The 922746-nt window shown below is 70.5% G+C and carries 773 protein-coding genes, 17 tRNA genes, 3 rRNA genes, 1 other RNA gene, 13 pseudogenes and 2 riboswitches (2 of these 809 running past the window's edge); of the genes and pseudogenes, 348 read left to right on the top strand and 459 right to left on the bottom strand.

The genetic code is table 11. The annotated features are described in order from the left end of the window. From OHS70_RS25705 to OHS70_RS25695, 3 genes are all read right to left on the bottom strand, one after another. A protein-coding gene (locus OHS70_RS25705) for a response regulator transcription factor (RefSeq protein ID WP_328400958.1) crosses the window boundary here: on the bottom strand, positions 1-99 show its start. It extends 585 nt beyond the left edge of the window; 99 of the gene's 684 nt are visible here — the first part of the coding sequence; it begins with the start codon at positions 97-99; its stop codon lies off the left edge, out of view. Positions 100-123: 24 nt separating this feature from the next. After that, the gene (gene murJ, locus OHS70_RS25700) at positions 124-1704 is read right to left on the bottom strand and encodes a murein biosynthesis integral membrane protein MurJ (protein ID WP_443062761.1); all 1581 of its coding nucleotides are present in this window, start codon (positions 1702-1704) and stop codon (positions 124-126) included. Positions 1705-2303: 599 nt separating this feature from the next. Then, positions 2304-3500 carry a lipid II:glycine glycyltransferase FemX gene (locus tag OHS70_RS25695; RefSeq protein WP_389257495.1) on the bottom strand — a complete coding sequence of 399 codons (1197 nt, stop codon included), beginning with the start codon at positions 3498-3500 and terminating at the stop codon, positions 2304-2306. Positions 3501-3688: 188 nt separating this feature from the next. On the opposite strand from OHS70_RS25695, the gene OHS70_RS25690 reads away from it, so the two are divergent. Further along, complete coding sequence (locus OHS70_RS25690) at positions 3689-4873, top strand: L,D-transpeptidase (RefSeq protein WP_328400956.1); 1185 nt, start codon at positions 3689-3691, stop codon at positions 4871-4873. Positions 4874-4900: 27 nt separating this feature from the next. On the opposite strand, the gene OHS70_RS25685 is transcribed toward OHS70_RS25690, so the two are convergent. After that, positions 4901-5554, bottom strand: coding sequence for a pirin family protein (locus OHS70_RS25685; RefSeq protein ID WP_328405901.1), 654 nt, complete (start codon positions 5552-5554; stop codon positions 4901-4903). A 97-nt stretch (positions 5555-5651) separates the two neighbouring features. Here OHS70_RS25685 and OHS70_RS25680 point away from each other — a divergent pair, with 97 nt between their 5' ends. From OHS70_RS25680 to OHS70_RS25660, 5 genes are all read left to right on the top strand, one after another. After that, positions 5652-6836 (top strand): PucR family transcriptional regulator, encoded by a 1185-nt coding sequence (locus OHS70_RS25680; RefSeq protein WP_328400954.1) that lies wholly within the window; start codon positions 5652-5654, stop codon positions 6834-6836. An 89-nt stretch (positions 6837-6925) separates the two neighbouring features. Next, on the top strand, positions 6926-7861 hold the full coding sequence (locus OHS70_RS25675; RefSeq protein ID WP_328400952.1) for an ACP S-malonyltransferase: 936 nt from the start codon (positions 6926-6928) through the stop codon (positions 7859-7861). Positions 7862-7877: 16 nt separating this feature from the next. Further along, entirely contained in the window at positions 7878-8879 is a 1002-nt protein-coding gene (locus tag OHS70_RS25670; protein ID WP_328400950.1) for a ketoacyl-ACP synthase III, read from the top strand. A 65-nt stretch (positions 8880-8944) separates the two neighbouring features. After that, positions 8945-9199: an acyl carrier protein gene (locus OHS70_RS25665; protein ID WP_328400948.1), complete on the top strand. Its 255-nt coding sequence runs from the start codon at positions 8945-8947 to the stop codon at positions 9197-9199. An 85-nt stretch (positions 9200-9284) separates the two neighbouring features. Further along, positions 9285-10547, top strand: coding sequence for a beta-ketoacyl-[acyl-carrier-protein] synthase family protein (locus OHS70_RS25660; RefSeq protein ID WP_328400946.1), 1263 nt, complete (start codon positions 9285-9287; stop codon positions 10545-10547). Positions 10548-10633: 86 nt separating this feature from the next. Here the strand turns inward: OHS70_RS25660 and OHS70_RS25655 are convergent, their stop codons facing one another. After that, positions 10634-11326 (bottom strand): hemerythrin domain-containing protein, encoded by a 693-nt coding sequence (locus OHS70_RS25655; protein WP_328400944.1) that lies wholly within the window; start codon positions 11324-11326, stop codon positions 10634-10636. Positions 11327-11406: 80 nt separating this feature from the next. Here OHS70_RS25655 and OHS70_RS25650 point away from each other — a divergent pair, with 80 nt between their 5' ends. Next, complete coding sequence (locus OHS70_RS25650) at positions 11407-11880, top strand: MarR family winged helix-turn-helix transcriptional regulator (protein ID WP_328400942.1); 474 nt, start codon at positions 11407-11409, stop codon at positions 11878-11880. On the opposite strand, the gene OHS70_RS25645 is transcribed toward OHS70_RS25650, so the two are convergent. After that, a complete protein-coding gene (locus OHS70_RS25645) occupies positions 11877-12371 on the bottom strand; it encodes a DUF3145 domain-containing protein (protein ID WP_328400940.1) in 495 nt (164 codons plus the stop codon). The genes OHS70_RS25650 and OHS70_RS25645 overlap by 4 nt on opposite strands. Positions 12372-12644: 273 nt before the next feature. On the opposite strand from OHS70_RS25645, the gene OHS70_RS25640 reads away from it, so the two are divergent. From OHS70_RS25640 to OHS70_RS25625, 4 genes are all read left to right on the top strand, one after another. Then, positions 12645-13562, top strand: coding sequence for an SGNH/GDSL hydrolase family protein (locus OHS70_RS25640; RefSeq protein ID WP_443062654.1), 918 nt, complete (start codon positions 12645-12647; stop codon positions 13560-13562). Positions 13563-13697: 135 nt separating this feature from the next. Further along, positions 13698-15110 carry a DUF1996 domain-containing protein gene (locus OHS70_RS25635; protein WP_328400936.1) on the top strand — a complete coding sequence of 471 codons (1413 nt, stop codon included), beginning with the start codon at positions 13698-13700 and terminating at the stop codon, positions 15108-15110. Between the two features lie 163 nt (positions 15111-15273). After that, positions 15274-16524, top strand: a complete 1251-nt coding sequence (locus OHS70_RS25630; protein ID WP_443062653.1) for a pyroglutamyl peptidase — start codon at positions 15274-15276, stop codon at positions 16522-16524. Between the two features lie 69 nt (positions 16525-16593). Continuing rightward, positions 16594-17313, top strand: coding sequence for a carbon-nitrogen hydrolase family protein (locus tag OHS70_RS25625; RefSeq protein ID WP_328400934.1), 720 nt, complete (start codon positions 16594-16596; stop codon positions 17311-17313). A gap of 5 nt (positions 17314-17318) precedes the next feature. On the opposite strand, the gene OHS70_RS25620 is transcribed toward OHS70_RS25625, so the two are convergent. Beyond that, positions 17319-18107, bottom strand: coding sequence for an EI24 domain-containing protein (locus tag OHS70_RS25620; RefSeq protein WP_328400932.1), 789 nt, complete (start codon positions 18105-18107; stop codon positions 17319-17321). Between the two features lie 189 nt (positions 18108-18296). Here OHS70_RS25620 and OHS70_RS25615 point away from each other — a divergent pair, with 189 nt between their 5' ends. Beyond that, a complete protein-coding gene (locus tag OHS70_RS25615) occupies positions 18297-20849 on the top strand; it encodes a M14 family zinc carboxypeptidase (RefSeq protein WP_328400930.1) in 2553 nt (850 codons plus the stop codon). Positions 20850-20920: 71 nt separating this feature from the next. Here OHS70_RS25615 and OHS70_RS25610 read toward each other — a convergent pair whose 3' ends face one another. Together OHS70_RS25610 and OHS70_RS25605 are read right to left on the bottom strand one after the other, a co-directional pair. Next, a complete protein-coding gene (locus tag OHS70_RS25610; RefSeq protein ID WP_328400928.1) occupies positions 20921-21349 on the bottom strand; it encodes an organic hydroperoxide resistance protein in 429 nt (142 codons plus the stop codon). Between the two features lie 66 nt (positions 21350-21415). Continuing rightward, positions 21416-22435: an NADP-dependent oxidoreductase gene (locus tag OHS70_RS25605; protein WP_328400926.1), complete on the bottom strand. Its 1020-nt coding sequence runs from the start codon at positions 22433-22435 to the stop codon at positions 21416-21418. Between the two features lie 91 nt (positions 22436-22526). On the opposite strand from OHS70_RS25605, the gene OHS70_RS25600 reads away from it, so the two are divergent. Continuing rightward, positions 22527-22967 carry a MarR family winged helix-turn-helix transcriptional regulator gene (locus tag OHS70_RS25600; protein WP_328400925.1) on the top strand — a complete coding sequence of 147 codons (441 nt, stop codon included), beginning with the start codon at positions 22527-22529 and terminating at the stop codon, positions 22965-22967. A 91-nt stretch (positions 22968-23058) separates the two neighbouring features. Here the strand turns inward: OHS70_RS25600 and OHS70_RS25595 are convergent, their stop codons facing one another. Continuing rightward, on the bottom strand, positions 23059-23805 hold the full coding sequence (locus tag OHS70_RS25595) for an SCO2400 family protein (RefSeq protein WP_328400923.1): 747 nt from the start codon (positions 23803-23805) through the stop codon (positions 23059-23061). Positions 23806-23936: 131 nt separating this feature from the next. Between OHS70_RS25595 and OHS70_RS25590 the strand changes: the two genes are divergently transcribed. Beyond that, entirely contained in the window at positions 23937-24506 is a 570-nt protein-coding gene (locus tag OHS70_RS25590) for a hypothetical protein (RefSeq protein ID WP_328400921.1), read from the top strand. Between the two features lie 123 nt (positions 24507-24629). After that, positions 24630-25700: a rod shape-determining protein gene (locus OHS70_RS25585; protein WP_328400919.1), complete on the top strand. Its 1071-nt coding sequence runs from the start codon at positions 24630-24632 to the stop codon at positions 25698-25700. Positions 25701-25785: 85 nt separating this feature from the next. Here the strand turns inward: OHS70_RS25585 and OHS70_RS25580 are convergent, their stop codons facing one another. Next, a complete protein-coding gene (locus OHS70_RS25580) occupies positions 25786-26226 on the bottom strand; it encodes an Lrp/AsnC family transcriptional regulator (protein ID WP_328400917.1) in 441 nt (146 codons plus the stop codon). 69 nt (positions 26227-26295) lie between these two features. Here OHS70_RS25580 and OHS70_RS25575 point away from each other — a divergent pair, with 69 nt between their 5' ends. The 4 genes from OHS70_RS25575 to OHS70_RS25560 all read left to right on the top strand — a co-directional run bounded on the left by OHS70_RS25575 (position 26296) and on the right by OHS70_RS25560 (position 32025). Continuing rightward, positions 26296-27177 carry a hypothetical protein gene (locus OHS70_RS25575; RefSeq protein WP_328400916.1) on the top strand — a complete coding sequence of 294 codons (882 nt, stop codon included), beginning with the start codon at positions 26296-26298 and terminating at the stop codon, positions 27175-27177. A gap of 63 nt (positions 27178-27240) precedes the next feature. Beyond that, positions 27241-28428, top strand: coding sequence for an MFS transporter (locus OHS70_RS25570; protein WP_328400914.1), 1188 nt, complete (start codon positions 27241-27243; stop codon positions 28426-28428). A 260-nt stretch (positions 28429-28688) separates the two neighbouring features. Beyond that, a complete protein-coding gene (locus OHS70_RS25565) occupies positions 28689-30212 on the top strand; it encodes an acyl-CoA synthetase (RefSeq protein WP_328400912.1) in 1524 nt (507 codons plus the stop codon). Beyond that, positions 30205-32025: a carboxyl transferase domain-containing protein gene (locus OHS70_RS25560; protein WP_328400910.1), complete on the top strand. Its 1821-nt coding sequence runs from the start codon at positions 30205-30207 to the stop codon at positions 32023-32025. Before OHS70_RS25565 ends, OHS70_RS25560 begins: the two co-directional genes overlap by 8 nt. Positions 32026-32081: 56 nt before the next feature. Here the strand turns inward: OHS70_RS25560 and OHS70_RS25555 are convergent, their stop codons facing one another. Continuing rightward, the gene (locus OHS70_RS25555; protein WP_328400908.1) at positions 32082-35789 is read right to left on the bottom strand and encodes a S8 family serine peptidase; all 3708 of its coding nucleotides are present in this window, start codon (positions 35787-35789) and stop codon (positions 32082-32084) included. Positions 35790-36044: 255 nt separating this feature from the next. Between OHS70_RS25555 and OHS70_RS25550 the strand changes: the two are divergent. Beyond that, positions 36045-36694 (top strand): annotated as a pseudogene (locus OHS70_RS25550) (HAD family hydrolase). Positions 36695-36838: 144 nt separating this feature from the next. Further along, on the top strand, positions 36839-37627 hold the full coding sequence (locus tag OHS70_RS25545) for a VOC family protein (protein ID WP_328400906.1): 789 nt from the start codon (positions 36839-36841) through the stop codon (positions 37625-37627). A gap of 74 nt (positions 37628-37701) precedes the next feature. Here the strand turns inward: OHS70_RS25545 and OHS70_RS25540 are convergent, their stop codons facing one another. Then, a complete protein-coding gene (locus OHS70_RS25540; protein WP_328400904.1) occupies positions 37702-39462 on the bottom strand; it encodes a ricin-type beta-trefoil lectin domain protein in 1761 nt (586 codons plus the stop codon). 697 nt (positions 39463-40159) lie between these two features. Here OHS70_RS25540 and OHS70_RS25535 point away from each other — a divergent pair. Continuing rightward, complete coding sequence (locus OHS70_RS25535; protein WP_328400902.1) at positions 40160-40579, top strand: VOC family protein; 420 nt, start codon at positions 40160-40162, stop codon at positions 40577-40579. On the opposite strand, the gene OHS70_RS39125 is transcribed toward OHS70_RS25535, so the two are convergent. After that, positions 40560-40778 (bottom strand): DUF7507 domain-containing protein, encoded by a 219-nt coding sequence (locus OHS70_RS39125; protein WP_443062760.1) that lies wholly within the window; start codon positions 40776-40778, stop codon positions 40560-40562. The genes OHS70_RS25535 and OHS70_RS39125 overlap by 20 nt on opposite strands. 175 nt (positions 40779-40953) lie before the next feature. Next, the gene (locus tag OHS70_RS25530) at positions 40954-41442 is read right to left on the bottom strand and encodes an ATP-binding protein (protein WP_328400900.1); all 489 of its coding nucleotides are present in this window, start codon (positions 41440-41442) and stop codon (positions 40954-40956) included. A 111-nt stretch (positions 41443-41553) separates the two neighbouring features. Here OHS70_RS25530 and OHS70_RS25525 point away from each other — a divergent pair, with 111 nt between their 5' ends. Further along, positions 41554-42234, top strand: a complete 681-nt coding sequence (locus tag OHS70_RS25525) for a TetR/AcrR family transcriptional regulator (RefSeq protein WP_328400898.1) — start codon at positions 41554-41556, stop codon at positions 42232-42234. A gap of 1081 nt (positions 42235-43315) precedes the next feature. Here OHS70_RS25525 and OHS70_RS25520 read toward each other — a convergent pair. The 3 genes from OHS70_RS25520 to OHS70_RS25510 form a co-directional block, all read right to left on the bottom strand. Continuing rightward, a tRNA-Ile gene (locus tag OHS70_RS25520) sits at positions 43316-43389 on the bottom strand. A gap of 174 nt (positions 43390-43563) precedes the next feature. Further along, positions 43564-43636 (bottom strand) — tRNA-Asn (locus OHS70_RS25515). A 5-nt stretch (positions 43637-43641) separates the two neighbouring features. Further along, positions 43642-43714, bottom strand: a tRNA-Asn gene (locus OHS70_RS25510). A gap of 173 nt (positions 43715-43887) precedes the next feature. Between OHS70_RS25510 and OHS70_RS25505 the strand changes: the two genes are divergently transcribed. From OHS70_RS25505 to OHS70_RS25475, 7 genes are all read left to right on the top strand, one after another. Continuing rightward, positions 43888-44187: a YtxH domain-containing protein gene (locus OHS70_RS25505; RefSeq protein ID WP_328400896.1), complete on the top strand. Its 300-nt coding sequence runs from the start codon at positions 43888-43890 to the stop codon at positions 44185-44187. 35 nt (positions 44188-44222) lie between these two features. Further along, positions 44223-45668 carry an FGGY family carbohydrate kinase gene (locus tag OHS70_RS25500; protein WP_328400895.1) on the top strand — a complete coding sequence of 482 codons (1446 nt, stop codon included), beginning with the start codon at positions 44223-44225 and terminating at the stop codon, positions 45666-45668. Positions 45669-45793: 125 nt separating this feature from the next. After that, positions 45794-47527 carry an ABC transporter ATP-binding protein gene (locus OHS70_RS25495; RefSeq protein WP_328400893.1) on the top strand — a complete coding sequence of 578 codons (1734 nt, stop codon included), beginning with the start codon at positions 45794-45796 and terminating at the stop codon, positions 47525-47527. A 20-nt stretch (positions 47528-47547) separates the two neighbouring features. After that, complete coding sequence (locus OHS70_RS25490; protein WP_328405897.1) at positions 47548-49455, top strand: ABC transporter ATP-binding protein; 1908 nt, start codon at positions 47548-47550, stop codon at positions 49453-49455. Between the two features lie 77 nt (positions 49456-49532). After that, the gene (locus tag OHS70_RS25485; protein WP_328400891.1) at positions 49533-49805 is read left to right on the top strand and encodes an ArsR/SmtB family transcription factor; all 273 of its coding nucleotides are present in this window, start codon (positions 49533-49535) and stop codon (positions 49803-49805) included. Between the two features lie 13 nt (positions 49806-49818). Then, complete coding sequence (locus OHS70_RS25480) at positions 49819-50208, top strand: VOC family protein (protein WP_328400889.1); 390 nt, start codon at positions 49819-49821, stop codon at positions 50206-50208. 111 nt (positions 50209-50319) lie between these two features. Further along, positions 50320-50514: a hypothetical protein gene (locus tag OHS70_RS25475; RefSeq protein WP_328400887.1), complete on the top strand. Its 195-nt coding sequence runs from the start codon at positions 50320-50322 to the stop codon at positions 50512-50514. A 10-nt stretch (positions 50515-50524) separates the two neighbouring features. Here the strand turns inward: OHS70_RS25475 and OHS70_RS25470 are convergent, their stop codons facing one another. Next, complete coding sequence (locus OHS70_RS25470; RefSeq protein ID WP_328400885.1) at positions 50525-51805, bottom strand: RNA polymerase sigma factor; 1281 nt, start codon at positions 51803-51805, stop codon at positions 50525-50527. A 124-nt stretch (positions 51806-51929) separates the two neighbouring features. Between OHS70_RS25470 and OHS70_RS25465 the strand changes: the two genes are divergently transcribed. Both OHS70_RS25465 and OHS70_RS25460 read left to right on the top strand, forming a co-directional pair. Next, complete coding sequence (locus tag OHS70_RS25465; protein WP_328400883.1) at positions 51930-52538, top strand: hypothetical protein; 609 nt, start codon at positions 51930-51932, stop codon at positions 52536-52538. After that, the gene (locus OHS70_RS25460; RefSeq protein WP_328400881.1) at positions 52535-53521 is read left to right on the top strand and encodes a nucleotidyl transferase AbiEii/AbiGii toxin family protein; all 987 of its coding nucleotides are present in this window, start codon (positions 52535-52537) and stop codon (positions 53519-53521) included. Before OHS70_RS25465 ends, OHS70_RS25460 begins: the two co-directional genes overlap by 4 nt. 313 nt (positions 53522-53834) lie before the next feature. On the opposite strand, the gene dnaG is transcribed toward OHS70_RS25460, so the two are convergent. The 4 genes from dnaG to OHS70_RS25440 all read right to left on the bottom strand — a co-directional run bounded on the left by dnaG (position 53835) and on the right by OHS70_RS25440 (position 59345). Beyond that, positions 53835-55733, bottom strand: coding sequence for a DNA primase (gene dnaG, locus OHS70_RS25455; RefSeq protein ID WP_328400879.1), 1899 nt, complete (start codon positions 55731-55733; stop codon positions 53835-53837). Between the two features lie 34 nt (positions 55734-55767). Further along, entirely contained in the window at positions 55768-57030 is a 1263-nt protein-coding gene (locus OHS70_RS25450; RefSeq protein ID WP_328400877.1) for an NAD(P)/FAD-dependent oxidoreductase, read from the bottom strand. 127 nt (positions 57031-57157) lie between these two features. Next, a complete protein-coding gene (locus tag OHS70_RS25445; protein WP_328400875.1) occupies positions 57158-58561 on the bottom strand; it encodes a deoxyguanosinetriphosphate triphosphohydrolase in 1404 nt (467 codons plus the stop codon). 34 nt (positions 58562-58595) lie between these two features. Continuing rightward, positions 58596-59345: a sirohydrochlorin chelatase gene (locus OHS70_RS25440; RefSeq protein ID WP_328400873.1), complete on the bottom strand. Its 750-nt coding sequence runs from the start codon at positions 59343-59345 to the stop codon at positions 58596-58598. A 308-nt stretch (positions 59346-59653) separates the two neighbouring features. On the opposite strand from OHS70_RS25440, the gene OHS70_RS25435 reads away from it, so the two are divergent. The 5 genes from OHS70_RS25435 (at position 59654) to OHS70_RS25415 (ending at position 72815) form a co-directional block, all read left to right on the top strand. Beyond that, positions 59654-60529: a DUF4132 domain-containing protein gene (locus OHS70_RS25435; RefSeq protein ID WP_328400871.1), complete on the top strand. Its 876-nt coding sequence runs from the start codon at positions 59654-59656 to the stop codon at positions 60527-60529. Further along, positions 60526-65592 carry a hypothetical protein gene (locus tag OHS70_RS25430; RefSeq protein WP_328400869.1) on the top strand — a complete coding sequence of 1689 codons (5067 nt, stop codon included), beginning with the start codon at positions 60526-60528 and terminating at the stop codon, positions 65590-65592. The genes OHS70_RS25435 and OHS70_RS25430 overlap by 4 nt, the downstream gene beginning before the upstream one ends. Then, complete coding sequence (locus OHS70_RS25425) at positions 65589-66755, top strand: AAA family ATPase (protein ID WP_328400867.1); 1167 nt, start codon at positions 65589-65591, stop codon at positions 66753-66755. Before OHS70_RS25430 ends, OHS70_RS25425 begins: the two co-directional genes overlap by 4 nt. 286 nt (positions 66756-67041) lie before the next feature. Then, the gene (locus tag OHS70_RS25420; RefSeq protein WP_328400865.1) at positions 67042-70944 is read left to right on the top strand and encodes a DUF5682 family protein; all 3903 of its coding nucleotides are present in this window, start codon (positions 67042-67044) and stop codon (positions 70942-70944) included. After that, complete coding sequence (locus tag OHS70_RS25415; RefSeq protein WP_328400863.1) at positions 70941-72815, top strand: hypothetical protein; 1875 nt, start codon at positions 70941-70943, stop codon at positions 72813-72815. Before OHS70_RS25420 ends, OHS70_RS25415 begins: the two co-directional genes overlap by 4 nt. Here the strand turns inward: OHS70_RS25415 and OHS70_RS25410 are convergent. Beyond that, positions 72713-73483, bottom strand: a complete 771-nt coding sequence (locus OHS70_RS25410; protein WP_328405895.1) for a hypothetical protein — start codon at positions 73481-73483, stop codon at positions 72713-72715. The genes OHS70_RS25415 and OHS70_RS25410 overlap by 103 nt on opposite strands. 72 nt (positions 73484-73555) lie before the next feature. Here OHS70_RS25410 and OHS70_RS25405 point away from each other — a divergent pair, with 72 nt between their 5' ends. The 3 genes from OHS70_RS25405 (at position 73556) to OHS70_RS25395 (ending at position 77179) form a co-directional block, all read left to right on the top strand. Beyond that, positions 73556-74272, top strand: a complete 717-nt coding sequence (locus tag OHS70_RS25405; RefSeq protein ID WP_328400861.1) for a SanA/YdcF family protein — start codon at positions 73556-73558, stop codon at positions 74270-74272. A gap of 62 nt (positions 74273-74334) precedes the next feature. After that, positions 74335-74916, top strand: coding sequence for a TIGR03086 family metal-binding protein (locus tag OHS70_RS25400; protein ID WP_328400859.1), 582 nt, complete (start codon positions 74335-74337; stop codon positions 74914-74916). A 121-nt stretch (positions 74917-75037) separates the two neighbouring features. Beyond that, a complete protein-coding gene (locus tag OHS70_RS25395) occupies positions 75038-77179 on the top strand; it encodes a molybdopterin oxidoreductase family protein (RefSeq protein ID WP_328400857.1) in 2142 nt (713 codons plus the stop codon). Between the two features lie 376 nt (positions 77180-77555). Here the strand turns inward: OHS70_RS25395 and OHS70_RS25390 are convergent, their stop codons facing one another. Both OHS70_RS25390 and cutA read right to left on the bottom strand, forming a co-directional pair. Continuing rightward, complete coding sequence (locus tag OHS70_RS25390) at positions 77556-77987, bottom strand: gamma-glutamylcyclotransferase family protein (protein ID WP_328400855.1); 432 nt, start codon at positions 77985-77987, stop codon at positions 77556-77558. Then, complete coding sequence (cutA, locus tag OHS70_RS25385; RefSeq protein WP_328400853.1) at positions 77984-78325, bottom strand: divalent-cation tolerance protein CutA; 342 nt, start codon at positions 78323-78325, stop codon at positions 77984-77986. Before cutA ends, OHS70_RS25390 begins: the two co-directional genes overlap by 4 nt. Before the next feature lie 672 nt (positions 78326-78997). Between cutA and OHS70_RS39120 the strand changes: the two are divergent. The 4 genes and pseudogenes from OHS70_RS39120 to OHS70_RS25365 all read left to right on the top strand — a co-directional run. Then, positions 78998-79345, top strand: a pseudogene (locus OHS70_RS39120) (hypothetical protein); the annotation flags it as partial. A gap of 176 nt (positions 79346-79521) precedes the next feature. After that, positions 79522-80163 (top strand): class F sortase, encoded by a 642-nt coding sequence (locus OHS70_RS25375; protein WP_328400849.1) that lies wholly within the window; start codon positions 79522-79524, stop codon positions 80161-80163. 33 nt (positions 80164-80196) lie between these two features. Beyond that, complete coding sequence (locus OHS70_RS25370; protein WP_328400847.1) at positions 80197-80697, top strand: MarR family winged helix-turn-helix transcriptional regulator; 501 nt, start codon at positions 80197-80199, stop codon at positions 80695-80697. Between the two features lie 2 nt (positions 80698-80699). Continuing rightward, complete coding sequence (locus OHS70_RS25365) at positions 80700-81161, top strand: hypothetical protein (protein ID WP_328400845.1); 462 nt, start codon at positions 80700-80702, stop codon at positions 81159-81161. A 24-nt stretch (positions 81162-81185) separates the two neighbouring features. Here OHS70_RS25365 and OHS70_RS25360 read toward each other — a convergent pair whose 3' ends face one another. Further along, positions 81186-81839, bottom strand: coding sequence for an HAD family hydrolase (locus OHS70_RS25360; RefSeq protein ID WP_328400843.1), 654 nt, complete (start codon positions 81837-81839; stop codon positions 81186-81188). Positions 81840-81978: 139 nt separating this feature from the next. Further along, a complete protein-coding gene (locus tag OHS70_RS25355) occupies positions 81979-82764 on the bottom strand; it encodes a sulfite exporter TauE/SafE family protein (protein ID WP_328400841.1) in 786 nt (261 codons plus the stop codon). Between the two features lie 202 nt (positions 82765-82966). On the opposite strand from OHS70_RS25355, the gene OHS70_RS25350 reads away from it, so the two are divergent. The 4 genes from OHS70_RS25350 to OHS70_RS25335 all read left to right on the top strand — a co-directional run bounded on the left by OHS70_RS25350 (position 82967) and on the right by OHS70_RS25335 (position 88263). Further along, a complete protein-coding gene (locus OHS70_RS25350; protein WP_328400839.1) occupies positions 82967-84217 on the top strand; it encodes an NAD(P)/FAD-dependent oxidoreductase in 1251 nt (416 codons plus the stop codon). Position 84218: 1 nt separating this feature from the next. After that, on the top strand, positions 84219-86810 hold the full coding sequence (nirB, locus tag OHS70_RS25345; protein ID WP_328400837.1) for a nitrite reductase large subunit NirB: 2592 nt from the start codon (positions 84219-84221) through the stop codon (positions 86808-86810). Further along, on the top strand, positions 86807-87157 hold the full coding sequence (nirD, locus tag OHS70_RS25340; RefSeq protein WP_328400835.1) for a nitrite reductase small subunit NirD: 351 nt from the start codon (positions 86807-86809) through the stop codon (positions 87155-87157). The genes nirB and nirD overlap by 4 nt, the downstream gene beginning before the upstream one ends. Positions 87158-87306: 149 nt before the next feature. Then, the gene (locus OHS70_RS25335) at positions 87307-88263 is read left to right on the top strand and encodes an oxidoreductase (RefSeq protein ID WP_328400833.1); all 957 of its coding nucleotides are present in this window, start codon (positions 87307-87309) and stop codon (positions 88261-88263) included. A 9-nt stretch (positions 88264-88272) separates the two neighbouring features. Here the strand turns inward: OHS70_RS25335 and OHS70_RS25330 are convergent, their stop codons facing one another. Next, positions 88273-88695, bottom strand: a complete 423-nt coding sequence (locus OHS70_RS25330; RefSeq protein ID WP_328400831.1) for a VOC family protein — start codon at positions 88693-88695, stop codon at positions 88273-88275. A gap of 168 nt (positions 88696-88863) precedes the next feature. Here OHS70_RS25330 and OHS70_RS25325 point away from each other — a divergent pair, with 168 nt between their 5' ends. Together OHS70_RS25325 and OHS70_RS25320 are read left to right on the top strand one after the other, a co-directional pair. Beyond that, positions 88864-89664: a CoA transferase subunit A gene (locus OHS70_RS25325; RefSeq protein ID WP_328400829.1), complete on the top strand. Its 801-nt coding sequence runs from the start codon at positions 88864-88866 to the stop codon at positions 89662-89664. Between the two features lie 350 nt (positions 89665-90014). After that, positions 90015-91172 carry an alkaline phosphatase PhoX gene (locus OHS70_RS25320; protein ID WP_328400827.1) on the top strand — a complete coding sequence of 386 codons (1158 nt, stop codon included), beginning with the start codon at positions 90015-90017 and terminating at the stop codon, positions 91170-91172. On the opposite strand, the gene OHS70_RS25315 is transcribed toward OHS70_RS25320, so the two are convergent. From OHS70_RS25315 to dusB, 3 genes are all read right to left on the bottom strand, one after another. Beyond that, positions 91142-92161 (bottom strand): ArsR/SmtB family transcription factor, encoded by a 1020-nt coding sequence (locus OHS70_RS25315; protein ID WP_328400825.1) that lies wholly within the window; start codon positions 92159-92161, stop codon positions 91142-91144. The genes OHS70_RS25320 and OHS70_RS25315 overlap by 31 nt on opposite strands. 619 nt (positions 92162-92780) lie before the next feature. Continuing rightward, on the bottom strand, positions 92781-95489 hold the full coding sequence (gene ppdK, locus OHS70_RS25310) for a pyruvate, phosphate dikinase (protein WP_328400822.1): 2709 nt from the start codon (positions 95487-95489) through the stop codon (positions 92781-92783). A gap of 391 nt (positions 95490-95880) precedes the next feature. Continuing rightward, positions 95881-97104, bottom strand: coding sequence for a tRNA dihydrouridine synthase DusB (dusB, locus tag OHS70_RS25305; protein ID WP_328400820.1), 1224 nt, complete (start codon positions 97102-97104; stop codon positions 95881-95883). A gap of 77 nt (positions 97105-97181) precedes the next feature. Here dusB and OHS70_RS25300 point away from each other — a divergent pair, with 77 nt between their 5' ends. The 4 genes from OHS70_RS25300 (at position 97182) to OHS70_RS25285 (ending at position 103254) form a co-directional block, all read left to right on the top strand. Beyond that, positions 97182-98603, top strand: coding sequence for an MFS transporter (locus OHS70_RS25300; protein WP_328400818.1), 1422 nt, complete (start codon positions 97182-97184; stop codon positions 98601-98603). Between the two features lie 83 nt (positions 98604-98686). Next, a complete protein-coding gene (locus tag OHS70_RS25295; protein WP_328400816.1) occupies positions 98687-101188 on the top strand; it encodes an ATP-binding protein in 2502 nt (833 codons plus the stop codon). Positions 101189-101339: 151 nt separating this feature from the next. Next, entirely contained in the window at positions 101340-102062 is a 723-nt protein-coding gene (locus OHS70_RS25290) for a dioxygenase family protein (protein WP_328400814.1), read from the top strand. 28 nt (positions 102063-102090) lie between these two features. Beyond that, positions 102091-103254 carry a hypothetical protein gene (locus OHS70_RS25285; protein ID WP_328400812.1) on the top strand — a complete coding sequence of 388 codons (1164 nt, stop codon included), beginning with the start codon at positions 102091-102093 and terminating at the stop codon, positions 103252-103254. Positions 103255-103372: 118 nt separating this feature from the next. On the opposite strand, the gene OHS70_RS25280 is transcribed toward OHS70_RS25285, so the two are convergent. Further along, the gene (locus tag OHS70_RS25280) at positions 103373-103573 is read right to left on the bottom strand and encodes a DUF6243 family protein (RefSeq protein WP_328400810.1); all 201 of its coding nucleotides are present in this window, start codon (positions 103571-103573) and stop codon (positions 103373-103375) included. Between the two features lie 96 nt (positions 103574-103669). On the opposite strand from OHS70_RS25280, the gene OHS70_RS25275 reads away from it, so the two are divergent. Then, positions 103670-103909: a hypothetical protein gene (locus tag OHS70_RS25275; protein WP_328400808.1), complete on the top strand. Its 240-nt coding sequence runs from the start codon at positions 103670-103672 to the stop codon at positions 103907-103909. A gap of 99 nt (positions 103910-104008) precedes the next feature. Here OHS70_RS25275 and OHS70_RS25270 read toward each other — a convergent pair whose 3' ends face one another. Continuing rightward, complete coding sequence (locus tag OHS70_RS25270) at positions 104009-104215, bottom strand: hypothetical protein (RefSeq protein ID WP_328400806.1); 207 nt, start codon at positions 104213-104215, stop codon at positions 104009-104011. Between the two features lie 103 nt (positions 104216-104318). Next, the gene (locus OHS70_RS25265; RefSeq protein ID WP_328400804.1) at positions 104319-105701 is read right to left on the bottom strand and encodes a glycine--tRNA ligase; all 1383 of its coding nucleotides are present in this window, start codon (positions 105699-105701) and stop codon (positions 104319-104321) included. 199 nt (positions 105702-105900) lie between these two features. On the opposite strand from OHS70_RS25265, the gene OHS70_RS25260 reads away from it, so the two are divergent. The 4 genes from OHS70_RS25260 to OHS70_RS25245 all read left to right on the top strand — a co-directional run bounded on the left by OHS70_RS25260 (position 105901) and on the right by OHS70_RS25245 (position 109167). Then, entirely contained in the window at positions 105901-106890 is a 990-nt protein-coding gene (locus OHS70_RS25260) for a metal ABC transporter substrate-binding protein (RefSeq protein ID WP_328400802.1), read from the top strand. Between the two features lie 47 nt (positions 106891-106937). Continuing rightward, complete coding sequence (locus OHS70_RS25255; protein WP_328400800.1) at positions 106938-107729, top strand: metal ABC transporter ATP-binding protein; 792 nt, start codon at positions 106938-106940, stop codon at positions 107727-107729. A 2-nt stretch (positions 107730-107731) separates the two neighbouring features. Next, entirely contained in the window at positions 107732-108625 is an 894-nt protein-coding gene (locus OHS70_RS25250; RefSeq protein WP_328400798.1) for a metal ABC transporter permease, read from the top strand. Positions 108626-108732: 107 nt separating this feature from the next. After that, on the top strand, positions 108733-109167 hold the full coding sequence (locus tag OHS70_RS25245; RefSeq protein ID WP_328400796.1) for a Fur family transcriptional regulator: 435 nt from the start codon (positions 108733-108735) through the stop codon (positions 109165-109167). A gap of 69 nt (positions 109168-109236) precedes the next feature. Here the strand turns inward: OHS70_RS25245 and OHS70_RS25240 are convergent, their stop codons facing one another. The 5 genes from OHS70_RS25240 to OHS70_RS25220 all read right to left on the bottom strand — a co-directional run bounded on the left by OHS70_RS25240 (position 109237) and on the right by OHS70_RS25220 (position 111799). Beyond that, positions 109237-109572, bottom strand: a complete 336-nt coding sequence (locus OHS70_RS25240; protein ID WP_328400794.1) for a hypothetical protein — start codon at positions 109570-109572, stop codon at positions 109237-109239. Next, positions 109569-109769, bottom strand: coding sequence for a hypothetical protein (locus tag OHS70_RS25235; protein ID WP_328400792.1), 201 nt, complete (start codon positions 109767-109769; stop codon positions 109569-109571). Before OHS70_RS25235 ends, OHS70_RS25240 begins: the two co-directional genes overlap by 4 nt. A 60-nt stretch (positions 109770-109829) precedes the next feature. Then, a complete protein-coding gene (locus OHS70_RS25230; protein WP_328400791.1) occupies positions 109830-110675 on the bottom strand; it encodes an isoprenyl transferase in 846 nt (281 codons plus the stop codon). Positions 110676-110690: 15 nt separating this feature from the next. Beyond that, on the bottom strand, positions 110691-111437 hold the full coding sequence (recO, locus tag OHS70_RS25225) for a DNA repair protein RecO (protein WP_328400789.1): 747 nt from the start codon (positions 111435-111437) through the stop codon (positions 110691-110693). Positions 111438-111529: 92 nt separating this feature from the next. Beyond that, positions 111530-111799, bottom strand: coding sequence for a DUF1905 domain-containing protein (locus OHS70_RS25220; RefSeq protein ID WP_328405893.1), 270 nt, complete (start codon positions 111797-111799; stop codon positions 111530-111532). A gap of 104 nt (positions 111800-111903) precedes the next feature. Between OHS70_RS25220 and OHS70_RS25215 the strand changes: the two genes are divergently transcribed. Beyond that, positions 111904-112416, top strand: coding sequence for a DinB family protein (locus tag OHS70_RS25215; protein WP_328400787.1), 513 nt, complete (start codon positions 111904-111906; stop codon positions 112414-112416). Positions 112417-112439: 23 nt separating this feature from the next. On the opposite strand, the gene OHS70_RS25210 is transcribed toward OHS70_RS25215, so the two are convergent. Then, the gene (locus OHS70_RS25210; RefSeq protein ID WP_328400785.1) at positions 112440-112661 is read right to left on the bottom strand and encodes a hypothetical protein; all 222 of its coding nucleotides are present in this window, start codon (positions 112659-112661) and stop codon (positions 112440-112442) included. Between the two features lie 350 nt (positions 112662-113011). Here OHS70_RS25210 and OHS70_RS25205 point away from each other — a divergent pair. From OHS70_RS25205 to OHS70_RS25195, 3 genes and pseudogenes are all read left to right on the top strand, one after another. Then, a pseudogene (locus OHS70_RS25205) lies at positions 113012-113248 on the top strand (helix-turn-helix domain-containing protein); the annotation flags it as partial. Continuing rightward, positions 113228-113512 (top strand): DUF397 domain-containing protein, encoded by a 285-nt coding sequence (locus OHS70_RS25200; RefSeq protein ID WP_328405891.1) that lies wholly within the window; start codon positions 113228-113230, stop codon positions 113510-113512. The pseudogene OHS70_RS25205 and the gene OHS70_RS25200, both read left to right, overlap by 21 nt. Before the next feature lie 104 nt (positions 113513-113616). Next, complete coding sequence (locus OHS70_RS25195; protein WP_328400783.1) at positions 113617-114978, top strand: FAD-dependent oxidoreductase; 1362 nt, start codon at positions 113617-113619, stop codon at positions 114976-114978. A gap of 67 nt (positions 114979-115045) precedes the next feature. Here OHS70_RS25195 and OHS70_RS25190 read toward each other — a convergent pair whose 3' ends face one another. Both OHS70_RS25190 and OHS70_RS25185 read right to left on the bottom strand, forming a co-directional pair. After that, positions 115046-115384, bottom strand: a complete 339-nt coding sequence (locus tag OHS70_RS25190; protein WP_328400781.1) for an ArsR/SmtB family transcription factor — start codon at positions 115382-115384, stop codon at positions 115046-115048. A gap of 207 nt (positions 115385-115591) precedes the next feature. Then, complete coding sequence (locus OHS70_RS25185; RefSeq protein ID WP_328400779.1) at positions 115592-115966, bottom strand: hypothetical protein; 375 nt, start codon at positions 115964-115966, stop codon at positions 115592-115594. Positions 115967-116165: 199 nt separating this feature from the next. Between OHS70_RS25185 and OHS70_RS25180 the strand changes: the two genes are divergently transcribed. Further along, positions 116166-116669 (top strand): DUF4265 domain-containing protein, encoded by a 504-nt coding sequence (locus OHS70_RS25180; protein ID WP_328400777.1) that lies wholly within the window; start codon positions 116166-116168, stop codon positions 116667-116669. Between the two features lie 41 nt (positions 116670-116710). Here the strand turns inward: OHS70_RS25180 and OHS70_RS25175 are convergent, their stop codons facing one another. From OHS70_RS25175 to leuA, 6 genes are all read right to left on the bottom strand, one after another. Continuing rightward, on the bottom strand, positions 116711-117307 hold the full coding sequence (locus tag OHS70_RS25175; protein ID WP_328400775.1) for a gamma carbonic anhydrase family protein: 597 nt from the start codon (positions 117305-117307) through the stop codon (positions 116711-116713). A 9-nt stretch (positions 117308-117316) separates the two neighbouring features. Next, a complete protein-coding gene (locus OHS70_RS25170) occupies positions 117317-117997 on the bottom strand; it encodes a response regulator transcription factor (protein WP_328400773.1) in 681 nt (226 codons plus the stop codon). After that, entirely contained in the window at positions 117994-119247 is a 1254-nt protein-coding gene (locus OHS70_RS25165; protein ID WP_328400771.1) for a sensor histidine kinase, read from the bottom strand. The genes OHS70_RS25170 and OHS70_RS25165 overlap by 4 nt, the downstream gene beginning before the upstream one ends. Before the next feature lie 155 nt (positions 119248-119402). Further along, the gene (locus OHS70_RS25160; RefSeq protein ID WP_328400769.1) at positions 119403-121529 is read right to left on the bottom strand and encodes an MMPL family transporter; all 2127 of its coding nucleotides are present in this window, start codon (positions 121527-121529) and stop codon (positions 119403-119405) included. Positions 121530-121736: 207 nt separating this feature from the next. Then, the gene (locus OHS70_RS25155) at positions 121737-122429 is read right to left on the bottom strand and encodes a tellurite resistance TerB family protein (RefSeq protein ID WP_328400767.1); all 693 of its coding nucleotides are present in this window, start codon (positions 122427-122429) and stop codon (positions 121737-121739) included. A gap of 240 nt (positions 122430-122669) precedes the next feature. Continuing rightward, the gene (leuA, locus tag OHS70_RS25150) at positions 122670-124433 is read right to left on the bottom strand and encodes a 2-isopropylmalate synthase (RefSeq protein WP_328400765.1); all 1764 of its coding nucleotides are present in this window, start codon (positions 124431-124433) and stop codon (positions 122670-122672) included. 296 nt (positions 124434-124729) lie between these two features. Between leuA and OHS70_RS25145 the strand changes: the two genes are divergently transcribed. Continuing rightward, the gene (locus OHS70_RS25145) at positions 124730-125782 is read left to right on the top strand and encodes a M4 family metallopeptidase (RefSeq protein ID WP_328400763.1); all 1053 of its coding nucleotides are present in this window, start codon (positions 124730-124732) and stop codon (positions 125780-125782) included. A gap of 96 nt (positions 125783-125878) precedes the next feature. Beyond that, positions 125879-126145 (top strand): protealysin inhibitor emfourin, encoded by a 267-nt coding sequence (locus OHS70_RS25140; RefSeq protein WP_328400761.1) that lies wholly within the window; start codon positions 125879-125881, stop codon positions 126143-126145. Here the strand turns inward: OHS70_RS25140 and OHS70_RS25135 are convergent. The 8 genes from OHS70_RS25135 to OHS70_RS25100 form a co-directional block, all read right to left on the bottom strand. Then, on the bottom strand, positions 126129-126779 hold the full coding sequence (locus OHS70_RS25135; RefSeq protein WP_328400759.1) for a TetR/AcrR family transcriptional regulator: 651 nt from the start codon (positions 126777-126779) through the stop codon (positions 126129-126131). The genes OHS70_RS25140 and OHS70_RS25135 overlap by 17 nt on opposite strands. Positions 126780-126862: 83 nt before the next feature. Further along, entirely contained in the window at positions 126863-127804 is a 942-nt protein-coding gene (gene era, locus OHS70_RS25130) for a GTPase Era (protein WP_328400757.1), read from the bottom strand. Between the two features lie 5 nt (positions 127805-127809). Further along, complete coding sequence (locus tag OHS70_RS25125; protein WP_328400755.1) at positions 127810-128772, bottom strand: WxL protein peptidoglycan domain-containing protein; 963 nt, start codon at positions 128770-128772, stop codon at positions 127810-127812. A 182-nt stretch (positions 128773-128954) separates the two neighbouring features. Next, positions 128955-130307, bottom strand: coding sequence for a beta-xylosidase (locus tag OHS70_RS25120; protein WP_328400753.1), 1353 nt, complete (start codon positions 130305-130307; stop codon positions 128955-128957). Between the two features lie 285 nt (positions 130308-130592). Then, a complete protein-coding gene (locus OHS70_RS25115; RefSeq protein WP_328400751.1) occupies positions 130593-130979 on the bottom strand; it encodes a hypothetical protein in 387 nt (128 codons plus the stop codon). Positions 130980-130981: 2 nt separating this feature from the next. Continuing rightward, on the bottom strand, positions 130982-131335 hold the full coding sequence (locus OHS70_RS25110; protein ID WP_328400749.1) for a cytidine deaminase: 354 nt from the start codon (positions 131333-131335) through the stop codon (positions 130982-130984). Positions 131336-131402: 67 nt separating this feature from the next. After that, complete coding sequence (locus tag OHS70_RS25105) at positions 131403-132137, bottom strand: hypothetical protein (RefSeq protein WP_328400747.1); 735 nt, start codon at positions 132135-132137, stop codon at positions 131403-131405. A gap of 84 nt (positions 132138-132221) precedes the next feature. Beyond that, on the bottom strand, positions 132222-133094 hold the full coding sequence (locus tag OHS70_RS25100; RefSeq protein WP_328405889.1) for a helix-turn-helix transcriptional regulator: 873 nt from the start codon (positions 133092-133094) through the stop codon (positions 132222-132224). A 117-nt stretch (positions 133095-133211) separates the two neighbouring features. On the opposite strand from OHS70_RS25100, the gene OHS70_RS25095 reads away from it, so the two are divergent. Continuing rightward, entirely contained in the window at positions 133212-134642 is a 1431-nt protein-coding gene (locus OHS70_RS25095) for an MFS transporter (RefSeq protein ID WP_328400745.1), read from the top strand. Positions 134643-134757: 115 nt separating this feature from the next. Here the strand turns inward: OHS70_RS25095 and OHS70_RS25090 are convergent, their stop codons facing one another. The 7 genes and pseudogenes from OHS70_RS25090 to OHS70_RS25060 form a co-directional block, all read right to left on the bottom strand. Beyond that, on the bottom strand, positions 134758-135111 hold the full coding sequence (locus tag OHS70_RS25090) for an MmcQ/YjbR family DNA-binding protein (protein WP_328405887.1): 354 nt from the start codon (positions 135109-135111) through the stop codon (positions 134758-134760). 14 nt (positions 135112-135125) lie between these two features. Continuing rightward, positions 135126-136424, bottom strand: a complete 1299-nt coding sequence (locus OHS70_RS25085) for a hemolysin family protein (protein ID WP_328400743.1) — start codon at positions 136422-136424, stop codon at positions 135126-135128. Beyond that, positions 136421-136918 carry an rRNA maturation RNase YbeY gene (ybeY, locus tag OHS70_RS25080; protein WP_328400741.1) on the bottom strand — a complete coding sequence of 166 codons (498 nt, stop codon included), beginning with the start codon at positions 136916-136918 and terminating at the stop codon, positions 136421-136423. Before ybeY ends, OHS70_RS25085 begins: the two co-directional genes overlap by 4 nt. A gap of 12 nt (positions 136919-136930) precedes the next feature. Continuing rightward, complete coding sequence (locus OHS70_RS25075) at positions 136931-137953, bottom strand: PhoH family protein (protein WP_328400739.1); 1023 nt, start codon at positions 137951-137953, stop codon at positions 136931-136933. A gap of 149 nt (positions 137954-138102) precedes the next feature. Next, positions 138103-139212 (bottom strand): carbohydrate kinase family protein, encoded by a 1110-nt coding sequence (locus tag OHS70_RS25070; protein WP_328405885.1) that lies wholly within the window; start codon positions 139210-139212, stop codon positions 138103-138105. A gap of 140 nt (positions 139213-139352) precedes the next feature. After that, positions 139353-140075 (bottom strand): annotated as a pseudogene (locus tag OHS70_RS25065) (enolase C-terminal domain-like protein); the annotation flags it as partial. Positions 140076-140139: 64 nt separating this feature from the next. Further along, the gene (locus OHS70_RS25060) at positions 140140-140814 is read right to left on the bottom strand and encodes a TetR/AcrR family transcriptional regulator (protein ID WP_328400737.1); all 675 of its coding nucleotides are present in this window, start codon (positions 140812-140814) and stop codon (positions 140140-140142) included. Positions 140815-140967: 153 nt separating this feature from the next. Between OHS70_RS25060 and OHS70_RS25055 the strand changes: the two genes are divergently transcribed. Next, on the top strand, positions 140968-142230 hold the full coding sequence (locus OHS70_RS25055; protein ID WP_328400735.1) for a YncE family protein: 1263 nt from the start codon (positions 140968-140970) through the stop codon (positions 142228-142230). 53 nt (positions 142231-142283) lie between these two features. Here OHS70_RS25055 and OHS70_RS25050 read toward each other — a convergent pair whose 3' ends face one another. From OHS70_RS25050 to hrcA, 8 genes are all read right to left on the bottom strand, one after another. Then, the gene (locus OHS70_RS25050; RefSeq protein WP_328400733.1) at positions 142284-143213 is read right to left on the bottom strand and encodes a ribonuclease Z; all 930 of its coding nucleotides are present in this window, start codon (positions 143211-143213) and stop codon (positions 142284-142286) included. A gap of 6 nt (positions 143214-143219) precedes the next feature. Next, positions 143220-143579, bottom strand: coding sequence for a histidine triad nucleotide-binding protein (locus tag OHS70_RS25045; RefSeq protein ID WP_328400731.1), 360 nt, complete (start codon positions 143577-143579; stop codon positions 143220-143222). A 108-nt stretch (positions 143580-143687) separates the two neighbouring features. Beyond that, positions 143688-146888: a S41 family peptidase gene (locus OHS70_RS25040; RefSeq protein WP_328400729.1), complete on the bottom strand. Its 3201-nt coding sequence runs from the start codon at positions 146886-146888 to the stop codon at positions 143688-143690. Between the two features lie 45 nt (positions 146889-146933). Beyond that, complete coding sequence (locus OHS70_RS25035) at positions 146934-147530, bottom strand: hypothetical protein (RefSeq protein WP_328400727.1); 597 nt, start codon at positions 147528-147530, stop codon at positions 146934-146936. 245 nt (positions 147531-147775) lie between these two features. Beyond that, the gene (locus OHS70_RS25030) at positions 147776-148516 is read right to left on the bottom strand and encodes a 16S rRNA (uracil(1498)-N(3))-methyltransferase (RefSeq protein WP_328400725.1); all 741 of its coding nucleotides are present in this window, start codon (positions 148514-148516) and stop codon (positions 147776-147778) included. Next, positions 148513-149586, bottom strand: coding sequence for a nitronate monooxygenase (locus OHS70_RS25025; protein WP_328400723.1), 1074 nt, complete (start codon positions 149584-149586; stop codon positions 148513-148515). The genes OHS70_RS25030 and OHS70_RS25025 overlap by 4 nt, the downstream gene beginning before the upstream one ends. A 237-nt stretch (positions 149587-149823) precedes the next feature. Next, entirely contained in the window at positions 149824-150960 is a 1137-nt protein-coding gene (dnaJ, locus tag OHS70_RS25020) for a molecular chaperone DnaJ (RefSeq protein ID WP_328400721.1), read from the bottom strand. Next, positions 150961-151986, bottom strand: coding sequence for a heat-inducible transcriptional repressor HrcA (gene hrcA / locus OHS70_RS25015; RefSeq protein WP_328400719.1), 1026 nt, complete (start codon positions 151984-151986; stop codon positions 150961-150963). It lies immediately after the preceding gene. A gap of 164 nt (positions 151987-152150) precedes the next feature. On the opposite strand from hrcA, the gene OHS70_RS25010 reads away from it, so the two are divergent. Together OHS70_RS25010 and OHS70_RS25005 are read left to right on the top strand one after the other, a co-directional pair. After that, positions 152151-152873, top strand: a complete 723-nt coding sequence (locus OHS70_RS25010; protein ID WP_328400717.1) for an MBL fold metallo-hydrolase — start codon at positions 152151-152153, stop codon at positions 152871-152873. Positions 152874-152947: 74 nt separating this feature from the next. Beyond that, positions 152948-153766, top strand: coding sequence for a DUF3097 domain-containing protein (locus OHS70_RS25005; RefSeq protein WP_328400715.1), 819 nt, complete (start codon positions 152948-152950; stop codon positions 153764-153766). Here OHS70_RS25005 and OHS70_RS25000 read toward each other — a convergent pair. The 5 genes from OHS70_RS25000 to lepA all read right to left on the bottom strand — a co-directional run bounded on the left by OHS70_RS25000 (position 153763) and on the right by lepA (position 161943). Further along, positions 153763-154332 (bottom strand): Uma2 family endonuclease, encoded by a 570-nt coding sequence (locus tag OHS70_RS25000; RefSeq protein ID WP_328400713.1) that lies wholly within the window; start codon positions 154330-154332, stop codon positions 153763-153765. The genes OHS70_RS25005 and OHS70_RS25000 overlap by 4 nt on opposite strands. 100 nt (positions 154333-154432) lie before the next feature. Continuing rightward, the gene (gene hemW / locus OHS70_RS24995) at positions 154433-155674 is read right to left on the bottom strand and encodes a radical SAM family heme chaperone HemW (RefSeq protein WP_328400710.1); all 1242 of its coding nucleotides are present in this window, start codon (positions 155672-155674) and stop codon (positions 154433-154435) included. A gap of 80 nt (positions 155675-155754) precedes the next feature. Further along, positions 155755-157716 carry a SpoIIE family protein phosphatase gene (locus OHS70_RS24990; RefSeq protein WP_443062652.1) on the bottom strand — a complete coding sequence of 654 codons (1962 nt, stop codon included), beginning with the start codon at positions 157714-157716 and terminating at the stop codon, positions 155755-155757. 135 nt (positions 157717-157851) lie between these two features. Next, positions 157852-159741 (bottom strand): AMP-dependent synthetase/ligase, encoded by a 1890-nt coding sequence (locus tag OHS70_RS24985; RefSeq protein ID WP_328400708.1) that lies wholly within the window; start codon positions 159739-159741, stop codon positions 157852-157854. A gap of 336 nt (positions 159742-160077) precedes the next feature. Next, positions 160078-161943 (bottom strand): translation elongation factor 4, encoded by a 1866-nt coding sequence (gene lepA, locus OHS70_RS24980; RefSeq protein ID WP_328400706.1) that lies wholly within the window; start codon positions 161941-161943, stop codon positions 160078-160080. A 241-nt stretch (positions 161944-162184) separates the two neighbouring features. Between lepA and rpsT the strand changes: the two genes are divergently transcribed. Further along, positions 162185-162451: a 30S ribosomal protein S20 gene (gene rpsT / locus OHS70_RS24975; protein ID WP_328400704.1), complete on the top strand. Its 267-nt coding sequence runs from the start codon at positions 162185-162187 to the stop codon at positions 162449-162451. A gap of 345 nt (positions 162452-162796) precedes the next feature. Here the strand turns inward: rpsT and holA are convergent, their stop codons facing one another. The 3 genes from holA to OHS70_RS24960 are packed head-to-tail and all read right to left on the bottom strand — an operon-like array spanning position 162797 to position 164968. After that, positions 162797-163786, bottom strand: coding sequence for a DNA polymerase III subunit delta (gene holA / locus OHS70_RS24970; RefSeq protein WP_328400702.1), 990 nt, complete (start codon positions 163784-163786; stop codon positions 162797-162799). Positions 163787-163831: 45 nt separating this feature from the next. Further along, complete coding sequence (locus OHS70_RS24965) at positions 163832-164077, bottom strand: hypothetical protein (protein ID WP_328400700.1); 246 nt, start codon at positions 164075-164077, stop codon at positions 163832-163834. Between the two features lie 51 nt (positions 164078-164128). After that, a complete protein-coding gene (locus OHS70_RS24960) occupies positions 164129-164968 on the bottom strand; it encodes an arylamine N-acetyltransferase family protein (protein ID WP_328400698.1) in 840 nt (279 codons plus the stop codon). Positions 164969-165113: 145 nt separating this feature from the next. Between OHS70_RS24960 and OHS70_RS24955 the strand changes: the two genes are divergently transcribed. Continuing rightward, positions 165114-165569, top strand: a complete 456-nt coding sequence (locus tag OHS70_RS24955; RefSeq protein WP_328400696.1) for a pyridoxamine 5'-phosphate oxidase family protein — start codon at positions 165114-165116, stop codon at positions 165567-165569. Here the strand turns inward: OHS70_RS24955 and OHS70_RS24950 are convergent. The 7 genes from OHS70_RS24950 to leuS form a co-directional block, all read right to left on the bottom strand. Then, the gene (locus tag OHS70_RS24950) at positions 165541-166869 is read right to left on the bottom strand and encodes an MFS transporter (protein WP_328400694.1); all 1329 of its coding nucleotides are present in this window, start codon (positions 166867-166869) and stop codon (positions 165541-165543) included. The genes OHS70_RS24955 and OHS70_RS24950 overlap by 29 nt on opposite strands. Then, on the bottom strand, positions 166866-167453 hold the full coding sequence (locus tag OHS70_RS24945) for a helix-turn-helix domain-containing protein (protein WP_328400692.1): 588 nt from the start codon (positions 167451-167453) through the stop codon (positions 166866-166868). Before OHS70_RS24945 ends, OHS70_RS24950 begins: the two co-directional genes overlap by 4 nt. A gap of 96 nt (positions 167454-167549) precedes the next feature. After that, complete coding sequence (locus OHS70_RS24940) at positions 167550-170270, bottom strand: ComEC/Rec2 family competence protein (RefSeq protein ID WP_328400690.1); 2721 nt, start codon at positions 170268-170270, stop codon at positions 167550-167552. Beyond that, positions 170267-171046, bottom strand: a complete 780-nt coding sequence (locus OHS70_RS24935; RefSeq protein ID WP_443062651.1) for a helix-hairpin-helix domain-containing protein — start codon at positions 171044-171046, stop codon at positions 170267-170269. The genes OHS70_RS24940 and OHS70_RS24935 overlap by 4 nt, the downstream gene beginning before the upstream one ends. A gap of 506 nt (positions 171047-171552) precedes the next feature. Beyond that, positions 171553-172398 carry a DegV family protein gene (locus OHS70_RS24930; protein ID WP_328400686.1) on the bottom strand — a complete coding sequence of 282 codons (846 nt, stop codon included), beginning with the start codon at positions 172396-172398 and terminating at the stop codon, positions 171553-171555. A gap of 69 nt (positions 172399-172467) precedes the next feature. Continuing rightward, a complete protein-coding gene (locus OHS70_RS24925) occupies positions 172468-173286 on the bottom strand; it encodes a hypothetical protein (protein ID WP_328400684.1) in 819 nt (272 codons plus the stop codon). A 144-nt stretch (positions 173287-173430) separates the two neighbouring features. Continuing rightward, positions 173431-176283 carry a leucine--tRNA ligase gene (gene leuS / locus OHS70_RS24920; protein WP_328400682.1) on the bottom strand — a complete coding sequence of 951 codons (2853 nt, stop codon included), beginning with the start codon at positions 176281-176283 and terminating at the stop codon, positions 173431-173433. Between the two features lie 559 nt (positions 176284-176842). On the opposite strand from leuS, the gene OHS70_RS24915 reads away from it, so the two are divergent. After that, positions 176843-178510 (top strand): hypothetical protein, encoded by a 1668-nt coding sequence (locus OHS70_RS24915; protein ID WP_328400680.1) that lies wholly within the window; start codon positions 176843-176845, stop codon positions 178508-178510. After that, a complete protein-coding gene (locus OHS70_RS24910) occupies positions 178507-180102 on the top strand; it encodes an NADH-ubiquinone oxidoreductase-F iron-sulfur binding region domain-containing protein (protein WP_328400678.1) in 1596 nt (531 codons plus the stop codon). Before OHS70_RS24915 ends, OHS70_RS24910 begins: the two co-directional genes overlap by 4 nt. Positions 180103-180170: 68 nt before the next feature. Here OHS70_RS24910 and OHS70_RS24905 read toward each other — a convergent pair. The 9 genes from OHS70_RS24905 to OHS70_RS24865 all read right to left on the bottom strand — a co-directional run bounded on the left by OHS70_RS24905 (position 180171) and on the right by OHS70_RS24865 (position 184919). Then, positions 180171-180243: transfer RNA gene (locus OHS70_RS24905), tRNA-Ala, on the bottom strand. A 132-nt stretch (positions 180244-180375) separates the two neighbouring features. Beyond that, positions 180376-180609, bottom strand: coding sequence for a hypothetical protein (locus OHS70_RS24900; RefSeq protein ID WP_328400676.1), 234 nt, complete (start codon positions 180607-180609; stop codon positions 180376-180378). A gap of 2 nt (positions 180610-180611) precedes the next feature. After that, complete coding sequence (locus tag OHS70_RS24895; RefSeq protein ID WP_328400674.1) at positions 180612-180833, bottom strand: hypothetical protein; 222 nt, start codon at positions 180831-180833, stop codon at positions 180612-180614. Positions 180834-180928: 95 nt separating this feature from the next. Next, a tRNA-Ala gene (locus OHS70_RS24890) sits at positions 180929-181001 on the bottom strand. 128 nt (positions 181002-181129) lie between these two features. Next, entirely contained in the window at positions 181130-181744 is a 615-nt protein-coding gene (locus tag OHS70_RS24885; protein ID WP_328405881.1) for a histidine phosphatase family protein, read from the bottom strand. 113 nt (positions 181745-181857) lie between these two features. Further along, positions 181858-182289, bottom strand: a complete 432-nt coding sequence (gene rsfS / locus OHS70_RS24880) for a ribosome silencing factor (RefSeq protein WP_328400672.1) — start codon at positions 182287-182289, stop codon at positions 181858-181860. Positions 182290-182381: 92 nt separating this feature from the next. Next, positions 182382-184076 (bottom strand): LCP family protein, encoded by a 1695-nt coding sequence (locus OHS70_RS24875; protein ID WP_328400670.1) that lies wholly within the window; start codon positions 184074-184076, stop codon positions 182382-182384. Positions 184077-184095: 19 nt separating this feature from the next. Then, on the bottom strand, positions 184096-184719 hold the full coding sequence (nadD, locus tag OHS70_RS24870; RefSeq protein WP_328400668.1) for a nicotinate-nucleotide adenylyltransferase: 624 nt from the start codon (positions 184717-184719) through the stop codon (positions 184096-184098). A gap of 38 nt (positions 184720-184757) precedes the next feature. Then, positions 184758-184919, bottom strand: coding sequence for a hypothetical protein (locus OHS70_RS24865; protein ID WP_328400666.1), 162 nt, complete (start codon positions 184917-184919; stop codon positions 184758-184760). 269 nt (positions 184920-185188) lie between these two features. Here OHS70_RS24865 and OHS70_RS24860 point away from each other — a divergent pair, with 269 nt between their 5' ends. Next, positions 185189-186262: a M48 family metallopeptidase gene (locus OHS70_RS24860; protein ID WP_328400664.1), complete on the top strand. Its 1074-nt coding sequence runs from the start codon at positions 185189-185191 to the stop codon at positions 186260-186262. On the opposite strand, the gene OHS70_RS24855 is transcribed toward OHS70_RS24860, so the two are convergent. From OHS70_RS24855 to proB, 5 genes are all read right to left on the bottom strand, one after another. Then, the gene (locus tag OHS70_RS24855) at positions 186247-187392 is read right to left on the bottom strand and encodes an SCO2583 family membrane protein (RefSeq protein ID WP_328400662.1); all 1146 of its coding nucleotides are present in this window, start codon (positions 187390-187392) and stop codon (positions 186247-186249) included. The genes OHS70_RS24860 and OHS70_RS24855 overlap by 16 nt on opposite strands. Before the next feature lie 87 nt (positions 187393-187479). Further along, positions 187480-188094, bottom strand: a complete 615-nt coding sequence (locus OHS70_RS24850; RefSeq protein WP_328400660.1) for an SCO2584 family spore wall biosynthesis protein — start codon at positions 188092-188094, stop codon at positions 187480-187482. A 90-nt stretch (positions 188095-188184) separates the two neighbouring features. Beyond that, entirely contained in the window at positions 188185-189477 is a 1293-nt protein-coding gene (locus OHS70_RS24845) for a glutamate-5-semialdehyde dehydrogenase (protein WP_328400658.1), read from the bottom strand. Positions 189478-189541: 64 nt separating this feature from the next. After that, entirely contained in the window at positions 189542-190102 is a 561-nt protein-coding gene (locus OHS70_RS24840) for a hypothetical protein (RefSeq protein ID WP_328400656.1), read from the bottom strand. A 140-nt stretch (positions 190103-190242) separates the two neighbouring features. Then, positions 190243-191349, bottom strand: coding sequence for a glutamate 5-kinase (gene proB / locus OHS70_RS24835; RefSeq protein WP_328405879.1), 1107 nt, complete (start codon positions 191347-191349; stop codon positions 190243-190245). 239 nt (positions 191350-191588) lie between these two features. Between proB and OHS70_RS24830 the strand changes: the two genes are divergently transcribed. Further along, a complete protein-coding gene (locus tag OHS70_RS24830; protein WP_328400652.1) occupies positions 191589-193700 on the top strand; it encodes a glycosyltransferase family A protein in 2112 nt (703 codons plus the stop codon). A 78-nt stretch (positions 193701-193778) separates the two neighbouring features. Continuing rightward, positions 193779-194378: a dTDP-4-dehydrorhamnose 3,5-epimerase gene (gene rfbC, locus OHS70_RS24825; protein ID WP_328400650.1), complete on the top strand. Its 600-nt coding sequence runs from the start codon at positions 193779-193781 to the stop codon at positions 194376-194378. A gap of 75 nt (positions 194379-194453) precedes the next feature. On the opposite strand, the gene OHS70_RS24820 is transcribed toward rfbC, so the two are convergent. The 25 genes and pseudogenes from OHS70_RS24820 to OHS70_RS24700 all read right to left on the bottom strand — a co-directional run bounded on the left by OHS70_RS24820 (position 194454) and on the right by OHS70_RS24700 (position 230526). Then, positions 194454-195248 carry a class I SAM-dependent methyltransferase gene (locus tag OHS70_RS24820; protein WP_328400648.1) on the bottom strand — a complete coding sequence of 265 codons (795 nt, stop codon included), beginning with the start codon at positions 195246-195248 and terminating at the stop codon, positions 194454-194456. A gap of 77 nt (positions 195249-195325) precedes the next feature. Next, positions 195326-196204: a dTDP-4-dehydrorhamnose reductase gene (gene rfbD / locus OHS70_RS24815; protein WP_443062759.1), complete on the bottom strand. Its 879-nt coding sequence runs from the start codon at positions 196202-196204 to the stop codon at positions 195326-195328. Positions 196205-196233: 29 nt separating this feature from the next. Then, positions 196234-197220, bottom strand: a complete 987-nt coding sequence (gene rfbB, locus OHS70_RS24810) for a dTDP-glucose 4,6-dehydratase (protein ID WP_328400645.1) — start codon at positions 197218-197220, stop codon at positions 196234-196236. Further along, a complete protein-coding gene (locus OHS70_RS24805) occupies positions 197217-198284 on the bottom strand; it encodes a glucose-1-phosphate thymidylyltransferase (RefSeq protein WP_328400643.1) in 1068 nt (355 codons plus the stop codon). The genes rfbB and OHS70_RS24805 overlap by 4 nt, the downstream gene beginning before the upstream one ends. A 108-nt stretch (positions 198285-198392) precedes the next feature. After that, positions 198393-199595, bottom strand: a complete 1203-nt coding sequence (locus OHS70_RS24800; protein WP_328400641.1) for a glycosyltransferase family 2 protein — start codon at positions 199593-199595, stop codon at positions 198393-198395. Positions 199596-199759: 164 nt separating this feature from the next. Beyond that, positions 199760-201817, bottom strand: a complete 2058-nt coding sequence (locus tag OHS70_RS24795) for a hypothetical protein (protein ID WP_328400639.1) — start codon at positions 201815-201817, stop codon at positions 199760-199762. 157 nt (positions 201818-201974) lie between these two features. Continuing rightward, positions 201975-203474 (bottom strand): bifunctional cytidylyltransferase/SDR family oxidoreductase, encoded by a 1500-nt coding sequence (locus OHS70_RS24790; RefSeq protein ID WP_328400637.1) that lies wholly within the window; start codon positions 203472-203474, stop codon positions 201975-201977. A 213-nt stretch (positions 203475-203687) separates the two neighbouring features. After that, positions 203688-205715: a glycosyltransferase family 4 protein gene (locus OHS70_RS24785; RefSeq protein WP_328400635.1), complete on the bottom strand. Its 2028-nt coding sequence runs from the start codon at positions 205713-205715 to the stop codon at positions 203688-203690. A gap of 492 nt (positions 205716-206207) precedes the next feature. Next, positions 206208-207644, bottom strand: a complete 1437-nt coding sequence (gene obgE, locus OHS70_RS24780; RefSeq protein ID WP_328400633.1) for a GTPase ObgE — start codon at positions 207642-207644, stop codon at positions 206208-206210. A gap of 111 nt (positions 207645-207755) precedes the next feature. Beyond that, entirely contained in the window at positions 207756-208010 is a 255-nt protein-coding gene (gene rpmA / locus OHS70_RS24775; protein ID WP_328400631.1) for a 50S ribosomal protein L27, read from the bottom strand. A gap of 14 nt (positions 208011-208024) precedes the next feature. After that, entirely contained in the window at positions 208025-208345 is a 321-nt protein-coding gene (rplU, locus tag OHS70_RS24770) for a 50S ribosomal protein L21 (RefSeq protein WP_256523109.1), read from the bottom strand. 314 nt (positions 208346-208659) lie between these two features. Further along, positions 208660-212568 carry an Rne/Rng family ribonuclease gene (locus tag OHS70_RS24765; RefSeq protein WP_328400622.1) on the bottom strand — a complete coding sequence of 1303 codons (3909 nt, stop codon included), beginning with the start codon at positions 212566-212568 and terminating at the stop codon, positions 208660-208662. 233 nt (positions 212569-212801) lie between these two features. Further along, complete coding sequence (locus OHS70_RS24760) at positions 212802-213581, bottom strand: TIGR03936 family radical SAM-associated protein (protein ID WP_328400620.1); 780 nt, start codon at positions 213579-213581, stop codon at positions 212802-212804. Positions 213582-213703: 122 nt separating this feature from the next. After that, positions 213704-214855 carry a hypothetical protein gene (locus OHS70_RS24755; protein ID WP_328400618.1) on the bottom strand — a complete coding sequence of 384 codons (1152 nt, stop codon included), beginning with the start codon at positions 214853-214855 and terminating at the stop codon, positions 213704-213706. A gap of 197 nt (positions 214856-215052) precedes the next feature. Beyond that, on the bottom strand, positions 215053-216972 hold the full coding sequence (locus OHS70_RS24750) for a TIGR03960 family B12-binding radical SAM protein (RefSeq protein WP_328400616.1): 1920 nt from the start codon (positions 216970-216972) through the stop codon (positions 215053-215055). A gap of 193 nt (positions 216973-217165) precedes the next feature. Further along, positions 217166-218773 (bottom strand): CYTH and CHAD domain-containing protein, encoded by a 1608-nt coding sequence (locus OHS70_RS24745; RefSeq protein ID WP_328400614.1) that lies wholly within the window; start codon positions 218771-218773, stop codon positions 217166-217168. Between the two features lie 93 nt (positions 218774-218866). Beyond that, positions 218867-220069, bottom strand: a complete 1203-nt coding sequence (gene rodA, locus OHS70_RS24740; protein WP_328400612.1) for a rod shape-determining protein RodA — start codon at positions 220067-220069, stop codon at positions 218867-218869. Positions 220070-220072: 3 nt separating this feature from the next. Further along, a complete protein-coding gene (gene mrdA / locus OHS70_RS24735; protein ID WP_328400610.1) occupies positions 220073-222238 on the bottom strand; it encodes a penicillin-binding protein 2 in 2166 nt (721 codons plus the stop codon). Between the two features lie 16 nt (positions 222239-222254). Further along, positions 222255-222923 carry a rod shape-determining protein MreD gene (gene mreD, locus OHS70_RS24730; protein WP_328400608.1) on the bottom strand — a complete coding sequence of 223 codons (669 nt, stop codon included), beginning with the start codon at positions 222921-222923 and terminating at the stop codon, positions 222255-222257. 13 nt (positions 222924-222936) lie between these two features. Next, positions 222937-223962, bottom strand: a complete 1026-nt coding sequence (gene mreC / locus OHS70_RS24725; RefSeq protein WP_328400606.1) for a rod shape-determining protein MreC — start codon at positions 223960-223962, stop codon at positions 222937-222939. 169 nt (positions 223963-224131) lie between these two features. Continuing rightward, positions 224132-225150 (bottom strand): annotated as a pseudogene (locus OHS70_RS24720) (rod shape-determining protein). A gap of 254 nt (positions 225151-225404) precedes the next feature. Beyond that, on the bottom strand, positions 225405-225818 hold the full coding sequence (ndk, locus tag OHS70_RS24715; protein WP_328400604.1) for a nucleoside-diphosphate kinase: 414 nt from the start codon (positions 225816-225818) through the stop codon (positions 225405-225407). A gap of 149 nt (positions 225819-225967) precedes the next feature. Next, a complete protein-coding gene (locus OHS70_RS24710) occupies positions 225968-226315 on the bottom strand; it encodes a DUF4233 domain-containing protein (protein ID WP_328400602.1) in 348 nt (115 codons plus the stop codon). Between the two features lie 6 nt (positions 226316-226321). Next, positions 226322-227815: a bifunctional tetrahydrofolate synthase/dihydrofolate synthase gene (gene folC, locus OHS70_RS24705; protein WP_328400600.1), complete on the bottom strand. Its 1494-nt coding sequence runs from the start codon at positions 227813-227815 to the stop codon at positions 226322-226324. Between the two features lie 89 nt (positions 227816-227904). Continuing rightward, positions 227905-230526: a valine--tRNA ligase gene (locus OHS70_RS24700; RefSeq protein ID WP_328400598.1), complete on the bottom strand. Its 2622-nt coding sequence runs from the start codon at positions 230524-230526 to the stop codon at positions 227905-227907. Between the two features lie 524 nt (positions 230527-231050). Here OHS70_RS24700 and OHS70_RS24695 point away from each other — a divergent pair. Further along, on the top strand, positions 231051-231986 hold the full coding sequence (locus OHS70_RS24695; RefSeq protein WP_328400596.1) for a hypothetical protein: 936 nt from the start codon (positions 231051-231053) through the stop codon (positions 231984-231986). Positions 231987-232057: 71 nt separating this feature from the next. Here the strand turns inward: OHS70_RS24695 and clpX are convergent, their stop codons facing one another. The 5 genes from clpX to OHS70_RS24670 form a co-directional block, all read right to left on the bottom strand. Beyond that, on the bottom strand, positions 232058-233341 hold the full coding sequence (clpX, locus tag OHS70_RS24690; RefSeq protein ID WP_328400594.1) for an ATP-dependent Clp protease ATP-binding subunit ClpX: 1284 nt from the start codon (positions 233339-233341) through the stop codon (positions 232058-232060). Positions 233342-233485: 144 nt separating this feature from the next. Continuing rightward, positions 233486-234175: an ATP-dependent Clp protease proteolytic subunit gene (locus OHS70_RS24685; protein ID WP_328400592.1), complete on the bottom strand. Its 690-nt coding sequence runs from the start codon at positions 234173-234175 to the stop codon at positions 233486-233488. Positions 234176-234233: 58 nt separating this feature from the next. Beyond that, a complete protein-coding gene (locus tag OHS70_RS24680) occupies positions 234234-234839 on the bottom strand; it encodes an ATP-dependent Clp protease proteolytic subunit (RefSeq protein ID WP_328405877.1) in 606 nt (201 codons plus the stop codon). A 307-nt stretch (positions 234840-235146) separates the two neighbouring features. After that, positions 235147-236541: a trigger factor gene (tig, locus tag OHS70_RS24675; RefSeq protein WP_328400590.1), complete on the bottom strand. Its 1395-nt coding sequence runs from the start codon at positions 236539-236541 to the stop codon at positions 235147-235149. A gap of 147 nt (positions 236542-236688) precedes the next feature. Then, positions 236689-236765, bottom strand: a tRNA-Pro gene (locus tag OHS70_RS24670). 141 nt (positions 236766-236906) lie between these two features. On the opposite strand from OHS70_RS24670, the gene OHS70_RS24665 reads away from it, so the two are divergent. Further along, positions 236907-236977: transfer RNA gene (locus OHS70_RS24665), tRNA-Gly, on the top strand. Positions 236978-237078: 101 nt separating this feature from the next. On the opposite strand, the gene OHS70_RS24660 is transcribed toward OHS70_RS24665, so the two are convergent. Further along, positions 237079-237273 (bottom strand): hypothetical protein, encoded by a 195-nt coding sequence (locus OHS70_RS24660; RefSeq protein WP_328400588.1) that lies wholly within the window; start codon positions 237271-237273, stop codon positions 237079-237081. A 446-nt stretch (positions 237274-237719) separates the two neighbouring features. On the opposite strand from OHS70_RS24660, the gene OHS70_RS24655 reads away from it, so the two are divergent. Beyond that, positions 237720-238886, top strand: a complete 1167-nt coding sequence (locus tag OHS70_RS24655; protein ID WP_328400586.1) for an acyltransferase family protein — start codon at positions 237720-237722, stop codon at positions 238884-238886. Positions 238887-238892: 6 nt separating this feature from the next. Here OHS70_RS24655 and OHS70_RS24650 read toward each other — a convergent pair whose 3' ends face one another. Next, the gene (locus OHS70_RS24650) at positions 238893-239354 is read right to left on the bottom strand and encodes an HD domain-containing protein (RefSeq protein ID WP_328400584.1); all 462 of its coding nucleotides are present in this window, start codon (positions 239352-239354) and stop codon (positions 238893-238895) included. A 48-nt stretch (positions 239355-239402) separates the two neighbouring features. Next, entirely contained in the window at positions 239403-240548 is a 1146-nt protein-coding gene (locus OHS70_RS24645) for a PP2C family protein-serine/threonine phosphatase (protein WP_328400582.1), read from the bottom strand. Between the two features lie 106 nt (positions 240549-240654). Between OHS70_RS24645 and OHS70_RS24640 the strand changes: the two genes are divergently transcribed. Further along, positions 240655-241884: a GNAT family N-acetyltransferase gene (locus tag OHS70_RS24640; RefSeq protein WP_328400580.1), complete on the top strand. Its 1230-nt coding sequence runs from the start codon at positions 240655-240657 to the stop codon at positions 241882-241884. A 51-nt stretch (positions 241885-241935) separates the two neighbouring features. Here OHS70_RS24640 and OHS70_RS24635 read toward each other — a convergent pair whose 3' ends face one another. Then, positions 241936-242745 (bottom strand): Fpg/Nei family DNA glycosylase, encoded by an 810-nt coding sequence (locus tag OHS70_RS24635; protein WP_328400578.1) that lies wholly within the window; start codon positions 242743-242745, stop codon positions 241936-241938. 220 nt (positions 242746-242965) lie between these two features. Beyond that, positions 242966-243454, bottom strand: a complete 489-nt coding sequence (locus OHS70_RS24630) for a ribose-5-phosphate isomerase (protein WP_328400576.1) — start codon at positions 243452-243454, stop codon at positions 242966-242968. Positions 243455-243651: 197 nt separating this feature from the next. On the opposite strand from OHS70_RS24630, the gene OHS70_RS24625 reads away from it, so the two are divergent. After that, positions 243652-245094, top strand: a complete 1443-nt coding sequence (locus tag OHS70_RS24625; protein ID WP_328400574.1) for an amino acid permease — start codon at positions 243652-243654, stop codon at positions 245092-245094. Between the two features lie 92 nt (positions 245095-245186). Here OHS70_RS24625 and OHS70_RS24620 read toward each other — a convergent pair whose 3' ends face one another. After that, positions 245187-245807 carry a biotin transporter BioY gene (locus OHS70_RS24620; RefSeq protein ID WP_328400572.1) on the bottom strand — a complete coding sequence of 207 codons (621 nt, stop codon included), beginning with the start codon at positions 245805-245807 and terminating at the stop codon, positions 245187-245189. A gap of 262 nt (positions 245808-246069) precedes the next feature. On the opposite strand from OHS70_RS24620, the gene OHS70_RS24615 reads away from it, so the two are divergent. The 3 genes from OHS70_RS24615 (at position 246070) to OHS70_RS24605 (ending at position 249857) form a co-directional block, all read left to right on the top strand. After that, entirely contained in the window at positions 246070-247455 is a 1386-nt protein-coding gene (locus OHS70_RS24615; protein WP_328400570.1) for an amino acid permease, read from the top strand. Between the two features lie 139 nt (positions 247456-247594). Next, a complete protein-coding gene (locus tag OHS70_RS24610; RefSeq protein ID WP_328400568.1) occupies positions 247595-249031 on the top strand; it encodes an amino acid permease in 1437 nt (478 codons plus the stop codon). 190 nt (positions 249032-249221) lie between these two features. Then, on the top strand, positions 249222-249857 hold the full coding sequence (locus tag OHS70_RS24605) for a superoxide dismutase (RefSeq protein WP_328400566.1): 636 nt from the start codon (positions 249222-249224) through the stop codon (positions 249855-249857). Between the two features lie 144 nt (positions 249858-250001). On the opposite strand, the gene OHS70_RS24600 is transcribed toward OHS70_RS24605, so the two are convergent. Beyond that, on the bottom strand, positions 250002-250640 hold the full coding sequence (locus OHS70_RS24600) for a mycothiol-dependent nitroreductase Rv2466c family protein (RefSeq protein WP_328400564.1): 639 nt from the start codon (positions 250638-250640) through the stop codon (positions 250002-250004). Between the two features lie 117 nt (positions 250641-250757). Here OHS70_RS24600 and pepN (OHS70_RS24595) point away from each other — a divergent pair, with 117 nt between their 5' ends. Continuing rightward, complete coding sequence (gene pepN, locus OHS70_RS24595; RefSeq protein ID WP_328400562.1) at positions 250758-253331, top strand: aminopeptidase N; 2574 nt, start codon at positions 250758-250760, stop codon at positions 253329-253331. A gap of 729 nt (positions 253332-254060) precedes the next feature. Continuing rightward, a complete protein-coding gene (locus OHS70_RS24590; RefSeq protein ID WP_328400560.1) occupies positions 254061-255050 on the top strand; it encodes a hypothetical protein in 990 nt (329 codons plus the stop codon). On the opposite strand, the gene OHS70_RS24585 is transcribed toward OHS70_RS24590, so the two are convergent. Beyond that, positions 255026-255493, bottom strand: coding sequence for an NUDIX hydrolase (locus OHS70_RS24585; protein WP_328400558.1), 468 nt, complete (start codon positions 255491-255493; stop codon positions 255026-255028). The genes OHS70_RS24590 and OHS70_RS24585 overlap by 25 nt on opposite strands. Positions 255494-256183: 690 nt before the next feature. On the opposite strand from OHS70_RS24585, the gene OHS70_RS24580 reads away from it, so the two are divergent. Beyond that, complete coding sequence (locus OHS70_RS24580) at positions 256184-259519, top strand: S8 family serine peptidase (protein ID WP_328400556.1); 3336 nt, start codon at positions 256184-256186, stop codon at positions 259517-259519. An 80-nt stretch (positions 259520-259599) separates the two neighbouring features. Here OHS70_RS24580 and OHS70_RS24575 read toward each other — a convergent pair whose 3' ends face one another. Together OHS70_RS24575 and OHS70_RS24570 are read right to left on the bottom strand one after the other, a co-directional pair. Then, positions 259600-260319, bottom strand: coding sequence for a hypothetical protein (locus tag OHS70_RS24575; protein ID WP_328400554.1), 720 nt, complete (start codon positions 260317-260319; stop codon positions 259600-259602). Beyond that, complete coding sequence (locus OHS70_RS24570) at positions 260316-260840, bottom strand: sigma-70 family RNA polymerase sigma factor (RefSeq protein ID WP_443062650.1); 525 nt, start codon at positions 260838-260840, stop codon at positions 260316-260318. Before OHS70_RS24570 ends, OHS70_RS24575 begins: the two co-directional genes overlap by 4 nt. Before the next feature lie 167 nt (positions 260841-261007). On the opposite strand from OHS70_RS24570, the gene OHS70_RS24565 reads away from it, so the two are divergent. Next, a complete protein-coding gene (locus tag OHS70_RS24565) occupies positions 261008-262024 on the top strand; it encodes an aspartate-semialdehyde dehydrogenase (protein ID WP_328400552.1) in 1017 nt (338 codons plus the stop codon). A 313-nt stretch (positions 262025-262337) separates the two neighbouring features. On the opposite strand, the gene OHS70_RS24560 is transcribed toward OHS70_RS24565, so the two are convergent. Further along, entirely contained in the window at positions 262338-263597 is a 1260-nt protein-coding gene (locus OHS70_RS24560; RefSeq protein ID WP_328400550.1) for a flavin-dependent oxidoreductase, read from the bottom strand. A gap of 119 nt (positions 263598-263716) precedes the next feature. Here OHS70_RS24560 and pepN (OHS70_RS24555) point away from each other — a divergent pair, with 119 nt between their 5' ends. The 6 genes from pepN (OHS70_RS24555) to OHS70_RS24530 all read left to right on the top strand — a co-directional run bounded on the left by pepN (OHS70_RS24555) (position 263717) and on the right by OHS70_RS24530 (position 270968). Next, positions 263717-266287, top strand: coding sequence for an aminopeptidase N (pepN, locus tag OHS70_RS24555; RefSeq protein ID WP_328400548.1), 2571 nt, complete (start codon positions 263717-263719; stop codon positions 266285-266287). 410 nt (positions 266288-266697) lie between these two features. Then, entirely contained in the window at positions 266698-268149 is a 1452-nt protein-coding gene (locus OHS70_RS24550; RefSeq protein WP_328405874.1) for a sensor histidine kinase, read from the top strand. Then, positions 268146-268562, top strand: coding sequence for a roadblock/LC7 domain-containing protein (locus OHS70_RS24545; RefSeq protein ID WP_328400546.1), 417 nt, complete (start codon positions 268146-268148; stop codon positions 268560-268562). Before OHS70_RS24550 ends, OHS70_RS24545 begins: the two co-directional genes overlap by 4 nt. Continuing rightward, on the top strand, positions 268559-268918 hold the full coding sequence (locus OHS70_RS24540; RefSeq protein ID WP_328400544.1) for a DUF742 domain-containing protein: 360 nt from the start codon (positions 268559-268561) through the stop codon (positions 268916-268918). The genes OHS70_RS24545 and OHS70_RS24540 overlap by 4 nt, the downstream gene beginning before the upstream one ends. Then, the gene (locus OHS70_RS24535) at positions 268899-269519 is read left to right on the top strand and encodes a GTP-binding protein (protein ID WP_328400543.1); all 621 of its coding nucleotides are present in this window, start codon (positions 268899-268901) and stop codon (positions 269517-269519) included. Before OHS70_RS24540 ends, OHS70_RS24535 begins: the two co-directional genes overlap by 20 nt. A 351-nt stretch (positions 269520-269870) precedes the next feature. Further along, positions 269871-270968, top strand: coding sequence for a selina-4(15),7(11)-diene synthase (locus tag OHS70_RS24530; protein WP_328400541.1), 1098 nt, complete (start codon positions 269871-269873; stop codon positions 270966-270968). A 104-nt stretch (positions 270969-271072) separates the two neighbouring features. Here OHS70_RS24530 and OHS70_RS24525 read toward each other — a convergent pair. From OHS70_RS24525 to OHS70_RS24510, 4 genes and pseudogenes are all read right to left on the bottom strand, one after another. Next, positions 271073-271318 (bottom strand): annotated as a pseudogene (locus tag OHS70_RS24525) (DMT family transporter); the annotation flags it as partial. 226 nt (positions 271319-271544) lie between these two features. After that, positions 271545-271775 (bottom strand): hypothetical protein, encoded by a 231-nt coding sequence (locus OHS70_RS24520; RefSeq protein WP_328400539.1) that lies wholly within the window; start codon positions 271773-271775, stop codon positions 271545-271547. Continuing rightward, a complete protein-coding gene (gene malQ / locus OHS70_RS24515) occupies positions 271721-273901 on the bottom strand; it encodes a 4-alpha-glucanotransferase (RefSeq protein ID WP_328400537.1) in 2181 nt (726 codons plus the stop codon). The genes OHS70_RS24520 and malQ overlap by 55 nt, the downstream gene beginning before the upstream one ends. A 10-nt stretch (positions 273902-273911) precedes the next feature. After that, positions 273912-274196 (bottom strand): hypothetical protein, encoded by a 285-nt coding sequence (locus OHS70_RS24510; protein WP_328400535.1) that lies wholly within the window; start codon positions 274194-274196, stop codon positions 273912-273914. 242 nt (positions 274197-274438) lie between these two features. Between OHS70_RS24510 and OHS70_RS24505 the strand changes: the two genes are divergently transcribed. After that, positions 274439-277360 carry a beta-N-acetylglucosaminidase domain-containing protein gene (locus OHS70_RS24505; protein WP_328400533.1) on the top strand — a complete coding sequence of 974 codons (2922 nt, stop codon included), beginning with the start codon at positions 274439-274441 and terminating at the stop codon, positions 277358-277360. Between the two features lie 75 nt (positions 277361-277435). On the opposite strand, the gene OHS70_RS24500 is transcribed toward OHS70_RS24505, so the two are convergent. Next, a complete protein-coding gene (locus OHS70_RS24500; protein ID WP_328400531.1) occupies positions 277436-277972 on the bottom strand; it encodes an HNH endonuclease in 537 nt (178 codons plus the stop codon). A 247-nt stretch (positions 277973-278219) separates the two neighbouring features. Here OHS70_RS24500 and OHS70_RS24495 point away from each other — a divergent pair, with 247 nt between their 5' ends. From OHS70_RS24495 to OHS70_RS24430, 14 genes are all read left to right on the top strand, one after another. Further along, on the top strand, positions 278220-279293 hold the full coding sequence (locus OHS70_RS24495) for a mechanosensitive ion channel family protein (protein ID WP_328400529.1): 1074 nt from the start codon (positions 278220-278222) through the stop codon (positions 279291-279293). 195 nt (positions 279294-279488) lie between these two features. Next, complete coding sequence (locus OHS70_RS24490) at positions 279489-280691, top strand: ROK family transcriptional regulator (protein WP_328400527.1); 1203 nt, start codon at positions 279489-279491, stop codon at positions 280689-280691. Positions 280692-280773: 82 nt separating this feature from the next. Continuing rightward, positions 280774-282111 (top strand): ABC transporter substrate-binding protein, encoded by a 1338-nt coding sequence (locus OHS70_RS24485; protein WP_328400525.1) that lies wholly within the window; start codon positions 280774-280776, stop codon positions 282109-282111. Then, a complete protein-coding gene (locus OHS70_RS24480) occupies positions 282111-283067 on the top strand; it encodes a carbohydrate ABC transporter permease (RefSeq protein ID WP_328400523.1) in 957 nt (318 codons plus the stop codon). The genes OHS70_RS24485 and OHS70_RS24480 overlap by 1 nt, the downstream gene beginning before the upstream one ends. A gap of 6 nt (positions 283068-283073) precedes the next feature. After that, positions 283074-283979 carry a carbohydrate ABC transporter permease gene (locus OHS70_RS24475; RefSeq protein ID WP_328400521.1) on the top strand — a complete coding sequence of 302 codons (906 nt, stop codon included), beginning with the start codon at positions 283074-283076 and terminating at the stop codon, positions 283977-283979. A gap of 7 nt (positions 283980-283986) precedes the next feature. Continuing rightward, positions 283987-285252 (top strand): 6-phospho-beta-glucosidase, encoded by a 1266-nt coding sequence (locus tag OHS70_RS24470; RefSeq protein WP_328400519.1) that lies wholly within the window; start codon positions 283987-283989, stop codon positions 285250-285252. Continuing rightward, positions 285243-286226, top strand: a complete 984-nt coding sequence (locus tag OHS70_RS24465; protein WP_328400517.1) for an N-acetylglucosamine kinase — start codon at positions 285243-285245, stop codon at positions 286224-286226. The genes OHS70_RS24470 and OHS70_RS24465 overlap by 10 nt, the downstream gene beginning before the upstream one ends. Before the next feature lie 351 nt (positions 286227-286577). Further along, complete coding sequence (locus tag OHS70_RS24460; protein ID WP_443062649.1) at positions 286578-287972, top strand: hypothetical protein; 1395 nt, start codon at positions 286578-286580, stop codon at positions 287970-287972. An 11-nt stretch (positions 287973-287983) separates the two neighbouring features. Then, on the top strand, positions 287984-288991 hold the full coding sequence (locus OHS70_RS24455; RefSeq protein WP_328400515.1) for a glutamate ABC transporter substrate-binding protein: 1008 nt from the start codon (positions 287984-287986) through the stop codon (positions 288989-288991). Positions 288992-289048: 57 nt separating this feature from the next. Continuing rightward, the gene (locus tag OHS70_RS24450; protein ID WP_328400513.1) at positions 289049-290392 is read left to right on the top strand and encodes a hypothetical protein; all 1344 of its coding nucleotides are present in this window, start codon (positions 289049-289051) and stop codon (positions 290390-290392) included. Beyond that, positions 290389-292914 (top strand): serine/threonine-protein kinase, encoded by a 2526-nt coding sequence (locus tag OHS70_RS24445; RefSeq protein ID WP_328400511.1) that lies wholly within the window; start codon positions 290389-290391, stop codon positions 292912-292914. Before OHS70_RS24450 ends, OHS70_RS24445 begins: the two co-directional genes overlap by 4 nt. 3 nt (positions 292915-292917) lie before the next feature. Beyond that, positions 292918-294306, top strand: a complete 1389-nt coding sequence (locus tag OHS70_RS24440; RefSeq protein ID WP_328400509.1) for a protein phosphatase 2C domain-containing protein — start codon at positions 292918-292920, stop codon at positions 294304-294306. Positions 294307-294436: 130 nt separating this feature from the next. After that, complete coding sequence (locus OHS70_RS24435) at positions 294437-295795, top strand: vWA domain-containing protein (RefSeq protein WP_328400507.1); 1359 nt, start codon at positions 294437-294439, stop codon at positions 295793-295795. 74 nt (positions 295796-295869) lie between these two features. Continuing rightward, positions 295870-297027 carry an FHA domain-containing protein gene (locus OHS70_RS24430; protein WP_328400505.1) on the top strand — a complete coding sequence of 386 codons (1158 nt, stop codon included), beginning with the start codon at positions 295870-295872 and terminating at the stop codon, positions 297025-297027. Between the two features lie 195 nt (positions 297028-297222). Here OHS70_RS24430 and OHS70_RS24425 read toward each other — a convergent pair whose 3' ends face one another. Continuing rightward, entirely contained in the window at positions 297223-298224 is a 1002-nt protein-coding gene (locus OHS70_RS24425; protein WP_328400503.1) for a methyltransferase domain-containing protein, read from the bottom strand. Between the two features lie 140 nt (positions 298225-298364). Here OHS70_RS24425 and OHS70_RS24420 point away from each other — a divergent pair, with 140 nt between their 5' ends. Together OHS70_RS24420 and OHS70_RS24415 are read left to right on the top strand one after the other, a co-directional pair. Then, the gene (locus OHS70_RS24420) at positions 298365-298763 is read left to right on the top strand and encodes a globin (RefSeq protein ID WP_328400501.1); all 399 of its coding nucleotides are present in this window, start codon (positions 298365-298367) and stop codon (positions 298761-298763) included. 46 nt (positions 298764-298809) lie between these two features. Then, a complete protein-coding gene (locus OHS70_RS24415) occupies positions 298810-299712 on the top strand; it encodes an ABC transporter ATP-binding protein (protein ID WP_443062758.1) in 903 nt (300 codons plus the stop codon). A gap of 73 nt (positions 299713-299785) precedes the next feature. On the opposite strand, the gene solA is transcribed toward OHS70_RS24415, so the two are convergent. The 8 genes from solA to OHS70_RS24375 form a co-directional block, all read right to left on the bottom strand. Then, entirely contained in the window at positions 299786-300931 is a 1146-nt protein-coding gene (gene solA / locus OHS70_RS24410; RefSeq protein WP_328400499.1) for an N-methyl-L-tryptophan oxidase, read from the bottom strand. 301 nt (positions 300932-301232) lie between these two features. Beyond that, the gene (locus tag OHS70_RS24405) at positions 301233-301910 is read right to left on the bottom strand and encodes a hypothetical protein (RefSeq protein ID WP_328400497.1); all 678 of its coding nucleotides are present in this window, start codon (positions 301908-301910) and stop codon (positions 301233-301235) included. Then, positions 301907-302350, bottom strand: coding sequence for an acyl-CoA thioesterase (locus tag OHS70_RS24400; protein WP_328400495.1), 444 nt, complete (start codon positions 302348-302350; stop codon positions 301907-301909). The genes OHS70_RS24405 and OHS70_RS24400 overlap by 4 nt, the downstream gene beginning before the upstream one ends. Before the next feature lie 14 nt (positions 302351-302364). Continuing rightward, the gene (gene ettA, locus OHS70_RS24395; RefSeq protein ID WP_328400493.1) at positions 302365-304029 is read right to left on the bottom strand and encodes an energy-dependent translational throttle protein EttA; all 1665 of its coding nucleotides are present in this window, start codon (positions 304027-304029) and stop codon (positions 302365-302367) included. A 273-nt stretch (positions 304030-304302) separates the two neighbouring features. Continuing rightward, positions 304303-305712 (bottom strand): LAETG motif-containing sortase-dependent surface protein, encoded by a 1410-nt coding sequence (locus OHS70_RS24390; protein ID WP_328400491.1) that lies wholly within the window; start codon positions 305710-305712, stop codon positions 304303-304305. A 258-nt stretch (positions 305713-305970) separates the two neighbouring features. Beyond that, positions 305971-306411: a single-stranded DNA-binding protein gene (locus OHS70_RS24385; RefSeq protein ID WP_328400489.1), complete on the bottom strand. Its 441-nt coding sequence runs from the start codon at positions 306409-306411 to the stop codon at positions 305971-305973. 184 nt (positions 306412-306595) lie between these two features. Beyond that, positions 306596-308527 (bottom strand): YfjP family GTPase, encoded by a 1932-nt coding sequence (locus tag OHS70_RS24380; protein ID WP_328400488.1) that lies wholly within the window; start codon positions 308525-308527, stop codon positions 306596-306598. 6 nt (positions 308528-308533) lie between these two features. Next, a complete protein-coding gene (locus OHS70_RS24375) occupies positions 308534-310186 on the bottom strand; it encodes a dynamin family protein (RefSeq protein ID WP_328405870.1) in 1653 nt (550 codons plus the stop codon). Between the two features lie 315 nt (positions 310187-310501). On the opposite strand from OHS70_RS24375, the gene OHS70_RS24370 reads away from it, so the two are divergent. Further along, a tRNA-Arg gene (locus OHS70_RS24370) sits at positions 310502-310574 on the top strand. A 686-nt stretch (positions 310575-311260) separates the two neighbouring features. On the opposite strand, the gene OHS70_RS24365 is transcribed toward OHS70_RS24370, so the two are convergent. Beyond that, the gene (locus OHS70_RS24365; RefSeq protein WP_328400487.1) at positions 311261-311413 is read right to left on the bottom strand and encodes a hypothetical protein; all 153 of its coding nucleotides are present in this window, start codon (positions 311411-311413) and stop codon (positions 311261-311263) included. 184 nt (positions 311414-311597) lie between these two features. Beyond that, a complete protein-coding gene (locus OHS70_RS24360) occupies positions 311598-311771 on the bottom strand; it encodes a CsbD family protein (RefSeq protein WP_328405869.1) in 174 nt (57 codons plus the stop codon). Positions 311772-312003: 232 nt separating this feature from the next. Here OHS70_RS24360 and OHS70_RS24355 point away from each other — a divergent pair, with 232 nt between their 5' ends. After that, positions 312004-312159: a DUF6131 family protein gene (locus OHS70_RS24355; RefSeq protein WP_328400485.1), complete on the top strand. Its 156-nt coding sequence runs from the start codon at positions 312004-312006 to the stop codon at positions 312157-312159. Positions 312160-312444: 285 nt separating this feature from the next. On the opposite strand, the gene OHS70_RS24350 is transcribed toward OHS70_RS24355, so the two are convergent. Both OHS70_RS24350 and OHS70_RS24345 read right to left on the bottom strand, forming a co-directional pair. Next, entirely contained in the window at positions 312445-314394 is a 1950-nt protein-coding gene (locus tag OHS70_RS24350) for a hypothetical protein (protein WP_443062648.1), read from the bottom strand. Between the two features lie 609 nt (positions 314395-315003). Then, the gene (locus OHS70_RS24345) at positions 315004-315735 is read right to left on the bottom strand and encodes an SDR family oxidoreductase (protein WP_328400483.1); all 732 of its coding nucleotides are present in this window, start codon (positions 315733-315735) and stop codon (positions 315004-315006) included. Between the two features lie 1117 nt (positions 315736-316852). Here OHS70_RS24345 and OHS70_RS24340 point away from each other — a divergent pair. Then, positions 316853-317494, top strand: coding sequence for an IPT/TIG domain-containing protein (locus tag OHS70_RS24340; RefSeq protein WP_328400481.1), 642 nt, complete (start codon positions 316853-316855; stop codon positions 317492-317494). A gap of 67 nt (positions 317495-317561) precedes the next feature. Here OHS70_RS24340 and OHS70_RS24335 read toward each other — a convergent pair whose 3' ends face one another. The 4 genes from OHS70_RS24335 to OHS70_RS24320 form a co-directional block, all read right to left on the bottom strand. Continuing rightward, positions 317562-318383, bottom strand: coding sequence for an alpha/beta fold hydrolase (locus OHS70_RS24335; RefSeq protein ID WP_328400479.1), 822 nt, complete (start codon positions 318381-318383; stop codon positions 317562-317564). A gap of 414 nt (positions 318384-318797) precedes the next feature. Further along, a complete protein-coding gene (locus OHS70_RS24330; RefSeq protein WP_328400477.1) occupies positions 318798-319343 on the bottom strand; it encodes a DoxX family protein in 546 nt (181 codons plus the stop codon). Positions 319344-319738: 395 nt separating this feature from the next. Continuing rightward, entirely contained in the window at positions 319739-320398 is a 660-nt protein-coding gene (locus tag OHS70_RS24325) for an HdeD family acid-resistance protein (protein WP_328400475.1), read from the bottom strand. A 108-nt stretch (positions 320399-320506) separates the two neighbouring features. Next, positions 320507-321076, bottom strand: a complete 570-nt coding sequence (locus OHS70_RS24320; protein ID WP_328400473.1) for a DM13 domain-containing protein — start codon at positions 321074-321076, stop codon at positions 320507-320509. Positions 321077-321215: 139 nt separating this feature from the next. On the opposite strand from OHS70_RS24320, the gene OHS70_RS24315 reads away from it, so the two are divergent. Beyond that, positions 321216-321926 carry a flavodoxin family protein gene (locus OHS70_RS24315; RefSeq protein WP_328400471.1) on the top strand — a complete coding sequence of 237 codons (711 nt, stop codon included), beginning with the start codon at positions 321216-321218 and terminating at the stop codon, positions 321924-321926. A gap of 69 nt (positions 321927-321995) precedes the next feature. Here OHS70_RS24315 and OHS70_RS24310 read toward each other — a convergent pair whose 3' ends face one another. From OHS70_RS24310 to OHS70_RS24295, 4 genes are all read right to left on the bottom strand, one after another. Further along, positions 321996-322475, bottom strand: a complete 480-nt coding sequence (locus OHS70_RS24310) for an anthrone oxygenase family protein (RefSeq protein WP_328400469.1) — start codon at positions 322473-322475, stop codon at positions 321996-321998. 115 nt (positions 322476-322590) lie between these two features. Beyond that, entirely contained in the window at positions 322591-324165 is a 1575-nt protein-coding gene (locus OHS70_RS24305) for a vWA domain-containing protein (protein ID WP_328400467.1), read from the bottom strand. A gap of 134 nt (positions 324166-324299) precedes the next feature. Then, positions 324300-325157, bottom strand: a complete 858-nt coding sequence (locus OHS70_RS24300; protein WP_328400465.1) for an ABC transporter permease — start codon at positions 325155-325157, stop codon at positions 324300-324302. Next, positions 325154-327937 carry an alpha/beta fold hydrolase gene (locus OHS70_RS24295; protein WP_328400463.1) on the bottom strand — a complete coding sequence of 928 codons (2784 nt, stop codon included), beginning with the start codon at positions 327935-327937 and terminating at the stop codon, positions 325154-325156. Before OHS70_RS24295 ends, OHS70_RS24300 begins: the two co-directional genes overlap by 4 nt. A gap of 134 nt (positions 327938-328071) precedes the next feature. Here OHS70_RS24295 and OHS70_RS24290 point away from each other — a divergent pair, with 134 nt between their 5' ends. After that, positions 328072-328488 carry a GNAT family N-acetyltransferase gene (locus OHS70_RS24290; RefSeq protein ID WP_328400461.1) on the top strand — a complete coding sequence of 139 codons (417 nt, stop codon included), beginning with the start codon at positions 328072-328074 and terminating at the stop codon, positions 328486-328488. Positions 328489-328681: 193 nt separating this feature from the next. After that, the gene (locus OHS70_RS24285) at positions 328682-329860 is read left to right on the top strand and encodes a S8 family serine peptidase (RefSeq protein WP_443062647.1); all 1179 of its coding nucleotides are present in this window, start codon (positions 328682-328684) and stop codon (positions 329858-329860) included. Between the two features lie 57 nt (positions 329861-329917). On the opposite strand, the gene OHS70_RS24280 is transcribed toward OHS70_RS24285, so the two are convergent. The 4 genes from OHS70_RS24280 to OHS70_RS24265 form a co-directional block, all read right to left on the bottom strand. After that, positions 329918-330637, bottom strand: a complete 720-nt coding sequence (locus tag OHS70_RS24280) for a hypothetical protein (RefSeq protein WP_328400457.1) — start codon at positions 330635-330637, stop codon at positions 329918-329920. Positions 330638-330650: 13 nt separating this feature from the next. Continuing rightward, positions 330651-332945 carry a DUF6571 family protein gene (locus tag OHS70_RS24275; RefSeq protein ID WP_328400455.1) on the bottom strand — a complete coding sequence of 765 codons (2295 nt, stop codon included), beginning with the start codon at positions 332943-332945 and terminating at the stop codon, positions 330651-330653. After that, positions 332942-333391, bottom strand: a complete 450-nt coding sequence (locus OHS70_RS24270) for a hypothetical protein (RefSeq protein WP_328400453.1) — start codon at positions 333389-333391, stop codon at positions 332942-332944. The genes OHS70_RS24275 and OHS70_RS24270 overlap by 4 nt, the downstream gene beginning before the upstream one ends. Positions 333392-333681: 290 nt before the next feature. Next, positions 333682-334278: a DUF4291 domain-containing protein gene (locus tag OHS70_RS24265; protein ID WP_328400451.1), complete on the bottom strand. Its 597-nt coding sequence runs from the start codon at positions 334276-334278 to the stop codon at positions 333682-333684. A 432-nt stretch (positions 334279-334710) separates the two neighbouring features. Between OHS70_RS24265 and OHS70_RS24260 the strand changes: the two genes are divergently transcribed. The 4 genes from OHS70_RS24260 (at position 334711) to OHS70_RS24245 (ending at position 340342) form a co-directional block, all read left to right on the top strand. Next, positions 334711-335859, top strand: a complete 1149-nt coding sequence (locus OHS70_RS24260; protein ID WP_328400449.1) for a YncE family protein — start codon at positions 334711-334713, stop codon at positions 335857-335859. Positions 335860-336147: 288 nt separating this feature from the next. Continuing rightward, positions 336148-337311, top strand: coding sequence for a beta-propeller fold lactonase family protein (locus tag OHS70_RS24255; protein ID WP_328400447.1), 1164 nt, complete (start codon positions 336148-336150; stop codon positions 337309-337311). A gap of 347 nt (positions 337312-337658) precedes the next feature. Further along, positions 337659-338828: a YVTN family beta-propeller repeat protein gene (locus OHS70_RS24250; protein WP_328400445.1), complete on the top strand. Its 1170-nt coding sequence runs from the start codon at positions 337659-337661 to the stop codon at positions 338826-338828. Between the two features lie 347 nt (positions 338829-339175). Further along, positions 339176-340342, top strand: coding sequence for a beta-propeller fold lactonase family protein (locus OHS70_RS24245; protein WP_328400444.1), 1167 nt, complete (start codon positions 339176-339178; stop codon positions 340340-340342). A 1096-nt stretch (positions 340343-341438) separates the two neighbouring features. On the opposite strand, the gene mmsA is transcribed toward OHS70_RS24245, so the two are convergent. Genes mmsA through iolC form a run of 5 tightly spaced genes read right to left on the bottom strand, consistent with a single transcriptional unit; the run spans position 341439 to position 347776 of the window. Continuing rightward, a complete protein-coding gene (gene mmsA, locus OHS70_RS24240) occupies positions 341439-342938 on the bottom strand; it encodes a CoA-acylating methylmalonate-semialdehyde dehydrogenase (protein WP_328400442.1) in 1500 nt (499 codons plus the stop codon). 11 nt (positions 342939-342949) lie between these two features. Continuing rightward, positions 342950-344827 carry a 3D-(3,5/4)-trihydroxycyclohexane-1,2-dione acylhydrolase (decyclizing) gene (iolD, locus tag OHS70_RS24235; protein ID WP_328400440.1) on the bottom strand — a complete coding sequence of 626 codons (1878 nt, stop codon included), beginning with the start codon at positions 344825-344827 and terminating at the stop codon, positions 342950-342952. Further along, complete coding sequence (gene iolB / locus OHS70_RS24230; protein WP_328400438.1) at positions 344824-345648, bottom strand: 5-deoxy-glucuronate isomerase; 825 nt, start codon at positions 345646-345648, stop codon at positions 344824-344826. The genes iolD and iolB overlap by 4 nt, the downstream gene beginning before the upstream one ends. A gap of 17 nt (positions 345649-345665) precedes the next feature. Beyond that, on the bottom strand, positions 345666-346550 hold the full coding sequence (locus tag OHS70_RS24225; protein WP_328400435.1) for a Cgl0159 family (beta/alpha)8-fold protein: 885 nt from the start codon (positions 346548-346550) through the stop codon (positions 345666-345668). After that, positions 346547-347776 carry a 5-dehydro-2-deoxygluconokinase gene (gene iolC, locus OHS70_RS24220; protein WP_328400433.1) on the bottom strand — a complete coding sequence of 410 codons (1230 nt, stop codon included), beginning with the start codon at positions 347774-347776 and terminating at the stop codon, positions 346547-346549. The genes OHS70_RS24225 and iolC overlap by 4 nt, the downstream gene beginning before the upstream one ends. A 134-nt stretch (positions 347777-347910) precedes the next feature. Here iolC and OHS70_RS24215 point away from each other — a divergent pair, with 134 nt between their 5' ends. Next, entirely contained in the window at positions 347911-348822 is a 912-nt protein-coding gene (locus OHS70_RS24215) for a sugar phosphate isomerase/epimerase family protein (protein ID WP_328405865.1), read from the top strand. A gap of 277 nt (positions 348823-349099) precedes the next feature. Further along, complete coding sequence (locus tag OHS70_RS24210; protein WP_328400431.1) at positions 349100-349294, top strand: helix-turn-helix transcriptional regulator; 195 nt, start codon at positions 349100-349102, stop codon at positions 349292-349294. Positions 349295-349354: 60 nt separating this feature from the next. On the opposite strand, the gene OHS70_RS24205 is transcribed toward OHS70_RS24210, so the two are convergent. After that, positions 349355-351658, bottom strand: a complete 2304-nt coding sequence (locus OHS70_RS24205; RefSeq protein ID WP_328400429.1) for an MMPL family transporter — start codon at positions 351656-351658, stop codon at positions 349355-349357. Between the two features lie 162 nt (positions 351659-351820). On the opposite strand from OHS70_RS24205, the gene OHS70_RS24200 reads away from it, so the two are divergent. Both OHS70_RS24200 and OHS70_RS24195 read left to right on the top strand, forming a co-directional pair. Continuing rightward, the gene (locus OHS70_RS24200; RefSeq protein WP_328400427.1) at positions 351821-352498 is read left to right on the top strand and encodes a TetR/AcrR family transcriptional regulator; all 678 of its coding nucleotides are present in this window, start codon (positions 351821-351823) and stop codon (positions 352496-352498) included. Positions 352499-352618: 120 nt separating this feature from the next. Further along, complete coding sequence (locus OHS70_RS24195; protein ID WP_328400425.1) at positions 352619-352936, top strand: heavy-metal-associated domain-containing protein; 318 nt, start codon at positions 352619-352621, stop codon at positions 352934-352936. A 772-nt stretch (positions 352937-353708) separates the two neighbouring features. Here the strand turns inward: OHS70_RS24195 and OHS70_RS24190 are convergent. Together OHS70_RS24190 and recD2 are read right to left on the bottom strand one after the other, a co-directional pair. Next, the gene (locus OHS70_RS24190; protein ID WP_328400423.1) at positions 353709-354998 is read right to left on the bottom strand and encodes a citrate synthase; all 1290 of its coding nucleotides are present in this window, start codon (positions 354996-354998) and stop codon (positions 353709-353711) included. Between the two features lie 293 nt (positions 354999-355291). Continuing rightward, on the bottom strand, positions 355292-357493 hold the full coding sequence (gene recD2 / locus OHS70_RS24185) for an SF1B family DNA helicase RecD2 (RefSeq protein ID WP_328400421.1): 2202 nt from the start codon (positions 357491-357493) through the stop codon (positions 355292-355294). Between the two features lie 557 nt (positions 357494-358050). On the opposite strand from recD2, the pseudogene OHS70_RS39115 reads away from it, so the two are divergent. The 4 genes and pseudogenes from OHS70_RS39115 to OHS70_RS24165 all read left to right on the top strand — a co-directional run. Beyond that, positions 358051-358275 (top strand): annotated as a pseudogene (locus tag OHS70_RS39115) (SseB family protein); the annotation flags it as partial. 203 nt (positions 358276-358478) lie between these two features. Next, the gene (locus tag OHS70_RS24175; RefSeq protein ID WP_328400419.1) at positions 358479-358736 is read left to right on the top strand and encodes an HNH/endonuclease VII fold putative polymorphic toxin; all 258 of its coding nucleotides are present in this window, start codon (positions 358479-358481) and stop codon (positions 358734-358736) included. Then, positions 358717-359220, top strand: coding sequence for an Imm50 family immunity protein (locus OHS70_RS24170; RefSeq protein ID WP_328405863.1), 504 nt, complete (start codon positions 358717-358719; stop codon positions 359218-359220). Before OHS70_RS24175 ends, OHS70_RS24170 begins: the two co-directional genes overlap by 20 nt. Beyond that, positions 359207-359614, top strand: coding sequence for an Imm50 family immunity protein (locus OHS70_RS24165; protein WP_328400417.1), 408 nt, complete (start codon positions 359207-359209; stop codon positions 359612-359614). Before OHS70_RS24170 ends, OHS70_RS24165 begins: the two co-directional genes overlap by 14 nt. A 32-nt stretch (positions 359615-359646) precedes the next feature. Here OHS70_RS24165 and OHS70_RS24160 read toward each other — a convergent pair whose 3' ends face one another. The 3 genes from OHS70_RS24160 to OHS70_RS24150 are packed head-to-tail and all read right to left on the bottom strand — an operon-like array spanning position 359647 to position 362776. Next, a complete protein-coding gene (locus OHS70_RS24160; protein WP_328405861.1) occupies positions 359647-360444 on the bottom strand; it encodes a sugar phosphate isomerase/epimerase family protein in 798 nt (265 codons plus the stop codon). 26 nt (positions 360445-360470) lie between these two features. Then, a complete protein-coding gene (locus OHS70_RS24155) occupies positions 360471-361628 on the bottom strand; it encodes a dihydrodipicolinate synthase family protein (RefSeq protein WP_328400415.1) in 1158 nt (385 codons plus the stop codon). After that, positions 361625-362776, bottom strand: coding sequence for a Gfo/Idh/MocA family protein (locus tag OHS70_RS24150; protein WP_328400413.1), 1152 nt, complete (start codon positions 362774-362776; stop codon positions 361625-361627). The genes OHS70_RS24155 and OHS70_RS24150 overlap by 4 nt, the downstream gene beginning before the upstream one ends. 136 nt (positions 362777-362912) lie before the next feature. Here OHS70_RS24150 and OHS70_RS24145 point away from each other — a divergent pair, with 136 nt between their 5' ends. The 3 genes from OHS70_RS24145 to OHS70_RS24135 all read left to right on the top strand — a co-directional run bounded on the left by OHS70_RS24145 (position 362913) and on the right by OHS70_RS24135 (position 365906). Next, positions 362913-363983, top strand: a complete 1071-nt coding sequence (locus tag OHS70_RS24145; protein ID WP_328400411.1) for a LacI family DNA-binding transcriptional regulator — start codon at positions 362913-362915, stop codon at positions 363981-363983. 202 nt (positions 363984-364185) lie between these two features. Continuing rightward, entirely contained in the window at positions 364186-365124 is a 939-nt protein-coding gene (locus OHS70_RS24140) for a bifunctional helix-turn-helix transcriptional regulator/GNAT family N-acetyltransferase (protein ID WP_328400409.1), read from the top strand. After that, entirely contained in the window at positions 365121-365906 is a 786-nt protein-coding gene (locus OHS70_RS24135; protein WP_328400406.1) for a sugar phosphate isomerase/epimerase family protein, read from the top strand. The genes OHS70_RS24140 and OHS70_RS24135 overlap by 4 nt, the downstream gene beginning before the upstream one ends. A 3-nt stretch (positions 365907-365909) precedes the next feature. Here OHS70_RS24135 and OHS70_RS24130 read toward each other — a convergent pair whose 3' ends face one another. Then, positions 365910-366839: an EamA family transporter gene (locus OHS70_RS24130; RefSeq protein ID WP_328400404.1), complete on the bottom strand. Its 930-nt coding sequence runs from the start codon at positions 366837-366839 to the stop codon at positions 365910-365912. Positions 366840-366967: 128 nt separating this feature from the next. Between OHS70_RS24130 and OHS70_RS24125 the strand changes: the two genes are divergently transcribed. Together OHS70_RS24125 and OHS70_RS24120 are read left to right on the top strand one after the other, a co-directional pair. After that, positions 366968-367879 carry a LysR family transcriptional regulator gene (locus OHS70_RS24125; protein ID WP_328400402.1) on the top strand — a complete coding sequence of 304 codons (912 nt, stop codon included), beginning with the start codon at positions 366968-366970 and terminating at the stop codon, positions 367877-367879. 341 nt (positions 367880-368220) lie between these two features. Then, on the top strand, positions 368221-370026 hold the full coding sequence (locus tag OHS70_RS24120; RefSeq protein ID WP_328400400.1) for a glycoside hydrolase family 3 protein: 1806 nt from the start codon (positions 368221-368223) through the stop codon (positions 370024-370026). Between the two features lie 81 nt (positions 370027-370107). On the opposite strand, the gene OHS70_RS24115 is transcribed toward OHS70_RS24120, so the two are convergent. From OHS70_RS24115 to OHS70_RS24100, 4 genes are all read right to left on the bottom strand, one after another. Then, complete coding sequence (locus OHS70_RS24115) at positions 370108-371541, bottom strand: S28 family serine protease (protein WP_328400398.1); 1434 nt, start codon at positions 371539-371541, stop codon at positions 370108-370110. Between the two features lie 100 nt (positions 371542-371641). Beyond that, on the bottom strand, positions 371642-372055 hold the full coding sequence (locus OHS70_RS24110; RefSeq protein WP_328400396.1) for a hypothetical protein: 414 nt from the start codon (positions 372053-372055) through the stop codon (positions 371642-371644). Positions 372056-372153: 98 nt separating this feature from the next. Further along, positions 372154-373413, bottom strand: a complete 1260-nt coding sequence (locus OHS70_RS24105) for an LAETG motif-containing sortase-dependent surface protein (protein ID WP_328400395.1) — start codon at positions 373411-373413, stop codon at positions 372154-372156. 420 nt (positions 373414-373833) lie between these two features. Then, on the bottom strand, positions 373834-377565 hold the full coding sequence (locus OHS70_RS24100; protein ID WP_328400393.1) for an ABC transporter ATP-binding protein: 3732 nt from the start codon (positions 377563-377565) through the stop codon (positions 373834-373836). A gap of 200 nt (positions 377566-377765) precedes the next feature. Between OHS70_RS24100 and OHS70_RS24095 the strand changes: the two genes are divergently transcribed. Then, positions 377766-378191, top strand: coding sequence for a DUF4259 domain-containing protein (locus tag OHS70_RS24095; RefSeq protein ID WP_328400391.1), 426 nt, complete (start codon positions 377766-377768; stop codon positions 378189-378191). A 91-nt stretch (positions 378192-378282) separates the two neighbouring features. On the opposite strand, the gene OHS70_RS24090 is transcribed toward OHS70_RS24095, so the two are convergent. Next, complete coding sequence (locus OHS70_RS24090) at positions 378283-378504, bottom strand: hypothetical protein (protein WP_328400389.1); 222 nt, start codon at positions 378502-378504, stop codon at positions 378283-378285. A 68-nt stretch (positions 378505-378572) separates the two neighbouring features. Between OHS70_RS24090 and OHS70_RS24085 the strand changes: the two genes are divergently transcribed. The 3 genes from OHS70_RS24085 (at position 378573) to OHS70_RS24075 (ending at position 379831) form a co-directional block, all read left to right on the top strand. Continuing rightward, entirely contained in the window at positions 378573-378944 is a 372-nt protein-coding gene (locus OHS70_RS24085) for a hypothetical protein (protein WP_328400387.1), read from the top strand. A gap of 47 nt (positions 378945-378991) precedes the next feature. Further along, complete coding sequence (locus OHS70_RS24080) at positions 378992-379348, top strand: hypothetical protein (RefSeq protein WP_328400385.1); 357 nt, start codon at positions 378992-378994, stop codon at positions 379346-379348. 69 nt (positions 379349-379417) lie between these two features. Then, positions 379418-379831 carry a YybH family protein gene (locus OHS70_RS24075; protein ID WP_328400383.1) on the top strand — a complete coding sequence of 138 codons (414 nt, stop codon included), beginning with the start codon at positions 379418-379420 and terminating at the stop codon, positions 379829-379831. Positions 379832-379925: 94 nt separating this feature from the next. On the opposite strand, the gene OHS70_RS24070 is transcribed toward OHS70_RS24075, so the two are convergent. Genes OHS70_RS24070 through OHS70_RS24060 form a run of 3 tightly spaced genes read right to left on the bottom strand, consistent with a single transcriptional unit; the run spans position 379926 to position 384138 of the window. Beyond that, positions 379926-381608: a thiamine pyrophosphate-binding protein gene (locus tag OHS70_RS24070; RefSeq protein ID WP_328400381.1), complete on the bottom strand. Its 1683-nt coding sequence runs from the start codon at positions 381606-381608 to the stop codon at positions 379926-379928. Continuing rightward, positions 381605-382585, bottom strand: coding sequence for an agmatinase (gene speB, locus OHS70_RS24065; RefSeq protein ID WP_328400379.1), 981 nt, complete (start codon positions 382583-382585; stop codon positions 381605-381607). Before speB ends, OHS70_RS24070 begins: the two co-directional genes overlap by 4 nt. A gap of 53 nt (positions 382586-382638) precedes the next feature. Then, positions 382639-384138, bottom strand: coding sequence for a sodium:solute symporter (locus tag OHS70_RS24060; RefSeq protein WP_328400377.1), 1500 nt, complete (start codon positions 384136-384138; stop codon positions 382639-382641). A 141-nt stretch (positions 384139-384279) separates the two neighbouring features. On the opposite strand from OHS70_RS24060, the gene OHS70_RS24055 reads away from it, so the two are divergent. The 5 genes from OHS70_RS24055 (at position 384280) to OHS70_RS24035 (ending at position 389533) form a co-directional block, all read left to right on the top strand. Further along, the gene (locus OHS70_RS24055; RefSeq protein WP_328400375.1) at positions 384280-386079 is read left to right on the top strand and encodes a PucR family transcriptional regulator; all 1800 of its coding nucleotides are present in this window, start codon (positions 384280-384282) and stop codon (positions 386077-386079) included. 115 nt (positions 386080-386194) lie between these two features. Continuing rightward, a complete protein-coding gene (locus OHS70_RS24050; RefSeq protein WP_328400373.1) occupies positions 386195-386677 on the top strand; it encodes a hypothetical protein in 483 nt (160 codons plus the stop codon). 455 nt (positions 386678-387132) lie between these two features. Further along, complete coding sequence (locus OHS70_RS24045) at positions 387133-388290, top strand: acyl-CoA dehydrogenase family protein (protein WP_328400371.1); 1158 nt, start codon at positions 387133-387135, stop codon at positions 388288-388290. A 22-nt stretch (positions 388291-388312) separates the two neighbouring features. After that, positions 388313-389194, top strand: a complete 882-nt coding sequence (gene tesB, locus OHS70_RS24040; protein WP_328400369.1) for an acyl-CoA thioesterase II — start codon at positions 388313-388315, stop codon at positions 389192-389194. Between the two features lie 54 nt (positions 389195-389248). After that, on the top strand, positions 389249-389533 hold the full coding sequence (locus OHS70_RS24035) for a hypothetical protein (protein WP_328400367.1): 285 nt from the start codon (positions 389249-389251) through the stop codon (positions 389531-389533). A 41-nt stretch (positions 389534-389574) separates the two neighbouring features. Here the strand turns inward: OHS70_RS24035 and OHS70_RS24030 are convergent, their stop codons facing one another. From OHS70_RS24030 to OHS70_RS24015, 4 genes and pseudogenes are all read right to left on the bottom strand, one after another. Beyond that, positions 389575-390621, bottom strand: a complete 1047-nt coding sequence (locus OHS70_RS24030; RefSeq protein ID WP_328400365.1) for a sensor histidine kinase — start codon at positions 390619-390621, stop codon at positions 389575-389577. 35 nt (positions 390622-390656) lie between these two features. After that, on the bottom strand, positions 390657-391322 hold the full coding sequence (locus tag OHS70_RS24025; RefSeq protein WP_328400363.1) for a response regulator transcription factor: 666 nt from the start codon (positions 391320-391322) through the stop codon (positions 390657-390659). Positions 391323-391794: 472 nt separating this feature from the next. Further along, positions 391795-392583, bottom strand: a complete 789-nt coding sequence (locus OHS70_RS24020) for a phosphatase (RefSeq protein ID WP_328400361.1) — start codon at positions 392581-392583, stop codon at positions 391795-391797. Positions 392584-392711: 128 nt separating this feature from the next. After that, positions 392712-392925: pseudogene (locus OHS70_RS24015) on the bottom strand (phosphodiesterase); the annotation flags it as partial. Here OHS70_RS24015 and OHS70_RS24010 point away from each other — a divergent pair. After that, positions 392899-393426: a CGNR zinc finger domain-containing protein gene (locus tag OHS70_RS24010; RefSeq protein WP_328400359.1), complete on the top strand. Its 528-nt coding sequence runs from the start codon at positions 392899-392901 to the stop codon at positions 393424-393426. The pseudogene OHS70_RS24015 and the gene OHS70_RS24010 overlap by 27 nt on opposite strands. A 102-nt stretch (positions 393427-393528) precedes the next feature. Here the strand turns inward: OHS70_RS24010 and OHS70_RS24005 are convergent, their stop codons facing one another. After that, positions 393529-394122, bottom strand: coding sequence for an SACE_7040 family transcriptional regulator (locus OHS70_RS24005; RefSeq protein WP_328400357.1), 594 nt, complete (start codon positions 394120-394122; stop codon positions 393529-393531). Between the two features lie 88 nt (positions 394123-394210). On the opposite strand from OHS70_RS24005, the gene OHS70_RS24000 reads away from it, so the two are divergent. The 4 genes from OHS70_RS24000 to OHS70_RS23985 are packed head-to-tail and all read left to right on the top strand — an operon-like array spanning position 394211 to position 399929. Further along, complete coding sequence (locus OHS70_RS24000; RefSeq protein WP_328400355.1) at positions 394211-395827, top strand: carboxyl transferase domain-containing protein; 1617 nt, start codon at positions 394211-394213, stop codon at positions 395825-395827. Positions 395828-395857: 30 nt separating this feature from the next. Then, the gene (locus OHS70_RS23995; RefSeq protein ID WP_328400353.1) at positions 395858-397825 is read left to right on the top strand and encodes an ATP-binding protein; all 1968 of its coding nucleotides are present in this window, start codon (positions 395858-395860) and stop codon (positions 397823-397825) included. After that, positions 397822-398763, top strand: a complete 942-nt coding sequence (locus OHS70_RS23990; RefSeq protein WP_328400351.1) for a hydroxymethylglutaryl-CoA lyase — start codon at positions 397822-397824, stop codon at positions 398761-398763. Before OHS70_RS23995 ends, OHS70_RS23990 begins: the two co-directional genes overlap by 4 nt. 5 nt (positions 398764-398768) lie before the next feature. Further along, the gene (locus OHS70_RS23985; protein WP_328400349.1) at positions 398769-399929 is read left to right on the top strand and encodes an acyl-CoA dehydrogenase family protein; all 1161 of its coding nucleotides are present in this window, start codon (positions 398769-398771) and stop codon (positions 399927-399929) included. Positions 399930-400223: 294 nt separating this feature from the next. On the opposite strand, the gene OHS70_RS23980 is transcribed toward OHS70_RS23985, so the two are convergent. Then, positions 400224-401846, bottom strand: a complete 1623-nt coding sequence (locus OHS70_RS23980) for a beta-N-acetylhexosaminidase (protein ID WP_328400347.1) — start codon at positions 401844-401846, stop codon at positions 400224-400226. A gap of 210 nt (positions 401847-402056) precedes the next feature. Between OHS70_RS23980 and OHS70_RS23975 the strand changes: the two genes are divergently transcribed. From OHS70_RS23975 to glmS, 3 genes are all read left to right on the top strand, one after another. Next, positions 402057-402953, top strand: coding sequence for a DUF4429 domain-containing protein (locus OHS70_RS23975; RefSeq protein ID WP_328400345.1), 897 nt, complete (start codon positions 402057-402059; stop codon positions 402951-402953). 67 nt (positions 402954-403020) lie between these two features. Then, the gene (locus OHS70_RS23970) at positions 403021-403299 is read left to right on the top strand and encodes a hypothetical protein (RefSeq protein WP_328400343.1); all 279 of its coding nucleotides are present in this window, start codon (positions 403021-403023) and stop codon (positions 403297-403299) included. Positions 403300-403364: 65 nt separating this feature from the next. Beyond that, complete coding sequence (gene glmS / locus OHS70_RS23965) at positions 403365-405182, top strand: glutamine--fructose-6-phosphate transaminase (isomerizing) (RefSeq protein ID WP_328400342.1); 1818 nt, start codon at positions 403365-403367, stop codon at positions 405180-405182. 269 nt (positions 405183-405451) lie between these two features. Here the strand turns inward: glmS and OHS70_RS23960 are convergent, their stop codons facing one another. Together OHS70_RS23960 and OHS70_RS23955 are read right to left on the bottom strand one after the other, a co-directional pair. Then, a complete protein-coding gene (locus tag OHS70_RS23960) occupies positions 405452-406021 on the bottom strand; it encodes a GPR1/FUN34/YaaH family transporter (protein ID WP_328400340.1) in 570 nt (189 codons plus the stop codon). A gap of 246 nt (positions 406022-406267) precedes the next feature. Further along, positions 406268-406789, bottom strand: a complete 522-nt coding sequence (locus tag OHS70_RS23955) for a universal stress protein (protein WP_328400339.1) — start codon at positions 406787-406789, stop codon at positions 406268-406270. A gap of 254 nt (positions 406790-407043) precedes the next feature. Between OHS70_RS23955 and OHS70_RS23950 the strand changes: the two genes are divergently transcribed. The 8 genes and pseudogenes from OHS70_RS23950 (at position 407044) to OHS70_RS23915 (ending at position 415370) form a co-directional block, all read left to right on the top strand. Next, positions 407044-407514 carry a hypothetical protein gene (locus tag OHS70_RS23950; RefSeq protein WP_328400337.1) on the top strand — a complete coding sequence of 157 codons (471 nt, stop codon included), beginning with the start codon at positions 407044-407046 and terminating at the stop codon, positions 407512-407514. 386 nt (positions 407515-407900) lie between these two features. Further along, positions 407901-409116, top strand: a pseudogene (locus tag OHS70_RS23945) (helix-turn-helix domain-containing protein). A gap of 10 nt (positions 409117-409126) precedes the next feature. After that, complete coding sequence (gene orn / locus OHS70_RS23940) at positions 409127-409729, top strand: oligoribonuclease (RefSeq protein ID WP_328400335.1); 603 nt, start codon at positions 409127-409129, stop codon at positions 409727-409729. 80 nt (positions 409730-409809) lie between these two features. Next, a tRNA-His gene (locus tag OHS70_RS23935) sits at positions 409810-409882 on the top strand. A 725-nt stretch (positions 409883-410607) separates the two neighbouring features. Then, positions 410608-411921, top strand: coding sequence for an ABC transporter substrate-binding protein (locus OHS70_RS23930; protein WP_328400333.1), 1314 nt, complete (start codon positions 410608-410610; stop codon positions 411919-411921). 11 nt (positions 411922-411932) lie between these two features. Continuing rightward, the gene (locus OHS70_RS23925) at positions 411933-412931 is read left to right on the top strand and encodes a carbohydrate ABC transporter permease (RefSeq protein ID WP_328400331.1); all 999 of its coding nucleotides are present in this window, start codon (positions 411933-411935) and stop codon (positions 412929-412931) included. Between the two features lie 9 nt (positions 412932-412940). Beyond that, positions 412941-413885 carry a carbohydrate ABC transporter permease gene (locus OHS70_RS23920; protein ID WP_328400329.1) on the top strand — a complete coding sequence of 315 codons (945 nt, stop codon included), beginning with the start codon at positions 412941-412943 and terminating at the stop codon, positions 413883-413885. A 72-nt stretch (positions 413886-413957) separates the two neighbouring features. Beyond that, on the top strand, positions 413958-415370 hold the full coding sequence (locus OHS70_RS23915) for a GH1 family beta-glucosidase (RefSeq protein ID WP_328400327.1): 1413 nt from the start codon (positions 413958-413960) through the stop codon (positions 415368-415370). Positions 415371-415500: 130 nt separating this feature from the next. Here the strand turns inward: OHS70_RS23915 and OHS70_RS23910 are convergent, their stop codons facing one another. From OHS70_RS23910 to OHS70_RS23900, 3 genes are all read right to left on the bottom strand, one after another. After that, positions 415501-416976, bottom strand: coding sequence for a glycoside hydrolase family 18 protein (locus OHS70_RS23910; RefSeq protein WP_328400325.1), 1476 nt, complete (start codon positions 416974-416976; stop codon positions 415501-415503). 191 nt (positions 416977-417167) lie between these two features. After that, a complete protein-coding gene (locus tag OHS70_RS23905) occupies positions 417168-418562 on the bottom strand; it encodes a HAMP domain-containing sensor histidine kinase (protein WP_328400323.1) in 1395 nt (464 codons plus the stop codon). A gap of 54 nt (positions 418563-418616) precedes the next feature. Then, entirely contained in the window at positions 418617-419339 is a 723-nt protein-coding gene (locus OHS70_RS23900; protein ID WP_328400321.1) for a response regulator transcription factor, read from the bottom strand. A gap of 88 nt (positions 419340-419427) precedes the next feature. On the opposite strand from OHS70_RS23900, the gene OHS70_RS23895 reads away from it, so the two are divergent. Further along, the gene (locus OHS70_RS23895; RefSeq protein ID WP_328400319.1) at positions 419428-419976 is read left to right on the top strand and encodes a hypothetical protein; all 549 of its coding nucleotides are present in this window, start codon (positions 419428-419430) and stop codon (positions 419974-419976) included. 160 nt (positions 419977-420136) lie between these two features. Here OHS70_RS23895 and OHS70_RS23890 read toward each other — a convergent pair whose 3' ends face one another. Both OHS70_RS23890 and OHS70_RS23885 read right to left on the bottom strand, forming a co-directional pair. After that, positions 420137-421021 (bottom strand): spermidine synthase, encoded by an 885-nt coding sequence (locus OHS70_RS23890; RefSeq protein ID WP_328400317.1) that lies wholly within the window; start codon positions 421019-421021, stop codon positions 420137-420139. Positions 421022-421083: 62 nt separating this feature from the next. Beyond that, complete coding sequence (locus OHS70_RS23885) at positions 421084-421527, bottom strand: hypothetical protein (protein ID WP_328405860.1); 444 nt, start codon at positions 421525-421527, stop codon at positions 421084-421086. A gap of 239 nt (positions 421528-421766) precedes the next feature. Between OHS70_RS23885 and OHS70_RS23880 the strand changes: the two genes are divergently transcribed. Beyond that, the gene (locus OHS70_RS23880) at positions 421767-423185 is read left to right on the top strand and encodes a tetratricopeptide repeat protein (RefSeq protein ID WP_328400315.1); all 1419 of its coding nucleotides are present in this window, start codon (positions 421767-421769) and stop codon (positions 423183-423185) included. 67 nt (positions 423186-423252) lie between these two features. On the opposite strand, the gene OHS70_RS23875 is transcribed toward OHS70_RS23880, so the two are convergent. Beyond that, positions 423253-423849, bottom strand: coding sequence for a histidine phosphatase family protein (locus OHS70_RS23875; RefSeq protein WP_328400313.1), 597 nt, complete (start codon positions 423847-423849; stop codon positions 423253-423255). A gap of 138 nt (positions 423850-423987) precedes the next feature. Between OHS70_RS23875 and OHS70_RS23870 the strand changes: the two genes are divergently transcribed. From OHS70_RS23870 to OHS70_RS23850, 5 genes are all read left to right on the top strand, one after another. Then, positions 423988-424866 (top strand): phosphatase PAP2 family protein, encoded by an 879-nt coding sequence (locus OHS70_RS23870; RefSeq protein ID WP_328400312.1) that lies wholly within the window; start codon positions 423988-423990, stop codon positions 424864-424866. Next, positions 424796-425920: a hypothetical protein gene (locus tag OHS70_RS23865; protein WP_328400310.1), complete on the top strand. Its 1125-nt coding sequence runs from the start codon at positions 424796-424798 to the stop codon at positions 425918-425920. Before OHS70_RS23870 ends, OHS70_RS23865 begins: the two co-directional genes overlap by 71 nt. Beyond that, positions 425911-427497, top strand: a complete 1587-nt coding sequence (locus tag OHS70_RS23860; RefSeq protein WP_328400308.1) for a hypothetical protein — start codon at positions 425911-425913, stop codon at positions 427495-427497. The genes OHS70_RS23865 and OHS70_RS23860 overlap by 10 nt, the downstream gene beginning before the upstream one ends. Next, positions 427494-428834 (top strand): AAA domain-containing protein, encoded by a 1341-nt coding sequence (locus tag OHS70_RS23855; protein ID WP_328400306.1) that lies wholly within the window; start codon positions 427494-427496, stop codon positions 428832-428834. The genes OHS70_RS23860 and OHS70_RS23855 overlap by 4 nt, the downstream gene beginning before the upstream one ends. Positions 428835-428985: 151 nt before the next feature. Continuing rightward, positions 428986-429522 carry a putative immunity protein gene (locus tag OHS70_RS23850; RefSeq protein WP_328400304.1) on the top strand — a complete coding sequence of 179 codons (537 nt, stop codon included), beginning with the start codon at positions 428986-428988 and terminating at the stop codon, positions 429520-429522. Positions 429523-429708: 186 nt separating this feature from the next. Here the strand turns inward: OHS70_RS23850 and OHS70_RS23845 are convergent, their stop codons facing one another. From OHS70_RS23845 to OHS70_RS23835, 3 genes are all read right to left on the bottom strand, one after another. Next, complete coding sequence (locus OHS70_RS23845; RefSeq protein ID WP_328400302.1) at positions 429709-430161, bottom strand: SUKH-3 domain-containing protein; 453 nt, start codon at positions 430159-430161, stop codon at positions 429709-429711. A 521-nt stretch (positions 430162-430682) separates the two neighbouring features. Further along, the gene (locus OHS70_RS23840) at positions 430683-431075 is read right to left on the bottom strand and encodes a hypothetical protein (RefSeq protein ID WP_328400300.1); all 393 of its coding nucleotides are present in this window, start codon (positions 431073-431075) and stop codon (positions 430683-430685) included. 27 nt (positions 431076-431102) lie between these two features. Beyond that, positions 431103-438140: an RHS repeat-associated core domain-containing protein gene (locus OHS70_RS23835; protein ID WP_328400298.1), complete on the bottom strand. Its 7038-nt coding sequence runs from the start codon at positions 438138-438140 to the stop codon at positions 431103-431105. Positions 438141-438740: 600 nt separating this feature from the next. On the opposite strand from OHS70_RS23835, the gene OHS70_RS23830 reads away from it, so the two are divergent. The 4 genes from OHS70_RS23830 to OHS70_RS23815 all read left to right on the top strand — a co-directional run bounded on the left by OHS70_RS23830 (position 438741) and on the right by OHS70_RS23815 (position 444872). Next, positions 438741-443402: an FG-GAP-like repeat-containing protein gene (locus OHS70_RS23830; protein WP_328400296.1), complete on the top strand. Its 4662-nt coding sequence runs from the start codon at positions 438741-438743 to the stop codon at positions 443400-443402. Between the two features lie 175 nt (positions 443403-443577). Continuing rightward, entirely contained in the window at positions 443578-443919 is a 342-nt protein-coding gene (locus OHS70_RS23825; protein ID WP_328400294.1) for a hypothetical protein, read from the top strand. Positions 443920-444139: 220 nt separating this feature from the next. Beyond that, positions 444140-444808, top strand: coding sequence for a hypothetical protein (locus OHS70_RS23820; RefSeq protein ID WP_328400292.1), 669 nt, complete (start codon positions 444140-444142; stop codon positions 444806-444808). Beyond that, a tRNA-Lys gene (locus OHS70_RS23815) sits at positions 444799-444872 on the top strand. Before OHS70_RS23820 ends, OHS70_RS23815 begins: the two co-directional genes overlap by 10 nt. A gap of 110 nt (positions 444873-444982) precedes the next feature. On the opposite strand, the gene OHS70_RS23810 is transcribed toward OHS70_RS23815, so the two are convergent. Beyond that, the gene (locus OHS70_RS23810) at positions 444983-446212 is read right to left on the bottom strand and encodes a M6 family metalloprotease domain-containing protein (RefSeq protein WP_328405858.1); all 1230 of its coding nucleotides are present in this window, start codon (positions 446210-446212) and stop codon (positions 444983-444985) included. A gap of 439 nt (positions 446213-446651) precedes the next feature. On the opposite strand from OHS70_RS23810, the gene OHS70_RS23805 reads away from it, so the two are divergent. After that, on the top strand, positions 446652-448484 hold the full coding sequence (locus tag OHS70_RS23805; RefSeq protein ID WP_328400290.1) for a putative bifunctional diguanylate cyclase/phosphodiesterase: 1833 nt from the start codon (positions 446652-446654) through the stop codon (positions 448482-448484). A 121-nt stretch (positions 448485-448605) separates the two neighbouring features. Here OHS70_RS23805 and OHS70_RS23800 read toward each other — a convergent pair whose 3' ends face one another. From OHS70_RS23800 to OHS70_RS23785, 4 genes are all read right to left on the bottom strand, one after another. Continuing rightward, a complete protein-coding gene (locus OHS70_RS23800; RefSeq protein ID WP_328405856.1) occupies positions 448606-450294 on the bottom strand; it encodes a glycosyl hydrolase family 18 protein in 1689 nt (562 codons plus the stop codon). A gap of 229 nt (positions 450295-450523) precedes the next feature. Then, positions 450524-451597, bottom strand: coding sequence for an LLM class flavin-dependent oxidoreductase (locus OHS70_RS23795; protein WP_328400288.1), 1074 nt, complete (start codon positions 451595-451597; stop codon positions 450524-450526). A gap of 76 nt (positions 451598-451673) precedes the next feature. Next, positions 451674-452414 (bottom strand): maleate cis-trans isomerase family protein, encoded by a 741-nt coding sequence (locus OHS70_RS23790; protein WP_328400286.1) that lies wholly within the window; start codon positions 452412-452414, stop codon positions 451674-451676. Beyond that, positions 452411-453232, bottom strand: coding sequence for a maleate cis-trans isomerase family protein (locus OHS70_RS23785; RefSeq protein ID WP_328400285.1), 822 nt, complete (start codon positions 453230-453232; stop codon positions 452411-452413). The genes OHS70_RS23790 and OHS70_RS23785 overlap by 4 nt, the downstream gene beginning before the upstream one ends. A 131-nt stretch (positions 453233-453363) precedes the next feature. Between OHS70_RS23785 and OHS70_RS23780 the strand changes: the two genes are divergently transcribed. Together OHS70_RS23780 and OHS70_RS23775 are read left to right on the top strand one after the other, a co-directional pair. Then, positions 453364-454326 (top strand): D-2-hydroxyacid dehydrogenase, encoded by a 963-nt coding sequence (locus OHS70_RS23780; protein WP_328400283.1) that lies wholly within the window; start codon positions 453364-453366, stop codon positions 454324-454326. Continuing rightward, complete coding sequence (locus OHS70_RS23775; protein ID WP_328400281.1) at positions 454307-455722, top strand: amidase; 1416 nt, start codon at positions 454307-454309, stop codon at positions 455720-455722. The genes OHS70_RS23780 and OHS70_RS23775 overlap by 20 nt, the downstream gene beginning before the upstream one ends. A 302-nt stretch (positions 455723-456024) precedes the next feature. Here OHS70_RS23775 and OHS70_RS23770 read toward each other — a convergent pair whose 3' ends face one another. Continuing rightward, positions 456025-456525: a DUF3830 family protein gene (locus OHS70_RS23770; RefSeq protein ID WP_328400279.1), complete on the bottom strand. Its 501-nt coding sequence runs from the start codon at positions 456523-456525 to the stop codon at positions 456025-456027. Positions 456526-456594: 69 nt separating this feature from the next. Here OHS70_RS23770 and ehuB point away from each other — a divergent pair, with 69 nt between their 5' ends. The 6 genes from ehuB to OHS70_RS23740 all read left to right on the top strand — a co-directional run bounded on the left by ehuB (position 456595) and on the right by OHS70_RS23740 (position 460687). Beyond that, positions 456595-457449: an ectoine/hydroxyectoine ABC transporter substrate-binding protein EhuB gene (ehuB, locus tag OHS70_RS23765; RefSeq protein ID WP_328400277.1), complete on the top strand. Its 855-nt coding sequence runs from the start codon at positions 456595-456597 to the stop codon at positions 457447-457449. Further along, positions 457446-458105: an ectoine/hydroxyectoine ABC transporter permease subunit EhuC gene (gene ehuC, locus OHS70_RS23760; RefSeq protein ID WP_328400275.1), complete on the top strand. Its 660-nt coding sequence runs from the start codon at positions 457446-457448 to the stop codon at positions 458103-458105. Before ehuB ends, ehuC begins: the two co-directional genes overlap by 4 nt. Next, positions 458102-458752 (top strand): ectoine/hydroxyectoine ABC transporter permease subunit EhuD, encoded by a 651-nt coding sequence (ehuD, locus tag OHS70_RS23755; RefSeq protein ID WP_328400273.1) that lies wholly within the window; start codon positions 458102-458104, stop codon positions 458750-458752. The genes ehuC and ehuD overlap by 4 nt, the downstream gene beginning before the upstream one ends. Beyond that, positions 458742-459494 (top strand): ectoine/hydroxyectoine ABC transporter ATP-binding protein EhuA, encoded by a 753-nt coding sequence (ehuA, locus tag OHS70_RS23750; protein WP_328400271.1) that lies wholly within the window; start codon positions 458742-458744, stop codon positions 459492-459494. The genes ehuD and ehuA overlap by 11 nt, the downstream gene beginning before the upstream one ends. Positions 459495-459661: 167 nt before the next feature. After that, the gene (locus tag OHS70_RS23745; protein ID WP_328400269.1) at positions 459662-460420 is read left to right on the top strand and encodes an IclR family transcriptional regulator; all 759 of its coding nucleotides are present in this window, start codon (positions 459662-459664) and stop codon (positions 460418-460420) included. A gap of 190 nt (positions 460421-460610) precedes the next feature. After that, positions 460611-460687: transfer RNA gene (locus OHS70_RS23740), tRNA-Lys, on the top strand. Between the two features lie 47 nt (positions 460688-460734). Here OHS70_RS23740 and OHS70_RS23735 read toward each other — a convergent pair. The 6 genes from OHS70_RS23735 to OHS70_RS23710 form a co-directional block, all read right to left on the bottom strand. Beyond that, positions 460735-461217 (bottom strand): phospholipase, encoded by a 483-nt coding sequence (locus tag OHS70_RS23735; RefSeq protein ID WP_328400267.1) that lies wholly within the window; start codon positions 461215-461217, stop codon positions 460735-460737. A gap of 150 nt (positions 461218-461367) precedes the next feature. After that, the gene (locus OHS70_RS23730; RefSeq protein WP_328400265.1) at positions 461368-462018 is read right to left on the bottom strand and encodes a response regulator transcription factor; all 651 of its coding nucleotides are present in this window, start codon (positions 462016-462018) and stop codon (positions 461368-461370) included. Beyond that, positions 461997-463256: a sensor histidine kinase gene (locus tag OHS70_RS23725; protein ID WP_328400263.1), complete on the bottom strand. Its 1260-nt coding sequence runs from the start codon at positions 463254-463256 to the stop codon at positions 461997-461999. Before OHS70_RS23725 ends, OHS70_RS23730 begins: the two co-directional genes overlap by 22 nt. 174 nt (positions 463257-463430) lie before the next feature. Beyond that, a complete protein-coding gene (locus OHS70_RS23720) occupies positions 463431-464018 on the bottom strand; it encodes a lytic polysaccharide monooxygenase auxiliary activity family 9 protein (RefSeq protein ID WP_328400261.1) in 588 nt (195 codons plus the stop codon). 156 nt (positions 464019-464174) lie between these two features. Then, positions 464175-465323 carry an SPFH domain-containing protein gene (locus OHS70_RS23715; protein WP_328400259.1) on the bottom strand — a complete coding sequence of 383 codons (1149 nt, stop codon included), beginning with the start codon at positions 465321-465323 and terminating at the stop codon, positions 464175-464177. A gap of 60 nt (positions 465324-465383) precedes the next feature. Continuing rightward, positions 465384-466976, bottom strand: coding sequence for a peptidoglycan-binding protein (locus tag OHS70_RS23710; protein ID WP_328400257.1), 1593 nt, complete (start codon positions 466974-466976; stop codon positions 465384-465386). A gap of 197 nt (positions 466977-467173) precedes the next feature. Between OHS70_RS23710 and OHS70_RS23705 the strand changes: the two genes are divergently transcribed. The 3 genes from OHS70_RS23705 to OHS70_RS23695 all read left to right on the top strand — a co-directional run bounded on the left by OHS70_RS23705 (position 467174) and on the right by OHS70_RS23695 (position 471596). Then, positions 467174-467247 (top strand) — tRNA-Lys (locus OHS70_RS23705). Between the two features lie 450 nt (positions 467248-467697). Beyond that, the gene (locus OHS70_RS23700; RefSeq protein WP_328400255.1) at positions 467698-469647 is read left to right on the top strand and encodes a glycosyltransferase family 2 protein; all 1950 of its coding nucleotides are present in this window, start codon (positions 467698-467700) and stop codon (positions 469645-469647) included. Further along, complete coding sequence (locus OHS70_RS23695; RefSeq protein WP_443062646.1) at positions 469644-471596, top strand: galactose oxidase-like domain-containing protein; 1953 nt, start codon at positions 469644-469646, stop codon at positions 471594-471596. Before OHS70_RS23700 ends, OHS70_RS23695 begins: the two co-directional genes overlap by 4 nt. Before the next feature lie 57 nt (positions 471597-471653). Here OHS70_RS23695 and OHS70_RS23690 read toward each other — a convergent pair whose 3' ends face one another. The 5 genes from OHS70_RS23690 to OHS70_RS23670 form a co-directional block, all read right to left on the bottom strand. Continuing rightward, positions 471654-472667, bottom strand: coding sequence for a glycoside hydrolase family 6 protein (locus OHS70_RS23690; RefSeq protein WP_328400253.1), 1014 nt, complete (start codon positions 472665-472667; stop codon positions 471654-471656). A 150-nt stretch (positions 472668-472817) separates the two neighbouring features. Further along, the gene (locus OHS70_RS23685; protein ID WP_328400251.1) at positions 472818-473489 is read right to left on the bottom strand and encodes a class F sortase; all 672 of its coding nucleotides are present in this window, start codon (positions 473487-473489) and stop codon (positions 472818-472820) included. Position 473490: 1 nt separating this feature from the next. Further along, positions 473491-474069, bottom strand: a complete 579-nt coding sequence (locus tag OHS70_RS23680; RefSeq protein WP_328400249.1) for a hypothetical protein — start codon at positions 474067-474069, stop codon at positions 473491-473493. Positions 474070-474299: 230 nt separating this feature from the next. Continuing rightward, positions 474300-475967 (bottom strand): amidohydrolase, encoded by a 1668-nt coding sequence (locus OHS70_RS23675; RefSeq protein WP_328400247.1) that lies wholly within the window; start codon positions 475965-475967, stop codon positions 474300-474302. Beyond that, positions 475964-477448, bottom strand: a complete 1485-nt coding sequence (locus OHS70_RS23670; RefSeq protein ID WP_328400245.1) for an APC family permease — start codon at positions 477446-477448, stop codon at positions 475964-475966. Before OHS70_RS23670 ends, OHS70_RS23675 begins: the two co-directional genes overlap by 4 nt. Positions 477449-477583: 135 nt before the next feature. Here OHS70_RS23670 and OHS70_RS23665 point away from each other — a divergent pair, with 135 nt between their 5' ends. Continuing rightward, positions 477584-478288 (top strand): TetR/AcrR family transcriptional regulator C-terminal domain-containing protein, encoded by a 705-nt coding sequence (locus OHS70_RS23665; RefSeq protein ID WP_328400243.1) that lies wholly within the window; start codon positions 477584-477586, stop codon positions 478286-478288. Positions 478289-478468: 180 nt separating this feature from the next. Continuing rightward, a complete protein-coding gene (locus OHS70_RS23660; protein WP_328400241.1) occupies positions 478469-479248 on the top strand; it encodes an HAD-IIA family hydrolase in 780 nt (259 codons plus the stop codon). An 89-nt stretch (positions 479249-479337) separates the two neighbouring features. On the opposite strand, the gene OHS70_RS23655 is transcribed toward OHS70_RS23660, so the two are convergent. The 3 genes from OHS70_RS23655 to OHS70_RS23645 form a co-directional block, all read right to left on the bottom strand. Further along, the gene (locus OHS70_RS23655) at positions 479338-480015 is read right to left on the bottom strand and encodes a GntR family transcriptional regulator (protein ID WP_328400239.1); all 678 of its coding nucleotides are present in this window, start codon (positions 480013-480015) and stop codon (positions 479338-479340) included. Between the two features lie 41 nt (positions 480016-480056). Further along, a complete protein-coding gene (locus OHS70_RS23650; RefSeq protein WP_328400237.1) occupies positions 480057-481037 on the bottom strand; it encodes a hypothetical protein in 981 nt (326 codons plus the stop codon). Between the two features lie 143 nt (positions 481038-481180). Then, on the bottom strand, positions 481181-482458 hold the full coding sequence (locus OHS70_RS23645; RefSeq protein WP_443062757.1) for an ROK family transcriptional regulator: 1278 nt from the start codon (positions 482456-482458) through the stop codon (positions 481181-481183). Between the two features lie 62 nt (positions 482459-482520). On the opposite strand from OHS70_RS23645, the gene OHS70_RS23640 reads away from it, so the two are divergent. Continuing rightward, positions 482521-483606, top strand: a complete 1086-nt coding sequence (locus OHS70_RS23640) for a Gfo/Idh/MocA family oxidoreductase (RefSeq protein ID WP_328400235.1) — start codon at positions 482521-482523, stop codon at positions 483604-483606. Continuing rightward, on the top strand, positions 483603-484079 hold the full coding sequence (locus OHS70_RS23635; RefSeq protein WP_328400233.1) for a heme-degrading domain-containing protein: 477 nt from the start codon (positions 483603-483605) through the stop codon (positions 484077-484079). Before OHS70_RS23640 ends, OHS70_RS23635 begins: the two co-directional genes overlap by 4 nt. A gap of 135 nt (positions 484080-484214) precedes the next feature. Here the strand turns inward: OHS70_RS23635 and OHS70_RS23630 are convergent, their stop codons facing one another. From OHS70_RS23630 to OHS70_RS23620, 3 genes are all read right to left on the bottom strand, one after another. Further along, positions 484215-485075, bottom strand: a complete 861-nt coding sequence (locus OHS70_RS23630) for a fumarylacetoacetate hydrolase family protein (RefSeq protein ID WP_328400231.1) — start codon at positions 485073-485075, stop codon at positions 484215-484217. Between the two features lie 126 nt (positions 485076-485201). After that, on the bottom strand, positions 485202-485927 hold the full coding sequence (locus OHS70_RS23625) for a YidC/Oxa1 family membrane protein insertase (protein ID WP_328400229.1): 726 nt from the start codon (positions 485925-485927) through the stop codon (positions 485202-485204). A gap of 92 nt (positions 485928-486019) precedes the next feature. Beyond that, positions 486020-486346 (bottom strand): DUF6412 domain-containing protein, encoded by a 327-nt coding sequence (locus OHS70_RS23620; RefSeq protein WP_328400227.1) that lies wholly within the window; start codon positions 486344-486346, stop codon positions 486020-486022. Between the two features lie 240 nt (positions 486347-486586). On the opposite strand from OHS70_RS23620, the gene OHS70_RS23615 reads away from it, so the two are divergent. Next, positions 486587-487678 (top strand): sugar ABC transporter substrate-binding protein, encoded by a 1092-nt coding sequence (locus OHS70_RS23615; RefSeq protein WP_328400225.1) that lies wholly within the window; start codon positions 486587-486589, stop codon positions 487676-487678. Between the two features lie 75 nt (positions 487679-487753). On the opposite strand, the gene OHS70_RS23610 is transcribed toward OHS70_RS23615, so the two are convergent. Next, positions 487754-488545, bottom strand: a complete 792-nt coding sequence (locus OHS70_RS23610; protein WP_328400223.1) for a class E sortase — start codon at positions 488543-488545, stop codon at positions 487754-487756. A gap of 91 nt (positions 488546-488636) precedes the next feature. Here OHS70_RS23610 and OHS70_RS23605 point away from each other — a divergent pair, with 91 nt between their 5' ends. From OHS70_RS23605 to OHS70_RS23585, 5 genes are all read left to right on the top strand, one after another. Continuing rightward, complete coding sequence (locus OHS70_RS23605; protein ID WP_328400221.1) at positions 488637-489653, top strand: SEC-C domain-containing protein; 1017 nt, start codon at positions 488637-488639, stop codon at positions 489651-489653. Between the two features lie 133 nt (positions 489654-489786). After that, complete coding sequence (locus OHS70_RS23600; protein WP_328400219.1) at positions 489787-490254, top strand: NUDIX hydrolase; 468 nt, start codon at positions 489787-489789, stop codon at positions 490252-490254. Positions 490255-490428: 174 nt separating this feature from the next. Next, complete coding sequence (locus tag OHS70_RS23595) at positions 490429-490746, top strand: hypothetical protein (RefSeq protein ID WP_328400217.1); 318 nt, start codon at positions 490429-490431, stop codon at positions 490744-490746. 260 nt (positions 490747-491006) lie between these two features. After that, complete coding sequence (locus OHS70_RS23590; RefSeq protein ID WP_328400215.1) at positions 491007-492560, top strand: ATP-binding protein; 1554 nt, start codon at positions 491007-491009, stop codon at positions 492558-492560. 57 nt (positions 492561-492617) lie between these two features. Then, positions 492618-495581, top strand: a complete 2964-nt coding sequence (locus OHS70_RS23585) for a Z1 domain-containing protein (RefSeq protein WP_328400213.1) — start codon at positions 492618-492620, stop codon at positions 495579-495581. 290 nt (positions 495582-495871) lie between these two features. Here OHS70_RS23585 and OHS70_RS39110 read toward each other — a convergent pair whose 3' ends face one another. Beyond that, the gene (locus OHS70_RS39110; RefSeq protein WP_443062756.1) at positions 495872-496081 is read right to left on the bottom strand and encodes a DUF7848 domain-containing protein; all 210 of its coding nucleotides are present in this window, start codon (positions 496079-496081) and stop codon (positions 495872-495874) included. A 351-nt stretch (positions 496082-496432) separates the two neighbouring features. Between OHS70_RS39110 and OHS70_RS23580 the strand changes: the two genes are divergently transcribed. The 4 genes and pseudogenes from OHS70_RS23580 to OHS70_RS23565 all read left to right on the top strand — a co-directional run bounded on the left by OHS70_RS23580 (position 496433) and on the right by OHS70_RS23565 (position 501896). Further along, entirely contained in the window at positions 496433-497185 is a 753-nt protein-coding gene (locus OHS70_RS23580; protein WP_328400211.1) for a DUF6879 family protein, read from the top strand. Between the two features lie 14 nt (positions 497186-497199). Further along, on the top strand, positions 497200-498045 hold the full coding sequence (locus OHS70_RS23575; RefSeq protein WP_328400209.1) for a helix-turn-helix domain-containing protein: 846 nt from the start codon (positions 497200-497202) through the stop codon (positions 498043-498045). Positions 498046-498185: 140 nt separating this feature from the next. Beyond that, complete coding sequence (locus tag OHS70_RS23570; protein WP_328400207.1) at positions 498186-501326, top strand: DUF3427 domain-containing protein; 3141 nt, start codon at positions 498186-498188, stop codon at positions 501324-501326. Between the two features lie 118 nt (positions 501327-501444). Then, positions 501445-501896: pseudogene (locus OHS70_RS23565) on the top strand (NUDIX hydrolase). A 258-nt stretch (positions 501897-502154) separates the two neighbouring features. On the opposite strand, the pseudogene OHS70_RS23560 reads toward OHS70_RS23565, so the two are convergent. Then, positions 502155-503012 (bottom strand): annotated as a pseudogene (locus tag OHS70_RS23560) (hypothetical protein). 219 nt (positions 503013-503231) lie between these two features. Continuing rightward, complete coding sequence (locus OHS70_RS23555; protein WP_328400205.1) at positions 503232-503765, bottom strand: GNAT family N-acetyltransferase; 534 nt, start codon at positions 503763-503765, stop codon at positions 503232-503234. Here OHS70_RS23555 and OHS70_RS23550 point away from each other — a divergent pair. The 3 genes from OHS70_RS23550 (at position 503764) to OHS70_RS23540 (ending at position 504915) form a co-directional block, all read left to right on the top strand. Beyond that, entirely contained in the window at positions 503764-504216 is a 453-nt protein-coding gene (locus OHS70_RS23550; RefSeq protein WP_328400203.1) for a hypothetical protein, read from the top strand. The genes OHS70_RS23555 and OHS70_RS23550 overlap by 2 nt on opposite strands. 355 nt (positions 504217-504571) lie before the next feature. Next, entirely contained in the window at positions 504572-504772 is a 201-nt protein-coding gene (locus OHS70_RS23545) for a hypothetical protein (RefSeq protein ID WP_328400201.1), read from the top strand. Further along, on the top strand, positions 504772-504915 hold the full coding sequence (locus tag OHS70_RS23540) for a hypothetical protein (RefSeq protein ID WP_328400199.1): 144 nt from the start codon (positions 504772-504774) through the stop codon (positions 504913-504915). Before OHS70_RS23545 ends, OHS70_RS23540 begins: the two co-directional genes overlap by 1 nt. Here the strand turns inward: OHS70_RS23540 and OHS70_RS23535 are convergent. Then, a complete protein-coding gene (locus OHS70_RS23535) occupies positions 504897-505349 on the bottom strand; it encodes a TetR-like C-terminal domain-containing protein (protein ID WP_328400197.1) in 453 nt (150 codons plus the stop codon). The two genes, OHS70_RS23540 and OHS70_RS23535, sit on opposite strands and share 19 nt — an antisense overlap. Before the next feature lie 11 nt (positions 505350-505360). Continuing rightward, on the bottom strand, positions 505361-508285 hold the full coding sequence (locus tag OHS70_RS23530) for an ATP-binding protein (RefSeq protein ID WP_328400195.1): 2925 nt from the start codon (positions 508283-508285) through the stop codon (positions 505361-505363). Positions 508286-508616: 331 nt separating this feature from the next. Between OHS70_RS23530 and OHS70_RS23525 the strand changes: the two genes are divergently transcribed. Together OHS70_RS23525 and OHS70_RS39105 are read left to right on the top strand one after the other, a co-directional pair. Next, positions 508617-509762 (top strand): isoafricanol synthase, encoded by a 1146-nt coding sequence (locus OHS70_RS23525; protein ID WP_328400193.1) that lies wholly within the window; start codon positions 508617-508619, stop codon positions 509760-509762. Beyond that, positions 509717-509926, top strand: a complete 210-nt coding sequence (locus OHS70_RS39105; RefSeq protein WP_443062645.1) for an excalibur calcium-binding domain-containing protein — start codon at positions 509717-509719, stop codon at positions 509924-509926. The genes OHS70_RS23525 and OHS70_RS39105 overlap by 46 nt, the downstream gene beginning before the upstream one ends. A gap of 33 nt (positions 509927-509959) precedes the next feature. Here the strand turns inward: OHS70_RS39105 and OHS70_RS23520 are convergent, their stop codons facing one another. Further along, on the bottom strand, positions 509960-510382 hold the full coding sequence (locus tag OHS70_RS23520; protein ID WP_328400191.1) for a hypothetical protein: 423 nt from the start codon (positions 510380-510382) through the stop codon (positions 509960-509962). A gap of 243 nt (positions 510383-510625) precedes the next feature. Beyond that, positions 510626-512017, bottom strand: a complete 1392-nt coding sequence (locus OHS70_RS23515) for a DUF445 domain-containing protein (protein WP_328400189.1) — start codon at positions 512015-512017, stop codon at positions 510626-510628. 101 nt (positions 512018-512118) lie between these two features. Here OHS70_RS23515 and OHS70_RS23510 point away from each other — a divergent pair, with 101 nt between their 5' ends. Further along, complete coding sequence (locus OHS70_RS23510) at positions 512119-513366, top strand: SGNH/GDSL hydrolase family protein (RefSeq protein ID WP_328400187.1); 1248 nt, start codon at positions 512119-512121, stop codon at positions 513364-513366. 282 nt (positions 513367-513648) lie between these two features. Here OHS70_RS23510 and OHS70_RS23505 read toward each other — a convergent pair whose 3' ends face one another. The 4 genes from OHS70_RS23505 to OHS70_RS23490 all read right to left on the bottom strand — a co-directional run bounded on the left by OHS70_RS23505 (position 513649) and on the right by OHS70_RS23490 (position 517054). Further along, positions 513649-514356, bottom strand: a complete 708-nt coding sequence (locus OHS70_RS23505; protein WP_328400185.1) for a DUF1707 SHOCT-like domain-containing protein — start codon at positions 514354-514356, stop codon at positions 513649-513651. A gap of 111 nt (positions 514357-514467) precedes the next feature. After that, complete coding sequence (locus OHS70_RS23500) at positions 514468-515433, bottom strand: ABC transporter ATP-binding protein (RefSeq protein ID WP_328400183.1); 966 nt, start codon at positions 515431-515433, stop codon at positions 514468-514470. Positions 515434-515457: 24 nt separating this feature from the next. Then, the gene (locus OHS70_RS23495) at positions 515458-516261 is read right to left on the bottom strand and encodes an ABC transporter permease (protein WP_328400181.1); all 804 of its coding nucleotides are present in this window, start codon (positions 516259-516261) and stop codon (positions 515458-515460) included. Further along, on the bottom strand, positions 516254-517054 hold the full coding sequence (locus OHS70_RS23490; protein WP_328400179.1) for an ABC transporter permease: 801 nt from the start codon (positions 517052-517054) through the stop codon (positions 516254-516256). Before OHS70_RS23490 ends, OHS70_RS23495 begins: the two co-directional genes overlap by 8 nt. A 637-nt stretch (positions 517055-517691) precedes the next feature. Here OHS70_RS23490 and OHS70_RS23485 point away from each other — a divergent pair. Then, the gene (locus OHS70_RS23485) at positions 517692-519980 is read left to right on the top strand and encodes a transglycosylase domain-containing protein (RefSeq protein WP_443062644.1); all 2289 of its coding nucleotides are present in this window, start codon (positions 517692-517694) and stop codon (positions 519978-519980) included. On the opposite strand, the gene OHS70_RS23480 is transcribed toward OHS70_RS23485, so the two are convergent. From OHS70_RS23480 to OHS70_RS23470, 3 genes are all read right to left on the bottom strand, one after another. Beyond that, positions 519974-520294, bottom strand: coding sequence for a DMT family transporter (locus OHS70_RS23480; protein WP_328400175.1), 321 nt, complete (start codon positions 520292-520294; stop codon positions 519974-519976). The two genes, OHS70_RS23485 and OHS70_RS23480, sit on opposite strands and share 7 nt — an antisense overlap. 31 nt (positions 520295-520325) lie before the next feature. Beyond that, positions 520326-520394: riboswitch (guanidine-III (ykkC-III) riboswitch) on the bottom strand. Between the two features lie 74 nt (positions 520395-520468). Then, complete coding sequence (locus OHS70_RS23475; protein WP_328400173.1) at positions 520469-520825, bottom strand: GroES family chaperonin; 357 nt, start codon at positions 520823-520825, stop codon at positions 520469-520471. 46 nt (positions 520826-520871) lie between these two features. Continuing rightward, the gene (locus tag OHS70_RS23470) at positions 520872-521189 is read right to left on the bottom strand and encodes a DUF3618 domain-containing protein (RefSeq protein ID WP_328400171.1); all 318 of its coding nucleotides are present in this window, start codon (positions 521187-521189) and stop codon (positions 520872-520874) included. Positions 521190-521323: 134 nt separating this feature from the next. On the opposite strand from OHS70_RS23470, the gene bcp reads away from it, so the two are divergent. The 4 genes from bcp (at position 521324) to OHS70_RS23450 (ending at position 523482) form a co-directional block, all read left to right on the top strand. Next, on the top strand, positions 521324-521791 hold the full coding sequence (bcp, locus tag OHS70_RS23465) for a thioredoxin-dependent thiol peroxidase (RefSeq protein WP_328400169.1): 468 nt from the start codon (positions 521324-521326) through the stop codon (positions 521789-521791). Between the two features lie 129 nt (positions 521792-521920). Continuing rightward, complete coding sequence (locus OHS70_RS23460; RefSeq protein WP_328400168.1) at positions 521921-522547, top strand: HNH endonuclease signature motif containing protein; 627 nt, start codon at positions 521921-521923, stop codon at positions 522545-522547. Then, positions 522544-523380, top strand: a complete 837-nt coding sequence (locus tag OHS70_RS23455) for an HNH endonuclease (RefSeq protein ID WP_328400167.1) — start codon at positions 522544-522546, stop codon at positions 523378-523380. Before OHS70_RS23460 ends, OHS70_RS23455 begins: the two co-directional genes overlap by 4 nt. Before the next feature lie 26 nt (positions 523381-523406). Then, a tRNA-Leu gene (locus OHS70_RS23450) sits at positions 523407-523482 on the top strand. A gap of 52 nt (positions 523483-523534) precedes the next feature. On the opposite strand, the gene rdgB is transcribed toward OHS70_RS23450, so the two are convergent. The 4 genes from rdgB to OHS70_RS23430 form a co-directional block, all read right to left on the bottom strand. Beyond that, complete coding sequence (gene rdgB, locus OHS70_RS23445) at positions 523535-524137, bottom strand: RdgB/HAM1 family non-canonical purine NTP pyrophosphatase (RefSeq protein ID WP_328400165.1); 603 nt, start codon at positions 524135-524137, stop codon at positions 523535-523537. 20 nt (positions 524138-524157) lie between these two features. Then, positions 524158-524541 carry a hypothetical protein gene (locus OHS70_RS23440; protein WP_328400163.1) on the bottom strand — a complete coding sequence of 128 codons (384 nt, stop codon included), beginning with the start codon at positions 524539-524541 and terminating at the stop codon, positions 524158-524160. 103 nt (positions 524542-524644) lie between these two features. After that, positions 524645-525385, bottom strand: a complete 741-nt coding sequence (gene rph / locus OHS70_RS23435; protein WP_328400161.1) for a ribonuclease PH — start codon at positions 525383-525385, stop codon at positions 524645-524647. Positions 525386-525484: 99 nt separating this feature from the next. Next, positions 525485-525718 carry a PTS glucose/sucrose transporter subunit IIB gene (locus OHS70_RS23430; RefSeq protein ID WP_328400159.1) on the bottom strand — a complete coding sequence of 78 codons (234 nt, stop codon included), beginning with the start codon at positions 525716-525718 and terminating at the stop codon, positions 525485-525487. A gap of 228 nt (positions 525719-525946) precedes the next feature. Here OHS70_RS23430 and OHS70_RS23425 point away from each other — a divergent pair, with 228 nt between their 5' ends. Together OHS70_RS23425 and OHS70_RS23420 are read left to right on the top strand one after the other, a co-directional pair. Next, a complete protein-coding gene (locus OHS70_RS23425; protein ID WP_328400157.1) occupies positions 525947-527209 on the top strand; it encodes a PTS transporter subunit EIIC in 1263 nt (420 codons plus the stop codon). A 297-nt stretch (positions 527210-527506) separates the two neighbouring features. Then, positions 527507-528766 (top strand): PTS transporter subunit EIIC, encoded by a 1260-nt coding sequence (locus OHS70_RS23420; protein WP_328400156.1) that lies wholly within the window; start codon positions 527507-527509, stop codon positions 528764-528766. A gap of 81 nt (positions 528767-528847) precedes the next feature. Here OHS70_RS23420 and OHS70_RS23415 read toward each other — a convergent pair whose 3' ends face one another. Then, positions 528848-529600, bottom strand: coding sequence for an MBL fold metallo-hydrolase (locus OHS70_RS23415; protein WP_328400155.1), 753 nt, complete (start codon positions 529598-529600; stop codon positions 528848-528850). A gap of 231 nt (positions 529601-529831) precedes the next feature. Between OHS70_RS23415 and OHS70_RS23410 the strand changes: the two genes are divergently transcribed. Continuing rightward, on the top strand, positions 529832-530293 hold the full coding sequence (locus tag OHS70_RS23410) for a type II toxin-antitoxin system PemK/MazF family toxin (protein WP_328400154.1): 462 nt from the start codon (positions 529832-529834) through the stop codon (positions 530291-530293). Positions 530294-530998: 705 nt separating this feature from the next. On the opposite strand, the gene OHS70_RS23405 is transcribed toward OHS70_RS23410, so the two are convergent. From OHS70_RS23405 to OHS70_RS23385, 5 genes are all read right to left on the bottom strand, one after another. Then, positions 530999-531949: a PLP-dependent cysteine synthase family protein gene (locus tag OHS70_RS23405; RefSeq protein WP_328400152.1), complete on the bottom strand. Its 951-nt coding sequence runs from the start codon at positions 531947-531949 to the stop codon at positions 530999-531001. Beyond that, complete coding sequence (locus tag OHS70_RS23400; RefSeq protein ID WP_328400150.1) at positions 531949-532227, bottom strand: MoaD/ThiS family protein; 279 nt, start codon at positions 532225-532227, stop codon at positions 531949-531951. The genes OHS70_RS23405 and OHS70_RS23400 overlap by 1 nt, the downstream gene beginning before the upstream one ends. Positions 532228-532322: 95 nt before the next feature. Further along, complete coding sequence (locus OHS70_RS23395; protein ID WP_328400148.1) at positions 532323-532439, bottom strand: putative leader peptide; 117 nt, start codon at positions 532437-532439, stop codon at positions 532323-532325. Positions 532440-532719: 280 nt separating this feature from the next. After that, positions 532720-533142 (bottom strand): M67 family metallopeptidase, encoded by a 423-nt coding sequence (locus tag OHS70_RS23390; RefSeq protein ID WP_328400146.1) that lies wholly within the window; start codon positions 533140-533142, stop codon positions 532720-532722. Between the two features lie 62 nt (positions 533143-533204). After that, positions 533205-533864, bottom strand: coding sequence for a TetR/AcrR family transcriptional regulator (locus OHS70_RS23385; RefSeq protein ID WP_328400144.1), 660 nt, complete (start codon positions 533862-533864; stop codon positions 533205-533207). Between the two features lie 105 nt (positions 533865-533969). Between OHS70_RS23385 and OHS70_RS23380 the strand changes: the two genes are divergently transcribed. Both OHS70_RS23380 and OHS70_RS23375 read left to right on the top strand, forming a co-directional pair. Next, on the top strand, positions 533970-536204 hold the full coding sequence (locus OHS70_RS23380) for an MMPL family transporter (RefSeq protein WP_328400142.1): 2235 nt from the start codon (positions 533970-533972) through the stop codon (positions 536202-536204). Next, positions 536201-536926: an LmeA family phospholipid-binding protein gene (locus OHS70_RS23375; RefSeq protein WP_328400140.1), complete on the top strand. Its 726-nt coding sequence runs from the start codon at positions 536201-536203 to the stop codon at positions 536924-536926. Before OHS70_RS23380 ends, OHS70_RS23375 begins: the two co-directional genes overlap by 4 nt. Before the next feature lie 58 nt (positions 536927-536984). Here the strand turns inward: OHS70_RS23375 and OHS70_RS23370 are convergent, their stop codons facing one another. The 3 genes from OHS70_RS23370 to clpS all read right to left on the bottom strand — a co-directional run bounded on the left by OHS70_RS23370 (position 536985) and on the right by clpS (position 539659). Beyond that, the gene (locus OHS70_RS23370; RefSeq protein ID WP_328400138.1) at positions 536985-538427 is read right to left on the bottom strand and encodes an amino acid permease; all 1443 of its coding nucleotides are present in this window, start codon (positions 538425-538427) and stop codon (positions 536985-536987) included. 327 nt (positions 538428-538754) lie between these two features. Next, the gene (locus OHS70_RS23365) at positions 538755-539348 is read right to left on the bottom strand and encodes a DUF2017 domain-containing protein (protein WP_328400136.1); all 594 of its coding nucleotides are present in this window, start codon (positions 539346-539348) and stop codon (positions 538755-538757) included. Next, on the bottom strand, positions 539348-539659 hold the full coding sequence (gene clpS / locus OHS70_RS23360; RefSeq protein ID WP_328400134.1) for an ATP-dependent Clp protease adapter ClpS: 312 nt from the start codon (positions 539657-539659) through the stop codon (positions 539348-539350). Before clpS ends, OHS70_RS23365 begins: the two co-directional genes overlap by 1 nt. Before the next feature lie 92 nt (positions 539660-539751). Between clpS and OHS70_RS23355 the strand changes: the two genes are divergently transcribed. After that, positions 539752-541080, top strand: a complete 1329-nt coding sequence (locus tag OHS70_RS23355; protein ID WP_328400132.1) for a nicotinate phosphoribosyltransferase — start codon at positions 539752-539754, stop codon at positions 541078-541080. 173 nt (positions 541081-541253) lie between these two features. Then, the gene (locus tag OHS70_RS23350) at positions 541254-541838 is read left to right on the top strand and encodes a nicotinamidase (protein WP_328400130.1); all 585 of its coding nucleotides are present in this window, start codon (positions 541254-541256) and stop codon (positions 541836-541838) included. A 13-nt stretch (positions 541839-541851) separates the two neighbouring features. Here the strand turns inward: OHS70_RS23350 and OHS70_RS23345 are convergent, their stop codons facing one another. The 7 genes from OHS70_RS23345 to OHS70_RS23315 form a co-directional block, all read right to left on the bottom strand. After that, positions 541852-542229, bottom strand: a complete 378-nt coding sequence (locus tag OHS70_RS23345) for a hypothetical protein (RefSeq protein WP_328400128.1) — start codon at positions 542227-542229, stop codon at positions 541852-541854. Beyond that, positions 542229-542750, bottom strand: a complete 522-nt coding sequence (locus OHS70_RS23340; RefSeq protein ID WP_328400126.1) for a hypothetical protein — start codon at positions 542748-542750, stop codon at positions 542229-542231. The genes OHS70_RS23345 and OHS70_RS23340 overlap by 1 nt, the downstream gene beginning before the upstream one ends. A gap of 45 nt (positions 542751-542795) precedes the next feature. Continuing rightward, positions 542796-543392: a hypothetical protein gene (locus tag OHS70_RS23335; protein WP_328400124.1), complete on the bottom strand. Its 597-nt coding sequence runs from the start codon at positions 543390-543392 to the stop codon at positions 542796-542798. Between the two features lie 272 nt (positions 543393-543664). Then, positions 543665-544234, bottom strand: coding sequence for a hypothetical protein (locus OHS70_RS23330; protein ID WP_328400122.1), 570 nt, complete (start codon positions 544232-544234; stop codon positions 543665-543667). Further along, entirely contained in the window at positions 544231-544755 is a 525-nt protein-coding gene (locus tag OHS70_RS23325; RefSeq protein ID WP_443062643.1) for an RNA polymerase sigma factor, read from the bottom strand. The genes OHS70_RS23330 and OHS70_RS23325 overlap by 4 nt, the downstream gene beginning before the upstream one ends. A gap of 77 nt (positions 544756-544832) precedes the next feature. Further along, entirely contained in the window at positions 544833-545150 is a 318-nt protein-coding gene (locus tag OHS70_RS23320; protein WP_328400118.1) for a hypothetical protein, read from the bottom strand. A gap of 123 nt (positions 545151-545273) precedes the next feature. After that, positions 545274-547688, bottom strand: coding sequence for an immune inhibitor A domain-containing protein (locus OHS70_RS23315; RefSeq protein WP_328400116.1), 2415 nt, complete (start codon positions 547686-547688; stop codon positions 545274-545276). Positions 547689-548059: 371 nt separating this feature from the next. Here OHS70_RS23315 and OHS70_RS23310 point away from each other — a divergent pair, with 371 nt between their 5' ends. Next, positions 548060-548410, top strand: coding sequence for a hypothetical protein (locus OHS70_RS23310; protein ID WP_328400114.1), 351 nt, complete (start codon positions 548060-548062; stop codon positions 548408-548410). Position 548411: 1 nt separating this feature from the next. Here the strand turns inward: OHS70_RS23310 and OHS70_RS23305 are convergent, their stop codons facing one another. Both OHS70_RS23305 and OHS70_RS23300 read right to left on the bottom strand, forming a co-directional pair. After that, a complete protein-coding gene (locus OHS70_RS23305; protein WP_328400112.1) occupies positions 548412-549143 on the bottom strand; it encodes an RDD family protein in 732 nt (243 codons plus the stop codon). 85 nt (positions 549144-549228) lie between these two features. Beyond that, positions 549229-550689, bottom strand: coding sequence for an RDD family protein (locus OHS70_RS23300; protein WP_328400110.1), 1461 nt, complete (start codon positions 550687-550689; stop codon positions 549229-549231). A gap of 253 nt (positions 550690-550942) precedes the next feature. On the opposite strand from OHS70_RS23300, the gene OHS70_RS23295 reads away from it, so the two are divergent. Beyond that, positions 550943-551395: an SsgA family sporulation/cell division regulator gene (locus tag OHS70_RS23295; RefSeq protein ID WP_328400108.1), complete on the top strand. Its 453-nt coding sequence runs from the start codon at positions 550943-550945 to the stop codon at positions 551393-551395. 68 nt (positions 551396-551463) lie between these two features. On the opposite strand, the gene OHS70_RS23290 is transcribed toward OHS70_RS23295, so the two are convergent. Further along, entirely contained in the window at positions 551464-552831 is a 1368-nt protein-coding gene (locus OHS70_RS23290) for an FAD-binding oxidoreductase (RefSeq protein WP_328400106.1), read from the bottom strand. Positions 552832-552940: 109 nt separating this feature from the next. Between OHS70_RS23290 and OHS70_RS23285 the strand changes: the two genes are divergently transcribed. Beyond that, complete coding sequence (locus OHS70_RS23285; RefSeq protein WP_328400104.1) at positions 552941-554731, top strand: tetratricopeptide repeat protein; 1791 nt, start codon at positions 552941-552943, stop codon at positions 554729-554731. Between the two features lie 103 nt (positions 554732-554834). Here OHS70_RS23285 and hppD read toward each other — a convergent pair whose 3' ends face one another. After that, on the bottom strand, positions 554835-555980 hold the full coding sequence (gene hppD / locus OHS70_RS23280; RefSeq protein WP_328400102.1) for a 4-hydroxyphenylpyruvate dioxygenase: 1146 nt from the start codon (positions 555978-555980) through the stop codon (positions 554835-554837). A 121-nt stretch (positions 555981-556101) separates the two neighbouring features. Here hppD and OHS70_RS23275 point away from each other — a divergent pair, with 121 nt between their 5' ends. The 3 genes from OHS70_RS23275 (at position 556102) to OHS70_RS23265 (ending at position 557531) form a co-directional block, all read left to right on the top strand. Beyond that, on the top strand, positions 556102-556578 hold the full coding sequence (locus OHS70_RS23275) for an Lrp/AsnC family transcriptional regulator (RefSeq protein ID WP_328400100.1): 477 nt from the start codon (positions 556102-556104) through the stop codon (positions 556576-556578). Positions 556579-556657: 79 nt separating this feature from the next. Continuing rightward, a complete protein-coding gene (locus OHS70_RS23270; RefSeq protein WP_328400098.1) occupies positions 556658-557281 on the top strand; it encodes an ArsR/SmtB family transcription factor in 624 nt (207 codons plus the stop codon). 76 nt (positions 557282-557357) lie between these two features. Next, positions 557358-557531 (top strand): hypothetical protein, encoded by a 174-nt coding sequence (locus tag OHS70_RS23265; protein ID WP_328400096.1) that lies wholly within the window; start codon positions 557358-557360, stop codon positions 557529-557531. A 327-nt stretch (positions 557532-557858) separates the two neighbouring features. On the opposite strand, the gene OHS70_RS23260 is transcribed toward OHS70_RS23265, so the two are convergent. The 6 genes from OHS70_RS23260 to OHS70_RS23235 all read right to left on the bottom strand — a co-directional run bounded on the left by OHS70_RS23260 (position 557859) and on the right by OHS70_RS23235 (position 563965). Then, entirely contained in the window at positions 557859-558647 is a 789-nt protein-coding gene (locus OHS70_RS23260; protein WP_328400094.1) for a YlbL family protein, read from the bottom strand. A 225-nt stretch (positions 558648-558872) separates the two neighbouring features. After that, on the bottom strand, positions 558873-559514 hold the full coding sequence (locus OHS70_RS23255; RefSeq protein ID WP_328400092.1) for an IclR family transcriptional regulator: 642 nt from the start codon (positions 559512-559514) through the stop codon (positions 558873-558875). A 329-nt stretch (positions 559515-559843) separates the two neighbouring features. Then, positions 559844-561628 carry a DEAD/DEAH box helicase gene (locus tag OHS70_RS23250; protein ID WP_328400090.1) on the bottom strand — a complete coding sequence of 595 codons (1785 nt, stop codon included), beginning with the start codon at positions 561626-561628 and terminating at the stop codon, positions 559844-559846. 156 nt (positions 561629-561784) lie between these two features. Next, a complete protein-coding gene (locus OHS70_RS23245; RefSeq protein WP_328400088.1) occupies positions 561785-562162 on the bottom strand; it encodes a type II toxin-antitoxin system death-on-curing family toxin in 378 nt (125 codons plus the stop codon). A gap of 5 nt (positions 562163-562167) precedes the next feature. Next, the gene (locus OHS70_RS23240) at positions 562168-562368 is read right to left on the bottom strand and encodes a hypothetical protein (protein ID WP_328400086.1); all 201 of its coding nucleotides are present in this window, start codon (positions 562366-562368) and stop codon (positions 562168-562170) included. 127 nt (positions 562369-562495) lie between these two features. Further along, on the bottom strand, positions 562496-563965 hold the full coding sequence (locus OHS70_RS23235; protein ID WP_328400084.1) for an MFS transporter: 1470 nt from the start codon (positions 563963-563965) through the stop codon (positions 562496-562498). A 201-nt stretch (positions 563966-564166) separates the two neighbouring features. On the opposite strand from OHS70_RS23235, the gene OHS70_RS23230 reads away from it, so the two are divergent. After that, a tRNA-Cys gene (locus OHS70_RS23230) sits at positions 564167-564238 on the top strand. A 136-nt stretch (positions 564239-564374) separates the two neighbouring features. Here OHS70_RS23230 and OHS70_RS23225 read toward each other — a convergent pair. The 11 genes from OHS70_RS23225 to OHS70_RS23175 form a co-directional block, all read right to left on the bottom strand. Further along, positions 564375-564707 carry a carboxymuconolactone decarboxylase family protein gene (locus OHS70_RS23225; protein WP_328400082.1) on the bottom strand — a complete coding sequence of 111 codons (333 nt, stop codon included), beginning with the start codon at positions 564705-564707 and terminating at the stop codon, positions 564375-564377. Between the two features lie 302 nt (positions 564708-565009). Beyond that, on the bottom strand, positions 565010-566320 hold the full coding sequence (locus OHS70_RS23220) for a cation:proton antiporter (RefSeq protein WP_328400080.1): 1311 nt from the start codon (positions 566318-566320) through the stop codon (positions 565010-565012). A gap of 454 nt (positions 566321-566774) precedes the next feature. Then, complete coding sequence (locus OHS70_RS23215; protein WP_328400078.1) at positions 566775-569090, bottom strand: xanthine dehydrogenase family protein molybdopterin-binding subunit; 2316 nt, start codon at positions 569088-569090, stop codon at positions 566775-566777. Further along, positions 569087-570403: a 2Fe-2S iron-sulfur cluster-binding protein gene (locus OHS70_RS23210; RefSeq protein ID WP_328400076.1), complete on the bottom strand. Its 1317-nt coding sequence runs from the start codon at positions 570401-570403 to the stop codon at positions 569087-569089. The genes OHS70_RS23215 and OHS70_RS23210 overlap by 4 nt, the downstream gene beginning before the upstream one ends. Continuing rightward, positions 570400-571296 (bottom strand): FAD binding domain-containing protein, encoded by an 897-nt coding sequence (locus OHS70_RS23205; RefSeq protein WP_328400074.1) that lies wholly within the window; start codon positions 571294-571296, stop codon positions 570400-570402. The genes OHS70_RS23210 and OHS70_RS23205 overlap by 4 nt, the downstream gene beginning before the upstream one ends. Before the next feature lie 286 nt (positions 571297-571582). Continuing rightward, positions 571583-573271 (bottom strand): beta-N-acetylhexosaminidase, encoded by a 1689-nt coding sequence (locus OHS70_RS23200; RefSeq protein ID WP_328400072.1) that lies wholly within the window; start codon positions 573269-573271, stop codon positions 571583-571585. 4 nt (positions 573272-573275) lie between these two features. Beyond that, positions 573276-574127: a carbohydrate ABC transporter permease gene (locus OHS70_RS23195; RefSeq protein WP_328400070.1), complete on the bottom strand. Its 852-nt coding sequence runs from the start codon at positions 574125-574127 to the stop codon at positions 573276-573278. Continuing rightward, positions 574124-575086, bottom strand: coding sequence for a carbohydrate ABC transporter permease (locus OHS70_RS23190; RefSeq protein ID WP_328400068.1), 963 nt, complete (start codon positions 575084-575086; stop codon positions 574124-574126). Before OHS70_RS23190 ends, OHS70_RS23195 begins: the two co-directional genes overlap by 4 nt. Before the next feature lie 23 nt (positions 575087-575109). After that, positions 575110-576414 carry an extracellular solute-binding protein gene (locus tag OHS70_RS23185; RefSeq protein ID WP_328400065.1) on the bottom strand — a complete coding sequence of 435 codons (1305 nt, stop codon included), beginning with the start codon at positions 576412-576414 and terminating at the stop codon, positions 575110-575112. A 248-nt stretch (positions 576415-576662) separates the two neighbouring features. Beyond that, complete coding sequence (locus tag OHS70_RS23180) at positions 576663-576953, bottom strand: DUF3039 domain-containing protein (protein ID WP_328400063.1); 291 nt, start codon at positions 576951-576953, stop codon at positions 576663-576665. Positions 576954-577030: 77 nt separating this feature from the next. Further along, positions 577031-577591 (bottom strand): YqgE/AlgH family protein, encoded by a 561-nt coding sequence (locus tag OHS70_RS23175; protein WP_328400061.1) that lies wholly within the window; start codon positions 577589-577591, stop codon positions 577031-577033. Between the two features lie 252 nt (positions 577592-577843). On the opposite strand from OHS70_RS23175, the gene murA reads away from it, so the two are divergent. After that, positions 577844-579184 carry a UDP-N-acetylglucosamine 1-carboxyvinyltransferase gene (murA, locus tag OHS70_RS23170; RefSeq protein WP_328400059.1) on the top strand — a complete coding sequence of 447 codons (1341 nt, stop codon included), beginning with the start codon at positions 577844-577846 and terminating at the stop codon, positions 579182-579184. A gap of 91 nt (positions 579185-579275) precedes the next feature. Here murA and OHS70_RS23165 read toward each other — a convergent pair whose 3' ends face one another. The 13 genes from OHS70_RS23165 to OHS70_RS23105 all read right to left on the bottom strand — a co-directional run bounded on the left by OHS70_RS23165 (position 579276) and on the right by OHS70_RS23105 (position 594860). After that, positions 579276-579446: a hypothetical protein gene (locus OHS70_RS23165; RefSeq protein ID WP_328406205.1), complete on the bottom strand. Its 171-nt coding sequence runs from the start codon at positions 579444-579446 to the stop codon at positions 579276-579278. Positions 579447-579664: 218 nt separating this feature from the next. Then, positions 579665-579946, bottom strand: coding sequence for an HU family DNA-binding protein (locus tag OHS70_RS23160; protein ID WP_328400057.1), 282 nt, complete (start codon positions 579944-579946; stop codon positions 579665-579667). Between the two features lie 321 nt (positions 579947-580267). Beyond that, complete coding sequence (locus tag OHS70_RS23155; protein WP_328400055.1) at positions 580268-581701, bottom strand: NAD-dependent malic enzyme; 1434 nt, start codon at positions 581699-581701, stop codon at positions 580268-580270. 396 nt (positions 581702-582097) lie between these two features. After that, positions 582098-584536: a HelD family protein gene (locus OHS70_RS23150; RefSeq protein WP_328400053.1), complete on the bottom strand. Its 2439-nt coding sequence runs from the start codon at positions 584534-584536 to the stop codon at positions 582098-582100. A 61-nt stretch (positions 584537-584597) separates the two neighbouring features. Beyond that, entirely contained in the window at positions 584598-585422 is an 825-nt protein-coding gene (locus OHS70_RS23145; protein WP_328400051.1) for a zf-HC2 domain-containing protein, read from the bottom strand. Then, the gene (locus OHS70_RS23140) at positions 585419-586003 is read right to left on the bottom strand and encodes a sigma-70 family RNA polymerase sigma factor (RefSeq protein WP_328405850.1); all 585 of its coding nucleotides are present in this window, start codon (positions 586001-586003) and stop codon (positions 585419-585421) included. The genes OHS70_RS23145 and OHS70_RS23140 overlap by 4 nt, the downstream gene beginning before the upstream one ends. A gap of 118 nt (positions 586004-586121) precedes the next feature. Continuing rightward, the gene (locus OHS70_RS23135; RefSeq protein WP_328400049.1) at positions 586122-586757 is read right to left on the bottom strand and encodes a CGNR zinc finger domain-containing protein; all 636 of its coding nucleotides are present in this window, start codon (positions 586755-586757) and stop codon (positions 586122-586124) included. A 211-nt stretch (positions 586758-586968) separates the two neighbouring features. Then, positions 586969-588114: a uroporphyrinogen-III synthase gene (locus tag OHS70_RS23130; protein WP_328400047.1), complete on the bottom strand. Its 1146-nt coding sequence runs from the start codon at positions 588112-588114 to the stop codon at positions 586969-586971. A 102-nt stretch (positions 588115-588216) separates the two neighbouring features. Continuing rightward, the gene (locus tag OHS70_RS23125; RefSeq protein WP_328400045.1) at positions 588217-589569 is read right to left on the bottom strand and encodes a nitrate/nitrite transporter; all 1353 of its coding nucleotides are present in this window, start codon (positions 589567-589569) and stop codon (positions 588217-588219) included. 105 nt (positions 589570-589674) lie between these two features. Further along, complete coding sequence (locus OHS70_RS23120; RefSeq protein WP_328400043.1) at positions 589675-590889, bottom strand: acyltransferase family protein; 1215 nt, start codon at positions 590887-590889, stop codon at positions 589675-589677. Then, positions 590886-593078 carry a glycosyltransferase gene (locus tag OHS70_RS23115; protein WP_443062642.1) on the bottom strand — a complete coding sequence of 731 codons (2193 nt, stop codon included), beginning with the start codon at positions 593076-593078 and terminating at the stop codon, positions 590886-590888. Before OHS70_RS23115 ends, OHS70_RS23120 begins: the two co-directional genes overlap by 4 nt. Beyond that, entirely contained in the window at positions 593079-593750 is a 672-nt protein-coding gene (locus tag OHS70_RS23110; RefSeq protein WP_328400041.1) for a hypothetical protein, read from the bottom strand. It abuts the gene before it with no gap. Between the two features lie 144 nt (positions 593751-593894). Then, entirely contained in the window at positions 593895-594860 is a 966-nt protein-coding gene (locus OHS70_RS23105) for a LysR family transcriptional regulator (RefSeq protein WP_328400039.1), read from the bottom strand. 277 nt (positions 594861-595137) lie between these two features. On the opposite strand from OHS70_RS23105, the gene OHS70_RS23100 reads away from it, so the two are divergent. Further along, positions 595138-596349, top strand: a complete 1212-nt coding sequence (locus OHS70_RS23100) for an MFS transporter (protein WP_328400037.1) — start codon at positions 595138-595140, stop codon at positions 596347-596349. Positions 596350-596375: 26 nt separating this feature from the next. On the opposite strand, the gene ssrA is transcribed toward OHS70_RS23100, so the two are convergent. The 5 genes from ssrA to ftsE form a co-directional block, all read right to left on the bottom strand. Beyond that, positions 596376-596770: a transfer-messenger RNA gene (gene ssrA, locus OHS70_RS23095) on the bottom strand. A gap of 88 nt (positions 596771-596858) precedes the next feature. After that, positions 596859-597338, bottom strand: coding sequence for an SsrA-binding protein SmpB (smpB, locus tag OHS70_RS23090; protein ID WP_328400035.1), 480 nt, complete (start codon positions 597336-597338; stop codon positions 596859-596861). A 34-nt stretch (positions 597339-597372) separates the two neighbouring features. After that, a complete protein-coding gene (locus OHS70_RS23085) occupies positions 597373-598530 on the bottom strand; it encodes a S41 family peptidase (RefSeq protein ID WP_328400033.1) in 1158 nt (385 codons plus the stop codon). A 67-nt stretch (positions 598531-598597) separates the two neighbouring features. Then, entirely contained in the window at positions 598598-599515 is a 918-nt protein-coding gene (gene ftsX / locus OHS70_RS23080; RefSeq protein WP_328400031.1) for a permease-like cell division protein FtsX, read from the bottom strand. A 32-nt stretch (positions 599516-599547) separates the two neighbouring features. Continuing rightward, positions 599548-600237, bottom strand: a complete 690-nt coding sequence (ftsE, locus tag OHS70_RS23075) for a cell division ATP-binding protein FtsE (protein WP_328400029.1) — start codon at positions 600235-600237, stop codon at positions 599548-599550. Positions 600238-600485: 248 nt separating this feature from the next. On the opposite strand from ftsE, the gene OHS70_RS23070 reads away from it, so the two are divergent. Continuing rightward, a complete protein-coding gene (locus OHS70_RS23070) occupies positions 600486-600680 on the top strand; it encodes a hypothetical protein (protein WP_328400027.1) in 195 nt (64 codons plus the stop codon). A gap of 76 nt (positions 600681-600756) precedes the next feature. Here the strand turns inward: OHS70_RS23070 and OHS70_RS23065 are convergent, their stop codons facing one another. The 4 genes from OHS70_RS23065 to OHS70_RS23050 form a co-directional block, all read right to left on the bottom strand. Further along, positions 600757-601425 (bottom strand): hypothetical protein, encoded by a 669-nt coding sequence (locus tag OHS70_RS23065; protein WP_328400025.1) that lies wholly within the window; start codon positions 601423-601425, stop codon positions 600757-600759. A 270-nt stretch (positions 601426-601695) separates the two neighbouring features. Next, a complete protein-coding gene (gene prfB / locus OHS70_RS23060) occupies positions 601696-602802 on the bottom strand; it encodes a peptide chain release factor 2 (RefSeq protein WP_328400023.1) in 1107 nt (368 codons plus the stop codon). Between the two features lie 61 nt (positions 602803-602863). Continuing rightward, complete coding sequence (locus tag OHS70_RS23055) at positions 602864-604138, bottom strand: serine/threonine-protein kinase (RefSeq protein ID WP_328400021.1); 1275 nt, start codon at positions 604136-604138, stop codon at positions 602864-602866. A 139-nt stretch (positions 604139-604277) separates the two neighbouring features. Continuing rightward, entirely contained in the window at positions 604278-605918 is a 1641-nt protein-coding gene (locus tag OHS70_RS23050) for a serine/threonine-protein kinase (RefSeq protein WP_328400019.1), read from the bottom strand. Positions 605919-606422: 504 nt separating this feature from the next. Here OHS70_RS23050 and OHS70_RS23045 point away from each other — a divergent pair. From OHS70_RS23045 to OHS70_RS23020, 6 genes are all read left to right on the top strand, one after another. Further along, the gene (locus OHS70_RS23045) at positions 606423-609974 is read left to right on the top strand and encodes an FtsK/SpoIIIE domain-containing protein (protein WP_328400017.1); all 3552 of its coding nucleotides are present in this window, start codon (positions 606423-606425) and stop codon (positions 609972-609974) included. A gap of 170 nt (positions 609975-610144) precedes the next feature. Then, positions 610145-611506, top strand: a complete 1362-nt coding sequence (locus tag OHS70_RS23040) for an ABC transporter substrate-binding protein (RefSeq protein WP_328400015.1) — start codon at positions 610145-610147, stop codon at positions 611504-611506. Positions 611507-611510: 4 nt separating this feature from the next. After that, complete coding sequence (locus tag OHS70_RS23035) at positions 611511-612857, top strand: carbohydrate ABC transporter permease (RefSeq protein WP_328400013.1); 1347 nt, start codon at positions 611511-611513, stop codon at positions 612855-612857. After that, complete coding sequence (locus OHS70_RS23030; protein ID WP_328400011.1) at positions 612854-613765, top strand: carbohydrate ABC transporter permease; 912 nt, start codon at positions 612854-612856, stop codon at positions 613763-613765. Before OHS70_RS23035 ends, OHS70_RS23030 begins: the two co-directional genes overlap by 4 nt. A gap of 156 nt (positions 613766-613921) precedes the next feature. Continuing rightward, on the top strand, positions 613922-616180 hold the full coding sequence (locus tag OHS70_RS23025; protein WP_328400009.1) for a bifunctional glycosyltransferase/CDP-glycerol:glycerophosphate glycerophosphotransferase: 2259 nt from the start codon (positions 613922-613924) through the stop codon (positions 616178-616180). A 38-nt stretch (positions 616181-616218) separates the two neighbouring features. Beyond that, positions 616219-618507: a bifunctional glycosyltransferase/CDP-glycerol:glycerophosphate glycerophosphotransferase gene (locus OHS70_RS23020; protein WP_328400007.1), complete on the top strand. Its 2289-nt coding sequence runs from the start codon at positions 616219-616221 to the stop codon at positions 618505-618507. A 54-nt stretch (positions 618508-618561) separates the two neighbouring features. Here OHS70_RS23020 and OHS70_RS23015 read toward each other — a convergent pair whose 3' ends face one another. The 5 genes from OHS70_RS23015 to OHS70_RS22995 all read right to left on the bottom strand — a co-directional run bounded on the left by OHS70_RS23015 (position 618562) and on the right by OHS70_RS22995 (position 626218). After that, entirely contained in the window at positions 618562-618936 is a 375-nt protein-coding gene (locus tag OHS70_RS23015) for a hypothetical protein (RefSeq protein WP_328400005.1), read from the bottom strand. Positions 618937-618970: 34 nt separating this feature from the next. Continuing rightward, a complete protein-coding gene (locus OHS70_RS23010) occupies positions 618971-620506 on the bottom strand; it encodes a bifunctional glycosyltransferase/class I SAM-dependent methyltransferase (protein ID WP_328405846.1) in 1536 nt (511 codons plus the stop codon). Positions 620507-620550: 44 nt separating this feature from the next. Beyond that, positions 620551-621783, bottom strand: a complete 1233-nt coding sequence (locus OHS70_RS23005; protein WP_328400003.1) for a glycosyltransferase 87 family protein — start codon at positions 621781-621783, stop codon at positions 620551-620553. A 201-nt stretch (positions 621784-621984) separates the two neighbouring features. Further along, on the bottom strand, positions 621985-625452 hold the full coding sequence (locus OHS70_RS23000) for a bifunctional glycosyltransferase/CDP-glycerol:glycerophosphate glycerophosphotransferase (RefSeq protein WP_328400001.1): 3468 nt from the start codon (positions 625450-625452) through the stop codon (positions 621985-621987). 148 nt (positions 625453-625600) lie between these two features. Next, positions 625601-626218, bottom strand: a complete 618-nt coding sequence (locus OHS70_RS22995) for a TetR/AcrR family transcriptional regulator (protein WP_328399999.1) — start codon at positions 626216-626218, stop codon at positions 625601-625603. Between the two features lie 117 nt (positions 626219-626335). Between OHS70_RS22995 and OHS70_RS22990 the strand changes: the two genes are divergently transcribed. Genes OHS70_RS22990 through OHS70_RS22980 form a run of 3 tightly spaced genes read left to right on the top strand, consistent with a single transcriptional unit; the run spans position 626336 to position 629036 of the window. Then, positions 626336-627226 carry an ABC transporter permease gene (locus OHS70_RS22990; protein WP_328399997.1) on the top strand — a complete coding sequence of 297 codons (891 nt, stop codon included), beginning with the start codon at positions 626336-626338 and terminating at the stop codon, positions 627224-627226. After that, a complete protein-coding gene (locus OHS70_RS22985) occupies positions 627219-627995 on the top strand; it encodes an ABC transporter ATP-binding protein (protein ID WP_328399995.1) in 777 nt (258 codons plus the stop codon). Before OHS70_RS22990 ends, OHS70_RS22985 begins: the two co-directional genes overlap by 8 nt. A 54-nt stretch (positions 627996-628049) precedes the next feature. Continuing rightward, positions 628050-629036: a serine/threonine-protein kinase gene (locus OHS70_RS22980; RefSeq protein WP_328399993.1), complete on the top strand. Its 987-nt coding sequence runs from the start codon at positions 628050-628052 to the stop codon at positions 629034-629036. Positions 629037-629749: 713 nt separating this feature from the next. Here the strand turns inward: OHS70_RS22980 and OHS70_RS22970 are convergent. Continuing rightward, entirely contained in the window at positions 629750-634714 is a 4965-nt protein-coding gene (locus OHS70_RS22970; protein WP_328399991.1) for an NAD-glutamate dehydrogenase, read from the bottom strand. A 445-nt stretch (positions 634715-635159) separates the two neighbouring features. On the opposite strand from OHS70_RS22970, the gene OHS70_RS22965 reads away from it, so the two are divergent. After that, complete coding sequence (locus OHS70_RS22965) at positions 635160-635726, top strand: DJ-1/PfpI family protein (RefSeq protein ID WP_328399988.1); 567 nt, start codon at positions 635160-635162, stop codon at positions 635724-635726. Positions 635727-635785: 59 nt separating this feature from the next. On the opposite strand, the gene OHS70_RS22960 is transcribed toward OHS70_RS22965, so the two are convergent. After that, entirely contained in the window at positions 635786-636451 is a 666-nt protein-coding gene (locus OHS70_RS22960) for an HAD family hydrolase (protein WP_328399986.1), read from the bottom strand. A 56-nt stretch (positions 636452-636507) separates the two neighbouring features. After that, the gene (locus tag OHS70_RS22955; protein WP_328399984.1) at positions 636508-637014 is read right to left on the bottom strand and encodes a DUF6912 family protein; all 507 of its coding nucleotides are present in this window, start codon (positions 637012-637014) and stop codon (positions 636508-636510) included. A 280-nt stretch (positions 637015-637294) separates the two neighbouring features. On the opposite strand from OHS70_RS22955, the gene OHS70_RS22950 reads away from it, so the two are divergent. Then, positions 637295-637717, top strand: a complete 423-nt coding sequence (locus OHS70_RS22950; RefSeq protein WP_328399981.1) for an Rv3235 family protein — start codon at positions 637295-637297, stop codon at positions 637715-637717. A gap of 777 nt (positions 637718-638494) precedes the next feature. Here the strand turns inward: OHS70_RS22950 and secA are convergent. Further along, positions 638495-641314 carry a preprotein translocase subunit SecA gene (gene secA / locus OHS70_RS22945; RefSeq protein ID WP_328399979.1) on the bottom strand — a complete coding sequence of 940 codons (2820 nt, stop codon included), beginning with the start codon at positions 641312-641314 and terminating at the stop codon, positions 638495-638497. 241 nt (positions 641315-641555) lie between these two features. Here secA and OHS70_RS22940 point away from each other — a divergent pair, with 241 nt between their 5' ends. Further along, entirely contained in the window at positions 641556-642131 is a 576-nt protein-coding gene (locus OHS70_RS22940; RefSeq protein ID WP_328399977.1) for a GNAT family N-acetyltransferase, read from the top strand. A gap of 94 nt (positions 642132-642225) precedes the next feature. Continuing rightward, positions 642226-643389 (top strand): winged helix-turn-helix domain-containing protein, encoded by a 1164-nt coding sequence (locus OHS70_RS22935; RefSeq protein WP_328399975.1) that lies wholly within the window; start codon positions 642226-642228, stop codon positions 643387-643389. Positions 643390-643447: 58 nt separating this feature from the next. Here the strand turns inward: OHS70_RS22935 and OHS70_RS22930 are convergent, their stop codons facing one another. The 7 genes from OHS70_RS22930 to mtnA form a co-directional block, all read right to left on the bottom strand. After that, a complete protein-coding gene (locus OHS70_RS22930) occupies positions 643448-644203 on the bottom strand; it encodes a response regulator transcription factor (RefSeq protein ID WP_328399973.1) in 756 nt (251 codons plus the stop codon). A gap of 189 nt (positions 644204-644392) precedes the next feature. Further along, the gene (hpf, locus tag OHS70_RS22925; RefSeq protein ID WP_328399971.1) at positions 644393-645085 is read right to left on the bottom strand and encodes a ribosome hibernation-promoting factor, HPF/YfiA family; all 693 of its coding nucleotides are present in this window, start codon (positions 645083-645085) and stop codon (positions 644393-644395) included. Positions 645086-645417: 332 nt separating this feature from the next. After that, on the bottom strand, positions 645418-646143 hold the full coding sequence (locus tag OHS70_RS22920; protein WP_328399969.1) for a ComF family protein: 726 nt from the start codon (positions 646141-646143) through the stop codon (positions 645418-645420). An 81-nt stretch (positions 646144-646224) separates the two neighbouring features. Then, a complete protein-coding gene (locus OHS70_RS22915) occupies positions 646225-648084 on the bottom strand; it encodes an LpqB family beta-propeller domain-containing protein (protein WP_443062641.1) in 1860 nt (619 codons plus the stop codon). Then, positions 648074-650068 (bottom strand): MtrAB system histidine kinase MtrB, encoded by a 1995-nt coding sequence (mtrB, locus tag OHS70_RS22910; RefSeq protein ID WP_328399967.1) that lies wholly within the window; start codon positions 650066-650068, stop codon positions 648074-648076. The genes OHS70_RS22915 and mtrB overlap by 11 nt, the downstream gene beginning before the upstream one ends. A gap of 1 nt (position 650069) precedes the next feature. Next, positions 650070-650759, bottom strand: a complete 690-nt coding sequence (gene mtrA, locus OHS70_RS22905) for a two-component system response regulator MtrA (protein WP_199922743.1) — start codon at positions 650757-650759, stop codon at positions 650070-650072. A 4-nt stretch (positions 650760-650763) separates the two neighbouring features. Next, positions 650764-651912 carry an S-methyl-5-thioribose-1-phosphate isomerase gene (gene mtnA / locus OHS70_RS22900; RefSeq protein ID WP_328399961.1) on the bottom strand — a complete coding sequence of 383 codons (1149 nt, stop codon included), beginning with the start codon at positions 651910-651912 and terminating at the stop codon, positions 650764-650766. A gap of 176 nt (positions 651913-652088) precedes the next feature. Here mtnA and OHS70_RS22895 point away from each other — a divergent pair, with 176 nt between their 5' ends. Genes OHS70_RS22895 through OHS70_RS22875 form a run of 5 tightly spaced genes read left to right on the top strand, consistent with a single transcriptional unit; the run spans position 652089 to position 657530 of the window. After that, entirely contained in the window at positions 652089-653309 is a 1221-nt protein-coding gene (locus OHS70_RS22895) for a DUF7544 domain-containing protein (RefSeq protein WP_328399959.1), read from the top strand. Positions 653310-653313: 4 nt separating this feature from the next. Continuing rightward, complete coding sequence (locus tag OHS70_RS22890) at positions 653314-654003, top strand: DUF4129 domain-containing protein (RefSeq protein WP_328399957.1); 690 nt, start codon at positions 653314-653316, stop codon at positions 654001-654003. Then, positions 654000-655232, top strand: coding sequence for a DUF4350 domain-containing protein (locus tag OHS70_RS22885; RefSeq protein WP_328399955.1), 1233 nt, complete (start codon positions 654000-654002; stop codon positions 655230-655232). The genes OHS70_RS22890 and OHS70_RS22885 overlap by 4 nt, the downstream gene beginning before the upstream one ends. Beyond that, positions 655229-656212: an AAA family ATPase gene (locus OHS70_RS22880; RefSeq protein WP_328399953.1), complete on the top strand. Its 984-nt coding sequence runs from the start codon at positions 655229-655231 to the stop codon at positions 656210-656212. Before OHS70_RS22885 ends, OHS70_RS22880 begins: the two co-directional genes overlap by 4 nt. A gap of 7 nt (positions 656213-656219) precedes the next feature. Continuing rightward, a complete protein-coding gene (locus OHS70_RS22875) occupies positions 656220-657530 on the top strand; it encodes a DUF58 domain-containing protein (RefSeq protein WP_328399951.1) in 1311 nt (436 codons plus the stop codon). 111 nt (positions 657531-657641) lie between these two features. On the opposite strand, the gene rrf is transcribed toward OHS70_RS22875, so the two are convergent. The 4 genes from rrf to OHS70_RS22855 all read right to left on the bottom strand — a co-directional run bounded on the left by rrf (position 657642) and on the right by OHS70_RS22855 (position 664383). Then, positions 657642-657758 (bottom strand): 5S ribosomal RNA (gene rrf / locus OHS70_RS22870). Positions 657759-657856: 98 nt separating this feature from the next. After that, positions 657857-660980, bottom strand: a 23S ribosomal RNA gene (locus OHS70_RS22865). A gap of 310 nt (positions 660981-661290) precedes the next feature. Further along, a 16S ribosomal RNA gene (locus tag OHS70_RS22860) occupies positions 661291-662816 on the bottom strand. The 16S, 23S and 5S rRNA genes sit together here, the layout of an rRNA operon. Positions 662817-663375: 559 nt before the next feature. Continuing rightward, positions 663376-664383 carry a stage II sporulation protein M gene (locus tag OHS70_RS22855; RefSeq protein ID WP_328399949.1) on the bottom strand — a complete coding sequence of 336 codons (1008 nt, stop codon included), beginning with the start codon at positions 664381-664383 and terminating at the stop codon, positions 663376-663378. 124 nt (positions 664384-664507) lie between these two features. On the opposite strand from OHS70_RS22855, the gene OHS70_RS22850 reads away from it, so the two are divergent. After that, positions 664508-665530: an RDD family protein gene (locus OHS70_RS22850; RefSeq protein WP_328399947.1), complete on the top strand. Its 1023-nt coding sequence runs from the start codon at positions 664508-664510 to the stop codon at positions 665528-665530. Between the two features lie 23 nt (positions 665531-665553). On the opposite strand, the gene OHS70_RS22845 is transcribed toward OHS70_RS22850, so the two are convergent. The 8 genes from OHS70_RS22845 to OHS70_RS22810 all read right to left on the bottom strand — a co-directional run bounded on the left by OHS70_RS22845 (position 665554) and on the right by OHS70_RS22810 (position 674429). Continuing rightward, positions 665554-666168: a hypothetical protein gene (locus OHS70_RS22845; RefSeq protein ID WP_328399944.1), complete on the bottom strand. Its 615-nt coding sequence runs from the start codon at positions 666166-666168 to the stop codon at positions 665554-665556. Between the two features lie 221 nt (positions 666169-666389). After that, positions 666390-667847 carry an adenosylhomocysteinase gene (gene ahcY, locus OHS70_RS22840; protein WP_328399942.1) on the bottom strand — a complete coding sequence of 486 codons (1458 nt, stop codon included), beginning with the start codon at positions 667845-667847 and terminating at the stop codon, positions 666390-666392. Between the two features lie 561 nt (positions 667848-668408). Next, entirely contained in the window at positions 668409-669392 is a 984-nt protein-coding gene (locus OHS70_RS22835) for a cation diffusion facilitator family transporter (RefSeq protein WP_328399940.1), read from the bottom strand. A gap of 99 nt (positions 669393-669491) precedes the next feature. Beyond that, the gene (gene manA / locus OHS70_RS22830) at positions 669492-670655 is read right to left on the bottom strand and encodes a mannose-6-phosphate isomerase, class I (RefSeq protein ID WP_328399938.1); all 1164 of its coding nucleotides are present in this window, start codon (positions 670653-670655) and stop codon (positions 669492-669494) included. Positions 670656-670748: 93 nt separating this feature from the next. Beyond that, the gene (locus OHS70_RS22825) at positions 670749-671888 is read right to left on the bottom strand and encodes an SIS domain-containing protein (protein WP_328399936.1); all 1140 of its coding nucleotides are present in this window, start codon (positions 671886-671888) and stop codon (positions 670749-670751) included. 256 nt (positions 671889-672144) lie between these two features. After that, positions 672145-672327 carry a Trm112 family protein gene (locus OHS70_RS22820; RefSeq protein ID WP_328399934.1) on the bottom strand — a complete coding sequence of 61 codons (183 nt, stop codon included), beginning with the start codon at positions 672325-672327 and terminating at the stop codon, positions 672145-672147. 142 nt (positions 672328-672469) lie between these two features. Further along, positions 672470-673834, bottom strand: a complete 1365-nt coding sequence (locus OHS70_RS22815) for a phosphomannomutase/phosphoglucomutase (protein ID WP_328399932.1) — start codon at positions 673832-673834, stop codon at positions 672470-672472. A gap of 166 nt (positions 673835-674000) precedes the next feature. Beyond that, positions 674001-674429, bottom strand: coding sequence for a DUF3499 domain-containing protein (locus tag OHS70_RS22810; RefSeq protein WP_328405842.1), 429 nt, complete (start codon positions 674427-674429; stop codon positions 674001-674003). A gap of 274 nt (positions 674430-674703) precedes the next feature. Here OHS70_RS22810 and OHS70_RS22805 point away from each other — a divergent pair, with 274 nt between their 5' ends. Beyond that, positions 674704-675132 carry a metallopeptidase family protein gene (locus OHS70_RS22805; protein ID WP_328405840.1) on the top strand — a complete coding sequence of 143 codons (429 nt, stop codon included), beginning with the start codon at positions 674704-674706 and terminating at the stop codon, positions 675130-675132. A 103-nt stretch (positions 675133-675235) separates the two neighbouring features. On the opposite strand, the gene OHS70_RS22800 is transcribed toward OHS70_RS22805, so the two are convergent. The 3 genes from OHS70_RS22800 to OHS70_RS22790 all read right to left on the bottom strand — a co-directional run bounded on the left by OHS70_RS22800 (position 675236) and on the right by OHS70_RS22790 (position 680958). After that, positions 675236-676807 (bottom strand): DUF5719 family protein, encoded by a 1572-nt coding sequence (locus OHS70_RS22800; protein ID WP_328399930.1) that lies wholly within the window; start codon positions 676805-676807, stop codon positions 675236-675238. Beyond that, a complete protein-coding gene (locus tag OHS70_RS22795) occupies positions 676804-680487 on the bottom strand; it encodes a glycosyltransferase family 2 protein (protein WP_328399928.1) in 3684 nt (1227 codons plus the stop codon). The genes OHS70_RS22800 and OHS70_RS22795 overlap by 4 nt, the downstream gene beginning before the upstream one ends. Positions 680488-680694: 207 nt before the next feature. After that, positions 680695-680958: a WhiB family transcriptional regulator gene (locus OHS70_RS22790; protein WP_256525783.1), complete on the bottom strand. Its 264-nt coding sequence runs from the start codon at positions 680956-680958 to the stop codon at positions 680695-680697. A gap of 660 nt (positions 680959-681618) precedes the next feature. On the opposite strand from OHS70_RS22790, the gene OHS70_RS22785 reads away from it, so the two are divergent. From OHS70_RS22785 to OHS70_RS22775, 3 genes are all read left to right on the top strand, one after another. Then, entirely contained in the window at positions 681619-682146 is a 528-nt protein-coding gene (locus OHS70_RS22785; RefSeq protein WP_328399923.1) for a cysteine dioxygenase, read from the top strand. Between the two features lie 100 nt (positions 682147-682246). Further along, positions 682247-683203 (top strand): 2-phospho-L-lactate transferase, encoded by a 957-nt coding sequence (gene cofD / locus OHS70_RS22780; RefSeq protein WP_328399921.1) that lies wholly within the window; start codon positions 682247-682249, stop codon positions 683201-683203. Further along, positions 683200-684498, top strand: a complete 1299-nt coding sequence (locus OHS70_RS22775) for a coenzyme F420-0:L-glutamate ligase (RefSeq protein WP_328399919.1) — start codon at positions 683200-683202, stop codon at positions 684496-684498. The genes cofD and OHS70_RS22775 overlap by 4 nt, the downstream gene beginning before the upstream one ends. Before the next feature lie 60 nt (positions 684499-684558). Here the strand turns inward: OHS70_RS22775 and OHS70_RS22770 are convergent, their stop codons facing one another. From OHS70_RS22770 to OHS70_RS22760, 3 genes are all read right to left on the bottom strand, one after another. Beyond that, the gene (locus tag OHS70_RS22770) at positions 684559-685554 is read right to left on the bottom strand and encodes a DNA-3-methyladenine glycosylase family protein (protein WP_328399917.1); all 996 of its coding nucleotides are present in this window, start codon (positions 685552-685554) and stop codon (positions 684559-684561) included. Positions 685555-685563: 9 nt separating this feature from the next. Then, the gene (locus tag OHS70_RS22765; protein ID WP_328399915.1) at positions 685564-686655 is read right to left on the bottom strand and encodes an NDP-sugar synthase; all 1092 of its coding nucleotides are present in this window, start codon (positions 686653-686655) and stop codon (positions 685564-685566) included. 117 nt (positions 686656-686772) lie between these two features. Further along, complete coding sequence (locus tag OHS70_RS22760) at positions 686773-688092, bottom strand: peptidoglycan recognition protein family protein (RefSeq protein WP_328399913.1); 1320 nt, start codon at positions 688090-688092, stop codon at positions 686773-686775. A 128-nt stretch (positions 688093-688220) separates the two neighbouring features. On the opposite strand from OHS70_RS22760, the gene OHS70_RS22755 reads away from it, so the two are divergent. From OHS70_RS22755 to OHS70_RS22740, 4 genes are all read left to right on the top strand, one after another. After that, entirely contained in the window at positions 688221-688973 is a 753-nt protein-coding gene (locus OHS70_RS22755; protein ID WP_328399911.1) for a TIGR03089 family protein, read from the top strand. Positions 688974-689145: 172 nt separating this feature from the next. Then, positions 689146-690531, top strand: a complete 1386-nt coding sequence (locus tag OHS70_RS22750) for an LCP family protein (protein WP_328399909.1) — start codon at positions 689146-689148, stop codon at positions 690529-690531. A 221-nt stretch (positions 690532-690752) separates the two neighbouring features. Further along, on the top strand, positions 690753-692498 hold the full coding sequence (locus tag OHS70_RS22745) for an LCP family protein (protein ID WP_328399907.1): 1746 nt from the start codon (positions 690753-690755) through the stop codon (positions 692496-692498). Between the two features lie 50 nt (positions 692499-692548). Beyond that, positions 692549-694255: an LCP family protein gene (locus tag OHS70_RS22740; RefSeq protein ID WP_328399905.1), complete on the top strand. Its 1707-nt coding sequence runs from the start codon at positions 692549-692551 to the stop codon at positions 694253-694255. A gap of 69 nt (positions 694256-694324) precedes the next feature. Here OHS70_RS22740 and OHS70_RS22735 read toward each other — a convergent pair whose 3' ends face one another. Beyond that, complete coding sequence (locus OHS70_RS22735; protein ID WP_328399903.1) at positions 694325-695356, bottom strand: glycosyltransferase family 2 protein; 1032 nt, start codon at positions 695354-695356, stop codon at positions 694325-694327. A 109-nt stretch (positions 695357-695465) separates the two neighbouring features. On the opposite strand from OHS70_RS22735, the gene OHS70_RS22730 reads away from it, so the two are divergent. Then, positions 695466-696995 (top strand): LCP family protein, encoded by a 1530-nt coding sequence (locus OHS70_RS22730; RefSeq protein WP_443062640.1) that lies wholly within the window; start codon positions 695466-695468, stop codon positions 696993-696995. A gap of 52 nt (positions 696996-697047) precedes the next feature. Here OHS70_RS22730 and OHS70_RS22725 read toward each other — a convergent pair whose 3' ends face one another. Continuing rightward, on the bottom strand, positions 697048-697596 hold the full coding sequence (locus OHS70_RS22725; RefSeq protein WP_328399899.1) for an acyl-CoA thioesterase: 549 nt from the start codon (positions 697594-697596) through the stop codon (positions 697048-697050). A 138-nt stretch (positions 697597-697734) separates the two neighbouring features. Between OHS70_RS22725 and OHS70_RS22720 the strand changes: the two genes are divergently transcribed. Beyond that, positions 697735-699021: an LCP family protein gene (locus OHS70_RS22720; protein WP_328399897.1), complete on the top strand. Its 1287-nt coding sequence runs from the start codon at positions 697735-697737 to the stop codon at positions 699019-699021. A gap of 62 nt (positions 699022-699083) precedes the next feature. Here the strand turns inward: OHS70_RS22720 and OHS70_RS22715 are convergent, their stop codons facing one another. Beyond that, on the bottom strand, positions 699084-699728 hold the full coding sequence (locus OHS70_RS22715) for a hypothetical protein (protein ID WP_328399895.1): 645 nt from the start codon (positions 699726-699728) through the stop codon (positions 699084-699086). Between the two features lie 26 nt (positions 699729-699754). On the opposite strand from OHS70_RS22715, the pseudogene OHS70_RS39100 reads away from it, so the two are divergent. Then, positions 699755-700132: pseudogene (locus OHS70_RS39100) on the top strand (GNAT family N-acetyltransferase); the annotation flags it as partial. Between the two features lie 132 nt (positions 700133-700264). Here the strand turns inward: OHS70_RS39100 and OHS70_RS22710 are convergent. Further along, on the bottom strand, positions 700265-701422 hold the full coding sequence (locus OHS70_RS22710) for an acyl-CoA dehydrogenase (RefSeq protein ID WP_328399893.1): 1158 nt from the start codon (positions 701420-701422) through the stop codon (positions 700265-700267). A gap of 169 nt (positions 701423-701591) precedes the next feature. Here OHS70_RS22710 and OHS70_RS22705 point away from each other — a divergent pair, with 169 nt between their 5' ends. Together OHS70_RS22705 and OHS70_RS22700 are read left to right on the top strand one after the other, a co-directional pair. Further along, the gene (locus tag OHS70_RS22705; protein WP_328399891.1) at positions 701592-702929 is read left to right on the top strand and encodes a UDP-glucose dehydrogenase family protein; all 1338 of its coding nucleotides are present in this window, start codon (positions 701592-701594) and stop codon (positions 702927-702929) included. Positions 702930-703078: 149 nt separating this feature from the next. After that, positions 703079-703621, top strand: coding sequence for a hypothetical protein (locus tag OHS70_RS22700; RefSeq protein WP_328399889.1), 543 nt, complete (start codon positions 703079-703081; stop codon positions 703619-703621). Between the two features lie 69 nt (positions 703622-703690). On the opposite strand, the gene OHS70_RS22695 is transcribed toward OHS70_RS22700, so the two are convergent. Beyond that, the gene (locus OHS70_RS22695; protein WP_328399887.1) at positions 703691-704194 is read right to left on the bottom strand and encodes a CGNR zinc finger domain-containing protein; all 504 of its coding nucleotides are present in this window, start codon (positions 704192-704194) and stop codon (positions 703691-703693) included. Positions 704195-704283: 89 nt separating this feature from the next. Here OHS70_RS22695 and OHS70_RS22690 point away from each other — a divergent pair, with 89 nt between their 5' ends. Further along, positions 704284-704646, top strand: coding sequence for a VOC family protein (locus OHS70_RS22690; RefSeq protein ID WP_328399885.1), 363 nt, complete (start codon positions 704284-704286; stop codon positions 704644-704646). Between the two features lie 152 nt (positions 704647-704798). Here OHS70_RS22690 and OHS70_RS22685 read toward each other — a convergent pair whose 3' ends face one another. Genes OHS70_RS22685 through OHS70_RS22675 form a run of 3 tightly spaced genes read right to left on the bottom strand, consistent with a single transcriptional unit; the run spans position 704799 to position 707673 of the window. Continuing rightward, on the bottom strand, positions 704799-706004 hold the full coding sequence (locus tag OHS70_RS22685) for a dipeptidase (protein WP_328399883.1): 1206 nt from the start codon (positions 706002-706004) through the stop codon (positions 704799-704801). Between the two features lie 32 nt (positions 706005-706036). Further along, positions 706037-706558, bottom strand: a complete 522-nt coding sequence (gene purE / locus OHS70_RS22680; protein ID WP_328399881.1) for a 5-(carboxyamino)imidazole ribonucleotide mutase — start codon at positions 706556-706558, stop codon at positions 706037-706039. After that, positions 706555-707673, bottom strand: a complete 1119-nt coding sequence (locus tag OHS70_RS22675) for a 5-(carboxyamino)imidazole ribonucleotide synthase (protein WP_328405838.1) — start codon at positions 707671-707673, stop codon at positions 706555-706557. The genes purE and OHS70_RS22675 overlap by 4 nt, the downstream gene beginning before the upstream one ends. Positions 707674-707942: 269 nt before the next feature. Here OHS70_RS22675 and OHS70_RS22670 point away from each other — a divergent pair, with 269 nt between their 5' ends. Next, positions 707943-708479, top strand: a complete 537-nt coding sequence (locus OHS70_RS22670) for a GtrA family protein (RefSeq protein ID WP_328399879.1) — start codon at positions 707943-707945, stop codon at positions 708477-708479. A 22-nt stretch (positions 708480-708501) separates the two neighbouring features. Here the strand turns inward: OHS70_RS22670 and OHS70_RS22665 are convergent, their stop codons facing one another. Together OHS70_RS22665 and OHS70_RS22660 are read right to left on the bottom strand one after the other, a co-directional pair. After that, positions 708502-709770, bottom strand: a complete 1269-nt coding sequence (locus tag OHS70_RS22665) for an ATP-binding protein (RefSeq protein ID WP_328399877.1) — start codon at positions 709768-709770, stop codon at positions 708502-708504. A gap of 49 nt (positions 709771-709819) precedes the next feature. After that, positions 709820-710497 (bottom strand): response regulator transcription factor, encoded by a 678-nt coding sequence (locus OHS70_RS22660; protein WP_328399875.1) that lies wholly within the window; start codon positions 710495-710497, stop codon positions 709820-709822. 475 nt (positions 710498-710972) lie between these two features. Here OHS70_RS22660 and OHS70_RS22655 point away from each other — a divergent pair, with 475 nt between their 5' ends. Beyond that, the gene (locus tag OHS70_RS22655) at positions 710973-712472 is read left to right on the top strand and encodes a peptide MFS transporter (protein ID WP_328399873.1); all 1500 of its coding nucleotides are present in this window, start codon (positions 710973-710975) and stop codon (positions 712470-712472) included. Positions 712473-712547: 75 nt separating this feature from the next. Here the strand turns inward: OHS70_RS22655 and OHS70_RS22650 are convergent, their stop codons facing one another. The 6 genes from OHS70_RS22650 to OHS70_RS22625 form a co-directional block, all read right to left on the bottom strand. Further along, on the bottom strand, positions 712548-713885 hold the full coding sequence (locus OHS70_RS22650) for a hypothetical protein (RefSeq protein ID WP_328399871.1): 1338 nt from the start codon (positions 713883-713885) through the stop codon (positions 712548-712550). Between the two features lie 14 nt (positions 713886-713899). Continuing rightward, positions 713900-714907 (bottom strand): hypothetical protein, encoded by a 1008-nt coding sequence (locus OHS70_RS22645; protein ID WP_328405836.1) that lies wholly within the window; start codon positions 714905-714907, stop codon positions 713900-713902. Positions 714908-715119: 212 nt separating this feature from the next. Then, entirely contained in the window at positions 715120-715929 is an 810-nt protein-coding gene (locus OHS70_RS22640; protein WP_328399869.1) for a COG1470 family protein, read from the bottom strand. A 3-nt stretch (positions 715930-715932) separates the two neighbouring features. After that, positions 715933-716598, bottom strand: coding sequence for an LPXTG cell wall anchor domain-containing protein (locus OHS70_RS22635; RefSeq protein ID WP_328399867.1), 666 nt, complete (start codon positions 716596-716598; stop codon positions 715933-715935). Positions 716599-716732: 134 nt separating this feature from the next. Continuing rightward, positions 716733-717284, bottom strand: a complete 552-nt coding sequence (locus OHS70_RS22630; RefSeq protein WP_328399865.1) for an ATP-binding protein — start codon at positions 717282-717284, stop codon at positions 716733-716735. Between the two features lie 168 nt (positions 717285-717452). Beyond that, a complete protein-coding gene (locus OHS70_RS22625) occupies positions 717453-717821 on the bottom strand; it encodes an STAS domain-containing protein (protein ID WP_328399863.1) in 369 nt (122 codons plus the stop codon). 311 nt (positions 717822-718132) lie between these two features. On the opposite strand from OHS70_RS22625, the gene OHS70_RS22620 reads away from it, so the two are divergent. The 6 genes from OHS70_RS22620 (at position 718133) to OHS70_RS22595 (ending at position 726171) form a co-directional block, all read left to right on the top strand. Beyond that, on the top strand, positions 718133-719062 hold the full coding sequence (locus OHS70_RS22620; protein ID WP_328399861.1) for an RNA polymerase sigma factor SigF: 930 nt from the start codon (positions 718133-718135) through the stop codon (positions 719060-719062). Positions 719063-719234: 172 nt separating this feature from the next. After that, a complete protein-coding gene (locus OHS70_RS22615; RefSeq protein WP_328405834.1) occupies positions 719235-720452 on the top strand; it encodes a DegT/DnrJ/EryC1/StrS family aminotransferase in 1218 nt (405 codons plus the stop codon). A 238-nt stretch (positions 720453-720690) separates the two neighbouring features. After that, complete coding sequence (locus OHS70_RS22610) at positions 720691-722754, top strand: lipopolysaccharide biosynthesis protein (RefSeq protein WP_328399859.1); 2064 nt, start codon at positions 720691-720693, stop codon at positions 722752-722754. A 14-nt stretch (positions 722755-722768) separates the two neighbouring features. Continuing rightward, entirely contained in the window at positions 722769-724610 is a 1842-nt protein-coding gene (locus tag OHS70_RS22605; protein ID WP_328399857.1) for a glycosyltransferase, read from the top strand. 14 nt (positions 724611-724624) lie between these two features. Continuing rightward, complete coding sequence (locus OHS70_RS22600) at positions 724625-725077, top strand: hypothetical protein (protein WP_328399855.1); 453 nt, start codon at positions 724625-724627, stop codon at positions 725075-725077. 77 nt (positions 725078-725154) lie between these two features. After that, positions 725155-726171 carry a glycoside hydrolase family 26 protein gene (locus OHS70_RS22595; RefSeq protein WP_328399853.1) on the top strand — a complete coding sequence of 339 codons (1017 nt, stop codon included), beginning with the start codon at positions 725155-725157 and terminating at the stop codon, positions 726169-726171. A gap of 46 nt (positions 726172-726217) precedes the next feature. On the opposite strand, the gene OHS70_RS22590 is transcribed toward OHS70_RS22595, so the two are convergent. From OHS70_RS22590 to OHS70_RS22580, 3 genes are read right to left on the bottom strand one after another with little or no spacing between them, the layout of a single operon-like run. Beyond that, entirely contained in the window at positions 726218-727027 is an 810-nt protein-coding gene (locus OHS70_RS22590; protein ID WP_328399851.1) for a polysaccharide deacetylase family protein, read from the bottom strand. Position 727028: 1 nt separating this feature from the next. Beyond that, positions 727029-728375: a glycosyltransferase family 2 protein gene (locus OHS70_RS22585; RefSeq protein WP_328399849.1), complete on the bottom strand. Its 1347-nt coding sequence runs from the start codon at positions 728373-728375 to the stop codon at positions 727029-727031. Between the two features lie 15 nt (positions 728376-728390). Next, a complete protein-coding gene (locus OHS70_RS22580; protein ID WP_328399847.1) occupies positions 728391-729485 on the bottom strand; it encodes a GNAT family N-acetyltransferase in 1095 nt (364 codons plus the stop codon). 207 nt (positions 729486-729692) lie between these two features. Here OHS70_RS22580 and OHS70_RS22575 point away from each other — a divergent pair, with 207 nt between their 5' ends. Continuing rightward, on the top strand, positions 729693-730898 hold the full coding sequence (locus OHS70_RS22575) for a cytochrome P450 family protein (RefSeq protein WP_328405832.1): 1206 nt from the start codon (positions 729693-729695) through the stop codon (positions 730896-730898). A 300-nt stretch (positions 730899-731198) separates the two neighbouring features. On the opposite strand, the gene OHS70_RS22570 is transcribed toward OHS70_RS22575, so the two are convergent. Further along, on the bottom strand, positions 731199-731906 hold the full coding sequence (locus OHS70_RS22570) for an aspartate/glutamate racemase family protein (protein ID WP_328399845.1): 708 nt from the start codon (positions 731904-731906) through the stop codon (positions 731199-731201). Positions 731907-732001: 95 nt separating this feature from the next. Here OHS70_RS22570 and OHS70_RS22565 point away from each other — a divergent pair, with 95 nt between their 5' ends. Then, entirely contained in the window at positions 732002-732889 is an 888-nt protein-coding gene (locus OHS70_RS22565) for an NmrA family NAD(P)-binding protein (protein ID WP_328399843.1), read from the top strand. Here OHS70_RS22565 and hutI read toward each other — a convergent pair. After that, positions 732886-734052 (bottom strand): imidazolonepropionase, encoded by a 1167-nt coding sequence (hutI, locus tag OHS70_RS22560; RefSeq protein ID WP_328399841.1) that lies wholly within the window; start codon positions 734050-734052, stop codon positions 732886-732888. The two genes, OHS70_RS22565 and hutI, sit on opposite strands and share 4 nt — an antisense overlap. 125 nt (positions 734053-734177) lie before the next feature. Between hutI and OHS70_RS22555 the strand changes: the two genes are divergently transcribed. Beyond that, positions 734178-735503: a hypothetical protein gene (locus OHS70_RS22555; protein ID WP_328399839.1), complete on the top strand. Its 1326-nt coding sequence runs from the start codon at positions 734178-734180 to the stop codon at positions 735501-735503. A 99-nt stretch (positions 735504-735602) separates the two neighbouring features. Here the strand turns inward: OHS70_RS22555 and OHS70_RS22550 are convergent, their stop codons facing one another. From OHS70_RS22550 to hutU, 3 genes are all read right to left on the bottom strand, one after another. Beyond that, on the bottom strand, positions 735603-736967 hold the full coding sequence (locus OHS70_RS22550) for a formimidoylglutamate deiminase (RefSeq protein ID WP_328399837.1): 1365 nt from the start codon (positions 736965-736967) through the stop codon (positions 735603-735605). Beyond that, positions 736958-738148 (bottom strand): allantoate amidohydrolase, encoded by a 1191-nt coding sequence (locus OHS70_RS22545; RefSeq protein WP_328399835.1) that lies wholly within the window; start codon positions 738146-738148, stop codon positions 736958-736960. Before OHS70_RS22545 ends, OHS70_RS22550 begins: the two co-directional genes overlap by 10 nt. A 167-nt stretch (positions 738149-738315) precedes the next feature. Further along, positions 738316-739977, bottom strand: coding sequence for a urocanate hydratase (gene hutU, locus OHS70_RS22540; RefSeq protein WP_328399833.1), 1662 nt, complete (start codon positions 739975-739977; stop codon positions 738316-738318). 147 nt (positions 739978-740124) lie between these two features. Between hutU and OHS70_RS22535 the strand changes: the two genes are divergently transcribed. The 7 genes from OHS70_RS22535 to OHS70_RS22505 all read left to right on the top strand — a co-directional run bounded on the left by OHS70_RS22535 (position 740125) and on the right by OHS70_RS22505 (position 745678). Next, positions 740125-741519, top strand: coding sequence for a diaminopimelate decarboxylase (locus tag OHS70_RS22535; RefSeq protein ID WP_328399831.1), 1395 nt, complete (start codon positions 740125-740127; stop codon positions 741517-741519). Continuing rightward, positions 741516-741977 carry an SRPBCC family protein gene (locus tag OHS70_RS22530; protein ID WP_328399829.1) on the top strand — a complete coding sequence of 154 codons (462 nt, stop codon included), beginning with the start codon at positions 741516-741518 and terminating at the stop codon, positions 741975-741977. The genes OHS70_RS22535 and OHS70_RS22530 overlap by 4 nt, the downstream gene beginning before the upstream one ends. 88 nt (positions 741978-742065) lie before the next feature. Then, entirely contained in the window at positions 742066-743442 is a 1377-nt protein-coding gene (locus OHS70_RS22525) for an APC family permease (protein WP_328399827.1), read from the top strand. Positions 743443-743644: 202 nt separating this feature from the next. Then, positions 743645-744031, top strand: a complete 387-nt coding sequence (locus OHS70_RS22520; protein WP_328399825.1) for a hypothetical protein — start codon at positions 743645-743647, stop codon at positions 744029-744031. An 11-nt stretch (positions 744032-744042) separates the two neighbouring features. After that, the gene (locus OHS70_RS22515; protein ID WP_328405830.1) at positions 744043-744783 is read left to right on the top strand and encodes a transcriptional regulator; all 741 of its coding nucleotides are present in this window, start codon (positions 744043-744045) and stop codon (positions 744781-744783) included. 38 nt (positions 744784-744821) lie between these two features. Then, positions 744822-745214, top strand: coding sequence for a roadblock/LC7 domain-containing protein (locus tag OHS70_RS22510; RefSeq protein ID WP_328399824.1), 393 nt, complete (start codon positions 744822-744824; stop codon positions 745212-745214). Positions 745215-745303: 89 nt separating this feature from the next. After that, positions 745304-745678: a hypothetical protein gene (locus OHS70_RS22505; protein ID WP_328399822.1), complete on the top strand. Its 375-nt coding sequence runs from the start codon at positions 745304-745306 to the stop codon at positions 745676-745678. A gap of 7 nt (positions 745679-745685) precedes the next feature. Here OHS70_RS22505 and OHS70_RS22500 read toward each other — a convergent pair whose 3' ends face one another. From OHS70_RS22500 to OHS70_RS22490, 3 genes are all read right to left on the bottom strand, one after another. Further along, positions 745686-746228, bottom strand: a complete 543-nt coding sequence (locus tag OHS70_RS22500) for a hypothetical protein (protein WP_328405828.1) — start codon at positions 746226-746228, stop codon at positions 745686-745688. A gap of 306 nt (positions 746229-746534) precedes the next feature. After that, positions 746535-747371 (bottom strand): MurR/RpiR family transcriptional regulator, encoded by an 837-nt coding sequence (locus tag OHS70_RS22495; protein WP_328399820.1) that lies wholly within the window; start codon positions 747369-747371, stop codon positions 746535-746537. A gap of 108 nt (positions 747372-747479) precedes the next feature. After that, complete coding sequence (locus tag OHS70_RS22490) at positions 747480-747893, bottom strand: glyoxalase (protein WP_328399819.1); 414 nt, start codon at positions 747891-747893, stop codon at positions 747480-747482. Between the two features lie 102 nt (positions 747894-747995). Between OHS70_RS22490 and OHS70_RS22485 the strand changes: the two genes are divergently transcribed. Beyond that, positions 747996-748415 carry a hypothetical protein gene (locus tag OHS70_RS22485; protein ID WP_328399817.1) on the top strand — a complete coding sequence of 140 codons (420 nt, stop codon included), beginning with the start codon at positions 747996-747998 and terminating at the stop codon, positions 748413-748415. A 50-nt stretch (positions 748416-748465) separates the two neighbouring features. On the opposite strand, the gene OHS70_RS22480 is transcribed toward OHS70_RS22485, so the two are convergent. Further along, positions 748466-749227 carry an SDR family oxidoreductase gene (locus OHS70_RS22480; protein WP_328399815.1) on the bottom strand — a complete coding sequence of 254 codons (762 nt, stop codon included), beginning with the start codon at positions 749225-749227 and terminating at the stop codon, positions 748466-748468. Positions 749228-749377: 150 nt separating this feature from the next. Between OHS70_RS22480 and OHS70_RS22475 the strand changes: the two genes are divergently transcribed. Beyond that, positions 749378-750211: a helix-turn-helix transcriptional regulator gene (locus OHS70_RS22475; RefSeq protein ID WP_328399813.1), complete on the top strand. Its 834-nt coding sequence runs from the start codon at positions 749378-749380 to the stop codon at positions 750209-750211. 750 nt (positions 750212-750961) lie between these two features. On the opposite strand, the gene OHS70_RS22470 is transcribed toward OHS70_RS22475, so the two are convergent. Further along, on the bottom strand, positions 750962-752350 hold the full coding sequence (locus tag OHS70_RS22470; protein ID WP_328399811.1) for a cystathionine beta-synthase: 1389 nt from the start codon (positions 752348-752350) through the stop codon (positions 750962-750964). Between the two features lie 155 nt (positions 752351-752505). On the opposite strand from OHS70_RS22470, the gene OHS70_RS22465 reads away from it, so the two are divergent. The 3 genes from OHS70_RS22465 to OHS70_RS22455 all read left to right on the top strand — a co-directional run bounded on the left by OHS70_RS22465 (position 752506) and on the right by OHS70_RS22455 (position 756019). After that, the gene (locus tag OHS70_RS22465) at positions 752506-753573 is read left to right on the top strand and encodes an SGNH/GDSL hydrolase family protein (RefSeq protein ID WP_443062639.1); all 1068 of its coding nucleotides are present in this window, start codon (positions 752506-752508) and stop codon (positions 753571-753573) included. A gap of 112 nt (positions 753574-753685) precedes the next feature. Continuing rightward, complete coding sequence (locus tag OHS70_RS22460) at positions 753686-754906, top strand: acetyl-CoA C-acetyltransferase (RefSeq protein ID WP_328399807.1); 1221 nt, start codon at positions 753686-753688, stop codon at positions 754904-754906. A gap of 267 nt (positions 754907-755173) precedes the next feature. Next, positions 755174-756019: a hypothetical protein gene (locus OHS70_RS22455; protein WP_328405826.1), complete on the top strand. Its 846-nt coding sequence runs from the start codon at positions 755174-755176 to the stop codon at positions 756017-756019. Between the two features lie 186 nt (positions 756020-756205). Here OHS70_RS22455 and OHS70_RS22450 read toward each other — a convergent pair whose 3' ends face one another. After that, positions 756206-756532 carry a hypothetical protein gene (locus OHS70_RS22450; protein WP_328399805.1) on the bottom strand — a complete coding sequence of 109 codons (327 nt, stop codon included), beginning with the start codon at positions 756530-756532 and terminating at the stop codon, positions 756206-756208. Positions 756533-756631: 99 nt separating this feature from the next. Between OHS70_RS22450 and OHS70_RS22445 the strand changes: the two genes are divergently transcribed. Continuing rightward, positions 756632-756862 (top strand): DUF4287 domain-containing protein, encoded by a 231-nt coding sequence (locus tag OHS70_RS22445; RefSeq protein WP_328399803.1) that lies wholly within the window; start codon positions 756632-756634, stop codon positions 756860-756862. Positions 756863-756953: 91 nt separating this feature from the next. Here the strand turns inward: OHS70_RS22445 and OHS70_RS22440 are convergent, their stop codons facing one another. Further along, the gene (locus OHS70_RS22440) at positions 756954-757826 is read right to left on the bottom strand and encodes a Bax inhibitor-1/YccA family protein (RefSeq protein WP_328399801.1); all 873 of its coding nucleotides are present in this window, start codon (positions 757824-757826) and stop codon (positions 756954-756956) included. A 227-nt stretch (positions 757827-758053) separates the two neighbouring features. Further along, a tRNA-Leu gene (locus tag OHS70_RS22435) sits at positions 758054-758136 on the bottom strand. Between the two features lie 370 nt (positions 758137-758506). On the opposite strand from OHS70_RS22435, the gene OHS70_RS22430 reads away from it, so the two are divergent. Then, positions 758507-759274 carry an ABC transporter ATP-binding protein gene (locus OHS70_RS22430; protein ID WP_328399799.1) on the top strand — a complete coding sequence of 256 codons (768 nt, stop codon included), beginning with the start codon at positions 758507-758509 and terminating at the stop codon, positions 759272-759274. Positions 759275-759488: 214 nt separating this feature from the next. Further along, entirely contained in the window at positions 759489-762029 is a 2541-nt protein-coding gene (locus OHS70_RS22425; RefSeq protein WP_328399797.1) for an ABC transporter permease, read from the top strand. A gap of 270 nt (positions 762030-762299) precedes the next feature. Here the strand turns inward: OHS70_RS22425 and OHS70_RS22420 are convergent, their stop codons facing one another. Then, positions 762300-763592 carry a cyclopropane-fatty-acyl-phospholipid synthase family protein gene (locus OHS70_RS22420; RefSeq protein WP_328399795.1) on the bottom strand — a complete coding sequence of 431 codons (1293 nt, stop codon included), beginning with the start codon at positions 763590-763592 and terminating at the stop codon, positions 762300-762302. Between the two features lie 232 nt (positions 763593-763824). Then, positions 763825-765213 carry an NAD(P)/FAD-dependent oxidoreductase gene (locus OHS70_RS22415; protein WP_328399793.1) on the bottom strand — a complete coding sequence of 463 codons (1389 nt, stop codon included), beginning with the start codon at positions 765211-765213 and terminating at the stop codon, positions 763825-763827. A gap of 489 nt (positions 765214-765702) precedes the next feature. On the opposite strand from OHS70_RS22415, the gene OHS70_RS22410 reads away from it, so the two are divergent. Continuing rightward, positions 765703-766497: a VOC family protein gene (locus OHS70_RS22410; RefSeq protein WP_328399791.1), complete on the top strand. Its 795-nt coding sequence runs from the start codon at positions 765703-765705 to the stop codon at positions 766495-766497. Positions 766498-766518: 21 nt separating this feature from the next. Here the strand turns inward: OHS70_RS22410 and OHS70_RS22405 are convergent, their stop codons facing one another. The 10 genes from OHS70_RS22405 to OHS70_RS22360 form a co-directional block, all read right to left on the bottom strand. Continuing rightward, entirely contained in the window at positions 766519-767472 is a 954-nt protein-coding gene (locus tag OHS70_RS22405; protein ID WP_328399789.1) for a Ppx/GppA phosphatase family protein, read from the bottom strand. A gap of 55 nt (positions 767473-767527) precedes the next feature. Then, positions 767528-768055: a DUF501 domain-containing protein gene (locus OHS70_RS22400; protein WP_328399787.1), complete on the bottom strand. Its 528-nt coding sequence runs from the start codon at positions 768053-768055 to the stop codon at positions 767528-767530. Positions 768056-768087: 32 nt separating this feature from the next. After that, positions 768088-768567 (bottom strand): FtsB family cell division protein, encoded by a 480-nt coding sequence (locus OHS70_RS22395; protein WP_328399785.1) that lies wholly within the window; start codon positions 768565-768567, stop codon positions 768088-768090. Between the two features lie 125 nt (positions 768568-768692). Continuing rightward, the gene (eno, locus tag OHS70_RS22390) at positions 768693-769973 is read right to left on the bottom strand and encodes a phosphopyruvate hydratase (protein ID WP_328399783.1); all 1281 of its coding nucleotides are present in this window, start codon (positions 769971-769973) and stop codon (positions 768693-768695) included. A gap of 334 nt (positions 769974-770307) precedes the next feature. Then, a complete protein-coding gene (locus tag OHS70_RS22385) occupies positions 770308-770940 on the bottom strand; it encodes a transglycosylase family protein (protein ID WP_328399781.1) in 633 nt (210 codons plus the stop codon). 3 nt (positions 770941-770943) lie between these two features. Next, a riboswitch (cyclic di-AMP (ydaO/yuaA leader) is annotated at positions 770944-771148 on the bottom strand. A 264-nt stretch (positions 771149-771412) separates the two neighbouring features. Beyond that, positions 771413-772315 (bottom strand): transglycosylase family protein, encoded by a 903-nt coding sequence (locus OHS70_RS22380; protein ID WP_328399779.1) that lies wholly within the window; start codon positions 772313-772315, stop codon positions 771413-771415. Between the two features lie 138 nt (positions 772316-772453). Beyond that, positions 772454-773716 carry a cytochrome P450 family protein gene (locus tag OHS70_RS22375; protein WP_328399777.1) on the bottom strand — a complete coding sequence of 421 codons (1263 nt, stop codon included), beginning with the start codon at positions 773714-773716 and terminating at the stop codon, positions 772454-772456. 40 nt (positions 773717-773756) lie between these two features. Further along, a complete protein-coding gene (locus OHS70_RS22370; RefSeq protein WP_328399775.1) occupies positions 773757-774731 on the bottom strand; it encodes a nucleoside triphosphate pyrophosphohydrolase in 975 nt (324 codons plus the stop codon). 19 nt (positions 774732-774750) lie between these two features. Further along, positions 774751-775401, bottom strand: coding sequence for a SurA N-terminal domain-containing protein (locus OHS70_RS22365; RefSeq protein WP_328399773.1), 651 nt, complete (start codon positions 775399-775401; stop codon positions 774751-774753). A gap of 156 nt (positions 775402-775557) precedes the next feature. After that, on the bottom strand, positions 775558-776004 hold the full coding sequence (locus tag OHS70_RS22360) for a GtrA family protein (RefSeq protein WP_328399771.1): 447 nt from the start codon (positions 776002-776004) through the stop codon (positions 775558-775560). A gap of 257 nt (positions 776005-776261) precedes the next feature. On the opposite strand from OHS70_RS22360, the gene OHS70_RS22355 reads away from it, so the two are divergent. The 3 genes from OHS70_RS22355 to OHS70_RS22345 all read left to right on the top strand — a co-directional run bounded on the left by OHS70_RS22355 (position 776262) and on the right by OHS70_RS22345 (position 780888). After that, a complete protein-coding gene (locus OHS70_RS22355; protein WP_328399770.1) occupies positions 776262-778685 on the top strand; it encodes a YfhO family protein in 2424 nt (807 codons plus the stop codon). A 436-nt stretch (positions 778686-779121) separates the two neighbouring features. Next, positions 779122-779766, top strand: coding sequence for a DUF4328 domain-containing protein (locus OHS70_RS22350; RefSeq protein ID WP_328399768.1), 645 nt, complete (start codon positions 779122-779124; stop codon positions 779764-779766). A gap of 228 nt (positions 779767-779994) precedes the next feature. Then, a complete protein-coding gene (locus OHS70_RS22345; protein ID WP_328399766.1) occupies positions 779995-780888 on the top strand; it encodes a DUF4394 domain-containing protein in 894 nt (297 codons plus the stop codon). Positions 780889-780978: 90 nt separating this feature from the next. On the opposite strand, the gene OHS70_RS22340 is transcribed toward OHS70_RS22345, so the two are convergent. Further along, entirely contained in the window at positions 780979-781419 is a 441-nt protein-coding gene (locus OHS70_RS22340) for an Lrp/AsnC family transcriptional regulator (RefSeq protein ID WP_328399764.1), read from the bottom strand. 124 nt (positions 781420-781543) lie between these two features. Between OHS70_RS22340 and OHS70_RS22335 the strand changes: the two genes are divergently transcribed. Further along, positions 781544-782467: an SMP-30/gluconolactonase/LRE family protein gene (locus OHS70_RS22335; RefSeq protein ID WP_328399762.1), complete on the top strand. Its 924-nt coding sequence runs from the start codon at positions 781544-781546 to the stop codon at positions 782465-782467. A 34-nt stretch (positions 782468-782501) separates the two neighbouring features. Here the strand turns inward: OHS70_RS22335 and OHS70_RS22330 are convergent, their stop codons facing one another. From OHS70_RS22330 to OHS70_RS22320, 3 genes are all read right to left on the bottom strand, one after another. Then, on the bottom strand, positions 782502-784028 hold the full coding sequence (locus OHS70_RS22330; protein WP_328399760.1) for a serine/threonine-protein kinase: 1527 nt from the start codon (positions 784026-784028) through the stop codon (positions 782502-782504). Beyond that, positions 784025-784663 (bottom strand): hypothetical protein, encoded by a 639-nt coding sequence (locus OHS70_RS22325; RefSeq protein ID WP_328399758.1) that lies wholly within the window; start codon positions 784661-784663, stop codon positions 784025-784027. The genes OHS70_RS22330 and OHS70_RS22325 overlap by 4 nt, the downstream gene beginning before the upstream one ends. A gap of 123 nt (positions 784664-784786) precedes the next feature. After that, the gene (locus OHS70_RS22320) at positions 784787-786922 is read right to left on the bottom strand and encodes an N-6 DNA methylase (protein ID WP_328399756.1); all 2136 of its coding nucleotides are present in this window, start codon (positions 786920-786922) and stop codon (positions 784787-784789) included. Between the two features lie 214 nt (positions 786923-787136). Here OHS70_RS22320 and OHS70_RS22315 point away from each other — a divergent pair, with 214 nt between their 5' ends. Together OHS70_RS22315 and OHS70_RS22310 are read left to right on the top strand one after the other, a co-directional pair. Next, a complete protein-coding gene (locus OHS70_RS22315) occupies positions 787137-787940 on the top strand; it encodes a DUF4352 domain-containing protein (RefSeq protein ID WP_328399754.1) in 804 nt (267 codons plus the stop codon). An 84-nt stretch (positions 787941-788024) separates the two neighbouring features. Then, positions 788025-788810: a hypothetical protein gene (locus tag OHS70_RS22310; RefSeq protein WP_328399752.1), complete on the top strand. Its 786-nt coding sequence runs from the start codon at positions 788025-788027 to the stop codon at positions 788808-788810. A gap of 65 nt (positions 788811-788875) precedes the next feature. Here the strand turns inward: OHS70_RS22310 and OHS70_RS22305 are convergent, their stop codons facing one another. Beyond that, a complete protein-coding gene (locus OHS70_RS22305; RefSeq protein WP_328399750.1) occupies positions 788876-789622 on the bottom strand; it encodes an N-acetyltransferase in 747 nt (248 codons plus the stop codon). Between the two features lie 125 nt (positions 789623-789747). On the opposite strand from OHS70_RS22305, the gene OHS70_RS22300 reads away from it, so the two are divergent. Then, positions 789748-792423 carry a hypothetical protein gene (locus OHS70_RS22300; protein ID WP_328399748.1) on the top strand — a complete coding sequence of 892 codons (2676 nt, stop codon included), beginning with the start codon at positions 789748-789750 and terminating at the stop codon, positions 792421-792423. On the opposite strand, the gene OHS70_RS22295 is transcribed toward OHS70_RS22300, so the two are convergent. The 3 genes and pseudogenes from OHS70_RS22295 to OHS70_RS22285 form a co-directional block, all read right to left on the bottom strand. Next, entirely contained in the window at positions 792359-793129 is a 771-nt protein-coding gene (locus OHS70_RS22295) for an HNH endonuclease family protein (protein WP_443062638.1), read from the bottom strand. The two genes, OHS70_RS22300 and OHS70_RS22295, sit on opposite strands and share 65 nt — an antisense overlap. A gap of 57 nt (positions 793130-793186) precedes the next feature. Then, complete coding sequence (locus tag OHS70_RS22290; protein ID WP_328399746.1) at positions 793187-794389, bottom strand: acyltransferase family protein; 1203 nt, start codon at positions 794387-794389, stop codon at positions 793187-793189. 382 nt (positions 794390-794771) lie between these two features. Further along, positions 794772-795591 (bottom strand): annotated as a pseudogene (locus OHS70_RS22285) (SCO6745 family protein). 96 nt (positions 795592-795687) lie between these two features. On the opposite strand from OHS70_RS22285, the gene OHS70_RS22280 reads away from it, so the two are divergent. Next, positions 795688-796245: a TetR/AcrR family transcriptional regulator gene (locus tag OHS70_RS22280; protein WP_328399744.1), complete on the top strand. Its 558-nt coding sequence runs from the start codon at positions 795688-795690 to the stop codon at positions 796243-796245. Positions 796246-796341: 96 nt separating this feature from the next. Here the strand turns inward: OHS70_RS22280 and OHS70_RS22275 are convergent, their stop codons facing one another. The 6 genes from OHS70_RS22275 to OHS70_RS22250 all read right to left on the bottom strand — a co-directional run bounded on the left by OHS70_RS22275 (position 796342) and on the right by OHS70_RS22250 (position 805290). Continuing rightward, positions 796342-796773 (bottom strand): hypothetical protein, encoded by a 432-nt coding sequence (locus OHS70_RS22275; RefSeq protein WP_328399742.1) that lies wholly within the window; start codon positions 796771-796773, stop codon positions 796342-796344. A gap of 100 nt (positions 796774-796873) precedes the next feature. After that, positions 796874-797311, bottom strand: a complete 438-nt coding sequence (gene yidD, locus OHS70_RS22270) for a membrane protein insertion efficiency factor YidD (RefSeq protein ID WP_328399740.1) — start codon at positions 797309-797311, stop codon at positions 796874-796876. A gap of 68 nt (positions 797312-797379) precedes the next feature. Continuing rightward, a complete protein-coding gene (locus OHS70_RS22265) occupies positions 797380-798045 on the bottom strand; it encodes a C39 family peptidase (RefSeq protein WP_328399738.1) in 666 nt (221 codons plus the stop codon). Between the two features lie 3 nt (positions 798046-798048). Next, positions 798049-801579 carry a transcription-repair coupling factor gene (gene mfd, locus OHS70_RS22260; protein WP_328399737.1) on the bottom strand — a complete coding sequence of 1177 codons (3531 nt, stop codon included), beginning with the start codon at positions 801577-801579 and terminating at the stop codon, positions 798049-798051. A gap of 349 nt (positions 801580-801928) precedes the next feature. Next, positions 801929-804505, bottom strand: a complete 2577-nt coding sequence (locus OHS70_RS22255) for an ABC transporter permease (RefSeq protein WP_328399735.1) — start codon at positions 804503-804505, stop codon at positions 801929-801931. Beyond that, positions 804502-805290 (bottom strand): ABC transporter ATP-binding protein, encoded by a 789-nt coding sequence (locus OHS70_RS22250; protein WP_328399733.1) that lies wholly within the window; start codon positions 805288-805290, stop codon positions 804502-804504. The genes OHS70_RS22255 and OHS70_RS22250 overlap by 4 nt, the downstream gene beginning before the upstream one ends. A 351-nt stretch (positions 805291-805641) precedes the next feature. Between OHS70_RS22250 and OHS70_RS22245 the strand changes: the two genes are divergently transcribed. The 3 genes from OHS70_RS22245 to OHS70_RS22235 all read left to right on the top strand — a co-directional run bounded on the left by OHS70_RS22245 (position 805642) and on the right by OHS70_RS22235 (position 809523). Then, positions 805642-807204, top strand: coding sequence for an MFS transporter (locus OHS70_RS22245; protein ID WP_328399731.1), 1563 nt, complete (start codon positions 805642-805644; stop codon positions 807202-807204). 163 nt (positions 807205-807367) lie between these two features. Then, complete coding sequence (locus OHS70_RS22240) at positions 807368-807922, top strand: DUF485 domain-containing protein (protein WP_328399729.1); 555 nt, start codon at positions 807368-807370, stop codon at positions 807920-807922. Then, positions 807919-809523: a sodium/solute symporter gene (locus OHS70_RS22235; protein WP_328399727.1), complete on the top strand. Its 1605-nt coding sequence runs from the start codon at positions 807919-807921 to the stop codon at positions 809521-809523. The genes OHS70_RS22240 and OHS70_RS22235 overlap by 4 nt, the downstream gene beginning before the upstream one ends. A gap of 70 nt (positions 809524-809593) precedes the next feature. Here the strand turns inward: OHS70_RS22235 and OHS70_RS22230 are convergent, their stop codons facing one another. Together OHS70_RS22230 and OHS70_RS22225 are read right to left on the bottom strand one after the other, a co-directional pair. Beyond that, a complete protein-coding gene (locus OHS70_RS22230) occupies positions 809594-812308 on the bottom strand; it encodes an SUKH-4 family immunity protein (protein ID WP_328399725.1) in 2715 nt (904 codons plus the stop codon). Positions 812309-812315: 7 nt separating this feature from the next. Then, on the bottom strand, positions 812316-813296 hold the full coding sequence (locus OHS70_RS22225) for an SMI1/KNR4 family protein (RefSeq protein WP_328399723.1): 981 nt from the start codon (positions 813294-813296) through the stop codon (positions 812316-812318). Positions 813297-813521: 225 nt separating this feature from the next. On the opposite strand from OHS70_RS22225, the gene OHS70_RS22220 reads away from it, so the two are divergent. Together OHS70_RS22220 and OHS70_RS22215 are read left to right on the top strand one after the other, a co-directional pair. Continuing rightward, positions 813522-814028: a YwqJ-related putative deaminase gene (locus OHS70_RS22220; protein ID WP_328399721.1), complete on the top strand. Its 507-nt coding sequence runs from the start codon at positions 813522-813524 to the stop codon at positions 814026-814028. 10 nt (positions 814029-814038) lie between these two features. After that, positions 814039-814530: an SUKH-3 domain-containing protein gene (locus OHS70_RS22215; protein WP_328399719.1), complete on the top strand. Its 492-nt coding sequence runs from the start codon at positions 814039-814041 to the stop codon at positions 814528-814530. Positions 814531-814582: 52 nt separating this feature from the next. Here the strand turns inward: OHS70_RS22215 and OHS70_RS22210 are convergent, their stop codons facing one another. Further along, positions 814583-815917 carry a sensor histidine kinase gene (locus tag OHS70_RS22210; RefSeq protein WP_328399717.1) on the bottom strand — a complete coding sequence of 445 codons (1335 nt, stop codon included), beginning with the start codon at positions 815915-815917 and terminating at the stop codon, positions 814583-814585. Between the two features lie 198 nt (positions 815918-816115). On the opposite strand from OHS70_RS22210, the gene OHS70_RS22205 reads away from it, so the two are divergent. From OHS70_RS22205 to OHS70_RS22175, 7 genes are all read left to right on the top strand, one after another. Next, positions 816116-816187 (top strand) — tRNA-Gln (locus OHS70_RS22205). A 142-nt stretch (positions 816188-816329) separates the two neighbouring features. Next, positions 816330-817778: a bifunctional UDP-N-acetylglucosamine diphosphorylase/glucosamine-1-phosphate N-acetyltransferase GlmU gene (gene glmU / locus OHS70_RS22200; RefSeq protein ID WP_328399715.1), complete on the top strand. Its 1449-nt coding sequence runs from the start codon at positions 816330-816332 to the stop codon at positions 817776-817778. Positions 817779-817887: 109 nt separating this feature from the next. Further along, positions 817888-818865, top strand: a complete 978-nt coding sequence (locus OHS70_RS22195; protein ID WP_328399713.1) for a ribose-phosphate diphosphokinase — start codon at positions 817888-817890, stop codon at positions 818863-818865. Positions 818866-819086: 221 nt separating this feature from the next. Continuing rightward, a complete protein-coding gene (locus OHS70_RS22190; RefSeq protein ID WP_328399711.1) occupies positions 819087-819689 on the top strand; it encodes a 50S ribosomal protein L25/general stress protein Ctc in 603 nt (200 codons plus the stop codon). 115 nt (positions 819690-819804) lie between these two features. Further along, positions 819805-820398 carry an aminoacyl-tRNA hydrolase gene (pth, locus tag OHS70_RS22185; protein ID WP_328399709.1) on the top strand — a complete coding sequence of 198 codons (594 nt, stop codon included), beginning with the start codon at positions 819805-819807 and terminating at the stop codon, positions 820396-820398. An 88-nt stretch (positions 820399-820486) separates the two neighbouring features. Then, positions 820487-820957 carry a hypothetical protein gene (locus OHS70_RS22180; protein ID WP_328399707.1) on the top strand — a complete coding sequence of 157 codons (471 nt, stop codon included), beginning with the start codon at positions 820487-820489 and terminating at the stop codon, positions 820955-820957. A gap of 187 nt (positions 820958-821144) precedes the next feature. Continuing rightward, positions 821145-821825 (top strand): LPXTG cell wall anchor domain-containing protein, encoded by a 681-nt coding sequence (locus tag OHS70_RS22175; protein ID WP_328399705.1) that lies wholly within the window; start codon positions 821145-821147, stop codon positions 821823-821825. A 75-nt stretch (positions 821826-821900) separates the two neighbouring features. Here the strand turns inward: OHS70_RS22175 and ppc are convergent, their stop codons facing one another. After that, positions 821901-824630 (bottom strand): phosphoenolpyruvate carboxylase, encoded by a 2730-nt coding sequence (ppc, locus tag OHS70_RS22170; protein ID WP_328399703.1) that lies wholly within the window; start codon positions 824628-824630, stop codon positions 821901-821903. Between the two features lie 213 nt (positions 824631-824843). On the opposite strand from ppc, the gene OHS70_RS22165 reads away from it, so the two are divergent. Both OHS70_RS22165 and OHS70_RS22160 read left to right on the top strand, forming a co-directional pair. After that, complete coding sequence (locus OHS70_RS22165) at positions 824844-825824, top strand: acyl-CoA desaturase (protein ID WP_328399701.1); 981 nt, start codon at positions 824844-824846, stop codon at positions 825822-825824. Next, complete coding sequence (locus OHS70_RS22160; RefSeq protein ID WP_328399699.1) at positions 825821-826522, top strand: TetR/AcrR family transcriptional regulator; 702 nt, start codon at positions 825821-825823, stop codon at positions 826520-826522. The genes OHS70_RS22165 and OHS70_RS22160 overlap by 4 nt, the downstream gene beginning before the upstream one ends. 162 nt (positions 826523-826684) lie before the next feature. Here the strand turns inward: OHS70_RS22160 and OHS70_RS22155 are convergent, their stop codons facing one another. Then, positions 826685-827506, bottom strand: coding sequence for a trans-aconitate 2-methyltransferase (locus tag OHS70_RS22155; protein WP_328399697.1), 822 nt, complete (start codon positions 827504-827506; stop codon positions 826685-826687). Positions 827507-827636: 130 nt separating this feature from the next. Here OHS70_RS22155 and OHS70_RS22150 point away from each other — a divergent pair, with 130 nt between their 5' ends. After that, a complete protein-coding gene (locus OHS70_RS22150; RefSeq protein WP_328399695.1) occupies positions 827637-828134 on the top strand; it encodes a MarR family winged helix-turn-helix transcriptional regulator in 498 nt (165 codons plus the stop codon). Here the strand turns inward: OHS70_RS22150 and OHS70_RS22145 are convergent. The 16 genes from OHS70_RS22145 to rsmI form a co-directional block, all read right to left on the bottom strand. Then, positions 828093-828902 (bottom strand): response regulator transcription factor, encoded by an 810-nt coding sequence (locus OHS70_RS22145; RefSeq protein WP_328405822.1) that lies wholly within the window; start codon positions 828900-828902, stop codon positions 828093-828095. The genes OHS70_RS22150 and OHS70_RS22145 overlap by 42 nt on opposite strands. A gap of 279 nt (positions 828903-829181) precedes the next feature. Continuing rightward, on the bottom strand, positions 829182-830285 hold the full coding sequence (gene galK / locus OHS70_RS22140; protein WP_328399693.1) for a galactokinase: 1104 nt from the start codon (positions 830283-830285) through the stop codon (positions 829182-829184). Beyond that, the gene (gene galE, locus OHS70_RS22135) at positions 830282-831250 is read right to left on the bottom strand and encodes a UDP-glucose 4-epimerase GalE (RefSeq protein WP_328399691.1); all 969 of its coding nucleotides are present in this window, start codon (positions 831248-831250) and stop codon (positions 830282-830284) included. Before galE ends, galK begins: the two co-directional genes overlap by 4 nt. Continuing rightward, a complete protein-coding gene (gene galT, locus OHS70_RS22130) occupies positions 831247-832299 on the bottom strand; it encodes a galactose-1-phosphate uridylyltransferase (protein ID WP_328399689.1) in 1053 nt (350 codons plus the stop codon). Before galT ends, galE begins: the two co-directional genes overlap by 4 nt. A gap of 178 nt (positions 832300-832477) precedes the next feature. Continuing rightward, positions 832478-833170, bottom strand: coding sequence for a helix-turn-helix transcriptional regulator (locus OHS70_RS22125; protein WP_328399687.1), 693 nt, complete (start codon positions 833168-833170; stop codon positions 832478-832480). Positions 833171-833415: 245 nt separating this feature from the next. Beyond that, positions 833416-835125 (bottom strand): outer membrane protein assembly factor BamB family protein, encoded by a 1710-nt coding sequence (locus OHS70_RS22120; protein ID WP_328399685.1) that lies wholly within the window; start codon positions 835123-835125, stop codon positions 833416-833418. A 57-nt stretch (positions 835126-835182) separates the two neighbouring features. Next, complete coding sequence (locus OHS70_RS22115; RefSeq protein ID WP_328399683.1) at positions 835183-836985, bottom strand: outer membrane protein assembly factor BamB family protein; 1803 nt, start codon at positions 836983-836985, stop codon at positions 835183-835185. 58 nt (positions 836986-837043) lie between these two features. Then, a complete protein-coding gene (locus OHS70_RS22110; RefSeq protein ID WP_328399681.1) occupies positions 837044-838879 on the bottom strand; it encodes an outer membrane protein assembly factor BamB family protein in 1836 nt (611 codons plus the stop codon). Between the two features lie 257 nt (positions 838880-839136). Then, positions 839137-840942, bottom strand: coding sequence for an ABC-F family ATP-binding cassette domain-containing protein (locus tag OHS70_RS22105; RefSeq protein WP_328399679.1), 1806 nt, complete (start codon positions 840940-840942; stop codon positions 839137-839139). Positions 840943-840985: 43 nt separating this feature from the next. Further along, entirely contained in the window at positions 840986-842296 is a 1311-nt protein-coding gene (locus OHS70_RS22100; RefSeq protein ID WP_328399677.1) for an acyltransferase family protein, read from the bottom strand. A 231-nt stretch (positions 842297-842527) separates the two neighbouring features. Next, the gene (locus OHS70_RS22095) at positions 842528-843427 is read right to left on the bottom strand and encodes a 4-(cytidine 5'-diphospho)-2-C-methyl-D-erythritol kinase (protein ID WP_328399675.1); all 900 of its coding nucleotides are present in this window, start codon (positions 843425-843427) and stop codon (positions 842528-842530) included. Next, positions 843424-844314 carry a 16S rRNA (adenine(1518)-N(6)/adenine(1519)-N(6))-dimethyltransferase RsmA gene (rsmA, locus tag OHS70_RS22090; RefSeq protein WP_328399673.1) on the bottom strand — a complete coding sequence of 297 codons (891 nt, stop codon included), beginning with the start codon at positions 844312-844314 and terminating at the stop codon, positions 843424-843426. The genes OHS70_RS22095 and rsmA overlap by 4 nt, the downstream gene beginning before the upstream one ends. Then, positions 844311-845561 (bottom strand): ubiquitin-like domain-containing protein, encoded by a 1251-nt coding sequence (locus OHS70_RS22085; protein ID WP_443062755.1) that lies wholly within the window; start codon positions 845559-845561, stop codon positions 844311-844313. Before OHS70_RS22085 ends, rsmA begins: the two co-directional genes overlap by 4 nt. 291 nt (positions 845562-845852) lie before the next feature. Continuing rightward, positions 845853-846752, bottom strand: coding sequence for a TatD family hydrolase (locus OHS70_RS22080; protein ID WP_328399671.1), 900 nt, complete (start codon positions 846750-846752; stop codon positions 845853-845855). 33 nt (positions 846753-846785) lie between these two features. Further along, positions 846786-847193: a hypothetical protein gene (locus OHS70_RS22075; protein WP_328399669.1), complete on the bottom strand. Its 408-nt coding sequence runs from the start codon at positions 847191-847193 to the stop codon at positions 846786-846788. Between the two features lie 126 nt (positions 847194-847319). Further along, entirely contained in the window at positions 847320-848207 is an 888-nt protein-coding gene (gene rsmI, locus OHS70_RS22070; protein ID WP_328399667.1) for a 16S rRNA (cytidine(1402)-2'-O)-methyltransferase, read from the bottom strand. Between the two features lie 53 nt (positions 848208-848260). On the opposite strand from rsmI, the gene OHS70_RS22065 reads away from it, so the two are divergent. Beyond that, positions 848261-849991: a dolichyl-phosphate-mannose--protein mannosyltransferase gene (locus tag OHS70_RS22065; protein ID WP_328399665.1), complete on the top strand. Its 1731-nt coding sequence runs from the start codon at positions 848261-848263 to the stop codon at positions 849989-849991. Positions 849992-850257: 266 nt separating this feature from the next. Here the strand turns inward: OHS70_RS22065 and OHS70_RS22060 are convergent, their stop codons facing one another. Together OHS70_RS22060 and OHS70_RS22055 are read right to left on the bottom strand one after the other, a co-directional pair. Beyond that, the gene (locus OHS70_RS22060; protein WP_328399663.1) at positions 850258-850596 is read right to left on the bottom strand and encodes a hypothetical protein; all 339 of its coding nucleotides are present in this window, start codon (positions 850594-850596) and stop codon (positions 850258-850260) included. A gap of 386 nt (positions 850597-850982) precedes the next feature. Next, positions 850983-851753 carry a ParB/RepB/Spo0J family partition protein gene (locus OHS70_RS22055; RefSeq protein ID WP_328399661.1) on the bottom strand — a complete coding sequence of 257 codons (771 nt, stop codon included), beginning with the start codon at positions 851751-851753 and terminating at the stop codon, positions 850983-850985. Between the two features lie 397 nt (positions 851754-852150). Here OHS70_RS22055 and OHS70_RS22050 point away from each other — a divergent pair, with 397 nt between their 5' ends. The 3 genes from OHS70_RS22050 (at position 852151) to OHS70_RS22040 (ending at position 856586) form a co-directional block, all read left to right on the top strand. Continuing rightward, the gene (locus OHS70_RS22050; RefSeq protein WP_328399659.1) at positions 852151-853821 is read left to right on the top strand and encodes an HNH endonuclease signature motif containing protein; all 1671 of its coding nucleotides are present in this window, start codon (positions 852151-852153) and stop codon (positions 853819-853821) included. 348 nt (positions 853822-854169) lie between these two features. Beyond that, complete coding sequence (locus OHS70_RS22045) at positions 854170-855111, top strand: restriction endonuclease (RefSeq protein ID WP_328399657.1); 942 nt, start codon at positions 854170-854172, stop codon at positions 855109-855111. Positions 855112-855236: 125 nt separating this feature from the next. After that, positions 855237-856586: a hypothetical protein gene (locus OHS70_RS22040; RefSeq protein ID WP_328399655.1), complete on the top strand. Its 1350-nt coding sequence runs from the start codon at positions 855237-855239 to the stop codon at positions 856584-856586. A 66-nt stretch (positions 856587-856652) separates the two neighbouring features. Here OHS70_RS22040 and OHS70_RS22035 read toward each other — a convergent pair whose 3' ends face one another. Continuing rightward, a complete protein-coding gene (locus tag OHS70_RS22035) occupies positions 856653-857297 on the bottom strand; it encodes a YdcF family protein (protein ID WP_328399653.1) in 645 nt (214 codons plus the stop codon). 11 nt (positions 857298-857308) lie between these two features. Further along, positions 857309-858088, bottom strand: coding sequence for a GntR family transcriptional regulator (locus OHS70_RS22030; protein ID WP_328399651.1), 780 nt, complete (start codon positions 858086-858088; stop codon positions 857309-857311). A 566-nt stretch (positions 858089-858654) separates the two neighbouring features. Here OHS70_RS22030 and OHS70_RS22025 point away from each other — a divergent pair. The 15 genes from OHS70_RS22025 to OHS70_RS21955 all read left to right on the top strand — a co-directional run bounded on the left by OHS70_RS22025 (position 858655) and on the right by OHS70_RS21955 (position 868255). Further along, positions 858655-858927 carry a DUF6284 family protein gene (locus OHS70_RS22025; RefSeq protein ID WP_328399649.1) on the top strand — a complete coding sequence of 91 codons (273 nt, stop codon included), beginning with the start codon at positions 858655-858657 and terminating at the stop codon, positions 858925-858927. After that, positions 858924-859787 (top strand): protein spdB, encoded by an 864-nt coding sequence (locus OHS70_RS22020; RefSeq protein ID WP_328399647.1) that lies wholly within the window; start codon positions 858924-858926, stop codon positions 859785-859787. The genes OHS70_RS22025 and OHS70_RS22020 overlap by 4 nt, the downstream gene beginning before the upstream one ends. Continuing rightward, on the top strand, positions 859787-860134 hold the full coding sequence (locus OHS70_RS22015) for an RRQRL motif-containing zinc-binding protein (protein WP_328399645.1): 348 nt from the start codon (positions 859787-859789) through the stop codon (positions 860132-860134). Before OHS70_RS22020 ends, OHS70_RS22015 begins: the two co-directional genes overlap by 1 nt. Beyond that, a complete protein-coding gene (locus OHS70_RS22010) occupies positions 860118-860501 on the top strand; it encodes a DUF6251 family protein (protein ID WP_328399643.1) in 384 nt (127 codons plus the stop codon). Before OHS70_RS22015 ends, OHS70_RS22010 begins: the two co-directional genes overlap by 17 nt. 75 nt (positions 860502-860576) lie before the next feature. Further along, entirely contained in the window at positions 860577-860735 is a 159-nt protein-coding gene (locus OHS70_RS22005) for a hypothetical protein (protein ID WP_328399641.1), read from the top strand. Further along, positions 860735-860935, top strand: coding sequence for a DUF6257 family protein (locus OHS70_RS22000; RefSeq protein ID WP_328399639.1), 201 nt, complete (start codon positions 860735-860737; stop codon positions 860933-860935). The genes OHS70_RS22005 and OHS70_RS22000 overlap by 1 nt, the downstream gene beginning before the upstream one ends. 88 nt (positions 860936-861023) lie before the next feature. Then, positions 861024-863102, top strand: coding sequence for a cell division protein FtsK (locus tag OHS70_RS21995; protein WP_328399637.1), 2079 nt, complete (start codon positions 861024-861026; stop codon positions 863100-863102). Positions 863103-863253: 151 nt separating this feature from the next. Further along, entirely contained in the window at positions 863254-863502 is a 249-nt protein-coding gene (locus tag OHS70_RS21990; protein ID WP_328399635.1) for a hypothetical protein, read from the top strand. A 19-nt stretch (positions 863503-863521) separates the two neighbouring features. Beyond that, on the top strand, positions 863522-863710 hold the full coding sequence (locus tag OHS70_RS21985) for a hypothetical protein (RefSeq protein WP_328399633.1): 189 nt from the start codon (positions 863522-863524) through the stop codon (positions 863708-863710). A 10-nt stretch (positions 863711-863720) separates the two neighbouring features. Beyond that, positions 863721-864005 (top strand): hypothetical protein, encoded by a 285-nt coding sequence (locus OHS70_RS21980; RefSeq protein WP_328399631.1) that lies wholly within the window; start codon positions 863721-863723, stop codon positions 864003-864005. 83 nt (positions 864006-864088) lie between these two features. Then, the gene (locus tag OHS70_RS21975; protein WP_328399629.1) at positions 864089-864991 is read left to right on the top strand and encodes a bifunctional DNA primase/polymerase; all 903 of its coding nucleotides are present in this window, start codon (positions 864089-864091) and stop codon (positions 864989-864991) included. Next, on the top strand, positions 864988-865356 hold the full coding sequence (locus tag OHS70_RS21970) for a hypothetical protein (RefSeq protein ID WP_328399627.1): 369 nt from the start codon (positions 864988-864990) through the stop codon (positions 865354-865356). The genes OHS70_RS21975 and OHS70_RS21970 overlap by 4 nt, the downstream gene beginning before the upstream one ends. Next, complete coding sequence (locus OHS70_RS21965) at positions 865353-866525, top strand: DUF3631 domain-containing protein (protein ID WP_328399625.1); 1173 nt, start codon at positions 865353-865355, stop codon at positions 866523-866525. The genes OHS70_RS21970 and OHS70_RS21965 overlap by 4 nt, the downstream gene beginning before the upstream one ends. 172 nt (positions 866526-866697) lie before the next feature. Beyond that, positions 866698-866919, top strand: a complete 222-nt coding sequence (locus OHS70_RS21960; protein ID WP_328399623.1) for a helix-turn-helix domain-containing protein — start codon at positions 866698-866700, stop codon at positions 866917-866919. 79 nt (positions 866920-866998) lie between these two features. Further along, positions 866999-868255: a tyrosine-type recombinase/integrase gene (locus OHS70_RS21955; RefSeq protein WP_328399621.1), complete on the top strand. Its 1257-nt coding sequence runs from the start codon at positions 866999-867001 to the stop codon at positions 868253-868255. Positions 868256-868258: 3 nt separating this feature from the next. On the opposite strand, the gene OHS70_RS21950 is transcribed toward OHS70_RS21955, so the two are convergent. Beyond that, entirely contained in the window at positions 868259-868486 is a 228-nt protein-coding gene (locus tag OHS70_RS21950; RefSeq protein ID WP_328399619.1) for a hypothetical protein, read from the bottom strand. A gap of 329 nt (positions 868487-868815) precedes the next feature. Here OHS70_RS21950 and OHS70_RS21945 point away from each other — a divergent pair, with 329 nt between their 5' ends. Next, positions 868816-869163: a hypothetical protein gene (locus tag OHS70_RS21945; protein ID WP_328399617.1), complete on the top strand. Its 348-nt coding sequence runs from the start codon at positions 868816-868818 to the stop codon at positions 869161-869163. Between the two features lie 584 nt (positions 869164-869747). On the opposite strand, the gene OHS70_RS21935 is transcribed toward OHS70_RS21945, so the two are convergent. Further along, positions 869748-870137 (bottom strand): hypothetical protein, encoded by a 390-nt coding sequence (locus OHS70_RS21935; protein ID WP_328399615.1) that lies wholly within the window; start codon positions 870135-870137, stop codon positions 869748-869750. Between the two features lie 475 nt (positions 870138-870612). Between OHS70_RS21935 and OHS70_RS21930 the strand changes: the two genes are divergently transcribed. The 4 genes from OHS70_RS21930 (at position 870613) to OHS70_RS21915 (ending at position 874685) form a co-directional block, all read left to right on the top strand. Continuing rightward, positions 870613-872247 carry a penicillin-binding transpeptidase domain-containing protein gene (locus OHS70_RS21930; RefSeq protein WP_328399613.1) on the top strand — a complete coding sequence of 545 codons (1635 nt, stop codon included), beginning with the start codon at positions 870613-870615 and terminating at the stop codon, positions 872245-872247. A gap of 58 nt (positions 872248-872305) precedes the next feature. Then, positions 872306-872797 (top strand): YbaK/EbsC family protein, encoded by a 492-nt coding sequence (locus tag OHS70_RS21925; RefSeq protein WP_328399611.1) that lies wholly within the window; start codon positions 872306-872308, stop codon positions 872795-872797. Continuing rightward, the gene (locus OHS70_RS21920) at positions 872794-873771 is read left to right on the top strand and encodes an EamA family transporter (RefSeq protein ID WP_328399609.1); all 978 of its coding nucleotides are present in this window, start codon (positions 872794-872796) and stop codon (positions 873769-873771) included. The genes OHS70_RS21925 and OHS70_RS21920 overlap by 4 nt, the downstream gene beginning before the upstream one ends. A 134-nt stretch (positions 873772-873905) precedes the next feature. Further along, entirely contained in the window at positions 873906-874685 is a 780-nt protein-coding gene (locus OHS70_RS21915) for a DUF817 domain-containing protein (protein WP_328399607.1), read from the top strand. A gap of 163 nt (positions 874686-874848) precedes the next feature. Here the strand turns inward: OHS70_RS21915 and OHS70_RS21910 are convergent, their stop codons facing one another. The 7 genes from OHS70_RS21910 to OHS70_RS21880 all read right to left on the bottom strand — a co-directional run bounded on the left by OHS70_RS21910 (position 874849) and on the right by OHS70_RS21880 (position 880650). Then, complete coding sequence (locus OHS70_RS21910; protein WP_328399605.1) at positions 874849-875640, bottom strand: SDR family NAD(P)-dependent oxidoreductase; 792 nt, start codon at positions 875638-875640, stop codon at positions 874849-874851. Further along, on the bottom strand, positions 875637-876800 hold the full coding sequence (locus OHS70_RS21905) for a serine hydrolase domain-containing protein (protein WP_328405818.1): 1164 nt from the start codon (positions 876798-876800) through the stop codon (positions 875637-875639). Before OHS70_RS21905 ends, OHS70_RS21910 begins: the two co-directional genes overlap by 4 nt. A gap of 214 nt (positions 876801-877014) precedes the next feature. Continuing rightward, positions 877015-877419, bottom strand: a complete 405-nt coding sequence (locus OHS70_RS21900) for an organic hydroperoxide resistance protein (protein ID WP_328405816.1) — start codon at positions 877417-877419, stop codon at positions 877015-877017. A 142-nt stretch (positions 877420-877561) separates the two neighbouring features. Next, positions 877562-878053, bottom strand: a complete 492-nt coding sequence (locus OHS70_RS21895) for a MarR family winged helix-turn-helix transcriptional regulator (RefSeq protein WP_328399603.1) — start codon at positions 878051-878053, stop codon at positions 877562-877564. Then, on the bottom strand, positions 878050-878820 hold the full coding sequence (locus tag OHS70_RS21890; RefSeq protein WP_443062637.1) for an energy-coupling factor ABC transporter ATP-binding protein: 771 nt from the start codon (positions 878818-878820) through the stop codon (positions 878050-878052). The genes OHS70_RS21895 and OHS70_RS21890 overlap by 4 nt, the downstream gene beginning before the upstream one ends. Then, positions 878808-879569, bottom strand: a complete 762-nt coding sequence (gene cbiQ, locus OHS70_RS21885) for a cobalt ECF transporter T component CbiQ (protein WP_328399599.1) — start codon at positions 879567-879569, stop codon at positions 878808-878810. The genes OHS70_RS21890 and cbiQ overlap by 13 nt, the downstream gene beginning before the upstream one ends. A 1-nt stretch (position 879570) precedes the next feature. Then, a complete protein-coding gene (locus tag OHS70_RS21880; protein ID WP_328399597.1) occupies positions 879571-880650 on the bottom strand; it encodes an energy-coupling factor ABC transporter permease in 1080 nt (359 codons plus the stop codon). A gap of 171 nt (positions 880651-880821) precedes the next feature. Between OHS70_RS21880 and OHS70_RS21875 the strand changes: the two genes are divergently transcribed. Further along, positions 880822-881166: an SsgA family sporulation/cell division regulator gene (locus OHS70_RS21875; RefSeq protein ID WP_328399595.1), complete on the top strand. Its 345-nt coding sequence runs from the start codon at positions 880822-880824 to the stop codon at positions 881164-881166. Positions 881167-881313: 147 nt separating this feature from the next. Here OHS70_RS21875 and OHS70_RS21870 read toward each other — a convergent pair whose 3' ends face one another. Next, positions 881314-883479 (bottom strand): MMPL family transporter, encoded by a 2166-nt coding sequence (locus OHS70_RS21870; protein WP_328399593.1) that lies wholly within the window; start codon positions 883477-883479, stop codon positions 881314-881316. A gap of 114 nt (positions 883480-883593) precedes the next feature. After that, entirely contained in the window at positions 883594-884181 is a 588-nt protein-coding gene (locus OHS70_RS21865; RefSeq protein WP_328399591.1) for a TetR/AcrR family transcriptional regulator, read from the bottom strand. Positions 884182-884342: 161 nt separating this feature from the next. Between OHS70_RS21865 and OHS70_RS21860 the strand changes: the two genes are divergently transcribed. Continuing rightward, a complete protein-coding gene (locus OHS70_RS21860; protein WP_328399589.1) occupies positions 884343-887633 on the top strand; it encodes a S41 family peptidase in 3291 nt (1096 codons plus the stop codon). Between the two features lie 114 nt (positions 887634-887747). Here OHS70_RS21860 and OHS70_RS21855 read toward each other — a convergent pair whose 3' ends face one another. The 4 genes from OHS70_RS21855 to OHS70_RS21840 all read right to left on the bottom strand — a co-directional run bounded on the left by OHS70_RS21855 (position 887748) and on the right by OHS70_RS21840 (position 891400). Next, a complete protein-coding gene (locus OHS70_RS21855) occupies positions 887748-887981 on the bottom strand; it encodes a hypothetical protein (RefSeq protein WP_328399587.1) in 234 nt (77 codons plus the stop codon). Positions 887982-888078: 97 nt separating this feature from the next. Further along, positions 888079-888969, bottom strand: coding sequence for an SDR family oxidoreductase (locus OHS70_RS21850; RefSeq protein WP_328399585.1), 891 nt, complete (start codon positions 888967-888969; stop codon positions 888079-888081). Next, positions 888966-889880, bottom strand: coding sequence for an alpha/beta fold hydrolase (locus OHS70_RS21845; protein WP_328399583.1), 915 nt, complete (start codon positions 889878-889880; stop codon positions 888966-888968). Before OHS70_RS21845 ends, OHS70_RS21850 begins: the two co-directional genes overlap by 4 nt. Beyond that, the gene (locus OHS70_RS21840) at positions 889877-891400 is read right to left on the bottom strand and encodes a flavin-containing monooxygenase (protein WP_328399581.1); all 1524 of its coding nucleotides are present in this window, start codon (positions 891398-891400) and stop codon (positions 889877-889879) included. Before OHS70_RS21840 ends, OHS70_RS21845 begins: the two co-directional genes overlap by 4 nt. Before the next feature lie 179 nt (positions 891401-891579). Here OHS70_RS21840 and OHS70_RS21835 point away from each other — a divergent pair, with 179 nt between their 5' ends. Continuing rightward, positions 891580-892239 (top strand): MerR family transcriptional regulator, encoded by a 660-nt coding sequence (locus tag OHS70_RS21835; protein WP_328405814.1) that lies wholly within the window; start codon positions 891580-891582, stop codon positions 892237-892239. On the opposite strand, the gene OHS70_RS21830 is transcribed toward OHS70_RS21835, so the two are convergent. Beyond that, entirely contained in the window at positions 892227-893024 is a 798-nt protein-coding gene (locus tag OHS70_RS21830; RefSeq protein WP_328399579.1) for an exodeoxyribonuclease III, read from the bottom strand. The two genes, OHS70_RS21835 and OHS70_RS21830, sit on opposite strands and share 13 nt — an antisense overlap. A 50-nt stretch (positions 893025-893074) precedes the next feature. Between OHS70_RS21830 and OHS70_RS21825 the strand changes: the two genes are divergently transcribed. Together OHS70_RS21825 and OHS70_RS21820 are read left to right on the top strand one after the other, a co-directional pair. Beyond that, positions 893075-893563 carry a GNAT family N-acetyltransferase gene (locus OHS70_RS21825; RefSeq protein WP_328399577.1) on the top strand — a complete coding sequence of 163 codons (489 nt, stop codon included), beginning with the start codon at positions 893075-893077 and terminating at the stop codon, positions 893561-893563. Between the two features lie 110 nt (positions 893564-893673). Then, positions 893674-894615, top strand: a complete 942-nt coding sequence (locus OHS70_RS21820) for a trypsin-like serine peptidase (protein WP_328399576.1) — start codon at positions 893674-893676, stop codon at positions 894613-894615. Positions 894616-894756: 141 nt separating this feature from the next. Here the strand turns inward: OHS70_RS21820 and OHS70_RS21815 are convergent, their stop codons facing one another. After that, a complete protein-coding gene (locus tag OHS70_RS21815; RefSeq protein ID WP_328399575.1) occupies positions 894757-896172 on the bottom strand; it encodes a hypothetical protein in 1416 nt (471 codons plus the stop codon). Positions 896173-896773: 601 nt separating this feature from the next. Here OHS70_RS21815 and OHS70_RS21810 point away from each other — a divergent pair. After that, positions 896774-898228, top strand: a complete 1455-nt coding sequence (locus OHS70_RS21810; protein ID WP_328399574.1) for an MFS transporter — start codon at positions 896774-896776, stop codon at positions 898226-898228. A gap of 120 nt (positions 898229-898348) precedes the next feature. Here the strand turns inward: OHS70_RS21810 and OHS70_RS21805 are convergent. From OHS70_RS21805 to galU, 7 genes are all read right to left on the bottom strand, one after another. After that, positions 898349-898422 (bottom strand) — tRNA-Ala (locus OHS70_RS21805). Positions 898423-898507: 85 nt separating this feature from the next. Next, positions 898508-899644, bottom strand: coding sequence for a divisome protein SepX/GlpR (gene sepX / locus OHS70_RS21800; RefSeq protein WP_328399572.1), 1137 nt, complete (start codon positions 899642-899644; stop codon positions 898508-898510). 136 nt (positions 899645-899780) lie between these two features. Beyond that, a complete protein-coding gene (locus tag OHS70_RS21795; protein ID WP_328399570.1) occupies positions 899781-900410 on the bottom strand; it encodes a GNAT family N-acetyltransferase in 630 nt (209 codons plus the stop codon). Continuing rightward, the gene (locus OHS70_RS21790; RefSeq protein ID WP_328399568.1) at positions 900407-901003 is read right to left on the bottom strand and encodes a MogA/MoaB family molybdenum cofactor biosynthesis protein; all 597 of its coding nucleotides are present in this window, start codon (positions 901001-901003) and stop codon (positions 900407-900409) included. Before OHS70_RS21790 ends, OHS70_RS21795 begins: the two co-directional genes overlap by 4 nt. Continuing rightward, positions 901000-901554, bottom strand: coding sequence for a cyclic pyranopterin monophosphate synthase MoaC (moaC, locus tag OHS70_RS21785; RefSeq protein WP_328399566.1), 555 nt, complete (start codon positions 901552-901554; stop codon positions 901000-901002). Before moaC ends, OHS70_RS21790 begins: the two co-directional genes overlap by 4 nt. 95 nt (positions 901555-901649) lie before the next feature. Then, positions 901650-902951 carry a molybdotransferase-like divisome protein Glp gene (gene glp, locus OHS70_RS21780; RefSeq protein WP_328399564.1) on the bottom strand — a complete coding sequence of 434 codons (1302 nt, stop codon included), beginning with the start codon at positions 902949-902951 and terminating at the stop codon, positions 901650-901652. Between the two features lie 4 nt (positions 902952-902955). Further along, complete coding sequence (galU, locus tag OHS70_RS21775) at positions 902956-903858, bottom strand: UTP--glucose-1-phosphate uridylyltransferase GalU (protein WP_328399562.1); 903 nt, start codon at positions 903856-903858, stop codon at positions 902956-902958. 94 nt (positions 903859-903952) lie between these two features. Here galU and OHS70_RS21770 point away from each other — a divergent pair, with 94 nt between their 5' ends. Continuing rightward, entirely contained in the window at positions 903953-904570 is a 618-nt protein-coding gene (locus OHS70_RS21770) for a 5-formyltetrahydrofolate cyclo-ligase (RefSeq protein ID WP_328399560.1), read from the top strand. Here OHS70_RS21770 and OHS70_RS21765 read toward each other — a convergent pair. Next, positions 904536-907322, bottom strand: a complete 2787-nt coding sequence (locus OHS70_RS21765) for a penicillin acylase family protein (RefSeq protein WP_328399558.1) — start codon at positions 907320-907322, stop codon at positions 904536-904538. The genes OHS70_RS21770 and OHS70_RS21765 overlap by 35 nt on opposite strands. A gap of 230 nt (positions 907323-907552) precedes the next feature. On the opposite strand from OHS70_RS21765, the gene OHS70_RS21760 reads away from it, so the two are divergent. The 6 genes from OHS70_RS21760 (at position 907553) to mscL (ending at position 913298) form a co-directional block, all read left to right on the top strand. Further along, positions 907553-909064: a potassium/proton antiporter gene (locus tag OHS70_RS21760; protein WP_328405812.1), complete on the top strand. Its 1512-nt coding sequence runs from the start codon at positions 907553-907555 to the stop codon at positions 909062-909064. Between the two features lie 240 nt (positions 909065-909304). Continuing rightward, positions 909305-910576 carry an MFS transporter gene (locus OHS70_RS21755; protein WP_328399556.1) on the top strand — a complete coding sequence of 424 codons (1272 nt, stop codon included), beginning with the start codon at positions 909305-909307 and terminating at the stop codon, positions 910574-910576. 68 nt (positions 910577-910644) lie between these two features. Further along, complete coding sequence (locus OHS70_RS21750) at positions 910645-910959, top strand: FmdB family zinc ribbon protein (protein WP_328399554.1); 315 nt, start codon at positions 910645-910647, stop codon at positions 910957-910959. Between the two features lie 80 nt (positions 910960-911039). Next, positions 911040-911903, top strand: a complete 864-nt coding sequence (locus tag OHS70_RS21745) for an S-methyl-5'-thioadenosine phosphorylase (RefSeq protein ID WP_328399553.1) — start codon at positions 911040-911042, stop codon at positions 911901-911903. A gap of 240 nt (positions 911904-912143) precedes the next feature. Then, the gene (locus OHS70_RS21740) at positions 912144-912662 is read left to right on the top strand and encodes an RcpC/CpaB family pilus assembly protein (protein ID WP_328399551.1); all 519 of its coding nucleotides are present in this window, start codon (positions 912144-912146) and stop codon (positions 912660-912662) included. A gap of 123 nt (positions 912663-912785) precedes the next feature. Further along, a complete protein-coding gene (gene mscL / locus OHS70_RS21735; RefSeq protein WP_328399549.1) occupies positions 912786-913298 on the top strand; it encodes a large conductance mechanosensitive channel protein MscL in 513 nt (170 codons plus the stop codon). Positions 913299-913321: 23 nt separating this feature from the next. On the opposite strand, the gene OHS70_RS21730 is transcribed toward mscL, so the two are convergent. The 6 genes from OHS70_RS21730 to OHS70_RS21705 are packed head-to-tail and all read right to left on the bottom strand — an operon-like array spanning position 913322 to position 918708. After that, complete coding sequence (locus tag OHS70_RS21730; protein WP_328399547.1) at positions 913322-913528, bottom strand: hypothetical protein; 207 nt, start codon at positions 913526-913528, stop codon at positions 913322-913324. A gap of 33 nt (positions 913529-913561) precedes the next feature. Beyond that, positions 913562-913933 (bottom strand): hypothetical protein, encoded by a 372-nt coding sequence (locus OHS70_RS21725; RefSeq protein WP_328399545.1) that lies wholly within the window; start codon positions 913931-913933, stop codon positions 913562-913564. After that, the gene (locus OHS70_RS21720; protein WP_328399543.1) at positions 913930-914670 is read right to left on the bottom strand and encodes a QcrA and Rieske domain-containing protein; all 741 of its coding nucleotides are present in this window, start codon (positions 914668-914670) and stop codon (positions 913930-913932) included. Before OHS70_RS21720 ends, OHS70_RS21725 begins: the two co-directional genes overlap by 4 nt. Then, positions 914667-915266, bottom strand: a complete 600-nt coding sequence (locus OHS70_RS21715; RefSeq protein ID WP_328399541.1) for a 4Fe-4S dicluster domain-containing protein — start codon at positions 915264-915266, stop codon at positions 914667-914669. The genes OHS70_RS21720 and OHS70_RS21715 overlap by 4 nt, the downstream gene beginning before the upstream one ends. Before the next feature lie 8 nt (positions 915267-915274). Continuing rightward, positions 915275-917584 (bottom strand): molybdopterin oxidoreductase family protein, encoded by a 2310-nt coding sequence (locus OHS70_RS21710; RefSeq protein WP_328399539.1) that lies wholly within the window; start codon positions 917582-917584, stop codon positions 915275-915277. Continuing rightward, on the bottom strand, positions 917584-918708 hold the full coding sequence (locus tag OHS70_RS21705) for an MFS transporter (protein WP_443062636.1): 1125 nt from the start codon (positions 918706-918708) through the stop codon (positions 917584-917586). Before OHS70_RS21705 ends, OHS70_RS21710 begins: the two co-directional genes overlap by 1 nt. 266 nt (positions 918709-918974) lie before the next feature. Between OHS70_RS21705 and OHS70_RS21700 the strand changes: the two genes are divergently transcribed. The 3 genes from OHS70_RS21700 (at position 918975) to OHS70_RS21690 (ending at position 922185) form a co-directional block, all read left to right on the top strand. Next, positions 918975-920198 carry a low temperature requirement protein A gene (locus tag OHS70_RS21700; RefSeq protein ID WP_328399537.1) on the top strand — a complete coding sequence of 408 codons (1224 nt, stop codon included), beginning with the start codon at positions 918975-918977 and terminating at the stop codon, positions 920196-920198. A gap of 14 nt (positions 920199-920212) precedes the next feature. Continuing rightward, positions 920213-921265 carry a P1 family peptidase gene (locus tag OHS70_RS21695; protein ID WP_328405808.1) on the top strand — a complete coding sequence of 351 codons (1053 nt, stop codon included), beginning with the start codon at positions 920213-920215 and terminating at the stop codon, positions 921263-921265. A 104-nt stretch (positions 921266-921369) separates the two neighbouring features. After that, positions 921370-922185: a DUF6227 family protein gene (locus tag OHS70_RS21690; RefSeq protein WP_328399535.1), complete on the top strand. Its 816-nt coding sequence runs from the start codon at positions 921370-921372 to the stop codon at positions 922183-922185. 85 nt (positions 922186-922270) lie between these two features. On the opposite strand, the gene OHS70_RS21685 is transcribed toward OHS70_RS21690, so the two are convergent. Continuing rightward, a protein-coding gene (locus OHS70_RS21685; protein ID WP_328399533.1) for an MFS transporter crosses the window boundary here: on the bottom strand, positions 922271-922746 show its 3' end. It continues 1042 nt past the right edge of the window; the window shows 476 of its 1518 coding nt (coding positions 1043-1518); its start codon lies beyond the right edge, outside the window; it ends in the stop codon at positions 922271-922273.

Below are 922746 nucleotides of genomic sequence, written 5' to 3'. Positions count from 1 at the left end.
CGTGGCGGCCGTCCGTATGTCGTGACCGCGGCGGCGCAGGCCGAGTTCGACCCCCTCCCGTACGGAGGGGTCGTCTTCTATGAGCAGGACGCGAGGCATGTATGGAGTATCCCCAGGTGAGGTTCAGCGGCGGGCGAGACGTCCGCGGACGCCGGTGAGCAGGGCGTCGATTTCGGTGAGCCGCAGCGGGCGGGCGAGGAGTACGAAGGTCAGCGCGAGGGCTGCCGCGCCGCCCGCGGTGGCCGCGACCGGTCCGGCCCCGGCCGCCCAGCGGGCCGCGGCGTACCCGAGCACGGCGGCCGGGGCGGCGGCGAGCAGCAGCCGGGCCTGGGCTGCCACGGTCGCCGAACGCCACAGCCGGGGAGCGCGTCCTGACGGCGGTGCGAGCCGCCTGTTGAGGACGTACGCCGTGACCGCCCAGCCCGCCCACAGCGCCAGCGAGTACGCCCCGGCCATGCCCGTCACGGCCCAGCGTGCGGGCAGGAGGGCGTACGCCGTCACGGACAGCGCCGAGTTGAGGCCCGCGATCACCAGGTTGAGCAGGAACGGCGTGCGGGTGTCGGACAGGGCGTAGAACGAGCGGGAGAGGACGTACTGGCCGGAGAAGGCGACGAGTCCGGGTGCGAACGCCACCAGGATGCCCGCCATCACCGCGATGTCGTCGGCGCCGGTCCTGCCGTACTGGAAGACGAGCGCCATCACGGGCTGCGCGAGGGCCGCCAGCGCGCACGCGGCGGGCACCACGATCGCGGCGCTCTTGCGCAGGGCGTACGACACGTCGCGCCGCACGCCCGCCGTGTCGCCGTCCGCCGCGGCGCCGCTCATCCGCGGCAGCAGCGCGGTGACCAGCGACACGGTGACGATGCCGTGCGGTACGGCCCACAGCAGATAGGCGTTGTTGTACGCGCTGAACCCGGCGCCGCCGTCGATGCCCTGGTCCACCGCGTGCCTGCCCGCATCCGTCGCCAGCCTGGTCGTCACCCAGTAAGCGAGCTGGTTGGTGAGCACCAGCAGCACCAGCCAGCCGGCCGAACGCAGCGGCCGGGTCAGCCCGCTGCCGCGCCAGTCGAAGCGGGGCCGGAAGCGGAAGCGGGCCGCGCGCAGGGCGGGGGCGAGCGCAAGGGCCTGGACGGCGATCCCGGCCGTGGTGCCCCAGCCCAGGAGCGCGGTCTCGCCCGCGGTGAGCGTGCCGCCGTCGCCGGTCACCAGATACAGCCCGAACACGCCGATGACGACGACGTTGTTGAGGACCGGTGTCCACATCATCGCGCCGAACCGGCCGCGGGCGTTCAGTACTTGCCCGAGGAGGGTGAACAGCCCGAGGAAGAAGATCTGCGGCAGGCAGTAGCGGGCGAAGGCCACCGTCATGGTGGCCTGGGGGCCGGGGTAGTCGGTGTACATGTCGATGACGAGCGGCGCGGCCCAGACGGCTGCGGCGGTGATCGCCAGCAGGGCGAGGACGCAGACGGTGAGCAGCCGGTCGGTGTAGGCCGTGCCGCCGTCGTCGTGCTCCTTGGCGGCCTTGACCAGCTCGGGCACGAAGACCGCGTTCAGCGCGCCGCCGAGGAGGAGCATGTAGACCACGGTGGGCACGGTGTTGCCGACCGCGTAGCCGTCGGCGGTGAGCCCGACGCCGAGGGCCGCGGCGACGACCGCGGACCGTACGAACCCGGTGGCACGCGAGACGACGGACCCGGCGGCCATCAGGACACCGCTGCGCAGCACGGACTGCGGGCGGCCCTCGACCGCGGGACCGGCGGCGCCCCGGGGCCCGTCGGCGACGGACCCGCCGTCGCCGCCGCGCGGCGCGCCCCCTTCGGCCTCGGCTGCCGCGACCGCTTCTGCCCGGGCCGGCACCCGGCCCGCACCAGGTGCGGCGGTGCCGGACCTCACAGTGCCCTGGCCCCCGTCGTCGCCACCGCCGGACCGTGCGCCGTCGCGGTCACGGGGAGGTGCCCCCGCCGGGGCCATGGTGGTCACGGCCCCGGCGGCCGCGAAGTGGCTTCCGGTACCCGCCGGTCCGGTGGGTACGGTTCCGCCGGCGCCGTCCGTACGGCCGGAACGCGCGCCCCCTTCGGCCTCGGCTGCCGCGACCGCTTCTGCCCGGGCCGGCACCCGGCCCGCACCAGGTGCGGCGGTGCCGGACCCCGCGGGGTCCTCCGTTCCGGCCGCCCCCGTGACGGCCGGTACGCCCGCACCCGCGGGTGCCGCGGCGGGCTGTGCCTCACCGGACGCCGCACCACGCTCGCCATCGGCCGCCCCCGTGGCGGCCGATGCGTCCGCGCGTGCGGCCCCGCTCGCGCTCATCGGCGCGCCATGTACGCCTGGAAGGCCCGGTACAGCGTGTGGTTGGCCGTCCCGCCCAATGGTCTCTCCCATTCCCCCAGCGTCTCGACGACCTGTCCTCCGGTGCCGAGCTTCCAGCGCAGCAGTCCGAACGGGCGGTCGTCGGGGTCGAGGGTGGAGGGTACCCCGCGCATGTCGTAGACGTCGGCGCCGAGTGCGTGGGCGTCGAGCAGCATCCGCCACTGCAGGGCGTTGGAGGGGCGGACCTCTCGGCGGTGGTCGGCGGACGCACCGGTCTGGTACCAGACCCGCCGGCCGACCGTGATCATGGTGTGGGCGGCCAGCGTCTCGCCGTCGTGGCGCGCGAGATACAGCTTCATCCGGCCCGGTTCCTCGGCGTTGAGGACCGCGTACTGGCGCTCGTAGTACGCGAGCGAGCGGCCGAGCCGGAAACCGTCGCGCTCCTCGGTGATACGCAGCAGCCGGTAGAACTCGGGAAGGTCCGCGGCGCTGCCCACCACCACCTCCACGCCCGCCTTCTGCGCGCGGCGGACGTTGCGCCGCCACTCCTGGTTGAGGCCGGACCACAGGTCGCCGGTGGTGCGTCCGGCGAGCGGCACCTGGAAGACATGGCGAGGCTGCGCGTCACCGTCGCCCCCGCCGCCGTCCTCTCCGCAGCGTTTCCAGCCGCGCGTCCGCAGCCGTTCGGCGACCGTCGTGCCGAGCGGGTCGACCTCGCAGGCAAGGACGTCGGCGAGGCGCCGGCCGGGCCCGGTGAGGGACTTGAGCCGGGCGGCGTCCCAGCGGCGGTACGCGGGCGAGGGGCCGATACGCACGGCGAACGCGCCCGCCGCCCGCAGATGACTCAGCAGCGGGTCGAGCCAGCCGTCGATGTCCGGGTCGGCCCAGTCGGCGACCGGCCCTTCGGGAAGGTAGGCGAAAAAGCGGCGGGTGCCCGGGAGTTGCCGCAGCAGCACGAGCGCCACGCCCGTCAGCTTCCCGGCGGCCGGGTCCGCGCCCCAGCCGAGCAGCTGGGCGCGCCAGCCCTCCTTGACCTGGGCCCAGGACGGGCATTGGAGAAAGCCTGCGCCCAGCGCGCTGCCCGCCCGGGAGGCGAGGAACGCGCGGTAGGTCTCGGCGGTGACGGGCTCCAGCAGGGTTTCCCGGCGTCGGTCGTCCTGACCACGGCCGGGTCTCACGAGCAGCGCAGACACGGTGTCAGCCTCTCTGTGGGGAACGCAGAGGATGCTCACAGCCGCGCATGACCGTCCCGCGCGGCGATTGTGACCGGACCATGACCGTTCCTCACCAGTCGCCGTCACATTGCTCTCGCGCCGCTCACCTGCGCTTACTCCGACCTAGAGTCGCGATATCCCACCAAACTCCCGACGGAGGTATTCCGTTGCGTCACATATCTGTGCGCCGTGCGGCCGCGGCGTTCGTGCTCGTCCCGCTCGCCGCCTGCTCATCTGTCAGCCCCCCTGCGCCGGACGACAAGCCCGGTGGCAGGCCGGCCGGTGACCGGCCCGCGACCGTCACCGTGAGACCCGAGGGGCGGCAGGCGAAGCCGGGCGAACCGGTGGTGGTCACCGCGACCGGCGGCAGGCTCACCGAGGTCACGGTCACCGATGCCAAGGGCCGCGCGCTCACCGGGAAGGTCTCGACCGACGGTGCGCGGTGGACCTCGGACCGCAGGACGGTGCCGGGTGGCGCGTACTCGGTCACGGCGGCGACCCGTACCAAGGACGGCGCCACCGGTACGAGCAAGCACTCCTTCGCCACCGCCGCGGCCGGCAAGGTCAACAAGGTCGACTGGCGCCCGGGTACCGGCACCACCGTGGGCGTCGCCCAGCCGATCTCCCTGGTCTTCGACAACCCGGTGAAGAACAAGGCGGAGGTGGAGAAGCAGCTGAAGATCACCACCTCGGAGAACACCGAGGGGTCATGGGGCTGGATGCGGGACTGGTCCGGCCGGGACCGGGTGGACTGGCGGCCCAAGGAGTACTGGAAGCCCGGCACCGAGGTCACCCTCGACGCGCAGCTGAACGGCACCGACTCGGGCGCGGCCGGCGGCTGGTTCGTACGCGACTACTCGGCCACCTTCACCATCGGTGCGCGTCAGATCGTCAAGGTCGACCTCGACCGCCATCAGCTGACCCTGGAGCGCGACGGCAAGGCCGTACGGAAGATCCCGGTCTCGGGCGGCACCCCCGGCGGCGACAAGCGCTCCTGGCGCGGGACCGCGGTGCTGATGGCGAAGGAGGGCACGATCAACATGAACTCCGAGACGGTGGGCCTCGGTGACGCCTACGACAAGATGGTCGAGCATTCGATGCGCCTGACCTGGTCCGGGATGTACGCGCACGCGGCGCCGTGGAACGCCAAGTGGTTCGGCAAGGCCAACATGAGCTCGGGCTGCATCGGCATGAGCGACGCCGACGCCGCGTGGTTCTACGGCCAGGTGCGGGTCGGCGACCCGTTCGAGATCAAGGGCGCGGACACCAAGGGCACGGTCGCCCCGGGGAACGGCTTCGGCGACTGGAACCTGTCGTGGGCCGACTGGCAGGCGACGAGTGCCCTGCGCTGAGAGGGCCTCAGGAGACGGCGGGCGAGGTCAGCCCGTGAGCTCCCACAGCAGCACCTCCGCGGCCTCGGTGCCGGTGAGTTCCAGGCTCTCGGCACCGGTGATCCGCGCGGCGTCACCGGCACCCAACCCGTCCTCGGACAGCCGCACTCGGCCGCGTACGACATGCAGGTACACCAGCGGCGAGTCCGGCACGGCGGTGCGTTCGCCGGCGGCGAGGCGGCGGACGTGGAGCATGGCGCCGGCCTGCGGGAGGGCGTACGGGGTGGAGTCGGCGATGCCGCGCACGATCTCGTACGCCGGCTCGCCGCCGGGCTCCAGCGGGGCGAGCCACATCTGCACGAACACCAGCGGCAGCTCGCCGTCGTTGCGCTCGACGTGCCGCACCCCGCCCGCCGAGCTGAGCCGCTGGACGTCCCCGGGCCGTACGACGGTGGCATGGCCGGCCGAGTCGCGGTGGGTGAGCTCGCCCTCGACGACCCAGGTGACGATCTCGGTGTGGCTGTGCGGATGCTCGTCGAACCCTGCGCCGGGCGCGAGCCGCTCCTCGTTGCAGGCGAGGATCGCGCCGAAGCGGAGGTTGTCCGGGTCGTAGTGCCGCCCGAAGGAGAAGGCGTGCAGGGACTCTATGCCCGAGGCCGAGTCCCCGCCGCGGTAGCGCTCGTCGGCGCGCCGAACGGAAATCACGCCTCCACCGTAGCCGGGCCGCCGCAGCACCCGACTCGATGGAAGAGAACCCCTGCACTCCGCCCGGGCGTCCTGATAAGGCACTCTTGTCCCCGTGCCCGTACCTGCAGCGAATCCTCCCCATCCGCACAATGCGACCCTGCGCCGGCTGGAGCAGTCGTCCGGCCGGCTGGCCGCGAACGCCATCGCCCGCATGGACGAGACGCTGCCCTGGTACCGGGCCATGCCCCCGGAGAACCGGTCGTGGATCGGCCTGGTCGCCCAGGCCGGTATCGCCGCGTTCACCGAGTGGTTCCGGCACCCTGAGACCCCGCAGGCGATCTCCACCGATGTCTTCGGCACCGCTCCGCGGGAGCTGACCCGGGCGATCACCCTGCGCCAGACCGTGGAGATGGTGCGCACCACCATCGAGGTCATGGAGGCCGCGATCGACGAGGTCGCCGCACCCGGCGACGAGTCGGTGCTGCGTGAGGCGCTGCTGGTGTACGCACGGGAGATCGCGTTCGCCACCGCGCAGGTGTACGCGCAGGCCGCCGAGGCACGCGGCGCGTGGGACGCCCGTCTCGAGTCGCTCGTGGTGAACGCGGTGCTGTCCGGCGAGGCGGACGAGGGCGCCGTCTCGCGCGCCGCCGCGCTCGGGTGGAACTCCCCGGAGCATGTGTGTGTGATCCTCGGCACCGCTCCGGACGGGGACAGCGAGCTGACGGTGGAGGCGATCCGCCGGGCCTCGAGGCACGCCAAGCTCCAGGTGCTCACCGGCGTGCTCGGCGACCGGCTGGTGGTCATCGCGGGCGGCAGCGACAACCCGCTCCATGTGGCGAAGGCGCTGATCGGACCGTATGCGGCGGGCCCGGTCGTCGCAGGTCCCATCGTTCCCGACCTGCTCGCCGCGACCCGGTCCGCACAGGCCGCGGCAGCCGGACTCAAGGCCTGCTCGGCGTGGCAGGACGCGCCGCGGCCGGTTCTCGCGGATGATCTGCTTCCGGAGCGTGCTATCGCGGCGGACCCCGCTGCGCGCGAGCAGCTGGTGGAGGAGATCTACAGACCGCTGGAGGAGGCGGGCTCGGCGCTGCTGGAGACCCTCAGTGTCTATCTGGAGCAGGCGAGCAGTCTCGAAGGCGCGGCGCGGATGCTCTTCGTGCATCCCAACACCGTGCGCTACCGGCTGCGACGTGTGACCGACGTCACCGGATGGTCGCCCTCGGACGTTCGCTCTGCGTTCACGCTGCGGATCGCACTCATCCTCGGGCGTCTGGCCGACGGGGATGCCCAGTCCTAAACTTTTGTCGGACACCAACAATTCCCCTGACGGTTCTTCGTCCCTGTCCCCACGGGCGTTTGGAGCCGTCCACAAGAGAGAGTGTGAGGGTGCTCGTACTCGTCGCTCCCGGCCAAGGCGCTCAGACGCCCGGCTTCCTGACTCCCTGGCTCGACCTCCCCGGCGCCGCCGACCGCATTGCGGCCTGGTCCGACGCGATCGGGCTCGACCTCGCCCACTACGGGACCAAGGCCGACGCGGACGAGATCCGCGACACGGCCGTCGCGCAGCCGCTGCTGGTGGCCGCCGGTCTGCTGTCGGCCGCCGCCCTCGGCGAGGTGGCCCCCGGTGCGGTCGCCGGTCACAGCGTCGGTGAGATCACCGCCGCCGCACTCGCGGGTGTCCTCGACGACACCGCCGCGCTGCGTTTCGTCCGCACCCGGGGACTTGCGATGGCCGAGGCCGCCGCGGTCACCGAGACGGGTATGTCCGCGGTGCTCGGCGGCGACCCGGACCAGGTGGTCGCCCACCTCGAGAAGCTCGGCCTGACTGCGGCGAACGTCAACGGCGCGGGTCAGATCGTCGCCGCCGGAACCGCCGAGCAGCTCGCCGCACTCGCCGACGACAAGCCGGAGAAGGCGCGGGTGATCGCCCTGAAGGTGGCCGGCGCGTTCCACACGCACCACATGGCGCCCGCGGTCGCGACCCTGGAGGGCGCCGCGACGACCCTCACTGTGTCCGACCCGGCCGTCCCCTACGTCTCGAACAGGGACGGGCAGATCGTCGCCGACGGCGCCGACGTCATCTCCCGTCTGGTCGGCCAGGTCGCCAACCCGGTCCGCTGGGACCTGTGCATGGAGACCTTCAAGGAGCGGGGCGTCACCGCCCTGATCGAGGTCTGCCCCGGCGCCACCCTCACCGGTCTCGCCAAGCGTGCGCTGCCGGGTGTGCGGACGCTGGCGCTGAAGACCCCGGACGACCTCGACGCGGCCCGCACGCTGCTCGCCGAGACCGGTGCATCTGCCGCTGACGCGGCGGGTGCCTGACAAGGAGCCGTAGAGCATGGCCAAGATCAAGCCCAGTCAGGGCGCGCCGTACGCACGCATTCTGGGAGTCGGCGGCTACCGCCCGACCCGGGTGGTGCCCAACGAGGTGATCCTCGAGACGATCGACTCGTCCGACGAGTGGATCCGCTCGCGTTCGGGCATCGCGACGCGCCACTGGGCCTCCGACGAGGAGACCGTGTGCGCGATGTCGGTGGAGGCGTCCGGCAAGGCGATCGCCGACGCCGGGATCACCCCGGAGCAGATCGGCGGCGTGATCGTCTCCACCGTGTCGCACTTCAAGCAGACCCCGGCCGTCGCCACGGAGATCGCGGACAAGATCGGCGCGGTGAAGCCGGCGGCGTTCGACATCTCGGCGGGCTGCGCGGGCTTCGGCTACGGCCTGACCCTGGCCAAGGGCATGGTGGTCGAAGGCTCGGCGGAGTACGTGCTCGTCATCGGCGTGGAGCGGCTCAGCGACCTGACCGACCTGGAGGACCGTGCGACGGCCTTCCTGTTCGGTGACGGCGCGGGCGCTGTCGTCGTCGGCCCGGCGAAGGAGCCGATGATCGGCCCGACCGTCTGGGGCTCGGAGGGCGACAAGTCCGAGACGATCAAGCAGACCGTTCCGTGGTCGGACTACCGCACCGGTGATGTCGCGAAGTTCCCTGCCATCACGCAGGAGGGCCAGGCGGTGTTCCGCTGGGCCGTGTTCGAGATGGCGAAGGTCGCCCAGCAGGCGCTGGACGCGGCCGGGATCACCTCGGACGACCTGGACGTCTTCATCCCGCACCAGGCAAACATGCGGATCATCGACTCGATGGTGAAGACTCTGAAGCTGCCGGAGCATGTCACGGTCGCCCGCGATGTGGAAACCACCGGCAACACGTCGGCCGCCTCGATCCCGCTCGCGATGGAGCGGCTTCTGGCGACCGGTCAGGCGAAGAGCGGTGACACCGCGCTCGTCATCGGCTTCGGGGCGGGTCTCGTCTACGCCGCGACGGTCGTTACCCTCCCCTAGGCACCGTACGGATCTTCCGGACGGCTGCTGCCACACCCTCTGATACACACCGAAGGAGCGCCAACATGGCCGCCACGCAGGAAGAGATCGTCGCCGGTCTCGCCGACATCGTCAACGAGATCGCCGGTATCCCGGTCGAGGACGTCCAGCTGGACAAGTCCTTCACCGACGACCTGGACGTCGACTCGCTGTCCATGGTCGAGGTCGTCGTCGCCGCCGAAGAGCGCTTCGACGTCAAGATCCCGGACGAGGACGTCAAGAACCTGAAGACCGTCGGCGACGCCGCGGACTACATCGCGAAGCACCAGGTCGGCAAGTAACACCTCCGGCCCGAGTCGCGCTCGTCGCCACCCTCGGTGGCGCCGTGCACATTCCGCACCCCCTATACGTGGAGAAAGAATTCCTGTGAACTCGACCAATCGCACCGTGGTCGTCACCGGTATCGGCGCAACCACACCGCTGGGTGGCGACAGCGCATCGACTTGGGAAGGTCTGCTCGCCGGACGTTCCGGAGTGAAGCCCCTGGAGGGCGAGCGCTTCGCCGAACTGCCGGTCCGTATCGCCGCACCCGCGGCGGTCGACCCGGGCGAGGTCCTGCCGCGCCCGCTCGCCCGCAAGCTGGACCGCTCGGCCCAGTTCGCGGTCATCGCGGCGCGCGAGGCGTGGGCCGACGCCGGTTTCACCGCTGCGGCGGGCGAGGACGACCAGGTCGCGCCCGCGCGGCTGGGTGCGGTGATCGCGTCCGGCATCGGCGGTGTGACGACGCTGCTCGACCAGTACGACGTGCTGAAGGACAAGGGCGTACGCCGTGTCTCCCCGCACACCGTCCCCATGCTCATGCCGAACGGTCCGTCCGCCAACGTCGGCCTCGAGGTGAACGCCCAGGCGGGCGTGCACACCCCGGTCTCGGCCTGCGCGTCGGGCGCGGAGGCGATCGGCTACGCGGTGGAGATGATCCGCACCGGCCGCGCCGATGTGGTCGTCGCCGGCGGCACCGAGGCGGCCATCCACCCGCTGCCCATCGCGGCGTTCGCCAACATGATGGCGATGTCCAAGAACAACGACGAGCCCGAGAAGGCCTCGCGTCCGTACGACACCGCCCGGGACGGCTTCGTCCTCGGCGAGGGCGCGGGCGTGGTGATCCTGGAGTCGGCGGAGCACGCGGCGGCGCGTGGCGCGAAGGTCTACTGCGAGGTGCTGGGTCAGGGCCTGTCCGCGGACAGCCACCACATCGCGCAGCCGGAGCCGACGGGCCGCGGTATCGCCGCGGCGCTGCGCAACCTGCTGGACACCACGGACCTCAAGCCCGCCGAGGTGGTGCACCTCAACGCGCACGCCACGTCGACGCCGCAGGGTGACGTCGCCGAGATCAAGGCGCTGCGCAGCGTCCTGGGTGACGACCTCGACCATGTGGCGGTCTCCGCCACGAAGTCGATGACGGGTCATCTGCTGGGCGGCGCGGGCGGCATCGAGACGGTGGCGACGGTGCTGGCGCTGCACCACCGCACGGCTCCGCCCACGATCAACGTCGACGACCTGGACGAGACGGTCGACGCGGACATCGTCCGCGCCGAGCCCCGCCCTCTCCCGGAGGGCACGATCGCGGCGATCAACAACTCGTTCGGCTTCGGCGGCCACAACGTGGTGCTGGCGTTCCGTACGGTCTGACGCCTGTCCGACGCACGAAAGCGGGTCCGGTTCCCCTGCGGGAGCCGGACCCGCTTCGTACGGGCGGGGTGCGAAACACGCTCGCGTCAGGCGACCTGGGCGGCCGCCCAGGCCTCCGGAGCACCCAAGTCCGCGTAGAGACGTGCGCGTTGAGCGGGAGCGAGGGTGGTGGAGAGCGCGGCGAGCGTACGGCCCGCCTCGGTGCCGGGGCCCCCGGCGAGCGTGGCACGCACTATGGCGGCCCGGTCCGCGGGAGGGAGCGACGGGAGCATACGGCGCAGATCGGCGAGGGCCTCCTCGGACGTACGGGAGGCGCGGAAGGCACCGAACACGGCGCCCAGTTCGTCGTCGCCGCAGTGCTCCCACAGGGCGGGCATCGCGACGGTCTCCTCGGTGTGCAGGTGCGCGAGATAGGCGCTGATCAGTTCGTTCAGCGCCAGGTAGAGCGCGTGACCTGCCGCGGGGCGTGACGCCGGCGGTTCCTTCGGCAGGGCCCGTGCCCGCTCGTCGAGTGCGGCGAGCGCCGCGTCGAGCCGTACATGTTCGCCGTCCAGCGCGTCGGCCGCCCGCGGCGCCCGGTCCCGCAGCAGCGGGTGGACAAAGGTGTCCTCGTGGTCGGCGTGTTCACGGAGCTCCTGTGTCATGGCCAGGCAGCGCTCCGTGAGCTCCTCCATGACGCTCCGCTCGGCGTGGTCCGCAGCACCGAGCTCGACCGCGAGAGCGAAGAGCCGGGCGCGCTGCCCCATGTGAACGTTCCGGTACAGATCGACCCTGGTCATGGTGTTTCTCCTGACGGTTCACCCCCGGCTAGAATGACAACACCTTCACATACAGACAACATATTGTCAAAGGAGTCCCCATGCCCGGAGGCCTTTCCGACGCAGCGCCGGACGAGATGGCACTGCTGGTGGCCGATGTGTTCGAGGCCGCGGGAGCGCTGCGGCGACTGGGCGAGCGGACCGCGCAGACCGAAGGGCTGACCCAGGCCAGGTGGCAGGTCCTGAGCGTCATCTCGGAGGAGGCACTCACCGTGCCGCAGGCCGCCCGCCGTCTCGGCGTGTCCCGGCAGAACGTGCAGCGCGTGGCCAACGACCTCGTGGAGCTCGGGCACGCCTCGTACACCGACAACCCCGACCACAAGGGTTCACCCCTGCTGGCACTCACACCGGGTGGACGCAACGTCCTCGCGAAGGTCACCGAGCGGGCCGCCGAGCGGCACCGCACGCTCGTCCGGGCGCTGCCGGAGCGGGAGATCGCGGCCGCGCGCGGCTTTCTGCGCCGGCTGCTCACGGAGCTGGACCGGCAGGAACAGGGTGAAGAGGGAAAGCGCTAGACGACCTGGTGGAGCCAGCGGACCGGGGCACCCTCGCCCGCGTACCGGAAGGGCTCGAGTTCGTCGTCCCACGGCTTGCCGAGCAGCCTGGCGATCTCGGCCTCCAGGTCCGTACCGCCCTGGGAGGCCCGGCCCAGCGCCGCGCGCAGGCGGTCCTCGGGGATCAGGATGTCGCCGTGGATACCGGTGACCGCATGGAAGATGCCCAGATCGGGCGTCGCACTGTAGCGCTCACCCTCCGCCGTGGCACACGGCTCGGCCGTGACCTCGAAGCGCAGCAGGTGCCAGCCGCGCAGTGCCGAGGCGAGCTTGGCGGCCGTGCCGACCGCGCCCTGCCAGGAGAACTCGGCTCTCCAGGTGCCGGGTGATGCGGGCTGACGGATCCAGTCGAGCTGGACCCGCACGCCGAGCACTCCCGCGACCGCCCATTCGACGTGCGGGCACAGCGCGCGAGGTGCGGAGTGAACGTACAGAACGCCACGTGTCGTCACCGGGACCTCCAGTGTGGGACGAGGATCGCCTTCCCAGCGGTCTCAGTAAACAGCATCATGCGCTAATCCCTACAAAAGGGACAGGATGTGACGCGATGTAATTTACTGGGGCCGATGGGCGAAGTGCAGCCTCTGGGTCGACAGGGGAAAAGCTACCGTGCGAGAACCCCCGAGGGTTGACGTACTGTCGGTCCTGAGCCCGTACGCACGAAGCTTTCACTCGCCAGGACGTCACAGGGCGTCAGATGCCGTTGATACGGAGGGGATCGGGGCATGCGGCAGAGCAGTCGGACGCACCGCTCACGCACAGTAACCGCAGTCATGACGGCCGCCGCGCTTCTCGCGGCCGCCGGCGCGCTGGCCGGGTGCGACGCCGCACCGTCCACCGACGGGCGGCGCTCGGGGGCGCCCACACGGCCCGCACCGAGACCCACACCGGTTTGGGACCGCAGCCCGAACTCACTCGCCGCGGTCGGCGACTCGATCACCCGCGGCTTCGACGCCTGCATGGTGTTCGCGGACTGCCCCGAGGTCTCCTGGGCCACGGGCACCGACAACACCGTACGGAGCCTGGCGCTGCGCCTGCTCGGTGAGCGGGCGGTGACCACGCACAGCTGGAACTTCGCACGCTCCGGGGCCCACGTGGCCGAGCTTCCCGAGCAGATGACCCGGGCCGCCGCCAAGAAGCCGGAGCTGGTCACGGTGATGGTGGGCGCCAACGACGCCTGCGCCGACACGGTCGACCGGATGACGCCCGTAAACGATTTCCGGGCGTCCTTCGTCACGTCGCTCGCCCGTCTGCGCCGAGGCGCCCCCAAGGCCCATGTCTACGTCTCGAGCGTGCCGGACCTCAAGCGCCTGTGGTCGACCGGCCGGAGTGATCCGCTGGGCAGCCGGATCTGGCGGCTGGGCATCTGCGCCACCATGCTGGGCAACGCCAACGACCTGAGCACCACGGCGCAGGAGCGGCGCGAGAGCGTCCACCAGCGTGTCATGGCGTACAACAAGGTGCTCAAGGACGTGTGCGGAAAGGATCTGCGCTGCCGTTACGACGGCGGGGCGGTCTTCAACTACCGCTTCGAGGGGGAACAGTTGAGCCGCTGGGACTGGTTCCACCCGAGCCGGGACGGACAGCAGCGGCTGGCCGAGATCGCCTACCGCAACGTCACGGCCACCCGGCCGCCCGGGTAGGTCTTACGAGTCTGTGACGCCCCTGCGACTCGTGGGGTGGATGGGGCCGACGTGTTGCCAGAGTGAGCCGCCAACGGGGGCCCTCGTCCGGCATACGGGCCTCGGGCCGGACCCATCAGAGAGCGAGCACACTTCATGAACCAGCGGCACAAGGTGAACCGCACTCGGCGAAAGGCACTCATCGCAGTGGCCGGCCTGGTGCTGGGAGGCGGCGGTCTGGTGGCCGTCAACGCGGCGGCCAACGCAGGGAGCGCCGACGCCCGGCGCGCCGGAGGCATCGTCTGTCCGTCGGTGCAGGACCGGCTGACCGGGGTACCCGAGGGGGCACGCAACGAGGTGCACCGGAACCTGGACGCGCTGCGGCAGGACGTCAAGGCGGCCGACGCCCGCTGGGCATCGGGGAAGGCGGGGTCCTCCCGTACGGTCCTCGATTCCCTGTGGTCCAAACGCTCGGCCGCGCTGGAGCGGATCGAGGTGGCCGTCGAGCGGGCGGGGGCCGAGCGGCCACGGAACCTGCAGAGCCTCGCGCAGTGCACGCTCGCCGCAGGAGATACGCAGGTGAAGGCGGAGGGCGATCAGCAGCAGGGGGCCGGGCAGCCGTCCCCGGGCGCACCAGGTCCCGGGCAGCCCCCCGCAGGCGAGCAGGGGCAGGCCGCCGACAACGGCCCCGTGCCCGAGGACTTCGTGGACATCACCACCGTCCGGCCCAACGTCCGGCCCGTACGCAACGGCCGTTCGGCCTCGCGGGGCACCTTCCGGTCGCGGTGCGGTGTCAACGCCCAGGGACAGTTCAACTCCGACAACGTCATCGTCGCCCCCGGGGTGACCAACGGCGCCCACCACACCCACGACTACGTGGGCGCGACCGGCGTCGACGGCTTCACCACCAACGAGTCGCTGGCGGCCGCCCGGACCACCTGCACCAACGATGACCGGTCCACCTACTACTGGCCCGTGCTGCGCGACCGCGGCGGCGTCCAGGAGTCCGACGCCGACAAGCAGGGCGGCGGTGCGGAGGGCAACATCGGCAGGATCCTCACGCCCGCGTCCGTGTCACTGGAGTTCACCGGCAATCCGCGGTCCAGGGTGATCGCGATGCCCCGGTTCCTGCGCATCATCACCGGTGACGCCAAGGCCAACGCGAACGGCGGCGCGAACGCCAACGCCCGGTTCACCTGCACCGGCTTCGAGAACCGGGTGGAGCTGAAGGACAAGTACCCGATCTGCCCCCAGGGCAGCCGGCTGATGCGCGTGTCCAAGTTCCAGAGCTGCTGGGACGGCAAGAACACCGACAGCGCCGACCACCGGTCCCATGTCGCCTTCGCCGATGCCACGGGCAGGTGCCCCGCCGGGTTCCGGCCGATCCCGCAGCTCGTCCAGCGTGTCACCTACAACGGCCTCGCGGGCAGTACCGGCTTCGCCGTCGACAGCTTCCCCGAGTCGTTCCACAAACCGGTCACCGACCACGGCGACTTCATCAACGCCATGCCGAACTCGCTGATGAAGCAGGCGGTGAACTGCATCAACACCGGCCGCCGCTGCGGCTGACCGCTCCCGCACAAAGGCCCGGCAGCGCACCGCGCGCCGCCGGGCCGCCCCATGCCGGAACCACGTCGCAGACCGTCCGCTCCCAGGCCATTCGCCCGGCCCGGACCTGGTCGCGCGCACCGGCCCGACGACATACTTCCGGCACTCCGACGGAAGGACTCCTGTGCTCCGAATACGCACGCCCCGCACCCCTCTCCGCACCCTCGGCGTCACTCTGCTCGCCGCCACGGCGCTCTGTCCGACCGCACCGTCCGCCGCCGCTCAGCCGGCGGCGGCCCAGCCGCTCACCGCCGAGGAGCAGCGGCTGGAGCGTGCCGTCCCCAAGGAAATACTGCGCCGCAGCGGATTCGGCACCGTGGCGCCGGAATTCACCCGGGCACTGGCCGCCGTGCGCTCGTACCGGCAGGCCGAGCTGACTGTCCGGCACCATTCAGGTGCGCTGTGGGAGCGGGCCGTGGACCGGGCACAGGGCCGAGGACCCGCGGCGGGTGATCTGAGCCGGGAGGACGACCGACCGCTGTACTGGGCGCGGCTCGGAATGACGGCCGCACTGCGGCAGTGGCAGCCGGAGTTCGCGTTGACGGACGCGCAGCGGGCCCGCCTGCTGGACCGGCTCGAACGCTCCTCGCGGGGCCAGGACTCGATGCACCTTCCGGCGGGCAAGGGGATCGAGCGCATCGTGATGACCGGGTTCGACCCGTTCACGCTGGACCGCGACATCCGGATCAGCAATCCGTCGGGGGCGGCCGCGCTGGCACTGGACGGCACCTGGATCCGTACCGCCGACGGCACGACGGCCCGTATCGAGACCGCCGTCTTCCCCGTCCGCTGGCAGGACTTCGCCGACGGCACGGTCGAACGGACGCTGCGCCCGCAACTGCCGAAGGCCGATCTGTTCACGACGGTCAGCCAGGGGCGGGTGGGCAGATTCGACATCGAACGCACGAACGGCGCATGGCGGGGCGGATTCCCGGACAACGACAACGCCTCACGCACGGAGACGGTGCCGGTGAGCGATCCCGCGTCGCAGCCGCAGTGGACCACGACGACACTGCCGTACGCGGCGATCGTCGCGACCCCGACGGGGCGCTTCCCGGTGTTCGACAACACCCAGGTGACGGAGGTCCCGGCGGGCGGGACGGATCCGGTGGTCCGCGCGAACGGTCCGACTCCCGGCTCCACGGCCCGCTCGGGCGGCGGCGGCGACTACCTCTCGAACGAGGTCGCGTACCGCGCCACCCTGCTGCGGGACAGGCTGGGCGCGACCGCCCCCGGGGGCCACGTGCACACCCCGGTCCTGCAGTTCGGGACGGGGAACGCGACGGAGGTCACGGATCCGGAGTTCGTACGGAACCGGCTGGACATCATCGCCCAGGTGCGGGAGATCATCCGGGTGGCCGCGTCCTTCGGCTGACCGGATGCCCGTGACGCTGATCCCGCCGTGGGCGACCCGGCGGGATCACCGCCGGGCGATGATGGACGCATGAAGATGGCCGCAGCGCAGTTCACGTCCGCACCCGGCGCCGTCGGGGCCAATGTCCGCGCCATGGCGGACCTGATCCGGTCGGCGGCCGGACAGGGGGCCCGGCTCGTCGTGTTCGCCGAACTGGCGGTCACGGGGTACGAGGTGGAGCTGATCGCCAAGGATGCGGGGCTCACGCTCACCGAGGACGATCCGCGTCTCGAACCGCTACGTCAGGCCTGCCGTGCCGGAGGCATCGCTGCCGTGCTCGGCTGTCCGGTGAGCACGGAGTCGGGGCGGCCCGCCATCACCGCGCTGGTGATCGGCCCGGACGGCGCCCTGCTCACCCGCTACGACAAGGTGCATCTGCACGGCGTGGAGAACGACGTCTTCGCGGCGGGCGACAAGGACGGCCGCTTCACGCTCGACGGCACCGGCTTCGCGCTGGCCGTCTGCTACGACAACCGCTTCCCGGAACTCGCCGAGCGGGCCGCGGCGGACGGCTGCCGGGTGTACGTGGCGAGTTCCGTGCTCACAGCGGGGAACGACTCGTTCGAGACGGTCTACCCGGTGCGGGCCCGCGAGAACGGCCTGTATGTGGTGCTCGCCAATGCCGTGGGCGTCAGCACGGAAGGGGACTGTCCGGGCAACAGCGGTGTCTGGGGCCCGGACGGCGGCCTGCTCGTCACCGCCGGCCCGGCCGCGCCCGGCCTCGCGATCACGGAGATCCGGACGCCGTAGGACCGTCAGCCCTTGTCGAAGGTGTACGGAGCCGGGGCCCGGTCGTCGGGCGCCGGCTCCGGCGCGACCAGGTCCCGCGCCATCAGCGTCGCCCCCGCAACCGCCCCCGGCATCAGGAACACGGCGACGACGGGCACCAGGAAGGCGACGACGAGCGGCACCCCGAAGCCGAGGGTCATCAGCCGCCTGCCGCGCAGCAGCGCGAGGCGGTCCTTCAGTTCGATGCCGCGGCGCTGGAGGGCGACGGCCGTGAGCTCCTCGGCGAGGAAGAACCCGGAGACGCAGAAGCCGATGACCGGTATCACGGTCTGGCCGACGACCGGGATGAAACCGAGCGCGAAGAGCACTACGCCGTACATCGCGACGCGCAGCACCACCCGCAGGGAGTCCCGCGCGGAGATCCACAGCTCACGCCAGAGCGGCAGTCCGGACTCGGGGACGTCACCGCCCTCGGTACGGTCGACGTGCTCGGAGAGCGACTCGTAGAAGGGCTGGCCGATCAGGAGCGTCACCGCGGTGAAGGTGATCACGGCGAGGAACAGCCCGAAGCCGAAGACGAAGGCGGTCAGCGTGCCGCGCACGAGGCCCTGCCACGGGGAGGACCAGTCGTCGGCGAACGGCGTGGCCCAGGCGGTGAAGTCGTCGGCGCCGTGGGCGAGCCCGACGAGCGCCGCGGCATACAGCACCAGGGTCACCAGTCCGGGCAGCAGCCCGAAGCCGAACCACCGGCCGTGCCGGCCGACCCAGCGCTGGCCCTTCATCAGATAGCCGAAACCCACCCCGAGATCACGCATGTCACCCACCCTATCCGGGCGTCCGCGCACCGGCGCGCCGCCCGTTCGGCCCAGGCCGGAGGGCGGCAGCGGTGCGCGGCCGAAGGACCTCTTGTTGCCGGGGAGTTGACGCGATAGACCGTGCAGGGCTGATCGTTTGCCCGAGCCGTCCGCCGCCGCACCGCCTCACCGTCCACGGAGGTCGTCCACATGGGGATTCCCCGTCCCGCATCCGCTGCCGTCGCCGCGCTCGCCGGTGCGCTGCTGCTCGTAGCCGCGCCGGCGAACGCGCTCACCGGCGCGTCCGGCCGCGACAGCCCGCATCCCGTACGCGACGGGAGCGGGCGCGACACCGAGGCCGCCGGAGCACCCCTGGCAGCCACCACCCACGCGCTCACCGCGCGGGCCCCCGAGCTGGGCAAGGACCGCGGATACCCGCGCCGGACCACGCTCACGGTTCCGCCGGTGAACCCCGCAGACAAGTCGATCAAGCTCGGACTGGCGCCGTACCACTCGCTCGCGCCGCGGCTCAACGCCCTGCAGCGTCTCGGCGACCGGGTCAGCGTGGAGGTCGCCGGGCACTCGGCCGGCGGGCACGAGCTGTATCTGGTCACCGTCACCGCGCCGGAGAGCGCCGCGCAGGCACGTGAGCAGGAGCGGATGCGGGAACGGATCGAGAACGAGCCCGCCGCCGCTGCCGGGGACCGTCGGATCAAGGCCGCGTACAAGACGCCCGTCTTCATCAACAACAACATCCACGGCAACGAGTGGGAGGGCACGGATGCTGCCCTGAAGCTCATCGAGGACCTGGCGAAGGCGAAGGACGCGAGGACCGCCGCGCTGCTCGGCACGAGCCGTGTCCATCTCAATGTGACGGCCAATCCGGACGGCCGGATCGCGGGCACCCGCGCCAACGCGAACGGCTTCGACCTCAACCGCGACTTCATCACCGCGACCCAGCCCGAGGCGCGCGCCATCCGGCGGATCGCCATCGACAAGCAGCCGGCCGTGATGCTGGACCTGCACGGATACGTCAACGGCACGCTGATCGAGCCGACGACCCCGCCGCACGGCGAGAACTACGAGTACGACCTCTTCCTGAAGAACGCGTACGCCAACGCGCTGGGTATGGAGAAGGCCGTCAACGGACTCGGCTACACCCCGGACAAGGACGGCGTGCGGCCCGCCGTGATCCCCTTCCGGGACGAGCAGGAGGGCTGGGACGACTGGCCGCCCGTCTTCACTCCGCAGTACATGCCGTTCCAGGGCGCGGTGGCCTCGCACACGATCGAGTTCCCGATGGCCGTCAACAACAGCGCGTACACCACGCTGCCCGTGGACGAGCTGCGCCGCCGGGCAGCCGTCAACACCGCTGTCGCGGGCGCGGCGATGCGGGCGACGCTCGACTACACGTACACCCACCGCACTTCTGTGATCGCCGACCAGATAGAGACCTTCCGGCGCGGAGCGGCGGGTGAGGCACAGCGGCCGGTGTCGAAGGAGACGGTGCCCGGGGTGCCGGGCATCGGCCCGGAGGATGTGTACACGACCACCTTCCCGCGGGCGTATGTGATCCCGGCGGGCAGGGGTCAGCGCAGCGCGACGGCGGCGGCCCGGCTGGTGGACCACCTGGTCGCCAACGACGTACGCGTGGAGCGGGCGCGCACGGGCTTCTCGCTCGCGGGCCGCCGCTATGCGGCCGGTTCGTACATCGTCGACATGCGCCAGCCCAAGCGGGGGCTCGCGAATGTGATCCTCGACGCCGGCCGTGACATCAGCGCGGACGTCTCCACGATGTACGACATCTCGGGCTGGAGCCTCGGGCTGCTGTGGGGTGCGCGCGTGGACCGGGCGGACTCGGGCACGCCCCGGGTACCGACGCGCACGGTCCACGCGGCATCGGCGACCGGGTACGTCGCCCCCTTCGGTGACCTGCGGCTGCGCCTGGACGATCCCAAGGAGCTCGCCGCACTCAACTCCCTGCTCGCGCAAGGAGTCCGGGTGCGGGGCGCGGCGGACGGCTCGGCGGTGGTGCCCGGTTCTGCCCGGGGTGCGGCGCGGGTGCTCGCGGACCGGCTCGGGGTCGCGTTCCCTGCCACGAGGGCCGAGGGGACGACCACACTGCGGCGGACGAAGGTGGCTGCCGCGGTGACCTCCGGTGAGCTGTTCGCGCTGCGCGAGATGGGCTTCGACGTGACACCGGTGACGACGGCCACGCTCAACGCGGGCTTCGACTGGTCGGGCTTCGGGGCCCTGTACGTGTCCAGCGGGCTGGATCACGCCGGACTCGGTGATCAGGCGCGCAGCGCGCTCGACGCGTTCCTGACGGGCGGCAAGGGTCGCGTGGTGGCGCTCGGGGAGCAGGGAGCGGCGTTCAACACGGCGGCGGGGCTGCTGAAGGTGACGCCGGTGGCGGGCAACGGGGACGCCAACGGCGTGGTCCGGGTGGTCAATCCGCCGGGTGCGCGGATCACGGCCGGGTCCCTGCCGCACACCTTTGTGTACGCGCCGCGCTGGTTCACCGGCCTCGGCGCCGGTGTACGCGTCGAGCAGTCGTACGCCACGGGGAACCCGCTGGTCGCGGGCCACTGGCGGGCGGACGAGGACGGCACGGGCGGTCCGTCGGCCGCGGCCGGCAAGGCGTCGGTCGTCAGCGGTGTCTCCCGGGCGGGCGCTTCTGTGGTGCTGTTCGGCACGGAGCCGCTCTTCCGCGCCCACCCCAAGGGGGTGTTCGCGCAGATCGGCCGGGCGCTGGTCGGATAGCGGCAAGCCCAAAGGACCGAGGGCCGCATCCCCCTGCGGGGATGCGGCCCTCGGCCGAAGCGTGCCGCTGGTCAGACGACGGAAAGCTCGACCTTGATGTTGCCGCGCGTGGCGTTGGAGTACGGGCAGACCTGGTGGGCCTTGTCCACGAGCGCCTGAGCCGTGGCCGCGTCGACGTTCGGAACGGAGACGCTGATCGCGACCTCCAGGCCGAAGCCGCCGTTGCCGTTCTTGCCGATGCCGACCGACGCGGTCACCGTCGAACCGGAGATGTCGGCCTTCTCCTGGCGGGCGACGACACCGAGCGCGCCCTGGAAGCAGGCGCTGTAGCCGGCGGCGAACAGCTGCTCCGGGTTGGTGCCGGTGCCGTTGCCGCCGAGCTCCTTGGGCGCCGCGACGACGACGTCGAGCATGCCGTCGTCGGTGGCGACGCGCCCGTCACGGCCGTTCTCCGCGGTGGCGACAGCGGTGTAGAGGACGTCTATGGCTTGGATGGACATACTGCGTGTTCCTCCTGGGGTGACGCCGCGACTCGCGCCCACGATCGCGACGGCCTGCCTGCGAGCCTAGCGGGTGAGCGAAACGATCATCTTTCCGGTGTTCTCACCGCGCAGCAGACCGAGGAACGCGTCGAAGCCGTGCTCCATGCCCTCGACGACGGTCTCGTCGTACTTGAGCTCGCCTGAGCGGATCCAGCCGGCCACGTCCTGGACGAACTGCGCCTGGAGCGCCGCGTGGTCGCCGACGAGCATGCCCTGCAGACGCAGCCGCTTGCCGATGACAAGGGCGAGGTTGCGCGGGGCGGGGCTCGGCTCCGTGGCGTTGTACTGGGCGATCATGCCGCAGATGGTGGCCCGGCCGTGGACGTTGAGCGAGGAGATGGCCGCCTCGAGGTGGTCGCCGCCCACGTTGTCGAAGTAGACGTCGATGCCGTCGGGGGCGGCGTCCTTCAGCTGCTGGGCCACGGGGCCGCTCTTGTAGTTGAACGCTGCGTCGAAGCCGTACTCCTCGACGAGGAGCTTGACCTTCTCGTCGGAGCCGGCGGAACCGATGACGCGCGAGGCGCCGCGGAGCTTGGCCATCTGGCCGACCTGGCTGCCCACCGCGCCTGCCGCGCCGGAGACGAAGACGGCGTCGCCCTCCTTGAAGGAGGCCACGTCGAACAGGCCCGCGTAGGCGGTGAGGCCGGTCATGCCGAGCACGCCGAGGTACGCGGAGAGCGGGGCGAGCGAGGGGGCGACCTTGGTGGCGTGCTTGGCGGGCACGTTCGCGTACTCGCGCCAGCCGAGACCGTGCAGGACATGGTCGCCGACCTCGAAGCCCTCGGCCTCGGAGGCGATGACCTCGCCGACGGCGCCGCCGTCCATGGGCTGGTCGAGCTGGAACGGCGGGACGTACGACTTGACGTCGTTCATCCGGCCGCGCATGTACGGGTCGACCGAGAAGTAGTGGTTGCGCACCAGGATGCGCCCCTCGCCCGGCGCGGCGACCGGAACCTCACGCAGTGCGACGTCCTCGGCCTTGGGCCAGCCGTGCGGGCGGGCGACAAGGTGCCATTCACGGCCAGTTGCGGGAAGTGCGGACATGGTGCGGTTCCTCCTCGTAAAGCTTCATTACCTGAAACAACCATGCTCCTGAATATTTCATGTTGTCAAGTAACTGGGTACTCTGTTGTCCATGGCCAGCCAGCGAACAGATCCCCTGACCCTCGAGGTCGTCGAGCTCATCGGTGCCGTGGTGGCCCGCTACTACGACGAGTACGAGCGGGCCGCGGCCGCGCACTCCCTCACCGGGGCCCAGGCGCGCGTGCTGGGACTGCTGTCCCTGGAGCCCACACCCATGCGCCGGATAGCCCAGAAGCTGAAGTGCGAACCGTCGAACATCACCGGCATCGTGGACCGGCTGGAGATCCGCGGCCTGGTCGAACGCCGCCCCGACCCGGCCGACCGCCGGGTGAAGATCGCCGCGGCCACCGAAGAGGGCCGTGACACGGCGCATCGGCTGCGGGATTCACTGGGCTTCGCGCGCGAACCGCTGGCCGAGCTGTCCACCGACGAGCGCACGGCGCTGCGGGACCTGCTCAAGCGGATGCTGGGCGAGGATCCGGGCACCGGGTAGCGCGGCCCTGCCCGCCCCGGAGTCCGTCGTACGGCGTCGGACCGCCGCCCCGCACACCCCTGCCGTCCCGCACACTTCTGCGGGACAGCTCTCAGATGCACCACCACAGGAACGGCTCGCACGTCTCCGTGGGAGTCGGTTCCGGCGGGGGCGGGGGCTCCTGGCCCGGAGGCGCGGGATCACCCGGACCCTGCGAGGGGTCGGCAGTGGAACCGGGGGACCCTTCGCCGGGCGAGGGGTCCGCGGAGGAGGACGGCGACGGGCCGCCGCCTGCCGACTCGGACGCGGAGGGCAGCGTGCCCGCCCCCTTGCCCGGGCCGCCCGAACGCTTGCCGCTCCTGCCCGTGCCCGTGGCGGACGTGGCGGGGCGCGGGGAGCCGGAGGAGGTGACCGCGGGCTCTTCCACCCCGGCCGGCAGTTCCGGCGCGTCGTCGCTCTCGGTGGGCTCCGGCACCTCCGACTCGACCACCGGCTTGTCCCGCACGGAGGTCGCCGCTCCGTCGGAGCCGCCCTTCTCGGTGGCCAGTTCGGCCAGGCTCAGCGCCCCGGCCGCCAGCGCCAGCCCGAACGTACCGAGCACCACGTTGCGCCCGCGCCGCTTGCGCGCACGGCGCGCCCTGGTGGCCTTGCGGCCCGAGGGCGCCTCTCGGCGCTGCGCCGGCTGCTGCCGCCGCGCACGCCGGGGCACCGCGGGCTCGGACACCACGTCCAGTTCGTAGACGTGGTCCCCTTCGGCCGCGGTGGGGCTGAAGTGGCGCAGCTCCTCGACAGGTGTACCGCACCCGGCACAGGCCAGGGCGCCGTTGAGGTGCCGTCCGCAGGGGTGGCAGTAATCCATGGCGCCCGCAGGCTATGCGCCCGCGGGGTACGAGATGTTGGGCACCTTGTGTGGATCCTGTGAGGAATCTTCACTTCCGCGGCGAGTCCCGTCGCCCTGGTTGACGTTGCGCGAGGGGCAGGATGTCTGCCATGACCCCTGCCGCACCCTTCGGTCCGCTCGACTTCCAGCTGGTGCTGCTGCGCCGGATGGCCGACTTCCAGCCCGGTCTCGCCGAGGACGCCCGGCGGGAGCTCGGCGCCTCGCTCGCCGACCAGCGCGAGGCCAACCGCCGCTGGCAGGCGATGCGACACTCGCCGCGCAGCCGCGGCGCGCTGACCCGCTACCGATCGGTCCTGGGCGACCCCGAGCAGGTCGCCCGCAGGCGGATCGGCGATCTGGAGTGCGATGCGCTGCTGTGGCGGCTGCCGCTCTGGCCCGATCTGCGCTTCGAGGTGCTGACGGCACCGGACTCCGGAGCGGTGTGGAACGAATGGCTGGTGAGGGCGCCGGGGGCGCCCGGGCCCGAACTGCGTACGGCCGGCGATCTGACGCCCTGGTCGTGCACCGTGGACGAGGTGGCCCGGGCCTTCCCGCCGGCCCGTCCGCTGGAGGGCTCGGCACCGACCAGATGGCGGCTGGCCTTCACCCTCCCCGACGGCGGGGAGCGGGTCGCGGAATTCACCTGGGGGCTGCTCCAACGACTCCTCCAGGACGGCTGACCGGGCAGCACAGCGGATCTGGCGGAGCGTCAGGTCCCGCCCCCCGGGCGGCGCAACTCGACGCGCACAACTCCTGCGGTAATCGGACAATGCGTACAAGTACCGCTCTCGGGAGGACCTGCCGTGACCGTCAGCCTTGATCAGTTGCGCCGTTGCCATGTCGCCGTCGATATGGGGGCCGCCCGCACCCGGGTCTTCGTCAAGGGTCTCGGCCTTGTCGTGGACGAGCCCAGCGTCGCCGCCGTGAACACCCGCACCGGTGCGCTGATCGCGGTCGGCGCGCTCGCCGAGAAGATGACGGGCCGCACGCCGCACTACATCCGGGTGGCCCGGCCGGTCGCCGGCGGTACCGTCGTCGACATCGAGATGGCCCAGCGGATGCTGCGCCATCTGCTCGGCGAGAAGCTCCGTAGGCAGCTGCGCCGCAGGCCACGGCTGCGCGCCGCCGCGAGCACCCCGCACGACAGCGACCCGCTCGCCCAGCGCGCCACCGTGGAGACCCTGGTGGGCCTCGGTGCACGCCGGGTGGAGCTGGTCGACACGCTGATCGCCGCGGCCGTAGGCTGCGGGCTGCCGGTTGAACAGCCCACCGCGACCATGATCATGATGTGCGGGGCGGCGACCACCCAGGTCGCGGTGCTCTCCCTCGGGTCGATCGTCACGGCCACGCGGATCCCCATCGGCGGCAACGCCATCGACCACGCGGTGATCCAGCATCTGCGCCACCAGCACGAGCTGATGCTGCCCAGCCAGTCCGTACGCCCGCTCCAGCTGGCCCTGAGCGGGAACGGCCTGACCCCCCACGGTCCCGCCTCGACCGAGATCCATGGCCGGGACGTGGCCACCGGCCTCGCCCGTTCGGTCACGGTGGACACCGCCGCGGTACGGGATGCCATCCACACCCCGCTGACCTCCGTGCTCGACGGCATCGGCAAGGTGCTGCGGGACTGCCCGCCCGACCTGGTCGCCGATCTGGTCGACCGCGGCATCGTGATGGTCGGCGGAAGCGCGCTGCTGCCGGGCCTGGACCAGATGCTGCGCGAAGCGACGGGCATGCCGGTGAATATCGCCGACCGACCGGACACCTGCGCCGTGCTGGGCCTCGGCGCGATGCTGGACGGTCAGATCCGTCCGCTCGTCTTCGATCCTCTCGCCGAGGCCGACACCGCCGATCCGCTCGCCGACGCCGAGTGAGGCGATGACCGGCTCGGGCGGGACGCGGTGCGGCTGACGGTCACGGACGACGGCGTCGGGGAGGGCTGGGAGCAGGACACGACGGTCATCCGGCAGGCCCCCCGGTGGCGGCCCGCAGCGCGATCCGGGTGCTGGACTGGGCGACGCCGGCCTCGCGCTTGAGGGTGCGCAGCAGCGTGTCCAGCTCGGTGGGATCGGCTGCCCGGGCCCGGACGAGATAGTCGTGCGCTCCGGTGACGTGGACGACTTCGGTGATGCCCGGCAGTTTGAGCACGACCCGTTCGAACTCCTCGTTGGTGGTGTCGAGGCGCAGGGTGATGTCGATGAAGACGACAAGACCGGCGCGGGATTCCGCCGTGGGGTCGACCAGGGTGGTGAAGCCGCGGATCACGCCGTCGCGGCGCATCCGGCGCACGCGGTCGGCGGCGGCGTTGGCACTGAGGCCGACACGGACGCCGAGGTCACGGTAGGAGATCCGCGCATCCTCACGCAGCACGCCGAGGATTTCACTGTCGAGGCTGTCCATGCCGCGATTGTCGCAGTCCCGGCCGTAATCCGGCCGCGTGAGCGGCGGCCGCGGTCCGACAGTGTGCCCATGACGGATATCTGGACGACAGCAACGGCGGGGGCCATCGCCGGCCTGGGTGTGGCGATGCCGATGGGGGCGATAGGCGTTCTGCTCGTCCAGGAGGCGATGCGCGACCGCCGCGGCGCGATGGCCGGGGCGGCGGCGGTGGCATGTGTCGACATGGCGTACGCGGCGCTGGCCACGGCCCTCGGCCCGCTGGTCGCCGCCGCCCTGTCGGGGGTCGAAGCATGGGTCCGCCTGGTGTCGGCGCTGATCCTGGCGGTGATCGCCGTCCACGGCCTGCTGGCCTCCCGAGGCGTGCGCAGGCCGGGCGCCGACCGGGACCGCGCCGCGCACCCCGCCGTGCGTACGGTCGCCGACCCGGGGCCACGCGGATCCGCGGCCCCGAGCGAGGCCACGGATCCGCACCCGCCACAGCCACGCCTTGCCGGCGGCACGCCGCCGCCGGCCACCGGCGCCGCCCCCCTCCCGGTGTCACACCCGGCCCCCGCGGCCGGGGCGAAGACCCGTCCGTCGGCCCGCGACGCCGTCGGGGCAGCACGTCGGCGCGGTGCGCGGGCGGACGGCGTGCAGGGCCACCCCGGCCGGGTCGGCACCCCCGGGCGCACGTTCGTGCGGTTCGCCGCGCTCACGCTCGTCAACCCCACCACCGCCCTCTACTTCGCCGCCCTCACCACCGCCCAGGGCGCGACGCTGCGCGGGGGCGCCGCCGGTGCCGTGTTCGTCGCCGGGGTGCTCATCGCCTCGATGGCGTGGCAGCAGCTGCTCGTGGGGGCGAGCGGGCTCGCGGGGGCCCGGATCCCGGACCGGGCCCGCGCCTGGACCTTCCGCCTCGGGTACGGACTGGTCGCCGTGTACGCCGTGAACCTCGCGCTGCCGCTGCCCTGACCGGTCCGCTCGTACGGAGCAGTCCGGCGCGCTCCGCGACCCCTCGACACCTTGACTGGCCGTGTGAGCACCGTCGCGAAGCCCTCCGCCGCCGCGTACCGCAATCTGATCACGGCCACCGTCGGGTTCACGCTCACCTTCTGGGCCTGGAACCTGATCGCACCGCTGAGCGGCGACTACAAGGAACGGCTCGAACTGACCTCGTTCCAGCAGTCGTTGCTCGTCGCGGTGCCGGTGCTCGTCGGGTCGCTGGGCCGGATCCCGGCGGGCGCGCTGACCGACAGGTACGGCGCGAAGCTGATGTTCCCGCTGGTGTCCGCGCTCACGATCGTGCCCGTGCTGCTGCTGATCCCGGCGAGGGACTCCTACGCCGCCATGCTCGTCGTGGGGTTTCTGCTCGGTCTCGGCGGCACGACGTTCGCCATCGGGGTTCCGCTGGTCAACTCGTGGTTTCCGCCCGTCAGACGCGGCTTCGCGATCGGCGTCTTCGGCATGGGCATGGGCGGTGTGGCCCTGTCGGGCTTCTTCACGCCCCGGATCGCCGAGCGCGGCGACAACCTGCCGTCCGTCATCGTGGCGATCGCGCTCGCCGTGTTCGCCGCGCTCGCCGCCGTAACGATCACCGACCGGCCCGACCGGCCGGTGCCCACGGCGTCACTCGGGCACCGGCTGGGGCAGGCGGCACGGCTGCGCGTGACATGGGAGCTGTCCTCCCTCTACGCGATCGGGTTCGGCGGCATCGTCGCGTTCGGCGTCTACCTGCCGACGTATCTGAAGACCTGGTACGAGCTGGGTGCGACCGACGCCGGTACCAAGGCCGCCGGGTTCGCCCTGATGACCGTCGTGTTCCGGCCGATCGGCGGCTGGGCGTCCGACCGGATCCACCCGGCCCTGGTGACCACCGCCGCGCTGGGCTTCGCGGCGCTGTGGGCGATCGTGCAGGCCTTCGACCCCCCGCTGTACCCGGGTGGCACCATCGCGCTGCTGTGCATGGCCGCCGGGCTCGGTACGGCGAGCGGCAGCGTCTTCGCCCTCGTCGCCCAGGTGACGCCGCAACCGCAGGTCGGCAGCGTGACCGGCATCGTCGGAGCGATGGGCGGACTCGGCGGGTTCGTGCCACCGCTGGTGATGGGCGCCATCTACAGCACGCAGGGCTCGTACTCCATCGGCTTCATGCTGCTGTCGGACCTGGCACTGGCGGGATGTGTCTACGCGTACGGGCGGATGCGGAACATCAGACCGACGGCCTGAGCCGGCCGCGCCCACGCACGGGCCCCCGCCGCCCGGACGCGTCGGCCGTGCCTTACGTCCGGACGGCGGGGCACGCCGCCGCTCCCCCGTTCTCTCCCCCGTTGCCCCCGTGTCTCCCCCGCAGGACACGATGGTGCCGGACCGGTGGCCTCGGCACATCGGCCCGCAGACGGACCGGAGGCTTCCGGCTTCTCCCCCTTGCGAGGGAGCCAGAATGACCGGAGACGGTCCACGAGCACGCGACTCAAGGAGGACGACGAGTGGGTTCCCTCTTTCCGGCACTGGACAGCGCCGCCCCTGGCTCCGGGCGCAGGGAGACGGGCCTCGCCCCGGCGAAGGACCCGGGGAAGGTCGCCCTGCGCTTCGGGGAACGCGCCCTCACCTACCGGGAACTGGCCGAGGCGGCGGGCGCGCTCGCGGGCCGGATCGCGGCGGCCGGGCCAGGGACGGGGCTCCGCCCGGACGCGGCCCCGGGGAGGGTCGCTCTGTGGGCCGCGCCGACGCTGGAGACCGCGGTCGGTGCCGTGGCGGCGCTGCTGGCCGGCGTGCCGGTCGTGCCGCTGAATCCGCGGACCGGTGAGCGGGAGCTGGCGCACATCGTCGCCGACAGCGCCCCGTTCGCGGTGCTGGCCGGGCCCGACGACGAGCTGCCCGCGGCGCTGGAAGCCCTGGAGCGTGTCGACATCCCGGTGTCCGGGGTTACCGCGACGCCGCTGCCGCCGGAGGCCGGCCCGGACTCCCCCGCGCTGATCGTCTACACGTCGGGGACCACGGGCCCGCCCAAGGGTGCCGTGCTGCCGCGCCGGGCGATCGCGACGACACTGGACGCACTGCAGGACGCGTGGCAGTGGAGTGCCGACGACGTACTCGTGCACGGCCTGCCGCTGTTCCATGTGCACGGCCTGATCCTGGGCATCCTCGGTCCCCTGCGCCGCGGCGGTCAGGTGCGGCATCTGGGCCGGTTCACACCCGAGGGGGTGAGGCGGGAGCTCACCGGCGGCGGGACGATGCTCTTCGGCGTACCGACGATGTACCACCGGCTGGCCGAAGCGCTGGACGACGACCCGGAGCTCGCCAAGGCCCTGGCGGGCGCGCGCCTGCTGGTGTCGGGCTCGGCCGCCCTGCCGCTGCCCGACCACGAGCGGATCGCCGCGGCGACCGGCCGCCGGGTCATCGAGCGGTACGGCATGACCGAGACGCTGATGAACACCAGCGTCCGCGTGGACGGCGAGGCCCGGCCGGGCACGGTCGGGGTGCCGCTGCGCGGGGTGTCGCTGCGGCTGGTGGAGGAGGACGGCACGGAGATCACCGCGCTGGACGGGGAGACGATCGGCGAGATCCAGGTGCGCGGCGAGAACGTGTTCACGGAGTATCTGAACCGTCCCGACGCGACGGCCGCAGCCTTCGACGGGGACTGGTTCCGCACCGGGGACATGGCCGTGCGCGACGCGGACGGCCAGGTGCGGATCGTCGGCCGCAAGGCCACGGATCTGATCAAGAGCGGCGGCTACAAGATCGGCGCCGGGGAGATCGAGAACGTGCTCCTGGACCACCCGGGCGTGCGCGAGGCGGCGGTGACGGGCGAGCCGGACCCGGATCTGGGCGAACGGGTGGTGGCCTGGATCGTGGCGGCCGATCCCCAGGCGCCGCCGTCGGCCGGGGATCTGACGGCTCATGTGGCGTCCCAGCTCGCCCCGCACAAGCGGCCGCGCGAGGTGCGCTTCCTCGATGTGCTGCCGCGCAACGACATGGGCAAGATCATGAAACGGGCACTTCATGGCTGAACGGGCGAGTGCGCGCGAGGCGATAGCGCTGATCTGCGACGACTTCACGGAGCACCACACGGCTCAGCTGCCGGAGGTGGGCGAGGGACCGATCGGCTGGGACGGGTACGGAGCCTCCCGCGACCGCGCGGCACGGCGCACGGGCTCGCCGGAGTCCGTCGTCCACGGTGAGGCGACACTCGGCGACGGCCGCCGCTGTGTGGTGATCGCCTTCGAGTTCGGCTTCCTGGGCGGCTCGTTGAGCCGGCGGGCCGGGGACCGTCTGGAGGCGGCGTACGCCCTTGCGCGCGAACGGCGGCTGCCGCTGGTCTCGTTGATCGCCACAGGCGGCAGCCGGATGCAGGAGGGCATGGTGGCCCTGACCCAGCTGCAGCGGGTGGCCCGCGCGTCCGTGCTGCTGCGCGAGGCGGGCGTGGCACACATCGCGGTGCTGCGCGATCCGACGACGGGCGGCGGCTGGGCGACGCTGGGCGCGGGAGCGGACGTCGTCCTGGCGCTTCCCGGCGCCCAGGTCGGCTTCGCCGGCTCCCGTGTCCGCCCCGCTGACGCGGACCCGGCGGCGTACACGGCGGAGGGCCAGCTGGCGGCGGGCCAGATCGACGCGATCGTGCGGCCGCAGGAGCTGCGGGCGACGGTGGAGTTCTGGGTGACGGCACTGGGCCCTGCGGCCGGCCAGGACCGCACTGCGGCGGACGCGTCCCGTGCCGAGCCCGTGCCCGGTGGCAGGCACGGACCGCCGGGCGGGCCGGAGGCCGACGCGGGCGACAGCGACACCGGTACGACTGGCCCCATCGGCCGGCCGGCCGATGGTTCTGCGCCCGGAGACGCTCCCGCCCCCGGCGGCGCACGGCCGGCATCCCGACCCGACCGCCCGGGCCGGGCGAGCCTTCTGCCCGCCGGCGGCGGCGAGACGGGCGAGGTCGGTTCGCCACCAGGCGGGACGGAGGCCGAGGCCGCTGCCCCGGCCGGCGGCCGGCCGGGCGCACCCCGCGTCGGGCATGGTCCCGCCGATGGCTCCTCGCCCGAGGAGGCTCCCGCGCCCGGTGACGCATCGGCACATGGGCCGAACCGCCCGGGTGAGGCGGAGGCTGGTTCGGCACCGGGCGCCGACTGCCCGCAGGCCCCGGACGCCGGGCGGGGCGCGCCTCGTGTCCAACCCGTGCCCCCTCCGCACGCGCTCGGGGCTGCGGCGCTGCCGGCGACCGGCTGGGACGCCGTGCGGCAGGCGCGCGAGCCGGGGCGGGCGCGGGCCGGGGCGTATCTGGAGGCGTACTTCACACGTCGGGAGCCGCTGCGCGGGGACCGGTCAGGGGGCGTCGACCCCGGCGTGCTGTGCGGTGTCGGAGTGCGGGACGGACGCCCGGTCGCGTTCGTCGCGCAGTGCGGCACCCCGACCCTGCCCGCCGGATACCGCACGGCCGCGCGCGTGGTGCGGCTCGCCGACCGTCTGGGGATCCCTGTGCTCACGCTCATCGACACCCCGGGAGCGGCCAATGACGCCGCGGCCGAGCACGCGGGCGCGGGTGCCGCGATCGCCGAGCTGTTCGCGGCGATGGCAGCGGCCCGTACTCCGCTGACCAGCCTGCTCATCGGCGAGGGCGGCTCAGGCGGCGCGCTCGCGCTCGCCGCGCCGGGCAACACCTGGGCCACGCCCGACAGTTACTTCTCCGTCATCGCTCCGGAGCTCGCCGCCGCGATCCTCAAGCGCGACCCCGCCGAGGTGCCCCGCACGGCGGACCAGCTGCGGCTGCGACCGCAGGACCTGGTCGAACTCGGCGTCGTACGCGGGGTGGTGGGACCGGCCGCCGTCTGAGAGGCATGACGAAGGGCCCGGTACGGCGGTACCGGGCCCTTCGTCTTCGCCCGTTCCTACTTCTTCACACCGACCGCGCGGATCAGCTCCTGCTTCACCGAGCCGCCCTTGTCATCGGCGGCCGATGCCCGCAGGGAGATGTACTGCGCGCCCGCCGGGACGCGGACCGAGCCCTCCCAGGCGGCGGACCTGCCGCGGGCGCCGTCGAGTTCGACCTTCGCCCACGTCGCGCCGTCGTCGAAGGACACCTCCAGCGCCCCACCGGTGATCTTCCCGGTGGAGGCCGCGCCCTTGACGTACTCGGAGAAGATCCCGAGCTCCAGACGGCTTCCGGCTCGCACATCACCGTGCAGATCCGTGTCCACGTCGAAGCCGAGGTTCAGCATCGGCAGGAACGTCATCCGGTCGGCCGGGGTCTCGGCGGACCGTACCGTCCACTCCGCGTGGCCCTTCGTGGAGAGCTCCCAGCGCTCGGGGTCGAGCGTGGTGTCCGTGACGACCTTGTACGTCTTCTCGGCCGGGTCGGCGTCCCAGACGTAGGCAGCCGAGCTCATCTTGCGGTCGACTCGCTCGCCGTCCACGTACACCTCGGTGAACTGGGTCATCGAGCTGTCGTTCCACACATCGCCGAAGCCGGTGTGGTCCGGTCCCGAGTCGCCCCAGCCAGGGGTGTTGAACCGCAGGTTGTTGCCGCTGCGCTGCTGGCCCCAGCCGAGGCCGGTGCCGAGCCACGGGTGCAGCACGGGCTTGAACCAGTTGAGCTCGAGGCGGCTTCCGCCCCGGTGGTCCACGAGGCCGCTGCGCTGCTCGACGGCGCCCGGACCGTTGCTCATCGACTCGTGCCAGCGCTGCCCGGGGGCCGTGCTGACGTGGTCGGTCCGCTCCACCGGGAACGCGATCTTCTCCTGGAAGCCGAAGCCGATCGGGAAGGTGTCGGTGATCGAGTAGCGGAACTCGCCCCCGTCGGCCGGCTTCGCCGCATGGAACCTGGCGTCGATCACCGCCAGTTCGCGCTTGCCCGGCCGGTAGGTGAGGTCGCGGTCCGGTACGGCGCCGGGGTGGCCCTCGGACAGGTCGTAGACGTAGGGCGTGTACCGGGTGCCGGTCAGCTTCAGGCTGCCGTGCCGACTTGCCGTCCCGATCAGCCGGGCGCCGTCCGCCGCATTGACGGTGGCGACATGGAGCGGGCGCTCCTCCCAGGTCTCGGTGCCGAACCAGGCCATCAGCCGGCCCGGCGCGTCATCGGTGACGAACAGCGCCTTCGCGCCCGCGTCCTGCGCGTTCTGCGCGAGCTTCGCGGCGCTGATCGCGTCCGTGCGCCGTACGACGACGGCCTTGCCGCGCACGTCCTTGCCCGTGTAGTCGGCCGGCGCGCCCTCGCCCGCGTCCACGACGCCGAGGCGCTCGCTCCCGTCGAGGACGGCCGTTCCCGACTGGACGACGGCCTCGCCGAGGCGCCGGCCGTCGGCGGTGACGTCGAGCACGGGCTTGCCGAGCCTCCAGACGGTCCGGTACTCGAAGGTGCCCGTGGCGGGCTTGCGGGTGGGCGCCGCGAAGACGCTGTCGTACTTCGGCGGCACCTGCACGACGCCGCCGTACGCGGCGCCGCCCGCGGTGCGGCTGAACTCCATCAGCAGCTGGCGGGTCTCGGTGCGGCGGTCGACGTCCGCGCGGATCTCGCGCAGCTCACGCCCGTCGAGGGTGATCTCACGGTCCCGGTCGAGGACGATCTCGGGGTCGGTCAGGAAACCGAGGCCCAGCGAGTCCTTCCCGTTGCTGCCGTGCACGTCGAGGAAGGTGTCGACCGTGTACGTGCCCGGGGGCAGCCGCAGTTCGAGGGTGCCCGAGTCGCCGACGGCGGCCGGGAAGGGGTCGTGTCCCTCGGCGAGCCGCTGCACGCCGAGGAAGGCGGCGGTGGGTGCTCCGTCGCGGTCCAGGACGCGGACGGTGAGGTTGTACCGCTCCTCCTCCTTGACCAGACCGACCGCCGTGTGGGCGACGGCCTTGCCGCCCGCGGTGGCGGTGATCCGGCCGGAGGTGGTGCCGACCGGGGCCTTCGAGCCGTCGCCGGTGACCTTCGTCCGCGCAGTGCCGTGGGCGGGCACGGTGAGCGAGCTGTCGGCGAGCGTCACGGCACCGGCGGGCACGCCCTCGACGGCGAGGTCCAGCGTCACGGCGGCGTCGGAGTGGTTGGAGTACGTCACCGTGCGGGTGACGGGCTGGTTCTCCTCGTACGGCCAGGCGTAGAAGCCGAGGTCGGCGCTGCCGGTCGCGGTGAGCGTCGCGTCGACGGCGGCCGGGACGTCGACGCGGCCCGCGCCGATCGTGTACGCGTCCGCGCCGAGCTGCTCGGACGTGGACATCAGCGCGTCCTTGAGCTGCTGTCCGCTCCAGTCCGGGTGCTTCTCGGCGAGCAGCGCGGCGACGCCCGCGACATGCGGGGTGGCCATCGAGGTGCCGCTCATCGTCGTGTACGTGCCTTCGCCCGGCGCCAGTGTGGAGCGGGCGGCGAGGATGCCGACACCGGGCGCGGACAGATCCGGCTTGAGGGCGTTGTCGCCGAGGCGCGGGCCCTGGCTGGTGAAGTAGGCGGGCTCGTCGGCCGCGTCGACGGCGCCGATGGTCAGCGCGGAGTCGGCGGCGCCGGGCGAGCCGATGGAGCCGGGGTAGCCGCTGTTCCCCGCGGCGACGACGAAGAGCGCACCGGTCTCGGCGGACAGGGTGTTGACGGCCTGCGCCATCGGGTCGGTGCCGTCGCTGCCCTGCTGCGAACCGAGGCTCATCGACACGATCTTGGCGTCGATGTCCTTGGCGGCCCACTCCATGCCGGCGATGATCTGCGACTCGCTGCCGGAGCCCTCGTCGCTGAGCACCTTGCCGACAGCGAGGTCGGCACCCGGGGCGACGCCCTTCTCCTTGCCGTCCGAGGCTGCCCCGCTGCCGCCGACGGTGGAGGTGACATGGGTGCCGTGCCCGTCGCGGTCGGCGACCTCCTGTCCCTCGATGAAGCTCTTCGACGCGGATATCCGGCCCGCGAGGTCGGGGTGTCCGGCGTCGACCCCGGTGTCGAGGACGGCGACCGTGACGCCCTTGCCGGTCAGGCCGGCCTCCCACGCCTTCGGGGTGCCGATCTGGGCGTTGGAGGCGGCCATGGCCGCCTCGACCCGGCCGTCCAGCCAGACCTTGCCGACCCCGGCGGAGAACGCGGACCGGGACTTCGCCGCGCCGGAGGTGACCGTGCGCCAGAACTCGCCGGACGCCGCCGCCTCGACCGCCATGGCGTTGATGCTGGGCAGCGAGCGGGTGGGCTGGGCGCCGCGGGTGCGCGGGGCCGCGCCCTGCGTGCCCTTGGCGTACGACACGATGAGCGGGAGCCCGTCCTTGCCGTCGAGCCCCTGCTCGATCAGCCCGGTGACGTCGAAGAGCCGCTCGTCGAGGATGCCGGAGCGCAGATACGGCCGGGCCTCGTCCGGCACGACGGTGACGCGACCGCCGGAGATCTCGCTCCGGACGGCGCCACTCGCGCCCTTGGGCCGCTCCACGGCCACCGTCTTCCGGCCCGCGCCGAGGTCGGTGACGGTCACCTTGTCCCCGGTCACCAGCGTGACGGTGTGCGCTGCCCGGGCGGCGGCGGTCGCGGGGGCGGTGTTCCCGGCCGCCGCGCGATCCGCGCCGGCGGCGACGGCCTGCCCGGCCGGGAGCAGTACGAGCGAGAGCCCGGCTGCCATCAGCCGGGCCCTGCGCCTCGTGGTTGCTCTGGTCATGGATGTCTCTCCCTGTGACGCCCGGTGAAGGGGGTGGCTCCGGGCGCTGCGAAGAGTCTGGGTGCTCACAAGTTGCTTGAGGCATGGGAGTTGTTGGCGGATAGCTGCCATGGCGGCCTCCCGCCATGGGCGCGGAGACGGATCGGTGACGCACTGGGCGGCGGGCGGGCGACGACACCCTGCGGCGGCGTCCGGGCTCACGTGCCGCCGCATTCCGCTTCGTGCGCTTCGCGCCCAAGTCCCTGTCCTGCAGGGATGATCAGACCGGTTGAACTAGTCATCTTCGACTGCGACGGCGTGCTGGTGGACAGCGAACGCATAGCCTCGCGCGTACAGATCGCGCTGGGGGCGGAGCTCGGCTGGCCGCTCACCGAGGAGGAGGTCGTCGAGCGTTTCATCGGGCGCTCCCACGCGGCGATCCTCGAGCAGGTAGCCGCCCGGCTCGGCCATGAGACGGCAGCCGTCTGAGGAGAGCGGTTCGAGGAGCTCCACGCAGAGGGGGTCGAGGAGGGGCTGACTCCCGTCGACGGACTGCCCGGGGCACTCGATGCGATCGCTGTGCCCACATGCGTCGCCTCAGCGGCTCCCACGAGAAGATGCGCCATACTCTGGGCCGTACCGGTCTGTACGAGCGCTTCAGGGGCCGCATCCACAGTGCGGCCGACGTCGCGCGCGGCAAGCCGGCTCCGGATCTCTTCCTCCATGCCGCGCGGCAGATGAACACCGACCCGGCTGCTTGCGTGGTGGTGGAGGACAGCCGCCCCGGTGTCCAGGCCGCGCGGGCCGCGGGTATGCGGGCACTCGGGTATGCCGGCGGACCGACCCGGCCCGAGCTGCTCGAAGGAGACCGCACGGTCGTCTTCCACGACATGAGCGCACTGCCCGGCCTCATCGCGCGGTCGTGAACCGTCCCGGCACCTGTGCGGGCCGGCTGCCGACCGGCCGGGCGGACGTTGCGGCGTGTTCGCGGGCCGTTCGACGGGCGATCGGCCGGTGCGCCGCCTAGCTTGGCAGCAGCAGGCAATCCACGAGCAGGAGGCTTGGACACCATGGCAGCGCTACCCGAAGGCACGCCCTGCTGGGCCGACGCGATGTTCCCCGACGTGGAGGCCGCCAAGAGCTTCTACGGCGAGCTGCTCGGCTGGACCTTCGACGAGGGCTCGGCGGAGTTCGGGGGGTACACGCAGGCGCGGTCGGACGGCAAGGCCGTGGCCGCGGTCGTCCCGCGGATGCCGGGCATGGACACACCGCCCGCCTGGAACCTCTACTTCGCCACGTCGGACATCGCAGCCACCGCACGCAGGATCAGCGACAACGGCGGGGCGCTGCTGATGGACCCGATGCCGGTCGCCGGCTTCGGCACGATGGTCACGGCGGAGGACCCCAGCGGTGTGTACTTCAGCGTCTGGCAGGCCGGCACCCACGAGGGCTTCGAGAAGATCGGCGAACCCGGGGCGTACTGCTGGACGGAGGTCACCACGCGGGACGTGGAGAAGGCCGACCACTTCTTCCCGGCCGTCTTCTCCTTCGAGGTGAAGCGGATGAAGGACGAGTCGGTCGGCTATCACCTGTGGCACATCGAAGGCGCGCCGGTCGCGGGCCGCCTCAAGATGACGGCCGAGTTCCCGCACGACATGCGGCCGTTCGTCAATGTGTACTTCGCCGTCGAGGACTGCGACGCGGCGGTCGCCACGGTCACGCGGCTGGGCGGCCGGCTGCACCACGGGCCGACGGACAGCCCCTTCGGGCGTTTCGCGTCGGTGTCCGACCAGCAGGGCGCGGGGTTCGCGGTCATCGATCCGAAGACGGCCAAGGGCGACAACCCGGAGTTCGAGTGATCGCCACGACCGGCTGATCCGGGGCCCGGTGGCGGCCGGGCCCCGTTCGCCGTGCGCGCCGCGGCGCCCACGCGCTAAGGGGCGGACGCCTCGTCCGCCGCCGCCTGCGCCCGGGACGGTGTCACGGCGGGGACGGCCGAGGGCGGTCGGAAGGACCGGGGCCCCTGCGAGCTTTGCCCGCTGTCGCCGACCCGGCGCAGACCGTCGTCCTCGGCCGCTTCCTCTGCTTCCTCGTCCGGCCCTCCGTCCGATTCCTCGTCTGCCTCCTCGACCGCCTCCTGGCCCGACTCCTTCTCCGCCTTCTTGTCCCTCGCCTCTTTGCGTGCGCCGTCGTCCTGTGACGGCGCCGCGTCGTCTTCCGCCGGCGTGGGCTGCCGCGGGCAAGTCCCGCCGGCGCAGTGCTCACCCTTCGCCGGACCGCCGACCTCGGCGGCGTACGGGGAGGCGGTGGCGGTGCCCGACTGCCGCGCGGTCCCCGCGCCCATGGTGTCGGTGGCCCAGATCTGGCTGATGGAGTCGTCCCGCACCTTGACGACCACCGGGCTGTCCGGCTCGGGGGCGGCGGGCATCACGGCCAGTCTGTCGTTCCACCGCGGGATCATCTGGCCCTGGATCGTCAGGTCGTAGCGGACGTCCACGGCATCGGGCGCGGCCGTCGTCGTACAGGTGTCGAGGACAACGATGCCATCGAGCCCATGGGAGTCCAGGCACAACTCGGGGGCCAGGGCACTGCGCAGGCGGCCGTCGCTCTCGTACACCCACTGCTGGGCGGGGGCCGACGAGCAGACCGCCATCGCGACGTCCGTGCCGGGTTCCGGTGTGACGGTGGGGATGTCGAGGCAGAGGTTGGACTCGGCATTGCGCAGCCGTGTGGTGAGCGGGCCGCCCGGGTGGGCGGCGGAGGTCGTCGAAGGCTGGGGCGCGGTGCCGGACGGCTGGGCCGTGCCGGTTCCGGTGCCGGGTGCGGGGGCGGTGGGGGAAGGGCCGGTGACCGCTCCGCTGGGCACGACCGGGCCGGCCTGATCGTCGTCGTCGGACCATGCACTGGCCACCAGGCTGAGCACGAGCAGCCCGACCACGGCGAGAGCTGTTCCGGCCACCAGCATCCGGGGCGAGAAGGGCAGCGGAACGTGCTTGCCCAGGACGGCGAGACGGGGCATCGCGCGGGCCCGTCCGCCACGGGAGTGCCGGCCCGGCCGCCGAGCCTCTGCTCTGGCCCGGGCCTGTGTGCCGCGCCGGCCGGGGCGCGATTCCAGGTACGGCTGGGCGGCCCGGCCGAGGAGCGCCTCGGCGAGCAGCTGACCGAGCCGGCCTCCGGACTGCCTGAGCTGATCGGCCGCGTACCGGCAGTGCCGGCAGTTCGCCAGATGCTGCTGAATATCGGGAATCAGCGCGCCGCCGCGGCGCAGGGACACGTCGAGCAGCCGGTTGAAGTGGCGGCACCGCTGGTCGGTGGCGAGCTCCCGGTGGGCGCGCAGACAACCCTGCCGGAACTGTTCGCGCGCATGCTCGAGCTGGTCGCTCGCCAGACGCGGGTCGATGCCGAGCAAACCGGCAGGTATGGATATGCCCTCGGCCTCGACCTCGGCATGCCACAGCAGCACCTGGGCGGTCAGCGGCATTGCGTGGAAAGCGCGGGAGACGAGCTGCCTATTCTCGGAAGGCAGCTCGGGAATGAGAAGTCCGGGCAGCATGGCGGCCACACGCTCGTCACTGGCCCACGCCTTGGCGATATGACGGGTGGCCACCAGGAGATGCGGCCGCAGCGCACCGGCCGGTGCGCCGGTGTGCGCGAGATTCTCCATCAGCTGGGCGAAAGCCACCGTGGTGAACATCGAAGCAATATTCGAAGAAGGGGCACAGATCGATGCGTAATCGAACACCGGTTGCCAGTGCCGCGCCAGCAAAGTGGCCGCAGGATAGGCCTCCTTGGCGCCTTCGCCGGCCCCCAGCGCGACGGAGAGCTCTTCGTCTGAGATCCCGGGAGCAGGGCTTGACTGCGCCAAAGGTGCGATTCCGGGCGTACGGGCGTGCTGCATAGACGTCGTTCCATCCATGGCATTGCGGTGGGGGGTTGCAAGGGTGGCAGCCTCGGCCGAGGGGCCGCGGACGCCGGTCGAAAGGCGCGCACCTGTTGGTACATACCTACGCGGGCGATGCCCCCTCTTTTGGAGTCGGGTCGCCTTCGGAGAAAATTCGAACGGTTGATCAAAATAGTCTTGTTCGGACGTGAGGAAGCTCACCCTTACACAACTCGCCTCCCGACAACAAGAGTTCCGGGCGCCCGCCATTCACATTCCGGCGCGTCAAGTCCACTTCCGGGCACAGCGGCCGACTTCTGGAACTTGAGTAAGTACAACAATGACGAAGCATTGCCGCGGGGGCCCTTGACCTCGATCGTGGAAATCACCCGCGGAGCCCGGCCCGCCGTCGGCGGCGGACGGCGCCTTGAGCGCCGGGGAGTCACCCGCCGCACAGGTACCGCACCGCCTAACCTGCCAAGAGGGACCTGCCTCGCGAAAGGATCATCTCGTGTCTTCTCGGCTCAACCCGTACATCAGCTTCGACGGCAACGCACGCGAAGCCATGGAGCTCTACAAGGAAGTCTTCGGCGGCACCCTGACGGTGAGCACCTTCGGCGAATTCCAGGCGGAGGAGGCCGGTGACGCCGCCGACAAGGTCATGCACAGCATGCTCGAGACGGACAAGGGCTTCACCCTCATGGGCGCCGACACACCACCCGGCATGGAGCACAAGCCCGGCAACAACATCGCCGTGAGCCTGAGCGGGGACGACGCAGCCGAACTGCGCGGCTACTGGGAGAAGCTGTCCGGCTCGGGCGGCACGGTCACGGTGCCGATGGAGAAGCAGATGTGGGGAGACGTGTTCGGGATGTGCACCGACCGGTTCGGCATCACATGGCTGGTCAACATCAGCGAACAGCAGGGCTGACCCTCTCCACAGACCTCGACGACGGCGCGGGGGCCGCATCCAAGGATGCGGCCCCCGCGCCGTGCGATGTGTTCACCTTCGTGCTCGAGGGCGCCGAGGTCACCGCGGGTCCGGTGGGCGGAGTGCCCGTCGCGCGGGCCGTGTTCGTCACCGTGCCGGTGCTCAGGTCGGCCTGGGTGACGGTGTACGTCGCGGTCAGGAACGACGCGGCGGCACGGCACGAGCAACGGCCTTGCTCATCACGGTACTCGCCGAAGCGACCGAGAGGACGGTCGTGTTCTTGGGGACCTCCTGGTCGGAATCGAGCGGTGACGTTCCCCTACGGGAAATCGGTGATGTGACCAAGCGACTCGGTCCGCGCGAGGGCTCCTCGCTCAGTGCCGCCCTCCACCGGAGGAATCCGGCGCCACCGGAAGTTCGAACCAGACCTCCTTGCCCCAGGGTGTGGGGTCGGCGCCCCATTTGCTCGCCATCAGATCGACCAAATGCAGGCCGCGGCCGAATTCGTCGGTGGTCCGCGCCGAACGGAGCTGCGGCAGCTCCCGGCTGCCGTCGCGGACTTGGCAACAGATGACCTCGCGGCGTACCACGGTGAGGCGGACGGAACCGTACGCGTGAAGCAGCGCATTGCCGACCAGTTCGCTGACCAGGAGTTCGGCCGTGTCCGCAAGATGGTCCAGGCCCCAGTCGGCCAGGGTGCTGCACACCGCTCTGCGGGCCTGACCACAGGCGTCCGGAGCCCGCGGAAGTCGCCAGGGGCCGGCGACGGTCAGCTCCCGGTGGGGGGCGAAGCCCAGGGGCGAGACAGGGACGGGGCGCGTTGCGGCGGTCGCGGCGGGCCGTATGAGGTGAGTGTGGTGCATGAAAGCCTCCACAAGGCCCTGGCCGGTTTCTCCAGTCAGGGAGTCGATACAACCGCATTTACTACGGAGTAAAATCGTAATCCTGGTTTACCCGGAAGTAAAGTGATGGACATGGCTGATCACCCGCCCAAGGCCGGCCCCGCGCCACAGCGTCCAGCGGGCCGTCGCCGCCCGTCTGCGGCACGCCCGACCGACGAAGAGATGCTGGACGCGGCCTCCGCGGTCTTCGGTGAGTCCGGATTCCACGCGGCGACCATGGACGTCGTCGCCGCACGTGCGAGATCGACCAAACCCACGCTGTACGCGCACTTCGGCAGCAAGGAGGACCTGTTCGGCAAATGCGCCGACCTCGCAGCCGACACGTTGGCGAGCGCGCTCTTCGAGGCCTACGCGGCAGCGGCCGATCTCCCGCTCGAACAGCAGGTGCGCGCGGGCGTGGCCTCGTTCTTCGATTACGCGGACGTCCATCCGGCGAGATTCCGCCTGCTCTTCGGCGCGCACGCGACAGGGTCGGCGGCCGAGGCCAGGCAACGGCTCATGTCGGCCGCCGACCGGGAGATCACGCGCCGGATCCGGTACTTCACCGAGCGCCACGGCCGTGGTACCTGGGGGACGAGTGCGGAGCTCTGCGCCTCCTTCGTCGTCGGCCTGGTCGTCGAGGGCGCGCGGTACACGCTGGTCGCCGACTCACTGGGTCCGGCATCGGCCGCCGAGTTCACGACCCAGTTCGCCGTGGCGGCGCTCAGAAACATCGACCCGCACCTCGCCGATGCTCTCGACGCACGCGAGTGAGCAAAGGGCGTCGGGAGACAGCCCGGGACGGCGCTGCCACCCCGTGCTGTCGCGTCGGCCGAACCATTTGGTCCGTACAGCCTGGTGCCGGTCGGCGCAGGTCCGCGCCCGCCACTCGGTCGTGGCAAGGTTGAGCCGACTCCGGGCGCCGACCGAGACGTCGAGTACGGAGCCGTCCGCAACGGCGCCGGCATCTCGGTGATTTGGGACCGCAGCGACCCGATGTCGCAGCCGTCACCCGGACTGTGCCTGCCGGACGGGCTCACCCCGGCCGCGCGGAGGACGAACCGCTGACGCCGTCCTGGGCTCGATGGGTCCGACAACCTGCGGCGCCCGACAGCGGTCTCCCATGGCGCTTCCGTTCCGGCGTCGCCGCCGGGCGGTCCAGCCGCGCCCCGGCGATGTCCGGGCGACACCCCGCCTGTGGCGCGAGGCCTGCTGCCACTCTGATCATCAGTGTCCAGGCACAAGCCTTGGAAGCCTGCACCACTGTGACCAAGCGTCAGCCGAACCGGCGGACACCGTCGGAGCCTCCGCGGTGCGGTCGTAGAACCGGCGTTCGCAGGGACCCCGCAGCAGCGCGGCGTAGACAACAGCGAACGCCGTCCACGCCGGACAGAGGCCCGGAGGTTCGAGCCCGGCGCGGACGCCGAGGAGCCGGCAGAGCGGGATGAGGAGGACATGGCCGCCGGCCACGGAGGGCGATCACGACGGTCCTGGTGTCACCGGCGGCACGCAGCAGAGCGGCACGGGACATGGCGAGCGCCGGAGGGGCCATGCCGAGCAAGGCCAAGGGTGTTGCGGTCCGGTCGCGCTCGAGCCGAGGCCGCCCCGGGGCGAGATCGCTGCGGCACAAGCAACCGTCCGCGGCCCCCGAACGGAGGGGCTCGTTGCATACGGGTTGACTCGTTGCGGGCCCGGCCGTGAGACAGCGTGACGAGCGCGTGTCGCTACGCCTCTGTCCTCACATTGTCCTCACACTAGGAGGACGGCCGTAGGAATGGGCCGTCACGATCAACTTCACGACTCGCCCGACCGGCAAAGGTGCCGGTCGGATCGATCCGTAACCACAGGCCTGCGGTGGGGCGGGTGGGACTCGAACCCACGGCCGACGGATTATGAGTCCGCTGCTCTAACCGGCTGAGCTACCGCCCCTAACGGCGCGTCGCGCACATTTGTGCGCGCCGTCTGCCGCAGCATAGCCGGTCATACGATCTCTCGCTTCGGATGGTCGGCAACCCGTGACCATGAAGACTGCGCTGGTCGCCGCCCCGGATGCCGTGCGGAAGACGCGAAAAAGGACCCTCGAGGGGTCCTCTTTCTCAGCTGCTCCCCCGGCTGGACTCGAACCAGCAACCCTCCGGTTAACAGCCGAATGCTCTGCCAATTGAGCTACAGGGGATCGCGCTCCCCCGACTGGACTCGAACCAGTAACCTGCCGGTTAACAGCCGGCTGCTCTGCCAATTGAGCTACAGGGGATTGCTGCGTTTGCACCGAACGTACCTACCCGGGGCGTCCCAGGGGGCGTGCGCTCGCTGCGACACATACATTAGCGCAAGCAGGGGGGTGCTCCGCCAATCGGTATGTCCCGGGGTGATCACGGGCCCAGCCGGGTAGGCGAGCAGCACCGACGCAACGGAAGGGTCGCAGCCATGCGGTACAAGCTCACGTTCGTCGCCGGACTGGCCCTCGGCTTCGTGCTCGGCGCGCGGGCCGGGCGCGAGAAGTACGAACAGCTCAAGAAGTCCGCGCGGCAGTTCGCCCAGAACCCCGCGGTGCGCAACGCCGCCGAGTCCGCGGCGCACAACAGCCGCCATGCGGCCGGCAAGGCGTTCCACAAGGTCAGCGACAAGGTCGGTGACCATGTGCCCGTCTCGGTGGCCGAGCGGGTGAGGGCACTGCGCGACAAGAACGGCAGTCTCGACGACGACTGGGGTACCACCAACACATGACGTGACCGTCGGCGAAGTGCGGCAGAATTCTGGACATGGGGATAGTCGCAGGGCTGGACAGCTCGTCCGAGTTCACACGCATCGTCGTCTGTGACGCAGACACGGGCGCCGTGCTGCGCCAGGGGTACGCTCCGCACCCCGTCGAGGCCAAGGCCACCGAGGTCGATCCGCAGGTGTGGCTCCTCTCCCTCGGCGAGGCCGCGGGAGGCGGGCTGCTCGAGGGCGTGCAGGCCATCGGCGTCTCCGCGCAGCAGAACGGTCTGGTTCCCCTGGATGCACAGGGCGGGCCGGTCCGTCCCGCCCTGCTGGGCAACGACAAGCGCGCCCAGGTCGCGGCAGCCGATCTCATCGACGGCCTCGGCGGGCGGCAGGCCTGGGCCGAGGCTGTCGGCTGCGTGCCGCAGGCCGCCCAGCCGGTGGCGAAACTGCGCTGGCTGGCACGCTCCGAGCCCGAGGCCGCGCAGCGGATCGCTGCGCTGATGCAGCCGCACGACTGGCTGGTGTGGCAGCTGCTGGGCCGGCCCGCCCGGCGGACCACCGACCGCGGCGCCGCCTCGGGGACCGGCTACTGGTCCGCGGGCACCGGGTCCTACCGTCCCGATCTGGTGGAGCTCGCGCTCGGGCACCCGTGTGCGCTGCCGGACGTGCTCGGTCCGGCCGAGGCCGCGGGCACCACGCCCGAGGGGCTGCTGATCTCCGCGGGGACCGGCGAGACGATGGCGGCGGCGTTCGGGCTCGGGCTCGGCGTCGGCGACGCGGTGGTGTCCCTGGGCGCGTCGGGTTCGGTGATGGCCGTGCACCACGAGGCGCTGGCCGACCCCAGCGGGATGATCACCTCGTTCGCCGACGCGACCGGGATGCATCTTCCCGTGGTGCACACGCTCAATGCCGTACGGGCTCTGCGCGGCACCGCCGAGCTGCTCGGCCTGGGGGACCTCGCGGAGCTCTCGGATCTCGCCATGAAGTCGACGCCGGGCTCGTCCGGCCTGGTGCTGCTGCCGTATCTGGAGGGCGAGCGCACTCCGCAGCTGCCCCACACGGCGGGCACGCTGAGCGGGCTGCGGCGCGAGTCGATGAAGGCGGAGCATCTGGCGCGGGCATCGTTCGAGGGCATGCTGTGCTCGCTCGCGGACGCGATGGACGTGCTGCGCAGCCGGGGCGTCGAGGTGCGCCGGGTGTTCCTGCTGGGTGCGGCCGCCGAGCTGCCCGCCGTGCAGGCCGCCGCGCCGGCGATCTTCGCGGCGCAGGTCGTCGTGCCGCAGCCCGCCGACTATGCGGCCCTCGGTGCGGCGCGCCAGGCCGCGTGGGCGCTGGGGGTCGCGCAGGGGACGCTGTCGCCGCAGTCACCGCCGGCCTGGCAGGGGGCCGCGGTGCAGGTCTTCGAGCCGGGCGACGAGCTCGCGGTGGGCCGGGCCGTGCGCCAGCAGTACGGGGCGACCCGGGACCAGATCCACCCGGGGGCGTTCAGCTTCGGTGGCTAGGCCGCCGACGGCGGTTCCTTCAGCTGTTCTTGACCGGGCTTTGGAGGAATTCCCTTGAGGTTTCCCCTGCCCGGTGCCGGAAGATGGGGTGACCCCCCGATCTTGCCGAGCCCGAGAGACAGCGCGTGCTGATACAACTGCTGCGGACCTTCCTCGGTCCGTACAAGAAACCCATCGCCTTCCTTGTGGCGCTGCAGCTGCTGCAGACCAGTGCCACCCTCTATCTGCCGACCCTCAACGCCGACATCATCGACAACGGTGTCGTGAAGGGGGACACGGGCTACATCCTGGCCCTGGGCGCCGTCATGATCGGCGTCAGCGTGGTCCAGGTGGTCTGCAACATCGGGGCCGTCTTCTACAGCGCCCGCACCGCGTCCGCGCTCGGGCGGGACGTCCGGGCCGCCGTCTTCGACCGGGTGCAGAGCTTCTCCGCGCGCGAGGTGGGGCACTTCGGTGCCCCTTCACTGATCACCCGGACGACCAATGACGTCCAACAGGTCCAGATGCTGGTGCTGCTGGCGTTCACCCTGATGGTCTCGGCGCCCATCATGTGCGTCGGCGGCATCGTCATGGCGCTCGGCCAGGACGTGCCGCTGTCCGCGGTGCTGCTGGCGGTCGTGCCGGTGCTCGGTATCGCGGTGGCGCTGATCGTGAAGCGGATGCGGCCGTTGTTCCGGGCCATGCAGGAGCGCCTGGACACGGTGAACCGGGTGCTGCGTGAGCAGATCACCGGCAATCGGGTGATCCGCGCCTTCGTACGCGACACGTACGAGAAGGAGCGCTTCCGCGGGGCCAACGGCGAGCTGACCGAAGTGTCGCTGTCGACCGGCCGGCTGATGGCGCTGATGTTCCCGACCGTGATGACGGTGGTGAACGTGTCGTCGATCGCCGTCGTCTGGTTCGGTGCGCACCGGGTCGACAGCGGTGCGATCCAGATCGGCGCGCTGACCGCTTTCCTTGCGTATCTGATGCAGATCGTGATGGCCGTGATGATGGCCACGTTCATGTTCATGATGGTGCCGCGCGCCGAGGTGTGTGCCGAGCGGATCCAGGAGGTGCTGGGCACCGATTCGAGCGTGGTGCCGCCGAGCGCGCCCGTGCGGGAGCTGCGCCGCAGCGGTCATCTCGAGGTGCGCGGCGTCGACTTCCGCTATCCGGGTGCCGAGGAGTCGGTACTGCGGGGTGTCGATCTGGTGGCGCGGCCGGGTGAGACGACCGCGATCATCGGGTCGACCGGAAGCGGCAAGTCGACCCTGCTGGGCCTGGTGCCGCGGCTGTTCGATGTGACGGGCGGCGAAGTGCTCGTCGACGGCGTGGACGTACGGGAGCTGGATCCGGCGCTGATGGCGCGGACGGTGGGGCTCGTGCCGCAGAAGCCGTATCTGTTCTCGGGGACCGTGGCCACGAATCTGCGGTACGGGAACCCCGGAGCGAGCGACGACGAGCTGTGGCAGGCGCTCGAGGTCGCGCAGGCCGCCGACTTCGTACGGGAACTCGAGGGCGGGCTGAACGCGCCGATCGCGCAGGGCGGCACCAATGTCTCCGGCGGGCAGCGTCAGCGGCTCGCCATCGCGCGCACGCTGGTGCAGCAGCCGGAGATCTATCTCTTCGACGACTCCTTCTCGGCGCTGGACTACGCGACCGACGCGGCGCTGCGCGGTGCGCTGTCCCGCGAGACGTCCCGGGCAACGGTGGTGATCGTCGCCCAGCGGGTGTCGACGATCCGTGACGCGGACCGGATCGTGGTCCTGGACGAGGGGCAGGTCGTGGGCACCGGAAACCATCACGAGCTGATGCAGGGCAATGAGACGTACCGGGAGATCGTCCTCTCGCAGTTGACGGAGGCTGAGGCCGCATGAGCGGGGGACCTGCTGCACGGATGATGGCCGGCGGCTCGCCCGCCGAGCGGTCGATGGACTTCAGGGGCTCGGTCAAGCGGCTGCTGCGGCAACTCGCTCCGGAGCGGGCGACGCTGTGGGTGATGCTCGCGGCCGGCGTGCTGAGTGTCGCGTTCTCGGTGGTCGGTCCGATGATCCTGGGACAGGCGACCGACCTGGTCTTCGCCGGGGTCGTCGGCCGGGAGATGAAGGAGGGGACCAGCAAGGAGCAGGCGATCGAGGGCCTGCGCGAACGGGGCGAGGGCGGCCTCGCCGACATGCTCACCGGGGTGGACTTCACGCCCGGCGACGGCATCGACTTCGGGGCCGTGGGTGATGTGCTGCTGGTGGCACTCGTGATCTACGTGGCGGCCGGGCTGCTGATGCTGGTGTCGACCCGGCTGTCGATCCGGGTGATCAACCGGACCGTGTACCGGATGCGCGAGGACGTGCAGGCGAAGCTGTCGCGGCTGCCGCTGTCGTACTTCGACCGGGCCAAGCGCGGCGAGGTGCTGAGCCGGGCCACCAACGACATCGACAACATCTCGCAAACGCTCCAGCAGACGATGGGGCAGCTGATCAACTCGCTGCTCACCATCGTGGGCGTGCTGGCGATGATGTTCTGGATCTCGCCGCTGCTGGCGCTGGTCGCCCTGGTGACCGTGCCGGTGTCGGTGCTTGTGGCGACCAAGGTCGGCAAGCGCTCTCAGCCGCACTTCGTGCAGCAGTGGAAGTCCACCGGCAGACTCAACGCCCATATCGAGGAGATGTACACCGGTCATGCGCTGGTGAAGGTCTTCGGACGGCAGGAGGAGTCCGCGAAGGACTTCGCCGAGCAGAACGACGCGCTGTACCAGGCCGGTTTCAAGGCCCAGTTCAACAGCGGGGTCATGCAGCCGCTGATGTTCTTCGTCTCCAACCTCAACTATGTGCTGGTGGCCGTCGTGGGCGGACTGCGGGTGGCCTCGGGCGCGCTGTCGATCGGTGATGTGCAGGCGTTCATCCAGTACTCGCGGCAGTTCTCGATGCCGCTGACCCAGGTGGCGTCGATGGCGAACCTGGTGCAGTCGGGCGTCGCGTCCGCCGAGCGGATATTCGAGCTGCTGGACGCGGAGGAGCAGGCTCCCGATCCGGTAGTGGGCGCGCGGCCCGAGGAGCTGCGCGGTGCGGTGTCGCTGGAGAAGGTGTCGTTCCGCTACACGCCCGACAGGCCCCTCATCGAGGATCTGTCCCTGTCCGTCGATCCCGGTCACACGGTGGCGATCGTCGGGCCGACCGGCGCGGGCAAGACCACTCTGGTCAACCTGCTGATGCGGTTCTACGAGGTGACCGGCGGCCGGATCACCCTCGACGGTGTGGATGTCGCCACGATGTCGCGGGACGAGCTGCGTTCCGGCATCGGGATGGTGCTGCAGGACACCTGGCTGTTCGGCGGGACCATCGCCGACAACATCGCCTACGGCACGTCCCGGACGGTGACACGCGAGGAGATCGAGGAGGCGGCGCGCGCCGCGCACGCCGACCGCTTCATCCGGACCCTTCCGGACGGGTACGACACGGTGATCGACGACGAGGGCTCGGGCGTGAGCGCGGGCGAGAAGCAGCTGATCACCATTGCGCGCGCGTTCCTGTCCGATCCGGTGATCCTGGTGCTGGACGAGGCCACGAGCTCGGTGGACACCCGTACCGAGGTGCTGATCCAGAAGGCGATGGCGCGCCTGGCGCACGGCCGGACCAGCTTCGTGATCGCGCACCGGCTCTCCACCGTCCGGGACGCGGACGTGATCCTGGTGATGGAGAACGGGTCGATCGTCGAGCAGGGCACGCACGAGGAGCTGCTGACGGCCGAGGGTGCGTACGCGCGGCTGTACGCGGCGCAGTTCGCGCAGGCCGTGGTGGAGGTGGACTGACCGCCGGGCGGCGGAGCGGCCGCGACAGGCAAGTGGCCACTTGACAAGCAAGTGGCCACTTGCCTATAACGGGAGGCGTGGGTGACATCTTCCACGCCCTCGCCGCGCCTGCGAGGAGAGCGATCCTCGACGAGCTGCACGACCGCGACGGCCAGACGCTGTTCGAGCTGTGCACCCGGCTGACGATGAAGCACGGGCTCGGCCTGTCCCGTCAGGCCGTGTCCCAGCACCTCGATGTGCTGGAGGCGGCCGGACTCGTGACCAGCAGACGCGACGGCAAGTTCAAGTTCCACCACCTCGACACCGCCCCGCTGCAGAGCATCGCGGAGCGGTGGCCTCCCAGGACATGAGAGGAAGGGCGCAATGAGGATCAACATCACGAGCGTCTTCGTCGACGACCAGGACAAGGCCCTGGCCTTCTACACGGATGTGCTCGGCTTCGTGAAGAAGCACGATGTCCCGCTCGGCGGCGAGCATCGCTGGCTGACCGTCGTCTCGCCGGAGGACACCGACGGCACCGAGCTGCTGCTGGAGCCGGACGGCCACCCGGCCGTCGGCCCCTACAAGAAGGCCCTGGTCGAGGACGGCATCCCGGCCACGTCGTTCGCGGTCGACGACGCCCGGGCGGAGTACGAGCGTCTGAGCGCGCTCGGGGTGCGCTTCACCCAGGAGCCGCTGGAGATGGGCGGGGTGACGCTGGCGGTCCTCGACGACACATGCGGCAACCTGATCCAGATCGCCGCCCGGCACTGACCGCTCGCGCCCGGCCCCCCTCGTACGGCCGTGATCTCGGTGAGGAGAATGGTGCCTTCACGGACCATGACCACATCCGTGCGTATGGCCACACCGCACAAGGGGGAACACATGACGGACAGGAGCAGGCCCGGCTACGGCATCGCGCTGTGGCTGCCGCTGGGCGTGGCGCTGGGGATCTCGCTCGGGCAGCTCACCGACAACCTGGGCCTGGGCATCGCGCTCGGGCTCGCTCTCGGCGTCGGTGTCGGTGCCGGAATCGACGCGCGCGCCAAGCGGCAGGGGTCGCCCGAGGACGAGGGCTGAGCGCCGGCGCTCAGTCGAGGTAGCCGCGCAGCTGGTCGGCGAAGGCGTGGTCGCGCAGCTTGTTGAGGGTCTTGGACTCGATCTGGCGGATCCGTTCGCGGGTCACGCCGAAGAGCCTGCCGATCTCCTCGAGCGTGCGCGGCCGGCCGTCGACCAGCCCGTAGCGGAGCTGCACGACCTTGCGTTCCCGCTCGCCGAGCGTGGACAGCACCGCCTCCAGGTGTTCGCGCAGCAGGAGGAAGGCGGCCGACTCGACGGGGGACGCGGCGTCTCCGTCCTCGATGAGGTCGCCGAGGGCGACGTCGTCCTCCTCCCCCACGGGCGCGTGCAGCGACACAGGCTCCTGGGCGAGCCGCAGCACCTCGCTGACCCTCTCGGGCTGCAGTTCGAGGTGGGCGGCGACCTCCTCGGGGGTGGGTTCGTAGCCGCGCTCCTGGAGCATGCGGCGCTGCACCCGCACCACCCTGTTGATCAGCTCGACCACATGGACCGGGACGCGGATGGTGCGCGCCTGGTCGGCGAGCGCACGCGACATGGCCTGGCGGATCCACCAGGTCGCGTACGTCGAGAACTTGTAGCCGCGGGCGTAGTCGAATTTCTCGACCGCCCTGATCAGACCGAGGTTTCCCTCCTGGACCAGGTCGAGCATCGTCAGCCCGCGGCCCACGTAGCGTTTGGCCACCGAGACGACGAGCCGGAGGTTGGCCTCGATCAGCCGGCGCTTGGCCATCCGGCCCATGACCACCAACTTATCGAGGTCGACGGCGAGTTGGGAGTCCGGGTCGGGGGTGTTGCCGAGCCGCTCCTCGGCGAAGAGACCCGCCTCGACCCGGCGCGCCAGCTCCACCTCCTCGACCGCGGTGAGCAGCGGAATGCGGCCGATCTCCCGCAGGTACTGGCGGAAGAGGTCGGAGGAGGGACCGCCGCCGTCCAACCGGGCGACGGCCCGCGGCTCGGGCGTCTCCTGCAGCTCGGGCTCATCCCCCGGCTCCGCCTCCGCAGCCGGTGCCGCGGCGTCGGGCACCGCTTCGGGGTGCGCTGCGGCCCGGCTCTGCGCAGGGACCTGCTCGGCCGTGCCGGAGGCCGAAGCGGTGGCGGTCGTGGCGGGTACGGTCTCGGTCAGGGTCTGCACGGGGGCGACCTCCAGAATGATCGCTGCCGGTTCGGGGGCGTGCGGCAGCGGGACGGCAGCGGCCGCCTGGCCGTTTTCCGTCCCGTTCAGGATGAGCGGATCCGCGGGGATGTCAGGCCCACTTCGGGTGGACCGGCCGCGCTCCGAGGACTCGGACACCGCCCCCAGTGTGGAGTACGACACATCTCTGCCACGAGGGGCGTGCGGTGACTTTTTGAGACCCGTGCGTGACCGGCCGGTTACTCGGATGCCCGCTCGCACATACGTCTGGAAGGATCGGCCGGTGCGCGAGAACTACGAGTACGAGACCCATGTGACGGTGCGCTGCGACGACGACGGTGCGCAGCGGCTGGACACGTGGGCCCGTGCCGCGGGACTGAAAGTGACCCATATCGTGCTGGCGCGCGGCCGGATGCCGGTGCAGCCGATGCTGACCCTGAAGGGCACAAACGGCCTTGCCGGGCAGCGTGCGGCCGCGGACGTGCTGGTGGGGCGGCTGCGGGCGGACGGCTTCGATCCGGTGCGGGTGAAGATCGAGACGACGCCGTGGTCGCCCGAAGCCGGCTCGTCCGACGGGTACTTCGAGCATCACGTGAAGCTGGAACTGGACGAGGACTTCGACCGGGAGACGCTGACCGCGCTCGCGGTACGGCACGGGGCGCACCTGTCGTGGAACGCCCGGCGGGTGACTGCGGTCGGGCGCCACGAGCGCTTTGTGACGCAGCGCTGCCACGGGGGTTCGGCCGAGGAGGCCGGCCGGGCGTGCGATGCGATGGTGGCGGAGCTCGCGGCGGCGGGGTACGAAATCCGTTCCCAGGAACGGGAGTTCGTGCTGTACGACAGTGATCTGTCGGTGGACGACGGGTGGATCGACAAGGGGGCGGGAGCATGAGCGGGCCGTGGGAGACATTCGGCTGGACCAGCGAGAGGGTGCCTCAGGCTCCGCTGGACGAGGCGACGCGCGCCAGGCGCCACCTGCCGCGCACGCTAAGGCCCGTGACCGGGGACGACCTGGTGCAGCGCCCTGTCTTCGAGCCGGCGCTCAAGCAGTACGCCAATGCCTACCGGGCCGCGGACCCCCGGTTCGACGATCCGGCCAAGGGAGTGGCCTGGCGGGCGGCCCGGCGCGAGGCGCTGGACGTCGTGCTCGCCGGGATCGCCGGATCCGAGTGGGCCGAGTCGCTGGTGCTGCGCGGCAGCGTGCTTCTCTCGGCGTGGTTCGGCGGGGCGGCCCGGGAGCCGGGCGACCTGGACTTCGTCGTCGTCCCGTCGGCCTGGCACATCGACGATGCGCGCACCGGCGAACTGCTGGACGGCATCGCCGCTGCTGCGGAGCGCATGGCGCGTGGATCCGGCACTCAGGTGCGGATCTCCGCGCAGGGCGCCGTGGTCGAGGACATCTGGACGTACGAACGCGTACCGGGCCGCCGGATGGTGCTGCCGTGGTCCGCCCCGGGCCTTCCCGGCGGGCATGTGCAGCTCGACTTCGTCTTCAACGAGAAGCTGCCCGCTCAGCCCGAACCGGTGGAGCTGTCCGCCGTCACGACCGTGTGGGCGGCCACCCCCGAACTGTCGCTGGCCTGGAAGCTGATGTGGCTGATCAACGACTGCTACGCGCAGGGCAAGGACCTGTACGACGCCGTACTGCTGGCCGAGCGCCATCCGCTGCCGTACCCACTGTTGCGCGACGTCTTCCGGCTGTCCGGCGAGTGGCCGCACCCCGACCGGGAGGAGATCCTCTTCGAGGACGTCGAAGAGGCTCTCGGCTATGTGGAGTGGAACCACTTCGTCGCGGAGTACCCGCAGTTCGCGGACGACGAGCAGGCGTTCGTGCAGCGGCTGCTGACCGCGCTCGCGCCCACGTTCACCGGCTGACGCGCCGGTGATCCGGCGGCGCCCTGCCCGAGGACGGCGCTTCGCCGTCCGGCGGGCGATCCGCTGAAGAGGCCCGGACGTCCCGGACATCGGCGCGGCCGGCGGGCGCCGGGCTCGCGACGCGTGTCGGCGGGCGCCGGGCTCGCCACGCGTGTCGGCGGGCGCCGGGCTCGCGACGCGTGTCGGCGGGCGCCGGGCTCGCCACGCGTGTCGGCGGGCGCCGGGCTCGCGACGCGTGTCGGCGGGCCGCCCGGCCGGTGCCCCCTCCCGCGTCGGCATCGAGCGCGGGAGCCGGGTGCGGGCGCGCCCCGCGTCAGAGCGCGTCCGCGCCCTGGTTCCGCAGGGACTGGGCGTACTGCTGGAGCACCCACAACTCGTTCTGCACGGCGGACACATGCTCCGGGTCGGCGTGCTGCCCGAGGCGGGCCAGCGTGCCCTGGACGTCGCGGATACGGCGGTCGACGGCGCGCAGCCGGACCTGGACCAGCTGCATGCCCGCATAGGTCTCGTCGACCGTACGGGAGTGGACGGCCTCCACGGCGAGCTCGGTGACCAGGGCGCGCACCGTGTCGTTCGGTGCCGTGTCGCGGACCCGGGCCAGATAGCCGGGGGTGTCCTGGGTGCCCTGCTCGGCGCCGCCCGCCTCCATGATGGTCTGGCGGACCGCCGCGTACGGCGGGGCGGTGAACTCGTCGGCGCCGTATGCATCGAAGGCCGGGGACACCAGCTCAGGATGCTGGAGCGCGAGCTTGAGCAGCTCGCGCTCGGTGCGGTGGGCGGGGCTGCGCAGATTGAGCGCGGGGCCGGCCGGGGCCTGGGGGGCGTGCTGGGCGTCGTACGCACGCGGCTGCTGGGGGGCCGCGGGGCCGCGGCCGCCGCGCTCTCGGGCCCAACGGGCGAGCTGGGAGACCCGCTTGACCACGAACTGGGTGTCGAGGATGCCGAGAATGCCGGCGAGCTGGACGGCCGACTCGTGCTGGATCGCGACGTTCTTGATCCCGGCGACGATGGGTGCGGCCTCGTCGAGGGCGGCGGCGCGGCCCGCGGGGGTCTCCAGGTTGTGCCGGACCACCATCTGGCGGATCGCGAACTCGAAGAGCGGGGTGCGCGATTCGACGAGCTTCTGCACGGCGGGGTCGCCCTCGGCCAGACGCAGCTCGCAGGGGTCCATGCCGCCGGGGGTGATCGCGATCGAGGTCTCGGCGGCGAACTTCTGGTCGTCCTCGAAGGCACGCAGGGCGGCCTTCTGGCCGGCCGCGTCACCGTCGAAGGTGAAGATCACCTCGGCCGTGGCGTTGTCCATCAGCAGACGGCGCAGGATCTTGATGTGGTCGCCGCCGAAGGCCGTGCCGCAGGTGGCGATCGCGGTGGTGACACCCGCGAGATGGCAGGCCATGACGTCGGTGTACCCCTCGACGACCACGGCCGTGCTCGTTCTCGCGATCTCCTTCTTGGCGAGGTCGATGCCGTACAGCACCTGCGACTTCTTGTAGATCGCGGTCTCGGGGGTGTTCAGGTACTTCGGGCCGTTGTCGTCGTCGCGCAGCTTGCGCGCGCCGAAGCCGACGACCTCCCCGGTGATGTCGCGGATCGGCCACATCAGCCGGCCGCGGAACCGGTCGATGGGTCCGCGGCGGCCCTCCTGGGAGAGGCCGGACAGGAGCAGCTCCTTGTCGCTGAAGCCCTTTCCGCGCAGGAACCGGGTCAGATGGTCCCAGCCTGCCGGGCTGTAGCCGACGCCGAAGTGCTGGGCGGCGCCCTGGTCGAAGCCGCGCTCGGCAAGGAACTTCCGGCCGATCTCCGCCTCGGCGCCGTCGAGCTGCTCGACATAGAACTGTGCGGCGGCCTTGTGGGCCTCGACCAGCCGGATCCGCTCGCCGCGCTGGTGGGTGGGGTTGTACCCGCCCTCCTCGTAGCGCAGGGTGATGCCCGCCGTCGCGGCGAGGCGCTCGACCGTCTCGGAGAAGGAGAGATGGTCGATCTTCATCACGAAGGCGATGGTGTCGCCGCCCTCCTGGCAGCCGAAGCAGTGGAAGAGCCCCTTGCTGGGGCTGACCTGGAAGGAGGGGGACTTCTCGTCGTGGAAAGGGCACAGGCCCTTGAGGTTTCCACCGCCGGCGTTGCGCAGCTGGAGGTACTCGGACACGACGGCGTCGATCGGGACGGCGTCCCGCACCGCCTTCACGTCGTCATCGTTGATCCTGCCTGCCACGCGTGAAGTCTACGGCGGTGCGGTGACACTCCCGTCAGCCGTTGAGGGAAGCCAGTGGCACCGACGGGTCGCCGAGGGCGTCGGGGTCCATCTGCGCACCGGAACGGACGAGCTGCTGGATGGAGTCGGTGACGTCCCACACATTCACGTTCATCCCGGCGAGCACCCGGCGGTCCTTCAGCCAGAAGGCGATGAACTCCCGCTTGCCCACGTCACCGCGCAGCACCACCTGGTCGTAGGAGCCGGCAGGAGCCCAGCCCGAGTACTCCAGCCCCACGTCGTACTGGTCGGAGAAGAAGTAGGGGACACGGTCGTAGGAGACGTCCTGGCCGAGCATGGCGCGCGCGGCTGCCGGGCCGGAGTTCAGCGCGTTCGCCCAGTGCTCGACCCGCAGCCGGATGCCCAGCAGCGGATGGTGGACGGCGGCCACGTCGCCGGCCGCGTAGATGTCGGGGTCGGAGGTGCGCAGACCCGCGTCGACGGCGATACCGCCGCCGTGCGCCCGGTCGGCCAGCGCCAGACCCGCGGTTTCGGCGAGCGCCGCGCGCGGAGCGGCGCCGATCGCGGCCAGCACGTCATGGGCCGGCTGCTCCTCGCCGTCGTCGGTACGGGCGGCAAGCACCATGCCGTCCTGGCCGGTGATCTCGGTGAGGCGGGTCCCGAAGCGGAAGCGGACGCCGTGCTCGGTGTGCAGCTCGGTGAAGACCTGGCCCAGCTCGGGGCCGATGACCTGGTGCAACGGCGTGGGCAGCGGTTCGACGACAGTGACCTCGGCGCCGTAGCCGCGGGCTGCGGCCGCGACCTCCAGGCCGATCCAGCCCGCCCCGGCGATGAGCAGATGGCCGTTGTCCCGGCCGAGTGCGGTGAGCCGGTGGCGCAGCCGGTCGGCGTGGGCGAGGCGGCGCAGATGGTGGACGCCCGCGAGGTCGGTGCCGGGGATGTCCAGACGGCGCGGTTCGGCGCCGGTGACCAGCAGCAGCTTGTCGTAGCGCACGACGGCACCGTCACCGAGGCGGACCGACTTCGCGTCGCGGTCGATGGCGACGACGGACTGGCCGAGATGGAGTTCGACGTCGGCCTGCGCGTACCAGGCGGTCTCGTGGACGAAGACGGAGTCGCGTTCCTCCTTGCCGGACAGATAGCCCTTGGACAGGGGCGGACGCTCGTAAGGATGGTCGCGTTCGTCACCGATGAGGATCACTCGGCCGGTGAACCCTTCGGAACGAAGCGTCTCGGCAGCCTTGGCCCCGGCCAGTCCACCGCCGACGATGACGAAGGTCCGATGTGCGTCGACCACGTGATACCTCCTCGTTGCTTCTGCGCTGCGCAGCCTTCAGCGAGCGTCCCGCACGGAGCGTGATGACGAAAGAGGGGCTACCTTCCGGGCGGGTCATATCAGGATGAACCGGTGGACCCTCCCGTGCTCAGCCAGGCGGCCGCCGGTCGGTGAGGCGGGCGTGGAGGGTGCGGGCGGAGGCGTCGGTGAGGCTGGCGATCTGGTCGACGATCACCCGCTTGCGGGCCCGGTCGTCAGGCGCCGCCTCGTACCAGGCGCGGAACTGCGGCTCGAGACCCTCCGGGGCGCGGGTGGTGAGCGCGTGCGCCAGCTCCGCGAGCACCACGCGCTGGTCCGCGCGCAGGGTCTCCTGCTCGGCACGCTGCATGACATAGCGGTCGGCAACGGCCTTGAGCACCGCGCACTCGTTGCGGGTCTCGCGGGGGACCACCAGCTCCGCCGCGTACCGCGTGAGACGGCCGGAGCCGTACGCCTCGCGGGTCGCGCCCTCGGCGGCCAGGCAGAACCGGCCGATCATCTGGCTGGTGGCGTCCTTGAGGCGGGCCTGGGCAACGGCCGACCCGTCGTAGTGGTGCGGCCACCACACCTGGTCGACCAGACGGTCCAGGGCGTCGGACAGCTCGTGCGGGTCGGTGTCCTCGGGTACGTACCGCCCGATCGCCACGGCCCAGACGGCCTCGCGCTCGGTCCGGGACATCAGGCAGTTCGGGTCGATGTGGCCCGCGTGCAGTCCGTCCTCGAAGTCGTGGACCGAATACGCGACGTCGTCGGACCAGTCCATGACCTGGGCCTCGAAGCACTTGCGGTACGCCGGGGCCCCCGTGCGCGCCCATTCGAAGACCGGCAGGTCGTCCTCGTACACCCCGAACTTCACCGAACCAGGCTCGGTGGGGTGTCCGCCACGCGGCCAGGGGTATTTGGTCGCGGCGTCGAGGACGGCACGGGTGAGGTTGAGGCCGACGCTGACCGGTTCGCCGGTGCTCTCGCTGTGGATGAACCGCTTGGGCTCGATGCGGGTCAGCAGCCGCAGCGACTGGGCGTTGCCCTCGAAGCCGCCGCAGTCCTTCGCGAAGTCGTTGAGCGCCTGCTCGCCGTTGTGCCCGAAGGGCGGGTGGCCCATGTCGTGGGCGAGGCAGGCCGCCTCGACGAGGTCGGGGTCGCAGCCCAGCGCCGCGCCCAGCTCCCTCCCGACCTGGGCGCACTCCAGGGAGTGGGTCAGCCGGGTGCGCGGGCTGGCGTCCCAGGCGTGGCTGCGGGTGCCGGGCGTGACCACCTGGGTCTTGCCGGCCAGGCGGCGCAGCGCCGATGAGTGCAGGACGCGGGCACGGTCGCGCTGGAAGGCGGTGCGGCCGGGACGCTTGTCCGGCTCGGCCGCCCAGCGTTCGGTGGCGGCCTCGTCGTAGATGTCGGGGTCGTACGCGTCGGGGCCGAAGGGTGAGAGGTGGTACGGAGCGGTGCCGTACGCGCCGGAGCCGTGCACGCCGGGCGTGGACGAGGCGCTGCTGCCGGTGGGGCCGGTGGTGCCATCCATGCACCGAAGGTATCCGGAGCAGCCGACACTCGGGCTATGCGGCGGCCAGTTCGAGCCCCTGGGGCGCCTGCGAGCGGCTGAGTGCCTCGTCGTAGCGGTGCAGCAGCAGCCGGGCGAGGGCCGGGTGGGCACCGAGCGGCTCGGCGGCCACCCAGGGTGCGGCGGCGGCGCTGCGGGCGGCGAAGAGACCGGGGGCGGCGAAGTACGAGGCGACGGCTATGCGGTGCCGGCCGCGGGCGGTGAGCGCGCGCACGGCCGTGGGAACGGTGGGCGTGAGGGCGGATGCATAGGCGGGGACGACGGGCACGCCGCCGAGCCGTTCGCTGAGCAGGTCCGCCGTGCGGCGGGTGTCGACGGCCGAGTCCGGGTCGCGGGAACCCGCGGAGGCGAGGACCACTCCCGCACTGCGGCTGGTGCCGTCCTCGGGCCGGAAGCCCGCCTCGGCGAGCCGGGAGCACAGCGCTTCCACCAGCAGCGGGTGCGGGCCGAGCGGCTCGGCGACACGCAGCTGAGCGCCGGGGTGCGCCGCCGCGGCCAGCGGCAGGTCGTGCTTGACGTGGTAGCCACGGCTGAGCAGCAGCGGGACGAGCACGCCGCGGGCGGGCAGGGCGGCGAGGGTGTCGCCGAGCAGCGGCTCGTTCAGCTCGATGTGGCCGAGCCGGACATCGAGCCCGGGGCGGAGCTCGCGGACGCGGTCGAGGAGAGCGGAGACGGTGCGCACGGCGCGCGGGTCGCGGCTGCCGTGGGCGACGGCGACGAGGGTGGGCCGGTCGGTCTGGGGCATACGCGGCGGGTTCCGTTCAGTCTGACGTGACTCAGCTGGGTGCCGAGCTGAGCGGTGATGCGCGTGAGCAGCTGCGCGGTCGAGTCGAGGGGCAGGGAGTCACGAAGGTGTTCCGGCTCCGTCATGCACCGATGGTGACCCGCGCAGGTTGCCGGGTTGTTGCGTGAGGGTGACGGGTCTTTTCCACAGGCTCACTGCCTCCCGGCGGCGTTGTCAGTCCCCTCACCTACTGTGATCGCCAACGGAACCGATCGGGGTTCCGAGCAGGGTCGTGGGCGGTCGGGGACCGTCGGGGAGGCGCTCTCGCCATGGGCTGGATCGAGACGGAGCACGGCGGCTACGCCGTGACGCTGGACGGCACGCATGTGCTGTGCCGCAACGCCGCGGGGCGCACGCTGAAGCAGGTGCCGCCCAAGCTGAAGGACGACGCGGCGGTGGTGCGGCTGCGGCAGCTCGCCGAGTGGCTGGAGCGGCACGCGCGCGAGTGCCGGGAGCAGGTGGACACATGGCTGGTGCGCTCGCTGCCGGTGCCTGTGGCGCTGCTGGCCAGGGTGTGGCCGGACCCGGCGTGGCAGGCGGCGCTGCGCGATCTGGTGGTGGCTCCGCCGGCGGCCGACGGGTCGGCGGACATGGCGCGGGCGGGATTCCTGCGGGACGCCGACCCGCAGAAGGGCGCCGGGATCGTCGACCTGGACGGCGACTCGAAGCGGCTCGCGTGCGAGACGGTGCTGATACCGCATCCGGTGCTGCTGGAAGACCTGGACGACCTGCGGGAGTTCGCGCTGGAGCTCGAGGTCGAGCAAGGCGTGGAGCAGTTGTTCCGGGAAGTGTGGCGGCGCCCGGACGACGCCGGCGGCCTGCACTGGCGCGCTTACGAGAACGGGAAGTTCGCCCAGCTGCGGCATGCGACCGCACGGGCGGTGGCGCTCGGCTACCGGGTGCGCGGCGGTGAGGCGGTGTGCCCGCTGGTGGAGTTCGGCCGTCCGCTGGAGGCGGCGTACTGGCTGGGCGACGAGTATCCGGACGCCGAGTCGCTGACGGGGTCACTGGAGTGGCGGGACCGGCACGGGCTTCAGGTGCCGCTCGGCGAGGTCGGGCCGGTGGCCTGGTCGGAGGGCGAACGGATGGCGGCGCTGGTGTACGCCGGGCGCGTGACCGGTGACGAGGAGGGGGAGCTGCGGTGACGACGACGGGAGCGGCTGGATCGGCGACGGCGGAATCGGGGGAACCGGTGGGCGGACAGCAGGACGCGGGGCTGGGCGCGGCGCAGCTCCTCGAGGCCGGTGCGGTACTGCCGCTCGGCGCAGACGGCGGCGATTCCGGGGACGGCGGCGGTGACAGCGGGGACGGCGCCGGTGACGGATTGACGGCGCGGGCGTACGAGCACCCGGTGCTCCAGGGGCGCACGGTGGTGCGGCTGGTGCCCGGGGCCATCGGGCCGGCCGAGGATCTCGCCCTGGAGTACCTGGGCTTCACGGGAGCAGGGTCCGAGCCAGTGGGGCGCGTGAAGCGCCGGTCGCTCGGGTTCCCCGCCTGGGCGCTGGTCCACGACCCTGACCGCGGCCATCACGCGCTGGCCGTGGTCAAGGAGATGGAGCGCCTCACACGGCTCGTCGCGACCAAACCGGGCCTGGCCAAGGAGGGGTTCGACGACATCGGGGCGCGGCTGGACCGTTCGGTGCCGCATTTCCTTCCGACGTTCTACGAGCAGGCCGGACGGCTGCTCCTGGCCGTGGACGCGAAGCAGCAGGCTTCGGTGTTCTTCGGCAAGGCGCGGGCGGCCGAGCAGCGGCACGCGCTGGCGGTCGACGAGGACCGGCTGCGCGAGGTGTTCCTGGAGTTCGCCGGGGCGGGCGCGCTCAGCGCCAAGTCCCTGCGGGACCACGCGAAGGGGCTGGCCGTCCGGCTGGCGTCCGAGGAGGCGTACGCGCAGTTCCGTACGGTGTGCCTGGAGCGGTGCGCGGCCGGCCTGGCACCGTACACGGGCATGGTCGAGGACCTGCGGCGGCTCGCGAAGAGCGCGGGGCTCGACGCGGCGGGCGAGGAGCGTGCGCTGATCGCACGGATCGTCCACACCGGCGCGGTGAACCGCGCGCCCGCGGCCTTCTGGAAGGCGGCGCTGCCGGCACTGACCGCGGCGGCCGCCGAGGACCGGGCGGTACGGGAGCGGCTGCTGGAGCTGTTCCCTGATGCGGGCGGCGACCATCCGGAGCAGTTCGACGCGGCGTGGCTCGATGTGCTGGACAGATGCGGCGCGATCGAGCTGCTGCTGGACGGGACCGTGGCTGCGGCCGAGTGGCTGTCGTCGTGGGCACGGCACCGGCAGCGCAGCTGGCGCGGTATGAAAAGGCTCGCGGCCGAACTGACCCTGCTGGAGCGACTGGCGGCGCGCCTGGTCGCCGAGGGCACGCCGGTGCGCCTGATGAAGGGCGGCGGCTGGCGCACCACGGTCGACCTGGATCTGCTCGACGCGTGTCTGGCATCGGGCGTGCCCGTCGAGCCGCCCTCGGCCGGCGCGGAGAACCTGGAGCTCGGCCCCTGGCTGACGGACGAGGGTGACGGGCGCAGGGACTTGGCGGCGCTGAGCACCGATCCCCGGTTCGGCCCCCTGCTGCGCGGCGGGGTGGAGCGGGTGGCGGGTACCAATGAAGGGTCGGCGCGGCTCCAGCAGATCGCGGAGCACCCGGCGCTGCGCACGGTGCTGGCGTCCTGGCTCGCCGAACGAGCCGGCGAGCTGGACCGGCCGCTGGGCCTGCCTGGGCTCGGGAAGCTGCTGAGCCGGGTGGCGAAGTTCTCCTCGCACGCGGTGCTGTCGGCGGCGCCTCAGGCCGTGGAGCGTATCGCCGCGTTCTCCCCCGCCGGGGCCCTGGCACGCACCCTGCGCGCGGGGATCTTCGACGAGCTGGGCTGGCCGGCGCTGGAGGAGGCGCTGGAAGGGCTCGGCAAGGTCAATCCGATGGCGGCGGGGCAACGGCACGGCTATCTGTCCGACGCGTTCTACCGGATGGCGGACGCCTGGCCCGCGCTGATCGTCCGGGTCGGCGCCCGGGTGGCGCTGGTGGGACCGGACGCCGTACTGGAACGCCGCGACCTCACGCTGCCGGCGGCGTCCACGTCCTCGTACGACGTCCCGACCGTGCGCCATGTGGGCGGCCAGTGGCTGGTCGCCAACGGGCACGGCGCGGACCGACGCGCAGTGTGGACGGGGCGGCCGGCCGATGTGTTCAGGCCCGGCGGCGAATTGCACGACCACTGGACCTCCGCCCAGCACGCGACTCTGCAACTGCCCGACGGCAGCCGTACGTTCGGCGGCAGGCCGGTCCAGCCGGGCGACACCTCGTTCGCGCCCGAGCGGCGGCCGGTCGCGTCGGACGGCCTCTCCTTGTGGGTGCTGCACGACAGGGAATGGTGGGACTACGACCCTGGGTCCGCGCGCAGGGGCAGGGTCTCGGTGCCCGCCTTCTTCGACTCGGCACTGGCCGAGGGTGAGGGAGCGGCCCCAGGAGGCGGGAGCGTCCTTCTGGCCCACGCCTGCCGGCTGCTGCCGGTGCAGCCGGGCCTGGAGTCCTCGCCGTTCGGCAGCAAGGACGGCCTGGTCGGCTGGTGGGTGCGGCACGACCCGCAGGCCGGGACGCTCACCGCGTGCAGCGTGGACGGCACCCGCAGCCCGGCCGTCCCGGTGCCCCCGGACAGCCGGACCGATCGTCTGACGCACGGCATTCCGCTGCCGCCGCTACGGCTGCCGGGCGGGGCCGTCCTGCATCCGCGCGAGACGCGCGGCTTCGACGCCGTGATCCATCTGTACGACACCGAGGGTGTGGCGCTGGCCGCCCTGCAGGAAGGCGACCGGGGCAGGGCCGTCGCCGAGGGCACGTCCCTGGTGCCACCGGTGAGCCACTGGCATGCACTGCGGCCGCGTGACGAGCAGGGCTCGGCGGCGCTGCGGTCGGTCACGGACAAGGACGCGGAAGTTCTGCTGGCGGCCGTGGCGGCCGGGGCTGAACCACAAGCGGCCGTCAGGGAGTTGCTGCCGGCGGTCATCCACCCGTCCCTTGTCGCGGGTGTGGCCGGTCACGTGGCGGAAGCCGCGCGGCACGCCAGGCGTATCGGCGTCATCGCGGAGCGCTCGGCGAAGGCACCGAAGGTGGCCGAAGAGACCGGGCCGAAGCAGGCGGTGCGGCATGCGAACGACGGCCGGCTGCGTGACGCACTCAGCGGATTCACCGGATCCGCGCACTTCTACGGAGTCCGTTCCTGGGAGCGCAGCCCCACCACGGTCATGGACCAGCTGCGGGCGCTGCGCACGGTGCTGGCGCCTGACGGCGAGGCCGGCAGAGTGCCGCTGGCCGGGACCGGCGTGGGCTGGCTGACGCTGCCCGGCGCAGGCCTTGCGGCCACCGCGGTGCGCGCGGCGTCGCCGACGACGGACGAGGCGGAGCGGGCCGCGCTGCTGGAGTTCCTCGACGCCGCCCTCGACGTGCGTGCGGGTGCGCCGGAGGACGGTGACGCGGTGCTCGCCGATCCGCGGGGCAGGCTGCGGATCGTCCAGCTGCGGGCGGAACGGGTCCCCAACGGCACCCAGCGGCTGGGTGAGGTTCGGCACGCCGGCGAGCGCCGTCTGCTGATCGTGGCGTGCCAACGCACGGACGAGCGGCACGACTTCTTCAACGCCATCGAGTACGACCCTGCGGGCGCCTTCGGCGCCTGGGACGGCTTCACACTCATCGAGTCGGAGGTGCTGGGAGCGGCCGGCGACCCGGTGCGCGCGGAGGCCGTGCGCCGGCTGGTCGACGAGGTGCGGGCCCGCGGACCGGTGCCCTACCGGCCGGAGCAGGCACAGGAGTTCGCCGCCCTGGTCGGGGTCGGGGCCGTGACCGGCGCGCTGCTGCTGCTCGGGCTGCCCGGTCTGAACGGCTACGGCAGGGACGGGCTGCTCCCTGCGGAGTATCTCGCCCCGCTCGGCGCCAAGAGCGCGCACGCACAGGCCGGACGCGGGGTGCTGGCCTCCATGAAGCCTGCGGAACGGACCGCCTTCGCCGCACAGTTGCTGCCCGCCGAGCCGCAGCGCGTGAGCGAGCTGTGGACGGACGGCTTCGATCTGGCGCCGCTGACCGTAGCCTGGGTCGCCGCGCGCGGGAAGCGGCGCGTTGCTCCCGACGCGCTGATCGCCCGGATGGTGAGCGAGGTCGGCTCGGGTACGGTCCTCGACTCCGTGCTGAACCCGCACTCGCAGCCGGTGATCACCGGCCGGACCGAGCAGCCGTGCGGCGACGACGGACCCATGCCCGTGGATCCACAGCTGCTGCTCACCACATCCGAGTTGACCTCGTACGTGTCCATGCTGCGCTGGCTCGCCTACCGGCTCCCGTACGGCGACCCGCTGCGCGAGGTGCTGCCCGTCACGCTGCGGATGCTGCGCGAGCGGCTGGCCGACCCGGGGCTGCTGCTCCACGTGGGAGTGGACTGGGACAAGGACGGCGCGTCGATGTCGATGCGGCTGCGCGAGGCGCACGGGCTGCCGTCGACCGCGGGCTCCGGGCCGCGTCCCAGTGGTCTGGTGGAGCTGTCGGACGCGATCGTGCTCGCGCCGATGCGGTACCGGTCGGAGTGGGAGTCGGTGTGGGTGCGTCCCGCAGCGGTCCTGTCGGGAGCGGTCTCCGGAGAAGGGGGCACCGACCATCCGGCGCTGCGACTGCTGTCCGGGCTCGCGGGCGAGTCGGTGGCGCTCAGGGCGCTGCGCACGGTCCTGGGCGAGGAGCTCACGACGCTGGTCACCGCCGACGGGCCGGCCGGTGCGCCGCAGCATCCGCAGGTGAGTGCGCCGAAGCTGGTGACGGAGGCGGCCGGGCGGTTCGGGCTCTCGGAGGACGCGGCCACGCTCTATCTGATGCTGCTGGCGCTGCCCGACCCGACCGACCGCAATCAGGCGGAGTGGACGGGCTGGAAGCCGGCCCGGCTGAAGAAGGCCCGTGCCGAACTGGCCGCCACCGACCTGGTGGTGGAGGCCAAGCGGGCGCGGGCGGGACGTTCGCTGTTCCTGCCCGGCGGCTGGCTGGAGCAGAAGACCCCGCGGCTGCCTGCCGAGAGCTGGAAGGCACCGCTGCTGCCCGCGATCGGGAACCGCTTCGTGGTGCCCGACCGGCCTGTGGAGCAGCTGTACGCGGCGGCGTGGCAGCGGGTGGTGAGCGGTGACGCACCGGGGTTCGAGGAGTTCAAGGGCCGTGGCGGCCGGGGAGGTTCACGATGAGCACGCGGAACGGGCCGGGCGGTGGCGTCGCGGTGAGCGGGAGGCGGCAGGTCGAGCTGCCGGAGGACCGGTACGCGCACGAGCTGGAGTTCCTCGCCGGGTACGACGAGGGGCCGAGGCCGCCGGGCTGGCGGATGACGCCGCGTGCCGTCGTGCTGTTCGTGTGCGGCTCGGGCGGCGAGCCGCTGCGCGCGCCGGACGGCCAAGAGCTGGTGGTGTCGCGCAAGTTCGTCGGCGACCGTGCACTGGTCGAGCGGTGCGTGGTGACGCTGGCGGGCGAGCGTGGACTGCTGCTGGTCGGCGAGCCGGGCACGGCCAAGTCGATGCTGTCGGAGCTGCTGTCCGCCGCGGTCTGCGGCACGAGCACGCTGACCGTGCAGGGCACGGCGGGTACGACGGAGGACCAGCTGCGGTACGGCTGGAACTACGCGATGCTGCTCGCCAGGGGCCCGAGCCGGGAGGCACTTGTGCCCTCTCCCGTGCTCACCGCGATGTCGCGGGGGGCGGTGGCCCGGGTCGAGGAGGTCACCCGCTGTCTGCCCGAGGTGCAGGACGCGCTGGTCTCGCTGCTCTCGGAGCGCCGGATGTCCGTACCGGAACTGGCCGGTGGTGACGCCGCGGACGGCACCGTGCACGCGGTGCCCGGCTTCACGCTGATCGCCACGGCCAACTTGCGGGACAAGGGCGTGTCGGAGATGTCCGCGGCGCTGAAGCGCCGGTTCAACTTCGAGGAAGTCGGCCCGATCGGCGACATCGAGGCCGAGACCGAACTGGTGCGCGGTCAGGCCACGGCGGCGCTGGCACGCTCCGGGGCCGCGTTCTCGGTGGACGACGCCGTGCTGGAGGCGCTGGTGACGGCGTTCCGGGATCTGCGCAGCGGGCGCAGCGCCGAGGGCTGGGAGGTGGAGCGGCCCTCGACGGTGATGTCGACGGCGGAGGCGGTGCATGTCGCCACGGCGATGGGGCTCGGGGCGGCGTATCTGGGTGCCGGGCGGGACGTGGCGCGCACCCTGCCCGGCCATCTGCTCGGCACCGTGCGCAAGGACGATCCGGCCGATCATGCACGGCTGCTCGGGTACTGGGACGGGCCGGTACGGCGCCGGGCGGAGGGCGGGGCACCGCTGTGGCGGACGCTGTGGGAGCTGCGCGATGAGCTCAGGTGAGCAGCCTCGCGGGTCGCTCGGAGCGCGGGGGCGGTCCGGTGCCTCCGGCCCCTCCGAGGCACCGGGACCCCCTTGGCCACCCGGACCACCCGGATCCACCGGCGCCTCCGGAGCCGACAGGTCACCCGGAGCCGCCGCGTCGGTCGGATCGGGCGAACAGGCCGGATCGGCCGGACACGCCGAAGCAGCCGCATCGCGCCGGCCATCGGAAGCCGATGGATCACCCGGGCCCACCGGAGCCGGCACCCCCGGGTCCGACGGAGGATCGGCGTCGCCCGCGCGGGCGGTGGCGGAGCTCGCCGGGTGCCGTGACCCGTATCTGATCGGGGTACGGCACCACTCCCCCGCGCTCGCGGCGGCGGTGCCCGCGCTGCTGGCCGAGGCGGCGCCGGAGGTGCTGTTCATCGAGCTGCCCGAGGAGTTCGCGCCGTGGCTGGAGCATCTGGCCGACCCGGCGACGGTGCCACCGGTCGCGCTCGCGGGCAGTGGGGGAGACGGCGGACGCGGACTGGTGTTCCTGCCGTTCGCAGAGTTCTCACCGGAAATGGCGGCGATCCGCTGGGCACGGGAGGCGGGCGTGCAGGTGGTGCCGTTCGATCTGCCGCTCGCGGCCCGGTGGGATGCCGGTTCGGATGCCGGGACGGATCCGGTCGCCCGTCCTGCCGAGGATCCTCCTGCCGGTCCGGGCCCGGACGCCGGACCGGACGCCGGACCGGGTCAGGGGCCGGTTGCCGGCGCGCAGCCGCGGTCGGGTACGGGCGCACGATCCGGTGCGCAGACCGGTCCGCGGACCGCGAGGCCGACCCGCGCCGGAGCGCTCGCGGCCGCGCTGCGGGCCAGGGCCGGCGGACGGCCCGGGGACGATCTGTGGGACCGGCTGGTGGAGGCGACCGCACCCGGCTCCGAACCCGAGGCGCTGCGGCGCGCCGCACTGGCCGTCGGCTGGGCACTGCGCTCGGACACGGGTGCCGTCGACACCCACGACCTGCGGCGCGAGGCGAACATGCGGCGTCATCTGCGGGCCTGGACAGGCCGGCGGGCGGCTGCCGTGATCGGTGCGTTCCACGCACCCGCACTGCTGCCGGGGTCCGTCACCGCCCCGGCGGAGACGGAACCGTCGGCGGAGGGACCTGCGGTCGTCACCTCGCTGGTGCCGTACTCGTACGCCCTGCTCGACGAGCGCTCCGGCTACCCCGCCGGGATCCGGGATCCGGAGTGGCAGCACGGTGTGTTCCACGCGGCCGGCGATCACAGGCGGCTGGACGAGCTGCTGACCGGCACGGCCGTGCGGATCTGTGCCGCCGTGCGGGACGCCGGGCATCCCAGCGGGCCCGCCGATGCCCGCGAAGTGGTGCGCATGGCACGCGACCTGGCGACCCTGCGCGGGCTGCCCGCCGCCGGGCGGGGGGAACTGGCGGAGGCGGCCCGGACCGTGCTCACCCAGGGCCAGTTGCTGGGGCGTGGCCGGGTGGTGGCCGCCGCGATGGAGCGGGTCCTGGTCGGCACACGGCTCGGGCGGCTCGCACCGGGCACGCCGCGTTCCGGACTCGGTCCCGCGGTCGAGGCGCTGCTCGGCGAGCTGCGCCTGCCCGGACCCGGCGAACCCGGGCGACGCGAGCTGCGGCTCGACATCCTGCGCAGTGACCTGGACCGGCGCCGCGAGATCTGTCTGAGACGGCTGACGCTCTGCCATGTCCCTTACGGGGAGGAGTCCCACGTCGCCGGTGTCGGCGACGCCGCCGCGCTGACGACCCGCTGGGCGGCGGCCTGGTCACCGTCCACGACGGCGATGCTCGACATGGCGGGCGCGCACGGCGTGACCCTCGAACAGGCCGCCGCAGGGATGCTGCGACGGCGGCGCCACGAGCAGCAGCGGCAGGGTGGCCCGACCGCCGCCGACGTCATCGAGGGGCTGACCGAGGCAGCGCGCTGCGCGCTTCCCGAGCTAGCCCTCTCGCTGCTGGCCGAGGCGGCCGTGCTGCTCCCGGCCACCGGCACGCTGCCCGAACTGCTGGCCGGGATGACCCTGTTGGACCGCGTCCGCTCCGGGCATCTGGCGGGTCTCGGCGAGGCCTGGGAGCGGGCCGCGGTCGACGCGGCGTACGAGGAGCTGTCGGCGGCCGGTGTACGCGCGCTCGACGGGCTCGCGGGCTCCACCGAGCCGGACGACGCCCGTGCACTGGTGGCGCTCGCCGGCCGGGCCGATGCCCTCGGCGGCGGTCTGCGCCTCGCCGACGCGCTGGCCCGTCTGGACGCGTCGGCGACGCCGCTGATCCGGGGTGCGGCCGGCGCGGCGCGGGTGCTGCTGGGGCAGCGGGACGCGGGCGAGTTCGGCACCCGGCTGGCGTCCCGAACGGACAGCGCCACATCACCGGAACTGCGGACCGCACTCACCGGGTTCCTGCGCGGCACGCTGCTCGCGGCGGGCCCGCTGCTGGAGGCGGGCCGGGCGCTGGATCCGCTGCTGGAGCGGGTGGAGTCCCTCCCCGACCGTGCCTTCCTGAACCGGCTCCCGGCACTGCGCGCTGGATTCGAAGCACTCGCCCCGGCGGCGCGCGGCCGCCTGCTCGCAGTGGTGGAGGATCGCACAGGCACGGCGGCCGGCACTCTCACGGGCCCCGTCACCGACCCGGTGATCCTGGCCCTCCTGGCCGATGCGGACCTGACTGGCCGCGAGACGCTCACGGCAAGGCAGTTGTCGCCGGTCGCGGCGGCGACCGGGCCGGAGACCGCCCCGCCGGGCGATCCCGGAACCGCCCCTGCGGGCAACCCCGGTGCGGCAGCCGTCGGCGTGCGTGACCGAGCGCACCGCCACAGTGCCGAGTCCGGCCACGGCCTCGACGGCCTCGTCGGACCGCTCGGTCCCGGTGCCGTCCCCGCCGCGAACGCGCCCGGGGCGGCCCCCGCCCCACCCGGACCCACGACCGGCCGAACCACCGCGTCGGGTGCCGCGACAGCGGCGGACGCCCCCGCAGGCGCGGCGACCACCGGGCCGGAGACAGCCCCGTCCGGTGTCCCGGGCGACCCCGGAACCCCCGAGAGCGGGGCACCTGCCGCCCCGGCCGGACTCGGGGCCGGCGAGCGGTGGCGGCTTCTGCTCGGGCAGGGCCGGGAGTTGACCGGCAGTGCCGGGCGGGTGGCCACCGCACTCGACGAGTTGTACGGGCGCGGGCACGGTGAGGGCTCGCGCGGTGAGGACGGGTACGGCGGCAGCGGTCAGGGCGGCGGCACCGAGGCGCCGTACCCCGATGTCCGGGCCTGGGCCGAGGAGCTCACCGCCCTCTTCGGGCCCGGTGTGCGTGAGGAGGTGCTCGCAGCCGCCGCCGACGCCGGACGGCTCGACGCCGCCCTCGAGGTGGACCCCGCCGCCGCGCGGCCCTCCGTGGAGCTGCTGCGCACGGTCCTGTCCTACGCCGGCGGCATGCCCGAGCAGCAGCTCGCCCGGCTCCGGCCGCTGGTGGCCCGGCTGGTAAGGGAGTTGACCACAGCGCTCGCGAACCGGCTGCGCCCCGCGCTCACCGGGCTCGCCCGCCCGCGTCCCACCCGCCGCCCCGGCGGCCCGCTGGATCTCCCGCGCACGCTGCGGGCCAACCTGGCGACCGCGAGCCGGGACCCCGCCACCGGGGCCGTCACGGTCCTGCCGGAGCGGCCGGTCTTCCGCACGCGCTCGCGGCGCGCCGCCGACTGGCGGCTGGTGCTCGTCGTCGACGTGTCCGGTTCCATGGAGGCCTCCACCATCTGGTCGGCGCTGACTGCCTCCGTCCTGGCCGGGGTCCCTGTCCTGAGCACGCACTTCGTCGCGTTCTCCACCGAGGTCCTCGACCTGACCGACCATGTCGACGACCCGCTGAGCCTGCTCCTCGAGGTCCGCGTCGGCGGCGGTACGAACATCGCCCGCGGCCTGCGCCACGCGCGCGAGCTGGTGACCGTGCCGTCGCGCACGCTGGTCGTCCTGGTCAGCGACTTCGAGGAGGGCGGCCCGGTCGGCCCGCTGCTGTCCGAGGTGCGGGCGCTGGTCGACGCGGGCTGCCATGTGCTGGGCTGCGCCTCCCTGGACGACCAGGGCCGCCCGCGCTACTCGGCGGGCGTGGCGGGCAGGCTCGTCGCCGCGGGCATGCCGGTGGCCGCCCTCAGCCCTCTGGAGCTGGCCCGCTGGGTCGGCGAACGCGTAGGAGGTTCGCACCGGTGACCAGCCCCTCATCTCCCGCGCTGCCCCCGGTCGCCGCCGACGTCGCGGCCGGTGCGCTGGAACTGCTCCCGCAGCGCCTGCGCAAGCGCATCGACCCGGCCGTCGCCAAGGCCTCCGGCTGGCCGGTGGAGGCGACGCACGACGGGGTGCGTGTCCGGGTGGACGCGGACACGTCCGTGACACTGAAGGTCACGGACGGGATCGTGGCCCGCCCGGAGGACGCCGTCTGCGACTGCCTGCTGTCCCCTGCCTGCCTGCACCGCGCCGCGCTGCTGTCGAGTGCGCCGCTGGCCGAAACCGGGGCCGCCGGACCGGCCGCCGTGGAGCAGGCCGCCGGGACAGGCCCTCAGCCGGACACCGCGCCGGACGAGCCGCACACCACGTCGGACGAGCCGGACGCGGCCGCCGTACCGGAGAAGCCGGACGCGGCCGCCGCACCAAAGGAGCCGGACGCGCCGGACGGCGGCGTCCAACCCCTCACCGCCGCGCAGCAGTCCGCTCTCGTCGGGCTGCGACGCGCCGCCACCGGCGTGCTCGTGGCGGGGGTCGCCGGGGGCGGGGCCGTACAGCGGGTGGAACTGCTGCACGCCGCGCACTCGGCGCGCATCGCCGGGCTGCCGCTGCCCGCCGCTGCCGCGGTGCGGATCGCCCGGCGGCTGGACGAGGCGCGGTCCGGCGACCCCGGCTTCCGGCTGTCCGAGCTCTCGGCCGAGCTCGCGGGTCTGCTCGGTCTTCTGCGGCGCCCGGCCGACGCCGTCACGCCCGCCCGCCGTGCCTACCGGCCCGCCAAACCGCTGCGTCTGCACGGCCTGTTCACCGAACCGGTGGTCACCGCCTCCGGGTATGTGGGCGCGACCGGCTACGCACTCGCTCCCGACGGCGGGCTGCGCACGCTCTCGGACATCGCCCCCGGAGGTCCCGAGCGGGCCGCCGCGGCAGCCCTGTCACCGGTGCCCGGTGGCTGTGCGCTGTCGCTGCGCGAGTGGGGCGACGGCGGCGCGGTGATCCTCACCGACCCGACCGTGTCACCGGAGGGCAGGATCGGCGGGGGTGCCCGTCTGCGTTCCGTACGGGCGCCCGGTGCGGCCTGGCACGAACCGCCGCTCGATGCGCTGTGGCAGAAACCACCCGCGGACCAGCTCGCATCCGCGCTGGACTGGCTGCATCTGCCGGCCGACGACCGTCCGGCGGGCGGCGATCTGCTGTTCCTCTCCGGAGTCATGACCGGTCAGGGCGGCTTCGCCGTCACGGGTGGCCCCACGCTGCGGCTGCTCGCCCCGGACGAGCGGCCCGAGTTGCCGTACGCGGAGAATCTCCGGCTGCTCGGTTCGTACCCGGGGCTCGCGCTGCGGCTGGCCGGCCGGGTCGTGCCGGACCGCCCGGACGGCATACGGGCGCTCGCCGCCGCCTGGAGGGGGCACGACGGCGGGACCGTACGCGTGGACCTGGGTCTGCGCCGGGTTCACCGCACCGATGTGCCCGCTCCGTCGGCCGTCTTCGCCCCGTGCCCCCCGCCTCCCGCGTTCCCGGTCGAGCTGGATCTGCTGCGGCGTGCCGTCCACCGTGCGGTCGCGGGCGGCCGGGCCGTCACGGCAGCGGCCGCCGACGGTGAACTGCCGCGCCGGCTGCGGGCGGTGGGCCTCACCACGGGTGCGGACTGTGCACGGGCGCTGGCCGCAGCAGCGGCCGAGCGACGGCACGACGCCCTCGGGCGGCTGCTGCCCGGCGACCCGGACGCGTTCGCGACGGCATGGCTGGCGGCCGCGGTCTATGTGTCGGCGGCGGCCGGTTCGCTGCTTGCGGCGGCATGGTCTGCAGCCGGCCCGGACGCGAGCCAGACCCGCAGCGGCCCGGCCGGGGCGCAGCCCTGACGGATCGCGGCGTCCAGGTCGTCCCCGTGCTCGTACCCGACGACGGGCGTGCCCGGCCACCGCCGGGCGACGGCGCCCAGGCAGCCGGCCCAGGCGCCGTCCAGGTCGTCGTCCACGGCGAACAGGTTCGAGACTCCCGCGGCCCCGGCGCCGAGGTTCACCACGGCTCCGGCGACGATGCGCCCCTGTCGCGTGCCGGACCGGGAGTGCGCGGCCAGGAAGGTGACCGCCGGGTCGGACAGGAGCTCCGGGCGGAACAGGCCGGCCAGGCCCTGTCCGCCGTCCCAGGCGGCCGCCCACTCGGTGAGTCCGGCGGGGCTCGTCACCTGCTTCCACTCGGTCTCCGGCGGCGCCGCGGGGGCGGGCAGATCGCCCGGGCGGTGCAGCCACTGCGCCTCGAAGAGCACATCGAACCCCGCCGCCGTCAGATCGAGGGCCGCGAAGCTGTCCTTGACCGAGCAGCCGGCGCTCGCCGTGTCGACCGTGCCGAGGACGTCGTCGGCCCTCGCGTCCCGGGTCAGCGTCACCGCGTCGGGGTACAGCAGCGGTGTCCGGCGCGCGCTGGTCCAGGCGCGGGCGCCGAAGCCGCCCGGCACTGCGTGGGCGCGGCACATCGCGTCGCACCACTCTGCGTTGTTGCGGGCCCCCACGAGCGCCCTCTCGGCCATCATGGCGGTGATCATGTCAGGAAGCCGTGCGGCCGACCGAACCTTTTACCGCGGGACGACGTCTGACCTGGCATGAGGGGACCTCTGAAGAAGCTGCGCCTGCCCAGGAGCCTGCCGAGACCCCGGCTGCCGCGTACTCGGCGCGCCCGGCGCCGGACCGTGCAGGCGGTCATGCTCGGGTGCGTGTTCGCGCTCGCGCCCGCGACCTGGATGCACGCGGTCGCCGACAGCCGGGTCCGTACCGCCGCCGAGGTCCCCGCACAGGAGGTCGCCGTCGTTTTCGGGGCCGGGCTGTGGAACGGCCGGCCCACGCCGTATCTCGCCCACCGCCTGGATACCGCAGCCGAGCTGTACCGGACGGGCAAGGTCAAGGTCGTGCTGGTCACCGGCGACAACAGCCGGGCGGAGTACGACGAGCCCGACGCGATGCGCACCTATCTCGCCGAGCGCGGTGTGCCGGACAGGCTGATCGTCAGCGACTACGCCGGGTTCGACACCTGGGACTCGTGCGTACGGGCCAAGAAGATCTTCGGGGTCGATCACGCGGTCCTGGTGACACAGGGCTTCCACATCCGGCGCGCCGTCGCGCTGTGCAACGCGGCCGGGGTCGATGCGTACGGCGTCGGGGTCGTCGAGCCGCACGACGCGACCTGGTACTACGGCGGCGTACGGGAGATGTTCGCGGCCGGCAAGGCGTCGCTGGACGCGGCGCTGCGGCCCGACCCGCACTTCCTCGGCGCGAAGGAGCCGGGGGTGCACGACGCCCTGGCCGACGCCACCGGCCGCTGACAGGCACCGGCGGTCCCCCGCCGGACTCGCGTCCCGGTCCGCGGCGCGCAACAGTGATCCGTATGGAAAACGACGTGGCAACGCTCCTGGCCCGGCACTCCGAGGCGCTCACCCTGTTCACCGAGCGTGTGCACGCCGTGCACACCGACCAGTGGGACGATCCGACGCCGTGCACGGAGTGGTCCGTACGCGATCTGGTCAATCACCTCACCGCCGAGCAGCTGTGGGTGCCCGATCTGGTGAGCGACGGGGCGTCGATCGCGGAGGTGGGCGACGCCTATGACGGAGACGTTCTCGGCAGCCGCCCCAAGACCGCCTGGGACGAGGCCGCGCGGGCGGCACGCAAGGCCTTCGCCGCCGAGGGGGCGCTGGAGCGGACCGTGCGGCTGTCGTACGGGGAGACTCCGGCGGTCGCGTACTGCGCGCAGATGATCACGGACGCGGTGGTGCACTCCTGGGACCTGTCACGGGCGATCGGCGCGTCGGAGCGGCTGCCGGACGAGCTGGTGGCCTTCGCCCTGGAGGAGGTCACTCCGTATGCGGCCGAACTGTCGAAGTCCGGGCTGTTCGCGCCGCCGATCGAGCCGCCACCGGGTGACAGCCACCAGTCCCGGCTCCTGGCAATGCTGGGCCGGCGCGGCTGACCCGGGGCCACGGCCCACGAGGTGTCCTCACCGGGCGGCGGGGTGCGCACGGAGGCAGGCGTACCCCGCTCGTAATGCGAAGCGTCCGCCCGCGTAACACGGACGTTCCACGCTGGGCACCATGCGCGACGAGACCACCCCGACCCACTGCCCGTACTGCGCCCTGCAGTGCGGCATGAATCTGCGCGCCACGCCTGCCCCCGGTGCCGGTGGCGGCGCGGTCGTCGAGGTGGTGGAACGGGCCGATTTTCCCGTCAACCGGGGTGCGCTGTGTGGCAAGGGCCGCACCTCCCCCTCCCTGCTCTCCTCCCGGGTGCGCCTGACCGAACCGCTCGTCCGATCCCACGCCACAGACCGGCTCGAGCCGGCCACCTGGGAGGAGGCCCTGGCCGCGATCGCGGACGGGCTGCGCCGTACGAGGGCGCAGCACGGTCCGGACGCGGTGGGAGTCTTCGGCGGCGGCGGTCTGACGAACGAGAAGGCGTACACGCTCGGCAAGTTCGCCCGGGTCGTGCTCGGCACCTCGCAGATCGACTACAACGGGCGTTTTTGCATGTCGTCGGCGGCGGCCGCGCACAACAAGGCCTTCGGGCTCGACCGGGGGCTGCCGTTCCCGCTGGAGGACATCGCCCGCACCGGGTGCGTGATCCTCGTCGGCTCCAATCTCGCCGAGACGATGCCGCCCGCGCTGCGCTATCTGACCGAGCTGAAGGAGAACGGCGGCAAGCTGATCGTCATCGACCCGCGCCGCACGAAGACCGCCGAGCAGGCCGATCTGCATCTGGCGCCCCGGCCCGGCACGGATCTCGCGCTGGCGCTCGGGCTGCTGCACGTGGTGGTGGCCCAGGGGCGCACGGACGAGGAGTTCATCCGGTCCCGTACGAGCGGCTGGCCGGAGGCGCGGGCCGCGGCGATGGCGCACTGGCCCGAACTGGTCGAGCGGATCACCGGCGTCGGCGTGCCCCAGCTGCGCGAGGCGACGGCGATGTTCTGCGACGCGCCGACCGGGATGGTGCTCACCGCGCGCGGGCCCGAGCAGCACTCCAAGGGCACGGACACGGTCAGCGCCTGGATCAATCTGTGCCTGGCCACCGGCCGGGCGGGCCGCCCGCTGTCCGGCTACGGGTGTCTGACCGGGCAGGGCAACGGGCAGGGCGGCCGGGAGCACGGCCAGAAGGCCGACCAGCTGCCGGGCTACCGCAAGCTGGACGACCCGGCGGCGCGCGCCCATGTCGCCGCGGTGTGGGGTGTGGAGCCACAGACGCTGCCCGGGCCGGGACGCAGTGCGTACGAGCTGCTGGACGCGCTGGGCCAGGACGTGAAGTCGCTGCTGCTGATGGGGTCGAACCCGGTCGTGTCCGCGCCGCGTGCGGCGCACATCGAGGAGCGGCTGCGCTCCCTGGACTTCCTCGCCGTCGCGGACGTGGTGCTGTCGGAGACGGCCGCGCTGGCGGACGTGGTGCTTCCGGTCACCCAGTGGGCGGAGGAGACGGGTACGACGACGAACCTGGAGGGCCGGGTACTGCTGCGCCGCAAGGCCGTCGACGCGCCCCCCGGAGTACGCAGCGATCTCGAGGTGCTGGGCGCGCTCGCCGGACTGCTCGGCCACGAGAAGGGGTTCTCCTGCGACCCGGAGGAGGTCTTCGACGAACTGCGCCGTGCGTCGGCGGGCGGTCCGGCGGACTACTCGGGCATCACGTACCCCAGGATCACACAGGAGAACGGCGTGTTCTGGCCGTGCCCGGACAGCCCCTCCGACGAGGGGGGCGCGCCCGCCCATCCGGGGACGCCGCGACTGTTCCTGGACCGGTTCGCGACGCCGGACGGGCTGGCCCGGTTCGTCCCGGTCGGCCACCGGCCCGCCGCCGAGGAGCCGGACGCGGAGTACCCGGTGCTGCTGACGACCGGGCGGGTCGTGGCCCAGTACCAGTCCGGCGCGCAGACCCGGCGGGTCGACGAGCTCAACGCGGCCGCGCCCGGGCCGTTCGTGGAGCTGCATCCGCAGCTCGCCGAACGCCTCGGGGTCCGTGAGGGGGACTCCGTCGCGGTGGTGTCGCGGCGCGGCCGGGCGGTGGGCCCGGCACGCATCACGGGCGGCATACGGCCGGACACCGTGTTCATGCCCTTCCACTGGCCGGGCGAGGGCCGGGTCAACAGCGTGACGAATCCGGCACTCGACCCGACCTCACGGATGCCCGAGTTCAAGGTGTGCGCGGTCCGCGTGGAACTCGCGCAGCAGACCGCGCCGGTGGCCGCGGCCTGAGGTACGGGGGACCTCAGGCCGGGCCCGGCGCGGTCCGTCCCGGTCCGCCGGTCCGGCCTCGCGAGCGGCCGGACCGCCGCGGCCGGGCGCACCGGATCCCGGCGCGCCGCGCGCGCCGGGATCCCAAGGGTCGGCCGTGCCGGGCGACCGGACCTCCCAGGTTCGCCGGGCCCGGCGGACAGGACCTCACAGGGCCGCGACGCGCCGGCCGGACCGCACCGCACACGGTCCGGCCGGCGCGCCGGTACACGGCCGCCGTCCGGGACGTGGCCGTGACCCCGGTCGGCCGGGCCGGGTCCCGCACCGCCCGGCCCGGCCTCTCGTCCCACCGCCCGGCCGGGTCTCCCACGTCCCGGCCGGCGGCCGGGCCCCAGTCCTACCGCCTGGCCCTCTCCACCCAGTCGCCGCCCTCGATCGTCCGGCCCCGGTCCCGCAGTTCGCGCGCGACACCCTCCGCGGCGACATACACCCAGGCCCGTACCGCCGTGCCGTCCTCGCCGATGACCTCGCGCGCCACCCGCTCGTACAGATTGCGCGGGTGGCCCGGTTCGATGAACTCCTCCAAGTGGTCGAGCACAACGAGCAGCTCCCGGTACTCCCCCGGCGCCGCCGTCACCACCTCGCCGGCGACCGTGCCACCGCCGGGGTCCTCGACGGCGTACGGATAACCCGGCCCGTCGTACAGCAGCGCGCCCGGCAGGGTCGCGGGCTTCTCGGCGGCCGTGCGGCCGTGCAGGACGGCGTCGTGGTTGTGCTGACCGGGGCGCAGCGTGCCGTAGACGAAGAACGGGAGCTCCACGGCGGTCATCGCGCGGCGGTCTCCGCCCGGACCCAGGCCGTGTACGCCGCGGAGCCGCGTACCACCGGCGTGGCGATGATCTCGGGCGTGTCGTAGTCGTGGGCCGCGATCAGATGGGCTTCGAGCGCGTCGTAGCCCTCCGGGGTGGTCTTGAAGAGGATCTGCCACTCCTCGGCGGTCTCGATCGCGTTCTGCCAGTGGTAGACCGACGTGACGGGCGCGGAGATCTGCGCGCAGGCCGCCAGCCGCGCCTCCACCGCGCCCTGGGCCAGTTCATGCGCCTTCTGCGCGCTGTCGGTGGTGGTCAGGACGGCCAGCAGCGCCGGCGGGGCGGGCGGTCGGTCCACGGCTGGGACTCCTTCGTGGTGATCGGCGGATGCCGGGCCGGGCAGGGCCCACGACGCCACCGTACGCAGGCCCCGGCCGGACGCCGCCCCCGGTGCGGCGAGCGTGCCCGGCCGGCGCCGACGGCACGGGCGAGGCGCCCGCGTCACCCATTCGGTTCGGCCGGTGTCCCATGCCACCCGATCAGCCGCGCACCAGGCATTGACCTGCAAAAACGCCTTCTGTCCAGTGCGACACGCCATATCCACCAGGTGAATCTGATGGCTCATCAGCAGGCGCGACGGGCAGGTCGGCCCTTACCTCGGAAGAGGACGGCCCACCGCCCCACCCGCTTTCCGGAGGACTCCATGCGCAGCACGTCCCGCCTGCTCCCCGTCATAGCCCTGGCTCTCGGCTGGACAGGCATCGGCGCCTTGGCTGCACACGCAGGGGACCGGGACGCGCTGGAGGTGTTCCCGTCACCGGCGAAGCCCGGAACGACGATCACCGTGAACACCACGGCGTGCGGCAAGGACGACCACGGGAAGAAGGACGACCGCGGGAACGACGACCGCGAGAAGGACGACCGCGAGAAGGACGACCGCGAGAAGGACGACCGCGGGAACGACGACCAAGCGAAGGACGACCGCGAGAAGAGCGACCGCGAGAAGGACGACAAGGCGAAGAACGACCGCGGGAAGGGTGACCGAGGCACAGGCGACGCGCGGTCGCTCGACGCGGGCGTGTTCCCGCTGCGGGCCGCCACCCACAAGGAGGTCTCGGTGGGCCAGTTCACGGTCCCCGACCACACCGACCCGGGCACCTACGAGATCAAGGTGCGCTGCAAGAACGGCAACAAGGCCAGTGGCGACCTGGAGGTGCGTGAGCACAGCAGGCCGAGCGGCCATGTCAGTACGGGCGTCGGTGGCAGCGTCGGCCCGGACACCACCCAGATCGCGGCGGGCGTGGCAGTGCTGGCCGCGTCCGCCGCCGGCGGGACACTGCTCCTGCGCCGTCGGGCGAGCGGCGCGCAGGACAGCTGACGGGCCGGTTCCACCGCCCGCACCGCCGAATCCCCCGCTCCCGTCCGGCCGATGACCGACGGGGGCGGGGCCTTTCCCCGGCGCCCGGATGCGCCCGGGCGCCCGATCCGCCCCGGCGCCCGGGCCCGGCCCTGGAGGCCGGGGATTCCCGGAGCCCGGAGGAAGGCGGAGAGGTGATGACGCGCAAGGGCAAGGGGTGGTGCATAGCGGTCGGCGTCTGCGTCGGCCTGTGGCTCGTGCACAGCGGCATGCAGGGCATCACTCCGCCGATGCCGTCGGCGGCCGAGGCGTTCGCGGCCGGGCCGCGGATCCACACGGACGCCGCCGCCGACCCGCTGCCGCCGTCCGCACCGCTGCGCCTGCGCATCCCGGAGATCGACGTCGACGCCCCGGTCATGCGGCTCGGGCTGAACCGGAACGGCAGCCTGGCGGTGCCGCCCGCCGAGAACCGCAATCTGGCCGGCTGGTACGAGGACGGCACGGCGCCGGGCGCCAAGGGCACGGCGATCATGGCCGGCCATGTCGACAACGCGAAGGGGCCGGCCGTCCTCTACAACCTCGGCGCGCTGAAGAAGGGCCACCGGATCGAGGTGGCCCGCAGGGACGGGCGGACCGCGGTGTTCACGATCGACGCCATCGAGGTGTACGAGGCCGACGCCTTTCCGGACGAGAGGGTCTACGGGCCGAGCGCACGCGCCGAGCTGCGGCTGATCACCTGCGGCGGCGGATTCACGAAGGGGACCGGCTACCGGGGCAACGTGGTGGCGTACGGGCACCTGATCGGAGTGCGCGGGAACGGCACCGCCCAGAAACAGTAGCCATGGATATAGTATCCATGTACCGTATTTGCCATGAGCATGGAACCGAAGGGCCCTACGCCCGGCTATCTGGTCTGGCGGCTGTCGACGAAGTGGCGCGTCGCCGTCGACCGGGCCCTCGCACCTCTGGGGCTGACCCACGCGCAGTACACCCTGCTCGCCTCTCTGTACGGCATGCAGCGCTCCGGGCACAGCCCCAGCCAGCGCCGGCTGGCCGACCACACCGGTCTCGAGCCGCTGTACGTCTCCAAGCTGGCCCGCACCCTGGAATCCGCGGGACTTCTGCGGCGCACGCCCGACCCGGCCGACACCCGGGCGGTACAGCTCTCGCTCACCCCTGAGGGCAGGGAGACCGCCGGGCGGGCCATCACGGTCACCCACGAACTGCTCGACCGCCTGCTCGCCCCGCTCGGCGGACTGCACACCGAGCGCACCGAAGCGCTCACCCGCGAGCTGAGGCTGCTGCTCGACGCACCCCTCGACGCACCACCCGGCTCGCCCACGACACCGACTTCCACTTCGTCCGAGGAGTAACCATGTCCACCACCCCGACACTCAACAGCCAGATCGTCGGCCGGGCACACTACGCGACGCGGGCCCTGCTCGACCGCGAACTGGCCCGTACCGGCAATACGTTCTTCCAGTCCATGGCCCTGAACGCGACCGTGAGCGAGGGCGGCACCGCCGACGTGGACGCGATCGTGCACCGTCTGACGTCGACCCTGAAGTTCGACGAGGCGACGGCGCTCGCCACCGTGGCCGAGCTGACCGGTGCCGGGCTGCTCGAGCCGGCCGAGGGCGAGGCGAGCCGCGTCACCCTCACCGAGCCGGGCCGCGCCTTCCAGGCCCGGATCGCGGCGCTCGGCGCCGAGCTGGGCGCACGGGTCTACGGCGACATCCCGGAACACGAACAGGCGATCGCCGCGCGGGTCCTGACCGAGATCACCGCACGGGCCGAGACGGTCTTCGCCGAGACGGCGAACGGCTATGCCTCCTGACCGGGACCGGCCGGCGCCCCCGGGTCAGTGGGTGCGCAGCAGCCCGGGCAGTGCCCGCATGTCGTCGAAGACCACCGTGCCCTGACCCTCGAGCCGGTGCGCCGGGGTGAGTCCTCCGCAGTAGCCGAAGGCACGCATCCCGGCGGCCCGGGCGGCCTGCACTCCGTACGCACTGTCCTCGACCACCGCGCACCGCTGCGGCTCCACCCCCATGGAGCGGGCGGCAAACAGGAAGAGATCGGGCGCGGGCTTGCCCCTCGCCACATCGGCCGCACTGAAGATGCGTCCCTCGAAGTGGGCGCTCAGTCCGGTGATCTTCAGGCTGCTCCGGATGCCGTCATGGTGGCCGTTCGACGCCACGCAGACGGCGGCGGTCAGGCCGGCCAAGGCTTCCACGATGCCGTCGACGGCGGTCAGTTCGGCGGCGAAGGCGGCGTCGTAGAGGTGCTCGTACCGCAGCTGCCAGCCCTTCTCCAGGCGGCGTCCGAGCCGCTCCTCCACAGCGGCCGTGTAGACCTCCGTGGAGGAGCCCACGAAATTCTCGATGATTTCGGCCTCGGTGAACGAGATCCCCAGATCCGCCATGATCAACGCGTCCACCCTGACGCAGATCCGTTCGCTGTCCACGAGCACGCCGTCACAGTCGAAGATCACCAGTTCAACGCTTTCCCGGGTCATCGCGGCAGCCTATGCGCCGCCCGGACAAGGGAGTTGGGTGGCCCCACCGCGCTGGGCGCTCGCGGTGGGGCGTCCCCTCCGGCACCGGCGGGCAGCAAGCTGCAGCGGTGTGACCGACGCCCGTGCCCGCGCGCGGCCCCTAAGCCGTCCACTGGTCGAAGCCCAGCTTCGCGACCAGCGAGAACACGACGACCAGCAGAACCCCGCGGACGAACTCGCTGCCCTTGCTCAGGGCCATCCGGGCGCCGATCATCCCGCCCGCCAGATTGAATACGGCCATCAGCGCGGCCGGCTGCCACAGCACCGTTCCCTGGTACGCGAACATCGCCAGCGCGCCGGCGTTCGTGCACACGTTGACGATCTTGGCGGTGGCGGACGCGGTCACCAGATCGAGGTGGAGCACCGCGGTGAGCGCCAGGACCAGGAAGGTGCCGGTGCCCGGCCCGAACAGACCGTCGTAGAAGCCGATCCCACCACCGACCAGGACCACCGCCATGGCGGCACGGGTCCGGCCCACTCGCCGCCGGCCGGCGTCCGTCGCGGTGCCGAACGAAGGGCGCAGCATCACGAACGCGGCGACAGCGAGCAGCACCACCATGATCACGGGCCGCAGCACGTCGCTGCTGATCCCCGCCGCGAAGAACGCACCGCCCATCGAGCCGGCGAGAGCGGCCAGGCCGATCCGTACGGCGGTCCTCACCTGGACCGGGGTCTTGCGCACGTAGGTGACGGCGGCGCCCGTGGTACCGACGATGGCGACCGCCTTGTTGGTGCCGAGGATGTGGGCGGCGGAGGCGTGCGGCATTCCGAGCAGCAGGGCGGGCAGGAGCAGCAGTCCACCGCCGCCGACCACCGCGTCGATCCAGCCGGCCACCAGGGCGGCGAGGCACAGGAAGACGAGTGTGGTCAGTGATATGTCGGGCACGACCGCGACCCTACGGACGGGATACATGCCCAGTCCAACGACCTGCCGAGTCTTGAGCGTCCCCTGAGGTTCGTGGGGCCTGTCGCCGCACGGCCGGCGGGCGCCGGCCTCACAGGCCGGGCAGGGATGCGCTGAGGGCAAGGTTCCCCGTGGGAAACAGAAGGGAACCTGACGGGTAACACCGACGCCGCACGCTGCATGCATGACTTCGGAGATCGTGGTGATCGGCGGCGGGACGGCAGGTGCGCGACTCGCGCGCCAGCTGGGCGCGGGCGTTCGCGTCACCGTCCTCGGGGAGGAGCCGCACGCCCCGTACAACCGGGTGCTTCTCGCGGAGGTCCTCGCGGGGCGCTACGGCCCCGAGGTGATCGCACTGCCCGAGGTACCGGTGCGGCGCGGCGTGCGCGCAGCGTCCATCGACCGTGAGCGGCGCCTGGTGCACTGCGCGGACGGCACCCCGGTGCCGTACGACCGGCTGGTCCTGGCGACCGGATCGAACCCGGTGCTGCCGCCGCTGCGCGGCATCGGACCGGGGCTTCCGGAGGGCGTTCACCCCTTCCGCACCCTCGACGACTGCGCCGCGCTCTCCGCGGCCGTGGTCCCCGGAGTCCGGGCGGTCGTGGTCGGCGGCGGGCTGCTCGGTGTGTCCGCCGCCCGCGCGCTCGCATCCCGTGGCGCGAAGGTCGTGCTGGCCCAGCAGGGCGAGCACCTCATGGAGCGCCAGCTGGACGTCTCCGCGTCCGCTCTGCTGCGCACGCATGTGGAGGCACTCGGCGTCGAGGTGCACACCGAGTGCCGGGTGCGCGGGCTGCGCACCACCCCCGAGGGGGCGGTCAGCGCCGTGGTGCTCGCCGACGGCTACCCGCTGGACGCCGAGATCGTGGTCCTGGCCTGCGGGGTGCGCCCCCGGGTCGGCCTCGCGGTGGACGCGGGTCTCACGGTGCGGCGCGGCATCGTCGTCGACGACGAGCTGCGCACCTCGGACCCGTACATCCACGCCATCGGCGACTGCGCCGAACACGACGGGGTCGTCCACGGTCTCGCCGGCCCCGCCCTGGAACAGGCGGACGTTCTCGCGTCCCTCCTGAACGCCGAGGCCACGGACGGCGCCGCACCCCGCTATACCGGGACCCGGGCACTGACCCGGCTCACGCTGACCGCACCCGCACCGGCCGCCGAGAGCGCCCGGCATCCGCACACCGAGGCCGGACCGCTCGATCTGGCCGCTTTCGGCGACCCGACCCCCCGGCCGGGGGACGACGTCGTCCAGCTCACCGACGCCACCCGTGGCGCGTACCGCAAGGTCGTCGTCCGCGGGGACCGGCTCGTCGGCGGGGTACTGCTCGGGGATCTCGCCTCAGTCGGCGCGCTCGCCCGGGCCTGGGAGGGCGACGAGGCCCTGCCCGACTCCGTGCCCCTGCTGCACCTGCTCACGAATGATGGAGGCCTCTGACATGCCTGCGAAGTCCACCCCCACGATCGTGGTCGTCGGCCACGGCATGGTCGGCCAGCGATTCCTGGAGGCCCTCGCGGAGCGGGGGGTCACCGAGCGGGCGCGCGTCGTCGTGCTGTGCGAGGAGCCCCGGCCGGCCTACGACCGGGTCAAGCTCACCTCGTACTTCTCCGGGAACACTCCCGACGACCTGTCCATGGTCGAGGACGGCTTCATGGAGCGGCACGGCATCGAGCTGCACCTGGACGACCCGGCCGAGGCCGTCGACACCGCGGCCCGAACGGTCACCTCGCGGGCCGGCCTGACGATCGCGTACGACACTCTGGTGCTGGCCACCGGCTCGTACCCGTTCGTGCCGCCGGTGCCGGGCAAGGACTCCGAGGGCTGTTTCGTCTACCGCACGATCGAGGACCTGCTCGCGATCGAGGAGTACGCGAAGACGGCGCGCGTCGGCGCGGTCGTCGGCGGCGGACTGCTCGGCCTGGAGGCGGCGGGCGCGCTCAAGGGCCTGGGGCTCGAGACCCACATCGTGGAGTTCGCTCCGCGGCTGATGCCCGTGCAGGTGGACGAGGGCGGCGGCGCGGCGCTGTTGCGCACCATCGAGAACATGGGGCTGAGCGTCCACACCGGCGTCGGCACCCAGGAGGTCACCGCCGACGAGAGCGGCACCGTGAACGGCATGGCCCTGTCGGACGGTTCGGTGCTCCCCACCGACCTGGTCGTCTTCTCCGCGGGTGTACGGCCCCGGGACCAGCTGGCCCGCGACGCGGGCCTGGCCGTGGGCGAGCGCGGCGGCATCGTCGTCGACGAGCAGTGCCGCACCTCGGACCCGGCCGTGTTCGCGATCGGCGAGTGCGCGCTGGCTTCGGACGGCCGCGTGTACGGACTGGTCGCGCCCGGCTACGAGATGGCCGAGACGGCGGCCGCGGCGCTGGAGGGCGACGTGTCGTCCTTCACCGGCGCCGACACCTCCACCAAGCTGAAGCTGCTCGGCGTCGACGTGGCCTCCTTCGGTGACGCCCACGGTGCGGCCGAGGGCTGCCTCGACGTGGTCTACTCCGACTCCCGCGCGGGCGTCTACAAGAAGCTGGTCGTCGGCCCCGGCGGCGAGCTGCTCGGCGGCATCCTGGTCGGCGACGCCGAGGCGTACGGCACGCTGCGCGCCTTCACCGGTGCGGTGCCGCCCGTCTCCCCCGAACAGCTGGTACTGCCCGCCGGCGCCGGTGCTCCCGTCGCGCTCGGTCCCGCCGCGCTGCCCGACGAGGCGGTCATCTGCTCCTGCCACAACGTCACCAAGGGCGCGATCCGCGGCGCGGTCACAGGGCACTCCTGCACGACCGTGCCCGAGGTGAAGAAGTGCACCAAGGCCGGTACGGGCTGCGGCAGTTGCGTCAAGGTGCTGGGCCAGCTGGTCAACGCCGAGCTGGAGGCGTCGGGCGTCGAGGTCGACAAGGGCCTGTGCGGCTGCTTCGGCCAGACCCGCCAGGAGCTGTACGAGATCGTCCGAGCGCTGCGCATCACCTCCTACCAGGAGCTGCTGGACAGGCACGGGCGCGAGGCGGCCCGCGGCGGCAACGGCTGCGAGATCTGCAAGCCGACCGTCGGCTCGATCATCGCCTCGCTCGCGCCCACGATCGGCGCCTCCGGATATGTGCTGGAGGGCGAGCAGGCCGCGCTGCAGGACACCAACGACCACTTCCTCGCCAACATGCAGAAGAACGGCTCGTACTCGATCGTGCCGCGCATCCCGGGTGGCGAGATCACCCCCGAAAAGCTCATCGTGATCGGTGAGGTGGCCCGCGACTACGGCCTCTACACCAAGATCACCGGCGGCCAGCGGATCGACCTGTTCGGTGCGCGCGTCGACCAGTTGCCGCAGATCTGGGCCCGTCTGGTGGACGCCGGCTTCGAGTCCGGGCACGCGTACGGCAAGGCGCTGCGGACCGTGAAGTCCTGTGTGGGGCAGACCTGGTGCCGCTACGGCGTGCAGGACTCGGTCCGCATGGCGATCGACCTCGAGCTGCGCTACCGGGGTCTGCGCTCGCCGCACAAGCTGAAGTCGGCGGTCTCCGGCTGCCAGCGCGAGTGCGCGGAGGCGCAGTCCAAGGACTTCGGCGTGATCGCGACCGTGGGCGGCTGGAACCTGTACGTCGGCGGCAACGGCGGCGCGACCCCGCGCCACGCCGATCTGCTCGCGCAGGACCTGTCCGACGCCGAACTGATCCGCCTGATCGACCGGTTCCTGATGTTCTACATCCGTACCGCCGACCGGCTGGAGCGCACCTCGACCTGGCTGGAGCGGATCGAGGGCGGCCTCGACCACATCCGCGACGTGGTGGTGAACGACTCTCTGGGCATCTGCGCCGAACTGGAGGCGCTGATGGCCGACCACGTCGCCAACTACCGCGACGAGTGGTCCGAGACCATCAACGACCCCGAGCGGCTGCGCCGGTTCGTCTCCTTCGTCAACGCGCCCGACGTGCCGGACCCCACGGTCAAGTTCGTGCCCGAGCGCGACCAGGTCAAGCCCGACCTGCCGCTGCTGTCCATCCGTCCGCTGGAAGAAGCCCTGGAAGGTACTGCCGTCCGATGACGATCGCCCCTGAGAAGACGGATACGCACATCCAGCTCCGCCTGGACGAGGACTGGCTGGCGGTGTGCTCGCTGTCCCAGCTCACCCGGGGCCGCGGGGTCGCGGTCCTGCTGCCCGGCGGCCGGCAGGCCGCGGTGTTCCTGGACCGTGACGGCACGCCGTACGCCATCGACAACCGCGACCCGTTCGGCGGGGCCCAGGTCCTGTCGCGGGGACTGCTCGGCTCGGCCGCCGGCCGCCCGTTCGTCGCCTCGCCGCTGCTCAAGCAGCGCTTCGACCTGGAGACCGGGCGCTGCCTGGACGACGAGTCGGTGACGGTGGCGGTGTACGACGTGCGGCTGCACTGAGCCTGCACACCCATCCGACTCCGCTCACGCGCCGTCTGTCTCTGCCCTGACTCTTCGCGGCGCGTGAGCGGCACCATCTGTGGCCCGGCCGGGCGGGCGTTCGTAGGCTGGACGGGGACACGCCCCGTCCAGGAAGCGGAGGCCCTGCCATGACGGCCTGGCATGCCGGAGACATCCCCGACCAGCGCGGCCGCGTCGCGGTGGTCACGGGAGCCAACAGCGGGATCGGCCTGGTCACGGCCCGGGAACTGGCCCGGCGCGGGGCCAGGGTGATCCTCGCGTGCCGCAGCGAGGAGCGCGGCACGCACGCGCTGGACCGTATCGCCGCCGACGCACCGGACGCCCTGGTGGAGGTCGGCGCGCTGGATCTGGCCGATCTGGCTTCGGTACGGCGCTTCGCGGACCGGTATCCGTACGACAGGCTCGATCTGCTGATCAACAACGCCGGGGTGATGGCCCTGCCGTACGGCAGGACGGCCGACGGCTTCGAGCGGCAGTTCGGCGTCAACCACCTGGGGCACTTCGCGCTCACCGGACTGCTGCTGCCGAAGCTGCTGGACACCCCGGGAGCACGGGTGATCAGCGTCTCCAGCGTGGCGCACACGCTCGCCAACCTCGACATCGGCGACCTCAACAGCGAGCGCGGATACCGCCGCTGGATCGCCTACGCCCGCTCCAAGACGGCGAATCTGCTGTTCGTGCACGAGCTGGCGCGCAGGCTCGCGGCGGCGGGCTCGGACGTGGTGGCCGCCGCGGCCCACCCCGGCTATGCGGCGACCAACCTCCAGACCGCCGGCCCGAAGATGGAGGGCCGCAGGGCGGCCGTCCGGATCATGGAGTTCGGCAACCGGCTCCTCGCTCAGCCCGCCGAGTCCGGCGCGCTGCCGACGCTGTACGCGGCGACGGCTGCCGGCGTGGAGCCCGACTCGTTCACCGGACCGCGCCTGCTCGGCTGGCGCGGCGGGCCGGCCCCGTCCATCCGGGCCGGCTGGACCAGGAACGACGTGGCGGGCGAACGGCTGTGGGCGGCCTCGGAGCAGCTCACCGGAGTGACGTACGGGGGTCTGGCGAGCCCGGAGCCCGGCACCGGGGCCCTGCCGGGCTGAGGGCCTGCGTCACCGCCCCTCGGCCATCGCCTTCCTCGCCGCGTCCTCGTCCATCCACATGACCTCCCAGTTGTGGTGGTCGGGGTCCTGGAAGGACCGCTCGTACATGAACCCGTAGTCGTGGGGGTCGTTGGCGGCCGTGCCGCCGGCGGCCAGGGCGGCGTCCACGAGCTCGTCGACCTTCTCGCGGCTCTCCGCGCTCAGACAGAGGATGACCTCGGTCGAGGTGGCGGCGTTCGTGATCTCCTTCCCGGTGAACTCCTTGAACTTCGGCTCGGTGAGCAGCATCGCGAAGATGGTGTCGCTGATGATCAGGCTGGCGGCGTTCTCGTCGGAGAAGTCCGGGTCGAAGGAGTAGCCCAGCTCGGTCCAGAAGGCCTTGCTGGTCTCCAGGTCGCGCACGGGCAGGTTCACGAAGATCATCTGGGGCATGGCTGCCTCTCTCATCCGTAAGGGGTGCTGTGCAGTGCGTTCCATGTGATGGACGGGGAGCGCGGACCATACTCATCGCTGTCCCGGGAAATATTTCTCCGCAGCGGCGCAGCAGCTGCCCAGGCGCGCCGGGCACGAGCCGGGCACCGAGCATCACGGAGAACGACGATGGCCGACATCCGCAGCCTCAAGGACGCCGTGGCGGACCTCGTCCACGACGGCGACACCCTTGCCCTGGAGGGCTTCACCCATCTGGTCCCGTTCGCCGCCGCGCACGAGGTCATCCGCCAGGGCATCACCGATCTCACTCTCGCCAGGATGACCCCGGACGTCGTCCACGACCAGCTGATCGGCGCGGGACTGGTGAGGAAGCTGATCTTCTCCTGGGGCGGCAGCCCTGGCGCCGGCTCGCTGCACCGGTTCCGGGACGCGGTCGAGAACGGCTGGCCGCGCCCGCTGGAGCTGGACGAGCACAGCCACGCGGGCATGGCGAACCGCTATGTGGCGGGAGCGTCCGGACTGCCCTTCGCGGTGCTGCGCGGCTACCGGGGCTCGGGGACCGCCGCCGGATCGGACACGATCGCCGGCATCACATGCCCTTTCACCGGCGGGGAGTTGACGGCTGTGGCGGCGCTCAACCCGGATGTCACGATCATCCACGCCCAGCAGGCCGACCGGTCGGGTGCGGTGCAGCTGTGGGGTCCGACCGGGGTGCAGAAGGAGGCCGTGCTGGCGGCGAGCCGCGTACTGGTGACGGTGGAGGAGACCGTCGGTGAACTGACGCCGCGGCCGGGCGCGGTGGTGCTGCCCTCCTGGGTGGTCCATGCGGTGTGCGTGGTGCCGGGCGGCGCCCGTCCGTCGTACGCCGCCGGGTACGGGCAGCGCGACAACGCCTTCCACCGGGCCTGGGACCCGATCTCCCGGGACCGGGCGGCGTTCACCGCATGGCTCGCGGACCTCAACGGCTGAGCGAGCGCGCGAGGCTCCGGATCCGGCCACAATGGAACTGGTGTTGAGCGGGATTCATCTGGACGTCACTGTGACGCCGGTGGTTCAAGCGACCGGCCTGGACGTGCGGGTGCGCCACATCGATGCAGGTGACAGAGGCGCGTACGGAGCGGGATCCGGCTGCCGTGGGCGGACCCGAGGCCGCCGGACCCCACGGTCGTCACCGCACGCACATGGCTGAATGCAGTCGACGTCTCTGCTTCATCGGTTGTTGACGTGCCGTCAACTCGTGCCTCCTAGGTTCCGGAAGCGCGCGACCCCATGGCGCCGGCCGGTGCCACGGGGCGGTCACCACCCTCCTGGAGTGACAAGTGGAACGACGCAGTTTCCTGCGCGGAGCGGTCATCGGCACATCGGCCGCCGCCTTCGGCGGCACCCTGTGGCAGGGCGCCGCGACGGCGGCCCCGGCACAGCCCGGCCCCGGCCCGTACGGTGCGCTCGGCGCGGCCGACGCCAACGGCATCCAGCTGCCCAGCGGCTTCACCAGCCGGGTGATCGCCCGGTCCGGCCAGGTGGTCTCCGGCACCTCCTACACGTGGCACAACGCCCCCGACGGCGGCGCCTGTTTCGTCGACGGCTCCGGCTGGATCTACGTGTCCAACTCGGAGATCAACCCCGGTGGCGGCGCAAGCGCCGTCAGGTTCAACTCCTCCGGCACCGTCACCGGCGCCTACCGCATCCTGTCCAACACCCGGCAGAACTGCGCCGGTGGCGCCACTCCGTGGAACACCTGGCTGTCGTGCGAGGAGGTCAGCCTCGGCTACGTCTACGAGACCAACCCGTTCGGAGGCGCCGCCACGCGCCGCGACGCCATGGGCAGGTTCAAGCACGAGGCGGCGGCCGCCGACCCGGTGCGCCAGGTGATCTATCTGACCGAGGACGAGACCAGCGGCTGCTTCTACCGCTTCATCCCCAGCACCTGGGGGAACCTCTCCTCGGGGACCCTCCAGGTCCTCAAGGCCGGCACCGCCACCTCCGGCTCCTTCACCTGGCAGACCGTCCCCGACCCGGACGGCTCCCCGACCGCGACCCGCAACCAGGTGTCCGGTTCGAAGAAGTTCAACGGCGGCGAGGGCTGCCACTACGCCAACGACACGGTCTGGTTCACCACCAAGGGCGACAACCGGCTGTGGCAGCTCAATCTGGCGAGCAGCACCTATGAGCTGGCCTACGACGACTCGCTCGTCGTGGGCGGCGGCGCGCCGCTGACCGGTCTCGACAATGTCACCGGCTCCTCGTCCGGCGATCTGTTCGTCGCGGAGGACGGCGGCAACATGGAGATCTGCATCATCACGCCGGACGACGTGGTCGCGCCGTTCCTGCGGATCAGCGGCCAGTCGGCATCGGAGATCACCGGTCCGGCCTTCTCGCCGAACGGGCAGCGGCTGTACTTCTCCAGCCAGCGCGGCACGAGCGGCAGCTCGTCCGGCGGCATCACCTACGAAGTGACCGGTCCGTTCCGGGCGTAGGCCATGGCCTGAGGGGTGGCGCCGCCGCGCAGCAGGGCGGCGCCCAGCGGAGTGAGCGTGTGCAGTACCGCGTTGCCGTGGCGCAGGGTCACCACGAGCCCGGCCTCGCGAAGGACGGCGGCGTGCTGGCTCGCGGAGGCCAGGGACACCCCTGCCCTGCGGGCCAGCTCGCTGGTCGTACAGCCGTCGCGGATGGACTGGAGCACCGCGGAGCGGGTGTGGCCGACCAGGCGGCCGAGCGAGGGGGCCACGGCGTCGCCGAAGGCGGGCTCGCAGCCGTGGGACACCGGATAGACCAGTACAGGCGGCAGCGCGCTGTCGCGGTAGACCACCGGGGTACCGCGGCAGAAGAACGAGGGCTGGAGCAGCAGCCCCCGTCCGTCCAGGCGCAGTTCGCGGTCGACCGGGTAGTCGGCCTCCAGCACCGGGGCACGCCAGCGCAGCACCGGCGGCAGTGAGGCGAGCAGCTCCTCCGCACCGCCGTCGAGCAGCGCCCGTCCCCGCACCGCCCGGTCCGCCTCCACCCTGGCCTGGACATGCGGCCAGTACGGCTCGACCGCGGCCTTCCAGTAGGCGCGCAGCGCCCCGACGAGCCGGGCGAGCGGCTCGCTGCGGCCCTCGGCGAGCGCGACGAGCCGGCTGGGCAGCACGCGCAGCGCGGAGCGGTGGGCGGCCGCGAGGGCCAGCTCGGTGTGCAGCCGCGCGGGTGGTGTGGCACGCAGGGCCTCCAGACCCGCGTCGAGCCCGTCGCGGGTCTCGGGCGGAGTCAGAAAGTCCGGGAAATATCCGTGCTGCGGAACCAGCGCGGCCAGCAGCCGTGTTTCACCTTTCAACCGGGTGCGGGCTTCGGAGCGCCATTCCCCGAACACCAGGGCACCCCGCCGGTCACGCAATCGGTGAAAACTGAGAATCGATTCCCACAACGCGTCCGGCCTGGCCGCCATCCTGACTCTGGCCAAGTCGTCCGCATTGAAATGAATACGAAGCACCGAACCCCCACTGTTGCATCCGCAATCGCCCCCGCCACTGAGTATGCATGCAGTCACGGGACGTTACCACGGTGTTTCAGCCACAGTTGAAAGCCCTCGCGGGCCTCGGGGGGCAACCGAAAAGCTGTACGACGTCGAGCACGAAACCTTCTGTCACCGAAGTGACGCAGCGAGGACCGTGGGGGGCTTTGCGCGTCCGGCGGCGGTGGCGGAGGTTGCGGCTCCGTGTTCGGCACGGGTAATGGGGCGTGGCTCGCGGGTGGGGATCCGCGGGCCGCGTCCCGCCCCATTCTTTGCGCAGTGAATGGCAGAAATTCGATTGCTGTTAAAGGTACGTGTCGGATCCATTGCTGGTCCGCGATTCAACGGCGGACCGACCACCCGGTAAATCCCGGCCCCGAGGCCGGGAACAGCCGCCGCGGCCGGCCGTAGGCGACCGAAGTCGGCCGAAGCCGGCCGTACGAGAGCATGCGGAAGGGGCGGGCGCCCCGCACAAGGCGCCCGCCCCTTCCTGTTTCGTGCTCCGGAGCCGTCACCGGGTCACCGGGTCACCGGTGAGGGTCAGGTGGTACCGGGTCCCGGAGGACAGGCCCCGGAGCCCTGCGACGGCTCCGGCGTCCTACCGGGAGTCGCTGCCGCTCGACTGGGCCGCGGCGCGGCCCGCCTCCAGGCGCGCCACCGGGATGCGGAACGGCGAGCAGGAGACGTAGTCCAAGCCCACCTCGTGGAAGAAGTGCACCGACTCCGGGTCACCGCCGTGCTCACCGCACACGCCGAGCTTGAGGTCGGGCCGGGTCGCCCGGCCGGCCGCCACCGCGTTGCGGACCAGCGAGCCGACGCCGTCCTTGTCGATGGTCTCGAACGGGCTGACGCCGAAGATGCCCTTCTCCAGGTACGCCGTGAAGAAGCTCGCCTCCACGTCGTCGCGGGAGAAGCCCCACACGGTCTGGGTCAGGTCGTTCGTGCCGAAGGAGAAGAACTCCGCGGCCTCCGCGATCTGTCCGGCGGTCAGTGCGGCGCGCGGCAGCTCGATCATCGTGCCGAGCGCGAGCTTCAGCTCCACACCCGTCGCCGCCTGGACCTCGGCGATGACCTGCTCGGCCTCGTCGCGGACGATCTCCAGCTCCTGCACGGTGCCGACCAGCGGGATCATGATCTCGGCCCGCGGGTCGCCCTTGGCCTCGATGCGCTGCGCCACGGCCTCCGCGATCGCCCGCACCTGCATGGTGAACAGGCCCGGGATGACCAGTCCGAGGCGCACGCCGCGCAGACCCAGCATCGGGTTCTGCTCGTGGAGCCGGTGGACGGCCTGCAGCAGGCGCAGGTCGTTCTCGTGCGGGTCCTTGCGGGCCTCGGCGAGCGCGACGCGCACCGACAGCTCGGTGATGTCGGGCAGGAACTCGTGCAGCGGCGGGTCGAGCAGACGGACCGTCACCGGGAGGCCGTCCATCGCCTCGAACAGCTCGACGAAGTCCTTCTTCTGCAGCGGCAGCAGGTTCTTCAGCGCGTCCTCGCGCTCGTCGTCCGTGTCGGCGAGGATCAGCTTCTCGACCATCTCGCGGCGCTCACCGAGGAACATGTGCTCGGTGCGGCACAGGCCGATGCCCTGCGCGCCGAACCGCCGTGCGCGCAGCGCGTCCTCGGCGTTGTCGGCGTTCGCCCGTACGCGCAGCCGGCGTACCCGGTCCGCGTAGGCCATGATCCGGTGCACCGCGGCGACGAGCTCGTCGGCGTCGTCGGCGCCCGCGTGCATCCGGCCCTCGAAGTACTCGACGACCGGGGAGGGCACGACCGGCACCTCTCCGAGGTAGACCTTGCCGGTGGAGCCGTCGATGGAGACGACGTCGCCCTCCTCGACGACGGTGCCGTTGACCGTCATCCGGCGGCGCTTGGTGTCGACCTCGAGGTCCTCGGCGCCGCAGACACAGGTCTTGCCCATGCCCCGGGCGACGACCGCGGCGTGTGAGGTCTTGCCGCCGCGCGAGGTCAGGATGCCCTCGGCCGCGATCATGCCGTCCAGGTCGTCCGGGTTGGTCTCACGGCGGATCAGGATGACCTTCTCGCCGGAGCGCGACCACTTGACGGCCGTGTACGAGTCGAAGACCGCCTTGCCGACCGCGGCGCCCGGGGACGCGGCGATACCGCGGCCCAGCAGCTCCGTCCTGGCCTTGTCGTCGAAGCGCGGGAACATCAGCTGCGCCAGCTGCGCGCCGTTGACGCGCTGCAGCGCCTCGGCCTCGTCGATCAGGCCCTGGTCCACGAGCTGGGTGGCGATGCGGAAGGCGGCACCGGCGGTGCGCTTGCCGACGCGGGTCTGCAGCATCCACAGCTGGCCGCGCTCGATGGTGAACTCGATGTCGCACAGGTCCTTGTAGTGCGTCTCGAGGGTCTCCATGATCTGCATCAGCTGGTCGTACGACTTCTTGTCGATCTTCTCGAGATCGGCGAGCGGCACGGTGTTGCGGATACCGGCGACGACGTCCTCGCCCTGGGCGTTCTGCAGGTAGTCGCCGTAGACGCCCTGGTGACCGGAGGCGGGGTCGCGGGTGAAGGCGACACCGGTGCCGGAGTCCGGGCCGAGGTTGCCGAAGACCATGGAGCACACGTTGACGGCCGTGCCCAGGTCGCCGGGGATGCGCTCCTGGCGGCGGTAGAGCTTGGCGCGGTCGGTGTTCCAGGAGTCGAAGACCGCGTGGATGGCAAGATCCATCTGCTCGCGCGGGTCCTGCGGGAAGTCGCGTCCGGCCTCGGTCTTGACGATCTTCTTGAACTGCTTGACCAGCTTCTTGAGATCGGCCGCGTCGAGGTCGGTGTCGACGGTGACCTTCTTGGTCTCCTTGGCCGCTTCGAGGGCCTCCTCGAAGAGCTCGCCGTCGACGCCCAGCACGGTCTTGCCGAACATCTGGATCAGACGGCGGTAGGAGTCCCACGCGAAGCGCTCGTCGCCGGCCTGCGTGGCGAGCCCGTTCACGGACTCGTCGGAGAGGCCGATGTTGAGGACGGTGTCCATCATGCCGGGCATCGAGAACTTCGCGCCCGACCGTACGGATACCAGCAGCGGGTCGTCGGCCTGGCCGAGCTTCTTGCCCATCGCCTGCTCGAGGGCGTCGAGGTGAGCGGTGACCTCGTCGCGCAGCGCGGTGGGCTCCTGGCCGCTTTCGAGGTAGACCTTGCACGCCTCGGTGGTGATCGTGAAGCCGGGAGGGACGGGAAGGCCGAGGTTGGTCATCTCGGCGAGGTTCGCACCCTTACCGCCGAGCAGGTCCTTGAGGTCCTTGTTGCCCTCGGTGAAGTCGTAGACGAACTTCTGATCTTTGTTTTCCGACACGGGTCTCGACTCCTCGAGGACTCGGTGGCTGCCCTGACGGCGAGGAACATACCCAGATCGAAGGCACCTGGGTACGTCCACTTGCGCGTCATACGGCCTTAACCACTCGTCCGCCACCAGATCACAGGTGACCGCAGTCCGCACCTGGAACGGGTTTTCCGTTCACCCTCCGAAGGCCACTTGACCGAACAGTGGCCATACGCGCTCATGTGAGCGACTTTGGCGGCAAGTGAGTTCAGGAGTTGAACACTCAACGGGTGGCACTGAGTGCCACCCTTTGAGAGGTGCACTGACCCTCGATCCGCTCATCTGAGCACCTCCCCTATCAAGGGTGGCGAGAATCACGCCGCAGGCGCGGGCCGAATTCCAGCATCCGGTACATGATCCTGACTCATCCGCCCGACGTGTCCAGTTCCGCGTCCACGCTGACAGCCGCGCAGTCGTACGGGTCCTTCAGCCAGCCGTCCGGCAGCACGACACGGTTGTTCCCCGACGTACGCCCCCGCGGCCCGTCCGCGCCCACCGGCCACGGCTGGCCCAGATCGAGCTCGCTCAGCTGAGCGGCCAGCTCGTCCAGCGACGAGGTGACCGCCAGCTTCTTGCGCATCTCCGAACCGACCGAGAAGCCCTTGAGATACCAGGCCACATGCTTACGGAAGTCGATCACTCCCCGCGTCTCGTCGCCGATCCATTCCCCCAGCAGCCGGGCATGACGCACCATGGCGTCGGCGACCTGGCGCAGCGAGGGACTCGCGCCGTGTCCGTCAGCGGCACCGCCGGGGGCGCCCTGGCCCTCGAAGGCGGCGACCAGATCCTGGAACAGCCATGGCCGCCCCAGACAGCCGCGCCCCACGACCACACCGTCGCAGCCCGTCTCGCGCACCATCCGCAGCGCGTCACCGGCCGACCAGATGTCGCCGTTCCCGAGCACCGGAATCTCCGGGACGTGTTCCTTCAGGCGCGCGATGGCGTCCCAGTCCGCACTGCCGCCGTAGTGCTGCGCCGCCGTGCGCCCATGGAGCGCGATCGCCGTGACACCCTCCTCGACCGCGATCCGGCCCGCGTCGAGATAGGTGATGTGATCGTCGTCGATGCCCTTGCGCATCTTCATCGTGACCGGCAGACCGCCCGCGTTCGAGACCGCTTCGTTCAGGATCGCGCGCAGCAGCGGCCGCTTGTAAGGGAGCGCGGAACCGCCCCCCTTGCGGGTCACCTTGGGCACCGGGCAGCCGAAGTTCAGGTCGATGTGGTCGGCCAGGTCCTCGTCCGCGATCATGCGCACGGCCTTGCCGACGGTGGCCGGGTCCACTCCGTACAGCTGGATCGAGCGCGAAGTCTCGGTCGCGTCGAAGTGGATGAGGTGCATCGTCTTCTCGTTGCGCTCGACCAGCGCCCGCGTGGTGATCATCTCGCTGACGAACAGCCCCTTGCCCCCGCTGTACTCGCGGCACAAGGTACGGAACGGCGCATTGGTGATGCCGGCCATGGGCGCGAGCACCACCGGCGGCTGCACCGTGTGGGGGCCGATCTTCAGCGTCGGGGACGCCGGGGCCGTGGCAGGTGCAGCCGGCACAGCGGGCTGGGCGAGCGTGGTCGACGGGGCAGACGTGGTCATCCGCCCATTGTCGCGCACTCGCCGCGCCAGGAGTCGGCCCTACCGGCCCGGCGATCAGTCGGCCGTACTATGCGTGCATGCCGGAGCTCAGTCCCCGCAGGCGCATGCTGGTGCTGGCGATCTGCTGTATGAGCCTGCTCATCGTCAGCCTGGACAACACCATCCTGAACGTCGCCCTGCCCTCCATGCGCGACGAACTGGACGCTTCGGTCGCCGGAATGCAGTGGACCGTCGACGCCTACACCCTGGTCCTCGCCTGCCTGCTGATGCTCGCCGGATCCACCGCCGACCGCATCGGCCGCCGCAAGGTCTTCCAGGCCGGGCTCGTCGTCTTCACCGCCGGATCGGTCCTGTGCTCACTCGCCCCGAACCTCGAGTCGCTCGTCGTCTTCCGCATGGTGCAGGCCGTCGGGGGCTCCATGCTCAATCCCGTCGCGATGTCGATCATCACCAACACCTTCACCGAGCCGCGCGCCCGGGCCCGCGCCATCGGCGTGTGGGGTGGAGTGGTCGGTATCTCGATGGCGGCCGGGCCTCTCATCGGCGGTCTCCTCGTCGACGGGGTCGGCTGGCGCTCGATCTTCTGGATCAACGTTCCGGTGGGCCTCGCGGCCCTGCTCCTCACCTGGCGTTACGTACCGGAGTCCCGCGCCCCGCGGCCCCGCCGCGCCGACCCGGTGGGCCAGCTCCTCGTCATGGCGCTCCTCGGCTCACTGACGTACGCGATCATCGAATCGGACCCCCTCTACGCAGCCGTCTCCGTCCTCGCCCTGGCCGGTCTGCTGCTGTACGAGCCCAGACGCCGCGAACCCCTGATCGATCTGCGCTTCTTCCGCTCCGCGCCGTTCAGCGGAGCCAACCTGATCGCGGTGTTCGCCTTCGCCGCGCTCGGCGGCTTCCTGTTCGTCACCACCCTCTATCTGCAGGATGTGCGCGGCCTGTCGGCGCTGGACGCCGGTCTGTACATGCTGCCCATGGCCGCAATGACCTTCGTCTGCGCCCCCCTGTCGGGCCGGCTGGTCGGCACCCACGGACCACGGCTGCCCCTGCTCGTCGCCGGCACGGCCATGACCGCGAGCGGCCTGATGTTCGCCGCGTTCGAGGCGGAGGCCACCGCGACCGGGCTGTTCACCGGCTTTGTGCTCTTCGGTCTCGGCTTCGGCCTGGTCAACGCCCCCATCACCAACACCGCCGTGTCCGGGATGCCCCGCACCCAGGCGGGTGTCGCCGCCGCGATCGCCTCGACCAGCCGCCAGACCGGCCAGACCCTCGGCGTCGCCGTCGTCGGAGCCGTACTGGCCGCCGGAGTCTCCCCCTCCTCGCCCACCGACGGGTTCGTCGACGCGAGCCGTCCCGCGTGGTGGGTCATCACCGCATGCGGGCTGGGCATCCTGGTGGCCGGGGCCCTGACCAGTGGCCGGTGGGCCCAGCAGACCGCGCAGCGGGCCGCCGAACGGCTGGAGCCGGCCGCGGAGCACCCGATGCCCGCCTCGCGGTGACAGCGCGTGCCGGACCGGCTCCGGATGCGGCGTGGATCACCCTTCTCCGGACCCGGTGGTGAGGGCGCGCCCGCTCGGCGAGGATGCCGCGGGTGAGCGGCAGTCGAGCGTGCGCGGTGTGCGGGAACGAGCTGGGCCGGCGAAGCGGGACGGGAAGAGGCGGACGGCCCGCACGCTACTGCTCCGACGCCTGCCGGCAGCGTGCCTTCCGGCGCCGCTCGGTGCGCCACGACGACGATCCCGCCGGCCCGTTGCCACCGGCCGCAGGGCTCCCCCGGGCGCTGGACTCCTTCGTCGGGCGCCATGACGAACTGACCCGGCTGCGCGCCCTGCTGAAGTCGTCGCGGCTGGTGACCCTCACCGGACCCGGCGGAGTGGGCAAGACACGGCTGGCCCTCCACACCGTCGCCCACCTGCGCGGCGCAGCCTCCGGCAGGCGGGCGCGGCTGGTCGAACTGGACACGCTGCACGACGGCGACCGGCTGCCGCAGGCCGTCGCCGCCGCACTCGGGGTCGGCGAGCGGCGCGGGCGGACCGGCGTCGACGTACTCGTCCATGCGCTCGGCGGCGGTTCGGTCCTGCTGATCCTGGACAACTGCGAACATCTGGCCGAGCCGTGCGCCGAGCTGGCCGCCCAGTTGCTTGCCCGGTGCCCTCGGCTGCGGATCCTCGCCACCAGCCGGGAAGCGCTGCGCGTACCCGGCGAGGTGGTGTTCCGTGTGGCCGAACTGTCGCTGGCGCCCGCCCACGGCCCGGACGACCCCGCGACCGTTCCGCACTGCGACGCCGTCCGGCTGTTCGCCGAACGGGCCGCCACCGCTGCACCCGGATTCACCCTGAACACGTCGAACGCCCACACGGTGGCCGAGATCTGCCGCCGCCTCGACGGACTGCCGCTCGCCATCGAGCTGGCGGCCCGCCGCGCCGGAACCCTCCCTCTCGGCGACATCCTCACCGGTCTCGACGACCAGCTCTCCCTCCTCACCGACGGCAGCAGGACCGGTCCGGGGCGGCACCGCGAACTGGCGGCCGCGATCGACTGGAGCCATCGATTGCTCGACCCGCGGGAACAGGCCTTCCTGCGTCGGCTGGCCGTCCTCGTCGGCGGATTCGACGCGACGGGGGCGGCCGCGGTGTGCACAGCCGGCGGAGCCGACGGCGAGCTGAGACCCCAGCAGGTGCTGCGCGTGCTGTGCGCGCTGGAGGCCAAATCACTGCTGGTACGGCTGCCGGGCGATGCGGCGGGAGCAGCTCGCTTCCGGCAGCTCAGCTCCGTACGCGCATACGCCCTGGACCGTCTGACCGAGTCCGGCGAGCTGCACGACACATGGCAGCGTGCCGTCGACTGGCTCACCCGGCTGCTGGCGCCGACGGCGGACCAGGTCTTCGTCGACCAGGCGGGCGGGGCGCCGACCGAGGAGCGGGAGAACCTCGCGGCGGCCGTCGCCCACGCCGGGCGGGAACGCGACATCTCATATCTGCGGCCGGCCCTCGCGCTGGCCCGGGTCCGCTACCAGCAGGAGCAGCTCACCGCCTCCCGCGCCCTGCTGACCCGGATCCTCCAGGACGACACCGAAGGCGTCCTCGGCGGCGCTGCCCTGGCCCTCGCCACCCGCGCCGCCTGCCGGCAGGCCGACCGAACCGCGGCCCTGCGCTTCGCCGAACAGGCCGTCGCCGTCGAACGCCGCGGCCACAGCCCCGCAGCCCTCGCCAACGCCCTTGACGCGCGGGCCGCCGCACACCTGTGCCGCGGCGACTTCGCCGGCGCGGTCGCCGACTTCGCCGAGTGCCTCGGCCTCGTCGTCCCGCTCGGCCGCCCCCGCGACACTGCCTGGTGCCGCCACCATCTGGCCTGGGCACTGCTGCACACCGGAAAGGCGGCCGAGGGCGACGCGCTGATGTCCCTGTGCCTGCCGCTGCTGCGGACCTGGCCCGACGGGGGTGCATCGTCGGCCGCACTGCACACCGCCGGCGCGATACGCCTCGCGCTCGGCGACCTGGACACGGCGGAAGAACTGTTCGCCGAGGCCCTGCGCACGGTCCCGGGTCAGAGCCTCCATGCGCTCTATCCGCTCGAAGGGCTGGCGCTGGTGGCCGGCGAACAGGGCGACGCACGACGCTCGCTGCGGCTGCTCACCGCCGCGGCTCAGGCACGCCGACGCCTCGACACCGAGCCCGAGGCCGCATGGCAGCGGCAGGTCGAGGCGGCGGCCGTACGCGCACAAGCCGCCCTGCCCCCGCCGGCGCGTGACGCCGCCGTGGCCGAAGGCGGCCGACTGCGCTGGCGGCAGTTGATCGGCCACGCCCTGCACCTTGACGACAGGCCTGAGACCGCGGACCCCGCGGCCGGGCGGGGCGACATGTCTCCGCTGACCGGACGGGAGTCGGTGGTGGCCGCGCTCGTCGCCGAGGGGCTCACCAACCGCGAGATCGCGTCCCGGCTCGGGCTCGCGGCGAGCACGGTCTCCACCCACCTCGACCACGTGCGGGACAAGCTGGGCATGCGGTCACGGACCCAGATCGCCCTGTGGGTGGCCGAAAGAGCACGGGTCGCCGCGGGCCGGCGGCCGCCCCGGGTTTCGTAACGCGCCGAACCCGCCGGTCATCCGGCCGATCCGCTCGCACCCGGCAGCGGCCACGCTGCTCGGAACAGGGCATTCCGAGGACTCGTGCGCCTGGTGCCGGTCCTGACCCCACCCAATGCCCTGCCGCACAGACGATCGGCAAGGAGACGCGATGCGCCAGGACCACGATGCCGGCGGCGGGCACACCAGCTCACGCAGGACGTTCATCAGGGCCAGTTCGATGGGCATGACAGCCGCGGCGCTCGCGGCGACCGGCGCCGCGTCGGCGGCGGCACACCCGATGACCGCGGCACACCCGATGACCGCAGTGCAGCAGGCCCGGGCGCAAGGCCGTCCCCTGGCCGTCACACCCGCCTGCGACGGTCACGAGACCCCGGCGGCGACCGAAGGCCCGCTCTTCAAGCCCGAGTCCCCCGAGCGCGGCAATTTGGTCACCCCCGGCATCAACGGGGTACGCCTCGACCTCAGCGGCGTCGTCTACGACACCGCATGCGCCCCCGTGACGGGCGCGCTCATCGAGTTCTGGCAGTGCGACCAGAACGGCGACTACGACACGTCCGGCTTCGCGCTGCGGGGCCACCAGTACACCGACAACCGGGGCGCGTTCCGGCTGCAGACGATCATCCCCCGTGACTACTGGGGCCGTTGGGGCAACCGCGCGCCTCACATCCACACCCAGGTGCAGGCTCCCGGCGGACCGGTCCTGATCACCCAGCTCTACTTCCCCGACGGCACCCAGGCCTACGGCCGCAACTTCGCCGCGCTCAACGCCCAGGACCGGCTCCGCAACAGCGCCTGCACGATCACGCTGTCGGCCCCGCAGGACGGCCGCTACACCGGCGCCTTCGACTTCGTCATCAAGACCACGGTCTAGTACCGACCGCCGAACACCAAGGACTCCCGTGACGAACACGAACACCTCATCCCGGCACCGGCGCGTACGGCGGCGGCCTCTGCTGGCGTCACTGGCCGCGGGTGCCATCGCGACCGGCAGCCTGGTCGTCGCCAGCGCCTGGGCCGGACCCGCTTCCGGCACGGGCGAGGCCCCGGCCGCGGCCGCGCGGGCCGGGCAGTGGACAACCACCCCCACCCCGGTGGAGAAAGGCGACCTCACCGCCGTCGCCGCGCTCGACGGCGAACAGGCGTGGGCCGTCGGCTACCGGCTGAAGGACAGCACCAACATCAAGAACGAGGCGGTCGCACTCCGCTGGGACGGGACCTCCTGGAAACAGGAGTCGACCCTGCCCGCCGACAGCTTCCCGCAGGCCCTCGCCGTGAAGTCGGCCGACGACATCTGGACGGTCGGCGCCTCCTCCGCGCACTGGGACGGAACCTCCTGGACCGCACGCGCCTTCGACCGCGACCCGGGCGGCCGCCTCACACCCGACGCGGTGGCCATCGCCTCCGACGGCAAGGCCTGGGCAGTCGGCCGTGCGGTGCCGCAGGGCATCAAGAACGGTGTGCCCGCCGTGCAGGCGTGGGACGGTTCGGCCTGGCGCAGGCAGGCCCTCCCCGATGTCGGCAAGGGCGAACTGACCAGCCTCGCCGTCGTCGCACCCGACGACATCTGGGCGGCAGGCTCGTCGTTCGCCGGCGCCGGCACCGAACAGACCGCGCTGCTGCTGCACTTCGACGGCACCTCCTGGACGCGAGTGGAGGCGCCGGGGGGCAAGGAGGGCGAGCATCGTTGGTTCGCGGGGATCACGGCGGTGTCCGCCGACGAGGTGTGGGCGGTGGGCGGCTCCGTCACCGGCGGCTCGGAACGTCCCTTCGCCGCGCGCTGGGACGGCAGGAAGTGGACCGCCGTCAGCACCCCGGACATCCCCGACGGCCGGCTGCGCGCCGCAGGCCGCTCCGGCGACAACACCCTGTGGGCGGTGGGCGGGAAGGGCTCGGTCTCCGTCGCCCTGCGCTGGGACGCCACGCAGCGCCGCTTCGAACAGGCTCCGGACCCGTCGCTGGTGATACGCGGACTGGCGACGGTGCCGCGCACCGCGGACCTGTGGACCGTCGGCATCGCCAAGAAGGGCGATCTGATCCCCGCGGCCGCCCGCTTCAAGGGCTGACCGGGGCGGGGTGGAAGCGGCCGGGGCAGCTCACACCCGGCGAGCGCGAGCGCCTGGAGCTGGACCAGGCGCTCGCGCGACGCGTCGTCGTGGGCCCGGTCCGGGCCCACAGGTGCGCTCAGGCCTCGGGCTGAGGCGTCTGCTCGTCGTCCGCCTTGCCCTGGGCCCGCTCGCGCATCTTGCGGAGCAGGTCCTGCTTCTGGCCGGCGGCCGCCTTGCGGTCGTTGTTACGGGCGGGGCCGTTGCCCTGCTGGTCGGCGCGGGACAGCTTCCGGCGCTGCCCGCCGACGCCGAGGAGGTTGTTACGGCTCTTGGCCACGGGGTTCTCCCATCGGGGTGAGAAGTGACTCGGGAATGGTCAGGCGAGGACGGATGACCGCCGCGCTCTCACTCGTACATCTGGAAGAACGAAGACATGAACAGGACGCTAGCGCGCCCGGGGGGCGAGAGCACCTGGTTTTCGGGCGTGCCGCGAGAGCGGAGCCGCACGGGTGACGCCGAGGGGCACACCCACGAACTAGTCGAGCAGCTGCGAAAGATCGTCGAAGAGGGCATGCCGGCGTGGAAGTTCACGCTGGTCGAACGCAGTGGCACGGCGCGTGCTGTCCACGGCGCCACGGCCCGTTTCCACGGTCCGGCCCTTGCGCCCCAGTGACAGAAGCCGGATGGCGACGGCGAGTTCGCGGCGGTCGCGTCCTGCTGCTGCGCGGGCTTGCGGCCGGGCCGGGCGGCACCGGTCCGGCGTAGCGTCGGCTCAGCCGCCTGCCGGGTCCACGGTCGCCTGGTGCGCCTCGGTGAGGTGTTCCTCGGCCTTGAGCCACGGCAGGAACTGCGCGTTCTTGCGCCAGCCGCAGGTGCCGCAGGTCAACTGCCGCTGCATTCCTGCCTTCTGTACCTGCACCACGTGTTCTCGTCCGTGCTGGTCCCATCTGCTCACCTTGCTGCTGGTCATGGACGGCATGCTTGCCTCCTGGCGCCTGCGGGTACGCGTGCGCCCAGTGTGCAACGAAGCCCCCGGTTCCGGGTACGGAACCGGGGGCTTCTTGCCGAACGGCCGGCGGCGGTCAGCAGCCGAGGAGGCGGCTGCCCAGGTAGCCCTGGATCTGGTCCAGGGAGACGCGCTCCTGCTTCATGCTGTCGCGCTCGCGCACGGTCACCGCGTTGTCGTCGAGGGTGTCGAAGTCGACGGTGACGCAGTACGGCGTGCCGATCTCGTCCTGGCGGCGGTAGCGGCGGCCGATGGCGCCCGCGTCGTCGAACTCGATGTTCCAGTTCTGGCGCAGGTCGGCGGCGAGGCCCTTGGCCTTCGGCGAGAGCTGCGGGTTGCGGGACAGCGGCAGCACGGCGACCTTGACGGGCGCGAGGCGCGGGTCGAGGCGCATGACGGTGCGCTTCTCCATGACGCCCTTGGCGTTGGGGGCCTCGTCCTCGTTGTAAGCGTCGAGGAGGAAGGCGAGCATGGTGCGGCCGACGCCGGCGGCGGGCTCGATCACGTAGGGGGTCCAGCGCTCGCCGGCTTCCTGGTCGAAGAACGACAGGTCGGTGCCGGACGCCTTGGAGTGCGCGTTGAGGTCGTAGTCGGTGCGGTTGGCGACGCCCTCGAGCTCGCCCCACTCGCTGCCGCCGAACTGGAAGCGGTACTCGATGTCGGCGGTGCGCTTGGAGTAGTGGGAGAGCTTCTCCTGCGGGTGCTCGAACCAGCGCATGTTCTCCTCACGGAGACCCAGGCCGGTGTACCAGTTCCAGCGCTGCTCCATCCAGTACTCGTGCCACTGCTCGTCCTCGCCGGGCTTGACGAAGAATTCCATCTCCATCTGCTCGAACTCGCGGGTGCGGAAGATGAAGTTGCCCGGGGTGATCTCGTTCCGGAAGGACTTGCCCATCTGCGCGATGCCGAAGGGCGGCTTCTTGCGGGAGGTCTGCTGGACCTGGCCGAAGTTGGTGAAGATGCCCTGGGCGGTCTCGGGGCGCAGGTAGGCGATCGAGCCGGAGTCCTGGGTGGGGCCGAGGTGGGTGGAGAGCAGGCCGGAGAACTGCTTGGGCTCGGTGAAGGTGCCCTTGTTGCCGCAGTTGGGGCAGTTGAGGTCGGCGAGGCCGTGCTCGGGGAGCTTGCCGTGCTTCTCCTCGTACGCCTCCTCGAGGTGGTCGGCCCGGTAGCGCTTGTGACAGGAGGTGCACTCGGTGAGCGGGTCGGTGAAGGTGGCGACGTGGCCGGAGGCCTCCCAGACCTCGGTGGCCAGGATCACCGACGAGTCGATACCCACGACGTCCTCGCGCGAGGTGACCATGTACCGCCACCACAGGCGCTTGATGTTCTCCTTGAGCTCGACACCCAGCGGCCCGTAGTCCCAGGCGGCCTTTTGACCGCCGTAGATCTCGCTGCACGGGTAGACAAAGCCACGACGCTTGCTCAGGTTGACGATGGTGTCGATCTTGTCGGCGGCCACGGTGCTCTCTTCATTACGACGACGAATTTGGACTTGGGGGGCGCGAAAGCGCCTCGATGAGGGGTGGTGGTCGGGGTGGCGGGCGGGCGAATGCTTCAGGTTACCGGCGGCCGCACCCCCCGGATCAAATCGGTCTGGGGTAGCGGGCAGCCACCACCCTTGTTGACAATCGTTTCCAATTTTGTTGAAAATGACTGTCATGAACGTACGACGCCTCATACCCACCACCGCCGTCGCCGGAGCGGTCGCGCTCGGCCTCATGGCCGTCTCCGCGTGCTCCACCTCCGCTGCTTCGGACGGCCGCAGCGGCGGCAAGCTGAGGGTCGTGGCGTCCTTCTACCCCATGCAGTATCTCGCCGAGGAGATAGGGGGCGCTCATGTGTCCGTCTCCACTCTCACTCAGCCCGGCATCGAGCCGCACGATCTGGAGCTGAAGCCGCGGCAGACCGCCGAGCTGAACGAAGCGGGCTTCATCCTCTATCTCAAGGGTGTGCAGCCCGCGGTCGACGACGCAATAGCCGAGGCCGATGTCGAGCACAAGGTCGACGCCGCCGGCCTCACCACGCTGGAGCACGACGGCGCGACAGGCGGGCACGACCACGGCCACGGAGCCGGGGACGAGGGACACGCCGAGGAAGGCCACGAGCACGGGGGCCATGAGTCCGAGGGCGGCGACCCGCACATCTGGCTCGACCCCGTGAAGTACGCCGAGGTCGCCGAGAAGGTCGGTGCGAAGCTCGCCAAGGCGGACCCCGACCACGCCGCGGACTACGAGAAGAACACCGACGCGCTGGTCGCCAAGCTCACCGCGCTGGACACCGACTTCCGGCAGGGCCTGAAGAACACCGCCACCAAGACGTTCATCACCACCCACTCCGCGTTCGGCCACCTTGCCGAGCGTTACGGCCTGGACCAGGAGGGCATCGCCGGCCTCGACCCGGAGGGCGAGCCGAGCCCCGCGCGCATCAGGGAACTCCAGACCATCGCGAAGAAGGAAAAGGTCACCACCGTCTTCTTCGAGGCGCTCGCCAGCGACAGGACCGCCAAGACCCTCGCGGCCGACACCGGTCTGAAGACCGACGTCCTCGATCCGCTCGAGGGAATCACACCCAAGTCCCACGGCGACGACTACCTCGAGGTCATGCGGTCCAACCTCGCCGCGCTGGAGAAGGCCCTCGGCGCACGGTGACACCCGACCACACGAACCCCACCCCACTCCCCATGGAGGGGCCTGCCATGGATCACAGCACGGATCACACCGCGAACGCCTTGGAGCCGGTCATATCCGTCCGCGGAGGCCGGGCCACGCTCGGCTCGCGGCCGGTGCTGCGCGGTATCGACCTGACCGTGCGCCGCGGTGAGGTCGTCGCCCTGCTCGGGGCGAACGGCTCCGGAAAGTCCACCGCGGTGCGCTCGGTCATCGGCCAGGTGCCGCTCACCGGCGGCGAGATCGAACTGTTCGGCACGCCGCTGCGCCGCTTCCGCCAGTGGGCCCGGGTGGGTTACGTGCCCCAGCGCACGACCGCGGCGAGCGGTGTGCCCGCGACCGTACGGGAGGTCGTCGCCGCGGGCAGGCTCTCCCGCAGCCGCTTCGGACTGCCGTCGCGTGCCGACAGGGCGGCCGTGCAGCGCGCCATCGAACTCGTCGGCCTCGCCGACCGCGCCAAGGACTCGGTGAACGCCCTGTCCGGCGGCCAGCACCAGCGGGTGCTGATCGCCAGGGCCCTCGCCTGCGAACCCGAACTGCTGATCATGGACGAGCCGATGGCGGGCGTCGACCTGGCGAGCCAGGAGGTGCTGGCCGGGACGGTGCGCGAACAGGTCGCCGCCGGTACGACGGTGCTGCTGGTGCTGCACGAACTGGGCGCACTGGAGCCGCTGATCGACCGGGCCGTGGTGCTGCGCGACGGCTGTGTGGTCCATGACGGACCGCCGCCCGAGGCCGTGGGCCAGCATGCGCTGCCCGGCCACGACCACGTACATCCGCACGCGGCCGACGAGCCGCTCCGCACGGGACTGCTGACCTGATCATGGACATCCTGGACACCGCTTTCATGCAGCGGGCACTGCTCGCGGCCGTGCTGGTCGGTATCACCGCCCCCGCGATCGGCATCCACCTCGTACAGCGCCGCCAGGCCCTGATGGGCGACGGAATCGGCCATGTCGCGATGACCGGCGTCGGCCTCGGCTTTCTGCTGTCCACCAACCCGATCTGGACGGCGACGATCGTCTCGGTGATCGGCGCGGTCGTGATGGAACTGATCCGTGCGTACGGCCGCACCCGCGGCGACATCGCGCTCGCGCTGCTCTTCTACGGCGGCATGGCGGGCGGTGTGCTGCTGATCAACATGTCGGAGACCGGGTCGACGGCGAAGCTCAGCTCGTTCCTGTTCGGTTCGCTGTCGACGGTCTCCGAGGAGGACCTCACGGCGATCGTGCTGCTCGCGGCGTTCGTGGTGGCGGTGTCGCTGGGGCTGCGCAGGCAGCTGTTCGCGATCAGCCAGGACGAGGAGTTCGCGCGGGTGACCGGGCTTCCGGTGCGGACGCTGAATCTGCTGATCTCGGTGACCGCCGCGGTCACGGTGAGCGTGGCGATGCGCGTCGTGGGGCTGCTGCTGGTCAGCGCCCTGATGGTGGTGCCGGTGGCCGCGGCCCAGCAGGTCTCGCGGTCCTTCCGGGCCACGTTCGCACTGGCCGTGGCGATCGGCGTGGGGGTCTCGCTGGCCGGAACCGCGACCTCCTACTACCGGGATGTGCCGCCGGGAGCGACGATTGTTCTGCTGGCCATCGCCGTCTTCGTTCTGCTGACCGCGCTCGCCATGCCGTTCGCGCGGCGCCGGGCCAGGGCGGTGGAGGCGCCCGGGGCGCAGTGCTCGGTGGACATGCCGGGTGCGCGCGGTACGAGCGACGACGTCAAGGTCTGAGCAGGTCCGCGCCATATGCGGGCCCCGGCGCGCAAGACTGCGTCAAGGCTCGTACGCGGGCCTGGCACAATAGCCCGACGTATGCGCGGGCAAGCGAGGAGGCACCTGTGACCACGGCGCCAACCGGCGGAAACACAGCCCCGGTGCGAGGCCGGTCCACCCGGCAGCGTGCCGCGGTGGCGGCGGCGCTCGACGAGGTGGACGAGTTCCGCAGTGCGCAGGACCTGCACGACATGCTCAAGCACCGCGGTGATTCGGTCGGCCTGACGACGGTCTACCGCACGCTGCAGTCACTCGCCGACGCGGGCGAGGTGGATGTCCTGCGCACCAGCGACGGCGAGTCGGTGTACCGGCGCTGCTCGACGGACGACCACCACCATCATCTGGTGTGCCGCCTGTGCGGCAAGGCCGTCGAGGTGGAGGGCCCGGCGGTGGAGCAGTGGGCGGAGTCGATCGCGGCCCAGCACGGCTACGTGAATGTGGCGCACACCGTGGAGATCTTCGGTACGTGCGCGGAGTGCGCGGCGGCGGCCGAGCAGTAGCAGCCGGACCATCGAGGTGGCCCGCACCCCTGCCGGGGCGCGGGCCGCTGCCATGCGTCCCGCCGGCGGCTACAGGTCGAAGCAGTCGTAGCTGCCGTCGTCGTTGCGTCCGACGGTGTTGTGCTCCCAGCAGTGCAGGGCCGGTGCCAGCGTGTACATGCGCCAGGTCAGTGCCGCGGCCACGCAGACGGTCGCCGCGAGCGCAAGGCGTGAGCGGCGTCCGGCGACGGCCAGGCCGCCCCATGCGGACAGAACGGCCAGGACGACGGAGAAGACGGCGAACCCGGCATGGTTGGGCCGGAACCCCGGGAACGTCTCCATCTCGACGGTGGCGCCGAAGCTGACGTACGCGAGGAGCGCGGCAAGGGCGAACAGTGCGGCGGCGCCGCAGCCGCGGGCGGTCATGCCCGCCGGGCGTGCCGGCCGGGCAGGGCGCGCAGCCGGCCGGCGTCACCGCCCTCGCGCACACCAAGCCCGGGAAGGATCATGAGCCCGACGCCGTGTCTGTCGCCGGGGGCCCGCAGCGCGGCTGCCATGCCGGCGGCGGTGGGCCCGTAAGTGAGCGCCACCGCCTGCCCGTTGTCGTACCGAACCTCGGTCACGGCCCTCCCCGACTCCCCGATCATGGTGGCGAGCCGTGATCGTACCGGGAGTCCGGCAGGTCAGACCGTCGGCTTTTCGAGCCGTCCCTGCATCTCCTCGAGCTCCTCGTTCGGGACCGCGCCGCCGAAGCGGCGGTCGCGCTGCGCGTACTCGAGGCAGGCGCGCCACAGGTCACGCCGGTCGAAGTCGGGCCACAGCACGTCCTGGAACACCATTTCGGCGTAACTGCTCTGCCAGATCAGGTAGTTGGAGGTGCGCTGCTCGCCACTGGGGCGCAGGAACAGGTCGACGTCCGGCATGTCCGGGTAGTACAGGTACTTCTGGAAGGTCTTCTCGTTGACCTTCGACGGGTCGAGCTTGCCGGCCGCGACGTCCCGCGCGATCGCCTGCGCCGCGTCCGCGACCTCGGCGCGCCCGCCGTAGTTGACGCAGAAGTACAGCGTCATGGCGTCGTTGTCCTTGGTCTGCTCCTGGGCGACCTGAAGCTCCTGGACGACGGACTTCCACATTTTGGGCATCCGGCCGACCCAGCGGATACGGATGCCGAGCTCGTCCATCTCGTCGCGGCGGCGGCGGATGACGTCGCGGTTGAAGTTCATCAGGAAGCGGACCTCGTCGGGCGAGCGCTTCCAGTTCTCCGTGGAGAAGGCGTACAGGGAGAGGTTCTTGACGCCCATCTCCAGGCAGCCCTTGAGTACGTCGAGGACGACACCCTCGCCGACCTTGTGCCCCTCGGTGCGCGGCAGCCCGCGCTCCTTGGCCCAGCGGCCGTTGCCGTCCATGACGCACGCGACATGCTTGGGAACGAGTTCGCCGGGGATCTTCGGCGGGCGTGCCCCGGACGGGTGCGGCTCGGGGACCTTGTACTCGCGGCGGGACCGGCCCAGGATTCCGCGTCGTGCCATGCGGGTCACATCTCCCTATTTCTCTACGTATCTCAGCGAGCGCAGGCCGCGCTCCAGGTGCCAGTGCAGATAGGCGGACACCAGGCCGCTGCCCTCCCTGACGTACCGCGCCTCGCACGCGTCCGCCGCGGCCCAGTCGCCGGTCAGCAGAGCGCTGAGCAGTGCGATGGCCTCCGCAGAGGGTACGACGCTGCCGGGCACCCGGCAGTCGCCGCATATGACGCCGCCGGCGGCGACGGAGAAGAAGCGGTTGGGTCCGAGCAGTCCGCATTTCGCGCAGTCGTCGAAGCTGGGGGCGTAGCCGTTGACGGCGAGGGAGCGCAGCAGGAACGCGTCGAGGACGAGGTGCGGAGCGTGTTCCCCGCGCGCGAGGGTGCGCAGGGCGCCGACGAGCAGCAGGTACTGCTGTACGGCGGGCTCGCCCTCGTGGTCCGTGAAGCGTTCGGCGGTCTCGAGCATGGCGGTGCCGGCGGTGTAGCGGGCGTAGTCGCTGACGATGCCGCCACCGTAGGGAGCGATGGTCTCGCTCTGGGTGCACAGGGGCAGCCCGCGCCCGACGAGTTCGCTGCCGCGCGCGAAGAACTGCACGTCGACGTGGCTGAAGGGTTCGAGCCTCGCCCCGAACTTCGACTTGGTGCGCCGCACCCCGCGGGCCACGGCGCGTACGCGGCCGTGACCGCGTGTGAGCAGCGTGATGATGCGGTCCGCTTCACCCAGTTTCTGGGTGCGCAGGACGACGCCGTCGTCACGGAACAGGCTCATGGGCCCATTCTCTCGTACGGTCCGGGCCCGGTGGCCAGGGGATGGGAGGTGGTCCTCGCGGGGCCTGTGCGCAACGAGCCCGGGGGATCCGCTCAGTCCTGTATCCGCTCCACGAGCCGTACGGTCACGGTGTCACCGGCCTCCTTGCCGATCGCCTTGCGCACGGCGGCCTTGACAGGCAGCTGGTGGGTGCCGTCCCCGAGCGCCATGAAGGAGCGGCGGAAGGGATGCCCGTCGATGATGCCGCGGACCTTGACGAGTCCCCGGGTCCCGAAGAAGTCGGCGGACCCGGGCCACACGAGGTAGGTCCAGCCGCCTTTGGCGGGGCTCTTCTGCAGGGTCGCACTGAATTCCTTGTCCATCTTGTCCATGGAGAGTGGACCGGGGCCGGCGCCGGAACTCATCAGGCCGGACCCGCCGAAAATCCCGTGCCGATGCGCCCGCCGCTCCGCTAGCGTCGCCGCCCATGACTCCTTCCCGCATCCGGCCCCCCTTCACTGCGGACGAACGGACGCAGCTCGTCGGCTGGCTCGACATGCAGCGCGCGATCATCCACTACAAGTGCGAGGGCCTGTCCGACGAGGACGCCCACCGTGCCCTCCTGCCGACGTCGCCCCTGATGACCATGGCGGGTCTCGTCTCCCACATGCGCTGGGTCGAGAACTCCTGGTTCGAGGTCCTCTTCCTCGGTGGGCCGGCCGAAGGGCCCCAGTTCGTGGAGGAGCCCGAGGACGCCGACATGAGGGTCGAGGGCGTTCCGCTCGCGCAGCTCCTCGACGATTACGAGAAGCAGTGCGCGGTGTCGAACGAGATCATCGCCGCCCATTCGCTGGACGAGGTGGGCAGGCACCCGGACTACCGCTCGGCGGCGGCGTCCCTTCGCTGGATGCTGATCCACATGATCGAGGAGACCGCCCGGCACGCGGGCCACATGGACACGATCCGGGAGCTGCTCGACGGCGAGAAGGGTTACTACTGAGCCGCACCGGACCCGACCGGCCGTCACGGCAGTTCGCCGCGGCTGCGGGCGTTCACGTACGCCGTCGTCGCGCTGATCCGCTCGACGTCCGTGGCGGGACGCACCGTGTCCGGCGCGCACTCCCACTCCAGGCCGCCGCCGACAGGTCTCAGGCTCAGCCGGGGGCCCGCCTCCCCCATGAGCCGGCCCACCCGCCCCGTTCGGGTGTCGACGACGTACGAGCCGACGGGCGGAACGTGGGTCATGGGGTCCCTTCCCCTTCCCTTGGCAGCACGGCCGCGATCATCCGCACGGTGTCGACGTCGCAGCGCCCCAATTCGACGAGCGGGCACGGCACATCGCGTGCGTGGGAAGCGGGGTCCAGACGCAGCGAGGGAAGCGTGACACCTGACCGTTTCAGAGCCGCACGCAATGTGTTCACAGCATCCTCCGCCTCTTCGACACACGCGATCGAGTGCCGCGCCCTTTCGTTGCCCGCCATTGTTTCCCTTCCTCGTCCGAGTTCACGTTTCGCATTACAAGGGTGGCGCTCCGCGGCTACCCTCGACAGGGGTGCGCCCACTACAACCGGGCAGCTGGGCAAGGAGATTGATCCATGGCCAAGGCTCCGCGGCAGGCGGCATGGGAATTCTTCGGCGCGGAACTCAAGCGCCGCAGGGAGGTCGCCGAACTCACGCAGGAGGAGCTGGGCAGGCAGGTGTTCGTATCCGGCGGATACATCAGCCAATTCGAACAGGCAATCAGGAAACCGCAGTTGGATGTGGCGCAGCGGATTGACGATTCACTGCAAACCGATGGCTTTTTCGAGCACATGTGCAGAAAGCTGTACGACCTGAGCAACGCCCGCTGGCGCAAGAGCAGTTACAGCAACGGCGAGGGCGGCGACTGCGTCAAGGTGGCGTACGACTTCACCGGCGGCGCCCCATGGCGGAGGAGCACGTACAGCAACGGCGACGGCGGCAGCTGCGTCGAGGTGCTCGACGACATCCCCGGCGCCGTACCGGTCCGTGACAGCAAGAACCCCTCCGGTCCCGTCCTGGCCGTCACGGCTCCGAGCCGGGCCACCTTCATCAAGGGATTCTTGGGGACCTCATAAGCCCCGCTTATGAGCCCATAGAGGCGGGGCGGGTACCTGGTAAGGCAAGCCTTTGTTTAGGGTGGGTCGGACGAGACAGCTGATGCCACTCGAAGGGACCCTTCATGCCTCGCCCCCTGCGGGTAGCCATCGTGGGAGCCGGCCCCGCCGGGATCTACGCCGCCGACGCCCTGCTCAAGTCCGAGACCGCGGCCGAGCCCGGTGTGTCCATCGACCTCTTCGAGCGGCTGCCCGCCCCGTTCGGACTGATCCGGTACGGCGTCGCGCCGGACCATCCGCGGATCAAGGGCATCATCACCGCACTGCACCAGGTGCTCGACAAGCCGCAGATACGTCTCTTCGGAAACGTCGACTACCCGAACGACATCAACCTCGACGATCTGCGCGAGTTCTACGACGCGGTGATCTTCTCCACGGGCGCGAACGCCGACCGGGCGCTCGACATCCCCGGCATCGACCTCGACGGCTCGTACGGTGCGGCCGACTTCGTGTCCTGGTTCGACGGGCACCCGGACGTGCCCCGTACCTGGCCGCTGGAGGCCGAGAAGGTCGCCGTCCTCGGCGTCGGCAACGTCGCGCTCGACATCGCCCGCATCCTCGCGAAGACCGCGGACGAGCTGCTGCCGACGGAGATCCCGCCGAACGTCTACGACGGGCTCAAGGCCAACAAGGCGCTCGAGGTGCACGTCTTCGGTCGGCGCGGGCCGGCGCAGGCCAAGTTCAGCCCGATGGAACTGCGGGAGCTCGACCACTCCCCCAACATCGAGGTCGTCGTCGATCCCGAGGACATCGACTACGACGAGGGCTCGATCGCGACCCGCCGCTCCAACAAGCAGGCGGACATGGTCGCGAAGACCCTGGAGAACTGGGCGATCCGTGACATCGGCGACCGCCCGCACAAGCTGTTCCTGCACTTCTTCGAGTCGCCGACCGAGGTGCTCGGCGAGGACGGCAGGGTCGTGGGCCTGCGTACGGAGCGGACCGCTCTGGACGGCACGGGCAACGTAAAGGGGACGGGCGAGTTCCACGACTGGGACGTCCAGTCCGTGTACCGCGCGGTCGGCTACCTCTCCGAGGAACTTCCCAAGCTGCCCTGGGACATGGACAGCGGCACGGTCCCGCACGAGGCCGGCCGGGTGATCGAAGGCGGCGAGCACCTGCGGTCCACGTACGTCACGGGCTGGATCAAGCGCGGTCCGGTCGGCCTGATCGGCCACACCAAGGGTGACGCGAACGAGACGGTGGCCAACCTGCTGGAGGATTACGCGGGCGGCCGCCTGCAGACGCCCACGGCGCCGGAGGCCGAGGCGGTCGTCGCCTTCCTCGCAGGCAGGGACGTCCGCTACACGACGTGGGACGGCTGGTACCGCCTGGACGAGGCGGAGAAGGCGCTGGGCGAGCCGCAGGGCCGCGAGCGCGTGAAGATCGTGGACCGCGAGGGCATGCTGCGGGCCAGCGGCGCGTAGCTGCCGGAGCGATCTGCCAAGGGCCCGGCGGCTTCGGCCGCCGGGCCCTTGACGGTTCCGCCGCCGGTCACCGGCTCACGTCCGCCTGGCGGAGCTCGGCGAGCAATTCACTCTGGCCGACGATGAGTTCGGTGAGGATCCGACGCGCAGCGCGCAGCAGTTCGGCGACATCGCCGCCGGCAAGGGCGTAACTGACGGTGGAGCCGTCGCGGATGGACACCACGATGCCGGAGCGGCGCAGCACGGCAAGCTGCTGGGACAGGCTCGACGGTTCGATCTCGATCTCGGCAAGCAGGTCTCGCACGGGTAGGGGGCCGTTCTGCAGCAGCTCCAGCACACGTATACGGACAGGGTGTCCGAGCATGCGGAAGAACTCCGCCTTGGCCTGGTACAGCGGTACCTGCATATGAATGCTCCTGCTGGGTTCGACGGCCTGCCGTGTGCCGAGGCCTCTGCTGCCGCCGTCACGGCGGCGGTGCAGTGCAGGGTCGATCCTCCCGCCTTCGAGTGCCGCACTCCCAGGGGGTTCAGCGCATCGGGATGTGGCGATGTGGGTACTTGAAGAAATCTTCAAGTACTGGGCACACGAAGGCGGGAGAGACCGGCTGAGTGCCTAGACCTCCAGCTCCGCCTCGATGCGCTTGAGCTGATGGCGGGCCATGGCCAGGTTCGACTTGGCCTTGTCGAGCACGAGGTAGAGGAACAGACCGTTGCCGCCGCGGCTCTTGAGCAGGCGGATGAGGTGGTACTGGCCGCCGAGGGTGATCAGCACGTCCTCTATGTCCTCCTTGAGGCCGAGGTGTTCCATGGTGCGGGTCTTGGCCCGGATCACATCGGTGTTGCCGGCGGCGGCGACGGCCAGGTCGAGGTCCTTTCCGCCCCCGAGAGTACCCAGCGCCATCCCGCTGGTGTAGTCCACAAGGGCGGCACCGACACTGCCCTCGATCGATGTCATGGCTTCCTTGAGAGAGGTCTCCACACTCGCCACGTCAGGCACACTCCTCGTCAGACTGCATGGGTGGACGGCGCTCGCGATGCGAGTGCCGACGGACTGCGACGGAGACGCTACTGATCGTGTGCAAGGTCCGGGTGGATATGCCTGAACCGGGGCGAAGGTCGGTGATTACCCCGTAGGATGCGCGTCACCGCGGACCGAAGGGGCCGTCAGGTGCGCGACCATCGTGTGTATGACCCTCACGCCCGTACCCGAGCGCACGACCGACGCACATGACCGGATCAAGATCTGGTACCGCTTCGAGCCACGCGACGGGTGGCCGCCCTATGACACCGAGGGCCTGTGGGCCACACGCCTGAGCGAGGACACCGCCCGCGTCGCGAACGTGCCCTTCCTGCAGGACGGGGTGGCCGAGGGGGAGATCGTCCGGTTCGTCACCGGCGCCGACGGCCTCTACTGGGCCGTGGAGCGGGTGGAGGCATCGGGAAACTGCACCATCCGGGTTCTTCCCGTGCCCAGCGGCCCCCTGGGCAGGAGCGCCGAGGCGGTCCACGAGAAGCTGGCGCCTTTCGGCCTGGGCGGGGAGAGCTTCAGCAAGGACTTCCCGCTGGTCGCCCTGACCGTGCCGGCCGACGCGGACCTCGGCGGGATCAAGGCGCTGCTGATCCGCGGTCAGGAGGAGGGCTGGTGGCGCTTCGAGACTGCCTGTGTCACCGACGCCTGGCGCGCTGCGTAGCTGAACGGGCTTGACGGGGCAAGGCGTTGGCGGTGGCGGCGTCAGTCGTCGAGGAGCCGGTCGTCCAGGTGCGCCCCGTAGAAGTCCGCCTGGCGGGCCATGATCGTACGCATCGGCGTGCCGCGCGGGACTCCGTGGACCGTGCCCGGGAAGTCCAGGCCGCGCTGCTTCTCCCACAGCTCGTCGTGCCTGTCCGGAGAGAACAGCTCCGCCGGGTCGCCCGCCGCGATCCAGCCGATGGGGAGCACCGTCCCCGGCTCCAGGCGCGAATTGACGTGCAGCACGCTGTTGATCCGCAGTTCGCAGCCCGCTCCCGCCACGGCGCCGGGGAATGCTGACGCACCCGTCGCCACGAAGACCTCGTCCCCGATCCTCGCCCCGTTGATGTGCGCATGCGGGCCGATCAGTACGGCGTCCCCGAGCACCGCCGGATGGTTCGCCCGGCCGCGGACCAGCGCGTTCTCCATCACCACGACGTCCGCGCCGGTGCGCACTTCGCCGTCCTCGGCCGTGAGAACCGCGCCGTGCAGGACGCGTGCCCGCTCGCCCAGCACCACCGCGCCGCACAGGACGGCCGAGGGGGCGACATACGCGGACTCGGGGACCACGGGCCTGGTGCCGCGATGTGCGATCAGCATGGACGGAGCCTATGGCGCGGGCGCGTCGCCTGGTGTCACCAGGCCGGACTCGTAGGCCACGATCACCAGTTGGGCCCTGTCGCGGGCGCCCAGCTTGCCCATGATGCGGCTGACATGGGTCTTGGCCGTCAGCGGGCTCAGGCCCAGCGTCTCGGCGATCTCCGTGTTGTTCAGGCCGCGGGCCACCAGCGTCAGCACCTGGCGTTCGCGGGCGCTCAGGCCGCCCGGGCCCGCCGTCACCGGCGGCGGGGCGGACGGGGCGCTCAGGACGCGGGCGATCAGGCGGGACGTGGGACCGGGCGAGAGCAGGGACTCCCCCGCCGCGACCGTCCTGATGGCGGCGAGCAGGTCCGCCGGCCTGGTGTCCTTGACCAGGAAACCGGAGGCACCCGCGCGCAGCGCCTCGAGGACGTGCTCGTCCGTGTCGTAGGTGGTCAGGACGAGGACCTTGACGCCGGCCAGATCATCGTCTGCCGCGATCAGGCGGGTGGCTTCGATGCCGTCGAGTTCGGGCATGCGGATGTCCATGACGACCAGGTCCGCCCGTTCGGAGCGGGCGAGTTCGACGGCTTCGGCTCCCGTGCCCGCCTGGCCGACGACCTCCATGTCGCGGGCCGATTCGACGAGCATCGCGAACGCGGCGCGGACGAGCGTCTGGTCGTCCGCGAGCAGGACGCGGATCGGGTTCATACCAGGACCTCCGACGGCTGGAGCGGTTGCAGCGGCAGGGCGGCCGCGACTTCGAAACCGGCACCCTGGGGGCGCGGGCCCGCGGACAGGGTGCCGCCGACGCTGCGGGCGCGCTCCCGCATGCCGATGATGCCGAAACCTGATCCGTTGGTGCTCTTGTCCGCCGTTCCGTCGTCGGTGACCGTGACATACAAGGACATCTCGCGGCGTTCGACGGCCACTTCGATGCGTACGCCCCGGCCGCCGTGCCGTACGGCATTGGTCAGCGACTCCTGCACGATCCGGTACGCCGCGGCCTCGACGGCGGGCGTGAGCTGCTCCCCGCCGGTGTGGAGGCGGAGCTCCGCACCGGCCGCCCGTACGAGATCGGGCAGCGCGGCCAGGTCCGGCAGCGGGCCGTCGCAGTCGGGGCCGTCCGCCCTGAGCACCTCCAGGGTGGTGCGCAGCTCACCGCGGGCGGTGCGGCAGGTGTCCGCGATGTCGTCGAGCGCCGTGGCGATCGCGGCCCGGTCGAGCCGGTCCGGGTCGACGGTCAGGACATGGGAGGCGACCGAGGTCTGCACACCGATGAGGGTGATGGAGTGCGCGAGCAGATCGTGCAGATCGCGGGCGATGCGCAGCCGCTCCTCGGCGACGCGGCGGGCCGCCTCTTCCTCGCGGGTGCGTTCGGCCCGCTCGGCACGGCTGACCACGGAGGCGATGTAGAGGCGGTAGACGCGGACGTCGACGCCGAAGACGAGTGCGGCGAAGATCCAGCCGGAGGTGCGCAGTGCCTCCAGGCCCTCGTGGGTGCCGACGTTGAACATCACCGTCAGGGAAAGGCTGATGACACCGCAGCCGACGAGGAGCGTGTGCAGCGGCCGGGCGGTGGCGGCCACGGTGTAGAGGGCGAGCAGCGACCCGGGCACCGGCGCGGCATGGGTGTTGTCGAGGGCGTGGTACGGCCCGACGCACAGCAGTACGGCCACGAGCACCCAGGCCGGCCGGGACCGGCGCCAGGCCAGCGGCACGGTGGTGCCGGCGAGCAGGGCCCAGCCGAGGGCGTCCGGTCGCCGGCCGTCGTCGACGAACAGGGCCAGCAGGAGGGCGAGTACGCCGACGGCGGCGGCGAGGATCGCGTCGTTGCGGCGGCGGTCGGGCACGGCGAGCGGATCGCGGCTGACCGCGGTGAGTATGCGCTCGCCGAGGCGCGGGCGTGCTGAGGCCGTGACGGGGGCAGAGGGCGGGGGGCTGGTCTGTGGCTGCTGCACGGTTCCATCCTGAGTCAGGTGCCGGCTGTTCCCCACCTCGCCCCCTTCCCGTTCCCGGGGGCTCCGCCCCCGGACCCCGCGCCTCGATCTCCCCGGGTCTCCGCCACCCCCACCGGGCGGCATGTGCCTGACCCTTCCGTCGCACCGCCCCCACCTCACACGCCGGCGAGGCTCGACCGCTGTGCCGGGTCCGTGGGCGTCGTGTCCGGCACGCGCCTGCTCAGGCCACCCGGCCACCACACGCGCCGCCCCAGCAGCAGGCTCGCCGACGTCACCAGATACGTACGGACCAGGAAGGTGTCGAGCAGCACGCCGACCGCCACCACGAAGCCCATCTCGACGAGCGCCACCAGCGGCAGGTTCATCAGCACCGCGAACGTCGCGGCCAGCACGATGCCGGCCGATGCGATCACCCCGCCCGTGGTGCGCAGCGCGGTGAGCGCCGCGGCGGCCGGTTCGGCGCCCGCGAGGGCCTCTTCGCGCATGCGGTGCATCAGGAAGATGCCGTAGTCGACGCCGAGGGCGACCAGGAACACGAAGGAGAGCAGCGGCAGTCCGGGATCGATGCCCCCGAAGTCGAACACGGGCCCGAAGACGAGGCCGCCGAGTCCCATGGCCGCGCCCCACACCGCGACGACTGCGACGATGAGGATCAGCGGGGCGACGAGACTGCGCAGCAGGGCGATCAGGATGAGCACCACCGCGCCGAGCACGAGCGGGATGACGACCGTGCTGTCTCGGGTGTTGGTGTCCTCCAGGTCGATCTGCTGGGCGCTCGGCCCGCCGACGTAGCTGTCCTCGAGACCGGCGCGCAGCGCCTTGATGGTGGCCGTCTCGCCGGGAGTCTCGGGTGCGTCCTTCGCGAACACGGCGATGGCGGTCCAGCCGTCGCCGCTGCGTCCGCGTTCGGCGGCGACGACGCCTTCGGTGGCGCGGGCCTCGGCGAGCGCCTCGTCCGCTCCGGCGGTCGGCGCGATCACGCTGATGGGCTGGCTGCTGCGCTCGGGATAGGCATCGGCGAGCGTCCGCATCGCGGAGACGGACTCGGGCCGCTCGGTGAAGCTGTCCTCCTGGGCGACACTGCCGGGAAGGTTGAACACCCCGAGAGCGAGCGTGCCCAGCAGGAGTGTCCCGAGGACCAGGACGGCCGCCGGCCGGCGGCTCGCGGAGCTGCCCATCGCCGCGAACAGCGAGCGCCGCTGCGCGGGTTGGCTGCCGTGGACGGGTACGAGCGGCCAGAACACCCGGCGGCCCAGCAGGACGAGTACGGCGGGCAGCAGGGTGAGCATCGCGGCCAGTGCACACACCACGCCGACCGCGCCGACGGGGCCGAGGCCGCGGGCGCTGTTGAGGTCGGCGGCGAGCAGGCACAGCAGTCCGGCGGCGACGGTGCCGGAGGAGGCGAGGACGGCGGGGCCGCAGCCACGCAGGGCGGCGGCCATGGCGTCGTGCGGCCGTGGGATGCGCCGCAGCTCCTCGCGGTAGCGGGCGACGAGCAGGAGGGCGTAGTCGGTGCCGGCGCCGAAGACGAGGACGGTCATGATGCCCGCGCTCTGACTGGTGACGGTGAGGTCGAAGCCCTGGACGAGGCCGTGGATGACGGCACGGGAGGCGAGGGCCGCGACGCCGACGACGACGAGCGGCACGAGCCACAGGAACGGGCTGCGGTAGGTGAGGATCAGCAGGACGGCGACGACGATCACGGTCGCGATCATCAGGGTGCCGTCGATGGTCTCGAAGACCGCCTCCATGTCGCTCTGCATGGCGCCCGGCCCGCCGACTTCCACGGTGAGTCCGGCGTCCGACCCCTCGGTGCCGAGCCGTTCGCGGACGTCCTCGACGAGAGCGGCCCGCGCGTCGTTGTCCACACCGGGTTCGGTGGACGACAGCGGATACATCAGCGTGGCGCCGTCCTTGGCGGGGATCCCGGCCGGCGGCCGCTCGCCGGTGAGGCGGTGAGCGGCGGCGATGTCCGCGATCTGTCGGCCGGCCGTGGCGCGGTCGGCCGCGGTCAGCCCGCCGTCGCGGTGGTAGACGACGACCAGATCGGTCGACTCGCCGCCGGGCAGTGCCTGCTGGATCCTGGCGACCTGGGTGGAGTCGGCGCCCGCCGGCAGATAGTCGACGATGTTGTCGCGCTGCACGTCGCCGAGTTTGCCCGCGTAGGGGCCGGCGAGAGCGACGACCGCGAGCCAGAACAGCACGATCGCCCAGGGCACGGCGCGGCGCCGCGCGGTCGGCTGCGCCGACGGTGGCGCCTTCTCGGTAGGTACGGCCCCCATGGGTGTCTCCCCTTCGTCCCGGGTCCGGTGACTGCGTGCGTCACCAGGCTCCCGCCGGTCGGAAGCGGTTTCGTCGCGCTCGGGGGTGAGATGGGGCGTACTGCCCGGGGTGTCACCTGCGGGCTGTTACTCCCCGGGAAGTACCGGTCCGCGCGCAGGAGCGCGTGCCGGACGCACCGCAGCCGGGCGTACGCGGCGCGCCCGGGCCTAGAACGGGGTGCGGGCCGTCGCCAGGAGGCGGGCCGTGTCGTCCTCGCACAGCTGCAGCGCCGCGCCCACGGTGGTGAGGACCTCGCGTTCGGCGGGGCTGTAGGGGCCGTCGGCGAGGGCGATACGCGCGCCCTGCAGCAGGATCGACTCGCGTCCCGCGGGGGCCAGATGAGGGGCGAGCGGCTCCAGCGCCTCGTGCAGTTCGATGGCGAGCGCCGCTCCGTAGGGTGCGGCGTCGGTGATGAAGCGGCCGGTGTCGGCGGCGAGCGCCTCGATCAGCGAGGTGAGCTGGTCCTCCGTGCAGTCGTCGAGGCCGGCGGCGCGGACGGTGGCGACGGCGGTCTCACGGACCGTACGGGAGGAGGTGCCGCCGGCGGCGAGGACGGCGAGGGCGACGGTGTGCACGGCGTCGCGGAGCATCGCGGAGAAGCGGCCGGTGGTGGGGTGGTCGAGGGCATCGGTGCCGAAGTGGGTGTGGCATGCGGCGCACTCGACGACCGGCCCGGCAAGTCCCCGCGGCAGCAGCGGCACCCCCACGACGGTGAAGCGGCGGCGGCCCGTGCGGCGGCGGTAGTTGCGGTCGCCTCCGCAGCCTGGGCAGAAGAACTCGCCGTCACCGATGGTGCTCCACGACGTATGAATGCCGCATACCCGCAGCTTTCGGCCGAATACTCTCCGGGCTTGCAGCACGTCGCACCTCCGTAATGCTGCGGCAACATTGCCGCGTTGACGTGATGTTAGCCACAGCGACGAGGCCGCGTCAGCACCCCGACGGGAGTACACGAGGACATGGCCGATTCCATGCCCCGCCGCGCACCGCCGACTCGGGCGTGGCGGCCGGGTGGCCTGCGTCGCGGTATGCAACGCCGCCGGCCGCGGGCTCGGGAGCGAGCCTGCGGCCGGCGACCGGGAAGAGCGGTGGCAACTGCCTCAGCGGGCGGCGCGGTTGACGGCCGAGACGACCGCCTTCAGCGAGGCGCGCGTGGTGTTGGCGTCGATGCCGATGCCCCACAGCACCTTGCCGTCGATCGCGCACTCGATGTACGAGGCGGCCTGCGCGGACGCACCCTCGCTCATGGTGTGCTCCTGGTAGTCCAGCAGCCTGACGTCCACGCCCACCGCGTTCAGGGCGTCGAAGAACGCGGAGATCGGACCGTTGCCGGTACCGGTCAGCACGGTGTCGGTGCCGTCCACGACCGCTTCGACGGCCAGGGTGTCGATGCCGTCCTTGTCCGTGGTGCTCTGGCCGGACCGCAGCTTGACGCGGCCCCACGGATTGTCCGGGTTGGGCAGGTACTCGTCCTGGAAGACGGACCAGATGTCCTGCGGCGTGACCTCGCCGCCCTCGGCGTCGGTCTTGGCCTGGATGATCCTGGAGAACTCGATCTGCATCCGGCGCGGCAGGTCCAGCTTGTGGTCGTTCTTCAGGACATAGGCGATACCGCCCTTGCCGGACTGCGAGTTGACGCGGATGACCGCCTCGTAGGAGCGGCCGACGTCCTTGGGGTCGATGGGCAGGTACGGCACCGCCCACTCGATGTCGTCGACACTCTTGCCCTGGGCGGCCGCGTCGGCCTCCATGGCGTCGAAGCCCTTCTTGATGGCGTCCTGGTGGGAGCCGGAGAAGGCCGTGTAGACCAGATCGCCCGCGTAGGGGTGGCGCGGGTGGATCTCCATCTGGTTGCAGTACTCGCTGGTGCGACGGATCTCGTCGATCTGCGAGAAGTCGATCTGCGGGTCGACGCCCTGCGAGAACAGGTTCATCCCCAGCGTGACCAGGTCGACGTTGCCGGTGCGCTCGCCCTGGCCGAACAGGCAGCCCTCGATGCGGTCCGCGCCCGCCATGATCGCCAGCTCGGCGGCGGCGACTGCGGTGCCCCGGTCGTTGTGCGGGTGGACGGACAGGCAGACGAACTCGCGGCGGGACAGGTTGCGGGCCATCCACTCGAACCGGTCGGCGTGCGTGGACGGCGTCGAGCGCTCCACGGTCGCGGGCAGGTTGAGGATGATCTCGCGGCCCTCCTCCGGCTGCCAGACGTCGCAGACCGCCTCACAGACCTCCAGGGCGAAGTCCAGCTCGGTGTCGGTGAAGATCTCCGGGCTGTACTGGTAGCCGAAGGTGGTCTCGGGACCCAGCAGCTTGTCGGCGTACTCCATCACCAGCCGGGTGCCGTCGACGGCGATCTGCTTGATGTCGTCCTTCGAGCCGCGGAAGACGACGCGGCGGAAGGTCGGCGCGGTGGCGTTGTACAGGTGCACGGTGGCGCGCTTGGCGCCGATCACCGACTCGACGGTGCGCTCGATCAGGTCCTCGCGGGCCTGGGTCAGCACGGAGATGGTGACGTCGTCGGGGATCGCGCCCTCTTCGATGATGGAGCGCACGAAGGCGAAGTCGGTCTCTCCGGAGGACGGGAAGCCGACCTCGATCTCCTTGTAGCCCATGCGCACCAGCAGGTCGAACATCTCGCGCTTGCGGGCGGGGGACATCGGGTCGATCAGCGCCTGGTTGCCGTCACGCAGATCGGTGGACAGCCAGCGGGGTGCCTTGGTGATGCGCTTGTCGGGCCAGGTGCGGTCGGGGATGTCGACGGCCTCGTACCGGCCGTACTTGTGGATCGGCATCCCGGACGGCTGCTGCGCGTGCGTCGTGTTCGTGATCGGGGTGGGTCGGCCGATCCACTGGGACTGGGACATTGCGTAGGGCTCCTCGGGTGTCCTTGAAAGGGACGGCCGACTGTGTCGAAGCAGCACCAGACTCCGCGGGGAGGGGGTCGGCCTACGACTACAGGCCCTCGCCGCGGCAGCTAAGAAGAAGCAGCCCGAAACGCATGATGCGCAGAAGCCTAACCGAGCTTCGACGGGAATGTCGGACGCGTTTCACTATGCGGGACGACCGATGAGTAACGGGCAAAGAGTGATCTATCACTCCATTTCATTAATCATGGTCGCACCTCGTGACACCGTCATGACCGAGTGCCACATTGCGGGACATGGACATCACTGCACCCGTCTTCTGCGGCATCGTGCCGCCGCACGTCCTCGACAAGCTCGCCCGCTCGGGCGATCCGGTGATTGCCGGGCCCGCCCGCCGCACCCTGCAGGCGGACGCCGCACAGCGCACCGGCCGCCGGCTGACCACGGTCCTCGGCGGCGCCGCGCCGCCGGCCGGGCCCACCGGAGGGCTGAGGCGGACCCTGTACGACGCCGGGAACGGCACGGCGCTGCCGGGCACCAAGGTGCGCGGCGAGGGCGACGAGCCGGTCCAGGACGCCACCGTCAACCGCGCGTACGCGGGCCTCGGAGCCACCTGCGAGCTGCTGCGGTCGGCCTACGGCCACCACTCGGTCGACGGCGCCGGCCTCCCGCTGAACGCGACCGTCCACTACGACGAGAAGTACGGCAACGCGTTCTGGAACGGCGAGCAGATGGTGTTCGGCGACGGTGACGGCGAGATCTTCCTCGACTTCACGGTCGCGGTCGACGTCATCGCCCACGAGCTGGCGCACGGAGTGACCCAGTACACCGCCAACCTCAGCTACTTCGGCCAGCCGGGCGCGCTGAACGAGTCGATGTCGGACGTGATCGGCTCGCTGGTCAAGCAGCACACCCTGAACCAGAGCGCCGAAGCGGCCGACTGGCTGATCGGCGCGGGACTGCTCGCGCCGCGGGTCAGCGGGGCCGCCCTGCGTTCCCTGAAGGCGCCGGGTACGGCGTACGACGACGATGTGCTCGGCAAGGACCCGCAGCCCGCGACGATGGACGACTACGTCCGCACGGGCCGTGACAACGGCGGTGTCCACATCAACTCGGGCATCCCCAACCACGCCTTTTATCTGCTCGCCACGCAGCTGGGCGGACCGGCCTGGGAGCGGGCCGGGCGGATCTGGTTCGACGTGCTGACCGGCGGCGAGCTGCCCGTGGACGCCGACTTCGCGTCCTTCGCCCGGCTGACGGTGGCGGCGGCCGAGGCCCGGTTCGGGGACGGGGCGGAGCACGAGGCGGTGCTGAAGGCCTGGTCACAGGTGGGTGTGCCGACCGCCTGAGGCACCCGGCAGGAGGGTCCGGGCGGGTGGGTCCGGGCGGGTGGTCGTGGGCCACTCCGCTGTCGCCCGGACCCGATCCGTATTAGAACGGGTCCCATGCGTATCGAGATAAGGCGTACCGGCGGATTCGCCGGGATCGAGCACCACGCCGAGGTCGACACCTCCCAGCGGGCCGATGCCGAGGAGGTACAGGCACTGGCCGAGCGGGCGGCCGCCGAGGGCCGTCGGACCCCGCCCGTGGGGGTTCCTGACGGCTTCAGCTACCAGATCACGATCGACGGGCGTACGGTCTACTGCTCCGATCCCCGACTGACCGAGGCGCAGCGGGAGTTGATCTCGCTGGTGCTCAAGGAAGGTTCGTGACGGGGTCCTGCCCGAGACCGGCGGCCACCGACTCCGCGGCGCGGCCCGGCTCGTCGCCCGCCGCCACGGCGAAGTCGCGCAGCGCCCCCGCGAGCACCTGACCGGGCGGGTAGCCGCCCATGAGGTAGCCGGCCCTGGCCAGTTGGGCGATGCCGTGCATCTGGGCGAAGAGCTGGCGTACGAGCAGGTCGGGATCGATGTGGTCGCCGAACCTGCCCGCCTCCACGCTGCGGCGGATCGCGTCGCGCGGGAAGCGCAGTACGCTCGCGCCCATCGTCCGGTCGTCGTCGTCGAGCTCGAAACCCGCGAGCGCGGTACCGCCGAAGAGCACGGCGTAGACATGGGGTTCGTCGCGTGCGAAGTCCTGGTAGCAGCGGCAGAGCGCGGCGATGTGGGCGACCGGGTCGTCACCCCGGCGTACGGCGAGGGCGCGGACCCGGAACCGTTCGAACCCTTCGCGCATCACCTCGCGCACCAGGTTCGGCATCGAGCCGAAGTGGGTGTAGACGGCCATGGTGGAGGCGCCCACCTCCTTGACCAGGCGCCGGGCGCTCAGGGCGGCGGGGCCGTGCTCGGCGAGGACACGGGCGGCCTCGTCGAGGAGCCGTCTGCGCACGGAATCAGCGGTCGACACGGCAGCACTGTAACGCCGTTATGGGGCATACCGGCGCCACGAGCACCTGTGGCCCGTGGCCCGGCCGCCCGGAACCGCCGGGCTCAGAAACCCAGCTTGCGCAGCTGCTTCGGGTCGCGCTGCCAGTCCTTGGCGACCTTCACATGAAGGTCCAGGAAGACGGGCGTGCCCAGCAGCGCCTCGATGTGCTTGCGGGACTTCATGCCGACCTCCTTCAGGCGCTTGCCCTTCGGGCCGATGATGATGCCCTTCTGGCTGGGGCGCTCGATGTAGACATTGGCGTGGATGTCCAGCAGCGGGCGGTCGGCCGGGCGGTCCTCACGCGGCAGCATCTCCTCGACGACCACCGCGATCGAGTGCGGCAGCTCGTCCCGTACGCCCTCCAGCGCGGCCTCACGGATCAGTTCCGCGACCATGACCTGCTCGGGCTCGTCGGTGAGGTCGCCCTCGGGGTAGAGAGCGGGGCCCTCCGGCAGCAGCGGGATCAGCAGGTCGGCGACCAGCTGCACCTGCTTGCCGCCCACCGCCGAGACCGGGACGATCTCCGCCCACTCGAAGCCGAGTTCCTTGCCGAGCCGGTCGATCGCGATCAGCTGCTCGGCAAGGGTCTTGGAGTCGACCAGGTCGGTCTTGGTGACGACCGCGACCTTCGGGGTCTTCCTGATGCCCGCGAGCTCCTTGGCGATGAACCGGTCGCCGGGGCCGAGCTTCTGGTCGGCGGGCAGGCAGAAGCCGATCACGTCGACCTCCGCCCATGTGGTGCGCACCACGTCGTTGAGCCGCTCGCCGAGCAGGGTGCGCGGCTTGTGCAGCCCAGGGGTGTCCACGAGGATCAGCTGGGCCTCCGGGCGGTGCACGATGCCGCGCACGGTGTGCCGGGTGGTCTGCGGCCGGTTGGAGGTGATCGCCACCTTCTGGCCGACCAGAGCGTTCGTGAGGGTGGACTTGCCCGCGTTGGGGCGGCCGACGAAGCAGGCGAAGCCGGCCCGGTGGGGGGCTTCGGAAGACTGGGTAGGAACGCTCATGGCGCCTATTGTCCCTGATGCCGGACGGCCTCCGGTACGCGCTCCCGGCCTCGGCGCACTCTGGCCCGTACCCCCGCCGCCGCCAGGCCCGCGGTGAGCACGGCCAGGACGAGCCAGGGCAGCGCGAGGAACGACACGCCCGCCGACTCGCGTACGTCGCGTGCGCTCGCGGTGAGCGTGATCTCCCCCCATTCGAGCTGGGGCGCGCCGGCCCACCGCTCCGTGAGCCGGATCTTCTGGCGGGGCAGCAGCTCGGAAGGGATCTTCCCCAGGTCGCGCCGGAGCAGATCCCGGCCGAACAGGCCCTCGGCCTCGAGCACCACCTTGGGGTCGAGGGTGACGTTGCCCCGGTTGTGGAGCGTGTACGAGATGAGCACGCTGCTCCTTCCGGTGCCGGGCACCAGGGGCCGCTGATGGCTCATCGTGACGTCCTCGACGGACAGCGCGGGCACGGCGGGGCCGTTCACCCGCAGATAGACGCGAGCGCCCACCGCCTGCCGTACAGCGACCGCGACGGATCCGCCCGGTGCCGAGAGGCGTTCGTCGAGGGCGACCAGCGCGCCCGCATGGTCACCGGGCTCGGCCGTGGCGGGGACGGTGAGGGTGTACGGCACGGTGACCGAGCCGCGGGCGGGCACTGTGACCTTGTCGCGTTCGGGTCTGGCCCACGCGCCGACGCCGCGCTGCTTCTCCTTCTCGGTCCGCACGGCGAAGCCGCCGTCCCGCTCGGTGTTGTACGCGTCGGCGGCGTAGAGCCGGAAGGTGAGCGGGGCGGCGGTCTTGTTGGTGACGGTGACCTGGTCGGTGAGCGTGGTGCCGGGGTCGGCGGAGAGATAGAAGTACGGGCGGCTGCCCAGCTGGGACGCGGTGGGGAACACGGACCAGCTGCCGTTGTCGGCGGCGTGCGCGGCCGGGGCTGCGTACAGCAGCGCGGCGAGTACCGCCCCGAGGACATGGAGCTTGCGCATGGTGCGGACCCCCCAGGTTCTGGGCGGGCCGGACAGGAGCCCGGCCCGCCGCTTCTCGTGGCTCGGTTCTCCCCCTGGCTGCGCCGGGGGACCCCCATCGGGGCGCCCCGGCGTCGGGCCGGCGGCTCCGGCCGCGGGCCGCGCCCCTTGGGTTCACTCGCCCCGGCCGGCGACCGGGACGGTCAGGTGAGGGTGAGGGTCAGCACGCCGGAGTACGCGCCGGGTGCGGAGAACGCGGGCACGTCCAGCGTGACCTCGGCGTTCACGGTGAACTCACCGCCGGTGACCGCTCCGTCGGGAGTGGAGGCGAGGGTCGCGCCCGCGCTTCCCACCGGTCCCGCGGAGCCGGCCGCGCAGGTGCTGGGGCTGCCCGGCTTGGTGGTGCAGGCCGGGGTCCAGCCGAGCTTTCCGGCGTCGATCTTCGCCCCGCCGGGCCCGGTGAAGTCGGTGACTTTGCCGGTCAGGGACCAGCCCGCGGGGCCGCCGCGGAAGTCCTTGACCGTCAGCGTCTGCAGATCGCCGGTGGACGGGCCGCCCGCGCCGAAGTCGACCGCCGACATCTCGACGGCGTCCCCGGCCTGGGACATGGACAGGGTGCCCGCCTTGACGGAGGCGTTGAGCTTCTGGCTGCCCGGGGGCAGCGGGGTGTCGTCGATGACGGTGTACGCGGCCGGGCCCGCGCCCTTCTCCGCGTCCCAGGCGGTGCCCTCGTACGCGACGATGCCCGTGGTCGCCTTGTCGTTGACGGTGAGGCTCGTGGTGAAGCCGCCGGAGGCGTCGGCCTTGACGATCGCCTTGTCGGCGGTCTCGGCGGCGCCGGCCCGGCCGGCGACGGTGATGTCCGCGTTCGGGGCGAACTTGGCGCCGGTCACGGTGACCTGGTCACCGGGGTTGCCGGTTGCGGTGCCGAGCGTGATGGTGCGCTCGTTGGCGCCCGGCTGGTCCGTCGCGGTGATGGTCTCGGAGACGGGCGCGGGCGGGTTGGTGACCGTGCAGGGGGTGTCCAGCTCCATGATGTAGCTGGTGTGGATGTTGTAGTCGCCGGGCGAGAGCGTGATCGAGCCGGGCGCGGTGACCGTGAAGGTGCCGGTCATCGAGAACGGCGGGAACGGCGCCTTGCCGGGCACGGGCGGGTTCTTCTTCGGGCCGGTGACCGTGACGCTGCCGGGCTGGGCTCCCCCGAGGGTGACCTTGCCGGTGGGCGTCATGATGTCGGCCGGCAGCGCGAGGTCGACCGGGTTGCCGGCGGCCGGCTTGGTGACGGTGTACGTGACGGTGACGGTGTCGCCCACCTTGGGTGCGGCGTTGTCGACGGTGATCTGCGCCGTCGTGGTTCCGTCGATCGGCGGGATGCCCGCGATGGGCGGCGGTACACAGTGGGTCGCGAAGTCCACCGGAGCGGCGGCCGCGACGAGCGCCTGGGCGGGTGCGGCGAGCGAGCTGGCGCCCGCGGCCAGGGCGAGGACCCCCAGTACGGCGGTCCACCGGCGGCTTCGGCCGGCGGACCTCGGGGATCTTGGGGCGGCTGAAGGCATGACTGCCCCCTTCTGACACAACCGATGGGTGCGGACGCGGCGGCTCTTCCGCGGCGGCAGTGGCCATTGACGGCCGGTGGCCGGAAGAAGTCAATGGAATCGAAATGCACCAACTGATGTCCCATCAGATTCTATCAAGATCCCTGCTTCCACAGGCCGGAGGAGCGGACCGGCACCACTGTGGAAGCGATGCCGGACCTGTCACTTCCGTTTCCCGGGCGGGACCGGTCGAACACGCACGGGCACACGGCAACCGTGGGGGTCGGGCACAAGGCGACCGTGGGGTCAGGCCCGGGCCGCCCGGCGTTCGCGCAGCTGCACCACCAGCCCCGCGCAGCACACCGCGAGGAAGGCCACGACGAGGCCTCCCAGCACCAGACCGGTCCAGTCGGCGGACCCGCCCCGCACCAGACCCGCCACGGCCGGGATCCCGGCGGCGAGCCCGGCGACCACCAGCACCACCGCGGCGCCGGCCCGGAGCATCCGCCGCCGCGTTCCCGTCACCAGCTCGGCGCCCGCACCGAAGGCGAGCAGCAGGGGCGCCGCATCGGACGGCGCGAGCCTTCCGCGGACGCCCCAGTCGACCAGGTTCAGGACGACACCGACCACACCGACGGCCAGGACGCCCCACATCCAGGCGCGACGGCCGCGGCGCTCCCCGCGTACGGGCATCGTCAGCCGGCCTGGACCGTCGCGCGCAGTGCCCCGTCGGGCCCGGCCAGCAGGACCGGGGTTCCGGCGCCGCCCAGGTCCCGGACCGCCGCGCGGTCCGCGTCCGGGACCGCGTCGATGTCGGCGACGACCGCTGCGGCCTCCAGGGACCGGGCGCCGCTCGCGACGGCCATGGCAACGGCGGTCTGCAGCGCGCTGAGCTTGAGCGAGTCGAGGGCCACGGTCCCGGCGACATAGGTGCGGCCGGTCTCGTCGCGCACCGCGGCGCCCTCGGGCACGCCGTTGCGGGCCCGGGCACTGCGCGCCAGCGTGATGATCTTGCGGTCCTCGGGGCCGAGGTCGGTGCTCTGCGTCATGCCCCGAGCATAGATCGGCCGCCCGGAGCGAATCCGGGCGGCCGGTCCTCTGTCAGATGCGCGGACGTCAGCCCTGGGCGCCCTTGACGAGCTTGGCCCCCATGCGCGTGACCAGGTCACCGAACGCCGCCTCGGACTTCGGGTTGTCGATCGCGATGTACGCGGCGCGGGCGACACCGGTGCCCTGGCGCGCGACGAGCATGTTGATCTTCACGTCGGCACCCAGCCCCTCCATGGACATCCCCATGGTGAAGGCGTGCGACTCCTCGCCGGCCTTCGGAGCCGACAGCTTCGCGAACGTGACCTTGGTCTTCTCGCCGTCCTGCGTGAAGACAGCCGCCTTGCAGGTCTCCAGCGCCGTGCCGATGGCCTTGGTGAACTCCGCGGCACCGGTGCCCTCGAAGGTGAAGACCTGCTCGGAGAGGTTGTCGTTCTCGCCCTTGGTCGAGAACTCCATGTTCGGTCCGCCGGTACCGCCCGGGAGCGTCCCCGCCATCATGTTGGCGATCGGCTGGCACTCGGGCTTGTCGGCCGTCGGAGGCTTCGTCGTGTCGGCCTCGGCGGTCTTGCCCGTCCAACCGGCCGGCAGGTCCTTGGCCTCGAGGGTCGCGGCCTTCAGCTGCTCGGCGGTGAGCGGCGTGGTGGACGCCTCGGCCGGCTTCTCCTCGCCACCCTTGTCCTTGGACTTCTCACCGGACGCGGCGGGCTTCTTCTCGTCCTCGCCACCGCAGGCGGCAGCCGTGAAACACAGCGCGGAAACAGTCACAGCGGCGGCGACGCCGCGGAACATACGCGTACGCATGATGCAGAACTCCCCAAAAAGAGTGCTCAGTGGGGAGCTTCCCCCCTCCCCGGTAACTGGAGTGACGATACACAGACTCCGAGGTCAGCCCGCCACCGGACAGATCGACCCCCGCCTGCCCTCCGGGCTTGCCAGCCAGCGGAGTTTCGCCGCGGTGTCGACGTCCGCTTCCGTGTCGGACAGCGGCGTGTGCATCACGATCGCCAGGTCCGGACGGGCCGGGACACGCAGCTGGGTCGACTCCATCAACAGCCGTCCCACCACCGGATGATGCATCTCCTTGCGGATCTGGCCGCCGGGCGCGATATCACGCCGCTCCCACAGCGCGGTGAACTCCGCGCTCGCCGCCTTCGCCTCCTCGACCACCGCCCGGAAGCCCTCGTCGTCGGGGCACTCCGAACACGCGGCCCGGAACTGCGCCACGACCTGCGGTGCGACCTCCTCCCAAGCGGACGTCCAGGAGCGGTACATGGGGTCGGTGAAGAACGCGACGAGACAGTTCTGGGGGAGACCGGGGCGCATGCCGAGCACCGCGGCCGCCGTGTCGTTGTACATGATCAGATTCCAGTAGGCGTCCATGATGTGGGCGGGGTACGGCATCCAGGCGTCGATCAGCCGCCTCAGCCCCGCGCACATGTCCCGGTCCCCCGGGTCCACCTCGGGCGCGGGCGGGTTGAGCCCGGCGAGCACATACAGATGGCGGCGCTCGGCGCTGCTGAGCCGCAGCACCCGGCCGACCGAGTCCAGGACCTGCGGCGAGACGGTGATGTCGCGGCCCTGCTCCAGCCACTGGTACCAGGAGACGCCCACGCCCGCGAGGACCGCTACCTCCTCCCGGCGCAGCCCGGGTGTGCGGCGGCGGGCGCCGCCGTCGGGCAGCCCCGCCTCGGCCGGGCTGATCCGGGCGCGCCTGCTCATCAGGAACTCGCGCAGTTCGCCGAGGCGATGGGCCTTCATCGCATCCTGCGCGGCCGACGTGGTCACGTACTCCCCCTGTCCGTAAGCCTGGTGCTGCGACCAACAGGATAAGTGCCGTCTCCCCAGGCGGCCTTGGGCCGCCGCAGGGTGTGGACCATGCCACTTGACACCTTCCCCACGACCACGGCGGCCGGCGCCACGGCCGTGCCGCCGCGACTCGACCGCCGGTCGCGGCTGATCCTTTTCGTGCTGTGCGCCGCGCAGTTCATGGTCGCTCTCGACTTCTCCGTACTGAACGTGGCCCTGCCCGACCTCGGCAGGGACCTCGGCCTGGACCGCTCGGCGCTGCAGTGGGCGGTGACCGCCTTCGCCCTGCCGTCCGGCGGCTTCCTGCTGCTGTTCGGCCGGATCGCCGATCTGTACGGGCGGCGGCGGCTGTTCCTCGCCGGGCTCGCCGTCTTCGGCGCGGCCTCGCTGCTGGCGACGCTGGCCTGGAATCCCGCCTCGTTCCTCGCCGGGCGCGCCCTGCAGGGTTTCGGCGCCGCCGTCATCGTGCCCACCGGGATGTCCCTGCTGACCACGACGTTCCCCGAAGGCCCGCAGCGCGACCGGGCACTGGGCATCAGCGGCACCCTGCTCTCGCTCGGATTCACGATCGGCATGGTGCTCGGCGGTGTGATGACCGACACCCTGGGCTGGCGCTCCACGATGGGGCTGCTGACCCTTTTCACGCTGATCGTGCTGCCGATGGCCCCGAAGCTGCTGCCCGGATCCCACGCCACGGGGGGCGAAGGTGCCTCCACGGTACGGTCGCGGCTCGATGTGCCCGGCGCGGTCACCGTGACCGGTGGTCTGCTGGCGGTCATCTACGCACTGTCCACGGCGGCGCAGCGCGGCTTCGGCGGGACGGACGTACCTCTCACGCTGGCGGCCGGAGTGGTGCTGCTGACCGCCTTCGCGATCGTGGAGTCCCGCTCCGACGCACCTCTGGTCTCGCTGCCGATGCTGCGCCGGCGGACGGTGGCGTGGGGCAACCTGGGCGGTCTGGTGACCTTCTCGATGATGAGCACGGTCGTGTTCGTCCTGACGCTCTATCTCCAGGAGACGCTGGGGCTTTCGGCCTTCCGGACCGGTCTGGTGTTCGGCGTCCAGGGTGTGCTCTCCATCGCCGCGGGCGCCTTGACACCGAAGGTGCTCGCCCGGTTCGGCGCCCGCCGCACGCTGGTGTTCTCTCTGCTCGGGCAGGGCGTGTTCGTCGCGGCGCTGCTGGGCGTGGGTGCGCAGTCGGGCGCGCTGCTGGCGACGGTGGGTGTCTCACTGGCAAGCATGTGCCACCTGGGCGCGATCATCTCGTACGGCCTGACGGTGACGTCCGGCGTCCCGGACGGGGAACAGGGCCTGGCCACCGGCCTGGTCACGACGACGCAGCAGGTGGGGATCACGGTCGGGATCCCTCTGCTGGGGGTGCTGGCGACCACCGGGGAGACGCTGCTGGCCGGTGTCCGTACGGTGCTGGCGGTGGACGCGGCGGTGGTGCTGCTGGCGGGGATCGTGATCGCCGCGGGCCTGCGCCGGGCGCGACCCTGATCGCCCGGGGCGCCTCCTCGGCGTCCGTGTCGAGCCGGTGCCCGTCCGGGACCGGATCGGGCACCGCCCGTGGGGTGTTTCCGCACCCCACGGGCGGTGCCCCAGGGTGCGCGGCCTACGCCCGGTCGAGCCGCAGCCGCTCCGCTTTCGGCAGCCCGGCCACGACCAGGTCGTACGAGTCCTCGATGAGCTCCCGGACCATCTTCTCCGGGAGCTCGCCGACGGTGACCGTGTTCCAGTGACGCTTGTTCATGTGCCAGCCGGGGACGATCGCCGGATGGTCGGCGCGCAGCTGCACCGCGATCTCCGGCTCGCACTTGAGATTGACGGTCAGCGGTCTCGCGTTCAGCGCGCTGAGGGCGAACATCTTTCCGAGGACCTTGAAGACGGAGGTCTCCGGCCCGAACGGGAACTCCTCGGCCGCAGCGTTGAATTCGAGGCAGAAGGCCCTCAGCCGGGCCGCGTTCATCGCCCTCGTCGCACTCATCCCGCCGTCTCCTCCTCGGCTTCCTTCTCCACCGGTTCCGCGAGCACCGTGACGATCTTGTTGCGGCGCCCGGCCGGGGACTCGGCGGTCAGCCGCAGCGCCCGGCCGTCCGGGAGGTCCACCACGGCGCCGGCGCCCGCGATGGGGACCCGGCCGAGCGCCTTGGCTAGCAGTCCGCCGACCGTCTCCACGTCCTCGTCGTCGAGCTCGTCGATGCCGTACAGCTCACCCAGGTCACCGATGTCGAGCCGGGCGGTGACCCGGAAGCGTCCGTCGCCGAGCTCCTCGACCGGCGGCAGCTCGCGGTCGTACTCGTCGGTGATCTCGCCGACGATCTCCTCGAGGATGTCCTCGATCGTGACGATGCCGGCGGTGCCGCCGTACTCGTCGATGACGACGGCGACGTGGTTGCGCTTCTGCTGCATCTCGCGCAGCAGATCGCCGGCGTTCTTGGTGTCGGGCACGAACACGGCGGGGCGCATGGCCGTGGAGACGAGGTCGGCCTCCGCGTCCCGGTTGATGTGCGTCTTGCGGACCAGGTCCTTGAGGTAGACGACACCGACGATGTCGTCCTCGTTCTCCCCGGTGACGGGGATGCGGGAGAACCCGGAGCGCAGCGCCAGGGTCAGCGCCTGGCGGACGGTCTTGAACCGCTCGATGCACACCAGGTCGGTGCGCGGGACCATCACCTCGCGCACCAGGGTGTCGCCGAGCTCGAAGACCGAGTGCACCATCCGGCGCTCGTCGGCCTCGATCAGTGACTCCCGCTCGGCGAGATCGACCATGGCGCGCAGCTCCGCCTCGCTCGCGAACGGGCCCTTGCGGAAACCCTTTCCGGGCGTGAGCGCATTGCCGATGAGGATCAGCAGCTGCGGGATCGGGCCCATCACCCTGGCCAGCGGCAGCAGGACGTACGCGGAGGCCGTGGCCGTGTTCAGCGGGTGCTGGCGGCCGATGGTGCGCGGGGAGACGCCGACGGCGACATAGCTGACCAGCACCATCACGGCGATGGCGACGAGCAGCGCCGCCCAGGTCTCCGCGAACTCCTCCAGGCAGGCGTAGGTGACCAGCACTCCGGCGGCCATCTCGCAGGTCACCCGCACCAGCAGGGCGACATTGAGGTACCGCGTGGGGTCGGCGGCGACCTGCTCCAGCTTGTCGGCGCCGCGCCGGCCGGACCGTACGGCCTCGGCGGCGCGGAAGCTCGAGACTCGGGCGATGCCGGCCTCCGCGCAGGCGGCGAGCCATGCGACGACGACCAGCGCGACCGCGCCGATGATCAGTTGACCGCTCATGAGACGGTCGGCGCCGGGGAGGGGCCGGTCAGGCCCTTCTCCGCCCGCCAGCCGTCGACGATGGCCGCCTGGAGACCGAACATCTCGGCCTTCTCGTCGGGCTCCTCATGGTCGTACCCGAGCAGATGCAGCACTCCATGGACGGTCAGGAGCTGGAGCTCCTCGTCCATGGAGTGCTGCGTCGGGGCCTCTTCGCCCTGCTTCTTGGCCACTTCGGGGCAGAGCACGATGTCACCGAGGAGCCCCTGCGGGGGCTCCTCGTCGTCCTTGACCGGCGGACGGAGCTCGTCCATCGGGAAGGACATGACATCGGTCGGACCGGGCAGCTCCATCCACTGCATGTGCAGCTGCTCCATGGCGTCGGCGTCCACCACGATCACCGAGAGCTCGGAGAGCGGGTGGATACGCATCCGCGCGAGTGCATAGCGGGCGACGTCGAGGATCGCCTGCTCGTCGACCTCGGCTCCGGACTCGTTGTTGACGTCGATCGACATGGTGCTGTTCGGCTACTTCCCGTTTTGGATGTCGTACTTCTCGTACGCGTCGACGATACGGCCGACGAGCTTGTGCCGTACGACATCCTGGGAGGTGAGCAGGGAGAAGTGCACGTCGTCGACCCCGTCCAGGATCTCCCGGACCTGACGCAGACCGCTCTTCGTACCGCCCGGAAGGTCCACCTGCGTGACGTCGCCCGTGATGACGATCTTCGAGTCGAAGCCGAGCCTCGTCAGGAACATCTTCATCTGCTCGGGGTTCGTGTTCTGCGCCTCGTCGAGAATGATGAACGCGTCATTCAGGGTCCGGCCCCGCATGTAGGCGAGCGGCGCGACCTCGATCGTCCCCGCGGCCATCAGCCTCGGGATCGAGTCGGGGTCGAGCATGTCGTGCAGCGCGTCGTACAGCGGTCGCAGATACGGGTCGATCTTCTCGTAGAGCGTGCCGGGCAGGAAGCCGAGCCGCTCGCCCGCCTCGACGGCGGGCCTGGTCAGGATGATGCGGTTGACCTGCTTGGACTGCAGCGCCTGCACGGCCTTGGCCATGGCGAGATACGTCTTGCCCGTACCGGCGGGGCCGATGCCGAACACGACCGTGTGCTTGTCGATCGCGTCGACGTAGCGCTTCTGGTTGAGCGTCTTGGGACGGATGGTCCGGCCGCGGCTCGAGAGGATGTTCTGGGTGAGCACCTCGGCCGGGGTCTCGGCGCCGGGCTCGCCCGTGCCGTCCTCGGCCGCCTTGAGCATGGCGATCGAGCGTTCCACTGCGTCCTCCGTCATCGGCTGCCCGGTGCGGAGCACGAGCATCATCTCGTCGAACAGGCGCTGGATCAGAGCGACTTCCCCGGCGTCGCCCGCCGCGCTGACCTCATTGCCCCGGACATGGATGTCGGCCTCCGGGAAGGCCTTCTCGATCACGCGCAGCAGGGAGTCACCCGAGCCGAGAACCGTCACCATCGGATGCTTGGCGGGGACGGTGAAGTGGGCTCGCGCCTGCTCCGGCGCGGGTGTCTGGTCTATGGGTGTCTGAGTCATGGGCCGGCTCTGTGGCCTGCACATACCTCCTGTTGCGGGGTTCTCGCTGCTCGACAACCTCTGGACCCAAGAGTACGACCTGACACCGACAAGAACCGAGGGCTTTTCCGGGGCCGGACGGGCCGGCGGGGCGGGACGGAGCCGTGGACTCAGGCCGAGCGGCCGAAGCCGATCGTCGGAACGGCCCGGCGCAGCGGCCAGGGCCTGGCCGGTGCGGGCAGCAGGGCCTCCAGGAAGGCGTACCGGCGCAGCGCCGCCGGGTCCTGGTCGGCGATCTCCTGGACCTGCTGCCACCAGGCCGCGATCTCCGACCAGCCCGGCGCGGACAGCGATCCGCCGAACTCCTGCACCGACAGGGCAGCGGTCAGCCCGGCCAGCGCCAGCCTGTCGGCGAGCGGCCAGCCCGCGAGCGTGCCGGTCACGAAACCGGCCACGAACACGTCGCCCGCGCCCGTCGGGTCCAGCGCCTCGACCTCGATGGCCGGTACCTGGGCGCTCTCCCCGGTCGCGCCGTCCACCGCGTACGCGCCCTCGGCACCGAGTGTGACGACGGCGAGCGGGACGTACTCGGTGAGGGCGCGGGCGGCGGCGCGCGGGCAGTCGGTGCGGGTGTAGCGCATCGCCTCCTCGGCGTTGGGCAGGAAGGCCTCGCAGTGGGCCAGGTCGGCGAGGTCGGCAGGGTCCCAGCGGCCCGTCTCGTCCCAGCCGACGTCCGCGAAGACGCGGGTGCCCGTGCGGGCGGCCTGGGCGATCCACTCGGCGCGGGTGCCGGGGGTGAGCGAGGCGACCGCGGCCCGGGCGGGCGGCGGGCAGTCGGGGGCCGACTCGGAGGGCGGGGCCTCGTGGCCGTGGGACACCATCGTCCGCTCGCCCTCGTACGCCATGGAGACGGTGACGGGCGAATGCCAGCCGGGCACGGTGCGGGAGAGCGAGAGGTCGATGCCCTCGCCCTGTTCGAGGGCGTCCCAGCAGTACTCGCCGTAGTGGTCGTCGCCGAAGGCCGCGGCGAGCGAGGTGCGCAGGCCGAGCCGTGCCAGGGCGGTCGCCATGTTGGCCACGCCGCCGGGGCTCGATCCCATGCCGCGGGCCCAGGACTCGGTTCCGCGCACGGGAGCGGAGTCGAGGCCCGTGAAGATGATGTCCAGGAAGACGCTACCGGTGAGATAGACGTCGCAGGGCGGGTCGGCGGGGGTCCGCAGGCCCGCCAGGGGGTCGAGGCAGGCGGCCTGCCGGGTCGGCTCTCCGTCGCGAGTGATCACCGTGCGCTCCCGTACGTGGTGCAGCTTCACGCCAGTCTGCACGATGGGGATGCACGCAGCCCGTGCGCCGCCGGAGCCGGTGGGCGTGGCGGGCCCCTGCGCCGAAGGGGCGGCCGTCCGCCCGCCTCCCGGGCGGCGCGTCACCAGCGCGGTACCTGCGGTGCGGTCCAGCCCGGCTCGGCGGCCCGCATGGCCGCCGCGTCGTCGCGCTGGCGCAGGACTCCGTCGTCGTCGAGCCAGCGCTGGTGCAGCCGGGCGAGCTCGGCCCGGTCGAGCTGGACGCCGAGCCCTGGCAGGTCGCTCACGGCGAGCCGGCCGTCCTTGAAGCGAAGACGCTCGGTGATGACGTCCTCGGTCTGCCAGGGGTAGTGGCTGTCGCAGGCAGGCTCGAGGTTGGGCACGACGGCGGCGACCTGGGTCATGGCTGCAAGACTGATGCCGAGGTGGGTGTTGGAGTGCATCGACAGCCCGATCCCGAACGTACGGCAGACCGCGGCCAGTTCACGGGTGGCCAGCAGTCCGCCCCAGTAGTGGTGGTCGCAGAGCACGACCTGCACGGCGCCGCGGCCGACGGCTTCGGGGATCTCGGCGAAGGTGGTGACGCACATGTTGGTCGCCAGCGGCACATCGGTGCCCGCCGCCACCTCGGCCATCCGGGCCGTCGTACTGGCGGGGTCCTCCAGATACTGCAGTACGTCCCCGAGCTCCTCGGCGACCCGGAGCGAAGTCTCCACGGACCAGGCCCCGTTGGGGTCGAGCCGCAGGGGCCGCCCGGGGAACGCCTCGGCGAGGGCCCGGATCGCGGCGATCTCCTGCTCGGGCTCGAACACCCCGCCCTTGAGCTTGAAGGAGGTGAAGCCCCACCCTCCACCCCCAGCAACCACCGACGCCCCCTGGCCGGGCCGAGCCCGGCAGCGCCGCACGCGCTCACGCCCCGGCCGGGCCACCGTCCGGACCGAGAGGGACCGACTGGAGAATGCCCAGCAGCATCCGCACCAGTTCGTCGACGACTTGGTCGAGCGTCGCCTCCACCCAGCCGGCACTCCAGTCGTGGAGCAGGCCGTTGACGCTCCCGATGAACGCCGCGGCGGCGATCCGGCGGTCGCGCATCTGAGCCTCACCCCGTTCGGCAGCCGCTGCCGCCTCCGCGCAGATGAGGTCCACCCAGCGGGAGCGCCTGGCCAGGCGCTGCCGATCCAACTGCGGGCTGACGCCGATGATTTCGATGAAGGCGATCCGGATGCGCCGCGGATCGCCGGTCACGTTCGCCGCGTACGCGCGGAAGACCGCCGCGGCCCGCTCGGCCACCGGCAGGTGGGCCGACTCGGCGAGCGCGGCCAGCGCCGCCTCCTCGGCCCAGTCGTTGACCCGCAGATGCAGTGCGGCGAGCACGTCCTCGAGCGTGCGGAACTCCTCGTAGAACTGACGGGTCGACAGTCCGGCACTCTCGCTCAGCGCCGCGACCGTCGTCGCCCGGTATCCGGGGCTGTCGCCGAACAGCTGGAGTCCGGCGTCCAGGAACCGCCGGCGCCGCTCGGCCTGCCGCTCCTGCGCCGATCTGCCCGCATAGCGGCCGGTCGGCCGTCTGAGCCTGCCCGTCACTGGCGCCCCCCTCCCGGTCGGGCCCGATTTTCCCGTGCGCGAAGCCTTGTGGAACGTGTTACCCGCGGTTACCTTCCAGTAGCTCAATCTGAACGCGGACGTATTCAGACTGTGCCCGGCGACTGACGGGCCGCCCCCGTGGAAGGAACCACGATGTCTGTCTCCAGCACCCGGCGGATCCTCGGCTGCATCGCCGCCGCCCTGACGGTGGCCGTGTCAGGATCCGTCACCGCGACCGCCGCACCCACGACGGACGCGGACTCCCCGGAACTGCGCGAGGTGATGTTCGTCGGCAACAACTGGGACGGCACCGCCGATGTCATCGCCTCCTCCGGCGATCTCGCGAAGATCGCGCGGATCAACGTCATCCCGGACAAGGACCAGCGGCTCACGGAGATATACCTCAACCCGGTCAAGCTCGCCTTCTTCCTCGGCATCCGGCAGGGCCCGGGCGAGGGCCACGACCAGTTCGTCGACGACATGTACTCGACCCCGGACGGGTCGGCGATGGTCGTCTCCCGCCCGAGCTTCGCCGATGTCGTGTCGATCGATCTCGCCACCGGACGGATCAACTGGCGTTTCCCGGTGTCGGGTTACCGCTCCGACCACATGGCCGTCTCCCCCGACGGCACCCGGGTCGCCGTGTCCGCATCGACCTCCAACACGGTCCATGTACTCGACATCGCCACCGGGAAGCAGGCCGGGTCGTTCAGGACCGGGGACAAGCCGCACGAGAACGTCTACACCGACGACGGCCGGTACCTGTGGAACATGTCCATCGGTGAGGTCAACACCGCCCTCGACGACCCCTTCTGGGACTGGACGAAGGGCGACCGCCGGATCACCGTCGTGGACACCAGGACCTTCCGCCAGGTCAGGGTCATCGACTTGCGTGAGCGGCTCGACGCCTTCGGCCGGCGGGACCTGTCCGACTCGGTCCGGCCCGTCGCGTTCGCACCCGACGAGTCGAAGCTGTACTTCCAGGTGTCGTTCTTCAACGGCTTCCTGGAGTACGACACCGCCTCCGACCGGATCACCCGTGTGAAGACCCTCCCCAAGAACCCGGCGACCAGCGAGGACCGCACCACCTGGGTCAACGACTCCCGCCACCACGGCATGTCCATGAGCCCCGAGGGCGACAAACTGTGCATCGCCGGGACGATGGACGACTACGCGACGGTCGTCGACCGGGCAACTCTCCAGGAGGGCCCGCTGGTGACCGCGTCGAAGCCGTACTGGGCGACGGTGAGCGGTGACGGGAAGTCCTGCGTCATCTCCGAGAGCGGAGCCGACAGCGTCACCGCGATCGACTTCGCGACCGGCAGGAAGGTGGCGACCGTCCGGGTCGGCGACCATCCGCAGCGGGTCCGGATCGCCCACGTGCCGGCCGGATGGACGGGGCCTTCGGCGCACTGACCGCTCGCGGCCACCAGCTCCCGGACCGGCCGGTCAGGCGGCCGGTCCGGGGCTCACGACCGTTTGGGAACGGGCACCCGCCACAGGTCCTGGGCGACGGTGAGCTCCCCCTCGAACCCGGCCGCGCGCGCCTGCCGTTCGAACTCCGCGCCGGGTGCCTCGCCGGGCACCGCGGGCACGCTGTAGCGCTGCGAGAAGTGCGTGAGCACCAGGTGCCGCACGTCCGCGTCCCGCGCCACCCGCGCCGCCTGGCCTGCCGTCAGATGGCCGTGCTCGGTGGCGAGTTGCTCGTCCGCGTCGAGGAAGGTGGACTCGATGACGAGCATGTCGCAGCCCTCGGCCAGCACATGGACGCCCTCGCACAGCCGGGTGTCCATCACGAAGGCGAACCGCTGCCCCCTGCGGATCTCGCTCACGTCGTCCAGCGTGACGCCTCCTACGGCCCCCTCACGCTGCAGCCGGCCCACGTCCGGGCCCTTGATGCCGTGCGCGGCGAGCTTCTCGGGCAGCATCCGGCGGCCGTCCGGCTCGACGAGGCGGTAGCCGTACGACTCGACCGGGTGCGAGAGCTTGTGTGCCTCGAGGGTGTACGAGGCGGTGCGCGCGATCACGCCGTCGGCGGCGACCGGGAGCTGCTTCAGCTTCACGGTCTCGCGGTAGGCCGTGGCGTACCGCAGCCGGTCGAAGAAGTGCTCGCCGCTCGCCGGGTAGTGCGCCGACACCTCGTGCGGGACCCGGTCGAGGTTGATCCGCTGAATCACCCCGGCGACACCGAGCGAGTGGTCGCCGTGGAAGTGCGTGATGCAGATCCGGTTGATGTCGTGCGCGGAGACCGAGGCACGCAGCATCTGGCGCTGGGTGCCCTCGCCCGGGTCGAACAGGAAGCCCTCGCCGTCCCAGCGGAGCAGATAGCCGTTGTGGTTGCGGTGCCGGGTCGGGACCTGGCTGGCGGTGCCGAGCACCACCAATTCACGTACGGACAAGGCCGGTTACCCCGGAGGCCACTGGAGACCGCGGCCGCCCAGCACATGGGCGTGGGCGTGGAAGACGGTCTGCCCCGCGCCGCTTCCGGTGTTGAACACGATGCGGTAGCCGGTCGCGTCGACCTTGTCCTCGGCGGCGACCTCGGCCGCCTCGCGCAGCACATCGGCGAGCAGCTCGGGTGAGGCGGCGGCAAGCGTGGCGGCGTCCTTGTAGTGGGCCTTGGGGATGACCAGGACGTGCGTCGGGGCCTGGGGGTTGATGTCGCGGAAGGCGACGGTGGTCTCGGTCTCCCGCACGACCGTGGCCGGCACCTCGCCGGAGACGATCTTGCAGAACAGGCAGTCCGCCTGCGGTTCTCCGGCCATGACGCCGATCCTCCTCGGGGTGTGATCGCTTCCGACGGCATCGTATCGGGCATGGCCTTCCCCGGGGGCGTGGCGCTTCCGGCCGGTGCCGCGCCCCCGGGGCAAGGGCTACGGCAGGGCCGGCGGGGTCTTCGCCGGGTTCTCGGCGAGGACCGCGAGGGCCATGCGGACCGCCTCGTCCAGTTGCGGGTCGCGCCCGGCCGCGTGGTCCTGCGGGGCGATCACCACTTCGACGTCCGGGTCGACGCCCCGGTTCTCCACGTCCCAGCCGTAACCCTCCAGCCAGATCGCGTACTTGGGCTGGGTCACCAGCGTGCCGTCGACGAGCCGGTAGCGGCTGTCGATGCCGATCACGCCGCCCCAGGTACGCGTACCCACCACCGGGCCGATGCCCAGCGCCTTGATCGCCGCGTTGACGATGTCGCCGTCCGAGCCGGAGAACTCGTTGGCCACCGCGACCACCGGCCCGCGCGGCGCGTCCAGCGGATAGCTGTGCGGCTGCCGTCCGCGCGGGAGGTCCCAGCCGACGATCCGGCGTGCCAGTTTCTCGACGACCAGCTGCGAGGTGTGGCCGCCGCGGTTCTCCCGTACGTCCACCACCAGTCCCTCCCGCGCGACCTCGACCCGCAGATCGCGGTGGATCTGCGCCCAGCCGGGCGCCTGCATGTCGGGGACGTGCAGATAGCCGAGACGGCCGCCGGACTTCTCGTGGACGTACGCCCGCCGGTCGGCGACCCATGCGTGGTAGCGCAGCGGTTCCTCGTCGGCGAGCGGGACCACGACGGCATGCCGCGGATCGCCGCCGCCCGCCGGGGAGACGGTCAGTTCGACCGGCCGGCCCGCCGCACCGACGAGCAGCGGTCCCGGCCCGGTGACGGGGTCGAGGGGGCGGCCGTCGACGGCGAGCAGCGCGTCGCCCGCGCGCAGGGCCACGCCCGGCGCGGCGAGCGGGGAGTGCGCGCTCGGGTCGGAGGTCTCGGAGGGCAGGATCCGGTCGATGCGCCACAGGCCGTCCTCGCCGCGTGAGAGATCGGCGCCGAGCAGACCCTGCCGGGTGGACCGGTCGCCGTGTCCGCCGCGCGGGGTGACATACGCGTGCGAGGTGCCGAGCTCGCCCTGCACCTCCCAGAGCAGGTCCACCAGATCGTCGTGGGTGGCGACCCGGTCGAGGACCGGGCGGTAGCGCTCCAGCACACCGTCCCAGTCGACACCGCTCAGATCCGCGCGCCAGAAGTTGTCGCGCATCAGCCGCCCGGCCTCGGCGTACATCTGCCGCCACTCGGCGCCCGGGTCGACCGTGGCGCGCACCCGTCCCAGGTCGACGGTGATGTTGGTGTCGCTGCCTTCGTCGCTCGACGCCCGGCGGTCGCTCGGCACGACCTTCAGCTTGCCGTCGGTGCGCAGCAGCACCCGCTTGCCGTCGCCGCTGACCCGGAAGTGATCGGCGTCCGACGAGAGCTCCTCCACGTGCCGTTCGACGAGGTCGTACCGCTCGAGGGCGGTCTTGGGCCACGGGTCGTCGGGGGTGGCCCTGGCCGTACCGAGGACGCCGCTCACTGGGTGGCGCAGCCACAGCAGTCCGTCCCGGGCGGCCCGCAGCGTCGAGTAGTGGGCGGCCTCGACGGGGAATGCCACGATCCGGTCGGCAAGGCCGTCGAGGTCGATCCGGGTCACGGGGACGCCGCCGTTCTCGCCGCCCTGCTGCTGGTCCTTCTCGTCGTCCGCGTCGAAGGCCCGGCCATGGCGCTGCGGACCGAACGGCGACGGTGTGACGGCGGCCAGCGTGATCAGATGCGGCCGGCAGCCGCCGACGAAGGCCAGGTCGAAGACGTGGGTGTCGTAGACCGGGTCGAAGGCCCGCTCGGACAGGAAGGCCAGATGCTTGCCGTCGAGCGTGAACGCGGGCTGGAAGTCGGCGAACCGCAGCGGCGTCGCCTCGGAGACGGTGAGATCGCCGGCGTGGGCGAGTTTGATCTGGCGCAGCGGGTCCGGGCCCGGGTGCGACCAGGCGAGCCAGGCGGAGTCGGGCGAGAAGACGAGCCCGGAGGCGTCGCCGTGGTCGCTGCGGTCGACCTCGCGCACCTCGCCCGACTCCCGCTCGACCAGCAGCACCCGCCCGTCGTGCGAGGCGACGGCGGCACGGCTGCCGTCGGGCGCGACGGCGAGGCCCAGTACGCGGCCGAGACGGCCCGCGGCGAGCCTGCGCGGCGGAGCGCCGGCTGCGGCCCCGGTCGCCGGGGCGAATTCGAGGGCGTCCTCGCCCTCGGCGTCGGTCACCCAGACGACATGCTCCTCGCCGTCCACACGGAAGGTGCGCGGCAGCCGGCCGCGTACGCCGGGCTCGGCGGCGAGCGCGCGTGCGGGCCCCTCGCGGTGGGTGACCCAGTGGATGCCGCCGCGGATCTCCACGGCGCTGCCGCGGCCGGTGTGGTCGGGAGCAGCCGTACCCAGATAGTGCTCGGCCGGCAGGGGCCGGGGGCGCATGTCGATGCGCTGGCCGCCGAGCCGGATGTCCAGGCGGCGCGGCTCGGAGCCGAACAAGTCGTCCAGGAGCCACAGTTCGCCGGCCGAGGCGTAGACGACCCGGGTTCCGTCGGTGGCCGCATGGCGGGCGTAGAAGCCCTCGATGCCGGTGTGGCGGCGCAGATCCGAGCCGTCGGGCCGGGAGGAGTACAGCGCTCCGACGCCTTCGTGGTCGGACAGGAACGCGATCCGGTCCCCGACCCACAGCGGATACTCGATGTTCCCCTCCATGTCCTCATGGAGGCGTACGAATTCGCCGTCGCCGGCCGGGTCGATCCACAACTTGCCTGCTGTGCCGCCTCGGTAGCGCTTCCAGGCGGCGGCCTCGCGGCCCATCGTGGCGGACAGCAGGAGCGTCTGCGGGCCGAACGCCACGGCGCCCACGGGCCCGTACGGCAGGACGGCACCGGGGCCGCCGTCGAGCGGCACGGCACGCGCCCAGGTGCGGCGCAGCGAGGCCTGGCCGTGGGTGGTGAGGGCCAGGACGTGTCCGTCGGGGGTCCAGCCGCGTACGGACGTCTTGTGGCTGCCCCAGTGTGTGAGGCGGTCGGAGGGGCCTCCGTCGAGCGGCGCGGTGTGCACCTCGGGGGCGCCGTCGCGGTACGACGTCCAGGCGATGTGCTCGCCGTCGGCGGAGATTCTCGGATGGTCGACGGGCATGTTGTCGGCGCTGACACGCCACGCCCGGCCGCCGTCGAGCGGTGCGGCCCAGACGTCGTCCTCGGCGGTGAAGGCGATCAACTCACCGTGCAGATGCGGAAACCGGAGGTAGGCAGGGTGCGTCACACGATCACCCTAGGGAGCGCGGCGCCGCCGGGTGACCCGTTCGGATCACTTGGCCGACGATGAGGGGTCCGCCGTGACGGTCACAGTGACGGTCGCGGGCGGGGTGGCGGGCGGCTTCGGGGCCGCGGTCGTGGTGACGGTCGGGCGCGGCACGGTGGTCGGGCGGGGCGTCGTGGTCGGGCGGTGCGTCGTCGTCGGCGTGCGGGTCGCCGCTGCGTCGCAGGCACCGAGCATGGTGGCCTGGAAGGCGATCCTTCCGTCGATCTTCGCGGTCAGATCGCCGCGTACGCACTTTCCCGCGCGTTCGTCGGTCACCTCGCCGGTGATGCGGATGTCGCCGTCGGCGGCCGTCTCACCCCGGCAGTCGACGGCGGCGGACGGGGCGGGTGCGCGGGACGGGGTTCCGGTGGCGCCCGCGGTGGCTCGTGCGCGGCCGCGGATCGTGGCAGTACAGCTGAGCCAGCGCACGTCGATGTCGAGCCGCTCGAAGGTGCTGGTGGCGGTCTTGTCGGTGGTGACGGCCACACCGACCGCCGTGAGTCCGCCGGCCGAGGCGGGCTCACAGGCCGCTCCACCGACAACTGCCAGTCCCGCAAAGGCGATCGCGGCGAGCGGGCGCCGCGCGCATCTCAAGGCCCCCATGGACATCAGAGTGCCATCGCGGCCCCGGCCGGAAAAGAGTGGTTGCGGCCAAGGTTGCCGTCCGCGGTCGGCACGAGCAGGAAGCTGACCGGTACACGCTGGCTCGTCGACGCCGGCACCGCCACCACCCCCGAAGGCTGCCGGACCGTCCTCGCGCTGCGCCGCGAGGGCACGGACGAGCACCTCGAGATCGCGTTCCGCGACCGCCCCGGACGGATCATCTCCGGCGGGCAGGACCCGGTCCGTCAGGACCAGCGGCCCGTGCGCCCCATCAGCAGCGCCGTCGCGGCCGTGCCCGCCGTGGAGGTGCGCAGCACACTGGGCCCCAGCCGGCAGTGCTTGGCGCCCGCCTCCGCGAACGCGGCCAGCTCCTCGGGGGACACGCCGCCCTCCGGGCCGACGACCAGCACGATCGACCCGTCGGCCGGAAGGTCGGCGGTGGCCAGGGGCTCCGCCCCCTCCTCGTGGAGCACCGCCGCAAAGTCCGCCGCCGCCAGAAGCGCCGCCACCTGCTTGGTCGTTGCCGCGTCCGCCACCTCGGGGAAACGGACCCGGCGGGACTGCTTGCCCGCCTCCCGTGCCGTCGAGCGCCACTTGGCAAGGGCCTTCGCGCCCCGGTCGCCACGCCACTGGGTGATACAACGCGACGCCGCCCAGGGCACGATCGCGTCGACGCCCGTCTCCGTCATGGTCTCCACGGCCAGTTCGCCGCGGTCGCCCTTGGGCAGGGCCTGCACGACCGTGATGCGGGGCACGGACTCCGGCTCCTCCTGGACCGAGTCCAGTTGGACGACCAGACGGTCCTTGCCTTCCGTGTCGACCACCACGCATTCGGCCCACCGGCCGTGTCCGTCGGTGAGAACGACGTCCTCGCCTGGGCGCAGCCGCTTCACGGACACGGCATGGCGTCCCTCGGGCCCGTCCAGCACGAAGCGGCCACCGTCGCCCGCAGTGAAATCGTCGACGACGAACACCGGCGCGGTCATCGGGCACCATCCAGCGCCAACGCGGCCCGTGCGGCGTCGACTTCGGCGGCAAGGACCTCCACCAGCCGGCCGGCGGGCAGCTCGCGCGCCAGCCGGTGGCCCTGGCCCGCCCACAGCGCCATGCCCTGCGGATCGCCCGCCTTGGCAGCCTCCTTGCGCAGCCCGCCGGTCAGATGGTGCACCTCGGGATAGGCGGCGGGTGCGTAGGGCCCGTGCTCGCGCATGAAACGGTTCACCAGGCCCCGCGCGGGCCGTCCGGAGAAGGCGCGGGTCAGTTCGGTGCGTACGAACAAGGGGTTGGTCATGGCCTGCTTGTGCAGGGCGTTCGCACCGGACTCGGGGCACACCAGGAACGCGGTCCCCAGCTGACCCGCGCTCGCGCCGCACGCCAGCGCGGCGGCGATCTGGGAGCCGCGCATCAGCCCGCCCGCGGCGATCACCGGCAGCGGCACGGTCTCGCGGACCAGCTCGATCAGGGTGAGCAGCCCGATCCCGGACCCGTCGGCGGCGGGGTCGTCACGGTGTGTTCCCTGGTGACCACCCGCCTCCACCCCCTGGACGCACACCGCCTGGGCGCCTGCCTGGTGCGCGGCCAGCGCCTCGTCGGGCGTGGTGACGGTGACGATCGTGAAGGTGCCCGCCTTGGCGAAGGACTTGAACACATAGGCCGGGGGGCAGCCGAAGGTGAAGGAGACGACCGGGACCGGATCGTCGAGCAGGATGGCCAGCTTGGCCTCGTAGCCGTCGTCGCGTCCGCTGTCGGGATCGCCGAGCGGAGTCTCGTACCAGGTGGCCTCACCGGCGAGCTGCTGCATGTAGACCCCGACGGCGGCGGGGTCGGCGGTGCCGGGCTGCGGCATGAACAGATTGACGCCGAAGGGCCGGCCGGTCAGCCCGCGGAGCTGTGTGACCTCCTGGTACATGCCGTCCGCCGTCTTGTACCCGGCCGCGAGGAAACCGAGGCCTCCGGCCTCGGAGACAGCGGCGGCGAGCTGGGGGCAGGAGGCACCGCCCGCCATCGGGGCCTGCACGATCGGATACCGGCAAAGATCGCTCAGTGCGGAGGACATGAACGCATCGTGCCATGTCCCTGGCGCCCCGCCGAATCCGCTGTTCCGCCGAGCCGGGGACCCTGGAGCGGCGTGGGGCGCCAGGCGCCGAAGCGCCCGGCGCCCCACGTCGCGGGCGGCTCGAGCCGCCCAGGGCCTAACGCCCGTCGAACGCATCCTTCGGACGCGGAAACAGCTTGCCCCGCAGGCTGACCGTGCCGGTCCGGGGACTACCCCCGGACCCCGGCACAACCCCGCCTAACGCCCGTTGAACGCATCCTTCAGACGCGAGAACAGTCCTTGCTGCCCGGGCTGGAACTGCCCCAACGGCCGCTCCTCGCCCCGCAGCTTCGCCAGGTCGCGCAGCAGCCGCTCCTGGTCCGGGTCCAGCTTGGTCGGGGTGGTCACCTCGACGTGCACGATCAGATCACCGCGCCCGCCCCCGCGCAGATGCGTGATGCCGCGGCCGTGCAGCGGGATCGACTGGCCGGACTGCGTACCCGGCCGGATGTCGACCTCCTCCACGCCGTCGAGCGTCTCCAGCGGGCACTTCGTGCCCAGGGCCGCCGCCGTCATCGGGATCGTCACCGTGCAGTGGAGATCGTCGCCGCGCCGCTGGAAGACCGGGTGCGGCAGTTCGTGGATCTCGACGTACAGATCACCAGCGGGGCCGCCGCCGGGGCCGACCTCGCCCTCGCCCGCGAGCTGGATGCGAGTGCCGTTGTCCACACCGGCCGGGATCTTCACGGTCAGGGTGCGCCGCGAGCGGACCCGGCCGTCGCCTGCGCACTCGGGGCACGGGGTCGGCACGACGGTGCCGAAGCCCTGGCACTGCGGGCACGGCCGCGAGGTCATGACCTGGCCCAGGAAGGACCGGGTCACCTGCGAGACCTCACCGCGGCCGCGGCACATGTCACACGTCTGCGCCGAGGTTCCGGGCGCCGCGCCCTCACCGGAGCACGTCGTACAGACGACGGCCGTGTCGACCTGGATGTCCTTGGTGGTGCCGAAGGCCGCTTCGTTGAGCTCGATCTCGAGGCGGATCATGGCGTCCTGGCCGCGACGCGTGCGCGACCGGGGGCCGCGCTGCGACGCCGTACCGAAGAACGCGTCCATGATGTCGGAGAAGTTGCCGAAGCCACCCGCTCCGAAGCCGCCCGCGCCACCGCCGCCGGCCTGCGACAGCGGGTCCCCGCCGAGGTCGTAGACCTGCTTCTTCTGCGGGTCCGACAGCACCTCGTAGGCCGCGTTGATCTCCTTGAAGCGCTCCTGCGTCTTCGGGTCCGGATTCACGTCCGGGTGGAGTTCGCGCGCGAGACGGCGGAAGGCCTTCTTGATCTCGTCCTGAGATGCGTCGCGGCGCACGCCGAGTACGGCGTAGTAGTCCGTGGCCACTTACGACTCCGCCAGGATCTGTCCGACGTAACGTGCCACTGCGCGTACCGCTCCCATCGTTCCGGGGTAGTCCATGCGGGTCGGTCCGACCACGCCGAGTTTGGCAACTGCCTCGTCGCCCGAACCGTAGCCGACAGCGACCACGGACGTGGAGTTGAGACCTTCGTGGGCGTTCTCATGACCGATCCGTACGGTCATGCCCATACCGCCCGACTCCTTGGCCTCGCCGAGCAGCTTGAGCAGCACCACATGCTCCTCGAGCGCCTCGAGCACCGGCCTGATGGTCAGCGGGAAATCGTGTGCGAAGCGGGTCAGATTGGCGGTTCCGCCGATCATGAGCCGCTCCTCGGTCTCCTCGACCAGGGTTTCGAGCAGCGTGGACAGCACCGCGGAGACGGTACCGCGATCCTCGCGCTCGAAGGACTCGGGCAGGTCCTGCACCAGCTGCGGCACATCCGTGAAGCGGCGTCCCACGACCCGGCTGTTGAGCCGGGCGCGCAGATCCGCGAGCGAGATGTCACCGAAGGGCGCAGGGCAGTCGATCATGCGCTGTTCGACCCGTCCGGTGTCCGTGATCAGCACGAGCATCAGACGGGCGGGCGCCAGGGAGAGGAGTTCCACATGCCGGACGGTCGACCGGGTCAGGGAGGGATACTGGACGACGGCGACCTGCCGGGTCAGCTGCGCCAGCAGCCGTACCGTACGGCCCACGACGTCGTCGAGGTCGACCGCTCCGTCCAGGAAGTTCTGGATGGCGCGGCGCTCGGGCGACGACAGCGGCTTGACGCCGGCCAGCCTGTCGACGAAGAGCCGGTACCCCTTGTCGGTGGGGATCCGTCCCGCACTGGTGTGCGGCTGGGCGATGAAGCCCTCTTCCTCCAGCACCGCCATGTCGTTGCGGACGGTGGCCGGGGAGACGCCGAGCTTGTGCCTCTCGGTCAGAGCCTTGGAGCCGACGGGTTCCTCGGTGCCGACATAGTCCTGGACGATGGCGCGCAGGACCTCGAGTCTGCGTTCGCTGAGCATCGCGCGCACCTCCAGCTGTGGTTCCTCGGTGTTTCGCCTGGCACTCGATGAGGGTGAGTGCCAGCATTCCCCCGGCCAGTGTACGGCTGCCGGGTAGCCCCCTAGCAAGGGCGGCCGACCCGCTGTCACAAGACTGCGCTGGTGGATGCGGATAGCGTCGCCGCATGGACGTCACTTGGGAAGACTCCGGCTGGGAACGACTCGGCGACGGAATCGGCCGCCGAAGGATGCCGATCTGGGATGCCACCATCGGTCTGGTCGCCGGTGAGGACGCGATTCTCCTGTACGACACAGGCTCGACGATCCGCGAAGGGGCCGAGCTCCGCATCCAGGCGCAGGCCCTCCTGGGCGGCCGCCGGGTGACGCATATCGCACTGAGCCATCCCCACTTCGACCATGTGCTGGGGACGGCCGCGTTCGCGGGGGCGGAGATCTACGGTGCGGTCGGCGTCGACGCGGTGCTGCGGCGGGACCGCGGCGAACTGCGCAGCAGCGCCGTACGGCACGGGGTGGACCCGGACGCGGCCACGGAGGCCACCGACCTGCTGGTGGCGCCGCAGCATCTGGTGAGCGGGGAGTGGACGCTGGAGCTCGGCGGCCGCCAGGTCCTGCTGGCCAATGTGGGCCCCGGCCACACCGGTCACGATCTTGCACTGCTGGTGCCGGGCAGCCCCGAGGTCGTCTTCTGCGGCGACCTGGTCGAGGAGTCGGGCGAACCGCAGGCGGGCCCGGACGCGATCCCGTCGCGCTGGCCGGCCGCGCTGGACCGGCTGCTGGCGCTCGGCGGCGAGGACGCGGTGTACGTCCCGGGGCACGGTGCGGTGGTGGACGCGGCGTTCGTGCGCCGCCAGCGTGACGCGCTGGCGGAGCGCTTCGGTGTGCAGTAGCGGCGGCCGCACGCGGGGGCCCGCTGCCCGGGCCTGACGCTCCGTCGACCGTCGGCCACCGGCAGAATGCCCCCATGCGCGCGAGGCAGTACGACCCCGACCTGACACCGCCCTGGAAGCGGTCCGGACCCGTTCCCGAGGTTCCCGCCGAACCCGATCTGGTCGTGGAGGAGGTCACCACCGGGTTCTGCGGTGCGGTGATCCGCTGCGAGGCGGGCACGGTCACGCTGGAGGACCGCTTCGGCAAGCACCGGGTCTTCCCGCTGGAACCCCGCGGCTTCCTGCTGGAGGGCACGGTCGTCACCCTGGTCCGCCCTTCCGCGGCGGCCCCGTCGCGGCCCGCCCGTACGGCCTCCGGCTCGATCGCGGTCCCGCAGGCCCGCGCCCGCGTCGCCCGGGCCGGCCGCATCTATGTGGAGGGCCGCCACGACGCGGAACTGGTCGAGCGGGTCTGGGGCGACGACCTGCGGATCGAAGGCGTGGTCGTCGAATACCTGGAGGGCATCGACGACCTCCCGTCGATCGTCGCGGAGTTCGCCCCCGCCGCGGACGCACGCCTGGGCGTTCTGGTCGACCACCTGGTCCCCGGCTCGAAGGAGTCGCGCATCGCGGCCTCGGTGACGGATCCGCACGTGCTGGTCGTGGGTTACCCGTACATCGACGTCTGGGAGGCGGTGAAACCCTCGTCGGTGGGCATCCGCTCCTGGCCGACGGTCCCGCGCGGCCAGGACTGGAAGACGGGCGTGTGCCGCGCCCTGGGCTGGCCGCAGAACACGGGCGCGGCGTGGCAGCACATCCTGTCGCGTGTGCACTCGTACAAGGACCTGGAGCCGGAGCTGCTGGGCCGGGTGGAGGAACTGATCGACTTCGTGACGGCGCCCGAAGGCTCCTAGTCGCGCGGCAGGGTCCGGAACTGGGACGTGTCCAACGTGAGATCCAGCGCGTCGACGGGCAGAGGGTCGCCGAATTTGGCGGTCCGCTCAACCTGGTACCGGGCCGCCTCGCCCGAGCCTGTCGGTTCGGTGAGGAGGACGCAGCGGGCGGCGAAGGGGTCGACGATCAGATAGGCGTCCACCTGTCCGGCCGCATACATCGACGGCTTGAGACGGTAGTCACGGTCAGCGCTGGTCTTGGAGATCACTTCCAGCACCAGCGTGACGGCCGGGGCGGGGACAAGTCGGCCGGGTCCCTCGAAGGCACCGTGCTCGTGGACGACGAGGTCGGGCTGCGGTTCGCTCGACTCGCCCGGGATGGCGATGTCCTGTGTCTGGAGCGGATACCAGCGGTCCAGCGGGATCTGCCGCTCGACGAGCAGAACAACCATGTTGTGGACCCAGTCGGGCCCGGCCATCATCACGATTTCCCCCCGCAGGAGCTCAGCCTTGAACCCCTCGGGAACGCGCAGGTTCTCGTAGAGGTCAGCAATCGATGCAACAGGCCGGTCATCCACAGCGGTCATCTCCGTGGCCCTCCTCGTCCGCCGCATCCATCGCGCAGCAGCCTAGGGACAGCGTAGGCAGGTGAACTGCCTCTCCGCACCGATTCACCCCGTCGAGTGATCAGTCCACCAGGTCCCGCACCACCGCGTCCGCCAGCAGCCGCCCCCGCAGCGTCAGCACAGCCTGCCCCTCCCCGTACGGCGCCGTCTCCAGCAGTCCGTCCCCCAGGGCGCGGTCAGCGGCCTTCCGCCCCGCCGGCCGCAGCAGCGACAGCGGCACACCCTCCCGCAGCCGCAGCTCCAGCAGGATCCGCTCCACCCTGCGGTCCTCCTCCGACAGGACCTCACGTCCTGCCCCCGGCGAGCGCCCTTCCGCCAGCGCCGCCGCATAGGCGCCGGGGTGCTTCACGTTCCACCAGCGCACGCCGCCCACATGGCTGTGCGCGCCGGGCCCCGCGCCCCACCAGTCCGCACCGCGCCAGTACAGCTCGTTGTGCAGACAGCGGCCCGCGTCGGACGTGGCCCAGTTGGAGACCTCGTACCAGTCGTAGCCCGCCTGTCCCAGCACCGAGTCCGCGATGAGGTAGCGGTCCGCGTGGACGTCGTCGTCGGTCATCGGGACCTCGCCGCGCCGGATGCGGCGCGCCAGCTGTGTGCCCTCCTCGACGATCAGCGCGTACGCCGAGACATGGTCCGGCCCGGCGCCGACCGCCGCCTCCAGCGAGGCCCGCCAGTCGTCGTCGCTCTCCCCCGGGGTGCCGTAGATCAGGTCGAGGTTGACGTGGTCGAAGCCGGCCGCACGCGCCTCCGCGACACACGCCTCGGGGCGCCCGGGCGTGTGCGTACGGTCGAGCACCTTCAGCACGTGCTGCCGCGCGCTCTGCATCCCGAACGAGATCCGGTTGAAGCCCCCGGCCCGCAGCTGCGCCAGATACTCCGGAGAGACCGACTCCGGGTTCGCCTCTGTCGTGATCTCCGCGTCGTCCGCGAGCCCGAACTCCTCCCGTACGGCGTCCAGCATCCGTACGAGATCGCCGGCATCCAGCAGCGTCGGCGTACCACCGCCGACGAACACGGTCCGTACCTGCCGGGGGTCGTCGCCCAGCACCTTGCGGGCCAGCCGGATCTCGTCGGACAGGGTGTCGGCGTAGTTGTCCCGGGAGGCGAGCACGCCGCCGGAGCCGCGCAGCTCGGTGGCGGTGTAGGTGTTGAAGTCGCAGTAGCCGCAGCGCGTGGCGCAGTAGGGCACATGCAGGTAGAAGGCGAGCGGCCGGTCCCCGGCGCGATCGAGGGCGGACGCGGGCAGCGCGCCGTCGACGGGCATGGGCTCGCCGTCAGGCAGTACGGAGGGCATGCCCCCCATTGTCCGTCACCGGCCCGGTAGTCCGGTCCGGGCCGGTGACGGACACCACGGACCGGCCCCACCGGGCATGGATCAACGGGTCACCGGGCCTGGAGCACCAGCAGCGCCAGATCGTCCCTGGGCGGTGCCTCCGCGAAGGCGTACACCGCCTCCCTGATCCGTTGCGCCACACCCTGCGCGGGCAGCCCGGTGCACCCGGCGAGCACGGTGGCCAGCCCGTCCTCGTCGTCGAACATCCGCGCCCCCGAGCGCCGCTCCGTCACCCCGTCGGTCACACAGAGGAGGGTGTCGCCGGGTTCCAGGTCGAAGGTCTGGCTCTCGTACGTGACGTCGTCGACGACCCCGAGCAGCATCTGCGGCTCGGCAGCGGCCCGCACGGTCCCGTCGGGGCGCAGCAGCAGCGGGAGCGGATGACCGGCGCTCGCCAGCGTGCAGCGCACGCCACCCGCGGGCGAGGCGACCACCTCGCCGTACAGCAGGGACAGGAAACGGGCCTGCGGCCCCTCCGGCACGCCCTGACCGCCCGCCGAGGCGGCCGCCACCAGTGCGGCGGCGGACTCCGCCGCCTCCGTGGCGTCGTCGAGCAGCAGTCCGTTCAGCCGGTCGAGGACCTGGGCCACCTGGTACCCCTCGCGGGCGAGCAGCCGGAGCCAGGGCCTGGCGAGCCCGGTGACGACGGCGGCCTCGGGGCCGCTGCCCTGGACGTCGCCGAGCACGAAGCACCAGCGCGCGCCGCTCCCGGCGGGAAAGATGTCGTAGAAGTCGCCGCCCACGACCCCGTCGTCGCTCGGCTCGTACACCAGGAACGAGTCGACGCCGGGGATCTGCCCCACCTTGCTGGGCAGCAGCCCGCGCTGGAGGACCTGGCTGATGGTGGCCTGCCGGGTGTACTGGCGGGCGGCGCTGATGGCCAGGGCGACCCGGCGGGCGAAGTCCTCGACGAGCGCGGCCACATCGTCGGGCACGGGGGCGAGCCCCTGGCGCGCGACGAGCAGGCGGCCCAGCGGGCGTCCGCCCGCGACGAGCGGGCACGCCAGCGCGGTGCCGTCGCCTCCGGAGCCGTCCCCGGAGGCGAGCTCCCCGTCGGCGGGCCAGGCGATCGGCACGGGCCCTCCGCGCGCATCACCGGGCAGGGGCGATGGCTGCCGGCCCAGCATCTCCCGCAGCTCCTCGCTGCGGGACTCGTCGCTGTGCCAGACCCGGACCGCCCGCGGTGCTGTGCCCGTACCGCCCTTGCCCGCCGTGTGCTGCCCGCTCTCGCCGTCCAGCCAGACCGCGCACCAGTCGGCGAGGCGCGGCACCAGAAGCTGGCCGGCCAGGGCCACGACCATGTCCTCGTCCAGTTGTCCGGCGAGCAGATCGGAGGCTTCGGCGAGGAACGACAGGGCCCCACGGCCGTCCCAGTCGCGTTCGTCACCCGCGGCGGGCCCGGGATGCGGGCTCCCGGTACGCCGGTGGCTGACCGGCTCGGCGACGGCGAGCGACCGGGTGTCCCAGCCGTCGACGGGCACCCGGGCCCAGACGGTCTTCTGCGCGGCGTGGTACGTGATGCCCCAGCGCTCGGCGAGTGCCCCGACGAGGTGCAGGCCACGCCCGTAGTCGGGGGTGCCCGACTGATCGGCGCTGTGCGGTTCGCTGTGCACCGCCCGGGCCGGGTGATGGTCGCAGACCTCGACCACGACAGCCGCGGGCGCCTGCACCGTCGACTCCTCGAACCGGCAGAGCAGCTCGGCGCCGGTGCCCGCGTGGACCACGGCGTTGGTGACGAGCTCGTCGACGACCAGCACCACGTCGTCGACGAACCGGTCGGTGCTGTGCCCGCCGGGAGGGCAGCCGTCACCGCCCTGACACAGCGCGCACACCCCGAGCAGGCCGAGCCCGGCCCAGTCGCCGAGCACGCCGCGCGCGAACCGGCGCGCGGCGGACGGCGTGACAAGCGTGCCCGGCAGAGTGATCCGGGCGACCGGACACACGCCGACTCCCGCCGTGTACACGAGCGTGGAGCGTGTGCCGGTGTCTCGCTGCATCGGAAGGGACCCCATGTGCGGCTCCTGGTCGGTGCTGGCAATGCGCCGCTTGATGACACCGACAGAGTGACAGAATGCGCCCGCACATAAGCGCCAAGTCACCGAACTGGGTGGGGTCCCGTCCCCTTCAAGGCTGATTTGCGCAGGGCGTCACGCCTCGCGGGAGCCCTCGTACATCTCCTCGATCAGGTTCTTGTACTCGCGCTCGACGACGGGGCGCTTCAGCTTGAGGCTGGGCGTCAGCTCGCCGTGCTCGATGTCCAGATCGCGCGGCAGCAGCCGGAACTTCTTGATGGTCTGCCAGCGCTGCAGGTTCTCGTTGAGGCGCTTCACATAGCCCTCGATGAGCTGCTCGGTCTGCGGCGCGGCCACCACCTCGGCGTAGGACTTGCCGTCCAGGCCGTTGTCCTTGGCCCAGCCGAGGATGGCCGCCTCGTCGAGGGCGATCAGCGCGGTGCAGAAGTTCCGGTCCGCTCCGTGCACCAGGATGTTGGAGACGAACGGACACACGGCCTTGAACTGGCCCTCGACCTCGGCGGGCGCGATGTACTTGCCGCCGGAGGTCTTGATCAGGTCCTTCTTGCGGTCGGTGATCCGCAGATAGCCGTCCGCGGAGAGCTCGCCGATGTCGCCGGTGTGGAACCAGCCGTCCGGCTCCAGGACCTCGGCGGTCTTCTCGGGCTGGTTGTGGTAGCCGTCCATGATGCCGGGGCCGCGCAGCAGGATCTCGCCGTCGTCCGCGATCCGCACCTCGCAGCCGGGCACCGGCTTGCCGACCGTACCGGTGCGGTAGGCCTCGCCCGGGTTGACGAAGGAGGCGGCGCTGGACTCGGTGAGGCCGTAGCCCTCCAGGATGTGGATCCCGGCACCGGCGAAGAAGAAGCCGATCTCGGGGGCGAGCGCCGCCGAGCCGGAGACCGCGGCGCGCAGCCGGCCGCCGAACGCCTCGCGCAGCTTGGAGTAGACGAGCGCATCGGCGATCTTGTGCTTGGTGCTCAGACCGAACGGCGCGGTGGCCGTGCCGGTGCGGCGGTAGTTGTCCTGCGTGACTTTGGCGTACTCACGGGCGACCCCGGCCGCCCACTGGAAGATCTTGTACTTGGCGCCGCCGCCGGCCCGCGCCTTGGCCGCGACTCCGTTGTAGACCTTCTCGAAGATCCGCGGGACGGCCGCCATGTAGGTCGGCTGCACGACCGGGAGGTTCTCGATGATCTTGTCGACCCGGCCGTCGACGGCGGTGACGTGGCCGACCTCGATCTGGCCGGACGTCAGCACCTTGCCGAAGACGTGCGCCAGCGGCAGCCACAGGTACTGGACGTCGTCCTTGCCGATCAGACCGGTCGCGGTCATGGCCTTGGCCATGTACGACCAGTTGTCGTGCGGCAGGCGCACGCCCTTGGGCCGGCCGGTGGTGCCGGAGGTGTAGATGAGGGTCGCCAGCTGGTCGGAGGTGATGGCGCCGACCCGCTCCTTGACGGCCTGCGGGTGCTTCTCGAGGTACTGCGCGCCGCGCGCCTCGAGCTCGGCGAGCGTGAGAACCCATCCCTCCGGGTCGGCGGCGTCCGCCTCCACCCCGGCCGGGTCGATGACCACGACGTGGTGGAGCGCGGGCAGCTCGGACCGGCGCTCACGCGCCTTGGCCAGCTGGGCGGCGTCCTCGGCGATGAGCACGCGGCTGTCGGAGTCGGAGAGGATGAACGCCGACTCCTCGGCATTGGTCGAGGGGTAGATCGTGGTGGTGGCGCCGCCCGCGCACATCACACCGAGGTCGGCGAGGAGCCACTCGACCCGGGTGGAGCAGGCGAGCGCGACCCGCTCCTCGGGCCGCACCCCGAGGTCGATCAGCCCGGCGGCAATGGCGTAGACCCGCTCGGCGGCCTCGCCCCAGCTCAGGGACTTCCAGTCATCGGGACCTGACCCCGAGGCGGGCGGCACGGGGTAGCGGTAGGCCTCGCCGTCCGGCGTGGCCGCCACGCGCTCGGCGAACAGGACCGCGACGGACGGCGGTCGGTTCTCGATCAGGGTCTGGGTATCGCTCACGACGTCCTCCGGGCCTGCGGCAGCACTGCACGACTGGCTGGTTCTTTAACTGGCGAGTAACCATCGAGCCGTGCTCAGGGTAGAGCGCGCGCGACCAGCGCGTAAGAGCCTGCGGGCTGCCGCTTCATAACGAACGGAGTGCAGGTCGGCTCTCCTGAGCAGTCATTCGGTGTATGCCACATGTAACGAATGGCATATCCACAGATGGCCGAGAAGCGCCCATCCGGGGACCGGACGGGCGCTTCTCGGCACGAGTGCGGCCGGCGAAGGCGGCGGACGGCGCACTCCGCGCAGGCCGGACGGCAACCGCCCCACGGACCGCTCGCCGCCGCCGCACTACTTCTTGCTCTTGCCGCCCTCGTCGCTGGACAGCACCGCGATGAAGGCCTCCTGAGGCACCTCCACGCTGCCGACCATCTTCATCCGCTTCTTGCCTTCCTTCTGCTTCTCCAGCAGCTTCCGCTTACGGGAGATGTCACCGCCGTAGCACTTGGCAAGCACGTCCTTGCGGATGGCGCGGATCGTCTCCCGGGCGATGACCCTGGAGCCGATGGCGGCCTGGATCGGCACCTCGAACGCCTGCCGCGGGATCAGCTCGCGCAGCTTGGCGACGAGCCGCACTCCGTATGCGTACGCAGCGTCCTTGTGGGTGATGGCGGAGAAGGCGTCGACCTTGTCGCCGTGCAGCAGGATGTCGACCTTGACCAGACTGGACGCCTGCTCGCCGGTGGGCTCGTAGTCGAGCGAGGCGTAACCGCGCGTCTTGGACTTCAGCTGGTCGAAGAAGTCGAAGACGATCTCCGCGAGCGGCAGGGTGTAGCGGATCTCCACCCGGTCCTCGGAGAGGTAGTCCATGCCGAGCAGCGTGCCGCGGCGGGTCTGGCAGAGCTCCATGATCGAGCCGATGAACTCGCTCGGCGCCAGGATGGTGGCCCGTACGACCGGCTCGTACACCTCGGAGATCTTGCCCTCGGGGAATTCACTCGGGTTGGTGACCGTGTGCTCGGTGCCGTCCTCCATGAGGACGCGGTAGACCACGTTCGGCGCGGTGGCGATCAGGTCGAGGCCGAACTCGCGCTCCAGCCGCTCCCGGATCACGTCAAGGTGCAGCAGACCGAGGAAGCCGACGCGGAAGCCGAAGCCGAGGGCCGCGGAGGTCTCCGGCTCGTAGACCAGGGCGGCGTCGTTGAGCTGCAGCTTGTCGAGCGCGTCACGCAGCTCGGGGTAGTCCGAGCCGTCCAGCGGATACAGGCCGGAGAACACCATCGGCTTGGGGTCCTTGTAGCCGCCGAGTGCCTCCGTGGCGCCCTTGTGCAAGGTGGTGATGGTGTCACCGACCTTGGACTGGCGGACGTCCTTCACACCGGTGATCAGGTAGCCGACCTCACCGACGCCGAGGCCGTCGGCCGGCAGCATCTCCGGGGAGTTGGTGCCGATCTCCAGCAGCTCGTGGGTGGCGCCCGTGGACATCATCCGAATGCGCTCGCGCTTGTTGAGCTGGCCGTCGATGACGCGTACATAGGTGACGACACCGCGGTACGAGTCGTAGACCGAGTCGAAGATCATCGCGCGGGCGGGGGCGTCGGCCACACCGACCGGGGCCGGGACGTCCTTGACCACGCGGTCGAGCAGGGCCTCGACGCCGACGCCGGTCTTGGCGGAGACGCGCAGCACGTCGTCCGGGTCGCAGCCGACCAGGTTCGCCAGCTCCTCGGCGAACTTCTCCGGCTGGGCGGCAGGCAGGTCGATCTTGTTGAGGACCGGGACGATGGTGAGGTCGTTCTCCATCGCCAGGTAGAGGTTGGCGAGGGTCTGCGCCTCGATGCCCTGGGCGGCGTCGACGAGCAGGACGGTTCCCTCGCACGCGGCCAGGGAGCGGGAGACCTCGTAGGTGAAGTCGACGTGCCCGGGGGTGTCGATCATGTTGAGGATATGGGTCTTCCCATGGCCCTCACCCTGGGTGGGCGCCCACGGCAGTCGGACCGCCTGGGACTTGATCGTGATGCCGCGCTCGCGCTCGATGTCCATCCGGTCGAGGTACTGAGCACGCATCTGCCGCTGCTCGACCACACCGGTCAGCTGCAGCATCCGGTCGGCAAGGGTCGACTTGCCGTGGTCGATATGCGCGATGATGCAGAAATTGCGGATCAGAGCCGGGTCGGTACGGCTCGGCTCGGGCACATGAGGAGGAGTCGCGGGCACGCAGGGTCCTGATTCTTCGGCAGATGCCGGGTCGGGTGAGGCTCGGCTGGGGTCGATGTCGCTATCGATACGTGGTCCATCGTCCCACGCGTACGGGACTGTGCCCGGTTTGGGCCGTCCGACCAGCGGCTGGTAGCCTGGGCAGCTGTGTCTCGTGCCCTCCCTGAGGGCGTCTCGTACCCGGAGGGTTGCGGGGGAGGGACACGACATCAAAGTTCATCGAACCTGAGAAGGCTCTTTCGTGGCGAACATCAAGTCCCAGATCAAGCGGAACAAGACGAACGAGAAGGCGCGCCTGCGCAACAAGGCCGTCAAGTCCTCGCTCAAGACCGCGATCCGCAAGGCCCGCGAGGCCGTCGTCGCCGGCGACGTCGAGAAGGCCACCGTGGCCGTCCGTGAGGCGTCCCGCAAGCTCGACAAGGCTGTCTCGAAGGGTGTCATCCACAAGAACGCCGCCGCCAACAAGAAGTCGGCGCTGGCTGCCAAGGTTGGCTCCCTGCAGGGCTGAGCTCGTGACTGACCGCCGTTAGGGATCAAGCGGGCCCTCTCATCCGCTCCCGACCGGCACCCCTCGCGCCGCACGCGGCCTGCGTTCGCCACGCGGGTGCGGCGCACCAATTGTGAACAAAGGCCCCGGCCGCCGTCCTTCCCCAGGACCGCGGGCCGGGGCCTTTGTCGTGCGTGACTCCGGGGCCCGGTGCCACGGGGCGATGCCGTACGTGCGGCACCGGGACCAGGCGGGACCGTACGCCTCCGTTCCGTACAGGCATGCCTGTACGGAACCCGACGGGACCGGACACGCTCACACGGAAGCCCCACGGGGCCGGGCACGCCCGTACGGAATCGCGCCGCGTCAGCGGCGGCCGGAACGGGCCGCGCGGGCGATCGCCACAACCGCCCGCTCCAGCGCGTACTCCGGGTCGTCGCCGCCGCCCTTGACGCCGGCGTCCGCCTCGGCCACCGCTCGGAGCGCCGCCGCGACTCCGTCGGGCGTCCAGCCCCGCATCTGCTGGCGCACCCGGTCGATCTTCCAGGGCGGCATGCCCAGTTCACGGGCGAGATCGGCGGGCCGGCCGCCGCGGGCCGAGGACAGCTTGCCGATCGCCCTCACGCCCTGGGCCAGCGCGCTGGTGATCAGCACCGGGGCGACCCCGGTCGACAGCGACCAGCGCAGCGCCTCCAGAGCCTCGGCCGCACGGCCCTCCACCGCCCGGTCGGCCACATTGAAGCTGGAGGCCTCGGCCCGGCCGGTGTAGTACCGCCCGACGATCGCCTCGTCGATGGTGCCCTCGACATCGGCGGTCAGCTGGGAGACCGCGCTCGCGAGCTCCCGCAGATCGCTGCCGATCGAGTCGACCAGCGCCTGGCACGCTTCGGGGGTCGCGGACCTGCCGAGCGCACGGAACTCCGAGCGGACGAACGTGAGCCGCTCCGCGGGCTTGGTGGTCTTGGGGCAGGCGACCTCGCGCGCCCCGGCCTTGCGGGCCGCGTCCAGCAGGCCTTTGCCCTTCGCGCCGCCGGGGTGCAGCAGCACCAGGGTGATCTCCTCGACCGGAGCGCCGAGATACGCCTTGACGTCCTTGATCGTGTCGGCGGAGAGATCCTGCGCATTGCGCACGATCACGACCTTGCGCTCGGCGAACAGCGAAGGGCTGGTCAGCTCTGCCAGGGTGCCGGGCTGGAGCTGGTCGGCGGTGAGGTCGCGTACGTCCGTGTCGGCGTCAGCGGCCCGGGCGGCCGCCACCACCTGCTGCACGGCACGGTCGAGGAGCAGGTCCTCCTGGCCCACGGCGAGTGTGACGGGGGCGAGCGGTTCGTCGGTCGAATTCTTCCTGGTGGCCATCGCCGACAAGCATCCCATGCGCCGCCGACAGCGCCGGGGGACCCGTCAGTGGGCTTCGCGCCAGCCGTCCCAGTCGGCGACGAACTCGTCCAGCGCCGCCGCGTCCAGCGTGCCGTCCGGGTCCTCGACGACCACCAGCCACTGGACGTCCTCGGCGTCGTCCTCACCGGCCAGGGCGTCCCGTACCAACTGGGGCTCGTCGTTCACGCCGAACCGGTCGCCGATGGCCTCGACGACCTCCTCAGCGGCGTCGCGGTCGGGCAGCACCAGCACATGTCTCACATCGTCCACCGCAGTATTGTGCCGCCTCCGGCGGGCTCCGGTTTCCCCTTGCGCCGCTGCTCAGTCGTGGGACGGCCGGACCTCGGGGACGCGGTCCAGGCTCAGCCCGAAGTGGTGCCGGTACGCGGCCAGCACCTCGGCGTCGTCCGCGAACGTACGCTCCTCCCGCTCACCGTCCACAGTGGTGACCAGCTTGCGGCCGGAGAGCGTGACACGGCCTTCCTCGGTGAGCCTGGAGCACACGAGGGACTGCGTGAAGTGGGAGGCGGGCGAGGTGCGGTGGTACCAGGCACCGGCCTCGAAGTCGGCCAGCTCGCGCGGGCGCCGATCGAGCCGGAACTGCGGTTTGCCGTCCCTCAGTACGTCGAGATCCCCGTCGGGCGCCTGTGCGATCCGGAACGTCCCCGCCGGATCGCGCTGTTCGCCCCGCTCCTCGAGTGCGAGCGGGTGGTGGCTGTGGTCGCCGAATCCGACATCGGCCAGCCAGGGACCGGTGCCGTCGGCGGTCTCGACGCGGAGGGTCATGTGGTCGTACGGGATCCCCAGCCGCCCGCCCGGTCCGAAGACCCGGGCCTGCAGCAGCGTCACCCGGAAGCCGAGGTCGCGCAGCAACGCGGCGAACGCGCCGTTGAGTTCGTAGCAGAACCCTCCGCGTCGGGCCCGGACGACCTTGTCGAGCAGCGGCTTCTCCTCGATGACGAGGTTCTCACCGAGGTGGATCGAGAGGTTCTCGAACGGCACGGTGAGCAGATGCCGCAGTTGCAGCTCGCGCAGGGCCGCAGCATCCGTCCGCTCGGGCCGGGCGGCTCCGATACGGCGAAGATAGGCGTCGACGGTCTCCGCCGACGGCACGGACGGCCGTTGCTCCCGCTCATCTGCCTGTGGGGACGGTGTTTCCATGGGGTCCATCCTCGTCGGCGGCCCGCTGCCGCGCCATGCGCTCATGGGCCGAGACACCGCGCACCCTGGTCCTAGGCCGATCGACGGAGGCCTGCCCGCCCGTGGTCGGACGCGCCGGACGGGGCCTGCTGCCTAGCGTGTGGGTATGACGACTCGGGAGCCGGCACGCAGCCGGGAGCAGCGCAAGCAGGACACCCTCGCCCGGCTGACGGAGGACCACGACGCCTGGGTGGCCACGGCGTCGCCTGACGGCGAACCGACTCTCATGCCTCTGTCGTTCCTGTGGGACCGCGGCACCCTGGTGATGTGCACCCGCCGCACCAACCCGACCGCGCGGAACATCACGCCCCGGGGCCAAGTCGCACTCACCGTGGGCCCCACCCGCGATGTGGTGCACATCGAAGGACACGCCGAGATCGTCGAGACCTCCGAACTGGAGCAGGAGTCCGCCGACGCCTTCGCGGCGAAGCTGAACTGGGACCCGAGGGACGGGCAGGCGTGGGTCTTCTTCCGGATCACCCCTCATGTGGTGAAGGCCTGGCGCGAGGTGAACGAACAGGAGAACCGGCTTCTCATGCGCGACGGTCGCTGGCTGGACTGACCTCCGTCCCGGGGTCCGGCGCGGCCGGCGGAGAGTCGGCCGCGGGGCTGTGTGCCGGCGCGCCCGGGAGCGTGCGGATGCGCGGCACGGGCGAGGGCAGCAGCCAGACGACCGAGAGCACGGCCCCGGCCGTGGCTATCCACAGGGTCGGACGCAGTCCGATCGCGGTGCCGAGGGCACCCGCGGTCATTGCTCCGAGCGGGCGGAAGCCGTGGTTCAGCGTGCGGCAGGCGCCCAGGACCCGTGAGCGTATGGCCTCCGGGATCATTGCCAGTTGGAGTGAGGAGGCCGCGATGTCGGTCAGCATCACGCCTGCGCAGGAGAGGAACTCGCCCGCGACAAGCATGCCGACGACCAGCGGCCGCGGCCCCTGGGCCAGGGGTATCAGCAGCAGCGGCAGGGTGAATCCGGCGAAGCCGGCCACGATGGACGGGCCGATCCCGAACCGGCCGACAACCCTGGTGGTGCAGACGGCGCCGAGCAGTCCGCCGACGGCTCCGGCTCCGAGTACGGCCCCCAGAACGCCCGGGCTCAGGCCCAGTTCGGTTGTGGCGTACAGGACGAAGAGCGTGTGGAACATGAAGTTGAAGAACTGGACGGTGCCGGAAGCCGCGGTCACGGCACGCATTGATCGGTCCTTGAGCATCCAGCGCATGCCTTCGGTGAACTGGCCCTTGCCGGGTGGGGCGGGCACCGGTTCCTCGGTCCGGATGCGTGCGAGGCAGCCCGCCGAGGCCAGGTAGGTGAGCCCGTCGACGAGCAGCGCGACCGGCGCCGTGAGCGTCTGCACCAGCAGCCCCCCGATACTCGGTCCGGTCAGCCAGGACAGTGAACGGCTGCCGTTGAGCAGGGAGTTGCCCTGCACGAAGCGCTCGGCGGGGAGCAGGGCCACGAACAGGGTGGCGTGGCAGACTTCGAAAAGGACCGTCAGCGCGCCGACGCCGAAGGCGACGACATAGAGCTGGACGAGGCTGAGCGCGTCCAGGGCGTAGGCGACGGGGAGCGAGACCAGGAGCGCGGCCCGGGCCAGATCGGTGGCGATCATGATGCGCCGGCGGTCCGGCCGGCGATCGGCCCAGCTGCCCGCGGGGATGTTCAGCAGCAGGGCGGGCAGCAGTTCGGCGGTCTTGAGCCAGCCCATCTCGGCGGCACCGGCACCGAGGACCAGCACGGCGGTGAGCGGAACGGCGATCAGCGAGATCTGGTCGCCGATCAGCGAAGCGGTCTGGCCGGCCCAGAAGCGGCGGAAGGCGGTCTCGCGCAGCAGGAGCGGGACACGTGCCGACAGCCCGCCCTTCATGAGCGCTGCGTGGATTCGCGCCGGACGAAGGCGATCCTCAGGAACTCGACGGGCCGGGACTCCTCAGGACGGAGCGAGGCATCGTTGTTCCGGTCCTCGTAGGGGGCGAGCACGGCGTTCATCTCATGGCGCACGCGCACCAGTTCCTCGGGGGTGAGGTAGAGCATGGTGTCGCCGAAGGACTCGGCCTCCTGCCATTGCGCGGAAAGGAGATGGCGGCTCTCCATGGCTTTGGTCATGCGTTCGAAGTACAGCTCCGCGACCGCTGTGCCGAGCGCGGTGGCCGCCTCCGTGACGGCCGGGTCGTCGGAGTGGTCGGGCCACTCGGTGTAGGTGGCCGTCGCCCGCCACGGCTTCTCCCTGCCCTGGCCGCCCCCGGCCTCCTCGACGAGTCCGTACTTGGCCAGCATGCGCAGGTGGTACGAGCAGCTGGCCACGGACTCGCCGGTCAGCTCCGCCGCCGTGGTGGCGGTGAACGGCCCCTGGTGGCGCAGCAGTCCGACCAGCCGCATCCGGGTCGGATGGGCGTAGGCGCGCAGGGCGCGGGGGTCGGTGAGGGTGATGGTGCGGCGAGATGGCTCCATGGGCACTCCAGCGTCCGGCATGCTTGTAAAGCTATCTTTAGAAAGCTTCCCTTACAAGGATTTCCCTTGCAAGGCCTGGTCCCTCCTGGGCCGTGCTCACCCGGCCCCGCCGCCCCGCGTCACAGCACGCAGCTCCCCTCCCGCGCCCGTCACGGCGATCGCCCCGTCCCGGTCGGTCCGCAGCAGCCGCGCCCCTTGGTCCCGCAGCGCGCCGAGGGTGCGCGGCGCGGGGTGACCGTACGGGTTGTCCCGGCCGCAGGAGATCAGCGCAAGGCGCGGCGCGGCCCCGGCCAGCAGCCGCGGATGCTGGTACGCCGAGCCGTGGTGGGCGACCTTGAGCACGTCCACTGACGGGAGCTCCGGGTGCGCCCGTATCAGTGCCCGCTGGGCGGGCGGTTCCAGATCCCCGAGGAGCAGCAGTGTCAGGCCGCCGGCGGCACGGACGTGCAACGCCACGCTTGCGTCGTTCGGCCCTTCGAATGCCGTGCCCCTTCGCGCGCCCGGGACCCGGTCCGGCCACAGCACCTGCCAGGACAGCGGCCCGGCCAGCCGGCGCTCTCCCGGCCACGCGGGAATCACGGGCACCCCCGCAGTCCGCGCCGCACGCCGCACGAACGCCGCCTGCTCGCGCGGCTCTTCGAGCGTCGTCGTCTGGATCGCGCCGACGGCCCGGCCCCGCAGCACGCCCGCCAGTCCCGCGACATGGTCGGCGTGGAAATGCGTCACCAGGAGCAACGGGACCGATCTGACGCCCAGTTCGCGCAGGCACCGGTCGGCGAGCGCGGGGTCGGGCCCCGCGTCCACGACCACCGCCGTGCCCTCACCGGCCGCGAGCACCAGGGCGTCGCCCTGCCCGACGTCGCACATCACGAACGCCCAGCCGGGCGGCGGCCAGCCGCTGATGACCCGGGTGAACGGGGCCGGTCGCAGCACGGTGAGCACCAGCAGGAGCACGCACACCACGGCAGCCCAGGGGTGCCGCCACAGCCGGCGCACCACGAGCACGGCCAACGCGGTGGCGGCCGCGAGCAGCAGCCCTCCGAGCCAGCCCCCGGGCCAGTGCGCCTGCGCCCCGGGAAGCTCCGCTCCCGCACGTGCGACGGTGGCGATCCACCCCACGGGCCAGGCGGCAAGGCGTGCCGACAGCTCGGCCGCCGGTATCGCCACGGGCGCCGCGGCGAGGGCGGCGAAGCCGAGGACCGTGGCAGGAGCCACCGCGAGTTCGGCGGCCAGATTGCACGGGATCGCCACAAGGCTGACCCGAGAGGCGAACACCGCCACCACCGGGGCGCACACCGCCTGGGCCGCCGCGGCAGCCGCCAGCGCCTCGGCAAGCCGGGCCGGCACCCGCCGCCTTTGCAGCGCGGCGCTCCAGACCGGGCCGATCGTGAGCAGGGCGCCGGTGGCCAGCACGGAGAGCAGAAAGCCGTAACTGCGCGCCAGCCAAGGGTCGTACAGAACCAGCAGCAGCACGGCGGCCGCCAGCGCCGGAATGAGCGACCTGCGCCGCCCGGTGCAGATGGCGAGCAGGGTGATCAGCCCGCACGCGGCCGCGCGCAGCACGCTCGGCTCCGGACGGCACACGATGACGAACCCGAGTGTGAGAAATCCGCCGAACAGCGCGGTCCCGCGCAGCGTGATGCCCGCCCGAGGCGCGAGTCCGCCCCGTTCGGCCAGCAGCGCCGTACCGGGAGAACCGATCAGCAGGACGAGGACAATGGTGAGGTTGCTCCCCGAGACGGCGAGCAGATGGGTCAGGTCGGTCGCCTCGAACGCTTCGTGCAGGTCGGGAGGCACACGTGAGGTGTCCCCCACGACCAGTCCCGGCAGCAGGGCCCGTGCGTCCGGGGCCAGCTCGTCCGTCGCCTCGCGCAGCCCGGCGCGCAGGCTGCCCGCCATGCGCTGAAGGCCGGTCGGCGGCCCGGTGATCCGCGGTGGGCTGTCCCCCGTGGTCCTGATGACGGCGGCAAATCTGTCGTCCGGCCGTAGCGGCGGCGCAAGGCGGCCTGCCACCCGCACCCGGGTGGACGGCAGCAGCCGCTGCCACCGCCCGACCGCGGCGCCGGGCCGCACCGTCACCAGGACGGGCGTGCGCGTCGTGGTCACCACATCGCCGGACCTGGACACCCGGGTCGCCTCGGCGTCCAGCACGATGACCCCCGCCGCCATCCGGTCCCCGACGACCTTGGGACGGATCGGCCTCGGGTCCGTCGAGACGGTCAGCTCCAGGGTCACGTACGCATGGCGGCCGGCCAGTTCGGGGAGCGGTCCACGCCGCAGGTCCGCGCTGTGCAGCCCTGCTGAGGCACCCCCGGCGGCGGCGCACAGCAATACTGCGGCGGCGGAGGCCGCATTGAGCCCCCGACGCCCTCGGCGGATCCGCCCGGACACATCGGCAACCCCTGCGCCGGCCGGACCGGCGCCGTCGGCCCGCCCGGCCCGGCGGGCCCTGCCGGGTGCGGCGAAGGGCCGTAACTCCACGCTCCGCGTGCTGCCGTTGCCGAGTGGCGTGACCCACCCCGTGATCGTGCCTCCCCGGCCTTCGCCATGGGCCCCACGCGGCTCGTCCGGGACAGTACCTGTCCGCATCACCCACACGCGGCGTGCAGCCAGTGCCGACGGCAGAAGGCCCGCCAGCACGAGGCACCCCGTCACCCCCGCCACCGTCCACCACCCGGGCACCCCCACAGCGAGCGCTGCGGCGGCCCAGGCTGCCAACGCCGGTGGGACGAGACGCAGATCGGTGGGGCCGTCCTGGCGGGGGTCGGACGCGCCCAGCCGGTGCCCTGACCGCTCGTGAACCGCCGCGCGCGTCATGGCCGCACCAGACTCTCGAGGTCCGCGAAGCGCCGGTCGCCGATCCCGTTCACATCACGCAGCTCGTCGACCGACCGGAAGCCCCCGTGCTGCGTGCGGTGGTCGACGATGTGCTGGGCCAGCACGGGCCCGACCCCGGGAAGCGTCTCCAGTTGCTCAACCGTGGCCGAGTTGAGGCTCACCGGCCCCGCCGCGGGCCCGCCCGCTCCGCCCGGGCCCGTCGCAACCGGCCCGGGCGGAGCGGGAACGCCCACCACGACCTGCTCCCCGTCCATCAGCACACGCGCCCGGTTGAGCCCCGTGAGGTCCGTCCCGGCCCTGACGCCTCCCGCGGCAGCCAGGGCGTCGGCCACCCTCGAACCGGCCGGCAGCCGGAGCACCCCCGGCCGGAGCACCTTGCCGCTCACATCGACGACGATCCGGGCCGCCCGCTCCCCCTCGGCCGCCGGCAGGCGTGCCGGAACGCCCGCAGGCGGTCCGGGCCGCGCAGCGGCACCCTGGTGGACCAGTTCCGGAGGCCGTACGGTCTGCGGACGGCCCGCCCAGAAATGCAGCGCCGCGAACACCGCGGCGGCGACGAGGACCACGGCGAGTGCGGCGAGCGTCCTCGGCTCCAGTCCGCACCTGAGCTGCACCCACACAGGAAGCCGCTCCCGCAGGGCGACCCACATCGGATACCGGTCCCCGCCCCGGACCTCGTCGCCGGGCACGGCCCGGTCGCTCACCGCGCCCGCCGCACCGGCGGCGCCTCCCCCGTCGCGCGGCCGGTCCGGCACAGCAGTCGCCTCCGGCCTGTCGAGCAGCGCAGCCCTCACACGGTGCGACGAGCCGGCCCGGCCGGGCCCCGTCCCGGCTCCCCCTCGCCGTCCCGAGGAGCCGTCCGCGACAGCTCCGGGCGCCCCGGAGCCCGCGTACCCCACGAGCCCCCCGCGCCCGCGTGCCGCTCCCATGAACAGCGCATCCGCACGTCGGCGCAGGGCGGTGGCCGACGCGGCCGAGGCGTGTCTGCCACGACGGCGGCCAAGGCGTCGGCCGTGACGTACGCGGCTGTCCGAGGGCCGGGCACGGCCCGGTCCACTGGTTGCGGAAGGTGATCGAAGAGCCATGCCACAGGACGGTAGGCACACTCGTCCGAACCCGCTGAGCACGCCTGATTCCCGTGGAAAACTGACCCGTTGTGGACAACCCGGCCACTCGTGCGGGTGAGCTGGACGACAACGCTCAGCCCGCCGCGCCCACCGCCGCACCCGTCAACTCGCCGCACCCGTCAACTCACCGGCCCTCAGCGCGGCGAAATGACGACCGCCAGCAGCCCCGGCCCCGTATGCGCCCCGATCACGGCACCGACCTCGCTCAGATGCAGTTCGGCGAGGCCCGGCACCCGCGCGCGCAGCCGGTCCGCCAGCGCCGCGGCCCGCTCGGGCGCGGCCAAGTGGTGCACCGCGATGTCCACCGGGCTCGCGCCAGCGCGCTCTGCAGCGATCTCCTCCAGCCGTGCGATGGCCTTCGACGCCGTCCGCACCTTCTCCAGCATCTCGATCCGGCCGCCGTCCAGCTGCAGCAGGGGCTTCACGGCGAGTGCCGAACCGAGCAGCGCCTGCGCCGCACCGATCCGGCCGCCTCGGCGCAGATAGTCGAGCGTGTCGACGTAAAAGAACGCGGAAGTGCCCGCGGCGCGCTTCTCCGCGGCTGCCACCGCCTCGTCGAGCGAGCCACCGGCATCCGCCGACTCCGCGGCGGCGAGCGCGCAGAATCCCAGGGCCATGGCGACCATCCCGGTGTCCACCACCCGCACCGGTACCGGAGCCTCCTTGGCGGCCAGCACGGCCGCGTCGTACGTTCCGGAGAACTCCGAGGACAGGTGCAGTGAGACGATCCCGGTCGCGCCGGCCTCCGCCTTCCGCCGGTATGCCGCGGCGAACATCTCGGGGCTGGGGCGTGAGGTGGTCACCGGACGTCGCTTCTGCAGTGCGACTGCCAGCGAGCGGGCGGAGATCTCCGTGCCCTCTTCCAGCGCCCGGTCGCCGAGCACCACGGTCAGCGGCACCGCTGTGATGCCGTGCCGCTCCATCGTCGGGGGTGGCAGGTAGGCCGTGGAATCGGTGACGATCGCGACATGGCGGGACATGAGCGGGAGGTTACCCGCAGGCGCCCCCGGGCGGCAGCCCGGGCCCGCCCCACCGGTCGTCGTCAGCCGTCAGTTCGATGTCTCCGGGCGCGGTGCCTTCTCCCACGGGTACGCGAACTGCTGCCGCGGGTCACGCGCGGTGATCTCCCGCGGCTGCCCGGTCACCGGTGTCTCCGCTTCCTCTTCGGGCCACGTCTGGCCGGCCACGGTCCCGTCGGCAGGCCGCCCCGCCTCGGGCCAGGACGAGGCACCCGTACCCGTGCTCGCACCGGGCCCTGGGCCGGGCCCGGCCGGACGTGCCGCGTCCACCCCGTCCTCCGCGAGTGGCGTTTCGGCCGAGTCCGGTGCCGACCAGTGCCGCAGCGCACCCGCCTCCAGATCGATCTGCGCGCTCAGCACGTCCAGATCCTCGTCGGCGAACTTCTGAGCCCGGTCCCGAGCCGCCCACCGCAACGACTCGGCCGACTGCGTGATCCGCTCCGTACGCTCCCGCAGCCCGGGAAGCAGTGAAGCCACCTTCGCCCGGTCCGGCTCGCGCTCCAGCCGCTTGAGCTCGTCGTCCAGTTCATGGCCGTGGGCGCTGAGCCGGCCGAAGAGCGCCAGCGACTCGGACAGCGAGGCGTCCTCGGCCGCGCCCGCCCGCAGGGCTTCCTGGGTCGCCCGCATCGACGTACGCAGCGAGAGCCGCAGCTTCGCGAGCTCGCCGGCCACGCCGACCTGGCCATAGCTCTTCGCGCGCAGCGCCGTCTCCTCGACGGTCCGGCGTGCCTGGCTGACGGTGCGCTCCACGCCCCGCTTGGCGGCTCCGACGGCCTTGACGGTGACGAAGACACCCAGTGCCACGAAAGCGAAGAAGAGCAGCGCCAGGATGAGAATCACGGCTTCCATGTGCGCCCTCCGGCATCGAATGCAGTCGTCGGGTCCGTCCGGCCCGTCCGGTCCGGCTGCGTTCCCTCCACCGTAAACGGAGCAGGCAGGCCGAGGGTTCCAAAGGAACCCCCAACCTGCCCGTAGGGGAATGCCCCGAGCCCGCTACGCAGGGACGATGTTGACCAGCTTCGGCGCCCGGACGATCACCTTGCGGATGCCGGCACCGCCCAGCGCGGCGACGACACTCTCGTCACCCAGGGCCAGCGCCTCCAGCTCCTCGTCCGAGATCGACGGGGAGACCTCCAGCCGCGCCTTGACCTTGCCCTTGATCTGCACCACGCAGGTCACGGACTCGTCCACGACGTACGCCGGGTCGGCGACCGGGAAGTCCTGGTGCACGACCGAGTCGGCGTGCCCCAGCTTGTGCCACAGCTCCTCGGCGATGTGCGGGGCCAGCGGGGCGACCAGCAGCACCAGCTTCTCGGCCACCGACCGCGACACCGCCCCACCCGACTTCGTCAGGTGGTTGTTCAGCTCTGTCACCTTGGCGATGGCGGTGTTGAAGCGCATCCCCGCCATGTCCTGGCCCACGCCGTCGATCGCCTTGTGCAGGGCGCGCAGGGTGTCCTCGTCCGGCTCGGCGTCGACGACCGTGACCTCGCCCGTCGACTCGTCGACGATGTTGCGCCACAGGCGCTGCAGCAGGCGGTACTGGCCCACCACCGCGCGCGTGTCCCAGGGCCGCGAGACGTCCAGGGGGCCCATCGCCATCTCGTACAGACGCAGCGTGTCGGCCCCGTACTCGGCGGACATCTCGTCCGGAGTGACGGCGTTCTTCAGGGACTTGCCCATCTTGCCGTACTCACGCTTGACGGGCCGCCCGTTGTGGAAGAACTTCCCGTCCTGCTCCTCGACCTCGGCCGCCGGCACGTACACACCACGGGAGTCGGTGAACGCGTAGGCCTGGATCATGCCCTGGTTGAACAGCTTGTGGAACGGCTCGGCCGAGGAGACGTGCCCCAGGTCGAACAGCACCTTGGACCAGAATCGCGCGTACAGCAGGTGCAGTACGGCGTGCTCGGCACCGCCGACGTACAGATCGACGCCCCCGTGCGGCTGTCCTTCGCGCGGCCCCATCCAGTACTGCTCGATCGCCGGGTCGACCAGCTTCTCGGTGTTGTGCGGGTCCAGATAGCGCAGTTCGTACCAGCACGAACCCGCCCAGTTGGGCATGGTGTTGGTCTCGCGGCGGTAGCGCTTGACTCCGTCGCCCAGGTCCAGCTCGACATTGACCCAGTCCTCGTTGCGCGACAGCGGGGTCTCGGGCTGGGTGTCGGCGTCGTCCGGGTCGAAGGTGCGCGGCGAGTAGTCGTCGACCTCCGGCAGCTCCAGGGGCAGCATCGACTCGGGCAGCGCGTGGGCGACGCCGTCCTCGTCGTACACGATCGGGAAGGGCTCGCCCCAGTAGCGCTGCCGGCTGAACAGCCAGTCGCGCAGCCGGAAGTTGATGGTTGCCTCGCCGATGCCCTTGGCGACCAGCCACTCGGTGATCTTGGCCTTGGCCTCGGCGACGCCCAGGCCGTCCAGCGAGATCTCGTCGTTGGAGGAGTTGATCGCCGGCCCCTGCCCGGTGAAGGCCTCGCCCTCCCAGCCCTCCGGCGGCTGCACGGTCCGGATGATGGGCAGCTCGAACGCCTCCGCGAACTCCCAGTCGCGCTCGTCCTGGCCGGGGACGGCCATGATCGCGCCGGTGCCGTAGCCCATCAGCACGTAGTCGGCGACGAAGACGGGGATGCGCTTGCCGGTGACCGGGTTCAGGGCGTACGCGCCGGTGAAGACACCGGTCTTGTCCTTGTGCTCGGTCTGCCGCTCGACATCGCTCTTGGTCTGAGCCTGCTTGCGGTAGGCAGCGACGGCCTCGGCCGGAGTGGCCGCACCGCCGGTCCACGCCTTCTTGACGCCCTCGGGCCATTCGGCCGGGACGATGGAGTCGATCAGGCCGTGCTCCGGGGCCAGCACCATGTAGGTGGCACCGAACAGCGTGTCCGGGCGGGTGGTGAAGACCGTGATCCGCGCGGAGTCGTCGCCGTCGACGGCGAAGTCCAGGCGTGCGCCTTCGGAGCGGCCGATCCAGTTGCGCTGCTGCAGCTTGATGGCCTCGGGCCAGTCCAGCGCGTCCAGGTCGTCCAGCAGCCGGTCGGCGTAGGCGGTGATGCGCATGTTCCACTGGCGCAGCTTCGCCTTGAAGACCGGGAAGTTGCCCCGCTCGGAGCGGCCGTCGGCCGTCACCTCTTCATTGGCCAGTACGGTGCCCAGCCCGGGGCACCAGTTGACCGGCGCGTCGGAGGCGTACGCCAGACGGTACTGGCCCAGGACCTCGGCACGCTCGACGGCGCTCAGCGCGCTCCACGCACCCCCACCGGGAACCTCACGCTCACCGCTCTCGAACTGGGCCACCAGCTCCTCGATCGGGCGGGCCTGCTGCGCGTTGTCGTCGTACCAGGAGTTGAAGATCTGCAGGAAGATCCACTGGGTCCACTTGTAGTAGTCCGGGTCGATCGTCGCGAAGGAGCGGCGCGTGTCGTGGCCCAGGCCCAGCCGTCGCAGCTGGCGCTGCATGTTCTTGATGTTCGCCTCGGTCGACACCCGCGGGTGCGTACCGGTCTGCACGGCGTACTGTTCTGCGGGCAGGCCGAAGGCGTCGAAGCCCAGGGTGTGCAGGACGTTGTGTCCGGTCATGCGCTGGTGGCGGGCGAAGACGTCGGTGGCGATGTACCCCAGGGGGTGACCGACGTGCAGACCAGCACCCGAGGGGTACGGGAACATGTCCATGACGAACTTCTTCGGCCTGGCCGCCACAGCCGCGTCCCCGGCCAGATCGCCGCTCGGGTTGGGCGCCTCGTACGTCCCCTCGGCTTCCCAGGTGTCCTGCCAGCGCGCCTCGATGTCGGCCGCCATCGCAGCCGTGTAACGATGCGGGGCTGCCGCCTCGGCAGCCGAATTCATCTCGCTCATGATCCTTCAAGCTCCATCGATCGTCTCTGCTTGCGCTCTGTCATCCACCGGCGAAATGAAAAAACCCCTCGCACAGGAGGGGACGCCGCGCCGATTCCGACCGGATCTTTCATCCGTCGGGACTGATCAGCGCGGCTCGCTAAGCAGAAGGCGTACGGCACGCATGGCGTCAGGGTACCGCAGCGGGCGAACCGGGCGCATGGAGGAAACCCCGAGGCACCGCGACCGCCCACGGTGAGGCCACGCACCGCTAGATTCGCCATCACATGAGCGCCACATCTGGATCACATCAGAACCACATCAACATCACACAGGCACCACTTGAACGCCACGCCCACGCCGTCCGTAGATCACTGGAAGGCCGGAAACACCAGCCGGCGCCCCGACAACAACGGTCAACCCGTCCGGGTTACTCCGCGTATCGACCTTATCCAGGGCAACCCCAACGTCAGTTGCCTGTACTTCACCTCTATAAACGCCGAAACCTCGTACTGACTGGTATGCCTCGACCTAGAGTGCGTCAACGGGACCGCTATCCCGCACCATTCGGAGTCGCCCCATGAACCCTCGTCTCAAGATGCGTATGTCGCCCGATCAGAGCCCCGGACTCAGCCGCCCGGTGCAAGGCGGCCTCTACGTAGCCGCGTTGATCCTCATACCCCTGCTCGCCATCGGAGGCAGCGACAGTTTCCGCGCAGCGCTGGACTTCACCACCGGGGTCCTCTCTCTGGTGTCACTGACCGCCTCGGTCGCATGGGGACTCATCGCCACCGACCGGCTGTTGCTCTCCCCCCGCCACCGCCTGCTCGCGCAGGGCATTCACCGCACCACCGCGATCGCCTCGCTCGGCTTCCTGCTGCTGCACGGCACCGTGAAGGTCTCCCTGGGACATGTGGAGTTGATCGGCGCCCTCATCCCGTTCGGCCTCGGTGTCACCGGCACCTCCGCGCTCATCGGCTTCGGCTCGCTGGCCGGATTCCTGATGGTGGTCGCCGCCACGACCGGAGTGCTGCGCAGCGCTCTGGCCGGCAATGTCCGCGTCGCAGGCCGCTGGCGGCCGCTGCACATGCTTGCCTACCCGGCCTGGTGCTCCGCCCTGGTCCACGGCCTCTACACCGGCCGGCCGGCCGCGACCTGGGTCGTGACCATGTACTGCCTGGCCCTGGCAGGTGTGGCAGTCGCCGTCTCCGTACGGCTGCTGCCGCGGTCGGTGCAGCGGCGCATCGCCGCCAGGATCGAGGCGCTGACCGGTGCCGCGGGGGACGGACCGGCCGCAGCCGACGAGCAGGCGAGGCGCGACTTGCTGACGGCCCCGCTCCCGGGCGTCAGCGGCGTCGGCGGCGCGGGCGCGATGAGCGGAAGGAACCGCTCGACGGTATCCGCCGGCATGGACCGTATGGACCGCGTGAACGGTGTTCCCTCACAGCGCACGTTCGAGCGGGACCTCCAGGCGCCTCTCGGCCAGTCACGGCCCCAGCCCCCACGGATCGCTGCCCCCTCCCCCCAGTTGTACGAGGCCCCGCGTCCCTCCGGGCCGGAGCCGGAGCACACCGCGGCACCGGGCGGCGGCCGCGGCCCGGGGATGTCCGCCGCCTACCGTGCGGTCTCCCTCGGGGCCGAGCCGGCGCCTCCGCTCGCCGAGCGGGTGCCGATGACCGAGGAGATACCTGTGGTGTCCGAGACGGGTCCCCTCCCCGGCTCCTGGCCCACCCCCTCACCGCCTCCCCCGGCCCAGGCCGTGCGCCCCGCGCCGGCCACCCCGCCCACGTACGACACCCCGCCCCCGCCACTGTTCGACACGGCGCCCGCCTACGGCTCCCCGCCCTCGTACGACACGGGCAGCGCCTCCTTCGGTGGCGGATTCGACACAGGATCCGCCGGGTTCGACGCCGGATCCTCCGGCTACAGCGCCACGGCCGGGGGCTACGACCCCGTGTCCGGCGGCCTCGGCGCCCAGTCCACGTACGACGCGACCGCCATGTACACCCCCCCGGCCCCGTCGTACGACGCCGGTGTCTCTTACGATCCCCTCGCCACGAACGAGGCCGCGTCTCCGTACACCCCGTCCTCGTACGACACCGGCGGCATCCCCGCATACGACACCGGAAGCATCCCCACGTACGACACCGGCGGCATCCCCCCGTACGAGGAGACCGCCGCCATGCCCGGACTCTTCCAGCCCCCGGCCGGCGAGCCCTGGAACGCACCCGCAGGAGAACGACCGTGAACGCCCCGCTCCCCGACGTCCCCGAAGTCCGTGTGGTCGGCCTTCCCCAGCTGACCCAGGGCTTCGACCTGGTCGAACGGCTCGATCTGCCCATGCACCTCAAGGTGCACGGGCCGCTCGAGCCGGTCAGCGGTGAGCGGCTCGCACAGCTCGCCGAGGAGATATCCCTCACCGGCCGGGGGGGCGCGGGCTTCCCGTTCGCCAAGAAACTGCGGGCCGTCGCCAAGTCCGCGATCCGGCGCGGAGTGCGCCCCGTCGTCGTCGTCAACGGCAGTGAGGGCGAGCCCCCCTGCCGCAAGGACACGGTGCTGCTGAACCGTGCGCCCCATCTCATCCTGGACGGCGCGCTGCTGGCCGCCGAGGCGCTCGGTGCGCGCACCCTGGTCGTCGCGGTGACCCGCAACTCCACCGAGATCTCCATCCGCGCCGCACTGGCCGAGCGCGGCCTGTCCGACCGGCGCGGGCAGGCCCTGCGCGCCCGCGTGGTGCGCACCCCCGAGCGCATGGTCTCCGGTGAGGCGTCCTCGGTCATCCGCGCCGTCAACGGCGGCCCCGCACTGCCGCCCGGGCGCCGCGAGCGGGCCGCCGAATCCGGTGTGGGTGGCGCCCCGACGCTGCTGTCCAACGCCGAGACCTTCGCCCAGCTGGCCGTGGCCGCCCGTATCGGCTCACGCCGCTACTGCAACACCGGACTGGACTCCGAGCCCGGCACGGTCATGCTGACCATCTCCGGCGCCGTCGCCCGCCCCATGGTGGTCGAGGTACCCACCGGCGTCCCGCTGCGGTACGTGCTCCAGCTGGCCGGCGCCCCGCCGCTCCCCCAAGGCGTGCTCACCGGCGGCTACCACGGCAACTGGATCGACGCGGTCGCCGTCCACGAGTCCGTCGTCTCCAAGCAGTCCCTCGCGGCCGTGGGCGGCGCTCTCGGCGCCGGAGCGATCCTTCCGATCGGCCCCGAGACCTGTCCGCTGGGCGAGGCACTGCGGGTGGCCAACTGGCTCGCCGCCGAGACCGCGGGCCAGTGCGGCCCCTGCCGGCTCGGTCTGCCCGCCGCGGCCGGCGGCCTGTCCGATGTCATCAACGGCGGCGGCCCGGCCGCTCTGGAGGCCCTGCGCGAGGTCACACAGGCTGTGAAGGGCCGCGGCGCGTGCAAGCACCCGGACGGCTCCGCGCGGTTCTTCGCGTCGACCCTGTCGGCATTCACGGACGATCTCGCCGCGCACGTCCTGGACGGCGGCTGCGGCCGTGAGACGACCGGTGTGCTGCCGCTGCCCAACGAGGGCTACCAGGACGAGGTGGAGTCGATCCCGAGCGGCGAGAAGGTCTTCATCGACTGGACGCTGTGCCAGGGCCACGGCCTGTGCGCGGACATCATCCCCGAGCTGATCCGCATCAACCCGGACGGCTTCCCCTCTGTCGCCGACGCCGTGGTGCCGATGCACATGCGGGGGCGTGCGGAGCGGGCTGTACGGCGTTGTCCCGCGCTGGCGATGCGTCTCGAGCAGACGGCGCCCGCCGCGCCGCCGAAGCCCTCCTCGCGCCCGGAACTGCCCAGCGCCGGCCGCAAGGCCCTGGGTCCCGGCCGCGGTTAGCCGCCGGAACACGGACAAAGAAGCGGGCCACCCGACTCGGGTGGCCCGCTTCTTTTGCACTTCTTCTGTGGAGCTAAGGAGAATTGAACTCCTGACCTCCTGCATGCCATGCAGGCGCTCTACCAACTGAGCTATAGCCCCTTGCTGTGCCGCTTCGTTCGCGGGTTTCCCCCTGGCGACGTCGACAACATTAACGCCCCTGCTCGCGCATCACCAAATCGTTTCCGGAGCAGCCCGACAAAGTCCGTAATGTCCGGTTTTCGTGATGATCCGTCAAGCCGTGGCGAACGAGTAGAAGCGCTTGAGGGTGCAGTGCTCGTCGAGCAGGCGCCCGTAGATCGGTTCACCCTCGAGCTCCCTGTAGGTCTCGATGGGGTCCCCTTTTATGATCAGCGCCCGCGCGCACTCCTCGCACCAGTACTGGTAGTCGGGGTTGATCGGGTCCATGTCGCGGACGATGGGCGTGCCGCTGCCGCACCAGTCACATTTACGCCTGTGTGCACCCATAGTCAGCTCCAGCTGTGGCCGCAGGCCGTGCACACGTAGGACACGCCTCCATTGTCACCGAGGACCTGGGCGACATGGGCCGAACCGCAGGACGGACAGTTGAGGCGAGCACAGGCCTCCGTCGTGGCAAGCAGGTCGTCGGCCTCATGGGCCTCCTTGCCGCCGGACATCGCGCGCTCCCTCCCGTACGGCCGGTGTCCCCTCCGGCCGTCCGATTCTGCCATGGCCACGCGAGAGGGTCAGCGGCGTTTGCGAAGGAGATCGGTCACCACGGCCAACGCAAAGGATCCCGCCCCTGACGGGGACGGGATCCGGGTTGTGGAGCTAAGGAGAATTGAACTCCTGACCTCCTGCATGCCATGCAGGCGCTCTACCAACTGAGCTATAGCCCCGCGTGTTCTTCGCGCTCCGCGCTGCGAACAAGAAGAACTTTAGCCTGCGACCTGCCGGAAAGTGAAATCCGGGTCCCGGAGCAGGCTCCGGCGCTGGGCGCCCAGCCTGCCCGAAGGCTCAGGCGTGCTCAGGTGTCGTCGCCGAGCACCGGCTCGGGGAGCGTGCCGGCGTTGTGCTCGAGCAGCCGCCAGCCGCGCGCGCCCTCGCCCAGCACCGACCAGCAGCAGTTGGACAGGCCGCCCAGGCTCTCCCAGTGGTGGGCCTCCAGACCGAGGAGCCGGCCGATGGTGGTGCGGATGGTGCCGCCGTGGCTGACCACGACGAGGGTGCCGTCGTCGGGCAGCTTGTCGGCCTGGTGCAGCACGACCGGCGCGGCCCGGTCGGCGACCTCGGTCTCCAGCTCGCCGCCGCCGCGCCGCACAGGTTCGCCGCGCTTCCAGGCGGCGTACTGCTCGCCGTAACGCCCCACGATCTCGTCGTGCGTCAGGCCCTGCCAGACGCCCGCATAGGTCTCCCGCAGGGCCGAGTCGTACGAGACGTCCAGGCCGGTGATTCCGGCCAGCTCACCGGCCGTCGCCGCGGCCCGCTTGAGGTCGGAGGCGACGATCGCGTCCGGCTTCAGCGAGGCGAGCAGCCGTGCGGCGCGGCGCGCCTGCGCGTGCCCGGCCTCGGTCAGCTCGATGTCCGTGGAGCCCTGGAAGCGGCGCTCCAGGTTCCAGGCCGTCTGGCCGTGGCGCCACAGGACGACGCGGCGGCCGCGAGCGGGCTTGGCGGAGCCAGGCCCGGAACCGTCGGTGCCCGGGCCGCTCGCACCGCCGGCGTCCGCCGTGAGGCCGCTCCCGTTGTCGCTGCCGTTCAGCTCAGCTCACCGTCCGTGCCGGCCGAGAGCTGTGCGTGCTCCCGGGCCTTGCCGCGGGTCTTCAGGGCATCCTCGGGCAACGGCATCTCGGGGCAGTCCTTCCACAGCCGCTCGAGGGCGTAGAAGACGCGCTCCTCGCTGTGCTGGACGTGCACGACGATGTCCACGTAGTCCAGCAGGATCCAGCGGGCGTCGCGGTCGCCCTCGCGGCGCACCGGCTTGGCGCCGAGCTCCTTGTTCAGCCGCTCCTCGATCTCGTCGACGATCGACTTGACCTGGCGGTCGTTGGGAGCGGAGGCGAGCAGGAAGGCGTCGGTGATCGACAGCACGTCGCTGACGTCGTAGGCGATGATGTCGTGCGCGAGCCGGTCGGCTGCCGCCTGGGCGGCGGCGTTGACGAGCTCGATGGAACGGTCCGTAGCGGTCACTAGCAGGCTTTCGTCGGCGGTCGGGAACCCTTCAAGGGTCTCACGGACCGCCGACAGCCCACGAAGGGATTGTTCGGCCTGCCCGGCCCCGGCTACTCGATCTCGTAGTCGGAGCCGAGGACCACCGAGACATCCGCGTTGGCGGCGGCCTTGCCCTTCTTGACCGCACTCGCCGGCAGATTCAGCGTCTTGGCGACCTCCGACGCCTTGGCCTTGGACGCCTCGTCGGCATAGGTGACCTGCGAGGAGGTGGCCGTGGCCGCCTTGCCGCCGTCGACGACCGCGTAGCCGCCGTTGACCAGGGCGATCCTGGCCGTCTCGGTCGCCTTGGAGTTCCCGCTGGCGTTCTTGATGCCCACGCGGACCGCGCCGCCCGCGTCCGGCGCGCTGACCGAGCCGCCCAGGATGTCCTTGACCACACTGCTCGCGGCCTGGTCGGTGAGCGTGCCGTCCTCCTGCACGGGCAGCAGGGCGGTCCTGTAGTCCCCGCCCTTGGCGTGCTCGGCGAGCCCCGCCAGGGACGCGCCCAGGTCGTTCTCGTCCAGCGAGGGGTCGAGGATCTGGGCCAGGGTCTCCACGATCACGGTCGCCGACCTCGGGTCGTCCGGGAACTTCTTCAGCACGCCCTGCATGACCTGGCCGAAGCGCTGCAACTGCTTCGCCTCGGCCTCACCCGGGCCGAGGTAGGTGGCGTAGGCGACGGCAGACCGCCCGTTGAGCGTCTGGTTCTCACCCTTCTTCACCAGCGGAGCGGTGCCCTTCTTCGCACCCGGCACCTCGGTGTCCGTGGTCAGGTCGATCGTGCCGACCAGCTCGACGAGATTCTCCAGGAACGGGGTGTCCAGCCGCCAGGTTCCACTGATCTTGGCGCCGAGGAGGGTGCCGATCGCCTCGCGGGTACCGGTGGAGCCGTCGTCCTCGACCGACTTGGCGAGCGTGGTCGCCGTGCCGTCGTCGTTGGCGACCGAGAGGGCATTGGGAAGCAGGACGGTGGTGCCCTGCTTGGTGGTGACGTTGTCGACCAGCAGCAGGGTGGAGGTGCCGGCCTTCTTGGTGTTGTGCAGATGCACGACGATCACATCGCGCTTCTGCGGGCCGCTTGCGGCGGTGCCGCTGCCCTTGGAGTCCGAGAGGCCGGGCAGCTTGCCCGCGTACCAGAGGTAGCCGACACCGCCGACGAGGGCGAGGGCCATGGCGACGACCAGAGCGACGACCCGGTTGCGGCCGCGCCGCTTGGCCTCCTCACGCCGCTCGGAGCGGCTCTCGGTGAATTTCAGCCAGTCGATGACGTCTTCGGAGTCCTCGTCCGGCTCCTCGATGAACGAGAACTGCTCGGTCCGGTAGTCCCGTTCGGCTTCCGGGCGACGCTGCTGCGGAACAGAAGCCTGCTCCGGCTGCCGGCGCTCCTGCGGCCCGGGCGGAGTGGGCTGCTGCTGCTGGGGGATGCTCCACTGCTGGGTTGTGTCGACGATCGAGGGCTGGGTGCCGGTGTCGTAGCCGTAGCCCTCGTAGCCGCCGTAGCCGTAGCCCTGGGCCGGAGGCTGGGGCTCGGGCTGGGTGGGCTGCTGGGGGTAGGGCCGGCCGTACGGGTCGTACCCGTAGCTCTGCCCCTGCCCCTGGCTCTGCCCCTGCCCCTGGCTCTGTCCCTGCCCCTGGGCCTGCTGGTCCTGCTGCGCGTAGGGGTCGTACTGCTGGGGCTGCTGATACACCGGTTGCCCGTACTCGTCGTAGCCGATGATCTGCGGCTGCGGATAGTACGGGTCGTACGGGTTGTGCTGGTCGTTCACCGGTGCCCCTCTCCGTGGCTCACTCGCCCCGGTACAACTGGCGCTTGTCGATGTAGCGCACCACACCGTCCGGAACCAGGTACCAGACCGGATCTCCCTTGGCGACCCTTGCGCGGCAGTCGGTGGAGGAGATCGCCAGTGCCGGGATTTCCACCAGCGAGACCCCGCCCTCCGGCAGACCGTCGTCCGTCAGATCATGGCCCGGCCGGGTCACTCCGATGAAATGAGCGAGCGAGAACAGCTCTGCGGCATCGCGCCATCCGAGGATCTGCGAGAGCGCATCGGCGCCCGTGATGAAGAACAGGTCCGCGTTCTCGTTGAGTGCGTGCAGATCCCGCAAGGTGTCGATCGTGTACGTCGGCCCGGGTCGGTCGATGTCGATACGGCTGACCGAGAACTGCGGGTTGGACGCCGTGGCGATGACCGTCATCAGATAGCGGTCCTCGGCCGGTGACACGTTCTTGTGGGTCTTCTGCCACGGCTGTCCGGTGGGTACGAACACGACCTCGTCGAGGTGGAACAAGGCGGCCACCTCGCTGGCGGCCACCAGGTGCCCGTGATGGATCGGGTCGAACGTCCCGCCCATCACACCGAGCCGGCGCCTGCCGGAACCGGAACCGGTGACCACTATCTGCTCTCCCATGCGTGCAGAGCCTACTGGCACGGCCGGCCGGCGCGGTCTCAGCGGTCGCGGTTGAAACGGGTGGTGATCCACAGCAGCAGGAGCAGCACGAACAGAGCGCCGCCGCCGGTGAGGTAGGGGTTGAGGCTGTCGTGGTTGCCACCGTGCTCGGCGCCCTCGGCGAGAGTGACCAGGTTGGCGGCGGTGCTGGCGAGGCTCATCTTCAGCAGGACCTATCGTCGGGAGTCGGAGCGGAGAGACTTCGGGCACATCGTATGCGGGCGCCCCGGGCACGCTCACGCCGACTCAGTCGTTGAGGTTCCCGTCGGCGCCGTTGTCGCAGCGCCCGCGGTTTTCCGGGGTGGGATCCACCGTCGTTCCGCGGTCGTTCGACGGTTATCCACAGCCCCCGCCGCGCCGCAGCCCCAGCACCTACGCTGGGGTCCGTCAGGGGGACGAGCAACGACTCGCAGGACAAACAGGGGGCACCATGAGCGACACCCACGAGCACGTTCCGAGCAGGCAGCGCAAGCGCTTCCCCGGTATCTCCTCGCGGGCCTACGAGCATCCCGCGGACCGCTCGGCGCTGGTCGCGCTGCGCAAGCTCAGCGGGTTCGACACCGTCTTCAAGGCACTGAGCGCACTGCTGCCCGAGCGCAGCCTGCGGCTGCTGTTCCTCTCCGACTCGGTGCGGGTGAGCGACGCCCAGTTCGCGCACCTGCACAGCATGCTCCGCGATGCCTGCTACATCCTGGACCTGGAGAAGATCCCGGCGATGTATGTGGCGCAGGACCCGCGTCCCAACGCGATGTGCATCGGCCTGGACGAGCCGATCATCGTCGTCACCACCGGGCTGGTGGAGCTGCTGGACGAGGAGGAGATGCGAGCGGTGGTCGGGCACGAGGTGGGCCATGCCCTCTCGGGCCACGCCGTCTACCGCACGATCCTGCTCTTCCTCACCAACCTGGCGCTGAAGGTGGCCTGGATCCCGCTCGGCAATGTGGCGATCATGGCGATCGTCACGGCGCTGCGCGAGTGGTTCCGCAAGTCCGAGCTCTCGGCGGACCGCGCGGGGCTGCTGGTCGGCCAGGATCTGCAGGCGTCGATGCGCGGTCTGATGAAGATCGCGGGTGGCAATCATCTGCACGAGATGAACGTGGACGCGTTCCTCGAGCAGGCCGAGGAGTACGAGGCCGGCGGCGACCTCCGGGACTCGGTACTGAAGATTCTGAACATGCTGCCGCGCTCGCACCCGTTCACCACGGTGCGTGCGGCCGAACTGAAGAAGTGGGCCGAGAGCCGCGACTACCAGCGGGTCATGGACGGTCACTACCCCCGCCGCTCGGAGGACAAGGACACCTCCGTCAGCGACTCCTTCCGTGAGTCGGCCTCGCACTATGCCGATTCGGTGCGCACCAGCAAGGATCCACTGATGAAGCTGGTCGGCGACATAGCCGGCGGCGCGGGCGACCTCGGCGGGAAGCTTCGCGACAAGTTCACCGGCACTTCGGGCGGCGGGAAGGCTTCCGCGGGCGGCGACGGAGGTGGTCAGGGCGAGGGCTGAGCATCGGGCGACAGCGCCCCGCACAGGGCCGGGGTGGCCGGGCCGATCGCGTACGGGTCGGTGCCGGCCGGCCCGTCCGGGCCCGCCCGTTCACCGGCGAGCAGGGGCTGCAGGGCGTCCGACGCGTCGGAGGAGCAGGACTGCGGTCCGGCCTGGAGATAGCTGACCAGCAGTTCGAGGCGGTGCAGCCGGAGATCTTCGCGGTCGAAGCGGAAGTGCAGTTCGCGCCGGACGGTGAACAGCGAGGCGTCGGCCGCGCGAGGCCCGCTCGCCTCCTGGGACCGTGGTCCGCTCACTTCGACGGGTTGACCGCCGGCACCGTCCGCCCGGGAATCTCCGGTGTCGGCCGGGCTCAACGCGTAGACGAAGGTGTGGTCCGACGTCACTTCCAGCACGTCGTTCCCGGTCTCGGTGGCCTGCAGTGTGCCGCGTACGCGCACCTCGGGGTCGGCCAGCGCCACCTTCGCGGCGTCGAAGCGCACCAGCCAGCCGGTGGCCGCGTGACGGCCGTCGGCAGTGGGCGTGGCGACGCTCCGGTCGAACTGCGGCAGCTGGTCGGGGTCGAGGAGCACCCGGACGGGACGGACCGCGCCGCCGGTGAGCACATCGGGGTCGAGCGAGGATTCCACGAGGTAGTCCTTGACCGTGGTCAGCGCGGTCATCACCTGTCCCTCGGAGAAGTGGGCGGTACGGCGCACGGCGGGCAGGGCGATCCCGGCGGCGCCGGTACGGAACTGGGCGGCCGGACTGCGCGAGAAGAGGGCTTCGGGGGTGCCGCCGGGGACGGGACCGCGCGGTGCGAGCGGGATCAGGGTGATCCTCATCGGGTCCGCCGCCGTGCTCCGGCCCGGCTGGTACGGATGGCGGAAACCCAGATAGATCGCCGTACCGAAGGCGATCACGATCAGCAGGACGAGCAGCAGGATCGGCTTGGAGGCGCGCCGCCCGCTCCAGACGGGGAGGCTGCGCACGGCGGGCGCGTGCTCGCCCATCCGCTCCATCGCGGAGTATTCCTGCATCCGGGCAGCCCGCACGAACGATTCGTCGAAGACAACGGATCGATACTCGTCCTCGCCGCCGCCGGGGAGTCCCTCGGGTGTCCCCTCGGGCGGCTCGCCACGCCCAGCCATACCTTCAGGGTAGGTCTGACAGGGGCACGGTAAACGCCACGGTGTGCGACAAGTTCCGACGAGTTGCGACCCATTCTTACTCCGCGGTCAGGGGGTGTGCTGCTCGGCGGGGACCGGTGGTGCGGAGCGGGCGTCGGTGACCTCCGGGCCATGGCCGCTGCCGGTGACGGTCGCGCCCGTGGGGGTGGCATCGGCGCCGGTCGTCGTGGGCGCCGGAACCGTCGGGTCCTGGCGGTTGCCCGAGGCGCCCCGGTAGACGGCCGTGAAGGCGAGGGCGACCATGCCGATGCCCATCACCAGGGCCAGTACCCAGGCCACCGGACGGTGCCAGCGTGCGGTGCCGCGGTAGGGACGCAGGGCGCCGCCGTGCCTGCCGTACGGACCGGTGAAGTCGTCGTCGGGGTCGGCGTCGTCATCGTCGTCGCGGGTACCGCCCCTGGCATACGCGCGGGAACCGTACTCATCGTCGTAGAGCTCGTCCTCGGCTCCCACTGTGCGGGATCCGGAGCGGGCGGCCTCGGCCTCGGCGCGCGCCTCGGCCGCGGCGAGCAGTCGCTCCACCGCTGTCGGCTCATGGAACGCGGCGGCCCGGACGAAGTCCTCGTCGAACACCACGGAGGCGAAGTCCTCGTCCGCGCCCCCGCGGTCGTCGTCGGGCTCCCAACCGTCCGGGAACGGCCTGCCCCCCACGTCGTCCGGCACGCCTTCAGAGTAGACCTGGCCGGTGGGTTTGGGCAGGGAGAGTGCGAACTCTCCCCGCCCGGGTGACGCGCTTCGCGCCGGCGCTGACGGTCACCTGGTGTGACCGTCTCCCGTCACGATGTACTTCGTCGAGGTCAGCTCAGGAAGCCCCATGGGGCCGCGCGCGTGCAGCTTCTGCGTGGAGATACCGATCTCCGCGCCGAAGCCGAACTGGCCGCCGTCCGTGAAGCGCGTGGAGGCGTTCACAGCGACCGTCGTGGAATCGACCAACTGGGTGAACCGGCGCGCCGCCGCCTGCGAGGTGGTGACGATCGCCTCGGTGTGGCCCGAGGACCACAGCCGGATGTGGGCGACTGCCGCGTCGAGCGACTCGACGACCGCGGCGGCGATGTCGTAGGAGAGGTACTCCGTCTCCCAGTCCTCGGCGGTGGCGGCCACGACGGTGGCCTTGGTGGCGTCCGCGTACTCGATCACCCGCTCGTCGCCGTGCACGGTCACCCCGGCGTCGGCAAGGGCGTCCAGGGCGCGCGGCAGGAAGGCCGCGGCGATGTCCCGGTGGACCAGCAGCGTCTCGGCGGCGTTGCACACGCTCGGGCGCTGCGCCTTGGAGTTGATCAGGATCTCGACGGCCATGTCGATGTCGGTCTCGGCGTCCACATAGACGTGGCAGTTGCCGGTGCCGGTCTCGATGACCGGGACGGTGGACTCCTCCACGACCGTGCGGATCAGCGAGGCGCCGCCGCGCGGGATGAGCACGTCGACCATGCCGCGGGCCCGCATCAGCTCCCGTACGGAGTCCCGGCTCTCGCCCGGCACGAGCTGCACCGCGTCGGCCGGCAGACCGGAGCCTCCGACCGCGTCCCGCAGCACGCGCACCAGTGCCGTGTTGGAGGAGTACGCCGAGGACGAGCCGCGCAGCAGCACCGCGTTGCCCGACTTGAGACAGAGCGCGGCGGCGTCCACGGTCACGTTCGGGCGGGCCTCGTAGATGATGCCGACGACGCCGAGCGGGACGCGCACCTGCCGCAGGTCGATGCCGTTGGGCAGCGTCGAGCCGCGCACCACCTCGCCGACCGGGTCGGGCAGCGCCGCCACGTGCCGTACATCGGCGGCGATCGCCCGCACCCGCTCCGGGGTCAGCGTGAGCCGGTCGATGACCGACTCGCTGGTCCCGGCTTCGCGGGCGCGCGCGATGTCCTCGGCATTGGCGGCGACGATCTCGCTGGTACGGACCTCGAGCGCGTCCGCGATCGCCAGCAGCGCGTCGTCCTTGGCCGAGCGCGGCAGTGGCGCGAGGTCGGCGGCGGCGGCGCGGGCCCGATAGGCCGCCTGGGCGACCGGGGACATGTTGTCGTACGGCGTGACCGAAGAGAGCGACGTCATACCCGCAGGGTAATGCGCCCGGCGGGGGCACCCGGAACGTATCCCGTACCGCGAGACACAAGCCTCAGAAGGGGTGTACGCCCACCGGGGCCGCCGGCGGCGGACCGTAGCCCTCCGCGATGCGCTGGTGGTAGGTCTCGCGGTCGATGACCTCGAGCCCGACGATCTTCCACGGCGGCAGTTTGGCGGTGGACCGGTGCTCGCCCCACAGCCGCAGTGCCACGGCGGCCGCGTCGTGCAGGTCGCGCGCTTCCTCCCAGTAGCGGATCTCCGCATGGTCGTTGGCGTACCGGCTGGTGAGCAGGAAGGGATGGTCGTGGGCAAGCTGTTCCAGACCGCGGCGAACCTCCTTCAGCGGGGTCTCGGGGCCCGAGACGCTGAGCGTGATGTGCCACAGCTTGGACAGCGGGCGCTCGTGGGGACGCTCCGGCGTGAGGACGCCTTCCGCCCGGGCTTCGGTACCCGTCTCCGTACCCGGTTCCTCGGGCGCGTCCGTACGGGTGTCGGTCTCCGCCGCGGCGCCGGCGGCGACGCTCGTCAGGGCTCGTTCCTCGCCCACGGCCCGGCGGGCGCGGGGCAGTCCCCCGTTCCCTCGGGTCACGTCCCCAGGGCGCGCTCGTCTCACCGGCGGCCTCCTGTTGCTGCGTTGTTGCCCTACCCCGCAATTCCCCCGCAACAAAGTTGACCAGCCCGCGGCGGCGCATGGGGCGGTTTTGGTAAAGGTCTCTGCCGCAAGGCGGGACTTTCCGCCGTTTCGGTGGGCCCTCAGGGTTTGATGACGACCAGATCGTCCCTGTGTACGACCTCTCGTTCGTACGCCGGTCCCAGCTCCTTCGCCAGCTCGCGGGTCGAGCGGCCGAGCAGTTGCGGGATCTCCTTGGCGTCGAAGTTGACGAGCCCGCGTGCCACAGGACGGCCGGCCGAGTCGCGCAGCTCGACCGGGTCCCCGGCGCTGAACTCGCCCTCGACCGCGGCGATTCCGGCCGGCAGCAGCGACTTCTTGCCCTGCACCACGGCCCGTACCGCGCCGTCGTCGAGCGTGAGCGAGCCCTGCGGGGTGGAGGCATGGGCGAGCCACAGCAGCCGGTCGGCGGAGCGGCGCCCGGTGCGGTGGAAGTACGTCCCGGTGGCGCGGCCGGCGAGCGCGTCGGCCGCGCGGCTGGCGGAGGTGAGGACCACGGGGACACCGGCTGCGGCCGCGATCCGGGCCGCCTCGACCTTGGTGACCATGCCTCCGGTGCCGACACCGGCCTTGCCGGCGCTGCCGATCTGTACATGGGCGATGTCGTCCGGGCCGCGCACCTCGTCGATGAGGGAGGTGCCGGGTCTGGCCGGGTCGCCGTCGTAGAGGCCGTCGACGTCGGAGAGCAGGACCAGCAGATCGGCGCGGACGAGATGGGCGACGAGCGCGGCAAGGCGGTCGTTGTCGCCGAAGCGGATCTCGTCCGTGGCCACGGTGTCGTTCTCATTGACGACCGGGACGGCGCCCATGGTCAGGAGCTGGTCCAGGGTCCGGTAGGCATTGCGGTAGTGGGCGCGGCGGCTGGTGTCGTCGCTGGTGAGCAGCACCTGGCCGACGCGTACGCCGTAGCGGGCGAAGGAGGCGGTGTAGCGGGCGACGAGCAGGCCCTGGCCGACGCTGGCGGCGGCCTGCTGCCGGGCCAGGTCCTTGGGGCGGCGGGCCAGTCCGAGCGGCGCGAGTCCGGCGGCGATGGCGCCGGACGAGACGAGGACCATCTCCTTCTCACCGCCGCTGCGGACTTTTGCGAGCACGTCGACGAGTGCGTCCACGCGATCGGCGTCGAGCCCGCCGGAGGCGGTGGTCAAGGAGGACGAACCGACCTTGACGACGATCCTGCGAGCCTGGGTCACCTGCTGTCTTGCCACTGTCACAAGGCCGAATCTATGTCAGGCGGCGCCGCCCGCGCGCACCTATTCCGCCCGCTGGACAGCCGGCCGCACGCAGGGGGGCGGCCGGTACCGATTTCCGAATGCGCGGGGGGAGTTCCGGACAAACGATAGAGTGCCAGTGGGCGGTGGCCCGCGTGTGTGCGGCCTGCCTCCGGCCCCCACCTGCGACTCAGGGATTCCACAAGAGACGGGGCACTGTCGTGTCGGTAAAAGTGAGTGTCGTCATTCCGGTTTACAACCCGGGCAAGTACATCGATCCCTGCATTGACTCGCTGGTCAGTCAGACGCTTCCACCGGAAGAATTCGAAGTGCTTTTCGTCAATGACGGATCCACCGACGACACCCCGGAACGACTCGACAAGCTCGCCGCCCGGCATCCGCACTTCCGCGTGATTCACATCCCGAATTCCGGCTGGCCCGGCAAACCGCGGAACGTCGGCGTGGCAGAGGCCAAGGGCGAATACGTCCAGTTCCTCGACCAGGACGACCACCTGAGCACCGACGCGCTGCGCCGGCTGTACGAGATGGGCCACCGCAATCGCTCCGACATCGTCATGGGCAAAGTGGCCAGCAACTTCCGCGGCGTTCCCCACGGCGTTTTCCGCCAGGACCGCGAGAAGTGCACCCTGCTCACCGCACCGCTGTACGACAGCCTGACACCGCACAAGATGTTCCGGACGGCTTTTCTGCGGGAGCACGGCATCGCCTACCCCGAGGGAAAGCGCCGCCTCGAGGACCAGCTGTACATGATGAAGGCGTACTTCCCCGCCGAGGTGGTCTCGATCCTGGGGTCGTACACCTGCTACCACTACTCGAAGCGCGACGACGGAAACAACGCCGGATCCGCCAAGCTCGTCCCGGACGGCTACTACGGGAATCTCCGCGAGGTCCTCGACGTCGTCGTCGCCAACACCGAGCCGGGCGCGCTCAGGGACCGGATCCTGCGCCGCTTCTACCGCGTGGAGATGCTCACGCGGCTCAGCGAACCGGCTGTACTGAAGTACGAAGCCGACTACCTCCGGGAGATGACGGACGCCGTACGGCCGCTCGCCCTGGACTTCATGGACAGCTCCGTGCACGACGGGCTGGGCCCGATGCTGCGGCTGCGTTCCACCGTGCTGCGCGACGACAACCCCGAGGGGCTGCTCGAACTCGCCCGCTTCGCATCCTCGGTCAAGGCCGCCGTACGGCTGGAGAACCTCGCCTGGGAGCCCGACGGCCGGATCGCGGTCACGATCGCGGCACGCCTGGTGCACGGCGACGACCGCCGGCCGCTGACGCTGCTGCGCCGCGACGGGCGGATCCATCTGCACCCGGACGTCACCGGAGACCTGCTGCCCGACGGCGAGCTCCTCGACGTCACCGACGACATCAAAGCCTTCAAAGCGGAGCTCGCGCTGCGCAACCGCGAGACGGCCGTCGAGTGGCACTGCCCGGCCACGCTCGAGGCACAGGTCGAGGACCTGGACGGCGACGGCTGCGAGGTCGTGCTGCGCGGCGTCGGCCGGCTCTCCTCCGAGGCAGGCCGGGGAGGCCGGGCCGCCCTCGATCGCGGCTTCTGGGACGCATGGGTGTCCGTATGGGGCCTCGGACTCCTGCGGAAGGTCCGGCTCGGCGCCGACCGCGCACCGCATGTCGACGAGCAGTGCCTCCCCGCGCTGCTCTCCACGCCGGCCCGCCCGGTGATCCCGTACTTCACGGATCCGCACAGCAATCTCACCCTTGATGTCGCAGGGCGCGCCAAGAAGATGGCCACCTATCTCGCGCGCCGACCCGTGCTGCGCATGCCCGGCCGTCCGGTGCATCTGCGGCTGGAGGTCTTCACCACCCGGGCCACCGGGCACGCCGAGGCGGAGCTGGTGCTGAGCGAGCTGCCACCCCCCTCGGGTCCGACCGCGTCGGTCGACCTCTCCGGCCCTCCGTCTGCCGCAGAGGTGCCGCAAGCAGCCGGCCCGTCCGCCGTGCACACCTTCCCGGCCTCGGTGCGCCCCGTCCATGGCCGGGTCCATCTCACCGTGCCGGCCCGGGTGCCGGGGGCTCCGGCGGGCAGCCGGCAGCTCTCCGTGCGGCTGGACGGCCCGAAGGGACCCGACCTGCCGTTGTCCCGGGTGAGCGTGGACCGTGCCGGGCGGCTGCGGCTGGACGACCCCCTGCCGCTGCCCGACGCCCACTTGCAGCGGCAGCTGACGATGCAGCAACGCCAGGCCGCACTGCGCGGTGCCGCACGGGCCGTGGCGGGTCCGCTGGTACGCCGGCTGCCGCCCGCCGCACGCCGCAAGGCCCGCCGCCTCGCGGCGCGGGTGCTCGGCTGACCTGCTGATGTGATGCGGGTGCGTGATCATGCGGCTGCGTGATCACGGGACATGAGTCGACAGCAAGGAAGGGATCAGATGCGGCAGCTCTCCATCGCCGGGGCCTGGGTGCACGAACCGAAGATCTTCCCGGACAGCCGGGGCAGTTTCCACGAGTGGTTCAAGGCACCCGACTTCGCCGAGGCGGCCGGACACCGGCTGCGGCTCGAGCAGGCCAACTGCTCGGTCTCCAGCCGGGGCACGCTGCGCGGTATCCACTTCGCCGATGTACCGCCGAGCCAGGCCAAATACGTCAAGTGCGTGCGCGGTGCGGTCCTCGACGTCATCGCCGACATCCGCGTCGGCTCCCCGACATTCGGCCAGTGGGAGGCCGTCCGCCTCGACGACGTGGACCACCACGCCGTCTATCTGTCGGAGGGCCTCGGCCACGCCTTCATGGCCCTGACGGACGACGCGACCGTGGTCTATCTGTGCTCCGAGGGTTACTCCCCCGAGCGGGAGCACGGCATCAACCCTCTCGACGCCGGGCTGGGTATCGAGTGGCCCGAGGGCATCACACCGCTGCTCTCGGACAAGGACGCCGCGGCACCCACGCTTGCCGAGGCCGCCGAACAGGGGCTGCTGCCGCGGTACGAGGAGTGCGAGGCGTACTACGCGCAGCTGCGCGCCCGCGGCTGACGGCCGCCGCGGCACGGGCAACGCAGAGCCCCCGAGGTCCATGACCTCGGGGGCTCTCTCCGATCAGCAGGAAGCTCAGCCCATGAGCTTTTCGAGGCTCCGGCGCACGGGCACGAAGGCGGAGCGCGGGCGGCGCAGTGTGCGGGCGCGGACCAGCCCCGGCCAGAAGTCAGCGCCGAGCAGTGCCTCGGGCTGGACCGCGTGCTTGCGCACCAGTACCTCGTCCGGGACGTCCTGCGGGTCGGGGACGACGTACTCCTCGATGATCTTGTCGTACGCGTTCTTGAGCACGGTGTTCCCGGGGTCGGCGCCGAAGACGGCCACCACTCCGGTCGGCGCGGTGTCGATCTCGACGACGACCAGGTCCGGCCGGTACTTGCGGAGCACCTGGACGACCTTGTACACGTCACCCGCCCAGAACTTGGTGTGCCGGTCGCGGGCGGCCTCATCGACACTCCGCGGCAGCATGTCGTCCAGCACGATCACGCTCGACCAGCGCGAATGCCGCTCGACGTTCATGAAGTCGCGCAGCGCATATTCGAACAGGTGCATACCGTCGATGAACGACAGCTCCAGCTGCGGCTCGCCGCCCAGAAGGTTCATCGGGTCCTTGCGGGCGAGCGCGCGAAACGGATTGCGGCCGTTGCGCAGATGCACCAGCGGGTCCTTGCGGGCGAAGAAGTCGTCGCTGGTCGCCCTTACGAGGTGCACATCGCAGCTGATGCTCGTCACGACCCGGAACGCCGGATCGATCGCGACGGAGGGAACCCGGGAAAGCGCGAGGCTGCGCCCGTCGTTGACCCCGATCTCGAGATAGTTGCGGGGTTTGTAGATGCGGTGCAGTTGACGCAGGAAGCCGTGGCGGTCCACCGATGGAGCCCTTCGCTGGGAATCAAATTCATTGATTCCCAGCGAAGTTAGCGTGTACGGCACCCGAACGTAAACATCTACTGGCCAGTAGCACCCATTCTGTCGGCCTTTCCGCGCTCCGCTTCGACCAGTTCCGGGAACGCTTCTGCGAGCGCGGCACGCCAGTCGCGGATCGGTTCGATGCCCGTGCCCTGCCACCCCTCGTGACCGAGCACGCTGTACGCCGGCCGGGGCGCGGGCCTGACGAAGGCCTCGCTGGTCGTCGGACGCACCCGCTCCGGGTCGGCGCCCAGCAGCCGGAAGATCTCCCGCGTGAATCCGAACCAGGTGGTGTCGCCGCTGCTCGTGCCGTGGCGGACGCCGCCGGCCACCGTGCCCGCGAGCGTCCCCTGCCCCAGCCGCACCAGCCGGTCGGCCAGGTCCACGGTCCAGGTCGGCTGCCCACGCTGGTCGTCCACCACGTCCAGGGTGTCCTTGACTGCCTCGAGCCTGATCATCGTGCGCACGAAGTTCGGCCCGCCCGCGCCGTACAGCCAGGCCGTACGGACCACCTGGCCGGTCTCGGGAAGGATGTCGCGCACCGCCTGCTCCCCCGCCAGCTTGGTGCGTCCGTAGGCGCCGCGCGGTCCGGTCGGCGCATCCTCCGCGTACGGCGCGGCTGCGTCGCCGGCGAAGACGTAGTCGGTGGAGACATGGAGCAGGACGGTTCCGGTCTCCTTGGACGCCTCGGCGAGCACCCGTGGACCGGTGCCGTTGACGGCGAGCGCGGCATCCTCCCGTTCCTCCGCACCGTCGACGTCCGTCCAGCCGGCGCAGTTGACGATCACCGTCGGCCGGTGCTCGGCGAGGGCGGCGCGGACCGCTTCCGGGTCGGTGATGTCGAGGTCCGCGTGGGCGAGGGGGACGGCCGCGGTGCCGTCCGCCGCCAGCCTGGCGAGAACGTCCTGGGCCAGCATGCCGCGGCCCCCCGTGACGAGCCAGCCGCTCACAGCGCCGCACGCTCCTTGAGCGGCTCCCACCAGGCACGGTTGTCGCGGTACCACTGCACGGTCTCCGCGAGACCGGTCGCGAAGTCCTTGCGCGGCGCGTAGCCGAGCTCCTCGCGGATCTTGGTGCAGTCGACCGAGTAACGGCGGTCGTGACCCTTGCGGTCGGTCACGTACTCGACGCTGGTGTCCCAGTCGGCCCCGCACGCCTCGAGCAGCAGCGCGGTGAGCTCCTTGTTGGACAGCTCGGTGCCGCCGCCGATGTTGTAGACCTCGCCCGCCCGGCCCCGGGCGCGCACCAGCTCGATGCCCTGGACGTGGTCGTCGATGTGCAGCCAGTCACGCACATTCCCGCCGTCGCCGTAGAGCGGGACCTTGTGGCCGTCCAGCAGGTTGGTGATGAACAGCGGGATGACCTTCTCCGGGAAGTGGTGATGCCCGTAGTTGTTGGAGCAGCGGGTCACGCGCACGTCCAGGCCGTGGGTGCGGTGGTAGGACAGCGCGATCAGGTCGCTGGAGGCCTTGGCCGCGGAGTACGGGGAGTTGGGCTGCAGCGGGTGCGTCTCGGGCCAGGAGCCCTCGTCGATGGAGCCGTAGACCTCGTCGGTGGAGATGTGGACGAACGTCGCGATGCCGGCCCGGTGGGCCGCGTCGATCAGGGTGTGGGTGCCCACCACGTTCGTCCGCACGAATTCGGCGCCGCCGTCGATGGACCGGTCCACATGCGACTCGGCGGCGAAGTGCACCACCTGGTCGTGCTCGCCCATGAGCCGGCCGACGAGCTCCGGGTCGCAGATGTCGCCCTTGACGAAGGCGAATCCGGGGTGGTCGCGGACCTCGTCGAGGTTGGCCTCGTTGCCCGCGTAGGTGAGCTTGTCCAGCACGGTGACGGCGACGTCGCCCGGGCCGCCGGGGCCGAGCACCGTGCGGACGTAGTGGGAGCCGATGAAGCCGGCGCCGCCGGTCACCAGGATCTTGGTGGTCATGAAGAGATCTGCACCTTGCTGTGATCGCCGAGCACGAGTCGGTGGGCGGACGGGTTGCGTGGGGCGGGGGTGACCTCGACGTCGCGGCCGATGAGCGAGGCCTCCACCCGGCGTACACCGGTGATGGACGAACCGCGCAGCACGATCGAGTACTCGATCTCGCTGTCCTCGATCCGGCACCCCTCGGAGACGGAGGTGAACGGGCCGACGTAGGCGTCGCTGATGACGGTGCCGGCGCCGATGACGGCCGGACCGATGATGCGGCTCCTGCTGATCTCGGCTCCCGCCTCGATACGTACGCGGCCGATGATCTCGCTGCTCTCGTCGACCGTGCCCTCGTTCACGGCCTCGACGCTCTCCAGCACCGATCGGTTGACCTCCAGCATGTCGGTGACGTTGCCGGTGTCCTTCCAGTAGCCGGAGATGGTCGTGGAACGCACGTCGCGCTGCTGGTCGATCAGCCACTGGATGGCGTGGGTGATCTCCAACTCCCCGCGCCCGGACGGCTGGATGGCCCGCACGGCCTCATGCACGGCAGGCGTGAAGAGATAGACGCCGACGAGTGCGAGATCGCTCTTGGGGTTCTCGGGCTTCTCCTCGAGGCCCACGACACGGCCCTCGCCGTCGAGTTCCGCAACGCCGAAGGAGGTCGGGTTGGGGACCTTGGTGAGAAGGATCTGCGCGTCGGGGCGCTCGGTGCGGAACGCGTCGACGAGGCCCGTGATCCCGCCGACGATGAAGTTGTCGCCGAGATACATCACGAAGTCGTCCTCACCGAGGAACTCTCTTGCGATGATCACGGCATGGGCGAGCCCGAGTGGCTTCTCCTGTGGAATGTAGGTGACCTTCACCCCGAATCGGGATCCGTCGCCGACCGCCTCCTGGATCTCCTCCGCCGTGTCGCCGACGATCACGCCGACTTCGGTGATCCCGGCGTCCGCGATCGCTTCCAGGCCGTAGAACAGCACTGGCTTGTTCGCCACAGGAACCAGTTGCTTGGCCGAAGTATGCGTGATGGGACGCAGGCGAGTGCCCGCCCCTCCGGAGAGTACGAGTGCCTTCACGATGCCCGTCCTCGAATCGATTGTGTTCCCCCGGCTGATATCGATCAGCCGATTCGACTTTACCCACCGTTCGCGCATCCTTACGCAATCGGTGTATTCCGCCCCTGCCTACCGCCCGGTTCTCAACCTCCGTGTGCGGCGCCGGATCCCCCGCACCGCCCGTGCGAGTGACAGGTGCCCCTCCGGCAGCACGCGCCGGCTGCCGGACCAGTCCGGCACCGTCACGGCGTAGACCGAGTCGGGGATGCCCGCCCCTGCGTCCCGGAAGTGCGGATAGGACAGGTACGGGCGGCCCGAGCGGCCACGGTGGATCACCTCCGGGATCCGCTCGGCCCGGGTGAAATCCAGATGGTCCTTGAGCAGATCGAGCCGGCCCATGGCGACGCAGGTGAGGACGAGCCGCTCGCCGACCTTGATCCGGTCGGCCACACCCTTGGTCCAGTACGCCCGGGTCATCGGCGCGGCCAGCTCCATCCGGTGCAGTTGTTCGCGCTCGGGACGCCGCAGCAGGGCGGGACCGAACTGCTGGAGCAGACCGACCGTGAAAGGCCTGACCATGAGCAGATCCCGCTTGGGCCCCGGCGGCTCGAGGCGGGCGATCAGCCGCATCAGGGCGTGCAGCGCCTCGAAGCGCTCGGGGTAACTGCCCCTGCTGGTCGCGTGTTTGCCGTCCTCACGGCCGACGAGGTAGTAGCAGTCGTAGTCGGCCACTACGGACACGCCGCCGCCCGCGAGATACGCCTCCATGGTGAACAGCGCGTCCTCACCGGTCGCGAGTGTCTCGTCGAATCGCAGGCCGAGCCGCGTCAGCGTCGCGCGACGGAACAGCTTCTGGGCGCTGAGCGCGTAGATGACCCGGGAGGTGTGCACATCGGCGTGTTCGAGGGTGCGGGTGAACATGGATGCGGGCACACCGCGGCCGACGCCGGCCATCCTGCCGAGCACCACGTCCGTACCGGCTCGGTCGGCCATGGCGACCATCCGCTCCAGCGCTTCGTCGCCGAAGTAGTCGTCCGCGTCCAGGAAGAAGACATAGCGGCCGCGGGCACGGCCCAGGCCGAGGTTGCGCGGCCCGCTGGGGCCGCCGGAGTTGGGCTGGTGGACGACCGTGGTCGGGACCTTGGACCTGGCGGCGAACTCCTCCAGGTACTCACCCGTGCCGTCGGTCGACCCGTCGTCGACCGCGACGATCTCGATGCGGTCGGCCCCGAGGGTCTGCGACTCCACCGATTCCAGGCAACGGACCAGGTAGGGCATGGCCTCATAGGCCCCGACCACTACCGTGACGTCAGGCGCAGGATTGTCATTCATCGACATACAAGACAACCTGACATGAACAAAGGTTGCCTTGTTCGGCTCTCCGAGCATTCGGAGCAATCAGCGCACATGCCCCAACGGGACATGAAACGGCCTGGCGGCGCCCTTCAGGGACGCCGCCAGGCCGCTGCTGCGATGTGCGATGTGATGCGGGTCTCTCAGCCGCCCACGGGCGTGTCGTCGAACCCGGGCGTCGGCTCCGCCTCCGCGAGACGCTGTGCCACCCCCGCGTTGCGCGCCTCGGCCTTGGCCGCCAGCGTCTGCACAGCCGCGCTGAACTGCTCCATGGAGGTCGGCTCGTCCGGGCCGAGCAGGTACTCCTTGAGCTCGTGCCGCGCCTCTGCCCGCGTGTCGGCGGCCCGGTCGGCGACGGCTTCCAGCAGCTCGTCGAGCTCGGCAGCGCTGTTGGAGAGGATCACCGCGGCGCGAACGGCGGTGTTCTGGCGCTTGAACTCCGCCTCGCCCAGACCCGCGGAGTCGGTGACCGCGTACGGCTTGCCGCTCGCGATGAAGTCCGACACCACGCTGGAGATGTCCGAGACCATGCCGTCCGACTCGTTGAAGCAGTCGTACAGACGCGGCTCGGGACCGGTGATGACCTTGTGCTCCCACCAGCCGAAGGAGCGCCAGTACGCGGCGTTCCAGTCGTCCTTGAGCTGCGCGGTCTCCGCTTCGCGCGCCGGGTCGGCCACCGACTCGCGCGACAGCTCGGCCTCGTCCCCGCCGACGCGCGAGGTACCCGCGAGCTCGGCGAGGCGTGCCTCGATGCGCTGCAGTTCGGCGCGGGCCTCGGCCTGCCCGGCCGCGTGGGACGCGGCCTCCTCGGCCCAGCGGGGGTCGGCGGCGCGGGCCGCGGCGGCCTGCTCGACGAGCGCGGTGACGCGCTGGTGCACGGCCTTGGCCTTGGGGCTGCGGGTGCCGGTGAACGGGTGCGGCTTGTAGATCAGCCGGACCGGCTTCTGCGCGTTCAGGAGCCGCTTGACGATGTTCTCACCGGCCAGCAGCAGGGAGGTGTTGCCGGGGTTGTCGTCCCAGCCCTCCCATGTGGGGGCGTAGAGCACGGTCGGGACCGGGTTCGCGGGTGCGCCGGTCCAGGTCTTGATCGGGGCCAGCTGGGGACGGCCCACCTCGACGATGTCCTCGCTGCGCACACCGACGTCGGCGAGGGCGTACCGGTCACGTCCGGCGCGGCCGGCGGTCCACACCTCGTCGTACGCCTTGCTGAACGGGTTGACGCTGGCGAGCTTGTCGCTGTCGCCGTGGCCGATGAAGACATGCTTCATGGTCGGTACCCGCAGCAGGTGGATGTTCTTGCCGACGTTGGCCGCGTACAGCGCGACCCGCACGGACGACAGGTCCAGATTCATCAGGTGCACCCCGCCGGGCACGCACAGCACGGGCACGGAGGTGGAGGCGAGCTGCGGCACGATGTTGCGCTCACGCAGCAGGATCACCGGACGGCCCTCGACCTTGGCCATCGTCTCGAGCCACATGTTGACCTGGTACGCCGAGTCCCTGGAGCCGGAGAAGTACAGCATCACCGTCGGCTTGTACTCGCCGAGCCAGGTGTCGATGCCCTTCAGCACCTTCTCCGCGGGCGGTACGAGGCGGCTCGGTCGCAGATAGGGCAGCAGCGCCGCCACGTAGCCGAGGGCGAGCACCGAGGTCAGCGCGAGACCGGCGTAGGCGAAGATGTTCTGCTTCAGCCCGATGGCGAGGATCACGCCCACGACTGCGAAGACGTCCAGGTGCAGCATCTTCTCCGCGGAGCGGTCGAGCAGGCCCTTGGGCGGCGCGTCGGGGATGCGCACGTACTTCTTCAGGTCGATGTTGCGGGTGACGACCGGCAGCCTGCGGCGCAGGCGCAGCAGGGTGACCATCGCACCGTGCGGCGCCTGGAGCCCGTAGAAGCCGAGCAGGCAGGCGACCGTCACGTAGAAGACCGCGTCGTCGGCGAGACCCATGCGTGCCATCAGCAGAACCAGCAGCAGCTGGCGCACCAGAAAACGGATCGACAGGCCGGCCCGCACCTTGGCGAGACGGTTGATCAGATAGCTGGAGCGCTGGTGCAGAAAGCGGTCCGACAGATAGGTCACCGCAACCGCCGCCCCGAAGAACCAGAGGTTGGGGATTATCGCGGCGAGCATGACGCACGGGAATCCGAGCATCAAGAGCAGCGCCGCGGCCAGCTCGGATCCGCTGCCCACGCGTGCCATGCGAATGGCCTTGGAAATCACGAAGAACCTGCTCCAGAGGTACCGAATATGTGCCTTGCGAAGGACGTGTGAAGGGGGACCTCCACGGATTCGGGCCCCCGCAGTGCGCGCTGTGTAACGGCGACTACAGAGGCCCGAATATGAATGTCAATAAGTATTACACATCTTCTTGACGGTCCAGCACAGCGGCGAGGGCCTGCTCGAAGCCCGATGCCTCGGAAGCGCCCCGGGTCGGGTCCTGCTGCCGTACGTCGATGACATGGCCGGTCAGCTCGGACAACAGCACGTCCAGCGAAGTACGGGCCACGGCCTCGGACGAGAGCAGCGTACCGGCGGGCTCGGTGCCGAACGCCTTGGTGCGCATCGGCGTGGCGGTGCGCTCGGGGTTCACACAGTTCACCCGGATGCCGTCGCCCGCCCACTCGTCCGACAGAGCCTGGGTGAGGTTCACCATGGCGGCCTTGGTGGAGGAGTAGAGGCTGTACTCGGCGCGGCCACGGGTGTAGCTGCTGGAGGTGTAGAGCAGCAGCTGGCCCTTGGTCTCCGCCAGGTACTTGTGCGAGGCCCGCGCGATCTGCACCGGAGCCAGGTAGTTGACGTTCAGCGCTTCCTGGATGGTCGTGTTGTCCGTCTCGGCCAGCTTGCCGATCCGCAGCACGCCCGCGGTGTTGATCACGTAGTCGATACGGCCGGTCTCGGCGTACGCCTTGGACAGCGCGTCGTCGACGTGCTCCGGGTTCTCGACATGGGTGCCGGTGGTCGAGCGGCCCAGCGCGTAGACCTTGGCGCCGTAGGACTCGGCGAGCGAGGCGATGTCCGCGCCGATGCCGTACGAGCCGCCGAAGACGACCAGGGTCTTGCCGGCCAGCAGCTCGCGGTAGGCGGCTTCGTCGGCCTGGGCCGGGGCGGCGGTCGAGGCGAGCTGGAAGAGCTTGTCCGCGATGAAGACGTCGACCGGCTGGGTGACCTTCATGTTGTACTCGTCGCCCGCGACGACATAGATCGGGACGTCCGGCAGGTACTTCAGCACGACCGAGCAGTCGTCGGTGGCCTGGAAGTTCGGGTCGCCGGCCGCGACCTCGTACGCCCTGCGGATGGTGGAGAGCTTGAAGGCCTGCGGGGTCTGGCCACGGCGCAGCCGGGAGCGGTCCGGGACGTCGGTGATGAACTCGCCGTCCTCGCCGTGGGTGCGGGTCACGATGATCGTGTCCGCGGACGGGATGGCGACGTCGACGGCCTGGTAGCGCTCCAGCGCGTCCACGCAGTCCTGGATCACACGCGCGGAGAGCAGCGGGCGCACGGCGTCGTGGAACAGGACGTTGCGGTCCTCACCCTCGGCCAGGCCCTCGCCGAGGGCCGCGATGGCGCGCTCGGTGGTCTCGTTACGGGTCGTGCCGCCCTCGATGACCTTGATCACCTTGGTCAGACCCGCCTTGGCGACGATCTTCTCGACGTCGGCCACATAGCCGGGCGCCATCAGCACGATGATGTCGTCGATGGAGTCCGCCTGCTGGAAGATCGACAGTGTGTGCTCGATGACGGCCTTGCCTGCGATCTTCAGCAGCTGCTTGGGGATGGACAGTCCCACGCGCTGGCCGGTGCCACCGGCGAGCACGACTGCTGTGGTTCGGGGTTTGGCTATGTGCTGCACAGACACAGACGACCTACCTTGCGAGGGCTGGGGAACAAAACTGATGGTTGCACCCTGCGTTACCGTCCCGCAAGGCGGGTGTCGCCCACCCCACGGACCGGAGATACCTTCTGTTCACCCGGTGATCTGGGCTCTTGGTCACGCAGCACCGCCCTGAAGGAGTGACGGACGCCACACACATGAGTGGTATGAACCACCCATGAGCGGGACAGCGGCGGGTTACAGGTCCACCACATTGAGAGCGAGATCATTGGACACCGTGTAGTAGACCCTGACCCTGACCTGGGGCTGCCGCTTGTGCAGCGCCCGCTTGACCATGGCGCGCACCAGGCTGCCGGTGCGCCTCTTGGGCCGGACGATGCGAGGGTAGGAGTAGATGTCCTTCTTCATCACGACGTCGTCCAGCACCTTGCCGATCTTGACCGGCTTGCTGTTCGGTGCGTAGCGGACGAGCAGGTCCCACACGTCGTGCGCGGTCAACTGCGCGGCGACGGCTTCGACCGGGGTGAAGGTGAACCGGAAGCCGTGCTCGCCCTCCTTCTCCCCGGCGAAGGACAGTTCGCCCGCAGGCTTCCCGCGACGGCGCAGCAGCAGCGCCGGGGCGTCGGACACGGTCGCCGCGCCGTACAGGCTGCCCGTCAGAGTGATCCGCATACCGTCGAGCCGGACGTCGTCGGCCTCCGCGTGCACGGGCCGGGACCAGGCTCGCAGCATCAGGGCGCTGCCCTTCGCCTTGTCCTCGTACGGCACGAGGTTGTGGACGGGCCCGCCCCCCGCGGGTCTCTGCGCGGCGTGCATGGCTCCCCGCTGGTCGATGACGCGGGCGGTGACGCGGCCCCGGACCTTGGTCGTGGCCATCTCGACGAAGAGGTTCCACTGCCCCTCGGGGAAGACCTCACCGGCCGGGATCCGTGCCGCGCCGCCCCCGTCGAACTCGAAGGTGCGGACGTCCGACTGGACACCGGTACGGGTGCACACGAGCGTTGCGCCCTGTTCCAGGCCCTCGGGGAGCGGGGTCGCCAGCGTGACGGTCACCTCGCCGTCGCCCGCGACCACGACATCGGCGACCGGAGCGATCCCCGGGCCCGTCTCGCGCCGGGACGCGTCCTCGACCAGCTCCGCGAACAGCGCCTCGTACTGCTTGGTGACCACACCCGGATCGAAGCGGCGGGCGTTGTCGGCAGCGGCCTTCGCCATCCCGCGGCGCAGCCCCTCGTCGTCGATCAGCCGCAGCAGGCCCTGGGCGATCGCGGTGACGTCACCCACCGGGACGAGCAGCCCGTCGACACCGTCCTGGATGATCTCGCGCGGGCCGTAGTCGCAGTCGGTGCTGACCATCGGTACGCCGCAGCGCATGGCCTCCACCAGCGTCATGCCGAAGGACTCGTGGCGCGAGGTGGAAACCGCGATGGCCCCCTTGGCCCATTCGGGTTCGATCGGCGAGTGGGCGCCCATGAGGTGGACCTGGTTGTAGAGCGCCAGCTCGTCGATGCGGGCGCGGAGCCGTTCCCGCTGGTCACCGGAGCCGTAGATCCGCAGCACCCAGTCGGGGCGGACGGCTGCGACCTTGGCGAAGGCGTCGAGCAGCACGTGGTACTGCTTCTCGGCCGAGAGCCGGCCGGCCGCGACGATGGTCCGGCCGGTGCCGTCCGAAGGCGCGACGGCCGGCTCGGGAACGCTGTTGGGTATGGACAGCACCCGGGTGGTGGGCAGCGGCAGCTTGTCCCGCCAGACCGCCGCATCGCCCTCGGAGACCGTCACAAAGGCGTCGATGGCGTCGAGGTGCTCGTACATCTCCTCGCGCAGCGCCCCCTTGTGGTGGTTGTGCGTCATGTGCTCCTGCCCGACCCTTACTGCGCCGGGCGGGGCGAACTGGGCGACATAGGCGACGAGTCCGGGGCGGGTTCCGATGACGATGTCCGCGTCGGAGTCGGCGTAGTGGGCACGTACCCGCTCGTCGACGAGCTGGTTGTACTCCTTGTAGCGGGCCTCGGCTTGCGGGAAGGCCTTGGACGGCTGGGAGAAGAGAGGATTCTCCAGGTCGTTGCCGGGGCTGTCGGGGCGGGTGTCGACGAGCGGCACGAGAGTGATGCGGGGATCGATCGCGAAGGCGGCGGTGTCACGGTGCTGGAAGACGGAGACGATCTCGACCTCGTGGCGGTTGGCCAGCTCCCCAGCCAGATTCAGCGTCGTGCGGATGGTTCCGCCTATGCCGTAAACGGTGTGAATGAGGAAGGAGATCTTCATCGGTGCTCCGCTCAATTCTGCTCAGGAACCAACGGGCGGTCACGTTTCGGCTCGCAGGCTCGGTGACGCTTGTCCTGGCGAGGGCACCCCAGCCGGAATATTACGACATGTACCAACTTGTCCGCCTTGTCGCGGATTGCCGGACTGGTTGGGCAGTTTTCCCGCCTTCACCCGGATGAGACGGCCAGAAGGTGTGAACGGTTGGCTCCTCCACACGACGGGACGCGTGTGACCCGGGCACACGCAGGCGCATGTGCGGCGCCGCCGCCTTGGGAGCGGGCCTCCGGCGTTCGCACCGGCCCCGCCCGGCACGGGGCGCCTCACGGCCTTGCGCCGGCTCCCCTGCAAGCCGCCGCCGACCTGCGAAAACGGCGCAGCCACCCTCGCACCGCTCGGCCCAGGGTGGGCTCACGTGCTCAGGGTGGCTGCGCCGGACTCCGCTCAGCGTCACCGGAGGTTCAGAGAGGGAACAGTCGCCGGAGGTTCAGGGGACTAGAAGGGCTCGAAGCCCTTGAACTCCTTCATCGCCTCGTCCCGCTCCGCGTCACGGTCCCGGCGACGCTGCGCCGCCGGACGCGGGGCCTCGAAGCGGTGGTCCTCGCCGCGGCGGCCGAGCATCTCCGCGCCCGCCGTCACCGTCGGCTCCCAGTCGAAGACGACCGCGTTGTCCTCGGGGCCGATGGCCACGCCGTCGCCCGACCGGGCGCCGGCCTTCATCAGCTCGTCCTCGACACCGAGACGGTTGAGGCGGTCCGCCAGATAGCCGACGGCCTCGTCGTTGTTGAAGTCCGTCTGGCGCACCCAGCGCTCCGGCTTCTCGCCGCGCACCCGGAAGAGGCCGTCCTCCTCCAGCGTGACCGTGAAGCCCGCGTCGTCGACCGCCTTGGGGCGGATGACGATACGGGTCGCCTCCTCCACCGGCTTGGCGGCCCGCGCCTCGGCGACGATCTCGGCCAGCGCGTAGGACAGCTCCTTGAGGCCCTTGTGAGCCACCGCGGAGACCTCGAAGACGCGGTAGCCGCGCTGCTCCAGCTCCGGGCGGATCATGTCGGCGAGGTCCTGGCCGTCGGGAATGTCGACCTTGTTGAGGACCACGATGCGCGGGCGGTCGTCGAGGCCGCCGTACTGCCGCAGCTCCTCCTCGATGACATCGAGGTCGGAGGCCGGGTCACGGTCGGACTCGAGCGTCGCGGTGTCCAGGACGTGCACCAGGACCGAGCAGCGCTCGACATGGCGCAGGAACTCCAGGCCCAGGCCGCGGCCCTGGCTGGCGCCCGGGATCAGACCCGGCACGTCCGCGATGGTGTAGACGGTGGACCCGGCCGTCACGACGCCCAGATTCGGGACCAGCGTGGTGAACGGGTAGTCCGCGATCTTGGGCTTGGCCGCCGACAGGACGGAGATCAGCGAGGACTTGCCCGCGCTCGGGTAGCCCACCAGCGCGACGTCGGCGACGGTCTTGAGCTCCAGGACCACATCACCCGACCGGCCGGGCTCGCCCAGCAGGGCGAAGCCGGGGGCCTTGCGGCGGGCGGAGGCCAGCGCGGCGTTGCCGAGGCCTCCGCGACCGCCCTCGGCGGCGATGTACGTGGTGCCCTGGCCGACCAGGTCGGCGAGCACATTGCCCTGCTTGTCGAGGACGACGGTGCCGTCGGGGACCGGCAGGACCAGGTCCTGGCCGTCCTTGCCGGAGCGGTTGCCGCCCTCACCGGGCTTGCCGTTGGTGGCCTTGCGGTGCGGGCTGTGGTGGTAGTCGAGCAGCGTCGTCACCGACTGGTCGACGACCAGGATCACGTCGCCGCCGCGCCCGCCGTTGCCCCCGTCGGGCCCGCCGAGCGGCTTGAACTTCTCCCGGTGAACGGAGGCGCAGCCGTGGCCTCCGTTACCCGCGGCGGCATGCAGCTCGACGCGGTCCACGAAGGTGGTCATGGAAATGCCTCCAGTTGGTGACGTACGTAGGGAAATGTCTAACTGTCAACACACGAAAGGCGGACCTGCTTCCCTCTCGGGAAGTGAGGTCCGCCCCTCGAAGTGAACCGGTCAGGCGACCGGAACGATGTTCACGACCTTGCGGCCACGGTGGGTGCCGAACTCGACCGCACCGGGCTGCAGGGCGAACAGCGTGTCGTCGCTGCCGCGACCGACGCCCGCGCCCGGGTGGAAGTGGGTGCCACGCTGGCGGACCAGGATCTCACCGGCGTTCACGACCTGACCGCCGAAGCGCTTCACGCCGAGCCGCTGAGCGTTGGAGTCGCGACCGTTCCGGGTGGACGATGCGCCCTTCTTGTGTGCCATCTCTCCTCAGTCCCTTACTTCGCAGCCGTGGGGATGCCGGTGACCTTGATCGCCGTGTACTGCTGGCGGTGACCCTGGCGACGGCGGTAGCCGGTCTTGTTCTTGTAGCGAAGGATGTCGATCTTCGCGCCCTTGTGGTGGTCCACGACCTCGGCGGTGACCTTGATACCGGCCAGCACCCACGGGTCGCTGGTCACGGCGTCGCCGTCGACAACGAGCAGGGTCGAGAGCTCGACCGTGTCGCCAACCTGGGCAGTGGAAATCTTGTCAACCTCAACGATGTCGCCGACAGCAACCTTGTGCTGGCGACCACCGCTGCGCACGATGGCGTACACGCGGATCTCTCTCTCGCTCGGAACGAATCCCCTGATGCCAGCCGCTCACACGGGCCGGGCCCGGATGATCCGAATGGACGAGCGGCCTCTCCCGGCGGACCGAGAGGGAGTTGCTCAGGGGTGGGCGCATAAGGAAACACGCCGAGGGACTAGGTTACGGACCGCCGTCCCGGGGGTCAAACCGGGTCCTCCCGGGGCCGTCGCCTCCATGGTGCACCGGACCTCCCCGGCACGTCCGCGGGCACTGAGGGGCCGGAGAACGGCCGTGGGCCCCTCCCTGACGGGAAGGGCCCACAAGCCGTTGTGCGTCGTGCCTACGAGGCGTCCGCGGAGACTTCCGGAAGCGACGTCTGCTCGGCGGCCACGGTCTTCTTCGCGACCTTCTTCGCGGCCGTCTTCTTCGCCGTCGTCGTCTTCTTCGCAGCCGTCTTCTTGACCGCCGCCTTCTTCGCGGTGGCCTTCTTGGCGGTCTTGCGGGCCGCCTTCTTGGCCGGAGCGCCGGCCTCGGCCTCGTCGCCCGTGACCTGCTCGGCCGCGGGCTCCTCCGCCTTGGTCCCGGCCGGGGCGACCACGACGACAGCGGCCTCCTCGGCACCGGAGGGCGAGCCCGCGGGCGCGGTGACCTTACGGGTCACCCGGCGGCGCGCACGCGGCGGGGCCACGACCGGAGCCTCCTGCGCGGCGGGGACGGCAGCCGCCTCCACCACCTCGGGCTCGGGAGCCTTGATCGTCGTCTCCGCCGGCACCGGCTCGGACGACGCCGGGGAGCCGGCCGGAGCCGACGCCCTGCGGGTGGCCCGCCGGCGGGTACGGCCCGTGGGGGCCGCCTCCTGGGCGGGCTCGGCCTCAGCCGGGGCCTCGGACACGACCGCGCGCTCGGGCTCCGGCTCGGCAGGTGCCTCGGCGACCGGCTCGACGACCTCGGTCGCCTGCGGCGCACCGGCAGGGGCCGACACCTTGCGGGTGGCACGGCGACGGCCGCGGCCCCGGGTCGCAGCGGCCTCGGCCTCGGCGGCGCTGCTGTACAGCTCCTCGTCCGGGGCGAACGCGGGCTCGGGGAGCGCGACGGGCGCGGCGGCCTCCGCCACGACCTCGGCCTCGGTCTCCTCGGCCGCGACCTCGTACTCGTGGACGTGCTCAGCACCGGCCGCGCCGCCGCGTCCGCGCTTCTTGGAGCGCTTGCCACCGCCACCGACGGCGCTCGGCTGCTCCATGTGCACGATCACACCGCGGCCGTTGCAGTGGACACAGGTCTCGGAGAACGACTCCAGCAGGCCCTGACCGACCCGCTTACGGGTCATCTGGATCAGACCCAGCGAGGTCACCTCGGCCACCTGGTGCTTCGTACGGTCCCGGCCCAGGCACTCCAGCAGCCGGCGCATGACCAGGTCCCGGTTGGACTCCAGCACCATGTCGATGAAGTCGACGACGACGATGCCGCCCAGGTCGCGCAGCCGCAGCTGGCGCACGATCTCCTCGGCCGCCTCCAGGTTGTTCCTGGTGACGGTCTCCTCGAGGTTGCCGCCCTGGCCGGTGAACTTGCCGGTGTTGACGTCGATCACGACCATGGCCTCGGTCTTGTCGATCACCAGCGAACCGCCGCTCGGCAGCCAGACCTTGCGGTCCAGGGCCTTCATCAGCTGCTCGTCGATCCGGTTGACCGCGAAGACGTCGACCTCGCTGGTCCACCGCTCCAGGCGGTCGGCCAGGTCGGGCGCGACGTGCGAGACATAGCCGTGGATGGTCTCCCACGCCTCGTCACCGCTGACGACGACCTTGGTGAAGTCCTCGTTGAAGATGTCCCGGACGACTCGGACGGTCATGTCCGGCTCGCCGTAGAGCAGGCTCGGCGAGCTCGTCGACTGCATCTTCGACTTCTTCTGGATCTCTTCCCACTGCGCCTGCAGCCGCTCCACGTCACGGCGCAGCTCGTCCTCGCTCGCACCCTCGGCCGCGGTGCGCACGATGACGCCCGCGTCCTCGGGGACGATCTTCTTGAGGATGGTCTTCAGCCGCGCGCGCTCCGTGTCGGGCAGCTTGCGGCTGATACCGGTCATCGAGCCCTCGGGCACGTAGACCAGGTAGCGGCCGGGCAGGGACACCTGGCTGGTCAGCCGGGCGCCCTTGTGGCCGATCGGGTCCTTGGTCACCTGGACGAGGACCGACTGGCCGGACTTGAGGGCGGACTCGATACGGCGCGGGCCGTTGGCCATGCCCAGCGCCTCGAAGTTGACCTCACCGGCGTACAGCACCGCGTTGCGGCCCTTGCCGATGTCGACGAAGGCGGCCTCCATGGACGGCAGGACGTTCTGCACCTTGCCCAGGTAGACGTTGCCGACGTACGAGGTGGCCTGCTCCTTGTTGACATAGTGCTCGACGAGCACGTCGTCCTCGAGGACACCGATCTGGGTGCGCTCGCCGTGCTGGCGGACGACCATCACCCGCTCGACGGCCTCGCGGCGCGCCAGGAACTCGGCCTCGGTGATGATCGGCACCCGGCGGCGGCCCTGCTCGCGGCCCTCGCGGCGGCGCTGCTTCTTCGCCTCCAGACGGGTCGAGCCCTTGATGGACTGCACCTCGTCGGACGGCTCGTCGCTCTTGCGCGGCGCGCGCGGCTCACGGACCTTGACGACCGTGCGCTCCGGCTCGTCCTCGCCCACGAGATCGGTGGTGTCACCGCTGCGACGGCGACGGCGACGGCGACGGCGGCTGCTGCTCGTACCGGCAGCCGCGGGGGTGTCGGTTCCGGCCTCGTCCTCGCCTTCCTCCTCGCCCTCGTCCTCGCCCTCGTCCTCGGCTTCCTCGGCGGACTCGTCGGTGTCGGCGGCCTCTCCGCGGCGACGGCGACGGCCACCCCGGCGGCGACGGCGCGACGGCCGGTCCTCGTACTCCTCCGCCTCACCCTCGGCCTGCTCGGGCTCGGGCTCGGCCTCTTCCGCGGCCTCCTCCTCGGCGGCCACGGGCTGCGCCTCGACGGCCTCGGCCGGCTCGCCACGGCGGCGCCTGCGACGGCGGCCGGCCGGCTCGGCGGGTGCCTCGGCGACGGCCTCGTGCTCGTCCTCGTCGATCTCCGGCTCAGGGCGCTGCGCGGCAGCAGCCGCGGCCGCGGCCGTCTCCGGGGTCTGGAACATGGGCTCGGTGAAGACGGGGGCCTGGAAGGTGGGCACGGCCGGCCGTGCGGCGCGGCGGCCACGCGCGGGCGGCTCGGCCTGCTCGGCACGGGCCTGCGTCTCCGGCCGGCCGGCGGTGAACTCGGCGGACGCGGCACGGCGGCGGGTACGGCCACGGCCGGCGGCCTTCTCGGCGGCGGCGGCCTCGGGCTCCTCGGCGGCGATCTGGGCCACCGCGCTCTCGGGCAGCGACTCGCCCGCCTGGGTGGCGCTCTCGTCCTCGTCGGACGGGGCGGCCTGGGGCGCACCGGCGGGTGCAGTGGCCTTACGCGTGGCACGACGACGCGCACGCGGCGCAGGCGCCTCCTCCTCAGCGGCAGCCTCCACAACCGGCTGAGCGGCCTCGGTCACGCCGGCCTCGACCTCCGCGGCCTGGGGCGCACCGGCAGGCGCGGACGCCCGGCGGCGGGTGCGGCCGCGCGGTGCGGGGGCTTCGGCTTCAGCCTCGGCTTCGGCGACGACCGGCTCGGCCTCGACCTCGGCGTCGTGGGGCGCACCGGCGGGTGCAGTGGCCTTACGCGTGGCACGACGACGCGCACGCGGCGCAGGCGCCTCCTCCTCAGCGGCAGCCTCCACAACCGGCTGAGCGGCCTCGGTCACGCCGGCCTCGACCTCCGCGGCCTGGGGCGCACCGGCAGGCGCCGTCGCCTTACGCGTGGCACGACGACGCGCACGCGGCGCAAGCGCCTCCTCCTCAGCGGCAGCCTCCACAACCGGCTGAGCGGCCTCGGTCACGCCGGCCTCGACCTCCGCGGCCTGGGGCGCACCGGCAGGCGCCGTCGCCTTACGCGTGGCACGACGACGCGCACGCGGCGCAAGCGCCTCCTCCTCAGCGGCAGCCTCCACAACCGGCTGAGCGGCCTCGGTCACGCCGGCCTCGACCTCCGCGGCCGCGACATCGGCGTCCGCTGCCTCCACGGCACCGGTCGGCGGTCCCGCGGGGCGCGACGCGGCGCGGCGCCTGCGGCGCGGCGGCAGCGTGTCACTGGGGCTGTTGTTGTTGTGTTCTTCGTTGGTGTCCCCGGCGGTGCCGGGTCCGTTCAGCTCGAGCATGCGGGCGGTTCTCCCGTCGCGCTCCCGGGCGCCGCGCCTGAATCCGGTCCGGCTGCGGCCCGCGTGATATCCGCGGTGCCGCCGTCCGGGGCGCGGGCGCCGCACGGGAGCTGATGTCTGGCTCGCCGGTTCCGTACGCGATGTACGCACGGCCTGGCGAAAGTCTTCTGTGTCTCAGCGCGGCCCGCCCCAGGTGGCTCCCGAGTGCACGGGCTGCGCTCCGACGACCGTCCTTACGCGGCGGGACCTTCCGGCGCCGTCGCAGGGGCCGTCCCGGCGGCCATGGATGGAGCGGCCAGGACTGCCTCGCGGTCGGGCGCGAGCGGGTCGGTCACCGTGCCGGACTCCTCGTCGAAGAGCCCCTGCGCCAGCCTGGTCACCGCTGCGGGGACCGGCGGCGCCAGGTCGGCCACAGCTCGGAGACCGGACAGGACGTCGTCGGGTCGCACGGCAGGTGTCACGTGCCGCACAACCAGGCGCAGTATCGCACAGGGCCCCTGTTCCGGCCTATCGGACTGTGGATGACCCGCCTGCAGGCCCGCCACGGCGCCTCGGGCGTCGAAGGTCCGGATGCCGTTCTTCGTCTTGCGCTTGACCTCGACGGTCTCGGCGGCGAGGAAGGCGGAGACGGCCGCTTCGGCGTCCCCCGCCTCCACCCCGTCGAGCCGAAGCTCCCACACGGAGGCGGTGAGCCGGTCGGCGAGACCCGAGGTACGGGCCTCGACGGCGTCGGTGATGTCGAGGCCGTCCGGAAGCGACTCGTCGAGCAGCTCGCGCAGCTTGTCGGGGTCGCGGTGCTCGGTGAGGGCGATCTCCAGATATTCGGCCTCGCTGCCCGTGCCGGTGGGTGCGGCATTGGCGTACGACACCTTCGGGTGCGGAGTGAAGCCCGCCGAGTACGCCATGGGCACCTCGGCACGCCTCAGCGCACGCTCGAAGGCGCGCTGGAAGTCACGATGACTGGTGAACCGGAGGCGGCCGCGCTTGGTGTAGCGCAGTCGGATGCGCTGCACCGCAGGTGCGGGCGGCGGGCCTTCGGGCTGTCGCTTGCCCAGTGGTTCTTCTCCTCGGTGCGGAGCGGACGCGGGCGACGCGCCCGCCCTCAACGTGCGGGGTTCCCTCGGGGCCGTCCGGCTCACCCCTGCTTGTGCAGGGAGATCTCGGGGCCGGCCGCCGCGCCGGGAACGGTCTGTGGGTGTTGCGTACCACCCAGGTTACGCGCCTGCCGCGGGGCGGCGGTCACGGACTCGGGCTGCCGGGGACCGCCGACCAGCGCGCGCCAGGCGTCGCGGCGTGCCTGCCGTACGGTGTCGCGGGCCGAGGCCAGCGCGGCACTTGCCTGGCGGCCCGCCTCGACGGCGACCCTTTTCGCCGGCCGCCACACGGCGTCGCGCACGAAGTGTCCGACCGGGGTGCACACACTGCGGTAGAACCACCTCGCCGGGCGGCCCGCCAGATTCCAGGCGATCCACTTCAGCGCACGGCCGACGGCACGCGAGATGTATCCGGCGACGCGCCAGGCGACCTCGGCCGCCGCCACGATCTCGCGGCCCACGGGGGCGAGGACGCGCCGGTACACCCAGACGACCGGGGCCACGAGCAGGGTCTTGACCAGCCACACCGTGGCCGCCCACAGCCCGCGGCAGACGAAGGCGACGCCGTGACCCAGCGGCGTCAGCAGCTGCCGGTGGATCCACATCGCCGGCATCACCAGTCCGTAGATCACCACGGGCACGACGACGTACCGCCACAGCGCCACCCACGGCCAGTAGAACAGCGCCTTGGCCACCCAGGCCAGAGCGGCGAGGATGCCGTGACCGGCCGGGGTCAGGAGGGTGCGGTGGATCCAGGCGATGCCGTGACCCAGCGGGGTCAGCAGCTGCCGGTGGATCCACATCGCCGGCACGATCAGTCCGTAGGTCCCCACGGGCGCGAGGACATACCGCCACAGTGCGACCCACGGCCAGTAGAACAGCGCCTTGGCGACGAACTCGGCCAGCCGGAAGACGCCCAGGGCCATGGGGGTCAGCACCTTCTCGAACAACCAGGTCACCGGGATGACCACGAAGGTCCGCCCGAGCCACGCCAGGGCCCGGCCGAGCGGTCGCAGCAGCGTCCGGTCGATCGCCCGGGCGCAGACGACCAGCAGATCCCACAGCATGCGGACGGGAAGCACCACCAGCAGCACCACGATCCGCACCGGAATTCTGACGGCCGTGGTCAGACAGCCCTCCCCGCCTTCGTAGTGCGTAGGCGGGGGTGTCTGTGGCGACTTCTCGAGCTCCATGCCAGACAGGACGCGTGAAAGCCCCGTCTGGATGCGCCACCTGCGCTTTCTGTCCCGCTCGGCGTCCGGAACACCCCCGGCGGCCTCGGTCGCATGCGCGAACCCGGGCGCGGTGGGCGCGAAAAAGCCCGGCCACGGGCTTTCACCTGTGGCCGGGCTCTCCCCGATCTCTCTGCCTGTCCGACGGCAGCGGCGCGCTACTTGACGGTCAGCGGCAGCAGCTTCTTGCCGGTCGGGCCAATCTGAATGTCGAGGCCGAGCTGCGGACAGACACCGCAGTCGAAGCACGGGGTCCAGCGGCAGTCCTCGACCTCGGTCTCGTCCAGCGCGTCCTGCCAGTCCTCCCAGAGCCAGTCCTTGTCCAGACCGGAGTCCAGGTGGTCCCAGGGCAGGACCTCCTCGTACGTACGCTCACGCGTCGTGTACCAGTCGACGTCGACGCCGAATTCGGGCAGCGTCTTGGCCGCGCACTCCATCCAGCGGTCGTACGAGAAGTGCTCGCGCCAGCCGTCGAAGCGCCCGCCGGCCTCGTAGACGGCGCGGATGACGGCGCCGATGCGGCGGTCGCCGCGGGAGAGCAGGCCCTCGACGATGCCGGGCTTGCCGTCGTGGTAGCGGAAGCCGATCGAGCGGCCGTACTTCTTGTCACCGCGGATCTTGTCACGCAGCTTCTCCAGCCGCGCGTCGGTCTCCTCGGCGCTCAGCTGCGGGGCCCACTGGAACGGGGTGTGCGGCTTGGGCACGAAGCCGCCGATCGAGACGGTGCAGCGGATGTCGTTCGAGCCGGAGACCTCGCGGCCCTTCTGGATCACGTGCGTCGCCATGTCGGCGATCTGCAGCACGTCGTCGTCGGTCTCCGTCGGCAGACCGCACATGAAGTACAGCTTCACCTGGCGCCAGCCGTTGCCGTAGGCGGTCGCGACGGTCCGGATCAGGTCCTCCTCCGAGACCATCTTGTTGATGACCTTGCGCAGGCGCTCGGAGCCGCCCTCGGGGGCGAAGGTGAGACCCGAGCGGCGGCCGTTGCGGGTCAGCTCGTTGGCCAGGTCGACGTTGAAGGCGTCGACGCGGGTGGACGGGAGGGACAGACCGATCTTGTCCTCCTCGTACCGGTCCGCCAGGCCCTTGGCGATGTCGCCGATCTCGCTGTGGTCGGCGGAGGACAGCGAGAGCAGGCCGACCTCCTCGAAGCCGGTCGCCTTGAGGCCCTTGTCGACCATCTCGCCGATGCCGGTGATGCTTCGCTCCCGCACGGGGCGCGTGATCATGCCGGCCTGGCAGAAGCGGCAACCACGGGTGCAGCCGCGGAAGATCTCCACGGACATCCGCTCGTGCACGGTCTCGGCGAGCGGGACGAGCGGCTGCTTGGGGTAGGGCCACTCGTCGAGGTCCATGACGGTGTGCTTGGACACCCGCCACGGCACGCCGGACTTGTTCGGTACGACGCGGCCGATACGGCCGTCGGGCAGGTACTCGACGTCGTAGAAGCCGGGGACGTAGACGTTGCCGGTCCTGGCGAGACGGAAGAGGACCTCCTCGCGCCCGCCGGGGCGGCCCTCGGCCTTCCAGGCCCGGATGATCCCGGTCATGTCGAGCACGGCCTGCTCGCCATCACCGATGACCGCGCAGTCGATGAACTCCGCGATCGGCTCGGGGTTGAAGGCCGCGTGGCCGCCGGCGAGGACGATCGGGTCGTCGACGGTGCGGTCGGCGGCGCTCAGCGGGATGCCCGCGAGGTCGAGAGCCGTGAGCATGTTGGTGTAGCCGAGCTCGGTGGAGAAGCTCAGGCCGAAGACGTCGAACGCCTTCACCGGACGGTGCGAGTCCACGGTGAACTGCGGCACGTTGTGCTCGCGCATGAGCTCTTCGAGGTCGGGCCACACGCTGTACGTACGCTCGGCGAGCACGCCCTCGCGCTCGTTCAGCACCTCGTAGAGGATCATGACGCCCTGGTTGGGCAGCCCGACCTCGTACGCGTCCGGGTACATGAGCGCCCAGCGGACGTCACAGGAGTCCCATGGCTTGACCGTGGAGTTGAGCTCACCACCGACGTACTGGATGGGCTTCTGCACATGCGGGAGCAGAGCTTCGAGCTGTGGGAAGACCGACTCGGACATCTCGAACCTTCGTGAGCTGGCGGGGGCGACTCTCAAGCGTAACCCGATCGAGAGTGGCCCCGGCGCGGTGATCGCAACACCCTCGCGGCGACGAGGAGCAGTCGACCGTGGGAGCACACCGGCCGGTCAGGACGGGATCTTCCCCGCGTACGCGGGGACCGTGCACCGACAAAACGATCGTCCGCCCGCTCGGTCACGCCGCGAGCCTCGCGCGGAGCCCGGGCCGCGACGCTTTCTCCCACACCGCGGGCAGCTCCCGCTCCCGCTGCGCGGCCAGGGCCTGTTCATGGCCGAAGGCGAGTCCCCAGGTGAACGCGGACTCCCCGGCCGCGTGGGCCTGGACGGCGAGGTCCCGCAGGGTGTCGCGGGCGACGACGCTGTCCTGGTGGTCGCCGAGCAGGGTCTGCACCGCCTTCATCCGTTTGGCGAACTTCCTGGCGGGCTTGCCGAGGGCCGGAGTGGTGGCCTCTCCGGCGTACCGGGCGCGTTTGGCGGCCTTGCGGGCGTCGTGCAGGGCGAGATCGCGGTCATGACCGGCAGGGAGGTCGAGGGCGTGCTCCACCCGGCCGGCCAGCCGCTCGTAGTCCCTGATGACGGCCTCGGGCAGCGCGTCGTGGGGCGCGCTGCGGGCGGCCTTGAGGAGCGGCGGGTCGTCGAGCAGGGTGTCGAGCGCGTCCAGCAGTGCGAGGTAGCGCTTGCTGTCGAGTACGGCGATCGAGCGGCGGCGGGCGCCCGCCCGGTGGGCGTTCGCCCAGATCCGCAGCCTTCCCCTGACCGGGCCGAGCCGCAGCTCCTTCGGTACCGCGTCGATCCGGGCCCGCAGCCGCTCGGCCAGCACCTCCTGGTCGCGCGCGACGCCGAGCTCTCCGGCGAGCCATTTGAGCTCGTCCCCGAACGGGTCGGTGACGTCCCGGTCGATGATCTTCCTGAATGTTTTGAAGGCGCTGCGCATCCGGCGGGTGGCGACGCGCATCTGGTGGACCGCGTCGGGGAGATCACGCCGTACGGCGGGGTCGAGCGCCACGATCGCGTCCCGCTGTTCGCGCAGATAGGCGAGGACGTACTCCCCTGCGTGCTTCTCCTTCAGCCGCGCGCCGCGGTCCCTGACGGCCTTGGCCGCCTCGGCCGCTTTCGGGGCCTTTCCCGCCGTGTCGTCCGGCGCCGCGGCCGCACCGGCTGCGGCAGCGGGTTCCGGGGCGCCAGGTTCCGTTTCCGCCAGGGCCCGGGCCAGCTTGGACGCCGATGCCGACGGTTCCACGCCCGCTTTACGCAGGCGCTTGTCGACCGCGTCGAGCAGTGCCGGGTCGCCGTCGTCGGCGAGCTCGACCTCGATCTCGGTCCAGGTCGCTGTGCCACCGCCGTCCGTGAGGCGTTCGGCGCTGACTGTGTCGACGCTGACCTCGGCGAGTGGCCCGCCGGGCTCGTCGACCAGATGGCTGACGTCCCGTGAGGACCTCAGCCGTACAACGGGGGTGACGGCGGCGTCGCGGGTACGGGAGCGGATCAGCCCGGCCAGAGATCCAGGGAGCGTGTCCTCGAGCGGAGCACGGATCTCGTCGCGGATGCCGGTGGCAACGGGGAACTTCAGGTGCCATCCCTCGTCGGCGCCGCCGACGCGGCGCCGCAGGGTGATCCCGTCGGCGGCCAGGCGCAGGTCCGCGGTGTCGTAGTACACGGCATCGAGCTCCACCACCCCTCTGCCGACGACGTCCGACACGCCGGGCACCTTGGCCAGGTCCGGCAGCCGGGTACCGGGAGTGGCTTCGTACTTCCGCTCGATCTCGCGCTTCGTGTCCGCCATGAATTGAATCTAGTCGGACCGGCAGCTCCATGGCAGCCCCACGCCCGGGTCCGCCACCACAACAGCCCGTCGGGCGGCGGACCCGGCACGGGACTATGCGCTTATGGGCCGCTGCACCTTGATCGACTGAAGCAGCCCGATCGCGATCCACACCGCGAACATGGAGGTGCCGCCGTACGACACGAAGGGCAGCGGCAGTCCGGCCACCGGCATGATGCCGAGCGTCATGCCGATGTTCTCGAAGGACTGGAACGCGAACCAGGCGATGATCCCGGCGGCCACGATCGTGCCGTACAGCTCGGTCGTCTCGCGTGCGATGCGGCAGGCACGCCACAGGACCACGCCCAGCAGCGCCAGGATCAGTCCGGCGCCCAGGAAGCCGAGCTCCTCGCCGGCGACGGTGAAGATGAAGTCGGTCTGCTGCTCGGGCACGAACTGCCCGGAGGTCTGGTGGCCGTTGAACAGCCCGGCGCCGTACAGCCCGCCCGAGCCGATCGCGATCCGTGCCTGGTTGGTGTTGTAGCCGACGCCGGCCGGGTCGAGCTCGGGGTTGGCGAAGGCCGCGAAACGGTTGATCTGGTACTCGTCGAGCAGCCCGAGCATGGTGACCAGGACCGCTCCGGTGGCTCCGGCGGTCAGCAGACCGAGGATCCAGCGGTTGGAGGCGCCGGAGGCGAGCAGTACGCCGAGCACGATCACCGCCATGACCATCACCGAACCGAGGTCGGGCATCAGCATCACGATGGCCATCGGCACGACGGCGAGGCCTAGCGACTTGGCGACCGTGCGGTGGTCCGGGTGGGCCAGGTCGCCGGCGTCGACACGGGCGGCCAGCATCATCGCCATGCCCAGGATGATCGTGATCTTCACGAACTCCGAGGGCTGGAGGGAGAAGCCGCCGCCGACCTGGATCCAGGCGTGCGCGCCGTTGATGGTGGCACCCAGCGGGGTGAGCACCAGCAGGACGAGCACGACGGACAGCCCGTACAGCACCGGGACGGCGCCGCGCAGGGTGCGGTGTCCGAGCCAGATCGTTCCGACCATCAGGGCGAGGCCGATGCCGGTGTTCAGGACGTGCCGGAACAGGAAGTAGTACGGGTCTCCCTGGTTGAGCTCGGTGCGGCCACGGGTCGCGGACCACACCAGCAGCGTGCCGATGAAGGACAGCGCGAGCGCGGAGAACAGCATCGGCCAGTCCAGCTTGCGCACCACCGAGTCGCGGGCCGTGAGCTGGGCCCACAGTCCCCCTCGCTCGGGGCCGTACCCGGAGACGGAAAATCCATTGGCGCCGGCCATGCCTCAGTCCCTTCGCGCGGGCGCGACCGCGAGCACTTGTTCGTCGGCCGGTTTCGGCTTCCTGGGCTGGTACGGCCTGATGCTCGGGGAGTCGATCGTGCCGTCCGTGCCGATCTTCGGCAGGCCCTGCTGGGGCTTCGGCAGCAGGGCCTTCTTCAGGTCCTGGTTGCCTTCCTCGTCGAGGCCGTACATCGCTTCGTAGATCTTGCGGACCGCGGGGCCCGAGGCGCCGGATCCCGTACCACCCTGGGCGATCGTCATGATGATCGTGTAGTCGCGGGTGTACGAGACGAACCAGGAGGTCGTCTGCTTGCCGTAGACCTCGGCCGTGCCGGTCTTGGCGTGCATCGGGATCTTGTCCTGCGGCCACCCGCCGAAGCGCCAGGCGGCCGATCCGACGGTGGTGACTCCCGCGAGGGCCTTGTCGATCTGGTTGCGGGTCTTGCGGTCCATCGGCAGCTTGCCGTGCGCCTTGGGCTTGATCGGCTCGACCGTCTTCCCGTCGGCGCTGATGATCGCCTTGCCGATGGTGGGGTCGTACAGCGTGCCGCCGTTGGCGATGGCCGCGTAGATGGTCGCCATCTGGATGGGGGTGACGAGCGTGTCGCCCTGTCCGATGGAGTAGTTGACCGAGTCACCGGCGCGCATGAGGTTGCCCTCGAGGCAGCCCTCGTAGGCGATCCGCTCGACGTACGTGCCGTTCTTCTTGCCCTGCTTGCACCAGCCGACCTTGTTGGCCTCCCAGAAGCGCTGCTTCCACTGGCGGTCGGGGACCCGGCCGGTGACCTCGTTGGGGAGGTCGATGCCGGTCTCCTTGCCGAGGCCGAACTGGTGGGCGGTCTTGTAGAACCAGTCGTCCGTCTTCTTCTTGGGCTTCATGCCCCCGTCCTTCAGCCACTCGCGGTGGGCGAGCCCGTAGTAGACGGTGTCGCAGGAGACCTCCAGGGCGCGGCCGAGGCTGATGCTGCCGTAGCCCTTGGACTCGAAGTTCTTGAAGACCTGGCCGCCGACCGAGTAGGAGCTGGGGCAGGGGTAGTTGCCGTCGAACTCGTACCCGGCGTTGACCGCGGCGGTGGACGAGATCACCTTGAAGATGGAGCCGGGGGCGGCCTGGCCCTGGATGGCGCGGTTGAGCAGCGGGAAGTTGGACTTCTTGCCGGTAAGCCTGGCGTAGTCCTTGGCGGAGATGCCGCCGACCCAGGCGTTGGGGTCGTACGTGGGCTGGGAGGCCATCGAGATGATGCGGCCGGTCTTGTTCTCCATCACCACGACGGCACCGGCGTCGGCCTTGTAGTTCTCGTCGGTGTTCCTGTCGAAGCCCTTGCGGGCTTCCTTCATCGCGTGATGGAGCTCGTACTCGGCCACGGCCTGGACGCGGGCGTCGATGGAGGTGACGAGGTTGGCGCCGGCCCGGGCCTCGTCGCGCTCGGCCTCGCCGATGACCCGGCCGAGGTTGTCGACCTCGTAGCGGGTGACGCCGGCCTTGCCGCGCAGCGCCTTGTCGTACGTGCGCTCGATTCCGGAACGGCCGACCTGGTCGGAGCGCAGGAACGGCGAGTCGGTGTCCTTGGCCTTCTCGATCTCCTCGTCGGTGACGGGCGAGAGATAGCCGAGCACCTGGGCGGTGTTGGCCTTGCCGGGCGCGGCGTAACGGCGTACCGCGGTGGGCTCCGCAGTGATCCCGGGGAAGTCCTCGGCGCGTTCGCGGATCTGCAGGGCCTGCTGGGTGGTGGCCTCGTCGGTGACGGGGATCGGCTGGTACGGGGAGCCGTTCCAGCAGGGCTGCGGGGTCTGCGAGTCGCACAGCCGGACCTTGTCCATGACGTCCTTGGGCTTCATGCCCAGAACACCGGCGAGCCGGGTGAGAACGCCCTTGCCGTCGTCCTTCATCTTCAGCAGTTCGGTACGGGACGCGGAGACGACCAGCCGGGTCTCGTTGTCGGCCAGCGGTACGCCGCGGGCGTCGAGGATCGAGCCGCGTACGGCGGGCTGGACGACCTGCTGGACGTGGTTGTTCTTCGCCTCGTTGGTGTACTCGTCGCCGTTGCGGATCTGGAGGTACCAGAGGCGGCCGCCGAGTGTGAGCAGCAGGGAGACGACGAGGACCTGGATGATGACGAGCCGGATCTGGACCCGGGGGGTCCGCCCGGTCTCCGGAATGTTGCTCACGCTGCTGCCCCCTCGGTCACAGTCGCTTGACTCCCTTGATGCGTCCGGCGCGTGCCGCACGTGTCCTGGCCGCCTTGACCCGCAGTCCGCTGCGCTGGCTGCCGATGCGCAGCCCGGTGCCTGAGGAGAGCCAGCCGGAGGACACATCGGTGCCCGACGAGCTCTGACTGTCGGCGAGCGGGTCGTTCTCGCCGCGTCTGGCGAGGGCCATGATCAGCGGGACGGTGAAGGGTGCGAGGAGCAGGTCGTAGACGGCGGCGGTGAACAGCAGGCTGCCCAGCCCCACATGACGGGCGGCGGTGTCGCCGACGAGGGCGCCGACGCCCGCGTACAGCAGGGTGGAGCCGATGGCGGCCGCGACGACCACGGCCATCGGGCCTGCGGCGGACTTGAACTGGCCGCTGTCGGGCCGCGCGAGACCGGCGAGATAGCCGATGACGCACAGCACGAGGGCATAGCGGCCGGCGGCGTGGTCCGCGGGCGGGGCGAGGTCGGCGAGCAGGCCCGCGCCGAAGCCGATGAACGCGCCCGCCACGTGGCCGTACACCATGGCGAGTGCGAGCACGACGAGGAGCATCAGGTCGGGCACGGCGCCGGGGAGCTGAAGGCGGGCGAGGACGCAGACCTGGACGACGAGGGCGACCACGACGAGGGTCGTGGAGAGCAGCATCCGGTTGAAGCGCATGACGGATCGGCTCCTACTCGTCGTTCTGGACGGCCGGGTCGGTGTCCCCGTTTCCGGGGGACTGGCTGCTGCCCGGGGAGGGACCGTCGCCCTGGGCCCGCTCCTGTTCCCCGTTCTCGGGCGGCGTCTGGCCCGGTGTGACCGTCACGGTGACCGTGGGTGTGGGCTTCGGCTTGGCGGGCTTGGGAGGCAGAACCGTGTCGCGCGGGTCGCTGCGGGGCGCCTTGACGACCACGCCGACGATGTCGAGCTTGCTGAAGCCGACGTACGGGCGGACGTAGACGTTGCGGGTGAGGTCGCCGCCCAGAGGTTCGACGCGGACGATCTCACCGACGGGGACACCGGGCACGAAGGGACGGTCGGCCTGCGAGCCGAAGGTGACCAGCCGGTCGCCCTTCTTCACCTTGGCCTTGCCGTTGAGCAGCTGGACGGAGAGCGGCCGGTCGCCCTGACCGGTGGCGAAGCCCAGTTCGTTGGTCTTCTCCATCCGGGTACCGACGGTGAAGTCCGGGTCGATGGCGAGCAGGACGGTCGCCGTGCCGGGGCCGACGGTGGTGACCCGTCCGACGAGTCCGTCGCCGTTGAGGACGGTCATGTCCCGGGCGATGCCGTCGTCGGAGCCGATGTCGATGGTCACCGTCCAGGAGAAGCCCTGGGCGGCTCCTATGGCGATGACTTCGGCGCCCTTGATGCCGTACTGGCCCGCTGCCGCCGTCTTGAGTATCCCGTCGAGCTCGCGGGCCCGGCTGCGGTTGCGGTCGTCGCTGCCGAGCCGTGCCTTGAGTTCGGCGTTCTCCCGCTCCAGGACGCTGATGCGATCGTGGCGCTCGCCCGAGTCGCGTACGGCTCCGATGGCGTTGCCGATCGGGTCGACGGCCGCTGCGACTCCGTTCTCGACCGGGCCGAAGACCGTGGCGGCGGCCTGCCGGGCGCCGTCGACCGGTGACTCCTCGCCGCCTCGGATGTCCACCGTGATCAGTGCGAACGCGATGGCGATCAGCAGCACCAGGAGCAGCCGGCTCTCTCGTGTGTCCCTCACGTGCGGCGGCCGTGCCTTCCTCGTCGGAATATGGGTGTCTCTGTGTCAACGAACCGCCGTACGGGTTGGCAGCGCGCCCGTATGGGGGTCCCCCCACGCCCGCCGGGGCGTGGGGGGAGGTTTCGCGGCGTCATCAGGTTCCGCACCTGGGCTTCGTGAACGGTGTCCACTAGCGGCGGGGCTGGGCGTCCAGCACCTGCTGCAGCGCCTCGAACTCCTCGACGCATTTGCCCGATCCGAGCGCCACCGAGTCCAGCGGGTCCTCGGCGATGTGGATCGGCATACCGGTCTCGTACCGCAGCCGCTCGTCCAGGCCGCGCAGCAGCGCGCCACCGCCGGTCAGGACGATGCCACGGTCCATGACGTCGCCGGACAGCTCAGGCGGGCACTTGTCGAGGGTGGTCTTGACGGCGTCGACGATCGCGTTGACCGGTTCCTCGATGGCCTTGCGGACCTCGGAGGCGGAGATGACCACGGTCTTGGGCAGACCTGAGACGAGGTCACGGCCGCGGATCTCGGTGTGCTCTTCCTTGTCCATCTCGAAGGCCGAGCCGATGGTGATCTTGATGCTCTCGGCGGTCCGCTCACCGAGCAGGAGCGAGTACTCCTTCTTGATGTGCTGGATGATCGCATTGTCCAGCTCGTCGCCGGCGACCCGGATCGACTGCGCCGTGACGATTCCGCCGAGGGAGATCACGGCGACCTCGGTCGTGCCGCCACCGATGTCGACGACCATGTTGCCGGTCGCCTCGTGGACGGGAAGCCCGGAGCCGATGGCCGCGGCCATGGGCTCCTCGATGATGTGCACCTGCCGGGCACCCGCCTGCGTCGACGCCTCGATGACCGCGCGACGCTCAACGCCCGTGATACCGGAGGGCACACAGACGACGACACGCGGACGGCGAGATAGCGACGCTTGTGGATCTTCAGGATGAAATAGCGGAGCATCCGCTCGGTGATCTCGAAGTCGGCGATGACGCCGTCCTTCAGCGGCCGGACGGCAACGATGTTGCCCGGCGTCCGGCCGATCATCTTCTTCGCCTCTGCGCCGACCGCGAGAATGCCGCCCGTGTTGGTGTTGATCGCGACGACGGACGGCTCGTTGAGAACGATCCCCCGGCCTCTGACGTACACCAGCGTGTTGGCGGTCCCGAGGTCGACAGCCATGTCACGGCCGATGAACGACATGTTGTTCCCCATGAGGATGCGTCTGGCCTTCCCAAATCGAGCATTGATGGCTTTTTAGGACGGCGAGGTGGGTGCTGCTGCGTGGAGGGTTCCATCGTAGTGCTGCCTGCACGAACGCGCAGCGGTGGTCCACCTCAGTAATGGTGACGAGGTGTCGGAGCGATGCGTTCCCGCATTGACGACTCCTATACCGAAGGGCGACCGAAATTCCTTCGGTCGCCCCAGGTCATCATCCCTGAACGACTGACGAACTATCAGGAAAGGCCGGGAAAGAAAATCTTGAGTTCCCGAATGGCGGACTCCTCGGAGTCCGAGGCGTGGATCAGGTTCTCCCGGACGATGGTGCCGAAGTCCCCACGAATGGACCCGGGGGCTGCGGCGATCGGGTCGGTCGGCCCCGCCAGCTGGCGGACTCCCTCGATGACCCGCTCACCGTCGACGACGAGCACGACGACCGGGCCGGAGAGCATGAACTCGACGAGCGGCTCGTAGAACGGCCGGCCGACGTGCTCGGCGTAGTGCTGCTCCAGGGTGGCGCGGTCGAGCTGTCGCAGCTCCAGCGCGGTGATCTGCCAGCCGGCCTTCCGCTCGATGCGGCCGATGACCTCGCCCACGAGTCCGCGTCGGACGGCGTCCGGCTTGAGAAGGACGAGGGTGCGCTGAGTCATGGTGTGCGGCTCCTTGCAGGCCAGGATGTGTGCGGTTGGCCCGAGGCTACCCGGTGCGTGGTGACGGGCGGCACCCGGACCGTCGATCCCCGCGCGCGCAGGGGCACGCCCGGGTGCGACGAACAAAGCAGCCGGCACAGGCACCTCTGCTACTGCGCCTGCGCCTCGCTCTGCGCGGCCCACCTGGCCTTGGCCTCGTCGATCCTGCGGCCGTAGTGCACCGAAGCCCACCAGAGCGCCGCGAACAGCACGCCGAGGAAGAACATCGCCGGCACCACGAAGCCGCTGGCGACCAGCGCGATCTGCAGCGCCCAGCCGAGCGGTATCCCGCCACGACGGGTGATCATCCCGCACAGCAGCAGCGAGAACAGCATCGCGATGCCGCAGACCGTCCAGACCGCCGTCATCGAGACGTCGTCCGACTTCATCGCGACCAGACCCGCGAAGGCCACCACGAAGAATTCACCGATCAAGGTGGATGCACAGAGCGTACGCATAAGGCCTCAGCCCCTCCCGAGCAGCAGCCGGGCCTCGCCGACCGTGATCACCGAACCGGTCACCAGGACTCCGGCGCCCGCGAACTCCGACTCCTCCTCGGCGAGCGTGATCGCCGCCTCCAGGGCGTCGTCGAGCCGCGGCTCCACGACCACCCGCTCATCGCCGAAGACCTCCACGGCGAGCGCTGCCAGCTCGTCCGCGTCCATCGCGCGCGGGGTGGAGTTCTGCGTGACGACGACCTCCGCGAAGATCGGCTCGAATGCCTCGAGCAGCCCGCGGACGTCCTTGTCGGCGCTGGTTCCGACCACGCCGATCAGGCGCGAGAAGCCGAACGACTCCGTGATGCCGTCCGCCGACGCCCTTGCGCCGGCGGGGTTGTGCGCGGCGTCCAGGACGACCGTGGGGCTGCGCCGCACGACCTCCAGGCGGCCGGGCGAGGCCACCGAGGCGAACGCCTTGCGGATGGTGTCCACGTCCAGCAGACGGGCCTGCTCGGCACCGACGCCGAAGAACGCCTCGACCGCCGCCAGCGCCACGGCCGCGTTGTGCGCCTGGTGGGCGCCGTACAGCGGGAGGAAGATCTGGTCGTACTCGCCGCCGAGTCCGCGCAGCGTCAGCAGCTGGCCGCCTACCGCCACTTCGCGGGAGACCACGCCGAATTCCATGCCCTCGCGCGCGACCGTGGCGTCGACCTCGACGGCCTTCTTCAGCATCACCTGCGCGGCGTCCACCGGCTGCTGCGCCAGGATGACCGTCGCGCCCTCCTTGATGATCCCCGCCTTCTCGGCGGCGATCTCGGCGGGCGTGGAGCCGAGGCGGTCGGTGTGGTCCAGGTCGATGGGGGTGACGACGGCGACCGTCGCGTCGATCACGTTCGTCGCGTCCCAGCTTCCGCCCATGCCGACCTCGACCACGGCGGCGTCCACCGGGGCGTCGGCGAAGGCGGCGTACGCCATACCGGTGAGCACCTCGAAGAACGACAGCCGGAACTCCTGCGAGGCGTCGACCATCTCCACGTACGGCTTGATGTCGTTGTACGTCTCGACGAAGCGCTCCGCCTCGATCGGGGCACCGTCGAGGCTGATCCGCTCGGTGATCGACTGGACGTGCGGCGAGGTGTACCGGCCGGTGCGCAGCTCGAAAGCGCCGAGCAGGGCCTCGATCATGCGGGCCGTGGACGTCTTGCCGTTCGTCCCCGTGATGTGGATCGAGGGGTACGCGCGCTGGGGCTCGCCCAGCACGTCCATCAGGGCCGTGATCCGGCTGACCGAGGGCTCCAGCTTGGTCTCGCCCCAGCGCGTCGCCAGGTCCGTCTCCACCTCGCGCAGCGCCTTGTCCACCTCCGGGTCGGCGGGCCGAGCGGGCACGGCGTCGCTCTGCGGCACCCCGGCCTGCGTACGCAGGGTGCGGCTGCCGGCCTCGATCACCGCCAGGTCTGGGTCGCGGTCTGTCTGGGCGTCGACGATCTCGTCGAAGGCGTCGGGCTGCTGCTCACTCACGGGGTCCAGTCTACGGACGAGCACCGACAGGGACGGGCGAGGCCCCGGGGGGCGTCCCCGGAGCCTCACTCGTACGGCGTGTGCTGCCGTCAGCCCTTGGGCAGGGCCTCGAGCTGCTGGGTGATCCGCGCGATGTCCTCGTCGGCCTTGGCGAGCCGGGTCCGGATCTTGTCGACCACGTTGTCCGGGGCCTTGGCGAGGAACGCCTCGTTGCCGAGCTTGCCGGTCGCCTGCGCCCGCTCCTTCTCGGCGTTGGCCAGATCCTTCGTGAGGCGCTTGCGCTCGGCCTCGACGTCGATCGTGCCGGACAGGTCCAGAGCGACGGTGGCACCGGCGACCGGAAGAGTCGCCGTCGCGCTGAAGTCCTCACCCTCCGGCTGCAGCCGGAGCAGCTGCCGGATCGCGGCCTCGTGCGGCGCGAGCGCGGTGCCGTCCAGGGTGAGGCGGGCCGGGACCTTCTGGCCCGGCTGCAGCCCCTGGTCGGAACGGAACCGGCGGACCTCGGTGACCACCCGCTGGACGAGGGCGATCTCCTGCTCGGCGGCCTCGTCGCGGAACCCGCTGTCGTTCGGCCAGTCGGCAATGACGAGGGACTCGCCGCCGGTCAGGGTCGTCCACAGAGTGTCGGTGACGAACGGGACGACGGGGTGGAGCAGCCGGAGCATCACGTCCAGGACCTCACCGAGGACCCGGCCGGAGACCCGTGCCTGCTCGCCGCCCTCGAAGAACGTGGTCTTCGACAGTTCGACGTACCAGTCGAAGACCTCGTCCCACGCGAAGTGGAAGAGAGCCTCGGACAGCTTCGCGAACTGATAGTCCTCGTAGTTCGCGTCGACCTCGGCGACCGTCTTGTTCAGCCGGGACAGGATCCAGCGATCCGTCGCCGACAGCTGCTCGACGGGCGGCAGTTCACCGTCGACCGTCGCGCCGTTCATCAGGGCGAAGCGGGTGGCGTTCCAGATCTTGTTGGCGAAGTTGCGGGAACCCTGGACCCAGTCCTCGCCGATCGGGACATCAACCCCCGGGTTGGCACCGCGGGCCAGCGTGAAGCGCAGGGCGTCGGAGCCGTACTTGTCCATCCAGTCCAGCGGGTTGACCGCATTGCCGAAGGACTTCGACATCTTCTTGCCGAACTGGTCGCGGACCATGCCGTGCAGGGCGATGGTGTGGAACGGCGGGGTGCCGTCCATCGCGTACAGGCCGAACATCATCATCCGGGCGACCCAGAAGAAGAGGATGTCGTAGCCCGTGACCAGGACCGAGTTCGGGTAGAACTTCGCGAGACTCTCGGTCCGCTCGGGCCAGCCCAGCGTCGAGAAAGGCCACAGACCGGAGGAGAACCAGGTGTCCAGGACATCGGTCTCCTGGGTCCAGCCCTCGCCGGTGGGTGCCTCGTCGTCCGGTCCGACGCAGACGATCTCGCCGTTGGGGCCGTACCAAACAGGGATGCGGTGGCCCCACCACAGCTGGCGCGAGATGCACCAGTCATGGAGGTTGTCGACCCAGTCGAAGTACCGCTTCTCCATCTCCTGCGGGTGGATCTTGACCCGTCCGTCGCGGACGGCGTCACCGGCGGCCTTCGCGAGCGGGCCGACCTTGACCCACCACTGCATCGACAGACGCGGCTCGATGGTGGTCTTGCAGCGGGAGCAGTGCCCGACGGAGTGGAGGTACGGACGCTTCTCCGCGACGATCCGGCCCTCGGCACGCAGCGCGCCGACGATGGCGCTGCGCGCCTCCAGTCGGTCCAGGCCCTGGAACGGTCCGTGCGCTGTGATGATCGCGTGCTCGTCCATGATGGCGATGGCCGGCAGGTTGTGACGCTGGCCGATCTCGAAGTCATTCGGGTCGTGCGCGGGCGTTACCTTGACGGCACCCGTGCCGAACTCCGGGTCGACGTGCGTGTCGGCGACGACCGGAATCGTGCGGTCGGTGAGCGGCAGCTTGATCTGCTTGCCGACCAGGTGGGCGTAGCGCTCGTCGTCCGGGTGGACGGCGACCGCGGTGTCACCGAGCATGGTCTCGGCGCGCGTTGTGGCGACGACGATGGTGTCGTCGCCGTCGCCGTACTTCATGGAGACGAGCTCGCCGTCGTCGTCCTGGTACTCGACCTCGATGTCCGAGATGGCCGTCAGACACCGGGGGCACCAGTTGATGATGCGCTCGGCGCGGTAGATCAGCTCGTCGTCGTACAGCTTCTTGAAGATCGTCTGGACAGCCTTGGACAGCCCTTCGTCCATGGTGAAGCGCTCACGCGACCAGGCGACACCGTCACCGAGGCGGCGCATCTGACCGGAGATCTGCCCGCCGGACTCGGCCTTCCACTGCCAGACACGGTCGACGAAAGCCTCACGCCCCAGATCGTGGCGGGACTTGCCCTCCTTACCGAGCTCGCGCTCGACGACGTTCTGAGTCGCGATACCCGCATGGTCCATGCCCGGCTGCCACAGCGTCTCGTAGCCCTGCATGCGCTTGCGGCGGGTGAGGGCATCGATCAGTGTGTGCTCGAAGGCGTGGCCCAGGTGCAGGCTGCCCGTGACGTTCGGCGGCGGGATGACGACGGTGTACGGCGGCTTCTCGCTCTTCGAGTCCGCCTCGAAGTACCCGCGCTCTACCCAGCGCTCGTACAGCTTCCCCTCTACCTCGGCCGGCGCGTACTGGGTCGGCAGTTCGGGGTTACTGGCGGTCTGCTGCTGAGTGTTCTCGGTCACGGGGTCAGTTTAGAGGTGTCCCAGGGCCGTACTGAAACGGGAATCCCGCGCACCGGTGTGACCCCGCCCCGCCCTGCAGGCTCTGGGCTGGGTCACGATGTCGGGGACACGTAAACATCACTGAGCCACAACCACCCAGGCCCGTACGCCGGGCAGCAACCGCAGCAGTCCGGACCGCACGGGCAGCCTGGCCCGTACGGCCAACCGCCGCAGGCCCCGCATCCCGGTTACGGCCAGCCGTCACAGGAGGCGGTGCTGCCTGTCAGCGCGGCCGCGGTGCTCGGGGGCACGGCCGGCTCGCCGGAGGACGCCGCGAGCGTCGCCGCCAAGCTCCGCAACGACGTCCGCGTCAAGCTCTGACTCCGGCACGCGGCCGGTCCGTTCGCCGGCGCGGGCCCTGACGGTGTCACAGGGCCGTACTGAACGGGGCAACTGCGTAACGGTGTGACCCCCGGCGCCCCATGCTCATGCCAGTTGCGCCAGGATGTTCGGAACACATAGACATCACGAGGGGAACACCCGTAATGAGTTACAACCAGCCGGGCCCGTACGGCGGTCAGCCTCAGCAGCCCGGCCCGTACGGCCAGCCGGGTCCCTACGGCCAGCAGCCGCAGGCCCCGCAGCCCGGCTACGGGTACCCGCAGCAGGCTCCGCAGGGCGTTCCGCCGCAGCAGCAGCCGCAGGGGTACGGCTACCCCCAGCAGCCCGGCCCGTACGGCCAGCAGCCCCAGTACGGCCAGCAGGCCCCCTACGGCCAGGTCCCGCCCCCGCCGGCGCCCCCGAAGAAGAAGACGGGCCTGATCGTGGCCTCCGCGGTGGTGGCGCTCGCGGTGATCGCGGGTGGCGTGTACTTCCTCACGGCCGGCGGCGGTGGCAGTGACGTCGCCGACGACGGCCCGCACAAGCTCATCACGCCGGAGACCGTGCTCACCGAGTACAAGAAGGACTCGAGCAGCAGCGGTGGCAGCTCGTCCGACGACGACTTCCTCAAGGACGCCGCGAAGATGGGCATCAAGAACCCCAAGGAGGTCGAGGCCGCTTACAAGTCGGGGAGCGAGGAGAACCCGCTGGCCGCGAAGATGATCACCTTCGGCGGCATCTACGGCGACATCGAGGACCCCGAGGCAGCCATCGACGCCGCGTTCGCCGACATGAAGGAGTCGTCCGAGAAGGAGAAGGACGACGACGCCGAACTGGTGGGCAGCCCGCAGGCGTACGAGCCCAAGGAGCTCGAGGGCGCCGTGCTGAAGTGCCAGCAGATCAAGACCAAGCCCGGCAGCTCCAACTCCGGCGCTCCCAAGGAGCTCACCATGTCGGTGTGCATGTGGGCGGACCACAGCACCCTCGGCTTCGTGATGCCGGTCGACCTGGCCTCCATGATGACCGGTAAGGGAACGTCGCCCGACGACGCCGCGAGCATCACCGCCAAGCTCCGCAAGGAAGTCCGCGTCAAGCTGTAGTGAGCACGAAAGGGGCGCCCGGCCGGTTGTTCAACCGGCCGGGCGCCCCTTTCGCGTTCGAGCCCTGTGCGCTACGCGCTCTTCTCGTGGCGGCCGTCGTCCTTCACGATCCGCGGCACCAGCGTCGGGTTCACGTTGTTGTGGACCACGTCCTCCGTGATGACCACGCGCGCCACGTCCTTACGGGACGGGACCTCGTACATCACCGACATCAGGACCTCTTCCATGATCGCCCGCAGGCCCCGCGCGCCTGTGCCGCGCAGGATCGCCTGGTCGGCGATGGCCTCCAGGGCCGGGAGGTCGAAGTCCAGCTCCACGCCGTCGAGTTCGAACAGGCGCTGGTACTGCTTCACCAGTGCGTTGCGCGGCTCGACCAGGATCTTCAGGAGGGCCTCGCGGTCCAGGTTGTGGACCGAGGTGATGACCGGGAGACGGCCGATGAACTCCGGGATCATCCCGAACTTCACCAGGTCCTCCGGCATGACCTCCTGGAACTGGTCGCTTGCCTCGATCTCGCGCTTGGAGCGGATCGTGGCGCCGAAGCCGATGCCCTTGGCGCCCGCACGCGACTCGATGATCTTCTCCAGGCCGGCGAACGCGCCGCCCACGATGAAGAGCACGTTCGTCGTGTCGATCTGGATGAACTCCTGGTGCGGGTGCTTGCGACCGCCCTGCGGGGGCACCGACGCCGTGGTGCCTTCCAGGATCTTCAGCAGTGCCTGCTGGACGCCCTCGCCCGACACGTCCCGGGTGATCGACGGGTTCTCGCTCTTACGGGCGACCTTGTCGATCTCGTCGATGTAGATGATCCCGGTCTCGGCCTTCTTGACGTCGTAGTCGGCCGCCTGGATCAGCTTGAGCAGGATGTTCTCGACGTCCTCGCCGACATAGCCCGCCTCCGTCAGCGCCGTCGCGTCCGCGATCGCGAACGGGACGTTCAGCATGCGGGCGAGCGTCTGGGCCAGCAGCGTCTTGCCGGAGCCCGTGGGGCCCAGCAGCAGGATGTTGGACTTCGCGAGCTCGATCGCGTCGTCCCGGCCCTGCGCGCCGCCGTTCTCACCGGCCTGGACGCGCTTGTAGTGGTTGTAGACCGCTACCGAGAGGGCCTTCTTCGCGGGCTCCTGCCCGACGACATAGCCTTCGAGGAACTCGTAGATCTCGCGCGGCTTGGGGAGTTCCTCCCACCGCACCTCGGAGGTCTCGGCGAGTTCCTCCTCGATGATCTCGTTGCAGAGATCGATGCACTCGTCGCAGATGTACACACCGGGCCCTGCGATGAGCTTCTTCACCTGCTTCTGGCTCTTGCCGCAGAACGAGCACTTGAGCAGATCGCCGCCATCACCGATGCGTGCCACGAGGTGCTTCCCCTTCGCCTGGGAGCGGCTTGGTTCAGCCGCTCCTGGTGCCTCATATCCGACGGTACCTTGCCGAGCCCCCCGTTCGGGCCCCCCTTGGCGCGGTTCACATTGTCGTGTACCGCGCCAAGGGCGCCGGACCGCTCAGGCGGCCGCTGCGGCCGTGCTCTTGCGGGTGGAGACGATCTGGTCGACGAGGCCGTACGCGAGCGCGTCCTCGGCGGTCAGGATCTTGTCGCGCTCGATGTCGTCGCGGACCTTCTCGATCGGGGTGGTGGAGTGCTTGGCCAGCATCTCCTCCAGCTGCACGCGCATGCGCAGGATCTCGTTGGCCGCGATCTCCAGGTCGGAGAGCTGCTCCCGGCCCGTCTGCGAGGACGGCTGGTGGATCAGCACGCGGGCGTGCGGCAGGGCCATCCGCTTGCCGGGGGTGCCGGCTGCGAGCAGCACGGCCGCGGCGGAGGCCGCCTGGCCCATGCAGACCGTCTGGATGTCCGGCTTCACGAACTGCATCGTGTCGTAGATGGCCGTCAGCGCGGTGAAGGAACCACCAGGGCTGTTGATGTAGATCGAGATGTCGCGGTCCGGGTCCATCGACTCCAGGCACAGCAGCTGCGCCATGACGTCGTTGGCGGACGCGTCGTCGATCTGCACGCCGAGGAAGATCACGCGCTCCTCGAAGAGCTTCGCGTACGGGTCGTACTCACGCACGCCCTGCGAGGTGCGCTCGACGAAGCGCGGGACGACGTAGCGGTTGTCCACCGCAGGGCCGGTGTAGAGGCCGCTGGCGGCGCCGGAGAGGCCGGAGAAGTTGCTCATGTCGGTGTTCACCATCCTGGTGGCGTTCTGTGGGCGTAGGTCAGGCAGGTGCGCCGGCTGCGGCCGCGAGGGCTCAGGCGCCGGTGCCGCCGCCGCCGGGGACGCCCGATGCGGCGGAGATGATCTCGTCGATGAGGCCGTAGTTCCGGGCCTCCTCCGCGGTGAACCAGCGGTCGCGGTCGCCGTCGCGGATGATCGTCTCGACAGTCTGACCCGAGTGGTGGGCGGTGATCTCCGCCATGCGCTGCTTCGTGCGCAGCAGGTACTCGGCCTGGATCTTGATGTCGGAGGCGGTGCCGCCCAGTCCGGCCGAACCCTGGTGCATGAGGATGTCGGTGTTGGGGAGCGCGAAGCGCTTGCCCACGGCGCCGCCCGTCAGCAGGAACTGGCCCATCGAGGCGGCCATGCCCATGCCGATGGTCACCACGTCGTTCGGGATGTACTGCATGGTGTCGTAGACCGCCATGCCGGCCGTCACCGAACCGCCGGGGCTGTTGATGTAGAGGTAGATGTCCTTGTCCGGGTCAGCGGCAAGGAGCAGCATCTGCGCCGTGATCTTGTTGGCGATGTCGTCGTCGACCTGCTGGCCGAGGAAGATGATGCGCTCGCCGAGCAGCCGGTTGTAGACATGGTCGCCGAGGCCACCACCGATGGACGGTTCACCGGCGGCGTAAGGCATCAGATTCGTCACGTATCCACCTGCTCGTCTCTGACGGCTGCCTGCCGTCTCAGCGTCTTCGTACCCGGGGCGGTCAGTGACCTGCCCTCGTATTCATGGACCCTAACGCGCAGGTGGGCGGCCGCCATCCCGGTTCCCGAACTGTTCGCTCGGAGCGCAAGGTGAGCGGTTCCCGTTCGAAGGCGCGCAGACGCACCGGCATGCGTCCCCGACCTGCGGCCTTGTGGCCGTGGTGGGGCACCGGTATGCGGACGGGCCCCGGCGCGCGTGATGGCGTCCGGAGCCCGTCGCGGGATCAGCGCGAGGCTCAGGCCTCGGTCTTCTCCTCGGCCTCGCCGGACTCGGCCTCGACGACGCCCTCGACCGTCTCGGCGGCGGTCTCGGTCTCGTCCTCGTCCTCGAGGTCGACGACCTCACCGTTGGTGTCGACGACCTTGGCGGCCTCGACGACCACGGCCAGCGCCTTGCCGCGGGCGACCTCGCCGACGAGCATCGGCACCTGGCCGCCCTCGACGACGGCCTTGGCGAACTGGTCGGGGCTCATGCCGGAGGAGGCGGCACGCCGCATGAGGTGCTCGGTGAGCTCCTCCTGGTTGACGTTCAGCTTCTCCTTGTTGACGAGCTCGTCGAGGAGGAACTGGGTCTTGATGCCCTTGACCGCCTGCTCCTTGGTCTCGGCGTCGAACTCTTCCTCGGACTTGCCCTGGATCTCCAGGTACTTGGCGAGGTCGATGCCCATCTGGCCGAGCTGGTGGTGCTCGAGGTTGTGCTTACGGGTGTTGATCTCGTCCTCGAGGAGCTTCTCGGGGATCGGGACCTCCGCCAGCTTCAGCAGCTCCTCGAGGACACGCTCCTGGGCCTGGGTGGCCTGGTCGTACTGCTTCATGTTCTCGAGGCGCTGGCGGCTGTCCGCCTTGAGCTCTTCGAGGGTGTCGAACTCGCTCGCCATCTGGGCGAAGTCGTCGTCGAGCTCGGGGAGCTCGCGGGCCGCGACGGCGGTCACCTTGACAGAGACCTCGGCCTCCTTGCCCTCGGCGCTGCCGCCCTTGAGCTCGGAGGTGAAGGTGGCCTCGCCGCCGGCCTCCAGGCCGGTGACGGCCTCGTCGATGCCGTCGAGCAGCTCGCCGGAGCCGATGGTGTAGGTGATGCCGTTGGCGACGCCGTCGGCCAGCACCTCGCCGTCGACCTTGGCCTCGAGGTCGATCGTCACGACGTCGCCCTCGGCGGCGGCGCGCTCCACGGGGTTGGTGGAGGCGAAGCGCTCACGCAGCTGCTCGACCGACTTCTCGACGTCCTCGTCGGTGACCTCGACGGCGTCGACGGTGACCTCGATGCCGGAGTAGTCCGGGATCTCGATCGTCGGGCGGATGTCGACCTCGGCGGTGAAGTTCAGCGTGTCGCCGTCCTTCAGCTCGGTGATGTCGACCTCGGGCTGCCCGAGCGGATTGATCTCCGCCTCGTTGACCGCCTCGGTGTAGAACTTCGGGAGCGCGTCGTTGACGGCCTCCTCCAGCACCGCACCACGGCCGAACCGCTGGTCGATCACTCGGGCGGGGATCTTGCCCTTGCGGAAGCCCTTCACCGTGACCTGCTGGTTGATCTTCCTGTACGCCGCGTCGAGGCTGTCCTTGAGCTCCTCGAAGGGCACCTCGACAGTGAGCCGAACCCGGGTCGGGTTCAGGGTCTCCACGGCGCTCTTCACGGTTCGGTCTCCTTGGTGGCTGACTTCTTGGGGTTCGCTGACGCTGCGATTCAGCGGTTCAGCGGATCGGGCCCGGCACATCAGACACACGGGCACGCAGCTTGCATAGTAACGGCAAGCAGGAGGAGCCTCACAACGCGATCTTCCTGGTCGGGGTGGCCGGATTCGAACCGACGACCTTCCGCTCCCAAAGCGGACGCGCTACCAAGCTGCGCCACACCCCGTCGGTGCGAACCGTAGGGTACATGCCCACAGGCCGTGTGCCGTGCCGTTTTCCCGGCGTCCGGAATGGGGTGTGCGGTGAGCGGCAGGAAACCGCTACGATGCTCTTCGTGCCGCACGGTCGTGACCTGCGGTGCGAGCTTGCGGGCGTAGCTCAATGGTAGAGCACTAGTCTTCCAAACTAGCTACGCGGGTTCGATTCCCGTCGCCCGCTCTGTGTACGGCTTCGGGCCCGGCAGGTGATGGATCACCTGCCGGGCCCGAAGCCGTTCCCGGCCCGGCCGGGAGCGGGCGTGCGGTCGGAACCCGTCCGCGTCAGAAGCTGATCTGGTTGATCGTCTCGGCTATCGAGTCCAGGAATCTGTTGATCGACGGGGCCATGCCCGTCGAGGCGAGGAAGAAGCCGAAGAGCGCAGCGACGATCGCCGGCCCCGCCTTGATGGATCCGCTGCGGATCAGCACCACGAGGACGATCGCCAACAGCAGCACCACAGACAGTGAAATGGCCACAACTGATCACACACCCTCGGTCGGTCCGCCTTACCGGCCCGGGAGCGCGCGGCCAGCGCACCCCCGCCCCGCACATCGTGCCACCAACCCCCTTGCCCTTGCTGCCTGCTGGTGAATCGTCCCAGCCAAGATCACGCCATGTGCGGGGCGTTGTGCACCGGGCCGCCCGGCGGCCGACGCCCGCCGGCGACTGCGACGCAGATCCGGCCGGGTGAATGCCGTCTTGAATTGATCGCGATCGTTTCCATGTCCCCACACGTTGGTCACGAGAAATTCGAAGACGGCCAGTGAGGCAATTCACTCAAGCACCCACCCCTGACCGATACGTCCCCTTGAAGGGGGATTAATTGGGGCATAGCGGGCGGTTACCGGTAGTTTCAGATGTGAATGGACGACACGCGGAGCACGATTTACCAAATCGAATGGACGCGGCTAAGGTGCCTCAGATGTTCCACGCTCCGCATGGTTATCAGAGGGCCCCGCTCCCCCGGACCCGGGAGACGGAGCCCGTCGCAATGACCCCGCAGACGACGATGTCCGCCCCGGTCACGGCCGACCGGAAGGCGGCCGTGCCGTCTTCCGACCGGTCCACCCGACGAGACGCCTACTTCGACAACGCGAAGTTCCTGGCGATGGTGCTGGTGGCGGTGGCGCACGCCTGGGAGCCGCTGATGGACGGCAGCCGGGCCACACGTGCGTTGTACATGGTCGTCTACACGTTCCACATGCCGGCTTTCATCCTCATCTCCGGCTACATGTCCAGGAGTTACTCCGGCAAGCCGCATCAGCTGAAGCGGCTGCTGACGGCCATCGCGGTGCCGTATCTCGTCTTCGAGGTCGCCTACTCGCTCTTCGACCGCTACGGGAACGACGATCCGGACCAGCCGATCACCCTGCTCGACCCGTACTACCTGACGTGGTTCCTGGCCGCGCTGTTCATCTGGCGCCTCACCACACCCCTGTGGAAGCTCATCCGGTGGCCGGTGCCCGTCGCTCTGGCCATCGCCGCGTTCGCGTCGGTCACGCCGGGTGTCGGGGCCGATCTCAATCTCCAGCGGGTGCTGCAGTTCCTGCCGTTCTTCGTGCTGGGCCTGTGCCTGAAGCCCGAGCACTTCCAGCTGGTGCGGCGCCGCGAGGTGCGGCTGCTGGCGGTGCCGATGTTCGCGGTCGCTGTGCTGGTCGCGTACTGGGCCGCTCCCCGGATGAACGTGAAGTGGTTCTACCACACCGACTCCGTGCAGGAGCTCGGGGTTCCGTGGTGGACGGGCGGCGTGATGACCTTCGCGCTCTTCGGATGCGCGGTGGTGGCAACGATCGGCTTCCTTGCCTGGGTGCCGGGCCGCAGGACATGGTTCACGGTGCTGGGCGCCGGCACCATCTGCGGCTATCTGCTGCACGGGTTCCTGCTCAGGGGCGCCCAGTACGCCGGCCTCTACGAGGAGAACCCGTGGCTGAGCACCCCGGGCGGCGAGATCCTGGTGACCCTGGTCGCGGCGGTCGCGGTGACCCTGCTGTGCACGCCCCCCGTGCGGAAGCTGCTCAAGGGCGTGACCGAGCCGGAGATGAAGTGGGCGTTCAAGCGGGACGCGTCGGAGCTGGGGCCCCGGCGCTGAGCCCGCTCATTCCTGGCCCTCGGTGAGTCCGAGCAAGGCCCGGGTCTTCGCGTACTTCTCGGTGAGCCGGGCCCGGGTCGCCTCGTCCAGGGCCGCGAGCCGGGCCGGGTTCGCGTTGTGGGCGAGGTCGGCCTCCTTGACGAGGAGTGCCCCCGGGGTCTCGAGGATGCGCCGCGTGTAGGACGCCAGGTCCTCGCCCTCGCGCTTGCTGAGCGCGAGGATCATGTCCTTGACGGACTGCGGCAGCGCGGCCCGTTCCAGCCACTCCTGGCTCAGGGCGTCGTCCTCGATGGCGTCGTGCAGCCAGCCGGCGGCGATCTGCTCCTCGCTGCCGCCCCGTGCGCGCACCCCGTTCGCCACGGCCGCCAGATGCTCGGTGTAGGGACGCCCCGACTTGTCCTTCTGGCCCGTGTGGGCCTCGCGGGCGATCGCCTCGATCTCGGCCAGGGTCAGGTTCTGCTGCGCCATGGCACGACTGTACGGGCCGCTTCACCCGATCCGTGACAAACCCTGCTGTCAGCTCTGGCGGCGCAGCAGCAGCAGGGCCCGGTCGTCGTTGACGTCCTTGGCGACCGCCTCGATCAGATGCCAGGCGGCGCCCTCGAAGCCCGACGCCACATAGCGGTCCGCCTCGCCGGTGAGGCGGTCGATGCCCTCGCCGATGTCCCGGCCCGAGGCCTCCACCAAGCCGTCCGTGAACAGCATCAGCACGTCCCCGGCGCGCAGCGTGCCCTTGATCGGGTCGAACTGTGCTCCGTCGTAGATGCCGAGCAGGGGGCCGTCGGCGCCCTGCTCCTCCCAGCGCCCGCTGCCCGCGTGGAGCTGGAGGGCGGGCAGATGGCCCGCGGAGAACAGTTCGTAGTCGCCGGAGTCCAGGTCGAGGACCAGATGGATGGAGGTGGCGAAGCCCTCGTCCCAGTCCTGGCGCAGCAGATAGCCGTTGGCCGCGGGCAGGAAGCCGTGCGGCGGCAGGGAGCCGAGCAGCCCGCCGAAGGCTCCGGACAGCAGCAGGGCGCGGGAGGCGGCGTCCATGCCCTTGCCGGAGACGTCCGTGAGGACGACCTCGAGGGTGCGGCCGCCGTTGGTGCGGGCCGCGACCACGAAGTCGCCGGAGAAGGACTGGCCGCCGGCCGGGCGCAACGCCATCTCACGGTGCCAGCCCAGCGGCAGCCGGGGCAGAGCGCTCTGCACCCGGATGCGTTCGCGCAGGTCGAAGAGCATGGTGCCGCCGCGCCGCCAGGGCACCCCGACCCGGGCGCGGAACTGCGCGATGAGCAGTCCGAAGAAGCCGCAGGCCGCGACCACCAGGACGGTTCCCGGGGTGACCCGGGCCGGTCCTTCGGTGTACGGGCCGAGCGCTATGGACTCCACGATCAGGGCGGCCGCTGCGGCCGCGTACAGGCCCAGCAGGCTCGCGGGCCGCAGCAGCAGGGCGCCGGCCACGATCGGCAGCACCAGGGCGGCGGGGGCGCACCACACCGGCGCCGCGACCGTGCCCCACGAGATCGCCGGGATGGTCAGCAGCAGCCCGGCCAGTGCGATCCAGTCGGAGCCGTCGCCCCGGAAGTAGTCGACCCCGGACTTGCGCAGGGCTATGCGGGCCCGGTGCGTCTTCTTGCGCATCCGGGCCGTGAACGTGTCTGCTGCAGAGCGGCGGGCCATTGCCGTGGACCCTATCCACCCGCCCGCCCCGCGTGCAGGGGGACCCCGCGACATTGCGTTCCAAATCGGGTCGCGACGGGTCGCGTACGCCTGGTAGGGATGGCTCATGACGACTGAACTGCGGGTATTGCGGCGGTCCGAGTGGGACCTCTGGTACGGGAAGCTGGAGCTCGCGTTCGGTGGTGTCGGCGAGACCCGGCAGGAGCGCCAGCTGTGGGACGCGTTGACGGAGGTCGACCGTTCGATCGGCGCGTGGGACGGCGAGGAGTGCGTGGGGACCGCGGGGGCGTTCACCTTCGCGGTGTCGGTCCCGGGCGGCGCGTTCGTGCCCGCTGCCGGGGTGACCATGGTGAGCGTGGCGGCCACGCACCGGCGGCGCGGGGTGCTCACCTCGATGATGCGCCGTCAGCTGGACGATGTACGCGGCTGGGGCGAGCCGCTCGCCGTGCTGACGGCGTCCGAGCCGGAGATCTACGGCCGGTTCGGCTACGGCATCGCGACCCACCAGCTGTCGCTCGAGATCGACTCCTCGCGGGTGCGGATCGCCGCGCCGCCGGGCGCGGACGACGTGCGGCTGCGGTTCGCACCGGTGGCCGAGAGCGCCGAGGCGTGCGAGGCGGTGTATCTGCGCACGGTCGGCAGCCGGCCCGGCATGCTCGCCCGCCGTCCCGGCTGGGAGCGCCTGCCGCTGCTCGACCCGCCTGGCGACCGGGAGGGCGCCTCCCCGATGCAGTGCGTGCTGGCCGAGCGGGACGGCGAGGTCGTGGGCTATGTGCGCTTCCACAACAAGCCGCACTGGGACCGGTCGGGACCGGCCGGCTCGATCATGGTGCGGCACATCGACGCGCTGGACCCGGCGGCGTACGCGGCGCTGTGGCGGTTCGTGTGCGAGATCGACCTGACCTCGACGGTGCGGTCCCGCAACCGGCCCGTGGACGACCCGCTGCTGCACCTCGTCACGGACATCCGGCGTTGCGGGCCGACGGTGCGGGACGCGCTGCACGTACGGCTGGTGGAACTGGGGGCCGCGCTGGAGGCGCGCACGTACCGGACGCCGGTCGATGTGGTGTTCGACGTCCGGGACGACTTCTGCCCGTGGAACGAGGGGCGTTGGCGGCTGAGCGGTGACAGCAAGGGCGCGTCCTGCAAGCGCACGGACGGGAACGCGGATCTGGCCCTGTCCGTACGGGAGTTGGGCGCGGCGTACCTGGGCGGTGTGTCGCTGACGTCGCTCGCCGGCGCGGGGCGGGTGCGGGAACTGCGGGACGGGGCGCTGGCGGAGGCGACCATGGCGTTCGGCTCCGATGTCGCGCCCTGGCTGCCGCACGGATTCTAGGAAACGGATTCCAGGGGAACGTGTCCCGGTTGCCGTGCGGCGACCGGGACTTCAGGCAGCCTGGCAGGCCGGGCACCAGAAGAGATTGCGGGCGGCGAGATCGGCGGTGCGGATCTCGCCGCCACAGATGTGGCACGGCAGATGGGCCCGTCGGTAGACGTAGACCTCTCCGCCGTGGTCGTCGGCGCGGGGCGGCCGCCCCGTCGCTTCGGGGGTGTGTTCCGGCCGGACCGTGTCGATGCGATTGTTGCGTACACCCTCGCGCATCAGTTCGGCCAGGTCCGTCCAGATCGCGTCCCACTGACGCCGTGTGAGGTCCTGGCCGGCCCGGTAAGGGTCGATGCCGTGCCGGAAGAGGACTTCGGCGCGGTAGACGTTCCCGACACCCGCGATGATCTTCTGGTCCATGAGCAGCGCCGCAATGGTCGTGCGGGAGCGGGAGATCCGGGCCCAGGCACGGTCGGGGATGTCGTGCGGCCGCAGCGGGTCGGGGCCGAGCCGGTCGTGTATCGCCTGCTTCTCCCCGTCGGTGACGAGGGCACAGGTGGTGGGGCCGCGCAGGTCCGCGTAGTGGCTCTCGTCGAGGAGACGGAGCCGGACGGTGTCGGTGGGCGGCGGGGCGGGCGTCGTGCCGAAGCCGAGCTTGCCGAACAGGCCGAGGTGGATGTGCACCCAGCCCGTGTCCTGGAAACCGAGGAAGAGGTGCTTGCCGTGCGCGTCGGCACCGTCGAGCACACGCCCGTCGAGGAGGGCGGCACTGTCCGAGAACTTGCCCTGGGGGCTGCTGACCCGGACGCTCCGTCCCGCGAAGCGGTGGAGATGGTCCTCCGCGAGGCGGTGGATCGTATGCCCTTCGGGCACGGCGGTCTCCTGTGGTCGTTCGGCGGCTCTCGCCCCCGACCTCAGGCGCAGGGCGGGCCACGGGGCTTCGCCCACGGCGGGGACGTCCGGATCCCGCGCGCGGCGACGGCTGTCCTGGGCCTCGGCCTGACACCGCCACGCGGCGCGGCGTCATGGCACGGGGGCGGGCACCCCGCCGCGCGGGGCGGGCCGGCGAACCGGCCCGCCTGCGGCGTTCGGGTCAGCCCTGCTGCGGGTGGTGGGCCGGGATCGGCGGGAGCTCGCCGGTGGCCTCGTACGCGGAGAGCATCTCGATGCGGCGGGTGTGACGCTCCTCACCCGAGTAGGGCGTGTTCAGGAAGATCTCGACGAACTTGGTCGACTCGTCCACCGAGTGCATCCGGCCGCCGATGGCAACGACGTTCGCGTTGTTGTGCTCGCGGCCGAGGGCCGCGGTCTGCTCGCTCCAGGCGAGCGCGGCGCGCACGCCCTTGACCTTGTTCGCCGCGATCTGCTCGCCGTTGCCGGAGCCGCCGATCACGATGCCGAGGCTGCCTTCGTCGGCGGCCGTCCGCTCCGCGGCACGCAGGCAGAACGGCGGGTAGTCGTCCTGGGCGTCGTAGATGTGGGGGCCGCAGTCGACCGGCTCGTGGCCGTGGGCCGTGAGCCACTCGACGAGGTGGTTCTTGAGTTCGAAACCGGCATGGTCGGAGCCGAGGTACACGCGCATGGTCCGAGTGTGGCATGCGGAAGCGGGGGTAGCGGTCAGCGGGGTCGGGACCTTGGTCCTCCCGGGGGGGGGTGGCCGGGCGAGGTCGTGACTGTGGGGAGAGTCACGATCCGGAGTTGGACCTTCCGTACCGATGAGTACCGGGTTTCAATGCCTGGGCTCGTAACCCGAGTGTTCTCGAACCTAAGGAATCGTCCATGAGCTCGCAGACGACCCTCACAAAGGAAGGCGGGCAGACCGGAAACGCCGGTAATCCGCAGTCCTCCGATGGTCTCCAGGCCGGTCTCAAGAACCGCCACCTGTCCATGATCGCCATCGGCGGTGTGATCGGCGCCGGCCTGTTCGTCGGCTCCTCCGGCGGCATCGCCAAGGCCGGCCCCGCCATCCTGGTGTCCTACGCGCTCGTCGGCGTGCTCGTCGTGTTCGTGATGCGGATGCTGGGCGAGATGGCCGCCGCCAGCCCCAACTCCGGCTCCTTCTCGGCGTACGCCGACCGCGCGCTCGGCCGCTGGGCGGGCTTCTCCATCGGCTGGCTGTACTGGTTCTTCTGGGTCGTCGTGCTGGCCGTGGAGGCCACGGCCGGTGCGGTGATCCTTGAGGGCTGGATGCCGGCGGTGCCGCAGTGGGCCTGGGCCCTGATCGTCATGGTCGTGCTGACCGTCACCAACCTGGCGTCGGTCTCGTCGTACGGCGAGTTCGAGTTCTGGTTCGCGGGCATCAAGGTCGTCGCGATCGGCGCCTTCGTGATCATCGGCCTGCTGGCCGTCTTCGGTGTCCTGCCGGGCTCCGACAACCCGGGCGCGGGCTTCGCCCATCTCACCGACGCCGGCGGATTCCTGCCGAACGGCGCGGGCGCCATCCTCACCGGCGTGCTGATGGTGGTCTTCTCCTTCATGGGCAGCGAGATCGTCACGCTGGCCGCCGGTGAGTCCGAGGACCCGCGGCGCGCGGTCACCAAGGCCACCAACAGCGTGATCTGGCGGATCGCCGTCTTCTACCTGGGCTCGATCTTCGTCGTCCTGACCCTGCTGCCGTGGAACGACGCGTCGATCGTGGAGAAGGGCTCCTACGTCGCGGCCCTGGACTCCATCGGTATCCCGCACGCCGGCCAGATCATGAACGTCATCGTGCTGACGGCCGTTCTGTCCTGCCTCAACTCGGGCCTGTACACGGCCTCCCGCATGGCCTTCTCGCTGGGCGAGCGCGGCGACGCGCCGAAGGCGTTCGCCAAGGTCAACGCCAAGGGCGTGCCGACGTGGGCGATCCTGGGCTCCGTGGTCTTCGGCTTCGCCGCCGTCTGGGCCAACTACGCGTACAAGGACACGGTCTTCCTGTTCCTGCTGAACTCGTCGGGTGCGGTCGCGCTGTTCGTCTGGCTGGTGATCTGCTTCACCCAGCTGCGGATGCGCGGGATCCTGCTGCGCGAGGCGCCGGAGAAGGTGACCGTGAAGATGTGGCTCTTCCCGTACCTGACCTGGGCGACCGCCGCGATGATCACCTTCGTGCTGGGCTACATGCTCTTCGACGACGCCAACCGCGAGGTCGTGCTGCTGTCGATGCTGGTCGCCGCGATCGTGGTGACCATCGGCGTGGTGCTCGACCGCGTGCGGAAGTCGAAGTCGTCGGTCACCGCCGGCTGACCCGCAGCCCGTACATCAACGCCGCAGCCCCGGTCCGCTTCGTGCGGGCCGGGGCTGCGGCGTATGTACACGCGGCGCAGGTGCGAGGCGCCTCAGCCGCGGCGGCCGACCAGCTTCCAGGCGGTCGGCAGCGCGCCCATCGCCAGCGCGGCCTTGAGCGCGTCACCGATGAGGAACGGCACCAGGCCCGCGGAGATCGCGGCGGACAGCGACATCCCGGTGGCGAGGGCCAGGTACGGGACACCGACCGCGTAGATGATCACGGAGCCGACGGCCATCGCGCCCGCGGTGCGCAGGACCGAGCGGTCGGCGCCGCGGCGGGCCAGGGCGCCGACGACGGTGGCGGCGAGCAGCATGCCGAGGATGTAGCCGAAGGACGGCATCCCGTAGCCCGACGTGCCCTGCGCGAACCACGGCATGCCCGCCGCGCCGGCGACCGCGTACAGGCCGAGCGAGAGGAAGCCCCGGCGGGCGCCGAGTGCGGTCCCCACCAGCAGGGCGGCGAACGTCTGGCCGGAGACCGGGACCGGCGAGCCGGGGACCGGAACGGCAATCTGGGCGGCGATGCCGGTGAGCGCCGCGCCGCCGGCCACCAGTGCGGCGTCCACGGCGTACCGGGCGCGGGCGGCGGGCAGCAGGTCCGCCAGGACCGGCACCTTGCCTGCGGCAAGGTGAACCCCACCGGATCGGAGGGGGGCGGCAGCAGTACTCATCAGGACTCCGCAGGGTGAGGGCAGTTCGGAACACGGTGACCGTAGCCCACGCTCCGTCACGTGATCACCATCAGCCGTCCACAAAGCACAGCCTCGGGCGTTGGTGGAGTTCGGACAAAGGAAAGTCTCCACACCTGCGATCACGTGAGACTCATCACTCAGGTCGGGAGCATGATGCCCGGTTTTGCCTCACAGGGCAGAGCCGGGCGAGACTGTAGGGACCCCATAACTCCCCCCGAGTGATCCGAGAGTTCCGAACGTCATGCACGATGCGCCGCCCACGCCCCTGGCCGCCGAGGCCGAACCCCTCGAACACGGGCTCAAGCAGCGTCATCTGACGATGCTGGGGCTCGGCGGCGTGATCGGGGCCGGGCTGTTCGTCGGCTCGGGCGCGGGAGTTGCCGTTGCCGGGCCCGGCATCGTGCTCTCGTATCTGATCGCGGGCACGATCGCGATGCTCGTGATGCGGATGCTGGGCGAGATGTCCGCGGCCATGCCGGCCTCCGGCTCCTTCTCGGTGCATGCGGAGCGCGCACTCGGCCGCTGGGCGGGCTTCTCGATCGGCTGGCTCTACTGGTTCCTCACCGTGGTGGTGCTGGCCGTGGAGGCGACCGCGGCAGCGCAGATCGCGCACGGCTGGGCGCCGGCACTCCCCCAGTGGGGCTGGGTGCTGGTCTTCATGCTGGTCTTCACCCTCGTCAACCTGACGGCAGTGAAGAACTTCGGCGAGTTCGAATTCTGGTTCGCCGCCCTCAAGGTCGTCGCGATCGTGCTGTTCCTGGGCCTCGGCACACTCGCCGTCCTCGGGCTGCTGCCGGACACCGACCCGGTCGGATTCACCCATCTCACCGGGGACGGCGGCTTTCTGCCGAACGGCTGGGACGGCGTCGTCTCCGGCGTGCTCACGGTCATCTTCGCCTTCGGCGGCCTGGAGGTCGTCACGATCGCCGCCGCGGAGACCGACGACCCGGGCCGCGCGGTCGCCCGGGCCGTACGCAGTGCGGTCGTCCGCATCCTCTTCTTCTATGTCGGCTCGATGCTGCTCATCGTGACGCTGCTGCCGTGGACCGCACAGCGGGCCGGGCTGAGCCCCTTCGTCGCCGTACTGGACGAGATCGGGGTGCCGCACGCCGGGCAGATCATGGAGATCGTCGTCTTCGTGGCTCTGCTGTCCGCGCTGAACGCCACGCTGTACGGCTCCTCCCGCATGGTGTTCTCGCTCGCCGAGCGCGGCGAGGCGCCGCGGGGACTGCTCAAGGTGAGCGCGGGCGGCGTGCCACGCCGGGCGGTCCTCGCCTCGGTCGCCTTCGGCTTCGTCTCCGTACTGCTGAATCTGAAGTGGCCGGATTCCGTCTTTCTCTACATGCTCAACTCGGTCGGCGCGGTCCTGCTGTTCGTGTGGGCGCTGGTCGCCGTCTCGCAACTGCGGCTGCGCCGCCGTATCGAGCGCGAGGCCCCCGGAATGCTCACTCTGCGAATGTGGGGGTACCCGTGGCTGACCTGGGTGACGCTGGCCGCCATGGCCGGGGTGCTGGTGCTGATGCTGACCGATGAAGCGGCCCGTCCGCAGGTGCTGTGGTCGGCCGGTGCGACGGCCGTGGTGCTGCTGGTCTCGGCCGTGCGCGAGACGCGGGAGCGGCACGGCTGACCGACGGGCGTGCCGTACCTGCGTGTTGACCTTGTGTGAGCATCGTGCCCGTATAGCGGACGCGCATTCCGCGTGAACGGAACTCGTGCCCACACTGGCGTCCGCTCCCCCCGTCTCAGCCAATGAACAGGGCACGTCCATGTCACAAACCTCCGCGCCCGCGCCCGTCGACCGCAAGGCCGGCACGCCGCTCACGCACGGACTCAAGCAACGCCATCTGTCGATGATCGCCCTCGGCGGTGTGATCGGGGCCGGCCTGTTCGTCGGCTCCGGTGCGGGTATCGCCGCCGCCGGACCCGGCATCGTCCTCGCCTACACCGTGTCCGGTCTGCTCGTCATGCTCGTGATGCGCATGCTGGGCGAGATGTCGGCGGCGAACCCGGCGTCCGGCTCCTTCTCGGTGCATGCCGAGCGGGCCATCGGGCCGTGGGCGGGCTTCACGGCCGGCTGGTCTTTCTGGGTGCTGCTGTCCGTCGCCGTGGGCCTCGAGGGCATCGGCGCTGCGAAGATCGTCAGCGGCTGGCTGCCGGGGACGCCCGAGTGGGCCTGGGTCGCACTGTTCATGCTGGTGTTCTGCGGTACGAACCTGGCCGCGGTGAAGAACTTCGGCGAGTTCGAGTTCTGGTTCGCGGCCCTCAAGGTGGGCGCCATCACGCTGTTCCTGATCCTCGGCGGCCTCGCGATCGCCGGCCTGCTGCCCGGCACCGAGGCCCCCGGCACCACCAACCTCACCGGCGACGGCGGCTTCCTGCCGAACGGCTCCGAGGGGCTGGTCATCGGTCTGCTCGCGTCCGTGTTCGCCTATGGCGGCCTGGAAACGGTCACCATCGCGGCCGCCGAGTCCGAGCACCCCGTCCAGGGTGTCGCCAAGGCCGTGCGGACGGCGATGTGGCGCATCGCGCTCTTCTACATCGGCTCGATGGCGGTCATCGTCACGCTGGTGCCGTGGAACGACCCGGATGTCGCCGACCCCGACAAGGGTCCGTACGTCACCGCGCTGAACCATCTCGACATTCCGGGCGCGGGCATCGTGATGCAGGTCGTGGTGCTGGTCGCACTGCTCTCGGCGATGAACGCCAACATCTACGGCGCCTCCCGTATGGCGTACTCCCTGGTCGCCCGCGGGCAGGGACCGAGGGCGATCGGGAAGATCTCGGGCGGTGTGCCGCGGATCGCCGTCCTCGTCTCCTCGGTCTTCGGCTTCCTGTGCGTGCTGCTCAGCTACTGGCGTCCGGACGACGTCTTCCCCTGGCTGCTGAACATGATCGGCGCGGTGATCCTGGTCGTCTGGCTGTTCGTGGCCGTCTCCCAGCTGCTGCTGCGTCGCCGCCTGGAGCGCGAGGGCCCGGAGAAGCTTGTCGTCCGTATGTGGCTGTACCCGGTGCTGACCTGGGTCGCCATCGCGGGCATGGCCGGAATCTTCGTCCTCATGCTCCGTGAGCCCGACACCCGCGACCAGCTGCTCGCGACCGGTGTGATGACCGTGGTGCTGGCCGTCGCGGGCTTCGTCGTGCAGAAGGTCCGGGGGTCGGCCGCGCCCTCCGCCGAGGCGGCTGAGGAGCGTGCCGCCGAGTGAGCCACGGCAGCTGACCGCTGCCCCGCGCAGGACCCCTGGGCCGCCCCGGCCCGGGGGTCCTGCGCGTTCAGGGCCCCAGGAGGCGGCGCGCCGTGGACCGGGGCCGGCACCTGATCATCGCGGGCCTTTGCCGCTGCTAGTGTGCAGTTGCATAAGATGTGCAATAAGCAGCACCCGGAGGGACCGGATCATGGCCACTTACACGCTTCCTGAACTCCCGTACGACTACGCGGCGCTCGAGCCGGTCATCAGTCCGCAGATCGTCGAGCTCCATCACGACAAGCACCACGCGGCGTACGTGAAGGGCGCGAACGACACCCTTGAACAGCTCGCGGAGGCACGCGACAAGGAGGCGTGGGCTGCGATCAACGGTCTGGAGAAGAACCTCGCGTTCCATCTCTCCGGCCACATCCTGCACTCGATCTACTGGCACAACATGACGGGCGACGGCGGCGGCGAGCCGCTGGAGAAGGACGGCGTCGGCGAGCTCGCGGACGCGATCGCCGAGTCCTTCGGCTCCTTCGCCAAGTTCAAGTCCCAGATGACCAAGGCCTCGGCCACCACACAGGGTTCGGGCTGGGGCGTGCTCGCGTACGAGCCGGTGAGCGGCCGGCTCATCGTCGAGCAGGTCTACGACCACCAGGGCAATGTCGGCCAGGGCACCGTCCCGGTCCTGGTCTTCGACGCCTGGGAGCACGCCTTCTATCTGCAGTACAAGAACCAGAAGGTCGACTTCATCGACGCGATGTGGCAGGTCGTGAACTGGCAGGACGTGGCGAAGCGGTACGAGCAGGCCAAGGAGCGCACGCCGCTGATCGCCCCCTGACCGGGGCACAGTCGTCCTGCTCGTGATCGTCTTCTCAGCCTTCACCGGGCAGGCGGAAAGAGGAAGGACCCCCGCGTGGGGGCACCCCCAGGCGCAGCTCTGGGGGAACGACTCGCGGGGGGTCCTTCTGTGCCTCCGGGCCGATCAGTCGAAGATGGGCCCCTGTGTGCGGGTGCGCTTGATCTCGTAGAAGCCCGGGATCGACGCCACCAACAGCGTGCCGTCCCAGAGCTTGGCCGCATCCTCGCCCTTGGGGGCGGGGGTGACGACCGGCCCGAAGAAGGCGATCTGCTCGCCGTCCGCACCGGGCACCGCTATGACCGGGGTGCCGACCTCCTGGCCGACCTTCTCGATGCCCTCCTTGTGAGAGGCGCGCAGTTGGGCGTCGTAAGTGTCCTTGTCCGCGTAGTCCGCCAGGGAGACGGGCAGACCGATGTCCTCCAGGGCCGCGACCACCGCGTCCCGGACAGGGCCCTGGCCCTCGTTGTGGAAGCGGGTGCCGAGCGCGGTGTAGAGCTTGCCGAGCACCTCGTCGCCGTGCTCCTGCTGGGCGGCGGTGACGACCCGGACCGGGCCCCATGCCTTCGTGGCGAGCATCTCGCGGTAGGTCTCCGGCAGCTCGTCCAGCTTGTCCTCGTTCAGCACGGCAAGGCTCATCACATGCCAGCGGACCTCGACATCACGTACCTTCTCGACCTCGAGCATCCAGCGCGAGGTCATCCACGCCCACGGGCACAGCGGGTCGAACCAGAAGTCGACCGGGGTCCTGCCGTTCTGCGACATCTCTCTCCTCACATGGGCGCCAGGTTGTGCCTGCGTCGCTCGGGCAACGCCACCGGCCGGCCGATCAATTCCCATGGGAGGATCAATTCTGTTCGAACGAGACACGAAGGAGTGCTTGTGCCCGGTGAGAATCTGTCCCGCGACGAGGCCCGTACCCGGGCCGGGCTGCTGTCCGTCGACGGGTACGAGGTTGCCCTCGACGTGCGTTCCGCGGTCGGGGAGGCCGAAGAGGGCTCGGGGCCGCGCACCTTCCGGTCGGTGACGACGATCCGGTTCCGGGCCGCCGAACCGGGCGCGTCGACGTTCGTGGATCTGATCGCCTCCGCCGTGACCGGCATCACACTCAACGGGGAGGAACTGGACCCCGCCACGGCCTTCGACGGCTCGAGGATCACACTGGACTCCCTCGCCGCCGAGAACGTCCTGGTGGTGGACGCGCAGTGCGCGTACAGCCGTACCGGCGAGGGACTGCACCGCTTCGTCGACCCGGAGGACGGAGAGGTCTATCTGTACACGCAGTACGAGCCGGCCGACGCCCGCCGGGTCTTCGCCACCTTCGAACAGCCGGACCTCAAGGCGCCGTTCCACTTCGAGGTGACAGCGCCCGATGCCTGGACGGTGTGGAGCAACGGCGAGGGCACGCGCGGTGAGGACGGCGTGTGGCGTTTCGCCCCGACCCGGCCGATCTCCACCTACATCACCTGCGTCGTGGCAGGTCCGTACCACTATGTGACCGACCTGTACGAGCGGGAGCTGGCGGACGGGACGACGCTGCGGATTCCGCTCGGCGCGATGTGCCGCAAGGGGCTGGCGAAGCACTTCGACGCGGACGACGTCTTCCTCGTCACCAAGCAGGGCTTCGACTTCTTCCACGACCACTTCGACTACCCGTACCCCTTCGGGAAGTACGACCAGGCCTTCGTGCCCGAGTACAACCTCGGAGCGATGGAGAACCCGGGCATGGTCACCTTCCGCGAGGAGTACATCTTCCGCGGGAAGGTCACGACGGCCTCCTACGAGCGCCGGGCGAATGTGATCCTGCACGAGATGGCGCACATGTGGTTCGGCGACCTGGTCACCATGCAGTGGTGGGACGACCTGTGGCTGAAGGAGTCCTTCGCGGACTTCATGGGGTCGTTCTCGATGGTGGAGGCGACGCGTTTCACCAACGGGTGGGTGACCTTCGCCAACAACCGCAAGGCGTGGGCCTACCGCGCCGACCAGCTGCCGTCCACACACCCGGTCACGGCCGACATCCGTGACCTGGAGGACGCCAAGCTCAACTTCGACGGGATCACCTACGCCAAGGGTGCTTCGGTGCTCAAGCAGCTGGTGGCGTACGCGGGGCGGGACGCGTTCCTGGAAGGAGCGCGGCGCTACTTCAAGCGGCACGCCTACGGGAACACGCAGCTCGGCGATCTGCTGTCGGTGCTGGAGGAGACCTCAGGGCGCGACATGAAGGCCTGGTCGCGGTCATGGCTCCAGACGTCCGGGGTCAACTCGCTGACGCCTCAGGTCACGTACGACGCGGGTGGCCGGATCACCGAGCTCGCCGTGGTCCAGGACGGGGCGGAGCTTCGTCCGCACAGGGTGGCGGTCGGCCTGTACCGGGTCGAGGGCACGGAGCTCGTGCGGTACGCGCGTGCCGAGGCCGATGTCGCAGGGGTGCGGACGGTGGTGGCCGAACTGGCCGGTGCGGAGCGGCCGGAGCTGGTTCTCGTCAACGACGATGACCTGACGTACTGCAAGATCCGCTTCGACGAGGGGTCGCTGGAGGCGCTGCGGGCACACCTGGGCGACATCACGGACCCGCTGGCGCGGGCACTGTGCTGGTCGGCGCTGTGGAACCTGACGCGGGACGCGCTGATGCCGGCGCGGGACTTCATCGACCTGGTGCTGACGTTCGCCGGCCGCGAGTCGGACATCGGTGTCCTGCAGATGCTGCACGCGTGGGCGCGGGCGGCGCTCGACCACTACGCGGCTCCGGCGTGGCGTGAGGAGGGCGGGCGGCTGCTCGCCGAGGGAGCGCTGCGGGAGCTGCGGCTGGCCGATGCCGGGAGCCAGCACCAGCTGACATGGGCGCGGTTCTTCGCGGCGGTCGCCCGGAGCGAGGCGGACTTCCAGCTGCTGACCGGGCTGCTGGAGGGCACGGCGAAGGTCGACGGCCTCGACGTCGACCAGGAGCTGCGGTGGGCGTTCCTGGAACCGCTGGCCGCGCACGGGGTGCCGGACGAGTCCGTCATCTCGGCGGAACTGGCCCGTGACGACACGGCATCGGGCAAGCGCCACCAGGTCCGCTGCCTGGCGGCGCGGCCGTCGGCGGCGGTCAAGGAACAGGCGTGGGCGGCGGTCGTGGAGTCGGACACCCTGTCCAACGCGCTGGTGGAGGCGACGATCGCGGGCTTCGTCCAGCCGGGGCAGCGGGAGCTGCTGGCGCCGTTCACACCGAAGTACTTCGAGGCGATCGAGCGGGTGTGGTCGAAGCGGTCGATCCAGATCGCGATGGATGTGGTGCGGGGCCTGTACCCGTCGCTCCAGGACGACGAGTCGACGCTGACGGCGACGGACGAGTGGCTGAGCACCCACGAGTCCTCGGCTCCGGCACTGCGCCGACTGGTCCTGGAATCCCGCGACGACCTGGCGAGGGCGCTGCGGGCGCAGGCGTGTGACGCGGGGGCGTCGGAGGGCTGAGCGGTGGGGAAGGGCAGGGATGTCCCCGCCCTTCCCGCTGCCGCCTTGCGGTGTCGGGGGCCCCGCTTCGCGTCACCGTGCCGGCCCCTGCCTCCGCGGGCGGCTGCTGCGCGCCGCGCGGGCGGAATCCGGCAGCGGAACGCGGAAGCGGTGCCCACTGCGGCGAGGCCCTGGGCGGCGCCCAGGGCCATCGCCCGACGGACCGGGAGCGGACCCCGGCGGGGCTGGGGCTCTGCTTTCTTTCGGATAGGACGGACCGTTGGCCGCGTCCGCAGCTGGGACGCCTCCCCCGCCCGAACGGATACGGGATGCGGACGCCTCCCACGCGGGCTACGGAGCGGGATACCTCCCCACGCCGAAAGGCCGTGGGGGTTGGGGTACTTCCCACGCCGAAGTCCGTGGGGCATGCCAGGGCCCGCGGGACCGGCAAGAACCGGGAGAAAGGCCCTGAGCCAGGGAATCCCGGGCAGGACGATGCCGCTGAACTTGCCCGGCAGCCATGGGATCCGGGGGCGTCAGCGGGCACGGCGCGCGCCCCCGCCGCAGAAGCCGGCCGGGGCCGACGAGGCGTGGCCGGCGCTGTCCGCCCCGTTCCCGCATGTCAGCCATACGGCCCAGCGATCCTGATCGGCAGTCGAACGCTTGCACTTTAGGGCAGGCTTGTACCGGAATGTCGACGGGCTTGTAACAGCGGTTAGCGGTCTGCGGAGGTGTGGGCATCTCCCCGGCATGACGCAGTCCAACACTCCCCTCTCCCCCCTCCCCCTCAGCCACCTCTCCGAGGTGCAGCAGCGGGTGATGTCCACATCGCAGTTGCGGGCGCTCGGGGTGACCCCCGCGCGGATTGCCGAGCAGTGCCGGGCCGGCGGGACCTGGCAGTTGATGTTGCCCGGGGTGTATCTGCTGCGGCCCGGGACGCCGACCAGCCAGGAGCGGCTGCACGGGGCGCTGCTGTACGCCGGGCGGCGGGATGCCGATGAGGCCATGATCACCGGGATGGCCTCGCTCGCCCTGTACGGCTTCTCCACCGCGACGCCGCTGATGTCGCTCGAGTTCATCGACGTGCTCGTGGCGCGTACCCGGCGGCTGCGGTCGGCCGGGTGTGTCCGGCTGGTGCGGGCTCATGCGCTGCCGGCGTCGCTGCAGATCACCGGGCTGCCGGTGGCACCTGTGGCGCGGGCCGTAGCGGATGCCGTCGCTCAGCTCACCGACGCCAAGGCCGTGCGCGCGATGCTGACCGAGGCCGTGCGCGGCGGCCACTGCGAACCCGCGATACTCGTAAGGGAGTTGAACGACACGCGGCTCCTCGATCTCCCCCATGTCGTCGGTGCGGTCGACTCGCTGCTCGCCGAGGGCCGGGCGCTGTCCGAGGGGCGGCTGTACGAGGTGGTGCGCGGGAACCGGCTCCCCGAGCCTTTGTGGAACGTGGATCTGCGGCTGCCCGGCGGCCCTCATCTCGGCGGGGTGGACGCGTACTGGCCCGAGCAGGCCGTCGCCGTGGAACTGGACACCCGTGCGCCCCGGCAGGACGACGACGCCAGGTGGTCGGCGTCCGTCCGCAAGCGGGAACATCTGGAACGGCTCGGCATCACCGTCGTCCACATCACGCCGCGCAAGCTCCGGGAGTCGCCGGATCAGCAGGCGGTCGTGGTCCGTACGGCCCTGATGGCCGCCGTGGACCGCGAGCCGGCAGCCTATGTGGTGGTGCTGCCGCGCTGAGCGGAGCGGCCGACCGGGGGCCTGGAGCGCCACAGCTCCAGCCCGACGTCGACCAGCTCGACCCGGTCGAGAGAGGGCAACGCCTCCAGCGGGAACCAGGCGGCGAGGTCCGTCGAGCCGTTCGTCTCACTGCGCAGCGAACCGCCGGCGATCCGCCCCTCGTACACGATCCGCAGCCCCTGGAAGTCCGCGACGGCCCCGAGCCGGCGCGCATAGTGGCGGCGGATCGAGTCCAGACCGAGCAGCGCGGTCATCTCCGCCGTGTACCCGGTCTCCTCCTCGACCTCGCGGACGACGGTGTCCAGCGGGTCCTCCCCGTGGTCCATGCCCCCGCCGGGCAGTGTCCACTTCCTGGTCCCGTCGCGGGCCACGAAGCGTGCCAGCAGTATCTGCTCCTTCTGTACGCACACCGCGTAGGCCGCGACCCTCAACTCCTTGTTCATCCCGTGAGGTTAGTCAAACAGGCGGGTTCGCGGGCGAGTACTCGGGCTGCGACCGGCGCGGCGGCGAAGCGCCTTCGGCCTGCCGCACCTGAGCCTTCGTGAAGCGGACGGTGCGGTCTCCGTCGGGCGCCGTGCTCGGTACGGGCCGAACCCGTGAGCGGGAGCGTGGTCCCGTGCTCCGGTCGAGCAGCAGCATTCCGGCGCGCGGGTCCTGCCCCGGGTTCCCCAGGGTCAGGACCATCGCGTGGCCCGGTAGTCGGCCGGCTGAACAAGGCGGGCGAGTGCACCCGGACGAAGCCGGGGTTCCCGCCTTGATGGCCGCCTCGACGCCGTACTCGGTGCCGGTGGGTACCCGGGGCTGTCGGCGAAGACCCGTTCGGTCTCGTGGGCCGGAGTCCGAGGATCGCCGGCGACGGGCTTGATGCCACCGCCCATGGCGTCCCGGCACTACGTCAGACTCACGAAAGCTGACCGTCCGGTTCCGCCCCCGGTACGGACCAGCCCCCGTCCGGCCCCCTCCAGCGCGGCGTTTCATCCCGGTTTGATCCTCATGGCGCATACTCCGCAGTGGCGGATGTGCGCCATGGCTGCTTCCCGCCTTCAGCAACTCTCCACAAACCCCTGTCATTTACGAAAGGGTGAGCGGTCATCCGGCACCGAATTCCGGACCCTCTTCTTTCACAAACAGGGATGCTGATGACCCCCGAGTCCCAGAGCTCCATAAAAGGGCGGAGACGCGCGGCACGCGTGGCAGCCGCAGCCGGTCTCGTGGCCGCGCTGGTCGCCACCGGCGCCGCACCGGCGTTCTCGGCGGGTGCCGCCGACGACCCGGCAGGCTCCGCCCCCGTCAAGGCTTCCACCGACAAGCTCGGTACGGCCGACGCCGATCTGCTCGCCCAGGCCGAGGCCAAGGGCCAGAAGAGCGTCACCGTGATGGTCGCCACCGCGCCCGGCGCGACCGAGCAGGTCTCGGACCAGCTCGACGCGGTGCCCGGCGCCACGGTCGGCAAGACGGACGACAAGCTCGGTTACGTACGGGCCACCCTGCCGACCGCCAAGGCGGACGCCGCACTCAAGGCAGCCCAGAAGCTGTCCTCCGTGCACGGGATCGACCTCAAGCACGAGATCAAGCTGGACGACCCGACCCCGGACGGCCTGGGCACCTCGCCCGGCACGGCCGGGATCGCCACCTCGCCCAATGGCTCCCGCACCTCGGGCGCCACGGCCGGAAGCTACCCGGCGCCGGGCAAGCGCACGCCCGCGAAGAACCCGTACAACCCGTCCTTCGAGACGGGCGCGGTGGAGTTCGTCGAGGACCACCCCAAGGCCGACGGCCGCGGCGTGACCATCGGCATCCTCGACTCCGGTGTCGACCTGGGTCACCCCGCACTGCAGAAGACCACCACCGGCGAGCGCAAGATCGTCGACTGGGTCACCGCGACCGACCCGGTCGCCGACGGCGACGGCACCTGGCGCCAGATGAACGTCGAGGTCACCGGCCCGACGTTCACCGCGGACGGCCGCACCTGGACCGCCCCGGCCGGCTCGTTCAAGTACCGCAAGTTCGAGGAAGCCGCCACCAAGGGCGGCGACATGGCGGGCGACCTCAACCGCGACGGTGACACCACCGACGTGTGGGGCGTCCTCTACGACGCGGCCGCCGGCACCGCCCGGGTCGACCTGAACAACAACGGCGACTTCGGCGACGACGTGGCGATGAAGCCGTACAAGGACGGCTTCCAGATCGGCTACTTCGGTACCGACAACCCGGCCACCGAGGTCGTCGAGCGCATCCCGTTCGTCATCGAGATCCGCAAGGACGTGGTGGTCGACGCGGCCGGCACGAAGTCCGACTTCGTCAACATCGGCGTCATCGAGGGCTCTCACGGCACGCACGTCGCCGGTATCACCGCCGCCAACAGCCTCTTCGGCGGCCGGATGAACGGTGCCGCGCCTGGCGCCAAGCTGGTCTCGTCCCGCGCCTGCACCTGGAGCGGCGGCTGCACCAACATCGCGCTCACCGAGGGCATGATCGACCTCGTCACCAACCGCGGTGTCGACATCGTCAACATGTCGATCGGCGGACTGCCGCCCCTCAACGACGGCAACAACGCCCGCGCCGAGCTCTACACCCGGCTGATCGACACCCACGGCGTCCAGCTGGTCATCTCGGCGGGCAACGAGGGCCCGGGCACCAACACCATCGGTGACCCCGGGCTGGCGGACAAGGTCATCTCCGTCGGCGCCTCGATCTCCCGGCAGACCTGGGCCTCCAACTACGGCTCCACGGTGGCCAAGCCGTACGCGATGCTGCCCTTCTCCTCCCGCGGCCCGCGCGAGGACGGCGGCTTCACGCCGACCATCACCGGTCCCGGCGCGGCCGTCAACACCACCCAGACCTGGTCGCCCGGCGGCCCGGTCAAGGAGGCGGGCTACGCGCTCCCGGCCGGCTACTCCATGCTGCAGGGCACGTCGATGTCCTCGCCGCAGGTCGCCGGTGCGAGCGCGCTGCTGCTCTCCGCGGCCAAGCAGCGGAAGATCGAGCTGAACCCGGCCGATCTGCGCACCGCGCTGACCAGCACCGCGCGGAAGATCAGCGGTGTCCAGGCGCACGAGCAGGGCGCCGGCCTGATCGACATCGTGGAGGCCTGGGAGGCCGTCAAGGACGGTGCGACCGCCCACGAGTACAAGGTCAAGGCCCCCGTCGACACCTCGATCGACTTCGCGCTCAAGGAGCCGGGCTTCGGCACCGGTCTCTACGACCGCGAGGGCGGCCTGAAGGCGGGTCAGAAGAAGACGTACGACGTCACGATCACACGCACCACCGGTCCGGACCGTCCCATCGAGCACGAGCTCGACTGGAAGAACAACGACGGCACCTTCCGGCTGCTCGGTGACGACGAGGTCGACCTGCCGCTGAACCAGCCGGTCACCGTCAAGGTCCAGGCACGCCCCGGCTCCGCCGGTGTGCACAGTGCGATCCTCGAGGCCGACGACGAGGACACCGAGGGCGTCGACAAGCAGATCCTCGCCACGGTCGTGGTCGCGGGCGAGCTGGCGAAGCCCGGCTACTCCCTCTCGGCGAGCGGCTCGGTCCAGCGCAACAGCTCGAAGTCGTACTTCGTCAACGTGCCGGCGGGCGCCAAGAACCTCGAGGTCGCCCTCGGCGGACTGAGCGCGGGCAGCCAGACCCGGTTCATCTCGATCCACCCGTACGGTCTGCCGGTCGACGAGAACTCGACGACCTTCTGCTACCCGAACTACGACAACCCGGCCAACACCTGCCGCCCGGACGTGCGTTCGTACGCCGAACCGCTGCCCGGTGTCTGGGAGATCGAGGTCGAGTCGCGGCGTACGTCGCCGCTGCTGGACAACCCGTACAAGCTCGATGTGACGGTGCTCGGCGCGGACTTCGACCCGGCCGTGAAGACGCTGCCCGAGGCGAAGATCGGCACCCCGGCGCCGGTGAAGTGGAACGTCTCCAACGGCTTCGCCGCCATCGACGGCAAGCTGGTGGGCGGTTCACTCGGCTCCGCGAAGGTGGAGCGTCCGACCATCGGTGAGGGCGACCAGCAGGTGCGGACCGTCACCATCGGCGAGGGCGTCGAGCGGCTCGACGTGGCCATCGGCTCCCCGGCCGACAACGGCGCGGACCTCGACCTCTACGTCATCAAGGGCGGGGCCGTGGTCGGCCAGGCCGCCGACGGTGACTCCGAGGAGGCCGTCAGCCTGGTGAAGCCGGCCGCGGGCACGTACACCGTCGTCGTCGAGGGCTACTCGGTCCCGGCCGGGACCACGGCATTCGACTACCGCGACGTGTACTTCTCGGCAGCGCTCGGCTCGGTCAAGGTCGACGCCACCCCGGTGAAGCTCCCGGGCGGCGCGACGGCGGAGGTCGCCGCCGAGGTCATGGTGGCGAGCGAGGCACCGGCCGGCCGGCAGTTCTTCGGCGAGGTGCAGCTGCAGAACGCGCGCGGCACCGCCGCGGGCACCGGCAGCGTGGTGATCGAGAAGGTCACGCCGTAACGGTGTGAACGGCACGAGGGGGCGGGCGCCCGAAGTGGGCGCCCGCCCTTCGCCGTTGCCTGCTCAGCTTTTCTGCCTGCCTAGCCACGGTCCCGGCACTCGACACCGCGCGCGCCGGGCAGCGCCTTCTGTACCCACTTGCGGCCGTAGTCGAGGCGGTCGCGCACGGGGCCCACGTCGTCCCCCACGGGCGGCAGCGGGGCGGCGTCACCCTCCCGGAAGGTGATCGGGTCCTCGCCCGGGAACCGGGAGACCATGACGAGCATGCGCACGCCGCTCCGGAAGTACCCGTCCTCGCCGTCACCGGACGCGGTGAAGGTGATGTCCCGCCGCGCGCGGTACTGCGGTGTGTACGAGCGCTCCACGACCAGGTCGACCCGCAGTCCCCTCCCGCCGCCCAGCGCCTTGACCTGCGCCACCGTGCCCTCCACGATGTACGCGGCACAGGCGACCTGGCCCTCCGGTGTGAGCTTCGCCGAGTCCTCGGCGAAGGCGCCGGCTCCACCGGCTCCCGTGCCGTTGTGCGCGCCGAGGTACGCCCCTGCGAGGCCGACCGCTGCCGTGGCCACCGACGCCGCGAGGGCCATGACGAGCCTGCGCCGCCCGCGCGCCGGCCTCTGCGCCGCGCGTGCGGCGGGCTCCCGCGCGAGGTGGTCCCCGATGAACCTGAGCTGCTCACGCAGCAGCGCCGCGTCGGCCGCCGCCGCCGCGACCTGCGGATCGCGCTCCGCATCCGCCGGCACCGGCTCACCGATCATCGCGAGTGCCACCGGATCCATGCCGTGCCTGTCCACCGTCACACCACCTCCTCGGCCCGCAGCCGCTTCCGCATCACGCGCATGGCGGTGTGCAGCCGGCTCTTGACCGTTCCCTCGGGGATCTCCAGGGCTTCGGCGATCCGGGCCAGGGGCAGGTCCGCGTAGAAGCGCAGGACCACCACCTGGCGCTGCTCCAGCGGCAGCGCCTCGAGCCCCTCGGCCACCGTCAGCGCCAGCGCGCTGGCCTCCTCGCCGCCCCGCTGCACCGTCTCCCACGGCCTCAGCGCGATCAGCCGCTCGTCGAGCCGCTCCCTCCTGCGCCGCGCCCGGTGCCAGTCGGCGGCGACGTTCGAGGCGACGACGGCGCACCAGGCGGCGGTGTCCCGCGGGGCGCCGCCTTCCTTCGCCCGGGCCTCCATCACCTTGAGCCGTACCTGCTGCACCCCGTCCGGCAGGTCCGCGTGCGCCATACCGCCCAGCGCGAGGATCGCGCGCACCCGGTCCACGAGCGCTGCGTCCAACGGGTCCTCCCCCGTTCCCCGGGGTCTCCTCCACAGCGCCACCCGCGCCTCCCTCCCGCTTGCTGCCACCTGTGACGCGGGAGGGAGGCGAAACGTTCGGCTCGTCTCGCACTTCGGGCAATGGATTGGACAAGACCGCCGGGGACATACGCATCATGGAGCAGCACCCAGGCCAGCAGAACTGTACGAATCAGCACGAAGGAGTCGTCGTGAGGGTCGGAATCGTCGGAGCCACCGGTCAGGTCGGCACGGTCATGCGCAGGATCCTCACCGAGCGGAAGTTCCCGGTCGACGAGCTGAGGCTGTTCGCCTCGGCCCGGTCCGCCGGTACCGTCCTCGACGGTGTGACGGTCGAGGACGCGTCCACCGCCGACTACTCCGGCCTCGACATCGCCATCTTCTCCGCCGGTGGCGCGACCTCCAGGGCGCTCGCCGAGAAGGTCGCCGCACAGGGTGCCGTCGTGATCGACAACTCCTCCGCCTGGCGCCGCGACCCCGAGGTCCCGCTCGTCGTCTCCGAGGTGAACCCGCACGCGATCAAGGACCGCCCCAAGGGCATCATCGCCAACCCGAACTGCACGACGATGGCCGCGATGCCGGTGCTCAAGCCGCTGCACCAGGAGGCGGGGCTGACCGCCATGGTCGCCACCACGTACCAGGCCGTGTCGGGCTCGGGCCTCGCGGGCGTCGCCGAGCTCGACGACCAGGTCAAGGCCGTCGCCCCGCGCGCCACCGAGCTCACCCACGACGGCGAGGCCATCGCCTACCCCGAGCCCGGCGTGTACCGGCGCCCCATCGCCTTCAACGTCCTGCCGCTGGCCGGCTCGATCGTCGACGACGGCTCCCACGAGACCGACGAGGAGCAGAAGCTCCGCAACGAGTCCCGCAAGATCCTGGAGATCCCGGACCTCAAGGTGTCCGGCACCTGCGTCCGCGTCCCGGTCTTCTCCGGCCACTCGCTCCAGGTCAACGCCCGCTTCTCGCGTCCGATCTCCGTGGAGCGCGCCTACGAGCTGCTGAAGGACGCGCAGGGCGTCGAGCTCTCCGAGATCCCGACCCCGCTCCAGGCGGCGGGCAAGGACGCGTCGTACGTGGGCCGTATCCGCGTGGACGAGACCGTCGAGAACGGCCTCGCGCTCTTCCTGTCCAACGACAACCTGCGCAAGGGCGCGGCGCTGAACGCGGTGCAGATCGCGGAGCTGGTGGCGGCGGAGCTGCGCGGCTGAGACAGCAGTCCGAGGGGGCGGGCGCCATGGGGGCGCCCGCCCCCATGGCGTTCCGAGAGCCGGCTGACGCCGCAGCGGCGCGTCGACGCCGGCCATGCGCTGCCGCGGCACCGAGCCGGTGCGTCGAGCGAAGGCGCTCCCACGCCGTCGCGCGGACCTGCTCGCACTGCGCCGTGGATCCGTGGCCGGACCGCACTCGGCTGCCGGGAGCACCACCTGGAGCGGGTGGGCACGAGAAGTGTTCGAGGTGGGCGGCACAGCGGTGATCACGCCGCGGCCGGCCGCGGCCACCACCGCGTTGGCACCGCGGCGCTCACCGCGGCGCCGACGTCCTGCGGTAGGCCGCGTCGATCGAGGCCAGTTCCTCCGCGGTCAGCACGTCCTCCACCCGCTCGAAGCCGTCCGGGGCGCGCTCGGCCACGGCCCGCAGCAGGCGATCGGCAGGCATCTCACGCATTGCCGTGACCAGGGCGTTCACCGGGGCGGTGCGCTGCTGCTCGTACGCGCGCAGGCCCGCCGGGACCGAATGGGCCGCGGAGAGGCAGCGCGCCAGCGCCCGGGCGTCGAGGATTGCCTGCGAGCCGCCGTTGGAGCCGATCGGGTACATGGGATGGGCTGCGTCACCGAGCAGGGTGACGCGTCCGGCGCCCCACTGCTCCAGCGGGTCCCGGTCGGCCATGGGGTACTCGAGGATCTCGCCGGTGGCGGCCAGCAGGGCGGGTACGTCCAGGCCGAGACGCTCGAGCCGCCAGTCGGCGAAGTGCGCAAGGACGTCGTCGAGACGCCCGGTGCGGTTCCAGGCGGCGCCCTCCACCGGGCCCGGGGTGCCGACGCGGACCTCGGCGACCCAGTTCAGCAGCGCCTCGCCGCGGCGCTCGGCGCGGCGCGAGATGGGGTAGACAACCAGCTTGGCAGTGGCGTTGCTGCCGGCGATGACCATCGTGCGGCCGTCGAGGAACGGCTCGCCGAGGGCGGTGCCACGCCACATCCGGATGCCGTTCCACAGAGGGAGCCGCTGCTCGCCGGGGTGGAGCCGCCTGCGGACCGTGGAGTGCAGTCCGTCCGCGCCGATCAGGGCGTCGGCGCGGACGGTGGTGCGGGCGCCGCTCTCCACGTCACGCAGGGTGACCTGCAGCGCGTCCCCGTCTCCCTGCCCGTCTTCGTGCCCGTTCTGCTCGAAGCCGTCCAGCGCGGTGCCGGTACGTACGGTGTCCGGACCCAGCCGGTCGCGTGCGGCGTCGTACAGAAGCTGCTGGAGCTCGCCGCGGTGCAGCGAGTACTGGGGCCACGCGTGCCCCGCCGCGCGGCCCCTCGGCTCGGCCCAGATGCGGTTGCCGTGCCGGTCGAAGTGGACCATCTCGGCGGTGGGGACGGCGATTTCGGCGAGCGCGTCGCCCAGGCCCAGCGCGGTCAGCTCGGCGACGGCGTGCGGCAGCAGATTGATGCCCACGCCGACGGGCCGCAGTTGCCGGGCGGACTCGGCCACCCGGGGGCGCAGCCCCGTCTCGTGCAGGGTCAGGGCGCAGGTCAGCCCGCCGATACCGGCCCCTGCGATCACGATGTCGGCACTCATGTGCGCTCCCCCTCGTCCATGCCGGCGTGCGGCGACCGTCGCCGACGATTCTCCCGGGCGGACGACGGCCGGCGCGTGGAAGGATGACTCGAAACATCACATACCGAGGAGATGACCGGGTGCCTGGCACAAACCTGACCCGTGAAGAGGCGCAGCAGCGGGCGCGCCTGCTCACCGTTGACTCGTACGAGATCGACCTCGATCTCTCCGGGGCCCAGGAGGGCGGGACCTACCGGTCCGTGACCACTGTGCGCTTCGCGTCGGCCGAGGCCGGCGCAGAGAGCTTCATCGACCTCGTCGCGCCCGCCGTGCACGAGGTCGTGCTCAACGGGAAGTCGCTCGACGTCGCCGCGGTCTTCCGCGACTCGCGGATCGCGCTGGCCCATCTGCACGAGGGCGACAACGAGCTGAGGGTGGTCGCGGACTGCGCGTACACCAACACCGGTGAGGGTCTGCACCGCTTCGTCGACCCGGTGGACCAGCAGGCGTATCTCTATACGCAGTTCGAGGTGCCCGACGCACGCCGGGTCTTCGCCTCGTTCGAGCAGCCTGATCTGAAGGCCACGTTCCAGTTCACCGTGAAGGCGCCCCAGGACTGGACGGTGATCTCGAACTCGCCGACGCCGGAGCCGAAGGACAACGTCTGGCACTTCGAGCCGACGCCGCGGATCTCGACGTACATCACGGCGCTGATCGTCGGGCCCTACCACTCGGTGCACAGCAGCTACGAGAAGGACGGCCGGTCCGTCCCCATGGGCGTGTACTGCCGTCCTTCGCTGGCCGAGTTCCTGGACGCGGACGAGATCTTCGAGGTCACCCGGCAGGGCTTCGACTGGTTCCAGGAGAAGTTCGACTACCCGTACCCCTTCGCCAAGTACGACCAGCTGTTCGTGCCGGAGTTCAATGCGGGCGCGATGGAGAACGCGGGCGCCGTGACCTTCCGCGACCAGTACGTCTTCCGTTCGAAGGTGACGGACGCGGCGTACGAGCGGCGGGCCGAGACGATCCTGCACGAGCTGGCCCACATGTGGTTCGGCGACCTGGTCACCATGGAATGGTGGAACGACCTGTGGCTGAACGAGTCGTTCGCCACCTTCACCTCGGTCGCCTGTCAGGCGTACGCGCCGGGCTCCAAGTGGCCGAACGCGTGGACCACGTTCGCGAACTCGGAGAAGACCTGGGCGTACCGGCAGGACCAGCTGCCGTCGACCCATCCGATCATGGCCGAAATTCGCGATCTCGATGACGTTCTCGTGAACTTCGACGGCATCACCTACGCCAAGGGTGCGTCCGTTCTCAAGCAGCTCGTCGCCTATGTCGGCATGGACGAGTTCTTCACCGGCGTGCAGGCGTACTTCAAGGCGCACGCGTTCGGGAACACGCGCCTGCCCGATCTGCTGGGCGCGCTGGAGCAGACGAGCGGCCGGGATCTGAAGACCTGGTCGAAGGCGTGGCTGGAGACCGCCGGTATCAACATCCTGCGGCCACAGGTCGAGACGGACGCGGACGGTGTCATCACCGCGTTCGCGGTCAAGCAGGAGGCCCCGGCACTCCCGGCGGGCGCCAAGGGCGAGCCCGTGCTGCGCCCGCACCGGATCGCCATCGGCCTGTACGACCTGGACGAGGCCGGGAAGCTGGTGCGCACCGAGCGCAAGGAGCTGGACGTGGACGGGGAGCTCACCGCCGTGCCCGCCCTCGTCGGCAAGGCCCGTCCCGCGGTGATCCTGCTCAACGACGACGACCTGTCGTACGCCAAGGTCCGGCTCGACGAGACCTCGCTGAAGAACGTGACCGAGCACCTGGGTGACTTCACCGAGTCGCTGCCGCGGGCACTGTGCTGGGCCTCGGCCTGGGACATGACCCGTGACGGCGAGCTGGCCACCCGTGACTACCTGGCCCTCGTCCTGTCCGGGATCGGCAAGGAGTCCGACATCGGCGTGGTGCAGTCGCTGCACCGCCAGGTGAAGACGGCGATCGACCTGTACGCGGCGCCGAACTGGCGCGAGGCCGGTCTGACCCAGTGGACGGACGCCACCCTGGCTCATCTGCGGGCGGCCGAGCCGGGCAGCGACCACCAGCTGGCGTGGGCGCGGGCGTTCGCCGCGACCGCGCGTACACCGCAGCAGCTGGACCTGCTCGAGGCGCTGCTGGACGGCTCGGAGACGATCGAGGGCCTGGTCGTCGACACCGAGCTGCGCTGGGCGTTCGTGGAGCGCCTCGCCGCGGTCGGCGTCTTCGACGAGGAGGAGATCGCCGCGGAGTACGAGCGGGACAAGACCGCCGCCGGCGAGCGCCACGCGGCCACCGCGCGGGCGGCGCGGCCCACCGACACGGCCAAGGCCGAGGCATGGGCCGCGGTCGTGGAGGGCGACAAGCTCCCGAACGCCGTGCAGGAGGCGGTGATCGTGGGCTTCGTGCAGACCGACCAGCGTGAGCTGCTGGCCCCGTACACGGAGAAGTTCTTCGCGGCGGTCAAGGATGTGTGGGAGTCGCGCAGCCACGAGATGGCCCAGCAGATCGCGGTGGGCCTCTACCCGTCGCTGCAGGTCTCGCAGGCCACGCTGGACACGACCGATGCCTGGCTGGAGTCGGCGCAGCCGAGCGCGGCCCTGCGCAGGCTGATTTCGGAGTCACGCGCGGGCGTCGAGCGGGCGCTGAAGGCTCAGGCGGCGGACGCGGCCGCGGGCTAGGTCGTGTCTGACAAATAGCGCCGTCCGCCCGCAGGGCGGGGTGCGCGGCGTCCGGTGCGTGCAATCGCAAGGCGGTGGGGCTACCGCCCGGCCGGAGGCTGGGGGAGATCATCCTCGTACTGGACGTACTTGGATGACTCCGACAACGCAGCTGGGGATACCTCCAGGCGAAGCTCTGGGGGAGTGCGTGCCGGGCGTCGCGCACCAGGCGGGATTCGTCAGACACGGCCTTGGCCCGGAAATTTCACTCAGGGGCGTCCCGGACCGTACGGTCCGGGACGCTTTTTCATGGTCTGGACCACACACAATGCGCCACCTTGATGACCCCTCGTCAAACTCCTTCTGGGAACCCGGATATGCTCCCGCCCGTTCGTTCATATGATCTTTCTCGTTAGATTCTGAGGATGCTGATGGTTCGACAGGGAACGTCGACCGGAAGTCCGAGGCCCCCGGCCGGTCTGATCTGGCAGCTGCCTGTCGTCGCCACGCTCGCGGCGGCGGTCCTGGCCGTCACCCAGGTCCCCGGCTCGGCTCGGACCCCCGTGGTCATTGTCTCGGTCGCATCGGTCGTCGCAGTCGCGCTCGCCTGCGCGGAACTCATGCGCCGGGGCAGGCTGATGGCCGAACTGCGGGACCGGCTCGCGAAACAGGAGACCGAGCTCGACCGCCTGACGGCCGAAACGGCACGCCTCGCCGGTGAGTTGCTGCCCGAGGCGGTGGAGCAGCTGCGCAAGGGCGAGTTCCCGGAGGACGTACTGGCCTCGCTGGACGTGCCCCCGGCCCACCAGGCGGTGCTCAGCTCGGTCGTCAACGCGGTCGTCGCCGAGGACGACCTGCGCGAGTCCGCCCAGCGCGCGTTCGTCAACATCGCCCGCCGGGTCCAGGCCATCGTGCACCAACAGGCCCAGGAACTGCGGGAGATGGAGGACCGGCACGGCCAGTCGCCCCAGGTCTTCGGCGACCTGCTGCGCATCGACCACGGCACCGCGCTGATCGGCCGCCTCGCCGACTCGATCGCCGTGCTCGGCGGTGCGCGGCCGGGCCGTCAGTGGAGCAAGGCCGTGCCGCTCTACAGCGTGATGCGTGGAGCGATGAGCCGCATCATCGACTACCAGCGCGTCGAGCTGCACTCGGTCTCCGAGGTCGCGGTCGTCGGCACCGCCGTCGAGCCGCTGATCCACGCTCTCGCCGAGCTGCTCGACAACGCGACCCGCTACTCGCCGCCGCAGACCAGGGTCCATCTGACCGCCGTCGACGTGCAGTCCGGCATCGCGATCGAGATCGAGGACGGCGGCGTCAGCATGAGCGAGGAGGCCCGCAAGCGGGCCGAGCGCATGCTGCGCCAGGCCCAGCAGGGCATCGACGTCAACGACCTCGGTGAGACGCCCCGGCTCGGTCTCGCGGTGGTCGGCCGGCTGTCGCAGGCGTACGGCTTCCAGGTCTCGCTGCGCTCGTCGGCCTACGGCGGTGTGCGTGCCGTCCTCATCGTCCCGCAGGACCTGATCACGGCGGCCACCTCGGCGACCGGCCTCGCCCACGGCATCGGCACCGCGTCTGGTCCGCGGCCCGCCGGCTCGGACACCTTCGAGCGCATGCCCCGGCCCGTCACCGGGCCCACCGCGGCCCAGCCGCCTGCCGAGGACGAGGTTGTGATGGTCACCGAGCGGACCCCCACCGGTCTGCCGCAGCGACGCCGCAAGAACCGGGTGACCGCGCCGGCCCCCGCACCCGCCGCGGCCGCATCCGCCGAACCCGAACCGGACTCCGCACCTGCCGTACAGCCCGGCATGTGGCTGGCAGCGTTCCAGAGCGGCCTGTCCGGTGACACCCCCCAGACGAGTAAGGAAAACAACCAGCCATGATTCAGCGGCAGTCCAACCAGACCAACATGGACTGGATGCTCAAGGACCTGGCGGAAGGAGTGCCGCAGACGAGGAACGTCGTCGTCCTGTCCGCCGACGGTCTGCGCATGGCCCAGTACGGCGCGGAGAACGACACTGCCGACCGACTGGCCGCCGCCTGCGCCGGACTGCAGTCCCTGGCAGCCGCCGTGGGCGCCGAACTCCCGCACGGTGACGGGAAGATGCGACTCGTCGTCATCGAGATGGACGGCGGCTTCTTCTATCTGATGGCGGCGGGCTCGGGCGCGTATCTCGCCGTGCTGGCCGACGAAGGCGTCGACGCGGGGCTGATGGGGCAGCGGATGCGGGACCTCGTGCTGCGGATCGGAGAGCACCTGAGTACGCCACCGCGGCATGAGGGACAGACCGCGTGAGTGACGCGGGCGGGGGCTGGGAGGAGAGCAGTCCCGAGCGGCTCTACGTCATCACCGGCGGTCGCAGTGGTTCCTCCACGCCCAGCGCGCTGGACCTGGTCACACTGATCGTGGCGAGATCGGGGCCCAAGCCCGGTATGCAGCCGGAGCACGCCGCGATCATCCGGATCTGCCAGGCACCGCTGTCGGTGGCCGAGATCTCCGCATATCTGAGCCTTCCGGTGAGTGTTGTCACCGTGCTGCTCAGCGACCTGCTGGCCGAGGACCGGGTGCTGGCCCGCGCACCGGTCCAGCCCGCCCTTCTCCCCGACCGCGCATTGATTGAGGCAGTGATCGATGGACTTCAAAAGCTCTGAGCAGGCCGTGGGGCCGCGGAGCGAGGACGTGCTGCCGGAGACGGCCACCGCCGCAGTCAAGGTGGTCATCGTGGGCGGCTTCGGCGTCGGCAAGACGACGCTGGTCGGCTCGGTGAGCGAGATCAGGCCGCTCACCACCGAGGAGACGATGACCCAGGCCGGGGTCGGCGTCGACGACACCCAGGGTGTGGAGCGCAAGACCTCGACGACCGTGGCGATGGACTTCGGGCGCATCAGCATCAACGAGGAGCTGGTGCTCTATCTGTTCGGCACACCGGGCCAGGAGCGCTTCTGGTTCCTGTGGCGCGGTCTCTTCGAGGGCGCGCTGGGCGCGGTGGTGCTCGTCGACACACGCAGGCTCGAGGTCAGCTTCGACGTCATCGGCCGGCTCGAGGAGCGCGGCGTGCCGTTCGTGGTGGCCGTCAACACGTTCCCGGACGCTCCGAACTATCCGATCGAGGATCTGCGCGGCGCGCTCGATCTTCCGGCGAACGTGCCGATCGTCCCGTGCGACGCGCGGCTGCGCGGCTCCAGCCGGGATGTGCTGATGACGCTCATGCGCTACCTCCAGACCCTCGCCGCGGCACAGGAGGCGTCCTGACGGCGCCCCGTGGCGGCCGTGTGGCCTGATCTGGCCTGCGGGCCCGGCATGGACGATGCCGGGCCCGCAGGCGCGTTCGGTTCCGGTTGTACCGGCGCCCGCCCCCCGGGCGCCCGGCATCCGGGCGTCGTGCGCCGGCGGCCCTGGCGTCGGCAGCTGTTCCGCTCCCGTCGGCTGACCGCGGGTAACAGTCCCAAGTGTTGCCGTTTTACTGCCGAGTTGTCCTATTGGATCGGCCATCGTGGCTGAGTACGATGCGCAATTGTTGATCACTGTGTGGTGCACGTGGTGGGTGTTGCGTCAGCGTGGCCGTGACACCACCCGCACCTGGGCATCGAGAGGCAGGCCGTAGTGGAGCCCGATCCGACAGTTCCGCCGATCTTCTCTCCCATCCCTCCGGCGATCCACCCACGCCACGCGGACATCGATGTCCAGACAGCGGCCTGGGCCGAGACGTTTCGTATCGGATCCGAGGAACTGCGCGGCAAACTGGTCCGTCAGGACATCGGCACCTTCTCCGCGCGGATCCTGCCGGAGGGCCGGGAGGAGGTCGTCTCCCTGCTCGCGGACTTCGTCCTGTGGTTGTTCGGCGTCGACGACGGCCACTGCGAGGAGGGCGAACCGGGCCACCGGCCCGGTGACCTGGCGGGCCTGCTGCACCGGCTGCTGCGTATCGCGCAGAACCCCGAAGCCCCCATGCTGCTGGACGAACCGCTGGCGGCCGGCGTACGGGACCTGCGGCTGCGCGTGGACCGCTACGGCACCGCCGGGCAGACCGCCCGCTGGGTGGACGCGCTGCGGGAGTACTTCTTCTCCGTGGTCTGGGAGTCCGCCCACCGCCGTGCGGACACGGTGCCGGACCTCAACGACTACACCCTGATGCGGCTGTACGACGGCGCCACCTCGGTGGTGCTGCCGATGCTGGAGATGGGATACGGCTACGAACTCCAGCCGCACGAGCGCGACCGTACGGCGGTGCGGGCCGTGGCCGAGATGGCGTCCTTCATCATCACCTGGGACAACGACATCTTCTCCCACCACAGGGAGCGCAGCGGTCTCGGCTACTACCTCAACGTCCTGCGGGTGCTGGAGGAGCACCACCGGCTCACCCCCGGACAGGCCCTGGACACCGCGATATCCCAGCGGGACCGGGTGATGTGCCTGTACATGAAGGTGAGCGAGCACCTGGCCAGGACGGGCAGCCCGCAGCTGCGCCAGTATCTGCACAGCCTCTCCTGCTTCATACGCGGCGCCCAGGACTGGGGCATCAGCTCGGTGCGCTACACCACGCCGGACGACCCCGCGAACCTTCCCCCGGTGTTCCGGGACACGCCGACCGACGACAGTGACCAGCCCCTGGACATCCCGGCGGTCGCCTGGTGGTGGGACCTGCTGCCGAAGGAGGCGACGCCGCCCGCGCGGCGCATCCCCGTGCAGCAGGGCGTGTGAACGGACGGCCGGGCGGCTGTTGCTCCGCCCCAGGCCGGATGTCCGCCGTGCCGTGAACCCGCTGTGCCGCCGGGCGTGCTCTCGGGCTCAGCGCGCCCGCTGTGCCGCCGGGGCCGCCGCAGCGCGACGGGGGCGACGGCGACGATCGCGATGATCCAGCGCCAGAACGCCGCCTGCACGGGCGGTACGGAGTCGTGCAGCGCGCGGGAGGTGACGAAGCTGCCGGACCAGACGACCGTCGCGGTCGCGGCGAGCAGCAGCCCGGCGCCCGGGGCACACCGCCGCACACGCCGGTGCGCGCGCCCCGGTTCGCCCGTGCGGACCCCCTCCAGATCTGTCGTCACGGCCATCCCTCGCCTCCGTCGCCCCGCAGGGCGTGGCAACCATCGGGATCACCGTCACATCGCGCGACTTCTCAGGTCCGTCGAATCTTTTCGATCATTCCGTGAAGCCGAACTGAACGGTCCGGAGGATGGGGACATGACGAAGGCGCCCCGGGCGTCTGCACACCCTGGGCGCCTCATCGGCAGGACCGGCCCTGCCGCACACATGTGTCAGATCTGCGCCGGACCTGCGTCAGACCTGCTTCTTGGACTTGTCGAGCACCATCACAAGACCCGCGATCACCACGAACAGGGCGATCGGCGCGATCACGAAGAGGCTGACCGTTTCCATCACGCTCAGACCCGGGCCCGGGTCGTCGCCGTCGTCCGGCGTGAGCGCAAGCGCGGGAGACGACATGAGCAGCATCATCAGCGTCGTACCGGCCGCGACGGCGCCGGCGCGCAAGGCGTTCTTCTTGTCCACGGTGCCAACGTAGCGAACGGCTGACCGGGCCGCGCGTCCGGGGGTGCCGTACGGGCCGGGAAGACCTCCAGCAGCGCGTGCAGCCGGGGCGAGGCGGCCAGCTCCTCCAGGCCGACGGGGCGCCCGGAGGCGTCCGCGACGGGCAGTCGCCAGTTCGGGTACTCGTCCCAGGTGCCGGGCAGATTCTGCGGCCGCCGGTCCCCCACCGCGTCCGGCAGCCAGATGCCGACCATGGACGCGGGCGTACGCAGCAGAAAGCGGTAGACCGCCCGGATCCCGCCCTCTTCGTCGTCCGCGCCCTCGGGCAGCAGACCGAGGCCGGTGAGCAGGTCCAGCCATGCGCAGACGTCCGCGCTGTCCTCGGTCCGCTCCTGCTCCAGGGTGCGGGCGAGCAGACCGAGCCGGTGCCGCAGCTCCACATGGCCTCCGCTCAGCCGGGCCGCGGTGGACGGCAGGTCATGGGTCGTGGCGGTGGCGACACAGCCCTCGCGCCACTCCTCCGGCGCCAGCGGGCTGCCCGAGCCGGCCCAGTCGCGCTCGAACCAGAGCACGGAGGTGCCGAGCACCCCGCGCCGCGCCAGGGTCTCGCGCACGCCGGGCTCGACCGTCCCGAGGTCCTCCCCGATGACCACCGCGCCCGCGCGGTACGCCTCCAGTGCCAGGACCGCGAGCATCGCATCGGCGTCGTAGCGGACATAGGTGCCCTCGGTGGGCGGACAGCCCTGGGGCACCCACCAGAGCCGGAACAGGCCCATCACATGGTCGATGCGCAGCGCGCCCGCGTGCCGCAGGATGCCGTGCAGCAGTCCGCGGTACGCGGCATAGCCGGACGCGGCCAGCACATCGGGACGCCACGGCGGCAGACCCCAGTCCTGACCGCGGGCGTTGAACGCGTCAGGAGGTGCGCCGACCGACATCCCGGCGGCGAAGACCTCGCCCTGCGCCCAGGCGTCGGCACCACCCGGGTGCACTCCGACGGCGAGGTCATGGACGACCCCGACGCCCATGCCCGCCTCGCGCGCCGCCCGCCCGGCGGCGGCCAGCTGCTCGTCGGTCAGCCAGGCGAGCCGGCTGTGGAAGTCGACCCGGTCCCTCAGCTCGTTCCTGGCCCGCGCCGTCCGCGGCGAGCGGGGGTCACGCAGCTCGGCCGGCCAGCTGTGCCAGTCGGAGCCGTACACCTCGGCCAGGGCGTACCAGGTGGCGTGGTCCTCCAGTGCCTGGCCCTGCCCGGCCAGGAAGTCGCCGTACGCGGCGCGGCGGCCCGGACCGAGGGGCACGCGGTGCAGCAGCTCCAGCGCCTCCCGCTTGAGGGCCCATACGGCGTCCCGGTCGATCAACGCGCCCTTTTCCAGGACGGATTCACGCAGCTCGGTCCCCTTGTCACGCAGCCCGTACAGGCGTTCGCGGGCGGGGCCGTCCGCGTACGCGTACTCGGGGATGTCCTCGATGCGCAGATGGACCGGATCGGGGAAGCGGCGCGAGGAGGGGCGGTACGGCGAGGGGTCACCGGGGGCGCCCGGTACAGCGGCGTGCAACGGATTCACCTGCACGAAGGATGCTCCGAGGCTCCGGCCCGACCAGGAGGCGAGCTCGGCGAGGTCACCGAGGTCGCCCATGCCCCAGGAGCGGGCGGACAGCAGGGAGTAGAGCTGCACCAGGAAGCCGTGCGAGCGCCCCTGGGGCCGCGGCACCCGGTCCGGGGCGACGACCAGGGTCGCCTCAGCGGCCCGTCCGTCCGGCGCCGTGGCGTGCAACCGGTGGACACCGAGAGGCAGTCGGGCCCGTCCGGCCGTCTGCCCGGGTGCGCTCCAGGCGGTCTCGGCGCCCTGCTCGGTGGTGATCCGTACGGCCGTGTCACCGGGCAGTTCCGCCAGGGCCTGCGGCAACTCGGCCACACAGCCGTCGGCGCCGCTCCAGGCGACCACCGTCGGCGGCAGCAGCCGCCCGGCGGCGGCCGCATCGGCACGGCCCACGGCGGCCCGGACCGCCTGCGGTGTGGATGCGTCCACGCCGAGGGCGGCGAGCACGCGGACGACGGTGGCGTCGGCCACCGGGACGGTGACCCCCTCGGACGGTGCGTATGCGGTGGCGACTCCGTGCAGCGCGGCGAGCCGGGCAAGGCCCATGCGGACTCCTTCAGACCCCGGGCAGCTCCGAGCCGCCGGCCGTGCCGTGGGCGGTCGGCTCGCTGGTGAGGGGCGCGATGTCGGCGAGCGGCGGCTCGCTGGTGAGCGGGGCGGCGTGGGCGAGCGGGGGCTCGCTGGTGAGCGGCGTGTCGTAGCTGAGCTGTGGCTCGCCGGTCAGCGGAGCCTCGGGGGCGAGCGGGCCGGCGAGCTGTCGCGACGGGGCCGGAACCCGGTCGGACGGCTCCGGGGTCTGTTTGGACAGAGCGGAGAGCAGCAGGTGTGCGGATACGGTCACAGTGGTCACTCCAAGCGGATGGAAGGGTCACCACAGCCCTACCCACCGGGCACGGCGGCAGACCTGCGCGAACGGTCGGCGTGATGTCCGTCACGTTCCGTTCCCCGTCCGGCAGTTGGCTACGATCATCCACCACACCAGGCAAAAAGCCGCACAACGGCCACGCGCATTGACACCCTCACGGTGGGGGTGGTGGGCTCGAAACCCACCGGAACGTCAGGGGAGACCGAGGGGAGAGCTGCGTGCGGCTCGGGGGCAGAAGGCAAGCAGCGGCGGCCGTCGCGGTGGCCGTCATCGGCAGCCTGCTCGGCGGCGCGCACGGCGCGGTCGCCGCTCCCCAGGAGCCCGGCTCCCCGGCGGGCACCGCGCAGGACCCCGAGGGCACGGCTGACCTGCCGGCAGTCTGGCCGCGCCCGCAGTCGGTGAAGCCCGCAGGCAAGGACGTGCCGCTGGGCGACGAGGTGACCCTGGTCGCCGCGTTCAATGCCGACCCGTACGCGGTCGAGCTGGCCGGAGAACTCCTGCGCGAGGCGGGGGTCAAGACCGTCCACCCGGGGCTGCCCGGCCGTGGCCCCGTCGTGCACATCGGCGGCGCCGGCGCGGAGAAGGCACTGCGCGCCCTGCGTGCACCCGAGCGCGCCGATCTGCCCGCCGGGGGCTACCGGCTCGCCGTGGGCAAGGTCGCGGGGCGTGACACGGTCGCGCTCGACGGCGTGGGCGAGGACGGCCTCTTCCACGGGGTGCAGACCCTGCGGCAGCTGATCGACAGCGGGTCGGTCGCCGGAGTCCGGATACGCGACTGGCCGGGTACGGCCGTACGCGGCACGACGGAGGGTTTCTACGGACGGCCGTGGGACCACGAGCAGCGGCTGGCGCAGCTCGACTTCATGGGCCGCACCAAGCAGAACCGCTACCTGTACGCGCCGGGCGACGACCTGTTCCGCCAGGCGCGGTGGCGCGAACCGTACCCGGCGGCACAGCGCGCGGAGTTCCGCGAGCTCGCCGAGCGCGCGCGCCGCAACCATGTCGGCCTCGCCTGGGCCGTCGCACCCGCGCAGTCGATGTGCCTGGCCGACGACGGTGACCTCAAGGCGCTGACGCGCAAGATCGACGCGATGTGGGCGCTGGGGGTGCGCGCCTTCCAGCTGCAGTTCCAGGACGTCAGCTACAGCGAGTGGCACTGCGGCAAGGACGCCGACACCTTCGGCTCGGGCCCGGAGGCCGCGGCCAGGGCCCAGGCCCGGGTGGCCGACGCGGTGGCCCGGCATCTGGCGGAGCGGCACCCGGAGGCGGAGCCGCTGACCCTGATGCCGACGGAGTACTACCAGGAAGGCGCCACCGACTACCGCCGGGCACTGGCGAAGGAGCTGGACGGCCGGGTCCGGGTGGCGTGGACCGGCGTGGGCGTGGTGCCGCGCACCATCACCGGACGGGAACTGGCAGGCGCACGCGACGCGTTCGCGCACCCGCTGGTCACCATGGACAACTACCCGGTCAACGACTATGCGCAGGACCGGATTTTCCTCGGCCCCTACACAGGCCGGGAGCCCGCGGTGGCGAACGGCTCGGCGGCCCTGCTCGCCAACGCCATGGAGCAGGCCTCCGCATCCCGTATCCCCCTGTTCACCGCCGCCGACTACGCCTGGAACCCGAAGGGTTACCGCCCCCAGGAGTCCTGGCAGGCCGCCCTGGACGATCTGTCGGACGGCGATCCCAAGGCCCGTGAGGCGCTGGGCGCCCTGGCCGGCAACGACGCCTCGTCGATACTCGACCCCAAGCACGAGTCGGCGTATCTGCGGCCGCTGCTGGCGGAGTTCTGGCGCACACGCACCACGACGGACACCAGGGCCAGGGACCGGGCCGCGGCCGGACTGCGGGCCGCCTTCACGGTGATGCGCCGGGCACCGCAGGATCTGAAGGGGACGGCAGGCGGCCGGCTCGTCGGCGAAGTGGGCCCGTGGCTGGAGCAGTTGGCGCGTTACGGCGCCGCCGGTGAGCTCGCGGTCGACATGCTGCAGGCGCAGGCGCGCGGCGACGGCGAGAGCGCCTGGCGCGCGTCACTCGCGCTGGAACCGCTGCGCACCGCGCTGCGGCGCAGCCGGGCCACCGTGGGCAAGGGAGTGCTGGCGCCGTTCCTGGACCGGGTGGTGAAGGAGTCGGAGGCCTGGACGGGCGCGAACCGGGCCACGGCGGGCAAGGACACGCTGTGGCTGGACCGGCCCCGGCCGGTCACCGCGGTCACGGCGATGACCGAGCCCGTGAACGGCTCGGCCGGGCGGCTCGAGGCGCACGTACCCGGCGAGGGCTGGCGGGAGCTCGCTGCGCTGTCGCCGAGCGGCTGGACCCAGACGGACGCCAAGGGGCTGCGGGTGGACGGACTGCGGATCGCCTCGTCCGGGAGCGTCCCGCAGGCTCCGGTGCCGGTGCGCTCCGTCGTGCCGTGGTTCGCGGACGAGCCGGCCGCCGGGCTCGACCTCGTACGCCCCGAGACCAGCGCGGAGATCGGCGGCGCCCCGCAGAAGGCGGGTGTGCGGCTGACCGCGCAGCGCCCCGGCGACGTGCGCGGCGCGCTCACGGCGAAGGCGCCGGCCGGTATCGACGTGGCGGTGCCGAAGGAGGCGCGGGTGCCGCGGGGGCTGGAGACGACCGTGCCCGTGCAGGTCACCGTTCCGGCCGACACCCCGCCCGGTGAGTACGAGGTGCCGTTCTCCTTCGCCGGCCAGGAGCGCACCCTCACGGTGCGTGCCTACCCCCGCACCGCCGGCCCGGACCTGGCCTCGACGGCGGGGGCCAGGGCGTCCTCGTCGGGTGACGAGACACCTGAGTTCCCGGCCGCCGCGGCCCTCGACCGCGACCCCGCGACCCGCTGGTCCTCGCCGGTGGGCCCCGGCGCCTGGTGGCAGCTGGAGCTGGCACGCCCGGAGCGGGTGGGTCAGGTGGTGCTGCACTGGCAGGACGCGTACGCGACTCGGTACCGCATCCAGGTCTCGTCCGACGGGCTCACCTGGCGCACGGCGGCGACGGCCGCGCACGGCGCCGGGGGCCGCGAAATCGTCCGCATGGACGCGCGCGACACCCGCTTCATCCGCGTCCAGTGCGACGAGCGGGCCACGCCGTACGGCTACTCCCTCTTCTCGGTGGAGGCGTACGCGGTCGCGGAATGAACGGGTGCCGGGCCGAGCAAGCCGCTCGGCCCGGCACCCGGCCCGGCACCCCAAATGCAAAATGGCCTGCGATCTTCAGGCAGAGATGCCGTCGATCCGGGCCATTGCGTCGTCCGCGCCGTACGGCTGCAGGTATGGCAGCCAGCGCGGGTCCCTATGTCCGGTCCCGATGATGCGCCACGCGAGTCCGCTCGGCGGGGCGGGCTGGTGGCGCAGACGCCAGCCCACCTCGTGCAGGTGCCGGTCGGCCTTGACGTGATTGCAGCGGCGGCAGGCCGCCACCACGTTGTCCCAGGCGTGCTGTCCCCCGCGACTGCGCGGAATGACATGGTCGACGCTGGTTGCGACGCCACCGCAGTACATACAGCGCCCGCCGTCGCGGGCGAAGAGCGCTTTGCGGGTGAGAGGAACGGGCCCCCGGTAGGGGACCCGCACGAACCGTTTGAGCCGGACCACGCTGGGCGCGGCGACGGCACGGGTCGCACTGTGCATGAAGGCGCCGGATTCCTCGAGGCAGAGAGCCTTGTTCTCCAGGACGAGGACGAGCGCGCGGCGGAGCGGTACGACGCCGAGCGGCTCGTACGACGCGTTGAGGACCAGGACGTGCGGCACGGTGGATGCCTCCTTGTACGCCGGCGGCGCGTGGCTCGCGCCGGGACGATCTGTCTTCAGTTTCTCCTCATGGCAGGTCCGAGCGCCACCACGTGCAGGTAACGGGCTCGAGGTGTTTTCCACCACAGCAGCTCACCCGTCCATTCCCGGGTGAGCCTTGTCTCTCCCTCCCGCAAGCGCGCCGAACCACGGCCTCCGCCCCGTTAGGGTTATTGATCTGCCCGACGCAAACCTGGAGGTTTCCCCCGTGAGTGCGTTCTGGTCGTCCGCCCTTCTCGGCGCCGATCCGTCGTCCGAGCCCGTCTCCCTCGACGAGGCGGCCGAGCAGGCGGCGGGCGCCGCGGGCTGGGTGGAGGAGAACTGGTCCACCTGGCTGAACACCGGTCTGCGGATCGCGCTGATCCTGGTCATCGCGCTGGTGCTGCGCATGCTGGTGCGCCGCGCGCTGACGAAGCTGATCGCGCGGATGAACCGGTCCGCACAGGCGGTGGAGGGCACGGCGCTCGGCGGTCTGCTCGTCAACGCCGAGCGGCGCCGGCAGCGCTCGGAGGCCATCGGCTCCGTGCTTCGCTCGATCGCGTCCTTCCTGATTCTGGGCACGGCCGGTCTGATGATCCTCGGCGCGTTCAAGATCGATCTGGCCCCACTGCTCGCCTCCGCGGGTGTGGCGGGTGTCGCGATCGGCTTCGGTGCGCGCAATCTCGTCACCGACTTCCTCTCCGGCGTCTTCATGATCATGGAGGACCAGTACGGCGTCGGGGACTCGATCGACGCGGGGGTGGCCTCGGGCGAGGTGATCGAGGTCGGCCTGCGGGTGACGAAGCTGCGCGGCGACAACGGCGAGATCTGGTACGTGCGCAACGGCGAGATCAAGCGGATCGGCAACCTCAGCCAGGGCTGGGCGACCTCGGCGGTCGATGTCACCGTCCGCTCCTCGGAGGACCTGGACCAGGTCAGCGCGGTGATCAGCGAGGTGGCGGAAGGCATCGCCAAGGCCGATCCGTGGAACGAGCAGCTGTGGGGCCCGGTGGAGGTGCTGGGTCTGACCGAGGTGCTGCTGGACTCGATGACCTTGCGGGTCGCCGCGAAGACGATGCCGGGCAAGTCCCTCGGCGTGGAGCGGGAACTGCGCTGGCGGCTCAAGCGCGCGTTCGACGCGGCGGGTATCCGTATCGTCGGCGGGCTGCCTCAGCAGCAGACGGAGGAGGCCGCTGCCGACCCGACCGCCGCGATGGCCGCTCCGTCCGCCTACGCCTCGACGACGTCACCGCAGTCCGTGGCGGCGTCCCCGATCGCTCCTCCGGCGAATCTGGCGAAGTGATCCAGGGCCCGACGGCTCAGGCCGCAGGGCTTTGGACCGGACCCGGCGCCGCCCCACCGCAACGCCCCCTCAGGTAACGCTTTGGTTGCCCAGGGGGCGTTTGCCATTGACGGGCCCCCGACATGCGCCCTACGTTCCTCGTACGGATTAGGAAACTTTCCTAACAGTGCAGGTCGAGAGGCAGGTGCAGCCGTCATGGCCGGAACCACCCCCGGTACGCCGCGTGTACTGCGCGCCATGAACGACCGCGCCGCCCTCGATCTGCTGCTCGAGCACGGCCCCCTGTCCCGGACCCGGATCGGGAAGCTCACCGGGCTCTCCAAGCCCACCGCCTCCCAGCTGCTGGCCCGGCTGGAGGCCGCGGGCCTTGTCGTCGCCACCGGCACCACCGAGGGCCGGCCGGGCCCGAGCGCCCAGCTGTACACGGTCAACGCACACGCCGCCTACGCCGCCGGCCTCGACGTCACCCCGCTGCGCATCCGCGCCGCCGTCGCCGACATCACCGGCGCGACCGTGGGCGAGTTCGAGCTCGCCACCCCGGGGCGGCGGGCCGAGAGCGTCGTACGGCAGGTCACCGACTCCCTGGACGGCGCGGTGAAGGCCGCCGGGGTGACCCGCGCGGAGGTGCACCGGCTCGTGATCGGCACCCCCGGCGCCTTCGACCCGTCCACCGGGCGGCTGCGGTACGCCTCGCACCTCCCCGGCTGGCACTCCCCCTCGCTGCTCGACGAGCTGGCCGCCGCCCTGCCGATGCCGGTCGAGTACGAGAACGACGTCAACCTCGTCGCCGTCGCCGAGCAGCGCCTCGGCGCCGCCCACGGCCACGAGAACTTCGTGCTGCTGTGGAACGAGGAGGGCCTCGGCGCCGCCCTTGTCATCGGCGGCCGGCTGCACCGCGGTTTCACCGGAGGCGCCGGCGAGGTCGGCTTCCTGCCCGTGCCCGGCGCCCCGCTGGTGCGCCAGGTGACCAGGGCGAACAGCGGAGGCTTCCAGGAACTGGCCGGCGCCCAGGCACTGCCCCGGCTGGCCCGGGAACTCGGTGTCGAGGGCGTCGGCCACGGACCGCACACCGAGGTGGCGACCGGTCTGGTGGCCCGGGCCGCCGAGGCCGGCACGGGGCCTTACCGGCAGCTGCTGGACGCCTACGCGACCGCCCTCGCGACCGGTCTGGCGTCCATGGTCGCCGTACTCGACCCGGAGCTGGTCGTCCTGTCCGGCGATGTGATCGCCGCCGGGGGTGAGGTGCTGCGCGACCGCGTGCAGGCGGAGCTCACCGAACTGGCCGCGTCCCGGCCCCGGCTGGTGCTCGGCGCCGTACGCAGGCATCCGGTGCTGTGCGGCGCGCTGGAGAGCGCGCTGGCCACCACGCGCGACGAAGTCTTCGACACCTCCCGCTGAACCCCCGACGGCACCGCCGGACGCACCACCTGAGCACCTCTCCCCTTCCCCCGACCACGCCATGTCACAGGGAGACACCGCCATGCCCACATACCGCCGGACAACGGCCGTCGCACTGGCCGCGGCCGCCTCGAGCGCCCTGCTCCTCTCCGCCTGCACGGGATCGAACGACGCAGGCGCGGGCGACGATCCGAACGCGAGGACGACGCTGACCTTCTGGCACGGGTGGAGCGCCCCGAGCGAGGTCGCCGCGATCGAGGCGAACATCAAGACGTTCGAGGACAAGCACCCCGACATCAAGGTGAAGGTCGTCAAGGGCATCACCGACGAGAAGCTCAACCAGGGCCTGCGCACGGGCGGTTCGAGCGCTCCGGACGTGGTCTCGTCCTTCACCACCGACAGCGTGGGCCGGTTCTGCTCCTCCAGGGCGCTGACCGATCTGGGGCCGTTCCTGGACACGTCCGGGATCGACCCGGCGACGACGTTCCTGCCGCAGATGGCCAGGTACACCGAGCACGACGGCACGCGCTGCACCGTGCCGCTGCTGGGTGACGCGTACGGCCTCTACTACAACAAGACGGCCTTCAAGGAGGCCGGCATCACCGCCCCGCCGAAGACGCTGTCCGAGTTCGACGCGGCCGTGAAGAAGCTCACCAAGGCGAAGGGTGACGGCTTCGAGCGGCTCGGCTTCATGCCGCTCTACCTGGGCTACGAGACGACGGTCGAGCACTACGGCGGCCAGTTCGGCGTCACGTACGTCGATGCGGGCGGCAAGTCGAACACCGCCGGGGACCCGGCCGTGAAGGCCATGTTCACCTGGCAGAAGAAGCTGGTCGACGACCTCGGCGGCTACCAGAAGCTCAACAGGTTCCGTACGTCCCTCGGCGACGAGTGGGGTGCGAAGCACCCCTTCCACACCGGCCAGGTCGCCATGCAGCTCGACGGCGAATGGCGCGGCAAGATGGCCACCGACGCCGAGCTGGACTTCGAGATCGGCGCGGCGCCCTTCCCCGTCCCGGACGACCGGGCCGCCGACTACGGCAAGGGCTATCTGTCGGGCACCGTCCTCGGCATCGCGAGCAACAGCCCCAGGAAGAACGCCGCCTGGGAGCTGGTGAAGTACCTCTCCACCGACACCGACGCGGTCGTCTCCTTCGCCAACGCCATCCACAACGTGCCCTCGACCATGGCGGCGCTGAAGTCACCGAAGCTGAACAACGACCCGCTGTACCGCACCTTCGTCGACATCGCACAGCACCCCGAGAGCTCGCACGCCCCCTCGTCCGTCAACGGCGGCGCCTTCCTGCTCACGCTCCAGGACCACGCCATCGCCTACGAGAAGGGCGCCGAGAAGGACCTGGACGCGCTGCTGAAGAAGAACGACGCCCAGGTCGACAAGGACAACGAGCAGGCCGGCTGATGACCACCGTTCCTGTCCCGTCGGCGGCGCTGCGGGCCAGGCGCCGCCGGTCGGCGCTGCGCACCCTCGGCTTCCTCTCCCCCTGGCTGGTCGGCTTCAGCGTGTTCTTCGCGTACCCGCTGATCGCGACCGTCTACTTCTCTTTCATGAAGTACGACGGGTTCACCGCGCCGAGCTGGGTGGGCCTCAAGAACTGGGCGTACGTCTTCCAGGACAACCCGTTCTTCTGGCCTGCCCTGCGCAACACGCTGTGGCTGGTGCTGGTGATGGTCACCTGCCGCGTCGTCTTCGGGCTCGGCATCGGTGTCCTGATCACCCGGATCAGGACGGGCGCGGGGTTCTTCCGCACCCTGTTCTATCTTCCATATCTGGCCCCGCCGGTCGCGGCGACGGTGTCGTTCGTCTTCCTGCTCAACCCGGGTACGGGGCCGGTCAACACGATCCTCGCCGCGATCGGCCTCGGCGAGCCCGACTGGTTCAACGACCCCGGCTGGTCGAAGCCCTCGCTCACCCTGCTCGCGCTGTGGTGCATCGGCGACCTCATGGTCATTTTCATGGCGTCCCTGCTCGATGTGCCCAAGGAGCAGTACGAGGCCGCCGAACTGGACGGCGCGAGCGCCTGGCAGCGGTTCCGCTTCGTCACGCTGCCCAACATCTCGCCGATCGTGCTGTTCGCCGTGATCACCGGAGTGATCGCGACGATGCAGTACTACACCGAGCCCCTGGTGGCCGCGAAGGTCGCCAGCGGTGTGATCGGCGGCTCCGGGCAGCACTTCGAGCCCGGCTACCCCGACAAGTCCACGCTCACCGTCCCGCAGGTCGTGTACAACCTGGGCTTCCAGCGCTTCGACACCGGGGCCGCGTGCGTGGTCGCACTGGTGCTGTTCGTGCTGGCCATGGTGTTCACGGTGTTCCTGATGCGTCGGCGCAGCGGCTTCATGTCGCCGGAGGACTGACCGCCCATGACAACAGAACTCTCCCTGCCGCGTACGGCGCCGACGCCGGCGCCCGGCAAGAACAGCTCTGCGGCCCGGACGGCGCGCCGCCGGGCGGCCCTGGAGTGGATCGCGCTCCACTCGCTCGCCCTCGCCGCCGCCCTGTTCTTCCTGCTGCCGTTCGTCTTCGTCTTCCTGACCGCGGTGATGAGCGGTGATCAGGCGTTGACCCGGGACCTGTGGCCGCACACCTGGGAGTGGGGCAACTTCGCCGATGTGTGGAACACGCCGGGCTTCCTGACCTGGTGGCGCAACACGCTGCTGTACGCGGGCGGGGGCACCGTCCTCGCGGTGGGCAGCAGCCTGCCGGTCGCCTACGCACTCGCGAGGTTCCGCTTCCGCGGGCGCAACGTGATGATGATGCTCGTCATTGCGGCGATGATGCTGCCGCCACAGGTGATCATCGTTCCCATGTACCTGTTCTGGGCCAAACAGCTGGATCTGGCGGGCACGCTCTGGCCGTTGATCATCCCGTTCGCGTTCGGCAACGCGTTCACGATCTTCCTGCTGCGCCAGTTCCTGCTGACGATCCCGCGCGAGTACACCGAGGCGGCCCGGATCGACGGCTGCGGCGAGTTCCGCACGCTGGTCAAGGTCGTGGTGCCGATGGCCCGGCCGGCGATCGCCGCTTGTGCGCTGTTCCACTTCTTCTACTGCTGGAACGACTACTTCGGCCCGCAGATCTACGCTTCGGAGAACCCGGCCGCCTGGACGCTGAGTTACGGCCTGGAGTCCTTCAAGGGAGCGCACCAGACGGACTGGAATCTCACGATGGCAGCGACCGTGCTGGTCATGGCCCCGGTGATCATCGTCTTCTTCTTCGCCCAGAAGGCATTCGTCGAGGGCGTCACACTGACCGGAGTGAAGGGCTGATGGACACATGAAGCTCGCAGTCGTGGGTGGCGGATCCACCTACACACCGGAGTTGATCGACGGCTTCGCCCGGCTGAGGGACACCCTGCCGATCAGCGAGCTGGTGCTGATCGACCCGGCGGCCGGCCGGCTGGAACTGGTCGGCGGCCTGGCCCGGCGCATCTTCGCAAGGCAGGGCCACTCCGGGAAGATCGTCACGACCTCGGACCTGGACGCGGGTGTCGAGGGTGCCGACGCCGTACTGCTCCAGCTGCGCGTGGGCGGCCAGGCCGCCCGCCACCAGGACGAGACCTGGCCGCTGGAGTGCGGCTGCGTCGGGCAGGAGACGACGGGCGCCGGCGGGCTCGCCAAGGCGCTGCGCACCGTGCCCGTGGTGCTCGACATCGCCGAGCGGGTGCAGCATGCGAGCCCCGGTGCGTGGATCATCGACTTCACCAACCCGGTCGGCATCGTCACCCGGGCACTGCTCCAGGCCGGGCACAAGGCCGTCGGGCTGTGCAACGTCGCCATCGGTCTCCAGCGCAGGTTCGCAGCCCTCCTCGACGTCGCCCCGGCCGATGTGCATCTGAACCATGTGGGCCTCAACCACCTCACCTGGGAGACAGGTGTGCGACTCGGAGGTCCCGAGGGGGCCGATCTGCTGCCGAAGCTGCTGGCCGATCACGGTGACCGGATCGCCGACGACCTGCGTCTGCCGCGCGCGGTGCTCGACCGGCTCGGCGTCGTCCCCTCGTACTACCTGCGCTACTTCTACGCGCACGACGAGGTGGTGCGGGAGCTGCGGGCCAAGCCGTCGCGGGCCGCCGAGGTCGCCGAGATGGAGCGGCAGCTGCTCGAGATGTACGGCGACCCGGCGCTCGACACGAAGCCGGAGCTGCTGGCCAGGCGCGGCGGCGCCTTCTACTCGGAGGCGGCGGTCGATCTGGCGGCGTCACTGCTCGGCGGGGGCGGGAGCCCGTACCAGGTCGTGAACACGTACAACAACGGCACGCTGCCGTACCTCCCGGCCGACGCCGTGATCGAGGTGCAGGCCACCGTCGGCCCCCAGGGCGCCACGCCACTGCCCGTACCCGGGCCGGACCCGCTGTACAGCGGGCTGATCGCGAACGTGACCGCGTACGAGGAGCTGGCGCTGGAGGCGGCCCTGCGCGGTGGCCGCGACCGAGTGTTCAAGGCGCTGCTGGCCCACCCGCTCATCGGCCAGTTCGAGTACGCGGACAAGCTCACCGATCAGCTGATCGCGCACAACCGGGAGCACCTCGCGTGGGCGTGAGAGCCGCGGTCCTCGCCATCGACGCAGGCAACAGCAAGACCGATGTGGCCTTTGTCGGGGCCGACGGGTCGGTGCTCGCCACCGCCCGCGGGGGCGGCTTCCAGCCGCCGGTCGTCGGTGTCGAGGCGGCGTTCGACGCGCTCGGCTCGACCGTCGACGAGGCGCTGGCGCGCGCCCGTGACCGGGGCGAGCCGGTCGACGAGGTCGGCCATGTGTCGGCCTGCCTCGCCAACGCCGACCTGCCGGTGGAGGAGGAGGAGCTCACGGCCGCGCTGCGGGGGCGTGGCTGGGGCGGGACGGCGGAGGTCCGCAACGACACGTTCGCGATTCTGCGCGCAGGCGTGGACGAGCCCCGGGGCGTGGCCGTGGTGTGCGGTGCGGGCATCAACTGCGTGGGCATGCTGCCGGACGGCCGCACGGCCCGCTTCCCCGCGATCGGGACGATCTCCGGGGACTGGGGCGGCGGCGGGGGGCTGGCCGAGGAGGCGTTGTGGTTCGCTGCGCGGGCCGAGGACGGGCGGGGCGAACCCACGGCGCTGCGTACGGCGCTGCCCGCGCACTTCGGCCTGGACTCGATGTACGCGCTGATCGAGGCACTGCATCGCGGCCGCATCCCGCTCACGCGCAAGCACGAGCTCACGCCGGTGCTGTTCGCGACGAGCGCGGCGGGCGATCCGGTCGCCCGTTCGCTGGTGAAGAGGATGGCGGACGAGGTCGTGGCGATGTCCACGGTCGCGCTCGCGCGGCTCCAGCTCCTCGACGAGGAGGTCCCGGTGCTGCTCGGCGGCAGTGTGCTGGCGGCCCGGCATCCCGAACTCGAGGACCGCATCCGCGCGTTGCTGGCGGTCAGGGCGCCGAAGGCGGTGGTGGACGTGGTGACCGCCGCGCCGGTGCTGGGCGCTGGCCTGCTGGGGCTGGACCGTGTCGGGGCGACGGCTGGGGCGAGGGCGAGGCTGCGGACGTACTACGCGTAGCTCCGCGGCGGGGGCTGATTCCCTCAGCGGATGCGTGCGGCGGGGCGCGGTGGGGGACACATGCGGCGTGGCGGGGCGCGTGAGGCCGCATCTGAGCGATTCCGGCCATGACTTGACCACCCGTCCGGGTGGCATCGGCCGCGGAGTGGAACCGATCAAGGACCGCAGGCGTATTCATGGTGGGGACAGAGTGGGGGGATCGACCGGGCAGGACCTGCGTTGTCAGGACTTGAACAAGATCCAGTCAATTCTGGTGTGAGACAGTTCCCTCCGGCCATACTGCTGGCCGGGAGTCGTCCTAAGGACCCGCCGGGGGGTGGGACCGACGTCAGCGACCGAGGGGGAGGTCACGTGACACACCTGCCGAATGTGCGTACCGCGCCTCAGTCGGCTCCGCCGCCCGCGCCCGCGCAGCCACCGGCCGGGCCGCCTGCGGGCCGTGGCGCATGGGCAGAGGTGCGGCGGCGGCTGCGGGCCGCGGCCACGACCGAGCCCGGGCGGCTGCAGATCATCGGGGCCGTGCTCGCCGCGTTCGTGCTGACCTTCGGCGTGGTGACCGCCTTCGAGACCGCCGACCGGGCCGCCGCGGCGGACGACGTGGTGAGCCGCAGTCAGCCGCTGAGTGCCGACGCCGCCTCGATCTACCGCACGCTGGCCGACGCGGACACCGCGGCCTCCAGCGGCTTCCTGGCCGGCGCCGAGGAGCCCCGGGCGGTCCACGAGCGGTACGAGAAGGACATCGCGCTCGCCTCCCGGCTGCTGGTCAAGGCCGCCGCGAACACGGACAGTTCGAGTGAGTCGGGCCACCAGATAGCCACGTTGAACGAGGGCCTGCCGCGCTACACCGGCCTGATCGAGACCGCCCGGGCCAACAACCGGCTGGGCCGGCCGCTGGGCGGCGCCTATCTGCGGTTCGCCAACGAGCAGATGAGCAAGCAGCTGCTGCCCGCGGCCGAGAAGCTGTACGCCGCGGAGACGGCCCGCCTGGAGCAGGACGACGACGACGCCCGCTTCTGGCCCATCGCCTCGCTCGTGGCCGGTGTGATCGCCATCGGTCTTCTGGTGGGGGCGCAGCGGCGCAACTACCGGCGGACGAACAGGGTGTTCAACCATGGACTGGTCGCCGCCACGGCGGCCACGACCGTGGTGCTGCTGTGGCTGGCCGTGGGACACACGGTGGCCCGCGCCCAGCTGAACGACGCCCAGGTGCACGGACAGCAGTCGCTGAAGGTCCTCAACGACGCGCGGATCGCCTCGCTGAAGGCACGGGCGAACGAGAACCTCACCCTGGTCGCCCGGGGCGCGGTGCTCACCGACGACGGCAAGAACGACAAGTACGCCGCCGAGTTCGCCGCCGGGATGGACCGGCTCGGCAAGGAGCTGAACCGGGCGCAGCAGCTGGCCGGCGACGACGAACAGGGAGCGGGCCCCGTCGAGAGCGCGGCGAAGGGCATGTCGGCGTGGCAGGACAGGCACGCCGACGTGGCCCGGACCGACCGCGCCGGTGACTACGAGGGCGCGCTGAAGAAGGTCATCGGCGCCAAGGGGTCCACCGGCGAGTGCTTCGACAAGGTCGACCAGGCGCTGGAGCTGGCAGTGGCACACGAGCAGCGTCAGTTCACCGAGGCGGCCAAGGACGGACGCGGGGCGTTCGGCGGGCTGCCGGTCGGGGCGGCGGCCCTGGCCGTGCTCGGCGCCGTCGGAGCGATCCTCGGCATCAACCGCAGGCTGTCGGAGTACCGGTGAGAGGGGGAGCGATGGCGGGTACGAGGTCCAGGCTCCGCGGCTGGGGCGGCGTGGCTGGGATGGCCGCGGCGTGTGCGCTGACCGCGGCCGTCACCCTGCTGCCGCTGTCCCGGGGCGGCGCGGACGCGCTGAGTTCCAAGCCGGCAGGTCACGGCCTGGCGGCGGCTCCCGGGAAGGCGGACGACTGCAAGGACCCGGAGGCCTCGCTCCAGCCGTCCGGAGCGGACGGGCCGGCCATCGACGCCATCAAGGAGCGAGGCCGGCTGATCGTCGGCGTCGATCAGAACAGCTACCGCTGGGGCTACCGCAATCCGGCCGGCGGCGGGCTCGAAGGGTTCGACATCGACCTTGCCCGGGCCATCGCGGAGGACATCCTCGGCGACCGGGATGCCGTCATATTCCGCGCGATACCGACCAACCAGCGCATCGCCGCCCTGAACAGCGGCACGGTGGACATCGTCGTGCGGACCATGACGATCAACTGCAGCCGGATCGAGCAGGTCGCCTTCTCCACCGCCTACTTCCAGGCGGGCCAGCAGGTACTCGCTCCCAAGAGCTCGAAGATCACCGGGTACGACAAGTCCCTGACCGGCAAGCGGATCTGCTCGGCCGAGGGCTCCACGGCGTACGAGGCACTGGAGAAGAAGAGTTTCGGGGCGACGTTCAGGGACGAGCACGACGGGCAGCCGCAGGACGAGGACGTGTACACCGTGCCCAACCAGCTGGACTGTCTGGTCAGACTCCAGCAGGGTCTGGTGGACGCGGTGGTGACGGACAACGCACTTGCTGCGGGCCAGGCCGCCCAGGACCCCGCGGTGGAACTCAAGGGCGACAAGCCGTTCACCACCGAGTACTACGGCGTGGCCACCAAGCTCGGCAACGACGACCTGGTGAAGCGGGTGAACCAGGTACTGGTCGACTACCGCAAGGCCGACTGGAAGCGGGCGTACGAAAAGTGGCTCGCAGCGGACCTGCCCGGGATCACGGGGCCGCCGCAGCCGAAGTACAGGACCGGCTGAGCATCGCGGATACCGGGCGGCCATGGAAGCAGTGACAATGGATCGGAGAGGTGATCGATGGGCGTCGCGGGACCCTTCCCCGGCTCCGCGGGGAGACCGCAGGGGCCGGTGATGGACCGGGACGAGGTGGACCGCGCCCTCGCGCGGCTCGACGCGGAGCACGAGGCGGTCGAGACCTCGCTCCTCGCGCTGCAGGACCATGCGGGCCGCAGGCTCCTCGAAGGGGCCGAGCTGACGGGCGTCACCAAGGACCGCTGGGCCGGCGCCGAGCAGGCCATCACCCTGCTCTGGGGGTACTTCGACGCGTACACCGCCGCCCTGCACGAACTCCGTGAGATCCGCGCACGCCGGAACCGGCCCAGCCGTGAGGACCTGGTGGAGCTCACCGAGCGGCTGCGCGGGCGCAGTGTGACCGCGGCGAGCCCGGCCGCCGCCCCCGCACCGTCGATCACCGGACCTGCCAGACTCTCCGAGGAGTTCACGCTCGAGGAGCTCGTCATGCGGATGAACGAGCTGTACGCGAGCTCCCTGGACATGGTGGTGACCGCGGACGCGGTGTGGTCGGCGCTGCCCGCACGGATAGATCTGCTCTCCGCGGAGCTGCAGCGCACCCGTTCACTCGCGCACTCGGTGGGCGTACGGCCCGGTGAACATCCCTCCGGCGACGATCTGGAGTCCATCACCCACGAGCTGTCCGCGCTGCGCACCCAGGTGGTGTCCGATCCGCTGGCCTTCTGGCGTTCCGCGCCGGGGAGTTCGGCGCCCGGCGGCGGCCGGCCGGACACCGAGCGCTACGACCGGGCGGCGCGCGCCCTGGAGGATGTGCGCCGGGAGATCGAGGCGGTACTGCAGGTCCGCCAGGACTCCGAGGAGCGGCTGCTGCGGCTGCGGGACCTGCTCTCACGGGCCGACCGGACGCTGACCGAGGCCCGCGCCGCGCGCGGCGAGGTCCTGGCGAAGATCGCCGCCTCCGAGGTCCCCGCCGTGAGCGGGCCTCCGACCGTGTTGCAGGAGCGGCTCGCCACGGCCTCGGAGTACCGCAGGCACGCGCAGTGGCACCGGCTCTCGCCCCTGCTGGAGTCCCTGGAGCGCGAGGCCGAGGACGAACTGCTGCGGGCCAGGGAGTCGTTGACGGCGGTCACCGCTCCGCTCGCGGTCCGCGCCGAGCTGCGCGGCCGCCTCGACGCGTACAAGGCGAAGGTCGCCCGGCACGGGCTGGCGGAGGACCCGCTGCTGATCGAGCGGTACGACGCGGCGCGCAGGATGCTGTGGAGCGCGCCGTGCGATCTGCGGGCCGCCGAGCAGGCGGTGCTGCGCTACCAGCACGCGGCCGTGGAAGTGATGGTGCCCAGAGCGCCCGGAAGTGACTCCGGGCCGGTCGACCGCAGGGGGGATCGATGAGTGAGACGAAGAACTGCCAGCGTCCCGGCTGCGAAGGCACGTACGAGGACATGGGCGGCGGCGAGCTGTACTGCGACACCTGCGGGCTGGCACCCGTCGTGTCGGGAAACGGCATGGTGTCGTCGCCGCCGACGGGTATCACCGGCGGCGGGCGTGACTCCGGTTCGACGGGCGGCAGTTCGCGTTCGTCACGGGCCTCGTCACGTTCGTCGACCTCGCGCCGCTCGGTCTCGGGCCGGCTGTCGCGCTCGCTGACCGGGAGCAGCACCTCCACCCGGTCGGTCTCGGTGCGCAGCTCCGGCTCCTCGACCAGCGCCTCCGGCCGCAACCGGCTGGGCGCCGGCCTGGTGTCCGTGCCGGAGGTGCCGCGCCCCGACCCGCGTTCGGCGGTGATGGCCGACCCCGAGGTCCCCGAGCGCAAGCGGTTCTGCTCGCGCTCCGACTGCGGCGCTCCGGTGGGACGCGCGCGGGGGGACCGGCCGGGACGTACGGAGGGCTTCTGCACCAAGTGCGGCCACCCGTACTCCTTCGTGCCGAAGCTGGCCGCCGGCGACATCGTGCACGGACAGTATGAAGTGATGGGCTGTCTCGCGCACGGCGGTCTCGGCTGGGTCTACCTGGCCGTCGACCGGGCGGTGTCCGACCGGTGGGTGGTGCTCAAGGGCCTGCTGGACACCGGCGACCAGGACGCGATGGCAGCGGCGATCTCGGAGCGCCGCTTCCTGGCCGAGATCGAGCACTCCAACATCGTCCGGATCTACAACTTCGTCGAGCACCTCGACCAGCGCACCGGTTCCCTCGACGGCTACATCGTCATGGAGTACGTGGGCGGCAAGTCGCTGAAGGAGATAGCGAACGGGCGGCGCGGCGTGGACGGGCGGCGTGACCCGCTGCCCGTGGAGCAGGCGTGCGCCTATGGCATCGAGGCGCTGGAGGCGCTCGGCCACCTGCACAGCAGAAACCTTCTGTACTGCGACTTCAAGGTCGACAACGCCATCCAGCAGCAGGACCAGCTCAAGCTCATCGACATGGGCGCGGTCCGCAGGATGGACGACGACGAGTCCGCGATCTACGGGACCGTCGGCTACCAGGCGCCGGAGGTCGCCGAGGTCGGCCCCTCCGTCGCCTCCGACCTGTACACGGTGGCACGCACCCTGGCGGTGCTCACGTTCGACTTCCAGGGCTACACGAACGTGTTCGTGGACTCGCTGCCGGACCCCGACAACATCGAGGTCTTCCGCACGTACGAGTCGTTCTACCGGCTGCTGGTGCGGGCGACGGACCCCGATCCGGCACGCCGGTTCGCCTCGGCACAGGAGATGGCGGAGCAGCTGACCGGTGTGCTGCGGGAGGTCGTGGCGATCCAGACGGGACGCCCGCGCCCGTCGCTCTCGACGCTGTTCGGACCGGAACTGCGGGTTACGGACACCCAGTTGTTCACCGAGCTGAGCGGGGACGTCTCCCAGCTCGGCGGGCGGGCGGTGATTCCCGCGCCGCGTACACCGGCCGCCCCGCTCGCCACGGCCCCGCCGAGTCTCGCGCTGGCGCCGCAGCTCGCGGTGCTCGACGCCCGTGCGACCTCGCTCGCGCTCCCGGTCCCCCGGGTCGACGCGAGCGATCCGAACGCGGGCTTCCTGGCCGGTCTGATGGCCTCCGCGCCCGCCGAGCTGATCACGGCGCTGCTCTCCGCGCCCACGCCTTCGCCCGAGACCAGACTGCGTGAACTGCGCGCCCGCCTGGAGATGGGCGAACTGGCCGCGGCGGACGGGGCACTGGGTGCGCTGGAGCAGCAGCAGCCGGACGACTGGCGGGTCGTCTGGTACCGGGGCATCGCCTCGCTGGTGACCGGGGACAACGAGGCGGCCGCGCTCTCCTTCGACGCGATCTACGACGCGTTCCCGGGCGAGCCCGCTCCCAAGCTGGCCCTGGGCGTCTGTGCCGAGGTGCTGGGCCAGCTGGACAACGCGGCGGAGTACTACCGCCTCGTGTGGACGACCGACCCGAGCTATGTCAGCGCGGCGTTCGGTCTGGCCCGGGTGCAGCTCGCGGCGGGCGACCGGGCCGGGGCCGTACGGACTCTGGAGTCGGTTCCCGAGGCGTCGATCCACTACACGGCCGCGCGCGTCGCGGCCGTACGGGCCAGGCTGCGGCGACGCGCCGTGCACGAACCGCTCATCGACGATCTGACGGCGGCTGCCACGCAGGTGGAGGCCCTGGCAGATTTCGGTCTGGACCCGGTGCGCCGCGAGCGGTTGTCCACAGAGGTGCTCGGCACGGCGCTGGACTGGGTACTCTCCGGAAGTCCCGGGGCCCGGCTGCCCGTTCCGACCGCACCGGGCACGCCGCCTGCGCCGCACGCGGGCGCACCGACCGTGCTGCTCGGCAGTGAACTGGACGAGCGCGGCCTGCGCTTCGGACTGGAACGCTCCTACCGGGTGCTCGCCCGGCTCGCCCAGCGCGGCGAGGAGCGGATAGAGCTGGTGGAGCGGGCGAACCGCTACCGCCCCAGGACGTGGGTGTGATTGATGTCGCGGATTCACGAGCCTGCGGCCGGAGCGTCCTGCCCCAGCTGCGAGGAGCCACTGGAGCCTGCCGACCGCTTCTGCGGCGCATGCGGGTACGACCTGTCGGCCGTGCCCGCCCCGTCGGGGCAGGACCGTCCGACTCTCGCCATCGGCCCGGCCGTTGCCTGGCCGGCGGCGGACGGGAGCGCGGGTACGGGCACACCTGACCAGGCCCATGTGCCGAGTGATCTGCCGGGCACGGACTCGGACGGCGGCGCGCTGCCGGGTCCCGGCGTGCGCCACGACCACCGGGCGGCCGCGTCGCCGGGCGCTGCGGCCGGGCAGCCGCCGGGGCACCCGGCGGCTGCTGATGTCACCGGGGACTTCGAGCTGCCCGCACCGCAGCCGGGCACAGCCGTGGCCGCGGACCCGCGTGCCGCCGACCGGCCCCTCCCCGTGCCCGAGGCGGCCGCCACGCTCTGTGTGGCGTGCCGGGCGGGCCGGGTGGACAACGACGGCTACTGCGAGAACTGCGGCCATGCCCAGCCACGCGAACGCGACCACATGGAGCAGGAGCTCGGCTCGGTCGCCGCGGTGAGCGACCGCGGTCTGCGCCACCACCGCAACGAGGACTCGTTCGCGGTCTCGTCCACGGCCCTGCCGGACGGCTCACCGGCCGTCGTCGCGGTCGTCTGTGACGGAGTGTCCTCGGCGACCCGCCCGGACGAGGCGTCGGCCGCCGCCGCCCGGGCCGCCAACGAGGAACTGCTGGCGGCCCTGCCCCGGGGCACCCACCCGCAGCAGGCCATGCACGAGGCGATCGTCGCGGCCGCCACCGCCGTCAACTCCCTCGCCACCGAGGCAGGTGGCGGCGAGGCCATGGAGCACGACCCCAACCGCCATCAGAACGCACCGGCGTGCACGATCGTCGGCGCCGTCGCGGCCGGCGGTCTGCTGGTGGTCGGCTGGGTCGGCGACAGCCGCGCCTACTGGGTGCCGGACGACCGCACAGGTCCGCCGGCCCGGCTGACAGAGGACGACTCCTGGGCCGCGCAGATGGTGGCGGCCGGCCTGATGAACGAGGCGGAGGCGTACGCGGACGAGCGTGCCCACGCCATCACGGGCTGGCTGGGTGCCGACGCGTACGAACTGGAGCCGCACACCGCGTCGTTCAAGCCGGACCGCTCCGGAGTGGTCGTGGTCTGCACGGACGGCCTGTGGAACTACGCCGAAGGCGCTGACGACATGGCCCGTGCGGTCCCGCCGGACGCTGCCGACCGGCCGCTGCACAGTGCGCAGGTGCTGGTCGGTCATGCGCTCGACGGCGGCGGCCACGACAACGTAACAGTGGCGGTGCTGCCGTTCGCCGTGCCGCAGCCGGGGGCAGGATCGGCATACGACAAGGCATGAGTCCCGCTTTGTCGGTCACCGGCCCTGTCCGTCGCCCGGAGCCCGCGGGGCGGCCCCGACCCCGCTCCGAACAGACCTGACGTGATGTTTCTCTCCGCCCAGGCGGGAGTCCCGAGGAGTCCGAAGACAGATGGCCGTTTTCTCCAAGTCCCCGGTGCCGCAGTTCGCCGTCGACGTGTACCAGAACGAGTACCTGCCGGAAGGCGGCCGCGAGGTCAACGCGATCGTCACCGTCACCTCCACCGGAGGCGGCACGAGCGGCGGCGCGCCGCTCACCGCGGCGTCCGTGTCCCCTGGGCAGATACCCGGGCAGCCGGCCGGCGCCGCGGTGGTGATCATGGTCGACTGCTCCGGCTCGATGGACTACCCGCCGACCAAGATGCGCAACGCGCGGGACGCCACGGCCGCGGCGATCGACACCCTCCGCGACGGCGTCGCCTTCGCGGTGGTTGCCGGGACGCATCAGGCGACCGAGGTCTACCCGGGCGGCGGGCGGCTTGCTGTCGCCGATGACGGGACCCGCGCCCAGGCCAAGGAGGCGCTGCGCAGGCTGAGCGCCGGAGGCGGCACCGCGATCGGCACCTGGCTGGCGCTGGCGGACCGGCTGCTGGCCTCCTCCGACAAGCCGATCCGGCACGGGATCCTGCTCACCGACGGGCGCAACGAGCACGAGTCGCCCGAGGACCTGCGGGCCGCCCTGGACGCCTGCGCGGGACGCTTCACGTGCGACGCCCGCGGCGTCGGCACCGACTGGGAGGTCAAGGAGGTCACCGGCATCGCCTCCGCTCTGCTGGGCACGGCGGACATCGTCGCCGACCCGAGCGGTCTGGCCGCGGACTTCACACAGATGATGGCGAACGCGATGGGCAAGGAGGTCGCGGATGTGGCGCTGCGGCTGTGGACGCCTGTCGGGGTGGAGATCAAGTACGTCAAGCAGGTCGCGCCGACGGTCGAGGACCTGACGGGGCGGCGCAGCGAGGCGGGACCCCGGGCCGGGGACTACCCGACCGGCTCGTGGGGCGACGAGTCGCGCGACTACCACGTGTGCGTCCATGTGCCCGATGCCGGGGTCGGCCGGGAGATGCTGGCGGCCCGGGTGTCACTGATCGTTCCGGCGGCGGACGGAGGCGCTCCCCAGGTGCTGTCGCAGGGCCTTGTACGGGCGGTGTGGACGGACGATCTGACGGCGTCGACCTCGATCAATCCGCAGGTCGCGCACTACACGGGACAGGCCGAACTGGCGCAGGTCATCCAACAGGGGCTACAGGCCCGCAAGTCGGGTGATTTCGACGGCGCGACGGCCAAGCTGGGTCGCGCCGTGCAGCTCGCGGCGAAGTCCGGGAACGAGGACACTGCGAAACTGCTTTCGAAGGTGGTGGATGTCGTCGATGCGGCGACAGGTACTGTGCGACTGAAGGCAAAGGTCGCGGAGGCGGACGAGATGACCCTCGAAACGCGCTCCACGAAGACGGTTCGCGTCAAGAAGTAGCCCGCACGAGCACGACGTATCACACGACGTATTGACGGCCCACGGGCCGGACGAGGAGAGGGGGAAGCGCCGACATGCCGACCTGCCCGAACGGACACCAGTCGGGTTCCGATGACTGGTGCGAGGTCTGCGGCCATCGCATGGCGCCCTCCGGCGCTCCCGGCGGCTTCCCGCCGCCTCCCCCGCCACCGCCCGGGTACGGCTACCCGGGCCCCGGTGATCCGAACGCCACCGCCCAGGCGGAGCTGTGCCCGCAGTGCCGTACGCCGCGCGAGGCCATGGCCCCGTTCTGCGAGGAGTGCCGGTACAACTTCCTCACCAATACGGCCACGTCCTACACGCCTCTCGCCCCGGCCCCGCAGCAGTCGCCCGGGCTGAACCTCCCGCCCGGCTTCCAGTCCCAGCCGGGCCCGCCCGGGCCGCCGCAGCAGCAGGGGCCTCCGCCGCCTCCGCAGCAGCGTGATCCGTACGAGTACCAGCAGTCGCGGCCGTCGCAGATGAACCGGCCGGCCGAGCCGCTGGGCCAGCCGCCGCACGCGTTCCAGCAGGGCGGTCCGCCGCCCGCGCCGCCGCAGCAGCCGGGCCCCCCTGCACCGCCCGTCTTCCAGCAGCCGGCTCCGCCCGCGCCGCCGCAGCCGCAGCAGACGGGCGGCGGTGACGACTGGATGCTGCCGCCGCCCTCGCACAGCCAGGCCCCGCAGGGTCCCCAGGGCTTCCAGGGGGCTCCGCAGCAGTTCCAGCAGCAGCCGATGCCTCCGCAGCACGGTCAGCACCCGGGTCAGCAGCAGGGTCAGCACCCGGGCCAGCAGCAGTACCCGTCCGCCCCGGCGGGCTGGACGGCCGTGATCGGGCCGGACCGTGATTACTTCCTCGCGATGATGCAGCGCAGCGGCCCGGAGGCAACGGGGCTGAATCTGCCCGCGTACTCCCCCGAGCAGCATCTGCCGCTCACCGGGAACCAGATCACGATCGGCCGCCGCCGGCACTCCACGGGCGAGTCCCCGGACATCGACCTGTCCGTGCCGCCGGAGGACCCGGGCGTCTCCCACCAGCACGCGGTGCTGGTGCAGCAGCCCGACGGTTCCTGGGCGGTCGTCGACCAGAACTCCACCAACGGCACGACGCTGAACGGCGCCGAGGACCCGATCCAGCCCTACGTCCCGGTCCCGCTGAACGACGGCGACCGGGTGCATGTGGGCGCCTGGACGACGATCACGGTCCGCCGCGGCTGATCCCGCGGGGCGCGGCGAGCTGCGCAGCGCACCCCTCCCCACCCGGGGCGGGTGCGCCGCCACGCCTGTGACCCCCACCGCCCCTCGCCGCTCGGCGAGAACCCCGGCGCGCGGCAGCAGACGGTCGCCGACCGGCGGCACGGGCGCGCTGCGGACCCGCTCGGCAGGGACGGATCCCGTGGGGCGGCGGGCGGCCTACTCGGGCTGCTCGACCCCGAGCGGCCAGGCGTACGGACCCTCGGGGTCGTCCAGCCAGGCCCACTGGTGGTCGCCGCTGACCGTGACACCGAAGCGGTTGCGCTGCGGATGTCGCTCGCGTTCCCACAGGGAGAGCGCCTCGTGCGGGTCGAGGCTGCCCGCGGTCAGGGTCACCAGGAAACGGAACAGGTCGTTGTCGATCACTCGCCGGGGCATCCGGCCGGGCCTTCCCGGCGCGGGCACCGCGCCACCGCGCAGGGGTACGAAGTACGCCGACGTCCGCAGGAAATGACCCTCGGCCCTGCGGGCGCTCCCGTCGCCCGAGACCCGCAGCGCGATCAGACCGGTGGACAGGGGAGCCACGATCCGGGCGCCCGTACTGCACTGCGGCAGCCATGCCGCGGGCACGGACGGCAGGGTGCAGGTCGCGATGATGCAGTCGAAGGGCGCGTGCTCGGGGCAGCCGCGCGCCCCGTCGCCGGTGACCACCGCGGGCCGGAAGCCGGCTGCCGCCAGATGACGGCGAGCGGACTCGGTGATCTCGGGGTCCAGGTCGACGGTGGTCACCGACGCGTCCCCGAGCCGGTGCGCGAGCAGCGCGGCGTTGTAGCCGCTGCCCGCACCGATCTCCAGGGCGGTGTCCCCGTCGGTGACCTCCAGGGCGTCCAGCATCAGCGCCATCAGTGAGGGCTGGCTGCTGGAGGACAGCAGCTCGCCGTCGCGCACCCGGGTGGCGAGCGGGGTGTCCGCGTACGCCCCCCGCAACCAGCGGTCCCGGCGCCCCGGATCGGCGTCCTCGCACCACAGACGCTCGTACGCGCCCGATGTCGTGCCCCATGCCGTGCCGAAGTAGTACGGCACGAACAGGTGCCTGGGCACGTGCTCGAACGCCGCCCGCCAAGCCGGGTCGGTCAGTCCGCCGCCGGCCACGATCTGGCGCACCAGGGACATCCGCTGCGCGGCGGCGGCTTCGGCGAACGGGTCCGGGGGTGCGCCCATGCCTCCACTTTCCTGCGCTGCCGCCGCCGAGGCGAGCCACCGGCCCCCTGCTGGACCGCGAAAAGCAGCGGACGATCACGGCAGATCCCGGCGGTCCTAGGCCTGGAGTCCTCGGCCGGTGCGTCTGAGACCATGGGCATGTGACTGAGATTCCGCGCGGGACACTTGAGGAGCAGACCTTCTACGAGCAGGTCGGCGGCGAGGAGACCTTCCGGCGTCTCGTCCACCGCTTCTACCAGGGCGTCGCGGACGACCCGCTGCTGCGGCCGATGTACCCCGAGGAGGACCTGGGCCCGGCCGAGGAGCGGCTGGCGCTGTTCCTGATCCAGTACTGGGGCGGGCCCCGCACCTACAGCGACAACCGCGGCCACCCCCGGCTGCGGATGCGGCACGCGCCCTTCACCGTCGACAAGGCGGCTCACGACGCCTGGCTCAAGCACATGCGGGAGGCGGTCGAGGAGCTCGGCCTCTCCGAGGAGCACGAGCGGCAGCTGTGGGGCTATCTCACCTATGCCGCGGCGTCCATGGTGAACCGCTGATCATTCCTGTGCGCGTCCCGGGCCGTATGCGGCACGGAATGCGGTCATCCGGTCTCGGATAACGGTCACGATCCGATCAAGGTGGCCCCGCAAGCGGGGCGACCGGCTGGTGCGGATCTTCTCCACCGACGGGGTGGAGGTACAGGCGCTCCAGGGGCTCGATCTCCTCGTCAAGGAGGGCGAGTTGATGGCCCTGGTCGGCGCGTCCGGCAGCGGCAAGTCGACCCTGATGAACATCCTGGCCGGGCTGGACGTGCCGTCCGCCGGTGCCGCGAAGGTCGCGGGCTGCGATCTGCTCGCGATGGACGCGAAGGCACGGCTGCGCTACCGCCGGGAAGTCGTCGGATTCGTCTGGCAGCAGACCGCCCGCAATCTGCTCCCGTATCTGACCGCAGCTCAGAATGTCGCCCTGCCGATGCAGTTGAAGGGGCGTTCGAGGAAGAAGGCCGAGCGGGCCCAGGAGCTGCTGGCGATGCTCGGCGTCGCCGACTGCCGGGACCGGCGGCCGCATCAGATGTCCGGCGGCCAGCAGCAGCGCACGGCGATCGCCGTCGCCCTCGCCAACTCCCCTGCCGTACTGCTCGCGGACGAGCCGACCGGCGAGCTGGACTCGGCGACCGGCGAGCAGGTCTTCACCGCGTTCCGCCGCGCGAACGAGGAGCTGGGCACCACCGTCGTGATCGTCACCCATGACCAGGCGGTGGCGAGCGAGGTGCGGCGTACGGTCGCGATCCGCGACGGCCGCACGTCCTCCGAGGTGCTGCGCCGCACGGAGATCGACGCCGAAGGCCGGGAATCGGTGGTGGCGCGCGAGTACGCGATGCTGGACCGGGCCGGCCGGCTCCAGCTCCCGGCCGAGTACACGGCGGCGCTGGGGATGGAGCACCGGGTGATGCTGGAGCTGGAGCAGGACCACATCGGGGTGTGGCCGGACGACGCCGATCACTAGTCCTGGTGGCCCTGGTCCGGCCGTTCGGCCGGCCAGGTGTGGAAAGCGCCTGTGTGGTGCCCACCGCTGGACGTCACAGCGGCCTCCCTGGGGCGAACAGGTCGATGGGATGGCTGGTGGCACCGGTCAGGGCGAGGTCGGCGAGGATCTCACCGACGACGGTGACGAACTTGAAGCCGTGCCCGGAGAAGCCGCAGGCGACGCTGACCGTGTCCGGGTGGGCGGGGTGGCGTGCGATGACGAAGTGCTCGTCGGGGGTGCTGGAGTACATGCAGGTGGCGGCGGACAGGAAGGTGGCCGGCAGGCCGGGGAGGAACTTGCTCGTCTGCCGCGCCATGGCCGCCACTTCGTGGTCGTGGACCGTGCGGTCGATGGTGTCCGGGGTGCAGGGCGTGCCGCCCTGCCGGAAGAACGCGACCTTCACGCCGCCGTCCGGCCCGTCGATGGCCGGGAAACCGTAGATCTGGACGCCGGCCGCGTCCTCCCAGATGTAGACGGGATGCCGTTCGGGGAGGTATGGACCGGTGCCGCCGTCCGGCTGGAACCAGTACATGACCTGGCGCTCCACCCGCACCGGCACGCCGAGGTCGGCGAGCAGCTGCGGGGCCCAGGCGCCCGGGCAGATCACCAGATGGCCCGCGCTGTAGCTGCCCTGCGCGGTGTGCACCCGGACGCCGCCGCCGAAGGACTCCCAGCGCGTGGCCGGTTCCTCGAACCGCAGGTCGGCACCGTGCCGGTCGGCGAGCTGGAGGTGGGCGGCGACAGTGCTCTCGGGGCGCAACAGGCCTGCCCGTGCCTCGTAGAGGGCCACATCGCCGGCGCCGGGTGTCAGGGTCGGGAAGCGGCGGCGGATCTCCTTGGCGTCGAGCATCTCGTGGGGCAGATCCCACTGCTGCGCCGAGCGCAGGGAGCCGGCGACGGTGCGGGAGTCGGGCCGGCCCACCATCACGCCGCCGCACAGCACGGCGATGTCCCGGCCGGTGTCGCGCGCGACCTGCTCGTACAGCTCGTAGGCGCGCAGCAGCAGGGGCACATACGCGGGGTCCTCGAGATACGACTGGCGGGTGATCCGGGACCCGCCGTGGCTCGAGCCGCGGTCGTGCGCCGGGCCGAACCGCTCCAGGCCGAGCACGCGGGTGCCCCTGGCGGCGAGGTGCGCCGCGGCGGCGCTGCCCATACCGCCGAGTCCGAGAACGATCACGTCGTACGCCGGTGCCATACGTCTCTCCCGTGTCCTTGCCGCTACGCCCCGATCCGGGACATCTTCGGGTCGACCAGGGCTCCTCGGCGAGGTCGCCGCGATCTTCCCGCCGAAGTACGCCGCATGGACCGATGTGCCGGGCCGCAGCGGCGGCAACCAGGCGTACGCGGCACAAACGCCGTCGGTGTACACGGATTCCTCGCCGAACACCGTCTGCGGGCGGGGCGTCGAGCGTGAGACAGGTCAGCGGCGTGCCGCATCGCGCCCGCCGGTGCACCATGCGGTGCTGCCGCTGCGCGCCTGCCCATTCGGGCCGGGGTCAGCCGGGTCGGCGGGGGGTGACGCTCAGCGTGCCGAGCCCGGTGGTGCGTACCGCGACCGAACCGAAGGGCGTACGCAGTCTCAGCCAGGCCCCGGCGGACAGCAGCGCGACCGGAACTCCCGGGCGCAGAAAGCCCAGTGACTGCGCGGCGTGCACGGCGCGCAGCGGCAGCCCGGTCCCGCCGACGGTACGCGACCAGATCTCGCGGCCGATCCGGTCCCGCTCGGCACGGGTGCGGAGGGCGGCGGGCAGGGCCTCGTCGCGGGTACGGAACTCGGCGACGGCGGCCGCCACGGCGCCGCGCATCGCATCCACGTCGGGCAGTGCGGCCAGCTCGCGCCAGCCACTGCGCGGAGGCAGCAGGCCCGCCCACGGCGGACCGGTGACTGCGGCGGGCACGCCGCAGTCCGTCCCGCCGAGGGACTCCAGCAGCTCACCCGCGGAGACGGTGACGTCCAGCTCCACGTCCTCGCCGAGGCGTGCCGTACGGATCGCCAGCACCTCGAAGGACGGCGGACGGCCGAACACGGCGAGCGCGCCACCGCTCGCCTGGAGCCGGACCGCTGCCGCGCGGTCGTAGTGGATCAGCCGGGCGAGGAAGGCGGCGAGATCCTCCGCCTCCCTCGCGTCGGCGAGATGCAGGCTCTGCACGGGCAGTGGCGCGGACGGGGTCATGCGACGAGAGCACCCTCGGCGGCAGTGTCGTCCAGGTACTCCTGGAGGAAGGACTTCTCCTCCGCGGTGATCCGGCGCGGACGGCCCGCTTCCAGGTTGTAGGGGACGACGACCGTGGAGGCACGCACGTACACCTGCCGGGGGTCGTCGGCCTCCTTGACCTCGTAGGCGATCGTCAGTGAGGCCGCACTGATCTTGGTCACCCACGACTCGATGATCACCGGCTCGTGCCGGTGGACCAGCGGCCGTACGTAGTCGATCTCATGACGGGCCACGACGGACCCGCCCGAGAACGACGGCGAACCGTCCCCGGGCGCCAGCCGGAACATGAAGTCGATCCGCGCCTCTTCCAGATAGCGCAGGAAGACGACGTTGTTGACGTGCCCGAAGGCATCCATGTCCGACCAGCGAAGGGGGCAACTGTAGATATGGCGGGTCATGACGATCTGGTTCCTCAGCCCCGGGTGAGCTTCTTGTAGGTGGCACGGTGCGGACGGGCCGCGTCCGGGCCGAGACGCTCGACCTTGTTCTTCTCGTACGACTCGAAGTTGCCCTCGAACCAGAACCACTTGGAGTCGCCCTCGTACGCCAGGATGTGCGTGGCGACCCGGTCGAGGAACCAGCGGTCGTGGGAGACGACCACGGCCGCACCGGGGAACTCGAGCAGCGCGTTCTCCAGCGAGGAGAGCGTCTCCACGTCGAGGTCGTTGGTCGGCTCGTCGAGGAGCAGCAGGTTGCCGCCCTGCTTGAGGGTGAGCGCCAGGTTGAGGCGGTTGCGCTCACCGCCGGACAGGACGCCGGCCGGCTTCTGCTGGTCCGGGCCCTTGAAGCCGAAGGCGGAGACATAGGCGCGGGACGGCATCTCGACGTGGCCGACGTTGATGTAGTCCAGCTCGTCGGAGACGACGGCCCACAGCGTCTTCTTCGGGTCGATGTTGGCGCGGCTCTGGTCGACGTAGGAGATCTTGACGGTGTCGCCGACCTTGATCGCGCCCGCGTCCGGCGTCTCCAAGCCCTGGATCATCTTGAACAGCGTGGTCTTGCCGGCGCCGTTCGGGCCGATGATGCCGACGATGCCGTTGCGCGGAAGGGTGAAGGACAGGTCGTCGATCAGCACCTTCTCGCCGAAGGCCTTGGAGAGGTTGTTGACCTCGACGACGACGGAGCCCAGGCGCGGACCCGGCGGGATCTGGATCTCCTCGAAGTCCAGCTTCCGCATCTTGTCGGCCTCGGCGGCCATCTCCTCGTAACGGGCCAGACGGGCCTTGGACTTGGCCTGCCGTCCCTTCGCGTTGGAGCGGACCCACTCGAGCTCTTCCTTGAGCCGCTTCTGGCGCTTCGCGTCCTTCTGGCCCTCGACCTTGAGACGGGAGGCCTTGTTCTCCAGGTAGGTGGAGTAGTTGCCCTCGTACGGGTGGGCGCGGCCGCGGTCGAGCTCGAGGATCCACTCGGCGACGTTGTCCAGGAAGTACCGGTCGTGGGTGATGGCGACGACGGTGCCGGCGTACTTGGCGAGGTGCGCCTCCAGCCACTGGACCGACTCGGCGTCCAGGTGGTTGGTGGGCTCGTCGAGGAGCAGCAGGTCGGGGGCCTCGAGCAGCAGCTTGCACAGCGCGACGCGACGCTTCTCGCCACCGGAGAGGTTGGTGACGGGCCAGTCGGCGGGCGGACAGCCGAGTGCGTCCATGGCCTGCTCGAGCTGGGCGTCGAGGTCCCAGGCGTTGGCGTGGTCCAAGTCCTCCTGGAGCTTGCCCATCTCCGTCATCAGCTCGTCCGTGTACTCGGTCGCCATCTGCTCGGCGATCGCGTTGAAACGGTCGAGCTTGCCCTTGACCTCGGCCACACCGAGCTGGACGTTCTCCAGGACGGTCTTGTCCTCGTCCAGCGGCGGCTCCTGGAGCAGGATGCCGACGGAGTAGCCGGGCGAGAGGAAGGCGTCGCCGTTGGACGGCTGCTCAAGACCGGCCATGATCTTCAGCACGGTGGACTTACCGGCGCCGTTGGGGCCGACCACACCGATCTTCGCACCGGGCAGGAAGCTCAGCGTCACGTCATCGAGGATGACCTTGTCGCCGTGCGCCTTGCGCGTCTTGCGCATCGTGTAGATGTACTCAGCCAAGAGAAACCGTCCGGCAAGCAGTGGGTGGGCAGATACACCCATCTTGCCGTACGTCCGTCCCTCGGCGAAAACCGCCTGTACCCGCCACGCCCCACGACCCTGCACGCGAGGCCACCGGGCACGCACGGCGCGGCCGGCCCGGTGCGGTGCGGGCCGGCCCCCACCGCATGGCGGTTCCCGGTGGTCAGCCCCGCAATGAGGGGTGCCCGGTGCGCGTCACCCTGCGCACCGGGCCTGTCACCCGGCGCGGTGACTCACCGCGCCGGTACCCGCTCACTCGTCGGGGGTCGTCGTCTTCTTGTTACGGAGGAGAAGGACCGCGGCCCCGCCGATCACGACCATCACGATCGCGATGCCGGCGATCCAGGGGGTGGCGCTGGAGCTGCCGGTCTCGGCGAGGTCGCCCTCGAGCCCCGCGGACAGGCCCCCGGCGGAGGCCGGGCTGGGCTGAGAGGTCAGCGTCTGCGTCTCGTCCCCCGGTTCGCCGGTGGTCCTGCAGTCCAGCACACCCTTGAAGTTCTTCTGGAACCCGTCCGGCCCGGTGATCGTGAAGTCGTACGCCTGGTCCTCGGCGACCGGGACGGTCACCGTCCGGGACTCCCCTGCCGCGATGGTGTACTCGAAGCCCACCAGCTCGAAGGTGAACGGGGCGTCACCCTTGTTCGAGGCCGTGATGTCCACGCCGCCCTCGGCGCAGTTCTTCCGGGCGGACAGCGCCGGGATCGGGCCCGCCTTCGCCCAGGTCGCCGTCGCGTTCGCGGAGACCGTGGACTCGCTGGAGCCGGCCAGGATCTGCGTCTGGCTCTTGGTGACCCCGGCGAACGCCCGGCCCACCGGCACCGACGTGGTCGCCGTCACGCTCAGCGTCGCCGACCCGTCCTCCGCGCCCTCGGGCACGTCGAAGAACAGCCTGCTGCCGTTCGCGGCGGAGGTGACCGGCTTGCCCGCCGCGTCGGTGACCTTGATACCGCTGGCGGCCGCGTCCGCCGGCGGCGAGACCGCGATCTGACCGGCGCCGGTGCGCACCGTCACCGGCCCGAGCCGCTCGCCCGCCTTGCCGGAGACCGCGTTCGGCTGCAGGCTCAGCGAGGCCTTGGGCTCGGCGATGTCCTTGGCCTGCCGCTGCAGCCAGTCCGCGAGCTGCTCCGCCGCGGGGTCGGCGGCGTCGACGTCCGCGGCGTCCGAGTAGCGCCAGATGGCGACCTGGGTACCCGCCGCTGCGGTCTGCCCGGACAGCGGCCCGGTCCCGGCCCGCTCGGCCAGCGCGGCCAGGTCGTCGACCTGCGGATAGGAGTGCTCCAGGATCCACCGGATCTTGCCGGCGTTCTTGTTGCCGCCCAGCGAGGTCTGGCTCCAGGGGGTCTCCAGATACTTGGCCTGGTCCTGGGTCGGGTTGTGGATGTCGATGCAGTACGTCTTCAGCCGGCCGCCGCCGTCGACGGTCATCTCGAAGAGCCCGGCGGGGATCTCATGGCTCGTGCCGTTGGTGCGCAGCACTGCCTGGTCGTAGGTCTTGAGCCCGTCGAGGGTGGCAACCGCGCCACCCTGGTGCTGAGCGCCGTCATCGGCGGCGGCCGCACCCGCGGAGGCTATCGAGCCCGTCGCGATCAGGCCCGACAGCACGGCCGCGGCGGCGAGCCGGCGAGCGGCGCCCCGCCTGCGAACCGCAGGCGCAGAGAACACAGCAAACACAGAATTCCCCTCCGGGCGAGACGTTTCGCGTGCGGCGCGTGAACGCCTGCGACGCGTGGGGGGAGTGTCTCGCCTGCAGACTCAAGTGCCCCGTGAGTACTCGGGAATCCTATGGAGGGCGCACATCCCACTGTCCCGTCATACCGTCAGATAACCATTCCGAATCGGAATCGTTATCCCCGGCGGGGTGTCCCTGTCCGGCACCTCCCTTTCCTTGCAACTGCACCGGACCATCTCCACAACTTCCGCTCAGGGAACGGGAACCCGCGCCACTGCCTCCGCCGCGGCCGCCACCGCGACCCTGCGGGGAGGTCCCGTCACATTCGGTTCCGCCTTGACCACGCGCCGGAATGCCGAGGTACCGCGGGTCAGGTCGTGCCCCACCGCCAGAGCGTCGATGTCGACGTACGTCCTGCGCCTGCCGTCCCCTTCCTCCTCACGTACTTTCAACCGCCCGTGCACCAGCAGGGGTTCCCCCACCGACACCGAACCGGCGAGATTCATCGCGAGCGAACGCCACGCGAAAACCGTGTAGAAGCTGGTGTGTCCATCCGTCCAGTTACCGCTGCCGCGATCCCATCGTCGCGACGGCACGGCGAAACGGAATCTCGCCATCCCGCCGGTCGCGGTTTCCCGGTACTCCACATTCGTGGCGACATTGCCCACCACCGTCACCATGGTGTCGTTCACGTCGGTCCTCCCCGTCCGGTTGCATTCGCCCGGCCGCAGCGGACCTGCCCCGGCGGCCGGTCCCTGTTCGACCCGCCGCCGGCGACCGGTTCTCCGCGACCGGGCTCCGTCGGTCTCCATGCTGGGCCGGACAGGAAATGCCCGCTGAACCCTGTGGATCAGCGGGCCGTTGTGGACAACCGGGTCACCCGAACGAGACCCCTCTGCGGGCCGCGGAGCCGCCCGCCCGGCCGGCCCGCCCGGCTCCGACCCCCGGTCTCGTCGGCCCCGACACCGTCGCGTACTGCTCCTGCACCTCCCTGTACCGCATGAGCTCCGCCGCGACGGGATCGAGCACCCTGGCCCGCCCGCAGGAGGCGGCCGCCTCCTGCAGCCGCCGCTGCGCGTCCTGCCCGTACCGCCGCGCCGGCCCTCTGGAGGCTGCTGCGCACGCCCACTCCACCAGCGGCCCGCCCACGATTCCGGCGAGCATCACCAGCACCGGCGGCAGCAGTCCCGGTTCCAGAACGCCGACGATCTGACCCACCAGCCACAGCGCGCCATAGATCTGAAGCAGCGTCATCGCCGCCTGCGTCAGCACCGCGGCCGGCCACCAGGCGGGCCGCTGCGGCTTCCCATTGGTCGCCGCCGCCTCACGCACCGCCAGTTCGTCCAGCGCCTCCGGAAGCCCTTCAGCCCCGCGCACCGCGGCCTCCCGGACAGCCTGGGCCCAGGGCGCAGGCAGCCCGTTCGCCGCCTCGTCCGCGACCGTACGCACGGCCTGTTCGACCCGCTGGCGGGCCGTCAGTTCCTCCTCCGCCGGTGCCGGCGGCTGCAGCAGCGCGGCGCTGGGCATCCGGGTGCGCTCGTACCAGCGCCACAGCCTCAGCCACGGCGTACCGCATGCCCTCCCCGCGTTCCTGAACCACTCGCGTTCCGCCGCCTCACCGGCGGCCGTGGCACCGACCGCCTCCGCCAACCGCGCCGAGAAGTCGTCGCGCGCCCGTTCCCCGAGGCCGGTGTTGCCTCCTGCGACGTACACCGAGCGCAGTTTGGCCGCCGCGGCGTCGACGTCCGCGCACAGCCGGAGCGCGGGCGCACTGCGGTCCTGTACGAACGCACCGATCATCTCCCGCAGTTCGCCTACGCCCTCCCCGGTGAGCGCCGACAGCGGCAGCACGGTGGCGCCCGGCTCGCCGTGTTCGCCGAGCGCCATGCCGTCCTCGTCGAGCAGCCGCCGCAGATCGTCGAGTACCTGGTCGGCCGCCTCGCCCGGCAGCCTGTCCACCTGGTTGAGCACCACGAAGGTCACCTCGGCATGCCCGGCAAGCGGCCGCAGATAGCGCTCGTGCAGGGCGGCGTCGGCGTACTTCTCCGGGTCCACGACCCAGATCACCGCGTCCACCAGTGCCAGTACCCGGTCCACCTGCTCCCGGTGCCGTACCAGCGCCGAGTCGTGGTCGGGCAGATCGACCAGGACGAGCCCGTGCAGCTGCTCGTCGCCGTCGCCGCCCGCCAGCGGCTTGCGCCGCAGCCGCCCGGGAATCGACAGCCGGTCCAGCAGGCCCGCCGCCCCGTCGGACCAGACGCAGGCGATGGGTGCCGCCGTTGTCGGCCTGCGCAGCCCGGTCTCGGAGATGCGAACCCCGGCGAGCGCGTTGAAGAGCGTCGACTTGCCGCTGCCGGTCGCGCCCGCGATGGCGACGACGGTGTGCCGCGAGGACAGCCGCTGACGGGCGGCCGCCTCGTCGAGCACCCGCCCGGCCTCGGTGAGGGTGTGTCCGTCCAGCCGGGTCCGGGAGAGGCCGAGCAGTTCACGCAAGGCGTCGAGCCGTACGCGCAGCGGTCCGACATAAGGACCCCCGACCGGAAGCTCCTCCTCCACCACGAGGTCCTCGTGCTCCTCCGCGCGGTCCTCCTCCGTGCCGCCGTCGTCACGCGGGTCCGCGCGCCGCGCGATGAAACCGTCTGCCCAGCGGTCGCCGCCCGCTTCCCCTGCGCCGCCGTCGGCCTCACCCGCGGACCCGACGCCCGCGACGGTGTTCGTCCCATCGGCCGCAGGCGCTCGGTCCCCCGCCTCGGCCCCACCGGCCGCGCCGCTCCCGGCCGGGTTCTCGTCATCCGTGATGGCGGTCATGCGCGGTCACTTCTCCTTCTGCAGTAGGGACAGCGCGGCGATCAGTTCGGCCTGCGGCTCGGGGGCCACCTCGAGCGCGTCGAGGGGCGCCAGCCGCCGGTCACGCTCGCTGTGCAGTACGCCGTCGATGTACGTCGTCACCAGCTCGCCGCCCTTGTCGCGCAGCCGCAGCGCACCCTGAGCCCCGATCCGCTCGGCCAGCCGCTCCCCCGCGCCCCGTGCCCGCCGACCGCCTAGCAGAGCGGTCGCCACCAGGGCGGCCAGCGTCTCGGGGTCGGGCGCCGCATTGCGCTCGATGCCCCGGGCCTCCTCCTCGGCAAGCTCCTCGAGCTCGCGCCGCCAGCGGCGTACGGCCATCCCGATGCGCTCCCCGGCCTCCAGATCGAGCCGGCCCTGCGCGGTGACGCCTGCCGATGCGGGCTCGTGCCGCCAGGCCTCCTGGATGTGTTCGTCGGCGGCGGCCACGGCACACTGCAACAGCGCTGCCAGACCGGCGACGAGGGAGTCCAGCAGCTCGGCCGCGGAGCTGTCGCGCGGATAGCCACGCCAGCGGGTCCGCGCGTCCCCGGAGAGCACCGCACCGGCCTTCAGCTGCCGGCGCACCCGCTCGGCCTCGCGCTCGCAGGCGTCCTCGACCGCGCTCCGCAGCCGTACGGCCGCCGCGTACTGCGCCGCCACCGCGCTTGCGAGCCCCGGCATCCGCGCGTTCAGGGAATCGATCACTCCGCCCGCCGTGCGCACCACGGCCTGCTGCCGGGCCGCCGGGTCCTGCACCCGGTGCGCCAGCCAGGAGTACAGCGGCGCGATGGCGTTGACCGGCAGAAGCCCCTTGCCGCCACCCGCCGACTCGGGCAGCTCCGGAATCGTGAACCGCGGTACGTCTCCCAGCCCGGCCTTGGTCAACAGCGCCGCGTACTGCCGCGACACCTCCCCGATCACCTGGTGCGGCACCCGGTCCAGCACGGTCACGAGCATCGCGTCGTACTCCTTGGCCGTACGCAGCAGATGCCACGGCACGGCGTCGGCGTAACGGGACGCGGTGGTGACCATCACCCACACGTCGGCGGCGCACATCAACTCGGCGGCCAGGAGGCGGTTCTCGACGACGAGCGAATCGATGTCGGGGGCGTCGAGGAGGGCGAGCCCGCGGGGCAGGGAGGAGGCGGTCTCCACGCGCAGGGTGTCCTGCTCGGCCTCTGCCTTCCCCTTCGCGCCGCGCATACCGGCCGGCTCCCGCTCGCCTCGCCGTGCCCGCAGCCGCTCCGCGGCGCTCTCGGTCTCGTCCTGCACGGGCAGCCATACGCGCGTCAGATACGGCAGCACACGCTTCCCGGCGAACCAGTGGTGATCGTCGGGATGGCACACGAGGACGGGCGTACGCGTGGTGGGCCGCAGAACGCCCGCCTCACTGACCCGGCGTCCCACAAGGGAGTTGACGAGGGTGGACTTCCCGGCACCGGTCGATCCGCCGATGACGACGAGCAGCGGGGCTTCAGGCTCTTTGAGACGGGGCACCAGATAGTCGTCGAGCTGAGCGAGCAGCTCGTCCCGCGTCTGTCTGGCCCGTGGCGCACCGGGAATCGGAAGGGGAAGACGCACGGCGGCGACACGGTCGCGCAGGGCGGAAAGTGCGTCGATGAGCTGAGGCCGTGCATCCAAGGTCACCACATGCGAAGAATGCCCAATTTTGGCGGCTTTTTGAAGCGTATTGCCATCTCTGCGCGCCGATCGGACAGACGGGACACACGGGATGAGTGGGACGCAGGCATAACGAGTGCACAACACCCGGGGCGCGAGGCGTCAAAAGCGGTGCATGAATCGCACCTGCCTGCGATTATCGGTTCGCTTCACGTAACCTCCACATCGTGCCACGCAGGTGAAGCAACCAGGCCAAGGCGATCGGAGCCCTATCCTTGTCCCGGCAAGGTCACGGACAACCCGACTGGGGCTCCAGGCCACCGAGGCCACGATCCGGCCCCCGTAGCTCAGTGGATAGAGCAGGCGCCTTCTAAGCGCTTGGCCGCAGGTTCGAGTCCTGCCGGGGGCGCACAGCCCGCATCAAGATCGGCCCTCCTCCTGGGAGGGCCTTTTTGCTGGTCAGGGGCACTCTAGCGGGGCGGGGGTAGCGCGGACGTAAGCGCCGGAACGGCCTCAGTGATCACGAGGACGGTCCGGCGATGTCCGGCTGATACCGGGTTTCTGCGGGTGGCCCTGTCGAATACGTGTCGAAGTTTTCGGGGGGTGGCTCAGCGATCTTCCGTCAGGTCGGGGAGGTCTCCCCCGGCCTCGATCCGCTTCTGGTGATCCCTGAGCTGACCGGAGATGCACCGGGCGTACGTGGCGAGCAGGACGGGCACGCTGTTGCCTGCCCACTCGGCGACCCGCGCCGGCGGGACCCCATTGTTGAGCCACGTCGTCAGGCATGTGTGGCGGAGGTCGTAAACGCGCTTACCGAGGGGCGAGGCGAATTCCTCGGGCAGTAGGACTTCCTTTCGAGCGGTCCGCCAGGCGCGGCGGAAGACCGAGCCGGACAGGATGTCCCCGTTCTCCCCTGGGAAAAGCAGGTCTCCAGGCTTCAGTGCCTCTGCCTCAATGTGGTCGCGAAGGATGCGAGTGAGCGCCGGTCGACAGGGCACCACGCGGGTGTCGTCCTTGGCCTGCCCTTCAGTCCGCGCTCTTCGTGGACTCCGGTGTCGGTCCACCGCTTCCCCACCTCAGGCTGCGCGGTGTGGATCAGCAGCTCGCCCACTGGTCTTCCTCGCCCTCGCCAGGTAGCCGTGCGTCCAGGACCCGCATGGCGACGGCCTCCTCCGGCCGCGGTCCCGTGTAGGACAGCGTGGCGAGGAAGGCGTGTGCAGCCGCCGGCCACCACCCTGGCCGACGCATCACGGGCCCCTTCGGGCCACGGCCCAAGGTGGGTGTCTCTCACCAGTAGTTGACCGTCCACGGCGCGGCAGAGCGCGGCCCGTCCGACGGGCCGCCGCTCCTGTCATCGCAGCCACGCGCCCTATGAGTGGGCGAAGTCCTGGGTGAGTTGCGACCCTTCCGGGACAACACACCAAGGCCCCGATCAGCGCTTGAAGGCGTCCTTCGTCTTCTCCTTGGCCTGACGAACGTCACCCTTCGCCTGCTCGGCGCGGCCCTTGGCCGTCATTCCCTCGTTGCCTACCGCGCGGCCCGCGGTCTCCTTGACCTTGCCCTTGACGTGTTCGACCTTGGCCTTGGCCTTCTCGTCCTTGGCCACAGCACTCACATCCCCGCTCGCTCGAAACTCAATGGGTAAGTTGCACCTCACCCATAAATGGTTTCTTAAACGCATATCGCCTGCGGAGTTCCAGCCGACCTCCAAGCCCGCTGCTCTGACCCGGCCGCTGCCGGGAGGCGTAGGTGCGGGTCAAGCCGAGACCCGGGTTTACCCCGCGTCAAGGCGGGGAGCCGTGAGAAGAGAGGGGGGTCACCCGTCACCGGAGGACGTCATGATCATCCTCGGAGTCATTCTGCTCATCATCGGCCTCTTGGCCGGCATCGGCATTCTCTGGACCATCGGGATAATCCTGGTCGCGATCGGAGTTCTGCTGTGGATTCTGGGAGCGGTAGGCCACGCGGTCGGCGGACGACGGCACTACTGGTAACCGCGGCGCCTCCCTCAGGGCATTCGGCGAAGCATGCCGGCGACGCCCTCCCCACCTCCCCACACCGCATCGGTCGCCGGCAGGGATCGCCTTTGCACCGCGTTTCTGACCGTTGCTTCGGCTCTTCCCAAGCGATCGCGCAGGGCAGGCGCCGTCGCAGACGTGATGTGGACCGCCTGATTCCGACGGCGTCGCTTACCGGGTGTCTCCTTCCGGTCTTCGACAGCGGGCTCGGTTCCCGTGAACGACGCGACCGACCAGGCACGGCATGCGCGCCCTCGGGGCTCAGCCCCTGACTCGCTCGTTGTCCAGCGTCGATCCGGCGTCGCGCTGTGTCGGGACTGCTGAGAGCGCTCGCACCGCCATACCCGCCCGGTGTCCGTCGGCCGCCGTGCACAGCGCACGGGCAGCCTCGTTGAAGCGGACGACGGACGGCGGGTCGGAGGGGCCCAGAAGGTGCAGCTTGAGCTCGCTGCGGGCCTCCGCGTAGGCGTCCTTCTCGGGGTGACGCACGGACTCCAGCAGGGCCGGTATGCCGGAGGCGTCCGAAGCGAGGACGGCACCTGCCCGGACTGTGGGGAAGGTGTCGCGGAAGTCCTGCTCAAGAAGGCCGCTGGTGTTGGCGACGGCGTAGGGCTTCTCGCTCGCCAGATAGTCGGAGATGACGCTGGAGACATCGCTGACCAGCAGGTCGGCCACATTGAAGCAGGCGTAGACGGTCGGCCCCGCCCCGACGACGATCCGGTGCTCCCACCCTGGGAACGAGGCCCAGTACGCGGCCTCCCAGGCGGCGGTCGCGGCGGCCACAGCCTCGGCCCGACCGGGTTCGGGGACCGTCTGGAGCAGCATCCGCTCCGCGTCGTCCGCGCTCGCCCGGAACGAGGATGTGGTCAGTCGGTCGAGTTCGGCGGTCCGGTGGGCCAGTTCCACCGCTGCGAAGGGTGCGGGTCCCTCATCGGGGTGTTCCGCGGCACGGAGGGAGTTCGCGGCGCGGATCATCTCCTGGATCCGGGCGTCCGCGGCTCCCGCCCGGGGATCGACCGAGCCGGTCAACGGGTGCGGCTTGTACAGGAGCCGGACTCCCGCATCGGCCAGGAGGGAGCGGACGATGTTCTCGCCGGCCTCGATGATCGAGGTGTTGCCCGGGTTGCCGTCCCACCCCTCCCATGTGGGGGCGTAGAGAACCGTGGTGTACGGGCCCGCGGGCGGACCGGCATACGGCTCGATCGCGTCCAGCTGCGGGCGTCCGATCTCGACGACGTCCCTGTCGTCGATACCCACGTCCGCCAGGGCGTACCGCTGGCGCCCCGCGGGACCGGCCACCCACACCTCGTCGTACGCCTTCGCGTACGGATTGCAGCTGGACAGTTTGTCGCTCTCGCCGTGGTTGACGAACGCGTGCTTGATGGTGGGGATCCGCAGCACCTGCGAGGTCTTCCCCGAGTTCGACGGATGGATCAGCATCTTCAGCGTCGAGTGCTCGAGCCTCATCAGGTCGGCGACCTTCGGCAGACACACGATCGGGATGTCGGTGGACGCGATCTTCCTCACCATGAAGCGCTCACGCAGCACGATCAGCGGACGGCCCTCCAGCCGGGCCAGCGGCTCCAGCCACATGTTCGCCTGATAGGCCGAGCTCGCGCCGCCGGAGAAGTACATGCCCACCGTCGGCTGGTACTCCGCGAGCCAGGCCTCGAACCACTCCAGCGCCTCCTCGCTCGTCACCGGCCTGCGCCCCGGCAGCAGCCGCAGCAGCAGCATGCCGACGGCCACCACCGCGAAGGCGGCGGACAGGGCGATTCCCGCGGCGGCCCACCAGGCCGAGCCGGTCGCCATGGTGGCCAGCAGGCCGGCTGTCGAGGGCAGACCGAACGTGAGGAGCCGCTGCCCGGAGCGATGCATCAGCAGCGCCGAGGGAGCGGGGCTCAGCCGCAGTGGCGTGGCGTCGATGTTCCGGGACACCACGGGCAGGGTGCGGGTGCGGCGTACGAGGATCGCAAGGGCCTGGCATGCGGAATGCAGGGCGTAGAAGAGCAGCAGACCGCAGAGGAGACCCAGGTATTTCGTCTCGTAGTCCTGTTCCTCGATGCGGATCAGGCCGGTCACCAGCAGAAGGTCCCGGACGACTTGGCGCACGAACACGGTCGCGTGCAGCTTCCCGAGGGCAGTGGCCGTGTTGCGCTGCCACCGGTGCAGGGCGATGTCCGTCGCCAGCCCGGCAACGGTGGAGGCCATGAGCAGGAGAACGCTGGGGAGAAGGGCGCCTACCGCCTGACCGGCGAACGACAGGGCGAGCACCGTGGGCAGGAGAAGGCGTGCCGCTGCGGTTCGCAACCGAGCGGGCAAGGGCGATGCTGACACTTCACGGGCTCCAGGCAACTCAACATCCTCGCGCACGGACCAGCTGACAGGCGCGATCAGACGGCCGCGGGCCGGGAGCCGATGCATACGGATGTTCTCTCTTGAAGAAGGCGCTCGGACTTTACCTGCAAGTTGGCCGAAATTTACCTGCTAGGTGGCCGAATTCACCTTCGTTGCCACATCCTCGGCCCTGAGGGCGGGCTGGAACGGAGGGGCGGGGCGGTTCCCAGCCGCTTCGAAGCCGGCCGTGCCGGCCTCAGCGACACGTCGGTACGAGCGAACACGATCCCCCCGTCGAACGTGATGGGTGTTCCTCGCTGCCGATCCCTCGGCGGGGCGAGGTAGCGGTTGCGCAAGCGCCGGAACGCTCTCGGTGATCACGAGGGTGGTCCGGCGCCGTCCGGCTGATGTCAGGTTTCTGCGGGTGGCCGCCCGACTCCCGTGCCCGGCCTTGATCCACTCTGCTGAAGAGGGAGGCCGGTTTCAGGAGAGCCAGTCGGTGTAGTGGGTGGGGGCGATGCGGGCATCGCTTCGGGCCGTGAGGACGTCGCCATGGACGGCGGCGAACATGCCGGCGGAGTCGTCGCTGACGACAGAGCGCCCGTCACGCTTGGCGCTAACGGTCAGCCGTCCGAGTTCGTCGAGGGGATAGACGTCAGGGCCTGCGATGTTGAGCACGCCGTTCAGCGGGGAGCCCGCGGCGACTTCGGCGACGATGCCGGCGACGTCCGCGGCGGCGATCGGCTGGAGTGGCGTGCGCGGCAGCCGGACGGTGTCCCCTTCGGCGGTCCAGGACAGGACCGCGTCCATGAACTCCATGAACTGCGTGGCGCGGACGATGGAGTACGGAATCGGCCCGGCCTTGAGGATGTCTTCCTGGAGCGCCTTCGCCCGGTAGTAGTCCAGGTCGGGCACCTGGTCCACGCCGACGATCGACAGGATGACGAAATGCCCGACCCCGGCCTTCGCGCCGGCCGCAAGAAGGTTGTCCATCGAAGTCCGGAAGAAGGCGGGCGAGGCGTCGTCGAAGGTGGGGGAGTTCGTCAGGTTGACGACGACGTCGGCACCCTCAACGGCTGCCTCCAGGCCCTGACCGGTGATGACGTCCACGCCCGTGGACAGGGCGTGCGGTACGGCTTGATGCCCGGCCGCACTCAGGTTCTCCACGACCTGCGCCCCGATCAGCCCGGTTCCGCCGAGGACTGCGAACTTCATGGCATGCCCCTTCTCTCGATGCTTGATGCCCGATATGGACCTTATGCGGAATATGCCCACCTACCCCTGTGTTCGTCCGCGCACGACCGGACTGCACCGGTCCACTCACCGCCTCGCCGTGGCACGTCGCGCCGGCCGCGGTCGTGGGCGCAGTAGGGAACTTTCCGGCGGCCGCCTGCTGCGCGGCTGAAATACACGCACGAAACTTCGCATGAGGATGCCGTTGGGCCGCCGCAGACCAGCAGGGCCGATTTTCGAGTTCATAAAGCCCGGCGAAATCGGCGCGATACGGGACATGAATGAGTCGAGTCTGCCTCGAAAGTCTCCTGATCCGCCGCCACCGTCCGCGTCGACCCGAGCGGTGGCGTCAAGTGACGGAAAAGTCTGGCGATTCGCTCGCAAGGAGATCAACCTGCGCAAGAATTGAACAGCAGCGCACCCCGGCGTACAAATAGAGCAGTATGAAGCTAATGTGACAACCCTATAAGCCATCATTACCTTAAATGCGCTCTGTTGGTGTCGGCATCCATCGGATTGAATCGAATCAGGCGAGACGGACCGCACGGATCGTTCGATCCGCCGGCGCTTCGCAACGGATGACCGGCCTTGGGTCAGGACCGGCTGACCATCCGCGTGAGCGCGGCCCGTTCCCGCCGTGCGATGCCGCACGGGTTCGTGAGACCTCACTCGCCTGTCACAGCCGGTCCCGCTGTGCGCGCTCGATGCGCTGTGGCGGCGCACCGGTTCCATTCCCGGCTTCACATCCCGACGGAGACGCCCGGGACATGCCGTGCAGCCGCGGACTCGTAACCAGTCACGGTCAGCCGCACGACTCCTGCCACGGGAGCACAACGAGCGCAAGGAGACCCGCCATGGCAACTCTCACCTCGCTGACACCCACCCAGAGCCACAACGGAATCACCCTCACCCTCACCGGCACAGGCCTGTCGGGCACGACCAAGGTGAACTTCGGAACGAAGAAGATCAACCCGCCACCGTCGGCGCCACCACCGTCACCGTCGTCATCCCGGTGCTGTGCAGCGGTCAGGTCAACGTCAGCGTCACCGCGGGAACTTCAACCAGCAATTCGCTCTCGTTCTTCTACATCGACCCCCCGGTGCCTACTGCTCTCAGCGCCAACACCGGCCCGGCGGCCGCCACTTCCGTGAGCATCCTCGGAACCGGCCTGCTGACCGCGACCGGGGTGACGTTCGGTGCCGTGGGCGCCGGCACCGGGCTGGCGGTCGTGTCGGACAGCCAGCTGACCGTCACCTGCCCCGCGCACGGCGCCTTCGGCGGTGCCAGCTTCGACACGGTGGACTGCACCGTGACCACCGCCGGTGGTACCAGCATCTCGCTCGGCGCCCCCACCCAGTACACCTACTACGACGTCCCGACCGTCACCAGCCTGGCTCCTACATCAGGGGCGGTCGGTACGGACACCACCGTCACCACGCCGGGCGGCACCAGCACGCCCGGGCGGGGAACCGCGTACTACACGTACCTCGCGGCTCCGGCCGTCGGCAGTCTCAACCCCTCATCAGGCCCTGCCCTCGGCGGGACCACCGTCACCATCACCGGCAGCGGCCTGACCTACGCCGAGGAAGTGGGCTTCGGGAGCGTTCCGGTACCGTTCACCGCGGTCTCCGACACGCAGATCATCGCCGTCGCCCCCGGAGGGGTGCCGGGCCCGGTGACAGTTGTCGTGAGCACCCCGGCCGGCACCACCTCGGGCATCCCCTACCAGTACGTCACCTGAACCACGGCCCCGTGGCGCCGCGGTCACCCCCGGCTGCACGAAGGCACCCCGTGCGCCGCATACGGCCCTAGCTGCGGAGGAAATTCAGCAGGTCCGCGTTGAACTCCTTCTCGTAGTCGCCGACCAGGCCGTGCGGCGCTCCCGAGTAGACCTTGAGCGTCGCGTCCTTGACGAGTTGGGCCGATTTCTGTGCCGAGGCCACGATGGGGACGATCTGGTCGTCGTCGCCGTGCGCGATGAAGGTGGGTACGTCGATGCGCTTCAGGTCCTCGGTGAAGTCCTGCTCCGAGAATTGCTCGATGCATTCGTAAGCACCCTTGAGCCCGACCTGCATGCTCCACATCCAAAAAGCGCGGCGTGCCCCGTCGCTGCCTTTGGCGCCAGGGCGGTTGAAGCCGTAGAACGGTTCCGCCAGATCCCAGTAGAACTGGGAGCGGTCGCCGGTGACGCCGTCGCGGATGGCATCGAAGGCGTCGATGGGCAGGCCCTCCGGATTGGCATCCGTCTTGAGCATCAGCGGAGGTACGGCGCCCAGCAGGACCGCCTTCGCGACGCGGCCTGTGCCGTGCCGGCCGATGTAGCGGGCCACTTCGCCGCCGCCGGTGGAGTGGCCGACCAGAACCGCGTCCCGCAGATCCAGGCTTTCGATCAGCTGGGAAAGGTCGTCGGCATAGGTGTCCATGTGGTTGCCGTTCCATGGCTGGCTCGAGCGGCCGTGTCCACGGCGATCGTGAGCGATTGCGCGGTAGCCACTCTCCGCGACCAGACGCAACTGGTTGTCCCAGGCATCGCCGTTGAGCGGCCAGCCATGGCTGAACACGACCGGTTGCCCGTTGCCCCAGTCCTTGTAGAAGATCTCGGTGCCGTCATCGGTGGTGATGGTGCCCATGCTGCTGGTCCTCCGTCCAACTGCGTGGATGCCGGTCGCTCGACAGCCCGTCGCCGGCGTGGTCGCCTGTGCGCTCCGCAGATTCCGCCGACCGCGATGAGCCGCGACGGAGACGTCCCCTTCTCCCGACCGTAGAGCGGAAGACTCCGGGTCGCCACATGTACCAGGCCCATGAAGATCCTTGAGCCGGCCGGAGACGCAGCGGGCGTAGCGGCCGGAACGGATCAGCCGGCCGAGCAGCGCGTGTCAACGAGTGCTCCAGGCCGGGCGAAAGGCCCGCAGGACGGCTCGGCCCCGCCTCGTGCTGACGTCCAACTCCCGCACCACCGTGTGAAACTGCCTCGCGGACCGCCCAAAGACCCCCGCATGAGCGGCTCTGGCGCGCGTACGGCCTACTGCCGGCTGCGAGCCTCCTCACAACGCCAGGACGATGGCGGCCCCGATGCCCCCCGCGCCCAGGGCGAAGGCGGCCGGACGCCACCCGCCGTCCCGCCAGGGGAAGCGCACGTCGAGCGAGAGGCGGCCCGGGCCCACGGCAGCGACCGTGAGCGCGACGACTGCAATGGTCATCGGGTATTCGAAGGCGCCGCCCACAGCCAACAGTCCCTCGTCGGAGGCCAGCGCCATGGCATTGATCATCACCCCGATCAGGGCTGCCGAGGCGAGCGGGGTGAGCAGTCCAAGAGCCAGTCCCAGGCCGCCGAGGAGTTCGGAGATCCCTGCCAGACCGGCGAAGAAGACTCCGGGTTCGTAGCCCAGGCCGGCGAAGCCCTGCCCTGCGGCGTCCAAGCCCGGCCCGCCGAACCACCCGAACAGCTTCTGGGCACCATGGCCGGCCATGATCACGCCAAAGGTCACTCGCAGGAGGAGCAGACCGGCGTCGGCAGCGCTCACCGGGGGCGGCCTGGATCCCGTGGCAGGGGCGGCCGAGTGACGAGGACCTTCGAGCGGCAGTTTCATCGTGGAATCACCTCTTGCGAGCCGCCGGCCCAGGACGCCGGTGCAGGCTGCCCGGGCCACCGGTGCGATCAGGTGGAGCGGTTGTCGAGGCTTGCGCGCCGCGCGTGCACGGGGACACGTGCACAAGGAGACGAGCGCCCCGGTCATGGACCGGTACGGCCGGTGGCCTCCCGGCGAGCCGGATGTGCCCGCGGGGGAACGCGCTGTGACCGCTCGCGCGTACGGGGAGAAACGGCCCGCTCACGGCCCCTTCACCACCGATACTCCCTCCCCGGCAGGGGGACCGTCCACCAGGGATCACCGGCCTGCCGGGACCGTGGGCGCAGAGCGCTCACCGGACGTCGGGGCTCGAGGGCGTGCCCCGGGTGCCCGACGTTCCTTCGCTCCACTCGGCGCTACTGCGCTCCGGCCTTCTTCGGACCGGTCCGTCCACGGGTTGCGGCGCGCAGAGCCACGGCTCCCGCCAGTTCGACGACGCCGATCAGGACGAGCCAGAGTCCGAGCAGCCGTGCCAGCGCGACCGCGGACTGCGCGGGGAAGGCGAGGACCACGATCCCCGCGATGACCCCGACGGCCCCGAGAGCGAAGGCCACCCCCCGGTGCGCCAGGCCGCGGTCCTCGATGGCGATGAACGCGGTGAGGAGACCCGAGACCAGCCAGAACGCTCCGACGATCAGTGACAGTGCGGCAATCGTCTGCATGGGATGCCGCAGACACAGCACGCCTGCCAGCACGGCCACGATCGCGATGAGCACCCCGGGCATCCTGCTTCCGTTGCGCCCCCGGCCTCTGGAGAAGGCGGTCACGAACCGGAAGACGCCGGTGACCAGCAGTTGCAGTCCGACCACGACGGCCAGCACGTGCAGTGTCTCGTCCGGCCAGACCAGCACCAGGATGCCCGGCAGGAGTGTCGCCAGGGCGAGGCCGAGTGCCCAGCCCCACGAAGCCCCCAGGTCACCGAGGATTTCCTGAGGGTCCCTGCCGAAGACGTCGCCGGGGTCGGGCGGCTCGTATCCCGCCGTCGGACCGGGCGATGGACCAGGCGTTGTTCCCATGGCTCCTCCCACGTCGCTCCCAAGGCAGTGTCCGGTGGGACACAGGGCCGGGGGATCACCCGGACAGGGTGATGTCACGCGGGGCACCGGTCGCGAGGGGCGCAGGGATCAGGCCTGCCGCAGCTCCGCCGCACCGAACGAGACGTCGAAGCGGTCGCACCAGATGCTGACGCTGGTGAAGTCGGCCGGTTTGATGTCCGACGGAAGGGCGTAGTTCTGGTCGCCCTTGTTGCCCTTGAGCTTGCCGAGGCTGACGTACTTCCCGTCATCGAACACGTGCCAGCCGTCCCGGCCCTCCTTCACCGGCGCGTCGGTCAGCAGAACGCGCAGGTCAGGGCCATTGCTGGTGTCGAGGTTCTCCAGGCGCAGGGTGTAGGAGCCGTCGGCCAGGCGCAGGAGCTTCACCGTGCCGGACGTCGAGTGCTCGTGGCTGATCAGCTCGCCGCTCGCCAGCGTCTGCGGCGTCGCGGGCGACGGGGAAGCCTCCCCGGACGGGGACGCGGACGGGTCGGAAGGCGAGGACGGCGCCGCCGCCGTCGGCAGCGCCTCACGGACCGTCTCGTCCTGCCACAGCTTCCACGGCTGGAACCAGTACAGACCCGCACCCGCCGCCACCAGGAGCACCGCCAGCGTCCCGAGGACCAAGGGCCTGGTCAGTACCGTACGCACGCGTCCCATCACTGCCTCCTGAGTCTCTGTCTCCCTGTGCACATTCAACGGCTTCGAAGGGTCCCGAACGTCCCGCAGGAGATGACGAAAGCCTTACGGCGGCGCCGCGTCCCCCGGCCGCCCGCACCGTCGCACTACGCTCCCCGGCATGACTTCGCCCTCTGTGCCCTCTTTGAGTGCAATGTTCATCAACTGCACCCTCAAGCGCTCACCGGAGATCAGCAACACCGATGGCCTCATCGACAGGAGCCGGGCCCTGCTGGAGGCGGGCGGCGTCTCCACCGAGCTCGTCCGGGCCGTCGACCATGACATCGCCACCGGGGTGTGGCCTGACATGACCGAGCACGGCTGGAGCGTCGACGCATGGCCCGCGCTCTACGAGCGGGTCATGGCGGCCGACATCCTGGTGCTCGCGGGCCCCATCTGGCTGGGTGACAACAGCTCGGTGATGAAGCAGGTCATCGAGCGGCTGTACGCGTGCTCGTCGCTCCTCAACGACCGTGGCCAGTACGCCTATTACGGACGGGTGGGCGGCTGTCTGATCACCGGCAACGAGGACGGCGTCAAGCACTGCGCCTCGAACGTCCTCTACAGCCTCCAGCACCTCGGCTACACCATCCCCCCGCAGGCCGACGCGGGGTGGATCGGTGAGGCAGGCCCCGGCCCTTCGTATCTGGACCCGGGGTCCGGCGGGCCGGAGAACGACTTCACCAACCGCAACACCACGTTCATGTCGTGGAACCTGATCCATCTGGCCACCATGCTCAAGCGCGCCGGCGGCATCCCGGCCCATGGCAACCAGCGCTCGGAGTGGGACGCCGGCTGCCGCTTCGACTTCCCCAACCCCGAGCACCGTTGAGGCTTCTCATCGGTCGTGGTGGCGGGCGGACGAGTTCTCCGCCGGCGGGTCCGTACGGCCGCTGTCCGGTCACCGTCCCGGCAGCGCGGCACAGACGAGGAGGACGAAGGCGGCGGCCGCGAGCAGGGTGCGGTACAGGTGAAGCCGGTTCCACGGGGCTTCGAACGCCGTGCGCACCTCGCTGTCGGGCGCGGGCGGCGTGGCCTTCTCGGACGCGGCGAGTGCGTTGTTCAGCGGAATGTTGCCGGTGATGGTGACGAGGTGGTTGAGAGCCGCGCACACCAGGCCCGCGAGGACCAGCCATGTCCCGGTGCCGGTGCGGCCGTCGACCGGGACGGCGAGCGCCGCGGCCGGGAACGCCACCTCGGCGAGGAAGACGACGAGGAAGATGCCGCGCGGCACGGTCTCGTTGAGCCGGCGCATCGCCGGCACGAACTGTTCGTCCGTCAGCCGGGCGAGCCCGGGCATGATGCCGGTCAGGAAGATCAGCATGAAGCCCGCGTACAGGCCGGTGGACACCACTGCGAGGGCGAGCAGAAGGGTGGGCATGGGCCACATCATGACGCCCCCGGCCGGACGGCGCAGCGTGATTCTGTCCCGGTGGCGTGGCCGCGGGCGCCTCGGCCGACACGGGGGGTGGGAACCGCGCCCACCCCCCGCTCGCTCAGTCCTTCAGGCGCTGCGCCTGCCCGATCGCCTCGGCCAGTTCGGCCACCGCGCTGTCCTCGGTCGACTTCGCCAGGGCCCGTGCCCGGTCCTCCAGCTGACCGAGGCTCGGGGCGCCCGGCAGGTCGCCGCCACGCAGGGCCTCGGCGAAGTAGGCGGCGACGGCGGTGATCTGGAAACGCTTGGAGGAGCCGCTCCACAGGGCGCCGTCGATCGCATCCGTCTCCACGGTGCCCGTCCGCTCGTGCGGCGCCCGGGTCCTCGGGTCGAGCCAGCGCACGGTCGCCGTGGCGACATGACCGCTCGCACCGTCCCGGAGCCGTACCGCGTACAGCGCGGTCACGGTGTGGCCGGGGCCGATCTCGCCGCCGTCCACGCGGTCGTTGCGGAAGTCGTCGTCCGCGACCGCGCGGTTCTCGTAGCCGATGAGCCGGAACTGCTTGACCGTCTGCGGGTCGAAGGCGACCTGCGCCTTGGCGTCACGGGCGCGCAGTTCGACATGGCTGGGCAGCTGCTGGACGAAGACCTTCCGGGCCTCCTCGCTGGTGGAGACATATGTGGTGTGGCCGTCGCCCTTGTCGGCGAGGGTCTCCATCAGCTCGTCGCCGTAGTCGCTGCCGACGCCGACCCCGAAGAGCGTGATGCCGTGCTCGCGACGGGCGTCGTCGATGCGGTCGAGGATCGCGTCGGCCTCGGTCTCGCCGGTGTTGGCGAGCGCGTCGGACAGCAGCACGACACGGTTGGTGGCGCCGCGCCGCTTGCCCTCGACGGCCTCGTCGTACCCGGTGGTGACACCGGCCTCGACATTGGTCGAGTCGGTCGGCTCCAGCTCGTCGATGACGGAGTGGATACGGTCGCGGTTGCCGTCGAGCCGGGTCATCGGCAGCCGGGTCTCGGCCTCGTCGCTGAAGGTGACCACGGCGATCGAGTCGTCGTCGCGCAGCTCGTCGGTGAGGACGCCGAGCGACTCCTTGACCAGGTCGAGCCGGCCGGGCTCGGCCATCGAGCCGGAGACGTCGATCACGAAGGTGAGTGCGGCGGGCGGGCGTTCGCCCCTGCGTTCGGCGGTACGGGTGGCCAGGCCCACACGCACCAGCGACCACTCCTCGCCGCCCGAGTCGTCGATCTCGCCCTCCGTGCTGCGCGGGCGCGCCCCGTCGACGCTCACCGAGAAGCCGTCGCCCTCGGGGCGCGCGTAGTCCTGGCGGAAGCTGTTGATGAACTCCTCCGGCCGGACCTCGTCCCGGGCAGGAAGGGAGCCGTCCTTGAGGGTGCGCCGGGCGTAGTTGTACGAGGCGGTGTCCACGTCGAGTGCGAACGTGGAGAGATAGTCGGCGGGCGGCGCGATCTCGCGGGACTCCTCGTCCGCGGCGCCGTCCCTCGATTCCTGCGGCGCGCCGTTGCCGCCGTCGGGTACGACCGGGGCGGGTGCGCCGTCCTTTGCCTTCCGGCCGCCGCCGTCGTAGGAGGCCGACCGGTCGCTCTGGCTCCCGCCGCACGCCGCCGTCAGCATGATGCCGCCGGCGAGCAGCGCCGCCAGCGCTCCCCTGCCCACTCGTGTATGGAATTCCATCTCGACTCCCCCTGCATCGTCGGCACTTGTGAATGTGACGTGCGAGACGGCCGGAAGGAGCAGACGAAGGGGTTGCGGAAGCGTCTCGATGCGGCAACGGCAGGAGGGTTTCGACCGGATTACCGCTGATTGTCCTACGACACGATGTCCTTGCGGCTGAAATTCCGGAAGGCGAGCGCGAACAGCACCAGTGCGTAGGTCACCGACACCGCCGCTCCCTTCACCATCCCGGTCCACTCCAGCTGCGGTTGCAGTGCATCGATCCAGGCGAACTGCCAGTGCGCGGGAAGCACTTCGCGCCAGCCGCCCAGCGCCGTGACCGCGTCCAGCACATTGCCGATGATCGTCAGTCCGACCGCCCCGCCGACCGCGCCCAGCGGGGCATCGGTCTTGGTGGAGAGCCAGAACGCGAGCCCCGCCGTGACCAGTTGGGACACGAAGACGAAGCCCACGACCAGTGCGAGCCGCGGCAGGGTGCCACCGGTGTCCAGTGAGCCGCCGGTGGGCAGCTGCAGCGGCCCCCAGCCGTACGCGACCGTGCCCGCGGCCAGCGCCACCAGCGGCAGCAGCAGCATCGCCGCGGCGCTGAACCCGAGCGCCACGGCGAGCTTGGACCACAGCAGCCGGGTGCGCGGCACGGGCGCGGCCAGCAGATAGCGCAGCGACGACCAGCTGGCCTCCGAGGCGACCGTGTCGCCGTGGAACAGCGCCACCGGCACCACCAGCAGGAAGCCCGCCGAGACGAACAGGCAGGTGGCGGCGAAGTTGGCGCCGGACGCGGTGGCCGTGTCCATCAGGCTCACCCGCCCGTTGTCCCGCCCGTCCGGTGTGCCGCCGATCGCGAACGCGGCGATCAGCACGAGGGGCAGTGCGGCCAGGACGGCACCCATCACCAGCGTCCGGCGGCGCTTCAGCTGCCGTACCGCCTCCACCCGCAGGGGCAGGGTGTGCCGGGCCCGGTAGCCGGGGGCGGAATCGACGAGCGCGCTCATGCGGAGCCTCCGATCAGGGTGAGGAACGCGTCCTCCAGGCGGCGGTGCGGCCCGACGCCCGTCAGCGGTACCTCCAGGCGCACCAGTTCGGCGATCAGCGCGGTGGCGCTGCTGCCGTCGAGCCGTACGAGCAGTCCCCCGTCCGTACGGGCCGCCGAGCCGACACCGGGCAGCGCGGCGACCTTCTCGACGAGGGGCTCGGACACCTCGCCCTCGGTGGTGACGAGCAGGGTGTCGCTCTCGCCGGTGATCTCGGCGACCGGTCCCGCCTGCACCAGACGGCCGCGGTCCATGACGACCAGGTGTGTGCAGGACTGTTCGACCTCCGACAGGAGGTGGCTGGAGACGATGACGGTCCGGCCGCCGGCCGCGTACCGGATCATCACGTCCCGCATCTCGCGGATCTGTGGCGGGTCGAGACCGTTGGTCGGCTCGTCGAGGATCAGCAGGTCCGGCAGGCCGAGCATGGCCTGGGCGATGGCCAGGCGCTGCCGCATGCCCTGCGAGTAGGTGCGCACGGCCCGGGCGAGCGCGTCGCCGAGACCGGCGATCTCCAGGGCCTCCTCGAAGTGCGCGTCGCCCGCGGGGCGGCCTGTGGCCTGCCAGTACAGCTCCAGGTTGTCGCGCCCGGACAGATGCGGCAGGAAGCCCGCGCCCTCGACGAACGCGCCGACCCGCGACAGCACGGGTGCACCGGGCCGGATGGCGTGGCCGAAGACGCGGATCTCGCCGTCGTCGGGCCGGATGAGGCCCATCAGCATGCGCAGGGTGGTGGTCTTGCCGGCGCCGTTGGGGCCGAGCAGGCCGAGCACCTGGCCCTTCTCGACCCGGAAGGACAGGTCCCGTACGGCGTACCGCTCGGCGGACCTGGCGTAGCGCTTGCTCAGTCCGGTGATCTCCAGCGGCACGTCGGCGCGCTCGGGGTCGGGGGCCGGGGCGATCGCGCGGCGGCGGGAGGTGAACAGCAGCCCCGCCGCCACGAGCGCGCCCGCGGCCGGCAGGCCCCACACCCACCAGGGCAGCACGGCGGCCTGAGTGCGTACGGCCGGTGCGGTGGGCACGGTCAGCGCACCGCCTCCGGCGAGGGCGGCGGTGTACGTGGCGGGCTCGGCCGGAGAGGCGTAGCCCAGGTCGGTGGCGGACAGGACCAGACGCAGCCGGTGGCCGGCGTCGACCTCGTGGTCCACGGCCGGCAGGGTCAGTTCGACCTTCTTGGCCTTGCGGGCGCCCTCGATCCGCACCGGGGCGACGAGCTGGGCGGGCAGTACCTGGCTGCGGCCGTCGGGCCCGACGTCGTACACCTTGCCGAACAGCACCGCCTCCCCCGTGGACGAGCTCACCTCGACCGTGACGGTCGGCGATCCGGTGATGCGGGTGGAGCGGGTCAGCGGCGCGGAGTCGAAGCGCGCGAACTGGCCGGGGAAGTCGAGGGAGATCCCCAACCCGAGCGAGGACAGCCGGCCGGCGCCGCCGCTCAGGCCGGGGACGGCGGAGATGGCAGGCGGGGTGGCGCCGGCCGGGTTGGCGAAGGTCTGGGAGGTTCCGGTGAGCGCGATCTGCTCGGTGCCGTCGGACAGGCCCGGGTAACGGTCGGCACTCGCGCCGCGCAACAGCGCCTGGCCGTCGGTGGAGTCGACGCCTCCGGTCCGGCTGACGCGGAAGGCGGGCCCGGTGCCGGTTCCCTTGTCCTGCTTCAGGTAGCGGTCGAACCAGGTGCCGATCCGGGCCTCGACGCGCCCGCGCTCGCGGTCCCCGCCGTCGTGGCCGCCGGCGATCCAGTCGACGGCGACGGGTGCGCCGTTGGCACTGATGGCCTTGGCCATGGCGTCGGCGTGCGGGAGCGGGAAGAGCGAGTCGGACTGGCCCTGCACGATGAGCGCGGGCACCTTGATGCGGTCGCCGACGGCGGAGGGGCTGCGGCTCTCGAGCAGCGCGCGGGCTTCGGCGTCGGGCTTCCCGGCGACGGCGACGCGCTCGTACATGGCGCACAGGGCGGGCTGGAAGCGGCCGCAGCCGGTGGGGTCGGCGGGCTGCCCGGTGGCGGGCCGCGACGCGCGGGAACCGGACCCGTCGCCCGCGGCCTCACCGGCAGCGGGCGCGTCGCCCGCCGGAGCCTTCGCCGGCGGGTCCGACGCGCCCCGTCCGCCCGCCGGGTCGGTCGAGGCGGTCGTGCCGGTCGAGAAGAAGATCCCGGCCCACAGCTTCTTGAACACGTCGTCGGGGAACAGCGCGTCCGCGAGGTTCCAGTACGTGATCTGCGGCGCGACCGCGTCGACGCGCTTGTCGTACGCCGCGCCGAGCAGCGAGATCGCCCCGCCGTACGACACTCCTGTCATCCCGACCCGTGGATCGCCGTTCCCGTCCAGCTGCACCTCGGGCCGCTTCGCCAGCCAGTCGATCAGCCGGGAGACGTCCTTGACCTCGTGGTCGGGATCGTTCAGCCCGATCTGTCCTGTGGACCGGCCGAAGCCGCGCGCGGACCAGGTCAGCACCGCGTACCCGTCGCGGGCGAGCTGTTCGGCCTGCGCGCGTACGTCCTCCTTGCTGCCGCCGAAGCCGTGCCCGAGCAGCACGGCGGGGCGGCGGCCCTGCGCATCGCCCGCGGTGAAGTACGAGGTGTCGATCTTCGCCCCGGGCATGTCCTGCACCCGGTCCTCGCGGTGCACGGCGGGTGCGCCGTCGTCGGCGACCGCGGTCCAGGTGCCTGCGCCGGCGAGGACCGCGACGGCGGCGACGCCCGCGAGCCATCGGCCGCGCGGCCGGGGAAGTCGGATCTGCATGACTGAACCCTAAGCGGCGCCGCCGCACGGTCTCGGCTGCCGCCGGGCGGAACTGCGGAGCCTCCTCGGGTAGTACGCACTGGCGTCGCCGTACACCAGACGCGGTACACGGGAGATGAGGAAGCGGGGCCTGCATGGACATCCGGCGTGCGACGACGGTGGACGAGCTGATCGCGGCGGAGCATCTTTACGACGGGCCGGCCAGGCCGGAGTGGGTCGAGCGTTTTCTCGCCGCCGACGGGCATCTGATGCTGATCGCGTACGTGGACGGCGCACCGGCCGGGATGGTCTCGGGCATCGAGATGCTCCATCCCGACAAGGGCACGGAGATGTGTCTGTACGAGCTGTCGGTGGACGGGCCGTTCCGCGGGCGGGGCATCGGCCGGGCGCGGACGCAGGCGCTGGTGGAGGTCGCGCGGGAGCGCGGTTGTTACGACGTCCGGGTCGGCGTCGACACGGACAACGAGGCGGCGCTCGCGACGTACCGGTCGGCGGGGGCGAGGGACGACGGAATCTTCACCATGCACACATGGGATCTGACGGCGGACTGACGGGTCCAGCCCCCGAGGCCAACTCTCCCTGGATCATGGGGAGTTCATCATCTCCGCAATCACCGATTCCTTTGTCATGCACTCGTCTTGTGTCCTAGGTCACAGCACGAGACCCTGTTCGGCGCAACGGCACCACCTGGCACGATGCACGCTCCTTGTCCGTGATCGGTCAACGAAAGGTCAGGTGCACGAGATGAGAGTCTCTGCCCGCCGCATCGGGACGCTGATACCCGCAGTCGTCCTTGCGGCAGGTCTCCAGTTCGCCGTTTCCCCCACCGCGCAGAGCGCGACGATCGGCGATCTTCGTCTCGCCCCCACTGCAACCGCCATCCAGAACAGCTGGATCGTCGTCCTGAAGGACGGCAGCACGCGCGCCGCCGATCTGGGCGTCACGCCGAAGCACACCTACCGCAATGCCCTGAAGGGCTTCTCCACATCGATGTCGGCGGCCAAGGCGCGGGCCCTAGCGGCAGATCCGCGTGTGGCATACGTCGAGCAGAACGCCACGGTCCGGATCAGCGAGACCCAGACCAACGCCACCTGGGGCATCGACCGCATCGACCAGCGCAACCTGCCGCTGTCGAAGACGTACACGTACAACACACCCGCGTCGAACGTGAACGCCTACATCATCGACACCGGAATCCGTACCTCTCACAGCGAGTTCGGCGGGCGCGCGAGCGTCGGCACGGACACGGTGGGCGGCGGCCACAACGGCCAGGACTGCCAGGGCCACGGCACACATGTCGCGGGCACGGTCGGCGGCAGGACGTACGGCGTCGCCAAGGGCGTCAACCTGATCGCCGTACGCGTCCTGGACTGCAACGGCTCCGGCACGAACGCCGGCGTCATCGCGGGCGTCGACTGGGTGACCGCCAACGCCAAGAAGCCGGCCGTCGCCAACATGAGCCTGGGCGGCAGCGCCAACACGGCCCTGGACAACGCGGTGAAGAAGTCCATCGCGTCGGGCGTCAGTTACGCCATCGCGGCGGGCAACGGCAACATCCTGGGCTGGCCCGTCAACGCGTGCAACTACTCGCCCGCCCGCGTCCCCGAGGCGATCACGGTCGGCGCGACTGACAACACGGACCGGCGCGCGTCGTTCTCCAACTACGGCACCTGTCTCGACCTGTTCGCACCGGGCGTGAGCATCACCTCGGCGTGGAAGGACAACGACACCGCGACGAACACCATCTCCGGCACCTCGATGGCCACGCCGCACACGGCCGGTGTCGCCGCGCTGTATCTGGCGGCCCACCCGGCCGCGACCCCGGCCCAGGTCAGGGACGCGCTGGTGAACAACGCAACCAGCGGCAAGGTCGTGGACCCGCGTACGGGCTCCCCGAACAAGCTGCTGCACTCGCTGTTCTAGCCCTCCGTTCCGGCCAGGCCCTGTTCGGGCCTGGCCGGAACGTTTCGGCTTCCCCCGTCACCCGTCCCCGGCGAACTCCCTCTCGAGCGTCTCCAGCGAGGGCGGCTTCCGGTACGCGCGGTGAGGCGAGGGCTCAGGTGCCTTCGCCGGGAGTCCCGCCTCCGCCAGGCAGCCCAGCTTCCCGGCCATCGCCCGCGCCGCGGAGTGGAGCATGACCATGTGGGCATGTCTCCGCTCGGCGTCCGACAGTTTCACCGACGGGTCCCTGCTGTCGGGCTCGAGTACGCCCGCCACCACCGGAGGACCGTTCTTCCGAAGGCCCCTGGAGCACCGGAAGGCGATGAACGCCTGCTCGTCGCTGCTGTCGGCGTAGAGCCCCAAGGGGTAGTACGAATCGTCCGGATCCAGCGCCGGCGGCCATACGACTCCCGTGTCGACATGCACGAACTCGATCCGGAAGAGCGGGTCCTGTGCACTCTGCTCCGCGGTGTGCACGGTGCAGATCGTGCTGCGGGACGTGCTGGTGTCGGCGTGGCCGCGCAGTCGGGTGACCGCCTTGTCCAAGGGGAGGACCGACTCCTGGTACCGGTCGGCCGTGCTGATCCTGCCCAGAGCGTCCCGGGCGTCGGCGGAGAACGACGCGTCGCACACCTTCGCAGCCGGTACCCCGTCGTCCCGCTCCTCCTTCCCGGCCGTGCACGACGCGACGGCCATCGCCACGCACAGCGCGAGGGCGAGCGAGGGCCGGCGCCGGGTGAGCACGCGCGCCCGTCGCATGGTGACTCCGTCCTCAGCCTGTGTAGGGCTTACGGCCTCGCTGAGCACCCTCCTGCGCCCCGGTGCCGTAGTTGTTCTTGAGGTCGTCGGAGAGGTTTCCGGTCGCGTCTGCTTCACTGCTGTGCCCCTCGAGGTACTTTGCGGCCGTCGCGCCCAGACCTTCCTCACCGCGTATGAAGAACTGCCGTGAATCCACCGGCTGAGGCAGATCCGGGCCGCCGAACACGGCGTCGTTGTGGAACACCTTCGCGAATTCGGTGCCCGCGCCCATGGCGATGGGGACGATCATTCCCCAGGGCCCAGCCTTGCCGACGACGCTGACGATTCCCGCGCTCAGGGCCGGGGCCGCACCGCTGTAGCCCACGCGCGTCCAGTTGGAGGACTCCTGGAAGGCCTGCTGCGCCTTCGCGGTGTCGTGGGCGTACGTCGCCTCGATCTGCGCCGCACGGGAGTGGTCGAGAATGCCCCGCACCTCGGCCTCGGTCAGCAGCGCCCTGCGTCCCATGGCGTAGTTGTCCGCCCCGTCGGCAGGCGGGTGCTGCGCGAGCCGGTCGATGGTATAGAGGTGCTCGGCCTGATTCATGATGCCGTGCGAGACCTCGTTCTGCCCCAGCACGCTGAGGAAGTCGATGGCACCGGTGCGGCCGAAATCGGCGCGCCCCTTGTACGCGGCCGGGAACGCCCCGTCGTTCTCCAGGTCCGCGCCCGTGCCGGACACCGCGAAGTTGAGGTCGTCCACATAGGCACCGCCCATGGCACCCAGCGCACCGGCCATCCCAGGCTGGTCATGGAGCAGTTTCGGGCCGCCCTCGCCCCCGTACACGGCGACGACCTGTTCCATGACGTCCGCGGTGGCCGCGGTCCTGCGGTCGCCTCCATGGCTGAAGATCTCGGGGTCCTTGCCGCTGAGTTCTTCGGCATCCCAGGCGTAGCCGGTCGTCGCGGCCGTCAGGGCGTGCCCGAGCGCCTCATGGCCGGGCAGGTCGCGCGGAGCGCCCGCGGTGTTGCCGTCGAAGATCCAGTTGCGTTCCTCGGCGAGGTACTTCAGATGGGAGTTGACCTCGGACGTCGAACCCGCGCCGGCAGGCGGCTCGAAGAACTCGGTGGCGGCCTTCGGGTTGTGGCCCAGTCCTTCGAGGAAGCCGGTCATCGGGTCGTGGCCGGTGTCGTCCCGCCGTCCGATCAGATTGAGCGAGTCGACGTCGGCGGTGTTCGACCAGTAGGCGTAGCCGTCCTTGGTGTTGTTCTTCTCGTCCCAGGCGACGAGCTTGTCGCCGTAACTGTTGAGGAAGCGCGTGTCATAGGTCCCCGAGCGCATGAGATTGCTCATGACCTGGAAACCGTAGGGGTGGGTGGTTCCCCCGGTGTTCAGCCGCTCCGAACCGGTGCGGATGATCTCGTCCTTCCAGGCCCGCATCTCGGGACTGTCGGAATGCGATGCGGTGGCCAGGGTGGTCCCGAGGCTCTCCTGAAGGCTCTTGGCCGACTTCCACCACGACTTCTCGTCGATGTCCGTGTCCGGGTGGAGGGCATTGCGCGGGTGCGTCGCGTTGTACCAGAGCTTGAGGGTCTTCTCCGGTCCCAGCCGGGTGGCGAACTCCTCGGCGAACGCCGGGTCATGGCTGTGCCGGGCCATCACCAGGGACAGCCGGCTCAGCTGGTCGGAGCTCATCGTGCCGTTCTCGAGCCCGGCGAGATCAAGAGCCGCTTTGAGATCCTTGGCCGATTCGGCCCGCGCCTGGGCCAGGGAGTCGTACGCCTTGTCGTTGAATCCGCGATCCGTGCCGTTGACGTCCGCGGTCAGGGCGTGGGCCAGGGCGCTGTCCGCCTCCTCGGCCTTGGCGATGGCACTGCTGGTGCGCTCACGGTAGTACGCGAAGGTGTCCTGGTAGGTCTTGGTGAGTGCGGCGGTGTTGTCGTTCTCCGCGGTCGTCAGGTCGACGTAGACGGAGCCGTCGTGCTTGTTGAGCCTGAGGTGCGGGTGGCCCTCGAGTTCCGTCTCGATGTCCTCGAGTGCCTTCTTCGCGGCTCTGAAGTCCTCCAGGCCCTGCCGCAGGACGTTGTGCACTCGGCGGGACTCGTCGACGGCCGCCTGGATCTGCTCCTGGACCTTGCGGAACTTCCCCTCCGCGGCGTCGGCCGCTTCGCCCTCCCAGTCGGAGGCCGCCAGCCCCTTGGTGACCTGCGTGCCGAAGTTCACGCCGATCTGCTGGAACTTCCCCGGGGCCACGCTCCACTTCGTGACGGCTTCGCTGAGCGGGGTGAGGTTGGCGTTCCTGACGTCGGTGTAGGTCAGCTGCCCGCTCATGGGTTCTGTCCCTTGCCCTGGGAACCGGTGTTCACGCTCCCGGCAGCCTGCGCCCGCTTCTTGTCCTCCGCGGTGAAGGTCGTCGCGGCAGCGCGCAGCGCCTGGGCCGTGCTCGTGAACTGCTCCTTCACATACGACATCTGGTCCCGCCAGCGCTCCAGGAACGTGGAGACGGCGGCGTCCGTCGCAAAGCCCTTGAGGGAGCCGGTCACCTGCCCGGTCTCCAGCATCACCTCGTCGTCCGCCTTGAGGAACTGGGTGCGCACCCCTTCGGCCTTGCCCGCCCGTTCGTTGAGGACGGACGCCGTCACCTTGAGTCTCGGCTGCGGCCCGGGGCCCGTTGGTCCTGGGCCCGACATCGGACCGTCGACGTGGTCGAGCGACATGCTCAGGAACGCGGACGGCCGCCGGGCAGCGCCGAGCCCCTCTTCCCCCGTTAACGTCACGTGGATCCCTCCGTCCGACGGCGACGAGTTCGCCGATTGCCGAGAAGCTAATTCCCGAAGGGCAACGGAACGTGTCGTACCGGGGGCTCCCGGATGGACGCACAGCGCCCTGGATTCGCCGGTGGACCTGACGGAAAGTGAGGAATCGCTGATGGGAGGAGAGTTGAGCGCCGCCGACCGTCTCACCCGCCCCCATCGGGGGCCGATCACCGATTAAGCCGCGCAAACAACGCTGCGGTCGGGGACGGGCTAGGGGGCCGTGCCTGGGCCGATACGCCCTTCGGACACACCTACGCCATGAGATGGCCGAGGAGCTCCTCCCCCGCGGGATACGCCCGCTCCTCGGGCAACAGCCGTGCGGCCGCCTCCAGTTCTCCGCGGCGCACGAGCCCGTGGATCTCGCGTGCGAGGGGGGTCACGTCGCTGATGGCCACGGTCCACTCGTCGGCGTACCGCGCCGCCGCCTCGCCCGCCAGCCCGAGCTGCAAGGAGCGGTACGGCAGGGCCGCGAGATACAGATCCCGCTCGGGATCCCACTGCACACGTGCGGGCGCCTGCCGGAGCTGCCGCTTCCACGTGGCCTGATCGGGATGCAGGCCCCGCTGGTAGTGCGACAAGCAGGCGTTCCGCAGGGCCCATTCGAAACCGTCGCGTCTGATCTCGACGGCCAGCACGGTCTCCTGCCCCTCCTTGGCACCCCACCCGCAGCGGTACATCATCCACAGGAACGACGGCTTGATCCATGTCATGCGGTCCCGCTTCCAGGCCCCGGGAAACCGCCCGGTGCGCGCGGCCGGCTCGCCGATCTCGGGGCGGTAGGCCTGGTAGACGGTGACGGTGTCCTCGGTGTGAAGGGCGCGGATCCGGTACGTGGGTTCATCAAGCATGCGGAACAGCATGCGCACAGACTCCGTGCTGGGGCCACTGGATTCGCCCCTGGCATCGCGCCCATGACAACGCGGGAGCGGCCGCGCGGCGCTGCTGCCCGAAGGGTTCGGGTAACGGCCGGGAGGAGGACGGGTCCGTAAGGGGGGATTCGAGTCGTCCGTACGGCCCCATCCGGGATCTCCGGCCGTCGCGGGCTGATCACGGCGCTTAGCGTCGGGCGCGGCGTTGATCAGCGCCACGGCGGCCACCTCGCGCATGCATGGCGGGGCATCATATCGCCGACTTCACTCGGAGCACGCGGACGCGCCCGGTGTGGTGCGCTGCAGGAGGTCTTCATGTCGGGTATCGCAGTCGGGGGAACACCACGGCGGGAAAGTTCGGGGCGAGGGCGCGGTGGCGGGGCTTCGTGGTGGGCGGTGGTGCGGGCCTGGGTGGTGGGACTGGCAGTCCTGGCCGGTCTGGCCCTCCCGGTCGCCCTCGCCACACCCGCCGCGGCCGCCCAGGGCGGAACCTTCGCCTACGTCGCCAACTTCGACTCGGACGACGTGTCGGTGATCGACACCGCCACCAACACCGTCACCACCACCATCCCCGTCGGTGACGGCCCCATCGATGCGGCCGTCACGCCCGACGGCAAACGCGTCTACATCACCAACTTCAACGCAGCCAGTGCGTCGGTGATCGACACCGCCACCAACACCGTCACCGACACCATCCCCGTCGGCAGCGCACCCCTCGCGGTGGCGATCACCCCCAACGGCACCCTCGCCTACGTCACCAACGTCGGATCGGACAGCGTGTCGGTGATCGACACCGCCACCAACACCGTCACCGACACCATCCCCGTCGGCAGCGCACCCCGCGGGGTGGCGATCACCCCCGACGGGGCCTTCGCCTACGTCACCAACGCCGGGTCGGACAGCGTGTCGGTGATCGACACCACCACCAACACCGTCACCGACACCATCCCCGTCGGTGACGCGCCCCAAGGTGTGGCAGTCACCCCCGACGGGGCCTTCGCCTACGTCACCAACAGCGGCTCGAATGACGTCTCGGTGATCGACACCACCACCAACACCGTCACCGACACCATCCCCGTCGGCTCGTCCCCCCAGGACGTGGCGATCACCCCCAACGGCACCTTCGCCTACGTCACCAACCAGAGCTCCAACAACGTCTCGGTGATCGACACCACCACCAACACCGTCACCGACACCATCCCCGTCGGCAGCGCACCCCTTGGCGTGGCGGTGACCCCCGACGGCACCCTCGCCTACGCCGCCAACCAGAACTCCAACAACGTCTCGGTGATCGACACCACCACCAACACCGTCATCGACACCATCCCCGTCGGCACCACCCCCCAACGTGTGGCGACCGGGAGCGTGCCGGCGACATCCGTAGCCGCATGCCCCCCAGGGAGCCTCCTCACAGGCGGCGGATTCCAGCTCACCGGCCCACCGCCGAACAACCTGACCAGCCGGCCGGTCGACGACTCGTGGGAAGTGTCCCTGCTCAACCAGACCGGCGAGGACATCACCTTCACGCCCTACGCCGTCTGCGCCGACATCACGCCGTAGGTCCGGAAGAGGGGATTCGATTCGTCCGTACGGCCCCATCCGCTTTCTCCAGCGGTGGCTGGGTGATCACCACACTTAGCGTCGGGCGCGGCGTTGATCAGCGCCGCGGCGGCAAACCTCGCTTTCATGACGGAGCATCAGTCGCCGGGATCGTTTTCGAGCACTCGGACGCACCTCGGTGCGAGTGCGGCGCGGGAGGTCTTCATGTCGGGAATCGCAGTGTGGGGTGCACCAGGGCCGGGGAGGGCAAGGCGACGCCACTGGGGCAGGGGGGCGTGGTGGACGTTGGTGCGGGCCTGGGTGGCGGGTCTCGCGATGCTGGCGGGCCTGGCTCTCCCGGTCACCCTCGCCACACCCGCCGCCGCAGCCCAGGGCGGAACTTTCGCCTACGTCGCCAACCAGAGCGACGACACGGTGTCGGTGATCGACACCGCCACCAACACCGTCACCACCACCATCCCCGTTGGCGACAACCCCCAGAATGTGGCGGTCACCCCCGACGGCACCCGCGCCTACGTGACCATCCGAAACTCGAACAACGTGTCAGTGATCGACACCACCACCAACACCCTCATCGGGGCCCCCATCCCCGTCGGCGACTCACCTCGCGGGGTGGCGATCACCCCCGACGGCACCCGCGCCTACGTCACCAACGTCCTTGACGACAATGTGTCGGTGATCGACACCGCCACCAACACCGTCACCACCACCATCCCCGTCGGCACCAACCCCGCGGAAGTGGCAGTCACCCCCAACGGGGCCTTCGCCTACGTCACCAACTTCGGCTCGAACAACGTGTCGGTGATCGACACCGCCACCAACACCGTCACCACCACCATCCCCGTCGGCACCGGCCCCCAGCGTTCGGCGATCACCCCCGACGGCACGCGCGCCTACGTGGCCAACTCCCTCTCGAACAACGTGTCGGTGATCGACACCACCACCAACACCGTCACCACCACCGTGCCCGTCGGCAGCCAACCCCAGGCCGTCGCTATCACCCCCGACGGCGCCTTCGCCTACGTGTCCAACTCGTCCTCCAACAGTGTGTCGGTGATCGACACCGCCACCAACACCGTCACCACCACCATCCCTGTCGGCCTCATCCCCACAGGTGTGGCGATCACCCCCGACGGCACGCGCGCCTACGTCGCCAACCAAACTTCGAACACCGCGTCGGTAATCGACACCGCCAGCAACACCGTCACCACCACTGTGCCCGTCGGCACCGACCCCTTCGGTGTAGAGATCGGGACCGTGCCTGCGTCCTCGGTAGCAACGTGCCCTCCGGGCAGTCCTCTCACAGGCGGCGGATTCCAGCTCACCGGCCCACCGCCGAACAACCCGACCAGCCGGCCGGTCGACGACTCGTGGGAAGTGTCCCTGCTCAACCAGACCGGCGAGGACATCACCTTCACGCCCTACGCGGTCTGCGCCGACATCACGCCGTAGGAGCGGCATTCGTCCTCGGTCGGACCTCACCACTCCGACCGTGCCACGCGGCCGAGGGGAACGGGTCCGGAAGAGGGGATTCGCGTCGTCCGTACAGCCCTATCCGTGATCCACAGCGGCTGGTCGCTGATCACGGCACTTAGCGTCTGGCGCGGCGCTCATCAGCGCTGCGGTGGCGCCCCCACGCGTTTATGACGGGGCATCAGTCGCCGGGATCGTTTTCGAGCACTCGGACGCACCTCCGTGTGAGTGCGGTACGGGAGGTCTTCATGTCGGTTATCGCAGTACTGCAGGGGTCAGGGCGCGGAAGTACAGGGCGAAGTCGCGGGGGCAGGGGCTCTTGGTGGGTGCTGGTCCGGGCCTGGATGGCGGGACTGGCCGTGCTGGCGGGCCTGACCCTCCCCCTCACCATGGCCACACCCGCCGCGGCCGCCCAGGGCGGCACCTTCGCCTACGTCGCCAACTTCTCCTCGAACGACGTCTCGGTGATCGACACCGCCACCAACACCGTCATCGACACCGTCCCCGTCGGCACTCTCCCCCGAGCCCTGGCCATCACCCCCGACAGCAAACGCGTCTACGTCGGCAACTTCATCTCGAACGACGTCTCGGTGATCGACACCGCCACCAACACCGTCATCGACACCGTCCCCGTCGGCTCCAATCCCCAAGGCCTGGCCATCACCCCCGACGGCACCCGCGCCTACGTCACCAACAGCGGCTCGGACAACGTCTCGGTGATCGACACCGCCACCAACACCGTCACCACCACCATCCCCGTCGGCGACAGTCCCCTAGGCCTGGCGTTCACGCCCGACGGCACCCGCGCCTACATCACCAGCAGCAACGACGACAACGTGGCGGTGATCGACACCACCACCAACACCGTCACCACCACCATCCCCGTCGGCGACCTCCCGATCGGTGTGGCTATCACCCCCGACGGGGCCTTCGCCTACGTCACCAACCTCATCTCGGGCAACGTCTCGGTGATCGACACCACCACCAACACCGTCACCACCACCATCCCCGTCGGCATCAATCCCCAAGGCGTGGCGATCACGCCCGACGGGGCCTTCGCCTACGTCGCCAACAGCGGCGTCTCGGACAGCGTCTCGGTGATCGACACCGCCACCAACACCGTCACCGCCACCGTCCCCGTCGGTGACGCCCCCACGGGTGTGGCGATCACCCCCGACGGCGCCTTCGCCTACGTCACCAACCAGTTCGCCGACACCGTCTCGGTGATCGACACAGCCACCAACACCGTCACCACCACCGTCCCCGTCGGCGACCAACCCGTCGGCGTGGCGATCGGGACCGTCCCCGCGTCGTCGACGGCGACCTGCCCTCCGGGGAGTCTCCTCACCGGCGGGGGTGCCCAGCTCACCGGCCCGCCGCCGAACGACCTCGCCAGCCGACCGGTCGACGACTCCTGGGAAGTGTCCCTGACCAACCAGACCGGCGAGGACATCACCTTCACTCCCTACGCGGTCTGCGCCGACACCACACCGTAGGAGCGGCATTCGTCCTCGGTCCGACCTCACCACTCCGACCGTGCCACGCGGCCGAGGAGAACGGGGCCGGAAGAGGGGATTCGAGTCGTCCGTACGGCCCCATCCGTGATCTCCAGCGCCCGCGCGGTGATCACCGCACTTAGCGTCGGGCGTGGCGCTCATCAGCGCCACGGGCGGCGATCCGCACATCCGTGACAGGTCATCAGTCGCCGGGATCGTTTTCGAGCAATCAGACGCACCGCGGTCTGACTGCGGTACGGGAGGTCTTCATGTCGGGGATCGCAGTAATGCAGGGGTCAGGGCGCGGAAGTACAGGGCGACGTCGCGGGGGCAGGGGCTCTTGGTGGGTGCTGGTCCGGGCCTGGATGGCGGGACTGGCCGTGCTGGCGGGCCTGGCCCTCCCTCTCGCCACGGCCACACCCGCCGCGGCCGCCCAGGGCGGAACTTTCGCCTACATCGCCAACTTCGGTTCGGACAGCGTCTCGGTGATCGACACCACCACCAACACCGTCACCACCACCATCCCCGTCGGCACCGACCCTCTGAATACGGCACTCACGCCCGATGGCAAACGCCTCTACGTCACCAACAACGGCTCGGGCAACGTGTCGGTGATCGACACCACCACCAACACCGTCACCACCACCATCCCCGTCGGGGCTGCCCCCCGGGGTGTGGCGGTCACCCCCGACGGCAGCCGCGCCTACGTCGCCAACAACGGCTCGAACGACGTCTCGGTGATCGACACCGCCACCAACACCGTCACCACCACCATCCCCGGCGGCGGCGGTCCCGAGGAGGTAGCGATCACCCCAAACGGGGCCTTCGCCTACGTCACCAACTTCACCTCGAACGACGTCTCGGTGATCGACACCGCCACCAACACCGTCACCACCACCATCCCCGTCGGCACCAACCCCGCGGGAGTGGCGATCACCCCCAACGGGGCCTTCGCCTACGCCACCAACTTCGGCTCGGACAACGTCTCGGTGATCGACACCACCACCAACACCGTGACCACCACCGTCCCCGTCGGCACCGATCCGTTCGGTGTGGCGATCACCCCCGACGGGGCCTTCGCCTACGTCCCCAACTCCAGCTCGAACAACGTCTCGGTGATCGACACAGCCACCAACACCGTCACCACCACCATCCCCGTCGGCGCCAACCCCGCGCTGGTGGCGATCACCCCCGACGGGGCCTTCGCCTACGTCCCCAACTTCAGCTCGAACAACGTCTCGGTGATCGACACAGCCACCAACACCGTCACCACCACCATCCCCGTCGGCAGCGTTCCGTTCGGTGTGGCGATCGGGACGGTGCCGGCGTCATCGACGGCGACCTGCCCCCCGGGAAGTCTCCTCACCGGCGGGGGTGCCCAGCTCACCGGCCCGCCGCCGAACGACCTCGCCAGCCGGCCGGTCGACAACTCCTGGGAAGTGTCCCTGACCAACCAGACCGCCGAGGACATCACCTTCACTCCCTACGCCGTCTGCGCCGACACCACACCGTAGGTTCCGCGCCCCCAGAGCCCGCCGATGGTCGCCATCGACCGAACCTCCCCGGACGTGCTCGACCCGCCCACCCCGGCGCACCTTGGCAAGGCAGCCGGGAGGTGACGTTCTCAGCGGTCGCCGCACCTCACCGGTGACCGGTCCGTTCCGAAGAATCAGGAGCAGAGCATGAACTCTGATCGCACATCACGGTCCGCCCTGGGGCCACTTCCTCGACGGAGAGCCTGGCTGAGCGGGGGCGCGATCGCGTCGCTCGCTCTTGTGCTCATGGGAATCACGAATCCGGCAGCCGCGACCTTGCGGCCCGCGGAAACGGCCCCCCGCGAGAGCGTGGCAACGCCACGTGCAGACAAGGACAAGTGCCCGAAGCCCAAGAAATCCGGCCCGGCCGCCGACCGTGGAAGCGACAAGTGCAAACCGGGTCGCACCGGAGCCACAGGTCCCACCGGACCCACAGGCCCGACCGGGCCCACAGGCCCGACCGGGCCCACCGGCCCGACCGGAACCGGCACAACCGGACCGACCGGCCCCACGGGACCCGCCGGAGTGACCGGCCCGACCGGAACCGGCACAACCGGACCGACCGGCCCCACGGGACCCGCCGGAGTGACCGGCCCGACCGGGCCCGGGAACGGTGCGACCGGGCCCACGGGACCCACCGGACCCGCCGGTCCCACCGGCCCGACAGGCGCAACAGGCGCAACAGGCGCAACAGGCGCAACAGGCCCTGCCGGAACCGGCACAACCGGACCCACTGGCCCCGCCGGACCGACGGGCTCCACCGGACCGACCGGACCGGCCGGAACCGGCACAACCGGACCCACCGGACCCACGGGACCCACCGGCCCCGCCGGCGACACAGGCTCCACCGGACCGACCGGACCGACCGGAACCGGCACAACCGGACCCACGGGAGACACCGGCCCCACAGGCCCGACCGGCCCGACGGGCGCAACAGGCCCTGCCGGCCCCATCGACACCTTCATCGTCCAGGGACCCACGGTGACGGTCCCAGGCAATCCGTAGACATGGCACTGAAACCCATGCGGCCCGCACGGACAGGTGTCCGTGCGGGCCGCCCGGCCCTGGGCCCGGGTCAGTGGTTGCGCGGGAAGCCCAGGTCCACGCCGAGGTGCCCCTCGGACGGGTCCGGCCAGCGGGTCGTGACGACCTTGCCGCGGGTGTAGAAGTGCACGCCGTCGTTGCCGTAGATGTGGTGGTCGCCGAAGAGCGAGTCCTTCCAGCCACCGAAGGAGTGGTAGCCGACCGGCACCGGGATCGGCACGTTCACGCCGACCATGCCGGCCTGGACCTCCAGCTGGAAGCGGCGGGCCGCGCCGCCGTCGCGGGTGAAGACGGCCGTGCCGTTGCCGAACGGGGAGGCGTTGATCAGCGCCACACCCTCCTCGTACGTCTCCGTGCGCAGCACGCACAGCACCGGGCCGAAGATCTCGTCACGGTAGGCATCGGAGTCGGTGGAGACCTTGTCGAGCAGCGACAGGCCGATCCAGTGGCCGTCCTCGAAGCCGTCGACCGTGTGACCCGTGCCGTCCAGGACCACCTCGGCGCCCTGGGCCGCCGCGCCCGTCACGTACGAGGCGACCTTGTCGCGGTGGGCCTTGGTGATCAGGGGGCCCATCTCGGACGCCGGGTCGTCGCCCGGGCCGATCTTGATCTTCTCGGCGCGCTCGCGGATCTTCTCGACCAGCTCGTCTGCGATGTGCCCGACCGCGACGACCGCGGAGATCGCCATGCAGCGCTCGCCCGCCGAGCCGTACGCCGCCGAGACCGCGGCGTCCGCGGCCGCGTCCAGGTCCGCGTCGGGCAGGACCAGCATGTGGTTCTTCGCGCCTCCGAGCGCCTGGACGCGCTTGCCCTTCGCGGAGGCGGTGGTGTGGATGTAGCGCGCGATCGGGGTGGACCCGACGAAGGAGACCGCGGCGACGTCCGGGTGCGCGAGGAGCGCGTCGACCGCGACCTTGTCGCCGTGGACGACATTGAGCACACCGTCGGGCAGTCCGGCCTCGGCGGCCAGCTCGGCGAGCAGGTTCGCGGCCGAGGGGTCCTTCTCGCTCGGCTTGAGGACGAAGGTGTTTCCGCAGGCGATCGCCAGCGGGAACATCCACATCGGCACCATCGCCGGGAAGTTGAACGGGGTGATGCCGGCGACGACGCCGAGCGGCTGGCGGATGGACGCGACATCGACCCGGTTGGACACCTGCGTGGACAGCTCACCCTTGAGCTGGGTGGTGATACCGCAGGCGAGTTCGACGATCTCCAGACCGCGGGCGACCTCGCCGAGCGCGTCGGAGTGCACCTTGCCGTGCTCGGCGGTGATCAGTGCCGCGATGTCGTCGCGGCGTGCGTCCAGCAGGGCGCGGTAGCGGAACAGGACCGCCGTGCGCTGCGCGAGCGAGGACGTGCCCCAGGCCTCGTACGCCTCCTTGGCCGCCGCCACGGCCGCGTCGACCTCTTCCACCGAGGCGAGGGCGACCTCCGTGGTGACCTCGCCGGTCGCCGGGTCGGTGACCGGGCCCCAGTTGCCCGACGCACCCTCGACGGTCTTGCCACCGATCCAGTGGTTGACGGTCTTCATTACGTGCTCCTTCACAGATGGCGGCGTCGGGCTACGGCCTGTCGGTCGTACTCCTCGCGGGCCTTGACCGCCGACGGGCGGGCCGCGGTCTCGGCCACTGGAACATCCCACCACGCCTGTGCCCCGGGCGGGCCCGACACAGTGTCTGCCGTTTCGGTCTCGACGTAGACACATGTGGCCGCGTCCGCCGAACGGGCCTCGGCGAGGGCTTCGCGCAGGTCACGCAGGGTCCGGGCACGGATCACCCGCATCCCGAGGGAGGCGGCGTTGGCCGCCAGGTCGACCGGCAGCGGGGCTCCGGTGTAGGTCAGGTCGGGGGCCCTGTGGCGGTACGCGGTGCCGAAGCGCTCCGCACCGACAGCCTCTGAGAGGCCCCCGATGGAGGCGTACCCATGGTTCTGCAGGATCACCATCTTGAGGGGGATGTTCTCCTGGACGGCGGTGACGATCTCGGTGGGGTTCATCAGATACGTGCCGTCGCCGACCAGGGCCCAGACGGGGCGGCCTGGCGCGGCCATGGCGACGCCGATGGCGGCCGGGATCTCGTAGCCCATGCAGGAGTAGCCGTACTCGACGTGGTACTGGTCCGCCGAGCGGGTGCGCCACAGTTTGTGCAGGTCACCGGGGAGGGAGCCGGCCGCGTTGATGAGGATGTCGTCGCCGGTGACGAGGGTGTCCAGCGCGCCGAGGACCTGGGTCTGGGTGGGGCGGGCGTCCGGGTCGCCGCTCTCGTACGCGGCGTCGACAAGTTGCTCCCAGTGCTCCTTGCCGTCGCTGTACTCCTGCGCGTACGCGGGGTCGACGCGGTGGGCGCCGCCCAGCGCGGCGGTGAGCTCCTCCAGCGCGCCGCGTGCGTCCGCGACCACGGAGAGCCCGGACATCTTGCGGGCGTCGAAGCCGGTGATGTTGATGTTGGCGAAACGGACCGCCGGATCGGCGAACAGCGTCGAGGAGGCGGTGGTGAAGTCGGACCAGCGCGTGCCGACGCCGATCACGAGGTCCGCGGTGCGGGCCAGCTCGTCGGCGGTGGCGGTGCCGGTGTGGCCGATGCCGCCGACGTCGCAGGGATGGTCGTGGGGCAGCGAGCCCTTGCCGGCCTGGGTGGAGGCGACGGGGATGCCGGTGGCGCCGGCGAAGTCGCGCAGCGCCTGTTCGGCCTCGCTGTGGTGGACGCCGCCGCCCGCGACGATCAGGGGGCGGCGGGCGGACCGCACCGCCTGTGCCAGTTCGGTGAGCGCATCGGCGTCGGCCCGCGGCCGGCGCACCGGCCACACCCGGTCGGTGAAGAACTCCTCCGGCCAGTCGTACGCCTCGGCCTGCACGTCCTGCGGGAGCGCGAGCGTGACCGCGCCAGTCTCGGCGGGGTCGGTGAGCACCCGCATCGCCTGGAGCGCGGCCGGGATCAGTGCCTCGGGGCGGGTGATGCGGTCGAAGTACCGGGACACCGGGCGCAGCGCGTCATTGACCGACACATCTCCCGCGTACGGCACCTCCAGCTGCTGGAGGACCGGATCGGCGGGGCGGGTCGCGAAAACATCACCCGGCAGCAGCAGGACCGGCAGCCGGTTGACGGTGGCGAGGGCGGCGCCGGTGACCATGTTGGTGGCACCGGGGCCGATGGAGGTGGTCACGGCGTGGGTGGAGAGCCGGCGGGACTGGCGGGCGTAGCCGACTGCGGCGTGGACCATGGCCTGTTCGTTGCGGCCCTGGACGAAGGGCATGTCCGCCTCCGACTCCAGCAGCGCCTGGCCGATGCCGGCCACATTGCCGTGGCCGAAGATGCCCCAGGTGGCGCCGATCAGCCGCCGGCGCCGGCCGTCGCGCTCGGTGTACTGGCGGGCGAGGAAGGCGACGAGCGCCTGGGCCGTGGTGAGGCGTCGTGTGTTCATCGGTAGCCCTCCGCGGTGTGGTCGGGGTGGAAGCGGATGAGCCATTCACGCTCGGCGCCCGGGCCCGCCATCACATTGAGGTAGTACATGGGGCGGCCGGGTTCGGCGATCGACGGGCCGTGCCAGCCGTCGGGGACAAGGACCGCGTCACCGGTGCGGACCTCTGCGAGCAGATCGGCGCCGCCGGGCCGGGAGGGGGAGATGCGCTGGTAGCCCACGCCTCCGCGGTCGATCTCGAAGTAGTAGATCTCCTCCAGCTCGCTCTCCTCGCCGGGGCGGTGCTCGTCGTGCTTGTGCGGCGGATAGGAGGACCAGTGGCCGCCGGGCGTGATGACCTCGACGGCGATCAGGCGGTCGCAGGCGAAGGCGCCGGCCGCGGCGAAGTTGTGCACCTCGCGCGCCTGGATGCCGCTGCCGCGGGCCTCGACGGGAACCTCCGGCGCGGGGCCGTAGCGAGCGGGGAGTCGGCGCTCGCACTTCGCTCCTGCCAGGGCGAAGCGGCCTCCCACGCCGGAGGCGATCTGGGCACGGGCATCACGCGGTACATAGGCGAAGTCGCTCACTCCGCCGAACACGCTTTCTCTGCCGTGCAGTTCAAAGATTCCGTCCTGGGTGTGCACGGTGCAACCTCCGCTGAGCGGGAGCACGATCCACTCGCTGTCACCGGCCTTCAGCAGGTGCGACCCGCCCGGCTCAAGCTCCAGCACACGCAGGCCGGCATAGTCCCAGCCGGCCTGTGCGGGGGCGATGCGCAGCGCATACGGGCCGTCCGCCGTGCTCCCCGCGCGAAGGTGGAGACCGTGCAGCTTCTTCTCGCTCATGCCCTCTCCCTACACCCTCACAGCAGTCCGACGGCCGTGTCGACCGCACCGGCGACATCCCCGTCGGCCGGATAGAGCAGCGAACGGCCCACCACCAGTCCCTGGACGGTGGGCAGTTGCAGCGCGCCCCGCCACTTCTCGTAGGCGGAGTCCTGGTCGTCCCCTATATCGCCCCCGAGGAGCACCGCCGGGAGGGTGGAGGTCTCCATCACTGCCTGCATATCGTCCGGATCGTCGGTGACGGGCACTTTCAGCCAGCTGTACGCGGAGGTGCCGGCCAGTCCGGACGCTATGGCGATGGACCGGGTGACGGCTTCGGCGCCGAGATCATTGCGGAGTCGTCCGTCGATCCGGTGACAGATGAACGGCTCGATGAAGACGGGAAGCTGACGCTCGGCCATCTCGTCGACGGCCCGGGCCGCTGCGTCCAAGGTGTCGAGGGACGCCGGGTCGTCGTAGTCGATACGCAGCAGGAGCTTGCCGGCGTCGAAGCCGAGCCGTTCCAGGTCGCGGGCGCGGTGCCCGGTGAACCGGTCGTCCAGCTCGAAGGCGGCTCCGGCGAGGCCGCCGCGGTTCATCGAGCCCATGACGACCTTGTTCTCGAGGGCACCGAGGAGGAGCAGGTCGTCGAGTATGTCGGCGGTGGCGAGGACGCCGTCCACACCGGGGCGCGAGAGCGCGAGGCAGAGCCGCTCCAGCAGGTCGAGGCGGTTGGCCATGGCGAGCGGGCGGTCACCGACGGCGAGTGCGCCGCGGGCCGGGTGGTCGGCCGCGATGATCATCAGCCGGCCGTTGTCGCCGACGAGTCCGGGCCGCCGGCGCCGGCGTCCGGCGGCCTCCGCCACGGCTTCGGGATGCCGGGTCCGGATCCCGACGAGCTCGCCGATGTCGACACGGCTCACGACCCCGCCCCTCCTGCCCCGCCGCTGTCACCGGCCTGCGGACCGGGCCGCGCCCCGCCGCCCCGGCCTCCCGCGGAGGCGGCCCCGGCGTCCCGCACCCGGTCGGTGTCCGGTGCGGGGTCGGTGTCCGGTGCGGGGGAGGCGGGCGCGGCCTGCCCCGCTCCGGCCGGGTCGGCGAGCGGGGTCCGCCCCGTACCGGCGGAGTCCGTGGCGCGGGGAGCTGCGGTGCTCCGCACCGGGTGGTCCGTGCGGCCGGGGCGGCTCGGGTCCGGTGGGGGCGGGCCGCCCGCGAGGACGTCCTCGACCTCCTGGGCGTACGGCATCGCGCTCGAGCACGCCAGCCGCGCCGCCACGATCGCCCCCGCCGCGTTCGCGTACCGCATCACGCGCTCCAACCCCCAGCCCGCGAGCAGCCCATGGCACAGTGCCCCGCCGAACGCGTCTCCCGCGCCGAGCCCGTTCACGACATCCACCGGGACCGGCGGGACCTCGGCCCGGTTTCCGTCGCGGTGGACGGCCAGGACGCCCTTGGGGCCCTGCTTGACGACGGCGAGCTCGGCCCCCGCCGCCAGCAGCGCCTGCGCCGCGGCGTACGGCTCGCGCTCCCCGGTGGCGATCTCGCACTCCTCGAGATTGCCGACGGCGACCGTCGCATGCGTCAGCGCCTCGGTGTAGTACGGCCGTGCCGCCGCGGGGTCCGCCCAGAACATCGGGCGCCAGTCGAGGTCGAAGACGGTGGTCCCGGCCCGCGCCCGGTGGGCCAGCGCGGCCAGCGTCGCCGACCGGCTCGGCTGCGCACACAGCCCGGTACCGGTCACCCAGAAGACGCGCGCGGCACGCACCTGAGCCAGGTCCAGCTCGTCCTCACGGATCTCGAGATCGGGTGCCTTGGGCTGCCGGTAGAAGTAGAGCGGAAAGTCGTCGGGCGGGAAGATCTCACAGAAGGTGACCGGCGTCGGATACGCGTCGACGGGCGTGACCCACCGGTCGTCGACCCCGAACTCCTTGAGGGCCTGGTGGAGATAATCCCCGAATGCGTCCTGCCCGGTGCGGGTGATCACCGCCGTCCGCCGGCCCAGCCTGGCCGCCGCGACCGCGACGTTCGTGGCGGAGCCGCCGAGGAATCTGCCGAAGGTGTCGGCCTGCGCCAACGGGACCCCGGTGCGCAGCGGGTAGAGGTCCACCCCGATCCGGCCCATCGTGATCACGTCGTAGGGCTGAGGCATGCGCGTCCCTTCGGTTCGACGCCGGCTGCACCGCACCCAGGTCTAGCCCTCCCCGCCGAACCCTGTCAACATTTTGTCCTTACATTCGGACCAAGCCTTGACACCTTTCTTCGATGGCCGGAAAGCTGACCGGCATGACCTCCTCCGTCCCCGCCCTGAACCGCATCCGGGTCGGCTCGGCCCCCGACTCCTGGGGGGTGTGGTTTCCCGATGATTCGCGGCAAGTCCCTTGGCAGCGCTTCCTCGACGAGGTCGCGCGGGCCGGCTACGAGTGGATCGAACTCGGCCCCTACGGCTACCTCCCCAGCGATCCGGTGCGCCTCGCCGAGGAGACCTCCCGGCGCGGGCTGAAGGTCTCGGCCGGGACGGTCTTCACCGGGCTGCATCACGGGGCTGCCGTGTGGGACGAGACCTGGGCGCATGTCTCGGACATCGCGGCGCTCACCCGGGCGATGGGTGCGGAGCATCTCGTGGTGATCCCTTCCTTCTGGCGCGACGACAAGACCGGCGAGGTGCTGGAGGACCGCACCCTCAGCGCCGCGCAGTGGCGTGATCTCACCTCCCAGACCGAACGGCTGGGCCGGGAGGTGCGCGAGCGGTACGGGCTGAAGATCGTCGTCCATCCGCACGCGGACACCCATATCGACAGCGAGGAGAACGTCAGCCGGTTCCTGGACGCCACCGACTCCGACCTGGTCTCGCTCTGTCTGGACACCGGGCACTACGCCTACTGCGGCGGCGACAGCGTCAAGCTGATCGAGACGTACGGGGAGCGCATCGGCTATCTCCATCTCAAGCAGGTCGATCCGCGGATCCTCGCCGAAGTCGTCGCGGACGAGGTGCCGTTCGGGCCTGCGGTCGGGCGGGGCGTGATGTGCGAGCCACCGGCCGGGGTGCCCGCACTGGAGCCCGTACTGGCCGCGGCGCAGGCACTGGGTGTCGAACTCTTCGCCATCGTGGAGCAGGACATGTACCCGTGTCCGCCGGACAGGCCCTTCCCGATCGCCGAACGCACCCGCGGCTTCCTGCGCTCCTGCGGCCTCTGAGCGGCGCGGGACACCGGAGCGACCCGGCAGAGCCGGGCCCTCCGAGGCCGCCGAGGACTCTGGGGCACATGCGTCACATCTGTCACCGTTGTCGTCGGCTGATCACGCTTGTCCCGATTACGCGGCCCTTCTGTCACAGCCGTTCAACAGCCGGGCCCCTGCGGCGACTCGGCATCGTTCTACTGGCATTGGCTCAGTGATCGCCAGCGTGCGGGCGGCCGATCCCCCGACGGCATCCCGCCCGCCGCTGCCGCGCCCGCAGGAAGGTGCCACACAGATGACGGACAGAAGGCTCTGGTCCTACAAGGACATCGCCGCGCACATCAAGGTCCAGACGGAAACAGTCCGTTCCTACCGCAAACACGGCCTTCTTCCGCCACCCGACCATGTGGAGGCAGGCAAGCCCTACTGGTACGCGGACACGATCCGCCTCTGGGTCGCCAACCGTCCCGGAAACCGGGGCCGTCGGTAACGAGCGGGCGGGCCCCACACCCGGCGGTGCGGGGCCCGGCGCATCACCGCCCTCGCGGGATCACACCCCGGCCGGGTCCCGGTCCGCCGTCTCTGTCGCGGTCGCTTCCGCTGTCGGCCCCTGGGCCGCGTGCGGCTCCGCTCCACTCTTCCCTGCCTCCCCGGAATGAGCTGCCGCCTCCCCCTCGCTGAGCCCGAACCGCTCATGGAAGCGGCGCAACGGCCGCGGCGCCCACCAGGTCGACCTGCCCATCAGCTTCATCACCGAGGGGACCAGCAGGCTGCGCACCACCATGGCGTCCATCAGCACGGCGAGCGCGATGCCGAGGCCGAGCATCTTGGTGTTGGTCACCCGCGAGGTGCCTATGCCCACCATCACCACCGCGAGGATCACGGCCGCCGCGGTGATCAGCCCGCCGGTGCGCTGCAGCCCGAACCGTACGGCCTGCTCGTGGTCGCCGGAGCGGTCGTACTCCTCCTTGATCCTGGAGAGCAGGAAGACGCCGTAGTCCATCGAGAGCCCGAAGGCGATGCAGAACATGAGCACGGGCAGGGTGGTCTCGATGTCCCCGGTGGAGGTGAAGGCGAGCAGTCCGGAGAGATGGCCGTCCTGGAAGACCCAGACGACGGCCCCGAACATCGCCGTCAGACTGAGCGCGTTGAGCACGACCGCCTGGAGCGGGATCAGCACGCTGCCACTGAGCAGGAAGACCAGCAGGAGTGTCGCCACAACGATGATCCCGAGCGCCAGAGGCAGCCGATCCGCGATGGCGTTCTTGGAGTCCTCCAGCACCGCGGCTCTTCCGGTCACCGATGTCTCGAACGGGGCCGGCACATCGCGCAGCTCGTGCACGAGCCGCTGCGCCTGCTCGCCCACGGCCTCGCCCTCGGGCAGCACGGTGAAGTAGGCGAAGGCGCCGGAGACGACGGGTCCGTCGACGCGCACCACCTCCGGCAGGGCCGAGATGCGCTCGCGGTACTGCGCGTACTGGGCGGGTGTCGGCGCGGCCCCCGAGGCTCCGGCGCGCTCGGTGATCACTTCGAGTCCGCCGGTGGGGCTGCCGGGGAAGCCGTCCCGTATCTGCTGCTGGACGACGTGGGACTCGGCGGTGGGCGGCAACTGACGGTCGTCGGGGGTGCCGAACTTCACGCCCAGGAAGGGCAGTCCGAGCAGCACCAGGGCGCCGACCGTACCGATGGCGAACAGCGGGGCCCGGCGCATCACCACAGCGGCGACCCGGGCCCAGCCCGCGCCGGACTTCGCAGCCGCCGGGTCATCTGCGGCGCCCTCACGTCCGCGACCGCGCCCGAACAGACGGCGCAGGTCCAGCGCGTTGACCCGATGGCCGAGGAGCATCAGCGCCGCGGGCAGCAAGATCAGTGCGGCGAGGGCCGCGAGCAGTACGACGGCGATGCCCGCATAGGCGAACGACCTCAGGAAGTACTGCGGGAAGACCAGCATCGCGGCCAGGGACACCGCCACGGTCAGGGCGGAGAAGAGGACGGTACGGCCCGCGGTGCGCAGAGTCGCTCCGACCGCTTCGCGCACCTCCCTTCCCGCGGACAGTTCCTCGCGGAATCTGCGCACGATGAACAGGGCGTAGTCGATGGCGAGTCCGAGCCCCAGCGCCGTGGTGAGGTTCTGCGCGAAGACCGAGACGTCGGCGAACTCGGTGATGCCCCGCAGCACGGCGTTCGTCCCCAGGATGGCGATGATGCCGACACCCAGCGGCAGCAGCGCCGCGACCGCGCTGCCGAAGACCATGACCAGCAGCACCAGCGTGATCGGCAGGGCGATCAGCTCCGCCCGGAGCAGGTCCTCCTGGATCGTCTCCGTCATCTCCTGCTGGACGGCGACCGGGCCGCCGATCGAGACCTTCAGCGGGCCGTGCGCGCCCCGGTAGTCCGGGGCCATCCGCTTCAGCGTTTCGGACGTGGTCTTCTCGTCGCCCTCGACGCGGGCCGCGATCAGCGCCTGGCGTCCGTCCTCGGCGCGCAGGGCGGGCGCCTTGGTCTGCCAGTACGACCCGACACCCGTGACGCCCTCCTCGGCGGAGAGTCTGCTCACCAGGCGGCCGGCCTCGGCGACGACCGACGGGTCGTCCACACCCGCCCGGCCGGCGTCGACGAGGAGCAGGAGATTCGGCTGGGAGGCAGGGAACTCCCGCTCCAGGGCCTCGGTGGCATAGCTCGACTCGGCTGCCGGATCCTGCCAGCCTCCGGCGCCCATCCGGTCGGCGACCCCGCTGCCGGCGAACACGGCGAGCGCGGTCAGGACCAGGGCGGTCAGCAGCGCCAGACGCGGCCTCGCCGTGACGAAGCGGGTCCATCCCCCCAGCCGCGGCGAGCTGTTGACTTCGGACATGATGCGGTGTCCCCTTCACCGTGCCCATGCGCAGGCTTCACGGCAGGCAGCATGGGCCGACCATTGCCATAGACTGGCAAACACGAGTCATCACTCGCATAACCAAAGAATGCGAGCGGTTACTCGTGTTTGTCAACTGCGCAAGGAAGCTGGGGATTTCACGTGCCGGAGCCGACGAAGCCGGAGCACACGCCGAGCAGCCAGGACACCGGGCCGGCCGCGGGCCGGCCGCGCCGGCGCCAGGCCCGCGGCGAGCGCCGCATCGCCCAGCTCCTCGACGCCGCGGCCAGCGTCTTCTGCACGACGGGATACACGGCAGCCAGCACCAACGCCATCGCCCGCGAGGCCGGCGTCTCCCCCGGCACCCTGTACCAGTTCTTCCCGAACAAGGAGGCCATCGCCGTCGAGCTCGGCGGCCGCCTGCTGCACCAGTGGCGCGAGTCCCACGGCGAGGCCCTGAACGCGGCCGCCCTCGACCTCCCGCTCGAAGAGCTGCTGGATGCCGTACTGGACCCGCTCATCGACTTCAACCAGCAGAACCCCGCCTTCGCGGTCCTGATGCACGGCCCCGACACCCCGGGACAGATCACCGACGAGTTCACCACCGTCCACCTGGGCCTGCTCGAACGGATCGAGACACTGATGTCGGGCTACCTGCCCGACACACCCGCCGACGAGATCGCCCGGGTCTCGACGATGATCTTCGTGATCTTCAAGGGGGGACTGGAGCTGGTCATGGCCCACGAGGGCGCGCAGCGTGCGGCGTACACCGATGAACTGAAGAAGGTCCTGCTCCGCTATCTCGACCCGATCCTCGGCGACGCCCTGAGGCCTGCCTGACCTACCCGCGTTCGACCAATACCCCCTAGGGGTATAAAATCAGGATGCCGGGAAGCCACGGAGCCCCCGGCCCACTGGTGCACCATGGCCTCGCCAGGTCCACAGGAAGAGGAGAGCGCGATGACCGCCGAGACGAAGACCGGGATCGAGACTGCGGGGACGACCGGCTCGTGCTGCTCCTCGAACGGCACCGGACACCACGGGCCGTCCGGCGGGCAGGCCGGCGGCGTCACCGTCGTCTACCGGGTGACCGGCATGACCTGCGGGCACTGCGAGGGCGCCGTCAGCAGCGAGATCTCCGCGATCGCCGGGGTCACGTCCGTGACGGCCACGGCCGCGACCGGCCTGGTCACCGTGGTCTCCGACGCCCCGGTCGACGAGGCGGACGTGCGCGCCGCCGTGGACGAGGCCGGCTACGAGCTGGCCGGCACAGCCTGAGCCTGCCCTCCGCCTCCCGCCCTGCCCTGCCCGAGCCCCGCGCCCAGCGCCCAGCGCCCACGATCGAAGCCGGACCCGAGCCCGCCCGCCACGCCTGAGCGCCACCGAACCCGCGGATGCACGGGCGGGCGCGAACACGGTCGGGTGGAGGCAGGGGATCTGCCGCCGGTACGCGGCGTTCTGCGCGTGAACGGCGACGCGATCCGTCTCGTCCGTCGGACTACGGCCATGACCAAAGAGAATCTTTACCGGCCTTCGACCGCGACGACACCACACCGCCTCTGGCCGCATCATGCCTGCTCAACCCCATGATCACCGGATCCACCGTGGCCCTTTCGTCCATGTTTGCGGCATCGGACGACCTGCCACTGCGCTCCTTCCCGTGACTACAAATGGGTCACAAGACCTTCACAAGGAGACCTAGATCACAGATATTTAGGGGTAACCATTACGGCTCCTCGCGAGTCTAAGTGGGCGATGCCAGAACGTCTTGGGGGACGTTCATGGGATGTCTTGGGGGACGTCCCAGGCAAGCGTTGGCCGGGGCACGTGCCCGGGGAGCTTTGAGCGGCCCTCCCGTACGTACCCCGGCAGACCGCGCGTGGAGCTTCTGCAGCCCAGCAGACGCCCGGCCGGATCCCGTGGGGGGAATCCGCTCCGGGGTATGGGAAGCGCCCCGCCCGCCGACCCGTGGGGGGATCGGCAGCGGGGCGCTTTCCGCTGTCAGGGCCCGGCCGGCGGCGGTGCGCTCAGCCGGCCCGCACCGCAGACGTCAGCGGGCCTCGACCGGGACGAAGTCGCGCAGGACCTCGCCGGTGTAGATCTGGCGCGGGCGGCCGATACGGGAACCCGGCTCCTTGATCATCTCGTGCCACTGGGCGATCCAGCCGGGCAGCCGGCCGAGCGCGAACAGCACGGTGAACATCTCGGTCGGGAAGCCCATGGCCCGGTAGATCAGACCCGTGTAGAAGTCCACGTTCGGGTAGAGGTTGCGCGAGACGAAGTAGTCGTCGGAGAGCGCGTGCTCCTCGAGCTTCAGCGCGATGTCGAGCAGCTCGTCGGACTTGCCGAGCGCCGAGAGGACATCGTGCGCCGCCGCCTTGATGATCTTCGCCCGCGGGTCGAAGCTCTTGTAGACGCGGTGGCCGAAGCCCATCAGACGGACGCCGTCCTCCTTGTTCTTCACCTTGCGGATGAAGGAGTCGACGTCGCCGCCGTCCGCCTGGATGCCCTCGAGCATCTCCAGGACCGACTGGTTGGCGCCACCGTGCAGCGGGCCCCACAGGGCGCTGATGCCCGCCGAGATCGAGGCGAACATGTTCGCCTGCGAGGAGCCGACCAGACGCACGGTGGAGGTCGAGCAGTTCTGCTCGTGGTCCGCGTGCAGGATCAGCAGCTTGTCGAGCGCCGAGACCACGACCGGGTCCGGCTCGTACTCCTGCGCCGGGACCGAGAAGGTCATCCGCAGGAAGTTCTCGACGTACCCGAGGTCGTTGCGCGGGTAGACGAAGGGGTGGCCGATCGACTTCTTGTAGGCGTACGCCGCGATCGTCGGCAGCTTGGCGAGCAGCCGGACCGTGGAGAGATGACGCTGCTTCTCGTCGAACGGGTTGTGGCTGTCCTGGTAGAACGTCGACAGCGCACTGACCACCGAGGACAGCATGGCCATCGGGTGCGCGTCGCGCGGGAAGCCGCCGTAGAACCGCTTGACGTCCTCGTGCAGCAGCGTGTGCTGGGTGATCTCACCCCTGAAGGCCGAAAGCTCGTCGACCGTGGGAAGCTCGCCGTTGATCAGCAGGTACGCCACCTCGAGGAAGGTGGAACGCTCGGCCAGCTGCTCGATCGGGTAGCCGCGGTACCGCAGGATGCCCTGCTCGCCGTCGAGGTAGGTGACCGCGGATTTATACGCGGCGGTGTTGCCGTAACCGCTGTCCAGGGTCACCAGACCGGTCTGGGCTCGGAGCTTCCCGATGTCGAAGCCCTTGTCACCGACGGTGCTCTCGACCACCGGGTAGGTGTATTCACCGTCCGCGTACCGCAGTACTACAGAGTTGTCGCTCACGTCATCCCTCACCGACGTAGTGCCTCTTCTTCGAGGTGCCCTGACTGTCTCTACCATCCCCCATTTGGCTCAGGAGAGTGCACTCGGGGTCGACCATTGGGCCTATCGGCGGCACTCAGTGCCGCCAACCTGCTCATCTTGCCCCCTTCGCCCAGCTTGTGGAAGCCGGGGTCCCGTTTCGGAGCAACCGCGGGGCCCTCCTGCCGCGAGCAACCACGACCGGGTAAGGGCAGCCTGATTCCATCGTGCCCCGCGCGGCCGGATCCGGCCGCCGCAAGGCCGTGGCGACGAAGTCAGCCCGCCAGCCGGTGGTCGAGGGCCGTGAAGCGTCTGCCTGCGGAAACGGTGCGCACGGCCTGCCCTATCGCCTTGCGCGAGCCCACCAGCACGACCAGCTTCTTCGCCCGCGTGACGGCCGTGTAGAGGAGGTTGCGCTGGAGCATCATCCAGGCGCCCGTGGTGACAGGGATCACCACGGCCGGATATTCACTCCCCTGGGAGCGGTGGATCGTCACCGCGTAGGCATGCGCCAGCTCGTCCAGCTCGTCGAAGTCGTACGGCACCTCCTCGTCCTCGTCGGTGAGCACCGTCAGGCGCTGGTCGTCGAGGTGGAGCGAGGTGACGACGCCGACCGTGCCGTTGAACACCCCGTTCCGCCCTTTCTCGTAGTTGTTGCGGATCTGGGTGACCTTGTCCCCGACACGGAAGACACGGCCGCCGAAGCGCTTCTCGGGAAGATCGGGACGGGCAGGGGTGATCGCCTGCTGGAGCAGCCCGTTGAGCGTGCCCGCCCCGGCCGGGCCGCGGTGCATGGGGGCGAGCACCTGCACATCCCGCCGCGGATCCAGCCCGAATTTCGCCGGAATGCGACGGGCCGCGACATCCACCGTGAGCCGTCCCGCGTCCTCCGTCTCCTCCTCCACGAAGAGGAAGAAGTCGGCGAGACCCGAAGTGACGGGCTGCAGCCCCGAATTGATCCGGTGTGCGTTGGTGACCACGCCGGACTGCTGGGCCTGGCGGAAGATACGGGTCAGCCGCACGCTGGGCACCGGCCCGCCGTCCGCGAGTAGATCCCGCAGCACCTCACCGGCGCCCACGCTCGGCAGCTGGTCCACGTCACCGACCAGCAGCAGATGCGCGCCGGGCGCCACCGCCTTCACCAGCTTGTTCGCCAGCAGGAGATCCAGCATGGACGCCTCGTCCACCACGACCAGATCGGCGTCGAGCGGCCGGTCCCGGTCGAAGGCCGCGTCGCCGCCGGGCTTGAGCTCCAGCAGCCGGTGCACGGTCGACGCCTCCGCACCGGTCAGCTCGGCCAGCCGCTTGGCAGCCCGGCCGGTCGGCGCCGCCAGCACCACCTTGGCCTTCTTGGCGCGCGCCAGCTCCACGATCGAGCGGACCGTGAACGACTTGCCGCAGCCAGGTCCACCGGTCAGCACGGCGACCTTGGCAGTCAGCGCGAGGCGCACCGCCGCCTCCTGCTCCGGTGCCAGCTTCGCGCCCGTGCGCTGCGCGAGCCAGGCCAGCGCCTTGTCCCAGTCGACGTCCTGGAAGGCGGGCATCCGGTCGTCGTCGGCCCGCAGCAGCCGGCGCAGCTGGCCGGCCAGCGAGAGCTCGGCGCGGTGGAAGGGGACGAGGTACACGGCCGTGACGGGCTCACCGCCGTCCGGGCCGGGCACCTGCTCCCGTACGACGCCCTCCGCGTCGGCCGCGAGCTCGCCGAGGCAGTCGATGACGAGACCGGTGTCCACCTGGAGCAGCTTCACCGCATGGGCGATCAGCTGTTCCTCGGGCAGAAAGCAGTGCCCCTGGTCGCTGGACTGCGACAGGGCGTACTGCAGGCCCGCCTTGACCCGTTCGGGGCTGTCGTGCGGTATGCCGACCGCCTGGGCGATCTTGTCGGCGGTCAGGAAACCGATGCCCCACACATCGGCCGCCAGCCGGTACGGATGGTTCTTGACGACCGAGATGGAGGCGTCCTCGTACTTCTTGTAGATGCGCACCGCGATGGAGGTGGAGACGCCGACGCCCTGGAGGAAGATCATGACCTCCTTGATGGCCTTCTGCTCCTCCCAGGCGGCGCCGATCAGCTTGGTCCGCTTGGGGCCGAGGCCGGGCACCTCGATCAGCTTCTTCGGCTGCTGCTCGATGATGTCGAGGGTGTCGACACCGAAGTGGTCCACGATCCGCTCGGCGATCCTCGGGCCGATGCCCTTGATCAGGCCGGAGCCGAGATAGCGGCGGATGCCCTGGACGGTGGCCGGGAGCACCGTCGTGTAGTTCTCCACCGTGAACTGCTTGCCGTACTGCGGGTGGGAGCCCCAACGGCCCTCCATGCGCAGTGACTCTCCCGGCTGCGCACCGAGCAGCGAGCCGACCACGGTCAGCAGATCGCTGCCGCGGCCGGTGTCGACGCGCGCGACCGTGTACCCGTTCTCCTCGTTGGCGTACGTGATGCGTTCGAGCACGCCTTCGAGGACCGCCAGATTGGACATGGCCCGACGCTACCGCCGAGGTCCGACAGCTCGGAGCGCCTGTGGACGAACCGGCCCCGCGCCCGGGAGCACCTCGGACGCAAAGGGGGCCCGGCCTACCGGCCGGGCCCCTCAGCATCCCCCACCTCAAGGCCCCTTCAGATCCCCCCGGATCCCCACCCCAGGAGCCTTGACGACACATACGACTGCCGTCACTCGGAAAGGGTTGTACGACTTCGCGCAGTAATTTTCTCGACGGCGGTCGGGGCTCATCCACCAAGGTCGTCTCCACCGGTCGGCGTACCTGTGCAGGGAGGCAGGGTCGTGAACGGCACGGCGGTTCGCGCCCCTGGCGGACGCCCGGCGGCGTGCGTGCCCGCGATCCGAACGGCGGACTGCCCGTCCGAGTGATCAACCACGAGGGTCTGCGCTCCGTCGCGCCCGGCGCTCCACGTTGCTCGCGGGAATGCCACCATGGCACCATTCGGCGCGTTGCCGAAAACGGGGATGACATACCGGAGCCTCAACAAACTTCCCGGCTGTCCGAGTTGGGCCAGGAATCAGTGCTGGGAGGACTACTGTCACCGCCGACAGGAGAACCTGCGGCACCTGATGCCTCATCAGCCGGCGAACTGAAACTCGCACGACGGCAGTTTGCACAATTGCTGGGTGAATTCCGGCGTACTGCTGTGCTGGTGCCGTTCGATGCGTACGGGAGCCTGTGGACCGCGGATCAGGGCGGGGTGCGGTGGATCTGTGCGTTCTCGGACGAGGAGGCTTTGGCCGACTTCGCGCAGGCGCGCCCGCTACACAGCACCGGACCCGCTGGGACTGAGCCCGGCCCCCAACCCGTCCACGTATGTCCACAACCCGCACCTCTGGGCGGACCCCCTCGGTCTGAACCCGTGCCCGCCGGTGAGCCTGGCGGAGGCCAAGGCCAAGGCGCTGCGCGACGCCGGGGTACCAGAAGGAGCGGAGCCATTCGATTCAACGGACTACGCACGCAATGGCCACCAAGCCCGACTACCAGGGCGGTGGCGCGCAGCTGGGCCCTGACGGCAAGCCGATCTTCTATCGTGAAGAGTGGTACGAGACGGCCGACGGAGACATCATCCTCTTCCAGGATCATCATTTTGGTCACCAGAAGCCCGGTGAACCTGGGTATCAGGGGCCGCATGTCCATGTACGGCCCTACGAGGACACGCGCAATGGGCAGATCCCCGGCTGTGAGGAGCATTACTACTATGACCCTGAACTGGGCTGACCTCGTGCAGAATCCACATGAATTGCTGGCTCTCTACTCGGAGCTGCCCGGCCTGGATTCCGTGACCGTGCGATCCGTGCATCTGAACAGCTACGGACCTGCGCTGACGCTCCGTGTCGATCTCCCCGCATTCCCGTCGAACCCTCCCGAGGAGTGGCTCGCGGCGGGGCGCAACCGCCTCCAGCTCCACATTCAGTTCATCGCGGTCGCACACCTGGAGATGACGGGGTGGGGACCGCATGCCTCGGCTGACATCGCCATCGCCGACGCCGGAGCCTGCCGTATCGCCGTCAGGATCGATTCGAGTTCGTTCGTCCTGACATTCGAGGCGTCCGATGCCATCGTGGTCGGCCATCCGAGTGTGTTTTCCGCAGGCGAGGACGGATCCGACTCAGGGCCGCACCAGTTCCTCAAACGGCTCGACGCCCGAAAGTTCGAAAAGATTCCGGCTGCCGACGAGAAGACATTCTATGAACACATCTGACTGGGCAGCCCTGCTCGCCGAACCAGAGCGCGTGCGGGACGTTTTCGTCACTGTTCCGGACCTGGACGAGTGCAGGCTCTTCTATTTTCACATCGACGAGCGGGACACCAGTGTGACCCTGGGCCTCGACCTGCGGGTCGATCCGCGCATGCTTCTTCCTGAGCGGGGACGGCGGGACACCAACGCATTCGAGTTCTTCATCGTCTTCAATTCGGTGAAAGACCTGCGCATCAGCGGCTGGGGAGGAGTGATCGACCGGTCAGTGACCCTGTTGCCGTGCGACGACGGAGGCCTCGCCGTGTCCATCGAAGGCGCCGAGGAGGCCATTGCCTTTCGTGCCGAGGGCGCGTCGTTCTCCCGTTCCAGGTTCTACCTCGCATCGGACAGCGCGTAGCGCATTCACGCGGACAGCGTTCCGCCCTCCCGTCAGAACGCCTCCGACACGAACCTCACCGTCGTCTCCTCCAGTACCTCCACCCCGTCCCTCGCCCACAGGCCGTCGTTGAACAGCTCCACCTCGATCAGCCCTGTCCACCCTGCCGACTCCACGCGCTCCCGCCAGGCACGCAGGTCCACCGCGCCGTCGCCCAGTTGGCCGCGGCCGTACAGCACCCCGGCCGGCAACGGGGTGATCCAGTCCGCCAGTTGGAAGGAGTGGATACGGCCCGCGGCCCCCGCGCGGGCCACCGCTGACGGGGCCTGGTCGTCCCACCAGATGTGATACGTGTCCACCACCACGCCCACCTGGTCCGCCGGGAATCGTTCGGCCAGGTCCAGGGCCTGAGTCAGGGTGGAGACCACACAGCGGTCCGAGGCGAACATCGGGTGCAGCGGCTCGATCGCCAGGCGGACGCCGCGCTCCCCCGCGTAGGGGGCCAGCTCGGACAGCGCGTCGGCGATCCGCTCGCGGGCGGCGGCCAGGTCGCGCTCGCCGTCCGGGAGGCCGCCGGAGACGAGGACCAGGGTGTCCGTGCCCAGCGCCGCCGCTTCGTCGATCGCCGCGCGGTTGTCGGCCAGGGCGCGGTCCCGCTCGTCCGCGTCGACCGCCGTCAGGAAGCCGCCGCGGCACAGGGAAGTGACCGTCAGGCCGGCGTCGCGTACGAGTTCCGCCGCCGGCTGAAGGCCGTACGCGGCGACCGGTTCGCGCCACAGGCCCACGCCCGGGATGCCGAGGCGGACGCACGCGTCCGTGAGCTCGGGCAGGGGCAGTTGCTTCACCGTCATCTGGTTGATGCTCAGGCGCGCACGGTTCACCGGTGCACCCCGTAGACGGCCAGCAGAGACTTCATACGGGACTCCGCCTGTACCGGATCGGGGAACAGGCCGAGCCTGTCGGCCAGTTCGTAGGCCCGGCACAAATGCGGCAGGGAGCGCGCGGACTGCAGGCCGCCCACCATCGAGAAGTGCGACTGGTGCCCGGCGAGCCAGGCCAGCAGCACAACGCCCGTCTTGTAGAAGCGCGTCGGCTCCTCGAACAGATGGCGGGCCAGCTCGACCGTCGGGTCGAGCAGCGTGCGGAAGCCCGCCGTGTCCCCCGCGTCCAGAGCGCGTACCGCCTCGGCCGCCCGCGGGCCCAGCGGGTCGAAGATGCCGAGCATGGCATGGCTGAAGCCGACTTCGTCGCCCGCGATCAGTTCGGGATAGTGGAAGTCGTCGCCGGTGTAACAGCGCACGCCCTCCGGCAGCCGCCTGCGCAGGCCGATCTCGCGCTCCGCGTCGAGCAGCGAGATCTTGATGCCGTCGACCTTGTCCGGGTGCTCGGCGATGATTTCGAGGAAGGCCGAGGTCGCGGCATCCAGGTCGGAGCTGCCCCAGTAGCCCTCGAGCGCCGGATCGAACATCGGCCCGAGCCAGTGCACGATCACCGGCTGCGAGGCCTGGCGCAGCAGGGGCGAGTAGACGGCGTGATAGTCGTCGGGCGTGCGGGCGGTGGCCGCGAGGGCACGGGACGCCATGAGGATCGCGCGGGCGCCGCACTCCTCGACGAGGGCCAGCTGCTCCTCGTACGCGCCGCGGACGCCCGCGAGGCCGACAGGACCCGCCTGCCCGTCGGTGCCGGCCCCGCAGGCGATCGTGCCGCCGACCGCCTTGGCCTCGGCCGCCGAGCGCCGGATCAGCTCGGCCGCGCCCGCCCGGTCCAGGCCCATGCCGCGCTGCGCGGTGTCCATCGCCTCGGCGACGCCGAGACCGTGCGACCACAGATGGCGGCGGAAGGCGAGCGTCGCGTCCCAGTCGACGGCCGCGGGCGCATCGGGGTGGGTGTCGGCGTACGGGTCGGCCACGACATGCGCCGCGGCGAAGACCGTACGGGAGGTGAGCGGGGCGCCGCCCGCCGCGACGGGGGCGGGCTCGGCGCGCGGCTCGTACGTGTACAACCCGCCGTCCGGGTGCGGTAGTTCGATGGTCACAGGGCCAGCTCCGGCACGCTGATGCGCCGCCCCTCGGCGGACGAACGCAAGCCGAGCTCGGCGAGCTGTACGCCGCGCGCACCCGCCAGCAGGTCCCAGCGGTACGGCTCACCGAGGACGACATGGCGCAGGAACAGCTCCCACTGGGCCTTGAAGCCGTTGTCGAACACGGCGTTGTCCGGGACCTCCTGCCACTGGTCGCGGAAGGACCTTGTGCCGGGCCCGTCCGGGTTCCACACGGGCTTGGGGGTGGCGCTGCGGTGCTGGACGCGGCAGTGGCGCAGGCCGGCGACCGCCGAGCCGTGGGTGCCGTCGACCTGGAACTCGACGAGTTCGTCGCGGTTGACCCGGACCGTCCAGGAGGAGTTGATCTGGGCGACGGCGCCGCCGTCCAGCTGGAAGATGCCGTACGCGGCGTCGTCGGCGGTCGCCGCGTACGGCTTGCCCTGCTCGTCCCAGCGCTGCGGGATGTGGGTGGTGAGGTGCGCGGTGACCGAGACGACCCTGCTGAACAGCTCGTGCAGTACGTACTCCCAGTGCGGGAACATGTCGACGGCGATGCCGCCTCCGTCCTCGCTGCGGTAGTTCCAGCTGGGGCGCTGCGCCTCCTGCCAGTCGCCCTCGAAGACCCAGTAGCCGAACTCGCCGCGCACGGAGAGGATCCGGCCGAAGAAGCCGCCGTCGACGAGGCGCTTCAGCTTCACCAGTCCCGGCAGGAAGATCTTGTCCTGGACGACGCCGTGCCTGATACCGGCCGCCTCGGCGAGCCGGGCCAGCTCCAGGGCGCCGGCGAGGTCGGTGGCGGTCGGCTTCTCGGTGTAGATGTGCTTGCCCGCCGCGATCGCCTTCTTCAGTGCTCCGACGCGGGCGGAGGTGGCCTGCGCGTCGAAGTAGATGTCGATGCTGTCGTCGGCGAGTACGGAGTCGAGATCGGTCGAAACCTCCGTGAGGCCGTGCCGCTCCGCGATCTCGCGCAGGGCGTGCTCGCGACGCCCGACGAGAACGGGCTCGGGCCACAGGACGTCGCCGTCACCGAGGCGGAGGCCGCCCTGATCGCGTACCGCGAGGATGGAGCGGACCAGGTGCTGGCGGTGGCCCATCCGTCCGGTGACGCCGTTCATGGCGATCCGCACTGTCCTGCGTGTCACGAAGCTTCCTCCGTTCCGCTCGGATTTCCCGAGTTCTTTGGATTTGAGAGTAGCAAGCGCTTTCTACACGATATGAAGCTAGCCTGCCGACAGCGCCCCGGACAAGGGGTCGCTCCATCTCCCGCGGAGGCAAGCGATGACAGTCACCCTGGCGGACGTGGCCGCCCGCGCCCGGGTGTCCCCGGCCACGGTCTCCCGCGTACTGAACGGCAACTACCCGGTCGCCGCATCGACCCGCGAGCGGGTCCTGCGGGCGGTGGACGAGCTGGACTACGTACTCAACGGCCCGGCCAGCTCGCTGGCCGCGGCCACCTCCGACCTTGTCGGCGTCCTCGTCAACGACATCGCCGACCCGTTCTTCGGGATCATGGCCGGGGCCGCGCAGACCGAGATCGGGGGCCGGCAGGGGACCGGGCGGGCCGGCGGCGAGAAGCTGGCCGTCGTGTGCAACACCGGGGGCTCCCCGGAGCGCGAACTGACCTACCTCACGCTGCTGCAGCGCCAGCGCGCGGCGGCCGTGGTACTGACCGGCGGCGCGGTCGAGGACCCGGCCCACATCGCGGCGATGAGCGCGAAGCTGTCGAAGCTGGCGGACGCGGGGACGAGGGTGGTGCTGTGCGGGCGGCCTCCGCTGCCGGGCAGCAACGCGATCGTCGCCGCGCTCGCCTTCGACAACCGCGGCGGTGGGCGGCGGCTGACCGAGCACCTGATCACCCTGGGCCACCGGAGGATCGGCTACATCGCCGGGCCGGTGGAGCGCACCACGACCCGGCACCGGCTGGAGGGCCACCGGGCGGCGATGGCGGCCGAGGGGCTCGGCGAGGAGGCCGGTCTGGACCGGCTGACGGTGTACGGCCCGTACGACCGCCGCTCCGGCTACGACGCCGCCCAGGAACTGCTGCGCAGGGACCCCGGCCTGACGGCGATCGTCGCGGCGAACGACACGGTGGCACTGGGCGCCTGCGCGGCGCTGCGCGACCAGGGCCTGCGCATCCCGCACGACGTCTCGGTGGCCGGCTTCGACGATCTGCCCTTCGCGGTCGACGTGGTCCCGTCACTGACGACGGTCCGCCTCCCGCTGTTCGAGGCGGGCGCCCGCGCCGGGCGTCTGGCGATGGGCGCCGAGGCGCCTCCGCCGGGGGGTATAGCGACGATCTCCGCGGAGCTCATGTCGAGGGACTCGACGGCTCCGCCGCGGGCTCGCTGACGCCCGACGGCCCCGCGACCCGGACGGGCCGGGGCCGGGCCGGCCCTCCGCCGCGATGCCGGTCCCCCGCGCCTGCCCCGATGCCCTGGCCCTGTTCACTGCCCCTCCGGCTCCTGGTGCAGGACGACGCGGGCGCGGGCCTTGCCGGGTCGCACCCACGGGCCTACCGTTGACTCAGTCAAAGGAAAGCTCGGAGTCCCCCATGCCCATCCATGAGATCCGCGCCTTCAACCGCTTCTACACCAACCTCATCGGCGCGCTCGACTACGGCAAACACCTCTACACCCCGTACACCCTCACCGAGTCCCGGGTGCTCTACGAGCTCGCCCACAGTCCGCGTACGGACGCCGCCGATCTGCGGGCCGAACTGTCGCTGGATGCCGGGTATCTGAGCCGGCTGCTCGCCGGGTTCGAGCGCGACGGGCTGGTGGCCCGGGGGCCGTCCGAGGTGGATCCGCGGCGGCAGCGGATCACGCTCACCGCGAAGGGGCGCGAGGCCGCCGCACTCCTCGACGAACGGTCGCGGCAGGCGGTCGGCGCCCTGCTCGACGGGGTGCCGGCGCACGAGCAGGAGCGGCTCACCGAGGCGCTGCGTACGGTACGGGGGGTCCTGTCCGGCGCCCGGCCCGCGGCGCGTCACGAGGGGCCTGTGCTGCGCGAGCCCGTCGCCGGCGACCTGGGATGGGTCGTGCAGCGGCACGGCGCCCTGTATGCCGCCGAGTTCGGGTGGAACGCCGATTTCGAGGGCCTGGTCGCCCGGATCGTCGCGGACTTCGCGCAGGATCACGACCCGCACCTGGAACGGGTGTGGATCGCCGAGCTGGACGGGCGGCCGGTGGGATCGGTGATGTGCGTGCGGGACGAAGCGCCTGCCACGGCACGGCTGCGGCTGCTGCTCGTCGAACCAGAGGTGCGCGGGCAGGGTCTCGGCGACCGGCTGGTGCGCACCGCCGTGGATTTCGCGCGCGAAGCGGGGTACCGGGACATGGTGCTGTGGACCAACGACGTACTGGCCGGGGCCCGCCGGATCTACCAGCGGGCCGGGTTCACGCTCGTCTCCGAGAAGCCGCACCGCTCCTACGGAGTGGATCTGGTGGGCCAGGACTGGCGGCTGCCCCTGAAGGAAGGAACGGCCGGATGAAGTTCGCGTTCTCGACACTGGGCGTGCCCGGCATGCCCGTCGCCCAGGTGGCCGCCCTCGCCGCGGACACCGGATACCAGGGTGTGGAGCTGCGAGCGCACCCGGAGGAACCGGTGCACCAGGGCATCGGCGCACGCGAACGGGCCGAGGTGGTGAGGGAGTTCGAGCAGGCAGGCGTCGAGGTCCTCACGGTGGCGGGGTACGCGCGGGTCGCGGCGGCGGGCGACGACGGCCCGGTGCACGAGGAGCTCGACGAACTGCTGCGGCTCGCCCGCGACGTGGGGGCGTCCTACGTCCGCGTCTTTCCGGGCGGCGGCGATCAGGACGCCGGCGACGCCGATGCGCTCGCCGCCCGCCGGCTCGGGGCGGCCGCGGAGACCGCGGCGGAGTCCGGCGTACGGATCCTGCTGGAGACGCACGACTCGCACCGCACCGGAGCCGACGTGTCCCGCATCCTCGGCACGGTCGGTCACCGGAACGCGGGCGCGCTGTGGGACGTGCTGCACCCCTGGCTGGGCGGCGAGGAGCCCGAGCAGACGCGTGCGGCGCTCGGCCCGTACCTCGGATACGTACAGGTCAAGGACGTCGTGTCCGGCGAGAACCTCGCCCCCGTGCCTCTCGGGGAGGGGGCGCTGCCGCTCGGCCGGTGCCTGGGGCTTCTGGACGAGGACGGCTGGGTGTGCTGGGAGTACGAGAAGCGCTGGTACCCGCAGGCGGCGGAGCTGCCGGGGCTGCTGACGGCGGGCCGGGAGCATCTGCTCGGGCTGGTTCCGGGGGCGTGAGCGTCAGGTCCGGGCAACTGTCGGTGTCTCCCGCTGCGGCTGCGTCCCGGCCTGATCCGCCGACGGGGTCGCGGGCCTTCGCCGGCCCGGCAGGGACGTGAGCGCCACCCCGCCCATGAGCAGCGCCGCCGCGCACCAGCGCAGCGGGCTGATCGCCTCGCCGAGGAAGAGCGCGGCCGACGACATGCCGAAGACCGGGACCAGCAGCGAGAACGGCGCCACCGACGAGGCGGGGTGACGGCGCAGGAGCCAACCCCATACTCCGAAGCCGAAGATGGTGGTGACCCACGCGACGTAGAGGACGACTCCCACGCCGGTCCAGTCCAGTGCCCGCAGCGCCGCCAGATCGCGGCGCGGGCCTTCGGTCAGCAACGAGAGGACGATCAGCGGGAGTACGGGGACCGTGCTCACCCACACCATGAAGTTGAGCGCGTCCGGCGGGGCGGCCTTGCGGGTCAGGACGTTGGACACACCCCAGCAGGCCGCGGCCGCGATGACCAGGACGAAGCCGGACAGCGGACCCGAGGCGCCCTCGTCGACGGCTGCGACGGCGATGCCCGCGAGGGCGACGGCCATGCCCAGCGTCCGTACCCGGCCCGGCCGTTCGCCGAGGGCGGCGAAGGCGAACAGAGCCGTGAAGACCGCCTGGCTCTGCAGGACCAGGGAGGACAGACCGGCCGGAGCGCCTTGGTCCATGCCCGTGAAGAGCAGACCGAACTTGGCGACGCCCAGGACCAGGCCGACGCCGACGATCCACTTCCAGGCGACCTTCGGCCGTCCGACGAGGAAGAGCGCGGGCAGTGCGGCGGCCAGGAAACGCAGGGCGGAGAAGAGCAGCGGCGGGAAGCGGCCGAGGCCGATCTCGATGACGACGAAGTTGACCCCCCAGACGGCGGCGACCAGGGCGGCGAGGGCGATATGAGCGGGACGCATGCCACCGAGCATCACCGCACGGGACCATGTAGCACCAGCGCGAGTTCCTTCATGATTGGATGAAGCGCTGCTTACGAAAGACACGGGGAAGCGGCAGACACCGGGAAACGGCAGGAAGCGAGAAGATCGTGCTCGACCTCGGCCGGCTGCGCGCCCTGCACGCGGTCTCCGTCCACGGCACGGTCGGCGCCGCGGCCGCCGCGCTCGGCTACACACCGTCCGCCGTCTCCCAGCAGATCGCGAAGCTGGAGAGGGAGACCCGCACCACGCTCCTCGAACGCCAGGGGCGTGGTGTGCGCCTGACCGACGAGGCCCACCAACTGGCCGCCACCGCACAGCAGTTGCTGTCGCTGGTCGAGAAGGCCGAGGTGCGGCTCGAGGAGCGGCGCGGTGAGCCGTCGGGGCGGCTCGCGATCGCCTGCTTCGCCAGCGCCGCCCGCGGCCTGATGCCCCTGGCCCTGGCCGATCTCGCCCGTCGGCACCCCTGCCTGGACGCCCGGTTGCAGGAGGTCGACCCGCATCTGTCGATCGAGCTCGTCGCCCGCGGCGCGATCGACCTGGCGGTGGCCCACGACTGGGACATCGCGCCGATGCCGACGCCGCCCGGCGTGGAGCAGGCGGTCATCGGCGACGATCTGTGCGACGTCCTGGTACCGGCGGGCCATCCGCTGGCCGCCGCGCGGTCCGTGCGGCGCGAAGAGCTCGGTCGGGAGCGGTGGATCTCCCAGCCTCCCGGTACGGTGTGCCACGACTGGCTGATGCGCACGCTGCGGGCATCGGGTCATGAGCCGCTGGTGGTCCACCGGGCCGAGGAGAACCACACCCAGGTCGCCCTGGTCGCCGCGGGGCTCGGTATCGCGCTGGTTCCCCGGCTGGGCCGCGGCCCGCTTCCGCCCGAGGTCACCGCCGTACAGCTGGATCCGGTGCCGATGCGCAGGCTGCGTGCCCTGTGGCGTACAGGCGCGGCCAGGCGGCCCGCGATCACCGAGACGGTACGCACCCTCCAGGAGTGGTGGCCGCGGGTCGCCCACCATTCCTGAGCGACCGGTCACGCGTCACGGCCTGCGCCCCGGCCCCTCCCGCACCCGTCCCACAGCCCGGCGTCTCCAGCACCGCCGCCGGCAACCGGTAGAAGCTGCGCTCGCACAGGTGCTCAGCTCCCGGCGGGTCATCTCCGGTCCAGCCGTGTCAGGCCTGAGCGCGCGCAGCCCCCGTCCCGAGCCGGTTCGTGGCTCCGGACGCTTGCCCATGAGCGCGAGGGCGAGCCGGATCGGTGATGGTTCTGCGCGGAGCCTTGACCTGGCAGTTAGTTTCCAGATATCCGTGACTCCTTGGAAGTTTCCTTCAACTTCCTTGTCGGGCAAGGCCGGAAGGAGCACCAGTGCACGACCGGAACCTCTCCAGACGCACCCTCCTCAGCGCGACCGCCGCCGCTGCGGGCGTGGTCGTCGCGGCGTCCCCCGCAGCGGCCCGTTCCAGCCGGCGCGACCGGCTCCTGCGGCTCATCTCCCGGATGAGCCTGGAGGAGAAGGTCGGCCAGCTCTTCGTCATGCGGGTGTACGGGCACTCCGCCACCGCCCCCGATCAGGCGGACATCGATCTGAATCTCCAGGAGATGGGCGTCCGCACCGCGGCCGAGCTCATCTCCACGTACCACGTCGGCGGCATCATCTACTTCGCCTGGGCACACAACACCCGTGACCCTCACCAGATCGCCGATCTGTCCAACGGCATCCAGCGGGCCGGGCTCGCTCAGCCCACCCCTGTACCGCTGCTGATCTCCACCGACCAGGAGCACGGCATCGTCGCCCGGGTCGGCAGGCCGGCGACCCTGATGCCGGGCGCGATGGCGCTGGGCGCGGGCGCGTCCCGCGTGTCGGCCCAGATGGCGGGGCAGCTCGCCGGGGCCGAGCTGGCCGCGATGGGCATCACGCAGAACTACGCGCCCGTCGCCGACGTCAACGTCAACCCGGCCAACCCGGTCATCGGCGTGCGGTCCTTCGGCGCGGACCCGGCCGCCGTCGCCAGGATGGTCGCGGCCCAGGTCAAGGGCTACCAGGGCGCTGGGATCGCTGCGACCGCCAAGCATTTCCCCGGGCACGGCGACACCACCGTGGACAGTCACACCGGCATCCCTGTGATCACCCACACCCGGGCGCAGTGGGACGAGATCGACGCGCCGCCGTTCCGGGCCGCGATCGCCGCCGGGATCGACTCGATCATGACGGCGCACATCCAGTTCCCTGCGCTGGACCCGAGCAACGACCCCGCCACGCTCTCCCGCCCGATCCTCACCGGCATTCTGCGCGAGGAACTGGGCTACGACGGCGTCGTCGTCACCGATGCGCTCAACATGCAGGGCGTACGGGACAAGTACGGCGACCACCGGGTGCCGGTGCTGGCACTGCTCGCGGGCGTGGACCAGCTGCTCAATCCGCCGGACCTCGCGGTCGCCTGGAACGCCGTGCTCGACGCGGTGAAGAGCGGTGAGCTCAGCGCGGCCCGTATCGACGAATCGATCCTGCGCATCCTGACCCTCAAGGAGAAGCTCGGGCTGTTCCGCGATCCGTACGTCTCCCACCGGGGCGTGGACCGCACGGTCGGCGTCCCCGCCCATCTCGCCGCCGCCGACCTGATCGCCGGGGGCACGACGACGCTGCTGGCCAACCCGGAGGGGCTGCTGCCGCTCAGCCGGCTCAGCCGGCCGAACCTCCTGGTCGTCGGCGCCGATCCGGCGTCCCCGAGCGGGACGACCGGACCGCCGACCACGGTGCTCGCCAACGCCTTCACCGAGCTGGGCTTCTCGGCGACAGCGCTGTCCACCGGCATCACGCCGAGCAGCGCGAAGATCGAGGAGGCGGTGGCCGCGGCGAGCGACAAGGACGTGGTGGTCGTCGGCACGTACAACGTCTCGGCGACCAGCCCCCAGCGCACGCTGGTGGACCGGCTGGTCGCGACAGGAGTGCCGGTGGTGGCGCTCGCCATCCGCAATCCGTACGACATCGCCCGGCTGAGCGGCGTCGGCGCGGCACTCGCGGCCTACTCGTGGACCGATGTCGAACTGCGCGCGGCGGCCCGGGTGATCGCGGGCCGGACCCGTCCGCGGGGCCGGCTGCCCGTGCCGGTGCAGCGTGCCGACGACCCGTCGCAGGTGCTCTATCCGATCGGGCACGGGCTGAGGTACTGACGCGGAGCACAGCGAAGGGGCTGGGCCAGCCGGTGACGACCGGCGGGCCCAGCCCCTGTCCCAGCTGATGCTGACAGTGCGTTACGGGCGCAGCAACGGCTCGCGCTCAAGGTCACGCCGGTCGAGCTTCGCGTCGGACTTCGCCAGCGGCTTCGCCTTCGCCGGGTCGTCCTGCACGGCGGCCGGCGCGACGCCCGCCCACCGCAGGATTGCGGCGGTGGCCTTCGCCTTCTCGTCCGCCACCAGGGCGTTCACGGCGGCGCCGTGGTTGGCGCCGGGCGCGGTGTAGACGTAGCTGTCGCGGGCGCCCTTGCCGATACGGAAGGGCTCGGCTCCCCACGGGTCGTTCTGGCCGTAGACGAACAGCATCCGGTCGGCGTTGTGGCGAACCCAGGTGTCGACGTCCCTCATCACCCACGGCTTGAAGCGCATCGGGATGTCACGCGGCACGAAGTTCCGCGGCGGCTGGTAGCCGTAGCGGCTCAGGCCCTTGAGGTGCGGCTGCGTGATGTCCGGCGAACCGAGCTCGGTGCCCGCCTGGTAGTAGTACGGCGTGTAGGCGCCGACGCCCTGGTCGGTGTAGAAGGAGAAGCCGGAGATCGCGTCGATGCTGTCCCAGATCTCCTGGTCCGTCGCGGTCTTCGCGACAGGGATCGACTCGCAGTCGGCGAGCAGGCTGTACTGCCAGAAGCCCCAGACATAGTCGAGGACGACAGCCTCGTACGCCCGGTCGAGGGAGCCGACCGTCGTGAAGGTGTAGGCGTTGTCGGCCGCGTACTTCTCGTACATGGCCTCCAGCGGCTCGCGGCGCACCAAGGCCTCACGCTGCACGGCGTTCAGCTTGTCGCGGCACTCCTTGGTACCCACCTTCTCGAAGAACCGGTCGTACGCCGAGTCCTCCTTGTTCACCACGTCGTTCGGCGCGACGTACGCGACCACACCGTCCATGTCGTGCGGGTAGAAGCGCTCGAAGTAGGTGGCGGTCATGCCGCCCTTGGAAGCTCCGGTGGAGATCCAGTTCTTGGTGTAGATCTTCTTCAGCGCCTTGAAGACCCGGTGCTGGTCGCTGGCGGCCTGCCAGATGTCCAGCTTGGACCAGTCCGCAGGGGCCGGCCGGGAGGGGGTGAAGAATCGGTACTCCAGGGAGACCTGGTTGCCGTCGATGATGGCCGTCGGCTCGCTGCGACGCGGCGTGGTGCTCACGTTGTAGCCCGAGGTGTGGAAGACGGTGGGGCGGGCGGTGTCCTTGTGCAGCAGGGTGATCCGCTGCTGGAAGGTGCCCTTGCCCGGGTTCCGGTGGTCCACCGGCTGTGTGTAGTTGAGGACGAAGAAACGGTAACCCGGGTACGGCTTCTCCTCGATGAGGCTCATACCCGGGGTAGCCAGGATCCGGTCCTTGATGTCCGTGCCGGTCGTCGGCTCGGCGGCGGTAGCCGCACCGGCCGTGGCTCCGGCGACGCTGACGGTGCCTATGAGCACCACGAGCGCCAGCAGCCATCTGAGCGCCTTGCGCATTCACCCTCCCCTTGATCTCAAGCGGTCGCGGGTGAACCTAGCCGGGTCGACACACCGGCCGCCAGCCCCAGTTGGCCTCAGAGCCGCTCCGAGGAACGGCTCAACACAGGATCCAGCCGGTCGAGCGCGAGGTTCCGGCGACGGAACCGGTGGCACGTACACAGCGGTTGAGTGCGTGCACGGTGACGGGACCGGCCTGGCGGACGAACCTCCCGCGGTCCTTGTCCGGCCGGCCACCGCGGGCCTGGAGCGAGACGGCCATGGGGCGCCTGATGCCGGGGCGCTTGGCGAGGGTGACGGCGCAGACGTACTGCCGGTGCTCGTAGACACGCAGCTCGCCGGTGGTGAACGGGACGCTCTTCACCAGCCGCCCGGGACAGCGCGCGACGGCCTCGGCCTGCTGGAGACCGGGACCGGTCAGGGTGAGGGCGGCCACCGCGGTCAGCAGTGCCGTCAGGCGCGCGCAGGCCCGGCGCCGTCGCCCGTTCCTCTTGCCGACCGCCCCATCGAACACGCCTGCTCCTTCTGCCGCTGCCCCCGCACATGCGTACGACGCGCGAGGGGCGGGATTGGTTGCGGCGGCTCGAAAACGCCGCCGCAACCACGCGTCTGCTAGGCCTGGGCCCGGCGGCGGCGCACGACGAGGACGGCGCCTGCACCCACGACCACCGCGGCGGCCGCCGCACCGACGAGCGGCAGGGCCGAGTCGGAGCCGGTGGAGGCCAGGTTGCCACCGGTCGTCGCTGCACCCGTGCCGCCGGTCGACGACGAGGAGCCCGAGCCGCCGGTGGACGAGGAGCCCGAGCCGTCGCCGGCACCGGAACCACCGGTGGAACCTGAACCACCCGAACCACCCGAACCGCCCGCGGAGCCGCCGGAGCCACCGGTCGACGACCCGCCGCCCGTCACGTCGAGCGTGATGTCGGCCCTGTCGTTGGTCTTGTTCTTGTCGAAGGGCCGCGCCTCGTCGGAGAGGACGACCGAGCCCTTGGCACCCGGCACCTTCTTGTCGATCTTCAGCTTGAACGTGTAGGACGCACCCTCGCGCTCGTTCACCCAGCGCTGGCCGACACCGCAGCTGTACGTTCCGGGCTTGTCCTTGTCGTCGCAGAACCCGTGGGGCTTCACGACCGACGTTCCGGCGGGCGGCGTGATCAGGACATGGAAGCGCGGGTCGTCCCATGAGCGCAGCACCCAGGCGGGCCCGGCGTTGGTGAACGTCACCTGCATCGTGACCGTGTCGCCGACGCGGCCCTTCAGCTGGGCTCCCGTCACCTGGTAGTCGGCCGTGTTGGCAGAGGTCACCCGCACGTCGACAGCGTTCTTGGAGCCCTGTTCCGCGCCGGGCCGCTCGACCAGCTTCACCGCCGGCCCGGTTCCCCGCACGGGCGTCGTGGCGGCGTCGTCCAGGCCGGGCTCGTAGTCCCAGACGGTCACGCGCAGATCGTCGTAGAGCGCACGGTCCAGGGCCTTGACCGACAGCAGCTTCTCGGGCGCGTAGACGACGCCGGGCTCCACCGCCTGATCGAACGCGCAGACCGCGTTCCACTTCGCCGTCATCTCGTCGTACGAAGTGACCTGGTGAGCCTCGCAGTTGGACGGCAGTTCGGCATAATCGAGCCCCCGGGTGACGGAGTAGAAGACCCAGACCTTCTCCGCAGCCTTCGTGCCCTTGTTGGTGACCGTGACCGGCACCTCGAAGCTGCTGCCCGGCTTCACGCCGTCGATCGGGGCGATCTTTCCGAGGAGCAGATCCGGCACGGCCTCGTCCGCGACGGCCGCTGGCGTGGTTCCCAGGGCCATGAGCGCCACGGTGCTCAGGGCTCCGACAACGGTGCGGGAGGTGCGACGGCCGGGCAGGACGTGGGGCATGTAAACGAATCCTCTGTGAGAACGGGGAAATGGACAGCGACATCTCCGAAAACGCTTGCTGAACGGAGACATCCGCCAACGGCAAAAGGTTGCACGGCAACTCACGTTCGTCCGCAGGCACGTTCCACATCTCCGGGCGAACGCGGCGCCGACTACTCCTGGGCCCGCCGGCGGCGCATCACGAGGACGAAAGGACACCGACGGCGCCGACGGTTCTGCGCAGCGTGCGACGGCCGGAAGTGGTGTGGGACATGCGGGTCCTTCGAGGTAAGGCACGGACGAACGGACGGCGAACTCCGGCTGAACCGGGTTCCGCACGTGAGACACGCGCCCGGCTCGAAGGGTTGCACGACAGCCGCCGCTCACGTCCCAGGTTTCACACCGTCACACCGCCGTGCCGTCACACACCCCGCCCGCCCGTCACACCGCCGCGGGCTCGTCCTCCCCTATCCCTATGAACGTCCGCCACAACGCGGCGTAATGCCCGTCGCGCGCCAGCAGCTCGTCATGCGTGCCGTCCTCCACCACCCGGCCGTGGTCCATCACCACGACCCGGTCGGCGCGGGCGGCCGTGGTGAGCCGGTGGGCGACGACCAGTGTGGTGCGCCGGCCCGACAGGCGGTCGGTGGCCTGGTTGACCTGGGCCTCGGTGGCCAGGTCCAGCGCCGCGGTCGCCTCGTCGAGCAGCAGGATGTCCGGGTCGACGAGCTCGGCGCGGGCCAGGGCGATCAGCTGGCGCTGCCCGGCGGAGAGGTTGCGGCCGCGTTCGGCGACCTCGTGCAGATATCCGCCGTCGAGCGTGGCGATCATGTCGTGCGCGCCGACCGCGCGGGCCGCGGCCTCCACCTCCGCGTCGCTCGCGCCGGGGCGGCCGTAGGCGATGGCGTCGCGGACCGTGCCGGGGAAGAGGTACGCCTCCTGGGGGACGACGCCCAGCCGGTGCCGGTACGCCGTCAGGTCCAGCTCGCGCAGGTCGGTGCCGTCCACGGTGACCCGCCCGCTCGTCGGGTCGTAGAACCGGGCGACCAGTTTGACCAGGGTCGATTTGCCCGCGCCGGTCTCGCCCACGAAGGCGACCGTCTGGCCGGCCGGGACGCGCAGCTCGATGCCGGTGAGCGCCTCCTCCTCGTCGCCGTAGGAGAAGGACACGGCGTCGAACGCGATCTCTCCCCGCAGCTCCCGTACCTCGCGCGGCTGCCGGGCCGCGGCGGTCGAGGTGGGCTCCTGGAGAAGCTCCTGGACACGTCCGAGCGAGACGGCCGCCTGCTGGTAGCCGTCGAAGACCTGGGAGAGCTGCTGCACGGGGGCGAAGAACAGGTCGATGTAGAGGAGATAGGCGACCAGCGCGCCGGTGGTGAGTGTGCCCGCCTCGATCCGGCCCGCGCCGACGATCAGTACGGCCGCGGCGGCGACGGACGCCAGCAGCTGGACGAAGGGGAAGTAGACCGAGATCAGCCACTGGCCGCGTACCCGGGCCTGACGGTAGCTGTCGCTGCCGGCTGCGTAGTGGCCGACGCCGTCGTGCTCGCGGCGGAACGCCTGCACGATCCGCAGCCCGGAGACCGACTCCTGGAGGTCGGCGTTGACGGCGCTGATGCGCTCGCGGGCCAGCTCGTACGCCTTCACGCTCTGCTTGCGGAAGAAGTAGGTGCCGACGATCAGGACGGGCAGCGTGGCGAAGACCACCAGGGCCAGCTGCACATCGATGACGACGAGGGCGGCCATGATGCCGAAGAAGGTGACGACCGAGACGAAGGCCGTGACCAGGCCCGTCTGCAGGAAGGTGGACAGGGCGTCCACGTCCGTCGTCATCCGGGTCATGATCCGGCCGCTGAGCTCACGCTCGTAGTAGTCGAGTCCGAGCCGCTGGAGCTGCGCGAAGATCTTCAGGCGCAGGGAGTACAGGACACGTTCGCCGGTGCGGCCCGCCATCCGCATCGCGCCGATCTGCCCGGCCCACTGGATCACGACCGTGACCAGCGCGAGGACGGATGCCGCCCAGACCGCGCCGAGTGCGGCCTGCTCGACGCCGTCGTCGATGCCGTGCCGGATCAGGATCGGCAGCAGCAGGCCCATGCCCGCGTCGACGGCGACCAGCAGCAGGCTGAGCAGCAGCGGCATCCCGAAGCCGCGCAGCAGGCGCCGCAGCCGTCCTCCTTCGCCGTGCGCCCCGTCGTGCTCGGGCCGCGTCGCGCGGGCCTCGTCGATGTCGGGGGTGTCGGTGGCCGGGGGCAACGCCGCGACCTGGGCGAGCAGTTCGGGGGTGGCGCCGGGCTCCTCGGACTCCTGCGCGTTCTCGTCGCGTACCCACAGGCGCGGGGTGATGCCGCGCTCGACGTCGAACTCGGCCTCGAGCTCGTCTCGTACGGTGCGCTCCTCGTCCGGCTCCGGGGCCGGGCGTACCGGCAGGTGACCGGGCGACACCCCGCCCAGCTCGTCCGGGTCGGTCAGCAGCCGCCGGTACAGGGCCGAGCGCCGCTCCAGCTCCTCGTGCGTGCCGATGTCGGCGAGCCGGCCGCCGTCCAGGACGGCGATACGGTCGGCGAGCCCGAGGGTGGAGCGCCGGTGCGCGATGAGCAGCGTCGTACGCCCTGCCATCACCTGCTTGAGCGCTTCGTGGATCTCGTGCTCGACGCGGGCGTCCACGGCGGAGGTGGCGTCGTCGAGGAGCAGCAGCCGGGGGTCGGTGAGGATCGCGCGGGCCAGGGCGATGCGCTGGCGCTGGCCGCCGGAGAGGGTGAGGCCGTGCTCGCCGACCTTGGTGTCGTAGCCGCCCGGCAGCTCGGTGATGAAACGGTCCGCCTGGGCGGCGCGGGCGGCGGTCTCGATCTCCTCCTGCGTCGCGCCGGGCTTTCCGTACGCGATGTTGGCGCGCACGGTGTCGGAGAACAGGAAGCTGTCCTCGGGCACCAGCCCGATGGCGGCCCGCAGCGAGTCGAAGGTCAGCTCGCGCACATCGTGGCCGCCGACGAGGACCGCGCCGTGGGTGACGTCGTAGAAGCGCGGCAGCAGCAGCGAGACGGTGGACTTGCCGCTGCCGGAGGAACCGACGACGGCGACGGTCTCGCCGGGCCGGATCTCGAGCGAGAACCCGTCGAGGACGGGACGGCCGTCCTCGTACGCGAAGCTCACGTCGTCGAACTCGACGGTGGCCTCGGCGTCCGGGGGCAGCTCCTTGGTCCCCTCGCGCAGGGTCGGCTCGGTGTCGATGAGCTCCAGGACGCGCTCGACGCCGGCCCGCGCCTGCTGGCCGACGGTGAGCACCACGGCGAGCATGCGTACCGGCCCGACGAGCTGCGCGAGATAGGTGGAGAAGGCCACGAACGTACCGAGGGTGATCTCGCCGCGGGTGGCCAGCCAGCCGCCGAGCGCGAGCATGGCGACCTGCCCGAGAGCGGGTACGGCCTGCAGGGCCGGGGTGTACCGGGCGTTCAGCCGGATCGTCCGGAGCCGTCCCGCGAACAGCTTGCGCCCGACCTCCCTGAGCTTCCCGGTCTCCTGGTCCTCCTGCCCGAACCCCTTGACCACCCGCACGCCGGCTACGGCTCCGTCGACGACACCGGCGACGGCGGCGGCCTGGCTCTGCGCGTACCAGGTGGCGGGATGCAGGCGGGTGCGGCTGCGCTTGGCGATGTACCAGAGGGCGGGGGCGACGGCGATCGCGATCAGGGTCAGCGGCAGGGACAGCCACGCCATGACGATGAGGGAGATGAGGAAGAGCAGGACGTTCCCGATGGTCATCGGGAGCATGAACAGCAGCCCCTGGATGAGCTGGAGATCGCTGGTGGCCCGCCCGACGACCTGCCCGGTCGACAGCTCGTCCTGCCGCCGCCCGTCGAGCCGGGTGATGGTCCGGTACATCTCGGTGCGCAGGTCGTGCTGGACGTCGAGCGCGAGACGTCCGCCGTAGTAGCGGCGGACGTAGGTGAGCACGTATATGACCGCGGCGGCGGCGACGAGCAGCCCGGTCCACACGGCGAGCGACCGGGTGCCGCCCCCGATGACGTCGTCGATGACGACCTTGGTGATCAGCGGCACAAGGGCCATGACGGCCATGCCGACGAGAGACGACCCGAGCGCGAGCAGCACGTTTCGCCGGTACCGCCACGCATAACCGGCCAGCCGCCGCCCCCACCCTTGCTCTGCCGCCACGTGGGCCTCCCCGTCGGATTTCGGACCTGATCTTCCGGAAGGCACCAACGCCGGAGGATGCGGATTTCATCCCTCCGCCACAAACACCGGTCTCAGGTCCGAGGTGGGTCCGACCGAGGTCCTGGTCCCCCGGCGGTGTCAGTGCCCCCTGTCACGATGCGGGTACCGGCAAACGATCACGCACTCGACGAAGGGAAGCCATGGGCACCTGGGACACCGGCCACTTCGACAACGACACCGCTGCGGATTTCTCGGGCATGCTGGACGACGCCGCCGAGAGCGAGCGGCCGGGCGTCCTGCGCGAGACCCTGCTTCGGACGACAGGGACCGAGGACTACCTGGACAGCGACGAGGCGGTCGAGGCCGTCGCCGCCGCAGCGTTGATCGCCGCCCAGTGCCCCGGGGGCGATGCGGTGACCACGCCGTACGGCCCCGACGAACCGATCCCCGCTCTGCCGCCGGACCTGCGCCGCCTCGCGGTCCAGGCGCTCGACCGGACGCTCACCGAGCCGTCCGAGCTGATGGATCTCTGGGACGAGACCCCTCACGGCGAATCATGGCGTGCGGGCATCGCCCGCCTGCGAAGAGTCCTCGCGTCGGCGGACGAGCGCGAAGCCCGGCCGTAGGCGGACCCGGGTCCGGTCTTCGTCCGGCCGCGCCGCGCGCGGTGGTTCGGCACGCACCTGAACTGCAATCCTGCATCCCCAGGGGGAACGCCTACGCCATCCAGCAGTAGAGCGTGAGCCCTGCCTCGACCGCACCACGGGCCAGCGCCGCCAGGCCGGTCAGGATCGCCTCGGCCACGTCGATCTCGATCGGCTCCCGCTCCTCGGCCCGTGCCCGGACCCAACGCGCGGCTGCCTCCGCCATGTGATCGTCCACCGCGCCACTCAGAACGACCGTCAGGGCGGGGTGGGCGGATCGCGCGGGGGGCACCATGCGCCGCAGCCTAGAGCGGGCGCTCGCTGGGTAGGCACCTACGGCTGTCGTCGGACCGGAGGAGGAGCATGCCCGACGCCCGGCCGAGCCCCGGCCATCTGTGCGGTCAGCTGTACGCCACGCTGCGGGCGCTGCGGGCCGTGGGCGCCGCACGCTGGAAGCTGGAAGCACTGCGCCCCTACGACAAGGTCCGGACCAGCCCGTCGAAATTCCTGCCGGATCTGCTGGACGAAGCGGGTCGGCTTCTGCTCAAAGCGCACGGCCGCGGGAACAAGTACGGTGCAGCCGCCGAGGAGTTGTTCCGGTCGATACCGGACCTCCTGCCCCCCAGGGGCCGGCTGCCAGGATCTCTCGACGGCCGGCAGCGAACCGCGTTCGACGAGGGCTACGCCCAGCAGATGACCAAGTGCACGGACGCGCACGGTGAGTTGCTGAGTTGACATCGAGGTGACGTCGGGTTGTCGGTGCCCGGCGGTACGGTCGCGGTATGACGGACAGACCATCGACAGCATGGCGTGCCGAGGCCTCCGGGGACGCGAGCGCCGCCGAGCTCTACACACCTGCCCTGCTGGACGCCACCGATACCGCCCTTGAGGCGTACGAGGCCGAGATACGCGCCCTGAGGCCGGCGTCCGACGCGCAGCTGCTCGCAGCCGTCGAGCGGGTCGTGCTCGCCCTCAACGGCATCGACGAGGAGCACGGCGCGTACTGCACCATCGAGCGCGAGGAGCTGTGCGAGTACATCGACGGCGTCCTCACCGGCCACGGCGTGGACGTCGCCGCCCTCGCCGCGCGCAACGGGAAGGATGCCGACGACATCGCGGGCGAATGGCGGGACCGGTGACCGGCCGGCGATGACTTCCGGTGCGCAGGGGAGTCATCCCTGTACCCGATCTGGATGAGGAGCCGAGCCATGACCAGCGACGAAGAGCAGATCCGGACCTTGATCGAGCAGTGGGCGGCAGCGGTCCACAAGGGCGACCTGGACGGGGTCCTGGCGGACCACACCGAGGACATCGTGATGTTCGACGTACCACCGCCCCACGACGGAGTCCGCGGCCGCGACGCCTACCGCCGGACGTGGCCGCCCTTCTTCGAGTGGCAGGCGAAGGGCGCGGCGTTCGACATCCTGTCCCTCGACATCACCGCCGGCGACGACACCGCCTTCGCGTACGCCCTGCTGCGCTGCGGGACCCCTCAGGAGCTCGCGGAGCACCCCGAGTACCGCCTCCGCCTCACCGTCGGGCTCCGCAAGGAGCAGGGCCGCTGGGTCGTCTCGCACGAGCACCACTCGTTCGCCGACACCACCGTCACGGCGGAAGGCTGAGGCGGACGGCGCAGGAGAGGCAAAAGGGCCCGGCCCCGCCGCCCCGGGGGAGGGGAACGGCGGGGCCGGGTGGTCACCGAGGTCTGGGCCGGGACTACGCGTGCGTCGGGGCGAACATCCGCAGGACTGCGGGGAGTACGACCACCGACGGGCCCGGCTCCGCGAAGGCTTTCTCCAGGTCCTCCGTCAGCGATTCGACGCTCGTGCGCGTCGCCGGGACGCCGAAGGACTCCGCCAGCGCCACGAAGTCCGGGCGGGACAGCTCCGTCGCCGTCGCCTCACCGAAGGCGTCGGTCATGTACTCGCGCAGGATGCCGTAGCCGCCGTCGTCCACGATCAGCCAGGTGACCGGGAAGTCGTACTGCCGGGCCGTCGCCAGCTCCGCGATCGAGTACATCGCGCCGCCGTCGCCGGACACGGCGAGGACCGGACGGGTGGGGTCGGCCGCCGCCGCGCCGAGGGCGGCCGGGAAGCCGTAGCCGAGGCCGCCCGCACCCTGGGCCGAATGCATCGTGTTCGGGTGGCGGGCGTCGAACGCCGACCAGGCCCAGTACGCCAGGATCGTCATGTCCCAGAAGCTGGGGGACGTGTCCGGCAGCGCCTCGCGGACCGACGCCAGCACCCGCTGCTCCAGCGTGAGCTCCTGGGACGCGATCCGCTCGCGCACTCGGGAGAGCACGTCGCGCACGGCATCGGCCGCCGACGGGTCGTCGCGCTCGGTCACGGTCTCCAGCAGCGCGGAGAGCGCGAGTCGCGCGTCCGCGTGGATACCGAGGCCCGCGTGGTTGGACTCCAGCTTGCCGAGGTCCGCCTCGATCTGGACGACCCGGCCGCGGGGGGCGAACGTGTGGTAGTTCGAGGACAGTTCGCCGAGGCCCGAGCCCACCACGAGCAGCACGTCCGCGGCCTCGAGGAAGTCCGTCGTGTGCCGGTCCTCGAGCCAGGACTGCAGCGACAGCGGGTGCTCCCAGGGGAACGCGCCCTTGCCGCCGAAGGTCGTCACGACCGGGGCGTCCAGCTTCTCCGCCAGCGCCAGCAGCTTGCCGGACGCGTCGGAGCGTACGACGCCACCGCCCGCGATGATCACGGGGCGGACGGCGCGCGACAGCAGGTCGGCCGCCACGGCGGTCAGTTCGGGGCGCGGGAGGACATCGTCCGGGGTCGCGTCGAGCGCCGTGACCACCGGAAGCATCGTCTCGGCCAGCAGCACGTCCTGCGGGATCTCCACCCACACCGGGCCGTGCGGGGCCGTCAGCGCCGACTCCCAGGCCGCGGCGATCGCGGAGGGTATCTGCGACGCGGTGCGCACGGTGTGCACGGACTTCACGATGTCGCGGAACGAGGCCTGCTGATCGCGCAGTTCGTGCAGATAGCCGTGCCGGCCGCCGCCGAGCCCGGCGGTGGGGACCTGGCTGCCGATGGCGAGCACGGGCGCGGAGGCGGCGGCCGACTCCTGCAGTGCGGCCAGCGACATGAGCGCGCCCGGTCCGGTGGACAGCAGCAGAGGGGCGGCCTGGCCGGTGACGCGGCCGTACGCGTCGGCGGCGAAGCCCGCGTTGTTCTCCACCCGCAGGCCGACGTAGTCGAGCTTCGAGCGGCGCAGGGCGTCGAACATGCCGAGCGCGTGCTGGCCGGGCAGACCGAAGACGGTGGTCGCGCCGAGGCCCTCGAGGGTCTCGACGACCAGATCACCGCCGTTGCGGCCGGCCGGCGGGTTCAGCGCGGCCACCGTCTGCGCCTTTGTGGGGCGCAGATCGATGTCGTGGTCGTGCGTCACTTCGCCCCGCCCGTCTCACGCGCCTTCGCGATCTGGCGGGACATGATCGTGGTCAGCTCGTACGCGGTGTGGGACGCGGCGACCGAGGTGATCTCGGCGTGGTCGTACGCCGGGGCGACCTCGACGACGTCCGCGGAGACGAGGTTGCAGGAGGCGAGCCCGCGCAGGATCTCCAGCAGCTCGCGGGAGGTCATGCCGCCCGCTTCCGGGGTGCCGGTACCCGGGGCGTGGGCCGGGTCGAGGCAGTCGATGTCGATGGAGATGTAGAGCGGCCGGTCGCCGATGCGCTGGCGCAGCTGATCGGCGACCTCGTCGGCGCCACGGCGGTAGACGTCGGAGGAGGTGACGATGCCGAAGCCCATCTTCTCGTCGTCGGTCAGGTCCTGCTTGCCGTACAGCGGCCCGCGGATACCGACGTGGGAGAGCGCCTCGGTGTCGAGGATGCCCTCCTCGACGGCCCGGCGGAACGGCGTGCCGTGGGTGTACTCGGCTCCGAAGTAGGTGTCCCAGGTGTCCAGGTGCGCGTCGAAGTGGAGCAGCGCGACCGGGCCGTGCTTCTTGGCGACCGAGCGCAGCAGCGGCAGGGCGATGGTGTGGTCGCCGCCGAGCGTCATCATGCGGGCCCCGGTGCCGAGCAGATCGTCCGCCGCGGCCTCGATCGTCTCCACGGCCTCGTTGATGTTGAACGGGTTGGCCGCGATGTCGCCCGCGTCCGCGACCTGGGCGAGTGCGAAGGGCGAGGCGTCCTGCGCCGGGTTGTAGGGGCGCAGGAGCCTCGACGCCTCACGGATTGCGTTGCCGCCGAAGCGCGCGCCGGGGCGGTAGGAGACCCCGGCGTCGAAGGGAACGCCGACCACGGCGACATCGGTGGTGCCGACCTCGTCGAGCCGGGGCAGCCGGGCGAACGTCGCGGGTCCGGCGTACCGCGGGACACGGGACGAGTCGATCGGGCCGCGCGGCGTGTCGTTGCTGCTCATGAGAATTGCCTTCTTTCCTGCACTTCAATGCGCTTCGATGCGGTTTTAAGACTTTAACTCTGTACGGCTGCGGGACTGCCCGCCTCCTCCAGCGGAGCCTTGGCCTCGGCGTCCGCCTCGGACCCGCCGCGTCCTGCCAGGCGCTCGCGCCAGTTGGCCAGGACCGCCTGGTCCGTCGGAGGCGTGGCCAGGCTGACGATCAGGTAGGCGGCGAGGGAGGCCAGCAGGCCGTAGTAGACGGGCTCGTTGGCGAGGATGCCGTACTTCCACATCAGGGTGATGACCGCGAGGCCACCGACGACGACGGAGGACAGTGCGCCGTACACGGTGCCGCGCTTCCAGAGCAGCCCGCCGAGGATCGGGACCAGCAGTCCGCCGACGAGCAGGTTGTAGGCGACGGTCAGCGCCTCGATCACGTTGTTGAGGGCGATCGCGATGCAGATGACGGCGATGCCCATCACCAGGATGAAGATCCGGTTGCCCTTGACCTCGTCGTGCGCCTCGCCGTCGGCGCGGGAGGTGACGGCGCCACGCAGCCGCGACCAGATGTCGTTGTTGGCGACGGTGGCACAGGCGATCAGGGCACCCGAGGAGGTGGACATCACCGCGGCGAGCGCGGCGGCGAGGACCAGGCCCCGCACACCGAGGGGCAGTTCGTCCTTGACGATGGTGGCGAAGGCGTCGTCCGCGTTGGGCAGCTTCGGGTAGAGGACCTTGGCCGCGGTGCCGATCACGGCGCCGGCGAGCGCGTACACCAGGCAGTACGTACCGGCGACGGTGCCGCCCCACTTGGCCGTGCGGTCGCTGCGGGCGGTGAAGACGCGCTGCCAGATGTCCTGTCCGATCAGCATGCCGAAGGTGTAGATGAGGACGTAGGTGAAGATCGTCTCACCGCCGATACCGAGCGGCGCGAAGTACTCGGTGGGCAGCTGCGCCTTCATCTCGGCGAAGCCGCCGGCCTTGATCACGGCGATGGGCAGCAGCAGGAGCAGGACACCGATCGTCTTGACGACGAACTGCACCATGTCGGTCAGGGTGATCGACCACATGCCGCCGAGCGTGGAGTAGGCGACGACGATCGAGCCGCCGAGGATGATCGCGACGGTCCGGTTCATGTCGAAGAGGACGTCGAAGATCGTGGCGTACGCGATGGTCGAGGTGACCGCGAGCATCAGCGTGTAGGCCCACATCACGACACCGGTGATCAGACCGGCCTTGCCGCCGTAGCGGAGGTCGAGCATCTCGGAGACGGTGTAGACCTTCAGCCGCGCGATGCGCGCGGAGAAGAAGATGGAGAGGGCGAGAAGGCCGAGGCCGATGGTGAAGACCATCCAGGCGCCCGAGAGCCCGTACTTGTAGCCGAGGCCGACGCCGCCGATGGTGGACGCGCCGCCGAGCACGATGGCGGCCATGGTGCCGGAGTACATCGAGGGGCCGAGCCTGCGGCCCGCCACCAGAAACTCGCTCTTGGACTTGGCGCGGCGCATGCCCCACCAGCCCATGCCGAGCATGCCGGCCAGATAGACGACGATCACTGCATAGTCGACAGCCATCGGCATTCCTTTCGTCTCGTCCCCCGCGGTCCTCGGGTCAGTGCGCGGCACTGCTGTTGGGAGTCGACGGTAGGTGGCTGGAAAGGGACGCAGAAGTGTACGTTTTATCTGTTCTTCATCCCGCCGATGGATGGACTGTCCATGCCGGAGCCCGCAGCAGCCCCGCCCAACCCGCCCATCTCGCTGGCCTCACTGCTGGCCGACCCGGAGCTGGGGCTCCGCCGGATCGCCGGGCCGGACGACGAGGACGCCATCGCCATTCACATGGTGCACACGTCCGAGATGGCGGACCCCTATCCCTATCTCCTCGGCGGCGAGCTGCTGATGAGCGCGGGTGTCCTGCTGAAGGACCCCGACCGCTATGTGTCCCGGATCGTCGAGGCGGGCGCGGCGGCGCTCGGCTTCGGGGTCGCCCCGGTGTACGACACGGTGCCGCCCGAACTGATCGAGGCGTGCGAACGGCACGGTCTGCCGCTGGTCGAGGTGCCGCCGCGGACGACGTTCACGGCGGTCGCGCGAGCGGTGTGGCGGCTGATGGCGGAGGCCCGCCACCGTGAGCTGCGCCGGGTGACCCAGGCCCAGCAGGGCCTGGCCGCGGCAGCGGCCCGCCCCGACCCGGTCCCGGCGGTGCTGCACCAGCTGGCGGCGCGGCTGGGGGGCTGGGCGGTCCTGCTCGGCCCGGACGGCACCCAGCTTCACGCCGTCGGCCGCACGCCTGCCCCGGAGGCGGTGGCGGGCATCACGCGCCTGGCGCGCGTGGTCAATCCCCCGCAGCCGGCCGATACGACGGCCCCGGCGGGCACGTCCCGCACGGCCCCGTCGTCGGCGACGGACATGGTGATCTCACCGCCGCCGGGGATGTCCGGCGCGGAGGGCGCCGCGGCCGCGACCGAGCCCGCCGCCGGCGAGACCCGCCCCCGACGGGGCGGCGCCTCCACGGCAGGGGCTGCTTCCGTCGCAGGAGCTGCTTCCGAAGCCGCGGCTGCTGCGCCCGGCGCCGGTGCCGCTGCCGCGCGCGACACGGCCGGTCCCCGTGCCGGAAGGACCGGCGCCGCCTCAGGCGCAGAGGCCACCACAGGGAACCGCCCCCGCGCAGCGGGGGGCGCGGCAGGCGCTCCCTCAGCCACCCGGGCCTCCTCGGGAGTCCCCGTAGGCGCTGCCGGACCCGGAGCCCCCTCCGTCACGCATCTCTCCGCCTACGCCCTCGGCGGCAGCCAAGGCCTCGTTCTGGGACTTGCCGCGCCCGCCCGGGAGGCCGGCGATCACACCGTCGCCGGTGTGGCCGTGGTGCTGCTCTCGCTGCTCACCGCCCCGCACCAGGGCGCCGCCGCCACCCACCGGAGCACCGCGCTCGTACGGCTGCTGCTCGGCGCGAACCCCGCCGAAGCCGCCGGGCCACTCGGCCCCGGACCGTGGACGGTGGTCCGTGCGCGGGGCGGCCGGGGCACGCCCTTCGCCGCGGCCGCGCTCGGTGCCGCACTCGGCACTTCCCTCGTCGACCCGGACGCGGACGGTGACGTACGGATCCTGCTCCCGGCCGGCCGCGAGGTGACACCGCAGCCAGGCTGGACGCTCGGGGTGAGCTCGCCCGCGGGACCCGACGAGCTGGCGGCCGCCGACACCCAGGCCGCACGGGCGGTGCGCCGGGCGGTCGCCACGCGGGCCGCGCTGGTCAGGCACCGGGAGACCACTCTGTCCGGGCTGCCGTCGCCGGACGAGGCCCGGCAGCGTCTCGCTCCCCTCGGCGACTCCCCCGCGCTCGTCGAGACCCTGCGCACCTGGCTGTCCCTGCACGGCAGCTGGGACCGTACGGCCGCCGCGCTGGAGGTCCACCGCAACACGGTGCGACAGCGCATCGCGCGCTGCGCGGCGCTGCTGGACGACGACCTGGACGACCCGGATGTACGGATGGAGCTCTGGTTCGCGCTTCGGCACAGCTGACGCCGTCGGCGTCGGCCGGACGTCCGGCCATCTGGCGGGAGCCCATCAATGAGGCGTGACAAGGCTGTCGGGAAAAGCCAAGTCCCTTGACCAACAGCTGTGTTGGAATCCTGGTATGACGACCACCACTGTCGGACCGGCGCAACTCCCCCCGGACGAACCGGCCCAGCGCCTGCGGGCCGAGCTCGAGCGGCTACGCGACGAGGCGACCCGGCAGAAGGACCTCGCCCACCGGCGGGCCGAGTTCTGGGCCAAGGCCGACGTCGTCCTCGGCTTCCCCGCGGCCCTGCTGGCCGGCACGGCAGGTGCGACAGGACTGGCCACGGCAGACGCGCGCATTCCGGCGGCCCTGCTCGCCCTGGCGTCCGCCGGGTTCACCGCCGGGGCGGGATTCCTCCGGAGTGCGACCAGGTGCAGGGCCAACAAACGCGCCCGGCATGCGTGGGCCGCGCTGGAGGGGAGGGCCACGGTGAAGCTGGCACAGGAGCAGGTGGCCCCCGAGGATCTGGGTGAGCTGCTGGAATGCCGCCAGGCAGCACTTGCGGCCTACGACGGCGAGGACCCTCAGCAGGGGCAGCCGCCGCTCGCCCCGGGCTGAGCCGCGAGACGGCGCGACCCCGGCTCTGCGCGATCCGACATACGTCACGCAGCGTCCGGCCATGCGGGCCACGACGCGGCGTAGCCGGGCGTGGGCGACCGTGCGGGCGGCGAGCATGCCGGAGTCACGGCCGATCAGGCCGGCGGTCGCACCGGGCCGGACGGCTTCGACGTCGCCGGCGACGCGGGACACGGATGCTGCCCCGCCGCCGATGAGACAGCGGAGCCTGCCCTCCCGTCCGGCCCAGGTGAGCAGTCGCACCATGCCTGCCGCCCGGCCGGTCACTCGGCCACCCCGATCCCGCGGATCGGACGCATCGAGACACCGCGCTGTACTGCCGGCGCCGGGGGACGTGCTCATCCTCACTCTGGACAGGCCTGCGAACCGCCGGGTAACTTAAGACTGAGCAAGCGCTTAGACATCCAGGGTAACCACACAGTCACGAGGAGGCGTCCGTGCGCCGTACCGTTTTCAACGAGGACCACGAGGCGTTCCGGGAGACCATCCGGGCCTTCATCGAGGCTGAGGTCGTGCCCGTCTACGACGAGTGGTTCGCGGCCGGCCAGGCGCCTCGCGACTTCTACTACAAGCTCGGTGAGCTGGGTGTCTTCGGCATCAACGTCCCCGAGGAGTTCGGCGGCGCCGGCCTGGACACGCACAAGTTCGAGGCCGTGCTCTACGAGGAGACCTCGCGCGCGGGCGTGAACTTCGGCGGCTCCGGCGTGCATGTGCTGCTCGCCCTGCCCTACATCAAGATGCTCGCCGACGACGAGCAGAAGAAGCGCTACCTGACGAAGTTCGTCACCGGCGAGGAGATGTGGGCGCTGGCGATGACCGAGCCGGGCACCGGCTCCGACGTCGCGGGCATGAAGACCACCGCGAAGCTCTCCGAGGACGGCACGCACTACGTCCTCAACGGCGCCAAGACCTTCATCACCGGCGGCGTGCACGCCGACCGCGTGATCGTTTGTGCGCGCACCTCCGCCCCGCGCGAGGACGACCGCCGCTTCGGTATCTCCCTGTTCGCGGTGGACACCAAGTCCGAGGGCTACTCCGTCGGCCGCAAGCTGGACAAGCTCGGCCTGCGCACCTCCGACACCGCCGAGCTGGCCTTCGTCGACGTCAAGGTCCCGGTCGAGGACCTGCTCGGCGAGGAGAACAAGGGCTTCTACTACCTCGGCGCGAACCTGCCCTCCGAGCGCTGGGGCATCGCCTTCGGCGCGTACGCGCAGGCCAAGGCCGCCGTCCGGTTCGCCCAGCAGTACGTGCAGGAGCGCACCGTCTTCGGCAAGACCGTCGCGTCCTTCCAGAACACCAAGTTCGAGCTGGCCGCCTGCCAGGCCGAGGTCGACGCCGCCGAGGCGGTCGCCGACCGTTCCCTGGAGGCCCTGGACGCCGGTGAGCTCACGCCCGCCGAGGCCGCCTCCGCGAAGCTGTTCTGCACCGAGGTCGCCCACCGCGTCATCGACCGCTGCCTCCAGCTGCACGGCGGCTACGGCTACATGAACGAGTACCCGATCGCCCGCCTCTACGCCGACAACCGCGTCAACCGCATCTACGGCGGCACCAGCGAGGTCATGAAGTCGATCATCGCCAAGGACATGGGCCTGTAGGCAAGCTCTGTACGTTCCTTCCATGAGCTCAGCACTTGACGGTCTGCTCGATCTGCTCGACCTGGAGCAGATCGAGCAGAACATCTTCCGGGGCCGGTCGCGCTCGGCGATCGTGCCCCGTGTCTTCGGCGGACAGGTCGCGGCCCAGGCGCTCGTCGCCGCGGGCCGCACCGTGCCCGACGACCGCACGGCCCACTCGCTGCACGCGTACTTCCTGCGCATGGGCGACCCGGGCGCGCCGATCGTCTACACGGTCGACCGCATCCGGGACGGCCGTTCCTTCACCACGCGCCGGGTCGTCGCCGTGCAGCATGGTGCGCCGATCTTCCATCTCTCGGCGTCGTTCCAGACGTACGAGGAAGGACTCGAGCACCAGGCCGCGATGCCGCCCGCCCCGGCCCCGGAGACGCTGCCGACGGCGGCGGAGATCCTGCCGCGGTACAGGGACAGGTTCGTCCACCCCGACACGGTGGAGCGGATGATCGAGGCACGCGCCGCGGTCGACCTGCGGTACGTGGACGAGCCGCCGTACGGCGAGTTCGGGCAGCCCCGCGAGCCCCGCTCCCAGGTGTGGTTCCGCGCGAACGGCAAGCTCGCCGACGATCCGCTGCTGCACGTCTGCCTCGCGACGTACGTCTCCGACATGACCCTGCTGGACTCGGTGCTGCTCGCGCACGGCCGGGGCGGCTGGGCGGTCGGTGATGTGGTGGGCGCGTCCCTGGACCACGCGATGTGGTTCCACCGGCCGTTCCGCGCGGACGAATGGCTGCTGTACGACCAGGAGTCCCCGTCGTCGTCGGGCGGCCGGGGCCTCGGCCAGGCGCGGATCTGGACCCAGGACGGACGGCTCGCGATCTCGGTGATCCAGGAAGGCGTGGTCCGCGTTCCGCACACCTCGTCCTGACGCCCGGACGACTGACGGCGCGTACACGTCCGTCCAGGCAACCGCACCGGAGAGATGGCCGAGCACGTGCTTGACGAGTACGCCCCGGACGACATCGCGGCGGACGACGGCTCCGAGCGGATGAAGGCACCCGCGACCCGTACGGCCCGCGTCCTGTGGGTCACGGGCGGCATCGCGCTGATCGTGCCGGCCTTCGCCGTGCTCGTCGCCGAGCAGACGGAGGTCGCGGGCCTCGGGGGCGATACGCCGCTGTACCCCACGATCGCGCTGCGGTGCGCGGAGTTCGGCCTGCTGTCGGTCTGCGCGTACTGCGCCGTACGCGGCCGGTGGCGCGGCTGAGGGACCGGGCGGGGATCAGGCGGCAGGCGGGTGCGCGGTGATCACCACGAGGCCGGCACCGGCAACGGCAGCACCGCGTCGAGGGCGAAGCCGCCGTCCGGCGCGGGGGCTGTGGTGAGAGTGCCGCCGAGGGCCGCCGTTCGTGCCCTCAGGCCCGGCAGGCCCTGACCGCCGCCCGGCTCGGAGCGCGGGCCGGGCACGGACGGCGGACCGTTGCGGACGGTGATGTGCAAGGAGTCGGGTGCGCGGCGCACCGCGACGTCGGTCCGGGCACCCGGCGCGTGGCGGCGCACGTTCGTCAGTGCCTCCTGGACGATGCGGTACGCGGTGTGCTGGATCTCCGGCGGGCAGCCCGCGAGGTCCGCTCGGGCCAGGTCCGCGCGTACGCCCTCGCCCGCGGCCGCGACAAGTTCGGGGAGCTGTGCCAGGCCCGGGTTCTCGTGGCGGATCGCCTGGCGCAGGTCGGCCGCCGCGTGTCTGCTCAGCTCGCCCAGTGCCTCGGCCTCCACGCGGAAGCCGGGGGAGTCCGCCGCCGCTGCGAGTACGGTGCAGCGAAGGCTGATCAGGCTCAGGTGGTGGGCGGCTGTGTCGTGGACGTCCCGGGCCAGCCGCTCCCGTTCCCGTAGCGCCGCCTGCTCGGCGGCGTACCGGTGCTCGCGCTCCCGGGACAGGGCCAGTTCGGCGAGACGGGCGGCGAGTTCGCGGCGGGCGCGGCCGAGCAGGCCCAGCGCGGCGGGCGCAACCGCCAGCAGCCCGGAGAGCAGCAGGCCCAGGGTGATGTCCGGCATCGACCACGGGTAGCTGTCGAGGTACCGCCACGGCACGAACGACACCACGGCGACCGCCGCCGCGGCGGCGGCCACCTCGCGGCGGCGCCGTTCGGACATGGCGAGGGCGTGCAGTGCGGCCAGCGCCGGGATCCACAGCACACCGGTGGCCAGGGTCGGCAGGGCGAGGAGCATGATCGTGCGGGGGAAGCGGCGCCGCATGGGCAGTACGCCCGCCACGGTCAGCGCGGCGGGGAAGATCCAGCCCGGGAGCGCGGACCGTGTCGCCAGCGCCTCGGCCACGGCGGCGGCAACGACCACGCCCTCGACGGCCCACGTCCGGCAGGAGCCCGGCCTCATGGCGCGGCCGACCGGTGGACCACGGAGGCGAGTCCGACGCGGCTGTCGACGGCGAGCTTCCGTTTCAGCGCGCCGATGTGCGTCTTGACCGTCGTCACGCCCATGCCGAGATGCGCCGCGATGTCGGCGTTCGACAGCCCTGCCGCGATCAGCGCCAGCACTTCCCGCTCCCGCTCGGTGAGCGTGTCCAGGTGGCCGGGGATGACGGGCGGGTCCGGCAGCAAGGCCTTCGCCGCGTATCCGGCGAGCACGGCCGCGCTGCCGGGCGGCGTGCACATCACGCCGCCCGCGACGAGCAGCCGCACGGCGACGGCGAACAGACGGGGCTCCATCGTCTTGAGCAGAAAGCCGGACGCACCGCCCCGCAGGGCCCGGTCGAGGTGGTCCGCGGTGTCGAGGGCGGTGAGCATCGCGACGGCGGGCGGGGTGGGCAGGGCCTTGAGCGTGCGCAGCACGTCGAGACCGTGGGCGGACGGCATGTCGATGTCCAGCAGGACCAGGTCGGGTGCCAGGGCGCGGACCGTGTCGAGGGCGTCGGGCCCGTCGCAAGTGCCCACGACGGTGACCTGGTCGTCGAGGTCCAGGACCTGCTGCAGTGCGGTGCGTACGAGTTCCTCGTCGTCGACGACCAGGACGCGATCGGGCCTCAAGTCGTAGTGCAAAGGTCGTCCTGTGGTCTGAGCGATGTGGCGTCGACGGCTGCGAGCCTGGTTGCAGATCCTAGAACGCCACAAGCGCCACGGGGATCCCCCGGGGGCTTCGACCAACCCCCCGGGACCACGCACACCCGGAAACGCCGTCCGGCCGCCGAGCCGGCCGCCGAAGGGGAACGGTCCGGTGAGCGCAGAGCGGACGGCCGAGGAGGAACCGTTGTACGGCGGGTTGTCGTACGACGCGGCCGGGACCGCCGCCCGGGGCGAAGGCCCCGGAAGGTGAGCGCGCACTGTGGATCGCCGGCGGCGCTGTTCGCGGTGCTGCTGGGGGGCACGTACCGCGTGGTGCGCGGCAGCCGGCGCGAGTGGCGGCCCGGGCCGCATCACCGCGCGCGGTGATGCCGCGCGGCGGGGTCGCCGTCGAACGCCCCCGCCGGTCACCCGGCGGGGCTGAGCCCTTCCGAGTGACGTCCCCCATGGGTCACTCGGAGGAGCTGAGTCCCGCCGCGTCCAGCAGGTAGGCGGTCATGGGGTCGTAGAAGCGCGGGTCCGTGACGTGGTCGTCGAGCGGGACCGTCACCTGGAGGGTGCCCTCCGCCTCGCCGATGAACAGGGCGGGGTCGTTGCTGTCCGCGTACCCGACGGCGTCCAGACCGCGCTGGCCGGCGCAGCCCGCCCAGCCGTGGTCGGCGACGACAAGATCGGGCTGCGGTCTGCCCTCACGCTCCAGTCCGTCCAGGATCGCGGCCATCGGTGCGGGCGAGTGGGTGTGCCACAGGGTCGCGCCGCGCTCCAGCACGGCGACGTCCGCGAACTGGAACACCATGCCTTCGTCCGCCATCAGACCGCTCGGGATCCGTACGATCTCGCACCCGGCGGCCCGCAGCGCGGCGGCGGTCTCGCGGTGCACGTCCAGCAGCCCGCCGGGGTGCCCGGTCGCGAACAGCACGCGCTCCTGCCCGGCGGCGGCCTTGCGCAGCCGGGCCGCCATCCGCTCCAGGGCGTCGACGGTCAGCTCGGGGTCGATGGTGTCCTGACCATGCCGGTGCCCGGGGTCGTCGCTGACCCCGCACCGCTCGGCCATCACGGCCAGCACGTCCTGTTCGTCGCTCCACCGGTCGCCGAGCTCCAGCCCGAGCCAGTAGTGACGGTCGCCGTTGGCGAGCTTGCGGTAGTGGGAGAGGTTGTTGTCGCGGGGTGTGGCGACATCACCGGCAATACGGGTGCGGACGAGATGTTCGACGAGGGCGGCACGGCTGGGTATCGGCATGAGCCCATTGTGCCGTCAGGTGCGCGCACAGTACGCATCATCCCGAACGGTGGGACGTGTCGCGCCCGCCAGGCTACCGGTCGCCGCACCTTCGGCGGCCATGTCGCGGCCCGGGGCGGGGTGGCCGGTCAGAGCACGACGCGGTAGTGGGTGGTCAGGCGCCGGTCGTCGCCGGAGGACGTGGAAGGCGAGTCCGGGCGGCTGGTCGAGGTCGGCGGGGGCGTCGCCCTCCCAGGGCATGCGCAGGGTCCAGGTGACGGCCGGTCCGACGATCAGCGGGCGTCCGGCGAAGGTGGAGGCCGCCGCCGTGTGGGCGTGGCCGGTGAGAACCGCGACGACTCGACGCACACCCCCTTCGACGGCGTCGTCCCGGCCGGCTTCGAGGCCGACGAGGAACTCCGGCGGCGGGTCACCGGTGTGCGGCGGGCGGTCCGGGCATTGTTCGCACGCGCGGTGAGCCCTGCCCCGGCCAGTCCTGCGGATGCACGCGCCCTGATGCCGATGGAGGAGGCTCTGGCCCACCTCAATGCGGCTCCCGCACCGGAGTCCGTCGCGCCGCAGCTGGACCGGCCGCCCGGAGAGGCGCCCACGGTCCGGCTGCGGCCGGGCGAGGGCGATCCGGCCGTGCGGCTCGCGGCCGCGCTGGCCCGTGCCGCCATCGAGTTCCTGACCGGACCCGACCGGGAGCAGCTGCGGGCCTGTACGGCACCGCGGTGCGTGCGCTATTTCGTCAAGGGCCACGGACGGCAGGAGTGGTGCAATCCGTCCTGCGGAAACCGCGCCCGGGCGGCGCGCCACTACCGGAGCCGGCACACCGTGACCGACGGCGGTCCCGGGTCCTGACCGCCGGGGTGAGCGCGGCGGGCGCCGGCAGGAGCGAGCCGGCGGCGGCCACCCGCCCCGTACGGGGCGGTCGACGCAGCCGGCCCGTCGAACCGTGAGGCGTCAGCGCGCCAGGGCCGCGAACGCCCCGTGCGCCAGGCGGCGCAGCAGCGCCTCCGCCGCCGCCCGACCGGAGAGGCCGTCCCCCGTCGAGCCCAGGTGCGGTGTCGAGTTCAGCAGGCCGAACACCGCGTGGACCGCCGCACGGGCCTCCGATTCGGGGACCTGCGGGTGCAGGTCGCGCACCACCGTGACCCACAGCTCCACGTACTGCCGCTGCAGCTGACGCACCAGCTTGCGGTCGCTGTCCCGCAGGCGGTCCAGCTCGCGGTCGTGCAGAGTGATCAGCGGGCGGTCGTCGAGCGCGAAGTCGATGTGGCCGTCGATGAGGGACGCCAGCACCGCTTCCGGGCCCGTCGCCGCCTCCGCCACCCGCAGCCGGCCGCCGCTCAGGAGCCGCTCACTGATGCCGACCAGCAGCTCCGCCAGCATCGCGTCCTTGCCCGCGAAATGGCGGTACAGCCCCGGGCCGCTGATCCCGACGGCCGCCCCTATCTCGTCGACGCCCACCCCATGGAATCCGCGCTCGGCGAAGAGGCGCGCGGCCTCCTTGAGGATCTGCTCGCGGCGCGTCGGGGCCGAGGTCCTGGTGCTCATGAGGATTCATTCTAGACAGGGCGGTTAGCGGTCGTTAACCTAGGGGAAACACGTTAACGCTCATTAACCGAGCAAGGGAGCTCGAGCGATGCAGCAGGCACCAGTGCTGGCGAGCGCCGCAGACCCGGCGTCCCAGGCCTGGCAGGCCAACGAGGCGGCTCATCAGGAGCTGGCCGACGGCCTGCGATCCCGTCTTGCGGCGGCGCGCCTCGGCGGTGGCGAGAAGGCTCGCGCCCGGCACACCGCACGCGGGAAGCTTCTGCCGCGCGACCGGGTGGACACCCTCCTCGACCCTGGCTCGCCGTTCCTGGAGCTCGCCCCCCTCGCCGCCGAGGGGATGTACGAGGGGCAGGCCCCGGCCGCCGGTGTGATCGCCGGTATCGGCCGGGTCAGCGGCCGCGAGGTCGTCGTCGTCGCGAACGACGCCACCGTCAAGGGCGGCACGTACTACCCGATGACGGTCAAGAAGCATCTGCGGGCCCAGGAGGTGGCGCTGGAGAACCGCCTGCCGTGCGTCTACCTCGTCGACTCCGGCGGCGCCTTTCTGCCCATGCAGGACGAGGTCTTCCCGGACCGCGAGCACTTCGGCCGGATCTTCTACAACCAGGCCCGGATGTCCGGCGCCGGTATCCCTCAGATCGCCGCGGTCCTCGGCTCCTGCACCGCCGGCGGCGCGTATGTCCCGGCGATGAGCGACGAGGCGGTGATCGTTCGCAACCAGGGCACGATCTTCCTCGGCGGCCCGCCCCTGGTGAAGGCAGCGACCGGCGAGGTCGTCACCGCCGAGGAGCTCGGCGGCGGCGAGGTCCACTCCCGGGTCTCCGGTGTCACGGACCACCTCGCCGAGGACGACGCCCATGCGCTGAGGATCGTCAGGAACATCGTCGCCACCCTGCCCGAGCGCGGGCCCCTCCCCTGGTCCGTCGAGCCCGCCGAGGAACCCAAGGTCGACCCGGCCGGGCTGTACGGAGCGGTGCCGGTGGACTCCCGCACGCCCTATGACGTGCGCGAGGTGATCGCCCGGATCACCGACGGCTCCCGGTTCGCCGAGTTCAAGGCGGAGTTCGGGCAGACCCTGATCACCGGCTTCGCCCGGATCCACGGCCACCCCGTCGGCATCGTCGCCAACAACGGCATCCTGTTCTCCGAATCCGCCCAGAAGGGCGCGCACTTCATCGAGCTGTGCGACCAGCGCGGCATCCCCCTCCTCTTCCTGCAGAACATCTCCGGCTTCATGGTCGGCAAGGACTACGAGGCGGGCGGCATCGCCAAGCACGGCGCCAAGATGGTCACCGCGGTCGCCTGCACCCGCGTGCCGAAACTCACCGTCGTCGTCGGCGGTTCGTACGGCGCGGGGAACTACTCGATGTGCGGCCGCGCCTACAGCCCCCGGTTCCTGTGGATGTGGCCGAACGCCAAGATCTCGGTGATGGGCGGCGAGCAGGCCGCATCCGTGCTGGCCACCGTCAAGCGCGACCAGCTGGAGGGCCGCGGTGAGCAGTGGCCCGCCGAGGCGGAAGAAGCCTTCAAGGACCCCATCCGCGCCCAGTACGACACCCAGGGCAACGCCTACTACGCGACCGCGCGGCTGTGGGACGACGGCGTCATCGACCCGCTGGAGACCCGGCAGGTGCTGGGCCTGGCTCTGACCGCTTGTGCCAACGCCCCGCTGAACGACCGCGGCTTCGGCGTCTTCCGGATGTAAGGGACTGCTGTGACATTCAAAGGACAGCCGATGTTCGACACCGTTCTGGTCGCCAACCGTGGCGAGATCGCCGTACGGGTCATCCGCACCCTGCGGACGCTGGGCGTCCGCTCCGTCGCCGTGTTCAGCGACGCGGACGCCGGTGCGCGCCATGTCCGCGAGGCGGACACCGCCGTCCGCATCGGCCCCGCCCCGGCCGCCGAGAGCTATCTGTCCGTCGAGCGGCTGCTGGACGCGGCGGTGCGCACCGGCGCGCAGGCCGTCCACCCCGGTTACGGCTTCCTCGCCGAGAACGCGGGCTTCGCCCAGGCGTGTGCCGAGGCCGGGCTGGTCTTCATCGGCCCGCCCGCCTCCGCCATCTCGCTGATGGGCGACAAGATCCGCGCCAAGGAGACGGTGAAGGCGGCCGGCGTCCCGGTCGTCCCCGGCTCCTCCGGCAGCGGACTGACCGACGACGAACTGGCCGCGGCGGCCCGGGAGATCGGTATGCCGGTGCTGCTCAAGCCCTCCGCGGGCGGCGGCGGCAAGGGCATGCGGCTCACGCGCGTGGAGTCGGCACTCCTGGACGAGATCGCGGCCGCCCGGCGCGAGGCACGGGCGTCCTTCGGCGACGACACGCTCCTCGTGGAGCGCTGGATCGACCGCCCCCGCCACATCGAGATCCAGGTGCTGGCCGACGGCCACGGCAATGTGGTCCACCTCGGCGAACGCGAGTGCTCCCTCCAGCGCCGCCACCAGAAGATCATCGAGGAGGCGCCGAGCGTCCTGCTGGACGACGCGACGCGCGCCGCGATGGGTGAGGCGGCCGTCCAGGCGGCCCGCTCCTGCGGCTACCGCGGCGCGGGCACGGTGGAGTTCATCGTCCCCGGCAAGGACCCGTCCCAGTACTACTTCATGGAGATGAACACCCGCCTGCAGGTGGAGCACCCGGTCACCGAGCTCGCCGTGTCGATCGCGGGGGCCGGCCTGGACCTGGTGGAGTGGCAGCTGCGCGTCGCGGCCGGTGAGCAACTGGCCTTCACCCAGGACGACATCGCGATCACGGGTCACGCGATCGAGGCCCGTATCTGCGCGGAAGACCCTTCCCGCGGTTTCCTGCCCTCCGGCGGCACCGTCGTGCGGCTCCACGAGCCGCAGGGCGATGGCGTGCGCTCCGACTCGGGCCTGACCGAGGGCTCGGAGGTCGGCAGTCTGTACGACCCGATGCTGTCGAAGGTCATCGCGTACGGCCCCGATCGCGCGACCGCCCTGCGCCGGCTGCGCGCGGCCCTGTCGGACACCGTCACGCTCGGCGTCCCGACGAACGCGGGCTTCCTGCGCCGGCTGCTGGACCATCCGGCGGTCATGGCGGGCGAGCTGGACACCGGCCTGGTCGAGCGCGAGGCGGACGCCCTGGTCCCGGCCGGGGTCCCGGACGAGGTGTACGAAGCGGCGGCGGCGGTCCGGCAGGCGGACCTCGAGCCGGTAACGGCCGGCGGCTGGACGGACCCCTTCTCGGTGCCGAACGGCTGGCGGATGGGCGGCGAGGCTGCCCCGCTCGCCTTCCCGCTGCGCGTTCCGGGACTCGAACCCGTGACGCACACGGCCCGGCCGGGCGCCGCCCTCGTCACGGACGACCGTGTCTCCGTCGAACTGCACGGGGTCACCCACACGTTCCACCGGGCCGGTCACTGGCTCGGCCGGGACGGCGACAGCTGGCACGTCATGGACTTCGACCCGGTCGAGGCCGCCCTCAGCGGCGCCGCGCGCTCAGGCGTCGACACGCTGGCGGCACCCATGCCGGGGACGGTCACCGTCGTCAAGGTGGCAGTCGGGGACGTGGTGGCCGCCGGCCAGAGTCTGCTGGTCGTGGAGGCGATGAAGATGGAGCACGTCATCTCCGCCCCGCACGCAGGGACCGTGACCGAGCTCGATGTGACCGCCGGGACCACGGTCGCCATGGACCAGGTGCTCGCCGTGGTCACCCCGGACGAGCCGGAGCAGGAGGGGCAGGAATGACCGGCATCGAAGGACTGCCGATGGCCGTGCGGGAGCCCGGCCTGCCGCAGCGCGTCCGTATCCACGAGGTGGGCGCCCGCGACGGCCTGCAGAACGAGAAGTCGGTCGTGCCGGTCGAGGTGAAGGCCGAGTTCGTCCGCCGCCTCGCCGACGCCGGACTGACCACCATCGAGGCGACCAGCTTCGTGCACCCCAAGTGGGTGCCCCAACTGGCCGACGCCGAGCAGCTGTTCCCGCTCGTGCGTGGCCTCGGGGTCCGCCTTCCCGTGCTGGTGCCGAACGAACGCGGCCTGGACCGCGCCCTGGCGCTGGGCGCGCGCGAGGTCGCCGTGTTCGCCAGCGCCACCGAGTCGTTCGCCAAGGCCAATCTCAACCGCACGGTCGACGAGGCGCTCGCCATGTTCGAGCCGGTCGTCATAAGAGCGGTCGAGCAGGGCCTGAAGGTGCGCGGCTATCTGAGCATGTGCTTCGGCGACCCCTGGGAGGGCGCCGTCCCGATCGAGCAGGTCGTCCGGGTCTCCAGACGGCTGGTGGACATGGGCTGCGACGAGCTGAGCCTCGGCGACACGATCGGTGTCGCCACCCCCGGCCATGTCTCGGCCCTGCTCACCGCGCTGAACGAGGCGGGCGTGCCGACGGGCACGATCGCCGTGCACTTCCACGACACCTACGGTCAGGCGCTCTCGAACACACTCGCCGCGCTGCGGCACGGCGTGAGCGTCGTCGACGCATCCGCGGGCGGCCTCGGCGGCTGCCCGTACGCGAAGAGCGCGACCGGAAACCTCGCCACCGAAGACCTCGTGTGGATGCTTCACGGCCTCGGCATCGAAACCGGGGTCGACCTCGGCCGGCTCACCGCCACGAGCGCGTGGATGGCCGACCGGCTGGGCCGTCCCAGCCCCTCCCGTACCGTCCGTGCCCTCTCCCACAAGGAGTGACCCCCATGTCCCTTGACCACCGGCTCTCCGCCGAACACGAGGAACTCCGCCGTACGGTCGAGGAGTTCGCACAGGAAGTGGTCGCCCCGAAGATCGGCGACTTCTACGAGCGCCACGAGTTCCCGTACGAGATCGTCCGCGAGATGGGCCGGATGGGCCTGTTCGGGCTGCCCTTCCCCGAGGAGTACGGCGGCATGGGCGGCGACTACCTCGCCCTCGGCATCGCCCTCGAGGAGCTGGCCCGCGTCGACTCGTCCGTCGCCATCACGCTGGAGGCGGGTGTCTCCCTCGGCGCGATGCCGATCCACCTCTTCGGCACCGAGGAGCAGAAGCAGGAGTGGCTGCCGCGGCTGTGCTCGGGCGAGATGCTGGGCGCGTTCGGGCTGACCGAGCCGGACTGCGGCTCGGACGCCGGCGGCACCCGCACCACGGCCGTCCGCGACGGCGACGAGTGGGTCATCAACGGCTCGAAGTCCTTCATCACCAACTCCGGTACGGACATCACCGGCCTGGTCACGGTCACCGCCGTCACCGGCCGCACCCCCGAGGGCAAGCCGCTGATCTCCTCGATCATCGTCCCGTCCGGCACGCCGGGCTTCACCGTGGCCGCCCCCTACTCCAAGGTGGGGTGGAACGCCTCGGACACCCGTGAGCTGTCCTTCTCCGACGTCCGGGTGCCGGTGAGCAACCTGGTGGGCGAAGAGGGCCGCGGATACGCGCAGTTCCTGCGGATCCTGGACGAGGGCAGGATCGCGATCGCCGCGCTCGCCACGGGCCTCGCGCAGGGCTGCGTGGACGAGTCGGTCAAGTACGCGAAGGAACGTCACGCCTTCGGCCGCCCGATCGGTGACAACCAGGCCATCCAGTTCAAGATCGCCGACATGGAGATGAACGCGTACACCGCCCGACTCGCCTGGCGGGACGCGGCCTCCCGGCTGGTGGCCGGCGAGCCGTTCAAGAAGGAGGCGGCGCTCGCCAAGCTGCACTCGTCCACGGTCGCGGTGGACAACGCCCGTGAGGCGACCCAGATCCACGGCGGCTACGGCTTCATGAACGAGTACCCGGTGGCCCGGATGTGGCGGGACTCCAAGATCCTGGAGATCGGCGAGGGTACGAGCGAGGTCCAGAGGATGCTGATCGCACGGGAGTTGGGGCTCACCGGCTGAGCCGTACCCCTACTGCACCCCACTACTGCGCGCGGCTTCCTGACGGGGCCGCGCGCAGTCGCGTGTCCCGAAGTGCGCAGCGCCGCAGTGCCCTGACGCAGCCCCCTGCGAACCGATCGCGCGGTTCGCCGGCCCCTGCCTGCCCGGGGCAACGCCCGGCGGTAGCAGCGGACGGGGATCGATGCCCGGGGCGGGATCCCTGGGTTCCTTTTCGGCACGGGCCGCCCGCCCGGACCGGCGGGCGGCCCTCCCGGGGTCCCGCGGCCGAAAGGCCGCAGAACCCCGGACCCCGGGCTACCCGGCGGGCCAGGACACCTGCGGCGAGCGGTAGTAGTCGATCCCCAGCGCCTCCATCCGCGGCCCCTGCGCCGCGAGACGCACCTTGTACTTCTCCCAGTCGTGCGTCGACGCGGGTGACCAACCGAGCTCCGCGACCCCGGGCAGCCTCGGGAAGGCCATGTACTCGATGTGGTCGCTGGACGAGATGGTCTCCGACCACAGCGGCGCCTCCACGCCCGCGATCGCCGACGCGGGCGCGCCCGGCAGATAGGCCGCCGGGTCCCAGTCGTAGGACCGCTGCACCTCGACATAGCCGGCCCAGGCCAGGCCCAGCGGGGTGTCCTTGGTGTACTTCATGTCGAGATAGACCCGGTCGGCGGGCGACAGGATCAGCCGGGTGCCGTTCTGCGCGGCCCTCGCGACCTGTGCCTTCTCCGCCGGGCTGGTGCCGTCGAGCCCCCAGTACTGGGCAAGTGCGCCCTCGGCCGGGGTCGCGCCGGTCAGCTGGTGCCAGCCGATCACCGTCTTGCCGTACCTGGCGACGGTGGCCTGTGCCCTGTCCATGAAGGCGACGTAGTCCTCATGACTGGTGGAGTGCGCCTCGTCGCCGCCGATGTGGAGGTACTTCCCGGGGGTGAGCGCTGCCACCTCCCGGATCACGTCGTCGATGAAGTCGTACGTGATCGCCTTGGGCACGCACAGCGAGCTGAAGCCGACGGAGGTGCCCGTGTACAGGGGCGGCGCGATGCCTGAGCAGTTCAGCTCGGCGTACGAGGCCAGCGCGGCATTGGTGTGTCCCGGCATGTCGATCTCGGGCACGACCTCCATGTGGCGGGCGGCGGCGTACCGCAGGATCTCCTTGTACTGGGCCTTGGTGTAGTAGCCGCCCGGACCACCGCCGACCTGGGTCGAGCCGCCGTAGGTGGCCAGGAGCGGCCAGGAGTCGACGGCGATCCGCCACCCCTGGTCGTCGGAGAGATGGAGATGCAGCTTGTTGATCTTGTACAGGGCAAGCTGGTCGACGTAGCGCTTGACCTGGTCGACGGTGAAGAAGTGCCGGGAGACGTCCAGCATCGCGCCGCGGTGGCCGTAGCGCGGGGTGTCCGTGATCGTGCCCCCCGCGACCTGCCACGGCCCGGGCTGCCGGGTGTCCATCTCGACGGCCGCGGGCAGCTGCTGGCGCAGTGTCTGTATGGCGCGGAAGAGCCCGGCGGGCCCTCGCGCGGTCAGGGTGAGGGCGTCCCGCGAGGACTGCAGCCGGTAGCCCTCGTCGCCGAGCTCCCGCTCGGCGGAGCGCAGCCGCAGCCGGATGCCGCCCGGGCCCCGGGCCTCGGTGACGGGCAGGGCGTAGCCGGTGGAGGGCCGCAGCACGCCGGCCAGGTACTCCCCGACGGCGCGCACCCCCGGTGAGGCGTCGACCTGGATGGTGGTCTGCGGGGTGAGGGTGTAGGGCGGGCCGCCGGGGAGTACGGAGGCGGGCGCCGGGACGATCTGGCCGAGCGGCCGGACCGGGTGGGCCCGGGCGGCCGCGGGTTCGGCGGCGTCGTCGGCATCGGCGGCCACCGCGCACGAGAGCGTGGCGGCCGCGGCGAGCAGCAGCGATCCGAGCAGTCGGGAAAACGGTCTGGGCTGACTCACGGCTGGGGTCCCTTCGACGGGGGCACAACTGTGGTGCAGAGCAACCGATCGGTCACCATGCGTACCGTGCACCTCAACTGCGGTCAAGGTGTAGACCACTTACTCGTTCATGCGATGACGTGTGCCCACCCGGGGGGCACCTCCCCGGACCACCGGACGGAACTGCCCCCGCTTGGCCCTACCCCCGCCGGCCGCTGCGAGAATCCCTCCATGGCGGAAATCATCCAGAAGGACGGGACCTGGACGTTCGACGGTGACACGGTGCGCATCGTGCCCGGCAGCGACAGGAGCGTGGGCCTGCTGCGCCAGTCCCTCGGCGAAGTCGCCGTGCCACTGCGGGCGTTGGGCGGCATATCGTTCGAACCCGGCAAGAAGGCGGGGCGGCTGCGGCTGCGGCTGCGCGACGGCGCGGACCCTCTGCTGCAGATCACCGGGGGCCGACTGGACGACGGCTCCGACCCGTACCGGCTGAGCGTGGAGAGCGACCGCTCCGGGGTCGCCGAGTACTTCGTGGACGAGGTGCGCCACGCGCTGCTGCTGGAGCAGGTGGAGACAGGTCCGCTGGACGCGTATCTGCTGCCGGGCCCCGCTCTGCCGATCACCGTGGGCGCCGGCGACGGCACGGCCACCTTCGACGGGGACCGCATCCGCCTGGAGTGGAACTGGAAGACGGACGAGTCCAAGGCGTCGGGCGGCTCGCGCACGCTGGCGCCGGCGGATGTGCAGGCGGTGGAGTGGCTGCCCGCGGCGGGGCTGGAGAACGGCTATGTCCGCTTCGTGCTGTCCAAGGGCGCGGGACGCATTCCGCCGAAGTACGATCCGCACGCGGTGGAGCTGTGGGGCTTCCGCAAGGACCCGCTGATGGCGCTGGTGGCGGCGGCGGTGGTGGCCCGCTTGCCGCATCCGTACGCCGCCGGTGACAGCGCCGCCGTGACCGGCGCCGCATCCGCGCCCGTGCCCGCACCCGCGGCTGCCCTTCCTCCGGGCGGTGACGATCATGACGCGCTGCTGCGCCGGCTGCGCGAGCTGGGCGAGCTGCATCAGGCCGGAATACTGACGGACGACGAGTTCAGCACCGCCAAAGCAGCCGTCCTGAAACGAATGTGACCAGTCTCCTGCCCGGATTCGGGCAGGATTCTTGCAAAGCCAAGGACTCGCCCCGCAATATCTACGAGTGCTCGAACACCGTCCGTCGTCACACGACGACCTCGTCGACCATCTGGTGCGCAGCACCGCGCTGCGGCGCGGTGAGGCGGCCCGGGTGGTGCTCGACGTGCTGGCGTACTTCGACGAGACGACCGAGGAATTCGTCCGGCGGCGCCATCGCGAGCTGCAGTCCGGCGGCCATCCGAACACCGTGATCTTCGAGCGCATCGCGGCAGAGCTGCCGCACCGCGCCGTGGCGCCGCCGGAGCTCTCGCTCCGCCAGCTGCGCCGCATGATCTACGGCTGACCGGATTGCGGCCGAGCTGTCACGGACAGCGAGTACACACCTGATCTACGGAGGGGCAAGACTTTATGTGCGGAATTGTCGGATACATCGGCAAGCGTGATGTGGCTCCGCTGCTGCTGGAAGGCCTGCAGCGGCTGGAGTACCGGGGATACGACTCGGCGGGCGTGGTGATCAACAGCCCCAAGTCCGCCGCGCTGAAGATGGTCAAGGCCAAGGGCCGCGTCCGCGACCTCGAGGCCCGCGTCCCCAAGCGCTTCGCCGGGACCACCGGCATCGCCCACACCCGCTGGGCGACCCACGGCGCCCCGAGCGACGAGAACGCCCACCCCCACCTGTCTCCCGACAACCTGGTCGCCGTCGTCCACAACGGCATCATCGACAACGCTTCCGAGCTGCGCGCCAAGCTGGTGGCCGACGGGATCGTCTTCGCCTCCGAGACCGACACCGAGGTGATCACCCACCTCGTGGCCCGCTCCCAGGCCGAGAGCCTGGAGGAGAAGGTCCGCGAGGCCCTCCGTGCGATCGAGGGCACGTACGGCATCGCCGTCATGCACGCCGACTTCCCCGACCGCATCGTCGTCGCCCGCAACGGCTCGCCGGTCGTCCTCGGCATCGGCGAGAAGGAGATGTTCGTCGCCTCGGACGTCGCCGCCCTCGTCGCCCACACCCGCCAGGTCGTCACCCTCGACGACGGCGAGATGGCCACCCTCAAGGCCGACGACTTCCGCACGTACACCACCGAGGGCTCCCGTACGACGGCGACGCCGACCACCGTGGAGTGGGAGGCCGAGTCGTACGACATGGCCGGCCACGACACGTACATGCACAAGGAGATCTGCGAGCAGCCCGACGCGGTCGACCGGGTGCTGCGCGGCCGTATCGACGACCGGTTCAACACGGTGCACCTGGGCGGACTGAACCTGGACGCCCGGGAGGCCCGTGGCATCCGCCGGGTCAAGATCCTTGGTTGCGGCACCTCGTACCACGCGGGTCTCATCGGCGCGGGTCTGATCGAGTCGCTGGCCCGGATCCCCGCGGACGCCGAACCGGCCTCCGAGTTCCGCTACCGCAACCCGGTCGTGGACCCGGACACCCTCTACGTGGCCGTCTCCCAGTCCGGTGAGACGTACGACGTGCTGGCCGCCGTCCAGGAGCTCAAGCGCAAGGGCGCCCGCGTCCTCGGCGTCGTGAACGTCGTCGGCTCGGCGATCGCCCGCGAGGCCGACGGCGGCACCTATGTGCACGCCGGCCCCGAGGTCTGCGTCGTGTCCACCAAGTGCTTCACCAACACGGTCGTCGCCTTCGCGCTGCTCGCCCTGCACCTGGGCCGCATCCGCGACCTGTCGGTGTCGGACGGCAGGCGGATCATCGAGGGTCTGCGCAAGCTGCCCGCACAGATCAGCGAGATCCTGGAGACCGAGGACGAGATCAAGAAGCTGGCCGAGCAGTACGCGGACGCCAAGTCGATGATGTTCATCGGCCGGGTGCGCGGCTACCCGGTGGCTCTGGAGGCCTCCCTGAAGCTCAAGGAGATCTCCTACATCCACGCCGAGGCCTACCCCGCCTCCGAGCTCAAGCACGGCCCGCTCGCGCTCATCGAGCCCGCGCTGCCGACGGTCGCGATCGTCCCCGACGACGACCTGCTGGAGAAGAACCGCGCCGCCCTGGAGGAGATCAAGGCCCGCAGCGGCCGGATCCTCGCGGTCGCGCACCGCGAGCAGGAGAAGGCCGACCACACCATCGTGGTGCCGAAGAACGAGGACGAGCTGGACCCGATCCTGATGGGCATCCCGCTGCAACTCCTCGCCTACCACACGGCGTTGGCGCTGGGCCGGGACATCGACAAGCCCAGGAACCTCGCGAAGTCGGTCACGGTGGAGTAGTTCCACCGGTGTTCCACCGATGATCACGGCAGAGATCACCGAGCAGCCCCCACGGCGGACGGCGACCTCCACGAGAGCGTGGGGGTACCTCATGGGGGTCCCCGGCCCGGGGCCGGCGGAGTGGCTCCGCGAAGGCTCAGCCGCAAAGAACAGCCCCCTGTGCATGCCACCGAGCACACAGGGGGCGTTCCTTGTTCCGGCCGGCGACACCCGATTCGCCGGCCTCAGAGGCTGCCTCGAGACCTCACCCGAGCCCGGGTGGCGCGGCCTCAGCCGGTGGCCGTCACTCCCCGGCCGGCAGCACGACCGGTGAAGGTCGGCCACTTGGCGAGCGCCGCCGTCGCGCCGTACCAGGCCACGAGGCCTGCCACCGCGCCGACCCAGCCGCCCGCCTTGGCGAGCCCGTCGTTCTCCGCGAAGGCCGCTATACCGCCGAGCAGCAACGACAGGGTCAGGAGCCCGTACACGCCCTGCCCCAGCACACCGCTCCCCGCGGACGCGGCCGTCAGGGTCAGCGCGAGCAAGGCCCACAGCAGCATGAACAGCCCTGCCGCCTCGGCCGAGACCTCGCTGCCGGCGCTCGTGCCCCAGGTGAACCAGAAGGCGCCGAGTCCGGCGAAGGCCGTGCCGCTGCCGCTGTCGCCCGCCCGGAACTCGAGCAGACCGACGATGAAGAGGGCGACCCCGCCGACCCACGTCGCGAGGGCGGCTGCGTCGCCCGCCGTGACGTTGTCGATCACTCCGGTGCTGCCGACGCCGAAGGCCAGCAGCGTCAGTCCGAGTGCGAGGTTGCCGAGAGTCGAAGTACCAGCGCTTCCCGCAGAGACATCCTTGTCCACGGCGGGCTCCCTTCCCTGTCCTGTGCAGTTGTGCTGCGTCCCAGCCACCCTTATCTACCCTTCACAAGCGCACAATCCACTTCGTACCGATGGGTAGATTTCCGTACGTACAGGGAGAGTTGACGCCGCCTCATCCTCACGAACCAATGAGGCGGAAGGGGTTGGCGGGGCAGGGGAGGCGGCCAGGGGGCATGGCCGTGACCTGAAGGAAAGCCAGAGGATACGGCTGGGCAGCCTGCCGGACGACTACGGGATCACTACGACCGGGCGCTGCGCGCGCCGTGCGAGCCTTCCGGCGACCGAGCCGAAGATCCGCCCGACGATGCCGTGCGTGGAACCGACCACGATCGCGTCGGCGGAGTACTCGCGGCCGACCTCTTCGAGCTCATGGCAGATGTCGCCGCCGCGCTCCACCAGAATCCACGGCACCTCGGTGAGATAGTCCGCGCAGGCCAGCTCCAGCCCGAGCACCTCGGTACGGTGATCGGGGACGTCCACGAAGACCGGCGGCTCACAGCCCGCCCAGACCGTGGTCGGCAGCCGATTGGCGACATGGACGATGATCAGCCCCGAACCGGAGCGCCTCGCCATGCCGATCGCATAGGCGAGCGCCCGCTCACTGGAGGTCGATCCGTCGAAGCCGACGACGACTCCGTGCCGGAACGCGGGATCGCAGGAGTGGCATGACTCTTCGGCCGCTTGCAGGTCCGACAGAGGGTCGGCGACCTGCTTGCGGTCGGCGGGTTCGGGGATTTCGTGACCGGCCATCGGTGTCTCGGCGAAGAAGGTCCTCTTGGAGGTCGTCTGAGGAAGGTGCGTCGGGTTGGCGTGGCGGTGGAGCTGTGTCCGGGAATCATCTTCCCAAGCCCATACCTCAAGGGTACGGCGACACTCCTCTCCTGCCCAGGGCCCGCCGCGCCATGCGCGGCGTTCCAGGGAGCATGCCCGAGCCCGTCCCGGATCGCAATGCCGCTTGGCCCCTACAGCAGTCTTCCGGCCGCCTGCCGCGGCACAGTGACCGGATGACCGCGCCCCTCGTTGGCCCCGGCATGCCCGCACGACCCGCCACCCCTGCCGCCGCCCCACGCCGCGCCTCCGCGTCCGCCTCCCCCGCCAGGCGCGGGCGCAGGCGCCGCCGGCCCCCGCGCCCGCGGCGGGGCGCGTACGCCGCCACCGCGCACGCCCCCGCACCCGGCCCCCGCCACGCATGCGCGCCGGTGCCTTCCCGCGCACCGGCGCCCACTGCCACACGCTCCCCCGATTCGGCGGGCGCGGTGGTGCGCTGGGGAGCGTTCAGCTGCCTGCTCGTTCCCTTGGTGCTGGTCGTGTACGGGAACTCCCCCGGGGAAGCCGCCTCGGTGGCGCTCGGCCTCGGCGCGGTCACCGCGGCCTGCCGGGTCCTGCTGCGCCGGTCGGAGCGGACGGCAGCCCTCTCGCGCACGGACGGGCACCGCGGCGCCCGTCCGGGGGCCCGGCGTGCACCAGGTGACTGACGGGTTCGTACACTCACACCCATATGTTTTCAGCCAACTTCGCGCCAGGAGCCGTTCCTTGGGGAAATGGCCTGCCAACCCCCTTGCCACCAGGGAAGAAAGGGCCAATCGCGGCGTTCGGACCCTACGGGGACGGGCCATGCACGGGAGACCCACTTCCCTGCGGGGCTCGCGAGTGGAACGCTTCGTGATCGAATGCTTCGCGCCAAGTTGCCATGTCGACATACCAGTGCATGCCGAACTTGTCACGACGGCACCACGGGACGCAGTAGATTCGATCATGAGTATCGAAGGCTGGGGACTCGTGCAAAACCGAGGGGAAACGTGCAGGAGCGAAAGGCCCGAAACGAACGGGGAGACGCGAACACCGAGGGGGGCTTAGCGTCATGAGTCAGGACTCCGCCGCACCGGAGGCAGGACGGAAACTCTCCGGCCGCCGGCGCCGGGAAGTCGTCGCAGTGCTGCTGTTCAGCGGTGGCCCTATCTTTGAGAGTTCCATCCCACTTTCGGTGTTCGGGATTGACCGCCAGGACGCCGGAGTTCCCCGCTACCGCCTGCTTGTCTGCGGTGGCGAGGACGGACCGCTGAGGACCACGGGCGGTCTGGAACTGACCGCACCGTACGGCCTCGAGGCGATCAGCAGGGCGGGCACGGTCGTCGTGCCGGCCTGGCGCTCGATCACCTCGCCGCCACCGCCCGAGGCGCTCGACGCGCTGCGCCGGGCACATGAAGAGGGCGCCCGGATCGTCGGACTGTGCACCGGGGCGTTCGTCCTCGCCGCGGCCGGTCTGCTGGACGGCCGCCCGGCCACCACCCACTGGATGTACGCGCCGACGCTCGCCAAGCGTTATCCGTCCGTCCATGTCGATCCGCGTGAGCTCTTCGTCGACGACGGCGATGTGCTCACCTCCGCCGGTACGGCGGCCGGGATCGACCTCTGCCTCCACATAGTGCGCACCGACCACGGCACGGAGGCGGCGGGGGCGCTCGCGCGCAGGCTGGTCGTACCTCCGCGGCGCAGTGGCGGTCAGGAGCGCTATCTCGACAGGTCTTTACCAGAGGAAATCGGCTCGGATCCGCTGGCCGAGGTCGTCTCCTGGGCCCTGGAGCATCTCCACGAGCAAGTTCGACGTGGAGACGCTGGCGGCCCGGGCGTACATGAGCCGGCGCACCTTCGACCGCCGCTTCCGGTCACTGACGGGCTCGGCCCCGCTCCAGTGGCTGATCACCCAGCGGGTGCTGCAGGCGCAGCGGCTGCTCGAGACCTCCGACTACTCGGTCGACGAGGTCGCGGGCCGGTGCGGCTTCCGCTCCCCGGTGGCACTGCGCGGCCATTTCCGGCGGCAGCTGGGCTCGTCCCCGGCCGCGTACCGGGCCGCGTACCGGGCTCGCAGGCCCCAGAGCGATCCGGGGCCGTCCTCGGTGGTGGACGCCGTCGTACCGGCCCAGGCGACCCCTGGGGCGAGACGGGCAGCGGCGGCCGCGACGGGGCTGACGGGCCACTCGGCCGCGACGGCGACGGAGCTGGGCAAACCCCATTCCGACGTGTACGCGGCAGGTCATGGCCGTCCGAGTCTGCCCGGCCAGCGGAGTGCGCCATAAAGTAGGACGCATGAACGATCGCATGGTGTGGATCGACTGCGAGATGACCGGGCTCTCGTTGACGGATGACGCACTCATCGAGGTGGCCGCGCTGGTCACCGACTCGGAACTGAACGTGCTCGGTGAAGGGGTGGACATCGTGATCCGCCCGCCGGACGCGGCGCTCGAGACAATGCCCGAGGTGGTGCGCCAGATGCACACCGCCTCGGGCCTCCTCGACGAGCTGGCGGGCGGCACCACGCTCGCCGCCGCCGAGGAGCAGGTCCTGGCGTACGTACGCGAGCACGTCAAGGAGCCCGGCAAGGCCCCGCTGTGCGGAAACTCGGTCGGCACCGACCGCGGCTTCCTGCTGCGCGACATGCCGACGCTGGAGGACTATCTCCACTATCGGATCGTCGATGTCTCCTCGGTGAAGGAGCTGGCCAGGCGCTGGTATCCGAGGGCGTACTTCAACAGTCCGGAGAAGAGCGGCAACCACCGGGCACTGGCGGACATCCGCGAATCCATCGCGGAGCTGCGCTACTACCGCGAGGCCGTCTTCGTGGCCCAGCCCGGCCCCGACACGGAAACCGCCAGAACCATCGCCGCCAAGCACGTACTGCCCGCGCAGTAGGCCGCAGAAAACCGTGGCGCGAGCACCCTCCGGGACCATGTACACTTTTTCTCGGCCGGTCGGGAAAACGACCGGTCATGGTGGGTGTAGCTCAGCTGGTAGAGCACCTGGTTGTGGTCCAGGATGCCGCGGGTTCGAGTCCCGTCACTCACCCTGATCGTCAAGGGCCCCGGTCTTCGGACCGGGGCCCTTGACGTTGCCGGGGAGCCCGGCGCCCGCGGCCGCCGCCGACGACCCGCGGATCACCCGTTCCGTCGGGAGCGCCCTCCGCAGCCGGCCCGCCGGGACTGCCGCCGGTCTGCCGGGCCTCTTGGGGCAGGCCGCCGGAGCGAGGTCTCCCGCAGGACCGGGCCGATGCCCCGCCGATCCACGACCGGGACCGCGAAGACCGCGTCCAGGTTCTCGCAGCGTCCGGCGAGACAGGCATCGCGCGGCGGCGGCCCTCGGCCGTGAAGCCGTCGCAACGGTCGGCCGGGCGTCCGGGGGCCGCTCCGGTGGCCGCCGCGCGGCAGCCGTCCGAGCGGCGCTCCGCGAGCGCGCGGCCGGGTACGCGGCCCGTTCGGCGACGCCCGCCCGGCCCACGGCGGGGGCTCGTCGTCGACCCGCGACGCCGTTGATCCCGCGCGAAGCGATCCGGGACACGGCGTCCCCGCACCTCCTGCCAGCCGGCCCGGGAACATGACATGCCGGGTGCCTTGACACCCTCTCTGGGAGCGGCCAACCTTCAACCACATCCCAAATGGGAGCGCTCCCACCGCACTTGACCCGCACTCACCACACCACCCGCACGTTCCCCGCCCGCGCCGCGGTGCAGCAATGCCCGTGTGCCACAAGCCAGTTGGCAGCGGGGTGGCACGTCAGGGCACTAGGAGGACGCAATGCGCAGGACCGTAATCCTCGCGGTCGTCGCCGCGCTCGGCGCCGGGCTGCTGGCCGGCTGTGCCGAGGACGGCGAGGAACCCGTCGGCCGTGCCTCGAACGGCGGGGGTGACGCCAAGGGCAGGACCACGATCACCGTGGGCGTCTTCGGGGCCTTCGGTCTCCAAGAGGCCGGGCTCTACGACGAGTACATGAAGCTCCACAAGAACATCGTCATCAAGCAGACCTCGATCGAGCGGAACGAGAACTACTACCCGCAGCTGCTCACCCACCTCGGCAGCGGCAGCGGCCTCGCCGACATCCAGGCCGTCGAGGTCAACAACATCGCCGAGATCACCGCCACCCAGGCCGGCAAGCTCGTCGACCTCGGCAGGACCGAGGGTGTGGACAAGGACGCGTTCCTGGACTGGAAATGGGCGCAGGCCACCACCAAGGACGGCAGAACCGTCGGACTCGGCACCGACATCGGCCCGCAGGGCATCTGCTACCGCAAGGACCTGTTCGCCGAGGCAGGGCTGCCCACCGACCGCAAGGAGGTCGGCAAGCTGTGGGCGGGCGACTGGAGCAAGTACCTGGACGCGGGCAAGAAGTTCAAGGCCAAGGCCCCCGAGGGCACCGCGTTCGTCGACTCCGCGTCCGGCGTGCTCAACGCCATCAACGGCAGCAGCAGCAAGCGCTTCTACGACGAGAACGGCAAGGTCGTCTACAAGACCAACCCGGCCGTCAGGAAAGCCTGGGACATCGCCGCCGCGTTCGCCACCGAGGGCCTCACGGGCAAACTCCAGCAGTTCACGCCCGCCTGGGACCAGGGCTATGCGAACGGCACCTTCGCCACGGTTTCCTGCCCGGCCTGGATGCTCGGCTACATCCAGGACAAGGCCGGTGAGGCGGGCAAGGACAAGTGGGACGTGGCGCCGGCTCCGAAGCCCAGCAACTGGGGCGGCTCGTTCCTGATCGTCCCCGAGGCGGGGAAGAACAAGACCGAGGCGGCCGAGCTCGCGGCCTGGCTCACCGCCCCCGAGCAGCAGGCGAAGCTGTTCACCGAGCGCGGCAGCTTCCCGAGCGCCAAGGCCGCGTACGCGCTGCCCGCCGTCTCCGGCGCCAAGCACGCCTACTTCGCGGGCGCACCCATAGGCCAGATATTCTCGCAGGCCGCCGAGGGAGTGCCGGTCCAGATCGTCGGCCCGAAGGACCTGGTCATCGCGCAGAACCTGTCCGACATCGGCATGCTCCAGGTCGACCAGAAGGGCCGCTCCTCCAAGGAGGGATGGGACGCCGCGGTCAAGGCGATCGACAACGCCCTGGACCAGTGACCGTGACGGACATGGCATCCGACGCTCCGGCCGCGCCCTCGAAGGAAGGGGGCGCGGCCCCGGCCACCGGCGTCGCCGACGCGGCCGAGGAGCGCCGCCGCGCGCGGCGCAGCCGCCGCTACCGGCTCGACATGAAGTGGAGCCCGTACGCCTTCGTCGCACCGTTCTTCCTCTTCTTCCTCGCCTTCGGGCTCTTCCCGCTGCTCTGGACGGGCTGGGCGTCCCTGCACCGCGTGGAGCTGACCGCGCCCACCGACATGGAGTGGGTGGGGCTGCGCAACTTCACCCGGCTCCTCGAGGACGAGTTCTTCTGGAACGCGCTGCGGAACACGGTCACCATCGGGCTGATGTCCACCGTGCCGCAGTTGCTCGTCGCGCTGGGCATCGCCCATCTGCTCAACTACCGGCTGCGCGGCTCGATGTTCTTCCGGGTGGCCGTCCTGACTCCGTACGCCACCTCCGTCGCCGCGGCCACCCTGGTCTTCGTGCTGCTCTTCGGGCGGGACTACGGAATGATCAACTGGGTGCTCGGCCTGGCCGGCCTCGACCACGTCGACTGGCAGAACGGCGGGTGGACCTCGCAGCTGGCGGTCTCCACGATCGTGATCTGGCGCTGGACGGGCTACAACGCGCTGATCTATCTGGCGGCCATGCAGGCCGTTCCGAGCGAACTGTACGAGTCGGCCGCGCTCGACGGCGCCTCGCGCTGGCAGCAGTTCCGCCATGTCACGGTGCCGTCCCTACGGCCCACGATCCTTTTCACCTGTGTCGTCTCTACGATCGGCGCGACCCAGCTGTTCGGTGAGCCGCTGCTGTTCAACGGAGGCGCGGGGGCGACCGGTGGGCCCGACCACCAGTACCAGACGCTCGGGCTGTACCTGTACGAGCAGGGCTGGGTGAATCTGCATCTGGGCCGGGCCTCGGCGATCGCCTGGGCGATGTTCCTGATCCTGTTGATCGTCGGCGCGGTGAACTGGCTGCTCGCCCGCCGGCTGAGCAAGAGCGCGTAGGGGGACGACATGCCCAATGCCAGATCTGCCGAGCACTCCGAGCACGCGGGTCACGGCCAGCAGGCTCGTCACGCCGGTCACGCGGCTCGTCCCGGACTCACCGGTCGCACTCGTCGCACCGGTCACGCCGGACGGCATCTGTACGGCGGGAAACTCACCTACGCGGTGCTGATCCTGTTCACGGCCGGTTCGCTGTTCCCGCTGGTGTGGACGGCGGTCGCGGCCTCCCGCAACAACACCCGGCTCGCCCAGACCCCGCCGCCCTTCTGGTTCGGCGGCAATCTCCTCAAGAACCTCGAGATCGCCTGGACCGACGCCAACATGGGCACCGCGCTCCTCAACACCACCATCGTGGCCGGCTCGGTCGCGGCAGGCACGGTGGTCTTCTCCACCCTCGCCGGCTTCGCCTTCGCCAAGCTGCGCTTCAGGCTCAAGAACCTGCTGCTCCTGCTGGTCATCGGCACGATGATGGTGCCGCCGCAACTCAGCGTCGTACCCCTGTACATGATGATCGCCAAGCTGTCGTGGACCGACCAGTTGCAGTCCGTCGTCCTGCCCACCCTGGTCAGCGCCTTCGGGGTGTTCTTCATGCGGCAGTACCTCACCGAGGCACTGCCGTCCGAGCTGATCGAGGCGGCCCGGGTGGACGGCGCGAACAGCTGGCGGGTGGTGTGGCATGTCGTCTTCCCGGCGGCGCGGCCCGCGATGGCCGTCCTCGGCATGCTCACCTTCGTCATGGCCTGGAACGACTTCTTCTGGCCGATCATCGCGCTGACCCAGACCGGCAGTCCGACCGTGCAGGTGGCGCTCACCGGGCTCGGCCGCGGCTACATCCCGGACCAGTCCGTGATCATGGCGGGCGCGCTGCTGGGCACGCTGCCCCTGCTGCTCGCCTTCGTCTTCTTCGGCAGGCAGATCGTCGGCGGCATCATGCAGGGCGCGATCAAGGGCTGAGCCGCCCGGGCACTCGGAGCTGACGCATCGTCATCCATCCAGTCGTTGTCACGTACATGTGGGGAGTTCACCATGCCCGTCAGCTTTCCGCCCGGCTTCCTGTGGGGCACCGCCACCGCCGCGTACCAGATCGAGGGCGCCGCGGCCGAGGGCGGCCGCACCCCGTCGATCTGGGACACCTTCAGCCGTACGCCGGGCAAGGTGGAGAACGGGGACACCGGCGACATCGCCGTCGACCACTTCCACCGCCGCGCCGAGGACGTGCGGCTCATGGGGGACCTCGGGGTGGGCGCCTACCGCTTCTCGGTCTCATGGCCCCGCGTACAGCCCACCGGTCGCGGGCCCGCCCTCCAGTGCGGCCTCGACTTCTACCGGGCCCTTGTCGACGATCTGCTGGCCCACGGCATCCGCCCCGTCCTGACCCTCTACCACTGGGATCTCCCCCAGGAGCTGGAGTCGGCGGGCGGCTGGCCGGCCCGGGAGACCGCGCAGCGCTTCGCCGAGTACGCGGGGATCGTCGCGGACGCGCTCGGCGACCGCGTCGAGCTGTGGACGACGCTCAACGAGCCCTGGTGCAGCGCGTTCCTGGGATACGGCTCCGGTGTGCACGCCCCTGGTCGCACCGACCCGGTGGCCGCCCTGCGAGCCGCCCACCATCTCAATCTCGGACACGGACTGGCCGTACAGGCGCTGCGCAGTGCGCTGCCCGCCCGCGCGCAGATCTCGGTCAGCCTCAACCCGAGCGTGGTGAGGGCGGCGAGCGACGCACCCGGCGACCATGACGCCCGGCGCCGTATCGACGCGCTGGCGAACCGGATCTTCGCGGGGCCGCTGCTGAAGGGCGCCTACCCTCAGGACCTGATCGCCGACACCGCGTCGCTGACCGACTGGTCCTTCGTCCAGGGCTCCGATCCGTCCGTGATCCGGCAGCGCCTGGACTGGCTCGGACTGAACTACTACGCACCGGCGGTGGTCTCGGCCCCGGACCCGGACCGCCGGGCGGGCCCGCGCCGGGACGGACATGCCCCCAGCGACCACTCGCCCTGGCCCGCCTCCGAGCAAGTCGTCTTCCACCAACCGCCCGGCGAGCGCACCGCGATGGGCTGGTCCGTCGATCCGAGCGGCCTGTACGACCTGCTGCTGCACTACACGCGCGAGGCGCCCGGGCTGCCGCTGATGATCACCGAGAACGGCGCGGCGTACGACGACAAGCCGGCCGTCGACGGCACGGTCCACGACCCCGACCGCATCCGCTATCTGCACAGCCATCTCGCGGCGGTGCAGCGGGCGATCGCCGACGGGGCGGACGTGCGCGGCTACTTCCTCTGGTCGCTGATGGACAACTTCGAGTGGTCCTACGGCTACGGCAAGCGCTTCGGCGCGGTGTACGTCGACTACGAGACCCAGGCGCGTGTCCCGAAGTCCAGCGCCCACTGGTACGGGCGGCTGGCGCGTACGGGCGAGCTGCCGCCACCGGTGGCCTGACCGGTTCGGCGGAGCCCCGACAAGGGACGCGCCCCGGCCGGGGGTGGGGGAAGCCCGGCCGGGGCGCGCGCGGTGGGGGTGCGGGGAAGGAGTGTTTGCGGGGCCTTGTTCAGAGAGCCGCTTGCAGGCGCTACTTGTAGGCGGAGAACGCCTTCGTGAAGGCCAGCGGCTCCTGGAGGATCGAGCTGCAGGTGGCGTCGGCATGGCCGACCGCGCCCGACGCGCACTGCTTGTCACGGGTGGAGGACCACATCGACAGCCAGCCGATGCCCTTGGACCTCGCGAAGTCCACCAGCTGCGTGGCGTCGTCGACCTTGAAGATCTCGGAGGTCACGTCGTTGACGCCGATCATCGGGGTGACCGCGACGGTCTTCCACGCGGCCGCGTCCGTCAGGCCGAGCACGCCCTTGATCTGCGCCTGGGTGGCGGTGGCTGCCTGGACCGCGTAGGTGCCCATGTCCCCGCTGTACGCCGGGCCGTAGTCCATCGCCATGATGTTGACCGCGCCGATCTTCACGCCGCTCTTCTTGGCGTCGGCGATCAGGTCCACGCCGGGCTGGGTGAGGCCCTCGGGCATCACGGGCAGGGTGAAGGACACGTCGAGGCCCGGGTGCTCCTTCTGGAGCTGGGCGATGGCCTGTGAGCGGCGTGTGTTGGCGGCGGTGTCCGGCAGGGCGGCGCCCTCGACGTCGAAGTCGACCTTGGTGAGCTTGTAGGTGTCGATGACCTTGCCGTACGCCTTGGCCAGCTCGCCCGCGGAGGAGCAGTTCAGGGCCAGCTCGTGGCCGGCCGCACCGCCGAAGGAGACCCGGACGTCGCCGCCCTTGGCGCGCAGGGCGCCGATCTGGGAGGCGACCTTGTCGTCGGCAAGGCCGGTGACGCCGCCCCACAGCGGGGCGCAGCTGCCGCCGGAGGTGATGAAGGCGAGGTTGAACTCCTTGACGCCCGTCTTGGCGGCGGTGTCCAGCAGGTCGTACGCCGGGTACAGCGAGGTGTCGACGTACGGCGCGTAACGGGCACCCGTGCCGGGCTCGGGGGTCGCCGTGGCCGTGGCCGTCGGAGTCGGGGTCGGGGTCGAGGCGGTGGGTGTGGGCTTCGGGGTGGCGGTCGCCGACGGCGTGGGCGTGGGCTGTTCGGTAGGCCGGCCGGTCGGCTGCGGCGTGGCCCCGTCGTCGACCGAGCACTTGATCCGGTTGATGAGACAGGACGTCGGGTCGGCGGCGGTGCCGCTCGCGGAGGTGACGAAGCCGACGGTCACCGACGCACCGGGGGCGAGGCTCTTGTTCCAGCTCGCGGGCTTCACGGTGACGTGCCCGCCCTTGACCGTGTGCTCCCCGTTCCACAGCGAACTGATCGTGGTCCCGGCGGGCAGGTCGAACTCGAGCGTCCAGTCCGACTGCGCCGTGCCGGTCGCGTTGGTGATGACGTACTGCCCGGTGTAGCCGCCGCTCCAGGCGCTGGTCTTGGTGTACGCGGCGCCGACGGCCGCCGCCTGGGCGGTGCCGGTGAGCACGAGCGCCGCGCCGGTGATCACCGTGCTCACCACGGCCGCGCCGATCGCCTTGGTCTTGCCGCTCGCCCTGCGCCGGTGCGTACTGCTGCCCATCGGGTGCCTGCCTCTGCATTGCGGGGGTGAAGTGCCGAGGCAGCACGCTAGCGACAGCGAATCGGACAAACAGCCGGTTCTGGACGGGGGTTCCGCTTCTTAGGGCGGCCTTAAGGAAGGCATCGGAGCGGATTAATGGTAGAGACCTCTGCCCGGCCCGCGCAGGGCTGCACACCCGCGCCGGGCCGTGTTCAGACCGAGGCCCTGCGGCGGCCCGCGACCCTCCCCCGGTGTCCGCGGCGGCGCTCGACGCGCCCGGCCTCACGCGGGTCGAGGCCGATCCACACCCGCACCTCCGTGCCGCCGAGCACCGAGCGGCCGATGCGTACGTCCCCGCCCGTCGACTCCGCGACCCGGCGCACGATGTCCAGGCCGAGTCCGGTCGAGCCGTCCCTGGCACCGCTGTTGCCACGGGCCATCGCCGCGTCCGGATCGGCGATGCCGGGGCCGGCGTCCGAGACGAGCACGATGACGGCGTCGTCGCTGTTGTGCACGTCCACCGAGAAGGCGGTGCCCTCCGATGTGTGGCGGAAGACATTGCCGAGCAACGCGTCCAGCGCGGCGGTCAGTTCGGGGCGGGCGACCGGGATGCGTACCGGACGCTCGACCCCCGCGACCCGCACCTTGCGGTCCTCGTCCTCGGCGAGCGCCGACCAGAACTCCATCCGTTCCCTGACCACTTCGGCCGCGTCGCAGCCCGCGCCCGGCCCGGTCGCCGCGGTCTGCGGCTTCGACTCCCGCGCGGTGCGGATGATCGTGTCGACCTCGCGCTCCAGCTGGGCGACGGCGGCCCTGGTCTGCTCGGCGACCGAACCCTCCCCGAGCGAGGCGGCGTTGAGCCGCAGCACGGTCAGCGGAGTGCGCAGCCGGTGCGAGAGGTCCGCGGCCAGTTCGCGCTCGTTGGCCAGGAGCTGGACCACCTGGTCGGCCATGGAGTTGAACGCGACGGCGGCGGAGCGCAGTTCGGCAGGCCCCTCCTCGGGAACGCGCGCCCCCAGCTTGCCCTCCCCCAGCTCGTGCGCCGCGCCCGCGAGCCGCTGTGCGGGCTGCACCATCCGCGCGCCGAGCCGGTCCGCGACCGCAACCGAGCCGAGGATCAGGGCGATACCGACGCCGGCGAGGACCAGCCAGGCAGTACTGACGCCGTTGGTGACCTCGCCTTCGGGCACGAAGATCTCGATGACCGCGATCTGTCCGGTGCCGATCGCGGTGGGCTGGAGCAGCGCGGAGCCGCCGGTCACCTCGGTGATGGAGGCCTTTCCGATCCGTTGCGTGGTCGCCAGGTCCTCGGCCGCCGCGCGCCGCATGCCGATCTCCAGGGGCAGGCTGTCCGGTTCACCGGTCGACGGGATGTGCACGGCCATCCGCCCGGCCGAGCCGGCCGGCGTGGACTTCACGGCACGCTCCAGCAGCCGGCGCTCGGTGGTGACGGTGAGGGTGGGGCCGATGGTCGCGGCCTGCCGCTCGGCGTTGGAGAACGCGCGGTCACTGGCCATCTCCTTGATGACCATGCCGAGGGGAATGGCGAAGGCCAGCACCACCATCACGGTGACCGCCAGCGAAACCTTGACGAGCGCCCATCTCATGACCGTTGTCCGTTTCTCAAGGCCGGTGTCCGATTCTCAGCCGGAGTCCGCTGTTCATGGCCGGTGGCCGTTTCCGGGCGTCGGGTGGCTGCCCGGAGGCTCGAGTTTCACCCCGACCCCCCGCAGCGTGTGCAGATAGCGGGGCCGAGCCGCCGTCTCGCCGAGCTTGCGTCGCAGCCAGCTCAAGTGCACGTCGATGGTCTGGTCGTCGCCGTAGCTCTGCTGCCAGACCTCGGCGAGCAGTTCCCTGCGCGGGACGACCACTCCGGGCCGCCCGGCAAGGAACGCCAGCAGGTCGAACTCCCGGCGGGTGAGGTCGAGTTGAGTCCCGTCCAGCTCGGCCTGGCGGCGCAGCGGGTCGATGGACAGCCCGCCGACCTGGATCACCCGCGAGGGCTGCGCCTCCCCGGCGCTCACGCGCGCCCGGCGCAGCACCGCCGACATGCGCGCCGACAGATGTTCCACCGAGAAGGGTTTGGTGAGGTAGTCGTCCGCGCCGTCGTTGAGCAGGCGGACGATTTCCGTCTCGTCGTCCCGCGCGGTCGCGATGATCACCGGTACGTCGGTGATGCCGCGGAGCATCTTCAGCGCCTCGGCCCCGTCCAGATCGGGCAGGCCGAGGTCGAGAATGACCACGTCGAAACGGAAATGAGCCACTTCGCGCAACGCCTCGAGGGCCGTACCGACACTTCGTACGGTGTGCGAGGCGTCGGTCAGGTGCCGGATGAGGGCGGAGCGCACGAACTGGTCGTCCTCGACCACGAGCACACTTGCCATGGGCGGCACCGTACGCCATCCGGGGGACCGCGGTCCCGTACGGGAGGAACCCTGGGACGCGCGACACGCACGGGGTGCGTGGTGCACTATGGCCCGCGTGAGCAGAGGACTCGTACATGCCGTGGCGTGGTCGCTGTCCACCGGCGCGGCGGTGACGCTGTCCTGGTGGGGCGTTCACACGGTCATGGCCGGAACCGCGTACGACCGGCCGCGCGCACTCCCGATCACCGCGCAGAGCTCGACGACCCAGGCGGTCGGGCCGCAGGAGTCCTCCACCCGTCGCCCGCCGAGCCCGTCGCCCTCGAAGTCGCCCGAGCCCACCAAACGGCCGGCCGGCAAGCCGAGCGGCGGCACATCGCCCACCACGTCCCCCTCCCCGTCGGATACGGGAGGTTCGGACGGCTACGGCGATCCGGGCACGGTGAAGAGCCACACCGTCACCGGCGGCATGGCCGTGTTCGACGTCGGCAAGACCTCGGCGGAACTGGTGTCGGCGACCCCGGCCGCGGGCTGGCAGATGCAGGTGTGGACCCAGCCGACCTGGATCCGGGTGACGTTCACCAAGGACGGCCGCGAGAGTTCGGTGTTCTACACCTGGAACGGCCATCCGCCGATGGCCCAGTTCGACGAGCGATGAGCGCGCCGACGGTCGCAGGGGCACACCTCCGGGCCGAAGCCGAAGCGCCTGACGACCACCGGCGTCGGCTCCTACGAGCGAGGCTCGGTCGCCGGGAACGCCGAGGCGGCTGCGGTGCGCCGGGCGGCGTCCGGCTCGTCGCGTCGCGCACCCCACGCCGCTAACGGAAGACCGCGGGCGGTGGCACCGGCGACGGCTTGGCGCTCGCATCGGTGACCGGGGCCGCGCCGCCGGTGAAGTCGACCAGCTCTCGGCCGTGTTCGACCCGGCCGGCGTGCGGGTCGCCCGCGACACGGCGGGTCAGCTCGGCCACCGGCAGCGCACGGTCGGACGCGAGCAGCACCGCGTTGCCGAAGCGCCGGCCGCGCAGCACGGTCGGATCCGCGGCGAGGGCGAGCTCGGGGAACATCGCGGCGGCGGTCGCCACCTGTGCGCGCAGATGGGCCAGGGGCGGTCCGTCAGCGAGGTTCGCCGCATAGAGACCGCCCGGCCGCAGTGCCCTGCGCACCTCGCCGAGGAACTCGGTGCTGGTCAGATGCGCGGGGGTACGGGCTCCACTGAAGACATCGGCGATCACCAGGTCCGCCCAGCCGTCGGGCACCTTGGCGAGTCCGGCGCGGGCATCGGCCGACCGCACCCGTATACGCGCCCCCGGATCCAACGGCAGCTCCGCGCGTACCAGTTGCACGAGTGCCGCATCCAACTCGACCACCTGCTGGGTGGAACGGGGACGGGTGGCGGCGACATAGCGGGCGAGCGTGAAGGCACCGCCGCCGAGGTGCACGACCTGGAGCGGCCGCCCCGGCTCGGCGGCGAGATCGGCGACATGGCCCAGCCGGCGCTGGTACTCGAAGGAGAGATACGTCGGATCGTCGAGGTCCACATGGGACTGCGGCGCACCGTCGACGAGCAGGGTCCAGGCGCGCGGCCGCTCCCGGTCGGGTATCAGCTCCGCCAGCCCGCCGTCCACCGACGCGACGACCGGTTCGGGACTTCCGCCCCCGCCCGTACGTCCTCGCCTCTTGCTCTTCGCCACCCTGCCCATTATCCGCGCCCGGCGGACGGGGTGCCCCCGCGCGCACTCGCGGCGGCCGGTGCCCGCGCGAATCAGCGGCAGTTGTCGGCGGCCTCGATGAGCCGGGCCGCCTCGTCCAGCGCCTCGCGCAGCACTTCCGGGTCGGTGACGGCGTCCGTGTCGTCGGGCGGCAGCAGCCAGCCCGAGCCGGTGCCCGGCGGCTCGGCCGGGATGCGCAGCCCGCGGCCGGACGTCTGCGTACAGGCACTGCCCGGCATGTCCCAGCCGTCTGCGGTGCCGGGCGGGACGAGAAAGCCGAGGGTGTCGCATGCTCCGTCGTGCATGACCGGTCCGACGGCGGGCTCGGCGGCGCGGCGCAGGATGTCCACCGCTTCGAGGCCTTGCCGGGCGGGGACGGTGACCAGGTCCAGGGGCTCGGCCACATCACTGTTCGGTGGTGCGCTGCTGTCCTGCGTGGGCCGGTGCCGGGCCGTCGTCGCGATGGTGTGCGCGTCGTCCGGGGCGCTGGTCTCCATGCCGACCTCCAACAAGGGGATCGCCTCCTCGCTCGAGTGGAGACACATGACGGTCTCCGTACGGTTCAACGCCCGTGGGCGTCAACGGCTACGGCGGCACGCCGCCGCAAAGGATGGCAGTTCATGGCAGATCGCCGACGAGATGTCCCTTTTGTAGTCAAACCCTGGGTGAGCGGTCCGTCACAGCAGGTACGTTCTTGCTCCGCCGGAACACGGCAGCACCGAGAGAGGGCTCGGCCATGGCGTCATCGTCACAGGCATCACGGGCGGTTCCCAACCTGGCGTTCCGCCGGCTGCGCGGACAGCGCTCGCCGGGCGAGTTCGCCACGGCGGTGCGCAGGGCGGCGCGGGAGATCGGGGAGCAGGTCTCGTGCGATCCGCGGTACATCGGGCGCGTCGAGTCCGGCGAGATCCGATGTCCCAACTACGCGTACGAGCGGGTGTTCCTGCACATGTTCCCCGGCCTGACGCTGGCCGACCTCGGCTTCCTGCCGAGGGAACGTGTGCGCGGACGGGGCTCGGGCACGCGGACGGAAGACGGCCCACAGGCCGGCCCGGTCCCGCCGTGCAGCCCCCTCGGCCTCCGCGACAGCGACCGGCACGGCAGTCACAGCGACAGCGACGAGGAGAGCGACGTGCTGCGTCGCGCATTCATCACGAGCGGCCCCACCACGGTGGCTGCCGCGTCCCTCGGGTTCGGGCCCGGTCCCGCACCCGACCGTGCGGGTCCCCCCGGCCTAGCGCGGGCAAGAGTCGGCGAGAGCGAGGTCAGGGCCGTCGAGGAGGCGGTACGCCGGATCCGGCTGCTCGACGACCGGCACGGCGCGGACGGGCTCTACCGGCGCGCCGCCCAGCCGTTGCGGGCCGCCTACGCGCTGCTCGACGCGAGCAGCAGCGCCCGCAGATCGACGGCGGAGCGGCTCCACGCGGGTGCCGGCGAACTGGCCATCTCGGTGGGCTGGCTGGCCCACGACTCCGGCAGGTTCGACGAAGCCCGCTCGCACTACGCGGAGGCACTGGCGACGGCCCGGGTGGCGGACGACCCGGCGCTGGAGGCGCACGCCTTCTGCAATACGTCGTTCCTGGCCAGGGACGCGGGGCGGCACCGGGAGGCGGTGCGCACCGCACAGGCGGGCCAGCAGGCCGCCCGGCAGATCGCGTCGCCACGACTGCTGTCCCTGCTGGCCCTGCGCGAGGCGGGCGGCTGGGCCGGGCTCGGGGACCGTACGACCTGCGAGCAGTCGCTGGCACGGGCGCACGCCCACTTCGACCGGGGCTCGTCGGACTCGGACCCCGAGTGGATGTCCTTCTTCGGGGAGCCGGAGCTCGAGGCGCTGCAGGCTCAGTGCTGGTCGGCCCTGGGCGACTGGCCCCGCGCGGCCCGTCACGCCCGCCGCGCCGCGGCCCTCCAGGACCGCCGCTTCACCCGCAACCTGGCGCTGTACCGCGCGGAACTGGCCGCGGACCTGGCCCGGGCGGGATCCCCCGACGAGGCGGCGGCCGCGGGCAGCCAGGTGCTGGACCTAATGGACGAAGTCCGCTCGTCACGCATCCAGACGATGCTGGCGGACACGGCCCGCGTCCTGCTCCCGCACCGCCGCACGGCGGGTGTCGGCGCCTTCCTGGACCGTCACGCGGCGTCGACCCGCCGGGTGTGACACCGCGCCCCGTGCGGCCGGGGGTCCGGGGCGGCGCTCCCGGACCTGACCCGCTCCGCCCCGGGTCTCAGCCCTCCAGGTGCCCCATGTCGTTCCAGCGCTCGATCGCCGGGGCACCGTACTGCCAGGACAGGATCGACAGGCTCGTCGGGTCGAGCCTGACCCGGGCGCCGAAGGAGTTGTCCTCGCCCAGCCAGCGGGCCACGATCGAGCGCAGGATGTGGCCGTGGGCGAAGACCAGCACATCGCGGTCGGCCGAGCGCGCCCAGGCCACGACCTCGTCCGCACGGGCCGAGACATCGGCGAGGCTCTCGCCCTCGGGGGCGCCGTCGTTCCACAGGAGCCAGCCCGGCTCGACCGCGTGGATCTCCGCCGGGGTCAGGCCCTCGTACGCGCCGTAGTCCCATTCCATCAGCGCGTCCCAGGGCTGCGCCCGCTCCCCGAAGCCGGCGAGCGCGCAGGTCTCACTCGCCCGGACCAGCGGGCTGGTGCGCACCTCGACGCCCTCGAGACCCGACCACGGTGGGCGATGGAGCCGCTCGCCGAGCAGCTTGGCGCCGCGCCTGCCCTCCTCGAGCAGCGGGATGTCCGTCCTGCCGGTGTGTTTTCCGGACAGCGACCACTCCGTCTGGCCGTGCCGGGCGAGGAGGATCCGCGGTGCCATGAGGCAGCTCCCTGAGTTCACGATCCGATGGACTTTCATCATCGCGCACCTGAACGCCAGGCAACCTCCGGAGAGATCTCGACGTCCCCTTCGAGGACGGGTACCAACCGCCTGAACTGAAGACGGAGAGACGTTCGGATGCCGCATACCGCGCCGCGCCATCGACCACGCTGGTGGACCGAACTGCTGCTGCTCGCTGTCGTGTACGCCGCGTACTCGGCGGGACGGCTGCTGGCCCGCGGCGATGTGACGACCGCGGTCGACAACGGCCTCGCGATACTCCGGGCCGAGAAGGCACTCCGGCTCAACGCGGAACACCCGCTGAACCGTCTCTTCACCGACGCTCCGGCCCTCGGCATCCCCGCCGACTTCGCCTACGCCACCCTGCACTACCTCGTCACCCCCGCGATCCTCGTCTGGCTCTTCCGCCGCCGTCCCGCCCGCTACCGGGCCGCCCGCACCTGGCTGATGTGCTCCACACTCCTCGGCCTCGCCGGCTTCACACTGATGCCGACCTGCCCTCCCCGACTCCTCGCGGCCGGGCACGGCTTCGTCGACACGATGGCCCAGTACAGCTCGTACGGCTGGTGGGGCGGTGAGGCGAGCGCACCGCGCGGACTGGGCAGCATGACCAACCAGTACGCGGCGATGCCGAGCCTGCACGTCGGCTGGGCGCTGTGGTGCGGAGTGATGCTGTGGCGGCACGGCCGTACGCCGCTGATGAAGACGCTCGCCGTCGCCTACCCACTGCTCACCACGATCGTGGTGATGGGAACCGCCAACCACTACTTCCTGGACGCGGCCGCCGGTGTCGCCGTGATGGGCGGCGGCGCACTGCTGACCAGGCCCGCCATGCGCCTCGCCGACCGGGTGCGGGAGCGCCTGGGAGGCTCCCCCGCACCCTCGAAGTCCCCCGTTGTCGGTGGCGGATGCGACACTTCCGCGGGTGAGCGAATCCCTGGACAGCGGACCTCCTCCGCAGGCGCCGACGACAGCACTCCGGCAGCGGCTCGCTGAGCTGCGCGGCCCCGCCGCGCAGCCCCATCCGCTCGACGCCCGCGCACTGGCCGCGCTCGCCGCCAACCCCGGGTGCAAGCGCCGTGCGCTGCTGGACGGCGCCGGGGTGGACAAGGGAGCGCTCGCCTCCGCACTCGGATCGCCGGCCACATTCGGGCAGTCCCAGTTCGCGTTCATGCGGGGCAATGCCTTCGAGGCCAGGGTCAAGGCCGACGGCGGCCGGGAACTCCTGAAGCTGCTCGGCCTGGAGCGTCCCGCCGAGGTCGCGGTGCCCGAGCTGGCGGCGGCCGGGCCCGAGGGCCGTACGGCCCGTACGGCCCTCGCCCTGCGCGAGGCCACCGCCGCGGGCGGGTGGACACTGCTCGACCATCCGCTGCTCGTCCTGGAGGTGGCGGGCTCGGCTGCCTATCTGGAGCCGGACGCGGTGGTCGTGCACCCCGACGGCCGGTGGACGGTCGTCGAGATCAAGTCCTTCCCGATGATCGACGGCTCGGCGGACGCGGCGAAGGTGGGCGCGGCCGCCCGCCAGGCCGCCGTCTACGTGCTCGCCCTGGAACGGGTCGCGGCGCTGACGGACGGGGCGTCGGTCGCCCACTCCGTGCTGCTGGTGTGCCCCAAGGACTTCTCCAACCTCCCCACCGCCTCCGTGGTGGACGTACGCAAGCAGCTCTCGGTCACCCGGCGCCAGCTGACCCGGCTCACCCGGATCGAGGACATCGCGGCGGCACTGCCCGAGGACCTCAGCTTCGACCTCGAGACCTGCTCGGCCGAGGAGCTGACGACCGCCGTCGAATCCGTCCCGCACGCCTACGCGCCCGAGTGCCTGGCCGCCTGCGAGCTGGCCTTCCACTGCCGTGACCGGGCGCGGGAGGCGGGCGCCGTGGAGACCCTGGGCCGCCCGGTGCGCGGCGAGCTGGGCGGGCTGACCACGGTCGGCGACGTCCTGGCCGCGGCACGCGGCGAGGCGGGCGACCCGGACGATCCGACGGTGGCGGCACTGCGCCGGGCCGCGGCGCTGCGTGCCGAGTCCCTGGAGGCGGCCGCATGTCGCTGATCGCCACACTCGCGCGCCTGGAGGCCGTCGAGTCGGGCCGGGCCCAGCCGCTGGCCACCGTGCGTCACCGCAGGGTGGCCCAGCGGCCGCTGGTCTTCGTACCGCTGACCACGGCGGGCGAGGCGGGCGCACCGCTGGGCGCGCTGGTCGGCACGGACCCCAAGGAGCCGCGGCTGCTGGTCGTGGCCCAGCCGCGCGACCGCGATCTGCGCTCGGCGTTCCTGACGGAGCTCGCCGATGCGGTGCTGCCGTATCTCGACGCGTACGGGGACGACGTCGAACCGGCCGAGCGCTCCGAGACCGACCCGGAGACCGGCAAGAAGGTCAAGGTCGAGGTCGAACTGTGCGCGGACGCACCCCAGTTGATCGTGCCGAGCCGGGCCGGTGTGGAGTTCGTACGGCTGCTCGGCCGCTCGATGCGGTTCCGGCGTACGACCGAGCAGGACCCGGACACGCCCTACCCCGCGCCGCCGCGGGTGCCGCTGCTCGGCCGGTGGCTGACGCACTACGGCGAGCGCGCCCGGGTGCCGGGGTCATCGCTGCTGCTCGCCGCGACCGATCTGCTGGGCCGGCACTGGGCGAGCGGCCAGTCCTCGCTGGAGGACCAGCATCTCGGCGCGCTGCTCGCGTGGGTCGACCCCCCGGAAGGTGAGTCGGGTGCCGAGGCGGCGCTGCGGGCCGAGCTGGGGCGGAACCGGGACGGGCAGCTGCTGTGCCCGCCGGCCGGTCCCGCGACCGACCCGGCGTTCGACAACAGGCTGCTCGCGCCGGCGATGGAGCGCTACGACCTGGCGCGCACGGCACTGGCCGCGGCCCAGGACGGCGAGAGCGCCGACCGGCTCCTCGGCGAGCTCCACCGGGCCGAGGGGGAGGTCCGGCGGCTGATCGCGGGTCAGTTGGAACCCACCTGGCGTGCCGTGTGGCGCGCCGTGGACCTGCTGCGGGAACTGCCCGAGGGTGCCCGCGTCGAGGACCGCTGGACCCGCGACCGGTGGTCGTTCACCGCCCATCGCGACCGGGTACGGGCCGGGGAGCCGCCACAGCCCAGGCGGGACGACGCGGTGACCGCCGCACAGAAGCTCGCCGCCCGGGAGACCGCGCAGGCCCAACTGGAGGCGCAGGAAGCGCTGGACGATCCGCTGGTGCTGGCTGGCCGCCGTCTCGCGGGCGAGGCGTTCGCCTCGGAGGTGACGGAGGTGGTGATGGCCTGGTCGGAGTCGAAGCGGCCGAGCCCCCGACCGCTGGTCACCGTGCGCACGGACGACCACCCTCATCTGGGCGAGCGGGTCAAGGTCTACCGCTCGCTGGACGGCAAGCCGCAGACGGCGCAGTGCGTACGGGCCGACGGCGACGGCACGTTCGTCCTGCAGATCACCGACCGGATGGGGCGCGCCAAGAACCCGGCGGACGGCTCGGTGCCGGACAAGGGCGACCGGATCGTGTGGACCCTGTTCGAGCACGACCAGCGGGGCGGGCCGAAGCTGCCCGACCCGGAGGAGACCCCGTGGACGCACGGCGGCCCGCCGGGCGCGGGCGCCGAGCACCCCGACCTCGCCACCCCGGAGGACCTGCTGTGACCCTCGAAGCGCCGGCCCTCGACCCGGCCTCCGCGGCCGCCCGGGCCACCTCCGGCATCCTGGCGGACACGCTCCACGGCGACGCCCGCGGCGTCGTCGTGGACTCGCCGCCCGGTGCGGGCAAGTCGACACTCGTGGTGCGCACTGCGCTCGAACTGGCCGCTGCGGGGCGGCCCTTGATGGTGGTCGCCCAGACCAACGCCCAGGTCGACGACCTGGTGCTGCGGCTCGCCGAGAAGGAACCGGAGCTGCCGGTCGGGCGGCTGCACTCCAACGACTCCGATCCGTACGACAAGGCACTCGACGGCCTCGACAACGTCCGCAAGTCGTCGAAGGCGGCGGACCTGGCGGGCCTGGACATCGTCATCTCCACGGCCGCGAAATGGGCGCACGTCCAGGGGGTGGAGCCCTGGGGGCACGCGATCGTCGACGAGGCGTACCAGATGCGCTCGGACGCGCTGCTCGCGGTGGCAGGACTCTTCGAACGAGCCCTGTTCGTGGGCGACCCGGGCCAGCTGGACCCGTTCTCGATCGTGGGTTCCGAGCAGTGGGCGGGGCTGTCGTACGACCCGTCGGCGAGTGCGGTCTCCACACTGCTCGCCCACAATCCCGAACTGCCGCAGCACCGGCTGCCGGTCTCCTGGCGGCTCCCGGCGTCGGCGGCACCGCTGGTGTCCGACGCGTTCTACCCGTACACCCCCTTCCGCAGCGGTACGGGTCCGGGCGAGCGGCGGCTGAGCTTCGGCGTCGCCTCGGACGGCTCGGCCCACGACCGGGTGCTCGACGAGGCCGCGGAGTCCGGCTGGGGCCTGCTGGAACTGCCGGCCCGCCACACGCCCCGTACGGACCCGGAGGCGGTGCGGGCGGTGGCGCTGGTGGTGCGCCGCCTGCTGGACCGCGGTGGTGCGGCCTCCACCGGCGACGCGGACCCGACCCCGCTGACCGCGGACCGGATCGCGGTCGGCACGGCCCACCGCGACCAGGCGGCGGCGGTGCGCGCGGCACTGGCGGAACTGGGCGTGTCCGACGTGACGGTGGACACCGCCAACCGCCTCCAGGGCCGGGAGTACGACGTCACGGTGGTGCTGCACCCGCTCTCGGGCCGCCCGGACGCGACGGCGTTCCACCTGGAGACGGGCCGCCTGTGCGTACTCGCGTCACGCCACCGCCATGCGTGCATCGTGGTGTGCCGGGCGGGCGTGAGCGACCTGCTGGACGAACACCCGTCGACGGAGCCGGTCCAGTTGGGCGTCACGGTCAAGTTCCCCGACGGCTGGGAGGCGAACCACGCCGTGCTGGCGCACTTGGAAGAGCACCGGGTGACCTGGCGTCCGTAGGGCCCGCCGCAAGTGACAGGGGAGGCCCCTCACACCTGCTTCACGTCACTTTCGACCCAACACATCTGCCGGCTGGGAGACTTGGCGCGTTTGCCCCGCAGTCAGATGCCGCTCATTCGCGCCGATCGGCGACCCGGGGCAAGATTGAGCGGTGCCAAATGAGTCGGACAAGATTGAGCTGAGCGAACACGAACTTCGTGAGATCGCGGGCTACGCGGCTGATTGTGCGCGCAGGACGCTGTCGATCTTCGAACAGAGTCTTCCTGCTGACACGCGCCCTCGCGATGCCATCGATGCAGCACAGGCTTTCGCTGGGGGCGGCCGGCGCACGGGGGCTCTGCGGCAGAACGCGTGGGCGGCGTACAGAGCGGCGCAAGAAGCCGCTTCACCCGCTGCGGCCGACGCGGCACGAGCGGCAAGCCATGCGGCCGCCGCTGCGTACCTGCATCCCAAGGCAAGCGCTCATCAGGTGAAACACATTCTCGGTGCGGCAGCACATGCGGCAGGAGCCGAAGAGTTGGCATCCGGAGAAGACCAGAGTGTCGCTTCTGCGGGGACCCTTGAATGGGCGCGCCTTCACGCACCGGCAGCGGTCACCGCGGTACTCGGCCGTCTGCCCGCCGCACCTCCCGGCGGCGGGCGCGTGGGAGAGTTCATTCGCGATCTCGACGCCGCACTCCGCGCCTGAGGGCGCTCAGTCGGAAGGGAGGATGCCGCACACCACCTCCAGGTCCGGCAGCGGCTTGCGACCCGGATTCCGGAATCGACGTTCCCACCGCGGCCGTCGCGCCGGCCGCGTCATCGGTTCGACGAGCACCTGTCCTGTCACAGGGCACGCGTGTCGGCACAGCACCCAGCGGCAGACAGAGATGGACTACCGGGTGTCCCGCTCGGGTGGATCAAGCCATTCCGGCACGACCCCTGAGACAAGGTGCTCCACAGCCGGATCACCGGGTCCCAGCCTCAACGCCCAAGCTGCCAGCAGATACAGGATCCCCTCCTGGTCGATCGCCAGGAAGAACTCTCCCCTGCCCGTTTCTCCCACGGGGGAGAACTGACAGCCGAACAGCTCGGAGAGCTCCTCGAACCGTCCTTCCTCCCCCACAGCCAGCTCTGGGTCGACCTCGAACGGCTCGCGCGCACACGTGATTCCAGGACCACTGATGTCCACGCGTAGACCCCCGAACTCCCGAAGAAATTCGTCGGCCGCTGCGTGCCAGGGAAAGTTCCGTAGAGACCGTCTCCAGGGACCGGTCTCCACCTGACGGCCCGGGAACCAGCCGGCCGGGCGGAGAACACGTTCCGCCTCTGGTGAGAATCTGGGCATCTCCCGCCCTAGGTCGTGAAGTTGATGTCGAAGCGCTCCACCAGCACCTTGCAACTGTCGCACTGTCCGACTGCAGGCTCTCGGCACGGTCCGCAGTGGTGTCCGGGCCTTCCGCCGCGACCGTCCGGAACCACAGTCCGAAAGCGCTGACGAGTCCGGCGATCAGTGCGGCGACAGCGACGGCCATTCCTGGCCGGATTTGATGTCTCCCGCCCCCGCGCGCCCCGCAGAACCTGGGGCGGGTGCCGGTGAAGGGCCGCGCCGACACCTGTGCTCAGGGCCGACCCGCCCCCGGATCCGGGTGCTCCGCCCTGCCGGGCCCTCAGTGGGTCACCCGTGGCCGTCTCACAAACTCACGCTCCGTAGCCAGCGCTCGCCAGACAGGCCCGGGTGCCATGCGGACGTGTCCTTCCTCAAACGCCAGGGGGCTCCGCCCGGGTGGATCGAACCAGAATGGCATGAGCCCCGTCAGGATCACCCAACGGGGCTCATGAACCAGATTCGTCAATGCGTGGGACGCATCACACGACTTCCATTTCGAAGCCGTATTGTTCACTTACGGTCCGCGCCAATTCCTCACCACCAATCCGAGGAATTCTGCGCTCCCACCAGCCGCGCCCTCCAGTGACGTTGAATCCGTCGGCCAGAACCGTCTTGAACTGCTCATCGATTCGATACACCTCGGCAAGGAACCATACCGATTCCGAGGTCTCCCGAACCACGACGTCATCGACAATTGACTGCAGGAAGCTGCGGATCGAGATGTCATCCCAGTATTCGAAGATGGTCGACCCGTATCCTTCCCGGCAGTATTCGACGAAATCCGACCATTCTTCGAGCGCCTGATGGGGGGTGGCTGGATGTCGCCGTCCCGCACTCCGAAGAATTTCCACGTAGCGGTCAAGGAACAGCACGTTTCACCTCCAGTCACATTTCGAGGACTACTTCCTGTACTTCATTGTCGAGCGACGGAAGTAGTCGAGCCCATCATCCGGCCGGAAGAAGGTAGATATCGTCCCACTACTGTTGGCGTATCCATAGTATCCGGTGGCCGGGTCGAATCTATGTATTCCACCGCTAGCCGTTTGAACACTGATGGAGCCATCCGGACCCTCACCGTTCATGAAGTCCCTTGCCGCTTCACGATAGGCCTTACGACCACCAAGCATGTTGAATTCGGGCATGTTGATCTTTACGGCCTGCGGCTCGCGCTGACGCCCCCTCTTGAGCCGCACATCGACGCCCTTGACATGCTTGGCGTAGTGAACCCCTGCCGACAAGTCGGAATTGAAGTCCGGCCTGTTGTCCGGGCCACAGTTGTGAACGAGGACCGGAGCCGACCCCACCACCACGTGGTACGTGTGGATGTCCGTGACCGTCAGGTTGCGGACCGTCGCCTGCTGGGTCCAGCGCTTGACCGCGGTGATCTGGACCTTCGTGCCGGCACCGGTGCGCAGCCAGGCCCCGGACTTCAGGTCCGTCGCCTTGATCCACTCACGCAGTTCCGGGACCCAGAACGGGTGTCCGTCGGTCGCCGTGACCTTCGCCGTGGCCTCGCCCTTGTCGCCATCGGTGTCGATGGTGACCTCGACGAGCTTCTTGGAACCCTTGCCGATGATGGTGGCAGCGACGTCCTTGACCGCCGTCTCACCGGTCTTCGGATCCGTCGCGACGACCTTGTCGCCCGGCTTGATGTCCTTGATGGCCTTGGACTTGCCGTCGGCCATCAGGACCTTGGTCTCGGGTGTGAAGCTGTTGACCCGGCAGGATTCGCCTGCGCCGCTGTCGCCGCCTCCACCGCCGTCGCTATCGCTGTCGGCCTTCTTGGCCGCCGCCGCTTCGGCTTCGTCGGCCTTGGCTTTCTTCGCCGCCTTGGCCGCGTCCGCCTGTTTCTTCCAATTGGCCATGTCCTCCGTGTACTTGGCCATGGCCGCCGCGTCGTCGTCCATCCGGCGGATGATGCCGGTGGCCCACTTGACCTCGTCCTCCCACTTCCGGTATGCGCTCCAGGCCTTCTCCAGTGCCTTCAGCAGACGCTTCGCCTTGCCCGCGAACGGGACCGCGGCTTCGAGGGCGAGCATCGCGCAGGTGCCGACGGCTCCGCCCAGACAGTCGACGATGTCGTTGTAGCCGCTGGCCTCCTTCACCGCCTCCTTGGCCACGTGCGCGACCATGTCCATCTTGCTCTGCTGCTTCAGCCACTTGGCGCGCTCCACGTCCTTCTTGCTGACGCTGGGCGTCGGCCTGGACGGGGCCGGCGGGGTGCCGCCGGAGAGCGATGCCATCGCCTTCTTGTACTGGTTCATCGCCCACGTGAAGACGCGGAAGATGCCCCAGAACTGGCCCGACGGGTCGCTGAAGGTGACGGGGCTGTTGTTGGCGTACGCGTACGGGTTCATCGTCTGCGACTCGGCCATGTCCATCATCGGGTCGACCGAGATGAACCGTCCGAGCGCCGGGTCGTACTCACGCGCCCCGAGATGGGTGAGCCCGGTGGACTCGTCCATCGTGCCGCCGACGAACCCCTTCTCACCAGGCCACATCGACGGCTTCTCGCCGCGCGCCTCGCCGAACGGGGTGAACGTGCGCCGGGTGACCGCCTGGGTGGCGGCGTCGACGGACGTGGTCGCCGTTCCGTTGTGGTCGGCGAGCAGGTAGGACGTGCTGATCTTGCCTGCCTGCGCGGTGCGGACCATGGACGGGCCCGCGGGGTGCTGGTAGTAGCGCGTCCCCTTGGAGACGTTGCCGGCCTTGTCGAGCTGCACCTCCGTACCTGGCAGGTACAGCGTGGTGCCGGACGGGTCGCGGCGGATGAGCCGGTTGCCGCCCGCGTCGTAGATGTACTCCGTGGTCTTGGCCTTGTCCCCGGTCCCTTCCGTCACCTTCTCCAGGTGTCCCTCGATGTCCCACTCGAGGTCCTGGGTGTTGCCCTGGACGGTGCGCTTGGTGGTGTTGCCGACCTTGTCGTACTCGAAGCGGTCCTCGCGCTCGCCCTCGGGCCCCTTGGTGTGGACCTTGTCCAGCTTGCTGGTGGTCGAGGGGTCGTCGGCGTACGCGTACGTGCGAGTGACGTCCTTCGACGCGTCACCGGCGACGTCGTGCTCGACCTCGGTCTTGCGGTTTCCGACGGCGTCGAAGGTGTACGACGACCAGTACGCCTCCGGGCCGCCGACCTTCGGCGCGGATCCGGGTCCCGAGCCGCCCGGCTTGGCCGCGCAGTCGTCGGTGGCCGTCCACGCGTCCGTCATACGGCGCAGATAGTCGTAGGCGAAGCACTGCGTGTCGGTCGTGGCCGCGGTCGGGTTGGGTCCCTTGGCGTCCGTGATCTTCAGGATGTTGCCGACCTGGTCATAGGTCGTGCGGAGATCGCTGATCCTGCTCGTTCCGGTCTCGCCGACCTCCTGGTCGTGGACGGTCCGCAACGGGCGGCGGGTCTGCTCGTCGAACTCGCGGCTCGTGATGAGCTGCTTGCCGGCAGGCCCGACACGGGTGCGCAGGAAGTCGCCGAGCGGCGAGTACTCGGTCTTGGCCACGAACGCCTTGCCCGCGACCGCCATCGTGTTGATCTGGTCGAGGCCGTTGTAGCCGACGGTGACCCGCTCGCGGGCCAGGCCGCCCACCTCGGGATGCGTCACCGTCTGCGGCAGACCGACCGTTTTGGTGTACGTGTTGGTGTACTCGTACTCGCCGGCGAGCTTGCCCTCGGAGGCCGGGATGGTGATCTTGGTGCCGAGGGGGCGGTATTCGGTGTCGTACCCGGTGACCGCCTGGGTGTAGGCGTTGCCGTCCTCGTATCGGGTCGCCGAGACCGGCATGCCGAGCGCCCCGGGCAGCTTGTCGAAGACCTGCTCGGTGAGCTTCCTGCCCGTGAGCGCACCCTCGTACGTGGCGATGCCGCGCCCGAGCTTGTCGTACTCGTAGGCGATCGTCTTCGCCGGGTCACGGCCGTCCGTGGTCGTGAGGACGCGGTCGCCCTTGTCGTACGTGGTCTTCGACGTGCCCTTGTCCGGGTCCGTGACCTCGTACGGACGCCCCCGCAGGTCGTACTTGTACGACCACCTGTTGCCGGACTGGTCGGTGACCGACTCCAGCATGCCGCGGCGCTCGTAGGTGTAGTCGATCTTGTCGAAGGCGCCGGTCGGGCCGTCGCCCTTGAACTGCTGGAGCTGGGTCTTGCGGCCCTGCGCGTCGACCAGCGACTTGGTCGGGGTGTCACCCTTCGGCGGGTCGACCGCCACCCAGTCGCCGCCGTACGTGGTCGTCGTCCGCCAGGTCTCCTCGCCGAACTTGCGCGCGATCGAGGCGACCGGACGGCCCTGACCGTCGTACATCATGCGCGTGGAGGCCGGAACCTTGTTGTCGTCCGACGTCCACAGCCCCGGGGACGGGTCCTTGTCGTTGAAGTGGGCCCCGTTCTCCTTCCAGATCAGCCCACGGCTGTCGTAGAACGTGTCGGTGATGACACGGCCGCCGTCGAGGGCCGGCTGCTGGGTCTGCCGCAGGCGCAGGGCACCGTCGTAGATGTCGTAGCCGGTGCGGTAACCCCCGTTCTCCAGCAGCTTTTTGGTGGTGATGACGACCGGGCCGTCGGGACTGACGGTGTAACTGAACTCCGCATCCGGAATCATGGTCGCGGGATTACGGTCCGGCGACCACGACTTCACGAGCCGGCCCAGTGCGTCGTACTGCAGAACGCTGCGCCGCTTGTTCGCGTCCTCCTTGGCGAGGGCGAGGCCGCGGGCCGGGTCCAGTTCGGTCGTGTCCGTGTGGCCCAGGGCGTTCGTGGTGACCGTCTTGGTGACGAGCGCTCCGGACGCCGGGATGTACTCGGTGCCGGTGGTGTTGCCGTAGACATCCGTCGACGACGTGGGGCGGCCGTACGCGTCGAACTTCTGGGACGCGTCCAGCCTGTAGACGGGCTTGCCGTCCTTGTAGTCCGACAGCGACTCGACCTTCACCACGTTGCCGACGGCGTCGTAGTGCATCACCTTGTCGCTGCCGACGTCCGCCGGACGCGCGATGTCCTTCGCGTCACAGGCCTTCGTCAGGCTCTCGACCCGCTTCTGGGCGGAGAACTCCTCGGTGTACTCGTAGCGCAGGCAGGACTCGTCACCCTGCTTGGCCAGGTCGCCGCGGTCCGTGGTGTGCGAGAGCCTTCCCTGGCTGTCGTACTCGTGCTCCACGGCCGTACGGCGCATGCCCCGGTTGTCCGAGAGGACCGTGCGGGAGGCGACCTTGGCGGTGCCGCCCCGCCAGGCCTGCAGGGGCTCGGCCCCGTCGGCCCGCTTACGGGTGGCGGTGGGACCGTCGACCCGCGGCGTGTACAGGGTGGCCGACTGGAGCGGGCCTCCCTCGCCGTCGAAGTACAGCGATTCGCGGACCTGACCGGCGAACAGGCGGTGGTCGGCGACCTTGCCGCCCTCGCTGTCCTCGATCTGCACCGAGCGCTTGTCACCGGCCTTGGCGGACTGCTTGTCGCCGTCCATGCCGCGGAAGTACAGGTTCTCGACCTGCGAGCGCTTGTCCGGTGCGACACCGACGAGGGTGCGGACCTTCGCGTAGCCACGCCACTGCGACCAGGTGCGGGCCTTCTCGCTCAGCAGTTCGCTGTCGTCGTCGTAGGCCCAGGCCGGAGCGCCGAGGTACTGGAAGTTGGTCTCCTTGGTCGGCGAGGTGCCGTTCTTGTCCTCCTCACGGACCTGGTCGACGCGGTGCTTGTGGAACCAGTCGGTCGAGTACTTCTTCTTGATGCCCGTCGGGTCCGTCGGGTCGGGGACCTCGATGATGACCGGGTAGCACCGCAGGGTGTTCGTCTCCGGAGAGGCCGGCAGCTTCTTGGGCGTCTCGGTGGAGCACTCGGTCGGGGCGTACTTGACCGCGATCCGGGCGCCGGTCTCGGTCTGAATGGTCTCCACGCGCCAGCGCAGGAACGGCGGGTTGCCGTCCTCGTCGTTGTCGACGCGGTTCGGGAGCTGCTTGCCCTCGAAGACGACCGGCGGCAGCGAGACCGGGGTGCCGTTCTTTCCGGTGTGCTGGACCGAGTTGAGCCAGAGCGGGTACTCGCCGGCCACGCCGCCGTCACCGGTGGACTTGAAGTCCTGGTTCAGCGTCCAGGTGTCGACGGGCTCGTGCTTGCCCGCCTTGAGGATCTGCGTGGTGACGGCGGTGAGGCGCTTGCGGGTGAAGAACGTCGGCGCATAGCGGTCCTTGCACTCCTTGCCCGCGGCGCACAGCTGGTCGGCCGGGACATCGGGCCAGTTGCGGGTGACCTCCCACTTGGCCTCGGAGGTCAGCTTGGACTCGGCGCAGTCGAACGAGGACGTCTTCAGGCAGCGCTCGGCGACGTCGAAGACGATCTGGGCCGGGGCCGCGGCGAAGAGGTTGTCGTCCCGCAGACCGTACGAGATGCGCTTGAGCCAGCCGCCGCGGTCGTAGCCGCGAGCGGTGGACTTGCCCATCTCGGTGACGTTGGAGCCGTAGTGGTTGCGCTCCTTCTCGTACCAGTACGTCATCGCGTTGCCGCGCGGGTCCACGGCGTAGTCGAGGTTCCAGCGCCAGGCCTGGTCGCAGACCGAGTCGGCGTACGCGGCCTTGTGGCACGGCTCGCCGGAGTGGTTGCCGTACACCGGCACGGTCCAGGTGGAGTTGGTCTCCGCCTTTCCGTCCGCCCAGCCGGTCAGCCGCTCCTTGCCGAAGTAGTACTGCACGCCCTGCATGGTGGTGACGCGCCAGTACTCCTTCTCCGTGTCACCGTTGGCGGCGCCCTTGAGGAGCTCGACACGGGAGCCGTCGTCGTTGGACGGGCGCCACTTCTTGTCCTTGTCGTCCAGGACGAGCTGGGTGGACGAGCCGTTCAGTGACAGCGTCACCATCGGCGGGCCCTGGCACAGGTCACCGGTCGGGTTCTTCGGGTTGTTGTAACCCGAGCCCTCCTTCCGGTCGTTGGAGCAGGGAACGTAGGTGCGCTCGATGTAGTTCGCCCCCGTGTCCCAGCCGTCGCCGACCCAGGAGGCCTGCTGCGAGGAGGCCGAGGACCGGCCGTCGACGCTGGACGAGGAGTAGCTCAGGCCCAGGTTGGGGCCGGGTCCGCCAAGCGACGAGGGGATCTCCATCGGGTACTGCCAGGAGAAGTCGCCCGAGGAGCCACCGCCCTGCCAGGAGCCGGACGGGCTCAGCGAGGTGGCGCGGTAGTCACCGGTGGGACCGGACGGCGCGGCGGTGGCGGCCAGCGCCATCGCGCGAGGGGCGGCCGCTGCCGCACGTGCCGCCGGGGCGGCCGCCTTGGCCTTCGCGGTGGCAGCCGCCGGCGGCGCCTGCACGGTCGCCGTCACGGTGCCCTTGGCCGGGTCATTGGCCGTGGTCACCGGCGTACGCTTCTGGCACTCGGCCTTCTGTGGCGTGGTCAGCGCACAGGCGGGCAGGGCGACGAACGTCAGGCGCGAACCCCAGTTGCCGCCATAGGCGTTGCGGAAGCCCTTGTAGTCCAGCTCCACCGAGACCGGGGCCGGCCCGGACGCCTTGTCGGTGCGCTGCACCTTCAGCAGGACGCCGTCCAGGCCCGCCTTCTGCGCTGCCGTACGGTCCGCCAGCTCGACCTCGGCGGTGACCTGCTGAGGCTTCTCGACCGGGGCGTTCCGGCTCTGCGCCTTCCGGCCCTTCGGTCCGCGCTCCGGGGCGGACAGGCGCACCGGCAGCGAGCCGGCCTTCACCCGCGCGGCATCCTCGACCGGAACGGTGACTTCCGCGGCGCCGGCCTTCGGCCAGACCACCGCGGGATTGCCGTTCCAAGTGCGCTTCGGAATCCGGTTCTTCGCGCCGGTCCCGGCCTTGCCGCCCTTTGCCGGTTTGCCCGGCACATTCACGAGTTTCTGCAGCTCGGGCAGGGAGCCGCCGGCCGCCTGCGCGTCCGGCGTCATCGCCGGAAGTCCGGTCAGCAGCAGAGACGTGGCGAGCGCGGGCAGTGACCAGCGCATTGCCATACGTATTCGTCTGTGGACATAGGTGTGCCCACCCCGTTTTGGCATAGAGATTTCCCCACTCCATCCCCCGTAAATCAAAAACAGTCGTTACAAAGTTACCACCGGGTTCTCACACTTTCCGACGAGGCCACCTGTTATGGGGCGGGGTCGCGTACGTCCGGTCGGGCCTGCTAGAAAGCACGGAGGGGGTGCGCGCTCGCCATTCGTCACACTGAGCGACGGGACGCGATCCGGGGGAAAAGCGGAATGCTCCGCTCCGACATGTTCGTGCGCCGCCCTGCGCCTATTGACCACTGCACGTAAAGAAACGGGCGGGAAAGAATCCATATGAGCAGTACACCGAGAGGGGTCGTCAACGACCCCGGGGGGACCGGGAGAAGAGCGATATCGGCTGCCCTGCTGATCGCCCTTTCCGCAGGAATGGTGACCCTTCCATCTTTTGACGCGACCGCTGCGGAACGAACCGGATCAGCGAACCGGTCAGATTCCTCACAGAGCCTTGCGGAAAAGCAGCGCGCGGAAGGCGATCAGGCCACAAAGAAGGCCGCCGAGACCGGAAAGCGTGTCGAAATTGTTTCCCGGCGGACCGAGACCGACGAGGTGTTCGCGAACCCGGACGGAACATTCACCGTGGACCGGGCGCTCATTCCGGTCCGGGTACGGCAGAACGGAAATCTGGTACCCGTCGATCCGCACCTTTCCGTCAGGGAGGACGGCCGGGTCGCGCCCAAGGCAACCGGAATGTCCGTCTCGCTCTCCGGCGGAGGCGACGGGGCCTTCGCCACGATGGTCAGGGACGGCCGTGAGCTGTCCCTGACCTGGCCGGGCAAGCTCCCCGAGCCGAAGGTCTCCGGCGACACGGCGACGTACACGAACGTGCTGCCCGGCGTCGACCTGACCGCCAAGGCCGACGTGGACTCCTTCTCCCACGCCTTGGTGGTGAAGAACGCGGAGGCCGCGAAGAACCCCGAGCTCGAGAACATCACCTTCGGCATCGAGCACAAGGGACTCGACGTCAAGACGGGTGAGAACGGCGAGCTCCAGGCCCTCGACCCCACCGGCACGGCCGTCTTCTCGGCTCCGCAGCCGCGGATGTGGGACTCGGCAGGATCCGAGGACGTGCGTCCCGTCGCCGGCGCCTCGAAGACCGCGAAGGCTGCGGCGTCCCCGAAGGCCCGGTCGGCGCGGTCCGCCGCCGCAGGGGACACCGACCCCCGTCCACTGCCCGAAACGCTCGATGGCGCGACCGAGGGCTCCCGTCAGGCCGCCATCGGCGTCGGTCTGACGGACCGGACGCTCACCCTGCGACCGGACAAAGAGCTGCTGCGAGGCCAGGACACCGTCTACCCCGTCGTCATCGACCCGATGTGGGCCAAGGACGCGTGGAAGAACGCCTGGTCGATCGCGTACAAGCACAGCGCGTACCCCAGCTCCGACGACACGGTCTACTGGAACGGCGGAACGATCTCCGATTTCGCCCGGGTCGGTGTGGCCGAGGACACCCAGCGCGGCGGAACCGTACGCGCCAACACCTATTTCCGGGTCGCCACCGGCAATGTGTGGGGCAAGCAGATCATCAAATCGACGCTGCGGATCAAGCAGACCCACGCCGGTTCGTGGTCGTGCAAGTCGGGCGAGCTCCTCGTCCGTGACATCGGCAAATCCCTTCCCACGAACATCACGTGGAACAGGCAGCCCGATTGGGGAAGCGTCGTCGACTCCTCGGGCGAGTCCTTCGGCGGCCGTAACTGCCCTGCCGACAGCGCCGGTCTCGTCGAGTTCGACGTGACGTCCGCGATCAGCAGGGCCGCCAAGGGCAAATGGGGTTCCTGGGCCTTCGTGCTGACTTCCAAGAGCAGCGCGGTCGACACTTCCTGGCGGAAGTTCGACCCCAACTCGGTGCGGGTCTCGACGTATCTGAACACCCTCCCGGACAGGCCGAAGGACCAGTCCACCGACCCGTCCGTCCCCTGCACGGGCGGCACCTTCGGCACCACGGACTATGTCACGCTGCGTGCAAAGGTCAACGATGCCGAGGACAAGAACCTCTCGGTGGAGTTCAACTACGCCCCGGCCGGGGACGACACACCGGTCAAGGCGAGGCGTGACTTCAGCCGCGGCACGGTCGCCAGCCTCCGTATCGACGCCAAGACGCTGAACTCCGGCACCTACTGGTGGAACGTCAGGGTCCACGACGGGGCGGGCAGCGGCTCGTGGGGCAGCAAGTGCTCCTTCACGCTCGACAAGACGCGGCCGTCGAAGCTGCCGGGTGTCACCTCGGACGAGTTCCCGGCCGAGAAGGACGGCAACCCGGCCCGTACGGACGGCAAGTTCATGTTCACGGCGGGCGGCGTCACCGACGTCACGCGCTATGTGTGGTGGACCGACTCGGACACCAAGGAACACTTCGTGGACGCCACCAAGCCCGGTGGTCCCGCGAAGGAGCCGGTGACCTTCAAGCCGCTGAACGCAGGCCCCCAGTTCATGTACGTCCGCAGCCTCGACGCCGCCGGCAACCGCTCGGACCTCAGGACCTACCTCTTCTACCCGACCCGGGCACCGGAACGGGACAAGCCCGGTGACCTCAACGGCGACACCACCGTCGACCTGTGGACCGTCGACCCGGGCAGCAACGCGCTGTGGATCCACCCGGGCCAGGCCAACGGCAAGTTCGGCGTGGGACGGCAGGCCGACGAGGCCTCCTTCGGGAACAGCTCCATCACCCACCGCGGCAGCTGGAACGAGGACTACTACGAGGACCTCGTCGCCCTGCGCCCCGGCCAGGAGGACCCGATGTTCAAGGAGCTCTGGGTCTACGCCAACCGCGGTGACGGCGAGCTCGGCGGTGAGGACACCGAGCGCTGGGAGCTGAACGTCACTACCGAGGAGGACAACCACTGGCGCAACGCCGACCAGGTGCTCTCCATCGGCAGCCTCAGCGACGACAACGGCGACGGCAAGGTCGACGACAACGACACCCCCGACCTGTTGGTCAAGTCGGGCGGGGAGCTGTGGCTGTACCTGGGCCCCCAGGTCAGCACGCTGCTCGACGAGGTCGCGCCCGTCTCCCTGGGCAACGCCGACTGGCAGGACATGACCCTGCTCGCGCCCGGCGACCTCAACAAGGACGGCCTGCCCGAGCTGTGGGCCCGTGACGCCAAGAGCGGCAGGATCCACCAGTACACCAGCCGGAAGAACCCGGTCGACGGCGATGTCACCTTCGCCGACCTGACCGTGTACGCGGATACTTCGGTGCGATCGGCGTCCATCGGCTCCGGCTTCACGGCTGCTGCCTACCCTCACCTGTCCACCAACGGCGACTTCGAGAACGACGGCTTCGCGGATCTCTGGGCCCGTAACGCCGAAGGAAGCGCCGTCGAGTTCCCCGGCCAGGCGCTCAAGGACGGTTCCGCCTTCGGCGCCGCCCGCCCGCTCGTCACCGGCGGCACGCCGTGGGGCACCTGCGAGACCTTCGAGTCGAAGGACACCGGCAAGCGCAGCCTGTGCGGGCCGATCCTGGCCAAGTACAAGGCCCTCGGCGGGCCGGCCGGCTTCGGCTACCCCACCACCGACATCGTGACCGCGCCCGACAAGACCGGCCGCTACACGCACTTCGCGGCTCCCAAGACGACCACCGCCAACCGGTCGATCTACTGGAGCCCGGACACCGGTGCGTGGGAGGTCCACGGCTCCATCTGGGTCAAGTGGACCGAGCTGGGCCGGGAGGGCGGCCTCCTCGGCTACCCGACCGCGGACGAGCGCCCCACCAGTGACGGGGTCGGCCGCTTCAACACCTTCAGCAAGGCGGGCAGGCCCAGCGCGATCTACTACACGCAGCCGATCGGCGCACACGAGGTCCACGGCGCCATCTACGCCAAGTACCGGCAGCTAGGCGGCCCCAGGTTCATGGGCTACCCCACCGGTGACGAGAAGGCGACCACGCCCAAGGCCGGCGCGTACCAGCGTTTCCAGTTCCGTGACGAGGACACGTACAGCTCGTCGATCTACTGGAGCAAGCAGACCGGCGCCTGGCCGGTGCACAACGCCATCCAGTCCAAGTGGATCTCCCTCAAGTCGGAGAACAGCTGGCTCGGCTTCCCCACCTCGGGCGAGTACGAGGTGACCGGCGGCGTCCGGGCCGACTTCGAGAACGGCTACATCCGCTGGAACCGCACCAGTGGCGTCACCACCGAGCACAAGCCGGACGACCGTACGGCTCACCTGCGCACCGACCTGTCGGGCGACGTCAACGGCGACGGCCGCAGCGACATGATCACGGTCTACAACTACGGGAACTCCTCCACCGCCATCCATGTCCTCGACGCGGAGAGCGACGGCGGGTTCCGGCCGCCGAAGGAGGTGTGGACGAGCGCGAGGGCCAGCTTCGACGCCGCACGGGCCAAGTGGGCCTCGGGCGACTTCAACGGAGACGGGCTCACGGACATCGCCGCGTTCTACGGCTACGGGGACGGGACCGTGGCGATGTGGTCCTTCATCACCCAGAAGGGCGGCGGCATGAAGCCTCTCAAGAGCGCCGCGCTGCCCAAGGGCAGCTGGTCCATGGACCGGGTCGTCTCGATCCAGGCCGGTGATCTCAACGGCGACAAGAAGGACGACCTGACGGCCGTCTACGACTACTCCGACGGCCAGACAGGCGCCCACAAGTTCCTCGCCAGGGCCGACGGCGGTTTCGACAACCCCGTCCGCGGCTGGATGTCCGGCGAGGGCAACTGGTGGGCGACGAACGCCCGGTACACGATGGGTGACTCCAACGGCGACGGCCGTGCCGATCTGATCGCCTTCTACGGCTACGCCAACGGCGAAGCGGCCCTGTGGACGTTCCTCGCCAAGGCCGACGGCACCCTCGACAAGCCTGTCAAGTCGTGGAGCGCGGCCGCCGGCGCCTGGGAGCGGGACCGGATCGAGCTCACGAGCGGCGACTACAACGGCGACAAGCGCGCCGACGCTGCGGTGATGTACCGGTACGACGACGGCGTGACCTCGATGAACACCTTCCTCGCGAAGGCGGACGGCGGCTTCGGCGCTCCGCTGACGAGCTGGAAGTCCCAGCCGGGCGGCTGGTACGCGAGCAGCTCCGGCACTCCGGTCACCGGGGACGCGGACGGCGACGGCCGGGCGGATGTCCTGGTCATGTACAACTACGCCACCGGCGCCACCCGGGCCTTCACCTTCCCGGGCCGGGCAGACGGCGGATTCGAGAACCCGCAGCGGTCCTGGCACGCCGAACCCGGCACCTGGTGACCGGTTCGGCGTAACGCATCCCACACATCCGTGCTGACAGCCGCCCGGGCACCGTAAGGTGCCCGGGCGGCTGGTTCATGCCCCGGACGGCCCCGGCCGCGAGGCCCTCTTGCGAGGCGCGGGACAATGGATGGCGGCCCCCGGAGCGCGGGCCACGGTGCGAGGAGGAACGGACATGGCGGAACCCGAGCGGACCGAGCGCAGGCTGCGGCCGTCCCCGCTGCTGTTCGAGCCGTCGGAGGCTGCCGCCGACCCTGAGCACTTCTTCGACCTGGAGTCGATCGAGGACCCCCGGGAGCTCCTGTCCAGGGCCACGGAACTGACGCTGGCGTTCCGCGCGGCGACGGACCGGGCGGTGGAGTACCAGGCGATCGCGGCCGCCCAGCTCGCGGACCCGCGCCGCTTCGACCGGCTGACGCCACAGGACATCGGCGAGCGGGCGGGCTGGTCAGAGGACTACGCCAAGAAGATGATCGAGTTCGGCCGCGATCTGCTGCGCGGCACCGCACCCTCGTAGCTCGACCGCTCCCTTGCAGCCGGTCCGGCTGTGGTTCCGGATCAGGTCCGAGCTGATCCGGGTATGGCTGTGGACCGGGGGGCCGACCGGCCACTGTCAATGGTCAGGACCACTCCCCCATGGCATATGACCGGACAAGATACTCCCCCGAAGCCCGACCTGTCCTCGTTTCGTCCAACCCGGGGAAACCAAATGGTTACTCCGGGTAGATGTTGTCGACATGAGCGCATGGCTGCGAGACGAAACCCTGCTGGCCACCTCCGAGCCGGAGCGTCGGACTCGGACGGACATCTTCGCCCTGCTGCGCGAGGAGAGCCGTCATCACGCGGCCGAGGTCACCGCACCCGGAGCCGGCTGGCTCGTCTCCTCGGAGGCGTATCCCCGCTCCGCCCTGGCCCTGTGGGAGACCACCCCCACCTCCCCCGCGGTGCTCCCCTGCGGCACCGCCTTCGACGTCGTGAACGTGCCCGACATCTTCGGCCGCCGGATGCTGGACCAGCTGTGGTCCGAGGGCCCCGGATCCGGGCCGGTGGCGATGCACCGCGGCCGCATGATGCTGTTCGCCTCGCCCGGCACCGCCCAGCGGCTGCCGTCCCTGCTCGACTGGGAGGAGTGGGGGGACGCCGTGCCACCGCTGCTGTGCCACGGCACCGGGGACGCCGTCACGATCCCGCCGCTGACCAGCCCTGCCACCGGTGAGGGCGCGGGTTCCGGGCCGCGCTGGGTGGTGGCCCCGGACACCCGGCACCCCTGGCTGCCGGGCCCCGATGTGCTGCTGTGGGCGTGCGTGCGGGCCGCCCGCACAGGCTCCTCCAGCAGTGTCCGCATATCGATTTTTCCTCCCGCCGATCAGGGTGCTAAGGTCTACGACGTCAGCAGGCGCCGCTAGCTCAGTTGGTTAGAGCAGCTGACTCTTAATCAGCGGGTCCGGGGTTCGAGTCCCTGGCGGCGCACAGACGGAAAAGGCCTCTCGCGCGAGCGGGGGGTCTTTTCGCATGTCTGCGCACTCGTATGTCCACGCCACCGTGTGTCCGGGCCACCGCATGTCCGCGCGATCGCGTCTCTACGCCGTCGCGATCCTGATCGTCCACGCGCCGGTACGCGCCCGGTCCACTACCTCCACCTGGATCCGCCCGCCCGGCTCTCCCGGCATCGTGTACGTCTCCCCCACCCGCAGCGGCGCGTCCGCGAGCGCCGGGTAGACCGACTCGTCCCAGCACGCGTCGGACTCCGGATGGGTGTCGATCACCTCGATCGGACCGCCGCCCGAGCCTGCCTCGGCCTGGACGCGGTAGAGCAGAATGCCCTCGGTGCAGGTGTCCTGGTCGTTGCCGGTGGCGCCGCGCGCCTCGATGGCGAGGGCGGTGCTCTCACCGGTCCGGACGACCACGAGCCGCGTACCGAGACTGGTGCCGCGCACGGGCGCCGCCGCCAGCGGCTCCAGGGTGACCAGCTTCCCGCCGTGCCCCCCGCCGGTGATGCAGCGCACCTCGTCACCGCCGAGCCAGCCGAGCTTCCACTTGTGCCAGCCGAACAGGTCCGGTGCCAGGCCGAACTGGCTGCCCATCACATCCCAGTCGCCGACGTAGGTGTCCCAGTCGCCCTTGCCGTCCATGGGCCGGTGGTAGAGGTCCGGCAGGTCGAAGACGTGCCCGGTCTCGTGGGCGAGCACGTTCCGGTCCGGCGGGTGGCGTTCGAAGACCGTGACGACCCGCTTGATGTCGGTGCCGTCGGCCTTCATCGGCCGGTCGAAGTTGACGACCTTGGTGGCGTCGGAGTCGACACCGGGGGCGTCCGGGTCGGCGACCAGATAGACGATGTCGTACACCGAGAAGTCGACCGTCGGGTCGGCGGCGGTGACGGCGTCGTGCAGATAGGTGCCGCGCCGCCCGGGGTCCCAGTCACGCTGTATCCCGTACGCGGTCGACGACTCCGGCATCTGCAGCCACGCGCCGAGCGGGTGCACGCGCAGCTGGGACCGGCCGTACGAAGCGCGCCGGAAGAAGTCGCCGGTGGCCGGGAAGTGGTCGCCGACGAGCTCGTCGGGCGTGCTCAGCGGCGCGGAGTCCGGGAACGACAGGAAGATCATGACCGCGTCGAGGGTGGCGTCCGGCCGCGTGTAGGAGCCGTTCCAGGTGTCCAGGCCGAGGGAGTGGTGGGCGGAGGTGCGGGGCAGCGCGCAGGGCCCGGCCGTCGCGTCGGCCACCGCGGGGCCCGCGACGAGGGAGGTCGCGGTGAACGCCATCAGAGAGGTGAGTGCGGCTGCGGCGCTGCGAAGACGCACTCGTTCCACTCTCCCGGGTGTTCCCTCGGACGGCTGCTGACCCTCCACATGGACCTCCGGCTCGGGAATGCGGGACACCACAACCACCCTGTGCCGGTTTATGGCGGTACGCCCTGCTGCGCTGCACCACCTGGGTGACCGGCCCGACACCGCCCCGAGATCGAGCCGGTATGCGCCGACACTCCGATGGCTCACTGAACGTCACATTCGGTCAGAACGGTGTCGACCCCGGTTCACACCCGTGCAGAAACGATCGTCCGTTGGTCATGAGCGCCCACGAGTGGCCTGCCCCACGACGGCGAAGCTGGAAGGGCTCCGGCGGCAGCCTCTATGATCGGCACACTTTCCCCGAGTTCTTCCCGGATTTCTTCGCCGATGTGTGGGTCGGCCATCCGCCGACCACATCTGTACGACCCTGTTCGACACAACTGCACTGCGGGAGTGAGCGGTGAGCGGAACCTCCGAAGGACCAGGGCCCGCGGGCGTCGCAGTCTCCCGCCGGGCCCGACCGTCGGTCACGGAGCGTCACGGCACTGGCCTGACCTCCGCCGAACTCTGCGACTACCGGGCCGCGTTCAACACGGCCCAGCTGGCGATGGCCGTCATCGACCACGAAGGCGTCGTCGTGAGCGCCAACGACGCGCTCGCCGTGCTGCTGGGCACGGAACGGGCCGAGCTGCACCGGCAGCACGCGGCCGATCTCATCGACCTCGCGTCCGACGCCCGCACCTGGCACGCGTACCGCGAAGTGCTGCACGGAAGCCGCTCCCGCTTCCGCTGCACTCGTCGTCTCAAACACCCCGACGGACGGGCCCTGTGGGCCGAGGTCAGCGTCACCCCCGTCGCCGAGGGCGGCAGTGTGCTGCTGGCCGTCACGGACATCAGCGACCGCAGACAGCTGCAGGCCAGACTGCGTCACCTGCAGATGCACGACCCGGTGACCCGGCTGCCCAATCGCACGCTGTTCTTCGAACGGCTGTCGTCCGCGCTGGAGTCCTCGGCGTACGCGCAGGGCTCCACCGGCCGGATCGGGCTGTGCTACCTGGACCTGGACGGTTTCAAGGCGGTCAACGACACCCTGGGCCACCGGGTCGGCGACCGGCTGCTGGCCGAGGTGGCGGCACGGCTGGCAGCCTGCGCCGAGGGCAGCCGCTGCGGGCGCAGCGGCGGTCATCTGGTGGCCAGGCTCGGCGGGGACGAGTTCGCGATCCTGGTCGAGGACTCCACCGGCACCGAGCAGCTCGCCGATCTCGCCGGGTCCGTACTGGCCGCGCTCCAGGAGCCGTTCGACCTGTCCGGGCAGCGGCTCTCGGTCTCGGCGTCGATCGGGGTGGTGGAACGTGCGGTGGCGGGGACCAGCGCGACGGGGCTGATGCAGGCCGCGGACACGACGCTGTACTGGGCGAAGGAGGACGGCAAGGCCCGCTGGACCCTCTTCGACCCCGAGCGCAACGCGCACCGCATGACCCGTCAGGCGCTCTCGTCCACGCTCCGGCCGGCCGTCGAGCGCGGGGAGTTCGAGCTGCAGTACCAGCCTCTGGTGGGGCTCGCGGACGGCGTCACGCGCGGTGTGGAGGCGCTGGTGCGCTGGAATCACCCGCAGTTCGGCACGCTCACGCCGAATCGGTTCGTCGCGATCGCCGAGGAGGACGGCTCGATCGTCCAGCTCGGACAGTGGGTGCTGCGGACCGCGTGCCGCCAGGCGCGTCAGTGGCAGCTGGACCACCCGGACGTGCCCCCGCTGTTCGTCAGTGTCAATGTCGCCGTACGGCAGGTCTGGGACTCCGACCTGGTCGCGGATGTCGCGGAGATCCTGGCCGAGACGGGGCTGCCGCCGTATCTGCTGCAGTTGGAGCTCACCGAGTCCGCGGTGATGGGGTCGGCCGGCCGGCCGTTGCAGGCCCTGCAGGCGCTCAGCGACATGGGCGTGCACATCGCGATCGACGACTTCGGGACCGGGTACTCGAACCTCGCCTATCTGAGCCGGCTTCCGGTATCCGTACTGAAGCTCGACGGAACGTTTGTCCGCGGATTCCAGGACGAGGCGCACGCCAACCCCGCCGACGAGACCATCGTCGAGGCGCTGGTGGACCTGGCGCACCGGCTGGGCCTCACGGTCACCGCGGAGTGCGTGGAGACCTCGGGCCAGGCCTCGAGGCTGCGCAGCATCGGCTGTGACACGGGCCAGGGCTGGCTGTACTCACGAGCGGTGCCCCCCGAGCGCATCGCGGAGATGCTGGGCGCGGGCCCGCAGGCGATCCACGCGGCGACCTCGCACTGAGCACCGGCCGCCGGCGGCCGCCACCGGGCCGCCACCCCGGCCGCCCCCGCCGGCAGGGACTTCCGGCGGGGGCGGCGGACCGTGGGGGGCCTGGAGGTCGGCGGGACGGAGGCTCAGCGGGTCAGCAGGCGCCGAGGTCCTGCCAGACGCCCCACTCGCCAGTGGTGCCCGGCTCCTCGCCCTGGGTCCACCACTTGGCCTTCCACAGGTGGCCCTTGTGCGAGACCTGGTTGCCGCCTGTGTAGGTGGCGGAGGCGGACCAGGCCGCCGACGAGCAGCCGGCCGGGGTGGACGGCGAGGGGGTCGGCGCCGGGCCGGAGCTCGAGGGCGACGGGGTCGCTGTCGGGGCGGACGGCGACGGGGTCGGACTGGGGTCCGCCGGGGAGGAGCCGACCGCGGCCACGATGTCGTTCAGCAGCGTGGTGTTGGTATCGAGCCCGAGCAGCGAGTACATCATCGCGCCGGCCAGGCCGCGCTGGTGGGCGTAGTCCGCGCGGGCCTGGATCGACCGCTTGTCGAGTCCGGTGAAGAACTCGCCGTCCTTGTAGAAGTACGCGGCCTTGGCCTGGTCGTCCCAGAACGTGGTCGCCGGGTTGTCGACGATGCCGCCGAGCTCCTTGTAGTTGGCTATGCCCGCCTGCTGGCTGACCGGCCGCGCGGTGGACGCGCCGGTGGCGCTGCCGCCGAGGCCGTTCTGCGTGCCCGCCGGGACGCCCTTCCAGCCGCGGTAGTAGAACTCGTATCCGAGCGTCAGCTTGTTCGCGGGGAAGCCGCCGGCGATGCCGTAGGCCGGCTTGCCGTCGATCCAGGAGTCGATGGCGTTGTCGATGCTGTACTTCTCGGTGCCCGGAGCGATGGGGTCGGTCGGATCCGAGGCCGGGGAGTACAGGGGGGACTGGTGGTACGCGGGCCCGTCGCCGTCCCAGGCGCCGTGCATGTCGTACGTCATGATGTTCGCGTAGTCGAGGTACGCGCCGATCTTGTCGGTCTCGATGTACTTGATCTTGTCCTGGCCGGCCGGGAGAGCCGCCGTCAGCAGGTACTTCTTGCCGCCGTGGGCGGCCCCGTACTCGTCGAGCTGCTTGCGGAACTCGGCCAGCAGCAGCGTGAAGTTCTGCTTGTCCTCGGGTCCGTAGTGGTTGCCGAGGTGGCCGCCGGACGAGCCCGGGTACTCCCAGTCGATGTCGATGCCGTCGAAGATGCCGGCCGCGGTGCCCGGACCGCCGAAGCCGCCCTCGACGGGCAGGTCGCCCTGGATGTACTGCTTGACGCAGGAGGCCACGAACTTCTTGCGGCTCGCGTCGGTCTTGGCCGCGTCGTGGAAGTACTTGGAGTAGGTCCAGCCGCCGAGCGAGATGTTGATCTTCAGCTTCGGGTACTTGGCCTTCAGCTCCTTGAACTGGTTCATGACGCCGACGATCGGCTGGTTCCAGGTGTCGGCGACGCCGTCCACACTGTCCGCCGCGGTGAAGGACTTCTGGTAGTCGGCGTACGAATCGCCCGCACCGTCACCGGCGTTGGGGTTGTTGTCGTCGCCCGCTGCCTTGTTCGCCTCGAAGCAGGTCAGCTCGGTCGGATGGATGTTGCCGAACGAGTAGTTGAGGATGTCGAGCTTGCCCGCGATGCCCCGGGTGTCGAGGTGCTTGGGGTAGAAGGCGTTGCCGTACACGCTCCACTGGTCGTAGTAGGCGATCTTCACACCGCCCGTGGACGCGGCGGCGGGTGCGGCGTCGGCCGCCTGGGCCGAGCCGAGGCCGGCGACGGCCGCCAGCGCTCCGGCGGCGAGAGCGGCGCTGGTGAGCGCGGCCATCAGGGGTCTGCGGACGTGCACGTGCTGCCTCCGGGGGGTGCGCAGTAAGGGAGTTGAAGAAGAGATAGCCGTCGCGCAAAGTCCGCGTCAATGGTCTGCACCAAATGAGGACTAGACCAATTTGAGCCAAAAACCGCCTGTCAGAGGCGTGCACCCATGACGAAAAGCCGCTCGCCACCATCGGTGACGAGCGGCTTAAGCCGGCTTTAAGGAGCCGTGGCGGAGCGGTTCAGGAACGAACCACTCCACCGGGCAATTCATAGGCGTCGGCGATCAGTTCGTAGCTGCGCAGCCGTGCGTCCCCGCTGTGCGCGTTGGCCGTGAGCATCAGTTCGTCGGCTCCGGTTCGCTTCTGGAGGTCGTCCAGGCCGGTACGTACCTCGTCCGCGGTGCCGTGCACGATGTTCGACAGCCAGCTGTCGACGAACTGCCTCTCCGGCACGCTGAACGGATACGCCTCCGCCTCCTGCGGCGTCGGGATCAGCCCGGGCCGGCCGCTGCGCAGCCGGAGCATGGACAGCGCGCCGGTCAGCACCTGACGGCGTGCCTCCTTCTCGTCGTCCGCGGCGAGCGCGGACACTCCGATCAGCGCGTACGGGGCGTCCAGCAGCGCCGAGGGACGGAAGCTCTCGCGGTAGAGGTCGAGCGCCGGCACCGTGTTCTGCGCGGAGAAGTGATGGGCGAAGGCGAAGGGCAGGCCGAGTACGCCCGCCAGCCGGGCACTGAAGCCGGAGGAGCCGAGCAGCCAGATCGGCGGGCGGTGGGTGGGGCCCTGCACGGGCCCCGGGACCGCATGGATCCGTGCGTACCGGTGGCCGTCCGGGAAGTCGTCGTCCAGGAAGCGGGTCAGTTCGGCGAGCTGCTGCGGGAAGTCGTCGGCACCTTCGGCAAGCCGCTCGGAGCGGCGCAGTGCCGCGGCCGTGCCGCCGTCCGTGCCGGGGGCGCGGCCGAGGCCCAGGTCGATGCGGCCCGGTGCGAGCGCCTCCAGCGTGCCGAACTGTTCGGCGATCACGAGGGGCGCGTGGTTCGGGAGCATCACACCGCCCGACCCGAGCCGGATCCGCTCGGTGTGGGCGGCGAGATGGGCGAGGATCACCGCCGGCGACGAGGAGGCGACACCCGGCATCGAGTGATGCTCGGCGACCCAGTGCCGGTGGAAACCGCGGGCCTCGGCGAGCCTGACGATGTCCACACTGGTCCGCAGGGCCTCGGCCGCCGTGCGGCCGCTGCCGACGGTGACCAGGTCGAGCACGGACAGCGGTACGGGGGCGGTGCCGGCCGCCGCGCCTCGGATCTCGTCCACGGGTGGGTCCTCCTGCGGGATGTCGTACGTACGTCCGCACCCAACAGGAGGGCCTCTCCGTTTTATTCCCGGGACCTCATGCCGGGACCCACTCCCGGTCCTCCGGGCGGGCGAACAGCGTGCCCATGCCTTCGGCCCACACACGGCGGTCCGCCAGCCGCAGCCCCTCCCACACCGTCACCTGATTCGCCGTCAGCACCGGTTTGCCCAGCGTCTCCTCCAGCTCCTCCAGATGGGCCACGGTGTGCAGGGCCGTGTCCGGCAGCAGCACCGCCTCGGCGTCCGGGCGGTCGCCCGCGCGCGCCAGCTCCAGCACCTGCTCGCGCCCCCATGTGCCGACCTCGGCCGCCGTGACGATCCCGCTCGCCCGCATCGCGCTCACCTCGATGCCGGCCGCGCGCAGGAAGCCGGCGAACGACGCGGTGATGTCCTGCGGGTACGTCGCCGCGACGGCGACCCGCCCGACACCCAGGTCCTGTGCGGCGTGCGCGAAGGCGAAGGAGGTGCTGGACGCCGGCAGCCCCGCCGCTTTCGCCAGCTCGCGCGTCTGCTCGTGCGCGCCGTCCCAGCCGCGCACGAAGCTGCCGCTGGTGCAGGCCCACATGAGGGTCTCGGCTCCCGCCAGCCGCAGCTCCTCGACCCCGGCCGCGAGCCGCGCCGGGGAACCCATCTCCATGAGTGCGTCCACCCGGTGCGCGTCCTCGCCGATGTCGGTGTGGAAGATCGGCAACCGGATGTCGCTGTCGAGCAGAACCGCGATCCGTGGATAGTCGTCCTCTGCCGAGTGTCCCGGGTAGAGGAGTCCGACCGACGTCATGTCCATCCTTCCTGTTCTTCGGGCTGTGCGGGCAGAGCGCCGGGGGCCGGGGGCGGCACCTCGTCCGGCACCTCGGGCCCGGTACCGGGCTGGAGCAGCAGCGCCTGGTACGGGCCGACCGCATGCACCCCGATGGTCCGCAGCGCGGCCCACATGGTCACCTGGTTGGCCGACAGCACGGGCATTCTCAGCTCGGCCTCCAGTTGCGGAATCGCGTCGTACGTCGGCAGATTGGTGCAGCTGATGAACAGGGCGTCCGCCGCTCCGACGACCGCCTGGCGCGCCATGTCCACCACCGACCGGTACGGCACCTTCCAGATGTGCCGGGTCAGCCCCAGGAAGGCGCGGCCCGTGACCGTGACCCCAGCTTCTCCCAGATAGTCCTCCAGTGACCGGGTGACCGACTCCGTATAGGGCGTGACCAGGGCGATACGGCCGGCGCCGAGCTCGTCGAGTGCGTCGAGCAGAGCGCCGGAGGTGGTCAGCGAGGGCACCTCCCCTTCCGAGCTCATCACCTCGCACATCGCGCGTTCCCCGGCGAGGCCGCCCACAAAACTGCCCGAGGTACACGCATACGCGACGACCTCGGGCTCGGACGCACTGAGCGCCCGCACCGCCTCACGCAGCGTCTCGTGCTCGCTGACCATCCGGGCCAGATCGAGCGAGACCCCGACCGGGACGTACGGGGTACGGGTCAGGCGCAGGGACACCGCGTCGGGCACCCACCGCCACAGCTCCCGGTCCAGCGCGAAATCGAACGGGGCGACCACGCCGACACCGTGCTGCGGCTGTGGTCCGCCGAGAAAGGAGACATCCATCGCAGGCCCCCTTGGCGTCTTGTTGACGACGGTAGGTGCGGGTGCGAGCGTGGGTCAATCCGTACATGTCAGACTCCCCCCGTAGCCCTGCCGGCCTCGGGAGGTGCCCCCTACGAAACGGGTCCCGCCTGATGTCCGAACCCACCCTTCTCGTCCTGGCCGCGGATCCCCCGCCCCGACTGGGCCGGCTGACCGGACGGGCGCGTGTCGAGTACACCGACGAGGACTCGCTCGCGGCCCGACTGCCGTACGCGGACGCCCTGTTGATGTGGGACTTCACCTCCGACGCGCTCCGGCGCGCCTGGCCCGGTGAGGGTCCCCGGCCGCGCTGGGTGCACACCCCGAGTGCGGGAGTGGACCGGCTGCTCTGCCCCGAGCTGGTGGAGTCCGACACCCTGGTGACCAACGCCCGCGGCATCTTCGACCAGCCGATCGCCGAGTACGTGGCCGCGCTGGTGCTCGCCATGGCCAAGGATCTGCCCGGCACGCTGGAGCTGCAACGGCAGCGGCGCTGGCGCCACCGCGAGGGTCTGCCGGTGGCCGGGACCCGGGCGACGGTCGTCGGCGCGGGCCCCATCGGGCGTGCCGTGGCCCGCACGCTCGATGCACTGGGCGTACGGACCGCGGTCGTGGGCCGCACCCCCCGTCCCGGCGTCCACGGCGTGGCCGATCTCGACCGGCTGCTGATCCGCGCCGACTGGGTGGTGTGCGCGGCGCCGCTCACCGACGACACCCGCGCCATGTTCGACGCGCGGCGCTTCGGTCTTCTGCAGCCCTCGGCCCGGTTCATCAACGTGGGGCGCGGCCCGTTGGTCGTCGAGGAGGCGCTGGTCGCGGCGCTCAGGAACCGGTGGCTGGCGGGAGCGGCGCTCGACGTCTTCGACCAAGAGCCGCTCACGCCCGACAGCCCGCTGTGGGACGTACCGGGACTGATCGTCTCGCCGCACATGAGCGGCGACACGGTCGGCTGGCGCGACCGGCTCGGCGAGCAGTTCGTCGAGCTGTTCGAGCTGTGGCTGGCCGGAAAGCAGCTCCCGAACGTGGTCGACAAGAAACGTGGGTACGTCCCCATGCATGACAAGTCCGCTGACTGATCTCACCGCACGCCAACTGCTGGCCGGCTACGCCCAGGGCGACTTCTCCCCCGTCGACGCGACGCGAGCGGCGCTGGAGCGGGCGGAGGTGGTGCAGCCCCTGGTGAACGCCTTCGTCCGGATCGACCCCGAGGGGGCGCTGGCAGAGGCGGAGGCGTCGGCGCGCCGGTGGCACCGCAGGGAGACGCTGGGGCTGCTGGACGGGGTGCCGCTGACCGTGAAGGACATCCTGCTGCAGCGCGGCACCCCGACCCTGCGCGGCTCCCGGACCGTCAGCGCTGACGGCGCCTGGGACGAGGACGCTCCGTCGGTGGCCCGGCTGAGGGCGCACGGCGCGGTGTTCGTGGGCCGCACGACGACACCCGAGTTCGGATGGAAGGGGGTCACCGACTCACCGCTGCACGGGGTGACCCGCAACCCCTACGACCTGTCCCGCACGGCGGGCGGATCGAGCGGCGGCAGCGCGGCGGCCGTGGCGCTGGGGGCCGGGGCCGTGTCGATCGGCACGGACGGCGGCGGCTCGGTGCGCATTCCGGCCTCGTTCTGCGGGATCTTCGGGATGAAGCCGACGTACGGGCGGGTGCCGATGTACCCCTCCAGCCCGTTCGGGACGCTCTCCCATGTGGGGCCGATGACCCGGGACGCGGCGGACGCGGCACTGATGCTGGACGTGATGAGCGGTGAGGACTGGCGGGACTGGTCGCATCTGGGAGCGGCGCGCAGCGTGCTCGAGGGCCTCGACGAGGGCGTGAAGGGGCTGCGGATCGGCTACTCGGCGTCCTTCGGCGGCCAGGTCGCGGTGCGCCCGTCGGTCGCGGCCGCGGTCCGGGGGGCGGTGACGGCGCTGGCCGGGCTCGGCGCGCACATCGAGGAGTCCGACCCCGATCTCGCCGACCCGGTGGAGGCGTTCCACACACTGTGGTTCAGCGGCGCGGCGCGGCTGGTGCAGCATCTGCGCGCGGAGCAGCGCGAGCTGCTGGACCCGGGGCTGCGCGAGATCTGCGAGGAGGGGGCGCGGCACAGTGCGCTGGAGTATCTGGCGGCGGTGGACGCGCGGATGGACCTGGGGCGGCGGCTGGGCCGCTTCCACACGTCGTACGACCTGCTGGTCACCCCTACGCTGCCGATCACGGCGTTCTCGGCCGGGGTGGAGGTGCCCGAGGGCTCGGGCCTGGGTCGCTGGACGGGGTGGACCCCGTTCACGTACCCGTTCAACCTGACGCAGCAGCCGGCGGCGACGGTGCCGTGCGGTGTGGACGAGGAGGGGCTGCCGGTCGGGGTGCAGCTGATCGGGCCGCGGCATGCGGACGGACTGGTGCTGAGGGCGGCGCACGCCCTGTACGAGTCGGGTGCTGCGGAGGTGCCGGTGCCCCGGTTGCCGGGGGCGGCGGGGTAGACGCCCGGTGTGGGCCGTTCCCCGCGGCGGGCGCCGCGGCTGCGAGGGCGGCGGGCGGGGTGCCCTGCGAGCCCGTGCCCCTGTCGGGCGCCTGCGGCGGGCGTGTTCCCCACCCCGCCCTCCCCCTACGGCCTGGCCGCTGTGGGAGGGACCCCATCCCGAACTGGGGCTCCGCGCCCCGGACCCCGCGCCTCGAACGCCGGCGGGGCTGCATTCTGCCGGCGCATCCGGCAGAAGCAGCCCGTCCGGCGACTGAGGACGGGGCGTGCCCCCAGTCATGGGAAGGGGCAGGTAGGGGACCCTCAGGCCCGGCGGAAGCTCAGCGTCTCCCCCGCCGCCCCGTTGCGCCACAGGCCCTGGCAGGCCTCGGCCATCACGTCCAGGCCCTCCACCACCGTCCCCCACACGATCCCCGGCACCCACCCCACATCCCCGTTCAGCAGCAGGTTGTTGCGTTCGTAGAACAGAGCCAGGTCGACCACGGTCGAACGCCCCTGGTGCGGGGCCCCCTCGCCGTAGCCGTACGACGCCGTGCCCAACTGGACGTCCGAGAAGGTGAAGTAGCACAAGTCGCCCGGAATCGGTGTCACGGTCGGGTTCTCCAGTGGCGGCTCCTCGGCGGCGAACGCGGGGAACAGGGCGTAGATCTCGTTCCTCGCGTACTTCGCGTGATAGACGTCCCCGGCGAGCGGCAGCGCCTGCCACACCGCCTCGCACGTGCGCGGAGCCTTGTCGGTGAGCAGCCGGGCGGTGCACTGGACGCCGCGCGACTCGAGGGCAACGGTCAGATATCGGTCGGCCATTGTCCACGCATACCCCGAGCCGGGCCGGGTAGCCGCGCGCCCATGGTTCGAACAAGACAACGAGGATCGATGAGCAGACGCACCATGCTGCTCGGCACCGCGGCCGTCGGCGCTCTGGGCGTGACCGGCGCGGCGGGCTGCAGCAAGGTGCCCTCCGGTGATGCGCTGGCCCGGCTGAAGTCGCAGGGCACGGTGAGGCTCGGCATCGCGGGTGAGGTGCCGTACGGCTATGTCGACAAGCAGGGCGAGTTCACGGGCGAGGCCCCCGAGCTCGCCCGGGTGATCTTCAAGCGGCTCGGTATCGACGAGGTCCAGCCGGTCGCGACCGACTTCGCCTCGCTCATCCCCGGGCTGAACTCGCAGCAGTTCGATGTCGTCTCGGCCGGGATGTACATCAACAAGGAGCGCTGCGCGCAGGTCATATTCGCCGACCCCGAGTACCAGATGCTCGACTCCTTCATCGTGCGCAAGGGCAATCCCAAGAATCTGCGCACCTACGAGGACGTCGTGAAATCCAAGGCGAGGTTCGCCACCGGCACCGGCTACGCGGAGATCGACTATGCGGTCGCCGCCGGGTACCCCGAGAAGGACATCGTCATCCTCCAGGACCAGGTCGCAGGGCTGAACGCGGTCGAGTCCGGCCGCGTCGACGTGTTCGCCGGCACCGCGCTGACCACCCGCGAGGTGGTCCGCAAGAGCGCGAAGGCCGAGGCGACCGAGGCGTTCGCCGCCGTCGTCGACGGCGAGAAGAAGATCGACGGCGGCGGCTTCGCCTTCCGCCCCACCGACACCGAACTGCGCGACGCGTTCAATGCCGAGATCCACAAGATGAAGAAGAGCGGCGAACTCTTCCGCATCCTGAAGCCGTTCGGCTTCACGGAGAAGGAGATGACCACGCTCACTGCCGAGGAGCTGTGCCGATGACAGCCGGACTCTGGCAGAACTGGGTGCTTCCGGGCATCTGGATCACCGTCCAACTGCTGGTGTACAGCGCGGTGCTGGCCGCCACCGTCGCCTTCGCGGTGGGTACGGCCCGCACCCACCGCTCCCGTGCGGTCCGCTTCCTCGCGGGCTTCTACACGGAGGTCTTCCGCGGCACCTCGGCCCTGGTGCTGATGTTCTGGCTGTTCTTCGTGGTGCCGCCGCTGCTCGGATGGCAGCTGGTCCCGATGTGGGCCGCGGTCCTCGCGCTCGGCCTGTCCTACGGGGCGTACGGCGCCGAGATCGTCCGCGGCGCGCTGAACTCGGTGGCCGCGCCCCAGCGCGAGGCGGGCATCGCACTGAGCTTCACGCCCTGGCAGCGGCTGCGGCTGATCCTGCTGCCGCAGGCGGTGCCGGAGATGATCCCCTCGTTCTGCAATCTGCTGGTCGAGCTGCTCAAGGGCACGGCGCTGGTGTCGCTGCTGGGAGTCGGTGACGTGTCGTTCGCCGCCTATCTGGTGCGCCTGGCCACGCAGGAGAGCGCCCAGATCTACACGGTCGTGCTGGTGATCTACTTCGTGATCGCGTTCGCCATCACCCGTTCCATGAAGGCGCTGGAGCGCCGGACCAAGGCCAACATCGGGGTGGTGGTCAAGTGACCTGGGACTGGTCCGCGGTCGCGGACTTCATGCCGCGTTTCTGGGAAGGCGTGCTGCTCACGCTCCAGATACTGGTGCTGGGCTCGCTGATCTCGTTCACGCTCGGCCTGGTGTGGGCGATCGGCTTCCGCGCGCCGACCCGCTTCGTGCGGTGGCCGGTGCACGTGTTCACCGAGTTCATCCGCACCACCCCGCTGCTGGTGCAGCTGTTCTTCTTCTACTTCGTGCTGCCGGAGTGGGGCATCCAGTTCTCCGCCCTGACCACGGGCACGATCGCGATCGGGCTGCACTACTCGACGTACACCGCACAGGTCTACCGGGCCGGTATCGAAGCCGTGCCGGCCGGTCAGTGGGAGGCGGCGACCGCGCTGAGCCTGCCCGCCCACCGCACCTGGCTGGCGGTGATCCTGCCGCAGGCGATCCGCCGGATCACCCCCGCGCTGGGCAACTACGTCATCGCGATGCTGAAGGACACTCCGCTGCTCGCCGCGATCGGTGTGCTGGAGATGCTGCAGCTGTCCCGGCTGGAGAGCGCCTCGACCTTCCAGTACACCGAGCCGCTGACGGTGGTCGGCATCGCCTTCGTCCTCATCGCCTGTCCGGCTTCCCTGCTCGTACGAACCCTGGAGCGCCGCCTTGTCCGCTGACACGAAGACCCCGCTGATCCGCTTCGAGAACGTCACCAAGCGGTTCGGCGACACCACCGTCCTGGACGACCTGTGCTTCTCGGTCCGGCCCGGCAAGCACGTCACGCTGATCGGCCCGTCCGGATCCGGCAAGACCACCATCCTGCGGCTGCTGATGACCCTGACGTCCCCCGACGAGGGCACGATCCAGGTCAACGGGCACCGGCTCCACCCGGCGCCCGAGAAGGAGCGGCGCGAGGCGCGCAAGAAGATCGGAATGGTCTTCCAGCAGTTCAACCTGTTCCCCAACATGAGCGTGCTGCGCAACATCACCGAGGCCCCGGTACGGGTCCTCGGCCTGTCCCGTGACGAGGCCGAGGAGCGTGCCAGGGAGCTGCTGGAGATGGTGGGCCTCGGCGACCGCTGCGACGCCCGGCCGACCCAGCTGTCGGGCGGGCAGCAGCAGCGGGTGGCGATCGCCCGCGCGCTGGCGATGCGGCCGCAGGTGCTGCTGCTGGACGAGGTGACCTCGGCGCTCGACCCCGAGCTGGTGGCCGGTGTGCTGGACGTCCTGCGGGACATCGCGCGTTCGACGGACATCACCATGCTGTGTGTCACGCACGAGATGAACTTCGCCCGGGACATCTCCGACGAGGTGCTGATGTTCGACTCCGGCAAGGTGATCGAATCGGGTCCGCCGGAGAAAATCTTCTCCGAGCCGGAGCAGACGCGTACCCGCGAGTTTCTCGGTGCGGTGCTCTGACCTCTCACTCTTTCGGGTAGGAATGTCCGTGGCATATGCCAGCGTGATGCGCCCCAGCGTATGCGGCTGGGGCACCGCATCATTTACGCCAACAGCCGCCCCCCAAACGGCTCTTGACCGCTATCGTGGTACGGAAGCTTGCGGTCCTAACCTGGTAGGGGGAAACCGTGGCGCTGAAGCCCGAGCCGACCGCGCCGTTCCACTCGGTGCAATACGTCTTGCGCGTCCTGGAGACGGTCTCCAAGCACGGTGGCGGTGTCACCGATGTCCAGATCGCACGCGAGACCGGTCTGCCGACCGGTCATCTGGCTCCCATGCTGTCCATGCTGCGCCGCGAGGGGTACGTGGAGCAGGTCGCCGACGGCGCCTATGTGATCGGTGACTCACTGGTCCTGCTCGGCTCGGGGGCCTCCCGCCAGCAGGCCCTGGAGGCCAAGCTCCAGGACACCCTCACCGAGCTGCGCGACTCGGTGGGCGCGGCCGTCTACATCAGCCGGTACATCGACGGCGAGGTCAAGATCACGCAGTTCGCCGACGGCCCGCGCACACCGAAGGTCAACGAGTGGGTGGACTTCCGCTCCGCGGCGCACGCCAGCGCGGTCGGCAAGTGCCTGCTGACCCAGCTCGACGTGAACGGGCGGCGGGACCATCTGTCCCGGCACAGGATCGCCCGGCTCACCTCCCGGACGATCACCAGCGAGAAGCTCCTGTTCTCCAAGCTGGACGCACAGCCGCCGACCGTCCCCGTCCTGGACCTGCAGGAGTACGCGGTGGGCACGGTCTGCGCGGCGGTGCCGCTGACGGCGGGCTCGGCGGTGGGCTGCCTGGCACTGTCGCTGCCGATCGAGCATGCGCACCGGCTGCGCGCGGCGGCGGACACGCTGAACCGCAGAGCGGCTCCGGTGGTCCTTTCCCTGGCGATCTAGGGCGTTTCTTCCGGGCCGGGCCGGATCAGTGGGCGGGTCCGATGCCGGGGCACGTGAGCCCGGCAGGATCCGGAAGAAGGGCTCTGGGGGCGGGTCGGCAGGTGGCGGGGCGGGGGGTCCGGAGCACTCCTCGGGACCGGGTAGTATTACTTTCGTCGTCAGCCGCCGAAGGCGGCGTGAACGGCAGCCCGCGCCGCTAGCTCAGTTGGTTAGAGCAGCTGACTCTTAATCAGCGGGTCCGGGGTTCGAGTCCCTGGCGGCGCACCACCTCATGAGAGGCCCCTCGTTTCGGCGAGGGGCCTCTCATGCGCGCGTCAGGCGGCCGGCGTTTCCACCGGGGCCTTGTACCCGAAGATCGACACGGCCTGGTAGTACGTCCATGCCGTGCCGTTGCAGGAGGTACGCGCGGCTCCCGAGTAGCGGGCGCACACGCGCTTCAGATCCTCGTAGAACGCCGAGTCGAGTCTCGCCTTGTTGGCGCTGAACGTGCCGGCTGCCTTGTAGTTCCGGTATCCGAAGTCATGGCGTGCGCATGACATCTGAAAAGGAAAGCCGAAGGGGTTGTCCGGCGAGGAGGAGCAGTAGTCCGTGGACCAGTCGAAGCCGTAGGCGCTCCAGGCGCCCTGGTTGGCCCGGGCGGCGGCCCAGGCGTTGTAGCTGGATGCGCTGGTCTGCGTCCAGGAGCTGAGGACCTGGGGTTTGTCGGCGGGAGCGGCCGAGGCGGCCCCCGCGGGGATCAGGGCGGCGGGCAGAGCCAGCGCGAGGGCGGCGAGCGGAAGGGCAGAACGGCGACGCATACAGAACCTCCGTACGTAGGACGGGAGTTGGTGCGCGCCACGTGGCCGGTCCACGGGCGGATCCAGAGTCCCGCTATACGCGCGTCCTGCACAGTCTTCGCGTCACGAGCAGCGGGTGAATTTTCTCCGACCGGCGCACGCGGGAGACGCTCAGCGGAGATAGGCGAGAACGGCCAGGACCCGGCGGTGGGTGTCCTCGGCCGGGGGGAGGTCGAGCTTCCCCAGGATGTTGCCGATGTGCTTGCCCACGGCCGCCTCGCTGATCACGAGGTGCCGGGCGATCGCCGCGTTCGACCGGCCCTCGGCGACCAGGGCGAGCACCTCGCGCTCGCGCGGGGTCAGCGCCTGCAGCGGATCGCGGCGGCGGCGCAGCAACTGACGTACGACTTCGGGGTCGACGACCGTACCGCCCGCCGCGACCCGGGCCAGGGCGTCGATGAACTCCTCGATCTGGCCGACACGGTCCTTGAGCAGATAGCCGACCCCGGTGCCGTCGCCGGTGTCCAGAAGTTCGCCGGCGTAGGTCCGCTGCACGTACTGGCTGAGCACCAGGACCGGCAGCGCGGGACGCTCGGTGCGCAGGGCGACGGCGGCACGCAGCCCTTCGTCCTGGAAGCCGGGCGGCATGCGTACGTCGGTGACGACGATGTCCGGGTCGTGGGCGGTGACCGCGTCCTTCAGCGCGTCCGCGTCGCCGACCGCGGCGACCGTCTCATGGCCGAAGCGGGTCAGCAGGCCGATGAGCCCTTCCCGCAGCAGCACGCTGTCCTCGGCCAGGACTATCCGCAGAGAGCTCGGCAAGGGATCTCCACTCGCAGCGACGTCGGCCCGCCGGTCGGGCTGGTGATCGTCAGTGTCCCATCGAGTACGGCGAGCCGGTCGGCCAGTCCGGTCAGTCCGGTGCCCTTGGCCGCGGCGGCGCCGCCCCGGCCGTCGTCCCGGACCTCGATGAACAGCAGCCCGTCCTCGTACCGGCCATCGAGCCGGATCCGGTCCGCCCCGCTGTGCTTGGCGGCGTTCGCGAGCGCCTCGTTCACCGCGAAGTACGCGGCGGTCTCGACGGACCGGTCGAGACGGGGGAGCCGGAGGTCGGCTTCCACGGGCACGGGCGACCGGTCGGCGGCGTCGGCGAGCGCGGCGCCGAGCCCGTAGTCGGAGAGCACCTGGGGATGGATTCCGTGGATGAGCTCGCGCAGTTCGGTCAGCACGCGCCCGGCCTCGCCGTGTGCGGCCTCGAGCCGGTCGGCCTGCGGTCCCGCCGGGGCGTCCAGGCGCGCGAGGCCGAGCGTCATGGTGAGGGCGACCAGCCGCTGCTGTGCTCCGTCGTGCAAGTCCCTTTCGATGCGCCGCCGTTCCGCCTCGAACGCGGCGACGAGCCGGGCCCGCGAGCGGGTCACCTCCGTCAGCCGGTCCCGCAGTTCCCCCTCGCGCGGCGCGAGCAGCAGCCTGGTCAGCTGGGCACGAGCGCCGGCCAGGGCGGCCAGCGGATACAGCAGTACGGCGAGGAGCACGGCCCCGGCGGCCGCGGCGGCGAACGCCTGCGGGTAGCCGGTGACCAAAACCGTCTTGACGACCCGCGCCTCATGGCCGTCGAGGGCGAGCTGGAGAGGGGCGGCGGCCATCCCGAGCGGCAGCCCGATCGCGACGCCCACGGCCAGCAGGTCGAGCGGCCACAGCACAAGGGCGTGCAGCAGCCCGTACGCGAACTCCCGCCAGGTCGCCTGCTCCGCGAGCCGAAGCCGCAGCCAGGCGGCGAGGCCTGGTTCGGCGGGGGTGCGGTGGGGGCTCGGCGCGGGCTCGGCGTCGGCCATCCCCAGCCGCCGTCGCTCGACCACGGCAAGAGACACACCACCGAGCACCAGGAGCGGCAGGCCGACGAGCACGAGGGAGAACCCGGCGAGCACGACGAGAGCGACCAGGGCGGGAAGCCCGGTGAGCACGCTGCTCGCGAGGTAGCCGGCCGAGCGCCAGGGCCAGACGCCGCGCAGAAAACCGCTTCGGGCCAGGGCCTGCCAGGGATTGCGTACGACGACGGTCATGCGGCACACCGTAGGCGGCGGCCCGGCGCGTGGACCATGGGCCCAGCGGGCCGGGAGAGGGTAGGGCTGGGCCTACCTCGTGACCGGCCGGCCGCTCCCCCAGGCGGCCGTGCCCGCACCCCCCGTACCGCGGGCCGGCTCAGGCCCGCGGCGGGTGGGGGGTTGGCGGGCCTGTCAGAACTGGACGTCCGAACAGGCGTAGAAGGCGTTGCCGGTGTCGTGCACGGTCCAGACCGCCAGGATCAGATGGCGGCCGGACTTCGACGGCAGCGTCCCGGAGTGGCTGAGCGTGGACGGCGGGCGCTGGCCTCCGTACGGAATCGTCAGGAACGGCTGCGATTCGAGGGCGGCGCGGGTGAGCTTCTGGCTCGGGTTCCAGCCGTTCCTGGTGATGTAGTACTTGAAGTCGGTCGTCGAGTGCATGGCGGTGAACTGCCACCGGAAGGTGTAGTTCTGCCCCGACGAGACCTTGGTGGTGGGCCAGGTGCCGCCGCGCGGGTCGTCGAGCTGCGCGAAGCGGCTGTTGCCACCGGCGCAGATCGTTCCGTCGGCCGGGCCCGCCGCCGGGAAGCCCTTGAGGCCTTCGACGCTCTGGGGTTCCCAGATGATCTCGCCGCAGTCGGCGACGGTGCGGTTGGCACAGAGTTTCTGGCGGCTGATGGGCGAGTCGGTGTAGCCGTGGCTGCTGGCGCTGCCGGTGGCGAGCAGGGTGGCGCCCGTCACGGCGAGGCCGACCACGGCCGCACCTATCTTCTTTCGCATGCTTCGCTCCAGGAGAACGTGGGGGAGTTCCTTTCCGTGCTGCACGCGTGCGGTGGTGCGGTGCCACCCGTTGCCGATCGGGGATTGGAGGCGGCACTCATTCAGGTCTAGACCAAGTTCCAATGTATTGACGCGAGTTCATCATGTCCAGACCAATCACGGTGCCTCCACGGCACCCGCCCGGCCCGTGTAGAAGGCGACGGTCAGATCCTTGACCAGTGCCTTGCGCTCGTAGTCGTCCAGCTCCACGAGCCCCCGCTGGGTCAGCCGGCCGACCGTGTCGTCCACCGCGTCCACGACCGAGGTCAGCACGGTGTCCCGGTGGCGGGCGTCGATGGCCGCGATCCGCTCCCGCTGCAGCGCCGCGGCCACCTCGGGCTCGTACTCGATGGACGTCGGCTGGGCCGAGAACACCTCGAGCCCCACCGGCGCGCACTCGGCCGCGAGCATCCGGGTCAGCGCGTCACCGAAGGCGTCGGCATTGCGCAGCGTCGAGACGGTCCCCTCCGGCGGCAGGTGCGAGAGCACCCGCGTCAGCGACGCCTCCACCTGCTCGCCCAGATACTGCTCGTGGTTCTCCATCCCGAGCGCCGCGCGCGCGGTGTCCGTGACCCGCCACACCACGAGCACCGCCACCCGCAGCGCCGTGCCGTGCGCGTCGACGGCCGCGATCGGCTCGCTGCGCCAGTGCCGCAGCCGTACGTCGATCCGGCGGCGCAGCACGAGCGGACTCACCCACACCAGTCCCGTACGCCGCACACTCCCCTGGTAGTCGCCGCACAGCATCAGCACCCAGGCATGGCCGACCCGGCCGCGCGCCAGGCCGCCGAACGCGAACAGCGCGAGCAGCACCCCGAGCGCGAGCAGCGCACACAGCCCGAAGCCGATGCCGTGGAAGGGGTGCGGTGGGGTCAGCCCGAAGAGCGCCGCGACCGGGACCGGCACGGCGCCGGTGCCCCAGAGCACCGCTACGATCCCCGCGACCGAGCAACTGCCCGCGACCAGGGCGGTCCAGCCGGACAGCGCGGGACCGGGGCGTTCGACCAGGTCCGGGTCACAGGGCGGCGTGGACCTGACCGGGGCGGCCGGCAGGCGCGGGGGCAGCGTGCGGCCGGTGACCTTGGGCTGCTCGCCGGTGCCCTGACGGCGCGCCACGACGGACGGCCGAAGGAGCGGGCCGTTGTCGTCCCGGAACAGCAGATGCACCGGGATTTCCGTCGTCGTCTCGGCTGCGATGATCGGTTGGCGCCGCGTGGTCTCGGACGGCATGCCGCCCTCCGGCTGCTCCGACATCGTGGTGTTCATGCCTGCCGCCTTAGCTGATCGCACTGCTGGGTCATTGCTGTTCTGTCGGGAGAAGAAGCATCAGGAGAAGAGCCGCCGCCAGGTCACCGGACCCGGATAGCCGTCGGCCTCGCCGCCGCGCCAGCCCTGCGCGAGCTGGAACGCCTGCACATTGCGCCGGTCCGCCTCGTCCCACTGTGGTGAGGGGAGGGAGGTGTCGTACGTGCCGTGGCCGCGCTCGGCCAGCCGCTGTCGGAGCTGGGTGAGGTGTGCGCCGGACCTGCCGGGCCGAAAGTGGTCGCGCCCCGGGAAGGCGGGCACCTCGGCACCGGGTGGAGTACTCGCGCGAGTGCCGGGCCGAGTACCGGACGGAGCAACGGGCGCAGCACCGGGCGCGGTGGCGGGCGCGGAGGCCGACACAGCACCGGACGCGGTGGCCGGCGCGGTGACAGGCGTCGGGACGGGCGCGGTGACAGGCGCAGCACCGGGCGTGGTGACGGGCGTTGCGGCCGCCGGGATGTTCCTGCCCGTGCCGCTCACCAGCAGCTGCCAGGTGCCGGGCCCGGGCAGCCCGTCGGCCTCGGAGCCGCGCCAGCCCTGGGCGAGCTGGAAGGCCGCGATCGCCTGGCGGTCCGCCTCACCCCACAGCGGCCCGGGACCTTCCGTGTAGAACCGCTTGCCGCCACGGCCGATGAGCAGCTCGCCCAGCCGGGTGATGTGTGCGTTGTTCGCCCCGGGCCCGAACGCCGGGAGACCCGGGAAGGGGGCGAGGGTCACACCCGGAACAGGGACAGGCGCCACACCCGGAACGGGGGCGGGAGCCACACCCGGAACAGGGACAGGCGCCACACCCGGAACGGGGGCGGGAGCGGGAGGCGGTGCGGTGACCTTCTCCGGTGGCGCCTCGCTGCCGGAGGTCCCGGTCGCCAGGCCCTTGTAGCGATAGGCCACATAACCGGCCGAGTTGGTCCAGTAGGCCATCGGCGTCGCCCTCACCCGGGTGCGCGGCTTCGTCTGCTCGTAGGCCATGTAGTGGGTGTGCGTGTAGTCGGTCCAGCCGCCGAAGATCGTCACGTGCGAGCCGGTGGTCGGATCGTCCGGGTTGTGGAACAGCAGGATGTCGCCGGGTTCGAGTTCCTCGCGCAGGATCCGGTGGCCGAACTGCGCGAGGCTGCCCGTCCACTCGTTGCCCACGAGATTCCAGGCCATCGACACATAGCCGGAGCAGTCCTGGCGATAGCCGTCGCTCCAGTACTTCGACATGCTGTACGGCACCTTCGCGTTCACCCACCGCTTGGCCCGGTCGATGATGTCTGCCCGGCTGAGCCGGCGCAGCGGGGTCCCGGCGGCGGCCGGCAGACCCGCCGGACCGTGCAGCGGTCCGGCGGTGCCCTGTTCGGTCGCGGGCTCCGGGCCGTCGGCGGTGCGCGCACCTGCCGTACGGGCCGCCGCGCCACCGGCGGCCGGACCGGTGCCCGGGGGGTTCTCGACGGCCCCGGCCGCCCCACCGCTGCCGCCCAGCACCACTCCCGCGGCGGTCAGCAGCACGAGTGCACGTCGGCAGCCGTGCGCCGCCGGATGCCCTCCGGCGGCGAGAATGCGACGCTGCTGGGCGCATCCGGCGCAGTCACAGTCACCCGTCGGCTGGTACTCCTCGAACGCCGGCACAGCCATGTCGTCGTCCCTCCGCACTCGGCAAGATCTTCTGACGATGTTTCATGGACGTCAGTGTCCCAACCTGATGAATAAAATGCATTTTGACCGATCAATGACACTAAAAGATGATTCGACAGGCCGAAGACCGACACCGCCCGGGAGGGAAATGGTCGGGAGCACTCCCGGCCGTCGGGTAGAGTTCTCCAGGTCAGCAGGCGCCGCTAGCTCAGTTGGTTAGAGCAGCTGACTCTTAATCAGCGGGTCCGGGGTTCGAGTCCCTGGCGGCGCACGCAAGATCGAAGCCCCCTCACGGCGAGTGAGGGGGCTTCGATCGCTTCACAGCACTTTTCGGCCAGATGAACACGCTCGCTCGCAGCCCTCGCACACACGGCCTCAATTCGTGCATATGACCGGCTACCCTCCCGTTTCACCCTTGCGATCAAGGCGGGGGTCGGACAACCTATCCTGAAGCCGGTCACGCCAACCAGGCGTCCGGTTTGCCCAGTTGGAGGGCGATGGAGCGGTCGATTCCGTTGCGGTGACCGAGGGCCGGACCCCCCGTTCACAGATCGAACACACAACGGGCATCATGCAACCGAAAGGTGACTGTTTCCTGTCTTCACTGACTGTGGACAGCCTCCACTGACACGTTCGGGACGGCCGGTATAGGGGACCCCGGCCCGGACGCGGACACGACCGACCACAACACGCAGACAGCATGCGTGCGGGGGGATGAATCATGACGTCGACGCCAGACGGCGCCGGGCAGCCGAACGACCCTTCGCGGACCACGCAGCTCCGGATCCCCGCGCATCTGCGCGCGGCCGGCGCCCGACTGCGCCCCAAGAAGGCGCTTCCGCGGTACGACTACGAGCACTACAGCCGGCTTGCCGGTCCCCTTACCCAGCCGGACCCGACCCGGCCCTACAAGGTGCAGTACCGCTCCCTGCTCTCGCAGGAGCCCCACCGCATCCGGGCCGCCCTCCTGCTGGGCGCCGCCCCGCTGGTGTCGCTGGGCCTGTTCGCCTGGCTGATGCAGCCTCAGCACTGGACCGAGCGCGACCCCAACCTGAAGAACGACACGCTGCTCATCCTCGACATTGTCATGCTCGTCTCCATCGGGCTGATCGAGCTCTTCCGGACGATGAACGTGCTGTCGAACGCGCACGCGACGCTGGTGGCGCGTGACCCGGTCCCCGTGGTGCCCGAGTCCGGCACCAGGGTCGCCTTCCTCACCTCCTTCGTCCCGGGCAAGGAGCCCCTGGAGATGGTGACGAAGACCCTGGAGGCGGCCGTGAAGATACGCCACCGCGGGCTGATGCACGTCTGGCTGCTCGACGAGGGCGACGACCCTGCCGTCAAGGAGGTCTGCGCCCGGCTCGGCGTCCACCACTTCTCCCGCAAGGGCATAGCGAAGTGGAACCAGGCCAAGGGCGCCCACCGCGCCAAGACCAAGCACGGCAACTACAACGCCTGGCTCGAGGCGCACGGCGGCGACTACGACTTCTTCGCCTCCGTCGACACCGACCACGTCCCGCTGCCCAACTATCTGGAGCGGATGCTCGGCTACTTCCGCGACCCGGACGTCGGCTTCGTCATCGGCCCGCAGGTCTACGGCAACTACGACACCTTCGTCACCAAGGCCGCCGAGTCCCAGCAGTTCCTCTTCCACGCCCTGATCCAGCGCGCGGGCAACCGCTACGGCGCCCCGATGTTCGTCGGCACCTCCAACGCCGTACGCATCAAGGCCATCAAGCAGATCGGCGGTCTGTACGACTCGATCACCGAGGACATGGCCACGGGCTTCGAGATGCACCGGACCAAGAACCCGGCCACCGGCAACAAGTGGCGCTCGGTCTACACCCCGGACGTGCTGGCCGTCGGTGAGGGCCCGTCCGCGTGGACCGACTTCTTCACCCAGCAGCTGCGCTGGTCCCGCGGCACCTACGAGACGATCCTCACGCAGTACTGGAAGGGCTTCGGCACGCTGCCGCCCGGCAAGCTCTTCAACTACACGATGATGATCATCTTCTACCCGATGTCCGCGCTCAACTGGATTCTGGCCGCGCTGAGCTGTGCGCTGTTCCTGGGCATGGGCGCCTCGGGTGTGCAGATCGACCCGGCGATCTGGATGATGCTGTACGGCAACGCCTCGGCGCTGCAGATCGGCCTCTACATCTGGAACCGCCGCCACAATGTCTCGCCGCACGAGCCGGAGGGCTCCGGCGGCCTCGCCGGCATGGTGATGTCGGCGCTCTCCGCGCCGATCTACGCCCGCTCGCTGATGGATGCAGCACTGCGCCGCAAGAGCAAGTTCGTGGTGACCCCCAAGGGCGACTCGTCCAGCCCGGACACCCTCTTCGGCACCTTCAGGATCCACCTCTTCTTCATCCTGGTCTTCGGCGGCTCTCTCGTCTCGTCCTTCTTCCTCGGACACGACCATCCCGCGATGATCACCTGGGCCACGCTGGCCCTGCTGATCACGGCGGCGCCCATCTTCGCCTGGCGCCACGGCATCGCCGCGGAGAAGAAAAAGAAGAAGCGCGGCCGGCGGCGCGCGGGCGGACAGCCGCCGACGGGACCGGGTACGGACTCGGGGCCGGAGCAGGCCCATGTACCGCAGCCGAGGCCCCACTTCGCAGCCACCGACCAGACCATGCAGATCGCCCTTGGGGGACGTAAGAAATGAGCACGATGCCCGCGCGGCCGAACCACCGCAGGAACCGCGCGCGCCGAATAGCCATAGGCGCGGCGGTCGTCGTGGCGGTGGCGGGATTCAACGGGCCCGCCATGTGGCGGTTCGGCTCGGAGCAGTACCACGAGTACAAGATCAACAAGCCGGAGTACAAGGCGGCGAACGGCCACTGGGACTACCTCGACGTCCCGGCCGATTTCAAGATCAACTCCATCCATGCCGCCCTGCTGCACACCGGCAAGGTGCTGCTGATCGCCGGCTCCGGGAACAACCAGAAGAACTTCGACGCGAAGAAGTTCGAGTCGGTGCTGTGGGACCCGAAGACCGACACCTTCAAGAAGATCCCCACGCCCAAGGACATGTTCTGTGCCGGGCACACCCAGCTGCCCGACGGCAAGCTGCTGGTCGCGGGCGGCACCAAGCGGTACGAGAAGCTCAAGGGCGACGCCACCAAGGCCGGCGGCCTGATGGTCGTCCACAACGAGGACCCGGACGCGCCGAAGACGCTGCCAGCGGGCACCAAGTTCACCGGCAAGGGCAACGGCAAGACCTTCGTCTCCAAGGACCCGGTCCTGGTCGAGAAGGCGAAGAAGGTCTTCGACCCGGCGACGGGCAAGTTCCTGCGCAACGACCCGGGTCTCGGCCGCATCTATGTGGAGGCCGAGAAGTCCGGCAAGAAGTACGAGACGGGCACCGAGGACAACTACCGGGTGCAGGGCCTCAAGGGCACCGACGCCCGCAACGTCTACGGCATCGCGCAGAAGCTCGCCCTCGACAAGAAGGACTTCCAGGGCATCAAGGAGGCCTACGAGTTCGACCCGGTCGCGGAGAAGTACATCACCGTCGACCCGATGAACGAGGCCCGCTGGTACCCGACGCTCACCACCCTCGAGGACGGCCGGGTCCTGTCCCTGTCCGGCCTCGACGAGATCGGGCAGATCGTCCCGGGCAAGGACGAGATCTACGACCCGGAGACCAAGAAGTGGGAGTACACCGGGATCATCAGGAAGTTCCCCACCTACCCGGCGATCTTCCTGATGGACAACGGCAAGCTCTTCTACTCCGGCTCCAACGCCGGGTACGGGCCCGCCGACGTCGGCCGTGACCCGGGCGTCTGGGACCTGGACACCAACAAGTTCCGCAAGATCCCCGGCCTCAGCGACCCCGACCAGATGGAGACCTCCGCGACGGTGATGCTGCCGCCCGCGCAGGACCAGAGGTTCATGGTCATCGGCGGTGGCGGGGTCGGCGAGTCGGAGAAGTCCAGCAAGAAGTCCCGCCTGGTCGACCTCAAGGACCCCAGCCCCCGCTTCAAGGACGGCGCAACCCTGGACAAGGGCACCCGCTACCCGAGCGCCTCGCTGCTGCCCGACGACTCGGTCCTGGTCACCGGCGGCTCCGAGGACTACCGCGGGCGCGGCGGCTCCAACGTGCTCGAGGCACGTACGTACGACCCGAAGACCGGCACGTACAAGCGGGTCGCCGACCCGCAGGTCGGGCGCAACTACCACTCGGGTTCGGTGCTGCTGCCCGACGGCCGTGTCATGATCTTCGGCTCGGACTCGCTGTTCCAGGACGCCGCCAACACCAAGCCGGGCGTCTTCGAGCAGCGCATCGAGATCTACACCCCGCCCTATCTCTACCGGGACACCAAGCCGGAGGTGACCGGCGGCCCCAAGCGCATCGAGCGGGGCGGGTCGGGCACCTTCAAGGTCCAGAGCGCGAACGCGGTGAAGACCGCGAAGCTGATGCGGCCCAGCGCGGTCACCCATGTCACCGACGTCGACCAGCGCTCCGTCGCGCTGGAGGTGAAGAAGACCGCGGGCGGCATCGAGGTCACCGTGCCCGCCAACCGGGCCCTGGTGCCCTCCGGTTGGTACATGCTCTTCGTGACGGACGACAAGGGCACCCCGTCCCAGGGTGTCTGGGTCGAGGTTCCGTAAGGCCTCGGACCTGCGGAAGGGGTGCCCCCGGACGGGGCACCCCTTCTGCCATGAGAACTACTTGGTGTTGCGGGCCAGTTCGAGCGCGTACTCGGGAAACCAGTCGCCCGCCTTCGGGCCGCCCTTGCAGTCCCCGTCCGACTCCCCGGGCCGCTTGATCCACAGATAGCCGTCGACCAGCGGATCGCCGGTCTTGGTCGTGGGACGCTCACCGAGCGCGCGGCCCGGCGGGTTGCACCAGTTCTCCTTCGGATCGCCCTGCGTGTACGGGCCGTTGCCGTTGCGGCTGGTGTCGATCACGAAGTGCTTGTTGCCGACCTTCGCCGAGAGCTTGCGGCCGAAGTCCTTGCTGGCGGCGGTGGTCTGGAAGTTGGAGACGTTCACCGCGAAGCCGTCGGCCTTGTCGATGCCGGCCCACTGGAGCGGCTCGAAGAGCGAATCGGGCTGTGACCAGCCGGCGTTGCCCGCATCGAGGTACACCTTGGTCGCGGGCTGCTGCTTGAGCCGCTGGATGGCGCCCTTGAGCAGGTCGTAGCGCTCCTCGTGGAACTCGTCCGGGGTGCAGCCGTCGACCAGGTGAAGGACGGCATCCGGCTCCAGGACGACGGTGGCCCGCCGGTCGCCTATGCCTTTGGCGACCTTGTCGACCCACTCCCGGTAGGCGTTGCCGTCGGCCGCGCCGCCCTTGGAGAACTGTCCGCAGTCACGGTGCGGAATGTTGTACAGCACCAGCAGCGCGTCGCGGTCGGCCTTCGCCGCGGCCTCGGTGAAGCCCTTGGCCTCGGCCTCCGGGTTGTCCGGGCCGATCCACTCGCCGACCGGCTGCTCGGCGATCTTCATGATCAGGTCGGCGTTCTTCTCGGCGCCGTCCTCGCGATAGGCGGCGACCTGCTGGGCAGCCTTCCCGTCGGGGTTCACCCAGTACGGATCCTGCGCCTTGGGCTGCTGGCTCATCGTCGGCTGCTTGTCCCCGTCATCGCCGGAGGAACAGCCCGCCAGCAGCAGCACCGCCCCCGTGGCCGCCAGACCGAAGCCCGCCCGGGCATGCCGGACGAACAAACTGCGGTACATCCACTCCCCCTTGGTGCACTGTGCTGGAGTCCGCCCCCCAGGCTTTCCCGACAAGGCGGGTCAATCCATCCTGGCACACGCCCTCGACATGCCACGAGGCGTGCCCGTCGTTCGTGGACATCCTGTGACGGGCAGCCCGACACCCGAGGCTCACGCCTTGGAGGCCCCGCTGAGATAGGCCGAGACGACCACATGCGCGGTGAAACCGTCCCGCGGGCGGTCGGACGATCCGTCACAGGTGATCAGCCGCAGCTCCGCACGCCCGCCGGTCGGCCCTCCGTAGAGCTTCCGCGCGTCGAACCGGTCCCGGTCGAAGACGTGGACGTCCTCGATGGTGAACTCGGCGACCGACCCGTCGGTCCTCGCCACCCGGATCTTCTGGCCCGGGCGCGCGGCGCTGAGCCCGTGGAAGGCCGCAGGCTCGGTCCGGGTGTCCACACGCCCCACGAGCAGGGCGGCACCGCGCGCACCCGGCCGGGTGCCGTGCTCGAACCAGCCCACGCTGCGGGCCATACCGTAGGGCGGCGGGTCGACCGCGCCCCTCGCGTCGAGGCCGCGCGGGACCACCCGGGCCGTGATACCGAGGGCGGGGACCTCCACCCGGCTCGGCATCACGGGCTTCAGCGGCGTGTGCGCACGGGGCATGGCGACCCCCGGCGGGCGGCCGACCGCGGCCACGTCACCGGTGGTGGGCGCGGAGTTCCCGGCGGGGCCGGCGGTGATGTCCCTTCCCCAGATGCACAGGCCGATCAGCAGGAGCGCCCAGGCCACTCCGGTGAGCAGTCGGCCGGCGCCCGCCGGGCGCTGTTCGGCGCCGGGCATGTCACTCGGCTCCCGTACGACGGCGGCGGGTGCTGCGCACCGCGACTGCGACGGCCGCGGCGCCGGCGAGCACCAGGCCGACCACGGTGTGCGTCCTGCCGGGGCCGGTGTCCTTGTGGTGGGCGGGACCGTCGGCCGCGGCCGGTGCGGCGGTGCCGCCGCCCCCGCGGACGGGGGGCACGGGTGCCTCGTGCGCCCCGCCGGCCCGTGCCTCGGGGGACGCTGCCCGCCGGTGACGTACGGCGTCGAGCCGTCCTGCCGCCCGGTCACCGCAGTCCGGGCTCACACCGAAGGTCTCCGGCGTCGTATCGGACCTGGCCTGTGTCTGTCCGTACTCCGAAGTGCCCGGACCGGTCCCGCCGGAGGCTTCGGCGTCCGCGAGGAAGGCCTCGGACGTGACGGTCGCCGTTCCGTCGTGGCAGCCCGGCACGGGGATCTTGACCCCGCCGCCGGGCGCAGGCCGCGGCGGGGCGATGCCGACCTGCGCGGAGTCGTCCGCGAGGGCCGCCGTGCACGGCGCCGCCAGGGCGAGCACGGCGGCGACCCCTGCGGAACGGAGAGTTGTCGAACCGGAACGCATCGTGAACCTCCTGACATCGCCAGATTCACGCGTGCGGCCCGTTTCCGCATCCGCAGGAGCGGCCAAGTGGTCCACCCAGGCCTGTGACCTGCTCAGATGCGATCGACGAGATCCGCGATCGAGGCCCTGGCCCCGGCCCGCGCCGGGGGCACGGGCCCGGAGCCGACCCCGGACCCCGGCCCGCGACCTGGATCACGAACCGGCTGTGGGCCACCGCACGGCACCCCGTCTCAGTCCGCGACATGCACCTGGGCGCCGCCCACGTACGTCCGCACACAGCGGATTCCGTGCAGCTCCCGCGGGTCGACGGCGAACGGGTCCCGGTCCAGGACCGCGATGTCCGCGAGCCGCCCGGTGGCGAGGACGCCGGCCTCGTCCTGGTGGTTCACCCAGGCCGAACCTGCCGTGTACGCGGCAAGCGCGTCGGTGAGGGTGAGGCGCTGGTGCGGCAGGAACGGGGGACGTGGTTCGGGCTCGCCCAGCTCCTCCGGCCAGACCTGGCGGTTCACGGCGACGTGGATACCGTGCATCGGGTCGGGGCTGGAGACGAACCAGTCGCTGCCGGCCGCGAGCACCGCGCCCGCCGCGTGAAGTGCGCCGAAGGGGTACTGGAGGGCGCCGCGCTCCGCGCCCAGGAAGGGCAGCGTGAGGTCGTCCATGGCAGGTTCGTGGGCGGCCCACAGCGGCTGGATGTTGGCGGTGGCGCGCAGGGTGCGAAAGCGCGGGATGTCATCGGGGTGGACGACTTGGAGGTGGGCCAGGTGGTGCCGGTTGCCGGTGTGGCCGTTGGCGGCGACGGCGGCTTCCAGTGAGTCCAGGGCCTCGCGGACGGCACGGTCGCCGAGAGCGTGGAAGTGGATCTGGAACCCTTCGGCGTCCAGACTGACCGCGGCCTCACGGAGCAGTGCCGGATCGACCATGGACAGTCCGCAGTTGTCGCCGGGGCAGCCGCAGGAGTCCAGGTAGGGCTCCAGCATGGCGGCGGAGAAGTTCTCCACCACCCCGTCCTGCATGATCTTCACGCTGCCCGCGGTGAACCGCCGCCCGCCCTGCGCGGCCGCCTTCGCCCGCCGTGCGAGCAGCGACTCGATCTGCTCCAGGCCGGCCTCTCGGTCCCACCAGAGGGCGCCGCGGACGCGTGCGGTGAGCGAGCCGTCGGCGTCGGCGGCGAGGTAGGCATCGAGCGGGTCGGGGAAGCCGCCGTACGCGCCGACCAGAGCGTCCTGCCAGCCGGTGATGCCGAGGGAGTGGAGGTGCGCCTGAGCGGCGAGGAGTCCGGCGCGGGCCCGGGCGGCGGAGACCGGCGGGGTTCTGTCGCCGACCAGTCCCATGGCGCCCTCGTGCAGCACACCGGTCGGCTCGCCGTCCGGATCGCGTTCGATACGGCCGTCGGCCGGGTCCGGGGTGTTGCGGGCGACGCCGGCCAGGGCGAGCGCGCGGGCGTTGGCCCACGCGGAGTGCCCGTCCCGCACCGGGAAGTACGCGGGCCGGTCCGGCACCACCTCGTCCAGCAGCCCGCGCGGCGGCAGCCCGCCCGGGAACGCGTCGAACGACCAGCCGCTGCCGACGATCCACTCCTCCTCCGGATGTGCGTCCGCGTACGAGCGGATGATCCTGCGGTACGCGTCCGCGTCCCGCGCATCGGACAGGTCGCAGCCGAGCATCCCGATGCCCGCGATCACCGGGTGCACATGCGCATCGGTGAACCCGGGGAGCGCGAACCGCCCCTCCAGATCGACCACTTCGCTGTGGGGCCCGGCCAGCTCGCGTATCTCGCGGTCGCTGCCGACCGCGCTGATCCGGTCGCCGGTGACCGCGAGGGCCGAGGCGCGGGTGCGGGCCGGTCCGGCGGTCCAGACGCTGCCGTTGAGGAGGACGAGATCGGGGGCGGTGCTCACGCTGAGACTCCAGTGGGGGTGGATACGGACATGGGTGCGGGTGCGAGCGGGGGTACGGGCTGGGTGAAGTAGGCGGCCTTGCGGCGGTAGCGGGTCCAGAGGGCGGCAGGGACGCCGAGGAGGACGGCGCCGAGCGGAAGGGCGGTGAGGAAGCGCCCGTTCTCCGGGTCGAAGGCCATGTGGCCGACGGAGGTCCACTGCAGGTACGCGACCAGGCCGCCGAGGAAGAGCAGCGACGTCCCGCCGAGCGCGGGCAGTACGCCCACGGTGAGGATGTCGCGGAGGCGTCCGCCGCGCAGCTCGTGACGGAAAGTGATCACGCACGCCCAGCCCCCGATGCCGTACATCAACGACACCAGGATGCCGACCGAGTTGACGACCGCGAGGACGACCTCGGAGAGTTCGCCGACGGCGAGCCCGGCCACGGAGAGCGCGACGGCGAGCCCTGCGGTGCGCAGGGTGGAGGTGACCGGTGTGCGGCGGGACGGGTGCAGCCGGGCCCAGCTGGGGCCGAGCACCCCGTCGCGGCCCATCGCCAGGGTGAGCCGGGACCCGGCGATCGCCGAGGACTGCATGCAGGCGACGGTGGCGGCGAGCATCGCGGCGATCGCGGCGATCGCGCCGCCGGTTCCGTAGAAGGTGCGGGAGAGTTCGGTGATCCCGGCGAGCGGGTCGGCGAGCTGCCCGGGGGTGAGCGCGTGCAGGAAGCCGGCCGCGCCGATCAGGAACAGTGCCAGTGTGACCACGATCGCTATCAGGCCGGCCCGGCCCGAGGACCGCGCCTCGGCGTTCTCCTCGACCACGCTGAAGGCGCTCTCCCAGCCCCAGAACATGTACGCGGCGAGCACCGTCGCGCTGAGCAGGGTGAGCGTGTCGGGGAAGCCGAACGGCGAGAACCAGGACGCCTGCACCGGCGCGGCGTTCCCGCGCACGAAGGCGGTGACGACGACCGCCAGGACGACCACCGCGGACAGGCCGAGCAGCACCGACTGCACGGCGGTCGCGTCCTTCACCCCGCGCATCGCGCCGATCACGATCAGACCGGTCCACAGCAGGCCGGTGAGCGTGACCGCAAGCGTCGACTCCGTACTGAACAGTCCTATTTCATGGGCGAGTTGGAGGGTGAACTGACCGGTCAGCTGACCTGCGTAGGAGAGGAACATGATGTTGGTCGCGACCGAGGTCCAGCCGGTGAGATATCCGGTCCACGGGCCGAGTGCGCGGCGGACCCAGATGTACGCGGTGCCGCAGTTGGGGTCACGTGCGGCGAGGCGGGCATAGCCGCCGGACACGGCGAGGATCGGGAGCGCGGCCAGCAGGAACGCGGCGGGCAGCGACGTTCCGGCAACGGCGGCGAGGAAGCCGAGTCCGATGCCGATGGAGACGGTGGGGCTGATGTTGGCGAGCGCGATGATCACGCCGTGGCGGGTGCGGAGGGTCTTGCGGAACTCGTCGTGACGGGAGTTCTGGCCGTCGTCCATGCGCGGTCCTCCTCGGTCCGGGGTGAAGGAAGGAAAGCGCCCGCCGACCGATTAAGTCAACAGTGTGGGAAAAATATTTCCCGGGTGGAGGCACGGGCTTGCCCGGGGGTGCCGCCGACTGATCTCATCGGGTGCATGGCATCGGAAGGCACGGCGACACGGGGCAGGGGGCGGCCGCCCAAGGTGGTCCTGGACGCGCCGATCATCGTGGACGCGGCACTGGCGCTCTGCGACGAACACGGCGCGGAGTCGCTGACCGTGAGGAAGCTGGCGGCCCGGCTCGGCGTGGACCCGTCGGCGCTGTACCGGCATGTCGCGGACAAGGACGAGTTGCATCTGCTTCTCGCGGACCGGCTCTTCGAGGAGATTCTGGAGACCTTCGCGCCGACCCCCGGCGACTGGCGGACGACCCTGCGCGACCTGGCGGTCAGCAGCCGCGAGACGGCCCTGCGGCATCCGGCGGCCGCAGTCGTCGCCACGTACCGGACAACGCGGCGACCGGCGGAGATGCGGATCGTCGAGCACATCCTGACCGCCTTCACCGAAGCCGGCTGCGGCCCCGGGCTGTCCGCCCTCCTGCACCGTGTCTACGGCGACTTCACCCTCGCCTGGTCCGGCATGGACGCCGCCTTCGCCACCCTCGACCCGGCGGCACAGGCGGGCGACGAGGCGGCCTGGACCCGGGAATACGTGGCAGCCGACCCGTCCCGCTACCCGTCGATCGCGCGCAGCTCGGCACATATGGCGACGATGACGGGTGAGCGGGTGTTCCGGGCGGCACTGGAGGTACTGCTGGACGGACTGGGGGCACGGATCGGGCGGGGCGGGCCGGTCGGTTAGCCGTTTGCGAAGATCCTTCCGCCCCCGCCCCGTCTCTTCGGGGGGCGCGTAGGCAGTTCACTGAATGAAAAGGAACCTGCCGGCCCCTGTTCTGCGTCCGGGCTCCGATACGCAAGGGCCCCGACAGCGATGACTGAATAGCATGGTCATCCCATGTCCGCGTACGACAGGAGCCCACCCATGACTGATCGCAAGCCCATCGAATCGTGGCTCACCGATATGGATGGGGTACTGATGCACGAGGGTGTGCCCATCCCCGGTGCGGATGCCTTCATCAAGAAGCTCCGTGAATCGGGTAAGCCGTTCCTGGTCCTCACGAACAACTCGATCTACACGGCGCGTGATCTTCACGCCCGGCTGATCCGGATCGGTCTCGAAGTGCCGGTGGAGAACATCTGGACCTCGGCTCTGGCGACGGCCAAGTTCCTGGACGGTCAGCACCCTGGCGGCACGGCCTACGTCATCGGCGAGGCCGGCCTGACGACGGCTCTGCACGATGTGGGCTATGTGATGACTGACCATGATCCCGAATTCGTGATCCTGGGTGAGACCCGGACCTACTCGTTCGAGGCGCTGACGAAGGCGATCCGACTGATCGACAACGGCGCCCGGTTCATCGCCACCAACCCGGACAACACCGGCCCGTCCCCCCAGGGCGCCCTTCCGGCAACCGGTTCCGTCGCTGCGCTGATCACGAAGGCGACGGGCAAGGAGCCGTACTTCGTGGGCAAGCCGAACCCGCTGATGATGCGAACGGGCCTGAACGTCATCGGGGCACACTCCGAGGCTTCCGCCATGATCGGTGACCGCATGGACACCGACGTGCTCGCGGGCCTGGAGGCCGGCATGCAGACGTTCCTGGTGCTCACCGGGCTGACGACGGCGGGTGACATCGAGCGCTATCCGTACCGGCCGACAGAGGTCGCCGATTCGATCGCGGACCTCGTCCACCTCGTCTGAGACGGGGGCCGTGGGGCGGACTCCTGCCGGTACAGATATGTGCGTCCTGGGGGCGCCGCGACAGCATTGTGGCGACGCCCCCACCCTCATCACGAAGCGGTGATCTTCACCCCGTCGACCATCCAGTACCAGTTGTTCGCGCCGGTGTAGCGGAAGCGGAAGCTCACGCTGGAGGCCCCGGCCGGGACGGCGACGCTCAGCGACTGCGGCTGGGAGACCACGTCCGCCGTGTAGCTCTTGACGACGGTGGGCGTGCCGCCGTTGAAGGAGGCCGGCACGCGGGCGACGGAGATGTACGTGCTCTCCAGGCCGACGCGCTCGTCGTCCGCGAGCAGCACGCGCTCCATGTGCCAGACGGGTTCGCCGCGCCCTGCCCCGATCTCGGCGGCGAGCGCGTCGGAGCAGGGGAAGCGGTCGAGCGTGACCAGGTTACGGCCGGGCATCCGGCCCTGGCGCCGTACACCCTCGGTGTAGCCGGCGAGTGACAGCGGCTGCTCCAGCTTGGGGCCGGCGACGACGGTCCCGCGGCCCTGGCGGCGCAGCCGCCCCTCCAGCAGGAGTTCGCGCAGCGTCTGGCGCACGGTCTCGCGGGAGACCTCGTAGCGGACGGCGAGGTCCCGCTCGGTGGGCAGCAGTCCGCCTTCGCCCAGTTCCTCTATGAGGCCGGAGATACGGGCCTTGACGGCGTAGTACTTGGGGATGCGTCCGTGCTCGGGGATGCCGGAGCGGACGGGGGCGCCGGGCGCCTGGTCGTTCGGGTGGTCCACCGGCCAGATGCTCGCAGATCCATATGAACGTTCGGCGACGGTCAGCGTCTGCGAGACCCGGGGCGCCGCCGCACGAGGAGCAGCAGGGCGCCGGCCGCGGACAGGACGACCGCACCCACGGCGGCGGCGATCACGAGCCGGGGACGCGACCCGGTGGTGGCGAGCTCATCCGTGAGGGCGGTGGGCGGGGCGGTGGCCGTCGCCGAGCCGGTGTCCGACGGCGAGCTGGTGGCCGTCGGCGAGTCGCCGGGGGCCGGGGTGCGCCGGTCCGCCTCGACGACCTCGAAGCGGTAGTCGCCGGACTCGCCGACCCAGTCGCCGTCGGCCCCCTGGCGCTGCACGATCGCGGCGTTCACGGTCACCGCGTTCGGCGGGGTGCCGGCGTCGAGGGCGATGCGCACCTTGACGGAGACGGTCCTCTCCGCAGGGACGACGAAGCCGGGGAAGCCGTCGTCGAAGGCCCCGACGAGCTCGTCCTGAGTGGTCCGTTCCAGCATGACCGGACGCCAGCGGGCCTCGGACTCGTCGTAGAACTCCATGGCGACCCGGTCCGCGGTCAGTCCGGGGCCGCCGGTGAGGATGATCACCGGGTGGATGTGATGGCACATCTCCCGGGTGGTGTTGCGCAGATCGACCGACCAGGTCTGCGGACCCGCACCGGGCTGCTGGGTCTCCGGTCCGCCGTGGATGCGGGTGGCGATGGGGAACAGGGGGTCGGACGCCTTGCCGCAGACGGGCTGCTGGTCGGCGAACCGGTCCGCGGACCGCGCCGCGCCCGCCTCCGCGACGGGCGCATCGGCCTGTCCTGCGGGCCGGTCCGCGCGCGGTGCCCGCTCGTTCGGTGCCGGGGCGCCGGGCGCGGCCTCGGGCCGCGCTGCTCCGACCGGCGCACGCGCCGCGGCAACCGACGAACGCGCCTGCGCGCCCGACGAACCGGACGCCACGGCCGACGTACCGGTCAACGCCACCGGCACGATCGTGGCCGCGGCGACCGAGAGGGCGAGGGCGTTGCGCTTACGCATGAGAGGCCTTTGCTGCTCGCGGACCGCCGGGGGATCACCCGGCCGTGGCCGAAGACCCTGCCCCCATCAAAGCCGTCGGGCCGTGGCCGGGACGCTCCCGTAGGGCCGAACAGCCGCAACCCTCCCCACCTGTCGGCGTATTTTCACTCGATCGTGATTGGGCGGGAACCGGGGCTCGGCCTCAGCCCGTGGTGGGACGCGTACGCCACCTCGGCGCGTCCGAACACCGGCGCGAGCACCAGCTGCGCGGCGCCCTCCGCGACCCGGTGGGCGCCGCCGCCCGCGGGCGCGACCCGGACCCGGGTACGCGAGGCGAGTACGGCCCGCACTCCGCGTACGAACTCCGCCTCGGCCATGGCGACCACCCGACCGCCGAGCAGCACACGGTCGATGTCGAGCAGTTCGACGAGGTTCCCGACTCCGACCCCGAGCACCCGCGCGGCCTCGGAGAGGTCGCCCCGGGCGACGGCGGCCAGACACAGCGCTTCGAGGCACCCCCGTTTTCCGCAGTCGCACGGAGGTCCGTCGAGCTGGATGACCTGGTGCCCGAACTCCCCGGCCCCCGTCCGTGCTCCCCGGTACAGCGCCCCCTCGAGCACGAGCCCCGCCCCTATCCCGGTGCCGAGGTGCAGATACGCGAAGGATTCGCCCGCCCCGCGCAGGGCGAGCCCGAGGGCGGCGGCGTTGGTGTCCTTGTCGAGCACGACCGGGAGCCCGAGCCGGCGGGACAGCTCGTCCCGCAGCGGGTAGCCGTCCCACTCGGGGTATCCGGTGACACGGTGCGGCACTCCGGCGAAGTGATCGAGCGGCCCGGGCATGGCGACCCCGACGCCGAGCACCCGCGCCCCGGTCCCCTCTCCCTCGCTCTCCTCGTTCCCCTCGCTCGTGGGCGCGCCGTCGGTGTCATCGGCCCTGTCGGTGAGGGAGTCGTCCAGCAGGGACTGCACCTCCTCCGTCACCCGCCCGGTCACGGCGTCCGGGCCCGCGCCGAGGTCCAGGGAGACCACCCGGGTGGCGACGCGCGTGCCGGCCAGATCCAGCAGGACCGAGGTCAGCTCGTCGCGGTCCAGCTGCACCCCCACCGCGTATGCCGCCGACGGCACCAGGCGCAGCACGGTGCGGGGCTTGCCGCCGGTCGAGGCCAGCCGGCCGGCCTCCGTGAGCAGTTCGTCGTCCCGCAGCCGGGCCGTGATCTTGCTGACTGCCTGGGGGGTCAGGCCCGTACGGTCGGCGAGCTCGAGCCGGCTGATGCCGTCCGCCCCGGCGCTGCGCAGGAGATCGAGCACGAGCGCCGCGTTGTGGTTGCGCAGCAGCGGCAGATTGACGCCGAGGCCTCCTCCGCCGCCGCCCACGGACATGGCGGCTCCCGCACCGGCGTCCTCACCCGGTGTGCTGATCGCTCTGGCCCGGTTCACCCTCATCCTCACGTTCCCATTGTGCGCCCCGCTTGCAGTTCGGCAACAGCGTTGCTTAAGTGGAGGACATGACTGGTACGGCCTCCCCTCTCCGCGTCGCGCTCGTCGGCTACGGCCTCGCGGGCTCCGTCTTCCACGCCCCGCTGATCGCCTCCACCGACGGCCTCGTCCTCGACACGATCGTCACATCGAACCCGGAGCGGCAGGAGCAGGCGCGCGCCGAGTACCCCGGCGTACGCTTCGCCGCCGCGCCGGACGAGTTGTGGGACCGGGCGGACGAGCTCGACCTGATCGTGATCGCCTCGCCGAACAAGACCCACGTCCCGATCGCCACCGCCGCCCTGCAGGCCGGGCTCGCGGTCGTCGTGGACAAGCCGCTCGCCGGCACCGCCGCCGAGGCGCATCAGCTCGCCGACCTCGCCGAGGAGCGCGGGCTGCTGCTCTCCGTCTTCCAGAACCGCCGCTGGGACAACGACTTCCTGACCCTGCGGCAGCTGATCGCGAACGGCGAGCTCGGTGACGTACAGCGCTTCGAGTCCCGTTTCGAGCGGTGGCGTCCGGAGCTCAAGGGCGGCTGGCGCGAGTCCGGCGACCCCGAGGAGATCGGCGGCCTGCTGTTCGACCTGGGCAGCCATGTCGTCGACCAGGCCCTGACACTGTTCGGTCCCGCCGTGCGTGTGTACGCCGAGGCCGATGTGCGCCGCCCCGGCGCCCAGACCGATGACGACACCTTCATCGCCGTGACCCACGCGAGCGGCGTCCGTTCACATCTGTACGTCAGCGCCATCACCGCCCAGCTCGGCCCGCGCTTCCGGGTGCTCGGCTCGCGCGCCGGATATGTGAAGTACGGCCTGGACCCGCAGGAGACGGACCTGCGCACCGGCAGGCGCCCCGTCCCGGGCGGGGCCTGGGGCGTCGAGCCCGAGCCGATGTGGGGCCGCATCGGGGCGGGCGAGTCCCCGCTGACCGGTGGAGGCGTTCCCGTCGAAACCCTGCCGGGCGACTACCCTGCCTACTACGCGGCGATCGCCGCTGCCCTGCGCGAGAAGAGCGCCCCGCCGGTCACCGCCCGTGAAGCGGCCGCCGCGCTGGAGGTCCTGGAGGCCGCGGGTCTCTCCGCCCGCGCGGGCGTCACCGTGGAGATCCCCTCATGAGCAACACGGCCAAGCCCCATCTGTCCGTCGACGAGATCATCGCCCAGGAGACCCGGCTGACCCTGCGCCGGTTCACGCACGACGACGCATGGAAGCTGGGCAGCCTGCTGGTCGAGATGGCGCACCTGCGCGAGGCGCCGGTCGCGATCGACATCCGGCGCAACGGGCAGCAGCTGTTCCACGCCGCGCTGGCCGGCTCCAGCGCCGACAACGACGCCTGGATCGACCGCAAGCGCCGGGTCGTCGAGCGGTACGGCGAGAGCTCGTACCTGGTCGGCGCGCGGCACCGGGCCAAGGACACGTCGTTCGAGGATTCCTCGCGCCTCGACCCGGACCGGTACGCGGCCCACGGCGGCTCGTTCCCGATCAGGGTCGAGGGTGCGGGAGTCATCGGCTCGGTCACGGTCTCGGGCCTGCCGCAGGCCGAGGACCACGCGATGGTGGTCGAGGCGCTGGAGCGCTTCACCACGTAGTCCGTGCGACCACGTGGTTCACGCGGCGCCGGGTCCGTGCCGCACCGGTCCGTCCGGCGCCGGGTTCGTGCGGTACGGCGGCGAGAGATGCCCGCCGTACCGCACGCCCCCCGTTTCCTCCCCGTGCGCGGGTCGTCAGGCGTCCTTGAGTTCCTGGCGCTGCCGCCCGAGGCCCTCGATCTCCAGCTCCACCACATCACCGGCCTTCAGATAGGGCTTCGGCTCCGGCTGCCCGAGCGCCACGCCCGCCGGGGTGCCGGTGTTGATGACGTCCCCCGGGTACAGGGTCATGAACCGGCTGACGTACCGGACGACTTCGGCCACCGGGAAGATCTGGTCGGCGGTCGTGCCGTGCTGCTTGAGCTCTCCGTTGACCCACAGTTTCAGCGACAGGGCCTGCGGGTCCTGAACCTCGTCGGCGGTCACCAGCCACGGCCCGAGCGGGTTGAACGTCTCGCAGTTCTTGCCCTTGTCCCAGGTGCCGCCGCGCTCGATCTGGAACTCGCGCTCCGACACGTCGTGGGCGACCGCGTAGCCGGCGACGTACGCCATCGGGTCCTCGTCGTCGCCGATGTAGCGCGCCGTGCGTCCGACGACCACCGCGAGCTCGACCTCCCAGTCGGTCTTGCGGCTGCCGCGCGGCACGAGGACGGTGTCGTACGCCCCGACGACCGTGTCCGCCGCCTTGAAGAAGACGACGGGCTCGGCCGGGGTCGCGGCGCCGGTCTCGGTGGCGTGGTCGTGGTAGTTCAGCCCGATGCAGACGACCTTGCCGACCCGGGCGAGCGGTGGCCCGATCCGCAGCCCGGCCGCGTCCAGTACGGGCAGCTCCCCCGCGCCGGCCGCCGCCCTGATCCGGTCCAGCGCCGCGGCGTCGGCGAGCAGCGGCCCGTCGACGTCGGCGACCAGGCCGGACAGGTCGCGCAGGGTGGTCCCGTCCGGGTCGAGCAGCGCGGGGCGCTCGGCGCCCGCCGTACCGACACGCAGCAGCTTCATGGTCCATCTCCCCTGATCGAGTGCGAACCCGGGCGACGGGTAGCGGCCGCCGCCCGAGTTCTGAGGATTGGCTGATCCTCCAAGACACCTGACCACCCCGCAAGACCCTGTTCACAACCTGGACCTTTACGCGGCAGTAGCCTGCGTCCCGGCCGTCGGCATGTCCCGGTACAGGAACGCTCGCTCCACCGCGCTCCAGGCGGTGCTGGTGACGACGTAGAGCGCGGCCGCCAACGGCACGACGGCCACGGTGATGAGCGTGGCGAACGACAGCAGGGGCATGATCTTCACGATCGCCCCCGTGCCGGGCAGCTCCTCCTGGCCGGTGGCCATGGCCTTGGTGAGCCGGTAGTTGAACGTGGCCACGGCGGCGACGATCACGAAGAGGGCGACGTAGACGAGACCTGCCCCGCCGAACACCCCGCCGTGTGCGAGGGCGTCGGCCCAGCGGTCGCCGAGGGGCGCGTCGAACAGGGTGTGGGTGAGGAGGGCGTTCGGCTCGTCACCGATCCGCCCGCTGGAGAACAGGTGGTACATGAGGAGGAACGCGGGCGCCTGGAGCAGGCTGGGCAGACAGCCGGCGAGCGGGGAGACCTTCTCCTTCGTGTGCAGTTCGTGCATCGCCTTCCGCAACCGCTCCGGATTCCTGGCGTGCTTCTTGCGCAGCTCGGCCATCTGCGGCGCGAGGCGGACACGGGCTTTCTGGCCGCGGGCGGCGGCCCGGGACAAGGGGTGGACGGCGAGCCGTACGAGTGCGGTGAACAGGACGATCGCGGCGGCGGCGGCCGAGGCGTGGAACAGCGGCTGGAGCAGATCGGCGAGCTGCTCGACCAGGCTGGCGAATACGGACATGGGTGGGTGGAGCCCTTCGGGTCTCGTCGTGCCGGGGATGCTGACATGGCGGCGTGACGACCCATGGGGAGTGTGTGCGGTGCCCGCTCCCCTCAGGGGGCCGTCAGGACGGGACGGCCCGGGGCCCGGGGCCGCGTACGGCCACGCGCATCGGGATCGCGCTGGGGCAGGAACGCGGTGCGCCGCCGGCGATCGCGCAGCGCGGTGCGGATGCGTGTGCGCGGCACGACGGGCGCGCACCGGGCACTGACGACGGCACAGGCGACGATCGCGGATGCGACGGCAGCGGTGGCGGTGGCCGTGGCGGCCAGCGCGGCAACGGCGGACATGCCTCCGCCGTCGATGAGGAAGAGCCCGGTGAGAAGCAGGACGAGCAGCCCTGTGGAACGCAGCAGTGGCCGGACCCGCTGTCCGCTCATACCGCCGCCCTCCTCCCGTGCGCTCGACGCCTCTGCCCTTACCGACGACCGCAGGCGACGGACAGTTCCCGACGGGTACGAGTGGTTCCGCCGCGCCGCGTCAACACCACGGTGTTAACGAACCGCCACCGCTGCTATCACAATTGTGTTCATCTCTTGACGCTTATGTGTGCACGCGGTTGGCTTCAGCCTCCTAGGCCGCAGATGATGCGGCCTGTCAGGGAGGGTTGATTTTCACTGATGAACGCACATCTGCGTCGCGCTGCCGGTGCTGCCGCCACCGTCGCGCTGGCTGTATCGCTCACCGCATGCGGTGAGACCGAGGACTCGGACATGCGGATGATGCGCGACGATATCGTTGTCGGACTGCTCCTTCCCGACGATGTGGCCGCCCGCTACGAGAAGTTCGACAAGCCGGTCATCGAGGAGCGGGTCGCACGGCTGACGAACAGCAAGGGCACCGTCCTCTACGCCAACGCCAGACAGAAGGCCGATGTCCAGGCGCAGCAGGTCGAGAGCATGATCGACAAGAAGGTCGACGTGCTGATCGTGGACGCCGTGGACTCCAAGGCGATCGCCGGTGCCGTCAAGAAGGCGAAGGACGCCAAGATCCCCGTCGTCGCCTTCGACCGCCTCGCCGAGGGCCCGATCGACGCCTACACCTCCTTCGACAACGAGCAGGTCGGTCACGTCCAGGGCAAGGCCCTGCTCAAAGCCCTGGGCGACAAGGCCAAGAGCGGCCAGATCGTGATGATGAACGGCGCGGTCACCGACCCGAACGCCGCGATGTTCAAAAAGGGCGCGCACGCCGAGCTCGACGGCAAGGTGGAGATCGGCGCGGAGTTCGACACCAAGGACTGGAAGCCGGAGAACGCCGACGCCAACATGCGGACCGCGATCCTGTCCCTCGGCCAGAACATCGCCGGCGTCTACTCCGCCAACGACGGCATGGCGGGCGGCGTCATCACCGCCCTGAAGGCCGCCGGCTACACCGACCTCCCGCCCGTCACCGGCCAGGACGCCGAGCTCTCCGCCGTGCAGCGCATCGTCGCCGGTGAGCAGCACATGAGCATCTACAAGCCGTACGCGTACGAGGCCGCCGCCGCGGCCGAGATGGCCATCCTGCTCGCCAGGGACATGTCGCTCGACCTCGCGGCCCACACCGACGTCGACAGCCCGACCAAGAAGGCCATCCCTTCCGTGCTGGTCCCGGTCATCGCGCTGACCAAGAACAACATCAAGGACACCGTCATCAAGGACGGCGTCTACACCGCTCAGGAGATCTGCACCCCTGAGTACAAGGCCGCCTGCGACGAGCTCGACCTGCGCTGACGCCGCCGCGAGAACTTCCCGCCCTTGTCGGGAAGTTCTCGGAAGAGCGGGGCGGCGGAACACCGGACGGAGCGGCTACCGGGGGAGCATCGAGGTGAGCTTGCCCCAGACCACGAGCCGGTAGGCAGAGCTGTACTCGGGCGTGCATGTGGTCAGGGTCAGGTAGTAGCCGCGCTCGCCGTACCCGGCGGAGGGCTTCACCAGGCTGCGCGGGACCGGCGCGATCACCCCGGTGTCGCGGGGCGTCGTCCGTGGCAGCTGCCTGTCCACCGCGTACACGAACACCCCCTGGCGGGTCTCGACCTCGATCCGGTCGCCGGTGCGCAGCCGGTTGATGTACCGGAAGGGCTCCCCATGCGCGTTGCGATGCCCGGCGAGGGCGAAGTTCCCGGCCTCGCCGGGCTGCGCGGTCTGCGGATAGTGCCCGACGTACCCCTTGTCGAGGACGCCTCGCTTGGCGATGCCCTGCGCGACGGGCGCGGTGACGCCGAGCCGGGGGATGCGCAGGACGGCGTAGGCCTGATCCCAGCGGGGCGGGCGGGCCGGGCTCGTCGCCCGCGGCGTCTCCACGCCCGCTCGGTCCTCCTCATCTCCGCCTCCGCCTCCGCTTTCGCCTTCCACGGGCGTGGGCTGCTCCTCTGCCCTCTCCTGCCCCTCGTGCTCCTCCCCCCACTCCCGCTCCAGTGCCCGGACCTTGCGCTCGGCCCCTTCCCTGGCCTGGCGGTTGGTCCACCACAGCTGATGGACGACGAGGAGGAGGACGACGACGCCGAGGGTGACGGCGACCTCGGCGGCGGCCCACAGCCCCCGGGCGACGGCCGCCCGCCGTCGCCGCCCCTGCACCACAACTCGTATCGGCACCCGCACGGGCGCAGAGTAGGGGCAGCTCCGTCAACTCACCAGCGCTCAGCGAGACTCGGCATCCCTGGCCGCCCCGTACAGCAGTACGGTGTGCAGCATGCGCCCCGACATGCCTGCTGACCACATCGCCGAAGCCGAGCGCCTGCTGCGTACGGCCACGCAGTACCCCGAGGACGACGAGCCCCTGCTGCTCCAGGCCGCGGCCCACCTCGAGCTGTCCGGCGACCGCGAACGCGCCTCCGCCCTCTACGACCGGCTGCTGGCGTCCGATCCCGAGCACCCCGCTCTGATCAAGGCGTTCCAGGCGGCGAACCTGTGGGAGTACGGTCACGAGGCGGAGGCCCGCGCCCTGATCACCGGCATCCGCGCCTCGGCCCCGGCCGAAGCGGCCCCCTGGGAGGTCATCGCCGAGACCCTCGAGGCCCACGACGAGCTCGAAGCGTCCCACGAGTGCTTCACGACGGGCCTGACCCTGCTGCTCCCCGAGGCCGAGGACGAGATCCCGTACGCCACCCAGCCGCTGCTCACGGGCCGCCACCGCGTCCGCCGACTGCTGGCCCTCCCCCACGACGAGTGGGACACCCTGGCCGACGCGGTCCACACCGGCCACACCCCGGACGTCACGCTGGACGAACTCCACGACCCCAAGCGCCTGTGGGCGCTGGGCTCGGACAACCCGGCCGAGCTCCAGGCGGAGATCACCCGCCTCCGCTCGGAACTGGGCTCCTACCGCTCGGCCCTGTCCCGCCCCTTCCCGGTGGCGGTACTCCACTGGCCGGAGGCGGAACTCGATGAGCTGGTCGAGGCCTACCCCGAGCTGGAGTCGGAGTACCCGACCCACAACGCTCACCTCACGGACCTCGAAGCCTCACTGCGCGACCTGGCCGCGACGGGCACGGGGAACCTGGGCATCGTGACGGGCACGATCCCGTCCTACGAGGCCTTCGCGGCCTCGGAACAGTCCTCCCCGTCGAACGCGGACCTGCTCCCCCAGTACGCCACCACCCTGGCGGCCCGCGGCCGCGCGGTGGTGTGGCCCCCGGCCAAGGGGGCACCGTGCTGGTGCGGGTCGGGCAGCACGTACCGGGACTGCCACGGGGCTGCGCAGCTCTGAGCCCGGCGCCCGCCGAGGGACCGGCCGTCCTACAGCGGGTGTCAGGCTGAAGACCGTCCAGGGACGGCCGATCACCGCCGCTGTCCGGACCAGCGCACAGCCATGGATACACAGCGAGGAGAGAGCGCCGCTCATGGGCAGGACCGAGTACTACAACGACCCCGACGCCCCCAAGGCCAACACCCTCATCCCCGCAAGCAACCTGCTCGTCGTCCACGACAACGGCGCCATCCTGCTCCAGCGCCGCCGCGACACCGGGCAGTGGGCGCTGCCCGGAGGCGCCCAGGACATCGGCGAAACGGCGGCGCAGTGCGCGGTGCGCGAATGCCTGGAGGAGACCGGCATCATCGCCGAGATCACCGGCTTTCTGGGGGTCTACACCAACCCCCACCACATCGTTGCCTACACCGACGGCGAGATCCGCCAGCAGTACGAGAACACCTACATCGGCCGCCCGGTCGGCGGCGAGCCCACCGTCAACGACGAAGCCGACGGCGTCCGCTTCATCCAGCCTGCCGACCTGCACCAGTACGACATCCACCCCAGCATGCGCCAGCAGATCGGGGACTACCTCGCCGGCACCTACCCGTACCTCGGCTGAGCCACTGGCTGGGGGATGGGCAGCAGAAAAGGAGTGCCCGCGGTGGGGACGATACTCAAGGGCATGAGCCGTGTTCGGTGGCATGAGTTGAGGCACGCGTACGGATCAGCAGGAGACGTTCCGGGCCGGCTGTCGCGCGTAGCGTGGGGTGACGCCAGGACGAGTGCTTCAGCGTTGAGCGACCTTGGTCTGTGGCTCGGTGAGCTGGCTGTCTTCGACGCGACTGTCGAGGCGGTTCCGTTTCTGTGGGATCTCGCGGTGACCGATACCGTCACCAGTCGGTACGGCGTGGTCGAGTTGCTGCAGACGATCCTCGAGCACGCCAACCCTCCACAGATCGAGGTGCAACACGCGGCTCACCGAGCCGTGCTCGACGGCAGGAGCATGGCGGACGTGCTGACCCGTGACAAGGATCCCGCCGTGCAGGCAGCGGCTCACGAACTGGCGGCCGCGATCGACAACCACGTCTGCGAGTCCTGCCGTCCGGCCTAACGGCAGGCCGCCACGGCCCTTCATATCCCGGGACCGTCCGCCGGGCGCAGAGCCGGTCAGCGCGACAGTGACCGGCCCTGCGGAGAGGTCCAGACTTCCGTTCAAGGGTCCCAGGCCGCATATTCAAAATCTTCCGTCCCACTTTTTGGGGCCAGAGTCCCGTAAAACCGGCGCTTGAGCTACGGTCGCACTGTTAATCGGAAGACGGGCCGACCTCCCCCACACAGGTCCCGTCCTGTGTGCGAGGAAGAACCACCTCCATGAGCTTCAACTCCGCTGCTTCGTGGCAGTACGAGGTACCAACCACCGGCAGCAGGCACCTGCCTCCGGACGCGGGATACGCCAAGGCCCTTACCAACCAGGGCTACGGTTTCGAGGTTGCCGTCGCCGACCTGATCGACAACTCGATCGACGCCGGTGCTGACAAAGTAGTCGTGCACTTCCTGCGCGACGCGGAACGCATCCTCAGCCTTCTCGTTGTCGACAACGGCCGCGGCATGGACGATCCGGGCCTTGACGCTGCGATGACAGTCGGGTACCGCCGCGACTACGACGAGCACGCTCTCGGCATGTACGGCACGGGCCTTAAGGCCGCCTCCTTGTCCCATGCTGGCTCGCTGACGGTCGTTAGCCGTACAAAGCGCAGCCGGGCAGCCGGGCGGCGCCTCACTGCTGAGGGCATCGAGGACGACTTCCGCTGCGACACAGTCGACCCCGGCTACGCCCAGGATCTCGTCGACTGTTACGACGGAATCATCGAGTGGCACGGGACGGTTGTCCGCTGGGACCTGGTGCGCGCGTTCCGCACCGTTACCCCAGGGCAGAGTGACCAGTATCTGTCCCGCGCCATCTCCCGGCTCGAGACCCACCTCGGCCTTTATCTGCACCGCTTCCTCTCCCGCGGCCTGGCTTTGGACATCGCGGTATGGGACGTCAGCTCCGGCGACGGCATGCTGGGCGAGGAACTGGACCACATCGGAGTGGAGGCTCTGGACCCGTTCGGCTACAAGGTGCCGGGGCGGGCCGGATACCCGAAGAAGTACACAGCCCCGGTGGAGGGTGTCGGCGATGTCCAGCTGACCGCCCACATCTGGCCGGCCAAGTCCCGGCAGGCGGGCTTCCGTCAGATCGGTTCGCTGAACGAACGGCAGGGCTTCTACTTCTACCGGAACGACCGCCTTGTCCAGGCGGGCGGCTGGAACAATCTGCGAACCCCAGAAGGGCACCTCGCCCTGGCCCGCATAGAGGTCGACTTGCCGTCGCGCCCGAACCCTGTGTTCAGCCTCGACGTGAAGAAGGAGGGCGTCACCGTGACCCCCGCCTTCACCGCCGGAGTGGAAAAGGCCGTCGATTCCGCCGGGCACGCCTTCCCCTCATACCTCGCCGACGCTGAAGCCGCCTACCGGGACGGTGCAAAGCGCACGGAGATCGTGCGGAAGCCGGTGACCGCCCCCGGCAAGGGCCTGGACCCGAAAATCAAGCGCGTCATCGTGGAGGAACTGCCGCAGAAGCCCGGTGAGGAACCGATCGCGTTCACGTGGGCCGTTCTCCCCGCAGACCGCTTCTTCGACCTGGATCGCGACACGAACACCGTGCTCCTCAACAGGGCGTTCCGGGAGGACTTCAACGACGGAAGGCGTGGCGGCGCCAATGACGCGCCCGTCACCAAGACGCTGCTGTACCTCCTTCTGGAGGATTGCTTCGGTCTGGGCCGCTGGGAGCGTGGCCGTCAGGACCGGATCGACTACTGGAACACGATCCTGCTGGCCTCGGTGGGCGCCCAGAAGGAGCGCCGCGAGCGCGGTACGGACTGATTCCCGCGCCCTCTCGTCGCAGTCTCTCCCCAACTCGCTGACTTCCCTAGGACTCCCGTGACTGACACGCTCCTGAAGATTCACACGGCCGCGATGGCGGCGATGCAGGACGGCCCTCGTCCGTTCGGGAAATGGGCAGCGTTGATCGCTGACGAGGACGCCCCGGACGCCGACCTGACCGAGGAGACGTTCCGGGTGCGGCTGCTGGGATCGAACCCGGAGGACGAAGCACTCAAGTCCCTCTGGAGCCGCACCCTCACAGCCTGGGACTTCCCTGAGGCTCCGAGCTGGGCTCCGGACGTGCCGCCGCGAACTGAGAAACGCCGGACAGCCGTGTATGACCTGCTCCGGCTCGGCGCGGATCTGCGCAAGGCACTGGATGATGTGGTTCCGGTGCCGGTGATCCCGCCAGCCACCGTGATCACACGGGAGTTCACCCCCTGGCACACGCCAGAGAAGGCCGCCGCTCGTAGCTTCTACTGGTCCTCGTACGAACGAAAACTGCGTGACAAGGGCTGGTCAGACGCCGCGATCGCCAGCCTGGACGAAGCCAGCCGGGCTGTTGTTGAGCGTCTGACCGATCCGGAGCAGTCCGAGGCCCGCCAGACAAAGGGGCTGGTCGTCGGATACGTACAGTCCGGCAAGACGGCCAACTTCACCGGCGTGACGGCCAAGGCCATCGACGCGGGCTACCGCCTGGTGATCGTCCTCGCAGGAACCCTCAACCTGCTGCGTGCCCAGACACAGCGGCGCCTCGACATGGAGCTGATAGGCCAGGAAAACATCCTCCGGGGCGCTGATCCCGATGATGTGGACACCCTCGTCGGCATCGACTACGTAGGCGACGATGACAATGACTGGCCAGACTTCGTGCGTCACGGGGGGCGCCCTTCCACTCTGGGAGCCTTCGACATCGAACGGCTCACCACCCGCGACAACGACTACAAGAGCCTTGCTCAGGGCATTCGCGCGCTGGAGTACGACAAGCGCGAACCCACCCGGCCTCTTCACGATCCTGTGAACCTCCACCGCACAGCAGCGCGCGTTGTCGTGGTGAAGAAGAACAAGTCAGTCCTCACCAAACTGGTCAAGGATCTCAAGCAGATCCACGGCCTCCTCGGCGAGCTGCCGGTCCTGATCATCGACGATGAGTCCGACCAGGCCTCCGTCAATACGTCGAACCCGAAGAAGTGGGAGCAGGGCCGCACCGAGCGCACTGCTATCAACTCCCTGATCTCACAGCTTCTGACGCTTCTTCCCCGCGCCCAGTACGTCGGCTACACGGCAACCCCGTTCGCCAATGTCTTCGTAGACCCCAGCGACGCGGACGACATCTTCCCCACTGATTTCCTCATCTCTCTCCCTCGCCCTGCTGGGTACATGGGCGTCCAGGACTTCCACGATCTGGATTCCGCGGTCCCGTATGAGCAGCGCACGTACGCCAACTCCCAGGAAAAGGCGCACGTCCGCGGCATTGGGCCAGACATGGACGACCGCCTTCTGGAGGCGATGGACTCTTTCGTACTGTCCGGCGCGCTGAAGCTCTTCCGCGCCGCCCACGGCGTCCCCGAAGAACCGTTCCGACACCACACGATGCTTGTGCACGAGTCGGTGAAGGTCGACGATCACGCGGATCTCGCCCTGCGTATCAACACGATGTGGCACCAGGCGGGATACGCCTCGGCTGCCGGCCACCACCGCCTCGAAGGCTTGTGGAACGCGGACTTCGCGCCGGTATGCGAAGCCCGCGCCGATGGCCTGCCCACCCCTGCCTCGTACGACGAGCTGCGGCCCTATGTCAGCAACTCCCGCCAGCTCATCGGCTCAGGTGGCAACCCCGTGATCATCGTCAACGGGGACTCCGACAGGTACTTCGAGCAGCTCGGCTTGGATTTCGACCGGACTCCACATGTCTGGAAGATCCTCGTCGGCGGCACCAAGTTGTCCCGCGGCTTCACCATCGAAGGCCTGACGACAACGTATTACCGTCGCACAACGCAGCAGGCTGACACTCTCATGCAGATGGGACGCTGGTTCGGCTTCCGCCCGGGCTATCGCGACCTGGTGCGGCTGTACATCGGACGGGAAGAACCGTACGGCAGGACGAGAACCGTCGACCTCTACGAGACCTTCGAAGCCATCTGCCGCGACGAGGAGTCCTTCCGCTCCCAACTTGCCCAATACGCGAAGCTGGTCGACGGAAAGCCGCAGGTCACCCCGTGGCAGATTCCGCCTCTGGTCGCTCAGCATCTGCCATGGATCAAGCCATCGGCACGGAACAAGATGTTCAACGCCGAACTGGTCGAGGTCCGCACCCCAGGGGAGATCGTCGAGCCAACCGCACACCCGGTTGATGCCGCCGACCTCCAGCACAACACTGAACTCTGGCTTCCTCTGCTCGACCAACTAAACACCGAAAGCGATGAATTCACCTACCATCACGAGGGGCAGGGCCGTACATACCGCCTGTCCGCGCTCACCGCCTCGGTCAGCCACACCGACCTCATGGGCGTACTGAACAACCTCAAGTGGTGGAACCCAGCTTCTTTCCAGCCCAACCTTGAGTACCTGCAGGATCTGAGCCGCCATCCGCACCTAGTGGACGACTGGCTTCTCATCGCCCCACAGCACACATCAGTACGGCGACTCGAAGCCTCCATCAACGGCACCCGCCCTCTCGCCATTTCTCATCGAAAGCGCCGGCGCGTTGAACTCTTTGGCAGCATCAGTGACCCGAAGCACCGGGCGACAGCCCGCCGCATAGCTGGTGCGCTGCCCAAGACAGCCGACCCCGTGACCGAACGGTTCACCGTGCCCCGTCGCGGTGCGGTCCTCCTCTACCCCGTGATCGAAGAAGCACCGGAGACGGCAATCAGCTCGCGAGGCACCCTTCACCCCAACAAGGTGGCCATGGTCTTCTCGCTTGTCGCTCCCGCATCTGCCATCCCGCCCGGCACAGGTCTCCTGCGCTTCCGTGCCATCAACTCGGCCCTCAAGGAGCCCATCGTCACTCTCGAGTAGCTGGCCACCGATCTCAGTGGTCTTCGCGGCCAACGCGTATCAGGACTACCACGGCGCGCTGGAGCTGTGACCCGGCGCCGTCAGGGGAGGCGCCGGGATCAGCACCGTCGAGGCAGCTTTGGCGGTGGCAGCGCTCGCAACCCCTCTCGCATGGGTGGCCGGAGTATCCGACCAACAACGCACCTGACTGAGCCTGGCGCCCGCCGAGGCGCCGGCCGCCCTTCGGAGGGCTCCTGGATGATGGACATCCAGGAGGCTGCTCATCGCCAACGACAACGGCGTCATCCCGATCAATCCGCTCGCACGACCAGAGCGAAGGACGTACGGATCCGCCGGAAGGACTTGTGCCCGCTCCGGCCAGTGTGGCTCATGCACTCGACGTCGACCGCCGCCGAATCCTCAGACGGCTGCGCAGACCAGCCACAGCCCAGGCACTCTGCCTCGTATGTGATGTCCGTGTCCGGATGCTCCGTGATCTTGTGTAGGACGTAGCGGTACACCGCGCGCAGGGCCGTCACCGGTGCTCCCGAGAGTGCCGCCCGATCTCAACGGAACAGTCCGTAACTCGCGACCAATTCAGGGCGGCCTTCGCTGCGGCTCGCTGCCTGTCCAGGGCGGCGCACACATCGCATCCGTTGACCGGCTCCGGAGCCTCGTTGGGCAGGCCCACATGCACCGGCCGCGTCATGGTCGTTCGGGGATCGCTCATGAACAGGACGCTAAGGAAGCGTAGTTGAGCACACGAGACACTATTCTCGAATATTCTCCTGATAGGCCTAGCTATGCATCGACATTCCTCGCAGCGGCCGAGATCCTGTGAGCCGATGGCTTCCACGAGAGGGGCAGACCAGATGGCACGCAGGTTGCGCTTCAATGGCACGGGGTCGGGCGAGGGCGGCTGCCCGGCGGTCCATGAGGATCTGGACAGCCGAGAGATCATCGTTCACGGAACACCACTCACCGATCCCGAAGACATCGCCCAGCTTCGGCACCTCTCACCGGGTGAGGTGCCCATCGTGGTTCCACGCGAACTGCTGGTGGACTTCGGCCCAAAGGAGGTCAACCGCGTGCCGCGCATCATCGACTTAGACGCGTTCGGGAAGCTCTTCGAGAACTTCCAGCACACAGCATGGCGGCTGGAAACCCGGACCCGCTACGCCTCCGACGAGGCCACCGACACCTACGCCCAGTTCCTCCGGGGTGAGCGCCCGGCATGGGACATGGATACGGCGTGGAGCAACACCATTCGCCAGAAGACCGCGCAGGGTGCACGAGTTGAGCGCGTACGCGTCGTCGACAGCCCGGCGACCACAGGACAGCGCTACCTCATGGCGCACGCCCGAAAGAACGCCGCGCTCGGAGAAGACGTGCACAACCTCTGGCGCGCCGATGCGGAGAGGCTCCGCCTTCCCTCCGAAGACTTCTGGATCTTCGACTCCCGGATCGTCGTTCTCCTCAACTTTGATGACGCCGACGACCTGGTTGACGTCGAGTTGATCACTGAGCCAGCCGAGGTCAATCGCTATGCCCAGGTGCGCGACGCCGCGTGGCATCACTCAGTGCCGTACGAAGTGTTCGCGGCAGACCTGGCCCCAAGCGAGTAGTTGGTCGTGTACCGGTGAGCACAGACTTTCAGCAGGCTCGAGAGGCGCTCGGAGTGAGACTCCGGGAGTTGCGCGCGTCGCACCCCGGCGGTCGGCTCACCGGTACACAACTGGCGGAACGGCTGGGCTGGACGCAGTCGAAGGTCAGCAAGCTGGAGAACGGGCGACAGACAGCGACGGCTGACGACCTGACGATGTGGGCTGAGGCAACCGGCAGGCCAGACAGCATCGGTGAGCTGACAGCGCGCCTCAAAGCCCTGGAAACGCATCACCGGTCATGGCGACGCCAGTTGGCCGCGGGCCACCGCCCGGTCCAAGACGTCCACAACGAGGCACAGGCCAACTCGTCAGTCCTACGCGCATGGGAATCCTCTTGGGTCGTCGGCGTACTCCAGACACCCGACTACGCACGCGCGATCTTCACCCGCTTCACTGAGCTACACCAGTCCACACGGGATATCGAAGACGCCGTGCGCTCCCGGATGAAGAGGCAAGAGGGGTTGTACGACTCGGGCAGGCGCTACCACATCATCATGTGGGAGGCCGTCCTCCACGCGCGGATCTGTCCGCCCTCCGTACTCGCTGCTCAGCTTGATCGCCTGCTAGGCGTGATCGGCCTCGACACCGTAGAGCTCGGAATCGTTCCCCTCGAGGCGCCTGTGAAGATCCCACCCGCTGGCGGCTTCTGGATCTACGACGACCGCCAGGTGGTCGTAGAGACCTGGCATGCGGAACTCTGGCTGGACGACACAGACAGCGTTTCCACCCACCTCAAGGTCTGGAAAACCCTCCGCGAGTCTGCCGTATTCGGGGCCGACGCTCAGCGAGTGATCAACAAGGTCCGCCGAAAACTGGAGTGAATAGCCGCAGGTCAGCACGCCAGGCTTGCAGGCGGTGACGCGGTAGCCGACGGCAGCGCAAGCGGGGAGCGGGAATCGCGGCCGGAATGTCGGTGACGCCTGATATCACTGTGAGGTCCTGAACGGGGAGGGAGACAGGTATGTCGGGCTCCGCTGAAGCCAACCAGCCAGTCGCCGGCTTGTATGAGCAACTGATCACCCTGCGTCTCGAGAACCAGCTCAAGGCTCTCAGCGCTGACGGCCGGTGGCACGCTATCGACGGCACGGTGGGACCGGAGTCGGCGCCTCACGTCATCGCTCGCCACGTTGCCGAAACGATGAAGCACGTACTGGAAAGGCTTCCAGTAGCCGAACGCGTCCACGCGGCCAACCACATCCTCGAGTCGATGAACACCATCCAGGGCGCTCAAGAGTGGGTGGATCTCGTCGCAGACGGCCCTCGCCAGCTGCTCGCCATCGCCGAGCAGGAGGCGAAGGGCGTCTACGCGATCCGGCCCGCGACGCCCCTTTCCGAGACCGCGCTCATTACCAACTCCCCAGAAGACCCGAGCCTTGGCTTTGAACTGCGTGCCGAGCTCGCCACCGCCGACCGTGTAGACCTGCTCTGCGCCTTCGTGAAGTGGCACGGACTTCGCGTCATCGAGGAGTCCCTCGAAGCGGCACATGCGAGAGGCGTCCCCATACGTGTCATCACGACCACGTACATCGGCGCCACAGAGCGACGAGCCCTCGACAAGCTGGTCCAGAAGTTCAATGCCGAGGTGAAGGTCAACTACGAGTTGCGTTCCACACGTCTCCACGCAAAGGCGTGGCTCTTCCGGCGCAACAGTGGCTACGACACCGCGTACGTGGGCAGTTCCAACCTGTCGAAGGCGGCTCTGCTCGACGGCCTGGAGTGGAATGTCCGTCTCTCTTCCATCGCCACCCCCGATGTGTTGCGCAAGTTTGAGGCGACGTTCGACTCCTACTGGAGTGAGTCCGCATTCGAGCTATACGACCCCGATCGCGACTCGACTCGCCTCGACGAGGCGCTTCATCTGGCGGGCCGCGGAACCAGCACCGCAGGACAACGTCACATCACCCTCTCTGGCCTGGAGGTCCGGCCGTACCCTCACCAGCGCGACATGCTGGAACGGCTCGAGGTTGAACGCACTGTCCACGATCGGCACCGCAACCTCTTGGTAGCTGCCACGGGCACCGGCAAAACCGTCATGGCTGCCCTCGACTTCAAGCGGCTGCGCCAGCAGTACGGTCGGGACCTCCGGCTCTTGTTCGTGGCGCACCGGCAAGAGATCCTCCGGCAGTCGTTGCGCACGTACCAGGATGTGTTGGTCGACGCCAACTTCGGCGAGGAGTTGCACAGCAGCATCGTGCCGGAAGAGTGGGCGCACCTGTTCGCGAGCGTCCAGTCCCTCAACGCCGGTGCTCTGGAGCGCTTCGCACCCGACCACTTCGATGTTGTTGTCATCGATGAGTTCCATCATGGCGTGTCCCCGACGTACCGAAAGATCATTGATCACTTCGCCCCGCTCGAGCTCCTCGGCCTGACGGCCACCCCGGAGCGGATGGATGGCCGCAACATCCAGGACGAGTTCTTCGACGGACGCATCGCGGCTGAAATGCGTCTGTGGGAGGCTCTCGAGAACGATCTCTTGAGCCCCTTCCACTACTTCGGCGTCACGGACAACACCGATATGAGCGCGATCACCTGGAAGCGCGGCTCCTACGACGCTACGGCGCTGAGTAACCTCTTCACCGGGAATGACGCCCGCGCTCGTCTCGTGGTGCAAGCAGTCAGGGACAAGGTGACCGACCCTGGCTCCATGCGCGCCCTCGGCTTTTGCGTCTCCGTCGCGCACGCGCACTTCATGGCTGACTTCTTCCGTCGCGCCGGCCTGAGCGCCGCCGCCCTGTCTGGTGAGACACCGCGAGAGGAACGTAAGCAAGCGCTCGATGCGCTCAGGTCCGGTGAGTTGCAGGTCATCTTCTCGGTCGATCTATTCAATGAGGGACTGGACATCCCTGACGTCGACACGCTTCTACTGCTTCGCCCGACGTCGAGCGCGACCGTCTTCCTTCAACAGCTCGGTCGTGGGCTTCGACGGACCGAGGGCAAGGCGGTGCTCACGGTCTTGGACTTCATCGGTCAGCACCGCAAGGAGTTCCGCTTCGAGGAGCAGTTCCGGGCGATGACCAACCTGACCCGCAACCGTCTACTCGCCAACATCGAGCATGACTTCCCTCAGCTGCCGTCTGGCTGCCAGATCATCCTTGAGTCCAAGGCCAAGGAACTGATCATCGACAACATTTGCTGCCAGATCGGAGTCAACGTCACTCAGCTCGCGCGAGAAGTCGGGCAGTACGCCGAACCCAGGCTGTCGGCGTACTTGAGGGAGAGCGGACGCGAGCTCAAGGAGATCTACCGAGGCAACGGGAACTCGTGGACTGGGCTCCTCCGCAGAGCACGTCTGCTCTCCAACCACGCCCTCGAAGGCGAAACCGCGCTCCTCAAGCGAGTTTCAGCGTTCCTTCACGTCGACGATCCCCAGCGAGTCGCCGCGTACACCCAGCTCCTTGAGGATGACGCACCCACCTACGCCGAGTTGGACGAACGAGTCCAGGCGTACGCGCGCATGCTCTACTTCTCGCTCTGGCCGCTTGGAGGCTTCGCCTCGTACCAGGACGGGCTGGACTCACTCCGCCCGCACCACAACTTCCGAGACGAGCTGCGACAAGTCCTGGCTTACAACCTCAACCACACAGATCACCTCCCGATCCCGCTGCTTGGCAAACTCGCCGACCTGCCCCTTACGGTCCACGCCGCCTACAGCCGCGAGGAGATCCTTCCCGCGCTGGGCCAGTCCTTCATCGGTGGCAACACTCTGCCGGGCTATTTCCAGGAGGGTGTGAGGTGGTGCGAAAAAATTCAGACCGACGCGCTGTTCATCACCCTGGAGAAGGACGAGAAGGACTTCTCGCCCCAAACGCGATACCGGGACTACGCGATGAATGACCACCTTTTCCACTGGGAGTCTCAAAACCGAACGTCAGAGTCATCCCCAACAGGCATGCGCTATAAGGCTCACCAGGAGCGGGGGACGCACATCCTCCTGTTCGTCCGCCGTTACAAGAAGACGGACATCGGCGGCCCCCATCCGTGGATGCTTCTTGGGCCCGCCGACTACGTCGACCACAAGGGCAGCAAGCCGATGGGGATCACATGGAATCTGCGCCACGAGATTCCGGCGGACGTTTTGGCGTACTCCGCGATCGCCGGATAGTCCGCTGCCTCAACGTTCCAGGTTGGGCGATGAGCACGAACGAACCAGAGACTCGGCGGCTCGCCTCATCCCGTCGATATGATTTCCAACCCATCCTGGCCGTCCCAGAGGAACAGACGTGACGCAGCAAAACGCTGATCAGCGACCCGGCATTGCGGCGGCCATCGTTTTCCATGAGGGCCGCGTGCTCATGGTGCGCCGTCGGGTCAGCGAAGGTCAGCTCTCCTGGCAGTTCCCCGCCGGTGAGGTCGAGCCCGGCGAGGCCCGCGAGGACGCCGCCGTACGGGAGACCATGGAAGAGACCGGCTTGGACGCGGCCGCCGTGAAACTGCTCGGTGAGCGCGTCCACCCCGCCACCGGCCGGCTGATGTCATATACGGCCTGCGAAGTCGTGGGCGGCGCCGCGCACTCGCGGACGCCGACGAGCTGGCAAAGCTCGCGTGGGTAGATCTCTCTGAGATCACCCAGTACATCCCGTACGGACTCTTCGAGCCCGTCCAGAAGCACCTGGACGCCGTGATCGGATGCTCTGAGACCTTGTCAGCTCCTGCCTCGCGAAAACATGGATGACCCGGCGCTCCTCGCCCGAGTCCTGACCCGGAACCGCCTGTTCGACATAGCGAAGCGCAGGAGCCTGAACCGGCGCGAACCACAGGGAAGCACTTCGATGCAGGCCGCATTCCGGGCGGCCCACCGCCTCCCGATCGTGGACGCGGTCGCGGTCGGCACGGACAGCCTCGACCACCTTCGAGAGCTGACCGGCTCTCTGGCCCTTGAGGTGGGTGAACAGACGGTCCGGGAGTACCGGGAACTCCTTAGGGCGCCTTGTCAGCCCGCCCGAAGGTCCTTCACCACCCGCTCCGCCGCGGTGCGAGCGGGAATCAGGCGCGGATCCTCGGGATGAGCGTGGGGGCCGAGGATCTTCGCGGCGACGAAAAGCGTCATCAGCTTGCCGTCCCGGCGCTCGAAGTCGTGACGCCGCTCCTGGCGGACACGGGCGGCCAAGGCCGGGACAGCAAGGGAGGCGCCCCAGAGCGACGCGGCATCCAGCCCGCGGGGAGCCAACCCCCAGTCTTCCCAGTCGAACAGGCAGAACCTCGGCGCGGTCATGTTCGCCCAATTCAGGTCCGCGTGGGCAGCCTGCCAGTGCTCCACCGTCGTATCGAACGAATCGGGAAAAACGGTGCGGATGGTCTCGGTCACCAGCTCCTGCGTAATGGTCTCGGTATCCGGGGTGGCAACACGGCTCGTGCGCTGCGCGTCGAGCGCGTCGAGCGAGGCATTCAGAGCGGCCCACCACTGATCCGGCAGGCTCGGGTCGACGGCGACCACGCTCGTCCCGATCGGTGCGCCCGGCAGGAGTTCCATCTCATCAGCCCGCCACATCACGGCTTCATCTGCGTCCCGCCAGGCCAGGCCGGCGTACCAAGCTGGCTTCGCGATCCCTTGAAGCGCCTCCGCACATTCGGTGCCGTCTCAGCCCTGGCTCCTGATCCTGTCGAGCCCACGCCGTTCGATCCGCACCCAGGTGGCCCGGTCCGTCCGCGCTCCGATCGACCGGCGCTTACGGACTACCGTTTCCCGGTCGAGGTGCACCTGGAACGACCGCTCCACCCGATCCAGCACCTGGTCGACGGGTTCGACGCGCAGATCGACAGCACGAGCAGAAGGCACAGACAGCGTCATACACGGACGGTAGCAAGCCCCCCCTGCTGCACGGACGATTCAGCCCACTTCCCCCTGCGGTGTCTACCTCCCGCCCACAGCACTATCGGGGGCAGGCATGTTGGTTCAGGCGGAGCAGCTGACCGGAGGGCCGGAGTACTCCAACGCTGTGGTCAACGGCGGTCGAGGATGTGTGGACAGCAGTCGGCTGTCGCGTGATGAACCGTCGCCTCGGCCGGTTCAGGCGTGGAACTCGGTGAGATCGATGCCGTGAACGTGCACCGGATAGCCGTACTCCGGGTGTTCCGTCTCGCGCTCCAGCTCCATGCCGAGCTTGCGGATGACGTTCTCGGAGGCGTCGTCGCCCACGCGGATGATGCTGATGACGCGGTCGAGGCCGCGGTCCTGGAGCGCGAACTCCAGTGTGGCGTGGGCGGCTTCGGAGGCGTACCCCTGGCCCCAGAACTGTGAGCCGAACCGCCAGCTGATCGCCACGGCGGGCAGCACCTCCGGCAGGAACTCGGGTACGGACAGACCCGTGAAGCCGGCCAGTTCGCCCGAGGCCAGCAGCTCGACCGCGAAGAGGCCGAAGCCCTCCTCGTCCCAGTCCTCCTCCCACCGCTCGATGTCCTCCGCGGTCTGGTCCAGGTCGCGCACCGTGCCGTCGTCGATCCACTGCATGACCTGCGGGTCCTCGTTGATCTCCGCCATGGGCGCGAGGTCGTCGTCATGCCAGCGGCGGAGGATGAGGCGGGGGGTGCGGATTTCGGTCATGGCGCCCATCCTGCCGAAGGCCAGGGCTTCACCGGTAATCGGCTGCGGCGCGTCTCCCTACTACGGGCTGATCCCGTTGCAGGAGTGCACGCTCTTCACGATGAACCCCAAGGACACCGCCGCAGGACCCGTCGGCCGCCCCAGGGGATTCAGCCGGGCGTATCGCCCCACACGCCGCGGTGATCTGTTCCTGCACGTCGTCGAACGCGGCTGCTCCGATCTCGCCCGCATCGGTGTGACCGGGCCCCTCACCGGTCGCATGCTCATCGGCAACGCCGACGGGTTCTGGGGTCCGAACGTCTCCTCGGCCCCGGACTTTCTCGCCTGGTACGAACGCTGGCTCGACCACATGGGCGCCGGGCGCGACAACAGGGCGTTGGCCCTCACCTCACCCCCGTTCCGTGATCGCGTCACCAACCCACGCACCTTCCTGGAATCACGGCGTACCTGACTCGTCCGAGTGGCGACTGCACCGGGGCTGCCGACCACGTAAGCAGCCAGTCGAGTGGTGCGGTCATCGCGTCCGAGTCGCCCAACTGATGGCGTATGAAGCTCACTTCAACGAGAGCCAGGCGGGGATGCGGATCACGGGCTCGCCGGCGGTGCTGTGCGCTGATGTGCATCAGTATTTTTCCGGAGCGACTCGGAACCAAGGCTGCTCGTCAGCCAGCTTTGTCCTCGAAAGACTGTGCGCACTTCGATGCGCGCTGCTGGAGTGCGCACGCATCACGTCCCCATGCTCATCGGCAGCCGTAGCCGTCCGCCTGCGCTCGCGTCGCAGGCTGCTCCCAGCGGAGGGCATCCAGATGATCACTCGAGGCAGACTGCTGCCGCCGATCGGCACGCTGTCGCAGCGGCAACAGCGCGGCATGGACTGCGTGTGGTGCGGCATCGTCCTGACTCCGCACACCGCGATCGACCTCGGACCCCGGAGGCTCGGCGTCGCCGACGGGGTCACTCGGTGGTTTCCCCGCGCCTGCACGCGCCACAGCAAGGGGACGAAGTAATGACGACGGAGAGCGGCGTCCGTTTCTGCGTCGTGTGCGACAAGCCGATCAAGGGACATGCCGAACGCATCCCCCAGTTCTCTTCGTCGGGGGCACGTCCCGACAACTGGCGGCATCTCACCTGCTACTCGCGCCGCCGGTAGGTCCCGGAGGTGGCGCACCTCAGCGCCCCTGCGGGCCGTCGGCCCGATGCCGAACGGACTCCGCGCCTCCACGCTCCTGGTGTGAGGAGAGACCGTCTGCAGCAGCTCCGCCGGTAACACGGTCTTCCCGATCCGCCCGCCCAAGGTCTGAGGCGGGTGCCGGGTCCGGCAACGCGCCTGCCCCGCCCTGGCACAAGGACGCGCAGCGCCATGTCCGACTCAGCTCGCAGGCGCCCATGCGCGTGGGGCCGTCGCCCCTGTGGGGCGATGTTCAAGGACCGGATGAGCTGGGCCAGTTCTTCGCGGAAGAGCTTGTCCGGGCTGATGGTCTGGGTCCGCAGGTGGCCGTAGATCTCCAGCGGCACCAGGCCGTGCAGGTGGCTCCAGATGCGCAGGGCGAGGGCCACGGCGGCCGGGGGCAGGTCGGATGCCACGCCGCCGCCGCTCAGTCGCCCGGCGTCGGCCGCTCCCCCGCCTGCCTCCCGATCAGCCTCGGCAGCCCAGCCTGGTCCGAGCCGACCTTGCGGTATATGTCCGACAGCAGGCGCGTCACCACCGGGGCCTGGGCGCCCAGTTCCTCCGCGATGCGGACCGTCGACCAGCCGCGCGCAGCCCACTCGGCCACCGTCCGTTCCTGGGCGGTGAGGGACTCCGTGGCCGCGGTGCGCAGCTGGAGCGGCCACAGGCCGGCGGCGTCAAGTTCCTCGCGGGCCCGCGTCGCGAGTGCGTCGGCCCCGCACTGCACGGCGCCTTCCAGACCGCGGTGGAGCCGCTCCGCGGCCTCCTGCGGCTGCCCGGCGCGGCGCAGTGCGACGCCGTGGTCCACCAGCGCACACGCCAGGTCGTAGCCGGAAGGGGAGCGCTCGAGGTGCTCGACGGCCTCGGCCAGCAGAGTGACCCGCTGAGTCCCCTGGACCACCGAGGCCATGGCGCGCAGGGCCTGCCCGATGGCGGACTGGGTGCCGAACCGGCGGGCTCTGCGCAGGCCTTCGGTGGCGAACTCGAGGGCCCGTTCCGGGTCGTCCACCGCCTGGGCCAGGTGGAGCTGCCAGGGGCACCAGGCGGTGTTGCGTATCCCGCGCGGTTCGAGCCGCAGTCCGACCCGCGCGAGCTGCTGCTCCGCCTCCCGGCGCATGCCGAGGGCGAGCAGCAGCTCGCTGTGGACGGTCTGGGAGTCCGGGTACACCACGGCGCTGGGCACGACATCGCCGTAGCTGTACCGGGTGGCGAGCTCGTGGGCGTCCTGGGTGCGGCCGCGGGCGAGCAGGATCTCGATGAGGATGCCGATGGCGAAGTACTGCGCAGGCACCTGGTGCCCGACCCGGTCGGCGATCCGCAGTCCGCCGCGGACCAGATTCTCGGCCTCGTCGAGGCGCCCGCGGCGGTAGCGGATGTAGCCGAGGAGGGTGAAGCCGAAGGACAGATGGGCGCCGCGCCAGCCCTTCTTCTCGCATTCCGCGATGCCCTTGTTGAAGAGCTCCTCCGCCCGCCCGGGCTGGTCGCAGTACATGAAGGTGAGCGCGACCAGGACCGGGACCTCGAAACCCCACTGGTCGTCGGTCCACTTGAGGCCGTCGCCGAGCGCTTCCTCCGCGTAGTGGAGCGCGGTGGCCGCGGGCTCGCCGCGCACCATGGCGTCCCAGGCACGCAGCCCGAGGATGTACCGCTCCGCGAGGCCCCGGCCGGAGAGATGGTCGGCGAGCCGGGCCAGCCGGCGGGAGCGGGCCGGCGAGTCCTGTTCGTCGGCGCGGAAGGCGTTCCACATGAACTGCTCCGCCTGCATGCGCAGCCGGGTCCTGGCGTCGGTGGCTCCGCGGGCCGCAACGGCGACGGTCTCGGCGGCCTCGGCCATCCGGTCCGAGTGGCCGAGGGCCTGCGCCAGGCGGTAGACGATCGCCTCGCGCAGGGCCGGGTCGAGCACAGGCTCGTCCAGGGCGGCCCGCAGGTGGTTGACCGTGGTCGCCGGTTCGGTCAGCAGGGCGGAGCAGCCGAGTTCGAAGAGCACGTCGGCCCGCTCGTCCAGGGCGGGCGGCTCGCGCAGCGCCCGGGCGAGGCAGCGCCGCGCCGCCTCGGGAGCGCCCGCCCTGAGGTACTCGCGGGCGGCTTCGCGCAGCTGCCGCACGGCCCAGGGGTCGCTCTCGGGGTGCACCTCCAGCAGGTGCCGGGCAGCGGTGGCGGCGCCCAGACCGGCGCCCGAGACGACCGCGGCGGCCTGGCCGTGCATGGCGACGCGGAACGCCGAGGGAATCGCCCGGTAGACGGCGGTGGCGACCAGCGGGTGGAAGAACTCCAGCCGGTCGTCGTCGGGAGCGTCGGGAGCCGGGGCGGCGAGGATACGGGCTTCGCGCAGCCGGGCGACGGCGTCGGCGGATTCGGCATCGCCGAGCCCGCCGACGCTTGCGGCCAGGCTCCGGGACGCCTCGCCGCCGAGCACGGCGGCGCTCCAGGCGAACCGGACGGCGGAGGTGCCGAGCCGCTCCAGCCGGTCGACGAGCCCGCTGCCCTTCACCGCCGAGGCGAGTTCCCGCAGTTCGGGAACATGGACGACCTGCGGTTTGAGTCCGCGGTCGGCGACCTTGGCGGCGAGTTCGACGGTCTCGAACGGGTTCCCGCCGGTGACCGCCCATGTCTCGCGGCAGAAGCCCTCGTCGGCCTCCTCGCCGAGGGTGTCCCGGACGATGCGGCTGACCGCGCCGGGTGTGAACGGTACGAGGGAGAAGGGGTGCGACCCGTCGCGTTCGGCAAGCTTGGCGAACGCCGCCGCGTCGGCGGGGAGTTCGTCGGAGCGGTATGCCACGACGAGCAGCATCGGCAGCTCGCTGACGCGCGGCGCGAAGCCGGTGAGCCAGGCCAGCGACTCGGCGTCGGCCCAGTGGGCGTCGTCCAGCACGACCACCAGCGGCGCATGCTGCACGGCGAAGCGGGTGGCGATCCAGTCCAGGCCGTCCCGTACGCCCTGCGGATCGGGGGAGCCGTTGCTGTTGCCCGCCACCAGGCCCACCGCGGGGGCGACGATGTCGTACCAGCTGCCCAGTATCCTGCGGTGTTCCTTCTCGGTCCCTGTCGCGAGTACGGGCTGGACGAGCTGGCGTACGACATGGAACGCCACGCCCTGCTCGTGCTCTCCTCCGCGGGCGAAGAGCACCGTGCAGCCCCGGGCCACGGCCCTCCTGCGCACCTCCGTCAGAAGGGTGGTCTTGCCGAGTCCGGCCGGCCCGGCGAAGGCCAGTAAGCCGCCCGTTCCGGGTGCGACCGGGCCGGTGGGCGAGGCCCTCAGTTCGGTCAACAGGGCGTCTACTGCAGCGAGTTCAGTATCCCGCTCCAGCAGTAGTCGGCGTGTTCGCCCCTGCCGGTCTCCCGTGTAGGCCACATCAGTTCCTTCGACCGTGTGTCGTCCCCGAGTACACGGGAAGCCTACGCCCGCGGAGCTGGTCGGTAGCCCCTCACGGAGGTTCTGCCGGCCGAGAACGGCGGATTCAGACGGTCTTGGCGCCCCTACGCCGGATCCTCTCTCTCCCTACGTTTCCCAAGCGCCTCACGCGGGGGCGCGCACGCCGTCGCGTACGCCGGTTGCACACCCCATCACACCCGTCGATCACGGCCGTTCACGTGGCATCGCACCTAGCCTCGTAGGGCGCGAAAACGCGCCAGGCGTTGACCGCCGAGCCGATGGGACGTGCCGTGACACCCAGGGGGTGCGTATGGCGAACGCGATGGCTTCCGGCCACCACCAGGTGACCGCGGACCCTACCCGGCGAACGGCCGCCATCAGGATTCCGTTCCCCGCCCGGTTCAGCCCGCATGCGGAGCGCGCACGACGGCACACGCTCCAGTGGCTGCAGGAGACGGGCCTGCTGACGGAAGAAGCCGCGACGGCGGAGTACGACGCGCTGCGGCTCGAGCGGCTGATGGCGTACTTCTACCCGGACGCCACCGGCAACGACCTCGAACTGGCCGCGGACTTCAACGCCTGGTTCTTCATCTTCGACGACCAGTTCGACGGCGGGCTGGGGCTGCGACCTGAGGCGATCGAGCGCCTGGTGGACACCCTCGGACGGACCATGACGGCGAGCGGCACATCCCGGCCGTCCGCCGCGTCCGATGTGTCCGGCCCGCTGGGAGCGCCCGGCCCGCCGCTCGTCCGGGCGTTCCGGGACATCTGGCGCCGGGCCACGGCCGGCACACCGTACGGTTGGCAGAATCGGTTCCGCACCCACTGGCGCGCCTACATGGCCGCCTATCAGGGGGAGGCGCACAACCGGAACGCGGACCGCCTGCCCACGCTGGAGCAGTTCCTCGAGGTCCGGCGGGACTCCATAGGCGTACAGCCCTGCCTCGATTTCACCGAGCGGTGCGGTGGCTACTGCCTGCCGGACGAGCTGCACGACTCCTTTCCGCTGCGGGAGATGCGCGAGATCACCGGCGATGTGGTGATCTTCGTCAACGACATCGTCTCGCTCGTCAAGGAACTGGCGGCCGGGGACGTGAACAACAGCGTCGTCGTCCTGCGCGAGCAGAAGGGCTGCACCCTGGAGCAGTCCGTCGAGTACATCGCCGCCCTCGCCAACGCGCGGACGGCCCGCTTCGCACGGCTCGCCCTGGACCTTCCCAAGACGCTGAGTGAGCTGGGCGTACTGCCGGAGGTGCGCGGCCACATCGACCACTACGTGGAGGGCATGGGCCATCTGATGGCCGGCAATCTGGCCTGGTCCCTTGCGACTTCCCGCTACGACGAGACCGGGATCGCCGCCGTGAGCGGCGGACGGCAACGCCCTTGGGCGTACCTCGCCGCGGGACCGGAGTGCCCTGCCGAAGGGGCTGCGCGGAACGCTCCGACGAAGAACTGAGCGGGCGAGCGCGGGTCGGACCTCGGGATCACGAGGCCGTCCGGATCGAGGGTGGCGCCAACTGCACAGCCGTGCGGGCCGCGGGTGCCGCTCCGATCCGGACCGGGGATCCCGGATACGGACGTCACCTCGACCGGGACGGGGACGGCGTCGCATGTGAATGAGCGGTGAACTGCCGCCCTGTGCCCCGCTCTTGCTCAGCCGGACACGTTCAGCAGGGCGGGGTCGGCGGTGCCGACCGCCGTGATGTCCGTGGCCGAGGACTCCGACGGGTCCGGGTCCGAAGGATCCGAGAGGTCCGAGGGGAGCGCCGGCCGGACCGCGACGCACCCCGCGTCGCAAGTGGCCGCACCCTGCTCGTCCTCGGTGAAGCCGTGTCGGGTGCGGCCCTCGGTGTCGGCCAGGATCGCGCCGCGCTCCGACTCCACTGTGGTGAGCGAAGCCGTCGCGGGGGCGCCGGCCCCAGGCCCCCCGGTGCGCACCGCAACGGCGCCCGAAGCTGCCGCGGCGTCCCCGTTCGGTGATCCGGAACCGCCCGAGACCCCGCACACGGCCATCGTGAGCAGCGCGAACCCCACAAGCGGGGCGGCGAGCAGGGGCGTGATCCCGACGCTGCGCATAGGGGTTCCCTCCAGGGGCGGGGCGTGAGCTGTTCGGGTACTGATACGCGGTCAGCCGGCCACGCGTTCAGCCGGCCCGCCGAGGGTGCCTCGGACCGAAGCCGGGCAACCTCCCGTACTCCCTGGGCCGGACCCGGTGGGAAGACTTTCGCAGAACATCTGAACGCTCCGCGAGCCCCTCACGTACTACAAGACACCTCCCCATGAAGGGCGTTGGGCGCGTGACCGTCAGGCAGGGACCGGTCACGCGCCCAACGCGTGGGCGACGGTGTAGATCACCAGGCCGGCCAGCGCACCGACCACCGTGCCGTTGATCCTGATGAACTGCAGATCCCGCCCGATGTGCGCCTCGATCTTGCGCGAGGTGTGCTCCGCGTCCCAGCTCGCGACGGTGTCCGAGATCAGCGACGTGATCTCCGTGCGGTACGTGGTGACCACGTACACCGCCGTTTCCTCCACCCAGCCCTCCACCTTCGCCTGGAGCCGGCCGTCCGTGGCGAGGCGCGCCCCCAGGGAGAGCAGGGAGGCGCGGGCACGCAGCCGCAGTTCGCTGCGGTCGTCCTCCGCCGCCGAGAGGATCATGGTGCGGATGGAGGCCCAGGCCGACGCGATCACGTCCTGCACCTCCGGACGCGACACCAGATCGGACTTCATCCGCTCCACACGTACGCGCGTGTCCGTGTCCGACTGCAGATCCGCCGCGAAGTCCGTCAGGAACCGGTCGATCGCACGCCGCGCCGGGTGGCCCGGCATGTCGCGCATCTCGGTGACGAAGCGCACCAGTTCCTTGTAGACACGCTCGCCGACCTTCCTGTCGACGAAACGCGGGGTCCAGCCCGGGGCGCCGCCCTCCACCGCGTCCATCACCGAGTCCGAGTGCAGCACCAGCCAGTCGTGCGCGCGGGCACAGACCAGGTCGACCGCGCGGTGGTGGGCACCGTCGGCCACGACCTTCTCCAGGGTCTTCCCTATGCCGGGGGCGATCTCCGCACTCTCCGCGCGGCGGGTGATCGCCTCGCCGACGACCGCCTGGACGTCGGAGTCGCGCAGCACCGCCAGGGCGCCGCGCAGGGCGGTGGCGAGCTCGGCGGTGACCCGGTCGGCGTGGGCCGGCTCCGCCAGCCACGCGCCGAGACGGCCGCCGATGCCGAGCCCGCGCAGGCGGGCCCGTACGACATCGGCGGAGAGGAAGTTCTCGCCGACGAAGGAACCGAGCGAGGCGCCGAGCTGGTCCTTCTTGTTGGGGATGATCGCGGTGTGCGGGATGGGGAGGCCCAGAGGGTGGCGGAAGAGCGCGGTGACGGCGAACCAGTCGGCCAGGGCACCGACCATGCCCGCCTCAGCGGCGGCAGCGACATAGCCGGCCCAGCCGCCCAGGCCCGCGTTCTTCGCCCAGGTGGCGAGGACGAAGATGAGCGCGACGAGGAGCAGCAGGCCGGTCGCCGTCGCCTTCATACGGCGGACACCGCGACGCTTCTCCTCGTCGGCCTCCGTGTACGCGAAGGGGGGCAGGGTCCGCGTCCTCGCGGAGGCCGGCCGGCCCACCGCCGCGGCCGGGCCCTCCCCCGCCGCCCCGTCCTGCGCCGCCAGGCCCACAACCGGGCCGTCCGGCCTGTCCCGATCTGTGCGTTCCATGCGCTCCACCCGTCCGCGCGTACGTACCGTATGCATTGTCCTTACCTCTGGTACTCCTGGGCCGCACGTCGAGTTCCCGAGCGATATCGGATGATGTGCTCATGAAGAAGCGCCACGGGTATGCGAGCCTCGCCGCCCTCATGGCCGTCGTGGTCCTCATCTGCGCCGGCATCTATCTGAGCGTCGGTACGGCCAAGGGCAGGCCCGCCCTGCGTACACCGCCCCCCTCAGCCGCATCCGTGTGGATCGGCACCTGGTCCGCCAGCCCCGTCCTGGCCGCCCCCGCCACGACCGCGCCGGGCTCCCCGAGCGGCAGTGCGGGCCGCTCCGTACGCAATGTGGTGCACACCACCGTCGGCGGCACCGCCGCGCGGATCACCCTCTCCAACCTCGCCGGGACGCAGCCGCTGAAGATCGGCTCGGTGTCCCTCGCCGTGCGTGCGAACGGCGGGGCGGAGGCGATGCCGGGGACCCTGCGCCGCGTCACTTTCCAGGGCGCGCCCGCTGCCACCGTCGGGGCCGGTGACCAGCTCGTCAGCGACCCTGTGGTGCTCCGGATCCCTTACGACGGCGATCTGCTGATCTCCGTCCACACTCCCGGCCCCGGCGGTACGGTCACCAGCCACCCGCAGGCGCGCCAGACCTCCTACCTCGCGGCCGGCGACCACACGCTCGACGAGAGCGGCGACGACTACACCGGGGTCACCACCTCCTGGCACCACCTCACGGCCGTCGACGTACTGACCTCGGAAGCCCGCGGGGCGATCATCGCCGTCGGCGACTCGATCACCGACGGGGTCAGCTCCACCCGGGACGCGAATCTGCGCTGGCCGGACGTACTCGCCGACCGGCTCGGCGGCCGCTACTCCGTGCTCAACCAGGGCATCAGCGGCAACCGGCTGCTCGCCGAAGGCCGCGGGCCCAGCGTGCTCGACCGCTTCGACCGCGATGTGCTCGCCCGGTCCGGCGCCCGGACCGTGATCGTCGCGATCGGTATCAACGACCTGCTGCGCCCCTCCTACCCGCTCTCCACGGACGCCCTCACCGACGGACTCGCCGAGCTGACCCGCCGTGCCCACGCCCGCGGCCTGCGCGTCGTCGGGGCGACGCTCACGCCCTGCGGCGGCTACCCGATGTGCACCCCGGCCGTGGAGGCCGAACGCACCAGGGTCAACAACGTCATCCGCTCGGGCGGCATCTTCGACGCGGTCGTCGACTTCGACCGGGCGCTGCGCGATCCGTACGCGCCGCACCGGCTGAGCCCGGCGTACGACTACGGGGACCATCTCCACCCGAGCGACGCCGGATTCGCCCGGATGGGCGCGGCGGTGGACCCGGCGCAGCTGTGAGCCGTACGCAGCGGTGAACCGGCCACGGATCCGGGTCGGACACGGATCCGGGTCGGACACGGATCCGGGTCGGACACGGATCTGGGCCGGACACGGATCTGAAGCGTGCGCGCTTCCGGGCCGTACGCGGATCTGAGCCGTACCCGCCTCCGGGCCGTACGCGGATCTGAGCCGTACCCGCCTCCGGGCCGTACGCGGATCCGAGGCGTAGCCAGGGCAGAGCAGGAGCACTCGCGGTCACCGGGGACACCGGACCGCGGGGACCTGCCGCCCGGCTGCGTCTCAGCCGAGCTCCTTGCGCTCCCCGCCGTCGCCCTTGTCCAGCCGGTCCCGGTCCTCGCGCTCGAGCCGCTCGGCCCGCTCCGCCTTCAGCCGCTGCTTCTCGGCCCGGGTGCGCTTGCGCTCCACACCCACCCCGCCCATCAACGCCACACCGTTGATGATCACCCGCGGGGCGGCCGGGTCGGGCGCCGACTCCACGCTGCCGCCGTGCTCACCGAAGCCGCCCATCAGGCCGATGCCCCTGACCTCGACGTTCAGGTCGGGCGGTACGACGATCTGCACCCCGCCCATGACCGCGATGCAGGTGATCACGGTCTCGCGGTCCTCGAAGCGAGCCTCGCGCAGATCCAGTTCTCCGCCGCCCATCATCGTGAACGCGGTGAACCGGCGGCCCACCGTCCACGTGCCCTTGCGCCCGAAGCCGCCCCAGAAGGCGAACGCGCCCTTGGAAGTGGCGGGACCACCGACCCGTCCTGCCCAGTCGCCCGTCGCCGGGGCGGCCACGGACGCCGCCACGGAACCGCTCACCGGCAGGTCCCGCACCAGCGGCGCCAACTCGCCGTGCGTACGTGCCCTGTACGCCGCGTCCAGGCGCTGCTCGAACTCGTCCATGTCGAGCCGTCCCTCGGCCACGGCTTCACGCAGCCGCTCGGCAACCCGCTCCCGCTCGGAGTCGGAGGCACGCATCTCGGGGAGATCGCTCGTCATGCCGCCAGCCTAGTCAACGGGACCGATTCTCGAAGGCCTGATCGACATCCTTGATCGGGACGGGGACAGGGACGGGAACGGGGACGTCGCCGCCGACGGCGACACCGGCGCTCACAGCCCCGGACGCTCCGCGTACAGCTTCGCGATCACCGCCTCGATGTCCGGCTCCCGCACCGACAGATCGACCAGCGGATAGCGTTCCGCGAGCTCCGCCACCAGCGGCGCCGCCGACCGTGAGGCCGGGAACGCCAGCCACTGCCGCGGCCCCTCCACCTTCACCGTCCGCGCCCCGTCCACCTCGACCGGCGCCAGCTCGCGCTCCAGGTCCACCACCAGCGTGCGCTCGCTCTCGCCCACCTCGTGCAGCCCGGCCAGCGCCCCGTCGTACATCAGCCGGCCGTGGTCGATGACCATCACCCGCTTGCACAGCTGCTCTATGTCGGTCAGATCGTGCGTCGTCAGCAGGACGGTCGTGCCCTGCTCGGCGTTCAGATCACGCAGAAAGGTGCGGACCTTCGCCTTGGAGATCACATCGAGCCCGATCGTCGGCTCGTCGAGGTACAGCACCTCGGGGTCGTGCAGCAGCGCCGCCGCGATGTCGCCGCGCATCCGCTGGCCCAGAGACAGCTGACGCACCGGCACCTGCAACAGCTCACCCAGGTCCAGCAGTTCGACGCACCGGTCGAGGTTCTCGCGGAAGACCTGGTCCGGGATCCGGTACATCCGGTGCATCAGCCGGTACGAATCACGCAGCGGCAGGTCCCACCACAGCGTCGTACGCTGACCGAACACCACACCGATGCGCTGCGCGAGCCGGGTGCGCTCCCGGGACGGATCGATGCCCGCCACCCGGAGCCGGCCGCCGCTCGGGGTGAGAATCCCCGTCAGCATCTTGATGGTGGTGGACTTCCCGGCACCGTTCGGACCGATGTAGCCGACCATCTCACCGCGCGGCACCGCGAAACTTATCCCGTCCACCGCCCGCACCTGGTGCTTCTGACGGCGTATCCGGCTCCCCGCCACCCTGCGCCGCACCTCGAAGACCTTCTCGACCCCGTCGAGCTCGATGAAATCCATGCCCAGCCCCATGCTCCTCGGCCCTCAGCTTCCGGTGCTGCGATACGAATGAAGGCCCACCCGCCAGGCCTGCGCCGCGAGCCCGCAGCACACCGCGGCGACCAGCGGCGGCAGGAAGGCCAGCCAGTCCGGCAGACCCAGAGGGTCCTCGCGGCCCAGCACGTACAGCGACGGCACCCAGTTGACGAAGGCCAGCGGCACGACGAACGTCACCCCGCGCACCAGGTCCTTCGCGAAGATCGACGGCGGGTACTGCAGCAGCGTGTTCCCGCCGTACGTGAAGGAGTTCTGCACCTCGGAGGCGTCCTGCGCCCAGAACTGGAACGCCCCGCCCGCCACGAACACCGACGCGAAGATCGCCCCGCCGCTGAGCAGCATCAGCGGCACCATCGCCACCTTCGCCGCCGTCCACCCGACGTCCAGGTTCGCCAGCCCGTATCCCAGCACCAGCAGTCCCTGGCTGATCCGCCCGAGCCGGCGCAGCGCGAAACGGTCGGCCGCGACCTGGGCGAGCACCGGCACCGGCCGTACCAGCAGGGTGTCGAGCGTGCCGTCGCGCACCCGCCTCCCCAGCCGGTCCATCGAGCCCATGACCAGGTCGGCCAGGCCGAAGGCGGTACTCGTCGTCCCGTACAGGAAGGCGATCTCGGGCAGCGAGTAGCCGCCGAGCGCGTCCACGTGCGAGAACATCAGCAGGATCGTCACGAAGTCGAAGCCGGTGGCCGCGAAGTTCCCCAGCGTGGTCATCACGAACGACGTCCGGTACGTCATCGTGGACCGGATCCACATCGCCGCGATCAGCCCGTACGCCCTGACGGCCTCACCCACCCTGAACCACCACCCGGCGCGTTGCCACCCGCTGCAGCGCGCGGCCGGCCGCCAGCAGCGCCACCGCCCAGCCGGCCTGGAACGCGTACGCCTGCACCAGAGACCACCCGGTGTGCTTGCCCAGGAAGACATCCGCGGGCACCTGCAGCAGCGACGACCAGGGCAGCGCACGCGCCACCTCGCCCAGCACACCGGGGAACAGGTTCAGCGGCAGCAGCATCCCGGAGAAGAACAGTGTCGCCAGCCAGCAGATCTGCATCACCCCGGCCCCGTCCATCAGCCAGAACGCCGACAGGGCCACCAGGAAACGCACCGCGAAGCTCACGACGACGCCGAGCGCGACCGACACGAAAAAGGCCAGCCAGGTCAGCGGCGAGGCGGGAAACACCAGATCGAAGGCGAGGCTGCCGAGCACCATCGGCACGATGCCGCGTCCCAGCAGATGGAACGCCGCGCGCCCCAGGTCGCCCGCCAGCCACCACAGTTGAAGATCCGCAGGACGGTAGAGATCGATGGCGATGTCACCCGTACGGATGCGCTCGATCAGCTCGTCCTCGAAACCACCGCCCATCATGGCGCAGGTCATCAGCAGCGCCTGACCGAGCCACACATACGTCAGCGCTTCGGGCAGGTCGTAGCCGCCCAGCCGGGGACGCTCGTCCCACAGGGCGATATAGGTGTACGCGACGATGAGGCCGAACACGGTGTTGGTGAACACGCCGGCCGCCGTGGCCACCCGGTACGTCGCATAGCGCCGGAACCCACCCGCCGCGACGACCGCGTAAAGCCGCACCACAGCCCCCTCACCCACGCGATCCGTCCGGGCACGAAGCGCACGACCCTAACGGACCAGCCAGGAGCGCCGCGAGCGCATTTCCGGCCGCAACGGGTGAGGATCCAGGGGATATCGGTGTGAAAAGTGCACTATGAGGGATATGAGCGACGAGCCGCAGCAGCAGGGCTGGCCCCCCAGAGACGAGACGGAGCCCGGCCCGCCCGCCCCAGTTCTCCCCACGGAGCCGGCACCGGCCCTCCCCACAGAGCCCGCACCGGCCCTCCCCACAGAGCCCGCACCGGCCCTCCCTGCTGAGGTTGCCTCAGCCTCCCCGCCAGAGCCCGCACCGGCCCTCCCGACGGAACCGGCCCCGGCCCTCCCCACAGAGCCCGCACCGGCCCTCCCTGCTGAGGTTGCCTCAGCCTCCCCGCCAGAGTCCGCCCCTGCCCTCCCGACGGAGCCGGCACCGGCCCTCCCCACAGAGCCCGCACCGGCCCTCCCCACAGAGCCCGCACCGGCCCTCCCGATGGAGCCGGCCCCGGCCCTCCCCGCAGGGCACGCCCCGGCGCTCCTGACCGCGGGGAGCGCCGACAGCAAGCCCGGCAAAACACGCCGCCGACGCACCGGATGGCGCCGTGTCATCCCCACCTGGCGCATGGTCGTCGGAGCATTCCTGCTCGTCACGCTCATGCTCATGGGCGGATTCGCCGCCGGCTACCTCCTCGTCGACATCCCGCCCGCCAACGCCGCCGCCACCGCTCAGTCCAACGTCTACCTCTACAAGGACGGCACCCAGATCGCCCGCGACGGCGACGTCAACCGCGAGAACGTCCCCCTCGCCCGGATCCCCCGGCACGTGCAGCAGGCCGTACTGGCCGCCGAGGACCGGGACTTCCACTCCAAACAGGCGGTCGACCCCCAGGCCATGGTCCGTGCCGCCTGGAACACCCTGCGCGGCAAAGGCAGACAGTCCGGCTCCACCATCACCCAGCAGTACGTCAAGAACTACTACCTCGGCCAGGAACAGACCCTCACCCGAAAGGCCAAGGAGTTCTTCATCGCACTGAAACTCAGCCGCGAGCAGAGCACCTACGACATCCTCGAGGGCTACCTCAACACCAGCTACTTCGGACGCAACGCCTACGGCATCCAGGCCGCCGCCCAGGCCTACTACGGACGGGACGTCGACGACCTCGACACCGCGCAAGGCGCCTACCTCGCCTCACTGCTCAACGCACCCAGCGCGTACGACATCGCCACCCGCCCCGAGAACCGGCGCGCCGCGCTCGCCCGCTGGAACTACGTCCTCGACGGCATGGTCAAGGAGAAGTGGCTCTCCCCCGCCGCCCGCGACCGGCTGACCTTCGCGATGCCGCACAGGGTCAGGCCCTCCACCGGCCTCGCCGGCCAGCGCGGCTACATCGTGCAGGCCGTCGAGTACTACCTCACCCACAACAAGATCATCGACGAGAAGACCCTGGCCGCCGGCGGCTACCGGATCACCACCACACTCGAGCCCCGCAAGCAGGACGCGTTCGCCCGGGCGGTCAAGGACCACATCACCTCGAAACTCGACCGCCGCCGTCGCGCGGTCGACCGCAACGTCCGCGTCGGCGGCGCCTCCATCGACCCGGCCACCGGCAAGGTCGTCGCCATGTACGGCGGCATCGACTACACCAAGCAGTACGTCAACAACGCCACCCGCCGCGACTACCAGGTCGGCTCCACCTTCAAACCGTTCGTCTTCACCGCGGCCGTCGAGCACCGCGCCACGACCCAGGACGGCCGGCCCATCACCCCCCGCACCGTCTACGACGGCCGCAACATGCGCCCCGTCCAGGGCTGGAGCGGCGAGCGGTACGCCCCCGAGAACTCGGACAACACCTCCTACGGCCCCATCACCGTCAGCTCCGCCACCAACTCGTCCGTCAACGCGGTGTACGCCCAGATGGCTGTGGACGTCGGCCCCCTGCTCGTCGAACAGACCGCGATCGGCCTCGGGATCCCCCGCAACACGCCCGACCTCACCCCCGCCCCCTCCATCGCACTCGGCACCGCCACCGCGAGCGTGCTCGACATGACCGTGGCCTACGCGACCCTCGCCAACCACGGCCTGTTCGGCACGTACACACTCGTCGAGAAGATCTCCAGGAACGGCACCGACATCGCGCTGCCGCGGCGGAGCAGCCGGCGCGTCGTCTCCCGCGAGGCCGCCGACACCACCACCGCCATGCTCCGCAGCGTCGTCGCCAGCGGATCCGGCACCGCGGCCCGGGCCGCCGGCCGCCCGGCGGCGGGCAAGACCGGCACCGCGGAGGAGGACAAGGCCGCCTGGTTCGCCGGCTACACCCCCGACCTCGCCACTGTGGTCGCCGTGATGGGCCAGGACCCGGACACCGGCGTGCAGACACCGCTGTACGGGGCACTCGGCCTGCGGCGTCTTGGCGGCGGGGACGCACCGGCGCAGATCTGGGGACAGTTCATGGCCGCGGCACTGAAGAAGACAGCGGTCCGGGACTTCGATCTGAAGCTCGCTGCCGGCGCGGAGAACACCGGGCCGCCGATCATGCAGGCGGGACCGCCGCACCCGTCCGGGGCCCGGAAGTCTCCGAGCCCGACCCAGGGCGCGACGAACGGCGGGCCTCAGGGCGGCACCACCCCCGGCCCCACCACCGGCGGCCCCGGTCTCCCCAGCGGTACTGGAAACCCCAGCGGTACTGGAAACCCCAGCGTTCCCGGCCACCCCGGCAGCCCGACCGCCGGCGGTCCCGGCAACCCCATCGGGTCCGGCGCACCCGGGAGCCCGCAGGCCCCGCCCGGCACACCCGCGGACGGCACCAGCGGCGCGCCGGGACTACCCGGTTTCAGCCCGGGCGCACCCGTCGAAACCCTCACCCCCACGGCCCCGCCCGCCCCCGGCCCCACCACCGGCGGACCTCAGTGACCCGACGTAGCCTTCAACCCCACCACGGCGACCAGCAGCAGACACACGAAGAAGATCCGGGCGGCCGTGACGGGCTCGCTCAGCACGACCATGCCGACCACCGCCGCACCGGCCGCGCCGATACCCACCCACACGCCGTACGCCGTACCGATCGGCAGGGACTTCGCCGCATGCGACAGCAGCACCATGCTGGCCACGATGCCGAGACCGGTGAACACGCTCGGCCAGAGCCTGGTGAACCCGTCGGTGAACTTCATACCGATCGACCAGCCGACCTCGAGCAGACCGGCGACAACAAGCAGAACCCAGGCCACGACAGCACCTCCGAGACGCAGAACCACCAGGGATGCGTCGTCTTTGCCTGCCCGGTACGGCGCGTCTCGTCGGGGTCCTCCAACCTAGCAAAAGGATGACGAAAGGGCCGGTGACCCCGGTCACCGGCCCCTGCTGCGTACGACTGCGCGGCTGCGGATCGCGCCCGCGGACACCTACAGATACAGCCCCGTGGAGTCCTCCGACCCCTGGAAGCGGTCCGCGGCCACCGCATGCAGATCACGCTCCCGCATCAGCACGTACGCAACGCCGCGCACCTCGACCTCGGCCCGGTCCTCGGGGTCGTACAGCACCCGGTCCCCCGGCTCCACCGTCCGTACGTTCTGCCCGACAGCGACCACCCCGGCCCACGCCAGCCGCCGCCCGACCGCAGCCGTGGCCGGAATGACGATGCCGCCGCTGGAACGCCGCTCGCCCTCCGGGATGTCGGTCCGCACGAGCACACGGTCGTGCAGCATCCGGATGGGCAGCTTGTCGTGCTGCGTGCTGTGTTCATGGCTTTTCGCGCTCACGCGGGCAACCTACCTGTCCCACGGCAATCCGTACGCCCCAGGGTCGTCAGCCGCGCCGTCGCGCCGACATCGCCAGCAGCCCCACCAGACCGACCGCCACCAGCGCGACCGGCACCAACCGCTCCAGCCGCGGCGCGCCGTCGTCGCGCACGAACTGGGCCTTCACATCCGACATCGTCCGGTTCACCGCGACGAACGCGCGCCCGGCCGTCTGGTCCACGCTCGAGGCGATCCTGGCCTTGGCATCACCGATGACCGTCTTCGGGTGCATCCGAACGCCGATCTCGTCAAGCATCTCGGCGAGCATCTCGCGCCTGCGGACGATGTCCGCCTCGATCTGCGCAGGGGTCCTGGCATCCGACACCGCGCTGCCTCCGTGGTCGATTCCGGTAGTCCTTCCTCGACAGTCTGTCAGCTCGGCCGCGCCCGCACCCCACGGCACCCCTATTACGCTCGACGGCGTACATCCGCACGCCTCCCACGCCCCCGAGGAGAACCATGAGCGAGCGACTCCAGCCCGGCGACACCGCCCCCGACTTCACCCTGCCCGACGCGGACGGCAACGAGGTCTCGCTCGCGTCCCACAAGGGTCGCAAGGTGATCGTCTACTTCTACCCGGCGGCGCTGACTCCCGGCTGCACGAAGCAGGCCTGCGACTTCACGGACAATCTGGAGCTGCTGGCGGGCGCGGGCTACGACGTGATCGGAGTGTCCCCCGACAAACCGGAGAAGCTGGCGAAGTTCCGCGAGAAGGAGAGCCTGAAGGTCACGCTGGTCGGCGACCCTTCGAAGGAAGTGCTGACGGCGTACGGCGCGTTCGGCGAGAAGAAGCTGTACGGCAAGACGGTGACGGGCGTGATCCGCTCGACGGTGGTGGTGGACGAGGAGGGCAAGGTCGAACGCGCGCTGTACAACGTGAAGGCGACCGGCCATGTCGCCAAGATCATCAAGGACTTCGGGATCTGAACGCCTGCCCCGCTGCGGCCCGCCCCACGGAAGCGGGGCGGGCCGCTCCGTTTTTCGGACGTGACTGTCCGACTATCGGTTCGTTACTCCGTACGAGGCTGCGAACGCGCGGCCGGGACGGAGGGGACGATGCCGGTGAAGTACACCCGTGAGCTGCTCACCGAGGCGGCCCGCGGCGCGCAGGATTGGGGTGAGGCAGTGCGCTGGTGCGGCGGCACGCCCACCCCGGGAAGCCAGCGCTACCTGCGTCAGCGCATGTCGGAGCTCGGCATAGACACGTCGCATTTTCGAACCGCGCGGGTGCGCCACACCGAGGAGCGGCTACGCGCGGCTGTCGCCCAGTCGACAAGCTTCAAGGAAGTCGTACGCCGCCTCGGGATCAGCCCGGTGGGCGGCAACCAAGCACACATCAGCCGCCGTATCACCGCCCTCGGGATCGACACGTCCCACTTCGTGACCGTGCGGCCGGGGCGCCCCGAAGGCTCACACGGCGAAATTCTGACGCTGCGCTCCCCGGAGAGCGGCAGGGTTCCGGGGAGTCGTCTGCGCCGCGAACTTCTGCGGACGGGGCTCTTGGAAATGTGTGCGATGTGCGGGGTCGGTACCGAGTGGAACGGAAAGCCACTGCGACTCGAAGTCGATCACCGCAACGGCGACTGGTGGGACAACCGGCCGGAGAACCTCCAGCTGCTTTGTCCCAACTGCCACGCCGTGACGGACACTTACCGCGGACGGAAGCGAAGGTCCAGGGCATGAGCGGCAAGTATCCCCGCGATCTGCTGGCCAGGACCGCAGTCGTGTCCACCAGCCTCGTCGATCTGATGCGCAGAGTCGGCGCTCCCATGGGCAGCATTCCGCGCCGGTATCTGCGTGGCCGGCTGGAGAAGTACGGGATCGACACCTCCCACTTCATCGACGAGCCGCTACCCCCGCGCGAGCGCCGCGCTTATCCGAGAGCGCTGCTCGCGGAAGCGGCAGCCCACTCATGCAGCATCCGAGAGGTGCTGGAGTACCTGGGACTGCGGCCGGATGACAGTCCGTACAGCCACGTCCGCAAGAAGCTGGACCAATTCGGCATCGACACCTCGCACTTCACCCACGGCTGGGGACTTGGCGCGGGCATCCTGCCCCGTGAGGAGCTGGCGTCGGCCGTCGAAGCGTCCGCAAGTCTGGCCGGCGTCCTCAGGCTCCTGCGGCGGACCGACAACGGTGCATCCCGCCAGCTCGTGAAGCGGAGCATCGAAGCTCACGGCCTGTCCGTCGCCCACTTCACGGGGCAGGCTCACCATCGGGGCGTCCCTTCCCCGTTCCGGAAGTCCGCCACCGACGTGCTGCAACGACTGGAAACCGGCTCGCCGCGGACAAAGACGGCCATGCTCCGGCGGGCGCTGGACGACCTCGGCGTTCGCCACGTCTGCGCCAAGTGCGGCACCGGGGATGTCTGGCAGGGCAGAAGACTCGTACTCGAGATCGATCACATCAATGGCGATCGCCTCGACAACCGGCGCGAGAATCTGCGCTACCTCTGCCCGTCGTGTCACAGCCAGACGGGAACGTTCTCGAACCGATCTCGGCGCACAGCCGCCTGAGCATGCCCAGTACAGTAGGCAGCCGCGGGTCCGTACCCCAGCTGGCCAAGAGGGCGCCGGTTTAGGTCCGGTGTGTCGTGGGTTCGAGTCCCACCGGGCCCACGCGCAACGGGCGCGGTACCTGTCGGTGCCGCGCCCGTCGATGTACCAGGCGTCAGCCCAGCAGTTCCCGCACCACCGGCACCAGCGCCCGGAACGCCTTCCCCCGGTGGCTGATCGCGTTCTTCTCCGCCGGCGTCAGTTCCGCGCACGTGCGCGTCTCGCCCTCCGGCTGGAGGATCGGGTCGTAGCCGAAGCCGCCCGTGCCCACGGGGGCGTGGCGCAAGGTGCCCTGGAGGCGGCCCTCGACCACGCGTTCCGTGCCGTCGGGGAGCGCCAGGGCCGCCGCGCAGGCGAAGTGGGCGCCCCGGTGGATCTCGGCGATGTCCGAGAGCTGGGCGAGCAGCAGTTCCAGGTTGGCCCGGTCGTTGCCGTGGCTGCCTGCCCAGCGGGCGGAGAAGATGCCGGGTGCGCCGCCGAGGACGTCGACGCAGAGGCCCGAGTCGTCGGCTACGGCGGGCAGGCCGGTGGCGCGGGCGAGGGCGTGGGCCTTGAGGAGTGCGTTCTCGGCGAAGGTGACGCCGGTTTCCTTGACGTCGGCGATGTCGGGGTAGGCGTCCGCGCCGACGAGGTCATGGGTGAGACCTGCGTCGGCGAGGATGGCCTTGAGTTCGGTGATCTTCCCGGCGTTGCGGGTGGCGAGGATCAGGCGCGTCATGTGCCCAGTATCTACGGGTGTTACGGGGTGCAGACCTTGCCGATCTCGGTGGCGGCGTCGGTGATCGGCGAGATGTCGGGTGTGCTGTCGCCGTTTTCGATGGACTTGCGGACGTTGTCGACGCCCTTGTTCAGGTCGTCGACGGCCTTGCTGAGGTCGGCGTTGTCGGTCTTGTCGCCGAGGCTGTCGAGTTCCTTGTCGATGTCGTCGAGGGCTTCCTGGGCCTTGGTGGGGTCGTCCGTGGCGGTGGAAACGGCGTCCTGGAGCTTGCTGACGCTGGTGGCGATCGCGTCCGCGGTGGCCACGCAGTCGAGTGCCTTGTCGAGGGCGCCGCAGCCTGCGGCTGCGGGCACGACGAGTACGGCGGTGGCGAGCGTGAGGGCTATGCGACGGCGCGCAGACATGGAACGGTCCTCCCCTGTTACGGACGGGCGCACGGCTTTGCCCGTGCGCCCGTGACTCTAACGACGCCCGTCAGGGCGTTCTTGGTTGCCTCTTTACCCGGCCTTACCCGGCCTGCCCGGTGGCGCCGAGTGCGTCGCGCTGGAGGGCGGCGAGGTCGGCGCAGCCTCCGGTGGCGAGGTCGAGGAGGGCGTTGAGTTCCTTGCGGTCGAAGGGCTCGGCCTCGGCGGTGCCCTGGACCTCGACGAAGCGGCCGTCGCCGGTGCAGACGACGTTCATGTCTGTCTCGGCGCGTACGTCCTCCTCGTAGCAGAGGTCGAGGAGGGGGGTGCCGTCGACGATCCCGACGCTGACGGCGGCGACGGTGCCGGTGAGGGGCTTGCGGCCGGCCTTGACGAGTTTCTTGCCCTGGGCCCAGGTGATGGCGTCGGCGAGCGCGACGTAGGCGCCGGTGATGGCGGCGGTGCGGGTGCCGCCGTCGGCCTGGAGGACGTCGCAGTCGAGGACGATGGTGTTCTCGCCGAGTGCCTTGTAGTCGATGACGGCGCGCAGGGAGCGGCCGATGAGGCGGCTGATCTCGTGGGTGCGGCCGCCGATCTTGCCGCGTACGGATTCTCGGTCGCCCCGGGTGTTGGTGGAGCGCGGCAGCATGGAGTACTCGCTGGTGACCCAGCCTTCGCCGCTGCCCTTGCGCCAGCGGGGGACGCCTTCGGTGAAGGAGGCGGTGCAGAAGACCTTGGTGTCACCGAAGGAGATGAGGACGGAGCCCTCTGCGTGCTTGCTCCATCCGCGGTCGATGGTGACGGGGCGGAGCTGGTCGGGGGTGCGGCCGTCGATACGAGACATGCTCCCGAGCCTATCGGCAGATGGGTGAGGGGCCGTTCCGGGTGGAAGGCCCCTCGGGTCGAGCTCAGTGCTGGGCGCGGTGGGAGCTCACATCGCGTGTCACATCATGTCTTCGATGTCGGCTGCGATGGGGTCGGCGTCGGTGCCGATGACGACCTGGATCGCGGTGCCCATCTTGACGACGCCATGGGCGCCGGCGGCCTTGAGGGCGGCTTCGTCGACCTTGGTGGGGTCGAGGACTTCGGTGCGGAGGCGGGTGATGCAGCCTTCGATCTCTTCGATGTTGTCGATTCCGCCGAGCCCGGCGACGATCTTCTCAGCCTTGCTGGCCATGTGTCTCTCCCTGCGTTCAAGAGCGCTGAGCGCTGTATCGGCCCACATAGGTCCGTTTCGTCACGGTAACGCACGGTTGGCCCATCTTCCCGGGCGCGTAACCATCTCGTACCGAAAGATGACGATCACCAGTGCCCTGTCGCGCGACCGGGCCTCGGGACCGTACCGCAACTGGTCTACACCAGTCTGCAACTCCTGCCAAACCAGTCCCGTTCCGGGAGGACTCCGATGAGCACCGAGAGCGCTGCCGCGCCCCGACCGAAGCGGCGGCAGGGTCTCTTCCAGGGGCTGCAGAAGGTCGGCCGGAGCCTGATGCTTCCCGTGGCCGTCCTCCCGGCGGCAGGTCTGCTGGTCAGCCTGGGCCGACTCCTCGAGGCTTCTCTCCACGGCGACTTCTGGGACAGGACGTCCGAGGTGCTCATCAAGGGCGGCACCGGCATCCTCGACGGCAGCCTCGGACTGCCGCTGCTCTTCTGCATCGGTGTCGCGATCGGCTTCGCGAAAAAGGCCGACGGCTCGACCGCACTCGCCGCCGTTGCGGGCTTTCTCGTCTACTACAACGTGCTCAAGGCGTTCCCGGTCGGCGGTACGGAGACCAAAGCACTCCCGGACGGCATCCCGCAGAATCCGGGCGTGCTCGGGGGCATCACGATCGGCCTGCTCACCGCCGTCATCTGGCAGCGCTACCACCGCACCAAGCTGGTGGACTGGCTCGGCTTCTTCAACGGACGCCGGCTCGTCCCGATCATCATGGCGTTCGTCTGCTGCGTGCTGGGCGTGGTGTTCGGACTGCTGTGGGAGCCGGTGGGGGACGCGCTGACATGGTTCTCCAAGCAGCTGATCGGCCTCGGCGCATGGGGTGCGGGCCTGTTCGGTGTCGCCAACCGGCTGCTGCTCCCCGTCGGCATGCACCACTTCCTGAACATCTTCGTCTGGCTCCAGGCAGGTGAGTTCACCACGCCGGACGGCACCGTGGTGCAGGGCGACCTGACGCGCTTCTTCGCCGAGGATCCGAACGCGGGGCAATTCATGTCCGACTTCTTCCCGATCATGATGTTCGGCCTGCCGGCTGCCGCACTCGCGATGACGCACTGCGCCCGCCCCGAACACCGCAAGCGGGTCGGCGGCCTGATGTTCTCGGTGGCACTCACCTCCTTCGTCACCGGCGTGACCGAGCCGATCGAGTTCTCCTTCATGTTCGTGGCACCGCTGCTGTACGGGATGCACGCGCTGCTCACCGGCGCATCGATGGCCATCACCTGGGCCCTCGGCGTGCATGCGGGCTTCACTTTCTCGGCAGGGCTGATCGACTACGTCGTCAACTGGCACCTGGATACGAAGCCGTGGCTGATCATCCCGATCGGTGCGTGTTTCGCGGTGGTCTATTACGTGCTCTTCCGGTTCGCGATCACGGTCTTCGACATTCCGACGCCGGGGCGGGGGCCGGAGGAGCTCGAGGAGGAACTGGAGCGGGACTCGACCAAGGCGTAGAGCGCGGAGCGGCGCCGCGGGCGGGTCCTCCGGCCCTGTCCCGGCATGCACTGAAGGCCCCGGACCTCATGGTCCGGGGCCTTCTTCCGCATTGGCCCGGAATTGAGCCGCGCCTGCGGGCTGCATCCGAGAAATTCGAAGGTTCCTTATCCAAGTCTCACGTGCTACAACTGGTCTACACCTCTGAATGGTGTAGACCACGCGGTCCAGACCAATCACCGCGTTCCCCTTTGAAGGTCGCCGCCCACCCCCGTTTTCCCCTGTCCCCTGGCGGCGCCTTGTCCACTGGAGGAAGTTATGAGTACGGCTACCGCGGCCCTGCCCGCAAAGAAGTGGGGATCAGGCCTGTTCCAGGGCCTGCAGAAGGTGGGTCGAAGCCTTCAGCTGCCCATCGCCGTCCTGCCCGCCGCGGGCATCCTGCTGCGCCTTGGCCAGCCCGACGTCTTCGGTGCCGACGGCCTCGGCTGGGACAAGGTCGCATCGGTGTTCGCCACCGCCGGTGACGCCGTCTTCGCCAACCTGCCCCTGCTCTTCTGCATCGGTGTGGCCATCGGCTTCGCCAAGAAGTCCGACGGCTCCACGGCCCTGGCCGCACTGGTCGGCTTCCTGGTCTACAAGAACGTCCTCACCGCGTTCCCGGTCACCGAAGCCGTGGTCAACACGAGCGGGAACAAGGGTGTGGATGTCGCCGCGACGTACAACAACCCGGGTGTCCTCGGCGGCATCGTGGTGGGTCTGCTCGCTGCGGTGCTGTGGCAGCGCTTCCACCGGACCAAGCTGGTGGACTGGCTCGGCTTCTTCAACGGCCGCCGGCTCGTTCCGATCATCATGGCGTTCGTCGGGGTGGTCGTGGGTGTCTTCTTCGGTCTGGTCTGGGAGCCGATCGGCGAGGTCATCTCCAGCTTCGGCGAGTGGATGACCGGGCTGGGCGCGGCGGGCGCCGGCCTGTTCGGTGCCATCAACCGTGCGCTGATCCCGATCGGCATGCACCAGTTCGTGAACACCGTCGCCTGGTTCCAGATAGGTGACTTCACGAACGCGGCCGGCGAGGTCGTCCACGGCGACCTGAACCGCTTCTTCGCCGGTGACCCGGAAGCCGGGCTGTTCATGTCGGGCTTCTTCCCGATCATGATGTTCGGCCTGCCGGCCGCGGCCCTGGCCATCGCGCACACCGCTCGTCCCGATCGCCGCAAGGCCGTGACCGGCATGATGATCTCGCTCGCGCTGACCTCGTTCGTCACCGGTGTGACCGAGCCGATCGAGTTCTCCTTCATGTTCATCGCGCCGCTGCTGTACGCGATCCACGCCGTGCTGACCGCCGTTTCGATGGCTGTCACCTGGGCGCTGGGGGTTCATGCGGGCTTCACGTTCTCCGCCGGCCTGATCGACCTGGGCCTCGGCTGGAACAAGGCCACCCAACCCTGGATGATCATCCCGATCGGACTGGCCTTCGCGGCGATCTACTACGTGCTCTTCCGCTTCGCGATCACCAAGTTCAATCTGCCGACCCCGGGCCGCGAGCCCGATGACGAGGTCGAGGACCTCACGAAGGCGTAGCCGTTGCCACCGTATGAAGCCCGAAGCCCCCGCCTTTCATGCAGGCGGGGGCTTCGGCGGTTGTCCCGGGGAGCGCGAGCGCTAGATCTCGTACACCGCGCCCGCGGTCGCGACCTCGGTCGGGCCTTCGTACACCGCGCGGGCGTCGGCCAGGGTCTGCTCGGCGTCCGTCCACGGCGGGATGTGGGTCAGCACCAGCCGGCCGACGTTCGCCCGGCGGGCGTGCGCTCCGGCCTCGCGGCCGTTGAGGTGGAGGTCCGGGATGTCCTCCTTGCCGTGCGTGAAGGAGGCCTCGCACAGGAACAGGTCCGTGCCGTCGGCGAGTTCGTGCAGCGCCTCGCAGACTCCGGTGTCGCCGGAGTACGTCAGCGACCTGCCGGCGTGCTCCACGCGGATGCCGTAGGCCTCGACAGGGTGGGCCACCTTCTCCGTGCGCACGGTGAACGGGCCGATGTCGAACGTGCCGGCCTTCAGTGTGTGGAAGTCGAACACCTCGCTCATCGAGGCGGCGGAAGGGGTGTCCGCGTATGCAGTGGTCAGGCGCTGTTCGGTGCCCTCGGGGCCGTACACCGGGAGGGGAGCGCAGCGGCCGCCGTCCTGGCGGTAGTAGCGGGCGACGAAGTACCCGCACATGTCGATGCAGTGGTCCGCGTGGAGGTGGCTGAGGAAAATGGCGTCGAGGTCGTAGAGACCGCAGTGGCGCTGCAACTCGCCCAGGGCTCCGTTGCCCATGTCGAGGAGCAGCCGGAAGCCGTCGGCCTCTACGAGGTAGCTCGAGCAGGCCGATTCCGCGGACGGGAACGACCCCGAGCAGCCGACGACGGTGAGCTTCATGGAGCTTGAACCTCCGTTGACGGGGAGGGCTGGGGAAGGTCGTGCGGTGCGTCGAGCGTAAGGCGCGAAAGGGCTGGTCGCTCCTCCGGAGCGCGGCGTTGTGGGACAACTCACCCTTGCCCCGGACGTGGTTTACCAGGGCCACGGCCGCTTGGCGGCGGGTGGCTTCCCCGGGAGGGCCCCGGGCCTGGTGGAAGGGCGGGGGCATGTGGGCGACGGTACCGTCTGGGTATGGATACGTCCTGGTGGCTCGCGGTGGCCGCCGTGGTCGTGCTGGCGCTGGTCGCCGCGGTGATGGACGGCCGCGGGCGCGCTGCTCGCCGGCCAGGTGGGCGTGTACGTCCGCCGGGGCGGCCGGGTGAGCGGGCACGCAGGCCGAAGACGGGGCCGGTGCCGGGTGAGATCTGGTGGGCGGAGGTGCCCTACGAGGACCGGCCGGGCGCGAAGGACAGGCCGTGTCTGGTGCTCGCGGTACGAGGCGACAAGGCGCTGGTCGCCAAGATCACCAGCCGGTATCACGACGAGCGCCCGGGTGTGATCGCGCTGCCGCCGGGGACGGTGGGCGATGCGGAGGGACGGCCGAGCTTCCTGGAGACGGACGAGCTGCGGGATGTGCGGGTGTGGGAGTTCCGGCGCCGCGTGGGAGTGATGGATCCGACGGTCTGGGACCAGGTGCGCCACCTGGCCCGTTGACGGGTTGGCCCGGTCCCGGGGGCGATCTGGGCAGGGGCCGTTGGTGGTTGCTGTTCGGTGGTGGTTTCCACGGGGCAGGCCCTCGTGCGGGGCGGCCCTGTGCCTGCCCGTGGCGGCTGTCCGGATACAAGGCGGCCTGTGGCCCGCGGGGAAGGTCACCACGGGGACGGGGACCATCCGACGCCCGCGACACAGGCGCCGCCCACGCCACGCCACACACCGGGCCCGGGAAGGACGAGCCCCAGGCAACGTCAGACCGGCCCCGAGAAAACCCACCACCGGACAACAACCACCAACGCCCCCTGGCACAGACAAGCCCCCCAGGCAACTCCGCGCCCGGCGGCCCGGGGACGGCAACGCCGCGCCCGGCCCCGGGAAACCACCACCGCACAACAACCCTCAACGCCCCGGCGCAGACCGCCCAGAAAACGTCACGGCACAGACCGGGCCCGGAAAGGACGAGCAGGCAGCGTCAGACCGGCCCCGAGGAAACCCACCACCGAACAGCAACCACCAACGCCCCCTGGCACAGACAAGCCCCCCGGGCAACGCCGCACCCGGCCCCGGGTGAACCCACCACCGGACAGCAACCACCAGCGCCCCCGGCACAGACAAGCCCCGGGCAACGCCGCACCCGGCCCCGGGTGAACCCACCACCGGACAGCAACCACCAGCGCCCCTGGCACAGACAAGCCCCGGGCAACGTCAGGCCCAGAGTTGACCTTGCAGAGTCTCGATCGCCGCCTCCGTCGTCTCAGCCGTGTAGACGCCCGTCGACAGGTACTTCCAGCCGCCGTCGGCCACCACGAACACGATGTCCGCGGACTCGCCCGCCTTCACGGCCTTGTTGCCGACGCCGATCGCCGCGTGGAGCGCCGCGCCTGTCGAGACGCCCGCGAAGATGCCCTCCTGCTGGAGAAGTTCCCGGGTGCGGGTGACCGCGTCCGCGGAGCCCACGGAGAAGCGGGTGGTCAGCACCGAGGCGTCGTACAGCTCGGGGACGAAGCCCTCGTCCAGGTTGCGCAGCCCGTAGACCAGGTCGTCGTAGCGCGGCTCGGCGGCGACGATCTTGATGTCGGGCTTCTGCTCGCGCAGGTAGCGGCCGACGCCCATCAGCGTGCCCGTGGTGCCGAGACCGGCCACGAAGTGTGTGACGGAGGGCAGGTCGGCGAGGATCTCCGGGCCGGTGGTGGCGTAGTGGGCGCCCGCGTTGTCCGGGTTGCCGTACTGGTAGAGCATCACCCAGCTCGGGTTCTGCCCGGCGAGCTCCTTGGCGACGCGCACCGCCGTGTTGGAGCCGCCGGCCGCCGGGGAGGAGATGATCTCCGCTCCCCACATGGCGAGCAGGTCGCGGCGTTCCTGGGAGGTGTTCTCCGGCATGACGCAGACGATGCGGTAGCCCTTGAGCTTCGCGGCCATGGCCAGGGAGATGCCCGTGTTTCCGCTGGTGGGCTCGAGGATGGTGCAGCCCGGCGTCAGCCGGCCGTCCTTCTCCGCCTGCTCGACCATGTGGAGCGCGGGGCGGTCCTTGATCGAGCCGGTCGGGTTGCGGTCCTCGAGCTTGGCCCAGATCCGGACGTCGTCCGAGGGGGACAGTCGCGGGAGCCGGACCAGCGGGGTGTTGCCGACCGCCGCCAGCGGGGAGTCGTAACGCATCAGTGCATTCCGCCGGCCACGGCCGGGAGGATGGTGACGCTGTCGCCGTCGGCGAGCTTGGTGGAGATGCCGTCGAGGAAGCGGACGTCCTCGTCGTTGAGGTAGACGTTCACGAAGCGGCGCAGCTGGTCGCCGTCGACGATGCGCTCCTGGATGCCGGTGTGGCGGGACTCGAGGTCGGCGAACAGCTCGGCAAGGGTGTCTCCGGTGCCCTCGACGGCCTTGGCGCCGCCGGTGTAGGTGCGGAGGATGGTCGGGATGCGGACCTCGATGGCCATGACGTGGGCTCCTGTCGGAAAGGGTGGCGTCGGTGCGCGCGGCTCTGGCCCCCGCGCGAGGGGGTGGTGCGGGCAGTGCGCCGGGGACTGACGGGTCAGGCCGCGGCGTGGGCCGTACACATCGCGCTGGCGAGGCGGCACAGATCGACGTGCAGGCGCGCCACGAGCAGCACGGTGCTCGGCGTCTTGTCGCTCACGTCGTGGAAAACCATGCGGTCATCGTATCGATTCCCGGTCCGTGCTCCGGAATGTGATCTCGCATACCGGACGCACTCTGCTCAGGATGCGGGCAGGGGGTGGCGGGTGACCGAAGATCTGCGGGCCTCAGGACGGCCGGTGACCTCGGCTTCGACCTCCCGCACGTCGGGCTGCGGCTCGGGGTGAGTACTTCTTCCGGAGTGCCGGGGTGATGCTCCGGCCGCACCTGGGCGCATGCGGCCGGCCGCATCACTCGAGCCGCCGGCGGAGGTGGGTGCACCTTGCCGGCGGGGATCAGTACGCCTCGACGACCTTGACCTCTTCTTCGGTGATCTCGCCGTCCACGATGCGGAACGAGCGGAACTGGAAGGGGCCCTCGCCGTCGGTGTCGGCGGTGGAGACCAGGACGTAGTGCGCTCCGGGCTCGTTGGCGTAGCTGACGTCGGTGCGCGACGGATAAGCCTGGGTCGCGGTGTGCGAGTGGTAGATGATCACCGGCTCTTCGTCGCGGTCGTCCAGCTCCCGGTAGAGCTTGAGCAGGTCGCCCGAGTCGAACTCGTAGAACGTGGGCGAGCGGGCGGCGTTCAGCATCGGGATGAAGCGCTCGGGGCGGCCGCTGCCCTCGGGTCCTGCGACCACGCCGCAGGCCTCGTCGGGGTGGTCTGCGCGGGCGTGCGCCACGATCTGGTCGTAGAGGGCCTGGGTGATGGTCAGCATGCTGACGAGAATAGGCGGCTCGTCCGTGCTTCTGAGATCCGGGGACCAGCCGGTGAGACTGCTCATGAGGCCGGCGAGGGCGGGTCGGTGGCGGCGAGCAGGGCGTGCACGGTGGTGTCCATCGCGCGGCGGGCCGCCCCGGTGTCCAGGCCGACGCTGCGCCAGTGGTACCAGGCGCCCCATGTGGTGGCCGCGTCCAGCCCGTTGAGCAGGTCCGTTCTACGCTCCTCGGGCACCCGGTCGAGCTCCAGGGCGAAGACCTCGGCCAGTCGGCCACGAGCGAAGTCCTGGACCTGCCGGGTGGCCTCCTCGACGCGCTCGGACGGCTGCTCCCGGCGCAGGATCGCCAGCCGGGCCGGGGTCATCCACTCCAGGATCCGGGCGCGCTGTTCGGTGAGCGCCGCCACCCGTGCCGTACGCGGGCCGTCGGTCGGCAGCGGCTTGATCTGCGCGATCAGCTGCTCCAGCCGCCGTGTGATCGCGGTGTCCACCAGCTGGTCCATGTCGGCGAAGTGATGGAACACCAGGCGCCGGGAGACACCTGCGCGCTCGGCGACCCGGTCCGCCGGGAATTGCGACTCGCCCTCGTCGAGCAGAGCCAGCAGGGCGTCGGCGATCTTCTGCCGGGTCTGCCGCCCGCGCTCGGTACGGCCGTCCGGAGCGCGCTCCGCGGCAGGGCCCTGCGCGCTGTGTGCCGGCCGTCGGACGGGCTGCTTCTCCACGGTGTGCCTCCCCGGTCTTCCCGTTGACATTGTTGCACTCACGATGCAACGGTTTCGATTGCACGCCGAGTGCAATGAGTTCCGTACGAGAGGGCTGCATTCCTCATGCTCCTGTCCGTCGGGCGCTGGTGCGCCCGCAGACCCAAGCGCACCGTGGCCGCGTGGCTGCTGCTGCTCACCACCCTGGCCGTCGCGGTGGGCGCGTTCGGGAAGGTCACCACCGAGGCCGTCACCATCCCCGGCAGCGACAGCCAGGCGGCGCGTGACGCCGGCGAGGCGTTCGCCGACGCGGCCTCCGGCCGGCAGCCCGTCGTCCTGTACGCGCCCGCCGGCGAGGCACCCCTCACCTCGGCCGCACAGCGGCAGGCGGTCGAGCGGGCGGCACAGGCCATCGCGGAGCTGGACCATGTCGTGGCCGTCGCCACGCCCTACGATCCGGCGGGCGGGACCGCGCTCAGCTCCGACGGACGCACCGGCAGCATCTCGGTCGAACTCGACCTCACCGGGCGGGACATCACCCCCGGGATCACCCAGGGCATCGTCGACGCGGCCGCTCCGGCCGCCGAGGCCGGCATCGAGGTCACCGCCGGAGGCGATCTCGCGGCGGCCGCGGACAAGGGCTCCACCGGCCACAGTGAGGTCATCGGGCTCGCGGCCGCCTTCGTGATCCTCGCGGTGGGCTTCGGCACTCTCGTCGCGGCCGGGGTGCCTCTGCTCACCGGCGCGCTCGCACTCGCCGTCTCGCTCTGTGCGATCGGCCTGGTGGGGCACCTCGTCGACATGCCGGACTCGGGCACCACGATCGCGGCGATGATCGGTCTCGGCGTGGGCATCGACTACACCCTGTTCTGCCTGACCCGCTTCCGTGAGCTGTCGGCAGCGGGCGTGGGCACCGTGGACGCGGCCGCGCGCACCATGGCCGGTTCCGGCAGGGCCGTGGTCTTCGCGGGCTGCGCGGTCATCGCCGCGCTCGCCGGTCTCGCTCTGGGAGGGCTGCCGTTGCTCCACGCCCTGGCGCTCGCGCCGGGCATCGCCGTACTCGTCGCCGTGGCGGCCACGCTGACCCTGCTGCCGGCCGTGCTGGCGCTGCTCGGGCCGAGACTCACTCCGAAGGGCACCCCGCGGGGGCCGGCGGGTCCAGGCAGCGACGCCGCTGCCCGCCCTCGTGGCTGGGGCCGCATCGCCGCGTACGTCGCCGCCCGGCCGTGGCGCTGCCTGGCGGCCGGTCTGGTGCTGACCGGCGTACTGGCCGCGCCCGCCGTCCAGTTGACCTTCGGCCAGCTGGACGCGGGCGACAGGCCCGTGGGGACGGCGAGCCGTACCGCGTACGACAGGCTGACCGCGGCCTTCGGACCTGGTGCAAGCGGACCGCTCCAGGTCACCGACACCCTTCCCTCCCCGGCGGCCGCCCCGGACGACACCCGGATCGCGGCGGTCACCGCCGCCCTGCGGGCCGCCCCCGGCGTGGCCGCGGCCGGACCGGTCGAGCTGAGTCCCGACGGCAGCCACGCGCGCTGGCAGGTCACCCCGGCCACCGCGCCCGGGGACCCCGCCACCGCCGATCTCGTGCACCGGCTGCGGGACGACACGCTGCCCGAGGCCACCGCCGGCAGCGGTCAGGTGACCCATGTCGGCGGCCCCACGGCCGCCCAGGCCGACCTCAACGAGCGTCTGGCCCGGCGGATGCCGCTGGTGGTCGGTTTCGTCCTCGCCGTCGCGGGACTGCTGCTCCTTGTGGCCTTCCGCTCCCCCGTCGTCGCCGTGAAGGCCGCGGTGATGAACCTGGTGTCGGTCGCCGCCGCCTACGGGGTGCTCACCGCGGTCTTCCAGTGGGGCTGGGGTGCGCCCCTGATCGGCCTGGAAGGGCCCGTACCGATACCCGGCTACGTCCCGCTGCTGATGTTCGCCGTGCTGTTCGGGCTCTCGACGGACTACGAGGTGTTCCTGCTCAGCGCCGTCCGGGCGGCCTACGTGCGCGACGGCGACAACCGGCGGTCGGTGATCAGCGGGCTGGCCGGGACCGGGCGGATCATCACCTCCGCCGCGCTGATCATGGTCAGCGTCTTTCTGAGCTATCTGCTGTCCGACGATCCCGTGGTGAAGATGTTCGGCATCGGCCTTGCCACGGCCGTGGCTCTGGACGCGACGGTCGTCCGCGGCATTCTCGTCCCGTCCACGATGGTCCTGCTCGGCCGGGCCAACTGGTGGCTGCCCGTATGGCTGGACCGGCTCTTGCCGCACCTGGACATCGAGGACGACGGCCACGGTCCGGCGCCGGCCGCGCCCGCGCCCGACGCGGCTGCGGGCAGCGCCCTGGCGAGCAGCGGCGGTGCGTCATGAACCGCACCCTCGCAATGAAGCGCACACTCGCGCGCCTGCGCGGGCGGCGGCTGTGGACCGTGCTGGGGCTGAGCACGGTGTTCGCCGCGCTGCCTGTGGCCGACCGGGTCGCCGCGGCTCGCGCCGAGGCAAGGCTCGCGGACCGGATCGCGCACCGGCAGAGCGCGGTGGTCGGCACCCCGCAGGTGCGGATCGACGCGTTTCCGTTTCTGCTGAGCGCGGCCGAGGGGACCTTCTCCAGGGTCGAGGTACGGGCGGACGCCGTCACCGGCGAAGGACGGCCGGTACAGGCGGCAATAGAGCTGCGCGACGTCCGTGAGGAGGCGGGTGGGTACACGGCGGCGCGCGCGGACGCGCGGTTCACCGCGCCCTTCGGATCGCTCGTCACCGGCCTCGGCCCGGACGCGTCGCTGTCCGCGGCCGGCTCCCGGCAGGTGCGGATGGACCGCGTGGTCCTCGGTCTGCCGCTGTCCGTCACGGCCGAACTCCGGCTCGCCGGACGCACCGTCACGATGGTCCCGGTCGCCGCGTCGTTCGCCGGCCGGCAGATCGACCCGGCCGACCCGCGTGTCGCCCAGGTCTTCGCGGGCCGGGAGCGTGCCGTGCCGGAACTGCCCGCCGGTCTCGGTCCGACGGATGTCTCGGTCACCGGCGCGGGCGTGACGCTGCACGCCCGCGGGGACGACGTCCGGCTCAACCGGGACCCTTCCGGGGCCGTGTGAGCCGGACACGCGGGCCGGATCATGCCGGGCGGACGGGCCCGGCATGATCCGGCGGCGCTCAGCGGCCGACGGTGTCCGTCTTGGGCTTGTCCTCGGCGTTCTTCCTGCTCTTCCTCTTCAGAGCGAGGTAGCCGACGCCCGTGATCAGCGCCCACACCGGAACTCCCGGCCACAGCGCGGTCCGCGCGCCCTCGTCCATGCCCATCATCACGATGACCATGCCGATGAAGGCCAGCGCGAACCAGCTGGTGAAGGGGGCACCCGGCGCCTTGAAGGTCGACTGGGGCAGCTCGCCGCGGTTGGCCTTCGCCCGGTAGCGGATCTGGCAGACCAGGATCATGATCCAGGCCCACATTCCGGAGATGGTCGCGAAGGAGACGACCTTCTCGAACGCCTCGCCCGGCCACTGGTAGTTGATCCAGACACCGAACATCATCAGCAGGGCCGAGAAGGTGGTGCCGATGAGCGGCGTGCCGCTCTTGGTCAGGCGGGTGAACAGCTTCGGGCCCTGGCCGTTGAGCGCGAGGTCGCGCAGCATGCGGCCGGTGGAGTACATGCCCGAGTTGCAGGACGACAGGGCGGCGGTGAGCACCACGAAGTTGACGATGCCGGCGCCGACGGCGAGGCCCATCTTGTCGAAGGCGGCGACGAACGGCGATACGCCCGGCTCGAAGTTGGTCCAGGAGACCACCGAGAGGATCATGATCAGCGCGCCGACGTAGAAGACGGCGATACGCCACGGGACGGTGTTGATCGCCTTGGGCAGGGTCTTCTCCGGGTCCTTGGACTCGCCGGCGGTGACGCCGACCAGCTCGACCGCGAGGAAGGCGAACATCACGATCTGCAGGGTCATCAGGGTGCCGCCGATGCCCTTGGGGAAGAAGCCGCCGTCGGCCCACAGGTGGGTGACGGACGCGGTGTCACCGGCGTCGGAGAAGCCGAGGGTGAGGATGCCGAGGCAGATCAGGATCATGCCGATGATGGCGGTGACCTTGACCATCGAGAACCAGAACTCGAGCTCGCCGAAGAGCTTCACGGAGATCAGGTTGGCGCCGTAGAGGACGATCGTGAAGATCAGCGCGGAGACCCACTGCGGGATGTCGAACCAGTACGTCATGTACTGGGCGGCCGCGGTGACTTCGGTCATTCCGGTGACGACCCAGAACAGCCAGTACGTCCAGCCGGTGACGAAGCCCGCGAAGGGCCCGACGAACTCTCGCGCGTACTCGGAGAAGGACCCCGAGACGGGGCGGTACATGAGCAGTTCGCCCAGGGCCCGCATGATGAAGAAGATGACCAGGCCCGCGATGGCGTAGGCCAGGATGAGGCTCGGTCCGGCCATCGAGATGGCCTTGCCCGCGCCGAGGAAGAGGCCGGTGCCGATGGCACCGCCGATCGCGATCATCTGGATCTGCCGGGCTCCCAGTCCTCGCTGGTAGCCCTCGTCCGCGCCCGCGGCCTCTTTGCTGTCGTTGTGCTGGTCGACCTGCATTGAGGTCATGGTGATGCGCCTTTCTCCATGCTGATCCGCGCCCGCTGCGTAGCGTGGCCGCGGACCAGGTCCTGATCCCCCCGGATGTGGATGGAGTGCCGCCGGCGGTCTGCCGGCCCAAGCGCCCCCGGGCACATGGGTGGCGTCCCCGGGCGGTCGTGAAGATCTATCACGCCCGAAATGCTGATCCACTTGGACGGATGTGGCCCACGTCACAGGAAGAAGCGGACAAAACAATCGCGACACCGCAAGGCAGGCCGCCGCGGTGACGCGATCGTTATCCGGATTTGAGTGTCCGCTGAGCGAACAGGCGATGACCGTGCGCCGTCGCACCGGTCACGGCATCAGCGTCTCCACAAGGGTTTCCTGGAGCGCGCCGAGCCACAGGTAGGCCATCACCATCGGCTTGCGCGGATCGGAGTCCGGCAGCCGGTACAGCGCGTCGTTCTCGTCCTCGTCCCCGACCTCCAGCCGCGTGCCGATGGTCAGCCGCAGGTCGTTGAGCGCGCCGAGCCAGTGCTGACAGTCGTCGGGGCCGAGTTCGAGCACGGCCCCGCCGTCGCCGGCGGCGTTGAGGGAGTCCAGGGTGCGCACCACGGCGAGGGCGTCGTCGCGCTTGCGCGAGCGCAGGTCGGTCTCGGTGAAGCGCCGGAACTCGGCGGAACGGGCGAGCAGTTCGTCGTCCTGCGTGTCGGCTTCGGGACCTCCGTACGCGTCCGGGAAGAGCCGGGCGAGCGCCGGGTCGGAGGGTGCCTCGCTGGGCCCTTCGGCGAACAGGGCGGCCAGCGGGTCCTGGCCCTCGATCGCCTCTTCTCCGGGTCCGATGAGCTCCAGCAGCTGGATGGCGAGTGAGCGCAGGATCGAGATCTCGACCTCGTCGAGCGCGACGGCAGCGCCGCCGCCCTTGAGCGGCTCGAAGTGGGAGGCCATCAGATGCGGTCCTGGGAAAGCGTGGCCCACAGTCCGTAACCGTGCATCGCCTGCACGTCGCGTTCCATCTCCTCGCGGCTGCCGCTGGAGACGATCGCGCGTCCCTTGTGATGGACGTCGAGCATCAGTTTGTGCGCCTTGTCCTTGGAATAGCCGAAGTACGCCTGGAAGACGTAGGTGACATAGCTCATCAGGTTGACCGGGTCGTTGTGCACCAGCGTCACCCAGGGCACATCGGGTTCCGGGACGGCGAACGTCTCCTCGGCCGACTCAGGTCGTTCGATCTCTACGGGCACAGTCACTCCACCCATGCTGCCACCCGGGAGGCCCTGTCGCACAAACGGCCCCGCCGAACGGAAGGACATCTCGTCACTTTGACGAGATGTGCGCTAGCATGATGGTCATGAACACTGCGGACCTTGGGCTGCCGGTGGATGTTCCGTCGACCGCGCTCTTCACCGACCAGTACGAGTTCACGATGGTGCAGGCGGCACTGAAGTCGGGCACCGCCCGCCGCCGCTCCGTCTTCGAGGTCTTCACCCGCCGGCTGCCCGACGGCCGCCGGTACGGCGTGGTGGCCGGGATCGGCCGCGTCCTGGACGCCGTGGAGAACTTCCGCTTCGACCCCGGCGTGCTCGCCTTCCTGCGCGAGCAGCGCATCGTCGACGAGCCCACCCTGAAGTGGCTCGCCGACTACCGCTTCAGCGGTGACGTCTGGGGCTATCCCGAGGGCGAGGTGTACTTCCCCGGCTCGCCGATCCTGCGGGTGGAGGGCTCCTTCGCCGAGTGCGTGCTGCTGGAGACCGTGATCCTGTCGATCCTCAACCACGACTCCGCGATCGCGGCCGCGGCCTCGCGGATGTCGGCGGCAGCCGCCGGACGCAGGCTCATCGAGATGGGTGCGCGCCGCACGCACGAGCTCGCCGCGGTCGCCGCCTCACGCGCCGCGTACATCGGCGGCTTCGACTCCACGTCCGACCTGGCGGCCGGGTTCCGCTACGGCATCCCCACCGTCGGCACCAGCGCACACGCCTTCACCCTGCTGCACGACACCGAGCGCGGCGCCTTCCAGGCGCAGGTCGACTCGCTGGGACGCGGCACGACCCTGCTGGTCGACACCTATGACGTGGCGGAGGCGGTCCGTACCGCCGTGGACGTCACCGGTCCCGAACTGGGCGCCGTGCGTATCGACTCCGGCGACCTGGTGCTGGTGGCGCACCGGGTGCGCCACCAGCTGGACGAGCTGGGGGCCGTCAACACCAAGATCGTGGTCACCTCCGACCTGGACGAGTACGCGATCGCCTCGCTCGCCGCGGCGCCGGTGGACGCGTACGGGGTGGGCACCCAGCTGGTCACCGGCAGCGGGCACCCGACCTGCTCGATGGTCTACAAGCTCGTCGCCCGTGCCCGGTCCGCCGACCCCAAGGCCCCGCTGCAGGCAGTGGCGAAGAAGCCGCTGGGCGGCAAGACGTCGGTCGGCGGCCGCAAGTGGGCCGCGCGCCGGCTGGACGGGGACGGGGTCGCCGAGGCCGAGGTGCTGGGGACGGGGGCCGTCCCGGACTCGCTCGCCGACCGGCAGCTGCTGGTGCAGCTGATCAAGGGCGGCGAGAGCGTCACCCGCGAGCCCCTGGAGGCGGCGCGCAGGCGGCACTTCGAGGCGCGTGCGGGTCTGCCGCTCTCCGCGACCCAGCTCTCGCGCGGCGAGCCTGTCATCCCTACGGAGTACGTGTGAGCCGCTGCGTACGGGGCAGCGGGGGCTCAGGAGGTGTACGAGGCACGTGCCCCGGCCCGCGGGGACGCCCTCTCCCGTACGGCCTCGCGAGTCTCTACGCTCGTTGGCGTCGCCCGCCCGTATGTCCGAACCCGTTGCCGCCGACCCGCCCACCCCACCGAAGGACACCCGCCATGCACCGCGCCTTGATCGTCGTGGACGTCCAGAACGACTTCTGCGAAGGCGGCAGCCTCGCGGTGTCCGGCGGTGCCGACGTCGCAGCCGCCATCACCGACCTCATCGGCCAGGCCCAGCCGGGCTACCGCCATGTGGTGGCCACCCGTGACCACCATGTCGACCCGGGGGACCACTTCTCCGCACAGCCGGACTACGTCGACTCCTGGCCGGCGCACTGCGTCGCGGGCACGGAGGGTGTGGGGTTCCACCCGAACTTCGCCCCGGCGGTCGCCTCGGGGGCGATCGACGCGGTCTTCGACAAGGGCGCGTACGCGGCGGCGTACAGCGGCTTCGAGGGCACGGACGAGAACGGCGCGACGCTTGCCGAGTGGCTGCGCGAGCGCAAGGTCACCGAGGTGGACGTGGTCGGCATCGCCACCGACCACTGCGTGCGGGCCACGGCACTCGACGCGGCCCGCGAGGGCTTCATCACGCACGTACTGCTCGACCTGACGGCGGGCGTCGCCGCGGAGACCACCGGCCGCGCGCTGGAGGAGATGCGCGCGGCCGGGGTGGAGCTGACGGGCAAGCCCGTGGGCTGAACGGTCTTGTCGGTCAGGTCCGTATGCCGCCGATGTTCACACCGTCGCAGCTGCGCTCGATGAACTGGCCCACCCGGACGCTGGCCTGCTTGGTGCTGTCCCGGCGTTCCTCGGTCGGGTTCTCGTACCACTCCATGAGCGTTTCGAAGTCCTCCACGATGCCGTCGGGCGCCATTCCTCCCAGTTCCTCGACGACGTGCTGACGCTTGTGCGGAGTCAGCTGATCAGCGTGGGAGAGGTCCAGCGGTGCCGCGGCCTTGCAGAAGGCCGGCCGCTCGGCGGACTTCCGGAAGGCATCGACATCCACGCCGTCCGCATTCGCCCGCACCGCGGCAAATGCCGCGACAAGGGCGACGGCGACACAGCCGGATATCCACCAGATTTTCGACATCACGTCCCCGCGGCGATGGCGTTGAGGTCGTGCTGGTCAAAATACTGCGGCCAGCGGTCCGACCTCATGCACGAGTTGTTGTCCGTGTCATTGGATTTGCTCCGGTGCCCGAGGTCGCCCGTGTGACCGAATTCATGGCATCCCAGGGACTTCCACTCGGAATAGGACTTGTATTGATACTGATTGAATCGGACGCGCATGACGTCACAGGACGTCATGAAAGCGTTCCAGTCGACGCAGTCCGTGGACCCGTGCCACCCGTTGTCCCCATAGTTCGCGTCATAGACTCGGATGTCACCGTCGCCCCATGATGTGGTGATGACACTTTTTTCCAGCTGGGCCTTGCCATGATTCATCGCGGTGGTTCCATTGGAGGTCAGCGAGAACCCCTTGACCGCTTGGCTCCGGTTATCCGGGTCGAATCCGTCGTCATCATGGCCGGCGTATGCGGAAAAAGGAACTCCAAGCACGAATGCCACGGACATCGCCACCGAGGCGACGAGTTTGCGAGAGCTGTTCACGAAGGTCTCACTTCCTTGTACGAACGAGGGCAGAGGCGGACGACGTCACGAGGCCGAGGGATAGGGCGTCGGCTCGGAGCCGTCGTTGGTCGAGCCGTCCGGCTCCGGCTCGGCCGCGCCGTCGTCGGGTACCTGCTGCTGCTGCTCGTCCGTGGCGGGTGCGGGCTGCGGCACGACTGTGCCGCCTCCGCCGCGCTTGGGATCGAGCCAGTACTTCATGTCCGCGTAGAAGTCGGAGTTGGTCCGCCCGTCGATCTTCGAGAACAGCGTGCTGACCGGATCGGCCGAGGATCGGACAAGCCCGTCCTTGATCTGAACCCGGCCCTGCGTGTTCACGTAGCGCCATTTGGTGATCATCGGGTCGGCCGCCTCCAGGTAGAAGTAGCCGACGTCTCCCACCTGACTCCAGGAGAGGTGTTCCATCTGATAGGCGTGGCCGGCCTCGTCCCAGCCCCATTCCTCCACGACGATGTTCGTCGGGATGGTGTAGCCCCCTCCCTTGAGAACCAGGTTGACCTGGACGGTCACATCTCTCGCTTGGTCCACGCCGCCGTCGGCGGCGCTGCCCACCTTTCGCCCGGGTGCGGCACTGAGAACCGTCCCCTTGACGATGACGGAAGATGTTCCGACCAGTTCGCTCACACTGCTGAGATTGAGGCTCTCCTTGCCGTGCATAATACGCTCCGGGTGTGCATCCCGAGACGCCGAGGCAGTTTCCGCTGTATTGGACCAGGCGGAAACACCGGCAGCGACGGCGGCGACCATCGCCAAAGCGGCGACGGGTCGCGTGAACTTGTTTCTCGTAAGCTTCAAAGCCCCCCCCCAAGGAAACAAATCGAACTGCGATTCGAGTTCGCCCCGAGACTAGCAGTCTGAAGATCACCAGGGAAGGGAAAATCATTCGTCGCCTGCGGTCACCCGCGCCCCGGGCATGTGGGGCGATCAGCTTTGCCCGCCTCCGTCCTCATCCTCTCCCAGGTCGACTCGATTTCCTCGCCGATGAAAAGCAGCGGGACCTCGCCCTCGAACCGCGAGACGCTCACCAGTACCTTTTCTCCCACCTTGTAGGCGGCACCGTCCTCCTGCGGAACTGAGAATTCCGTTTCTCCCGGTCCCGATTCGGGCTTGAGGTACCGGTCGACCTCCAGCCGGACGCGGACCGTCCCCGGCTCGGCAGACCTCACGCGGCTCACGGTCCCCTCGGCGATGAGTTCCGAGCACGCCACGATTCCCGACTCGGAGAGTCTCGCCGTCTCAGCCGGCGCCGGATCCCAAGGCGCCCACAGGGTGAGGAGCAGCGCGGCCGATGCCGCCAGGCCTACCCCCGCGACGAGCAGCGCGCGGACCCTGCGACGCCGGGCCCCCGCCTCGGGCAGCGTCACGACGCCCTGCTCCCCAGCCGGCTGCTCGTCCTCCTCCATGAACCCGCCGATCAGCTTCACCTGCTCGTCGAGCAGGTCCTCCGTCTCCTGGTCGCCCGTCATCCTCGCACCCCTGTATCCGCTGAAAGATGGACTCGCATGGCCTGGACCGCCGCATGCAGGCGGCTCTTGACGGTGCCCAGCGGTACCGAGAGGACCTCCGCCATCTGCGGAACCGTCAGGTCGGCGTAGAACCGCAGGATGAGCACCTGCTTCTGCAGGGGTGGCAGCGCATCGATGCCCTCCGCCACCGCCAGAGCGAGCACCCCCTCCTCCGGCCCGGGGACGGACTGCCGCCATGCGGTCATGGTCTGCAGCCGCTCACTGACCCGCTCCTGGCGGTTCCTGCCGCGATGCCAGTCGACTGCGTAGTTGGAGGCGACCGCCGCGGCCCACGCGCCGACGTCGCGGGGCGACTCCGTTCCCTGAGCGCGGCGCTCGATCAGCTTCAGCCGTACCTGCTGCACACCGTCCGCGTGGTCGTCCCGCGGGACTCCTCCCAGCGCGAGCACCGCCCTGACGCGACGGGCCTGTGCCGGGCTGAGAGGATCCTGTTCTTCGGCTCGCACAGTCCCCCACCACATGCCCTCGACAACGGTTCAGCACTTAGACGGTGGGCGGATGCGGATCGTTCGGTTCGTGCGCGATCTTTTTTCCGGCGCTACGCTCTCAGCAGGCACCTGATCGGCCGCCACAGCTCGGTGGCGACGGTGACACCGTTGTCGGGGGCCGTGCGCCATATGAGGCCGTCGGGGTGGTGGAGGACGGCCGTGATCTCGTCCGGTGTCGGCGGGGCGGCGTTGCCGCGCAGGTAGACCCCCCTGAGGCCGAGGTTGCGCAGCCTGGTCAGGGCGCGCGCCCGGTTCTGGGCGTGGACGAGGAACCGCACGCCGGCGGGACCGTCGGCGGCGGGGCTGGGCAGGTTCAGCGCCACCACCACGCTGCCGTTCGGCAGCTTGCAGAAACCTCCTGCGGCCATGCGGAACCACTCCCCCGTGAGTTGGTCTGTCAATAAGAACTTCGTCAGACGCACCTAAACACGATCGGCCGCCGCCCGCTAGAGGGCGACGGCCGATCACGTTCTGACCTGCGGTGACACCAATCAGTTGGTCGACGGACCAACCTTGACGGTGATCGTCTCGCCGCTGCGCGGCTCCTTCACGATCGAGATCTTGGTGTTGGTGTCAGCGACCTTCACGCTTGCGGTCGGGTTCTCCTCGTACCAGTAGACGCCCTTGCGGTCGTCGAAGACGGAGACACCCTTCTGCGACTTGATCAGCTGCGGGATGTCCGCGTTGTGCAGCCGGAAGCGGTCCGTCGGGTACAGGCTGAACGACGAGTCGAACGTCTGGATCTTGTTCCGCATCAGCTTGCCGTCGGCCCACTTCAGCGGCTTGGCGTGGGCGTCCACCGGAAGGATCAGACCCGTGCCCTCGTGCTCGCTGGTGTTGTTGTCCGCCTCGGAGGTGTCCCACTTCCAGATCAGCAGACCGTTCTGGTACGCGTAGTGCTCCACCCACGAAGGACGCGACGCGAAGCCGAAGTTGTACGGGCCGACCTTCAAGGCCTTGTCGTACGAGACGTACTGGCGGTTCTCAGCGATGTAGAACTGGTCGTACTCCTTGGTGAAGGACGCGCCGATGCGGTCGAAGCCCTTCTTGGCCCAGCCGGCGTCGTCGCCCTCGGCGCCATCCGCGAACAAGGCAGTGCCGTCAGCGGTGATCGTGATGTTGTCGGCCGCGAAACCGTTCTCCGCCACGCCGCCGTCCGTGGCGTAGCGGAAGCGCAGGTCGATCTTCTCGCCCGCGTAGGCGTCCAGGGAGTACGACAGCTTCTTGTAGACGTTCGAGAAACCGCTCAGAGCGGGCTTGTCGCTGCCGTCCCGGGTGATCGGCTGGCCGTCGGCCGTGCCGTCGAGCGCCGTCCAGGTCGTGCCGCCGTCGGTCGAGACCTCGGCGTAGAGGAAGTCGTAGTTCCGCTCGATGGCCCACCAGCCGTCGAGGGTCAGCGCCGCCGACGTCTTGCCGGTCAGGTCAACGGAGCGGGTCAGGGTGTTGCGCAGGTCGTCGCCGCTGCCGCTCCACCACTGCTTGGAGCCCTCGGCGGGCTTCACGACAGTCGTGGTGACGGGCTTCTTGGGCAGCTCGACGACGAGCGCCTGCGGGCGCTTGGTGTTGTACTCGGCCACACCCAGCGTGTGCGTCGACTTCGTCGCCGCCTTGCCCTTGGTGTAGTTGAGCCAGCCCAGCTGCAGCTTGTCCCAGGCCGTCATGTCGCCGGGCAGGTCGCCGATGGAGTCCTTGCCCTCGCCGAGCCAGGAGCCGGCCGACATCAGGGTCCAGAAGCCGGTCGAGTTCTCGCCCTTGCCCGAGGTGTCGTAGTGGTCGGGCAGACCGAGGTCGTGGCCGTACTCGTGGGCGAAGACACCGAGGCCGCCGTTCTCGGGCTGCACGGTGTAGTCGCCGACCCAGATGCCGGTGGAGCCGATCTGGGTGCCGCCGGCCTTGTTGTTCGCCGGGCCGGTCTTGCCGGCGTCGGTGCCGTAGGCGTACCAGCGGTGGGCCCACAGGGCGTTCTCGCCCTCGGCGCCGCCGCCGGCCGACTCGTCCTCGCCCGCGTGGACGATCTGGAAGTGGTCGATGTAGCCGTCGGTCTCGTTGAAGTTGCCGTCGCCGTCGAAGTCGTAACGGTCCCACTGGTCGTACTTCGCCAGCTCCGCCTTGATCTCGGCGTCGGACTTGCCCTTGGCCTTCTGGTCGGCGGCCCAGGCGGTGACGCCGTCACGAACCGTGTCCCAGACGTTGGCGCAGTTGGAGTCGCCGCAGTAGTTGGAGCCGTAGCGGGCCTCGTTGTACTCGACCTTGACCCAGTCGGAGACGCCACCGTCGACCGAGTAACGGCCGGACGAGGTCTTCTCGTAGTAGGTCTTCAGGGACTCCTTCTTCCGGCCCTTGCTGTCCTTGCCGGTGCCGAAGTAGAGGTCCTGGAAGTACTTCTGGTTGAAGTCCGCCTGCCAGGCCGTCGAGTTGTCGACCTTGCGGTCCGGCTTGGCGATCTTGTTGTGCAGCGGGCCGGGTGTGCCGCCGTACTTCTTGACGGGGGCCTCGGGTCCCTCCGGGCCGTCCGGGTCGAACATCGTGGTGTCGTCGACCTTGTCGCCGAACTCCACCAGGATCGTGAAGATCTTGTCCGTCTTCTCGCGGCCGAGCTCGACGTACTTCTTGTCGTCGAGCTTCACGACCTTGGACGCTCCGCGCTGCTGCACGGCCGCGTCGCCGGATATCACCTGCTCGAGCGCGGCCTGGCGCTGCTGGTCCTGCTGCTTGCTGAACGGGCCCTCGAGGTCGTGCTCGACATGGGCCTTCTGCGGTGCCGGATCGCGCCGCTCGATTCCGGCCGGGTCCGACGACTTCTGGCCGTCGGCCTGAGCGGTGCTGAACGCCGCGCCCGTCGCGGTGGTCGCGGCAAGCGCCACGAGAACCGCGGACGCTCTGAACGTCCGTCGCTTGCTGGTCACTTGATGGTGTCCTCCCCCGCGCCCCGTCGCCACGGACCTATGTGGGGTTGTCCGCGCGCGGTGACGCGTCACAAGTGACGACATTCGACCGGAGTTACCGAAGAAAAGACAGTCCTTGACTTGGGCCGGTCAACTGCACTATGCAGGAGTAGAGTTCCGGATTCCGGACGATGTCGAATCCGGACAAGCGGCGCACATTCCTCACGAGTTGGCTGTGTGAATGATTCGGTGCGCCCCCCATGCTCCGGCACCGTGGGTTAGGTCACGCTTACTGCTGGTTCCGCCCGGGCATTCACCGTCGTAGAGTCTTTTGCCAGTGTGCGAACTGGCTTGAGACTCCCCCTGACCCTGTCCCGAGGACGGATACCGTCATGCCGCGTCCGACTGCCGCACAGCTTGCCTATGGTTCGGCCACCGTCGTCCTGTCGACCGTCGCCCTCCTGCTGCTGACCCGTACCACCAGCGGCTTGGCGGTCGCCGCCATCGGTGTCGCCGCCATGATGCTCGGCCTGCTGGTCGCGGTCGCCCTGCCGATGGGCCGGGCCACCCGCCCCGCCGCCCGCACGAAGGGCGCCACCGCTGCCGGCGCCTCGGCCCCGGCCGGTGTCGCGGCCCCTTCCGCTTCCGCCGCCCCCTCGGACGGGCTCCCCCTCCGTCCCCCGGCGCCGCGTGCGCGCGCCGGGGCACAGGTCGCAACGGGCCGCATATCGCTGCGGCGCTGAGCTAGGCGGCGGAGACCACCACCGTCTTGGCCGCCTTGTCGTGCAGGCCCTGACGGTAGGGCCGGTCGGCAATGACCGTGATGATGATGACGAGCCACCAGACGCAGAAGCAGCACAGCAGCGCGGGCACCCAGAGCACGGCGGCGCGCAACAGCGCCGCGCTGGTGTCCGGGGTCCGGCCGTCGTTGAGCATGGCCACGCGCAGCTTCATGATGCTCTTGCCGAGTGTCTGACCGCTGCGCTTGGTCAGGAACGTGTCGTAGCCGACGTAGACGACAACGGAGATCAGCGACCACAGCCACTGGCGGCCGGTGTTGACCTGGTTCGTGATCTCGTCCCAGCTGTCGCCGTCCGTGGCCATGTCGAAGCCGCCGGCGGCCCATGAGAGCAGACCCAGCGGGATGGCGATGATCAATACGTCGATGAGCCGGGCGAGGAACCGCTTGCCGAAGTCGGCGAGCGGTGGCATCCCCGCGAGGGGGTCCGCACCGCCGTACGGACCGCCGTAGGCATTTCCGCCCCCGTACGGCGGGGGCTGCCCGCCACCGCCTGCGCCGCCCTCGCCACCGTACGGGGAGCCTCCACCCTGACCCTGGCCGTACGGAGAGCCGGCGGGCGGACCCTGTCCCGGCCCGGGTCCCTGCGGTTCCTGGGGCGGCTGCGGCTCCTGTGGCTTCTTGCGGAAGGGGTCTTCCTCGGGCGGCTCGCCGGGCGGCGGCTGAACGTTGCTCATGGGGGCAGTGCACCCCGGCCCGAAGGGCCCCGCAACGGCTCGCGCGCGTTCGGGGGAACGCCTCCGGGCGGCGTACGGCGCCGGGTCAGCTCACGAACGTATGCGCCGTCTTGTCGTGCCAGCACTGCCGCCAGGGACGGTCGAACAGGCACCACAGGACGTTGACCACGCCGATGACGAGCAGGCCCAGCACGCTGTAGAGGAGCCAGCGGCGCAGAGCCGCTCCGAACGTGGGCGGCTCGTGGGACTCGATGTCCATCACCTTGACGCCGCACAGCTTCTTGCCGAGCGTGCGGCCCCACTTGGCGGTCGGCAGCGCCTCGTACAGCACACCGAGAAGCAGCAGCGCCCCGAGGACGATGCCGAGGTGGACCGCGGTCGTGCCGTCGATCAGCCAGACGGTCACCGTCTCACCGGACAGCTTGGCCGCCTCGATCTTGTCGTCGATGTGGGCGCGGGCCTGGGCGAAGACCGGTACACCGACGGCGCCGACGAGCGCGCCGAGCAGCAGGGTGTCGACCAGCCGGGCGGCGAGGCGCTTGCCGAGCGATGCCGGGCGGGCCGCCGCCTGGGCCTGGGCGGCCTGCAGGAACGGGTCGTTGGCCGGCGGCTTCCAGGGCACGACCGGCGGCTCGCCGGCTTCGGACAGGGGGCCGGGCCGGCCGAGTTGATGGACCTGCTGCGCCCAGGAGGCCGCACCGCCGCCGGCTCCGCTGCTGAGGGGCGCCTGTGACTGCGGCTGCGCCGGCTGTGCCGGGACCTGCTGGTCCGCTGCCGCTGCTGGGGACGGGGTCTGCGGCTGCTGCGGGGCGGGGGCGGCGGGGCTGCCGGGGGTCATCGACCGGGCGGTCATGCCGTCGCCCTGCCCCGTGCCGGGGCCGGGGCGCTGCGCGCGGATGGTGACGGTGCCGTCGGTGGGCGGCTGGGCGCCCCGGTTCAGGGAGTCCTCGGCGGCGCCCGTGCCGGCCCCTGCTCCCGTGCCGGCGCCGGGCTTCGGTCGCAGCGCGCGGATGGCGACCGTGCCGTCCACCGGCGGTTCACCCCCGCCGGGGGCGGCGGCGCTCACCGAGCGCACACCGGGCAGGGCGCCGCCGGTCGGGTCGACGGCGTTGCGCGGATCGGCCGCCGGTGCGGACGGTCCGGGCTGTGCGGGCAGGCGCGGATCCTGCCCGCCCGTACCCGTGCCGCCCCAGGAGACGCGGTTGTCGCGGTCACCCCCGAAGCCCGCCTGGCGCGAGGCGTCGGCCTGCCAGGCGCTGGCGGGCTCGGGACGCATCGGCTGCTCGGACGGGGTCGCGGAACGCGCGGACGCGTCGCCGGGATCCTCGTCGAGGAAGACCGGGCCGGTCTCCTCGACCGCGGCCGGGGCGTGGGCCGCCGAGCCGGGGGCCGCGGGCATCGCCTCGCCCGAGGAGGGCGCGGGCCTGCTGGTGCCTGGCACCCAGGCAGCACCGTTCCAGTACCGGACATATCCAGGAATGGACGGGTCCGGGTAGTAGCCGGGCGTGGGGCTGCCGTCGCCGGTTGCCGGGGTTGGGGCGCTCATCACCGTGGTCCCGTATCTCCTCGAGCCGCAATTCAGGGCTCCACATCTATCAGACCGCCGCGCGCCGCTGGGCCAGTCCCGCCGGAACGGCCACTTTCCGGTCACTGCCCGATCACAGAAAGTTGTTGCCGGAAGTCGCGTCATCACCGCGCGGGAAGCCGCTCTCCGTCGGTGGGACCCGTTCACCGGGTCCCGGCAGAACAGCGGAACAGACGACAGAACCGCAGGACGAGCGGAAAGGAAGAGCACTCCGATGCACACCATGGTGGAACGCGAACTCGAGCTGGATCTGGTGCTGTCGCCGGAGCACAGCATTGCCGTCCCGACCCGGCTGACCTACCGGACGGCCGACCCGTACGCCGTGCACATCAGCTTCCACATCCACTCCGAGCACCCCGTGAACTGGACCTTCGCACGTGAACTGCTGGTCGAGGGAGTGTTCCGGCCGAGCGGCAACGGCGATGTACGGCTCTGGCCGACCAAGCGCAACGGGTGCAACGTCATCCTCCTGGCGCTGAGTTCACCCGACGGGGAGGCGCTGCTCGAGGCCTCGTCCGAGGTGGTGTCCGCGTGGCTGGAGCGGACACTGCGCGTGCTTCCGCCGGGCTGCGAGTCCGAGCGTCTCGGTATCGACGACGCTCTCGCCGAACTGCTCGCCCCCACCGTGGCCGACGACCGTCCGCAGGATCAGGATGTGGACAGCTGAGCGGAACGGCGGCGCGCCCCCCGGCGTAAGCGGGTGCACGCGGCGACCGCCGTGCACCCGGCGACGGCTCAGAAGAGCTTGCCCGGGTTGAGGATTCCGAGCGGGTCGAACGTCTGCTTGATGCCGCGCTGCAGTTCCAGCCCCACCGGGCCGAGTTCACGGGCCAGCCATTCCTTCTTGAGTACTCCGACGCCGTGTTCGCCGGTGATGGTGCCGCCCAGCTCCAGGCCGAGCGCCATGATCTCGTCGAAGGACTCGCGGGCGCGCCGGGACTCGTCGGGGTCGGTGTGGTCGAAGCAGACGACGGGATGCGTGTTGCCGTCGCCCGCGTGGGCGCAGACGCCGATGGTGAGGTCGTACTTCTCGGCGATCGCGGCCGTGCCGTCGATCATCGCGCCGAGCTTCGAACGCGGTACGCAGACGTCGTCGATCATCGTGGCCGACTTGACGGTCTCCAGGGCGGTGAGTGACAACCGCCGCGCCTGGAGCAGCAGTTCGGACTCGGCGACGCTCTCTGCGGGGACCACCTCGCTCGCTCCCGCCGCCTCGCACAGCGCGCCGACGGCAGCCAGGTCGGCGGCGGGTTCGGGGGTGTCGAAGGCCGCGAGGAGCAGCGCCTCGGTCGACTCGGGCAGACCCATGCAGGCCAGCTTGTTGACGGCATGGACGGTGGTGCGGTCCATGATCTCGAGGAGCGAGGGGGTGTGCCCGCCCTCCATGATCGCGCAGACCGCGTCACAGGCGGCGGCAGCGGAGGGGAACTCGGCGGCCAGGACCAGCTGCGCCGGTGGCTTCGGGCGCAGCGCCAGGACGGCTTCGACAACGACGCCGAGGCTTCCCTCGGAGCCGACGAACAGCCTGGTCAGGTCGTAGCCGGCGACGCCCTTGGCGGTGCGCCGGCCGGTCGACATCAGCCGCCCGTCGGCGAGGACGACCTTCAGTCCGAGGACGTACTCCGCGGTCACGCCGTACTTGACGCAGCACAGTCCGCCCGACGCGGTGCCGATGTTCCCGCCGATGGTGCACATCTCCCAGCTGGAGGGGTCCGGCGGGTAGTAGAGACCGTGTTCGCCCACGGCACGCGACAGCGTCGCGTTGACGACACCCGGTTCGACGACGGCGATGCGGTCGACGGGGCTGATTTCCAGGATGCGGTCCATCTTGGTCAGGGACAGCACGATGCAGTCGTCGGAGGCGTTGGCGGCGCCGGACAGCCCGGTGCGGGCGCCCTGGGGCACCACGGGCACCCGCAGCTCGGTCGCGGTGCGCATGACGTGCTGCACCTGTTCGACGGTGCGCGGCAGGACGACGACGGCGGGGGTGCCCGCGTCGCAGAAGCTCGCCATGTCGTGCCCGTAGGAGACGGTGACGTCCGGGTCGGTGATGAGGGCTTCGGCAGGGAGGCCGGCGCGCAGTCGCCGGAGAAGATCGTCCATGTCCTTCAGCCTGACACCAGGGGCCATCGGTGTGAACCCGTGTGCGTTCCGCCGGGCAGCCCCGAGTGTGTTCTTCGTATTGACATTCCGCTGACGCACAGTGAGCGCCATGAAGAGCGAAACCCTGAAGAAAGCGGCAGTCAGCACGCTGGTCGGCGCGACGCTGGTGACCGGGGTGGTCCTGCTCGCGCCCGGTTGGGGCGACAACCCGCGTCCCTCGCCTGGGGCGGTGACGCGGGCGAGGGCGGCGGCGGGCACGGGCGTCCCCGCCTCCCTGCCCGATCTGTCCGCGCTCATCGCCGACCGTGAACGGTGGGTCAGCGATCACCCCCGCGACGACGAGTCGTGGGCGGTACTGGGGGCCGCGTATGTGGAGCGGGGCTCGCGGCTCGCGGATTCGGAGCAGTACCCGAAGGCGGAGCACGCACTGAAGCGCTCGCTCGATGTGCTGCCGGCCAAGGAGGGCAACACGGATGCGCTGATCGGTCTCGCGGCGCTGGCCGCCGCCCGGCACGACTTCGCGGCGGCGCGCACCCTGGGCGAGAGCGCGGTCCGGCAGAAGCCGAGGCGCTGGCGGGCGCATGCGGTGCTGATCGACGCCTACAGCGGGCTCGGCGACCACAAGGCCGCGGGCAGGTCGCTGGACACACTGCGCAAGCTCAGCTCGGGCCCGCAGGTGCTGGAGCGTGAAACGCAGATCTACTGGGTGCGCGGCCGGCGCGAGGACGCGGCGGCGCTGGCGTACGACGCGGCGGCGAAGGCCGCGACCCCGGTGGCTCGAGCGGCGGCACTGCACCAGCTGGGCGAGCTGGTGTGGGAGCGGGGCGAGCCCGCCGAGGCCGTGCGCACCTTCTCGGCGGCGCTGGACGCCTCGCCGGAGAGCCACCGCTCGTGGGCGGGCCGGGCCAGGGCGCTCGCGGCCCTGGGGCGCACCGACGAGGCCGTCCGCGACTACCAGGAGGCGCTCTCCCAGGTGCCGTTGCCCGAATACGCTCTGGAACTGGGCGAGTTGTACGAGTCGATGGGCCTGGACGGGGACGCGACGACGCAGTACGAGCGGCTGCGCGAGCTGGTCGAGGACGCGGCCGACGACGGAGTCGACAACGATCTGGTCCTGGCGCGCCTCGAGGCGGACCACGGCGATCCGCAGGAGGCGGTGCGCATGCTCCAGGCCGAGTGGCGGAGCGGGCACCGGAGCATGTACGTGGCGGACGCGATGGCCTGGGCCCTGCACAAGGCGGACCGTCCGAAGGAGGCACTGCCGTTCCTGAAGCCGGTGGCGGCGCCGGGCATGCGCAGCGCGCTGTTCGCGTACCACCGGGGGCAGATCGAGCGGGCGCTGGAGGACTACGGTCCGGCGCGACGGCATCTGGAGGAGGCACTGCGGATCAACCCGGACTTCTCGCCTCTCTTCGCACCGCGGGCCAGGGAGGCGCTGAAGGCACTCGGCGAGCCCCCCGCGGGTGGGCCGGACGACATGTTCGGCGACGACGCCGACGGTGAGTTCACGCTGGACAAGAAGGACCAGGAATCGCGCGAGCCGTCGGGGGAAGAGGCGGCCGGGCGGCCGCAGGAGGGGTCCGGCAGGGAGCCGGGGCCGGGCTCGGGCTCGGGTGAGGCCACGGACGGGCAGTCCGGAACGGCGGGCGTGAGCCCGCAGCCGGGGACTCCGGAGCCGGCTCCCGCGCAGTCCTCTTCCCCGGTGCCGCCGTCCGCGGCGGCCGCTCCGGGCAGCCCGGGGACATCTGCGCCGGGCACGTCCACCGCGCCGCCGGGATCGGCCAGGACGGCCGCGCCGATCCACCCGGAGCAGCCCGCCCGCTCCGACGCCGGACCGGCGGGCGCGGCGGGTTCCGTACCGGGATCCGCCGCGTCGCCCGCGGCACCTGTCGGCAACTGACGCGAGAGCCGGTGCCCGTCGCCTTGTGCGCCGCCGCCGTCCCTCGGCAGTCGTGCGGCCCCACGGATGATCCGTGGGGCCGCGGTGACGGGACCGGCCGGTGCTACAGGTTGCCGCGCTTGGCCTGCTCGCGCTCGATCGCCTCGAACAGGGCCTTGAAGTTGCCCTTGCCGAAGCCCATCGAGCCGTGGCGCTCGATCATCTCGAAGAAGACGGTCGGGCGGTCCTGGACCGGCTTGGTGAAGATCTGCAGCAGGTAGCCGTCCTCGTCACGGTCGACCAGGATCTTCAGCTCGCGCAGCGTCTCGACGGGCACGCGGGTCTCACCGGCCCACTCGCCGAGGGTGTCGTAGTACGAGTCGGGGGTGTCCAGGAACTGCACCCCCCCGGCACGCATGGCACGCACGGTGGCGACGATGTCGTTCGTGGCGAGCGCGATGTGCTGCACACCGGCACCGTTGTAGAACTCCAGGTACTCGTCGATCTGCGACTTCTTCTTGGCGATCGCCGGCTCGTTGATCGGGAACTTCACCTTCAGCGTGCCGTCGGCGACGACCTTCGACATCAGGGCGGAGTACTCGGTGGCGATGTCGTCGCCCACGAACTCCTTCATGTTGGTGAAGCCCATGACCTTGTTGTAGAACGCGACCCACTCGTTCATCCTGCCGAGCTCGACATTGCCCACGCAGTGGTCGATGGCCTGGAAGGTGCGCTTGGCGGGCGGCTCGACGATCGGGTCGGCGGCCACGAAGCCGGGAAGGTACGGGCCCTCGTAACGGGAGCGGTCGACGAGCGTGTGGCGCGTCGTGCCGTACGTGGCGATGGCGGCAAGGACGACAACCCCGTGGTCGTCCTTGATCTCGTACGGCTCGGTGATGCCGGTGGCGCCGTGCTCGGTGGCGTACTTGTAGGCCGCGTAGGCGTCCGGCACCTCGATGGCCAGGTCGACGACACCGTCGCCGTGTTCGGCGACATGCTCGGCGAGGAAGTGGCCCCAGTCGGTGGACGCCTTGATCACGGAGGTGAGGACAAAGCGGGCCGCGCCGTTGGTGAGCACGTAACTGGCCGTCTCGCGGCTGCCGTTCTCCGGTCCGGAGTAGGCGACCAGCTTCATGCCGAAGGCCGTGGAGTAGTAGTGCGCGGCCTGCTTGGCATTGCCGACGGCGAAGACGACCGCGTCCATGCCCTTCACCGGGAAGGGATCGGCCTCGCGCTCGGTGGTCGGGTGGTGATCGATGGTCTCAGTCATGTGGGCAGACTCCACCCCATCCACAAGGTGCGCAATAGTTCGCCTCCCGACTGGTCAATATGCGCAGACCGAATGCAGGATGTAGGGGCGTTCTGTACAGGATGACCACTCGGGAGACGCCATGGCGATCGATCATCTGGACGGCAGGCTCATCATGCTGCTGGCGCGCGAACCGCGCATCGGCGTACTGGAGGCGTCCCGGCGGCTGGGCGTGGCCCGCGGGACGGTCCAGGCGCGGCTGGACCGCCTTCAGTCGAACGGCGTCATCCGCGGGTTCGGGCCGGATGTCGACCCGGCCGCTCTCGGCTATCCGGTCACGGCGTTCGCGACGCTGGAGATCAAACAGGGCCAGGGTGCGGACGTACGGGCGCATCTGGCGACCGTGCCCGAGGTGCTCGAGCTGCACACGACCACCGGCCACGGCGACATGCTCTGCCGGCTCGTCGCCCGCTCCAACGCGGATCTGCAGCGGGTGATCGACCGGGTGGTCGGCTTCGAGGGCATCGTGCGGGCCTCCACGGCGATCGTGATGGAGAACCCGGTTCCGCTGCGGATCATCCCGCTCGTGGAGCAGGCGGCCAGGGACCGGGAGGTCTGAGCCGGGGCCGACGAACAGTCGCAAAGGAATCTTTGCAAAAAGCGTTGCAACGACTTCTTTGCAAGGCTACCTTTGCATCATGGCCGAGAACGAGGACCGCACACCCGCACCACCCGAGGACCACACGCCCGCACCACGCGAATACCGCACACTCGACCCGCGCTCCCTGCGCGGTCTCGCGCACCCCCTGCGGATGCGCCTGCTCTCCACCCTGCGCCACGACGGTCCCGCCACGGCCTCCCAACTGGCCGACAGGCTGGGCGAGTCCAGTGGCGCCACCAGCTATCACCTGCGCCAGCTCGCCGCCCACGGCTTCGTCGAGGACGACCCTGAGCGCGGCAAGGGCAGGGAGCGGTGGTGGAAGGCCGGGGCGGAAGGGACGGCCTTCGACGAATCGCTCTACACCGACCCCGACCCCGAAGTGCGCGGGGCCGCCGACTTCTTCATCCACGAGATCGCGAACATCCACGCCCAGGAGATCGCCACCTGGCTCGCCACCGCGCGGGACTGGCCGGACGTGTGGCGGCGCAGCTCCGACATGAGCGACTTCACCCTGCGCCTGACGCCCGAACAGGCCCACGAGCTCAACGAGAAGGTGCACGCACTCATCGAGAGCTACCGGGCCCTCGCTCCCGGCCCTGACACCGAGGGCGCCGCCCAGGTCCGTATGCACTTGCACGCCTTTCCGCGCTCCACCGAATGACGTGCACGCCACTTTGCGCTCCACCGCGTTACGTGCACACCACTCAGCGCTCCACCGAACGAGGGGACATCAGGACATGCACGCCGACATACATCTGTATCTGCACGAGCTGCGCGGCGAGGAGCTCCGCACGGCAGCCGCCCGCCGGCTGCCGCGTGAGCCGCTGCGTACCCAAGTGGGGTGGACACTCGTCCAGTTGGGTCTGCGTCTGGTCCAGCAGGCGCCGGTGGGCACCACCCGCCTGGCATGAGGGGGCAGGGGGGACACGACCCGCGGGAGGCCGCGGCGGGTGCGGTCCGCGGCGGCCCGCTCGCCGCCGTACTGACCGCCAACGCCGTATCGATCACCGACAACTCCCTCACGCTCATCGGTGTCCCGTGGTTCGCCCTGCAGATCACGGGAAGCCCCGGCAAAGGGTGTCCTGATGACCACCCCGCTGGGGGGACTGGCGGCAGGCTTTGTGATCGAGCAGGCGGGCCTGACGGCGGCGCTGCTCACGCTCGGCGGGCTGTACTTCCTGGCGAACTCGCACCGGCGGCTTTCCCGTGCTGGCGGGAGATGGACGGCCGCCGGGAGGTCAGCAGCTCGGAACCTTCCCGCCCGTGTCCAGAGCCCGAAGTGACTCGACCGCGCCGTTGAGGGTGGTGACCGGGATCAGCCGCAGCCCTTCGGGGAGCTCGGCCCGGGCGTCGGAGCACTCTCCCTCGGGGACGAGGAAGACGGTCGCCCCGTCCCGCTTGGCCGCCTGGGTCTTCAGGGACACACCGCCGACCTCGCCCACCTTGCCGTCGGCAGTGATCGTGCCGGTGCCGGCGATGCTGCGTCCGCCGGTGAGGTCGCCGCCCTTGCCGTTGCCGTCCAGCTTGTCGATGATCCCGAGCGAGAACAGCAGCCCCGCGCTGGGCCCGCCGACGTCGGCGAGATGAAGGGTGACCTTCACCTTGGCCGGGTCCTCGTCGAGGTAGGAGAGCGCGGCACGGGTCGCGTCGTCCTGGGACTCCTCCATGTCCTTGACGTTGCGCCGCTCGACCTCCTTGTCGGACTGGCCGGCCGGATAGACGGATTCACGCGGCAGGATCGCCTGGTCCGTACGGAACCAGCCGTCGATCACGTCGCCGAGCCCGACCTCGGCGGACGGTCCGGTCGCCAGGATGGTGGTCATCCGCAGTGCGCCCTCGGTGGTACGGGTGGGTGCGCCGGAGATGGTGACGACCGGTTTGCCCCGGTGCTCACCGAGCACGTTCGCGGTCATGCCGGGCTCGGCCACGACGAACGGCAGCGGCGCGAACCCCGCGACGGCGACCAGCGCGGCAATGGGCAGGGCGCAGACGGCGAGGGCACGGGAGCGCGTGAGACTGGAGAGCACGGAGTCAATGTAGCTGCCGGGGCGCCGAGGACGCGGGGCCGAGACCAGCGGGGCCGCACACCCGTCGCCGCAGGCACGCGGCCGAGACCACCGAAGCCGCACAGCGACGCACGGGGCTGGGATGGAACGTCCTTGCCCGGGTGCGGAGTCCGGTGCCCGGAAGCGGCGAGACGCCCGGCGTGACCGGGCGTCCTCCGCCGGGCGGCGACAAGCGACGCCGCCCCGTCAGCGCAGTGCGTCCGCCACCTCGCGGGCGGCGTCGACGACACGGGGGCCGACCCGTTCCGGGACGGAGTCCGCGAGCATCACCACTCCCACGCTGCCCTCGATCCCGGTCACGCCGACCAGTGCCGCGGCCGCGCCGCTCGCGCCCGCCTCGAGTTCGCCGTGGGTGAGCGTGTAGCCGGGCTCGGGGTTCTTGGCCTGCCGGGCCGCGAGGATCGCTTTGCCGGCCGCCCCCCGGTCCAGCGGGTGCCGGAACCCGGCCCGGTAGGCGACGTGGTAGTCCGTCCAGGTCGGTTCGACGACGGCGACCGCGAGGGCGTCCGCGCCGTCGACCAGCGTGAGATGAGCCGTCGCCCCTATGTCCTCGGCAAGCGAGCGCAGCGCGGGCAACGCTGCCTCGCGTACGAGCGGATGCACCTGCCGGCCGAGACGCAGCACGCCGAGTCCCACCCTGGCGCGACCCCCGAGGTCACGCCGGACGAGGGCATGCTGCTCGAGCGTGGCGAGCAGACGGTAGACGACGGTGCGGTTGACGCCGAGTCTGTTGGACAACTCGGTGACGGTCAGCCCGTGGTCGGTATCGGCGAGCAGCTTGAGGACACGTAGTCCCCGGTCGAGCGTCTGAGACGTTTCCGCGGTCACAGCGCCCCCTCCTTCGGAGTGAGTGACGGCGGTCCTCCGAAAGAAACAGCGGCACCGGTCCCATCGGCGACGCACCCAGAGGCCGCCGGCAGGCAAGAGCACACCGACTGCGCTCCGCGGCGGCGCTGCCACGGGGCGTTTGCATTGCGGGGACAGTAGCGACCGGCACCGCTCAGCGGAAGCCCTCGTCCAGAATCCGGGCGGTGCGGCCTCTCACCGGGTACGCTGCGCCGCCGTGAGGCCTCGCCGCACCCGGCTCACCGGTCCCGGACACCCGGTGCGGCATGCCCTACTACGCACCGTATTGCGCCTGTTCGGCAGTCGGCTCCTCAGCGCATCCGGGTGGCCCACTCCTGGACCTTCTTGATCCGCTCCCGGATCTGACCCGCCGTCGCCTCCGCGCTGGGCGGGCCGCCGCACACCCGCCGCAGCTCGGTGTGGATCACACCGTGCGGTTTGCCGCTCTGGTGCACATACGCCCCGACCATCGTGTTCAGCTGCTTGCGCAGCTCGAGCAGCTCCTTGTGGGAGACCACCGGCCGCCGTTCGGCGGGCAGCTCCAGCAGGTCCGCCTCGGCGTCCGGCTTCTTGCGGCTGTGCGCGATCTGCCGCGCCTGCCGCTTCTGCAGCAGCAGCTGCACCTGGTCGGGTTCGAGCAGCCCCGGGATGCCGAGGTAGTCCTGCTCCTCCTCGCTGCCGGGGTGCGCCTGCATGCCGAACTCGGCACCGTCGTACAGCACCCGGTCGAAGACCGCGTCGGACTCCAGCGCCTCGAAGGGGAGCATGTCCTGCTCGCCGGTGTCCTCGTCCTGCTGCTTCTCGGCCTCCGCCAACTCCTTCTCGGATTCGGCGTAGGGGTCCTCTTCCCCGTCCTTCTTCGGCTTGTCGAGCACATGGTCACGCTCGACCTCCATCTCGCTCGCGAAACCGAGGAGGCCGGGGATCGTCGGCAGGAACACGGACGCGGTCTCGCCACGCCGCCGGGATCGTACGAAACGGCCCACGGCCTGTGCGAAGAACAGCGGGGTCGAAATGGTCGTCGCATACACGCCGACCGCGAGGCGTGGCACGTCGACGCCCTCGGACACCATGCGGACCGCGACCATCCAGCGGTCGGTGCTGTCGCTGAACTCCTCGATGCGCCGGGACGCCGCCGCTTCGTCGGAGAGCACGAGGGTGGCGCGGGTGCCCGTGATCTCGCGGATCAGCTTGGCGTAGGCGCGGGCCGAGTCCTGGTCGGAGGCGATGACGAGCCCGCCCGCGTCCGGGATGCCCTTCCTGACCTCGGTCAGCCGCTGGTCGGCGGCGCGCAGCACGTTCGGCATCCAGTCGCCGCGCGGGTCGAGCGCGGTGCGCCATGCCTGCGAGATCGCGTCCTTGGTCATGGGCTCGCCGAGGCGGGCGGCGACCTCGTCACCGGCCTTGGTGCGCCAGCGCATGTTGCCGCTGTACGAGAGGAAGATGACCGGCCGGACGACACCGTCGCCGAGCGCGTTGCCGTAGCCGTAGGTGTAGTCGGCGGACGACCTTCGGATGCCGTCGTTGCCCTCTTCGTACGCGACGAAGGGGATGGGGTTGGTGTCGGACCGGAAAGGCGTACCGGTGAGGGCGAGACGCCGGGTCGCCGGGTCGAAGGCCTCCAGGCAGGCCTCGCCCCAGGACTTGGAGTCACCGGCGTGGTGGATCTCGTCGAGGATCACCAGGGTCTTGCGCTGCTCGCAGCGGTTGCGGTGCAGCATGGGCCGCACGCCGACGCCCGCGTACGTCACGGCGACCCCGTGGTACTCCTTGCTCAACGGCCCCGCGCTGTACTCCGGGTCGAGCTTGATGCCTATCCGTGCCGCCGCGGCGGCCCACTGCTTCTTCAGATGCTCCGTCGGTGCGACGACCGTCACCTGCTGCACGACATGGTGGTGCAGCAGCCACGAGGCGAGGGTGAGCGCGAAGGTGGTCTTGCCGGCGCCGGGCGTGGCGACGGCGAGGAAGTCGCGGGGCTGCTCCTGGAGGTACCTCTCCATGGCGCCCTGCTGCCAGGCACGCAGCTTGCCCGCCGTACCCCAGGGGGCACGGCCGGGGAAGGCGGGTGAGAGATGGTGGGAGGCGGTAGTAGTCACGGTCTCCGGTGTGCTCTCGGCGGTGGCGGGCGCGGTTCGGTACGGGATGCGTCGTTGCGGCCCGGGTCGTTACGTACGACAACCGGGCCACCCTACCGGGGCCCCGGTCCCGGTCCGGGCGAACGTGCGGCGTGCCACCGGAAGGTGCGACTCAGCTCACAGGGCGCGCAGCCGCGTGGCGATCTCCGCCAGTTCGGCCGTGGCGCCGGACGCCACGTCGATGACCAGGTCGTATGCGGCGTCCTTGTCGGCGTCGGCGAGATCCACGCCGTTGACCGCGAGAAACGTGGCCGCGGCGAGCCATGCGGTCCGCTTGTTGCCGTCGACGAAGGGGTGGTTCGTCGCCAGGGCATGCAGCAGTGCGGCCGCCTGCTCGTACGCGTCCTCGTACGCCGACACCCCGAACATCCGTGCCCGGGGCCGGTGTACGGCGGATTCGAGCAGTCCTGCGGTACGCAGTTCGGGCCGCCGCCCGAAGGCGATCACGGCGAGCTCGGTGATCTCGGCGACGGTGAGGTGCCTGGTGGCTTTCACTCCGGTCACTCCCCCAGCCGTTTCAGGAGAGAGGCGTGCCGCACGGCGAGGCGCAGCGCGTGATGGCGTACGCGGCTCTGCTCGGCATCGGTGTGGTGCCGGAGCGCGTCGAGTGCGACGTCCTCGACGGACCGGCCCTGCGCATCGGCAAGGTCGGCGAGGGCGGCCCACTCTTCTTCGGTGAGCGGGATGGTCAGCTCCGGCATGGGACGGACGATAGGCCTCGGACCGCTGCGAGCACCATCGCTTATTGTCCGCCGCCGGGACGGTGACGGGGTGCCCGCGCACCGCCCCCTGGACCGCTCGGCGCCTCGCTCACGCACCCGGCACGGCTCAGCGCACCCGCAGCCGCGTCCCCACCCACGCCCCCGCCAGCGCCACCCCCGCCATCGGCAGGAACACCGCCGCGAAGGCCGCCGGGTGCGAGCTCGCCGCGCCGCCCGCCACGCCGTGGGCCGCGCCCACGGCGCCGCCCCCCAGCGCGGCGAAGGCCGCGCCGCCGGCCGCGAGCAGCAGGACGTTCGACAGCGCGTCGGAGATCTGAAGGGCCGCGGAGTTCGCGCCCGCCTCCTCCGGCGCCGACAGCTTGAACAGCAGCACGCTCGTCGACCCGAGCACCAGGCCCATCCCGAAGCAGCCGAAACCCCAGGCGACGGCGACGATCCACACCGGGACCGCCTCGATCAGCACGCTCGGCGCGGTCGCGATGGCGGCCGCGACGAGGACCATCCCGATGACGACCAGCTGTTCGCGGTACGGCTCGGTCCGCGGCCGGGCCTGTACGTACGACCCGAGCGCCCAGGTCGCCCCGCCGGCCGCCAGCGACATCCCGGCCATCGTCGGGGACAGTCCCCGCTGGGTGACGAGCATCAGCGGCACGAACGACTCGGCGGCGATGAAGGAACCGGCGGCAATGCCGCGCAGCAGTACGACGGACGGCAGGCCGTGCGCCGCCCGGTAGGTCCCGCGGGGCAGCAGCCCGAGGGCGGACGGTACGAGCAGCGCCGCGCCCGCGAGTGCGGGGAGCGCCGAGAGCGGACGCAGGTCCTGTCCGGCGTACTGGAGCAGCCCGGCGCCCAGCGAGATGCCGAGGGCCAGCCGGATGCGCCGGCGGTCGAAGGCGGGCATCGGGGCCGCGGGGTCGGCGGGCCCTGAGGCCATGCGACGGATCGCGGGCAGCGCGAGAGCCAGCGGCAGGACGACCAGCGCGGGGATGCCGACGAAGACCCAGCGCCAGCCGAGGTGTTCGGTGACCGTCCCGGCGGCGAGCGGGCCGACCACGGAAGGGATCACCCAGCTCGCCGCGAACGCCGCCATGATCGCGGGCTGGAGGCGTTGCGGGTAGGCGCGGCTGACCACGACGTACAGCGCGACGATCACCAGTCCGCCGCCGAGTCCCTGGACGGCGCGGCCGATGACGAACACCCACATGGCACTCGCGGTCCCGGACAGCAGCAGCCCGGCGGCGAACGCCACGATCCCGCCGGCGAGCGCGCCCAGCGGCCCGCGCCGGTCGGACCACTGGCCCGCGACGACCATGCCGAACAGGCTGGTGGTGAAGTACGCGGAGAAGGCGAAGGCGTACAGGGCGACGCCGTGCAGCTCGCGCGCGGCGACCGGCATGGCGGTACCGACAGCCGTGGCCTCGAAGGCGATCAGCAGGACGACGGAGACCATGCCGATGCTGAGCGCGCGATGCTCCTTGCCGAGGACCCCGCCCGTGCCCTGCTCGGGAGCCGGGGACGCGGGTATGTCGAAGGGCGGCGGCGTGACCTCGGTGTCACGGGGTTCCAGGGCGGTCATGGGCCCCAGGGTAAGGGGCGTTCCTCACCTTGGGCCCTGTCGGAGGACCGGGCTCCGGCTGGTCCTTTCGTCGTACGACCATGAACGGGATGTGGCAGTCGCATTGCAGCCGTGCCGGGACGCTTGAGCCGTGCCCCACACCCCGCCTACGGTCGAGGAGTTGGACCTGAGCATGGGAACCGGACATGACCAGGACCACATGACCGTGTGCCCGAGTGGTTGAGGGGCTCGCCTGCAAAGCGAGTTACGTGGGTTCGAATCCCGCCACGGTCTCCGGCAGCCGATGGCGCGACGCTGCCCGAGGACAGCGGGCGGTCCCGATCGGGACCGCCCGCTCGTCCGTCGGCCGCGTCGGTCATCGGTGCCGGGCGCGGCCGGTGGCTCTACGCACCGGGCAACGTGTCCACGCTCAGCCCCTGGCCTCGGCCTCCGCCTCGGCGTCGGCAACGGCGATGGCGATGCCGAGTGCTCGGGCGATGTTGCCGGCTGCCGTCATGACACGGGCGGTGCCCACGATGGGGGCGATGGCGACCAGAACGTCCTGCAGTTGCTCGGCGTTCATGCCGGCCTTGAGGGCGGGGTCGATGTGGGCGACGTAGGAAATCGGCGGAGCGTCCGAGGCCGCGAGGGCCGCGATGCGGGTGAGCATGAGCATGTCCGGGGCGAGCCCGCACCGCTCGACCGAGTCGATCGTCATCGCAGCGAGGGTGTCCAGGACGGGGGTTTCAGATGCAGTGGCCATGTCGGATCGTCTCCTGAATGGTGTCGCAAGGCGGGTCAGGGGCGGCAGGGCCGCCGCCGGTACAGCACCTACCGCTCGACCGTAAGGCCCTTCCGGGCGGATTGCCTGTCGAGCGATCGTCCGGGCGGGAGGCAGCTCGGCGCACCGGGACCGAACCTGTCGGCCCACAGGGGCGGTCGGCGGCCCCGACGAGCGGCCTGCGGACCCTGACACACCGGCGCAGTGCGGCCCCGGCCGGCGGAGCAGCCGCTCCGGCCGCCCGGCGGACCCGGCGGCGTCGCGGCGGCTGCCGCCGTTCGCTGTCACCGCAGGCGCCGGTGGCCGGGCTGCCGGCGCTCGGCGGCCTCCGCCACGCCTGTTCCCTCGCGCAGGTCGGGCGTGACGGCGGTCTCGCCCTCGTACCATCCGCCGTAGCGGTCGGCGAGGGCGACGGCCGACACGCCGTGCAGCAGAATGCTGAGGCCGACGGTGACCGAGATGACCGTGCCCAGCAGGTCGATACCGGGAACGTGCTCCTCCACCACCAGGAGTCCGAACGTGATGGACGCCAGGCCACGGGGCCCGAACCAGCCGATGTAGGCCACGGTGGGCAGCCGGAACCTGCTCCCGGCCAGCGAGAGGGCCACCGGCATCATCCTGACCACCGTCAGACTGAGCACTGCGTATGTGACGATCCGCCAGTCAAGGTGCTCCAGCGCCGGGCCGAGCAACACCGCGCCGAAGACGAGAAAGCTCAACGTGGCCAGCAGCCCGCCCAAGTACTCGGCCAGGTCGGCAGTCCGCTCGTCCGCCCCTTCCCCGGCGACCGGTTCCTGGCTCCGCAGACCGACGCCGAAGGCGAAGCCCGCAACCCATGCGGAGATGAACCCGCTTCCGTCCGTGGCGACCGCCAGACTGTACGAGCCGAAGGCCACGGCGAGAACGAAGACCTCGCGCCATTCGCGCGTCACCCAGCCCTTCGCGCGCGACCAACACAGCAGCCGTCCACCGAGCCACCCTCCCGCGAGCCCCAGCGCGGTGCTGAGCACCAGCGCCCGCCAGAAGACTCCGCTCGCTCCTTCCTCCGCCGTCGCCGTGCCGGGAATCGCGGCAAGGAAGAGGAGGAAGAACGGCAGCACCAGACCGTCGTTGAGGCCGCTTTCGACGTGGAGTCCCCTGCGTACGACAGCCGGGACACGCGGGCTGGCGATGGCGCTCTTGCCGAGCGCCGCATCGGTGGGAGCGAGAATCGCGCCGAGCAGCGCGAACTCCCACATCGTCAGTCCCGGCAGCAAGGGCCAGGCCAGCAGCCAGCCCGCCCCGATGCTCAGAGGGAGGCCGACGGCCAGCAGACGCAGGGGCAGGAAGCCGCCGGTGCGCAGGTCCCGGCGGCGCACCGTCATCGCATCGGCGAAGAGCACCAGGGCCAGAGCAGCCTCGACCAGCGTCAGCACCGGGCCGGCATCGTGGCGCAGGTCGAGAACGTCCAGCCCCACGGGCCCGATGAGCACCCCGAAGCCGGTGAACACCATCGGCGCCGACACCGCCGTTGCGGCCAGTCGTCGCGAGAACAGCGCATAGCCGGCTGTGACGGCCGCAACCGCCGCCCCGGTCCAGGCGCTACCACCACTCATGACGCTCCCGTTCCGCCCGGCCCGGCCGGCCATTGACCGAGAGCGCCAGGAAGACGCAGCTGCGCAGAGCGATACAGCGCGCGTGGGACCCGGCTGTGCAGGGGATCATTGTCGCCCGGCACCGGTATCCATGAACGGCACCGACACGGCGCGCGGCCCGGTGAGCCGCCGGGCACGCCGGCTGACCGCCACTGAACCTCAACCCTTCAGGACCTGCGCCGCATACGCGCCGAACCGGCCGAGGGCGGACCGGCACCATGGGCCCGTGGCCTCAACCCGCCGCGCGTGGCTAGGCCCTGTCCGGGCGATCTTCGAGGATCAGCCTGCGGCGTCAGATGCGGTGCATCGCAAGGCGGAGGATCGCCCTCGTACTGGACGTACTTGGGCGACTCCGACAACACAGCGAGGTGCCGTAGCTGTCGCCGCGGGCCCGACAAGATCGCCCGGACAGGGCCTAGGCGTGGGGAGCGGCCACCGCCGTCTGCGGCCTTATCGGAAGCCGGTTGATGGGGCGGCCCGTCGCGGCGCGCACCGCTGAAGCCACCGCTGCCGGGGAGGTCACCACCGGTGCCGCGCTCGCCGGCTTGGCGCCGAAGGGGGCGACCACGTCCCGTTCCTCGATCAGTTTCACGATGCGGATGTCCGGGGCGTCCAGGGATGTCGGGAGGGCGTAGCCCGTCAGGTCCGGGTGGCGGATCAGGCCGCGGGCCGTGCGGAGGTTCTCCGTGAGAGCCGCGCCGACTCCCTGGGTGATGCCCGCCTCGATACGGGTGGCCAGCTGGGCCGGATTGAGGACGCGGCCCACGTCCTGGGCCACGGCCATCTCGACCACACGGACCGAGCCCAGTTCGATGTCGACGTCGACCACCGCGCGGATCGCGCAGAAGGCCAGGCCCACGAACGCGTCGCCCTGGCCCGCCCCGTCGAGGGGCTCGGTGGGGTGGGGGCGGCACTGGGCCGTGGCCCAGAGTTCCTTGCCGTCCATCGCTTCCGTGACCGTCGTCGACAGCACGCCGTCGTACGACGTGATCTTGCCGTCCGTGATCTGGAGCAGCTCGGTGGACATGCCGAACTTGTGGGCCAGGGGTTGCAGCAGCTGTGTGCGGACCATCTTCGCCGCGCGCTCGACCGCGCCGCCCGAGACCCAGGTGTGACGGCCGTGGGCCGCGGGGCCGGCCGGAGGCTGGTCGGTGTCGACCGAGGCGACATGTACCTCGTCGATGCCGAGCGTCTCCTGGACGATCTGGCGGGCGAGGGTGGTGAAGCCCGAACCGGTCTCCACCGCCGCGCAGATGACGGTCGCTCTGCCGTCCTGCACCTTGACCGTCGCCGTGGATACCTCGTCGGTGCCCTCGGCCCCGAGCATGTGGACCATGCCCAGCGCGTATCCGACGCCGCGGCGCACCGCGCCCGGCTCGCCCGCGCCTTCGGGGCCGCCCGGGAGGAGCCAGTCGTTCTCCGGGGTGTCCTTGGGGAGGGAGGGGAGGGGGAAGTCACGTACGGCCTGGAGGAGTTCCGCGACGGGTGCCGGGCACGTCACTGTCTGGCCGGTGGGCAGGATGTCACCGGTGGCCAGCACGTTGCGCAGGCGGATTTCGGTGGGATCCACGCCCAGTTTCGCGGCCAGTTTGTCCATCTGGGCCTCGTACGCCGCGCAGACCTGCATCGCGCCCTCGCCGCGGACATGGCCCGAGGGCGGGTTGTTCGTGCGGACCGCCCAGCCCTCGATGACCGCATGCGGGACCACGTACGGGCCGCAGGCGAAGGCGACCGCGGCGGCCAGCGACTCGGACGAGGCGTCGGCGTACGCGCCCGCGTCGAGCAGCAGCTGGGCCTCGACCTTGACCAGCCGGCCCTCCGCGTCCGCGTGGTGACGGTAGCGCAGCAGCGTCGGGTGGCGGTGGGCGTGGCCGAGGAACGACTCCTCGCGCGTAGCGGTGAGTTTGACGGGGCAGCCGGTCTTCAGCGCCAGCAGTCCGAGCGGGAGCTGGAAGCCGGGGTCCTCGCGGTCGCCGGTCGCGCCGGGCACGCCCGTGACCACGACCTTGACCCGCTCGGGCTCGAGGCCGAAGCAGGCCGCCGCCAGATCACGGTCGGTGTGCGGATCGGTCGAGGCGCAGTACAGCTCGACGCCGCCGTCGGGGCGCGGTACGGCGAGTCCGGCCTCGGCGCCGATGGGCGCCGGGTCCTGGCGGCCGATGCGGTACAGGCCGTCGACGATCACCTCGCCGGTCGCCTCCGCGTCGCCGTAGCGCAGCGGGATGTGGCGGATGAGGTTGCCGTCGGGATGCAGCGGCTCTGCCTCGAAGGCCTTCTCCGGGTCGGTGACCGGATCGAGTACCTCGTACTCGACCGCGATCGCCGCCGCGGCCAGACGTGCGGTGTCGGGGTGGTCGGCCGCGACCGCGGCGATCGCCTCGCCGTGATGGCGGACGATGTCCGAGGCGAAGACGGGCCGGTCGGCGATCCGCCTGCCGTAGGCGCCGTCCCCGGGGATGTCCTCGTGCGTGATCACCGCGCGTACGCCCGGCATCTGCTCGGCGGCGGAGGTGTCGATCGAGAGGATCCGGGCGTGCGGGTGCGGCGAGCGCAGCAGCGCCGCCCACAGCAGGCCCTCGGCCCACAGGTCGGCGGCGTACGGAAAGGTGCCCTCCGTCTTGGCGCGGGTGTCGGCCGGGGGGAGGGAGGCGCCGAGGCCGTGTACGGGCGGGGCCGGCTCCTGGCCGTCGGCCGTCGCGGGGGGCGCAGTGGTGGCCGCGTCGTTGCTCACGCCATGCCTCCGTCGTGCGGGTGGGGCCGCACACTACCGGCGCCGGGCGGTGCCTGGTGCGGGATGCGGGCTTCCTCGGCCGGTTCCGCTGCGGCCGCGGCGGCGGCCGCGCGCTCGGCGACCACGTCGCGCACGGCGTCGAGCACACCCCGGTAGCCGGAGCAGCGGCACAGGTTTCCGCACAGTGCCTGACGGGTCTCGAGCTCGGTGGGGGCGTGGTTGCCCTCCAGGAGGTCGTGGACGGTCATGGCCATGCCCGGGATGCAGAAGCCGCACTGGACGGCGCCGCAGGCGGCGAGGGCGCGCTGGACGTCGGACGGTTCACCGTCGGTGGCGAGGCCTTCGACCGTGCGCACCTCGGAGCCGGCCGCGGTCGCCGCGGGCACCAGGCAGGACGCGACGAGCCTGCCGTCGACCTGGACGTTGCACGCGCCGCACTCGCCCTGCGAGCAGCCGTCCTTGGCGCCGGCGAGGCCGAGGCGCTCGCGCAGCACGTAGAGCAGGGACTCGCCGATCCAGGCGTCGGAGACGGGCCGGTCGGTGCCGTTGACCCGCAGGACGTAGGAGGTGGAGGGGTGCTCGTCGCTCCCGGTGGAGGACGTGACGGGCGCAACGGGCGCGGCTTCGGCCGTGGGTTCGGCCGTGGGTTCGGCCGTGGGTTCGGCGGAAGCCGAGTCGGCCGCCACGGGCACGGGCGCGTGCCCGGCGTCGGCGGCGGACGGCGCGGCGTCGGACGATCCGGCGGGGGCGTCGGGTGATCCGGCGGGCTCTTCGGCCACGGCCGCCGGCTCGGGCTGCTCCTGCTGCGCCCACGGCGCCGTCGCACCACCCGGCAGGGTCGTCCACGAGGCCGGCGCTCCGCCGGGGCCCGCCGCGGGTGCGGGTGTGCCGTAGCGGTGGTCCTGCTCGGCCGCCGGTGCCGCTACGTCGGCCTCCGCCGACGGGAAGCTCCACTGACCGGTCGCGTCCGCGGCAGCGTGCTCCGGGGCCCGCTCCTCGGGGAAGTTCCACTGACCGGTGGCCTGCGGGTCGCCGGCCTCGGGCTCCGGCCACTGGGTCGTCCAGTTGCCGGTCGTGCCCGGGTCGGTCCCGGCGGCCGGGGTCAGCGGCATGATCATGGGCGGCACGTAGCCGTGGCCCGGCGCCTCGAGCGGTGCGGCGTCGAACGCGCCGTCGGGCGGCAGCTGGAGGAAGGCCGTGGCCTCGCTGTCGTACTCGCCGCCCTGCGGGGTCGGCTGCCAGCCGCCCGTCTCGTACTGGAAGCCGTCGGAGAAGCCCTCCGGGAACTCCCGCGTGTTGTCGTCGTTGCTCACGACAGCGCCCTCCCCAGTGCCCGTCGGGCCAGCGCGGCGACGGTGCGCCGCAGATGCAGTACGGCCGGCGGCAGCACCTCCTGCTCCTCCCCCGGCGCGGCCGGCGCCGGGTCGGGGATGCACGCGGCGGCGACGTATTCGCCGAACGCCGCCAGCGCCTCGCCCGCGAGCCCGCGCTCGCCGTCCCAGTCGATCAGCGACGCGATCCAGCGCTCGGCCTCCAGCGGCCGCAGCGGCATCGGTGCGATGGCGCCCACGGCACAGCGCACACCGCGCCGCGCCGGGTCGAGCACGACGGCGACGGATGCGCTGGCGCGGCCGGGGCCGGTCCGGCCGGTGGCCTTCAGGAAGACCTGCGGGGCGTGCAGCAGAGGTACGCGTACGAAGCCGATGAGCTCGGCCGGGCCGAGCAGCTCCCGGCCGGCCAGCAGGTGGGAGACAGGGATCTCACGGCGTTCGCCGCCCGGGCCCGCGATCACCAGGTCCGCCTCGAGGGCGGCCAGGACGGGCAGGGTGTCACCGGTGGGCGCGGCTCCGGCGATGTTGCCGCCGAGGGTGCCCGCGTTGCGGATCTGGGGCGGGCCGGCCGCACGCGCGGACGCGGCGAGCGCCGGGATGAGGGCGGCGAAGTCCGGGCGGCCCATCCGGGCGTGGGTGAGGCCCGCACCGAGCAGGGCGTGTCCGTCCTGGTAGCGCCAGCCGCGGATCTCGCTGATGCGGCCGAGGCCGACGAGGCCGGCGGGACGGAGCCGGCCCTTGTTGACCGCCGCCATGAGGTCGGTACCGCCGGCGACCGGGACGGCTGCGGGCATGGCGGTGAGCGCCGCCACGGCCTCGTCGAGCGAGGCCGGCAGCGTCACCGACTGTGCCGTCTGCGGTGCGTGCGTGGTCACCCAGCTGCCCCTTCCCGGTGTCCCGGCTGTCGCGCGTGTGTTGCCGTACCGTACGTGCTCACAGGGCGGACGTGGCAACTCTGGCACATCTTCCGAACTGTCCGACGAGAGGGTCCACGAAGGGCATATTCGCCCCTGAAGTACCTTCCTGTACCAAAAGTCCGGTTTCTCGCACCGTCAGCACCGCAGCCGGATTGCCACCCTTCAGCGCCCCTTGTACGACTTTCGCCTACGACCCCCACACTCGCAAAGACCCTGTTGCGTCACATCCCTCCTTGCACCGGGCTCACACGATCGGGGGCGCGCCCTCGATCGGACGTCCGAGGCTCCCCGTCATTCCTGCGGGGGCAGGGCGCCGCTGCCACGGCAACGGGCCGCCGGGCGGCCGGTAGTCGACACCGAGCGCGTCAAGGCGGGCGTAGTGGACGGTCATTCGCCGCTCGAAGTCCGCGAAGTCGCGTTCGGCGGGTGCGGGCAGCCGGGACCAGGCGACCTCCGCGAAGGCGGCCAGACGCGGGAAGACCTGGTAGTCGACGCGGGAGCGGTCCTGCATCACCTCGGTCCAGACATTGGCCTGCGTGCCGAGCACATGCGCGGCCGCCTCGGGCGCGAGGGACGGGGGTACCGGCTCGAAGCGGTAGACGTCCTCGAGGGTGCGGACATAGGCGATGGGCATGGGCTCGTCGTCCCCGGCGGCCTGGCGGTAGTCCAAGTACACGTGCTGCTCGGGGCACATGACGACGTCATGGCCGGCGGTGGCCGCATCGATGCCGCCCCGGTAGCCGCGCCAGGAGGAGACGGCGGCGCCGGGCGCGAGACCGCCCTGAAGGATCTCGTCCCAGCCGATGAGCCGCCGGCCGCGGCCGGTGAGCCAGCGGTCGAAGTGCCGGACGAACCACGACTGCAGCTCGTCCTCGTCCGCCAGACCGAGCTCCTTGATCCGGGCCTGGACGGCCGGTGACGCCTTCCACTGGTCCTTGGCGCACTCGTCGCCGCCGATGTGGACGAAGGTGGACGGGAAGAGGTCGAGGACCTCCTCCAGCACTCCCTCGTAGAAGCGCAGGGTGCTGTCGGTGGGGGCCAGTACGTTCTTGCTGACGCCCCAGGTGTCCCAGACCGTCAGGGAGGTTGTGTCGATGACGTCGGTGTTGCCCAGTTCCGGATATGCGGCGATGGCCGCCTGCGAATGGCCGGGGATGTCGATCTCGGGGACGACGGTGATATGCCGCTCGGCGGCGTACGCGACGATCTCACGGATGTCGTCCTGGGTGTAGTGACCGCCGTGCGGCTTCTCGTCCCACAGCGGCGAAGCCCGGTGCCCGTACTTGGTGCGGGCCCGCCAGGCGCCGACCTCGGTGAGCCTCGGGTAGCGCTTGATCTCGATCCGCCAGCCCTGGTCGTCGGTGAGATGGAGATGGAGGACGTTGAGCTTGTGGGCGGCCATCAGATCGAGATGACGCAGGACATCGTCCTTGGGCATGAAATGCCGTGACACGTCGAGCATGAGGCCGCGCCAGGCGAAGCGGGGGGCGTCATGGATGGTGACGGCGGGGACTTCCCACTCCTCCTTCCTCACGACGGGAGCCCGGCGGAAGGCGTCCGGACCGAGCAGCTGACGGAAGGTCTGGGCACCCCGGAACACACCCGCCTCGCTCGCCCCGTCGATGGCGACGGCACAGCCGTCGGCGGTGAAGCGGTACGCCTCCGGGCCGCCGAGCTCCTCGGCGAGCGAGGGGATCATCCGCAGCAGGATGCGGTTCCAGTTGTCCGTGTGCGGCGGAAGCGGGTATCCGGTGGCCGCACCGACGGTGGCGCGCAGCCACTGCGCGACCCGCTCGGTGCCGGGGCCCGCCTGGATCTCGGTCTCCGCGTCGATGACGTGTCCCATCCCGCCGCCGGGCAGCGAGTCGGACAGCCGCGCCGGGGCCGGGATCAGTCCCACCGCCGGTGTGGGGGCAGGGGGATGGTTGCTCATACCGTCAGTCCTTCACCGCTCCGCCCAGCCCCGAGACCAGACGTCGCTGTACGAGTACGAAGAAGACGAGCACAGGAACAGTCATCACGGTCGACGCCGCCATGATGCCACCCCAGTCGTTCTCGTCCGGCTTGAAGAAGACCAGCAGCGCCATCGGAAGGGTGGACTGCGAGGTGTCGCTGATGATGAAGGACTTCGCGAACAGGAAGTCGTTCCACGTGGAGATGAACGAGAAGACGCTCGTCGCCACCAGCCCCGGGAAGACCAGCGGGAACAGAATCTGCCAGAGGAAGCGCGTACGGCTCGCGCCGTCCATGCGAGCGGCCTCCTCCAGCGCGTCAGGGACCGCCTTGACGAAGCCGCGCAGCATCCAGATCGCGAACGGCAGCGAGAAGGCGATGTGCGGAAGGATCAGCGCGCCGAGGGTGTTGAGCTGTCCGAAGTCCCGCATCAGGAAGAAGAGTGGGATGGTCAGCGCCTCGATCGGCACCATCTGCGCGACCAGGAACATGATCAGAAGCGTGGTGCGGAACCGGAAACGGAAGCGGGTCACGGCCGTCGCCGCGAGAAACGCGATCAGGGCGGAGGCGATGACGACCGCTCCGGCCACGAAGAGGCTGTTGAGGAAGTAGCGGCCGAATTCCTGCTGCTCGAAGACGCGGCGGAACGAGTCGAGGGACGGTGAAAGCGTCCATGGCCGGGGTGCGGTGGACTGGATCTCGCCCGCCGGTCTGAAGGCGGAAAGCACCATCCAGTAGAGCGGGAAGACGACGGTGGCCGCGACGATCAGGGCGGTCGCCTCCGCGGCGAGACGCCACGGCCGGCGCACGCGGACACGAGCGGAGAACGCGCTCACAATTCCTCCCCTTGGTGGCGAAGCAGCCGCAGATGGACCAAGGTGACCGCCAGCAGAATCAGCAGCATGACGACGCCGATGGCCGCCCCCAGGCTGTACTGCGAGGACGCGAAGGCCTTTTGGTAGGCGTAGACATTGAGCACGAGGTTCTGTCCGGCGATTCCTCCGCCGTTCGTCATCACATAGATCTGCGTGAAGACCTTGAAGTCCCAGATGACCGACTGAATGGTGACGACGACCAGAATGGGACGGAGCATCGGCGCCATGACGGAACGCCAGATGCGCCACTGCGAGGCACCGTCCAGGGATGCCGCCTCCAGCACCTCCCCGGGTATCGCCCTGATGCCCGCGTACACGGTCACCATCACAAAGGGGAACGAGCACCAGACGACCTCGAGGAGGACGAGCGCGAAGGCGCTGTAGCGCCCGTACGTCCAGGAGAAGTCGCCCAGTCCCAGCACCCGGTTGACCGGCCCGAAGTCCGGGTCGAAGAGGAAGACCCAGACGGTGGAGCCGGTGATGGCCGGGGTGGCCCAGGCGCCGAGCGCGGCCAGCATCAGCGCGAGGCGCGGCACGGCCCGTATCCGTGTGAGCAGGACTGCCAGTGCGCAGCCGGCCGCGAGGGTGGCGAGGACGCAGGCGGTCGCGAAGAGCACGGTCGCCAGCAGCACCTGCCGGAACTGGCCGTCCGCGAAAAGGGTCCGGTAGTTGCCGAGGCCCTGGAAGGTGGTGGGTTCGCCTCCGCTGACCTGGGCCTGGGTGTACTCCAGGACGGAGATCAGGCCGAGTTGGTAGATCGGGTAGACGAGCAGTGCGGCGAGCACCACCAGCGCGGGTGCGAGATACAGCCAGGGCGTCCAGGCGTCGGAGCGCCGCGACCGCGGGGCTTGGGACGTGCGGGCCGCCGCGGACCTGGCGGGGACCGCGGCCGGCTCGGCCGCGGTGGCGTTGTGCGTCATCGCGCTTCGCCTGACCGGGCCGCTCAGCCCGCGTCCGCGAACGCGGCGTCCATCTTCTTCGCGGCCTCGGCGGAGGCCGTCGCCACGTCCTTCTTGCCGCTGACGACCTCCTGGAACATGGTCGGCAGGACGAGCGAGGCGTCGATCTGCCCCCAGGCCGGGGAGGCCGGAACGAACTTGGCGCCCGCGCCCAGAGTCTCGATGAAGGGCTTCACGAACGGCTCCTTCTGCGCCGCCTCGGCCCGTACGTCGGTGTACGTGGGCAGAAACCCCATCGCGTCGAACAGCCTGGCCTGGGTCTCCTTGCCCGCGAGCCGCTTCATCAGGTCGACGGCCAGCGTCCGGTGCGAACTGCTCTTGAGGACACCGAGGTTGTTGCCGCCGGCGAAGGCCGGGGCGATCTCGCCCTCCTTCAGGCCCGGCAGCGGCACGACGGCGTACGCGCCCTTCACCGTGCCGGCCTCGACCGCCTGGTGGCTGAAGTCGCCGCCGATCGCCATGGCGGCCTTGCCGGAGGCGAAGGCGGTGACGGTGGCGTTGCCGCCCATGGAGGCGCACTTGTCGGCCGGGCAGTTGTCGTCACCGAAGAGGGAGGCGTACGAGGTGATGCCCTTCTGCGCGGCCGGACTGTCGATGGCCGCGGTGTAGGAGCCGCCGCTCTCCTCGGCCAGTTCGCCGCCGTTGGCCCAGATGAAGGGCATCGCACCGTAGGTGTACGCGCCGCCGACCGCGAGCCCGTACATTCCGGGCTTCGCCCTGTGGATCCTCTTTGCGGTGGTGATCAGTTCGGCCTGGGTCCTGGGCGGCTCGATCCCCAGGTCCTTGAAGACGTCTGTGCGGTAGTAGAGCGCGCGGACGCCGACGAACAGGGGCGCTCCGTAGACCTTGGTGCCGACGGTGACCGACTGCCGGGCGGTCGGGTCGGTGTCCTTGGCCTCGTCCCAGGCGTCGAACTCGGCGCCGATGTCCGCGAGTCCGCCGTCCTTGACGTACCCGGCGGTGTCGGTGTTGCCGTACTCGATCAGATCCGGGGCGCTCTTCGGGTCGTTGAAGGCGGCCTTGATCCGCTGGGCACGGGTCTCGACGGGGATGTACTCGACCTCCGCCTTCGCGCCCTTGTGCGCCTTCTCGAAGGCGGTCACGGCGGCGTCGACGACCTGTTCCTTCGGCCGGTTGTTGACCTCCTGGAAGAGCCAGACCCGCAGTGTGCCGCTCTTGTCGTCCTGCTTGGCGCCGGTGTCGGAGGTCTGAGGGGCGCAGGCCACCCCGGTGAGGGCCGCCAGCGCAAGGGCCGCGACGGGGGAGGCGATCCGGGCGATGAGCTTCATGCTGGGTCCTCTACGAATCGGCGTTGCAACATATGCAACGAGTGTTTCGCACTGCACAACACGCAGGAGGCTAGAGCCGCACCCGCGGCCGTACAAGAGGTCTCGACCACTCTGTGGCCGGTGGCCGCACCCCGCGCAACGCGAACGGCCCGCGGACACAGAAAACGGGCACAGAAAACGGCCCCCGGGGCACGCTGTATGCGCGCCCCGGGGGCCGTGAGCCGCCGGGCGTTGCCGTGAAGCCCGGGCTACTTCTTGTCCTTGCCGCCCTTGTCACCCTTGTCGCCGCCGGAGCCCATGGAGTCGTAGATCTCCTTGCACATCGGGCAGACCGGGTACTTCTTGGGGTCGCGTCCGGGAACCCAGACCTTCCCGCACAGGGCCACCACGGGAGTGCCGTCGAGGGCACTCGCCATGATCTTGTCCTTCTGGACGTAATGGGCGAAGCGCTCGTGGTCGCCGTCGCCGTGCGACACCTGCGGCGTCGGTTCTACGAGGATCCCGGTGCCTGTCCCGCGCTCGGGCTCAAGAGTGCTCATGAGCTCCAAGGGTACCCACGCCCGGGGCGGTACGGGAGGAGGGCCCCGCGGGGCGGGCTGCGCCGCCGGCGGGCCCGTCAGTTCAGACTCGGGTCGTCCGGATACGTCGCGAACATGGCCAGTTCACTGCGCTGGCGCCGCAGCACCGCACGCCACAGGCTCTCCGGGTTCGGGGACGAGACATCGCCGGGCTCCGACTCGACGACGTACCAGGCGCCGTCGGTCAGCTCGTCCTCCAGCTGGCCCGGGCCCCAGCCCGCGTACCCGGCGAAGATCCGCAGGGAGCCGAGGGCCGCCCCGAGCAGCTCCGGCGGCGCCTCCAGGTCCACCAGGCCGATCGCGCCGTACACCCGCCGCCAGCCGAGCGGCCCCTCGTCGCCGGGTATGACCGCGACGCCGAGCGCCGAATCGAGGGAGACCGGGCCCCCCTGGAAAACCACACCCGGCTCACCGGCGAGCCCGGCCCACGGCTCCAGGATGTCGCCCACGCCCACCGGGGTGGGCCTGTTCAGAACCACGCCGAGGGAGCCCTCGTCGTCGTGGTCGAGCAGCAGCACCACCGCGCGGTCGAAGTTCGGGTCCGCGAGGGCGGGTGTGGCGACGAGCAGCCGTCCTGTGAGCGAGGACACCTCGGTCATGCGAGACATGATCCCGCATCTTCGCCCTCTGCGGGGGGTGAGCGGCAGAGTGTGAGTGAGCGCAGCTCAGAGCGCGCCGGGCGCGAGCCCGGCCGGGAGCCCGGGCGGTGACCTTGCGCGAGCGGGGGGATACGGACCGTGTTGTACCGAATTCATTACGCCTGCGGTCTGTCCCAGCCCTACGGCGCAGGGGCACACGACCCTTACCCTTTTCTCTGGCCCCCTGCCCGACGACTCCGGAACGCGAGATTCATGACCGGCACCGACGATGTACTGCTTGTCCACGGCGGCACCCCGCTGGAGGGCGAGATCCGCGTCCGCGGCGCGAAGAACCTCGTGCCCAAGGCGATGGTCGCCGCCCTGCTCGGCAGCGAGCCGAGCCGGCTGCGCAATGTGCCCGACATCCGTGACGTGCGTGTCGTCCGCGGGCTGCTCCAGCTGCACGGTGTGACCGTCCGCCCGGGCGAGGAGCCCGGTGAGCTGGTCCTCGACCCGACGCACGTGGAGAGCGCGAACGTCGCCGACATCGATGCCCACGCGGGCTCGTCGCGCATCCCGATCCTGTTCTGCGGGCCACTGCTGCACCGCCTCGGCCACGCCTTCATCCCGGGTCTGGGCGGCTGCGACATCGGCGGCAGGCCGATCGACTTCCACTTCGACGTACTGCGCCAGTTCGGCGCGACGATCGAGAAGCGGGCGGACGGCCAGTACCTGGAGGCCCCGCAGCGGCTGCGCGGCACCAAGATCCGGCTGCCGTACCCGTCCGTCGGCTCGACCGAGCAGGTGCTGCTGACGGCGGTGCTGGCCGAGGGTGTCACCGAGCTGACCAACGCGGCGGTGGAGCCGGAGATCGAGGACCTGATCTGCGTCCTGCAGAAAATGGGCGCGATCATCTCCGTGGACACCGACCGGACGATCCGGATCACCGGTGTCGACAAGCTCGGCGGTTACACGCACCGCGCGCTCCCGGACCGTCTGGAGGCTGCCTCCTGGGCGTCGGCGGCACTGGCGACCGAGGGCAACATCTACGTGCGCGGCGCGCAGCAGCGCTCGATGATGACCTTCCTGAACACGTACCGGAAGGTCGGCGGCGCCTTCGAGATCGACGACGAGGGCATCCGCTTCTGGCACCCGGGCGGCCGCCTGAAGTCGATCGCGCTGGAGACGGACGTGCACCCCGGCTTCCAGACCGACTGGCAGCAGCCGCTGGTGGTGGCGCTGACGCAGGCGACGGGCCTGTCCATCGTCCACGAGACGGTGTACGAGTCGCGGCTCGGCTTCACCTCGGCGCTGAACCAGATGGGCGCACACATCCAGCTGTACCGCGAGTGCCTGGGCGGCTCCCACTGCCGCTTCGGCCAGCGCAACTTCCTGCACTCGGCGGTCGTGTCGGGCCCGACGAAGCTCCAGGGCGCGGATCTGGTCATCCCGGACCTGCGCGGCGGCTTCTCGTACCTGATCGCGGCTCTGGCGGCGCAGGGGACGTCGCGTGTGCACGGTATCGACCTGATCAACCGCGGCTACGAGAACTTCATGGAGAAGCTCGAGAAGCTCGGCGCGAAGGTGGAGCTGCCGGGCGGCCCGATCGTCTGACCGGCACACGACGCTCCGACGGCCCTCGCGGGTGCCCCGCGGGGGCCGTCGCGTATCTGCGGGGCGGGACAGCCCCGCCTCCCGCACGCTCCTACGGCCCGGGGCCGCGGGAGGCGCTCTCTCCCCCGGCCGCCCCGTACCGGCCGGGCCGGCCGCACGTGAACGGGTCGCGGCGCAGCTCGCCGACCTTGCCCTCGGCGGCGGCCGCCTCGCAGGCGACGTTCGCGCCGAGGCCGTGCTGCCGTTCGAAGGACTGGGTCACGTACCGGCCGGGCGCTGTTCACCGGGCCTCCTCCGCCGCCGCAGCGGCGTCGGGGGCGCTGTCCCGGGCCCCTGCCGAGCGACCGGCACAGACAGCCCTGCGGCACGGAAGACGCCGGGGGCACGGGGCCGGCGCCCCGGGAAGGGGCTTCAGCGGGGCGTAGGCGCGCGAAAGGGCGGCCACCCGCACAGGTGGCCGCCCTTGGTGCTGCCGGAGGCTCAGTTGCCCTTGGCGGCTTCCTTGAGCTTCGAGCCCGCGGAGACCTTCACGCTGTAGCCGGCCGGGATCTGGATCGGGTCGCCGGTCTGCGGGTTACGAGCGGTGCGAGCGGCACGGTGGGTGCGCTCGAAGGTCAGGAAGCCGGGGATGGTGACCTTCTCGTCGCCCTTGGCGACGACCTCGCCGACGGTCTCGGCGAGAGCGGCCAGCACGGCGTCGGCGTCCTTGCGGGTCACCTCGGCGCGGTCGGCCAGCGCGGCCACCAGCTCACTGCGGTTCATGTTCTTACTCCCGTGTTCTTCTTGCCTGTGAGGCGTGAGATCGAAGCCGATGCTGCCAGGGCCCTTGGACAGTCCCCGGACCCGGGTCTGCTGTCAGACCCTCGCGCCCGAATACGCATCCTGCCCCCACCAGCGGCGGGAAAGCCAATCCGGCACCCTCCGGAGTCACACGAAAAGCGCCACTGCCTCGTCGTGGTGACGTTCCGTCTACTCCCCCGGAACTCATCGGAGCGACGGGCGGGGCGGACCGGGGGCCGCCGGCTCATGGTCCGCCACCCTAAGGGGGGGTTTGCGGCCCCGCGACCCGCGACGCGCCGTATGTCAGGCGGACGTGGGGCCTGTCACAGCCGCCACTGCCGCCTTGGCCGCCTCGCGCACCGCGCCCGCGACCGCTCCCGCCACCTTGTCGTTGAAGACGGACGGAACGATGTAGTTCGGGTTGAGTTCGTCCTCGGACACGACGTCCGCGAGCGCGGTCGCGGCCGCGAGCATCATCTCGGTGTTGACGGTGCGGGACTGAGCGTCCAGCAGGCCGCGGAAGACGCCCGGGAAGACCAGCACGTTGTTGATCTGGTTGGGGAAGTCCGAGCGGCCGGTGGCCACAACTGCGGCCGTCTGGCGGGCGATTGCCGGGTCGATCTCGGGGTCGGGGTTCGCGAGCGCGAACACGATGGCGCCCTCCGCCATCGCCGCGACATCGTCCGCGCCGAGCACGTTCGGGGCCGAGACACCGATGAACACGTCCGCGCCGGCGACCGCTTCCTTGAGCGTGCCGGTGACGCCCTCGGGGTTGGTGTTGTCGGCGATCCAGCGCAGCGGCGTCCCGGGCGCGGCGTCCACCAGGTCCGCACGGCCCGCGTGCACGACGCCGTGGATGTCGGCGACGACCGCGTGCTTGACGCCCGCGGCGATCAGCAGCTTGAGGATGGCCGTACCGGCCGCGCCCGCACCGGACATGACCACCCGCACGTCCTCGATCGCCTTGCCCACCACGCGCAATGCGTTGGTCAGCGCGGCGAGCACGACGATCGCGGTGCCGTGCTGGTCGTCGTGGAAGACGGGGATGTCCAGGGCCTCGCGCAGCCGCGCCTCGATCTCGAAGCAGCGGGGTGCGGAGATGTCCTCGAGATTGATGCCGGCGAAGCCGGGGGCGATCGCCTTGACGACCTCGACGATGGCGTCGGTGTCCTGGGTGTCCAGACACAGCGGCCAGGCGTCGATGCCGGCGAAGCGCTTGAAGAGGGCCGCCTTGCCCTCCATGACGGGCAGGGCGGCCTTGGGGCCGATGTTGCCGAGGCCGAGTACGGCGGAGCCGTCGGTCACCACTGCAACGGAATTGCGCTTGATGGTGAGGCGGCGGGCGTCCTCGGGATTCTCGGCGATGGCCATGCAGACGCGGGCCACACCCGGGGTGTAGATCATCGAGAGATCGTCACGGTTGCGGATGGGGTGCTTGGACTGCATCTCGATCTTGCCGCCGAGGTGCATCAGGAACGTACGGTCGGAGACCTTGCCGAGGACGACGCCCTCGATCTTGCGCAACTCCTCGACGATCTCGTCGGCGTGCGCGGTGGAGGAGGCGGCGATCGTGACGTCTATCCGCAGCTTCTCGTGGCCGGATGCCGTCACGTCGAGGCCGGTCACGGAGCCGCCGTTGGACTCCACCGCCGTGGTGAGCTGGGAGACCGCGGTTCCGCTCGCGGGCACCTCCAGCCGGACCGTCATCGAGTACGAGACGCTGGGCGCCGTTGCCATGGCCGGGTTCCTCTGCTTTCCCTAGCTTCGTTGCTGTGCGGCGCCGTGGCCGGTGCCCGGCAGCGCCTTCCGATGGTGACACCTACCTGCCAGTAGCAGGTAATGCGGTCATTTAGTTTTCGGAAGTTCTTTTCCACCATACGAGAAGTGTAGGTCAAGCAGAAGAGGCCCGCGTCACCGATGGGTGACGCGGGCCTCTTCCGTGTGGACGGAATGTCCGGATCAGGTGGCACCGACCCGCCATGCTCGCCTCGCGGCAAGTGGTCCCTCTGAGGGACGAAGGTTGGGCCCGGGGGCTTGGATCGGGCCGGTGCCACACCAAGGCTAACAAACCACCCCGGCAAGTGATTCCGACATCGCAGGTTGACTCCGCGTCAGTCGCCCACGTGGTCCGCCTCAGTCCCGCAGCAGGTCCGGGACCCCGTTCTCGTCCGGCTTGTCGCGCGGGCCCGAGACCACCGTGAGCTGCTGCGTCGCCCGGGTCAGCGCCACGTAGAGCACCCGCAGCCCGGCGGCCGACTCTCCCCCAAAGACCCCGTCCCGGGAGGAACCCCCGGCGATCTCCGCCGGCGAGGCGACCACCGTGGCGTCGTACTCGAGGCCCTTGGCCTCCAGCGACCCCAGCACCACCACGCGCTCACCGAGCCCCGCCAGCCAACGTGCCGCCTGCTCGCGCCGGTTCATCGCGACGACGACACCGACGGTGCCCTCGACCTCGTCCAGCAGCCGCTGTGCCTCGGCCCGCACGGTCCTGGCCAGGTCGCTGCCCTCCGGTACGGCGGCGAAGCGCGGCAGTACGCCCGTGGAGCGGACGGCGGACGGGGCGCGCATCCCGGGCATCGCGAGCTTGAGCACCTTGGCCGAGAGCTCGGCGATCTCGGCCGGGTTGCGGTAGTTGACGGTCAGCTCGAAGCGGCGCCGGGGCCGGGTGCCGAGCGCCTCGTCACGGGCCTCGGCCGCCTCGTCCGGGGACGGCCAGGACGACTGGGCGGGGTCCCCGACGACCGTCCAGGTGGCGTGCCTGCCCCGGCGGCCGACCATCCGCCACTGCATCGGCGTCAGATCCTGCGCCTCGTCGACGATGACATGCGCGTACTCGGTGCGCTCGGCCGCCAGCCGCTCCTGCCGCTCACGCTGGGTCTCCTCGCGCTGCGGCATGAGCTCCTCCAGACCGGTGAGGTGGTCCAGCGGGTCGAGCTCGCGCTTCTTGCGGGGGCGGGCCGGGGTGCCGAGCTGCGCCTGCAGTTCGTCGAGCAGCGCCACATCGTGCACGGACAGGGCGTCGCGGCGCAGCGACCTGGCGAGTCGGCGCACCTCGCCCGGGTTGAGCACCCGGCGCGCCCAGCGGCCGAGACGCCGCTCGTCGGCCATCGCGGAGAGCACTGCGCGCGGGGTGAGCTCCGGCCACCACGCGTCGAGGAACTCGATGAAGCTGTCCTCGCTCGTGACGTCCTCGTCGAAGGACGAGCGCAGCTCGGCGGCGAGCTCGGGGTCCGTGTAGGAGGAGGACGCAGCACGGCCGGTCGCACCGGACTTGGCGTACAGGGCGTCCAGCAGCAGGCGCCGGGCGCGCGGGCGCAGCAGGTTGACGGGCGCGGTCCCGCCGAGGACGTTGTGCCGGATGCGCTGCAGCTCGTCGGCCTCCAGCTCGAGCCGCCGCCCGAAGGCGACCACCCGCAGCCGGGTGGGCGACTCGGCGGGTACGGCCTGGGCCGCGTCGTCCTCGCCGAACGCGAGCTGCCCGCCGCGCCCCGCGGCGGCCGCACCCCTGGCGCCCCCGCCCGGAAGCTCCAGCGCGCCCCGTGCGGCCTTGCGCAGCACCTTGAGCATGCGCGACGACCCCTTGACACGGGCGACCGCGGAATCGTCGTACGTCGTGGCCTCCACCCCGTCGACCAGCGAGCCGAGCGCGCGGATGGCGACCTGGCCCTCCTCGCCGAGCGACGGCAGCACGCCCTCGGTGTAGGCGACGAGCAGCGGGGTCGGGGAGACGATGAGAATGCCGCCCGCGTAGCGCCGGCGGTCCTGGTAGAGCAGATAGGCCGCGCGGTGCAGGGCGACCGCCGTCTTGCCCGTACCGGGGCCGCCCTCGACCTGGGCGACCGACGCGGCGGGGGCGCGGATCACCAGGTCCTGCTCCGCCTGGATGGAGGCGACGATGTCACGCATGGTGTGGCTGCGGGCCTGGCCGAGCGCCGCCATCAGGGCACCGTCGCCGATGACCGGGAGCTCGGCGCCGTCCAGGGTGGCGGTCAGCTCCGGACGCATCAGGTCGTCCTCGACACCGAGGACCTTGCGCCCCTTGGAACGGATGACCCGGCGGCGCACCACCCGTCCGGGGTCGACCGGGGTCGAGCGGTAGAACGGGGCAGCGGCGGGGGCGCGCCAGTCGATGACCATGGGCGCGTAGTCGGAGTCGAGGACGCCGATCCGGCCGATGTGCAGGGTCTCGCCGATCTCGGCGGTGTTGTCCGGCCGTACGGCGTCGTCGGCGGGCTCGACGGAGGTGTACGCGCCGTCGGGGCCCTTCTTGCCGTCCTTGCCGTACAGCAGGTCGATACGGCCGAAGAGGAAGTCCTCGAACTCGCTGTTGAGACGGTTGAGGTGGATGCCCGCTCGGAAGACCTGGGCGTCCCGCTCGGCGAGTGCGCCGGGGGTGCCGACCTGACCGCGCTGGGCGGCGTCGTGCATCAGGAATTCCGCCTCGTGGATCTTCTCCTCGAGGCGGCGGTACACCCTGTCGAGATGTTCCTGTTCGACACCGATCTCGCGGTCTCGCACCGTGTCGGCGGTCGAACCGATCACGGAATTCACAGCGGCATCCTGCGCGGCCACCGAGGCCCCCTTCTGACGTGCACTGGGCAGCCGTCAACCGTACGCGAAGGGGGCCGGTCTGTCAGGCGTCGACCTCCACCAGTCGCTCGCCGTCGAAGGTCCGGATCTCGAAGTGATCGATGTCGTCGCGGTCCATCGCGGCTCCGCCGTGCACGTACAGCGGCTTTCTCCCGGCCTCTTCAGGGCTGTCCGGGATGCCGTATCCCCACTTGGGTACCGACCAGGAGGTGACAACCTCCTCCTCGCCGGTGTTGGAGACCGCGATGAGGTTGCACTTCAGGGGGCCCTTGACGCCCTTCAGCTGCAGGACCGCGTGGGTGCCGTAGGGCTTTTTCTCCATGCCGACGACCGCGTTGACCTTGGTCGTCGCGTCCGTGGCCTGCACCTTCTCCTCCATGTGGTTGAAGAAGGCGTCCTCGGCGGGGCTGGTGGGGTGCGGGTCGGGGGCCGCCTGGTTGCTGCCCGCGTCGTTCCCCGTGGCCATGACCGCGGCGGTCGGGCCGCCGATGATCAGTGCGGCCGCCGCCGCGACCAGGTACATCCCGCGCCGGCGCTTCTGCGCACGCTTCGCGGCCACCTCGTTCAGGAGCCCGCCGAGCAGCTTGGGGCTGGGCGGGGAAGGGACCACGGGCACAGGCCGTGTCGGTGGGGGTGCCGAGCGCATGCCGGGGAGGTTGTAGACATTGCTCTGCGGCGGCGCGGGGGCGGGTGCCTCGGCCAGCATCGCCAGCATCGGCTCGATGCCGGAGAACTCCTCGAGGTGGGCGGCGCAGATGTCGCAGCCCGCCAGATGCGCCTCGAAGGCGGAGGCGTCCGCTTCGTCGAGCACGCCGAGCACGTATGCGCCGACGGCGTCGTGCACGGACTCCTGCTCATACATGGTCATGCCGAGACCCCCCTTTCCTCCAGAGCGAGCTTCATGGAACGGAGCGCATAGAACACCCGGGACCGCACGGTCCCGCTGGGTATGCCGAGTGTCTCGGCCGCCTCATTGACCGTGCGCCCCTTGAAGTACGTCTCGACAAGGACTTCCCTGTGGGCGGGCGTCAAATCATCGAGCGCATCCGATAGCGTCATCAGCCACAACGCCTTGTCGATCTCGTCCTCCGCGGGCATGACCTCAAGCGGCGACGGATCGACCTCCTGCGGCCGGGCCTGCCGGCTGCGGTGACCGTCGATGACGATGCGCCGGGCGACCGTCACCAGCCAGGGTCGGACAGAGCCGGTCGCACGGTTGAGCTGGCCGGCATTCTTCCAGGCACGGATGAGCGTCTCCTGTACGACGTCTTCCGCGCGCTGGCGATCGCCGGCAACAAGACGCAGTACATAGGCGAGCAACGGTCCGGCATGTTCGCGATAGAGGGCACGCATCAACTCCTCGTCGGGCATGGAGGTGTCGCGTGCCTTGTCGTTGCGATGGCGGGCCCGTTGCGGACGGTCATCGGCCACGGCGGCATCCTTGCGCACCTGAACCTCCCGGTCGAGACCTTGTTTTTCGGCTGGCTGCTTGTCCCCCTTCACTACGGGGGCCGCGAAGGGTTCACTCAACGCCGGCCAAAAAAGTTTCAAGATCTTTTTCGGGGCCTCAGGCCCCTGCTGCGGCGGCAGTTCGCCGTCGATGCCGGGCCACACGTTCCCGATTGCCGCATACCTCACTCGAGCACCAACGGCGCCTGCGTCCACGGGATGTGTCCAAATACACACGGCGGCAGTTGTCTCCCTCGCACTGCCGCAGCCGTGAACGGTCCGCCGGATCGGTCAGCAGCTCCACGGCGTCACGCGCGACAGCGGCGAGCAGCGCACCGCAATCGGGCGCCGTGCACAGGGCCCTGACCAGCGCGCCGTGCTGGTCCCGTACGGCTCTGATGCGGGGTGGCGGCCCGGCCGCGATGGTGTTGAGCCGCTCCAGCGCGGACTCCGCGCCCCGGCCGTCGAGTTCGGCGCGCACCAGCTGGGCCACGCAGTCGCGCAGTTCGACGAAGCGGCTCACCCAGATGCCGTCGACGCAGCCGAGCCGGGTGCCCGCCGGGACCAGTCCCGCACCGACCAGCCAGTGCTCCAACCGTCCGGTGTCCGCGAGTGGTTCCTGTGCGGCGGCGGGCGGCCGGGGGACCTCCGACGAGGTCGCCACGAGATCCAGGCAGATCCGCCCGGAGTCGAACCGCCACTCTCCCCCTCGCTGCGCTGGGGGGATCCCCACACCCGAGCCCGCCGATGTCATGCGCCTGTCACCGCCCTGTGGGTCACCACCGCTGTCCCCCACCAGAGTGCCCGTCGGCGGGTGCGGCCGGAACCCCTCCTCAAGCCGCACCCTGTCTTTACCGGCCGTCCTGCCGGTCAACGACGGCTGGGCGGCGGGTGACGCCGGGCGTCATGTCCTCGTGGCCCCGCCCGCTGCGCTGCTGCGGGCGCTCCAGCGGTGAGGAAACCCCTCAGGCGTCCGCGTACTTGGTGTCGGCCGCCGGGTCGAGCGCCAGGCGGTACCCCCGCTTGACCACGGTCTGGATCAGCTTCGGCGCGCCGAGTGCCGTACGCAGCCGGGCCATCGCGGTCTCGACGGCGTGCTCGTCCCTGCCGGCGCCGGGCAGCGCGCGCAGCAGGTCGGGGCGGGAGACGACCCAGCCGGGCCGCTCGGACAGGGCACGCAGCAGGGCCATTCCGGCGGGCGGGACGGGTCGCAGCTCGTCGTCGATCAGGACGGCATGACCTCGGATCTCGACCCGGTGACCGGCGACCGGAAGCGTGCGGGCGCGGGCCGGCAGCTCCATGCCGATCAGCTGGACGAGCGGGCCGAGCCGGAATCGCTCCGGCTGGACGGTGTTGACCCCGGCCGCCTGGAGCGGCACGGCGGTGACCGGTCCCACGCAGGCCGCGAGCACATGGTGCCCGAGTGCGTCGAGCAGCAGCGGCAGCAGTCCGCGGCCTTCGGCGCGTGAGAGCAGCGAGACGGCGGCCGGGGCGCTGGTGAAGGTGATGGCGTCCAGGCTCCGGGACACGACCGCGTCCAGCATCCGGTCCAGCGGGGCGATGTCCTGCGGCGCCATCCAGCGGTAGACGGGTACGAGGACGACATCGGCGCCCCCGGCCCGCAGCGCCTCCACGAATCCGGGCAGCGGCTCGCCGTGCAGCTGGAGCGCGACACGCCGGCCGGCCACGCCCTGCCCGAGCAGCCGGTCCAGCACCTCGGCCATGGACTCCGATGCCGGGGACCACTCCTCGGTGAGCCCTGCGGCACGGATCGCCCCCTTCACCTTGGGGCCGCGGGCCAGCAGCTCCACACCGCGCAGCCGGCTCAGCAGCTCCTCGCCGAAGCCCCATCCGTCGGCGGCCTCGACCCAGCCGCGAAAGCCGATGGCGGTGGTGGCGACCACCACATCAGGGGCGTGGTCGATCAACTCCTTGGTCGCGGCGAGGAGTTCGGCGTCGTCGGCGAGCGGGACGATACGCAGTGCGGGCGCGTGCAGCACGGCCGCACCACGCCGCCGCAGCAGTGCGCCGAGCTCGTCGGCGCGACGGGCGGCGGTGACGCCGACGGTGAAGCCGGTGAGAGGGCCGTGCGGATGGCCGTGGTCGTGCATGTCGTCGTCCCCACGTGGATGTCAATGGGCGACCGAGCCTGTCAAAGGTGCGTGACAGGCCCGGATCGCTCATATTTCCCTGTCGTTACGTACTTCGCCCGGTCACACCCGGGCGAGCCCGAGCTGCGGCTCCGTCTCGGTCTCCGCCGTGCGGACGGGCACCACGACCGGCCGGCGAAGGTATACCGCCCAGGTCACGACCGTGCACACCGCGTAGAAGGCCAGGAAGGAGACGAAGGCGGCGGTGCCGGTGCCCGCCGTCAGGAAGGACTGGCGGAAGGCGAGGTTGATGCCGAGACCGCCGATCGCGCCGACGGCTCCGATCAGCCCCATCGAGGCGCCCGACAGCCGGCGGCCGTAGGCGTCGGCCTCGTCGCCGGTCATGCCCTTGGCGAGCGCCTTGTTCTGGAAGATGCCGGGGATCATCTTGTACGTGGAGCCGTTGCCGAGGCCGGTGAGCACGAACAGGGAGATGAAGCCGACGAGGAAGACCGGCAGGGACTTCTGGACCGAGGCGGCGATGACGACACTCGTCGCACCGGCCATGGCGATGAAGTTCCACAGGGTGATGCGGGCGCCGCCGAAGCGGTCGGCGAGCGATCCGCCGACGGGCCGGATCAGCGAGCCGAGCAGCGGGCCGATGAAGGTGAGCGAGGCGGCCTGCAGCGGGGTGCGGCCGAACTGGGTCTGCAGCACCAGACCGAAGGCGAAGCTGTAGCCGATGAACGAGCCGAAGGTGCCGATGTAGAGGAAGGACATGATCCACGTGTGGGCGTCCTTGACGGCCTCCTTGGCGGCACCGGTGTCGTTCTTGACCGGCGCGAGGTTGTCCATGAACAGGGCGGCGCACACGGCGGCGATCACGATCAGCGGGATGTAGATGGCCAGCACGAGCCGCGGCTGGGCGGCACCGGCGGTGCCGATGACCAGCAGGGACACCAGCTGGATGACCGGGACGCCGATGTTGCCGCCGCCCGCGTTGAGCCCGAGGGCCCAGCCCTTCTTGCGCAGCGGGAAGAAGGCGTTGATGTTCGTCATGGACGACGCGAAGTTTCCGCCGCCGACGCCGGCCAGGGCGGCCACCGCCAGGAACGTGTTGTACGAGGTGCCGGGCTCCATCACCGCGTACGCCGCGCCGGCCGGCAACAGCAGGAGCAGCGCGCTGAAGATGGTCCAGTTCCGGCCGCCGAACTTGGCGACGGCGAAGGTGTACGGGACCCGGATCACGGCGCCGACCAGCGTCGCGGTCGCGATCAGGAAGAACTTCCCGGCCGGGTCGATGCCGTACTCGGGTCCCATGAACAGGACCATCACGGAGAACAGGGTCCAGATCGAGAAGCCGATGTGCTCACTGAGCACGGAGAAGGCGAGATTGCGCCGGGCTATCCGCTCCCCCTTCTCGTTCCAGAAGGTCTCGTTCTCGGGGTCCCACTCTTCGATCCATCGGCCTGCCATGACGCGCCTCCACCTTTGTCCGGTCGTGGAAGCGACGATATGGACAGCTCGTTTCAACGCGGTGGCGGGAGGTGACCGGTACGAAACCTTGCTCTCACCCGGCGCTCAGCTCCGCTGTGAGCGCCTGCGTCCCCGGGAGGCCCCGTTCGGCCACAGCCGTGGACTGCGCTTGGCGGCCACGTCCTCCAGCCAGCCCACGGCGACGATCATCAGCCCTATCAGCGGCCAGACGACGATCAGCATCAGGATCGTGTAGATGCTCTCCAGGAAGCCCGAATACGTCGGCCAGACGCCCGGTATCCGCCAGAGCAGGTCGATGATCGGTATCGTCGCCATGATCAGCAGGTTGTGCCACAGGTAGATCGTCACAGCGCGGTTGTTGGCGAGGGTGACCAGCTTGTCGAAGCGCGCGAGCCGGCCGGGCAGCTGCTGCCAGGCCGGGGAGTACGTCAGCAGGATCACGCAGAAGCCGAACGACCAGGCCGCCTGGGCGAGCGGGATGTCGTTGAGGTCCCAGCCGTCGGCCGTCAGATGCCCCGACGCCCACCACAGACCGAACGCCATGATCAGCGCTGACACGGAGATCGAGACATAGCGGGGAATCGTGGCCAGCAGGCCTTGCTGGTGTGCGAAGCCCAGCACCCAGCAGGAGCCGTAGCAGGCGAAGTCGGTGATCGCGTTGCCGGTCTCGCCGGGGATCGTGAAGAGCCCGGAACCGACGATCGCGGTGAGGCCGAGCGGCGCGAGCAGCGTCATCCACGGCACCTTCTTGAACGCCCACAGCAGCAGCGGCGAGGCGATCACGAACCACAGATACGCGCGGATGTACCACAGCGGACCGACTGCCTGGACGGCCCAGGTGTCCTCCAGCAGCCCGGATTTGTCACCACTGTGCCAGGGGTAGGGCGGCGCACCGACCGGGACGACGTACCAGGCGAGCTTGATGAACCACCAGATGCCTTCTTCCTTCAACGGCTTCCAGCCGAAGTAGAAGATCACCGGCACGACGAGCGCCGCGAAGGCCCACGTCGGCGGCAGCAGGCGGCGGACACGCCCCCGGATGACACCCCACGCGGGTCGCGACAGCGAACGCGCCATCAGCGAGCCCGCCAGCGCGAACATCACGCCCATGGAAGGGAAGACGATCGTCAGCCAGGCCCAGCCGAATATGTGGTAGACGACGACCCGCACCAGCGCGATGGAGCGCAGCAGGTCGAGATAGCGGTCCCGCCCCGGGCGTCCGGCCGCGGTCCCCTCAGGCGCCGCGGGGTGCACCGCCGCCCCGGCCTCGCCGCCGCCGGCGATCGAATGCGTGGTCATGCGACAGGCCTCCGCTCGTCACCGCGCTGCCGCTGGCTCGGCACGCCGCCGGGCGCCTCCACCACACCCGTGCGGCGCAGCTTCTGCCAGCGCAGCCGGCCTCCGGTGAGCGCGGTGATCCAGGACTGCAGCAGCACCACGTACATGAGCTGCCGGTAGAGGAGCTGCTGAAGTGGCAGCGTGATCAGGTGTGTCATGCGTTCGCCGTCGAGCCGGAAGGCGTATGCGGCGCAGACGGCCTGGATGGCGAGAACGCCGAGCCAGGCAAGGATCGTGTTCCCCGTGGGGCCGAAGACCAGGCCGTACAGCAGGAAGACGTCGATCAGCGGAGCGAGCAGCGGGAAGAGCACCATGAACAGCGAGACCATCGGCAGTCCGACCCGGCCGAAGCGTCCCGAGGGACCGCGATCGAACAGAGCACCGCGGTGCTTCCAGATCGCCTGCATGGTGCCGTAGCTCCAGCGATAGCGCTGCGACCACAGCTGCTGGACGGACTCGGGGGCCTCGGTCCAGGCGCGGGCCCGCTCCGCGTACACCACCCGCCAGCCGTCGCGGTGGATGGCCATGGTGATGTCGGTGTCCTCGGCGAGGGTGTCCTCGCTCATGCCACCGACGCGCTCCAGCGCCTGGCGGCGGAAGGCGCCGACCGCACCGGGGATGGTGGGCATGCAGTTCAGTACGTCGTACATGCGGCGGTCGAGATTGAATCCCATGACGTACTCGATGTGCTGCCATGCGCCGATCAGGCTGTCCCGGTTGCCGACCTTGGCGTTGCCCGCGACCGCGCCCACACGCGGGTCGGCGAAGGGCTGGACGAGTTCGCCGACGGTGGCCGGCTCGAAGACGGTGTCGCCGTCCATCATGACGACGATGTCGTAGCGGGCGTGGCGGATGCCGTTGTTGAGCGCGGCGGGCTTACCGCCGTTGGGCTGCCGTACGACGCGGACATTGGGCAGCCACATCTCCTCGACGATGTCGGCGGTCCCGTCGGACGAGCCGTCGTCGATGACGATGACCTCGATGGGATGCTCGCTCGCCATCAGCGAGTTGACCGTGTTGGCGATGCATTCGCGCTCGTTGTACGCGGGGACCAGCACGGTCACCGGGCGGGTCACCGGGGGTCCCCAGCTGAAGTTCCTCTTGCGCACCTTGCGGGCGTGCGCGAAGGAGAGCACCAGCATCAGGCCGAAGCGGACGAAGACGAGCACACCGATCAGGGCGAGGCCGACGACCAGGATCTCCGTGGTGCTCTCGGAGACGGCGACGGCGGCGACGAACGCTTTGCCCTTCCACAGCTCGAATCCTTCGACCCGGGTGTGGGCGGTGGGTGCGCCGAGCGCCTCGGTCAGATTGGTGAAGGTGTAGCCGCGCTCCTTCATCTGGGGCAGGAGGCGGTCGAGGGCCGCGACGGTCTGCGAGCGGTCGCCGCCGGAGTCGTGCATCAGCACGATCGAGCCCTTGGTGCCCTTGGGGGTCGCGCGCTTGATGATCGCGTCGACGCCGGGACGCTTCCAGTCCTCGGAGTCGGTGTTGTTGAAGGCGGTGATGTAGCCGCGGCTGCCGATGTACTGGGTGACCGGCCAGGACTCGTTGTCCACGGCGTCGGAGAACGAGGAGTACGGCGGGCGGAACAGGGACGTGCGGATCCCCGCCGCGCCGGCGATCGCCAGCTGGTTCTGCGACAGCTCCCAGTCGATGCGGTCGGTGGACTGGTAGGAGAGATCGGGGTGGTTGAACGTGTGCAGCCCGACCTCGTGGCCCTCCCGGACCATCCGTTCCACCAGCTCGGGGTGGCGCGAGGTCATGGTGCCGGTGACGAAGAAGACGGCGTGTGCGTCGTACTCCTTCAGCTTGTCGAGGACCTTCGGCGTCCACTTCGGGTCCGGACCGTCGTCGAAGGTGAGCACGAGGCGGCGGTCGGGGACGCTCAGCGCCTTGGGCGCATCGAGGTCCCGGGCGTCGATGACCGGCCCGCCCTCCAGGATCTCCTGGGGAACCCGGTCGGAGGCGGCGGGCGGCCGTACCCGGTGGTCGGCCAGGATCTCGCTGTGCACGTAGCCGCGCAGCATCAGCATGGCGAGCAGCGCGACGAGGGTGAAGCACGGCAGCAGGTAGCGCATGGGCAGTCTGCGGCGCACGACGCGCCTGGGCTTCCGCCGGTGCGGAGCCCTGGAAGCGGGAGGGGTCATCTACGGTGCGCCTTCTTGCACGGGTGGATCGGTCGGGTCACCGCTCGGGGCATCGGACGGGGACGGGTCGGGCGCGCTGGACGCCGGGCCGGGGTCACTGCTGCCGGGGGCGGGCGAACTGGCGGCCGGGCGTGGCGGCTTGGGGCCGCCGGAGGGCTTGGCCGGCGCGGAGCCCGAGGCGCCGGGAACGGGCACCGCGGGCAGCGAACTGGAGCCGGACGCGCTGCCGGAGGGCTGCGGCAGGGCGGCACCGCTCGAGTCGCTGGGAGTGGGAGCACCGGGGGTGCTGCCGGGCGTGGCCACGCCGGACGCACGGTCGGTGGGGGCGGGCTGGATCTCGACCTGTTCGGCCTGCTTGTCCTCCGCCCGGCCGAGGCCGGGCAGGAAGGGGGCAGCGGAGTTGCCGCTCATCAGGGCGGCGACGAGCGTGATCGCGTAGCAGGCGCAGGCGGCGACCAGCAGCCAGCCGATGCGCCGGAACTTCTTGCTGCGGCGGCCGCTCTCGTCGACGAAGACCGGACCGTCGGAGCCGTCCTGCACGGCCCCGGGCGCGGGCTGCCGGCTGTTCGGCGCAAGACCGGGTCCACTCAGCTGAACAGTGACCTCGTGCCGCTCATGTGTGACACCGGTACCGGCGTCTTCTTGCCATTTCTCCACGGACTGCTCGCACATCCCCCCATAGGCCCGGTCTGGGTACGCCCCACGACGGACCGGTCCTGCACACCGGGCCCCCACCCAGTCTCCACAGAACCTCTACCTCATTCACTCACCCGGGTGATGAATGTAGCGCACCCCGGTGGGCCGTGAGCCGCTGTCTCACTCCTTGTCACACATCAGGGACATATCACGTTCCGGCAACCATCCGGCCGGATCCCTTTTCAGCCAGCGTTCATGTGCTGCGAGTTCGACGGCGGCACGGCGCAGGGCGTCCAGCCCAGGGTGCCGCAGCCCCTTGCGCCACACCAGGGAGACCGGCGACAGCGGCACCGGGTCGACGAGCGGCCGGAGCTCGATGCCGGGTATCTCCGGAAAGTCCACCACCGCGAGGACGGGGGTGGGGTCCTTGGCCATCACACGCTGGAACTCCTCGATTCCGATGGCCAGGGGGGCGGGTGGTGCGATCGTGATCCCACGCCCGGCGAAGAGCAGCCTTGCCAGCTCGGTCCACTCCACCGTCCGCGGATTGCCTGCCCCCGCATATACGGTCGCGCCCGCGAGCGCGTTCAACGGGACGCGCTCCAGTCCGGTGAGCGGATGGCCGGCGGGCAGCAGGACGGCCATCGGCTCGAGCCGTACGGGCTGCTGGGACAGGAACGCCTGCACCGAGGGCTCGAGACCGGCGAACCGTCCGAAGGACACGTCGAGCCGGCCGGCCACGATCTCGGCCGCGGCGAAGGTCAGTCCGCTCTCGAACCGGGCCATCAGCTCGCACTCGGGAGCGAGTTCACGGGCCCTTGCCAGCACCCGCCCCGACGTCATGCCCGCGGTGTTGAGGTCGACCAGCAGCGGCCGAGCGGCTCCGGATGCGGCGGCGAACAGCTCGTCCTGGGCCGTGAGCACCCGCCGCGCGTACGGCAGCAGCCGCTCACCGTCGGCGGTGAGGGTCACCTGCCGGGTCGTCCGCACGAACAGCTCGACGCCGAGCTCCCGCTCGAGGCGCCGGATGTCACGGCTGAGGGCCTGCTGGGCGACGTAGAGACGGGCGGCGGCCCGGGTGAAGTGCAGCTCGTCGGCGACAGCGGTGAAGGATCGGAGCAGCCTGGGGTCGAGGTCGTGGGGCACGGGGCATTCAACAACACAGGTGCGTGAATGGCCACCGATCGGGTGTTGGACGAGCGCTCGGCCGGGCGGTGAGGCTTGGTCCATGCCGCATTCGCCCGGGTCCGAGGGGACCCGCCAGACAGCCCTGCCCACCGACGCCCCCGCGGCACCCCGACCCGGTTCACGCCTCGAAAGCACCGACCACAGCAGGAAGGCAGGGACTGCGCCGGAAACGGGAGCAGCTGGTGCACCCGGCGCCGTACCGCCCGCGCCAGGGGCCGAGCGGCCGAGCGCCGGGATGCCCAGCGGCAACTCGGGCCGCAGGCCCGCCACTCGGGTCCGCCGCGACACGGCGCTCGGGCCCTACCGGCGGTTGTTCGCCGCGCCGGGGGCACGGGCCTTCACCCTCGGCAATCTCATCGCCCGGCTTCCCATGGGGATGTTCAGCGTCAGCGCCGTGATCATGATCGCCGGGTCCCGTGGGTCGTACGCCCTCGCAGGAGCGGTCACCGCGACCGGGCTCGGTGCCACCGCGCTGGTCGCGCCGTGGACCGCGCGGCTCGTCGACCGGTACGGGCAGGCGCGCGTCGCCGTGCCCGCCACCGCCCTCGCCGTCCTCGGCTCCCTCGCACTGCTGCTGTGCATACGTGTCGGCGCACCCGACTGGACCCTGTTCGCCGCCTACGCCGCGACCGCCACCACCCCCAACAGCGGCGGTATGTCCCGGGCCCGCTGGGCTCATCTCCACCAGGGCGACCCGGCCGCCCTGCACACCGCGAACTCCTTCGAGCAGGCCGCCGACGAGCTGTGCTTCATGCTCGGCCCGGTGCTCGCCGCGTTCCTGTGCTCGGTGCTCTTCCCGGAGGCCGGCACTCTGACCGGCGCGATCCTGCTGCTCACGGGTGTGCTGATCTTCGCCGCCCAGCGCTCGACCGAGCCGCCCGTCGCACCCCGAGCCGTCACCGGCTCGCCACTTCGCGCCCCGGGCATGCCGGCCCTGCTCATCGTCTTCCTGGCCACCGGCGCGGTCTTCGGATCGATGGAGGTCGTCACGATCGCCTTCGCCGACGGACCGGCGGCGGGCGCGGTACTCGCCCTCCAGGCGGCCGGTTCGTGCGCCGCCGGACTGGTCTACGGCCGGACCCGCCGCGCGGCCGGTCTCGTCACCTGCCTCGCCGCGATGACCGCCCTGATGTCGCTGCCCCTGCTGGCCGCCGCCGGCACCGGCTCGCTCGCCGCCGTCGCGGTGGGCCTGCTGCTCGCCGGCATGGCGACGGCTCCGACGATGGTGACCGGGATGACCCTGGTCCAGCGCCGGACCCCGCCGAGTCAGCTGAACGAGGGCATGACCCTGGCCGTCACCGCACTGCTCGGCGGGATCGCGACGGGCTCGGCGACAGGCGGCTGGACGGTCGAGCATGTGAGCCCCGCCGCCGGCTACGCGGTTCCGGTCTGCGCCGCCGCCCTCGCGCTGGTACTGGCAGGGACGACAAAGGCCCGGCTGTCGTGACAGCCGGGCCCAGGTCCACATGGGATGAGTGGAGATGGCGGGAATCGAACCCGCGTCCAACGGTGCAGAAACAGGGCTTCTCCGTGTGCAGTCCGCTGCGCTTTTCTCAGCCCCGGAGATCACGCGGACAAGTCTCCGACGGGCTCAGTCACTGTTTGATTTCCCTCCGGACCCCGTGACCGGGTTTAGAGGTTTAGTTCCCTAGTTGACGCCAGGAACCGGGTCGGGAACAGCCCCGGGCTGACGCTCCATGAGTGAAGGTTCGTCTCTACTGCTTATCAGGCAGCGAGGGCGAAGGCTTCGGAGTTATCGCGCTTGGAATTGGCGATTATTGGTTGCGACATATGGTTAACGAGATCATTGCCGCTTCCTCGACACGCTTCCCCTGCTTCGACATCCGCTGTCGAAACCGATCATCCCCATGTTGAGTTTTCAAGCCGTGCCCCCCGGGAGGGGCGGGTGCCATCGTACGTGAACAAGGCACGCGGATGCCACCGTATTCCCAGGCGTCAGGCCCGCTGCTTCCGCCGGACCGCCGACATCGCCCGGTCCGCCTCGCGCCGGTCCTGCTTCTCGCGCAGCGTCTGGCGCTTGTCGTACTCCTTCTTGCCCTTCGCCAGGGCGATCTCGACCTTTGCCCGGCCGTCCTTGAAGTACAGGGCCAGGGGCACGATCGTGTGACCCGTCTCCTGGGACTTCGACTCGAGCTTGTCGATCTCCTCGCGGTGCAGCAGCAGCTTCCGCTTGCGGCGCGCGCTGTGGTTGGTCCACGTGCCCTGGCTGTACTCCGGCACGTGCACGTTGTGCAGCCACGCCTCGTGGCCATCGATCTGGACGAACCCGTCCGCCAGTGAGGCCCGCCCCTGGCGCAGGGACTTCACCTCGGTACCCATCAGCACGAGACCGCACTCGTAAGTGTCGATGATGTGGTAGTCGTGCCGCGCCTTCTTGTTCTGCGCGATCAGCTTGCGCCCTGTTTCCTTTGCCATAGTGCCGTCATTTTCGCACTGTGGCGCAACTTCTTTAAGACGTGCCCCCGAGGCCGCTCAATACCGTCTGTGCCCGCTGTTCGGCGCCTTCGCTCGCGACCAGGTCGGGTGTGATGCCCCGGCCGTCGACGCTGTGACCCGCCGGAGTGCGGTAGTGACCCACGGTCAGTTCCGCGACCGACCCGTCGGGCAGCGGGCTGGGCATCTGGACCGAGCCCTTGCCGAACGTGCGCGAGCCGACGGTGACGGCCCTGCCCCGGTCCTTGAGGGCCCCGGTGACCAGTTCGGCCGCGCTCATGGTCCCCGCGTCGACGAGGGCGACGACGGGTCTGTCGGTGTCACCGCCGGGGTCCGCGTACAGCGCCTGCTGCTCGCCGCGTACGTCATAGGTGGCGACCAGTCCGCCGTCCAGGAACGCGGAGGCGGCGATGACGGCCTCCGAGACCAGCCCTCCGGGGTTGCCCCGCAGGTCGAGCAGGACGCCGGCGCCGGACGGGGCCCCGCGCACCGCGTCGCGTACCCGGGCACCCGAGCCCTTGGTGAACGAGGCGACCTTGATCATGACCGCTCCGTCCCTGAGCCGCCGGACCGTGACGGTCTCGGTGCTCAGCCGGGTGCGGGTAAGCCGCTCGGTCCACTCGCGCCCGTCGCGTTCCAGACCCAGCTCCACGGTGGTGCGCTCGCCCCCGCGCAGCAGTGCCACGACCTCGGTCACGGGGCGCCTGGCCACATCACGGCCGTCGATCGTACGGAGCCGGTCCCCTACACGGATCCCGGCCCGGTCGGCCGGGCCGCCGGGCTGGACCTTGGCCACCTCCACCAGGCCGCCGCCGGCGCGTCTGGCCCCGAGGCCGACACCGGTGTACTGACCGTCGAGGGCCTTCTCGAATTCTTCGTACTCGCCCTTGTCGTACACCGCGCTCCAGCGGTCACCGCTGCGGCTGACGACCTCCTCGGCGGCTTCCGACGGCGACTTGCCGTCGGCCATCGCCTCGGCGGCTGCGCGCTCCACGTCCTCGCTGGCGACGGTCGCGCCTGCGGCGCGGGCGTCGATGCGGCGGTGCGACTCACCGTCGTCGCGCGGCAGACAGTCGGTCGCCGCCGCTGTGGCGAGCACGGTCGCGAAGACCAACGTCAGGACCGCCCCGCGGCGAATGCCGCGGGACCCGGTACTGAACTCGGGGTCCGGCATGGCGCCGAGTCTAGGACAAGCAAAGGGCGCCGTACGGTCGTTGGCCGTACGGCGCCCAGGGCGCTTGTCACACCTTGAGATACTTGCGCAATGCGATGAATGCGGCCACAGCGGGCATCAGAAGCCCGATCGCCAGCACCAGAGGCAACTTGGTGATCACGGCGTCCCAGCCGATGAAGTTGACCAACTGCATCTTCTCGGAAAGCGCCAGACCGCCGTCGATCAGGAAGTACCGGCCGAGCAACAGCATCACGCAGGCGACCGCGCCGCCCAGCAGCCCCGCGAAGGCGGCCTCCATGATGAACGGCATCTGGATGTAGAAGCTGGACGCGCCGACCAGCCGCATGATGCCGGTCTCACGCCGACGGCTGAACGCCGAGACACGCACGGTGTTGACGATCAGCATCAGCGCAATGATCAGCATCAGGGCCATCACGAAGATCGCGGCGACGTTCATGCCGTTCATGAGCTCGAAGAGGTTCTCCAGGATGTTGCGCTGATCCTGGACCGACTGGACGCCGTCCCGCCCGGCGAAGGCGGTCGCCACCACCTTGTACTTCTCCGGGTCGTCGAGCTTGACCCGGTACGACTCCTGCATCTGGTCCGGGGTGATGGTGGAGGCGATCGGAGTGTCGCCGTACTGCTCCCGGTAGTGCTTGTAGGCCTGTTCGGCCGACTCGTGATGGACCGTGTCGACGATGTCCATCTTCTTGAGATCGGCTTCGATCTGTTCCTTCTGCTCCGTGGTGACGGCCCCCTTGGCGCACTGGGGGGAGGTCGCCGCGTCGTTCTTGTTGCACAGGAAGATCGAGACGTTGACCTTGTCGTACCAGAAGTCCTTCATCGTGCTGACCTGCTCACGCATGAGCAGCGCACCGCCGAACAGGGCGAGCGAGAGGGCTACGGAGACGATCACCGCGAAGGTCATCGTGAGATTGCGACGGAGACCGACACCGATCTCCGACATCACGAACTGGGCGCGCATGGCGTGCTGTCAGCCTTTCAGTCTGTCCGGGCTCAGTGCTGGTAGCCGTAGACGCCGCGGGCCTGGTCGCGGACGAGACGGCCCTTCTCGAGCTCGATGACGCGCTTGCGCATCTGGTCGACGATGTTCTGGTCGTGGGTCGCCATGATCACGGTCGTACCGGTGCGGTTGATCCGGTCGAGCAGCTTCATGATGCCGACGGACGTCTGGGGGTCGAGGTTTCCGGTCGGCTCGTCGGCGATCAGCAGCATGGGGCGGTTGACGAAGGCCCGTGCGATCGCGACGCGCTGCTGCTCACCACCGGAGAGCTCACCGGGCATCCGGTCCTCCTTGCCGCCGAGACCGACGAGGTCGAGGACCTGGGGCACCGCCTTGCGGATCTCGCCGCGCGGCTTGCCGATGACCTCCTGGGCGAAGGCCACATTCTCGGCGACGGTCTTGTTGGGCAGCAGGCGGAAGTCCTGGAAGACCGTGCCCAACTGGCGGCGCATGTGCGGCACCTTCCAGTTGGACAGCCTGGCCAGGTCCTTGCCGAGGACATGGACCATGCCCTGGCTGGCGCGCTCCTCGCGCAGCACCAGACGCAGGAAGGTCGACTTGCCGGAACCGGACGAGCCCACGAGGAAGACGAACTCGCCCTTCTCGATGTCGAGGGAGACGTCACGCAGGGCAGGTCGGTTCTGCCTGGGATAGGTCTTGGAGACGTTGTCGAATCGGATCACGGGTGCACCACGGTCGGCCGGGAGTAGGTGTGCGTGACCTTACGCGAACCCGGCTCGCGCGTGCAGGCGGCGTCCTGTGTTGAACGATTTGTCCGTTTCGGAAACGGGGGTAATCCGACGGGGCGCGCCGAAAAGCGCGCGAGCTGGCACAGTGGTAGGGGAACAGTCGCGTTTCCCCGGGCGTTGCCGGGGGAGAAATGCGCCTACGGTCCGCGCCTGCGGCTCCGGCGCGCGGGAGAGGAGAGCGCATGACCTATGACCGATTGGTATGCGCCAACTGCGCGGCACCCGTCGCCGAAGGCCGCTGCCCGGTCTGCCGGGCGAATCGTGAGCGGCTGCAGCAGGAGGGTCCGTTCGGCGGGCTGAGCCCCGTGGCGCTGTTGACCCTGCTGGTGCTGCTGATAGCGGCCCTGGCCCTGGTGGCAGCGCACCAGACCGCGTAGCACGTGCACCCCACGAGAGTGCGGCAAGGGCCCGGAGTGCTTGGCACTCCGGGCCCTTTGTTACGCAATGTGATGATCAGGCGACGGTGCGCCCACCGCCGACGAGACGCGGCAGCATACGGAAGCCGATGCCACCGGCGATCATCGTCGCGGCGCCGATGAGCAGGAACGTGGTCTCGGCGGCGCCGGTCTCAGCCAGCTCCTCCTTGGCCTCACCCTGCTCGACCGGCTGGGAGCCGGCGTTGTCGGTGTCGGTGTTGTCGGCGCACTCGGCGCCGTCGGCGTCGACGGTGCAGCCGGCGCCGCCGTCGGCGTCGTTGTCGTTACCGCCGCCGTTGCCGTTACCGCCGCCGTTGCCGTTACCGCCGCCGTTGCCGTTGCCCGGCTTATCGGTGGGCTTCGGGTCCGGGTCCTCGGTGGGGTCCGGGTCCTCGGTGGGGTCCTCGGTCGGAGGCTCCTCCGTGGGAAGCGGCGGCTCTTCGGTCGGCGTCGGCGGCTCCTCCGTGGGCAGCGGCGGCTCGACCGTCGGCGTCGGGATCTCCGTCGGGATCTCCGTCGGGTCCTCGTTGATACCGAGGCCGATGTCGATGCCCTTGTCGTTGGCGTTCGCCTTGGCCTCGAGCGGGCCCACGTTGACCCCGATGCCCACGGCACTCGCGGCACCCGCGGCGGTCAGCGACGCGCCTGCGGCGATCACTGCGCCGGCGGCTATTCGCGCGACACGGACCCGCGTCTTCTTTGTCATCTGGCTGCTACCCCCAGTAGCTGATCTCGTCATTGGAGCAGCGTCCGGAGCAGCGGTCCCAGAGGTCCAATCACCGCGCCTCTGTACACACGCGCCCCAGCAATACGCATGCCGGGCGCCAGCTTTCCGGGTTGACGGATAAGCGTCAAGCTCGTTGCGTCTGCGATGTCCGATATGGCGCCAGTTGCCTGACCTGCGGGGATGCAACTGTGACAGAAAAGGGAACTGCCGCCCTACAGGCGGCAGTTCCCTTGTCGACAAGGCGACCCGTTACTTCTCCTGCTGCTTGCGCCAGCGAATCCCGGCTTCCAGGAAGCCGTCGATCTCGCCGTCAAGTACCGCCTGGGGGTTACCCACTTCGAACTCCGTACGCAGGTCCTTGACCATCTGGTACGGGTGCAGGACGTACGAACGCATCTGGTTGCCCCAGGAGTTGCCGCCGTCGCCCTTGAGGGCGTCCATCTTGGCCTGCTCCTCCTGACGGCGGCGCTCGAGCAGCTTCGCCTGCAGGACGTTCATCGCGCTCGCCTTGTTCTGGATCTGGGAGCGCTCGTTCTGGCAGGAGACGACGATGCCGGTCGGGATGTGCGTGATGCGCACCGCGGAGTCGGTGGTGTTGACGCCCTGGCCGCCAGGGCCGGAGGCGCGGTACACGTCGACGCGCAGCTCGGTCTCGTCGATCTCGACGTGGTCGGACTGCTCGACGACCGGGAGCACCTCGACGCCGGCGAAGGACGTCTGGCGGCGGCCCTGGTTGTCGAAGGGCGAGATACGCACCAGACGGTGCGTGCCCTGCTCGACGGAGAGGGTGCCGTAGGCGTAAGGGGCCTTGACGACGAAGGTGGTCGACTTGATGCCGGCCTCTTCCGCGTACGAGGTCTCGTAGATCTCGCTGCCGTAGTTGTGCCGCTCGGCCCAGCGCAGATACATGCGCTGCAGCTGCTCGGCGAAGTCGGCCGCGTCGACGCCGCCGGCCTCGGCACGGATGTTGACCAGCGCCTCGCGCTCGTCGTACTCGCCGGAAAGAAGCGTGCGGACTTCCATCTCGTCCAGCGCCTTCTTCACCGACACGAGCTCGGCCTCGGCCTCGGCGCGGGTGTCCAGGTCGTCCTCGGCCTCGGCGAGCTCGAAGAGCACTTCGAGGTCGTCGATACGGCCGCGCAGCGCCTCCGCCTTGCGGACCTCGGCCTGCAGGTGCGAAAGCTTACTGGTGATCTTCTGCGCCGCCTCCGGGTCGTCCCACAGGGACGGTGCCGCGGCCTGCTCCTCGAGCACGGCAATGTCTGCCCTCAGCCTCTCGAGGTCCAGGACGGCCTCGATCGACCCCATGGTCGAGGAGAGGGACTTCAGCTCTTCGGATACATCGACGACTGCCACGGGTCCAGCGTAACGGCTGAGTGGGGAAGACCGTGCTGGTCCTGTTCCGGCGACCGTACGGCTACGGTTCGGAAGGAGCCGACTGCTTGGAGTCACGGGGCGGCGTCTCGGTGTCGTCGCCGCCCGTGGCCAGCCAGCCGCCCACGCCGACCACCGCCGCCACCGCCACCGCCGCGACACCCAGCGTGATGCGGCGCTTGCGCAGAGCATCCGCGCGGTGGCGGGCCGAGCCGGGGCGGCGCTGGCCGGGGGTGCGGGGCGCGCGGGCCGTGCCGTGGGCGCCGCCCGCGAGCTCGTCCGGGGCCGGGACGCGCATGGAGGTGTGGGTGTCCCGGTTGGAGTCCGCCGGGGCCGAGCCGGGGACCAGCGGGACCACACCGCGGCGGCGCGGCCCGCCGCCGGGAGCGGCCGGGGCGATGTCCTCGTACGGCTCGGCCGGCTCCTCGGCGTCGGGCTCGTCGACGTCCAGCGGCGGCATGCCCGCGAGCAGCGGCAGCACGTCGTGCAGCCGCGCCGCCAGCTCCGAGGCGCGCAGCCGGGACGCGGGGGCCTTCGCCAGGCACTGGACGATCAGCTGCCACAGCTCGTCGGGGATGCCCGGCAGCGGGACGACGGTCTCGGTCACATGGCGGCGCAGCACCGCGCCCGGGTGGCCGCCACCGAAGGGCGTGAAGCCGGCCAGGAGTTCGTACAGGACCGTGGCCAGCGCATAGATGTCGACGGCCGCACGCGGCGGCAGGCCTTCGACGATCTCGGGCGCGATGTAGTCGGGCGTGCCGATGATCCCCGAAGGGCTGGGCGCCCCGCCCGAGGCGGGGCGCAGCGCCTTGGTGCGGCGCGGGGTGTCGATCAGCTTGGCGACGCCGAAGTCGGTGAGCAGCGCGGGGTGTGACCCGGCGGGTCCGAGCGGGCCCTCCATGTCCAGCAGGATGTTCTCCGGCTTGACGTCCCGGTGGACGACCCCGGCCGCATGGGCGGCCGCGAGACCGTCGGCGACATCCCCGATGATCGCGACGGCTGCCTCGGGGGCGAGCCGGCGCTCGCGGTCGAGACGGGTGCGCAGGTCGGTGCCGCGTACGAGATCCATGACCAGGGCCAGGTCGTTGCCGTCGACGACGAGGTCGCGGACGCCGACGACACGGGGGTGGTCGAGCCCGAGCAGGGCGGTGCGCTCCTGGACGAAGCGCCCGACGAGCTCCTGGTCGGATGCCAGGTCCTCGCGCAACAGCTTGATGGCGACAGGCCCTTCGGGCCCCTCACCGAGCCACACCGTGCCGGCGCTGCCCCGCCCCAGGATCTGATGAGCCGTGTAACGGCTGCCGATGTTCCGTGCCAAGACTGCTCCCTCAGGCTGGCGTTGCCCCCCATAACGTACGCGGGCATCGGGGAGCTGTGTGCCCCGGATGGCGCCAACCTTCACTTCTGCAGGGTGATTCACCCTGCAGAAGTCGACAAATCAACAGAGTTACTCCGGGTTACGGCTTGCTGTTGCCGATTTCGTCAGCGGTCTTCTCGGCCTCACCGAGCTTGGAGAGCCAATCGGAGACCTTCTCGATGCCGTCACCGATCGCCTGCCAGTAGCTCTTGCCCTCGGCGATCCAGCCCTGGAGCGGGGTCAGCTCCCAGATGAGCCAGCCCGCGACGAAGAACAGCACCACCATGACCAGACAGCCCTTGAGGCAGCCCAGACCGGGGATACGCACCGGGTTGGCGCTGCGCTGACGGGGCTGGCGCGGCGCCGGCTGCTGGGGCGGCGGCTGCGGGGGCGCGTACTGCTGTTGCTGCGGCGGCGCGTACGCCTGGGGCTGCGGGCGCTGCGGCTGCTGGTACCGGGGCTGCGGCGCCGGAGCGGGCGCGTACGGCTGCGGCTGGGGACGCTGCGGAGGCCGCTGCTGCGGGCGCTGCGCCTGGCGCTGCGGGCGACGGCGCAGCGGGTCCTGGTTCGGGTCCAGGTACTGCACCTGCGTCTGCTCGTTGCGGTCGCGCGCCGCCTGCAGCTGCGACTGCCAGGGGTGCGGGTCCTCGGGGCGCGGCTGACCGGGCGGTACGGGCGGCATCATCGCGGTCGGGTCGGCACCGCCCCCGGGCCGGCCGGTCTGCGGCAGCACGCTGGTCGCGGCGGCCGGGTCGTACGCGCCCGCGTTGCTGGGCAGGACCTGAGTGGGATCCGCGGCGCCGGGGGCCTGGGGGACGGCGGCCGGCGAGGGGTCGGGGGCGAGCAGGGCGGCGACCCCGAGAGCCGCCTCGACCTGCGCGCTGGAGGAGTGCACGCCGATGCCCGCCGCGACCGTGCGCAGGCCACGGGCGAGGTTCTCGGCGCTGGGCCGCTCGGAGGGCTCCTTGCGCAGACAGCGCTCTATGACCGTCCAGAGCGGCTCGGGGACGGTGGTGGGCCTGCGGGGCTCCTCGCTCAGGTGCCGGTGCAGCACTTCGAGCGCCGTGCCGCCCGCGAACGGGGGCCGCCCGGTGACGAGCTCGTACAGCAGGATGCCCGCGCCGTAGATGTCCACCGCGGAGGTCTGCGGGCGGCCCTCGGCGGACTCGGGCGCGACATACGCCGGGGTGCCGACGAACTCGTGCGTCCGGGTCAGGCCCGGGGAGTCCGCGAGGCGGGCGATGCCGAAGTCGGTCAGCATCGGGTGCATCTGACCGTCGGCGTCCGTCTTGAGCAGGACGTTCGCGGGCTTCAGATCGCGGTGGACCACGCCGTCGGCGTGGCTGGCGGCGAGCGCGTCCGCGATCTGCGCGGTCATCAGCGAGGCGGCGACCGGGGTGAGCGGACCGTTGTCCCGCAGATAGTGGTGAAGATCGGGGCCGTCGACCAGGTCCATGACGAGTGCGAGGAGATCGCCCTCGACCACGAGGTCGCGCGTGCGCACGATGTTCGGGTGGGTGAGGCGGAGCAGGACGGAGCGCTCCCGCAGGAAGCGCATGACCACATCCGCGTCGTTCGCGAGCTCCTCCTTGAGGACCTTGATCGCGACGGTCTCGCCGGGCTGGCCCGCCACGGCCGCCTCGGCGCCCGCGGTCTGGTTCTGGCGGGCACGCCAGACGGTGCCCGTGGCGCCGCGCCCGAGCGGCTCCTCGAGCAGGTACTTGCTGCCTACCGGCCGCACGTGCGCTCCCTGCTGATCGTGATCCTCGTTCCGCACACGGGCGTGCCAGGGGTTCCTGTGCCCGCGCGCGGTGTGTCCGACCCACTTTAGTGCCGGAGTTCGGAACACTGGCGGATCGTCGTACTGATCGTCGTCTGCCGCCCTTGCGGTCGCTTTTCTTCCGGTCCTGTTCGAAAGACAGACGCGGGCATCGTACGGATGGTTGCCGTGCGGCCGTGCAGCGAACGTCACCTCGACGTCCAGGACCTTCCGGATCAGACCCCGATCAGGCACTTTTGCGCCCAGAGCCGACCACTCAAGATCACTAACGGATGACGGTCGGGCGTGTTGTCGGTGGCAGGTGCGAGGATGCCCCCAGCACACAGTCACGTGGGGGGTGCCTCCTTTTGCGCTGCGGCGTTCAGGGGGAGGGAGCCCGTGGCACGTGCCGACCTGCCGGGTGGGGGCGATCACAGGGCTGGCTCCCCTGCCGGGTACCCCGCGCAGAAGGGATTGCTGACGGCGATGCAGATCCGGCTGACCGTTCTCGCGCCGCGCGGCGGCCAGTCCGCGCCCGCCGGGCGCCCGTGCGACGTGCTGGTCACCGCGCCCGCCGGGACGGCGCTCGCCGCGGTGGCCTCCGGTCTGGCCGCCGCCGTCTCCGGCCCGGACGCCTCGGGCTCCGTCGTGCTGTACGCGGGGCAGGAGCGGCTCGATCCGCAGCGCCGCACGCTGGGGGAGCCGCCGCTGGTGGACGGCGCGGTGCTGTCCCTCCAGACACCGGGTGAGGCGGACGCCGTCGAGACGGACGTCTCGGCGCAGCTCCATGTCGTCGCCGGGCCCGACGCGGGCGGGGTCCATCTGCTGCACGGCGGCCGGATAAGCGTCGGCCGCTCGGCGGAGGCCGACGTACCGCTGGACGACCCCGACGTCTCACGGCTGCACTGTGCGGTCACGATCGGGGAGGACGGCCGGGTGACGGTCGCCGACCTCGGCTCCACGAACGGCACCACGGTGGACGGCGCCCCCGTGACCGCGCGCCCGGCGCACCTCCCGGCGGGCGCGCTGCTGCGCCTCGGCGAATCCACTCTGCGCCTGGCGTCCGCGGAGGGCACTGCGCCCCTGACGACCACCCCCGACGGCGAGGGCCATCTGCGGGTCACGCGGCCGGGAGCGGACGGGGCCGGCCCGGGGTCACCGAGTGCGGCCGGGCCCGCCGTCACGGGACAGGCCGGGCTGCCCCAGGGCAGGCCGCGGGCCGGAGCCGAGGCGGCATACGGCCCCGGGGGCGCGTCAGCGGGCCGGGAGCCCTCCTCGGCGGGTGGTGTGCGCGGCGAGGCGGCCGTGGCCGCCTCGCAGGAGCGGCCGGGCCGCAGGACCCCGTCCTGGGCCGCGGGGGCGCAGGATGCGACCCCACCCGATGGTTACGGCTCCGCCGGGCTGCCGCGCCCGTCCGGACCGGACGGATCGCCCGCCTCGTCCGGGCAGTACACGGCGTACGGCTCCGCCGGATCAGGCGCGGCCGGACCGGACGACCGGCACGGGGCGCCCGCGCACACATCAGCGCCGCAGGCCCCGACGACGTCGGGCACGGCAGCCATCGACGAACACTGGGGCCACGGCTTCCCCGGCCCGGAGGGCGGGCGCGAGGCGAGCGGGCGGCACGGGACGGGCGAGAGCGCCCGCGCCGACCAGCGCGGGCCGTTCGGCTCCGCCGGAGCGGACCGGGACGCCCAGGGGGACCGGGCATCGCACACCACCGCCGGTACCGGCGCCATGACACCCCCGGGGCCGTACGGCCATGACGGCAGCCCGCCCCGCGTGCCCGCTCAGTACGACCCAGCCGCGCACAGCAGGGCCGATGACCCGGCCGGCGGGGAAGGACCCGACGGGCACACGCTCTCCGTCCCGCACGGGACGCGGGCCGGCACCCCGCCGCGCCGGCGCGGCATAGGAGCCTGGGCGCGGCGGCTCACCGGTGGGCGGGAGGACCGCGCACCGCAGGAGCTCGGCCTCCCCGGGCCCAGGACGGCCGGTGCCACGGCGACCGGTGGAGGGCGCTGGCCCGACCCCGCCGCGGTGCTGCTCACCGCGCTCGGCCCTGGCCCCCGCTTGTGGGAGCGCGGCACCGAGCACCCCGAGTCCCTCGTACTGCGCCTCGGCACGACCGACCGTGCCGAGCTGCCCTCCGTGCCGGTGACGGTCGCCCTGCGCGAGGCCGGTTCGCTCGGGCTCGCCGGACCCAGGGCGCGGCTCGCGGGCCTGGCCCGGTCCGCCGTGGCCCAGCTTGCCGCGCTGCACTCGCCGGCCGATCTGGAGATCGTGCTGATCAGCACCGACCGGGCCAGGAGCCTGGAGGAGCGCCGGAGCGAGTGGGCGTGGCTCGGCTGGCTGCCGCATCTGCGCCCGGCGCACGGCCAGGACTGCCGGCTGCTGCTCGCCTACGACCGGGACCAGGCCGCCGCCCGTGCCGCCGAGCTGACCCGCCGCCTGGACGACGGCCCGCTCGGTCCCGGCTGGCCGAGCGCCGACCGCAGGGCCGTCACGGCGGCCGCCGCCCGCCACACGGGCCCCCGCACCGTGGTGATCGTCGACGGCGACCCGGGCACGGCGGAACTGCGCGAGACGACGGCACGGCTGGCCGGAGCGGGCTGGGCCGCCGGAATCCATCTGATCTGCGTGGCCGAGACCCCGGCCGCCTCCCCGCTCTCCCCCGTCGCCGCCACCTACGAGGCGGCCTGCGCGGACTCGCTGCCGTTCCGCGAGTGCGGCGCGGTCGCCCTGCTCAGCGGCGATGTCGCGACGGCCCTGCGCCTGATGCGCGTGGCCGGCGGACAGCCCGCGGGCCACGGCACCGTCGGTGCGGTGGACGCGGTGTCGGCGCCCTGGGCGGAGCGTTTCGCCCGTGCCCTCGCACCCCTGCGCACCGAAGGGGGCGCGGCCTCCCCCGGCCGGGTCACCGCGCTGCCCCGGTCGGCACGGCTGCTGGACGAGCTGGAGCTGGCCCGCGCCACGCCCGCGTCGCTGATGGCGCGCTGGGCCTCGGCGGGCGACGGCACGGTCGTGCTCGGCGCGGGTCCGCGCGGCCCGCTCGCCGTGGACCTCACCGAGGAGGGCCCGCATCTGCTGATCGAGGGCCCGGCGGGCAGCGGCCGTACAGAACTGCTGCGCTCGATCGCGGCCTCGCTCTGCGCCGCCGGCCGCCCGGACCGCCTCGGTCTGCTGCTGGTCGACGGAGCGGGCGGCGAGCGCGGCGAAGGTCTCGCGGCGTGCACGGAACTGCCTCATGTCACCGAGCACCTGGTGGCGAGCGACCCGGTCCGGATGCGCGCGTTCGCCCAGGCCCTCGGCGCCGAGCTGAAGCAGCGCGCCGAGCTGCTGGGCCACGCGAGCTTCGCCGAGTGGCAGGGGCAGGGCGGCGTCACCGGCCACCCGTCCGCCCAGGGCACCGCGGGCACGGCCGAGCAGCGCGGTGATCTGGACTCGCCCGCGTCCGGCACGCTGCGGCTGCGGCCCGGAGCACGGACCAGGAGCCAGGAGCCCGACCCCCTGCCGCGCCTGGTGGTGCTGGTGGACGACTTCGACGCGCTCGTGGCCCCCGCGCTCGGCAGCCCGGGCCGCCCCGCGGCCGGTTCCGTGGTGCGGGCGCTGGAGGCGGTGGCCCGGGACGGCGAGCGGCTCGGCGTCCATCTGGTGGCGACGTCCTCGCGTCCCGACCGGACCGCGGACACGGCCCTTGCCGAAGACGCCCGGCTGCGGGTCGTCCTGGATGCGCCGCCCGTGTCCCCGGGGCCGGACGACCCCGCTCCGGGCCGCGGCCGGCTGGGGCATCCGGACGGCCGGGTGACCCCGTTCCAGGGCGGGCGGGTGACCGGCCGCATTCCGCGGACGGCGACCTTGCGTCCCACTGTGGTCCCGCTCGAGTGGGAGCGGATGGGCGACCCGCCGACCCGCCGCCCGGTGCGCGAACTGGGCAACGGCCCGACCGACCTGGCACTGCTGGCCAGCGCCCTGGAGCGAGCTGCACGTTCGGTGGACGCGAAGCCCGTGCAGCCGCTGACCCCGGCCCGTCCCTGACCCCGTTCCCGTCCCCGCCGCGTCCTGATGCGACGTCACAAGCCCATCACGAAGGGCCGGTTGCCGCCGGAGGCGGTATTGCGACACCCGTATCACGGGCGTAGACCTGGATCACAGGACAGCACGCACGGGAGATCGGGACAGCAGCGCACGGGAGAGACGGGTCAGAGATGCGCACAACTCTTCGTACGGGCAGGGCCGCAGCGGTTTGCGTCGCGATCGGCGCACTCACCCTCGCCGGATGCGGCGGCGACAAGGACGACGACGGGCCGAAGGACAGCGGGAGCAAGGGCAAGGATCCGGCCACGACGGTCCAACTGCCCAAGCTCAGCGGCGAGAAGATCGAGGTCGCCGCCGTCTGGACCGGCCCCGAGCAGGAGAACTTCACCAAGGTTCTCAAGGAGTTCGAGAAGCGCACCGGAGCCACGGTCACCTTTGTCCCGGCGCAGGACCCGATCGTCAACTTCCTCGGCACGAAGATCGCGGGTGGCTCTCCCCCGGACGTGGCGATGCTGCCCCAGGTCGGCGCGATCCAGCAGGCCGTGGAGCGCAAGTGGGCCAAACCCGTCGGCGCGGAGGCCAAGGCTCAGCTGGCGAAGAACTACGCGAAGGGCTGGCAGGACCTCGGCGCCGTGGACGGTACGCAGTACGGCGTGTACTACAAGGCCGCCAACAAGTCGCTGATCTGGTACAACACCACGGCCTTCGAGAACGCCGGCGCCCAGGAGCCGAAGACCTGGAAGGACTTCCTGGCGACGGCCGAGACGATCTCCGCCTCGGGTGTCACACCGGTCTCGGTCGCGGGTGCGGACGGCTGGACGCTCACCGACTGGTTCGAGAACATCTATCTCTCCCAGGCGGGCCCGGAGAAGTACGACCAGCTCGCCCAGCACAGGATCAAGTGGACCGACCCGTCGGTGAAGGACGCCCTGACGACCCTCGCCGAGCTGTTCGGCAAGCCGTCGCTCATCTCGGGCGGCGCGGACGGGGCGCTCCAGACGGAGTTCCCCGCCTCGGTCACCCAGACGTTCAGCGGCGGCGACCAGCCCAAGGGCGCGATGGTCTTCGAGGGCGACTTCGTGACGGTGAACATCGCGCAGACCGAAGCCAAGATCGGTACGGACGCCAAGGTGTTCCCCTTCCCGGCCGTCGGTGCCGAGCCCCCGGTGGTGACGGGCGGCGACGCGGCCGTGGCGCTCAAGGACAGCAAGGGCGCACAGGCGCTGCTGACCTTCCTCGCCTCGCCGGATGCCGCGAGGATCCAGGCAGAGGTGGGCGGCTTCCTCTCGCCGAACAAGTCCCTGGACCCGGCGGCGTATCCGAACGACGTGCAACGCGACATCGCCAAGGCGCTGATCGCCTCGGGCGACAACTTCCGCTTCGACATGTCCGACCAGATGCCGCAGTCCTTCGGCGGCACGCCCGGCAAGGGCGAGTGGAAGGCGCTGCAGGACTTCCTGAAGAACCCGAAGGACGTCGCGGGCACCCAGCAGAAGCTGGAGCGGGACGCCGCCAAGGCGTACCAGAGCTGACGTCATGTCGGCCGTCACCGCGGGGGGCGCGGCAGGTCCGACGCCCCCCGCCGACAAGCGCAAGAGCGTGACCGGCACCCGCAAAGCCGTCGCGGCCGCCTTTCTGCTGCCCGCGCTGGTGCTGCTGGGCGCGCTCGTGGTCTACCCGATCGGGTACTCCCTCCAGCGGTCCTTCTTCGACCAGTCGGGCAGCGGCTTCGCGGGGCTCGGCAACTACCGGGAGATCTTCACCGACGACACCATCCTGACCGCGGTCAAGAACAACGCGATCTGGGTCGTGGTCGCGCCGACCCTCGCCACGGCGCTCGGTCTGATCTTCGCCGTGCTCACCGAACGCGTGCGCTGGGGCACGGCGTTCAAGCTGGTCGTCTTCATGCCGATGGCGATCTCGATGCTCGCCGCGGGCATCATCTTCCGGCTCGTGTACGAGCAGGATCCGGAGCGTGGCGTGGCCAACGCGGTGTGGGTGGGCGTCCACGACACGTTCGAAGGATCCGCCGGATTCCCCAAGGCGCATCCACTGCCCGCGCATCCGCTGAAGGCGGCCGGCGGCGGCGCGTTCGTCACCAAGGAGCCGGTCACGGCCACAGCACCGGTCCGGCTTCCGCTGGTCGGTGTGGCACCCGCGAAAATGCCGTCCGACGCGCGGCCGGCGAAGACACCCGTGCCCGGCGACGGGAGGATCACCGGCACGGCCTGGCTGGACTTCACCAAGGGCGGCGGCGGGAGACCCAACACCATCGACCCCAAGGAGCTCGGACTCAAGGGCATCACGGTGGAGGCGGTCAAGGACGGCACCGTGGTCGCCGAGGCCCGGGCCGGCGCGGACGGCACGTTCACGCTGCCGGCCGAGGCGGAAGGGGCCCTGCTGCGGCTGCCCGCGGAGAACTTCCGGGAGCCGTACAACGGCGTGAACTGGCTCGGCCCGAATCTGGTCACCCCCGCGATCATCGGAAGCTATGTGTGGATGTGGGCGGGCTTCGCGATGGTGCTGATCGCGGCGGGCCTCGCGAGCGTTCCGCGCGAACTGCTCGAAGCGGCGCGCGTCGACGGCGCGAACGAATGGCAGGTCTTCCGCAAGGTGACCGTGCCGCTGCTCGCTCCGGTCCTGGCGGTCGTCCTGGTCACACTGATGATCAATGTGCTGAAGATCTTCGACCTGGTCTTCATCATCGCGCCGGGCTCCTCGCAGGACGACGCCAACGTCCTCGCGCTCCAGCTCTACCGCTCGTCGTTCGGCACGGACGCGCATCCGGGCCTGGGTAGCGCGATCGCTGTCCTGCTGCTTCTGCTGGTGCTGCCGGTGATGTTCTTCAACATCCGGCGGATGCGAAGGGAGGGCCGGCGATGAGTGCCACCACCGACGCCGTCGTGAAGTCGGCCGCGGCTCCTGCGGCCGTGAAGGCGAAACCGTCCCTCGCCGCCAGGCTCGCCGCCCGCACCGGTGGCGGCGCGCTCCGTGTCTTCCTGGTCCTGGCCGGTCTGTTCTGGCTGATGCCGACCGTCGGTCTGCTGCTCTCCTCCCTGCGCGGCTCCGGCGACATCGGCGAGAGCGGCTGGTGGGCGGTCTTCACCAGACCCGCCCAGCTGACCACCGAGAACTACTCGCGCCTCCTGCAGAACGAAGCGATCACCGACTCCCTCCTCTCCACGGTGATGATCACCGTCCCGGCGACCGTGCTGGTCGTGGTCATCGGCGCACTCGCCGGATACGCGTTCGCCTGGATGGAATTCCCCGGGCGTGACTGGTGGTTCATGGTGGTCGTGGGCCTGCTCGTGGTCCCGGTGCAGGTCGCGCTCGTGCCCGTGTCGGAACTGTTCGGCACGATCGGCATCTTCGAGACGACGATCGGCGTGATCCTCTTCCATGTCGCCTTCGGACTGCCCTTCGCGGTCTTCCTCCTGCGGAACTTCTTCGCGGAGATTCCGCGTGAGCTGCTGGAGGCCGCTCGGCTCGACGGGGCGGGCGAGATACGGCTGTTCACCCGGGTCGTGATGCCGCTGGGCGGCCCCGCGATCGCCTCGCTGGGCATCTTCCAGTTCCTGTGGGTCTGGAACGACATGCTGGTCGCGCTGATCTTCGCGGACTCCGAGTCCGCGCCGATCACGGTGGCGCTCCAGCGCCAGGTACGGCAGTTCGGCAACAACATCGACGTCCTCGCGCCCGGCGCGTTCGTCTCGATGATCATCCCACTGGCCGTGTTCTTCGCCTTCCAGCGCCAGTTCGTCACTGGCGTGATGGCGGGAGCGGTCAAGTGAGCCACTGATACTGGGGCATAGGGGGTGAAGGCGGTCGGTTACCCCGTAACCGGGCCGCCTTCTCCCGTTCGTCCCCCATACGCCACGTGCGGCGTAACCAAGTCACCCCATTGGCCGTTCTCGGGCCATCTGCCCGCGCCGACCCATGGATGTGCCGTGCCCCGGTTCAGCGTCATTGTGCCCGCGTTCAAGGTTCAGGCGTATCTGCGCGAATGCCTGGATTCGGTGCTGACACAGTCCTTCGACGACATCGAGCTGATCGCGGTCGACGACTGCTCGCCGGACGGCTGCGGCGCGATCATGGACGAGGTCGCGGCCGGCGACAGCCGCGTCCGCGTGCTTCATCTGGCCGAGAACGCGGGGCTCGGCCAGGCCCGCAATGCCGGTCTCGCCCGCGCGAGCGGCGACTACGTGCTCTTCCTGGACAGCGACGACACCCTCGTCCCCGGCGCCCTGCAGGCCATCGCCGAACGGCTCGAGAACACCGGCGACCCCGACCTGCTGATCTTCGACTACGCCCGCACCTACTGGACGGGCGAGATCACCCGCAACACGTTCGCCGAATTGCTCACCGAGCAGGGCCCGGCGACGTTCCGGCTCGAGGACCGGCCGGGGCTGCTGAAGCTGCTGATGGTGGTCTGGAACAAGGCGTACAAGCGGGAGTTCGTCGAGCGCGAGGGCTTCAGCTTCCCGCCCGGCTACTACGAGGACACCCCCTGGACCTATCCGGCGCTGCTGGCCGCCTCCGGCATCGCCACGCTGGACCGGGTGTGCGTGCACTACCGCCAGCGCCGACAGGGCGGCAACATCCTCGCCACCACCAGCCGCAGGCACTTCGACATCTTCGACCAGTACGACCGGGTGTTCGCGTTCCTCGACGCCCGGCCCGAGCTCGCGTCGTGGAGGCCGGTCCTGTTCCGCCGCATGATCGACCACTTCTCGACGCTCGCCACCGCCCGGGACCGGCTGCCGCGCGGCAGCCGCGGCGAGTTCTTCCGCCGGGCCCGTGCCCACTGCCGCCGCCACCACAGTCCCGGCGCCACCTTGCCCCTGCGCGGCCGGCTGCGCCACGGCCTGATCCGGCGCGGACGCCACCGCGTCTACCGGGCCCTGTGGTCCGCCGACCTGCTGCGCACACGGATCCGCCGTATCGCCGGCCTGGGCCACCGGGCCGTGCGGGCCGCGGTGCTGCAGCTGCACTACCGCGTCCAGCTGCGGCTTCCCCTCCGCTCCGACCTCGCCGTGTTCGCCGCGTACTGGCACCGCGGCTACGCCTGCAACCCGGCCGCCGTCGAGGCGGCCGTACGCGAACTCGCCCCGCACATCAGCACCGCCTGGATCGCCGCGCCCGAGCACCACCACACCGTCCCGCCCGCCACCCGCAGGCTCACCCCGGGCACGTTCGCCTACTGGTCGGCACTCGCTCGCGCCAGATACCTCGTCAACAACGTCAACTTCGATCGCCGGCTGGTCAAGCGGTCCGGCCAGATCATGGTGCAGACCCACCACGGCACGCCGCTGAAGACGATGGGCATCGACCTCCAGGAACGCCCCGCGGCCGGCGCGGCGACGGACTTCGAGCAGCTGCTGGCCAATGCCGACAAGTGGGACTACTCGCTGTCCGCCAACCGCCACTCCACCCTGGTGTGGGAAAGGGCCTATCCGTCGTCGTGCACCACGCTGGAGTACGGCTATCCGCGCAACGACGTCTTCCAGCGCACGAGCCACGACGAGGTGGCCCGGCTGCGTGAGACGCTCGGCATCCCCGAGGGCGCGACGGCGGTGCTGTACGCCCCCACCCACCGCGACTACCGCCGCACCCAGCGCCCGCCGATCGACCTGGCACGCCTCGCCGATGCCCTCGGTCCGCGCTTCGTCCTGCTCACCCGCGCCCACTACCTCCACGACGGCGGCATGCCCGCCACGCACCCGGGCGTCGTGGACGTCTCCGGCCACCCGGGCATCGAGACCCTGGCGCTCGCCTCCGACGCGCTGATCACCGACTACTCGTCCCTGATGTTCGACTACGCCAACCTCGACCGGCCGATCGTGCTGCACACCGGCGACTGGGACGCCTACCAGGCGGCCCGCGGTACCTACTTCGACGTGCGGTCCTGCCCGCCCGGCGCCGTGGCCCGCACGGAGGACGAACTGAGGGACATCTTCACCACCGGCCACTGGCGCGGCTCCCGCTCGGCCCAGCTGCGGGCCGCGTTCCGTGAGCGCTTCTGCCCCTACGACGACGGGCACGCCGCCGAGCGCGTGGTGCGCCGGGTCTTCCTGAACGAGACCGGGGGCCTGCCCGCCTTCGTACCGCTGCAGCACCGGAAGCCGGTGCGGGCGGGCGTTCCCGTACCGCAGCAATCGTCCGTGCGGCACGCCCCCGACGGGCTCGCTCCGCTGCACCACGTCTGACGAAGAAGCCCGAAGCACACCGACGAGAAAGAGTGTCCATGCCCCGCCTGAGCGTCATCGTCCCCGTCCGTCATGTGCGCGGGAGCCTGCGCGAGTGCCTGAGTTCGGTGCTCTCGCAGTCCTTCGCCGACTTCGAGATCATCGGGGTCGCCGACGGATCACCGGACGGCTCGGGGCAGCTGCTCGACGAGATCGCCGCCCGCGACCCCCGGGTGCGCGCCGTCCATCTCGCGCAGCCCGCGGGCTCCGACGGCCGGCGCACGGCCGGGACCGAACGGGCCACCGGCGACTACCTGCTGTTCCTGGAGGCGGGCCATGTCCTGCTGCCGGGGGCGCTGCAGCGCATCGCCGACCGGCTCGCGGCCGCCGAGGACCCCGATGTGCTGCTTTACGGCCATGTCCGCACCCCGTTCCGCGGTACGCCGCTGCCCAGCCGCTCCCTCCAGCTGCTGAGCGAGCTGGGCGACCGCACCGTGTGCACGCTCGCCGATCGTCCCGAGCTGCTCCAGGTCGCGGCCGTGTGCTGGAACCGCGCGGTGCGCCGCGACTTCCACGAGGCCGGGCAGGTGCCCTTCGCCCCGGGCCAGTACGGCGACCGGACCTATGCGCTCGGCACGCTGGTGACCGCACGGACCGTCGCCACCCTGCCCGCGGCCTGTGTCGAGCACCGAGGGCAGCGCCAGCTGCCCTCGCCCGCCGAGCCGGAGGACCAGGTCGCGCCGAACGACCTCGTCGAGCAGTTCAGCGAGCTGTTCGACGCGCTGCAGGGCACGCCGCGCTTCGACTCCGTGCACGGCCCGCTGTTCGCGCTGGCCTGCCGGGAGCTGCTGGAGGCGTACGCGACCGTCCCGCGCCGACGGCGCAGCTATGCGCGGGCGGTGGCGGCCTTCCACCGGGACCACCGGCCGAAGGGCCACCAGTCGCCCGGCGGGTTCGGGGCGCTGCGGCTGCGGCTGCTGACGAGGGGCCGCTGGGGCAGGCTCAGGGGTCTCGATGCGGCGTTGGCGGTCCGCCGGGGCCTGCTGGCCGCCGGCCCCGCCGTCCGGAGCCGGGCGGCACGCAGGCTGTTCCCTCTCTACTACCGGTTCCAGCGGCTGCTGCCGCTCAACCGCAGGCTCGCCGTCTACAGCGCGTACTGGAACCGCGGTGTGAGCTGCAATCCGGCCGCGATCCAGCACAAGGCCGCGGAGCTGGCGCCGAAGGTGCGCGGGGTGTGGGTGCTCTCGCCGAAGGCCGCGGCCGAACTGCCGCCCGGCGTCGACCATGTGGTGCCCGGCACACGCCGCTACTGGTCGGTGATGGCCCGGGCCACGTATTTCATCAGCAACGTCAACTTCCCCAATCAGGTGGTCAAGCGGCGCGGCCAGGTCCATGTGATGACCCACCACGGCACCCCGCTCAAGGTGATGGGCGTGGGCCAGCACGCCTACCCGGCCGCCGCGCAGGGGCTCAACTTCAAGGATCTGCTGCGCCGCGTCGACCGCTGGGACATCAGCCTGTCGTCCAACCCGCACTCCACGGAGAGCTGGTCGCAGGCCTATCCGAGCGCGGCCCGTCATCTGGAGTCCGGCTATCCGCGCAACGACATCCTGGTCACCGCCACCGAAGAGCGGATCGCCGCGGCCCGCGCCGGGCTCGGCATCCGCCCCGGGCAGCGGGCGATCCTGTACGCGCCGACCTTCCGCGACTACGAGCGGACCTTCACCTGCCGGCTCGATCCGGAGCGGATCGCGGCGGAACTCGGCGAGGACACCGTGCTGCTGGTCCGCGCCCACTACTTCCACGACGAGAGCGGGCTGACCGGGCACCGCGGCATTGTGGACGTCTCGGACCATCCGAGCACCGAGGAGCTGTGTCTGGCGGCGGACGCGCTGATCACCGACTACTCGTCCGTGATGTTCGACTACGCCAACCTCGACCGGCCCATCGTGGTGCACGCGCCCGACTGGGAGATCTACCGGGCCGTGCGCGGTGTCTGCTTCGACCTGCTCTCCGGCGAGCCCGGCGACACCCCGGGGGCGGTGACGCGTACGACGGAGGAGGTGATCCGGGTCTTCTCCGACGGCACCTGGGACAGCGCGCAGAACCGGGCGCTGCGCGCCGCCTTCCGGGCCCGGTTCTGCACGTTCGACGACGGCAGGGCCGCCGAGCGGGTCGTGCGGCATGTGCTGCTCGGCGAACGGGAGTTGCCGGCTGTGGTGCCGCTGGAGGAGCGCCGCCCGGTCGCCGTACCGCGGCAGACGGACGCGGGCACCGCACCGGAGCCGCCCGCCGGGCCCGCCGCCGGGGAAGCAACGGCGCCGGAGCCGGCCGAGCACAGGGCCTGACGGCGTCCGGGGGCGGGCGGACACCGTGATCCCGGTCCGCCCGCCCCCGTGCGCTCAGCGCTGCTGGCCCGCCATCACCGTGATCAGACCGGCGACCACCATCAGCGAGCCGCCCCACGTCCAGATCGAGGTCCGTTCGTGCAGCACGGTCGAACCGGCGAGCACGATCAGCAGATAGCCCAGCGCGTTGAACGGGTAGGCGACGCTCAGCGGCACCTGCGCCAGCGTCGACATCCAGGCCACCGCCGACACCGCGAAGACGAGCAGCCCGAACACCACCCAGGGGGTGGCAGCGGCCCGCAGCACCAGCGATCCTCCGTCGTGCTCGGCCGCGGCTGCCGCGGACCGCATGCCGTGCTTCAGCATGATCTGCCCGGCCGCCGACGAGAAGACCGCGAAGAGCAGCAACAGCAGACTGGGCAGGGACAAGATCTTCCTCCTGGCAGGGAGCCCGCGATCCGGCTCAGGTGCCGGCGCCCACTCGGCCCGCTCGCTCGGCGGGGACGTACGGGTGGTTGAGGATGTCCTGGACATCGACGTGCTCCCCAGCGATGATCGTCTGCGCCGCGTGCGGGGTGAGCACCGCGACGTACTGATAGCCGAAGAGTGTCGGCCGCATTCGGGTCAGAAGACCGGAGATCCTGCCCAGTGCCCTGGGGAGGATCCCTCCGCCGAGCACGGACCAGAAGGGTGCGCCGGTCGCGCTGACCCTCAGCAGGTCGTAGCCGGCGGAGCGCACCGTACGGCGCAGGCTGCCACGGGTGAAGAAGCGCAGATGCGTCTCGTCGAGGATGCCGCGCCGGTCGTAGTCGAAGATCCCGAGCGTGACGCGCAGCCGTGCGTACCAGTGGCTGAAGTTCGGTACGGACAGCAGCACCTTCCCGCCCGGGCTCAGCACCTCCGCGATCTCTCTGAGCACCCGCTCGGGGTGGGAGAGATGCTCGATGACGTCTCCCGCGACCACATAGTCGAAGTCGTTGCCGAGGTCCGCCGGCAGTCCCTCCTCCAGGTCGGCGAGGAGGAACGCCGAGCAGCGCTCCCGTACGCCGGGCACCTCGACGAAGTCGACGCCGGTGACGGTGTGGCCCTGGGCTTCGAGGCGCTGCGCGAACAGCCCGCCGGAGCAGCCGAGGTCCAGGACCCGGCCGGGCGGCAGTTTGCGCATGATCCGCAGGATCGCGGAGTGCGAGGAGCCGTCGCCCTCCTTGAAGGCGTAGTCGACCGGTTTGGGGATCCAGGGGCAGGTGCCGAAGCCCTTGAGCGCGAGCCGGTACTCGAGGACGTCCTTGACGACGTCCCTGGCGTAGCGCAGACCGTTGACGTAACAGATCTCGTCGCCGTAGTAGGTCGGGATGGGGATCTCCTTGATCCGCATCCCGGCGTCGAGCAGCTGGATGATGATCTGGGTGTCGAAGTCGAAGGCGTCGGTGTTGCGGTCGATCGGCAGATGGCGCAGGGCGGCGACGCTGTAGGCGCGGTATCCGGAGTGGAACTCGGTGAGCCGCGAGCCGAGCAGTCCGTTCTCGAGCCGGGTCAGGATCCGGTTGCCGAGCCACTTGTACATCGGCATACCGCCCTTGAGCGCGCTGCCGGCCCGCATCATCCGGGAGCCGAACACGGCCTCGCATTCGCCGCGTTCGATGGGGGCGACCATCTGGGGCAGCAGTTCGGGGGCGTACTGGCCGTCGCCGTGCAGCAGCACCACGATGTCGAGGCCGCGCTCGGCCGCGAGCGCGTAACCCGCCTTCTGGTTGCCGCCGTAACCGAGGTTCTTGGTGTGCCGCATGACGACGGTCGGCGGATTGCCCGGGTGCTGGGACCAGCGGCAACCCGCCGTGAACGTTTCGTCATGGCTGGCGTCGTCGAGGATGAGGACCTCGGCGACACGGGACCGGAAGTCCTCCGGGATGCGGTCGAGCGTCCTCTCCAGCGTGGACTCGGCGTTGTACGCCACTACCAGGATGCCGATCCGTGGGCTCGGACGGCACGGGCTTTCCATCACGAGGGCTTCTCTACTCTCCGTTGATTTCGGTTCGGTCGGAATCAGTTGACGGGGGAGGCGGGGGTGGCGGGCGACTGCGCGCGCGGGGCCACGACGGTGACCGGCTCCTGCTCCGACGGCGGGCACGGGGCGGTGAGGACTCTGCGGACGCCGGACACGATCCCGGCTGCCAGCAGCACCCAGCCGGCCGCGGCCAGGACGAGCGCGGCGTCGTTCCAGCGGACGGCGCTCGCGCCCCGGTAGACGAGAACCGTGACGACACCGACGACGACGCTGAAAGCGGCCCCCTCCCACAGTCCGAACAGGAAGAGGCCGACCACGGGCCAGGCCAGGTACTGGACGGCCGAGCCGGTGCTGAGCAGGAGCAGGAGCGTCAGTGACAGGGCGACGCCGTAGGCCGGCGCGGTGGGCCGCATCCAGGCGAGAGCGGCCCCGGCGGCCATGCAGAGCAGCACGACCAGGAAGTGGAAGTCGCTGTGCAGGGTGACGATGAACTCGTCGGACGCGCCCAGCCAGTCGGCGAACTTGACGAGGCCCCACAGCCGCGCCCGTCCGCCCTCGTACTCCAGGACCTTCGCCCGCAGCGGCTCGGGCACGGTCTCCACGACCGGGCCCCACAGCAGCAGCAGGACGCCGCCGAGCGCGGCGGCGAAGCGGCCCAGAGCAGGGCGGCCGGCCCGGGCCGCGGCCACGATCAGTGCGGGAATCGCCACGACCGGAATGAGTTTGACGCTGACGGCGAGTGCGGCGGACATTCCGGCGGCGAACGGGGCGCGGCGGTCGACGAGCAGATAGGCGGCGGCGACCATCAGCATGATGGCGACCGAATCCGTGTTTCCGTGATATCCGGATGTCGCGATGAGAACGGGACTCACCGCGCAGCCGATCGCGCACGCCGTCGCCGCACGCACCGAACGCCGCTTGCGCAGAATTTCGAAAACGAGAAGGACCGACACGAAGTCGGCCAGGCACGCGGGTGCGCGGATCAGGGTGGCGAACGGAATTCCGAGCTGGTGGAGCTCGTCCAGTCCGAGCAGCATCCAGCTCGCGAGCGGCGGGTGGTTGTAGACCGGCAGCCCCGGCATCGGATGCTCGTAGATGCGGATCGGACCCACCTGGGAGATCGCGCGTGCGAACGCACCGAAGAACCGCACGTCGGCGGGGCCGGGCAGCTGGGCGGCGAGCGCCATTTTCGCCACGAAGGCGACCGCCGCCACCGAAGCCACGAGGGTTCGCGCTCTTCGCACATCCAGCGTTCCGGTCTTCGTTCGCAAGCGCAGCTCCATGGCCGCCGAACGTAGCAATCCGCAACGTCAACAGCGCGCACCGATAAACACACTTAAATGCTGGACTGCTGACTGCGCTGCGATCTTTGGCAAAGGAACGGCGCGCGAATCACCCGGACGGTCCATACCGGTCCGTAACCCGAACGATTCAGGCCGTTCACCACACGTCCTTCCGTATGCCCGACGCCGTCAACTCGACGGCCCGCGTCGGAACTCGTCGAGCATCCGGTCGGCGACCGCCGAGGCAGCCCTCGCATCGTCGAGATCGCAGAACACGTCACGGAAGGCGGCGTACCCGTCCTCGAACGCGGCGGTCGCGGCGGACGGGTCGCGCAGTGCCTCGATCAGCTCCGCGCTGCCGGGCACCAGCGGCCCCGGAGCCCGGCTCTCGAAGTCGAAGTAGAACCCGCGCAGCGTGTCCCGGTAGTGCTCCAGGTCGTAGGTGTGGAACAGCATCGGGCGGCCGGTCTGCGCGAAGTCGAACATCAGCGAGGAGTAGTCGGTGACAAGTACGTCGCTCACCAGCATCAGCTCCGCGACGTCGGGGTAGCGCGAGACGTCACGGGCGAAGCCCCCCGTGCCGGGCAGCGGGTCGTTGACCAGATAGTGCCGGCGGATCAGCAGATGGTGGCCGGCGCCGAGCCGTTCGCGCGCGGCGGCCAGGTCGAGCCGGAGATCCATGGCGTAGCGGCCGCCGCCCTTGGGCCGGTCCTCACGCCAGGTCGGCGCGTACAGCACGACCTTCTTGCCGTCCGGGATCTCCAGACGCTCACGCACGCTCGCGGCGATCTTCACCCGGTCCTCGGCGTGCAGCAGCGCATTGCGCGGATAGCCGGATTCCAGCACTTCGCCCTCGTAGCCGAAGGCGCGGCGCAGGATCGGCGTGGAGAAGCGGTTGGGCGAGACGAGCAGACTCCACTGGGCGGCCCTGCGCGGCAGGGACTCGATGTAGGGACGGTTGGCCTGGGCAGTGCCCAGAAGGTCCCGACCGATGCGCTTGAGCGGGGTGCCGTGCCAGGTCTGCACCACGAACTGGTCCGTGCCGCGCTCGAACCAGTCCGGCAGCTGGGTGTTGGTGACCACGGCCCTGGCCGTCGCCAGGGCCTCGTGCCAGTCGGCACCGCCGTAAGCGATCGCGCGGACTCCCGAGGGCAGCCGTACCTGCTGGTCGCGCACCACCCACAGATGCTCGAACGGGGTCTCGCGGCGCAGCAGTTCCTCATGGACGGCGCGCGGCGAGTCGGAGTACTGGCGGCCGTCGAAGCTGCAGAAGAGGACGGTGTCCCGGCGCGGGCCCACGCGCAGCACCGCCCCACGCTCACGCAGCCGCCGCTCGTTGAACCCGCCCCGCTCGCCGGGGGGCAGGACCGGACCGGACTCCAGGACCAGCTGATCGTGGAAGCGGCGGTTCAGCGCGAAGTCCCGTCCGCGCAGGCCCTGCACGGCGGGTACGGCGGCGTGCTCGGCGGGCGCGAGGCGCATCGGGGAGTAGCGTGCCGGATCGCTCTCGCCCCGCTTGCGGAAGAAGAAGTACCAGCGCCCCTCGGCCAGCGGCAGCTCGCCGCCGAGGCCGTCGACGGCGGAGGGGGCGAGGACGGCACGGAACCGGCCGCCGTCCTGCGCGTCCACGGGGAAGGCCGCCTCCTCGTGGGTGCCGCTGTGCTGCAGCACCAGCTCGGTCTGCCGCAGCGCCTGCTCGGGGAAGCTGCCTTCCACCACCAGCTCGCCGGACAAGGCCCAGGCGAAGGTGTCCGCGATGGGCTGGGGGGTCTGCTCCGACAGGACCAGGTTGCCGGACGCGTCGGTGGTGAACACGAGTTCGCGGGCGGGGTCGGGGAGCGCGTGGCGGCCGGGGTCGGCGGCGCGCACGGCGACCGGGAGGCGGCTGCCGTCGGCGCGCAGGAGCCGGACGTTCCAGGGACACGTCCGGGACTCGCCGTCGGACGCGAGGGCCTCCACGGCGACTTCCGCGGCAAAGGCACCACCGGTGAACGTGACGGGGACCTCGATGTGCTCCTTGGTGTGGCGGCTGTCGAGCCGCAGCGCCCTCGGCGCGGGTCCGGCGCCCAGAGCGGTTCCTTCGATGCGGACGCGTCCCCCCGGCGCGGCCCGGTGTCCGGTGAACACGGCGGCGACCCGTTCGGTCTTCAGCCTCAGCTTGTTGCCGGACAGCACAGGCACGATGCGGAGATCGTCGCGCACGTGGTGGACGGCGGGGGCGGCGGGGTTGCCGGACAGCCGCACCGGGGCGCGCAGCAGCCTTCCGCCGCTGAGAATGCCCACTTCGATGTTCCAGGTGGCGTCCGTCGTCCCGAGCCGGGTGGGGTCGACGACCGTCTCGAAGCCTGACCGGTCGTAGCAGTGCAGGCTCTGCCGGGAATCCGCGGTCGCCTGGGGGGCGTCGGCGGCACGCAGCCGCAGCGGCACCACACGCCGTCTGCCGGACCGCAGCCACCCGAGGGTGACCGGCCGCCGTTCGTCGCAGGGCTGGTTGCGGAGGTACGCGTATCCCTTGAGATGCAGCATGCCGTCACGCCATGCCACCTCGGTGAGGTGCGCGATCACCGGCAGTTCGGCGGCGCCGAGCCGTGCGACGCCGCGCGGGAGGGGCGCGGTCAGGACCGGGTACGCGGCCCGGGAGCGGCGCAGCCCGCGAAGGCGGAAGGCGTCGCGGCCGCCCTGCTTCTCGTAGGCGAGGAGATCGAGCAGCTCGGCCAGGCGGCGTTCGCGCACGAGCTGCCACTTGACGCGCAGATGCAGCGGCAGTGCGGCAGTCGCCCGCTGCCCGGCACTGCCGGCGAAGGCACCGGCATGCTCGAGGAACGCCTGGTGGTATTCGGCGTCCCCGTCCGGCAGCGCCTCCATGAACAGCCACAGATCGCTGCTGAGCACGCTGGTCTCGTAACGCCGCCTGCCCTCCGCCCACTTTTTCTCCCGCGCGAGGAACTGCTGCGCACGGCTGACGGATGCGACCCGGTCGTGCACGGCCTGCGGCCTGGCCCTGCGGGTGGTGATGGAGCCGTCCCGGTCCCGCCAGAGGTAGACCGAGTCGTGCAGCACGTCCACGGACGCGGCGAGGAAGTGCGCGGGCAGGATCACCGGGATGTCCTCGAACAGCACGCCTTCGGGGAACGCGAAGGAGTGCCGGTCCCAGAACGTCCTGCGGAACACCTTGTTGCAGGCGATCCGGTCGTACAGCAGCGCCCAGTGCCTGGTGACGTGAGTGGCGGTGCGCGAGGTGGCCATCGGCTCGCGGAACATCGGCGACTGCTCGGTCCTGCCGCTCGCGCGCAGCCGGAACACGTTCCCGGTGACGAAGTCGGACCCCGACGTATCGAGCGAAGCGACCATTTTCTCGTATGCGCCGGCGGGCACGACGTCGTCGCTGTCCACGAACGTCAGGAACTCCCCGCGCGCGTGCCGGATCCCGGTGTTGCGCGCTGCGCCGAGCCCCGCGTTCTCCTGTGACACAAGCCGGAAGCGCGCATCCTTCTCCGCGAAGGCGCGGGCGATCTCGGCGCTGCCGTCCGTGGAGCCGTCGTCCACCATGACGACCTCGATGTCACGCAGGCTCTGCCCGGCAAGGGAGCCCAGGCATTCCTCGAGAAACTCGTCCACGTTGTACACGGGAACGACGACGCTGAGCCGAACCGGCATGGTGAGCACGTCCATTCAGAGCGCGGGGTTGCTGCGGAGAACAACCCGTTCACCGCACCGTGGTCACCACGCACTGGGCCGTCCGGGTGACGCCCGCCCACCGCCGGGCCGGGCCGCCCCTGCCCCCCGCGCCGCTTCCGGGGACCCGTCAGGCCTTCAGCGCCGCCACTGCCGACCTCGCCAACTCGTCCAGGTACCCCTTCGGGAGCCCCCCGCGCACCACGACCAGCCGCCAGTACAGCGGGCCCACGATCACGTCCAGCGCCCTGTCCGGGGAGGTCGATCCGGGGAGTTCGCCGCGGGCGACCGCGTCGCGGACCACCAGAGTCGCGACGCCCCGCTGCGCGTCCAGCAGTGCCGCCTTGATCGCGTCCGAGATCTCCGGCTGACGCGCCGCCTCGACCAGCAGGTCGGGGATGACCCGGGAGGCGACCGGGTGGCGCAGGGCGTGGGACGCCACCTCGAGGAGCGCGCGCACATCGCCGTACAGCGAACCCGTCTCCGGCACCGGCAGCCCCTGCGCCGCGAACGCCGAGAGCAGGTCCAGCACCAGCGACAGCTTCGACTTCCAGCGCCGGTAGACCGCCGTCTTGCCGACACCCGCCCGCCGGGCGATGCCTTCGATGGACATACGCGCGAAGCCGACCGCCGCCAGCTCCTCGAAGACGGCGGCGCGGATCGCATCCGTCACGTCCTCCCGGAGCACGGCGGCTCCCGCCGGGGCGCGGCGCGGGGTTCCAGGGTCCGTGGGCATGCACAGGAGCATAGCCCGTGACGACGAGACGGTTGCGTCGCGACGTCCGACGGTCCTACCCTCCCCGTAGCGACGAAACGGTCCCGTCCCGTCGTCCATGCCTACCTCCCCCACCCGAAAGCGAGCCCCGTGAGCAGTCCGCCGCCGCCGACCGCAGATCTCGCCTCACTCGCCGCCCGCCACGGGCTCACCGTGAGCGGCGCCCGGCCCTCCCTGCCGGCTTACCTCCGGCAGCTGTGGTCGCGCCGGCACTTCATCACCGCGTTCGCCACCGCCAAGCTCACCGCCCAGTACAGCCAGGCGAAGCTCGGCCAGGTCTGGCAGCTGATGACCCCGCTGCTGAACGCCGCGGTCTACTACCTGATCTTCGGCAAGATCCTGAACACCAGCAAGGACGTCCCAGACTTCGTCCCCTTCCTGGTCACGGGCGTCTTCATCTGGACCTTCACCGCCAACTCGATCATGTCCGGCACCCGGGCCATCTCCGGCAACATCGGGCTTGTGCGGGCCCTGCACTTCCCCCGGGCCTCCCTGCCCGTCGCACTCGCCCTGCAACAGCTCCAGCAACTGCTGTTCTCGCTCGGGGCGCTGGTCGTGATCCTGACCGTCCTCGGCGAGTTCCCGCGATGGTCGTGGCTGCTGGCGGTCCCGGCGCTGGTGCTGCAGTGCGCCTTCAACACCGGTCTGTCGATGGTCCTGGCCCGCCTCGGCGCCCGCACCCCCGACATCGCCCAGCTGATGCCGTTCGTCCTGCGCACCTGGATGTACGCGTCCGGCGTGATGTTCAGCATTCCGCACATCCTCAAGGACCGGGACCTGCCGGAGTTCGTCGTCCTGGCGCTCAAGTGCAACCCGGCCGCCGTCTACATCGACCTGGTCCGTTTCGCGTTCATCGACTCCTACACCGCCGACCGGCTGCCCCCGCACGTCTGGGCCCTGGCCCTGGGATGGGCCGTGGTCCTGGCCGTCGGCGGTTTCGTGTACTTCTGGAAGGCAGAGGAGCAGTACGGCCGTGGCTGAGTCAGAGCAGGTCCCCACCGTCGTCGTCGACGGCGTCCACATCACCTACAAGGTCAACGGCGCGCGCACCGGCAAGGGCAGCGCCACCTCCGCCCTCAGCCGGATCCTGTCCCGCCGCGGCACCCCCGGCGTACGCGAGGTGCACGCCGTGAAGGGCGTCAGTTTCGCCGCGTACAAGGGCGAGGCGATCGGGCTGATCGGCTCCAACGGCTCCGGCAAGTCGACGCTGCTCAAGGCCATCGCGGGCCTGCTGCCGACCGCCAGGGGCAAGGTCTACACCCAGGGCCAGCCCTCGCTGCTCGGCGTGAACGCCGCCCTGATGTCGGATCTGACCGGCGAGCGCAATGTCGTCCTCGGCGGACTGGCGATGGGCATGACCCGTGAACAGGTCCGGGCCCGCTACGACGACATCGTCGACTTCTCCGGGATCAACGACAAGGGCGACTTCATCTCGCTGCCGATGCGTACGTACTCCTCCGGCATGGGGGCCCGGCTACGGTTCTCGATCGCCGCCGCGAAGAGCCATGACGTCCTGCTCATCGACGAGGCCCTGTCCACCGGTGACGCCCGCTTCCGGCGCCGCAGCCAGCAGCGCATCGACGAGCTGCGCAAGGAGGCCGGCACGGTCTTCCTGGTCAGCCACAGCAACTCGACCATCACCGAGAGCTGCGACCGGGCGATCTGGCTGGAGGCGGGGGTGCTGCAGATGGACGGCCCGGCGAAGGAAGTCGTCGCCGCGTACGAGGAGTTCACCGGCTCCCGCAAGTGACACCTGCCGGCGCCGTGTGGCGATAGGCTCCTCTGCGGTGCCAAGGGGGTCGGGATGGGGAACCGTGGGCCGCAGCCGCTGAGGGACGACGACCCTCGCGAGATCGCCGGATACGTTCTCGAGGCACGGATCGGCGAGGGCGGTATGGGCACCGTCTTCCTCACCCGCACGCATGACGGCCGCCATCCCGTCGCCCTGAAGCTGATCCGCCGCGAGCACGCGCAGAGCGAGAACTTCCGCAGACGCTTCGCCCGCGAGGTCGAGGCTGCCCGCCGGGTGCGGGGCAGTCATCTGGCCGAGGTCGTCGACCATGACGCCGAAGGGCCGCGGCCCTGGCTCGCCACCCGCTATGTGCCGGGGCTACCGCTGGACGTGGCGCTCAAGGAGTTCGGTCCGCTGCCGGTGGACTGCGTCCTGCGGCTGACGGCCTGCGCGGCGCGGGCGCTGGATGCCGTCCACACCGCCGGTCTCATCCACCGGGACGTGAAGCCGGGCAATCTGCTGCTGACGGCCGAGGGGCCGTGGCTGATCGACTTCGGCATCGCCCGCGCCGCCGACGGCACCTCGGCGCTGACCACGGTGGGCCGGATGGTGGGCACGCCCAAGTACATGTCGCCGGAGCACGCCCTGGGGCGCGCGCTCACCCCCGCGTCGGACGTGTTCACGCTCGGCCTGGTCGCCGCCGAGGCGGCCTCAGGGCGCCACCCGTACGGCGAGGGCGGCGGCTTCGTGCTCGCCACCCGCATCGCCGGCACCGCGCACGAGCCCCCGGACCTGAGCGCCCATCCGGCGGCGCTGCGCGTGGTGCTGGCCGCGGCGCTCGCGGCCGGCCCGGAGGACAGGCCGTCGGCCGCGGAGATCGCCGGGCTGTGCCACCGGGCCGTGGGAAGCGACATGGGCAGCGGCGGCTTCGCGGGCCGGCTCCCGAAGCAGATCGCCTCGGCCGTGACCGCCATCGAACGAACCGCCCGCATGGCGGCACCGGCACCGAAGGACCCGAGGGCATCGGGCTGGCTGCGGAGGATGCGCGGCGACTCCTGACCCCCGCCGGGCGGCTGCCCCGGCCTGGGGTGACACGGCCGTCCGGCCCCGCGGACGTCTGCTCGCGCGCGCCGCCGCCGGGGCCCGGCCCGCAACGCGACTGCCCGCGAGGAACGAACCGACGCCGCCGTCCTCGTCCGGCGCAGTCCGGCCGCGCCGCCGAAGCACCGGACCGCCACCCGGCAGGCAACGCACCCGGCGGCCACCGCACACCTGCTCGCCCCGGACCCACAGCACAGCCACCGCACGGAGAACCACACCGCCGCCACCGCCCGGACCGCAACGCACCCGCTCCCGCGAGGGGCCGAACCGACGCCGCCCTCCCCGCCCCACGCAGCCCGGCCGCGCCGCCGAAGCACCGGACCGCCACCCGGCAGGCAACGCACCCGCGGTCGCACCCGCACCCGGCGCTCGCCCGCGCCGAGCCGCACCGCTCCACCGACTGGAACGCCGAGTGGCCCGGTGGGTACCGCCCCGGAAGCCCGCCGCCCGCGACCGGCGCGCACGGTCCGGGCGCCCCCGCGGGCGTCGCCGCCGCGCGCACCAGACGCTCCCCCTCCCGCGAGGGGCCGAACCGACGCCGCCCTCCCCGCCCCACGCAGCCCGGCCGCAGGAACCGGTGCCGACGTACGGACGGCGCCCGCCTGGGCCGATGCGCCGAGGGGCGCCTCGCACCGGGTTCCGGTGCGAGGCGCCCCTCGGTCGACCACGTACTAGCCGTGCGTCCGCAGCAGCTGGCGCATCGTCCGCATCGCGACCGACAGGTTCGCCAGGTCGAACATGTCCGAGTCGTGGATCTCCTCCAGCGTCGACCGCGCCCGGCCTAGCAGCGCCGCGTTCTTCTCTTCCCAGGTCTTGAACCGCTGCTCCGGGGTGGAGCTGCCGTTGCCCACGCTCAGCACGTCCGACGTCAGTGCCGCGTGTGCCGCGTACAGGTCCTCGCGGATTGCGGCGCGGGCCATGGACTGCCAGCGGTCGGACCGCGGCAGTTCGATGATCCGGTCCATGAGCTGGGTGATGCTCAGCCGGTCCGCGAGGTCGTAGTACACATCGGCGACAGCCAGAGGTTCCTGCCCGGTGCGGTCCGCGATCGCGACGATGTCGAGCGTCGGGAACGCGGACGAGAACCCGGCCACCCGCAGCGCGAGTTCCTCCGGGACGCCCGCGCCGGTGAGCTCGTCCAGGATGTTCTGGTACCACTCCAGGTCCGCGCCGCGCAGCATCTTCGGCAGCCCGGCCCACACCTGCTCCACCCGATCGGCGAAGAAGCCGATCGTCTCGGCGAGCTCCAGCGGCTGCGGTCGGTTGCCCAGCAGCCAGCGCGTACCGCGCTCGACGAGGCGGCGGGAGTGCAGCCTGATACGGGTCTGAACGTCGGACGCGACCTTGTTGTCGAGCGCCTCGACGGCGTCCCACACCGCGCCGAGCCCGAAGATCTCGCGCGCCGCGGTCTGTGCCCGCACGACCTCCTCGATCGACGCCCCGGTCTCCTCGCGCAGGCGGTGCAGGAACGTCGAACCACCGGTGTTCACGGTGTCGTTGACCAGCACGGTCGTGACGATCTCACGGCGCAGCGCATGCGAGTCGACCGCGTCGGGGAACTGCTCGCGCAGTGGCTTGGGGAAGTAGGCGTGCAGCAGCCGGCGCAGATACGGGTCGTCCGGCAGGGACGTCCCGATCAGCTCGTCCGCCACCGTGATCTTGGTGTAGGCGAGCAGGACCGCCAGCTCGGGCTGGCTCAGCCCCTTGCCCGTGTTGAGCAGTTCACGGATCTGGCGGTCGCTGGGGAGGAACTCCAGCGACCGGTCCAGATGCCCGTCGCGCTCCAGGCGCCGCATGTAGCGCTGGTGGGCGTGGAGCAGCGACGGCGACTGCGCGACGGCGTTGCTGAGGGCCACGTTCTGCGCGTAGTTGTTGCGCAGCACGAGCGCGCCGACCTCGTCGGTCATCTTCGCGAGCAGCTGGTTGCGCTGCTTGACCGTCAGATCGCCGTCCGTGACCAGGCCGTTCAGCAGGATCTTGATGTTCACCTCGTGGTCGGAGGTGTCCACACCGGCGCTGTTGTCGATCGCGTCGGTGTTGATGTGGCCGCCGTTGCGGTCGAACTCGATCCGGCCGAGCTGGGTCAGCCCCAGGTTGCCGCCCTCGCCGACGACCTTGACCCGCAGGTCCTCGCCGTTGACGCGGATGGTGTCGTTCGCCTTGTCACCGACGTCGGCGTGCGTCTCGGTGTGCGCCTTGACGTAGGTGCCGATGCCGCCGTTCCACAGCAGGTCCACGGGGGCCTTGAGGATCGCCTGCATCAGCTCGGCCGGCGTCATCTTGGTGACGCCCGAGTCGATGCCCAGCGCCGTGCGCATCGCCGCGTTGACGGGAATGGACTTGGCCGCACGCGGGTGGATGCCGCCGCCGGCCGACAGCAGCTCCTTGTTGTAGTCGGCCCAGGAGGAGCGGGGCAGCTCGAACAGCCGGCGGCGCTCGGCGTACGAGACGGCCGCGTCCGGGTCCGGGTCGATGAAGATGTGCCGGTGGTCGAAGGCGGCCACCAGGCGGATGTGCTCGCTCAGCAGCATGCCGTTGCCGAACACGTCACCGGACATGTCGCCGACGCCGACGACGGTGAAGTCCTGGGTCTGGGTGTCGTGGCCGAGCTCCCGGAAGTGCCGCTTGACCGACTCCCAGGCGCCGCGGGCGGTGATGCCCATGCCCTTGTGGTCGTATCCGGCCGAACCGCCGGACGCGAAGGCGTCGCCGAGCCAGAAGCCGTAGGAGACGGCGACCTCGTTGGCGATGTCCGAGAACGACGCGGTGCCCTTGTCGGCGGCGACCACGAGGTACGTGTCGTCCTCGTCGTGGCGGACCACCTGGGCCGGCGGGACCACCTCGCCGCCGACCATGTTGTCGGTGATGTCGAGCAGCGCGGAGATGAAGGTCCTGTACGCGGCGATGCCCTCGGCCAGCCACGCGTCACGGTCCACGGACGGGTCCGGGAGCTGCTTGGCGACGAAGCCGCCCTTCGCGCCGACCGGCACGATCACGGTGTTCTTCACCATCTGCGCCTTGACCAGGCCCAGGACCTCCGTACGGAAGTCCTCACGCCGGTCGGACCAGCGCAGACCGCCGCGGGCGACCTTGCCGAACCGCAGGTGGACGCCCTCGACACGCGGGGAGTAGACCCAGATCTCGAACGCCGGGCGGGGTGCCGGCAGGTCCGGGATCGCCTGCGGGTCGAACTTCATCGACACATAGCCGTGCGGCTCGCCGCCCGCCGCCTGCCCCTTGCTGCCTCCATCGCCGGCGCTCTGGAAGAAGTTCGTCCGCAGGGTGGCCTTGATGACGGTGAGGAAGGACCGCAGGATCCGGTCCTCGTCGAGCGAGGCGACCTGGTCGAGCGCGCCGTCCAGCTCCTCGAGCAGACCGTCGGTCAGCTCGGTGCCTGCGTGCTGCCGCTCCGGCGACATCCGGGCCTCGAAGAGCGAGACCAGCAGCCGCGTGGTGTGGACGTTGGTACGGAGGGTGTCCTCCATGTAGTCCTGGCTGAAGGTCGAACCGGCCTGACGCAGGTACTTGGCGTACGCGCGCAGCACCATGGCCTGCCGCCAGGTGAGCCCGGCGCCCAGGACGAGGGAGTTGAAGCCGTCGTTCTCCGCCTGACCGGTCCACACCGCGGCGAACGCGTTCTGGAAGCGCTCGCGGGCGTCGTCGCCGAAGTAGTCGCCGCCGTTGCCGGCGGGCAGCGGGATCCGCAGGCCGAAGTCGTAGACCCAGGCATGGGTACGGTCGGTGCAGCGCAGCTCGTAGGGACGCTCGTCGATCACCTCGACGCCGAGGCGGTTGAGGACCGGCAGCACGGCGGAGAGCGAGACCTGGTCGCCCATGCGGTAGATCTTGAACCGGCGCTCGCCCGGCGCCGCGCCGACCGGCTCGTACAGCGACAGGGCGAAGTCCTTGTCGCTGTGGCGCAGCTGCTCCAGGTGGACCAGGTCGGCCACCGCGGCGCGCGGCGAGTGGTCGGCCTTGTAGCCCTCGGGGAAGGCGTGGCCGTAGCGGCGCAGCATCTCGGCGGCGCGCTCCTCGCCGCACTCGGCGTTGAGCGCCTCGGCGAAGCCGTCGGCCCAGGAGCGGGCGGCCTCCACCAGCCGGGCCTCGATGCGCTCGGTGTCGGCGTCGGTGAGATCGGGCAGCTCGGTGCCGGGCGGGACGCGGATGACGAAGTGCAGCCGGGACAGGATCGACTCGGTGTTCCAGGCCGTGAAGTCGACGCTGGTGCCGCCGAGCTCCTCCTTGAGGATGTCGATGATCCGCAGCCGGACGCCGGTGGTGTAGCGGTCGCGGGGCAGGTAGACGAGCGCGGAGTAGTAGCGGCCGTACTCGTCCTGGCGCAGGTACAGCCGCAGCCGGCGGCGCTCCTGCAGGTACAGCACGCTGGTGACGATCTCGCGCAGCTTGTCGACCGGGGTCTGGAAGAGCTCGTCGCGCGGGTAGGTCTCGAGGATCTGCAGCAGGTCACGGCCGTCGTGGCTGTGGGGCGAGAAGCCGGCGCCCTTCAGCACCTCGTCGACCTTGCGGCGCACGACGGGCACACGGCGCACGGACTCGGTGTACGCGGCTGACGAGAACAGACCGAGGAACCGGCGCTCGCCGATCACATTTCCCTGCTCGTCGAACTTCTTGACGCCGACATAGTCCAGGTAGCTGGGGCGGTGCACGGTGGACCGGCTGTTGGCCTTGGTGAGGATGAGCAGCTTGTGCTCGCGGGCCTTGGCGCGGGCGTCGGCGGGCAGCCTGCTGAAGGACGGGGAGACCGGGTGGTCCTCGGCCTCACTGTGGTGCGGGTCGGAGCGCAGAATGCCGAGCCCGGTGCCGGGCACGGCGGCCAGCGCGTCGTTCTCGGTGAGCGTGTACTCGCGGTATCCGAGGAAGGTGAAGTGGTCTTCGGAGAGCCAGCGCAGCAGCTCGCGCGCCTCCTCGACCTCCTCCGCGTTCAGATCGTCGGCGAGGGACTCGTCCGGCAGCTGGTCGGCGATGCGCAGGGCGCAGTCGCGCATCTTCTCCCAGTCCTCGACGGCCTCGCGGACGTCGGACAGGACGCGCAGCAGATCGGCGGTGATCTGCTTCAGGTCGGCGCGGTCGGTCTCGCGGTCGATCTCGACATGGATCCAGGACTCGACGAGCGCGTCGTGCGGCAGGTCCTCGGTGTTCCTCCCGTCCGGCAGCACCTCGATCAGCTTGCCGGTCAGATCGCGGCGGACCACCAGCTGCGGGTGGATCACGACATGGATGCCGCGGCCCTGCCGGGAGAGCTCATTGGTGACCGAGTCGACGAGGAAGGGCATGTCGTCGGTGACGACCTCGACGACGGAGTGGCTGGAGGTCCAGCCGTTCTCCTCGACGGTCGGCGTGTGCACCCGGACGTTCGCCGTGCCCTGCGGGCGGTTCTCGGCGAGCCGGTAGTGGGAAAGCGCCGCACCGAAAATGTCGACCGGGTCGCGGTCGGTGAGGTCCTCGGGAGCGGTGTGCAGGTAGTAGCGCTGGAGATAGGAGAGCAAAGTGTCCCGGTCGGGACGCTTCCCCTGCTCGGCCCCAGTCGGAAGGTGCCCCCCGACCGGGCTGTTCTCAGCTACCCGGGCAGCCCGTGCGAGCAGCTCGGCCTTGGCTTCGTCCAGCTTGGTCTGCATGTCCTCTGGCTCCTGTCGCGCGCCGTTGCGTGACGTAGGTGAAATGTGCGGCGCAACGCCATGACGCGGGGTCTCCGGTCGGATTCGACGTTATGCCGCGGTGAGAGATGCCCGAGCCGGTTCCGGCCATTTCTGGCGGACGGGTCGGACAGAGACGATCAGCGATCGCCCGGGCGCTGTGGCGCTCCGGGCGCGGTCCCCCAGCTGTCGCGGGGCGGTGCCTCGAGGGGGCTTCGCTGCCCCCATGGCATATCGCGCTGATCACGGGTCCAGGCTATCGCCCCGCACCCCCGAACCGTCATGAGCCGTATGTGTACAAAAGCGGGGTCCGAAGTTTGACACTCTGGACAGCGACAAAAGCCCACTTGGCAAGCATCCGACGGCGGTGCACGTTTGATCTGGGGCACCACGGACACCGTCGACAGCCCGAACACCGGGAGCAGCCATGACCACGAAAATCCTGATTGTCACCGGGGATGCCGCGGAGTCGCTGGAGGTCCTCTACCCCTACCAGCGACTGCTGGAGGAGGGGTACGAGGTGCACATCGCGGCACCCACCCGTAAGAAGCTGCGGTTCGTCGTGCACGACTTCGAGCCGGGTTTCGACACCTACACCGAGAAGCCGGGCTACACCTGGCCTGCGGACCTGGGCTTCTCGGAGGTCGACCCCGGCCAGTATGCCGCAGTGGTGATCCCGGGCGGGCGGGCTCCGGAGTATCTGCGCAACGACCCGGAACTGCGCAAGATCCTCAAGGCCTTCTTCGACGCCGACAAACCGGTGGCGCAGATCTGCCACGGCCCGCTGCTGACGGCGGCCATCGGCAGCCTCGAAGGGCGCAGGGTCACCGCGTACCCGGCGCTGGAGCTGGACATGCAGGCGGCAGGGGCGTCCTTCCAGGACGCGGAGGCGGTCGTGGACGGCACGCTGATCTCGTCGCGGGCCTGGCCGGACCAACCGGCGTGGATGCGTGAGTTCATCAAGGTGCTGCGCGCGAAGTCGCCGGTCACCTAGGCCCTGTCGGCGGGGTGCGCTTCTGCGCTCCCCACCGAGGCGGTGCTCCTGGCACGCCGTCATGCGGCGAGACGCAGTGCCTCCTCCACGGCCTCGGCGAGCGTGTCCACCACGGGCACGCCCACCGACTCCAGGCTGGCCCTGCTGTGCGAGCCGCCGGTGTAGAGCACGGCCCGCGCACCGACGTGCGCGGCCGCGAGCGCGTCGTCGACGGCGTCCCCGATGACCACGGTGCGGCCGGGGACGGCGGCGCCGTCCAGGGCCTTCAGATGACGCTCCATGTGCAGCGCCTTCGTGCCGCCGGACGGGCCGGTGCGCCCGTCGACGCGGATGAAGTGGCTCTCGATGCCGTATCCCCGCACGACCGGGACCAGCTGCTCGTGCCCGTACATGCTCAGCAGCGACTGGCTGCGGCCGGCCCGCTGCCACTCGCGCAGCAGGTCCTCGACCCCGTCGGTGAGACCGCAGCCGATGCGGTGCTCGGTGTAGTGCCGATGGAAGGCCTCGTCCATGACGGCCCACTCGGCCTCGGTGGGCAGCCGGCCCATCAGCCGCTCGTAGAAGCGGGGAATCGGGATGCAGTACAGCTCGCGGTAGCGCTCGAGCGTGATCAGCTCCAGACCGATCTCCGCGAAGGCGGCGTTGGTCGCGGAGATGACCGCGCCGATGTCGTCGAGCAGTGTGCCGTTCCAGTCCCAGACCAGGTGCGTGCTGTGCTTCCCCATGTGAAAACCGTACCGGGTGGCTCCGACAACCCGTGGCGGCCAGGGCCTGCCGTGGATCAGCCGACGATGTTCGGGATCTCCTGCACGCCGTACCAGAGCAGCTCGTGGTCCTCGGCGCCGTCGACCGTGAAGCGGGCGTCCTCGTCACCGTGGTCGGCGGCGCCCAGGGCATCCACCGCGGCAAGGACGTCGGCCACCGCGTCGTCGGCGTCGACATGGACCGCGGCCGCCTTGGCCATCGGCACCGCGGCGGCGATCCGAACCTCGCCGAGCGCTGCGGGGTCGAGCGCGCGGTCGGGGTCGGCGACGGCGTCCTGGTCCGGTACGTCCACGGCGACGACCACGCGGCGGCGGGGGGCGTCCGGGACGCCGGCGAGCAGGCGCAGCGAGGCGGCGGCGGCGCGGTTGAGCGCGGCGTACTCGAGCTCCTCGATGTCGTCGGAGACGTACCACTCGCGCAGTGCCGGCGTGACGGCGTAGGCGGTCAGCGGGCCGGGAGCCAGTTCGCCCGCCTTGTACGCCTGTGCAAGACCGGGGAGGGTCAGGGGGACGTAGACGCGCATGGATGGCCGCTTTCGTAGTCGGGAGACGCCCTCAGGATACGTGCGGCGTACCCCTTCCGGGTGCCGCCGCCGCCTTTGTGCACCGTCCACACCGCACCCCCTTGGATGCCCGTGCGACAAGGGCCGGTACGGGTTCCGGTCACCCTGATAGGTGAATCCTGTGGCGCGGTCCGCGAAGGGGATGCACGCGTTGCGGCGGCGCGGAGCACGCCGTAGAAGATCACCAACGAAGTTACCTCCCGGTACTCATTCCGGGACCGGCACATCGGGGGCGATCTGCATGGACAGGACCCGGCCCGCAGGACGACGTGACCAGAACCGGCCGGCCGTGGCAGCGGCGGCAGCACTGACACGCGCCCGGAGCAGGCAGCACAAACCGCACTACTGGTTCGCCGACCGTCTGCTGGCGGTGCTGAGCGGCCGCCGGCCGGTGCACTGGATGCTCGGCCACACGATCGGCGAGGCGTACGACCAGCTGGTCCGTCTCGCCCCAGGAGCACCCCTGCGCCCGGTGGACCGGGTGACCCCGGTGATCCGCCACTGCGGCGAGTTCCACCCCGGCCCGGGCGTGATCGAGGCCTTCGCCCGCATCGGCTCGGGCGACCGGGTCAGCGCAATGGCCTTCCGCCTGGAACAGGGCCGGGACCTGCGCTGGCGCTGCGCGGCGGTGGAACTGGGCGGCGAACGGACGGGGGCGGGCTGACCTGGGTACACGAGAGAACGGGGCCGCACCGGACCTGCGCCGGGGCCCTCGGAGGGACACCAGGTGGACGGCTCGCACCGGAGCACCCGGCCGCACCCGGTGGAACGGACCCCGCACCGGACCGGGGCGGGCCCCGGCCGGCCCCCGCCGGCCACGAAGGGACGCGCGGGGCCGAGTGGCACCCGGCCTGATCCCAAGTGGACGGGCGCCCCAGTCCCGGGCGGGCCCCAGAGCCGCACACCAAGGACACGGACGGGACCGGGCACGCACCCAGAGGGCGGAGCGACCGGTCCCTCCCGGACCGGACCGGGCACACGGCGGGAACACCCGCCCGGGCGAGGCGGAGTCGGCTCGGAGCCGGCGGACGGGGCGACTTCACCGTCGACCCGGCCGGCACCGGGCCCGGTCGGGTCGATCGGACCCGCGGACCGGTACGACCGCGCCCACTGGGCGGCCGTCAGGCCGCCCGGTCCGGCCCGGCCGGGCCTCTTCCCTCCCGGGGGCAGCAAAGGGCGCCAGACGCCCCCGTCCACCCGCCTGGCGCCTTGCCCGCACTGGCCCGGCGTGCCGGAGGGCACGTCGTGGAGAGCCGAGGACCGTGACGAACTGCTCCTCGTCCTGGCGGCTCAGCGCTCGTCGCGAGCGCGGCCGATGCAAAGAAGCTGCTCACCCACGACCACCAGGACCGAGCCGCGTGTCGGGATACGCAAGAGGCCGGGGCCGGACACCCTGCTCGGTGTCCGGCCCCGGCCCTCATGTGGTACTCACCGCGCACGCCTACTTCTTGCGGCGCCGGCTGGCACCCTTCTGCGCCTTGCGCCGCTCCGCGCGCGTCATCCCGTCCGACTCGGACCGTGCCGAGCCGTCGTCGTCGACGAGGTCACCCTCGATGATGCCGCCCTCGCCGTCCACCGTCGGAGCCGAGAAGTGCAGCCGGTCGCGACGCTGCGGGGCGTCCAGGCCCTTCGCACGGATCTCCGGCCGGCCGGCGCCCGCAGGCACGGCGTCCTGCTTGGCCAGCGACGTCTTCTCCGCCGTGTCCTGCACCGGGATCTCCTCGACCTGCTGCTCGACCTGGACCTCCAGGTTGAACAGGTAGCCGACGGACTCCTCCTTGATGCCTTCCATCATGGCGGTGAACATGTCGAAGCCCTCGCGCTGGTACTCGACCAGGGGGTCCTTCTGCGCCATTGCGCGCAGGCCGATGCCCTCCTGGAGGTAGTCCATCTCGTAGAGGTGCTCGCGCCACTTGCGGTCCAGGACCGACAGCACGACACGGCGCTCGAGCTCGCGCATGATCTCCGAGCCGAGCTGCTTCTCGCGCTCGTCGTACTGCTCGTGGATGTCTTCCTTGATCGACTCGCCGATGAACTCGGCGGTGATACCGGCCCGGTCGCCTGCCGCCTCCTCCAGCTCCTCGATCGACGCCTTCACGGGGTAGAGCTGCTTGAACGCGCCCCACAGGCGGTCCAGGTCCCACTCCTCCGCGAAGCCTTCGACGGTCTCGGCCTCGATGTAGGCGTCGATGGTGTCGTCCATGAAGTGGCGGATCTGCTCGTGCAGGTCCTCGCCCTCCAGGACGCGGCGGCGCTCACCGTAGATGACCTCGCGCTGCCGGTTGAGCACCTCGTCGTACTTGAGCACGTTCTTACGCGTCTCGAAGTTCTGCTGCTCGACCTGCGACTGGGCCGACGCGATCGCGCGCGTCACCATTTTGTTCTCGATCGGGACGTCGTCCGGCACGTTGGCCATGGCCATCACGCGCTCGACCATCTGCGCCTTGAACAGCCGCATCAGGTCGTCGCCGAGCGACAGGTAGAAGCGGGACTCGCCCGGGTCGCCCTGACGGCCGGAACGACCGCGCAGCTGGTTGTCGATACGCCGCGACTCGTGCCGCTCGGTGCCCAGCACGTACAGACCGCCGAGCTCCTTGACCTCGTCGTGCTCGGCCTTGACGGCCGCCTCGGCGCGCTCCAGCGCGGCGGGCAGCGCCGCGGCCCACTCCTCGACATGCTCGACCGGGTCCAGGCCGCGCTGGCGCAGCTCCGCCTCGGCGAGGTCGTCGGGGTTGCCGCCGAGCTTGATGTCCGTACCGCGGCCGGCCATGTTGGTGGCGACGGTGACGGCGCCCCTGCGGCCCGCCTGGGCGACGATCGTCGCCTCCCGGTCGTGCTGCTTGGCGTTCAGGACTTCGTGCTGCACACCGCGCTTGTTCAGCTGCTGCGAGAGGTACTCGGACTTCTCGACCGAGGTGGTGCCGACCAGGATCGGCTGCCCCTTGTCGTGCTTCTCGACGATGTCGTCGACGACCGCGGCGAACTTGGCGACCTCGGTGCGGTAGATCAGGTCGGACTGGTCCAGACGGACCATCGGCCTGTTCGTCGGGATCGGGACGACGCCGAGCTTGTAGATCTGGTGGAACTCGGCGGCCTCCGTCATGGCCGTACCGGTCATTCCGGACAGCTTGCCGTAGAGGCGGAAGAAGTTCTGCAGGGTGATCGTGGCGAGGGTCTGGTTCTCGTCCTTGATGTCCACCCCTTCCTTCGCCTCGATCGCCTGGTGCATGCCCTCGTTGTAGCGGCGGCCGGCGAGGATACGGCCGGTGTGCTCGTCGACGATCATGACTTCGCCGTCGATGACGACGTAGTCCTTGTCCTTCTTGAACAGTTCCTTCGCCTTGATGGCGTTGTTCAGGTAGCCCACGAGCGGGGTGTTCACCGACTCGTAGAGGTTGTCGATGCCCAGCCAGTCCTCGACCTTCGCGACACCGCTCTCGTGGATGGCGACCGTGCGCTTCTTCTCGTCGACCTCGTAGTCGCCGGTCTCCTCGATGCCCTTGAGCGGGTTGCCCGGCTCGCCCTTGGTCAGGCGGGTGACCAGCTTGGCGAAGTCGCCGTACCACTTGGTGGCCTGGTCGGCAGGGCCGGAGATGATCAGCGGCGTACGCGCCTCGTCGACCAGGATCGAGTCGACCTCGTCGACCACCGCGAAGTTGTGGCCGCGCTGGACGAGCTCGTCCTTGGACCACGCCATGTTGTCGCGCAGGTAGTCGAAGCCGAACTCGTTGTTGGTGCCGTACGTGATGTCGCAGTTGTACTGCTCACGGCGCTGCGCCGGGGTCATATTGGCGAGGATGCAGCCCACGGACAGGCCGAGGAACTTGTGGACGCGGCCCATCATCTCGGAGTCGCGCTCGGCCAGGTAGTCGTTCACCGTGATCAGGTGGACGCCCTTGCCGGACAGCGCGTTGAGGTAGGTCGGGAGCGTGCCGACGAGGGTCTTGCCCTCACCGGTCTTCATCTCGGCGACGTAACCGAGGTGCAGGGCGGCGCCGCCCATCAGCTGCACGTCGTAGTGACGCTGGCCGAGGACGCGCTTGGCGGCCTCGCGGACGGTCGCGAACGCCTCGGGGAGCAGGTCGTCCAGGCTCTCGCCGTTGGCGTGGCGCTCTTTGTACTCATCCGTGAGCGCCCGCAACTCGGCGTCGGAGAGGGAGACGAAGTCCTCCTCGATGGAGTTGACCTGGTCCGCAATGCGGTGCAGTTTGCGCAGGATCTTGCCTTCGCCTGCACGCATGAGCTTGTTGAAGACGGACACTGAGGCTGGTCTCCTTGCCGGTCGGGCCTGGCACTGGGTCGTTTGATGGACACTGGCACGGGCACGGCAGGTGGTCCCCACCGCAACGGCCATCGTAAGCGAGGACCCCGCCGAGTCGGGAGGTCCGTCGTCACCCAGGCCTGCTGTCACCCGCCATGAGAACGCACGGGAACCGCGGAAGGTGCCGCGAAGAGGCCAAAAGTGCTCGCATCGGCCCCATGGACATGACCACAATCCGGTCATGGAGCCGATCACACTCACCACCGAGCGCCTGCTGCTGCGTACGTTCACGGCCGAGGACACGGAGGCTGTATACCAAGCTTGTCAGGATCCGGACATTCAGCGGTGGACGACGGTCCCTTCGCCGTACGCACGGCAGCACGCGGTGGATTTCGTCGAGCAGATGGTGCCGGACGGCTGGCACAACAGCACGATGTGCACGTTCGCGGTGCTGCCGCGCGAGGGCGGCCCGCTGATGGCCTCGGTGGCAGTTACTCTGCGTACATTCTCGGGCACCTGGGAGATCGGCTTCTGGACGGGCAAGGAACACCGCGGGCGCGGGGTGATGGCGGAGAGCGTGGCCGCGGTGTCCCACTGGTCCTTCATGCGGCTGGGCGCGACCCGCCTGGAATGGCGGGCCGAGGTGGGAAACATCGGCTCACGCGCTGTCGCCGAGAAGGCCGGGTTCCGGATCGAGGGCGAACTGCGGGCGGCGCTGATGAACAAGGACACGCTGCGTGACGCCTGGGTCGGCGCTCTGCTTCCCTCCGATCTGGGCCTGACCGGCGCGCACCCGTATCTGCCCGCGACGTCCTGACCGGACCGGCTGCCCAAGCGCCGCCCGCGCGGTGCTGCCCGCGCGCCAACGAGTGCGGGCTCGACTGTCAGTGCGGCCGTCTATCGTGCGGGACATGACGACGCAGCCGCCTCCCGCCGCCGAACTGTCCGACGTCGAGGCCCGCCGCATAGCGCTGCGCGCCCAGGGATTCCTGGGCGCGCCCGACCGGCGCGGAGGGGTGCGGGCCGTGCTGCGCCATCTCGGCGCCGTACAGCTGGACACGATCTCTGTCCTGGCGCGCTCGCACGAGCTGATTCCGTACGCCCGGCTCGGCGCGGTGGGCCGCCGGACGGTCGAGGATGCGTACTGGACGGAAGGTCACAGCTTCGAGTACTGGTCGCATGCGGCCTGCATCCTGCCCGTCGAGGAATGGCCGCACTTCGCGTTCCGCCGCCGCGCCTACCGCTCGCGGCCGCAGTGGTACCACGAGCTGCCGGACGACGCGTACGACGCGGTGATCAAGCAGCTGCGGGCCGAAGGTCCGCTGACCGCCACCGAGTTGGGCGGCGCGAAGAACGGCGGGGAGTGGTGGGACTGGTCCGCCTCGAAGGTCGCCGTCGAGCGCGCGCTGATGTACGGCGAGGTGGTGTGCACCGAGCGCCGGGGCTGGAAGCGGGTGTACGACCTGGCCGAGCGGGCGATCCCGGACGCCGTCCTGCACGACGACCTGGACGACCGCGAGTGCCTGCGCCGGCTCGTCCGGCTCGCGGGGCAGTCGCTCGGGGTGGGCACCCGCGCGGACATCGCCGACTATCACCGACTCAAGGGCGAGCAGTTCGACTCGGTGGTCGCCGACTCCGGTCTGGTGCCGGTGGCTGTCGAGGGCTGGTCCAAGCCCGCCTGGGCGGACCCCGAGGCGCTCGCCTCCGTGCCGCGCGGCCGGCACCGCACGACCCTGCTCTCGCCGTTCGACTCGCTCATCTGGGAACGGGCGCGCACCGAGCGGATCTTCGGATTCACGCACCGGCTGGAGGCGTATGTCCCCAAGCCGAAGCGGGTGTACGGATACTTCGCGATGCCTCTGCTCGCGGGCGGGAAGCTGCTGGGCCGCGTCGACCCGGCGCGTGAGGGCACGACCTTGGTGGCACGCCAGGTGTCCCTGGACACCCCGAAGGCGGTGGCGCCGATGGCCCAGGCGCTGCGGGAGGCCGCGGAGTGGGTCGGCTGCGATTCCGTACGGATCGAGCGGATGGACCGTCCCGAGCTCATGCCGGACCTGGTCAAGGCCCTTGGCTGAGCACAGCGCCTGAGCAGGCACCCGGCGCCGCAGCGCCGCGGGTGCCGGCACCGGCCGGTCAGCGGATCTCGAGGATCTTCTCCCGCATCGCGTAGACCACGGCCTCCATCCGGGAGTGCAACTGCAGCTTCTCCAGGATGTTGCGCACGTGGTTCTTCACGGTGTTCTCGGAGATGAACAGTTCCTTGGCGATGTCCCGGTTGTTCATGCCCGTCGCGACGAGCTTGAGCACCTCGAGCTCCCGGTCGGTCAGCCGGGGGGCGGGCACCAGCCTGCGCTCATCGGTGCGCTGGATCATCGACTTGAACTCGGTGAGCAGTTTGGAGGCCATCGAGGGAGAGATCTGCGACTGACCGTCGGCCACCGCGCGAATGGCCGTGGCCACCTCGTCGGTGGAGATCTCCTTGAGGAGGTAGCCGGTCGCACCCGCCTTGATCGCCTCGTAGAGGTCGGCTTCCTCGTCGCTGATCGTCAGCATGATGATCTTCGCGCTGGGGGCCACCTCCTTGATGGCCGTGCATGCCTCGATGCCACCGCGTTTGGGCATCCGCACATCCATCAGCACGATGTCGGGCAGCAGATCCGCGGCCTTGTCCACGGCCTCCGCCCCATCGCCCGCCTCGCCGACGACCTGGATGTCCTCCTCCTGCTTGAGGACGATCTCGAGGCCTCGCCGGAACAGCGCGTGGTCGTCCACGACGAGAACCCGGATCGGCTCCTTGCGGGACGCGCCGGTGTCCTCCTCGGAGTCGGCACGTCCATCACTCTGGCCGCCCGCGTGGTGGTGATGCACCGGACCGAAGCTGTCCGCCATCGTTCCTCCCCCTAAGGCCGTGGACGAAGATCACGTTGTCAGCTGCCAACGCGAGTCCACAGCGCATCGGTTGGCTTGCCACGCCATGCTTTCATGCCCGGGCACCGGTGCGGTGATTCTGTGGTGGCACGGGGGTGCCCCTGGAGCGCACAGGGCGCTCCAGGGGCACCGCATGTTCTGCTGACGGGGTCAGCCGCCGAGTGCACCTCCGGCGCCGCCGCCCGCCTCGGGACCGGCCAGCGGATCGGTCTCCAGGTGGATGACGCCATAGTCATAGGCGTGCCGTCGGTAGACGACACTGGGCTGCTTCGTCTCGGAGTCGACGAACAGATAGAAGTCGTGCCCGACCAGCTCCATCTCATAGAGCGCCTGGTCGAGCGACATGGGTGCTGCGGTATGGGTCTTCTCGCGTACCACCAGCGGCCCTTCGCCCTGCACTTCGAGCGAGCCCAGCCTGGTGGTGGGAACGGAATCCGCCGCCTCTTCGGTGATGGGCCGTCCATTGGCGTTCAACTCCGCCACGCCCGGCACGACATCGGCCACTTCCGCGGCCGGGATGCGGCCGTTGCCACGGCGCGTGTGGCGCTTGTCGTGCTGCCTGCGCAGCCGCGCCTCCAGCTTGCCGGTGGCGATGTCAAGCGCTGCGTACGGGTCGCCGGCCGCGGCCTCCGCCCGGATCACCGGGCCACGCGAGTGAAGTGTGATCTCCACGCGGTCGGAACGGTCGGCCTGCCGCGGGTTGTGCTCCTTGGACACCTCGACGTCGAGGCTGATCACCTTGCCGTCGAGCTTCTGGATCTTGTCCAGCTTCAGCTTCTCGGCCACGTGCTTGCGGAACCGCTCGGGCACCTCGGTCTTGCGGCCCTTGACGACGATGTCCACGCAGAACTCCGTTCCCGGATCACTCCGCACGCTCACTCGCTGCGGAGCATCTCCCTCTTGCACCAGGCTCCGGTGGTCACCGGAGCCTCGGACTTGGCGACTTTCACCTCCTCCTCCCCAGTGGACAAGATCTCCACCCCACCAACTTCAAGGTTCTCGCTGCCTCGAATCCCTGACCGGAAACACGGCAGTGCATTCACCGAGGCACGGCGCTCGCCATTCCTCACAACCGAACATAGCTCGCCCGGACGGGTGTCGGCACCCGCTACCAGCACATACCTCCGATCAGGCGTTTTTGCTCTCTCACTACCTGCAACGTTGCGAGTTCCCCGTCAGTTCCGGTTTATTTCCCATGACAGCGGAGGAACGGCGACCACTGCGGCGCTCAGCTGTGCGAATCCGGGAAAGCCGTGGGGAAATGCGGCACTCAGTGCCCTGGCCGCCTCCACCAGTGAGGCACCGGTCGTCATCAGATCGTCCACGAGCACGGTCCGGCCGCCCGCCAGCAGCCTTTCGCCCCCTGCCCGTACGCCCAGGGCCCCTGCCAGATTCGCGACCCTCTGGCGGGCCGTGAGACCGGACTGGTCGGCCACCGCGCGCCGCTGCCGCAGCACCGGAAGGACCGTCGCCGGAGTCCCCGTACGCCTCAGCTCCGCCGCCGCCGCACGCGCGATACGCAGTGCCGCGTCATGGCCCCTCGCCCTGACCGCCCGCCGGGCCGACGGCACGGGTACGAGCAGCAGCGGCCCGCCCGTACGACCGGCCTCAGGCGCAGCGGCCCGCACCGCACCCGCCAGCGCCGTGCCGAGCGGCCCGGCGAGCCCCAGCGCACCGCGCTCCTTGTGCGCCAGCAGCACCGCCCGTACCGCGTCGCCGTAGGCAGCCGCGGCATGCACCACGGGCAGCCCCCGGGGCTCCGGCACCGGCCGGGCACGCCGTGCCACGCCGCCGTACAACGCGCCCGCGCACACCTCGCACAGCTGCGTACGAGGCACACCGCACCCGCCACAGGCGACGGGCAGGACCAGACCGGTGATTTCGCTCCACCACCCCCGCATGGCGACCACTGTGCCCCGGCCCGGAGCGCCCTTCCACCCCTGTGGACAACGGCTGTCCACAGGGGGTGCGGTCCGGTAGGGCTATCCGGGGTAGACCGGCGACGACCCCTGCTCGACCAGGGTCTGCCAGTTGGCACCGGCCGGCAGCCGCACGATGCCGTCCTCCTCCGAGTGCGCCACCAGCGGACGGCTCTCGTCGTCGGAGGCGGCAACCGCCTTGACCTGGTTGAGTCCGGGCAGGATCGCATTGGGCGGGTTTGAACCGTCGGTCTGGATGTAGCGCACCTGCTGCACGCCACCGGACTCCTTGCCGACCACCACCAACCGGCTGGGACCGGCCCACGACACGGCCGTGACCGTCTCCATCTGCGGTGCGGCCGGACGCAGTTCCGTCACCGACACCTCAGGCTCGGTCAGCGGGCCGTGCCGCTCCACGCGCCCGATCTGCAGCGTGGTCCTGCCGTCCTTCGTCAGCAGGAGCGCGATACGCACCCCGTCCGCCGAAACGCGCAGCGCCTCGATACGGGCACCGTCCAGGCCCGGAACGATCTTGACCTCCTGGGGCTCGCCCTCGCCGCCCCCCAGCCGCCACAGCGTCGGATCCGCAGGGTTGCGGTCCGCCACCCACAGGTCGCCCCGGCCGTCCCAGCTGGGCGCGGAGAGCCGGTTGTCGCGCGTGGCGCCGCGGCTGGTCACCAGCGGTGTGCCCGGCTCGCTGTTGGAGGCGATGGATGCCGTGAACAGCTTGCTGTTGTCCTTGACCACCGCCGCCGCGGTGTGTTCGTCGCGCGCCACCGCGACCATGCTCATCTGCAGCCGGCCGTCACCGAACGGGCCCGGCACCTGCTGCGGTTCGCCTACCTCCCGGGCGCCGCCGGCCAGCAGCGCAAGCCGGTTCTTGCTGTCGACGAAGTACTGGTTGTCCGGCCTGCCGGAGGCGTGGTCCGGCGCGTACTCCTCCGCCTGGCCGCTGGTCAGGACACACAGCTGTGTACCGTCCGGCCGCAGCAGCTCCACCTGCTCCACCCGGGCGGCGGTGACGTCCTTGAGGGTGAACAGGATCTGCGCCGCCATCCTCAGGCACTGCGGGCGTCCCACATGGGACGCCTTGTCGTTGAGCGGCACCTTCAGGCCGTTGCGGTCGTCGAACGACAGCGATCTGACGCCGTCCTTCAGGTTCAGAGCCGTACCGGTGGGGAACCGCGACTCGACAACCGGCTTCAGCCAGTTCGTCGGGCCCTCCAGCAGCGCGCTGACCGCCTGGGTGACCGGATCCATCCTGGTGATCGGGTCCATCCGCTGCCGGATGTAGACAGGGTCGGCGACCATCACATTGCGCCCGGACGCGAAGTAGTACTTGTTGACCGAGGCGTAGTTGCGCTCGAAGTCCGACGCACCGAGCAGCAGCCCGGCCGGCAGGCTGTCGATCCGCCACTCCTTGCCGTTGTCCTTCACGCTCTGCTGCGACAGATGAATGGTCCTGCGGTACTCGGCCGGCGTGATGGGCTGGTAGGCGTGCTTGGCGTCCACCGTGGCGATCTGCTGACCGAACAGCGGGTAGCTCATTCCGGGGTTGTCCCGGCCGCCGGCGACCGGCGCTCCCGGGTCCGGCGCGGCGGCCAGCACCGTGGTGCTCGCCGCCGGCTTCCACTTCTTGGACATCGCGGGCGTCAGATACGAGCGCGCCGTGTCGAAGTTGGTGTCGTCACTGGTCATCGCCTCGAGGAAGCCCGTGACGATCTCGTCGGGCGTCGCGCCCTTGCGCGGCGGCACCGGGTACACCCGCACCTGAGTGTCGGCCCGCTGGGACGCCTTCACCGCATGGACGTCACCGCTGTCCGGCATCGAGGCGCAGCCGGCCAGCAGCACAGCGCTGCAGCCGAGCAGCGCGGATGCCCGCAGCACGCCCACGCGGCCGTTACGACGGGGGTCAGCGCCCACGAGTCGTGTCCTCCCGGTCCGAAGAAACCTGTGTCGCTGCGGCCTCGCCCCGCTCCGCCGCGGGCCTGGCCACCACACGGGCGCCGCTGCCCGGCAGAGCCGCGGGGTCCACACCATGCGGCGCCCTACGCGGGGGGGCACCCAGCGGAGCGAGCTCCGGGCCCGGCTGAGACGGCAGGGAGGCCAGCCGGTGCCCGCTGGACTTAGGGCCCGCAGATGACTCCGACCGCTCCCGGTTCTGCCTCGAGTCCTCGGGCTCGAGCGGTATCGGTGACCCGCGCAGCGGCTCGTCCGCCGTGCGGGGCAGGGTCAGGCGGAACTGCGAACCGCCGCCCGGCTCGCCCCACGCCTGCAGCCAGCCGCCGTGCAGCCGGGCGTCCTCGACGGCGATGGACAGGCCGAGGCCGGTGCCGCCGGTGGTACGGGCCCGTGCCGGATCCGCCCGCCAGAAGCGGTTGAACACCCGGGTCGCCTCGCCCGGCTTGAGTCCCACACCGTAGTCCCGCACGGCGATCGCGACGGCCCCGCCGGCTGCCGCCAGGCGGACCACCACGTCCTTGCCGTCCCCGTGCTCCACGGCATTGACCACCAGATTGCGCAGTACACGCTCCACGCGCCGGGCATCGGCCTCCGCCACCACCGGCTGCTCGTCGCCGACCACCCGTATCCGGGAGCCCTTGCGCTCGGCCAGTGGCTCGGCCCCGCCGATCACCCGCCGTACGACCTCGCGCAGGTCTATCGGCTCGGCCTCCAGCGCGGCTGCTCCCGCGTCGAACCGGCTGATCTCCAGCAGGTCGGACAGCAGCGACTCGAAGCGGTCGAGCTGGTCGCCGAGCAGCTCGGCGGAGCGCGCGGTCACCGGGTCGAAGTCTCTGCGCGCCTCATGGATGACATCTGCGGCCATCCGCACGGTCGTCAGCGGTGTGCGCAGTTCGTGCGAGACGTCGGAGACGAAGCGCCGCTGCATCCTGGAGAGCTCCTCCAGCTGCTGGATCTTCAGCTGCAGGTTCTGGGCCATTTTGTTGAATGCTTCGCCCAGCCGGGCGATGTCGTCCTCGCCGGTGACCTTCATGCGCTCCTGCAGGCGGCCCGCGGCGAGCCGCTCGGCGATCCCCGCGGCCATCCGCACAGGAGTGACGATCTGGCGCACGACAAGCCAGGCGATGGCACCCAGCAGGACCACGACGAACAGGCCGGCCGTTGCCAGCGTGCCTCTGACCAGACTGAGGGACTGCTCCTCCTGCGCCAGCGGGAAGACGTAGTACAGCTCGTACGGATTGCCCTCGATGTCGTTCAGCCGGGTGCCGACGACCAGCCCGGGCTCGGGCTCACGCACATCATCGGTGTACCGGATGCGCAAATAGGTCTCGAACGTCCCCGTCCCCTGCCCCACTGCTTCCCGCAGGCTCTCGGGGATGCTGGCGGGGTCCACGTCTCCCGAGGTCCGAGGTCCACGGCTCGAGCCGCCGCCCTCGGCGTCGGCGCTGAGCGCCACCACGTTGAACGCGCCCTGGCCACCGCTGGCCAGCTGCACCACCAGGTCCTGGCGCCACGAGTTGCGCGTATTCCTGCCGTCGTCGGCGCCGCCGGGCCCCAAGGGGGCATTGGCCCTGTCCGTGGCCACCGCGAAACCGCCGGCCGCCTGGCTCTGCGCGGCCTTGCTCTTGGCGTCGAGAAGGCCGTTGCGCACCTGCCCGATGACCACGAAGCCCAACAGCACCACGACACCGAGTGACATCAGCAGCGTGCTCGCGACCACCCTGAGCTGGATGTTCCGCCGCCACAGGCGAACAGCGGGCAGCAACGGGCGGCGCACCCAGCGCATGAGAAGCCGGGGCACCGGCCCGCCGGACGCGCCGTCCTGGAGAAGCGGGCCGCCATGGAGCAGACGGCCGAGTCGCGAGGGCCTGCGCCCCGGTCCGGCAGTCCGCTCCGTACGGACTCCCGGCTCCCCGGGCTTCGGAGCACCACTGCCTATGGACATGTCAGCTCGGCCCGGCCTTGTAGCCGACACCGCGCACGGTCACCACGATCTCCGGCCGCTCCGGGTCCTTCTCGACCTTGGAGCGCAGCCGCTGCACATGGACGTTGACCAGCCGCGTGTCCGCCGCGTGCCGGTAGCCCCAAACCTGCTCGAGGAGCACCTCACGGGTGAACACCTGCCACGGCTTGCGCGCCAGCGCGACCAGCAGGTCGAACTCGAGCGGGGTCAGGGCTATCGACTGCCCGTCCCGCTTCACGGAGTGACCAGCGACATCGATGACCAGATCACCGATCGCCAGCTGCTCCGGCGCGGGCTCCTCCGACCTCCGCAGCCGCGCCCGGATACGGGCCACCAGCTCCTTCGGCTTGAACGGCTTGACGATGTAGTCATCGGCGCCGGACTCCAGCCCGACCACCACATCGACGGTGTCGCTCTTGGCGGTGAGCATCACGATGGGCACCCCGGACTCGGCCCGGATCAGCCGGCACACCTCGATGCCGTCCCGTCCGGGCAGCATCAGGTCCAGCAGCACCAGATCCGGCTTGGCCTCCCGGAAGGCGGCAAGCGCCTTGTCGCCGTCCGCTACGAACGACGGCTCGAAACCCTCACCACGCAGCACAATCCCGAGCATCTCGGCCAGTGCGGTGTCGTCGTCGACGACAAGGACTCGTCCCTTCATAGTCGACATCATCCCATTATCTAATCGTTACCTGTCGTGACCTGACACACAGCTCTGCAATTCCGCCCCTCGTGACCGGGGACAACACACCTTCCTCGGTGACGATCGCCGTCACCAGATCGGGCGGAGTGACGTCGAAGGCGGGATTGTACGCCTGGGTCCCCAGAGGTGCCGTCGACAGCCCTCCACCGCCGCCCATCCCGGCCGCGTCGAACCGCGGCACCCCGATCTCCGTCACTTCGTGCCCGGCCCGCTGTTCCACCTCGATCGACGCCCCGTCCGAGGTACCCGGATCCACCGTTGTCGTTGGCGCGACCACGATGAACGGCACATGGTGGTACTTCGCCAACACGGCCAGAGGGTAGCTGCCCACCTTGTTGGCCACCGAGCCGTCCGCCGCGATCCGATCGGCGCCGATCAGCACGGCATCCACCTGACCGGCCGAGAACAGCGACCCCGCGGCACTGTCCGTGAGCAGTGTGTACGACATCCCGTTGCGCGCCGCCTCGTACGTGGTCAGGCGCGCCCCTTGCAGCAGGGGACGCGTCTCGTCCACCCACAGCCGCCGCAGCCGACCGGCCCGGTGCGAGGCGAGCGCGACGGCGAACGCCGTGCCCTCCCCGCCCGACACCAGCGCCCCGGTGTTGCAGTGCGTCAGGATCCGGTGCCCGCCGCCGGGCATCAGCTCCTCCAGGAGCGCCAGCCCGTGCCCGGCCATCCGCCGACTGGCCTCGGCGTCAGCCCGGTGCAGCGCCTTGGCCGCCGCGAGTACCGAACGCGCCGCTTCCTCGACGTCCGCCCCCTTCGCCAGCGCCGTCCGGTACGCGGCGACCGCTCGCCGCACCCCGTAGCCCAGATTCACCGCGGTGGGCCGCGCGTGCTCCAGCAGGACCGCCGCCTCCTCGACGTCGAAGCCCCGCGCGGCGGCCAGCGCCACACCGTAGGCACCGGCGATGCCCAGCACCGGCGCGCCGCGTACCGCGAGTGTCTGGATGGCCAGTACCAGCGCAGGAACATCGGTGCACGGCAGCTCGACCTCCTCGGCAGGCAGCCGGGTCTGGTCGAGAAGCACCAGTACGGGGCCTTCGGGCGGCTCGTCCCAGCGCAGCGTCGGCAGCATCGACTGCTCGCCCGCAGCCGGGCTTTGTGCGTACTGATCGTCCATCCGCCCAGTCTGCCCGCTGAGCCTTCGACATTGAAGGAACGAAGGTGCGAGACGGCCTGGCCCACCAGCAGCCGACGCGTGGCACGATGGCTGCCAACCGGCCGCCCCGACGGCCGTACGAACACCATGAACGCGCCGGTTCCGCAAACCGGCCCCAATGCATGAGGTGGACAACTGTGAACGACACTCCGGGCTGGGCCTCGCCCGGATCGGCTCCCTCCGAAGGGCACAACAGCAGCGTGCCCCGGCCGTCCGAGCCCGCCGACGAGAGCGGCCCCGCTTCGAAGTGGTCCAGCGAGCAGCCACCCCCCGGACAGTGGTCCGCACCGACCGGTCCCGGCCCTCACCCGGTCCCGGGACCACCGCCTCCGGGCTGGGGCGGTGGCCGGCCCGGCAGCGGCTGGGGCATGCCGCCGGCCGCCAAGCCCGGTGTCATTCCGCTGCGCCCGCTCGGCGTGGGCGAGATCCTCGACGGCGCCGTGTCCACCCTGCGTGCCCACTGGCGCACCGTCCTCGGCGTGACGATCACCGTCTCCGTCATCACGCAGATCTGCAGCATCCTCGTGGAGCGTTATCTGCTCCCCGAGCCTCCTGATGTCGATCCCGACGCCACCCCCTCGGAAGCGCTGGAGCAGTCGCTCGAATCGATGCAGGCCAGCCTGATCGCGCTGGGCCCGACACTGCTCATCACCGTGATCGGCACGCTTCTCACCACCGCCGTACTCACCGTGGTGATCAGCCGCTCGGTGCTCGGGCGTCCCGTGACACTCTCCGACGCCTGGAGGGAGGCCCGCCCCCGGCTGCCTCAGCTGCTGGGCCTGACCCTGCTGGTGCCCTTCATGTGCGCCGGCATCATGTTCGTCGGCGTCCTCCCTGGCCTGCTCATCGGCGGCGCCGGCATCGCCCTGTCCGTGGCCGGCGGCATCGCCGCATGCGGTGTCATCGTCTGGCTCTGGATCCGGTTCGCCCTCGCCTCCCCCGCGCTCATGCTGGAACGCGGCGGCGTCATCACTTCGCTGCGCCGCTCCGCCAAGCTGGTCCAGGGCACGTGGTGGCGGATCTTCGGAATCCTGGCGCTGACGGTGCTGCTCACCTTCCTGGTGACCATGATCATCGCGATCCCGTTCACCATCGCCGGCTTCGCAGCCGACTCCCAGAGCCTCAGCGACCTCTTCTCGGGGAACAATCCGGACTTCGGCTGGCCGTTCCTGATCATCACCGGCATCGGCTCGGTGATCGCCTCCTCGATCACCTACCCGATCTCGGCGGGTGTGTCGGTCCTCCTCTACATCGACCAGCGCATCCGCCGCGAGGCACTGGACCTCGAACTCGCACGGGCCGCGGGCGTTTCCGGCTACGGCTCCGAGCCGCCGGGCAACCACTCCGCCGGGGGCTGACGGGATGCACTTCGCGGGGGGCGCAACGGCAGCACACCTGCTGACCCGAGCAAGCGACGACGTACCGGTGGACACTCCTCGACTCCCCGCCCGCGAGGCGGCGGAGCGGGAGTTGTCCAAGCCGATGTACCACGAGAACGACCCGAACCTCCTTGAGCGCGGCCTCGACCGCTTCTGGGAGTGGGTCGGCGGGCTTTTCTCCTCCGCCTCAGGTGTCGCTCCCGGGGGACTGCTCGGGCTGGTTGTCATCATCCTCGTCGTCATCGGCCTGGTCGCCGCCCTCTGGTGGCGACTGGGCACCCCCCAACGCACTCCTGGCTCCTCGGACGCCTTGTTCGAGGACAGCCCGCGCAGCGCCGACCAGCACCGCGCCGCCGCAGAGGCCCATGCCGCCGCGGGTCGCTGGAACCAAGCCGTCCAGGAACGCATGCGCGGCCTGGTCCGCTCGCTCGAGGAGCGCACCCTGCTCGACCCACGCCCTGGTCGCACCGCCGACGAGGCCGCCGCCGAAGCCGGCCGTGCCCTCCCCGCCCATGCGACCGGACTGCGTGCAGGCGCCCGGGAGTTCGACGACGTCACGTACGGTGGCCGCACCAGCTACCGGCGCGCGTACGAAGCCCTGCGGGATCTGGACCTCGAACTGGAGCACGCCAAGCCCCAGCTGAGCGACGCGGCCCAAGGAGCAGCCGAATGACCGAGGTTGCCACCGGCTCCACCTCCCTTTCGCCCGGCAACCGCCAGGTATGGGTCCGCGTCCGTGGCCCGCTGCTCGCACTCGCGCTGCTTGTCGCTGCCGGGATCGCGATCGCGGCCCTGTACTCCGGCGACCAGCACGGCCGCCTCGATCCCCGCTCCGCCGACCCCTACGGCAGCCGCGCCGTCGCCGAACTTCTCAAGGACCGCGGTGTCTCCACCCATGTGGTCACCACACTCGACGAGGCGGCGAACGCCGTCGGGCCCGACACCACCCTTCTCGTAGCCACACCCGATCTCTTGACGACGGGTCAACAGGAGGTGCTGCACACGGCAGCGGACGCGTCCGGCGGACGAATGGTCCTGGTGGCCGCCGGCCCGGCGTCTGCCGACACCCTGGCTCCCGGCGTGTTCACCGACGCCCCGACCAAGGTGTCGACCCTCGACCCTCGATGCAGCTACCCGGCCGCCGACCGTGCGGGCAGTGCCGAACTCGGCGGTGAGCGCTACGACACCGATGCGCCCGGCGCCGACAGCTGCTACCCGAGCGGCGGACTGCCCACCCTGGTCCGGTTGGACGCCGCCGACGGTGGCGACACCGTGCTGCTCGGCTCCCCGAACATCCTCTTCAACGAACGTCTGGACAAGCACGGCAACGCCTCCCTGGCTCTGCAACTCCTCGGTTCCCGCCCTGAACTGGTCTGGTATCTCCCTTCACTCAGCGATGCCTCAGCCACCCAGGAGGACGGCACCGGAACCGGAACCGAAAGCGGCAACGAGGGTGACGAGGACGCCAGCAGCACGTTCCTCGATCTGATCCCGTCCGGCTGGCTCTGGGGCACACTCCAACTCGCTGTCGCCGCCGCCCTCGCCGCCATCTGGCGCGCCCGCCGACTCGGCCCGCTGGTCACGGAACGGCTCCCGGTCGCCGTCCGCGCCTCGGAATCCACCGAGGGCCGCGCCCGCCTCTATCGCAATGCGAACGCCCGCGACCGCGCGGCCGCCTCCCTGCGCTCCGCCACCCGCACCCGGTTGGCCCCGATCCTCGGCGTCCACCTCGTCGACGCCCACTCCCCCGAAACCCTGCTGCCCGCGGTCTCGACCCATCTCCCCACCGGAGAACGGGACATCCATGCCCTTCTCTTCGGCCCGGCTCCGGCCGATGACACCGCCCTCATCCAACTGGCTGACCAACTCGACGCCCTCGAAAGAGAGGTACGCACTTCATGAGCGCCCCGACCCCCGAGACAGCTGAGCACTCGGACAGCGCCCGCACCTCCCTGGAGGCACTGCGCACCGAGATCGCCAAGGCCGTGGTCGGCCAGGACCCCGCTGTCACCGGGCTCGTCGTGGCCCTGCTCTGCCGCGGTCACGTTCTCCTCGAAGGAGTCCCCGGAGTCGCCAAGACTCTGCTGGTCCGTGCCTTGGCCGCATCGCTTCAACTCGACACCAAGCGCGTCCAGTTCACCCCTGACCTGATGCCCAGTGATGTCACTGGCTCCTTGGTCTATGACGCACGTACCGCAGAGTTCTCCTTCCAGCCCGGCCCGGTCTTCACCAACCTCCTGCTCGCCGACGAGATCAACCGCACGCCGCCCAAGACCCAGTCCTCGCTCCTGGAAGCGATGGAGGAACGGCAGGTCACGGTCGACGGCACACCCCGCGCCCTCCCTGACCCCTTCCTGGTCGCCGCGACCCAGAACCCGGTGGAGTACGAGGGCACTTACCCCCTCCCCGAAGCACAGCTGGACCGCTTCCTCCTCAAACTGACGGTGCCTCTCCCCTCCCGGGAGGACGAGATCAACGTCCTTGCCCGCCACGCCGGGGGCTTCAACCCCCGCGACCTCGGAGCGGCAGGTCTGCGCCCCGTCGCCGGCCCCGCGGACTTGGAAGCGGCCCGCGCCGCCGTCGCCAAGACCACAGTGTCTGCCGAGATCACCGGCTATATCGTCGATATCTGCCGGGCCACCCGTGAATCCCCCTCGCTCACCCTCGGGGCTTCCCCTCGTGGCGCCACCGCCCTGCTGTCCACGGCCCGCGCGTGGGCCTGGCTCACAGGCCGCGACTACGTCATCCCCGATGATGTGAAGGCGCTGGCCCTGCCCACCCTGCGCCACCGGATCCAGCTCCGGCCCGAGGCGGAGATGGAGGGAGTCACCGCCGACTCCGTCATCACCGCGATCCTGGCCCACGTCCCCGTCCCCCGCTGAGGCACCCATGGCCCTCACCGGACGAACCGCGCTCCTTGCCGCCCTCGGCTCTCTCCCCGTAGGCATCCTGGCCCCGAGCTGGACCGGAATGCTCGCTGTGAACGCGCCCCTCTCACTCGCAATCCTGTGCGACTACGCCCTCGCCGCGCCAGTGCGAACGCTCCGTTTCACCCGAAGCGGTGACACATCCGTTCGACTGGGTGACGCCGCCGAGGTCCAGCTCACGGTCACCAACTCCTCCGGCCGACCGCTCCGGGCCCAGCTGCGCGACGCCTGGCCGCCGAGCAGCTGGATGTCCGGATCAGAGCAGGCATCTGCCCGGCACCAGCTGGTCGTTCCTCCCGGAGAGCGTCGACGCCTCACCACCGTCCTGCGCCCCTCCCGCCGCGGAGACCGCCAGGCCGAGCGCATCACCGTCCGCTCGTTCGGCCCCCTGGGCCTCACCGCCCGGCAGGGACACCATCGCGTTCCCTGGACCGTACGTGTGCTGCCGCCCTTCACCAGCCGAAAGCATCTGCCGTCCCGGCTGGCCCGCCTCCGCGAGCTCGATGGCCGCACCAGCGTCCTGATCCGAGGACAAGGCACTGAATTCGACAGCCTCCGCGACTACGTCGTCGGGGACGACACACGGTCCATCGACTGGCGGGCCACGGCCCGCCGGAGCACCGTCGCCGTACGCACGTGGCGTCCGGAACGGGACCGACACATCCTCATCGTCCTCGACACAGGCCGGACATCGGCCGGCCGCGTCGGAGATGTGCCACGTCTCGACGCGGCCATGGACGCGGCACTGCTGCTCAGCGCGCTCGCGTCCCGCGCGGGCGACCGAGTGGGCATGCTCGCCTACGACCGCCGCGTACGTGCTCAAGTTCAGGGCCGTTCGGCCGGCGAAATCCTGCCCGCATTGGTCGACGCTTTCGCGCCGCTGGAGCCTGAACTCGTCGAGACCGACGCTCAGGGCCTGAGTGCCGCCGCATTGCAGAACGCCCCGCGCCGATCCTTGCTCGTGCTACTGACGAGCCTCGATGCCGCACCGATCGAAGAAGGACTGCTCCCCGTTCTCCCCCAGCTCACCCGGCGCCACACGGTGCTGGTGGCCTCTGTCGCCGACCCGCACATCGAGCAGATGTCGCACAGCCGGGGGAGCATCGAGGCGGTCTACGACGCCGCTGCAGCCACACAGGCGCAGTCCCAGCGCCGTCGCACGGCCGAACAGCTCCAGCGACACGGTGTCACCGTCGTCGATACGACACCGGACAAGCTCGCGCCTGCACTCGCAGATGCCTATCTCGCGCTCAAGGCCGCCGGCCGCCTCTGAAGACTCACCCGAGGCGGCTCGGCGAGCCTGATCATCAAGCGACTTCGCGTGACCCTGAACGCAAAAATGCCTCAACCCCCGGACAGGGTCCGGGGGTTGAGGCTAAAGATTGTTCGGCGGCGTCCTACTCTCCCACAGGGTCCCCCCTGCAGTACCATCGGCGCTGAAAGGCTTAGCTTCCGGGTTCGGAATGTAACCGGGCGTTTCCCTGACGCTATGACCACCGAAACTCTATGAAGATGTCGAACTCCAGCCGACCGACACCCGCAAAACGGGGGTCTGGCGAGTTCGTTACTTCAGAACTGACACAGTGGACGCGAGCAACTGAGGACAAGCCCTCGGCCTATTAGTACCGGTCAACTCCACCCATTACTGGGCTTCCATATCCGGCCTATCAACCCAGTCGTCTACTGGGAGCCTTACCCTCTCAAGGAGGTGGGAGTCCTCATCTCGAAGCAGGCTTCCCGCTTAGATGCTTTCAGCGGTTATCCTTTCCGAACGTAGCCAACCAGCCATGCCCTTGGCAGGACAACTGGCACACCAGAGGTTCGTCCGTCCCGGTCCTCTCGTACTAGGGACAGCCCTTCTCAAGACTCCTACGCGCACAGCGGATAGGGACCGAACTGTCTCACGACGTTCTAAACCCAGCTCGCGTACCGCTTTAATGGGCGAACAGCCCAACCCTTGGGACCGACTCCAGCCCCAGGATGCGACGAGCCGACATCGAGGTGCCAAACCATCCCGTCGATATGGACTCTTGGGGAAGATCAGCCTGTTATCCCCGGGGTACCTTTTATCCGTTGAGCGACGGCGCTTCCACAAGCCACCGCCGGATCACTAGTCCCGACTTTCGTCCCTGCTCGACCCGTCGGTCTCACAGTCAAGCTCCCTTGTGCACTTACACTCAACACCTGATTGCCAACCAGGCTGAGGGAACCTTTGGGCGCCTCCGTTACCCTTTGGGAGGCAACCGCCCCAGTTAAACTACCCATCAGACACTGTCCCTGATCCGGATCACGGACCCAGGTTAGACATCCAGCACGACCAGAGTGGTATTTCAACGGCGACTCCACCTGAACTGGCGTCCAGGCTTCAAAGTCTCCCACCTATCCTACACAAGCCGAACCGAACACCAATATCAAACTGTAGTAAAGGTCCCGGGGTCTTTCCGTCCTGCTGCGCGAAACGAGCATCTTTACTCGTAGTGCAATTTCACCGGGCCTATGGTTGAGACAGTCGAGAAGTCGTTACGCCATTCGTGCAGGTCGGAACTTACCCGACAAGGAATTTCGCTACCTTAGGATGGTTATAGTTACCACCGCCGTTTACTGGCGCTTAAGTTCTCAGCTTCGCCCTGTCGAAACAGAGCTAACCGGTCCCCTTAACGTTCCAGCACCGGGCAGGCGTCAGTCCGTATACATCGCCTTACGGCTTCGCACGGACCTGTGTTTTTAGTAAACAGTCGCTTCTCGCTGGTCTCTGCGGCCACCCCCAGCTCAGAGTGCAAGACTCATCACCGGTGATGGCCCCCCTTCTCCCGAAGTTACGGGGGCATTTTGCCGAGTTCCTTAACCATAGTTCACCCGAACGCCTCGGTATTCTCTACCTGACCACCTGAGTCGGTTTAGGGTACGGGCCGCCATGAAACTCGCTAGAGGCTTTTCTCGACAGCATAGGATCATCCACTTCACCACAATCGGCTCGGCATCAGGTCTCACCCTGCATGAGAGACGGATTTGCCTATCTCTCGGGCTACACCCTTACCCCGGGACAACCACCGCCCGGGCTGGACTACCTTCCTGCGTCACCCCATCGCTTACCTACTACAGATCTGGGCCGGCGGCTCCACCACTCCCCCTCACTCCGAAGAGATCAGGGGCGGCTTCACGGCCTTAGCATCGTCTGATTCGATATTGGGCGTTTCAAAGCGGGTACCGGAATATCAACCGGTTGTCCATCGACTACGCCTGTCGGCCTCGCCTTAGGTCCCGACTTACCCTGGGCAGATCAGCTTGACCCAGGAACCCTTAGTCAATCGGCGCACACGTTTCTCACGTGTGTATCGCTACTCATGCCTGCATTCTCACTCGTGAACCGTCCACAACTCGCTTCCGCGGCTGCTTCACCCGGCACACGACGCTCCCCTACCCATCACAGTCCCCGTTGGGGGTACATACTGCAATGACACGACTTCGGCGGTACGCTTGAGCCCCGCTACATTGTCGGCGCGGAATCACTTGACCAGTGAGCTATTACGCACTCTTTCAAGGGTGGCTGCTTCTAAGCCAACCTCCTGGTTGTCTCTGCGACTCCACATCCTTTCCCACTTAGCGTACGCTTAGGGGCCTTAGTCGATGCTCTGGGCTGTTTCCCTCTCGACCATGGAGCTTATCCCCCACAGTCTCACTGCCGCGCTCTCACTTACCGGCATTCGGAGTTTGGCTAAGGTCAGTAACCCGGTAGGGCCCATCGCCTATCCAGTGCTCTACCTCCGGCAAGAAACACACGACGCTGCACCTAAATGCATTTCGGGGAGAACCAGCTATCACGGAGTTTGATTGGCCTTTCACCCCTAACCACAGGTCATCCCCCAGGTTTTCAACCCTGGTGGGTTCGGTCCTCCACGAAGTCTTACCTCCGCTTCAACCTGCCCATGGCTAGATCACTCCGCTTCGGGTCTTGAGCGCGCTACTGAATCGCCCTGTTCGGACTCGCTTTCGCTACGGCTTCCCCACACGGGTTAACCTCGCAACACACCGCAAACTCGCAGGCTCATTCTTCAAAAGGCACGCAGTCACGACATACAAGCAAGCTTGCATGCGACGCTCCCACGGCTTGTAGGCACACGGTTTCAGGTACTATTTCACTCCGCTCCCGCGGTACTTTTCACCATTCCCTCACGGTACTATCCGCTATCGGTCACCAGGGAATATTTAGGCTTAGCGGGTGGTCCCGCCAGATTCACACGGGATTTCTCGGGCCCCGTGCTACTTGGGTGTCTCTCAAACGAGCCGCATGAATTTCAGCTACGGGGGTCTTACCCTCTACGCCGGACCTTTCGCATGTCCTTCGCCTATCCATACGGTTTCTGACTCGTCTCACGGCCGGCAGACCGTAAAAGAGAGATCCCACAACCCCCACGACGCAACCCCTGCCGGGTCTCACACGTCGTAGGTTTGGCCTCATCCGGTTTCGCTCGCCACTACTCCCGGAATCACGGTTGTTTTCTCTTCCTGAGGGTACTGAGATGTTTCACTTCCCCTCGTTCCCTCCACACTGCCTATGTGTTCAGCAGCGGGTGACAGCCCATGACGACTGCCGGGTTTCCCCATTCGGAAACCCCCGGATCAAAGCCTGGTTGACGGCTCCCCGGGGACTATCGTGGCCTCCCACGTCCTTCATCGGTTCCTGGTGCCAAGGCATCCACCGTGCGCCCTTAAAAACTTGGCCACAGATGCTCGCGTCCACTGTGCAGTTCTCAAGCAACGACCAGCCACCCGCCACCCCGCCCACAAAGGACGAGTTCACCGGGGCCGGCATCGCGAAGGGCGAGCAACGCTCGCACCCTCAGACACCCAACAGCGCGCCAGGCGCCCTCGCCGCTCCCCTGCCGTTCCACGCTCCGAAGAGCAGTACTAGGAAGAAAAGACGGTCAAGTGCGCCGAATAATCAACGTTCCACCCATGAGCAACCAGCATCGGACGTTCGCCGATGTCCTGGCCTCTGACCGACCCGAGGGCCGGTAAGAAGTGCTCCTTAGAAAGGAGGTGATCCAGCCGCACCTTCCGGTACGGCTACCTTGTTACGACTTCGTCCCAATCGCCAGTCCCACCTTCGACAGCTCCCTCCCACAAGGGGTTGGGCCACCGGCTTCGGGTGTTACCGACTTTCGTGACGTGACGGGCGGTGTGTACAAGGCCCGGGAACGTATTCACCGCAGCAATGCTGATCTGCGATTACTAGCAACTCCGACTTCATGGGGTCGAGTTGCAGACCCCAATCCGAACTGAGACCGGCTTTTTGAGATTCGCTCCGCCTCGCGGCATCGCAGCTCATTGTACCGGCCATTGTAGCACGTGTGCAGCCCAAGACATAAGGGGCATGATGACTTGACGTCGTCCCCACCTTCCTCCGAGTTGACCCCGGCGGTCTCCTGTGAGTCCCCATCACCCCGAAGGGCATGCTGGCAACACAGAACAAGGGTTGCGCTCGTTGCGGGACTTAACCCAACATCTCACGACACGAGCTGACGACAGCCATGCACCACCTGTATACCGACCACAAGGGGGGCACTATCTCTAATGCTTTCCGGTATATGTCAAGCCTTGGTAAGGTTCTTCGCGTTGCGTCGAATTAAGCCACATGCTCCGCTGCTTGTGCGGGCCCCCGTCAATTCCTTTGAGTTTTAGCCTTGCGGCCGTACTCCCCAGGCGGGGAACTTAATGCGTTAGCTGCGGCACCGACGACGTGGAATGTCGCCAACACCTAGTTCCCAACGTTTACGGCGTGGACTACCAGGGTATCTAATCCTGTTCGCTCCCCACGCTTTCGCTCCTCAGCGTCAGTAATGGCCCAGAGATCCGCCTTCGCCACCGGTGTTCCTCCTGATATCTGCGCATTTCACCGCTACACCAGGAATTCCGATCTCCCCTACCACACTCTAGCCTGCCCGTATCGAATGCAGACCCGGGGTTAAGCCCCGGGCTTTCACATCCGACGTGACAAGCCGCCTACGAGCTCTTTACGCCCAATAATTCCGGACAACGCTTGCGCCCTACGTATTACCGCGGCTGCTGGCACGTAGTTAGCCGGCGCTTCTTCTGCAGGTACCGTCACTTTCGCTTCTTCCCTGCTGAAAGAGGTTTACAACCCGAAGGCCGTCATCCCTCACGCGGCGTCGCTGCATCAGGCTTTCGCCCATTGTGCAATATTCCCCACTGCTGCCTCCCGTAGGAGTCTGGGCCGTGTCTCAGTCCCAGTGTGGCCGGTCGCCCTCTCAGGCCGGCTACCCGTCGTCGCCTTGGTGGGCCATCACCCCACCAACAAGCTGATAGGCCGCGGGCTCATCCTTCACCGCCGGAGCTTTCAACCGCAGACCATGCGGCCCGCAGTGTTATCCGGTATTAGACCCCGTTTCCAGGGCTTGTCCCAGAGTGAAGGGCAGATTGCCCACGTGTTACTCACCCGTTCGCCACTAATCCACCCCGAAGGGCTTCATCGTTCGACTTGCATGTGTTAAGCACGCCGCCAGCGTTCGTCCTGAGCCAGGATCAAACTCTCCATGAATGTTTACCCGTAATCGGGTCGACACCACGAGAGCGGTGCGACAGGGAGGAATAGTCCCCGTCGCACACAGCGTCCTCGCTGTGTTTCTACAAAGGAACCCTGCCATCCGAAGATGGACGGGGTATCAACATATCTGGCGTTGATTTTTGGCACGCTGTTGAGTTCTCAAGGAACGGACGCTTCCTTTGTACTCACCCTCTCGGGCTTTCCTCCGGGCGCTTCCCTTCGGTCTTGCGTTTCCGACTCTATCAGACTCTTTCGTGTCCGATTCCCGGCCGGCGGGGCACTTTCCAGTTCCACGCTTTCGCATTTCCCTTTCCGGCGAGTCCGACGTTATCAGAAGCATTTCAGCCGAGCGAATCGGCTTCGTGTTCCGGATAAGGAATCGGAAGAGGCTCCGCGGAAATTCGTTTCCCGTCGAGAGCGAGAGAGACTTTAACGTTCACGCCCGAACCTGTCCAGTTCGTGGCAACCGTTAAAATCTACCTCCCCACACGTCCCGTGTCAACGGTCTCGTGGGCGAAGAGGAGACTAGCAGGTCAGGGCGGTCCTCCGCACATCACGCGGCCGACGGGAGCTCGGCGCTGCGGTCGGCCGCGTCGACGTCGCCGGTCTCCCCTGCTCGAGCCGCCCGGCCGCCCAGGATGTAGACGTACGCGAGGAACGCCGTTTCAGCGACGATCCCGATGGTGATGCGCGCCCAGGTGGGCAGGCCCGAAGGCGTCACGAAGCCTTCGATCACGCCAGAGACGAAGAGGACGACCGCCAGGCCGATGGCCATGCCGATGGCGGCGCGTCCCTGTTGGGCCAGGGCAGTACGGCGCGACTGCGGGCCCGGGTCGATCACGGTCCAGCCGAGCCGCAGGCCGGTACCTGCGGCAACGAAGACGGCCGTGAGTTCGAGGAGTCCGTGCGGGAGGACCAGCCCCAGGAAGACGTCGAGACGGCCGGCCGACGACATCAGGCCGATGCCGACGCCGAGGTTCAGGACATTGAGGAACAGGATCCAGATGACCGGGAGACACAGGAACGCACCCAGCGTGAGACACATGGCGGCGGCCTGGGCGTTGTTCGTCCAGACCTGGGCCGCGAAGGAGGCTGCCGGATGGCTCGAGTAGTACGTCTCGTACTCGCCGCCTGGTGCGGTCAGCCGGCGCAGTTCCTCCGGAGCGCCGATCGCCGACTGCACCTCGGGGTGCGTACCGATCCACCAGCCGATGATCGCGGCCAGCAGCGTTGAGAGGACCGCGGTCGGTATCCACCAGTGGCGGGAGCGGTAGACAGCCGCGGGAAAACCCGCGGTGAAGAAGCGGACCACGTCGCGCCAGCCCGCCCGCCGGGTACCGGTGACGACCGCACGCGCCCGGGCCACCAATTGGGTCAGCCTGGCGATCAGCGTCGGGTCCGGGGCGCTGGACTGGACGAGGGACAGATGGGTGGCCGTGCGCTGGTAGAGCGCCACCAGTTCGTCGACCTCGGCACCCGTGAGGTGGCGTCCACGACGCAGGAGGTGGTCCAGGCGGTCCCACTCGGCGTGGTGGGCGGTCACGAAGACATCGAGGTCCATGTTCGGCTGCTGCTCCAGGCACTGGGTGCATACGGTCCGTACTACTGCGGCACGCTGCGGGTCAGCTTGGCAGACTGAGGGATCAAGGGGCAGGGAAGGTCGACAAACACGAAGGGCGGCAGCCGTGAGCGGGCTTGTGACGGGGGACGCGGTCGTACTCGGCCTGCAGCCGGCCAAATTGCCGAGCCGGGCGCTCGCCCTGGTCATCGATCTGGTGGTGGTGTGGACGGCGTATCTGTTCATATCCATCGGTCTGGCGTTCGCGACCGCGTCGTTGGACGAAGCCGCCGTGACTGCCGTGTCGATCGCGACGTTTCTCCTGGTGCTCGTCGGAGCGCCGATAGCCGTCGAGACCCTCAGTCACGGGCGCTCGCTCGGGAAGCTGGCCTGCGGACTGCGGGTGGTGCGGGACGACGGCGGGCCGATCCGGTTCCGGCATGCGCTGGTACGGGGAGCGATGGGGGTGGTGGAGATCCTTATGACATTCGGGATCGTCGCCTGCATCGCCTCGCTCGTCTCGGCGCGCGGGCGTCGCATCGGGGATGTGTTCGCCGGGACGCTGGTGGTACGTGAGCGGGTGCCCGCGGCGCGCGGGGCGATGAGCGTGCCGCTGCCGCCGCCGTGGTTGGTCGGGCGGTTCGCCCAGCTCGATCTGTCGGGGGTGCCCGATGATCTGTGGCTCGCGATACGGCAGTACCTGACGCGGATGCGGCAGCTGGACCCGGCCGTCAGTTGGTCGATGGCGCAGCGGCTTGCCGACGATCTCGTGGCTCGTACCGGGGCGCCGCTCCCGGAGCGGGTGCCGCCGGCGGCGTATCTCGCGGCTGTGGTGAACGAACGGCAGGCCCGTGACGCCCGGCGCGCGTTCCGCGCTTCGGGAAGCGCCGGGGCCGCAGCGGCGTCCGGGACCGGGCACGGGGCGGGCGGGAGCGGAACCGAGTCTGCGTCCGCGGCCGGCATGGGCGCCGGCGCCCATGCCGGTGCAACCAGTGCAAGGGGTGCGGTGTGGGCGGCACCAGGCGCCGGGGCCGAGGCGGAGGCCCGGACGCCCACGGCGACGCCCTACGCGGGTGGCACGGCCGGTGCGAAGGCGGGTGGGAACGAGCAGGCCCCGGTGGCCGGCACGGGGTTCGCCCCGCCCGCGTAGCCAGGTGGAGGAGTTGTCAGAGATCAGGGGAAGACCGAGGGCGGGGATTCGAGATCCTCGAGCTCGATGCCCGGTGCCGCAAGGACCACGTCCCCGGCGATGTGCACGGTGTGCTGCTCCCCTGTGTCCAGGGCGCTGACCTGGTATTCGTCCACACTCAGCAGGCCGTTGTCAGTGGCGTGCGCTTCACTCTTCACCAGGGCCCAGGACTGGTCGATCGTGCGGGGGGCGAGGACCGGGTCCGTGAAGGCGACCAGGCGTACGCGGGTCGCCGGGGCCTGGGGGGTGAGGCGCAGCAGGCGGGCAGTGGCGACAAGAAAGGCGGGGGAGGTGCCGGTGAAGGCATGGGCGCGGACATTGCCTTCCGTGGCATGGGTGCCGGGTGGGTCGGTGCGGACCCAGGTGACGCCGTCCAGCGCGGCACCGCGCACCTGCCAGCCTGCTGCGTGCATTTCGAGACGGATGGGGCGGCCGAGGTCGTCGAGGGCCAGATCGACGGAGCCGGCGTCCTCGCCGGAGGAGGTGGTGACTCTGGAGACGTAACGCCAGCCGGAGGGACCGGGGGCGCATTGGAAGTGTTCCTCGCCGAGGGGGGTGCGATCGTGCGGATCGTGGAGCGAATAACGGCCGCGGGGCATGGGGGCGTTGACGTCCTTGTGCGGTGAGGCACGGGGCGTGGAGAGATGTCCTGGCCAAAGCCGTGCGAGGGGCGTACGGGGCAGGCCCCCGACACGGGGGTGCGGGGGCCTGCCTGGTACCGCTGGTGCCTGCTGCTGCGCGCGTCAGCAGCAGGCTAGGGGCGATCATCTGCTGACCGACTGCTGATCCGTGGTGGATCGGCGGCGGTCGGCACGATCGGTCAGTAGCGGTAGTGGTCGGGCTTGTACGGGCCCTCGACCTCGACGCCGATGTACGACGCCTGCTCCGGGCGCAGGGTGGTTAGCTTGACGCCGAGGGCGTCGAGGTGGAGCCGGGCGACCTTCTCGTCGAGGTGCTTGGGCAGCACGTACACGTCGGTCGGGTACTCCTGCGGCTTCGTGAACAGCTCGATCTGCGCCAGGGTCTGGTCGGCGAAGCTGTTGGACATCACGAACGACGGGTGCCCGGTCGCGTTGCCCAGGTTCAGCAGCCGGCCCTCGGACAGCACGATCAGCACCTTGCCGTCCGGGGACGTCCAGGTGTGGACCTGCGGCTTGACCTCGTCCTTGACGATGCCCGGCAGCTGCGCCAGACCGGCCATGTCGATCTCGTTGTCGAAGTGGCCGATGTTCCCGACGATGGCCTGGTGCTTCATCCTGGCCATGTCCGAGGCCATGATGATGTCCTTGTTGCCGGTCGTGGTGATGAAGATGTCCGCCGTCTCGACGACCTCGTCCAGCGTGGTCACCTGGTAGCCGTCCATCGCCGCCTGCAGCGCGCAGATCGGGTCGATCTCGGTGACGATCACCCGCGCACCCTGGCCGCGCAACGACTCCGCACAGCCCTTGCCCACGTCGCCGTAACCGCACACGACCGCGGTCTTGCCGCCGATCAGCACGTCCGTCGCCCGGTTGATGCCGTCGATCAGCGAGTGCCGGCAGCCGTACTTGTTGTCGAACTTCGACTTGGTGACCGCGTCGTTCACGTTGATCGCCGGGAACAGCAGCGTCCCGTCACGGTGCATCTCGTACAGACGGTGCACACCCGTCGTGGTCTCCTCCGTCACGCCGCGGATCTCGGAGGCGAGCTGGGTCCACTTCTGCGGGCTCTCGCCCAGCGTGCGGGTGAGCAGGCGCAGGATGTGGCCGTACTCCTCGCTGTCCGCCGTCGAGGGGTCGGGAACCGCGCCCGCCTTCTCGAACTCGACGCCCTTGTGGACCAGGAGCGTGGCGTCGCCGCCGTCGTCCAGGATCATGTTCGGGCCGCCGGTCGGGGTGTTCGGCCAGGTCAGCGCCTGCTCCGTGCACCACCAGTACTCGTCCAGCGTCTCGCCCTTCCAGGCGAAGACCGGGACGCCCTGGGGGTTCTCCGGGGTGCCGTTCGGGCCGACCGCGATGGCGGCGGCGGCGTGGTCCTGGGTGGAGAAGATGTTGCAGGACGCCCAGCGGACCTGGGCACCCAGCGCGACCAGCGTCTCGATGAGCACCGCGGTCTGCACGGTCATGTGCAGGGAGCCGGTGATCCGGGCGCCGGCGAGCGGCTGCTGCTCCGCGTACTCCTTGCGGATCGACATCAGGCCGGGCATCTCGTGCTCGGCGAGGGTGATCTCCTTGCGGCCGAAGGCGGCGAGGGAAAGGTCGGCGACCTTGAAGTCCTGGCCGGTGGCGACAGTCGACATGCGAACTGCTCCTCGTGGTGTGGTTCGAGGGTGGGTACGGCTGGCTCTGCGATGACCTGGGGCCTGGACTGCTCCGCAATACGACGGCATGACGGCATGCCGATGCCCGGGTGCTCGCAGTGCAGTCCGTCGGAGGCCCTCTCTCCCTCGGCCGGTCCATGCGGGACCGCCCGACCGCCATCAGCAGCGACGTCTGACTGGTCACGAATCTACACCGATCGGAGCAGCCGACCCCAGCCCGCCCATGCGGGAGAGGCGGACCTCTTCAGGAAACGAGTGGTGAGCGGGCCGGTGCCGCGGGAGGGTTCGCGCGTCGGTCCCCGGTCCGACAGACGCCGCTCATGTCTGGGCAAGGTGCGGGCCCTACGCAGGAGTTGCACGAATCCGAGGCGCGGGCCGGTGCACGCGTGCCGGTTCGGGGGCCGGCCGGTGAAGGGGGCCCGCCCGACGGCGGTGCCGCGGGGCCGTATGCCTGGGCGTGATGCCGAGCGTCATCCTCGTATGCGGTACGCAGAAGGCCCCCTGCCGGGGCAGAGGGCCTTCGCAGGTACGCGGTCGGTGTCAGTGGTCGCCGTCCGGGGCCGGCGCCGGGCCGCCCGGGGACTTGCTCGGGTTGGTGCCCGCCGCAGCCGCCGCCTCGCTGTAGATGTCCGGCTCCAGGTAGATCACCCGGGCGATCGGCACGGCCGCGCGGATGCGGTCCTCGGCGGCGTTGATCGCCTCGGCGACCTCACCGGCCGTGTCGTCGTGCTGGACCGCGACCTTGGCGGCGACCAGCAGTTCCTCGGGCCCGAGGTGGAGCGTGCGCATGTGGATGATGCGGGTGACCGTGTCACCGTCGACCATCGCGGCCTTGATCTTCTCGACGTCGTCCGTGCCGGCCGCCTCGCCCAGCAGAAGGGACTTCGTCTCGGCCGCGAGGACGAGCGCGATCACGATGAGCAGCACACCGATGCACAGGGTGCCGATGCCGTCCCAGACGCCGTTGCCGGTGAGCAGCGCCAGGCCGACGCCGCCGAGCGCGAGGAACAGACCGACCAGCGCGCCCAGGTCCTCGAGCAGGACCACCGGCAGCTCGGGGGCCTTGGCGCGGCGGACGAACTGGGTCCAGGTCAGCTGGCCGCGCAGGGGGTTGGACTCCTTGATGGCGGTCCGGAAGGAGAACGACTCGGCGATGATCGCGAACACGAGGACGCCGATCGGCCAGTACCAGTCCGTGATCTCGTGCGGGTGCTTGATCTTCTCGTAGCCTTCGTAGATCGCGAACATGCCACCGACCGAGAAGAGCACGATGGACACGAGGAAGGCGTAGATGTAGCGCTCGCGCCCGTAGCCGAAGGGGTGCTGGGGGGTCGCCTCACGCTTGGCCTTCTTGCCGCCGAGAAGAAGCAGTCCCTGATTGCCGGAGTCCGCGAGCGAGTGGACGCTCTCCGCCAGCATCGACGACGAGCCGCTGAACAGGAACGCGACGAACTTCGCTGCCGCGATGGCGAGGTTGGCGGCGAGGGCCGCCACGATCGCTTTGGTGCCGCCTGACGCGCTCATGTGTGCCGGGTGTCCCTTCGTACGTCGTCCGGGCGGTCCAGTTCCTTTGCCCGGTCTTTGCGGTGCGCCATTGTTGCAGCACCGGAAGGCGGCACTGTCTCAGACCACCACCGTTGCGCGGAAGACGGTGCCGGGACCGCCGCCCGTGCCCGAGATCTCCGTCTTTTCCCCGGCCGGCACGAAGGCCGACTGCCCGGGTGTCAGGGTCAGCTCGCCGACCGTCACGCCGCCTGTCGTGCAGAGCAGGATCTGCGGGGTGTGCGCGGTGAGGTCACGGGGTTCGGCGCCGGGGGCCAGGACATAGCGGGAGAGCCGGAATTCGTCGATCGGGGTGTCGTAGAGTTCCTCACCGGTCGGTGACGCCTCGGGGCGCAGCACGCCCGGGTCGGCGGCCTCGAGGCGGACGATGCGCAGCAGTTCGGGGACGTCGACGTGCTTGGGTGTCAGTCCGCAGCGCAGCACGTTGTCGGAGTTGGCCATGATCTCGACGCCAAGGCCGTTGAGATAGGCGTGCGGGACACCGGCGCCGAGGAACAGGGCTTCGCCGGGCTGCAGTTGGACGTAGTTGAGCAGCATGGCGGCGATGACGCCGGGGTCACCGGGGAAGTGGTGTGCGATCGACGCGTACGGGGCGTAGCCGCCGCCGAGACGTTCGCAGGCGGCGGCCGCTTCGGTCACCGTGGCCGCCATCTCCTGCGGATCGGCGCTGAGCACGGCGGTCAGCACTTCGCGCAGCGCGGCCTCTTCGGGGTGGGCGTGCAGCAGGTCGACGTAGGGCTTGAGCGAGTCGACGTCGAGAGCCGCGATCAGATCGGCGGCCTCGGTGGGCTCGCGGAAGCCGCACAGACCGTCGAACGGCGTGAGCGCGCAGATCAGTTCGGGCTTGTGGTTGGCGTCCTTGTAGTTGCGGCTCGGCGCGTCCATGGGGATGCCGGCGCGCTCCTCGGCGTCGTATCCCTCTTTCGCCTGTGCGAGGTCGGGATGGACCTGGAGCGAGAGCGGGGCGCCGGCGGCGAGGAGCTTGAGCAGGAACGGCAGGCGCGGGCCGAACTTCTCGACGGCCTCCGCGCCCAGTTCACGCACGGGATCGGCGTCGATCAGCTCGCTGAGCGGGCCGCGGTCGGTGCCGGAGGGGGCTCCGGGGTGGGCGCCCATCCACATCTCGGCCTGCGGCTCGCCGGTGGGGGCGACGCCGAGCAGCTCCGGGATGGCGGTCGTGGACCCCCAGGCGTAGGGGCGCACGGTGTTGGAAAGGCGATCCATGATCGTTCCGAGTCCTTCTCAGGTACGTGTACGGGTACGGGGTACAGGTACGGGTGCAGGGACGTGCACGGGTACCGGCACGGGTCCTGCGTGCTACGGCTGGTCGCTCGAATCCGCGAGCGCCAGATACACCGCGGCGAAGTCGGTCACGGCCAGCAGTTCGGCGATCGACTCCAACTGCGTGCCTTCTTCCGGTTCGAGCTCGCTGATCGGCGTGTCATGGCCGAGCGCCAGTTCCCGCGCGGCAGGTGCCGCGGTCAGACCGCCCGCCGGCTGGTCCCGCAGCAGGACGACGCGGGCGCGCAGCGCCTGCTGCTCCTCGACGCGGTCGCGGAAGAAGTCCTCGGGGTCGGCGCCGGCCGCGAAGTCGCCCACGAGAAGGACTCCGTGGGCGGGCAGCGCCTCGGGGAGCTCGGCGACCAGGGCGGGGCGCCCGGCGAGCTCGGCCAGTACGGAGGCGAAACGGCGCCCCGCGGGGCCTGCGCCCGCGCCCTCGGTCCAGATCAGCGGGAGGCTGTCGGCGAGCTCGGCGGCGAGCGTCTTGGCCGGGTTGCTGTACGTGGCGATGGCGGGGCCGCAGCGTTCGGCGGTGTGGTCGAGGCGGTCGGCGACCTTGGCGAGCGCCTCCGGGGACGCTTCGATCAGGCCGACGCGGTCGAGGAGCGCGAGGAGCGGGGTGAACAGCGCCCACAGTGCGCCGGGACCCGCCGAGGCCTGCGTCTCGTCGTACGGCTCGTAGGGGGCAGTGGCCAGCGGCACGACCATGCCGTGGACACCGTCGACCGCCTCGGAGAGCGGAGAGCGCTGCGGGGCCACGCCGACGACGGTGCAGCCGCGGCGGTAGGCCTGCTCGGCAAGCTGGGCAAGGCCGGGCTCGCTGCCGTCGGTGGTGACGATGAGGAGCAGATCGACCGAACCGGCCCAGCCGGGCAGCGCCCAGCGCAGGGCGCCCGCGGCGTGGGCCACGCCGGTGGGGGCCAGCCGGATGACGGGGGCAGAGGCGCCGGCCAGGGCGCCGATCAGGTCCGCGACCGCGGAGGCGGCGGTGCCGGAGCCCGCGACGAGGACGGCGCGCGGGCGGCCCTCGGGGGTGAGCTCGGCGATACCGGCCTCGGCGGCGTGCCGGGCCGCGGTGCGTACGCGCGCCCCGGCTTCGGCGGCGCCGCGCAGAAGACCTCGGCGGTCGGCGCGGGCGAGAGCGTCCGGCGTGTCCAGGAGCGACTCGTCGAGCATGGGGTTGGGCCTCCGATCGCCGTACGCGGGCGGGGGGTGCGGCTGTGCGGTTGTGGTGACAGGGACGGTCGGCGTACGACCGCGCTCCGTCGCTGTGACCAGGCGTCCGGCGTACCACCTGACGCTCGGCCCTCAGGCGTACCTCCTGGCGACGCCCAGCCGTCCTGTGGGTGACCAGTCGGGGTACGGCCGGTGGGACGTACGTCCGGCGGGTGCGCACACAGGCCGCTGTACGGCCGGCAGGCACAGGCTCTGCCTACGCCGGGCGGCGCGCCTCGTCGACGAGGAGGACGGGGATGCCGTCCCGTACGGGGTAGGCCAGGCCGCAGTCCGTGCCGGTGCAGATCAGCTCGGGTGTGTCGGCTGCCGTGCGGTCGTCGAACGGTGCGTGGCAGGCCGGGCAGGCGAGGATCTCCAGGAGGCCGGCTTCGAGCGGCATAACAGCGGTGTCCCTTCGGGATGCGGATCGGAAAATCCAGCGGATCAAGCGTCGTCAGCCTACCGCCGGGGGGTGGGGTGCGGCTCGTTCTGGAGTGCGTCCCGGAGCGGCGCGGCCGCCCCGGGACGCACTGCGTACGGCGTCAGGCGCCGCGGACCAGCGCGAGGACCTCGTCACGGATCTTGGCCATGGTCGCCTCGTCCCGTGCCTCCACGTTCAGCCGCAGCAGGGGCTCGGTGTTCGAGGGCCGCAGGTTGAACCACCAGTCCTCGGCCGCCACGGTCAGGCCGTCCAGCTCGTCGGTGGTCACGTCCTTGCGGGACGCGAAGGCCTCCTTGACGGCGGCGGCCCGGCCGGCCTGGTCGTCGACCCTGGAGTTGATCTCACCGGAGGCGGCGTAGCGGTCGTACTGCGCGACCAGCTCCGACAGCGGACCGTCCTGCGAGCCGAGCGCCGCGAGCACATGGAGTGCGGCGAGCATGCCCGTGTCGGCGTTCCAGAAGTCGCGGAAGTAGTAGTGCGCGGAGTGCTCGCCGCCGAAGACCGCTCCGGTGCGGGCCATCTCCTCCTTGATGAAGGAGTGCCCCACCCGGGTACGGACCGGGATGCCGCCCATTTCGCGTACGACCTCCGGGACCGACCACGAGGTGATCAGGTTGTGGATCACCGTGGAGCCGGGGTGCTTGGCCAGCTCCCGGACCGCCACCAGGGCGGTGATCGCCGACGGCGGGACGCCCTCGCCCCGCTCGTCGACGACGAAGCAGCGGTCGGCGTCGCCGTCGAAGGCGAGGCCCAGGTCCGCGCCCTCGGACCGCACGCGGGCCTGCAGGTCGACGATGTTCGCCGGGTCCAGCGGGTTGGCCTCGTGGTTGGGGAAGGTGCCGTCCAGCTCGAAGTACATCGGCACGAGGGTGACGGGCAGCAACCCGAAGACCGTGGGGACGGTGTGCCCGCCCATGCCGTTGCCGGCGTCCACGACCACCTTCAGGGGGCGCATCGCCGACAGATCGACGAGCGAGAGCAGATGCGCGGCGTAGTCCTCGAGCGTGTCCCGCTCGGTCACCGATCCGGGGGCGGCGACCGGCTCGGGCGCGCCCTGCTCGGACCAGGCCTCGACCAGTGCTCGGACGTCGGCGAGGCCGCTGTCCTGGCCGACCGGCGCGGCGCCCGCGCGGCACATCTTGATGCCGTTGTACTGCGCCGGGTTGTGCGAGGCGGTGAACATGGCTCCCGGCAGACCGAACGTGCCCGAGGCGAAGTACAGCTGGTCCGTGGAGCACAGGCCGATCAGCGTGACGTCCGCTCCCCGGGCCGCGGCGCCACGTGCGAAGGCGCCTGACAGGCCGGGCGACGAGGGCCGCATGTCATGGCCGACGACGATCGCGTCGGCGCCTGTCACCTGGACGAATGCCGCACCGAACAGTTCGGCCAGTGACTCGTCCCATTGATCCGGCACCACCCCGCGGATGTCGTACGCCTTCACGATCTGCGACAGATCAGCAGCCACGGCCCAACCCTTCTGAAAGTCTGTGCGGTCACATCAAACTACCCGCACGAACCAGGGCAGCATCCGGTCCGTGGTTCCGTGTGTCCGGGCCATGACGATCAGGTGCACAACCTGCCCGCTGGGCACCCGTACGGCTTCGTGCGGGTGCCGGGAAATGTCTGAATGCTCAGTTCTCGGGGGAACGCAGCACCCTCAGATGACCGCGGCGCGCGACCTCCATCGGGTCCGCCGACCGCCGGCCTCCCTGGCCGCCGGCCTCGGCGGTACGCCCCTGGGGGCGGGCCGCTTCCCGTACCGCGTTCGCCAGTGCTTCCAGGTCGTCGCCGCTGGGGCGGGCCGGGGCGGAGCCGTCCGTGAGCCGCACGACTTCCCAGCCGCGCGGCGCGGTCAGGCGCTCGCTGTGCTCGGCGCACAGGTCGTAGCAGTGGGGCTCGGCATAGGTGGCGAGCGGGCCGAGGACCGCGGTCGAGTCGGCATAGACGTACGTCAGTGTCGCGACGGCAGGGCGGCCGCACGCAGTGCGCGAACAGCGACGTACAGGGCTCACGACGTTGGACGGTACCGCACTCTTGAGCGGGCTGCGACGACTCTCCACCAGGTCACTCCCCCGTGTCGTGATACGACGAGCCATTGAGCGCTTCTCCGAGCAACTGCCCTGACCTGCACGGAAAGAGAAGCATACGGCTCACGACAACCCGCGGGCCGGTCACGACTTGGGAGGAATAAGGTCAATCACGATGAGATCGGCGATCGCCGGATGTCGCGCAACCGAGCTCAAGCATGGCCGGAATGTTCAATAAGCGACATGATCTCGCCGTCCGACGGCGACCGGGCGCCCGCTGCCCGGCGAGAGTTACCCTGCGTCAGTGATGGAGAGTCCTGTACCGCCCCGCCCGACCGAGCCCAGGCCGCGCCGCCGCGACCGCCACGGGCGAGGCATGCGCGGACCCGTCGCCCCGCCGCAGGTGCCCCTCTCGGCCAGCCGTGCCGAGACCTTCCGTGATCTCGTGCAGGACTCGGTGGAGCGGCTGGAGCGGCGCTGGCCGCAGCTGGCCGATGTCGACTTCATCGTGACGGAGGTGCCGGGCTCACCGGAGGAGGCGGTGCCGCTGGGCAGTGCGGTGCCGGCGACCAAGGACCTGCCTGCCCGGATCGTGATCTACCGCCGGCCCGTCGAGATTCGGACAAAGAATCGGGACGAGCGCGCGCTGCTGGTGCACGAGGTGGTCGTCGAGCAGGTGGCGGAGCTGCTGGGTCTGTCCCCGGAGTCGGTCGACCCGCGGTACGGGCAGGACTGAGCGGGCCCTGCGACCGGGGCCCGGCATCGACCGGGCGAGCCAGGACCGTTCCCCGTCCACGGGTACGGCGGGCGCCCCCGGACGTCGGGCGCTGTGGGGTACGTCAGTCGTCGAGGACCGACAGGTCCTGCCGCGCGTCCGGGACCGCGACCATCCCCCTGTCGTCCGGCAGCGTCTGGACCGTGAACATCGGGATGCCGTCCTTCGCCAGCTCCAGCGTGCGCGAGGCATGCACCGGGCCGCCCGAGACCGACTCGACCGTGAGCGCGTACGAGCCCTTGAGCCCCGCCGGCACCGGCGGGGTGACCGCCAGCGTCGTACCCGCCTTGACCTTGTACGTCTTGACGACCTGACTGCCGCCCCCGGTGCCCGCGGAGGCAGTCACCTTGACCTCGGCGGCCGCGCCCGGCGCGGTCAGCGACAGGACCGAGCCCTTGACCCGGTTGTCGGCCACCGAAGCACGCGGTCCCACCGGCGCGGCCGCCGGGATGAACGCGATCTCCTTCTTGGCGCCCTTGCCGCGCACGACGCGCAGCGCGGCCACCACGGGCGTCCGACGGCCCTTCTCGGCGGGGCTGAGGATCAGGGATCCGGCCTCGCCCCGGGTGACGTCCGCCAGGTCGACCGTCGCCGTCATACCGGACTTGACGTGCAGGGTCTCGTGTCCTGCCGGGGTGATCGTGCCGGTGGCACCCGCGAGCTGCACCTTGAGGTCGGCGTCAGCGTCCCCAGGTGCGAAAGCCACCAACTGCACCGATGTGGCGTCGGCCGGGATGCCGGGCAGCACCGCGCTGCCGGACGGGTCGGCCGCCGCGCTCAGCCAGTCGCTGCCGGTCCCGTCCTCGGCGGCCCGCACCACCGCGCCGACGCGGCCGGTGCTGGTGGTCACATGGACGGTGACGTCCTCGGCCTTGTCGGCGGTCAGCGTCGACAGCAGGACCGGGACGCTGGACCCGGCCGGGACCGGGATGCCGTCGGTCAGGGTGGTCTTGAGCGCGCCGTCCCTGCCGTACAGCTCGATGTCGGCGACGGCTCCGGAGTCGTCCGGGTTGGTCAGGTGCACATAGTCCTGGCGGCTCTCGGCGAGGGAGGCGCCGGGCAGCCAGAAGTCGGTGTCGGGCGCGGTGCAGTTGACGCCGAGCACGCCGCGGGAGCCGCCCGCGCCCACGGTGGTGGTCTGCTGCGCGGTCCAGCCGGGAGCCAGGCGACCGGTGGCGGTGCCGACGAGCGCGGGGGCCTCGCCGCCGTTCGCCTCTGCGGAGACGGGCTTGCCGGGCTCCTTCAGCGCGACCACGGCCTTGTCCGCCTTGTCCGCGGGCTGCTTCGCGCCGCCCTTGCCGGCCTTGTCCGCCTTCTTCCCGTCCTCCTTCTCGGAGGCGTCGGGGACGGCCAACGCGGCCGCCGACGGCTTCAGTTCGGCCGAGTCGGCCTCCGCCTCGCCGCCCTGGGCGCCGCTGTCCTTCGCCGCAGGCGGCGTGAAGGACGTGTACCGGGTCTCCGCGAGCTCGGAGTTGCTCGGCGCAGGGCAGAGCAGACTGGAGCGTTCTACGGGCAGCCTTGCCGGGGACCTGTCCCCGGCCGATGCCGTGCCGTCCGGTGCGGTGAGCGAGGCGAATCCGGTGACCGCGGCGAGGGCGGTGGCGGCCGCGATCAGGGAGATGGTCGTGCGGTTCACTCTGAATCGCCTCGCGTTGTGCCGGGGGCCTGGGCCGGGGGTTCGGGGTAGCCGCCGTTCGGGTCGCCGTAGCCGTAGGGGTCGTACGCCCCCTCCTGCTGGTACTGGTCGCCGCCGTAGGACGGTGCCTGGTACGGATCGGCCTGGTACTGCTGCTGGTACTGGCCGTCGCCGTAGGGCTGTTCGGCGCCGTAGTGCTGCTCGGCGGCGTACTGGCCGCCTGTGTACTGCTCGGCGGTGTATCCGGAGTCGGTGTACGCCTGCGTGGTGTCCCACTCGCCGTACTGCTGCTGGGGCACCGCCGCGTACTGCCCGGAGCGGTCGTCGTACGCGGCGAACGCGTCCTGGTCGGAGGCATGTTGGCGGTACGGATCAGGGTCGGGGGTGTCCTCCTGGACAGCGGCCCCGGCCGCTTCCGCCTCGGCCATCGCGCGCAGCCTGCGCGCCCTGCGTCCTTCGCCGTCCACCGGCTGCGCGGGTACGGCGAGTTCCTCGTCCGGCAGGTCGTCGTCGACCTCGCGCCGCCGGCCGGGCAGCGCCAGCACCAGCAGCACCACCGCGAGGAATGCCTGTGCCCAGATCCACGCGGTGTGGGCCGCCGGATCCTTGTACGTGAGGGCGAGCCGGCCGCCCTCGGCAGGCAGCGCGAAGCCCTGCGCCCAGCCGTCGACGGTCGTCTTCGTCAGCGCCCGGCCGTCCAGGGTCGCCTGCCAGCCCACAGCGGCGCGGTCGGCGATGCGCAGGATCCGTCCGGACTCGCCGGCCGGGATGTCGGCGTGCGCCTCGACGGGCCCGGAGGCGACCGGCAGCGGGTCGGCCTTGCCGCTGACGATGGTGGCCCGGGCGACCTGGCGGTCGACACCCCACAGGGCACTGCCGTCGAGCTGGCTGAGCCGGCTCAGGCCCGGGGTGGCGTCGAGCACGCGGCTCATCTGGCGCGGCGCTCCGTCGCGCACAAGGACGTAACGGATCGCGAAACCGCTGAGCTGGCTGGTCTGGTCGGCGCCGGAACCCGCGACCAGATTGGCGACGATCTTGTCGAGCCGGGCGTCGCTGCCGCCCGCCTCGGCGAGCTCGGAGTCACCGAGGCGCCCGCCGGAGCCGCGGACCAGGGTGTACGAGACCTCCGCGGGCGAGGTGCCGCCGAGTACGAGGGTTCGTGGCTGGTCGCGGGTGTCGCTCTCCGCGGCCACGAACGCGGGCACCTGGACCGGGTCGCGGCGCTTGAGAGGCTCCGCCGCCCCGCTGAGCATCCAGTTGGCCGCGGCCAGCAGCGGGGCGAGGCCGGCGGCCAGCGCGACGAGCGCGGCGAGCGGCTGGCGCCAGCCGAAGCTCTGGGCGGCGACCCGGGCGCGGGCGCCCTCCGCCCCGAGGACGGCGGCCGTGAGCAGCGCGATGCCGTAGACCAGGGTGGCGGGGCCCGCCCAGCCGGTCGCGTCGTCGCCGGAGCCGTTGACGAGCACCGCGAAGATCAGCGCGACCAGGGCGACGGCCCAGGCCGTCCGGATCGCGAAGCTGCGCTCCTCGCGCAGCAGCGCGGCGAGGGCGGCCAGCACGATGCCGATCATCACGAGGCCGCCGAGGGCCTTGGGCCCGCCGGGACTGATGCCGAGCAGGTCGAGCGCACCGGCCGGGCCCGTTCCGTAGGCCAGGCCCGCCTCGCGGAAGAAGCCCGAGGGACCGGTCAGCAGCGACAGCGACCACGGGGCGAGGACGAGGACCGGGGTGCCGACGGCGGCGAGGAAGCGCAGCGCGTAGGCGGCGATGTCGTCGCGGCGCAGCACGAGGACGCCGATGCCGAGAACAACGGCGAGCGGCCATACGACCGGCGTGAAGGCCATCGTGAAGGTGAGCAGCAGCGCGTAGGCCCAGGTGGCCCGCCAGCTGCCGCGGGCGCCGCCCTGGGCGCGCAGCCCGTGGGCGGCGACGGCGGCGCGGGCGAGCAGCGGCAGCATGATCGCGAGGACGGCCGTGCCGAGGCGGCCGGTGGCCAGGGCGCCGGTGGCGGCAGGCAGGAAGGCGTAGGCGATGCTCGCCCAGGCGCGCAGCAGCCGGGATTCGACGACGGGGCGTGAGGCGAAGTACGCGGTGAGTCCGGCGAGCGGGACCGAGCAGACCAGCAGCACGGTCAGGGCGAGGCCGGTGGACCCGAGGAACAGCGCCGACAGGGCCGCCAGGACCGCGAGGTAAGGGGGTGCGGTCTGGGTGCCGCCGGTGCCGACGGGGTGCCAGCTGTCGGCGTAACGGCTCCAGAGGTCGGACACATCGGCGGGAGCGGGCAGCAGGGCGCCGCCGGCCAGGGAGCCGCCGCCGAACAGCGCACGGCAGGCGACGAGGGAGACGACGAGCAGCATGGCGAACAGGACCGGCCCGGGCTTGCGCGCGATCTTCTTCAGCCTGGCGAACTGCTCGATCTCGAGATAGTCGGCGTCGTCCCCGCCGGGGCCCGTTTCGACGGCGCCGTGGCGGGAGCCGCCGGAGTCGGCGTCCGAGCCGCCGAAGTTGGACGCGATCTGTTCGAAGGTGGCCCGTACCGTGGCGCCGGGGGGCGGGAACAGCGGGCGCAGTTCGCCCGCCTCGACCGCACGCCGCGATCTTCTGCGGCGTCCGGCGATGATCCGTTCGGGCCGCAGCAGGACCTGGAAGAGTCCCATGACCTCGTCGACGGCCTGGCCTGGCACCTTGCCGACCAGGTAGGCGAGAGTGCGCAGCAGGGTGCCGAGGACGACGCGCAGCAGTACGTACGGCAGCGCGACGCCGCGTGCGTTGGTGAGCAGGGTGTAGACGGCGCCGGCCTTGTCGACGCGGTGCGGGCTGGTGACCGAGCGGCCGGCGCAGTCCACGGTGCGGCGCTCGCGTGCCGAGGCCTCGGCATGTCTCAGGACGGCGCCGGGGGCGACGAGGACGCGGTGGCCCGCGGAGTGCGCCCGCCAGCACAGGTCCACGTCGTCGCGCATCAGCGGCAGCCGCCGGTCGAAGCCGCCGAGCTCTTCGAAGACGTCGCGGCGGATGAGCATGCCGGCGGAGGAGACGGAGAGCACGGTCCGGATCTGGTCGTGCTGTCCCTGGTCCTGTTCGCGCCGGTCGAGCCCGGTCCAGCGGCGGCCGCTGTTGGCGATGGAGACGCCGGCTTCGAGGAGCTGCTTGCGGTCGTACCAGCCGCGCAGCTTGGGTCCGATCACGGCCGCGTACTCGTCGGAGTCGGCGACGCGCAGCAGCTCGGCGAGGGCGCCGGGTTCCGGTGCGCAGTCGTCGTGGAGCAGCCACAGCCACTGGACGGGCTCGCCGTGGGGCAGCTCCGGCATGTCGTACGCGTCGTCGCGCCAGGTCCTGCTGACCGGGTCCCAGCCGCTGGGCCGCTTCAGGTACGGCAGGTCGTCCGGGGTGAGCACGGCGGCGGTGCGGGCGGCCTCGTCGACGGCGGCACCGAAGCCGGTGCGGCGGGCGAGATGCAGGACGCGGTCGGGTCCGAGGGCGTCGGTCAGCAGCTGCGCCGAGTCGTCGGCACTGCCGGTGTCGGCTGCCATGACGTTCTGCACGGGACGTTCCTGGCCCAGGAGCCCGGCGAGGGCATCGGGAAGCCAGCGTGCGCCGTCGTGGGCGACGAGCACGGCGGTGACGACATGCCGCGGGAACTCGGGCGGCTGCGCCGGAACAAACGCGGCGGTGGTGGCGGACATTGAGGTACGGGCCCTCCGGCCGGGTGACCCCGTAGGGGCGTTGGTGCGTCACGGACGGGGCCCCACACTAACGGCTGGCATGTAGACGGTCCGCCGCCTGTGGACAAGACGCAGGCGGCGGACCGTTTGACATGTATGCATTTGTGCGATTTCTCCGGTCGACGAGGGGGTCGAGGAGGGACCGGCGCGACGGCGGCCGGAGGGCGGTCAGACGGCCGCCTTCTTCAGACGGCGGCGCTCCCGTTCGGACAGGCCGCCCCAGATTCCGAATCGCTCGTCATTGTTGAGGGCGTACTCGAGGCATTCCGAGCGGACTTCACAGGCGAGGCAGACCTTCTTTGCCTCGCGGGTCGATCCGCCCTTCTCGGGGAAGAAGGACTCGGGGTCGGTCTGGGCGCACAACGCGCGCTCCTGCCAGCCGAGTTCATCGTCCGCGTCCTCGACCAGCAGTTGCTGGAACAGCTCGGTCATGTGCGCCCCTCGTCTGTCTTTGCGTCCCCGTGATGTTGCCGCCGCGATCGATTTCGGCCGAACGACACGAGTGAAATTACAAGTGTGTGGCTCCGGGCCAGTCAAGCCGAGATCTGCTATTGGGCCCGGTATTCACTCTGCGGAACCAAGGCTATGCGGAAAGTGTTCAAATCACCAAAAAAGTGACACATGCCAGCGGCCTGCCCCGCACCCCTCCCGTCACCGGGGGAACGCCCCCCTCGCCACGGAGGACGCCGCATACGTCGATCTTGTTTCAATCCAGCCAACGAAGCGATCCGGATCACAGTCCGGTCACGGAATTTCAACGGCGTTTGCGCGCACGGTTGCTGCGCCATGTCTCCGAGCCTGCGGCTGCACAAACCTTTCTCCGACTGGAGTAACCGGAAAAGGTGAAACATTGCCGCCAAACCGGTCATTGGGTTGACAGTCGGAGAGGGGACCCGGCACCTTTGGTTCCATGCCAGCGACCTCAGCGCCCCTCGCGAACCCCGTCCGTGGGTTCCGCAGCGCTGTCCAGGCGCGCTGTTGCTGTTCCAGCTGTTGATGCCGTAGCGCTCCGGCTTCCCCTCTCCGCATCCGTGCGAGACCGCGACACCCCAGCACTGACCTCTCTGTTTCTGCCGAGGAACCACCGCACCCATGAACAGCGACAGCGACCTCCAGATCGCCGGCGACATCCTCGCCGTACAGCACCTCCTCCAGCCCGCCCGCGAGCACCCGGCCACCGTGGCCGAGTTCGCCGGCCTGGCCCGCTCCATCGCCGCTGACCGTGCGCAGTGGGAGCACCTCGTCCGGTACGACGCCACCTCGCGCTGGTACCACCGGCTGCGGACCGGCCCCGGCTACGAGATCTGGCTGCTCAGCTGGGTCCCCGGCCAGGGCAGCGGACTGCACGACCACGGCCGCTCCTCCGGGGTCCTCACCGTCCTCGACGGCGAGCTGACCGAGCGCACCGACCGCACCGACCGCACCGACCGCACCGACCGCAGCGGACGCGGCGAGCGCTCGCTCACGGCGGGGGCGCAGCGGGTCTTCGCTCCCGGCTATGTGCACGAGGTGGTCAACGACTCCCTCGAGCCGGCCGTGAGCCTGCACGTGTACTACCCGGGCCTGACCGAGATGCCGATGCACGCGGCCCGCTGCGCCCAGGACGTCGTTCCCGTCTGAGCCACCGCACGTCGCCTGACAGGCCCGCCCTCCGCCGGCAGGTGCACCGGGCAGGCCACCACCCCCCGGCCGATCAGGCTTCGCCTGACAGACTGTCTGCATGCGCATTGTGGTTCTGGCCGGCGGCATCGGCGGCGCCCGTTTCCTTCGCGGCCTCAAAGCCGCGGTCCCGGACGCCGAGATCACCGTCATCGGCAACACCGGTGACGACATCCATCTGTTCGGGCTGAAGGTCTGTCCCGACCTCGACACCGTGATGTACACCCTCGGCGGTGGCATCAACGAAGAGCAGGGCTGGGGGCGTGCGGAGGAGACCTTCCAGGTCAAGACCGAACTCGCCGCGTACGGCGTCGGACCGGAGTGGTTCGGACTCGGCGACCGCGACTTCGCCACGCACATCGTCCGCACCCAGATGATCGGTGCGGGCTATCCGCTGAGCGCCGTCACCGAGGCACTGTGCGCGCGCTGGAACCCGGGCGTACGGCTGCTGCCGATGTCCGACGACCGCGTGGAGACGCATGTCGCCGTGCAGATCGACGGCGAACGCCGGGTGATCCACTTCCAGGAGTACTGGGTGAGGCTGCGCGCCTCGGTCGACGCCGACGCGGTCGTGCCGGTCGGCGCGGACCAGGCGAAGCCGGGGCCCGGAGTGCTGGAGGCCATCGCCGAGGCCGACGTCATCCTCTTCCCGCCGTCCAACCCCGTGGTCAGCATCGGCACGATCCTGACGGTGCCGGGGATCCGCGAGGCGATCGCCGAGGCGGGCGTCCCGGTCGTGGGGCTGTCCCCGATCGTCGGCGACGCACCCGTGCGCGGCATGGCCGACAAGGTGCTGGCAGCGGTGGGCGTGGAGGCCACGGCAGCGGCCGTGGCCCAGCACTACGGCTCCGGGCTGCTCGACGGCTGGCTGGTCGACACCGTCGACGCGGCCGCCGTCGGGACGGTCGAGGCGGCCGGCATCCGGTGCCGGGCAGTGCCCCTGCTGATGACGGACGCGGACGCGACCGCCGAGATGGCACGGGCGGCGCTGGCGCTCGCCGAGGAGGTGCAGGGGTGACCTCGCCGTCGTACACGGTGTGGGCGCTGCCCGGACTCGGTGAGGTACGGCCCGGCGACAACCTCGCCAAGCTGATCGCCGCGACCACGCCCGGGCTCGTCGACGGGGATGTCCTCCTCGTCACGTCGAAGATCGTGAGCAAGGCCGAGGGCCGTGTCGTCGAGGCGGCGGACCGGGAAGCGGCCATCGACGCCGAGACCGTACGGGTCGTGGCGCGGCGCGGCACGCTGCGTATCGTCGAGAACCGGCAGGGCATCGTGATGGCCGCAGCCGGGGTCGATGCGTCCAACACCCCCGCCGGGACGGTGCTGTTGCTGCCCGAGGACCCGGATGCATCGGCCCGCGCCCTCCGCGACGGGCTGCGCGACGAACTGGGCGTGACCGTCGGCGTGATCGTCACCGACACCTCCGGGCGGCCGTGGCGCACCGGGCTCACCGATGTCGCGATCGGCGCGGCGGGGGTGCGGGTCCTGGACGATCTGCGCGGCGGCACCGACACCTACGGCAACCCGCTCAGCGCGACGGTCGTCGCCACCGCCGACGAACTCGCCGCCGCCGGTGACCTGGTGAAGGGCAAGGCGAACGGACTGCCCGTCGCGGTGGTCCGCGGTCTGCCGCATGTGGTGGCGGACGTCGACGAGAACGCCCGCACACTGGTGCGGTCCGGGGCCGACGACATGTTCCGGCTCGGGACCTCGGAGGCGATCCGGGAGGCTGTGGCCCAGCGCCGTACGGTACGGGAATTCACCGACGAGCCGGTGGACGGGGGCGCGGTGCGCCGCGCGGTCGCGGCGGCGGTGACCGCTCCGGCGCCGCACCACACGACGCCGTGGCGCTTCGTGCTGCTGGAGTCGGCAAAGTCACGGCAGCGGCTGCTCGACGCGATGCGCGACGCCTGGATCGCCGACCTGCGGCGCGACGGCAAGTCGGAGGAGTCCGTCGCCAAGCGCGTCCGGCGCGGCGACGTGCTGCGCAACGCCCCGTACCTGGTGGTCCCGTGCCTGGTGATGGAGGGCTCGCACCACTACGGCGACGAGCGCAGGGACACGGCCGAGCGCGAGATGTTCGTGGTCGCGGCAGGTGCCGGTGTGCAGAACTTCCTGGTGGCGCTGGCGGGCGAGCGGCTGGGGTCGGCATGGGTGTCCTCGACGATGTTCTGCCGCGAGGTGGTACGGGAGGTCCTGGACCTGCCCGCCTCGTGGGACCCGATGGGCGCGGTGGCAGTGGGCCACGCGGCGTCCCGGCCGAGGGAACGCGCGGCGCGGGAGGCATCGGCGTTCATCGAGGTGCGGTGACCGCGGACCCGGTTCGCGGGCCCGGCCGGTCCAGGTCCGTCGGGCGTCGCCCCGCCCGCGTCACCACGCCCCGATGTCCACCCGGCGCATCTTCGGCTCGCGGCGCGGCGGGGTGCGGCCCGAGAGGAGGATCAGGCGGGCCGCGCGATGGCGCTGGCCTGCGTACGGCTCCAGCAGCTTCAGCATCGCCTCGTCGTCCGTGTTGCGCTCGCCCGCCAGCGCGTAGCCCACGATGCGCGGCAGATGCAGGTCACCGATCGTGACCGCATCCGGGGCGCCGTTGCTGCGCTGGATCGTTTCGGCCGAGGTCCAGGGGCCGATGCCCGGGATCAACTCCAGGCGTGCCATGGCCTGTTCGGGCTCCATGGCAGCCGCCTCCTCCAGCCGGCCGGCCACGCGCACCGCGCGCAGGATCGTCGATGCGCGCTTGTTGTCGACACCCGCGCGATGCCACTCCCAGGAGGGGATGAGCGCCCAGACGCGCGGCTCCGGCATCACATGGAGGCGCTCGTCAGGGCCGGGAGCGGGCTCACCGTGCCCCCGCACAAGCAGCCGCCACGCCCGGTACGCCTCGTCCGTCGTCACCTTCTGTTCGAGGACCGACGGGATCAGGGACTCCATGACCAGCCCGGTGCACGTGAGCCGCAGACCGGGGCGGCGGTGCTGGGCGTGGGCGACCAGGCGGTGGCGCGGGACGAAGGGCGAGGGGTCGTCGAGTGCGCCGAGGAATGCCGGGAGCTGCTCCAGCAGCCACTCGGCACCCGGACCCCATGCCTCGGCCTCCACGTCCCCGTCCCGCACGGCCACCCGGAGTGTGCCGGGACCGGCGGGCGTACGGGTGGCCCGCCAGACCGATCCGTCCGGCGTCGTACGGAAGGTCGGGTCGGCGGGGCCTCGCCGCAGCGGGCCCAGAACCAGGCCGAGGTCGAGCGGCCACGGCGGGGTCCAGCGGCGGGTGCGGCCGCCCCGGGCCTGACGCGGTATGCCCGCGGGTACGCGGGTGTGGCCGCCGCGCACGGTGGTCCGGCTCGTACCCGGCTCGAAGCGTCCTGCCATGCAGTCAGGCTACTGGTCGGAGGAGAACCGGATCGCGGCGTCGGGAAGCACGGCCCCGCACCACACGCGGACGCCGTCACGGAGCTCGTTGTCCGCGCCGACCGTCGCGCCGTCGCCTATGACCGCGCCGGACAGCGCCGTACGCGCCCCGATCCGCGCCCCCTCCCCGATCATCGAGTCGGTGATCACCGCGCCCGCCTCCACCACCGCGCCCGCGAGCACGGTGCTGCCGTCGATCCGGGCGCCTTCGCCGACCAGTGCTCCTTCGCCGATCACCGTGCCGCCGGTGAGCTTCGCGTCGGGCGCCACCCGCGCCGACGGCAGCACCAGCCGGTCGCCGCACCGGCCCGGCACCGCTGGGGACGGGGCGCGTCCCAGCACCAGGTCGGCGGAGCCGCGGACGAAGGCGTGCGGAGTGCCGAGGTCCAGCCAGTACGTGGAGTCGACCATGCCCTGGAGATGGGCTCCGGAGTCGAGCAGGTCCGGGAAGGTCTCGCGTTCCACGGAGACGGGCCGCCCGGCCGGGATGGTGTCGATGACCGAGCGGCGAAAGACATACGCGCCCGCGTTGATCTGGTCGGTGACGATCTCCTCGGGGGTCTGCGGCTTCTCCAGGAACGCCGTGACCCGTCCCGTCGCGTCCGTGGGCACGAGTCCGTACGCACGCGGGTCCTCGACCCGGGTCAGATGGAGCGAGACGTCCGCGCCGGTCGAGCGGTGGGTGGCGACCAGGGCCTTGATGTCCAGGCCGGTCAGGATGTCACCGTTGAAGATCAGCACCGGGTCGTCGGGGCCGGACCTCAGCCGGGAGGCGACATTGCGGATGGCGCCACCGGTGCCGAGCGGTTCGTCCTCGGTGACGTATTCGAGATGCAGCCCCAGCGACGAGCCGTCGCCGAAGTGCGGCTCGAAGACCTCGGCCAGGTACGAGGTGGCGAGCACGATGTGCTCGACGCCCGCCGCCCGGGCCCGGGCCAGCTGGTGGGTGAGAAAGGGGACGCCCGCGGCCGGAACCATCGGTTTGGGCGTGTTGACCGTGAGCGGACGGAGCCGGGTTCCCTTTCCTCCGACCAGGAGGATCGCTTCTGGGGCCAGGTTCAATGCCTTCTCTGCTTCCTGCCGGGGCCGGGCGCGGTCGCCTGTTGGAGACCGGCCAGTGTAGGCAGTGCGTTCGGCGCGTACCGCGCGAACGGTATGTTCCGGATATCCGGCCCCTTGTCACTCCTGCGAGCGCCCCTGGTACTTGGCCGATGCACTGCGCGCCGTGCCGAGTTCGTCGTAGAGACGGTTTCCCGGGCAGTCGGTGGCGAACCCGTCCCGGTGCCCGGAGATGACATTGAGCCTGACCTTCACGCCTGTCGCGTACTTGCCGCTGCCTCCCGACGTCAGAGTCGTCTTGGCACTCGGGTCGGCACCGTGCAGGCCGAGCTTCCATGCCGTCAGCTTGGCAATGGCGGTCACCGTCGCCTCCGATGGCGCGGTCCGGCTGTAGCTTCCCAGTGCCGCGATGCCCGTACTGTCGGTGTTGAACCCCAGGGTGTGTGCGCCCCGCACCGGTTTGGCCACCCCGCCGGCCCGCCCTTCGTAGATGTTTCCGCACTTGTCGACGGCGAAGTTGTAGCCGAAGTCGCGCCAGCCACTGCTCACGACGTGGTAGCGGTAGATACTGCGCAGGACGGAGGGAGCCTCGTCGCAGGTGTAGTTGTTGCCGGTGGCGGTGTGGTGCACGAACGCGGCCTTGACCGTTTCCGTGTAGACGAAGCCCGGTTCCCGCAGGGACTCGTCCGCGCCCCATCCCTTGCGGGTGACGATGCGCGGGCGTGGTCCGATGTACGGCTTTGCCCCTGGCTCGAGTTCACCGGTCGCGGCGGCCTCGGCCTCCGTCTCGGCACGGGTGAGGGCCGGGATCTCGAGCGCGCCGAACGGTGCACGGCCTTCCTCCTGCGGGCTGCCCGCATCGCCGTCCCCCTCCCCCGTGTCGTCCGCGAACCTCGTGTGGTCGGCTTCGTTGCTCCACGGATCGTCGCCGGGGTCGACGAGTTCGAGGCGCAGCCCGTGCGGCAGTGCGGACAGGTCGCCGGCGGTCTCCGCCCGGACACGCGCCTCCACGGCGTCCGAATTGCCCACCCACAGAGGGGCGGTGGAGCCGCGCACCTTGCCCGACTCGCTCTCAGCGGTACCGGGGTCGGCCGCGTGCTCCAGGTTGTGGGTCTCGATCTCCTGCCAATCGGACCAGGCCCCGGTCGCGACCGCCCTCGTCCGGATCTGTACCGAGCCGAGCAGTTCGGCATGTATGTCGTCCCAGACGACGCCGACCAGGGAGAACGGTTTCACCTCCCGCTGGGGCAGCCCCTGTTCGACCGCACCGGCGGCGCGATCGGCGGGTGCCCGCCCCATGGTCCGGAGCGGCAGCGACTGGGTCGAGCCGGCCACCTCCGGTCCCGGCGGCACGGCGGCCCCGGAGGGGGCGAACAACAGCGGCAGGGCGAGCGCGGCCGCGCACGCCACTCCTGTCGACGAAGCAAGGTGTCCACGCATGCAATTCATCGTGACCTCGGCCCACGTCGCCCGCCCGCCCAAGAAACCGGAAGCCGATCGGTCCGTCCGGTGGACGCGGTCACCGGTACGGCGGCGGGGTGCCCGGGGGGCGGCGTAACCTTGCGCGGGTGAACGCGACCGACCGTACCCCTGCCGACCTGCTGCGATCCGCGCTCGCCGCGGACCCGTCGCGCCCTTTGGTCACCTTCTACGACGACGCCACCGGTGAACGCGTCGAATTGTCCGTCGCCACCTTCGCCAATTGGGTGGCCAAGACGGCCAATCTGCTCCAGGGCGATCTTGCCGCCCAGCCGGGCGACCGGCTCGCGCTGCTGCTGCCCGCGCACTGGCAGAGCGCGGTGTGGCTGCTGGCCTGCTCGTCGGTCGGGGTGGTGGCGGACGTCGGAGGGGTTCCGTCCGAGGCGGACCTCGTCGTCAGCGGACCGGACACGCTGGAGCAGGCGCGCGCCTGCTCCGGGGAGCGGATGGCGCTGGCGCTGCGTCCGCTGGGCGGCCGCTTCCCGCAGCCGCCGGCGGGGTTCGGCGACTACGCAGTGGAGGTGCCGAGCCAGGGCGACCGGTTCGCACCGTACGCGCCGGTGGATCCTGACGCGCCCGCGCTCGTGGTCGGCGCCATGGAGCTGACCGGTGCCGAACTGGTGGAGCGGGCGCGGGCGGACGCCGCGAAGCTCGATCTCGCGCCTGGGTCGCGGCTGCTGACCGGGCGGTCGTACGACACCTGGGAGGGGCTGTCCGCGGGGCTGTTCGCTCCGCTCGCCGCCGGGGCTTCCGTCGTGCTGTGCCGGCACCTGGACGCGTTGTCCCAGGAAGACCTGCGGAAGCGGATCGCGAGCGAACGGGTCACCAACACCGCGGTATGACAAGCGTGTGCGGTCCACTCATGTGGCGCACATCCGGGCCGAGCCCCCGAGGCTGAGGCTCAACAGCGGTGGATGATCGGCGACAACGCGTGCTTCAACGCACAACCAAGCGCCGGGTTCAGCCGTCTAGTCCAGCGATCGGCGACCCAGCGCGCCGCCGACGCCATGAAGGATGGACGGACACGTGACGGACAGTGCTGGCACGCCCGCGGAACCGGACGGACCGGCCGACGCCGGTGCCGCCCAAGAGGTGGGCGCCGATGCCGGGGCGGTCGACGACGCGGACGCGCGCGCAGAAGGGGACGCCGGCACGGGCGGCGGCAAAGGCAACGGCGGCGCACACACCGGCAAGGACTCCAGCGCGGATTCCGGCGCGGATTCCGGCGCGGGCGCGCACACCGGCGCGGGCTCGGTGAAGCAGCCCAACCGGAAGCGCCATCTGCTGCGTTGGGCCGCGCTCGGCACCTCCGTCATCGTCCTCGCAGCGGCCGGTGCCGGCTGGTGGTTCTACCGCAAGCTCGACGCCAACATCACCACGGACACCGGCGCCGCCGCCGAACTGGAGGCGTACGAGAAGGAACGGCCCACGCCCGTCGCCGTCGACGCGCAGAACATCCTGCTGCTCGGCTCCGACACCCGGGCCGGCGAGGGCAACGACAAGTACGGCCACGACGGCGGCAGCCAGCGCTCCGACACCACGATCCTGCTGCACATCGCCGCGGACCGGCAGAGCGCGACCGCCATGTCCATCCCTCGCGACCTGATGGTCACCATCCCGAGCTGCGGCAAACCGGACGGCAGTCGCACCCAGGAGCAGTTCGCCCAGTTCAACTGGGCGTTCCAGTTCGGCGGCGCCGCCTGCACGATCCGTACCGTCGAGCGGTTCACCGGCGTCCGCATCGACCACCACATGGTGATCGACTTCCGTGGCTTCAAGGACATGGTCGACGCGGTGCACGGGGTCGAGGTCTGCCTGGCGGAGCCGGTCGACGACAGGGCGGCGCACCTCAAGCTCTCGGCCGGCAAGCAGACGCTCGACGGCGAGGAGGCCCTCGGGTACGTACGGGCCCGGAAGTCGCTCGGCAACGGCAGCGACACGGAACGTATGGAGCGCCAGCAGCAGTTTCTCGGCGCGCTGGTCAAAAAGGTGCAGAGCAACGGCGTGCTGCTCAATCCGACCCGGCTCTACCCGCTGCTGGACGCGGCCACCAAGTCGATCACGACGGACTCCGGCCTCGACTCACTCAGGGATCTGTACGACCTGACAAGGGCAGTTCGCAGCATTCCCACCGAAAAGGTGCAATTCCTGACGGTTCCTCGCCAGCCCTACTCTGCCAATCCGAACCGTGACGAACTGGTCGAACCGGATGCGGGTGACCTCTTCAAGCGGCTGCGCGAGGACGCTCCGGTGATCGTCGTCACAGCCGACGAGAACGAGAAGGCCAGGCAGAAGCAGCAGGAACAGGGTGACGGGGACGCGGACGGCACGGGTACGGACGGCCCGACGCCCACGGCGACGTTCCCCGGCACCAATGCCGCCGAGGGGATGTGTGAGTAAAGCAATGGCCAAACCCATGACTGCAGTCCAGGCGAATTGCACGAATTGCCCGGTTGTAAGGCGCGTGGACTTTGTCACGGACGTCGCTCGGGGTTGAACTGGGCGGATAGTGTGACGCGATCCGGTGCGTCCGACCCCTGTGTCGCGCACCAATGGATCGATCGACCGAGCGCCCTGGGGGGAGGCGCCTCGCGTGGCACCGACGGAGGACTCAAGCAACCGTGGATGCACAAAGCCGTGGGCGGGACGAAATCGACCCCGCAGACCAGTGGGTACTCAACCCGCAGACCGGCAACTACGAACTGCGACTGGAGCAATCCGCACCGCAGTCATCCGCTGCCTCCAGAGCCACCGGAGCCAGGAGGGCAGGTGGCCGGCGCCCGGCGCCCGAGGGATCGGCTCCCGATGCCGCCCCCCGGCGCAGGACGGCCACGCCTGAGGTTCCCGGTCAGCGCAGCCGCCGCGCGGGCGACGCCTCGGGCGGCAGGGTCCCGCCGCAGGCCGGCCGTCGCAAGCGCAAGCCGCCCAGGTCGGGCAAGAAGAAGGCGCTGCTGTGGACGGGCGGCACGCTCGCGCTGCTGATGGTCGCTACCGCCTGCGGCGGCTACCTCTACTACGAGCACCTCAACTCGAACATCAAGTACATCTCGGACGACAACGCGGGCACCGGCGGTTTCAGCAAGGACCGGGCGATCAACGTCCTGCTGATCGGCACGGACAAGCGCACGGGCGAGGGCAACGAGAAGTACGGCGACAAGAACAGTCCCGGCCACGCCGACACCACGGTGCTGCTGCATGTCTCCAAGGACCGTACGAACGCGACGGCCCTGAGCATTCCCCGTGACCTGATCACCGATATCCCGGACTGCCCGACCACGCAGGAGGACGGCACCAGCAAGCTCATCCCGGGGACGAAGAACACCCGGTTCAACGTGAGCCTCGGCCAGTCCGGCCGCACCCCGAGCTGCACCATGCGGACGGTCACCGAGATAACCGGCATCAAGCCGGACCACTTCATGGTGGCCGACTTCAATGCCGTCAAGACGCTCACCACGGCGGTCGACGGAGTGAAGATCTGTCTCGCCAAGGACGTCAAGGACAAGGACTCCAAGCTCGATCTGCCGGCGGGCGAGCACACGATCCAGGGCGAGGAGGCCCTGGCGTTCGTACGCACCCGGCATGCCGTGGGCTTCGGCGGCGACCTCGACCGCATCAAGATCCAGCAGCAGTTCCTCAGCTCCCTGATGCGCAAGCTGAAGTCGAACGACACGCTCACCGACCCGACGAAGCTGGTGAAGCTGGCGGAGGCCGGAACCAAGGCCCTGACCGTCGACTCCAGGATCAACGACATAGGCAAGCTCCGTGACCTCGGTCTGGAGCTCGGCAAGTTCGACATGAAGAACCTGACGTTCGCCACCGTGCCCGTGCTCGACAACCCGGCGGAGAGGATCAAGGCCACGGTCGTCCTCGACACGCCCAAGGCCGATCCGCTCTTCGCGATGCTTCGCGACGACATCTCGCTCACCGAGGTCGAGAAGCAGAAGAAGGCGGCCAAGGACAAGCAGGCCGCGCTCCTCAAGGGATCGAGGGCCAAGGCCTCGGACGTCCGGGTCGATGTGTTCAACGGCGGCGGCCCGCAGGGCTCCGCCCAGAAGACTCTGGAATGGCTGCAGATCGACGAGGGCGTGCTCAAGTCCACCAACAAGGGCAACGCCCCGGCCGATGTGGCCAAGACACAGCTGGAGTACGCGCCGAACCAGGCCGATCAGGCCCGCAAGCTCGCGGATCTGATGGGCCTGCCTGCCTCGGCGCTGAAGCCCGGCACCAAGGACGCCGAGGGGCTGGAAGCGATGACGCTGACCCTCGGCTCCGATTTCAAGGGCGCAGGGGTGCCCATCACCGGTCCGGCGAAGGCGCCGGAGGGTGTTCAGAAGGTCGAAGCGGACAAACAGGTCTGCGCCAAGTGACGCCGGTGGACCGGTTCATGCGGCGCACCTGACGACAGGGGGGTCCAGGGGTGGGACAGAACAGCCTGCGAGGGGAGGGAACGCGGCAGCGCGTTCCGCAAGCTGGTGATCTGGGCTGGGACGACAGCCTGTACGGCAACGGGGGTGCGCGCATCCCCGGCAGCCGTACGGCACCGGACATCGAGCAGGACGAGCCCGGTGGCGGCACGGAATCGGGGGATGCCGCCGCCGAGACCGGCGGCCATCGCCGCGGCGGACCACGCCGCGGGGGAAAACGGGGCAAACGCCGAATACTGCGCTGGATCGCAGGCACGGTTTCGGTACTCATCCTCGGCACGGCCGGCGCCGGCTACCTCTACTACGAGCACCTCAACGGCAACATCCGCAAGGGCGAGCGCACCTCCGCCAAGGGCGGGGCGCAGAAGTCAGCCCCGAACGCGGCAGGTCAGACGCCCCTGAACGTGCTGCTGATCGGCTCCGACAGCCGTAACACGGACGAGAACCTGAAGCTCGGCGGCTCCAAGAAGAGCGTCGGTTCGCCGCCGCTGGCCGACGTCCAGATGCTGCTGCATGTGTCGGCCGACAGGAAGAACGCCTCGGTGGTCTCCATTCCGCGTGACACCACGGTGGAGATACCGGCGTGCACGGACCCGAAGGACGGCAAGGAGTACGCCGCGACCAGGGACCTCATCAACGCGAGCCTCGGGCGCGGCGGGCCCGGCTGCACGCTCGCCACCTGGGAACAGCTGACCGGCATCTACATCGACCACTGGATGATGGTCGACTTCGCGGGTGTGGTGGACATGGCCGACGCGATCGGCGGCGCCAAGGTCTGCGTGAGTCAGAACATCCATGACAGGCCCACACCTCGGGTGCCAGGCGGCTCCGGGCTCAAGCTGACCCGCGGGACACACGAGATCCAGGGCAAGCAGGCGCTGCAGTGGCTGCGTACCCGTCATGCCTTCGAGAGCGACTTCGGCCGCTCCAAGGCCCAGCACATGTACATGAACTCGGTGATCCGCAAGCTCAAGGAGCAGAACGCGTTCACCGACACCGGACAGCTGATGGACCTGGCCGAGACCGCGACCAAGTCGCTCCAGGTCTCCGAGGAGATCGGCACGGTCAAGAAGCTCTTCGACCTGGGCATGACGCTCAAGGATGTGCCCACCGGGCGGATCGCCATGCTCACCATGCCGCGCATCCCGGACCCGGAGGACGACAACCACGTGCTGCCGGCGCCCGGCGAGGCCGACCGGCTCTGGGGCTTGCTGCGCGACGACGTCCCGGTGGACGGCAAGGGGCAGACCTCGAAGCCGAAGAAGCCCGCGGCCCCCAAGGACCCGGCGGCCGACCCGGCGGACATCGGCATCATGGTGCGCAACGGCACCGGGGCCGGCGGGCAGCTGCCCACCCAGGGCCGTGCCCGAACCGTGGCCGACGTCCTCGTGCAGAAGGGCTTCGCCGGAGCCAAGTCGGACTCCACGCTCAACCCGCAGGAGAAGACGCAGGTCCTCTTCCCCAGCACGGATCTGGAGGGCGACGCGTACGCGGTGGCCAAGGCACTCGGCATCCCGACGAGCGCGTTGAAGAAGTCCACCGACGTGTCGGGCGTCACCCTGGTGGTCGGCGCGGACTGGCGGAGCGGTGACGCCTACCCGAAGGCGGAGCCGTCGACGGCTCCGCCGAAGAACACCGAGACGGTCATGGGCGACGAACTGGGCTGCATGGACGTCTACGAGCCGTACCGCTGGTCCTGACGGCCGCCGCATGAGAAGCCGGTCCGCCCCCGACGGGGACGGACCGGCTTCGTCGTGTGCGCGCGTATGTCAGGCGGTCGCGGCCTTCACCGCGGGCCGCCGGCTCGCGATGACCTTCCTGGCCAGCGAGCGAGGGCTGGTCAGGAAGCCCAAGCCCCACGACATGTGCATCGTCGCCAGCGCCAGGGGGATCTGCAGCCGGGCCTTGAGCGGCAGGCCCTTGCCCGCCGGGACGGAGCCGGCCGCGATCGCCGCGAGATACCCGCCGGGGACGAGGAAGCCCCACGGGGTGAGCACCGCGCCCACCACGACACCCGCCGCGATCGCGCAGACCGCGGTCGGCGGGGCGAGGTAGCGCAGGTTGATGGAGCCCTGGTGATAGCGGGCCACCACATGGCGCCAGCGCCCGTAGTCCTTGTACTGCTTGGCGAGCGCGCGCACCGACGGCCGCGGGCGGTACTGCACCCGCAGCTCCGGCGAGAAGAAGATCAGACCGCCGGCCTCGCGGATCCGGAAGTTCAGCTCCCAGTCCTGGGCCCGGATGAACTCCTCGTTGTAGCCGCCCTGCTGCTCCAGGGCCTCGCGCCGGAAGACGCCGAGATACACGGTCTCCGCCGGGCCGGCCTGGCCACCGGTGTGGAAGGCCGCGTTGCCGACGCCGATCTTCGACGTCATCGCGGCGGCGACGGCGTGCTCCCAGTCGTTCTCGCCCTCGGCGTGCATGATGCCGCCGACGTTCTGCGCACCGGTCTCCTGCAGCAGGCGGACCGCGGTCGCGATGTAGTTCGGCGACAGCATGCCGTGGCCGTCGACGCGTACGACGATCGGGTGCCGCGAGGCCTTGATGGCCGCGTTCAGCGCGGCCGGGGTGCGGCCGGTCGGGTTGGGCACGGTGTGGACACGCGCTCGTTCATGGGATGCGGTCTCCCGGACGAGCTCGGCGGCGATCTCGTCGGTGCGGTCCGTGGACGGCCCGAGCGCGATCACCACCTCCATCTCACCGTCGTATTCCTGCTCGAGGATGTGACGGACCGAGTTGCGCAGATGCCGCTCCTCGTTGAGGACCGGCATGATCACGGAGACAGGGGGCATGGCGTTCATCGGTCGCCACGTTACCGCGAACGGGCGACACCGACGCGCGGCGGCCGTCGTCGCTGATCGTATGGACCTACCGTGCTGAGGGTCTGCCGTCACCCGCGGAGGTGCCCTCTTGCCCACGCCGCCCCGCTCCCGCCGGCCGCGTCCCACGGCGCAGGCCCGGACCGGACGCCCTGCCGCCCGACCTGCCGCGCGGTCCTCGGCCAGAGGGCCCGCCAGGCCGGTCGGGCGGCCCGGCCGGCGGAAGGCGGAGCGGCCGCAGTGGGGCATGCGGATGGTGACAACACTCTCGGTTCTTGTGCTGGGCGTGGGCGGGATCGGGCATGCCCTGGTCAACGGCCTGAACGAGGGGATCGGGCGGGTCGACCCGTTCCGGGACATGAAGAACCGGCCGGAGGACACCCATGGAATCAACTTCCTGGTCGTCGGCACCGACGGCCGCGACAAGATCACCAAGGAGCAGAAGAAGAAGTACCGGCTCGGCGGCGCCGGCTGCCGCTGCACCGACACGATCATGCTCGTCCATATCTCCGAGGACCGGCGGCGCGCCAGCGTGGTCAGCCTGCCCCGGGACAGCTACGCCGAAATCCCCGAACATACCGACGAAACAACCGGCAAAAAGTACAAAACCCACCCGGTGAAGCTCAACGCCGCCTACTCGGAGGGCGGTCCGGCCCTGACCGTACGGACCGTCGAGCACATGACGAAGGTGAAGATCGACCACTATCTCGAGATCGACTTCAGCAGCTTCATGAAGACCGTGGATGCGCTGGGCGGGGTCGAGGTCTGTACGGCCCGGCCGATGCACGACACCTACACGGGCCTGAACCTCACCGTCGGCACGCACAAGCTCAACGGCGGCCAGGCGCTGCAGTACGTGCGCTCACGCCATATCGACGGGGCGGCCGACCTGGGGCGGATGCAGCGCCAGCAGCGGTTCCTCGCCGGCCTTCTCCACCAGGCGACCAGCAGCGGCGTACTGCTCAACCCGGTGAAGTTCAAGAAGGTCTCCTCGACGATGCTGAACGCGGTGCGCGCCGACAAGGGCCTCGGCTCCGAGCAGATGCTCGCCCTCGGCAGGGCCATGCGCAGCTTCACGCCCGCATCGTCGGAGTTCACCTCCGTACCGGTCGGAAAGATCGGTCCGGTCAAGGGCATCGGCTCCACGGTGAAGTGGGACGAGCGGAAGTCGAAGAAGCTCTTCCAGCTGCTGCGGGACGACAAGCCGCTGGCCCCGCACCGCCCGAAGCGCCCGGACGGGCAGCTGCGCCCCACGCCGGTCGATGTGTCGCCCCAGCAGATCCGGGTGCAGGTCTACAACGGCACCACCGCCGACGGCCTCGGCGAGCGGGTCGACCGGGCACTGCGCGCCACCGGTTTCAATACCACGCGACGGCCACTGAGCAGCGGCAACGGCAAGGTGCTGCGCACCTTTGTGACGTACGACCCACGCTGGGACCGCTCGGCGAGGTCACTGCAGGCCGCGCTGCCCGGATGCGAACTACGCGCGGTCAAGGGCCAGGGGCCGACGCTGAACGTGACGGCGGGGACGGACTTCAAGGCGGTCCATCCGGTACGCGCCGAGGACCAGTACCAGGGCGAGTTCGGCGCGGTGACGGGCGACCAGGTGGTCTGCCCCTGAGGCCCTGGGTTCCTGAGCCCTTGAGCTCTGAGCGGCCCGCCCCGGTACCGGGTCAGTCCTCCATGCCCTCCGCGGCGCGCTTCTCCCGCAGCTCCTTGATCGCCTGACGCCTGGCCAGCCGGTGCGTACGCCGGATCTGCGCCTCCTGGTAGCGGCGCTGATCGCGCTCCGTCTCGGGGATCACCGCCGGTACGCGGCGCGGCTTGCCGTCCGCGTCGACGGCGGCGAACACCAGATACGCGCTGCCGACCTGCTGGGCGGGCGTCGACTCGTTCCAGCGCTCCGCCAGCACCCGGACCCCGACCTCCATCGAAGACCGGCCGGTCCAGTTGACCTGGGCCTTCACATGCACCAGATCGCCGACCCTGACCGGCTCCAGGAACACCATCTCGTCCATGGACGCGGTGACAGCGGGCCCGCCCGAGTGCCGGCCGGCGACGGCGCCCGCCGCGTCGTCCACCAGCTTCATGATCACGCCGCCGTGCACCGTGCCGAGGAGATTTGTGTCACTGCCGGTCATGATGTGGCTGAGGGTGGTACGGGACGCCGAAGTGGGCTTACCCGGAATTTCAGCCTCCGGGCGCTGGGCCTGAACTGTCATGCGCCCCACCATATGCCTGGTCGGACGGTGTGCAGATTCGGTGACCCGTCGCATGCAATGCATCAGCTTGGCAACAGCACCGGTCCGATTTACTACCCGCCCTGTCTCGCTCGCGGCAGTCCCTGCACACTGTTCGACATGAACGATTGGCCCGATGGATGGACCGGCGGCAACGGCAACGGCAACGGACGCGGACGCGGCTACGGTCGTGGCAGCGCCGGCGGCCCTGAGGGCGCCCGCGTGATGCGCCATGTCCAGCGACCGGGCGCGCCGCAGCACAGCGGCGTTCCCCCGCAGCAGTCGCGCGGCTACGACGAGGGCTATGCCGAGCCCGGTTACGACAGCGGCTACAACACGGGCCAGGTCTACGGACAGGGCGGTGGCGGCGGCAACGGCACCATCCCCCGGCAGGGGGGCTACCCGCCGCAGGGCGGCCGGCCGGCCCCGGACTGGCGGCGTCGGCTCAAGGTCGGTTCGCTGACCCTGGTCGTGGCACTGCTCGCTGTGACCATCGGCACATACTTCTGGGCCGACTCCAAGCTCAAGCGTGAGGTCGATCTCTCCAAGGTCATCGAGCGGCCGGGCGAGGGCGAGGGCACCAACTACCTGATCGTGGGCTCGGACAGCCGTGAGGGCATGTCGGCGGAGGAGAAGAAGAAGCTCCACACCGGCTCGGCCGAGGGCAAGCGGACCGACTCGATGATGATTCTGCACGTCGGCTCCAACGGCAACACGATGATCTCGTTGCCGCGCGACTCGGACGTGGAGATCCCGTCGTTCAAGGGCTCCGAGTCCGGCAAGCTCTTTCCGAACACCGGCCGGCGCGTGAAGCTGAACGCCGCGTACGCCGAGGACGGTCCCGAACTCCTGGTGCGTACCGTCGAGCACAACACCGGCCTGAGGATCGACCATTACGCGGAGATCGGCTTCGGCGGCTTCGCGAAGATCGTGGATTCGGTCGGCGGTGTCGAGATCAAGGTCGAGAAGACCATGAAGGACAAGAAGTCCGGAGCCGACTTCGAGCCGGGCACGCACACCATGAACGGCGAGCAGGCCCTGGCCTTCGTGCGCCAGCGGTACGGCCTGGACGGCGGCGACCTGGACCGCACGAAGAACCAGCAGAAGTTCCTCGCGGCCCTGGCCAACCAGACCGCTACGCCGAGCACGGTTCTCAACCCGTTCAAGCTCTACCCGACCATGGGCGCGGGCCTGGACACCGTCGTCGTCGACAAGGACATGGGCCTGTGGGACCTGGGCCGGATGTTCTTCGCGATGAAGGGCGTCACCGGCGGCGACGGCAAGTCGATGAACATGCCGATATCCGGCAGCCGGGGCGGCAACCTGGTCTGGGACCAGGCCAAGGTGAAGCAGCTCGTGGAGCAGCTGAAGAACGACGAGAAGGTCACGGTCACCTCCGACCGCTGACACCGCTCGCAGCAGCGAAGGCCCCGCCGGATCCGTCCGGCGGGGCCTTCGCTCTGCCGGACTCAGCCCGCGAACGGATTGGCGTGACCGGGCAGTTGCTGCCCGGGGCGCAGGAGGCGCTGCCTGCCGTGCTCGTCCTGTACGGCGACGAATCCGGCGTCCGTCAGCCGCTGCGCGATCCGCTGCCTGCGGATCTCACCGATCTTGACTCCGCCGATCAGGAAGGCCGCGAGTGCGGCGCCGCCGGCCACGGCACCGATGTACATGCCGCACACGAGCAGCGTGATCACGAGAACCGCGACGCAGATCCAGGGGAGCAGCATCTGGCGCTTGCTCGCGGCGTTCCCCATGAGGTCGAACGCGATCCGGTCCCCCAGCTGCGTCACGGCCTCCTGAGCCTCGGGGAGGGGCTTCAGGGTTCCCTGCCGCATGCCGGGCACCGCGCCGCCGTTGCCGGCCTGCGTGTACGCCGCGATGGTGGCGGCCTCGCGCGCACGGGCCTCCGGGCGCGGGTCGCGGTACATCTGGACCTCGATGAGGTTCTTGTTCTGCCCGGTCCGGTGCGCGTCCGCGTACTCGAAGCCGTAGTGCTCGGCGACATGGGCCAGGGCGGCGATCCGTGCGCGGGACATCTCAGGTCCGAGTTCGATGACGTCCTGGCGTGCGATCTGCCGGAGCATCCCTGATATCTGACGGTTCTCGAGCATCGTGTTTCCACCCCACCTGCGTGCTGATGATGACTGCCGCCATGCGGCAGCGCAGCCTAACCACACCGGTAGCACTCGTTCCGTTTGGGGCCGCCCATGCGTCCGAGTGTTGTGGGGCCGCCCTGACACGGGCACGCGGCCACCCCGGTGTCGGGGCGTGCGCGGCCAGTTCCGCCGGGCGGCAGCGTTGGCCGCCGGGCCGACTGGAGATCATCGAGGTCGACGGCGCTCCGGCCGGCCGCATCCGGCTCTCGCGGCCACAGGCCGACGGCTCCCGCCGTGTGGTCGACCTCGCGATCGCCCCGGAGTACCGGCGACGCGGAGCGGCGACCGAGGTGCTGACCCGCGCGCTCTCCCTGAACGTCGCCCGAACCAATCTGCCGGCCCAGCGGCTCTACGCCCGTCTGGGATTCACCCTTCGGGGCGGCGACGAGCTGGACCTCTTCCTGCACCGGCCGCACGAACACCACGGCCCCGGCATGACGCCGGGGCCGTGGTGTTCGTGCGGACCGCCGAAGCGGCCTGCGGCAAAGGCTCTACGGCAGGTTCCTCGCCATGACGATGCGCTGGACCTGGTTCGTGCCTTCGTAGATCTGCGTGATCTTGGCATCGCGCATCATGCGCTCGACCGGGTAGTCGCGGGTGTAGCCGTAGCCGCCGAGCAGCTGGACCGCGTCCGTGGTGACGTCCATCGCGACGTCCGAGGCGTAGCACTTGGCCGCGGCGCCGAAGAAGGTGAGGTCGGCGTCGACGCGCTCGGACTTGGCGGCTGCCGCGTAGGTCAGCTGGCGGGCTGCCTCCAGCTTCATCGCCATGTCGGCGAGCATGAACTGGATGCCCTGGAAGTCCGCGATCGGCTTGCCGAACTGCTTGCGCTCCTGGACATAGCCCTTGGCGTAGTCGAGGGCGCCCTGGGCGATGCCGAGGGCCTGGGCCGCGATCGTGATGCGGGTGTGGTCCAGGGTCTTCATCGCCGTGGCGAAGCCGGTGCCCTCCTCGCCGATCATGCGGTCGGCGGGGATGCGGACGTTGTCGAGGTAGACCTCGCGGGTCGGGGAGCCCTTGATGCCGAGCTTCTTCTCCGGGGCGCCGAAGGAGACACCCTCGTCGTCCTTCTCGACGACGAAGGCCGAGATGCCCTTGGAGCGCTTCGAAGGGTCGGTCACGGCCATCACCGTGTAGAACTCGGAGACGCCGGCGTTGGTGATCCAGCGCTTCACGCCGTTGAGCACCCAGAAGTCGCCGTCGCGGACGGCCTTGGTCTTCATGCCCGCCGCGTCCGAACCGGCGTCCGGCTCGGAGAGGCAGTACGAGAACATCGCGTCGCCCTTGGCCAGCGGGCTCAGGTACTTCTTCTTCAGCTCCTCGGAGCCGGACAGGATCACCGGCAGCGAGCCCAGCTTGTTCACGGCCGGGATCAGGGACGAGGACGCGCAGACGCGGGCCACTTCCTCGATCACGATGACCGTGGCGAGTGCGTCGGCGCCGGCGCCGCCGTACTCCTCCGGGACGTGGACGGCCTGCAGGTCGGCGGCGACCAGGGCGTCCAGGGCCTCCTGCGGGAAGCGGGCCTCCTCGTCCACCTGCGTGGCAAAGGGTGCGATCTTCGCCTCGGCGAGAGAGCGAACGGTCTCTCGGAGCATGTCGTGCTCCTCGGACGGGCGGTACAGGTCGAAGTCAGGCGTTCCCGCCAAGATCTCTCACTCCCCTGAGCTGCTGCTAACTACCGTTAAGTAACTCAAATTTTAGTCCGCTCGCCGCAACAAGGCATACGTGAGCTTGCTGACAGCGGAAAATTGCCCGCGCCCCGGTCCGACTATGCTCAGGCCCGCTGTCCCCATCCGTACCCCCAGGAGCATTTCCATGGCCCTCAAGATCACCGTGATCGGCACCGGCTATCTCGGCGCCACACATGCCGCGGCCATGGCGGAGCTCGGGTTCGAGGTGCTCGGCCTCGATGTCGTGCCCGAGAAGATCGAGATGCTCGCGGCGGGGCGGGTGCCGATGTACGAGCCCGGGCTCGAGGAACTGCTCGCGAAGCATGTCGCCGGCATCGAGGGGTCCAGCGGGCGGCTGCGGTTCACGACCTCCTGGGAGGAGGTCGGGGAATTCGGCGACGTCCACTTCGTGTGTGTGAACACTCCGCAGAAGCACGGCGAGTACGCGTGCGACATGTCGTACGTCGACGCCGCGTTCGCCTCGCTCGCACCGCAGCTCAAGGACGGCGCGCTGGTGGTCGGCAAGTCGACGGTGCCGGTGGGATCGGCGGACCGGCTGGCCCGGCTGCTGGCCGAGCAGGCGCCCGTCGGGGTCGAGCTGGCCTGGAACCCGGAATTCCTGCGCGAGGGCTTCGCCGTGCAGGACACCCTGCACCCGGACCGGATCGTCGTGGGCCTGGAGAGCGAGCGCGCCGAGAAACTGATGCGCGAGGTCTACGCGACGCCGGTCGCCGAAGGGTCGCCCTTCGTGGTGACGGACTTCCCGACGGCGGAACTGGTGAAGACCTCCGCGAATTCTTTCCTCGCGACCAAGATTTCCTTCATCAATGCGATGGCGGAGGTGTGCGAGGCGGCCGGCGGCGACGTCGTGAAGCTGGCGGAGGCGATCGGCTACGACGAGCGCATCGGGAAGAAGTTCCTGCGCGCCGGGATCGGCTTCGGCGGCGGCTGTCTGCCGAAGGACATCCGGGCCTTCATGGCGCGGGCGGGCGAGCTCGGCGCGGATCAGGCGCTGACCTTCCTGCGTGAGGTCGACTCGATCAACATGCGCCGCCGCGGGCACATGGTGGAGCTGGCGCGTGACGCGGTCGGCGGCGATTCCTTCCTGGGCAAGCGGGTGGCCGTGCTGGGTGCGACCTTCAAGCCGGATTCGGACGATGTGCGGGACTCGCCGGCGCTGAACGTGGCCGGGCAGATCCATCTCCAGGGCGGCCAGGTGACCGTGTACGACCCCAAGGGCATGGCCAACGCGCGCCGGCTCTTCCCGACGCTGGGCTATGCGGACTCGGCACTGGAGGCGGTGCGCGGCGCGGACGTGGTGCTGCATCTGACGGAGTGGCGCGAGTTCCGCGAGCTGGACCCGGCGGAACTGGGCGCGGAGACGTCGTCGCGGATCATCCTGGACGGCCGCAATGCGCTGGACGCGGAGGCGTGGCGCGAGGCGGGCTGGACCTACCGGGCGATGGGGCGCCCGCGGGCCTGACGCAGGGCGGTCGGCGCGGCTCCCCCGGCCGCCGAGCCGACGTGGCAGTGATCACACTGATGGGACGTCAGTTCCCGCAACCGGAACGGGTCGAGCGGCTGTCCTAAGCAGGACAGGAAGATCACGCACCACTAAACGGAGGTTCCTGCGTGACCAAGCTCAACCGTACGGCCGTCACCGCACTGCTCACCGCGACCGCTCTCGCGGGCACCGTACTGGCGACCGCCGGCCCCGCGTCGGCGCTCAGCTACAAGTGCAACACCAGCTCGAAGAGCATCGACGACCCGGCGTACGACGGCCCGTGGGCCGACAACTGGGACGTCAAGGTGACGGTCTGCGCGGCCCGTTCGGGGTCCACCGTCTACAGCTACTCCAAGGTCTCCTGGGACGGACCGCTGTACGGCCAGGTCGACGACACCTCGATATTCAACGCCGCCTACCTGCGGCAGCAGGTGAAGAAGTCGGTCTCCGGCACGGACCCCGTGCTCAAGAAGACCGACTTCTACGGCATCGAGAGCAAGCTGGAGAACAGCGACGGCAACGCCAACTACAACGGCTCGTACACGACCGGGACGATCAGCTACCGCGTCGGGTCGGCCAGGGGACTGGGCGACGCCGAGCTGAAGCTCGAGTGGGCGAACGACGGGGCCGGCTACAAGACGTACCTGTTCACCGCTTCTCCGACGGTCTGATCCCACCGCGATCCCGCCGTTTCTCCGTGCCCCCGGCCGCACCTGCGCCGGGGGCACGGCTGCGTCCGGTCAGGCGGTCCGCGACCGGCGCGCGCGATAGGTGCGCATCTTGGCGCGGGCGCCGCAGACCGACATCGAGCACCAGCGGCTCCGCGCGGCCGGGCTGCGGTCGTAGTACGCCCACCGGCAGGTCTGTTCCTCGCACGCCTTCAGGCGGGTCCAGGTGCCGTCGGCCGTCGCCACCGCGATGGCCTCGGCGACGCGGGAGACAAGGGTGGGCGGACCCAGGGGGCGCAACGCGGCCCCGCCGTCCGCCGTGATCGCGACGCGCAGGGGCGCGCCGGCGAGGAGCCCGTCCAGCGAGGCGGCCGAGCCGTGCCCCGCGTGGGCCAGGCATGCGCCGCGCAGCGCCTCGCGGAGTTCGCGGGCGGCGGGCACATCGTCCTCCGTGAGGCCGAACGGGGCACGGCCGTCCGCCGTGTCGAGCCGGTCCGCGCCCGTCTCGATGTCCAGCGTGTTCACCAGGGCCTCGACCAGTGCGAGGCCGCCGGGTGCGGGCGGCCTGTCATTCATGCTTGCGACGTTACCTCCTAAGGGGGAGTATGAGGTAACCGTTACCTGATGACAGCAGCTATGGGTAACGCACATCCGAGGAGGACATCATGGGCATCGCCACGTTGGGCAGCGTCGTACTGGACTGTCCCGACCCCGTCGCGCTCGGGCGCTTCTACGCCGAGGTGCTGGGCGGGCAGATCGTGGACGACGGCGACGGCTGGGTCGGCCTGACCGGCGTCCCGGGCACCCCGCTCGCCTTCCAGGTCTCGCCCGGTCACGTACCGCCGAAGTGGCCGTCCGCACAGGACTCGCAGCAGTTCCATCTGGATCTGACGGTGGAGGACCTGGACGCCGCTGAGGTGCAGGTGCTGGCGCTCGGCGCGACGGTGCTGGACGCGGCCGACACGTCCCGCAGCTGGCGGGTGTACGCGGACCCCGCGGGGCATCCCTTCTGCCTCTGCGCGGACTGATCCCTCGGGCGCCCTCGGGGGACTGCCGCCCGAGCATCGCCGGAGCGGCAGCTTCGCACCACGCCCCCTCGGCCCGCGACCGGCGGGCCGAGGGGGCGTGGCGCGTGTGGCGTACACGGTCCCGGCACGGCGGCGTCGCGCGCCGCCGCCTGTCAGGCGCCCACGCCGTCCAGCTGGTCGATCGTCGCGTTCGACGGGCCCCGGCGGGTGCGCAGGTCCGCCGCGACGTCCTCCGCGGCGCCCAGCACCCGGACCGCGTTGTGCCACGTCAGCTTCGCGAGGTCGGCGTTCGACCAGCCACGGGCGAGGAGTTCAGCGATCAGGTTCGGGTAACCCGCGACGTCGTCGAGGCCCGACGGGGTGAACGCCGTGCCGTCGAAGTCGCCGCCGATGCCGACGTGGTCGATGCCGGCGACCTCGCGCATGTGGTCCAGGTGGTCGGCGACCGTCGCCGCCGTCGCGACCGGACGCGGATGCGCCGCCTCGAACGCCTCGTGGATCCTCATCGCCTGCGGTGTGGTGTCCAGGTGGTGCAGCCCGTGCGCGCGCATGTTCTCGTCCGCCGCCCGCGTCCACTCGACCGCCGCGGGCAGGATGAACTTCGGTACGAATGTGGCCATCGCGACGCCGCCGTTGGCCGGGAGCTGCGCCAGCACGTCGTCGGGGACGTTGCGCGGGTGGTCGCAGATCGCCCGGGACGAGGAGTGCGAGAAGACGACCGGTGCGACCGAGGTCGCGAGCGCGTCGCGCATCGTCGTCGTGGCGACGTGCGAGAGATCGACGAGCATGCCGGTGCGGTTCATCTCGCGTACGACCTCGTGGCCGAACGCCGACAGACCACCGACGCCCGGCTCGTCGGTCGCCGAATCGGCCCAGGCGATGTTGTCGTTGTGCGTGAGCGTCATATAGCGCACGCCCAGGGCGTACAGGGCGCGCAGGGTGCCCAGCGAGTTGTTGATGGAGTGGCCGCCCTCGGCGCCCATCAGCGAGGCGATCCGGCCCTCGGAACGGGCCTTTTCCATGTCGTCGGCGGTCAGCGCACCGGCGAGGTCCCCGGGGTGGCGGGTGATCAGCTGCCGGACGACGTCGATCTGCTCGAGGGTCGCGCTGACCGCTTCGTCGCCCGCCATGTCGCTGCGGACGTACACCGACCAGAACTGGGCGCCGACTCCGCCGGCGCGCAGCCGCGGGATGTCGGTGTGCAGACGGCCGGTCTGGTCACCCGCGATGTCCATCCGGTCCAGGTCGTAGCGGACACGCTCGCGCAGGGCCCAGGGCAGGTCGTTGTGGCCGTCGACGACGGGGTACGCGGCGAGGAGCTCGCGCGCACGGCTGAGGTGGTCCGTGGGGGATTCCATTGGCAGGTTCTTCCCGAAAAACTTTCCGGAAGTCACTTCGCGAAGCCGAAGGACTCCGCACCGGCGACCTTGGCCCGCAGCCGCTTGCCCTTCTCGGTCGCCTGGTCGTTCAGCTCCTGCTGGAACTCCCGCATCCGGCCGAGGAGTTCCGCATCCTGCGTGGCGAGGATGCGGGCGGCGAGCAGGCCGGCGTTGCGGGCGCCGCCGACCGAGACCGTGGCGACGGGCACACCCGCCGGCATCTGCACGATGGACAGCAGCGAGTCCATGCCGTCCAGGTACTTCAGCGGCACCGGGACGCCGATGACCGGGAGCGGGGTGACGGAGGCGAGCATGCCCGGGAGATGGGCCGCTCCCCCGGCGCCGGCAATGATCGCCTTGAGCCCGCGGCCGGCCGCCTCCTCGCCGTACGCGACCATCTCGCGCGGCATGCGGTGCGCGGAGACGACGTCGACCTCGTAGGCGATCTCGAACTCGTCGAGTGCCTGGGCCGCGGCCTCCATGACCGGCCAGTCGGAGTCGGACCCCATGACAATGCCAACGACAGGGCTCATTCTGTGATCGTTCCTCGCAGATAGCCGGCGGCGTGGCGGGCGCGCTCGAGCACGTCGTCCAGGTCGTCGCCGTAAGTGTTGACATGGCCCACCTTGCGGCCGGGCTTCACGTCCTTGCCATACATATGGATCTTGAGCTGCGGGTCGCGGGCCATGCAGTGCAAGTAGGCCCCGTACATGTCGGGGTAGTCGCCGCCCAGCACATTGCACATGACGGTCCACCTGGCACGCGGGCGCGGATCGCCCAGCGGCAGGTCGAGCACGGCACGGACATGGTTGGCGAACTGCGAAGTGACCGCGCCGTCCTGGGTCCAGTGCCCGGAGTTGTGCGGGCGCATGGCGAGTTCGTTGACCAGGATGCGGCCGTCGGCCGTCTCGAAGAGCTCGACCGCGAGATGGCCGACGACGCCGAGCTCCTTGGCGATCCGCAGGGCGAGCTCCTGGGCCCGGCCTGCCAGCTCCCCGTCCAGGCCGGGCGCGGGCGCGATCACGGTGTCGCAGACACCGTCGACCTGCTGCGACTCGACGACCGGGTAGGCGACAGCCTGGCCGTGCGGGGAGCGGACGATGTTGGCCGCCAGCTCGCGGGTGAAGTCGACCTTCTCCTCGGCGAGCACGGGCACCCCGGCCTTGAAGGGGGCCTCGGCATCGGCTTCGGTGCGCACGAACCAGACGCCCTTGCCGTCGTAGCCTCCCTGCACCGTCTTGAGGATGACGGGGAAGCCCCCCATCTCCTCGGCGAACGCCGAGACGTCGGCCGGGTCGGCCACGATGCGGTGGCGCGGACAGGGCACCCCGATCTCCATGAGCTTGGCGCGCATCACGCCCTTGTTCTGGGCGTGCACCAGGGCGTCCGGCCCCGGCCGGACTGCGATGCCGTCCGCCTCGAGGGCCCGCAGGTGCTCGTAGGGGACATGCTCATGATCGAAAGTGATCACGTCACAGCCGCGCGCGAACTCACGCAGCGTGTCCAGGTCGCGGTAGTCGCCGATGACGACATCGCTCACCACCTGGGCCGCCGAGTCCTGGGGGGTGTCACTGAGGAGCTTGAATTTCAGGCCGAGGGGGATGCCCGCCTCGTGGGTCATGCGGGCAAGCTGACCGCCGCCGACCATGCCGACTACCGGGAACGTCACGGTCCTAGGGTATCCGCCGCCGTGCGGGGCCCCGCCGCCCCTGCTTCCGGAGCGTGACGACCACCCGCCTCCTCCGGCGTCCGACGCCGCTGCGTCGCCGGGCCTTCACAGTCGTGTCACTCTCGCCACAGCGTTCCCAAGACCCACAGGCAGCGCCAGAGGCTGCTGGTTAGCATGACTGCGTCGAAACCATCCGCGTTGACGCGCCCGCGTCGGCGATGCCGAACTGAATGGGCTGGACTCTCACGATGAGTGGACGAGGCGGAGGCCTGCGGCAGCAGCTGCGGCAGCTCATGCGCGAGGTCGCCAAGTTCGGGGCGGTCGGCGGCGCGGGACTGCTGGTGAACCTCGGGGTCTTCAACCTCGTACGGCACACCACCGAGATCCCGGTCGTCCGGGCGTCCGTCCTGGCCACCGTCGTCGCGATCGCTTTCAACTACGTGGGGTTCCGGTACTTCACCTACCGTGACCGCGACAAGTCCGGGCGCACCCGGGAGCTGACGCTCTTCCTGCTGTTCAGCGTGGTCGGTCTGGTGATCGAGAACGGCATCCTGTACGCGGCGACCTACGGCTTCGGCTGGGACAGCCGGCTGCAGAGCAACGTCTTCAAGTTCCTCGGCATCGGGATCGCCACACTGTTCCGGTTCTGGTCCTACCGCACCTGGGTGTTCCGGGCGCTGCCCGCCCGGGAGGCGGTGCAGACCGCCGAATCCTTCCTCGAGAACGCGGAGTCCGAGGCGCCGGAGATACGCCCTCAGGCACGGCGCGACCGGGTCGGCCGCTGACCTGGGGCCCCGGCCGCTCCGGTCATCTGACCGTTGGCCGCGGGGGGTCCTTGGGCTTGCGTGCCACCCTGCTGAGGAAGAGCGCGAAGACCGGCGGGTGCTGCTGGAGCAGTTCCAGCCGGCCGCCGTCCGCCTCCGCGAGATCACGCGCCACGGCGAGCCCGATGCCTGTGGAGTTGCGCCCGCTGATGGCCCGCTCGAAGATCCGCGCCCCCAGGTCCGCCGGTACGCCGGGCCCTTCGTCGGTCACCTCGACGACGGCCTGGTTCCCGGTGACCCGGGTCCGTACGGCGACGGTGCCGCCACCGTGCATCAGCGAGTTCTCGATCAGGGCCGCCAGCACCTGGGCGACCGCGCCGGGGGTGCCGACCGCCTGCATGCCCCGGCGGCCCGAGTGGACGATGGCCCGGCCCGCGCTGCGGTAGGCGGGGCGCCACTCCTCCAGCTGCTGCTTGACCACCTCGTCGAGGTCGAAGACGACGGCCGAGCCGGTGCGCGGGTCGCGCGCATTGGTGAGCAGGCGCTGCACCACGTCCGTGAGCCTCTCCACCTGGGTCAGTGCGATGCTCGCCTCCTCCTTCACCGTCGACAGTTCACCGGCGACGGTGATCTCCTCCAGCCGCATGGACAGTGCGGTCAGCGGCGTACGCAGCTGATGGGAGGCGTCCGCGGCGAGCCTGCGCTCGGCGGTGAGCATCCGGGCGATCCGCTCGGCGCTGGCGTCCAGCACGTCCGCCACCCGGTCCAGCTCGGGGACGCCGTAGCGGCGGTGGCGCGGACGGGGGTCGCCCGAGCCGAGACGTTCGGCGGTCTCGGCGAGGTCGGTGAGCGGGGAGGCGAGCCGGTTGGCCTGGCGTACGGCGAGCAGCACCGCGGCGATCACCGCGAGCAGCGCGACCGCGCCGATGATCAGCAGGCTCCGGCCGACCTCGCTGGTCACCGCGGAACGGGACTCCTCGACCGTGACCGCCGTGCCGCGCCGGCTCTCGGCGTGGCCGCGGATGACGCTGCCGGTGGGCCGTTCGCCGATCTCGATGGGACCGCGTCCGGGAATGCGGACCAGGGCGTAGCGCTTGGCGCCGCTCTGCTCGGCGAGGATGCCCGGGTTGACCGGCTCACGGCCGATCAGCCTGCCGTCGACGATGCTGACCAGGCGCAGGGCCTCGGAGTCGACGCTCTCTTGGGCGCTGTTGCTGATGGTGCGGGTCTCGACGAGCACGAGGGAGACCCCGAACACGGCGATGACGACGAGCACCACGGCCAGCGTGGAATTGATCAGGCGGCGGCGCACGGTGCCCTCCGGGCGGGTTCAGCAGGGGACGGGGACTCCCCGTGTCCCCTCAGCTCTTCTCGAAGCGGAAGCCGACGCCGCGCACCGTCGCGATGAAGCGGGGGTTCGCGGCGTCGTCGCCGAGCTTCTTGCGCAGCCAGGAGATGTGCATGTCGAGGGTCTTCGTGGACGACCACCAGGTGGTGTCCCAGACCTCGCGCATCAGCTGGTCGCGGGTGACGACCCGGCCCGCGTCCCGGACCAGGACGCGCAGCAGATCGAACTCCTTCGCCGTCAGTTGCAGCTCCTCGTCGCCCATCCAGGCGCGGTGCGACTCGACGTCGATGCGCACGCCGTGCGTGGCGGGCGCGGGCGCCGGCTCGGTGGCGCCGCGGCGCAGCAGCGCCCGGACCCGGGCGAGCAGTTCGGCGAGCCGGAACGGCTTGGTGACGTAGTCGTCGGCGCCGGCGTCCAGGCCGACCACCGTGTCCACCTCGTCGGCGCGTGCGGTCAGCACCAGGATCGGGATCGTGTGGCCTTCGGCACGCAGCCGCCGGGCGACCTCGAGACCGTCCATACCGGGCAGCCCGAGGTCGAGTACGACGAGATCGACGCCGCCCGCGAGTCCGGCGTCCAGCGCGGTCGGACCGTCCTCGCGCACCTCGACCTCGTAACCCTCCCGACGCAGTGCGCGGGCCAGCGGCTCCGAGATGGAAGCGTCGTCCTCGGCGAGCAGTACACGGGTCATGGGGTGATGGTAGTCCGCATGACGCAGCGGTCGGAGCGTGATCGACAAGCCCTGCGGGTATGTGATGCGATCCTGGTGGAGACCTTCGAACCAGCGACCCTGGTTCCATGATCACCTGTGATTCACATCTCAAACCCTTCCATATGCCACTGTGTCGTGTCGTATGGTGGCGAGACGCCTGATGTAGTTTTCCGGGACCTTTGGCGCGCCCTGCGCATCAAAGGTCCCTATTCCTGCGCAAGGTTGGGCCACCAACCCTGTCGCCGGCGAGAAGTGAACGACCTGTGGGCCGGGCCCCGAACGCGAAGGTGCGGACGGGGCGTGGATCCCGGTGCGGACTGTCCCGTGTCTCTGCCACGAGCGGAGCAAACCCTCTGGGCGTGAGGTCGGGGCCGGTCCGACGCCGGTGCCGGCCTCCCCCCACCGGGCGCGTACCGCTCACGAAGCGCCGCGTCCCGAGCAAGCAAGGATCGACATGGCGTCCAGCCTGACGAGCGTCTCGGCCGGTACCCCCGGCTACGAGAAGACGTTCCTCGGCCACCCCCGCGGCCTGGCCAACCTCTTCATGACCGAGATGTGGGAGCGGTACAGCTTCTACGGCATGCGCGCCCTGCTCGTGCTCTACCTGTCCGCCGAGGTGGCCGACGGTGGGCTCGGCATGAACGACGCGACCGCGGTCGCGATCTACTCCGTCTACAACGCGATGGTCTACCTGCTCGCCCTTCCCGGCGGCTGGCTCGGTGACCGCGTCTGGGGCGCCCGTAACGCCGTCGCGGTGGCCGGCGTCATCATCATGGCCGGCCACTTCCTGCTGGCCGTCCCGGCGCAGATCTCGTTCTTCATCGGCCTGGCGTTCATCGCGGTCGGTTCCGGTGTCCTCAAGGCCAACATCTCCACGATGGTCGGCCACCTGTACCCGGACAGGAACGACCCCCGCCGTGACGGTGGCTTCACGATCTTCTACATGGGCATCAACCTCGGTGCCTTCGTCGCTCCGCTGACCATCGGCGCGGTCGGCCAGTGGGTGAGCTGGCACCTCGGCTTCGCCATGGCCGGTGTCGGCATGGCCATCGGTCTGCTCTTCTACTTCCTCGGGTTCCGCAACCTGTCCCCCGAGTCGAACCGCGTCCCGGCCCCGCTGGACGCCGCCGGGCGTGCGGCCATGATCAAGAAGGCCCTGATCTGGCTGGCCGTCGCCGCGGGCGCGTACGGCGTCATCGGCATGGCCGGTGTCTTCACCATCGACTGGGTGCTGTGGCCGCTGACCATCCTGGGCCTGGCGCTGCCGGCCTGGTACCTGATCCGCGTGAAGCGGGACAAGGACCTCGAGGACGTCGAGCGCAGCCGCATGTCCGCATACGTGTGGTTCTTCGTGGCCGCCGCCGCGTTCTGGGCGATCTACGACCAGTCCGGCTCGACCCTGTCGCTGTTCGCCAAGAACGACACCCAGTCCACGCTGTTCGGCTTCTCCTTCCCCGAGAGCTGGTACCAGTCGCTGAACCCGCTGTTCGTGATGGCTCTCGCCCCGGTCTTCGCCTGGGCGTGGGTGGCACTGGCGAAGCGCTCCAAGGAGCCCAGCACGCTCAGCAAGTTCGCCTTCGGCCTGGTGCTCATCGGCGCCTCCTTCGGCGTGATGATGCTGGCGCAGGGGGTGGCCGCGGGCGACGCCAAGGTGACCCCGATGTGGCTGGTCACGGTGTACTTCATGCAGACCATCGGTGAGCTGACGCTCTCCCCGGTCGGCCTGTCGCTGACCACCAAGCTGGCGCCGCAGAAGTACGCCTCCCAGATGATGGGTGTCTGGTTCCTCGCCGTGACCGCCGGCAACTCGGTCGTCGCCCTGCTGCAGCTGCTCGGCGCCCCGACCGACACACAGGGCTGGTTCGCCAGCCTGGGTGCGCTCGCCGCCGTCGCCGGTATCGCGATCTTCATGTACCGCAAGAAGGTCCAGCCGCTCATGGGCGGCGTGCACTGAGCACGTCCGTACGGTCGTGAGGGCCGCCGCACCGGATCCGGTGCGGCGGCCCTCCGCCGTTTCCTGCGGCCCGCGTCAGCGCCGCAGCCGCTGCCACGGCGTGAAGGTGAACACCGCGCCGCCGAGCAGGATCACCGTGCCGGCGACCAGGGCGAGGGCGCGCAGGGCGCCGGTGTCCTCGGCGCCGGTCTGGGCGAGGCCGCCGCTGGTGGCCGTACCGCCCGAGCCGGTCGATCCGCCTGCGGTGGAACCGCCGCCGGACGCGCCGCCCGGCTGGGCCGCGGTGTCGAGCTCCAGCGAGACCGCGACATCGGCGGGCGGGGTACAGGTCGTCGTCGTGCCGAGTGCCTTGACCGTCAGGACGCCCGGGCTGAGCGTCGCCTTTCCGGTGGCGCCGGGCTTGTACGTGCCCGTCAGATCGGGGATCTCGATCGGATCGCCGGATTTGATGGGCTCCTTGTTCGTGGGGCCCTCGACATGGACGAAGCCCTTGTCGGCGCCGCCGAGCTTGACCTCCATGGACGGCTTGACGGAGTCCGCCGGGATGTCGGCCGGACTGTCCATGACGGACTTGGAGAACTTCACGGTCAGGTCGTAGCTGCCGCCGTTCTTCTTGGCGTTGATCTTCACCGGGGAGACGGCGTTCTTGTCGCCGATGGGGGTCTTGCAGGCGTAGGCGACCTCGACCTCCTTGCCCTCGAAGTCGGGCTGGCCTCCTCCTCCGCCGCCTCCGGTGGTGCTGCCGCCGGAGGACGAACCGCCCGAGGTGGATCCGCCCGAGGACGTGCCCCCTGAGGTCGAACCGCCCGAGGAGGATCCGCCCGAGGTAGTGCCACCGGAGCTCGTACCGCCGCTCGTCGTGCCGCCGCTCGTCGTACCGCCCCCGCCCTCCGTGACCTTGACCGTCGCGCCGACCGGGACCGTCTCCTTCGGCGCGCACTTGGTGTCCGTCGAGATCGGCTTCGAGACGTTGATGTTGTACGCGTCCGGGGTCAGCGTGATCTCTCCGGCCGCCGTCAGCTTCAGCTTGCCCTTCATGTCGGGCAGCACCATCGGGCTGTTCTTGGGGATCGGCGGGTTCTGGCGCGGGCCGTCCATCGCCAGGTCGGCCGTCTGTGCGCCGGCCACCTTCACCGTGCCGGTCGGTTTGACCGTGTCCTTCTGCAGGTCGAGGACATCAGGGTTCTTCGACGCGGCTTCCACGGTCTTCCAGCCCACCTCGATCTCGTCGCCGACCTTCGCCTCCGCGGGGGCGGTGATCTGCACCTTGGTGGTGCCCTGCACGGGCGGCAGACCGGAGATGGGCGGGGGAATGCACTCCGTCCTGTACGAGACCTCGGCGGCCTGGGCGGGGCTTGCGGCCAGCAGGATTCCCGCGCCGCCGAGCATCAGCGCGACCCCGGCCGCGCTCATCCTCCGTTGCGTACTCACGAATGTCCCTTCGTCGTGGGCCGGTTCTCTGACGGTGCGGAGTCGGGGGTGAACCACGGCAGCGCGGCCGTGGTGGTGGGTGCGGGCCTCCGGGCGGTGCCGGCCGCGGCCCGCGGTCCGCTGCGGGCGTGCCGGGCGCTCGGCGGGCGGACCTTGTCGACGATCGCCATGCCGATACGGAAGAGGGCGGCGGGTACGACAACGGCGAGCAGGATCCAGAAGATCGTCACGCCCCACGGCCGGCCCACGCCCCACGGCTGCTCGGCGAGCACCTTCGTGCCGTACTTCACCGAGATCGAGTAGTCGCCATGGGCGCCGGAGGCGAGCTGTACGGGCAGCGTGATCTGTGCCTTCTGGCCGGGCGCGATCGTGCCGCGCCACTGCTGCTCCTCCCACTGCGGGGCGAACACACCGTGGGCGGTGCCTATCCGGAAGACAGGGTCGACGATCGGGTCGGAGCCGAGATTGCCCACGGTGAACTCGAGCCGCCGGGAGGGCGGGGCGCCGAAGAAGACGAGGATGCCGGAGTCGCCCTGGAGGCGGGTGGCGGTGAGCACGGCGAGCCGGCCGCCTCCGGTCTGCTGCGGCAGAGGGGCGGTGGGGTGACCCGCGACCACGAACTCGGCGTCCACGGCGGCCTGTTCACCGGTGACGGTGGCGACGTGCACGACACAGGGGCAGGGCACCGGCGGCTCGGCGACCGGCAGCTTCTTGCTGAAGGCGCCGTCGGCGTCGGTGGTGACGGCGCGGCCGTCGGCGTTGGCGCAGGAGTTGGTGCCGCCGATGACGCCCTTGGCCGGGGTGGACCGGCCGCAGATGAGGAGCATCAGCAAAGCCTTGGAGCGCCAGCCCGTGCCGCTGACGCTGAGGGTGTTGCCCTTGCCGGCCTGGGGAGCGGAGAGCTTGACGTCGGGTCGGGGCTCGGCGGGGGCGGCGGCAGCCTGGGCGGCCGGCAGGAGCAGGAACAGGAGCGCGAGCAGGACGACGGCGGCAAGCCCCCGCATCCGCCCGGAGGCCGGGGTACGCGGGAGCCTGCGCCCCGACACCTCGAGCGCGACAGCTTCGCGCCGTGCGGACGGTGGGGCAGGCGCGGGGACACCGGTGTCCGCCGGATCGGCGGCACGAGGCAGCGAACGCCGGGCGGAACCCGCCGGACCGGCAGGCCCGGCGGCCCGGCACGGATGGGCGCGGGGCACGGGCGGGATGCCTCGCATCGTCAGGCTCCTGATCTCGCCGGGCGGCGGTGGTGGTGGGCGGGGGTGCGGGCGCGGCGGGTGTACAGCCACAGGGCGCAGGCCGGCAGGAGCAGCAGCAGGGGTGACAGCAGGCGCCACGGGACGAACGTCGCCGAGAGCACCGACTCGGCATGGGCGGAGCCCGCAGCCGTGACGCCCAGACGGATGTCGACCGTGTCCAGGGCCGGCGGGTCGGGCCATTTCTCGGTGAGGCTGACGCGGCCCGACGGGGGCAGACTCACCGGGAGCGTGCGCGCAGGGCGGTCCAGGAGGGTGCCGAAGACGCCGTCCGCGCGGACCGAAAGACGTGGGACCAGTGTCGTGTTGCCGCGGTTGACCAGGGAGTAGCGGATCTGTCCGTCCGAGTACGTCACGTCCTCCACGGTGAGCGCCGCGAGGCGGGGGCCGCTGATCCGCAGGCTGACGCGTACGGGAGCCTCCCGGCCCGCGCCCTGTGCGGTGATCGCGACCGGGTGGTCACCCGGCGGCGCGTCCGCGGGAACCGTGACCGTGAAGGGGATCTCGGCCCGGGTGCGGGCCGGGACCGTCACGGTGTCGGCGGCCAGGGCGATCCAGGGGCTCGTGGACAGGGCGCGGTGCGGCAGGCGCAGCCGCAGGGTGAGCGGTTTCGCCTCCGGGTTGGTCACCGAGAACCGGTCCTCGAACACGGTGCCGGGCGCGCCTTCCAGGTAGACGTACTCCCTGTCGACGCTCCAGCCGGTGGACGCCGTCGCGGGAGTGCCCAGCGCGCACAGGAGCGCGGCCAGGACGACAACGGCGGCGGCCCGCACGGCTCAGCTCGCGATCCGGCCGCCGCTGCGCCGGGTCAGCCACAGAACACCCGCGGCCCCGGACAGCAGGATCGTTCCGCCCAGCGTGGCGAGTGCGGTCGCCGAGTCGAGCGGGCCGGTCTTGGGGAGTTCCCCGGACGCCGACGCCTGCGAGCTGCCGCCGGCAGCCGTGACGTCCAGTTCCAGCGAGGGCCCGGGGCTGTTGCCGGGGGTGCAGGTCGTGGTCGTACCGAGCGCCTTGATGGTCAGCACTCCGGCCGTGAAGGTGACCTTCCCGCTCTTCTTCGGGGTGTACGTACCCGACAAGTCATTGATCTTGATGGGGGTGTTGGCCGGGATGGCCGCGGCGTTGGCCGGCCCCGAGACCGGCACCTTGCCCCCCTCGGCACCGCCAAGTTCGATCAGCGCGCTCGGGTTCATGGCCCCCTTGCCCAGTTCGACCGGGCTGGAGGAGACGCCCTTCTGGAAGGACATGGTGAGCTTGTAGGAGCTGCCGCTCTTGACGGCCTTGATGTCGATCGGTGAGACCGCGGCCTTCGGGCCGATGGGCGTCCGGCACTTGTAATCGACGTCCACGACGGTGGCATGCGCGGCGGGGGCGGTCATCAGAACCACCGAGCCCGCCACCGCTGCTGCCAGCGCGAGAGCTGTCCGCTTCTGGTACGACACTCGACTTCCCCTCGTGCGCACGTTACTGACTGACGACACATCAGATCGGGCGCTCAAGGTACGCCTGAGGCCTTGGGGAGGGAAGACAAAGAGCACGCCGTATTGACGTGCTCCACAAGAGTTTCAAAAACGTCTTATGCGGGCGCGGCGAGCTCCGCCCAGACCGTCTTGCCGGGGGCGCCAGGGATCCGGACAATTCCCCAGTCCAGACAGAGCCGTTGGACGATGAACATGCCGTGCCCGCCGGGCCGACCGGCCCGGTGCGGGGTGCGGGGTGCGGGCTGCCCCGTGCCGCGGTCGGCGACCTCCAGGCGCAGCACCTTGCCGTCGCACGTGACACGGAGCTCCTCGGGCCCCTCGGCGTGCAGGCAGGCATTGGTGACGAGTTCGGAGACGACGAGCAGCACGTCCTCGGCGGCAGCCCTGCGGTCCGCGGTCGCGGCGGGCAGCCACCCCCACTCGTACAGTGCCTGCCGGGTGAAGTCGCGGGCCATCGGAACGATCCCGCTGGCGCTGCCCAGCGCGAGGCGGCGCGTACCGACCGGCGCGAGCGGTGGCGCGGGGGGCATCGGCGGCACGGCGGGCATCGCGGGCGTACCGGGCCGGCCGGGTGCTTCAGGCACGGGCCCGGCGCCGCCCGGCTCGGGGCCGAGGTCGCCCGGCGGTTGCTGCCGGGTGGTGCTCATCAGCGCTTCACCTCACCGATTCACCGGTTCACCATTGACTTCTGTACACAGAGTGCAGGGCTGTGGACGTTCTGCGGGGTTCTCCTGCCCGGCTGAATCGTGACAACACCCTCGACGCCCACGCGAAACGCGTGACGCGGACAACACATTCCGGACCGCCGGGCGCGGTCAGTCGGCCAGCGCCGCCTCGAGGGAGTCGTGCACGGTGAAGACCGCGTCCGCTCCGGTGATCTCGAACACCCTGGCCACCACGGGCAGCATCCCCGCCAAGTGCACCCCTCCCCCGCCCGCCTCGGCCTTCAGCCGGGCCCCGAGCAGGACATTGAGTCCGGTGGAGTCGCAGAACTCGAGCTGTGAGCAGTCGATGACCAGGCGCACCCGGCCCCGTTCGATCGCATCGTCCAGAGGTGTGCTGAGCAATTCGGCCGTGTGGTGATCCAGCTCACCCGCCGGGCACACCACCTCGCTGCGGCCCTCGGTCCGAACCTCGACCTGAAGCCGGCCCCGATTCGTGCTGCCGACCGTCCCGCGGTCCATGCCGTCCCTCTTCGCCGTGTCGTTCACTGTCGCCGACCGCCTGCGGCCGCCGTCCACCGTGTCGCTTCATCGTGCGGCACGTCACACGCCCAACAGGCCGGAGGGCGCGGATGCCGCTCGAACCCTACGCCTTCCGTACGCGCCTCGGTAGCTGAACTCCCCCCCAAAACGGACATATCACATATACGCCACTTGCGATGGCCGGTACCGAACGGGTAGGGCTAGAAGAGACACAAACCGACACGGCCGGCTTTGGAGGCGCCGCTCACCGCAGCAGCATGGATGGCATCGGCAGCCATATGCCGAGAACGATGGAGGAGACCATGTCACCCCGGCTCGACGATTCGCGCACCCTCAACGCGCCGTCGACACTGCCCACCCCCAGGGGCGAACAGGCCCCGGCCACCGCTCCGGCAGCCGCTCCGGCACCGGACCTCGTTCCGGAGATCTCCGGGATGCCCCCGCTGGGCGAGCTGCGCCCGCTGGATGCGCGCGAGCTGTCCAAGACGCTCTTCGCCCGCCTCGGCTCCCTCGAAGAGGGCACGCACGAGCACGCATACGTCCGCAACACCCTGGTCGAACTCAATCTGGCGCTGGTCAAGTTCGCCGCCTCCCGCTTCCGCACCCGCAGCGAGCCGATGGACGACATCGTCCAGGTCGGCACGATCGGTCTGATCAAGGCGATCGACCGGTTCGAGCTCAGCCGCGGCGTCGAGTTCCCGACCTTCGCGATGCCGACCATCATCGGCGAGATCAAGCGCTTCTTCCGGGACACCAGTTGGTCGGTGCGGGTGCCGCGCCGCCTGCAGGAGCTGCGCATCGAGCTGGCGAAGGCGGGCGACGAGCTCTCCCAGCAGCTCGACCGCGCGCCCACGGCCGGCGAACTCGCCGAGCGCCTCGGCATCAGCAGGCACGAAGTCGCCGAGGGCATGGCGGCCAGCAACGCGTACACGGCGAGCTCGCTGGACGCCCAGCCCGAGGAGGACGACTCCGAGAGTGCGCTCGCGGACCGTATCGGCTACGAGGACCACGGGCTCGAAGGCATCGAGTACGTCGAGTCGCTGAAGCCGCTGATCGCCGGCCTTCCGCCACGGGACCGTAAAATCCTCTCCCTCCGTTTCGTGGCCAACATGACCCAGTCGGAGATCGGCGAGGAGCTCGGGATCTCGCAGATGCACGTGTCCCGGCTGCTGACGCGCACCCTGGTCAAGCTGCGTAAGGCGCTGACCGTCGAGGAGTGACGAGCACGCGCCGTCCAGGCCGCTGAAGGGCCCCTTCCGTCAAGGAAGGGGCCCTTCAGCGTTATTGACGGGGCAGTCCGGTTTGGTCCACATTGAGCCAGGGGTAAATGGGGGGAAACCAATGGCTCTTGGGGAGGGCTGCCCGGCGGCGTACGCACCACTCGAAGAGCTCATGCGCCGCCGCCTGGGCAGGGAATGCCTGTACATGCCGTCCTGCCGTCTCGGGCTCTACGTGGCGCTGCGCCACTGGTGCCCGCCCGGCGGACGCGTACTGATGTCGCCGGTCAACGACGACGTGATCTTCTTCGTGGTGCTCGCGGCCGGACTGCGGCCGGTGCAGGCGCCGCTGCGCGCCGACGACGGCTCCATCGACACCGCGGCCGTGCCGGAATCGACCTGGCGCGGCCTGTCGGCCGTGATCACGACGAATCTCTACGGGAACCCCGATCCGGCGTCCGAACTGCGGGCGCGCTGCGACCGGTTGGGGATCCCCCTGATCGAGGACGCGGCGCACGCCATCGGCAGCGTGGTGGACGGCCGGGCGGTGGGCGGCTTCGGTGACGCGTCGGTCTTCAGCCTCTCCAAGCACACCGGCGCGAAGACCGGCGGCTTCCTGACCGTCGCCGACCCGGCGCTGCGGGAGCCGCTGGCGCGGGCGAGGGATCTGCTCCTGGAGCCGTCGCGACGGGCTTCGGAGCTGGGCTACGCCCTGCGCCCGTACGCCGAGGCGGGGGTGCGGGGCCTGCGGCTGACCGGGGCGGCGCGCGCCGCGGTGCGGCTGCTGGGCCGCGAGGAGCGCACCGGCATCCGGATGGAACTGCGCCCCGACGAGCTGGCCCGGGCGTTGAGGGTGACGCCCGCGCTCGACCCCTTCCACTCCTGGATACGGGTGGACCTGAACCAGTACCGCCTGACACCGGGCGCGCTGCGGCTGCGGCGCACCGAGCGGCTGCTGACCGGGCTCGACACGCGGCTCGCCGCCTGTCTGGAGGGCACCCAGCGGCTGCTGGACACGAGGTGGGCACTGCCCCGCCCGGGGCCCGCTCAGCCGCTGTTCCGGGTTCCGCTGCTGGTCGCCGACCGGGACGCGGCCATCGCGGCGCTCGCCCGCCGCCGGATCACGGTCGGCTATCTGTACGACCCGCCGCTCGACGCGTACGCCGGGGAGCGCTTCACCGATCCGTCGCCGCGGCCGGACACCGCGGCATGGTTCGCCCGGCATGCGCTGCCCGTCGATCCGCTGCGGGCACGGCAGGTGATCTCGGTCCTGACGGAGAGCGGCACGCGGCCGGCCCGGCCACCACTGGCACCGCACATCTCCGCGCGGGTGCCGCGGATGGTGAAGTACGCACCGCCCAAGCTGCCGGCGCGGGAGGAACGCGGTGTCTGACACCGCGAGGCTGCGCCACGACCCACCGCCGCGGGGAGCGCCGGCGGGGGACCGGGCCGGTCCGGCCGCGCCGGGCGGGAGCGACCCGCATGTCCGGGCGGCCGCCCGCCCCCAGGCCCAACGGGCCGGGCCGACGGGGGCGAACACGCCCGGAACGGCCGGAACTTCGGCAGGCACGGCCGATGGGACCCCACAGGCCTGTGCGGCCGGCCAGGCCGTGCCGAGCAGCCCGGCGTGGGTGCCCACGTCGGCCGGCGCCGGCGTGGTCGATCCGGCAGGGCCGACGGGAGCGGAGGCGGCCGTCGGCCCCACGCCGGGCGGGAGCGGGGACTCCCTGTTCCGGAACGCCTATGCGCTCATGCTCTCCACCGGCGTCTCCGCCGCGCTCGGGCTCGGATTCTGGCTCGTCGCCGCCCGGTACTACTCCCAGGAGGCCGTCGGTGAGGGCTCCGCCGCCATCGCCGCGATGCGCCTGCTCGCCTCCCTCACCGCGACCACCATGATCGGCGCCGTGGTGCGCTATGTGCCCCGGGCCGGGCGGGCGACGGGGGCGTTGGTGTGGCGGGCCTATGCGGGCAGCTCGGTCGTGGTGTGCCTGGCCTGCATGGTCTTCCTGTTCACTCTCGACCTCTGGGGACCGTCGTTCGTACCGCTGCGCGGCATCACCGCCGGGCTGGTCTTCACCGCGGCCTGTGTCGGCTGGGCGCTGCTGACTCTTCAGGACGGAGTGCTGACCGGGCTGCGCCGGGCCGTCTGGGTGCCCGTCGGCAACGCCGTGTTCTCGCTCGGCAAGCTGCTGCTGCTCGCCGTGCTCGCGGGCGTCCTGCCCGTTCTCGGCATCTTCGTGTCCTGGGCCGCGGCGATCGCCCTGTCCGTCCTGCCCCTCGGCTGGCTCGTCTTCCGCCGGCTCATCCCCCGCCAGGCTGCCGCCGACCACGACCGCGAGCCGCCGAGGTCGCGCGACATCGGGCGCTTCCTGGCGGGCGACTCGGTGGGCGCGCTGTTCTCGCTGGCGATGATCAATCTGCTGCCGGTGATGGTCGCCGTCCGCTTCGACGCCGCGCACAACGGCTTCTTCTACATCGCGTACACCGTCGGCGGAACGATGGAGTTCATGGCCATCAACATGGCCTCCTCGCTGACCGCGCACGCCTCGCACAGCCCCGGGACCCTGGCGGCCGGAGTGCGCGGTGCGCTGCGCCGGATGGCATTGCTGCTGGTGCCGGTCGTGCTGTTCCTGGTCGTCCTCGCCCCCCAGATCCTCGCGCCGTTCGGCGAGGAGTACGCCGAGCACGGCACGACCGTCCTGCGCCTGCTGGCCGCCGCCGCCCTGCCGCGCGTGGTGGTCGAGCTGTGCATCGGCGTTCTGCGCGTACAGGGGCGTACGGGAATGCTGGCCGCGCTCCAGGGCGTGATGTGCGCACTGGTCCTGGGCAGTGCGGCACTGCTGCTCGGCCCCACCGGCATCGACGGGGCCGGCTGGGCCGTGCTGCTGTCCATGACCGTCACGGCCCTGCTGTGCGCGCCCAGCCTTCGCACCGCCCTCACCGGCCGTGCGGCGCCGCAGCCGGTGGCGTACGGCACGGCCTGGGCGCGCCGGGCCGCCGAGCACCACGGCACGGACCGGGCCCGCGAGACCGCGCGTCCGCGCGGCGCGCACGACGGCGCCGCGGCCCCGGCGTCCGGTATCCCCGTCCGCGTGGCTGCGCCGGGGCGCGCCGTGGCGGCGGAGGTCCGGCCCCGCGAGGACGCTCCAGGGGCGGGGGACGGGAGTTCGGCCGCCGAGGAGCGCGCCGTCACCACGATGTGGCTGCTGCTCGGGGTGGTCTGCGGGCTGTTCTGGGCGCCCCTGGTGCAGTCGGCGGATCTCGCCGCCGCCGACCGGGTGTCCGGGTACGAGCTGGTGAGGGCGTTGCCCTCGCTCACGCTCGGGGCCGGCCTGCTGCTGCTCGTCGTGCAGAGTGCGGCCCTCGCCCTGCTGCGTCCGCGGGGCGGACTGCTCGCCGCCACCGTCGTGGTGACGTTCGCCGCGCTGCACAGCGCACCGCCGCTGCTCGGGCGCCCGCCCGAGCCGGGGTGGCTGCCCGTCGCCTACCAGTTCCTGTGCCTGACCGCCCTGTCGGTGATCCTGCACATCGCCGGACTTCGGGTCCGGGCCCGCTGGAGCGTGGTGTGGCTGCTCACCCTGTGCGGCTGGGCGCTGCAGCAGCAGGTCGCCCCCGTCGCTCTGCCGCTCCTTGTGCTCCTCCTCTGCGCGGCGTCGGTCCTCGCCCTGCTGCGCCGTCGCCGGCCCACCGATTGACCAGGGAGAAAAGCGTGCGTCAGCCAGTCACTCCGGCCGACAGACCCGTGGCCGAGTCCTCCGCCATGGATCTCGCCGATCTGCCGCGCCCCGACCGTGCCCCATGGAGCGGGCCACTGCTCCTCGGTGGGCCGCTGGCCGGCGCCCTCTGCCTGTGGGCGTACGCCGTGGCACGTACCGACACCACCGCGCTGGGCGACTTCGGACTGGCCGGAGCCCTGCCGGTGGCGTTCTGGGCGGGGCTCGCGCTGCTGGCCGCCGGGTTCTGGATCTGTGTACGCGATCCCCGGCGCGCCGACCGGTGGCCTCTCGCGTACACACTGGCCCTGCTGGTGATGGAGCGCGGCACCCAGGCACTGGTCTACCGGACGCCGCTCTACGCCTGGGCGTGGAAGCACGACGCGGTCATCGGACATCTGCTGACCGCGGAGCGCCTGCAGACGACCGGCGGCGGGCTCGGCGACATGGCCGTGTACGACCAGTGGCCCGGATTCTTCGCCGCGCAGGCCGCCCTGGTGCGGCTGACGGGGGTGGAGAACTCCCTGACGTACATGGCCTGGTGGCCCCTGCTGTCCAGCGTCCTGCTGCTCGCCCCGCTCCTGCTGCTCTACCGCACCTTCACCCAGGACCGCCGGCTGCTGTGGACGGCCGTCTGGCTGTTCTGTGTGGCCAACTGGGTCGGCCAGGACTACTTCTCGCCCCAGTCCCTCGCGCTCGCCCTCTATCTGGCCGTGATCGCGATCGTGCTGCGCCGCGGCGGGCGTCCGGCGCACGGCGGCCGGTCCCGGCATCTCCTGTGGACCGTGCTGCTGGTCCCGCTGATCGCCGCGATCGTGATCTCGCACCAGCTCACCCCGGTGATGCTGGTGGTGGCGCTCGCAGGTCTGTGCGTGCTGCGGCGCTGTCGCGACTGGCTGCTGCCCGCCGTGCTCCTGGTGGTCTTCCTGGCCTGGAATCTGACCGCCTCACTGCCGTTCCTGCGCGAGGCGGTGCCCGAGATGGTGCGCTCCTTCGGGGATCTGCGGGGCAATCTGGAGACCGGCTACGGCTCCACACCCACCGGCACGGGCCCGGTGATCGTCTCCTGGATCTCCCGGCTGCTGTCGGCGGCCGTCCTCCTGCTGGCCGCGCTCGGCGTGTGGCGCAGGCCCGTGCTGCGTCACCGCGCCCGGCCGCTGCTGCTGCTCGCCGCCGTCCCGCTGCTGATGCTGGCCGCCAACGACTACGGCAGCGAAATGATCTTCCGGGTGCTGATGTTCATGCTGCCGGGGGCCTGCTTCTTCGCTGCCGCCGCACTTCTGCCGGATGTCCGGCCCCTCGGGGCGGCGCCGGAGGGCACCGGGGCGCCGCGGCCCGCTCGCGGGCTGCGCTTCGCCGTGCTGCCGGGGGTGGTGCTTCTCGCGCTCACGGCGGCGTTCGTGCCCAGCTATGCGGGCAAGGACCGGCTCAGCCATTTCCCGCCCCACGAGGTCGCGCTGGTACGGGACGTGGTCGAGCACGCTCCCCGCGGTTCGCTCGTGGTCGCGGCCCACCGCAACTACCCGCTCGCCTACGGCCGTTACTGGGACATCGGCCACTACTGGTTCCTCGACGACACCAAGGAGCACGTCGCGAGGATCCTCAAGGACCCGGCGGGCACCCTCGCCCGGGACATGGCCGGCGTGGAGCCGCCGGGCCGCGCCTACTTCCTGCTCACCCAGGGCCAGATCGCCAACTCCGAGATGAACGGCATGCTCACCGCCGAGCAGTTGCGCACCATCGAGCAGTCGGTGGCCACATCGCCGCTGTTCGAGCGGGTGGGCGGCAACAGCGCGGGCACCGTCCACGAACTCAGGCGCACGGAGGCCACCCCATGAACAGCGGATCCCCCATGACCGGCAGATCCCTCGCCGCCCGGCTGCTGCCGCCCTTCGCGGGCTGCTGCGCGATCGCCGCCACCTTGCTGCTCCCGGACGGCTCGCCCCTGCGGGCCCTGGTCGCCGTCTTCCTGCTCGCCGGCCCCGGTGCGGCCGTGGTCCACGTCTGTGCCCCGGCGCTGCGCCGACAGCGGCCGGCAGCCCCGGCGGAGAGCTGGGACACCGGCTTCGAACGCGACTCCGGCCGTCTGGAACTGCTCGTCCTCGCCGTCTTCCTCAGCGTGAGCGCCGCGGTCATATGCGCCACCGCCCTGCTGGCCGCCGACGTCTTCAGCGGTCTGCGGGTCCTGGTCGTCCTCACCGCGCTCAGCGCGGTCGCCGCCTGCGTCCCGAGGCCGGCCGCAGGCGGCGGCCGCGCCCCGGCCGCGCGGGCCTCCTCACCACCACAGAAGGGCTCAGCCACGTGACGTCACCCCGACGCCCCTTACCCGGGGCGCCCGGCAGTCATCGGCATGGCAGGTCTCGCGGGCGCCCGCCGTGGGCCGTGACCACCGCCCTGGTGGTGGCACTGCTGGGCGGCGTGCTCGCCCTCACCTTCACGGCCCCGGACGGCCCGCCCTCGCGCACGAGCGCGCTGTGCCGTCCCACCGAGCTGCTGGTGCCGCCCTGCGGCGCGTGGTTCGGGGCCTACGTACGGCACGACAAACCCGAACTGGAGGAGAAGGTCCTCGACTACGAGAAGCGGATCGGCCGCAGGCTCGACATCGTGTACACGTACCACGACATGTCGACGGACGGCCTTGAGGGACAGCTGCTCACCGAGCAGGAACAGCGCGTCGGGCGGGACCGGATGCTGCTGCTGTCCTGGGAGAGCAAGTGGTGGAACGGCACCGCGGCGCAGCAGCCGAGCTGGCGGCGGATCGCTGCGGGTGAGCTCGACCGCGACGTCATCGACGTACAGGCGAAGCGGATCAAGGAGTACGGCCGCACCAGCGGCCGGAAGGTCTTCCTCTCCTTCGACCTGGAGATGGACACCCGCACCCCGGCGAACGGCACACCGGCCGAGTACGTCGCCGCGTACCGGCACATCCACGACCGGTTCCGCGCGCTGGGCGTGACGAACGTCGTCTGGACCTGGATCATCACCGGCTACACCGGGCACAGCGACCTGTTCCCGAGCCTGTACCCGGGGGACTCCTACGTCGACTGGATCGGCTACAACCAGTACAACTACTTCCGCTGCCACAAGACGTCATGGCGCACCTTCGAGCAGACGCAGCGGGCGTCGCACGACTGGATCCGGGCGAATCTCTCCGGGGACAAGCCGCTGATGCTGTCCGAGTTCGGCACCGCGGACGATCCGCAACGGCCCGATGCACAGGCCGAGTGGTACGCGCAGGTGCCGCGCGTGGTCAAGGAGCTGGACGGTGTGCGGGCCGCGCTGCAGTGGAACCACCGCGACCCGGGCCCCGGCTGCGATCTGTCGCTGGCCCGCGACTCGTCCTGGCGGAGCCTGCGCAAGGCGGTGTCCGACCCGTATTTCCACCAGTCCCTGCCCTGACACCCCTGCCTCCGTGACGCCCGGCCCCCTGACGCCCGGCTTCGCCTCAGCCCGCGAAGACCGGCCCCCTGACCAGGGCGCGGGTGCGCCGGCAGAGCCGCCAGCCGACCGTCGGCAGCGAGTCGGGGAACGGCGCGACCGGCGCCCCGCGCCCCTCCATCCACGCCTCGACGTCGGCGGCCGTATGGCCGCGGCGCACGATGAGCCGGGCGATGCGGTACGTCTCGTCCTCCCGCGAACTGAGCGCGTGCCGCACGGCCGCCGCCGAGGCATAGCCCGCGGCGCCGGCGGCCCGGCGCACCGCCCGGCTGTTGTAGCCGTGCGGATAGGCCAGATGCCGCACCTCGTGGCCGAGCACGTCCTCCAGGGCCGCCTTCGGCTCCCGCAGCTCGCGGTGCAGTGCCGCAGGCGGCAGTGTGTCCAGCTGCGGATGGGTGGCGGTGTGCGCGCCGACCTCCATGCCGTACTGCTCCAGCAGCGGCGTCCGGGACAGCGTCATCATGGGCGCCGGCGGCAGCAGGCTGTCCCGGCCCGGGGTGATGGCACCGGTGGTCAGATACGCGGTGGCGGGCATCCCGCGCCCGGCGAGCGCCTCGGCGGTGGGCCCCGGCAGATCGGCGAAGCCGTCGTCGAAGGTGAGGACGACGGGCCGGGGCGGCAGCGGACCGCTGCCCGCGAGGCAGTCGACGAGCGTGCCGACGGTGACCGGGGTGCGGCCGCTCACCTCGATGGCGTCGAGGTGGCTGCCGAACTGCCGTGGTGTGACGGTGAACCCGGCGATCCAGTCGGGCGGATCGTCCATGACGGCGTGGTAGAGCAGGACGGGGATACGGGCCCCGGACTCGTCGTCCAGCATGTCAGTGTCTCCCTTCGGCGTCGGTGACCCCGACGTCTGCGACCCCCGGCAGCGGTACGCCGCGCAGCCGCAGCCGGGCCCGTACATAGCCGAACGGCCCGGCGAGCATCCCGCGGCGCTCCAGGTGGGACAGATGGCGCGGCCAGGGATGGTTCTGCGTCCCGTGCTCCCCGGGTGCGCAGCCCGCACCCGTGTCGCGGTGGGCGGTGATGGCGCGGGCGTGGGCGAGACCGCGGGGCAGTTTCCGCAGCAGCGCGGGGAGCAGGCCGGGGCGGCGCGTGAGCAGGGCAGTGAGATACGCGGTCAGGCCCGCGCCGTAGCCGTACGCCTGGTTCATCAGGTCCTGCCACCTCTCGCGGTGGTGGTGCCACACCAGGGCCTCGGGCGTGTAGCGCAGCCGGTGTCCGGCGGCGAGCACGCTGACGAACGCGTACAGGTCGTCGCCGCCCCTGGCGGGCGTGCCGGTGCCGGTGGCCGGATCGAAGCCGCCGATGCAGCGCAGGGCGGCGGCGGAGAAGGCCATGTTGGCACCGGAGCCGAAGCTGCCCGCCGTGAAAGGGAACAGCGGTTGGTCGGCGGGCGGGTGCCGGGGGTCGTAGACGCGCGGGGCGAAGCCCTTGACGAAGCCGCCGTGGCTCTCCAGGAGGATCTGGGCGGGTGTGGTGAGACGGGCCGGCAGGATCAGCCCGGTCGTGCAGCCCAGCCGCGGGTCGTCGGCGAAGGGGGCGGTCAGTGCGGTGAGCCAGTGCGGGTCGGCGACGACGTCGTCGTCCGTGAACGCGATCACCGTGCCGCCGGCGACGGCGACGCCCCGGTTGTGGGCGACGGCGAGGCCGGGCACCGGCTCACGCACCAGGCGGACGCGGTCGCCGTACTTGAGCCGCACCAGGTCCTCGGTGGCGCTGGTCACCGGCGCGTTGTCGACGACGACGATCTCGAAGTCCGGGTGGTCCTGGGCGAGCAGCGAGTCGAGGGTGCGGGCGAGACGGTCGGCGCCCTCGCGGGTGGCGACGACGACGCTGGTCCTCGGCAGGTCACCGTGGGCTGACGGCGCGGACGGTGCACGGCCGGCGAGCTTGTCCCGGGCGGTCGCGGCGACGGCGTCGGCGGGGTCGCGGCCCGGCGGGACCCGGCAGACGACGGTGGCGACGGGTCGGCCGCGCAGCCGGACCAGGACGTAGACCTCGTCGCCGCCACGGACAGGCGTCCCGTCCGCGGCAGTTCCCGGAGCAGGCCGGAAGGACAGGACCGGGCCGTCCGGGCCGTACAGGTCCAGCTCGGCGACCCGGATCCCGCCCGGCCGCTCTCGGCCCGGCGATGCGGCTGGTCGATACAGTGTGCTCGGCATCGTGTCCCCCCACTGTCACGGTGTGTCGCGGCGGCGCAGACTGCCCAGCCGGTTCAGCGTGCGCTGCGCGTATCCGGCCAGTCGTGGCCTGCTGCGTACGAAACTGTGGGCGCGGCGCACCGGCTCGCGGCGCAGCCAGTACGCGGCCGCCCCCGCCCCTGGCCGTGTCGACGCCCCCTCGTGGACCCGCAGTTCGCCGGTCTTCAGCGCGTCCTTGTACTCGGCGGCCCCGCGCCCCAGGTCCAGCATCCCGATGCCGGCCGCCGCCGCGCCCTCGGCCATCCGCAGATGCAGGATCAGACCGGGCGAGTACTTGGCGAACTCGGGGTCGTAGGCCGGGAACCAGCAGGACAGCACGGTGCGCGAGCGCAGGCCGAAATGCGCGGCGACGGGCCTGCCCGCCGCGTACAGCACGGACAGCACGCCGCTGCAGCCGGGCGCGCGGGTCTCGTGCAGCCGCCGCACCAGGGTGCTGATCCAGTCCTGGGCGAACCGGTCGCGACGGCCGGTCCTGCGGTACTGGGCGGACTTCCAGCCCATCAGCGTGCGCAGGGCCGCCGGATCACGTTCGTCGAGGACGAACCGCAGGTCGCCCGTCTGACGTCCGAGCCTGCGCTCCTTGGCGAGCGTGGTCTTCAGGAACTTGGGCGACTGGCTGCGCAGCACGTCCTGGTAGGCGGCGTACCCGGTCCCGACATCGACGACCGGCGAGCCGAACTCCTCGGCCGCGCCCGGCACGAAGATCTCCTGGCCCGCCTCGAGGTTGTCGAACTCCCAGGCGGTCAGGCCGCAGGCGCGCAGCAGGTCGCGCGGGGCGATCCGCAGGCCGGGGCGCAGTACGGCCCCCTGGCAGTCCGAGACCCCGAAGCCGATCGCCTGCGCATGCCCCAGACGGCCCGTCTCGTACGGGAAGAAGCCGGCCGGCTGCCCGTCCTCCCACAGCACCGCGACGCGGGCGGCGGCGCGCACCCGCCCGACGGCGAGCGTGAACTCCGGTTCCATGAACGGATTCGCCGGTGCACCGCTCTTGGCGCGCAGCTCACGCCAGGCATCGGTCTCCCGCGCACCCAGTTCGGACGGTGTCACCACATGAATGCGGACATCGCTCAACTCGACCCCCCGGTCTCCCTTGAGCCTTCAACTTGTATCCCCGGTGAGGAAGGTACCGGTAGAAAATGCGACAGGACAGGGAGCATCACCCTTCTTGACCTTATCTGTGATGTCTTGTGGCACAGGTGCGCAAGGACCGATGATCTGAGGTCCCAAGTCGCAGTCAGGAGAGCCTTGTTGACCACATCACCCGCCACCCCGCACCGGATGGATCCGGCCGGCGGCTGCCCCCACGCCGCCAACGCCCGGCTGCTCGCCCAGGGCGCTGTCGCACCCGTCGTGCTCCCCGGCGAAGTCGAGGGGATGGCGGTGCTGGGTCATGAGGCGCTCAAGGAGTTTCTCGCCCACCCCGATGTCGCCAAGGGTGCCCGGCACTTCGCCGCACTGCAGGCCGGGGAGATCCCGGACGGCTGGCCGCTGAAGACGTTCGCCACCGTGCAGGGCATGACCACGGCCGACGACGCGGACCACCGGCGGCTGCGGGCGCTGGTGAGCAAGGCGTTCACGGCTCGCCGGGTAGCCGGGCTGCGGCCGCGGATCGAGGCGGTGACGGCGCAGCTGCTGGACCGTCTGGGCGAGACGGCGGCGGCGGGTGGCGGCGTCGTCGATCTGCGCGCCCACTTCGCGCTGCCGCTGCCGATGGGTGTGATCTGCGAACTGCTGGGCGTGGAGGCGGGGCTGGAGGACCGGTTGCACCACCTGTCGAACCAGATCGTCGCCACCGACATCGGACCCGCGCAGGCCATGGCGGCCAACCGGGAGATGGTGGAGGTGCTGAGCGCGGTAGCCGCGTCCCGGGCGGGGAGTCCCGGGGACGATCTGACGAGCGCGCTGATCGCCGCACGGGAGGAGGGCGGCGACCGGCTCGGGCCGCACGAGCTGATCGGCACCCTCATGCTGATGATCATCGCCGGTCACGAGACGACGCTGAACCTGATCACCAACGCGGTCCGCGCCCTGTGCGCCCACCGGGACCAGCTGGTCCTGGTGCAGTCCTGCAAGGCGGCATGGGCGGACGTGGTCGAGGAGACGCTGCGCTGGGACAGCCCGGTCAGCTTCTTCCCGTTCCGCTATCCGACCCGGGATCTGACGCTGGACGGGACGGTGATCCCCAAGGGCACGCCGGTTCTGGCGGGTTACTCGGCGGCGGGCCGGGACCCGGCGGCGCACGGCGCGGACGCGGACCGTTTCGACATCACCCGGGGCGGTGGTGCGCGGCACCTGTCGCTGGGCCACGGCCCGCACTACTGCTTGGGCGCGCCACTGGCCCGGATGGAGGCGACGATCGCGCTGGAGCGCCTTTTCGCCCGCTTCCCGGACCTGGATCTGGCGACGTCGGACGACGAACTGCCGCGGCACGCGAGTTTCGTGGGCAACAGCGTGCGGGAGCTCCCGGTACGGCTCGCGAGCTGACGGGCGCGTCGGCGGGGCGCGCCGGGCGCCGTGCGAGCGGGCGCACTGCGGGATCGCAGCAGTGCGGCCGATTCGGCCCGGCACGGGCGCACTGCGCAGGGGCGCCGACGGGAATCGCGGGCGTGCTTGGCGTGCTTCCGGCGGGGCGAGCCCGCTGCAGCGAGCCGACGGCGAGCAGGATGCGTCGGGGCGGCCGGACTCCGTACCGGCACGCGCAGCGCCGGGAGCACTCTTCGCATCGGGTCCCGTCCACGCGGCCGCCCCGGACACATCACGCCCGTCCCGGCGTGTACGAGGCGGTCAGGCGCGGCCCTCGACGCCCGCGAGCGCCGCCGTCACCGCTGCCTGCGCATGCAGTCTCGTCGTCGGGAACACCGGGACCGGGCTGTCCTCCGGGGCGATCAGCAGCTCGATCTCCGTGCAGCCCAGGACGACACCCTGGGCCCCAGCCGCAACCAGCTCACCGATGACGCCCTGGTAGGCGGCGCGGGACTCCTCCCGCACGACGCCGAGGCACAGTTCCTCGTAGATCACCCGGTGCACCAGTCCGCGGCCCGCCTCGTCCGGGGTGAGCACCGTCAGCCCGTGCGCGGCCAGCCGGTCCCGGTAGAAGTCCTGTTCCATCGTGAACGCGGTGCCCAGCAGCCCGACGGTGGTCAGCCCCGCCGCGCGGACGGCGGCAGCCGTGGCGTCGCCGAGGTGCAGCAGCGGCACGGTGACGGCCGCCGCCACCTGATCGGCCACCTTGTGCATGGTGTTGGTGCAGATCAGCAGCAGATCCGCGCCCGCCGACTGGAGCCCGGCCGCGGCCCGGGCCAGGATCTCGCCCGCCCGCTCCCACTCCCCCGCGCGCTGCAGCTCCTCGATCTCCGCGAAGTCGACGGAATGCAGCACGCACCGCGCCGAGTGGAGACCGCCGAGCCGCTCCCGTACCAGCTCGTTGAGCAGCCGGTAGTACTCGGCACTGGACTCCCAGCTCATGCCGCCGATCAGCCCTATGGTTCGCATCGGCCCACTGTCGCATGTCGCCGGCGGCAGGCTCCGTTCCGCCCATGACACTTGAGCCCGCCCCCACAGCCTCCGCCGTCCGAAGGAGTCCGCCCATGAGCCCCGTCATCGCCGTCACCGGAGCGAGCGGCAGCATCGGCGGCCGGGTCGCGCGCCGGCTGTCCGCCACGGGCGCCGCGATCCGGCTGCTGGGCCGCGACCCGGCCCGACTGCCCGAGCTCCCCGGCGCGGTGGCAGCGCCGCCCTGCTCGTACGGCGACGGCGAGGCGATGCGGCGTGCGCTGGACGGGGCGGACACGCTGTTCCTGGTCTCGGCGCACGAGGCGCCGGACCGGGTGCGCGAGCACCGCACGGCCGTGGACGCGGCGGTCGCCGCCGGTGTGCGGCGGATCGTGTACACGTCCTTCGTCGGCGCCGCGCCCGCCGCGACGTTCACATACGCCCGTGACCACTGGCACACCGAGGAGTACATCCGGGCGAGCCTGCCGCGCCACACGTTCCTGCGGGACAACTTCTACCTCGCCGCGTTCCCCGCGATGACCGGGAAGGACGGGGTGCTGCGCGGCCCGGCCGGCCGCGGCCGGGTCGCGGCCGTCGCCCACGACGACATCGCGGACGCCGCCGCGGCCGTACTCCTCGACGGGACCGGCGCGCACCACGGGCGGGTGTACGACCTCACCGGGCCTTCGGCGTTCTCGCTCGCCGAGGCCGCCGACGAGCTGAGCCGGGTCACGGGACGGGAGGTGCGCTACGTCCCGGAGTCCCGCGAGGAGGCGTACGCCTCACGGGCCGGGTACGGCGCCGAGGAGTGGGAGGTGACCGGCTGGGTCACCTCGTACGAGGCGATGGCCACCGGCGAGATGGCCGCGGTGTCCGACGCGGTACCACGCCTGACGGGCCACCCCGCACAGTCCCTCCACGCGTATCTGACGGCCCATCCGCGCAGCTACGCGCACCTGCTGCCGGACGGCCAGGGCGCTTAGGCCCGGCGGCCTGCCTGCCACACCGCGCTCACCAGTGGCACACCGGGCCGGTAGGCGAGGTGGACATGGCTCGGGGCGTCGAGCAGGGCCAGGTCGGCGCGGGCACCGGCGGCGATGCGGCCGATGTCGGTGCGGCGCAGCGCCGCCGCACCGCCGGCGGTCGCCGACCAGACGGCCTCGTCGGGGGTCATGCCCATGTCCCGTACCGCCAGCGCGATGCAGAACGGCACGGACGAGGTGAACGACGAGCCGGGGTTGCAGTCCGTCGACAGCGCGACGGTGACGCCCGCGTCGAGGAGGCGGCGGGCGTCGGGCCACTGGGCGCGCGTGGAGAACTCGGCCCCCGGCAGCAGCGTCGCGACGGTGGCGCTGTTCGCCAGGGCGTCGACGTCCGCGTCGGTGAGGTGTGTGCAGTGGTCGGCGGACGCCGCATCCAGTTCGACGGCCAGCTGGACGCCGGGGCCGTGGCCGAGCTGGTTGGCGTGCACACGCGGAACGAGGCCCTTGGCCATGCCGGCGGTGAGGACCGCGCGGGCCTGGTCCCCGTCGAAGGCCCCCTTCTCGCAGAACACGTCGACCCAGCGGGCGTGCGGAGCGCAGGCATCGAGCATCTCGCCGGTGACGAGGGCGACGTAGGCGGCCGGGTCGTCGGCGTGGTCCGGGGACACGACATGCGCGCCGAGGTAGGTGACTTCCTCGGTGTGCCGCGCGGCGATACGGAGGGCCCGCTCCTCGTCGTGAGTGGTCAGCCCGTACCCGGACTTGGTCTCGAAGGTCGTGGTGCCCTGGCGGAGGGCCTCGTCCAGGTAGCGAGTGAGGTTGGCTTCGAGCTCGTCGTCGGTGGCCGCGCGGGTCGCGGCGACGGTGGTCCGGATACCGCCGGCGGAGTAGGCCCGGCCGGACATCCGAGCGTTGAACTCGGCGGTGCGGTCACCGGCGAAGACCAGGTGCGAGTGGGAGTCGACGAATCCGGGGATCACGGCCCGGCCGCCTGCGTCGTACACCTCGTCGGCGTCCGGCGCCTCGGCCGCACGGCCGGTCCAGGCGACGGTGTCGCCGTCGATGACGAGGGCGGCGTCCTCGATCAGTCCGAGGGACCCTTCGCCGGCGGCGGGGTCGTTGGTGACGAGGGAGCCGATGTTGGTGATGATGGTGCTGGTCATGGTTCCTCTCCGTGGGGTTCCGACCCCCTACGGCCAGGGAGCAGACCTCGATGCCCCATGCTGTCACAGGGGTGTTCCACGGCTGCCCGGCCGCCCCCGGCGCACCCCGAGGTAGGGTCGTGCGCATGCCAGGACCGCGATCAGCAGTGCGTGCGCGTCAGGTCCTGCGATGGTCACGCCGGCTGATCGCAGCCTTCGTGAGCCTCTGTGCGCTGGTGGGTGTGGCGCGCCTGACCGCTCCCGCCACCGCCGCCGGCACGGACGGCGAACCCTCCGGTGTCCACCGGCAGTTGACATTCCTGCGCGCGGCCCTGGACGACGGCGCCGCGGACGAGGCGCAGCGCCAGTTCCCGGAGGGGTACTTCTTCCTGTACGCGCTGTACGGCCTGACCTGGGTCGAACTCGGCATGCGCGAACCGGCCGGTGAACGGGCCGAAGCGCTCCGGGAGGCGCGGTGGGCGCTGGAGCGGCTGGACTCGCCGTCGGGCCGCGCCCCGTTCAGCGCGGACCTCGTCCCCTCGTACGGAGTCTTCTACCGCGGCTGGTCCAACTGGCTGCGCGGCGGTGTGCTGAGCCTGCAGCCGGCCGCGCACCGCGACCCGGCCGAGCTGCGCCGGTTCGCCGGCGACTCGGCGGCGCTCGGTGCGGCGTTCGACGCCTCGAAGACGCCGTACCTGGCCGCGTACCCCGGTCAGGCCTGGCCGGTCGACTCCACCGTGGCGATGGCGTCGCTGCGGCTGCACGACAAGCTGCTTCCACCCCGGTTCGCAGGGACGGCCGACCGCTGGCTCCGGGGCGTACGCGACCGGCTCGACCCGCGTACGGGACTGCTCCCGCACCGCGTCGACCCGGACAGCGGCGCACCGGCCGAGGTTGCCCGGGCCACCTCACAGAGCGTGATCCACCGTTTCCTCGTCGACATCGACCCCGCCTTCGCCCGCGAGCAGTACCTGGGCTTCCGCGACCGATACGTCACCTCGCCCCTCGGCCTCGGCCCCGCCGTACGGGAGTACCCGGACGGCATGGACGGCCCGGCCGACGTCGACTCCGGCCCGCTCCCGCTCGGCGTCAGCCTGTCGGCGTCCGTGGTGACCGCGGGCGCGGCCCAGGTGCACGGCGACTCCGCCCTCGCCGAGGGCCTGACGAACTACGGCGAGTTGCTGGGCGCGCCGGTCGACACCCCGTGGACCAAGCGGTACGCCTTCGGGCTGCTCCCGATCGGCGACGCGTTCGTGGCGTGGTCGAAGACCGCGCGCCCCTGGGTGGCGGACCCGCCGGCCCCGCCACCGGCGAGCATCTCGTGGTGGTGGCGGCTGCCGCTGCTGTCGGTGCTGGTCGTTCTCGGGGCGGCGCCGTGGCTGCCGAACCTGGTACGTCGCTACCGGGTGCGGCGCGCCGCGGAGGCGTACGGCAGGAAGCCGGTCCAGGCGGCGGAGCCGAAGGCGGGCTGAGGGCCGTCGGAGACCGACCCCGTACCGCCCGGGTGAACCCGTCACGGTCCCGTGGTGACGTGGCGCACACAGCCGGAACACGCCACGTCGCACACCCGCTCAGGACCGCAGTGCAGCGATTGCCTCCGTCAATGCGGACGGGACGTCCGGGATCAGGGTGTGGGTGCCGTCGCGGACGACGTGGCGGCCCGCGATCACGGTGTGGCGGACGTCCGCGGCCGTCGCCGCGAAGACCGCCGTCTCCGCGCCCAGTCTCGGCACCGGCCCCGCGGTGCGGACCGAGTCCAGCGCCACCGTGGTGAAGTCCGCGAGCGCACCCGCCTCGAGGCGGCCCGCCTCGTCCCATCCCAGTGCCGCATGGCCGTCCGCCGAGGCGGCACGCAGCAGGGCCGCCGCCGTCCAGTGGCCGCGCGTGCGCGAGCGCAGGCGCTCGTTCAGCTCCATCGCGCGCGCCTCCTCGAACAGGTCGATCACCGCGTGGCTGTCGCTGCCGAGCGACAGCGGGGACCCCGCGCCCTGGAGCGCGGGCGCGGGCCCGATGCCGTCCGCGAGGTCGCGCTCGGTGGTGGGGCACATGCAGGTGCCGGTGGTCGTGCCGCCCAGCAGTGCGATGTCCTCGGGCGTGAGGTGCGTGTTGTGGACGCCGGTCGTGCGCGGGCCGAGCACTCCGTGGTCGGCCAGGAGCCGGGTGGGAGTGCAGCCGTGCGCGGCGAGGCAGGCGTCGTTCTCCGCCGTCTGTTCGGACAGGTGCACATGCAGCGGCGCGCCCCTCGACGCTGCCCACTCGGCGACCGTCGACAGCTGCGCGGCCGGGACGGCCCGTACGGAGTGGATGGCGGCGCCGATCCGTACGTGCTCGCCGTCCTTCAGCTGCGCCGCACGCTCCGCCCAGGCGTCCGCCGTGCCGTCGGAGAAGCGGAGCTGGTGGTTGTCCGGCTTCTCTCCGAAGCCGGACGACAGATAGGCCGTGTCCAGCAGGGTGATGCGGATGCCCGCGTCCGCGGCGGCGGCGATCAGCGCCTCGCCCATCGCGTTGGGTTCCGCGTACGGTGTGCCGCCCGGCGCGTGGTGCAGATAGTGGAACTCGCCGACCGAGGTGATCCCGGCCAGCGCCATCTCCGCGTACACCGCGCGTGCCAGCGCGTGGTACGACTCCGGGGTGAGCCGGGACGCGACCTGGTACATCACCTCGCGCCAGGTCCAGAACGTCCCCGCGCCGACCTGCACCGTGCCGCGCAGCGCCCGGTGGAAAGCGTGCGAGTGGGCGTTCGCGAGCCCCGGCAGCGTCAGCCCGCGCAGCACCGTCGCGCCCGGCTCCGGGGCCTCGACCCCGATCCGTACCGCCGCGATCCTGCCGTCGCGCACATCGAGGGCCACGCCCGGCTCGACGGGGGCACCTCCCAGCGGTAGCTGGGGGCGGGTGTCCAGCCAGGCGTGCTCCGCCCAGTACGTCGTCAGCTGCACGCGAGTCCCTCCAGTACGTCGGCGAGCGCGATGACCCCGGCGACGCAGTCGTCCTCGGCCGCGGACTCGGCCGGGGAGTGCGAGACACCCGTGGGGTTCCGTACGAACAGCATGGCGGTCGGAACGGTGGCGGACAGGATTCCCGCGTCGTGTCCGGCGCCCGTACCGAGGACGGGAACGGCCCCGCCCAGAATCTTGTTGATCTCGTCGCGCAGAGCGTGCTCGAACTCGACGACGGGCGTGAAGGACTCCCGTACGACCCGCAGATCCACGCCGTCACGGTCCGCGCGCTCCTTCGCGGCCCGCTGGACGGCGGCCACGACGGTGTCCAGCGTGGCCTGGTCGGCCGCGCGGGAGTCGAGCCAGCCGCGCACCAGCGAGGGGATGGCGTTGACCCCGTTCGGCTCGACGGAGATCTTGCCGAAGGTCGCGACGGCACCGGCGAGTTCCGCCTCGCGGCGGGCTGCCAGGACTGTCTCCGCATAGGTCAGCATCGGGTCACGCCGGTCGACGAGCCGGGTGGTGCCGGCGTGGTTGGCCTCTCCGGCGAAGTCGAACCGCCAGCGGCCGTGCGGCCAGATGGCGGACGCGATTCCGACCGCGTCCCCGGAGAGGTCCAGCGCCCGGCCCTGCTCGACGTGGAGCTCGACGAACGCGCCGATACGGGCGAGGCGTTCGGGGTCGGGGCCGATGGCGGCCGGGTCGTACCCGGCCTCCTCCATGGCCTGCGGCAGGCGGATCCCGTCGCCGTCGCGCAGCTCGAACGCCTGCTCCTTGCTCAACTGACCCGAGGCCAGCCGGGAGCCGACGCACGCGAGCCCGAACCTGGCGCCCTCTTCGTCACCGAAGTTGGTGATGGCGAGGGGACGGGTGAACTGCGCACCCCTGCGGCGGAGTTCGTCCAGCGCGGCGAAGGAGGACACGACGCCGAGGGGGCCGTCGAATGCGCCACCGTCGGGGACGGAGTCGAGGTGCGACCCGGTGACGACGGCATCACCGGCGCTGTGGTCGCCGAGCCAGGCCCACTGGTTGCCGTTGCGGTCGACCTCATAGGTGAGACCGCGGGCCTCCGCCTGCTCCTGGAACCAGTTCCTGCAGTCGGCGTCGGCGCCGGTCCAGGCGAAGCGGCGGTAGCCGCCGGTGTCGGCGTGGTGCCCGATGGGCGCGAGCTCACGCCACATCTCGTGGAACGAACCCGCTGCGGGCAGGCGTTCCGCAGGGCGACGGGGGTCCCCCCGGTCCCCGCCCGGCAGCGAAACATCCGGCTCCGCCGGGAGGTGCCCACCCGCTCCCCCGGTTTTGCCCGGGCGGTGCCCCCCTCGCCCTGCGGGACCATTGCCCACGGCCATTACGCGTCACCCTCCCGCATGGGGATGCGGACGCCGCGGTCCTGGGACACCGACTCCGCGATGTCGTACCCGGCGTCCACGTGCCGGATGACGCCCATCCCGGGGTCGTTCGTCAGCACACGGCGGATCTTCTCGCCGGCCAGTTTCGTACCGTCCGCCACCGACACCTGGCCGGCGTGGATCGAGCGGCCCATGCCGACGCCGCCGCCGTGGTGGATCGACACCCACGAGGCACCCGACGCGACGTTGACCATCGCGTTCAGCAGCGGCCAGTCCGCGATGGCGTCGGAGCCGTCGAGCATGGCCTCGGTCTCGCGGTACGGGGAGGCCACCGAGCCGCAGTCCAGGTGGTCGCGGCCGATCGCCAGCGGGGCCGCCAGTTCGCCGCTCGCCACCATGTCGTTGAAGCGCTCGCCCGCACGGTCCCGCTCGCCGTAGCCCAGCCAGCAGATGCGCGCCGGGAGGCCCTGGAAGTGGACGCGCTCACCGGCCATCTTGATCCAGCGGTGCAGCGATTCGTTCTCGGGGAACAGCTCCAGGATCGCCTTGTCGGTCTTGGCGATGTCCGACGCCTCGCCCGACAGCGCCGCCCAGCGGAACGGGCCCTTGCCCTCGCAGAACAGCGGCCGGATGTAGGCGGGTACGAAGCCGGGGAAGGCGAACGCCCGGTCATATCCGGCCAGCTGGGCCTCACCGCGGATCGAGTTGCCGTAGTCGAAGACCTCGGCGCCTGCGTCCATGAAGCCGACCATCGCCTCGACGTGCCTGGCCATCGACTCGCGGGCGCGCTGCGTGAAGTCGGCCGGCTTCTCGGCCGCGTACGACTGCATGTCGTCGAAGTCGACACCGAGGGGCAGGTAGGCGAGCGGGTCGTGGGCCGACGTCTGGTCGGTCACGATGTCGATCGGGGCGCCCTCGGCGAGCATCCGCGGCAGCAGCTCGGCGGCGTTGCCGAGGAGGCCGATGGAGAGCGGCTTGCGGGCGTCGCGGGCCTCGACCGCGAGCTGGAGCGCGTGCTCCAGGGAGCCGGCCTTCACGTCCAGGTAGCGGTGCTCGATACGGCGCTCGATCGCGCGGGGGTCACAGTCGATGCAGATCGCGACGCCGTCGTTCATGGTCACGGCGAGGGGCTGGGCGCCGCCCATGCCGCCGAGGCCGGCGGTCAGGGTGATCGTCCCGGCGAGCGTGCCGTTGAACTTCTTGGCCGCGACGGCGGCGAACGTCTCGTACGTGCCCTGGAGGATGCCCTGCGTGCCGATGTAGATCCACGAGCCGGCCGTCATCTGGCCGTACATGGTCAGGCCGAGGGCCTCCAGGCGCCGGAACTCCTCCCAGTTCGCCCAGTCGCCGACCAGGTTGGAGTTGGCGATCAGCACACGCGGGGCCCACTCGTGGGTCTGCATGACGCCGACCGGCCGGCCGGACTGGACGAGCATCGTCTCGTCCTGCTTCAGGGTCTGCAGCGTGCGGACCATCGCGTCGAAGGAGCGCCAGTCACGCGCCGCCTTGCCCGTGCCGCCGTAGACGACGAGCTTGTCCGGGTGCTCGGCGACCTCGGGGTCGAGGTTGTTCTGGAGCATGCGCAGCGCGGCTTCCTGCTGCCAGCCGAGGGCGCTCAGTTCCGTACCGCGCGGTGCCCGAACGGGGCGGGGTCCTGACATGGCAATGCCTCCTCGCGACTGCGACGACGAGTGCGACCACGAGAGCGATACGACACTCACTGTTGGGAAATCTATTCACATCTTCGCTTGCTGAATAGTTTCAGTCAACAGCTGCGACCGGCCCCGCCGGATGATTGGCTGGCACACATGTCTGTCGACCTCGGGGACCGTAGGGATCAGGCCGTGCGCGCGGCCGTGGAACAGGGACTGCTGAGCGAGGCGGAGCCCGTGGTGGCCATGCTCGACGTGGCGGGCATCCGGGCGGCGGCGTCGGCCCTGCGGACGGCGTTCGCCGCTGTCACCGGTGCGCCCGTGCTGCACGCCTTCGCCGTGAAGGCCACACCCCTGGTCCCGGTGCTCGCGCTGCTGCACGCCGAGGGCATCGGCGCGGAGGTGGCGAGCCCGGGCGAGCTCGCGCTGGCCAGGGCCGCCGGGCTGCCCCCGGACCGCACGGTCCTGGACTCCCCCGCCAAGACGGTCGCCGAGCTGCGCCAAGCCCTGGCGCTGGGCATCGCGGTCAACGCCGACAACCCCCAGGAGCTCGCCCGGCTCGACACCCTGGTCTCCGGCGCGCCCCCGTCGTCGCCGCTCGGCCTGCGGGTCAATCCGCAGATCGGCGGCGGTTCCATCGACGCCCTGTCGACGGCCACCGCCACGTCCAAGTTCGGCGTCGCCCTGCGCGACGAGGGAGCCCGGGCCTGGGTCGTACGGGCCTTCCTCGGCCGGCCCTGGCTGACCCGGCTGCACGCCCATTCCGGCTCCCAGGGCATGCCGCTCGACCTGATGGCCGAGGGCATCCGGACGGTGTACGAGCTGGCCGAGGAGATCAACACCGCGGCCGGCCGGCAGCAGATCGACACCGTCGACATCGGCGGCGGCCTCCCGGTCAACTTCGCCTCCGACGAGCAGACCCCGACCTTCGCCGCCTACGCACAGCTGCTGGCCCAGCGGGTGCCGGGGCTGTTCGACGGCCGCTACGGCCTGGTCACCGAGTTCGGCCGCTCGCTGCTCGCCAAGCACGGCACCGTCCTCGCCCGGGTGGAGTACGCCAAGTCCGCGGGGGCCCGGCCGATCGCCGTCACCCACGCCGGCGTGCAGGTCGCCACCCGTAGCGTCTACGACCCCGCGTCCTGGCCGCTGCGCATCGCCTCGTACGACTCCCAGGGGCTGCCGAAGGCCGGTCCCGTCGTCGCCCAGGACATCGCCGGGCCCGCCTGCTTCGCGGGTGACCTGCTCGCCGTGGGGCGGGCGCTGCCAGTGCTGGAGCAGGGAGATGTGATCGCGGCCCTGGACACCGGCGCGTACTACTTCACCGCCCACTACAGCTACAACAGCCTGCCGCGCCCCGGCGTGCACGGCTTCGCCGTCCGGCCGGACGGCAAGGTCCGCTTCACGACCGTGCGGGCCGCGCAGACGGTCGACCAGATCGTCGCGGAGTCCGGCGGCGGGCGTGCGGACGCGCTGCGGCTGACCGGCAGCAACAGCGACAGTAATTTCCCGCAGGGGCGGTTGCCGCACCCCGGTGGTTCCATGAAGCCATGACACCCAGGACTGTCGTCGAGCGCGTGATCAGGGCCTCGCCGGGGCGCGTGTGGGAGGCCCTGACCGACCTTCAGGGCATGGAGCGTGTCCTCAGCGGCGTGCAGCGGATCGAGGTACTCACCGAGGGCGGCTTCGACGTCGGCACCCGGTGGCGCGAGACCCGGCGGATGCTGGGCAAGGAAGCCACCGAGGAGATGTACGTGACCGCGTGCGAGCCGCTCGAGCGCTATGTGGCGGAGGCCGACTCCCACGGCACCCACTATGTCTCGGAGTTCGAGCTGCTGACCGCGGGACCGGAGACGACGACGGTACGAATGACGTTCTCGGCCGTGCCGCCCAGTGGCTTCATGGGCCTGCTGTCCAAGGTGCTCGGCCCGCTCGGCGTCAAGGCCGTGAGCAAGGCGATCGCCAAGGACCTCGACGATGTCGCGACCGCCGTGGAGGGCCGCGGCGCCTGACTGCGTACGGGTGCATCCGGGCCTGACCCGAGTCCCGGCGGACCCCGTCGGGCAGGACACCTCCCAACAGCTGACGGAGAGGTGTCCCATGGCCACATCCGCACCCGCGTCCCCGGGCGCACCGGCTCAGCAGCCATCACTCAAACGGGCCATCAGCCTCAAGCTGATGACTCTCTTCGTGATCGGCGACATCCTCGGCACCGGGATCTACGCCACCACCGGCTTGGTCGCGGGCAGGGTCGGCGGCGCGCTGTGGCTGCCGTTCGTGATCGGTTCCATCGTGGCGATCATGACCGCCGGCTCGTACGCCGAACTGGTCGGCAAATACCCCCGGGCGGCCGGGGCCGCGCTCTACACCCAGAAGGCGTTCAACGTCCCGTTCCTGACGTTCATCATCGCCTTCATGGTGATGTGCTCCGGGCTGTCGTCCGCGAGCGCCGCGGCCCGGGCCTTCAGCGGGGACTACCTCCAGGAGTTCACCGACGCGCTCCCGCCCACGCTCGTCGCGATCCTCTTCATCCTGGCGCTCGCCTCGCTCGCCCTGCGCGGTGTCTCGGAGTCCGTGAAGACCAACGTGGTACTGACCCTCGTCGAGCTCTCCGGCCTGCTGGTGATCCTCGGGATCGGGGCCTGGGCGGTGCTGACCGGTGAGGGGGAGCCGTCGCGGCTGGGCGAGTTCCAGGCGTCCGGTACCGGATACGCGCTGGTGACGAGCGTGCTCGGCGCCACGGCGCTGGGCTTCTTCGCCTTCGTCGGCTTCGAGGACTCGGTGAACATGGCGGAGGAGACGCAGGATCCGGCCCGCACCTTCCCACGCGCGATCTTCACCGGCGTCGTCGTCACCGGCACGATTTATGTACTGGTCGCGCTGGTGTCCTCGCTACTCGTGCACCACCGGACCCTGGAGAGCTCCAGCGGCCCGCTGCTGGAGGTCGTCAAGGCCGGTGGGGTCAGCTTCCCGCCCAAACTCTTCGCGCTGATCGCGCTGTTCGCGGTCACCAACTCCGCGCTGATCAACATCATGATGGCCTCGCGGCTCTGCTACGGCCTGGCCAACGAGCGGATCCTGCCGCGCGCGATGGGCAAGGTGCTGCCGGGCCGCCGTACACCCGTGGCGGGCATCCTCTTCGTCACCGTCCTCGCCGTCGTGCTGGTCTCCACGGGCGAGATCGAGGGGCTCGGCGACACCACCGCATTCCTGCTGCTCTGCGTGTTCGCGGTGGTCAACGTGGCGGTGCTGGTGCTGCGCAAGGACCGTGTGGCGCACAAGCACTTCCGTACGCCGACGATCCTGCCGGTCCTCGGAGCGATCAGCGCCGTCATCCTGGCGAGCCCGCTGGCGGACCGGCCGGCCGATGTGTACATCCGGTCCGGCGTGCTGATCGGCGTCGGCATTGTGCTGTGGGGCGTGAACAAGCTGGTGATCAAGGTGCACGACCAGGCCGTGTCCGATCCCGGCCCCTGAGTGAGCCGATCCGGCCGCGCCCCTGCCCTCAGGTATGGCAAAGTCACCCGGTGGCGAACCGGGCACTGCGGACCCTATCGGACCCCCCGCATGTTCCGATGGAAAATGCCAGAACTTCCCCCGGTAGGCAGCACGGTGCGTAACCTCGCCGTCACGGACATGCGTCCGAGCCGTTCGTACACGCGCTGGAGGGGAGTTCCAGGTGCCCGGAATCGACGAGTGCCTGCTGCACGCCATGCGGCTGCCGGGGGCACGTGGTGCCGCCGTCGTCGACTGGACCAGTGGACTCGCCCTCGGCACCGTGGGCGACGCGGCCGGTGACGACCACGAGACGGCCGCCGCCGAGACCGCCGAGCTGGCCCGGATGGCCGCGGAGCACCCCACGTTCGCGCCCGCCGGCGCCGACAAGGCTCTCGATGTCGAGGATCTGGTGGTCACCACCCGCAGCGCCTACCACCTGCTGCGTTTCGTCGAGACGTCGTTCGACAGCAGCGTGCTGCTGCATCTGTGGCTGGACCGCGACGAGGGCAATCTCGCCCTCGCGCGACTGCGGATGCGCGAACTGACCGATCGGCTGGTGCTGGAGTGAGCGTGTCGCCCATGCTGCTGCGCCTCGCCTCCGAGCGGGCCACCGGCGCACTGTTACGGGACCGGGGCACGCTCTACCTGGTCGACGGCCAGGTGGTGCACGCCGAGAGCCCCGCCGCCCCGGGCCTCGACGTCCTGCTGACGGCGGGCGGCCGACTGCACGCCGACGGCTGGCAGGAGGCGCTGCGCGAGGCAGGGTCGTACGGCAGGGTCGGCCGGTATCTGGTCGAGCGCGGCACGGTCTCCGGCGGCGAGCTGGAGATCTGCCACCTGGGGGCGCTGTACGACGCGGCGTTCTTCGCGCTCTCCCCCAGCCGCGGGCCGAGCAGGTTCCGCTACGGCGTGGCCCACTGGATCGGTCCCGTACGGCCCGTGGCGGCGGAGGCCGTCGAACGGGAGACCCTGCGGCGCCGTGACCTGCTCGCCCGGCTGTGGGCGCACCCGGGGTCGGACACGGCACCCGTGGTGCGTACCGGGATGGTGCCGGGCACCCGGCTCGCCGCCCGGCACCGCGCGGTGCTCGAACTGGCGGACGGGGTCCGCACCCCGGGCGACATCGCCCATGTCCTGGGCCGGCCGGCCTTCCACACCCTGGTCGACGTCCACCGGCTGGCCGCGGCAGGGCTCGTGGAGCCGCCCCGCAGAGCAGCCGCGCCGTTACCGCCGCCCGTTTTCGCCCGAGCGGAAACGTTCCCCGACCCCGATGTTGCTCTGCTCCGCCGGCTCCGTGACGCCCTGGAGGCAACGCTGTGATTCGCGCGCTCCGGCAGCGCGCCGAGAGGAGACAGCTGATGGCCGCGAGTAGCGGAGTCCTCGACGAACTACGCCGGTTGAGGACCCGGTTGCCGCAGCTCACCGGTGCCCTCGCGGCCAGTGTGGACGGCCTCGTCCTGGCCCGGGACACCCCGGACACGGAGGCGGAGAGCGTGGCCGCGCTCACCGCCGCCGCGCTCGGCGTCGCCCAGCGGCTGACCGAGACGACCGGGCAGGGCGGCTTCCGGGAACTGCTCGTCCGGGGCGAGGACGGCTATGTCGCCACCTATGCGGCGGGCTCCTCCGCCGTGCTGACCCTGCTGGCCGAGCCCCGTATCAACGTGGGCCGGCTCCACCTCGAGGCCCGTCGCGCCGGCATCCGGATCGGTGAGCTGGTCGACGCGGCACTCGACCGACCGGAGAACGCCTGATGGCAGCCACCCCCGCGACCCCACCGGCCCGCAAGACCACCCGCACAACAGCAAGAACAACCACCAGACGGAAAGGAACTGCCACTCTCATGGCCAACACCGAAGCCGCGCTCAAGGACATCCTCACCTCGATCGAGGGGGCCATCGGCACCGCGCTCGTCGACTACACCAGCGGCATGGCGCTGGGCACCGTGGGCGGCGGCAAGGACCTCGATCTGACCGTCGCCGCGGCGGGCAACACCGACGTGGTCCGTGCCAAGGTCCGCACGATGGAGCACCTCGGACTCAAGGACGACATCGAGGACATCCTGATCACCCTCGACACCCAGTACCACCTGATCCGGCTGCTCAAGGGGCGTGGCACCAACGGCCTGTTCCTCTACCTGGCCCTGGACAAGCAGCGTGCGAACCTGGCGATGGCACGGCACCAGCTGCGGCAGATCGAGAACACTCTGGAGGTCTGACGACGGCTCAGTGCCGGCGCCGCGCCCCTCCGGGCGCGGCGTCGCCGGCCGCGACGCCGGTGGTACGGAAGCCCGTGGTCCGTGTGCCGGCCGGGCCCTTCGCCACCCTGTCGGCGCCGACCCACAGCAGTGTCTCGTCCGTGCGCTCGCGGCGGCCCAGCAGGACGGCCTTGGCCCACAGCCCGGCGCCCGCGCCGGAGAGCACCGCCCCGCCCGCGAAGGGCACGGCGAACGAACTCCCCACGGCGGCGAGGAAGGCGAGCAGCAGCCACCAGCGATGGGCACGCCGCCACACCCGCAGCGTCACCCGGCGGTCCTGGAGGATGTCATGCCGCCCGGCGCGCGTGGCGCAGCCCGCGAGCCGGGTGTAGCGCCCGCGTCGCACGAGAGCGACGACGAAGGCCGTGACCAGGAACAGCGCGGTCCCGGCGACAGCGCCGGTCCACCGCCCGGTGAGCCCGGGCAGCAGCACGCCGATTGCGGCGGCCGCCGGCCCCAGCCACCACAGGGGCGCCGCCCCCGCCCGCACGATCACGGCCACACGCGCCAGCGCCTGCGTCCCACGCCGGCCCTCGGCGGACTCCCTGCCACGCCGGTTCTCGGCGGACTCCCTGCCACGCCAGCCCTCGGCGGACTCCCTGGCCTGACCGACCCCGAACCTGGCTGCACCCACACCCACCCCGACCGACCCCACCTCCGGCATCAGCCACCAACGCCCCCTGGCCTGACCGACCCCGAACCTGGCTGCACCCACGCTGTGCTCCCTCCACAGAACCCGTGTTCGGCCCGGGAGATCAGCGCCACTTTCTGAGCTCCGTCTGAGAATCGGCCGGACCCGTGGGCATCGCCGCGCGGGTCACTCCACGAACAGTCCGCGGGCCGCCGCACGGGTGTCGAAGTCCTCGAGCCGCGCCTGGGCGTCCGGCAGGTCGTCGCACATGGCCTCCAGGAGCACCCGCCCCAGCAGCATCGGCGCGCACGCCGTGTCGAAGGCGAGGCCGGTGCCGACGGCGGCCGGGATCAGCAGGTCGCTGTGGGCCGCGACCGGGGCGAACGCCGAGTCCGCGACCGTCACCACGCTCAGCCCGGCCGAGCGGGCGTAGGCCAGCGTCTCCACGACCTCCTTGGGATGGCGCGGCAGCGCGAAGCACAGCAGCGTGCTCGCGCCCGCGAGCCGGGCCGCGTCGATACGGTCGGCGAGCATCGAGCCGCCCTCGTCCAGCAGCCGCACATCGGGGTGCACCTTGGATGCGAAGTAGACGAAGCCGCGGGCCTGCGAGGACGCTGCGCGCAGCCCGAGCACGGGCAGCGGGCGGGAGGCGGCGAGCAGCCGACCGGCCCGCTCGACGGGCTCCGGATCCTCCAGGAGCGCCGAGAGGTGCCGCAGGTTCTCGATCTCCGCCTGGACGGCTTGCTGGTACTCGTTGAGCGCGTCCTTGCCGGTGGCCGCCTCCGGCGGGGCGACTTCGCGCAGATGCTTGCGCAGCGCCGGATAGCCGTCGAAGCCGAGGGCGACGGCGAAGCGGGTCACGGACGGCTGGCTGACCCCGGCGAGCTCGGCCAGCTCCACACTGGACAGGAACGGCACATCGGCGGCCCGGCGGACCATGCTGTGCGCGATGCGGCGCTGGGTGGGCGTGAGCCGGTGCCCCTCGAACAGCAGCTGCAGTCTCGCAGCGGGGCTGTCGTTCATGCCGTCCCCCTCGTCGGATCCCGAATTATTCAGTCACCCATGACTCTGCATGACCATATACAGCCACGGCAAGGGGAAGGGAAGGCCACTGCCCGCCCGGGACGGCCGTCAGGACGCGTCCCGGGGCTCCAGGAACTCCAGCCGGTTGCCGAGCTTGTCGAAGGCGTAGAACCGGTCGTGGCCGGGGAAGGCGTCGTCCCGGATCACCTCGTGGCCGCACGTCTCCAGGCGCTCCGCCAGCTCCCGCAGCGAGCGGACGAGGATGCCCGGATGAGCCTTGCGGGCCGGACTGAAGTCCTCCTCGACACCGAGGTGGACCTCCAGGCCGCCGCCGCGGAACCAGCAGCCGCCACGCGCCGCCAACACCGGCGGCTTCTGAAGCTCCGTCATGCCAAGCACATCGCCCCAGAACTGACGGCACAGATCCTCGGCACCGGCCGGGATCGCGAGTTGTACATGGTGCAGGCCGCCGAAGGCGTACGCGGCGGCGGGGCTGGTCACGGCGGTGCGCTCAGCGGTCATGGTGTCTTTGTACAACGGGTTGTGGATCTCTGGCTGCCCCTTGGTGAAAGAGGGGTGCTACCCCCACTGACGCGGCGGCCGGCCCCCCGTAGCGTCGGCGGCATGGAAGCCCGCGACCCTGAGCTCAAGAAGGAGCTCGACGCCACCCTGCACGCCCGCCGCGAGCTGGGCGTGGAGTACGACTCCGCACTCGTCGAATCGTTTCTGGAGAAGGTCGAGCAGCGTCTCGACGGCACGGTCGACCGCCGCGTGCGCCGCCGGCTCGCCGAGCAGCAGATGGCCGAGGCCCGCGGCGGCGCCCGGCCGAAGTCCGCGGAGGCGAACTTCGGCGAGCGCTTCGGCTTCGGCATCATCTCGCTGGTCCTGGCCATCCCGCTGTCGGCGATCGCCGTGGCCAACGCCGACCTGGAGGGCCTGGTCGTCGCCTGGTTCGGCATCGTCGGCGTCAACGCCGTGCACGCGGCACGCGGCTGGCCCTGGCAGCGCAGGCCGCAGCGCGACCAGTCCGACTGGGAGGACTGAGCTCCCCCTACGGCCCGGCGGCCGAGGGAGGTACCCCCAGCGGCCCCGCCTCACGCCTGGCGGGTCGGCAGCACGACGACCTGGCGCAGATTGACGTGCCGGGCCCGGCTGGTGGTGTACGCGATCAGATCAGCGATGTCGTCGGAGCTGAGCAGGCCCACCTCCTGGACCATGGTGTCCAGTTGCCCGCTCAGCTCCGGGTTGTCGATGTGATCGCGCAGCTCCGACCCGGTGAACCCGGGCTCGATGTTGGTGACGCGCACATCGCGCGGGCCGAGCTCACCGCGCAGCGACTGGGAAAGATAGGTGAGCGCCGCCTTGGTCGCGCCGTACACCGCGTAGTTGGGGAAGGTGATGTGCGCGCCGATCGAGGAGATGTTCACCAGGTCGGCCGCCCTGCCGTCGGCCGCCGCGGCCACCAGGTCCCCGGTGAACGCCCTGATGATCCGCAGCGCACCCGTCACATTGGTGTCGATCATCTGCTGCCATTCGTCGATGCGCCCGTCGTCGAGCGGGTTCGGCAGCATCACTCCGGCGTTGTTGACCAGCAGGCCGGCCGGCCCGTACGCGGAGTGGACGCTCGCGACGGCGGCGGACACGGAGGCGTCGTCCGTGACGTCCGCGGTGACCGCGAGCGCAGTGCCGCCCTCGGCGGTGATCTTCTCGGCCAGTTCGCCGAGCCGCTCGGTGCGCCTGGCGAGCAGCGCCACCCGCGCCCCATGGGCGGCGAGCAGCCGGGCGGTTGCGGCGCCGATGCCGCTGGCGGCACCGGTGACGACGGCGGTACGGCCGGCGAGGCTGTCGTAGGTCATGTCGTGTGCTCCTGTGTACGCGTCCGGTGCGGACGCCCGGTGGTGGACAGGCACCACTGTCCGCGCGGGGCCGGGCGCTACCCAGGGCAGCGCTTTTCCTGGGTCTGCCAGTACCAGGCTCGGCGGCGGCCGCCCGGCTAGGCTCGAACCATGGACGGCGACATCGGAGACTTCCTGCGCTCACGCCGTGCCCGTATCCGGCCGGAGGACGTCGGTCTCACCCCGTACGGCCGGCGCCGTGTGCCGGGTCTGCGCCGCGAAGAGGTCGCCCAGCTCGCGGGCGTCAGCGTCGACTACTACATTCGCCTCGAGCAGGGGCGCGGGCAGTCCGTGTCGGACGCCGTGCTGGACGCGGTCGCCCGGGTGCTGCGCCTGGACGAGACGGAGCACGCCCATCTGCGCGATGTGGCCCGCCCCAGGAGGACGGGCCCCGATGTGCCGCAGGAGCGGGTACGCCCGGGGATGCGGCTGCTCCTCGACACGATCACCGCCGCGCCCGCGTATGTCTTCGGCCGTCGTCTCGACGTGCTGGCCTGGAACGCGCTCGGCGACGCGCTCATCACCTACTCGCGCATGACCGCCGCAGGCCGCAGCGTTCCCCGCGCGGTGTTCCTCGACCCGGCGACGCGCGAGCTGTACCCGGAGTGGGAGGCGGTGGCGGCGGAGGTGGTCGCCTATCTGCGCCTGTCCGCCGGCCGGCACCCGGACGACCGCCGGCTCACCGCGCTGGTGGGTGAGTTGTCGGTGAAGAGCGAGGAGTTCTGCCGCCTGTGGGCGGACCACCAGGTCAAGGAGAAGACATACGGGGTCAAGCGCATGGTCCACCCGCTGGTCGGCGAACTGACGCTGCCGTACGAAAGCCTTTCCCCGCCGGGCGACCCGGACCAAATGCTGGTGATCTACACCCCGGAGCCGGGTTCCAGGACGGCGGAGCGCCTTGCGCTGCTGGCCAGTTGGACCGCGGCTCCCGTGGGCCGCGAATAGGCCCTGTCCGGGCGATCTTCGAGGATCAGCCTGCGGCGTCGGATGCATGCGGTCTCCCCAGGCCCGCCAGGGCCGAGGCATGGGGTCTCCCCAGGCCCGCCAGGGCCGAGGCATGGGGTCTCCCCAGGCCCGCCAGGGCCGAGGCATGGGGTCTCCCCAGGCCCGCCAGGGCCGAGGCATGGGGTCTCCCCAGGCCCGCCAGGGCCGAGGCATGGGGTCTCCCCAGGCCCGCCAGGGCCGAGGGGACGTATCGCAAGCCTGTAGAGGCACCCGCCCGGTCGGCGGCCGGGGTAGATCGCCCTCGTACTGCGCGCACTTGGGCGACACAGCGAGGTGCCGTAGCCGGGTACCTCCTGGGGGTCCCCCCGGACGGAGTCCTGGGGGAGAAGCTCTGGGGGAGCGCCGCGAGCCCGACAAGATCAGCCCGGACCGGGCCCAGCGCCAAGGGCCCGGCGGACGGAGCGCAAAGAGGTGTGGCGGGGACCGCCGCACCCCCGGCCGGAGCCAGGGGGCGGGACGACGGCGGTCCCCGCGAAGGACACGGACCGGGTCAGGGCCGGGTCTCCGCGTCCGGGGCGTCCGAGAGGTCCGGGAGCCGCTCCGGAAGTCCTGGACGCCGTTGGTGTGCCGGCCGGGATCCCTGCCCGGTCCCCCTGCCGACATCCACCAATGTGCCGGACGCGTGTTAAGCGGGTGCTGCGCGAACGTGTCGCGCGCGTACCGATTACGCGAAACCGCGTCCGGAACACGTCACTTGGCGTCGCCGGCGAGGAACGCAAGCAGGTCCTGGCGGCTCACCACACCCGTCGGCTTGCCCTCGACCAGCACGATCGCCGCGTCCGCCGCGTCGCCCAGCACCGACATCAGGTCGGCGACCGGCTCGCCCGAGCCGACCTGCGGCAGCGGCGACGACATGTGCTTCTCCAGCGGGTCGTGGAGCGAGGCGCGCTGCGTGAAGAGCGCGTCCAGCAGCTCGCGTTCGACCACGGAGCCGATCACCTCGGCGGCCATGACGTCCGGGTGCCCGGCGCCCGGCTTGACGATCGGCATCTGCGAGACGCCGTACTCGCGCAGCACCTCGATGGCCTCGCCGACGGTCTCCTCCGGGTGCATGTGCACCAGGCTGGGCATGTTGCCGCCCTCCTTGTGGCGCAGGACGTCGGCGACGCTGGCGGAGCCGGTCTCCTCGAGGAAGCCGTAGTCGGCCATCCACTCGTCGTTGAAGATCTTGGAGAGGTAGCCGCGGCCGCTGTCGGGGAGCAGCACGACCACGACGTCGTCGGGGCCGAGGCCCTCGGCGACACGCAGCGCCGCGACGACCGCCATCCCGCAGGAGCCGCCGACCAGCAGGCCCTCCTCCTTGGCGAGGCGCCGGGTCATCTGGAAGGAGTCCTTGTCGGACACGGCGACGATCTCGTCGGTCACGTTCGGGTCGTACGCGGTGGGCCAGAAGTCCTCGCCGACGCCCTCGACCAGGTACGGGCGGCCCGAGCCCCCGGAGTACACGGAGCCTTCCGGGTCCGCGCCGATGACCTTGACCTTGCCACCGCTGATCTCCTTCAGATAGTTGCCGGTGCCGGAGATCGTGCCGCCGGTGCCGACACCCGCGACGAAGTGGGTGATGCGGCCGTCCGTCTGCTCCCACAGCTCGGGACCGGTGGTCTCGTAGTGCGAGCGCGGGTTGTTGGGGTTGGAGTACTGGTCGGGCTTCCAGGCTCCGGGCGTCTCGCGCACCAGACGGTCCGAGACGTTGTAGTACGAGTCCGGGTGCTCGGGATCGACGGCCGTCGGGCAGACGACGACCTCGGCACCGTAGGCACGCAGCACATTGATCTTGTCCGTGGACACCTTGTCCGGGCAGACGAAGATGCACTTGTAACCCTTCTGCTGGGCCACGATCGCAAGTCCGACGCCGGTGTTGCCGCTGGTCGGCTCGACGATCGTGCCGCCGGGCAGGAGCGCGCCGCTCTGTTCGGCGGCCTCGATCATGCGCACGGCGATCCGGTCCTTCACCGACCCGCCGGGGTTGAAGTACTCGACCTTGGCGAGCACGGTCGCCTGAATGCCTGCGGTCACGCTGTTCAGCTTCACCAGCGGGGTATTGCCGACGAGACTGATCATCGAGTTGTGGATGCGCACAATGTTCTCCGGGGTCTCCGTAATGGTGTCGCCAGCGTATGCCGGATGGGCGCGGGATTGGGCGACGGCAGCTACGGGGCAGTTAGCTCTTGTACGGCGACGAGGCCGGCGCGGGGCTACGGCCTGCCCGGGGCTGTGAGGAGGTGGCTCGGACAGTGTCGAGGGCGAGGGTGGCCAGGCGCATCGCGGCCGGCGCGGCGTACGGCGGAGGCAGTATCGGCCTGCTCGGTGCGGCGGCCGTGGGTGTGCTGCTGGCGGAGGTCCAGCTGGCCAAACGGTCGGTGGGCGGGGGCACGGCGCCCATCCCCCCGCGGGGCGACGGCCTGTACGGGCTGGCCTTCGGCCGCAGCAATCCGCTGTATCTGGCGGTGCTGGGAGATTCGACGGCGGCGGGCCAGGGTGTGCGCCGGGCGGGACAGACCCCGGGGGCGCTTCTGGCGTCGGGACTCGCCGCGGTCGCCGAGCGGCCGGTCCAGGTGCGCAACATCGCCCTGCCGGGCGCTCAGTCCGACGATCTGGAGCGGCAGGTCACGCTGCTGCTCGCGGACCGTACACGCACTCCCGACATCTGCGTGATCATGATCGGTGCGAACGATGTCACGCACCGGATGCCGCCCACCGTGTCCGTGCGCCATCTGGCTTCGGCGGTGCGCCGGCTGCGCACGGCCGGCGCGGAGGTGGTCGTGGGGACCTGTCCGGACCTCGGCACGATCGAGCCGGTGTACCAGCCGCTGCGCTGGCTGGCCCGCCGGGTGAGCCGCCAGCTGGCGGCGGCCCAGACGATCGTGGTGGTGGAGCAGGGCGGGCGTACGGTCTCGCTCGGCGATCTGCTGGGCCCGGAGTTCGCGGCGAACCCGCGCGAGATGTTCGGTGTGGACAACTACCACCCGTCGGCGGAGGGGTACGCGACGGCGGCGATGGCGATGCTGCCCACGGTGTGCGCCGTGCTCGGGCTGTGGCCGGAGAGCGACGCCCTGGACGTGGACCGCGACGAGGACATGCTGCCGGTCGCCCGTGCCGCGGCCACGGCCGCGGCCGAGGCGGGCACCGAGGTCACGGGCGCCCGAGCACCGTGGGCGCTGCTCAAGCACCGGCGCCGGCGCCGGCTGCCCGCTGCCGAGGCAGCGTCGGAAGCGGCCGCCGAGGCGGCGGTCGAATCCGCCGCCCAGACCATCGTGGAGCCGGATCCGGAGCGAACCCCGGGACCCCTCACACCCAACTGAGCAAGCGCCCGCTTAGAAAAGAGGCCCGCATCACACGGCTCGTACGGTGACCCGCGCGGTACGTACGGGTAACTTCCCTGACAGCCTTGCTCAATCCCCTCCTGGAGCCGTGATGCCCGAAGCTGTGATCGTCTCTGCCGCCCGCTCGCCCATCGGCCGGGCCTTCAAGGGATCTCTGAAGGACCTGCGCCCGGACGACCTCACCGCCACGATCATCCAGGCCGCCCTGGCCAAGGTCCCCGAGCTCGACCCCCGGGACATCGAAGACCTGATGCTCGGCTGCGGCCTCCCCGGCGGCGAGCAGGGCAACAACCTCGGCCGTATCGTCGCCGTGCAGATGGGGATGGACCACCTCCCCGGCTGCACCGTCACCCGCTACTGCTCGTCGTCGCTGCAGACCTCCCGCATGGCGCTGCACGCCATCAAGGCGGGCGAGGGCGACGTCTTCATCTCGGCCGGTGTCGAGACGGTGTCCCGCTTCGTGAAGGGCAACTCCGACAGCCTGCCCGACACGCACAACCCGCTCTTCGCCGAGGCCGAGGCCCGTACGGCCGCCGTTGCCGAGTCCGAGGGCTCCACCTGGCACGACCCGCGCGAGGACGGCGTGGTCCCGGACGCCTACATCGCGATGGGTCAGACCGCCGAGAACCTGGCGCGCCTCAAGGGCGTCACCCGCCGGGACATGGACGAGTTCGGCGTCCGCTCGCAGAACCTCGCCGAGGAAGCCATCAAGAACGGCTTCTGGGAGCGCGAGATCACCCCGGTCACCACCCCGGACGGGACCGTGGTGAGCAAGGACGACGGCCCGCGCGCCGGCGTCACCCTCGAGGGCGTCGAGGGCCTCAAGCCCGTCTTCCGCCCCGACGGCCTGGTCACCGCCGCCAACTGCTGCCCGCTCAACGACGGCGCCGCCGCCCTGGTGATCATGTCCGACACCAAGGCCCGCGAGCTCGGCCTGACCCCGCTGGCCCGGATCGTCTCCACCGGTGTCTCCGGTCTGTCTCCCGAGATCATGGGCCTCGGCCCGGTCGAGGCCTCCAAGCAGGCACTGAAGCGCGCCGGGCTGACCGCCGGCGACATCGACCTGGTCGAGATCAACGAGGCCTTCGCCGCGCAGGTCATCCCCTCCTACCGCGACCTCGGCTTCGACATCGACAAGGTGAACGTCAACGGCGGCGCCATCGCGGTCGGCCACCCCTTCGGCATGACCGGCGCCCGGATCACCGGCACGCTGATCAACAGCCTTCAGTTCCACGACAAGCAGTTCGGCCTCGAGACGATGTGCGTCGGCGGCGGCCAGGGCATGGCCATGGTCATCGAGCGCCTCAGCTGAGCGCGGCCGGCCGAGACCGGACGGACGCCTACCGGCGGGTTGCCGTTCAGCTGGATCTCAGTTCGTGACTGAATCTCCCCCAGGATGTGACCTACCTCCTGGGGGAGAGCCCTTTTTGCAGGTCAGGGCCGTTTCCCGGTTAAACCCCAGGCACAAACTCCTGTCCATTTCGTGACGTAATGCACTGACAGAAGGCGCGGGCGCACCGCAAGCTGAGGTAGGAAGTCCGGGGGATCGATTGAATTCGGGAGTAAGTCAGTGAGCGCCATGTCTCTTGCCCTGCTGGTGACCACGGCTGCCGCCACGGCCGTGGGCGCCGCTGCCCTGCACGCCGCGCGCGGGCTCCGCAAGCAGGTCTCGGCCCTGCGTACCGAGCTCGCCGCGTCGCACGGGCCCGGCCGCATCGCCACCGTCCCCCATGCCCGCACCAGTGATGCCGCCGAGATACGCGCTGCCGTCGCGGACGCGCTCGCCGAGGAGCGCGAGCGCGAGCTGGCCGAGGCGCGAGCCTTCTGGGCCGCGCAGGAGGCCCGCGACGCCGCGGACACCTCCGCACGCTTCGGCGGCGACAGCTCCGCGTCGCTGCTGGGCGGTCTGGCCGGTGCCGCCGACGAGATCCCGCCGTTCTTCGTCCCGCGCCAGGCGGACCTCGCAGGCCTGGAGTCCATGGACCTGGACGCCGTGGAGGCGCTCGACGACATGGCCGACCTGCCCGAGGTGACCGAGTTCGCCGAGGACTCCCCCGAGCTGGCCGCCGCCCGCCGCCGGCACCCCTCGCACCCCGACTTCGTGCCCGTCCAGACGCCGGTGGTCACCGACCACGAGCGCACGGTCGCACGCCTGGAGGAGCTCGCCGAGACCGGCACCGAGCTCGCCGACGTCCGGCCCGGCCCGCTCGGCACCCTGGACGTGTACGTCTTCGCCGACGGCACCACGCTCTGCATGACCCCCGGTCACCGCGAGACCGCCGAACGTCTGGCCGACGCGCTGCGCGCGGGCAGCACCCCGGTGCTGCTGGGCGGCTCGGGCGTCTCCGGCGCGTACTCCCTGACCTTCGCCTGCGGCGACGAGAGCGTCTACATCCTCGCGGACCGCGTGATCGCGTCCCACTGACGCCACCGGAGCTGCACCACCGGTGCGCCCCCGCCGGACCGGCACCACCGCAAAGCCGTACGTACGCCCCCTGTACGCCCCCTCGCACCTCATGTGCCCCCTGGGCGCTCCAGGGCCGTGCGAAAGCGCCTCAGGCCTCTTCAGAGCCGCTCGGGCGCCTTCTGGCCCTCGGCCCCCGGTGGCCCGTCACAGGGCCGCCCGCTCCTCAGCCGCCCGGACCAGCTCCACGGCCTCGTCCAGCCGCGCCACGGCGCCCGGCGGGGCCGCCCGCAACGCTTCGGCCAAATCGCGTCCGGCGACGCTCAACTGGTCCGCTACCGAGAAGAGACCGGCGTCCGGCATGATCCGCGGCTCGCTCCCGGGCTCCTCGATCCGCTGGGCCCTTACGGACAGATCCCTGGCCAGAGCCAGTCCCTCGGCCGCCGCACCACGCTGCAGCCGGCTCTGCGGAGCGGCCCGCAGGCGATCGGCGAAACGGTCCACGGCAGCGGTCAGATCGGTCGTGTCAAGCACGCCGCGACCCTACGCGCCCCGACCACACTGTTGCCAATACGCGAACGCTCAGGCACGGTGGCGTGAAGGAGCACACGCGCAATGCGTCCGGAGGCGCCGATGTCCCAAGTCTTCTCCGAAGAGACCCATCGAAATCTGCTCTCCCGAATCCCCCAATGCACCGGTCGTGAAATCTCCGACTGGCTGCGGACCGTCGAAGAAGGCCCAGCGCTCTTCCGTTTCGAGGAGAAGGTCAGCTGGCTGCGCAGCGAGCACAACCTCGCCTACGGCCACGCGAAAGCGATCATCCATGAGTACGACCTGAGGCGCGCCGCGAGAAAGCTGCTCTAGCGCCCCCTTACCGGAAACAAGGCGGAAGGGCCCGCAGGCACAGCCTGCGGGCCCTTCGGCGTTCCTCGGCGCGCGGTGCGCGCCACGGCGACTAGTCGTCACCGCTGAAGATCGCGACCAGGCGCAGCATCTCCAGGTAGATCCACACCAGCGTCACGGTCAGACCGAAGGCCGCGAGCCAGGCCTCCTGGCGCGGCGCGCCGTAGGCGATGCCGTCCTCGATCTCCTTGAAGTTGAGCGTCAGGAAGAAGCAGCCGATCAGGATCGCCAGGATGCCGACGATGGCTCCGAGCGGGCCCATGCTGCGCAGACCGCCGTCATCGGCGACGCCGAAGACCACCAGCAGGAGGTTCACGGCCATCACGACGATGAAGGCGAGCGCGATGGTCATGCCGATGCGGGCGTACCGGGCCGTGACCCGGATCCAGCGCTGCTTGTACATGAACAGCGTGGCGCCGGTGACCGCCATGGTGCCGAGCACGGCTTGGAACGGCGCGCCGTCCCACCGGGCGTTGAACATCTCGCTGATCACGCCGAGGAAGATGCCCTCGAAGGCCGCGTAGCCGAAGATCAGCGCAGGCACCGGGGTGCGCTTGAAGGACTGGACGATCGCCAGCACGAAGGCCACCAGGGCAGCGCCGATGGCCAGGCCGTAGCTGGTGGGGGACACCGGAAGCAGGGTCCAGGCCAGGACGGCGCCGAGGACCACGGTGCCCAGGGTCATGGCGGTCCGCGAGACGACGTCGTCCATCGTCATCACGTCGGTGCGCGCGGGCGCCGGGGCGCCGTGCTGCGTGCCCGCCGGGGCGTAAGGGTTGGTGGCGTACGGGTTGCCCGCGCCCTGTGCGTAGGGGTTTGTTCCTACGGCGGGGCCCCCGGCCTGCGGCTGCTGCGCGTTGAAGCCCGCGTAGCCGTTGTCGCGGCTGAACCCCCGTCGCGAGAAGACCGGGTTGCTGCTCCTCATCTCACTCCTCCATGGCCACCGTGCGCGGCCTTGGAGCCAAGAGTAATGCGGAAGCAAAGCGAACACCCTAGTGCGCAGGGAGGATCTTTCCGGGATCGTGACCGGCGGGGACGGCCGCCGGCCCGGAAAACGCTCGGACCGGACCACGTCCGGCGGAGCGGCATGCGGTCGCCGGAGCAACCTCCCCGCGCCAGGGCGCGCGCGGGGCTGCAGGTCTCGCACAAAGGTGCCCGGAGCCGGACTTGAACCGGCACGCCCCCGAGGGGCAGCGAGGTTTAAGCTCGCCGTGTCTGCGTTCCACCATCCGGGCGTAAGCGGCTCCGCGCTGGCACCCGAGCCTATCCGGGTAGATCGCTCCGCCATCCGGGCGATGGCCCGATGTTGTCTGATTCTATTGGTGGTTGAGGGTGCGTCAGACCAGGTGGGCGCCCGTCCGCACTCCGCTCGCACGCCCCCGGTCCGCCCCCGCACCCCTGCGGGAATGACGGAAAAGCGCCTCCCTGCCGACCCCCCGCACCCCCATCCCGCGTCGGGGACGCCGTCATACCAAAGGAGTACGGGCACGGTCGGCGGTCCGACTGGAGAGGGCCCCCGGAACGGGCACCGGGGCTGACGATCCGAGGCCACAGGGCCGACACGATGAGGTGGTACCGAAACAGACCGCGACAGGAGCCCTCCTCGTGACCACCATCACCGCTCACCGCGCCACCGCAGTGGCAGCCCGCGCCACGGATCTGTCCAAGGTGTACGGACAGGGCGAGACCCGGGTGGTCGCGCTCGACGGCGTCAGCGTCGACTTCCACCAGGCCGAGTTCACAGCGATCATGGGCCCTTCGGGCTCCGGCAAGTCGACTCTGATGCACTGCGTCGCCGGCCTCGACAGCTTCAGCTCGGGCTCCGTACGCATCGGCGAGACCGAACTCGGCAGCCTCAAGGACAAGCAGCTCACCCAGCTGCGCCGGGACAAGATCGGCTTCATCTTCCAGGCCTTCAACCTGCTGCCGACGCTGACCGCGCAGGAGAACATCACGCTCCCCATGGACATAGCGGGCCGCAAGCCCGACCAGCAGTGGCTGGGGCAGGTCATCGACATGGTGGGCCTGCGGGACCGTCTGAGCCACCGTCCGGCCCAGCTCTCCGGCGGCCAGCAGCAGCGGGTGGCCGTGGCCCGTGCACTCGCGTCCCGTCCCGAGATCATCTTCGGTGACGAGCCGACCGGAAATCTGGACTCCCGCTCCGGCGCCGAGGTGCTGGGCTTCCTGCGCAACTCCGTGCGCGAACTCGGCCAGACCGTGGTGATGGTGACGCACGACCCCGTGGCCGCGTCCTACGCCGACCGGGTGATCTTCCTGGCGGACGGGCGGATCGTCGACGAGATGCTGCGCCCCAGCGCCGACGGCGTCCTCGACCGGATGAAGGACTTCGACGCCAAGGGCCGTACGAGCTGAGGCCCCGGGCCTCCGGCCTTCGGGACGCCCCGGGCCGGGCGGGCGCCGGGAGTCGGGGCGTACTGCCCTGACCACCGCCTGCGCGGCGCTCCCTGTCCGGAGACCGCCGCCCCCGGCCCCTCCCCCAGACCTCTTCACCCATCGTCCGGCCGCAGCGGCCGAGCCCGCCGGGGCTCGCCGCGGCATGCGCCGCACCCACTCCCAGGACACCCATATGTTCCGTACCGCCCTGCGCAATGTGCTCGCGCACAAAGCCAGGCTGCTGATGACCGTGCTCGCCGTGATGCTCGGCGTGGCGTTCGTCTCCGGCACCCTGGTCTTCACCGACACCCTCGGCAACGCCTACCGCAAGCAGTCCGCCAAGAGTTACGACGACGTCGCGGTCGCGGTCACCACGTTCGCCGACCCGAGCAGCAGCCAGAAGGACGCCGGCATCACCACCAGGACCCTGGACAGGATCCGGGCTCTGGACGGAGTCGCCGAGGCCACCGGGCGGGTCTCCGGCTTCGCCGGGGTCGCCGATCAGGACGGCAAGCTCATCGGCAACGGCTGGTCCAACACCGGCGCCAACTTCTCCCCCGGCAAGGACGGCAAGGACGCGGCGTACACCTTCACCACGGGCAACGGGCCGACGCAGGCCGGCCAGATCGCGCTCGACAAGGACTCGGCCGCCAAGGGCGAGTACGGCGTCGGCGACACCGTACGGGTGGCCACCAACGGCCCGGTGAAGGAGTACACCCTCTCCGGTGTCTTCACCACCGAGGACGGCGCGGTCAACGCGGGCGGCAGCCTGGTGCTGTTCGACACCGCCGTCGCCCAGCGGCTGTACCTCCAGCCGGGCTACTTCAAGGACGTCACCATCGCGGCGAAGCCCGGGGCGTCCGACCAGGAGATCCTGGCCGCGGTCGAGCCGCTGCTGCCCGAGGACTCCGAGGCGCAGACCGGCAAGGAGCTCGCCGAGGAACAGGCCCGCAGCATCGAGAACGGCCTGTCCAACCTCAACACGCTGCTGCTCGTGTTCGCTGCCATCGCGCTGTTCGTCGGCGTCTTCCTGATCGCCAACACCTTCACCATGCTGGTCGCCCAGCGCACCAAGGAACTGGCGCTGCTGCGCGCCGTCGGCGCCTCGCGCCGCCAGGTCAAGCGTTCGGTGATCCTCGAGGCGATGGTCGTCGGAGCGATCGCCTCGGTGGTCGGCTTCTTCCTCGGTCTCGGTCTGGCGACCGGGCTGCGGTCCGCGATGAGCGCGTTCGGTGCGAAGGTGCCCGCGGGTCCGCTGATCGTCTCGCCCACTGCGGTGGCCGCCGCGTTCGGCGTCGGTGTGCTGATCACCGTGCTGGCCGCCTGGCTGCCCGCCCGCCGGGCCGCGAAGATCGCCCCGGTGGCGGCCATGGGCAGTGTGCACGCGGTGGCGACCACGAAGTCCCTCGTGGTGCGCAACACCATCGGCTCGGTGATCACCCTCGTCGGCGCTGCCGGCATCCTCGGTGGTGCGGCCGTCGGCAAGGAAACCGGCCGGATGCTCATCGGCGGCGGCGCGTTCCTGGCCCTGATCGGCATCATCGTGCTGATCCCGCTGCTCTCCCGGCCGATGATCGCGCTGGTACGGCCGCTGCTGCACCGGGTGTTCGGGGTGTCCGGCAAGCTGGCCGGGCAGAACGCGGTCCGCAACCCGCGCCGTACCGGCGCCACCGCGTCCGCGCTGGCGATCGGCCTCACCCTGGTCACCGGGATCTCGGTGCTCGGCGCCACGATGGGCCAGGCCGTGGACAGGATGACCACGGACAACATCCGGGCCGACTACATGGTCTCGATGGCCGGCGGCGGCGGGCTCGACATGTCGGCGCTCACCGCGATCCAGGGCGCCAAGGGTGTCGCCGCGGTCTCCCCGCAGCAGTCCACCTCGCTGCAGGTCAAGGACACGTGGCACTCGGCGTCGGCGGTCACCCCCGGCGACGTGGAGAAGGTCTTCGACCTCAAGACGGTCTCCGGCTCGCTCGCGACGCTCGGCAAAGGCCAGATCGCGGTCGACGAGGACACCGCGAAGTCGAACGGGTGGGAGACCGGTGACACCCTGTCGGCGAAGTTCGGCAGCGAGGACAAGGCGAAGACGAAGAAGGTGACGGTCGGCGCCGTCTACCAGGGCAACGAGTTCCTCTCGCCCGTGCTGGTCTCCACCGACCTCGTCGCGCCGTACGAGCCCAAGCCGTACATCCCCGAGATCTGGGTGAAGATGGACGGCGGCGCCGGCGAGGCGACCGAACAGGCGCTGGTGGACGCTCTGGGCGACAACCCGGCGATGAGCATCATGGACCAGCAGGACATCCGGAACATGTTCGGCGGCTTCATCAACACCGCGCTGAACCTCATGTACGGGCTGCTGGCGATGGCCCTGCTGATCGCGGTGCTCGGTGTCATCAACACGCTGGCCATGTCGGTGTTCGAGCGCCAGCAGGAGATCGGCATGCTGCGGGCGATCGGCCTGGACCGCGGCAGGGTCAAGCGGATGATCCGCCTGGAGGCCGTGGTGATCTCGGTCTTCGGCGCGGTGATCGGCATCGGACTCGGCTCGTTCCTCGCCTGGGCGATCGGCGAGACGCTGCGCAAGGACATCCCGGGCTACGTGCTGGTCATGCCGTGGGACCGGATCGGCGTCTTCCTGCTGCTGGCGGGCGTGGTCGGCGTCATGGCGGCGCTGTGGCCGGCGCGCAGTGCGGCGAAGCTGAACATGCTGACGGCGATCAAGACGGAGTAGCCCGGGGGCTCGGGCGGGGCGGGGCCGCTGTGCGGAGCAGCTCCCCACCCCGCCCCTCCCCTGGCGGTCGTGGGAGATACCCCATCCCGTGACTGGGGGCAAGACCCCGGACCCCCACGTCCGCAGGCAATCGCCGGCGAGGCTGGATCTGCCCGGTCGGCAGAGCCAGCCTCGTGGGGGTCCCCCGGACGGAGTCAAGGGGGAGATTCAGGCGCGGGATTCGGGTCAGCGCCCCGACTGCAGCGTCACGCGCCCCGGGACGGGCAGCGTTCAGCCGTGCCAGTCGCGGGCGCGCAGCGGCATCCCCGAGGCGCCGTCCTGGGGCGTCTTCACCGCCAGGATCTGGTTGACACCGATCCTGTTGCGTTCGAAGGCGATCGCGCACGCCGCCATGTACAGCCGCCACACCCGCGCCCGGCCCGGTGAGGTGAGCCGTACGGCGCGGGACCAGTCGGACTCGAGGTTCGCGACCCATGCGCGCAGGGTGCGGGCGTAGTGCTCGCGGATCGCCTCGACGTCGCGGACCTCGAAGCCTGCCGCCTCCAGGGTGGTGACGGTACGGCCGAGCGGCGCGAGTTCCCCGTCCGGGAAGACATAGCGGTCGATGAACTCGTCGATCTCGTACGCCGATTCGTCCTGCTCCGGGCGGCGCGCGATCTGGTGGTTGAGCAGCCGGCCGCCGGACTTCAGCAGGGACAGCAGCTGGTCGGCGTACTCGCGGAAGCGGACCTCACCGACGTGTTCGGCCATACCGATGGAGGAAATCGCGTCGTACGGACCGTCCTTGACGTCCCGGTAGTCCTGGACCCGGATCTCGATGCGGTCGGTGAGGCCCTCCTCCGCGATGCGCTTGCGCGCGTACGTGGCCTGCTCACGGGAGAGGGTGACGCCGGTGACATGCACGCCGTACTCACGCGCCGCATGGATCGCCATCGAGCCCCAGCCGCAGCCGACGTCGAGGAGCCGGTCGCCCTCCTTGAGGGCGAGCTTGCGGCAGATCAGGTCGAGCTTGTCGCGCTGGGCGTCCTCGAGGGTGCCCGCCCCGTCCCAGTAGGCGCACGAGTAGACCATGGACGGTCCCAGCACCAGTGCGTAGAAGTCGTTGCCGACGTCGTAGTGGTGGCTGATGGCCGCCCTGTCGCGCCACCTGGTGTGCAGCGGACCGGTGCGCCGGCGCACCTCTTCGACGGGCGGGGCGGGCGGCGGAAGCGCCCCGCCGAGTCTCAGCAGCCCTCGTGCCGCGGACCACAGCCGCGGGTCGCGCAGCGCATGCCCGGCGGCCGGGGCGTCGGGGTCGCGGTCCCAGACGAGCCCGGCGAGCAGATCGAGCAGGGCGTACAGATCGCCGTCCACATCGATGTCGCCGGCCACCCAGGCCCGCGCGAGCCCCAGCTCGCCCGGCCGCCACAGGAGTCTGCGCAGCGCGCGCCGGTGCCGTACGACGAGTACGGGAGAGCCCGGCGGACCGGACTCGCTGCCGTCCCAGGCACGGATGCGGACCGGGAACGGGACTCCCAGCAGCTCCTCGGCAAGAGTGGTCAGCCGCAGCGCGGCGTCGGCCATGGCACACCTCCGTGACGGTGGTTCCCCTCGGTACACCTCCACCAACAATGCGACCACTGTGTGTACTTCCCGGCACTACGCAACGCACCGGCAATATAAGTGTGTCGCGCATCTACATGACCGGCCGATGTGCCGCGAGGGCCGCGGGAGCCCGGGGGCCGTGCGAACGCCGAAGGGGCCGCCCGCACCACGGATGGCGGGCGGCCCCTTACGGGCTGTACAGCGGCTGCGGCTAGGAAGCCTTGGCCTTCTCGGCCTCCGGCTTGGCCGCGACGGCGGCTGCCGGAGCCGGCTTGGCCGCCTCGTAGAACTCCTCGCGCGGCGACTCCATCGCACCGAGGGAGACGACCTCTCGCTTGAGGAACATCGCCAGGGTCCAGTCGGCGAAGACGCGGATCTTGCGGTTCCAGGTCGGCATCGCCATGCCGTGGTAGCCACGGTGCATGTACCAGGCGAGACGGCCCTTGAGCTTGATCTTCACCTTGCCCATGACGATCATCGCGACGCCCTTGTGCAGACCGAGACCGGCGACCGCACCCTTGTTCGCGTGCTCGTAGTCGGTCTGCGGGAAGCCGCGCATACCCGAGATGACGTTGTCGCCGAGGACCTTGGCCTGGCGCAGCGCGTGCTGGGCGTTCGGCGGGCACCAGGCGTTCTCGACACCGGCCTTGCGGGCCGCCATGTCCGGAACCTGGGCGTTGTCGCCCGCGGCCCAGATGTAGTCGGTGCCCTGGACCTGCAGCTTCTCGTTGCAGTCCACATGGCCTCGGGGGCCGAGCGGCAGGCCGTAGCGGGCCAGTGCCGGGTTCGGCTTCACGCCCGCGGTCCACACGATGGTGTTGGAGTCGACCTCGAGGCCGTTCTTCAGCACCACGTGACCGTCGATGCAGGAGTCCATGGAGGTGGAGAGGTAGATCTCGACCCCACGGGCTTCCAGGTGTTCCTTGCCGTACTTGCCCAGCTTCGGGCCCACCTCGGGAAGGATCTTGTCGGCGGCGTCGACGAGGATGAACCGCATGTCCTCGCGCTTGACGTTGCTGTAGTACTTGGCCGCGTCGCGGGCCAGGTCCTCGACCTCACCGATGGTCTCGGCGCCGGCGAACCCGCCGCCGACGAAGACGAAGGTCAGCGCCTTGCGGCGGACCTCCTCGTTCGTCGTGGAGTCGGCCTTGTCCAGCTGCTCGAGAACGTGGTTGCGCAGGCCGATGGCCTCCTCGATGCCCTTCATGCCGATGCCCTGCTCGGCGAGGCCGGGTATCGGGAAGGTGCGGGAGACGGCTCCGAGCGCGATCACCAGGTAGTCGAAGGGCAGCTCGTACGCCTCGCCGACCAGCGGGGAGATCGTGGCGACCTTGCGGTCCTGGTCGATGGTCGTGACCCGGCCGGTGAGAACCTCAGCCTTGGGCAGCACGCGTCGCAGCGGGACGACGACATGCCGAGGCGAGATGCTGCCTGCGGCAGCTTCGGGGAGGAAGGGCTGGTACGTCATGTACGAGCGCGGGTCGACGACCGTGACGGTCGCCTCGCCGTAGCGCATCTTCTTCAGGATGCGACGTGCTGCGTACAGGCCTACGTACCCACCGCCTACAACGAGGATCCTGGGACGCTCCGTGGTGCTCATGCCATCGAGTATCCACCCCCCTCCAGGGGGGTGCTCGTGAGCCCCTTCACAAGCTAACCGCACCACTCTGCTACACTCCGCCGCCCACGTGACCGAGGTCATGGCGCGAGTACGGAACCACCATGTATCGGGGAACGTTCTCCACCCCTCTTGAGCTGGCCCCAAGGGCCGGTGGCCGGTGAAACCAAGCCCCCTTCCCCTGTGCGGGTGACAGCCCCCGAACACCTTCAAATGTGCGCCCGGCAGCTCAACCGACGCACAGGAAGGGCCTTCCGGGCCCCCGAACGGCCTCCACGAAGCCCATCAGGGCCTTTTTCCTTGTGAAGAAGTTCACGAACTTTCCCGCGACCCCCCGCGGGCGGCGTCACGCCCGGGCGGATCCACCGGAAACTTCGGACCTCGTCCGACGTGTTGCGGCACGCGCCGGCAGAGGCACAGTGCCAGGCTGATCCAGCTGCACACGCAGAGACCCGGCGAAAGAGAACCACCATGCTCAGCACTGATTTCGTCCCCGGCTCCCCCTGCTGGATCGACCTGGGCGCCCCGGACGTCGAGGCGGCGGCTGCGTTCTACGGGGCCGTGTTCGGCTGGCAGGCCCAGCCGCTCGGCGACGAGACGGGCGACTACAAGGCCTTCCGGCTCGACGGCAAGGCGGTGGGCGCGATCGGACGGCTCACCGAGGAGGGCGCCCGTCCGGCCTGGATGACCTACTTCAACACCCCCGACATCGATGCCACCGTCAAGGCCGTGACGCACGCGGGCGGCTCCGTGCGGACCGCTCCCTCCGAAGCCTCGGACGAGGGGCGGTTCGCCCAGCTCACCGATCCGCAGGGGGCGCAGTTCGCCGTCTGGCAGGCCGGCAGCTACCCGGGCCTCCAGCTCACCGACGCGCCCGGCAGCCTTGTCTGGATCGAGCTGTACACCACCGACGCGGCCGCCGCGCAGAGCTTCTACAACACCGTCTTCGGCTGGACCGGCCAGGACATGGAACTCCCCGGCGGCGAGGGCGCCTACACGATGCTGACGCCCAAGAGCCTTCCGCAGGAGCGGAGGTTCGGCGGACTCATGGCGGTGCCTGAGATGTTCACCGCCGGGGAGAAGCAGCCCTATTGGCACCCGGTCTTCGGCTCGGCGGACTGCGACGCGACGGTGGCCCTCGTCCGGGAGAACGGCGGCCAGGTCTCGATGGGACCGGAGGACGCGGAGGGCGTCGGCCGGCTCGCGGTGTGCAACGACCCGGCGGGGGCGGAGTTCGTCGTCCTCACCCCGGCCCCGCCCGCCTGAGACCGCACGTGCCCGATCCGGTCAGAACCAGCCTTCGGCGGCCTTGTAGGCGATGCCGTCGAGGATGTCGTGCTCGCTGACGACAACCTCGCGGGCGCCGATGCGCTGCATGATCGTGAGCAGGACGAGCGCCCCGGCCCCGATGACGTCGACCCGGCCGGGGTGCATCACACCGATCGTCGCCCGCTCGTCGTGCGTGGAGCGCAGCAGCATCGTGGTGATCTCCTCGACCTTCTCGTAGGAGATGCGCGAGTGGTGGATCGCGGCCGAGTCGTACTCCGCGAGACCCAGCGCGATCCCGCCCACCGTCGTCACCGAGCCGGCCAGGCCGACCAGCGTGCGGGCCTCGGTGATCGGGACGGTCTTCTCGACGGTGTCGAGCGCGGCCTCGATGTCGGCGCGGATCGCCGCGATCTGCTCCGGGGTCGCCGGGTCGCCGGGAGCGTGACGCTCGGTCATGCGTACGCAGCCGATGTCGACGGACCGGGCGGCGCGGGCGTGCTCCTCGCCGACCACGAACTCGGTCGAACCGCCGCCGATGTCGACGACGAGATACGGCGTGGGCAGGTCGGTGCGGCCGGCGAGCGACCTGGTGGCGCCGGTGAAGGAGAACTCGGCCTCCTGGTCACCGGTGATCACCTCCGGCTCCACGCCGAGGATGCCGAGGACACCGCGGACGAAGTCGTCCCGGTTCTCGGCGTCGCGCGAGGCGGACGTGGCCACGAACCGGATCTTCTCGGCGCCGAGTTCCTTGATCACTGCGGCGTACTCGCGGCAGGCCGCGAAGGTCCGCTCCAGCGCCTCGGGGGCGAGCCGCCCGGTGCGGTCGACGCCCTGCCCGAGCCGGACGATGGTCATGCGCCGGTCGAGTTCGGTGAGCGTGCCCGCGCCGGATGCGCCGGACGGCGCGGTGACGTCGGCGACGAGCAGGCGGATGGAGTTCGTGCCGCAGTCGATGGCGGCCACGCGGGTCATGGGGACGGACTCCTTGGTATCGGCTGGGAACCGGGGGCGCTGCCCGCGGTCGGTGTCAGGCCTCGTCCGGGCAGGGCGACACGCACGGACCCTTGGCCCACCACTCCGGCAGCATCGCGATCGCCTCGTCGCCCAGCGGGTTGACGCCGGGACCGGCCGCGAGGGAGTGGCCGACCAGGACGTGCAGGCACTTCACTCGGTCGGGCATACCGCCCGCGCTGGGGAAGTCCTTGAGCACCTCGATGGCGTCCCGGCGCGCGATGTAGTCCTCGTGCGCGGCGCGGTAGGCCGCCGCGAGCTCCGGGTCACTCGCCAGGCGCTCCGACATCTCCTTCATGACGCCGTTCGCCTCGAGCGTGCCGATCGCGGACGCGGCCCGCGGGCACGTCAGGTAGTACAGCGTCGGGAACGGGGTCCCGTCGGGAAGCCGGGGAGCGGTCTCGACGACGTCCGGCTGACCGCAGGGGCAGCGGTGCGCGATCGCGCGCAGACCGCGCGGCGGCCGGCCGAGCTGCTCCTTGAACGCGGCGATGTCCGCGGCGGTGGGCTCGGTGTGGTCGGTGGTGGGAGGAGGGGTTTCCATGCCTGCCTTGCTGCTTCGGGTTCGCTGTTGCGCTACTTGTTGCGGTCGGCGTTGTCCACGCCGTTCCAGACGTTCGAGTACCAGGGGCGGTCGGCCGTGCTCTCGTCGTCCCGGCGCTCCTCGGCGGCCCTGGGGTCGATCACGGTGATGAAGCCGGTCTCGCCCGGGCGCACATAGTGCAGATGCTCGCGGGCCAGCCGCTGGATGTACATGTCGTCCTGGAGACGCGCCTTCTCGTCGCGGAGTTCCTCGACCCGCTGGCGGGCCTCGGCCATCCGGCGCTGCTGTTCGGCGATCTCGGCGCGCTGGGACACGTACTGACGCATCGGGTAGGCGAGCGCGACGACCAGGGAGCAGACGACCAGGGCCAGAAAGGCGGCGCGTCCGGTGAGCCGGGAGCGGCGGGCCTGGCGGCGGCTCTGGGACCGGTAGACGCGGGCGGCGGTCTGCTCGCCGAGCAGCCGCAGTCTCGTCGCGGTGGAGAACCGGTCCGCGTCCGGCCTGCGTGCCATTCCTCTCGCCTCCCCTTCACACGCGTACGTCCCCGGACACGGTACGGGACCGTGGCCGGGGACGTACGGACGACAGGGCGTCAGCCGGTGATCAGCCAGGGATCACGCGGTGCCCCGGCCGGTGATCAGTCCTTGTAGCGCGGGAACGCGCTGCGTCCCGCGTACACCGCCGCGTCGTCGAGGATTTCCTCGATACGCAGCAGCTGGTTGTACTTGGCGACGCGCTCGGAGCGGGCCGGGGCGCCGGTCTTGATCTGTCCGCAGTTGGTGGCGACGGCCAGGTCGGCGATGGTGACGTCCTCGGTCTCACCGGAGCGGTGGGACATCATGCACTTGAAGCCGTTGCGCTGGGCAAGCTCCACGGCGTCCAGCGTCTCGGTCAGCGAACCGATCTGGTTGACCTTGACGAGCAGGGCGTTGGCCGCGCCGTCCTCGATGCCACGGGCCAGGCGCTCCGGGTTGGTGACGAAGAGGTCGTCGCCGACGATCTGCACCTTGGTGCCCAGCTTGTCGGTGAGGACCTTCCAGCCGGCCCAGTCGTCCTCGAACAGCGGGTCCTCGATGGAGACCAGCGGGTACGAGGCGACGAGCTCCTCGTAGTACTCGGTCATCTCGGCGGCCGAGCGGGCCTTGCCCTCGAACTCGTAGGCGCCGTCCTTGTAGAACTCGGAGGCGGCGACGTCGAGCGCGAGCGCGATGTCCTTGCCGGGGGCGTAGCCGGCTTCCTTGACGGCCTCGAGGATCAGGTCCAGGGCGGCGCGGTTGGAGTCGAGGTTCGGCGCGAAGCCGCCCTCGTCGCCGAGGCCGGTGGACAGGCCCTTCTGCTTCAGGACCTTCTTGAGGGTGTGGTACACCTCGGTGCCCCAGCGCAGGGCCTCGGAGAAGGACTCCGCACCGATCGGCGCGATCATGAACTCCTGGATGTCCACGTTGGAGTCGGCGTGCGAGCCGCCGTTCAGGATGTTCATCATCGGAACGGGCAGCAGGTGCGCGTTCGGGCCGCCGAGGTAGCGGAACAGCGGCAGGTCGGAGGCCTCGGACGCGGCGTGTGCCACGGCGAGGGAGACGCCGAGAATGGCGTTGGCACCGAGCGAGGACTTGTCCGGGGTGGCGTCCAGGTCGAACATCGCCTGGTCGATCAGGCGCTGCTCGGTGGCGTCGTAACCGACGAGCTCCGGGCCGATCTGCTCGATGACGGCGAGGACGGCCTTCTCGACGCCCTTGCCCTGGTAGCGGTTCTGGTCACCGTCGCGGAGCTCGAGGGCCTCGAATGCACCGGTGGAGGCGCCGGACGGAACGGCAGCACGACCCGTGCTGCCGTCGTCGAGGCCAACCTCGACCTCGACCGTGGGGTTGCCTCGGGAGTCCAGGATTTCCCGGGCTACGACGACGTCGATGGACGGCACGAGCATCTCCTTCTGGGATGTGACGCTGGTAGTGCAGGTCTCTTTGGCCTTGCGGCAAGAGCCTAACCGCCTCGCGGGCATCGGCTGCCCGATGCCCGCCCCCTGGGACGAAAAAGGGCATCAAGACCGCCGCTGCCGGACAAATGGTGCCGGATCTACCCGTCGGTAACCACTTCCGCGGGCCGGAAGGACTGAACCCCGGTCCGGCACCAAGGGGGGAAGGGTGCGCCGGACCGGGGCGAGTGGGGGACGGGGCCTGCCGCGGCGGCCGGTGGTCCGCCGGGTCCACCGGTGTGCGGGAGCCCCTGGGGACGCCGAGCGTCCCCGGAGGGGGTCAGCCCAGGCGGAGCAGCTGACCCGGGTTGATCACATTGACGTCCTTGATGACGTCCTTGTTCAGGTCGTACAGCTTCTTCCAGCCGCCCTTGACCTTCTCGGCCTTGGCGATCGAGCTCAGGGTGTCGCCGGCCTTGACCTTGTACTCGGCCTTCTTGGCGGCCTTCTTCGCCGGGGCCGCCGGGCGCTCGGAACGGGTGACCGGGGCCTCGGCCCGCTTCGGGGCGGGCTTCGCGGCATCGGCGCCGCCGGCGTACGGGGCGCTGGACAGGTTCACGCCGCAGTGCGGCCACGCGCCCTTGCCCTGGCCGGCGAGGACCTTCTCGGCTATCTCGATCTGCTGCGACTTCGACGCCTGGTCGGCGGTCGCGGCATAGGCGGAGCCGCCGTATGCGGCCCAGGTGGAGGCGGAGAACTGCAGTCCGCCGTAGAAACCGTTGCCGGTGTTGACGGACCAGTTGCCGCCGGACTCGCACTGGGCGACGGTGTCCCACTCGGACGCGGTCGCGGCGGACGCGGAGGTGGCACCGAGGACGGGGACGGCGATGGCGGCACCGGTGACGCCGACGAGCGTGGCGAAACGGGTGGCCTTGGACGGGCGACGGCGCTTGAGCGTGGTGGCGCGCAGCATGGGACATCTCCTCACCGACGCCTGCGAGGTGAGCTGTCGGGTTCGGGCCGGTGGGGTGTCCCCGGTTCCGTCAGGAACCACGGGACGAGTGCCCGGCCGCGCACCTGGTGCGCGGCTTCACCCCAAGCCGGTTCCGTCCGTCGGTCTCAACGTCCGGGCCCGGCACTTACCTTGGGTCCCCCGCTCCTGCCTACGGCGCTGTGAGCGACGACTGTTCCCCCCGACCGGCGGCAGGATTCGGCGTGACGGTCGACGGGGCCCGCGATGGCGAGCGGTCAGACCGTAGACACAGCTCTCCCCGATGTTCAAAGCGTGAACATCGGGGAGAAATCACCCGAACCGGACGGATGGAAAGTCCCTTTTTCGCAGGTCAGACCCGAGATGGCCGGATCGCGCAAGCGCGGTACGCGAGTTGCCGCAAAGAGACCCTTGTCTCACTCGAACAGAACGGACATAACGCCGCGAACTGCCGCTACTTCAGATCGAGATCAAGGCTCTGGCCGGGGAGGATGAGATCGGGGTCGGCGCCGACGGTCTCCTCGTTGGCCTGGTAGATCGCCTTCCAGCCGCCGGACACCTCGCGCTCGTCGGCGATGGCCCACAGGCTGTCGCCGGGCCGGACGGTGTACGCGCCGGGCTCGGCGTCCGCTTCCGCGGCCGCCCGCTCCGAACTGTCGCCACGTGAGGCATGACGGCCCGTTTCACGATCCTTGTCCGTACTACCCGATTCCGCCTCGTCGGGAGCGGGTTCACCCCGGTGCTTACCGGTGCCGTTCGACGCGTCGGCACCCTCGGGGGCCGGATCCCCGGAAGCGTCCTCGGTCGGGTCGGACTGCCCCGCCTGGTTCGATGTGCCTGATTCACCCTTTGAATCCGACTTGTCCTGCGTGCTCTTCGGCACGTCACTCGTGCCGGGATCCTTCGACCCGGCCGGAGCGCTCGGCTCCGGTGACACCACCTCGCCCAGCTCCACACCCGGATCGACACCGGCCGCGGCGTCATCGCCCTGCAGCCCGGCGATCGCACCGCACATGGGCCATGCCTCGGGCCCCTGCGCGTCGAGCACCTTCTCGGCGACGGCTATCTGCTGGGAGCGGCTGGCGAGGTCGGCGCTGGGCGCGTACGCCGTGCCGCCGTAGTCCTCCCAGGTCTCCTGCGAGAACTGCAGCCCGCCGTAGTACCCGTTGTCGAGGTCGGCACTCCACATGCCACCGCTCTCGCACTCGGCGACGCGGTCCCATGTGGCCCCTTCCGCCGCGGAGGCGGATCCGGCGCCGAGCAGCGGAATGGCGATGGCGGAGCCGGTCACCCCCGCCGCGACGAGGAGTGCCGGAGCCTGACGGGGTCGGCGGTGCCGTCCGTTCCCGGAGCGCATGCGGTTGCCTTTCGCGTGACTACAGATGACTGCGTGCCTGCTGGTACGGCCGAGTCGACGGTGAACGTAGTCGGATCGCACGTGAGTCACAAGTCGATGCAGCGGAGATCACGTGAAAGTCACGATATTGATCGTGCGTCAGTTTCCGGAAAGTGTGAACTCAACGGGCAGAGTGCGCAATCCACGCATGATGAGTCCCCCACGCCACCGCAAATCGGCCGGATCGCCCGCAAGTCGCACATCCGGCATTCTTCGGAGCAGCGTCGCGAGCGCGGTCTGGCCCTCCAGCCTGGCCAGCGGCGCACCGAGGCAGTAGTGGATGCCGTGCCCGTACCCGAGGTGCTGGTTGTCGCTCCGGGACAGGTCGAGCGTGTCCGGATCGCTGAAGCGCTCCGGGTCGCGGTCGGCTGCCGCCAGTACGACGAGCACGGGGTCTCCCGCGGCGATGGACTGCCCGCCGATGGTGAGCGGCTCGGTGGCGAAGCGCCAGGTCGCGAGCTCCACCGGCCCGTCGTAGCGCAGCAGTTCCTCGACCCCGGTCGCCAGCAGCTCGCTCTCGCCGGCCGCGAGGGAGCGCTCCAGCCGCTCGCGCTGAACGGGGTTGCGCAGCAGCGCGTACATACCGTTGCCGATGAGGTTGACGGTGGTCTCGAAGCCGGCGAAGAGAAGGATGAAGGCCATCGCCGCGGCCTCGTTCTCGGTGAGGTGCTCGCCGTGGTCGGACGCCTTGATGAGCCCCGAGATCAAGTCGTCGCCCGGTTCCTCCCGTTTGCGGTGGATCAACTCCGCGAGATATCCCCGCATCTTCTTCACCGAGCGGGCGACTCCGCCGCGCGGGCCGCCGCCATGCCGGATCATCATTCCGGCCCAGTCGCGGAAGTCGTCCTGGTCCTCGCGCGGTACGCCGAGCATGTCGCAGATGGCGTAGATGGGCAGCGGGAAGGCGAACTCATGGATGAGGTCGGCCTCCCCCTTCTCCGCGCTGTGCTGTTTCTCGAAGATGTCGTCGATGAGCCGGTCCGTGAGCTCCTGCACGCGCGGCGCGAACTCGGCGACCCGGCGCGGAGTGAACGCCTTGGAGACGAGGCGGCGCAGCCGGGTGTGATCGGGCGGGTCGATGTTCAGCAGATGCGTCATCAGCTCGGCCTTGCGCTCGCCGGGGATGCCCGTCTTCCCCTTGGCGTGCGCCGGCTCGTCGTGATGCGCCGGGTTCTTGGACAGCCGCTGGTCCGCGAGCGCCTGCCGCGCATCCGCGTACCGCGTCACCAGCCAGGCCTCGACCCCGCTGGGCAGCGCGGTGCGGTGCACAGGGGCGTGCTCGCGCAGCCAGGCGTAGGCGGGGTAGGGGTCGGTGGCGAACTCCCAGGTGAAGAGTTCAGGGGTGGTGGATGCGTCGTTCACGCCACGACGTTATCCGGCACCAGCGGGCCGCGCGTGCCCCCTATCCGGCCTGGCCCTCCGCCGCCCGGATCGCGTCCCGGTACGCTCGGGCCGCCGCCCGCAGTGCCGCCTCCGGGTCGGTGCCGTCCGCTTCCGCCCGCGCGGCGAGGGCCAGGAGCTCGTAGCCGATACCCGGGCCCGCGGGCAGGGGTACGTCGAGACCTGCCGTACGCACCCGGGAGGCGAGTTTCGCCGCCAGGGCGAGGCCCGGCTGGCCGAGCGGGACGCCGTCCGTGACCGAGTCGCGCTGCTTCTCGATCGCCTTGGTGCGCAGCCAGTGCGCCTTGACGTCCTCGGCCGTCTCGGCGGTCTCGTCGCCGAAGACATGCGGGTGCCGGTGGATCAGCTTGGTGACGATGGTGCCGGCGACGTCGTCGATCGAGAACGGCTCGTCGGCGTCCTCCTCGGCGATGCGCGAATGGAAGACGACCTGGAGGAGTACGTCCCCGAGCTCCTCGCGCAGCTCGTCGCGATCGCCCTCCTCGATGGCCTCGACGAGTTCGTACGCCTCCTCGATCCCGTACTTGGCGAGGCCCTTATGGGTCTGCTGCGAGGACCAGGGGCACTCCCTGCGGATCCGGTCCATGACCTGGACGAGATCGAGCAGCCGTGCGCCGGGCAGGTCGTACGAGCCGGGAAGCAGCTCGAGGTCCGGCATCCGCACCCGGCCCGATCCGGCGAGGCGGGCCAGACCGTCGGTCAGGGCCCGGTCGCCCTCGCCGACGGTGACATAGACGACCGTACGGCCCCCGGCGCAGGCGTCGACGATCTCCTGCGCGGTGGGCGCGGCCTCCTCGACGGCGATACCGGCCTCGCGCAGATACGGCAGCTGCGGATGCTCGTCGTCGGCGCACAGCACCTGGTCGGCTGCGTGCAGCGCCTGCCACGCCGGCCAGGACAGCAGTCCGGGTGCGACGCGATGGCTCGCGGTGAGCAGGACGATACGGCCGGGGGCGACAGATGCTTCTTCGGTCACCCGTCGAACCTACCCCGGCTCAGGCACCGGTCTCGACGGGCTCCTCGGCCTTGGTGACCTGGGTGATCCAGGGGGCCTTGTAGCTGCCGAGCTCGAGCTTCTCGTCGTCCCAGGCGCCGTAGCGGGGGTTGACGTCGATGTCCAGCGCCTTGGCGGCCGCGGTGAACGTCTCGTTCATCTTCTGCTGGCCCTCGGGGCTGTTCGACGCCCCCAGACGGGCGGCGATCTTGCTCACGAGGACATCCCGGCGCACGACGTCGTCGAGCTGGTCCGGGGCGATGCCGCGCTGCTGCAGATACATGGCGGCGAGCTGCTCCTGGCCGCCGGACTGCTGCACCAGCACGGACCGGGCGTCCTGGATCTCCTTGCGGCTGGCCGTGACGCCGGCGTCGTCCGCGGCGCGCTGCACGACCCGGTCGACGATGAGGTCGTAGAGCTTGACCCGCCCGAGCTGACCGCTGTCCTTGATCAGCTGTGCGGCCTGGGGCGAGGCCTGCTGCGCATTGCGCACGTCCTTGACCTCCGCCTGGACGGTGGACACCTCGATGCGCTGGCCCCCGACGACGGCGGCGGCCCCCGGATGGGCCTCGTTGCCACAGGCGGACAGGAGCGGCGAGGCGGCGAGGAGTGCGGCGGAGACGGTGAGCGCGGTGCGACGACGGCGGTGCAACGGGGCCTCCCGGTGAGTTTGTGCGGCAGTGCACAAAGTCCTGCGGTGATCGATGTTAGGCAGTCCGAGTGGCGTGGGCCACTACTTCGCGGCTACTGATTGGAGCAACGATTCGCCTGGAGCCCGGGATGCGCGGCGGATGCCGCCCGGCGGATGTCAGACGTTGCCGGACTGCCGCGCGACCGCCCGCTCGGGGGCTGCCTCCTCCCCGGACACGGCGCCGGGCGTGGCGCGGTCCGGGCGGAGCATGATCGTCCGGGAGACCACGAACGTGATCGGGATCGCCGCGGCCGCCGCTATCAGCGGGGCGTACCGGCTGCCGAGGTGGAGGACGTCGACCAGCAGGTAGACCCCGCTCGTGGTGAGCACGAAGTTCGCCACGTTGGTGAGCGGGAAGAGCAGGAACTTCCGCCAGGTGGGGCGGGTCCGGTACGTGAAGTACGAGGTGAGGAAGAAGGACCCGATCATGCTCAGCAGGAACGCGACGACATGCGCCGCGACATACGGCAGCCAGGTCAGGAGGACGAGATACATGCCGTAGTACGTCCCGGTGTTCACCACCCCCACCAGGGCGAATCTGACCATCTGGACCTGGACCGTCATTGTCTTGCCAACTCCCCCGTACGCCGGTGCCGCTACGAGAAGAGTGACATATCCCGGATCGCCCCTCACCGCTCACCAGGGCCACACCGGCGGCCGGGCCGCGTGCCCTGACCACGCCAGGGGCAGCACCCCGGCGCGATGCGGCCCAGAGGGGGGCACGGCCCGTTCGATGACGAGCAGGCGACCATTTCATGAACGGGAAGGCGCACCGGGGGCTTTGACAATCCCTCCTGTCACATTTAACGCATCATGTCGATATGCCTCCCGCACGCAGCCGTGCCGCCGGCGTCGCCGCGCTGATCACCCTCGCGACCGTGTGCGCGGGCGACGCCGTCGCCCGCGTCTTTCCGTTCGGGCCGCGCAACCGCAGTGTGAACGACCTCGGCAACCAGTTCATCCCGTTCCATGCGCACCTGTGGGATCTGCTGCACGGGCGCGCGGACGGCGGACTTCTCGTCAACTGGCAGTCCGGCTTCGGCACAAGCTTTCTGCCGGACCTCGGGACGTACGTGTCGAGCCCGTTCGCCGTGCTGGTCGGGGTCTTCCCACGGGACCGGATCGACCTGGCCGTGTACGTGCTGATGCTGCTGAAGACGGCCGCCGCCGCGGCCGCCATGACCTGGCTGCTCATCGCGCTGCACAAGGGCAGGGGCCGCCGGTGGATGGCGGGCGTGCTCGGCGCCTCGTACGCGCTGTGCGGCTGGTCGGTCCTGGAGGCCTCCTACAACGTGATGTGGCTGGACGGGCTGATCGCCTTCCCGCTGCTGTGCCTGGCCGGTGAGTGGGCGCGGGCCGGACGGCGGCCGCTGCTGGGGCCCGCGATCGTCGCCATGGCCTGGATCGGCAACTTCTACACCGCGTACATGGCGACCCTCGGCGCGGCCCTGGTGCTGGCCGTGTCCCTGCTGCGGGAGCCCTCGCCGGCACGGGAACGTCTTGGCGTCCTGGTGCGCGCCGCCCGGACCGTACTGGTGGGGGTCGCACTGGCCGCGCCCCTGCTGCTGCCGGTGTACCTCGGGTCGAAGCTGGCCCACCCCGGGTGGACCAAGCAGTTCGCACCCGTGAGCTGGACGGATGTGTTCGCGCGCACGCTGCCGGCGACGTACACCTTCGCCACTCCTGCCCTCTTCATCGGTGGCGCAACGCTTCTGCTGGCCTGTGCGCTCGCCTTCAACCGGGCGGTGCCGGGTCGGGTGCGGTGGCTGTGGACCGGGCTGACGGCCCTGGTCACCCTGTCCCTGCAGTGGGGGCCCACGCATCTGGTGTGGCATGTCTTCGCCACCCCCAACGGCAGCCCCTACCGGCAGACGTTCGTCCTCGCCGGCATCGTGGTGATCACCGCCTGGATGTGTCTGTCCGAGGGCTGGCCGGACCGGCGCGCCCTGCTCGGTGGCGGTGCGGTCGTCACGGCGATCGCGCTCGCGGGCGCCGGCGGCCGTCCGGCCACGGTCTTTGCGCTGCCGCTGTTCGGCATCGGCCTCGCGGCGGTCGTGGGCGGGCTGGTGCTCGCCCGGCGCGGGCAGCTCCTGGCCGGCAAGGCGACATCCGCCCGGCGCGGCCGGCACGTGGCCGCCGCGGCCTTCCTGCTCACCGGCGCGCTCGTCGGCCAGGCCGCGGCGACGACCGCGTACGCCGACCGCATCCGCCTCGGCCGGTTCGACGACTACCCGCCGTGGGGCGAGGCGCACACCGAGCGCGCGGCTGCCGTCGTCGCGGCCGACGGGTGGCCCGCGTACCGCACCGACACCGGCCGGCCGCAGATCGCCGGCAACGACCCGATGCTGATCGGAGGTCAGGGAGCCTCGTACTACAGCAGCCACACGCCCGCCGTGCTCACCCGCACGATGGCGGCGCTGGGCACGGGATGGACCTCCAACGGCCGCAATCTGCAGTCGCTGGACAACCCGGTCACCGACGCGGTCTTCTCGATCGGCGCGCGGGTGCAAGCTCCCCTCGGCCAGGAGCCGGTGGCCGAACGGACCTCCGTCCCCCCGCTGGTCACGGTACGTCCGCCGGGGCCTTCGCCCGTCTACGGCCGCTCGCCGTTCCGCAACCAGGAGCTGCTCCTCGGCGCGGACGTCTACTCCCCCGCGGTCCGGGGCGCGTGTCCGGTCGGCACCGAGGTCTACCTGTGGGCACCCGACTTCACCGGCACGGCGCGGCTCGGCAGCCGCGCGGGCGTGAAGCTGCGCGGCGGACAGCCGAAGCGGCGCGCCGCGCTCACCCCGCTGGGCACGGTGACCACCCCGGGCGCGCGTGTCTCGTACGACGGGGGCGCGCCGCGCCGCGCGACGGTCGAATGCCTGGACACGGGGCGGCTGAACGCCGCCGTGGCCGGCCTCAAGGCGTCCGGGGCGGTGTCGGTCGAGGTCCTGGGCAACGGCGTCAGCGCACAGCTGCCGCCCGGTACCAAGGGGAGGGCCGTCTTCGCCATGCCCGCGATCGAGGGCTGGAGCTGCGACGGCCGCCCCGCCGGGTCGTACCTCGGCCTGGTCTCCGTGCCCTTGGACGGCTCCCGCACGCGCATCGCCTGCTCGTTCCGCACCCCGGGTCTGACGGCCGGCTCGGCGATGGGGGCGGCAGGTCTGCTGGCGCTGCTGGTGCTTGCCCTGCTGACCCGGCGTCACAGGCCGAAGGAGACCCGGCCGTCCCCGGTCTCGGACGTGGTCGCGGCGGCCTGACGGAGTCGGCCGGCGCTGCGGACCTCGTCATCACCGTGGCCGGCGCGGCGTCGTGGACACGAAGAACCGGACGCCGGCCCCCGGGGAGGGGCAGGTCCGGCAGGAGTGCGCGTCAGCCTCTGCGCGGGCCCGCATCCTGGCGGCCGCGTGGCCCAGTCCCGCAGCTGGACGGCGGATGAGCAGGGGAATCGAGCTGGACCGGGGGCGTACCAGCGACATATGTTCCGCCTCACGGCCGTCCCTGGGGAGGGGATGCCGCTCTCTTGATCATCTGTGGGGGTTCTCAGTCATGCTCTGCGCCACATGCGGGATGCATCCGGCCACGACCGGCGAAGGTCTCTGTGACGGCTGCGCGGTGGCCGCTGCGAACGCCGCTCCGCCTCCGGCCGGTCCCGCGATGCCGATATCAGGACCGATTGCGGTACTGCGGTCCCCGGTGGGACTCGGACGCGCCGTCGTGACGCTGCTCTGCGTCATCCTCGTCTTCGACGTCGTCGCTGTTGCAGTCGTCTTCAACCTCGGGCAGGCGCTCGACAGCTCCCAGGGCCTCAGCGGGTACTCCATCGAACGCATCGAGCGGATCGAACAGTGGGTGAACATCGTGGAGGGGCTGACGAGACTGGTGTACCTGGCGACGATCGTCGTCTTCATCGTGTGGTTCTACCGGGTGCGGGGCAACGCCCAGGTCTTCGCTCCGGATCTGCTCACCCGGGGGCGCGGCTGGGCGATCGGCGGCTGGTTCATCCCCATCGGGAACCTGTTCATCCCGTTCGGGATCGCGGCGGAGGTGTGGAGAGCGAGCCGCAAGGACCCGTACATCGGCGCCGAGCCTCCCTTCAATCCAGTCAATCTGTGGTGGACGGCACTTCTGGCCAGCTGGTTCTTCACCAAGCTCGCCAACTTCCGTATCGATACGGCCGAGTCCCTTCCCGAGGTGGGTACGGCCTTTGACCTGCTCATCGTCGCGTGCCTGGTGGAAGTCGCCGCGGCCGTCCTCGCCGCCCTCTTCGTCCACAAGCTCACGCAGATGCAGCACACCAAGGCGCTGCGCGGCGCGGAGCCGGCGGTTGCCGTCGCCTGAACTCCGACCGTGACGCGCAAGGGTGACGACCCGCCCGTGTCCGCGCGCGACGCGGGCGGGCGGGTCGTCACAGGCGTCTTCGGACGCTGCCGTCCGCCATTCCCTCGATCGGGGCACCGGCCGACGCCTTCTGGGTCCTGTCATCACGCTATGCGGCAATTTGCATGCTTATCGTCGGCTTGTTGACACCTCATCGGATGGGGCGTCCGAAGCGATCTCGGAGATTTCATGCGTGCAGCAGTAATCGCTCTCGCCCTCGCGGCCGCAGTGTCCACGGCTGCGCCGGCGAGTGCAGCCGACACGGCCCTCAGTGATGACGGACTGGGCCGGGTCGGGTTGAAGGTGACTGGGCTGACCAGCGACCAACGGCTGGTGCAGTTCCCCGTCAATCGCCCCCGTGACGTCCGTCCGATCGGCGCGGTGAGCGGACTGACACCGGACACCGCTCTGGTGGGCATCGACTACCGGGTACAGGACGGCCGGCTGTACGGGGTCGGCGACCTGGGCGGCATCTACACCCTGAACACGAGCACCGCTCAGGCGACGAAGGTCTCCCAGCTCACGATCCCCCTGTTCGGCGCGCTGTTCGGGGTGGACTTCAACCCGGCGGCGAACCGGCTCCGGATCATCAGCGACACCGGGCAGAACCTCCGCCACAACATCGACGATCCCTCGGCACCGCTGGTCACCATCAGCGACGGAACACTGACCAACCCGATCGTGCCGCCCTCGACGGCTCTCGGCGTGACCGGCGCGGCCTACACCAACAACGACCTGAATCCGGCGACGGCGACCACGCTGTTCGACATCGACACCAACAACGACCGGGTCGCGATCCAGTCCCCGGCGAACGCGGGCACCCTCGCCCCGACCGGCGACCTCGGGCTCGACGTGGGCCCCTCCGCCGGCTTCGACATCTACTACTGGCCCAAGTCCGGCGCCAACCAGGGCTACGCCGCCCTGCGGTCCAACGGCTCGTACGGCTTCTACAGGGTCGACATCCTGGACGGCGTCGCCACCAACCTGGGAGCCTTCCCGTCCGACCGGCAGGTCGTCGACGTCGCCCTGCCCCTGAACCAGCGCAAGATCTACGACGTCATGCTGCCCCTGAACCAGCGCTGACCACATGGCCCCGTCGCATGGCTCGGCCGCTGTGCCGGAGCGGACGCTCCGGCACAGCACGGCCGGGCGGGCGCCCCCGGGACGGGCACTTCAGGCTCCCGTCGACACCGGCCTCTCGAAGAACGTCTCCAGAGCCACCGTCGCCTGAGTGCCGCTGACGCCCTCGATCTCGTACAACCTCCGCAGGACGTCCTGGAGTTGTTCGGTCGTCCCCGTCCTGACCTTGACCAGGACCGATGCGCTGCCCGCGATGATGTGGGCCTCCTGCAGCTCGGGGATCGCGGCGAAACACTCGCCGGAGTCGCCCATCCAGGCGGACGAGTCGACCATGACGAAGGCCAGCACCGCGCCGCCGACCGCGGCGGGGTCCACCTCGACCGCCGTGCGGCGGATCACCCCCGACTCCCGCAGCTTGCGCACCCGTTCATGAGCCGCACCCGCGGAGAGCCCAACGGCCTTGCCCAGGGCGGCGTATGCCTGTGTGGCGTCCTCCTGCAGCAGGTTCAGCAGCTTCCGGTCCACATCATCCATGACACCCTCCTCCGAACCAGTTCCATCCAATGTGGTGCGTTGACCATACTCCATCCTGTAATACTCAACATCAGCAGGATGCAGTTCAGCTCTTGGAACTCGGAACGACTGAGGGAGAACGGACATGGCCACCGGCCGCCCCGCGCTGTACGAAGTGCTCGACGACAGGTTCCGCACGGAGAAGTGCGCCGCGGGTGATCTGCAACTGGAGACGCTGCACGTGGGCTCCCGCTGGGCGGAGGGACCGCTGTACATACCGGCCTGGCGCCAGCTGATCTGGAGCGACATCCCCAACGACCGGATGCTGCGCTGGGACGAGGAGACCGGCGCGGTCAGTGTCTTCCGCCGCGCCGCCGGACACACCAACGGCAACACCCTCGACCGCGAGGGCCGCCTGATCACCTGCGAACAGGGCAACCGCCGGGTGACCCGCACCGAGCACGACGGCACGGTCACGGTGCTGGCCGACCGCTGGCAGGGCAAGCGGCTCAACAGCCCGAACGACGCCGCGGTGAAGTCCGACGGATCCATCTGGTTCTCCGACCCGGACTTCGGCATCACCAGCGACTACGAGGGCCACCGCGCCGACAGCGAGATCGGCTCCAACAACGTCTACCGGATCGACCCGGACAGCGGCTCGGTGCACCTGGTGGCCGACTGCTTCGGCGCCCCGAACGGCCTGGTCTTCTCGGCCGACGAGCGGCAACTGTTCGTCTCCGACACCCGGGCAGGCTTCATCCGGGTCTTCGACGTACGTGATGACGGCACGCTGTCGAAGGGCGAGATCTTCGCCGAGGCCAAGTCCCGTAAGGACGCCCGTTTCGACAACCTCCGCTTCGACGGCGCCGGCCACCTCTGGGCCGCGGCCATGGATGACGGAGTGCACTGCTACGCCCCGGACGGGACCCTGCTCGGCCGCATCCTGGTGCCCAACACGGTCTCCAACATCCGCTTCGGCGGCCCGAAGAGGAACCGTCTCTTCATCACGGCGAACGACACGCTCTACTCACTGGTCATGGGGGTTACGGCGGCAGCGACGGCCCTTTGATTCCCACCCTTGTCCTGAGGCCGCCCCGGATCGGTCAGCGCGCCCGGAACTGCTGCTGCCGCTCCAGCGCCCGGCGCAGTTCCGCCGGGAGCTGGTGGTACGGACCGTACGCGCGCTCCGCGTCGTACAGCAGGGAACGGAACTGGTGCTGGGCCGCCGTGTGGTCGCCGACCGCGAGCAGCAGATGGCCGATGCGGTGGCGGACGTCGAAGGCCCGGCCCGCGTCCGTACCGCCCGACTTCTGCTGCACCTCGTAGTGGGGCAGCACCGCGCGGTACTCGGCGAGCGCGGCGGCCGGCTGGCCGAGCTGTTCCAGGCACTGGGCGGCGTCGTAGCGGAACTGCAGGGACTGCGGGTCCGCCGGGCCGGCCTCCGCCGTGCGGTCGTCGGCGAGGCGGCGCAGTTCCGGCAGGGCGCGGCGGTACTGGCCGTCGTCCATCAGCGTCGTCGCGTACTGCTTGCGCAGGATCCGCACCACCGGTGAGTGCTCGCCGTGCTCGGCGGCCGCGGCCGGGAGGATGTTGCCGAGGATGTCCACGGCCTGGGTGATGCTGCCGTCGCCGAGCAGCCGCTTGACCTCGTCGACCGCGGCCGCGACATCGGGGCGGGGCGCGGCCGGTGCGGGCGGGGCGACCGGTGGCGGCGGGGTGCTCACCCGGTCCGGCCAGGGGGCGTGCGGGCGCAGGAACGGGCGGGTCGGGTCGAGCGGGCCCTGGGGCGTGCCGCGTGCGGGCAGCAGCGGGACCAGTGCCTCGTACACCTCCTGCGCACCGGAGGGGCGGTGCTGCGGGTCCTTGGCGAGCAGGCGCAGCACCAGCGCTTCGAGGGCTTCGGGTATGTCGGGGCGCAGCTGGCGCACGGGCAGCGGGGGTTCGTACAGATGGCGGTGCAGTACGCCGAGCGCGGTGGAGCCCGCGAACGGCACGTTGCCGCTGAGGAGTTCGTGCAGCAGCACGCCGAGCGCGTACAGGTCGGTGTACGGGCCGACCGCGCCGCCCATCGCCTGCTCGGGGGCCATGTACGCGGGGCTGCCGATGGGCGATCCGGTGTGGGTGAGCCGGGTGGTGTCCGTGTCGATGACGGAGGCGACGCCGAGGTCGAGGACGGTGACCGTGCCGTCCGGCTTCACCATCACGTTGCGGGGCTTGAGGTCGCGGTGCACGATCGGCACCGCGTGCACGGCGCCGAGGACCGCGCACAGCTGGGCGGCGACCGAGGCGGCCCACTGCCACGGGTACGGATCGTGCTCCGCGAGATGGTCGGCGAGGTCCGCACCCTCGACGTACTGCATCACCAGGAACAGGTCGTCGCCGTCGTTGCCCGCGTCATGGACGGTGACCAGGCCCGGGTGGGTGACCTGGGCGGTCACCCGGCACTCGCGTACGAACCGGCGGCGCATCTCGTCGGCGGCGGTGGCGGCGGCCATGAGGTCGGGGCGCAGCAGCTTGACGGCGACCCGGCGGTCGAGCCGCCCGTCGTACGCCGTCCACACCTGGCCCATGCCGCCCTGCCCGATGAGGCCGGCGAGCTCGTAACGGCTAGCGATGACGCGTCCGTTCACCGCCCGCCGTCCTGTTCCCTGCGGAGGTAGTCGCTCAGCTCGTCGAGCTCGGCGCGGACCTGGTCGATGCGGGGACGGTTGTCACGCTGCGGGGGTGCGGGCGGAGGGGTGGGCGCGGGAGTGGGCGGAGGTGTGGGTTGGGGCTGCGCCTGGTGCGGCACGGGCGGGTAGCCGTATCCCGCCGGCCGCTGCGGTATGCCGTACGGCGCCGAGGGATTGGTGACCGCCGAGTACGGCGAGCCCGCCTGCGGCGGCCTCCAGCCCGCGGCGGGCTCCTGGTAGTGGCGGATGTCCGCGACCAGGTAGTGCGTCGGAACCCCGATCGCCATCCCGAACAGCACGATGACGAAGACGACGTCGACCGGCCGCAGGTCGTCGTTCTCGGTCGCGGCCAGTTCCGAGTCGGAGCCGTACTCGCCGAGGACCACCATGATCGTGATCACCAGGCCGAGGCTCACCCAGAACAGCACCCAGTCCAGCCGGCGGCGGCGCATGATCGCGATCCGCAGCATCGTCGCCCATGACAGCAGGCCGCAACTGAGCAGTGCCAGCGCCACGAAGAGCGCGCGCAGGGCGACCAGCACACCGGTCGACGGACGCGGGGGCTGCGGCGGCACATAGCCGTGGCCGTGCATTTCTGCTCCTGACGGGCCTGGGGACGAGGCGTAGGGGACTGAGCGTATACACCGACAAGGACAAGGGGTCCCCGGTTGTACGGACTCGGTGTCCGATGCGTCACTCCGCGGGCGTGGACTGCGTCACTCCGGAAGCACGGTGCCGTCGGTCAGCCCGTCGTACAGTCCCTGGACGAGTTGCTCACCGAGCCGGCCGGCCAGACGCAGCGCGTCCTCGAAGGCGGCCAGGGTGCGGAAGCGCTCCCCGTAACGCTGCTGCTCCGCGAGCGGCATCCGGGGCAGCTGAAGCCGGCGGACGTCCAGCCGGGTGGCGGTGGAGGCATAGCTGCTGGCCTGGCGGGTGTTGGCGGTGCCGCGCAGGAAACCGGCCAGGAACCACGGGTCGAGCGCGTCCGGGTCGGGGTGCAGGAGCTGGAGGTTGCGGCCGAGGGCGGCACCTGCGGTGGCCCGGTCGACGACACGGACAACGGATCCGCCGCCGAGTACGGGCACCACGACATCGCCCTCCTCGACGCGCACCGGCGGCTCCTCGTCGGTGCCCCCGGCGAGCAGGCCCGAGGGGGCGGTCCCGGCGAGCACGTCCTGCTCGGTGAGCACGGGGACGGTCCGGCCCTCGCTCGGAGCGGACGGGGCCGGGGTGAGGGCCGTGGACGCGGCTCCCGCGCTCAGCACCAGCGCGCCCGCGCGGGCCAGCTCGCCGACGGTGGTGGCGGGCCAGTGCGCGGGCTCCGCGCACCGAGCGGCCTGCGGGGTGAGCTCGCCGGTCAGCCGCAGGGTGTCGGTCAGCCGCTCCCGTACCCGGGCCAGCTCCTCCGCCCCGCCGCCGGCGGCCGGCGGCAGATGCCGGGCGGGAGCCAGATCCACGTCGTCGTCGAGGAGTTCGATGACGGGGACCGAGCGGCTGACGCCGGGCTGTTCCTCGGCCGTGCCCTGCCGGTCGAACGGCGGCCAGGCCTCCAGCACCGTGTTCTGCACGGCCTGCCAGTCGAGCCGGTCACGGCCGCCCCCGCCCGCCCCGGCCAGCTCGGTGGTGTCGACGAGCAGCACCTCGGGCGCCGGCGGCTGTCCGGCATCGGGTTTGCGCAGCACCCACAGGTGCAGGGGGATGCCGTACGGCGGTGCGGCGCCGGGGGGCAGGGCGACGACGGCCCGCAGCGCGCCGCGGCGCAGAAGTCCGGCCCGGATGCGGCGGCCCGAGCGGCGGGAGGCGGCGGCGGGCGGCATCAGCAGGACGGCGGTGCCGCCGGGGCGCAGCCGGGCGAGCGCGTGCTGGACCCAGGCCAGTTCGGACTCGGTACGGGCGGGGAAGCCGTACTCCCAGCGCGGGTCGTAGGCGAGTTCGTCATGGCCCCAGTTGCGTTCGTTGAACGGCGGATGGCACAGCACCGCGTCGGCGGCCAGCTGCGGGAAGGCGTCGGCACGAAGGGCGTCGCCGCATCCTGCCCGTACCTCGGCGTCGGTGTGCAGGGCGAGGCGCAGAGCGGTGACCGCGGCCAGCTCGGGGTCGGCCTCCTGGGCGTACAGCGCTTCGGGGCGGTCGACGGCGCGCAGCAGGGCTCCGGTGCCGGACGCGGGGTCGAGCACGGTACGGGCGGAGCCCGCGAGCGCGGCCATGAGGGCGGCGGGGCCGGGTGGAGTCAGCGTGTACTGGCGGGGGTTGGCGTCCAGTTGGCGGCCGACGAGAAACTCGAAGGCCTGAGCGGCACCGAGCTCGGCGGAGAGTTCGGCGACGCCGCGCAGCAGCGGGACCGAGGGGCGCAGCGCGGCGGCGCCGGGGGTGTTCACAGCGGCGACCGGACCGGCCGAGATATCCGTTCTCGGGGCAGAGGCACCGGCGGCGGAGATGTTCACAGACGCGGCGGACGTGCCGAGGCGCCGGCGGAGCACCGCGTCGAGGGCGGCAGGCAGCAGTTCGGCGAGCCGCTCGTCGGAGACGGCGGCCGCCTCCAGCCAGACGGTGGGCCGGTCGCGTACGAGCAGCAGGGTGCAGCCGGCATGGACCAGTGCGGTGACGGCGCCCGCGGGGTGGGAGGCAAGCTGCTGCCACACCCGTTCACGGAGCGGGACTTCGGCAAGTTTCCCCTGGTCGCGCAGCCACTGCTCGACCTCGGCGAGAGCGAAGGACGGACTGGTCTCGGTGCCGCCGACGGGCTTGGGGAAGTCGGCGTGGCGACGTCGCCAGTTGCTGACCGCGGCACGTCCGACCCCCGCCAGGCGGGCGATGCCGGCAGCGGTCACCTCGCTCGAACTGTTCGGCACAGGCCAACTCCCTCATCCGTCACGACCGTTGTACCCGCCCTTGTTGTGCCATCGAGCATACCGAGCACACAGACGAGAGACCCTTTCACATTGTGGACCGAATCCTCATCCTGAAACAGTGTTGACTCGGTTCACAAGCTCTGGTCTTATTAACCCGTCCTTACACGGGGTCTTCACAAGCCCCTGCCACATCTCCATGTCCCGGAGGACATCCATGTCCCAGTCCATGCAGCAGCAGCCCCCGTTCGGCCATGCGCCCGCGCAGCCCCTGCGCAACGGCCTCGGCACGGCCGCCCTGGTGCTCGGCATCATCGGCACCCTGTCCGGTCTGATCCCCTTCTTCTTCTGGCTGGCGGGCATCCTCGGCCTGATCGCCCTGATCCTGGGCCTGTCCGGACGGGGCCGGGTCAAGCGCGGCGAGGCCGCCAACAAGGGAGTGACCACCACCGGTGCGGTGCTCGGCCTGGTGGCGCTGATCCTCTCGGTGGTCGGCGCGGTGATCACCTTCAAGGCCGTGGACGAGGCGGTCGACGAGATCAACAAGGCCGCGAACGGCTCCTCGGCCTCGAAGAAGCCGGGCGGTGACAAGCCCCTGGAGAAGGCGGAGGAGGGCGAGGAGGTCACCGGCAAGGCGCTGGAGGCCGGCGACGGCGCCGAGTACGACGACGGTCTGACCGTCACCGTGTCCGCCGCCAAGCCGTACACCCCGGACGAGTTCGCCGTGGGCCACACCAAGGGCAACAAGGCCTACAAGGTCACCGTCGTCATCGAGAACACCGGCAAGGAGAAGTTCGACGCCAACCTGGTCACCGCCGACGCCCGCGCCGGCAAGGACGGTGTCGAGGCCGAGCAGATCTTCGACGGCAAGCTCAGCGCGCCGATCGACGGCACCATCCTGCCCGGCAAGAAGGTCACCGCGAACTGGGCCTTCGACGCCCCGGCCGACGCCAAGAACCTGACCGTCGAGGTCAGCCCGGGCTTCGAGTACAACGCGACCGTCTGGGAGCTGAAGCTCTGACGTCGGGCGGACCGGCGTCCGCCACGGACCCGCTCACCGCGGGCACCCCCCTCTCCCCCGCACCTTTCATTCCTGGAGACCGAGATGCGTGACGACAGCCCGCGCCGCCGCCCGCCCGCCGCACTCCGCTCCACCGCACCGCGCTCCACGGCTCTCTGCTCCGTCGCCGCCCTCGCCCTGACCGCCTGCGGCCCGGTCATCGGCGAGGACCGGGCGGAGCGGACCGCACCCGCCGGCCCGTTCGCGGGCCTGTCCGGCCCGGAGATCGCCGAGCGCTCCGTCCAGGCCACCAAGGAGGCCTCGTCGCTGACGCTGGACGTGGACTTCACGACCGAGGACGGGCCGCTGAAGGCCTACATGGCCACCGGCAAGGACGGGAAGTGCGCGGGCACGCTGTCCGTCGGCTCGACGGGCACCGCCGAGCTCATCAAGATCGGCGGTGCCGCCTACCTCCGCTTCGACGAGGCCTTCCTGCGGGAGGAGCTCAAGGGTGAGCCCGCCGCCGAGGCGCAGGCAACCCTGAAGCTGCTCAAGGGCCGCTGGGTCCGCACCGACGCCTCGGACGAGGAGGCCGCCGAGGAACTCGAACTGTGCGACCTCGACAGGCTGTTGGGCGACATCGAGACGAACGACACCGAGGCGCGCCGGGGAAGGCAGACCACCGTCGACGGCCGCAAGGCACTGATGCTGACCGAGACCGACGGCGACGCGACCTACACGATGTACGTCGCCACCGAAGGCAAGCCGTACCTGCTCAGGATCGACCAGAAGGGCGGCGACGATCCGGGGACCATCACCTTCTCGGACTTCGACAAGCCGGTCGTGGCGAAGAAGCCCGCGGACAAGGACATCTTCGAGCTCCCGGAATGAGGGCACCTGACGCGTGAAGGCCGCCCGGAGGGCGGCCTTCACGCGTTCACGGGTGCGCTCACCGCTCAGACCCGGTGCCGCACCCACACATTCGGCTCCACATACACCGCGTACCCGCGCTCCGCCTCGCAGTGCACCGGCACCAGCGCACCCGGCACCTCGACCGGGCCGGTCTCCGCGAAGGGCAGTCCGGTCCACCGGCGCCACTGCTCCAGCGATCCGGAGACCGTCATCGAGGCAGGCGCCACCTTCTCGATCACCCCTCCGGCCCGGACGTGCACCCGCAGCCACGGATCGTGCGGCAGCCCGTCCGCCTCACGGGTGCGGTACGCGTACTCATGGATCAGCGCGTCCGCCTCGGAGCTCTTCGCACTCGGGCGCACCGGTGCGATCAGCTCCGAGAAGCCGAGACGGCGTACGTTCTCGCGCATCGCGGCGAGCATCCGGCCCGAGATGCCCTGGCCCTGCCGGTCCCCCGCCACGGTTATCTCGATCGCGCTCACGATGTCCGGGGTCCGCCCGTGCCGCAGGTCGGAGAACGCCCACAGCATCACCTGGTCCCAGCCGCCGTCCGGCAGTGTCTCCCGCCCCTCGGCCGCCTGTTGGAACGGAACACTGAACGCCCGCCCCACGACGCTCCCTTCGGGATCGGTGGCGACGAGCACGTACTCGGGCAGCTCGGCGACGATCCGCCCGATGTACGCCCAGCCGACCGGATCGTTGGTCACGAACTCCGGCCACGTGTCGATCATCTGCCACATGGGGGCCTGCAGTTCGGGGCGCTCGGCGAGCGTGGTGATGGTCAGATCCATCCCGGCAGGCTAGCCATCGGCCGTCCGCCCTACCAGCGGGTATTTCCTTCCCAGCGGGTACTGCCCGTCCGGGCGGAGCGAAAATCATGTGATCCATCCCTGGGGCGAGAGACACAATCACCCCCATGTCGCAAACCGCCGGTGAGCTGCTCGCCGCTCTCGAACCACTGCCGTTCCCCGAGCGTCTGCGCCACATGGCCCGCACCGCACGGTCACTCTCCGGCGCGGAACTGACCTCCCTGCTCGAGGAGCTGGACCGCCGAGGGCCGTACGAGCGCAGGCTGGCGGCCCTTGCCGCGCTGGCCGGCGGACAGGCCGGTTTCCTGGCCGCCCGGCTGACCGATCCGGACCGTGTCGTCAGCGGATACGCCCTGCGCGCGGCGCGGACGCTGCCGCTCGCGGACGAAGCGATCGAGGCCGCCTACGCCGGTGCATCCGCGGCGACCCGGAACCGGCTCGCGGGCGTCGTGCTGGCCGGCCGCCGCACCGCGCTCGCCGAACGCCTGGTGGTGCGGCTGCGCGAGGAGTGGGGCGACGGGGAGGCGACCCGTCTGCTGGCGGCCTGTTCCGCCGGCTTCGTGGCCGCGCTGCTGCCCGAGCTCGCCCATGCCTTCGGTCCCTGGACCAGGTTCGCCCGCGTCCACCCCGACCTGCTGCTCGACCACGCGGAACGCGAACTCGCCGAACAGAGCCAACAGCATCTGCGGGCCAAATGGTGGGAACGGAACGCCTCCGGCGTCGCGGCCGCCGCCGCGGCCCGGCCGGAGCGGGTGCTCACGCTGCTGGAGCGCCACGGCCCGGCCACCCTGCCGTGGCAACTGTGCGACCGGCTCGGCCTCCTGGTCACCGCCGACGCGGAACGCGTCGTGCGCTGGATCGTCTCGCCGGACCGGGAGCAGCAGCGCTATGAACGCCTCCCCGCCCCCGGTGTACTGCGCAAACTCGTGCAGGCCGACCCGCCGTCGCTGCCGATGCTCGGCCGGCACTGGAGGAACCGGCAGCACCTCACCGGCCTGCTCAAGGCGATGCCGCCGAGCCGGCGCGGCGACTTCTTCGACGCGGCGATGGACGGCATGGCCGACCACCACCCGGCGGATGACGTACTGAAGCTGCTGCCACGCGAACGCCGCTGGGCGGAGGTCCGGTACTGGGTGGCCAAGGGCCCCGCGGAGGGGTGGGACTGGCACGACGTCCTGGACACACTGGCGCACGGCCCGCTGGACGAGGCCAGGCCCGAGCTGCTCACCGCTCTGAAACGGTCCGACCCGGACGACCGCGCACTGGTGTGGCCGCTGCTGGTCGCCTGCACCGGCCGCAGCGGCGAGCGGTCCGCCATGGCGGACCTGCTGACCCTGATGCAACGGCTGCGCAACGAGCAGGACCCGGTACGCTCCGCGGCACTCGGCGCGCTCGCCGACCTGCACCCCGCACTGTTCGCGCCGCAGGACGTCGCGGCGCTCGACCGCATTCTGCTCGACGCCCTTGAGGCCAGGGACAGTTCGACGGCCACGAGGGACGCGCTGCGCCGCCTCGCCGTCGGTCTGCTGGTCGAGCGCGCCACGGAGACCACGGGCGGCAGGGACGCCGGCACGGACAGCGCGGGCGTCGGCGCGGAGGGTGAATCCGCCCTGCTGGGCTGGGCGTTGCGTGCGCTGGAGCGCATCACCGCGCATGTCGGGGTCACCGACTTCGGACCGCTGCACCGCACACTGCGCCGCGGCCAGGAGCACCAGGTCTTCGAGGTCCTGCGCCCCTGGCTGGAGGCGGCGTGCGACAAGGCCGACCACCGGCTGCTGTTCGCGCTGACCGCCGCGCTCGGACACCGGGCCCGCCGGATGCCCGAGCTCCAGCGGATGCTGGAGGACGCGCTGGCGTACGGCTCCGACCACGCGTTCTCGACGGCGGCCGGCCTCTGGCTGGACGCACCGGCGACCCGCGACGAGCGGGCGGCCCGCATCCTCGAACTCGAATCGTCGGCCGCGGTCCTCGCCCCCGTACAGCAGGTGCTGACCCGGCGCCGTACCGATCTGCTGGACGTGCTGCTCGGCGACGAGCCGCCGTACGGGCGCTTCCTGGTGCCCGGCAGCCGCCGGCCGCTGCCCCTGCTCGGGGACGCCGGCCGATGGCTGCCCCGCCAGCAGGAAGCGGCGATCCGGCTGGCCGCCGCGGCGGTCGCGGACGAGACCCGCCCGGCATACGACCGGGCTCGCGTCTTCCGGGAAGCGGCACGGGTGCCGGTGCACGGACGGCGGCTGGCGCTCGAACACGCCGAGGCGCCGGAGGTGGTCATCGCCGAGGCCGCGCTGGGCGCGCTGCCGTGGACCGACCTGCCCGAGGAGACACTGCCCGTGCTGCTCGCCCACGCCGGGGGCGACCGTGCACGGGCGGCCGTGTACGCGGCGACCCGCGTGGCCCGTTTCGCGTCGCCGTCCGAACTCGGCATGCGGCTCCGTGGGTTGCTGACCTCTGCACAGGGCGTGAAGGTGACCAGCCGCAAGGAGGCGGTCCGCCTCGCGGCCCGGTTCCTGCCCGTACGGGAGGCCGCCGCCCTGCTCGCGGCCGCCTACCGGGCACCGGACCAGCACCCGGACGTCCAGGCGGCGATCGTGTCCGTGGCCGCCGGACTGCTGGGCGCGCCCGAGATGTGGGACGTCCTCACCCACGCCGGGCGGGCGCCGGGGACGTACCGCCGGCCAAGAGGCGTCGGCCGGGCACATGCCGTCGGGGAAAGAATTGTCAGCCGCCGCACTGGGCGAGCATCGTCCGCTTGTCCGCGGCGGTCACCGGCAGCTCGTACTTGACCGCCACCTGCGCGAACCGCACCGCGTACGAGCAGCGGACCGGCCGGCTGGGCGGCAGCCAGGAGGCGGGTCCCGAGTCGCTCTTGGCGCTGTTGGCCCGGCCTTCGACGGGCAGCAGATTCAGGGGGTCGTTGGCCAGTCGGCGCCGCCTGGCCTCGTCCCAGCGGGCCGCGCCCATCTGCCAGCTGTACGACAGCGGGACGACATGGTCTATCTGCACCTCGGCGGCCCGCTGCTTGCGCCACTCGATGGTCCGACCGGTGTACGGGTCGTTCAGCGTCATGGCGACGACCACACAGTCGGAACCGTCACGGAAACGCACCTTCTGACCGTCCCGGCGGATGAGGTCGTTCCGCGTGTCGCAGCCGTTGCGGGCCAGCGGCACACCGTCCGCCGTGTCCATCCAGGCGTAGCCGAACTCGTCCCGGGCGTAACCGGTCCTGGGGCCGCGCCCCTTGGTGGCCAGCGCGGCGATCAGATCGCGGGCCGCCGCCTTGTCGCCCTCGGAGTCGACGGGCGCGAGTCCCGGCCGCGTACCGTCCCGATTGGCCAGCGGACTGACGCTCAGGCCGCCGTCCGGAAGGACCGTCTGCCGTGGTTCGCCGTTCAGCCCGCTCCCCGTACAGCCTGTCAGCGCGGCTGCGCCGAGGAGAACGGCGCAACCCGCCGTACCCGCGCGCGATATCCGATCCCGGAGCCTGTTCACGCGCGCACCCTACCGGCGGTGCGGAGGTGGCAGGGAAGAGGGTGACCGGCCCCGGCTCTAGGACGACTTCAGCCGCGCGGCCTGGGTCTCCATCGACCGCCGCATCCACGGCCCGAGCGGCTTCTCCACGAGCCGGTGGATCAGCCAGGCGAGCAGGAGCATCCCGCAGACGGTGGCCGCCAGCGTCGGCCAGTGGCCGAGGTGGAACTTGCGGTGCAGCACGGAGATGGCGAACCAGCCCAGGTGCTCGTGCACCAGATAGAAGGGGTACGTGAGCGCCCCGGCGACCGTCAGCCAGCGCCAGTTGGCCCACCGCAGCCGGCCGAGGGCCACGGCCGCGACCGAGCCGAACGCGAAGGTCACGACGGCCAGGATCACGTACGGGCTGCGCTCGATGTAGACATTGGCGGAGTCGGGGTGCCACAGCGCGCTGGTGGAGTAGCGCTGGCCCAGCGCCCAGCTGACTCCGACGATGCCCCACAGCAGCAGGTCGCTGCCGTGGCGGTGGATGAGGTAGAGCGCGAGGCCGCCGATGAAGAACGGGGCGTGGTCACGCATGACGATCTCGTCGGCGAGCGGGTTGTCCGCGACGCGGGCCAGGACCCCGGCCACCGTCCACAGACAGCAGAAGACGACCACCCGCCGGTAGGTCACGCCCTTCCACACCACGAACAGCGCGAAGAGCAGATAGAACCGGGCCTCCACCCAGAGCGTCCAGCACACGCCGAGGACGCGGTCGACGCCCATCGGCTGCTGCAGCATGGTGAAGTTGACCAGGATCTCGTTGAGCCGCAGGGGCTCGCTGACGGACGGCAGCACGAAACAGGCGGCCGTGGTCAGCAGGACGGCGACCCAGTAGGCGGGGTAGAGCCGCGAGACGCGTGAGCGGAAGAAGTGTCCGAGCGACTTGCCCCAGCTGCTCATGCATATGACGAAGCCGCTGATGACGAAGAAGAGCTGTACGCCGAGGCATCCGTAGGCGGCCGCGGAGGACAGGCCGGGGAAGAGCTCCTTAGGGGAGCCGCCCCAGAACTCGCCCGTCGACGACCGGCCGGCGTAGTGGTAGAGACACACGCTCAGCGCCGCGAGGATGCGCAGACCGTCGAGGGCGCGCATCCGGTCGTGGGACCGGGGCGTCGCGGCTGCCCGCTCGGCCGCCCGGGGCGCCCGGATCACGCTGTGTACCACCGGCTGTGCGTCCTGTGTCCGATTGGGTGCGGCGTCCGCCTCCGGTGCCTGAACGCCTGCACCACTGCTCATCGACTCATCTCCCGGTCGGCCCACGTCCGTGCACTGTAAACATGGCCGCGGCCGCCGAAAGCCCCGGAAAAGCGGCCTTCCCGCAGTGTTCATCCAGTGCTCATCCGGACGTTCCCGGGCGGGTCGGCCGTGGCCGCCGACGGCCGCCGCGCACGGGCCGTCGGCCTCGACGCGCGAAACCTCCCGAGTGCGGGTACGGTCGGAAGGGAACCTGTTCCCTTCGGAAGGGACTACTGCATGGGGAGCGCCGAAAGGTTCTAGGAACCAGACACAAGTACGCACACGCACACGCACCGCCCACCGGAGCCGAGCCGGCCACCGGGGGCGGTGTTCCGTTGTGGCCGCCCGTCACCGCCCGCTCGCCGCACTGCGCCGATGCCGGTCACACCTTGCCGATACCAAGGGTGTTCTCGCCGGGCAGCAGGCCGGTACCGAGCATCGCGACCCAGTACGTGCCGAGCAGTTCCGCCAGGCGCGCGCTGCTCCCGGCGCCGAGCGCAGCCCAGGGCGCGGCGGCCAGTTCGTCCGTACGCCGCTCGACGCAGGACCGCAGCTCGCGCCCGGCTGCGGTGGCCATACCGCCCTCGTCCAGCAGTCCCCGCCCGACGAGGCGGGCGCGCGCAGCGTCCCACTGCGCCGCGCTCCAGCCACGGTTCTCGAAGATCTTCACCGGAGCCGCCCCGACGCCCGCGAAGGAGACGAGCGCCTCGACGGGGTCGAGACCGGCGGTCAGCAGCGCGGCGAGATGGCCGTCGCCGCGGTGCTCGCGCAGGATCGTCGCGGCCTGCCAGAGCACCAGGTGCGGTGCGTCGGGCCAGGGCAGCGCCGCATTGCCCGCGGCGAGCGGCCGCCTCGGCGAGCTCCGCGGCCTCGGCCGCGTCCCCGAGGACGGCACGGTAGACCCGGTCGACCGCCCGCAGCCTGGCGGCGAGCACGGCGTCGGGCGCGGCGGCTTGCCAGGCGTCGGGCACGTACCGCGCCACCATCTCGGGGCTGAAGCTGTAGAACGCCGAGGTCACCTGGCCCGCTGTGGCCGGCCCGAGCGGGGCTGCGCGCCAGGCGAAGTAGCTGGGCCAGCGCTCGTCCGTCCGGTAGCCGAGCGCAGCGGCCTCCTCGAACGCTTCCGGCGCGTAGTACAGCACCGCGTGCAGGGGCTCCAGCAGATGCCACATCTGCCGTACGTGTCCCAGGTCCTCCGGCATGACCCCTCCTCGGTCCGCAGGGACTGTCCAGCCACCGACCAGATTGCGTGAGCCGGAGAAACTTGTCAATGCCTAGATTCCGCGTAGCCTGATCCCATGAGCCGACCGACCTACCATCACGGCGATCTGCGCCGCGCCGTGCTGAGCGCCGCCCTCGACGTCATCGCGGCGGAGGGCCCCTCCGCCCTGAGCCTGCGCGACCTCGCCCGCCGCGCGGGTGTCTCGCACGCGGCCCCGGCCCATCACTTCAAGGACCGGGCCGGCCTGCTCACGGCCATCGCGGCCGAGGGCTTCGACCTGCTGGCAACCTCCCTCGCCGCGGCGCCCGACCTGCGGGAGCGAGGGGTGCACTACGTACGTTTCGCGGTCGGGCATCCCGCGCACTTCCAGGTCATGTTCCAGCCGGAACTGCTCCGCCCCGACGACCCCGACCTGGTGGCGGCGAAAGCCCGCGCCGACGCCGAACTGCGGTCGGGCGGGGTGGAACGGAGTCCTTCCGCGGACCCCACGCTGATGGGAATCGCGGCCTGGTCGGCCGCTCACGGCTTCGCGACGCTGCTGCTGACCCGGAACCTGGACCGCCCGCTGGACGGCCGCGATCCGGCGGAGACGTTCCGGGAGCTCACGCACATGATGTTCGGCCCGGCGCAGTGAGCACGCCGGGCCAATGACCACGGCGGGCGACGGGACAGGGGGCGGGACCACGCCGGACCGGCCGACCGGGACTTCCGGACGTCCGACCGGCTCCGGTCAGCGCCCGGTCTGCGCGACCTGGACGCTCGGGCTGCTGCCCGCGGCCCAGTCGGCGCCGCCCGGGTGGTCGAGCCCGGTACCGAACGCGAGGTCGGCGCCGCCTGGGTGGTCGAGCCCGGTACCGAACGCGAGGTCGGTGCCACCGGGGTGGGCGAGGCCGGTACCGAACGCGAGGTCGGTGCCACCGGGGTGGTCGAGGCCGGTACCGAACGCGAGGTCGGTGCCACCGGGGTGGGCGAGGCCGGTACCGAAGGCGAGGTCGGTGCCACCGGGGTGGGCGAGGCCGGTACCGAAGGCGAGGTCGGTGCCCCGACGATCACGCCAACGAGCTTCTTGTGCATGGGTGTTGTGCCCCTTCGTCGCATTCCCTGCGATGGCGCAGGCGGTCGTCGGCGAGTCTTCTGGCTCTCGGCCGTCGCGGGCAACCACTTTCGGGCCCGCCCGAGGCGGAGGCCATCGGCCCTCGCCGTGATCCGTACAGGGCGGGGTTCGGCGGTTCGCGGCTCCGTCAGGGACGGTGGGTAGCTGCTCAGTCCGGCACCGGGTCCCGGAAGCCGCGCCGCCGGGCGGCCTGCGGACGGCAGCGCAGCAGCCGGGCCAGGATCAGCCGTCCGCCACGGAGCGCGCCGTGCCGGTGCAGAGCCTGCACGGCGTAGGTGGAACAGGTCGGCGTGTACGTGCAGCACGCCGGCCGGGCAGGACTGATCACGGTGCGGTAGTGGCGCACGGCCGCGTACATCCCGGCGGCCGCACGGCCGGCGGGCCGTGGAGCCGCGGGGTCCTCACCGGACCGGGCTGTCACCGCCGAAGGGCGGCAGAGCGCGAGAAGCAGAACCGCCAGCCACGTGGCAGGACAGCAACGGCTGCACCCGACCCAGGTGTCGAGCGCCCCCGCGCAGCACCCCTCTTCCTCACTGTTGCGCTTCTTCTGCTGTCCGGGCCTGTTGGTCCGATGCGGCTTCGACACGACGCCCTCCCCCGCCGATCGTACGCACGCTCACCTGCGATGCGGGAACCAGGTGGACGGCGACGGCCTTACGCCCGCCCAGGCCCCAGCTCCACGCCACGGCCGGCGTAGTACCGGTCCAGCACCTCCCAGGGGATACGGGCGAATTCCTGGGAGTGGCCCGGGAAGCCGGACGGGTTGTGGATCACCACATGGTCCTCGGTCGTCCCGACGGCCAGGACCAGATGACCGCCCCGGTGCGGCGGAGAAGGGGCCGGCTCGCGGATGGACGGGTGCACCGAGAGCAGCAACAGACGGCCTGAGGCGACGAGTTCGGGGATCTCGCCGCCGGGCAGCCGCGGCCGCGACCGGGCGTGCAGTCCCCATCTGCGCTCCGCGTAGGACGCGAACGGCCCGTAGATCAGCCCGTCCAGGCCATCGGCACGCTTCACGTACGCCCCGGCCTCGAGGCACTCCGCCGCCAGGGCCATGGGGGCCGGTACGGGGTGCCGCCAGAAGCCGAGTGCCATACGCAGGCAGGCCATTCCGCACAGCCGCCAGGACCACCACTCGTACTCCTGCGGGCTCTTCGCCCCGTACTCGGCCCACAGCGGATCGTCGGCGGCCCGCATCGTGCCACCGATGATCGCGGGCACCAGATCGGGCGAGGCCCACTGGGCGTAGTACGGAACGGTGTGGATGACCGTGGCGCTCCCGTCCGCAGGGCGCGCCCCGAGGCCGTTGCTGCCGCGCACCCGCTACGAACCCAGGATCGTCGTCAGGAACTCACCCGTCCACGCCAGCAGTTCCCGCCCCACCACCGGCTTGCCGCCGATCTTGCCCGACGTCGGGCGCGGGACCAGGATCTGGTGGATCGCCGGCTTGATGACCGTACGCGGGTACAGGCGCTTCAGACGCAGCTCCTGCGATTCGCGCAACTCGACCGGGGCGAAGCGGATGTTGGAGCCCTGGAGCACGATCTCGCCGACGCCGCAGGCGCGGGCCAGCATGCGCAGACCGGCGACGAGGAGGAGGTTCTCGACCGGCTCGGGCAGCTTGCCGTAGCGGTCGGTCAACTCCTCGCGGACCGCCTTGATGTCCTCCTCCGAGTTGGCCGAGGCGATGGCGCGGTACGCCTGCAGACGCAGCCGCTCGCCCGGGGCGTAGTCGTGGGGGACATGCGCGTCGACCGGGAGCTCGATCTTGACCTCGAGCGGGGGCTCCTCCTCGACGCCGCCCTCGACGGCGGCACGGTAGTCGGCGACCGCCTCGCCCACCATGCGGATGTACAGGTCGAAGCCGACGCCCGCGATATGGCCGGACTGCTCGCCGCCCAGGAGGTTTCCCGCGCCGCGGATCTCCAGGTCCTTCATCGCGACATACATGCCCGCACCCATCTCGGTGTGCTGGGCGATCGTGGCGAGACGTTCGTGCGCGGTCTCGGTGAGCGGCTTCTCCGGCGGGTAGAGGAAGTAGGCGTAGCCCCGCTCACGGCCACGCCCCACACGGCCGCGCAGCTGGTGCAGCTGCGAGAGGCCGAAGTTGTCGCCGCGCTCGACGATCAGGGTGTTCGCGTTGGAGATGTCGATTCCGGACTCGACGATGGTCGTCGAGACGAGCACGTCGAACTTCTTCTCCCAGAAGTCCACCACGACCTGCTCCAGGGCCGACTCGGGCATCTGGCCGTGGGCGGTCGCGATGCGGGCCTCGGGCACGATGTCGCGCAGCCGGGCCGCGGCCCGGTCGATCGACTCCACACGGTTGTGGATGTAGAAGACCTGGCCCTCACGCAGCAGTTCACGCCGGATGGCCGCGCCGAGCTGCTTCTCCTCGTACGGGCCGACGAAGGTGAGAACCGGGTGCCGCTCCTCCGGCGGGGTGGTGATCGTGGACATCTCGCGAATGCCGGTGACCGCCATCTCCAGCGTGCGGGGGATGGGGGTGGCCGACATCGTCAGCACGTCCACGTTGGCCCGCAGCTTCTTCAGCTGCTCCTTGTGCTCGACGCCGAAGCGCTGCTCCTCGTCGACGATGACCAGGCCCAGGTCCTTGAACTTCGTCTCCGAGGAGAAGAGACGGTGGGTGCCGATGACGATGTCGACGGCGCCGTCCCGCAGGCCCTCCAGTGTCGCCTTCGCCTCCGCGTCCGACTGGAAGCGGGACAACGCCCGTACATTCACCGGGAACTGGGAGTACCGCTCGGAGAACGTGCCGAAGTGCTGCTGCACCAGGAGCGTGGTCGGGACGAGGACCGCGGCCTGCTTGCCGTCCTGTACCGCCTTGAAGGCCGCGCGCACGGCGATCTCCGTCTTGCCGTAGCCGACGTCGCCGCAGATCAGCCGGTCCATCGGGACCGTCTTCTCCATGTCCTCCTTGACCTCGGCGATCGTGGAGAGCTGGTCGGGCGTCTCGACGTACGGGAACGCGTCCTCCAGCTCGCGCTGCCACGGCGTGTCCGGGGCGAACGCATGCCCGGGCGCAGCCATCCGCGCGGAGTAGAGCTTGATCAGGTCGGCGGCGATCTCCTTCACGGCCTTCTTGGCGCGCGCCTTCGTCTTCGTCCAGTCCGCGCCGCCGAGCCGGTGCAGCGTCGGCGCCTCGCCGCCCACGTACTTGGTGACCTGCTCCAGCTGGTCGGTGGGGATGTAGAGCCGGTCGCCGGGCTGGCCGCGCTTGGCCGGGGCGTACTCCACCAGCAGATACTCGCGCGTCGCGCCCTGCACGGTGCGCTGCACCATCTCCAGGTAGCGGCCCACGCCGTGCTGCTCGTGCACGATGTAGTCGCCGACCTCGAGGGTGAGCGGGTCGATGGTCTTGCGGCGCCGGGTGGGCATCCGCTGGCCGTCCTTGCCGGCCGCCTTCTGGCCGGACAGATCGGTCTCGGTGAGCACGGCCAGTTTGAGCGCCGGATCGATGAAGCCGTAGTCGATGGAGCCGGTGGCGACATGGACGAGCGACGGGGAGACGTCGGTGAGGTCGGCGTCGAGCCGGGCCGCGATGCCCTCGCCGCCGAGCACCTCGACCGTGCGGGCCGCGGGGCCGTGCGCCTCGGTGACGAACACCGTGCGCCAGCCGTCCGCCAGCCAGCCCTTGGTGTCGGCGAGCGCACGGGCGGTGTCGCCGCGGTAGGTCTCAGGGGCGTGCATGCCCAGCTTGAGCGTGTCGTCGTCGAGGTCGACATCCGCCGCGAACGGGGATACGGACCACCACATCATGCCGAGCTCGCGCGCCCGGTCCCGCACGTCCGCGATCCCCCACAGCGAGGCCGCGTCGAGATCGATCGGCGCCTCTCCTCCGCCCGCGGTCGCCGCCCACGACGCCTGGAGGAACTCGTGCGAAGTCGCCACCAGGTCGGCGGCACGGGTGCGGACCCGCTCCGGGTCGCAGACCACGGCCATGGAGCCCTTGGGGAGCACGTCCAGCAGCAGTTCCATGTCGTCGACGAGGACCGGGGCGAGGGACTCCATGCCCTCCACCGCGATGCCCTCGGCGATCTTGCCGAGCAGTTCACCGAGCTCCGGGTGCTCCTCCGCGAGCGCCGCGGCCCGTCGGCGCACGTCCTCGGTGAGCAGCAGCTCACGGCAGGGAGGCGCCCACAGCCCGTGCTCGGCGACCTCCAGCGAGCGCTGGTCGGCGACCTTGAAGTAGCGGATCTCCTCGACGTCGTCGCCCCAGAACTCCACCCGCAGGGGGTGCTCCTCGGTGGGCGGGAAGACGTCCAGGATGCCGCCGCGCACCGCGAACTCGCCGCGCTTCTCAACCAGCTCCACCCGCGCGTACGCGGCGGCCGCGAGACCGTCGACGACCTCGTTCAGATCGGCCTGCTGCCCGGTGCGCAGCGACACGGGCTCCAGGTCGCCGAGCCCTTTGACCTGCGGCTGCAGCACCGACCGTACGGGTGCGACGACGACGCTGACGGGGCCTGTGGCCGGATCGTCCGCCGACGGGTGGGCGAGGCGGCGCAGCACGGCGAGCCGGCGGCCGACCGTGTCGGAGCGGGGCGAGAGCCGTTCGTGCGGCAGGGTCTCCCACGCGGGGTAGTCGACGACGCCCTCGCCCGGCAGCAGGGAGCGCAGCGCGGCGGCCAGGTCCTCGGCCTCCCGGCCGGTCGCGGTGACGGCCAGCACGGTCCGCCGGGCCTCGCGGGCGAGCGCGGCGACCGCGAAGGGCCGCGCGGCGGGCGGGCCCACCAGGTCGACGTGCATCCGGTGGCCGTCGCCGGCCGTCTTGACCGCTTCGGCGAGCGCCGGGTCACGTACGACGGCATCGAGCAGACCGTGCAGGCTCATGAAGGGCTTCCATCCGAGGACTGGGGGGTGGGCAACGCGAACGACCCGACACGTCGAACGGGCCGGGGGTCTCCAGCGTACGTCGGTGGTGTGACAGCCGCGTCCGCAATCGGGTGGCGGGGGTGCCGCGGGGGACGGCCCCGGTGTGCGCCCCGGGGCGGACCGGCCCTGGTGCACGATCCGCGATCTGCGCCGATCGCGCCGTGGCCGGCACGCCGCGGCGGACGCACGACGGCCCCGGGTGTTCGCCAGGAACACCCGGGGCCGCCCCCCTGTACCGCGACGGGACTCCCGTCACCGCGACGGACCCCCGTACCGCCGTCGTCGGCCGTCGCGGCAGCTGTCGCCGCTACTCCGAGGCGATCGCGTTCAGCACGTTCATCCGTCCTGCCCGGAACGCCGGCACCAGCGCCGCGAACAGACCCACGAACGCCGAGGCCACGAAGACCGTCGTGATCGTCGGCCACGGGATCTCCAGGACGCCCAGGCCCTCGAGCGCCAGCAGCTTCTGGGCCGCCGTGCCCCAGCCCATGCCCAGGCCGAGGCCGAGCAGCGCGCCGAACAGGGCAATGACGACGGACTCCAGGCGGATCATGCGGCGCAGCTGGCGGCGCGAGAGGCCGATCGCCCGCATCAGACCGATCTCCCGGGTCCGCTCGACCACCGACAGGGCGAGGGTGTTCACCACACCCAGCACGGCGACGATGATGGCGAGTGCCAGCAGGCCGTAGACGATGTTCAGCAGCTGGCCGACCTGCTTCTTCAGGTCCTCCTTGAAGTCGGTCTGGTTCTGCACCTTGTACTGCGGGTACTTGGCCAGCGACTTCTTGACGGCGGCGTAGGCCTCCTTCTCCTTGCCGTCCTCCGCCTTCGCGAACATGATCATGTTCTTCGGCATCTTGTCGGCGGGCACATACTGCGCGGCGGTCGTGATGTTCATGTACATCGCGCCCTTGTCGACGCTCGTGTCGTCGGAGGTGATCGCCGCGACCTTCAGGCCGGCCGTCCCGCCGTTCTTGAACGCGACCTTGATCGTGTCGCCGACCTTGACGCCATGGCGCTCGGCGTAGGCGTCACCGACGGACATCGCGTTCTTCCCGTAGGCGGCCGAGAGCTCGCCGGCGACGGTCTCGCGGCGGAGGTCCTGGGCGTACGTCGGGTCGGCGGCGACCAGTTGCTCGTCCTCCGCCTTGCCGTCCGGCGCGGTGATCTTCGCCGGCATGCCCTTGTACTCGGTGACGTACTCGATGCCCGGTGTCCGCTCCAGGGCCCGCTGGGCCTGGGGGACGATGGCCCGGCCGTCGTTGCCGGCGGACTGCATGATGAAGTCGGCGCCGACCGACTTGTCGAGCTGCTCGGTCGCCGAGGCGACCATGGACGAGCCGACCACCGACAGGCACGCCACCAGGGCGAGGCCGATCATCAGGGCGGCGCCGGTCGCTCCCGTACGGCGTGGGTTGCGCAGTGCGTTGCGCTCGGCCATGCGGCCGACCGGGCCGAACATCCGCAGCACCAGCGCGCTGATCACCCTGACCACGACGCCCGCCAGCAGCGGGCCGACGACCACGAAGCCGATGAGGGTCAGGACCACGCCGAGGCCGAGGAACATCGAGCCCTCGCGCGCCTTGTCGGCCTGCGTGGCGACCATCAGTGCCGCGGCGCCGCCGCCGGTGAGGACAAGGCCGATCAGGGCGCGGACCCGGCCGGCCTTGCCGTCCGCCGGAGTTCCGGCGTCGCGCAGGGCGGCCATCGGGGAGACCTTGCCGGCCCGGCGGGCCGGGATGTACGCGGCGAAGACGGTGACGACGACGCCGAGCGTCATGCCGACGAGAGGGGTCGTCCACTTCACGGTCAGGTCGGCTGTAGAGAGGTTCATGCCCGTCGCCGACATCAGCTTCATCAGACCGACGGCGAGGCCGACGCCGGCGGCGACGCCCGCGACGGAGCCGACGAACCCGAGCAGCAGCGCCTCGACGAGCACGGAACGGTTGACCTGGCCGCGGCTGGAGCCGATCGCCCGCATCAGGCCGATCTCGCGGGTGCGCTGGGCGACCAGCATCGAGAAGGTGTTGACGATCAGGAAGATGCCGACGAGGAGGGCGATCCCGGCGAAGCCGAGCATCGCGTACTTCATCACCTTGAGGAAGGATCCGACTTCCTCACGGCCCGCGTCCGCGGCTTCCTTCGCGGTCTGCAGCTTGTACGGGGCCTCCAGCGCCGCGTCCACGTTCCGCTTGAGCACATCGTCGCTGACGCCCGGCGCGGCGGTGACCGCGATGTGGGTGAACAGGCCCTCCCTGCCGAGCAGTTCACGCTGGGCGGTAGCGGTGTCGAAGTAGACGACGGCCGCGCCCGGGTTGGTGACCTTGAAGGAGGCGATGCCGGAGATCTTCGCGGTGAAGTCACCGGTGACGGTGATGGTGCGCAGTTCGTCGCCGAGCTTCAGGCCGTGCTTGTCCGCGGTGTCGGCGTCGACCATCACCTCGGTGGGACCGCGCGGGCCGTGGCCGGAGGTGATCTCCATCGCCTTGAGGTCGTTCTGCGTCCAGGCACCGGCGATCGTCGGTGCGCCGCCCGTGGAACCCATGTTCTTGTTCTCGGAGTTGACGACCGTCACGCTCATGGAGACGACCGCGCCCTCTGCGGACTTCACCCCCTCGGCCCTCTCCACCTGCTGGACGAGCGAGGCGGGCAGTGTGGCGGGCTTGCCGGTCGCCGGGTTGTCGTCGTCGCCCGAGCCCTTGGCGCTGACGGTGACGTCGGAGGCGGTCGCGGCGAAGAGCTTGTCGAAGGTGGTGTTCATGGTGTCGGTGAACACCAGCGTGCCGGACACGAAGGCCACGGACAGCAGCACCGCCACCGCCGAGAGGGCCATCCGGCCCTTGTGCGCGAAGAAGTTGCGCAGGGAGGTCTTGAGCACGGTCACGACGTCCGCCCCCGGGCGTCGAAGTCCTTCATGCGGTCGAGGACGGCGTCGGCGGTGGGCCGGTGCATCTCGTCGACGATCCGGCCGTCGGCCAGGTACAGGACGCGGTCCGCGTAGGAGGCGGCGACGGGGTCGTGGGTGACCATCACGATGGTCTGGCCCAGCTCGTCGACGGAGCGCCGCAGGAAGCCCAGCACCTCCGCGCCGGCACGCGAGTCCAGGTTTCCTGTCGGCTCGTCACCGAAGATGATCTCGGGCCGGGCGGCGAGCGCCCTGGCGACCGCGACACGCTGCTGCTGACCGCCCGAGAGCTGGGTGGGCCGGTGCCCCAGCCGGTCCGCCAGACCCACGGTCTCGACAACCCGGTTCAGCCAAGCGGCGTCCGGCTTACGGCCGGCGATGTCCATGGGAAGCGTGATGTTCTCCAGGGCGTTGAGCGTCGGCAGCAGGTTGAACGCCTGGAAGATGAAGCCGATGCGGTCCCGACGCAGTTGGGTGAGCTTCTTGTCCTTGAGACCGGTGATCTCGGTCTCGTCGATGTGGATCTGCCCGGAGGTGACGGTGTCGAGCCCGGCCAGGCAGTGCATCAGCGTCGACTTACCGGAGCCGGACGGCCCCATGATGGCCGTGAACTGCCCGCGTGCGATGTCCACATCGACGTGGTCGAGCGCGACCACGCGGGTCTCACCGGCGCCGTATGCCTTGACGACCTGCCGCCCCCGTGCGGCGACGGCCGACCGCCCTCCGGTTTCCCCTCGTGCGGGGGTGGTTACAGCCGTAGTCACCGTAGATCTCCTAGTTCTGGAAGTGGACGAGGCTCTGGAAGCGGATGAGCGTCACTGCCTCGTATGCATTGAGTCTTGCGGCGATGGCTCTCCGGCGCGCTGGTGCGCAGCGCAGTCTTGAGCCGGGGGTTTTCCCCACCCCCGCCTGGTGCCGGCCTCAGCTGCGGCCGTAAGACCAAGTTAAGGAATCGCCCCCTGCCCGCTCGTCGTCCCGGGGAACGAACAACCCCTGGCCCTAAGTAAGGAGTAGCCCTTAGGGGTCCTCCACCTCCGGGTGGAGGGGCATGGCTCGAGACTGCACCCTCCCCCTGCGTGAGGCTCAAGTGAGAAGGTGTCCCGGGAAATAGATGCATGACGAAAGGACCCGGCGTGGGCACCACGGACGAGAGCCCCGGCGGCCGTGCGGCCGCCGGGATCACCGGTCTTGACGACGCCCGGGCCGCTCCCGCCGGCCGGCGGCGTGGCGCCGTCGTGGCCGCGCTGATGCTCGGGATGGCGCTCGCTGCGCTCGACGGGACCGTCGTGTCCACGGCCGTACCGCAGATCGTCGGCGACCTCGGGGGCTTCGCCGTCTTCTCGTGGCTCTTCTCCGGCTACCTGCTCGCCGCCACCGTCACCCTGCCGGTGTACGGCAAGCTCTCCGACACCTTCGGCCGCAAGCCCGTCCTGGTCGCCGGCATCGTGCTCTTCCTGATCGGCTCGCTGCTGTGCGCCGCCGCCTGGAGCATGACCTCGCTCATCGCCTTCCGTGTGGTGCAAGGACTCGGTGGCGGCGCGCTCCAGGGCACCGTGCAGACCATCGCCGCCGATCTCTATCCCCTCGAGGAACGCCCCAGGATCCAGGCCCGACTGTCCACGGTGTGGGCGACGTCGGCGGTCGCCGGTCCCGCGATCGGCGGGCTGCTCGCCGCGTACGCCGACTGGCGCTGGATCTTCCTGATCAACCTCCCGGTCGGCGCGGTCGCCCTGTGGCTGGTGGTCCGCCATCTCGTCGAACCGGCCCGGGCGGCACCGGCCGTCCGCCCCCGTATCGACTGGGCGGGCGCGCTGCTGGTGTTCGCCACCGGCACCCTGCTGCTGACGGCGCTGGTCCAGGGCGGCGTCGCCTGGCCCTGGCTGTCGGCGCCCTCGCTCGCGATGTTCGGCGGCAGCGCCGTACTGATCGCGGCGACCGTCGCCGTGGAACGGCGCGCCGCGGAGCCGGTCATCCCCGGCTGGGTGTGGCGCCGCCGCACCATCGCGGCCGTCAACCTCGCGCTCGGGGCCCTGGGCCTGCTGATGGTCGCCCCGACGGTCTTCCTGCCGACCTACGCCCAGTCCGTGCTCGGCCTCGGTCCGATCGCCGCCGGCTTCGTCCTGTCGATCATGACGCTCAGCTGGCCGGTCAGCGCCGCCCTGTCCAGCCGCGTCTACACCCGCATCGGCTTCCGGCGGACGGCCATCATCGGTATCTCGCTGGCCGGGCTGATCCTCGCGGCCTTCCCGCTGCTGCCCTATCCCGCCGAGCCCTGGCAGCCGGCCCTGGTCATGCTGCTGCTCGGCGGAGCGCTCGGACTGTTCCAGCTGCCGCTGATCGTCGGCGTCCAGTCCACGGTGGGCTGGTCGGAGCGCGGCACGACCACCGCCTCGGTCCTGTTCTGCCGCCAGGTCGGCCAGACCATGGGCGCTGCGCTGTTCGGCGCGCTCGCCAACGCGGTGATCGCGTCCCGCCTCGGCGGCGGCGATCTGGACTCGGTCTCCCACGCCCTGGCCGGCGCCGGTTCGGCGCCCGCGGAGCATCTGCGGCACGCCGTGGCGACGGCGGTGGACCGGGTGTACATGGGGGCGGCGGGTGCGGCCGGCCTCGCGCTACTGGCGGTGATCCTGGTGGCGCCGCGGAGATTCCCGGTCATCGCCGACAAGCCGGACGCCTGACCGGAGCTCCCGCGGGCCGATGCGCGCGTACACACGGGATCGTCACCGAAACGACATACCGTCCAGTCGGCGAACCCCTTACGTCGGCGCGGTACCGATGAGTAACGTACGCGGACCACCAGCGCCACCCGCCCGCCCCCGAGGGCGGCAAGGAGCAAGACACATGTCGTACCACCACCGCTTCCCGGACCCACCGCCCTCGCAGCAGCCCTGGAGCGCGGCCCCCCAGTACGGGGGCACCGCCCCGCAGGCATGGGACCAGAGCTGGGGCACCCCGCAGGCATGGGACGAGACCTGGGACACCGCCCCGCAGGCGGAGCCGGAGCCCGACCGTCACTACGGCGATCCGTACAGCTCCCGCGACGACATGCACCAGCTCCGCAGGGGCTACCAGAAGCTCCGGCGCGTCTCGACCTTCACCGCGCTCGGTTACTTCGTCGCGTTCCTCTTCCTGTCCGGTTACGCCCCCGGGATGATGACCGGCGAGGTCTCCGGCGGCCTCACCACCGGCGTGCTGCTCGGGCTCCTCACGCTGCCCGTCACGCTGGCGGCGATCGCGGCCTACGAGCGCATCGCACGCCGCCGCGTCGACCCGCTCGCCGCGACGATCCGTGAACACGCCGAGTACGCGGCCCAGGCGGCCGCACCCTGGCAGGAGCGCCCGAGCCGTACCGCGCAGGCCGGCCGGCAGCACCGCGCGGGAGGTGCGCACGCATGATCAGCTTCAGCTCCGAAGCCCAGACCATGTCCCTGGTCGCGTTCATCACCGTCATCACCGTCACGCTGCTGCTGTGTGTGATGACCGGCCCCGACCGCGACGACCTGGGCGAGTTCTACACCGGCTACCGCTCGCTGTCCCCGATGCAGAGCGGCCTCGCCATCGCCGGCGACTACATCTCCGCGAGCACCGTGCTCGCCACCATCGGCGTCATCGCGCTGATCGGCTACGACGGGCTCACGCTCGCCCTGAGCACCGTGCTCTCGCTGGTCCTGATGATGTTCCTGCTCGCCGAACCGCTGCGGAACGCGGGCCGGTTCACGATGGGTGACGTCTTCACCCGCCGTACCCCCGGCCCGGCCGTGCGAATGACCACGGCCGCTGTCACCTTGGTCGCGCTGCTGCCGCTGGTGGTCTTCCAGCTCGCGGGCGCGGGCGATCTGCTGGCCGTCGTCCTCGGCTTCCACGGCGAGGGCTTCAAGACGGGCGCCATCGTGTTCCTGGGGCTGCTGATGATCGCCTACGCGGCCATCGGCGGCATGAAGGGCACCGCCTTCATCCAGATCGTCAAGACCGTCGTCCTGCTCGGTGCGTCCACCGCCATCGCGGCGCTCATCCTGAACCGCTTCGACTTCAGCGTGCCCGACCTCCTGGACGCGGCGAAGGCCGGCAGCGGCCTCGGGGACCTGTACCTCACCTCCGGCATGCAGTTCGGCGGCAGTGAGATCGACATGATCACGGCGCAGCTCACCGTCGTGCTCGGTGCGGCGGTCCTGCCGCACATCACCATGCGTATGTTCACCGCCCGCAGCGCGGCCGCCGTACGGCGATCGATGTCCTGGGCCGTGTCGACCGTCGTCGTCACCTGCGTCCTGCTCGCCGTGATCGGCTTCGGCGCGGCGGCGATCGTCGGGCACAAGGTGCTCGTCGCCGGCGACCCGCAGGGCAAGACCGCGTTCCTGATGGTCAGCCAGGCCGTCATGGGCGCGGACCCGACCACCTTCGAGACCCTGCTGTTCACGGCGGTGGCCACGGCGATCTTCCTCACCCTGCTCGCCTCGGTCGCCGGAATCACTCTGGCCTGTGCCAACACCCTGGCGCACGACTTCATCGCCCACGGGCTGCGCAGGTCCAACCTGTCGCCGTTCAAGGAGATGGCCATCGCCCGGAGCGCGGCGGCGGGCGTCGGCCTGGTCGCACTCTTCCTCGCGGCAGCGGCCAGGGAGCTGCCCCTCCAGGCCATGGTCACCCTGTCGTTCTGCATCGGCGCGTCTGCGGTCGCCCCCGCACTGGTCTACAGCCTGTTCTGGCGCCGCTACACGCGCCGGGGTCTGCTGGCCACCCTGATCGTGGGCGCCGGCTCCGCGCTCATCCTGATGACCGGCAGCAACCTCGTCTCGGGCACCCCGCAGGCCATGTTCCCCGCTCAGGACTTCAACTGGTTCCCGTTCACCACCTCGGGTCTCGTGTCGGTCCCGCTGGGCTTCCTGGCGGGCTGGATCGCCACGATCCGCTCCCCGCGCGAGGCAGCGGTGCAGGAGCAGCAGTACGAGCCGTTCGAGACGACGATCCTCACGGGCGCGTCGTCACGCGAGTCCTGACGGATCCCGTACAACGACAGGGGTGCCCGGCCTGCGCATGCAGGCCGGGCACCCCTGTTTCGTCAGCGGGTCACAGCAGCCCGTCCCACATCTGCTCGAGCAGCACCGACCACCAGCTCTCCGGCGACGCCAGCGCCGCCGGGTCCAGGGCCGCGAGCTGGGCCTGGAAGTCGACCGTCCAGCGGCCCGCCTGCTCCGGGCTGAGGCCGAAGCGCAGCCGCCACATGCGGCCGAGCAGCGCCAGGCAGCGGACGAACTCCGGCAGACCTGTGTTCACGAACTGCGGCGCCACCGGCTGACCGCCCGGGCCTGCCTCGACCGGCACCGCGACGATGTGCGCCGTGCCGTACTGGACGCAGATCGCGCGGCCGAAGTCGCTGCCGACCACCAGGTACGATCCCGCGTCCGAGGCCGGCTGGACCTGCCGCTGGGCCGCGAGCTCGGCGAGCGTCGGCACCACCGGCTGGGCCGGCTGCGCCCAGAAGAACGGGTTGAAGTCGCCCGGCAGACCCGCCCACACCAGGGTCGCCGCGACGATCTCCGGCACCCCCTGACGCGACACGGCCCGCTGGTCGAACCGGCACAGGCCCTGCGGTCCGAACGCGCCCACCAGCTCCTGCGCGATCCCCTCCGGCGGGATCGGCGGAGCCGGAGATACCTGGGGCAGCGGCGCACGCACCGGGGCGGGCCGCGCCGGGCCGTCCGCGACCTGATGCAACTCGCCCTGATGGATGAGCAGTTGCTGCATACCGCCCTGGCGGCTGGCGTGATCCCTGCCGTACGGGGCGATGTTCGTGATCCGCGCCTGGGGCCATGTCTCCCGGATCATCCGGGCGCAGTAGCCGCCCGGCAGCTCGCAGGACTCCAGTTCGGTGTGCAGCTCCAGGACCTGGTCGCTCGGGACGTTCATCCCGCGCAGCTCATGGAAGATCTGCCATTCCGGGTGCGGGGTACCGGGCGCCGAGCGGCGGATGAGCTGCTGCTCGGAGCCGTCGGGGGCGCGGTAGCGCAGTACCGCCTGGTAGCCGGGACCGACCGTCGGCACACCGCTCGGCTGCTGCGGATACCCGTACGCCGGCCGCATGCCGGGGGCACCCATCGGCGCCTGCGGTGCATGCGGAACGGGGCCGGGCGGGCCAGGAGGCTGTGGAGCGCCGGGGCCCATCGGCGACGGGTTGGCCAGCATCGTCGCCGCATGGTGCACACCGCCGCCGGGAGGCGGCGTCGCACCGGGCGCAGGCGGCGGGCCCGGCGGACCGGGCGGCTGGGGCGCCCCCGGACCCATCGGCGACGGGTTGGCCAGCATCGTCGCGGCATGGTGGGCACCGCCGCCGGGAGGCGGCGTCGCACCGGGCGCAGGCGGCGGGCCCGGCGGACCGGGCGGCTGGGGCGCCCCCGGACCCATCTGGCCCGGGTCGGCGAGCATCGTCGCGGCATGGTGGGCACCGGCACCGGGAGGCGGCGTCGCACCGGGCGCAGGCGGCGGACCGGGCGGACCCGGCGGCTGCGGGGCGTCCGGGCCGAGCTGGGAGACGAGCTGCGTCGGCAGATATCCGGCCGCCGGCGCACCGGGAGAACCCGGACCCGACGCCGGCGCGGGAGCGGCACCCGGCCGCGCCCCCGGGACACCCGGCGCGCCGGGCGGCGGAGGCGGGGCACTGTTGCCGCCGCGCGTACCGCGCGGCGGCAGCACCGCCTTACTCGTCGCCGCATCGGCAATGTCGGCGGCACCGGGCACGGGGGGCGCCGCCGGCGGTGGCGTGGCACCGGGCATCTGCGGCACGGGCGGTGTCGCAGCCTGCGCAGGAGCAGACGGCGCAGGGGCGGACGGCCCGGGAGCGGACGGCCCGGGCGGCTGCGGCTGCGACTGCGGGTTCAGACCCGGCACGATCGCCGTCCTCGGCAACTGGCTGCCACCCGACATCAGCGCCGTCGGCGCATCCGCACCCACGGCCGGCGGCGGTGTGTCGTCACGGTCGTCACCCGAGATCGGCGGCGCGAACACCGTCGCCGGAAGCGGCACGGACCCGTCGCCCTGCCCCGAGGCACTGGCGTCCGTCCAGCCGGCGCCCCCCGACTGCGGGGCAGGCGGGCCCGGCACGGCCGTCGGCTCATGGCTGTCGGCACCGCCGGCGCTGGGCCACGCGGAGCCGCCCTGCGAGGCGTTGCCCCCCGGGGACGAACCGGCGTCGGGCCATGACGAGCCGGGCGACGACGAACTTCCGCCCGCCTGCGAGGCATTGGACGCAACCGGGGCGGACGGGGTCGCATCGACCGGACCCGTGAGCACAGATGACGACTCATCAGCACCCGGCGTCACAGGCGTCGGAGCCGAGGTCCCCGACGACCCGGAGCCGGAAGAGGCGGAGGCCGGCGCTGCGTCCCGTGTCCCCGCACCCGAACGACGGTCCGGAATACCCAGCCTGTCCGCCGCGTCCTGGAGCCACTCCGGCGGGCTCAACAGGAACGACGTCTGGTTCAGATCGATCCGCTGCGGGGGCTCCGGCGCCGGCGCGCTGTGCTGCGCGACGCCGTACTCCTCCTCGTACCGGCGGATCACCTCACCCACCGGCAGCCCCGGCCACAGAGTCGCCTCACCGCTGTCCCTGGCAATCACCATCCGCTGCCGGCCGCCGTCCGAACGGACGCCGCCCTCGCGGTCCTCCGCCCAGACCACGAAGCCCAGCTCGAACTCCCGCACCCGCACCTCACGATGCTGATACGGAGGCACATCGCCGTTGACCCACTCCTCGGCGCGCTCCTGCGCCTGCGCAAAGGTCACCATCGGACCGTCACCCCTCGTCCGGAACCGGAACGGCACGCGCGAAGCCGCCGTCCACCATCAGGTTGGCCACGGTCTCCAGCTCCGGCGGACTGCCCGCCAGCCGCTGCAAGAACGCGTCGAAGTCCTCACCGCAGGGCAGCAACAGCCGCTCCACCCGCTCCTGCACACTCCACCCGTCCTGGTCACGGGCGTCGTCGTACGCGCAGAACCACACCGAACCGGTCCCGGAGCCCCTGACCTTCACCGCCAGGATCCCACCCTGGACGAAGCCGACGCCCAGGTAATCCTTCGTCAGATGGTCCCGCAGACACTTGTTGACGTACACCAGGTCGTTGACCGCGGCTTCGTCGCGCACCGTGAAGAACGGCTGATCGAGCAGAAGTCCGAGCTCCGCATCGAGCGCAGCTCCCACCGGCGCACAGCCGCCGGCCGCCTTCAGGAAGGAGCGATACGCACCGGGAAGGCGGTATCCCAGATCCTCCTCCACGCTCAGCAACTGCTGCTCGGTCACCGACACAGCACCCTTCGGCAGACCGAAATGCGCGGGCCGGGTCTCCTGCAACGGCCGTGTACCACGCTTGTTCTGGTCGACCGCCGTCGTCGCCAGCCCACCGTGATGCCGCAGAAGCGCCTTCACCTCCACCGGAACCAGCTCCAGCCGGCGCGTACCCGGCACGTGATGCCAGGTCCAGCCGTGCGGAGTCGCCACCGGGGAAATCGTGTCCCACAACTCGTGGCCCTCGGCCGACAGAGCCGCATTCGCCGACACGTAGTCGGTGAGGCGCAGCTCGTCCACGCCGAAGCCCTCCGGGGGCTCGGCGATGTCCGCCGCCGCGCGCGCGTACAGCGAGAAATCCGGATAGCCGTTCTCGTCCACACGCACACCCCTGGGGTGGCGGGAGGCCCGGACCGGGTCCGGGAAGTTCACGACCTGCCCGGCGTAGGCCGCGTTCGGTGGCGCGGCGTGCCCGAGCCGACCTGTCGTCATGGCGGTTGCCCCCTGCTGCGTCCGACTGATTCAGCACAGCCTAAGCGGTGCCGCATCAAGAGGATCCGGCGCTCCGCTTCCGTAACGAACAGTCACATTCGGGTGACCCAGTGACGACGCGGCGACACGTTTCACACGTTTCCGCGCCCCAGCTTCCACACCCCCCTTCCCATTTGGCAGGCTGTCCCCGCAACTCGGGGGAGTGCAGGGAGGGACAAACGCACCATGCACACAGCGCAACCAAGTACGTCGGGTGATCCACGCCTCAACTGGGGCAGCGCCGAGTCCGGACGGCCGCCCGGACTCCGGCACCGGCGCGACGGCATCCTGCCCGCCGTCGCGGCCGCACTCTCCGTGCGCGGCCAGACCTTCACCTGCACCGCGGGCAAGGCCGACCAGCCGCCCGTCCTCCACCCGCTCGTACAGGACTTCCTCGACACCCTCACCAGCGGGCAGCGCGAACGGTTCACCGGGCGCTGCCCCGAGGCCATCCTGCTCTCCCGGCATCTGGCCGCCACCGAGAACCAGCGCTCCAAGCGCGCCCAGCGGAAACCGCTGACCCACAGCGAGGCCCGGCGCGCCTTCAAGCAGGCCAAACTCACCGCACGGCGCATCCGGGAGGACGGTGACCCGCTGCACGGCAGCTACGCGCCGCCCTGCCGGTCCTGCTCCGCCATGCTCGACCACTTCGGGGTCCACCCCGTCGACCCGCACGCACCCGAGATCGGCTGACCCCGCACACATGCCCGACCACCTCAGCACCACGCGGTTCCCCGTCGCCGTCGACGCCGCCCTGCGGGAATCCGGCTGGCAGCCGGGCCGCTGGGACATCAAGCAGGCGGAGCAGTGGGCCGACACCCTGCGCGCCCATGTCTCACCGGCAGGCCACCGGCACACCGTCTTCCCCGCCGTCGTCGAGGCATGGGCGGAGTTCGGCGGGCTGCACATCACCGCCCTCGGACCGGGCCGCCAGCACGCGCCCACGCCCGTGCACGTCGACCCCCTCGCCGGCCTCCACCTGGCCCGTACGCTCGCCGACCTCGGCCGCGCGCTGGACACCGAGATCTCCCCGCTCGGTATGGAGGGCGACCACCAGGCCGTCCTGGCCATGGACATCGAAGGCCGCGTCTACAGCATCGACCACACCGGCGACTGGTACCTCGGCCCCGACATCGACCAGGCTCTCGGCACCCTGATCACCGGGCTGTTGCCCGCACGCCTCACCTCGGGGTGACGCCCGCGGCCCGCGGGCCTGCCGCACGCCACCGGACCGCGCCGCCGCAGCCTCACTCCTGAGCGACGCCGTCCGGGAGTACCGCCGAGACCCGGAATCCACCCGCGTCCGTCGGGCCCGACACGAACACCCCGCCCAGCGCGGTCACACGCTCCCGCATGCCCACCAGGCCGTTGCCCCCGCTCGGCAGCCCGGCGATCGCCGCACCGCCCGACGCGTCCGGAGCACCGTTCTCCACCTGCATCGCGACCTCCGAGGACCGGTGCGCCAGGCGCACCATGACCTTCGCCCCCGCCGCATGCTTGTGGACATTCGTCAGTGCCTCCTGGACGACCCGGAACGCGGTCCGCTCCACCTGCGGCGCATAACCGCGCGCGTCCCCCTGCACCGCGAACTCCACCACCATCCCCGCCTGCCGCGACTGCCCGATCAGCGCCTCGATGTCACCGAGCGACGGCCCGTCCTCGGCCGCCGCAGCCGCGGCAGCGGCCGCAGCCGCCCCGACCGCCGCCAGCGGAACCACCGCCGCCGCCACCGGAACCGCCCGCTTCTCACTCTCGCCCGCCCGCAGCACCCCGAGCATCTCCCGCAGCTCCGTGAGCGCCTGCCGGCCCATGTCCCCCACCAGCGCCGCGTTCCTCACCGCCTTCTGCGGGTCCTTGAGCGCCACCGCCTGGAGCGCGGCCGCATGCACCACCATCAGACTCACCCGGTGCGCGACCACATCGTGCATCTCCCGTGCGATCCGCGTCCGCTCCTCGGTACGCGCCCACTGCGCCCGCTGCTCCGCCCGGTCCGCCAGCAGCGACAACTCCTGCTCGAGGCTGTCCGCCCGCTCCCGCAGGCTCTCCATCAACCGCCGCCTGGCCCCTATGTACAACCCGAGCAGCACCGGCGGCGCGGTCAGGCCCAGTGCCATGAACCCGGCCATCACCGGCGCGTACCACGCCCCCGGCCGGAAGTCCTCCGCCGCCGCTACGTCCTGGCGCACCTGCACGAACGCCACGATGAACGTCGCGGCCAGCGACATCCCCGCGAGCATCGCCGTGATCCGGCGCGGCACCTCGGACGCGGCGAGCGTATAGAGCCCGACCAGGACCATCAGATAGCCCATCTCGGCCGGTGTGGTCGCGATCGACACCAGCACCACGGCGATCGGCCACCGCCGCCGCACCACCAGCACCGAGCCGACAACCAGCCCGAACAGCACGCCGAGCGGTACAGGCAACGCGGCTCTCTCCGCGAACCTGACCCCCTCCAGCGCGCACTCAAAGGCAGAGACGGCAGCCAGCCCCACGTCCAGCGCAGCACTGCGCCGCCGCCCCCACCACAGCGGGCCACGGGCGGTCGACCCCGTGACTTCCTGCTGCGCCCCCGTTGTGGTCATGCGTTCCAGCCTACGGGCGGGCGCGAGTCATTTTCGGGGGACCGTATGAGCACGGAACGTGTCCGACGGCTCCCGGAACGGTCGCCGGTGCACCGAGCACGCACCGGGCTATGGCGTCGCATCGAAGGCCCTTGGTACGGCATAGTGTTGGATGCTGGTCCGACGGCCTGACCAACTGTCCGGTTTAGTCAGACTTAATCCCCTGTGGTGTAATTGGCAGCACTGAGGCTTTTGGTGCCTTATGTCCGGGTTCGAGTCCTGGCGGGGGAGCTGAGCAGCTCGGGTCCTGACCTCCACCGGTCGGGACCCGCATTCGTTTCCCGCCGCTGGAGGTCCGGGGGACCCACCAGTTCAGGACGGGTCCCCCCGGTATCCTCGGGGTGTCCACCACCCGAAGCCGAAGGGCATTCCCGTGAGCGCCAACCGCCCGGCAGCCGTCGTCGTCCTCGCAGCGGGTGAAGGCACCCGCATGAAGTCGAGGACCCCCAAGGTCCTGCACGAGATCTGCGGGCGCTCGCTCGTCGGACATGTCGTCTGCGCCGCCCGTGAACTCGACCCCGAACAGCTCGTCGTGGTCGTCGGCCACGCCCGCGAGCAGGTCGAGGCCCATCTCGGCGAGCACTACGCCGGTACCCGTACCGCCTTCCAGGCCGAGCAGAACGGCACCGGGCATGCCGTACGCATGGGGCTCGAGGAGCTCGGGGGCCGGCCGGCCGGGACCGTGGTCGTCGTGTGCGGTGACACTCCCCTTCTCTCCGGCGAGACCCTGACCGCGCTCGCCGCCACCCACGCCGCCGACGGCAACGCCGTCACCGTGCTGACCGCCGAGGTCCCGGACTCCACCGGGTACGGGCGGATCGTGCGCGATGCGGCCACCGGGGCGGTCACCGCGATCGTGGAGCACAAGGACGCCACCGACGAGCAGCGTGCGATCCGGGAGATCAACTCCGGGGTGTTCGCCTTCGACGGCCGGCTGCTCGTGGATGCGCTGGGCAAGGTCCGCACGGACAACAGCCAGGGCGAGGAGTACCTCACGGATGTGCTCGGGATCCTGCGGGAGGCCGGGCACCGCGTGGGTGCGTCGGTGGCCGCCGATCACCGGGAGATCCTCGGCATCAACAACCGCGTCCAGCTGGCCGAGGCGCGCCGCCTGCTGAACGAGCGGCTGCTGGAGCGGGCCATGCTCGCCGGTGTGACCGTGGTGGATCCGGCGTCGGTGCTGGTGGATGTGACGGTCACGTTCGAGCCGGATGCGGTGGTGCATCCGGGGACGCAACTGCTGGGCGCCACGCATGTCGCGGAGGGTGCCGAGGTGGGTCCGCATACGCGGCTGACCGACACCAAGGTCGGTGCGGGCGCCCGGGTGGACACCACCGTCGCGGACTCCGCGGTGGTGGGCGAGGGGGCGTCGGTGGGTCCGTTCGCGTATCTGCGTCCTGGCACGAGGCTCGGACTGAAGGCCAAGGCGGGCACGTTCGTCGAGATGAAGAACGCGTCCGTGGGTGAGGGCACGAAGGTTCCGCACCTGTCGTACGTGGGGGACGCGACGATCGGTGACCACACGAACATCGGCGCCGCGAGCGTGTTCGTGAACTACGACGGAGAGGCCAAGCACCACACGACCATCGGGTCTCACTGCAAGACCGGGTCGGACAACATGTTTGTGGCTCCTGTCACGATCGGGGACGGCGCCTACACGGCCGCGGGCTCGGTGATCACGAAGGATGTGCCGGCCGGTTCACTGGCCGTCGCCCGGGGCCAGCAGCGGAATATCGACGGCTGGGTGGCCCGCAAGCGCCCGGGAAGCGCGGCCGCACAGGCGGCCGAAGCGGCAACAGAACGGGTCGTCGAGGAGAACTGACCGGAAACAGGTGCGTCGAACACGGCGTACCGTGATTGGTGCACGCAAATTCGGCTGGCTCGCGCCCAGAACTCTCGCGGCCAGGGAACACGTCTGAGGAGACAGTGCTGTGACCGGGATCAAGACGACCGGCGAGAAGAAGATGATGCTCTTCTCCGGCCGCGCCCACCCCGAGCTGGCCGAGGAGGTTGCACACCAGTTGGGTGTCGGCCTCGTCCCTACCAAGGCTTTCGACTTCGCCAACGGCGAGATCTACGTCCGCTTCCAGGAGTCGGCGCGCGGCGCGGACTGCTTCGTGATGCAGAGCCACACGGCTCCCATCAACAAGTGGATCATGGAACAGCTGATCATGATCGATGCTCTGAAGCGGGCCTCGGCCCGGAGCATCACCGTGATCATCCCGTCGTACGGCTACGCCCGTCAGGACAAGAAGCACCGTGGCCGTGAACCGATCTCGGCCCGTCTGGTCGCGGACCTGCTGAAGTGTTCGGGTGCGGACCGCATCCTGACCGTCGATCTGCACACGGACCAGATCCAGGGCTTCTTCGACGGCCCGGTCGATCATCTGTCGGCGCTGCCGGTGCTCGCGGACTACGTGGGCGCGAAGGTGGACCGCAACAAGCTGACGGTCGTCTCCCCCGACGCGGGCCGCGTGCGAGTGGCCGACCGCTGGTGCGACCGGCTGGACGCCCCGCTGGCGATCGTGCACAAGCGCCGGGACAAGGACGTCGCCAACCAGGTGACCGTTCACGAGGTCGTCGGTGAGGTCAAGGGCCGGGTCTGCGTCCTGGTGGACGACATGATCGACACGGGTGGCACGATCTGCGCGGCCGCGGACGCACTGTTCGCGCACGGCGCCGAGGACGTCATCGTGACGGCGACGCACGGCATCCTGTCCGGCCCGGCGGCCGACCGTCTGAAGAACTCGAAGGTGAGCGAGTTCGTTCTGACCAACACCCTGCCGACCCCCGGTGAGCTGGAGCTCGACAAGATCACCGTGCTGTCGATCGCGCCGACGATCGCGCGTGCGGTGCGTGAGGTGTTCGAGGACGGCTCGGTGACGAGTCTGTTCGAGGAGCAGGGCTAGACACGGTTCCGGAAGGCCGCACCCGTTTCGCCGGGTGCGGCCTTCCGTGTGCCCGGCCGGTGATCGATTGGGTTCCCGGGGCCGCCGTGCGTAGACTGTCGAAGTTGCTCGGCGAGGGAGGCCGCACCGTGTGTGCGGCGGTCCGTTATCGACGCGCTCTTCGTAGCAGGCCTGTCGTGGCCGGGTGACCGCCACCAGATCTTTCTTTACGAGGAGTGCACATGTCCGAGGTGAAGCTCGCCACCGAGGTCCGTTCGGAGTTCGGCAAGGGTGCCGCCCGTCGTATCCGCCGTGACAGCAAGGTTCCCGGCGTTCTGTACGGCCACGGCATCGACCCGGTCCACGTCACGCTGCCGGGGCACGAGCTGCTGCTCGCCCTGCGTACCCCGAACGTCCTTCTTGCCCTGGAGATCGAGGGCAAGAAGGAGCTCGCGATCCCGAAGGCCGTGCAGCGGGACCCGCTGAAGGGCTTCCTGGAGCACGTCGACCTCCTGCTCGTGAAGCGCGGCGAGAAGGTCACGGTCGAGGTTCCGGTCGTCGCCGAGGGCGAGCTGGCCCCGGGCAACTTCCTGCTCGAGCACGTGCTGAACGCCCTGCCGGTCGAGGCTGAGGCCACCCACATCCCCGAGTCCTTCACGGTTTCGGTGGAGGGCCTGGAGGGTGGCGCGTCGGTGCTCGCGAAGGACATCCCGCTGCCCAAGGGCACGACCCTGGCCGTCGAGGACGACACCGTCGTCCTGCAGATCCTGGCCGCGCAGGCCGAGGAGCCGGCTGCCGAGGCCGAGACCGAGGCGGCCGAGGGCGAAGTGGCCGCGGAGGCCTGAGCCGTATCCTCTCTGTGAGGCTTGACGGGGTGGCGGGCTGCGGCCCGCCGCCCCGTTCCTCTGTTCCCGCTTCCGGTTTTCGGTTCCGGCCTTTGGTACGAGGAGACGCAGCGCGATGTCCGACGCGAACGAACCCTGGCTGATCGCGGGTCTCGGCAACCCCGGGCCCGGGTATGCAGCGAACCGTCACAATGTCGGGTTCATGGTCGCCGACCTGCTGGCCGAGCGCATCGGCGGCACCTTCAAGCGCGCCCAGAAGGCACAGGCGCAGGTTCTCGAGGGCCGGATCGGGGCGCCCGGACCCGCGAGCCGGCGGGTGATCGTGGTCAAGCCGATGTCGTACATGAATCTCTCCGGAGGCCCGGTGACGGCGCTGCGGGACTTCTACAAGGTGCCGACGGCGAACATCGTCGCCGTGCACGACGAGCTGGACATCGACTACGGCACGCTGCGGATCAAGCTCGGCGGCGGGGACAACGGGCACAACGGACTGAAGTCGATGACGAAGGCGATGGGTCCGGACTATCACCGCCTGCGGTTCGGGATCGGCCGGCCGCCGGGACGGATGCAGGTCGCGGACTTTGTGCTGAAGGACTTCTCGCCGGCGGAGCGCAAGGAGCTGGACTACTTCGTGGACCGCGCGGCGGACGGGGTGGAGTGCCTGGTCACCGAGGGCCTGGAGCGGGCGCAGAGCGCGTACAACTCCTGAGTGGCACCGGCCGGCCGCTGAGATCTTCATCGCGTCGGCACGGCCGGAGGTTGACCGAGCGCATTCGCATGGCCAAGGATCGCGCCCCATGAAGCGGAACTCCTCCGGCCGGATACTGGTCCATGCGCGTAACGCGGCGATGGCCCTCGTCGCTCTGTTGCTCGTCGTCGCGGGGTTCTGGTCGTCGTGGGGCGACGCCCAGCATGTGCTGCTCTCCAAGGGCCGGGAGCACGGCACGCTGACCGTCGCGAGCTGCGACGAGGACACGTGCACAGGGGCGTACGACCCGGAGGGTTCCCAGGGACCCCGCGACGGCATGACGATCGACAAGTCGGTGGCCGTCGAGAAGGGCGCAATGCTCGCGGTGGTGGCGAAGCCGGGCAAGGACGAGCTTCTGCGCACGGGTTGGGCGGGCGCCCTGCACGCGTGGCTGCCGCTGGGCGGGGCGCTGGTGCTCGCGGGCCTGGTCATCGGCGGCGGACTGCGGCTGACTCGTCTCGCGTGGGCGACGGGGCTGGCGGGCGGGTCGCTGCTGGTGGCGTCGTTCCTGGCGCTCTGAGGGGCCCCGAAGCTCGAAATCGCTTACCGGAACGTCACGTTCACCTGATCGTTATCGGGACTATCGGGTCGAAGGGTGCCGCTCGGTACGTATGCGGCACGAGGAATCTTGACCGGCCGCGGCGCCAGGCAGGAACCTGAGCCGCCCCCCACGGCACATTCCCTCCCTCACGATGGACTGACTGCCCATGCGTACCCTCACCTCCACCGGCGCCCTGGTGGCGGCCGCAGCGCTCACGCTGATGGCTGCTCCCTCCGCGCTCGCCACCCCGCCCGGCGACAACGGCACCGTGAAGATCCACGACGCCGAGACGGGCGAAGAGCTCCGCAAGAACGAGCCGAAGGTCTGCGAGTTCTACCTCGACGCCTTCGGATTCGATGCCGCCCAGAAGGTCGTCTGGCACATCGAGGCCTGGGCCGACAACGACCTCGACAAGGGCGAGACGGTCAAGGCCGGCTCGCTCACCCTCGACGCCGACGGCCACGAGCGCACCGAGGACATGACCCTGCCCGACGGCCAGTACAAGCTGTTCTGGAACTTCGAGGGCGAGAACGGCAGCGCCAAGCACAAGGTGTTCAAGTCCGACTGCGAGGACGAGAGCCCGGCGCCGTCCGGGTCCCCGAGTGCGACGCCGGGCGAGGAGCCGAGCGTCGAGCCGTCCACCCCGGGCGAGGAGCCCTCGAGCCCGGCCGCCTCCGGCCCGGCGGGCGAGGAGCCGAGCACGACCCCGAGCCCCGGCAGCTCCGACGGCGATCTCGCCGAGACCGGCAACGGCGCGCCGGTCGGTCTGCTGTCGGCGGCCGCGGCCGCGCTCGTCGCGGTCGGCGGCTTCCTGCTGACGCGCCGCCGTCAGGGCCGCCAGAGCTGACAACGGTGACAAAGGAGGGTGCCCTTGCCGAGGTTCTCGGCAAGGGCACCCTCCTTCCGTGTGCCGGCAGCCGGGTCAGCCGGTGTTGCGCAGGCCGGCCGCGACCCCGTTGACGGTCAGCAGCAGGGCGCGGGCGAGCAGCGGGTCATGCTCCTCACCCCGCTCGGCAGCGGCGCGCTGGCGCGCCAGGAGCGAGACCTGGAGGTAGGAGATCGGGTCCAGGTAGGCGTCCCGGATGGCGAAGGTCTGCTGGAGCACCGGGTTGGAGCCGAGGAGTTGCTCGTTGCCGGTCACCTTGAGGACCTCGCTCACGGTCAGCGCGTGCTCGGCCTCGATCGCGGTGAAGACGTGCTTGAGGTGGCCGGGCACCAGCGTGTCGACGTAGTGGCGGGCGATTCGCAGGTCGGTCTTGGCCAGCGTCATCTCGACGTTGGCGATGAAGTTGCGGAAGAAGTGCCACTGCTCGTGCATCTCGTCCAGGACCGTGTCCAGGCCGGCCTCGCGCAGCGCCTTCAGACCCGAGCCGACGCCGAACCAGCCCGGCACGATCTGCCGCGACTGCGTCCAGCCGAAGACCCAGGGGATGGCACGCAGTCCGTCCAGACCTGCTCCGCTGTCGGGACGACGCGAGGGCCGCGAGCCGAGGTGCAGCTCGGCGAGCTGGTCGACGGGCGTGGAGGCGAAGAAGTACGCGGGCAGGTCCGGGTCCTCGACCAGCGTGCGGTAGGCGGCGTGGGCGGCGTCCGAGACCGTGTCCATGGCCGCGTCCCAGCGTTCGAGCGCCTCCTCGGACTGGCGCGGAGCGGTGTGCAGGGCGGAGGCCTGGAGGGTGGCGGCGACCGTCAGCTCGAGGTTCTCCCTGGCCAGGGAGGGGATCAGGTACTTGTCGGAGATGACCTCGCCCTGCTCGGTCACCTTGATCTCGCCCTCGAGGGTGCCCCACGGCTGGGCGAGGATCGCGTCGTGCGACGGACCGCCGCCCCGGCCGACCGTGCCGCCCCGGCCGTGGAAGAGCCGCAGCCGTACCCCGTGCCGGTGGGCCACGTCGCGGAGTCTGCGCTGGGCGCGGTGGATCTCCCACTGGCTGGTGGTGATACCGCCGAACTTGGAGGAGTCGGAGTAGCCGAGCATCACTTCCTGCACGTCGCCGCGGAGCGAGACGAGCCGGCGGTAGGAGGGGTCGGCGAGCATGCCTTCGAGGATGACGTCGGCGGCCTTCAGCTCGTCGGTGGTCTCCAACAGCGGCACGATGCCGATCTTGGCCCAGCCGCCGTGCAGGTCGATCAGGCCGGCCTCGCGAGCGAGCACGGCGGCCGCGAACACGTCGTCGGCGCCCTGGCACATCGAGATGATGTACGACTCGATGACCTCGGGTCCGAAGCGCTCGAAGGCCTCCTTGACGGTGTGGAAGACGCCGAGGGTCTTCTGGCCTGCGGCGTCCAGCGGGGCCGGGGTGGGCGCGAGCGGCCGCCGGGAGCGGAGCTCCTTGGCGAGCAGCTTCTCGCGGTATTCGCGCGGCATGTCGGCGTAGCGCCAGGACTCCTCGCCGAGGCGGTCGAAGAGCTGTCCGAGGGCGTGGTGGTGGGCGTCGGCGTGTTCGCGCACGTCCATGGTGGCGAGCTGCAGTCCGAACGCGGAGAGCGTGCGGATGACCCGGTCCATACGCCCGTCGGCGAACAGGCCGCCGCGGTGCGCACGCAGCGAGGTCTGGATGAGGGTGAGGTCGCTGATCAGCTCGGCGGTGCCGAGGTAGTCGCGGCCGGTCTCGTGCGGGGTGCCCTTGGCGAGGCGCTCGCGGGTGTTGACGAGCTTCTGGCGGATGCAGGTGGCCTTGAGCCGGTAGGGCTCCTCGGCGTTGAGCCGCTTGTAGCGCGGGCTGATCTCGGGCAGCCGCTCCAGGTCGGCCTGCAGCGAGGCGAGCAGTTCCTCGGTGGCGCCGGCGTAGCGGATGGAGTTGGACAGCAGTCCGCGCAGGTAGTCGATGACCTCGATGGCGTCGGTGATGCCGTGCTCGTGCTGGAGGATCAGCACCTCCCAGGTCACCGCGGGGGTGACGTTGGGGTTGCCGTCGCGGTCGCCGCCGATCCAGGTGCCGAAGGTCAGCGGCCGGGTCCCGGGGGGCAGCTCGACGCCGACCCGCTCCAGCTCGGCGGCGAGGTCCTCGAGCACGTCGCCGACGGCCCCGGCGTGCAGTTCGTCGAGGTAGTAGATGGCGTTGCGGGCCTCGTCGGCGGGCTCGGGCCGTACGACGCGCAGCTCGTCGGTCTGCCAGATGAGGTCGATGTGCTCGGCGAGGCGCAGGTCGTGGCGGCGCCGGTCGGCAGCGAGCCCCGGGTTCTCCAGCAGTTCGGCGATGCGGCGCAGCTTGTTGAGGACGGAGCGCCGTGCGGCTTCAGTGGGATGGGCGGTGAAGACGGGCCTGACGTTGAGGTTCCTGACCGTCTCGCGCAGATGCTCGGGGTCGGCGTCCTTCAGCCGGTCCGCGGTGCGGGCCAGCAGGCCGCCCTCGGCGGCGCGGCGCTCGCGCATCTCGTGGCCGCGGTGGACCTGCTCGGTGACATTGGCCAGGTGGAAGTAGGTGGAGAAGGCGCGTACCAGCTTGGCAGCGGTCTCCAGGTCGGTGTCGCCCAGCAGCTCCGCTGCCGCCTCTCCCTTCTCTCGGGTCAGGGCACGTACCTGCTCGACGAGCTCGAGCAGTTCGGGGCCCTCCTGGCGGACGAGGGTCTCGCCCAGAAGATCGCCCAGTCGGCGGATGTCGGCGCGCAGTTCGGGGCTGGCGGTGGGGGTCTGGTCGGCACTGCTCACAGGTGCGGCTCCTTGCAGTGTTTGAGCACGTCTGGAGGGGTACTGGAGGCTTGCGGACCGCGCTGTCCGACGTCACCCAGGATAGGTGTCCATTTCCCTGACGTTGTCCTCAGGTCTCTTGCCGTGCAGCCGGGCGCTGACATACTTACGTCGCCGTAGGTTACGGATCCGTAGCCACGCTTCAGCCGTCTCTTCCACCCCACAGGGGACCCCATGACCACAAGTCCTGATCTGCTCGACGACGTCTCGGAGGCGCCGGCGGCCGACCTCACCTCCGCCACCCTCAGCGGGGACAGCAAGGGGTCGATGGAGCAGTTCGCCCTCCTGCTGTTCATCACGGTGCCCTTCCTCGCACTGCTCGCCGCTGTGCCGCTGGCCTGGGGCTGGGGCGTGAGCTGGCTCGATCTGGGGCTGCTGGTGGTGATGTACTACATCGGCTGCCACGGCATCACGATCGGCTTCCACCGGTATTTCACCCACGGTTCCTTCAAGGCCAAGCGGCCGCTGCGGATCGCGCTGGCGATCATGGGTTCACTGGCGGTCGAGGGCCCGCTGGTGCGCTGGGTCGCCGATCACCGCAAGCACCACAAGTTCTCCGACGCCGAGGGCGACCCGCACTCGCCGTGGCGGTACGGGGAGACGGTCCCGGCCCTGATGAAGGGCCTGTGGTGGGCGCACATCGGCTGGATGTTCGACCGGGAGCGGACCCCGCAGAACAAGTACGCCCCGGATCTGATCAAGGACCCGGCGCTGCGCCGGATCTCGCGCCACTTCATCTACTGGACGGTGCTGTCCCTGGCGATCCCTCCGCTGGTCGGCGGCCTGGTGACGATGTCCTGGTGGGGCGCGTTCACCGCGTTCTTCTGGGGTTCGCTGGTACGGGTCGCCCTGCTGCACCACGTCACCTGGTCGATCAACTCGATCTGCCACGCGGTCGGCAAGCGCCCGTTCAAGTCACGTGACCGTTCGGGCAACGTGTGGTGGCTGGCGGTGCTGTCGTGCGGCGAGTCCTGGCACAACCTGCACCACGCCGATCCGACGAGCGCCCGGCACGGGGTGCTGCGCGGTCAGGTCGACTCCAGCGCCCGGATCATCCGCTGGTTCGAGCAGCTGGGCTGGGCGTACGACGTCCGCTGGCCGGAGGCGTCCCGCATTGCGGCCCGCCGCAAGGACAGCGCCGCAGAAGCGGCATGATTGAGCACGTGGCGAGCGACGGCAGTTCCAGTACCAGGACCGGCAAAACTGACCAGCCCCGGCCTTCCGGGAGCAGGCGCTCCCGCAGGGTGCGCATGACCGGCGCGGAGCGCCGCGAGCAGCTGCTGGACATCGGCCGCACCCTCTTCGCGGAGAAGGGCTTCGAGGGCACGTCGGTCGAGGAGATCGCGGCGAAGGCCGGGGTGTCCAAGCCGGTGGTGTACGAGCACTTCGGCGGCAAGGAGGGCCTGTACGCGGTGGTGGTCGACCGTGAGATGCGCCAGCTGCTGGACATGGTGACGGGCGCGCTGACGGCGGGCCATCCGCGCGAGTTGCTGGAGCAGGCGGCCTTCGCGCTGCTGGACTACATCGAGGCGTACACGGACGGCTTCCGGATCCTGGTGCGGGATTCGCCGGTGGCGCAGTCGACGGGCACGTTCGCGTCGCTGATCAGCGATATCGCGACCCAGGTGGAGGACATCCTGGGCACGGAGTTCAAGAACCGCGGCTTCGACCCGAAGCTCGCACCGCTGTACGCACAGGCGCTGGTGGGCATGGTGGCGCTGACCGGTCAGTGGTGGCTGGACGCCCGCCGTCCGAAGAAGGCCGAGGTGGCGGCCCATCTGGTGAATCTGGCCTGGCACGGCCTGGACGGTCTGGAGCCCAAGCCGCGGCTGATCGGGCACCGCAAGAGCTGACGGCCGGCGGACCGGTCCGGCCGGGGTACCTGCGGCGGCCGGCTCTCCGGGCCCTGCCGCGGGCGGCGAAGGGTGCAGAAAGCGCCCAGTCGCGGTTCCGGCCGCAGGCGGGGCGCTGTTTCAGGTTCCTGTCCGGCAGGTGCGGGCCGGACCGCCACTTCGTCAGCTCACCTTCCGTGCCACGGCGAAGATCCGGCGGAACGGGAACACCGTGCCGTGCGGGCCGCGCGGATAGGCCCGGCGCAGCAGCTCCCGGTACTCGTCGAGGAATCGGGCCGTCGCGTCCGGGTCGCCGGCGAGCTCGGTCAGCACCGGGCGCAGGGCGGTCCCCTTGACCCAGTCCAGCACCGGGTCCTCGCCGCCGAGGAGTTGGAGGTACGTCGTCTCCCAGGCGTCGGCGTCGCAGCCGAGGGCCGCGAGCCGGGTGAGGTACTCGGCGGGCTCCAGTATGTGGACGAAGCGCCGGCCGTGGTCGCCGAGCCTGCTGCGCCATCGCGGGGACTCGCACAGTTCGCCGAGGAGTGCGTGGCTGGGTGCGGTGAAGTTGCCGGGGACCTGGAAGGCGAAGGTGCCGCCGGGGGTGAGTCCGTCGATCCAGACCTTGAACGACTCGGGGTGGTTGGGCACCCACTGCAGTGCGGCGTTCGAGACGATGAGGTCGTACTGGTCGTCGGGGGTCCAGTGCGCGGCGTCGGCGGGCCTGAAGTCCAGCCAGCCACCGCCGGCGGTGGTGCCCGCGTACTCCTTCTGCGCCTGGGCGAGCATCTCGGGCGAGAGGTCGAAGCCGGTGATCCGGGCGTCGGGCCAGCGGTCGGCGAGGAGCACCGTGACATTGCCGGGGCCGCAGCCGATGTCGGCGATGCGGGGCGGACGACGGCCGGACGGGAGCTGGGGTATCCGGGCCAGCATGTCCAGGAATGGCCGTGTGCGATGCCCGGCATGGCGCAGGTACTGCTGCGGGTCCCAGGTGGGTACGGAATACATGTTCGAGTCCCCCTTGCAGGAACGGTGTGCCGAAGTGGAACGGCTCCGGCCCGACCATGCCCAATAGTCAAGCAGACTATATCTTGACGTCAAGAGACTTCATGTCGACAGACCCTCTACACTGATCGACATGGAGGACGAGGTCGATCGACTGGTCGCAGCTTGGCGCCGAGAGCGCCCCGACCTCGACGTGGAACCGCTCGAGGTGCTCAGCCGCGTCTCCAGGCTCGCCCGCCACCTCGACCGTGCCCGCCGCCTCGCGTTCGCCGAGCACCAGCTCGAGCCATGGGAGTTCGACGTACTGACCTCACTGCGGCGCGCGGGGGCTCCGTACCAGCTCTCGCCCGGCCAGTTGCTCACCCAGACGCTCGTCACGTCGGGCACGATGACCAATCGCATCGACCGGCTCGCCAAGAAGAACCTGGTCGAGCGGCTCCCCGACCCCAGCGACCGGCGCGGGGTACTGGTCCGCCTCACCCCAGAGGGGCGCGACCGCGCCGACCAGGCACTGGCCGGACTGCTCGCCCAGGAGCGTTCGATCCTCTCCGAGCTGTCGCGTGCCCAGCGTGGTGAACTGGCCGGGCTGCTACGCCAGTTGACCGCCCCGTTCGACAACATCCCCGGCTAGGTCGACCGGTCCGACCCCGGCCCGCCGGGCCAGCGCCACGGCGGCCAGCGTGGAGTGCACTCCGAGTTTCCCGAGCACGTTCTGCATGTGTGTACGCACCGTATGCGGGGACAGGAACAGGCGCTCGGCGACAGCCTTGCGCCCCAGGCCCGCAACCATGCAGCGCAGCACCTCCCGCTCGCGCGGGGTGAGCGACTCCACGAGCTGCTCGCTCTCCGTGCGGTGCTTGCGCGCGGCCGTCAACTCCCGCAGTACGCCGGTGAGCAGGGCGGGCGCAAGATGCGTCTCGTCCCGCAGCACACCGCGGATCACCGCGAGCAGCCGCTGCAGCGAACAGTCCTTGGCGACCCAGCCCGAGGCGCCCGCCTGAAGCGCCAGCGCGGCCCGGCCCGGGTCGTCCTTCTCCGCCAGCACGACCGTGCGCACCCCGGGGCGGGTCGCGCGGACCCCGGCGACCAGGGCTATCCCGTCGACGATCGCCTCCTCGCCGCCGTCCGGCACGGCGCGGGCAAGCGGAACCGCGACGGCCCGGGGAACTCCCTGGGTCAAGGACTGCGCGGCGGGCGGCGCGGCCGCGCCCAGATCGGCGTCGACAAGCATCACATCGAACCTGCGCCCTTCGGCCGCCGCCCGCTCCATGCAGCGCAGCGCGGCAGGACCGCTGCCGGCCGCGGCCACCTCGACATCGGGCTCGGCAGCCAGAGCCGCGGCGAGCGACTCGGCGAAGATGCGGTGGTCATCCACCACCAGGACCCGGATACGCACCAGACACCCCCACGTGTCGGAGGACAGAACGGCGCGGGAACGCCGCCCGGAGTTATGGGGTGATGCAGCGCTCGCTCGGCCGCCGCCGTGCTCTGACTGATACCCCGCCCCGGGCGTCGTACCCGACTGTCTCGCCCCCTGATCGACACCGGCCCCCACCGGCGTTGTGCATCAGAGTACGGACGAGGGCCGGGAGCGGAAGGCTATTTGCAGAACTGACCGCCCGCGGTGTGCTGGGTGTTTCTGATGTTTCGCATCGAGACGGAAGTCGCCGATCGCATTTCAGGAAAGACGCTTTGCGCCCGCCGCCGGAGCGGCGGAGAAGATCCGGGGCGCGGTGAGCGACCGCGCCTCGAACTCCTCGAGAACAGCCTGCGACACCGCACCGGCCGCGGGCGTCCGCGTCAGCACGATCGCCGAGCCGCCGAATCCGCCGCCCGTCATCCGTGCGCCCAGCGCGCCCGCGGTCAGCGCCGAGTCGACGACGAGGTCCAGTTCCCGGCAGGAGACCCGGAAGTCGTCGCGCAGGGACGCATGGCCCTCGGTCAGCACCGGGCCGATCGCCTCGGCCTCGCCCGCCTCCAGGTGGGCGATCACCCGCTCGACCCGGTGGTTCTCGGTGACGACATGACGCACCAGGCCGCGTACCTCGGGGTCGTCGAGACGCGCCAGGGCCGCGTCCAGGGCTGCGTAGGGAACGTCCCGCAGGACATCGACGCCGAGCGCGGCGGCCCCCGCCTCACAGCCCGCCCGCCGTTTGCCGTACTCGCCCTCGCTGTGGGAGTGCTGGACGCGGGTGTCGACGACCAGCAGGCTCAGGCCGTGCGCCGCCAGGTCGAAGGGGATCTGCCGCTGGGCGAGATCGCGGGTGTCCAGGTGCAGCGCATGGCCCGCGGTGCAGCAGGCGGAGGCCGTCTGGTCCATGATCCCCGTGGGCGCGCCGACATAGACGTTCTCGGCACGCCGGCACAGCCGGGCGATGCACTGCCGCTCCAGGCCCAGTTCGTACAGGTCGCTCAGGGCCAGCGCGGTGACGACCTCCAGCGCCGCCGAGGATGACAGGCCCGCCCCGGCGGGCACGGTCGACTCGTAGTGGATGTCGGCGCCGCCTACCGGATGGCCGGCGTCGCGCAGGGCCCAGACGACGCCTGCCGGGTAGTCGCTCCAGCCGCCGGGGCTGCCGGGCGCGAGGTCGGCCACGCGCAGATGCACCGTGCCGCCCGCGGCGTTCGCCGAGTGCAGCCGCAGCAGCCCGTCGTCGCGGCGGGCGGCAGTGGCGATCGTGGTGTGCGGCAGCGCGAAGGGCATCACGAACCCGTCGTTGTAGTCGGTGTGTTCACCGATCAGATTCACCCTTCCGGGCGCCGCCCACACACCGTCGCTCATGACCCGTTCTCCCTCCCGCGGGCGAAGGCCCAGGCGTCCGACACGATGCCGGCGAGGTCCGAACGGCTCGGCCGCCAGCCCAGGCGCTCCTGGGCAGCGGTGGCCGAGGCGACCAGGACCGCCGGGTCGCCGCCCCGGCGCGGGGCCGTGACCTCGGGCACCGGGTGGCCGGTGACCTTGCGCACGGTCTCGATGACCTCGCGCACCGAGAAGCCGTTGCCGTTGCCGAGGTTGCAGATCAGGTGCTCGCCGGCGCGGGCGGCGTCCAGGGCGAGCAGATGGGCCTCGGCGAGGTCGGCGACATGGATGTAGTCACGGACGCAGGTGCCGTCGGGGGTCGGATAGTCGTCCCCGTAGACCGAGATGGACTCGCGCCTGCCCAGGGCGACCTGCAGGACGAGCGGGATGAGGTGCGACTCGGGGTCGTGGCGCTCCCCGCAACTGCCGTAGGCGCCCGCCACGTTGAAGTACCGCAGCGAGACCGCCGCGAGACCGTGGGCCGCCGCCTCGCCGCTGATCATGTGGTCGACGGCGAGCTTGGAGGCGCCGTACGGGCTGGTGGGGGCGGTCGGGTCGGACTCGGTGATGTGCGTGGACCGCGGCTCGCCGTAGGTGGCCGCGGTGGAGGAGAACACGAGCGTGCGCACCCCGGCCGAGCGCATGGCGGCGAGCAGGTCCATCGTGCCGCCGACGTTGTTCGCCCAGTACTTCTCCGGCTTGGCGACCGATTCGCCGACCTGGGAGAACGCGGCGAAGTGGAGCACGGCGTCGTAACTGGGGTCGAGATGCCGCGCGGCGTCCTGGATGCGGCCCTCGATGAAGTGCGCGCCCGCCGGGACGCCCTCCCGGAACCCGGTGGAGAGGTCGTCGAGGACGGTCACCTGGTGGCCGGCCTCCAGCAGGTGCTGCGCCACCACGCTGCCCACATATCCGGCACCACCTGTGACCAGGTACTTCTTGCTCACTCGCTCGCTACCTCTCGCAGTCGCTCGGCCGCGGCTTCCGGCGGCACGTCGTTGATGAACACGCTCATACCGGACTCGGAACCCGCGAGGAACTTCAGCTTGCCGGAAGTGCGGCGGATGGTGAAAAGCTCGAGATGCAGGGCGAAGTCGTCCCGGTTGACGTCATTCGTCCCGGCGAACGGTGCCTGGTGCCAGGCGGCGATGTACGGCGTGCGCGTATCGCTCCGGCCGAAGATCCGGTCGAAGCGCCTCAACAGTTCCAGATAGATCTGTGGAAACTCTGTGCGCGCCGCCTCGTCCAGGGCAAGCAGATCCGGCACCCGCTGCCCAGGGTGCAGGTGGACCTCGTACGGCCAGTGCGCGGCATACGGCACGAAAGCGATCCAGTGCACGCCCTCCAGCACCACCCGGACACGGTCCTCGCGTTCCCGCTCGACCAGATCGTCGAAGAGATTGCGGCCTGTGCCTGCCCGGTGGGCCGCGAGCGAGCGCAGCATCAGCTCGGTGCGCGGGGTGACGAAGGGGTAGGCGTAGATCTGGCCGTGCGGGTGCTGGAGCGTCACGCCGATCTCGGCGCCGCGGTTCTCGAAGCAGAACACCTGCCGCACGTGCGGCAGCACGGCGAGCTCGGCCGTGCGGTCGGTCCAGACCTCCAGTACCAGAGCCGCCTGGTCCTCGCTGAGGTCGGCGAACGAGGCGTCGTGGTCGGGGGTGAAGCACACGACCTCGCAGCGGCCCGCGCCACCGGCCAGGGAGGGGAAGCGGTTCTCGAAGACGGCGACGTCGTAGTCGGCGGCCGGAATCTCGGTGAGCCGCCCGTCGCGAGAAGGGCACAGGGGGCACTCGTCGGCGGGCGGGTGGTGGATACGGCCCTGGCGGTGCGAGGCGACGGCCACGGCGTCGCCGAGGAGCGGGTCGTGACGGATTTCGACGGTGGTGGAGACGGCGTCGAGCGGCCGCCGGTCGACGGCGTCGCGCACGGCGTCGTCGCGGGAGTCGTAGTAGAGCAGCTCACGGCCGTCGGCGAGCCGGGTCGAGGTCTTCTTCACTCGGAGCTCCCTCACCACTCCCACCCAACAGAACCGCGCACAACAAATCACAAGCCAACAGCCCAGTCAACGGACAGATCACCACCGGGCGGTTCGCCGGTTGCGCTGGTTCTCCGGACAGCTGCGCACGCGACCGCTTTCCGCGGGTCGCACGTCAGGCAGACGGCGGGGAGCGGCCTCAGTCGGCTGCCGGCCCCGGGGACGGGATGATCGCGGCCCGGTCCAGCAGGCCCGTACGCGCCGCCAGCGCGGCCGCCTCCAGCCGTGAGCCGACGCCCAGCTTCATCAGCACCCGCTGCACATGCGTACGCGCGGTGCTCGGCGCGATCCCCATGCCGGCCGCGATCAGCCGGGTGTCCTCACCCTCGGCGACCCGGACCAGCACCTCGACCTCGCGCGAGGTGAGCAGCTGAAGCAGCCGCTGGCCCTCGTCGTCCGGCTGCACGGCCGGGTTGAGCAGCTCCGCGAACGCGCCCTGGAGCAGCTGCGGTGCCACCACCGTCTCACCGGCCCGCGCCTTGACGAGCGCACGCTCCACGCCTTCGATGCGCTCGTCATGGCGCACATAGCCGGATGCGCCCGCCGCGAAGGCCGCGGCTATCCCGCGGGGACTCGGCACCGGTCCGAGGACGACGACGGCCACCTGCGGGCGCTCGCGTTTGATCCGTACGATCGGGTCGAAGGCGCCCGGCTCGGCAGGTGCTGTCGTGCCCAGCAGGCACACCTCGGGCGCCCGGGCCACCACCAGATCCGCCGCCCCGGCGGCAGGCGCGGCCGCGGCGAGCACCCGGTGCCCGCGCAGCTTCAGCGCCGAGGCGAGCGCCTCGGCGAGCAGTCTGTGTTCGTCGACCACCATGAGCCGCACGCCCATCGAGCAACCCCCATCCCGGCTGGAGCCGGCCCCCCAGCCCCCGGCAAGCTACACGCTTGTTCGACGTGGCGCGCCCCTAACTCGGCAGAAGCCCCCCAGAATGCCGAATTCTTCACCAAACAGGGCCACTTGCGACCGAGCCACCGAGTACCGGGCCGCGGACGACAGCGGCCCGGTACCCCGGGAGAACCCCGAGGCACCGGGCCACCGGGCCACCGGCCCGGTTGGTGCATGCCCGCTTCGGGCTAGTCGGCCGTGCTGAAGGCGACGGCCAGGTACTTCTTGCCGAACGAGGGGTCGTCGTCACGGGGCTTGCCGAGAAGCCGCTCGGAGATGAACAGCCGGCCGGCCGCGTAGCGGAACTCGGAGCCGCTCGTCGTGAACCCCGCCTCCACGTCCCGGATCGCCCTCTCTCCCGGGTTCTCCATGAGGACCGTCTGCTTGAACGTGGCGCCGTTGATGCTCACGACCTGGCCACCCTTGTTGTAGGGGCCCGTCTTGTAGGCAATGATGTTGCCGCCGTCCATGCGCAGTGGGAGCGACGTGTATCCCTTGCCCGCGTCGGCACGGCCGCTGGCGGCCTTGCCGGTCGCAAGGTCGAAGGAGACGATCTCGTTGGTCCGTTCGTCGAAGCGCTGCGCCGTCGGCAGGTAGAGACGGCCGTTGCCGACCACCACGAACTGGCAGCCCTCCACACCGTCGGAGGCCGCACACCGTGCCTCGTACGTATCGCCCGGGGCCGAGATCTTGGCCAGCTGCTTTCCGGTCTTGGCGTCGACCGAGAAGAAGTCCGAGATGCCGAACGTTCCCGTGTCGCCGACGTCGGCGGCGACGACCAGCGGATCGCTGGAGACGATCCGGGCGTCATCGACACCGGCCGGCATCTTGAACGAGGACAGCGGGGTGCCGTTGTCGGGGTTCAGCGGCTGGATCGTCGTCGTCTGGTCGCCGTACTCACCGCAGGTGCGGACCGCGACCAGCGCCTTCCCGCCGCCGTAACCGAGGTCCCGGCACTGCTGGGCGTCCACCTTGGGCTTCCAGAGCACCGCACCGGTCTTCAGGTTGAACGCCCCGCCGCCGCGCAGGCCGCCGCCGGCCGCGACGGTGTTGCCGCTCAGCGTGACCTCGGTGAACTCCGCCTTCTGGTCGCCGTCGCCCTTGACGGACGTGCTCCACAGCAGCTTGCCGGTGTTCAGGTCGATGACGCCGACCTCGGTGCACTTCTCGTAGAACTTGGGCGCCTTGCGCTTGGTGGCCTCGAAGAGGATCGCGGTCTTGTTGTCCTCGGTGACATGGCGGGAGGCGCCACAGACCTGGCCGGGCAGATCGGTGGTCCACAGCGGGGTGCCCTTGGCGACGTCGTATCCGACGACCGAGTTGGCCCCGGGCTTGACGTAGGCCTTGTCGGTGACCCAGGAGCCGTAGACGGCCATCAGGTCGTCGCGGTCGGGCTCCGGCAGCTGGAACGCGACCTTGGAGGCGACCTTCGCCGGGGCCTTCTCCTTGCCGGGGCCGTCGGCGGCGGCCGGTCCGTCCTTGGCGCCCCCGGAGGTGCCGCCCGTGCTGTTCTTGGCCTCGTTCTTCGTGTCGTCGCCCTTGACGACCGAATACCCCACGCCGCCGCCGATGATCAGCACGATGGCGACGGCCGCGGCGGCGATGATCTGCCACTGCGCCCTGTTGAACATCCCGCCGCCGTTGCCGCCGGACGGGGGCGGCACGGGCTGCGGCTGCACGGGCTGCGTCGGGTACCCGTACGCCGGGTTCTGAGCGGGCGCCGGCGGCGGGGTCTGCGGATAGCCGTAGCCGGGCCCCTGACCCGGCTGCGGTGCCTGGGGATGGCCGTACGCCGGGTTCTGCGGCGGCTGGGGCGGCGGCGCGCCGTAACCCCCGGCCGGGGGCTGGTTCGACGGCGGGCCCGGCGGCTGGTTGGGCGGCGGTGGTGGCTGCGTCATGTCGTGCTTACCTCGGGGGAAGGGGAGTTGGGGATCCGGGACTGCTCACTGGCTCGCTCATTTACCGAAGGCAAGCATGACTGTCGGCACCTCGTCGTCACGTCCGCTGACTCGGCTGCTGGTGATGTAGAGCCGGCCGTCCGCGTACGTCGGCCACAAACCGGGGAGTCCGCTCTCGATGTCCTGTGTCGACTCCGGGTTCTTCAGCGTGACCTTCGGTGCGCCGCCGCCCGGAGCGATCGTCGCCACCGCCCCCGGCTTGTCCCACGACGCGGCCATGTACACCACGACGTTCCCGTTCTCCATGCCCACCGGCATCATCGTGCGCTCGGCGCCTGCCGGCGAACGCCACTTGGGCTTACCGGTGTTCAGGTCGAAGGCGACGACGGCGTTGGTGCCGCCGGTGAGCTGGGTCGGCTCCGTGGACATGTAGAAGGTGGACGCGTCGGCGGCCACTCCGGTGCACCCCTCGGTGCCCTGGCCGAGGACGGCGAAGTCGGTCGGGCATTCCGCACGGAACTTGTCCTTGCCGCCCTGCATCTGCGAGCGCAGCTTGCCGTCGTCCGTGAGAGCGATGATGCCCCAACCGACAACCTTGTCGGATTTGTCTCGCTCGTGGAGCGAGACCACGAGCGGGTCGACCGAGTAGACCCGGTTGACCTCCCAGCCGCGCTTGAGCGCGTACTTCCACTTGGCCTTGCCGGTGGCCGGATCGACCCCGTGGATCTCCTGCTTGGCCGGCTCGCCGTAAGGAACACGGCAGCTCGCGGCGGCGATCAGCTTGGCGCCGCCGGCGAACGAGTAAGGCACGCAGTCGCCGGTCGGCGGGCCGAAGAGCTGCTTGCCGTCACTCACCCGGAAACCGTAGGAGTTGTTCAGACCCGCGACGGTGACCGTGCTCCCGCTCATGGAGAAGGTGTAGTCCGTCAGCCCGGCGAACCCGTTGCGCTTGGGGACGGGCTTCTTCCAGGACGTCTTGCCGTTCTTCGCATCGATCACCTGGATGTCGCGGCAGTCGGCGTCGTCGTCGTTCGTGCCGTCGTACACACCGAGGACGATCTTTCCGTCGGACGACACGTGCGGCGCCGCCATGCAGGCGGTCGTGGCGAGCTTCACGCTCCACTTCTTGCTGCCGTCGGCCACCGAGTAGCCGGCGACCTCACGGTGCACCGCCGTGACGACGGTGTCGCCGACCGTCCAGGGACCGAAGAACTGCGCGCCGCTGCGCGGCAGGTCGGTTTCGTTCTGCAGGTGGAAGAGGACCCTGGCCTCGCCGTCCTTGCGGCCGGCGTTCAGGTCGTCGTCCTCACCGCCGCCGGTGCCGGAGCCGTCGCCCTTGTCCACGGACCCCGATCCGCCGGCCTTCGGATCGTCCTTGGTCTTGCTCGCGCTCGGCTTGCCGTCCTTCTCGTCACCGCTCAGCACGAGATACGTGCCCCCGGCGACGAGCAGCAGCGCGGCCGCGGCCGCGGCGACGATGACACCGGTCTTCCCCTTGAAGAAGCCGGCGCCGCCGGCCGGCGGGGTGGGCGTCCCGGCGTAAGGCTGCTGCGCCGGATGACCGCCGTACGGACCGGGCTGGTTGTACGGGCCGGGCTGCTGGCCGTACGGCGCGGACTGCTGGCCGTACGGCGCGGACTGCTGGCCGTACGGGCCGGGAGCACCGTACGGTCCCGGCTGCTGACCGTAGGGGCCCGCAGGGCCGGGGACTTGCCCGTATCCCTGGCCGGGCTGGGCGGCGGGTTGCTGCGGATACCCGTAACCCGGGGCCGCGGGAGGCGCCGCGGGCGGCGGCGTCTGGGGCGGCCCCGGGGGTATCGGCGGGACCGGCGGCAGGCTCGGCGGCGGGGGCTGGGTCATGAAGTGCTTACCTCTGGAGACGAAGACAGACTGATTCGGGGACTGCGGAGTGGCGCGGTCACGGGCCGAAGGCGATCATCGTCTTCGTCTCCTTCTCCTCCGTGTCGTTGGTCGCGCTCACCCGCCCGCTGGCGATGAAGAACCGGCCGTCGGCGTACACGGTCTTCGGGGAGTAGAAGGAGTTCTCGATGTCCGCCGTCGAGGCCGGGTGCTGCAGCAGCACCTTCGGCGCACCACCGCCCGGCGCGATCGTGGCGACCGCGCCGCCCTTGTCGTACGTGGCGTCCAGGTAGACGAGAACGCTGCCGTTCTCCATACGCAGCGGCGTCATCCGGCGCTCTCCGCCGGCGGGCGCCCGCCACTTGGCCTTGCCGGTGGCGAGGCTGAAGGCGATGACCTCGTTGGCGGTTCCGTAACCGGTCTCCGTTGCCATGTAGAACGTGGAAGCGTCAGCGGCGACGCCGGTGCAGCCCTCCAGGTTCTGGCCGAAGATCACGAACGAACCGCCGCAGCGCGGAGCGAACTTGTCCTTGGCGTCCGCCTTGATCTGCGAGCGCGGCTTGCCGTTGTCGGTGAGCGCGATGACCGACCATTTCTTCGGCTCACGCTGGGTCAGGGAGACGACCAGCGGGCTCGCGGAGTAGACCTTGTCGATCGACCAGCCGGCGGGGGTCCGGTATGTCCACTTGGCCCTGCCGGTGGCCGGATCGATCTCCTGGAGCTGGTGGTTGGGCTTGTCGTAGTCCTTGGTGGGGCAGCTCGCGGCGGCCAGCAGCTTCGGGCCGCCGGCGAAGGCGAAGGGCTTGCATTCACCGCCCGGCTTGCCGAAGAGCTGCTTGCCGTCGGTCAGCGAGAAGCCGTACGAGTTGTTGGTGCCGGCGATGCCGACGGTGTTCCCGCTGATCGCCAGCGTGAAGTCGGAGAGCGAGCTGAAGGCGCCCGAGGACTTGGGGACCGGCTTCTTCCACCCGGCCTTGCCGGTCTTGAGGTCGATCATCTGCAGCTCGAGGCACTTGGACTTCTCGGTGAGACCGTCCTTGATGCCCACGACGACCTTGCCGTCGGCCGAGATCTGCGCGGGCGCGGAGCACACATCGGTGGGGAGCTTGACGGTCCACTTCTTCGAGCCGTCGGTGACCGAATAACCCACGACCTCGCGGTACATCGCCTTGGCAACGGTGTCGCCGACCACCCAGGGGCCGAACACGTCGGCGCCGCTGGCCGGCAGGTCGACGTCGTTCTTCGTCAGGAACAGGGCCTTGGCCTCGCCGTCCTTGCGGCCGGCGTTCAGGTCCTCGTCGCCGCCGCTGCCGGTGCCGTTGCCGTCGCCCTGGTCGACACTCTCCGAGCCGGTCGGCTCGGGATCGTCGCCGGACTTGCTGACGGCCGGCTTGTCGTCCTTCTCGTCACCGCTCAGCGCGAGGTAGGAACCGCCGCCGATCAGCAGCAGCGCGACCGCGGACGCGGCCACGACGACACCGGTCTTCCCCCTGAAGAAGCCGCCGCCACCGCCGGCCGGCGGGGTGGGCGTCCCGGGGTAGTGGGGCTGCGTCGGATAACCGCCGTACGGCCCGGACTGGTTGTACGGCCCCGGCTGCTGGCCGTACGGGCCGGGGGGCTGCTGCGGGTAGCCGTAGCCGGGCTGCGCGGGGGGCTGCTGCGGGTAGCCGTAACCCGGCTGCGCGGGCGGCTGCTGCGGGTAGCCGTAACCCGGCTGCGCGGGCGGCTGCTGCGGGTAGCCGTAGCCAGGTGCCGCCGACGGCGCGCCGGGCGGAGGCCCTTGCGGGGCCGGTGGCATCTGCGGGGGCCGGCCGGGCGGCTGAGGGGTCCCCTGCGGGTCCTGAGGTTCCCCGAAGCCCCCCTGCGGCGGCTGTTGGCTTGGCGGCTGACTCATCAGCTGTTCCCCCTGTGTGCGCTCTGCTGCCCGGCCTGCCTCCCACGCTGTTCCGGATGGCGCGTTGCCCCGGAAAGGAGTGAATCGGACATGGATTCTGTTGTGTCTACGACAGTCGCGCGGGCCTTCTTTGTATCACTCGCCACCAACGCACAGCGGGCTCGGTCCTCCCCTGTTCCCAAGGGAGGACCGGCCCGTGATGCTGTCGTTACGCGCTCTGCACGCCTTCTTTACGGGTCAGTTCCGGCGGGCGCCGGTCATGCGTCCTCGGCGAGTTCGAGCCAGCGCATCTCCAACTCCTCGCGTTCCCTCGCAAGGTCGCGAAGCTCGGCATCCAATTTCGCCACCTTCTCGAAATCCGTGGCGTTATCGGCGATTTGAGCGTGCAGTTTGCTCTCCCTCTCGGAGATCTTGTCCAGCTGCCGCTCGATGCGCTGCAGTTCCTTCTTCGCCGCCCGGACGTCCCCGGACGACTTCTCCTTGACGGCGGCGGCGGACGCGGGCGGCGGGGTCGGGGCCGACGCCTCGACGATCCGCGCCCGGCGTTCCAGATACTCGTCGATGCCGCGCGGCAGCATCCGCAGGGCCCCGTCACCGAGCAGCGCGAACGTACGGTCCGTCGTCCGCTCGATGAAGAACCGGTCGTGGGAGATGACGACCATCGAGCCGGGCCAGCCGTCGAGCAGGTCCTCCAGCTGGGTCAGGGTCTCGATGTCGAGGTCGTTGGTGGGCTCGTCGAGGAACAGCACGTTCGGCTCACCCATCAGCAGCCGCAGCAGCTGCAGCCGACGGCGCTCACCACCGGACAGGTCACCGACGGGCGTCCACTGCTTCTCCTTGCCGAAACCGAACTGTTCGCACAGCTGACCCGCGGTCATCTCGCGGCCCTTGCCGAGGTCGACGCGGTCGCGGATCTGCTGGACGGCTTCCAGCACACGCAGCGTGGACGGCAGTTCGGTGACGTCCTGCGACAGATACGCCAGCCTGACGGTCTTTCCGACGGCGACCTTTCCGGCCACGGGCTGCGTCTCGCCCTCGGTACGGGCCGCGTCCGCCAGTGTGCGCAGCAGCGACGTCTTGCCCGCGCCGTTGACGCCGACCAGGCCGATACGGTCGCCGGGGCCGAGCTGCCAGGTCAGATGCTTCAGCAGCACCTTGGGTCCGGCCTGGACGGTGACGTTCTCCATGTCGAAGACGGTCTTGCCGAGCCGGGCGCCGGCGAACTTCATCAGCTCGCTGGTGTCGCGCGGCGGCGGCACATCGGCGATCAGCTCGTTGGCGGCCTCGATGCGGTAACGCGGCTTGGAGGTACGGGCGGGGGCGCCGCGCCGCAGCCAGGCCAGCTCCTTGCGCATCAGGTTCTGCCGCTTGGCCTCCTCGGTCGCGGCGATCCGCTCCCGCTCGGCCCGGGCGAACACGTAGTCGGAGTACCCGCCCTCGTACTCGAACACCGCACCGCGCTGCACGTCCCACATGCGCGTGCAGACCTGGTCGAGGAACCAGCGGTCGTGGGTGACACAGACCAGCGCCGAGCGCCGGTTCTGCAGATGCCTCGCCAGCCAGGCGATGCCTTCCACGTCGAGGTGGTTGGTGGGCTCGTCCAGGACGATCAGGTCCTGCTCGGCGATGAGCAGCTTCGCGAGGGCGATACGACGGCGCTCGCCACCGGAGAGCGGACCGATGACGGTGTCGAGTCCCTGCGGGAACCCGGACAGGTCGAGCCCGTCGAACAGGCCGGTCAGCACATCACGGATCTTGGCGTTGCCGGCCCACTCGTGATCGGCGAGATCGCCGATCACCTCGTGCCGGATGGTGGCCTCGGGGTCGAGGGAGTCGTGCTGGGTGAGCACACCGAGCCGCAGCCCGCCACTCTGGGTGACCCGGCCCGTGTCGGGCTCCTCCAGCTTGGCGAGCATCCGGATGAGGGTGGTCTTCCCGTCGCCGTTGCGGCCGACGATGCCGATGCGGTCCCCCTCGGAGACGCCGAGGGAGACTCCGTCGAGCAGGGCACGCGTGCCGTACACCTTGCTGACTGCCTCGACATTGACCAGATTGACGGCCATTTCTCTCCTGACAGGGGGAACGATCGACCCCCCAGCCTACTTGTCAGGCGCGAGGTGCCCGCCCCGCCCGTTCCACCAGGAGCCAGCCGGCCAGCGCCATGGCGACGGCGGCGGGTGCGGTGACGCGCACGGCGACGAGCATCGCGCTCTTCCCTTCCAGCATCCCGCCGAAGCCGACCATCGACAGCCCGAGGACACCGAGGAGGCAGAGCGTGATCCCCAGCGCGGCGACCGGCCCGCCGGAGCCGGAGCCCGGGGCCGCCGGGGCGGGCCGCTCGAAGGTGCGGAAGGCGGCGACGAGGACGAGGGTCAGCGCGATCGCCACGGCGATCCGGAAGGGGACCTGCCCCCACCAGGCTGCGGTGGCGGGCTCGGGGAGCGCGATGCCGAGCGCGAGCATCGCGCCGTAGACGCCGAGCATGGCGGTCAGGTGCCACAGGAAGGCGGTCATGGCCACGCCGTTGGCGGCGACCACGCCGCGCCAGACGCGTCCGCGCTGGACCAGCCGCGTTCCCGGTCCCTTCAGCAGCTCCACCGCGCCGACCAGCCACAGCCCGTGGCAGAGCAGGGCGAGCGTGGGCGGGGCCATGTTCGAGACCTTCTCGCCGGGCATCCCGACCATGGACAGCGGGTACGGCCCGAGGGCGACGAGCAGGGCCGCGCCGGCGAGTCCGGCGGCGGCCAGGGCGCCGGGGACCCGTATCCGGCCGTCGGCGCGCAGGAAGCCGAGCTGGTGAACCGCGAGCCAGACGAAGGCGAAGTTGAGGAACTCGACGAACGGAACGTCGAGCAGGAACCTCAGCCCGTCCACGAGCACGGCTCCCGCGACGAGCGCGCCGAAGGCTCCCCAGCCCCGTCGCTCGTGCAGTTTCAGCAGCGGCGGGGTGAAGGCGACCATGGCGAGATAGATGCCGATGAACCACAGCGGCTGTGCGACGAGCCGCAGCGCGACGCCCGTCAACCCCGCGTCGCCGCCGAGCAGTTGCACGACGAGTGCGGCGCTCCCCCAGACGAGGATGAACACCATGGTGGGCCGCAGCAGCCGCTGCAGCCGGGCGCGCAGGAAGGCGGCGTACACCGATCCGGCGGGCTGTTTGCGGAGCAGGGACCGGTAGGAGAGTGCGTGCGAGAAGCCGCCGACGAAGAAGAAGACGGGCATGATCTGGAGCCCCCAGGTGAGCACCTGAAGCTCGGGCACGACGGCGAGCAGGTTGCCGACCCCGTCCCCGGTGACTGCGGCCATCAGCCAGTGCCCGAACACCACGGTCCCGAGCGAGGCGACCCGCAACAGGTCGATGTACCGGTCCCGCGTACCCGGGGTGGCGGCGGCGAGCTCACGAACGCTTGATCCCATGGGGGTACGGTCCCGCGGAGTGCGCGGCCGCCGGGAGGGCGCTGGTACTCAATTGTGCTCTGAGTACGCGTTCGTGCGGATCCCGCTGCGCGGAGCATGCCCGCGTCCGGAAAAGCCCCGGACGGGCTGAGAATCAGCCCGTCCGGCGTTTGAGGAACGGGGGTCCGGTGGGGGTCCCCCCACGCCCGCCAGGGCGTAGGGGGAGGAGCCCCCGGTATCGGGAAGGGAACTTCAGGCGTTCACGATCGTCGCGCCCGCAGCCGCCGCCCGCGCCACCCGGGCCGTGCGGCACGTACCGGAAGCCATCAGCGCCGCGGCCACCGACTCGGCCGAGTCCTCGTCCTTGGTCAGGAACGCCGTCGTCGGGCCCGAGCCCGAGACCAGGGCTGCCAGGGCCCCGGCGGACGTGCCCGTCGAGAGCGTGGCCGCCAGAGACGGGCGCAGGGACAGGGCGGCGGACTGGAGGTCGTTCGTCAGGGAGGCGGCCAGGGAGGCCGCGTCGCCCGTGGCGAGGGCATCCAGGAGCGCGGGCGAGGCCACCGGGGGCGGGACCGCAGCGCCCTCGTTGAGGCGGTCGAACTCGGCGTACACCGCGGGGGTCGACAGGCCGCCGTCCGCCACCGCGAAGACCCAGTGGAACGCCCCGCCGACGGTGAGCTCGGTCAGCTGCTCGCCGCGGCCGGTGCCCAGGGCCGCACCGCCCACCAGGCTGAACGGCACATCGCTGCCCAACTGGGCGCAGATGGCGAGGAGTTCGTCCCTGGACGAGCCGAGGCCCCACAGCGCGTCGCAGGCGAGCAGCGCACCGGCGCCGTCCGCGCTGCCGCCGGCCATGCCACCGGCGACCGGGATGTCCTTGTCGATGTGGATGTGCACGTCGGGCGAGATGCCGTGCCGGGCCGCGAGCAGTTCCGCTGCCCGCGCGGCCAGGTTCGTACGGTCCAGCGGTACCTGGTCCGCGTCCGGCCCCGCGCACGTGATCGTCAGTGACGGCGCCGGGCGCACCGTCACCTCGTCGTACAGCCCGACGGCGAGGAACACGTTGGCGAGGTCGTGAAAGCCGTCGGGGCGTGCCCCGCCGACCGCCAGCTGCACATTGACCTTCGCCGGCACTCGTACGGTCACGCTCACTTCTCGGCCTCCGCGTCCTTCGCCTCCGCGTTCTTCGCCTCGGCGATCCGCGCGAACTCCTCCACCGTCAGCGACTCCCCGCGCGCCTGCGGCGAGATTCCCGCCGCGACCAGTGCCGTCTCCGCCGCGGCCGGTGATCCGGCCCATCCGGCCAGTGCCGCACGCAGGGTCTTGCGGCGCTGTGCGAACGCCGCGTCGACGACCGCGAAGACCTCTGCCCTGGAGGCGGTCGTCGGCACCGGTTCGGCGCGGCGCACCAACGACACCAGGCCCGAGTCGACGTTGGGGGCCGGCCAGAAGACGTTGCGGCCGATCGCGCCCGCCCGCTTCACATCGGTGTACCAGTTGGCCTTCACCGAGGGGACTCCGTACACCTTGTTCCCGGGCCGTGCCGCCAGCCGGTCGGCGACCTCCGACTGGACCATGACCAGCGTGCGCTCGATCGTCGGGAAGCGCTCCAGCATGTGGAGCAGCACCGGCACCGCGACGTTGTACGGCAGGTTCGCGACCAGCGCGGTCGGCGGCGGGCCGGGCAGCTCCTGCACGTGCATCGCGTCCTCGTGGACGAGCGAGAAGCGCGGGGCCCGTTCCGGCATGCGCGTCGCGATCGTCGTCGGCAGCGCTGCCGCCAGCACGTCGTCGATCTCGACGGCGACGACCCCGTCGGCCGCCTCGAGCAGCGCCAGGGTCAGCGAGCCGAGTCCGGGACCGACCTCGACCACGACGTCGTCGGGCTTGACCTCGGCCGTGCGCACGATCCGGCGGACCGTGTTGGCGTCGATGACGAAGTTCTGGCCGCGCTGCTTGGTGGGGCGTACGCCCAGCGAGGCGGCCAGTTCGCGGATGTCGGCGGGGCCGAGGAGTGCGTCGGGATCAGTGGTGCTCACCGATACAGCCTACGGCCGCAGTGCGGCCACGGACTCGCCCCCCGCTGCACATAGAGCTTCTTGGCCCGGTACGTCTGTTCCTCGGCGGGTGCGTCCTGCGGCCGCCCGGTTCCGCCGAGGGCACGCCAGGTACCGATGTCGAACTGGTACAGCCCGCCGTGGTTCCCGGACGGGTCGACCGCATCGGGCCGGCCGCCCGACTCGCACTGTGCGAGGGCGCTCCAGTTCAGGCCGTCGGCGCCCTCGACCGACGACGGCAGCGACCGGGTGCCGACCTTGACCACCTCGGTCACGGGCTCGCGCACCACCTCGTCGGCGATCTTCCTCGGCTGCTGCGGTACGCCGTCGACGGTCCGCAGGACGTAGGTGACCCGGCGCACTCCGGCCCTGCCCTGCCGTACGACGACCTCGGTGCCGGCGAACAGCGTGGCGTCCTCGGTCCGCCGCACGGCATAGGCGATGGGTTCCTCGCGCACCTGCCGGGAGCTGCTGATCCGCGTGACCGTGATGGTCTGGCCGTCGTGCGGGAAGCCGGCGGGCGGTACGGACATGGTGTCCTGGCCGCGCAGTTCGATGCCCGCCTCGCGGAGCGCCTCGCGCACCGTGGCCGCGTTGGTGCGCAGCGTGTGCCGGCGTCCGTCGGCGAGGAAGGTGACGGTGCGCTCGGTTCGGACGTGCAGGGCGAGGCCGGTGCGGGAGATCGTCAGGGAACGGGAGGCCGACAGATACGCGCCTTCCGCGCGCACGCCGAGCTGGCGCAGGGCGCCGTCGACGTCGGGGGCGGTGGTCCACACTTGGCGGCGCTGTCCGTCCAGGGTGAGCACCAGGGGCCTGCCGTGGCGGACGACGACTTCGTCGCCGCTGGTGAGGTCCTCACCGGGGGCCGGGGCGACGAGGTCGTGCGCGCCGACGTCCACGCCTTCCTCGTCGAGGAGTTCCTGTACGTCGTCGGCGAAGGTGTGCAGGGTGCGCGGCACGCCGTCGACGGTGAGCCGTACGGCCTTGTCGGCGGCGACGAACGCGGTGGTGCCGCCGGCGAGAAAGGCGACGACGAGCGCCTGCGGGACGAGTCGGCGCAGGGCGTCGGGACGCTCGCCGGTGCGGCGGCGCCGGGCCGCCCTGCGGGCCTGGGCCCGGCCTCCGGCGGGCGGGTCGGCGACAGGGGCACTCTGGCGCGGCAGGGACGGCTGGTCCCTCAGATCGAGGTGCGGCGCGGTGGGCGCGTAGGCAACGAGGCGGGCATCCACGGCGGTGGGCGCGTGGGCAACGGCGCGGCGGGCATCGACGGCCGTGGGCGCATAAGCACTGTCGTACGGCGCCGACGACGCGCGCGGCCCGGGTGGCGGAGGCGGCGGTGGCGGCTCCGCCCTGCCCGCGGCGCGGCGCCCGCCGCGTGCGGCACGGTGACTGCCCTGTGCATTGCTCACGACGCTCCGTAGGGTCCGGTCAGCCATTGGCACCGGGACAGTAGCGGAGCGATCGTCACTCTCCAAAGCGACGCGGACACCCAGCGTTGCGAACGTGGGGTCGAGTCCGGGTCAGTACCCGAAGGCGCGCGCCGAGTTCGCGGCGATCGCCGCGGCCAGCGTGTCCTCGTCCAGCCCCTTCACGGCCGCCATCGCGCGCAGCGTGACCGGGATCAGATACGGCGCGTTGGGCCGTCCGCGGTACGGCGCCGGGGTGAGAAAGGGCGCGTCCGTTTCGACGAGTACGAGTTCGGCGGGCGCGACGGTGAGGGCGTCGCGCAGCGGCTGGGCGTTCTTGAAGGTCACATTGCCGGCGAACGACATGAAGTAGCCCGCGGCGGCACACACTTCGGCCATTTCCGCGTCGCCGGAATAGCAGTGGAAAACGGTGCGCTCCGGCGCGCCCTCCTCGGCGAGGATGCGCAGCACATCCGCGTGCGCCTCACGGTCGTGGATGACGAGCGCCTTGTCGTGCCGCTTGGCGATCTCGATGTGCGCCCGGAACGAGCGTTCCTGTGCGGCCATGCCGTCGGGCCCCGTACGGAATCGGTCCAGGCCCGTCTCGCCGACCGCCTTGACCTCGTCGAGGGCGGCCAGCCGGTCGATCTCGGCGAGCGCGTCGTCGAGCGCGGCATCGCCGCCGGCCTGCCGTGCGCCCTGGCGCGACCGCCCTCCCCCAGCCCCAGGGGGCTGGGAGGTGCCCCCACCGTCACCGAGCACGATGCGCGGCGCCTCGTTCGGGTGCAGCGCGACCGCGGCGTGCACTCCCGGGTGCCGGGCGGCGGTCTCGGCCGCCCAGCGGGATCCCTTGAGGTCGCAGCCCACCTGGACGACCGTGGTCACGCCGACCGCGGCGGCCCTGGCCAGCGCCTCCTCGACGGTGCCCTCCTGCATGTCCAGGTGGGTGTGCGAATCGGCGACCTCTACGCCGAGGGGTTCGGGCAGCGGCGGCGGAGCGGACTTCGAACTCATGGGCGCGATCCTACGAGGCCCACGCCCGGCTTCTCACTTGCGGTGGTGGAAGGGATGCAGAAGATCGGAGAGGTGCCAGTGGTGGCCCTCCGCCCGCGGCGCAGCCCTGCCTTCGACCGACTCGGCCGCACCTGTGCCCCCGGCCGGTCCGGCCACGGGGACGGGCTGCTTGGCCCGGCCCGCGTTCGCCATCTGGTCGAGTACCGAGGAGACCTGACCGGCCCGCATGATCCGTACGACGTGCCCGCCGCAGTTGAGACAGGTCGGGCTGGACAGCGGGGACGGCACTCGCTCGCCACCCGCCTTGTAGACGATGAACTCCTTGCCTGCGCCGTCGACGTGATGCTCGATCTCGTAGGACTGTTCCCAACCGTGCCCGCATCGCATACAGGCAAAGGCATACGCCTCATGGACCTTGGCGGTGCCTGCGATCTCACTCATGCCAGCTCCTTTCCACCGACCAGTGGACGCCTGTTCCGGCGGGAGCGCATCAGGGATGTCGATTAATGGGGCGGTCTTGGGCGTTCCCCTGCAGAAAAGGCCGGGATGCGGTCTGGGCTTTGCCTTTTACGATAGTCCTTTGCCGTCCGCGGAGGCCGGTCGAGCCGCGTTCTTTGCCGCCACGACCGCATCGAACACCTCGCGTTTGGGCAGTCCCGCCTCGGCGGCGACGGCCGCGATGGCCTCCTTGCGCCGCTCCCCCGCCTCCTCCCTCACCTGCACCCTGCGCACCAGCTCGGCAGCGTCGAGTTCGGCGGGACCCGCGGCCGGCGCACCCTCGACGACGACGGTGATCTCGCCCCGCACACCCTCGGCGGCCCAGGCGGCGAGTTCGCCAAGGCCACCGCGCCTGACCTCCTCGTATGTCTTGGTGAGCTCGCGGCACACGGCCGCGCGGCGGTCGGGACCGAACACTTCGGCCATTGCGGTGAGCGTGTCGTCCAGTCGGTGGGGGGCCTCGAAGTAGACGAGCGTGCGCCGCTCGCCGGCGACCTCACGCAGGCGGCCGAGCCGCTCCCCCGCCTTGCGCGGCAGGAAGCCCTCGAAGCAGAAGCGGTCCACCGGGAGACCGGACAGAGCGAGCGCGGTCAGCACGGCGGACGGGCCCGGCACCGCGGTGACCTTGATGTCCTTCTCGACCGCGGCGGCCACCAGCCGGTATCCGGGGTCGGACACCGACGGCATTCCCGCGTCGGTGACGAGCAGCACCCGGGCCCCGCCGGCCAGCGCCTCGACCAGCTCGGGCGTACGGGCGGCCTCGTTGCCCTCGAAGTACGACACGACGCGCCCGCGCGTGTGCACACCGAGGGCCTGGGTGAGCCGGCGCAGCCGCCGGGTGTCCTCGGCGGCGACGATGTCGGCGCCCTCCAGCTCGGCGGCGAGCCGGGGCGGCGCGTCCGCCACATCACCGATGGGCGTCCCTGCGAGTACCAGCGTTCCTGTCACAAAGGTCATCCTCCCAGGACCGGACGCACGACTCGCACAGCCGTGTTCCCTACGATGGCGCGGTGACCAGTACCGCGCCTCAGACCCTTCAGGGCAAGGACGCCGCCCCGCAGCCGCCCGGCTGGGAGCAGCGGCTGCGCAGATTCGGCTATGTGCCCCGGCCCGTGATCGGGCTGCGTGAGCGCCTGGTACCGCCGTACACGCGCCCCTCCGACCGGCTGTGGCCGGTGTTCGGCATCCGCCCCGGGGATGCGGACCCGCTGCTGCGGATCTTCTCCTGGGTCGGCCCGGTGCTGGTCGCCCTGCTCGCGGGCGTGCTGCGGTTCTGGAACCTCGGCAAGCCGCATGCGGTGATATTCGACGAGACGTACTACGCCAAGGACGCCTGGGCGCTGATCAACCAGGGGTACGAGGGCAGCTGGCCCAAGGAAATCGACAAGAAGATCCTGGAACCGGGCGGGGCGGACATCGCGATCCCCACCGATCCCGGCTATGTGGTGCATCCGCCGGTCGGCAAGTGGGTCATCGGCCTCGGCGAGAAGATGTTCGACTTCACGCCGTTCGGCTGGCGCTTCATGGTCGCCCTGCTCGGCACGCTGTCGGTGCTGATGCTCTGCCGGATCGGGCGGCGGCTGTTCCGCTCCACATTCCTCGGCTGCCTCGCCGGTCTGCTGATGGCGGTGGACGGTCTGCACTTCGTGATGAGCCGCACCGCACTGCTCGACCTGGTGCTGATGTTCTTCGTGCTGGCGGCGTTCGGGGCGCTGCTCCTGGACCGGGACCGGTCGCGGCGCAGGCTCGCCGCGGCGCTGCCCGTGGATGCGGACGGCGTGCTGCGGCCCGATGCGACGGTCGCGGAGACCCTGCGGCTGGGCTGGCGCCCGTGGCGGCTCGTGACCGGTGTGCTGCTGGGACTGGCCGCGGGCACCAAGTGGAACGGCCTGTACGTGATGGCCGCGTTCTGTGTGATGAGCGTGCTCTGGGACGTCGGCTCGCGCCGCACAGCGGGCGCGGTACGCCCGTATGCGGCGGTCCTGAAGAAGGATCTGCTGCCGGCGTTCGTCTCCACGGTGCCGGTCGCGATCGCCACGTACATCGCGACCTGGACCGGCTGGATCGTCACGGACAAGGGGTACCACCGGGACTGGGCGACCAAGGGAGCCGGTCAGGACAGCAGCTGGAGCTGGCTGTTCCCGGACTGGTGGCGCAGCCTGTGGCACTACGAGACCCAGGTCTTCGACTTCCACGTCAAGCTGACCTCCGGGCACACCTACGAGTCGAACCCGTGGAGCTGGCTGGTGCTGGGCCGCCCGGTCTCGTACTACTACGAGGACCCGAAGCCGGGCACGAGGGGCTGCCCGGCGGACGCGGTCGACAAGTGCGCCAGCGAGGTGCTGGCACTGGGCACCCCCCTGCTGTGGTGGGCGGCGTGCTTCGCGCTGTGCTACGTCCTGTGGCGCTGGCTGTTCCGCCGCGACTGGCGCGCGGGCGCGATCCTCTGCGGCTTCCTGGCCGGCTGGGTGCCGTGGCTGCACTACCAGGAGCGCACGATCTTCCTGTTCTACGCGGTCGTGTTCGTGCCGTTCCTGTGTCTGGCGGTCGCGATGATGATCGGCGCGATCCTCGGCCCACCGGGATCGGACGAACGCCGCCGGGCGATCGGCGCGATCGGCGCGGGCGTGCTGGTGCTGCTGATCGTGTGGAACTTCATCTACTTCTATCCGATCTACACCGGCCAGACGATCCCGCTCGACGAGTGGCGCAACCGGATGTGGCTAGACACCTGGGTCTAGCAGCGCAAACGGCGGGCCCGGCACCGGTGGGTGTCGGGCCCGCCCTGGTTGTCAGTGGTCGTTGCGGGCCGTCCAGGGCCACCTTTGCACGGCCCACAGACGGCCCAGAACTACGAACACACCCGGAGCCATGTCAGACCGCCCACCGATACTCCCGCTCGATTGAAACCGTGCATCTACGCGCCACCCACAAGGCACCACAACGGCCGTCCCCCTCCTCTCACAGGGCTGGACGGCCGCCGTCGTACCGCACACTTCCCTACCATTCAGCGGGGAGCCTGCGAAGGTTGGGAACTGGCCGGTTGAGGCTGCGGGGACGGCGCCGTAGCCTCGGTGCTACGTGATGCCGCAAGGACAAGGGTGACTACGGCCACGCATACGAACGTGAACCCCATGAACACGAGTCGTTGTCGTTGTACGGCCGCGACCCGTCCCTTCGTGTCGTGGGCAATGATCTCGTTGACCTTTGTGCGGTGCTCGAAAAAGTTCTTGATCGCGTCCTTGGGGAGGTTCTTGACGACTCGCGCCACGGCAAGGACAAGACCGACGGCAACCACGGGAATGATCACCCACACAGGGGCGCCGTCAGGAAGCTGGAACAACACGGTTTTGCTGACCCTTCACTGGGGCCGGCAAGACGAAACAGCACGTCGAGAGCACACCTGCCGCGGCACAGAACTGCCCGCCTTGAGCATTCAGAGATGCAAGACACAGACAGCTTCCAGATTCGCAGGAATACCTGAGCACCACAGCTTGCGAGACCACGCAGTGTGGTGACAGAGGAGACTGCGAATGTCGTCCTGGAGCTCATGCCTATCTGGGTGAGCAACAGGACGAGCCAGAACACCCACTGAGCGTGGCGCAGTTACCACCTCGGGGTATCCGTCAGTTTCCATGCTGGTAGCTTGGCACGAGACTGCTTCTGCTCCGTCAAGCCGTAATGACTCCTGCCTCTCCGCGTTTCGGAGAGACACCGGCTGACTCTGGCGAGCTACTCCGCGATCTGATTCGCGGCCCTGCGTCCCTTGTTCCAGGCCCTGATGACGAGTCGATAAGCCGTCGTCACGCGCGACCCGGTGCCGCTGTTGTTGAAGCCGCCACGCGACGACTGACTGAGGATTTCGGCGCGCCACTTGGACGCCACTCCCATGGCCAGGATCTTTCGGGCGAGTTCCTTGTCATCGATGATGTTGCCCCACCGGCCCAAGAACTGGCCGAGGCCACCGAGGAACATGCCGTCCCAGGTCTCCGGGGAGCGGCCGAAAGCCTCCTCGGCAACCCAGAGGGTGCGGTCGAGGACCGTGGCGCCGAATCGCTCCGTAATCCGAAGGACTCCGGACACGGCCCCCACACCGTTGGTAGATGTCGAGCCGAGGGAGAGCTGGTGCTTCTTCAGGACCCGGTCAGTGTCGACGAAGAGGGAAACGCCGCCGGTGAGACCTACGTGGTATTCATCGATAGGCCTCGGCTTGTGTGACTCACGGTTCTTGATCAGGAAGAGGATCGCTTCCTGATCCAGGGTCAGCCCATAGTGAATCTCGGTCTTTACGGTGCGCATGCCGGCCAGTTGGCAGGCACGGCAGCGGTGCTGCCCGTCCACGATGTACATCTCGCCGTTGTCCCGCTGGGACACGATGATGAGACCGACGGCCTCCGGGACGATGTTGTCCGCGATGCGCTGCGCTCGCCCCTCGTTGAGGGTGCGCTGCGCTTGAGGGTCGATCTTGAGGTCGCTGATCGCGACCTCTTTCCCATAGTCCACTTGGTGGACCGGGAGCTCGTACGCGTACTGAGGCTTAGGCATGGAGGTGCCCTTCCGCGCTGCGTTCAGGGGATTGTCGGCATCGCCGGGGATTTGGGGATACAGCGCGCCAGGGATTCAATCATGCGATCGCTGCCGGCTTCAAGTGGCTTGAAAAATCGGGTCGTTGTGTTCCGCTTGTGACACGAGAGCACCGTTGGAGTGCTACCACCTGTGCGCGTATCGACGCTGCCGTGCGCGGGCCGGGACAAGAGACCTGGGCGTGGATCCTCCTGCAGCATCCGTGCTGGCGCGGAGGCGAGTCGAAGGCGCTGCCCTGACCGGCAGCCAAGGCCAACCATGCCAGTTGGTGTGCATCCCCGAGGCTGTGTCAGTGGCCTGATCTACGGTGTTGGTCATGGCACCTTCCGAGATCACGCGCGCGGGGATCCTGCGGGCGATTGCAGAGCACGACCGGCTCGGGCAGGGGGCGTTCCGTGACGCCTACGGCTACCGCGCGGCTATTACCTACCTACTCGTTCACGAGGGGCGGCAGTACGACTCCAAGGCCATAGCCGGCGTTGCTCACCTCTATGACTTCGGAAGTGCACTCAAGCCTTCACAGCTCAGTGGTGGCCTGAAGGGTGCGGTGGCTTGGCTGAGGAGGGAAGGCTTTACTGTCGTGGAGCCGCCTAAGACCTTCCAACGGCGGGTCGGGGACGTGCGGCCAGCACGTCGTGGGGTCCGTACGGCGTTGCACCGTCCCGTGCTTCTCCTCTGGGCTATCGGGCAGGCGTTGGCCGGGGCACCCCGTATGCGGCCCTGGTCGGTTACGCGCGATGTGGTGGCACCGCTGATGGAGAAATACGCCCACGTCGAGGATGGTGTGGACAGCACCCGGTATCCGTTTTGGGCGCTAGTGCGCGATGACTTGTGGACCGTGGGCCCCACGCAAGAGCTCACCCTCACCAGCCGGGGGCGACGGCCCACCCTGGAGTCCTTGAACCGGGTGGATCCGTCGGGTGGCCTACGCGAACATGACTACGCTCTGCTGCGGTCGCATCCTGACGCTGCGGCTGGAGCCGCGGCCGGACTACTCCTGCGCTACTTCTATCCCCTTTCCACCGGCTTGTTGAGGGACTTCGGCCTGCACGACTTGCTCGCCGGCAGGTGGGCGGATGCTCTACGCCCGCAGCTCGGTGAAAGCTTCAAGGACCGGGACGCCATCTGGCGCGCCCACGGCGGCCAGAAGATGGCAGGAATCGGATGCCTCGCCGACGGCATTCTAAGTGTCTTCTCGGACGACAAAGGTCCCTATGCCGACGGACGCATCCCGGACACAGACTGGATCGCCTACGTAGGAGACGGACTCTCTGGCGACCAGGAAATCACTGACGGCAACGAGCTCATGGCCGAGTACCAGGCTGCCGGCCGCCCACTGCGCTACTGGCACAAGCCGTTCCAGGGACAGTTCAGCTTCGAGACGTGGGCCGTCATCGCGCAACGCCGGCTCCGGTGGGGCGTCGGAGCCGATAAACAGCCTCGCCGAGAATTCCTCTGGGTACTAGCTCCCGTCCCCTCCCCAGAGCGCGAGACATGGCCCTCCGAGGTCCTGTCAGCACTGGACGCTGACACAGGTGAACTGCACGACGACACGGGCGACTACCGCCCAAGCGACCTCGATCCCGAAGCACATGACACCGAGGAGAGCGACGAGGACGCGTACAGGCGCCTGACACAGAACGCGGAAGCGAACGCCAAGCAACGAGGCCAGCTGAAGAAGCCGACACTCGCCGACCGCTACGTCCGCGACCCCAGCGCGAGAGCGGCAACCATCAAGCGCTGCAAGAACAGATGTGAGAGTCCTGAGTGCGCCGGCCACCCCACCGAGCGAACCACAGCCGGTCTGCCAATCTTGCAGGTCGACCACGTTCGAGACCTGGCCAAGGGCGGGCCTGATGTCCCCTGGAACATGATCGCTCTGTGCCCTAACTGCCACGCCCTCAAGACCTACGGCGAGAACAAGGAGAAGCTGCGACGCCTCCTCGCAGCCACGGCCCAGCGCCTCCACGCGGAGAAGCTCGGCTAGCGCCACGCACATGCTCCTGCCCCTGGATGCCTCGGGGGCAGGAGCCAGCACCCGGGGAACGGCTTTCAAGACCGGCCTCTGGGTGCTGCCGATCCAGTCTGTGACCTGGCTGTTTACCGTCAACAGGAGTCGGATATCGGCATGCTGGCCAGAAGGTGGCCGCGGCCGCAACTGGCGGACAGCTTCACACCGCAGCACTCGCCCGTGGGGGATGGACCTCGAAGCAGCGCAGGAGCCGAAGAACACCTCGGACATCACGCTGTCATACGGGCAGATCATCAGCGGGTGGGGCGGTACCGTAACAGACTGGTGACAGTGGGTACGGGGTGGCCTGCCAAGGAGGGGACCATGCAGTCCAGCGCGCGTAAGAAGACGATGAACCCAAGCGCGTACGTCGCGCTGGTCGAAGCGCTGACAGCGATCTTCTGGAACAAGAAGCCGTTCGAGATGTACGTCCGGGCAATGCTGAAGGATCACAGCGAGTTGCTGGCGCAGCTGGACTTCACAGCCACCAAACGCGAGGTGTCGGGCCAGCTTGCCAATCTCCTGCGAGCCAACGAAACCCGTTACCTCGATCTAACGGTTGCGCTCATGCTCGACATCGCCGAAATGGAGACCTTTCCGAACCTCGCCTCGCAGCCCGACAGTGAGATCATGGCGGCCAAGGCCATTTCTGCCGTAGCTGAGTTGAGGCGTTGGACTGCCAAACAGCGCGAAGTCATCGCGGAGCACGAGGCACACGCGGCCAGCATCACCGAGAGCGCGAAAAAGGCCCAGGATGGCCGCGCGTTCGCCCATGCCCACGAGGACCTGAAGCAGCGCTTCATGATGATGCACGGCGCCACCGATGTGCATCAAAGGGGCCGCGACTTCGAGGGCTTCATCAACGAACTCTTCGCCCTGTATGACCTTGAGCCACGGGCGTCTTACAGCCTGGATCACGAGCAGATCGATGGAGCATTCTCCTTTGACACGGACCATTACGTGCTCGAAGCCAAGTGGTGGAAAGAAAGAATCGGTCGGCCACTGTTGGATGTTTTCAAAACCAACATTGAGCGCAAAGGCAAGAACACGCTGGGTCTGTATATCAGCCTGAGCGGCTTCACTTCCGACGCCCTGGCGGTGTACAGCTATAGCACTCCATTCATCACGATGGACGGCCTCGACTTTATGGCCGTACTGGACCAGCGCATCCGGTTGAATGAACTCGTCCATCGAAAGAAGCGGCATGCGAGCGAGACTGGCCACTGCTTTATGCCCGTCGCAGAGATTCTTTCCGAGAGCGACTGAATAGCCGGCCTACACGACGCGTCGGCCGATAAAAGCAGCCGCCGTTTCTCGCTTTGCCGATTATTTGAACCTGATTTCACGGAGGCGACGTGATGGCACAGCATCAACCGGAAAGACCGACGACCGTGGCTGACGAGTTGCATTCTGAGATCGAGGTGCTTGTCAGTTTCATCAGGGATAAATATGAGAGGCATACGGATGACAATCCTTGCTACCCGCTCCTTTTCCAGGGTGGGCCCTCTAAGGCACACCAGAACCTGGGCTACGTCCACGGTAACGCCGTAGCTGGCTTGCAACGCGGCGATATCATCGGAGCTATACGGCAACGCGGGTGGCTTCACGCCCACGCCAGTCGGATGGGATACCGCGACGATCGCGCTAAGGAGTCGGCGAGTTTCGGGCACCACGCAAGCGACAGCGTCCCAACGGCCGACAAGGACCTGAAGCGGCCCGCCCCGCCACAGGTCCGTTTCCCACCTGTGGTCAACGGGATCGACTACCTCCGAAGTGTGGTCGATCATCTTACGGTGATGCCTGGACCTCGGCCGCGGGACCTCAAGTACGCCGTCCTGCACCTGTACGCAGCCACAGAGGTGCTACTCAAGGCCCGACTGAGCCTGGAGCACTGGGCTCTCATCTGGGCCAGTCCAAGGGACGCCAGCGTCAAAAGGAATCATGCTCGCGACTTCGAGAGTTGCGGAATAGATGAGGCCATCGACCGCCTCGACAGAGTCCTCGACATGCAGGTGAGCAGCGACGCTACTAAGGCAATAAACCGGCTCCGACGCAGTCGTAACCAACTTCAACATGACGGACTAACTCAACCGGCACCAGCGGTCGAGGCATCTGCCGCAGAAGTCCTTGACTTTCTCCTGACCTTCATCCACCAGCACCTTAAGCGCCACGTAGATTCTGAGCTTGAGCAGGAAATCGAGACGATTAAAGAGAAAGTGGGGGACATAAAATCCTTCGTACGGAAACGTGCTGAGCGCCTTCGTCGCGATCTCGAACCGAACCTCACTGTGCAGTGCCCAGACTGTGACGAGTTCGCCCTGGCTTCCGACGGAGATTGCTATGCAACGTGTCACTTTTGCGACGTCACTGCGGACGGTGCGAGCATGGCTCGTAAGTATGCAGAGATGATTCTGGGCCTGTCGGCTTACACTACGATGAAGGATGGTGCAGACCCTCCGGTGCTCGCCTGCGTGGCCTGTCCAGAGCTGGCTATGGTCGGCGGAGTGGAAACCTTTGCCGCCCACAAGAGAACGATAGACGAGAATGACGACCAGGAAGAGGTGGGGGGAAGCAGGGAAGCCAGTCAACCCTCTATGCAGTACCTGTGTTTCGGATGCTCGGGTACGTGGGATTCCACTGAACTGACCTCATGCTCTTACTGTGGTAACCCGCATGTACCTAATGAGGATGGCCCCGACCTGTGCCCTGACTGCGAGTCGAATTTCATCCGCCGCTTTTGATCGACAAAATTCATTGCGTTCCGTCAGGCGCTCGTCGATTATAGGTGCCCGGGAAGTCGCGTCGTGTTACACAATGCGGCTTGTGAAACCCTCAGCACGCAGACGCTCATACGCTGCTACGACGCCTGCGGGAATTTCCTGAGCGACCAAGAAACCCTGCTGCGGATAGACAACCAGTCGCTGCAGTGCTCCCACAAGCATGTCAATCACCAACTGGGAATTCCCGATCGAGTCCACGTAATCAGCCAGAGTCATTGGCGTCGACGCGCTCACAATTTCGACATCGGGCCACAGCTTGCGGGCTGTGGCGTAGGAACGGCGTTCCTCATACGGCTTGCTCACCAGCAACACAGACGAGACGCCGACGCCTGTCTCTGCGAGTAGTTCCCGCGAGAAGCGGATGTTCTCACCAGTGTTGCGAGCACGAGGTTCCACAAGTACGGCATCCCCGGGCACGCCCAACTCCAGCGCCCGCTCGCGGTAGTGCACCGCCTCGCCGCGCGGCATGCGGTCATGTGTCGTGCGACTGGTGGCTCCCGTGAAGACAATGAGCGGCGCCATCCCCCGTTTGTACAGATTGACCGTCGTGTCGGCCACGCCCAAGTCATGGCTCCCAAGACCGATGGCTACCGAGCACGGACGCGGTTCGTGGTGCATCTGGTTGAAGTCCCACAGGAGTTGGGCATCCGCCCACGACTGCTCCGAGATCACTGCCGCGCCTCCTAATCCCTTGCTGAGTCCGGCACCTGGAAGTCGTACTCCCACGCAAAGCGAGTGGCAGCGTGGACGCCGATCGCGAACTCCACCACCGTGCCGTCGGCCGTGAACGTAGTGCGGTGCAGCTCGACTACCCACTCGCCCGGTGTCAGCTGCAGGAGCTTCGCCTCATCCGCCGTGGGGACGCGCGCGAAGAGCTGCTCTCGCATGTGGTCGATCTCGTAACCGGCGTCGTACAGAACACGGAAGCCACCGCCGCGGCCGGCCGGACCAGGTTTGGGGTCCACGATGCGCGTGCCCTCGACATGGTCGGGCCGGTAGTAACTGGTCAAGGTATGCGTGGGCTGGTCGCCCTCCTTCACGAGCCGGGCGCGCGCGTATACGTCGGCACCGACAGGTAGGCCGTGGGCCTCTGCGACAGCCGGCGGGGCTGCGACGCGGGAGACGGTCTGCGTCTGCTCGCCGCGGCGATAGGCGCGTCCCGACGCCACCCGATCGGCGATGAACGCAACTTCGTCGCCGTCGCGCCACTTCGCCTTGTCGTACCGCGCGATGCCGAGCCGCTTCAGCGGAGCCTGCTGCCGCACGAGCGTTCCGTGACCGCGTGACGAGGTGATGAGCCCTTCCGCTTCCAGCGCCTTGTAGGCCGCGTGGACCGTGGATTTTGACCCCTCCCCGGCTTCGACGAGGTCTCTGATGTGGGGCAACTGCTGACCGGGCGCGTACTCACCCGACCTAATTCGGTCCGCCAGCTTGTCCGCCAGCTCCCGCCACTTCGGTGCCATTCGAGCCTCCTCTTGACGCGACCAGTGAAACACAGTCCCAGGACTGTTGACAGTCCTGGGACTGTGGGTGCAGTGTCTCACTAGCGACTCACGCAGTCCTAGGACTACGGAAGGCATGCATGGTCGTGCCGTGCTCTTAAGGGCCTTCTTTGGGCTGCTCAGGGGCGGTGCTCAACAACTGGACAGCGTGATCCACCGCAGCACCACGGCCGTGAAGTCGCCCGGCCGAGGCGAGTGGAGACCAGCCGACCGAGACCGGGCCCGCGTCACAACCGGGCCCCACACCCCGCGCAGGGGGACACGCCATCGGCTCTAAAGAACCGCGTGGCCGACATTGACGCCGCCTACGCCCCGGGAACCAGACCTCCCCAGGGTCAGCGGCACCACGCGAATCGGAGGTCTGAACAACGTCGCAGCACTCGCTGCGGCCGGTTGCCTCCGCTGCTCGTCTCGTACGAGCAGCGCCGAGGGGAGCCGGAACTACCGACTTCAACGGCGTGCGGCCCCGGTGCTGGAACACCGGGGCCGCTGTGTTGAGCCGTTCCTGTCTGAGAGGAACACGACTCATGAAGCACATCGGTGCTGTTCAGGCGCTTGTTACCGCCCCCGAATTCGACCGCGAGCCGACGGCCGCGGAGCTGGACGCGATCGAGAGCGAGATGCCGCTCATCACGGCAGAGGTCGAACTGCTCGACGCGCAGATCACCGCCATGGACCGGCCGGTGAACGAGCTGGACGCCCGCCGCGGGCGCCGGGCCCGCAATCGGGTGCTGGCCACGCGCCGGGACCTGACGAACCGCACAGCCAGCACGATGAGCCTGTCCGGGGGTGCGGCATGAACGCCAAGACTGTGTTGCCAGCCGTCGCGATGACGGCGGTGTCCATGGTGCTCACCCTCGCGGTGGTGGTGATGTGGCTGGGTGGGGCGGTGCCGTGGCCGGTCGCTCTCGTGGTCGGTCTTGGGATCGACGGTGGATGGCTCGCCACCCTCGCCTACGAACGCCGTCTCGCCGCGCAGGGCGACCACTCCACCGCCGTCACCGCAGTCGGTTGGTTCTTCGGTCTGGTCGCTACCGGGGTCCTGGTCGCCCACGCGCTCACCGCTGAGGAGTCCTCCGGTGCGTGGCTTGCGGTCGCCTGGTTGCCGGTGGCGGCTAAGGCTCTGTGGCTGGTGCACGGCCTGTGGGAGCGGACCGCGCTTACTCCTGGTGCGCTCGGGGCGATCCGGGGGATTCAGCAGGAGGCCCGCGACGAAGCGGCCGTGGCCCGCGCCCGGCTGCGGGCGGAGGCCGCCACCGAGGAGACTCGGTTGACGGCCGTGACGGCGGCCGGGGCGCGCGTCGCACGCGTTCAAGCGAGGACTGCACAGACGCTTTCGCGGGCGTGGTCGACGTTGGAGACGGCGCGGGACGGCGAGGACACCGGCAGGGCGTTGACCAGCGTGACGACCCGCGTCACGGCCGGTGTCGCACCGGCGTGGGAGCTGCCGGTCTGGGGGCCGACCGAACCCGTTTCCGTGCTCGCTCTGAGTGCGGCCCCGGCGCTCACGGATGCAGAGCTTGACCGGCTGGTTGACGAGATCCGGCACAGCGAGACCCCGGCACTGTCCTACCGGGAGATGGCCACCCGGTTCCGCGCAGCCGGCCACTCCGCATCCGAAGTCCGGCTGCGAGCTGCGTGGAAGCGCGTGGCCGCGTAATGGGCACGCTGCTCGTCTACCGGTGGCGGCTCGCTCCGGACGGCTACGCCACCCGCCGACAGCTGCGCGCCCTCGGGCTGCGGCCGGGCGGGCAGGACGTCGCCGCGCAGCTGGAACGGCCTCGGCGGCGCCGGGGTCCGTTGGTCGCCTACCTGTACCGCATTGACCGTGCTCTGCCGGTCCGGCCCATGACCCCTGGCCGCCGGGTGGCACTCGCCCGCGCCATGCAAGCGCGCCGCACCTGCTCCGCCTGCGGGCTCGATGCCGGATACGTCATTCCTGCCTCGCTCGGCACCTGCGTGCCGTGCGCCTATCCCGAAGGGACCACTGATGGAATCGCTGCCTGAGCCTGCCCGGGTGGTGCAGCTCCCGGACGGCACCTACACCTACGTCCAGGCCGACCAACTGCCCGCTGTGCCGCAGCCCTACGGCGGTCCGCAGGTCGTTCACCAGCACGTGCACCACGCGCCGCCGGACCGCACGGTGCAGCGCATCGCGCTCGGCTCCGGAGTCGGCGCCGGTGCTGTCGCTGCGGGCGTCTACTTCGGCCCGCTGCTCGTCGGCGTACTGACCGCCATGGCCGCGAACCTCGCCCTGCTCGCCCTGATCGCCTCCGTCTGCGCCTGGGGCGTCGTCACCGTCGTGAAGAGCGTCGGCGGCGCGGACGGCAAGGCCGCGGCGAAGAACATCGCCAAGGCCCGGCGCCGCCGCTGACGGCTGCCCGATCCGCCCGACACACGTGCGGGCGGTGAGGGGAGCCGGACAGCCCGGCCCCGGACGGGAGCAGAAGTGACCAGCCACGAATACCGCGAGCGCGCCGAGAAGCTACTGACCTTCAAGGACGACTTCCACAAGGTGCCCGAGGAGAACCTCACGCAGGCCGCCGTGTGGGCCCAGCTCGCCACCGCGGCCGCGATCGTCGAGGCCGCCGCGAAGGAGGCCGAGTGATGGCCCGTTACGAGAACGAACCGCGCCTAACTGCTGGCGAGAAGACCCAGGTCGCGTGGTACGTCGCCCGGATGGCCAAGCGCGGCATCGCCGGTGAGCGGGTCTACCAGGGCGACCTGGAACGCAAGGTCGAGCGGGTCATCGCCAAGGCCCGCAAGCGCGAAGAGCTCGACGAGAAGAAGAACAGCAACCGCAGGTAGCTGTGCCCCGGGGCGGTCGACAGCCGCCAAGCATCCCGGCCGCCCCGGGCCCCTGACCACCACTTCGAGCAGCAGGAGAGAGACCAGCATGACCGACGAATCCGCGGCCGCGCACCTGCGGCCCGTACCCGACATAGACCGCGACGACGACGCGCCGGCCGTGCCGGTGCCGGTCGACAACCCGGCGCTTCCCGACCCGAAGGTGAGCATCGAGAAGCGCAAGCCGGTGCTCGCCGGATGGCTCACCAACCGGCGCGACTTCCTCGCCACCGCCCGCCACGCGGGCGCGAACCTCGGCTACGCCGCCTTGTTCCATGGCGTCCGCGTCCCGGTATATGCGGGCCGCCTCGCACTGATGTCGCCCCGTGGCGCGTGCCGGTTCATCGCCTCCACCAACCGGTGGGTCTGGGACCGCGAGGCCGCCCCGCTGCGGGAGTTCGCCGTGCGCACCGAGGACGTCGAGGAGTACATGCGCCTGGCCCGCCTTCGGTCCGGACGCATCCGCCTGCGCGGGCTCGTCACGCTGGTCGCGGCCGTGTTCGGCGTCGGGTTCGCCCTCTACCTGTACGTCCTCGCGCCCGCTTTCCTGTACGCGTTCGCCGCCGGCGGCGTGCTCCTGCTCGGCATCGGCGGGCAGCAGCCCGACGCCCCGGTCGTCGGCCCTGCGGTGCTGAAGACGGAGGTGCAGAAGCTCACCGGCTCGATCGTGCTCCGGGGCCTGGATTCGATCGGGAACGCGAAGATCACCGCTGCCATTAAGAAGGGCGGCGACATGAACGGGCTCAAGTTCGTGTCCGAGATCGTGCGGGACGGGCCCGGCTACCGCGCGGATCTCGACCTGCCCTACGGCGTCACGCCCGAGGACATCATGGAGGCCCGCAAGCCCCTCGCGTCCGGCCTGCGCAGGAAGACCGGCTGCGTGTGGCCGTCGCCGGACCCCGAGCAGCACGAGGGACGTCTCGTTCTGTGGGTCGGGGACAAGCCGATGAACGAGACCACCAAACCCGCCTGGCCGCTCGCCAAGACCGGCACGGTGGACCTGTTCAAGCCGGTCGTGTTCGGCAACGACCAGCGCATGCGAGACGTCGCCGTCACCCTCATGTTCGCGTCCGTGGTCGTCGGCTCCATCCCGCGGATGGGCAAGACGTTCCTCATGCGGCTGTTCCTGCTCATCGCCGCCCTCGATCCGCGGGCCGAAGTCCACGCGTTCGACTTCAAGGGCACCGGCGACTTCGGCGCCCTGGAACCGGTCTGCCACCGCTACCGCGCCGGCGAGGAAGACGACGACATCGCCTACGTCCTCGAGACGCTGCGGGAGCTGAAAGAGGAACTGCGCCGCCGGGCGAAGGTCATCAAGTCCCTGCCGCGCACCCGCTGCCCGGAGTCCAAGGTCACCCCGGAACTCGCCGGTGACAAGACGCTCGGGCTGCACCCGATCGTCGTCGGCTTCGACGAGTGCCAGGTGCCCTTCGAGCACGAGGAGCACGGCAAGGAGATCGAGGCCATCTGCACCGACCTGGTCAAGCGCGGCCCCGCCCTCGGGATCGTGGCCATGTTCGGCACCCAGCGCCCCGACGCGAAGTCCCTGCCCACCGGCATCAGCGCCAACGCCGTGCTCAGGTTCTGCCTCAAGGTCATGGGGCAGCCCGCCAACGACATGGTCCTCGGCACGTCCATGTACAAGTCGGGGTACCGGGCCACGATGTTCTCCCGGTCGGATCGGGGCATCTGCTGGATGGCCGGCGAGGGCGACGACCCCCGCATCGTCGCGTCCGCGTTCGTCGACGCGGTCGCCGCCGAACGCATCGTCGCCCGCGCCCGCCAGGCGCGCGAGGAGTACAGCAACGTCACCGGCCACGCCATCGGCCACGGCCCCGAGAAGACCAACGGGTCGGACATCCTCACCGACGTCCTCGACGTGATCGCGGACGGCGAGAAGTCCGTGTGGTGCGAGCGCATCGCCACCCGTCTCGCCGCAGCCCAGCCCGACACCTACGGCGGGTGGCAGGGCGAGAACGTCACCGCCGCACTCAAGCCCTGGGGCATCAAGCCCGGCCAGGTCTGGGGCCAGACCGACGACGGCGAGGGCGCCAACCGGCGCGGCATCAAGCGCGCCGAGGTCACCGCTGCCATCACTCGCCGTAACGCCGATCGGGCCGCCGCATAGGCCCAGCAAGGTTGCTAGACCTAGCACCCGCGCCCGCTAGGTCTAGCAACCCCACTAGCAACCCATGGGTCCGCTGATCAGCCAACTAGCGCCTAGCGGTCCACCTGCGCAAACCCCCGAAACCCGCCCCTGAGAAGGGATGTGAGCCCTCGTGGCTCTCGCTAGCCTCGCCGTCCCGCTGATCCTCGCCGGTTACGCAGCGTTGTGTGCTCTCAGCCCGTTCGGACCCTGCCGCAAGTGCCGCGGCACCGGCATCCGCACCGCCCGCAAGACCGTCAAGGCATGCCGCCGCTGCCGAGGACAACGCCTCCGGCTCCGCATCGGCCGCCGCCTGCTCAACACCAGCCGCGACATCCAGCGCGTCGGCACCCGACCCCACCGACCCACCATCCGCCCCTGACCGGAAGGGAGGTCACGGCATGGCCGTGACCGTCTCGCTCGTCCTGCTCTTCGGCCTGGTGCTCTTCTTCCTGCTCCGCTCCCACAGCCTCAGTGCCGGGAGCGCGTTCACCGCCGCCGGGTTCGGCTTCTTCCTCGCCTCCACCGGCGCCGCTGAACCCATCAACAACCTCGCCGACGCCGTCATCAACGCCATCCCGAACCTGTAGGAGGTTCGCCATGCCCCGACTGCGCATCCGCCAGGTCACCTTGCCGCGCCGCGCGCTGGTCCTGGCCGACACCCCGCGCCCCAACTGCACTGAGTGCGCAGGGGAGGGCGGCTTCGAGCACGACTACGGCGACTACGAGACCGGCGAATACGCCGACACCGACTGGGAGCCCTGCCACTGCTGGAACGAGACCCGCCAGTGGACCCTGCTCTCGCTTCCGCGCCTGCCGCGTCGCCGACGCGCGCATCCCGACCCGTGGGGCCCCGGCGGCTACAGCGACGAACCGCCCTTCTGACAAGCCGAGAGCGGCCCACATCCGACCAAGAACCGGGGCCGCTCTCGTCTGCCAGCACTCTCTCAGAACTGGAGACATCCAGCATGACCCATGACCGCAAGTCCGCGCTGCTCGCCGCAGCGCTCGATGCCGCCGCCCTGGGGTGGCCGGTCCTGCCGCTGCGGCCCGGCGGCAAGCGCCCCGCGCTGCACGGCGAGGACGCCTGCACCCGCTCCGGCGACTGCTCGAGCGGGCACGTGAAGTGGGAGCAGCGCGCCACCACCGACCCAGACCGCATCCACGCCGCGTGGACGGCCGGCGCGTTCAACGTCGGCATCGCCACCGGCCCCGCCGGACTGCTCGTCATCGACCTCGACAAGCCCAAGACCAACAGCAATGCGGACACGCCTTGCGGCGTGACGACCTTCAAGGCGCTCTGCGAGCGCACCGGGCAGGCAGTGCCCACCACCCGCACGATCCGGACCGCGAGCGGCGGAATGCACCTGTACTTCACCGTCCCCGCCGGGTCCCGGCTCGTGAACAGTGCGGGCACCCTCGCGGCGCTCGTCGACACCCGCGCGCACGGCGGCTACGTCGTCGCCCCCGGCAGCATCACCCCCGCCGGGACGTATGCGGTCGTCGACGACCGGCCGCCCGCTCCGCTCCCGGAATGGCTATACGCCCGCCTGACGAGCCGTCAGGCGACGCGGGCACTAACGGCGGCGCCTGTCGCGTCGCGGTCCTCTCGCTGCGCCACAGCCGCGTTGAACGCCGAAATCGCCGCCGTCGCCGCCGCGAGTGAGGGCGGACGCAACGCGCGGCTGCTCGCCGGGACCCGCGCGGTGGGGCGGTTCGTCGCGTGGGGCGAGATCCCCCGGCAGGTGGTTGAAGAGGCTTTTCAGGGGGCGGGCGAGGCTGCCGGACTCCCGCCGGCCGAGTGCCGCGCCACCATCAGCAGCGCGCTCAACTGGTCCATCCGCACCGCCCGGCCCCGGGAGACGGCATGACCACGAGGCCCCGTCCCCCCGCCCTGAAACGCCTGCCCGTCAACACCGGCCAGGCGCCGGCCGCCGAACAGCCGGTCATCATCACCGGCATCATGCCGGGCCTGCACATCCGCATGGTCATGTCCCCGCCGGTCGCGGACTGGCTCTGCCGCTGCGGCCACCACGAATGCGCCCGGGGCCGCGCAGCCGTCATCGAACTCACCATGCGGGTCCGCGTCTGGCACTGCCCGCATGCCGCCGACGAGCAGACCGCCCCGGCTCCCGCGGGCGCGAAAGTCGCCGCCCGCAAGGGCGTCCTTTCTGCTCTTCGTCCTGACCCGCACCCGACCCCCGCCGGAACGGTGGACAGGAGGGCCGCCGCATGACCGCCACCAACGCCACGGTGCCCGCCATCGACGGGGCCGCCCTGCTCGATGAGGTCGAAACGTTCCACCGGCGCTTCAACGTCTTCCCCACGCAGGCCGCCTACGTCGCGGTCGCCCTGTGGGACGCACACGCGCACCTACTCGACTGCTTCGACTCCACCCCGCGTCTGGCGTTCCTGTCCCCAGAACCAGGGTCGGGTAAGTCCCGTGCGCTGGAGATCGTGGAAACCCTCGTGCCGCGTCCGATGGTGGCGGTGAACGCATCCGCCGCCGCCTTGTTCCGCGCGGTGTCCGGCCCGGACGGGCGGCCCTCGATCCTCTTCGACGAGATCGACACCATCTTTGGGCCCAAGGCCGGGGACAACGAAGAGCTGCGCGGCTTCCTGAACGCTGGACACCGCCGCACCGGGGTCACCTACCGGTGTGTCGGGGACAGCCAGACCGTGACGCCGTTCCCCTCCTATGCGGCCGTCGCCGTCGCCGGACTCGGCTCCCTGCCGGACACGATCCTGACCCGCTCCGTCATCATCCGCATGCGCAGGCGGGCCAGGAACGAGAAGGTCGAACCCTTCCGCGCCCGGCTTCACGAGAAGGAAGGCGTCGCCCTGCGCCAACGCCTCGCCACGTGGGCCGAGCAGGCCCACGGCTGGGTCATGGGAGCCTGGCCGGAGATGCCCGAAGGAGTCTCCGACCGGCCCGCCGACGTGTGGGAACCACTGCTCGCCGTCGCAGACGCCGCCGGGGGAGACTGGCCCCGACGGGCCCGCGCCGCCTGCGTCGAACTGGTCAAGGCATCACAGGTCAACGACAAAGGCAGCCTGGGCGTCCGGCTGCTCACCGACCTCCGCGACCACGTGATGATCGGGGTGGACCGGCTGCCCACCATCGCGATCCTCGACCGCCTCAACTCCCTCGACGACGCCCCGTGGGCCGACCTCAACGGCAAGCCCCTCGACAACCGGCGCCTGTCCCGGATGCTCGGTGAGTACATGACCGCCGACAACGAACCGATCGCCTCCCGCAACATCCGCACCACCGGCGGCGTCCTCAAGGGCTACTACAGCGAAGACCTCACCGACGCATGGCAGCGCTACTGCGCCCCCGCTCCTGAGAGTCCGCTACTCCCGCTACAGCCGCTACAGCCCAGCTCACAGGCACAAAACCTGTAGCGGCAATCCCCGATGTAGCGGCCACGGCCCGCGCGCCACGAAACGGCCGTAGCCGCTACATCCGACCTATCCGCTACACAAAACCTGCCGCTGACCTGCCATGTAGCGGCGTAGCGGATGTAGCGGACCTCAGAGGGGGAGGGACAACCTCCCGGAGCGAGGAGACACCACCATGGCGTCCGTCACAAGCACGTTGCGAGCCGGGCTCCCGGACCGCTACCTCACCCCCGACAACATCGCCGAACTGTTCGACGTGCCCCTGGAGACCGTCTACCAGTGGCGCAAGAAGCGCACCGGCCCGCCCGGATTCCGCGTCGGCAAACACCTCCGCTACGACCCCGCCGCCGTCCAACGCTGGACCACCGAACGCATGGCCGCCGACATGGCCGCTTGACCAACCTCAGACCGAGCACCCCGCAGGGCGACGCCACCAGGCGTCGCCCTGCGGGCCATTTCAGGAGACGCGAGAACACATGGCAGGCCACATCCAAGACCGCTGGTACAAGACCGAGACCAACCCCGACGGCAAGGCCCGACGGGTCAAGACAGACCGCCACGGCACCGGGATGCGCTATCGCGCCCGCTACGTGGGTCCGGACGGTACCGAGAAGAGCAAGTCCTTCCCCGATCGCCAGAAGCGCATGGCCGAGAAATGGCTCACCGAGACTGCCGCTGACATGTCACGCGGGCAGTACATCGACCCTCGCGCCGCGCGCATCACTTTCCAGCAGTTCGCGGAGAAGTGGGTTGCGACTCACACTACTGAGATCAACAGCCGAGAAGCGGCCCAGCGTCGGCTGCGGCTGCACGCCTACCCGTACATCGGTACGCGACCGATTGCCTCGTTCCAGCCCGGTCACATCCGCGCATGGCTCGGGGAGCTCGAAGCCAACGTTCCTTCCGCCTCGCACCGTCGAATCATCTTCGGCACCGTCTCAGCAGCGCTCAGCGCGGCTGTGGACGACGCCCTGCTCCCGAAGAACCCCTGTCAGGCACGCTCGGTGCAGACGCCGAAGGGAAGCCAGCCCCGTGTCACTCCGTGGACTGCAAAGCAGGTGCTCTCTGTCCGTGGAGCGCTGCCCGAGCATCTTCGCGCGACCGTCGATGTCGGGAGCGGCTGTGGACTACGTCAAGGCGAGGTGCTCGGGCTTTCCGAAGACGAGTTGGACTTTGATGGCGGATGGGTCGCCAAACGGCATCAGCTGAAGCGGATTCGCGGAACGTTTGTGTTCGCCCCACCGAAAGGTGGCAAGACCCGGGACGTTCCACTCCCCCGCTCCGTCGCAGATGCCATCCTCACGCACTCCGAGAAGTATCCGCCGATCAAGGTCACCCTGCCGTGGCGCACACCCGATGGGCCGACGGTGACAAAGGCCCTCATTTTCAGCGGTTCCACCGGAGACTTCGTGCGCGCAAACCACTTCGACGACCACATGTGGAAGCCCGCCCTCGCTACCGCCGGCATCATCCCCTGGCCCGAGAAGGGCCAGCGGTACGCAGCAGCGCGCGAGCACGGCATGCATGCGCTGAGGCACTTCTACGCGTCCGTGCTTCTGGACGCCGGCGAAAACATCCGGGCCCTGAGTCAGTACCTCGGTCACTCGGACCCGGGTTTCACCCTGCGGACCTACACACATCTGATGCCAAGCAGCGAAGGCCGTACCCGCAAGGCAGTGGACAATCTCTTCCAGATCTATCGAGCCTTATCGGGTGACAGGCTCGCCAACTGACGGCTAATCACGACGAGGGTTGCCTTGCAGCCCGTCCAGGCAGCCGTCGTGCCAACCCTCTTGCTGAAGCTCACCGTCACTGATGTAAACAGCCGAGGCAGCGTGATTGCAGCGTCGCTGCGCTTCCTGCCGATCGGAGGAATAGAGGCCCCGCTGATTCATCTCGCGGCCATCCTCGTACCCCTGGGCGTAGCCAGGCAGATCGATGCGTGGCGTCTCCTCACTGCCCATGTCAGCCAAAGCTCCCCCAACTATCACCACGAGGGCGAGCACCGCGGCTGCCATCATGATTCGCCCAGCCGTTCGGTCGCGAAGTGTCGGGGGCAGGAAGCCCTGCCACCTGTAGTGAGGGGATGTCATCAGGCTCTCCCGTCATCGCGGTCCTTGCCGCCGCACTTTGCAGCGGCACCATTGTGTCGGGATTGCTTGCCAATCTGGATGCCAAGCTGACCACAGCGGGCCTGCCGCTCCGCCAGACTAGGTGCTCCATCGGCCCGGGGGCCCGGGCTCATGCACGCCACCGGAGGGGAAGCATCATGTCGCACAGGGATCGAGAGCTAATGCTTGAGCTGATGAGTCTGCCTCTCCCGACGATCAGACTCTCCTTGCACAGTCTGCGCCTGAACTTGGGGCATCAGCGCTTGGGGTCACGGGTGGTTGAAGACATCTCCCGTGAGCTGCACGAGCGGGGGAAGCGTCACCTGCCAGCCCGAATTCCTCGGGACCAGAGCCGACACATCCTGATCTGGACAGCCGGTCAGCCAGGTACTGAGATCCTTGATCTGACCCTGCGGCTCGACGCAGCGGCAGCCGGGAGCGAGCTGACGGATGCCGACCTGGAGTTGCTCGAAGCGACTATCAGGCTTGCAGAACGAGCGGCCATGGAAGAAGAAGAAGAAGCTGCCTAACGCTTGCCTCTGCCAGGCGGGTCCTGTCACCGGCCCGCCACGCGCCCGTCAGGCGAACGTTGGCGGTCCCGGCACCACATGCGTATGGCGGCCCCAAGAGTTGCGGCCCAGAGACGGCCCACGGGGAGTGAAACGGCCCAGCCAGTAACGAAAGACCTGGTCAGGGCTGCGTCCAACCAAAAGGCGAGACTTCATCTACTTCTATCCGATCTACACCGGCCAGACGATCCCGCTCGACGAGTGGCGCAACCGGATGTGGCTGGACACCTGGGTCTAGCAGGGACGACGACGGGCCCGGCGCCTCAGGGCACCGGGCCCGCCCACGATGTCGCGGGATCCGCACCGTGATCCCGCAGCCCGCCGACCAAGCTGCGAACCGCAAACGTCCGGGCAGCCACGGAGGCCGTCCGCCGGCCTCGACCGCGAGGCATACAAGCGACGCAGTACCGTCGAACGCTGCATCAACAAGCTCAAACGGTGGCGCGGCCTGGCCACCCGCTACGACAAGACCGCGACCGTCCACCTCGCCGGAGTCCACACCATCTTCATCCGGTCAGCGAGGTGATCCCAAAGGAAGGACCTGGCTAGAGCTTTGCGATGTCCTTGTGGATCACTTCAACCCCGCCGTCGTGGTAAGCGGCCAGGCGCACCTTGAGCTGATGACCCTTGGGCGCCTTGATGATCCGGTCGAGCGTCTCCCCCATGCTGCCGCCGTAACACGGAGGCTCGGAGTTGAGGGCGGTCCAACCGTCCCCCACGTCCTTCGGGTCGTTCCACTCCACCCAGACGCAGTCGCGCTCGCCGGAGTAGGCCTGCAGCGAAATGATCTTGACCGAGTTCACCGCACCGTCGACGTGTTCATAGGTCACAGTCGCGGAACTGTGGTGGAGGCCGGCACCGGCCTCCAGGTTGACCGTGCTGACCAAGGTGTCGGCAGCAGCCGGAGCCGCTCCTCCCGCTACCGTCGCGGCCACGACCGCGACGGTGACAGACAGGGCAGGTAAGCGCATGATCCATCTCCACAAAGCTAGTTGAGGAAGTCTCACCTTGTGAGACCGACTTCCGCGGGAGACGCGAAACCTCCGGCTTCACCGTCACGTGACGAGAGCCTCGGAATTGTCCCGCCTCCCAGAACGCCCTCACCCTTTCGCGGAGCAACGGCCGAGCGCCTCGGTGAAACCACTTAATTCGACTACGTAAGCGCGCGTTAACCGCGGCATTCAAAGACGGCCTCGCCGGACGGTGCGGGTGGCGCGGTTCGGGCAAGATCCGGAAGGGGAGGGCCCGGCCGGGACGACGGCGCGACCGTTGCCGTGCCACAGACACCGTGAGAACGCATGTGGCCGGATGTTCCGGCACCCGGTCCCGGGTCGCGGTCGGATAACGACCAACTCTCCTGTCACTCCTGCCCCGTAGAGTCGAACGAACTCTGGGGAGGGGACTGCAGTCATGCGCAGTGGAGCGAAGGTCGCCGTCATCGGCGGCATATTTGCCGTGGTCGCGGGGGGCGTCGGCTACGGGGGCTACAACCTGTTCAACGGGCTGACCGGCAGCGGGGACGGGCCGGGGACCACGGCCGGGTCCACGACGAAGAAGACCGGGCCGCCCAGAGCGGACGAGATCGAGACGACCGCGAAGGACTTCCTCGCGGCATGGGCCGCGGGGAAGGGGCCCGAGGCCGCACAGCTGACCAACAACGCGGCCGACGCCGAGCCGCTGCTGACGGGGTACAGCACGCAGGCCCATGTGTCCGACGCGGTGATCACGCCGGGGCCCGCGGTCGGCGCGAAGGTGCCGTTCACGGTCAAGGCGACGGTGACGTACGAAGGCAAGAGCAAGCCCTTGACGTACGACTCCGAGCTGACCGTGGTGCGCGGGCTGACCACGGGCAAGGCACTGGTGGACTGGCAGCCGTCCGTCGTCCACCCGAAGCTGACCAAGGGCACCTCGCTGACCACCGCCGGGGCGTCGGCCCCGCCCATCAAGGCGGTCGACCGCAACGGTGTGGAGCTGACGAGGGAGAAGTACCCCTCGCTCGGCCCGGTCCTGGACGCCTTGCGCGACAAGTACGGCGACAAGGCGGGCGGGACGCCGGGCATCGAGCTCGCGATCACCTCGGCGGACCAGAACGTGCCGGACCGGACGCTGCTGACACTGTCCAAGGGCAAGGAGGGCAAGCTCCAGACCTATCTGGACGCCAAGGTCCAGGCAGCCGCCGAACAGGCGGTGAAGAAGCACGGCAAGGCCTCGGTCGTGGCCATCGAACCCGGCACCGGCCGGATCCGGGCGGTCGCCAACACACCGGCGGAGGGCTTCAACACGGCGCTGCAGGGCGCACAGGCGCCGGGCTCCACGATGAAGATCGTGACGACCGCGATGATGCTGGACAAGGGGCTGGTGAGCGGCCCGGACTCGCCGGTCAAGTGTCCGCCGACGGTCACCTGGGAGCGCGAGTTCCACAACCTCAAGGACTTCTCCATCCCGGGCGCGACACTTCGGCAGGCCTTCGCCCGCTCGTGCAACACCGCCTTCATCAAGCCGGTCAAGCCGCTGGGCGGCAACGCGGGTACAGCGCTGGGCGAGACCGCCCAGAAGTACTTCGGCATCGGCCTGGAGTGGCAGACCGGGGTCGTGACCCGGGACGGGTCGGTGCCCGAGTCGACGGGCGCGGAGACCGCCGCCTCGTACATCGGCCAGGGCAGGATCCAGATGAACGCCCTCAACATGGCGTCCATCGCGGCGACCGTGAAGGGCGGGGGGTTCAAGCAGCCGGTGATCGTCCCGCTGGCCCTCGACGGCCGCGAGCCGGCCACCGCCCGGCCGATGCCGGCCGGGATGGCCCAGACCCTGCGGCAGTTGATGGGCGCCGCCGCGCGGGGTGGGACGGCGACCACCGCCATGGCCTCGGTCGGCGGGAACAAGGGCGCGAAGACCGGTTCTGCGGAGGTCGACGGTCAGGGCAACTCCAACAGCTGGTTCACCGGCTACACCGACGGCCTCGCCGCGGCCGCCGTCGTCGACTCCGGCGGGCACGGGGGCGACGCCGCCGGCCCGGTCGTCGCCCAGGTGCTGCGCGCGGGCTGACGGCCAAGGACCGGAACCGACTCGCATGGCCCGTACAGCTACCGCTAGCGTGCGGGCCATGAGCACTCACGACACCGCCGGCGCCCATCCCCGTTTCGCCGAGGCTCTGCGCGAGCTCGGGCTGGACGTACCGGTTCGGCGCTTCCCCGACGCCACGCGCACCGCGGCGCAGGCGGCCGAGGCCATCGGCTGCGATGTCAGCGAGATCGTCAAGTCGCTGATCTTCGCGGCGGACTCGGTGCCGGTACTGGTCCTGATGGACGGCTCGTCCCGGGTGGACGTCGAGCGGGTGCGCCACGAACTGGGCGCGGAGTCGGTGAAGCGCGCCGCCGCCGATCTGGTGCGGGAGACGACCGGCTACGCGATCGGGGGCGTACCGCCGTTCGGCCACCGTACGCGGACCCGGGTGCTGGCCGACCGGGCGCTGCTCGACCACGACGTGGTGTGGGCCGCGGCCGGGACCCCGCACACGGTCTTCCCGCTCGACCCCAAGACGCTGATCGCACACGCGGGCGGCACGCTGGTGGACGTTCGCGAGCGCACGGCGTGACGGTCTGGGTCACCGCGGCGGTCCTGACGGCGGCGGTCACGCACGCCGGATGGAACGCCATGGCGCACACCATCAAGGACCAGGTGATCGCCTTCACCTTGATCGCCGGCGGCGCCGCGGTGATGGGAGCGCTGCTCGCCCCCTTCGTACCGTTCCCGCAGGCGGGTGCGTGGCCGTATCTGATCGTCTCCGCGCTGGTGCACGTCGGCTACCAGGCGCTGCTGATGCGGTCGTTCAGCCTCGGTGACTTCGGCCAGATGTACCCGATCGCCCGCGGTACGGCTCCGCTGGTGGTGACCGTCCTCGCGGCGCTGTTCGTCGACGAGCGGATCGGCGGCTGGCAGCTGGCGGGGGTGGTCCTCGCCTCGGCGGGCCTGGTGGGGCTCGCGCTGTGGGGCATCCTCCCCCTGGGCCCAGGGGCCCGGGAGGTACCCCCACCCCTGGGCGCAGGGGCCCGGGAGGTACCCCCACCCCTGGGCCCAGGGGCCCGGGAGGTACCCCCACCCCTGGCCCGGGAGGTACCCGCGGGCGGCCGGGGACGGCGCCCGCGCTGGCCGGCGCTGCTCGCCGCTGTCGCGACCGGCCTGTCGATCGCCGCGTACACGGTCGTCGACGGGGTGGGCGTGCGCGCCTCGGGTACGCCGATCGGCTACGTCACCTGGCTGTTGCTCCTGCAGGGCACGCTGGTGCCCGCATACGCGCTGTACGTCCACCGGGGCGCCCTGGGGGCCAGGCTGCGCCCGTATCTGGCACGCGGCCTGCTCGGTGCGGCCATGTCGATGGCGGCGTACGGCCTGGTGCTGTGGGCGCAGACCCGGGCCCCGCTCGCGCCGATCGCGACGCTGCGCGAGTCGTCGATCATCGTGGGCGCGGCGATCGGGGCGCTGCTCTTCAAGGAGCGCTTCGGCCTGCCCCGGATCGCGGCGGCGGCGCTGATGGTGGTCGGCATCGGCCTGATGCTCAAGGCGAGTTGACGGTCGGCGGACGACGGCGGGCAGGGTGATCGCCCCGGCGGTGCCCGTCGTGACCGCGGCGGCGGCGCCCGGCCGCCGGTGGCCACCCTGGTCCGGGACGAACCGCAGAGCACCCAGTGGGCGTCCTCTCCCCCGTGGTCACGATCTCTCACTGGACACGTCAGCTGGTCCGCTTCGGCCTGCTGCAGGCCCGCTGCTGCGCCTTCGCCGTCGCCCTCGTCGCCGGTATCGCGGTCTCGGGTCTGCTGCCCGAACTGCCCGTCGCGCGCTACGACCTGGTGCTGCTGTACGGGATCGGGCTTGCGGTGCTTGCCAGGAAGGTGGGGTGGGACAGCGCACGCGACACCGCGGTCATCGCCGGGTGCCATCTGATCGGGCTGCTCTTCGAGCTGGTGAAGGTGCGGATGGGCTCGTGGAGCTACCCGGAGGAGGCGCTGACCAAGGTCGCGGGCGTGCCGCTGTACGGCGGCTTCCTGTACGCGGCCGTGGGCAGCTACGTCTGCCGCGCCTGGCATCTGTTCGATCTGCGGCTGGACCGCTACCGCCCGCGGATCATGGCGGTTCTGGCCGGTGCGGTCTATCTGAACTTCTTCAGCCACCACTGGCTGCCCGACGTCCGCTGGGCGCTGGCGGCGCTGCTGCTGTGCGCGACCGCAGGGACCTGGGTGCGCTTCCGGGTGGGCGAGCACGACTACCGGATGCCGCTCGCGCTGTCGTTCGTGCTGATCGGGTTCTTCCTGTGGGTGGCGGAGAACATCGCGACCTACGCGGGCGCCTGGAGCTACCCGGACCAGCTGGCGGGCTGGCAGCCGGTGTCGGTGGCGAAGTTCGGGGCGTGGGCGCTGCTGATCACGGTCACTTTCGTGCTGGCGGCGGGGGCGGGGCGTGCGCAGGGCGCCGCGCGGCCGGCCTAGGCCCTGTCCGGGCGATCTTCGAGGATCAGCCTGCGGCGTCAGATGCGGTGCATCGCAAGGCGGAGGATCGCCCTCGTACTGGACGTACTTGGGCGACTCCGACAACACAGCGAGGTGCCGTAGCTGTCGCCGCGGGCCCGACAAGATCGCCCGGACAGAGCCTCTAGCGGTCGTCGTCCTGTTCGGCCGCTTCCGCGGCGAGCGCCTGCTGGAATCCCGTGTTGACCGCGAGCAGCCCTCCGTCCACCCGCAGTGTCGTGCCGGTGATCCAGGCCGCGTCCCGCGAGGCGAGGAACGCCACCGCCGCCGCGATGTCCTCGGGCTCGCCGACCCGGCCGAGCGGGTAGAGGCGGCTCAGCGTCTCGAGGGCCGCATCGCGGCCCTCCCAGGCACGGGTACGGATCGTGCCCGGCGTGACCTGGTTGACGCGCACTCCGCGCGGTGCGGCGTCTCCTGCCAGGGTGCGGGTGAGCGAGGCGAGGCCTGCCTTGGCCGCGCTGTAGGCGTGGTTGCCGAAGTCCTGTTCACCGTTGACGGAGCCGATGTTGACGATCGCGCCGCGGCCGCCCGCCGCCAGGTGCGGGAGTGCGGCGCGGGCGCACCGGAAGGCGCCGGTCAGGCAGATGTCCAGGTCCCGGTGCCAGGTGTCGTCCGGCTCGTCCTCGAAGCGAGGAGTGTCCGTGCCGCACGAGAAGGCGTTGTTGACGAGCACGTCGAGGGCGCCGAAGCGCCGCACGGCGTACGCGACGGCCGCCTCGACCGACTCGCGGTCCGCGACGTCGCAGCGGAAGGAGTCGGCGCCGGGGATCTCCCCGGCGGTCTTCGCCGCGCACTCCGCGTCGACGTCCGCGATCAGGGCCCGGGCGCCCTCGGAGGCGAGTCTGCGCGCGATCGCGGCGCCGATGCCGCGGGCCGAGCCGGTGACCAGGACGCCGTATCCCTCGAATCGCTTCACAGCACGGAACGTACCGCCCGGACGAGCGCCTGGGCACGGGGATCGGCGGTAACTCCCTTGCGCATGCCGTTGGTCACGTAGCCCAGTGCGATGCCGGACCCGGGGTCGGCGAAGCCGAGGGAGCCGCCGCGTCCGGGGTGGCCGAAGGAGCCGGGGCCGAGCAGCGGCGACGCGGGGCCGTGCAGCATGAAGCCGAGGCCGAAGCGGGTGGGGACGAACAGCACCTTGTCGGGGCCCGCGGACTCCTCGGTGCGGGCGAGGGTGAGCGTGGCGGGGGCGAACAGCCGGTGGCCGCCGTCGACCGCGCCGATCGTCGCGGCGTAGAAGCGGGCGAGCGCACGAGCGGTGGAGATGCCGTTGGAGGCGGGGAGTTCGGCGGCCCGGTAGGCGGGGTCGTTCTCGTCGGGCAGCGGGTGGATGGCCTCGAAGGCGCGGCGGGTCAGGGACGCGGGGTCGCCGTAGGCCTCGGTGACCGCGCGCTTGGGCCGGAGCTTCAGACCGCCGCCCTCGGCGGTGGCGGGCTCCTCGACGGGGCCGATCCGGCCGACCCGGTGGGCCTCCTCAAGCGGCAGTCCTGTCCAGAAGTCCAGGCCGAGCGGGCCGGCTATCTCCTCGGCGACCCAGCGGCCCATGCTGCGGCCGGTGACCCGGAGGACCAGCTCGCCGAGCAGCCAGCTGTAGGTCTGTGCGTGGTAGCCGTGGGTGGTGCCGGGCTCCCAGGCGGGGCGCTGGGCCGCGAGCGCCGCGGGTCCGGTGATGCTGTCCTCGGCCTCTGCGGGCGTGAGCGGGCGGTCCAGTACGGGCAGCCCGGCGCGGTGCGAGAGCAGCTGGCGTACGAGGACCCGCTCCTTGCCGGCCGCCTTGAACTCGGGCCAGTAGGTGCCGACCGGGGCGTCCAGGTCGATCTGGCCGCGCTGGTGGAGCAGCAGGACCACGGCCGCGGCGACGCCCTTGGTGGCGGAGCGGACGATCTGCGCGGTGTCGAGAACCCAGGGCTCGGTGCCGTCGACGTCCCGCGTACCGGCCCACAGGTCGACGACCTTGCGGCCGTCCCGGTAGACGGCGACTGCCGCGCCGCGCTCGCCGCGCTGCTCGAAGTTGCGCACGAAGGCGTCCCGGACGGCTTCGAAACCGTCCGCCACCGTGCCGCGCACGTCCACCGGCGCACCGTGTGCGCCCACCGTGCCGTGTGCGTCCACCGGCGCACCATGTGCGCCCACCGTGCCGCGTACGTCCACCGCCCGGTCGCCGGCGTCCGTCACCGTGCCGCGGGCCACCGTCATGAGATCGTCGTGGGCGGCCATCGCGTCTGTACTCCCGCTCATCCCCCCATGGTGCAACGTGGTTCCGAGCGCCCTGCCCCCGGGGGCGGGCTCAGCTCAGCACGATGGAGACGTCGATGTTGTCGCGGGTGGCGTTGGAGTACGGGCAGACCTCGTGTGCCGCGGACACCAGCCGCGTCGCCAGCTCCTGGTCGACCAGCGGCAGGGAGACGCTGAGCGCGACGGCCAGCCCGTAGCCACGCGCCTTGTTGGGGCCGATACCCACCTTGGCGGCGACGGTGGACCCGGTCAGGTCCAGGCCGGCCCGGCGCCCGACGAGGACCAGCGCATTGTGGAAGCAGGAGCTGTAACCGGCCGCGAACAGCTGCTCAGGGTTGGTGCCCTTGCCGTCGCCGCCGAGCGCGGGCGGCATGGCGAGGCGCAGCTCGATCTGTCCGTCATGGCTGGTCACATAGCCGTCACGACCGCCGTGCGCGGTGGCCTCCGCCACGTACATGATCTTCGTAGGCCGGCTGTCGAGTTGCTCGCTCACGATGCGTCCCCGAGGTGATGGCAGGGCAGTGCCGCTGGACGGGAGAATTACATTGCGCACAATGTATCTGAGCGGGCGCGCTCTTGTTACTCCGGGGTACGTTTCGTTATCGCTCAGAGGTGTCCGGCGCGGTCGACGTCCCCGCCTCCGCCGCGCGCTCGGCCAGCCGGTGCAGGTCCGCCCGCAGCCGCGCGATCTCGGACGCCTGGAGACCGGTGCTCAGCAACAGCCTGGCCGGCACCTGCTCGGCGCGTTCCCGCAGGGCCCCGCCCGCGTCCGTGAGCAGCAGCCGCACCGACCGCTCGTCGGTCGCCGAGCGCTCGCGCCGCACGAGCCCGGCCGCCTCCAGCCGCTTGAGCAGCGGTGAAACGGTGCCGTAGTCGAGCTTCAGCGCGGCGCCGAGCTCCTTGACCGCCACCTCGCCGCGCTCCCAGAGCACCAGCATGGCGAGGTACTGCGGATAGGTCAGCCCGATCTCGTCGAGAAGCGGGCGGTAGGCGCCGGTCACGGCGCGCTGCGCCGCGTACAGCGCGAAGCACAGCTGATCGTCGAGCAGCAGCGAAGCCGCTGCTGCCGTCCCCCTCTGGTCCTGATTCACGCGGACATTGTCACGGACTTCGGGTCGAAGCCGAACGGCAGCTCCAGCCGGTGTGCCCGCATCAGCTCCTCGTGGCACAGCAGCCCCTGCGTGGACCCGTCGGCGGCGATCACCCCGGCGCTGAGGATGACCGAGCGCGGGCACAGCTCCAGCGCGTACGGCAGATCATGGGTGACCATCAGCACGGTGACGTCCAACGAGCGCAGAATGTCGGCCAGTTCACGGCGCGATGCCGGGTCGAGATTCGACGAGGGCTCGTCCAGCACCAGGATCTCCGGCTCCATCGCGAGCACGGTGGCGACGGCGACCCGGCGGCGCTGCCCGAAGGAGAGATGGTGCGGCGGCCGGTCGGCGAACCGCTCCATGCCGACCCTGGTCAGTGCAGCCGTCACCCGGGCCTCCAGCTCGGCGCCGCGCAGGCCCGCAGCGGCCGGACCGAACGCCACGTCCTCCCGGACCGTGGGCATGAACAACTGGTCGTCGGGGTCCTGGAAGACGATCCCGACCCTCCGGCGGATCTCCGCAAGGTTGGCCCTGGCGACCGGAAGCCCGGCCACGGTGACCGAGCCGACGCCCCCGCCGAGGATGCCGTTGAGGTGCAGGACGAGGGTGGTCTTGCCCGCGCCGTTCGGGCCGAGCAGGGCGACCCGCTCGCCGCGCGCGACCGTCAGATCGACGCCGAACAGTGCCTGGTGCCCGTCGGGGTAGGCGTAGGCGAGGCCGCTGACCTCCAGGGAGGCGGGGGGCGATGTGGTCATAGGGTCCATTCCAGAAGACAGACCGCGAGCGCGGTCAGCGGCAGCGCGGCGGCCGAGGCCCACTGGACCCGGCTCGCCCGCACTTGGTCGAGCACCGGCATGGTCCCGGTGTATCCCCGGCTGACCATCGCGAGATGCACCCGCTCACCGCGCTCGTAGGAGCGGATGAACAGGGCACCGGCCGACGCGGCGAGGACGCCCCAGTGTCGTACGCCGCGGGCCTCGAAGCCGCGCGACCGGCGCGCGATCGACATCCGGCGCATCTCGTCGGTGATCACATCGCTGTAGCGGATCATGAAGGACGCGATCTGGACCAGCATCGAGGGCAGGCGCAGCCGCTGGAGCCCGAGCAGCAGTTCGCGCAGTTCGGTCGTCGAGGCGAGGATCACGGAGGCGGCGACGCCGAGGGTCCCCTTGGCGAGGATGTTCCACGCCCCCCACAGGCCCGGGACGCTGAGCGAGACCCCGAGGGCCTGGACCTGCTCGCCGGGCACGACGAACGGCATCAGCAGCGCGAAGGCGACGAACGGGATCTCGATGAGCATCCGGCGCAGCATGAACCCGGCCGGGACACGGGCCACGGCCGCGACGGCGGCCAGCAGCACCGCGTACAGCCCGAAGGCCCAGACCGCCTCGCGTGGCGTGGAGACCACCACCAGCACGAAGCCGAGGACGGCGATCAGCTTGCAGTGTGCGGGCAGACCGTGGACCGGCGAGTGCCCGTGCCGGTAGAGCTTGTGGGCGTGGCCCGAACCCATGTCAGGCCGAGGTGCTCGGTACGGCGGTGGGTCCGGCGTCCTCGGTACGCCGCCTCCGCACCACGTAGAACACCCCGCTGCCCACGACGACGGTGGCGCCGACGCCGATCACACCCGCGAGGCCGCCGGAAACCCTGGCGTCGGAGATGTCCTTGACGCCGTAGTCGGCCAGCGGCGACTCGGCGGCGGCGTGCTCCTCGACCGACGTGTCGAAGCCCTTGTCCGCGGCGACCTTCTCCAGGCCGTCGGGATCGGCGGACGCGTAGAAGGACACGAATCCGGCCAGGACCAGGGAGGTTGCGAGGCCGGCGAGCCAGACCTTGCGCGGGGAACGTGGGGCGGCCGGGGCTGGGGCGGCGGCCGGAGCGTCCACCAGCTCGCCGCCGACCCTGAGCTTGAGCGGGGCGGACAGGCCGCGCGCGCCGTACACGAGGTCCGGCCGCACCGCGAGGACTGCACCGACGGTCAGCATGGTGATGGTGGCCTCGCCGATACCGATCAGGGTGTGCACGCCGACCATGGCGGTGAAGACGGACCCGATCGGGACCTCGGTGACCCCGCCGACCGCGTAGATCAGGGTGAAGGCGGCTGCGGAGGCCGGGACGGAGACCAGCGCGGCGGCGAAGGAGGCGGCGGTCACCGAGCGGCGGGTACGGGGCAGGACCACGAGCAGGCCGCGGAACAGCCCGTACGCCACGAGGACAGTGATCACGCCCATGACGGTGATGTTCACGCCGAGCGCTGTCAGGCCGCCGTCCGCGAAGAGGATGCCCTGCATCAGCAGCACGACGGCCATGCACAGGACCCCGGTGTACGGGCCGACAAGTATGGCCGCGAGCGCGCCTCCCAGCAGATGTCCGCTGGTGCCCGCCGCGACGGGGAAGTTGAGCATCTGCACCGCGAAGACGAATGCGGCGACCAGGCCGGCCAGCGGCGCGGTGCGTTCGGCCCCCACCAGTGCGACCGGGGATCCGCCCAGTTCACGTCGGGCGCCGCGGAGGCTGACGGCGACGGCGCCTGCGGCGACGACTCCGGCGGCCACCGAGACAGGTGCGTCGATGAAACCGTCAGGGACATGCATGGGCTGCTCCGCTTCGGACAGATGGATAACCGTCCAATGATGAACCTTCCTGCAAACGACTTGCAAGAGCGCACAACTTACAGAACAGGCAAGGTTTCAAAGCGGGAAATATGCGACATTAGATGACAAGCAAGACAAAGTACTAGATCAGACGAGTGTGAGGAGCGCCACATGCCCGCCGCCGTCGAAGAACACGCCCGGGGCCGGATAGTCACCGACGCTCCTCAGTACCGATCCGTGCACGTGTCCATGATCTACGATCCGGCCGAACCGCAGGCCGTGAGCTTCGCCTTTCCCAGCGGCCGGGAGTGGACCTTCCCCCGCGCGCTGCTGGAGACCGGCCTGCGTGTGCCGGTGAGCGTCGGCGACATCAGCGTCTGGCCGTGCGGTCGGGTGCAGGCGGTGGTGGAGTTCCACACACCCGACGGTGTCGCCGTGGTGCAGTTCGACGCCAAGACGCTGATGCGGTTCCTGAGCCACACGTACGCGGTGGCCGCACCCGCAGCCACTGGCTGACGGATACGGCCACCGGGTCCGCGACGTACCCCGTCCCCGGTGCCGTCGCGCCGGGGGCCCGCCTCAGCCGGTGCCTTCACCGGCCCCGGCCGGCGCGGATACCGCGCCGGCCGGATGCCCCCGGGGTCCGATTCCCGCGCCCCGCGATCAGGCGCGCGCCAACTCCCGCTCCTCGCCCCCGTCCACGGACGTCGCGGCGAGTTCCTTGTTCAGCTTCTCGCCCTCCACGTCGACATCGGGCAGCGCCCGGTCCAGCCAGCGGGGCAGCCACCATGCCTTGTGGCCCAGCAGGGCCAGCACCGCCGGGACGATCGCCATCCGGACCACGAAGGCGTCGAAGAAGACAGCGATCGCGAGGCCGAAGCCGATCATCTTGATCATCTGCTCGCTGGAGCCGATGAAGCCGGAGAAGACAGCGATCATGATGATCGCCGCCGCGACGACCACCCGGGCGCTGTGCTGGAAGCCGGTGACAACGGCCTGGCCGGGCCGCTCTCCGTGGACGTACGCCTCCCGCATCCGGGTCACGAGGAACACCTCGTAGTCCATCGCGAGACCGAAGACCACGCCCACCATGAAGATCGGCATCATCGACATGATCGGGCCGGTCTGCTCGACGCCGAAGAGCGAGCCGAGCCAGCCCCACTGGAAGACGGCCACGACCGCACCCAGCGCCGCGACGACGGAGAGCAGGAAGCCGAGGGCGGCCTTGAGGGGCACCAGCACCGAGCGGAATACCACCATCAGCAGCAGGAACGCCAGGCCCACGACGAGCGCCAGATAGGGCAGCAGCGCGTCGTTCATCCGCTGCGAGAAGTCGATGTTCATCGCGGTCGCACCGGTGACCAGGACGTCGTCGTCACCGGCGTCCCGTATGGAGTGGACGAGCTCCTCGGTGGCGGCCGAGGACGGCCGGTCCTTCGGGACGACCGTGATCATCGCGGTGTCGCCGGCCTTGTTGAGTGTCGCCGGGGTGACGGCGGCGGCGCCCTCGATGCCCTGGATCACCTCGACGGTACGGTCCGCCTTCTGCCGGTCGCCGTCGACGACAACCATGAGCGGGCCGTTGAAGCCGGGGCCGAAACCGTCGGAGAGCAGGTCGTACGCCTTGCGCTGAGTGGTGCTCGTCGGCTGCGAGCCGTCGTCGGGCAGGCCCATCTCGAGCGATCCGGTCGGAACGGCGATCGCGCCGAGACCCAGCACACCGGCGAGCAGTACGACCACCGGGCGGCGCAGCACGAAGCTGGCCCAGCGGGTGCCGGCGTTCGGCTTGTCACTGATCTGCTTGCCCTTGCGCACCTTGCGGCCCAGCACCCGCTTGCCCGCGAAGCCGAGCAGGGCGGGGATCAGGGTGAGGGCGATGAGGACGGCGATCACGACCGTGCCGGCCGCGGCGAAGCCCATCTTGGTGAGCATCGGGATGTTGACGACGGCAAGGCCCACCAGCGCGATGACGACGGTCAGTCCGGCGAAGACGACCGCGGAGCCCGCGGTGCCGACGGCCCGTCCGGCGGCGTCCTCGTGCTCGCGTCCCTCGGCCAGTTCGGCGCGGTAGCGGGAGACGATGAACAGCGCGTAGTCGATACCGACCGCCAGGCCGATCATCGTGGCCAGTGTGGCGGTGGTGGAGCCCAGGTCGAGGACGTTCGCCAGCGCGGTGATGGTGGAGATCCCGATGCCGACGCCGATGATCGCGGTGAGCAGCGGCAGTCCCGCCGCGACCAGGGAGCCGAAGGTGATGACGAGGACGACTCCGGCGATGATCACGCCGATGATCTCGCCCGCCCCGGTCTCGGGGGCGGCCTGCAGCGCATCGCCGCCGATCTCGACGGTCAGCCCGGCCTCCCGCGCCTCGGCGCCGGTCTCCTGGAGCTCCTCACGCGCGGCGTCGGTCAGCTCCATGCCGTTGACCTTGTACGAGACCGAGACATAGGCGGTCCTGCCGTCCTTGGAAACGGCGCCCGCCGCGTACGGGTCGGTGACCGAGGCGATCTGGTCGGAGCCGGACTTCAGCTCGCTGACCGCCTTGTCCACCTCGGCCCGGTTGGCGGCCTCGGTCATCTTCTCGCTGTCCGGGGCCTTGAAGACCACCCGGGCGGTCGCCCCGTCGGCGCTGCCACCGGGGAAGCGTTCGTCGAGCAGGTCGAAGGCCTTCTGGGCCTCCGTACCCGGGATGGAGAAGGAGGAGGAGGTGGCGGTGGACGCGGAGGCCGCGCCGACCCCGGCGAGTACCAGCAGCGCCACCCATATGAAGGCGACGAGTCGGCGCCGCCGGAAGGCGGTCCGTCCGAGTTTGTAGAGATACGTGGCCACGAGTACGGGCTCCCGGTCAGGTCGTTGGGACTAGGGCAGGCATGACCAGCCCGACGACGTGAGCGGTGCGTGTCAGGTAGGACTTTGTCGGTGGTGCGATCGGGGAGGGGGAGCTCAGACGCCAGGGGCGGGGAGACCCAGTGCGGGGAGCATCACGGCGTCCAGGTAGTCGCGCAGGAAGTCCTGGGTCATGGGCTCGTCATTGATCAGCGGGTGGGCGACAAAGGCGCCGACCAGCATGTGCGACAGGTACTTCAGTGCGGGGTTGTCCGCGGCGATCTCGCCGCGGGCGATCGCCCGTTGCAGCATGGTGTCGAGTCCGGTGATTTCGGGTTCGATGAACAGCTCGCGCAGTGCCTGGAGCAGATCGTCGTTCTCGTGGACCGCCCGTGAGAGGCCCCGCACCAGCGCGGTGTCCCGCTCCATCTGACAGTCGTCCGACTGCGCGACCATCTCGTGAAAATCGCCGCGCAGGCTGCCGGTGTCGATCTGCGAGATGTCCACCGGCTTGCTGTGCCGCAGCGACATGGCGACCAGCTCCGGCTTGCTCCCCCACTGGCGGTAGAGGGTGGCCTTGCTGGAGCGGGTACGGGCGGCGACGGCGTCCATGGTCAGGGCGTCGTAACCCACCTCGCGCAACAGGTCGAGCACGGCGTTGTACAGCTCTGCCTCGCGCTCGGGGGTGAGCCGGCTGCGTGTCATGACGGTCCCCTTCCCGGGCGCCAGCCGAACGAAACGGTTTCGTACACTTCGAAGTTAGCCCATACGTCCATCGAAACGAAACCGTTTCGCTTGTGGCCTGGCTCACGCGTGCGGCAGCGGGCCGAGTTGCCACGCCCCCGAGGCACCGAAAGCATTGGGGGGTGAGTGACGATGTCGCGTATCTCCGATTTCCGCATCTGCACGACGAACTGCTGTGCTTCACGGCCGAGGACGACCTGTGGGTGGCGCCCCTGGTGCCGGCGGGCCATCGCCCCGGGCGGGCCTGGCGCGTCACCGTCGACCGGACCAGGGTCGGCCACCCGCGCTTCTCCCCCGACGGCAGCCTGATCGCCTACACGACCTGGCGCAGCCTCGACCCGGAGATCCATCTCGCACCCGTCGACGGCGGCCCGGCACGGCGGCTCAGCTACTGGGGTTCGACCGACACCCGGGTGTGCGGCTGGACGCCCGACGGTCACATCCTCGCCGTCTCCTCGCACGGCCAGCCGTTCTCGTACTACTCCTGGGCCTACAGCGTCACCACGGACGGAGCGCCCGGCGGACAGCTGCCCTGGGGGCCGGTCTGGGACATCGCCGTCACGGACCTGCCCGGCGGGGACCGGCGCACCCTGCTGCTCACCGGCAAGCCGCCGCACGAACCGGCCTCCTGGAAGCGCTACCGCGGCGGAGCGACGGGCCGTCTGTGGCTGCACGGCGAGCGGCTGCTGGCCGACCTGGAAGGCCATCTGGACTCTCCCATGTTCATCCGCGGTGCGGGCACCGAGCGCTGGTCCCCCGACGACGGCGGACGGATCGCGTTCCTGTCCGACCACGAGGGCGTCGGCAATCTGTACTCCTGCCTGCCGGACGGGACAGGCCTGCGTCGCCACACCGACCACGACGCCTTCTACGCCCGGCACGCCTCGAGCGACGGGCGCAGGGTCGTGTACCAGTGCGCGGGCGACCTGTGGATCGTCGACGACCTGCACATCCCCGACGGCCGGCCGCGCAAGCTGGAGGTACGGCTGGGCGGGCCGCGCGCGGGACGCCGTACGTACCAGGTGCCGGCCGCCAACCATGTGGGCGGGGTCGCGGTCGACGAGACCGGGCGGGCCAGCGCCGTCAACGTGCGCGGCAGCCTGTACTGGCTCACGCACCGCGACGGACCCGCCCGGACCATCGCGGACACCCCGGGCGTACGGGTCCGGCTGCCGGTGATGCTCGGCAGCAGCGGACAGGTCGCCTATGTCACGGACGCGGACGGCGAGGACGCCGTCGAGATCGCGTATCTGCCGCGGGCCAGCGGCGACCGTGAGGCACGCCGGCTGGCCTCCGGGCAGCTCGGCCGGGTCCAGGAGATGGTCTCCGGACCGGACGGGGAACGGCTCGCGATCGCGACGCACGACGGGCGGCTGCTGCTGCTCGACGCCTCCGAGGATTCCACCGGCGAGGTCACCGAACTGATCCACTCCGTCAACGGGCCGGTGCGGGACATGGCGTTCTCCCCCAACGGCGGCTGGCTGACCTGGTCCCATCCGGGCATCGGGCGCTCCCTGCGCCAGATCAAGATGGCGCACATCGCCGACCGCACGATCGTCGACGTCACCAACGGCCGCTTCGAGGACGAGAATCCGGTCTTCACCCGCGACGGCCGCTTTCTGGCGTTCCTGTCGTGGCGCGGCTTCGACCCGGTGTACGACGTGCACACCGGCGACCTGTCCTTCCCGCTGGGCTGCCGCCCCTATCTCGTACCGCTGTCGTCCGCCACGCCCTCACCCTTCGCGCTCTCGCCGGACGGCCGGCCGGCCGCCGGCGGGCTCGATCCGCTGGAGGAGACCGGCGACAGCTCGGTGATGGTCGAGATCGAGGGCCTGGAGAACCGGGTGACGCCGTTCCCGGTCGCCGCGTCCAAGTACTCGGCGCTGTACCCGGTGGCCGGCGGCGGACTGGTCTGGCTGCGCTGGCCGATCTCCGGTGCGCTCGGCGAAACCTTCGTCAATCCGGCGGACACATCGGGGCGCCCCACGCTCGAGCACTTCGACATCTCCAAGGCACGCAAGACCGAACTCGTCGGCCACCTGGACTGGTTCTCGGTGAGCGGCGACGGCAGCCGGCTGGTCGCCGTGGACGACGGGGACCTGAGGGCCCTGCCCGCCACCGAGACGGGCGACAGCGACTCGACCGTGTTCATCGACATGCGCCGCATCCTGCACGAGGTGGACCCGCCCACCGAGTGGCGCCAGGCATACGCCGAGGCGGGCCGCATCATGCGGGACTTCTTCTGGGACCCGGACATGTCCGGGATCGACTGGGACGCCGTGCTGGAGCAGTACCGGCCACTGGTCGAACGGGTCGCGTCGCCGGACGAGTTCGCGGATCTGATGCGCGAGGTACTGGGCGAGCTGGGCACCTCCCATGCGTACGTCACCCCGGCGCGGCGCAACGAGGGCCCGCCGCACTACCAGCGCGCGATGGGCCTGCTCGGCGCGAACCTCGTGTGCCGGGACGGGAAGTGGCTGGTCAAGCGCATCCTGCCGGGTGACTCGTCCGACTCCAAGGCACGCTCTCCGCTCGCTGGGGCGGGGATCCGGGAGGGCGCGGTCCTCACCCATGTCGACGGACGCCCGGTGGATCCGGTGGCCGGCCCGTACCCGAGGCTGTCCGCCGCGGGCGGTACGACCGTCGAGCTGACCTTCCGCCCGGCGGACGACGAGAACGGGCGGCCTCGCAGGGTGGCGATCGTGCCGCTGGTGGACGAGCGGCCGCTGCGCTACCAGGACTGGGTGGCCAAACGCCGTGCGGTGGTCCGGAAGTTGAGCGACGGCAAGTGCGGGTACCTGCACATCCCGGACATGGGAGGCTCCGGGTGGGCCCAGTTCAACCGGGATCTGCGTCTGGAGGTGTCCCGCCCCGCCCTGATCGTGGACGTGCGCGGCAACGCCGGAGGCCACATCAGCGAGCTGGTCATCGAGAAGCTGACCCGCAAGATCCTGGGCTGGGACCTCACCCGCAACGCCCAGCCGGTCTCCTACACCTCGAACGCGCCGCGCGGCCCGGTGGTGGCGATCGCGGACGAGGCGACGTCGTCGGACGGCGACATGATCACAGCGGCCTTCAAACTCCTCAATCTGGGCCCGGTGGTGGGCAGCCGCACCTGGGGCGGCGTGGTCGGCATGACGGGCCGCCACCGCCTGGGGGACGGCACGGTGATCACGGTTCCGATGAACGCGGCATGGTTCGACGCGTACGGCTGGTCGATCGAGAACCACGGCGTCGAACCGGACCTGGATGCGCTGCGCACGCCCATGGACTGGGCGGAAGGCCGTTACGCGCAACTGGACGATGCCGTCCAACTCGCCCTGGACATGCTGAAGTCCGCTCCTGCCGCTGTCCCCCCTGACTACTCCGGCACCCCCAACCGCCGCCGCCCCCCGCTCCCGCCACGGCCGTAGGGCGGCGCGGGGAGCGGGGGCACGGCACGTCGCACAGAAGAAGCACGGCACACGGAAGAGGCGCACCCGCGCTCGCGGGTGCGCCTCGTTCAACCGTGCCTCACGTACGCCTCGTCAGGCGTCGTAGCCCCGGTCCGTCCTGTCCTCGCCCTCGTGCATCTCGTCCTGCATGCGCTCACGCCGCTGGTCCCGGGACTGCGAGCCGCGCTGCGGAGACTCCGGGCGGCCCTGCTGCGGTCGGCCTCGCGTCGGCTGCTGCTGGGGTGCCGGCTTGCCGCCACGCTGCGCCTGCTTGGCCTGGCCGGCAAGCCGCTGTTCCTTGTCCTTGAACTGGTCCTGAATGCCCATGGAAGTCACTCCTTGAAGGGAGAAGGGGGGTCGGGGGCGGGGTACGCCCCCTGGGCTGCGACCAGCCTTGCACGCACGGACACACCACGCATTTCGATCAGTTACGCTCCGTGCGCCCTGTACGGGCCGACTCGTCGGCCGCTCCGCCCGCCCCCACGAGCCCCTTCGCCACACCGCCCAGCCGCGGCTCGAAGCGCCTCATCTCCCGCTGGCCCACCGTCCCGACGAGCCCCGGCAGATAACCGCGCACCGCCTGCATCCCGCGCAGCCACCACTGCGCGTACACATGCGGGGAGCGGCGCTCGATGCCGGCCACGATCCGGTCCACCGCCGGACCCAGCGGGTACGTCCGGTTCGCCGGCCACGGCAGCCGCTGCCTCAACTCCCGCATCACCTCGTCCTGGTCGGCGCCCCGCACCATGTCCGTGTCCGTCCAGGACAGATAGCCGACCCCGACCCTGACTCCCCTGTGGCCGACCTCCGCGCGCAGGCTGTGTGCGAACGCCTCGACGCCCGCCTTGGACGCGCAGTACGCCGTCATCATCGGCGCCGGCGTGATGGCGGCCAGCGAAGCGATCTGCAGGAAGTACCCCCGGCTTTCGGTCAGTACGGGCAGAAACGCCCGCCCCGTCACCGCACTTCCGATCAGGTTGACTTCGATCACCCGGCGCCAGGCCGCCGGATCGGAGTCCACGAACGGGCCACCGGACGCCACGCCCGCGTTGGCGACGACGATGTCGACCTTGCCGAAGCGCTCCTTGACCTCCTGCGCGACCCGCGTCATCGCCTCGTGGTCGGTGACGTCCGCGTGCCAGAAGTCGTTGTCGGCGTGCAGCCGCTGCGAGACCTTCTTGAGCTCGTCCGGCTCGAGGCCGACGAGCGCCACCTTCGTGCCGCGCGCCGACAGTTTGCGGGCCAGCAGTTCGCCGACACCGCGCGCCGCGCCCGTGACGACCGCGACTTGTCCTTCCAGACCCGTCCTGCTCATACGGCCTTCTCCTTCGCGTTCAGGTAGGTGCCGGCCAGCTCGCGGAGCTTGGCCGTGACCGCCTCCGGTGCCTCCACCGGCGTCATGTGCCCCATTCCGGCAAGTTCCACCAGCTCGACGCACTGGGGCAGCGCGGCGGCCAGGTGGCGGGAGTGCACCATGGGGGTCAGCCGGTCCGCGGTGCCGCCCACGACGATCGCGGGCACGTTCATGCCCCGTACACCCGTGTCCAGGTCGAGTGCGCCGAGGACGTGGGACCAGGCCACCCGTGTCCTGCGGGCGCAGGCGTGCACGATACGGGCGCATTCGGCGACCCGCTCCGGTGCCGAACCCGGCCCCATCGTGGCGTACTTGAGGATGCGCTTCGACAGCGCGGTGACCGGGCCGAGCGGTGCGGGCGCGCTCAGCACGAACTGCGTGAGCCTGGTGCGCAGCCGCCCGGACCGCAGAGGCAGCACCAGCGACTCGTCGACCAGGCGCGCACTGCCGGTGCTGCACAGCAGTACGGCGGCCGCGTGCTGCCGGAAGCGGTCCCGCCCGGAGGCCGCCATCAGCGTCATACCGCCCATGGAGTGGCCGCCGAGCACGGCCTTCTCCCCCTGAGCCAGGACGGCCGCGAGCACGGCCTCCAGGTCGTCGGCGAGCGCGTCGGTGCTGTAGCCGCCGGGCACCGCCGGCGAACGGCCGTGGCCGCGCTGGTCGTACGCGATCACGCGGTGGTCGGCGGCCAGGTCCCGTATCTGCGCGGCCCAGAAGTGCGTGGAGCAGGTCCAGCCGTGGGCGAGCACCACGGTGGGCGCGCCCTCGGGGCCGTGTTCCTCGACGTGGATGCGCGAACCGTCGGCGGAGACGACGGTCAGCTCGCGCCGGGCGACCGGCGGGGCGTCGGTGCGCTTGAGCAGCCGGCTCATCGAGCGGCCTCCGCACTGCCGGCGGCGGCTTCGGCGACGACCTTGGGCCCCCGGACGACCTCGTACTCCCCGAGGTCCACCTGCCGCGTCGCACTGCGGAACTCACCCGTGGTGCCCGGCCAGATCGTGGTGTTGCGGCCGTTGGCGTCCAGGTACCAGCTGGTGCAGCCGCCGGTGTTCCACACGGTCCGCTTCATCCGGTCCTGGACCTTGCGGTTCCACGCGTGCACCGCGGACGGCCGCGGCGAGAGCACCGTTCCCTCCCCCAGGACGTTCAACTGCCGCATGTAGTCGGCCATGTAGTTCAGCTGGGACTCGATCATGAGGATCATCGAGGAGTTCCCGAGTCCCGTGTTCGGGCCGATGATCGTCATCCAGTTGGGGAAGCCCGCCGCGGTCGCGCCGCGCAGCGACTCCATCCCGTCCTTCCACGCCTCCGCGAGCGTGATGCCCTCCGCGCCGACGACCCGCTCGGCGATCGGCATGTCCGTGACATGGAACCCCGTACCGAAGATGATCGCGTCGACCTCTCTCTCGCTCCTGTCCGCGCCCACCACCGTCGACCCGCGCACCTCACGCAGTCCGGAGGCGACCACCTCCACATTCGGCCGGGCGAGCGCCGGGTAGTACGTGCTGGACAGCAGGATGCGCTTGCAGCCGATGCGGTACGAGGGCGTGAGCCTGGCCCGCAGCTCCGGGTCCTTGATGTGCTTGGCGATATTGGCCTTGGCGAGCCGCTCGATGAGCCCGAGTTCGTTCGGCCGCTTGGTGAAGGCCTGTACCTGCAGTTCCCGGATGCCCCACAGGAGTCCGCGCCGGGCGGCACCGGTGAACGGCAGCTGTCGGTGCATCCAGCGCTCGGCCGCCGTGATCTTCCGGTCGACACGCGGCATCACCCACGGAGGGGTGCGCTGGAAGACGGTCAGCCTGCCGGCCTTCGGCTGGATCGAGGGCACGATCTGGATCGCGGACGCACCGGTCCCGACCATGGCGACGCGCTTGCCGGTCAGGTCGTAGTCATGGTCCCAGCGGGCGGAGTGGAAGACCTTCCCGGGGAACTCGGTGATGCCCGGGATCTCGGGGATCTTCGGGTCGGACAGCGGCCCGGTCGCGGAGACGACGACATCCGCGGTGAGCCGGCCCTGCGAGGTCTCGATGTCCCAGCGCCGGGCGTCGGTGTCCCAGCGCATCATCAGCACCTCGTGGTTCAGGCGCACATGCGGGCGGAGCCCGAAGGTGTCGGCGACATGCTCCAGGTAGGCGCGGATGTGCTCCTGGCCGGAGAAGGTGCGCGGCCAGTCGGGGTTGGGCGCGAAGGAGAAGGAGTAGAGGTGCGAGGGCACGTCGCAGGCGCAGCCCGGGTAGCTGTTGTCCCGCCAGGTGCCGCCCACCGAGTCCGCACGCTCCAGGACGACGAAGTCGGTGATACCTTCGCGGCGCAGCCGGACCGCGGCGCCCAGGCCGCCGAATCCGGATCCGATCACCGCCACCCGTACATGCTCGTGCTGCTGATCGGTCATCCCGCGCCTCCCGCTGAACGTCCCGGACCGTCCCGGGCCGGACCCACTGACGTTGCCAGCAAACACTGGCATGGTTGGGAGAGTAGAGCAGTGGCATACCGAGCGGTAGGGGCAGGGCGCGACAAGTTACCGGCGGTACAACATAGGCTTCTGCTGTGACTGAAGCGCGCGAGTACCGCATGGAGGAACTGGCCAAGGAGGCCGGCATCACAGCGCGCACCGTGCGCTTCTACCGCGAGCGCGGTCTCCTGCCGCCACCCCGCCGCGAGGGCCGGATCGCCTGGTACGACGACCACCACCTCGCCCGTCTCCGTACGATCGCCGCCCTGCTCGAGCGCGGCCACACGCTCACCGGCATCGCCGACCTGGCCACCACGTTCGAGAGCGGCCGGGACGTGGGCGAGGTGCTCGGGCTCGGTGAACCCACCGAGGAGACCCCGGTCCGGCTCACCCCGGAGGCACTCGCCGACTACTTCGAGGGCGAGGTCACCCCCGAGAACCTGGCCACAGCGCTGGAGCTCGGCTATCTGGCCACCGACGGCGACGAGATCGTGCACATCAGCCGCCGCCTGCTGGACGTGTCGGCGGCGCTGGTACGGGAGGGAGTCCCGCTCTCGGCGGTGCTGGAGGCAGGCCGCCAGGTCCGCGTCCACGCGGACGCCCTGGCCGACCTTTTCGCCGCCATGCTGAGCACCCACAGCGCCGACGCCGGACTGGAGCGGCTGCGCCCGCTGGCGAAGAGCGTGGTCGAGGCCGAGCTGTCCATGGCGATGGACCGCCGTATACGCAGGGCGCCCGAGGCCGCCGAGAACGCGCAGCAGGCCGGTCAGAGTTCGTAGACCGCCGTCACCGGCGCATGGTCGCTCCACCGCTCGCCGTGCGTGGCCGCCCGCTCGACAAATGCCTTGACCGCGCGGCGCGCAAGCCCGGGCGTCGCCACCTGAAGGTCGATGCGCCAGCCGGTGTCGTTGTCGAAGGCGCGGCCGCGGTAGGACCACCACGAGTACGGACCCTCCCGGTCCGGGTGGAGCGCGCGCACCACGTCGACATACCCGGCCTCGTCGTACACACGGGTCAGCCACTCCCGTTCCTCGGGGAGAAAGCCGGAGTTCTTCTTGTTGCCCTTCCAGTTCCTGAGGTCGGCCTCCTGGTGAGCGATGTTCCAGTCGCCGCAGACCACGACCTCGCGGCCGTCCGCCGCCGCCCTGGCCCGGAGCCCGGCCAGATAGGGCAGGAACTCGTTCATGAAGCGCGTCTTCTCGTCCTGCTTCTCCGTGCCGGCCTCGCCGGACGGCAGATACAGGCTGGCGACGGTGACCCCGGGCAGATCCGCCTCGGCATAGCGGCCACTGCCGTCGAACTCGCTCGATCCGAAACCGATCCGCACGTCGTCCGGCTCGCGCCGCGTGTACAGCGCGACCCCCGCGCGGCCCTTCGCCGCGGCCGGGGCGTACACCGTGTACCAGCCCTCCACGTCACGCACGGCGGCCGGCAGCTGATCCGCCTCGGCGCGTACCTCCTGGAGACAGACGGCATCGGCGGACGTACCGGCCAGCCACTGGACGAAGCCCTTCTTCGCGGCGGCGCGGATCCCATTCACATTCACGGATGTCACGGTGAGCACCACGGCACCATACCGACCGCCCGCATTCGCATACACGTACGCTTCTCGGCATGCATGTCAGAACAGTCGCCTTCGATCACCCCGACGCCGTCAAGCTCAACGACCAGGTCCAGCTCGAATACATCGAGCGGTACGGGGACGAGGAGGGGGACGCCACACCCCTCGACCCCTCGATGTTCGTGCCCCCGAAGGGCCTGTATCTGATCGCGTACGACGAGGACGGCCGCGCTCTCGCGACCGGCGGCTGGCGCACCCAGGACGCGGGCCCGTTCGGCTACGCGGACGGGGACGCCGAGCTCAAGCGCATGTATGTGATCCCCGAGGCACGGGGTCTGGGTCTCGCCCGCCGGATCCTCGCCGCCCTGGAGGAGGACGCCCGGTCCGCCGGCCGCATCCGGATGGTGCTGGAGACCGGTGACATGCAGCCCGAGGCGATCGCGCTGTACACCTCCTGCGGCTATCTTCCGTGCGCCAAATTCGGCCACTACCGGGAGTACGAGAGCAGCCGCTGCATGGCCAAGCCCTTGTCGCGCCCCTGACATTTCTAAGCTTCCCGTGGCACTCTGCCTCACGCACGCCGATCCGCACCGCCTCATCCCCCACCCCGCCCCTGCGCGCTGAGGGGCGGGCACGGCAGAAGGAGACATGCGTGAGACGCCATCGCACTGCCACCGCAGCCCTGTTGGCCGTCACCGCCCTGTTGGCCGGGGCGCTGTCGGCCACCTCCGCCGGCGCCGCCCCCGCACCCGCCCCCTCCCCCGCCTCCTTCGCACCGAAGCAGGCGGCCAAGGGCTTCTGGACCGCCGAACGGATGCGCGCCGCCACCCCGCTCGATCTCCTCCCGGTCGGGCCCGGCGCCCTCAAGTCCCCCGCGCCCGGCGGCGAGGAGACCGTCATCGCCCCCACCGCGTTCCCGCAGCCCGGCGGACCGTGGAGCAGCGGCGGCGCGGTCGTGAAGACGTCCGGCCGGGTGTTCTTCACCATGCAGGGCCGTACGGCCTCCTGCTCCGGCAACTCGGTGACCAGCCAGAACGGCAGCACGGTCATCACCGCCGGCCACTGCGTGAAGTACCAGGGCGCCTGGCACACCAACTGGGTCTTCGTGCCCGGATACGACAACGGCCAGGCCCCGTACGGCCAGTGGAGCGCGACCAGGACGCTGGCCACCGACCAGTGGGCGGCGAGCGAGGACATCAACTACGACGTGGGCGCGGCGGTCGTCGCCCCGCTGAACGGCAAGACGCTCGCCGCGACGGTCGGGGCACAGGGACTGAGCTTCAACGGCGGCTACAACAAGCCGATGTACGCCTTCGGCTTCCCCGCGGCCGCCCCCTACGACGGCTCCAGGCTCATCCACTGCAGCGGGAACAGCTCCCGGGACTTCCTGTTCTCCAAGGACCACAGCCTGGGCTGCAACATGACGGGCGGCTCCAGCGGGGGCCCGTGGTTCACCTCGTTCAACGAGGCGACCGGCACCGGTCTGCAGGCCTCGGTGAACAGCTTCGGCTACATCTTCCTGCCGAACCGGATGTTCGGCCCGTACTTCGGCAATGAGGCGAAGGCGGTCTACGACAAGGCCCAGGTCTCCTGAGCGTGCCGCCCGCCGGATGAGTGGGGCGGGGGCGCGGCGCTCCCTGCCGGTCTCGTCCGATGCCACCCCAGCACCCTTCGATGACGCACGAGCCCCTGCCGGAACGTCCGGCAGGGGCTCGCGTGTCGGCCGTGCGACGCGTCAGGCGACGGCGCCCCCGCCCTGTGCCAGCAGCCACTCACGGTTCAGCGAGCCCAGCGGGATGCGGTGCTGGAAGACGGGCGTACCGAAGATGGACAACTGCAGCTGCAGCCATCCGCTCAGGTCGACCCCGCCGTGGAGCTTCCAGGCCCCGGCCACGGACGTGGGCGTGGCGGTCGCGCTCGCCTCGCCGCGCACATAGGGAGCGAGGTCGGCGGTGACGCCGACCGCGCCGTACAGCCCGATACCTGCCTCGACCCCGAGGGCGGCCTTCACCTTGCCCGCCGCGGTCACCTTGGCGCGGACCGGGGTGCCGGTCATGTCGGCCGTGCCGACCGGCTTCCATCCGCCGGCCTTCGAGTAGCTGCCGCCGACCCGGAAGTCGCCCTTGAGGTCCTGCTTGACCTCGACGGTGACGCTGCCGTCCGCGGCCACCTGGACGTAGGCGGTGAGGTCGAGATTGACCACGACGGGCACCGGGCCGACCTGGATCACCGGGTCGGCATGCAGTTTGGCGAACGGGATCCGCACCGGCTTGCCGCCCGCGACGGCCTTGCCCTTGAGCTCCCACTGGGAGGCCCAGTCACCCGTGAGCCCCAGGAACGCCGAGTCCGGCGAGAGGACGGAGGACCCGTCGTAGGAAAACTCGACCTTGGGCGCGAGCTGCACATAGCCCGCGACCGACGCCGCCCCCTGCACGGGAGCGTCTTCGGAGACCGGGAGCGGGACCGAACCGCCGACGTCGATCCGCAGACTGCCGAGGGGCACGTTCGCACCCTGGGGGCCGGCCGTGATGTCCCCGGCCTTCGCCCAGGAGACCTTCACGCCCTTCACCAGCGGCTCGACATCGACCGTGGCCGGGTCGACCGGCACTGCCCCGTCCGCCTTGTCGTCACCGAGCAGCGCGCCGAGCGTCGTCGGCGCGGTCCTCACCTCGGTGCCCTTCTCGCTCTGCCCGGCCACCTCGGTGACCTTGGCGAGCAGTCCGTCGGGAGCGCCGGGAGCGGGTCCGCTGGCGATGATGTCGCCGACGGCGGGAGCGGTCTCCGCGGCGGGGACACTCTTGCCGGGCGTGCTCTTGCCGGGCGCGGGCGACGCCGACGGCGCCTTGCCCGCCCCCGATATGACGGCACGCCGGCTGCCGCGGTCGTACGAGGCGACCTTCAGCGGCGACTTCTTGGCCTGGCCGTCCTTGCCCACCCGGGCGACGGCGGTCGGCTCACCCTCGGGCACGCCGGCCACGGCGAGCTGCCGTGAGGGACTTGCCTCGGGGGTGGCGGATGTGAGGGGGCGCGACGCCTCGGCGCCGGCCGCGACCGGGGACGACGCCCCGGTATCGGCCGAACAGCCGGTGGCGAGCAGGGAAACGGTGACCAATGACGCTAAAGCGACATTTCTGACCGGGAACTTACGCATGCAGGAGATCCTCGGAGCGTGTGTTTGGGGGATACGCGCAACAGGGAAGGGACTCGCGCCATACCAGCGAGTAACAACCGGGCGTACTTTCCCACACCCGTCATGACCTTCGCGGGGATTCGGCGGACCCTGCACCATGACGTGCACCACACCGCACCGCGGGCAGGCGCCGGCACGCCACCAGCGCGGACGCGCATGACGGCAACCGATCGACAAGGGAAGGGGGTTCGGGACCTCTGGCGCCCCTCCCTCCGCACAGAGGAACGGCGAAGACAGGGGGTGGCGGATGGCACCCGGACCTCCCGCGCCCGCTGGATGTGACGTCGACCCGGGCCGACGGACAGTCAAGAGTGCTGCCCGGCACCACGGTCGGCCGTATCGCCGCGTCGGAGCCGGCTCGTGAGTGCGACGGCCTCGAAGACCGGGTGCGTGGGCGCCGTCCGACGAGCGTGGGTCGTTGACGGGGTTGGTGAGGGCGAGCTGTATAGGGTCTGGGCAACCGTCCTTCCCGGCGGGGCCGGCCGCCCCGCATCAGACGGTTCTTCCCCGCATGCCGTGAGCGCAGACTTGACCGATCATCAGGAGTGCTGCCGTGCGCCCCATGGAGACATCATCTGCGCCCGGCAACTTCGGCTGGAACCGTGGGACAGCGACTCTGGTGCTCCTGTCCTTCGCCATGCTGATCGTTTCGCTCGACCAGTACATCGTGGTCGTGGCACTCCCCGACATCGCACGCGACCTCGGCTATTCCGCGCAGACTCTCCAGTCGGTCATCAGCGCCTACGCAGTGGCCTCGGCCGGCTTCCTGCTGTTCGGCGGGCGTGCCGCCGACCTGCTCGGACGACGCCGCATCCTGGCCACCGGCCTCGCCCTCTATGCCGGGGCAGCGCTTGTGGGAGGACTCGCGACCAGCGCCGGAATGCTCCTCGTCGCCCGCGCGGTCCAAGGTCTCGGCGGAGCGCTCGTCTTCCCCACCACTCTGGCACTCATCAACACCACCTTCGCCGAAGGCCCGGCCCGCAACCGCGCACTGGGAATCTGGGGAGGGTCGGGCGCGGCAGGACTCGTCATCGGTGTGCTGCTCGGCGGTCTCCTGACGCAGGCGTTCGGCTGGGAAGCGGTCTTCTTCGTCAACGTCGTCCTGGCCGGCCCCGCGCTGCTGCTCGCCTTCGTTCTGATCCCCCGGGACGGTGAACGCGAGAAGGGCCGCACGTTCGACCTGCCCGGTGCGCTCAGCGTCACACTCGGCGTCACGCTCATCGTGTTCGCCCTCGTGCAAGGCCCCGGACTGGGCTGGCTTTCGCCGGCCATCCTGGTCAGCGCAGCGGCGGGACTGCTGCTGCTCGAAGCTTTCGTCTTCATCGAGCGGCGCAGCTACGACCCGCTCATGCCACTCCGGCTGCTCTCCAACCCCAACCTGGTCACCGGCGTCGTCATCGCGTTCCTGTTCATGGCGACCTTCGGCTCCGTGCTCTATTTCCTGTCCATCTACTTCCAGGAGGTTCTGGGCTACGACGCATTGCAGACCGGCGCCTGCTTCGTCATCCCCACGGCGGTGGTGGTGGCCGGCTCGACAACCGCAGGCCGGCTCGTGACGCGGTTCGGTCTCAGGCGCACGCTGGCCGCAGCCCTCGCCGTCGGTGCGCTCGGTGCGGTTGCGCTCGGCCTCACGGTCACGCCGGACGGCACGTACATCGAACTCGTCCCCGGCCTCGTGGCGCTCAGCATCGGCGACGGGGTGGTCTTCACCACCATGTTCATCGCCGCCGCCACCGGAGTCCCCGACCGGGAACAAGGCATCGCCTCCGGCATTGCCTCCACCGGCTCAGGCGTGGGCGCGGCTGTCGGCCTCGCCGTCCTCGTCCTGGTGGCGACTGCCGGCCTTGACGGCCTCTCCGGTGAACAGCTTCGAATCGCCGCCGCCGACGGCATCAGCACCACGCTCTTCGTCGTGGCAGGCGGAATCGTACTGACCTTCCTCGTCGCTTTGAGCCGGTGCCCGACACCGAGCGAACCGGAAACCGCCCCCGTGCCGTACCAGACCCGTCGCTGCTGACCGCGTCCAGGATCTGCCGGACATCCGATCGGGCACCAGCCGCAGCGGATCAACCGTCAGTTGGTGCACGACAGGAGAGAGCCACTGTCGGATGACTCCGACAGTGGCTCTCAGCTGCGGTGGACCTGTGGGGATTTGAACCCCAGACCCCCTCGATGCGAACGAGGTGCGCTACCAGACTGCGCCACAGGCCCTTGCAACGAGTGAAACTCTAGCATCCCGATCGGGGTGCTTGGAAATCCGTTCCCTGCTGGTCACGGACCCCGTCCCGGGGCGATGTCACTCGTTGGCGGCACGCGGTCTGTCCTCGTCCGCGTACTGGTCGAAGAGCGGGGTGCGGCCGTGTTCGCGCGGACGGCGGGGCGAGGGCGGGCGACGCTTCGGGGAACCGTCGGCGGCGGGGGACGCCGCGTCGGGGTCCGCCTCGGCGTGTGCCTGGGCCTGGGCCTGGGTCGGCTCGGCCGTCGAGGACCGGGCCGAGCTCCAGGTCTCCGGGTCGCTGATGTCCACACCGCTGTAGGCGCGCGGGGCGACCGGAGCCGTCACATAGGTCGGCAGCGGGACCGGGACCGGTTCCCAGCTGTCGCCCCGGGCCGGGCCGCGCTCGCGCTGCTGGTCCACCCACTCGGCGTGGTCGGTCTGCTCGACCAGCGCACGGCGGCCGGCCTCCTGGGGGGAGAGCTGGGGAGCCGGCTCCGGTTCGGCCCGCGCGGCGGACCCTTCGTCCTGCTCCGCCGCCGCATCCGCCGCCGGCTGGTGCCGCCGCGGACGGCTCTCGCGCAGCCGCTGGGCCGCGGCCTCGGCCCTGCGCCGGTCCATGGTGAACGCGAAGCGCCGCCGTTCCTGCCCCCGCAAATGGATGATGTAGAGGCTCAGCAGCAGTGCCGGTACGAGCGGGGCCCACAGCAGGCCGAGCCCGCCGACCGCCGCGACGATCGAGCCCGCCGTGAAGACCATGAAGAGGACCGTGATCGTCCGTCTGCGACGGGCCAGGACCCGGCTGCGCCGGGCACGCTCGATCGCGGCCCGGTTCGGAACGCCGGGGCGCTTGGCCGGCCGCGCCTTGGCCGGCGGACCTGCTTCACCCTTCGGCGCCGGGGGGCGCTCCGGCATCTCGAGGCGGGCTTCCGTACGGGCCGGGGGCGCGGCGAAGGCCCGGACGTCCACGGAACTCAAGCGGTCCGTGACGGCGTCCGGGTCCACCTCGGGCTCGGGCTGCTCGGCGGTGCGCTCACGCAGCTCCTTGGCATACCGGCGCTCCATCGCCGCACGTCCGGACAGCAGCCGGATGGCGGTGGAGAAGCGTTCCGTGGGACGGGCTTCGTTGAGCTCGTCCTGCCTGCGGAGCCACATCGGCACCAAGTAGGCGGCCCAGGCCCCGACGATGACTGCATAGATGAGGCCGCTGCTGCTCACGCATCACACCGTAGAGGGATTCGCGCAAGGGGATCCGCCAATTGGCCCGGTGTGTCGCACGATCTGGCTGATATCACGGACTTTTTTTGCGATTGTTCGGATCACCTCATGGTCGACAGTGATCGATTTCGAACATTTATTTTATTTTCCGAGCTGTTCCTGGTCGCGCCTGGTGCCAGCGGTGAAGCAGCCCCTCCGGCACCTCCTCGGCCGTCAGCGCGAAGACCAGATGGTCCCGCCACGCACCGTCGATGTGGAGATAACGGGGGCGCAGCCCCTCTTCGCGGAATCCGAGTTTCTCCACCACCCGGCGGCTCGGACCGTTCTCCGGACGAATGCAGACTTCCATCCGGTGCAGCCCGACCGTACGGAAGCAGTGGTCGACGGCGAGCGCGACGGCGGTGGGCATGACCCCGCGGCCCGCGACCTCCCGGTCCACCCAGTAGCCGACATGGCCCGAGCACATCGAGCCCCAGGTGATCCCTGCGACCGTCAGCTGGCCCACCAGACGGCCCTGGTACTCGATGACGAAGGGCAGCATGCGCCCCGCGTTCGCCTCGGCCCGCAGATGGCGGACCATCTGGCGGTACGTCGGGCGCTGGGCGACAGGCCCGCTGGGTGCGGGCGGCGGGATCGTCGCCTCCCATGGGCGCAGCCAGTCGCGGTTGCGCCGGTTGACCTCACGCCAGTCCCGCTGGTCGCGCACCCTTATGGGGCGGAGGGTCACATCGCCGTCCGCCAGCGTCACCGGCCAGGAGACTCTCATGACGGCCGGGGATGGTCGCCGCCACGGAGCTGGTCGACGGCATGGCGCAGGAGCTGTTCGAGTACGGCGAGCCCGTCGCGTACCCCGCCGGTCGAGCCCGGCAGGTTCACGATGAGCGTGCCGCCGGCCACACCGGCGACCCCGCGGGACAGGGCGGCGGTGGGCACTTTTGCGCGGCCGTGGGCCCGGATCGCCTCGGGGATTCCGGGGATCTCGTGATCGAGGAGCGCGCGGGTGACGTCCGGGGTGCGGTCGGTGGGCGAGATGCCGGTTCCGCCGGTGGTGAGGATGACGTCGTACCCGGCGGCCACGCCCTCGCGCAGCGTCTGGCCCACCGGGTCACCGTCGGGGACGACCCGGGGACCGTCCACGGCGAAGCCGAAGGAGGCCAGCGCCTCGGCGATGAGGGGCCCGCCCGTGTCCTCGTACACCCCTGCCGCGGCGCGGTTGGAGGCGGTGACGACGAGCGCGCGGTACGGCGCGGGCTGCGCGCCGCCGGGGCCGGACCCGGGCACGGCGCCCGGTGCGGCACGGTCCTGCCGGGACGCGTCCTGGCCGGCGCGGTGGGCCCGGCCCGGTTCGACGGCCGTCATGATCCGGCCTCCTCTTGCGCCGCGTCCTGCTTCCCGGCCGCCTCCCCGGACGCCGCGTCGCGCCCGGGTGCCGCCTCCCGTGACCAGTCGCCGGACTTGCCGCCCGTCTTCTCCTCGACCCGGATGTCCGTGATGACCGCCGCCTTGTCGACCGCCTTGACCATGTCGACGACGGTCAGCGCGGCGACCGAGACCGCGGTGAGCGCCTCCATCTCCACACCCGTGCGGTCCGTCGTCTTGACGGTGGCGGCGATCTCGACCGCGTCGTCCGCGACGGAGAGGTCCAGCTTCACCCCGGAGACGGCGAGCGGATGGCACAGCGGAATCAGATCGGGGGTGCGCTTTGAGCCCATGATCCCCGCGATCCGGGCCGTGGCGAGCGCGTCGCCCTTGGGGACGCCCTCACCGCGCAACAGTTCCACCACTCGCGGGGAGACCAGGACCCGGCCGGTGGCCCGCGCGGTGCGCGCTGTCACGTCCTTCTGGGAGACGTCGACCATGCGGGCCGCCCCCGCCTCGTCGATGTGCGTCAGCCTGCCTTGCGTACTCATTCTGCGCCTGTGCTCCCGGTCCGGGCCCGTGGGGCCTGTGTGGGCAGACACGGTACCGCCACTGCTCGCCCGCCACCCCAGGAGGACCGCCCGCCTCACCCCAGGAGAACCACCTCGACCTCGGCGCCCGGCTCCATGGAGGTGTCGGACTCCGGCACGACGATCAGGCAGTCGGCATGGGCGAGCGCCGCGATCAGATGGGAGCCGGCGCCGCCGACCGGGGTGGCGCTGCCGGACTCGGAGTCGTACGCGCCGCGCAGGAACTGGCGCTTCCCCTCCGGGGAGGACAGGGGCTCGTCCGCCTTGAGCACGGCGCGCGCCTTCGGCCGGTGCACGTCCGGCAGGCCCATCAGCCTGCGGATCGCGGGGCGCACGAACAGCTCGAAGGAGACATAGGAGGAGACCGGATTGCCGGGCAGGGCGAGCAGCGGGGTGTGCTCGGGGCCGATCGAGCCGAAGCCCTGCGGCTTGCCCGGCTGCATCGCGAGCTTGCGGAAGTCGATCCCGCTGCCGGGCTCGTCCTCGTCGCCGACCGACGAGAGGGCTTCCTTCACCACGTCGTACGCACCGACACTGACGCCGCCGGTGGTCACCAGCAGGTCGGCGCGGATCAGCTGGTCCTCGATGGTGGCGCGCAGCGTCCCGGCGTCGTCGGTGACCGCGCCGACCCGGAAGGCCAGGGCGCCCGCGTCCCGCGCCGCGGCGGCCAGCGCGAAGCTGTTGGAGTCGTAGATCTGGCCCTCGCCCAATTCCTCGCCGGGCTGGACCAGTTCGCTGCCGGTGGACAGGACGACCACACGGGGCCTCGGCCGCACCCGCACGGTGCCGCGCCCGATCGCGGCGAGCAGGCCGATCTGCGGGGGGCCGAGGACCGTGCCCGCCGCAAGGGCGAGCTCGCCCGCCTGGACGTCGCTGCCGCGGGCCCGTACATGGGCGCGCGCCTCGACCGGGCGGTGCACCCGGACCTCGCCGCTCGCGCCCTCGGGCGCCTCGCCGGCCGGGCGCATGGTGGTGGCGGCTCCCCCGCCGGTGCCGGCGTCCGTCCACTCGACGGGGACGACCGCTTCGGCGCCGGGCGGCAGCGGCGCGCCGGTCATGATGCGTGCGGCCTGGCCGGGGCCGACGGTGGGCAGCCCCTCGCCGCCCGCCGCGACATCGCCGATGACGCTCAGCACGGCCGGGAACTCTTCGGTGGCGCCGGCGACATCGGCCGTGCGCACCGCGTACCCGTCCATGGAGCTGTTGTCGAAGGGGGGCAGCGCGACCGGGACGGTGATGTCGTCGACCAGGACACAGCCCTGGGCATCGGGCAGCTGGAGCTCGATGGGATCCAGTGGGCGGATCGCGCCGAGGATGTCCTCCAGATGGTCGTCCACCGACCAGATCGTGCTGCTCACGGTCCTACATCTCCTCGGTGACGTAACTGCGGAGCCAGGTCCGGAAGCCCGGGCCCAGGTCTTCACGTTCGCACGCGAGTCTGACAATGGCGCGCAGGTAGTCGCCTCGGTCGCCTGTGTCATAGCGGCGGCCCTTGAAGATCACGCCGTGCACCGGGCCGCCGAGCTTCTCGTCCGCGGCGAGCTTCTGGAGCGCGTCGGTGAGCTGGATCTCGCCGCCGCGGCCCGGCTCGGTCTCCCGGAGTATGTCGAAGACCGCGGGGTCGAGGACATAGCGGCCGATGATCGCCAGGTTGCTGGGCGCCTCGGTCGGGTCGGGCTTCTCCACCAGGCTGGTGACCTTGACGACGTCGCCGTCCCTGGTCGGTTCGACGGCCGCGCAGCCGTAGAGGTGGATCTGGTCCGGGTCGACCTCCATCAGGGCGATGACACTGCCGCCCTCGCGCTCCTGGATCTCCACCATGCGGGCCAGCAGCGGGTCGCGCGGGTCGATCAGGTCGTCGCCGAGCAGGACGGCGAAGGGCTGCTCGCCGACGTGCGGTGCGGCGCACAGCACCGCGTGGCCGAGGCCTCGCGGATCGCCCTGACGGACATAGTGCATGGTGGCGAGGTCGCTGGACTCCTGTACCTTTGCGAGCCGTTCGGCATCGCCCTTGCGGGTGAGCGCCTCTTCGAGCTCGTAATTGCGGTCGAAGTGGTCCTCGAGGGGACGCTTGTTGCGGCCGGTGACCATGAGCACGTCGGAGAGGCCGGCCGAGACCGCCTCCTCGACGACGTACTGGATCGCGGGCTTGTCGACCACAGGCAGCATCTCTTTGGGAGTGGCTTTCGTGGCAGGCAGAAATCGGGTGCCAAGGCCTGCGGCGGGGATGACAGCCTTGCTGATCCTGGGGTGCGACTGAGTCATGCGGAAGACCATATCTGCTGAGTATGGGCGGAAGATGATACTCCGGTTAACTTCCGCCTCATAAAGAGGTATACGAGAGGTTTACGAGCGAGTAATGAGCGAGGAAATGTCCGGAAAGAGTGCGGTACGGACCGAACTCCTTGGAGCCCGAGGGCTCCTGTCCACCGAGGACGTCCAGAAGGCCGCCGCGGTTCTCGCTCGGCACGCTGTGGAATTGCCTGAACTGACCGAAGCGACGACCGTCGCCGCTTATGTCTCGGTCGGCCGCGAGCCCGGCACCCGCGCACTGCTCGACGCACTGCGCGACCGCGGGGTCCGCGTCCTGCTCCCCGTGCTGCTGCCGGACAACGACCTGGACTGGGGCGTGTACCGGGGTGAGGAGCATCTGGTGCGCGCCGGGCGCGGTCTGCTGGAACCCGACGGCGGGCGGCTCGGCCCCGACGCCGTCGTCGAGGCCGGCACCGTACTGCTGCCCGGCCTGGCGGTCGACGCGAACGGTATGCGGCTCGGCCGCGGCGGCGGCTCGTACGACCGGGTGCTGGCCCGCCTCGCCGCCGCCGGGGCGAACCCCGCTCTCGTCGTGCTGCTGTACGCGAACGAAGTGGTCGCGCGGGTCCCCGTGGAACCTCACGACCACCCCGTGCACGCGGTGGTGACACCCGAAGGCGTCACCCGCTTCAGCCCCCCGAGGCGCCCTTCGGCGTCAGCGTGAGGGTGTCGACGGTGCGCGCCGATACGGCCTCCGCGCCGTAGGACCACTCCAGCAGATCGCCCTTGGCCCACTTGTCCGTCTGGTCGGTGTAGTGCGTGTTGTACGCATGTCCCGAGGCGCCGGTCAGGTTGATCCAACGGGACTTGTCCCAGTCTCCGGCGTTGAGGACCATCCGCATCGACGGCACCCACACCACTTCGTAGCCGCTGGCCGCGTTCCAGCCGGTGGCGTTGACCGCCGCCTCGCCGCCGCCCAGGTTCCACGGCCCGCGGTTGAGGACGAACTGCAGGAAGCCCGGGCCCTCGGTGCCCAGCGTCTGGTTCTTCAGCGTCAGCTGGTGCAGCCGGCCCCAGCTCCAGGTGGATGCATCCTTGCCGAGCTCGGCCGTCAGCTCCCAGCGGGCGTCCACCATGGCGCGGCCCAGCAGCTCGTCACGGGTCCCGGTGGCAGACTCCGTACGGGTCTTCGGGGAGTGCCACCACTCGTTGTCCTCGTCCTTCAGCAGCCGGCGCACCACCTCGTACCACCGGTCGCCGCCGTCCGGCTGTGCGGAGTCCCCGTCGCGCTGGCCGCACTCGCGCACCCGCTCGCCCAGGTCGTCGTCCGGGGCGGTGCTGTCGGCCGGGCGGACGTTCAGGCACTCGCCCTCGATCCGCAGTTCCTTGGGAAGCTTGTTGCCGAACGCCAGCTTGAGGACGTTGCGCCACACCGCGTTGAAGTACGCGGCGGCACCGGAGTCCGGCTCCTGGGTGTAGTCCCAGCCCTCCAGCAGCTTCTGTGCCTCGCGGACGTAGGGATCCGAGATGTCGATCTTGAGCAGATACGGGGTCAGCAGCTTGGCGATCTCGCTGCTGTTGTCCATCTGCATGGTGCGCATGTCTTCGGTGGAGATCTTGCCGCCGCCCTGGATCTTCGACTCTATGAGGTCGTTGATGCGCTGGCTGCGGGCGCCGTAGCCGTAGTCCTCGGTGATCAGGTAGGGGTACTTCTCGGCATCGATGACCGACTGGTTGGCGGTGACGATGTAGCCGCGCTCGGGGTTGTACTCGTACGGCAGCTCGTCGAAGGGGATGTACCCCTTCCACCTGTACCTCGGGTCCCAGCCGGGCGCGGGCGTCGAGCCGTCGCCCCGAGAGCGCACCGGGATCCGGCCGGGCGCCTGGTAGCCGATGTTGCCCTTGGCGTCGGCGTAGACGAGGTTCTGCGAGGGCACCTCGAACTTCCGCGAGGCGTTGCGGAAGCTGCGGAAGTCCTTGGCCCGGTTGAGCTCGAAGACGGCGTCCATGGAGTTGCCGGGCTGCAGGGCGGTCCACTGCAGGGCGACGGCGTAGCCGGTACCCCGGTCGGGCGCCGAGTTGGAGACGGGGGCCTTGTCGCCGACCTTCTCCAGCTGATTGCTGCGGTCGGAGACCAGGGGCCCGTGCTCGGTCGAGCGCACCGTGATCGTCTTGTCGGCGCCGCCGGCGACCTTGATGACCTCCGTGCGGACGGTCAGCTTCTTCTCCCTGCGGCCGACCGTGTAGGAGTCGCCCGTGAGCTTCTCCAGGTAGAGGTCGGTGACGTCCGCTCCGAGGTTGGTGAAGCCCCAGGCGACGTCCTGGTTGTGGCCGATTATGACGCCCGGCATGCCGGAGAAGGTGTAGCCGGCGACGTCGTACTTGCAGGCGGCGGAGACGGTGCGGCAGTGAAGGCCCATCTGGTACCAGAGCGAGGGCAGCTGCGGCGCGAGGTGCGGGTCGTTCGCGAGAAGCGGGTCGCCGGTCGTCGTGTACCGGCCGGAGACCACCCAGGAGTTGGAGCCGATGCCGTTGCCGCTCGGGCCGAGCAGGGCCGGGACGGAGTCCAGGGAGTCGGACAGCGCGGACAGCTGGGAGTTCAGCCCGGAAGCCGCGTCCGCCGGGCTGCCGGCGGTGCCGTCGTCCGTGCCGCCGGCGGCACTGCCGTTCGCTCCGCTGCCGCCGTCGTTCAGGTCGGACGGCCTGGCCGCCGGGTCGAACGTGCCGGTGGCCGGGTCGATACCGCCCTCCGCGACGATCGGCTTGTTCCGCTCGTACGGATAGGGCGGGTAGAGGTCGTCGATCTGCTCCTCGTCGAGCCTGCTGGTCAGCAGCGAGCGGTCGATCTCCTCCTGCATGTTGCCGCGCAGGTCCCAGGCCATCGCCTTGAGCCAGGCCACCGAGTCGACCGGCGTCCAGCGCTCGGGCTTGTAGTCGTTGACGAGGCCCAGGGCCGCGTACTCGACGGACAGCTCCTCGGCCGAGCGCCCCTCGAGGTAGGCGTTCACACCGTCCGCGTAGGACTGCAGGTACTTCTTGGTCCCGGCCGACAGCTTGGTGTCGTACTCCTGCTGGGCGATGCGGCGCCAGCCCAGCGTGCGCAGGAAGGCATCGGTCTCCACCTGCCCCGAGCCGAACATCTCGGAGAGCCGTCCGGCCGTCATGTGGCGGCGGACGTCCATCTCCCAGAAGCGGTCCTGCGCCTGGACGAAGCCCTGGGCGAGGAACAGGTCCTCGTCGCTGTCCGCGTACAGCTGCGGGATGCCGTAGTCGTCGCGCTTGACCTCGACCCTGCCCTTCAGGCCGTCGAGTTCAAGGGTCCCGGTGGTCTGCGGGAAGGAGGCTCGCACCGTGCTGATGCTCCAGTACGCGCCGTATCCGACACCCGCGACGAGCGCCAGCACCAGGACGAGCACGAGCAGGCGGGCGCGACGCCCCTTCTTCTTGGGGGAAGAGGCGGTTGTGTTGGCGGGCATCGCTGTCCTTCGAGGGGCAGGGTGGTCCTGGGGAGTGCTGGGGCAACTCTAGGCGCAGCACTCAACCGGCCCGGACGCGGTATCCGCAAGGCAGTACCCGCCCCTGTCCGGGCAGACCATCAGCCCGTCAAGAGAACGTTAAAGATTAGGTAAGGTAACGAAGTGTCGAGGGCCGTCACACCAACCGGAGCGGCCGTCCGGCACGCCGGCGTGAGGGGAAGGATCGGCCACTGACTGTCCACGATCTCAACGAACTCCTGCTCATCTGCTCGCTCGTTCTGCTCATCGCCGTTGCAGCCGTGCGCATCTCGTCCCGCAGCGGGCTCCCCAGCCTGCTGCTGTATCTGGGCATCGGGGTGGCTCTGGGGCGGGACGGCATCGGCGACGTCGGCTTCAATGACGCGAATCTGACGCAGGTGATCGGATATGCCGCACTTGTGGTGATTCTGGCCGAGGGTGGTCTGAGCGCCACGTGGAAGGAGATCCGACCGGCGTTGCCCGCCGCGGTCATGCTGTCGACCGTGGGCATCGCGGTGAGCGTGGGGGTCACGGCCGCTGCCGCCCACTATCTGGTGGGGCTCGACTGGCGCCAGGCCCTGATCATCGGCGCGGTCGTCTCCTCGACCGACGCCGCCGCCGTCTTCTCCGTGCTGCGCAAGGTGCCGCTTCCCACCCGGGTGAAGGCTGTACTCGAGGCCGAGTCGGGTTTCAACGACGCTCCTGTCGTCATCCTGGTCGTCGCCTTCTCGACCTCCGGTCCGACCGACGAGTGGTACGTGCTCATCGGGAAGATCGCGCTGGAGCTGGCGATCGGCGCGGCCATCGGACTGGCGACCGGCTGGCTCGGCGCCTTCGGGCTGCGGCGTGTGGCACTGCCCGCCTCCGGCCTGTACCCGATCGCCGTCATGGCCATCGCGGTGGTCGCCTACGCCGCCGGCGCCATGGCGCACGGCAGCGGCTTCATCGCCGTCTATCTCGCCTCGATGGTGCTCGGCAACTCCAAGCTGCCGCACGCGCCCGCCAACCGGGGATTCGCCGAAGGGCTCGGCTGGATCGCCCAGATCGGCATGTTCGTGCTGCTCGGCCTGCTGGTGACCCCGCACGAGCTGCCCGGCGACTTCTGGCCCGCCGTGATCGTGGGCCTGGTGCTGACCATGGCCGCGCGCCCGCTGGAGGTGTTCATCAGCCTGATCCCCTTCCGCATCCCCTGGCAGGAGCAGGTCCTGATGTCATGGGCGGGGCTGCGCGGCGCCGTGCCCATCATCCTCGCCACCATCCCGATGGTCTTCGGGGTGGAGGGCAGCGGCCGGATCTTCAACATCGTCTTCATCCTCGTCGTGGTCTACACCCTCATCCAGGGGCCGACGCTGCCGTGGCTCGCGAAGGCGCTGAAGCTGGGCGACACCCCGGAGGCGGCAGACCTCGGGATCGAGTCCGCCCCGCTGGAGCGGCTGCGCGGACACCTGCTGTCGGTGGCGATCCCCGACGCCTCGAAGATGCACGGCGTCGAGGTCGCCGAGCTGCGGCTGCCGCCGGGGGCCGCGGTCACCCTGGTCGTACGGGAGGGCAAGAGCTTCGTGCCGTTGCCGACGACCGTGCTGCGGCACGGCGACGAGCTGCTGGTGGTGGCGACCGACCCGGTGCGGGACAGCGCCGAACGGCGGCTGCGGGCGGTCGGACAGGGCGGCAAGCTGGCCGACTGGCTCGGAACGGGTGGAAGCACACCCCGGAGAACCCGTTAATCCCAGGCACACATCAGCGATTTCCGCCATTTCCCAGGTGGCATATGCCGTCCACCCCTGTACCATGAGGCCACACTGATCGACCAACTCTGCCTGACGCAGAGCTGGCGCGACCGTATGGCGGCCGCGGAGTCCCCGCAGTGGACCCCGGTATCTACCGCAGTTCCGCGCAAGAGGACAGCTCTCGGCTGCTCTCCGGCACCCCGGCGAGCGCTACCAGGCGGCAGAAAGGCACGGACCGTGGCATCCACGGTCGCTTCCGACAAGCGCCCCGGCTACGGGCAGCTGCTCCGTACCCCCGGAGCCTGGACGTTCCTGCTTCCCGGATTCGCAGCCCGGCAGCCCTTCGCGATGCTCACCATCAGCATCGTTCTGCTTGTGCAGCACACCACCGGCTCCTACGGCAGCGCCGGTGCGGCCGCCGCAGTCACCGGTGTCTCCATGGCGCTGTTCGCGCCGCAGGGCGGCAAGCTCGCCGACCGCTTCGGCCAGCGCGCCGTGCTGATGCCCGGCGTACTCGTGCACACCGCGTCGGTGACCCTGCTGATCGTCCTGGCACTGACGGACGCGCCTCTGTGGGCGCTGTTCGCGGCGGCCGTGCCGACCGGCGCCTCGGTTCCGCAGGTCGGGCCGATGGTGCGGGCCCGCTGGGCGGCCCGGCTCCCCGGGTCGCCGCTGCTGCCGACGGCCGCGGCCTTCGAATCGGTGACGGACGAGTTCACCTTCGTGGTCGGACCGGTCCTGGCCACCGCCCTGTGCACCGGTGTCCATCCCGCCGCGGGTCTGACCGCCGAGGCCGGGCTCACACTGGCCGGCGGCCTGCTGTTCGCCGCCCAGCGCCGTACGCAGCCCACTCACGGCCGCCCCGCCCTGGACGGCCGCGCAGGACGCGTGTCCGCGCTGTCGGTGCCTGGGGTACGGGTCCTTGCCGTGGCCTTCCTCGGCATCGGTTCGGTCTTCGGGGGTATGCAGGTCTCGCTGACGGCGTTCACCGAGGAGATCGGGCAGCCGGGCATGAACGGCCTGCTGTACGGGCTCTTCGCCGCGGGGAACATGCTGGCCGGCGTCGCCGTCGGCGCCATCGCCTGGAAGACCGGGCCGCGGCGCCGCCTGGTGCTCGGCTACACGGGCCTCACGGTCGCCGCGTCGCTGCTGTGGACCGCGCACTCCGTGGTGCTGCTCGGCGCGCTGGGCCTGCTGGTGGGCCTGTTCATCGCGCCCGCGCTGATCATCGGCTACACGCTGGTCGATTCCCTCGTACCGGCCTCGGCGCGCACCGAGGCGTTCACCTGGCTGACCGGCGCGGTGGCACTGGGCCAGGCGGCGGCCGTGACCGTGGCCGGGCAGCTCGCCGACGGGTACGGCGCGAGCGCCGGATTCGCGGTCCCGCTGGTGGGCACCGTGCTCGCGCTGACCACCCTCGTCGCGCTGCGCTCGCGGCTGTCGCCGAGGGCGACGGGACGGGTCGCAGCACGTGGGATCGGTCACCGCGTGCCTGTGGCGGTGGACTGATCCGGCGGAATACGTCACTATGGACCGTCGTTAGCACTCATTGAGTGAGAGTGCCAGGAGGAAGACAAGTGCCGACCTACCAGTACCAGTGCACCGAATGCGGCGAGGGCCTCGAGGCGGTGCAGAAGTTCACCGATGACGCCCTGACCGTGTGCCCGAGCTGCGACGGACGCCTGAAGAAGGTGTTCTCGGCAGTCGGGATTGTCTTCAAGGGCTCCGGCTTCTACCGCAACGACAGCCGTGGTGCGTCGTCGAGCAGCTCACCCTCGTCGACGTCGTCGTCCACGTCGAAGTCGTCCGACTCGAAGAGCGCGGCCCCCACGCCGTCGTCTTCCTCGTCGACCGCGTCCTCGCCGTCGAGCTCGTCCGACTCCGCCGCCTGACAACCGCCTTCCGAGAACCCCGCCGTCGCAGTGTGTACGGCGGGGTTCCGGGCGTTTCGCGGGCGGCTACTGTGATCGGCATGGCGACCAACGAGAACGCAGCAGCAGCCTCCGGCTCCGCGGAGATCGGTGTGATCGGCGGCTCGGGCTTCTACTCCTTCCTGGAAGACGTCACCGAGATCCAGGTCGAGACGCCGTACGGCCCTCCCAGCGACTCCCTGTTCCTCGGAGAGATCGCCGGCCGACGGGTCGCGTTCCTGCCCCGGCACGGGCGCGGCCACAGTCTGCCGCCGCACCGCATCAACTACCGCGCCAATCTGTGGGCGCTCCGGTCCGTGGGTGTACGGCAGGTGCTCGGCCCGTGCGCGGTCGGCGGGCTTCGGCCGGAGTACGGCCCCGGAACCCTGCTCGTGCCCGATCAGCTGGTGGACCGTACGCAGGCCCGCACACAGACGTACTTCGACGGGCTGCCGCTGCCCGACGGCACGGTCCCGAACGTCGTGCATGTCGCGATGGCCGACCCGTACTGCCCGCGGGGTCGCAAGGCCGCGCTCGCGGCGGCTCGCGGGCGGGACTGGGAACCGGTGGACGGCGGAACGCTGGTGGTCGTCGAAGGGCCGCGGTTCTCGACCCGGGCCGAGTCGCGGTGGTACGCGGCGATGGGCTGGTCCGTGATCGGCATGACGGGCCACCCGGAAGCCGTGCTCGCGCGTGAACTGGAGCTCTGCTACACGTCGATGAGCCTGGTCACGGACCTGGACGCGGGCGCCGAGGCGGGGGAGGGCGTCTCCCACGAGGAGGTGCTGAAGGTGTTCGCCGCCAATGTGGACCGGCTGCGGTCCGTGCTCTTCGACGCGGTGGCGGGGCTGCCGTCCAACGAGTCGCGGGACTGTCTGTGCACGGGCGCGCTGGAGGGTCTCGACCCGGGGTTCCAGCTGCCGTAATCACCCTGCGGGGTGAGCAAGTTGTCCACAAGCGCGGGGCCGTCCACAGGCGCGAGCAGGGCGGGCACGAAGCGTGGATCGTGGGGAGCGGCCGGTCACGGACCGGCGGGCAACTCTCCCTACGGCAGACAGGCGGTACTCGACATGTCGCTTCCCCCTTCTTCTTCCTCCTCCGCTTCCCGGTCCCACCCGTCCTCCTCCCCGTTTTCCCCGTCCTCCTCAGCGCCGGAGCCGCTGGGCGTGCCGCTGTTCGCTCCGCTGCGGGTGCGCGGCGGAGCTCAGCGGCTGCGGCGGGCGATGGGCAGGCGCCGGCGGGCGATGGCCGCGGGACTGGCGGTGACGGCTGCCGCATTGGCCGCTTCGAGTGCCCAGGGCTCGACGGGCCCGGCCGGCCCGTTGGGACCGAGCGGCGAACGCGGGCCGGGTACGGGCGCGTTGACGGCAGCGGCACCGGCGGCACAGCATCGGCGGCCGGCCACGGACCTGGTGTCGGCTCCGGTGCGGATCGCGGACGCCGCGACGGTCCGGCTGCTGCGGCCGGGGGACCGGGTGGATGTGATCGCGTCCGCCGACTCCCCTGCGGGGGAGGCCTCAAGGGCGGAGGTGGTGGCCTCGGGGGCTCGGGTGGCTGACGTTCCCCAGGCTCACGAGAATTCCGCGGACGGCGGTGCGCTGGTTGTCCTGGCCGTCCCGCGGACCACTGCGGTGAAGCTGGCGGGCGCCGGAGCGAACTCCCGGTTGGCGGTGACGGTGTGCTGACCGCCGCCCTCGCGCCGCCGATCCACCTGTTCACAGACGCGGACTGGACAGCGCGACAGGACCCTGCCGTAGGTTTCGCACCATCCCCACTGCCCTACTGCACATGTGAAATGAGGCTCATTCGTGAGCGAGAAGAAGACGAGCGTGCTGGAGGGCTTCAAGTCCTTCCTGCTGCGCGGCAACGTGGTCGACCTCGCGGTCGCGGTCGTCATCGGCGCCGCCTTCACCAACATCGTGAACGCGGTGGTGAAGGGCGTGATCAATCCGCTTGTCGGCGCGTTCGGGACGAAGGACCTGGACTCCTACGCCTCCTGTCTGAAGGACACCTGCGAGGTCGTGAACGGCGAGGTGCAGGGCATCCAGATCATGTGGGGATCGGTGCTCGGCGCCACCCTCCAGTTCCTGATCACGGCGGCGGTCGTCTACTTCCTCATGGTGCTGCCGATGTCGAAGTACCTGGCGCGCCGGGCCGCCATGCAGAAGGCGAGGGAAGGCGTACAGGAGACGCTGGAGGTGACCGAGCTGGAGGTTCTCAAGGAGATACGCGACGCCTTGGTGGCACAGCGCGGCACGGGCACAAGTGCCTCAGGCACGGCGGGCACCACCGGCACGACCTGGCCCGCCGACAGCCGGTAGTGCGGGCGCGGGGCCTTGAGGCCTCAGATGTGGTGGGGCGGCTTCTCGTCGAGGAAACGCGCCAGATCGGCGGCGCTGTCGCCGCTCGGGGAAGGCCGCTCGCCCCACCCGCGGTCCGTATCGTCCGAGGACTGCTGGTCCAGCGGATCGTCGAAGATCAGCTTCGGCTTCGGGTGCTGCTGCCGGAGCTGCTTCGCAGCTCGCGGTCCGGGGGCGGGGGCGGCGCTCATGTCTCCAGGGTACGGCGGCGGGCCGGGCCGCGGTCAGCGGTCCCTGGGATCGAGCCACCACAGCGCCAGGACCACCAGGAAGGACAGACACAGGAATCCCGCACCCCACCAGGCTGTTGCGGTCTCTCCCTGCATCCATTCGTTGACGACGACGGTCAGACCCCAGAGCTGTCCGACGACCACAGTGCCCGCCAGCGCCAGCCGCGCGGTGAGCATCGACGAGCGTTCGGGCTCCTGTTCACCGCCGGCGCCGGGACCGGGCCCGGTGCGCGTGATCCGCGGATCGCCGTAGCCGCTGGTGGGGCGGATCTGCGGATAGCGCTCACGCATGGGCCGGTTCAGCCGGGCCTCGGCGCTGCCGGGGCGGTACGCCGGACGGGGCGGCAGGTTCGTGTCGTCGCTCATCTCCCGCCCCGCTCGGTCGACGGTGACGGCGACCGCATGCCGCGCTCCGGCGTCGTCCCCGGGCGCGGCGTGGACCTGGACTCGGCCGACGTCCCGGTCTCCGAGTCGCCCACCGCCCCAGGGCAGCCGATCAGTGCCGCGCGGTCCGGTGCCACTTCGGCGAACTGGCGGCACCAGGCGTCCTTGTCGTTCTCGCCGGAACGGGCGGTCGCGACGGCCCACACACTGCCGAAGGCATCCTCGTCGAGGATCACCCGGGGCAGCGGCCGCGGTGGCGGGCCGGCGGTCACATCACCGGTCCGGACGTCGAAGACGCCGTCGTGGCAAGGGCAGAGCAGCTCGCCCTCCAGCCCCCGGTCCGCACGGAACAGCACGGCGCAGGCCAGATGCGTACAGACCGCGGAGTAGCCGACGAGTGTGCCGTCCTGCAGCCGGATCGCGACGGCCTGGTCCTCGTCACCGGGGTAGCGGAAGGCCAGGGACTCACCGGGCGCGAGAGCATCCGCGATCTTCTTGGGCCTGGGTACGCCCTCGTTGTCACCGTGCCGGTGCAGTACGCCGCCGGCTACACCGATGCCGCCGACGGCGAGGCCGCCGGAGACCGTCGCGACAATGCGCAGATAGTCGCGGCGAGTGGTGAGCGAGTCGGCTGCGATCCGGTCGTGGAGCGCCTCCTGGGCGGCGTCCGGGAAGTGCTGGACGGGCCCTTCGCCGGGCGGCGGTGCGGTGACGCTCATCGGACATCCATTCCGTTCACCTCGATCACCGGCAGTCCGCCGGGCACTGGCCACCGGACCTTCTCGGCGGGCACGACCATGGCCACGCCGGTTTTGACGACGACATCACCGAAGGTGAAGGAGTCGGCGACCTGGACGCCGGGGCGTTCGGCCTGGAGCTCCTCGACGGTGCCGTAGAACAGGGCGCCGGTCGGGCAGACCGTGGCGCACATGGGAGCGAGGCCGTAGGCGGTGCGGTCGTAGCAGAGGTTGCACTTCATCTGCAGCTTCGCCTGGAGGTCGATCTTCGGTACGCCGAAGGGGCAGGCGTTGACGCAGTTCGCACAGCCGATGCAGCGCGTGGTGTCCGCCTGCTGCACCACCCCGTCGGCGGTGACCAGGATCGCGTCGGCGGGGCAGACCTCGGCGCACGGGGCAATGGGGTCCTCGCAGTGCATACAGACCGTGGGAAGGGAGGCGACCGAGTGCCCCTCGTCGGGGTAGTCGAGATGGATCATGGACTTGCCGCGGTGAGAGTCGCACTCGCGGCAGGCCGAGACACAGGCCTGGCAGCCGATGCAGCGCCCCGGGTCGATGAAGATCGTTCTGCCCATCATGGCGGGCGTCAGCTCCTCTCGGCAGTGCCGCGGCCCTGCGGCGAGGTGGGGGGCAGGGGGTCGGTGCGGGAGACCTGGGCCTCCGGGTAGGGGACATGCCCCGGCGCGACGGGCGGCGCGGGCACCTCGTCGATCTGTTCGGCCGCCTCGATACGGCAGGCGCACACCTTGTACTCGGGGATCTTGGACCGGGGGTCGAGCGCATCGATGGTGAGTACGTTGGCCGCCGTGGGGACGGGCCAGTGGTACGGCACGAACACGGTGTCGGGGCGGATGGCATCGGTGACCAGGGCGGGGAAGACCGCTCCGCCCCGGCGGGTGACGACACGCACCGGCTCGCCGGAGCGGAAGCCGTGAGAGGGGTGGACCTCGACCCAGGGGCGCGGAGTCTGTTCGACGAGTGCGCCGAGTCTGCGGGTCTGGTTGCCGGACAGGAAGTGGGCGACGGTGCGGCCGGTGGTGAGGGACATGGGGTACTCGTCGCTGTACGGGTCCATCGGCGGGTGCCAGTCGACGGCCTGCATATGGATCTTGCCGTCGGGGTGGTAGGTCCTCCCGTCCTCGAACAGGCGCGGGGTGCCGGGGTGGTCGGTGGCCGGACAGGGCCAGGCGATACCGCCGGTCTCCTCCAGGCGCTCGTAGGTGATGCCGTAGTAGTCGTTGACGGTCCCGGCGGAAGCGACGCGCAGCTCGTCGAAGACCTCGCGCGAGCTGGTGAACGCGAACTTGTCGCCCGCGCCGAGGCGCTGCGCGAGCCGGCAGATCACCCAGGTGTCGGTGCGCACGCCAGGGGGCGGTTCCTGGGCCTTGTTGTGCTTGATGACGCGGGCTTCGGCATTGGCCATGACGCCTTCGTCCTCCGCCCAGGTGGTGACGGGGAAGACGACATGGGCGTTGGCGGCGGTCTCGGAAAGGAAGAAGTCGAACTGGGCATGGAATTCGATGGCGTCGTAACCCTCTTTGACCACCTGGTAGTTGGGAAGGGAGACGAAGGGGTTGTTGCAGATGCCGATCAGTCCGCGGATCTCACCGCGCTGCATCTGCCAGATCATTTCCATCATCGACGTGCCTGCGGGCGGGAGTTCGGACTCCTCGATGCCCCAGATCTCGCAGATCTGCCGGCGGTGCTCGTCGTTCATGATCGAGCGGCCGCCGGGCAGCAGGTCGGACTTCTGGCCGTGTTCGCGACCGCCCTGGCCGTTGCCCTGGCCGGTGATGGTTCCGTAGCCGGCGCCCGGTCTGCCGATGTTGCCGGTGGCGACGCACAGGTTGATCACGGAGAGGCAGTTCTCGACACCCTGGGAGTGGTGCTCGATACCGCGGGCGTGCCAGGCCATGGCCCGGTCGGCGGCGGCGAAGGCGCGGGCGACCTCGACGATCTGTCCGGCGGGGACACCGCAGATGCCGGCGGCGCGGGACGGTGGATACTCGGCGGCCTTGGCCTTCACCTCGTTCCAGCCGGTGGCATGGGCCGCGAGATAGGCCTCGTCGGTCAGGCCTTCCTCGATGACGACGTTCAGCACGGCGTTGAAGAACGCCGAGTCGGTGCCCGGCTTGATCGCCACATGGATGTCGGCGGTGCGGGCGATCGCGGTCTCGCGCGGGTCGACGACGATCAGCGAGGCTCCGCGGTCCCTGGCCCCCCACAGATACTGGGTCATCACGGGAAAGCACTCGCCGACGTTGGAGCCCGCGATCAGCAGGCAGTCGGTGAGGAGGATGTCGGCGAAGGGGTTGCCGGCCCGGTCGATGCCGAAGGCCAGCTTGTTGGCTCCGGCCGCGGAGACCATGCAGAGGCGGCCGTTGTAGTCGACGTGCCGGGACTTGAGCGCGACCCGGGCGAACTTGCCGACGAGGTAGGTCTTCTCGGAGTACAGGCTGGCGCCGCCCAACAGCCCGAAGGCGTCATTGCCGTACTCGGCCTGGATGCGCCGGACCTCGGCCGCGGTGAAGTCGAGGGCCTCCTCCCACGAGACTTCGCGAAAGGGCTCGTCGCGCGAGCGGCGCATCAGCGGAGCTGTGAGCCGGTCGGGGTGGTTGACCTGCTGATAGGCGTTGATGCCCTTGGGGCACAGGCGCATGCGGTTGATGTCGTGGTTGCGGGGTTCGACGCCGAACACCCTGCCCTTGCTGTTCACGCGGAGATACATGCCGCACTGCACTCCGCAGAAGCAGCAGTGTGTGGGGACGAGGGTCTCGCCGGTCTGGTCGGCGTGCCACCGGTCGGCGGGGATGCCGCCCGCGTCACGGAAGTTACGGGTACCGGGCGGGGCGATGGAGGGGTCGACGGGGACGGTGGCGGACTCGTCGGGAGTCACTAGTAGCCCTTCTTCACTTGGGTGAGATACGCGGTGCCCCGCAGGACGCGCTTGCAGCGCGGGCAGTACTCGGCCCACTGGTCGAAGTCGAGCTTCAGGTCGCGCATGGTGCCTCTGAGGTTCTCGACATAAGGGGCCGTGTCGATGGGCAGGGCGCAGCGGCGGCAGGTGAAGATCTGCTCGTCCTGGCGGGCCGTGTACTTGAACAGCTGCATGCCGACCGCGGCCGGCCGCTGGACGATGTGGAAGAACTTGCCGAACGGGATGTAGATGAGCGTGAAGACCACCGACACCATGTGCAGGATCGCCAGGAACTCGTAGCCGCCACCGTTCAGAAAGATCGACGAGAAAGTGAGGAGCAGCCCTGTCACGGAGATGACGATCAGAGCGATCAGCGGGACCAGGTCATAGGCGAAACGCTGGCCGGTGATGGCGCCGCGGTCCTTCATCCGCCGCCACAGGAAGTACGAGGCGCCGGGGATGACAAGGACCGCCGCAAGGTCCAGGCCGTGGAACATGACCCAGCCGAAGAAGCCGAGCGCATCGAAGCCGATCACTTCCAGGCCCCAGATCCGCATCTCGTAGCCGGGACCGGACCCGGTGTTCGAGGTGAAGGTGAACCAGCCCCAGGTCAGCGGAAAGGTGATCAGCGCGGCGAGGATGCAGCCCCAGAAGATCAGCTGGTGGGCGGCCCAGCGGGCGTGCGAGCGGGCGCCGAGGAACTTCTGGAAGCCGAGATAGGTGGCGATCATCTTCGGCAGTGCAACGGGGGCGCGGCGGAAGTTCTCGACCGAGAGGAGACTGCGCCGACTCTGCTTGAAGAGCCGGCGTGCTCCGGGAGAGGAGACCCACACGGTGTACCGGTGGGCCACGCCGAAGGCGAGGAAGACCGTGGCGACGGCGTAGGGCAGAAGGGCTGCGTCGAAGTCCTTCAGCAGTCGGCTGCCGAAGACGATCGCCAGAATCAGCAGTACGGACACCATGCTGCCGGCCGCCGTCGCGCGCAGGTGGACGGGAAGCGGGCGGGCCGAGTCGGACCCGGCCGCGGGGGGCGGGGGCGGCTCGGTCGGCCGCGCGGACGGCTTCGCCGGTACGTCGTCGGGGGGCTCCGGTGGCTCGGTCACGGGGCCACGGTAGGGCCGCACATACCCTTTGACCCCTTTTGCCGGTCGGCGGAGTGAGCTCGTCCCTCAGATGGCTCGTCGCTCAGACGGCTCCTCGCTCAGCTGGATTCGGCCCCGCGCGGCGCAGATCCCGGGCCTCCGGGGCCCCCGGACCTCACGACCTCGAGACCATCGGACCGGGCGGCGTGCGCGGTGACCGAGTGACCGGGCGCGGCGGCGCGCGCGTCCCACCGGGCAGTGGCCCCCTGCTCTGCTGTGCTGGGCCGATGACGTCCGCCCCCGCACCGGACCCTCGCGCAGGAGTGGGCCCGGCCTCCCGACCGCTGCGCCGTATGAAGGCCCGCAGCCGCGCCGAACCTCATCGTGCGGCGACACCGCTGGAGCTGTTCTTCGACCTCTGCTTCGTCGTGGCGGTCGGCCAGGCCGGGGTGCAGCTGGTGCACGCCCTCGCCGAGGGGCATTACGCCACCGGCATCCTCGGCTACGGCTATGTGTTCTTCGGCGTGTGGTGGGCCTGGATGAACTTCACCTGGTTCGCGTCCGCCTACGACTGCGACGACGTGCCGTACCGCCTCGCGACGTTCATCCAGATCAGCGGCGTGCTGGTCTACGCGGCCGGCGTGCCGCGTGCCTTCGCGGACAACGACTGGACCATCGCCGTCATCGGCTATCTGCTGATGCGGGTCGCCCTGACCGCCCAGTGGCTGCGTGCCGCCGCATCCGAGCCGCCGGGGCCTGCCCGCCGCACCAATACCCGCTACGCGGCCGGCCTCGTCATCTGCCAGGCGGCCTGGGTGGCGCTGCTGGCCGCCCCCGAAGGCATGCGGCGCTGGCTGTTCCTGGTTGCGGTGGTGGCCGAACTCCTGGTTCCGGTGATCGCCGAGCGGGACCACCAGACCTCGTGGCACCCGCACCACATCGTCGAGCGGTACGGCCTGTTCACCCTGATCGTGCTGGGCGAGACGATGTACGCGGCCACCACCGGTGTGCAGTCCGCGCTCGACGAGACCGATGCCGTGTTCGAGCTGCTGCCGATCGCGTGCGGCGGACTTCTCATCGTCTTCTCCGCCTGGTGGGTCTACTTCGCGGTGCCTGCCCACGAGCGGCTCAACTCCAACCGTGAGGCCATTCCCTGGGGTTACGGGCATCTCCTGATCTTCGCTTCGGCCGCCGCCATCGGAGCGGGCCTGGAGGTCGCGGTGGAGGAGGCGGTCCACAAGGCCCATGTCTCCACCACCGCCGCGGCGGCCACCGTCACGATCCCGGCCGCGGCCTTCGTCCTGGTCGTGTGGGCGCTGCACTCCCGCCATTTCAAGCGCGGCGTGGCGGAGCAACTGACACTGCCGATGTGCGGGCTGGCCATCCTGGCCTGCACCTTCGCAGGTCAGTGGGCGGTGTTCGCCGCCGGACTGGTCTCCGCCGCGACCGTCGCGGCCGGTGTGACGCTCACCACCCGTCACGCCCGTCCCACCCGACCCCAACTACGGTGATATGCATGGCCGTTATGGACAGGAATGACGCGGCGACGGACGGGCTCACCGATGTGCGGGGCCTGAAAGTCGGTCACGCGCAGGTTCCCGGGGACCGTGCGCTCAGCGGCACGACCGTCGTCCTCGCGCCCGAGGGCGGGGCGGTGGCAGCCGTGGACGTACGGGGCGGCGGACCGGGCACCCGGGAGACCGATGCGCTCGACCCCCGCAATCTGGTCCAGCGCATCGAGGCGGTGGTGCTGACGGGCGGCAGCGCCTTCGGGCTGGACGCGGCCGCCGGCGTGATGGCCTGGCTGGAGGAGCAGGGCCGCGGTGTACGGGTCGGACAGGACCCCTCGCAGGTGGTTCCGGTGGTCCCGGCCGCATGCGTCTTCGACCTGGGGCGCGGTGGCGACTGGCGGGCCAGACCCGATGCGGCGACCGGGCGCGCCGCGGTCGAGGCGGCGGCGGCCACGGCCGAGGGCGCACCCGTCGCGCAGGGCGGCGTGGGAGCCGGGACCGGCGCGGTCGTCGGGCAGTTCAAAGGCGGCATCGGCAGCGCGAGCACGGCCCTGGAGTCCGGGATCACGGTCGCCGCGCTGGTGGTGGCGAACGCGGCGGGCTCGGCGGTCGATCCGCGGACGGGCGCCCTGTACGGCAGTTACGTGGCCGAGCTCGCCGAGCGCGTCGCGACGCCGCCCGCGGCCGTCCACGCGGCGGCGCAGCTGCGGCTGGCCGAGGCACGCGAGAACAACGGACCGGCGCCGCTGAACACCACGCTGGCCGTGGTCGCCACGGACGCCGATCTGACCCGCGCCCAGGCGCAGAAGCTGGCAGGCACGGCGCACGACGGCATCGCGCGCGCCGTACGGCCGGTCCATCTCCTCAACGACGGCGACACGGTCTTCGCGCTCGCCACGGGGACCGCCCGCCTCGACCCGGCCGACCCCCTGGCCCTCAACGAAGTGCTGGCCGCGGGCGCGGACGTGGTGACCCGGGCGATCGTACGAGCGGTGCTGGCGGCGCGCAGCGTCGACGGGCCGGGCGGCACGTTTCCGTCGTACGGGGAGCTGTACGGCGTCGAGTGACGCACCTCGCGCCGCTTCGTTTTGCCGAACCCGGGACGCGCTGTCAGACCCAGACGCTACGTTTAGCAATCAGCAAGTGACGTGTGGCGACGGCCTGGAGACCCATGTTGAACGAGCCGACCGGACAGAGCGACGAGCACGACGAACCGTACGAGACAACCGAGCTGCACCTCGAGCGACTCCTGGGCCGGGCGCTCAACTCCTTCGATCTGCCCGACAAGACGGTCGAGCGGCTCGAGTCGGCGCTGGCGCACGCCAGTTCGCTGCATTCCTCGCACCACAGCACGGGACTGCACCGCGCCACCTACCGGCACACGTATCTGCTCAGCGACGGCAGTTCGCTCACGCTGTGGGAGCTCGTCCACAGCACCGGACCGGACGCCGCGGACGAGTACGAGACCTACGCCGACGAGTGCGAGGCCCGCCTCGCCGCGTCACGTCTGCCGGCCGGCTTCCCGGGGTTCGCGGGCTCCGGGTTCCTCGCCCGCCCCGGCGGCCCGGACGAGGAGGGCATGGGCTCGGACCTGGACGCCGATCTGGAGCTGCTCGCCTCGCTGATGTGCGCTCCCCCGGCCCCGCTCCCGCCGAGGTACGTGCCCGACGACTCCGCGGACCACGCCCGCCGCGTACTGCGCCGCGCGGAGAACGCGGACCGGCCGGGCGAGGAGACGGCGAGCCGGCTGCGGGCCGCCTTCGCCCACCACATCACGCAGGTCTTCGGCCGCCAGTTCCGGGTGGCGGGCAAGGACGCGGGCTTCACGCTCTACGAGCACGCGTTCCTGCTGCTCGACGGCACGGAGACGAGCCTGTGGGAGGTCGAGCACACGGCGACCCCGGACGGCCGCCATATGTGCGAGGTGTACGACACCGAGCACACCGCCCGCGAGGCGATGGAGCTCCGCGCGCAGGTGCGTCGCTGACCTCGTCGCCGTCATGACACGACGATGCCCGCGGCACCGAAGTGACGCGGGCATCGGGCGGGTTCGGCCCGCCAGTGCACGAGTATCAGTGCGCGAGTACCGGCTCCGGCTCGGTGCCCTTCACCGGCTCGGGCTCGTCCTCCGCGCCCTCCACATGCTGCTTGGGGCGGGCCGGCAGGGCGAACATCACCACGAAGATCACGGCCAGCACCGCGGCCACCCACCACAGCGAGTTCTGGAACGCCTCCGCGTACGCCTTGCCGATCCCGTTCGGCATGATCCGCTCCTCGTCGACCGATCCGAAGAAGACCACCGACACCAGGCCGAGACCGAGCGCCATGCCCATCTGGCCGGTCGTGTTGATCAGACCGGACGCCGAGCCGGCGTGCTCGCGCGGGACGTCCGAGAGCACCGCGTCCGTCAGCGGCGCCACGATCAGCCCCATTCCCACACCCATGACCACCAGCGGCAGGATCATCTGCCAGGGGTGGATGCCGGTGCCGTAGCGGCCGGCCTCCCATATGTAGATCAGCAGACCGGAGGCCATGATCGCGGCGCCCG

The sequence above is a fragment of the Streptomyces sp. NBC_00390 genome (assembly GCF_036057275.1).
In the GTDB taxonomy this organism is placed as follows: domain Bacteria; phylum Actinomycetota; class Actinomycetes; order Streptomycetales; family Streptomycetaceae; genus Streptomyces.
The sequence above is the reverse complement of the archived record's forward strand: the minus strand, read 5'-3'. Positions and strand labels throughout refer to the sequence as shown.

Coding starts and splice junctions, on each gene's coding strand:
- murJ (WP_443062761.1), bottom strand. CDS start 1,704: ATGGCCGCCGGGTCCGTCGTCTCGCGTGCCACCGGGTTCGTACGGTCC.
- OHS70_RS25670 (WP_328400950.1), top strand. CDS start 7,878: ATGGCCAAGATCAAGCCCAGTCAGGGCGCGCCGTACGCACGCATTCTG.
- OHS70_RS25665 (WP_328400948.1), top strand. CDS start 8,945: ATGGCCGCCACGCAGGAAGAGATCGTCGCCGGTCTCGCCGACATCGTC.
- OHS70_RS25655 (WP_328400944.1), bottom strand. CDS start 11,326: ATGACCAGGGTCGATCTGTACCGGAACGTTCACATGGGGCAGCGCGCC.
- OHS70_RS25650 (WP_328400942.1), top strand. CDS start 11,407: ATGCCCGGAGGCCTTTCCGACGCAGCGCCGGACGAGATGGCACTGCTG.
- OHS70_RS25640 (WP_443062654.1), top strand. CDS start 12,645: ATGCGGCAGAGCAGTCGGACGCACCGCTCACGCACAGTAACCGCAGTC.
- OHS70_RS25635 (WP_328400936.1), top strand. CDS start 13,698: ATGAACCAGCGGCACAAGGTGAACCGCACTCGGCGAAAGGCACTCATC.
- OHS70_RS25625 (WP_328400934.1), top strand. CDS start 16,594: ATGAAGATGGCCGCAGCGCAGTTCACGTCCGCACCCGGCGCCGTCGGG.
- OHS70_RS25620 (WP_328400932.1), bottom strand. CDS start 18,107: ATGCGTGATCTCGGGGTGGGTTTCGGCTATCTGATGAAGGGCCAGCGC.
- OHS70_RS25615 (WP_328400930.1), top strand. CDS start 18,297: ATGGGGATTCCCCGTCCCGCATCCGCTGCCGTCGCCGCGCTCGCCGGT.
- OHS70_RS25610 (WP_328400928.1), bottom strand. CDS start 21,349: ATGTCCATCCAAGCCATAGACGTCCTCTACACCGCTGTCGCCACCGCG.
- OHS70_RS25605 (WP_328400926.1), bottom strand. CDS start 22,435: ATGTCCGCACTTCCCGCAACTGGCCGTGAATGGCACCTTGTCGCCCGC.
- OHS70_RS25600 (WP_328400925.1), top strand. CDS start 22,527: ATGGCCAGCCAGCGAACAGATCCCCTGACCCTCGAGGTCGTCGAGCTC.
- OHS70_RS25595 (WP_328400923.1), bottom strand. CDS start 23,805: ATGGATTACTGCCACCCCTGCGGACGGCACCTCAACGGCGCCCTGGCC.
- OHS70_RS25590 (WP_328400921.1), top strand. CDS start 23,937: ATGACCCCTGCCGCACCCTTCGGTCCGCTCGACTTCCAGCTGGTGCTG.
- OHS70_RS25580 (WP_328400917.1), bottom strand. CDS start 26,226: ATGGACAGCCTCGACAGTGAAATCCTCGGCGTGCTGCGTGAGGATGCG.
- OHS70_RS25575 (WP_328400916.1), top strand. CDS start 26,296: ATGACGGATATCTGGACGACAGCAACGGCGGGGGCCATCGCCGGCCTG.
- OHS70_RS25560 (WP_328400910.1), top strand. CDS start 30,205: ATGGCTGAACGGGCGAGTGCGCGCGAGGCGATAGCGCTGATCTGCGAC.
- OHS70_RS25555 (WP_328400908.1), bottom strand. CDS start 35,789: ATGACCAGAGCAACCACGAGGCGCAGGGCCCGGCTGATGGCAGCCGGG.
- OHS70_RS25545 (WP_328400906.1), top strand. CDS start 36,839: ATGGCAGCGCTACCCGAAGGCACGCCCTGCTGGGCCGACGCGATGTTC.
- OHS70_RS25540 (WP_328400904.1), bottom strand. CDS start 39,462: ATGTTCACCACGGTGGCTTTCGCCCAGCTGATGGAGAATCTCGCGCAC.
- OHS70_RS25530 (WP_328400900.1), bottom strand. CDS start 41,442: ATGCACCACACTCACCTCATACGGCCCGCCGCGACCGCCGCAACGCGC.
- OHS70_RS25525 (WP_328400898.1), top strand. CDS start 41,554: ATGGCTGATCACCCGCCCAAGGCCGGCCCCGCGCCACAGCGTCCAGCG.
- OHS70_RS25505 (WP_328400896.1), top strand. CDS start 43,888: ATGCGGTACAAGCTCACGTTCGTCGCCGGACTGGCCCTCGGCTTCGTG.
- OHS70_RS25500 (WP_328400895.1), top strand. CDS start 44,223: ATGGGGATAGTCGCAGGGCTGGACAGCTCGTCCGAGTTCACACGCATC.
- OHS70_RS25490 (WP_328405897.1), top strand. CDS start 47,548: ATGATGGCCGGCGGCTCGCCCGCCGAGCGGTCGATGGACTTCAGGGGC.
- OHS70_RS25480 (WP_328400889.1), top strand. CDS start 49,819: ATGAGGATCAACATCACGAGCGTCTTCGTCGACGACCAGGACAAGGCC.
- OHS70_RS25475 (WP_328400887.1), top strand. CDS start 50,320: ATGACGGACAGGAGCAGGCCCGGCTACGGCATCGCGCTGTGGCTGCCG.
- OHS70_RS25460 (WP_328400881.1), top strand. CDS start 52,535: ATGAGCGGGCCGTGGGAGACATTCGGCTGGACCAGCGAGAGGGTGCCT.
- OHS70_RS25445 (WP_328400875.1), bottom strand. CDS start 58,561: ATGGATGGCACCACCGGCCCCACCGGCAGCAGCGCCTCGTCCACGCCC.
- OHS70_RS25440 (WP_328400873.1), bottom strand. CDS start 59,345: ATGCCCCAGACCGACCGGCCCACCCTCGTCGCCGTCGCCCACGGCAGC.
- OHS70_RS25435 (WP_328400871.1), top strand. CDS start 59,654: ATGGGCTGGATCGAGACGGAGCACGGCGGCTACGCCGTGACGCTGGAC.
- OHS70_RS25425 (WP_328400867.1), top strand. CDS start 65,589: ATGAGCACGCGGAACGGGCCGGGCGGTGGCGTCGCGGTGAGCGGGAGG.
- OHS70_RS25410 (WP_328405895.1), bottom strand. CDS start 73,483: ATGGCCGAGAGGGCGCTCGTGGGGGCCCGCAACAACGCAGAGTGGTGC.
- OHS70_RS25405 (WP_328400861.1), top strand. CDS start 73,556: ATGAGGGGACCTCTGAAGAAGCTGCGCCTGCCCAGGAGCCTGCCGAGA.
- OHS70_RS25400 (WP_328400859.1), top strand. CDS start 74,335: ATGGAAAACGACGTGGCAACGCTCCTGGCCCGGCACTCCGAGGCGCTC.
- OHS70_RS25395 (WP_328400857.1), top strand. CDS start 75,038: ATGCGCGACGAGACCACCCCGACCCACTGCCCGTACTGCGCCCTGCAG.
- OHS70_RS25390 (WP_328400855.1), bottom strand. CDS start 77,987: ATGACCGCCGTGGAGCTCCCGTTCTTCGTCTACGGCACGCTGCGCCCC.
- OHS70_RS25375 (WP_328400849.1), top strand. CDS start 79,522: ATGACGCGCAAGGGCAAGGGGTGGTGCATAGCGGTCGGCGTCTGCGTC.
- OHS70_RS25370 (WP_328400847.1), top strand. CDS start 80,197: ATGAGCATGGAACCGAAGGGCCCTACGCCCGGCTATCTGGTCTGGCGG.
- OHS70_RS25365 (WP_328400845.1), top strand. CDS start 80,700: ATGTCCACCACCCCGACACTCAACAGCCAGATCGTCGGCCGGGCACAC.
- OHS70_RS25360 (WP_328400843.1), bottom strand. CDS start 81,839: ATGACCCGGGAAAGCGTTGAACTGGTGATCTTCGACTGTGACGGCGTG.
- OHS70_RS25350 (WP_328400839.1), top strand. CDS start 82,967: ATGACTTCGGAGATCGTGGTGATCGGCGGCGGGACGGCAGGTGCGCGA.
- nirB (WP_328400837.1), top strand. CDS start 84,219: ATGCCTGCGAAGTCCACCCCCACGATCGTGGTCGTCGGCCACGGCATG.
- nirD (WP_328400835.1), top strand. CDS start 86,807: ATGACGATCGCCCCTGAGAAGACGGATACGCACATCCAGCTCCGCCTG.
- OHS70_RS25335 (WP_328400833.1), top strand. CDS start 87,307: ATGACGGCCTGGCATGCCGGAGACATCCCCGACCAGCGCGGCCGCGTC.
- OHS70_RS25330 (WP_328400831.1), bottom strand. CDS start 88,695: ATGCCCCAGATGATCTTCGTGAACCTGCCCGTGCGCGACCTGGAGACC.
- OHS70_RS25325 (WP_328400829.1), top strand. CDS start 88,864: ATGGCCGACATCCGCAGCCTCAAGGACGCCGTGGCGGACCTCGTCCAC.
- dusB (WP_328400820.1), bottom strand. CDS start 97,104: ATGACCACGTCTGCCCCGTCGACCACGCTCGCCCAGCCCGCTGTGCCG.
- OHS70_RS25300 (WP_328400818.1), top strand. CDS start 97,182: ATGCCGGAGCTCAGTCCCCGCAGGCGCATGCTGGTGCTGGCGATCTGC.
- OHS70_RS25295 (WP_328400816.1), top strand. CDS start 98,687: ATGCCGCGGGTGAGCGGCAGTCGAGCGTGCGCGGTGTGCGGGAACGAG.
- OHS70_RS25290 (WP_328400814.1), top strand. CDS start 101,340: ATGCGCCAGGACCACGATGCCGGCGGCGGGCACACCAGCTCACGCAGG.
- OHS70_RS25275 (WP_328400808.1), top strand. CDS start 103,670: ATGAACAGGACGCTAGCGCGCCCGGGGGGCGAGAGCACCTGGTTTTCG.
- OHS70_RS25270 (WP_328400806.1), bottom strand. CDS start 104,215: ATGCCGTCCATGACCAGCAGCAAGGTGAGCAGATGGGACCAGCACGGA.
- OHS70_RS25260 (WP_328400802.1), top strand. CDS start 105,901: ATGAACGTACGACGCCTCATACCCACCACCGCCGTCGCCGGAGCGGTC.
- OHS70_RS25255 (WP_328400800.1), top strand. CDS start 106,938: ATGGATCACAGCACGGATCACACCGCGAACGCCTTGGAGCCGGTCATA.
- OHS70_RS25250 (WP_328400798.1), top strand. CDS start 107,732: ATGGACATCCTGGACACCGCTTTCATGCAGCGGGCACTGCTCGCGGCC.
- OHS70_RS25240 (WP_328400794.1), bottom strand. CDS start 109,572: ATGACCGCCCGCGGCTGCGGCGCCGCCGCACTGTTCGCCCTTGCCGCG.
- OHS70_RS25230 (WP_328400791.1), bottom strand. CDS start 110,675: ATGGCACGACGCGGAATCCTGGGCCGGTCCCGCCGCGAGTACAAGGTC.
- recO (WP_328400789.1), bottom strand. CDS start 111,437: ATGAGCCTGTTCCGTGACGACGGCGTCGTCCTGCGCACCCAGAAACTG.
- OHS70_RS25220 (WP_328405893.1), bottom strand. CDS start 111,799: ATGGACAAGGAATTCAGTGCGACCCTGCAGAAGAGCCCCGCCAAAGGC.
- OHS70_RS25215 (WP_328400787.1), top strand. CDS start 111,904: ATGACTCCTTCCCGCATCCGGCCCCCCTTCACTGCGGACGAACGGACG.
- OHS70_RS25210 (WP_328400785.1), bottom strand. CDS start 112,661: ATGACCCACGTTCCGCCCGTCGGCTCGTACGTCGTCGACACCCGAACG.
- OHS70_RS25200 (WP_328405891.1), top strand. CDS start 113,228: ATGTGCAGAAAGCTGTACGACCTGAGCAACGCCCGCTGGCGCAAGAGC.
- OHS70_RS25195 (WP_328400783.1), top strand. CDS start 113,617: ATGCCTCGCCCCCTGCGGGTAGCCATCGTGGGAGCCGGCCCCGCCGGG.
- OHS70_RS25190 (WP_328400781.1), bottom strand. CDS start 115,384: ATGCAGGTACCGCTGTACCAGGCCAAGGCGGAGTTCTTCCGCATGCTC.
- OHS70_RS25180 (WP_328400777.1), top strand. CDS start 116,166: ATGACCCTCACGCCCGTACCCGAGCGCACGACCGACGCACATGACCGG.
- OHS70_RS25175 (WP_328400775.1), bottom strand. CDS start 117,307: ATGCTGATCGCACATCGCGGCACCAGGCCCGTGGTCCCCGAGTCCGCG.
- OHS70_RS25170 (WP_328400773.1), bottom strand. CDS start 117,997: ATGAACCCGATCCGCGTCCTGCTCGCGGACGACCAGACGCTCGTCCGC.
- OHS70_RS25160 (WP_328400769.1), bottom strand. CDS start 121,529: ATGGGGGCCGTACCTACCGAGAAGGCGCCACCGTCGGCGCAGCCGACC.
- leuA (WP_328400765.1), bottom strand. CDS start 124,433: ATGTCCCAGTCCCAGTGGATCGGCCGACCCACCCCGATCACGAACACG.
- OHS70_RS25145 (WP_328400763.1), top strand. CDS start 124,730: ATGGACATCACTGCACCCGTCTTCTGCGGCATCGTGCCGCCGCACGTC.
- OHS70_RS25140 (WP_328400761.1), top strand. CDS start 125,879: ATGCGTATCGAGATAAGGCGTACCGGCGGATTCGCCGGGATCGAGCAC.
- era (WP_328400757.1), bottom strand. CDS start 127,804: ATGAGCGTTCCTACCCAGTCTTCCGAAGCCCCCCACCGGGCCGGCTTC.
- OHS70_RS25125 (WP_328400755.1), bottom strand. CDS start 128,772: ATGCGCAAGCTCCATGTCCTCGGGGCGGTACTCGCCGCGCTGCTGTAC.
- OHS70_RS25120 (WP_328400753.1), bottom strand. CDS start 130,307: ATGCCTTCAGCCGCCCCAAGATCCCCGAGGTCCGCCGGCCGAAGCCGC.
- OHS70_RS25115 (WP_328400751.1), bottom strand. CDS start 130,979: ATGCCCGTACGCGGGGAGCGCCGCGGCCGTCGCGCCTGGATGTGGGGC.
- OHS70_RS25110 (WP_328400749.1), bottom strand. CDS start 131,335: ATGACGCAGAGCACCGACCTCGGCCCCGAGGACCGCAAGATCATCACG.
- OHS70_RS25105 (WP_328400747.1), bottom strand. CDS start 132,137: ATGCGTACGCGTATGTTCCGCGGCGTCGCCGCCGCTGTGACTGTTTCC.
- OHS70_RS25100 (WP_328405889.1), bottom strand. CDS start 133,094: ATGAAGGCCCATCGCCTCGGCGAACTGCGCGAGTTCCTGATGAGCAGG.
- OHS70_RS25095 (WP_328400745.1), top strand. CDS start 133,212: ATGCCACTTGACACCTTCCCCACGACCACGGCGGCCGGCGCCACGGCC.
- OHS70_RS25090 (WP_328405887.1), bottom strand. CDS start 135,111: ATGAACGCGGCCCGGCTGAGGGCCTTCTGCCTCGAATTCAACGCTGCG.
- OHS70_RS25085 (WP_328400743.1), bottom strand. CDS start 136,424: ATGAGCGGTCAACTGATCATCGGCGCGGTCGCGCTGGTCGTCGTCGCA.
- ybeY (WP_328400741.1), bottom strand. CDS start 136,918: ATGTCGATCGACGTCAACAACGAGTCCGGAGCCGAGGTCGACGAGCAG.
- OHS70_RS25075 (WP_328400739.1), bottom strand. CDS start 137,953: ATGACTCAGACACCCATAGACCAGACACCCGCGCCGGAGCAGGCGCGA.
- OHS70_RS25055 (WP_328400735.1), top strand. CDS start 140,968: ATGTCTGTCTCCAGCACCCGGCGGATCCTCGGCTGCATCGCCGCCGCC.
- OHS70_RS25045 (WP_328400731.1), bottom strand. CDS start 143,579: ATGGCCGGAGAACCGCAGGCGGACTGCCTGTTCTGCAAGATCGTCTCC.
- OHS70_RS25035 (WP_328400727.1), bottom strand. CDS start 147,530: ATGGGGGCCTTGAGATGCGCGCGGCGCCCGCTCGCCGCGATCGCCTTT.
- OHS70_RS25030 (WP_328400725.1), bottom strand. CDS start 148,516: ATGACCGCGCCGGTGTTCGTCGTCGACGATTTCACTGCGGGCGACGGT.
- OHS70_RS25025 (WP_328400723.1), bottom strand. CDS start 149,586: ATGTCCTCCGCACTGAGCGATCTTTGCCGGTATCCGATCGTGCAGGCC.
- hrcA (WP_328400719.1), bottom strand. CDS start 151,986: ATGCTCAGCGAACGCAGACTCGAGGTCCTGCGCGCCATCGTCCAGGAC.
- OHS70_RS25010 (WP_328400717.1), top strand. CDS start 152,151: ATGGACGTCACTTGGGAAGACTCCGGCTGGGAACGACTCGGCGACGGA.
- OHS70_RS25005 (WP_328400715.1), top strand. CDS start 152,948: ATGCGCGCGAGGCAGTACGACCCCGACCTGACACCGCCCTGGAAGCGG.
- OHS70_RS25000 (WP_328400713.1), bottom strand. CDS start 154,332: ATGACCGCTGTGGATGACCGGCCTGTTGCATCGATTGCTGACCTCTAC.
- hemW (WP_328400710.1), bottom strand. CDS start 155,674: ATGGGGGGCATGCCCTCCGTACTGCCTGACGGCGAGCCCATGCCCGTC.
- OHS70_RS24990 (WP_443062652.1), bottom strand. CDS start 157,716: ATGGGGTCCCTTCCGATGCAGCGAGACACCGGCACACGCTCCACGCTC.
- holA (WP_328400702.1), bottom strand. CDS start 163,786: ATGGCCACCAGGAAGAATTCGACCGACGAACCGCTCGCCCCCGTCACA.
- OHS70_RS24960 (WP_328400698.1), bottom strand. CDS start 164,968: ATGGAAACACCGTCCCCACAGGCAGATGAGCGGGAGCAACGGCCGTCC.
- OHS70_RS24955 (WP_328400696.1), top strand. CDS start 165,114: ATGACGACTCGGGAGCCGGCACGCAGCCGGGAGCAGCGCAAGCAGGAC.
- OHS70_RS24950 (WP_328400694.1), bottom strand. CDS start 166,869: ATGAAGGGCGGGCTGTCGGCACGTGTCCCGCTCCTGCTGCGCGAGACC.
- OHS70_RS24945 (WP_328400692.1), bottom strand. CDS start 167,453: ATGGAGCCATCTCGCCGCACCATCACCCTCACCGACCCCCGCGCCCTG.
- OHS70_RS24940 (WP_328400690.1), bottom strand. CDS start 170,270: ATGACGCGCGCGGCGGTTCACGAGCGGTCAGGGCACCGGCTGGGCGCG.
- OHS70_RS24930 (WP_328400686.1), bottom strand. CDS start 172,398: ATGTCCCGCCATGTCGCGATCGTCACCGATTCCACGGCCTACCTGCCA.
- OHS70_RS24925 (WP_328400684.1), bottom strand. CDS start 173,286: ATGGAAGCCGTGATTCTCATCCTGGCGCTGCTCTTCTTCGCTTTCGTG.
- leuS (WP_328400682.1), bottom strand. CDS start 176,283: ATGAGCGAGATGAATTCGGCTGCCGAGGCGGCAGCCCCGCATCGTTAC.
- OHS70_RS24915 (WP_328400680.1), top strand. CDS start 176,843: ATGAACCCTCGTCTCAAGATGCGTATGTCGCCCGATCAGAGCCCCGGA.
- OHS70_RS24900 (WP_328400676.1), bottom strand. CDS start 180,609: ATGGGTGCACACAGGCGTAAATGTGACTGGTGCGGCAGCGGCACGCCC.
- OHS70_RS24895 (WP_328400674.1), bottom strand. CDS start 180,833: ATGGCAGAATCGGACGGCCGGAGGGGACACCGGCCGTACGGGAGGGAG.
- nadD (WP_328400668.1), bottom strand. CDS start 184,719: ATGGGAGAGCAGATAGTGGTCACCGGTTCCGGTTCCGGCAGGCGCCGG.
- OHS70_RS24865 (WP_328400666.1), bottom strand. CDS start 184,919: ATGAGCCTCGCCAGCACCGCCGCCAACCTGGTCACTCTCGCCGAGGGC.
- OHS70_RS24860 (WP_328400664.1), top strand. CDS start 185,189: ATGAGCGACACCCACGAGCACGTTCCGAGCAGGCAGCGCAAGCGCTTC.
- OHS70_RS24855 (WP_328400662.1), bottom strand. CDS start 187,392: ATGGCTGGGCGTGGCGAGCCGCCCGAGGGGACACCCGAGGGACTCCCC.
- OHS70_RS24845 (WP_328400658.1), bottom strand. CDS start 189,477: ATGACGTCGCTCTCTTCGGTCACGCCGTACGACAACATGTCCCCGGTC.
- rfbC (WP_328400650.1), top strand. CDS start 193,779: ATGCGGCAGCTCTCCATCGCCGGGGCCTGGGTGCACGAACCGAAGATC.
- rfbD (WP_443062759.1), bottom strand. CDS start 196,204: ATGCTGGCCCAGGACGTTCTCGCCAGGCTGGCGGCGGACGGCACCGCG.
- rfbB (WP_328400645.1), bottom strand. CDS start 197,220: ATGACCACCAAGATCCTGGTGACCGGCGGCGCCGGCTTCATCGGCTCC.
- OHS70_RS24800 (WP_328400641.1), bottom strand. CDS start 199,595: ATGAATGACAATCCTGCGCCTGACGTCACGGTAGTGGTCGGGGCCTAT.
- OHS70_RS24795 (WP_328400639.1), bottom strand. CDS start 201,817: ATGGCACGCGTGGGCAGCGGATCCGAGCTGGCCGCGGCGCTGCTCTTG.
- OHS70_RS24785 (WP_328400635.1), bottom strand. CDS start 205,715: ATGAAGATCTCCTTCCTCATTCACACCGTTTACGGCATAGGCGGAACC.
- obgE (WP_328400633.1), bottom strand. CDS start 207,644: ATGACCACCTTCGTGGACCGCGTCGAGCTGCATGCCGCCGCGGGTAAC.
- rpmA (WP_328400631.1), bottom strand. CDS start 208,010: ATGGCACACAAGAAGGGCGCATCGTCCACCCGGAACGGTCGCGACTCC.
- OHS70_RS24765 (WP_328400622.1), bottom strand. CDS start 212,568: ATGCTCGAGCTGAACGGACCCGGCACCGCCGGGGACACCAACGAAGAA.
- OHS70_RS24755 (WP_328400618.1), bottom strand. CDS start 214,855: ATGGAGCTCGAGAAGTCGCCACAGACACCCCCGCCTACGCACTACGAA.
- OHS70_RS24750 (WP_328400616.1), bottom strand. CDS start 216,972: ATGTCCGAGTCGGTCTTCCCACAGCTCGAAGCTCTGCTCCCGCATGTG.
- OHS70_RS24745 (WP_328400614.1), bottom strand. CDS start 218,773: ATGGCGGACACGAAGCGCGAGATCGAGCGGAAGTACGAAGCCACTCCC.
- rodA (WP_328400612.1), bottom strand. CDS start 220,069: ATGGCCGGCGCCAATGGATTTTCCGTCTCCGGGTACGGCCCCGAGCGA.
- mreD (WP_328400608.1), bottom strand. CDS start 222,923: ATGCGCTTCAACCGGATGCTGCTCTCCACGACCCTCGTCGTGGTCGCC.
- ndk (WP_328400604.1), bottom strand. CDS start 225,818: ATGACTCAGCGCACCCTCGTCCTTCTCAAGCCGGACGCCGTCCGACGC.
- OHS70_RS24710 (WP_328400602.1), bottom strand. CDS start 226,315: ATGCGTACGCTCTGTGCATCCACCTTGATCGGTGAATTCTTCGTGGTG.
- OHS70_RS24695 (WP_328400596.1), top strand. CDS start 231,051: ATGAGTTACAACCAGCCGGGCCCGTACGGCGGTCAGCCTCAGCAGCCC.
- OHS70_RS24685 (WP_328400592.1), bottom strand. CDS start 234,175: ATGGTGAACACCGACATGAGCAACTTCTCCGGCCTCTCCGGCGCCGCC.
- OHS70_RS24680 (WP_328405877.1), bottom strand. CDS start 234,839: ATGCCTTACGCCGCCGGTGAACCGTCCATCGGTGGTGGCCTCGGCGAC.
- OHS70_RS24655 (WP_328400586.1), top strand. CDS start 237,720: ATGTTCCACGCTCCGCATGGTTATCAGAGGGCCCCGCTCCCCCGGACC.
- OHS70_RS24650 (WP_328400584.1), bottom strand. CDS start 239,354: ATGGCGCAGCAGAACCTGACCCTGGCCGAGATCGAGGCGATCGCCCGC.
- OHS70_RS24645 (WP_328400582.1), bottom strand. CDS start 240,548: ATGGCCCGCCGCTCTGCAGCAGACACGTTCACGGCCCGGATGCGCAAG.
- OHS70_RS24640 (WP_328400580.1), top strand. CDS start 240,655: ATGACGACTGAACTGCGGGTATTGCGGCGGTCCGAGTGGGACCTCTGG.
- OHS70_RS24630 (WP_328400576.1), bottom strand. CDS start 243,454: ATGCGCGTGTACCTCGGCTCCGACCATGCCGGTTTCGAACTCAAGAAC.
- OHS70_RS24625 (WP_328400574.1), top strand. CDS start 243,652: ATGAGCTCGCAGACGACCCTCACAAAGGAAGGCGGGCAGACCGGAAAC.
- OHS70_RS24620 (WP_328400572.1), bottom strand. CDS start 245,807: ATGAGTACTGCTGCCGCCCCCCTCCGATCCGGTGGGGTTCACCTTGCC.
- OHS70_RS24615 (WP_328400570.1), top strand. CDS start 246,070: ATGCACGATGCGCCGCCCACGCCCCTGGCCGCCGAGGCCGAACCCCTC.
- OHS70_RS24610 (WP_328400568.1), top strand. CDS start 247,595: ATGTCACAAACCTCCGCGCCCGCGCCCGTCGACCGCAAGGCCGGCACG.
- OHS70_RS24605 (WP_328400566.1), top strand. CDS start 249,222: ATGGCCACTTACACGCTTCCTGAACTCCCGTACGACTACGCGGCGCTC.
- OHS70_RS24600 (WP_328400564.1), bottom strand. CDS start 250,640: ATGTCGCAGAACGGCAGGACCCCGGTCGACTTCTGGTTCGACCCGCTG.
- OHS70_RS24590 (WP_328400560.1), top strand. CDS start 254,061: ATGACGCAGTCCAACACTCCCCTCTCCCCCCTCCCCCTCAGCCACCTC.
- OHS70_RS24585 (WP_328400558.1), bottom strand. CDS start 255,493: ATGAACAAGGAGTTGAGGGTCGCGGCCTACGCGGTGTGCGTACAGAAG.
- OHS70_RS24580 (WP_328400556.1), top strand. CDS start 256,184: ATGCTGATGACCCCCGAGTCCCAGAGCTCCATAAAAGGGCGGAGACGC.
- OHS70_RS24560 (WP_328400550.1), bottom strand. CDS start 263,597: ATGAGTGCCGACATCGTGATCGCAGGGGCCGGTATCGGCGGGCTGACC.
- OHS70_RS24550 (WP_328405874.1), top strand. CDS start 266,698: ATGGTTCGACAGGGAACGTCGACCGGAAGTCCGAGGCCCCCGGCCGGT.
- OHS70_RS24545 (WP_328400546.1), top strand. CDS start 268,146: ATGATTCAGCGGCAGTCCAACCAGACCAACATGGACTGGATGCTCAAG.
- OHS70_RS24535 (WP_328400543.1), top strand. CDS start 268,899: ATGGACTTCAAAAGCTCTGAGCAGGCCGTGGGGCCGCGGAGCGAGGAC.
- malQ (WP_328400537.1), bottom strand. CDS start 273,901: ATGGGCCTTGCCCGGCTCGCCGCGCTGCACGGAGTCGCCACCGCATAC.
- OHS70_RS24490 (WP_328400527.1), top strand. CDS start 279,489: ATGGCCGGAACCACCCCCGGTACGCCGCGTGTACTGCGCGCCATGAAC.
- OHS70_RS24485 (WP_328400525.1), top strand. CDS start 280,774: ATGCCCACATACCGCCGGACAACGGCCGTCGCACTGGCCGCGGCCGCC.
- OHS70_RS24480 (WP_328400523.1), top strand. CDS start 282,111: ATGACCACCGTTCCTGTCCCGTCGGCGGCGCTGCGGGCCAGGCGCCGC.
- OHS70_RS24475 (WP_328400521.1), top strand. CDS start 283,074: ATGACAACAGAACTCTCCCTGCCGCGTACGGCGCCGACGCCGGCGCCC.
- OHS70_RS24470 (WP_328400519.1), top strand. CDS start 283,987: ATGAAGCTCGCAGTCGTGGGTGGCGGATCCACCTACACACCGGAGTTG.
- OHS70_RS24455 (WP_328400515.1), top strand. CDS start 287,984: ATGGCGGGTACGAGGTCCAGGCTCCGCGGCTGGGGCGGCGTGGCTGGG.
- OHS70_RS24450 (WP_328400513.1), top strand. CDS start 289,049: ATGGGCGTCGCGGGACCCTTCCCCGGCTCCGCGGGGAGACCGCAGGGG.
- OHS70_RS24445 (WP_328400511.1), top strand. CDS start 290,389: ATGAGTGAGACGAAGAACTGCCAGCGTCCCGGCTGCGAAGGCACGTAC.
- OHS70_RS24440 (WP_328400509.1), top strand. CDS start 292,918: ATGTCGCGGATTCACGAGCCTGCGGCCGGAGCGTCCTGCCCCAGCTGC.
- OHS70_RS24435 (WP_328400507.1), top strand. CDS start 294,437: ATGGCCGTTTTCTCCAAGTCCCCGGTGCCGCAGTTCGCCGTCGACGTG.
- OHS70_RS24430 (WP_328400505.1), top strand. CDS start 295,870: ATGCCGACCTGCCCGAACGGACACCAGTCGGGTTCCGATGACTGGTGC.
- OHS70_RS24425 (WP_328400503.1), bottom strand. CDS start 298,224: ATGGGCGCACCCCCGGACCCGTTCGCCGAAGCCGCCGCCGCGCAGCGG.
- solA (WP_328400499.1), bottom strand. CDS start 300,931: ATGGCACCGGCGTACGACGTGATCGTTCTCGGACTCGGCGGTATGGGC.
- OHS70_RS24405 (WP_328400497.1), bottom strand. CDS start 301,910: ATGACCCCGTCCGCGCCACTGCCCGTGCAGAGCCTGCATCTCGCCGAC.
- OHS70_RS24400 (WP_328400495.1), bottom strand. CDS start 302,350: ATGACCCGCCATATCTACAGTTGCCCCCTTCGCTGGTCGGACATGGAT.
- OHS70_RS24380 (WP_328400488.1), bottom strand. CDS start 308,527: ATGACCGCCATCACGGATGACGAGAACCCGGCCGGGAGCGGCGCGGCC.
- OHS70_RS24365 (WP_328400487.1), bottom strand. CDS start 311,413: ATGCGTCGGCCAGGGTGGTGGCCGGCGGCTGCACACGCCTTCCTCGCC.
- OHS70_RS24355 (WP_328400485.1), top strand. CDS start 312,004: ATGATCATCCTCGGAGTCATTCTGCTCATCATCGGCCTCTTGGCCGGC.
- OHS70_RS24350 (WP_443062648.1), bottom strand. CDS start 314,394: ATGGCCTCCACCGTTGCCGGGCTGGCGACGGACATCGCCCTGCACCGG.
- OHS70_RS24345 (WP_328400483.1), bottom strand. CDS start 315,735: ATGAAGTTCGCAGTCCTCGGCGGAACCGGGCTGATCGGGGCGCAGGTC.
- OHS70_RS24335 (WP_328400479.1), bottom strand. CDS start 318,383: ATGGGCACCATCACCACCGATGACGGCACCGAGATCTTCTACAAGGAC.
- OHS70_RS24330 (WP_328400477.1), bottom strand. CDS start 319,343: ATGAAACTGCCGCTCGAAGGTCCTCGTCACTCGGCCGCCCCTGCCACG.
- OHS70_RS24325 (WP_328400475.1), bottom strand. CDS start 320,398: ATGGGAACAACGCCTGGTCCATCGCCCGGTCCGACGGCGGGATACGAG.
- OHS70_RS24320 (WP_328400473.1), bottom strand. CDS start 321,076: ATGGGACGCGTGCGTACGGTACTGACCAGGCCCTTGGTCCTCGGGACG.
- OHS70_RS24315 (WP_328400471.1), top strand. CDS start 321,216: ATGACTTCGCCCTCTGTGCCCTCTTTGAGTGCAATGTTCATCAACTGC.
- OHS70_RS24310 (WP_328400469.1), bottom strand. CDS start 322,475: ATGCCCACCCTTCTGCTCGCCCTCGCAGTGGTGTCCACCGGCCTGTAC.
- OHS70_RS24305 (WP_328400467.1), bottom strand. CDS start 324,165: ATGGAATTCCATACACGAGTGGGCAGGGGAGCGCTGGCGGCGCTGCTC.
- OHS70_RS24300 (WP_328400465.1), bottom strand. CDS start 325,157: ATGAGCGCGCTCGTCGATTCCGCCCCCGGCTACCGGGCCCGGCACACC.
- OHS70_RS24295 (WP_328400463.1), bottom strand. CDS start 327,937: ATGCAGATCCGACTTCCCCGGCCGCGCGGCCGATGGCTCGCGGGCGTC.
- OHS70_RS24290 (WP_328400461.1), top strand. CDS start 328,072: ATGGACATCCGGCGTGCGACGACGGTGGACGAGCTGATCGCGGCGGAG.
- OHS70_RS24285 (WP_443062647.1), top strand. CDS start 328,682: ATGAGAGTCTCTGCCCGCCGCATCGGGACGCTGATACCCGCAGTCGTC.
- OHS70_RS24280 (WP_328400457.1), bottom strand. CDS start 330,637: ATGCGACGGGCGCGCGTGCTCACCCGGCGCCGGCCCTCGCTCGCCCTC.
- OHS70_RS24275 (WP_328400455.1), bottom strand. CDS start 332,945: ATGAGCGGGCAGCTGACCTACACCGACGTCAGGAACGCCAACCTCACC.
- OHS70_RS24265 (WP_328400451.1), bottom strand. CDS start 334,278: ATGCTTGATGAACCCACGTACCGGATCCGCGCCCTTCACACCGAGGAC.
- mmsA (WP_328400442.1), bottom strand. CDS start 342,938: ATGAAGACCGTCAACCACTGGATCGGTGGCAAGACCGTCGAGGGTGCG.
- iolD (WP_328400440.1), bottom strand. CDS start 344,827: ATGAACACACGACGCCTCACCACGGCCCAGGCGCTCGTCGCCTTCCTC.
- iolB (WP_328400438.1), bottom strand. CDS start 345,648: ATGAGCGAGAAGAAGCTGCACGGTCTCCACCTTCGCGCGGGGAGCACG.
- iolC (WP_328400433.1), bottom strand. CDS start 347,776: ATGCCTCAGCCCTACGACGTGATCACGATGGGCCGGATCGGGGTGGAC.
- OHS70_RS24215 (WP_328405865.1), top strand. CDS start 347,911: ATGACCTCCTCCGTCCCCGCCCTGAACCGCATCCGGGTCGGCTCGGCC.
- OHS70_RS24210 (WP_328400431.1), top strand. CDS start 349,100: ATGACGGACAGAAGGCTCTGGTCCTACAAGGACATCGCCGCGCACATC.
- OHS70_RS24205 (WP_328400429.1), bottom strand. CDS start 351,658: ATGTCCGAAGTCAACAGCTCGCCGCGGCTGGGGGGATGGACCCGCTTC.
- OHS70_RS24195 (WP_328400425.1), top strand. CDS start 352,619: ATGACCGCCGAGACGAAGACCGGGATCGAGACTGCGGGGACGACCGGC.
- recD2 (WP_328400421.1), bottom strand. CDS start 357,493: ATGTCCAATCTGGCGGTCCTCGAAGGCGTGCTCGAACGCATCACGTAC.
- OHS70_RS24175 (WP_328400419.1), top strand. CDS start 358,479: ATGGCCACCAAGCCCGACTACCAGGGCGGTGGCGCGCAGCTGGGCCCT.
- OHS70_RS24170 (WP_328405863.1), top strand. CDS start 358,717: ATGACCCTGAACTGGGCTGACCTCGTGCAGAATCCACATGAATTGCTG.
- OHS70_RS24165 (WP_328400417.1), top strand. CDS start 359,207: ATGAACACATCTGACTGGGCAGCCCTGCTCGCCGAACCAGAGCGCGTG.
- OHS70_RS24160 (WP_328405861.1), bottom strand. CDS start 360,444: ATGACGGTGAAGCAACTGCCCCTGCCCGAGCTCACGGACGCGTGCGTC.
- OHS70_RS24145 (WP_328400411.1), top strand. CDS start 362,913: ATGACAGTCACCCTGGCGGACGTGGCCGCCCGCGCCCGGGTGTCCCCG.
- OHS70_RS24140 (WP_328400409.1), top strand. CDS start 364,186: ATGCCCATCCATGAGATCCGCGCCTTCAACCGCTTCTACACCAACCTC.
- OHS70_RS24135 (WP_328400406.1), top strand. CDS start 365,121: ATGAAGTTCGCGTTCTCGACACTGGGCGTGCCCGGCATGCCCGTCGCC.
- OHS70_RS24130 (WP_328400404.1), bottom strand. CDS start 366,839: ATGCGTCCCGCTCATATCGCCCTCGCCGCCCTGGTCGCCGCCGTCTGG.
- OHS70_RS24115 (WP_328400398.1), bottom strand. CDS start 371,541: ATGCGCAAGGCGCTCAGATGGCTGCTGGCGCTCGTGGTGCTCATAGGC.
- OHS70_RS24105 (WP_328400395.1), bottom strand. CDS start 373,413: ATGCCCCACGTCCTGCCCGGCCGTCGCACCTCCCGCACCGTTGTCGGA.
- OHS70_RS24095 (WP_328400391.1), top strand. CDS start 377,766: ATGGGCACCTGGGACACCGGCCACTTCGACAACGACACCGCTGCGGAT.
- OHS70_RS24090 (WP_328400389.1), bottom strand. CDS start 378,504: ATGGTGCCCCCCGCGCGATCCGCCCACCCCGCCCTGACGGTCGTTCTG.
- OHS70_RS24085 (WP_328400387.1), top strand. CDS start 378,573: ATGCCCGACGCCCGGCCGAGCCCCGGCCATCTGTGCGGTCAGCTGTAC.
- OHS70_RS24080 (WP_328400385.1), top strand. CDS start 378,992: ATGACGGACAGACCATCGACAGCATGGCGTGCCGAGGCCTCCGGGGAC.
- OHS70_RS24075 (WP_328400383.1), top strand. CDS start 379,418: ATGACCAGCGACGAAGAGCAGATCCGGACCTTGATCGAGCAGTGGGCG.
- speB (WP_328400379.1), bottom strand. CDS start 382,585: ATGAGCAGCAACGACACGCCGCGCGGCCCGATCGACTCGTCCCGTGTC.
- OHS70_RS24060 (WP_328400377.1), bottom strand. CDS start 384,138: ATGGCTGTCGACTATGCAGTGATCGTCGTCTATCTGGCCGGCATGCTC.
- OHS70_RS24055 (WP_328400375.1), top strand. CDS start 384,280: ATGCCGGAGCCCGCAGCAGCCCCGCCCAACCCGCCCATCTCGCTGGCC.
- OHS70_RS24050 (WP_328400373.1), top strand. CDS start 386,195: ATGACGACCACCACTGTCGGACCGGCGCAACTCCCCCCGGACGAACCG.
- tesB (WP_328400369.1), top strand. CDS start 388,313: ATGAGCTCAGCACTTGACGGTCTGCTCGATCTGCTCGACCTGGAGCAG.
- OHS70_RS24035 (WP_328400367.1), top strand. CDS start 389,249: ATGGCCGAGCACGTGCTTGACGAGTACGCCCCGGACGACATCGCGGCG.
- OHS70_RS24020 (WP_328400361.1), bottom strand. CDS start 392,583: ATGCCGATACCCAGCCGTGCCGCCCTCGTCGAACATCTCGTCCGCACC.
- OHS70_RS24005 (WP_328400357.1), bottom strand. CDS start 394,122: ATGAGCACCAGGACCTCGGCCCCGACGCGCCGCGAGCAGATCCTCAAG.
- OHS70_RS24000 (WP_328400355.1), top strand. CDS start 394,211: ATGCAGCAGGCACCAGTGCTGGCGAGCGCCGCAGACCCGGCGTCCCAG.
- OHS70_RS23995 (WP_328400353.1), top strand. CDS start 395,858: ATGTTCGACACCGTTCTGGTCGCCAACCGTGGCGAGATCGCCGTACGG.
- OHS70_RS23990 (WP_328400351.1), top strand. CDS start 397,822: ATGACCGGCATCGAAGGACTGCCGATGGCCGTGCGGGAGCCCGGCCTG.
- OHS70_RS23985 (WP_328400349.1), top strand. CDS start 398,769: ATGTCCCTTGACCACCGGCTCTCCGCCGAACACGAGGAACTCCGCCGT.
- OHS70_RS23975 (WP_328400345.1), top strand. CDS start 402,057: ATGGCGGAAATCATCCAGAAGGACGGGACCTGGACGTTCGACGGTGAC.
- glmS (WP_328400342.1), top strand. CDS start 403,365: ATGTGCGGAATTGTCGGATACATCGGCAAGCGTGATGTGGCTCCGCTG.
- OHS70_RS23955 (WP_328400339.1), bottom strand. CDS start 406,789: ATGGCCGGTCACGAAATCCCCGAACCCGCCGACCGCAAGCAGGTCGCC.
- OHS70_RS23950 (WP_328400337.1), top strand. CDS start 407,044: ATGACCGCGCCCCTCGTTGGCCCCGGCATGCCCGCACGACCCGCCACC.
- orn (WP_328400335.1), top strand. CDS start 409,127: ATGAACGATCGCATGGTGTGGATCGACTGCGAGATGACCGGGCTCTCG.
- OHS70_RS23930 (WP_328400333.1), top strand. CDS start 410,608: ATGCGCAGGACCGTAATCCTCGCGGTCGTCGCCGCGCTCGGCGCCGGG.
- OHS70_RS23925 (WP_328400331.1), top strand. CDS start 411,933: ATGGCATCCGACGCTCCGGCCGCGCCCTCGAAGGAAGGGGGCGCGGCC.
- OHS70_RS23920 (WP_328400329.1), top strand. CDS start 412,941: ATGCCCAATGCCAGATCTGCCGAGCACTCCGAGCACGCGGGTCACGGC.
- OHS70_RS23915 (WP_328400327.1), top strand. CDS start 413,958: ATGCCCGTCAGCTTTCCGCCCGGCTTCCTGTGGGGCACCGCCACCGCC.
- OHS70_RS23910 (WP_328400325.1), bottom strand. CDS start 416,976: ATGGGCAGCAGTACGCACCGGCGCAGGGCGAGCGGCAAGACCAAGGCG.
- OHS70_RS23905 (WP_328400323.1), bottom strand. CDS start 418,562: ATGAGATGGGCGCTCGTCAAGGTTTCGCTGGCGGTCACCGTGATGGTG.
- OHS70_RS23900 (WP_328400321.1), bottom strand. CDS start 419,339: ATGGCAAGTGTGCTCGTGGTCGAGGACGACCAGTTCGTGCGCTCCGCC.
- OHS70_RS23895 (WP_328400319.1), top strand. CDS start 419,428: ATGGCCCGCGTGAGCAGAGGACTCGTACATGCCGTGGCGTGGTCGCTG.
- OHS70_RS23890 (WP_328400317.1), bottom strand. CDS start 421,021: ATGGGCAGGGTGGCGAAGAGCAAGAGGCGAGGACGTACGGGCGGGGGC.
- OHS70_RS23885 (WP_328405860.1), bottom strand. CDS start 421,527: ATGGAGACCAGCGCCCCGGACGACGCGCACACCATCGCGACGACGGCC.
- OHS70_RS23880 (WP_328400315.1), top strand. CDS start 421,767: ATGGCGTCATCGTCACAGGCATCACGGGCGGTTCCCAACCTGGCGTTC.
- OHS70_RS23875 (WP_328400313.1), bottom strand. CDS start 423,849: ATGGCACCGCGGATCCTCCTCGCCCGGCACGGCCAGACGGAGTGGTCG.
- OHS70_RS23870 (WP_328400312.1), top strand. CDS start 423,988: ATGCCGCATACCGCGCCGCGCCATCGACCACGCTGGTGGACCGAACTG.
- OHS70_RS23860 (WP_328400308.1), top strand. CDS start 425,911: ATGTCGCTGATCGCCACACTCGCGCGCCTGGAGGCCGTCGAGTCGGGC.
- OHS70_RS23845 (WP_328400302.1), bottom strand. CDS start 430,161: ATGCCCAGATTCTCACCAGAGGCGGAACGTGTTCTCCGCCCGGCCGGC.
- OHS70_RS23835 (WP_328400298.1), bottom strand. CDS start 438,140: ATGGCAATGCGCTGGTCACTGCCCGCGCTCGCCACGTCTCTGCTGCTG.
- OHS70_RS23825 (WP_328400294.1), top strand. CDS start 443,578: ATGGCGGAACCCGAGCGGACCGAGCGCAGGCTGCGGCCGTCCCCGCTG.
- OHS70_RS23820 (WP_328400292.1), top strand. CDS start 444,140: ATGAGCGCATGGCTGCGAGACGAAACCCTGCTGGCCACCTCCGAGCCG.
- OHS70_RS23800 (WP_328405856.1), bottom strand. CDS start 450,294: ATGGCCGCGCTCACCAGCGCCGCTCTCGCCGCCGGAGCGCTGGCGGCC.
- OHS70_RS23790 (WP_328400286.1), bottom strand. CDS start 452,414: ATGACGTCGGTCGGACTCCTCTACCCGGGACACTCGGCAGAGGACGAC.
- OHS70_RS23785 (WP_328400285.1), bottom strand. CDS start 453,232: ATGGATGTCTCCTTTCTCGGCGGACCACAGCCGCAGCACGGTGTCGGC.
- OHS70_RS23780 (WP_328400283.1), top strand. CDS start 453,364: ATGTCCGAACCCACCCTTCTCGTCCTGGCCGCGGATCCCCCGCCCCGA.
- OHS70_RS23775 (WP_328400281.1), top strand. CDS start 454,307: ATGACAAGTCCGCTGACTGATCTCACCGCACGCCAACTGCTGGCCGGC.
- OHS70_RS23770 (WP_328400279.1), bottom strand. CDS start 456,525: ATGGCCGACCGATATCTGACCGTTGCCCTCGAGTCGCGCGGCGTCCAG.
- ehuB (WP_328400277.1), top strand. CDS start 456,595: ATGAGCAGACGCACCATGCTGCTCGGCACCGCGGCCGTCGGCGCTCTG.
- ehuC (WP_328400275.1), top strand. CDS start 457,446: ATGACAGCCGGACTCTGGCAGAACTGGGTGCTTCCGGGCATCTGGATC.
- OHS70_RS23735 (WP_328400267.1), bottom strand. CDS start 461,217: ATGCGTCGCCGTTCTGCCCTTCCGCTCGCCGCCCTCGCGCTGGCTCTG.
- OHS70_RS23725 (WP_328400263.1), bottom strand. CDS start 463,256: ATGACCGTCGTCGTACGCAATCCCTGGCAGGCCCTGGCCCGAAGCGGT.
- OHS70_RS23720 (WP_328400261.1), bottom strand. CDS start 464,018: ATGCGAAAGAAGATAGGTGCGGCCGTGGTCGGCCTCGCCGTGACGGGC.
- OHS70_RS23715 (WP_328400259.1), bottom strand. CDS start 465,323: ATGAACACCACGATGTCGGAGCAGCCGGAGGGCGGCATGCCGTCCGAG.
- OHS70_RS23710 (WP_328400257.1), bottom strand. CDS start 466,976: ATGGCTGTGCCGGCGTTCGAGGAGTACCAGCCGACGGGTGACTGTGAC.
- OHS70_RS23700 (WP_328400255.1), top strand. CDS start 467,698: ATGACGTCGACGCCAGACGGCGCCGGGCAGCCGAACGACCCTTCGCGG.
- OHS70_RS23695 (WP_443062646.1), top strand. CDS start 469,644: ATGAGCACGATGCCCGCGCGGCCGAACCACCGCAGGAACCGCGCGCGC.
- OHS70_RS23690 (WP_328400253.1), bottom strand. CDS start 472,667: ATGTACCGCAGTTTGTTCGTCCGGCATGCCCGGGCGGGCTTCGGTCTG.
- OHS70_RS23685 (WP_328400251.1), bottom strand. CDS start 473,489: ATGCCCGGCGCCGAACAGCGCCCGGCGGGCGCCGGCCGACTGCTCACC.
- OHS70_RS23680 (WP_328400249.1), bottom strand. CDS start 474,069: ATGCGTTCCGGTTCGACAACTCTCCGTTCCGCAGGGGTCGCCGCCGTG.
- OHS70_RS23670 (WP_328400245.1), bottom strand. CDS start 477,448: ATGGACGACGGCCAGAACTCCCGTCACGACGAGTTCCGCAAGACCCTC.
- OHS70_RS23665 (WP_328400243.1), top strand. CDS start 477,584: ATGGCATCGGAAGGCACGGCGACACGGGGCAGGGGGCGGCCGCCCAAG.
- OHS70_RS23660 (WP_328400241.1), top strand. CDS start 478,469: ATGACTGATCGCAAGCCCATCGAATCGTGGCTCACCGATATGGATGGG.
- OHS70_RS23650 (WP_328400237.1), bottom strand. CDS start 481,037: ATGCGTAAGCGCAACGCCCTCGCCCTCTCGGTCGCCGCGGCCACGATC.
- OHS70_RS23645 (WP_443062757.1), bottom strand. CDS start 482,458: ATGAGGGTGAACCGGGCCAGAGCGATCAGCACACCGGGTGAGGACGCC.
- OHS70_RS23640 (WP_328400235.1), top strand. CDS start 482,521: ATGACTGGTACGGCCTCCCCTCTCCGCGTCGCGCTCGTCGGCTACGGC.
- OHS70_RS23635 (WP_328400233.1), top strand. CDS start 483,603: ATGAGCAACACGGCCAAGCCCCATCTGTCCGTCGACGAGATCATCGCC.
- OHS70_RS23630 (WP_328400231.1), bottom strand. CDS start 485,075: ATGAAGCTGCTGCGTGTCGGTACGGCGGGCGCCGAGCGCCCCGCGCTG.
- OHS70_RS23625 (WP_328400229.1), bottom strand. CDS start 485,927: ATGTCCGTATTCGCCAGCCTGGTCGAGCAGCTCGCCGATCTGCTCCAG.
- OHS70_RS23620 (WP_328400227.1), bottom strand. CDS start 486,346: ATGAGCGGACAGCGGGTCCGGCCACTGCTGCGTTCCACAGGGCTGCTC.
- OHS70_RS23615 (WP_328400225.1), top strand. CDS start 486,587: ATGAACGCACATCTGCGTCGCGCTGCCGGTGCTGCCGCCACCGTCGCG.
- OHS70_RS23605 (WP_328400221.1), top strand. CDS start 488,637: ATGCGCCCCGACATGCCTGCTGACCACATCGCCGAAGCCGAGCGCCTG.
- OHS70_RS23600 (WP_328400219.1), top strand. CDS start 489,787: ATGGGCAGGACCGAGTACTACAACGACCCCGACGCCCCCAAGGCCAAC.
- OHS70_RS23590 (WP_328400215.1), top strand. CDS start 491,007: ATGAGCTTCAACTCCGCTGCTTCGTGGCAGTACGAGGTACCAACCACC.
- OHS70_RS23580 (WP_328400211.1), top strand. CDS start 496,433: ATGGCACGCAGGTTGCGCTTCAATGGCACGGGGTCGGGCGAGGGCGGC.
- OHS70_RS23570 (WP_328400207.1), top strand. CDS start 498,186: ATGTCGGGCTCCGCTGAAGCCAACCAGCCAGTCGCCGGCTTGTATGAG.
- OHS70_RS23550 (WP_328400203.1), top strand. CDS start 503,764: ATGGCGCCCATCCTGCCGAAGGCCAGGGCTTCACCGGTAATCGGCTGC.
- OHS70_RS23555 (WP_328400205.1), bottom strand. CDS start 503,765: ATGACCGAAATCCGCACCCCCCGCCTCATCCTCCGCCGCTGGCATGAC.
- OHS70_RS23545 (WP_328400201.1), top strand. CDS start 504,572: ATGATCACTCGAGGCAGACTGCTGCCGCCGATCGGCACGCTGTCGCAG.
- OHS70_RS23540 (WP_328400199.1), top strand. CDS start 504,772: ATGACGACGGAGAGCGGCGTCCGTTTCTGCGTCGTGTGCGACAAGCCG.
- OHS70_RS23525 (WP_328400193.1), top strand. CDS start 508,617: ATGGCGAACGCGATGGCTTCCGGCCACCACCAGGTGACCGCGGACCCT.
- OHS70_RS23520 (WP_328400191.1), bottom strand. CDS start 510,382: ATGCGCAGCGTCGGGATCACGCCCCTGCTCGCCGCCCCGCTTGTGGGG.
- OHS70_RS23515 (WP_328400189.1), bottom strand. CDS start 512,017: ATGGAACGCACAGATCGGGACAGGCCGGACGGCCCGGTTGTGGGCCTG.
- OHS70_RS23510 (WP_328400187.1), top strand. CDS start 512,119: ATGAAGAAGCGCCACGGGTATGCGAGCCTCGCCGCCCTCATGGCCGTC.
- OHS70_RS23505 (WP_328400185.1), bottom strand. CDS start 514,356: ATGACGAGCGATCTCCCCGAGATGCGTGCCTCCGACTCCGAGCGGGAG.
- OHS70_RS23500 (WP_328400183.1), bottom strand. CDS start 515,433: ATGGATTTCATCGAGCTCGACGGGGTCGAGAAGGTCTTCGAGGTGCGG.
- OHS70_RS23485 (WP_443062644.1), top strand. CDS start 517,692: ATGGTCGTCGGAGCATTCCTGCTCGTCACGCTCATGCTCATGGGCGGA.
- bcp (WP_328400169.1), top strand. CDS start 521,324: ATGAGCGAGCGACTCCAGCCCGGCGACACCGCCCCCGACTTCACCCTG.
- OHS70_RS23460 (WP_328400168.1), top strand. CDS start 521,921: ATGCCGGTGAAGTACACCCGTGAGCTGCTCACCGAGGCGGCCCGCGGC.
- OHS70_RS23455 (WP_328400167.1), top strand. CDS start 522,544: ATGAGCGGCAAGTATCCCCGCGATCTGCTGGCCAGGACCGCAGTCGTG.
- rdgB (WP_328400165.1), bottom strand. CDS start 524,137: ATGACGCGCCTGATCCTCGCCACCCGCAACGCCGGGAAGATCACCGAA.
- OHS70_RS23440 (WP_328400163.1), bottom strand. CDS start 524,541: ATGTCTGCGCGCCGTCGCATAGCCCTCACGCTCGCCACCGCCGTACTC.
- rph (WP_328400161.1), bottom strand. CDS start 525,385: ATGTCTCGTATCGACGGCCGCACCCCCGACCAGCTCCGCCCCGTCACC.
- OHS70_RS23430 (WP_328400159.1), bottom strand. CDS start 525,718: ATGGCCAGCAAGGCTGAGAAGATCGTCGCCGGGCTCGGCGGAATCGAC.
- OHS70_RS23425 (WP_328400157.1), top strand. CDS start 525,947: ATGAGCACCGAGAGCGCTGCCGCGCCCCGACCGAAGCGGCGGCAGGGT.
- OHS70_RS23420 (WP_328400156.1), top strand. CDS start 527,507: ATGAGTACGGCTACCGCGGCCCTGCCCGCAAAGAAGTGGGGATCAGGC.
- OHS70_RS23415 (WP_328400155.1), bottom strand. CDS start 529,600: ATGAAGCTCACCGTCGTCGGCTGCTCGGGGTCGTTCCCGTCCGCGGAA.
- OHS70_RS23410 (WP_328400154.1), top strand. CDS start 529,832: ATGGATACGTCCTGGTGGCTCGCGGTGGCCGCCGTGGTCGTGCTGGCG.
- OHS70_RS23405 (WP_328400152.1), bottom strand. CDS start 531,949: ATGCGTTACGACTCCCCGCTGGCGGCGGTCGGCAACACCCCGCTGGTC.
- OHS70_RS23400 (WP_328400150.1), bottom strand. CDS start 532,227: ATGGCCATCGAGGTCCGCATCCCGACCATCCTCCGCACCTACACCGGC.
- OHS70_RS23395 (WP_328400148.1), bottom strand. CDS start 532,439: ATGGTTTTCCACGACGTGAGCGACAAGACGCCGAGCACCGTGCTGCTC.
- OHS70_RS23390 (WP_328400146.1), bottom strand. CDS start 533,142: ATGCTGACCATCACCCAGGCCCTCTACGACCAGATCGTGGCGCACGCC.
- OHS70_RS23380 (WP_328400142.1), top strand. CDS start 533,970: ATGCTCCTGTCCGTCGGGCGCTGGTGCGCCCGCAGACCCAAGCGCACC.
- OHS70_RS23375 (WP_328400140.1), top strand. CDS start 536,201: ATGAACCGCACCCTCGCAATGAAGCGCACACTCGCGCGCCTGCGCGGG.
- OHS70_RS23370 (WP_328400138.1), bottom strand. CDS start 538,427: ATGACCTCAATGCAGGTCGACCAGCACAACGACAGCAAAGAGGCCGCG.
- OHS70_RS23365 (WP_328400136.1), bottom strand. CDS start 539,348: ATGGCCTCCCACTTCGAGCCGCTCAAGGGCGGCGGCGCTGCCGTCGCG.
- clpS (WP_328400134.1), bottom strand. CDS start 539,659: ATGGGTGGAGTGACTGTGCCCGTAGAGATCGAACGACCTGAGTCGGCC.
- OHS70_RS23355 (WP_328400132.1), top strand. CDS start 539,752: ATGAACACTGCGGACCTTGGGCTGCCGGTGGATGTTCCGTCGACCGCG.
- OHS70_RS23350 (WP_328400130.1), top strand. CDS start 541,254: ATGCACCGCGCCTTGATCGTCGTGGACGTCCAGAACGACTTCTGCGAA.
- OHS70_RS23345 (WP_328400128.1), bottom strand. CDS start 542,229: ATGTCGAAAATCTGGTGGATATCCGGCTGTGTCGCCGTCGCCCTTGTC.
- OHS70_RS23330 (WP_328400122.1), bottom strand. CDS start 544,234: ATGACGGGCGACCAGGAGACGGAGGACCTGCTCGACGAGCAGGTGAAG.
- OHS70_RS23325 (WP_443062643.1), bottom strand. CDS start 544,755: ATGTGGTGGGGGACTGTGCGAGCCGAAGAACAGGATCCTCTCAGCCCG.
- OHS70_RS23320 (WP_328400118.1), bottom strand. CDS start 545,150: ATGGCCGCAGGAGGTTTCTGCAAGCTGCCGAACGGCAGCGTGGTGGTG.
- OHS70_RS23310 (WP_328400114.1), top strand. CDS start 548,060: ATGCCGCGTCCGACTGCCGCACAGCTTGCCTATGGTTCGGCCACCGTC.
- OHS70_RS23305 (WP_328400112.1), bottom strand. CDS start 549,143: ATGAGCAACGTTCAGCCGCCGCCCGGCGAGCCGCCCGAGGAAGACCCC.
- OHS70_RS23300 (WP_328400110.1), bottom strand. CDS start 550,689: ATGAGCGCCCCAACCCCGGCAACCGGCGACGGCAGCCCCACGCCCGGC.
- OHS70_RS23295 (WP_328400108.1), top strand. CDS start 550,943: ATGCACACCATGGTGGAACGCGAACTCGAGCTGGATCTGGTGCTGTCG.
- OHS70_RS23290 (WP_328400106.1), bottom strand. CDS start 552,831: ATGGACGATCTTCTCCGGCGACTGCGCGCCGGCCTCCCTGCCGAAGCC.
- OHS70_RS23285 (WP_328400104.1), top strand. CDS start 552,941: ATGAAGAGCGAAACCCTGAAGAAAGCGGCAGTCAGCACGCTGGTCGGC.
- hppD (WP_328400102.1), bottom strand. CDS start 555,980: ATGACTGAGACCATCGATCACCACCCGACCACCGAGCGCGAGGCCGAT.
- OHS70_RS23275 (WP_328400100.1), top strand. CDS start 556,102: ATGGCGATCGATCATCTGGACGGCAGGCTCATCATGCTGCTGGCGCGC.
- OHS70_RS23270 (WP_328400098.1), top strand. CDS start 556,658: ATGGCCGAGAACGAGGACCGCACACCCGCACCACCCGAGGACCACACG.
- OHS70_RS23265 (WP_328400096.1), top strand. CDS start 557,358: ATGCACGCCGACATACATCTGTATCTGCACGAGCTGCGCGGCGAGGAG.
- OHS70_RS23240 (WP_328400086.1), bottom strand. CDS start 562,368: ATGCCGGAGCTGACCATCCCGCTCACCGAAGAAGAGTGGGCCGCCCTC.
- OHS70_RS23235 (WP_328400084.1), bottom strand. CDS start 563,965: ATGACCGCCCTGGAACCCCGTGACACCGAGGTCACGCCGCCGCCCTTC.
- OHS70_RS23225 (WP_328400082.1), bottom strand. CDS start 564,707: ATGGCCACTGCATCTGAAACCCCCGTCCTGGACACCCTCGCTGCGATG.
- OHS70_RS23220 (WP_328400080.1), bottom strand. CDS start 566,320: ATGAGTGGTGGTAGCGCCTGGACCGGGGCGGCGGTTGCGGCCGTCACA.
- OHS70_RS23200 (WP_328400072.1), bottom strand. CDS start 573,271: ATGAGCAACCATCCCCCTGCCCCCACACCGGCGGTGGGACTGATCCCG.
- OHS70_RS23190 (WP_328400068.1), bottom strand. CDS start 575,086: ATGACGCACAACGCCACCGCGGCCGAGCCGGCCGCGGTCCCCGCCAGG.
- OHS70_RS23185 (WP_328400065.1), bottom strand. CDS start 576,414: ATGAAGCTCATCGCCCGGATCGCCTCCCCCGTCGCGGCCCTTGCGCTG.
- OHS70_RS23180 (WP_328400063.1), bottom strand. CDS start 576,953: ATGAGCACTCTTGAGCCCGAGCGCGGGACAGGCACCGGGATCCTCGTA.
- OHS70_RS23175 (WP_328400061.1), bottom strand. CDS start 577,591: ATGACCGAGGTGTCCTCGCTCACAGGACGGCTGCTCGTCGCCACACCC.
- murA (WP_328400059.1), top strand. CDS start 577,844: ATGACCGGCACCGACGATGTACTGCTTGTCCACGGCGGCACCCCGCTG.
- OHS70_RS23160 (WP_328400057.1), bottom strand. CDS start 579,946: ATGAACCGCAGTGAGCTGGTGGCCGCGCTGGCCGACCGCGCCGAGGTG.
- OHS70_RS23155 (WP_328400055.1), bottom strand. CDS start 581,701: ATGGCAACGGCGCCCAGCGTCTCGTACTCGATGACGGTCCGGCTGGAG.
- OHS70_RS23145 (WP_328400051.1), bottom strand. CDS start 585,422: ATGACCATGTATGAGCAGGAGTCCGTGCACGACGCCGTCGGCGCATAC.
- OHS70_RS23135 (WP_328400049.1), bottom strand. CDS start 586,757: ATGACATCGGCGGGCTCGGGTGTGGGGATCCCCCCAGCGCAGCGAGGG.
- OHS70_RS23130 (WP_328400047.1), bottom strand. CDS start 588,114: ATGCACGACCACGGCCATCCGCACGGCCCTCTCACCGGCTTCACCGTC.
- OHS70_RS23125 (WP_328400045.1), bottom strand. CDS start 589,569: ATGGCAGGCCGATGGATCGAAGAGTGGGACCCCGAGAACGAGACCTTC.
- OHS70_RS23120 (WP_328400043.1), bottom strand. CDS start 590,889: ATGACCACGCATTCGATCGCCGGCGGCGGCGAGGCCGGGGCGGCGGTG.
- OHS70_RS23115 (WP_443062642.1), bottom strand. CDS start 593,078: ATGACCCCTCCCGCTTCCAGGGCTCCGCACCGGCGGAAGCCCAGGCGC.
- OHS70_RS23110 (WP_328400041.1), bottom strand. CDS start 593,750: ATGTGCGAGCAGTCCGTGGAGAAATGGCAAGAAGACGCCGGTACCGGT.
- OHS70_RS23100 (WP_328400037.1), top strand. CDS start 595,138: ATGCCCAGCGGCAACTCGGGCCGCAGGCCCGCCACTCGGGTCCGCCGC.
- smpB (WP_328400035.1), bottom strand. CDS start 597,338: ATGGCAAAGGAAACAGGGCGCAAGCTGATCGCGCAGAACAAGAAGGCG.
- OHS70_RS23085 (WP_328400033.1), bottom strand. CDS start 598,530: ATGCCGGACCCCGAGTTCAGTACCGGGTCCCGCGGCATTCGCCGCGGG.
- ftsX (WP_328400031.1), bottom strand. CDS start 599,515: ATGCGCGCCCAGTTCGTGATGTCGGAGATCGGTGTCGGTCTCCGTCGC.
- OHS70_RS23070 (WP_328400027.1), top strand. CDS start 600,486: ATGACCTATGACCGATTGGTATGCGCCAACTGCGCGGCACCCGTCGCC.
- OHS70_RS23065 (WP_328400025.1), bottom strand. CDS start 601,425: ATGACAAAGAAGACGCGGGTCCGTGTCGCGCGAATAGCCGCCGGCGCA.
- OHS70_RS23045 (WP_328400017.1), top strand. CDS start 606,423: ATGCAGATCCGGCTGACCGTTCTCGCGCCGCGCGGCGGCCAGTCCGCG.
- OHS70_RS23040 (WP_328400015.1), top strand. CDS start 610,145: ATGCGCACAACTCTTCGTACGGGCAGGGCCGCAGCGGTTTGCGTCGCG.
- OHS70_RS23035 (WP_328400013.1), top strand. CDS start 611,511: ATGTCGGCCGTCACCGCGGGGGGCGCGGCAGGTCCGACGCCCCCCGCC.
- OHS70_RS23030 (WP_328400011.1), top strand. CDS start 612,854: ATGAGTGCCACCACCGACGCCGTCGTGAAGTCGGCCGCGGCTCCTGCG.
- OHS70_RS23020 (WP_328400007.1), top strand. CDS start 616,219: ATGCCCCGCCTGAGCGTCATCGTCCCCGTCCGTCATGTGCGCGGGAGC.
- OHS70_RS23010 (WP_328405846.1), bottom strand. CDS start 620,506: ATGGAAAGCCCGTGCCGTCCGAGCCCACGGATCGGCATCCTGGTAGTG.
- OHS70_RS23000 (WP_328400001.1), bottom strand. CDS start 625,452: ATGCCGGTTCGGCTCAGCGTCGTCGTTCCCGTGTACAACGTGGACGAG.
- OHS70_RS22995 (WP_328399999.1), bottom strand. CDS start 626,218: ATGCTCCTGTGCATGCCCACGGACCCTGGAACCCCGCGCCGCGCCCCG.
- OHS70_RS22980 (WP_328399993.1), top strand. CDS start 628,050: ATGGGGAACCGTGGGCCGCAGCCGCTGAGGGACGACGACCCTCGCGAG.
- OHS70_RS22970 (WP_328399991.1), bottom strand. CDS start 634,714: ATGCAGACCAAGCTGGACGAAGCCAAGGCCGAGCTGCTCGCACGGGCT.
- OHS70_RS22965 (WP_328399988.1), top strand. CDS start 635,160: ATGACCACGAAAATCCTGATTGTCACCGGGGATGCCGCGGAGTCGCTG.
- OHS70_RS22960 (WP_328399986.1), bottom strand. CDS start 636,451: ATGGGGAAGCACAGCACGCACCTGGTCTGGGACTGGAACGGCACACTG.
- OHS70_RS22955 (WP_328399984.1), bottom strand. CDS start 637,014: ATGCGCGTCTACGTCCCCCTGACCCTCCCCGGTCTTGCACAGGCGTAC.
- OHS70_RS22950 (WP_328399981.1), top strand. CDS start 637,295: ATGGACAGGACCCGGCCCGCAGGACGACGTGACCAGAACCGGCCGGCC.
- OHS70_RS22940 (WP_328399977.1), top strand. CDS start 641,556: ATGGAGCCGATCACACTCACCACCGAGCGCCTGCTGCTGCGTACGTTC.
- OHS70_RS22935 (WP_328399975.1), top strand. CDS start 642,226: ATGACGACGCAGCCGCCTCCCGCCGCCGAACTGTCCGACGTCGAGGCC.
- OHS70_RS22930 (WP_328399973.1), bottom strand. CDS start 644,203: ATGGCGGACAGCTTCGGTCCGGTGCATCACCACCACGCGGGCGGCCAG.
- OHS70_RS22920 (WP_328399969.1), bottom strand. CDS start 646,143: ATGCGGGGGTGGTGGAGCGAAATCACCGGTCTGGTCCTGCCCGTCGCC.
- mtrB (WP_328399967.1), bottom strand. CDS start 650,068: ATGTCCATAGGCAGTGGTGCTCCGAAGCCCGGGGAGCCGGGAGTCCGT.
- mtrA (WP_199922743.1), bottom strand. CDS start 650,759: ATGATGTCGACTATGAAGGGACGAGTCCTTGTCGTCGACGACGACACC.
- mtnA (WP_328399961.1), bottom strand. CDS start 651,912: ATGGACGATCAGTACGCACAAAGCCCGGCTGCGGGCGAGCAGTCGATG.
- OHS70_RS22890 (WP_328399957.1), top strand. CDS start 653,314: ATGCACTTCGCGGGGGGCGCAACGGCAGCACACCTGCTGACCCGAGCA.
- OHS70_RS22885 (WP_328399955.1), top strand. CDS start 654,000: ATGACCGAGGTTGCCACCGGCTCCACCTCCCTTTCGCCCGGCAACCGC.
- OHS70_RS22880 (WP_328399953.1), top strand. CDS start 655,229: ATGAGCGCCCCGACCCCCGAGACAGCTGAGCACTCGGACAGCGCCCGC.
- OHS70_RS22875 (WP_328399951.1), top strand. CDS start 656,220: ATGGCCCTCACCGGACGAACCGCGCTCCTTGCCGCCCTCGGCTCTCTC.
- OHS70_RS22855 (WP_328399949.1), bottom strand. CDS start 664,383: ATGGACCTCGATGTCTTCGTGACCGCCCACCACGCCGAGTGGGACCGC.
- OHS70_RS22845 (WP_328399944.1), bottom strand. CDS start 666,168: ATGCCCCGCGGCCGTTATTCGCTCCACGATCCGCACGATCGCACCCCC.
- ahcY (WP_328399942.1), bottom strand. CDS start 667,847: ATGTCGACTGTCGCCACCGGCCAGGACTTCAAGGTCGCCGACCTTTCC.
- OHS70_RS22835 (WP_328399940.1), bottom strand. CDS start 669,392: ATGAGCGCGTCAGGCGGCACCAAAGCGATCGTGGCGGCCCTCGCCGCC.
- manA (WP_328399938.1), bottom strand. CDS start 670,655: ATGGATCGCCTTTCCAACACCGTGCGCCCCTACGCCTGGGGGTCCACG.
- OHS70_RS22825 (WP_328399936.1), bottom strand. CDS start 671,888: ATGCTCGACGAGTCGCTCCTGGACACGCCGGACGCTCTCGCCCGCGCC.
- OHS70_RS22820 (WP_328399934.1), bottom strand. CDS start 672,327: ATGCCGCTCGAAGCCGGCCTCCTGGAGATCCTCGCCTGCCCGGCCTGC.
- OHS70_RS22805 (WP_328405840.1), top strand. CDS start 674,704: ATGGAGAGTCCTGTACCGCCCCGCCCGACCGAGCCCAGGCCGCGCCGC.
- OHS70_RS22795 (WP_328399928.1), bottom strand. CDS start 680,487: ATGTCCGCCACCACCGCCGCGTTTGTTCCGGCGCAGCCGCCCGAGTTC.
- OHS70_RS22790 (WP_256525783.1), bottom strand. CDS start 680,958: ATGACCGAGCTGTTCCAGCAACTGCTGGTCGAGGACGCGGACGATGAA.
- OHS70_RS22785 (WP_328399923.1), top strand. CDS start 681,619: ATGAACAGCGACAGCGACCTCCAGATCGCCGGCGACATCCTCGCCGTA.
- cofD (WP_328399921.1), top strand. CDS start 682,247: ATGCGCATTGTGGTTCTGGCCGGCGGCATCGGCGGCGCCCGTTTCCTT.
- OHS70_RS22770 (WP_328399917.1), bottom strand. CDS start 685,554: ATGGCAGGACGCTTCGAGCCGGGTACGAGCCGGACCACCGTGCGCGGC.
- OHS70_RS22760 (WP_328399913.1), bottom strand. CDS start 688,092: ATGCGTGGACACCTTGCTTCGTCGACAGGAGTGGCGTGCGCGGCCGCG.
- OHS70_RS22750 (WP_328399909.1), top strand. CDS start 689,146: ATGGACGGACACGTGACGGACAGTGCTGGCACGCCCGCGGAACCGGAC.
- OHS70_RS22735 (WP_328399903.1), bottom strand. CDS start 695,356: ATGAACGCCATGCCCCCTGTCTCCGTGATCATGCCGGTCCTCAACGAG.
- OHS70_RS22725 (WP_328399899.1), bottom strand. CDS start 697,596: ATGACAGTTCAGGCCCAGCGCCCGGAGGCTGAAATTCCGGGTAAGCCC.
- OHS70_RS22720 (WP_328399897.1), top strand. CDS start 697,735: ATGAACGATTGGCCCGATGGATGGACCGGCGGCAACGGCAACGGCAAC.
- OHS70_RS22715 (WP_328399895.1), bottom strand. CDS start 699,728: ATGCTCGAGAACCGTCAGATATCAGGGATGCTCCGGCAGATCGCACGC.
- OHS70_RS22705 (WP_328399891.1), top strand. CDS start 701,592: ATGGCCCTCAAGATCACCGTGATCGGCACCGGCTATCTCGGCGCCACA.
- OHS70_RS22695 (WP_328399887.1), bottom strand. CDS start 704,194: ATGAATGACAGGCCGCCCGCACCCGGCGGCCTCGCACTGGTCGAGGCC.
- OHS70_RS22690 (WP_328399885.1), top strand. CDS start 704,284: ATGGGCATCGCCACGTTGGGCAGCGTCGTACTGGACTGTCCCGACCCC.
- OHS70_RS22685 (WP_328399883.1), bottom strand. CDS start 706,004: ATGGAATCCCCCACGGACCACCTCAGCCGTGCGCGCGAGCTCCTCGCC.
- purE (WP_328399881.1), bottom strand. CDS start 706,558: ATGAGCCCTGTCGTTGGCATTGTCATGGGGTCCGACTCCGACTGGCCG.
- OHS70_RS22675 (WP_328405838.1), bottom strand. CDS start 707,673: ATGGTCGGCGGCGGTCAGCTTGCCCGCATGACCCACGAGGCGGGCATC.
- OHS70_RS22670 (WP_328399879.1), top strand. CDS start 707,943: ATGAGTGGACGAGGCGGAGGCCTGCGGCAGCAGCTGCGGCAGCTCATG.
- OHS70_RS22660 (WP_328399875.1), bottom strand. CDS start 710,497: ATGACCCGTGTACTGCTCGCCGAGGACGACGCTTCCATCTCGGAGCCG.
- OHS70_RS22655 (WP_328399873.1), top strand. CDS start 710,973: ATGGCGTCCAGCCTGACGAGCGTCTCGGCCGGTACCCCCGGCTACGAG.
- OHS70_RS22650 (WP_328399871.1), bottom strand. CDS start 713,885: ATGAGCGCGGCCGGGGTCGCGCTGATGCTCGGCGGCGCGGGAATCCTG.
- OHS70_RS22645 (WP_328405836.1), bottom strand. CDS start 714,907: ATGCGGGGGCTTGCCGCCGTCGTCCTGCTCGCGCTCCTGTTCCTGCTC.
- OHS70_RS22630 (WP_328399865.1), bottom strand. CDS start 717,284: ATGAGCACCACCCGGCAGCAACCGCCGGGCGACCTCGGCCCCGAGCCG.
- OHS70_RS22625 (WP_328399863.1), bottom strand. CDS start 717,821: ATGGACCGCGGGACGGTCGGCAGCACGAATCGGGGCCGGCTTCAGGTC.
- OHS70_RS22620 (WP_328399861.1), top strand. CDS start 718,133: ATGGAGGAGACCATGTCACCCCGGCTCGACGATTCGCGCACCCTCAAC.
- OHS70_RS22615 (WP_328405834.1), top strand. CDS start 719,235: ATGCGCCGCCGCCTGGGCAGGGAATGCCTGTACATGCCGTCCTGCCGT.
- OHS70_RS22600 (WP_328399855.1), top strand. CDS start 724,625: ATGACCGGCAGATCCCTCGCCGCCCGGCTGCTGCCGCCCTTCGCGGGC.
- OHS70_RS22590 (WP_328399851.1), bottom strand. CDS start 727,027: ATGCTGGACGACGAGTCCGGGGCCCGTATCCCCGTCCTGCTCTACCAC.
- OHS70_RS22585 (WP_328399849.1), bottom strand. CDS start 728,375: ATGCCGAGCACACTGTATCGACCAGCCGCATCGCCGGGCCGAGAGCGG.
- OHS70_RS22575 (WP_328405832.1), top strand. CDS start 729,693: ATGGATCCGGCCGGCGGCTGCCCCCACGCCGCCAACGCCCGGCTGCTC.
- OHS70_RS22570 (WP_328399845.1), bottom strand. CDS start 731,906: ATGCGAACCATAGGGCTGATCGGCGGCATGAGCTGGGAGTCCAGTGCC.
- OHS70_RS22565 (WP_328399843.1), top strand. CDS start 732,002: ATGAGCCCCGTCATCGCCGTCACCGGAGCGAGCGGCAGCATCGGCGGC.
- hutI (WP_328399841.1), bottom strand. CDS start 734,052: ATGACCAGCACCATCATCACCAACATCGGCTCCCTCGTCACCAACGAC.
- OHS70_RS22555 (WP_328399839.1), top strand. CDS start 734,178: ATGCCAGGACCGCGATCAGCAGTGCGTGCGCGTCAGGTCCTGCGATGG.
- OHS70_RS22545 (WP_328399835.1), bottom strand. CDS start 738,148: ATGTGGCGTGAGCTCGCGCCCATCGGGCACCACGCCGACACCGGCGGC.
- hutU (WP_328399833.1), bottom strand. CDS start 739,977: ATGTCAGGACCCCGCCCCGTTCGGGCACCGCGCGGTACGGAACTGAGC.
- OHS70_RS22535 (WP_328399831.1), top strand. CDS start 740,125: ATGTCTGTCGACCTCGGGGACCGTAGGGATCAGGCCGTGCGCGCGGCC.
- OHS70_RS22530 (WP_328399829.1), top strand. CDS start 741,516: ATGACACCCAGGACTGTCGTCGAGCGCGTGATCAGGGCCTCGCCGGGG.
- OHS70_RS22525 (WP_328399827.1), top strand. CDS start 742,066: ATGGCCACATCCGCACCCGCGTCCCCGGGCGCACCGGCTCAGCAGCCA.
- OHS70_RS22515 (WP_328405830.1), top strand. CDS start 744,043: ATGCTGCTGCGCCTCGCCTCCGAGCGGGCCACCGGCGCACTGTTACGG.
- OHS70_RS22510 (WP_328399824.1), top strand. CDS start 744,822: ATGGCCGCGAGTAGCGGAGTCCTCGACGAACTACGCCGGTTGAGGACC.
- OHS70_RS22505 (WP_328399822.1), top strand. CDS start 745,304: ATGGCCAACACCGAAGCCGCGCTCAAGGACATCCTCACCTCGATCGAG.
- OHS70_RS22495 (WP_328399820.1), bottom strand. CDS start 747,371: ATGAACGACAGCCCCGCTGCGAGACTGCAGCTGCTGTTCGAGGGGCAC.
- OHS70_RS22490 (WP_328399819.1), bottom strand. CDS start 747,893: ATGACCGCTGAGCGCACCGCCGTGACCAGCCCCGCCGCCGCGTACGCC.
- OHS70_RS22485 (WP_328399817.1), top strand. CDS start 747,996: ATGGAAGCCCGCGACCCTGAGCTCAAGAAGGAGCTCGACGCCACCCTG.
- OHS70_RS22480 (WP_328399815.1), bottom strand. CDS start 749,227: ATGACCTACGACAGCCTCGCCGGCCGTACCGCCGTCGTCACCGGTGCC.
- OHS70_RS22475 (WP_328399813.1), top strand. CDS start 749,378: ATGGACGGCGACATCGGAGACTTCCTGCGCTCACGCCGTGCCCGTATC.
- OHS70_RS22460 (WP_328399807.1), top strand. CDS start 753,686: ATGCCCGAAGCTGTGATCGTCTCTGCCGCCCGCTCGCCCATCGGCCGG.
- OHS70_RS22455 (WP_328405826.1), top strand. CDS start 755,174: ATGTCTCTTGCCCTGCTGGTGACCACGGCTGCCGCCACGGCCGTGGGC.
- OHS70_RS22445 (WP_328399803.1), top strand. CDS start 756,632: ATGTCCCAAGTCTTCTCCGAAGAGACCCATCGAAATCTGCTCTCCCGA.
- OHS70_RS22440 (WP_328399801.1), bottom strand. CDS start 757,826: ATGAGGAGCAGCAACCCGGTCTTCTCGCGACGGGGGTTCAGCCGCGAC.
- OHS70_RS22425 (WP_328399797.1), top strand. CDS start 759,489: ATGTTCCGTACCGCCCTGCGCAATGTGCTCGCGCACAAAGCCAGGCTG.
- OHS70_RS22420 (WP_328399795.1), bottom strand. CDS start 763,592: ATGGCCGACGCCGCGCTGCGGCTGACCACTCTTGCCGAGGAGCTGCTG.
- OHS70_RS22415 (WP_328399793.1), bottom strand. CDS start 765,213: ATGAGCACCACGGAGCGTCCCAGGATCCTCGTTGTAGGCGGTGGGTAC.
- OHS70_RS22410 (WP_328399791.1), top strand. CDS start 765,703: ATGCTCAGCACTGATTTCGTCCCCGGCTCCCCCTGCTGGATCGACCTG.
- OHS70_RS22405 (WP_328399789.1), bottom strand. CDS start 767,472: ATGACCCGCGTGGCCGCCATCGACTGCGGCACGAACTCCATCCGCCTG.
- OHS70_RS22400 (WP_328399787.1), bottom strand. CDS start 768,055: ATGGAAACCCCTCCTCCCACCACCGACCACACCGAGCCCACCGCCGCG.
- OHS70_RS22395 (WP_328399785.1), bottom strand. CDS start 768,567: ATGGCACGCAGGCCGGACGCGGACCGGTTCTCCACCGCGACGAGACTG.
- OHS70_RS22385 (WP_328399781.1), bottom strand. CDS start 770,940: ATGCTGCGCGCCACCACGCTCAAGCGCCGTCGCCCGTCCAAGGCCACC.
- OHS70_RS22380 (WP_328399779.1), bottom strand. CDS start 772,315: ATGCGCTCCGGGAACGGACGGCACCGCCGACCCCGTCAGGCTCCGGCA.
- OHS70_RS22360 (WP_328399771.1), bottom strand. CDS start 776,004: ATGACGGTCCAGGTCCAGATGGTCAGATTCGCCCTGGTGGGGGTGGTG.
- OHS70_RS22355 (WP_328399770.1), top strand. CDS start 776,262: ATGCCTCCCGCACGCAGCCGTGCCGCCGGCGTCGCCGCGCTGATCACC.
- OHS70_RS22345 (WP_328399766.1), top strand. CDS start 779,995: ATGCGTGCAGCAGTAATCGCTCTCGCCCTCGCGGCCGCAGTGTCCACG.
- OHS70_RS22340 (WP_328399764.1), bottom strand. CDS start 781,419: ATGGATGATGTGGACCGGAAGCTGCTGAACCTGCTGCAGGAGGACGCC.
- OHS70_RS22335 (WP_328399762.1), top strand. CDS start 781,544: ATGGCCACCGGCCGCCCCGCGCTGTACGAAGTGCTCGACGACAGGTTC.
- OHS70_RS22325 (WP_328399758.1), bottom strand. CDS start 784,663: ATGCACGGCCACGGCTATGTGCCGCCGCAGCCCCCGCGTCCGTCGACC.
- OHS70_RS22315 (WP_328399754.1), top strand. CDS start 787,137: ATGTCCCAGTCCATGCAGCAGCAGCCCCCGTTCGGCCATGCGCCCGCG.
- OHS70_RS22310 (WP_328399752.1), top strand. CDS start 788,025: ATGCGTGACGACAGCCCGCGCCGCCGCCCGCCCGCCGCACTCCGCTCC.
- OHS70_RS22305 (WP_328399750.1), bottom strand. CDS start 789,622: ATGGATCTGACCATCACCACGCTCGCCGAGCGCCCCGAACTGCAGGCC.
- OHS70_RS22300 (WP_328399748.1), top strand. CDS start 789,748: ATGTCGCAAACCGCCGGTGAGCTGCTCGCCGCTCTCGAACCACTGCCG.
- OHS70_RS22290 (WP_328399746.1), bottom strand. CDS start 794,389: ATGAGCAGTGGTGCAGGCGTTCAGGCACCGGAGGCGGACGCCGCACCC.
- OHS70_RS22280 (WP_328399744.1), top strand. CDS start 795,688: ATGAGCCGACCGACCTACCATCACGGCGATCTGCGCCGCGCCGTGCTG.
- mfd (WP_328399737.1), bottom strand. CDS start 801,579: ATGAGCCTGCACGGTCTGCTCGATGCCGTCGTACGTGACCCGGCGCTC.
- OHS70_RS22245 (WP_328399731.1), top strand. CDS start 805,642: ATGACGAAAGGACCCGGCGTGGGCACCACGGACGAGAGCCCCGGCGGC.
- OHS70_RS22240 (WP_328399729.1), top strand. CDS start 807,368: ATGTCGTACCACCACCGCTTCCCGGACCCACCGCCCTCGCAGCAGCCC.
- OHS70_RS22235 (WP_328399727.1), top strand. CDS start 807,919: ATGATCAGCTTCAGCTCCGAAGCCCAGACCATGTCCCTGGTCGCGTTC.
- OHS70_RS22230 (WP_328399725.1), bottom strand. CDS start 812,308: ATGGTGACCTTTGCGCAGGCGCAGGAGCGCGCCGAGGAGTGGGTCAAC.
- OHS70_RS22225 (WP_328399723.1), bottom strand. CDS start 813,296: ATGACGACAGGTCGGCTCGGGCACGCCGCGCCACCGAACGCGGCCTAC.
- OHS70_RS22220 (WP_328399721.1), top strand. CDS start 813,522: ATGCACACAGCGCAACCAAGTACGTCGGGTGATCCACGCCTCAACTGG.
- OHS70_RS22215 (WP_328399719.1), top strand. CDS start 814,039: ATGCCCGACCACCTCAGCACCACGCGGTTCCCCGTCGCCGTCGACGCC.
- OHS70_RS22210 (WP_328399717.1), bottom strand. CDS start 815,917: ATGACCACAACGGGGGCGCAGCAGGAAGTCACGGGGTCGACCGCCCGT.
- OHS70_RS22190 (WP_328399711.1), top strand. CDS start 819,087: ATGTCCGAGGTGAAGCTCGCCACCGAGGTCCGTTCGGAGTTCGGCAAG.
- pth (WP_328399709.1), top strand. CDS start 819,805: ATGTCCGACGCGAACGAACCCTGGCTGATCGCGGGTCTCGGCAACCCC.
- OHS70_RS22180 (WP_328399707.1), top strand. CDS start 820,487: ATGAAGCGGAACTCCTCCGGCCGGATACTGGTCCATGCGCGTAACGCG.
- OHS70_RS22175 (WP_328399705.1), top strand. CDS start 821,145: ATGCGTACCCTCACCTCCACCGGCGCCCTGGTGGCGGCCGCAGCGCTC.
- OHS70_RS22165 (WP_328399701.1), top strand. CDS start 824,844: ATGACCACAAGTCCTGATCTGCTCGACGACGTCTCGGAGGCGCCGGCG.
- OHS70_RS22160 (WP_328399699.1), top strand. CDS start 825,821: ATGATTGAGCACGTGGCGAGCGACGGCAGTTCCAGTACCAGGACCGGC.
- OHS70_RS22155 (WP_328399697.1), bottom strand. CDS start 827,506: ATGTATTCCGTACCCACCTGGGACCCGCAGCAGTACCTGCGCCATGCC.
- OHS70_RS22150 (WP_328399695.1), top strand. CDS start 827,637: ATGGAGGACGAGGTCGATCGACTGGTCGCAGCTTGGCGCCGAGAGCGC.
- galK (WP_328399693.1), bottom strand. CDS start 830,285: ATGAGCGACGGTGTGTGGGCGGCGCCCGGAAGGGTGAATCTGATCGGT.
- OHS70_RS22125 (WP_328399687.1), bottom strand. CDS start 833,170: ATGGGCGTGCGGCTCATGGTGGTCGACGAACACAGACTGCTCGCCGAG.
- OHS70_RS22120 (WP_328399685.1), bottom strand. CDS start 835,125: ATGACGCAGCCACCACCGCCGCCCAACCAGCCGCCGGGCCCGCCGTCG.
- OHS70_RS22115 (WP_328399683.1), bottom strand. CDS start 836,985: ATGACCCAGCCCCCGCCGCCGAGCCTGCCGCCGGTCCCGCCGATACCC.
- OHS70_RS22110 (WP_328399681.1), bottom strand. CDS start 838,879: ATGAGTCAGCCGCCAAGCCAACAGCCGCCGCAGGGGGGCTTCGGGGAA.
- OHS70_RS22105 (WP_328399679.1), bottom strand. CDS start 840,942: ATGGCCGTCAATCTGGTCAATGTCGAGGCAGTCAGCAAGGTGTACGGC.
- OHS70_RS22100 (WP_328399677.1), bottom strand. CDS start 842,296: ATGGGATCAAGCGTTCGTGAGCTCGCCGCCGCCACCCCGGGTACGCGG.
- OHS70_RS22080 (WP_328399671.1), bottom strand. CDS start 846,752: ATGAGTTCGAAGTCCGCTCCGCCGCCGCTGCCCGAACCCCTCGGCGTA.
- OHS70_RS22075 (WP_328399669.1), bottom strand. CDS start 847,193: ATGAGTGAGATCGCAGGCACCGCCAAGGTCCATGAGGCGTATGCCTTT.
- rsmI (WP_328399667.1), bottom strand. CDS start 848,207: ATGACCTTTGTGACAGGAACGCTGGTACTCGCAGGGACGCCCATCGGT.
- OHS70_RS22050 (WP_328399659.1), top strand. CDS start 852,151: ATGGCACCTTCCGAGATCACGCGCGCGGGGATCCTGCGGGCGATTGCA.
- OHS70_RS22045 (WP_328399657.1), top strand. CDS start 854,170: ATGCAGTCCAGCGCGCGTAAGAAGACGATGAACCCAAGCGCGTACGTC.
- OHS70_RS22030 (WP_328399651.1), bottom strand. CDS start 858,088: ATGGCACCGAAGTGGCGGGAGCTGGCGGACAAGCTGGCGGACCGAATT.
- OHS70_RS22025 (WP_328399649.1), top strand. CDS start 858,655: ATGAAGCACATCGGTGCTGTTCAGGCGCTTGTTACCGCCCCCGAATTC.
- OHS70_RS22020 (WP_328399647.1), top strand. CDS start 858,924: ATGAACGCCAAGACTGTGTTGCCAGCCGTCGCGATGACGGCGGTGTCC.
- OHS70_RS22015 (WP_328399645.1), top strand. CDS start 859,787: ATGGGCACGCTGCTCGTCTACCGGTGGCGGCTCGCTCCGGACGGCTAC.
- OHS70_RS22010 (WP_328399643.1), top strand. CDS start 860,118: ATGGAATCGCTGCCTGAGCCTGCCCGGGTGGTGCAGCTCCCGGACGGC.
- OHS70_RS22000 (WP_328399639.1), top strand. CDS start 860,735: ATGGCCCGTTACGAGAACGAACCGCGCCTAACTGCTGGCGAGAAGACC.
- OHS70_RS21995 (WP_328399637.1), top strand. CDS start 861,024: ATGACCGACGAATCCGCGGCCGCGCACCTGCGGCCCGTACCCGACATA.
- OHS70_RS21985 (WP_328399633.1), top strand. CDS start 863,522: ATGGCCGTGACCGTCTCGCTCGTCCTGCTCTTCGGCCTGGTGCTCTTC.
- OHS70_RS21980 (WP_328399631.1), top strand. CDS start 863,721: ATGCCCCGACTGCGCATCCGCCAGGTCACCTTGCCGCGCCGCGCGCTG.
- OHS70_RS21975 (WP_328399629.1), top strand. CDS start 864,089: ATGACCCATGACCGCAAGTCCGCGCTGCTCGCCGCAGCGCTCGATGCC.
- OHS70_RS21970 (WP_328399627.1), top strand. CDS start 864,988: ATGACCACGAGGCCCCGTCCCCCCGCCCTGAAACGCCTGCCCGTCAAC.
- OHS70_RS21965 (WP_328399625.1), top strand. CDS start 865,353: ATGACCGCCACCAACGCCACGGTGCCCGCCATCGACGGGGCCGCCCTG.
- OHS70_RS21960 (WP_328399623.1), top strand. CDS start 866,698: ATGGCGTCCGTCACAAGCACGTTGCGAGCCGGGCTCCCGGACCGCTAC.
- OHS70_RS21955 (WP_328399621.1), top strand. CDS start 866,999: ATGGCAGGCCACATCCAAGACCGCTGGTACAAGACCGAGACCAACCCC.
- OHS70_RS21950 (WP_328399619.1), bottom strand. CDS start 868,486: ATGGGCAGTGAGGAGACGCCACGCATCGATCTGCCTGGCTACGCCCAG.
- OHS70_RS21945 (WP_328399617.1), top strand. CDS start 868,816: ATGCTTGAGCTGATGAGTCTGCCTCTCCCGACGATCAGACTCTCCTTG.
- OHS70_RS21930 (WP_328399613.1), top strand. CDS start 870,613: ATGCGCAGTGGAGCGAAGGTCGCCGTCATCGGCGGCATATTTGCCGTG.
- OHS70_RS21925 (WP_328399611.1), top strand. CDS start 872,306: ATGAGCACTCACGACACCGCCGGCGCCCATCCCCGTTTCGCCGAGGCT.
- OHS70_RS21900 (WP_328405816.1), bottom strand. CDS start 877,419: ATGTACGTGGCGGAGGCCACCGCGCACGGCGGTCGTGACGGCTATGTG.
- OHS70_RS21890 (WP_443062637.1), bottom strand. CDS start 878,820: ATGGACCCTATGACCACATCGCCCCCCGCCTCCCTGGAGGTCAGCGGC.
- cbiQ (WP_328399599.1), bottom strand. CDS start 879,569: ATGGGTTCGGGCCACGCCCACAAGCTCTACCGGCACGGGCACTCGCCG.
- OHS70_RS21880 (WP_328399597.1), bottom strand. CDS start 880,650: ATGCATGTCCCTGACGGTTTCATCGACGCACCTGTCTCGGTGGCCGCC.
- OHS70_RS21875 (WP_328399595.1), top strand. CDS start 880,822: ATGCCCGCCGCCGTCGAAGAACACGCCCGGGGCCGGATAGTCACCGAC.
- OHS70_RS21865 (WP_328399591.1), bottom strand. CDS start 884,181: ATGACACGCAGCCGGCTCACCCCCGAGCGCGAGGCAGAGCTGTACAAC.
- OHS70_RS21855 (WP_328399587.1), bottom strand. CDS start 887,981: ATGGGCATTCAGGACCAGTTCAAGGACAAGGAACAGCGGCTTGCCGGC.
- OHS70_RS21850 (WP_328399585.1), bottom strand. CDS start 888,969: ATGAGCAGGACGGGTCTGGAAGGACAAGTCGCGGTCGTCACGGGCGCG.
- OHS70_RS21845 (WP_328399583.1), bottom strand. CDS start 889,880: ATGAGCCGGCTGCTCAAGCGCACCGACGCCCCGCCGGTCGCCCGGCGC.
- OHS70_RS21840 (WP_328399581.1), bottom strand. CDS start 891,400: ATGACCGATCAGCAGCACGAGCATGTACGGGTGGCGGTGATCGGATCC.
- OHS70_RS21835 (WP_328405814.1), top strand. CDS start 891,580: ATGGAGGAACTGGCCAAGGAGGCCGGCATCACAGCGCGCACCGTGCGC.
- OHS70_RS21825 (WP_328399577.1), top strand. CDS start 893,075: ATGCATGTCAGAACAGTCGCCTTCGATCACCCCGACGCCGTCAAGCTC.
- OHS70_RS21815 (WP_328399575.1), bottom strand. CDS start 896,172: ATGCGTAAGTTCCCGGTCAGAAATGTCGCTTTAGCGTCATTGGTCACC.
- OHS70_RS21810 (WP_328399574.1), top strand. CDS start 896,774: ATGGAGACATCATCTGCGCCCGGCAACTTCGGCTGGAACCGTGGGACA.
- OHS70_RS21795 (WP_328399570.1), bottom strand. CDS start 900,410: ATGAGAGTCTCCTGGCCGGTGACGCTGGCGGACGGCGATGTGACCCTC.
- OHS70_RS21790 (WP_328399568.1), bottom strand. CDS start 901,003: ATGACGGCCGTCGAACCGGGCCGGGCCCACCGCGCCGGCCAGGACGCG.
- moaC (WP_328399566.1), bottom strand. CDS start 901,554: ATGAGTACGCAAGGCAGGCTGACGCACATCGACGAGGCGGGGGCGGCC.
- galU (WP_328399562.1), bottom strand. CDS start 903,858: ATGACTCAGTCGCACCCCAGGATCAGCAAGGCTGTCATCCCCGCCGCA.
- OHS70_RS21770 (WP_328399560.1), top strand. CDS start 903,953: ATGAGCGAGGAAATGTCCGGAAAGAGTGCGGTACGGACCGAACTCCTT.
- OHS70_RS21765 (WP_328399558.1), bottom strand. CDS start 907,322: ATGCCCGCCAACACAACCGCCTCTTCCCCCAAGAAGAAGGGGCGTCGC.
- OHS70_RS21745 (WP_328399553.1), top strand. CDS start 911,040: ATGGCGACCAACGAGAACGCAGCAGCAGCCTCCGGCTCCGCGGAGATC.
- OHS70_RS21730 (WP_328399547.1), bottom strand. CDS start 913,528: ATGAGCGCCGCCCCCGCCCCCGGACCGCGAGCTGCGAAGCAGCTCCGG.
- OHS70_RS21725 (WP_328399545.1), bottom strand. CDS start 913,933: ATGAGCGACGACACGAACCTGCCGCCCCGTCCGGCGTACCGCCCCGGC.
- OHS70_RS21720 (WP_328399543.1), bottom strand. CDS start 914,670: ATGAGCGTCACCGCACCGCCGCCCGGCGAAGGGCCCGTCCAGCACTTC.
- OHS70_RS21715 (WP_328399541.1), bottom strand. CDS start 915,266: ATGATGGGCAGAACGATCTTCATCGACCCGGGGCGCTGCATCGGCTGC.
- OHS70_RS21700 (WP_328399537.1), top strand. CDS start 918,975: ATGACGTCCGCCCCCGCACCGGACCCTCGCGCAGGAGTGGGCCCGGCC.
- OHS70_RS21695 (WP_328405808.1), top strand. CDS start 920,213: ATGGACAGGAATGACGCGGCGACGGACGGGCTCACCGATGTGCGGGGC.
- OHS70_RS21690 (WP_328399535.1), top strand. CDS start 921,370: ATGTTGAACGAGCCGACCGGACAGAGCGACGAGCACGACGAACCGTAC.